At 38.5% G+C, this 922,746-nt stretch carries 780 protein-coding genes, 31 tRNA genes, 2 other RNA genes, 6 pseudogenes, 1 riboswitch and 1 other annotated feature (2 of these 821 cut by a window edge); of the genes and pseudogenes, 470 read left to right on the top strand and 349 right to left on the bottom strand.

Annotated elements, in window-relative coordinates; genetic code table 11:
* On the top strand, positions 1-685 hold the 3' portion of the coding sequence (locus PCNPT3_RS10185) for an NAD(P)-dependent oxidoreductase (RefSeq protein WP_015465787.1). It extends 185 nt beyond the left edge of the window; the window shows 685 of its 870 coding nt (coding positions 186-870); its start codon lies off the left edge, out of view; its stop codon occupies positions 683-685.
* 45 nt (positions 686-730) lie between these two features.
* On the opposite strand, the gene purB is transcribed toward PCNPT3_RS10185, so the two are convergent.
* From purB to asnC, 4 genes are all read right to left on the bottom strand, one after another.
* Complete coding sequence (purB, locus tag PCNPT3_RS10180) at positions 731-2,101, bottom strand: adenylosuccinate lyase (RefSeq protein ID WP_015465786.1); 1,371 nt, start codon at positions 2,099-2,101, stop codon at positions 731-733.
* A 78-nt stretch (positions 2,102-2,179) separates the two neighbouring features.
* The gene (gene hflD / locus PCNPT3_RS10175; protein ID WP_015465785.1) at positions 2,180-2,809 is read right to left on the bottom strand and encodes a high frequency lysogenization protein HflD; all 630 of its coding nucleotides are present in this window, start codon (positions 2,807-2,809) and stop codon (positions 2,180-2,182) included.
* A 2-nt stretch (positions 2,810-2,811) separates the two neighbouring features.
* On the bottom strand, positions 2,812-3,960 hold the full coding sequence (gene mnmA / locus PCNPT3_RS10170; protein ID WP_269571710.1) for a tRNA 2-thiouridine(34) synthase MnmA: 1,149 nt from the start codon (positions 3,958-3,960) through the stop codon (positions 2,812-2,814).
* A 139-nt stretch (positions 3,961-4,099) separates the two neighbouring features.
* A complete protein-coding gene (gene asnC / locus PCNPT3_RS10165; RefSeq protein WP_015465783.1) occupies positions 4,100-4,561 on the bottom strand; it encodes a transcriptional regulator AsnC in 462 nt (153 codons plus the stop codon).
* Positions 4,562-4,719: 158 nt separating this feature from the next.
* Here asnC and asnA point away from each other — a divergent pair, with 158 nt between their 5' ends.
* The 4 genes from asnA to PCNPT3_RS10145 all read left to right on the top strand — a co-directional run bounded on the left by asnA (position 4,720) and on the right by PCNPT3_RS10145 (position 10,449).
* On the top strand, positions 4,720-5,721 hold the full coding sequence (gene asnA / locus PCNPT3_RS10160; RefSeq protein WP_015465782.1) for an aspartate--ammonia ligase: 1,002 nt from the start codon (positions 4,720-4,722) through the stop codon (positions 5,719-5,721).
* A gap of 438 nt (positions 5,722-6,159) precedes the next feature.
* Positions 6,160-8,757, top strand: coding sequence for a bifunctional aconitate hydratase 2/2-methylisocitrate dehydratase (acnB, locus tag PCNPT3_RS10155; protein WP_015465781.1), 2,598 nt, complete (start codon positions 6,160-6,162; stop codon positions 8,755-8,757).
* Positions 8,758-9,023: 266 nt separating this feature from the next.
* The gene (locus PCNPT3_RS10150) at positions 9,024-9,839 is read left to right on the top strand and encodes a winged helix-turn-helix domain-containing protein (RefSeq protein ID WP_015465780.1); all 816 of its coding nucleotides are present in this window, start codon (positions 9,024-9,026) and stop codon (positions 9,837-9,839) included.
* 241 nt (positions 9,840-10,080) lie between these two features.
* Positions 10,081-10,449, top strand: coding sequence for a YacL family protein (locus tag PCNPT3_RS10145; protein ID WP_015465779.1), 369 nt, complete (start codon positions 10,081-10,083; stop codon positions 10,447-10,449).
* A 202-nt stretch (positions 10,450-10,651) separates the two neighbouring features.
* On the opposite strand, the gene mgtE is transcribed toward PCNPT3_RS10145, so the two are convergent.
* The 8 genes from mgtE to kdsC all read right to left on the bottom strand — a co-directional run bounded on the left by mgtE (position 10,652) and on the right by kdsC (position 17,648).
* Positions 10,652-12,013 carry a magnesium transporter gene (mgtE, locus tag PCNPT3_RS10140; protein WP_015465778.1) on the bottom strand — a complete coding sequence of 454 codons (1,362 nt, stop codon included), beginning with the start codon at positions 12,011-12,013 and terminating at the stop codon, positions 10,652-10,654.
* 212 nt (positions 12,014-12,225) lie between these two features.
* Positions 12,226-13,065: an RNase adapter RapZ gene (gene rapZ, locus PCNPT3_RS10135; protein WP_015465777.1), complete on the bottom strand. Its 840-nt coding sequence runs from the start codon at positions 13,063-13,065 to the stop codon at positions 12,226-12,228.
* Positions 13,066-13,088: 23 nt separating this feature from the next.
* The gene (locus PCNPT3_RS10130; protein WP_015465776.1) at positions 13,089-13,535 is read right to left on the bottom strand and encodes a PTS sugar transporter subunit IIA; all 447 of its coding nucleotides are present in this window, start codon (positions 13,533-13,535) and stop codon (positions 13,089-13,091) included.
* A gap of 261 nt (positions 13,536-13,796) precedes the next feature.
* Positions 13,797-15,242, bottom strand: a complete 1,446-nt coding sequence (locus tag PCNPT3_RS10125) for an RNA polymerase factor sigma-54 (protein ID WP_041771527.1) — start codon at positions 15,240-15,242, stop codon at positions 13,797-13,799.
* 41 nt (positions 15,243-15,283) lie between these two features.
* Positions 15,284-16,009, bottom strand: coding sequence for an LPS export ABC transporter ATP-binding protein (lptB, locus tag PCNPT3_RS10120; protein ID WP_015465774.1), 726 nt, complete (start codon positions 16,007-16,009; stop codon positions 15,284-15,286).
* A 2-nt stretch (positions 16,010-16,011) separates the two neighbouring features.
* The gene (gene lptA, locus PCNPT3_RS10115; RefSeq protein ID WP_015465773.1) at positions 16,012-16,545 is read right to left on the bottom strand and encodes a lipopolysaccharide transport periplasmic protein LptA; all 534 of its coding nucleotides are present in this window, start codon (positions 16,543-16,545) and stop codon (positions 16,012-16,014) included.
* A complete protein-coding gene (gene lptC, locus PCNPT3_RS10110; RefSeq protein WP_015465772.1) occupies positions 16,532-17,095 on the bottom strand; it encodes an LPS export ABC transporter periplasmic protein LptC in 564 nt (187 codons plus the stop codon). The genes lptA and lptC overlap by 14 nt, the downstream gene beginning before the upstream one ends.
* Before the next feature lie 4 nt (positions 17,096-17,099).
* Positions 17,100-17,648 carry a 3-deoxy-manno-octulosonate-8-phosphatase KdsC gene (kdsC, locus tag PCNPT3_RS10105; RefSeq protein ID WP_015465771.1) on the bottom strand — a complete coding sequence of 183 codons (549 nt, stop codon included), beginning with the start codon at positions 17,646-17,648 and terminating at the stop codon, positions 17,100-17,102.
* 224 nt (positions 17,649-17,872) lie between these two features.
* On the opposite strand from kdsC, the gene PCNPT3_RS10100 reads away from it, so the two are divergent.
* The 7 genes from PCNPT3_RS10100 to murA are packed head-to-tail and all read left to right on the top strand — an operon-like array spanning position 17,873 to position 22,360.
* A complete protein-coding gene (locus PCNPT3_RS10100; RefSeq protein ID WP_015465770.1) occupies positions 17,873-18,682 on the top strand; it encodes an ATP-binding cassette domain-containing protein in 810 nt (269 codons plus the stop codon).
* Positions 18,679-19,458, top strand: coding sequence for a lipid asymmetry maintenance ABC transporter permease subunit MlaE (gene mlaE, locus PCNPT3_RS10095; protein ID WP_015465769.1), 780 nt, complete (start codon positions 18,679-18,681; stop codon positions 19,456-19,458). Before PCNPT3_RS10100 ends, mlaE begins: the two co-directional genes overlap by 4 nt.
* A gap of 3 nt (positions 19,459-19,461) precedes the next feature.
* The gene (gene mlaD, locus PCNPT3_RS10090; RefSeq protein WP_015465768.1) at positions 19,462-19,947 is read left to right on the top strand and encodes an outer membrane lipid asymmetry maintenance protein MlaD; all 486 of its coding nucleotides are present in this window, start codon (positions 19,462-19,464) and stop codon (positions 19,945-19,947) included.
* Positions 19,947-20,561, top strand: coding sequence for an MlaC/ttg2D family ABC transporter substrate-binding protein (locus PCNPT3_RS10085; RefSeq protein WP_015465767.1), 615 nt, complete (start codon positions 19,947-19,949; stop codon positions 20,559-20,561). The genes mlaD and PCNPT3_RS10085 overlap by 1 nt, the downstream gene beginning before the upstream one ends.
* A 41-nt stretch (positions 20,562-20,602) precedes the next feature.
* Positions 20,603-20,824, top strand: coding sequence for a hypothetical protein (locus PCNPT3_RS10080; RefSeq protein ID WP_015465766.1), 222 nt, complete (start codon positions 20,603-20,605; stop codon positions 20,822-20,824).
* Positions 20,825-20,830: 6 nt separating this feature from the next.
* Positions 20,831-21,079 (top strand): BolA family protein, encoded by a 249-nt coding sequence (locus PCNPT3_RS10075; RefSeq protein ID WP_015465765.1) that lies wholly within the window; start codon positions 20,831-20,833, stop codon positions 21,077-21,079.
* Between the two features lie 18 nt (positions 21,080-21,097).
* Positions 21,098-22,360 carry a UDP-N-acetylglucosamine 1-carboxyvinyltransferase gene (gene murA, locus PCNPT3_RS10070; RefSeq protein WP_015465764.1) on the top strand — a complete coding sequence of 421 codons (1,263 nt, stop codon included), beginning with the start codon at positions 21,098-21,100 and terminating at the stop codon, positions 22,358-22,360.
* Positions 22,361-22,584: 224 nt separating this feature from the next.
* Here the strand turns inward: murA and degS are convergent, their stop codons facing one another.
* Together degS and pykF are read right to left on the bottom strand one after the other, a co-directional pair.
* Entirely contained in the window at positions 22,585-23,652 is a 1,068-nt protein-coding gene (gene degS, locus PCNPT3_RS10065; RefSeq protein WP_015465763.1) for an outer membrane-stress sensor serine endopeptidase DegS, read from the bottom strand.
* A gap of 261 nt (positions 23,653-23,913) precedes the next feature.
* On the bottom strand, positions 23,914-25,359 hold the full coding sequence (pykF, locus tag PCNPT3_RS10060; protein ID WP_232207359.1) for a pyruvate kinase PykF: 1,446 nt from the start codon (positions 25,357-25,359) through the stop codon (positions 23,914-23,916).
* Positions 25,360-26,094: 735 nt separating this feature from the next.
* On the opposite strand from pykF, the gene zapE reads away from it, so the two are divergent.
* The 3 genes from zapE to rpsI all read left to right on the top strand — a co-directional run bounded on the left by zapE (position 26,095) and on the right by rpsI (position 28,438).
* Positions 26,095-27,228, top strand: a complete 1,134-nt coding sequence (zapE, locus tag PCNPT3_RS10055; protein WP_015465761.1) for a cell division protein ZapE — start codon at positions 26,095-26,097, stop codon at positions 27,226-27,228.
* Between the two features lie 376 nt (positions 27,229-27,604).
* Positions 27,605-28,033, top strand: a complete 429-nt coding sequence (gene rplM, locus PCNPT3_RS10050) for a 50S ribosomal protein L13 (RefSeq protein ID WP_015465760.1) — start codon at positions 27,605-27,607, stop codon at positions 28,031-28,033.
* A gap of 15 nt (positions 28,034-28,048) precedes the next feature.
* Complete coding sequence (rpsI, locus tag PCNPT3_RS10045) at positions 28,049-28,438, top strand: 30S ribosomal protein S9 (RefSeq protein ID WP_015465759.1); 390 nt, start codon at positions 28,049-28,051, stop codon at positions 28,436-28,438.
* Positions 28,439-29,059: 621 nt separating this feature from the next.
* Here rpsI and PCNPT3_RS10040 read toward each other — a convergent pair.
* A complete protein-coding gene (locus PCNPT3_RS10040; protein ID WP_015465758.1) occupies positions 29,060-29,740 on the bottom strand; it encodes a DUF3334 family protein in 681 nt (226 codons plus the stop codon).
* Positions 29,741-30,023: 283 nt separating this feature from the next.
* Here PCNPT3_RS10040 and ftnA point away from each other — a divergent pair, with 283 nt between their 5' ends.
* From ftnA to PCNPT3_RS10005, 7 genes are all read left to right on the top strand, one after another.
* On the top strand, positions 30,024-30,548 hold the full coding sequence (ftnA, locus tag PCNPT3_RS10035) for a non-heme ferritin (protein ID WP_015465757.1): 525 nt from the start codon (positions 30,024-30,026) through the stop codon (positions 30,546-30,548).
* A 210-nt stretch (positions 30,549-30,758) separates the two neighbouring features.
* Entirely contained in the window at positions 30,759-31,349 is a 591-nt protein-coding gene (gene petA, locus PCNPT3_RS10030) for a ubiquinol-cytochrome c reductase iron-sulfur subunit (RefSeq protein WP_015465756.1), read from the top strand.
* On the top strand, positions 31,349-32,626 hold the full coding sequence (locus PCNPT3_RS10025; RefSeq protein WP_015465755.1) for a cytochrome b: 1,278 nt from the start codon (positions 31,349-31,351) through the stop codon (positions 32,624-32,626). The genes petA and PCNPT3_RS10025 overlap by 1 nt, the downstream gene beginning before the upstream one ends.
* On the top strand, positions 32,626-33,360 hold the full coding sequence (locus tag PCNPT3_RS10020; protein WP_015465754.1) for a cytochrome c1: 735 nt from the start codon (positions 32,626-32,628) through the stop codon (positions 33,358-33,360). The genes PCNPT3_RS10025 and PCNPT3_RS10020 overlap by 1 nt, the downstream gene beginning before the upstream one ends.
* Before the next feature lie 96 nt (positions 33,361-33,456).
* Positions 33,457-34,089 (top strand): stringent starvation protein SspA, encoded by a 633-nt coding sequence (gene sspA, locus PCNPT3_RS10015; RefSeq protein WP_015465753.1) that lies wholly within the window; start codon positions 33,457-33,459, stop codon positions 34,087-34,089.
* Between the two features lie 8 nt (positions 34,090-34,097).
* On the top strand, positions 34,098-34,493 hold the full coding sequence (locus PCNPT3_RS10010) for a ClpXP protease specificity-enhancing factor (protein WP_198006663.1): 396 nt from the start codon (positions 34,098-34,100) through the stop codon (positions 34,491-34,493).
* Between the two features lie 175 nt (positions 34,494-34,668).
* Entirely contained in the window at positions 34,669-35,142 is a 474-nt protein-coding gene (locus PCNPT3_RS10005) for a Spy/CpxP family protein refolding chaperone (RefSeq protein WP_015465751.1), read from the top strand.
* Between the two features lie 42 nt (positions 35,143-35,184).
* Here PCNPT3_RS10005 and PCNPT3_RS10000 read toward each other — a convergent pair whose 3' ends face one another.
* The 8 genes from PCNPT3_RS10000 to miaB form a co-directional block, all read right to left on the bottom strand.
* Positions 35,185-36,132, bottom strand: coding sequence for an alpha-L-glutamate ligase-like protein (locus PCNPT3_RS10000; protein ID WP_015465750.1), 948 nt, complete (start codon positions 36,130-36,132; stop codon positions 35,185-35,187).
* 3 nt (positions 36,133-36,135) lie between these two features.
* A complete protein-coding gene (locus PCNPT3_RS09995) occupies positions 36,136-37,671 on the bottom strand; it encodes an inactive transglutaminase family protein (RefSeq protein ID WP_015465749.1) in 1,536 nt (511 codons plus the stop codon).
* Entirely contained in the window at positions 37,661-38,425 is a 765-nt protein-coding gene (locus PCNPT3_RS09990) for an ATP-dependent zinc protease family protein (protein ID WP_015465748.1), read from the bottom strand. The genes PCNPT3_RS09995 and PCNPT3_RS09990 overlap by 11 nt, the downstream gene beginning before the upstream one ends.
* Positions 38,426-38,609: 184 nt before the next feature.
* Positions 38,610-40,193 carry an apolipoprotein N-acyltransferase gene (gene lnt, locus PCNPT3_RS09985; protein WP_015465747.1) on the bottom strand — a complete coding sequence of 528 codons (1,584 nt, stop codon included), beginning with the start codon at positions 40,191-40,193 and terminating at the stop codon, positions 38,610-38,612.
* The gene (gene corC / locus PCNPT3_RS09980) at positions 40,183-41,046 is read right to left on the bottom strand and encodes a CNNM family magnesium/cobalt transport protein CorC (RefSeq protein WP_015465746.1); all 864 of its coding nucleotides are present in this window, start codon (positions 41,044-41,046) and stop codon (positions 40,183-40,185) included. Before corC ends, lnt begins: the two co-directional genes overlap by 11 nt.
* Positions 41,047-41,055: 9 nt before the next feature.
* The gene (ybeY, locus tag PCNPT3_RS09975) at positions 41,056-41,529 is read right to left on the bottom strand and encodes an rRNA maturation RNase YbeY (RefSeq protein WP_015465745.1); all 474 of its coding nucleotides are present in this window, start codon (positions 41,527-41,529) and stop codon (positions 41,056-41,058) included.
* A complete protein-coding gene (locus PCNPT3_RS09970; protein WP_015465744.1) occupies positions 41,529-42,545 on the bottom strand; it encodes a PhoH family protein in 1,017 nt (338 codons plus the stop codon). The genes ybeY and PCNPT3_RS09970 overlap by 1 nt, the downstream gene beginning before the upstream one ends.
* Before the next feature lie 14 nt (positions 42,546-42,559).
* Positions 42,560-43,981: a tRNA (N6-isopentenyl adenosine(37)-C2)-methylthiotransferase MiaB gene (gene miaB, locus PCNPT3_RS09965; RefSeq protein ID WP_015465743.1), complete on the bottom strand. Its 1,422-nt coding sequence runs from the start codon at positions 43,979-43,981 to the stop codon at positions 42,560-42,562.
* A 170-nt stretch (positions 43,982-44,151) separates the two neighbouring features.
* Between miaB and PCNPT3_RS09960 the strand changes: the two genes are divergently transcribed.
* Positions 44,152-45,309, top strand: a complete 1,158-nt coding sequence (locus PCNPT3_RS09960; RefSeq protein ID WP_015465742.1) for an FAD-dependent monooxygenase — start codon at positions 44,152-44,154, stop codon at positions 45,307-45,309.
* A gap of 13 nt (positions 45,310-45,322) precedes the next feature.
* On the opposite strand, the gene PCNPT3_RS09955 is transcribed toward PCNPT3_RS09960, so the two are convergent.
* The gene (locus PCNPT3_RS09955; RefSeq protein WP_015465741.1) at positions 45,323-46,267 is read right to left on the bottom strand and encodes a LysR family transcriptional regulator; all 945 of its coding nucleotides are present in this window, start codon (positions 46,265-46,267) and stop codon (positions 45,323-45,325) included.
* Between the two features lie 103 nt (positions 46,268-46,370).
* On the opposite strand from PCNPT3_RS09955, the gene PCNPT3_RS09950 reads away from it, so the two are divergent.
* Positions 46,371-47,570, top strand: coding sequence for a multidrug effflux MFS transporter (locus tag PCNPT3_RS09950; protein ID WP_015465740.1), 1,200 nt, complete (start codon positions 46,371-46,373; stop codon positions 47,568-47,570).
* 148 nt (positions 47,571-47,718) lie between these two features.
* On the opposite strand, the gene PCNPT3_RS09945 is transcribed toward PCNPT3_RS09950, so the two are convergent.
* The gene (locus PCNPT3_RS09945; protein ID WP_015465739.1) at positions 47,719-48,102 is read right to left on the bottom strand and encodes a DUF3461 family protein; all 384 of its coding nucleotides are present in this window, start codon (positions 48,100-48,102) and stop codon (positions 47,719-47,721) included.
* A 351-nt stretch (positions 48,103-48,453) separates the two neighbouring features.
* Here PCNPT3_RS09945 and PCNPT3_RS09940 point away from each other — a divergent pair, with 351 nt between their 5' ends.
* Together PCNPT3_RS09940 and PCNPT3_RS09935 are read left to right on the top strand one after the other, a co-directional pair.
* Entirely contained in the window at positions 48,454-50,013 is a 1,560-nt protein-coding gene (locus PCNPT3_RS09940) for a Na+/H+ antiporter NhaC family protein (protein ID WP_015465738.1), read from the top strand.
* Positions 50,014-50,303: 290 nt separating this feature from the next.
* Entirely contained in the window at positions 50,304-51,914 is a 1,611-nt protein-coding gene (locus PCNPT3_RS09935) for an NAD(P)/FAD-dependent oxidoreductase (protein WP_015465737.1), read from the top strand.
* 210 nt (positions 51,915-52,124) lie between these two features.
* On the opposite strand, the gene PCNPT3_RS09930 is transcribed toward PCNPT3_RS09935, so the two are convergent.
* The 7 genes from PCNPT3_RS09930 to queF form a co-directional block, all read right to left on the bottom strand.
* Positions 52,125-53,417 carry an NCS2 family permease gene (locus tag PCNPT3_RS09930; RefSeq protein ID WP_015465736.1) on the bottom strand — a complete coding sequence of 431 codons (1,293 nt, stop codon included), beginning with the start codon at positions 53,415-53,417 and terminating at the stop codon, positions 52,125-52,127.
* A 379-nt stretch (positions 53,418-53,796) separates the two neighbouring features.
* Positions 53,797-54,582, bottom strand: coding sequence for a flap endonuclease Xni (gene xni, locus PCNPT3_RS09925; RefSeq protein WP_015465735.1), 786 nt, complete (start codon positions 54,580-54,582; stop codon positions 53,797-53,799).
* Positions 54,583-54,702: 120 nt separating this feature from the next.
* Positions 54,703-56,055, bottom strand: a complete 1,353-nt coding sequence (ppnN, locus tag PCNPT3_RS09920) for a nucleotide 5'-monophosphate nucleosidase PpnN (protein WP_015465734.1) — start codon at positions 56,053-56,055, stop codon at positions 54,703-54,705.
* A 69-nt stretch (positions 56,056-56,124) separates the two neighbouring features.
* Positions 56,125-57,606, bottom strand: coding sequence for a GGDEF domain-containing protein (locus PCNPT3_RS09915; protein ID WP_015465733.1), 1,482 nt, complete (start codon positions 57,604-57,606; stop codon positions 56,125-56,127).
* Between the two features lie 114 nt (positions 57,607-57,720).
* Positions 57,721-59,526, bottom strand: coding sequence for a tetratricopeptide repeat protein (locus tag PCNPT3_RS09910; protein ID WP_015465732.1), 1,806 nt, complete (start codon positions 59,524-59,526; stop codon positions 57,721-57,723).
* Entirely contained in the window at positions 59,498-59,902 is a 405-nt protein-coding gene (locus PCNPT3_RS09905) for a hypothetical protein (RefSeq protein WP_015465731.1), read from the bottom strand. The genes PCNPT3_RS09910 and PCNPT3_RS09905 overlap by 29 nt, the downstream gene beginning before the upstream one ends.
* Before the next feature lie 9 nt (positions 59,903-59,911).
* Positions 59,912-60,769, bottom strand: a complete 858-nt coding sequence (queF, locus tag PCNPT3_RS09900; protein WP_015465730.1) for an NADPH-dependent 7-cyano-7-deazaguanine reductase QueF — start codon at positions 60,767-60,769, stop codon at positions 59,912-59,914.
* Between the two features lie 67 nt (positions 60,770-60,836).
* On the opposite strand from queF, the gene syd reads away from it, so the two are divergent.
* Entirely contained in the window at positions 60,837-61,391 is a 555-nt protein-coding gene (gene syd / locus PCNPT3_RS09895; RefSeq protein WP_015465729.1) for a SecY-interacting protein, read from the top strand.
* Between the two features lie 158 nt (positions 61,392-61,549).
* Entirely contained in the window at positions 61,550-62,551 is a 1,002-nt protein-coding gene (gene add / locus PCNPT3_RS09890; RefSeq protein ID WP_015465728.1) for an adenosine deaminase, read from the top strand.
* A gap of 59 nt (positions 62,552-62,610) precedes the next feature.
* On the opposite strand, the gene PCNPT3_RS09885 is transcribed toward add, so the two are convergent.
* From PCNPT3_RS09885 to PCNPT3_RS09865, 5 genes are read right to left on the bottom strand one after another with little or no spacing between them, the layout of a single operon-like run.
* Entirely contained in the window at positions 62,611-63,111 is a 501-nt protein-coding gene (locus tag PCNPT3_RS09885) for a CreA family protein (protein ID WP_015465727.1), read from the bottom strand.
* 9 nt (positions 63,112-63,120) lie between these two features.
* The gene (locus PCNPT3_RS09880; protein WP_015465726.1) at positions 63,121-63,897 is read right to left on the bottom strand and encodes a Zn-ribbon-containing protein; all 777 of its coding nucleotides are present in this window, start codon (positions 63,895-63,897) and stop codon (positions 63,121-63,123) included.
* 2 nt (positions 63,898-63,899) lie between these two features.
* Complete coding sequence (locus tag PCNPT3_RS09875) at positions 63,900-64,205, bottom strand: hypothetical protein (protein WP_015465725.1); 306 nt, start codon at positions 64,203-64,205, stop codon at positions 63,900-63,902.
* A gap of 8 nt (positions 64,206-64,213) precedes the next feature.
* Positions 64,214-64,528 carry a DUF3301 domain-containing protein gene (locus PCNPT3_RS09870; protein ID WP_015465724.1) on the bottom strand — a complete coding sequence of 105 codons (315 nt, stop codon included), beginning with the start codon at positions 64,526-64,528 and terminating at the stop codon, positions 64,214-64,216.
* Positions 64,521-65,579 carry a DUF3549 family protein gene (locus PCNPT3_RS09865; protein WP_015465723.1) on the bottom strand — a complete coding sequence of 353 codons (1,059 nt, stop codon included), beginning with the start codon at positions 65,577-65,579 and terminating at the stop codon, positions 64,521-64,523. Before PCNPT3_RS09865 ends, PCNPT3_RS09870 begins: the two co-directional genes overlap by 8 nt.
* A gap of 490 nt (positions 65,580-66,069) precedes the next feature.
* On the opposite strand from PCNPT3_RS09865, the gene PCNPT3_RS09860 reads away from it, so the two are divergent.
* Positions 66,070-66,417: a YqcC family protein gene (locus PCNPT3_RS09860; protein WP_015465722.1), complete on the top strand. Its 348-nt coding sequence runs from the start codon at positions 66,070-66,072 to the stop codon at positions 66,415-66,417.
* Positions 66,411-67,172: a tRNA pseudouridine(65) synthase TruC gene (gene truC / locus PCNPT3_RS09855; RefSeq protein WP_015465721.1), complete on the top strand. Its 762-nt coding sequence runs from the start codon at positions 66,411-66,413 to the stop codon at positions 67,170-67,172. Before PCNPT3_RS09860 ends, truC begins: the two co-directional genes overlap by 7 nt.
* 92 nt (positions 67,173-67,264) lie before the next feature.
* Here truC and PCNPT3_RS09850 read toward each other — a convergent pair whose 3' ends face one another.
* Positions 67,265-67,765 carry a YcxB family protein gene (locus tag PCNPT3_RS09850; RefSeq protein ID WP_015465720.1) on the bottom strand — a complete coding sequence of 167 codons (501 nt, stop codon included), beginning with the start codon at positions 67,763-67,765 and terminating at the stop codon, positions 67,265-67,267.
* Between the two features lie 296 nt (positions 67,766-68,061).
* On the opposite strand from PCNPT3_RS09850, the gene PCNPT3_RS09845 reads away from it, so the two are divergent.
* The 4 genes from PCNPT3_RS09845 (at position 68,062) to PCNPT3_RS09830 (ending at position 74,493) form a co-directional block, all read left to right on the top strand.
* The gene (locus PCNPT3_RS09845) at positions 68,062-68,397 is read left to right on the top strand and encodes a hypothetical protein (protein WP_015465719.1); all 336 of its coding nucleotides are present in this window, start codon (positions 68,062-68,064) and stop codon (positions 68,395-68,397) included.
* 70 nt (positions 68,398-68,467) lie between these two features.
* A complete protein-coding gene (locus PCNPT3_RS09840; RefSeq protein WP_015465718.1) occupies positions 68,468-69,727 on the top strand; it encodes a TolC family protein in 1,260 nt (419 codons plus the stop codon).
* 9 nt (positions 69,728-69,736) lie between these two features.
* Complete coding sequence (locus PCNPT3_RS09835; RefSeq protein ID WP_015465717.1) at positions 69,737-71,359, top strand: efflux RND transporter periplasmic adaptor subunit; 1,623 nt, start codon at positions 69,737-69,739, stop codon at positions 71,357-71,359.
* Positions 71,356-74,493: an efflux RND transporter permease subunit gene (locus PCNPT3_RS09830; RefSeq protein ID WP_015465716.1), complete on the top strand. Its 3,138-nt coding sequence runs from the start codon at positions 71,356-71,358 to the stop codon at positions 74,491-74,493. The genes PCNPT3_RS09835 and PCNPT3_RS09830 overlap by 4 nt, the downstream gene beginning before the upstream one ends.
* 70 nt (positions 74,494-74,563) lie before the next feature.
* On the opposite strand, the gene PCNPT3_RS09825 is transcribed toward PCNPT3_RS09830, so the two are convergent.
* Together PCNPT3_RS09825 and PCNPT3_RS09820 are read right to left on the bottom strand one after the other, a co-directional pair.
* Positions 74,564-75,820 (bottom strand): outer membrane protein transport protein, encoded by a 1,257-nt coding sequence (locus PCNPT3_RS09825; RefSeq protein WP_015465715.1) that lies wholly within the window; start codon positions 75,818-75,820, stop codon positions 74,564-74,566.
* 572 nt (positions 75,821-76,392) lie between these two features.
* A complete protein-coding gene (locus PCNPT3_RS09820) occupies positions 76,393-78,222 on the bottom strand; it encodes an ABC transporter ATP-binding protein (RefSeq protein ID WP_041771520.1) in 1,830 nt (609 codons plus the stop codon).
* 747 nt (positions 78,223-78,969) lie between these two features.
* On the opposite strand from PCNPT3_RS09820, the gene PCNPT3_RS09815 reads away from it, so the two are divergent.
* From PCNPT3_RS09815 to PCNPT3_RS09800, 4 genes are all read left to right on the top strand, one after another.
* On the top strand, positions 78,970-80,943 hold the full coding sequence (locus PCNPT3_RS09815; RefSeq protein ID WP_015465713.1) for an alkyl/aryl-sulfatase: 1,974 nt from the start codon (positions 78,970-78,972) through the stop codon (positions 80,941-80,943).
* Positions 80,944-81,027: 84 nt separating this feature from the next.
* Positions 81,028-81,825 carry a hypothetical protein gene (locus tag PCNPT3_RS09810; protein WP_015465712.1) on the top strand — a complete coding sequence of 266 codons (798 nt, stop codon included), beginning with the start codon at positions 81,028-81,030 and terminating at the stop codon, positions 81,823-81,825.
* A 296-nt stretch (positions 81,826-82,121) separates the two neighbouring features.
* Positions 82,122-83,153, top strand: a complete 1,032-nt coding sequence (locus PCNPT3_RS09805) for an acyltransferase (protein WP_015465711.1) — start codon at positions 82,122-82,124, stop codon at positions 83,151-83,153.
* A gap of 101 nt (positions 83,154-83,254) precedes the next feature.
* Complete coding sequence (locus PCNPT3_RS09800) at positions 83,255-83,446, top strand: YgaP family membrane protein (protein WP_015465710.1); 192 nt, start codon at positions 83,255-83,257, stop codon at positions 83,444-83,446.
* A gap of 34 nt (positions 83,447-83,480) precedes the next feature.
* On the opposite strand, the gene PCNPT3_RS09795 is transcribed toward PCNPT3_RS09800, so the two are convergent.
* The 3 genes from PCNPT3_RS09795 to cmoA all read right to left on the bottom strand — a co-directional run bounded on the left by PCNPT3_RS09795 (position 83,481) and on the right by cmoA (position 85,874).
* Positions 83,481-84,053: a CoA pyrophosphatase gene (locus PCNPT3_RS09795; RefSeq protein ID WP_015465709.1), complete on the bottom strand. Its 573-nt coding sequence runs from the start codon at positions 84,051-84,053 to the stop codon at positions 83,481-83,483.
* A 97-nt stretch (positions 84,054-84,150) separates the two neighbouring features.
* A complete protein-coding gene (gene cmoB / locus PCNPT3_RS09790) occupies positions 84,151-85,137 on the bottom strand; it encodes a tRNA 5-methoxyuridine(34)/uridine 5-oxyacetic acid(34) synthase CmoB (RefSeq protein WP_015465708.1) in 987 nt (328 codons plus the stop codon).
* Positions 85,134-85,874, bottom strand: coding sequence for a carboxy-S-adenosyl-L-methionine synthase CmoA (gene cmoA / locus PCNPT3_RS09785; protein ID WP_015465707.1), 741 nt, complete (start codon positions 85,872-85,874; stop codon positions 85,134-85,136). The genes cmoB and cmoA overlap by 4 nt, the downstream gene beginning before the upstream one ends.
* A gap of 137 nt (positions 85,875-86,011) precedes the next feature.
* Between cmoA and aspS the strand changes: the two genes are divergently transcribed.
* Positions 86,012-87,781: an aspartate--tRNA ligase gene (aspS, locus tag PCNPT3_RS09780; RefSeq protein ID WP_015465706.1), complete on the top strand. Its 1,770-nt coding sequence runs from the start codon at positions 86,012-86,014 to the stop codon at positions 87,779-87,781.
* A gap of 182 nt (positions 87,782-87,963) precedes the next feature.
* Positions 87,964-89,112, top strand: a complete 1,149-nt coding sequence (locus PCNPT3_RS09775) for an HD-GYP domain-containing protein (protein WP_015465705.1) — start codon at positions 87,964-87,966, stop codon at positions 89,110-89,112.
* 21 nt (positions 89,113-89,133) lie between these two features.
* On the opposite strand, the gene PCNPT3_RS09770 is transcribed toward PCNPT3_RS09775, so the two are convergent.
* The gene (locus PCNPT3_RS09770) at positions 89,134-89,775 is read right to left on the bottom strand and encodes a carbonic anhydrase (RefSeq protein ID WP_015465704.1); all 642 of its coding nucleotides are present in this window, start codon (positions 89,773-89,775) and stop codon (positions 89,134-89,136) included.
* A 189-nt stretch (positions 89,776-89,964) separates the two neighbouring features.
* On the opposite strand from PCNPT3_RS09770, the gene PCNPT3_RS09765 reads away from it, so the two are divergent.
* The 27 genes from PCNPT3_RS09765 to PCNPT3_RS09635 all read left to right on the top strand — a co-directional run bounded on the left by PCNPT3_RS09765 (position 89,965) and on the right by PCNPT3_RS09635 (position 108,412).
* Complete coding sequence (locus PCNPT3_RS09765) at positions 89,965-90,915, top strand: LysR family transcriptional regulator (RefSeq protein WP_015465703.1); 951 nt, start codon at positions 89,965-89,967, stop codon at positions 90,913-90,915.
* Between the two features lie 52 nt (positions 90,916-90,967).
* Positions 90,968-91,489, top strand: coding sequence for a crossover junction endodeoxyribonuclease RuvC (ruvC, locus tag PCNPT3_RS09760; protein ID WP_015465702.1), 522 nt, complete (start codon positions 90,968-90,970; stop codon positions 91,487-91,489).
* Positions 91,489-92,376 (top strand): EamA family transporter RarD, encoded by an 888-nt coding sequence (gene rarD / locus PCNPT3_RS09755; protein WP_015465701.1) that lies wholly within the window; start codon positions 91,489-91,491, stop codon positions 92,374-92,376. Before ruvC ends, rarD begins: the two co-directional genes overlap by 1 nt.
* Before the next feature lie 64 nt (positions 92,377-92,440).
* Complete coding sequence (gene ruvA, locus PCNPT3_RS09750; RefSeq protein ID WP_015465700.1) at positions 92,441-93,064, top strand: Holliday junction branch migration protein RuvA; 624 nt, start codon at positions 92,441-92,443, stop codon at positions 93,062-93,064.
* A gap of 2 nt (positions 93,065-93,066) precedes the next feature.
* Positions 93,067-94,068 carry a Holliday junction branch migration DNA helicase RuvB gene (gene ruvB / locus PCNPT3_RS09745; protein WP_015465699.1) on the top strand — a complete coding sequence of 334 codons (1,002 nt, stop codon included), beginning with the start codon at positions 93,067-93,069 and terminating at the stop codon, positions 94,066-94,068.
* Positions 94,069-94,393: 325 nt separating this feature from the next.
* Positions 94,394-94,576 (top strand): cytochrome oxidase putative small subunit CydP, encoded by a 183-nt coding sequence (gene cydP / locus PCNPT3_RS09740; RefSeq protein ID WP_015465698.1) that lies wholly within the window; start codon positions 94,394-94,396, stop codon positions 94,574-94,576.
* 39 nt (positions 94,577-94,615) lie between these two features.
* The gene (locus PCNPT3_RS09735; protein ID WP_015465697.1) at positions 94,616-96,184 is read left to right on the top strand and encodes a cytochrome ubiquinol oxidase subunit I; all 1,569 of its coding nucleotides are present in this window, start codon (positions 94,616-94,618) and stop codon (positions 96,182-96,184) included.
* Between the two features lie 14 nt (positions 96,185-96,198).
* A complete protein-coding gene (cydB, locus tag PCNPT3_RS09730) occupies positions 96,199-97,338 on the top strand; it encodes a cytochrome d ubiquinol oxidase subunit II (RefSeq protein ID WP_015465696.1) in 1,140 nt (379 codons plus the stop codon).
* Between the two features lie 13 nt (positions 97,339-97,351).
* Positions 97,352-97,507 (top strand): cytochrome bd-I oxidase subunit CydX, encoded by a 156-nt coding sequence (gene cydX, locus PCNPT3_RS09725; protein ID WP_015465695.1) that lies wholly within the window; start codon positions 97,352-97,354, stop codon positions 97,505-97,507.
* Positions 97,507-97,815 (top strand): cyd operon YbgE family protein, encoded by a 309-nt coding sequence (locus PCNPT3_RS09720; RefSeq protein ID WP_015465694.1) that lies wholly within the window; start codon positions 97,507-97,509, stop codon positions 97,813-97,815. Before cydX ends, PCNPT3_RS09720 begins: the two co-directional genes overlap by 1 nt.
* A 140-nt stretch (positions 97,816-97,955) precedes the next feature.
* A complete protein-coding gene (ybgC, locus tag PCNPT3_RS09715) occupies positions 97,956-98,360 on the top strand; it encodes a tol-pal system-associated acyl-CoA thioesterase (RefSeq protein WP_015465693.1) in 405 nt (134 codons plus the stop codon).
* Positions 98,350-99,033, top strand: a complete 684-nt coding sequence (gene tolQ, locus PCNPT3_RS09710; RefSeq protein ID WP_015465692.1) for a protein TolQ — start codon at positions 98,350-98,352, stop codon at positions 99,031-99,033. The genes ybgC and tolQ overlap by 11 nt, the downstream gene beginning before the upstream one ends.
* A gap of 5 nt (positions 99,034-99,038) precedes the next feature.
* A complete protein-coding gene (gene tolR, locus PCNPT3_RS09705; RefSeq protein WP_015465691.1) occupies positions 99,039-99,473 on the top strand; it encodes a protein TolR in 435 nt (144 codons plus the stop codon).
* Positions 99,463-100,434 carry a cell envelope integrity protein TolA gene (gene tolA, locus PCNPT3_RS09700; protein ID WP_015465690.1) on the top strand — a complete coding sequence of 324 codons (972 nt, stop codon included), beginning with the start codon at positions 99,463-99,465 and terminating at the stop codon, positions 100,432-100,434. Before tolR ends, tolA begins: the two co-directional genes overlap by 11 nt.
* A gap of 14 nt (positions 100,435-100,448) precedes the next feature.
* Positions 100,449-101,762: a Tol-Pal system beta propeller repeat protein TolB gene (gene tolB / locus PCNPT3_RS09695; RefSeq protein ID WP_015465689.1), complete on the top strand. Its 1,314-nt coding sequence runs from the start codon at positions 100,449-100,451 to the stop codon at positions 101,760-101,762.
* 35 nt (positions 101,763-101,797) lie between these two features.
* Positions 101,798-102,328: a peptidoglycan-associated lipoprotein Pal gene (pal, locus tag PCNPT3_RS09690; protein WP_015465688.1), complete on the top strand. Its 531-nt coding sequence runs from the start codon at positions 101,798-101,800 to the stop codon at positions 102,326-102,328.
* Between the two features lie 18 nt (positions 102,329-102,346).
* On the top strand, positions 102,347-103,066 hold the full coding sequence (gene ybgF / locus PCNPT3_RS09685) for a tol-pal system protein YbgF (RefSeq protein ID WP_232207358.1): 720 nt from the start codon (positions 102,347-102,349) through the stop codon (positions 103,064-103,066).
* 178 nt (positions 103,067-103,244) lie between these two features.
* Positions 103,245-103,320 (top strand) — tRNA-Lys (locus PCNPT3_RS09680).
* A 70-nt stretch (positions 103,321-103,390) separates the two neighbouring features.
* Positions 103,391-103,466: transfer RNA gene (locus PCNPT3_RS09675), tRNA-Lys, on the top strand.
* Positions 103,467-103,533: 67 nt separating this feature from the next.
* Positions 103,534-103,609: transfer RNA gene (locus tag PCNPT3_RS09670), tRNA-Lys, on the top strand.
* 66 nt (positions 103,610-103,675) lie between these two features.
* Positions 103,676-103,751 (top strand) — tRNA-Lys (locus PCNPT3_RS09665).
* 66 nt (positions 103,752-103,817) lie between these two features.
* A tRNA-Lys gene (locus PCNPT3_RS09660) sits at positions 103,818-103,893 on the top strand.
* Between the two features lie 63 nt (positions 103,894-103,956).
* Positions 103,957-104,032: transfer RNA gene (locus PCNPT3_RS09655), tRNA-Lys, on the top strand.
* 246 nt (positions 104,033-104,278) lie between these two features.
* Positions 104,279-105,337: a quinolinate synthase NadA gene (gene nadA, locus PCNPT3_RS09650; protein ID WP_015465686.1), complete on the top strand. Its 1,059-nt coding sequence runs from the start codon at positions 104,279-104,281 to the stop codon at positions 105,335-105,337.
* Positions 105,338-105,552: 215 nt separating this feature from the next.
* On the top strand, positions 105,553-106,695 hold the full coding sequence (locus tag PCNPT3_RS09645) for a restriction endonuclease PLD domain-containing protein (protein ID WP_015465685.1): 1,143 nt from the start codon (positions 105,553-105,555) through the stop codon (positions 106,693-106,695).
* Positions 106,696-106,724: 29 nt separating this feature from the next.
* Complete coding sequence (locus PCNPT3_RS09640) at positions 106,725-107,867, top strand: DNA cytosine methyltransferase (RefSeq protein WP_015465684.1); 1,143 nt, start codon at positions 106,725-106,727, stop codon at positions 107,865-107,867.
* Between the two features lie 62 nt (positions 107,868-107,929).
* Positions 107,930-108,412: a DUF1456 family protein gene (locus PCNPT3_RS09635; RefSeq protein ID WP_015465683.1), complete on the top strand. Its 483-nt coding sequence runs from the start codon at positions 107,930-107,932 to the stop codon at positions 108,410-108,412.
* Between the two features lie 522 nt (positions 108,413-108,934).
* Here the strand turns inward: PCNPT3_RS09635 and PCNPT3_RS09630 are convergent.
* Positions 108,935-109,267, bottom strand: coding sequence for a hypothetical protein (locus PCNPT3_RS09630; protein WP_015465682.1), 333 nt, complete (start codon positions 109,265-109,267; stop codon positions 108,935-108,937).
* Complete coding sequence (locus PCNPT3_RS09625; RefSeq protein WP_015465681.1) at positions 109,264-109,674, bottom strand: hypothetical protein; 411 nt, start codon at positions 109,672-109,674, stop codon at positions 109,264-109,266. Before PCNPT3_RS09625 ends, PCNPT3_RS09630 begins: the two co-directional genes overlap by 4 nt.
* Before the next feature lie 609 nt (positions 109,675-110,283).
* On the opposite strand from PCNPT3_RS09625, the gene PCNPT3_RS09620 reads away from it, so the two are divergent.
* A complete protein-coding gene (locus PCNPT3_RS09620; protein ID WP_015465680.1) occupies positions 110,284-112,398 on the top strand; it encodes an ATP-dependent nuclease in 2,115 nt (704 codons plus the stop codon).
* Entirely contained in the window at positions 112,398-114,143 is a 1,746-nt protein-coding gene (locus PCNPT3_RS09615) for a UvrD-helicase domain-containing protein (RefSeq protein WP_015465679.1), read from the top strand. Before PCNPT3_RS09620 ends, PCNPT3_RS09615 begins: the two co-directional genes overlap by 1 nt.
* 91 nt (positions 114,144-114,234) lie before the next feature.
* Here the strand turns inward: PCNPT3_RS09615 and PCNPT3_RS09610 are convergent, their stop codons facing one another.
* From PCNPT3_RS09610 to rsxA, 8 genes are read right to left on the bottom strand one after another with little or no spacing between them, the layout of a single operon-like run.
* A complete protein-coding gene (locus PCNPT3_RS09610; protein WP_269571709.1) occupies positions 114,235-114,555 on the bottom strand; it encodes an ATP-binding domain-containing protein in 321 nt (106 codons plus the stop codon).
* Positions 114,531-115,166 carry an endonuclease III gene (nth, locus tag PCNPT3_RS09605; RefSeq protein WP_015465677.1) on the bottom strand — a complete coding sequence of 212 codons (636 nt, stop codon included), beginning with the start codon at positions 115,164-115,166 and terminating at the stop codon, positions 114,531-114,533. Before nth ends, PCNPT3_RS09610 begins: the two co-directional genes overlap by 25 nt.
* A complete protein-coding gene (locus PCNPT3_RS09600) occupies positions 115,163-115,897 on the bottom strand; it encodes an electron transport complex subunit E (protein ID WP_015465676.1) in 735 nt (244 codons plus the stop codon). The genes nth and PCNPT3_RS09600 overlap by 4 nt, the downstream gene beginning before the upstream one ends.
* Positions 115,897-116,529, bottom strand: coding sequence for an electron transport complex subunit RsxG (gene rsxG, locus PCNPT3_RS09595; RefSeq protein WP_015465675.1), 633 nt, complete (start codon positions 116,527-116,529; stop codon positions 115,897-115,899). Before rsxG ends, PCNPT3_RS09600 begins: the two co-directional genes overlap by 1 nt.
* The gene (gene rsxD / locus PCNPT3_RS09590; RefSeq protein ID WP_015465674.1) at positions 116,529-117,581 is read right to left on the bottom strand and encodes an electron transport complex subunit RsxD; all 1,053 of its coding nucleotides are present in this window, start codon (positions 117,579-117,581) and stop codon (positions 116,529-116,531) included. The genes rsxG and rsxD overlap by 1 nt, the downstream gene beginning before the upstream one ends.
* Positions 117,581-120,100, bottom strand: a complete 2,520-nt coding sequence (gene rsxC / locus PCNPT3_RS09585) for an electron transport complex subunit RsxC (protein ID WP_015465673.1) — start codon at positions 120,098-120,100, stop codon at positions 117,581-117,583. The genes rsxD and rsxC overlap by 1 nt, the downstream gene beginning before the upstream one ends.
* Positions 120,087-120,659, bottom strand: a complete 573-nt coding sequence (gene rsxB, locus PCNPT3_RS09580; protein ID WP_015465672.1) for an electron transport complex subunit RsxB — start codon at positions 120,657-120,659, stop codon at positions 120,087-120,089. The genes rsxC and rsxB overlap by 14 nt, the downstream gene beginning before the upstream one ends.
* A gap of 13 nt (positions 120,660-120,672) precedes the next feature.
* Positions 120,673-121,251, bottom strand: a complete 579-nt coding sequence (rsxA, locus tag PCNPT3_RS09575) for an electron transport complex subunit RsxA (protein WP_015465671.1) — start codon at positions 121,249-121,251, stop codon at positions 120,673-120,675.
* Between the two features lie 304 nt (positions 121,252-121,555).
* On the opposite strand from rsxA, the gene nrdD reads away from it, so the two are divergent.
* The 5 genes from nrdD (at position 121,556) to clpA (ending at position 128,146) form a co-directional block, all read left to right on the top strand.
* Positions 121,556-123,673 carry an anaerobic ribonucleoside-triphosphate reductase gene (gene nrdD / locus PCNPT3_RS09570; RefSeq protein ID WP_015465670.1) on the top strand — a complete coding sequence of 706 codons (2,118 nt, stop codon included), beginning with the start codon at positions 121,556-121,558 and terminating at the stop codon, positions 123,671-123,673.
* Positions 123,673-124,134: an anaerobic ribonucleoside-triphosphate reductase-activating protein gene (nrdG, locus tag PCNPT3_RS09565; RefSeq protein WP_015465669.1), complete on the top strand. Its 462-nt coding sequence runs from the start codon at positions 123,673-123,675 to the stop codon at positions 124,132-124,134. Before nrdD ends, nrdG begins: the two co-directional genes overlap by 1 nt.
* Positions 124,135-124,332: 198 nt before the next feature.
* On the top strand, positions 124,333-125,304 hold the full coding sequence (locus tag PCNPT3_RS09560) for a chemotaxis protein CheV (protein WP_015465668.1): 972 nt from the start codon (positions 124,333-124,335) through the stop codon (positions 125,302-125,304).
* 213 nt (positions 125,305-125,517) lie between these two features.
* Positions 125,518-125,844, top strand: coding sequence for an ATP-dependent Clp protease adapter ClpS (gene clpS, locus PCNPT3_RS09555; RefSeq protein WP_015465667.1), 327 nt, complete (start codon positions 125,518-125,520; stop codon positions 125,842-125,844).
* Between the two features lie 43 nt (positions 125,845-125,887).
* Entirely contained in the window at positions 125,888-128,146 is a 2,259-nt protein-coding gene (clpA, locus tag PCNPT3_RS09550; RefSeq protein WP_015465666.1) for an ATP-dependent Clp protease ATP-binding subunit ClpA, read from the top strand.
* 72 nt (positions 128,147-128,218) lie between these two features.
* Here the strand turns inward: clpA and infA are convergent, their stop codons facing one another.
* Positions 128,219-128,437: a translation initiation factor IF-1 gene (infA, locus tag PCNPT3_RS09545; protein WP_015465665.1), complete on the bottom strand. Its 219-nt coding sequence runs from the start codon at positions 128,435-128,437 to the stop codon at positions 128,219-128,221.
* A 172-nt stretch (positions 128,438-128,609) separates the two neighbouring features.
* Entirely contained in the window at positions 128,610-129,329 is a 720-nt protein-coding gene (locus PCNPT3_RS09540) for an arginyltransferase (protein WP_232207356.1), read from the bottom strand.
* A 52-nt stretch (positions 129,330-129,381) separates the two neighbouring features.
* Here PCNPT3_RS09540 and PCNPT3_RS09535 point away from each other — a divergent pair, with 52 nt between their 5' ends.
* The 9 genes from PCNPT3_RS09535 to nqrM all read left to right on the top strand — a co-directional run bounded on the left by PCNPT3_RS09535 (position 129,382) and on the right by nqrM (position 137,099).
* Positions 129,382-129,693 (top strand): BolA family protein, encoded by a 312-nt coding sequence (locus PCNPT3_RS09535; RefSeq protein ID WP_015465663.1) that lies wholly within the window; start codon positions 129,382-129,384, stop codon positions 129,691-129,693.
* Positions 129,694-129,951: 258 nt separating this feature from the next.
* Positions 129,952-131,292: a Na(+)-translocating NADH-quinone reductase subunit A gene (locus PCNPT3_RS09530; protein ID WP_015465662.1), complete on the top strand. Its 1,341-nt coding sequence runs from the start codon at positions 129,952-129,954 to the stop codon at positions 131,290-131,292.
* 2 nt (positions 131,293-131,294) lie between these two features.
* Positions 131,295-132,500 carry an NADH:ubiquinone reductase (Na(+)-transporting) subunit B gene (locus PCNPT3_RS09525; RefSeq protein ID WP_015465661.1) on the top strand — a complete coding sequence of 402 codons (1,206 nt, stop codon included), beginning with the start codon at positions 131,295-131,297 and terminating at the stop codon, positions 132,498-132,500.
* A complete protein-coding gene (locus PCNPT3_RS09520) occupies positions 132,493-133,266 on the top strand; it encodes a Na(+)-translocating NADH-quinone reductase subunit C (protein WP_015465660.1) in 774 nt (257 codons plus the stop codon). The genes PCNPT3_RS09525 and PCNPT3_RS09520 overlap by 8 nt, the downstream gene beginning before the upstream one ends.
* Positions 133,259-133,891, top strand: a complete 633-nt coding sequence (locus PCNPT3_RS09515; protein ID WP_015465659.1) for an NADH:ubiquinone reductase (Na(+)-transporting) subunit D — start codon at positions 133,259-133,261, stop codon at positions 133,889-133,891. Before PCNPT3_RS09520 ends, PCNPT3_RS09515 begins: the two co-directional genes overlap by 8 nt.
* 5 nt (positions 133,892-133,896) lie before the next feature.
* Positions 133,897-134,505, top strand: a complete 609-nt coding sequence (nqrE, locus tag PCNPT3_RS09510) for an NADH:ubiquinone reductase (Na(+)-transporting) subunit E (RefSeq protein WP_015465658.1) — start codon at positions 133,897-133,899, stop codon at positions 134,503-134,505.
* Positions 134,506-134,616: 111 nt separating this feature from the next.
* A complete protein-coding gene (nqrF, locus tag PCNPT3_RS09505) occupies positions 134,617-135,837 on the top strand; it encodes an NADH:ubiquinone reductase (Na(+)-transporting) subunit F (protein WP_015465657.1) in 1,221 nt (406 codons plus the stop codon).
* Between the two features lie 6 nt (positions 135,838-135,843).
* A complete protein-coding gene (locus tag PCNPT3_RS09500) occupies positions 135,844-136,878 on the top strand; it encodes an FAD:protein FMN transferase (RefSeq protein WP_015465656.1) in 1,035 nt (344 codons plus the stop codon).
* Complete coding sequence (nqrM, locus tag PCNPT3_RS09495; protein ID WP_015465655.1) at positions 136,875-137,099, top strand: (Na+)-NQR maturation NqrM; 225 nt, start codon at positions 136,875-136,877, stop codon at positions 137,097-137,099. Before PCNPT3_RS09500 ends, nqrM begins: the two co-directional genes overlap by 4 nt.
* Positions 137,100-137,308: 209 nt before the next feature.
* On the opposite strand, the gene PCNPT3_RS09490 is transcribed toward nqrM, so the two are convergent.
* On the bottom strand, positions 137,309-137,767 hold the full coding sequence (locus PCNPT3_RS09490; RefSeq protein ID WP_015465654.1) for a YaiI/YqxD family protein: 459 nt from the start codon (positions 137,765-137,767) through the stop codon (positions 137,309-137,311).
* A gap of 306 nt (positions 137,768-138,073) precedes the next feature.
* Between PCNPT3_RS09490 and PCNPT3_RS09485 the strand changes: the two genes are divergently transcribed.
* Positions 138,074-138,283 carry a cold-shock protein gene (locus tag PCNPT3_RS09485; protein ID WP_015465653.1) on the top strand — a complete coding sequence of 70 codons (210 nt, stop codon included), beginning with the start codon at positions 138,074-138,076 and terminating at the stop codon, positions 138,281-138,283.
* Between the two features lie 158 nt (positions 138,284-138,441).
* Positions 138,442-139,026, top strand: a complete 585-nt coding sequence (gene dcd, locus PCNPT3_RS09480; protein WP_015465652.1) for a dCTP deaminase — start codon at positions 138,442-138,444, stop codon at positions 139,024-139,026.
* A 104-nt stretch (positions 139,027-139,130) separates the two neighbouring features.
* Here the strand turns inward: dcd and PCNPT3_RS09475 are convergent, their stop codons facing one another.
* The gene (locus tag PCNPT3_RS09475) at positions 139,131-139,559 is read right to left on the bottom strand and encodes an RNA recognition motif domain-containing protein (protein WP_015465651.1); all 429 of its coding nucleotides are present in this window, start codon (positions 139,557-139,559) and stop codon (positions 139,131-139,133) included.
* 495 nt (positions 139,560-140,054) lie between these two features.
* Here PCNPT3_RS09475 and prfC point away from each other — a divergent pair, with 495 nt between their 5' ends.
* The 3 genes from prfC (at position 140,055) to greA (ending at position 143,029) form a co-directional block, all read left to right on the top strand.
* Positions 140,055-141,641 (top strand): peptide chain release factor 3, encoded by a 1,587-nt coding sequence (gene prfC / locus PCNPT3_RS09470; protein WP_015465650.1) that lies wholly within the window; start codon positions 140,055-140,057, stop codon positions 141,639-141,641.
* Positions 141,642-141,709: 68 nt separating this feature from the next.
* A complete protein-coding gene (locus tag PCNPT3_RS09465) occupies positions 141,710-142,483 on the top strand; it encodes a TatD family hydrolase (RefSeq protein ID WP_015465649.1) in 774 nt (257 codons plus the stop codon).
* Between the two features lie 66 nt (positions 142,484-142,549).
* Positions 142,550-143,029 carry a transcription elongation factor GreA gene (gene greA, locus PCNPT3_RS09460; protein WP_015465648.1) on the top strand — a complete coding sequence of 160 codons (480 nt, stop codon included), beginning with the start codon at positions 142,550-142,552 and terminating at the stop codon, positions 143,027-143,029.
* Between the two features lie 62 nt (positions 143,030-143,091).
* Here the strand turns inward: greA and yhbY are convergent, their stop codons facing one another.
* Positions 143,092-143,388: a ribosome assembly RNA-binding protein YhbY gene (gene yhbY, locus PCNPT3_RS09455; RefSeq protein WP_015465647.1), complete on the bottom strand. Its 297-nt coding sequence runs from the start codon at positions 143,386-143,388 to the stop codon at positions 143,092-143,094.
* Positions 143,389-143,475: 87 nt separating this feature from the next.
* On the opposite strand from yhbY, the gene rlmE reads away from it, so the two are divergent.
* The 13 genes from rlmE to PCNPT3_RS09390 all read left to right on the top strand — a co-directional run bounded on the left by rlmE (position 143,476) and on the right by PCNPT3_RS09390 (position 156,193).
* Positions 143,476-144,144, top strand: coding sequence for a 23S rRNA (uridine(2552)-2'-O)-methyltransferase RlmE (gene rlmE / locus PCNPT3_RS09450; RefSeq protein ID WP_051043799.1), 669 nt, complete (start codon positions 143,476-143,478; stop codon positions 144,142-144,144).
* A 110-nt stretch (positions 144,145-144,254) separates the two neighbouring features.
* Positions 144,255-146,204: an ATP-dependent zinc metalloprotease FtsH gene (ftsH, locus tag PCNPT3_RS09445; RefSeq protein ID WP_051043797.1), complete on the top strand. Its 1,950-nt coding sequence runs from the start codon at positions 144,255-144,257 to the stop codon at positions 146,202-146,204.
* A 75-nt stretch (positions 146,205-146,279) separates the two neighbouring features.
* Positions 146,280-147,113, top strand: a complete 834-nt coding sequence (gene folP, locus PCNPT3_RS09440) for a dihydropteroate synthase (RefSeq protein WP_015465644.1) — start codon at positions 146,280-146,282, stop codon at positions 147,111-147,113.
* 13 nt (positions 147,114-147,126) lie between these two features.
* Entirely contained in the window at positions 147,127-148,458 is a 1,332-nt protein-coding gene (gene glmM, locus PCNPT3_RS09435) for a phosphoglucosamine mutase (protein WP_015465643.1), read from the top strand.
* 195 nt (positions 148,459-148,653) lie between these two features.
* Positions 148,654-148,983 (top strand): preprotein translocase subunit SecG, encoded by a 330-nt coding sequence (gene secG, locus PCNPT3_RS09430; RefSeq protein ID WP_015465642.1) that lies wholly within the window; start codon positions 148,654-148,656, stop codon positions 148,981-148,983.
* 9 nt (positions 148,984-148,992) lie between these two features.
* Positions 148,993-149,077, top strand: a tRNA-Leu gene (locus PCNPT3_RS09425).
* A gap of 92 nt (positions 149,078-149,169) precedes the next feature.
* Positions 149,170-149,246, top strand: a tRNA-Met gene (locus PCNPT3_RS09420).
* A 382-nt stretch (positions 149,247-149,628) separates the two neighbouring features.
* Entirely contained in the window at positions 149,629-150,087 is a 459-nt protein-coding gene (rimP, locus tag PCNPT3_RS09415; protein WP_015465641.1) for a ribosome maturation factor RimP, read from the top strand.
* Between the two features lie 15 nt (positions 150,088-150,102).
* Positions 150,103-151,605 carry a transcription termination factor NusA gene (nusA, locus tag PCNPT3_RS09410; protein WP_015465640.1) on the top strand — a complete coding sequence of 501 codons (1,503 nt, stop codon included), beginning with the start codon at positions 150,103-150,105 and terminating at the stop codon, positions 151,603-151,605.
* Positions 151,606-151,625: 20 nt separating this feature from the next.
* Positions 151,626-154,283, top strand: coding sequence for a translation initiation factor IF-2 (infB, locus tag PCNPT3_RS09405; RefSeq protein WP_015465639.1), 2,658 nt, complete (start codon positions 151,626-151,628; stop codon positions 154,281-154,283).
* A 338-nt stretch (positions 154,284-154,621) separates the two neighbouring features.
* The gene (gene rbfA / locus PCNPT3_RS09400; protein ID WP_015465638.1) at positions 154,622-155,026 is read left to right on the top strand and encodes a 30S ribosome-binding factor RbfA; all 405 of its coding nucleotides are present in this window, start codon (positions 154,622-154,624) and stop codon (positions 155,024-155,026) included.
* A complete protein-coding gene (gene truB, locus PCNPT3_RS09395) occupies positions 155,026-155,958 on the top strand; it encodes a tRNA pseudouridine(55) synthase TruB (RefSeq protein WP_015465637.1) in 933 nt (310 codons plus the stop codon). Before rbfA ends, truB begins: the two co-directional genes overlap by 1 nt.
* A 25-nt stretch (positions 155,959-155,983) precedes the next feature.
* The gene (locus PCNPT3_RS09390; protein ID WP_015465636.1) at positions 155,984-156,193 is read left to right on the top strand and encodes a hypothetical protein; all 210 of its coding nucleotides are present in this window, start codon (positions 155,984-155,986) and stop codon (positions 156,191-156,193) included.
* A gap of 651 nt (positions 156,194-156,844) precedes the next feature.
* On the opposite strand, the gene PCNPT3_RS09385 is transcribed toward PCNPT3_RS09390, so the two are convergent.
* Entirely contained in the window at positions 156,845-158,152 is a 1,308-nt protein-coding gene (locus PCNPT3_RS09385) for a serine/threonine transporter (RefSeq protein ID WP_015465635.1), read from the bottom strand.
* Positions 158,153-158,674: 522 nt separating this feature from the next.
* On the opposite strand from PCNPT3_RS09385, the gene rpsO reads away from it, so the two are divergent.
* Positions 158,675-158,944, top strand: a complete 270-nt coding sequence (gene rpsO / locus PCNPT3_RS09380) for a 30S ribosomal protein S15 (RefSeq protein ID WP_015465634.1) — start codon at positions 158,675-158,677, stop codon at positions 158,942-158,944.
* A gap of 209 nt (positions 158,945-159,153) precedes the next feature.
* Positions 159,154-161,256, top strand: a complete 2,103-nt coding sequence (pnp, locus tag PCNPT3_RS09375; RefSeq protein ID WP_015465633.1) for a polyribonucleotide nucleotidyltransferase — start codon at positions 159,154-159,156, stop codon at positions 161,254-161,256.
* A gap of 444 nt (positions 161,257-161,700) precedes the next feature.
* Here the strand turns inward: pnp and PCNPT3_RS09370 are convergent, their stop codons facing one another.
* Entirely contained in the window at positions 161,701-161,892 is a 192-nt protein-coding gene (locus tag PCNPT3_RS09370) for a hypothetical protein (protein ID WP_041771292.1), read from the bottom strand.
* Between the two features lie 379 nt (positions 161,893-162,271).
* Here PCNPT3_RS09370 and PCNPT3_RS09365 point away from each other — a divergent pair, with 379 nt between their 5' ends.
* The 4 genes from PCNPT3_RS09365 to PCNPT3_RS09350 all read left to right on the top strand — a co-directional run bounded on the left by PCNPT3_RS09365 (position 162,272) and on the right by PCNPT3_RS09350 (position 165,433).
* Positions 162,272-163,039 carry an ABC transporter ATP-binding protein gene (locus PCNPT3_RS09365; RefSeq protein ID WP_015465632.1) on the top strand — a complete coding sequence of 256 codons (768 nt, stop codon included), beginning with the start codon at positions 162,272-162,274 and terminating at the stop codon, positions 163,037-163,039.
* Between the two features lie 129 nt (positions 163,040-163,168).
* A complete protein-coding gene (locus tag PCNPT3_RS09360) occupies positions 163,169-163,960 on the top strand; it encodes an ABC transporter substrate-binding protein (RefSeq protein ID WP_015465631.1) in 792 nt (263 codons plus the stop codon).
* Between the two features lie 55 nt (positions 163,961-164,015).
* Complete coding sequence (locus PCNPT3_RS09355) at positions 164,016-164,756, top strand: ABC transporter permease (protein ID WP_015465630.1); 741 nt, start codon at positions 164,016-164,018, stop codon at positions 164,754-164,756.
* Positions 164,757-164,758: 2 nt separating this feature from the next.
* Positions 164,759-165,433 (top strand): ABC transporter permease, encoded by a 675-nt coding sequence (locus PCNPT3_RS09350; protein WP_015465629.1) that lies wholly within the window; start codon positions 164,759-164,761, stop codon positions 165,431-165,433.
* A 93-nt stretch (positions 165,434-165,526) separates the two neighbouring features.
* Here PCNPT3_RS09350 and PCNPT3_RS09345 read toward each other — a convergent pair whose 3' ends face one another.
* The 11 genes from PCNPT3_RS09345 to PCNPT3_RS09295 all read right to left on the bottom strand — a co-directional run bounded on the left by PCNPT3_RS09345 (position 165,527) and on the right by PCNPT3_RS09295 (position 178,007).
* Positions 165,527-166,093, bottom strand: a complete 567-nt coding sequence (locus tag PCNPT3_RS09345) for an acetate uptake transporter (RefSeq protein ID WP_015465628.1) — start codon at positions 166,091-166,093, stop codon at positions 165,527-165,529.
* Positions 166,094-166,561: 468 nt separating this feature from the next.
* Positions 166,562-167,308, bottom strand: a complete 747-nt coding sequence (locus PCNPT3_RS09340; RefSeq protein ID WP_041771291.1) for an amino acid ABC transporter ATP-binding protein — start codon at positions 167,306-167,308, stop codon at positions 166,562-166,564.
* Between the two features lie 23 nt (positions 167,309-167,331).
* Positions 167,332-168,411, bottom strand: coding sequence for an amino acid ABC transporter permease (locus PCNPT3_RS09335; RefSeq protein ID WP_015465626.1), 1,080 nt, complete (start codon positions 168,409-168,411; stop codon positions 167,332-167,334).
* Between the two features lies 1 nt (position 168,412).
* Positions 168,413-169,597 (bottom strand): amino acid ABC transporter permease, encoded by a 1,185-nt coding sequence (locus PCNPT3_RS09330; protein ID WP_015465625.1) that lies wholly within the window; start codon positions 169,595-169,597, stop codon positions 168,413-168,415.
* Positions 169,598-169,649: 52 nt separating this feature from the next.
* The gene (locus PCNPT3_RS09325) at positions 169,650-170,663 is read right to left on the bottom strand and encodes an amino acid ABC transporter substrate-binding protein (RefSeq protein WP_015465624.1); all 1,014 of its coding nucleotides are present in this window, start codon (positions 170,661-170,663) and stop codon (positions 169,650-169,652) included.
* A gap of 389 nt (positions 170,664-171,052) precedes the next feature.
* Complete coding sequence (locus tag PCNPT3_RS09320) at positions 171,053-172,738, bottom strand: BatD family protein (RefSeq protein WP_015465623.1); 1,686 nt, start codon at positions 172,736-172,738, stop codon at positions 171,053-171,055.
* A complete protein-coding gene (locus tag PCNPT3_RS09315) occupies positions 172,738-174,663 on the bottom strand; it encodes a vWA domain-containing protein (RefSeq protein WP_015465622.1) in 1,926 nt (641 codons plus the stop codon). Before PCNPT3_RS09315 ends, PCNPT3_RS09320 begins: the two co-directional genes overlap by 1 nt.
* On the bottom strand, positions 174,653-175,639 hold the full coding sequence (locus tag PCNPT3_RS09310) for a VWA domain-containing protein (protein ID WP_015465621.1): 987 nt from the start codon (positions 175,637-175,639) through the stop codon (positions 174,653-174,655). Before PCNPT3_RS09310 ends, PCNPT3_RS09315 begins: the two co-directional genes overlap by 11 nt.
* Positions 175,632-176,117 carry a DUF4381 domain-containing protein gene (locus PCNPT3_RS09305; protein WP_015465620.1) on the bottom strand — a complete coding sequence of 162 codons (486 nt, stop codon included), beginning with the start codon at positions 176,115-176,117 and terminating at the stop codon, positions 175,632-175,634. The genes PCNPT3_RS09310 and PCNPT3_RS09305 overlap by 8 nt, the downstream gene beginning before the upstream one ends.
* Positions 176,101-177,048, bottom strand: a complete 948-nt coding sequence (locus tag PCNPT3_RS09300) for a DUF58 domain-containing protein (RefSeq protein WP_015465619.1) — start codon at positions 177,046-177,048, stop codon at positions 176,101-176,103. The genes PCNPT3_RS09305 and PCNPT3_RS09300 overlap by 17 nt, the downstream gene beginning before the upstream one ends.
* Positions 177,048-178,007 carry an AAA family ATPase gene (locus tag PCNPT3_RS09295; RefSeq protein ID WP_015465618.1) on the bottom strand — a complete coding sequence of 320 codons (960 nt, stop codon included), beginning with the start codon at positions 178,005-178,007 and terminating at the stop codon, positions 177,048-177,050. The genes PCNPT3_RS09300 and PCNPT3_RS09295 overlap by 1 nt, the downstream gene beginning before the upstream one ends.
* Before the next feature lie 167 nt (positions 178,008-178,174).
* On the opposite strand from PCNPT3_RS09295, the gene PCNPT3_RS13960 reads away from it, so the two are divergent.
* Complete coding sequence (locus tag PCNPT3_RS13960; protein ID WP_015465617.1) at positions 178,175-178,315, top strand: TIGR02808 family protein; 141 nt, start codon at positions 178,175-178,177, stop codon at positions 178,313-178,315.
* 103 nt (positions 178,316-178,418) lie between these two features.
* Positions 178,419-178,889 carry a phosphohistidine phosphatase SixA gene (gene sixA, locus PCNPT3_RS09290; RefSeq protein WP_015465616.1) on the top strand — a complete coding sequence of 157 codons (471 nt, stop codon included), beginning with the start codon at positions 178,419-178,421 and terminating at the stop codon, positions 178,887-178,889.
* 39 nt (positions 178,890-178,928) lie between these two features.
* On the opposite strand, the gene smrB is transcribed toward sixA, so the two are convergent.
* On the bottom strand, positions 178,929-179,477 hold the full coding sequence (gene smrB, locus PCNPT3_RS09285) for an endonuclease SmrB (protein WP_015465615.1): 549 nt from the start codon (positions 179,475-179,477) through the stop codon (positions 178,929-178,931).
* A gap of 53 nt (positions 179,478-179,530) precedes the next feature.
* On the opposite strand from smrB, the gene prmB reads away from it, so the two are divergent.
* Together prmB and aroC are read left to right on the top strand one after the other, a co-directional pair.
* Positions 179,531-180,439: a 50S ribosomal protein L3 N(5)-glutamine methyltransferase gene (gene prmB, locus PCNPT3_RS09280; protein WP_015465614.1), complete on the top strand. Its 909-nt coding sequence runs from the start codon at positions 179,531-179,533 to the stop codon at positions 180,437-180,439.
* 62 nt (positions 180,440-180,501) lie between these two features.
* Complete coding sequence (aroC, locus tag PCNPT3_RS09275) at positions 180,502-181,590, top strand: chorismate synthase (protein WP_015465613.1); 1,089 nt, start codon at positions 180,502-180,504, stop codon at positions 181,588-181,590.
* 87 nt (positions 181,591-181,677) lie between these two features.
* Here the strand turns inward: aroC and PCNPT3_RS09270 are convergent, their stop codons facing one another.
* Positions 181,678-183,606 carry an AsmA family protein gene (locus PCNPT3_RS09270; RefSeq protein WP_015465612.1) on the bottom strand — a complete coding sequence of 643 codons (1,929 nt, stop codon included), beginning with the start codon at positions 183,604-183,606 and terminating at the stop codon, positions 181,678-181,680.
* 269 nt (positions 183,607-183,875) lie between these two features.
* Between PCNPT3_RS09270 and PCNPT3_RS09265 the strand changes: the two genes are divergently transcribed.
* Entirely contained in the window at positions 183,876-184,919 is a 1,044-nt protein-coding gene (locus PCNPT3_RS09265; RefSeq protein ID WP_015465611.1) for an endonuclease/exonuclease/phosphatase family protein, read from the top strand.
* A gap of 24 nt (positions 184,920-184,943) precedes the next feature.
* Here the strand turns inward: PCNPT3_RS09265 and PCNPT3_RS09260 are convergent, their stop codons facing one another.
* The 3 genes from PCNPT3_RS09260 to PCNPT3_RS09250 all read right to left on the bottom strand — a co-directional run bounded on the left by PCNPT3_RS09260 (position 184,944) and on the right by PCNPT3_RS09250 (position 186,763).
* Complete coding sequence (locus PCNPT3_RS09260) at positions 184,944-185,513, bottom strand: YceI family protein (protein ID WP_015465610.1); 570 nt, start codon at positions 185,511-185,513, stop codon at positions 184,944-184,946.
* 10 nt (positions 185,514-185,523) lie between these two features.
* Positions 185,524-186,051, bottom strand: a complete 528-nt coding sequence (locus PCNPT3_RS09255) for a cytochrome b (protein WP_015465609.1) — start codon at positions 186,049-186,051, stop codon at positions 185,524-185,526.
* 79 nt (positions 186,052-186,130) lie between these two features.
* On the bottom strand, positions 186,131-186,763 hold the full coding sequence (locus tag PCNPT3_RS09250) for a glutathione S-transferase (RefSeq protein ID WP_015465608.1): 633 nt from the start codon (positions 186,761-186,763) through the stop codon (positions 186,131-186,133).
* Positions 186,764-187,298: 535 nt separating this feature from the next.
* On the opposite strand from PCNPT3_RS09250, the gene PCNPT3_RS09245 reads away from it, so the two are divergent.
* Positions 187,299-188,831 (top strand): DUF1800 domain-containing protein, encoded by a 1,533-nt coding sequence (locus tag PCNPT3_RS09245; protein ID WP_015465607.1) that lies wholly within the window; start codon positions 187,299-187,301, stop codon positions 188,829-188,831.
* 8 nt (positions 188,832-188,839) lie between these two features.
* Positions 188,840-190,198: a DUF1501 domain-containing protein gene (locus tag PCNPT3_RS09240; RefSeq protein ID WP_015465606.1), complete on the top strand. Its 1,359-nt coding sequence runs from the start codon at positions 188,840-188,842 to the stop codon at positions 190,196-190,198.
* 264 nt (positions 190,199-190,462) lie between these two features.
* On the opposite strand, the gene PCNPT3_RS09235 is transcribed toward PCNPT3_RS09240, so the two are convergent.
* The 10 genes from PCNPT3_RS09235 to PCNPT3_RS09190 all read right to left on the bottom strand — a co-directional run bounded on the left by PCNPT3_RS09235 (position 190,463) and on the right by PCNPT3_RS09190 (position 193,898).
* A complete protein-coding gene (locus tag PCNPT3_RS09235; protein WP_015465605.1) occupies positions 190,463-191,344 on the bottom strand; it encodes a chemotaxis protein in 882 nt (293 codons plus the stop codon).
* A 298-nt stretch (positions 191,345-191,642) separates the two neighbouring features.
* Positions 191,643-192,434: a class I SAM-dependent methyltransferase gene (locus PCNPT3_RS09230; RefSeq protein WP_015465604.1), complete on the bottom strand. Its 792-nt coding sequence runs from the start codon at positions 192,432-192,434 to the stop codon at positions 191,643-191,645.
* Between the two features lie 242 nt (positions 192,435-192,676).
* A tRNA-Leu gene (locus tag PCNPT3_RS09225) sits at positions 192,677-192,761 on the bottom strand.
* Position 192,762: 1 nt separating this feature from the next.
* Positions 192,763-192,837 (bottom strand) — tRNA-Gln (locus PCNPT3_RS09220).
* A gap of 293 nt (positions 192,838-193,130) precedes the next feature.
* A tRNA-Met gene (locus PCNPT3_RS09215) sits at positions 193,131-193,207 on the bottom strand.
* A 59-nt stretch (positions 193,208-193,266) separates the two neighbouring features.
* Positions 193,267-193,351: transfer RNA gene (locus PCNPT3_RS09210), tRNA-Leu, on the bottom strand.
* Between the two features lies 1 nt (position 193,352).
* Positions 193,353-193,427: transfer RNA gene (locus PCNPT3_RS09205), tRNA-Gln, on the bottom strand.
* A gap of 128 nt (positions 193,428-193,555) precedes the next feature.
* Positions 193,556-193,630: transfer RNA gene (locus tag PCNPT3_RS09200), tRNA-Gln, on the bottom strand.
* Positions 193,631-193,726: 96 nt separating this feature from the next.
* Positions 193,727-193,811 (bottom strand) — tRNA-Leu (locus PCNPT3_RS09195).
* Positions 193,812-193,821: 10 nt separating this feature from the next.
* Positions 193,822-193,898, bottom strand: a tRNA-Met gene (locus PCNPT3_RS09190).
* A 242-nt stretch (positions 193,899-194,140) separates the two neighbouring features.
* Between PCNPT3_RS09190 and sbcD the strand changes: the two genes are divergently transcribed.
* Both sbcD and PCNPT3_RS09180 read left to right on the top strand, forming a co-directional pair.
* A complete protein-coding gene (gene sbcD / locus PCNPT3_RS09185; protein WP_015465603.1) occupies positions 194,141-195,349 on the top strand; it encodes an exonuclease subunit SbcD in 1,209 nt (402 codons plus the stop codon).
* Positions 195,346-199,047, top strand: coding sequence for an AAA family ATPase (locus PCNPT3_RS09180; protein WP_015465602.1), 3,702 nt, complete (start codon positions 195,346-195,348; stop codon positions 199,045-199,047). The genes sbcD and PCNPT3_RS09180 overlap by 4 nt, the downstream gene beginning before the upstream one ends.
* 83 nt (positions 199,048-199,130) lie before the next feature.
* On the opposite strand, the gene PCNPT3_RS09175 is transcribed toward PCNPT3_RS09180, so the two are convergent.
* Positions 199,131-199,676 carry a sugar O-acetyltransferase gene (locus PCNPT3_RS09175; RefSeq protein WP_015465601.1) on the bottom strand — a complete coding sequence of 182 codons (546 nt, stop codon included), beginning with the start codon at positions 199,674-199,676 and terminating at the stop codon, positions 199,131-199,133.
* A 268-nt stretch (positions 199,677-199,944) separates the two neighbouring features.
* Here PCNPT3_RS09175 and PCNPT3_RS09170 point away from each other — a divergent pair, with 268 nt between their 5' ends.
* Complete coding sequence (locus tag PCNPT3_RS09170; protein ID WP_015465600.1) at positions 199,945-200,709, top strand: DeoR/GlpR family DNA-binding transcription regulator; 765 nt, start codon at positions 199,945-199,947, stop codon at positions 200,707-200,709.
* Between the two features lie 103 nt (positions 200,710-200,812).
* Positions 200,813-201,250: a TetR/AcrR family transcriptional regulator gene (locus PCNPT3_RS09165; protein WP_015465599.1), complete on the top strand. Its 438-nt coding sequence runs from the start codon at positions 200,813-200,815 to the stop codon at positions 201,248-201,250.
* 86 nt (positions 201,251-201,336) lie between these two features.
* Here the strand turns inward: PCNPT3_RS09165 and ychF are convergent, their stop codons facing one another.
* The 8 genes from ychF to nadK all read right to left on the bottom strand — a co-directional run bounded on the left by ychF (position 201,337) and on the right by nadK (position 209,683).
* The gene (ychF, locus tag PCNPT3_RS09160) at positions 201,337-202,428 is read right to left on the bottom strand and encodes a redox-regulated ATPase YchF (protein WP_015465598.1); all 1,092 of its coding nucleotides are present in this window, start codon (positions 202,426-202,428) and stop codon (positions 201,337-201,339) included.
* 18 nt (positions 202,429-202,446) lie between these two features.
* Positions 202,447-203,037 carry an aminoacyl-tRNA hydrolase gene (gene pth, locus PCNPT3_RS09155; protein WP_015465597.1) on the bottom strand — a complete coding sequence of 197 codons (591 nt, stop codon included), beginning with the start codon at positions 203,035-203,037 and terminating at the stop codon, positions 202,447-202,449.
* Positions 203,038-203,039: 2 nt separating this feature from the next.
* The gene (locus PCNPT3_RS09150; RefSeq protein WP_015465596.1) at positions 203,040-203,657 is read right to left on the bottom strand and encodes a 50S ribosomal protein L25/general stress protein Ctc; all 618 of its coding nucleotides are present in this window, start codon (positions 203,655-203,657) and stop codon (positions 203,040-203,042) included.
* Between the two features lie 200 nt (positions 203,658-203,857).
* On the bottom strand, positions 203,858-204,805 hold the full coding sequence (locus tag PCNPT3_RS09145) for a ribose-phosphate pyrophosphokinase (RefSeq protein ID WP_015465595.1): 948 nt from the start codon (positions 204,803-204,805) through the stop codon (positions 203,858-203,860).
* An 80-nt stretch (positions 204,806-204,885) separates the two neighbouring features.
* A complete protein-coding gene (ispE, locus tag PCNPT3_RS09140) occupies positions 204,886-205,737 on the bottom strand; it encodes a 4-(cytidine 5'-diphospho)-2-C-methyl-D-erythritol kinase (RefSeq protein WP_015465594.1) in 852 nt (283 codons plus the stop codon).
* 492 nt (positions 205,738-206,229) lie between these two features.
* Positions 206,230-206,841, bottom strand: coding sequence for a lipoprotein insertase outer membrane protein LolB (lolB, locus tag PCNPT3_RS09135; protein WP_015465593.1), 612 nt, complete (start codon positions 206,839-206,841; stop codon positions 206,230-206,232).
* A gap of 203 nt (positions 206,842-207,044) precedes the next feature.
* Positions 207,045-208,721: a DNA repair protein RecN gene (gene recN / locus PCNPT3_RS09130; RefSeq protein ID WP_015465592.1), complete on the bottom strand. Its 1,677-nt coding sequence runs from the start codon at positions 208,719-208,721 to the stop codon at positions 207,045-207,047.
* A gap of 62 nt (positions 208,722-208,783) precedes the next feature.
* On the bottom strand, positions 208,784-209,683 hold the full coding sequence (gene nadK, locus PCNPT3_RS09125; RefSeq protein WP_015465591.1) for an NAD(+) kinase: 900 nt from the start codon (positions 209,681-209,683) through the stop codon (positions 208,784-208,786).
* Positions 209,684-209,821: 138 nt separating this feature from the next.
* Between nadK and grpE the strand changes: the two genes are divergently transcribed.
* The 4 genes from grpE to PCNPT3_RS09105 all read left to right on the top strand — a co-directional run bounded on the left by grpE (position 209,822) and on the right by PCNPT3_RS09105 (position 214,675).
* The gene (gene grpE, locus PCNPT3_RS09120; RefSeq protein ID WP_015465590.1) at positions 209,822-210,454 is read left to right on the top strand and encodes a nucleotide exchange factor GrpE; all 633 of its coding nucleotides are present in this window, start codon (positions 209,822-209,824) and stop codon (positions 210,452-210,454) included.
* 206 nt (positions 210,455-210,660) lie between these two features.
* Positions 210,661-212,568: a molecular chaperone DnaK gene (gene dnaK, locus PCNPT3_RS09115; protein ID WP_015465589.1), complete on the top strand. Its 1,908-nt coding sequence runs from the start codon at positions 210,661-210,663 to the stop codon at positions 212,566-212,568.
* A 93-nt stretch (positions 212,569-212,661) separates the two neighbouring features.
* Positions 212,662-213,783: a molecular chaperone DnaJ gene (gene dnaJ / locus PCNPT3_RS09110; protein WP_015465588.1), complete on the top strand. Its 1,122-nt coding sequence runs from the start codon at positions 212,662-212,664 to the stop codon at positions 213,781-213,783.
* A 271-nt stretch (positions 213,784-214,054) separates the two neighbouring features.
* Positions 214,055-214,675 carry an FKBP-type peptidyl-prolyl cis-trans isomerase gene (locus tag PCNPT3_RS09105; protein ID WP_015465587.1) on the top strand — a complete coding sequence of 207 codons (621 nt, stop codon included), beginning with the start codon at positions 214,055-214,057 and terminating at the stop codon, positions 214,673-214,675.
* A gap of 66 nt (positions 214,676-214,741) precedes the next feature.
* Here PCNPT3_RS09105 and PCNPT3_RS09100 read toward each other — a convergent pair whose 3' ends face one another.
* Complete coding sequence (locus PCNPT3_RS09100) at positions 214,742-215,716, bottom strand: cobalamin biosynthesis protein (RefSeq protein WP_015465586.1); 975 nt, start codon at positions 215,714-215,716, stop codon at positions 214,742-214,744.
* On the bottom strand, positions 215,716-216,411 hold the full coding sequence (gene mtnN, locus PCNPT3_RS09095; RefSeq protein WP_015465585.1) for a 5'-methylthioadenosine/S-adenosylhomocysteine nucleosidase: 696 nt from the start codon (positions 216,409-216,411) through the stop codon (positions 215,716-215,718). The genes PCNPT3_RS09100 and mtnN overlap by 1 nt, the downstream gene beginning before the upstream one ends.
* Positions 216,412-216,553: 142 nt before the next feature.
* On the opposite strand from mtnN, the gene tyrS reads away from it, so the two are divergent.
* Both tyrS and PCNPT3_RS09085 read left to right on the top strand, forming a co-directional pair.
* On the top strand, positions 216,554-217,825 hold the full coding sequence (tyrS, locus tag PCNPT3_RS09090) for a tyrosine--tRNA ligase (RefSeq protein WP_015465584.1): 1,272 nt from the start codon (positions 216,554-216,556) through the stop codon (positions 217,823-217,825).
* Between the two features lie 5 nt (positions 217,826-217,830).
* Positions 217,831-218,496, top strand: a complete 666-nt coding sequence (locus PCNPT3_RS09085; protein WP_015465583.1) for a hypothetical protein — start codon at positions 217,831-217,833, stop codon at positions 218,494-218,496.
* A gap of 50 nt (positions 218,497-218,546) precedes the next feature.
* Here the strand turns inward: PCNPT3_RS09085 and folE2 are convergent, their stop codons facing one another.
* Positions 218,547-219,467: a GTP cyclohydrolase FolE2 gene (folE2, locus tag PCNPT3_RS09080; RefSeq protein WP_015465582.1), complete on the bottom strand. Its 921-nt coding sequence runs from the start codon at positions 219,465-219,467 to the stop codon at positions 218,547-218,549.
* Between the two features lie 210 nt (positions 219,468-219,677).
* On the opposite strand from folE2, the gene arcB reads away from it, so the two are divergent.
* Entirely contained in the window at positions 219,678-221,933 is a 2,256-nt protein-coding gene (gene arcB / locus PCNPT3_RS09075; RefSeq protein WP_015465581.1) for an aerobic respiration two-component sensor histidine kinase ArcB, read from the top strand.
* A gap of 195 nt (positions 221,934-222,128) precedes the next feature.
* Here arcB and PCNPT3_RS09070 read toward each other — a convergent pair whose 3' ends face one another.
* Complete coding sequence (locus tag PCNPT3_RS09070) at positions 222,129-223,574, bottom strand: M48 family metalloprotease (protein ID WP_015465580.1); 1,446 nt, start codon at positions 223,572-223,574, stop codon at positions 222,129-222,131.
* 118 nt (positions 223,575-223,692) lie between these two features.
* On the opposite strand from PCNPT3_RS09070, the gene PCNPT3_RS09065 reads away from it, so the two are divergent.
* Positions 223,693-223,896, top strand: coding sequence for a hypothetical protein (locus PCNPT3_RS09065; RefSeq protein ID WP_015465579.1), 204 nt, complete (start codon positions 223,693-223,695; stop codon positions 223,894-223,896).
* 5 nt (positions 223,897-223,901) lie between these two features.
* Positions 223,902-224,963, top strand: a complete 1,062-nt coding sequence (locus PCNPT3_RS09060; RefSeq protein ID WP_015465578.1) for an AI-2E family transporter — start codon at positions 223,902-223,904, stop codon at positions 224,961-224,963.
* A gap of 178 nt (positions 224,964-225,141) precedes the next feature.
* Here the strand turns inward: PCNPT3_RS09060 and bcp are convergent, their stop codons facing one another.
* From bcp to ccoN, 11 genes are all read right to left on the bottom strand, one after another.
* Positions 225,142-225,609, bottom strand: coding sequence for a thioredoxin-dependent thiol peroxidase (bcp, locus tag PCNPT3_RS09055; protein WP_015465577.1), 468 nt, complete (start codon positions 225,607-225,609; stop codon positions 225,142-225,144).
* Between the two features lie 11 nt (positions 225,610-225,620).
* The gene (gene uspE / locus PCNPT3_RS09050; RefSeq protein WP_015465576.1) at positions 225,621-226,559 is read right to left on the bottom strand and encodes a universal stress protein UspE; all 939 of its coding nucleotides are present in this window, start codon (positions 226,557-226,559) and stop codon (positions 225,621-225,623) included.
* 137 nt (positions 226,560-226,696) lie between these two features.
* A complete protein-coding gene (locus tag PCNPT3_RS09045) occupies positions 226,697-227,440 on the bottom strand; it encodes an FNR family transcription factor (RefSeq protein ID WP_015465575.1) in 744 nt (247 codons plus the stop codon).
* A 127-nt stretch (positions 227,441-227,567) separates the two neighbouring features.
* Entirely contained in the window at positions 227,568-228,248 is a 681-nt protein-coding gene (locus tag PCNPT3_RS09040) for a sulfite exporter TauE/SafE family protein (RefSeq protein WP_015465574.1), read from the bottom strand.
* Positions 228,238-228,423 (bottom strand): cbb3-type cytochrome oxidase assembly protein CcoS, encoded by a 186-nt coding sequence (gene ccoS / locus PCNPT3_RS09035; RefSeq protein WP_015465573.1) that lies wholly within the window; start codon positions 228,421-228,423, stop codon positions 228,238-228,240. The genes PCNPT3_RS09040 and ccoS overlap by 11 nt, the downstream gene beginning before the upstream one ends.
* Before the next feature lies 1 nt (position 228,424).
* Positions 228,425-230,815, bottom strand: a complete 2,391-nt coding sequence (locus PCNPT3_RS09030) for a heavy metal translocating P-type ATPase (RefSeq protein ID WP_041771290.1) — start codon at positions 230,813-230,815, stop codon at positions 228,425-228,427.
* Complete coding sequence (locus PCNPT3_RS09025; protein WP_015465571.1) at positions 230,812-231,282, bottom strand: FixH family protein; 471 nt, start codon at positions 231,280-231,282, stop codon at positions 230,812-230,814. Before PCNPT3_RS09025 ends, PCNPT3_RS09030 begins: the two co-directional genes overlap by 4 nt.
* A gap of 89 nt (positions 231,283-231,371) precedes the next feature.
* Positions 231,372-232,334 carry a cytochrome-c oxidase, cbb3-type subunit III gene (ccoP, locus tag PCNPT3_RS09020; RefSeq protein ID WP_015465570.1) on the bottom strand — a complete coding sequence of 321 codons (963 nt, stop codon included), beginning with the start codon at positions 232,332-232,334 and terminating at the stop codon, positions 231,372-231,374.
* Positions 232,334-232,519, bottom strand: coding sequence for a cbb3-type cytochrome oxidase subunit 3 (locus PCNPT3_RS09015; RefSeq protein ID WP_015465569.1), 186 nt, complete (start codon positions 232,517-232,519; stop codon positions 232,334-232,336). The genes ccoP and PCNPT3_RS09015 overlap by 1 nt, the downstream gene beginning before the upstream one ends.
* 45 nt (positions 232,520-232,564) lie before the next feature.
* A complete protein-coding gene (gene ccoO / locus PCNPT3_RS09010) occupies positions 232,565-233,167 on the bottom strand; it encodes a cytochrome-c oxidase, cbb3-type subunit II (RefSeq protein WP_015465568.1) in 603 nt (200 codons plus the stop codon).
* Positions 233,168-233,170: 3 nt separating this feature from the next.
* The gene (ccoN, locus tag PCNPT3_RS09005; protein ID WP_015465567.1) at positions 233,171-234,604 is read right to left on the bottom strand and encodes a cytochrome-c oxidase, cbb3-type subunit I; all 1,434 of its coding nucleotides are present in this window, start codon (positions 234,602-234,604) and stop codon (positions 233,171-233,173) included.
* 184 nt (positions 234,605-234,788) lie between these two features.
* Between ccoN and PCNPT3_RS09000 the strand changes: the two genes are divergently transcribed.
* From PCNPT3_RS09000 to PCNPT3_RS08890, 23 genes are all read left to right on the top strand, one after another.
* The gene (locus PCNPT3_RS09000) at positions 234,789-235,253 is read left to right on the top strand and encodes a hypothetical protein (protein ID WP_156801524.1); all 465 of its coding nucleotides are present in this window, start codon (positions 234,789-234,791) and stop codon (positions 235,251-235,253) included.
* A gap of 269 nt (positions 235,254-235,522) precedes the next feature.
* A tRNA-Asn gene (locus PCNPT3_RS08995) sits at positions 235,523-235,598 on the top strand.
* Positions 235,599-235,667: 69 nt separating this feature from the next.
* Positions 235,668-235,743: transfer RNA gene (locus PCNPT3_RS08990), tRNA-Asn, on the top strand.
* 56 nt (positions 235,744-235,799) lie between these two features.
* Positions 235,800-235,875 (top strand) — tRNA-Asn (locus PCNPT3_RS08985).
* A gap of 56 nt (positions 235,876-235,931) precedes the next feature.
* A tRNA-Asn gene (locus PCNPT3_RS08980) sits at positions 235,932-236,007 on the top strand.
* A gap of 54 nt (positions 236,008-236,061) precedes the next feature.
* Positions 236,062-236,137, top strand: a tRNA-Asn gene (locus tag PCNPT3_RS08975).
* 81 nt (positions 236,138-236,218) lie between these two features.
* A tRNA-Asn gene (locus PCNPT3_RS08970) sits at positions 236,219-236,294 on the top strand.
* Between the two features lie 343 nt (positions 236,295-236,637).
* Positions 236,638-237,264, top strand: coding sequence for a uracil phosphoribosyltransferase (gene upp / locus PCNPT3_RS08965; RefSeq protein WP_015465565.1), 627 nt, complete (start codon positions 236,638-236,640; stop codon positions 237,262-237,264).
* Between the two features lie 14 nt (positions 237,265-237,278).
* Positions 237,279-238,565, top strand: coding sequence for a uracil-xanthine permease family protein (locus PCNPT3_RS08960; protein ID WP_015465564.1), 1,287 nt, complete (start codon positions 237,279-237,281; stop codon positions 238,563-238,565).
* Between the two features lie 308 nt (positions 238,566-238,873).
* Positions 238,874-241,918 carry a D-2-hydroxyglutarate dehydrogenase YdiJ gene (gene ydiJ, locus PCNPT3_RS08955; protein ID WP_015465563.1) on the top strand — a complete coding sequence of 1,015 codons (3,045 nt, stop codon included), beginning with the start codon at positions 238,874-238,876 and terminating at the stop codon, positions 241,916-241,918.
* Between the two features lie 13 nt (positions 241,919-241,931).
* Positions 241,932-242,378 carry a hotdog fold thioesterase gene (locus PCNPT3_RS08950; RefSeq protein ID WP_015465562.1) on the top strand — a complete coding sequence of 149 codons (447 nt, stop codon included), beginning with the start codon at positions 241,932-241,934 and terminating at the stop codon, positions 242,376-242,378.
* A gap of 526 nt (positions 242,379-242,904) precedes the next feature.
* The gene (locus tag PCNPT3_RS08945) at positions 242,905-243,738 is read left to right on the top strand and encodes a CvfB family protein (protein WP_015465561.1); all 834 of its coding nucleotides are present in this window, start codon (positions 242,905-242,907) and stop codon (positions 243,736-243,738) included.
* A gap of 342 nt (positions 243,739-244,080) precedes the next feature.
* Positions 244,081-247,518: an exodeoxyribonuclease V subunit gamma gene (gene recC / locus PCNPT3_RS08940; RefSeq protein WP_015465560.1), complete on the top strand. Its 3,438-nt coding sequence runs from the start codon at positions 244,081-244,083 to the stop codon at positions 247,516-247,518.
* Between the two features lie 6 nt (positions 247,519-247,524).
* Positions 247,525-251,115 (top strand): exodeoxyribonuclease V subunit beta, encoded by a 3,591-nt coding sequence (gene recB, locus PCNPT3_RS08935; RefSeq protein WP_015465559.1) that lies wholly within the window; start codon positions 247,525-247,527, stop codon positions 251,113-251,115.
* The gene (recD, locus tag PCNPT3_RS08930) at positions 251,109-253,172 is read left to right on the top strand and encodes an exodeoxyribonuclease V subunit alpha (protein WP_015465558.1); all 2,064 of its coding nucleotides are present in this window, start codon (positions 251,109-251,111) and stop codon (positions 253,170-253,172) included. The genes recB and recD overlap by 7 nt, the downstream gene beginning before the upstream one ends.
* 43 nt (positions 253,173-253,215) lie before the next feature.
* Positions 253,216-253,683, top strand: a complete 468-nt coding sequence (ybaK, locus tag PCNPT3_RS08925; RefSeq protein WP_015465557.1) for a Cys-tRNA(Pro) deacylase — start codon at positions 253,216-253,218, stop codon at positions 253,681-253,683.
* Positions 253,684-253,899: 216 nt separating this feature from the next.
* Positions 253,900-254,499, top strand: coding sequence for a MarC family protein (locus tag PCNPT3_RS08920; protein ID WP_015465556.1), 600 nt, complete (start codon positions 253,900-253,902; stop codon positions 254,497-254,499).
* A gap of 322 nt (positions 254,500-254,821) precedes the next feature.
* Positions 254,822-256,129 carry a trigger factor gene (tig, locus tag PCNPT3_RS08915; protein WP_015465555.1) on the top strand — a complete coding sequence of 436 codons (1,308 nt, stop codon included), beginning with the start codon at positions 254,822-254,824 and terminating at the stop codon, positions 256,127-256,129.
* A gap of 129 nt (positions 256,130-256,258) precedes the next feature.
* Positions 256,259-256,882 carry an ATP-dependent Clp endopeptidase proteolytic subunit ClpP gene (clpP, locus tag PCNPT3_RS08910; RefSeq protein ID WP_015465554.1) on the top strand — a complete coding sequence of 208 codons (624 nt, stop codon included), beginning with the start codon at positions 256,259-256,261 and terminating at the stop codon, positions 256,880-256,882.
* A 13-nt stretch (positions 256,883-256,895) separates the two neighbouring features.
* A complete protein-coding gene (clpX, locus tag PCNPT3_RS08905) occupies positions 256,896-258,185 on the top strand; it encodes an ATP-dependent protease ATP-binding subunit ClpX (RefSeq protein ID WP_015465553.1) in 1,290 nt (429 codons plus the stop codon).
* A gap of 147 nt (positions 258,186-258,332) precedes the next feature.
* Positions 258,333-260,690, top strand: a complete 2,358-nt coding sequence (gene lon / locus PCNPT3_RS08900) for an endopeptidase La (RefSeq protein WP_015465552.1) — start codon at positions 258,333-258,335, stop codon at positions 260,688-260,690.
* A gap of 157 nt (positions 260,691-260,847) precedes the next feature.
* Positions 260,848-261,123, top strand: coding sequence for an HU family DNA-binding protein (locus PCNPT3_RS08895; protein ID WP_015465551.1), 276 nt, complete (start codon positions 260,848-260,850; stop codon positions 261,121-261,123).
* Positions 261,124-261,199: 76 nt separating this feature from the next.
* Positions 261,200-263,107 (top strand): SurA N-terminal domain-containing protein, encoded by a 1,908-nt coding sequence (locus PCNPT3_RS08890; RefSeq protein ID WP_015465550.1) that lies wholly within the window; start codon positions 261,200-261,202, stop codon positions 263,105-263,107.
* Between the two features lie 155 nt (positions 263,108-263,262).
* Here the strand turns inward: PCNPT3_RS08890 and PCNPT3_RS08885 are convergent, their stop codons facing one another.
* Positions 263,263-263,847: a thymidine kinase gene (locus PCNPT3_RS08885; RefSeq protein WP_015465549.1), complete on the bottom strand. Its 585-nt coding sequence runs from the start codon at positions 263,845-263,847 to the stop codon at positions 263,263-263,265.
* 110 nt (positions 263,848-263,957) lie between these two features.
* Complete coding sequence (locus PCNPT3_RS08880; RefSeq protein WP_015465548.1) at positions 263,958-264,806, bottom strand: DMT family transporter; 849 nt, start codon at positions 264,804-264,806, stop codon at positions 263,958-263,960.
* 234 nt (positions 264,807-265,040) lie between these two features.
* Here PCNPT3_RS08880 and PCNPT3_RS08875 point away from each other — a divergent pair, with 234 nt between their 5' ends.
* The 3 genes from PCNPT3_RS08875 to PCNPT3_RS08865 are packed head-to-tail and all read left to right on the top strand — an operon-like array spanning position 265,041 to position 267,096.
* Positions 265,041-265,412: a GntR family transcriptional regulator gene (locus tag PCNPT3_RS08875; RefSeq protein WP_015465547.1), complete on the top strand. Its 372-nt coding sequence runs from the start codon at positions 265,041-265,043 to the stop codon at positions 265,410-265,412.
* On the top strand, positions 265,409-266,263 hold the full coding sequence (locus PCNPT3_RS08870; protein WP_015465546.1) for an ABC transporter ATP-binding protein: 855 nt from the start codon (positions 265,409-265,411) through the stop codon (positions 266,261-266,263). The genes PCNPT3_RS08875 and PCNPT3_RS08870 overlap by 4 nt, the downstream gene beginning before the upstream one ends.
* On the top strand, positions 266,263-267,096 hold the full coding sequence (locus PCNPT3_RS08865; RefSeq protein ID WP_015465545.1) for a hypothetical protein: 834 nt from the start codon (positions 266,263-266,265) through the stop codon (positions 267,094-267,096). The genes PCNPT3_RS08870 and PCNPT3_RS08865 overlap by 1 nt, the downstream gene beginning before the upstream one ends.
* A gap of 151 nt (positions 267,097-267,247) precedes the next feature.
* On the opposite strand, the gene PCNPT3_RS08860 is transcribed toward PCNPT3_RS08865, so the two are convergent.
* On the bottom strand, positions 267,248-268,666 hold the full coding sequence (locus PCNPT3_RS08860) for a basic amino acid/polyamine antiporter (RefSeq protein WP_015465544.1): 1,419 nt from the start codon (positions 268,664-268,666) through the stop codon (positions 267,248-267,250).
* Between the two features lie 43 nt (positions 268,667-268,709).
* Positions 268,710-269,477: a dimethylargininase gene (ddaH, locus tag PCNPT3_RS08855; RefSeq protein ID WP_015465543.1), complete on the bottom strand. Its 768-nt coding sequence runs from the start codon at positions 269,475-269,477 to the stop codon at positions 268,710-268,712.
* A gap of 270 nt (positions 269,478-269,747) precedes the next feature.
* Between ddaH and PCNPT3_RS08850 the strand changes: the two genes are divergently transcribed.
* A complete protein-coding gene (locus PCNPT3_RS08850) occupies positions 269,748-271,166 on the top strand; it encodes a sigma-54 interaction domain-containing protein (protein ID WP_015465542.1) in 1,419 nt (472 codons plus the stop codon).
* A 38-nt stretch (positions 271,167-271,204) separates the two neighbouring features.
* On the opposite strand, the gene PCNPT3_RS08845 is transcribed toward PCNPT3_RS08850, so the two are convergent.
* From PCNPT3_RS08845 to PCNPT3_RS08830, 4 genes are all read right to left on the bottom strand, one after another.
* Positions 271,205-273,064 carry a methyl-accepting chemotaxis protein gene (locus PCNPT3_RS08845; RefSeq protein ID WP_015465541.1) on the bottom strand — a complete coding sequence of 620 codons (1,860 nt, stop codon included), beginning with the start codon at positions 273,062-273,064 and terminating at the stop codon, positions 271,205-271,207.
* 531 nt (positions 273,065-273,595) lie between these two features.
* The gene (locus PCNPT3_RS08840; RefSeq protein WP_015465540.1) at positions 273,596-274,240 is read right to left on the bottom strand and encodes a helix-turn-helix transcriptional regulator; all 645 of its coding nucleotides are present in this window, start codon (positions 274,238-274,240) and stop codon (positions 273,596-273,598) included.
* A 272-nt stretch (positions 274,241-274,512) separates the two neighbouring features.
* Positions 274,513-275,787: an L-cysteine desulfidase family protein gene (locus PCNPT3_RS08835; protein WP_015465539.1), complete on the bottom strand. Its 1,275-nt coding sequence runs from the start codon at positions 275,785-275,787 to the stop codon at positions 274,513-274,515.
* Positions 275,788-275,813: 26 nt separating this feature from the next.
* Positions 275,814-276,194, bottom strand: coding sequence for a RidA family protein (locus PCNPT3_RS08830; protein ID WP_015465538.1), 381 nt, complete (start codon positions 276,192-276,194; stop codon positions 275,814-275,816).
* Positions 276,195-276,494: 300 nt separating this feature from the next.
* Here PCNPT3_RS08830 and PCNPT3_RS08825 point away from each other — a divergent pair, with 300 nt between their 5' ends.
* Both PCNPT3_RS08825 and PCNPT3_RS08820 read left to right on the top strand, forming a co-directional pair.
* The gene (locus PCNPT3_RS08825) at positions 276,495-277,262 is read left to right on the top strand and encodes an AzlC family ABC transporter permease (protein ID WP_041771499.1); all 768 of its coding nucleotides are present in this window, start codon (positions 276,495-276,497) and stop codon (positions 277,260-277,262) included.
* Positions 277,262-277,603 carry an AzlD domain-containing protein gene (locus tag PCNPT3_RS08820; protein WP_015465536.1) on the top strand — a complete coding sequence of 114 codons (342 nt, stop codon included), beginning with the start codon at positions 277,262-277,264 and terminating at the stop codon, positions 277,601-277,603. Before PCNPT3_RS08825 ends, PCNPT3_RS08820 begins: the two co-directional genes overlap by 1 nt.
* Positions 277,604-277,995: 392 nt before the next feature.
* Here the strand turns inward: PCNPT3_RS08820 and PCNPT3_RS08815 are convergent, their stop codons facing one another.
* Entirely contained in the window at positions 277,996-279,876 is a 1,881-nt protein-coding gene (locus PCNPT3_RS08815; RefSeq protein WP_015465535.1) for a methyl-accepting chemotaxis protein, read from the bottom strand.
* A 471-nt stretch (positions 279,877-280,347) separates the two neighbouring features.
* Here PCNPT3_RS08815 and PCNPT3_RS08810 point away from each other — a divergent pair, with 471 nt between their 5' ends.
* The 10 genes from PCNPT3_RS08810 (at position 280,348) to PCNPT3_RS08755 (ending at position 288,385) form a co-directional block, all read left to right on the top strand.
* Positions 280,348-280,725, top strand: a complete 378-nt coding sequence (locus PCNPT3_RS08810; RefSeq protein ID WP_015465534.1) for an AAA family ATPase — start codon at positions 280,348-280,350, stop codon at positions 280,723-280,725.
* Positions 280,726-280,918: 193 nt separating this feature from the next.
* Positions 280,919-281,722: a MetQ/NlpA family ABC transporter substrate-binding protein gene (locus PCNPT3_RS08805; RefSeq protein ID WP_015465533.1), complete on the top strand. Its 804-nt coding sequence runs from the start codon at positions 280,919-280,921 to the stop codon at positions 281,720-281,722.
* Between the two features lie 409 nt (positions 281,723-282,131).
* Positions 282,132-282,323, top strand: coding sequence for a type II toxin-antitoxin system RelE family toxin (locus PCNPT3_RS08800; RefSeq protein WP_015465532.1), 192 nt, complete (start codon positions 282,132-282,134; stop codon positions 282,321-282,323).
* A gap of 88 nt (positions 282,324-282,411) precedes the next feature.
* On the top strand, positions 282,412-283,068 hold the full coding sequence (locus tag PCNPT3_RS08795; protein WP_015465531.1) for a Bax inhibitor-1 family protein: 657 nt from the start codon (positions 282,412-282,414) through the stop codon (positions 283,066-283,068).
* Between the two features lie 138 nt (positions 283,069-283,206).
* A complete protein-coding gene (locus PCNPT3_RS08790) occupies positions 283,207-283,521 on the top strand; it encodes a DUF6122 family protein (RefSeq protein ID WP_015465530.1) in 315 nt (104 codons plus the stop codon).
* Entirely contained in the window at positions 283,509-283,763 is a 255-nt protein-coding gene (locus PCNPT3_RS08785; RefSeq protein WP_015465529.1) for a hypothetical protein, read from the top strand. The genes PCNPT3_RS08790 and PCNPT3_RS08785 overlap by 13 nt, the downstream gene beginning before the upstream one ends.
* A 126-nt stretch (positions 283,764-283,889) precedes the next feature.
* On the top strand, positions 283,890-284,084 hold the full coding sequence (locus tag PCNPT3_RS08780) for a hypothetical protein (protein ID WP_015465528.1): 195 nt from the start codon (positions 283,890-283,892) through the stop codon (positions 284,082-284,084).
* A 608-nt stretch (positions 284,085-284,692) separates the two neighbouring features.
* Positions 284,693-285,367: a hypothetical protein gene (locus PCNPT3_RS08775; RefSeq protein WP_015465527.1), complete on the top strand. Its 675-nt coding sequence runs from the start codon at positions 284,693-284,695 to the stop codon at positions 285,365-285,367.
* A gap of 1,663 nt (positions 285,368-287,030) precedes the next feature.
* Positions 287,031-287,432, top strand: a complete 402-nt coding sequence (locus PCNPT3_RS08760) for an NUDIX hydrolase (RefSeq protein WP_015465524.1) — start codon at positions 287,031-287,033, stop codon at positions 287,430-287,432.
* Positions 287,433-288,016: 584 nt separating this feature from the next.
* On the top strand, positions 288,017-288,385 hold the full coding sequence (locus tag PCNPT3_RS08755; RefSeq protein ID WP_015465523.1) for a hypothetical protein: 369 nt from the start codon (positions 288,017-288,019) through the stop codon (positions 288,383-288,385).
* A 422-nt stretch (positions 288,386-288,807) separates the two neighbouring features.
* On the opposite strand, the gene PCNPT3_RS08745 is transcribed toward PCNPT3_RS08755, so the two are convergent.
* The 5 genes from PCNPT3_RS08745 to PCNPT3_RS08725 form a co-directional block, all read right to left on the bottom strand.
* Positions 288,808-290,136 carry an anaerobic C4-dicarboxylate transporter gene (locus PCNPT3_RS08745; protein ID WP_015465521.1) on the bottom strand — a complete coding sequence of 443 codons (1,329 nt, stop codon included), beginning with the start codon at positions 290,134-290,136 and terminating at the stop codon, positions 288,808-288,810.
* Positions 290,137-290,469: 333 nt separating this feature from the next.
* A complete protein-coding gene (locus PCNPT3_RS08740; protein WP_015465520.1) occupies positions 290,470-291,444 on the bottom strand; it encodes an ABC transporter substrate-binding protein in 975 nt (324 codons plus the stop codon).
* Positions 291,445-291,506: 62 nt separating this feature from the next.
* A complete protein-coding gene (locus tag PCNPT3_RS08735) occupies positions 291,507-292,553 on the bottom strand; it encodes a FecCD family ABC transporter permease (protein WP_015465519.1) in 1,047 nt (348 codons plus the stop codon).
* Positions 292,550-293,578, bottom strand: coding sequence for a FecCD family ABC transporter permease (locus PCNPT3_RS08730; RefSeq protein ID WP_015465518.1), 1,029 nt, complete (start codon positions 293,576-293,578; stop codon positions 292,550-292,552). The genes PCNPT3_RS08735 and PCNPT3_RS08730 overlap by 4 nt, the downstream gene beginning before the upstream one ends.
* Positions 293,553-294,329: an ABC transporter ATP-binding protein gene (locus tag PCNPT3_RS08725; protein WP_015465517.1), complete on the bottom strand. Its 777-nt coding sequence runs from the start codon at positions 294,327-294,329 to the stop codon at positions 293,553-293,555. The genes PCNPT3_RS08730 and PCNPT3_RS08725 overlap by 26 nt, the downstream gene beginning before the upstream one ends.
* 458 nt (positions 294,330-294,787) lie before the next feature.
* On the opposite strand from PCNPT3_RS08725, the gene PCNPT3_RS08720 reads away from it, so the two are divergent.
* Entirely contained in the window at positions 294,788-295,315 is a 528-nt protein-coding gene (locus PCNPT3_RS08720; RefSeq protein ID WP_015465516.1) for a PEP-CTERM sorting domain-containing protein, read from the top strand.
* A gap of 268 nt (positions 295,316-295,583) precedes the next feature.
* On the opposite strand, the gene PCNPT3_RS08715 is transcribed toward PCNPT3_RS08720, so the two are convergent.
* Positions 295,584-296,879: a DEAD/DEAH box helicase gene (locus tag PCNPT3_RS08715; protein WP_015465515.1), complete on the bottom strand. Its 1,296-nt coding sequence runs from the start codon at positions 296,877-296,879 to the stop codon at positions 295,584-295,586.
* Positions 296,880-297,272: 393 nt separating this feature from the next.
* Here PCNPT3_RS08715 and PCNPT3_RS08710 point away from each other — a divergent pair, with 393 nt between their 5' ends.
* Both PCNPT3_RS08710 and PCNPT3_RS14460 read left to right on the top strand, forming a co-directional pair.
* A complete protein-coding gene (locus PCNPT3_RS08710) occupies positions 297,273-299,294 on the top strand; it encodes a methyl-accepting chemotaxis protein (RefSeq protein WP_015465514.1) in 2,022 nt (673 codons plus the stop codon).
* A gap of 1,256 nt (positions 299,295-300,550) precedes the next feature.
* Positions 300,551-301,468: pseudogene (locus PCNPT3_RS14460) on the top strand (IS3 family transposase).
* Between the two features lie 106 nt (positions 301,469-301,574).
* On the opposite strand, the gene PCNPT3_RS08700 reads toward PCNPT3_RS14460, so the two are convergent.
* Positions 301,575-302,093 (bottom strand): Hcp family type VI secretion system effector, encoded by a 519-nt coding sequence (locus PCNPT3_RS08700; protein ID WP_015465511.1) that lies wholly within the window; start codon positions 302,091-302,093, stop codon positions 301,575-301,577.
* Positions 302,094-302,462: 369 nt separating this feature from the next.
* Positions 302,463-303,123, bottom strand: a pseudogene (locus PCNPT3_RS14290) (IS6 family transposase); the annotation flags it as partial.
* A gap of 389 nt (positions 303,124-303,512) precedes the next feature.
* Between PCNPT3_RS14290 and tssB the strand changes: the two are divergent.
* The 32 genes from tssB to PCNPT3_RS14280 all read left to right on the top strand — a co-directional run bounded on the left by tssB (position 303,513) and on the right by PCNPT3_RS14280 (position 338,562).
* Positions 303,513-304,022, top strand: a complete 510-nt coding sequence (gene tssB / locus PCNPT3_RS08695; RefSeq protein WP_015465510.1) for a type VI secretion system contractile sheath small subunit — start codon at positions 303,513-303,515, stop codon at positions 304,020-304,022.
* 47 nt (positions 304,023-304,069) lie between these two features.
* Positions 304,070-305,551: a type VI secretion system contractile sheath large subunit gene (gene tssC, locus PCNPT3_RS08690; protein WP_015465509.1), complete on the top strand. Its 1,482-nt coding sequence runs from the start codon at positions 304,070-304,072 to the stop codon at positions 305,549-305,551.
* 6 nt (positions 305,552-305,557) lie between these two features.
* The gene (tssE, locus tag PCNPT3_RS08685) at positions 305,558-305,995 is read left to right on the top strand and encodes a type VI secretion system baseplate subunit TssE (RefSeq protein ID WP_015465508.1); all 438 of its coding nucleotides are present in this window, start codon (positions 305,558-305,560) and stop codon (positions 305,993-305,995) included.
* Positions 305,996-305,997: 2 nt separating this feature from the next.
* Positions 305,998-307,764 (top strand): type VI secretion system baseplate subunit TssF, encoded by a 1,767-nt coding sequence (gene tssF / locus PCNPT3_RS08680; RefSeq protein ID WP_041771288.1) that lies wholly within the window; start codon positions 305,998-306,000, stop codon positions 307,762-307,764.
* Positions 307,728-308,735 carry a type VI secretion system baseplate subunit TssG gene (gene tssG / locus PCNPT3_RS08675; RefSeq protein WP_015465506.1) on the top strand — a complete coding sequence of 336 codons (1,008 nt, stop codon included), beginning with the start codon at positions 307,728-307,730 and terminating at the stop codon, positions 308,733-308,735. Before tssF ends, tssG begins: the two co-directional genes overlap by 37 nt.
* Positions 308,736-308,743: 8 nt before the next feature.
* Positions 308,744-310,252 carry a type VI secretion system-associated FHA domain protein TagH gene (gene tagH, locus PCNPT3_RS08670; protein WP_015465505.1) on the top strand — a complete coding sequence of 503 codons (1,509 nt, stop codon included), beginning with the start codon at positions 308,744-308,746 and terminating at the stop codon, positions 310,250-310,252.
* Between the two features lies 1 nt (position 310,253).
* Complete coding sequence (tssJ, locus tag PCNPT3_RS08665) at positions 310,254-310,727, top strand: type VI secretion system lipoprotein TssJ (protein WP_015465504.1); 474 nt, start codon at positions 310,254-310,256, stop codon at positions 310,725-310,727.
* A gap of 2 nt (positions 310,728-310,729) precedes the next feature.
* Positions 310,730-312,064 carry a type VI secretion system baseplate subunit TssK gene (tssK, locus tag PCNPT3_RS08660; protein ID WP_015465503.1) on the top strand — a complete coding sequence of 445 codons (1,335 nt, stop codon included), beginning with the start codon at positions 310,730-310,732 and terminating at the stop codon, positions 312,062-312,064.
* Positions 312,065-312,067: 3 nt separating this feature from the next.
* Positions 312,068-312,859 (top strand): type IVB secretion system protein IcmH/DotU, encoded by a 792-nt coding sequence (icmH, locus tag PCNPT3_RS08655; RefSeq protein ID WP_015465502.1) that lies wholly within the window; start codon positions 312,068-312,070, stop codon positions 312,857-312,859.
* An 11-nt stretch (positions 312,860-312,870) separates the two neighbouring features.
* Complete coding sequence (tssH, locus tag PCNPT3_RS08650) at positions 312,871-315,582, top strand: type VI secretion system ATPase TssH (protein WP_015465501.1); 2,712 nt, start codon at positions 312,871-312,873, stop codon at positions 315,580-315,582.
* Between the two features lie 6 nt (positions 315,583-315,588).
* On the top strand, positions 315,589-317,145 hold the full coding sequence (locus PCNPT3_RS08645; RefSeq protein ID WP_015465500.1) for a sigma-54 interaction domain-containing protein: 1,557 nt from the start codon (positions 315,589-315,591) through the stop codon (positions 317,143-317,145).
* Positions 317,142-317,903 (top strand): type VI secretion system-associated protein VasI, encoded by a 762-nt coding sequence (vasI, locus tag PCNPT3_RS08640; protein ID WP_083900331.1) that lies wholly within the window; start codon positions 317,142-317,144, stop codon positions 317,901-317,903. The genes PCNPT3_RS08645 and vasI overlap by 4 nt, the downstream gene beginning before the upstream one ends.
* A 9-nt stretch (positions 317,904-317,912) precedes the next feature.
* The gene (gene tssA, locus PCNPT3_RS08635) at positions 317,913-319,334 is read left to right on the top strand and encodes a type VI secretion system protein TssA (RefSeq protein WP_015465498.1); all 1,422 of its coding nucleotides are present in this window, start codon (positions 317,913-317,915) and stop codon (positions 319,332-319,334) included.
* A gap of 13 nt (positions 319,335-319,347) precedes the next feature.
* Positions 319,348-322,893, top strand: a complete 3,546-nt coding sequence (tssM, locus tag PCNPT3_RS08630; protein WP_015465497.1) for a type VI secretion system membrane subunit TssM — start codon at positions 319,348-319,350, stop codon at positions 322,891-322,893.
* Positions 322,894-323,108: 215 nt separating this feature from the next.
* Complete coding sequence (locus PCNPT3_RS08625; RefSeq protein ID WP_015465496.1) at positions 323,109-323,804, top strand: type VI secretion system ImpA family N-terminal domain-containing protein; 696 nt, start codon at positions 323,109-323,111, stop codon at positions 323,802-323,804.
* Between the two features lie 86 nt (positions 323,805-323,890).
* Positions 323,891-325,930: a type VI secretion system Vgr family protein gene (gene tssI / locus PCNPT3_RS08620; RefSeq protein WP_015465495.1), complete on the top strand. Its 2,040-nt coding sequence runs from the start codon at positions 323,891-323,893 to the stop codon at positions 325,928-325,930.
* Position 325,931: 1 nt separating this feature from the next.
* Entirely contained in the window at positions 325,932-326,489 is a 558-nt protein-coding gene (locus PCNPT3_RS08615; protein ID WP_015465494.1) for a DUF4123 domain-containing protein, read from the top strand.
* Positions 326,486-326,839 carry a hypothetical protein gene (locus PCNPT3_RS08610; RefSeq protein WP_015465493.1) on the top strand — a complete coding sequence of 118 codons (354 nt, stop codon included), beginning with the start codon at positions 326,486-326,488 and terminating at the stop codon, positions 326,837-326,839. Before PCNPT3_RS08615 ends, PCNPT3_RS08610 begins: the two co-directional genes overlap by 4 nt.
* Positions 326,829-328,577: a lipase family alpha/beta hydrolase gene (locus tag PCNPT3_RS08605; RefSeq protein WP_015465492.1), complete on the top strand. Its 1,749-nt coding sequence runs from the start codon at positions 326,829-326,831 to the stop codon at positions 328,575-328,577. The genes PCNPT3_RS08610 and PCNPT3_RS08605 overlap by 11 nt, the downstream gene beginning before the upstream one ends.
* 1 nt (position 328,578) lies before the next feature.
* Positions 328,579-329,637 (top strand): hypothetical protein, encoded by a 1,059-nt coding sequence (locus PCNPT3_RS08600; RefSeq protein WP_015465491.1) that lies wholly within the window; start codon positions 328,579-328,581, stop codon positions 329,635-329,637.
* Between the two features lie 205 nt (positions 329,638-329,842).
* Entirely contained in the window at positions 329,843-330,196 is a 354-nt protein-coding gene (locus PCNPT3_RS08595; protein WP_015465489.1) for a hypothetical protein, read from the top strand.
* Positions 330,186-331,934, top strand: a complete 1,749-nt coding sequence (locus PCNPT3_RS08590; protein ID WP_015465488.1) for a lipase family alpha/beta hydrolase — start codon at positions 330,186-330,188, stop codon at positions 331,932-331,934. Before PCNPT3_RS08595 ends, PCNPT3_RS08590 begins: the two co-directional genes overlap by 11 nt.
* A 1-nt stretch (position 331,935) precedes the next feature.
* Positions 331,936-332,994, top strand: coding sequence for a hypothetical protein (locus PCNPT3_RS08585; RefSeq protein WP_015465487.1), 1,059 nt, complete (start codon positions 331,936-331,938; stop codon positions 332,992-332,994).
* A 97-nt stretch (positions 332,995-333,091) separates the two neighbouring features.
* Positions 333,092-333,466 carry a PAAR domain-containing protein gene (locus tag PCNPT3_RS08580; protein ID WP_015465486.1) on the top strand — a complete coding sequence of 125 codons (375 nt, stop codon included), beginning with the start codon at positions 333,092-333,094 and terminating at the stop codon, positions 333,464-333,466.
* A gap of 119 nt (positions 333,467-333,585) precedes the next feature.
* Positions 333,586-333,843 carry a hypothetical protein gene (locus PCNPT3_RS08575; protein ID WP_015465485.1) on the top strand — a complete coding sequence of 86 codons (258 nt, stop codon included), beginning with the start codon at positions 333,586-333,588 and terminating at the stop codon, positions 333,841-333,843.
* A gap of 35 nt (positions 333,844-333,878) precedes the next feature.
* The gene (locus PCNPT3_RS08570; protein WP_041771287.1) at positions 333,879-334,160 is read left to right on the top strand and encodes a hypothetical protein; all 282 of its coding nucleotides are present in this window, start codon (positions 333,879-333,881) and stop codon (positions 334,158-334,160) included.
* 31 nt (positions 334,161-334,191) lie between these two features.
* The gene (locus tag PCNPT3_RS08565; protein ID WP_232207354.1) at positions 334,192-335,841 is read left to right on the top strand and encodes a lipase family alpha/beta hydrolase; all 1,650 of its coding nucleotides are present in this window, start codon (positions 334,192-334,194) and stop codon (positions 335,839-335,841) included.
* 1 nt (position 335,842) lies between these two features.
* On the top strand, positions 335,843-336,916 hold the full coding sequence (locus tag PCNPT3_RS08560) for a hypothetical protein (protein ID WP_041771286.1): 1,074 nt from the start codon (positions 335,843-335,845) through the stop codon (positions 336,914-336,916).
* Positions 336,917-337,121: 205 nt separating this feature from the next.
* Complete coding sequence (locus PCNPT3_RS08555) at positions 337,122-337,406, top strand: hypothetical protein (protein WP_015465481.1); 285 nt, start codon at positions 337,122-337,124, stop codon at positions 337,404-337,406.
* Positions 337,379-337,525: an ATP-binding protein gene (locus PCNPT3_RS14170; protein ID WP_156801520.1), complete on the top strand. Its 147-nt coding sequence runs from the start codon at positions 337,379-337,381 to the stop codon at positions 337,523-337,525. Before PCNPT3_RS08555 ends, PCNPT3_RS14170 begins: the two co-directional genes overlap by 28 nt.
* A 99-nt stretch (positions 337,526-337,624) precedes the next feature.
* Positions 337,625-338,020 (top strand): hypothetical protein, encoded by a 396-nt coding sequence (locus PCNPT3_RS14285; RefSeq protein ID WP_051043795.1) that lies wholly within the window; start codon positions 337,625-337,627, stop codon positions 338,018-338,020.
* Positions 337,987-338,562, top strand: coding sequence for a hypothetical protein (locus PCNPT3_RS14280; protein WP_015465479.1), 576 nt, complete (start codon positions 337,987-337,989; stop codon positions 338,560-338,562). Before PCNPT3_RS14285 ends, PCNPT3_RS14280 begins: the two co-directional genes overlap by 34 nt.
* Before the next feature lie 131 nt (positions 338,563-338,693).
* On the opposite strand, the gene PCNPT3_RS08545 is transcribed toward PCNPT3_RS14280, so the two are convergent.
* Entirely contained in the window at positions 338,694-339,740 is a 1,047-nt protein-coding gene (locus tag PCNPT3_RS08545; protein WP_015465478.1) for a hypothetical protein, read from the bottom strand.
* Positions 339,741-340,109: 369 nt separating this feature from the next.
* On the opposite strand from PCNPT3_RS08545, the pseudogene PCNPT3_RS08540 reads away from it, so the two are divergent.
* The 4 genes and pseudogenes from PCNPT3_RS08540 to PCNPT3_RS14160 all read left to right on the top strand — a co-directional run.
* Positions 340,110-340,292 (top strand): annotated as a pseudogene (locus PCNPT3_RS08540) (transposase); the annotation flags it as partial.
* 182 nt (positions 340,293-340,474) lie between these two features.
* Positions 340,475-341,173, top strand: coding sequence for a hypothetical protein (locus PCNPT3_RS08535; RefSeq protein ID WP_015465476.1), 699 nt, complete (start codon positions 340,475-340,477; stop codon positions 341,171-341,173).
* The gene (locus tag PCNPT3_RS08530; RefSeq protein ID WP_015465475.1) at positions 341,170-343,512 is read left to right on the top strand and encodes a DEAD/DEAH box helicase; all 2,343 of its coding nucleotides are present in this window, start codon (positions 341,170-341,172) and stop codon (positions 343,510-343,512) included. The genes PCNPT3_RS08535 and PCNPT3_RS08530 overlap by 4 nt, the downstream gene beginning before the upstream one ends.
* 216 nt (positions 343,513-343,728) lie before the next feature.
* Positions 343,729-343,878: a hypothetical protein gene (locus PCNPT3_RS14160; RefSeq protein ID WP_156801519.1), complete on the top strand. Its 150-nt coding sequence runs from the start codon at positions 343,729-343,731 to the stop codon at positions 343,876-343,878.
* A gap of 359 nt (positions 343,879-344,237) precedes the next feature.
* Here the strand turns inward: PCNPT3_RS14160 and PCNPT3_RS08525 are convergent, their stop codons facing one another.
* Positions 344,238-344,462: a helix-turn-helix domain-containing protein gene (locus PCNPT3_RS08525; RefSeq protein WP_015465474.1), complete on the bottom strand. Its 225-nt coding sequence runs from the start codon at positions 344,460-344,462 to the stop codon at positions 344,238-344,240.
* 249 nt (positions 344,463-344,711) lie between these two features.
* On the opposite strand from PCNPT3_RS08525, the gene PCNPT3_RS08520 reads away from it, so the two are divergent.
* The 3 genes from PCNPT3_RS08520 to PCNPT3_RS13565 are packed head-to-tail and all read left to right on the top strand — an operon-like array spanning position 344,712 to position 346,973.
* Positions 344,712-344,921, top strand: coding sequence for a hypothetical protein (locus PCNPT3_RS08520; protein ID WP_015465473.1), 210 nt, complete (start codon positions 344,712-344,714; stop codon positions 344,919-344,921).
* A 10-nt stretch (positions 344,922-344,931) separates the two neighbouring features.
* Positions 344,932-346,110: a tyrosine-type recombinase/integrase gene (locus PCNPT3_RS08515; RefSeq protein ID WP_015465472.1), complete on the top strand. Its 1,179-nt coding sequence runs from the start codon at positions 344,932-344,934 to the stop codon at positions 346,108-346,110.
* The gene (locus PCNPT3_RS13565; RefSeq protein WP_015465471.1) at positions 346,107-346,973 is read left to right on the top strand and encodes an HD domain-containing protein; all 867 of its coding nucleotides are present in this window, start codon (positions 346,107-346,109) and stop codon (positions 346,971-346,973) included. The genes PCNPT3_RS08515 and PCNPT3_RS13565 overlap by 4 nt, the downstream gene beginning before the upstream one ends.
* Positions 346,974-347,032: 59 nt before the next feature.
* On the opposite strand, the gene PCNPT3_RS08505 is transcribed toward PCNPT3_RS13565, so the two are convergent.
* The 10 genes from PCNPT3_RS08505 to PCNPT3_RS14270 all read right to left on the bottom strand — a co-directional run bounded on the left by PCNPT3_RS08505 (position 347,033) and on the right by PCNPT3_RS14270 (position 360,033).
* Positions 347,033-347,800, bottom strand: coding sequence for a hypothetical protein (locus PCNPT3_RS08505; RefSeq protein ID WP_015465470.1), 768 nt, complete (start codon positions 347,798-347,800; stop codon positions 347,033-347,035).
* Positions 347,784-353,174, bottom strand: coding sequence for a site-specific integrase (locus tag PCNPT3_RS08500; protein WP_015465469.1), 5,391 nt, complete (start codon positions 353,172-353,174; stop codon positions 347,784-347,786). Before PCNPT3_RS08500 ends, PCNPT3_RS08505 begins: the two co-directional genes overlap by 17 nt.
* 759 nt (positions 353,175-353,933) lie before the next feature.
* Positions 353,934-354,010, bottom strand: a tRNA-Met gene (locus tag PCNPT3_RS08495).
* 54 nt (positions 354,011-354,064) lie between these two features.
* Positions 354,065-354,141: transfer RNA gene (locus PCNPT3_RS08490), tRNA-Met, on the bottom strand.
* 58 nt (positions 354,142-354,199) lie between these two features.
* Positions 354,200-354,276, bottom strand: a tRNA-Met gene (locus PCNPT3_RS08485).
* 67 nt (positions 354,277-354,343) lie between these two features.
* Positions 354,344-354,420, bottom strand: a tRNA-Met gene (locus PCNPT3_RS08480).
* Positions 354,421-354,633: 213 nt separating this feature from the next.
* On the bottom strand, positions 354,634-355,764 hold the full coding sequence (gene nspC / locus PCNPT3_RS08475) for a carboxynorspermidine decarboxylase (protein ID WP_015465468.1): 1,131 nt from the start codon (positions 355,762-355,764) through the stop codon (positions 354,634-354,636).
* Positions 355,765-355,934: 170 nt separating this feature from the next.
* Positions 355,935-357,155 (bottom strand): carboxynorspermidine synthase, encoded by a 1,221-nt coding sequence (locus tag PCNPT3_RS08470; protein ID WP_015465467.1) that lies wholly within the window; start codon positions 357,153-357,155, stop codon positions 355,935-355,937.
* Between the two features lie 3 nt (positions 357,156-357,158).
* Positions 357,159-358,622 carry a pyridoxal phosphate-dependent decarboxylase family protein gene (locus PCNPT3_RS14275; RefSeq protein WP_015465466.1) on the bottom strand — a complete coding sequence of 488 codons (1,464 nt, stop codon included), beginning with the start codon at positions 358,620-358,622 and terminating at the stop codon, positions 357,159-357,161.
* Position 358,623: 1 nt separating this feature from the next.
* Positions 358,624-360,033, bottom strand: coding sequence for a diaminobutyrate--2-oxoglutarate transaminase family protein (locus PCNPT3_RS14270; RefSeq protein ID WP_015465465.1), 1,410 nt, complete (start codon positions 360,031-360,033; stop codon positions 358,624-358,626).
* 484 nt (positions 360,034-360,517) lie between these two features.
* Between PCNPT3_RS14270 and PCNPT3_RS08460 the strand changes: the two genes are divergently transcribed.
* The 3 genes from PCNPT3_RS08460 to PCNPT3_RS08450 all read left to right on the top strand — a co-directional run bounded on the left by PCNPT3_RS08460 (position 360,518) and on the right by PCNPT3_RS08450 (position 363,926).
* A complete protein-coding gene (locus PCNPT3_RS08460) occupies positions 360,518-361,243 on the top strand; it encodes a response regulator (RefSeq protein ID WP_015465464.1) in 726 nt (241 codons plus the stop codon).
* A gap of 116 nt (positions 361,244-361,359) precedes the next feature.
* Positions 361,360-362,694 carry an ATP-binding protein gene (locus tag PCNPT3_RS08455; RefSeq protein ID WP_232207353.1) on the top strand — a complete coding sequence of 445 codons (1,335 nt, stop codon included), beginning with the start codon at positions 361,360-361,362 and terminating at the stop codon, positions 362,692-362,694.
* Positions 362,695-362,696: 2 nt separating this feature from the next.
* Positions 362,697-363,926: an ABC transporter substrate-binding protein gene (locus PCNPT3_RS08450; protein ID WP_015465462.1), complete on the top strand. Its 1,230-nt coding sequence runs from the start codon at positions 362,697-362,699 to the stop codon at positions 363,924-363,926.
* A 719-nt stretch (positions 363,927-364,645) separates the two neighbouring features.
* Here the strand turns inward: PCNPT3_RS08450 and ptsG are convergent.
* The 9 genes from ptsG to yccS all read right to left on the bottom strand — a co-directional run bounded on the left by ptsG (position 364,646) and on the right by yccS (position 375,778).
* Positions 364,646-366,052 (bottom strand): PTS glucose transporter subunit IIBC, encoded by a 1,407-nt coding sequence (gene ptsG / locus PCNPT3_RS08445; protein WP_041771285.1) that lies wholly within the window; start codon positions 366,050-366,052, stop codon positions 364,646-364,648.
* Positions 366,053-366,267: 215 nt separating this feature from the next.
* Positions 366,268-367,656 (bottom strand): ATP-dependent RNA helicase DbpA, encoded by a 1,389-nt coding sequence (gene dbpA, locus PCNPT3_RS08440; RefSeq protein ID WP_015465460.1) that lies wholly within the window; start codon positions 367,654-367,656, stop codon positions 366,268-366,270.
* 110 nt (positions 367,657-367,766) lie between these two features.
* Positions 367,767-368,984, bottom strand: coding sequence for a trypsin-like serine protease (locus PCNPT3_RS08435; RefSeq protein WP_015465459.1), 1,218 nt, complete (start codon positions 368,982-368,984; stop codon positions 367,767-367,769).
* A 496-nt stretch (positions 368,985-369,480) separates the two neighbouring features.
* Positions 369,481-370,701 carry a S1 family peptidase gene (locus tag PCNPT3_RS08430; RefSeq protein ID WP_015465458.1) on the bottom strand — a complete coding sequence of 407 codons (1,221 nt, stop codon included), beginning with the start codon at positions 370,699-370,701 and terminating at the stop codon, positions 369,481-369,483.
* A gap of 210 nt (positions 370,702-370,911) precedes the next feature.
* Positions 370,912-371,397 (bottom strand): NfeD family protein, encoded by a 486-nt coding sequence (locus tag PCNPT3_RS08425; protein ID WP_015465457.1) that lies wholly within the window; start codon positions 371,395-371,397, stop codon positions 370,912-370,914.
* 12 nt (positions 371,398-371,409) lie between these two features.
* Positions 371,410-372,393, bottom strand: coding sequence for an SPFH domain-containing protein (locus PCNPT3_RS08420; protein WP_015465456.1), 984 nt, complete (start codon positions 372,391-372,393; stop codon positions 371,410-371,412).
* A gap of 190 nt (positions 372,394-372,583) precedes the next feature.
* On the bottom strand, positions 372,584-373,150 hold the full coding sequence (gene efpL, locus PCNPT3_RS08415; protein ID WP_015465455.1) for an elongation factor P-like protein EfpL: 567 nt from the start codon (positions 373,148-373,150) through the stop codon (positions 372,584-372,586).
* A gap of 27 nt (positions 373,151-373,177) precedes the next feature.
* On the bottom strand, positions 373,178-373,507 hold the full coding sequence (locus tag PCNPT3_RS08410) for a TusE/DsrC/DsvC family sulfur relay protein (RefSeq protein ID WP_041771284.1): 330 nt from the start codon (positions 373,505-373,507) through the stop codon (positions 373,178-373,180).
* 87 nt (positions 373,508-373,594) lie between these two features.
* Complete coding sequence (gene yccS, locus PCNPT3_RS08405) at positions 373,595-375,778, bottom strand: YccS family putative transporter (RefSeq protein ID WP_015465453.1); 2,184 nt, start codon at positions 375,776-375,778, stop codon at positions 373,595-373,597.
* 841 nt (positions 375,779-376,619) lie between these two features.
* On the opposite strand from yccS, the gene folD reads away from it, so the two are divergent.
* Positions 376,620-377,477, top strand: a complete 858-nt coding sequence (folD, locus tag PCNPT3_RS08400) for a bifunctional methylenetetrahydrofolate dehydrogenase/methenyltetrahydrofolate cyclohydrolase FolD (protein WP_015465452.1) — start codon at positions 376,620-376,622, stop codon at positions 377,475-377,477.
* A gap of 131 nt (positions 377,478-377,608) precedes the next feature.
* Here folD and PCNPT3_RS08395 read toward each other — a convergent pair whose 3' ends face one another.
* Complete coding sequence (locus PCNPT3_RS08395; protein ID WP_015465451.1) at positions 377,609-378,823, bottom strand: pyridoxal phosphate-dependent aminotransferase; 1,215 nt, start codon at positions 378,821-378,823, stop codon at positions 377,609-377,611.
* 347 nt (positions 378,824-379,170) lie between these two features.
* On the opposite strand from PCNPT3_RS08395, the gene moeA reads away from it, so the two are divergent.
* The 3 genes from moeA (at position 379,171) to PCNPT3_RS08380 (ending at position 382,960) form a co-directional block, all read left to right on the top strand.
* Positions 379,171-380,418 (top strand): molybdopterin molybdotransferase MoeA, encoded by a 1,248-nt coding sequence (gene moeA, locus PCNPT3_RS08390; protein WP_015465450.1) that lies wholly within the window; start codon positions 379,171-379,173, stop codon positions 380,416-380,418.
* A gap of 27 nt (positions 380,419-380,445) precedes the next feature.
* On the top strand, positions 380,446-381,495 hold the full coding sequence (gene aroG, locus PCNPT3_RS08385) for a 3-deoxy-7-phosphoheptulonate synthase AroG (RefSeq protein ID WP_015465449.1): 1,050 nt from the start codon (positions 380,446-380,448) through the stop codon (positions 381,493-381,495).
* 64 nt (positions 381,496-381,559) lie between these two features.
* The gene (locus PCNPT3_RS08380) at positions 381,560-382,960 is read left to right on the top strand and encodes a cobyric acid synthase (RefSeq protein ID WP_041771283.1); all 1,401 of its coding nucleotides are present in this window, start codon (positions 381,560-381,562) and stop codon (positions 382,958-382,960) included.
* Between the two features lie 72 nt (positions 382,961-383,032).
* On the opposite strand, the gene pdxH is transcribed toward PCNPT3_RS08380, so the two are convergent.
* Positions 383,033-383,686: a pyridoxamine 5'-phosphate oxidase gene (pdxH, locus tag PCNPT3_RS08375; RefSeq protein ID WP_015465447.1), complete on the bottom strand. Its 654-nt coding sequence runs from the start codon at positions 383,684-383,686 to the stop codon at positions 383,033-383,035.
* A 323-nt stretch (positions 383,687-384,009) separates the two neighbouring features.
* Here pdxH and PCNPT3_RS08370 point away from each other — a divergent pair, with 323 nt between their 5' ends.
* The 4 genes from PCNPT3_RS08370 (at position 384,010) to PCNPT3_RS08355 (ending at position 386,676) form a co-directional block, all read left to right on the top strand.
* Positions 384,010-384,537, top strand: coding sequence for an elongation factor P hydroxylase (locus PCNPT3_RS08370; protein ID WP_015465446.1), 528 nt, complete (start codon positions 384,010-384,012; stop codon positions 384,535-384,537).
* Positions 384,538-384,723: 186 nt separating this feature from the next.
* A complete protein-coding gene (locus tag PCNPT3_RS08365) occupies positions 384,724-385,125 on the top strand; it encodes an acyl-CoA thioesterase (protein WP_015465445.1) in 402 nt (133 codons plus the stop codon).
* A 423-nt stretch (positions 385,126-385,548) separates the two neighbouring features.
* A complete protein-coding gene (locus PCNPT3_RS08360; RefSeq protein ID WP_015465444.1) occupies positions 385,549-385,839 on the top strand; it encodes a PilZ domain-containing protein in 291 nt (96 codons plus the stop codon).
* Between the two features lie 276 nt (positions 385,840-386,115).
* Entirely contained in the window at positions 386,116-386,676 is a 561-nt protein-coding gene (locus PCNPT3_RS08355; protein ID WP_015465443.1) for a glutathione S-transferase family protein, read from the top strand.
* A 1-nt stretch (position 386,677) separates the two neighbouring features.
* Here PCNPT3_RS08355 and PCNPT3_RS08350 read toward each other — a convergent pair whose 3' ends face one another.
* The 3 genes from PCNPT3_RS08350 to PCNPT3_RS08340 all read right to left on the bottom strand — a co-directional run bounded on the left by PCNPT3_RS08350 (position 386,678) and on the right by PCNPT3_RS08340 (position 388,530).
* Positions 386,678-387,439, bottom strand: coding sequence for a 4'-phosphopantetheinyl transferase family protein (locus PCNPT3_RS08350; RefSeq protein WP_015465442.1), 762 nt, complete (start codon positions 387,437-387,439; stop codon positions 386,678-386,680).
* A gap of 53 nt (positions 387,440-387,492) precedes the next feature.
* Positions 387,493-387,786 carry a DUF496 family protein gene (locus PCNPT3_RS08345; protein ID WP_015465441.1) on the bottom strand — a complete coding sequence of 98 codons (294 nt, stop codon included), beginning with the start codon at positions 387,784-387,786 and terminating at the stop codon, positions 387,493-387,495.
* Between the two features lie 222 nt (positions 387,787-388,008).
* Complete coding sequence (locus PCNPT3_RS08340; protein WP_015465440.1) at positions 388,009-388,530, bottom strand: RNA methyltransferase; 522 nt, start codon at positions 388,528-388,530, stop codon at positions 388,009-388,011.
* Between the two features lie 273 nt (positions 388,531-388,803).
* Between PCNPT3_RS08340 and PCNPT3_RS08335 the strand changes: the two genes are divergently transcribed.
* The 7 genes from PCNPT3_RS08335 to PCNPT3_RS08305 all read left to right on the top strand — a co-directional run bounded on the left by PCNPT3_RS08335 (position 388,804) and on the right by PCNPT3_RS08305 (position 393,775).
* A tRNA-Leu gene (locus tag PCNPT3_RS08335) sits at positions 388,804-388,889 on the top strand.
* Between the two features lie 162 nt (positions 388,890-389,051).
* Positions 389,052-389,137, top strand: a tRNA-Leu gene (locus PCNPT3_RS08330).
* A gap of 119 nt (positions 389,138-389,256) precedes the next feature.
* Positions 389,257-389,544 carry a hypothetical protein gene (locus PCNPT3_RS08325; protein ID WP_015465439.1) on the top strand — a complete coding sequence of 96 codons (288 nt, stop codon included), beginning with the start codon at positions 389,257-389,259 and terminating at the stop codon, positions 389,542-389,544.
* Positions 389,545-389,927: 383 nt separating this feature from the next.
* Positions 389,928-390,806, top strand: a complete 879-nt coding sequence (rluF, locus tag PCNPT3_RS08320; RefSeq protein WP_015465438.1) for a 23S rRNA pseudouridine(2604) synthase RluF — start codon at positions 389,928-389,930, stop codon at positions 390,804-390,806.
* Complete coding sequence (gene thiL / locus PCNPT3_RS08315) at positions 390,803-391,798, top strand: thiamine-phosphate kinase (protein WP_015465437.1); 996 nt, start codon at positions 390,803-390,805, stop codon at positions 391,796-391,798. The genes rluF and thiL overlap by 4 nt, the downstream gene beginning before the upstream one ends.
* Before the next feature lie 4 nt (positions 391,799-391,802).
* The gene (locus tag PCNPT3_RS08310; protein WP_015465436.1) at positions 391,803-392,285 is read left to right on the top strand and encodes a phosphatidylglycerophosphatase A family protein; all 483 of its coding nucleotides are present in this window, start codon (positions 391,803-391,805) and stop codon (positions 392,283-392,285) included.
* Positions 392,285-393,775, top strand: coding sequence for an ABC transporter substrate-binding protein (locus PCNPT3_RS08305; protein ID WP_015465435.1), 1,491 nt, complete (start codon positions 392,285-392,287; stop codon positions 393,773-393,775). The genes PCNPT3_RS08310 and PCNPT3_RS08305 overlap by 1 nt, the downstream gene beginning before the upstream one ends.
* A gap of 3 nt (positions 393,776-393,778) precedes the next feature.
* Here PCNPT3_RS08305 and dxs read toward each other — a convergent pair whose 3' ends face one another.
* Positions 393,779-395,638 (bottom strand): 1-deoxy-D-xylulose-5-phosphate synthase, encoded by a 1,860-nt coding sequence (gene dxs, locus PCNPT3_RS08300; RefSeq protein ID WP_015465434.1) that lies wholly within the window; start codon positions 395,636-395,638, stop codon positions 393,779-393,781.
* 302 nt (positions 395,639-395,940) lie between these two features.
* Here dxs and PCNPT3_RS08295 point away from each other — a divergent pair, with 302 nt between their 5' ends.
* Positions 395,941-396,291 (top strand): RidA family protein, encoded by a 351-nt coding sequence (locus tag PCNPT3_RS08295; protein WP_015465433.1) that lies wholly within the window; start codon positions 395,941-395,943, stop codon positions 396,289-396,291.
* Positions 396,292-396,301: 10 nt separating this feature from the next.
* Here the strand turns inward: PCNPT3_RS08295 and ispA are convergent, their stop codons facing one another.
* Both ispA and xseB read right to left on the bottom strand, forming a co-directional pair.
* Positions 396,302-397,192 (bottom strand): (2E,6E)-farnesyl diphosphate synthase, encoded by an 891-nt coding sequence (gene ispA, locus PCNPT3_RS08290; protein WP_015465432.1) that lies wholly within the window; start codon positions 397,190-397,192, stop codon positions 396,302-396,304.
* Positions 397,193-397,195: 3 nt separating this feature from the next.
* Entirely contained in the window at positions 397,196-397,432 is a 237-nt protein-coding gene (xseB, locus tag PCNPT3_RS08285; RefSeq protein WP_015465431.1) for an exodeoxyribonuclease VII small subunit, read from the bottom strand.
* A gap of 595 nt (positions 397,433-398,027) precedes the next feature.
* On the opposite strand from xseB, the gene pomA reads away from it, so the two are divergent.
* From pomA to PCNPT3_RS08265, 4 genes are all read left to right on the top strand, one after another.
* Positions 398,028-398,801, top strand: a complete 774-nt coding sequence (pomA, locus tag PCNPT3_RS08280) for a flagellar motor protein PomA (protein ID WP_015465430.1) — start codon at positions 398,028-398,030, stop codon at positions 398,799-398,801.
* On the top strand, positions 398,801-399,700 hold the full coding sequence (locus tag PCNPT3_RS08275) for a flagellar motor protein MotB (RefSeq protein ID WP_015465429.1): 900 nt from the start codon (positions 398,801-398,803) through the stop codon (positions 399,698-399,700). Before pomA ends, PCNPT3_RS08275 begins: the two co-directional genes overlap by 1 nt.
* A 96-nt stretch (positions 399,701-399,796) precedes the next feature.
* Entirely contained in the window at positions 399,797-400,528 is a 732-nt protein-coding gene (locus PCNPT3_RS08270; RefSeq protein ID WP_015465428.1) for a copper homeostasis protein CutC, read from the top strand.
* A 10-nt stretch (positions 400,529-400,538) separates the two neighbouring features.
* Positions 400,539-401,390 carry a PA4780 family RIO1-like protein kinase gene (locus PCNPT3_RS08265; RefSeq protein WP_015465427.1) on the top strand — a complete coding sequence of 284 codons (852 nt, stop codon included), beginning with the start codon at positions 400,539-400,541 and terminating at the stop codon, positions 401,388-401,390.
* Positions 401,391-401,432: 42 nt separating this feature from the next.
* Here PCNPT3_RS08265 and PCNPT3_RS08260 read toward each other — a convergent pair whose 3' ends face one another.
* The 3 genes from PCNPT3_RS08260 to PCNPT3_RS08250 all read right to left on the bottom strand — a co-directional run bounded on the left by PCNPT3_RS08260 (position 401,433) and on the right by PCNPT3_RS08250 (position 404,724).
* Positions 401,433-402,809: an AmpG family muropeptide MFS transporter gene (locus PCNPT3_RS08260; RefSeq protein WP_015465426.1), complete on the bottom strand. Its 1,377-nt coding sequence runs from the start codon at positions 402,807-402,809 to the stop codon at positions 401,433-401,435.
* A 75-nt stretch (positions 402,810-402,884) separates the two neighbouring features.
* A complete protein-coding gene (gene rnd / locus PCNPT3_RS08255; protein WP_015465425.1) occupies positions 402,885-404,009 on the bottom strand; it encodes a ribonuclease D in 1,125 nt (374 codons plus the stop codon).
* 280 nt (positions 404,010-404,289) lie between these two features.
* Entirely contained in the window at positions 404,290-404,724 is a 435-nt protein-coding gene (locus tag PCNPT3_RS08250; protein WP_015465424.1) for an OsmC family protein, read from the bottom strand.
* 246 nt (positions 404,725-404,970) lie between these two features.
* Between PCNPT3_RS08250 and PCNPT3_RS08245 the strand changes: the two genes are divergently transcribed.
* Complete coding sequence (locus tag PCNPT3_RS08245; RefSeq protein ID WP_015465423.1) at positions 404,971-405,405, top strand: DUF3010 family protein; 435 nt, start codon at positions 404,971-404,973, stop codon at positions 405,403-405,405.
* Between the two features lie 45 nt (positions 405,406-405,450).
* Here the strand turns inward: PCNPT3_RS08245 and PCNPT3_RS08240 are convergent, their stop codons facing one another.
* The gene (locus PCNPT3_RS08240; RefSeq protein WP_015465422.1) at positions 405,451-406,083 is read right to left on the bottom strand and encodes a trimeric intracellular cation channel family protein; all 633 of its coding nucleotides are present in this window, start codon (positions 406,081-406,083) and stop codon (positions 405,451-405,453) included.
* A gap of 529 nt (positions 406,084-406,612) precedes the next feature.
* Here PCNPT3_RS08240 and PCNPT3_RS08235 point away from each other — a divergent pair.
* Positions 406,613-406,688 (top strand) — tRNA-Val (locus PCNPT3_RS08235).
* A 300-nt stretch (positions 406,689-406,988) separates the two neighbouring features.
* On the opposite strand, the pseudogene PCNPT3_RS14455 reads toward PCNPT3_RS08235, so the two are convergent.
* Both PCNPT3_RS14455 and radC read right to left on the bottom strand, forming a co-directional pair.
* Positions 406,989-407,303, bottom strand: a pseudogene (locus PCNPT3_RS14455) (DUF2787 family protein); the annotation flags it as partial.
* A gap of 124 nt (positions 407,304-407,427) precedes the next feature.
* Positions 407,428-407,901 (bottom strand): RadC family protein, encoded by a 474-nt coding sequence (gene radC, locus PCNPT3_RS08230; protein WP_015465420.1) that lies wholly within the window; start codon positions 407,899-407,901, stop codon positions 407,428-407,430.
* Positions 407,902-408,044: 143 nt separating this feature from the next.
* On the opposite strand from radC, the gene PCNPT3_RS08225 reads away from it, so the two are divergent.
* From PCNPT3_RS08225 to PCNPT3_RS08185, 9 genes are all read left to right on the top strand, one after another.
* The gene (locus tag PCNPT3_RS08225) at positions 408,045-408,236 is read left to right on the top strand and encodes an AlpA family transcriptional regulator (RefSeq protein ID WP_015465419.1); all 192 of its coding nucleotides are present in this window, start codon (positions 408,045-408,047) and stop codon (positions 408,234-408,236) included.
* Positions 408,237-408,497: 261 nt separating this feature from the next.
* Entirely contained in the window at positions 408,498-409,373 is an 876-nt protein-coding gene (locus PCNPT3_RS08220; protein ID WP_041771489.1) for a WYL domain-containing protein, read from the top strand.
* Entirely contained in the window at positions 409,370-410,131 is a 762-nt protein-coding gene (locus PCNPT3_RS08215; protein WP_015465417.1) for a hypothetical protein, read from the top strand. Before PCNPT3_RS08220 ends, PCNPT3_RS08215 begins: the two co-directional genes overlap by 4 nt.
* Before the next feature lies 1 nt (position 410,132).
* Complete coding sequence (locus PCNPT3_RS08210) at positions 410,133-410,678, top strand: BREX protein BrxB domain-containing protein (RefSeq protein WP_015465416.1); 546 nt, start codon at positions 410,133-410,135, stop codon at positions 410,676-410,678.
* Between the two features lie 9 nt (positions 410,679-410,687).
* Positions 410,688-414,167, top strand: a complete 3,480-nt coding sequence (gene brxC / locus PCNPT3_RS08205; protein WP_015465415.1) for a BREX system P-loop protein BrxC — start codon at positions 410,688-410,690, stop codon at positions 414,165-414,167.
* A 237-nt stretch (positions 414,168-414,404) separates the two neighbouring features.
* Complete coding sequence (locus PCNPT3_RS08200; protein WP_232207352.1) at positions 414,405-417,854, top strand: BREX-1 system adenine-specific DNA-methyltransferase PglX; 3,450 nt, start codon at positions 414,405-414,407, stop codon at positions 417,852-417,854.
* A 53-nt stretch (positions 417,855-417,907) separates the two neighbouring features.
* Positions 417,908-419,953: a BREX-1 system phosphatase PglZ type B gene (pglZ, locus tag PCNPT3_RS08195; protein ID WP_015465413.1), complete on the top strand. Its 2,046-nt coding sequence runs from the start codon at positions 417,908-417,910 to the stop codon at positions 419,951-419,953.
* A gap of 42 nt (positions 419,954-419,995) precedes the next feature.
* Positions 419,996-422,824 carry an ATP-dependent DNA helicase gene (locus tag PCNPT3_RS08190; RefSeq protein WP_015465412.1) on the top strand — a complete coding sequence of 943 codons (2,829 nt, stop codon included), beginning with the start codon at positions 419,996-419,998 and terminating at the stop codon, positions 422,822-422,824.
* A complete protein-coding gene (locus tag PCNPT3_RS08185; RefSeq protein ID WP_015465411.1) occupies positions 422,821-424,737 on the top strand; it encodes a tetratricopeptide repeat protein in 1,917 nt (638 codons plus the stop codon). Before PCNPT3_RS08190 ends, PCNPT3_RS08185 begins: the two co-directional genes overlap by 4 nt.
* 88 nt (positions 424,738-424,825) lie before the next feature.
* On the opposite strand, the gene PCNPT3_RS08180 is transcribed toward PCNPT3_RS08185, so the two are convergent.
* A complete protein-coding gene (locus PCNPT3_RS08180; protein ID WP_015465410.1) occupies positions 424,826-426,685 on the bottom strand; it encodes a DEAD/DEAH box helicase family protein in 1,860 nt (619 codons plus the stop codon).
* 3 nt (positions 426,686-426,688) lie between these two features.
* A complete protein-coding gene (locus tag PCNPT3_RS08175) occupies positions 426,689-428,671 on the bottom strand; it encodes a glutathione synthase (protein WP_015465409.1) in 1,983 nt (660 codons plus the stop codon).
* A gap of 296 nt (positions 428,672-428,967) precedes the next feature.
* Between PCNPT3_RS08175 and PCNPT3_RS08170 the strand changes: the two genes are divergently transcribed.
* The gene (locus PCNPT3_RS08170; RefSeq protein WP_015465408.1) at positions 428,968-429,159 is read left to right on the top strand and encodes a hypothetical protein; all 192 of its coding nucleotides are present in this window, start codon (positions 428,968-428,970) and stop codon (positions 429,157-429,159) included.
* Positions 429,160-429,793: 634 nt separating this feature from the next.
* Here PCNPT3_RS08170 and PCNPT3_RS08165 read toward each other — a convergent pair.
* The 3 genes from PCNPT3_RS08165 to PCNPT3_RS08155 form a co-directional block, all read right to left on the bottom strand.
* The gene (locus PCNPT3_RS08165) at positions 429,794-430,489 is read right to left on the bottom strand and encodes an N-formylglutamate amidohydrolase (RefSeq protein WP_015465407.1); all 696 of its coding nucleotides are present in this window, start codon (positions 430,487-430,489) and stop codon (positions 429,794-429,796) included.
* 110 nt (positions 430,490-430,599) lie between these two features.
* A complete protein-coding gene (locus tag PCNPT3_RS08160; RefSeq protein ID WP_015465406.1) occupies positions 430,600-431,550 on the bottom strand; it encodes a helix-turn-helix transcriptional regulator in 951 nt (316 codons plus the stop codon).
* Positions 431,551-431,669: 119 nt separating this feature from the next.
* Positions 431,670-432,929 (bottom strand): hypothetical protein, encoded by a 1,260-nt coding sequence (locus PCNPT3_RS08155; protein ID WP_015465405.1) that lies wholly within the window; start codon positions 432,927-432,929, stop codon positions 431,670-431,672.
* Between the two features lie 422 nt (positions 432,930-433,351).
* On the opposite strand from PCNPT3_RS08155, the gene PCNPT3_RS08150 reads away from it, so the two are divergent.
* The 9 genes from PCNPT3_RS08150 to PCNPT3_RS08110 all read left to right on the top strand — a co-directional run bounded on the left by PCNPT3_RS08150 (position 433,352) and on the right by PCNPT3_RS08110 (position 446,638).
* Entirely contained in the window at positions 433,352-433,546 is a 195-nt protein-coding gene (locus PCNPT3_RS08150) for a hypothetical protein (RefSeq protein ID WP_156801515.1), read from the top strand.
* Between the two features lie 161 nt (positions 433,547-433,707).
* Complete coding sequence (locus PCNPT3_RS08145) at positions 433,708-434,016, top strand: hypothetical protein (RefSeq protein ID WP_015465403.1); 309 nt, start codon at positions 433,708-433,710, stop codon at positions 434,014-434,016.
* Between the two features lie 203 nt (positions 434,017-434,219).
* Positions 434,220-434,723, top strand: coding sequence for a hypothetical protein (locus tag PCNPT3_RS08140; RefSeq protein ID WP_015465402.1), 504 nt, complete (start codon positions 434,220-434,222; stop codon positions 434,721-434,723).
* Positions 434,724-435,414: 691 nt separating this feature from the next.
* Positions 435,415-438,948 carry an AAA domain-containing protein gene (locus tag PCNPT3_RS08135; protein ID WP_015465401.1) on the top strand — a complete coding sequence of 1,178 codons (3,534 nt, stop codon included), beginning with the start codon at positions 435,415-435,417 and terminating at the stop codon, positions 438,946-438,948.
* 321 nt (positions 438,949-439,269) lie between these two features.
* Complete coding sequence (locus tag PCNPT3_RS08130; RefSeq protein WP_015465400.1) at positions 439,270-440,103, top strand: MurR/RpiR family transcriptional regulator; 834 nt, start codon at positions 439,270-439,272, stop codon at positions 440,101-440,103.
* A gap of 190 nt (positions 440,104-440,293) precedes the next feature.
* Positions 440,294-441,454, top strand: a complete 1,161-nt coding sequence (locus PCNPT3_RS08125; protein ID WP_015465399.1) for an N-acetylneuraminate epimerase — start codon at positions 440,294-440,296, stop codon at positions 441,452-441,454.
* 473 nt (positions 441,455-441,927) lie between these two features.
* Positions 441,928-443,772: a putative nucleotidyltransferase substrate binding domain-containing protein gene (locus PCNPT3_RS08120; RefSeq protein WP_015465398.1), complete on the top strand. Its 1,845-nt coding sequence runs from the start codon at positions 441,928-441,930 to the stop codon at positions 443,770-443,772.
* The gene (locus PCNPT3_RS08115; RefSeq protein ID WP_015465397.1) at positions 443,772-444,485 is read left to right on the top strand and encodes an exonuclease domain-containing protein; all 714 of its coding nucleotides are present in this window, start codon (positions 443,772-443,774) and stop codon (positions 444,483-444,485) included. The genes PCNPT3_RS08120 and PCNPT3_RS08115 overlap by 1 nt, the downstream gene beginning before the upstream one ends.
* A 338-nt stretch (positions 444,486-444,823) precedes the next feature.
* Entirely contained in the window at positions 444,824-446,638 is a 1,815-nt protein-coding gene (locus PCNPT3_RS08110) for a sodium:solute symporter family transporter (RefSeq protein WP_015465396.1), read from the top strand.
* A 116-nt stretch (positions 446,639-446,754) separates the two neighbouring features.
* Here the strand turns inward: PCNPT3_RS08110 and PCNPT3_RS08105 are convergent, their stop codons facing one another.
* The 7 genes from PCNPT3_RS08105 to PCNPT3_RS08075 all read right to left on the bottom strand — a co-directional run bounded on the left by PCNPT3_RS08105 (position 446,755) and on the right by PCNPT3_RS08075 (position 458,194).
* The gene (locus PCNPT3_RS08105) at positions 446,755-447,780 is read right to left on the bottom strand and encodes a substrate-binding domain-containing protein (RefSeq protein WP_015465395.1); all 1,026 of its coding nucleotides are present in this window, start codon (positions 447,778-447,780) and stop codon (positions 446,755-446,757) included.
* Positions 447,781-448,145: 365 nt separating this feature from the next.
* Complete coding sequence (locus PCNPT3_RS08100) at positions 448,146-448,892, bottom strand: ABC transporter ATP-binding protein (protein WP_015465394.1); 747 nt, start codon at positions 448,890-448,892, stop codon at positions 448,146-448,148.
* Positions 448,892-449,995 (bottom strand): FecCD family ABC transporter permease, encoded by a 1,104-nt coding sequence (locus tag PCNPT3_RS08095; RefSeq protein WP_015465393.1) that lies wholly within the window; start codon positions 449,993-449,995, stop codon positions 448,892-448,894. The genes PCNPT3_RS08100 and PCNPT3_RS08095 overlap by 1 nt, the downstream gene beginning before the upstream one ends.
* Positions 449,992-451,158, bottom strand: a complete 1,167-nt coding sequence (locus PCNPT3_RS08090) for an ABC transporter substrate-binding protein (RefSeq protein WP_015465392.1) — start codon at positions 451,156-451,158, stop codon at positions 449,992-449,994. Before PCNPT3_RS08090 ends, PCNPT3_RS08095 begins: the two co-directional genes overlap by 4 nt.
* A 379-nt stretch (positions 451,159-451,537) precedes the next feature.
* Positions 451,538-453,508 carry a methyl-accepting chemotaxis protein gene (locus PCNPT3_RS08085; protein WP_015465391.1) on the bottom strand — a complete coding sequence of 657 codons (1,971 nt, stop codon included), beginning with the start codon at positions 453,506-453,508 and terminating at the stop codon, positions 451,538-451,540.
* A 375-nt stretch (positions 453,509-453,883) separates the two neighbouring features.
* On the bottom strand, positions 453,884-455,320 hold the full coding sequence (locus PCNPT3_RS08080; RefSeq protein WP_015465390.1) for a peptide MFS transporter: 1,437 nt from the start codon (positions 455,318-455,320) through the stop codon (positions 453,884-453,886).
* Positions 455,321-456,229: 909 nt separating this feature from the next.
* Positions 456,230-458,194, bottom strand: a complete 1,965-nt coding sequence (locus tag PCNPT3_RS08075) for a bifunctional 2',3'-cyclic-nucleotide 2'-phosphodiesterase/3'-nucleotidase (RefSeq protein WP_015465389.1) — start codon at positions 458,192-458,194, stop codon at positions 456,230-456,232.
* 355 nt (positions 458,195-458,549) lie between these two features.
* Between PCNPT3_RS08075 and PCNPT3_RS08070 the strand changes: the two genes are divergently transcribed.
* Positions 458,550-459,179: a MarC family protein gene (locus tag PCNPT3_RS08070; RefSeq protein ID WP_015465388.1), complete on the top strand. Its 630-nt coding sequence runs from the start codon at positions 458,550-458,552 to the stop codon at positions 459,177-459,179.
* Between the two features lie 46 nt (positions 459,180-459,225).
* Here PCNPT3_RS08070 and PCNPT3_RS08065 read toward each other — a convergent pair whose 3' ends face one another.
* A complete protein-coding gene (locus PCNPT3_RS08065) occupies positions 459,226-460,035 on the bottom strand; it encodes a Cof-type HAD-IIB family hydrolase (protein WP_015465387.1) in 810 nt (269 codons plus the stop codon).
* 194 nt (positions 460,036-460,229) lie between these two features.
* On the bottom strand, positions 460,230-461,081 hold the full coding sequence (locus tag PCNPT3_RS08060; protein WP_015465386.1) for a MurR/RpiR family transcriptional regulator: 852 nt from the start codon (positions 461,079-461,081) through the stop codon (positions 460,230-460,232).
* 506 nt (positions 461,082-461,587) lie between these two features.
* On the opposite strand from PCNPT3_RS08060, the gene murQ reads away from it, so the two are divergent.
* The 4 genes from murQ to PCNPT3_RS08040 all read left to right on the top strand — a co-directional run bounded on the left by murQ (position 461,588) and on the right by PCNPT3_RS08040 (position 465,723).
* Positions 461,588-462,493, top strand: coding sequence for an N-acetylmuramic acid 6-phosphate etherase (gene murQ / locus PCNPT3_RS08055; RefSeq protein ID WP_015465385.1), 906 nt, complete (start codon positions 461,588-461,590; stop codon positions 462,491-462,493).
* A gap of 18 nt (positions 462,494-462,511) precedes the next feature.
* Positions 462,512-463,954: a PTS N-acetylmuramic acid transporter subunit IIBC gene (gene murP / locus PCNPT3_RS08050; protein ID WP_015465384.1), complete on the top strand. Its 1,443-nt coding sequence runs from the start codon at positions 462,512-462,514 to the stop codon at positions 463,952-463,954.
* 206 nt (positions 463,955-464,160) lie between these two features.
* On the top strand, positions 464,161-464,613 hold the full coding sequence (locus PCNPT3_RS08045; protein WP_015465383.1) for a hypothetical protein: 453 nt from the start codon (positions 464,161-464,163) through the stop codon (positions 464,611-464,613).
* Between the two features lie 246 nt (positions 464,614-464,859).
* The gene (locus tag PCNPT3_RS08040) at positions 464,860-465,723 is read left to right on the top strand and encodes a DMT family transporter (RefSeq protein ID WP_015465382.1); all 864 of its coding nucleotides are present in this window, start codon (positions 464,860-464,862) and stop codon (positions 465,721-465,723) included.
* Positions 465,724-466,037: 314 nt separating this feature from the next.
* Here PCNPT3_RS08040 and PCNPT3_RS08035 read toward each other — a convergent pair whose 3' ends face one another.
* Positions 466,038-467,297 (bottom strand): amino acid permease, encoded by a 1,260-nt coding sequence (locus tag PCNPT3_RS08035; RefSeq protein ID WP_015465381.1) that lies wholly within the window; start codon positions 467,295-467,297, stop codon positions 466,038-466,040.
* A gap of 543 nt (positions 467,298-467,840) precedes the next feature.
* Between PCNPT3_RS08035 and PCNPT3_RS08030 the strand changes: the two genes are divergently transcribed.
* From PCNPT3_RS08030 to PCNPT3_RS08015, 4 genes are all read left to right on the top strand, one after another.
* Positions 467,841-468,377, top strand: coding sequence for a DVUA0089 family protein (locus tag PCNPT3_RS08030; protein WP_015465380.1), 537 nt, complete (start codon positions 467,841-467,843; stop codon positions 468,375-468,377).
* Between the two features lie 385 nt (positions 468,378-468,762).
* Positions 468,763-469,638, top strand: coding sequence for a DUF2608 domain-containing protein (locus PCNPT3_RS08025; protein WP_015465379.1), 876 nt, complete (start codon positions 468,763-468,765; stop codon positions 469,636-469,638).
* A gap of 439 nt (positions 469,639-470,077) precedes the next feature.
* The gene (gpmA, locus tag PCNPT3_RS08020; protein ID WP_015465378.1) at positions 470,078-470,839 is read left to right on the top strand and encodes a 2,3-diphosphoglycerate-dependent phosphoglycerate mutase; all 762 of its coding nucleotides are present in this window, start codon (positions 470,078-470,080) and stop codon (positions 470,837-470,839) included.
* 37 nt (positions 470,840-470,876) lie between these two features.
* Positions 470,877-471,770, top strand: coding sequence for a fructose bisphosphate aldolase (locus tag PCNPT3_RS08015; protein WP_015465377.1), 894 nt, complete (start codon positions 470,877-470,879; stop codon positions 471,768-471,770).
* A gap of 52 nt (positions 471,771-471,822) precedes the next feature.
* On the opposite strand, the gene mltC is transcribed toward PCNPT3_RS08015, so the two are convergent.
* Complete coding sequence (mltC, locus tag PCNPT3_RS08010; RefSeq protein ID WP_015465376.1) at positions 471,823-472,992, bottom strand: membrane-bound lytic murein transglycosylase MltC; 1,170 nt, start codon at positions 472,990-472,992, stop codon at positions 471,823-471,825.
* A 344-nt stretch (positions 472,993-473,336) separates the two neighbouring features.
* Here mltC and yqfB point away from each other — a divergent pair, with 344 nt between their 5' ends.
* Together yqfB and PCNPT3_RS08000 are read left to right on the top strand one after the other, a co-directional pair.
* Entirely contained in the window at positions 473,337-473,663 is a 327-nt protein-coding gene (gene yqfB / locus PCNPT3_RS08005; RefSeq protein ID WP_015465375.1) for a N(4)-acetylcytidine aminohydrolase, read from the top strand.
* A gap of 341 nt (positions 473,664-474,004) precedes the next feature.
* Positions 474,005-476,257 carry an Ig-like domain-containing protein gene (locus PCNPT3_RS08000; RefSeq protein ID WP_015465374.1) on the top strand — a complete coding sequence of 751 codons (2,253 nt, stop codon included), beginning with the start codon at positions 474,005-474,007 and terminating at the stop codon, positions 476,255-476,257.
* 252 nt (positions 476,258-476,509) lie between these two features.
* On the opposite strand, the gene PCNPT3_RS07995 is transcribed toward PCNPT3_RS08000, so the two are convergent.
* Positions 476,510-476,971: an Lrp/AsnC family transcriptional regulator gene (locus PCNPT3_RS07995; protein ID WP_015465373.1), complete on the bottom strand. Its 462-nt coding sequence runs from the start codon at positions 476,969-476,971 to the stop codon at positions 476,510-476,512.
* A gap of 102 nt (positions 476,972-477,073) precedes the next feature.
* On the opposite strand from PCNPT3_RS07995, the gene PCNPT3_RS07990 reads away from it, so the two are divergent.
* The gene (locus PCNPT3_RS07990) at positions 477,074-477,997 is read left to right on the top strand and encodes a DMT family transporter (protein WP_015465372.1); all 924 of its coding nucleotides are present in this window, start codon (positions 477,074-477,076) and stop codon (positions 477,995-477,997) included.
* Positions 477,998-478,144: 147 nt separating this feature from the next.
* Here PCNPT3_RS07990 and PCNPT3_RS07985 read toward each other — a convergent pair whose 3' ends face one another.
* The gene (locus PCNPT3_RS07985) at positions 478,145-479,530 is read right to left on the bottom strand and encodes an alanine/glycine:cation symporter family protein (RefSeq protein ID WP_015465370.1); all 1,386 of its coding nucleotides are present in this window, start codon (positions 479,528-479,530) and stop codon (positions 478,145-478,147) included.
* Positions 479,531-479,943: 413 nt separating this feature from the next.
* Positions 479,944-480,048, bottom strand: a riboswitch (glycine riboswitch).
* A gap of 435 nt (positions 480,049-480,483) precedes the next feature.
* Positions 480,484-482,850 carry a phosphoenolpyruvate synthase gene (ppsA, locus tag PCNPT3_RS07975; RefSeq protein ID WP_015465368.1) on the bottom strand — a complete coding sequence of 789 codons (2,367 nt, stop codon included), beginning with the start codon at positions 482,848-482,850 and terminating at the stop codon, positions 480,484-480,486.
* Positions 482,851-482,982: 132 nt separating this feature from the next.
* Between ppsA and ppsR the strand changes: the two genes are divergently transcribed.
* The 5 genes from ppsR to PCNPT3_RS07950 all read left to right on the top strand — a co-directional run bounded on the left by ppsR (position 482,983) and on the right by PCNPT3_RS07950 (position 487,096).
* A complete protein-coding gene (gene ppsR, locus PCNPT3_RS07970; RefSeq protein ID WP_015465367.1) occupies positions 482,983-483,789 on the top strand; it encodes a posphoenolpyruvate synthetase regulatory kinase/phosphorylase PpsR in 807 nt (268 codons plus the stop codon).
* 75 nt (positions 483,790-483,864) lie between these two features.
* A complete protein-coding gene (locus PCNPT3_RS07965) occupies positions 483,865-484,329 on the top strand; it encodes a GNAT family N-acetyltransferase (protein WP_015465366.1) in 465 nt (154 codons plus the stop codon).
* A 298-nt stretch (positions 484,330-484,627) separates the two neighbouring features.
* Positions 484,628-485,575 carry an SDR family oxidoreductase gene (locus PCNPT3_RS07960; protein ID WP_015465365.1) on the top strand — a complete coding sequence of 316 codons (948 nt, stop codon included), beginning with the start codon at positions 484,628-484,630 and terminating at the stop codon, positions 485,573-485,575.
* 58 nt (positions 485,576-485,633) lie between these two features.
* Positions 485,634-485,891, top strand: a complete 258-nt coding sequence (locus tag PCNPT3_RS07955) for a hypothetical protein (protein WP_015465364.1) — start codon at positions 485,634-485,636, stop codon at positions 485,889-485,891.
* A gap of 245 nt (positions 485,892-486,136) precedes the next feature.
* Positions 486,137-487,096, top strand: a complete 960-nt coding sequence (locus PCNPT3_RS07950) for an alpha/beta hydrolase (RefSeq protein WP_015465363.1) — start codon at positions 486,137-486,139, stop codon at positions 487,094-487,096.
* A 12-nt stretch (positions 487,097-487,108) separates the two neighbouring features.
* Here the strand turns inward: PCNPT3_RS07950 and PCNPT3_RS07945 are convergent, their stop codons facing one another.
* Positions 487,109-487,984 (bottom strand): DMT family transporter, encoded by an 876-nt coding sequence (locus PCNPT3_RS07945; protein WP_015465362.1) that lies wholly within the window; start codon positions 487,982-487,984, stop codon positions 487,109-487,111.
* A 125-nt stretch (positions 487,985-488,109) separates the two neighbouring features.
* Between PCNPT3_RS07945 and PCNPT3_RS07940 the strand changes: the two genes are divergently transcribed.
* Complete coding sequence (locus PCNPT3_RS07940) at positions 488,110-489,009, top strand: LysR substrate-binding domain-containing protein (RefSeq protein WP_015465361.1); 900 nt, start codon at positions 488,110-488,112, stop codon at positions 489,007-489,009.
* Positions 489,010-489,046: 37 nt separating this feature from the next.
* On the opposite strand, the gene arsA is transcribed toward PCNPT3_RS07940, so the two are convergent.
* The 4 genes from arsA to PCNPT3_RS07920 form a co-directional block, all read right to left on the bottom strand.
* Positions 489,047-490,855 (bottom strand): arsenical pump-driving ATPase, encoded by a 1,809-nt coding sequence (gene arsA, locus PCNPT3_RS07935; RefSeq protein WP_015465360.1) that lies wholly within the window; start codon positions 490,853-490,855, stop codon positions 489,047-489,049.
* A gap of 44 nt (positions 490,856-490,899) precedes the next feature.
* A complete protein-coding gene (gene arsD, locus PCNPT3_RS07930; protein WP_015465359.1) occupies positions 490,900-491,256 on the bottom strand; it encodes an arsenite efflux transporter metallochaperone ArsD in 357 nt (118 codons plus the stop codon).
* A 27-nt stretch (positions 491,257-491,283) separates the two neighbouring features.
* The gene (gene arsB, locus PCNPT3_RS07925) at positions 491,284-492,351 is read right to left on the bottom strand and encodes an ACR3 family arsenite efflux transporter (RefSeq protein WP_015465358.1); all 1,068 of its coding nucleotides are present in this window, start codon (positions 492,349-492,351) and stop codon (positions 491,284-491,286) included.
* A gap of 116 nt (positions 492,352-492,467) precedes the next feature.
* On the bottom strand, positions 492,468-492,812 hold the full coding sequence (locus PCNPT3_RS07920; RefSeq protein ID WP_015465357.1) for an ArsR/SmtB family transcription factor: 345 nt from the start codon (positions 492,810-492,812) through the stop codon (positions 492,468-492,470).
* 431 nt (positions 492,813-493,243) lie between these two features.
* Between PCNPT3_RS07920 and PCNPT3_RS07915 the strand changes: the two genes are divergently transcribed.
* The 6 genes from PCNPT3_RS07915 (at position 493,244) to leuD (ending at position 499,418) form a co-directional block, all read left to right on the top strand.
* A complete protein-coding gene (locus tag PCNPT3_RS07915) occupies positions 493,244-493,705 on the top strand; it encodes a YccF domain-containing protein (RefSeq protein ID WP_015465356.1) in 462 nt (153 codons plus the stop codon).
* Between the two features lie 50 nt (positions 493,706-493,755).
* Positions 493,756-494,229: a methyltransferase family protein gene (locus PCNPT3_RS07910; RefSeq protein WP_015465355.1), complete on the top strand. Its 474-nt coding sequence runs from the start codon at positions 493,756-493,758 to the stop codon at positions 494,227-494,229.
* A gap of 404 nt (positions 494,230-494,633) precedes the next feature.
* Complete coding sequence (gene leuA / locus PCNPT3_RS07905) at positions 494,634-496,202, top strand: 2-isopropylmalate synthase (protein ID WP_015465354.1); 1,569 nt, start codon at positions 494,634-494,636, stop codon at positions 496,200-496,202.
* Positions 496,203-496,244: 42 nt separating this feature from the next.
* Positions 496,245-497,333 carry a 3-isopropylmalate dehydrogenase gene (gene leuB, locus PCNPT3_RS07900; RefSeq protein WP_015465353.1) on the top strand — a complete coding sequence of 363 codons (1,089 nt, stop codon included), beginning with the start codon at positions 496,245-496,247 and terminating at the stop codon, positions 497,331-497,333.
* A 67-nt stretch (positions 497,334-497,400) separates the two neighbouring features.
* Positions 497,401-498,801, top strand: coding sequence for a 3-isopropylmalate dehydratase large subunit (gene leuC, locus PCNPT3_RS07895; protein WP_015465352.1), 1,401 nt, complete (start codon positions 497,401-497,403; stop codon positions 498,799-498,801).
* A gap of 11 nt (positions 498,802-498,812) precedes the next feature.
* Positions 498,813-499,418 (top strand): 3-isopropylmalate dehydratase small subunit, encoded by a 606-nt coding sequence (gene leuD, locus PCNPT3_RS07890; protein ID WP_015465351.1) that lies wholly within the window; start codon positions 498,813-498,815, stop codon positions 499,416-499,418.
* A gap of 61 nt (positions 499,419-499,479) precedes the next feature.
* Here the strand turns inward: leuD and ilvY are convergent, their stop codons facing one another.
* Complete coding sequence (gene ilvY, locus PCNPT3_RS07885) at positions 499,480-500,361, bottom strand: HTH-type transcriptional activator IlvY (RefSeq protein ID WP_015465350.1); 882 nt, start codon at positions 500,359-500,361, stop codon at positions 499,480-499,482.
* A 172-nt stretch (positions 500,362-500,533) separates the two neighbouring features.
* Here ilvY and ilvC point away from each other — a divergent pair, with 172 nt between their 5' ends.
* From ilvC to tmpT, 9 genes are all read left to right on the top strand, one after another.
* A complete protein-coding gene (gene ilvC / locus PCNPT3_RS07880; protein ID WP_015465349.1) occupies positions 500,534-502,009 on the top strand; it encodes a ketol-acid reductoisomerase in 1,476 nt (491 codons plus the stop codon).
* A 562-nt stretch (positions 502,010-502,571) separates the two neighbouring features.
* Positions 502,572-504,221, top strand: a complete 1,650-nt coding sequence (gene ilvG / locus PCNPT3_RS07875; RefSeq protein WP_015465348.1) for an acetolactate synthase 2 catalytic subunit — start codon at positions 502,572-502,574, stop codon at positions 504,219-504,221.
* Between the two features lie 38 nt (positions 504,222-504,259).
* A complete protein-coding gene (gene ilvM / locus PCNPT3_RS07870) occupies positions 504,260-504,517 on the top strand; it encodes an acetolactate synthase 2 small subunit (protein WP_015465347.1) in 258 nt (85 codons plus the stop codon).
* 156 nt (positions 504,518-504,673) lie between these two features.
* The gene (gene ilvD / locus PCNPT3_RS07865) at positions 504,674-506,524 is read left to right on the top strand and encodes a dihydroxy-acid dehydratase (protein ID WP_015465346.1); all 1,851 of its coding nucleotides are present in this window, start codon (positions 504,674-504,676) and stop codon (positions 506,522-506,524) included.
* 1 nt (position 506,525) lies between these two features.
* Positions 506,526-508,088 carry a threonine ammonia-lyase, biosynthetic gene (ilvA, locus tag PCNPT3_RS07860; RefSeq protein WP_015465345.1) on the top strand — a complete coding sequence of 521 codons (1,563 nt, stop codon included), beginning with the start codon at positions 506,526-506,528 and terminating at the stop codon, positions 508,086-508,088.
* 278 nt (positions 508,089-508,366) lie between these two features.
* Positions 508,367-509,014: a hypothetical protein gene (locus PCNPT3_RS07855; RefSeq protein WP_015465344.1), complete on the top strand. Its 648-nt coding sequence runs from the start codon at positions 508,367-508,369 to the stop codon at positions 509,012-509,014.
* Positions 509,015-509,257: 243 nt separating this feature from the next.
* Positions 509,258-509,533, top strand: coding sequence for a hypothetical protein (locus PCNPT3_RS07850; protein ID WP_015465343.1), 276 nt, complete (start codon positions 509,258-509,260; stop codon positions 509,531-509,533).
* 163 nt (positions 509,534-509,696) lie between these two features.
* Positions 509,697-510,212: a methylated-DNA--[protein]-cysteine S-methyltransferase gene (locus PCNPT3_RS07845; RefSeq protein WP_015465342.1), complete on the top strand. Its 516-nt coding sequence runs from the start codon at positions 509,697-509,699 to the stop codon at positions 510,210-510,212.
* Between the two features lie 250 nt (positions 510,213-510,462).
* Positions 510,463-511,098 (top strand): thiopurine S-methyltransferase, encoded by a 636-nt coding sequence (tmpT, locus tag PCNPT3_RS07840; RefSeq protein ID WP_015465341.1) that lies wholly within the window; start codon positions 510,463-510,465, stop codon positions 511,096-511,098.
* A gap of 46 nt (positions 511,099-511,144) precedes the next feature.
* On the opposite strand, the gene PCNPT3_RS07835 is transcribed toward tmpT, so the two are convergent.
* Positions 511,145-511,447 carry a hypothetical protein gene (locus PCNPT3_RS07835; RefSeq protein WP_015465340.1) on the bottom strand — a complete coding sequence of 101 codons (303 nt, stop codon included), beginning with the start codon at positions 511,445-511,447 and terminating at the stop codon, positions 511,145-511,147.
* Between the two features lie 464 nt (positions 511,448-511,911).
* Between PCNPT3_RS07835 and PCNPT3_RS07830 the strand changes: the two genes are divergently transcribed.
* Together PCNPT3_RS07830 and PCNPT3_RS14420 are read left to right on the top strand one after the other, a co-directional pair.
* Positions 511,912-512,670, top strand: coding sequence for a fibro-slime domain-containing protein (locus PCNPT3_RS07830; protein ID WP_015465339.1), 759 nt, complete (start codon positions 511,912-511,914; stop codon positions 512,668-512,670).
* Positions 512,671-512,875: 205 nt separating this feature from the next.
* A complete protein-coding gene (locus PCNPT3_RS14420; protein ID WP_156801514.1) occupies positions 512,876-513,001 on the top strand; it encodes a hypothetical protein in 126 nt (41 codons plus the stop codon).
* Between the two features lie 122 nt (positions 513,002-513,123).
* On the opposite strand, the gene PCNPT3_RS07820 is transcribed toward PCNPT3_RS14420, so the two are convergent.
* On the bottom strand, positions 513,124-513,993 hold the full coding sequence (locus tag PCNPT3_RS07820; protein ID WP_041771278.1) for a DMT family transporter: 870 nt from the start codon (positions 513,991-513,993) through the stop codon (positions 513,124-513,126).
* 354 nt (positions 513,994-514,347) lie between these two features.
* On the opposite strand from PCNPT3_RS07820, the gene PCNPT3_RS07815 reads away from it, so the two are divergent.
* The 3 genes from PCNPT3_RS07815 to PCNPT3_RS07805 all read left to right on the top strand — a co-directional run bounded on the left by PCNPT3_RS07815 (position 514,348) and on the right by PCNPT3_RS07805 (position 517,361).
* On the top strand, positions 514,348-515,103 hold the full coding sequence (locus PCNPT3_RS07815; protein ID WP_015465336.1) for a fibro-slime domain-containing protein: 756 nt from the start codon (positions 514,348-514,350) through the stop codon (positions 515,101-515,103).
* Between the two features lie 252 nt (positions 515,104-515,355).
* Entirely contained in the window at positions 515,356-516,111 is a 756-nt protein-coding gene (locus tag PCNPT3_RS07810; RefSeq protein ID WP_015465335.1) for a fibro-slime domain-containing protein, read from the top strand.
* 317 nt (positions 516,112-516,428) lie between these two features.
* A complete protein-coding gene (locus PCNPT3_RS07805; RefSeq protein WP_015465334.1) occupies positions 516,429-517,361 on the top strand; it encodes a nuclease-related domain-containing protein in 933 nt (310 codons plus the stop codon).
* Positions 517,362-517,653: 292 nt separating this feature from the next.
* Here the strand turns inward: PCNPT3_RS07805 and PCNPT3_RS07800 are convergent, their stop codons facing one another.
* Positions 517,654-518,139, bottom strand: a complete 486-nt coding sequence (locus PCNPT3_RS07800) for an RDD family protein (protein ID WP_015465333.1) — start codon at positions 518,137-518,139, stop codon at positions 517,654-517,656.
* A 531-nt stretch (positions 518,140-518,670) separates the two neighbouring features.
* On the opposite strand from PCNPT3_RS07800, the gene PCNPT3_RS07795 reads away from it, so the two are divergent.
* Positions 518,671-520,251 (top strand): sensor domain-containing protein, encoded by a 1,581-nt coding sequence (locus PCNPT3_RS07795; protein ID WP_015465332.1) that lies wholly within the window; start codon positions 518,671-518,673, stop codon positions 520,249-520,251.
* 347 nt (positions 520,252-520,598) lie between these two features.
* Here PCNPT3_RS07795 and PCNPT3_RS07790 read toward each other — a convergent pair whose 3' ends face one another.
* The gene (locus tag PCNPT3_RS07790; RefSeq protein WP_015465331.1) at positions 520,599-521,414 is read right to left on the bottom strand and encodes a phytanoyl-CoA dioxygenase family protein; all 816 of its coding nucleotides are present in this window, start codon (positions 521,412-521,414) and stop codon (positions 520,599-520,601) included.
* Positions 521,415-521,689: 275 nt separating this feature from the next.
* On the opposite strand from PCNPT3_RS07790, the gene PCNPT3_RS07785 reads away from it, so the two are divergent.
* From PCNPT3_RS07785 to PCNPT3_RS07775, 3 genes are all read left to right on the top strand, one after another.
* A complete protein-coding gene (locus tag PCNPT3_RS07785; RefSeq protein ID WP_015465330.1) occupies positions 521,690-522,322 on the top strand; it encodes a 3'-5' exonuclease in 633 nt (210 codons plus the stop codon).
* A gap of 205 nt (positions 522,323-522,527) precedes the next feature.
* A complete protein-coding gene (locus PCNPT3_RS07780) occupies positions 522,528-522,764 on the top strand; it encodes a hypothetical protein (protein WP_015465329.1) in 237 nt (78 codons plus the stop codon).
* 339 nt (positions 522,765-523,103) lie between these two features.
* Positions 523,104-524,552, top strand: a complete 1,449-nt coding sequence (locus PCNPT3_RS07775; protein ID WP_015465328.1) for a phosphoethanolamine transferase — start codon at positions 523,104-523,106, stop codon at positions 524,550-524,552.
* Between the two features lie 286 nt (positions 524,553-524,838).
* Here PCNPT3_RS07775 and ssrA read toward each other — a convergent pair.
* Both ssrA and smpB read right to left on the bottom strand, forming a co-directional pair.
* Positions 524,839-525,192, bottom strand: a transfer-messenger RNA (tmRNA) gene (gene ssrA / locus PCNPT3_RS13890).
* A 96-nt stretch (positions 525,193-525,288) separates the two neighbouring features.
* The gene (smpB, locus tag PCNPT3_RS07770) at positions 525,289-525,774 is read right to left on the bottom strand and encodes an SsrA-binding protein SmpB (protein WP_015465327.1); all 486 of its coding nucleotides are present in this window, start codon (positions 525,772-525,774) and stop codon (positions 525,289-525,291) included.
* 106 nt (positions 525,775-525,880) lie between these two features.
* Here smpB and PCNPT3_RS07765 point away from each other — a divergent pair, with 106 nt between their 5' ends.
* Together PCNPT3_RS07765 and PCNPT3_RS07760 are read left to right on the top strand one after the other, a co-directional pair.
* On the top strand, positions 525,881-526,318 hold the full coding sequence (locus PCNPT3_RS07765; protein ID WP_015465326.1) for a ubiquinone-binding protein: 438 nt from the start codon (positions 525,881-525,883) through the stop codon (positions 526,316-526,318).
* A gap of 19 nt (positions 526,319-526,337) precedes the next feature.
* On the top strand, positions 526,338-526,634 hold the full coding sequence (locus PCNPT3_RS07760) for an RnfH family protein (protein ID WP_015465325.1): 297 nt from the start codon (positions 526,338-526,340) through the stop codon (positions 526,632-526,634).
* Positions 526,635-526,661: 27 nt separating this feature from the next.
* Here PCNPT3_RS07760 and bamE read toward each other — a convergent pair whose 3' ends face one another.
* Positions 526,662-527,069: an outer membrane protein assembly factor BamE gene (bamE, locus tag PCNPT3_RS07755; RefSeq protein WP_015465324.1), complete on the bottom strand. Its 408-nt coding sequence runs from the start codon at positions 527,067-527,069 to the stop codon at positions 526,662-526,664.
* Positions 527,070-527,259: 190 nt separating this feature from the next.
* Here bamE and hemA point away from each other — a divergent pair, with 190 nt between their 5' ends.
* The 8 genes from hemA to rlmM are packed head-to-tail and all read left to right on the top strand — an operon-like array spanning position 527,260 to position 534,061.
* The gene (gene hemA / locus PCNPT3_RS07750) at positions 527,260-528,516 is read left to right on the top strand and encodes a glutamyl-tRNA reductase (protein WP_015465323.1); all 1,257 of its coding nucleotides are present in this window, start codon (positions 527,260-527,262) and stop codon (positions 528,514-528,516) included.
* Positions 528,517-528,537: 21 nt separating this feature from the next.
* Positions 528,538-529,629 (top strand): peptide chain release factor 1, encoded by a 1,092-nt coding sequence (gene prfA, locus PCNPT3_RS07745; RefSeq protein ID WP_015465322.1) that lies wholly within the window; start codon positions 528,538-528,540, stop codon positions 529,627-529,629.
* The gene (gene prmC, locus PCNPT3_RS07740) at positions 529,630-530,463 is read left to right on the top strand and encodes a peptide chain release factor N(5)-glutamine methyltransferase (protein WP_015465321.1); all 834 of its coding nucleotides are present in this window, start codon (positions 529,630-529,632) and stop codon (positions 530,461-530,463) included.
* Between the two features lie 2 nt (positions 530,464-530,465).
* Positions 530,466-530,852, top strand: coding sequence for a SirB2 family protein (locus PCNPT3_RS07735; RefSeq protein ID WP_015465320.1), 387 nt, complete (start codon positions 530,466-530,468; stop codon positions 530,850-530,852).
* A 1-nt stretch (position 530,853) separates the two neighbouring features.
* Positions 530,854-531,711 (top strand): SirB1 family protein, encoded by an 858-nt coding sequence (locus tag PCNPT3_RS07730; protein WP_015465319.1) that lies wholly within the window; start codon positions 530,854-530,856, stop codon positions 531,709-531,711.
* 10 nt (positions 531,712-531,721) lie between these two features.
* The gene (gene kdsA, locus PCNPT3_RS07725) at positions 531,722-532,570 is read left to right on the top strand and encodes a 3-deoxy-8-phosphooctulonate synthase (protein WP_015465318.1); all 849 of its coding nucleotides are present in this window, start codon (positions 531,722-531,724) and stop codon (positions 532,568-532,570) included.
* Entirely contained in the window at positions 532,551-532,967 is a 417-nt protein-coding gene (locus PCNPT3_RS07720) for a DUF423 domain-containing protein (protein ID WP_156801513.1), read from the top strand. Before kdsA ends, PCNPT3_RS07720 begins: the two co-directional genes overlap by 20 nt.
* The gene (rlmM, locus tag PCNPT3_RS07715) at positions 532,961-534,061 is read left to right on the top strand and encodes a 23S rRNA (cytidine(2498)-2'-O)-methyltransferase RlmM (RefSeq protein ID WP_015465316.1); all 1,101 of its coding nucleotides are present in this window, start codon (positions 532,961-532,963) and stop codon (positions 534,059-534,061) included. The genes PCNPT3_RS07720 and rlmM overlap by 7 nt, the downstream gene beginning before the upstream one ends.
* Before the next feature lie 240 nt (positions 534,062-534,301).
* Here rlmM and PCNPT3_RS07710 read toward each other — a convergent pair whose 3' ends face one another.
* The 3 genes from PCNPT3_RS07710 to metN are packed head-to-tail and all read right to left on the bottom strand — an operon-like array spanning position 534,302 to position 536,862.
* Positions 534,302-535,120 carry a MetQ/NlpA family lipoprotein gene (locus PCNPT3_RS07710; RefSeq protein ID WP_015465315.1) on the bottom strand — a complete coding sequence of 273 codons (819 nt, stop codon included), beginning with the start codon at positions 535,118-535,120 and terminating at the stop codon, positions 534,302-534,304.
* Between the two features lie 31 nt (positions 535,121-535,151).
* The gene (locus tag PCNPT3_RS07705; RefSeq protein ID WP_015465314.1) at positions 535,152-535,838 is read right to left on the bottom strand and encodes a methionine ABC transporter permease; all 687 of its coding nucleotides are present in this window, start codon (positions 535,836-535,838) and stop codon (positions 535,152-535,154) included.
* Entirely contained in the window at positions 535,828-536,862 is a 1,035-nt protein-coding gene (gene metN / locus PCNPT3_RS07700; RefSeq protein WP_015465313.1) for a methionine ABC transporter ATP-binding protein MetN, read from the bottom strand. The genes PCNPT3_RS07705 and metN overlap by 11 nt, the downstream gene beginning before the upstream one ends.
* Before the next feature lie 548 nt (positions 536,863-537,410).
* Between metN and PCNPT3_RS07695 the strand changes: the two genes are divergently transcribed.
* Complete coding sequence (locus PCNPT3_RS07695) at positions 537,411-537,665, top strand: hypothetical protein (protein ID WP_015465312.1); 255 nt, start codon at positions 537,411-537,413, stop codon at positions 537,663-537,665.
* Here the strand turns inward: PCNPT3_RS07695 and PCNPT3_RS07690 are convergent.
* Positions 537,642-538,025 carry a nitrous oxide-stimulated promoter family protein gene (locus PCNPT3_RS07690; RefSeq protein ID WP_015465311.1) on the bottom strand — a complete coding sequence of 128 codons (384 nt, stop codon included), beginning with the start codon at positions 538,023-538,025 and terminating at the stop codon, positions 537,642-537,644. The genes PCNPT3_RS07695 and PCNPT3_RS07690 overlap by 24 nt on opposite strands.
* Positions 538,026-538,101: 76 nt before the next feature.
* Between PCNPT3_RS07690 and PCNPT3_RS07685 the strand changes: the two genes are divergently transcribed.
* From PCNPT3_RS07685 to PCNPT3_RS07660, 6 genes are all read left to right on the top strand, one after another.
* A complete protein-coding gene (locus PCNPT3_RS07685; RefSeq protein ID WP_015465310.1) occupies positions 538,102-540,024 on the top strand; it encodes an ATP-dependent DNA helicase in 1,923 nt (640 codons plus the stop codon).
* 20 nt (positions 540,025-540,044) lie between these two features.
* Positions 540,045-540,758: a tRNA (adenosine(37)-N6)-threonylcarbamoyltransferase complex dimerization subunit type 1 TsaB gene (gene tsaB, locus PCNPT3_RS07680; RefSeq protein ID WP_015465309.1), complete on the top strand. Its 714-nt coding sequence runs from the start codon at positions 540,045-540,047 to the stop codon at positions 540,756-540,758.
* A gap of 31 nt (positions 540,759-540,789) precedes the next feature.
* Positions 540,790-541,089: a hypothetical protein gene (locus tag PCNPT3_RS07675; RefSeq protein WP_015465308.1), complete on the top strand. Its 300-nt coding sequence runs from the start codon at positions 540,790-540,792 to the stop codon at positions 541,087-541,089.
* A 54-nt stretch (positions 541,090-541,143) separates the two neighbouring features.
* Positions 541,144-541,947, top strand: a complete 804-nt coding sequence (locus tag PCNPT3_RS07670; RefSeq protein WP_015465307.1) for a hypothetical protein — start codon at positions 541,144-541,146, stop codon at positions 541,945-541,947.
* A gap of 50 nt (positions 541,948-541,997) precedes the next feature.
* Positions 541,998-543,008 (top strand): quinone-dependent dihydroorotate dehydrogenase, encoded by a 1,011-nt coding sequence (gene pyrD / locus PCNPT3_RS07665; RefSeq protein ID WP_015465306.1) that lies wholly within the window; start codon positions 541,998-542,000, stop codon positions 543,006-543,008.
* 82 nt (positions 543,009-543,090) lie between these two features.
* Complete coding sequence (locus PCNPT3_RS07660; protein ID WP_015465305.1) at positions 543,091-543,618, top strand: cell division protein ZapC domain-containing protein; 528 nt, start codon at positions 543,091-543,093, stop codon at positions 543,616-543,618.
* An 82-nt stretch (positions 543,619-543,700) separates the two neighbouring features.
* On the opposite strand, the gene PCNPT3_RS07655 is transcribed toward PCNPT3_RS07660, so the two are convergent.
* Entirely contained in the window at positions 543,701-544,855 is a 1,155-nt protein-coding gene (locus PCNPT3_RS07655) for a methyltransferase (RefSeq protein WP_015465304.1), read from the bottom strand.
* A gap of 207 nt (positions 544,856-545,062) precedes the next feature.
* Between PCNPT3_RS07655 and PCNPT3_RS07650 the strand changes: the two genes are divergently transcribed.
* Complete coding sequence (locus PCNPT3_RS07650) at positions 545,063-545,656, top strand: PhnA domain-containing protein (RefSeq protein WP_015465303.1); 594 nt, start codon at positions 545,063-545,065, stop codon at positions 545,654-545,656.
* A gap of 57 nt (positions 545,657-545,713) precedes the next feature.
* Here PCNPT3_RS07650 and pyrC read toward each other — a convergent pair whose 3' ends face one another.
* Entirely contained in the window at positions 545,714-546,745 is a 1,032-nt protein-coding gene (gene pyrC, locus PCNPT3_RS07645; RefSeq protein ID WP_015465302.1) for a dihydroorotase, read from the bottom strand.
* A gap of 370 nt (positions 546,746-547,115) precedes the next feature.
* On the opposite strand from pyrC, the gene PCNPT3_RS07640 reads away from it, so the two are divergent.
* On the top strand, positions 547,116-548,816 hold the full coding sequence (locus PCNPT3_RS07640; RefSeq protein WP_015465301.1) for an FAD-dependent oxidoreductase: 1,701 nt from the start codon (positions 547,116-547,118) through the stop codon (positions 548,814-548,816).
* Between the two features lie 217 nt (positions 548,817-549,033).
* A complete protein-coding gene (locus PCNPT3_RS07635; protein ID WP_015465300.1) occupies positions 549,034-549,612 on the top strand; it encodes a heme-binding beta-barrel domain-containing protein in 579 nt (192 codons plus the stop codon).
* Between the two features lie 78 nt (positions 549,613-549,690).
* Here the strand turns inward: PCNPT3_RS07635 and hisIE are convergent, their stop codons facing one another.
* From hisIE to hisG, 8 genes are all read right to left on the bottom strand, one after another.
* On the bottom strand, positions 549,691-550,332 hold the full coding sequence (gene hisIE, locus PCNPT3_RS07630; RefSeq protein ID WP_015465299.1) for a bifunctional phosphoribosyl-AMP cyclohydrolase/phosphoribosyl-ATP diphosphatase HisIE: 642 nt from the start codon (positions 550,330-550,332) through the stop codon (positions 549,691-549,693).
* On the bottom strand, positions 550,329-551,102 hold the full coding sequence (gene hisF, locus PCNPT3_RS07625; protein ID WP_015465298.1) for an imidazole glycerol phosphate synthase subunit HisF: 774 nt from the start codon (positions 551,100-551,102) through the stop codon (positions 550,329-550,331). Before hisF ends, hisIE begins: the two co-directional genes overlap by 4 nt.
* An 85-nt stretch (positions 551,103-551,187) precedes the next feature.
* Positions 551,188-551,916, bottom strand: a complete 729-nt coding sequence (gene hisA / locus PCNPT3_RS07620; RefSeq protein ID WP_015465297.1) for a 1-(5-phosphoribosyl)-5-[(5-phosphoribosylamino)methylideneamino]imidazole-4-carboxamide isomerase — start codon at positions 551,914-551,916, stop codon at positions 551,188-551,190.
* 1 nt (position 551,917) lies between these two features.
* On the bottom strand, positions 551,918-552,517 hold the full coding sequence (hisH, locus tag PCNPT3_RS07615) for an imidazole glycerol phosphate synthase subunit HisH (RefSeq protein WP_015465296.1): 600 nt from the start codon (positions 552,515-552,517) through the stop codon (positions 551,918-551,920).
* Positions 552,514-553,584: a bifunctional histidinol-phosphatase/imidazoleglycerol-phosphate dehydratase HisB gene (gene hisB / locus PCNPT3_RS07610; protein WP_015465295.1), complete on the bottom strand. Its 1,071-nt coding sequence runs from the start codon at positions 553,582-553,584 to the stop codon at positions 552,514-552,516. The genes hisH and hisB overlap by 4 nt, the downstream gene beginning before the upstream one ends.
* A gap of 9 nt (positions 553,585-553,593) precedes the next feature.
* Positions 553,594-554,691, bottom strand: coding sequence for a histidinol-phosphate transaminase (gene hisC / locus PCNPT3_RS07605; RefSeq protein ID WP_015465294.1), 1,098 nt, complete (start codon positions 554,689-554,691; stop codon positions 553,594-553,596).
* A complete protein-coding gene (gene hisD / locus PCNPT3_RS07600) occupies positions 554,678-556,003 on the bottom strand; it encodes a histidinol dehydrogenase (protein WP_015465293.1) in 1,326 nt (441 codons plus the stop codon). The genes hisC and hisD overlap by 14 nt, the downstream gene beginning before the upstream one ends.
* Positions 556,004-556,007: 4 nt before the next feature.
* Positions 556,008-556,904 (bottom strand): ATP phosphoribosyltransferase, encoded by an 897-nt coding sequence (gene hisG / locus PCNPT3_RS07595; protein ID WP_015465292.1) that lies wholly within the window; start codon positions 556,902-556,904, stop codon positions 556,008-556,010.
* 22 nt (positions 556,905-556,926) lie between these two features.
* Positions 556,927-557,047: a sequence feature (His leader region), on the bottom strand.
* A gap of 291 nt (positions 557,048-557,338) precedes the next feature.
* Between hisG and rlmKL the strand changes: the two genes are divergently transcribed.
* Genes rlmKL through PCNPT3_RS07575 form a run of 4 tightly spaced genes read left to right on the top strand, consistent with a single transcriptional unit; the run spans position 557,339 to position 563,527 of the window.
* Entirely contained in the window at positions 557,339-559,582 is a 2,244-nt protein-coding gene (gene rlmKL, locus PCNPT3_RS07590; RefSeq protein WP_015465291.1) for a bifunctional 23S rRNA (guanine(2069)-N(7))-methyltransferase RlmK/23S rRNA (guanine(2445)-N(2))-methyltransferase RlmL, read from the top strand.
* Entirely contained in the window at positions 559,575-559,808 is a 234-nt protein-coding gene (locus PCNPT3_RS07585; RefSeq protein WP_015465290.1) for a glutaredoxin family protein, read from the top strand. Before rlmKL ends, PCNPT3_RS07585 begins: the two co-directional genes overlap by 8 nt.
* A gap of 3 nt (positions 559,809-559,811) precedes the next feature.
* Entirely contained in the window at positions 559,812-561,713 is a 1,902-nt protein-coding gene (gene uup, locus PCNPT3_RS07580) for an ATP-binding cassette ATPase Uup (RefSeq protein ID WP_015465289.1), read from the top strand.
* An 8-nt stretch (positions 561,714-561,721) separates the two neighbouring features.
* Complete coding sequence (locus tag PCNPT3_RS07575; protein ID WP_041771473.1) at positions 561,722-563,527, top strand: DUF3466 family protein; 1,806 nt, start codon at positions 561,722-561,724, stop codon at positions 563,525-563,527.
* A gap of 56 nt (positions 563,528-563,583) precedes the next feature.
* On the opposite strand, the gene PCNPT3_RS07570 is transcribed toward PCNPT3_RS07575, so the two are convergent.
* From PCNPT3_RS07570 to PCNPT3_RS07555, 3 genes are all read right to left on the bottom strand, one after another.
* Positions 563,584-564,561 (bottom strand): sensor domain-containing diguanylate cyclase, encoded by a 978-nt coding sequence (locus PCNPT3_RS07570; protein ID WP_015465287.1) that lies wholly within the window; start codon positions 564,559-564,561, stop codon positions 563,584-563,586.
* On the bottom strand, positions 564,561-565,568 hold the full coding sequence (locus tag PCNPT3_RS07565) for a response regulator (protein ID WP_015465286.1): 1,008 nt from the start codon (positions 565,566-565,568) through the stop codon (positions 564,561-564,563). Before PCNPT3_RS07565 ends, PCNPT3_RS07570 begins: the two co-directional genes overlap by 1 nt.
* A gap of 552 nt (positions 565,569-566,120) precedes the next feature.
* On the bottom strand, positions 566,121-567,062 hold the full coding sequence (locus tag PCNPT3_RS07555) for a tRNA-dihydrouridine synthase (protein ID WP_015465284.1): 942 nt from the start codon (positions 567,060-567,062) through the stop codon (positions 566,121-566,123).
* Positions 567,063-567,314: 252 nt separating this feature from the next.
* On the opposite strand from PCNPT3_RS07555, the gene apt reads away from it, so the two are divergent.
* The 4 genes from apt to recR all read left to right on the top strand — a co-directional run bounded on the left by apt (position 567,315) and on the right by recR (position 571,348).
* Positions 567,315-567,860 carry an adenine phosphoribosyltransferase gene (gene apt / locus PCNPT3_RS07550; protein ID WP_015465283.1) on the top strand — a complete coding sequence of 182 codons (546 nt, stop codon included), beginning with the start codon at positions 567,315-567,317 and terminating at the stop codon, positions 567,858-567,860.
* 5 nt (positions 567,861-567,865) lie between these two features.
* A complete protein-coding gene (dnaX, locus tag PCNPT3_RS07545) occupies positions 567,866-570,220 on the top strand; it encodes a DNA polymerase III subunit gamma/tau (protein WP_015465282.1) in 2,355 nt (784 codons plus the stop codon).
* 41 nt (positions 570,221-570,261) lie between these two features.
* The gene (locus PCNPT3_RS07540) at positions 570,262-570,594 is read left to right on the top strand and encodes a YbaB/EbfC family nucleoid-associated protein (protein ID WP_015465281.1); all 333 of its coding nucleotides are present in this window, start codon (positions 570,262-570,264) and stop codon (positions 570,592-570,594) included.
* A 154-nt stretch (positions 570,595-570,748) separates the two neighbouring features.
* Positions 570,749-571,348 (top strand): recombination mediator RecR, encoded by a 600-nt coding sequence (gene recR, locus PCNPT3_RS07535; RefSeq protein WP_015465280.1) that lies wholly within the window; start codon positions 570,749-570,751, stop codon positions 571,346-571,348.
* 108 nt (positions 571,349-571,456) lie between these two features.
* Here recR and PCNPT3_RS07530 read toward each other — a convergent pair whose 3' ends face one another.
* Positions 571,457-572,113 carry an NAD(P)H-dependent oxidoreductase gene (locus PCNPT3_RS07530; protein ID WP_015465279.1) on the bottom strand — a complete coding sequence of 219 codons (657 nt, stop codon included), beginning with the start codon at positions 572,111-572,113 and terminating at the stop codon, positions 571,457-571,459.
* Between the two features lie 382 nt (positions 572,114-572,495).
* On the opposite strand from PCNPT3_RS07530, the gene PCNPT3_RS07525 reads away from it, so the two are divergent.
* Positions 572,496-573,335, top strand: coding sequence for a class I SAM-dependent methyltransferase (locus PCNPT3_RS07525; RefSeq protein WP_015465278.1), 840 nt, complete (start codon positions 572,496-572,498; stop codon positions 573,333-573,335).
* A gap of 46 nt (positions 573,336-573,381) precedes the next feature.
* On the opposite strand, the gene PCNPT3_RS07520 is transcribed toward PCNPT3_RS07525, so the two are convergent.
* From PCNPT3_RS07520 to PCNPT3_RS07500, 5 genes are all read right to left on the bottom strand, one after another.
* Positions 573,382-575,610: a YgiQ family radical SAM protein gene (locus tag PCNPT3_RS07520; RefSeq protein ID WP_015465277.1), complete on the bottom strand. Its 2,229-nt coding sequence runs from the start codon at positions 575,608-575,610 to the stop codon at positions 573,382-573,384.
* Positions 575,611-575,854: 244 nt separating this feature from the next.
* Positions 575,855-576,805, bottom strand: a complete 951-nt coding sequence (locus PCNPT3_RS07515; protein WP_015465276.1) for an ABC transporter permease — start codon at positions 576,803-576,805, stop codon at positions 575,855-575,857.
* Positions 576,806-576,808: 3 nt separating this feature from the next.
* Complete coding sequence (locus tag PCNPT3_RS07510) at positions 576,809-577,786, bottom strand: ABC transporter permease (RefSeq protein WP_015465275.1); 978 nt, start codon at positions 577,784-577,786, stop codon at positions 576,809-576,811.
* A 78-nt stretch (positions 577,787-577,864) separates the two neighbouring features.
* Complete coding sequence (locus PCNPT3_RS07505) at positions 577,865-579,415, bottom strand: ABC transporter substrate-binding protein (protein ID WP_015465274.1); 1,551 nt, start codon at positions 579,413-579,415, stop codon at positions 577,865-577,867.
* A 101-nt stretch (positions 579,416-579,516) separates the two neighbouring features.
* A complete protein-coding gene (locus tag PCNPT3_RS07500) occupies positions 579,517-581,220 on the bottom strand; it encodes a dipeptide ABC transporter ATP-binding protein (protein ID WP_015465273.1) in 1,704 nt (567 codons plus the stop codon).
* Positions 581,221-581,792: 572 nt separating this feature from the next.
* On the opposite strand from PCNPT3_RS07500, the gene PCNPT3_RS07495 reads away from it, so the two are divergent.
* Complete coding sequence (locus PCNPT3_RS07495) at positions 581,793-582,299, top strand: DUF3087 domain-containing protein (RefSeq protein WP_015465272.1); 507 nt, start codon at positions 581,793-581,795, stop codon at positions 582,297-582,299.
* A 485-nt stretch (positions 582,300-582,784) separates the two neighbouring features.
* Here PCNPT3_RS07495 and PCNPT3_RS07490 read toward each other — a convergent pair whose 3' ends face one another.
* Positions 582,785-584,746 carry an exoribonuclease II gene (locus PCNPT3_RS07490; RefSeq protein WP_015465271.1) on the bottom strand — a complete coding sequence of 654 codons (1,962 nt, stop codon included), beginning with the start codon at positions 584,744-584,746 and terminating at the stop codon, positions 582,785-582,787.
* 159 nt (positions 584,747-584,905) lie between these two features.
* Between PCNPT3_RS07490 and PCNPT3_RS07485 the strand changes: the two genes are divergently transcribed.
* Positions 584,906-584,996, top strand: a tRNA-Ser gene (locus PCNPT3_RS07485).
* A 206-nt stretch (positions 584,997-585,202) separates the two neighbouring features.
* Here the strand turns inward: PCNPT3_RS07485 and PCNPT3_RS07480 are convergent.
* From PCNPT3_RS07480 to PCNPT3_RS07470, 3 genes are all read right to left on the bottom strand, one after another.
* Positions 585,203-585,979, bottom strand: a complete 777-nt coding sequence (locus PCNPT3_RS07480) for an ABC transporter ATP-binding protein (protein ID WP_015465270.1) — start codon at positions 585,977-585,979, stop codon at positions 585,203-585,205.
* Positions 585,979-587,046: a FecCD family ABC transporter permease gene (locus PCNPT3_RS07475; protein WP_015465269.1), complete on the bottom strand. Its 1,068-nt coding sequence runs from the start codon at positions 587,044-587,046 to the stop codon at positions 585,979-585,981. Before PCNPT3_RS07475 ends, PCNPT3_RS07480 begins: the two co-directional genes overlap by 1 nt.
* 76 nt (positions 587,047-587,122) lie before the next feature.
* The gene (locus PCNPT3_RS07470; protein WP_015465268.1) at positions 587,123-588,262 is read right to left on the bottom strand and encodes an ABC transporter substrate-binding protein; all 1,140 of its coding nucleotides are present in this window, start codon (positions 588,260-588,262) and stop codon (positions 587,123-587,125) included.
* A gap of 304 nt (positions 588,263-588,566) precedes the next feature.
* Here PCNPT3_RS07470 and PCNPT3_RS07465 point away from each other — a divergent pair.
* Positions 588,567-588,657: transfer RNA gene (locus tag PCNPT3_RS07465), tRNA-Ser, on the top strand.
* Between the two features lie 636 nt (positions 588,658-589,293).
* Here PCNPT3_RS07465 and PCNPT3_RS07460 read toward each other — a convergent pair.
* Together PCNPT3_RS07460 and PCNPT3_RS07455 are read right to left on the bottom strand one after the other, a co-directional pair.
* Complete coding sequence (locus tag PCNPT3_RS07460) at positions 589,294-591,081, bottom strand: DUF3413 domain-containing protein (RefSeq protein ID WP_015465267.1); 1,788 nt, start codon at positions 591,079-591,081, stop codon at positions 589,294-589,296.
* A gap of 5 nt (positions 591,082-591,086) precedes the next feature.
* On the bottom strand, positions 591,087-591,311 hold the full coding sequence (locus PCNPT3_RS07455) for a DUF1414 domain-containing protein (protein ID WP_015465266.1): 225 nt from the start codon (positions 591,309-591,311) through the stop codon (positions 591,087-591,089).
* Positions 591,312-591,593: 282 nt separating this feature from the next.
* On the opposite strand from PCNPT3_RS07455, the gene yejK reads away from it, so the two are divergent.
* The 6 genes from yejK to PCNPT3_RS07425 are packed head-to-tail and all read left to right on the top strand — an operon-like array spanning position 591,594 to position 596,831.
* Positions 591,594-592,649, top strand: coding sequence for a nucleoid-associated protein YejK (gene yejK, locus PCNPT3_RS07450; protein ID WP_015465265.1), 1,056 nt, complete (start codon positions 591,594-591,596; stop codon positions 592,647-592,649).
* 16 nt (positions 592,650-592,665) lie between these two features.
* Positions 592,666-593,532, top strand: coding sequence for a 6-carboxytetrahydropterin synthase (locus tag PCNPT3_RS07445; protein WP_015465264.1), 867 nt, complete (start codon positions 592,666-592,668; stop codon positions 593,530-593,532).
* A 15-nt stretch (positions 593,533-593,547) separates the two neighbouring features.
* Positions 593,548-593,916 (top strand): HIT domain-containing protein, encoded by a 369-nt coding sequence (locus PCNPT3_RS07440; protein WP_015465263.1) that lies wholly within the window; start codon positions 593,548-593,550, stop codon positions 593,914-593,916.
* 1 nt (position 593,917) lies between these two features.
* Positions 593,918-594,517 (top strand): penicillin-binding protein activator LpoB, encoded by a 600-nt coding sequence (locus PCNPT3_RS07435; RefSeq protein WP_015465262.1) that lies wholly within the window; start codon positions 593,918-593,920, stop codon positions 594,515-594,517.
* A 59-nt stretch (positions 594,518-594,576) separates the two neighbouring features.
* Entirely contained in the window at positions 594,577-595,833 is a 1,257-nt protein-coding gene (locus PCNPT3_RS07430; protein ID WP_015465261.1) for a COG3014 family protein, read from the top strand.
* Positions 595,834-595,838: 5 nt separating this feature from the next.
* Positions 595,839-596,831 (top strand): LPP20 family lipoprotein, encoded by a 993-nt coding sequence (locus PCNPT3_RS07425; protein ID WP_015465260.1) that lies wholly within the window; start codon positions 595,839-595,841, stop codon positions 596,829-596,831.
* Here the strand turns inward: PCNPT3_RS07425 and PCNPT3_RS07420 are convergent.
* On the bottom strand, positions 596,797-597,693 hold the full coding sequence (locus PCNPT3_RS07420; RefSeq protein WP_015465259.1) for a ketopantoate reductase family protein: 897 nt from the start codon (positions 597,691-597,693) through the stop codon (positions 596,797-596,799). The genes PCNPT3_RS07425 and PCNPT3_RS07420 overlap by 35 nt on opposite strands.
* A gap of 102 nt (positions 597,694-597,795) precedes the next feature.
* Between PCNPT3_RS07420 and PCNPT3_RS07415 the strand changes: the two genes are divergently transcribed.
* The gene (locus tag PCNPT3_RS07415; RefSeq protein WP_015465258.1) at positions 597,796-598,278 is read left to right on the top strand and encodes a YajQ family cyclic di-GMP-binding protein; all 483 of its coding nucleotides are present in this window, start codon (positions 597,796-597,798) and stop codon (positions 598,276-598,278) included.
* Positions 598,279-598,547: 269 nt separating this feature from the next.
* On the opposite strand, the gene PCNPT3_RS13545 is transcribed toward PCNPT3_RS07415, so the two are convergent.
* Positions 598,548-599,081, bottom strand: coding sequence for a hypothetical protein (locus PCNPT3_RS13545; RefSeq protein ID WP_015465257.1), 534 nt, complete (start codon positions 599,079-599,081; stop codon positions 598,548-598,550).
* 164 nt (positions 599,082-599,245) lie between these two features.
* Between PCNPT3_RS13545 and PCNPT3_RS07405 the strand changes: the two genes are divergently transcribed.
* The gene (locus PCNPT3_RS07405) at positions 599,246-601,165 is read left to right on the top strand and encodes a DNA topoisomerase III (protein ID WP_015465256.1); all 1,920 of its coding nucleotides are present in this window, start codon (positions 599,246-599,248) and stop codon (positions 601,163-601,165) included.
* A gap of 783 nt (positions 601,166-601,948) precedes the next feature.
* Entirely contained in the window at positions 601,949-603,151 is a 1,203-nt protein-coding gene (locus tag PCNPT3_RS07400; protein ID WP_015465255.1) for an NAD/NADP-dependent octopine/nopaline dehydrogenase family protein, read from the top strand.
* Between the two features lie 77 nt (positions 603,152-603,228).
* On the opposite strand, the gene ylqF is transcribed toward PCNPT3_RS07400, so the two are convergent.
* The gene (gene ylqF / locus PCNPT3_RS07395; RefSeq protein ID WP_015465254.1) at positions 603,229-604,164 is read right to left on the bottom strand and encodes a ribosome biogenesis GTPase YlqF; all 936 of its coding nucleotides are present in this window, start codon (positions 604,162-604,164) and stop codon (positions 603,229-603,231) included.
* 261 nt (positions 604,165-604,425) lie between these two features.
* On the opposite strand from ylqF, the gene PCNPT3_RS07390 reads away from it, so the two are divergent.
* Positions 604,426-604,758, top strand: coding sequence for a YajD family HNH nuclease (locus tag PCNPT3_RS07390; protein ID WP_015465253.1), 333 nt, complete (start codon positions 604,426-604,428; stop codon positions 604,756-604,758).
* Positions 604,759-604,817: 59 nt separating this feature from the next.
* On the opposite strand, the gene PCNPT3_RS07385 is transcribed toward PCNPT3_RS07390, so the two are convergent.
* Positions 604,818-605,687 carry a flagellar protein MotY gene (locus tag PCNPT3_RS07385; RefSeq protein WP_083900327.1) on the bottom strand — a complete coding sequence of 290 codons (870 nt, stop codon included), beginning with the start codon at positions 605,685-605,687 and terminating at the stop codon, positions 604,818-604,820.
* A gap of 113 nt (positions 605,688-605,800) precedes the next feature.
* Here PCNPT3_RS07385 and rnt point away from each other — a divergent pair, with 113 nt between their 5' ends.
* The gene (gene rnt, locus PCNPT3_RS07380) at positions 605,801-606,415 is read left to right on the top strand and encodes a ribonuclease T (protein ID WP_041771466.1); all 615 of its coding nucleotides are present in this window, start codon (positions 605,801-605,803) and stop codon (positions 606,413-606,415) included.
* Positions 606,416-606,490: 75 nt separating this feature from the next.
* Here rnt and grxD read toward each other — a convergent pair whose 3' ends face one another.
* Positions 606,491-606,814, bottom strand: coding sequence for a Grx4 family monothiol glutaredoxin (grxD, locus tag PCNPT3_RS07375; protein ID WP_015465250.1), 324 nt, complete (start codon positions 606,812-606,814; stop codon positions 606,491-606,493).
* 169 nt (positions 606,815-606,983) lie between these two features.
* Between grxD and PCNPT3_RS07370 the strand changes: the two genes are divergently transcribed.
* Complete coding sequence (locus PCNPT3_RS07370; RefSeq protein WP_015465249.1) at positions 606,984-607,565, top strand: Fe-Mn family superoxide dismutase; 582 nt, start codon at positions 606,984-606,986, stop codon at positions 607,563-607,565.
* 43 nt (positions 607,566-607,608) lie between these two features.
* Here the strand turns inward: PCNPT3_RS07370 and PCNPT3_RS07365 are convergent, their stop codons facing one another.
* Positions 607,609-608,226 carry an AhpA/YtjB family protein gene (locus tag PCNPT3_RS07365; RefSeq protein ID WP_015465248.1) on the bottom strand — a complete coding sequence of 206 codons (618 nt, stop codon included), beginning with the start codon at positions 608,224-608,226 and terminating at the stop codon, positions 607,609-607,611.
* 83 nt (positions 608,227-608,309) lie between these two features.
* On the opposite strand from PCNPT3_RS07365, the gene serB reads away from it, so the two are divergent.
* Positions 608,310-609,353 (top strand): phosphoserine phosphatase SerB, encoded by a 1,044-nt coding sequence (gene serB, locus PCNPT3_RS07360; RefSeq protein WP_015465247.1) that lies wholly within the window; start codon positions 608,310-608,312, stop codon positions 609,351-609,353.
* Here the strand turns inward: serB and PCNPT3_RS07355 are convergent.
* From PCNPT3_RS07355 to sbcB, 11 genes are all read right to left on the bottom strand, one after another.
* Positions 609,350-611,755, bottom strand: coding sequence for a PilZ domain-containing protein (locus PCNPT3_RS07355; protein WP_156801512.1), 2,406 nt, complete (start codon positions 611,753-611,755; stop codon positions 609,350-609,352). The genes serB and PCNPT3_RS07355 overlap by 4 nt on opposite strands.
* A 174-nt stretch (positions 611,756-611,929) precedes the next feature.
* Positions 611,930-612,310 carry a PilZ domain-containing protein gene (locus tag PCNPT3_RS07350; RefSeq protein ID WP_015465245.1) on the bottom strand — a complete coding sequence of 127 codons (381 nt, stop codon included), beginning with the start codon at positions 612,308-612,310 and terminating at the stop codon, positions 611,930-611,932.
* A 29-nt stretch (positions 612,311-612,339) separates the two neighbouring features.
* Positions 612,340-613,026, bottom strand: coding sequence for a M15 family metallopeptidase (locus tag PCNPT3_RS07345; RefSeq protein ID WP_015465244.1), 687 nt, complete (start codon positions 613,024-613,026; stop codon positions 612,340-612,342).
* Positions 613,020-614,153, bottom strand: a complete 1,134-nt coding sequence (gene dapE / locus PCNPT3_RS07340) for a succinyl-diaminopimelate desuccinylase (protein WP_015465243.1) — start codon at positions 614,151-614,153, stop codon at positions 613,020-613,022. The genes PCNPT3_RS07345 and dapE overlap by 7 nt, the downstream gene beginning before the upstream one ends.
* A gap of 10 nt (positions 614,154-614,163) precedes the next feature.
* The gene (locus PCNPT3_RS07335; protein WP_015465242.1) at positions 614,164-614,514 is read right to left on the bottom strand and encodes an ArsC family reductase; all 351 of its coding nucleotides are present in this window, start codon (positions 614,512-614,514) and stop codon (positions 614,164-614,166) included.
* Positions 614,515-614,625: 111 nt separating this feature from the next.
* Complete coding sequence (gene crr, locus PCNPT3_RS07330) at positions 614,626-615,135, bottom strand: PTS glucose transporter subunit IIA (protein WP_015465241.1); 510 nt, start codon at positions 615,133-615,135, stop codon at positions 614,626-614,628.
* Between the two features lie 117 nt (positions 615,136-615,252).
* A complete protein-coding gene (gene ptsI, locus PCNPT3_RS07325; protein ID WP_015465240.1) occupies positions 615,253-616,974 on the bottom strand; it encodes a phosphoenolpyruvate-protein phosphotransferase PtsI in 1,722 nt (573 codons plus the stop codon).
* Positions 616,975-617,068: 94 nt separating this feature from the next.
* Positions 617,069-617,326 (bottom strand): HPr family phosphocarrier protein, encoded by a 258-nt coding sequence (locus tag PCNPT3_RS07320; protein ID WP_015465239.1) that lies wholly within the window; start codon positions 617,324-617,326, stop codon positions 617,069-617,071.
* 403 nt (positions 617,327-617,729) lie between these two features.
* A complete protein-coding gene (gene cysK / locus PCNPT3_RS07315) occupies positions 617,730-618,683 on the bottom strand; it encodes a cysteine synthase A (protein ID WP_015465238.1) in 954 nt (317 codons plus the stop codon).
* Positions 618,684-618,870: 187 nt separating this feature from the next.
* Positions 618,871-619,419 carry a hypothetical protein gene (locus PCNPT3_RS07310; protein WP_015465237.1) on the bottom strand — a complete coding sequence of 183 codons (549 nt, stop codon included), beginning with the start codon at positions 619,417-619,419 and terminating at the stop codon, positions 618,871-618,873.
* A 30-nt stretch (positions 619,420-619,449) separates the two neighbouring features.
* Positions 619,450-620,907, bottom strand: a complete 1,458-nt coding sequence (gene sbcB, locus PCNPT3_RS07305; RefSeq protein ID WP_015465236.1) for an exodeoxyribonuclease I — start codon at positions 620,905-620,907, stop codon at positions 619,450-619,452.
* A 133-nt stretch (positions 620,908-621,040) separates the two neighbouring features.
* On the opposite strand from sbcB, the gene PCNPT3_RS07300 reads away from it, so the two are divergent.
* Positions 621,041-622,228 carry a tyrosine-type recombinase/integrase gene (locus PCNPT3_RS07300; protein ID WP_015465235.1) on the top strand — a complete coding sequence of 396 codons (1,188 nt, stop codon included), beginning with the start codon at positions 621,041-621,043 and terminating at the stop codon, positions 622,226-622,228.
* Between the two features lie 12 nt (positions 622,229-622,240).
* Here the strand turns inward: PCNPT3_RS07300 and PCNPT3_RS07295 are convergent, their stop codons facing one another.
* Together PCNPT3_RS07295 and PCNPT3_RS07290 are read right to left on the bottom strand one after the other, a co-directional pair.
* Positions 622,241-623,611, bottom strand: coding sequence for a hypothetical protein (locus PCNPT3_RS07295; RefSeq protein WP_015465234.1), 1,371 nt, complete (start codon positions 623,609-623,611; stop codon positions 622,241-622,243).
* Positions 623,612-623,669: 58 nt separating this feature from the next.
* On the bottom strand, positions 623,670-623,999 hold the full coding sequence (locus tag PCNPT3_RS07290) for a hypothetical protein (protein WP_015465233.1): 330 nt from the start codon (positions 623,997-623,999) through the stop codon (positions 623,670-623,672).
* 229 nt (positions 624,000-624,228) lie between these two features.
* Between PCNPT3_RS07290 and PCNPT3_RS07285 the strand changes: the two genes are divergently transcribed.
* A complete protein-coding gene (locus tag PCNPT3_RS07285; protein ID WP_015465232.1) occupies positions 624,229-624,723 on the top strand; it encodes a hypothetical protein in 495 nt (164 codons plus the stop codon).
* Between the two features lie 216 nt (positions 624,724-624,939).
* Here PCNPT3_RS07285 and PCNPT3_RS07280 read toward each other — a convergent pair whose 3' ends face one another.
* Entirely contained in the window at positions 624,940-625,491 is a 552-nt protein-coding gene (locus PCNPT3_RS07280) for a hypothetical protein (RefSeq protein ID WP_015465231.1), read from the bottom strand.
* A 1,552-nt stretch (positions 625,492-627,043) separates the two neighbouring features.
* On the bottom strand, positions 627,044-628,612 hold the full coding sequence (locus PCNPT3_RS07275) for a hypothetical protein (protein WP_015465230.1): 1,569 nt from the start codon (positions 628,610-628,612) through the stop codon (positions 627,044-627,046).
* A 1,083-nt stretch (positions 628,613-629,695) separates the two neighbouring features.
* Between PCNPT3_RS07275 and PCNPT3_RS07270 the strand changes: the two genes are divergently transcribed.
* The 3 genes from PCNPT3_RS07270 to PCNPT3_RS07260 all read left to right on the top strand — a co-directional run bounded on the left by PCNPT3_RS07270 (position 629,696) and on the right by PCNPT3_RS07260 (position 636,337).
* A complete protein-coding gene (locus PCNPT3_RS07270) occupies positions 629,696-630,943 on the top strand; it encodes an OmpA family protein (protein ID WP_015465229.1) in 1,248 nt (415 codons plus the stop codon).
* Entirely contained in the window at positions 630,940-633,165 is a 2,226-nt protein-coding gene (locus PCNPT3_RS07265; RefSeq protein ID WP_015465228.1) for an Ig-like domain-containing protein, read from the top strand. Before PCNPT3_RS07270 ends, PCNPT3_RS07265 begins: the two co-directional genes overlap by 4 nt.
* Positions 633,166-634,105: 940 nt before the next feature.
* Positions 634,106-636,337, top strand: coding sequence for an Ig-like domain-containing protein (locus PCNPT3_RS07260; protein ID WP_015465227.1), 2,232 nt, complete (start codon positions 634,106-634,108; stop codon positions 636,335-636,337).
* Positions 636,338-636,567: 230 nt separating this feature from the next.
* Here the strand turns inward: PCNPT3_RS07260 and PCNPT3_RS07255 are convergent, their stop codons facing one another.
* From PCNPT3_RS07255 to PCNPT3_RS07210, 10 genes are all read right to left on the bottom strand, one after another.
* Positions 636,568-637,413: an MBL fold metallo-hydrolase gene (locus PCNPT3_RS07255; RefSeq protein ID WP_041771463.1), complete on the bottom strand. Its 846-nt coding sequence runs from the start codon at positions 637,411-637,413 to the stop codon at positions 636,568-636,570.
* Between the two features lie 149 nt (positions 637,414-637,562).
* Positions 637,563-638,792, bottom strand: a complete 1,230-nt coding sequence (locus PCNPT3_RS07250; RefSeq protein WP_051043793.1) for a BatD family protein — start codon at positions 638,790-638,792, stop codon at positions 637,563-637,565.
* Complete coding sequence (locus PCNPT3_RS07245; protein ID WP_015465224.1) at positions 638,789-640,567, bottom strand: vWA domain-containing protein; 1,779 nt, start codon at positions 640,565-640,567, stop codon at positions 638,789-638,791. Before PCNPT3_RS07245 ends, PCNPT3_RS07250 begins: the two co-directional genes overlap by 4 nt.
* Positions 640,560-641,609 carry a vWA domain-containing protein gene (locus PCNPT3_RS07240; protein ID WP_015465223.1) on the bottom strand — a complete coding sequence of 350 codons (1,050 nt, stop codon included), beginning with the start codon at positions 641,607-641,609 and terminating at the stop codon, positions 640,560-640,562. Before PCNPT3_RS07240 ends, PCNPT3_RS07245 begins: the two co-directional genes overlap by 8 nt.
* Complete coding sequence (locus PCNPT3_RS07235) at positions 641,602-642,132, bottom strand: DUF4381 domain-containing protein (RefSeq protein WP_015465222.1); 531 nt, start codon at positions 642,130-642,132, stop codon at positions 641,602-641,604. The genes PCNPT3_RS07240 and PCNPT3_RS07235 overlap by 8 nt, the downstream gene beginning before the upstream one ends.
* A gap of 1 nt (position 642,133) precedes the next feature.
* The gene (locus PCNPT3_RS07230) at positions 642,134-643,102 is read right to left on the bottom strand and encodes a DUF58 domain-containing protein (RefSeq protein ID WP_015465221.1); all 969 of its coding nucleotides are present in this window, start codon (positions 643,100-643,102) and stop codon (positions 642,134-642,136) included.
* 6 nt (positions 643,103-643,108) lie between these two features.
* Positions 643,109-644,089 (bottom strand): AAA family ATPase, encoded by a 981-nt coding sequence (locus tag PCNPT3_RS07225; protein WP_015465220.1) that lies wholly within the window; start codon positions 644,087-644,089, stop codon positions 643,109-643,111.
* Positions 644,090-644,122: 33 nt separating this feature from the next.
* Positions 644,123-645,424: an anaerobic sulfatase maturase gene (locus PCNPT3_RS07220; RefSeq protein ID WP_041771277.1), complete on the bottom strand. Its 1,302-nt coding sequence runs from the start codon at positions 645,422-645,424 to the stop codon at positions 644,123-644,125.
* Positions 645,425-645,545: 121 nt separating this feature from the next.
* Positions 645,546-647,069: an arylsulfatase gene (locus tag PCNPT3_RS07215; protein ID WP_015465218.1), complete on the bottom strand. Its 1,524-nt coding sequence runs from the start codon at positions 647,067-647,069 to the stop codon at positions 645,546-645,548.
* Between the two features lie 486 nt (positions 647,070-647,555).
* The gene (locus PCNPT3_RS07210) at positions 647,556-647,819 is read right to left on the bottom strand and encodes a hypothetical protein (RefSeq protein WP_015465217.1); all 264 of its coding nucleotides are present in this window, start codon (positions 647,817-647,819) and stop codon (positions 647,556-647,558) included.
* Positions 647,820-648,483: 664 nt separating this feature from the next.
* On the opposite strand from PCNPT3_RS07210, the gene cspE reads away from it, so the two are divergent.
* Together cspE and PCNPT3_RS07200 are read left to right on the top strand one after the other, a co-directional pair.
* Positions 648,484-648,690, top strand: a complete 207-nt coding sequence (gene cspE, locus PCNPT3_RS07205) for a transcription antiterminator/RNA stability regulator CspE (protein ID WP_015465216.1) — start codon at positions 648,484-648,486, stop codon at positions 648,688-648,690.
* 670 nt (positions 648,691-649,360) lie between these two features.
* Positions 649,361-650,833 (top strand): C69 family dipeptidase, encoded by a 1,473-nt coding sequence (locus PCNPT3_RS07200; RefSeq protein ID WP_015465215.1) that lies wholly within the window; start codon positions 649,361-649,363, stop codon positions 650,831-650,833.
* Between the two features lie 96 nt (positions 650,834-650,929).
* Here PCNPT3_RS07200 and PCNPT3_RS07195 read toward each other — a convergent pair whose 3' ends face one another.
* On the bottom strand, positions 650,930-652,195 hold the full coding sequence (locus tag PCNPT3_RS07195) for an SO_0444 family Cu/Zn efflux transporter (protein WP_015465214.1): 1,266 nt from the start codon (positions 652,193-652,195) through the stop codon (positions 650,930-650,932).
* An 8-nt stretch (positions 652,196-652,203) separates the two neighbouring features.
* On the bottom strand, positions 652,204-652,665 hold the full coding sequence (gene zntR, locus PCNPT3_RS07190) for a Zn(2+)-responsive transcriptional regulator (protein WP_015465213.1): 462 nt from the start codon (positions 652,663-652,665) through the stop codon (positions 652,204-652,206).
* Positions 652,666-652,969: 304 nt separating this feature from the next.
* On the opposite strand from zntR, the gene PCNPT3_RS07185 reads away from it, so the two are divergent.
* The 7 genes from PCNPT3_RS07185 (at position 652,970) to PCNPT3_RS07155 (ending at position 661,745) form a co-directional block, all read left to right on the top strand.
* On the top strand, positions 652,970-653,710 hold the full coding sequence (locus PCNPT3_RS07185; RefSeq protein WP_015465212.1) for a phosphatase: 741 nt from the start codon (positions 652,970-652,972) through the stop codon (positions 653,708-653,710).
* A gap of 63 nt (positions 653,711-653,773) precedes the next feature.
* Positions 653,774-654,685 carry an ROK family protein gene (locus tag PCNPT3_RS07180; protein WP_015465211.1) on the top strand — a complete coding sequence of 304 codons (912 nt, stop codon included), beginning with the start codon at positions 653,774-653,776 and terminating at the stop codon, positions 654,683-654,685.
* A 167-nt stretch (positions 654,686-654,852) separates the two neighbouring features.
* Positions 654,853-658,542 (top strand): ATP-binding protein, encoded by a 3,690-nt coding sequence (locus PCNPT3_RS07175; protein ID WP_015465210.1) that lies wholly within the window; start codon positions 654,853-654,855, stop codon positions 658,540-658,542.
* Positions 658,535-659,158: a hypothetical protein gene (locus PCNPT3_RS07170; protein WP_015465209.1), complete on the top strand. Its 624-nt coding sequence runs from the start codon at positions 658,535-658,537 to the stop codon at positions 659,156-659,158. Before PCNPT3_RS07175 ends, PCNPT3_RS07170 begins: the two co-directional genes overlap by 8 nt.
* Complete coding sequence (locus PCNPT3_RS07165) at positions 659,158-660,399, top strand: hypothetical protein (protein ID WP_015465208.1); 1,242 nt, start codon at positions 659,158-659,160, stop codon at positions 660,397-660,399. The genes PCNPT3_RS07170 and PCNPT3_RS07165 overlap by 1 nt, the downstream gene beginning before the upstream one ends.
* Positions 660,400-660,412: 13 nt before the next feature.
* On the top strand, positions 660,413-660,880 hold the full coding sequence (locus PCNPT3_RS07160; protein ID WP_015465207.1) for a hypothetical protein: 468 nt from the start codon (positions 660,413-660,415) through the stop codon (positions 660,878-660,880).
* A gap of 1 nt (position 660,881) precedes the next feature.
* Positions 660,882-661,745, top strand: coding sequence for a DUF7281 domain-containing protein (locus PCNPT3_RS07155; protein ID WP_015465206.1), 864 nt, complete (start codon positions 660,882-660,884; stop codon positions 661,743-661,745).
* A 79-nt stretch (positions 661,746-661,824) separates the two neighbouring features.
* Here the strand turns inward: PCNPT3_RS07155 and uxuA are convergent, their stop codons facing one another.
* The 3 genes from uxuA to PCNPT3_RS07140 all read right to left on the bottom strand — a co-directional run bounded on the left by uxuA (position 661,825) and on the right by PCNPT3_RS07140 (position 664,861).
* Positions 661,825-663,003: a mannonate dehydratase gene (gene uxuA / locus PCNPT3_RS07150; RefSeq protein ID WP_015465205.1), complete on the bottom strand. Its 1,179-nt coding sequence runs from the start codon at positions 663,001-663,003 to the stop codon at positions 661,825-661,827.
* A gap of 48 nt (positions 663,004-663,051) precedes the next feature.
* The gene (locus PCNPT3_RS07145; RefSeq protein WP_015465204.1) at positions 663,052-663,807 is read right to left on the bottom strand and encodes an FCD domain-containing protein; all 756 of its coding nucleotides are present in this window, start codon (positions 663,805-663,807) and stop codon (positions 663,052-663,054) included.
* 73 nt (positions 663,808-663,880) lie between these two features.
* Positions 663,881-664,861, bottom strand: coding sequence for a TRAP transporter substrate-binding protein (locus PCNPT3_RS07140; RefSeq protein ID WP_015465203.1), 981 nt, complete (start codon positions 664,859-664,861; stop codon positions 663,881-663,883).
* Between the two features lie 231 nt (positions 664,862-665,092).
* Between PCNPT3_RS07140 and PCNPT3_RS07135 the strand changes: the two genes are divergently transcribed.
* The 4 genes from PCNPT3_RS07135 to uxaC all read left to right on the top strand — a co-directional run bounded on the left by PCNPT3_RS07135 (position 665,093) and on the right by uxaC (position 669,914).
* The gene (locus PCNPT3_RS07135) at positions 665,093-665,605 is read left to right on the top strand and encodes a TRAP transporter small permease (RefSeq protein WP_015465202.1); all 513 of its coding nucleotides are present in this window, start codon (positions 665,093-665,095) and stop codon (positions 665,603-665,605) included.
* On the top strand, positions 665,605-666,906 hold the full coding sequence (locus PCNPT3_RS07130; protein WP_015465201.1) for a TRAP transporter large permease: 1,302 nt from the start codon (positions 665,605-665,607) through the stop codon (positions 666,904-666,906). The genes PCNPT3_RS07135 and PCNPT3_RS07130 overlap by 1 nt, the downstream gene beginning before the upstream one ends.
* A 109-nt stretch (positions 666,907-667,015) precedes the next feature.
* Positions 667,016-668,488: a mannitol dehydrogenase family protein gene (locus tag PCNPT3_RS07125; RefSeq protein ID WP_015465200.1), complete on the top strand. Its 1,473-nt coding sequence runs from the start codon at positions 667,016-667,018 to the stop codon at positions 668,486-668,488.
* 10 nt (positions 668,489-668,498) lie between these two features.
* Positions 668,499-669,914 (top strand): glucuronate isomerase, encoded by a 1,416-nt coding sequence (gene uxaC / locus PCNPT3_RS07120; RefSeq protein WP_015465199.1) that lies wholly within the window; start codon positions 668,499-668,501, stop codon positions 669,912-669,914.
* A gap of 32 nt (positions 669,915-669,946) precedes the next feature.
* On the opposite strand, the gene PCNPT3_RS07115 is transcribed toward uxaC, so the two are convergent.
* Positions 669,947-670,255, bottom strand: coding sequence for a hypothetical protein (locus tag PCNPT3_RS07115; RefSeq protein WP_015465198.1), 309 nt, complete (start codon positions 670,253-670,255; stop codon positions 669,947-669,949).
* A 322-nt stretch (positions 670,256-670,577) separates the two neighbouring features.
* On the opposite strand from PCNPT3_RS07115, the gene PCNPT3_RS07110 reads away from it, so the two are divergent.
* Positions 670,578-672,317: a DEAD/DEAH box helicase gene (locus PCNPT3_RS07110; RefSeq protein ID WP_015465197.1), complete on the top strand. Its 1,740-nt coding sequence runs from the start codon at positions 670,578-670,580 to the stop codon at positions 672,315-672,317.
* A 65-nt stretch (positions 672,318-672,382) separates the two neighbouring features.
* Here the strand turns inward: PCNPT3_RS07110 and PCNPT3_RS07105 are convergent, their stop codons facing one another.
* Positions 672,383-673,291 (bottom strand): DUF3014 domain-containing protein, encoded by a 909-nt coding sequence (locus PCNPT3_RS07105; protein ID WP_051043790.1) that lies wholly within the window; start codon positions 673,289-673,291, stop codon positions 672,383-672,385.
* Between the two features lie 435 nt (positions 673,292-673,726).
* Between PCNPT3_RS07105 and PCNPT3_RS07100 the strand changes: the two genes are divergently transcribed.
* Together PCNPT3_RS07100 and tdh are read left to right on the top strand one after the other, a co-directional pair.
* The gene (locus tag PCNPT3_RS07100; RefSeq protein WP_015465195.1) at positions 673,727-674,920 is read left to right on the top strand and encodes a glycine C-acetyltransferase; all 1,194 of its coding nucleotides are present in this window, start codon (positions 673,727-673,729) and stop codon (positions 674,918-674,920) included.
* Positions 674,921-674,928: 8 nt separating this feature from the next.
* Complete coding sequence (gene tdh / locus PCNPT3_RS07095) at positions 674,929-675,963, top strand: L-threonine 3-dehydrogenase (RefSeq protein ID WP_015465194.1); 1,035 nt, start codon at positions 674,929-674,931, stop codon at positions 675,961-675,963.
* 87 nt (positions 675,964-676,050) lie between these two features.
* Here the strand turns inward: tdh and PCNPT3_RS07090 are convergent, their stop codons facing one another.
* The 5 genes from PCNPT3_RS07090 to PCNPT3_RS07070 all read right to left on the bottom strand — a co-directional run bounded on the left by PCNPT3_RS07090 (position 676,051) and on the right by PCNPT3_RS07070 (position 684,130).
* Complete coding sequence (locus PCNPT3_RS07090; RefSeq protein WP_015465193.1) at positions 676,051-676,662, bottom strand: MarC family protein; 612 nt, start codon at positions 676,660-676,662, stop codon at positions 676,051-676,053.
* Positions 676,663-676,892: 230 nt separating this feature from the next.
* Positions 676,893-678,794 carry an acyl-CoA dehydrogenase family protein gene (locus tag PCNPT3_RS07085; protein WP_015465192.1) on the bottom strand — a complete coding sequence of 634 codons (1,902 nt, stop codon included), beginning with the start codon at positions 678,792-678,794 and terminating at the stop codon, positions 676,893-676,895.
* 70 nt (positions 678,795-678,864) lie between these two features.
* Entirely contained in the window at positions 678,865-681,033 is a 2,169-nt protein-coding gene (locus PCNPT3_RS07080) for a 3-hydroxyacyl-CoA dehydrogenase NAD-binding domain-containing protein (protein WP_015465191.1), read from the bottom strand.
* Positions 681,033-682,322 (bottom strand): thiolase family protein, encoded by a 1,290-nt coding sequence (locus PCNPT3_RS07075; protein ID WP_015465190.1) that lies wholly within the window; start codon positions 682,320-682,322, stop codon positions 681,033-681,035. Before PCNPT3_RS07075 ends, PCNPT3_RS07080 begins: the two co-directional genes overlap by 1 nt.
* 50 nt (positions 682,323-682,372) lie before the next feature.
* Positions 682,373-684,130, bottom strand: coding sequence for an AMP-dependent synthetase/ligase (locus tag PCNPT3_RS07070; RefSeq protein WP_015465189.1), 1,758 nt, complete (start codon positions 684,128-684,130; stop codon positions 682,373-682,375).
* A gap of 154 nt (positions 684,131-684,284) precedes the next feature.
* Between PCNPT3_RS07070 and PCNPT3_RS07065 the strand changes: the two genes are divergently transcribed.
* Positions 684,285-686,723 (top strand): DNA polymerase II, encoded by a 2,439-nt coding sequence (locus tag PCNPT3_RS07065; protein WP_015465188.1) that lies wholly within the window; start codon positions 684,285-684,287, stop codon positions 686,721-686,723.
* 254 nt (positions 686,724-686,977) lie between these two features.
* Here PCNPT3_RS07065 and PCNPT3_RS07060 read toward each other — a convergent pair whose 3' ends face one another.
* Positions 686,978-688,321 (bottom strand): MATE family efflux transporter, encoded by a 1,344-nt coding sequence (locus tag PCNPT3_RS07060; RefSeq protein ID WP_015465187.1) that lies wholly within the window; start codon positions 688,319-688,321, stop codon positions 686,978-686,980.
* Between the two features lie 339 nt (positions 688,322-688,660).
* Between PCNPT3_RS07060 and pepN the strand changes: the two genes are divergently transcribed.
* Positions 688,661-691,303, top strand: coding sequence for an aminopeptidase N (gene pepN, locus PCNPT3_RS07055; RefSeq protein WP_015465186.1), 2,643 nt, complete (start codon positions 688,661-688,663; stop codon positions 691,301-691,303).
* Between the two features lie 242 nt (positions 691,304-691,545).
* Positions 691,546-692,019 (top strand): response regulator, encoded by a 474-nt coding sequence (locus PCNPT3_RS07050; RefSeq protein ID WP_015465185.1) that lies wholly within the window; start codon positions 691,546-691,548, stop codon positions 692,017-692,019.
* Between the two features lie 486 nt (positions 692,020-692,505).
* Here the strand turns inward: PCNPT3_RS07050 and cysZ are convergent, their stop codons facing one another.
* The gene (gene cysZ, locus PCNPT3_RS07045) at positions 692,506-693,285 is read right to left on the bottom strand and encodes a sulfate transporter CysZ (protein WP_015465184.1); all 780 of its coding nucleotides are present in this window, start codon (positions 693,283-693,285) and stop codon (positions 692,506-692,508) included.
* 149 nt (positions 693,286-693,434) lie between these two features.
* Between cysZ and zipA the strand changes: the two genes are divergently transcribed.
* The 4 genes from zipA (at position 693,435) to PCNPT3_RS07025 (ending at position 698,853) form a co-directional block, all read left to right on the top strand.
* Positions 693,435-694,412, top strand: a complete 978-nt coding sequence (gene zipA, locus PCNPT3_RS07040; RefSeq protein ID WP_015465183.1) for a cell division protein ZipA — start codon at positions 693,435-693,437, stop codon at positions 694,410-694,412.
* A gap of 72 nt (positions 694,413-694,484) precedes the next feature.
* Positions 694,485-696,488 (top strand): NAD-dependent DNA ligase LigA, encoded by a 2,004-nt coding sequence (gene ligA, locus PCNPT3_RS07035; RefSeq protein WP_015465182.1) that lies wholly within the window; start codon positions 694,485-694,487, stop codon positions 696,486-696,488.
* A gap of 65 nt (positions 696,489-696,553) precedes the next feature.
* Entirely contained in the window at positions 696,554-696,814 is a 261-nt protein-coding gene (locus PCNPT3_RS07030) for a DUF5062 family protein (RefSeq protein WP_015465181.1), read from the top strand.
* 323 nt (positions 696,815-697,137) lie between these two features.
* Positions 697,138-698,853, top strand: coding sequence for an AMP-binding protein (locus tag PCNPT3_RS07025; protein WP_015465180.1), 1,716 nt, complete (start codon positions 697,138-697,140; stop codon positions 698,851-698,853).
* Between the two features lie 398 nt (positions 698,854-699,251).
* On the opposite strand, the gene PCNPT3_RS07020 is transcribed toward PCNPT3_RS07025, so the two are convergent.
* A complete protein-coding gene (locus tag PCNPT3_RS07020; RefSeq protein ID WP_015465179.1) occupies positions 699,252-699,758 on the bottom strand; it encodes a DUF1097 domain-containing protein in 507 nt (168 codons plus the stop codon).
* Positions 699,759-699,996: 238 nt separating this feature from the next.
* Here PCNPT3_RS07020 and ppiC point away from each other — a divergent pair, with 238 nt between their 5' ends.
* The 9 genes from ppiC to PCNPT3_RS06975 all read left to right on the top strand — a co-directional run bounded on the left by ppiC (position 699,997) and on the right by PCNPT3_RS06975 (position 722,667).
* Positions 699,997-700,275, top strand: a complete 279-nt coding sequence (ppiC, locus tag PCNPT3_RS07015) for a peptidylprolyl isomerase PpiC (RefSeq protein ID WP_015465178.1) — start codon at positions 699,997-699,999, stop codon at positions 700,273-700,275.
* Positions 700,276-700,427: 152 nt separating this feature from the next.
* Positions 700,428-700,691 carry a DUF2960 domain-containing protein gene (locus PCNPT3_RS07010; protein WP_015465177.1) on the top strand — a complete coding sequence of 88 codons (264 nt, stop codon included), beginning with the start codon at positions 700,428-700,430 and terminating at the stop codon, positions 700,689-700,691.
* A gap of 361 nt (positions 700,692-701,052) precedes the next feature.
* Positions 701,053-701,877 carry a transcriptional regulator gene (locus PCNPT3_RS07005; protein WP_015465176.1) on the top strand — a complete coding sequence of 275 codons (825 nt, stop codon included), beginning with the start codon at positions 701,053-701,055 and terminating at the stop codon, positions 701,875-701,877.
* Complete coding sequence (locus PCNPT3_RS07000; protein WP_015465175.1) at positions 701,861-709,798, top strand: type I polyketide synthase; 7,938 nt, start codon at positions 701,861-701,863, stop codon at positions 709,796-709,798. The genes PCNPT3_RS07005 and PCNPT3_RS07000 overlap by 17 nt, the downstream gene beginning before the upstream one ends.
* Complete coding sequence (locus PCNPT3_RS06995) at positions 709,798-712,233, top strand: PfaB family protein (RefSeq protein ID WP_015465174.1); 2,436 nt, start codon at positions 709,798-709,800, stop codon at positions 712,231-712,233. Before PCNPT3_RS07000 ends, PCNPT3_RS06995 begins: the two co-directional genes overlap by 1 nt.
* Before the next feature lie 126 nt (positions 712,234-712,359).
* The gene (locus PCNPT3_RS06990; protein WP_015465173.1) at positions 712,360-718,026 is read left to right on the top strand and encodes a hotdog fold thioesterase; all 5,667 of its coding nucleotides are present in this window, start codon (positions 712,360-712,362) and stop codon (positions 718,024-718,026) included.
* Positions 718,027-718,098: 72 nt separating this feature from the next.
* Positions 718,099-719,691: a PfaD family polyunsaturated fatty acid/polyketide biosynthesis protein gene (locus PCNPT3_RS06985; RefSeq protein ID WP_015465172.1), complete on the top strand. Its 1,593-nt coding sequence runs from the start codon at positions 718,099-718,101 to the stop codon at positions 719,689-719,691.
* A 150-nt stretch (positions 719,692-719,841) separates the two neighbouring features.
* On the top strand, positions 719,842-720,342 hold the full coding sequence (locus PCNPT3_RS06980; protein ID WP_015465171.1) for a VF530 family DNA-binding protein: 501 nt from the start codon (positions 719,842-719,844) through the stop codon (positions 720,340-720,342).
* A gap of 69 nt (positions 720,343-720,411) precedes the next feature.
* On the top strand, positions 720,412-722,667 hold the full coding sequence (locus PCNPT3_RS06975) for a peptidase U32 family protein (RefSeq protein WP_015465170.1): 2,256 nt from the start codon (positions 720,412-720,414) through the stop codon (positions 722,665-722,667).
* Between the two features lie 144 nt (positions 722,668-722,811).
* Here the strand turns inward: PCNPT3_RS06975 and PCNPT3_RS06970 are convergent, their stop codons facing one another.
* The 3 genes from PCNPT3_RS06970 to PCNPT3_RS06960 are packed head-to-tail and all read right to left on the bottom strand — an operon-like array spanning position 722,812 to position 727,681.
* Complete coding sequence (locus tag PCNPT3_RS06970; protein ID WP_015465169.1) at positions 722,812-723,588, bottom strand: peptidoglycan binding protein CsiV; 777 nt, start codon at positions 723,586-723,588, stop codon at positions 722,812-722,814.
* Between the two features lie 44 nt (positions 723,589-723,632).
* Positions 723,633-727,109: a transcription-repair coupling factor gene (gene mfd, locus PCNPT3_RS06965; protein ID WP_015465168.1), complete on the bottom strand. Its 3,477-nt coding sequence runs from the start codon at positions 727,107-727,109 to the stop codon at positions 723,633-723,635.
* A gap of 11 nt (positions 727,110-727,120) precedes the next feature.
* On the bottom strand, positions 727,121-727,681 hold the full coding sequence (locus PCNPT3_RS06960; protein WP_015465167.1) for a PilZ domain-containing protein: 561 nt from the start codon (positions 727,679-727,681) through the stop codon (positions 727,121-727,123).
* 229 nt (positions 727,682-727,910) lie between these two features.
* On the opposite strand from PCNPT3_RS06960, the gene PCNPT3_RS06955 reads away from it, so the two are divergent.
* The 11 genes from PCNPT3_RS06955 (at position 727,911) to PCNPT3_RS06900 (ending at position 737,601) form a co-directional block, all read left to right on the top strand.
* Positions 727,911-729,137 (top strand): lipoprotein-releasing ABC transporter permease subunit, encoded by a 1,227-nt coding sequence (locus tag PCNPT3_RS06955; RefSeq protein WP_015465166.1) that lies wholly within the window; start codon positions 727,911-727,913, stop codon positions 729,135-729,137.
* A 7-nt stretch (positions 729,138-729,144) separates the two neighbouring features.
* Complete coding sequence (gene lolD / locus PCNPT3_RS06950; RefSeq protein WP_015465165.1) at positions 729,145-729,834, top strand: lipoprotein-releasing ABC transporter ATP-binding protein LolD; 690 nt, start codon at positions 729,145-729,147, stop codon at positions 729,832-729,834.
* Complete coding sequence (lolE, locus tag PCNPT3_RS06945) at positions 729,827-731,071, top strand: lipoprotein-releasing ABC transporter permease subunit LolE (protein WP_015465164.1); 1,245 nt, start codon at positions 729,827-729,829, stop codon at positions 731,069-731,071. Before lolD ends, lolE begins: the two co-directional genes overlap by 8 nt.
* 120 nt (positions 731,072-731,191) lie before the next feature.
* On the top strand, positions 731,192-731,821 hold the full coding sequence (locus tag PCNPT3_RS06940) for a pseudouridine synthase (RefSeq protein WP_015465163.1): 630 nt from the start codon (positions 731,192-731,194) through the stop codon (positions 731,819-731,821).
* Positions 731,822-732,257: 436 nt separating this feature from the next.
* Positions 732,258-733,211, top strand: coding sequence for a GapS4a family protein (gene gapS4a / locus PCNPT3_RS06935; RefSeq protein WP_015465162.1), 954 nt, complete (start codon positions 732,258-732,260; stop codon positions 733,209-733,211).
* Entirely contained in the window at positions 733,204-734,310 is a 1,107-nt protein-coding gene (gapS4b, locus tag PCNPT3_RS06930; RefSeq protein ID WP_015465161.1) for a GapS4b family protein, read from the top strand. Before gapS4a ends, gapS4b begins: the two co-directional genes overlap by 8 nt.
* Before the next feature lie 267 nt (positions 734,311-734,577).
* A complete protein-coding gene (locus PCNPT3_RS06925) occupies positions 734,578-734,946 on the top strand; it encodes a type II toxin-antitoxin system RelE/ParE family toxin (protein WP_232207351.1) in 369 nt (122 codons plus the stop codon).
* Positions 734,933-735,247 carry a helix-turn-helix domain-containing protein gene (locus tag PCNPT3_RS06920; RefSeq protein WP_015465159.1) on the top strand — a complete coding sequence of 105 codons (315 nt, stop codon included), beginning with the start codon at positions 734,933-734,935 and terminating at the stop codon, positions 735,245-735,247. Before PCNPT3_RS06925 ends, PCNPT3_RS06920 begins: the two co-directional genes overlap by 14 nt.
* Before the next feature lie 639 nt (positions 735,248-735,886).
* Positions 735,887-736,510 carry a DUF2026 domain-containing protein gene (locus PCNPT3_RS06910; RefSeq protein WP_015465157.1) on the top strand — a complete coding sequence of 208 codons (624 nt, stop codon included), beginning with the start codon at positions 735,887-735,889 and terminating at the stop codon, positions 736,508-736,510.
* A gap of 101 nt (positions 736,511-736,611) precedes the next feature.
* Entirely contained in the window at positions 736,612-736,971 is a 360-nt protein-coding gene (locus PCNPT3_RS06905; protein WP_232207350.1) for a hypothetical protein, read from the top strand.
* Between the two features lie 99 nt (positions 736,972-737,070).
* Positions 737,071-737,601 (top strand): hypothetical protein, encoded by a 531-nt coding sequence (locus tag PCNPT3_RS06900; protein ID WP_015465155.1) that lies wholly within the window; start codon positions 737,071-737,073, stop codon positions 737,599-737,601.
* Positions 737,602-737,639: 38 nt separating this feature from the next.
* On the opposite strand, the pseudogene PCNPT3_RS06895 reads toward PCNPT3_RS06900, so the two are convergent.
* Positions 737,640-738,527, bottom strand: a pseudogene (locus tag PCNPT3_RS06895) (IS110 family transposase).
* 325 nt (positions 738,528-738,852) lie between these two features.
* Here PCNPT3_RS06895 and PCNPT3_RS06890 point away from each other — a divergent pair.
* The 4 genes from PCNPT3_RS06890 (at position 738,853) to PCNPT3_RS06870 (ending at position 744,859) form a co-directional block, all read left to right on the top strand.
* A complete protein-coding gene (locus tag PCNPT3_RS06890) occupies positions 738,853-739,626 on the top strand; it encodes a hypothetical protein (RefSeq protein WP_015465154.1) in 774 nt (257 codons plus the stop codon).
* A gap of 124 nt (positions 739,627-739,750) precedes the next feature.
* Positions 739,751-740,260: a ClbS/DfsB family four-helix bundle protein gene (locus tag PCNPT3_RS06885; RefSeq protein ID WP_015465153.1), complete on the top strand. Its 510-nt coding sequence runs from the start codon at positions 739,751-739,753 to the stop codon at positions 740,258-740,260.
* Between the two features lie 836 nt (positions 740,261-741,096).
* The gene (locus tag PCNPT3_RS06875) at positions 741,097-743,829 is read left to right on the top strand and encodes an Ig-like domain-containing protein (RefSeq protein ID WP_015465152.1); all 2,733 of its coding nucleotides are present in this window, start codon (positions 741,097-741,099) and stop codon (positions 743,827-743,829) included.
* 766 nt (positions 743,830-744,595) lie between these two features.
* Complete coding sequence (locus PCNPT3_RS06870; RefSeq protein WP_015465151.1) at positions 744,596-744,859, top strand: hypothetical protein; 264 nt, start codon at positions 744,596-744,598, stop codon at positions 744,857-744,859.
* Between the two features lie 382 nt (positions 744,860-745,241).
* Here PCNPT3_RS06870 and PCNPT3_RS06865 read toward each other — a convergent pair whose 3' ends face one another.
* Positions 745,242-746,021, bottom strand: coding sequence for a prolyl hydroxylase family protein (locus PCNPT3_RS06865; protein ID WP_041771271.1), 780 nt, complete (start codon positions 746,019-746,021; stop codon positions 745,242-745,244).
* A gap of 36 nt (positions 746,022-746,057) precedes the next feature.
* The gene (locus PCNPT3_RS06860; protein ID WP_015465149.1) at positions 746,058-747,392 is read right to left on the bottom strand and encodes an aldehyde dehydrogenase family protein; all 1,335 of its coding nucleotides are present in this window, start codon (positions 747,390-747,392) and stop codon (positions 746,058-746,060) included.
* A 109-nt stretch (positions 747,393-747,501) separates the two neighbouring features.
* Here PCNPT3_RS06860 and PCNPT3_RS06855 point away from each other — a divergent pair, with 109 nt between their 5' ends.
* Positions 747,502-747,858, top strand: a complete 357-nt coding sequence (locus tag PCNPT3_RS06855) for a winged helix-turn-helix transcriptional regulator (RefSeq protein ID WP_015465148.1) — start codon at positions 747,502-747,504, stop codon at positions 747,856-747,858.
* Positions 747,859-748,669: 811 nt separating this feature from the next.
* Here the strand turns inward: PCNPT3_RS06855 and PCNPT3_RS06850 are convergent.
* The 11 genes from PCNPT3_RS06850 to trhP form a co-directional block, all read right to left on the bottom strand.
* A complete protein-coding gene (locus PCNPT3_RS06850; RefSeq protein ID WP_015465147.1) occupies positions 748,670-749,323 on the bottom strand; it encodes a Bax inhibitor-1/YccA family protein in 654 nt (217 codons plus the stop codon).
* A 299-nt stretch (positions 749,324-749,622) separates the two neighbouring features.
* Positions 749,623-750,375: a triose-phosphate isomerase gene (gene tpiA / locus PCNPT3_RS06845; protein WP_015465146.1), complete on the bottom strand. Its 753-nt coding sequence runs from the start codon at positions 750,373-750,375 to the stop codon at positions 749,623-749,625.
* A 129-nt stretch (positions 750,376-750,504) separates the two neighbouring features.
* Positions 750,505-751,434: a tRNA 2-thiocytidine(32) synthetase TtcA gene (gene ttcA, locus PCNPT3_RS06840; RefSeq protein ID WP_015465145.1), complete on the bottom strand. Its 930-nt coding sequence runs from the start codon at positions 751,432-751,434 to the stop codon at positions 750,505-750,507.
* A 194-nt stretch (positions 751,435-751,628) separates the two neighbouring features.
* The gene (locus tag PCNPT3_RS06835; RefSeq protein ID WP_015465144.1) at positions 751,629-752,408 is read right to left on the bottom strand and encodes an ATP-binding cassette domain-containing protein; all 780 of its coding nucleotides are present in this window, start codon (positions 752,406-752,408) and stop codon (positions 751,629-751,631) included.
* Entirely contained in the window at positions 752,386-753,420 is a 1,035-nt protein-coding gene (locus tag PCNPT3_RS06830; protein WP_015465143.1) for an oligopeptide/dipeptide ABC transporter ATP-binding protein, read from the bottom strand. The genes PCNPT3_RS06835 and PCNPT3_RS06830 overlap by 23 nt, the downstream gene beginning before the upstream one ends.
* Positions 753,420-754,310, bottom strand: a complete 891-nt coding sequence (locus tag PCNPT3_RS06825) for an ABC transporter permease subunit (protein WP_015465142.1) — start codon at positions 754,308-754,310, stop codon at positions 753,420-753,422. The genes PCNPT3_RS06830 and PCNPT3_RS06825 overlap by 1 nt, the downstream gene beginning before the upstream one ends.
* A complete protein-coding gene (locus PCNPT3_RS06820; protein ID WP_015465141.1) occupies positions 754,297-755,262 on the bottom strand; it encodes an ABC transporter permease subunit in 966 nt (321 codons plus the stop codon). The genes PCNPT3_RS06825 and PCNPT3_RS06820 overlap by 14 nt, the downstream gene beginning before the upstream one ends.
* A 1-nt stretch (position 755,263) precedes the next feature.
* The gene (locus tag PCNPT3_RS06815; protein WP_156801510.1) at positions 755,264-756,865 is read right to left on the bottom strand and encodes an ABC transporter substrate-binding protein; all 1,602 of its coding nucleotides are present in this window, start codon (positions 756,863-756,865) and stop codon (positions 755,264-755,266) included.
* A 95-nt stretch (positions 756,866-756,960) separates the two neighbouring features.
* A complete protein-coding gene (locus PCNPT3_RS06810) occupies positions 756,961-758,304 on the bottom strand; it encodes an MATE family efflux transporter (RefSeq protein WP_015465139.1) in 1,344 nt (447 codons plus the stop codon).
* Between the two features lie 12 nt (positions 758,305-758,316).
* Positions 758,317-758,562: a YfhL family 4Fe-4S dicluster ferredoxin gene (locus PCNPT3_RS06805; protein WP_015465138.1), complete on the bottom strand. Its 246-nt coding sequence runs from the start codon at positions 758,560-758,562 to the stop codon at positions 758,317-758,319.
* Position 758,563: 1 nt separating this feature from the next.
* On the bottom strand, positions 758,564-759,907 hold the full coding sequence (gene trhP, locus PCNPT3_RS06800) for a prephenate-dependent tRNA uridine(34) hydroxylase TrhP (protein ID WP_015465137.1): 1,344 nt from the start codon (positions 759,905-759,907) through the stop codon (positions 758,564-758,566).
* A 280-nt stretch (positions 759,908-760,187) separates the two neighbouring features.
* Between trhP and proQ the strand changes: the two genes are divergently transcribed.
* Both proQ and prc read left to right on the top strand, forming a co-directional pair.
* A complete protein-coding gene (gene proQ, locus PCNPT3_RS06795; protein WP_015465136.1) occupies positions 760,188-760,811 on the top strand; it encodes an RNA chaperone ProQ in 624 nt (207 codons plus the stop codon).
* Between the two features lie 10 nt (positions 760,812-760,821).
* Positions 760,822-762,816 carry a carboxy terminal-processing peptidase gene (gene prc, locus PCNPT3_RS06790; RefSeq protein WP_015465135.1) on the top strand — a complete coding sequence of 665 codons (1,995 nt, stop codon included), beginning with the start codon at positions 760,822-760,824 and terminating at the stop codon, positions 762,814-762,816.
* Positions 762,817-763,267: 451 nt separating this feature from the next.
* On the opposite strand, the gene PCNPT3_RS06785 is transcribed toward prc, so the two are convergent.
* From PCNPT3_RS06785 to PCNPT3_RS06775, 3 genes are read right to left on the bottom strand one after another with little or no spacing between them, the layout of a single operon-like run.
* Positions 763,268-764,755: a DHA2 family efflux MFS transporter permease subunit gene (locus PCNPT3_RS06785; protein ID WP_015465134.1), complete on the bottom strand. Its 1,488-nt coding sequence runs from the start codon at positions 764,753-764,755 to the stop codon at positions 763,268-763,270.
* Positions 764,756-765,886: an efflux RND transporter periplasmic adaptor subunit gene (locus tag PCNPT3_RS06780; protein ID WP_015465133.1), complete on the bottom strand. Its 1,131-nt coding sequence runs from the start codon at positions 765,884-765,886 to the stop codon at positions 764,756-764,758.
* Between the two features lie 41 nt (positions 765,887-765,927).
* Positions 765,928-767,322, bottom strand: coding sequence for an efflux transporter outer membrane subunit (locus tag PCNPT3_RS06775; RefSeq protein WP_015465132.1), 1,395 nt, complete (start codon positions 767,320-767,322; stop codon positions 765,928-765,930).
* 101 nt (positions 767,323-767,423) lie between these two features.
* On the opposite strand from PCNPT3_RS06775, the gene PCNPT3_RS06770 reads away from it, so the two are divergent.
* Positions 767,424-768,350, top strand: a complete 927-nt coding sequence (locus PCNPT3_RS06770) for a LysR family transcriptional regulator (RefSeq protein ID WP_015465131.1) — start codon at positions 767,424-767,426, stop codon at positions 768,348-768,350.
* Between the two features lie 242 nt (positions 768,351-768,592).
* Here the strand turns inward: PCNPT3_RS06770 and PCNPT3_RS06765 are convergent, their stop codons facing one another.
* Entirely contained in the window at positions 768,593-769,327 is a 735-nt protein-coding gene (locus tag PCNPT3_RS06765; protein WP_015465130.1) for a UDP-2,3-diacylglucosamine diphosphatase, read from the bottom strand.
* On the bottom strand, positions 769,327-769,821 hold the full coding sequence (locus tag PCNPT3_RS06760; protein ID WP_015465129.1) for a peptidylprolyl isomerase: 495 nt from the start codon (positions 769,819-769,821) through the stop codon (positions 769,327-769,329). The genes PCNPT3_RS06765 and PCNPT3_RS06760 overlap by 1 nt, the downstream gene beginning before the upstream one ends.
* A 126-nt stretch (positions 769,822-769,947) precedes the next feature.
* Between PCNPT3_RS06760 and cysS the strand changes: the two genes are divergently transcribed.
* Positions 769,948-771,330, top strand: coding sequence for a cysteine--tRNA ligase (gene cysS / locus PCNPT3_RS06755; protein WP_015465128.1), 1,383 nt, complete (start codon positions 769,948-769,950; stop codon positions 771,328-771,330).
* Between the two features lie 230 nt (positions 771,331-771,560).
* Positions 771,561-771,833 carry an acylphosphatase gene (gene yccX, locus PCNPT3_RS06750; protein WP_015465127.1) on the top strand — a complete coding sequence of 91 codons (273 nt, stop codon included), beginning with the start codon at positions 771,561-771,563 and terminating at the stop codon, positions 771,831-771,833.
* An 82-nt stretch (positions 771,834-771,915) separates the two neighbouring features.
* On the opposite strand, the gene PCNPT3_RS13870 is transcribed toward yccX, so the two are convergent.
* From PCNPT3_RS13870 to PCNPT3_RS06725, 6 genes are all read right to left on the bottom strand, one after another.
* Positions 771,916-772,068 carry a YbaM family protein gene (locus PCNPT3_RS13870; protein ID WP_015465126.1) on the bottom strand — a complete coding sequence of 51 codons (153 nt, stop codon included), beginning with the start codon at positions 772,066-772,068 and terminating at the stop codon, positions 771,916-771,918.
* Positions 772,061-772,630 carry a primosomal replication protein gene (locus PCNPT3_RS06745; RefSeq protein ID WP_015465125.1) on the bottom strand — a complete coding sequence of 190 codons (570 nt, stop codon included), beginning with the start codon at positions 772,628-772,630 and terminating at the stop codon, positions 772,061-772,063. Before PCNPT3_RS06745 ends, PCNPT3_RS13870 begins: the two co-directional genes overlap by 8 nt.
* Positions 772,618-773,397, bottom strand: coding sequence for a TSUP family transporter (locus PCNPT3_RS06740; RefSeq protein ID WP_015465124.1), 780 nt, complete (start codon positions 773,395-773,397; stop codon positions 772,618-772,620). Before PCNPT3_RS06740 ends, PCNPT3_RS06745 begins: the two co-directional genes overlap by 13 nt.
* Positions 773,390-775,453, bottom strand: coding sequence for an ATP-dependent DNA helicase DinG (gene dinG, locus PCNPT3_RS06735; RefSeq protein WP_015465123.1), 2,064 nt, complete (start codon positions 775,451-775,453; stop codon positions 773,390-773,392). The genes PCNPT3_RS06740 and dinG overlap by 8 nt, the downstream gene beginning before the upstream one ends.
* A 73-nt stretch (positions 775,454-775,526) precedes the next feature.
* Entirely contained in the window at positions 775,527-776,162 is a 636-nt protein-coding gene (locus PCNPT3_RS06730; protein ID WP_015465122.1) for a response regulator, read from the bottom strand.
* Positions 776,163-776,164: 2 nt separating this feature from the next.
* Positions 776,165-777,877, bottom strand: coding sequence for a histidine kinase (locus PCNPT3_RS06725; protein ID WP_156801509.1), 1,713 nt, complete (start codon positions 777,875-777,877; stop codon positions 776,165-776,167).
* 190 nt (positions 777,878-778,067) lie between these two features.
* On the opposite strand from PCNPT3_RS06725, the gene moaA reads away from it, so the two are divergent.
* From moaA to PCNPT3_RS06650, 15 genes are all read left to right on the top strand, one after another.
* Entirely contained in the window at positions 778,068-779,051 is a 984-nt protein-coding gene (moaA, locus tag PCNPT3_RS06720; protein ID WP_015465120.1) for a GTP 3',8-cyclase MoaA, read from the top strand.
* A gap of 661 nt (positions 779,052-779,712) precedes the next feature.
* Positions 779,713-780,189, top strand: a complete 477-nt coding sequence (napF, locus tag PCNPT3_RS06715) for a ferredoxin-type protein NapF (protein WP_015465119.1) — start codon at positions 779,713-779,715, stop codon at positions 780,187-780,189.
* 2 nt (positions 780,190-780,191) lie between these two features.
* Positions 780,192-780,482 (top strand): chaperone NapD, encoded by a 291-nt coding sequence (locus tag PCNPT3_RS06710; protein ID WP_015465118.1) that lies wholly within the window; start codon positions 780,192-780,194, stop codon positions 780,480-780,482.
* Entirely contained in the window at positions 780,479-782,977 is a 2,499-nt protein-coding gene (gene napA / locus PCNPT3_RS06705) for a nitrate reductase catalytic subunit NapA (RefSeq protein WP_015465117.1), read from the top strand. The genes PCNPT3_RS06710 and napA overlap by 4 nt, the downstream gene beginning before the upstream one ends.
* A gap of 99 nt (positions 782,978-783,076) precedes the next feature.
* Complete coding sequence (locus PCNPT3_RS06700) at positions 783,077-783,544, top strand: nitrate reductase cytochrome c-type subunit (RefSeq protein ID WP_015465116.1); 468 nt, start codon at positions 783,077-783,079, stop codon at positions 783,542-783,544.
* Positions 783,545-783,558: 14 nt separating this feature from the next.
* Complete coding sequence (locus PCNPT3_RS06695) at positions 783,559-784,134, top strand: NapC/NirT family cytochrome c (RefSeq protein WP_015465115.1); 576 nt, start codon at positions 783,559-783,561, stop codon at positions 784,132-784,134.
* A gap of 66 nt (positions 784,135-784,200) precedes the next feature.
* Complete coding sequence (locus tag PCNPT3_RS06690) at positions 784,201-784,812, top strand: molybdenum cofactor guanylyltransferase (protein WP_015465114.1); 612 nt, start codon at positions 784,201-784,203, stop codon at positions 784,810-784,812.
* Entirely contained in the window at positions 784,790-785,305 is a 516-nt protein-coding gene (moaB, locus tag PCNPT3_RS06685; protein ID WP_015465113.1) for a molybdenum cofactor biosynthesis protein B, read from the top strand. Before PCNPT3_RS06690 ends, moaB begins: the two co-directional genes overlap by 23 nt.
* Before the next feature lie 121 nt (positions 785,306-785,426).
* Positions 785,427-785,909: a cyclic pyranopterin monophosphate synthase MoaC gene (gene moaC / locus PCNPT3_RS06680; protein WP_015465112.1), complete on the top strand. Its 483-nt coding sequence runs from the start codon at positions 785,427-785,429 to the stop codon at positions 785,907-785,909.
* Positions 785,910-785,911: 2 nt separating this feature from the next.
* Positions 785,912-786,160, top strand: a complete 249-nt coding sequence (gene moaD, locus PCNPT3_RS06675; RefSeq protein ID WP_015465111.1) for a molybdopterin converting factor subunit 1 — start codon at positions 785,912-785,914, stop codon at positions 786,158-786,160.
* Position 786,161: 1 nt separating this feature from the next.
* Positions 786,162-786,611: a molybdopterin synthase catalytic subunit MoaE gene (gene moaE, locus PCNPT3_RS06670; protein ID WP_015465110.1), complete on the top strand. Its 450-nt coding sequence runs from the start codon at positions 786,162-786,164 to the stop codon at positions 786,609-786,611.
* Positions 786,611-787,339: a molybdate ABC transporter substrate-binding protein gene (gene modA, locus PCNPT3_RS06665; RefSeq protein ID WP_015465109.1), complete on the top strand. Its 729-nt coding sequence runs from the start codon at positions 786,611-786,613 to the stop codon at positions 787,337-787,339. Before moaE ends, modA begins: the two co-directional genes overlap by 1 nt.
* A 3-nt stretch (positions 787,340-787,342) precedes the next feature.
* Positions 787,343-788,029 carry a molybdate ABC transporter permease subunit gene (gene modB, locus PCNPT3_RS06660; protein WP_015465108.1) on the top strand — a complete coding sequence of 229 codons (687 nt, stop codon included), beginning with the start codon at positions 787,343-787,345 and terminating at the stop codon, positions 788,027-788,029.
* The gene (modC, locus tag PCNPT3_RS06655) at positions 788,022-789,065 is read left to right on the top strand and encodes a molybdenum ABC transporter ATP-binding protein (RefSeq protein ID WP_015465107.1); all 1,044 of its coding nucleotides are present in this window, start codon (positions 788,022-788,024) and stop codon (positions 789,063-789,065) included. The genes modB and modC overlap by 8 nt, the downstream gene beginning before the upstream one ends.
* A gap of 138 nt (positions 789,066-789,203) precedes the next feature.
* A complete protein-coding gene (locus tag PCNPT3_RS06650; protein ID WP_015465106.1) occupies positions 789,204-789,938 on the top strand; it encodes an EAL domain-containing protein in 735 nt (244 codons plus the stop codon).
* A gap of 79 nt (positions 789,939-790,017) precedes the next feature.
* Here PCNPT3_RS06650 and PCNPT3_RS06645 read toward each other — a convergent pair whose 3' ends face one another.
* Positions 790,018-790,896, bottom strand: coding sequence for a U32 family peptidase (locus PCNPT3_RS06645; protein ID WP_015465105.1), 879 nt, complete (start codon positions 790,894-790,896; stop codon positions 790,018-790,020).
* A 9-nt stretch (positions 790,897-790,905) separates the two neighbouring features.
* On the bottom strand, positions 790,906-791,901 hold the full coding sequence (gene ubiU, locus PCNPT3_RS06640) for a ubiquinone anaerobic biosynthesis protein UbiU (RefSeq protein WP_015465104.1): 996 nt from the start codon (positions 791,899-791,901) through the stop codon (positions 790,906-790,908).
* Between the two features lie 126 nt (positions 791,902-792,027).
* Between ubiU and ubiT the strand changes: the two genes are divergently transcribed.
* Positions 792,028-792,552 carry a ubiquinone anaerobic biosynthesis accessory factor UbiT gene (gene ubiT / locus PCNPT3_RS06635; protein WP_015465103.1) on the top strand — a complete coding sequence of 175 codons (525 nt, stop codon included), beginning with the start codon at positions 792,028-792,030 and terminating at the stop codon, positions 792,550-792,552.
* A gap of 124 nt (positions 792,553-792,676) precedes the next feature.
* On the opposite strand, the gene PCNPT3_RS06630 is transcribed toward ubiT, so the two are convergent.
* Positions 792,677-792,958 carry a peptidylprolyl isomerase gene (locus PCNPT3_RS06630; protein ID WP_015465102.1) on the bottom strand — a complete coding sequence of 94 codons (282 nt, stop codon included), beginning with the start codon at positions 792,956-792,958 and terminating at the stop codon, positions 792,677-792,679.
* A 132-nt stretch (positions 792,959-793,090) separates the two neighbouring features.
* On the opposite strand from PCNPT3_RS06630, the gene htpX reads away from it, so the two are divergent.
* Positions 793,091-793,963, top strand: coding sequence for a protease HtpX (gene htpX, locus PCNPT3_RS06625; protein WP_015465101.1), 873 nt, complete (start codon positions 793,091-793,093; stop codon positions 793,961-793,963).
* Between the two features lie 51 nt (positions 793,964-794,014).
* On the opposite strand, the gene PCNPT3_RS13540 is transcribed toward htpX, so the two are convergent.
* Together PCNPT3_RS13540 and PCNPT3_RS14145 are read right to left on the bottom strand one after the other, a co-directional pair.
* A complete protein-coding gene (locus tag PCNPT3_RS13540) occupies positions 794,015-794,245 on the bottom strand; it encodes a hypothetical protein (protein ID WP_015465100.1) in 231 nt (76 codons plus the stop codon).
* A 73-nt stretch (positions 794,246-794,318) separates the two neighbouring features.
* A complete protein-coding gene (locus PCNPT3_RS14145) occupies positions 794,319-794,462 on the bottom strand; it encodes a hypothetical protein (protein WP_015465099.1) in 144 nt (47 codons plus the stop codon).
* 195 nt (positions 794,463-794,657) lie between these two features.
* Here PCNPT3_RS14145 and PCNPT3_RS06615 point away from each other — a divergent pair, with 195 nt between their 5' ends.
* The 3 genes from PCNPT3_RS06615 to PCNPT3_RS06605 all read left to right on the top strand — a co-directional run bounded on the left by PCNPT3_RS06615 (position 794,658) and on the right by PCNPT3_RS06605 (position 801,181).
* Positions 794,658-795,329, top strand: a complete 672-nt coding sequence (locus tag PCNPT3_RS06615) for a Crp/Fnr family transcriptional regulator (RefSeq protein ID WP_015465098.1) — start codon at positions 794,658-794,660, stop codon at positions 795,327-795,329.
* A 189-nt stretch (positions 795,330-795,518) separates the two neighbouring features.
* Positions 795,519-797,231 (top strand): autotransporter assembly complex protein TamA, encoded by a 1,713-nt coding sequence (locus PCNPT3_RS06610; RefSeq protein WP_041771454.1) that lies wholly within the window; start codon positions 795,519-795,521, stop codon positions 797,229-797,231.
* A gap of 26 nt (positions 797,232-797,257) precedes the next feature.
* Complete coding sequence (locus PCNPT3_RS06605) at positions 797,258-801,181, top strand: translocation/assembly module TamB domain-containing protein (protein ID WP_198006676.1); 3,924 nt, start codon at positions 797,258-797,260, stop codon at positions 801,179-801,181.
* Positions 801,182-801,432: 251 nt separating this feature from the next.
* Here PCNPT3_RS06605 and PCNPT3_RS06600 read toward each other — a convergent pair whose 3' ends face one another.
* Entirely contained in the window at positions 801,433-802,734 is a 1,302-nt protein-coding gene (locus tag PCNPT3_RS06600) for a DEAD/DEAH box helicase (RefSeq protein WP_041771453.1), read from the bottom strand.
* A gap of 278 nt (positions 802,735-803,012) precedes the next feature.
* On the opposite strand from PCNPT3_RS06600, the gene PCNPT3_RS06595 reads away from it, so the two are divergent.
* The 4 genes from PCNPT3_RS06595 to PCNPT3_RS06580 all read left to right on the top strand — a co-directional run bounded on the left by PCNPT3_RS06595 (position 803,013) and on the right by PCNPT3_RS06580 (position 808,381).
* On the top strand, positions 803,013-804,713 hold the full coding sequence (locus PCNPT3_RS06595; RefSeq protein WP_015465094.1) for a sensor histidine kinase: 1,701 nt from the start codon (positions 803,013-803,015) through the stop codon (positions 804,711-804,713).
* Entirely contained in the window at positions 804,706-805,434 is a 729-nt protein-coding gene (gene btsR / locus PCNPT3_RS06590) for a two-component system response regulator BtsR (RefSeq protein WP_015465093.1), read from the top strand. The genes PCNPT3_RS06595 and btsR overlap by 8 nt, the downstream gene beginning before the upstream one ends.
* A gap of 194 nt (positions 805,435-805,628) precedes the next feature.
* Complete coding sequence (locus PCNPT3_RS06585; protein WP_015465092.1) at positions 805,629-807,089, top strand: carbon starvation CstA family protein; 1,461 nt, start codon at positions 805,629-805,631, stop codon at positions 807,087-807,089.
* Between the two features lie 335 nt (positions 807,090-807,424).
* On the top strand, positions 807,425-808,381 hold the full coding sequence (locus tag PCNPT3_RS06580; protein WP_015465091.1) for a LysR substrate-binding domain-containing protein: 957 nt from the start codon (positions 807,425-807,427) through the stop codon (positions 808,379-808,381).
* 5 nt (positions 808,382-808,386) lie between these two features.
* Here PCNPT3_RS06580 and focA read toward each other — a convergent pair whose 3' ends face one another.
* On the bottom strand, positions 808,387-809,865 hold the full coding sequence (gene focA / locus PCNPT3_RS06575) for a formate transporter FocA (protein ID WP_015465090.1): 1,479 nt from the start codon (positions 809,863-809,865) through the stop codon (positions 808,387-808,389).
* A 298-nt stretch (positions 809,866-810,163) separates the two neighbouring features.
* On the opposite strand from focA, the gene PCNPT3_RS06570 reads away from it, so the two are divergent.
* On the top strand, positions 810,164-810,499 hold the full coding sequence (locus PCNPT3_RS06570; protein WP_015465089.1) for a hypothetical protein: 336 nt from the start codon (positions 810,164-810,166) through the stop codon (positions 810,497-810,499).
* Positions 810,500-810,534: 35 nt separating this feature from the next.
* On the opposite strand, the gene PCNPT3_RS06565 is transcribed toward PCNPT3_RS06570, so the two are convergent.
* Together PCNPT3_RS06565 and PCNPT3_RS06560 are read right to left on the bottom strand one after the other, a co-directional pair.
* Complete coding sequence (locus PCNPT3_RS06565; protein WP_015465088.1) at positions 810,535-811,932, bottom strand: DUF3943 domain-containing protein; 1,398 nt, start codon at positions 811,930-811,932, stop codon at positions 810,535-810,537.
* Positions 811,933-812,134: 202 nt separating this feature from the next.
* The gene (locus tag PCNPT3_RS06560; protein WP_015465087.1) at positions 812,135-813,097 is read right to left on the bottom strand and encodes a Gfo/Idh/MocA family protein; all 963 of its coding nucleotides are present in this window, start codon (positions 813,095-813,097) and stop codon (positions 812,135-812,137) included.
* Between the two features lie 253 nt (positions 813,098-813,350).
* Here PCNPT3_RS06560 and PCNPT3_RS06555 point away from each other — a divergent pair, with 253 nt between their 5' ends.
* Together PCNPT3_RS06555 and PCNPT3_RS06550 are read left to right on the top strand one after the other, a co-directional pair.
* On the top strand, positions 813,351-815,522 hold the full coding sequence (locus tag PCNPT3_RS06555; RefSeq protein WP_015465086.1) for a Tex family protein: 2,172 nt from the start codon (positions 813,351-813,353) through the stop codon (positions 815,520-815,522).
* Positions 815,519-816,184, top strand: a complete 666-nt coding sequence (locus PCNPT3_RS06550; RefSeq protein ID WP_015465085.1) for a tRNA (adenine(22)-N(1))-methyltransferase — start codon at positions 815,519-815,521, stop codon at positions 816,182-816,184. The genes PCNPT3_RS06555 and PCNPT3_RS06550 overlap by 4 nt, the downstream gene beginning before the upstream one ends.
* 236 nt (positions 816,185-816,420) lie before the next feature.
* Here PCNPT3_RS06550 and PCNPT3_RS06545 read toward each other — a convergent pair whose 3' ends face one another.
* Positions 816,421-817,065, bottom strand: coding sequence for a DUF2913 family protein (locus PCNPT3_RS06545; protein WP_015465084.1), 645 nt, complete (start codon positions 817,063-817,065; stop codon positions 816,421-816,423).
* A 556-nt stretch (positions 817,066-817,621) separates the two neighbouring features.
* On the opposite strand from PCNPT3_RS06545, the gene PCNPT3_RS06540 reads away from it, so the two are divergent.
* The 3 genes from PCNPT3_RS06540 to bamC all read left to right on the top strand — a co-directional run bounded on the left by PCNPT3_RS06540 (position 817,622) and on the right by bamC (position 820,203).
* Positions 817,622-818,095 carry a hypothetical protein gene (locus tag PCNPT3_RS06540; protein ID WP_015465083.1) on the top strand — a complete coding sequence of 158 codons (474 nt, stop codon included), beginning with the start codon at positions 817,622-817,624 and terminating at the stop codon, positions 818,093-818,095.
* A 105-nt stretch (positions 818,096-818,200) separates the two neighbouring features.
* A complete protein-coding gene (gene dapA / locus PCNPT3_RS06535) occupies positions 818,201-819,082 on the top strand; it encodes a 4-hydroxy-tetrahydrodipicolinate synthase (RefSeq protein WP_015465082.1) in 882 nt (293 codons plus the stop codon).
* Positions 819,079-820,203, top strand: a complete 1,125-nt coding sequence (gene bamC / locus PCNPT3_RS06530; RefSeq protein WP_015465081.1) for an outer membrane protein assembly factor BamC — start codon at positions 819,079-819,081, stop codon at positions 820,201-820,203. The genes dapA and bamC overlap by 4 nt, the downstream gene beginning before the upstream one ends.
* 136 nt (positions 820,204-820,339) lie before the next feature.
* Here the strand turns inward: bamC and PCNPT3_RS06525 are convergent, their stop codons facing one another.
* From PCNPT3_RS06525 to PCNPT3_RS06500, 6 genes are all read right to left on the bottom strand, one after another.
* A complete protein-coding gene (locus PCNPT3_RS06525; protein WP_015465080.1) occupies positions 820,340-821,452 on the bottom strand; it encodes a phosphoribosylaminoimidazolesuccinocarboxamide synthase in 1,113 nt (370 codons plus the stop codon).
* A 310-nt stretch (positions 821,453-821,762) separates the two neighbouring features.
* The gene (gene brnQ / locus PCNPT3_RS06520; RefSeq protein WP_015465079.1) at positions 821,763-823,076 is read right to left on the bottom strand and encodes a branched-chain amino acid transport system II carrier protein; all 1,314 of its coding nucleotides are present in this window, start codon (positions 823,074-823,076) and stop codon (positions 821,763-821,765) included.
* Positions 823,077-824,193: 1,117 nt separating this feature from the next.
* Positions 824,194-825,045, bottom strand: a complete 852-nt coding sequence (locus tag PCNPT3_RS06515; RefSeq protein ID WP_015465078.1) for a metal ABC transporter permease — start codon at positions 825,043-825,045, stop codon at positions 824,194-824,196.
* Positions 825,029-825,907 carry a metal ABC transporter permease gene (locus PCNPT3_RS06510; RefSeq protein WP_015465077.1) on the bottom strand — a complete coding sequence of 293 codons (879 nt, stop codon included), beginning with the start codon at positions 825,905-825,907 and terminating at the stop codon, positions 825,029-825,031. Before PCNPT3_RS06510 ends, PCNPT3_RS06515 begins: the two co-directional genes overlap by 17 nt.
* Positions 825,901-826,761, bottom strand: a complete 861-nt coding sequence (locus PCNPT3_RS06505) for a manganese/iron ABC transporter ATP-binding protein (RefSeq protein ID WP_015465076.1) — start codon at positions 826,759-826,761, stop codon at positions 825,901-825,903. Before PCNPT3_RS06505 ends, PCNPT3_RS06510 begins: the two co-directional genes overlap by 7 nt.
* Positions 826,761-827,657, bottom strand: a complete 897-nt coding sequence (locus PCNPT3_RS06500; RefSeq protein ID WP_015465075.1) for a metal ABC transporter substrate-binding protein — start codon at positions 827,655-827,657, stop codon at positions 826,761-826,763. The genes PCNPT3_RS06505 and PCNPT3_RS06500 overlap by 1 nt, the downstream gene beginning before the upstream one ends.
* A gap of 577 nt (positions 827,658-828,234) precedes the next feature.
* On the opposite strand from PCNPT3_RS06500, the gene PCNPT3_RS06495 reads away from it, so the two are divergent.
* The 9 genes from PCNPT3_RS06495 to PCNPT3_RS06450 all read left to right on the top strand — a co-directional run bounded on the left by PCNPT3_RS06495 (position 828,235) and on the right by PCNPT3_RS06450 (position 836,798).
* Positions 828,235-828,534, top strand: a complete 300-nt coding sequence (locus tag PCNPT3_RS06495) for a Bor family protein (protein ID WP_015465074.1) — start codon at positions 828,235-828,237, stop codon at positions 828,532-828,534.
* An 87-nt stretch (positions 828,535-828,621) separates the two neighbouring features.
* Positions 828,622-828,915, top strand: a complete 294-nt coding sequence (locus PCNPT3_RS06490) for a YciI family protein (RefSeq protein WP_015465073.1) — start codon at positions 828,622-828,624, stop codon at positions 828,913-828,915.
* Between the two features lie 680 nt (positions 828,916-829,595).
* Entirely contained in the window at positions 829,596-830,222 is a 627-nt protein-coding gene (locus PCNPT3_RS06485) for a hypothetical protein (protein WP_015465072.1), read from the top strand.
* A 147-nt stretch (positions 830,223-830,369) separates the two neighbouring features.
* Positions 830,370-831,503, top strand: a complete 1,134-nt coding sequence (locus PCNPT3_RS06480; protein WP_015465071.1) for a hypothetical protein — start codon at positions 830,370-830,372, stop codon at positions 831,501-831,503.
* Positions 831,500-831,952 (top strand): three component ABC system middle component, encoded by a 453-nt coding sequence (locus tag PCNPT3_RS06475; RefSeq protein ID WP_015465070.1) that lies wholly within the window; start codon positions 831,500-831,502, stop codon positions 831,950-831,952. Before PCNPT3_RS06480 ends, PCNPT3_RS06475 begins: the two co-directional genes overlap by 4 nt.
* Entirely contained in the window at positions 831,949-833,970 is a 2,022-nt protein-coding gene (locus PCNPT3_RS06470; protein ID WP_015465069.1) for a DUF3732 domain-containing protein, read from the top strand. The genes PCNPT3_RS06475 and PCNPT3_RS06470 overlap by 4 nt, the downstream gene beginning before the upstream one ends.
* Positions 833,971-834,094: 124 nt before the next feature.
* Positions 834,095-835,275 (top strand): IS3 family transposase gene (locus PCNPT3_RS13850; protein ID WP_156801508.1). Its coding sequence is split into 2 segments (ribosomal slippage): positions 834,095-834,380 and positions 834,380-835,275, totalling 1,182 coding nucleotides; the frame shifts between segments, so codons are not numbered across the junction.
* 261 nt (positions 835,276-835,536) lie between these two features.
* Positions 835,537-836,049, top strand: coding sequence for a hypothetical protein (locus PCNPT3_RS06455; protein ID WP_015465066.1), 513 nt, complete (start codon positions 835,537-835,539; stop codon positions 836,047-836,049).
* Positions 836,050-836,195: 146 nt separating this feature from the next.
* Complete coding sequence (locus PCNPT3_RS06450; protein ID WP_015465065.1) at positions 836,196-836,798, top strand: hypothetical protein; 603 nt, start codon at positions 836,196-836,198, stop codon at positions 836,796-836,798.
* Positions 836,799-836,826: 28 nt separating this feature from the next.
* On the opposite strand, the pseudogene PCNPT3_RS13845 reads toward PCNPT3_RS06450, so the two are convergent.
* A pseudogene (locus PCNPT3_RS13845) lies at positions 836,827-837,771 on the bottom strand (IS110 family transposase).
* 336 nt (positions 837,772-838,107) lie between these two features.
* Here PCNPT3_RS13845 and PCNPT3_RS06440 point away from each other — a divergent pair.
* From PCNPT3_RS06440 to nadS, 3 genes are read left to right on the top strand one after another with little or no spacing between them, the layout of a single operon-like run.
* A complete protein-coding gene (locus PCNPT3_RS06440) occupies positions 838,108-838,590 on the top strand; it encodes an SHOCT domain-containing protein (protein ID WP_015465063.1) in 483 nt (160 codons plus the stop codon).
* A gap of 29 nt (positions 838,591-838,619) precedes the next feature.
* Positions 838,620-838,856, top strand: coding sequence for a type II toxin-antitoxin system RelE/ParE family toxin (locus PCNPT3_RS14395; protein WP_015465062.1), 237 nt, complete (start codon positions 838,620-838,622; stop codon positions 838,854-838,856).
* A 10-nt stretch (positions 838,857-838,866) separates the two neighbouring features.
* Positions 838,867-839,142, top strand: coding sequence for a NadS family protein (gene nadS, locus PCNPT3_RS06435; protein ID WP_232207376.1), 276 nt, complete (start codon positions 838,867-838,869; stop codon positions 839,140-839,142).
* A 116-nt stretch (positions 839,143-839,258) separates the two neighbouring features.
* Here nadS and ggt read toward each other — a convergent pair whose 3' ends face one another.
* Positions 839,259-840,971 carry a gamma-glutamyltransferase gene (ggt, locus tag PCNPT3_RS06430; protein ID WP_015465060.1) on the bottom strand — a complete coding sequence of 571 codons (1,713 nt, stop codon included), beginning with the start codon at positions 840,969-840,971 and terminating at the stop codon, positions 839,259-839,261.
* Between the two features lie 630 nt (positions 840,972-841,601).
* On the opposite strand from ggt, the gene PCNPT3_RS06425 reads away from it, so the two are divergent.
* The 20 genes from PCNPT3_RS06425 (at position 841,602) to PCNPT3_RS06330 (ending at position 864,286) form a co-directional block, all read left to right on the top strand.
* Positions 841,602-842,681, top strand: coding sequence for a DUF418 domain-containing protein (locus PCNPT3_RS06425; RefSeq protein ID WP_015465059.1), 1,080 nt, complete (start codon positions 841,602-841,604; stop codon positions 842,679-842,681).
* Between the two features lie 549 nt (positions 842,682-843,230).
* The gene (locus PCNPT3_RS06420; protein ID WP_015465058.1) at positions 843,231-843,914 is read left to right on the top strand and encodes a glucosaminidase domain-containing protein; all 684 of its coding nucleotides are present in this window, start codon (positions 843,231-843,233) and stop codon (positions 843,912-843,914) included.
* 435 nt (positions 843,915-844,349) lie between these two features.
* Positions 844,350-844,817, top strand: coding sequence for a GNAT family N-acetyltransferase (locus PCNPT3_RS06415; RefSeq protein ID WP_015465057.1), 468 nt, complete (start codon positions 844,350-844,352; stop codon positions 844,815-844,817).
* A 274-nt stretch (positions 844,818-845,091) separates the two neighbouring features.
* A complete protein-coding gene (locus PCNPT3_RS06410; RefSeq protein WP_156801507.1) occupies positions 845,092-845,448 on the top strand; it encodes a hypothetical protein in 357 nt (118 codons plus the stop codon).
* A 108-nt stretch (positions 845,449-845,556) separates the two neighbouring features.
* Positions 845,557-846,075: a hypothetical protein gene (locus PCNPT3_RS06405; RefSeq protein ID WP_015465055.1), complete on the top strand. Its 519-nt coding sequence runs from the start codon at positions 845,557-845,559 to the stop codon at positions 846,073-846,075.
* 101 nt (positions 846,076-846,176) lie between these two features.
* Entirely contained in the window at positions 846,177-846,650 is a 474-nt protein-coding gene (locus PCNPT3_RS06400; protein ID WP_015465054.1) for an ASCH domain-containing protein, read from the top strand.
* A 72-nt stretch (positions 846,651-846,722) separates the two neighbouring features.
* Positions 846,723-847,121 (top strand): GFA family protein, encoded by a 399-nt coding sequence (locus tag PCNPT3_RS06395; RefSeq protein ID WP_015465053.1) that lies wholly within the window; start codon positions 846,723-846,725, stop codon positions 847,119-847,121.
* 275 nt (positions 847,122-847,396) lie between these two features.
* On the top strand, positions 847,397-848,041 hold the full coding sequence (locus tag PCNPT3_RS06390) for a class I SAM-dependent methyltransferase (RefSeq protein ID WP_015465052.1): 645 nt from the start codon (positions 847,397-847,399) through the stop codon (positions 848,039-848,041).
* A 245-nt stretch (positions 848,042-848,286) separates the two neighbouring features.
* Positions 848,287-848,883, top strand: coding sequence for a PEP-CTERM sorting domain-containing protein (locus PCNPT3_RS06385; protein ID WP_015465051.1), 597 nt, complete (start codon positions 848,287-848,289; stop codon positions 848,881-848,883).
* A gap of 424 nt (positions 848,884-849,307) precedes the next feature.
* Positions 849,308-850,288, top strand: a complete 981-nt coding sequence (gene trhO / locus PCNPT3_RS06380) for an oxygen-dependent tRNA uridine(34) hydroxylase TrhO (RefSeq protein WP_015465050.1) — start codon at positions 849,308-849,310, stop codon at positions 850,286-850,288.
* A 270-nt stretch (positions 850,289-850,558) separates the two neighbouring features.
* Positions 850,559-852,568: a hypothetical protein gene (locus tag PCNPT3_RS06375; protein WP_015465049.1), complete on the top strand. Its 2,010-nt coding sequence runs from the start codon at positions 850,559-850,561 to the stop codon at positions 852,566-852,568.
* Positions 852,569-852,764: 196 nt separating this feature from the next.
* Positions 852,765-853,013, top strand: coding sequence for a DUF3297 family protein (locus PCNPT3_RS06370; RefSeq protein ID WP_015465048.1), 249 nt, complete (start codon positions 852,765-852,767; stop codon positions 853,011-853,013).
* A gap of 335 nt (positions 853,014-853,348) precedes the next feature.
* A complete protein-coding gene (locus tag PCNPT3_RS06365; RefSeq protein WP_156801506.1) occupies positions 853,349-853,939 on the top strand; it encodes a hypothetical protein in 591 nt (196 codons plus the stop codon).
* A 361-nt stretch (positions 853,940-854,300) separates the two neighbouring features.
* Positions 854,301-855,713 (top strand): amidohydrolase, encoded by a 1,413-nt coding sequence (locus PCNPT3_RS06360; protein WP_015465046.1) that lies wholly within the window; start codon positions 854,301-854,303, stop codon positions 855,711-855,713.
* 293 nt (positions 855,714-856,006) lie between these two features.
* Positions 856,007-856,942: an SDR family oxidoreductase gene (locus tag PCNPT3_RS06355; RefSeq protein ID WP_332251535.1), complete on the top strand. Its 936-nt coding sequence runs from the start codon at positions 856,007-856,009 to the stop codon at positions 856,940-856,942.
* Between the two features lie 65 nt (positions 856,943-857,007).
* Positions 857,008-857,253 (top strand): DUF6868 family protein, encoded by a 246-nt coding sequence (locus tag PCNPT3_RS14415; protein WP_015465044.1) that lies wholly within the window; start codon positions 857,008-857,010, stop codon positions 857,251-857,253.
* 43 nt (positions 857,254-857,296) lie between these two features.
* The gene (locus PCNPT3_RS06345; protein ID WP_015465043.1) at positions 857,297-857,644 is read left to right on the top strand and encodes a tRNA-binding protein; all 348 of its coding nucleotides are present in this window, start codon (positions 857,297-857,299) and stop codon (positions 857,642-857,644) included.
* A gap of 1,361 nt (positions 857,645-859,005) precedes the next feature.
* Positions 859,006-861,078 carry a methyl-accepting chemotaxis protein gene (locus PCNPT3_RS06340; RefSeq protein ID WP_015465042.1) on the top strand — a complete coding sequence of 691 codons (2,073 nt, stop codon included), beginning with the start codon at positions 859,006-859,008 and terminating at the stop codon, positions 861,076-861,078.
* 193 nt (positions 861,079-861,271) lie between these two features.
* Entirely contained in the window at positions 861,272-861,886 is a 615-nt protein-coding gene (locus tag PCNPT3_RS06335; RefSeq protein ID WP_015465041.1) for a LysE family translocator, read from the top strand.
* 318 nt (positions 861,887-862,204) lie between these two features.
* On the top strand, positions 862,205-864,286 hold the full coding sequence (locus tag PCNPT3_RS06330; RefSeq protein ID WP_015465040.1) for a methyl-accepting chemotaxis protein: 2,082 nt from the start codon (positions 862,205-862,207) through the stop codon (positions 864,284-864,286).
* 81 nt (positions 864,287-864,367) lie between these two features.
* On the opposite strand, the gene PCNPT3_RS06325 is transcribed toward PCNPT3_RS06330, so the two are convergent.
* The 3 genes from PCNPT3_RS06325 to PCNPT3_RS06315 all read right to left on the bottom strand — a co-directional run bounded on the left by PCNPT3_RS06325 (position 864,368) and on the right by PCNPT3_RS06315 (position 867,079).
* Positions 864,368-864,991, bottom strand: a complete 624-nt coding sequence (locus PCNPT3_RS06325) for a LysE/ArgO family amino acid transporter (protein WP_015465039.1) — start codon at positions 864,989-864,991, stop codon at positions 864,368-864,370.
* A gap of 227 nt (positions 864,992-865,218) precedes the next feature.
* Entirely contained in the window at positions 865,219-866,067 is an 849-nt protein-coding gene (locus PCNPT3_RS06320; RefSeq protein ID WP_015465038.1) for a sulfurtransferase, read from the bottom strand.
* A gap of 259 nt (positions 866,068-866,326) precedes the next feature.
* Positions 866,327-867,079: an ABC transporter permease gene (locus PCNPT3_RS06315; protein WP_015465037.1), complete on the bottom strand. Its 753-nt coding sequence runs from the start codon at positions 867,077-867,079 to the stop codon at positions 866,327-866,329.
* 1,188 nt (positions 867,080-868,267) lie between these two features.
* On the opposite strand from PCNPT3_RS06315, the gene PCNPT3_RS06310 reads away from it, so the two are divergent.
* A complete protein-coding gene (locus tag PCNPT3_RS06310; protein WP_015465036.1) occupies positions 868,268-869,446 on the top strand; it encodes a M20 aminoacylase family protein in 1,179 nt (392 codons plus the stop codon).
* A 138-nt stretch (positions 869,447-869,584) separates the two neighbouring features.
* Here the strand turns inward: PCNPT3_RS06310 and PCNPT3_RS06305 are convergent, their stop codons facing one another.
* From PCNPT3_RS06305 to bioB, 9 genes are all read right to left on the bottom strand, one after another.
* Positions 869,585-870,358 (bottom strand): NAD(P)H-binding protein, encoded by a 774-nt coding sequence (locus PCNPT3_RS06305; protein ID WP_015465035.1) that lies wholly within the window; start codon positions 870,356-870,358, stop codon positions 869,585-869,587.
* Positions 870,359-870,554: 196 nt separating this feature from the next.
* Positions 870,555-871,967, bottom strand: coding sequence for a hexose-6-phosphate:phosphate antiporter (uhpT, locus tag PCNPT3_RS06300; protein ID WP_015465034.1), 1,413 nt, complete (start codon positions 871,965-871,967; stop codon positions 870,555-870,557).
* Positions 871,968-872,524: 557 nt separating this feature from the next.
* On the bottom strand, positions 872,525-873,232 hold the full coding sequence (thiQ, locus tag PCNPT3_RS06295; protein ID WP_015465033.1) for a thiamine ABC transporter ATP-binding protein: 708 nt from the start codon (positions 873,230-873,232) through the stop codon (positions 872,525-872,527).
* A complete protein-coding gene (gene thiP, locus PCNPT3_RS06290; protein WP_015465032.1) occupies positions 873,225-874,823 on the bottom strand; it encodes a thiamine/thiamine pyrophosphate ABC transporter permease in 1,599 nt (532 codons plus the stop codon). The genes thiQ and thiP overlap by 8 nt, the downstream gene beginning before the upstream one ends.
* Complete coding sequence (gene thiB / locus PCNPT3_RS06285) at positions 874,823-875,824, bottom strand: thiamine ABC transporter substrate binding subunit (RefSeq protein ID WP_015465031.1); 1,002 nt, start codon at positions 875,822-875,824, stop codon at positions 874,823-874,825. The genes thiP and thiB overlap by 1 nt, the downstream gene beginning before the upstream one ends.
* A 108-nt stretch (positions 875,825-875,932) precedes the next feature.
* Positions 875,933-876,625: a dethiobiotin synthase gene (gene bioD / locus PCNPT3_RS06280; protein WP_015465030.1), complete on the bottom strand. Its 693-nt coding sequence runs from the start codon at positions 876,623-876,625 to the stop codon at positions 875,933-875,935.
* Positions 876,622-877,398, bottom strand: a complete 777-nt coding sequence (gene bioC, locus PCNPT3_RS06275) for a malonyl-ACP O-methyltransferase BioC (protein ID WP_015465029.1) — start codon at positions 877,396-877,398, stop codon at positions 876,622-876,624. The genes bioD and bioC overlap by 4 nt, the downstream gene beginning before the upstream one ends.
* Positions 877,385-878,551 (bottom strand): 8-amino-7-oxononanoate synthase, encoded by a 1,167-nt coding sequence (gene bioF / locus PCNPT3_RS06270; RefSeq protein ID WP_015465028.1) that lies wholly within the window; start codon positions 878,549-878,551, stop codon positions 877,385-877,387. Before bioF ends, bioC begins: the two co-directional genes overlap by 14 nt.
* On the bottom strand, positions 878,551-879,606 hold the full coding sequence (gene bioB / locus PCNPT3_RS06265; protein WP_156801505.1) for a biotin synthase BioB: 1,056 nt from the start codon (positions 879,604-879,606) through the stop codon (positions 878,551-878,553). Before bioB ends, bioF begins: the two co-directional genes overlap by 1 nt.
* Before the next feature lie 96 nt (positions 879,607-879,702).
* On the opposite strand from bioB, the gene bioA reads away from it, so the two are divergent.
* Positions 879,703-880,998 (top strand): adenosylmethionine--8-amino-7-oxononanoate transaminase, encoded by a 1,296-nt coding sequence (bioA, locus tag PCNPT3_RS06260; RefSeq protein ID WP_015465026.1) that lies wholly within the window; start codon positions 879,703-879,705, stop codon positions 880,996-880,998.
* A 196-nt stretch (positions 880,999-881,194) separates the two neighbouring features.
* Positions 881,195-882,595 (top strand): asparagine--tRNA ligase, encoded by a 1,401-nt coding sequence (asnS, locus tag PCNPT3_RS06255; protein ID WP_015465025.1) that lies wholly within the window; start codon positions 881,195-881,197, stop codon positions 882,593-882,595.
* A gap of 88 nt (positions 882,596-882,683) precedes the next feature.
* On the opposite strand, the gene purF is transcribed toward asnS, so the two are convergent.
* From purF to sohB, 7 genes are all read right to left on the bottom strand, one after another.
* Positions 882,684-884,195, bottom strand: a complete 1,512-nt coding sequence (gene purF / locus PCNPT3_RS06250; RefSeq protein ID WP_015465024.1) for an amidophosphoribosyltransferase — start codon at positions 884,193-884,195, stop codon at positions 882,684-882,686.
* A gap of 467 nt (positions 884,196-884,662) precedes the next feature.
* Positions 884,663-885,157: a CvpA family protein gene (locus PCNPT3_RS06245; protein ID WP_015465023.1), complete on the bottom strand. Its 495-nt coding sequence runs from the start codon at positions 885,155-885,157 to the stop codon at positions 884,663-884,665.
* 58 nt (positions 885,158-885,215) lie between these two features.
* Positions 885,216-885,842, bottom strand: a complete 627-nt coding sequence (locus PCNPT3_RS06240; protein WP_015465022.1) for an SPOR domain-containing protein — start codon at positions 885,840-885,842, stop codon at positions 885,216-885,218.
* Between the two features lie 3 nt (positions 885,843-885,845).
* Positions 885,846-887,108: a bifunctional tetrahydrofolate synthase/dihydrofolate synthase gene (gene folC, locus PCNPT3_RS06235; RefSeq protein WP_015465021.1), complete on the bottom strand. Its 1,263-nt coding sequence runs from the start codon at positions 887,106-887,108 to the stop codon at positions 885,846-885,848.
* Between the two features lie 2 nt (positions 887,109-887,110).
* A complete protein-coding gene (truA, locus tag PCNPT3_RS06230) occupies positions 887,111-887,896 on the bottom strand; it encodes a tRNA pseudouridine(38-40) synthase TruA (protein WP_015465020.1) in 786 nt (261 codons plus the stop codon).
* 322 nt (positions 887,897-888,218) lie between these two features.
* Positions 888,219-890,876 (bottom strand): type I DNA topoisomerase, encoded by a 2,658-nt coding sequence (topA, locus tag PCNPT3_RS06225; protein WP_015465019.1) that lies wholly within the window; start codon positions 890,874-890,876, stop codon positions 888,219-888,221.
* A 211-nt stretch (positions 890,877-891,087) separates the two neighbouring features.
* Entirely contained in the window at positions 891,088-892,137 is a 1,050-nt protein-coding gene (sohB, locus tag PCNPT3_RS06220; RefSeq protein ID WP_015465018.1) for a protease SohB, read from the bottom strand.
* Between the two features lie 135 nt (positions 892,138-892,272).
* Here sohB and PCNPT3_RS06215 point away from each other — a divergent pair, with 135 nt between their 5' ends.
* Positions 892,273-893,010, top strand: a complete 738-nt coding sequence (locus tag PCNPT3_RS06215) for a YciK family oxidoreductase (RefSeq protein WP_015465017.1) — start codon at positions 892,273-892,275, stop codon at positions 893,008-893,010.
* 349 nt (positions 893,011-893,359) lie between these two features.
* Here PCNPT3_RS06215 and PCNPT3_RS06210 read toward each other — a convergent pair whose 3' ends face one another.
* The 6 genes from PCNPT3_RS06210 to PCNPT3_RS06190 all read right to left on the bottom strand — a co-directional run bounded on the left by PCNPT3_RS06210 (position 893,360) and on the right by PCNPT3_RS06190 (position 899,625).
* Complete coding sequence (locus PCNPT3_RS06210) at positions 893,360-894,319, bottom strand: LpxL/LpxP family acyltransferase (RefSeq protein WP_015465016.1); 960 nt, start codon at positions 894,317-894,319, stop codon at positions 893,360-893,362.
* A gap of 57 nt (positions 894,320-894,376) precedes the next feature.
* Positions 894,377-894,472: signal recognition particle sRNA small type (gene ffs / locus PCNPT3_RS13825), an RNA gene on the bottom strand.
* A 127-nt stretch (positions 894,473-894,599) separates the two neighbouring features.
* Positions 894,600-895,385, bottom strand: coding sequence for a sulfite exporter TauE/SafE family protein (locus PCNPT3_RS06205; protein WP_015465015.1), 786 nt, complete (start codon positions 895,383-895,385; stop codon positions 894,600-894,602).
* Entirely contained in the window at positions 895,385-896,737 is a 1,353-nt protein-coding gene (gene pssA, locus PCNPT3_RS06200; protein WP_015465014.1) for a CDP-diacylglycerol--serine O-phosphatidyltransferase, read from the bottom strand. The genes PCNPT3_RS06205 and pssA overlap by 1 nt, the downstream gene beginning before the upstream one ends.
* Positions 896,738-896,807: 70 nt before the next feature.
* Positions 896,808-897,998 carry an amino acid aminotransferase gene (locus PCNPT3_RS06195; RefSeq protein ID WP_015465013.1) on the bottom strand — a complete coding sequence of 397 codons (1,191 nt, stop codon included), beginning with the start codon at positions 897,996-897,998 and terminating at the stop codon, positions 896,808-896,810.
* Between the two features lie 88 nt (positions 897,999-898,086).
* The gene (locus tag PCNPT3_RS06190; RefSeq protein WP_015465012.1) at positions 898,087-899,625 is read right to left on the bottom strand and encodes a fumarate hydratase; all 1,539 of its coding nucleotides are present in this window, start codon (positions 899,623-899,625) and stop codon (positions 898,087-898,089) included.
* A 589-nt stretch (positions 899,626-900,214) separates the two neighbouring features.
* On the opposite strand from PCNPT3_RS06190, the gene pabB reads away from it, so the two are divergent.
* The 7 genes from pabB to sppA all read left to right on the top strand — a co-directional run bounded on the left by pabB (position 900,215) and on the right by sppA (position 908,319).
* Positions 900,215-901,636 carry an aminodeoxychorismate synthase component I gene (gene pabB / locus PCNPT3_RS06180; protein WP_015465011.1) on the top strand — a complete coding sequence of 474 codons (1,422 nt, stop codon included), beginning with the start codon at positions 900,215-900,217 and terminating at the stop codon, positions 901,634-901,636.
* A gap of 202 nt (positions 901,637-901,838) precedes the next feature.
* A complete protein-coding gene (locus PCNPT3_RS06175; RefSeq protein WP_015465010.1) occupies positions 901,839-902,525 on the top strand; it encodes a sensor histidine kinase in 687 nt (228 codons plus the stop codon).
* Positions 902,526-902,640: 115 nt separating this feature from the next.
* Positions 902,641-903,420 (top strand): hypothetical protein, encoded by a 780-nt coding sequence (locus tag PCNPT3_RS06170; RefSeq protein WP_015465009.1) that lies wholly within the window; start codon positions 902,641-902,643, stop codon positions 903,418-903,420.
* Between the two features lie 162 nt (positions 903,421-903,582).
* Positions 903,583-903,972: a TraR/DksA family transcriptional regulator gene (locus PCNPT3_RS06165; RefSeq protein ID WP_015465008.1), complete on the top strand. Its 390-nt coding sequence runs from the start codon at positions 903,583-903,585 to the stop codon at positions 903,970-903,972.
* Between the two features lie 139 nt (positions 903,973-904,111).
* A complete protein-coding gene (locus PCNPT3_RS06160; protein WP_015465007.1) occupies positions 904,112-905,788 on the top strand; it encodes a S16 family serine protease in 1,677 nt (558 codons plus the stop codon).
* 65 nt (positions 905,789-905,853) lie between these two features.
* Complete coding sequence (gene fabA / locus PCNPT3_RS06155; protein ID WP_015465006.1) at positions 905,854-906,393, top strand: bifunctional 3-hydroxydecanoyl-ACP dehydratase/trans-2-decenoyl-ACP isomerase; 540 nt, start codon at positions 905,854-905,856, stop codon at positions 906,391-906,393.
* A gap of 75 nt (positions 906,394-906,468) precedes the next feature.
* Positions 906,469-908,319 carry a signal peptide peptidase SppA gene (sppA, locus tag PCNPT3_RS06150; RefSeq protein ID WP_015465005.1) on the top strand — a complete coding sequence of 617 codons (1,851 nt, stop codon included), beginning with the start codon at positions 906,469-906,471 and terminating at the stop codon, positions 908,317-908,319.
* 60 nt (positions 908,320-908,379) lie between these two features.
* On the opposite strand, the gene PCNPT3_RS06145 is transcribed toward sppA, so the two are convergent.
* The 8 genes from PCNPT3_RS06145 to fabB form a co-directional block, all read right to left on the bottom strand.
* Positions 908,380-909,768, bottom strand: coding sequence for an SLC13 family permease (locus tag PCNPT3_RS06145; RefSeq protein WP_015465004.1), 1,389 nt, complete (start codon positions 909,766-909,768; stop codon positions 908,380-908,382).
* Positions 909,769-910,165: 397 nt separating this feature from the next.
* Positions 910,166-911,455 (bottom strand): NAD(P)/FAD-dependent oxidoreductase, encoded by a 1,290-nt coding sequence (locus PCNPT3_RS06140; RefSeq protein ID WP_015465003.1) that lies wholly within the window; start codon positions 911,453-911,455, stop codon positions 910,166-910,168.
* Between the two features lie 403 nt (positions 911,456-911,858).
* A complete protein-coding gene (gene ycfP / locus PCNPT3_RS06135; RefSeq protein WP_015465002.1) occupies positions 911,859-912,404 on the bottom strand; it encodes an alpha/beta hydrolase YcfP in 546 nt (181 codons plus the stop codon).
* A gap of 63 nt (positions 912,405-912,467) precedes the next feature.
* A complete protein-coding gene (nagZ, locus tag PCNPT3_RS06130) occupies positions 912,468-913,481 on the bottom strand; it encodes a beta-N-acetylhexosaminidase (RefSeq protein ID WP_041771446.1) in 1,014 nt (337 codons plus the stop codon).
* 170 nt (positions 913,482-913,651) lie between these two features.
* Positions 913,652-919,561, bottom strand: a complete 5,910-nt coding sequence (locus PCNPT3_RS13525) for a FimV/HubP family polar landmark protein (protein ID WP_015465000.1) — start codon at positions 919,559-919,561, stop codon at positions 913,652-913,654.
* 127 nt (positions 919,562-919,688) lie between these two features.
* Positions 919,689-920,702 (bottom strand): aspartate-semialdehyde dehydrogenase, encoded by a 1,014-nt coding sequence (locus PCNPT3_RS06120; protein ID WP_015464999.1) that lies wholly within the window; start codon positions 920,700-920,702, stop codon positions 919,689-919,691.
* A 23-nt stretch (positions 920,703-920,725) separates the two neighbouring features.
* A complete protein-coding gene (locus PCNPT3_RS06115) occupies positions 920,726-921,841 on the bottom strand; it encodes a 4-phosphoerythronate dehydrogenase (RefSeq protein WP_015464998.1) in 1,116 nt (371 codons plus the stop codon).
* Positions 921,842-921,915: 74 nt separating this feature from the next.
* On the bottom strand, positions 921,916-922,746 hold the 3' portion of the coding sequence (gene fabB / locus PCNPT3_RS06110) for a beta-ketoacyl-ACP synthase I (RefSeq protein WP_015464997.1). The gene runs 387 nt beyond the window's last position; 831 of the gene's 1,218 nt are visible here — the last part of the coding sequence; its start codon lies off the right edge, out of view; the stop codon is at positions 921,916-921,918.

The following is a 922,746-nucleotide window of genomic DNA, read 5'->3' as shown; positions in this document are numbered from 1 at the left end:
GGTTGTCTTTATTTGTGTCGGTAATGATGATGATGTGCGCAGCGTTTTATATGGTGAAGAGGGCGTTTTAGCGGGGCTTAAAAAAGACACTATTTTAGTCGATCATACGACGACATCAGCAAGCCTTGCGCAAGAAATAGCTGAAAAATGTAAAGCGTTAAATATTCATTTTGTGGATGCGCCTGTCTCTGGCGGACAAGCGGGTGCAGAGCTGGGTAAGTTAACAGTGATGTGTGGTGGTGAGCCTGCTGTTTTTGAAAAACTTCAGCCTCTGTTTAAGTGTTACGCGAAGCAAACCTCGTTAATGGGTAAAAATGGGCAAGGACAACGCGCAAAAATGGTGAATCAAGTCTGTATTGCGGGCGTATTAAAGGGCTTAAGTGAAGCGTTATCATTAGCTAAAGAAGCGAACCTTGATATTGAATTACTGACAGATACGTTAAAATATGGCGCCGCAGGATCTTGGCAGTTAGAAAATAGAGCCGTGTCGATGCAAAATGATAAATTTGATTTTGGATTTGCGATTGATTGGATGATCAAAGATTTAGGCTTTTGTCTCGATGAAGCAAAAAAATATGACTTAGATTTACCAATGACCCGTGAAGTGAATGAAAATTATAAAGCATTAAGTGCGCAGGGGCTTGGAAAAATGGATACATCAGCATTAATAAAATATCAACGCTGATGTATTGATGGCGCTGTAAAAAAAGGTTTTTACAGCGCTTTATTATTAAGCCATTTTATCAACTAAGTTAATCGCTTGGCCAATATAATTAGCGGGCGTCATCGCTTTCAGCTGCAGTTTTACAGCATCGGTTAACGCGAGCGTATCAATGAAATCACTCATTGCAGGGCCATCTACACGCTTACCACGAGTTAGCTCTTTTAATTTCTCATAAGGCTTATCAATACCGTAACGGCGCATAACAGTTTGAATTGGCTCCGCTAAGACTTCCCAGTTACTGTCGAGATCTTTAAGCATGCTTTCTTGATTAGGCTGTAATTTACTGATCCCTTTCAAGCTTGATTCATAAGCGATGATGCTATAACCGATAGCAACGCCTAAATTACGTAGGACCGTTGAGTCGGTTAAATCACGCTGCCAGCGAGACACGGGTAATTTTGAGCCTAAATGTGCAAAAAGGGCATTAGCAAGACCTAGGTTGCCTTCTGAGTTTTCAAAATCAATAGGATTGACTTTGTGTGGCATCGTGGACGATCCAATTTCACCGGCAATGGTTTTTTGTTTAAAATGACCCAGACAAATATAACCCCAAACATCACGATCGAAATCTAATAAAATGGTATTAAAGCGCGCTATCGCATCAAATAATTCTGCAATATAGTCATGTGGTTCAATTTGAGTCGTATAAGGATTAAATGTCACCCCTAAACTTGTTACAAATTCTTCTGCAAATACTTGCCAATCAACATCTGGGTAAGCACTGACATGTGCATTATAGTTACCCACAGCGCCGTTGGCTTTACCTAACATTTGTGTACTTTCAATTTGCTGTAGTTGGCGTTGTAAACGTGCTACCACGTTTGCCATTTCTTTACCCATTGTGGTAGGTGAAGCTGGTTGGCCATGCGTTCGAGACATCATTGGCATTGCTTTATACTCAATGGCCTTAGCTCTGATAGCTTCTATAATACGCTTGCAGTAAGGTAAAATAACCTCTTCTTTAGCGCAGCTAAGCATTAAAGCATGAGATAAATTATTAATATCTTCAGAGGTACAGGCAAAATGAATAAATTCATTAATGGCATGTAATTCTTTATTATTCGCTACTTTTTCTTTTAAAAAATATTCAACCGCTTTAACATCATGATTTGTTGTCGCTTCAATATCTTTGATACGTTGTGCATCTTTTTCAGAAAACTGCGTAATGATAGCATCAAGCTCTGCATTGGCTTGTGCTGAAAAAGCGGGAACTTCAGCGATCTCTTTTGTTTGCGCTAGTTTTTGTAACCACCGAACTTCAACTTGTACGCGATATTTGATCAAACCAAATTCACTAAATATATGGCGTAAAATTGCAGTTTTACTACCGTAACGGCCATCAACGGGTGATACGGCGGTTAGTCCTGAAAGTTCCATTTGTTGCTCCTAAAAAGGTAGGTTGTTTAAATAGTCATTTATATGCACTTTTTTATGCAAAATTAAGCCCTGAAAAGCTTAAATTCGGCGTAAATTTTGCTCTGTTTGGTGTAGCATTGCTTTGCGAGAAAAAATCAATTGACGACGTTTGCCGCCAATTTGGCGCCATAATACAGCAGCGCGAACACCGGCTAATAACAAAGCGCGAATTTTATGTTGAGTGCGCTCTTGTTGCAAGCAAGATGGGGAGCCATTTACTTGGATTTTTGGACCTAAATCACTGATCAAGTCTTTGTAAATCAAGTTTAAGTTATTTAAAATATTATCATCATCAATATTGGCATCGGCTAATTGATGCTGTATTTGATTGATGCGAGCGCCTAATTGCGCCCCAACACTCGGATCTTCCGTCAGTTTCTTTTCAAGCGCAAGCATACCAATAATGTATTTTGTTACCTGCATATTGCGCCCTTTGGTACTGCCATTGAGTTGATCTTGCATACTCTTCAAGCCTACCTCCAAACTGCTATAGCCTCCAAATACATCCAAAGGTGAATTACTATCTACACGAAGAATAGAAAGCAGAGATGCATCAAATGCATTTAAGTTAGAAACATTACCGGTACAAGCTAATTTATCAACCAGATAAGCCGCTTGGCACATTGCGGCAAAGGCGATACAACGTGAAGGAAGATCATGATAAGACATAATTAAATTTTCTCTTGTAAGTGTTGTTCGATAATAGCGCCACCTAAACAGACTTCTTGCATATAAAATACAGCTGATTGTCCTGGGGTCACTGCGCTTTGTGGCGTCTCAAAGATGACTCTTAAAGTATCATCATCGAGGGGGGTCACGGTACAAGGAACATCCTGTTGGCGGTAACGTGTTTTTAGTGTGCAAGTAAACGCCTCTTTAAGGATTTTTCTATCAACCCAATCACATTTCGTTGCGATCAAACCATAAGATAAAAGGGCTGGATTATTGGCGCCTTGTGCAACCAATAAACGATTATTAGGCATATCTTTAGCGACAACATACCAAGGATCTTCATTAGCGTCTTGACGACCACCAATGCCTAATCCCTTGCGCTGACCTAATGTATGGTACATTAAACCTTGATGCTTACCGATAACTTTGCCCTCTGGCGTGACAATGTCACCGGGCTGCGCTGGAAGATATTCTTGTAAGAAATCAGTAAACTTACGCTCACCAATAAAACAGATCCCGGTACTGTCTTTTTTATTGGCAGTAATAAGACCTTGCTGCTCGGCAATACGTCGCACTTCTGGTTTTTCTAATTCGCCAACAGGGAACAGTGTTTGTGCTATCTGTTTTTCGCCCACGGCATATAAAAAGTAACTTTGATCTTTATTTGTATCAAGGCCACGCAGAAGTTGCACATGTCCATTCACTTCACGGCGACGAACATAATGTCCTGTGGCAATAAAATCCGCACCTAAATCTTCGGCTGCAAATTCTAAGAAGGCTTTAAACTTTATTTCTTTATTACACATAATATCAGGATTTGGAGTACGTCCTGCTTTATATTCAGCGAGGAAATGTTCAAAAACATTATCCCAATATTCAGCCGAAAAGTTAACAGTATGCAACTTGATATCTAATTTATCACAAACCGCTTGTGCGTCTTGAAGATCTTGAGCCGCCGCGCAATACTCACTGCTATCGTCTTCTTCCCAATTCTTCATGAATAGCCCTTCAACCTGATACCCTTGCTGCTGCAGTAAATACGCGGATACAGATGAATCGACACCGCCGGACATACCGACGATCACTTTAATTTGGCTATTGTCTGTCATAAAATATTCTCCTACTAATTTGGAGTGTGATTTTAGCAGAAAGTAAACAATAAAACAGTGCCAACATAACTAACAATGCGAATGTTTTCGGTCGTCAATGCTAAGACTAAATAAAGCACTTGGATTGGTAACGGATACAGAATGCCTTTTTGTATCCGCTTAAGAAAAGGTTTGCTTATTAAGGCATAACATCGCGTTTTATCGGATTATCGAGTGATATTAATGTTTCGGTTGATTGAATTTCATCAATAGCTTGCACTTTATTAATGAGTGTCGTTTGTAAATGCGCGATAGATTTGGTCATTAGTTTGATAAAAATACTGTAATTTCCCGTGGTGTAATAAGCTTCAACTACTTCTTCAAGCGCTTCTAATTTTTTAATGGTAGCAGGATAATCTTTGGCATTTTTAAGGTTAATACCAATAAAGCAACAAACATCATATCCAAGCGCTTTTTCATTGAGTACGACTTTAGTTTTTTCAATGATCCCTGCAAGTTTCATTTTTTCGATACGCACATGGATAGTACCGGCACTGACTAAGAATTTTTTAGCTAATTCAGCATAAGCCACACGGGCATTATCGGCTAAAGCATACAAAATGCGTTTATCGAGATCATCGATTTCATAATGATTGGGCATATATAGGGTTCTTTTTTATTGAATTGTTAGTTTTAACCCCATTCTATTGATGATAATGTTTATGTAAAGGTATATTTGTTATTGGTTATTGATAAATTAGTTGATTTACCTGATGATTGTTTCAACTTGATATGGCAAAGCATCTTTAAAGGAACATTATGAGCGCACAATATATTCAAACACAGCAACAAATTAGCACTGTAAAACAAATATTTTCAATGCAACTTGAAAATGAATTAGGTTTAATCGAAGTACAAGCACCTATTTTGGCGAAAGTGGGTGATGGCATCCAAGATAGTTTAAGTGGCTCAGAAAAAGCCGTTGCTGTAAAAGTGAGTTCTTTACCCGTATCAGACCAAAATTTTGAAGTGGTGCACTCTCTTGCAAAATGGAAACGCAAAACGCTTGCGGAGCATAACTTCCAAATTGGACAAGGCTTATATACACATATGAAAGCATTACGTCCGGATGAAGAATCATTGAGTCCTATCCACTCTGTCTATGTTGATCAGTGGGATTGGGAAGCGGTGATCTCGGAAAAAGAAGATCGCAGCATTGATTTCTTAAAACGCACGGTAAACACTTTATACCAAGCGATTAAAAAAACAGAATCACGTTTACAAGAATTATATGCATTAACGCCTTTTCTACCTGAAAAAATAACGTTTATGCACTCTCAAGATTTACTGGATCAATATCCTGACTTAGATTCTAAAGGTCGTGAACGTGCTGCGGTAAAAGAGTTCGGCGCTGTCTTCCTGATTGGTATTGGTGGATTATTATCGAATGGTGAATTCCATGATGTACGTGCACCCGATTATGATGATTGGTCAACACAAACAGATGCGAAATACCCTGGTTTAAACGGCGACATTTTAGTTTGGAACCCTATCCTAAAAGATGTATTTGAAATTTCATCAATGGGCATTCGCGTTAGCCCTGACGCATTGAAAAAACAACTAGAAATTTGTGGTGATAGTGCGCGTCTACAGATGCCTTGGCATAAAATGCTGGTGGAGTCTAAATTGCCACAAACAATAGGTGGCGGTATCGGACAATCTCGTTTAGCGATGTTATTGTTACAAAAGCAGCATATTGGACAAGTACAAGTAGGCGTTTGGCCTGAGATGTTAAAACAGAGTGTGCCTGCCATTCTTTAATATTAATGAATAAAAGAGAGAGAGCGTTGCTCTCTTTTATTTTATTATCCATAGGCCACATTAAATAACAATAAAAAAAGCTAACATCTTAATCTTATTAAATATTTACTGCCAAACCTTGTAAACTATGCCACTATGAAGGCATAAAAAGTGGTGCATTGCACCTTCCTATGTCGTCTTTATCTGCTTAGACAAGCTAAAATGCTAACTTATGCAATAATGTATACTACTAACATTTAAATATAGATTTTCGTCGACGGGTACACTTATCGAAGTGTATTTAAAAAAACACCCTAACACTGTTAACAATTCTGCAACTTAATAATTATGTATCAGGTACTTTCATTTTATTTATAAGAATGATGCTATATACTTTCTTCAAAATGAAAAACTGTTATCAAGGTGCATGTCGTTCACTGAAAAAAGAGGTTATTTATTGTGCTAAAAGCTTATCGTAAACATGTCGCAGAGCGCGCTAACTTAGGTATTGTTCCCCAACCTTTAAATGCAGAGCAAACGGCTGCTCTCGTTGAATTATTAAAAAACCCACCGCAAGGTGAAGAAGATTTTTTAATCGATTTATTAGAAAATCGCATTCCCCCTGGCGTCGATGAAGGCGCTTATGTTAAAGCGGGGTTCTTATCCGCACTGGCCGCCAAAGAGATTGTCTCGCCGATTGTATCTGCTGAGCATGCGCTAAAGTTATTGGGCACAATGCAAGGTGGTTATAATATTGAAGCCTTGATAGCGCAACTTGATAATGAGAAACTTGCGCCGATCAGTGTACATGCATTGACGCATACACTGCTGATGTTCGATGCTTTTTATGATGTTGAAGAAAAAGCGAAAGCGGGCAATATTTTTGCCCAACAAGTGATGCAAGCTTGGGCTGATGCACTTTGGTTTACGTCAAAACCTGTCGTAGCAGAAAAAATCACGATGACCGTCTTTAAAGTGACGGGTGAAACTAACACTGATGATTTATCTCCCGCGCCCGATGCTTGGTCTCGCCCCGATATTCCTTTACATGCATTGGCAATGTTAAAAATCTCTCGCCCGGGTATTGAAGCGGATGAAGAAGGTGCGATAGGGCCTCTAAAACAAATACAAGCATTAAAAGAAAAAGGCCATAAGTTAGTTTATGTCGGTGATGTTGTGGGAACGGGCTCGTCACGTAAATCTGCAACCAACTCTGTATTATGGTTTATGGGTGATGATATTGCTTATGTACCGAATAAACGTGCAGGTGGTGTTTGTATTGGTAATAAAATCGCCCCTATTTTCTTTAATACCATGGAAGATTCTGGTGCTTTACCGATAGAAATGGATGTAAGCGCGCTAAATATGGGAGATGTTATTGATATCTATCCTTATACAGGCGTTGTAAAAAATCATGACAGTGGCGCTGAGATCACTACGTTTACATTAAAAACGAATATTATTTTAGATGAAGTGCGTGCGGGTGGACGTATTCCATTGATCATCGGACGTGGACTCACTGAGCGTGCACGTAAGTCGCTTGGTTTTGACATATCTAATGTATTTGCTCTGCCATTGGAAGAGAAAGCGTCAACGCAAGGGTATACGCTTGCACAAAAAATGGTCGGTAAAGCGTGTGCAACCAAAGGCATACGCCCTGGGCAATATTGTGAGCCTAAAATGACAACGGTAGGCTCTCAAGATACTACCGGCCCAATGACCCGTGACGAATTAAAAGATTTAGCGTGTTTAGGTTTTTCGGCAGATCTTGTGATGCAATCTTTTTGTCATACCGGTGCGTATCCTAAACCGATAGATGTGATAACACATCACACTTTACCTGACTTTATGATGGACAGAGGCGGGGTTTCTTTACGCCCGGGTGATGGCGTTATTCATTCTTGGCTAAATCGTATGTTATTACCCGATACCGTAGGCACCGGTGGCGATTCACACACCCGTTTCCCGATTGGTATCTCTTTCCCTGCAGGCTCTGGCCTCGTCGCTTTTGCAGCTGCGACGGGCGTGATGCCATTAGATATGCCAGAATCGGTGTTAGTTCGCTTTAAAGGTGAAATGCAACCGGGGATCACGCTTCGTGATCTTGTTAATGCTATTCCTTTACGCGCGATTGAAGAAGGGCTATTAACCGTTGAAAAAGAAGGTAAAATCAATGTGTTTTCAGGAAGAATTCTTGAAATTGAAGGCCTTGGGCAGTTAAAAGTAGAGCAAGCGTTTGAATTGTCTGACTCTTCAGCTGAGCGTAGCGCTGCGGGTTGCTCTATTAAACTCGACAAAGAGCCTATCATTGAATACTTAAATTCTAACATTGTGATGTTGCAATGGATGCTTGCGGAAAATTATGGCGATGTGCGTACTATTTCACGTCGTATTGAAGAGATGCAAGCGTGGATAAAAGATCCTCAATTAATGCAAGCCGATGAAGATGCGCAATATGTGTCTATTATTGACATCGATTTGAATGATATAAAAGAGCCAATTGTTGCATGTCCCAATGATCCTGATGATGTGAAACTATTGTCAAAAGTGGCCGGACAAACAATAGATGAAGTGTTTTTAGGCTCTTGTATGACAAATATAGGTCATTTCCGAGCTGCCGGTAAACTCCTTGATAATTTTAAAGGACAGCTACCGACGCGCTTGTGGATAGCCCCTCCAACTAAAATGGATGCAGCCCAACTTTCAGATGAAGGCTATTACAGTATTTTTGGTCGCGTCGGCGCGCGAACTGAAATGCCGGGTTGCTCATTGTGTATGGGAAACCAAGCTCGAGTCAGTGACAATAGCACTGTGTTTTCAACTTCTACGCGTAATTTTCCACATCGTTTAGGTAACAATGCCAATGTTTATTTGGGCTCTGCGGAACTTGCTGCTGTGGCTGCCATCGAAGGTAAATTACCGACGGTTGAAGTCTATATGCAATATGCAAAGCAGTTAGATGCGACCGCCGCTGACACTTATCGTTATTTGAATTTTGATAAAATTAAGAGTTATATGGATAAAGCCGCGACGATAATCCCTATCACGGAAGCATAAATGAAATATTAAGTTAATTTAAACAATTAAGTTGGTGATTTAAGTTTGATTAAAACCTGTTGTAAATTTTACAATGGGTTTTTTTATTCCTAACTATTTGATAAATAAAACGCTATATTGATTTTAAGTAATATAGTGCACATCTTAGTTTAAATCAGCTTGTTTTTTTACCAATTTTTGATAAAATTTAATAGATTAATAAAAATAGAGATTGTCTAAACAATCCATGTATATATAAATAATAATAAATTGAAATGGGTACTATTATGTTAGAAAAAAGTTTAGTTGTGGGTGAATACCACATTGACACAAGTCAAAATAGCTTAATTCATGGAAGTCGTAAGGTTTATCTAGGTCCATTGCGCACGTCTTTGCTACATTTTTTATGTAAAAATGTAAATACTGTTGTCACTCGAGAAGATTTGGCTCAGCATGTTTGGGGACGTTTAGTCACCGACCATACTATCAACCAACATATTTCTCAGTTGCGCAAAAGTATTGGTACATTAAGTTTACATGGTCTTAATATTTCAACGATCCCTAAACGTGGCTACATTGCACGTATGGAAGGTGTTGGCATATCTGAAAACAATATTGCACCGATGACTCAGTTAGAGGGATCTGCCAATGCTATTAATGCGATGAAAGTATTAGTCGTAGAAGGCGAAGCAGCTGAGCGTATTCAACTTATTGAGCAATTAGAAAGCCTTGATATCTCTTATGTCGAAGGTGTTGCAACTACCATCGAAGCAGAGCGCTCTGTGGCATTGCAAGATTTTGATCTATTGATCATCGATACATTATTATCTGAAGGTTCAGGTATTAAACTGATTAAAAATATCCGTACAGGGCAAACGTCAGCGTCTGCAGATATTAGTATTTTAAGTACACATTTTGATGTACAACGTGAACTATTAGGTCTTAATAGTTTGTTAGATGTACAAGGTTTATTATTAAAACCATTTGAAACAACACGCTTAAAACAAATGTTAATGGTTGCTAATAAATCTAATGTGATTTTAAAACCACAAGCAGCTTATGAACTTGTACCGACTAACGTACTTGAACGCTCGTTAACTTGATACTTATACCAATGGAATTTATTAAGTGATCATGTATTACGCAGGAAAAATTAGCACTAGTAAGGCATGAGTTGCAGGAGATAGTTGTTCTCACTTCAAAACTCATAACGCAGGTAGGGATGATTTTAACAAGCAAGATGGCTCACTTTTTTAGTGCCTTTGGTATTAATAGTGTTAATAAGTAAAGGTGTGCATGTTTACATGCACACCTTTTTCTTTTTTTATTTAAGGTTAAATAACCGTGGAATTTGAGTTTAGAAAAGACTTTATAAGTGGCAAAGTCAGTATAAAGACATCGATGGATCATGAAGCGTTTGCAACATGGCTAGAGATGGAAGGACAATCATTACAATGGGTTCGGTCTTTATTGCAAACTATTGAGCAGTTGCAAAACCATCAACTCAGTGACTATAAATTAGTGGGCAGTGAATTTACATTACAGCTTAGCCACAAAGAAGCGCTGATAACAAATCATCGTTTACTTGAAGACGAAGAGCTACCTGAATTTGAAGAAGCACTTTCATTTTATAATTTAGAAATAGAAGCGGGTTGTGGTTTAGAGGATTTTTGGAATTTATTGCACTCATGGTGTGAATTTATTCAAGAGTAAGCGTCAAAAAATCACGAATATTGATACATACCGATAATATTTTAAAATGAAAAACCAGTATCCCTCATAAGGCTTGTCGCTTATGAGTCAGTGCCTGATAAAGTATTTGAAGTGTTATGGGTATGCTTAAAATAAAAGGCCTTAATATTGCTATTAGGCCTTTTATTTTAAGCATTTTTTATGACTTAGTAACGATGTAGCGCTAATAGCGCAGTACCAGTGTTGCCATCCCTAAGAAGGAAAATAATCCTACGACATCGGTGACCGTGGTTAATGCCATCCCTCCTGCGAGTGCGGGATCTATTTTATATTTATGCATGATCAAAGGAATACTCACACCGGCGATACCCGCAATGGATAAATTAATAAACATAGCGCCAGCGATGATCAAACCGACGGCAATATCACCTTTCCAAAGCGTCACTGCCGTGGCAACAAAAACAGCCCACACCATACCATTTAGTACACCGATAGCCGCCTCTTTACCAATTAACCACCTTGCATTACTGCTGTTAATATGACCGACGGCAAGACCGCGGATAACTAGCGCTAAGGTTTGATTTCCTGCAATGCCACCCATGCTAGGCACAATCGTCATTAGGACTGCAAGTGTTGCCATTTGTTCGAGTGTGGCTTCAAACATATTTGAAACGGAGGCCGCAATAAAGGCGGCTAATAAATTAACAGATAACCACATAGTGCGTCTTTTGGCACTCGGAAATACGGGCGCGAAGGTATCTTCGTCATCATCCATACCTGCCATGCCCATCATAGAGTGCTCACCTGATTCACGAATAATATCGACCACATCATCAATGGTAATACGTCCGAGAAGTTGGTTGTTGGTATCGACGACGGGGGCTGAGATCCAATCGTGACGTTGGAAAAGTTTAGCTATTTCTTTTTCATCCATCGCAACGAGTAGCATTTCTGTTTGACTATTCATAACCTCGGCAACCGAGAGTGACGGATCGACAGTAAGTAAAGTTGAAAGAGGCACATCACCAATTAACTGGTCGTTTACATCAACAACATAAAGTGTATCGGTTGTTTCAGGTAATTCGCCTTTTAAGCGTAAATACCGCAGCACCACATCAATAGAAACATCCGGTCTCAAGGTGATTGTGTCGGTATTCATGATAGAGCCAGCAGTATCTTCGGGGTAAGCGAATGCTTGCTCTACGCGGTGCCTGTCTTGCTCTGCCATTTGTTCTAAAACGGCTTGATAAAGACTATTTGGAATACCACGTAAAATATAGGCAAGTTCATTACTTTCCATGCCCTCTGTTGCAGCCACCAGATCACTGGCTTTCATTAAACTAATAATACCGTCTTTGGCATCTTCATTTAATTCTTCAAGGATCTCACCTTGTTGGTCGTGATCAGTTAAATTCCAGAGGATTTTACGGTTTGCGGGGGGGGAAGATTCAAGTAACAATGCCACATCACAGGCTGGCATTTTTTCAAGTAGACGACGTGTTGAGACAAACATACCACTTTCTAAAGCGTTATTAACTTCGATTAGGCGTTGCTGGGCATTTTGTAAATCACTGTTTTCCAACATGGAGTGGCCCCTTTTCCTTATGCTTAAGCTAACTTAGCGATGCAATAGCCTAAGTCTACTTTTGTGTATGGCCTTTAAATTCGGCTCTTATTTTGTTGTTTTTATATTATAGTAAGTCAAGACACCTTGTTTGCTTAGCGATCTTATGTATTTTACCGCTTAAGTTATTGCGTATTGTAGAGATTTGTTTGCTGATAGCTACTGCTTTATCGTTATTTTAAACATTTATGTTCAATTTGTACCGGGTAATGATTTTTAAAGCGCTTCGCCAGTTGCTCCGCGACATAAACGGAGCGATGCTTTCCACCAGTACACCCAATTGCAATGGTGACATAATGACGATTATTATTTTCTAAATGTCCAAGCCATGATTGGAATAAATTATCGATTTGATTAATCGTTTGCTTTACGACGGGAAAGGCATCTAAATACTCTTCGATGCAAGGATCAAGTCCGGTATATTGTCGTAAGTCTTCTTGCCAGTGTGGGTTAGGCAAAAAACGCACATCAAACATGTAATCAGCATCTTCGGGATGCATATATTTAAAACCAAAGGATTGAATGACTAAAAGAAGTTTACTTTTACTGCTACCTTGTAAATAAATTTTTAAACGCTCATTGAGATCATGAATAGATAGGGTCGTAGTATCAATAACGAGAGAGGCTTTCTCTTTGATAGGTTGTAACAGTAAGTGCTCTAATTCTAATGCTTGTGATAAGGACATTTTTTGCTTAGAAAGAGGATGTAATCGTCTGGTTTCGCTATAGCGCCGAATAAGCTCTGTACTGTCAGCATCAATGTAAATGATGTCGCTTTCGACTTTGTCTTGCAAGCGTTGCAATAAATCAGCTATCTGCGAGGATTCACCGGGAAGATTACGTACGTCTAAGCTAATCGCCACTTTATTGTGCTTAGCATCGACATTTTCTAATAATTGTTCAAGTAAGGCAAAAGGGATCCCATCAATACAGTTATAACCCAGATCTTCAAGCACATGTAGTGCGATAGTTTTACCCGATCCAGAGCGGCCACTGATGATGATTAACTTCATAGTTAAGATCCCTTAATTGATTTTTAATTACATTGTAAGCATTCAAACAATATTTTATCGTCGGTCGCACTTCTTAATTGGCGTAAGAGTGTTTTATCTAATAATTTTTCACTGATGGTTGCAAGCGCGCTTAAATACTCTTGGCAACGATCTTCGGGCACAAAGATAGCAAATAAAATATCCACACTTTTACCATCTGATGCATCATAATCAATACCCTTTTGGCATTGTAAAAAAACACCTGTTGCGGGTAAGTCGCTGGAAATTTTAATATGTGGGATCGCAACACCAGAGCCAACCGCTGTTGAGCCGATTTTTTCTCGGGCAATGAGTTCATTAAAGAGAACTTGATGATCAAGGTTCAATGTTTTAGCCGCACTAATACTTATTTTTTCTAAAGCCGATTTTTTGCTGTTGCAATTTACTTGGCTAAAGACTGAATCTTCAGTTATTAAGGTAGATATTTTCATAGGGATCACTTTTTTTCTGTTCAATAGATGCAACAGAGATAATCATCTTTATTTTAAACAAGCTGATGTATAAATATTAAGCGTTTAAATAACGCAATAATAACAATAACATTAACATGAACGATGCGCTCCTAGCTATTTTTTTGCTAAGCGCTTTTTCTTTTTATTGAAAAGGCGCGAGTTTAGCAGGTTGTAAGTGCATTGCCATGTGTAAATCACTATTTTTTAATTTTTATCATACTTATAACTCATTATAGTGCATTAAATTAACTGTTTTCTTTGATTTGACGGGGGGATGCCTAAGGATTCTCGATATTTTGCAACGGTACGTCGAGCCACTTTAATACCTTGATCATCAAGTAATTTTGTCATTTTGTTATCACTTAATGGTTTGTTATTAGGTTCGCTTGCGACTAATTTTTTAATTAAAGCGCGAATAGCGGTGGACGAGCACTCTCCGCCACTTTCTGTCGCCACATGACTTGAGAAGAAAAATTTTAATTCATAAATACCACGTGGCGTATGCATAAATTTTTGGGTGGTGACGCGAGAGATTGTTGATTCGTGCATTTCGACTTCAAAGGCGACATCATTGAGTACCATCGGCTTCATCGCTTCATCACCGAGTTCAAAAAAATCTTGTTGCTGCTCTACAATGCATTTTGAAACCTTTAATAAGGTATCATTACGACTTTCTAAACTTTTGATAAACCACTTTGCTTCTTGTAAATGGCCTTTAATAAATGCGTTGTCAGCTTTACTGATCTTGCCTTTACAAAGGTCTGCATAATGTTGGTTTATAGATAAATTTGGATCACAGTCTTGATTTAAAGAGACGCACCATTGATCCGCTATTTTTTTTACATACACATCTGGCACAATATATTGCGCCTGACTGCTCTCTATTTTATTACCTGGGCGAGGCTCAAGGCTTTGTATTAAACGCATAATATGGGCTAATTGTGCTTCTTTTAATTTAGTCTTTCGTGCCAACGTTCGATAATCACGGCTTGCTAAAAGTTGCATATGTTGATCAAGGATCATTAACGCTTCTTGGCGCCAAGGCGTATCTTCACTTAGATTTCGTAATTGAATTTGTAAGCACTCTTTTGTGCCTCGAGAGGCAACGCCAACCGGGTCAAAATGTTGTATACGCTTAAGGACGGCTAATATTTCATCGAGCTCTAAATCATCTACATCTTTTTGCAAGCTTTCTAAAATGGATTCACAGCTACTGGTTAAATAGCCTGATTCATCGATAGAATCGATGATATTGGCTGCAATTAATAAATCGGTATCAGAAAAGGGAGTTAATTGCATTTGCCAAACAAGATGATCTTGTAAAGTGGTACAGGATTCGCCTTGATAAACACGATCTTCGCCATCAAAGGAGCTTCGTCCGGATGAGATGGTGGTGGTCGGAGGCGGAGTATAGGCCTCATCCCAGTTATTTTCGACCGGAAGATCATCAGAAAACTCTAGTTTAGAGATCGCCTCAGCAGTATCTATTTGACTACTATCTTGTTCTTTTTTTATGTCTTCAAGGCCACTATCATCCTCTTGCTCAAGAAGAGGATTTTCATCGAGCGCATTTTGGATCTCTTGTTGTAAGTCTAAGGTAGAAAGTTGTAATAATTTGATTGCTTGTTGTAATTGAGGGGTCATTGCAAGTTGCTGACCCATTTTCAATTGTAAACCTTGTTTTATCAAAATACTTTCTTCCTTACTAGTAGAGTTAATGACGATAACTATAGCTTAAATGCATCGCCTAAATAGACTTCTTTAACTTTGGCATTAGATAGGATCTCCTCCTGAGTTCCTATCGCGATTATTTCTCCATGGCTAACGATATATGAGTGCTGACATACATCTAATGTTTCGCGTACATTGTGATCCGTGATTAAAACGCCTAAGCCTCGATCGCGTAGTTGTTCAATAATTTTTTTAATATCGAGTACTGAAATAGGATCAACACCGGCAAAAGGTTCATCTAATAAAATAAACTTTGGATCGGTTGCGAGTGCTCTGGCTATTTCTACGCGTCGCCTTTCACCCCCAGAGAGGCTCATGCCTTTGTTATCTTTAATATGATTAATATTAAAGTCATTAAGTAACGCATTCAATTTTTCAGTGCGCTGGGCAGACGTTAGGTTTTTACGCGTTTGTAATATACCCATAATGTTTTCAGTTACGGTTAGACGTCTGAAAATAGAGGCTTCTTGAGGTAAATAACCAATCCCTTTTTGCGCTCTAATGTGCATGGGTTGATGTGAGATATCTTCATCATCAATGCATATTTTACCTTCATCTTGTTTAACCAGGCCTACCACCATGTAAAATGAGGTGGTTTTTCCTGCGCCATTTGGGCCTAATAAACCGACAATTTCACCCGTTTTAACGGTTAAATTAACGCCATTTACGACGGTGCGTCCTTTGTAACTTTTTACGAGTCCCGTTGCGATCAATTCAGCCATTTTTATTTTTCTTTTGTTGAGTTAGGTTTATTGTTGTTTTTTTCAAACTGAGCCGGTAAAAAAACCGTTTTAACCCGTTTTTCATTATTTTTATCACTCATCACAATCAACTCTTCGGTGTTTAAATAATAAATAATTTTAGCGCCGTTAATGCGACTGTCTAATTGCTTAACTTGTGCATTGCCTGTTAGCGTGATTTTAGATTTAGCGACATCATAATGAATGCTATTTGCTTGCGCATTAAAAGGCCGACCATCTTCTTGTGTTTGATAAAAAGTAGCGACGTTACCTTTTGCTAACATTTGCTCATGATTAGGCTGTGCAGTACGGGTGACAATGAGTTTATCTGCTTTTATGATAATACTACCTTGGGTGAGTAAAACATCATCAACAAAGGTAATACTATTATTTTTCATTTTGGCATGCTGACTAATAGAGCTAACATGAATAGGTTTTACATAATCTGATTCTAGCGCCCAAGCACTAAGTGAAAAGAGTAGGGCACTGCTGATCAAACCAATTTTAATTTTTTTCATTAAAATACACCGCTTTTATATTGTTTTTTACTATCATTTCGTTACTCAGTAGTGAAGCCCACATTCCGACACCTTGTTGATGCATTTGCGGACCATCCCAAGTAATAAACAGATTTGAACTGATTTCTTTTTTATCCAGCAGTAAAGTGAGCTCTTCAGTGGCTATATTTTGTATGAGTTGATCTAAACTTAGGTTTTCAACGCGCACATCATGAGTCAATTTTAATGTGTTTTCATCTTCTAATAAACCATCTTTACTACTTATCTGCCAAGTACTTATTTGATTATTATCTTTATTTCTAACATACACAATAACACGTGGATTAATAAATACGGTGTTATTTTTCTCGCTAAAAGTTGTGGCTTTATCGGCAAACATTTTGTGGCTAATATCACCTAGCGTGTCAAAATGTGTACTGCTTAAATTATAGGCAGTGTAATTTGGATTGTGTACTTTTGATATTTTATAGAGTGGCTCTGCTTTAAAATAAGACCAAAAAAGAAAAGCGATGAGCAGGGCAGCAAAAGGGATAATATGGCGTTTTTTCATTTATTTATTCACTTTTACCGGTGGTTATCTGTAATTTATGATGGCACTGTAAAAAAAGGTCGCAAATTTCACGGACAGCGCCAAAGCCACCGCGCGTTTTTGTGACTAGGTCCGCACCTTGTATCACTAACGGATGAGCATCGTTAACGGCCACTCCCAGCCCGCATGCTTGAATAACGGGTAAATCGACGACGTCATCACCGATATAAGCGACTTCTGATGCATTTAAGTTCAGCTTAGTAAGTAAAGATTGATAAACACTTAATTTATCTTCTTTACCTTGAAAAATAAGAGAGACACCTAAAGCTTGCATTCGATTGGCGACAATATTTGATTGTCTGCCGGTAATAATAGCAATCTCGATCCCTTGCTGCATAATCGCTTTCATACCGAAACCATCTTTTGTATGAAAGGCTTTCAATTCTTCGCCTTGGTTACCTAAATAGATACGGCCATCTGAAAACACACCATCAACATCACAGATAAGGAGTTTTATTTTTTTGGCGCGTTGATAATTGACCGCGCTGATGTTTCCGTAAGGTGTTTCGATCATTGTATTTCTCGTTAGCTAAGGTATTAAAAGACATTGTTACGGTTATCAGTAAAAAAATAAAGACTTAAGTGCTGATAATGTCTTATTTTAGCTAACATCGATAAGTAGAGTGTAAAAAAATATTTTTTATCAAAGTAAACGAAGGTTTATAGATTTAAAGTTTGTATAAAAAAGCGTGCCTTATTACACTGTCATTAGTTTTGTTCACTACGTAGATATATTTAATGAAAAAAGACATTCATTTACAGATAAAGAAAATGCACTTTAGTCGTTCTGGACGGGTGTTGTTTGATCAATTAGATTTCGAATTCGAACGTGGGAAAATAACGGCTATCTTAGGCCCCAGCGGTATAGGTAAAACAACCTTGCTCAAATTAATTGGTGGCCAGTTGCGCGGTAGCAGTGGCGAAATTATTTTTAACGATATACCTATCCATGATTGCGACCAAAAAACACTTTTTGATGCGCGTAAAAAAATGGGTATGTTATTTCAAAGTGGTGCTTTGTTTAATGAACTAAGTGTTTTTGAAAATGTGGCTTTCCCATTACGCGAGCATTATCAACTCGATGAGGCGTTATTAAAAACATTAGTATTGATGAAGCTTGAAGCGGTTGGTTTACGTGGTGTGCAACATTTATTACCCATAGAGTTATCGGGTGGGATGGCAAGACGTGTTGCATTGGCGCGGGCCATTGCTTTAGATCCTGAAATGATCATGTATGATGAACCTTTTACCGGACAAGATCCTATCTCAATGAATGTGTTATTAAAACTAGTGAAACAGTTAAATAAAACATTAGGTCTCACCTCTATTATTGTTTCTCATGATGTCGATGAAGTGCTATCGATTGCAGATAATGTGTATGTACTTGCACAAGGCGAGATTATTGCGCAAGGCAGTGTCGATGTATTATTAAAAGAAAAAGATAATGCATTATTACAGCAGTTTCTACTTGGTCTTAGTGATGGCCCTGTGCCATTTCATGCAAAGGCAGAACCCTTTAAAACCGAATTGGCTAAGGTTAATCTATGAATTGTTCTTTTGTCAGTGCGGTAGGGCGAGAAAGTCTCGCCTTGATACAAGTGAGTGGGCGTGCGTGTCTTTTATTAACGCGCACATTGTGTGTAAAGCCTCATAAAAAATTGTTTTCATTATTTATTGTACAAATATTCCAACTGGGTATTTTATCTTTGCCTATTATATTAACGGCAGGATTATTCATTGGTATGGTGCTGAGTTTACAAGGCTATTATGTGTTGGTGGCTTATGCTGCAGAAGAAAACCTAGGCAGCATGGTCGCATTGTCCTTATTGCGAGAATTAGGGCCCGTTGTGAGCGCCTTACTTTTTGCAGGGCGCGCAGGCTCTGCGTTAACGGCTGAAATTGGCTTAATGCAAAGCACTGAGCAGCTTGCAAGTATGGAAATGATGGGCGTATCGCCTTTAAAGCGCGTACTAGCACCGCGTTTATTAGCGGGCGTAATAACACTACCAATGTTGACACTACTCTTTAATGTATTTGCGATATGGGGTGGGTATTTAATTGGCGTTCATTGGATGGGGATTGATGCAGGTTCATTCTGGTCGGTCATGCAGGGCAGTGTTGATTTATTTTCTGATGTGGGTAACGGCATTATTAAAAGTGTTATTTTTGCATTAATAATCACTTGGGTTGCGTTATATAACGGCTATTACGTTATCCCCAATGCTCAAGGAATAAGTCGCTCTACGACGACAACTGTTGTTGTCTCATCGTTATTAATATTGGCGATGGATTTTATTTTAACCGTATTTATGTTTGGGATGTAATTGATGTCAGCAAAAAAAATATCAGAAAAAAGAATTGAATTTTGGGTGGGGTGCTTTGTTATCGCCTCATTAATTGCTTTTGCGTTACTGGCATTTAATATCGCGGGTATTTCATTAAAAGGGCAGGGTAAAAGTTATACCTTATATGCAAGCTTTACCAATATTGGAGGCCTTAAAGAGCGCTCCCCAGTCAAATTAGGTGGCGTTGTAGTAGGGCGCGTTGAAGAGATAAGCCTTGATGTTCAAAATTATATGCCTCGCGTGCGCTTATCGATGTATGCACAAAAAGGCTATTATTCCGACACTTCTTCACTTTCAATTTTAACATCTGGCCTTTTAGGTGAGCAATACCTTAGTATTACTCCCGGGTTTATGGATGAGGAGAGCGAAATGTTAAGTGATGGAGATAGTATAGATGATACAAAATCGGCATTAATACTTGAAGATTTAATTGGTCAATTTATTTATTCAATGCAAAAGGACGATTAATGCGTATATTACTGAGTGCTGTTTTATTGTTATTTACGAGTATGGTTTCGAGTCAAAGTATTGATATGAGCAACCCTAACACGGTGATCAAAGAGGTATCAAGACAAACATTTGCGCGTCTTGAGCGTGATGCTACGCTCCTTAAAAACGATCCCACACTGATAAAAAAAGTAATAGCAGAGCAACTATTACCTTATTTTGATTATAAATATGCAGCGTATAAAGTGATGGGGGTGCATTTGCGGGAAACCAGCAAAGCACAACGTCAACACTTCGTTAATGCGTTTAAAGAATATTTAGTCAATGCCTATGGGCATTTGTTAATGGGCTTTAAAAATCAGCAATTAAAAATAATAGAGGTTTCTAATTTTTCTTCTAAACGTATTATTACTATTCCGGTAAGAGTGACCGATGAAGCGCAACAAGTGACTAAAATTGCCTTTAAATTACGTAAAAATAAAAAAACAGGGCAGTGGAAAGTATTTGATGTCATGGCTGAAGGCATTAGTATGCTACAGACAAAACAATCTGAATTGACGGGTTTAATACAGAAAAAAGGCATTGATCATGTGATTGATCTATTAGAAACTAAAAACACTGAGTTTTCCTCGTGACTAATCACTCAAATCACGAGACAATATGTTTACAGGGGGATTTGTCTTTAGCGAACTTATCGTTAAAAAACTATCCTACACTAAGTACTTATGAAACAATAAAAACAATAGAGTTACAAAAGTTAGATAATATAGATTCTGCTGGGCTTGCTTATTTAGTACAAATAAAAAGTCATTTTCCAAGTATCGTATTGACAGGTGTTTCTCAAAAAACACAGATATTATCGCATTTATATGGCGTAAATTTTATTTTTACAGAGTAGGTTTAAATGAATATTGAACAAATGAAAGACAAATTAGAAAATGCATTACAACTAGATGAATGCATTGTTAAAGGTGAAAATGGCCATTTTCAAGTGATTGCGGTCAGTGATATTTTTACGCCGTTAACACGGGTTAAGAAACAACAGTTAATTTATGCTGTTTTTGTCGATGAAATAGCAACGAATGCGATTCATGCATTAACGATAAAAGCATTGACGCCAGCAGAATGGCAAAAGCAAAAACATTTTATTTAGTATTGGTAAGGGAAATTCATGGATCAGTTTTTAATTCAAGGTGGCGGCCCGTTAAACGGTGAGGTCACCATCTCAGGCGCTAAAAATGCAGCACTACCTATTCTTTTTTCAACATTACTTTCAAAAGGGGAGTTACATTTAACCAATGTCCCTCTTTTAAAAGATATCTCTACGACGTTGGAATTACTTCGCGAACTGGGCGCTACGACATCTGAAGATGGACATAGTGTACATATAGATGCATCTACTGTAAAAAACTATACGGCTTCTTATGAGCTCGTACGCAGTATGCGCGCTTCTATTTTAGCATTAGGGCCACTTGTAGCCCGCTTTGGTAAAGCGGATATTTCTTTACCGGGTGGTTGTGCTATTGGCGCGCGTCCGGTGAATTTACATATCCACGGTTTAGAGCAAATGGGCGCAACGATTAAAGTTGAAGATGGCTTTATTAAAGCGCGCGTAGATGGTCGCTTAAAAGGCTGTCATCTTTATATGGATATGGTCAGTGTAACTGGCACCGCTAACTTGATGATGGCAGCGGTACTCGCTGAAGGCACAACAACGATTGAAAATGCAGCTAAAGAGCCTGAAATTGTGGATCTCGCTAAATTTATCAATGGCATGGGTGGGAAAATAAGTGGTGTCGGCACTGAGACGATTGTTATCGAAGGTGTTGAATCACTGGGTGATTGTCATTATGAAATCCTACCGGATCGCATTGAAACGGGGACTTTCCTTGTGGCTGGCGCGGTCAGCGGTGGTAAAGTAAAATGTGTCAAAACAGATCATCGTCTATTAACCGCGGTATTGGTTAAATTAGAAGAAGCAGGCGCGTTAGTTACGATGGACGACGACTGGATCGAAGTCGATATGATCGGGCGTGAGCTTAAGTCGGTCAATATCACGACGGCGCCATATCCTGCATTCCCAACGGATATGCAAGCGCAATTTACATTGTTAAATACAGTGGCAAAAGGCACCGGCCGTATTAAAGAAAATATCTTTGAAAATCGTTTTATGCATGTTCCTGAACTACAACGTATGGGCGCAAACATTGAACTTGATGGTAATTTAGCGATTTGTGGTGATCATGATCGTTTAACCGGAGCTAAAGTGATGGCGACGGATTTACGCGCCTCAGCAAGTCTTGTTATTGCGGGCTTAATCGCTAAAGGTGAGACAATTGTTGATGAAATTTATCATATTGATCGTGGCTATGAAGCGATTGAAGATAAGCTTATCCCTTTAGGGGCTAAAATGCAGCGAGTGACCGGCAGATAAGGCCTTAAGCAAGTGAAAAAAAGAGAGCTTAGGCTCTCTTTTTTATTTTGTGACGATAGGTAAATTTACGTATTTTCATTTTAACTAACGATGCATTATCAGTGACGCGATCGGATTTCTGTTTAAGGTGAAATCCTTGCTAATGCTTATTCCCCAGCGTAATACATGGAAACTTAATTAATTCCATGGGTATAAAAGACGCTTAATGACTTTCTGCGTTAATATTAGCGTTGATAGTCAAATTCACCGACGATAACATTAAGTTTAATTTCATCGCCTTTACGTAGCAGTGTTAAGGTTATCTCTGTCCCCGGTTTAAACTCGGCAACTTTATCTAATGTCGACACAAAATCATTGGCTTTTTCACCATTAATCTTAAGTAAGATATCGCCTTTTTGTACGCCGGCAGTGTCAGCAGGGCCCCCTTCTGCTAAAAACTCAACAATCAGATTGTCTTGCGCTTTTAAGCCCCATAAACGTGCGAGAATAGGATCTAGTTTTTTACCTTGGATCCCTAAAGAGCCTCGGATAACGCGTCCATACTTTATTAAACTATGTAAAATACGATTGGCTAATTTATATGGGATCGCAAAACTAATGCCATTACTAACATTGTGTTTATTGCTGTAAAACTCTGAGGTGTTAATGCCGACTAACTCGCCACGGCTGTTGATCAAAGCCCCTCCAGAATTTCCTGCATTAATGGCCGCATCTGTTTGTAAAAAATCTTGGCGACCCGATGAGCTCATACCATTACGGCCTGTGGCACTAATGATCCCTTGGGTTATTGTTTGACCTAAGTTATAAGGATTACCAATAGCTAATACAATATCGCCAACTTGTGGATTATATTTGGTATTTTGTGGGATGATCGGTAGATTCTTGCCGTCAATTTGCAGTACTGCTAAATCGGTTAAAGGATCACTTCCAATGATGTTTGCGGTAAAAAGACGGCCATCTTGTAGGGCGATTAAAATCTGATCTGCTTGGGCAATAACATGATAATTGGTCACGATGTAGCCATTGCTACTGACAATGATCCCTGAGCCAAGACCGGTAGGCTTTAAGTGCTTGGCTGTATCAATGGTAGAATTTGTATATTGTTGTGAATAGATATTAACGACGGCAGGTGATGCTTTTTTTACGGCGTCATGATAACTCATTACCTGATCATTATTGAGGAAGTCACTTATGCTTTGTTTATATTTTACGCCTTGTAAAAGGACGACCGCAAAAAGAAGCCCCCAAAAAACAGGTTTTAAAAAATAGAAAAAGTAAGTTTTAAATTGCATATTAAACCATCAAGAAAGATCAACTAAAACGTTATATTACCTTTTTTTTATATCCACGTTTCATTTTTATTAAGATCTCTTTATAAATAAGAAAAAAATGAGATTTGTAACAAAAGAAGCTGAAAAATAGTGATAAAAAAAAGGTAATAATTATACCCAGGTTACCTCCGAAAAGGGTAGCCAACTTGAACTTATCTTGGGTATAAACATAAAAAAAGCACTACGTTATCGTAGTGCTTTTTTAAATACTAAAAACAAATATTAAGCAATAACGTGAACTGATGCTGTATTTGTTGTACCTGAAGGCACTAATGATCCAGAAACCATTACCACTTTATCGCCAGCTTCAACAAGGCCAAGTTCTTTAGCAATGTTCATACCTAAAGTATAAAACGCTTCAACAGAGTCTTGTTTCTCGATGATTTGTGCTAACACACCTTTTGAAAGAGCAAGTTGCTGCGCTGTTTTAGGGTTACTTGTTAATGCTAAAATAGTAGCACTAGGGAAGTATTTACGTAAAGAGCGTGCTGATTTACCTGCACCGGTAGCAACAATAATAAGTTTTGCATTAAGTTGCTCTGCATTATTTACTGCACCATTACATACTGTTTCTGTAATACGAAGATTAGTATTACTAACGGCCGCGCGTGAAGGCATAACGGCATCAGTACGTGTACAAATAGTTGCCATGATTTCAACAGCTTCTGCAGGGTATTTACCTTTTGCTGATTCGCCAGAAAGCATAACTGCATCTGTACCATCTAAAATAGCATTGGCAACATCACCCGCTTCAGCGCGTGTTGGACGTGGGTTTTTGATCATAGAATCAAGCATTTGTGTTGCTGTAATAACAGGCTTACGTGCAGCATTCGCTTTTTCAATCATCATTTTTTGTGCAAAGATAACTTCTTCAACAGCAATTTCAACACCTAAGTCACCACGAGCAACCATGATAGCGTCAGAAACTTCTAAGATCTCATCAAAATTATCAACACCTTCTTGGTTTTCAATTTTAGAGATAATTTGGATGTTTTCACCACCATTCGCTTTTAATAATGCACGGATTTCGAGTACATCTTCTTTTTTACGAATAAATGATGCAGCAATAAAGTCAACATTTTGCTCACAACCAAAGATCAAGTCGCCTTTATCTTTTACAGAAAGAGCGGGTAGTTGTACTTTTACGCCAGGTAGATTAACACCTTTATTTTCACCAAGATCACCGGTGTTTTCAACGCGGCAAAGCACATCGCCATTGGCAATGCTTATTACTGTCATTTCAATAAGACCATCATCAAGTAAAATGGTATTGCCAACACTAAGATCATTTGCGAAATCAGCATAAGTGACGGCTACAATAGTATTGTCGCCAATAATGCTTTGATTTGTTGAAAGTGTAAATTCTTGACCTGCTTGTAATGTAACATCATTACCGCCTGCAAGTTTTACAGTGCGGATCTCAGGTCCTTTAGTATCTAATAAAACAGCTACATTTTTACCAGTTTCTTGGCAAATTTCACGGATAGTTGTAATACGAGCACCATGCTCAGCGAAGTCACCATGAGAGAAATTTAGACGCATTACATTCATGCCATTGTTAACGAGTTTAGTTAACATTTCTTTAGATTCAGATTTGGGACCAATCGTACATACTATTTTAGTTTTTCTCACCGTATATTCTCCAGTAGTGATTAAGTTTTTTTTCATTAGTGTTCTAATTTTTTAATATCCATATTTTATGCGATGTATTTTACAATAAAAAAAATAAGATAAAATGATTTGTGATCATATTATGCTTTATTTAATTCTTGACTTGTTGTAGGTTTACAAAACAAGTTGTTTATAGTTGTATTAAAGCGGTTTCTTTTCTATTATTCTTCTCTTTAAAGAAACATTAGCGCAAATAATTCGTCATGGATAAAAATTACTTGTCGCCTTTTGATCCTACCCTATGTGTTCCAATTTTGGCACGTAAAGTTGCAAAAGAATGCATTTCTGTTGATCTATTGAAATGATAACGTCACAGGTTTAAAGCCTGTAAGGGATATCACGGAACTCATTGCACCCATTAAATATAAAATACCATGATATATGTTATGCGTTAGCACCTCATTACTATATGCGCAATAAGCTCTATTTGTATCAACCGCAGACAGGTAGTATCAATGCTTTTTATGATGTTTTTAACGTTAGTTATACCTACATTTACAACTCTATTTAAGGGGATATATTAAATATAATCCCAATATCAGCTATAAAATAATAAATTCACTCTATACATTTATACCTTTGATAATAAATATTAACGGCTCAGTTTGGTATTGTGCGCATAAAAAGATAATGCGTTTCGCAATTGTCATTAATATATTAAAAGATAGTTGAAAAATCAGAGTGACTAGGTTAAAAATTGAAGTCTCTTTTCTGTTAAGAAGAAGACTTGCTGTGACCCCACTTTCTCTCTATCAAGATGATCTTAAAAAACCTGAGTTTTATGCAGACGCTGAGCAAGCTAAAGCAATAAAACATTTGCAACGTTTATACGTCGATTTGCAACAACGGTGGCAGCCAAATGAGAAACAAAACATACTTACTCGCTTATTAAATAAGCATAAGCCACAAGTAAGGATCCAAGGATTGTATTTTTATGGTGGTGTCGGTCGAGGCAAAACCTATTTAATGGATCTGTTTTTTAATAGCTTACCGACGCAACGTAAATCACGTTTGCATTTTCATCATTTCATGCAGCAAGTACATGATGAACTCACTCTTTTTAGTGGGCAAAAAAATCCATTACAAAAGATAGCTAAAAAATTCGCCAAGCAAATTGATATTATTTGTTTTGATGAGTTTTTTGTTGATGATATTACCGATGCGATGATTTTAGGCGGAATATTTGAAGCGCTTTTTGCAGAAGGCGTGGTATTACTTGCAACATCAAACATTCACCCACAAGATTTGTATAAGAATGGTTTACAACGGGCGCGTTTTTTAGGGGCAATAAAATTATTACAAACGCATTGTGACGTTATAAATTTAGAAGGGGGAGTCGATTATCGCCTAGATCGATTAATGGCCTCTGAAAGGTATTACTTTCCATTAACGAATAAAGTGCAAACTCAATTAAGTGATGTTTTCAAACAATTATCAAATGGTGATAGAGTTTATTCTCAGCCTTTGAGGATAAAAAACCGCTACATTAACACGCTGGCTTACAGTCGTGATACCTTGTTAATTGAGTATTCTCAATTATGCTCAGCGCCCCGTGGTGTGGCTGATTATATTGAACTGTCTATTTTATATAGAACGATTATTGTCGTTAATATTACCCAAATGCAAGAGCAACATAATGATATGGTAAGACGCTTTATTGCGATGGTAGATGAATTTTATAATCACCATGTGGTCTTAATTATCTCTGCTGATGTACCTTTGGATAAATTGTATCAGGGAAGCCAATTAGCTTTTCAATTTACGCGTTGCATTTCACGCTTAACGGAAATGCAAAGTGAACAATACCTACAAAAAGCACACCATTTAGAGATTAATCAACACGACAATAAAAAGGTAGAGAATTAATCTGTAGCCGTTATCCATTAAATGCATTTATCCGTCGCGATCTCACTATTTACGTTTTTTTACCTTTTCAATGATAACGGCGGTCGTGCGATATCCCGTCTATTGGCTTTTAAAATGACCGATAACAGAACGATGGCATCTTTTAAGGGTATTAAATCGGTAGATAATAACTATATTGATATTTAATTTAATAATAGCGTGATCTCTGCGCTCATCTTCTGTATAATTTCGTCGCCCACCTTATCCACACCCCAAAATTTATATGGTGGATCAGACAAGCTTACATATTCGAAGGGATATGAACGGCTAATACATTTTTTGGTCATCAATAATGATGGTCATATTTTTTTTAAATCATTAATTTGGGTATAACTTAATGAAAACATTTGTTGCTAAACCTGCTGACGTAAAACGCGAGTGGTTTGTAGTTGATGCTGAAGGTAAAACTTTAGGTCGTCTTGCTACTGAAATCGCGTTGCGCCTACGTGGCAAACATAAAGTAGAATACACTCCTCATGTTGATACTGGCGATTACATCATCGTTATCAATGCTGAGAAAATTACCGTAACTGGTAATAAAGCGAAAGGTAAAATCTATTACCACCACACTGGTTTCATCGGTGGTATTAAATCAATTAGTTTTGAAGATCTTATCATTCGTGCACCAGAGCGTGTTATTGAGAAAGCTGTTAAAGGTATGTTACCAAAAGGCCCTCTAGGCCGCGCAATGTACCGTAAGTTGAAAGTTTATGCTGGAACTGAGCATCAACATTCTGCACAGCAACCACAAGTTTTAGACATCTAATAGGAATATAAAACAATGGCAAATCAATATTACGGCACTGGTCGTCGCAAGAGCTCTGTAGCTCGTGTATTTATGAAAGCAGGTAGTGGTCAAATTACTATCAACAAACGCACACTTGATGAATATTTCGCTCGTGAAACTGCTTCTATGGTTGTTTGTCAACCATTAGAGTTAGTTGGCGCAATGGAAAAATTCGACTTTAACATCACTGTTAAAGGTGGTGGTACTACTGGTCAAGCGGGCGCAATCCGTTTAGGTATTACACGTGCGTTAATGATATTTGACGAAACTTTACGTCCTGAACTACGTACTGCTGGCTTTGTTACTCGTGATTCTCGAATCGTTGAGCGTAAGAAAGTTGGTCTACATAAAGCACGTAAACGTCCACAATTCTCAAAACGTTAATATTTCGTTTTTCGAATTACAAAAACCCAGTTTATACTGGGTTTTTTTTATTTTTTTTCCCCATCGAATTTACGCTTCATTAAAAAAACACTGGCTATTAGCTCCCCATAGACGATCTTATTTTATATATTATAAAACGCCATAATAGATTTTTGATGAAATCATTCATTGTTCGCTGAGCTTTATGCGCATAAAATAATGTACCTGTGATATTTAATGTATGTGCCTAATAAGCCGGAAAGTAGTTGTTTTCGCAGTGTTATACGTGAAATTAAGATGTTCACCCCTTTTCCTGATAATAATGCAGTCGTGCAATGCTCGCTCTGCCAGAGGGCATGTGACATTAACTTATCTGTCTTTTTGACCCGTATGATAAAACCTCGTTATAACATGTAATGTAGAATAATTAAGTTTCAAATTTAGCGCTAGAGTTCAAACTTAAACGGGTTTTCGAAAATCCATCATGATGAGAGGCATTACGCTTTTTTTGAAGAGTTAGCTTTCTTGTTCTTTTATTAATGTGTATGGAAAGGATAGCTACATAAAGAGAAAAGGGCGGTGATGTGTCTTTATTGGAAAAAGGAAACTCCAGCATTTAAAATGCAATGCTGGAACTCGTATTTACAAACCTAATTCATCGAGTAGATCTTGTTCAGTAGAATCCATTACTACTTCAGGTGTTGGCTCTGCATCTTTTTTATTGTTTTCTGCATCAATAATACTATCAGCATCAAACTTTTCACGTCGCTCAAAATTTGGCAACTTAATAAATTCGGTTTTATCCATGGCCATTTCAAGATAGAAAATATTATTTTTTTCTGTTGTAAAAGTCACTCTACGTGCTTGTGGTCTATCTAGATTAGTATCAATTGAGAGTTGAACTTGTTTGTTAATGGTGAGCATTTTTGGCTGGTTTTGGGTGATAGAGGTTTGCATCTCCTGAGCAATAACACTTGTGAAATAACCTATCATTTGGTTCATCAACTCACCCATCACATCACTGACTTCATCAGATGTGTGCGATTGAGCAAGCTCATTTTCTGGGATCCCCATATGTAGCATATAATTTTGATAGATCTCTAAAGCGGAGGCTGCGCTAAAGTTAAGGATCACTAAACCTGAAAACCCCCCATCAAAAAGAACGAAACAACCAATATCTGGTTTTAAACCCGTTTTATTGATTTTTTGAACCATTGAAGAATAGTGAATGGGATGGTTTGTGGCTTTGCCCAGAACTGATTTAACTGAATTACATAAAAGAAGTAACACATCATCAGTCGTTACCGTTTTTGTTTTTGCCATGGAGGCCCCTGTGTTAATAATAAATAAATCAATAGCATAATAATATTCTATTTATCTCATTATGCTATTGCTTGGGCATCTATTTTTCAAAAACCATACTTGATTAACATAATGCGTTATTTTTTATAAAACGAAGTGCGTATTTAGAGTAATTAAAATTCGCGATAAATCACTTTTTTAATTACTATTCAGTGACATGTCGAATAAATGTTAATAAGGTGTGTAAAATAAGAAACAGGATTTAAAAGGTTTCTTACAAATATAACAATGAAAAGGAAATAGCATGCTAGCCTATACAATGGTAGAAAAGTTAAATGAGCAGATAAATCTTGAATTTTATTCTTCGAATTTATATTTACAAATGAGCGCTTGGTGTGAAGATAAAGGATTCGATGGTGCAGCTATGATGCTGCGAGCGCATGCGGGTGAAGAGATGCAACATATGAATCGTTTGTTTACATATGTGAGTGAAACGGGTGCGTTGCCAATACTAGGCGCAATAGAGGCTCCACCACATGAATTCAATTCATTGAAAGAAATATTTGAAGCTACTTATGAACATGAGTGTCTGATCACGCGTCAAATCAATGCGTTAACACACGTTGCATTTTCAACGCAAGATTACTCAACGTTTAATTTCTTACAATGGTATGTTGCAGAGCAGCATGAAGAAGAAAAATTATTTAAAGGTATTCTAGATAAAATATCGTTAGTAGGAGAGGAAGGTAAAGCACTTTTCTGGATAGATAAAGATTTGGCTAAACTTGCAAAAACGGGAGCAACATCCGTGATGGATGGCGCATTATAAAGCAAATTAATGTGAATAATGAGAGCATGGTCAATTAAGCCATGCTTTTATCTATTCTCCCTCCTAAAACTAATGTTAATAGCTTGTAAATAGATGTCGACTTCTTTAGAATTCAGAAAATTTTTATTCACCTTTCAGCGTTTTTGTAAATATGTTTCTATTATTTTGATGTTGTAGGCTAACTTTAGTCATTTTTATGGAGATGGTAAAATGAGCAATCCGCCTGTTAATACTGGCCGTCGCAAATTTCTTACACTAACAACTGGGGTTGTTGGTGGTATAGGGGCCGCTGCGGTAGCGGTACCTTTTATAAAATCTTGGAGTCCGAGTGAAAAAGCTAAGGCTGCGGGCGCACCTGTTACTGTGGATATCAGTAAGATCCAACCCGGGCAACTGATCCGTGTAGAATGGCGTGGAAAACCAGTTTGGGTTGTATCTCGAACCCCTAAAATATTAGATGAGCTCGCGTCTCATGCTGATAGGCTTCGCGATCCCGACTCATTAGAAGCGCAGCAACCTGGCTATGCTCAAAATCCTCAACGATCATTAAAGCCAAAAATATTTGTGGCAGTGGGTATTTGTACGCATCTTGGTTGCTCACCGAGTTATTTACCGGATTCATTCTCAGAGCAAGTTGAAGGTGTGCAATCGGGTTTCTTTTGCCCTTGTCACGGCTCTAAATTTGATCTGGCGGGGCGTGTTTTTCAAAATGTACCCGCGCCTCTTAATTTAGTGATCCCTCCGCATTATTATATTAGTGATACACAAATATTAATCGGCCAAGATAAAGGAGATGCGTAATGCTTAAAAAGTTAGTGATCGAGGGTATCGACTGGATCGATGCTCGTATTCCAATGACCGAAACGTGGAATAAACATCTTGCGCAATATCCGACACCCGTTAACTTTAATTTCTGGTATATTTTTGGATCATTAGCCATGGTGGTGTTAGCCAATCAAATTCTCACCGGAATTTGGTTAACGATGCATTATAATCCATCGGCAGCCGGTGCTTTTGCTTCCATTGAATATATAATGCGTGATGTGCCATATGGTTGGTTACTCCGTTATATGCATTCTACGGGAGCATCAGCATTTTTTGTTATTATTTATTTACATATGTTCCGCGGTCTTATTTATGGATCATATCAAAAACCTCGCGAGCTAATTTGGATCTTCGGTATGTTGATCTTTTTAGTGTTAATGGCTGAGGCATTTATGGGCTATTTATTACCTTGGGGACAAATGTCTTTTTGGGGCGCTCAAGTTATTATCTCTTTATTCGGGGCTATTCCGATTATTGGCGATGATTTAACGCTTTGGATCCGTGGTGATTATGTCATATCAGGTGCCACGTTAAATCGATTTTTTGCCTTACACGTTATTGCATTACCTTTATCTTTAGTGGCTTTGGTTTTTTTACATATTGTTGCGTTGCATGAAGTTGGCTCGAACAATCCAGATGGTGTTGAGATAAAGCGTAAAAAAGGCTCTATTTCAGAAGAGGCTAAAGGCAAATTTACCTTCCATAAACACTACAGTGGCAAAAAAGATATCATGGATGCAATTCCCTTCCACCCCTATTTTACGGTCAAAGATATTATGGCCGTTTCGGGGTTCTTGGTGATATTTGCAGCGGTTATCTTTTTCATGCCAGAGGGTGGAGGCTATCTATTAGAAGCGCCAAACTTTGAGCCTGCGAATGGGCTGAAAACACCGAGTCATATTGCACCCGTTTGGTATTACACGCCTTATTATGCGATTTTACGGGCAATTCCCGATAAACTCATCGGTGTTGTCTTCTTTGGGGGCTCTATTGCTATTTTATTCTTATTACCTTGGCTTGATAGATGTTCGGTTAAATCTATCCGCTACCGTAGTTGGATACACAAAGCAAATATTACACAATTCATTATTTGTTTCATTGTGCTTGGTATATTGGGCGCGTCGGCTGCGACGCCGTTATTAACCTTGATTGCACAAATCGCATCGGTTGGTTATTTTGGATTTTTTATTGCGTTGTGGATTTACTCTAAAAATGAGAAAACGAAACCCTTACCTACGAGGTTGACACACTAATGAAAAAAATAATGATAGCCTTAGTGGCACTGTTACCATCTCTTGTGTTTGCAAGTGCAGGAGTACATCTTGATAAAGCAAATTATGATTTATCAGATAAATCTTCATTACAACGCGGTGCAAAGCTTTTTATGAATTATTGTTTTGCATGTCACTCTACGGGATACCAGCGTTATCAACGTGTCGCAAAAGATCTTGATATTCCTGATGCGTTAATGAAAAAGCATCTTATCTTTAACGGCAGTAAAATTGGCGAGTTAATGGTGAATAGTATGGATAAAGAAGAGGGGGCTAAATGGTTTGGTAATGCTCCCCCAGATTTGACATTAGAAGCGCGTTTACGTGGGCCTGATTGGATCTATACTTACTTACGTTCTTTTTATAAAGATGAAAGTCGTCCCTTTGGTGTTAATAATGTGATCTTCCCGGATGTCGGTATGCCGCACATTTTAGAATCATTGCAAGGCGTGCCAACGGCAACATTTGAAATGGTGACTAATGCTGATGGCATTGAGCATAAGACCGTGATCGCACTCGAAAGTGATGAACAAGGTGAGATGTCATCGGATGAGTATGACCAAGTGGTGTTAGATCTGGTAAACTATCTCGTTTATGCTGGTGAGCCAAATAAATTGGAGCGTCAAAACTTAGGAATATGGGTAGTCGCTTTTCTGCTTATCTTATTCTTTGTGAGTTATTTACTGAAAAAAGAATATTGGCGCGATATTCACTAAGCAATATTAATCTCAGTAACACATAAAAAAATACAAAGGTAATGTTAAGTAACATTACCTTTTTTAGAATGTTAATTATAATTATTAGGAATATCCATGACGGTAGCTGCAAATAAACGTTCTGTTATGACACTCTTTTCAGGTGTCTCAGATTTATATAGTCATCAAACTCGTATCGTTTTAGCTGAAAAAGGCGTTAACGTTGAAATTACCTTTACGGATGAAGATAACTGGCCAGAAGAGCTTATTGAACTAAACCCATACAATACAGTCCCGACATTAGTTGATCGTGATTTAGTCCTTTATGATTCTCGTATTATCATGGAATATTTAGATGAGCGTTTCCCTCATCCACCACTCATGCCTGTTTACCCGGTAGAGCGTGGTAAAAGCCGTTTAATGATGCAACGTGTAGAAAGAGATTGGTATCCTTTAGTGGCTATTATTATGGGCTCAGATGCAGCTGCTGCGACTGCCGCTCGTATTAAACTAGGTGATTCAATTTCATTGATCGCGCCTGTTTTTGATCATTTCGCCTACTTTATGTCAGAAGACTTCACTTTAATCGATTGTTATATGGCCCCTTTATTATGGCGTCTTCCTGAGCTTAAAATTGAGCTTAGTGGTGAGATCGCTGGACTTAAAAGTTATATGGTAAAAGTATTTGAGCGTGAGTCTTTTCAAGCATCTTTAACTGAAACGGAACGTGAAATTCGAGTCGGTCTATAATGGACGCCATGTTAATACAGAGACCTTATTTGTTGCGTGCCTTTTATAACTGGATCGTTGACAGTGAATGCACGCCACATATCATTGTAGATGCAACAAAAAAAGGGGTAGATGTACCAGAACAATTTATTGAAGATGGAAAAATCGTCCTCAATATCGCCCCAAGCTCTGTTGTACAATTTACAATGGATGATAATGCTATCGCCTTTAATGCTCGATTTTCTGGGCAAGCGATGCAAGTTTATGTCCCTGTATATGCGATTGTAGGTATTTATGCTAGAGAGAATGGTGCTGGAACTATGTTTCCGGATGAGCCGGCCTATGAAGCATTAGAAGCGTCTCCACCCGATATCGAGAAGAAAAAACCGAAATCAGGTGGGCCTAAGCTTACTATTGTAAAATAGCAAAGCGGATACTTATCAATAAAAAAACCGAGATTATTCTCGGTTTTTTTATGTCAAATTGTGTCAAAACAGCATATTGGCACCCGTTGTCACAAAAGGTGTTTATCTCGACATAATTAAGACAAAATTCCCTACTATAATGAAGGCCTACATTAATGAATGCAAGGGGCATTATATGCAAAAAATCCGATTAACATCATCTGTTCGTATACTGGCATTAGTTTTGGCATTAGGCGCAGCAACAACGGTCAGCGCAACAAGTTACAATAATGATAACCATAATCATCACGATAAGAATAATCATGGTGGAAAATGGACTTTGAATGCTTGCGATACTAATAAATCTGCAGGGCATCATGCTAAAAGAATGTTTTCGGGCTTAAATTTAAGTGCTACGCAACAACAAAAGATAAAGAGTATCTGGGAAAAGCGGCGCGTATCTCGTAAAAGTATGCGTAGCACACATTTTGATATGTTAAATAGTGCCACATTTGATGAAGCTAAAGTGCGTGCAATGCTTGAAAGTAAGCAACAGCAAAAAATAGAACGTAGAGTGAGTAATTTAAAAGCGCGTTATGATAGTTTTCAAGTGTTAACAGATGCGCAAAAAGCAGATTATAAAATGCATAGAAGTAATAGAAAAGGTTAGAAATAAGATGAAAAAGGGCGCCACGTTATAACGTGGCGTTTTTTATTGTGAAAAGTTATCTTTACAAAATTGTACGCGTTCATCGACGCTCATACTGACATTTTCACCTAAACTTTCAACCAACTTAAGGCGTGGTAATATACCTTGACCATTAGCGATTTGAATTGCCAAGCCAGGACGCGCATTGAGCTCTAACAACATAGGGCCTAAATAACGATCCAGTACCATATCTGTGCCTAAATAGCCCATGCCAGACATCTCATAGCAGCTAGAGGCAAGCCATATTAATCTATCCCATTTAGGGACTTGTAATAATGCCAACTCTTTGCCAGTATCCGGGTGATATTTGATAGGTTTATCAAACTGCACTGCATGTAAGGCCTTACCTGAACTAATATCGATACCCACACCCACCGCGCCTTGGTGTAAGTTGGCTTTACCATCAGAAACTGCTGTCGAAAGGCGCATCATAGCCATCACTGGGAAGCCTTTAAACACGATAACACGCACATCAGGTACACCTTCAAAGCTAAAACCATCAAAGGCATCATCAAATTGGATCAAGGCTTCTACAACGGCGACATCGGCACTGCCACCTAAGCTAAATAAACCCGCTAAAATATTGCTGACATGACGTTGCACTTCTGGCAACGAGACTTCACTGCCGTTAGGTCGATAGTAGCGTCCATTCTTTACTTTAGTAATAACTAAAATGCCTTTACCGCCACTGCCTTTAGCTGGCTTGATAACAAAGCCACTACACTCTTTAATGTATTGTTCAACACCCGCCACTTCAGCTTGTATCGCTATCACGCCCAATAAAGCAGGCGTAGTTACATTGGCCTCGCGGGCAATGATTTTAGTTTTTAGTTTGTTATCAACTAAAGGGTAGAGTTTACGTGGATTATAACGACCAATGTAAGCACTGTTACGTTGGTTCATCCCCATAATACCTTTTTTTCTTAATTTAAACGGGCTACTAAAAAACATGTTTTATTCCTGATCCGCTAACGGTTTAAAACGGCGTAATTCAAGTAAACGATAACCGGTGTAACTGCCTAACAAGAGAACAAAGCTCATCACCACAAATTGTAAACCAATAAAGTTAAACATTAAATGGCGCGTAATATCGTTACTCATTGCAAAATAAGCAAAGACAGCAACCAATAAGCTCCCTCCGCCTTGTAAGAACACCTCTTTAGCACCTTCTTCTTCCCATAAAACAGACATACGTTCAATGGTCCACGATAAAATAATCATCGGGAAGAAAGTAATTTTTAAGCCTTCTGTTAAGCCTAATTTATAAGACAAAACGCCAAACATTGCGATCAATAATATGACCATAATGATCACCGTGGATATTCGCGACACCAGGAGTAAATTGAGCTGTGAAAGGTAAGAGCGAATGAAGAGACCGATAGCAACCAGTAAAATAAATCCGACTAAACCGGTGATCAAACTGGTTTGAATAAATGCCATCGCAATCAAAACGGGCATAAAAGTACCCGAGGTTTTCAGGCCGATTAAAACGCGCATTAATACCACAATAAGCACACCAAGAGGGATCATTAAGATACCTTTAAACAAGGCTTGATCTTCAACGGGTAAACTATGTATTGAAAAGTTGAATAGATGCGCATTTTCTGTTTTTTGTATAATAGCAGCTAATGCAGGTTGTTCTTGTTTTATCATCGAGAAGCTCACGTTTGAGCGTTCCCCCCCACTGAGTTCAAGTAAAGCGACTCCACTTTGATCCCATAATAAAAGGTCATCTCGGATAACACTTTCTGTGGTATACGCATCAAAAAGTTGAGAACTAATAACGCCCTCTTTTTCAGAGAAAACTTCAACTAAGGGTTGTAAATGTTGACGTCGGCGTCCATCTTCTAAATGTAACGCGCCAATAAATTTAGTGGATATGTTGGCATGATTGAGCAGAGCAATAAGCAGTTTGGTTTTATTACTGTTACTAGTGAGCAATAAACTGACGTTTTGACTGGGCGCTTCAGCATTAAGTTTTTTTAATATTTCACGGGTGAGGCTAAAGGCATCTGCGCTGGTTTTTAAGGCTTCTTTGATGAGCGCTTTACCTGCAGTGAGCTCTGCCGAGTTATTGTATTGAATGTCGACAATTGGAGGCATTTGAGAAATAGGCGCTTTTTGATACTTATCATCGACCATTAGCTGAATGTTATAGTACAGCGTTTGTTTTCCTTGGGCTTCGCGAATAGTCCATTGTACTTGTTTGGTTTTTTTATCATTGTTATCAATGTAAGATAAACCATAACCTGGCGAGGCTGCATTTTGACTGATCTGAATGTAGCCTGCTTGTGCTTGTGGTGTGGTTAATGATGCGGTGATAGGGCGATCCAGCGCATTAAAATTGATTTTCGCATCAATATTCCAAATGGTGCGTGTCGCGCCGGGAAGCCAAGGGATATCAAAGCTAATATGGCGCTGTATGGTTTGGAATGAGCCTAATAAAAAAAGCCCTGCAACTAACGAAAAAAATACAAATCTAGCCTTCATTATTAACCCTTACTTTTTTGCTCTGTTTTGATACACTTTTTGGTATTTTATATTTATCTTGAATATAAGTTGCGCCAACATCAACTAAGGCCACATCTTGTAAAAAGCTACGTCCAATTAATACTGGATATTGCATATGCTGGCGATCGGTTAATGTAAATTCTGTTTTATTTACAATATCACCCATCCGCACATGTAGTTGTACAACAGGGCGATTGGTATTGCCTTTTGAGCTGTTATTAGATTGTATGATAGAGACCATGCGAATAACGGGCGTTTCTAAAGTTTGTTTGCACTCATCATTTTCATCAATTAAATTAAAACGTACCCAGCGCTTACCGTCACGTTCAAATATTTCGATATCTTGTGCACTGATAGATGATGTCGTCGCGCCGGTATCAATACGCGCACGATAGTTTTCCTTTATTTGGGAGACGTAGACCCATTCATTTTGGCCAAGAATCGTTTTATCTGCCACGCGTTTTGTTTTTTTAGATTTAAAATTTGTTTTGACTGATCGTTTTGTTTTTTTAATTAAGTCATTAAGTTCAACTGTTTTACTTTGGCTTTCTTGTAACGTTTTTTGACTTTCTTTTAAGCTGTTTTGTAATTTCTCAGTCTCTTTTTGGGCCACTATTAGATCGTTTTTTAGACTTTTTATTTGTCTTAGCTCATCATCATTATTTAGAGTAATACATCCACTGAGTAGGGAAATGCTAAGGATGCTAAAGAGAGTAATTTTGTTGAGCTTCATGCAGGTACCTTTATTTAGACGTAATAAAAAATAATCTTGGAGATGTTAGCAGTTTCTTTGTTTAATAGCAGAATAAATTGACTTATTTTAATAAATATACTGTGTTTTATATGTATATTTTTCATTCTGTTGATGCTGATTAAAAGAGCAGTGCTTATTATCATCATTCATTACCATTAAGGGATTAAATAGATGTTGATTTTATGTTATTGATTTTTGTTTTTCGTTGATATATCACGCCTAAGAGTAGTAATACGATAATACAATATAGGTTGATAAATAAAGATCCAAAGTATTGATAAGGCGTACTACCGAGTGCAGGGTAAATTTTCATACGTAACGCACCGGCCTGATTGGCTGTTAATCTGCCTTTTTCTTGTCCCAAACTATCATAAATGGCTGTGATACCGGTATTGGTACTGCGCAGTAAGGGGCGTGCAAATTCAATAGCGCGCATGCGTGCTATTTGTAAATGCTGTGCAGGTCCAATAGACAGGCCAAACCACGCATCATTACTTAGGGTGAGGATAACGCCCGTCTCAGGACTGATGTTTTGGCGCAATAATTCTGCAAAGGTGATTTCATAACAAAGTGCACTTGCTAAATTTACCTGTGCATAGCGTAAGTTTTTTTGTACGGCCTTGCCGGGCGAAAAACTCGACATCGGCAAATTAAAGTAGGGCGCAAGAGGACGTAGCCATTTTTCAAAAGGCACAAATTCACCAATGGGCAGTAGATGGTGTTTTTGGTAGCGAGCTGTGCTGTTTTTCGAATAAGGCATATCGCTTTGCTGTTTTCCTAAGCTGATAATACTATTAAAGTATTGTTTATCAACTTGGTCGTATTCTATTATCCCGGTGAATAACGTTTTGTTCTTTTCTTGAAAGTCAGCGGATATGGATTGTAAAGCAGGTTGTATATCTAGCTCTAAGGCCGCTATCGCAGATTCTGGCCAAATGATTAATTCTTTTTTTATATCAACGCTTTGGCTTAATTTTAAATATTTAAACAAAGAGGGGTATAAGTTTCCGGCTTCCCATTTTTTATGTTGGTCAATATTGCCTTGTATTAAAGCGATGTTAATGGGATCTTGAAGTTGTGTGTAACGCACTGATTTTAAAAGCGCCCCTGTTGATAAAAGTACAATGATCAGAGTTAAAGCGCTTTTATTATATTGGTTTTGTAAAATCAGTGTTAATGCACCACAAAGTAATAAAATGGCGAGAGTGACACCTTGCACTCCGAGTACGGGCGCAAAGCCTATCAAAGGCGTATCAATATGGCTGTAACCTAGATATGCCCATGGGAAACCGGTTAAGAACCAACCACGAAAGGCGTCCATTAACAGCCAAAAAACAGGCAACACAAGCAAGTAGCGTACTATTTTTGATACAAAATTTAAACGCATACTCAGCCATAAGGCAAAGCTTGGGAAAAGGGCTAAATAAGCACAAAATAATGCGATCAACGCCATATTAACCAGGGTAGGCATGCCTCCAAACTGATCCATACTGACGAAAATCCAATGTACGGTTGCAAGAAACATTGAAAAATTAAAGATAAAACACATTAAGAAAAGTTTGTTTGTACTTTTTTTAATTTCATCTAATAAGAAAAAGAAACCAATAAACGAAGGGTATATAAGCCAGGGTAGTGAAAAAGGTGCAAAGGCAAAGACTTGTAATGCACCTAAAAAGAGGGCAATAAAAAATTGCCCTCGCAGTGTTTGTGTTAATGCCCTGAAGCATTTAACACCTTTATATTTCAATGTTTTTTAACTCTTTTGGAATATGCACTTGCAGTTGTATTAAGCGTCGGTTATCGGCATTGATCACTTTATATTTATAGCCATCAATATTAATATATTCGCCTCTACTTGGCAGGTGACCTAATTGATGGATCAATAATCCCGCAATGGTATCTTGCTCTTCAATGTTATAAGTTGTACCGAAATAATCATTAAAGTCATCAATCGTCGTTAATGCATTAACCGCATAAGTACGTTTTCCAATTTTACGGATCTCTGCGACTTCTTCATCGTCATATTCATCTTCGATTTCACCGACAATCACTTCTAAAATATCTTCAATGGTAACGAGTCCTGATACACCACCGTATTCATCTACGACAATTGCCATATGGTAACGTTGACAACGAAATTCTTTAAGTAAGGTATCTAGGCGCTTACTTTCAGGGACAACGACGGCTTCTCGTAAGATATCTCCGATTTTAAATTTGCTAGCTTGACTGCGAAAACCGAATTTTATCAGATCTTTGGCAAGTAATAAGCCGACAACATGATCTTTATCTTCTGTTATCACCGGAAAACGTGAATGTGCGGAGTCGATAATGATAGGTAAAAATTCATTAACTTTTTGGTGTAAGCTTAAAGTGATCATTTGTGAGCGCGGGATCATTATATCGCGCACTCGTAAATTAGAAACATCAAGTACACCTTTGATCATCTCTTTGGTTTTTTGATCGATAACATGGCGCAGTTTAGCGTCATTTATCAATGTTAATAATTCACTTTTATTCTTTGGCTCTGTTTGAAAAAGGTGGCCAATTTTATCGAGCAAACTAGATCGTGCCTGCTCGCGGGTTGAATGTTCGTCTGACATTGCGTTTATTTACTCTGTTTCATTATAAGGAGGAGGAAAACCTAACGTTACCAATATTTTTGTTTCTAAACTTTCCATCTCGAGGGCTTGTTGTTCAATAATATGATCAAAGCCCAACAAGTGTAGGCTACCATGGATCAGCATATGTGCCCAATGCGCATTTAAGTCTTTATTCTGTTCAAGTGCTTCTTGCTCTACAATTTGTTTGCAGATAACAAGATCACCCAAAAGAGGTAATTGAATACCCATCGGTGCTTGAAATGGAAATGATAGCACATTTGTGGGCTTATCTTTATGTCGATATTGGCCATTGAGTTGCTGGCTTTCAACGCTGTCGACGATACGCACTGTTAATTCTGCTTCTTCACGCGTGATGGATGAGCCTTTGATAATAGCTTCTTTTATCCACGTTTCAATAAGCGCAAGTGAAGGCAGGGCTTTTTCATCCATTGTTGCGATTTGTAAATCAATATACAGTTGCATTAGGTTTTTCCATGCTCTGTTTTACGCTCATAAGCTTCATAAGCTTTAACGATCCTAGCGACGACAGGGTGGCGAACAACATCATCGGCATCAAAGAAGTTAAAGCTTATCTCATCAACTTCATTTAATACTTCAATGGCATGACGTAATCCAGATTTTTGATGGCGAGGTAAATCAATTTGAGTAATGTCACCGGTGATCACCGCCGAAGAATTAAAGCCAATACGGGTTAAAAACATTTTCATTTGTTCAACTGTCGTATTTTGACTTTCATCAAGAATAATAAAAGCATCATTTAAAGTGCGTCCGCGCATATAAGCCAGTGGTGCAATTTCAATGATTTTCTTTTCAATGAGTTTTTCTACCTTTTCAAAGCCGAGCATTTCAAATAAAGCATCGTACAATGGGCGCAGGTAAGGGTCGACTTTTTGTGACAGGTCGCCGGGTAAAAAACCCAGCTTTTCACCCGCCTCTACCGCGGGGCGAGTGAGTAAAATACGGCGCACTTCTTGGCGCTCTAATGCTTCAACCGCGCATGCGACAGCCAGATATGTTTTACCTGTACCAGCAGGGCCAATACCAAAGCTAATATCATTATTAAGAATATTACTGATATATTTACTTTGGTTTTCACCGCGAGGTTTTATAATACCGCGCTTGGTTTTAATGCTAAGCGTTTGCGTACCAATTTTAGCTTTAGATTGCTGCACTTCTAATAATCGATGCTCATTTAACAGCGCTTGCAATGCAATATGCACATCTGCATCGGTAAGATCTGCTGTTTTACCTTTAATCGTTTGCGTCTCAATATACAATTCTTGTATAAGATCTCGGCAAGCTTGTGCGTAACGGTGCTCACCAATAATTTTAAAGTGGGAGTCTTTATAACTAATTTCCAGTCCTAAACGACGCGCAATATGCTTAATATTATCATCAAAAGTGCCACATAAAATCGCTAAACGATCATTGTCTTGTGGCGTTAAATCAAGATGTACTGTCGTCAATTGATTGGTCAAAGTATTATTACCTTTTATTCAGGATTGTAGGTATTTACACCTAAATTTTCTGCTTGTTTATTGACAATGTCAATGGGACGAATAGATAAACGTAAATTCATTTCACTTTCATTACGAATAAATTTCCCGCGAATAGAGTTACTATGAACTTCTGTTATCTCTACATCGACAAAGCTACCGATAGAGCGATGATCACCTTCAAAGTTTACAATGCGGTTATTTTCAGTTCGGCCACATAATTCCATGATGTTTTTACGTGATGGCCCTTCAACTAAAATGCGTTGTACACTGCCGACCATACGCCGTGCAATTTGCAGTGCTTGTTGGGTAATGGCATGTTGTAAGCGTGCTAAGCGCTCTTTTTTAACTTGTAATGAAACGTCATCGGGCATGTCGGCAGCTGGCGTACCTGGGCGCTGGCTATAAATGAAACTGTAGCTGATATCAAAGCCTATTTCTTCGATAAGATCCATTGTTTGTTGGAAATCCTCATCTGTTTCATTTGGGAAGCCGACAATAAAGTCGGAGCTTAATGTCAGGTTTGGTCGTACCAGTTTAAGTGCTACAATTTTTTCTTTATATTGAGCTGCTGTATGACCTCGTTTCATCGCACTCAGAATTCTGTCTGATCCCGCTTGTACGGGAAGGTGTAAGAAATCAACAAGCTCAGGGGTGTCGCGATACACATCAATGATTTCATCATCAAAATCGATAGGGTTACTGGTGGTGTAACGCAATCTATCAATACCATCGATAGAGGCAACATTACGCAGTAATTCAGCAAAGCTACACGTTTTTCCATCAAACGTGGCACCAATGTATGAGTTTACGTTTTGGCCGAGTAAATTAATTTCTCGAACACCTTGCTCTGCAAGTTGCGCGACTTCTAAAAGAATGTCATCGACGGGGCGGCTGACTTCTTCGCCACGTGTGTAAGGCACAATACAAAAAGTACAATATTTAGAACAACCTTCCATAATAGTAACAAAGGCAGTCGCGCCATCAGCACGGGCATCAGGAAGACAGTCAAATTTCTCAATTTCAGGGAAACTAACATCGATAACTGCGTGATTATTGTCTTTTACGTCTTGGATCATTTTAGGTAAACGATGCAATGTTTGTGGTCCAAATACAATATCAACATAAGGCGCACGGCGGCGGATTGCTTTACCTTCTTGTGAGGCAACACACCCACCAACACCAATGATCAAACCCGGTTTTTTATCTTTTAATTTTTTCCAGCGCCCTAATTGATGAAATACTTTTTCTTGGGCTTTTTCTCGGATAGAGCAAGTGTTCAATAAAATAACGTCCGCATCTTCGGCATTATCAACGCTAATATAGCCATTGCTGGAATTTAGTAGATCTGCCATTTTTGATGAATCGTATTCATTCATCTGACAACCCCAAGTTTTGACGTGTAATTTTAAACTCATAATTTACTTGCTCTATTGTAGTACTATAAAAGAGGTGACATTTTACGCATATCACCGTGGACTTCAAGATACTTCCCTTTTATTGCGCATAATAAGGAAGTTCAATCTGTATTTAAAATTGTAAAATTGTAAGTTGTTGCTAAGAAATAAGACTTTTTAAAGGATCTGTCATGAAAAAAAGAGAAATTATTATTGTGGGTGGCGGTATGGTCGGTGCATTAAGCGCCCTATTATTGGCACAACAAGGCATGATCATCCATCTTATTGAAAAAAACACAGTACCGACTTGTCAACTTGATGACGAATTTGATTTACGCGTTTCAGCTTTTAGTGCGCAAAGTAAATGCCTTTTACAAAAAGCCGGTATTTGGGATAACTTACCCAAAGCGCGTTTATGTGCTTATCATGGATTACAAACGTGGGAGAAAGGCAGTGCTAAGTTAACCTTTGATAGTCAGGACTTAAATTTAGATTGTTTAGGCGTCATGGCTGAAAATCAGTTGATTCAGTCTGCGTTATGGCGCGCGTTAGAAAAGTTACCCAACGTGCATTTTTATCTGCAACAGCAGGTTATAAACATCAATAATAATGCCAGTAGCGTCTGTGTCAGCTTAGACAGCGGTATTAATATTAGCGCCTCTTTACTTATTGCCGCCGACGGGGCAAATTCAAGCATTCGTCAAAAATTAAATATTCCTATTACAGCATGGGATTATCGTCAGAAATGCTTACTAATTAGTATCAAAACAGATAAAGCGCAGCAAGGGGTAACCTGGCAAGAGTTTAGAGAAACAGGGCCTTGTGCTTTTTTACCGTTAGCGGGACCGCAGGCAAGTCTCGTTTGGTACCATAGTCCTGAAAAAATAAATCAATTAATGACGCTATCAAATCCACAACTAAAACAGGCGATTTTAGATGAATTCCCCACATTAAACTTTGATTTTGAAGTGCAAAATAAAGGGGCCTTTAAACTCACGCGTCGTCACGCAAAAAATTATTACCGTGATAGCGCGGTGTTAGTCGGGGATGCCGCGCACAGTATTAATCCACTGGCAGGACAAGGTGTTAATTTAGGGTTTAAAGATGTGCAGTGTTTAGTTGATTTATTATTAGCGCCACACGAGGGCGCGTTATCTGAATTATTAAAGCGTTATGAGCAAGAGCGTAAAACGCAAAATTTATTAATGCAAACGGCGATGGATGTGTTTTATAAAGGCAGTAAAAGCCAATTAGCGCCGATACGCGCTTTGCGTAAGAGTATCTTTTTTATCGCGCAGCGCAGTGGCTCGTTAAAAAATAAAGTCATGCAATACGCGATGGGCTTGTAAGCGCAAGCAAAGTTCACACTACTTTTTGTATGTTTTCATTGATTAGCTCGCGAACCCATTGATGGCCAGGCTCATCCGTATTACGTTGATGCCAAAGTAATACATACGCAAGCTCCGGGAATTCAACGGGTAAAGGTAATTGCTCTAATGCATAGATCCGTTGAGCAAGTGGCGCAAAAATAAGCGGTAAGGTAAGTATTAAATCACTGTGTGCACAGATACTGGCCGCACTATAAAAATCGGGCAGGGTGATATTTATTTTTCGGTGTTCATTTGAGGCTGCTAAATGATAATCAAGCGCCCACCAATCCTTGCCTTCACAGCGCACTTGTACATGTGTCATTTTTAAATATTGTTCTTTATTCCAGTCATTATTGTTGAGGACAGGATGATTTTTACGGACAAGACAAATTTGTTTTGTCGTAAAAAGGGTTTCAAAGACAATCCCATCCGGTAGATTATTTAATCGAAAATCCGAATCAGGATGAAGATCTCGCGCGCTGAGTCCAAAGTCTATTTTGCCTTGTTGTATAGCGCGCATGGAATTTTCATTCCAGCTATAAATATCGAGTTTTATCTTGGGCGCTTTTTCTAATAACGGACTAATATAAGCGGGTAGAAGCGTTTCATAGGCGCTTTCTAAGAGAGCGAAAGAGAACTTGCGCTGGCTTTCCTGGGGGGTAAATTTAGGGGGCAAGGTTAATTGATATAAGTTTTGCAGCAGTAAGGGTAATTGCTTTTGTAATTGCAATGCATGCGCGGTGGGTTTTAAACCATGCGCACTCCGAAAGAAAAGAGGATCCCCTAATGTTTGGCGCAATCGATTCAGGTTTTTACTTAACGCTGATTGCGATAAATGCAGGCGATTAGCTGCCCGAGTGACGCTACATTCTTCTAAGAGAATTTGCAGTGTCACTAAAAGATTAAGATCTATTTTGGCCATTTTATCAATGCGCATGATATTCCTCGTGGGAATGTTTGGGTGTAGTTATTGTCATTATCAATCATAATATTCTCAGTGTACACTCTCGCACGATGCTCTTCTCTCTTTAAGGAAATTTATGACCCGTAATATTCTTCCCATTTTAATGGTGATGGTGCTATTAAGCCCGTTAGCTATTGATATTTTTCTTCCCTCATTACCTGTTATTGCAAACGAATTTAATGTGTCAGCGAGCGCGGTGCAATCGACATTGACGTTATATCTTTTTGCTATGGGACTCGGTCAAATCTTAATAGGGCCTTTAGCGGATAAATATGGGCGTCGTCCGATAGCGATTATTGGTATTTGTCTTTATTTCTTTAGTAGTTTATTTGCAGCCATTGCGCCTGAATTTCATTATTTACAGCTTGCTCGAATATTACAAGGGGTGGCTGCTTGTGCGACGTCTATTGTGGTGTTTAGTGCGGTGAGAGATACTTTTAATAGCCAACAATGTGCGCGTTATTATAGTTACTTAAATGGCGTCATTTGTGTTGTCCCTGCACTCGCTCCTACCTTAGGTGGCGTGTTAGCGTTACAGTATGGTTGGCGTTCAACCTTTTTGTTTATGGCGTTGTTTTCTATTATTGTTCTTATTTATGTGTGTTATAAATTACCGGAAACAAGACCTAAAAACACAAAAAACATCGGATCTTTATACCACTGGGAGCGTTTTACACCAATTTTAAAAAATAAGCATTTTATGTTTTATGCCCTGACTTGTATGGTCGGCATGATGTCCATCCTCACCTATGTTTCTTATGCACCGAGTTGGCTGATTTCACATTTAGGTTTATCTGAATTAACCTTTAGTGCTCTGTTTGGCTTAAATGCCTTTGTTAATATCGTGGCTGCTTTTTTTGCACCTCTTGTTATTAAACGATTTTTAAATCGGCCAACGGTTATTATCGCGTTATGTTTCTTTTTAAGCTCCGCCTTATTACAAATACTGTTACAACAATATTGGCCGAGTACAGGATTAGTGGCCGCGTTTATCTTTATGTTGCCTATGATGCTTTTGTGTATTGGTTTCGCATTGCTGCTTGGGCCTGCAACAACGATGGCACTCAGTGAATTTGGCGAACGAGCGGGCACGGCAACGGCTATGCTTGGCTGTATACAAATGAGTGGGGCTGCTTTATTTTCAGCGTTAATACAACAGACCAATTTAACGGCGCCTTATGCGGTTGCTTTTTTGATGGGCGGTTTAACTTTGATTTTATTAGTTATTCTACTGTCACCTCGGTGGGCACATATTCATCAACCACAATGTAATTAAGCGTTATGTATGCGATATCGATGCGACTTTAAATAGGGTTGCTTTTACTATCCTCTATGAGGAGCGTATGAGAAGTATAGGTAAGTAACATAAATATCAGCACGACACGTTATGCGAGTAAAGTGTCGCGCTGATAAATTTATTTGTATTATAAGTTTTTTATTTTTTCTTCTATTTCGTTAATCTTCGCATTAAAAACCGTTTCTAAATGTTTAATATCTTCTAATAATTCAGATTTGATATCAGTTTTAGTTTTAACCTGCAGCGTTAATGTATCTAGCTCTTCAATAATATTTCGCAAACTCGCATTGATTTCTGAAATATTTTCAAATGAATTGGGCTGCGTATCTGAGTTAATTTTTTTATTTTGACGAGGGAACTTAAATTTTACACTTCGAGAAAAAATCTGATGAGATCCGCGCTCTTTTTTGAAGTATATCTTTAAAATATCGTAGACACCTTCATGGCGTAGACTATAGCGTTTAATTTCATGTGTATTAGTAATACTGATAGTGGCTAAATGTGGGAACATATAAAGTCCTTATATTTGCTAATAATGATTTATTGAACGTACTGCAAGTATATTTTAAATGATTTCTGTTAAATAATGCATATTTATTTTTGTGTTAACGGGAAAAATAATATGACACTTTTTTGTAAAATAAAAGTGTTTTTTTTTAAAAGTTAAACTCTGTTTAAAGTAAAATAAATACATTTAACTTATTGTGATCGCATTGGACGACAAGCATCGGCGTTGCATTGATAATCTATTCAAGGTAGATTAGATGCTTTAATTATTTATAAGTATAAAAAATTAAAACATCAAAACACCCGATCCGCCTGTTTTTAAGGAGGAAGTTTTTAAATTTTAAAGGAAGAAATAATGTTGATCGATTTTGCAGCGTCACCGCTGTCGATTTTGCCTGCCCTTGTAGCACTAGGCTTGGCAATTATTACGCGCCGAGTTTTAATTTCATTGGGTGTTGGTATTGTATTAGGCGCTTTACTCTTAGCTGATTTTTCACTGCTCAACGCAGGAACGTATGTTTTTAATATTACTAAAAATGTGGTCATTGAAGATGGTGGCATTAACACTTGGAATATGAGCATCGTTGCATTTCTAGTGCTCCTGGGGATGATGACGGCTTTATTGACGCTTTCGGGTGGAACCCGTGCCTTTGCAAATTGGGCCCTTGAACATATTAAAGATAAACGTGGCGCGGCTTTATTAGCCGCTTTTTTAGGCGTGTTTATTTTTATTGATGATTATTTTAATAGTCTTGCCGTTGGCTCTGTCGCACGTCCCGTGACAGATCGTTTCAATGTTTCACGCGCTAAACTGGCTTATATTTTAGATTCAACCGCAGCGCCTATGTGTATCTTGATGCCTTTATCGAGTTGGGGTGCGTACATTATGACGATCATTGCGGGTATCTTATTAAATCATGGTATTACTGAGTATTCTGCATTAGGCGCTTATGTTTTACTGATCCCAATGAATTTTTATGCCATCTTTACATTACTCATGGTTTTTGCGGTGATTTACTTCAAACTTGATATTGGTTTGATGAAAAAACACGAAGACATGGCGGAAATGCAAAAAGATGATTGTAAGGATGCAACAGCCACTAATCTTATCGATGAGTATGGCATTGCAGAAAGTGACCACGGAAAAGTATCCGATCTTATCTATCCTATTGTTACGCTTATTTTTGCCACTATTTTCTTTATGCTATATACCGGTGGGCAAGCGCTTACTGAAAGTCAAAAACCTTTTTCTTTATTAGGTGCTTTTGAAAACACCGATGTGGGTGCATCACTTGTTTACGGTAGTTTGGTCGGGTTATTACTTGCATTGACGACTGTTTTCAAACAAAAATTACCTCTTAAAGAAATTGCTAACGCACTTTTGATCGGCGCAAAATCAATGTTTGGCGCTATCATTATCCTTTTCTTCGCTTGGGCTATTGGCTCAGTTATTGGCGATATGAAAACAGGGGCTTACTTATCAAGTTTGATCCAAGGTAATATTTCTATTCATTGGTTACCTGTTATTCTTTTCATCTTATCGGGACTTATGGCCTTTTCTACGGGTACGTCATGGGGAACGTTCGGTATTATGTTACCGATTGCAGGTGATATGGCAGGGGCGACTGATGTTGCCTTTATGCTACCGATGTTAAGCGCCGTGCTTGCTGGCTCTGTTTTCGGTGATCATTGTTCACCGATATCGGATACGACTATCCTGTCATCTACCGGAGCGCGTTGTAAGCATATTGATCACGTATCAACGCAATTGCCTTATGCACTTTCGGTTGCTGTTATTGCGGCAATAGGGTTTATTACCATTGGCTTTAGTAATTCTGTATTGCTGGCATTAGCGGTATCTTCCGTTGCGTTTGTATTGGTTATTGGCGCGATGAAAGCAATTTCTACTCGCTAAAAACCGTTTTCATTACTATAAAAAACCAGCCTCGTTGCTGGTTTTTTTATGTGAGTTACTTTTTAAAATGCTGAAATATTAACGCAGAAGCTTTTGACTGCGCGGTTAATATGACATTTTATCTTTTGAATTCAGGTTTACTTTAGATCTAATGTCATATTGTGAGCATGCAAGGAGGCTTTATGCTTAAAGTAAAAATGAAAGACAAAGATTGATGATAGCAATTTCATTTTTGGCGTAGATCACGTAAACTGTGCGCCTGTTTTTTACCCTATTTTATCAGGTGCATTATGATCCGTTTAAACCAAGTTAAATTACCGCTCGACCATAGCGAAGATGCGCTACAAAACTATGTGCTCGACAAACTTGCCCTCAAGAGTGCACAAATAGTAGATATTCATATTTTTAAACGCGGTTATGATGCGCGTAAACGTAACTTGATCACCTTGATATATACGCTTGATATTACTTTAAAAGAGGTTGATGAAGCGTCAATACTCGCGCGTTTTGTTAAAGATCCTAATGTACGAGAATCACCGGATACAAATTATCAGTATGTGGCCAGTGCACCAGATGATTTAGTTGAACGTCCTATTGTTATTGGTATGGGGCCTTGTGGGCTTTTCAGCGCTTTAATTTTAGCGCAAATGGGTTTTAAACCTATCTTGTTAGAGCGTGGGAAATCGGTGCACGAACGTGCGAAAGATACTTTTCGATTTTGGCGTACCGGTAAGCTTAATACTGAGTCTAATGTACAGTTTGGAGAAGGTGGGGCGGGAACGTTTTCAGATGGTAAGTTATATAGCCAAGTAAAAGATCCGGGTTTTTTAGGCTTGAAAGTAAAGCAAGAATTTGTGGCAGCTGGTGCCCCTAAAGAGATCCTTTATTTAAGTAAACCGCATATTGGTACTTATAAATTAGTGACCATGGTTGAAAAAATGCGCCGTCAGATCATTGAATTAGGTGGTGAGATCCGTTTTGAAACGCGTGTTGAAGAGCTTAAAATTGAGTCACAACAAATCACCGGTGTTATTTTAAATGGCGGTGAAGAAATAGCATCGAAGCATGTCGTGCTTGCCATTGGCCATAGCGCGCGTGATACCGTGCAGATGTTACATGATAAAGGCGTGCATCTAGAGGCGCAATCATTCTCCATTGGTTTCCGTATTGAGCATAAACAAGAGATGATTGATGAATGCCGATTTGGCATTAATGCTGGGCATCCGACGTTAGGTGCCGCCGACTACAAACTGGTACATCACTGTAAAAGTGGACGTTCAGTCTATAGTTTTTGTATGTGCCCTGGTGGTATTGTTGTGGCGGCAACATCAGAAGAGCATGCAGTGGTTACTAACGGTATGAGTCAGTATTCGCGCAGTGAGCGTAATGCGAATAGTGCGATAGTCGTGGGAATAGATCCGAGTGATTTTAATAACGACCCTTTGCAAGGTATTGCATTGCAACGCCAGTTAGAGCGCAATGCTTATGTCATGGGGGGCAGTAATTATGATGCGCCAGCACAAATGGTGGGTGATTTTTTAAATGCAGGCAAAGGCCTGCCTTTTGAAAGTATCGTTCCGTCTTATAAACCCAATGTAAAAATGACAGATTTAAGTACGGCATTACCTGATTATGCCATTGATGCTATTCGTGAAGCGCTACCTGCCTTTGCGAAAAAAATCCGTGGTTTTGATAACAAAGATGCCATGCTGACGGGTGTTGAAACACGCACTTCATCACCGGTGCAAATTAAGCGTGGCAAAGACTTCCAAAGTATAAATACCAAAGGTTTATACCCTGGTGGTGAAGGTGCGGGTTATGCGGGTGGGATATTGTCTGCGGGTATCGACGGCATAAAAATAGCGCAAGCTGTTGCACTTGATATGCTAGAAAATAAATAACTCAGATTCAAATAATAAGCGCTGTTTTATGATGCATCCTTAATAGAGGATGCAATAAGTTCAATATCATCGACTGTTTTTTAGATAGATAGGAAACTCGGACAGAAAGTTGAGATGGAAAACACTGAGTAAATAAAACGAAAAGAGACTGACTTTTAGCGTGCTATAAAGTCAGTCTCTTTTTTTATTGTTAAGGTTATTGTTTTTATCTTATGGGAAGTAAATAAGCTTAACTAAAAATAAGATGGCAAGGAACCAAACACTGCTACTGAGCTCTTTGTATCGGCCACTAAAGATTTTAATCGCAGCGTAAGAGATAAAGCCAAGCGCAATACCATTGGCAATAGAATAAGTCAGAGGCATCATAATGGTCACAACGACAACGGGTGCAGCTTCGGTAATATCATCCCAGTTGATATCTTTTAAGCTACCTATCATCAATACGGCAACATATAAGAGTGCGCCTGCCGTTGCATAGCTTGGGATCATACCTGCTAAGGGTGCAAAGAACAGCGAACATAAAAACAACACACCAACTACGACGGCGGTTAATCCGGTGCGTCCACCTTCCGCAACACCTGCCACACTTTCAATGTAACTTGTCGTTGTAGATGTGCCTAACATCGCGCCTGCAATAGAGGCGCCACTGTCGGCTAATAATGCTCTGTTTAAACGCGGTAGATTACCATTTTCATCAAGTAAATTGGCTCTGCTTGCGACGGCAAGTAGGGTGCCTGATGTATCAAAAAGATCCACAAATAAGAAAGCAAAAATAATACTGATCATGCCAACATTAAATGCACCTGCAATATCCATTTGCATAAAGGTGGGCATAATACTCGGTGGCATCGAAACGATACCTGCATATTCTACGTCGCCGATAATAAAACCAATAAAAGTGACCACGAGGATAGCTATCATGACGCCACCTTTTACTCTAAAATGTGCCAATGCGATGATCAAGAAAAAGCTTAATGAAGCAAGGGCTGCTGGTAATGCAGTCATGTCACCGAGGGTGACTAATGTCGCTGAATTACTAATAACAATACCCGAGTTTTCAAGGGCAATTAAGGCTAAGAATAAACCGATACCCGCAGCGATGCCGTGGCGCATTGGCATAGGAATAGAGTTGATTATCCATTCTCGAATTTTAAATAAACTTAAGGTTGTAAAGCACACACCCGATAGGAAAACAGCGCCAAGTGACACTTGCCAGCTGTAACCCATATCCAGAACTACAACATAAGTGAAAAACGCACTGAGTCCCATTCCTGGTGCGAGTGCGACGGGGTAATTTGCATAAAATCCCATAATAAAACAGCCAATGGCAGCTGCCAAACACGTTGCTACAAATACGGCGCCAGGATCCATGCCGGTCGGTGATAACATCGCGGGATTGACGAATATAATATAAGCCATGGTCAAAAAAGTGGTGGCGCCGGCAATCAATTCGGTTTTAATAGTGGTTTTATGTTCGTTTAATTTAAATATTTTTTCGAGCATCATAGTTCCAGTAAGTATTAATACCAAAGGAACTAAAAAGGTTACCCGTCTTGCTTGTTGAAATTATCGCTACCAGCGTTGTGAGTTTTGAAGTGAGAACAACTATCTCCTACAACTCACGCCTTGCTAGTGTTAATTTTTCCTGCGCAATACATGAAAACTTAATTAATTCCTTTGGTATAACGTGAATGTGAATGGATTTCGTGCGAATTATAAGGAGATATAATAAATGAGTCCACTATTTATCTGTCTTTTTTTTAGATAAATTACCCCCCTGTTTAAAATGTACAAGCTAGTTATAGCACCTTGTTTAATAAGGTTTAATGTATTTTAAGGTTGGGGTGTGTGTGCTGTGTTATTTATTGGACATTCAAGCGCGCTATCTGTGGGACTGATAGCGTAGATCTTGAAGATTAAAACCTAAATTTATGTCTTTTTTTAAGGTTACTAATTGTTGGCTTAGGCGCGCTTCGTGTTCACATTTTTTTACTTTACATAAAGGTTTATTTTTTTCATTGATAGGTGCATCAAATATGGCCTGTAGATTGCCATATTCATGTAACAATAACAGCGCGCCTTTTTCACCAACCCCTTCAACGCCTTTAATGGCACTGCTTGAAATGCCGGTGATTGCCCAATAATCACATAATTTATCAATGTTCAACGCCATTTTATTTAAAACTCGGCCACTGTCGGTATAACTATTTTGGAAATGATCGAAAATCAATATTTGTGGGCCTAGCAATTGATAAAAGCCTTTATCCGTTGAAACAATAATGCATTTTTGTTTCTTTTTTGCCATTTTGTCGCTCAGTGTTGCGATTAAATCATCGGCTTCATCTGTTTCACTGAGTAATGATTCAAAGCCTATTTTCATAAATTGATCTTGGATGTTGCCTAATGATTGCTTTAGTAATGTGGGGATCGGTTTTCGACCGTGTTTGTATAGGGGATATAATTGATGGCGCCAGCTTTTAGTATGGCTATCAAATACACAAATCACATGTGTTGGAGTATGTTGTTGGGCTAATTTTTGGAGTGCTGTACACGCTATTTTAGTTGTTTCTTCAATCGCGCGCGTACTTTCTCCATGCTGTTTTTCTTGTATGGCATAAATACGGCGGATAAGGTTCATTGCATCAATGATAAGTAAGGTTGCGAGCATATAATTATTGCGCCATCCAAAAACAAGATGATACCCCTGTTTATACAAAGATATCAAGGTGCACAGCGTCCTACGTTATATATTTTAAATGTTTAATATGTATATAACGTAGGGCGGGTGTTAACGAATTATTTTATAACAAGGGATGTATTTACTCCCAGGCAATTTCATGCGCCCTTGTTTAATAAAACTTTCTAATAAAACATCGACTTTTTGCATTAAAAGTTTATCGCCTTTTATCTGAAAAGGTCCGTTTTTTTCAATGGATTTAATGCCTTCTTCTTTTACATTCCCGCCAACAATCGCTGAAAATACGCGTCGTAAATTTGCAGCTAAACAATCAGCGGGTTGATCGAGTGTTAAATTCAAATTCGCCATGTTTTCATGGCTGGGTATAAAAGGATGCTGAAAGGGATCATCAATTTTAAGTGACCAGTTAAAGGAATAAGCATCACCTATTGCGCGTCTATATTCGGTTACTTTATGCATCGATTTTTTAATGGTTTGGGCCACTAAAGCGGCATCATCAATAATTATTTTATAGTGTTGAGTGGCATTTTCACCTAATGTTTGCACAATAAAATTGTCAATGGCTTTAAAGTAAGGGGCGCTTTTTTTAGGGCCCGTTAAAATGATGGGTAATGGCTGGCGCTTGTTTTCTGGGTGCATCATAATACCTAAAATATACAGTAATTCTTCTGCGGTGCCTGGACCTCCTGGGAAAATAATAATGCTGTGCGCAATGCGCACAAATGCTTCCAGACGTTTTTCAATGTTGGGCAAAATAACCAGTTCATTGACAATAGGGTTAGGGGGCTCTGCTGCAATAATACCCGGCTCAGTTAAACCGATATAACGTCCATTATTAACACGCTGCTTAGCATGACCCACCGTTGCTCCTTTCATCGGGCCTTCCATTGCACCCGGACCACATCCTGTGCATATATTGAGTTCTCGTAGCCCTAATTGACTACCTACTTCGGTAGTATAATGGAATTCATCATCGTCAATAGAGTGTCCTCCCCAGCAAACTACGATATTAGGTTCAATGCCGGTTTTTAATATATTGGCATTACGTAAAATTGAAAAAACAGAGCAGGTGAGTTGGGTGGTGTTTTTTTCATCATTTTCAGGTAAGCGTAATTGCGTATTAACGTAGAGCAAGTCGCGCAGAACAGAGAAGAGATGCTCTTGTATACCTTTAATCAGTTCGCCATCAATAAATGCTTTTTCGGGGGGGTTATGCAATTCAATTTTCACCCCGCGCTCTTGATGTAATACTTTTATTTTAAAGTCTTTATATTTTTCAAGAATATCTTTACTGCTATCCGTTTTACTGCCTGAATTAAGCACAGCAAGCGAGCAGTTTCGGAAAAGTTGATAAAGATCAGAGGATGCATTTTCTTTAAGTTGGTTAACTTCTAATTGAGATAATAATGCCATACTGCCAACGGGATTAATATGAAATATCATAGGTGAACCTTTATTTAAGAGAAAGTCGTACGTCATAGACATTAATACGATCAACGTCTATGACGTACGCTAGTTATACCTTGTTAATAACTCATCACCATGGGCAAAAAAAACGACTTGATTGCGCCCGCCATTTTTGGCTTTATATAATGCGTTATCTGCTCTTTCAAAGGCGGAGTCTATATTGTCGCCTTTATCAAAACTAGCACAACCTATTGAGATAGTAATACTTATATTGTCTTTTTTAAATTTAAACGGAATGGATGCAATTTTTGCACACAGTTTTTGCAATACGTCGACGGCTTGCTCATTGGTTATCTCAGGTAATAAAATAGCAAATTCTTCACCCCCATAGCGCGCAATAAAGTCGGTATTACGCAACGATTTTTTTAATGTTTGTGCAACAACATTGATCACTTTATCGCCGGCCAAATGCCCAAATTGATCATTGATACGTTTAAAGTGATCCATATCAATAATGGCGATTTTTAGGGGGTTTTGGTAACGTTGATAACGAGAAAATTCAAACGTTAAACGTTCGCTCCACGCCTCTCGATTCGGTATTTTGGTTAAAAAATCAAGATGAGCAAGTTCACTTTGTTGCTTCAATGTTTTTTGGTAATTTTGAGTTTCACTTTTCAATTCCTTGATTTGTCTGATCATATCTTGAAATTTTTCTTGCATATCGTCTTCATGCTTACTTTCTTGCTCTTTAAGCATGACATCCATACTTTTGATATAAGTGAAAATTTCATTTTTTAAGGTATTGATATCGGTTGCATTTTCTGTTTTTTGATACAAAGCAGAAGAATTATCTTGTAAATCTTTTAGCTTTTGATTCTTTTTGTTAAAAACACTGCTGGCATTTTCAAGGTTATGTGTAAAAGAAAGGTAAAAGTGGCTAAGACTGTCATTGAGAGAATAAAGAAAATGACGTGATGCGCGTCTCTCTTCACGAGAGCTTTCAATAATGATGCTAATAATCTGTAAACAATACTCGGGTAATATTAAGGGATTTTTTTCTTCCGCGATTTGCATGCGAATATTTTCTAATTTTTTAATATAATCTTGGCTGATATCTAAATTTAAAATAAGCGTTTGTAACTCGTCTCGAATATCACTTACACTCAATTTTTTTTCAGTGCCATCATTATATTGTTTTTTGCTCAGTTCAATAACAACACGTTGATAAATATTAATAAAATGAGAAAGTTCAGCGTGGTGCTCAATCAAAGTATAGGGGGATTTTAGCTCATTTGCCTTGGCTATTTTACGGCTAAGTAAAGGCGATAGATCTTTTAAGTTTCCTAATTGCAGTTGCGATTTTTTAACCTGTAAGCGTCCCTCACATATTGCGTCTTGGATAGGTGCTTGGTACTCATTAAGGGCAAGGCTACACTCTACAAATAATTCTCTTTGCTTTTTCTTTGAGGTTTCATGTTCTATTTTTTTTAAAAAATTTATTTTATAGGCGTCAAAATGCTTATTTTGGCGAAAAGTTCGCTTTAATAATTGTTTTATTAATGTTATCGCTGCAAGCGAAGATGGCATGAAAGCTCCCCGTAATATGTTTAGAATGTGCTGTATTGATTTATAAATATTATCAACATTATCTACTTGTGCAAGTAGATGGAAGAAAAACAGGCTAATTTATTGGTTTTGCTTCTATTTTTTGCCGAATAATTCATCGATAGGACTACTAGAATGCATTTTTATTAAGCCTTTTTGAATCGCTACCTGGCTCATTTCCCATATGTCGCCATCAAAAAAGGCGGGTTGTAAATTGTCAATGGCATAGAGTTCAACCCAGCTACTTTGGTTTTTTTCTTCTCTGATCTGGTTAGCGACAGAGAGGGCAATACTATTGATATTTAATACCTGTGCGGGTGTGATGGCCCTGCTGGCATTATTTAAAAAAGGAAAGGTAACCAACCCCACCGAAACATTTGAGTTTAAGTGGTGCTTTTTAGAAAAATCATTAAAAAAATCAAAGATAGTCAGTGCAAATTTTTGACTGTCAGGCGATTTTTTTTGTGTGCTGACAATTAATATCTGATCATCTCTCATCTGGAAAACATACGAATCACAACGTAAGGCTTGTTGTAACATTTTACCTAAATTTATTTCTATCTCTACGCCTGAATTTGTTCCAAATTCTTCATTAATATTACTTAAAAAAGGAACATTAACTAAAGCATAGTACAGTTTTTTTCCTTTATAAATCCGCTGAAAAGGCGAGTTTTCGGCGTTTTGCCAAGGCAGTTTTGTGCGCGGATGGAATGTGATTTTTTTCTGATAGCGATGCTCTGCTTGGAGTAAGTTTTTATTACGCAATAAAGTTGAGCCTAAATAAAATAATACGGCTATTAGTATAGAAAGGGTGCTGTAAGCCAATGTCTTTAATTGTTGACTGCGTGTTTGTAAGCGCCTGTTCTCTGCTTGTAATTCTTTGTATTGTTGCGTTTGTTCAAAAAGTTGTAATTGTTCACTGATTTGCAATTGTTGTACTGCAAATAAACGCATTTTAATCTTATTTTGTAGGGCATTAAATTTTTTAAAGTAGACAATTGCTTGTTGATGCTCACTGGTTAACTCATAACTCAATGCCAGCATTTTATACGCATTTTCTTGAGGTTCCATATTATTATCACTGCTTATTTTAAGTGATTTTTTTAATTGTAGTATGGCTAAACCCGGATCTTGATTAATGATGTTGATACGTGCCAGTAAAATAAAAACCTCAATGAGGTAATGCGGGCGTTGGATTTTAGTAAATTGATAGCGTGCATTTTGCAAATATTTTTGGGCGAGTTGTAATTCTTTTTGGTCATCACTCGAACTGATTTGTGCGACATAAGTGCGCCCAATTTCAAGATAAATACGGGCCAGTAAAAAACTGTTATTGTTGTTTTGAATGAGCTCTAATGCATTTAATAAATAGATAAGGGATTGGTTGGTTTGGTTGTTTTGTCGCTGTAAGGTGGCTAAGAGTATCATGCTGTGTGCTTGTTTTATGGTGTTACTCGTGTCCAAATATAGATCAACCCGTTTTTTTGCATAGCTATTTGCACGTGAAAATCGGTGTTTACTTTGGTACATTTTAGCAATGCTGGCATTGACTTGAATACTTAATTTTAGCATGTTTAATTGTTCAGATTTTTCTTCTGCGCGGCGCAGATAAGTATCGGCTAATTGTTGTTGATTTATTTGCGTGTAATAGCGTGCATAATAATAAGTGGTCCATGCTTGAATCTCAGCGGAGGGCTTTTTTTGTAGTTGTTTTTGAAGTTTATCTAACGTCTTATAGGCAAGTCGGTAGCGGTGCTCTTGTAAGGCTAATTTACTGATTGAAAGTTGTACTAGCATCCATAAATGTGAGGATTGTGTATTGTTAGCTGGTGCAAGCGTATGACTGGCCTTTTTAAGCTTAAGGAGTAATGTTTTATTCTGTAACTGCTTTGGGTATTTCAAATGCAATTAAATTTAAGGCGCGGATCTTGTCTATTTCTCTTATTGGTGATGTTAGCTGCTGGGTTAATAAGAGTAAGGCTTGTTGATAGTCCTCGATTTGTGCAGAGCAAAGGGCTAATAATTGCACAGAGAAATTATCTTGGTATTTTGCTTCAATGTTTTGATTCGTTACGGGCCCTGAGTTTATATCAAAATAAAACTCATCATCAATCGATTTTTGGGTGAGTGCGATACATTGTTTTGGATCTGTTTCGCGTAGTTGATAGGCTTTATTTAGATGAATAGACATATTAGCGCCAATTAAATCAAGCGCATAAGTGTTACTGCAAAGAAATGCAAAAAAGAGGACGATAAGGTGTTGCGAATAATATTTCATAATCTCTAATTATTGTCGAACTAAGCGCGTATTAAGTACATTATCACATTGCAGAGTGCTACGTAATGGGTTGATATCTAATCCACCTCTGCGAGTATAGCGCGCATAAACCGATAACGTCTCAAGTTGGCCGTAATGCATTAAATCACAATAAATACGTTCAACACATTGTTCATGAAATTCATTATGCTCTCTAAAAGATATCAAGTAGCGTAGTAGCTTTTCATGATCAAGTTTTTTACCCGTATAGCTGATTGCAATACTGCCCCAGTCAGGCTGGTTAGTGATCAAACAATTTGATTTTAGTAGATGAGAATATAAGGTTTCGCTTAGGCTCTCTCCTTCTGAAATATTTTCTAAGTAGTGCGTATTTAATTGATAGTTATCAATTTCAATGTCTAAGTTATCAATGCAAGTGCCAGAGAAAGAGCCTAATGTGTCTTGTATATTATCTAAATTGTCATTTATGGTGACACATACTTGTTTTTTTACGCACTCACTCAGGTCGTCTTCTATGCGTTGTAGCACGTCTTGTGTCGTTGCAAATTTAGTTTGATTTAAGCTGTTTAAGTAGAGTTTAAATGATTTGGATTCGATTAATAGAGGACTGTCAAAAGGCACTTTAACGACACCTGTTGCGACCATAGGTTTACCTTTATTGTTCAGCCAAGATAATTCATAAAGGTTCCAAAGATCAAACCCAACAAAGGGCAGGCTATCTTTACACAGTGCCAGCTCATCCCTATTTAAGCTGCGAGGGATCCCTTGTAACAGCGTTTTGTCATAGCTATTTTTGTAATGAGTTGGCTTACCTAAAGAAAGATCCTTAAGGGCCGGAGCATGATCATAATGTGAAGGGGCTGACATATCTATTCGCTTTTCTTTTTTTTGGTTACAATAGAGCCATTCTAACTAATAATTGAGAAACTGTGCAATGAATAATGCGATCCAAACAGAATTGTTAAGTGTATTTTCCCGCTATGCCTCACTTTTTCAAACTGAAAAAGAGAGTTATCCCTTACAACCTGTCGATAAAGACTGGCTTTCGCCCTGTTTATTTGGCGATGAAGTACAGGGTGAAAAACAATGGAAATCAGTGGTTCGCACGGCGCCCGTTGATTTAAGTAATATTGAAAGTGCATTAGAGATCACGCTACATCCCTCTATTCATGCCTTTTTCTGCTCTGTCTATAGCGCAGGGATCCCTTGTTTATTTGAGTCTCACCCGATTGAATTAATTCAAGTGTGGAATGAAGAAGACTTTCAGTTATTACAAGAAAACATGATCGCACATTTTATGATGCAAAAGAAATTGGGTAAACCGGCCTCTATGTTTATTGGCACTTGCTCAGATGAAATGCAAATCATTTCTATTGCGAATGACAGTGGCGAAATACAATTAGAAACATTAGGTAAAGGACGAGATCGATTACTCGCAGATGATCTGGGTTGTTTTTTACAAGCATTAAGACCCATCATGCCAGAATAAAAGGTTTCTATTGTATCAAGAGCAACAGATAATGTGAACTTGTCAGGTATTTATACAAATAATGTGCCTTTTCGCTATGAGCTTGCAGACAATCGTAAGCGTGCTTTCTTATACTTAAAGATTAAACGGTATAATTTTAATAGTCAGGGATATTTTATATGATCAGCAACGCATTACCTTTAACGGATTTACATCGGCACTTAGATGGCAATATTCGTAGCCAAACGATCTTAGAATTAGGACGGAAATTTAATATTAAGCTACCCGCATCAGACGTGTCATCATTACGCCCTTATGTGCAAGTGGTTGATGCTGAACCAGATTTAGTGGCTTTTTTGTCTAAATTAGACTGGGGTGTTGCGGTATTAGGTGATTTGGATGCTTGCCGCCGTGTTGCTTATGAAAATGTTGAAGACGCTAAAAATGCGCGTATTGATTATGCTGAATTACGTTTTTCACCTTATTATATGGCCATGAAGCACAATTTACCGATAGCGGGCGTTGTTGAAGCGGTTATTGATGGCGTGACAGCTGGGTGCCGCGACTTTTCAATGCAAGCAAATTTAATTGGTATTTTAAGTCGCACCTTTGGGGAGCAAGCTTGCCAGCAAGAGCTTGATGGTTTGTTAACTCAAAAAAACAAATTAGTGGCGATTGATTTAGCCGGTGATGAATTAGGACAACCCGGTGAATTATTTGTTAAGCATTTTAAAGCGGTACGTGATGCAGGTTTAAATGTCACCGTACACGCGGGAGAAGCTGCGGGCGCGCCGAGTATTTGGCAAGCTATCGAGCAATTAGGGGCCACGCGGATAGGGCATGGCGTTAAAGCGGTTGAAGACTTAAAATTAATGGATTATTTACGCCAACATGACATCGGTATCGAGTCATGTATTACGTCTAATATCCAAACAAGTACGGTGGGGTCGTATGCATCGCATCCGCTTAAAACATTTTTAGAACATGGCATTTTAGCGTGCATAAATACGGATGATCCTGCTGTTGAGGGTATTGAACTTCCTTATGAATATGAAGTGGCAGCGCCGAAAGTGGGGCTTACGACGGAGCAAATTCGTCAAGCGCAAATAAATGGGCTTACCTTAGCTTTTCTTTCTGATTCAGAAAAACAAGCACTACGAGAGATGGCTGCTAAGCGTTAGTCAAATCAAGTGATTGCAACGCTTAAATACGCGTTGCAATTTACCTCTATTTTCTTTCTTTATTGTTCGGTTTTTACGCTCATATAGGCTTGCGATCCCCATAACGGTACGGTAGATAAGCTATGTTTAAAACTGCCGGACGTTTCTTTTGTAGAATATGACACGTACATCAGCGTTTGATTTTTTGCATCATAAATACGACGAATTTTCATGTTTTTAAAGAAAATACTTTTAGACTTTTTAAAAACAATTTCTCCCGATTTAGATTTATCAATTAGTTGGATCATCTCTTTGCTTATGTCACCGGTTTGTCGACACGAAATAGCAGAATCAGAAGGATCTGAAAAACTTAAATCATCTTCTATACTGGCAATATGGCAAGTCACCCCGGTAACCAGTGGATCTTTTAAAATATTAATTTTAATGTCTTGAGTTGTAAAAATACCTAAACTGATATTACCCACATTATCGCGACTCATTTTTTGATAAATTAATAAGCCGATAATAAGCAGAATCAAAATCAAGACTAAAAGTGCATAACGTTTTATTTTTTTTAGCATCATAATTCCTTATTTTTTAAAATCCCAAGATAAATTAGAGACCAGCTGACAGTTATCGCATTTAAAATCAAAAATATCAAATAACGGCTCAGCTAAACGCCATGACTGCCCACATCCTGGGCATTTTCGAGCTTGCTCATCTTCTAAGCTTATCCCTGCCACCCGATATAAATAATAATAAGTCGGTATGCTCGTTATTTTTTCAATGCGCTGCGTTAGGCGACGCCCGATACTGCATAAGCGACTATCAATGTCCCCTATTTCTTTGAGTAAAAGGGCTGAAACAGCGCTGCCATTCATTTGTAATTCATCACAACTGACCCATTCTTCTTGCCATTTTAGTACTGCTTTTCGGTCACCATTACCGATAGGCTCAGGGGCTCTGTATAATGGGATCGGATTTAAAGTATCACCACAACGTAGAGGTGAGCAAGTATCTAAAAAAGTGGTATAGAGAAGTTGCCAAGAGGGTTTTGTACTCGGTGCGCATGCTAATGAGTTTAGATCTTCTGCTACATTTTTTATTTTAGGGGCCAGTAAGCCCGCCTCTGTTAGTTGGGTTAATGCTTTTTCAACTTGTGGGCTATTAAAACAAGAAGCTAAACTATTTTTCTCAGGGCACACTAAACGGGTAGAGAATACGGCTTGTTGCATCGCAATCGGAAATTCTCGGCCGAGTATTTGTCCATTATAACGCAGCATATCAAAATAATTATTAATAGCACGTTCAACGGCTGCATAATTTGTATCTTGATAACATTCAAAAACGAGCTCTTTAATAAACATAATTAATGGCTCTCTTCTAATAACTTTATACGTTGCTTGAGTTCGTTTATTTGTGTTATTAAAGGGGCTAATTGCACTTTGATTTGCTGCGCTATTAACGTGTTTAAATTATCTTTTTGAGCGGTGCTTGGCGCTTCTTTTAAAGGCTCGATAATGACTTTTTGATGTGGATCGCCTCGCCATGATCGTAACCCTTCAATGATCAACGGTAGAGGGGTGTTTTTAGGCAAGCGCGCTTTAATTAACGCGGTATTGGGCGTTTTACCCTCTTTGGATAATTGTTGTGCAATGGCAATAATTTGATGCATATAAAACCTTAATGGAGAGTGTCAGAGGACTCAAAAGTACGATAAACGGGAAGCTCAAAACGCGCATGATTCAGGCCCGCAAGGTATAAGGCACCTTGGTAGCTATTTTCATTGTCACTGCTAAATTCGAAAATAAAACGCGCCTCAAGAAAATGTTTACCGGGTTTATAATTAAAATGTGATCGCGATACATTCAGTAATTGTAAATCTAAAACGCGGCACTTGTTCTCAATAATAATATTCGCATGCTCTGATTGTTGGCGACATTTCCAGATCAGCAGAGCAAAGCAGACAAAAAATAAAATTAATAAAAGATCAAACATCACTTGTACTGCTTTTTATGTTTGAAAAAAGATGACCAATGGCGAGTGAAAAAGCCTCAGAACGAGTACTTACTCGTAATTGTTTGAGTACTTTTTCACGTAGCTGAGGGATGCTAACAAGATCGCTAAACAGAGCGCTAAATAGAGAGGCTTGATGAGTTGCTAAGGCTTCGAAAAATTGATGCAGGCGCGCATCATCATCGAGATGTTGCCAGCAACGACCAACAATACCAATATACCAATGCGGGTTGTGTATTAATGTTGATTGAAATTGGGCATCGAACAAAGCATTAAAAACACCTTTAGCGGGTGAGTTTGAAATGGCGCGCAATAATAAAATAGCGCTCTCTTGACGATCATTTTTTAGTTCAATAATCGCTTGCTCTGCAATTGCTTCGCTAAGCGATGTATTGATGTTGTTTTGCGATTCTAAGCACAATGCCAGAGACTGCAAGGGTTGTTGCGGTAGGTGCTTTAACGCATGGATTAAATGTTGTTGGTTTGTATTATCGTCGAGTCTCGCGCAAATGTCTGCGATCCCCTGTATGCCAAGTGTTTGCCATGCATCCCAATGTGTATTTCCTGAAAAATAATCGAGAGCAGGGGCAAAAAAGGGAGAGGCAGGGCGAATAAAAGCGACATTGATCAAAGCATTAAAAATAGCCAGTTTTTCAGCATTAGGCTTAAAAACAAAAGGGTTTTGTGCTAGTTTTTGCTGCTGCTGTTTACTTATTTGTAGTGTTAAATCGTGACCCATGGCTTCAACAACCTGATCAATGAAACTTGTTTGTGCACCTATTTTCAATAACCCTTTCTCATCAACTGGCATTTTTAAGAACCAAATAAAGTGTTCTTTCTTTTGTGTCACTTGCCAAAAGGTCAGTGCAAAATAAGCATTTTTTTGAAGGGGATAAGGATAAGCTTTTTTATTGGTGCAAATCTTTATAAAGTCATTATTCGAAATTTTGCTCACTTTACGGCCCAGATCATAGACGCGATATTGGCATTGAGCTTGTTCTAAAAAATCGGTAAGCGTATTTATATTCATCATAAAAGAGTCTTTTATACAGGGACATATCCCATTTAATTAAGAGTGCTGATTATATACCTATGATACTTAAAGATGCAAAATCAGCAAGCCAAATAGGGCTTAGTTTGTTCTTCTTAAATAGAAATAGAGTGGCACTAGCTTGATGTTTTATAAAAACACGACAATCATAATAATGGCTCCTATGATGAATTTATACCAAAGGAATTAATTAAGTTTTCATGTATTGCGCAGGAAAAATTAACACTAGCAAGGCGTGAGTTGTAGGAGAGTGTTGTTCTCACTTCAAAACTCACAACGCAGGTAGGGATAATTTCAACAAGCAAGATGGGTGATCTTTTTAGTTCCTTTGGTATTCGTTGCGTTGCCCTTTTGGATGAGAGTTCGCAGACCGCTTGTGTATTATCATGATGAGCTCAGGCAGATCGCCTGATCACGTATTTTGAGGTAACATGACGATTAAATGTTAAATGTTAAATATTAAAGGTTTTTTATGAAAAGGGAAAAAGCAGATAAAAGATCTCAATTGGCACTTTTATTAACGTCACTCGAGTGCGAATTAAAAGCATTAGATTTATGGGAAGCAAGTAAGCCGAGTGAGCACTTACTAAACAGTGAGTTACCCTTTTGTATTGATACGTTATCGTTTCCACAATGGTTACAATTTGTATTTATAGAAAAAATGAAAATAATATTAAATATGGCGATGCCATTACCGCAAACGATATCGGTAGCACCGATGGCAACAGAGTATTTTACTCTGCAACAATTACCTAGCTCGCCATTAATCATATTATTAGAGCAGATTGATACATTGATAACTGAGAATAAAATATGTTAGAAACCCCCTCACTTGAGACAAATGAAACGGCAATACCAATACCATTAGAGATTTTATATCAAGATGAGGCTGTCGTTGCCATTAATAAACCACCTGGATTATTGGTACATAGGAGCTGGCTTGATCCGCACGCCACCGAATTTGCCATACAAAAGCTGCGCGATCAAATAGGTGTTCATGTTTATCCCGCACATCGATTAGACCGGCCGACATCGGGGGTATTACTTTTTTTACTCGATAAAAACTATCTAAAGCCTGTCATGGCGCAATTTGCAGAGCAAAAAATAGAGAAACGTTATCTCGCTATCGTTCGCGGGCATATTGGTGAAGGTATTATTGATTATGCCCTTAAAAAGAAACTAGATAAAATTGCGCATAAGCATGTATTGAGAGAGCCTGAAGCGCAATCTGCCGTTACACATTATCGAAATATGGCGCATTGTGAGGTGGACATTGGTGTTCGGCCCTATCCGACATCGCGTTATTCACTGGTGGAACTTAGCCCTAAAACGGGGCGTCGCCATCAATTACGTCGGCATATGAAGCATGTTTTTCATCCGATCATTGGGGATACGACGCATGGCGATGGTAAACATAATCAGATGTTTCGAGATAACTTTGAGGTGTCACGATTGTTGTTACATGCGGCATCTTTAACGTTTGAGCACCCGGTGAGTGGCGATAAAATAGAGATAAAAGCCCCGTTAGATAATGACTTTAAAACGTTACTAGAAACGCTTGGACTTAAAGAATAAAGACCTAATGGGGAATTAATATTTTATTTTACGTCTGAATATTTACTTATCAGGGCATAGTTAAGGGGATACCCCCTAACTATGTGAGACATCTATTTTTCTGCTGGTTGTTTTTCACTGTTTTTTTGACATTGTTTGCTGATAAACGAAAAAACATCCTTATTAAAATGTGCTTGAGAAAGGTAGTTCTTTTGGCCATTTTCAAGCAACAACAATATGCCTTTAGGGGTGTTAATAACACTTTTGATGTCGGTCCATTTTTGGTTGTTATTAATATACAAACTACTTGTTTTTATACCCTGATCATCTATTTCTACATGAATTTTATTACCCGAATTTTTACTCCACATTTGTCTGCAAAGCCACCACGCTTTTTGGTATTTAACGCTAAAATATTCGAGGCCAGCGAGGGCGAAAAAAAACAAGCCTAATAAATTAGGGTGTTGGGTCAGTACAATAATATAAGTGCCAAAGAGAAGCAGGCCGATTATAAAAACCGCACGTGGTTTTTTGGGAGGCGTGTGGAAAGCTGATTGTTCAAAGCATTCTGAGAAATGCTTTCGATCAAGTGTAAATTCTGTGCTAAATTGCATGTGCTACCTTTTTCGTGTTTATGTTTGGATAAGCATAAAGTCAATAATATTGAATCTAACACTATACCCATGTTACCTCAAGATGCTTTATCTGGCGCGAGGGCGATAGTAATTCAAGGTGGGGCCTTGCTAAGAGATATTTTCTTTTTATAGGCTGTAATACAAAACGACTCTTCGAATTAGTAGCCCAATGACGGCTAAATTTAATACGTCTTTACTATTTTTTAAAAGGGGTGCTTGACCTTACCGTTAGGGGAGCTTTTAAGCTGAATTCATGTAACAACAGACTGATAAATATGAATCGACTTATTTGCTTATTATTAATGCCAATGATATTTTTTAGCTTTGCGCCTAATGCATTAGCGGGGGGAGTTATGCCTGCTGAGCAGATGACGCTAGAGCAACCTTGCGACGCAATGCAAGTCAAAGATATGCATTGTATGAAGGTAGAAGCTAAAAAAATGAATTGTGTGAAGAGTTGCGCTCCGATGTGTCCCTCTTTATTGCCTTTTTATTTTGCACCGTCTTTTTGTCTGTATTTCCCACCCTCGACTAATCATCCACAGTTCAGTTTTTTACTTCTGAGTAAACACCCTGAAAATCTTTATCGGCCTCCCTGTTTAAGCGCGTGAATTTCATCTTATAAAATTCTCGTATTAAGCATTATTTATCTTTTATAAGGTAAATAACAAGGACAAGATAATGAAACATATATTAGTAGTAGTATGTCTGCTATTTAGTGTGAGCGCCTGGACGAAACCTGTCAATCTGGCCGAAGCACTTGATATAGCATTACAAACAGATCCCGCCAATAAGCTATACCAACATCAGCGTTTATCATTGATAGCGCAAGGCAAAAATAGTGCATCGTTAAGCTCGCCGATGTTAAAACTCGGCATTGCAAATTTAGATACAGACACGTTTTCAATTGATAAAGATCCCATGTCGCAATTGACCTTAGGGTTAAGTCAGCAATTTAGCCGTGGCGACTCGTTAAAACTGCGCCAAGAAGGTTTTAATTTAGCCTCTGAATCATCCGTATTTAGTGCGCAAGAACGCCGTTTACAAGTCAAAAAGGTAGTGCGATCATTATGGTTTAACATTCTTTTTATTGAAAAATCAAAACAGATCGTAGCGCAAAAAAAGGTTTATTTAAATAGCTTTTACCGTGACTTACAAAGCCAATATTCATTAGGTCTTTTAGCGAGTGAAGATGTGATTGAGTCTGAAATTAAAATTGCGCAACAGGATGAAAAATTAGCATCTCTGACTCAGATATCATTAAATTACCGCACGTTATTAAGTGAGTGGATTGGTGTTAAAGCCTTTGCTAAATTGGATAATAGCCTGCCGATTTGGGAAGATACTTTGGCTTATACTAAAGGCGCTAAAATGCAAGAGGATGCGCATTACGCGCTACTAGCACAGCATCCTAAAATCAAAATATTAAATCAGAACGTCACGTTAGCCAGTAATAAAATAGCGCTTGCAAAACAAGGTTACAAACCGACTTTTAAAGTCGAGTTAGGCTATGGGCATCGATTATCTAGTATGGATAATGGGCGTCGACGCAGTGATTTATTAAGTGCCTTTGTCACATTAGATATGCCCTTTTTTAGTACTCAAAAGCAAGATCAGCAAGTGATATCTGCGCAACAATTACAAGGTGCAAAACAAGCTGAATATTATTTACTGTTACGCCAACTCAATGCTTCAATGAATAATGCAATCAGTCGCTATCAACACTTAGTAAAAAGGCAATGGCATTATAAAAACACGCTATTAAAGCAATCTAAGCGTAGAACACATATTTTAGAAAAAAGTTACCAGTCAAATACAAGGCCATTTAAAGACGTCATAAAGGCCTACATCAATGAGTTAGATCTCTCTCTACAATATCAAAAACTTTATTTTGATGGTCTGCAAAGCCTCATCAACATTCGCTATTTTCAAGCAATTTAAGGATATATCATGCGTAATATAATAGTAGTAAGTGCCGCTCTTCTTATTGGTTTCTTGGTGTTTGAAAACACCTCTATATTTGTATCGTCAGTGAGTGCGAATGAAAAGGATAAGTCTGAAATTTTGTATTGGGTTGCGCCGATGAATGAAAATTATCAAAGAGATAAACCGGGTAAATCACCAATGGGCATGGATTTAGTGCCTGTGTATGCAAAGGATGCACAAGCCGAAAAGGCTATTTTGTATTGGGTTGCCCCGATGGACGCCAATTATAAAAGAGATAAACCGGGAAAATCGCCAATGGGCATGGACTTAGTGCCGGTGTATGAAAAAGAGGCACAAGCCGAAAAGGCTATTTTGTATTGGGTTGCCCCGATGGATGCCAATTATAAAAGAGATAAACCGGGTAAATCACCAATGGGCATGGACTTAGTGCCTGTGTATGCAAAGGATGCACAAGCCGAAAAGACTATTTTGTATTGGGTTGCCCCGATGGACGCCAATTATAAAAGAGATAAACCGGGAAAATCACCAATGGGCATGGATTTAGTGCCAGTGTATAGCCAAGGTGAAAATGCGCTATCAGCGGGTGAGGTGCAAATATCCGCTCAGGTAGAAAATAATTTGGGCGTGCGCACGGCTATCATAAAAAAAGAAAGCATGGCGCTGTCCATTAAAGGCTTTGGGACTATTTTGGCGAATGAAGATGCTCAGTGGCAAATTAATAGCAGGGTGTCGGGATGGATTGAAAAATTGTATGTGAAATCAGTAGGAAGCTCCGTGCAGAAAGGGCAAAAACTATATGCAATATATTCACCTGAGTTAGTAAAAGCGCAAGAGTCATTGTTTAATGCGATTAATTTAGGTCATAAAGCGTTGATTTTGGCCTCTAAAGCAAGACTCAATGCGTTAGGTGTCGATCATGATCAAATAAAAAATATTATAAAAACCCGTAAAGTGCAACAAAAAATCATAGTGTTAGCCCCTAAAAAAGGCACGATTTTAGAACTTAAAGTGAATGAAGGCGCCTTTATTTCACCTTCTACCACAGTGATAAAAGCGGTAGATTTAGACTCTATTTGGGTGGATGCCGAAATATTTTCAGCACAAGCCTCGTACATTGAATTAGGCGTGCCGGCTTCAATGACATTAACTTATTTTCCAGGTAAAGAGTGGCTTGGCAAGGTTGACTTTATTTACCCTGAAATGAGTGCAACTAATCGCAGTTTACGTGTGCGTTTAAAGTTTGAAAATCCAAATAAACAATTAAAACCTAATATGTTTGCCTCTTTAAATTTAACGCCAAAAATACAAGGGAAACGTTTATTTATAGATCAACAAGCCATTATTTATGCAGAGCATAAAGAGCGCGTTGTTATGTCTCTGGGTGCTGGAAAATTTAAGTCGGTATTTGTAACATTAGGCGTACAAAGCAAAGATAAAGTCGAAGTATTATCGGGCCTACAAGAGGGCGATCGCGTTGTGACCTCTGCACAATTTTTATTAGACAGTGAATCTAATATTGAGGCTGAGCTTGAGCGCATGCAAAAAATTGAATTGGTCGATAAGCAGGTGATGCAGGACTTTGAAAAACATGTCTGGGATACACAAGCACAGAAGGTATTATTATGATTGCTAAAATAATAAATTGGTCGATAAAAAATAGGATCTTAGTTCTCTTATGCGCCGTTGTTATTGTCGCTTACGGACTTTTTAGTTTACAAAAAACAGCAATAGATGCGATCCCCGACTTGTCTGATGTGCAAGTGATCATTAAAACAACCTATCCGGGTCAATCTCCACAAGTTGTTGAAGATCAAGTGACTTACCCGTTGACGACAGCCATGCTGAGCGTTCCCGGTGCCAAAGTGGTACGAGGCTATTCTTTTTTAGGGGACTCTTATGTGTATATCATATTTGAAGATGGTACGGATATGTATTGGGCGCGATCTCGCGTTTTAGAATATTTATCGCAAGTCACCACCAGTTTGCCTGCGCAGGCAAAATCTGCTCTGGGCCCTGATGCAACGGGTGTCGGTTGGATTTTTAGTTATGCCTTAGTGGATAAAACGGGTAAGCATGATTTAAGTGAATTACGCAGTTTACAAGATTGGTATTTGAAATATGAACTGCAAACGGTGCCGGGTGTATCAGAGGTTGCCAGTGTAGGAGGGATGGTAAAGCAATACCAAGTACGCGTTGATCCTAATAAATTACGTGCCTATAACCTGTCTTTAATACAAGTAAAGCAAGCGATTAAAAATGGTAACCAAGAGTCTGGAGCCAGTGTATTAGAGTTAGGTGAAGGAGAATATATGCTGCGTATTTCGGGTTATGTTTCGTCTCTCGATGATTTGAAATTGATCCCGTTAAAAATGAATGTTAAAGGCACACCTTTATTGTTGAGGGATGTCGCTGATATTCGCTTAGGACCGCAAATGCGCCGTGGTATTACTGAGCTTAATGGTGAGGGAGAAGTGGTCAGTGGCATTATTGTCATGCGTTTCGGTGAGAATGCGCAGGGCGTGATCCAAGCGTTAAAAGCAAAATTAAAAGAGTTACAAAAAGGTTTGCCAAAAGGCGTTGAAATTGTACCCACGTATGATCGCTCTGAACTAATTAATGCTGCCGTTGATAATTTATATTATAAATTATTAGAAGAATTTATTGTGGTTATTTTAGTGTGTGCTGCTTTTTTATTCCATTTTAGATCGGCTTTGGTGGTGTTAGTTAGTTTACCCATTGGGATTTTTTGTGCCTTTATCATTATGTCATGGCAAGGGATCAGCGCCAATATTATGTCATTAGGGGGAATTGCAATCGCGATTGGCGCAATGGTCGATGGCGCGATAGTAATGATTGAAAATGTGCATAAGCATATAGAGAAAACGCCTCTCACCGATGAGAATCGTTGGCAAGTAATAAGTAAGGCTGCGATTGAAGTGGGTCCTGCTTTATTTTTCTCTTTGCTTATTATTACTTTTAGTTTTTTACCCGTCTTTGCTTTAGAGGGGCAATCGGGGAAAATGTTTTCTCCTCTGGCCTTTACTAAAACTTATGCGATGGCAGCATCCGCGGGCCTTGCTATCACTCTTATCCCCGTTTTAATGGGATATTTTATTCGCGGAAAAGTATTACCTGAGCATAAAAACCCATTAAATAGAGGCGTAGTTGCCTTATATAAACCGGTACTTACGTTTAGTTTAAAGTATCCAAAATCGATAATTATTTTTGCTTTTTTATTATTAATGGTCGGATTTTATCCACTGAATAAAATTGGCAGTGAGTTTATTCCTCCTCTTGATGAGGGTGATTTAATGTATATGCCAAGTACTTATCCAGGGATATCCATTGGTAAAGCAAGGCAACTTCTACAGCAAACTAATAAGCTCATCAAAACAGTGCCGGAAGTAAAAACAGTTTGGGGGAAAATTGGACGGGCAGATACTGCTACCGATCCGGCGCCTTTAACGATGATAGAAACAGTGATCCAATTCAATCCTCAAAGTACATGGCGACCGGGGATGACAAAAGATAAATTAAAAAAAGAGTTTGATGCATTAATTCAATTTCCAGGCGTAAGGAATGCTTGGGTAATGCCGATAAAAACGCGAATTGATATGTTGGCGACAGGCATAAAAACCCCATTAGGCGTTAAAATTTCCGGATCTAATTTGGCTGAAATAGAAAAAATCGGTAAACAATTAGAGCGGATATTAACGAAAGTGCCGGGCACTAGTTCTGTTTATGCTGAGCGCGTGAGTGCAGGACGTTATATTAAAGTTGATATCGATCGCACAAAAGCTGCGCGTTATGGGCTTAATATTGCCGAAATACAGGAGCTCATCGGTATCGCTATTGGCGGTCAAAATGTGGGACAGAGTGTGGAAGGTTTAGAGCGTTATCCCATTAATTTACGCTATATTAATGCTTATCGAGATTCACTGAGTGCACTAAGAAACTTACCCATAGTGACCCAGAAAAATATAACTGTCAGTTTACAAGACATTGCTAAAGTATATGTGCAGTCAGGACCTGCAATGATAAAAACAGAAAATGCACGCCTTAACGGCTGGGTTTTTGTAGATATTGAAAATCGAGATTTAGGCTCATATGTGCAAGATGCGAAGGCGCGGGTTGATAAGGAATTAAGTTTACCTGCAGGTTATACTTTAATATGGTCTGGGCAATATGAGTACATGCAAAAGGCCAATGCACGGTTAGCGAAAGTTATCCCGGTGACGGTGATCATTATTATCTTGCTGCTATATATGGCGTTTCGCCGTGTGGGTGAAGTGTTATTGATTTTAGCCACCTTACCGTTTGCTTTAATGGGCGGCATTTGGTTAATGTTTTTACTTAATTTTAATTTCTCTATTGCGGTCGGTGTTGGTTTTATCGCGCTTGCTGGGGTATCAATTGAAATTGGGGTGATCATGCTATTGTATTTAAACCAGTCATTAGAGGCTAAAAAATTACAACGTATGGATAAGTTTAATGTGCAAGACCTACGTGATGCGGTAATGCAAGGGGCGGGGCTGCGCGTGCGTCCTGTTATGATGACCGTTGCGACCGTGGTAATGGGGCTTGTTCCTATTATGTTCGCACAAGGGGCCGGCTCTGAAGTTATGCAACGTATTGCAGCGCCAATGATAGGCGGAATGCTGAGCGCGATAACCTTAACCTTACTTATTTTACCCAGTGTTTATTTCCAATGGAAAAAAAGAGCCATTATTAAGGCAAACAAAAAAATGATTAATAAGTAAAAGATTATTCATAAAACAAAAAAAGCACCGTCACGCGGTGCTTTTTTATGTTTAAGTCTGACTCTGTTTTTTAAAATTTATAACTGTATTGCATCGCCATTAAAATAGCATTCGCATGGGTGGTTGCCGCGATACTTGAAAGAGGAGGCGTACTTTCTGTTACTTGCACGTCTTTACCCAGTAAATAAGTGGCGCCAAAGTCAACGTTACTGTTTTCATTGAGCTGGTAGGTAAAGCCCGCTGAGAACCACTGACGATTTGAATCTGGCACAGATATCGAGGTCACTTCATCTTGCGCACTGGCATCATACATATAACCAGCACGAAGCGTCCAATCGTTATTAAGATAGTAAGTCGTCCCTAAAGAAAGGTGATAAGTGTCTTTCCATTGGTATTCTTTGATGGTGCCATGGGCTTTTGAATCTAAAGATTTAAAAGATGACCAGCCAATCCATTGTACGCTGTAGTGCACAGCAAATTTAGAGTCTGTTAAACGGTGATAACCAGAAAACTCGGCCATATCGGGAATTGCCATATATAACGTATCATCTTTTGCCATCACGTCATTATAAAAAATATCGCCTTTGGTGTGTAATTTTGGGCTGTAATGGTAAGACAGACCAAAACGGTTGTTTTTATCAAGCTCAAAAACGGTGCCAAGGTTAAAGCCAAGACCAAATCCCGCAGTGTCCGCGTTTAATACTTCTTTTCCTTTAAGAGGACCTACTGGGGAGTTTGCAGGTAGTTTTGAACTAAGATGTCGCTGTAATTTACCTTTTCCGTAAATAATGTCCAGTCCGCCACCGATACTCCATTGCTTGTTAATGCGATAAGAGGCGAGCAAGCCTAGATTCATACTTTTTACGTCGGTTAAACCGCCATATTCTGCGCCGACAAAAGAGTTATCAAATTCAGTGCGAGTGGCAAAGTTTGAATATAAGCTCATGCCCACCGCAAATTTATCATTAAGGGGCACGATCAAGTGAAAATTAGGGGCGACAGAGGTGCCACCTGCATTATCGTAATCAGAGGGTGCTTCACCACCTGCGATAAAAGGGCTTTTATATGTCCCGTTACTGACTTTAATGTCGGTAATTAATACATTAAAACCAGTCGATAAGGCGGTGCTATCAAAGAGTGCCATAGCTGCCGCGTTACGTGATGCGACCGATGCATTATCAGCGATAACCGCGTCGCCCGCAAAAGCGCGCCCTAAACCGGTTGCTGATTGTGCGTTAAGCTGAAAACCCGCCGCGTTAACTTGTGATGCAGTAAATGCGATGCTTAAAGCGAGTAATACTTTATTTAAGCGTTTTTTATGGATCATGATGAGTCCCTTTATCGTGACTAATATTAATGGGTTGTGATGTAATGTTAGAAGTGCTGCTCTAAAATTGAAAGTAATGAGCGATTTTAAACGTCTTTATATGTGGCACTCCCATAAGATCGGCGCGATTGTGCATTAAAAAAAGAAACTAACCAACATAAACATGTCAAATAAGTCACATTATAGACAAAAAACGAAGATAATAAGGTTTAAAGGCGTAGTCAAAGTAACTCATCCGATCAATCGTTTTCTTGAGCTTTTTTTGATTGTTAACGAAGGGTAAATGTCATCATATAGCTGTTTCAATGGGTTGCAGCGGTGAATAATGATAAATAAGCCACGACAGTAAGGGGCTTCTTGCTTAAAAGTGACGTTTAGTAATTTAGATTTAAAGAGAGTGCACTTAAAAAAGGTGATGTTTAAGTCATCTAACAAATGGGAATTAACTCACGCGTAGTGGCATAAAGGGGTAAAAGTAAGGGGAGTCGAAAAACGTGTGTATTGGAAATAAAAAAGACGAGCACCGTGTCAGCATCATACTGACGTTGACTTGTGCTCATCGATTTAGGGTGTTAATTCATACCTAAAAAACCACCCGTTTGATGTTTCCATAACTGTGCATAGACGCCACCTGCAAGCAATAATTCTTGGTGCGATCCCTGCTCAATAATTTTGCCTTTATCAAGCACAATCAGCCTGTCCATGGCTGCAATCGTTGAGAGGCGATGGGCGATGGCAATAACGGTCTTACCGTGCATTAATTCATATAAACTTTCTTGAATAGCACTTTCAACTTCGCTGTCTAAAGCCGAGGTTGCTTCGTCTAAGACTAAAATGGGCGCATCTTTTAATATCACACGAGCAATGGCAATGCGTTGGCGTTGTCCGCCTGAGAGTTTGACGCCACGCTCTCCAACCTGTGCATCGTAACCCTGATCACCTTCATTATCGGTTAAGTCTTTAATAAAGTGATCTGCTTGTGCTTGCTGGCAGGCTAAAATTAAATCATCTTCACTTGCATTTGGGCGCCCATAAAGAATATTTTCACGAATAGAACGATGCAATAAAGAGGTGTCTTGAGTGACCATGCCGATTTGTAAGCGTAAACTTTCTTGTTGTACTTTCTTTATATCTTGTCCATCAATTAAAATTTGACCGCGCTCTACATCATAAAAGCGCAGTAATAAATTCACTAAAGTCGATTTTCCTGCGCCGGAGCGTCCGACCAAACCTACTTTTTCACCGGCTTTTATTTTGAGATCGAAGTTATTAATGACGTCATTTTTTTCACCATAATTAAAGCTCATATTTTTAAAGTGGATCTCACCCTTTTTAATGATAAGTGCCTTAGCATCTTTTTCATCTTCAATGATATTAGGCTTTGAGAGTGTTGCCATCCCATCGGTGACCGTACCAATATTTTCAAAAAGATGACTAATTTCCCACATGATCCATTGCGCCATCCCATTTAAACGTAGCGCAAGACTGATGGAGAGTGCAATTGCGCCAACACTGATAGCCGATTGCATCCATAAGCTAATCGACAGTGCTCCAATGGCAAAAACAAGGATGTAATTGCTAATTTGCACACTCACACTGATACCGGTAACTAAACGCATTTGTTTATAAACTGTTTCTAAAAAACCTTGCATCCCTTGTTTAGCATATGCGGACTCTGCATCCGTATGCGCAAATAATTTAACGGTAGAAATATTGGTATAACTATCAACAATACGTCCGGTCATGGTGGATCTTGCGTCTGCTTGCTTAGATGAAATATCTTTTAATTTAGGCACAAAATACATTTGCAACGCAAGATACACAAATAACCAAATGAGCATGGGAATAGCCAAGCGGTAATCGGCTTGTGCCACCATAAATATCATTGCAAAGAAGTAAACGCTTACGTATACCATGACATCAAGAAGTTTCATCACCGTTTCACGTACGGCTAACGATGTTTGCATTACTTTTGTCGCAATGCGTCCTGCAAAGTCGTCTTGATAAAAGGAAAAGCTTTGCTTTAGAAGGTAGCGATGTGCAAACCAACGAATAGACATGGGATAATTACCCAATAAAACTTGGTGCACAACTAAGGAATGCAATATGGTTAAAATGGGGATCAATATAAGGATCATCACACTCATCATGATCAAGGTTGTTGATTCTTCTTGTAAAAATGTTTCTGGATTTTTAGTTATCAGCCAATCAACTAATTTCCCCATAAATCCAAATAAAGACACCTCTAAAATGGCCAGCAAAGCGGTTAATACCGTCATGACAAGCAGTGCAGGTACGTAACCTTTTGTATAGTGTAGGCAAAATGCCAATAAGGTTTTTGGAGGCTGGGTGGGCTCAACATCATTTAATGCGGGGACCAGTTGTTCAAAATATTTAAAGATATTAAGCATTACACTACCTATATTATCGATATGAATAATAATTCATATTATTGCTACGTGCTGGTTTTTTATGCGCCAATAGATGCACCCAAATGCACAGTACCCTTATGTTTATATTTTCATTTAGGCCTATGCATAACACGCTGTAATAAATGTTATTTCACTTCAAAAAGGCACCTTATTTAGTGGAGCGAGTGCTCACGCTAAGGATGTCATTATAAAAATAAAATGAGCGTTGAATATGAAGCATCGCAGTGCTTGTGTCAACAATACACGACGTTAGAGGGGCTAATGACACACTGTTTTTAGTTTGTCATTTATGCTGTTTAAGATGCTTTATGCTGTGTGTTGTAGCCCATACTGTGGCGAAAAGGACAACTGTGTTTACTAAAAAAAGGCGTTATGAGGTAAAAACATCGTGTTTTTATCACCACCATTGAATTGATTTTGGCGTGCGCTTTAATATGTTCGGCGTAGCTTGTCTTATTTTTTGGTCGTGCTCGTTCTATATATTATCAATGTTTTATCTGATCTTCTGCGCGCTGGTGGATATGTAATGTGGTTATAGATCGTGTTTTAATAAAATACATCATGCTGTCCTTTATTTTTACAATAATAGAGTTGAAAAAAGAAATTATAAATTTAGTATCAACCATCAAGGAAGAAATTTTAACGAGAGTTAAATTAATAGCAAGGATGTCATCGCGCCAGAACCAAATATTGTTCACTTTATACCAAGGGATAATTATGCTATTTAAAAAATCGACAATTGCATTGGCAGTTGTTGTGACGCTTATACCCATTGTTTATGCGACATCTCAAGATTCGATATCAAAGGTCCCCAAAGAAGCTTCCCAATATACGATCCAAAAAAATAATGATTTAAAAGCGTACTTAAATTTTGAAAATACCAGTGATTTTCAAGATGCAGCGCGAGGTTTAGTTGCGCAGTGGCCTGAAAAACAAATTAAAAATGCACAAGGTAAAATCGTTTGGGATTTTTCTAAATATGATTTTATCGATAATAGCCCCAACATAGACAGTATTAACCCTTCGTTGTTACGCCAAGCAAAGCTAAATAATTTACATGGTTTATTTAAAGTCAAAGATGGATTATACCAAGTTCGCGGTTTTGATCTGTCGGTGATGACATTTATTAGAAGTAATAAAGGCTGGATTGTGATCGATCCTCTTATTTCTGCAGAGCCTGCTGCTGCGGGCCTTAAACTTTTACAAGATAAAGTTGAGAATAAGCCGGTGGTTGCTGTGATATTTACGCATTCACATATCGATCATTTTGGTGGTGTTTTTGGTGTTACATCGCAAGCCGATATCGATTCGGGTAAGGTTGAAGTTATTGCGCCGGAGGGATTCTTTGAAAATGCTATCTCGGAAAATATCGTCAATGGCAACATCATGGGGCGCCGCTCTACTTATATGTATGGGAGTCTTGTTGCCGCCGGCAGTAAAGGTCAAGTGGATGGGGGACTAGGAAAAACAACTTCCTCAGGTAATTTAGGTATTACAAAACCCACCAAAATTGTATCCGTAACAGGCGAAAAGTTTAGTGTCGACGGTATTGAGTTTGATGTGCTTATGGCATCTGGCTCAGAAGCACCTTCTGAATTTATGTTTTATATGCCCCAATTAAAAACATTAATGGCAGCCGAAGTAATGACGCACACTATTCATAACATATCGACATTACGAGGCGCTAAAACACGCGATGGCGTGGCTTGGGCAAGTTATGTGGATGAAGCGTTACGCGCTTATGGAGATAAAGCGGATACGTTAATTGCTTCGCATCATTGGCCTACTTGGGGACAAAATAAAATTAAAGAGCAACTCGCTAAAACGCGTGACATGTATAAATTTATCCACGATCAAACCTTGCATTTAGCCAATAAAGGTTACACGCCAAATGAAATTGCAGCAGCTATCAAACTACCCGAATCGTTAGATAAAGAATGGTATAACCGAGGATATTACGGCACCGTTTCACATAATTCTCGAGCAACTTATGATTTCTATTTTGGTGCTTGGTGGGATGGTAACCCTGCGAACCTTGACCCCTTAACGCCTACTGAACAAGGCAAAAAGTATGTGCAAGCGATGGGCGGTGAAGATAAAGTGATTGATATAGCCAAACAGGCCGTCGCTAAAGGGGAATATCGTTGGGCGGTTACCTTGCTTAACAATATTACATTCTCAAACCCTAAAAATATGAAAGCACGCTATCTTGAAGCGGATGCCATGGAGCAATTAGCCTATCAATCGGAATCGGGTCCTTGGCGTAATTATTATTTGGGCGGAGCAAAAGAATTACGTGACGGCGTCAAAGTCATTGTAAGAACAGATCCCGGATCATTGGCCGCCAGCACGCCATTTTCTGAATTTATGCAACGTTTAAGTATTGCAGTGATACCTGAAAAAGCCAAAAATATGAAGATGAAAATTAATATTCAGATCAAAGGTGATAAAACATACGCGGCTCTATTAAGCCATTCAGTTTTGAAACCTTATAGTGATTATCAATTTGATAAAGCGGATCTTAATATTACTTTTACAAAAGATGCTTTTGCTCGCATGTTAATGAAAAAAACCACGTTACCTGAACTAATGAAAACCGGTGAATTTAAAGTGTCGGATATGGGTAAATTTAAACAATTTATATCTATTTTCGATAAATTTGATTTCTGGTTTGGTGTGGTAACACCGTGATCGTCTCTTTTATGACGTTTTAATTTAAACCCCATTGGCACATATTATCAATGGGGTTTAAAGGATATTTATTTAAGGGTTACAATGAAAAAAATAAAATTAGTTTTGATATTGTCTGCTCTAAGTTGCACATCAAATGTAATGGCTGCGGAGAAAAAGTCTGATGAACAGTTGAAAGATATGTCTGATCCTCTGGCTATTTACACGCAAGCCGCGATTGGCTTTACAGACAAAGGCTTTAATTTTAAAGTGGGACAGACATATGAGACAGGGGATCCGGTTACGGGTGCGATGAATATTGTTGAAATAAAAGGTGTCGCAGGCGATTTGGCTGGTTGGTCTGGTAGTCAGCGCCGTGATAATTCTATCGACAGCTTTCGTATTCGGAATTTAACGGCAAACATTGAGAATGGGCGAGGCGCTCAGCTTGATATTGATTATAATGTCGAGCAAGAAAGTATGAATGCCTCTTATAGTTTTTTGCAAGCGTTGCCAGCTATGGGGATTTTTAATTTGTATCCTCTTGCCGGTGTTGGTTTAAATTTACGTAATGGTGATGTAGGAATGCAGGGAGAGACCACTGCGAATACGTCAGGTTATAATATATCGGGTACTTATTTTTTAGTGGGTACTTATAGTAAATTGGCGATCACCGATAAAATATGGATAAATTATAATCCCATGTGGTTAACCACCCTATCAGGATCGGATAATTATGTTGATAATGCTTATGGCTCAGGTTATAGCAATGTGCTATTACATGAACTTGTCTTGAGTTATCAAATTACACCGCGTTTTAATGTGCGTTATTTTGGTAATTGGACCAATCACCAAAATTATTTTGACGGTGATCAGCGTGTTGAATTTAACTATCAGTTTTAAGGCAATAGAGCGGATAAAACTCAGCAAGCCTAATTGGGTTTGCTGATACAGCATATGCGCTAATACCAATGGGATCACTTCTTTAATTTCTTTGGTATAATATGCGTTGAATACTTTTTACTGTGTATATCATCCACAGTAGACATGCTTCGCAGCCGTAATAGAGATTAATCGAAGGGGGAGGTAGGAAAAAGTAAGGGCCGAACATATTATGGCTACTTTTATCTCTCGTATTTTCAAACTAAACGTGTACTTTATTGTCTTATAAATAAATTTATTATAAGACAAGGCGACGAATGACAAATACTTCTTTACGAGCTTCTATTTTTTATATTGATTTTCTGCGTTTTATTGCGGTCATTGCAGTGATCATTATTCATGTTCTTGGTCCTTTTCGATTTCTTTATTTACAAATCCCCAATGCAGATTGGTTGGCCGCTATGGGCTATAACAGTATGACTCGTTGGGCTGTTCCTCTGTTTATTATGCTCAGTGGGGCGTTGTTGCTTTCTAGCTCTAAACCCTTTAATGCACATTATTATTTAAAAAATCGCCTTTTGAAAGTGGTGGTGCCATTTTTAGGGTGGACATTAATTTATGCGTTAGTCAGTGCATTTATGAGTACCGGTAGTTTTGTTGAAAATGCCACGTCTTTGATAATGAATGCACCCAAAGAGCCTACTTGGTACCATCTATGGTTTTTTTATGATTTTATTCCCCTTTATTTTGTGATCCCTTTTTTAGCGCCCATTCTTAAAAAATTAACCCCAGAACATATACAGTTATTAGTGGTGGTTTTTTTCTTATTATTCTTAATGCATTTTTTAAAGGTGCAGAGCTTTTTACAACAAAACCTTATTTTATACAGTGGGTATCTTATTTTAGGCTGGTATTTATTTAACCGAGATAATTGCCCGCAATTAAAATATTGGCTCATTGCAGGGCTAACGATGTTACTACTTAACTTTTTTGGCTCTTGGTTCTTGGCGATGGAAAATGGTGCATATAGTTCATTTTTTATGGGCTATAAATCATTAAATACATTATTGATCAGCGCGATGTTATTTGTGTTAGCACAATCGTATGCCGATAAAATAACGGGTAAGATGCGCGCTTTTATTAAAATAATATCTAAATATAGTTTAGGTATTTATCTGATCCACCCTTTACTCTTAATACCCGTAAGAGAATTAACAAACGGGGTGTATGCCATCTTCCCTAATAATTGGATTGCGATACCTGTCATCACCTTTTGTGTATTACTGCTCTCTTTGTGTTGCATTATCCTCTGCTCAAAAATACCTTTTGTTCGGCGTTTAGTACCTTAATGTAAGTGCTACTGTCCTTGATTTTTCCGTATACCCTATAAGCAAACCTCATTAAAAAGAGCTATAACTATAGTTAAGATGATAAAAAGGGAGGTAATATCATGAAAAAGAATGTGGGTTGTATCGATAGAGCAGTACGGATAACGGCGGGAATACTGATCATTCTCTGCGGTATTTATTATCAAAGCTTGTGGGGGGCTCTCGGATTTATTCCTATCTTAACGGGAAGCTTAGGCTGGTGTCCTGCTTATCTTCCTTTTGGAATATCAACGTGTAAGCGTCCTGAAGAATAGAAAGTACATTTTTTCTATTTAATGTTTTGCATCTTTAGGTTAATAAATGTTGTTGTAGGTTTTTTAATATTTGCGCAGTAGCGCCCCAAATAAATTTATCCTGATAGTGTAAACAATAACTCAAATAGGGCTTTTTATAGCGAATAAAGGCATAGGAATATAAGTTGTTAGCATTGAGTAAAAAGGCTAAAGGGAGCTCAAAAACGCTCTCTACTTCTTGTGCGTCAATGTGTAATGTGTAGTTATTATTAACCAATGCAATAAAAGGGCTTATCTCAAAACCACTGAGAGTATAGGTTTTATTTAATTGCCCGAGTATTTGTATTTCATTGTGCTTTATTCCTATCTCTTCGAAGGTTTCTCGCAGGGCTGTTATTTGTAAGCTCTTATCAGCGGTCTCATACTTGCCCCCCGGAAAACAGACCTGTCCAGAATGCAAGCGTAGGTGTAATGCGCGCTTTGTGAGTATTATATGTAAGCCATTTGTTCTTTGAACCAATGCGATTAAAACGGCTGCTTTTTTGTAGGGATAGTCTTTTAATGGGCGACATGTGCTGGCTTTTTGAGGGCATAATAAAAAATGTGTTAAGAAGGTATTTTTATGCATAGATAAAAAGCCATGAAGAAGCCAAATTTAAGCTTAGCAGATAACAGATGATAGGTATAAGTAAAAAAGTGGCTTCGTGTACTGAAGCCACTTTTTTTTAATTTAATGTTTTAAACGCTTTTGTTGCGATTAATAAAGCGCGTTTTGGCGCGGGGTGACCCTCAATGGTTTTAGTCGGATCAAGGGGATCTAAGTAATCTTGTAATGATTCATTGGTCATCCAAGCGGTGCTGCGCTGCTCACCCGTTAACGTATCATTAATATCGACAATGCGAACATTTTCAAATCCACATTTTTCAACCCATAATTTTAATGCGAGTGCGCTGGGTAAAAACCAAATGTTACGCATTTTTGCATATCTATCTTCGGGCACTAATACGTCATTTTTATCACCGTCAATGACCAAGGTTTCAAGAATAAGCTCACCACCTTCAACCAGTTGATCTTGTAGTTGGGTGATATGATCCATTGGCGACTTGCGATGGTATAAAACGCCCATTGAAAACACACTATCAAAAGCTTCTAATTTTGGCAGTTGTTGAATACCAAGTGGTAATAAATGTATTTGTTGATCTTTGTTGGCAAAATGTCTGACGGCTTCAAATTGACATAAAAACAAATCGCTAGGATCAATGCCGACGACAAATTTAGCGCCTTCACCGCGCATACGCCACATATGGTAACCACTTCCACAGCCCACATCTAACACATAACGATATTTTAAGGGGCTTATATGGGGAAGCACGCGATCCCATTTCCAATCACTGCGCCACTCTGTATCAATGTGCACGCCGTGAATATCAAAAGGGCCTTTTCGCCAAGGGTGAAATTTTTGCAGAAGGTTTTCAAGTTTTTTTGTTTCACCAAGGCTTAATGTATTTGCTTTGCCTATTTCAACATGCGTTTTAAGTTCAATATGAGCGGCATCTATTTCTGGCAATTTGTTTAAAACGCGGATCCAACCAGCAAGTTTTCCATGCACATGTGCGCTTTCCCAAGCATGTAATTGCTCAGGAAGAATACGTAACCAGTGGCTCAAACGGTTGTTGGCAATGCAACTATAAAAATGTGTAAAATCAATCATATTTTTTCTTTTATACTAATAATAGAGCCGAAGTTAAAACATTGATACCAGAGGTTATTATGTTTAAAACCGGCATGTTGTAAACGTTGATAATGTTCTGTCACCGTATCGGCGATTAAAACATTTTCAAGTGATGAGCGTTTTTGACTTATTTCAAGATCGCTATAGCCGTGCTGGCGCTTAAAATCGAGGTGTAAATCAATTAATAGCTGGTGGGTGGGATCATCGTCAAAGACAAACTTTTCAGACAGAACAAGTACACCACCAGGTCGTAAACCTTGATAAATATTACGCAATAATTGTAAACGTTTTTCAGGCGTTAAAAACTGCAGGGTAAAATTAAGTACAACCACAGATGCATTTTCAATATGAATATTACAAATGTCATCATTTAAAACGTCGACGGGGATATCTGAGCGATAAGATGCAATGGTTGCACTGCAACGTTTTACCATCGCTTCCGAATTATCCACGGCAATAATTTTACAACCCGTTGTCTCTTTTAATGCACTACGCATGGAAAGCGTTGCAGCCCCAAGAGAACAACCTAAATCATAAAGGTTACTATTATTGACTGCGCAACGTTTGGTTATCATTGCAATTGTTTGAATGATTTTTTCGTATCCCGGGACGGATCGCTTGATCATATCCGGAAAAACTTGTGCCACTTGCTCATCAAAGGTAAAACCACTGATATTTTCAACGGCTTTGCTATAAATATTGTCTGTATTACCCATAATTTCATCTCTAACCTTAAATGTACGCATATTTTACTTAAAATAGTTGAGATGGTCAGTTTTTATTTAGCGGTCATGTTAATTTTCTTTTATACTGAGTAAAATTATTTGTTATCTATTTAAAACAGGAATCAAGAATGCGCACTATGTATTGCGGAGAAGTGACGGAAGCTGTCATTGGTCAAGAGATAAAATTAGTTGGCTGGATCAATAAACAACGAGATTTAGGCGGAGTAACCTTTTTAGATTTACGTGATCGTGAAGGGATTGTTCAAGTTTTTTTTGATGGTGATACGCCTGAAGCAACCTTGATTGCAGCATCTGTTCGTAATGAATACTGCATTCAAATTAAAGGTCAAGTGCGCGCACGTCCTGATGGGCAAGTGAATAAAAACATGCGCACCGGCGCGGTTGAAATTTGTGGTATTGAAATCGAGATATTGAATCGCTCTGAACCTTTGCCACTCGACAGTAACCAAAACAACACTGAAGAGCAACGATTACGCTATCGTTATCTTGATTTACGTCGCCCTGAAATGGCTAAACGTATGCAGTTCCGCTCTAAAGTGAGTAGCTTTGTACGTCGTTTCTTAGAGGATAACGGCTTTTTAGATGTTGAAACACCTATTTTAACGAAAGCGACACCAGAAGGTGCTCGTGATTATCTAGTGCCAAGTCGTACTTATAAAGGGCAGTTTTTTGCATTACCGCAATCACCACAGCTTTTTAAACAATTATTAATGATGTCTGGGTTAGATAAATATTACCAAATCGTAAAATGTTTCCGTGATGAAGATTTACGTGCAGATAGACAACCTGAATTTACTCAAATTGATATTGAAACGTCATTTTTGTCAGCAGATGAAGTGATGCAGAAAATGGAAGAGATGATTGTTAAACTTTTCCAAAAAATGCTAGATGTTGATTTAGGTACGTTCCCTAAAATGACCTATGCAGAGGCGATGCGTCGTTTTGGCTCAGATAAGCCTGATTTACGTATTGATTTTGAACTTGTTGATGTAGCCGATCTCTTAACTGAGGTTGAGTTTAAAGTGTTTTCAACGCCAGCTAATGATAAAGATAGTCGTGTAGCGGTTATTTGTGTACCAGGTGGTGCTGCTTTATCACGCAAACAGATTGATAATTATACAAAATACGTCAATATTTATGGTGCTAAAGGCTTAGCATGGATGAAAGTGAATGAGGTAAGTAAAGGTATTGATGGCATACAGTCTCCTGTGGCTAAATTCCTTTCTGCTGAGATCGTTGATGCACTACTTGCACGTACCCAAGCTAAAGACGGAGACATTCTTTTGTTTGGCGCGGATAAAGAAAAAGTAGTTAGCGAAGCGATGGGCGCATTACGCCTTAAAGTAGCAGAAGATCTAGATTTGGTTGGTTCGCAGTGGAAACCACTTTGGGTGATTGATTTTCCAATGTTTGAAGCGCTTGAAGATGGTGGCTTAACGCCATTACATCATCCCTTTACAGCCCCGCTTAATTTAACGGCGAAAGAGTTAGAAGCTAATCCGGTTGGCGCCATTTCAAATGCTTATGATATGGTATTAAATGGGTGTGAACTAGGGGGCGGATCTGTACGTATTCATAAAGCAGATATGCAAGCAACTATTTTCCGCATCTTAAATATTAGCGATGCAGAAGCGCAAGATAAGTTTGGATTTTTACTGGAAGCGCTTAAATATGGCGCTCCACCACATGCAGGTCTTGCGTTTGGTTTAGATCGTTTAGTGATGCTAATGACAAAAACAAGCTCTATTCGTGAAGTTATTGCCTTCCCGAAAACAGCATCGGCAGCGTGTCCGCTAACCAATGCGCCAAGTTATGCGAATCCAGATTCGCTTAAAGAGCTAAATATACAAATAATAAAAGAAGATGTAAAAAAATAACGATAAACGAATATAAAAAACGGTGCAAAGTTGCACCGTTTTTTATTTTTTATTAGTAGAGATATAACAAATAGTGGCTATAGTTATCAGATATATCAACAATACTGATGCGAATATATCGTATTAATTATTTTTTTATGTTGATGATAAATAGTAAGGAAATATAATGATAGGAGTTTTGTATGTTAGTTGAACTGACTATCAAAGATTTAACTGTTGGCATGTATTTAGTTGAAATTATAGCGCCAAAAGGCAAATTTTTATTACGTGAAAGTGGCCTTATCAAAGAACAAAAAACCATTCTAAATTTACAAAAACGCGGTGTTGAACGTGTCCTCATTGATAATAGTTATGTTGATCCCAATCTTGAAGAGAAAAAATCTCTTTTTAAAGAAGATATCATTATTGCCAAACGGGTTTTTGATGAATCTAAAGTGATCCAAAAGAAAATATTTTATGATGCCGAAAATGGTAATCCCTTAGACTTGAATGCGGTAAATAGTATTACTGATGAGTCTATTGATCTTATTTTTAAAAATCCAGATGCCTTATCGTGTGTCCTTAATTTACGAAAGAAGGACGAGTATTTGCTCGAGCATTCTGTCGCTGTGTCGGTTCTTATTACGTTATTTGCATTTCATTTAAAAATAGAAAAAGAAATTGTGAGAAAACTGGCAGTCGGTGCTTTCTTACATGATGTCGGAAAAATAAAGATAGCCGATGAAGTGCTAAACAAACCGGGTAAGTTTACTGATGCAGAATTTACTATTATGAAAAAGCATGCGCAGTACTCGATTGATATTGTTAAAGCGATCCCGGGAATCGACGCGCTTAGTTTAGAGGTTGTCGCGTTACATCATGAACAACTCAGTGGCGGAGGTTATCCTGCTGCATTACAAGAGGATGAGATCTCCTTTTATGGTCGAATGATCTCGATTTGTGATATTTTTGATGCGTTAACATCAACACGTTGTTATAAAGCGGGGATGGCGCAGGTTAAAGCCTTTAATATTTTACGTAATTTAGCGAAAACCAATCACTTAGATAAAGTGCTAGTGGATCAATTTATTCTATGTATGGGGATTTATCCGGTAGGATCAATTGTTCGACTTGACTCTGATCACCTTGCCATAGTTGAGAGTCAAAATAAAGATGATCCTATCCGTCCCCATGTAAAACCCTTTTACTGTTTGGGGGGAAATGAATTTTCAGCCGAGAAAAACATTGATTTATCAACGACCGATGCAGCTTTAATTGTAAAATGTGTACGAGCATCGGATTTTAATCTGGATATGCAAGAAATTATAGATTATTTAGCGCATCAAGGTTGATGATGCACTTTTGAAAAGGATCTAATTTACTTTTGTAAATTGGCCATTTTTTTCATCCATGGCACAAAGTTCAGATGTTTTTAAATTATAACGCCATCCATGTAAACTTAATGTCCCTGAGCGCACACGCTCTGCAACCCATGGGAAGGTCATTAAGTTTTCTAAAGATTGTTGGATCCCTTGTTGCTCACAACCGTTATAGCGACTCAATTGATCCGTATATTGACTATTTGCATTGATAGCATCACGTACATTCTCTAATTGTTGCATCCATTTATCGATGAAACTCCCTTGCATATGTTTATCTGTATTATCCATTAACGCTTTAATACCCCCACATTGGGTATGCCCTAAAACAATAATACTTTCGACGTTCAATTTTGTGACCGCAAATTCAAGGGCCGCACTGGTCCCGTGGAAGTTATCATTGTCGTTGTCTTCGCAAGGGGGGACTAAATTGGCAACATTACGAATAACAAATAATTCACCGGGATAGCAATCGAGAATAAGGGTGGGATCAACACGCGAATCCGAGCACGCAATGATCACGACTTTAGGTGATTGGCCTTCTTCCGCGAGTTTTAAAAGGTATTCTTTGTTTTTTGGGTAATATTCATTGCGAAACCGTTGGTAACCGGAAATTAATTTAGCAGTAGCAGACATTGTATACCTCAGATCTTATTTTTTAAATATTTCATAAACGCATGTATAGTACTGATAAATATCGAGTAAAATACTTTTTTAAAGATGGATGTTATCGTAATGTTAGCAGAAAACAGCCTAGATACATCATAATACAATTGTTGTATTAATAATAATTAAACTATATTATCAAAACCATAAGAAATATTAATGGTAAAAAATATGCGTGCGACATTACACCAATTAAAAATATTCAGACAAGTTTCAAAACTGATGAATTATACCAAAGCGGCTAAAATTTTAGGGTTAACCCAGCCTGCTGTGAGTATTCAGTTAAAGTTACTTGAAACAAATTTAGATATTGTACTCTTTGATAAAATAGGTAAAAAATTATTCTTAACGCCAGCAGGGGATGTGCTCAATACATTTTGTGATACGTTATTTGTTTCTTTTACAAATATTGATATGACATTAAGCGCGATGAAGGGCACTTTGGAAGGCGATTTTCATATTTCAGCGGTGAGCAGTGCTAAATATTTTACACCTCATTTATTGGGCGCGTTTCATAAGCGTTATCCAAAAGTTAATTTATACCTTGAGGTGGCTAATCGTGAGCAAATATTACAACGATTACATAATAATGAAGATGATTTGGTGATCATGGGCCTTGTGCCTGAAGAAAATTCGCTGACATGTCATCCTTTTATTGATAATCCTATCGTGGCAATCGCGAATCCTGGGCATCCATTGGCAAACCAAAAAAACATACCATTAAGCGCCTTGTCACAATATAAATTATTGTCGAGAGAAAAGGGCTCTGGCACACGCAAAGCATTAGAGCACTTTTTTAGTAAAAATAAATTAGATATTAAGCCAAGTATGATTTTAGGTAGTACCGAAACGATAAAGCAAGCGGTGATGGCCGATTTAGGGATATCAGCATTGTCGCGGCATAGTTTAACCTTAGAGCTTGCTACGAATTGTTTAGTGGAATTAGATATTGAAGGTTTTCCATTATTAAAGAGCTGGTATATCGTGCATCATAAGGATAAAAATCTGTCACCTATCGCCAAAGCATTTATTGAGTTTTCACTATCCCCACAAGAAAATGTGGCCATGTTATGTAATCGTTTTTTAGAGCGTCACTTTGTTGAACATTAATACATTTTATATTGGTTTTTATTATTCATTTTAAATTTTTAAGGTATATTTTTTGAGTATTATTTTAGGTATAGATCCCGGATCACGTATTACCGGTTACGGTATTATTGAGCAAAAAGGGGCAAAGTGTATTTATATTGCGAGCGGTTGTATTCGTACGAAAGGTGACACGCTTGCACCCAAGTTAGATATGATATTTTCAGGGATCAGTGAAATTATTAAGCAATATCAACCTACTGAATTTGCAATAGAGCAGGTTTTCATGGGAAAGAACCCAGATTCTGCGCTGAAGCTGGGTCAAGCTAGGGGCGCCGCTATAGTGGCTGCAACACAGGCCGATTTATATATTTGTGAATACTCTGCACGGCAAATAAAACAAGCTGTTGTGGGCACAGGGGCTGCAACAAAAGATCAAGTGCAACAAATGGTGGTACGCCTTTTACAATTATCCGGGACACCACAAGCCGATGCGGCCGATGGGCTCGCCGTGGCAATATGTCATGCTCATACCGCGCAATCATTAGTTGCGATGGCGGGTAAAGTGAAAAAAACAGTGCGTAGGAGATTATGCTAATGAAAGCATTAACAGAAACACAAGTTGGAATGTTTTATGCCGTTGCTGCATATATGATCTGGGGTTTTTCGCCTTTATATTTTAAATATTTAGCCGATTTACCTATTTATGAGATGCTATCGCATCGCGTTATTTGGTCTTTACTTATCACCGCCCTAATGATTATATTTATGGGGCGTTACAGTGTATTAAAATCTATTTTATCACAGCCAAAGAAGCTAATATTTTTAGCTATCAGTAGTTTATTAATTAGTTGTAATTGGGGGGTCTTTGTTTGGGCTATTAACAACGATCGCATGCTCGATGCAAGTTTAGGTTATTTTATTAATCCTTTAATTAATGTCTTACTCGGTTTAGTGTTTTTAAAAGAATCCTTAAGTCGCTTACAGTGGGTTGCTGTTTCGCTCGCGCTGATAGGGGTATCCATCCAAGTGATTGCATTGGGTTCATTACCGTGGATCTCACTTGTTTTACCTTTTAGTTTTGCTTTTTATGGCTTATTACGTAAAAAAATTAAAGTAGATGCACTGATTGGATTTTTTATTGAAACTTGCTTTATCGCACCTGTTGCGATTTATTATATGTTTGTGGTCGCCAATTCATCGACATCTAATATGTTGTTAAATAGTTTTACTCTCAATAGCGCTTTAATTTTTGCAGGGGTGATGACCGCTTTTCCTCTTATTTTCTTTACCCAGGCAGCATTGCGTTTAGCGTTGTCAACATTAGGCTTCTTTCAATACTTAGCGCCGACATTGTTATTTGTTTTTGCCGTCGTATTGTATGATGAGCCATTAGATATATTAAAAATTAGTACATTTACATTTATATGGTTAGGTATTTTAGTTTTCATTTTTGAAAAGCAGATCTCTCGATATTGCAAATAACACTGGATATAAAGTCAGTTGTTTTTTATACTGCATCGTTATAATAGATTACAAGGGTATAAATATGATTGGACGATTACGTGGCGTATTGTTAGAGAAGCAACCACCTGAAGTGTTATTAGATGTGTCGGGTGTTGGTTATGAGATCCAATTGCCTATGAGTTCTTTTTATCCTTTGCCTGAAGTCGGTCAGGAAGCTATCATCTATACACATTTTGTGGTCCGTGAAGATGCCCAACTTCTTTATGGTTTTGCCGATAAACATGAACGCGCTATGTTTCGTTTATTAATTAAAGTTAATGGTGTAGGCCCTAAATTAGCGTTAGCTATTTTATCTGGCATGTCGGCGAATGAATTTGTTGTTTGTATTAATAACGAAGCGGTAAGTCAATTGGTTAAATTACCCGGCGTCGGCAAAAAAACGGCGGAGCGTTTAGTGGTCGAAATGAAAGATCGCTTGAAAAATTGGGTGGGTACAGATTTATTGAGCCCGCAAGCCGAGTCAATGGATATGCAAAATGGTTTATCCAATACGTTATCAATAAACACGGCAAAAGATGAAGCGATCAGCGCGTTATTAGCATTAGGTTATAAGCCTGCCAGTGCTGAAAAATGTATTAGAAATGTTTATCAGGCAGGAATGGATTGTGAAGATCTTATCCGCAGTGCCCTTAAAAGTATGGTATAAAAATGATTGAAGAAGATCGCCTTATTTCAGCTGTTGAAAAAAATGACGATAGTTTTGTCGATCGTGCTATTCGCCCGAAATTACTGTCTGATTATGAAGGTCAACCACAAGTTAATACGCAGATGGAAATATTCATAGAAGCTGCGCGTCAACGTGGTGAGGCACTTGATCATTTACTCATATTTGGACCTCCTGGATTAGGAAAAACAACATTGGCGCACATTGTTGCCAATGAATTAAAAGTAAATATTAAAACAACATCGGGACCTATCTTAGAAAAAGCGGGTGATTTAGCCGCTTTGCTCACTAACCTTGAAGAAAATGATGTCTTATTCATTGATGAGATCCATCGTTTAAGCCCGGTAGTCGAAGAAATATTATATCCGGCAATGGAAGATTATCAGCTTGATATTATGATTGGCGAAGGTCCTGCCGCTCGCTCCATTAAATTAGATTTACCTGCCTTTACGCTTATTGGCGCGACCACACGAGCGGGCTCTTTAACCTCTCCATTACGTGATCGTTTTGGTATAGTGCAACGCCTTGAATATTATGAACTTATTCCTCTAACTAAAATAGTAATGCGCAGTAGTAAGCATTTTAACTTAAATTTAGACATGTCAGGTGCGACAGAAATTGCGAAACGTTCTCGTGGTACGCCACGTATTGCCAACCGTTTATTACGCCGTGTGCGTGATTATGCACAGGTAAAAAAAGAATCAATGATTAATGCTAATGTTGCGAATAAAGCGCTGGATATGCTAAATGTGGACGGCCAAGGTTTTGATTATATGGATAGAAAGCTATTACTCGCCATTTTAGATACTTTCCAAGGTGGCCCTGTTGGCTTGGATAACTTAGCAGCTGCCATTGGTGAAGAAAAAGAAACCATCGAAGATGTGCTTGAGCCATATCTGATTCAGCAAGGTTTTTTACAGCGCACTCCTCGCGGTCGTATTGCAACGTCCCGTACTTACCAACATTTTGGTTTTAGCACCCCTTAATTATTTAATCATCATTTATTATCTAAAATGCGTGATTAATATGTTACCTTACGCTTAAAGTAAAACGTACCTTTTATTTTACATGTCATTAGTATTATTAACATTTTAGATACCTACTCTTTTATAAATTTAACATTGCAGATGAAAAAGACATTGTTTTCACGGATTTAAGCATGTAAATAAGTGAAAATTAAAATTGATCTAGATCAGATTGAAGAGTATAAGTATGCTCCATATCGTCACAGCCCTATTGATGTTAAGCAATTGTTACATTACAAATGTAATTAGCAATCATTTAAGATGTTACGACTTTTTGGAGTGAAAAATGTTAAAAAAATGGTTGCCCAAAAAAGGGATCTTTTCTATTCCAATTATAAGGGAATTAGCCGTGATCCTCATCATTAAAGTGATGGTGCTTTTTACAATACAATATTTTTATTTTTCTGATCCCGTGCCTTTTAATGCAGATCATCTTTTTGGTGAAGTGCAACAGGTCAAAGATAAATAAAGCAAAACTAATTAATTTTTATAATTTTAGGAGAAAACAATGGATGATCTCGTTGATCTATCGCGCTTTCAATTTGCGATGACAGCCATGTATCACTTTTTATTCGTACCATTAACACTGGGTCTTGCTTGGATACTTGCCGTTATGGAATCATTATATGTGATGACAAATAAGCAAGTGTATAAAGACATGACACAATTTTGGGGAAAATTGTTTGGTATTAACTTCGCGCTAGGTGTTACAACTGGTTTAACGATGGAGTTTCAGTTCGGTACCAACTGGGCTTATTATTCACATTATGTGGGTGATGTTTTTGGTGCTCCACTTGCCATTGAAGGCATGATGGCATTCTTCTTAGAATCTACATTTGTTGGCTTATTTTTCTTTGGTTGGGATCGTTTAAGTAAATTGCAACATTTAACAGCGACTTGGCTTGTAGCAATTGGCTCAAGCATGTCTGCATTATGGATATTGATTGCCAATGCTTGGATGCAAAATCCAGTGGGCGCTGAGTTTAACTATGTGACTATGCGCATGGAGATGACAAGCTTTGTTGATTTAATTTTAAACCCGGTAGCACAAGTTAAATTTGTGCATACGGTTGCCAGTGGTTATGTCACCGGTGCAATGTTTGTTCTTGCAATCAGCTCTTATTATTTATTAAAAGGTCGCGATCTTAGTTTTGCTAAGCGTTCATTTTCTATTGCTGCAGCCTTTGGTTTAGCGGGTATTATTTCAACACTTATTTTAGGTGATGAAAGTGGTTATGAAGTCGGTGATGTGCAAAAAGCAAAATTAGCAGCGATTGAATCAGAATGGGAAACAGAAGAAGCCCCTGCATCTTTTACCTTGATAGGTATTCCAAATCAGGAAGAAAGACGCACTGATTACGCTGTAAAAATACCATATGCATTAGGTATTATTGCAACACGCTCTATTGATAAACAAGTCATTGGCTTAAAAGAGTTAATGGAAGGTCATGAAGTACGTATTCGTAGCGGTATGATAGCTTATGGCTTATTACAGCAACTGCGTGGAGGCGATACTTCTGATGCAACCGTTGCAGCCTTTGATAAAATCAAAGTGGATCTAGGCTATGGCTTACTCCTTAAAAAATATACTACAAATGTAGTCGATGCAACAGAAGAGCAAATTATGCTGGCCACTAAGAATAGTATTCCGGGTGTTGCTCCGATGTTCTTTGCTTTTCGTATTATGGTGGGTGCTGGGGTTGCATTATTAGGCATATTCTTATTCGCCTTTTACCAATCTGCACGTAACCGCGTCGGTCAAAATAAATTATTCCATCGTATTTGTTTATATGGTTTACCACTTCCTTGGATTGCGATTGAAGCGGGTTGGTTTGTTGCTGAATATGGCCGTCAACCGTGGGCAATTGCTGAAATATTACCGACACACATGGGCGTTTCAAGTGTGAGTAGCGAGCAAGTTTTATTTAGTATTATATCTATTGCTGCGTTTTACACTGTGTTGTTAGTGATTGAAATGTTCCTCATGTTTAAATTTTCACGTATGGGGCCAAGTAGCCTAAATACGGGGAAATATCATTTTGAACAGTTAAAAAACAAGACAGTTGACAACCACTAAGATAGGAGAAGATTATGTTTGATTATGAAACGTTACGAATGATCTGGTGGGTTTTGATCGGGGTTTTATTAATAGGCTTTGTGATCACAGATGGTTTTGATATGGGCGTCGGTACGTTACTGCCACTTATTACCAAAAAAGATGAAGAGCGTCGTATTATAATAAGCTCAATAGCGCCACATTGGGAGGGTAACCAAGTTTGGCTGGTTACTGGAGCTGCTGCTATTTTTGCAGCTTGGCCAACGGTTTATGCCACTGCATTTTCAGGTTTTTATCTGGCGATGATGTTAACGCTTTTTGCTTTGTTTTTCCGCCCAGTGGGTTTTGAATATCGCAGTAAGATTGAAGATCCTCGTTGGAGAAGTTCTTGGGATTGGGCCATTTTTGTGGGTAGTACGGTGCCACCGATTGTCTTTGGTGTTGCTTTTGCTAACTTATTAGAAGGCGTGCCTTTTGTCTTCAATGATTTTTTACAATCACAATATCAAGGTGGATTTTTAGATTTATTTGATCCCTTTACATTATTAGTGGGTGTATTTAGTTTGGTTTTATTTGTATTGCAAGGCTCTGCTTGGCTACAAATGAAAACAGAAGGGGATTTACGTAATCGTGCAAGACGTGTGACCTTGATCTTAGGTCCAGTCGCAACACTGCTTTTTGCTATTGCGGGTTTATGGGTCGCTTATGGTCTAGATGGTTACGTGATAACGTCAATGGTTGACTTTGGTGGGCCATCTAACCCAATGCTTAAAACAGTAGAGTTACAAGCGGGTGGTTGGTTGTTAAATTATGAGAATTACCCATTAACGATGCTTGCACCTGCTTTAGGCTTGTTGTTCCCGTTACTTGCATCGCTTGCGAGTAAATTTAATCGCAGTGGTTGGGCATTTTTCAGCACAAGTTTAATGCAAGTCTTTGTATTATCTACTTTTGCTGTCAGTACTTTCCCATTCATTTTATCATCAAGCATCGATCCTAATGTAAGTCTTACTGTTTGGGATGCAACGTCAAGTGAGTTAACGCTTAATATTATGGGCATAACCGCTGCTATATTTTTACCTATTATTCTTCTTTATACATGTTGGGGTTACTTCAAAATGTTTGGTCGTTTGGGTAAAGAATTTATGACTAAATCGAAGCAGTCAGCATATTAATTAGGAGAGTGTTATGTGGTATTTTGTATGGTTTTTAGGTGTGTTATTGGCGTGTGCCTTTGGTATTATTAATGGTTTATGGTTTGATCAAGTTGAAGATCAAGAAGCCAAAGATAAAGAAGCTAAAGAAAAAGAATTGCTAAACAGTGGCCAAAAAGAGGGGCAATAATGGATAAGGTTAATGCATGTATTGATTTTCTTCATCGCCCCTTTAAATTTGCGATCACTCGCTTAGTATCGATGACATTGGCACTTTTCCTCAGTGTGGTGTTGGTGGTTAATCCTGGACATATTGCGCAAAGTAGTGCGCAACTTGATCATGGTTATTTGAGTTTGTTAATGTTGGCATTGAGCGCAGCCTTTATCCATGGGATTGGTTTTAATCCGATTTTTTGGCTTTGGAAAATACTTTTTTCACCTTATTTTTCATGGACAATATTATTTGGTTTTATTATTTCTAGGATCACAATGTTGTAATTCTTAGTGCAATGATCGGCTGTATTTTAAAAAAGGGCTTATAAGCCCTTTTTTTTTGAGTGTAAAAAGAAGGGCTTTATTCGACAAAAATAAAGATTTATAGTAACGTATAAAAATAATTTTAATGATGGAAAAACAGCATGTTAATGTCGACCTTGGCGATCCGAGTTTATTATGAAGATACCGATGCTGGCGGTGTTGTTTATTATGCAAATTATTTAAAGTTTTTCGAGCGCGGTCGAACGGAGTGCCTGCGTGAGGTGAATATTGAGCAAGATGTACTCTTAGCTAAAAATATTGCCTTTATGGTTAAAAATGTAGAAATGAATATTACGAAGTCGGCACGGTTTAATCAATTATTAACGGTGCAAACTCAAATAGAAAGCCATCGTAAAGCGAGCTTGATCTTTTTGCAAAAAATATTTAATGCGCAAGGGGAACTTATTTGTGAAGCAAAGACTCTGATTGCGTGTGTTAATTTACAAAAAATGAAAGCCGTTGCGATCCCAACTGAAATGATAGAGGTTATATCCTGTGCAAGCTGAAATGTCTTTTTTAGGTTTATTTTTACAAGCAAGTCTGCTGGTAAAGTTTGTTATGTTGTTACTATTAGCAATGTCTGTTTACTCTTGGACGATAATTTTTTCAAGATCAAGAGTATTAAAAGCAGCCCATGAAGCATTAGAGCACTTTGAAAAACGCTTTTGGTCTGGTCATGATTTAAGCCGGTTATATCAAGAAACGGCTGCCCGTAGTGAACGTATTGGTGGTGGTGAAAAAATATTTTTTCAAGGATTTAAAGAGTTTTCGCGTTTGCATACCATGCCTGGGCGCAATGTTGATAGCGTGACAGAAGGGGCGCATCGGAGTATGCGCGTGGTTTTGTCACGTGAAGTTGAAGAGCTTGAAGAAGGGCTGTCAGCCTTAGCAACCATTGGTTCAATTAGCCCTTATATTGGTTTATTTGGTACTGTGTGGGGAATTATGAATGCCTTTATGGCCCTTGGACAAGTGCAACAAGCGTCACTTAACATGGTGGCGCCAGGTATTGCAGAAGCCTTAATTGCAACCGCAATGGGGCTTTTTGCTGCTATTCCTGCGGTAATGGCTTATAACCGTTATACCGCTAAGATGATGCGTTTAGAAACAGCATATATCAATCTAATGGAAGAATTTACCTCTATATTACATCGCCAAGCGATGAATGAAAGTGAGTAACTAAAATGCAATATCCTTATCGTAAAACGAGGCGTCGTATTGTTTCAGAAATCAATGTAGTTCCCTATATTGATGTGATGTTGGTGCTATTAATTATTTTTATGGCCACTGCAACCTCTGTAACGTTAGGCGTGAAAGTAGACTTGCCACAAGCCACGTCGCAGCCGCTCCCTGTTGATACTAAGCCTCCCTTGATTGCATCCATTGACAAACAAGGCTTATATTATTTAAGCACGGGCGCCAGTGCTGATAGTCCTCTTAATGAGGATGAATTACAGGCATTAGTGCGCCTTGAAATTAGACGTGATGCCAATGCACAATTTGTGGTAAAAGGTGATGGCGCAGTGCCTTATAAAAAAGTCATTGATTTAATGGTTTTATTACAAACGTCAGGTGTCGAATCTATTGGTTTAATGACCGAGCCTGACAATGAAAAATAATTTTAATAGTATTGCATTTATCAGCGCATTAGCACTGCACCTCATTGTTTTAGGGGTGCTTGTTATGGGGGCTGATATGTCATTATTTAAAGAAAAGCCAAAAGTGCCAAAGGTGATGATCCATGCGACGGTTATTAATCAAAAAGCGTTGACGGATCTAGCGCATCGAAAAGCAGAAAAAGTACGCGTTGAAAAGCACAGAAAGCAACAGATTGTCGCGGAAGAATTGCGTAAAAAACGAGAAAAAGAGCAGAAAGTAGCAAAAAAAATAGCCCAAGAAAAACGTAAAGTTGAAGAGGCTAAAAGAGAGAAAAAGCGTGTTTTAGATAAAAAGATGGCACAAGAAAAAGCAAAACGTGTTGCTGAAGTAAAGCGAGTAGCAGACGCTAAACGCGTCGCTGAAGTAAAACGCGTAGCAGAAGTTAAACGCGTAGCAGAAGTTAAACGCGTAGCAGAAGTTAAACGCGTGGAAGATGAAAAACGCGTGGCACAAGAGAAACGTTCTGCTAAATTAAAAGAGCAAAAACGTATTGCCAAACTCAAAGAAACACAACGTTTGGCTAAAATAAAAAAAATACAAAAAGAAGCCCGAGATATAAAAGAGCGCTTACGTCAGGCTGAATTAGATAAGGCGATGGAAGCAGAATTTGTCGATGCTTTTTCAGAGGCTCAAAACACTCAAAAATTAACAGAAACAGAAAAATATAAAAGTTTAATAAAAGATAAAATCAGTCGAAATTGGCAAATAGAGCCAAGCATGAAAGGTAAACGGTGCCGCCTAAATATTAGCTTAGCCCCTGATGGTTTAGTTATTAATGTGAAGGTGCTCTCAGGAGACGCTAAAGTGTGTCAATCGGCGCAACGTGCGACGTTAAAAGCAAGGACGTTACCTATTCCTAAAGATGCCTCAATAGCATCCCAATTTCGAAAGTTTAGTATCACTTTAGCCCCTGAATTATAAGGAATGATTGTATTATGTTATTACGTTTGTTAACGCCATTATTATTATTGTTGTGCTCGACGCAGGCCTTTGCGCGTTTAGACATCTTAATTACCGAAGGCGTCAATAGCGCAAGGCCCATCGCGGTGATCCCTTTTAAATGGTTAGGTACGGGCGAAAAGCCACAGGATATTGCGCGTATTATTGGCAATGATTTACGCAGTAGCGGTGTGTTTCGTCCTATTGCTATTGATAAAATGCCGTCAACACCGTCGCGTAGTGAAACCCTCGATTATGCGCTTTGGCATAAAATGGGCGTTGAGGCGATAGTGATGGGGGAAATAAAACCTGCATCAGAGCCGGGAAAGTACACAATTACCTATGAATTGTTAAATGTGCTCACCGGAAATATGAGCATAAAGGGGCTGAGCCCAGTATTAGAAAAACGCAGAAGTACATTATCTGCAACTCAATTTAGGCATTTTGCGCATCGTATTAGTGATGTTGTCTATGAGAAATTAACGGGTGAGCGTGGCGCATTTTTAACGCGTATTGCTTATATTGCGGTTGATCATAGGAGTTCTCATCCTTATCAATTACGCATTGCAGATTACGATGGTTATGCTGAAAAATTAATTTTACGCTCGAAGCAACCGATAATGTCGCCTGCTTGGTCTCCGGATGGTCGTAAATTAGTTTATGTGAGTTTTGAAAAGAAAAAATCACAAATATACATACAAGATATTTATACTCAAAAACGTGAATTAATGACCTCGTTTCCTCGTATAAACGGCGCACCAAGTTGGTCTCCGGATGGGAAAATGCTTTCTTTTGTATTATCAAAAGATGGGCAAGCGGAAATTTATACAATGAATGTAATGAGTAAAGCGTTAAAACGTATTACTCAGAATCGCGTTATTGATACAGAGCCCAGCTGGTCACCCGATGGTAAGTCTTTATTGTTTACATCCGAGCGTGGTGGGCGGCCTCAGATATATCAAGTTGATCTCTCATCTATGCAAACAAAACGCATGACATGGGAAGGAGATATGAATTTAGGTGGGACTATTACCCCTGATGGTGATAGTCTTGTCTTGGTGAGCCGTAGTAATGGACAGTATAAAATATCAGTACAAGATATTGCATCTGGCGAGTTAAGAACATTAACTAAAACACAACTAGATGAATCTCCTAGTGTTGCACCCAATGGTAGTATGATCATTTACAGCACGGTGTATCAAGGGCATAAAGGATTGGCATTAGTGTCAATGGATGGACGCTTTAAAGCAAATATCCCAGCAATAAATGGCGATGTAAAATCACCAGCATGGTCTCCATTTTTAAACTAAATATTTATAATATAAAAAACAACAAGGAATAAAAAATGAAAATCTCTATGATTTCAAAGAGTTTGTTAATCGCTCTACCAATGTTAGCGCTAGGTGCATGTAGTTCAAGTAGTGAGTCTGATGCAACATCTAACGAAACTAACAGTGCAGTTGTAAGTGCTGAAACAGTAGAAACAGCTGTTGTTGATGCAATGAATTTAACAGACGAAGAAAAATTAGCGAAAGCATATTCATACGCTATTTTAGAAACGACTATTCAATTTGATTATGACACTTCAGTATTAAAAGCGCGTTACACTAAAATTCTTGACGCACATGCTAAATTTCTTGTTGATCACCCAACTAAATTGTTAACAATTGAAGGCAACACCGATGAAAGAGGTACTCCAGAGTACAACATCGCTCTTGGTGAACGTCGTGCTATGTCTGTATCTACTTACTTAGAAAACATGGGCGTAACATCAAAACAAATTAGCATCGTAAGTTACGGCGAAGAAAAACCTGTTAACTTAGGTCATGATGCAGCAGCTCGCGCAGAAAATCGTCGTGCTGAATTAACTTACTAAGTTAATACAATGACCCCTATGAAAATTAAAGTAGCTATATTAGTAGCTACTTGTTTTTCTAGCTTTTCTTTTGCTATAGCGCCGGTAAGCGATGTCACGGGTTATAGCAGTCAGAACGCAATGGAAAAACAAATACAAGCGCTAACACGTTTACTTGAAACGCGTAATAAGATGCAGATCCGTTTTCAGCACCAATTAGATGAAATTTCGCGAGAAGTGAGTCAAATAAAAGGTAGCGTAGAAGTATTTGATCATAAAATGAATCAAATTGAAAATCGTCAGCGTAACCTGTATCAGCTCATTGAAGAAAATAAAACCGAAAAAGTGACACTTGCATTGAAAGAGTCAACATCTTCACTTCCTCCTAACGAGAAAGATGCATATCAAAAATCGGTTAATTTAGTCTTAGTAAATAAAGAATATAAACAAGCCATTGTTGCTTTTGATGAATTTATTACAACATATCCGAAATCTAATTATATTGCGAATGCGCAGTATTGGTTAGGGCAGTTGTTATATAAAGAAAAACAACGTGAAAAAGCACGCCAAGCTTTTTTAGTGGTGACACAGGAGCATTTAACGTCAAATAAACGCGCAGATGCACTTTTCAAAATTGGTATTATTGACGAGTACTTAGGAAAAAATGCGTCGGCTAAAATATTTTATCAAAAAGTCATACAGGAATATGCAGATTCATCGGCTGCAAAATTGGCAACGCAACGTTTAAATAGTTTGTAATATAAGCAATTTATTGAAAAAGTAGGTGTATTAGTTCACTTTTGTTTGTTTTATCTGCAAACAGAAAAAAAAGCACTAAATTTTGTTGCGCTATTTAATATATTGTATATCATACGCCGCAGTTGGAGCGAATGAGTAATGCATCTCATGTTGACCTTTAATAGATAAGATTCATGATGGGCCGTTAGCTCAGTTGGTAGAGCAGTGGACTTTTAATCCATTTGTCGAAGGTTCAAATCCTTCACGGCCCACCACTTTTATTTAAATGAAAGTGATGCATGAAAAGACTACAATCTAACTTGTCGAAATTAAGACCCTATAGATGGGCCGTTAGCTCAGTTGGTAGAGCAGTGGACTTTTAATCCATTTGTCGAAGGTTCAAATCCTTCACGGCCCACCACTTTTATTGTTTAAAAGTGTGCAGTAAAGACTGTCATGTAGTTTGTAAAAAATAAGACCCTATAGATGGGCCGTTAGCTCAGTTGGTAGAGCAGTGGACTTTTAATCCATTTGTCGAAGGTTCAAATCCTTCACGGCCCACCACTTTTATTGTTTAAAAGTGTGCAGTAAAGACTGTAACGTAGATTGTTAAATTAAGACCCTATAGATGGGCCGTTAGCTCAGTTGGTAGAGCAGTGGACTTTTAATCCATTTGTCGAAGGTTCAAATCCTTCACGGCCCACCACTTTTATTGTTTAAAAGTGTGCAGTAAAGACTGTAACGTAGATTGTTAAATTAAGACCCTATAGATGGGCCGTTAGCTCAGTTGGTAGAGCAGTGGACTTTTAATCCATTTGTCGAAGGTTCAAATCCTTCACGGCCCACCACTTTTTAATCAAAGGTGGATAGTAAAACTATAATATAGCGTATCAAAAGTAAGACCCTATAATGGGCCGTTAGCTCAGTTGGTAGAGCAGTGGACTTTTAATCCATTTGTCGAAGGTTCAAATCCTTCACGGCCCACCACTTTTACGTATCAGTAAATTTCAAATTGTAATACTGCCTATGAGCCTTTAGCTCAGATTATATAACAGTAGACTCTTATCCTTTTTTAAAAAGTTCAACCCTTTCATTGCTACCCGTATTATCAATAACATAGATGTTCTTCCTTTATATTCTTCTTATTATTATGTAGATTTACCCAAGATCATTATCGTTTTTATGTGCAAACGCGTATAATTAGGATCTTTTTTTTATAAGTAAAGAGACACAATGAGCACAATATTCTCCCTTGCTGGTTCTGCATACCCATTTCCACCGAAGCCTCGTGCGTTATCATTGCAAGATAAAGTGGACTATAAAGCTAAAATCAAAAAGCTATTAGTTGCTAAAGATGCTGTTTTAATTGCTCATTATTATACCGATCCTGAAATTCAAGCATTAGCTGAAGAGACGGGAGGCTATGTATCTGACTCTTTAGATATGGCGCGTTTTGGGCGTGATCATAGTGCTTCAACCATTATTGTAGCCGGTGTTAAATTTATGGGGGAGACGGCTAAGATATTAACTCCTAATAAGAAAATATTAATGCCAGCATTAGAGGCTACATGCTCGCTTGATGTGGGTTGCCCTGTTGATGAATTTAGTGCTTTTTGTGATCAACATCCAGATCGCATTGTGGTGGTTTATGCCAATACTTCGGCTGCTGTAAAAGCGCGTGCAGACTGGGTGGTAACGTCAAGTATCGCACTTGAAATCGTCGATCATTTAGACAGCCAAGGTAAAAAAATAATATGGGGACCCGATAGACATTTAGGTGGCTATATTGAAAAACAAACGGGTGCGGATATGTTGCTTTGGCAAGGTGACTGTATCGTTCATGATGAATTTAAAGCCAGTGCTTTACGTGATATGAAAGCCATTTATCCCGATGCCGCTATTTTAGTGCACCCTGAGTCGCCTGATAGTGTGGTAAAACTTGCCGATGCGGTCGGTTCAACCAGTCAATTAATTCATGCAGCTAAAACCTTACCGAATAAAACCTTGATCGTTGCAACTGACACCGGTATTTTTTATAAAATGCAACAAGTGTGTCCCGACAAAGAGATTTTAGCAGCCCCTACGGCCGGTAACGGCGCGACGTGTAAAAGCTGTGCTCATTGCCCTTGGATGGCGATGAACGGCTTAAAAGCGATATATGATGCGCTGATAGACAGTAATGGGCATGAAGTTGATGTTGATAAAGACATTGCCAAAGGTGCGCTCATTTCATTAAACCGTATGTTGGACTTTGCGACCGAGCAGCAACTTAAAACAAAAGGTAATGCTTAATAGCAAAGGCACTAAAAAAGTGATCTGTCTGGCTTGTTGAAATTATCCCTACCAGCGTGTTGAGTTTTGAAGTGAGAGCAACTATGTACTGCAACTTATGCATCGCGAGTGCTAATTTCCCTGCGTAAGACATGATCACTTAATGGATCCCATTGCTATCAGTTTGCTGGCGTTTATTGTGTATTTTGTAAAATATTTTAAAGAAGAGATTAAACATGTATTTTGCAGCATCAGCACAAAGACAACGTTTGAAATATACGCAAAGGTTGCAGTTAATTGGGAAATTGTCGCATTTGTTTTCAGATTCAACGACGCCTTATTTATATTATCGAATAGCAGAAAAAATCTATTGCGAATGTTTTGAGGCGGATGATCTTTCTAGGGGTGATGTTTCAAGTGATGCTGTTTTAACAGTTACGAATAAAAAAATAGGCATTGGTTTAAAAACTTTTTTGTTTAATAACGGCAAAACATATCAAAAAATAGCGGAGTTTAATCGCCAAAGAGGAGATTATAGTCATTATCCTTCTTTTGATCTGGTGAAAAAAGTAGCAGAGTTGAGAAATAATCGCTTAAATTTCACGTCGAGAGCTTATCAACTTGATGCTGCGATTTATCACTGTGTGGTACGTAAGGAAGGGGCTTTTCAAATTTTTGAAGAGCCAATGAATTTAATCGATATTAATAATATCTGTATTACGAAAGACAATAATAATATCATCAACTTTTCAGATGGATTGTCTGAGTATAAATTTAATATTAGTAAATCAACACTATACAAACGTTTTATAACCGAGACTGCGTTGCACTCGTTTGCGGTTGATATATTGATGCAACCTTTTGATTTTATCGATCCTGCTATCACTAATAAAAGCGAACATGCATTGTTAAAAAGCAATGCAGAACAGCGCATTGAAGATACGTTATACCTGCCGCTGTATGGTAGGAACAAAGAAGTACACTTGCGCAGTGGATTAAATCAATGGCACGCAAACGGAAGGAAAAGAGATATAAATGAAGCGTATATACCGGTACCTCGTTTAATACATAAGCTTAAACCGGATTTTTTCCCACAGGGAAATACGGCATTTTCTTTATTACTTCCCAATAATAAAATTTTACAATCTAAATTGTGCCAGCAGGGCAATAAAGCGCTAATGTCCCAGTCGAATAAAGCATTAGGTCAGTGGATATTAAGAGACATTTTAAATTTAAAAGAAGGCGATCTACTGACTTATGCGCACCTGCGCAGTATAGGAATAGATTCGGTGCGCATTGATAAATTCTATAACGGTACGTACTCAATTAACTTTTCTAAATTGGACTCTTATGAGTCATTTATTAAAGAATTAAAATAAATATAAAACATATGATTTTTAGGAAAATAATGAATTATAAAGTAGGCAGTTTATTTGCAGGTGTTGGAGGTGTTTGCCTCGGTTTTAAAAGTGCATTTAATGAGAAAGGCGGGTATCAACTTATTTGGGCAAATGAGCTTGATGAGCAGGCGATAAAAACATATCGATGTAATTTTGAGCATAATATGATCCCCGGTGATATTGAAAAAATAGTCAAGCCGGAAAGAGCAAAAGCAGATGGCGAAGAGGCCTTGTTTGCACAAAAGAAAATGCAAATGTTGGCGCAACCTATCGATGTGTTAACGGCGGGGTTCCCTTGCCAAGCGTTTAGTATTGCGGGTTCGCGTAAAGGCTTCGATGATCATCGAGGTAATCTTTTTTACAGTATTATTGACTTGGTAAATGATCTCGGCAAAGTTGCTTATAAACCTCGGATTTTATTTTTAGAAAATGTTAAAAATCTACGATCGCATGATCAAGGGCGAACGTATCAAGTGATCAAATCTGAAATTGAAAACGCCGGATATATTGTAAAAGATGCGACATTAAATACTAAAACATATACCACTTTGCCTCAAAATAGAGAGCGTATGTTTATTGTGTGTTTTTTAAAGCAAAGTGATGCTGATAAATTTACACTTTTTGAACAATTAGAAAGCATTAAGATAAAATCATCAGATGATCAGCGCCGGACAAATATTGCACGTGTACTTGATTTACATAAAAGCAAAGAAGAATTAAACGCGTATTATTATACGCCTGAGAAGTACCCGCATTATTTTATCAATAAAGCGCAATATGCAGCACTTTCTGAGGATAAACGCAAAAAAGAGCGCATTCATATTGGCGAAGAAATAGATACCGAATTTGAGTTTTATCAATTGCGTCGCGGTATGTATGTGCGTAAAAACACCCAAGGTATTTGCCCTACACTGACCGCTAATATGGGCACAGGAGGGCATAATGTACCTTTGATCAAGGTTGCCGATGGTGTGCGTAAATTAACGCCTAGCGAGACGTTTAAATTACAAGGCTTTCCTATTTCTGACGGCTATGTTTTACCGGAGAATATGTCTAATGGGCACCTTTATAAACAAGCGGGAAACTCAGTTTCGGTGGATTTGATCCGCTTAATTGCTAACGCTTTGCTCGATGTGCTACAAGCAGATTAGCAGTGTATTGAAATAATCGGTATAATGATTTTTTACTTTAATAACTTAACGATTGAGAATTTATGATCACAAATGATGTTTTACGACGTGTACGTTATGCGTTACAACTAAACGATAAAAAGATGTTAGGCATTTTTGCTTCTGTTGATAATGCAATTGATGAAAAATACCTACACAGCATCATCGCAAAAGAAGGCGAAGAGAACTTTGTTTTTTGTCGTGATAGTTTGTTATCTCTTTTTTTAGATGGATTAATCGATGAGAAACGCGGTAAAAAAGAAGGCTCAAGTCCAGTGATTTTATCGGCTAAAGCCATTTTGTCGAATAATGATATTTTACGAAAATTACGTATCGCATTAAATTTCAAAGAGCAGGATATGTTAGATGCATTGGAATCTGCGGAGTTTCCTGTTTCTAAATCTGAATTATCGGCTTTATTCCGTAAGAGAGATCATCGCAATTATAAAGAGTGTGGCGATCAACTGTTACGTAACTTCTTAAATGGGATAACTAAACGTTTTCGTGGTACTACGCCAAGCGAATAAGTGATTGGAAAAATAAAACCGAGATAAATCTCGGTTTTATTTTTTAAATATCCGTCTTTTCTTTAAATTCAATTTATATCCACCAAAAATCAATTAACCTAGTGGGTGAGTGAGTGAAGGCTATTGCTTGATAGGCTTTAGCTTATTTAGGTCATCAAAAATCCATTACAAAAAAACACCATTTTGTAAAAGTAAGGGGTTTAAGAAAATATTTAAGGTCTTTTTAACCCGAAATCCTTTACAAAAACAACCCGCATATACTCGTGTTTACAGATGTTCTCATAGTGTTGTTGCTGAGTAATATTAATCACAATATTACAGCTTTTTAAGGCGCAAAGGGGCACAAAGCGAGATAGGAAATAAACTTACAATATATCGAAAGTCAAGATTAAATACCTAAACCTCACCCCATATTCTAATTGGTAGATGAATTTTATTGATTGCATGTATGACCTTTACTAGTGAATCATTTGAGCCGAGTAAAGGTCACGGTAATCGCAAGAAAGTCACACCAAATAAAGTTTATACGTTTTTATTGATTCGATTATCTGCGAGTATAGGGTTAGCCTTTGGGGTGTTGATGAATTCCCACACTTCTTTATTAATGTAACCTGCTATGTTTTCTTTAGAAATTGAAGTGAATAAAAAAGAAACGTCATCACTAAATTTTTCGACAAGTTTATTTGTTAATGCATTATCAAATAGATGGCTGTGATTATCCATTACAATTAAAATGGTAAATGGCATTACACCATACCAATTAAGTACTTCTGGTAATGTGCTTAAAAAATCTTGGATTTTTGCTCTGGTTACATTTCCACTTTTAGAAGCGAAAGACAGCATGTACATATTCATGAGAGTTCCCCTTGGGTAGCTTGTTGAGGGGTGTTAGGTAATTCTTGTTGTTCTTTTTGCATAATAATCGGGTTAACTATTTGTTCTAACGATATGGTAGATATTTGAATACCACCACACTTTTCTTGCATTAAGTTTAAGGATTCATGTTTTAGTTGGTAATCTTCAGATTGTAATTTTTCTGGCTTGAATAATGCAAAGAAGCAAAACCCTAAACATGTAACTACCATAGGAACCATACCTGCATAAATGAGAACATTTACTAGCTCGGTATCTTTAAAGACGAAAGCAGTGCCAAAGAAAATTGGTGATGCTATTCCAGTTAGCCATAGCAAAGGGTTCAATGCACTTTTGACATGTAGCTTTTGTGCTGCTGATTGTGACTGTTGACCAAACTTTTCAAGCACTAAATATATCCTATTGAAGGGCTGATGTTCCATTCTACTATAAGGTGTAAAGGGATAGAAGAGTAGATTATAACTGGTTGATCTACTTGTAGGCATTAGGGACTGAGAAAGTTTAATAACGTTGGTCCTGTAAATAATACTTCCCTAACTCGCTAGGGGGCGTTTGCGAGTTAGCTTCCTAGGGCGAAAAAGGGCACAAAGCGACTTAGAATGTTTGTTCTATTTATCGGTTGTAGTAGCCTATTTATGCTGATTTTCTCTCAATAGAGAGCGTAATAGCAAAAGGCAAGATCTGATACCAAAAATTCGCTGGTGTATTTCCTCGTATCAGCCTACCCGCTGAAATCTAATGTACCTGCAAAGCAAGAAATTACTTTGGCATGTTAAATGTTCGCCTTTGAAATCATATATCCCCTCTTTTTTGTGATTGATCGAGATCTTTAGTTGATGTTTTGTATCGCGGTTTAATTTATTGGATTAAAATGACTGGAAAAAGGTTTGGATGTCCGATTTTTTTTCTCATAATAAATTGACATATCTCACACGTATTTAACCCTAAATACGTTAATATAAAATACATCATAAAGATAATCACTTAGGTAAAAATCTATGTATATCAGTCGCCTCTCAATTGTTAACTATAAAAACTTTGAGCAATCAAACTTTAATTTTTCTAAAGATTCTGTAAATACAATCATAGGAGAAAATGCTTCTGGAAAAACGAATGTTTTTCAAGCTATGCGTATTGTATTAGATGACTCTTTACCAATGAATGCAAAGTGCCTATCTAAAGATGACTTTCATCGGGGATTGGGAGAACCTTTTGGACATTGGATAGTCATTTCGATTTTTTTCGATGGATTGGGCGACTCTGAAGAAGAACATGTTTTATCAAATTACATTCTTAATGATGATGGAAAAAGTACGGCTACTGGTTCTGGTACATATTCGTTTATCTATAGACCCAAAGCGCATATACGGCAGGAAATGCACTTACTTAGTAGTCGCTATTCTGATAAAGATGAACGTACAGATGCAATTAAAAAATTTATTTCTAAGCAGTCGATTACACGAGAAACTTATGAGCCTGTAGCATTTGTTCGAACTAAGTTAGATTTTACTGATCAAAATGTTTATAAAAAAATAGTAGGTGACTTTGATAATTATATTTTTCCAGACCCTAACATGGAAGACAGTACAGAAATAGGGAACTATAAGCCCCCCTATTTTTCAATAGTGAAAGAAGTCGCTTGTACATATGTTAAAGCACTTAGAAATGTTGTTGCTGATTTAAAATATCACAAAACAAATCCGTTATATAAATTACTTACCCTAGAAAGTAAGCATATTGAAGACGAAAAAGATGTAGCAAATGATATTAGGAAGGTGAATGAAAAGATATCATCCATCCCTGAGATTGAAGCATTAAGTAAAAGTATTTCAAAGTCGTTAATAAACACAGTAGGTTCCACTTACTCTCCGAAGATTAATGTGTCATCACAGCTCCCTGAAGACTTTACTGAGCTTATTCAATCACTAGGTCTAATTGTAGAAGACTCAATTAATTATCAAGGAACAGGAAAGATAGAAGACCTTAGTTTGGGCGGAGCAAATTTAATTTTCTTAGCTTTAAAGTTATATGAATATGAAGCAATTCGGGATAATGAAGCACATATAACTCACTTTTTAATGATAGAAGAGCCAGAGGCTCATATTCATAATCACATTCAAAAAACTTTATTTGAAAACTTTAACTTTAAAAACACACAAGTTTTTGTATCCACTCATTCAACACAAATCAGCTCTGCTTCGAAGATATCTTCAATGAATATACTCGCTCGTAAAGAATCAAAAACAGAGGTCTATTTTCCTGCAAGTGGTTTGGATGAACCTAACGCACAATGCATAGAACGCTATTTAGATGCAGTACGAAGCGACATCTTATTCGCCAAGAGTGTAATACTCGTAGAAGGAGATGCGGAATTAATTTTAATACCTGCATTAGTCAGAGAAACTTTAGGTGTGAGTTTGGATGAAATGGGAATTAGTTTAGTAAAAATGGATGGGACAGTTTTCATTCATATTTCAGATCTTTTCCATAAAACCAGAATTAAAAACTATTGTTCTATCTTAACCGACTTGGATGCTTCATTTATTACTGATGAAGACTTTGCTTCAGACAAATATGTAAAATCTCAAATCGACGCAGAGAAGTCTGGTGCATTGAGAAAGGCTAAAATGAATGAATATATAAAAGATAACGAATATGTTGAAGCATTTTATGCTGAAAACACATTTGAGACAGAATTAGTCAGATACCCTGAAAATGTCCAATTATTCAATGATGTAGTAAAGACAAGTTATACAAAGGAAGCCGTTAGAGAGAAGGTCATAAACAATATATCTTCTAAGGATATGCCTCTTAGATATTACAGTACCCTGAAGTTTGCAAATAAAATTGGCAAGGGGTGGCTTGCTACAAAAATGATTGAGCATGTCAGTATTCAGAACGTAGTTCCCACATATATTTTGAAAGCAATTAAGTTTTCTTTAAGCCACAGGAATTTGAGCGAAATATGTTTAAAAATGATGGATTATAACATTAGCCAAATGGAAAAAAAGGAGCAAAAGAAAATAAACAGTAAATCTACTTTTGAAGCGAAGTTTAAAGCCTATAGGGAATTCTTTAAAAATGATTCCTTTATTAAATTCATGGATATCTAATGCCATACAGTAATTTAACTAAAGAACAAATGTCAGCAGTAACTTTTGAAGATAATTTATTACTTTCTGCTTGCCCGGGATCAGGGAAAACAAGGACTTTGGTTTCAAAGTTATATTACATTCTGGAAAATTCAGATAAATTATCCATTGGTAAGAAAAAAGTTATTGCAATAACTTACACCAATATTGCAGCGGATACGATTTCTGAGAGGCTACTTTCATACGGAATAAAAGATGACTCTCTTTGGGTAGGAACAATCCATTCATTTTGTTTACAATGGATTATCAAACCCAACATTAACAAAATACCAAGGCTAAAGCATGGGTATATTATAATAGATGAGTATGAACAAGAATCGAAGATGAGAGAGTTAAGAGAAGAATTCGAAATTGGCAATTATGATCCTATACAAACCGCCTTAGATTTGAATTATCAGCCTATCTACCCTAAAAATTCAGTTAAATATAATTTAGTAGTAGATTATCACAAGTACCTACGTGATAACGGCTATATAGACTTTGAGTTAATACTTAATATTAGCTACAAGTTATTAAAAATGTACCCTGCATTGTGCGATCGACTTGCTCTGTTAGTTTCTCACCTTCTTATTGACGAATACCAAGACATTTCAGAAGTTCAGTATGAGATTATTAAACTAATTATCATGAAAAGGCATTCTAAACTCACCTTAATTGGTGATAAAGAGCAAGCAATCTATACTGGCTTAGGGGCAATAGTCAAAGATAAAATAGAAATAGAAAACTATTTTGAAATAGATAATATTTGTGAAAAAAATCTTACATGGTGCTTTAGAAGTAGCCAAAGAATTATTGATTACTACAAAAAGTATCAAGATGACAAGCACGAAATAGAATCCAAGTCAGACTTAAAAAATTTCCACTCTATCGTTCATTTAGAAAATAATATAGATAAGACTCAGTTAGCAGACTACGTAATTGGAGTGGTAGAAACACACCTAAAACAAGGGATTAATGCGAATGAAATAGTAGTATTGTGTCCAAGTTGGTTTGGTGTAATAAATTTATCAAAAGAAATTGACCTAATGGACAAATCTTTTTCCATAAATGGCTTTCTGGTTTCGCCTATACCTAAGAACCAAGATAACATTTGGTTGAGTCTGATACGCCTAATGTTACTGAAACCTTGTATAAGCAATTACATAAATAGAAATAGGCTTGCAAATGAACTTTCAGATAACTTATACCATTCAGGTTCTTTAGGAAGCATACTTAATCCTAAGGTTATACTGAGAACGATAAATTCTCTTGTAATAGAGACCGACATAGAGATTGTAGAATGGATTAATTTAGTAATTGATTCTTTTTGCAATATTCTCAAGATAGACATAATCGGTAATTCTGTGGCAAAAGTAGGAAAATGTAGTTTAATTGATTCAGCGTTAGAGAGAATGAAAAAATATGAGATGCAATATAGAGCAAATGATCTACATAAATTTTTTTCAGCTTCTAATGGAGTCAAGCTAACTACTTGCCATTCAACGAAAGGAGATGAATACGAAGTTGTTATATGCACAGGCTTACTTAAAGGGAAGATTCCTAATTGGAACGATATTATTGGCTGTGACAACCTTCATCAAAACTATGTAGCTCGTCGGCTTCTTTACGTAATAGGATCGAGAGCTAAAAAGCATCTGTATATGATTTCAGAGAAAGGGTATAAAACTAAATCAGGGGCAGATTATGAAACAACAGCACAACTATAAAAGGCTAGAATACGGAGCGTGGGGCCAGCGCTTCGCGTTGACACACAACTTATGTCTGCTTACACCCGTAGTCACTCTCTAATGTTATAAATTATTTTTTGTTTTTTAGAAGATCAACCAAATAGCTATTACGTTTGTGAGAGTTGCTTGGTAGTTTTTTGAACTCATTAAAGTCTTGCTGTGCGCCAACAATATGAATTTCGCTCTCAGCTCTAGTAATAGCGGTATAAAGCCATGCTCTATCAACTATCATACCTTTTTGTAACGCTATAATCATTCGTGGGAATTGCGAGCCTTGCGCTTTGTGAAGCGTAAGGCAGTAACCTAATTCAATGCAGTCCAATACAGCCTGCTCTGCTTGTAGGTTGTTTTTTTGTTGTTTACTCTTTACGTTTTTTTTGGTGGAGAGTATTCACATAAATCTTCAATAATACAGCTACCACATCTGGGTTTTCTTGCGATGCAGGTATAACGTCCGTGTAATATTAACCAATGATGCACGTCGACTTTAAATTCTTTTGGGATCACTTTTAATAATTTTTGCTCTACTTGATCTACATTCTTACCCATAGCAAGCTTAGTGCGATTCGCAACGCGAAAAATATGTGTATCTACCGCGATAGTTGGCCATCCAAAAGCCGTATTTAAGACCACATTCGCTGTTTTTCGACCTACGCCAGGTAATGCCTCTAATGCTTCTCTATTTTCAGGCACGATGCTGTTATGGAGCTCAATTAGCATCTTGCATGCTTTGATAACATTACGCGCTTTAGTGTTATATAAACCAATTGTTTTAATATATTCTTTTAAGCCATTTTCACCTAAGGCATAAATCGCCTGCGCCGTATTGGCTATGGGAAATAACTTATCAGTTGCTTTATTAACGCTGACATCAGTTGCTTGTGCCGATAGGGTGACGGCTACGAGTAATTCAAAGGGACTACTGTAATTTAACTCTGTCTCTGGATGCGGGTTCTGATCGCGTAGACGAGTGAGTAATGTGACGCGTTTTAATTGATTCATTTAACGCTCGAATTCACAGAGCAATGATTTAATGTACTCTTTTGTTTATTCTTCACTTTGTTATCGATACTATTTTTTAAAGCAAGGATAAGCCCCATAATAATAAACGCACCCGGTGGCAGAGCCGCTAATAAAAAGCTGGTATCACTACTGTATAAAGTGTAAGTCAGTGTTTTTGCCCAATCACCTAACAGGGTTTCAATACCATCAAACAGAGTCCCTTGCGCGAGTATTTCACGCACGGTGCCAAGCAACAGCAGAACCGCTGTAAAGCCTAGGCCCATGGTTAAACCATCAAAGGCTGCATGTGCGACACTATTTTTAGAGGCAAAGGCTTCGGCGCGCCCAATAATAATACAGTTGGTAACGATCAATGGAATAAAAATACCTAAGGAAAGGTAGAGCTCATAGGTAAATGCATTCATGAGCAGTTGTACACAGGTGACAAGAGATGCAATGATCATGACAAAAATTGGGATACGAATAGCTTTGGTGACATGATGGCGTATTAAGGAAATCAGCGTATTTGAAGCTATCAATACGAAGAGAGTGGCAATGCCGAGTCCCAGTGCATTGGTCATTGTGTTGGTTACGGCGAGCAAAGGACAAAGGCCCAGTAATTGCACTATACCGGGATTGTTTTTCCATAGTCCCTGTAGCAATAATTCTTTATACACAGACTTTTCTATTTCAGTAGGATTTTCGTTAATATCCGTATTTTCGTTAGACATTATTTACTCCCACAATTAGGTGCTTGATTAAAGAGGAAATCTCTATTTTTTTGAAAATAAATTAAGGCATCTCGGATCGCCAAAGTAACGGCGCGTGGGGTGATTGTGGCACCTGTAAAAGCGTCAATATCGCCTCCATACTTTTTAACTTCCCAGCGTTTTTCTTGTGAGTTTTGATAAGATTTACCTTTAAAAACATCGATCCAACGCGATTTGTTATATTGAATTTTATCACCGAGTCCCGGTGTTTCAGTATGATGTAATACACGAACACCCGCTAAAGTGCCATTTTCAAAAATACCGATTGCCAGTTTTATTTCGCCCGAATAGCCTCTAAACGTACTACTTTCTAACATTAATGCAACGGGAAGTTTAGATTTTTTAGCAACAAATACTTTTTGTTGTATGCCTTTACCCAGTAATTCTGAGTCTTCCACAAGGAAGCAACTATTGACGATATCATTGTCATAAAGTGAGGCGGGGATCAGCTGCTCTATTGTATTGAGTAATGCTTTTTCTTCTTGCTGCGCAATGATAGGTTTAGTGAGTTGATTCACAACGGCAACAGCGCCAGTACAGATAATAGCAAAACCGGCTAACAACAGTGCATTTTGGCGGATGGTAGATAGCATTATGAACGTTCTCCATAAACTTTAGGCTGGCTATAATAATCAATCAAAGGCACGCACATATTCGCCAGTAATACCGCAAAAGCAAGTGCATCAGGGTAACCGCCAACATTACGGATCAAAACAACCAGTAACGCGATAAGTAATGCATATATAATACGTCCTTTTTGTGTCGTTGAGGCGCTTACCGGATCGGTTAAGATAAAAAAGCAACCGAGCATAGTCGCACCAGATAAAAGATGGAAAACAGGGGTGGGATTTAAGTCTGGAGCGTAAGCAAAAGCCACAAAAGAGAAGAAAATCAGGCCTAATAAGAAGCTTAAAGGGATAGTGAATTGAATAATACGTTTATATAATAAAACACAGCCACCGAATAAAAAACCAACATTAACCCATTGAATTGCTTGCCATGATGAATGCTTAAAAATATCACTGCGCAGAATTTCAGGCATAATAAAACCTGAATTGAGTGCTGTTTTAGTGCTGTCGAGAGGGGTTGCCATGCTTAAACCATCAATATTGCTGGTTAATTGTTGCAATGAATAACCATCGGCAGTAAAGCCTGTGAAAATGCAGCGTAGCTGATCTAAAAAGGATATCTCAATACTTTGTAATTCATGCATGGGGAGCCATGATGTCATTTGTACGGGGAATGCTATCAATAAAAGTACGTAGGCTGCCATTGCCGGATTAAAAATATTTTGACCTAGGCCACCATAAAGCTGTTTTACAAAAACAATGGCAAAAACGCAGCCGATCACAACGACCCACCAAGGAGAAAGAGGGGGGATCGAGATGGCAATTAAAATGGCCGTTAATAATGCGGTGTTATCTTTTAGGATACGGGCAATCGGGCGTTTACGTAGGTGCAAAATCGCAGCTTCACTGAGTAACGCCGTTGCGGCCGCAATAAAAATCTGGATCAGATTGGAAAAACCAAAATAATAACTTTGTATTGCAACACCAGGAATTAAACAGAGTATAACCCAGCGCATAATTTCAGATGTTTTACGTTGACGACGTTGATGGGGAGAGCTTGCATTAATAAAAGCCATTATTTATGTTCCTTTTGTGCTGCTTTTTTAGCTTTAGCGCGGGCGATGACGATTGCTATTTTTTCTTTTTTTATTTGCAGGTCACTTTTATCTGCATCTTCTGTAACGCTATGCTTCATTTCATTTTCTAATTTATTTTGTTGATATTTTCGGGCTTGTGCTTTGCGCTCTTTGCGCTCTGCAATGATCTTTGTATTATCTATTTCTGTTGCTGGGGCTGTCGTATCGTCTTGTTTTATTGCATTTTGTCGGGCTTCTTTTTTGGTTTTTGCGCGGGCAATCGCAGCTGCTACGCTAGCTTTTCGAGGATCGATTAGCGCGTCATTACTTGTTGATTGTTCTGGCGCATGATCTACGCTTTGCTCGCTACTCTTTTCACTACTATTAATCTCATTATTATCCGCACTCTTATCCGCACTCTGCCGTGCTGATTTTTTAGCTTTTGCGCGCGCAATCGCAGCCGCAACGCCAGCTTTGCGAGGATCGATGGGTTCGTTATTACTATTTGATTGTTCAGGCGCAGGATCTACGCTTTGATTGCTACTTGCATCGGTATTTAACAGGGCTGCTTTTTTAGCTTTGGCGCGCGCAATCGCTGCTGCAACGCTGGCTTTTCGAGGATCGATGGGTTCGTTATTATTATTTGATTGTTCAGGCGCATGATCGACGCTTTGATTGCTACTTGTATCTGTATTTAACAGGGCTGCTTTTTTAGCTTTGGCGCGGGCAATCGCTGCAGCAACGCTGGCTTTTCGAGGATCGATGGGTTCGTTATTACTATTTGATTGTTCAGGCGCAGGATCGACGCTTTGATTGCTACTCGTATCTGTATTTAACAGGGCTGCTTTTTTAGCTTTGGCGCGGGCAATCGCAGCCGCTACGCCGGACTTTCTAAGATCGATGGGCGCATCATTACTATTAGATTGCGCTGGAATTGATGTTTGCTCAGCACTTTGTAGCGCTTCTTTTTTAGCTTTTGCACGCGCAAGGGCGTCTGCAATAATATCTTTGCCACCATTTTGTGCTTGCATTTGTGCTTTACGTTTCTCTGCTGCCAATTTGTGCTTAGCTTGCCTGTCGATTTTTGATTGGATCAGCCTCGCTTCGCGTTTTTCATGACGTTGACGTGCAATATCAGCTTGCTGACTTTCTTTTTTTGCGGTGTGTATTTCGGCTTTAGCAATACGATAATAATCAACAAGAGGGATAGTACTGGGGCACACAAAGGCGCAGATCCCACATTCAATACAAGAAGACAGGTTGTAAGCTTCTAATTTTTTATGATCTTGGTTTTTAGCGTACCAAAGTAGTTGTTGAGGCATCAGCTCTACAGGGCAAGCATCAGCACAATAAGAGCAACGAATACACGCTTGTTCTTGCTCCGCCTCTGGCATCTCTTGGATAGTTGGCGCAAGTATACAATTACATTTTTTTGTAATGGGGCTTTGTAAATCTTGGATAGTAAAGCCCATCATCGGGCCTCCAATGATCACTTTTTGATCTGCACTCGGATTAAAATGATATTTATCGAGTAGATATTGGATAGGTGTGCCAATACGCACACTGACATTACCTTTTTTAGCAATAGCATCCCCCGTTAGGGTGACAATACGAGATGTCAAAGGCTTGCCATCAATAAGCGCTTCTTTAATTGCGAAGACGGTGCCTATATTTTGCATCACAATACCCAAATCAGTCGGATGTCTACCGATGGGGGTTTGTTTTCCTGTAATGATTTCAATCAGTTGTTTTTCACTACCAGACGGATAAAGTGTCGGGATCTTACGAATAATAATATGATTTTTTGTGGTATTAAGCGCTTCGGTGAGGGCTTCTATCGCTTGGGGTTTATTGTCTTCAATGGCAATGATCGTGAGTTTTGGATTTAGAATGTGTTGCAATACATTGATGCCGGCAATAATTTCATTTGCATGCTCTTGCATTAAGCGATCATCCGCACTGATGTAAGGCTCGCATTCTGCTGCATTGATGAGCAATAATTGTGTCGCCTCATGGCCTTTAAGTTTTAAATGCGTTGGGAAACCCGCCCCCCCTAAGCCCACAATACCGGCTTTTTGAATTTCGTCGATGAGAAAGTGGCTACTTTGCTGCCAATAAGGCAGAGGCTTTTCAATGTTAATGTAACGATCTAGTGCATCTGTTTTTATGATCACTGATAACGAGCTAAGTCCCGATGGATGTAAATCAGGATGTTTTTCAATAGCAACCACCACGCCAGAGCTACTGGCATGTTGCACCGCCATACCCGAATAAAGTTTCGTGAGTGCTTGGCCTTTTAATACACTATCACCGACATTAACCAGCAACTCGGGAACCTGTCCACGGTGTTCAACACTTATCACTAAAAAAGGTGCAATACCGGCATCTTCAATACTCGACTGATTACTTTGCTGTTTGTTTTCATCGGGGTGAATGCCTCCGTGAAATTGCCACAGCCGGCCAGCGTTAATATGCTTTAATTGCTTATCACTGAGTCTATTATTATTATTTTTTTTCATATACATGCTTAGTATCAGTTTTAGTGGGGATACGCTCTAGATTCCATTGCCAATTGTGTGTGTTTAATGAGATAGGTAGCATATCAATACAATCTGTTGGGCAAGGTGCGACGCAAAGTTCACAGCCCGTACACTCATCAGTGATCACGGTATGCATTTGCCTTGTCGCCCCTAAAATGGCATCCACTGGACACGCTTGAATACATTTAGTACAACCAATACATTCATCTTCACGAATAAAAGCCAATAACTTAGGTTTTGTTTCACCTTCGAGGGCTGCGGGATCAAGACCCATTCTTTGCGCCAGTTGAATCATGACCGCTTCACCACCGGGGGGGCATTTATTAATTGCATCCCCATTGGCGATAGCTTGCGCATAGGGTTTACAACCTGGATAACCGCATTGGCCACATTGTGTTTGTGGTAAAAGGGCATCAAGCTCTTCAACAATAGGATCAGATTTAACTTTAAAACGGATCGATGAGTAGCCTAATAACACCCCAAAAATCGCACCTAATAAGCCGAGTGTAAAAATGGCAATTGCAATATTTATAAGCATTTTGTTTGTTCCATCATTTGATCAGACCTGTGAAACCCATAAAGGCGAGGGCCATTAACCCGGCTGTGATCATTGCAATTGAGGAGCCTTGAAAAGGTAAGGGTACGTCAGAGGCGGCTAAACGTTCGCGCATGGATGAAAATAGAACTAAAACCAGAGAAAAACCAACGCCAGCACTAAAGCCATAAACAATCGATTCAACAAAATTGTGCTCGGCATTAATATTAAGTAATGCCAAGCCTAAAATGGCACAATTTGTGGTGATCAAAGGCAGGAAAATACCTAACAGTCGATATAAAGTGGGACTGGTTTTATGCATGACCATTTCTGTAAATTGTACAACAACGGCGATAACGAGAATAAAGCTTAAGGTTTGCAAATACATTAAATGCAGAGGCTGCAAAAGGTAGCTATTTACAATATAGGATAAGGCTGCTGTTAATGTTAAAACAAACGTCGTCGCAAAGGACATACCCACCGCGGTTTCAACTTTATTTGAGACGCCCATAACTGGGCATAAGCCAAGAAATTTGACTAACACAAAGTTATTGACGAGCACGGTGCCAAAAAAGAGTAAAAAATAATCAGTCATTAGAGTGTGATCCGGAGCGGGTTAGAATTGTTTTACCATCAGTAGAATTAATTATACCAAACTACTCCGCTAATAATAACAAGTGCACTAAGATTTTTTATTTATATTTTTTTTGAGCGTGAGTCATCACTATCAATAGATGTAAACGTGAATTAATAGGTACAAAAAGTGCAAGTAAAATCTTCTAAATTTAGATATATTTTTACATCTCAAAAAAGTTGATATGCATCAACATATCTATATGTAGTGTTATGTATAATCCTGCACCACAAGATGTAGTGTTACTTACTGTTTGGAGTCAAAAATGAAACCTGTAGTTATTAAGCGAGATGGTAGTCAAGTTCCTTTTAATGCATTGCGTATCGCAGAAGCGATTTTAAAAGCATCTGGGGCCGCACGTTGTAAAGACGTCGATGCATTTGCAATAGCCAAAGAGGTTGAGTTGCGTCTACAGGGACAAAAAGAAGTAGATATTCATCATATTCAAGATGCGGTTGAAGCAAGCTTGATGAAAAGTGGTCATATTGAATTAGCACGAGTCTATATTGAATATCGCCATGACAGAGATATCGCCCGAGAACGTAAAAGCCAACTAAATAGTGAAATACATGGCCTGATTGAGCAAAGTAATGCGTCACTATTAAATGAGAATGCTAATAAAGACAGTAAAGTGATTCCAACGCAGCGCGACTTACTTGCGGGTATCGTCGCCAAGCATTATGCCAAATCTTATATTTTACCTCGTGACGTTGTGCGCGCTCATGAAGCCGGTGAAATACATTACCATGATCTCGATTATGCGCCTTTTTTCCCGATGTTTAACTGTATGCTTATTGATGTTAAAGGCATGTTTACCCAAGGTTTTAAAATGGGTAACGCTGAAATAGAAGAGCCTAAATCAATTTCAACCGCAACGGCGGTAACCGCGCAAATTATAGCGCAGGTCGCAAGCCACATTTATGGTGGCACAACGATTAATGGTATCGATACGACACTTGCGCCTTATGTCACTAAAAGTCACCAAAAACATTTAGCAACAGCGAAAAAATGGGGCATTAAAGACGTCGAAGAATATGCGATCGCACAAACAGAAAAAGAATGTTACGACGCATTTCAATCGCTTGAGTATGAAGTAAATACGTTACATACCGCCAATGGGCAGACTCCCTTTGTGACTTTCGGTTTTGGTTTAGGTACTTCATGGGAAGCGCGATTAATTCAAACCTCTATTTTTAAAATTCGCATGGCAGGTTTAGGTAAAAACAAAAAAACGGCTGTTTTCCCTAAATTAGTGTTTGCGATAAAAGAGGGATTGAACTTAAAACCTAATGATGCCAACTATGATATTAAACAACTTGCCCTAGAGTGTGCATCAAAACGTATGTACCCAGATATTTTAAACTTTGATAAAGTGGTTTCGGTAACAGGATCGTTTAAAACGCCTATGGGTTGTCGTAGTTTCTTAGGTACCTATGAAGAAAATGGTGAGCTTATTCATGATGGACGTAATAACTTAGGTGTGGTGAGTATTAATTTGCCTCGCGTTGCATTACAAGCTAACGGCGATGAAAAACAATTTTATGTATTATTAGATGCCAGTTTGAAAATTGCTAAAAAAGCATTGGATACACGTATAGAACGTTTGTCAGACGTGAAAGCGAGCGTTGCACCTATCTTATATATGGAAGGGGCTTGTGGTGTGCGTTTAAAAGCGGACGACTGTGTCGCTGATATCTTTAAAAATGGACGCGCTTCAATTTCACTGGGTTATATTGGCGTGCATGAGGCGAGTAATGCCTTATTTGGTATTGAAAAAGATCTTTTTGATGATCCTATCAAACAAGAAAAAGCATTAAAAATGGTGCAATATTTAAAACAAGCCACCGAGGGTTGGACGCAAGAAAGTGGTTATGCATTTAGTTTATATTCCACACCTTCTGAAAACTTATGCGACCGTTTTTGCCGCCTAGATGCAAAACAGTTCGGTATCATTAAAGGTGTGACGGATAAAGGCTATTACACCAACAGTTTTCACCTAGATGTTGAAAAAGCAGTTAACCCGTACGATAAATTAGACTTTGAAATGCGTTATCCTGACATCGCAAGTGGCGGGTTTATTTGCTACGGCGAGTATCCAAATATGCAAAACAACTTAAAAGCGTTAGAGGATGTTTGGGATTATAGTTACAGCCGCGTGCCTTATTACGGGACCAATACACCCATAGATGACTGTTATGAGTGTGGTTTTCATGGTGAGTTTGATTGTACCAGTAAAGGCTTTGTTTGCCCTAGTTGTGGCAATTCAGATGCTGAAAAAGTATCTGTTATTCGCCGTGTTTGTGGCTATTTAGGTAGCCCCGATGCGCGCCCGTTTAATGAAGGTAAACAAGAAGAAGTGAAACGTAGGGTAAAACATTTATAATGAATTATGGTCAGTATTACCCGGTAGATGTGATAAATGGAGTGGGCACGCGTTGCACTCTTTTTGTCTCGGGTTGCGTGCATGCATGTCGAGGTTGCTACAATAAATCAACGTGGTCTCTTTGCTCTGGTCATCTATTTGATATGGCAATGGAAGATCAAATCATTAAAGATTTAAACGATACGCGTATAAAAAAGCAAGGGTTAACCCTGTCTGGAGGCGATCCTTTGCACCCTTTAAATATAGATGCCGTCTTACAACTGGTGCAACGCGTTAAAGCGCAATGTATTGATAAAGATATTTGGGTTTGGACGGGTTATAAACGGGATGAACTCGATGCGCGCCAGCGACAAGTATTAACCTATATTGATGTGTTGATAGATGGAAAATTTATTCAAGAACTCGCTGATCCCAATTTAGCTTGGCGAGGTAGTTCTAATCAAATCATTCATTATTTATAAAGTTATCATTTAGTAATAGATGCCTCCAAAAAAGCCTTTTGTACTTACAAAAGGCTTTTTTGTTATTGAGCCCGGAGTCTGAAAGTGAAGATAATAAGATGCGGATCATATTAACCATATAAAATAGAATACACTGACTTCCATTGTCGAAAATGTTAACTACGCTTAAACACATTATTGGCAAGTAGGAAGATTAACATGGCAAGTATGATTGAAACTGTAGATAAACGCACCAATTTAGTGGGACAAAATCGACTAGAATTATTACTCTTTCAATTACAGGGTAACCAATTATTTGCAATAAATGTGTTTAAAGTTAAAGAGGTGGTACCGATGCCTCGTTTAAATAAATTACCTAATGCACATGAAAAAATAATCGGGATTGCGACGATCCGAGGCGAATCTATTCCGGTGATTAATTTACGTGAAGCCATTGGTTTTCGCCCGTTGGAGATGACGGCAGAATGTAACTTGATCATCACTGAATACAACCGCACCGTGCAAGGATTTTTGGTGGGTAAAGTCGATCGCATTATCAATATGACGTGGGGAGAGATAATGCATCCGCCGACAGGCGTGGGCCGAAATCATTATTTAACAGCGCTAACACGTATTGAGCACCCGGATCACACCGAATTAGTCGAAATTATTGATGTTGAAAAAGTATTAGCTGAAATTGTTAATTATCAATACTCTATTTCTGACGGCGTCGTTGATGATGAAATAAAAGAGGAATTTCAGGGCATTAAAATATTGCATGCAGATGATTCATCAACCGCGCGTAAACAAGTTTCTACGACACTTGCGCAATTAGGTGTTGAAATTATACCGGCTTGCGATGGGCAACAAGCGCTGACTATATTATTAGGCTGGGTTGAGGAAGGTAAGAAGATAGAAGATGAAATTTTAATGTTGATAACAGATGCAGAAATGCCCATCATGGATGGTTATCGTTTGACCTCAGAAATACGTAAGCATCCAGAACTTAAAGACATATATATTGTATTAAATACGTCGCTAAGTGGCAGTTTTAATCAGGCCATGGTAGATAAAGTGGGCTGTAATGCGCTTTTATCTAAATTTCAACCGGATCTTTTAGTCAAATCGGTACAAAAAAGATTAAAAATAAAACTTGGTAAAGAGAGTGATGACGAAGATGTAGAAGAATAAAAAGGCGTTTATTGATGGAAAAAAAAGGTAATTTATATTACCTTTTTTTATGGGTGAAGATAAAATATTTTTTAAATAAAGGCTACGCCGTTGTATTTTCAATGATGATATTCTCCTTTTCTATTGCACATTAGAGTCGAGGACATTAACCTAAGGATCTTCATCCACAGTAAAATGTTTTCGTAACATCAATAAATAAGACTAAACTGAAATATGAGTGATAAGAATTCGGTACAAACAGGTAATAGTCCGGCAGTACTAGATAAACTAGAAACAAAATTACAGCCACCCGCAATGTATAACGTGTTATTACATAACGATGATTATACGCCGATGGATTTTGTGATAGATGTGTTGCAACGTTTTTTCCAATTAAGTACGGATAAAGCAACGCAAATAATGTTAGATGTTCATTATCATGACATTGGTATTTGTGGCACATTTAGTGCTGAGATAGCAGAAACAAAAGTGATGCAAGTGATGAATTATGCGCAGGAAAATGAACATCCATTACGTTGTTCAATGCAAAAAAACGCATAATTGAATATTAATGAGATCCAACTTTGCACCCATGGAGGCAATTATGTTAGATAAGCCATTAGAAAACAGTTTAGATTTAGCCTTTCGTTTCGCATTTGAAAAATCGCATGAGTTTATGACGGTAGAGCATTTGTTATTGGCTTTATTAGAAAATCAAGAAAGTAAGGCCTTATTAAAAGCCTGCTCAGTTGATTTAGGTGCGTTACATCTCGATCTTGTTGCGTTTCTTGAAAATAGCCCCGTTCGCCCAGAAGTACTTACCCATGAAATAGAAATACAACCCACTATCGCTTTTGAGCGCGTATTACAACGTGCTATTTTTCATGTGCAGTCATCAGGTCATACCGATGTTTCTGCAAATAGTGTGCTGGTGGCTATTTTTAGTGAGCAAGAATCACATGCCGTTTTTCTCCTTAAAAGAGCCAAACTGACGCGTTTAGATGTGGTTAACTATATATCACATGGAATGATTGCGCCGATCGAAGACGCATCTATGGCTATTTATCAGCAACAAAGTACGGAAAAAGTCATTGAAGAGCATGAAGAGTTAGCTTTCACTATTAACTTGAATGAACAAGTCGAAGCAGGGCATATTGACCCTTTAATTGGCCGTGATAAAGAAGTTGAACGTTGTATTCAAATATTATGTCGTCGACGTAAAAACAACCCATTATTAGTGGGCGAAGCTGGCGTCGGAAAAACGGCGATAGCAGAAGGCCTTGCTTATCGGATTGTACATGGTGATGTTCCTGATGTGATTTCAGATAACATTATTTACAGTTTAGATATGGGGGCATTACTTGCTGGCACTAAATATCGAGGTGAATTTGAGCAGCGCTTTAAGAAAGTACTAACGCAACTTGAACTTGAAAAAAATTCAATTTTATTTATTGATGAGATCCATACGATCATTGGTGCAGGGGCTGCAACAGGTGGGCAACTTGATGCTGCAAACTTACTTAAACCTTTGCTAAGTAGCGGTAAATTACGCTGTATGGGATCAACAACCTACCAAGAGTACGGACAAGTTTTTGAAAAGGAGCATGCACTATCACGTCGCTTCCAAAAAATAGATGTATTAGAGCCCTCTGTTAAAGAAACAGCTGAGATATTATTAGGATTACGCTCGCGTTATGAAGAGCATCATCAAATCCATTATACGACGAAAGCGTTAATGGCAGCTGCCGAGCTCAGTGCTAAATATATTAATGATAGATATCTTCCCGATAAGGCGATAGATGTGATTGATGAAGCAGGCTCTAAAATGCGATTACTGCCTGCGAGTCAACGTAAAAAAAATGTTGATGTGGCAGAGATAGAAGAGATCATTGCTAAAATAGCGCGTATTCCGCAAAACTCAGTAAGCAGTTCAGATAAAGAGCAACTCTCAAAATTATCCGAACGTTTAAAAATGACCGTTTTCGGTCAAAATGAAGCGATAGAAGTGTTAACCGATGCGATACATTTAAGTCGTTCTGGTCTAACGGATGAGAAAAAACCGGTAGGCTCTTTTCTTTTTGCTGGGCCAACTGGCGTCGGGAAAACTGAAGTTACTCAACAATTAGCGAATATTTTAGGCGTTGAATTATTACGCTTTGATATGTCTGAATATATGGAAAAGCATACCGTATCACGCTTATTAGGAGCGCCTCCTGGTTATGTAGGACACGAACAAGCTGGATTGTTGACCGACGCGGTGTCAAAGCACCCTTATGCGGTTCTGCTATTAGATGAAATAGAAAAAGCACACAGTGATATTTATAATATTTTATTGCAGGTGATGGATCACGGTACATTAACCGACAATAATGGCCGTAAGGCTGACTTTAGAAATATCATTCTGGTATTAACCACCAATGCGGGAGTGCGCGAAACTAACAAAACGGCGATAGGTTTTAATGATCAAGACAGTTCATTACAAGCGATGGATGAAATTGAAAAATTATTTGCGCCCGAGTTTCGTAATCGTTTAGATAATATTATTTGGTTTAATCATCTCGATATCGATGTTATTGCTCGCGTTGTTGATAAATTTTTGGTGCAATTACAAGCTCAGTTAGATAAAAAACAGATCTCATTAGATATTAATAATGACGTGCGTCAATGGCTTGCAAAAAAAGGTTATGATCGCACGATGGGCGCTCGTCCTATGGCGCGTTTGATCCAAGAGCGTATAAAAAAACCATTGGCTAATGAAATCTTATTCGGACAGTTACAAAAAGGGGGGAGTGTGACCGTATCACTTAACTCGGGAACGGATAAAATTGAGTTTAGTTATACTAATGAGTTGATTTTAAGTTAAGTTAGGTTTAGAAAAGTAAAAAACCAGCAATGCTGGTTTTTTTTTGACTTTAAGTCAGCGCGAGACGAACGATTAACGTGCGCGGAATACAATACGGCCTTTTGAAAGGTCATAAGGTGTTAATTGCACTGTGACTTTATCGCCAGTAAGGATGCGAATGTAGTTTTTACGCATTTTACCAGAAATATGCGCTGTTACCATGTGGCCATTTTCTAATTCTACACGGAACATTGTGTTAGGCAGCGTATCCATGATCGTGCCTTGCATTTCAATACTATCTTCTTTTGCCATTCTTGGTGGATCCTTTGTCTTCGATATGACCCTCAATGATTTTTGAGGTTTATACCTATTATTATAGTCAAATAGTGGGTATATATGCTTTCAATCGGCGCATCATGCCAGAATAATGACTTAGGGTAAAGGTTTGTTGCTTATTTATTAATCCAATTTGCGCAAATAAGCATTAGTCGAAGCTTAACCATAAACCGTTAATAAAGCGCTGATGCGGATTAAACTGTGTTTTGTAATTCATTTTTTGACAATTTTTGATGTAATAGCCTAAATATAAATATTCTATATTTAGGTCCTTTGCCAGTGCGAGTTGTTTCAATATAGCAAATTTGCCCAAAGAAACGGACTGATAGAGTGGATCGTAAAAACAATAGACCGCACTCCATGCACTATTAGGCAGCGTCCCGATTTTATCTGTGACGCTGACCGCAATCAACTTTTTATCGTCATAAATTTCGATAAAAATCATATCGCACCAAACCGATGCTAGAAAACCGCTATATTGCTCATAGGTCGCAGGGTACATATCGCCATCTTTATGTATTGTATCAATGTAGCGTTGATACAGTGAGAAGTATTCCGGTTTATTCTTTTTGCTTATTTTCACTTTAAAGTGTTGGTTTTTATTCAGTAAACGTTTTTGACTGCGAGATAAAATAAATTCACTGACATTGATGCGTAGCGATTGGCATTCTTGGCATTGCTCACAGTCCGGACGATAAATTTGCTCTCCGCTGCGTCTAAATCCATTTTGAAGGAGAATTGGGTAATATGTATTTGCATTTTGAAAGGGCTCTACTAGCATCATTAGGCGTGTGGATTTATTTGCTAAATAAGCGCAAGTAAAGGGCTGGGTTACATGCATATTTAATGATCTTAATTGAGTGCTCAATGTACACCTGCTATTCTAAAAGGCTTGAAAATTAGAGTAAGGATAGAGATAGATGAAGGTGCAAGCAATAATAGAAGCAAAAATAAACACGCAGATAGATGTTGAATACTTAAATGTTGAAAATGAGAGTATGAGGCATGCCGTGCCACCTAATTCTGAAACACATTTCAAGGTGATTGTGAGTAGCTCTCAATTTATAGGGATGCCTTTGCTAGCGAGGCACCGTTTAATCAACGCTATTTTGGCGGAGCAATTAGCAGGGCCCATACATGCTCTCGCTTTGCATACTTATACACCCGAACAGTGGAGCCAAAAAAACAACATAGCCCCTATTTCAAGTGATTGTTTAGGTGGGGGTAAATAGTTTTTTTACAAAAAAGATAAAAATTATATGTTTGTTACTTTAATTTACATAAAATTTTGAACTTAGCACGAAAGCAATTGTTTTAGCGATGGAATCCCCCTATTTATAGTGGTATTATTGCAAATAATATTTTAGTTGAGTTGTTAAGAAATCGTTAATAAGTTGGTTAATAAGGTTACTTTAAGTAGTTAGATACGCGTATTTTAATTGCGTATAAAGTATTTAACTTTTCTTCCCGTAAACATAGTGCAAATAAATATGATTACTATCAAAAAAGGACTGGATCTTCCAATAAGTGGAGCGCCAGAGCAAATCATTCATAATGGTCCAACCATTACTGAAGTTGCTATACTGGGTGAAGAATATGTTGGTATGCGTCCGTCAATGGCAGTTAAAGTTGGCGATATTGTAAAGAAAGGTCAAGTTCTCTTCTTAGATAAGAAGAATGTTGGCGTTAAATTTACCGCTCCAGCATCCGGTGTAGTGAAAGAAATAAATCGTGGTGCCAAACGGGTTTTACAATCTGTTGTCATTTCAATCGAAGGTCAAGAAAACATATTATTCCCTACTTATGCAAGTTCTGAACTTGCACAAATAGCGCGTCAAGATATTGTTGATAACCTTGTTAATTCGGGAATGTGGACCGCTTTTCGCACCCGTCCATTTAGTAAAGTACCCGCGATTGATGCGCGACCTGCGTCTATTTTTGTAACGGCGATGGATACTAATCCTCTCGCAGCCAATGCGGCTTTGATTATTAATGATAATCAACAAGCTTTTATCGATGGTTTGTCGTTAATTGCTCAGCTTAGCGAAAGCAATGTTTACGTTTGTAAAGGTAGCGAAGCTCTACCAAGCTCGCCTCTTGATAACGTCATTGAAAAAGAATTTTCAGGCGTTCATCCTGCTGGACTTGCAGGAACACATATCCATTTTATTGATCCTGTCTCTGTTACTAAAAAAGTTTGGTCTATTAATTATCAAGATGTGATTGCGCTAGGTAAATTATTTGTAACGGGTGAACTTTATGTTGAGCGCGTTATCTCGTTAGCGGGCCCTGCGGTGAATAAACCTCGTTTATTACGTACGCAAATAGGTGCTTCCATTGTGCAGTTGACTGAAAATGAAATACACAGCGGTGAAGTGCGTGTTATTTCAGGATCTGTTTTATGTGGCGTTGTCGCACAAGGTGCACATGCGTATCTGGGTCGTTATCACAATCAAATTTCAGCCTTAATTGAAGGTTATGAGAAAGAATTATTTGGCTGGGGTGTCCCGGGATTCAATAAGCATTCCGTTGCCCGTGTTTTCCTTTCAACGTTAAATCGTGCCAAACGCTTTGCATTTACGACCACAACAGGTGGTAGTAAACGCGCTATGGTACCGATTGGTCAATATGAACGTATTATGCCACTTGATATTCTTCCCACTTTATTACTGCGTGACCTGATCGTAGAGGATACTGACTCTGCACAAGAATTAGGTTGTTTAGAATTAGACGAAGAAGATTTAGCGTTATGCACCTACGTATGTCCGGGTAAGTACGATTATGCCTCGATATTACGTAATAATCTCAGCAAAATCGAAAAGGAAGGCTAAGAATGAATCTTAAGAATATTCTTGAGAAAATGGAGCCCCATTTTGAAGCGGGGGGTCGTTATGAAAAATGGTATGCCCTGTTTGAAGCAACGGCTACATTTTTTTATACTCCGGGTCATGTTACCAAAGGACTCACTCACGTACGTGATAATTTAGATTTAAAACGTATGATGATTTTTGTTTGGATAGCGACTTTTCCAGCAATGTTTTTTGGTATGTACAATACCGGCGTGCAAGCTAATTTAGCGATTGCTAATGGTTTTGGTGCTATCGATGATTGGCGCCTGATCATATTAAACCTGCTAGGTGTAACGATGGGCGCAGGCACATCGTTGCTTGATAACTTCGTCTTTGGCGCGATGTATTTTATACCTATTTACGCGGTGACATTTATTGTCGGTGGTTTTTGGGAAGTTTTATTCGCCAGTGTACGTAAGCATGAAGTCAATGAAGGTTTCTTTGTTTCTTCTGTTTTATTTGCATTGATAGTGCCGGCAACGTTACCTCTTTGGCAGGTTGCACTTGGTATTACATTTGGTGTTGTTGTTGCCAAAGAAATTTTTGGTGGCACCGGGCGTAACTTTTTAAATCCAGCACTTGCTGGGCGTGCTTTCTTGTTTTTTGCTTATCCGACTAACATATCGGGTGATGCAGTTTGGACTGCGGTTGATGGCTTCTCTGGCGCAACATCATTAAGCATGGTCTCACAAGGTGGTATGGAGTCTTTGGCAAATTCAGGTCTTAGCTGGATGGACGCTTTCTTAGGTAACATGCAAGGCAGTATGGGTGAGGTGTCTACCTTAGCCATTTTAATCGGTGGTCTATTCATCGTCGCAACGGGGATTGCTTCTTGGCGTATTATTGCAGGTGTCATGATAGGTATGATTGCATTATCTACGATGTTTAACGGTATTGGCAGTGTAACGAACAATATGTTTGCATTACCTTGGTATTGGCATTTAGTAATGGGTGGCTTTGCTTTTGGTATGATATTTATGGCAACCGATCCCGTCTCTGCCTCCTTTACCAATAAAGGTAAATGGATGTACGGTATTTTGATAGGGGTAATGGCGGTGCTTATCCGTGTGCTTAATCCTGCTTTTCCAGAAGGCATGATGTTAGCCATTTTGTTTGCTAACTTATTTGCGCCATTGTTCGACTACTTTGTTGTACAAGGTAATATCAAACGGAGGTTATCTCGTGGCTAATCAACAAGAAACATTTTCACGCACTATATTAGTGGTGCTTGCTGTCTGTCTCGTGTGCTCGATCATAGTGGCGGGAGCCGCTGTTGGTTTACGTCCGTTACAAATAGCAAATAAAGCCAAGGATAAACAACAAAATATCTTAGCGGTTGCGGGCGTACACAACGATAAAACGATCACTGAAATATTTGCATCAAACATTCAAACTAAATTAGTTGATTTAGCAACGGGTGAATTTGTTAGTGACGATGCAAATTACGATCAGCGTCTGGCTGCAAAAGATCCTGCACGCAGTATCAAATTAAATGCAGATCAAAATGTAGCAAAAATTGGACGTAGAGCCAATCTTGCAACGGTGTATTTAGTGTCGGATGATAACGGTAAATTACAACGCATTATATTACCGATCCATGGCGCAGGCTTGTGGTCTACTATGTATGCCTTTGTTGCTATCCAAATGGACGGTAATACGATTGAAGATATCACCTATTATGAGCAAGGCGAAACGCCTGGACTGGGTGGTGAAGTTGAAAATCCTCGTTGGCGCGCATTATTTGTAGGTAAAAAGTTATTTGATGAAAATGGCAAACCTGCAATTAAAATAGTTAAAGGTGTCGCACCGGCTGATTCTATACATGAAATTGATGGCTTATCAGGCGCAACATTAACCAGTGTTGGGGTTCAACATTCCTTTACATTTTGGTTAGGAGAGTTAGGTTTTGGTCCTTTCTTGAATAAAGTACATCAAGGAGCGTTAAATAATGGCTAAATCAAGTGAATTAAGAGAGATCATAACCTCTCCGGTGGTGAGTAATAACCCGATTGCATTACAAGTGCTCGGTGTTTGTTCAGCGCTTGCAGTAACGTCTACATTAGAAACTGCGCTCGTAATGACAATGGCAGTATTGTTGGTAACGGCTTTCTCAAGCATGTTTATTTCAATGATCCGTAATTACATCCCCAATAGTGTACGTATTATTGTACAAATGGCGATCATCGCATCTTTGGTTATCGTTGTTGATCAAGTATTAAAAGCGTATGCCTTTGGTATTTCAAAGCAGCTATCTGTTTATGTTGGTTTGATCATTACCAATTGTATCGTGATGGGACGTGCAGAAGCCTTTGCAATGAAAAATAAGCCATTTGCAAGTTTTATGGATGGTGTTGGTAATGGTTTAGGTTACGGCTTTATTCTTATGCTAGTGGGCGGTTTCCGTGAGTTATTTGGCTCTGGTGCTTTATTTGGTATTGAAATCTTACCACTAACATCAAATGGTGGTTGGTACCAAAGTAATGGGTTGCTATTGCTTCCCCCGAGTGCCTTTTTTATTATTGGTGGTCTTATCTGGGCGATCCGCACGATCCGTCCAGATCAAGTTGAGCCCAAGGAGTAATTTAGATGGAACATTATCTTAGTTTATTTATTCGTTCTATTTTTATAGAAAATATGGCGTTAGCATTCTTTTTAGGCATGTGTACATTTTTGGCCGTGTCTAAAAAAGTAAAAACGTCAATGGGTTTGGGTATCGCAGTAATCGTGGTATTGGGTATCTCTGTCCCTGTAAATCAAATCATTTACTTTAATCTATTAGCACCAGGTGCATTGGCTTGGGCTGGATTTCCAGATGCGGATCTTAGCTTCTTAGGCTTTATTACCTTTATTGGTGTGATTGCAGCCTTAGTGCAAATATTAGAAATGATATTAGATAAGTATTTTCCTGTTTTATACCAAGCCTTAGGTATCTTTTTACCTTTGATCACTGTGAATTGTGCCATCTTTGGTGGTGTCGCATTTATGGTGCAACGTGAATATACATTACTTGAATCGGCTGTTTACGGTGTGGGTAGTGGTATTGGCTGGACGCTTGCGATTGTAGCGCTGGCGGGTATTCGTGAAAAAATGAAATATTCAGATGTGCCCGATGGTTTACGTGGATTAGGTATCACGTTTGTCACTGCAGGATTAATGGCGTTAGGGTTTATGTCATTTTCAGGTATTCAGTTGTAACTCAATAAAGGCATTTACGTATTTTATTGATACATAGGTAATTGCCTTGAAAGGTTAGATTATATTTATTGAATTTGGGGTCTTATCCCCGTAATACAAGGAACAAAGTCGATGGAAATATTTCTCGGCGTTGCCATGTTTACCATTATTGTCTTAGTGTTAGTTGTTATTATTCTAGCCGCTAAATCTAAGTTGGTAAGTACTGGTGATATTAAAATATCGATTAATGATGATGAAGATAAAAGTATCAGCACTCAAGCTGGCGGTAAGCTACTAGGTGCATTGGCTAATTCGGGTATCTTTGTATCATCAGCGTGTGGCGGTGGCGGTACGTGTGGCCAGTGTCGCGTTAAAATTAAATCTGGCGGTGGTGATATTTTACCGACTGAGCTGGATCATATTAGTAAAAAAGATGCCAAAGAAGGTGAGCGTTTAGCGTGTCAAGTAAGCGTTAAAGAAGATTTAACCATTGAACTACCCGAAGAGATTTTTGGGGTTAAAAAATGGGAATGTACGGTGCTTTCAAATGATAATAAAGCGACGTTTATTAAAGAGCTTAAATTACAAATTCCAGATGGCGAAACGGTACCGTTTAAAGCCGGTGGTTATATTCAAATTGAAGCGCCTGCGCATCATGTAAAATATAAAGATTATGAGATTGAAGCGCAATATCGTGGTGATTGGGAGCACTTTAAATTCTTTGATTTAGAGTCTAAAGTTGAAGATGACACTATTCGTGCTTATTCAATGGCTAACTATCCAGGTGAAGAAGGCATTATTATGCTTAATGTGCGTATAGCAACGCCTCCACCTCGCGACCTGTCTTTGCCTTGTGGTAAAATGTCATCTTATATTTTTAGTTTAAAAGAAGGTGATAAAGTCACAATATCTGGCCCGTTTGGTGAGTTTTTTGCGCAGCAAACTGAAAATGAAATGGTCTTTATTGGTGGTGGTGCTGGTATGGCGCCAATGCGTTCACACATTTTCGATCAATTCCGCCGTTTAGAGACGAAACGTAAAGTGAGTTTCTGGTACGGTGCTCGCTCTAAGCGTGAAATGTTTTATGTTGAAGACTTCGATCAAATCGCAGCTGAAAATGAAAACTTTTCTTGGAATGTGGCATTGAGTGACCCTCAGCCTGAAGATAATTGGGAAGGTTATACTGGCTTTATTCATAATGTATTGCTGGAAAACTATCTTAAAGATCATGAAGCGCCAGAGGATTGTGAGTTTTATATGTGTGGTCCACCTATCATGAATGCAGCGGTTATTGCGATGCTTAAAGATTTAGGTGTTGAAGACGAAAACATCATGCTTGATGATTTTGGTTGATTATTAATGATCCTGCGTATTAATAAATGGCTAGCCTTAATAGGGCTGGCCTTTTTCCTATCATCGTGTGCCAAAGTTGAGCCTGAAGTTGTACAACTTCAAGGTAATACGATGGGCACTTATTATAAAATTACTTTTGTATTAGATGCGGAGCAACAAAAGCAAGCGTCCTTTGCAAATACCCAATTAAAAGCGGCAATAGATAAACGCTTAGAATTGGTCAACGATCAAATGTCGACTTATCGAGTGCACTCTGAGCTTTCTTTGTTTAATCAAAGCAAACAATCTTTTGTTGTTTCAAAAGCGACTGCCTCGGTGGTTAAGGCTGCGTTAAAAATATTTAAAGAGTCGCAAGGCGCTTATGATATCAGTGTGGGGCCTTTGGTTAATTTATGGGGTTTTGGTCCTGATAAAAAACCGACAAAAGTCCCAACAGATAGCATGATTGCAACGCAAAAGACGCGTGTGGGCAGTCAATATTTGAGTGTACAAGGGACGACGTTACAAAAATCACTTCCTGACTTATATATTGATCTTTCATCGATTGCGAAAGGTTATGGCGTCGATGTAATAGCACAGTATTTACAATCATTAGGTATCAATAATTACTTGGTTGATATTGGTGGTGAGTTACGAGCTAACGGTATGAAGCCTGCTCAAAAGCCTTGGACGTTAGCGATTGAGCGCCCTACGCTAGGCCAAAATATTGAGCAAGTCATGCATATTGGTGATAATGCGGTGGCAACATCGGGTGATTATCGAAATTATTATGAATATGATGGGATCCGTTATTCTCATACTATCGATCCAAGTACGGGTAAACCTATTACTCATAAACTCGCATCGGTTACTGTTATTCATAAAAGCTGTATGTTGGCGGATGGTTATGCGACGGCAATTACCGTGCTGGGTCCTAAAGCCGGACTCGAATTTGCTAAAAAGCATCAATTAGCCGTATTCTTAATAGTAAAAGAAGGTGATAAATTTATTGAGTCATATACAGATGCATTTAAAAAATATTTAGTGACGGGAGCCCCATGATTTATTTTGTAGCCACATTTGTGGTGTTTTTAATGGTAATTTTAGGTATGTCCATTGGCTATATTTTTAATAAAAAAAGTATTGCTGGAAGTTGTGGTGGACTTGCTTCAGTGGGTATTGACAAAGAATGTGATTGTCCTGAACCCTGTGCTAAACGTAAACACAGAGACGCTGAAAGTGAACGCTTAGCTTTGCTTAACAAAGAAGAACGGATCTTATAAGTTATACCAAAGGAACTAAAAAGGTTACCCGTCTTGCTTGTTGAAATTATCTCTAGCTGCGTTGTGAGTTTTGAAGTGAGAACAACTATCTCCTGCAACTCACGCCTTGCTAGTGTTAATTTTTTCTGCGCAATACATGAAAACTTAATTAATTCCTTTGGTATTAAGCGTATTTTTTACGGCCTAAGTCAACTATAAACCTTGCTAGCTTATGCGGTGCAAGGTTTATTTTTTTGTAGCCAGCGATCTAATGCGTTGGCAAAAGCCTGTTTTTCTTTATCTGCAAACTTATTTTGTCCTCCGGTAATTTGTCCTATATCGCGCATTTCTTGTGCAAAATTACGCATTGCTAAACGTTGGCGAATATTCTCCGGCGTATAAAGTTCGCCTCGCGGGTTAAGCGCGCAAATTTTCAAGGCAACGAGTTCAGCAGCTAAAGGTATATCTTGAGTCACCACTAAGTCTTTGTCTGTGGCGTGTTGTAAAATGTAATTATCTGCCACATCGAAGCCTTGAGGTACCTGTACTCGTTTGATCAATGTACGTGTAGGTAAGGGGAGTGGACTATTGGCCACAAAGACAAGAGGGCACTGAGTACGCTGGCTTGCGCGTATAATAATATCCCTTACAGGGACCGGGCAAGCGTCTGCATCTATCCAAATTGTCATCTATATACTCATTATTATTAAAGAGCAATAATATAACATTAAAGGTGTGAGCAGTGCGAAGAGCTTTATGTAATGTGGAACAAATTGTATTTATTTTGTAAAAACATCTTCTTTTTATGTAAATAGACATTGACTATAACGTCTATGCATATATACTTTGTCGTAGCTTGAAAGTTCGTTTGATATTTATGTTTCAATGTTCCGTATTATGTACCGAATCCTATACTTCATAAGTAATAGCAACACTTCCAGCGAAAGTCCTTGATCAATCAAGGTTAATTTAGTCAATATAAATAGGATATAATTATGTCTACAACTACTACCGGTACAGTAAAATGGTTCAACGAATCTAAAGGCTTTGGTTTCATCGAGCAAGAAAATGGTCCTGACGTTTTTGCACATTTCTCTGCAATCGTAAGCAACGGTTTTAAAACTCTTGCTGAAGGCCAAAAAGTACAGTTTACTGTTACTCAAGGTCAAAAAGGTCCTCAAGCAGAAAACATCGTAGCGCTATAATATAGCCTCGATGGACTTTAAATAGTCCATTCTGAATTGATAAAAAAGGCGAGTCTCTGACTGGCCTTTTTTTATGCCTGTCGTAAAATTTCTTTTAAAATGAAGAGGTGGCTGTATACTGCCATTATTAATGGAAAATACTACTGGAGCTCCCCCTCATGCGTTTGTGCGATACCCATATAGAAGAATATTTAGACTCAGGGAAAATAGTCATAGAGCCTCGACCTGCAGAGAATGCTATCTCAGGTGTGAGTGTTGATATTCGCCTTGGTGATAAGTTTCGCGTGTTCAATGAACATAAAATGCCTTATATCGATCTTTCAGGGCCAAAAGAAGACGTCAATGCAGCACTTGATAAGATCATGAGTGACGAAATAATAATACCTGCGGATGAAGCTTTTTACCTGCACCCCGGTGAGCTTGCTCTTGCGGTGACGCTCGAAAAAGTGACGTTACCTGATAATATCGTGGGTTGGTTAGATGGTCGTTCATCATTAGCGCGCCTCGGCTTAATGGTGCACGTGACGGCGCATCGCATTGATCCAGGCTGGTCGGGTTGTATCGTGCTAGAATTTTATAACAGTGGTAAGTTACCACTTGCACTTCGCCCTGGGATGACAATTGGTGCGTTGAATTTTGAAACCTTATCAGCGCCAGCAGCTCGCCCGTATAATAAACGCGCCAATGCTAAATATAAAAATCAACAAGGCGCCGCTTCTAGCCGTATAAGCGAAGATAATTAAGCCATTAAAAGCTAAAATATCTTTAAAAGTAGCGTTATGCAACTAAGCGATGCCAGAGGGTATCGCTTTGAAGTTTATGACTGTCTTTTATTTAATAAAAGTGTTTAATAGTCATCACTTTCTTTTATTTTTCCGTATAAATGTGCTGCATTTTCATTGTTATCAATAACGTCATTCGAAGATGTTTTCTCGCTTGACGTTTTCTCGCTTGATGTTGCGCGCGGAGCTTGTTTAAATTGTACGGATGTTTTCTTAGGCTCACTCACCGTCACACTCGCAGTGCTCGTTTCTTCTTTATGATCTGCTTTTTTTACGCGCAGAATATTTCCCGCTAATTTATAGCCGTTTAACTTTTTAGCTGCCAGTTTAGCTTCACCCGGTTTTGGCATTTCGACAAAACCAAAGCCTTTTGATTTTCCTGTTTCTTTATCGAGTACTAGAGTGCAGTACTGCACTGTTCCAAACTCACTAAATAAACTTAATATTTTTTCTTCTGTACTTGCGATTGCAATATTGCGCACTAATAATTTCATAAAACACCACTCTTGATTAAATCGTTCTTATTGCGCATTGTAGCAAATATTTACACTTGCGCGTGAGACTTTCTCAATGCGATGACGAATAGTTTGCTAACTTTTACAATCGATCTCTCCCTGCATGCCGTATCAAGGTGCATTACCAGGCACTTGCTCGTTCGAGAGTCCTCCAAAGTGTAAACCCCAGTTTAAGGGGCTTTTATTTCATTATTTTTAATGAGGATATGCAACTTTAGGTGCGGCGAAGCGCAACGATGTGGCACTTATATGTGCTGTGGCATAGTGTCATAAAACCTGAATTTAAATCTTTCTGTTTCAATATTAAGCCGATAAGCAAAGCCTCATTAAGCTTATGGATTGACATGTTAAAGTCTTATGGCATATAAAGGGGAAGGGAGATGCATTAATAAGCCGATTTTGCTTACTGTGGGCAACAGAGGTATAATACGTCCTCGCTTTTTAAGCTGTCTTATACTTTTGGAAAACCATACCATGGCCGACGCTAAATTTTTAGAAGCCGTCAACAGTCGACGTACCTTCGCTATTATTTCTCACCCAGATGCGGGTAAAACAACGATCACTGAAAAAGTGTTACTTTTTGGTAATGCTTTGCAAAAAGCGGGTACCGTAAAAGGTAAAAAATCGGGACAGCATGCCAAATCGGATTGGATGGAAATAGAAAAAGAGCGTGGTATTTCAATCACGACGTCAGTGATGCAGTTTCCTTACAAAGATTGTGTTGTTAATTTACTTGATACTCCGGGCCATGAAGATTTCTCTGAAGATACTTACCGCACATTAACGGCCGTTGATTCTTGTTTAATGGTGATTGATTCTGCTAAAGGGGTTGAGCAACGTACGATAAAGCTAATGGAAGTGACGCGCTTACGTGATACACCCATTATTACTTTTATGAACAAGTGTGATCGAGATATTCGAGATCCTATCGATTTGATGGATGAAGTTGAAGACGTATTAAACATCGCTTGTGCACCGATCACATGGCCTATCGGTATGGGTAAAGAATTTAAAGGTGTATATCATCTTATCAATGATGAAGTTATTTTATATTCAACAGGTCAAGGTCATACTATTCAAGAGAGCCGTATAATTAAAGGTTTACATAATCCTGAATTAGACGATCTTTTACCATTACATATCGATATTTTACGTGATGAGATGGAGCTTGTATTGGGCGCGTCTAACAAGTTTGATTTAGACCTGTTTTTGAGTGGTGAGTTGACCCCCGTTTATTTTGGAACTGCATTAGGTAATTTTGGTGTGGATCATGTATTAGATGGTTTAACAAAATGGGCGCCTAAACCCTTATCACGCGTTACTAAGCAACGTATTGTCGAGCCAACGGAAGAAGTGTTTTCTGGCTTTATTTTTAAAATTCAAGCAAATATGGATCCTAAACATCGAGATCGTATCGCTTTTATGCGAATTTGTTCTGGTAAGTATGAAAAAGGCATGAAAATGCTGCATGTCCGTACGGGTAAAAAAATGAGTATTACAGATGCTGTGACCTTTATGGCTGGCGATCGTAGTACGACAGAAGAGTCATATTCGGGTGATATTATTGGCTTGCATAATCATGGCACAATTCAAATTGGTGATGCATTCACGTTAGGTGAAGAGTTGAAATTTACGGGGATCCCTAATTTTGCACCGGAAATGTTCCGCCGTATTCGTTTAAAAGATCCTTTAAAACAAAAACAATTATTAAAAGGTTTAATGCAACTTTCTGAAGAAGGGGCAGTACAAGTTTTCCGTCCTTTACGCAGTAATGATTTAATCGTTGGCGCAGTTGGTGTGTTGCAATTTGAAGTGGTCGTACAGCGTTTAAAATCAGAATATAAAGTGGATGCTATTTATGAAGGGATTGGTGTGGCAACGGCGCTTTGGGTAGACAGCGACGACACCCAAAAAATGGCAGAGTTTGAGAAAAAGGCATATGATAATTTAGCCTTAGATGGCAGTAACAATTTAACGTATGTTGCGCCGACAATGATAAATCTAAATCTTGCAATTGAACGTTATCCGGAAATTAACTTCCGTAAAACACGCGAGCACTAAGAGGAACGCCCAACGTGATGTTGGGCTTTTTTTTAGCTTTGTTTTATATGATATAAAGAGGCATGAATATGTTCATAGATAGCCATTGCCATCTTGATTTTAATTGTTTTAGCAAAAGCCTTTTGACGCTTTTAAATAAATTGCAGAAAAAAGAAATAACCAAAGTGCTTATTCCTGGCACACAAGCCAATGCTTGGGAGCAACTTGCTCAGCTCTCACAAAAGCATGAGATTATTTATTATGCATTGGGCTTGCATCCGCATTTTTTACATACCTATGAAGCAGGTGATCTGCTTAAGTTAAAAATACTTTTAAAAGAAGCCCCTAAAAAATGCGTCGCCCTTGGCGAAATTGGTTTAGATAAATTTGCAACGGCCACATCCCTTGAGCAAGAAACGATTTTTAGAGAGCAATTACAATTAGCAGAAAAATTTAAATTGCCTATCATCCTGCATTGCGTAAAAAAACAGGGCAGGGTATTAGAGATATTAAAATCGAGTCATTTTTCTCAAGGTGGTGTTTACCATGGATTTTCTGGCAGTCTCGAGGTTGCTAATGAATTTATCTCGTTGGGTTTTAAATTAGGGATTGGTGGGCTGATAACAAATCCAAAGGCGAAAAAAATACGTGAGTGCGTCGCGCATTTACCTTTAACGTCTTTTGTATTAGAGACCGATGCTCCGGATATGCTTTTATATCAGCAAAAAGAAAGTATCAACACGCCTTTAAGTATTATTCCTATTTTCGAGTGTATAAATAATCTACGTAATGAAGGCAAATATAGTATTAGTACACAACTTTATAAAAATACGTTAGCAATTTTCCCCAAAATCGGTGACTAAATATAAAAACCAGCGTAAAATGTAACTCTTTTAAAGTAGATAAAAACCGACATAAGGTGATTTTTAATGGTTCAATATCCAATGACAGCAACAGGTGCTGCAGCGTTACGTAAAGAGCTTGAGCGGTTAAAAAATGAAACTCGGCCTCGAATTGTTGCCGCAATTGCAGAAGCGCGTGAGCATGGTGATTTGAAAGAAAATGCGGAATATCACGCTGCAAGAGAGCAACAAGGATTTTGTGAAGGGCGTATTCAAGATATCGAAGCAAAACTTTCTCATGCACAAATTATAGATATCAATAAATTAGCGAATAACGGTAGAGTGATATTTGGAACGACTGTGACCATTGTTAATGTAGAAACGGATGAGGAAGTCACTTATAAAATAGTGGGTGATGATGAATCTGATATTAAATTAAATCTGATCTCAGTGAACTCACCGATTGCGCGTGGTTTGATAGGTAAGATGGTTGATGATGAATTAACGATCCAAACACCCGGTGGTGCTATTGAATATGAAATCATCAATGTTCAATATATTGCTTAGTACGAAAAAATAAAAACAAAAAAGCCCAGTATGACTGGGCTTTTTTATATTTCAAAAGTGTATTACTTACGAGGTAATTCCACTTTGTTCTCTTCGCTTTGACGGTATAAAACAACAACATGACCAATTTTGGTAATATTAATTGCTTCTGTTTCACGTACAATTGCATCGATGATTAATTGTTTCGTTTCACGATCGTCTGTTGCGATTTTTACTTTGATAAGTTCATGAAAACTAAGTGCGTTTTCAATTTCAGCGAGTACGCCTTCTGTTAAGCCATTTTGTCCAAGTAAGACAATCGGTTTAAGAGAATGGGCCAAGCTTTTCAGGTGCTTCTTTTGTTTATTTGATAAGTTCATACAAATTCTTTTATTTAAGGTTGAAAATAGGGCATTCTACCCTTAAATATTATACTTTACTATTTATAAAGGTGCAGGAAAAATTTAATGGGTAAAAAAGTTAATTCAGGGAATAATGCCCCTGGTGTTTTGAAAAAAAGTAGTTCGGGTAGCTCTAAGCGTTGGATGCAGGAGCATGTTAATGATTTTTATGTAAAAGAAGCAAATAGATTGGGCCTACGCTCACGTGCTGTTTTTAAATTAGACGAAATTAATAAGAAAGATAAGCTGATCCGATCTGGTATGACAGTCGTGGATTTAGGCGCAGCCCCTGGGAGTTGGTCGCAATGGTGTGTGGATACCGTTGGTTCACGCGGTAAAGTCATTGCGTGTGATATTTTAGCCATGGACTCGATTGCAGGTGTTGATTTTTTACAAGGCGATTTTCGAGATGAAGCGGTTTTACATGCATTATTGAAACGTATCGGCCCCCATAAATTGGATGTGGTGCTATCAGATATGTCGCCTAACATGAGTGGTAATGCGGCCATGGATCAGCCTAAATCGATGTATTTAGTCGAACTGGCACTTGAAATGTGCTCTGATGTCTTAAAAAAAGACGGTAGTTTTATTGTAAAGGTGTTTATGGGCGCTGATTTTGATACCTTTATGAAGGAAGTTAAAAAACGATTTAACGTCGTAAAAACGCGTAAACCAGATTCATCTCGTGCACGCTCTCGAGAAGTGTATCTAGTGGCGACAGGTTTTAAAGCGTGATGCAAAAAATGTCATATTATGGCGAAATATATAGTAGCGACTCTTTTTAAACTGTAGTAGTCTATAGTTGAATTTTATTTATTAATTACGAGGTTTACATCTTGAACGACATGGCAAAAAACCTGATATTGTGGTTGGTGATCGCAGTAGTCTTAATGTCTTTATTCCAAGGTTTTGGATCAGATAGTACTAAGCAATCCGCAATGGATTACACCACTTTTGTAAAAGAAGTAAGCCAAGGCCAGATCCAACAAGTTAAAATCGATGGCCCCGTGATCAGTGGTATAAAAAGCAATCAAAGTGAGTTTGTGACTTATATACCGGCACCGGATTTAGATTTACTTAATGATTTAATCAAAAACAATGTAAAAGTAGAAGGTCAAGCACCGGAAGAAACCAGTTTCTTAGCCTCTATATTTGTTTCTTGGTTCCCGATGCTTCTTCTTATCGGTGTTTGGGTCTTCTTTATGCGTAATATGCAAGGTGGCGGTAAAGGTGGCGCTATGTCATTTGGTAAGAGTAAAGCCAAATTGATGGGTGAAGACCAAATCAAAACGACGTTTGCAGATGTTGCAGGTTGTGATGAAGCCAAAGAGGACGTGAAAGAATTAGTTGATTACTTAAAAGATTCAACAAAATTCCAACGACTTGGTGGGCGTATTCCAACTGGCGTATTATTAGTGGGTCCTCCTGGAACAGGTAAAACATTACTTGCAAAAGCAATTGCAGGTGAAGCTAAAGTACCTTTCTTTGCAATATCGGGATCTGATTTTGTTGAAATGTTCGTCGGTGTCGGTGCATCTCGTGTGCGTGACATGTTTGAACAAGCTAAAAAATCAGCGCCATGTATTATCTTTATCGATGAAATTGATGCGGTTGGCCGTCAACGTGGCTCAGGCATGGGTGGCGGTAATGATGAACGTGAGCAAACGTTAAACCAATTATTGGTTGAAATGGATGGTTTTGAAGGCAATGAAGGCGTGATTGTCATTGCAGCTACAAATAGACCAGACGTTTTAGATGCAGCGCTACTGCGCCCAGGACGTTTTGATCGCCAAGTTATGGTGGCATTACCGGACGTACGTGGACGTGAACAAATTCTTAATGTACATATGCGTAAAGTACCATTGGCTGACGATGTGAAATCTAAAATATTAGCACGTGGCACACCGGGTTTTTCAGGTGCAGATTTAGCGAATTTAGTGAATGAAGCTGCATTATTTGCCGCCCGTGGTAATAAACGTGTGATCAATAGTGATGATTTCGAGCAAGCTCGCGATAAAATCCTGATGGGTGCAGAGCGTCGTAGTTTAGTGATGCGTGAAGAAGACAAAGAGTCGACTGCATATCATGAAGCGGGACATGCTATTGTGGCGCGATTAGTGCCAAAACATCACCCTATTCATAAAGTGACTATCATCCCTCGTGGACGCTCACTAGGTGTGACACAATTTTTACCAGAAGGTGACCAAATTAGCCAAAACCGTTTAGAGCTGGAAAGTAGTATTTCAGTCGCATATGGTGGCCGAATTGCAGAAGAGCTTATTTACGGTAAAGATAGAGTTTCAACTGGCGCGTCACAAGATATTAAACAAGCGTCTTCGATTGCACGTGCAATGGTAACGGAATGGGGTTTCTCTGAAAAATTAGGTCCTATTTTATTAATAGCTGAGCCGAACTCATTACGTTCAAATACTATTTCATCTGAGACGGGTAAAATCATTGATGATGAAGTAAAAGCCTTTGTTGAAGTTAACTATGCGCGCGCTTATAAATACTTAGCGGATAATCTTGATATTTTACATGCAATGAAAGATGCGTTAATGAAATATGAAACGATTGATGCGCATCAGGTAGATGATTTGATGCAACGCATTACAGTGCGTGCGCCTGTCGATTGGAACGATGACGTAGAAATTAAAGATCAAGATGCAGAGTCTTCTGACGAAGAGACTGTTAAAGATGAGCCGATAAAAAATAGCGAAGCAGAAAAAGAGGCTGAGCCTCAGAAAAATGAAAGTACAGGCGCAGACGACCAAAAAGATGGTGATAAACAATAAGTCTAAGCTCCGTAAAAAAAACCTAAGCTTGGCTTAGGTTTTTTTTTATGTGTGCATAAAAGAAGTAGAAATAATATGTGGTTAAGAAGTGGAGAGAAGGGGCTTGATTTAAGTGTTGCTCAGGTCATGGGGATTTTAAATGTAACACCCGACTCCTTTTCTGATGGCGGTAAGTTTAAGCAACTCGATACGGCTCTAAAGCGAGCGCTTGAAATGGTTGAACAAGGCGCAACTATTATTGATGTGGGTGGCGAATCGACTCGCCCTGGTGCGCCAGATGTAAGTGTCGATGAAGAATTAGCACGCGTCGTGCCTATTATTGAAAAAATCAAAGAATACAGCGACTGTTGGATATCTATTGATACCAGTAAAGCCCCTGTGATGCTTGCTAGCGTGCAAGCGGGCGCTTCGATGATCAATGATGTATGTGCGTTACAAAACGCCGGTGCTCTGCAAGCGGCTGCTGACGCCAATGTACCGGTCTGTTTAATGCACATGCAAGGCGCGCCGAGAACAATGCAAAGTGCACCTCGCTATGCTAATCTGTGCCTAGATGTAAAAACGTTTTTAGAACAACGTGTTGAGGCTTGTTTGCAGGCAGGTATAAAAAAAGATCATATTATTCTAGATTTAGGTTTTGGTTTTGGTAAAACAATGGATCATAATTTTGCTTTACTCAATGCAACACATGAATTTGTGGCATTAGGCTATCCCGTATTGACAGGGTTATCTCGAAAATCCATGTTTGCTCAATTATTAAATCGTCCATTATCTGAACGTTTAGCCGCTAGCCTTGCTGGGGCAATGATTGCTGTGCAACAAGGCTCTAAAATAATACGTGTTCACGATGTAAGTGCGACGATGGATGTCATTAACGTTTTAAATAAAGTTAACTCTTTTAATAAATAAGAAGAAGATAAGCATGGAAAAAAAATATTTCGGTACGGATGGTATTCGCGGCAAAGTTGGTGAATCATGGATCACACCTGAATTTGCACTTAAGTTAGGTTGGGCTGCTGGGCGCGTTCTTGCAAAGTCAGGGACTAAAAAAGTCTTGATTGGTAAAGATCCGCGTATATCAGGTTATATGCTTGAAGCAGCCTTACAAGCGGGCCTAACGGCCGCCGGTTTACGCCCGGTATTGCTTGGCCCTATGCCAACACCTGCGGTCGCTTATTTAACGCATACATTCAGGGCCGCTGCCGGAATCGTTATTAGTGCGTCGCATAATCCATATTATGACAATGGTATTAAATTCTTTAATGCGCAAGGTACTAAATTATCTGAGCAAGTAGAGCTTGAAATTGAAGCTGAAATTGAAAAAGAATTAAAATGTGTGCCATCGAGTGAGTTAGGTAAAGCTTACCGTATTGATGATGCAGCAGGGCGTTATATTGAATTTTGTAAAAGTACTTTTCCCACACAACAGAGCTTAGACGGCTTTAAAATCGTTGTTGATTGCGCCAATGGTGCAACCTATCATATTGCGCCACTCGTACTTAATGAATTAGGGGCGGAGGTTATCGCCATGGGCGTTGAGCCTGATGGTGTGAATATTAACCTGAATTGTGGTGCGACGAGCATGCAGGCTATTTCTGAGCGCGTCGTACAAGAAAAAGCAGATTTTGGTATCGCGTATGATGGTGATGGCGATCGCGTGATGATGGTTGATCATACGGGATATATTCTCGATGGTGATGAGTTACTTTATATTATTGCGCGTGATAAATTACGTAATGGTACATTACAAGGTGGCGTTGTTGGCACTAAAATGTCGAATTTAGGTTTAGAGCTTGCACTTAAAGAATTAGGGATCCCTTTTGAGCGTAGTGATGTGGGCGATCGTCATGTGATGGAGCTTATGAAGAAAAATAACTGGTCTATTGGGGCTGAAAATTCAGGGCATGTTATTTGCTCTGAATATTTAGAAACAGGCGATGGAATAGTCTCTGGCTTACAAGTCATTGCAGCGATGAAAAGTAGCCGTTTAACGCTAAATGAATTGCGTCAAGGGATGCACAAGTTCCCTCAGGTCATGCTAAACATTCGCTTTAATAGTGATATTGACCCTTTACAAGATGAAGACGTGCTCGCAGAGCAAGCTCGTATTCAAACGCTACTAGCGGGTAAAGGGCGAGTATTATTACGAAAATCAGGGACTGAGCCCGTTTTTAGAGTGATGGTAGAGTCTGATGAATCGCAAGAAGTGGTGCATGGTTATGCACAAGCAATTGCAGATAAAGTAAAAGTTTAATTGTGTCAATAAAAGCTAATTAATGCTCTTTAATTAGCTTTTTGTTTGAAAATTATGCACTTGGGGCATAAAATACTGAAAGTTTTGAAATTATGGTGTTATTTACTTGTAGTTCTCTTTGCTTTTGAGTATTATCAGCGCGCTTCCTTAGGGAGCTTAATGTAAATACTTTTGGAAATTATCGGGTATATTCTTATGTATGAAATGCTATTAGTTGTTTATTTGATTGTTGCTGTTATCTTAATTGGGTTTGTTTTGATCCAACAAGGTAAGGGTGCTGGTATGGGTGCTTCATTTGGCTCTGGTGCATCAAACACAGTATTCGGTGCAAGTGGCGCTGGTAACTTTATGACTCGTACCACTGCGGTATTAGCCATTGTTTTCTTCATCTTAAGTTTAGCATTAGGAAACTTATCTACCAATAAAGTTTCTAATGATGACGTTTTTTCAGACTTAACGATTGAAAAAGTAGTTGATGCTCCTGTTGTAATTGAAGTTGATAAATCAACTGAAATTCCAGAGTAAGTAAATAAAGCGGATATGGTGGAATTGGTAGACACGCAGCCTTGAGGGGGCTGTGGCTTAGGCCGTGAGAGTTCAAGTCTCTCTATCCGCACCAAATTAATGTAATGTTGACATTTTTGAATTGCCTCAGTTGAATAATATAGATATAATGTCGGCGTTAGATAGGCTTAGCCTAAACAGTACAGACGCGAGATGGAGCAGTTTGGTAGCTCGTCGGGCTCATAACCCGAAGGTCGTAGGTTCGAATCCTGCTCTCGCAACCACATTAAAGTGTCGGTTTTAGTAATAAAGCCTGCGAAGGTAGTTGATGAAAGTCCTGCTCTCGCAACCACATTAAAGTGTTGGTTTTAATAAGAAAGCTCTCGAGCTCAACTCTTAATAAAGCCTGCGAAGGTAGTTGATGAAAATCCTACTCTCGTAACTACATTCGATGTTGTATTTCCAATCGCAACATCTTGTTCATTTAATGAACAAACCGAATGAAGCTCCAATTTATTGGGGCTTTTTTGTTTTTTGAAAATAGGAAAATTTTCCTGTTTGTCTTAACACACTGTTTTTTAATAAATAGTTGTTGTTAATTTAATAGGGCTAAAGGCCCTTTTTTCGTTTCATTGCCCAGAGCCTGGGTCTAAAAAGGGGATAAATTTGGCAAGTTTAGAACAACGTTTAACTGATATGTTCACACCAAGTGTTGAAGATTTAGGTTATGAGCTAGTAGGGATTGAGTATACTCGCGCTGGAAAACATTCAATATTGCGTGTTTACATTGATCAAGAAGCGGGTATTTTAGTTGATGACTGTGCAGCAGTAAGTCGTCAAATCAGTGCATTAATGGATGTAGAAGATCCAATCACCAATGAATATACATTAGAAGTTTCCTCTCCTGGTTTAGAGCGTCCTCTTTTTAGTGCTACACATTACCAAGCCTTTGTTGGCTCTAAAGTAAAAATTCAATTGCGTATGCCAATACAAAACCGTCGCAGATGGAAAGGCATGATTGAAAGTGTAGAGGGTGAAATTATTAGTGTGAATGTTGATGGAACGCTTGAGCGTTTTGCATTAAGCAATATTCAAAAAGCGAATATTGTTCCAAAATTTGATTAATTAAGGCGATGAAAAATGAATAATAAAGAGATTTTATTGGTCGTAGAGGCTGTCTCTAATGAAAAAGGCCTTCCTCGTGAGGCCATTTTTGAAGCATTAGAAAGCGCGCTTGCCATTGCTACAAAAAAGAAATACGAAATGGAGATCGAAGTTCGTGTTGAAATCGATCGTGAAACAGGTACGTTTGAAACATTTCGTCGCTGGTTAGTCCTTGCTCCTGATGCAGAAATGGAAAATTCATGTGCTGAAATGACTTATGAAGCAGCGGTATACGATCAACCTGAAATACAAATTGGTGAATTCATCGAAGATGATATTCCATCGGTTACGTTTGATCGCATCACAACTCAAACTGCGAAGCAAGTTATCGTGCAAAAAGTACGTGAAGCTGAGCGCGCACAAGTAGTAGAGCAATACATTGAGCAAAAAGGTGAATTGGTAACTGGCGTTGTAAAACGCATGACCCGTGACAGTATTTTACTTGATTTAGGTGGTAATGCAGAAGCGGTTATTTTCCGTGATGAAATGCTACCTCGTGAAAATTTCCGTCCAGGCGACAGATTACGTGGACTTTTATATGATGTACGCCCAGAAGCTCGTGGCGCTCAATTATTTATGACGCGTACACAACCAGAAATGCTAATTGAACTTTTCCGTCTTGAAGTGCCAGAAATTGCAGAAGAGATGATTGATTTGATGGCTGCCGCTCGAGATCCTGGTTCGCGTGCAAAAATAGCTGTAAAATCAAATGACCAACGTATTGACCCAATTGGTGCGTGTGTTGGTATGCGTGGCGCTCGTGTTCAAGCTATCTCAAGTGAGTTAGGTGGTGAGCGTGTTGATATTATCCTATGGGATGATAATTCAGCTCAGTTTGCTATTAATGCAATGTCACCAGCGGAAGTTGTTTCAATTGTTGTTGATGAAGATTCTCACAGCATGGACATTGCTGTTGAAGAAGAAAATTTAGCACAAGCGATAGGCCGTAATGGTCAAAACATTCGTTTAGCATCACAGCTTACTGGCTGGGAATTAAACGTAATGACAGTCGCGCAGCTACAAGAAAAACATCAGGCTGAAGCGGATAGCGTTATCGGCGTATTTACAAAAGCATTAGAAATTGATGCAGACTTCGCTGCGGTATTAGTAGATGAAGGCTTTACATCTCTTGAAGAAATTGCTTATGTGCCTGTCACTGAATTATTAGAGATAGATGGCCTTGATGAAAATATGGTCGATGAGCTACGTACACGCGCTAAGAATGTTTTAGCAACGAAAGCGTTAGCGGCTGAAGAGAATATTGAAGGAGCAAAACCTGCTGAAGACCTGCTTGCATTAGAGGGCTTAGACGCACATCTTGCATATGTATTTGCTAGTAAAGGCATTATTACACTTGAAGATCTTGCAGAACAAGCGGTTGATGACCTGATTGATATTGAAGAATTAAACGAAGAAAAAGCCGGTACGCTTATTATGGCTGCCCGTAACATCTGTTGGTTCAGTAACGAAACTGAATAAGCACAGATAGGAGAAAAATTATGTCAGATATTTTATTACAAGATCTTGCAAAAGAGTTAAACAAGTCTGCGGATGCATTAGTTACACAATTTAATGCTGCGGGCATCAACAAAAAAGCGACTGATAAAGTCTCTTTAAAAGAAAAAGAAGCATTAACAACTTACCTGCAAAAACAGCACGGTGGAGAAGTTAAGAAAAAAATGACGTTACAGCGTAAAACTAAAACGACATTAAACGTTAAAGGTCAAGCTAAAGCGGTTAATGTTGAAGTACGTAAAAAACGCACTTACGTTAAACGTACTGACACTGAAATTCAAGCGGTAAAAGAAGCTGAACTTGCAGAGCAAGCTGCTGAAGTGACAAAACGCCAAGTTGAATTAGATACTGAATTAGAATCTAAAAAAATGGCTGCAGAGAAACTACAAGCAGAAAAACTAGCAGCGAAAAAAATCATGGACGAAAAAGCGAAAAAGGCAGCAATGGCCAATAAAGAAAAGCAAAATGCGCAGAAAGTTGAAAAAACACCTGAGCAAATAAAAGTGGATAAAGAATCTGCTGCCATACTTAAAAAAGCAGATATTCAAGCGAAAGAAAAAGCTGAAAAAGAAGCCGGTGAGCAAGCTGAAATTGCTAAGAAATTAGCGGAAGAAAACTCAGTGCGCTGGGATAAAGAAGAAGCTGAACGTAAAAAAGCAGCCTCTGAGCAAGATTATCATGTGACGTCATCAGCAGCTGCTCAAGAAGCAGAAGATGCATCAGATACAAAAGCGGAAGGTGTTGTTACTAACCGTCGGAAGAAAAAGAAAAAAGCACAACAAGCACAGCAGCCAACACATGGTCGTCGTGGTCGTCGTGGTAGAAAATCACACGTTGCAACCCCTGCTGCATTACAACAAGCATTTGAGAAACCAGTTGCTAAAGTTGAGCGTGATGTGAAAATTGGTGAAACCATCTCTGTTGCTGAGCTTGCTAACAAAATGGCTGTTAAAGCGGTTGAAGTTATCAAAGTAATGATGAAAATGGGTGCTATGGCAACCATTAACCAAATTATTGACCAAGAAACTGCAACAATAGTAGCAGAAGAAATGGGTCATAAAGTTATTCTTACGAAAGAGAATGAACTTGAAGAAGCGGTACTTGCAGATGCAAAAGATACCGATGGTATTAAAACGTCTCGTGCACCTGTAGTAACTATCATGGGTCACGTAGATCATGGTAAAACATCTCTACTTGATTATATTCGTCGCGCTAAAGTTGCGGATAGTGAAGCCGGTGGTATTACCCAGCATATTGGTGCTTACCATGTGCAAACAGATAAAGGCGCTATCACGTTCTTAGATACTCCAGGACATGCTGCCTTTACATCAATGCGTTCTCGTGGTGCAAAATCAACAGATATCGTTATCTTAGTGGTAGCGGCTGATGATGGTGTTATGCCACAAACAATCGAAGCTATCCAGCATGCTAAAGCTGCTAAAGTGCCATTGATTGTTGCCGTTAATAAAATCGATAAAGAAGGCGCGGATCTTGATCGCGTAAAAACTGAACTTTCTCATCATGACATCATCTCTGAAGAATGGGGTGGCGAAAACATCTTTGCAAATGTTTCAGCGAAATTCGGTACTGGTATTGATGAGTTACTTGACTGCATTTTATTACAAGCTGAAATGTTAGATTTAGAAGCGGTCGCTGTCGGTCCTGCATCGGGTGTTGTTATCGAATCTCGTCTAGATAAAGGACGTGGCCCTGTTGCAACTATCCTTATTCAAGATGGTGAGCTTAAACAAGGTGATATCGTATTATGTGGTCTTGAATATGGCCGTGTACGTGCAATGCGCAATGAAAAAGGTGAAACTATTACATCTGCGGGTCCATCGATTCCAGTTGAAGTATTAGGCCTTTCTGGTGTACCTCTTGCTGGTGATGAAGCGACTGTTGTACGTGATGAGAAAAAAGCACGTGAAGTAGCATTGTACCGTCAAGGTAAATTCCGTGATATTAAACTTGCTCGTCAACAAAAATCGAAACTAGATAACATGTTTATGAACATGGAAGCTGGCGAAATCTCTGAACTTAACATCGTATTAAAAGCAGATGTACAAGGTTCATTAGAGGCGATTTCTGATTCATTGAATAAACTTTCTACTGATGAAGTGAAAGTAAATATCATTGGTCGTGGTGTTGGTGGAATTACAGAAACTGATGCATCTCTTGCTTCTGCTTCTGGCGCAATTGTTATCGGCTTTAATGTACGTGCGGATGCATCTGCTCGTAAATTAATTGATAATGAAGCGGTTGATTTACGTTATTACAGCATTATCTATGACCTAATTGATGAAGTGCGCGCTGCCATGAGTGGTTTACTTGCTCCTGAATTTAGACAAGAAATCATTGGTCTTGCGGATGTTCGTGAAGTTTTCAAATCACCAAAAATTGGTGCAATTGCCGGTTGTATGGTTGTTGAAGGTCTTATCAAACGTAACAACCCAATTCGTGTGTTACGTGAAAACATCGTAATTTATGAAGGTGTTCTTGAGTCATTACGTCGCTTTAAAGACGATGCACAAGAAGTCCGTAACGGTATGGAATGTGGTATCGGCGTTAAAAACTACAATGACGTACGCGTAGGCGATCAAATTGAAGTATTTGAAATTGTTGAAGTTAAACGTACTCTTTAATTTTAATATCGCATAAAACAAAGAATGGAGGCTGATGCCTCCTTTCTTATACCAATGGAATTAATTTAGTTTTCATGTATTGCGCAGGAAAAATTAGCACTAGTAAGGCGTGAGTTGCAGGAGATAGTTATTCTCACTTCAAAACTTACAACACTGCTAGGGATAATTTTAACAAGTAAGACGGATCACTTCTTTAGTTCCTTTGGTATTATATATAATAATACCTATTTAATGACAATCAAATTGGTGTGCTCACTGAGCTTTGATATTTGGTATTAAGTAGAAAATCTATTAGGCTTAAGTCGTAATAGATAAAATGATGAACAAGGACATAAAAAATGGCAAAAGAATATAGCCGTACATCGCGTGTATCACAACAAGTTCAAAAAGAACTGGCGCGTATACTACAACAAGAAGTAAAAGATCCGCGTATTGGCATGGTGACTGTTTCGGGTGTTGATATCACACGTGATCTTGCTTACGCAAAAGTATTTGTTACTTTTCTTACCATTGGTGACCAAACTAATGATGAATCACTTGAAGGTTTAAACTCAGCTGCCGGTTATATTCGCCGTTTACTGGGCAAAGCGATGCGTTTACGTATTGTGCCTGAAGTACGCTTTTGTTTTGATGAAACATTAACAGAAGGCTTACGTCTTTCTGAGCTCGTAAGTGGCGCAGTGAAAAAAGATAAAGAAAAGTTCTTAGCTGCTGGCCGTGACGAAAACGAGGATGATGCATAATGGCAAGACGCGGGAAAGGTCGTTCTATTAATGGGATTCTTTTACTTGATAAACCCACTGATATTAGCTCAAATCATGCATTGCAACGTGTTAAACGTATATTCTTTGCTAATAAAGCAGGGCATACGGGCGCGTTAGATCCTTTGGCAACCGGTATGTTGCCTATTTGTTTGGGTGAAGCGACTAAATTTTCGCAATTTTTATTAGAGTCAGATAAACGTTACATTGTGACCGCAACATTGGGTGTGAGAACAACAACCAGTGATTCACAGGGTGATGTGGTTTGTGAGAAAGACGTTAATGTGACTCAGGAGCAGCTTGATGTTGCTTTGGATACTTTTCGTGGAACAACAAAACAAGTTCCATCTATGTATTCGGCTTTAAAGTTCGAAGGTAAACCGTTGTACAAGTATGCACGTGAAGGCATCACTATTGATCGTCCGGCACGTTCTATCACGGTTTATGAACTCAATCAATTACGTTTTGAAAATAATGAAATTGACTTAGATATTCATGTGAGTAAAGGCACTTATATCCGCACTATCGTTGATGATTTGGGTGAGTTACTTGGATGTGGGGCGCATGTTTCTATGTTACGTCGTACACAAGTTGCTGATTATCCTTATGATCGCATGGTCACTATTGAGCAACTCGATACGTTAATTGAACAAGCCAAAGCAGAAGATATTAGCCCGTATACTTTATTAGATGCACTATTATTAGATATGGATACCGCGGTAAAAAAATACCCTGAAGTTAATATTTCAGAGGTCATGGCCGATTATATTTTACATGGTCAACCGGTACAGGTTTCAGGTGCACCCGATGATACATTAGTACGCATTACTGTGGGTGAAGCACATACTTTTATCGGTATGGGGCAAATGAATGAAGATGGATTAATTGCGCCTAAACGCTTGGTTAATCTTTAAATTTCATTAAAAAAAGAGGTCGAAAATGCCTAAACTCGATTTTTCAGCGATCAATAAGTCTTCGGCTAAATCGTATCATGCGCAAAAGAATATGATCAAAAACATTGGTAAAGGACGCACTGTATTATGTCCGACTTGTCAGCAAGTCTTGACCCTTTGTGTTTCTGCCAATAATACGACGGGAGTGAGTTGTGTGCAGGGTTGTACGTCAATTTCTCTTGAAGTAGAAGCGTAAACGCTTTAATTTAATCTAATGATCATTTTAAAAGCGCCACAGTTAATTCTGTGGCGCTTTTTTTGTTTTAATGGTTAGTTGGGTGCCATGCTTGAATAAGAGCGCTTAGCGATGATACGGGCTGTAAATTTACATGTATTTATCAGTTACTTACTCGAGCACCAATACAAAGTGCAACATGAAGGTTCTGTAACCCATCCGGAGAGTTGTCACTCTGCTCTAAAAGACAAGCTGAGTGTAAATATTTTCTATGTTGTAACGCCTGCATTTAACTCTCTATATTTTCATCTTCACACTGAATTTCCCCTCATCATGACTTCCTGCATTTTTGAATGATAATCGGTATAGAGGTCGTCTTCTTCTTTGCGTTATGAGTCATGAGGATAGGTGGTTTATGTACACGCTTTATGTGAATGTTATGAATGCTTAAACAATACTTAATTTACTAGGTGGCGTATTTCCTAGTGAGAGAGTAAAAAGAAAATAACTAGGATGAAACACTGAGTTATTAGTGTGATTTTAAGGTTTTAAATAAATGACAGATGTTTAGTAATGGGAGCAGTACTGTGGGAGGGGAAGATAGAAGAATGATATTTGTAGATAAAAAACTTAACGCGAACGGCGCCACGTTAAGTTTTTTGGGTAATATTTTTAAGCTAGTTTGAAAACTAATGCAGAAATAGCAACAAAGCCCATAAAGGTAATAAAGATATTACTTAATGCGCCTTGATATTTAGCCATTGCAGGTACGCGTTTTACTGCATACATAGGCATTAAGAAAAGAATAGTGGCAATGATTGGACCGCCTAAGCTTTCGATCATATCTAAGATGCTTGGGTTTAAGATGGCAACTCCCCATAAAGTAAGCAGGAAGAAAACCACAGTAAATTTGTTGATTTTTTTCATGTTAGGCGTTTTACCCATACTTCTGATTTGCTTTTCGATAATACCATTTAAGCCTTCACGTGCACCTAAGTAGTGACCAAAGAAAGAAGAAACAATAGCAACAAAAGCAACAATAGGGCCACAGTAAGAAATAATTGGGCTTTCATGAATGTTGGCTAAGTAAGATAAAATCGGTAAATTTTGCGCTTTTGCATCGGCAAGCATTTCAGGTGTTAAGCTTAAAACAACTGAAAATACAAAGAACATGACGAAACCTAATAGCATTGCTGAGGTGCGTTTTAAAATAGCATCTGATTTTTGTACTGCATCTTTTCCGTATTGTTCGCGTTGTTTACCGGCAAAAGTACTGATAGCAGGAGAGTGATTAAACGCAAATACGAGCACCGGAATAGTAAGCCAAAGTGTACTAGAAAAAGTACCTAAATCTGGGATATTGGTTATAGATGAAAAGTTCCATTCAGGGATCAAAAAGAGAGATAAACCAAAGAGAATAAAGACTAAAGGATAAACCAGAAATTGGGTGATTTTCATCATTAATTTTTCACCCGTGATCATGATAGACATCATGCCTGCGATCAACACAATAGAAAGTAACCAACGTGCCGGTGCTTCCATGTTGAGTTGATGTACCATAAAGCTCTCTACTGTATTGGTAACACTCACGCCATAAATCAATAAAATAGGGTAGATAGCAAAAAAGTAAAGTAAGGTGATTAATTTACCGGCTCCCATACCAAAATGTTCTTCAACGACATCTGTAATGTCTGCATTTGGATTATTTGAAGATAAAACAAAACGCGCCAAGTTACGATGCGCCCAATAAATCATCGGTCCAACAAGCAAAGCCATAACGACTAATGGCCAAAAACCACCGAGACCTGCATTAATAGGCAAAAATAGGATCCCAGCACCAACAGCAGTTCCAAATAAACTCAGTACCCATGTGGTATCTGCTTTATTCCATCGTTCAACACTTAATTTCTCGTTGTTATCGATTGTTGGAGGGGTTATTTCGGGAGTAAATTCTGGTGTGGTGCTTGTTTCTTGATTCATTATTAAATACCTGTAAACACGTCACCCTGAAAGATTAGAGGTGTAACATGTGCTATATGGACCTCTAATGCAATTCCGTTTGTACTAAAAGTTAATCAATTTTAAATTTTTAATAAGATGACGAGCAAACTAGTCGTATGATGGTAATTAATGTCTATTAAAAATCAAAATAATAGAGTTATTTAACCCTATATATAAAGTGGAGTATATAACTTTGGAAGCGCCTTGTGCACTACCTTTAATAAAAAGAAAAAGAAGTTTTTTGGATCACATTTTATTCGCTTTAAGGTTGTATTAAATTTTTTTATAAGAACTGCGTTTTTCGTCAAAACCTATATGTCATGCAGGTTGCAGAGGTTGTTTTTTAACCAAAAAACGTCTAAAAGTAGTTGATGAAAAATAGATATTGCTTAATCGCGTTGTTATCAGTAAACTTCGCCATTCACTTTATCGCTGAATTAGTGATCGGCGATAATAATTTAAATAGGTTATTCACATAACCACAAAATATCGGAGTATGTTATGTCACTAAGTGCAGAGCAGAAAGCTGAAATCGTAGCAAAATTTGGTCGTAAAGAGGGTGATACTGGTTCACCAGAAGTTCAAGTTGCATTGTACACTGTACAAATCAACCACTTACAAGGTCACTTTAAAAAGCACATTCACGATCATCACAGCCGTCGTGGTTTACTACGCATGGTTTCACAACGTCGTAAATTGCTTGACTACTTAAAGCGTAAAAATGTTGTTTCATACACAGCATTAATTGCAGAATTAGGTCTACGTCGTTAATCTCGACTTAAATCGCATAAAAAAAAAGAGCCTTTTGGCTCTTTTTTTGTATCTGCTTATTATCGCATGCGTTATTGATGTTACATTTTTGTACTGCTGTTAACAAAAGCCTTTTTTTTAGAGATTAAGTATTTTTAATCTCAATGAATAACGTATACTGTGGACGCGATAAAAAGCATAAAGAATATAAATTAAATAAAGGAAAAAAAATGACTCCTATTGTAAAAAGTTTTCAGTATGGTGAGCATACAGTTACCCTAGAAACAGGTGTAATGGCTCGTCAAGCTACCGCTGCCGTTATGTGTAGTATGGATGATACTTGTGTATTTGTATCTGTTGTTGGTAAACAAGCAACAGACGAAGAGCGTGATTTTTTCCCGCTAACAGTTAATTACCAAGAAAAAACATATGCAGCGGGTAAAATTCCGGGTGGTTTCTTCAAACGTGAAGGCCGTCCAAGTGAAGAAGAAACATTGATTTCACGTCTTATTGACCGCCCAGTACGTCCTCTTTTCCCAGCGGGTTTTAAAAACGAAGTCCAAGTGATTGCAACAGTGGTCTCTATTAACCCTGAAATTAATCCTGATATCGTAGCAATGATTGCAACGTCTGCAGCACTTTCTATCTCTGGCATGCCATTTAATGGCCCAATTGGTTGTGCTCGTGTTGGTTATATTGATGGACAATACCTTCTTAACCCAACTAAAACTGAATTAGAAGCAAGTGATCTTAACTTAGTTGTTTCTGGTACTGAAAATGCAGTATTAATGGTTGAATCTGAAGCCGGCATTTTAAGTGAAGATGTTATGCTTGGCGCTGTTGTTTATGGACATGAACAACAACAAGTTGTTGTCAGTGCAATCAATGAATTTGCAGCTGAAGTAGCTCGTCCTAAATGGGATTGGTCTGCACCAGTTCGCAATGACGCATTAGACGCTTTAATTGCAACTGAAGCACAATCACGCATTGAAGAAGCATACCAAATTAGTGATAAAGGCGATCGTTATGACGCACTTAAAATTATCACTTCTGAAGTAAAAGAAAAATTATTAGCTGCTGACGAAACACTAGAAGCTAAGCAAATCGGTGAATACTTACACGATTTAGAAAAAACAGTAGTACGTACACGTATTATTAAAGGTGAGCCTCGTATTGATGGACGTGATCCTGAAAGTGTTCGTGCACTTGACGTACGTACTGGCGTATTGCCACGTACACATGGTTCAGCACTCTTTACACGTGGTGAAACACAAGCATTGGTTACTGCGACATTAGGTACGCAACGTGATGCACAAATCATTGATAGTTTGATGGGTGAGAAAAAAGATCACTTCTTACTACATTACAACTTCCCTCCATACTGTGTAGGTGAAACTGGTTTTGTTGGTTCTCCTAAACGTCGTGAAATTGGTCATGGTCGTCTTGCTAAACGCGGTGTTTTAGCGGTTATGCCTGATCTTGAAGAATTCCCATACACAGTACGTGTTGTTTCTGAAATTACAGAATCAAATGGTTCATCTTCAATGGCTTCTGTTTGTGGCGCATCTCTTGCGTTAATGGATGCTGGTGTTCCACTTAAAGCGTCTGTTGCGGGTATCGCAATGGGTCTTGTTAAAGAAGGCGACGAATTCGTTGTTCTTTCTGACATCTTAGGTGATGAAGATCATCTTGGTGATATGGACTTTAAAGTGGCGGGTACCTCTGAAGGTATTACGGCATTACAAATGGATATCAAAATTGAAGGTATCACTAAAGAGATCATGCAAATTGCATTAAACCAAGCGAAAGCTGCGCGTTTACATATCTTATCTGTGATGGATGAAGCGATTTCTGAAGGTCGTGCTGATATTTCTGAATTTGCACCGCGTATTCATACTATCAAAATCCCAACGGATAAAATCCGTGACGTTATTGGTAAAGGCGGCGCAACTATCCGTGCTCTTTGTGAAGAAACGGGTACAACGATTGAAATCGAAGATGATGGTACTGTTAAAATTGCAGCAACATCAGCAGAGCAAGCTGAAGATGCTATCAACCGTATTAAAACATTAACGGCTGAAGTTGAAGTAGGTACGATTTACACTGGTAAAGTGGTACGTCTAGCTGATTTTGGTGCTTTCGTTAACATTCTTCCTGGTAAAGATGGTTTAGTACATATCTCACAAATCTGTGAAGAGCGTGTACAGAAAGTATCTGATTACTTGAAAGAAGGTCAAGAAGTTAAAGTGAAAGTACTTGAAGTTGATCGTCAAGGTCGCGTACGTTTAAGTATTAAAGAAGCAGCTGAAAAGAAAGATGCACCTGTAGCTTAATGCATTAACCTATTAGAACTGATTTAAAGCAAGCTTCGGCTTGCTTTTTTATTGCCTATAAAAGGAGAAATACTTTTAATTGTATCTGCGCGCGATCCGTACGACTTGACCTGTGACATAATACGTATCCTCATCATATGAAAATACTCCTCAGCCATTTTTTAATTTTTATCTTTACCGCCATATTATCTCTCTATGCTTTATCTAGCGCTTGCTTAGATAACCGTTCATATATATCTATCTGATCGTTATTCCCTTTTTATTGTCTGTAGGCAGCATGCGCTCTTTAATAGAACGACTGCAGGGCTGTACGTCTTATTTGGGTGTTATTGATATGTTGGGTTATAAAATAGGGTATAGAGCCCTCTTATTTCATTTTTGCCTTAGAGCGACGTCCAATTTTGTTTGCGGATAATACATCTTGGAGGCTCAGAGGCTTCGATATTATTTATCATACAAAAATGCGTTAATATCCTCCTTATCTTCTTTTTCTACCCCTAAAGTAAAGTGCATAACATTGCATTTTAAAATAAAGTCAAAAACAAAGTCTGTAAAAATAAGGTCTATAAAAGATTTGTTGTTTTGTGTTTGATCCTCTCTAAAAACAGGTAAACATCTGATTGTTGTGATTTTCATTAAAATGATATCGAATAGATAATTCCAGATGTAAATTATTTAAAATACAACATAAAAATAAACGCGTTGATAACAAAGGGTTTTTATTCTATTTTTTTGGCTGTGTATTCGTTTGTTAAATTCAGAGTATCAGTCTTATCATTAAGAAACATGATTTTATGATAAGTTTTTTAATGATAATTCTTTTTGTGATCCACCTTTAAAGTGTAAATAAATAATAAAAAATAAATCTTTATTGGTTTATTTGTTTTAAAGGCTTGTTTTCTACTCTTTATTATTGAATACTTATTCACGGATTATAAGTAGATATGCACTTTCTCGTTTTGCTAACGAGAAAGTGCATCAATGTTTACGTTTAGATAAAAAGCGAATTTTAATTATGCCCATAGCGACGTTAAAAATAAAAAACCTGCATAAGTCATTTGCAGATCATGAGGTGTTAAAAGGCATTAATCTTGATGCTTATCAAGGCGATGTTATCTCTATTTTGGGGGCATCGGGATCGGGTAAAAGTACGTTGTTACGCTGTATTAACCTTTTAGAGACACCCTCATCGGGTGAAATATATGTGAAAGGTGAATTAATCGAAATGCGTGAAGATAAAAATGCGGGGCCGGTTGCCGTTTCCATAAAACAAGTTCAGCGTCTTCGTTCGCGCTTAGCAATGGTTTTTCAAGGCTTTAATTTATGGTCGCATATGACGGCGCTAGAAAACGTGATTGAAGCACCGATACATGTTTTGGGGGTGCCTAAAAAAGAGGCCATTATGAAAGCGGAAGAAATCTTACATCGAGTGGGACTCTATGAGCGTAAAGATTATTTTCCAGGACAACTCTCGGGAGGACAACAACAACGCGTCGCGATAGCTCGTGCACTGGCGGTTGAGCCTGAAGTCATGCTTTTTGATGAACCCACTTCGGCATTAGATCCTGAATTAGTTGGAGACGTGTTAAATGTGATGCGAGATCTGGCCGATGAAGGCCGCACGATGTTGGTCGTGACCCACGAAATGGCGTTTGCACGAGAAGTATCAAGTAAGGTTATTTTTTTACATCAAGGGGTCATAGAAGAGCAGGGTAAACCTGAGATCATTTTTGAGAATCCATCCTCAGTACGTTTTAAACAATTTATATCATCTGTTTACTAATCGAAAAATGAAATGAAGGCTGGTTTTATAGTACATATTTTAGTCAGATAAATAGGCAGTACATCAACTACTGTGATGTTTTATCACGGTTATTTATAACGCATAACTTATATTTAAAAAGGATAGTAAATGAAAAAAATACACATATCTCTGGCACATGTGCTGGTTGCTTTATTCGTATTATCAGTCAATGTTGTACAGGCCAAAGAGTGGAAAGAGATCCGAGTAGGGGTTGAAGGTGCTTATCCACCTTTTGCTATCACTGAAGCGGATGGCAGTGTGAGTGGGTTCGATATTGATTTAACCAATGCATTGTGTGAAAAGATGAACGCTAAATGTACTTATATCAAACAAGACTGGGATGGCATTATTCCTGCGTTATTAGCGCGTAAATTTGATGCCATTATTGCGACGATGGATATCACCGAAGCGCGACTTAAAAAAGTAGCGTTTACGGATAAATATCAGCATATTCCGGCACGATTTGTGGCACTAAAAGGCACGCTATACGAAGAAACAAATGCATTTATGTCAGGTAAAAAAATAGGTGTACAACGTGCAAGTTCGATGGATACTTATGTTTCAGATAATTATCCAGATGCAAAAATAATGCGTTATGGCTCTGCCAATGATGCTTATTTGGATTTAAAATCAGGACGTTTAAATTATGTATTAGCTGACTCAGCTGCGATTACGGATGGCTTGTTGGGTAAGAAGGGTGGCGATAAATTTAATTTTGTAGGCCCTAAACTTAACGATCCGAAGTGGTTTGGCGAAGGTGCGGGTATTGCTATTCGTAAACAAGATAAAGATCTTGTAGAGCAGTTTAACCGTGCGATAGAAGCCGTACGTGCAGATGGAACTTATCAGAAAATACAAGATAAATACTTTAGTTTTGATATCTATGGTAGCGCGCAATAATCGATTCACTAAGCCGTAAAAATTAATTTTTACGGCTTTAGCAATAAGAAAACGTATGCATGAATTACAAAATTATCAACAGATATTAATTGCGGGTGCATGGCTGACTATACAAGTTGCATTATTGTCGTTGCTGTTAGCGCTTTTTTTAGGCTTGATAGGAGCCTTGGCAAAGTTATCTTCATCGGTAACGTTAAGGTATTGTGCGACACTATACAGCACACTCATTCGCGGGATCCCTGATCTTATCCTGATGTTACTTATCTTTTTTGGTGGGCAAATCTTAGTAAATAATATGAGTTATTGGATTAATGAAAACTTAAATTCATTGATAACGCGCTTTGACTCAAGCCATCAATGGTATGGATTTTTACCCGATTATATTGATATAAGTCCATATTTTGCAGGTATTGTCACCATTGGTTTTATCTTTGGGGCCTATATGACGGAAACCTTTAGGGGCGCCATTTTGGCCGTCGATAAAGGGCAAATAGAAGCAGCTAGAGCCTATGGAATGAGTCAATATAAAGTGTTTAGCCGTGTGCTATTTCCGCAAATGATGCGCCATGCATTGCCGGGCATTGGCAATAATTGGTTAGTCTTATTAAAAGCGACTGCGTTAGTGTCGGTTATTGGTTTGCAAGATATGGTTAAAATTGCAGGTGATGCTGCGGGTGCTACGCAACAACCCTTTACTTTTTATTTGGCAATTGCGTTTATTTTTCTTTTTTTTACTTCAGTTTCAAGTGTTTTTTTAAAGTGGGCTGAGCATCGATATAGCATAAAAGTGAGGTAGAAATGGATTTTTCAATTTTTGTTAATGAATATTCGTTTTATTTACAGGGGGCGTGGACGACGGTGCACCTTGTTGGGACTGCGCTTATTTTAGGGTTGTTTATCGCCATTCCGGCGGGCATCATTTGTAGCTCGCAATGTAAGATACTTAAAGTCCCCGTACATCTTTATATGTATTTTTTTAGGGGCACGCCTTTATTGATCCAATTATTTATTATTTATTATGGCAGTGGGCAATTTGAGGCTTTACGTGATAGTTGGTTGTGGGAGTATTTTCAAGAAGCATGGTTTTGTGCTCTATTGGCGCTAACCCTAAATACGGGCGCTTATACTGCAGAGATTGTGCGAGGGGTGATAGTCACTATGCCCAAAGGGGAACTTGAAGCAGCTAAAGCGTATGGTATGAGCGCATGGCTGATATTAAAGCGTATTACATTGCCTAATGCATTGCGCCGAGCATTACCCGTTTATAGTAATGAAATTATTTTTATGATCCACGGTAGTGCGATCACCGGTCTAGTGACGATTGTTGATATTACAGGGGCTGCTCGTGTGGTGAACTCGCGTTATTATGCGCCTTTTGAAGCTTATTTAGCAGCTGCTGTTTTATATATGTGTTTAACATTTTCTGTTATTTATATTTTTAAACGATGGGAAATGCATTATGCACAAAGCTGAAGATTGTATCGATAGATTTCAGCTGCTATAAGAAAAAATAAAGTAAAAAAAACCGAGTTTTCACTCGGTTTTTTTAGAGATATTTTAATAAAGTTATACTTTACCAATCGGTAATATAGTACGTCCGTATTGTTCATTGATAACTTCTGCCATCGCAACATAAATAGCACTGGCGCCACAAATAATACCTTCATAACCTGCAAGGTGTCCTATCCATTGGATCCCAGTAAATGCGTGTGCTGCAAGTAAAGCAAATAACAACGTTAAGCTTGCAAAAATAAACTGTAAACCACGGTTAATACGTAATGTAGCAACAAACATAAAGGCGGTGAAAATGCCCCACATTGTTAAGTAACAGCCCATGAATCCAGCAGGTGTTGCGTCAGCAAGGCCTAATGTTGGAAATACAATAAGGACAACTAAGCTTATCCAGAAAAATCCATAAGAAGTAAAGGCAGTAAGACCAAACGTATTACCTTTTTTAAACTCAAGGATACCGGCAATCACTTGTGCTAGACCACCGTAACAAAGGCCCATCGCTAAGATCATCGCGCTCATTGGGAAGAAACCTGCATTATGGATATTAAGCAAAATGGTTGTCATACCAAAACCCATTAAGCCAAGAGGGCCAGGGTTTGCAAGTTTAAGAGTTTGTGACATATAAAATACCTTGTTGTATGTATAATACCAAAGAAACTAAAAAGGTTACCTGTCTTGCTTGTTGAAATTATCCCTACCTGCGTTGTGAGTTTTGAAGTGAGAACAACTATCTCCTACAACTCACGCCTTGCTAGTGCTAATTTTTTCTGCGCAATACATGAAAACTTAATTAATTCCTTTGCTATAAGATGATTAATTGTGAGGCGCGCACCATAACAGAACGCCCCCTATTGTAAAGAGTAACTTTATGTGAGGAGGCGTTATGACGGTGTATCAGGCGACTTTAAGAGCGTAAAGACGAGAAGCATTAAGACTTAAATGCTTTTAGATATTTTAAAAGTTGAGAATGTAGCAAAAATACACTGCGAATTTAGCCTGTTATGTGTTTGTTTAATCGGTATATGTAGCGATTAAATGGCCTTAAGAGTTAAACGCCAAACACGATCATTAAGGTGTTTGGCATTTTTATTAATGTGATAATATTTGTTCTAAAAACAGTTTGAGTCGATCGGATTTTGGATTATCAAAAAACGCATGAGGTTCATTTTCTTCGATGATTTGTCCGGCATCCATAAAAATCACCCGATCCGCTACTTTTTTAGCAAATCCCATTTCATGTGTAACACAAATCATCGTAATACCTTCATCAGCAAGCTCTACCATAACATCGAGTACTTCTGACACCATTTCCGGATCGAGAGCGGACGTTGGCTCATCAAACAACATAATATCAGGATTGATACATAAGCAACGAGCAATCGCCACACGCTGTTGCTGCCCTCCGGATAGTTGATTTGGGTATTTATGAGCTTGATCTGCAATTTTAACACGCTCAAGATAGGACATCGCAGTTGCAATCGCCTCTTTACGTGGCACTTTATGTACCCAAATTGGGGCAATGATCAAATTTTCTAACACACTTAAATGCGGGAAAAGATTAAAATGTTGGAAGACCATTCCCACCTGTGCGCGAATATGACGTACCACTTCAACATCATCGATTAAATGCGTACCATTAATATAAATCTCACCTTCTTGAAATTTCTCAAGGTGATTTAAGCAGCGGATAGCCGTCGACTTTCCTGATCCAGATGGACCACAGATCACCACTTTTTCACCTTTTTTGATACTTAAATTAATATCTTTAAGGACATGAAAATCACCGTACCACTTATTAACATCTTGCATTGAGATCATAATTTCTTGTTCAGGCATAATATTTCCTCGTTGCACTAATTCTAATGCTCAGTATTAAATTTTTGTTCTATATGTTTAGAATATTGCGACATGCTAAAGCAAAAGATCCAATAGATCATGGTGACAAATACATAACCTTCAATTTCGTATCCTAGCCAGTCACTATCACTATTTGTTAGCGTCACCATGGCTAACACATCAAATAAACCAATGATTAAAACCAAGGTCGTATCTTTAAATAATGAAATAAAGGATCCCACTAAATTTGGGATCGATATTTTTAACGCTTGTGGCAATATAATTAATAACATGCCTTTCCAATAGCTTAGTCCCAGTGATTTTGCAGCTTCATATTGACCTTTGGGTATCGCTTGTAATCCACCACGAATAACTTCTGCAATATAAGCAGATTGGAAAAGCGTGATCCCAATCAGTGCACGTAATAATTTATCAAAATCAATACCATCATGAAAAAACAGCGGTAAGATCACCGATGCCATAAATAAGATGGTGATCAACGGGACGCCCCGAATAAATTCAATAAAAGTTATGCAGAAAAATTTTAAAATAGGCAAATCAGATTGGCGTCCCAGTGCCAACACGATGCCGATAGGGAACGAGACAATAATACCAACCGCAGCCACAATCAGAGTGAGCATTAATCCTCCCCATTTTTCAGTAGCAACATGTTCAAGTCCAAATACCCCTCCACTGATGAGGAAAAAACAGATAAAAGGATAAATTAAAATAATAAAGACTTTTATCTTAAAATGGGGAAGCCATTTAACACACGCAAGAAAAGCAATTGTAATTAACACCACAAGATCAGGGCGCCAATGTAAACTTTCAGGGTAAAACCCATAAATAAACAGATCAAATTTCTCAATAATAAAAATCCAACGCGCGCCGTCTTTACTTATTTCAGCTTGTGTTCCACTCCAAGTGGCGTCAAATATCATCCAATTGAGTAAAGGAGGCAGGGTGATAGACAGTAAATAGAGGCCTACCAAGGTTAAAATAGAGTTTTTAAGGTTTGGAAATAAATTTTCGCGTAGCCAGAATATAATACCGCGACTGGTAGACGGGGCGTGTCTGGCATTGATGATTTTATGAGTTGCCATATTATCTTCCTTTAATAGCCATTTTAGCGTTAACCCAATTTAAAATAACTGAGATAACAATACTGATGCACAGGTAAACCGCCATAGTCATTAATATAATTTCAATGGCTTGACCCACTTGATTTAAAGTGGTGCCAGAAAAGAGGGTGACAATGTCGGGGTAACCTATGGCCGTTGCCAATGAGGAGTTCTTCACTAAATTAAGATATTGGTTGATAACAGGGGGGATGATCACGCGCAGTGCTTGTGGTAACACCACTTTACGTAAAATCACATGATCTTTTAGCCCTAAAGATTTAGCTGCTTCTTTTTGGCCCGTTGAAACTGAGTTGATACCTGCGCGCACCGCTTCTGCAATATAGGTGGCAGTATAAATACTCAATGCAAAAATAAGGGCTAATAATTCGGGGATAATAGCAAGGCCACCCTGAAAATTAAAACCTTTTAAAACAGGGTATTGAGCATGAATAGGTTGGTTAACAATAAAGAACACCAGGAGAGGGCATAGTATTAAAAGGGCTAAAGACACCTTCAATAAAGGGAACTCTTGACCGCTTAAATCATGGCGTTTTTTTGCCCATCGCGCTAAAAAAAACACGCTAAAGCAAGCCAATATAAAAGCACTTAAAATAAAGCCACTACCGTCTTCAAAAAGTGGTTTAGGTAATAATAATCCTCGATTATTTAAGAAAATAGCATCAAAGTAATTTAAGCTGTTACGGGTGCTCGGCAGTGCTGCTAATACAATGTTATACCAAAACAAAATTTGTAATAAAATGGGGATATTACGAAACGTTTCAATATAAACCATTGATAGTTTAGCAACTAAAAAGTTAGACGATAAGCGTCCGATACCAATTAACAAACCAATAACAGAGGCACAAAACACACCAATCACAGACACCAATAAGGTATTTAATAAACCCACAATAAAGACATCTAAATAGCTTGATGTCCCATCATCATAGGGGATCAATGTTTGGCTAATACCAAAGCCTGCCGTATGCTCTAAAAAAGAGAAGCCTGTTGTGATACCTCGGTTTTGGACGTTAGAAAACATATTATTTGCAAAATAATAGGCAAAGAAGACAACAATAAGTAGAGCAACGACTTGATAAATAATCGCTCTGTTTTTTGGGCTATTTAAAAAACCACCTGCAGAGGAAGAGAGTTCATTTTTACGCATAAGTTAGACACCTTTGATAAAAAAGGGATCACTACCTGATCCCTAATTAAGCTTAACGAATAGGCATGGGATACATTAATCCCCCGTTATTCCATAAGTTGTTCAGGCCACGTTTAATATTGAGAGGCGATTTACTGCCCACGTTACGCTCAAATACTTCACCATAATTACCAACATTTTTGATGATGTTATAAGCCCATTTTTCGCTTAAACCAAGATCTGCACCGGTTTTACCTGAGATACCAAGTAAACGTTTCACACTTGGATTTTTAGACTTAAGCATAGTATCGACATTTGCCGTCGTAACGCCTAGCTCCTCAGCAGAGATGGATGCAAATAAAGTCCAGCGCACTACATTAAACCACTTATCATCACCTTGGCGAACAACAGGACCTAAAGGCTCTTTGGAGATGATTTCAGGTAACACCATCACTGATTGTGGATCTTTCATTTTTAATTTTAAGCCGTATAACTGAGAAGCATCAGAGGTCACCGCATCACAGCGTCCTTTTTTGAAACCATCAATGGTTTGACCCGATGTATCATAGGTTACGGCTTTATATTGCATATTATTAGATTTAAAATAATCGGTTAAATTGAGCTCGGTTGTGGTACCTGCTTGAATACAAAAAGTGGCACCATCAAGATCTTTTGCAGAATTCACATTCAGACTTTTTTTGACTAAAAATCCCTGACCATCGTAGTAATTAACGCCGGCAAAGTTTAAACCGAGTGAGGTATCGCGCGTTGCTGTCCATGTTGATGAGCGAACTAAAACATCTATTTCACCACTTTGTAAGGCCGTAAAACGTTCTTTTGCAGTAAGAGGAATATATTTAACTTTAGAGGCATCGCCTAAAACGGCAGAGGCGACTGAGCGACAAAAATCCACATCGATACCTTTCCAGACCCCTTTGGAATCTGTGGCTGAAAAACCTGGAATACCGGTAGAGACGCCACAGTGTAGAGTGCCATTTTTTAGCACTTTGGCGAGCGTATCTGCACTCGCGAGTTGTGGCACTAAGCTGGCGACACTAAATAATAACGCTATCTTAATCACTTTCATGTGCAATTCCTTGTTTATATAATGAGCGGATCAATCAATTTATTAATGAACAAAATCAAAGCATAGGAGAAAAAACACGAAGTGCCACTTTGAACTTGTGCTTTAGATCTCAAAAATAAGGAATGCTCATCTGCTTTAAAACTGATAAAAATATTTAAATTACAATAAATTCAGGCTTTTAAAGTAGGTTGAAAAGCAAGCTGTAAAGGAGGGGGTAGGCGACTGGTGAATTGTAACTTGTTGTTTTTTTAAGTTGTAATTGGAGTATTATTTATTGCATTTAACGAGGACTATCAGGCGTAAAACGCTCTGAGTGTCACGTGTACACCCAGAGTAAAAAATACATTTTATCATTTTTTTATCAACGCCTTATATGTTTTTGGTTAAGTTTACTCTTCAGTGGGGTTTAAGCGTAAAACGTCATCTGTTGCTAAGTGTGTTTGTTGATCATGTATTTTTTGGATCAATACGCTTAAATATTGTGTGGCGCATGTTTTATTACCGTGACTGCATGCATTTTCCAACGTGATAAGGATATCTCGCAATTGCATTTTTTCTTGTTCACTCAGCTGACTCATTAAAGGGAGTTGACTGATACTTTTGAGTGTTGGAAAACGTTGCTGAGCATAAATAAGCAGTGCTTGGTAAACCTCTGTACTATTACCTTTTTTTAGCTTTTTTTGTAAAAGAAGATAAGCCGATGTTTGTGGTGTGCTCACCATGTTTGTGGCGCGTTTAGTTTTTTTGACGCGCAGGGATAAAAACAGTAATAGTAGCGTACCAGAAAATAAAAGGGCGAAGATGAGAGTGCTTATTTTCCAATAGTTAAAGACGTTTTCAGACGTATTTACGGGCGGGGTTTTCATTGCTAAGTTTGTGTCTACTACTGTCGTGCGCGGCGTAATATTTGATGTGTTGGCACTTAAAATAGTTAATGTTTGCTGTGCCAGTAAGGTGACTTGTTGTTTATCGGTTTGGCTATTCCACCAAACGATCTTAATTTCGGGTAAAATTAATGTCCCCGCTTTGTCGGCAATAATGGCATGTTTAAAAGTACGCGTCGCATAGGATAATACATTGTCTCTTTGAGATGCAAAAACATCCTTATCAGGGTAATAACGTAAAGATCCCGAGTAATTAAAATCGATAGAAGGTAGTTTATCCTGATCAATAGAAGCAACCTTTAGTGTCACGCTGCGCGTGATAGGCTCTCCAACATGATAACTTTTTTGTGTTAAATCTATATTCTCAACTAAACGCAGATCATCACTGATTATCCACTCTCCTTTAAAATCTTTAGGGATAGCTTTAACAGTAATATTCAGAATTTCATTTTGAAGATTAATAGGCACTGCCAGTATTTTGTTCTGCCATTGATTAACGTGGATAATTTTACGTAATGTCCCGCTTAAATAGGGAGGGGTGATCGCTATTTTTCCTGCTTTATGTGGTGTTATTTTATATTGTCGAGTGATGGTTTGGTAACGAATACCATTACGAATAATGCTACCACTTTTATCGCTAGCATATATCTCAATCGATGCATTATCTAACGTTGGCATACTAAGCTCCAAATTATCACTTACTTTGGAAAGAAAAACCTGACTGGTTAAAATGAATGTCTGACCCAGATAAACGTTGTCTTTACTCAGTGAATTGCGCATAAAAACGCTGTTGTTAGTATTATTAACTTTATTTGCTGAATAGATCTCAACTTGAATCGCAATAGGCTGTGTTTTTAAGGGGCCAACTGTTAAAGAGGGGATCTGTAGTTTCCCTGTTTTTTTAGCTTGTAAACGAATTTTCCATGTGGTTTTTTGGCTCATTTTCCCATTAATATTTTCACGTTGACGAGATTGAGAGGGGAGAAAAACGCGAAAGTTACGTGTTAAAGGCGAGCTATCAAGTTGATATTCAGATCCAATATCATTGACGCTAATATTTAAAATGAGTTGTTCGCCCATTACGATAGTATTGTTATTTACAAAGGCTTGAATAGTCGTGTTAGCGTAGGCCAGTTGTGTGAAACACACGGACATAAACAAGCTGAAGATTAACGTTGAAAGTGTTTTCATTACCAGATGATCCCATTATTTTGTGGCTGGACAGGCTGACTTAGCGCGCGTTTTCGATATTCAATACGCATTTTATTTTGAAGTAATAAAGAGGGATCATCAGGCATGTTTTTAAGCCAATTAGGCAATGCTTGATACTCTTTATTGATTTTATCCTTAGATTTAGTGATGCCCATTAAGGGGGGGTTATTGTTTTTTAACGTTTTTTTCTTATTGTTTTTTTGTGCGCTTGTACGCGCTTTATCTTTTTGTTTTTTGTTTTTTTCTTTTAATGACTCTTTTTTAGCGGGCAAGGGAGGCTGCTGTGCCTGCTGAGCATTTTTATTTTTATCATCGTTATTATTTTTTGTTTGTTGCTTTTTCTTTTCTTGCTGATTTTTCTCAGTCTTTGAGCGCTCATCTTTTTTAGAGGTACTGTCTTTACTGTCTTTGTTGTCTTTAGACGCCTTATTCGATTTTTTATCGGGATCTTGCTTGTTGTTTTTTTGCGCTTGTTGTTTTTTGTTTTTACCGTCTTGTTTTTTCTGTTGCTTACTCTTTTTATTTTGTGCTTGTTTTTTTTGTTTTTGTTTTTCTTGCATCACTATTTCTTTATTTCTCTGGGCCTGCGTAAAGTCTTTTTTAAGTATCAATGCGCGCTGATACGCTTGGATCGCATTATCTAACTCGTCCAACTTGGCAAAGCTATTGCCCTGGTTATAAAACGCATGCGCATTGTTAGGATCTTTTTTGATAACCTCAGTAAACGCACTGAGTGCATCGCTGTATTTTTTGTTTTTATATAATGCAGCACCTTTATCAAAGTTGTTTTCATAGAGCTCTGCTGCATGTTTATAATCTTTGTCTTGATACGCTTGATAAGCATTTTGTTGATTATTGTTCCAGATAGAAGCTTCAACGTGAGTACTACTAAGTGGTAACCCGACACAAAATAACAAGAGATAAAAAAATCCTTTGCGAAATAATCCTAAGAAAAGGATGGCGATGACAAAGGTAAACCAGTAGCCCGCATCTTTAGCGCGTTCAAAGAGGTTATTCGCGCTGTCATTTTTTTGTGCACTTTGCTGTTTAAAAAAAGAGGCCAGTTGTAATACGTCTTGATTATCGCTTTGGAATGTTTGATACAAGCCATGGGTTGCGTTGGTTACTTTAATTAAGGGAGCACTATTAAGTGTGGCGATAACGATATTACCCTGTTTATCACTCACTAACTTCCCATTAGCAAGCGTAATAGGAGCCCCTTTCTCGGTAGCAAGCGCTAACACGGAAACAACCCATGCGGTGCCTTTTAAGCGATCCAGCATGCTATCGGCCTGTGTCGGGCTAATGCCATCGGTCATAAATACAATGTGGCCCTTTGTGTAGCCCGCATTGGTCAGTAAAGTGATTGCTTTTTGCAATGCAGCATCTGCATTTGAGCCCATTACTGGCATTATCTCTGGCGTTAAATTGGGAATATGATTTAAAATGGCATTACTATCACGGGTTAAAGGTGAAAGTGTAAAGGCATCTCCAGCGTAGGCGACTAAAGCTTTTTCGCCCTCATCCCATGCTTTTATTAAATCCATGGCTTTGTATTTTTCCTGACTTAAACGATCCGGTTTAATATCGGTTGCATACATAGAGTAAGACATATCCATGATCAAAACTTGTGCTTTTTTGATGTCGTAAATAGGGGTACTGATTTTCTGCCAACTTGGGCCAGCTAACGCAATCAGCGTTAATATCGCGAGCGGATATAAGAAATAATGTTGCATCTTATTTTGCACTGCGTAATGCACTAAATTAGGGCTTAAATGGGGGGCAATTAAGGGCTGTTTTTGGCTTTTATGCTGACGCCGAGATCTAAAGAGTGCAATTGCACCTATTAACAATAAGCCATAGAGCCATTCTGGGCGTAAAAAAAGGAAGTTTTCAACGAGCATTTCGGTAGCCTTGCAGTTGTAGATAGAGAGCATAGAAAATCAGTAATAAGAGGGCGCCTGCAAGCGGATAATAAAAAAGATCGCGCTGAGGCCGATATTTTAACTTTTCACTATCAATCGGCTCAAGTTGATTAATAATTTGATAGATTTTTTCAAGTTGTTGTTGGTCTTTGGCTCTAAAATATTGACCACCTGTTAATTTGGCGATTTCAGTGAGGCTCTTTTCGTCAAGATCGGCTGACGGGTTAATGCGTTGCTGGCCCCAAAAACCTTGTTTTAGCATGCTATCTGCGCCAATACCAATAGTGTAAATAGTGATATGATTTTTGGCTGCTTGTCGGGCTGCTTGCAAAGGTTTAATACGCCCCGCTGTATTACTGCCATCGGTAAGTAAAATCAAGATGCGTTGTTTATTTTTGTTTTTAACAAAACGTTTGATGGCGATAGCAATAGATTCACCGATAGCGGTGCGTATACCGACGAGTCCTATTTGTGTTTCTTCTATGCGCTGTGCGATGGTTTTTAAATCAAAGGTTAAAGGTGTTTGTAAATAGGCATGATCCGCAAATAAAATAAGCCCTAAGCGATCGCCTTGACGCGTGGCAACAAATTTTTTAAGTAAAGATTTTACAAGAGATAAACGGGTGACACTTTGCCCATCTAGACGCATATCCACTTCGTTCATACTGCCAGAAAGATCTAACGATAAGATCATATTGCGGCTTTGTTGTTGAGCGCGAATAGGCTCACCATAGTAAATAGGTTTGGCAAGAGCAACGATCACAAGAGTCCAAGCAAGCAATAAGATAAAAGCGCCGAACTTACTTTGTGTTTGCTGTAAAAACGATTGTTTACTGCCCGTCGCAAGTGGGATCCATACTTGTGTATGCTGCTGACTCGCAGCTTTTAAAAAATAACGAGCAAGCAAGGGCAATGGCAGTATTAAAAATAGCCATAAATGTGAAAATTCAAACATTTCTTGTCCTTTTTTTGATCTCTTTTTTAAGTCCGTTCAACCAGAGCTTCGCATCATTAAAATCGTCAGGGCTACATCCTTTATGTGTCTCTTTATAAAGGCGTTGTAAAAAACGTTGCTGACCACCAAAGAGACTTGTTTGGCTATATTGATGTAAAAAAACAAACCAAGCTTTACCATGTAAAGAGGCCACTTGATGACGCGGAAAATGTTGCAGAGCCACGGCTTTTAAAAGTTGATTTAATTGAATAAAACTCGCATCTTGGTGGATTAATGTTTGTAATTGTAGACGTATGTTTTTATCTTTTTTCCACTCTTTACTTTGTTTATGAAGGTACCAGAAAAGGCCACCTAAAAGTGCGAATACAATGACTAATAATATCCAATATAGGGGGGCTGGTGGCCAACTGCTTGGTACGGTTGGACTGATAATGTCAGCTAATTGAGCGAGGGGATCTGTGCTAGTTTGTGCGCGCATGAAATTGCTCCATTAAAGGTAAAGAGGCGCAAATTGAGTGGTATGCTACCCCTTGCTGTATAAAAGTATTCACTATTTTTTCATGGCGTTGTAAAGCTTGGTTTTTATAATCTTGACGAGAGGCTTTCTTGTTGAAAAAAGCACTGCCGGATAAACTATTAATCTGCACTTTTTTATGTGTTAAATTGTCAGGTAATTGGCGCTCTAGAGGATCATTGATATGCCAGGCATGTACTTGATTATGACGTTTTATTTGGCTGAGTATTTTTATGCATTCATCATCAAGTTGTGAAAAATCACTTATTAAGTGTACTTGGCTACCCGTTTGAACGAGACGTGCAATGCGTTTGAGTTGTATCAATAAAGATTGTTGCTCAGAGTGTGTTTTAAACGCTTCTTTTAAGCATAGTGCGTCACTTTGATGTAAAAAACGCATTAAGCCAAGGTGGCGTCCGCTGGGCTTTAACTCTGCAACGCTTTGTTGATTAAAAATCAAACCCCCAAGACGATCACCGCGTTGCTTCGCTTGCCAACTGAGTAGCGCGCCTAAATGACAAGCTTGTACAGATTTAAACACAAATTGACTACCAAAAATCATACTGTCGGATAGATCAAGCAGTATAAACACCGACCTCTCTTTTTCTTCTTGAAACAATTTACTGTGCGCTTTACCCGTACGCGCCGTGACAGCCCAATCTATATTGCGGATGTCATCGCCGGCTTGGTAATGACGCACCTCAGCAAACTCCATGCCTCGGCCTTTTATTTTTGACAAATAATTTCCAGCACGGGCTTGTTTCGCTACGCAATTTTTAAGCTTTAAGGTCATTTTCGCTTGTTGCTTATAACTCAGTAATTCATTGAGATTGACCTCAATACCATTGCTATAAGGTGTGTTATTAAAAATAGCGAGTATATTTTGACGGCTCATTATGCAGGGATCGCCACTTGTTGTAATATTTCTTTGATCACTTGATTCGCTGTAATGCCTTGTGCCTCTGCTTCATAAGTTAAAATCAAACGATGGCGTAATACCGGATAAAGGTTTTGAATAATATCATCAGGGATCACATGATCGCGTTGATCTAACCACGCTCGTGCTTTGGCGGTGCGCATTAAGGCAAGTGTTGCGCGTGGACTCGCACCATAATTTATCCATTCACCGAGTTGATCAGAATAGAGTTTAGGTTGACGCGTCGCTATGATCAAATTAATGAGGTAGTCCTCAAGATGCGGAGCGATAGTGATATTCATCACTTCACGGCGCATATTAAAAATTTGCTGATTAGTGAGAGGGGTTACCTTTGCAACTTCTTCTTTTAAAATCTCTTTATGATTAAGGGCTAAGATTTGTTTTTCAGTTTTTGCATCCGGATAATCTAATTCAAGGTGCATAATAAAACGATCTAGCTGTGCTTCTGGTAAAGGATAAGTGCCTTCTTGCTCTAATGGATTTTGTGTTGCCATTACTAAAAAAAGCTCTGGTAATTGATAAGTCGTTTTACCTACCGTAATTTGATGCTCGGCCATCGCCTCTAATAAAGCCGATTGTACTTTTGCAGGGGCACGGTTTATCTCATCCGCTAAAATAAGGTTATGGAAAAGAGGGCCTTTTTCAAAAATAAACTCGCCTGTTTCTTGGCGGAAAATATCCGTTCCCGTTAAATCAGAAGGCAATAAGTCAGGGGTGAATTGAATGCGATGAAAATCGCCTTCGATTCCTTTAGCAAGGGCATTAATGGCACGTGTTTTGGCAAGTCCAGGGGGACTCTCTACAATAATATGTCCATCTGCAAGCAATGCGATTAGTAATCCATCGACTAATTCACTTTGCCCTAAAATCATTTGGTTTAGGTAATTGCGTAATGCTTTAATTTGTTGTTTTTCCATGAGAATACTCATATTCAGAATGATTTTGGTATAGTAACAGGCAATGTTTTATTTAAAAAGTTCCCTTAATAAAAAAAATTGTTTACCTGTTTTATGATTTTAAACATGTTTTTCATGTCATTATTACGTATTATTAACAATATTGTAACGTAAAGCAGAGGATGCGTATGAGTAACTTAGAATCAATTATTTGGCATACATTAGGTTATGCAGCTATGCCTGTTATTTTCTTAGGTGGATTTGTGGGGGTTTTTTGTGTTGCTGCTGCGATATTACATTTCACCGGTAACGGCCCGGTAAAGAATTAATAAAGTAATTTTATAAACGTATGAACTTGCACTGTTATACGTCTTAGTTGCTGATTTTGTATGCTATACTTTTTGCCTACATAAGACACTGAGAATAAATATTATGCATCTTTATATTATGCGTCATGGTGAAGCCCAAATGATGGCAAGATCCGATGAACAACGCGCATTAACGTCATTAGGGCGCGCTCAAAACGCTCGAATGGCGCGTTATTTACGCACAAAAGACGTGGTTTTTGATGCGCTTATGGTCAGCCCTTTTGTACGAGCACAACAAACGTGGCAAAGTGTATGTGAATACTTTCCTGATATAGAGCAACAACAAACGTTAAGAATATTAACCCCATCAGGCAGTGCGCATAAAACCGTCTCAGAAATACTTGCGTTACAGGCGCAGGGCATCAAAAGTGTCTTGTTGATCTCACACCTTCCCTTAGTCGGTTATATTGTGTCTGAACTTGTCCCCTCGGCAGGTGTTCCTGCGTTTTCGACATCAAGCGTTGCCCATATCGAATTAGATGAGCAAGGTTTTGCGCAGTTACATAGTATTATTGCGGTCAGTCAATTACCTTAAATACAGGTGCTACTTTATACGCCAGGCAGAGGATACGTTTTATTTTTCAAATTCACGTTTTATCTGCCAGTCTTCTAGCTCAATAAGTACTAATAAAGCGCCACGGCCACCAAATTCAAGGGGGGCTTGATGAAAAGCTAAAATGTTTGGATGTTGTGCGAGCCAAAGGGGGACTTGTTTTTTTAGTACATACGTACCTATCCCATGCAGCACACTGCAACAATATAAACCTTCTTTTTTACAACACGCAATCAATGCGCCCAATTCTCGTTTTGCTTCAAGTTGAGTTAAGCCATGTAAGTCCAATATAATTTCAGGTGAGAAATCACCTCTGCGTAATTGTTTTAATAAATACTTGCCTGCATCATCTCGGCAATAGCGTACCGGGCCTTGTTCTGCAAGGAGTGGCTCAAAACCATCTGAAAAATGTTCGGTTTCTAAATCAGCCACAATGGCGACTTGATTGAACTGCTTTTTCTTCGTATTTTTCGTACTTAATAGTATGCTATCCTGTGTTAACTTTTTAATACCTGAAAATTCAGCGCTAAATAGCGAAAAATCATCATCATCATCTTTATGTTTGCTCATGGTTTTTAACTCTCTATTTTTAAGTGCTTATTTTAACTCGATTGGAGAATAAATTGGAATCGATTTTTTGCGATGAAGCAGTTGATGAACTGCTTACTATTCAAGATATGTTACGTTGGACATGTACGCAATTTGAACAAGCAGAGCTTTTTTATGGGCATGGACAAGACAACGCACTCGATGATGCACGTAGTTTAATCTTTGCTACATTTAAATTACCACTATACAGCGATATAGAGTTTAATCATGCGCGCTTAACACGTAGAGAGCGTGAAAAATTGGTCGCATTAGTTATCAAACGTATTGAATTGCGTATTCCCGTTGCATATTTGACCAATAGTGCATGGTTCGCGGGCTTAGAATTTTATGTGGATGAACGCACCTTAGTGCCTCGCTCTCCGTTTGCTGAATTAATTGAAAATGGTTTTAAACCATGGCTAACAACATCTCCTGAGCGTATTTTAGATCTTTGTACTGGCAGCGCTTGTATTGCGATTGCTTGTGCTTATGCTTTCCCTGATGCGTACGTTGATGCAGTCGACATATCAGAAGATGCCTTAGATGTGGCTGAAATTAATATTCAAGGACACGGCGTAGAGCAACAAGTTATTCCTATGTTGTCGGATCTGTTTTCGGGTATTGAAAACGAAAAATATGATTTAATTGTTTCAAACCCTCCGTATGTTGATAATGAAGATATGCAAAACTTACCCGCTGAGTTTAAACATGAGCCAGAGTTAGGTTTAGCATCGGGGTTTGATGGCCTTGATCTTGTCCGTAAAATGCTGGCACAAGCAGCTGATATGCTCAATGATAATGGTTTGTTATTTGTCGAAGTAGGCAACTCACAAATTCATTTAGATGAAGCTTATGCTGATGTAGATTTTGAATGGATCCCATTAAAATCGGGTGGACACGGCGTCTTTGTGCTGACTAAAGCGCAATTAGAAAAGTTAAAATAACATCACGTTAATTTCCCTCTCACCATTGGTGCACTAGCTCAATCATATAATAGGGTAGAATTATGGCAGGAAGTAGTATTGGTCAACTCTTTAAAGTAAGTACCTTTGGTGAAAGTCATGGCGTTGCTTTAGGTTGTATCGTAGATGGTATCCCGCCGGGTTTAGAAATTTGTGAGGCGGATCTGCAACATGATTTAGATAGGCGTCGTCCAGGACAATCTCGTTATACCACGATGCGCCAAGAAAAAGATCAAGTGCAGATATTATCGGGCGTTTTTGAAGGTAAGACGACAGGGTGCAGTATTGGCCTGATGATTTTAAATACGGATCAACGCTCACAAGATTATTCAGCTATTGAAAATCTTTTTCGCCCCGGTCATGCAGATTATACTTATTATCAAAAATACGGTCATCGTGATCATCGAGGTGGAGGCCGCGCTTCTGCGCGCGAAACTGCGATGCGAGTGGCAGCTGGCGCAATTGCTAAAAAATATTTAAAGACCAAATTTGGCATTACAATTAATGGTTATTTAAGCCAATTAGGTGATATTAGCGCGCAAGTATTAGATTGGTCTGAAGTACATAACAATCCTTTCTTCTTTCCTGATCCGAGTAAAATTAGCGCCCTTGAAACCTATATGAAAGCGCTAATAAAAGAAGGTAACTCAGTGGGTGCGAAAGTCACTGTTGTTGCATCGAATGTTCCTGTTGGTTTAGGGGAGCCTGTTTTTGATAGATTAGATGCAGAGTTAGCACATTCACTCATGAGTATTAATGCGGTGAAAGGTGTAGAGTTTGGCGATGGCTTTAAAGTGGTTGAGCAAAAAGGCACCGAGCATCGCGATGAAATGACCCCGCAAGGGTTTTTATCAAATCATGCTGGTGGCATTTTAGGGGGTATATCTACTGGGCAAGATATTATTGCGTCAATCGCATTAAAACCGACATCAAGTTTAACTATCCCTGGGCGAACTATTACCAAAGAGGGCGAGGCGACAACGATGATAACTAAAGGTCGTCATGATCCTTGTGTCGGTATTCGCGCAGTGCCCATTGCTGAAGCGCAAATGGCAATCACATTGTTAGATCACCTGTTACGCCATCGCGCGCAAAACATGGACGTGCAGACCAATACGCCTCACCTAAAGTAAATGCACTCTATCTAAATATATTTCATATAAAAAAGGGCATTGAATGGTTTACATTCAATGCCCTTTTTATATGCGTTAGATTATATTTTATCTAAATAAACCTTTGAATATGCCATCTAAAAGTTGTTTCGATTTATCATCAAGACGACCTTTTAATTTTTTTTCTACCTTACGTTGTAAGCGTTTTTTCTCAGCATCTATTTTTGCTTTTGCCTGTGCTTTGAATGCGCCTTTTGTGTCTAAAGAGAACTTAGGATCGTTTAAAGAGCCTTGAATATGCAAGGGGATCACAACACCATTAAGATCAAATTGCTCGGTTTCTACGCCGCGTTTTGAAAGGGGTGCAAGGCTCAATTTATAATCTAAAGTATTGCTAATAATATTAATGATCCCCGTACCATCTAAACGTAAAACGGAGGATAACATTAATAATTTTTGATTATTAACCACGCCTTTATGCAAACTAAAGCTACCGGCAAGAGAGGCAAAGTCTGTCTTTTTCACATCGCTTTCTGTCGGCGGTTTCTTACCTTTTAATGTTGCTTTCAAACGGCGTATATCTTGATGAAGGTTAACCCCATAAAGTTCACCATCGAGTAAAGTAAAGCTACCTTGACCGCTTAATCCTTTTTTAATTTTGCTTTGGGTTAGGCCTTGGCCTTTACCTTTAAAGCTAAAGGCAGTGTGACCACTGAGAAACTTAATTTGAGCCGCATCAATGAGTAGGGGGCGTAATTGGACGTCTTTAAGCTGTGTATTCACGTAATAACGGTTTTTACCCTTAGCATCTGCAACACTTGCATTTAAGTTTAATTGTCCTCCATAGAGTTGTACATTAAGAGGGCTTAAGCTTGCTTTACCTTTTTTTATGATCAAGTTGTTGGTGATCGTACCAATTTTTATATTTTCATATAAAATACCGGCAATTTTCAAATCACCTTGTACATCTAAGCCTTGTAAGAAACTGAGATCAGGCTCGACTTCGGCTGTGTTTTTCTCTACCTTTTTTGTTACTTTACTGTCGTTTTTTATATTTTTGTCAGTTGTTGTACTATTTTTAGGAAGATAGGGGTTAAGATCCCATTGGTTCCCAACCAAGGAGTAGCGTACTTTGGTAATGTCTCCACTTTGCAATGAGATCTTGCCGTTTAAAGTGATATCATCCACAGCAAATTGAAATTGCTCTAAGGTTAATTTTTTGCTTTTTACCTGATAAACAACATTTGTTTTTAACGTACTGTTTACTGCGCCATTAGGAATGTCTTTACCACTAAATTGGCTTTCCAATACGAGGTTATTAAGATTAATTTGGGTGAGATCTGCGCTGACATTAATGACACTGGTGAGTTTGATATTAGCTTTAGTACCATTAACAAGGAGTTCACTAATAAGAACAAAATCACTGTCTTTAGAAAATTCAAATTGCCCTAAGTGCATTTTATTAATGATCACTTTATGGTAACTATTGGCTTTTAAATCTTGTATTTCTAGTACGGTATTGTTGATATTAATACCATCTAACACCAGTTGGCTTATATCAAAAAAGGCCTCTTTATTATCGTTGTTAGTGACGACTTCAGTGCTTTGTTTGGTGTTACTTTCAGGTTGCTCTTCAATACTGTTTTGAGGGCCTAAGTTATCAAGATTAGATTGTCCATATTTATTGGTAATAATATTTAACCTAAAACCTTCTAAGTTTAACTCTGCAATTTTTAATTGGCCTTTTAACAATGGCAATATTTTAATACCCAGACTTGCACTCTCTATTTTTAGAAAGTTTTCTCGATTAAATCCATCTAAGTTACGTACTTCAATCTCACCACTACTCAGACCGAGTTGTGGGAATAAAGTCCAGCTTAAATCACCGTTAATAAGTAATTCACGATTAAGACTCTGTTTTGCTTGGGTTTGGATCTGCTCTTTGTAATCATTGGGATTGACCAACATGACTAAAGCAAGCATCGCGAGAAGGATCAAGACGATGAATGAGATAAATATTTTAAGAAGCAATTTCATGTAATTTCCTTTGCTCTAAAGTAGAGGGTATTTTCTCAGTTTATAGCAAATGCAGTAAAAATGGGGGATTCTGTTATTTTCTTTACCGGATCTAGCCGGTTTTCAGTTAAATAAGTTATATTATGAGAAGAAAAGCGTATATTTTACGACTGATCAGTAAAGGGATCTCGTTATATGCCATGTTGTCTCAAAATACTTTATCAGGTACTGCTTGGAGATCGTATCAAGGCGTAAACCATAATAGTTATATTATTTATAGGTAGCATAATTTGTCTCATGATTTGTGTACAACACCAACAACGCCAATAAAAATATGCACTTTTAATCTTTTTAATTATGCACAGCCTCCTTATGCATATTATGATTTTGAGTCAATTTATAGTGACGTGCAATGGGCAAAAAAACAAGCTTGGATATGCGCTTATCTTGCTAGATTTAAACCTGATGTTATTGCTTTTCAAGAAGTTTTTAGCATTGACTCCTTACAGAAACTATTAAAAGAAGCGGGGTATGCATATTTTTCAGTCGTTGATGCGCCGACATTAAGCGACGGATTTATCTATCGAGATCCCGTACTTGCCATCGCTTCTCGTTACCCTATCAAAGAAACGTATGCGTTGGGTGTGGATCCAACGTTATTAGCTCCCTTAGGCTTGTCTGCTGATTTTTCATTTAGTCGTAAAGTATTACGCGCAAGTATCGAATTGCCACATATTGGGTTATGCGATTTTTATGTTGTGCATCTTAAATCGAAACGATCCCTCTTTGAGTATTACCCTGACGCAAAAGAGCGTATTGAAAAAACCATATTAGGACGCTTAAAAGCACAACTTTCGGGTGGGTGGGGATCGACAGTGCAACGTGGAAGCGAGGCGTTACTATTACATATGGCGATACTAGAGCGCCGAGAAAAGTTGGGTTTACCCGTTGTTTTATTAGGTGATTTTAATAATAATTTAGAAGATGGTGTATTAAGTCAGCTTCTAAAGCATGAATTACGTTTTGTAACAGGGGCGCAAGACAAGCAATATTTAGACAAATACTGTTTAAAAAATGCTTGGGATTTATATCAAAAAGCGGATCCAGAGCGAGAGTCTCAACCGTGTCCAGGTACACATTATTTTGCGCAGCAATGGGTGACCTTAGATCATATTTTACTCTCTTCGGAGTTTGATACGAGCGCTAGCCAGTGTTTTTTTAGCGTGAGTGCTCATCATACTCATGTACAACATTTAGTTTGCCCCATTTTTGAGTATGATCAACAAAGCAGTGATCATGGCGTCGTCATGATCACGTTAGCGCCTAGGCGTTAATCTAAATCTATCTTCCAATAATATTTACTGGCGTATACCTTCAATATTTAAGTCGATATCGACATAATTACTGTTACCAAGCACCTTAATATTAAAGTCTTTAAGATAGAGGCGCGTAGAGGCTGTAAAACCTGCGCGGTAACCACCCCAGGGATCTTTACCTTCGCCAATAAATTGTCCGTCCAAGCGAATTTCTTTAGTGACACCGTGCAGAGTAAAGTTGCCGGTAATGCTTAACATGCCATCTTTTTCCTTTTTAATATTGGTGCTTTCAAAAGTGGCTTGATTGAATTTTTTGACGTTGATAAAGTCGCTACTACGAATATGTTTATCGCGCTCTGCATGGTTACTGTTAATACTACTGGTGTCGATTTTTACCTTTATACTGGCATTTTCAATTTTATTCTTGTCATAATTAAAAGTGCCAGAAAAAGTATTAAAACGGCCGGTGATAAAGCTAAATCCTAAATGACTGATTTTAAAATTAATAGAGGCATGTGCACCTTTGCTATCTATTTTATATTCACTGGCAAATGAGGGGTTGATGAATAATAACAGTGTACAAAAAACGCTACTTAACAGTATTTTTTTCATTTTATATCCTTTATAACATTTTGGTAAGAGTATTATCTTTATCTAAAAAGTGATGTTTTAATGCAGCGAGACCATGCAATACGGCTAAAGAGATAAGGCTGTAAGCAATATACTGGTGCCAGACACCGGCAACATCAGCTTGACCTTTAAGCATAGAGCCCAAACTTGGTAATGCAAACCAGTTAAAAATTTCAATGCTACGTCCATCTGCGCTACTTATCATGTAGCCTGAAATAAACAGAGTAAAAAGTAACAAATAAAGAAGAAAATGCACTGTTTTAGCGCTATATATTTCCCATGTTTTACCTGAAATTTTGGGGGTTAACGAATACCGTTTATAAACTAGTCGTATTAACGTTAATGCAAAAAGGCATAAGCCAACGGATTTATGCCAATGTGGCGCGCGTGTATACCATGCACTGTAATAGCTAAGCTCAGTCATCCAATAACCTAAAAAAAATAAGGAAAAAATAATGAGAGCACTGCTCCAGTGTATTATTCTCATTATTAAATGATATTTTTTAATGCTAGCTACCATGCTTGCTATCTCTTTTAGGGTTGTTTTTATAAGCACAAGTGTATGTCATAAATTAAAACCTGCAGACACTAAGAAGCGCTTAAGGAAATAAAACCTCTTCGTTATTACTCAACCAGAGAGGATTTTTTTGCATTACGCTATTAAAAAGAGGATTGCTTATCAATGCATTTAACCAATCTTTAATGCGAGGATAAGGACTATTTTTAAAATAATCTTTATCAACACTTGCCCATTGCCGAATAAAAGGAAAGATAGCCATATCGGCTAATCTAGTATGATTGTCAAAAAGATGAGTATGCGCATTAAGTCGTTGTTCTAATTTATTTAAAAATAATTCACCTTGGTCTCTATAATGCTCACTTGGAAATTCAGGGAAACGTACGGCGTATTTATATTTATCTAGCCAATATTTAAAATCGATATCATTTTCATCAATCAAATTAAGCATGCCAACTAAATCACCTTCTAGCCATTTATTGGGATCGTGTTGTTCGAGTGCCCATATCATAATATCTAAACTTTCATCTAAAACCTCACCGCTTGCCGTTTGTAAAACGGGCACGCTACCTTTAGGTGATATGAGGAGCATTTCATTGGGTTTGTCTTTTAATACTATCTCTCGTAAATGCACCTGTTGCTGGCTGATGCTGATGGCAAGTCTTGCTCTCATGGCATAAGGGCATCGACGAAAAGAATAAAGGGTATGTGCCATACTGGCTCCTTAGCTCACAATAGGTAGGGGGTAATGTAACCTTTATCTGCATTTAAAGTATATTTTTATTTTCTCCATTTACATTAAGTTATATTCAGCTCTAATTCAAATCCCTTCGTATTTAAAGCGTAAAAAAACATTTGTATTTTTAACGTTACTGATTAAATCATATTTATTTGAGTCCCTATATAAGATTAAATCGTCGTCATGTTTTTTTTGTGGTTACTCTCGTTTTGTCTGTGTGTAATATTTTTGATATGTATTAGTCAATGTTTTATGCGATCCAATATATTGATATATCAAAATTTATAGTTAATAAAAACTTAAAAAAGGCTGTTTTAAAATCGACATCAATTTATTGAACATGTTTTTTGAAAGAGGCGAGAGAAGAAAGTCGTTATTAAAATGTGAAAAACTTAATATGAAAAATAACATTTTGTTCTACGCTATACCGTCTGTAACAGTAAATTACATATTTTGTATGGGTATCTAATTTAGCAATGGAAACACGACTACTTCATTATAAGAGGTAAAAATGACTAATATTGATATTTTTAGTAAGGATCGAAAACAATGTGCAAAATTTTTATATCGAGGTACATTTGGCCCTAAACAAGGTGATGTGAATCAATTACAAAATATTGGATTTAATGCTTGGTTTTCACAACAGTACTCTGCTGGAATTTCTTATCACCGCTATAAGGCTCAAGAATTTGCTGATTTATCTAACAGTAAAATCGATGGTAATACTCGCCTTGGAGCATGGTGGGAAAGAGCAATTCAAGCTCCGGACCAATTACGTCAACGTATGGCTTACGCACTGAGTCAAATATTTGTGGTTTCTAAGTATTCTGTGGGTATTTATGATGATGAACTTGCGTATTATTATGATATTTTACTAAAAAATTCTTTTGGTAATTACCGTGATTTATTAGAAGAGATCACGCTAAACCCTGTAATGGGGAGCTACTTGACCCTCGATGGAAGTGAAAAATACGATCCTAATAAAAATAGTAACCCTGATGAAAATTATGCGCGTGAAGTCATGCAATTATTCTCTATTGGTTTGTGGAAACTGGCAGGTAACGGAACGCCAGAATTAAATGAACACGGTAATTACATTCCATCTTATAGTCAAAATGATGTGGAAGAGCTCGCGAGAGCATTAACAGGATGGCAAAAAGTTGATGGTTATCAACCGATGAAAGCAAATGAAAAAGTGCATGATACAGGCAGTAAATTAATATTGGGGGAGCATTTTTCTGATGGCCAAAATGCATATGAAGACTTATCCCAAGCTCTTGATGTTATTTTTAAACATCCAAATACTCCCATTACATTTGCCACATTACTTATTAAGCGTTTTGTTACAAGTAATCCTAGAGGGAGTTATATATCTAAAGTTGCAAAGGTATTTAAAAACAATGGAAAAGGAGTCCGTGGCGATTTACAAGCTACTTTAAAAGCGGTACTTACTGAAGATGATGTTTTTAATGGTATTGCTGATAATGCAGGCAAAGGCAATAATAGCGATAAACATAATTTTGGTTTATTGAAAGAGCCTATTTTAGTGATAAGCAATCAAGTAAGAAGCCTGAATATGAAATCGGTTAGTCTTCGTTGGTGGAATTTTCAAGGTACCGAAGGGAATTTAGGCCAAGCGCCACTTAGATCAAAAAGTGTATTTAATTTTTACTCTCCTAGTGATGCCCCTCAAGGTGAAATTTCTGATCTATCTTTAACGGCACCCGAATTTTCTTTGTTAACGACAGATATAATACGCCGTCTGCACAATAGAATATGGAGCAATATTGTCGCCTCTCATTTAACCGAAGAAAACCAATGGAATTGGGACAAATCAGAGTTTATGACATTAATAAAAAAAGATATTTATGCCTATGTAGACTTGCTCAATGAACGTCTATATGCAGGCTTAATGTCATCTGAATTATATGATTATTTAATTGATATGTTAGTCACACAAATACCTTCTACTCAGTATGAACGTCGTTTCTTATGTACGATTTATGTTGCATGCACATCACCAGAGTTTTTCTGCCAGGAGTAAAATCAATAATGAAATTATCTCGTCGTCGTTTTTTAAAGAGTACTGGTTTATTAGGCGTTTCTAGTATGGCCTCATTTTCATCACAAAGTATTGCCGCATCACTATTGTCGTCAGATAAAAATAAAATAACAGGTCATAAAGCGCTTGTATGCGTTTTTTTATATGGCGGGAATGACTCATATAATATGCTAGTGCCTAGCGTGGAGACATCCGCTTATACGGACTATTTAGCTAGACGGCCTCATTTAGGATTAAAAGAAAATGAAATTTTACCGACAGGATTAAACTCTGAGAATAATATTAATATTGGTATACATCATGAAATGAAGTCTTTGCTACCTCTATTTGAAAAGGGCCATGCAACCGTTCTTATTAATTCAGGGCAATTACTGTCTCCAACATCAAAATCATTAATAGACCATTCGTTGGTAAAACTACCCGATTTATTAATGGCGCATAATTCACAACAAGAAATGTGGCAATCTGGGGCGACTAATTTAAATAGTAAGTATGGTTGGGTTGGTAAAATGTTTGATATTATTTCTGTAAAAAGTGATTTATCACCTCTTATTTCGATATCCAATGAAAAAAAATTATTACGCAGTAAACACTTACAGCAAACGATTGTAAGCTCCAAGGGGGCTGGTAATTATAGTGCACTTAATGATGAAGTACGACTAAATGGGTTGTTTTTTAATTTTTCAGAACGTCAATATGACAACCTTTATATGAGAAATTATGCGCATAAAATGATTGATAGTCTGGATGAAAATGAGCGAATGAAAAAAATATTAATTAAATATCCAAGTAATAGTCAATATTCTAATACAAAATTATCGAAGCAACTTAATATGGTAAGTCGATTAATAAAAGCACAAGGCGATCTTGGGCAGTCTCGACAGGTGTTTTTTGTTGGTATGAATGGTTTTGACACTCATAAAAATCAACAGAAAACACATGGATCATTATTAGCTGAATTAGCCGACGGCTTGGTTGAATTTAATCATGATATGGAAAGTTCAGGTCTTAATGAACAAGTTGTGAGTATCACAATGTCTGATTTTGGACGGCGTATACAAGCAAATGCATCAGGAACCGATCATGGTTGGGGTGGCCATCAAATTGTTGTTGGTGGGGATCTTCATGGTAATAAAGCCTATGGGAATTGGCCGGATTTAAAACCCAAGAGTGAAGATGATTATAATAACGGTCGTGTCATTCCTGGTATTGCAGCGGATCAAGTACATGCATCTTTGTGTCAGTGGTTAGGACTTTCTGACGCTGATATTTTATCTATATTTCCAAATCTTAGTCATTTTGATTTATTTAATATTCCATTTTTACAGCGAGATCATATAAAAGTTTGATAAATTAAGGATCAATGTCTCATTTTCTTCTCGCCTTAGTCAGATTAAGTTCAGGTCTCTGATTAAAGGGAGGGCTTTTATCGTTAAGCACTTTTTTTGGTCATTAAACCCTGTTCTCCGAAAGAGAAAGTGGGGAATCTGTCTCTTTTTGACAGTATTTCCAACTAATCGAGGTATAGAAAAAATTCTCATTGTTCTATATTGACTGACGTGTGGTGTTAGAGAAGTAAAGTGGGGCCATTTTACTTCTCTCTTTTGGGATTTTTATGCTTGTTTAGTGCCTTTAAGCATTGCATCTACTAGGGCTTGCGCTTCAAACTTGGTAAGTGCATCATTTGCGCCGACTTGACTTGCTCTGTCGATACTCATTTCACTCGATAGGGAAGTATGTAAAATAATATAAGCATGTGCTATTTCTTTGGCACTACGTACTTCAAAAGTGAGTTCATAGCCATCGAGTCCTGGCATTTCAATATCACTGACGAGAATATCAAAGGGCTCTTCAGCTTCGGCTGCCGCTTTCATTACTTCTAAAGCATCATCTCCATTTTTACAGACTTGAAAGGGCACATCGATGCGTGTTAATGCGTTTTCTAATTGATGGCGCGCCACGGCAGAGTCGTCGACTAATAGAATGCGAGAATGCTGTAGTAGTCCTTTTTCGATGGCGGTGATTTCAACGCGTGCTTCATCTTCACTTGGGTATATCTCTGATAATAATAACTCGATATCGAGTAACTGTATCATTGTATCCTCAAATTTAGTCACACCAGTAATATAGGTTTTATTTCCGAGACTATTTGGTGGTGGCTCAATTTCTTTCCAATTACAGGCAATAATGCGCTCTATTTTACGCACTAAAAAACCAACATGCTGACGACTACAATCTGTAATAATAATGGTGCAATCTTTATATTCATCACTTGGTATTGCGTGGTAACCCACAGAGGCTGCCATATCAATGATAGGCACTGTTTTACCGCGAATATGTGTCACACCAATAATATTATGGCTGGAGTTTGGTACTTTAGTTAGCGCTTGATAGGGAACAAGCTCTTGAATTTTTAATGTACCAATGGCAAAACTCTGTAATTGAGAAAGTTTAAATAACAATAATCCTTGGGATTGACTCGATGTAGACGGCATACTAATTTCCTTATTTAATACCTACATAAATATTATAAATTAAATTACATAGAAAAGGGTTTTTTTTATGTAATTGCTTAATATTTCTCTATTTTTTGTGTGTAAAATGAACTTTTAAGTCAGAGGTATGTTGCAGAACAAGGGGTTATGTGTTAGCTATTTGTTAATGGGCGACTGTTGCATTTTTTTGAGCTTGGTTGGTGAGTAAAGTTGTTCTTTGAGACATGGGCTATTTTCGTAAATAATGTAGCCAAGGGCAAAAAAAATTACTCTTAAATATAAAAAGATTAAAAACAGCCTAATTTTTATTTATCTCTTTTAGCCAAGCTTGCTCAAAATCTAGCATTTGTAAGTGTTTTTTTGACGCTTGGTGCACCTGTTTATCATTTTCGGTGCTAAAGGGACCCGCACGGCAAATAGCACAAAAATTCTCGCCATGATAAGGCAGTTTATGCAACTGTGAACTTAATGTGTGCTTCTTTTGTAGGCTCCACATATAAGTTTCACCTCTTGTATCACGAACATGTTTATCTCTATCTACATTACGAATTTTATAACCGGGAAATTTATTAATATCAAAAGCGATAGAGCCTAAATAATGAATATTAGTGTGCATGTGTAATGCGCTTTCAATATTCCACTGCCGGTAAGGTTTAACATCTTTAGAGGTAATAAAACACAATTGTTGACCCTTCTCATCTAAAAAGTATTTAAATGAGTTAAGTAAAAATTGACGTAAAAGGCGCCGATTTAAGACATTGATATTACTGTTTTTGGCGTGCGCTTTATATTCATCAAAATTTTGAAAGGCGGGGACTAACGGAAATTGAAAAATAACGACATCGAAACTGTGTTGTTTTAAATCTCCCCACGTTTTTTTATCGCAGACATTAAAATCAAATAAAGTTTGAATCTTCTCATTTTTTAAGTATTGATAAAAGGTGTCATTGTATTTTCGGGTCATGATCGAGAGAGGATCATAAACGCTTGCCGTTAATGCTCGAGGAGAGAAATGTTTTTGCAAAGAAGCCGAAAAGGAAAGATCGCCATCTCCAATAGTTAAAATCCGCCATTCTTTATCTAAAATCATAAATACGTCTCGTATTAAAGGTCTACTGGTCGTCACTAAACTCGGTGCGATTTATATTCTCTTGCATCATTATTGCATAAATGTTTTTATCTTCAATATTATGCAGACAAGCTAAGCCAATTTGGTTTGCTTATATTGCACCTGAAGCATAGGAGTATAGCAACTGTTATGCGCTGAGATATTTTATGACAGGCATAAAAAAACCAGCCTCAGCTGGTTAATTCTTCTTAGTAAACTAAGAATGGTGCGGAAAGAGAGACTTGAACTCTCACATCTTACGATACTAGAACCTAAATCTAGCGCGTCTACCAATTCCGCCACTTCCGCATGGCTGGGATAAGAGGATTTGAACCTCTGAATGCCGAGATCAAAACCCGGTGCCTTACCGCTTGGCGATATCCCAATAATATGTTTAAGAGTTATTTTCTCTGGTTATCATCATTTAATCTACCGAGATCCTATATTAAAATCTACAGTGCTGACTATTTGTTGATATCCAACAATATTTTTAAGAGTTATTTTCTCTGGTTATCATCATTTAATCTACCGAGATCCTATATTAAAATCTACAGTGCCGACTATTTGTTGATATCCAATAATATGTTTAAGAGTTATTTTCTCTAATGTTTTAAGAGTCATTGTCTCTGTAATTTTAAAGCGTTACGCGCTAAGTTTAAACTTCTTCAAGCTAAGTAATGGTGGCTACACCGAGATTTGAACTTGGGACCCCATCATTATGAGTGATGTGCTCTAACCAGCTGAGCTATGTAGCCATTTACTTAAACAAAAAAACCAGATTTAACGGGTTCTTTCTTCTTAGTTAAACTAAGAATGGTGCGGAAAGAGAGACTTGAACTCTCACATCTTACGATACTAGAACCTAAATCTAGCGCGTCTACCAATTCCGCCACTTCCGCATGGCTGGGATAAGAGGATTTGAACCTCTGAATGCCGAGATCAAAACCCGGTGCCTTACCGCTTGGCGATATCCCAATAATATGTTTAAGAGTTATTTTCTCTAATGTTTTTAAGAGTCATTGTCTCTGTAATTTTAAAGCGTTACGCGCTAAGTTTAAACTTCTTCAAGTATTACTCTTTTGCTAAAAGCAAAACAGTGAATTTGGCTGGGATAAGAGGATTTGAACCTCTGAATGCCGAGATCAAAACCCGGTGCCTTACCGCTTGGCGATATCCCAATAATATGTTTAAGAGTTATTATCTCTGCTTATCATCATATAATCAACTATTTAGATTATTTTCTGATATATCACCATTTTTATCTAAGATAAAAATGGTGCGGAAAGAGAGACTTGAACTCTCACATCTTACGATACTAGAACCTAAATCTAGCGCGTCTACCAATTCCGCCACTTCCGCATAAAGTAAATGGTGGCTACACCGAGATTTGAACTTGGGACCCCATCATTATGAGTGATGTGCTCTAACCAGCTGAGCTATGTAGCCATTTACTTAAAATCGAACCTAAAATTGTTTAACCAATCTCCGTTTCGATGGGGCGCATTATGCGGATTACAGTGATTGTCGTCAACTAGTTTCTCTTAAAATTCGTAAAAATTGTTTTATTTGCTTGTTTGCTAATCAACTTGATTTTATTTTAGGCAAACATTTCTTTAAAACAGTTTTCAGTAAGAGAAAAAGTTACACTTACTGTATAAAAAAACATAAATAGCAAAAAGAGAGCGATCGTGAAAATACTACACACTTCAGATTGGCATTTAGGTCAGTACTTTATGATGAAAAGCAGGCAAAGTGAGCACCTTAGCTTTTTAAATTGGCTCATAGAGACGGTTTCTAGTGAGGGAGTCGATGCAGTGATCGTAGCGGGAGATATTTTCGATAGTACATCACCGCCTTCTTATGCTCGAAAGTTGTACAGTGATTTTATAGTGAAATTACAACGTACGGGCTGTACTCAGTTAATTATCGTTTCGGGTAACCATGACAGTGTCGCCGTCTTAAACGAAAGTAAGAATTTATTACAATGTTTAAATGTTTCGGTGTTAGCAGGTCTTAGTGAGGATCTAAGCGATCATTTGATCGTCTTAAAAGATAAACAACAGCAAGATGCGATGCTTGTCTGCGCATTACCTTTCTTACGGGCCAGCGATCTGGTACATAGCGAATTTGGCCTTTCAGCAGATCAAAAACAAATGAATTTGCAGCGGGCAATACAATCAACCTATCAAAAGATATACCAATTAGCCAAAGATCATGATGGCTCATTACCCATTGTTGCAACTGGGCATTTAACGGCGCTCGGTTGCGCGGTTTCAGACTCCGTACGTGAAATTTATATTGGCACATTAAGCGCCTTTCCTGCCTCGTTGTTTCCAAAGTTTGATTATATTGCGCTAGGGCATTTGCACCGGCCTCAAAAGGTACAAAATAATGAGCATATACAATATTGTGGCTCACCCATTGCGCTTAGTTTTGATGAAAGTAAGCAGACTAAAAAAGTATTAATGGTGCAATTTGAATTGAACAAATCATTAGATGTACGCGCGTTAGATATTCCGTGTACACAAAAACTGCAAGTTATCAGTGGCGATTTAGAATCGATTAAGCAGCAGTTACAAACATTAAAAGAAGCAACACCTAAGGTGACGATCTGGCTGGAGATAAAATTAAAAGATAGGCTTTATTTATCGGATGTACAAACTCAGCTTAATGATTTAGTAGAAGGTAGCACCTTAGAAATTTTAAAAATAAGCGCGCCGATGATCAATGAAAATAAGCAGTGGCAGACGCAGCACATAGACACTTTAGAAACATTAACACCGCAAGAGCTTTTTGTGCATCGTCTCGATGCGCAAGATAATTTAGATGAGACTCAGAAATTAAAGTTAGAAGTACTTTTTGCGCAAGCATGTGCTGATCTTGAGACTAAATCATGAAAATATTATCACTAAGATTTGAAAATTTAAATTCGTTAAAAGGACACTGGAAAATAGACTTTCAAAGTGCCGCTTTTATTGAAAATGGTTTATTTGTTATAACAGGCCAAACCGGAGCCGGTAAAAGCACGATATTAGATGCGCTTTGTTTGGCGTTGTACCAACAAACGCCGCGTTTAGATAAATTAACACAAGCAAAAAATGAATTGATGACGCGCGGAGAGGGCAGTTGTCTGGCGGAGGTTGAATTTAGTGTTAAAGATAAAGCCTACCGCGTTTTTTGGGGGCAAAATCGAGCGCGTAAAAAAGGCTCTGGTAAATTACAAGCACCAACATGTGAGCTCGCAGAGCAATCAGGCAAGGTATTAGCCAGTAAAAGTAGTGATGTATTAAAGCAGGTGGTTGAGCTAACAGGATTAGATTTTTCTCGTTTTACCAAATCGATGTTATTAGCCCAAGGAGGTTTTGCGGCTTTTTTAAATGCAACGCCTAAAGATCGCGCTGAATTGTTAGAAGAGTTAACGGGAACAGAAATTTACGCTCAAATATCCAAGCATATTTTTGAACGTAATAAAGAAGTACAAGCTGAATTTACGTTGCTGGCACAACAATCGGAGTTAATAGACAGGTTAACTGGCCCAGAAAAAGTACAATTAGAAGAGGATATCGCACTTTTACACTCCCAAAAAGAGCAGTTGTTACTGCGCATTGAAGCCACAAATAATGCCGTATTGTGGAAACATGAAGAGGGCCGGTTGCAGGAAAAATTAGAGGATATTCTCACCCAATTAAAAACGGCAGAGCAAGCGCTACAATCATTTTCTGTGCAGGTATTAAAAATAGAAAACGCTCAGCAAGCATTACGCCTGCAACCTAGTTTTGTTAAATTAAAGACGCAGCGACAATTGTTTGATGATAATGAGCTACAAAGTGGCATACAAAAAGACAAAGTTGATGTGTTACAGGTTCAAGTAACGCAAAGCCAACAAGAGTTACAACGCTGGGTAAGTTTGTTAGCAAAAGCGAAACAAACACGGCATCAAAAAATGCAATGTTTAACCCAAGAGTTGATCCCGATGGATGCAAAACTGCAAACGATGACTCTCGATGTACAAGATAAAACGCGTTTAAATCAGCAAAGAGAAAGTGAGTATCAGCAAGCATTACAACTCATGCACCAAAAAGAAACGGCGCTTGAGGTGCAACAACAAGGATTGCAAAATATTAAAGTGCAATTAGACATGTTGCAAGATAGTTCGATTGAGCAACGCGACATGGGGACAATGGGACATTTGTTGACAACGTATGAGCAGCACCTCTTGCAGTTACAATGCGCCCAAAAAACACAGTCAGAAATACAAGAAGAGAAGGTGCAAGTAGAGGCAAACCAAAAGCAACAAAAAGCATTGCAGATTGCCTCTGAGCAGCAATATAAAACGGTATTAAAAAAATTAGACGAGATAGATCTTCAACAAGAAAATATATTAACCTCATTAGATTCGGGCTCTATGGCTTTGGCGCGAGAACAACTGAGCACTTTGCATCAGCAAAAAGATAACTTACAAAAATTACAACAGCTTACAATAAATGTAGATGTGCTGATGCAGGCAGAGTTAGATCGACGCCAAGAGATCCACACTCTCGAAGCGCAGTTACACGCAGATAACACGCAATTAGAGAGCTTAGAAGCCCAGGGGAAAACGCTTAATAGAGAGGCCTCCGATTTAAGCTTATTATTGCAGCAAGACAATGCATTACGCAGTTTACAGCAATTGCAATTAGAGCTAAAAGCACATCAACCTTGCCCTTTGTGTGGTGCGCTTGAACATCCTGCTATCGGATCTTTATTAGTGCCTTTAGATAGATCGGCCACAGAGCAACGTTTTAAACATAAAGATGAGGCGTTACAGACTAAACGCGGGGAGTATGATCAATTAAAAGGGCAGATACAAGGATCAAAAAATTACTTACAGGCGTTAATGGATCAACTGCAACAATTACAACAGAAAATACAAGAGGCGCAAAAAAACTGGCTGTTAAGTCCTTATGTAAATGCAGAAAATATAAGTTATCAAGTAACAACCAGTACTCTTTTAACAGAGAAACTCTCGATACAAACGGCGCAGATGCAACAATTGACAGCGCAAATAACGCGTTTACAAGAGATAGATGAACAGCGCCAACCGCTAATAAAAGAAAAAGAGCGCAATTTAGCAAAGGCGAATGAAGCGCAGGGGCGTTGGCAGGTAACATTCACACTACAACAAGGGTTGGATGAGAAAGTACATCAAGTTGCGTTACAACTTGATGTACTAAATCGAGAAATGGAAAACCTTAAAACCAATATTCAGAGCATAGTGACAGATAAAACGCAGTTAGATGCATTATTTAAAGCGCCGGTAATTTGGTGGGACAAGCAGCAAAAGATAGCGGGTCAAGTTGAAAATCTGTTAATAAAACAAAACAACAACACTCAAACGTTAAAAGATGCAGAGCATAGTGTGCAATTACAAAGTCAACAAACTGAGCAATATCATATTATAACGGTGTCGACACAGGTTGAATTAGAGAAATTTAAAGAGACGAAAAACCAATTGGAAAATACACGAGTGCAAGGCTTTGGCGTGCAGACGCATCAACAATTACAGCTTGAATATGAAAATCAATATGCACAAGTACAGGCTTCTTTTGATGTTTCCAGTGAGAATGTTACTCAGTTGAGCATTAAATTAGAGGGGACACAAGGTGCCTATACGCAATTGTTATCCACGCAACCGTTACTAAAAACGGCGCAAAAAGAGGCACAAAGCACACTTGAAAATAAACTGTTAAACAGTGTTTTTAGTACGATTGATGACTTTAAAGTTGCCTTGTTAGATGAAGAGGAACTTTCGCGTTTACAATCACAACATACACAACATAGCGATCAGTTATTAGCAAAGAATACGCAGAGGAAAAGTCTGGAGCATGAAATTCTAATGCACCAGGAAAAACAATTAATAGCGGACGACATGACGCAATTAATACATCAAAAAGAGACGTTTAATTCCCAAGAAACGCTAATAAATGAAACGTTAATTAGTAAGAAAACATTGCAAAGAACGGATGATATAAACACCGAGAAACAAGGTGAACTACAGATTAAACGACAATTAAGTCAAGAAAATGCATTAGAGTGGGAACTATTAAATAAACTGATAGGGCAGGCAGATGGGAGTAAATTTAGAGAGTTTGCGCAAGGTTTAACGCTCGATAATTTAGTTTATTTAGCCAATCAAGAGATGGCCAATTTGGATCCTCGTTATCAGTTAAAACGGAATAGTGACGAAAAATTAGCATTGCAAGTGATCGATTGTTGGCAAGCTAATAGTATCCGGGATGTGCGTACTCTCTCTGGTGGTGAAAGCTTTTTAGTCAGTTTAGGATTGGCGCTCGCATTGTCGAATTTAGTCAGTCATAAAACGCGAATAGAATCACTATTTTTAGATGAAGGCTTTGGCACGTTAGATGAAAATACACTTGATATTGCATTAAATGCATTGGAGCGTTTAAATTCTACGGGGAAACTTATCGGTATCATCTCTCATGTAAGCGCTTTAAAAGAGCGTATTAACCATCAAATACAAGTGCATAAAGGCACTGGCGCGGGCTACAGTAAGCTTGACTCTCAATATAAATTTATTCCTCGTGAAAGCTAAATCAATATTTTATGCGCTTGAGTTTATTCTTAGCATAAACTTAAGCGCATAATGAGCATCGTATATTTTGCAGTTTAGAGCCCCTAATCTAAGCGTTTAATAAATTTTGCAGGAGAGCCCCCTACAAGGGTGTCTGCTGGCACATCGCGGGTAACCACCGAGCCCGCTGCAATAATCGCACGTGCGCCGATATGTACGCCTTGGCAGATACATACATTACCCCCAATCCAAACATCATCACTAACAACGATGGGCAGGCAATTTATCTCCCATTGCCGGCGACGCTGATGATCTAACGGGTGTGTCGGCGTATAAAATTGGGCATTGGGACCAATAAGAACATAATTGCCAATATTAATCGGTGCGTTATCAAGAAAAGTAGCGCCCATATTTATAAAACTATTGTTACCTATGCTGATAGTCACCCCGTATTCACAGAAGAAAGGCGTCGAGATCACAGTGTTTTCACCAAGATGCTTTAATAGTTTTACGTAATAAGGTTTTGCTTGAGTGAAGCGGCATTGGTTTATTTTTTGTAATAAGCCAAAGGCGCTATCGCGTAATATTTCAAATTCAGGGGCGAGGGGATCATAGTTTAAGCCTTGTTGCATTTTTTCAAATTCATCCATGTTTTTCTCTTTTTTATCAAAGGCAAAGGGTGGGTGTGGTATATATATTTGGGAATATCTCGAGAAATACAATATACTTTAAGCTGTGTTATAATAAAGTTAGCATACTTATGCTGTGCTGTACGTAGCATGTTTATAATGCTGAATATGATCATGTTCTTTTTTTCGTGTTTAAGATTTTTGCAGTGGGCAGTGCACCGGATATTAATATATACATATTGTCTTTAAATCACGTAAAATAAAATAAAAACAAGGTGAAAGGTCAGCAATGTTACAGCAAGAAAGACATCATAAAATATTAGAGCTACTGAGCCAGTTTGGGCGCGTTTATGCCAATGAATTAAGTGGTCTCTTAGAGGTGTCGGAAGATACTATTCGTCGTGATTTAAAATTGTTAGATAAAAAGGAACGCTTACGTAGAGTGCATGGTGGAGCGCTACCTTTGCAACAAACCTTTGATGAATATAGAGAGCGCCAAGATGAAATAGATCCTTTAAAAAAACGGGTGGCATTGGCTGCAATCCCTTTTATTAAAGAAGGACAAACCATTTTACTTGATTCAGGTACAACATGTTTACAGTTGGCAATGAATTTACCCACCGATTTTAATTTTACGGTGGTGACGCCAAGCCCTCTGGTGGCGATAAAATTGATGCATCATAATAATATTGAATTAATATTATTAGGAGGGAAAATATTTAAACCTTCAGTGATGACGTTAGGGGCTACCACCAATGCGATGTTACGAAAAATCCATTTTGATAGTTGCTTTTTAGGTATTTGTGCACTGCATCCTAGCCAAGGGTTAAGTATCAATCATCTTGATGAAGCCGAAACACTGGCTATCATTATTGCACAATCGGAGCTGGTTGTTGTATTAGGCTCGGCGGTAAAACTAGGAAAGATGGGGACTTATAAAGTCTGTGAGAGTAATAAATTAAATTTATTGATAACGGACGAGGCATCTGACGCGCAAACTTTACGCTTATTAAAAGCGAAGGGGGTTAAGGTTAAAATCTGTAAGAATAACTAAGGCATTGTTTCTTTTATTACTTTGACTTATTAAAAATGCAGTGTAGTCTTCGCCGTGTCATATTTGATAATTGAATATTATAGATAAATTAATGGAATAAAAAATGGCTAAGAATTCACAACAGCAAGCATTGTTAACAGAGCAGCGGATCCATCAAGCTATCGTTGACATTTTTATGGAAAAAGGCTGGGAAGCAATAACTTACGGGTCAATTGCTAAATATACTGGACTTTCTCGCGGAGGGGTGCAACGTATTGTGCCGAGTAAAGAAGCGATGACAGAAGCCTTTCAAGGGCAGGTTTACCAGTATATATTAGGGCAACTCGATCTATCCGATGCGCTCAAAACGGCGCAAACATGGGAAACCGCTTTTTTACAACCTAAATTTAAAAACTGCATTAAATTTTTGATCACCTCGGTGAATGCGCCACAACAAGGCCGTGCCAAAACAAAGCAGTGTCTTGATGCCTTACAAGGTAAATTAGGTAAAGAGACGCTCTTTAGCTTACTCGGATGGTCTGTATACGCATTAATTTCGTAAGTTAGGTGTGAAAATTTAGCGTTCATAATAAAAAAGGCAACCTGAGTTGCCTTTTTTATTTCTATTTTTTTACGATCGTTTAATGTTTAAACATTAAAGCGGAAGTGGATAACATCACCATCTTGGGTTATGTATTTTTTCCCTTCTAAACGCCATTTACCAGCTTCTTTTGCGCCAGCTTCACCTTGAAACTCCACAAAATCATCAAAACCAATAATCTCAGCACGAATAAAGCCACGCTCAAAATCAGTATGAATAACACCGGCTGCTTGTGGTGCGGTTGCGCCGATTTTTACTGTCCATGCGCGTACTTCTTTTACGCCTGCAGTAAAGTACGTTTGTAGATGTAATAATTGGTAACCACTGTAGATCAAGCGGTTAAGCCCTGTTTCTTTTTGGCCAATCGCTTCTAAGAATTCGGCTTTGTCTTCTTCATCTAATTCAGAGATATCAGACTCAATAGAGGCACAAACGGGAACCACAACGGCATTTTCAGCTGCTGCAATTTCACGCACGATATCTAAATAAGGATTGTTTTCAAAACCATCTTCTGCAACATTGGCAATATACATAGTAGGTTTGCCGGTTAAGAAGTTAAGGTAAGAAACACTCGCAAGTTCATCTTCGTTTAAACCAAGGCTACGTACCATGCCATCATTTTCGAGATGCGCTTTGATTTTTTCTAAAACAGGAAGCTCAATCTTAGCGTCTTTATCACCACCTTTGGCTTTTTTAAATACGCGTAAAAGACTACGATCACAGCTTTCTAAATCGGCAAGAGCAAGCTCGGTATTAATAATTTCAATATCATCTCTTGGGTCAATTTTACCCGAAACATGGACAATATTCTCATCTTCAAAACAGCGAACAACATGACCAATCGCATCCGTTTCACGAATGTTTGCTAAGAATTTATTACCTAAACCTTCACCTTTAGATGCACCTTCAACGAGGCCTGCAATATCAACAAATTCCATAGTAGTCGGTAATACGCGTTGTGGATTAACGATGGCAGCTAATTTATCTAAGCGAGGATCTGGAACGGGTACGATCCCTGTATTAGGCTCAATCGTACAAAAAGGAAAGTTAGCGGCTTCAATACCCGCTTTAGTCAGTGCATTAAAAAGAGTTGATTTACCTACATTTGGTAAGCCGACAATGCCACATTTGAAACCCATACTATGTACCTTATTAATTTATTGTGCTTTAAAACTGTGTAAGCGATTCATCGCTTTAGCTAAGCCATCTTGCCCTAATATAAGGGTACAACGCGCCGCCTCATCGATACTTTGGTCAATCAGGTCTTGCTCCGTTCTAGATGCTTTGCCTAGTACAAAACCACTGACTCTGTTGCGATCACCGGGGTGACCAATGCCAATACGCAGACGATAAAAATTCTTATTATTACCAAGCTGACTAATAATATCTCTTAATCCATTATGGCCACCATGACCACCACCGAGTTTAAATTTTGCGATACCAGGAGGTAGATCAAGTTCATCATGTGCGATGAGGATCTCTTCTGGTTTTATACGATAAAAATTTGCCATAGCGGCAACAGATTTACCACTGAGGTTCATAAACGTGGTGGGAACAAGAAGACGTAAATCATTACCTGCAAACTGGATACGGCCCGTTAAGCCATAAAATTTTGCTTCTGCTTTTAGGTGAACATTTTCTTGAGAAACGAGCTGATTGAGAAAGCGCTGTCCTGCATTGTGTCTGGTATTTTCATATTCGGGGCCTGGATTAGCCAGGCCCACAAGCAATTTAATCGTTGTAGACACGATTACTCTGCTGTTGCTACTTCTGCTTCGTCAGTTACTTCAGCTTTTTCTTTAGAAGCGCTGATAGATGCAATAGAGCGATCGTATTCAGTACCTTTAATAAGCTCAACTGATTCAACACCTTTAGGAAGTACTAGATCAGAGATGTGTAATGAAGTACCCATTTCTAAGTTAGCAAGATCTGCAGTGATGAACGCAGGAAGATCAGTTGGTAAACAACTAATAGAAACTTCATTCATGATTTGAGTCAGAACGCCACCTGCTTTTAAAGCTTCATTTGTATCAGCATTGATAAAATGTAGTGGAATAGTTGTTTGTAGTTTATGAGACGCATCAACACGTAAAAGATCTAAATGTTGGATTTGCTCTTTAAATGCATGACGTTGTAATGCTTTAAGTACTACTTTTTCTACTGTTCCATCAATTTCTAAATCAAGAATAGATGAGTAGAAAGCTTCAACTGATTCAATTTTACGCAGTTCTTTCTGTTCAAACGTAAGAGAGATTGGATCTTTTCCGATACCGTATACGATACCTGGTACTAATTCCGCGTGACGAAGGCGGCGGCTCGCACCTTTCCCAAGGTCTGTACGGGTTTGTGCAACTAATTTAATAGACATGATGTAACTCCAATAAAGAGAGGCTTAAATGCCATCTCAAATGTAAAATAGATTTTATCTTGCGACCAGATAAAACCACCTATGCAAAAAAAAACAGCTCTGCATATAAAAAAGGCGCGCCATAATAACGCACCCTCTTAATTTGTTCAAATGAAAACCAGAAATAAACCCTTAATTAAGCTTTATTTCTGTTATTTCTTTTAGTAATGGAACATGGCAGAGATAGATTCTTCATTACTAACACGGCGAATAGCTTCTGCTAACATGCCACTTAATGTCAGTTGTTTTACTTTTCCTGTTGCAATGATTGCTTCAGAAAGAGGAATAGAATCGGTAACAATGAATTCATCAATAACTGAGTTAGTAATGTTTTCCGCAGCTTTTCCAGAGAAAACCGCATGGGTTGCATAAGCATAAACAGAAAGTGCACCACGCTCTTTAAGTGCAATGGCAGCTTGGCATAATGTGCCACCGGTATCAATCATATCATCAACAATAATACAATTACGTCCTTCAACATCACCAATTAAATGCATCACTTGTGCAACATTTGCACGTGGACGACGTTTATCAATAATAGCAAGATCAGCATCATTTAATAATTTTGCATGTGCACGAGCACGAACAACACCACCAATATCAGGCGATACGATCATTGGATTGTCTAAGTTTTTAGAAAGCATATCTTCAAGTAATACAGAACTACCAAACACATTATCAACAGGTACATCAAAGAAACCTTGAATTTGCTCTGCATGTAAATCTACCGTTAAAACGCGATCTACACCGACATTAGATAAGAAATCTGCAACCACTTTTGCTGTGATAGGAACACGACTTGAACGCACTCGGCGATCTTGACGGGCGTAACCGAAATAAGGAATAACAGCAGTAATACGTCCAGCTGATGCACGACGCATCGCATCAATCATGACAATTAATTCCATCAAGTTATCGTTTGTAGGAGCACACGTTGATTGGACGATAAAAATATCATCACCACGTACATTTTCATTAATTTGCACATGGATCTCTCCATCACTAAAACGCCCGACTTCTGCGCTTCCTAGTTTAATGAAAAGACGATCAGCAATTTTTTGTGCTAGTTGGGGTGTCGCGTTACCTGCAAATAGTTTCATATTTGGCACTGTGAGGACCTCTGTAATCCTGAGAGTTGGTGTTAAGTAGCAACATGCTAAATAACATTTATATTTTCAATACGATATTATTACTTTAATTTTGATAAAAAAAGATCAAGTGGTGAACGGTTGAGTCCTTTACAAACAAAAACGTTTAACCAAGGTGGTGCTTTTTTCTGTATAAGACGTGCCTCGAGAGCTGTTGCAAAGGTGCTAAAAGCACAAGCGCCAGTTCCTGTTAGCCGAGTCGGAGCATATTCTACCAACCACTGTATAACCTTGGCAACCTTAGGGTAGTTATTTTTTACACAAGGCTCACAATCATTATGCCAAATTTGCGTCATTAACTCTGTGATCGCTTGTTTTGCGCGATGTCTGGGTAAATGGGGATCGTTAAAAACAGTTGCAGTCGAAACATGACAATCGGGTACGGCGACGAGATAATGATCCTCTCGGGGGTAAACATCTTGTAACTTTTCACCTACACCCTCTGCAACGGCCGCTTTACCGTGAATAAAGATAGGCACGTCAGCGCCTAAACTAAGCCCTATTTTTGCTAATTTTTGTTTACTTAAGTTAAGTTCCCAGTGGTAATTTAAAGCGACAAGGGTGGTCGCAGCATCTGATGATCCTCCTCCGAGTCCTCCTCCCATCGGTAAATTTTTAAGTAAATCAATGTGTACGCCGTAATCATCTGGGCAAAATTCCTTTAATAACATTGCCGCTTTATAAATTAAGTTATCTTCTTTTTTGAGACCTTCAATACAGGGAGAAAGACTGATAATGCCTGAAAGGTTAGGACTAAGAGTGAGATGATCGCAGCGATCAATAAATTGAAAAAGCGTCTGTAATTCATGATAGCCATCATCACGTTGCTTATTAATATATAAAAAAAGATTAAGTTTTGCAGGGGCTGGCCAGCAGATGCTTGTCATTTTCATGGACGATGCTCTTTTTATGGGCCTATTTATAGGCGCTAATAATGAGTTTAGCTCTATGATACTTCAAGATACAAAATCAGCAAGCCAAATTGGGCTTAGATTATCGGCATGAAATTGGAAACGTAGCGACGCTATATTGATGTTTTATAACGACACATCGACATTAGTAATGAGTTAAATTGAGCTTGCCCTTAGGGTGTTTGTTAGAACCGAAATTGTACGGACGTCCCCTCAAGTGCCCGATAAAAAGAGGAGTTATACCAAAGGAACTAAAAAGGTTACCCGTCTTGCTTGTTGAAATTATCCCACCCTGCGTTGTGAGTTTTGAAGTGAGAACAACTATCTCCTACAACTCATGCCTTGCTAGTGTTAATTTTTCCTGCGCAATACATGAAAACTTCATTAATTCCTTTGGTATTCACAGGGCACACCGAATTAATATTGTTTTTGGTCAATAGCATTGCTATCAAAATAGCTATTTATATAAAGCTATCAGGGGATGATATTCCATTGATTAATTGCAAACTTCAAACGAATATCTTGTCGTTGTAACGCTAATTTATAAGGTAACATCAGTCCGCTTGTTGCGCGATAATCCGTATATTGTATTGACCAACGACTTGTTATTGCCTCTTTTTGTGTCAACTGCGCAACACGCTGATGCCTATCAAGTAAGTATGTGGCTTGAACTGGGTTACCTTTTATCCATTGCTGTAATAAGGCGATAGGGATATCGAGTCCAGATAAAGAGTGCACAAGCATATCTGCATTTGGATCACTGTATTTATTCCCTTTCGCATCAATAACGGTAGTCAGTTGTGCATTTTTACTAATGCTTAGGACGCGCATTCCTAAAAAGTTGGTTAAGGATATTTTTAAGGTTTGCTCAGATTGTTGCCAGTGTATATTAAAACTATGGCGCTCAGTGGGGGATAGTACGGCAAGCTTACCGCTAAATTGCCATTGTGTTAATGCGTTGAGTCGTTGTTGGTGTATTGACCAAGGGATGTTGCTGTTTGTCGTAGTATCGACCACGCGAGGTTGTTGCGCACAACTGCTCAGCAATAATAAAAGAAATAAGGGCACTACAAATTGTTTCAACACAAGATATTAAACCGATAAATTAAACGAGTTTAACTTATCTTTTCCCATTTGTGTATTTGTGATGTCATAAAGTGCTGTGTACCCGTGATACTTCAAAATGTATCAACAAGCCGCTTGCCCTTTTGGGTGCTAGCTAGAATACCACTTTGGTGTTGAAATCAATGAAAAGGGTATACAAATGACAACGCCAAACTTGATGTCTTTTATGCTTCTACTAATAACTCTTGTGCATTGGCAAGGGTACGCTCGGTGATATTATCGGCCCCCAGTAAACGTGCAAGTTCTTTGATGCGTTGCGTTTTATTGAGGCTTACCATCGTGGTATTAGTTGTATTGCCTTTGCTGTTTTTTTCAACAAACATTTGTTGATGTCCATTACCGGCAACTTGCGGAAGGTGTGTGACACATAATATTTGTGTTTTTTCACCAAGGCGTCGTAATAGTTTACCGACGACAGAGGCGGTTGCGCCACTGATCCCTGCATCAACTTCATCGAAAATTAAGGTTGGGATAGCAACGCGTTGGCTAATAATGACTTGCATCGCCAGACCAATACGTGAAAGTTCGCCACCTGAGGCAACTTTCGCTAAATTTTGTAATACTTGTCCGGCATTGGTTTTAACCTGAAATTCAATACTATCAAGACCTAAAGGGTTTATGCTTTGTGTTTCATTTTGATTTAATGCGATGTAAAAAACACCGTCTTGCATGTTTAATTGTTGAATACTTGCGCTGATTTTTTGGCCAAGCTCTTTGGCGTAACGTATACGGCTAAGGCTTAGTTTTTTCGCATGTTTTGCATAATTATCCTGAGCTTTTTGACGTGCTTCTTCGAGTTGTTGAATTTGCTGCTCATTACTATTAAGTTGTTTAAATTCTTTATTTAATTTTTGGTGTTGTATATAAAGTTGCTGGGCCGGTACTTGATGCTTTCTGGACAGCGACAGGGCTTCACTCATACGCTCTTCTAATTGAATAAATCGTTCGGGATCTTCTTCTATATTTTCATTGAAGTGACGCAGATCATAGGTTGCATCTTCAACTTGGATCAGTGCTTCTTGTAAGCTCGTTACGATATTTTCTAAATTTTTATTCGCATCGGCATGTTTTTCTAATGCACAGACGCTACTGCGTAATAAACTTAAGACATCGACGTCATCATTATCACAAAGTTGATTTAAGCCTTTTTGACAGGTTTCTATTAAGGCGCCACTGTTGGCAAGACGTTTATGCTCTTCTTCAATTTGTTCAAATTCGCCTTGGCTCAAAGAGAAGGCATCGAGTTCTTCAATTTGATATTCAAGTAATTGCTGACGAGCCTGTTTTTCTTGTTGGTTTAAACGCTGTTGTTGTAATTGTTTATTTAAAAAATGCCAACCTTGGTAAGTATCTTTTACTTTTTGTAATAGCGTATTGTGATCTGCATATTCATCTAAAATAGAGAGTTGAACATCACTTTTTAATAAGCTTTGATGCGCATGTTGCCCATGGATATTAACTAAGAGTTGCCCTAAACTTTTAAGCTGAGAGAGGGGTACTGGCGTCGCGTTAATATAAGCGCGCGATCGTCCTTCTTTATTAATAGTACGGCGCAGTAGACACTCATTAACGTCATCTTCATTTTCGAGATCATTATTAATGAGCCATTGTTGTGCGTGTGGGGTGTCTTGTAGCGTAAAATGTGCACTTATTTCTGCTTTTTCATTACCATTGCGCACCATATTTGCATCGGCACGCTCACCAAGGCAAAGACCAAGCGCATCAATCGCAATCGATTTACCTGCGCCGGTTTCGCCGGTGATGGTTGTCATGCCACGTTTAAATTCTAATGTTAAAAATTGCACAATGGCAAAATTTTGTACTGTTAATTGATTTAACATATGTCACCCCAAATACTGTTTGTATGAACAGTGTAATACTGTTTTTTTAAACAGTAAAGGTTTTAAAATAATTTATTTCCCCAGCCTAATTTATTTTGCAGTACGTGAAAATAATTGTAATCTTTAGGGTGTACTAATTTTAACTTATGTGTTGTTTTGTGAATGAAGACCTCATCACCGGGTAAAACAGACAAATTAACATGGCTATCGCAACTAATTTGCATTTCACTTTTATTCGTTTGCGCTATTTTTAGACGTACCGTGCTGTTTGCATCAATGACGATAGGGCGACTATTAAGCGTATGTGGAAACATAGGTAATAAACTAATCGCATCTATGTTGGGGGTTAATATAGGTCCGCCTCCGGAAAGAGAATAGGCGGTGGAGCCAGTAGGCGTTGACACGATCAGGCCGTCAGCGCGCTGATTGAGCATAAAGTCATCATCAACATAAACTTCAAAATCAATCATGTGCGCAATTTTATCCGGATGTAATACGACCTCATTCACGGCTGTATTTCGACTTTTTAAGTGGCCGTGTCTGTGCACTTCCGCCGCTAACAAAAATCGCTCTTCAACAAGATAATTACCTTTTAGGACTTCGGTTAAAGGGCCTTCAAAATGTTCAGGGTCAAGATCGGTTAAAAAACCAAGATTACCACGGTTTACCCCGATGACGGCAATGTCAAAGCGAGAAAGGACCCGTGCAGCACCTAGCATATAGCCATCACCACCGATCACAATGGCAAGATCGCAACGTTCACCAATACCGACAAGATCACAGCTTTGTAGATGCCCTAAATCCACATCGTTTGTATTGCGTTGATCTATTATTACCGTGATCCCTTTTTCTTCTAGGAAATGGCACAGTGTTAATAACGTTTGTGTTGCTTTTTCATGTTGTGTTTTAGCGATCAAGCCAATCGTTTTAAATTCAGAGAAATCAGCATGTTGTTGGATCATAAAAAAACCTATGTTTAGTTCTATTGATGAAAGGGAGTATAACCTGATAAAATGATTTTATTAACAGGCTTGAAACTATTGCAATGATCCCCATAATAGACATAAGTCATTATCAATGAAAATAGTTAGGATTAAAACATGAGTGAAGAACAAAAAGTAACAGTGGAAGATGCAATTGAAAAGGTGTTAGCAGAAGAAACGCTGCATGTCGAAAGTGTTGTTAACGAAGATGTTGTTAACGATGAGCCACAAAGCGAAGACATTGAGGTTGAACTCGATGAATTAGCAATGCAAGCTGCACTGATCAAAACGTTAGAAACGAAATTAGAAGTTGCTGATGAAGCATTAAAAACACAAAAAGATTTAGTGATACGTGCACAAGCACATGCACAAAACGAGATCCGTAAAGCGGGTATCGATGCTGAAAATAAAGTAAAAAGAACATTAAAACGTTTTACCGAAGAATTACTTCCAGCAGCTGATAGTTTAGAAATGGCACTTAATCATATTGATAAAGAAAATGAAGCGTTAGTGCAAGTGGCTGAAGGTGTTGAACTTACTTTGAAATCGATGCTAGGTGCATTTTCAAAAGTGGGTATTATGCAAATGGATCCTCTTGGAGAACAAGCCAATCCAGAGAAACATCAAGTTGTTAGTATGCAAAAAGTCGAAGGTAAAGTCGCTAATGAAATAATTTTAGTGATGCAAAAAGGCTATGTATATAATGGTCAAGTTATTCGCCCTGCAATGGTAACCGTTGCGTCGGCATAGTTTCCGTGTGATGGGAGGCGGATATCTAAAAAGATCAGTCTATTAAAGTTAAAATGAATTTATTTTCAAATAAATTCATTTTTTTTTTAATATTGCCTTGAAAGATTAAAATCTTCCCTCATATAGTAAACATCAACACGATGAATATTTTAAATTCAATTTAGTCATCGTTATCAAAAAAACATAAAACAAGTTTGGAGAGTACAATGGGTAAAATTATCGGTATTGATTTAGGTACAACTAATTCGTGTGTTTCAGTTTTAGATGGTGATGTGGCTAAAATTATTGAAAACGCCGAAGGTGAGCGTACTACGCCGTCAATTATTGCTTACACAGATGGTGAGACTTTAGTAGGTCAACCGGCTAAACGTCAAGCAGTCACAAATCCACAAAATACTCTTTATGCTATCAAACGTCTTATTGGTCGTCGTTTTGAAGACGAAGAAGTACAACGTGATATGAAAATCATGCCTTACAACATTGTTAAAGCTGACAATGGTGATGCATGGGTAGAAGCACATGGCCAAAAAATGGCGCCACCGCAAATATCTGCTGAAGTATTGAAAAAAATGAAAAAAACAGCAGAAGATTATTTAGGTGAAAAAGTATCAGGCGCGGTTATTACAGTACCGGCTTACTTTAATGATGCACAACGTCAAGCAACTAAAGATGCAGGTCGTATCGCAGGATTAGATGTTAAACGTATTATCAATGAACCAACTGCTGCCGCGTTTGCTTATGGCGTAAGTAGTTCTAAAGGTGATAGTACGGTTGCGGTTTATGATCTTGGTGGTGGTACATTTGATATTTCAATCATTGAAATTGATGAAGTTGACGGTGAAAAAACATTTGAAGTATTAGCGACAAATGGTGACACACACTTAGGTGGTGAAGATTTTGATAACCGTTTAATTAATTTTGTTGTTGATCAATTTAAGAAAGAGCAAAACTTTGACTTAACTAACGATCCTTTAGCAATGCAACGTGTTAAAGAAGCTGCTGAAAAAGCAAAAATCGAATTATCTTCAACGCAACAAACTGATATCAACCTGCCTTACATTACGGCTGATGCAACGGGTCCTAAACATTTAAACGTTAAGATCACGCGTGCTAAATTAGAATCTCTTGTTGAAGATATGGTTAAAGCAACACTTGAGCCTCTACGTATTGCACTTAAAGATGCAGATTTAAGCGTTTCTGAAATTGATGATATTATCTTAGTGGGTGGCCAAACTCGTATGCCTTTAGTGCAAGCGACGGTTGCTGAATTCTTCGGTAAAGCTGCGCGTAAAGATGTTAACCCTGATGAAGCGGTTGCAATGGGTGCTGCGATTCAAGGCGCGGTACTTTCTGGTGAGAAAACAGACGTATTATTATTAGATGTTACGCCATTATCTATGGGTATTGAAACCATGGGTGGTGTAATGACTAACGTTATTACTAAAAACACGACTATCCCAACGAAGCAATCACAAACATTCTCAACGGCTGAAGATAATCAAAGCGCAGTAACTATCCACATCTTACAAGGTGAGCGTAAACGTGCTGCGGACAACAAATCATTAGGCCAATTTAATCTTGAAGGTATTCGCGCAGCAACGCGTGGTGCTCCTCAAATTGAAGTGACTTTTGATATGGATGCCGATGGTATTTTACATGTATCTGCAAAAGATAAAGATACGAATCAAGAGCAACATATCACTATCAAATCAAGCTCTGGTTTAAGTGATGATGAAATTGAAAAAATGGTACAAGATGCTGAAGCAAATGTAGAAGCGGATAAACTATTTGAAGAAGTCGTTACAGCGCGTAACCAAGCTGATGCTTTAGTTCATGCCACTAAAAAACAAATTACGGAAGCGGGCGATGCGCTAGCAAGTGACGAGAAAGAAAAAATCGAAGCTGCTATCAAAGATCTAGAAGAAGCATCAAAAGCGGAAGATAAGAGCGAAATTGAAGCGAAAACAACCGCTCTTGCAGAAGCGTCTCAAAAACTAGGTGAAATTGCGCAACAAAAAGAAAAAGCGGGCGATGCACCGAGTGAAGAAAAAGCGAAGCAAGACGATGATATCGTTGATGCTGAGTTTGAAGAAGTGAAAGATGATAAAAAATAATTAACTGAGTTAATTATTTAATGAATGACGCGGGTTATGGATTTATCTATGATCCGCGTTATTGTTTGTAGGTAAGAGATTTGAGAGTCAAAAATGTCAAAACGTGATTGTTATGAAGTACTTGGAATAAGCCGCAGTGCAACTGGTAAAGAGGTCAAAAAGGCTTATAAACGTCTTGCGATGAAATATCATCCTGATCGTACCAAAGGGGATGTTGCCCTTGAAGAAAAGTTTAAAGAAGTAAAAGAAGCTTACGAAATTCTTAATAACGCACAAACCAAAGCCTCTTTTGACCAATATGGTCATGAAGGCGTTAATCAACAAGGTCAAGGTGGCTTTGGTGGTGGTTTTGGTGGCGGTGGTTTTGATGACATTTTTGGTGATATTTTTGGTGGTGGGCGCGGTGGAGCACAACGTCCTCAGCAAGGATCTGATCTGCGTTACAATATGGAACTTTCCCTTGAAGAAGCCGTTCATGGTGTTAGTAAAGACATTCAAGTTCCTACCTTGGTTCATTGTGAACAATGTAATGGCTCTGGCGCGAAGAAAGGCTCAGATGTTAGAACGTGTTCAACGTGTCATGGCCAAGGTCAAGTGCAAATGCGCCAAGGCTTTTTTGCGGTTAATCAAACCTGTCCAACCTGTCATGGTGCGGGTAAAATTATTACAGATCCTTGTAATAAGTGCCATGGTGAAGGACGTTATGAACGCACTAAAACACTCAGTGTTAAAATCCCAGCGGGCGTCGATACCGGTGATCGTATTCGCTTAAGTGGCGAGGGTGAAGCGGGCGAAAAAGGGGCGCCAGCAGGTGACCTTTATGTGCAGATGCATGTGCGTGAGCACGATGTTTTTGTTCGTGATGGCAATAATTTATATTGTGAAGTGCCAATCAGTTTCAGTGAGGCTGCATTAGGTGGTGAAATTGAAGTCCCGACCTTAGACGGACGGGTAAAATTGAAAATTTCAGCAGAAACACAAACGGGACGTATGTACCGCATGCGTAATAAAGGCGTTAAGTCTGTGCGTAGCCATGCGACGGGTGATTTAATGTGTAAAGTCATCATTGAAACACCAGTGAAATTGTCTGCCAAGCAGCGTGAACTATTAAAAGAATTTGAAAGTAGTTGTGCTTCTAGTCCTAAAAAACATAAGCCAAAATCAGAAGGTTTTTTAAATAATATTAAAACATTTTTTGATGACTTAAGTAAATAATAACGATTAAATTTAGCATTGATGTTAGATTTATAAAGAAGACTATCCTCGTGATGGTCTTTTTTTTACTTAAAAAAACATGGCCTATTATATTTTTTGTGCGAGGCTAAGCAGTGCACATTAATAAAATTAATTGATTAATATGCCTTTAAAAATCAAAATATCCCCCCATATAGAGTGTTAATTCATTATATTTTAGCGTTAAGAGATGACGATAAGTATAAAATATAATGTCATTTTAGGTGCTCAATTACTTTTTAAAGAGAATAATATGTCTGAATTACAACTTACGACACAAGAACTACAAGCAAGTTACGGTATTGGTTTGCAGATGGGCGAACAGTTAAAAGCACAGCCTTTTGATGGTTTAGATATCTCTGCCGTTGCTGCCGGTATTGCAGATGCATTCTCTGGTGAGGAAAGTAAAGTGTCACAACAAGAATTACAAGATGCCTTCCAAATGATTTCAGCTAAAATGCAAGCTGTTGCAGAAGAGCAAGCTAAAATATTAGGCGCGCAAGGCGAAGCTTTCTTAGCTGAAAATGCAAAAAAAGACGGCATTACAATTACAGACTCTGGTTTACAGTATGAAGTATTGGTGATGGGTGACGGTGAAAAACCAACGGCTGAATCAACGGTTAGCGTTCATTACCATGGTACATTAATTGATGGATCTATTTTTGATAGTTCAGTTGATCGTGGCCAACCTACCGAGTTCCCTGTCGGTGGTGTGATTGCAGGTTGGACTGAAGCATTACAACTTATGCCTGTCGGATCTAAATTTAAGTTAGCTATTCCCGCGGCTCTTGCTTATGGTGAGCGTGGCGCCGGTGCTGCTATTGGCCCACATACAACACTGATTTTTGAAGTGGAATTATTAGCGATTAAATAAGTCTGTCGTTATTTTATAATTTTATACCCTTATGCACATTGCTAAGGGTATTTTTTTGTCTGCTATTTAGTGCTGCGCTCTAAAAAGATCTAACAATAAAGGAAAGAAAGTATACCCTGTGATGCAGTACAGCCAAAACCAGGCACTTAAACTGATCCGTTGTAAGGATAATGCCACGTGTTCAATTTTAGGTGACTCTCCCGTACCGAGCTCTGGATAGGTTATTTTTTGCTTACCATAAATACGTACACCCCCTAAACCTAATTTCATGCTAAAGGCGAAACTTGCCAGCATTAATCCCGATGAAAAGTGATGCCAATGTGTACTTTGTTTAAATTTAGAAGTGATATTGTGTAGAGGCCTATCGTATAAAGCAAATGTAAAACCCACTAGTAAATGAATGGGAAACAATAAAATGTTATATAAAACAGAAGGAATAACTGCGATAGCATCATATTCTTGTTGCTTACTATTCCATTGTTGCGCGCAAATTTGAACAATACGATAAAATAGTGCTCCATAGATGCCTGTTAATAAATACCAAAAAATCACCGCAAACCAAGAAGCACTAAATTGTAATACCATCGATTCAATACTCGCTTTATTGATGCCCATTAAAGAAAGTGGTTTTGTATCACGGCGGGTTAATTGTGCTAATTTGTATTTGGCGCTGGCTAAATTTTTATTTACAAGCGCTTGGCTGATTTGTTGATAAACTATTTTTTTATCGTGCCATGACAATAAAATAAATAAGATCAAAAAGTCTAATATGAGAGGTTGAAAAACGACATTATAGAGTTGGCTTATGATTAAAAAAACAGGGAAAAAGATAAGCGCAATGGATAACAAACTGGCCATTTTTTTATAGCTATCACTGCGACTATCTAAATTTACTTTTTTCGCGATTTGTTGAAATATTAACTCAATCGCACTAAGTGGATTGAGATCTTTGGGTAAAGAAATAAACAAAGACAATAGCGCGACACTTATAAAACTAAAGTAAGCGCGGTATAATTCAACAAACGCGATAAATTCTGGCATTAAGCTATCCGTTTTAGCATTTCTTCAATGAGAGCAGATGAATTTTTAGCAGCAATCGGTAAAAACTTTTCAAAAGAAACTTCTGATTTCTTACCAGCAATATCCGAGAGAGCGCGAATGATCACAAACGGCACTTTAAATTGATAACAAACTTGTGCAATAGCGGCAGCTTCCATCTCACAGGCCGCCATGTCTGGGAAGTTTTGACGGGCGATATCGGCTTTTTTAGGATCCGCCATAAAAATATCACCGCTACAAATTAAACCTTTGATCACTTTTAAATGATTTAAACTGTTTGCAGCGTTCTGCGCCAGTGAGATAAGCATGGGATCTGCAGTAAATGCTGGCGGTAATTGCGCCATTTGTCCAATTTCGTAGCCAAAAGCGGTTAGGTCTACATCATGAAAACGCACTTCATTCGAGATAACAATGTCACCCACATTTAGCTGGCTATCAAAACCGCCGGCAGATCCCGTATTAATAATGTGATCGGGTTTAAATTTGTCGAGTAATAAAGTGGTTGCAACGCTGGCCGCCACTTTACCAATACCTGATAAAGTTAAAATAACATTTTGGCCATACAGTGTGCCTTTATGAAACTCACAACCTGCAATAGTGATACTTTCAAGATCACTGATTTTTTCTTTTAGGATCGCAATTTCTTCATCCATTGCGCCAATAATGCCGATTTTCATCTTTTTTACTCGTTAACGTTTTAATAAAGTCATAATGTTAGCATATTATTGCTAAGATCTTCAGACAATGGTTTTGTTGTGCGCCTTAACTGTGTAATATATTTTAAATATATTAAATAAATAAAGATCAAGGATCTAAAACATGAATACATTACTTGAAGATTTAAAAGCGCGCGGTCTGATTGCGCAAACTACTGCCGACGAAGAATTGCATGAACATTTATCAAGTGGTTGTCGTACTCTGTATTGTGGTTTTGATCCAACGGCCGATAGTTTACATATTGGTAGTTTAGTTCCTTTGTTAACGCTAAAGCGTTTTCAAGATGCAGGTCATAAGCCACTGGCTTTAGTCGGCGGGGCAACGGGACTTATTGGCGATCCTAGTTTTAAGGCTGCTGAGCGTAAATTAAACACCGATGATGTTGTTGAGAATTGGGTGGCTAAAATAAAAGCGCAAGTCAGTGCTTTTATTAAATTTGGTGATGCTAAAAATGCAGCTGAAGTGGTCAACAATTTAGATTGGATCAGTAAGATGGATGCCATTTCATTTTTACGTGATGTGGGGAAACATTTTAGTGTTAATGCGATGATCCAAAAAGAATCGGTTAAGCAACGAATTGACAGAGAAGGTGCTGGCATATCGTTTACTGAATTTAGTTATATGTTATTGCAGTCTTATGATTTTGCAGCCCTTAATGAAAGCAAAGATTGTACGCTCCAAATTGGAGGCTCTGATCAATGGGGTAACATTACCGGAGGCATCGATTTAACCCGCCGTATGAATAAAAAGAAAGTATATGGTCTAACATTACCACTAGTGACTAAAGCAGATGGCACTAAATTTGGTAAAACGGAATCAGGTACGATTTGGCTTGATGCGACTAAAACATCACCGTATGCTTTTTATCAATTTTGGATCACAACATTAGACGCAGATGTGTATAAATTCTTACGCTTCTTTACGTTCCTTTCGATTGCTGAGATAGATGCGATAGAAGCACAAGATAAAGCGGCACAAGGGCGCCCTCAAGGCCAAGCTATTCTCGCGAAAGAAGTGACTAAAATTGTTCACGGTGAGACAGGGCTTGCATCAGCAGAGCGTATTACAGAAGCACTCTTTTCAGGTGACTTGAGCGCTTTGAGCCTTTCTGATCTGGGGCAACTGGCGCAAGATGGTTTACCCTCTACGCAGGTAAGTGGCACCGAAAAATCATTGGTTGAATTATTAACCAGTTCAGAGCTTGCTAAGTCAAATAAAATGGCAAGAGAGTTTATAAGTAATGGCGCAGTCAGTGTCAATGGTGAAAAACAAACAGATAGTGAAGCTATCATCTTACGTAAAGATGCATTATTTGGACAATATACAGTGATCAAACGTGGTAAACGTTTGTTTAACTTATACAACTGGAGTTAAGTAACGTGGTAAATTTTAAAAAGATAAGTGTATTAAGTTGCGCTGTATTGCCTTTATTAGCCTCTGCTTCTGCCTATGCAGAAGAGAGTGCCTACTGGGCAGATTTTAGTGACCCTTTGGCTATTTATTCAAAAGTAGGTATTGCAGCGGGCAGTGAAGGCGTTGATATTATTGCGTCTTACGGTAGTTATTTAGCGGGGGAGTACAAGCAAAAATTAACGGTACAAGCCAAGCATGACTTAGAGTATTACACGGTCGATTATTTAGTGCTCAATAGCTCGAATGATACGGGGTTTGTAATGGAAAGCCAGTGGGGCCGTGATGAACGTAATTGGCACGATTCTAATCGCGTTGCTGTTGGTCTTATTAAGCGCTTACCTTTGCTTGAAGAGCACGTAACACTCTATCCGAGTCTTAAAATAGGTTTCTTATGGGGTGATAACCTCGATGATACGACCTATGTAGCAACGGACGTCGCGGTGCGTTATGCGATCACTGATGCGGCTTGGATTGGTGCTACACCTTCTTATATCTATGCGATGAAAGGTGAAGATTTAAGAGATTGGAGCTTTACCGCTGAAATTGGTTACCAATTTGTGGAAGGTTTTAGTGTCGCAGGGCATGTAAATGATGATGAGGAGTATTGGGCAGATATTAATTTTGCTTTTTAATCTAGTCATTTAAAACGTATAAAAAAGGGAGCTTCGGCTCCCTTTTTTGATTAAGCTTGGTAGCCGTTGTCAATACCTTTAGTGGTGATTGCGACAGCATCATGAGCATGTAAGCTTTCGTAATGATTCACGCGTAGCCAAAAGTCATTAAAAGATGCTTGTTGATTTAAAACATCTTGTAATTGCCTTGCAGCATCTTCACAAAACATTAAGTTTTGACCATTGAGGCGTGCAAATTCTTGTTCATCTTCGCGTTTAACCGCTGCTTGTACAGGGGTTTTTAAGGTCGCTTCGATAAGATCAATTAACGCAATCACGGGGAATTCTTTATTTTGTGCGCTGAGTTTTACTTTTACCTCAACAATACTACGTTGGCTGTGTGGGGTCGCGATGATGCCTTGTGTTGAGCCTAACCAAGCAAACATTTCGTCACTATCTATAGTACTTTGCTCTGCGTATTGCTTGCGGAACTGTTGTTGTATAAGTTGTCTGGCAAGTGCGGCCGAACAAGGGCACGTCGATGAATAAGTCACATTGACTTGCAACTCAAACTCTAGCACCCCATTAATTAAACGGCCAATGATAACGACGGGGTATATTTTCCAGCCTCGCTTTTCACTGATCAGCGATTTACGGCGTAGCTGATAATCAAAGGTAAATTTAGCGACCGCTTCTTCGCTTAATTGATGATGGCTTTCGATAAAGCCTTTTAATAACTCGCCTAAGGTTTCAAGTGTGAGTTCAGATTCAGTAGAAAGTTTATCAAGTTGTAAGTATAAGCGCGACATATGGATGCCTTTAGCACTCGCATCACTTAAATTGACAAATAATTCGCTACTTGCAGTGACTTGTTGGGCTGGTTGGTCATCAGTTTGCACCATAAGAGGTAATTTAATATTACTCATACCGACTCTATTAAGTTTACCTTCAGTTTGAGCTTGTGCACTATTTGCGATATCTGGCATAGCCATGAGAAACAACTCCCGGAATAAATGAAAATCTAAGCGTTGCATTATAAACGTCTGCTTTGAAATTAAAAGCAATGAAGAGAAAAGGAGCCGATAAAGCGTATTCTTACCTACTTTATTATGAATTTAACGCAATTCAATGAGAAAAAAAGCACATTAGTAGCGACTTCGATTACAATATGAAATATTATTCTTAGTCATATCGGAACTATATTGAGTATATTTAACCTTAAAACATGGGTTCATTATTACGTCGAACTTTTAAAACGTTTAGGTGCCTTTCGTTTTAGTTTGATTTTAGCCCTGGCCATTATTTTATCTGATTCTTTACTGCAAATATTACTGGCTTATTATTTTCACGATCCCCTGGATATCACGGCCATTACCCGTTCTTTTATTCTCGGCCTATTGATAACGCCTTGGGCGGTTTATTTTTTAACGGTGGTGATGGGCGACTTAGAAGAAGCACGCCAACGTTTAGATAATACGGTTGAGCATTTGCAAGTGATGCTTAAGAGCGATCAGCAGAAAACGCAAGCTTTAGAAAATGAAATCATTGAGCGCCAGAGAACGCAGCTTCAATTAGAAGAAGGCAGTATTTTATTGCGCTCATTTTTAGATACGTCTCCTGATTTGGTTTTTCATCGTGATCTGCAAGGCTGTTTTGTTAACTGTAATAAAGCCATGCAAAAGATAAGTGGGAAAACAGAGCGTCAGATGCTGGGTTTAACGCCTTTCGATATATATTCGGAGAGTTATGCGCGTGAAGTGGTCGAATATGATCAGCAAGTTAAAGAAACCGAACAAGAGCAAATCCATGAACATTGGCTGCAATACCCTAATGGCCAACAAGCCTATTTCGAAATACGCTCCTTTCCTTTATTTAATACACAAAAAAAATGTGTTGGTATTATAGGTTTTGGGCGTGATATCACCGAGCGAAAAATTCATCAAGAGTCATTAGAAAAAGCAAGTCGCGATAAAACAACCTTTATTGCTACCATTAGCCATGAATTAAGAACCCCGCTTAATGGTATTGTCGGCTTAAGCCGAATGCTATTAGATGAGCAACTAAATGCAGAGCAGCATAAACATTTAAAAACAATTCATATGAGCGCCATTACATTAGGTAATATTTTTAATGATATTGTCGATTTAGATAAACTTGATCGTCGCCGTTTGAATTTAGTGTGCGATCAAATTGATATGTTTGATTTCGTGGGAGACTTAGAAAGTTTAGCCTTTATTCAAACAGAGCAAAAAGGCTTAGTCTTGAATTTTGAGCAAGAAGGTATGCTTCCTGATTATATTGAGGCGGATGATACGCGTCTACGCCAAGTGTTGTGGAATTTGATAAGTAATGCCGTCAAATTTACTAAAACGGGTCATATTACGATACGCTGTTTTGCTAAACGCCAAAATGCGCAACATGCAACCCTATGCTTTGAAGTTGAAGATTCAGGCATCGGTATCCCTGCGCAGCAACTCGATAAAATATTTTCAATGTATTATCAAGTACAAGGCGATCAACATGCCACCGGCACAGGAATAGGCCTTGCTGTTTCGCAGCAAATCGTCGATGCGATGGGCGGAAAACTAAGTGTTAAAAGTACCTTTGGCAAAGGCAGTACTTTTACACTTTCTTTACCGGTACTTTGCCCTAAAGAAAAAAAGGAAAATAAAGCGTTATTAATCCCTTTACCTTGTTTATCTATTTTATTGGTTGAAGATATTGAGCTTAATATTTTAGTGGCCAAATCATTATTAGAAAAACTAGGTCACCAAGTGGATTGCGCTAAAACAGGGCAACAAGCGTTGCAAAAAATGGCAGAAAATAGTTATCAATTAATTTTAATGGATATTCAACTGCCGGATATGGATGGTTACCAAGTAACAAAAAGATTACGGGCGCTTTATCGAGATAATTTACCACCGATAGTGGCATTAACGGCAAATGTGTTTAGTGATAAAGCCAGTTTCCGAGAAAAAGGCATGGATGATGCATTAGGTAAGCCACTTAATGTGGAGTTATTAAATAATATGATAGCGCGGTTATTTGTTGATAATACGTTAGTTGATAATGAGATACAGGAAGACGTGGTTAATAGCGTAGATGTCTTATTAAATGAGTCGATGTTATTAGAGTTACTTGATTTTATTTCAATCTCAATGATGCTAGAAAACATCGCACTGTTTGAAAAAATGTTGCCGGATTATTTGAAAATTTTAGACTCGCATATGATAGCCAAAGATAAGAAAGGGATTGTCAGCGAAGCGCATAAAATTAAAGGAGCCGCCAGTGCGGTCGGCCTGATGCGTATTCAGTTATTAGCGCAAAACATGCAGTCACCGGAATTACCGGCATGGTGGGATAATATTGATGATTGGTTATCGTTAATTAAAACCCAATATGAAAGTGATATTAATAGATTAAAGCAGTGGGTGCGGGAGCAAAAATCGGATATATAATTGTCATGCTTAAAGCCTCTTTCTATTAAAAAGAGGCTTTAATACAACGTTTTTAAAACCCACCTTTTCAAAACCAAGTTTTCAAAATCAATACATTCCAAAGCAAGACCTCTCAACTCAAGATATCCAAAATAAAATCCTTTTAAAAAATCGTTAAAACATTCGCTTTTAATCACGTCTCAATACAGATTAGTATTATTTTTGTAATGCTTGTAAACGTAAATCTTGTTGTCGATACACTTCTATTTTAGCGCTATAACGTGCTCTATCAAGAGTGCTTTGTGTATAAATTAATGCACTGCCTATCTCTTCACTGGCTGCTCTAAATCGCCCGAGCAAAGAATAATATTCAGCGCGTGTTGCATGCTCTTTTGCGCGGTCTTTAAGGGTTTTATAGACATCAATCGCCATTAAATGCGCTAATATATGTTGGGGGTTTTTACGTAAAAAAAGTGCCAATATTTTTTCGGCTTGTCGGTCTTGTTTATTTGCTTGCAAAGCCACCACTAAATTTAATGCCAGCACCGTATTTTTAGGGTGCGCTTTGTACTCTTTTGACAGTAAATCAATGGCTAAAATGGGATTTTTAAGTTGTATTGAAGTGTCGGTGATCAAATCCAGATAAAACAGATTGTGGGGCATCTTGTGCAGTAATGTTAAGGCTATTTCATGGGCTTTTTTCGGTTGTTTATTTTTAAAATAAGCTAATGCTAACGCATATTTTACACTGTCTTGTATTAAATAACGGTGGTTTGTTAGCTGGTTTTTGTAGTAATTAATAGCAGCGGGGGCTGAAATGTTGTTAAAGCGCACACTGATCCTTGCTTTGCTCAGTTGATATGCAAGTTTTGCTTTATAACGACGCTTAGGGAACCTATCGGCCCGTAAACGAGCTTCTGCTAAACGTGTTTCTGTTAAAGGGTGAGTGGAGAGCATGGCAGGGGGCATGGATGCATATTGATATTTTTGTGCCAATTTACTAAAAAAGTTTGCCATTCCACTGGGATCATAGCCTGCATTATATAATGTTTGAATACCAAGCCTATCCGCTTCATATTCATGTAAACGCGTATAGTTAATTTGCATTTGTGCATTAACCGCCATGCTGGTGGTTAATGCTGCTATACCGGCTGCTGGTGACACTAAGGCTAATAATACAGAGCCTGCCATAGCAGCCATAGATGCAGGGTTGCTTAACGATTGACGCTCTAGCATGCGCGCTAAATGGCGCTGCGTAATATGCGCTATTTCATGAGAAATAACACCTGCAAGTTCACTTTCATTTTTAGCATATAAAAAGAGACCAGTATGAATTTTCACATTACCGCCTAAAAACGCGGCTGCATTTATCTCTTTATCGTCAATAAGGAAAAAGTTAAAGGCTAATTTTACAGAATCTGCATGTGCGACTAAATTTTGTCCCAGATTATTAATGTAATTATTTAAAACCGGATCGTAAATAATAGGTAAAGATTGATTGGCTAATAAGTGAAATGCCCAGCCATATTCTTTTTCTTTTTCAAGGCTAAGCGCACCCGCGCCAACCGTACCAATATCGGGAAGATCATTTTGTGCATAGCTTAAACGGCTAAAAAACAGTAATATAAGAAACATTGTGCCTAGTCGGCCCTGTTTTGACATGTTAACCTCTCCTGAAAAATATAACAAAATCATAAACAAGCTTACATTTATTGCAAGCAATGATTTTTTTCATCGTCATTATCGCGATCTTGATAATATAAATACATGAGGGTTTTCGATGTATATTTTAGATTTACGTCATTGTCGCTGTCCTCTTTCGTTGTTGAAATTAAAAGAGTTTTTATTAACTAACCCCTTGGTCTCAGTACAGATATTATTTGCAACCGAGGTTGCGATGCAAGATATATTGTATTATTTAAAGAAAAAAAATTATCAGTATCAAGTGGATATGTTAAAAATACAATTACAAGCAAAAGGTTGAATTTGATGTTACAAGAGTTAACAATTTGGTATAAATCGCGCTTTTCAGATCCGCATTTAGGCGTACTTTTTGTCTCTTTATTGGGACTGTTTTTTACTATTTATTTTTTTGGGGGAATATTAACACCTTTATTTGTGGCCCTCGTTTTATCCTATCTTCTAGATTGGCCCGTTATGCATTTAATGCGCTTAAAAATAAGCCGTGGCTTAGCGACATTGATCGTAATGTCAGGCTTTATGTCGATTATGATATTTATGTTTATTGCCGTTGTGCCGACGGTCATAAAACAAGGTATTTCTTTATTACATGATCTCCCTGCGATGTTTAATCAGTCACAAATTTTTGTACTCACGCTGCCGAGTCGATACCCAGATTTAATTGATGCCAATACATTAGCGGGCCTGATGGAAAATTTACGTAATTATGTTTTAGAAAGTGGCGGTTTTTTACTATCACATTCTTTTTCATCATTGCTTAATCTTGCAGCGCTAATTATTTACGCGATTTTAGTGCCTTTAATGATGGTTTTTATGCTCAAGGATAAAAATATACTCATTAAACAGATGCTTAGATTTTTACCGACGCATCATAAATTAATCGATCAAGTTAGCCGCGAAATGAATATGCAGATAATGAATTATATTCGAGGCAAAGTGATTGAAATTATTATTGTCGGATTTTTCACTTATTTAGTCTTTTTGTTTTTAGATCTGCGCTACTCTGTTTTACTTGCCGTATTAGTGGGGTTTTCAGTATTGATCCCGTACATTGGTGCGGTGGTGGTAACGGTACCTGTGGCTGTTGTCGCGTTATTTCAATGGGGCCTAACCCCCGAGTTTGCCTATTTAATGTTAGCGTATGGGATAGTGCAGGCGCTTGATGGTAATTTAGTGGTGCCCATTTTATTTGCAGATGCTGTTAATTTACATCCGGTGATGATCATTATAGCGGTCTTAATTTTTGGGGGCTTATGGGGCTTTTGGGGGGTGTTTTTTGCCATTCCACTCGCAACACTTGTGAAAGCGCTACTTAACGCATTCCCTGAGAAAAAACTAATTGAGTCGTAAAATAGATACTCATCTCACGTAAATATGCTTGATTAGGGACTCTTTCTCGTTTAGCTGGCCCATTATTGTGATGTGGAACATGGCGTTGAGCTTGTGGGGTTTTCGCCTGCAGGGCCTTTGTCTAAGCACAAAAAGCGCGGATACATTTAATGTATCCGCGCTTTTTTGTACTTGATATTTAAAGACCGTTCAGGTGATCTAAGACAACTTGATGGTGCTCTTTGGTTTTAAATTTATCAAAAACATGTTCGATTTCACCCTTTTCATCAATTAAAAAACTAATGCGGTGTATACCGTCGTATGTTTTACCCATAAATTTCTTTTCTCCCCATACTCCAAAAGCTTCTGCAACTTGGTGATCTTCATCACTAAGAAGCGCAAAGTTTAACTCTTTTTTAAGGACAAAATTAGCAAGTTTTTTAACAGGATCTGGGCTAATACCATAAACCACTGTATTAAGCTCTGCTAGCTGTGTTTGGCTATCACGTAGGCCACAGGCTTGTGTAATACAACCCGGCGTCATAGCGCGAGGATAAAAGTAGATGAGCACTTTTTTGCCTTTTAAATCGGCTAAAGATACGGCATTATCGTTTTCATCTTGGAGGTTAAATAAAGGCGCTTTATCACCCTTGATCAATCGGTTCATCTGTTTTCTCTTTAGTCTATGGTAATGGGGCTTTTAAAGCCTTCTGGTTTTAATGCTAATAAATCGCAATCTAGATTATCAATGACTTGCTCTGCTGTGTGCCCGAGTAAAGTAGCACTAAATCCGGATCGACCCACGGTGCCGAGTACCACTAATTCGGCATCAATAGAACAGGCAACCTTACTGATAACATCTTCGGGTAATCCTTGTTTTAAATGGCAACGTTGTAGTGATATTGCATGCCTTTGCGCATAGTCGTTTAATATTTTCTCATGGAATTTCTTTAATCCATCTTCATAATCAATCGGATCAAATTCCGGTAATTCGAGCATGATATTTACCGGCGGGGTCGGGTAAGCATTGACCAAATGTACTTTTGCATTAATGATTTCCGACATGTCTTTTGCTTCATTAATGATTTGATTATTAAGTAGGTGGTGATCTTCTTCATCAAAGTCTTTACAGTCAATGGCACAAAGAATATTACCGCGCTCAGGCCAATGGCAATGCTTTACCAAAAGGACAGGAACGGGACATTTTCGTAATAAATTCCAATCGGTAGGGGTAAAGAAAATAGCACTGAGTTTAGAATGCGGATGAGTGGCTTTGATAAGTAAATCATAACCCTTTTTTAATATTTCAATAATGGCAGCTTGAAAAGGACGAGGGTGCCAAATAACGGAGAGTTCGACGCTAATACCAGGATAATTTAAAGGTTGAATAAGGGACTCTAACCATTCTTTATTTTCTTTAATAACAAGTTGTTGCATGGACTCACGTTCTTCTTTTGAACTAAGAGACGTCATTTCATAACTTAAATCATAACAACACATGAAAAGTGTGATTTTTGCACTGCTCTCTTTTTTGGCAATATCGAAAGCTCTGCTTAAGGCGGGTTGAGATACTTTGCTCGGATCGATAAAAACTAAAATATTTTGATATTTAAGCATACTAGACATCCTATTAATTAAGGTTGATAGGTATAATTTAGAGCAAAAATAGGCTTACGAATAGATCCTTCGTCATGAAACTGTCTTTTTTTTAAAAAAAAGGATCTTATTCAATATTTAAGTGTTGAACTAATATATTAAGGTTTATTACGTTCACCCGCTAAAAGTGCGAGTTGAACGCTATCTAACACACTGATATATTTGCCTTTTACCGCGATCATATCACTTTTTTGGAAGCGACCCAGTAAACGGCTGATGGTTTTAACGGTTAAGCCAAGATAGTTGCCAATATCACCACGCGTCATGGATAAGCGAAATTCTTTGGGAGAAAAACCACGCATCGCAAATCGATTCGATAAATTATAGATAAAAGAAGCAAGACGCTCTTCGGCATTTTTCTTTGAGAGTAATAAAATCATATTTTGGTCGCCCACAATTTCAGCGCTCATTAAGCGTAATATTTGTTGACGTAATTTTGGCATGCTCGTTGAAAGTTCATCCAACGTGTCATACGGGATCTCACAAATCATGGATGTTTCAAGCGCTTGGGCGAAACTTGGGTGTATACCGGTACTGATAGCATCAAAACCAATCAAGTCACCCGCCAAATGAAACGCAGTGATCTGCTCATCACCTTGTTCGGTAATGGTATAAGATTTTAGCGTGCCAGAGCGAATAGCGTAGAGACATTTCATATCTTCGCCGGCTTTAAATATTTCTTGGCCTTTTTGGATCGGTTTTTTACGATCAATAATATTGTCGAGGCGGTCGAGCTCTGTTTCATTAAGAGAGTAAGGAATGCAGAGCTGGCTAATACTACAATCGTGGCAGTGAATAGCACAACCACCTGTTTGAACGCGTGTTAGATTACTTTTTTCCATAATTCAGATATGTTCCAATTTTGACTTAAATCAAGTTTAACATTATTGTTACTTAGTTTGAATAGCCAGTAAAAGAGAGAGCACACTTTTGTTTCATAGACGTACGCGCAAGGAGAGTACACGCGGGTTATCGTAGTTGTAATAATGCAATATAAAAAGTTTGCACTGCAAAAAGGGCTAATATTAGACCACTTGTATAGCGGAAAAGCCGATGATTAAGGTAATATTTTAAATGTTGGGTTAATTTTCCCACACTGAGCATGGCGGGCATTGTGCCTAAACCAAAGCCGAGCATGATCAAAAATCCGTGGCTTGAACTGCCACTGCTGGCCGCCCATGAAAGCGTTGAATAGACTAAACCACAAGGTAGCCAACCCCAAAAAAATCCCAGTGGAAAGGCATATAAAGGGTGCTTAAGAGGCATGAAGTATTGTGCGAAGGGTTTAATAAAACGCCAGAAAAACTGTCCGAGTTGTTCGAGTTTTAAAAGCCCAAAATACAGGCGTGAAATATAAAGTGCTAAAAACAGCATCAGTACGGCAGCTAAAATGCGTAAGTAAATAAGGGCATCTTTACCACCGAAAAAGACAATAAGAGTGCTTCCTCCACCGGCAAATATAGCGCCAGCGAGTGAGTAACTGCTCACCCGTCCGATGTTGTAGAGGATAAGTGAAGCATAGGCGCTGAGTTTACTTACTTTTTGTTGTTCTGAAAAAGTGATGGCGCCAGCAATTCCTGAGCACATACCTAAGCAGTGCCCTGCACCGAGAAGGCCAATTAACAAGGCCGCGAGAAAATCATTCATCATGTGCTGATTTTTCTTTGTTAGACGGAGTGACTGGCTGATCGTCATCAAATAAAATATTCATACCTTCACGATCAAGGTCGCTATATTGATCTGTTTTTATTGCCCAAAAAAAGATGATCACGGCAATGCTGACAAATAACATCGCAACGGGAATTAAAATATAAATAATACTCATATTAGCGTTTCTCTTTGAGCAGACGTAAAGAATTACTGAGTACAATTAAAGAACTAAAAGACATGCCGAGTACCGCAACATAGGGCAGTACATGTCCACTAACCGCAAGTGGCACAATGATAATGTTGTAGAGCATCGCCCACGCAAGATTCTCTTTAATAATACGCGCTGTTTTTTGGGCATTTTCTTTTAGTGTAATAATTTTTCCCAGATCCGAGCCTAATAAAATAACATCTGCACTGTTTTTTGCAATATCTGTACCACTACTCAATGCAATAGATACGTGAGCGCCCGCTAACACGGGAGCGTCATTAATACCGTCACCCACCATTAAAACAGTTTCATGACGTTGTATTTTTTTCAAATAGGCGAGTTTACCTTGTGGGCTGACACCTTTACACAGAGTGTCTATTTTTAGCTGTTTTACTAATGCGTCACTGCGCATTGAGATATCACCACTTAAAAGGGTTGTTTTAATGTTGTTTGCATTACAATACTGCAATATATCCGCGGCACTCGGGCGTACTTGGTCACCTAATTCAAACGTGGCGATAAGTTTTGCATCGAGTGTTAAATAGATAAGTAAATTAGAGCATGGCGCGCTAGGTGCTATATTACAAAAAAGAGCATGACCCAGTTTAAGCGCTTTATCTTGATAGAGCGCCTGTACCCCTTCGCCAGGTTTATTTAATATCTGTGTTAGGAGGACTTTATCAACTTGTAGCGCGCTAAAAGCATGGGCAATCGGATGCTCTGATAAATGCTCGATTTGAGCTGCCAAATCCAGACACTGTTGCTTTGTATAATGCAGATAAGGCGTGCATTTTAGGACTTTAAAGTTGCCTTTGGTTAAGGTGCCCGTTTTATCAAAAATAATATGTTTAATGCCACTTAACGTCTCTAATACATGGTGTTTTTTAATTAAAATACCTTGTTTATTAAGGTTGGCGGTGGCGCAAGTGAGTGCGGTTGGCGTTGCCAGAGAAAGGGCGCAGGGGCAGGTGGCAACGAGGACCGAAAGGGTGATCCAAAAAGCCTGTGAGGCGTCGATAAAATGCCAGGAAATATAAGTGATGGTCGCTATCAATAACAGCGCGCCCACAAAGTAGCGTGATACTTTTGTGGCTAAAATTTCAATTTTAGGTTTATGCATCTGCGCATTGTTTTGCATATGAATAATGTCGGTGATTAAACTCTTTTGGATCACTTTTTCAACGCGGATTGTTAAGGGGCTACTAATATTAACGGTGCCAGCAAAAACGGGGCTATCAGGGCCTTTACTAATGGGCTCAGACTCGCCGGTTAACATAGACTCTTCAACGCTACTTTTACCGCTAACAATACAGCCATCGGCAGCAATACTTGCGCCCGCTTTCACTAAAATGAGTTGTCCAACCTTGAGCAACTTTGCCGGCATCAAAATCTGCTCATCACCTTCAAGGAGTGTGGCCATGGTAGGCAGTAATCGCAGTAAATTATTGCTGGTTTCAGAGGCTTTACGGCGCGCTCGAAGCTCCAGAGAGCGCCCCAGTAAAAGCAGAAAAGTAAACATTGAGACGGACTCAAAGTATACTTCACCTTGGCCGAAAATAGTGGCATAAGCTGAAGCGCTGTAGGCGCTTAATAACGCAATAGAGATAGGGATATCCATGCCCAATGTGCGCTGTTTTATGTCGCGCCAAGCATTAATGTAAAATGGTTGCGCGCTATACAAGAGCACGGGGGTGGCGAGAATAAAACTGACCCAGCGAAAGTATTGTATGAACTGCGTCTCCATGGAGGAGAAAAAGTCGCCATAAAGGGCAATCGCAAACATCATAATTTGCATGGTAGCAAGGCCTGCGAGGCCTAATCGGCGTAAATAAGCTTTTGCTTGTTGTTGATAGAATAACTCTTCTTTATCCATTTGAAAGGGATAAGCTTTATAGCCAATTTCTTGAATGGCTTTTAAGAGGGCGCTGAGTTTAACCTGTTTGTTATCCCAGTGCAGGGCAATGCGTTGTAAGGTGGTATTGACGTTAATAAAGTGTAAACCGGGGATGTGGCGTAGCTGTTTCTCAATTAACCAAGCACAAGCTGCACAAGTGACACCTTCTACCGTTAAGGTGATCTCGTTAAATTCATCACCTTGTTTTATATAATCTTCTTGTATTTTTTCGATGTCGTAATATTCAAGTTTTTGCAGTTCTTCTGGGATCAATGTGTCAACTTTAAGCGCAGGCGCGCTGCGATGCTCATAATAAGAGCCCGCGCCGCTATCCATGATCATTTGCGCGACAGCCTGGCACCCAGGGCAACAAAAATCTTGGTTTATTCCCTTTATGTTGACTTGAAAATGGGTGTGCGCAGGATTGGGCTCATTGCAGTGGAAACACTGCGTCGATTGTGTCATTGCATTAGGATATTTTTAGAGGGTAAATAAATCGTTTTTTCTAAACGCCAACTTTTATCAAATGGCTCAATACGTAACCGCCATTTTCCTGTTAATACTTTTTCACTTTCAAAATGATAACGTCCTTGCGCGTCGGCTGTGAGCATTGTTACGTGATCTCTTTGCGCAATGGTGGGATGATGCAATGAAAAAAGGATGGCACTGTACTCTTTTAAACCAACAAAACTCACCGATAACTGGTTTTCAGTTTGGGTAACCGTTGCTTCTATACCGCGTTTCTTTGCTTCTTTTAATAAAGACAGATCAACATTAATTGCTTTTCCTACCGTATAGTAATCATCGACGACCATATCAGGCTGGTTATTTGTTGCGATAACGAAGGTACTTATACTGGCAACGACCGCACACAGCGGTAAAATGATTAAAAACCAAGGCCAAAATTGTTTAAACCAATTATCATTTTTCATATTTTTAATTAAATATCTCTGCGCCCTAAGGCATTATTGATAAGAAAGGGGAGATCTATTTTATTTATAAAACAGACCCACCCTCATTTCTATTTTTTCATGGATAAAGAGTACACAAATGCGCTAATAAGATGCACTTTATCTTCACCTAATACTTCAGACCATGCTGGCATAACGCCACCGCGACCATTGGCAATGGTTGCTTCAACCGCTTTTCTCGAACCGCCATATAACCATGTTTTATCGGTTAAATTAGGCGCGCCAAAAACGTAAGATCCTTTACCATCTGCGCCATGACAAGCTGCACAAAGGGCAAATTTCTTTTGTCCCGCTTTTGCTTCAAGCGCATTCACGCGGCGACCACTGAGTTGTAAAACATAACTGGCGACTTCTTTAACGCCTTGTTTGCCTCCGAGTATATCCTTCCAAGCTGCCATCACACCCGATCGGCCATGCATAATACTTGTTTTAATGGCCACTTCTGTTCCGCCATATAGCCAATCATCATCGGTTAAGTTAGGGAACCCTTTACTGCCCCTCGCATCAGAGCCATGGCACATCGCACAGTTTTGTAGGAATAAACGTTGCCCTACTTTTAGCGCTTCGGGATCTTTAGCGATATAACTTAGTGTTTTATAGGTACCATCATCGTTAGAGATAAGTTGTTTAAATACCGCGCCATATTTGATTTCAGCTAAATCCATTTCACGTTGATATTGAGAATGCGATGTTTTCGCGCGGAGCTTAGATTCTTGTGGCGACATTACATCTTTATCGGCACTCGTCCAATCCAATAATCCATTATAATTAGCAGTAAACGTGGGGTAAGCAAAGCTATAAGTAACTGCTGCGAAAATGGTAAACCAAAATAATCCTACCCACCACTTAGGTAAGGGGTTATTTAACTCTTGGATACCATCAAAAGTGTGAGGCATCGGCTCACCTTCGGGTATTCCTGTATCATTTTTTGAGGTTGCTCTGAGTAAAATCGCACAACCAATTACCACGATAAGGGTAATGATAGAGATCCACATTGACCAAAAAAGGCTCATTATTTTTTCACTCCTGATTTTTCATTGTGTTTCTTTTCCAATGTATTTAAGTCATCATCAAAAATAGAATTGGCGATGTTTTCAAATGATTTCTTATGCTTTTTACTATAAGCCCATAAGATCAATGCCACAAAAATAATGATCAGAAACAGGGTGTATAAGCCGTTAAACGTCGCGTAATTCATAAATTCTCCTGTGCACCATGGGCTTTTTAGTGCCCATGTACACGCTTATTTAAAGGCATGACCAAGGGATTGTAAGTAGGCAATTAATGCCTGCATCTCAGTCTTACCGGCTACGGCTTTTTGTGCGCCAGCAATATCTTCATCGGTGTAAGGAACGCCAAAATTATTACGAAATATTTCTAATTTTCGCTGTGTATCTTCACCGCTTAAAATATTATCGGCAAGCCAAGGGAATCCTGGCATATTCGATTGTGGTACTACGTCGCGCGGGTTCATCAAATGCACTTCATGCCATGCATCAGAATAACGTTTACCAACGCGCGCAAGATCAGGGCCTGTACGTTTAGAGCCCCAAAGAAAAGGATGCTCCCAAACGTGTTCACCCGCTAAGCTATAATGGCCGTAACGCTCCGTTTCTGCACGAAAAGGACGGATCATCTGACTATGACAAACATGACAACCTTCTCGAATGTAAATGTCACGACCTTCCATTTGTAGCGCCGTGTAAGGACGTAATGTATCCACCGGCTCAGTTGTTTCTTTTTGGAAAAGCAAAGGTACTATCTGAGCGAGCCCCCCAAAACTGATCGCGACAATGATCAATATTGCTAATAAGCCTACATTTTTTTCAATTAATTCATGTTTCATAACTTACTCCCCCAATTCTTGAGGTTGAATAGAGCCTTTTTCTGCACTGATCGTTTTATAAGTATTGTAAGCCAAAATTAACATTCCACTTAAGAATATAAGGCCACCCACAAATCGAATGGTGTAGAACGGATAAGACTTTTCGAGAGACTCTACAAAAGTGTACGTTAAAGTGCCATCGCTATTAACCGCACGCCACATTAGCCCTTGCATAACACCTGAGATCCACATGGCGACGATATACAACACCGTACCAATCGTAGCTAGCCAAAAGTGTAGATTGATCAACGCAACACTGTACATGCCTTTTTGATCAAATAATTTAGGTATTAAATGGTAAATCGCACCAATGGTTATCATAGCAACCCAGCCGAGTGCGCCTGAGTGTACGTGACCGATAGTCCAGTCAGTATAATGCGAAAGTGCATTAACAGTTTTAATCGCCATCATCGGACCTTCAAAGGTCGACATGCCGTAAAAAGATAAAGAGACCACTAAGAAACGTAAAATAGGATCGGTACGTAATTTATGCCATGCGCCTGATAACGTCATAATCCCATTTATCATGCCTCCCCAAGACGGTGCAAATAAAATCAGTGACATAACCATACCTAATGATTGAGCCCAATCAGGTAATGCGGTGTAATGTAAGTGATGCGGACCTGCCCAAATGTATACGGCAATCAATGCCCAGAAATGGATGATAGATAAGCGATATGAGTAAACCGGGCGATTTGCTTGTTTAGGGACAAAGTAATACATCATGCCTAAAAAGCCTGCGGTTAGTAGGAAGCCCACTGCATTATGTCCATACCACCATTGCACCATGGCATCGACTGCCCCTGCATAGATAGAATAAGATTTCATGCCCGTTAGTGAGACAGGGATCGCTAAACTATTAAAGATATGTAATACCGCGACGGTGAGGATAAAAGCCCCAAAAAACCAGTTGGCAACATATATATGTGATGTTTTACGTATCGCTAGTGTGCCAAAAAACACAATCGCGTAACATACCCAAACAAAGGTGATTAAGAGATCAATCGGCCATTCCAGCTCGGCATATTCTTTAGACGTGGTATAACCTAAAGGTAAGGATATTACCGCTGAAAGAATGACGAGTTGCCAGCCCCAAAACACCACAGAGGCAAGTGAACCACCAAAAAGCCTCGTTTGGCAGGTGCGCTGCACCACGTAAAATGAGGTAGCCATCAAGGCAGACACACCAAATGCAAAGATAACTGCATTGGTATGTAAAGGTCGTAAGCGGCTGTAAGTAAACCAAGGTGTATCAAAATTTAATGCGGGCCAAATAAGTTGGGCTGCGATGATCACCCCAACGCTCATGCCGACAATACCCCAGAATATTGTCGTCAGTGTAAATTGACGTACAACTTTCATATTGTAGTCAGGTTGAGGTATGGTTATGCTGGTCATTGTTAATATCCCATCTGTGTATTTAAAATGTAGATTAAAGATAACTAAATTTGAGAATAGTACTTCAATAATGGCGAAGTGTACGTGATAATGTAAAAAAGGGGTAGGTTGACGTTGATGAATTGTTAACAAATAAACTACTTATGTTAAGAAGTGTGTGCTGGCTACTATTTTCTAAGGAATTATGATGTTAACAAAAACAAGAATTGTACAGTTATTGCTTATGTTGGTGCTTTTAATCGGTTTGGTCGTCTGGCAAACTTATAGCAAAGAAAAGACGCTCGTTGTGCAAACATTGAAAATAACGCAGATCCAACGTTGTGATGATGTCAAAGAATGCCAATTAGATGCCAACAGTGAATATTGGATAAAAATCGATGAAGATCCTATCAAAGCGGAACAATGGATAAATTTCACCTTACAACATAAAAATAAAGAGATGCAGGTCCTCAGCGCCAAAATCGTGGGGAAAAATATGTACATGGGTGAAATAAAACTGGATTTCAAAGAAAATGCAAACAAGGATTGGAAAGCGAAAGTTATTTTAGCCGCTTGTACTATGCCAATGATGCGTTGGAGCTTACAAATTCAAGTCAAAGGTGAATATCAACCGGAAACCTTAATGTTTGATTTTAATATTCAGCATTAAAAAATAAAAACCGGTGTAAGAAAGAGGACTCCTTTTAAGGGGCACCTCAATAAATTTTAAAAAGAGTGTATTTTTAAAATCTATTGAGGTTATTTGTTTAAATTGCTCTATAAATGAGCAAAACGGCTATCTTTTGTGATTGGTTGCTTGAATTCTCAGCAACCGATTCTTTTATCTCCCTTTTTGGTTGACAGAAACAAATGCAAAAAATATACTGCGCACATCTTTAGAACGCTGTTTGTAAAAACACGCTGTTTTTAAAATATAATTCCTCTTTAGCTCAGTTGGTAGAGCAACGGACTGTTAATCCGTGTGTCGCTGGTTCAAGCCCAGCAAGAGGAGCCAAATATAGTTATTTTGTTGTAAACTTTTGTTGTAAACAAGGTAACGAGTCGGAAGACTTAAAAAGACAATTCCTCTTTAGCTCAGTTGGTAGAGCAACGGACTGTTAATCCGTGTGTCGCTGGTTCAAGCCCAGCAAGAGGAGCCAATATAGTTATTTTGTTATTAAACAAGGTAACGAGTCGGTAGACTTAAAAAGACAATTCCTCTTTAGCTCAGTTGGTAGAGCAACGGACTGTTAATCCGTGTGTCGCTGGTTCAAGCCCAGCAAGAGGAGCCAATACAGTTATTTTGTTATTAAACAAGGTAACGAGTCGGAAGACTTAAAAAGACAATTCCTCTTTAGCTCAGTTGGTAGAGCAACGGACTGTTAATCCGTGTGTCGCTGGTTCAAGCCCAGCAAGAGGAGCCAATACAGTTATTTTGTGTAAACAAGGTAACGAGTCGGAAGACTTAAAAAGACAATTCCTCTTTAGCTCAGTTGGTAGAGCAACGGACTGTTAATCCGTGTGTCGCTGGTTCAAGCCCAGCAAGAGGAGCCAATATAGTTATTTTGTTGTAAACTTTTGTTGTAAACTTTTGTTGTAAACAAGGTAACGAGTCGGAAGACTTAAAAAGACAATTCCTCTTTAGCTCAGTTGGTAGAGCAACGGACTGTTAATCCGTGTGTCGCTGGTTCAAGTCCAGCAAGAGGAGCCATATTTAAGCCCTAAGTTCTCTGAACTTAGGGCTTTTTTCGAATATCTGAAAGAATAGTATATTCAAAATATCAAATCGCTTAAAATAGGCGATAATAATAGTATTGAATATTTATTGAGCGAGGCTAATATGACAGGTTTATATAAAAAATTAAGGGTAAAGATAGATGCTATGGCATATATTCCCTTTATTTATATGCCTACGTGGCGTCATCGAGAATATAAAAATTAAATTAAAGAATTAAAGAGCTGTAACCTTAGTGTTATTGCTCTTTTTTTATACGTATTTATTGTGTAAAAAAGAGATCGGTTGTTTTATTTAAACATTGTCCAAGGAGATGAACATGAAAGTAATAGAAGTTAAACACCCACTAGTACAGCATAAATTAGGTCTAATGCGTGAAGGCGATATTAGTACAAAACGTTTTCGTGAATTAGCGCGTGAGGTTTCTAGTTTATTAACTTATGAAGCAACGAAAGATTTAGAACTTGAAGATGTCACTATCAATGGTTGGGATGGTGAAATTGTTGTGCAACAAATTAAAGGAAAAAAAGCCACTGTCGTGCCAATCTTACGAGCTGGATTAGGCATGATGGATGGTGTTTTAGAGAATATTCCAAGCGCGAAAGTGAGCGTAGTCGGTATTTATCGCGATGAAAAAACACTTGAGCCTATTCCTTATTTCTCTAAATTAGTTGGCCAAATTGATGAGCGTCTCGCATTAGTGGTTGATCCCATGCTTGCAACGGGTGGCTCAATGATTTCAACGCTAGATCTTCTTAAGGCAAGCGGTTGTACGAATATTAAAGTACTTATTTTAGTAGCAGCGCCTGAGGGCCTAAAAGCCTTAGAAGCAGCTTACCCAGATATCGAAGTTTATACAGCGTCGATTGATTCGCACCTAAATGCACAAGGATATATTGTGCCTGGACTAGGTGATGCTGGCGATAAGATTTTTGGTACTAAATAAGACAGGAGAAAGGGATGTCCGCTAATACGCCACAACCAGTAAATGAAAAAAATAGCCAGGTAAAGGAAGATTTAACGGCTAATTTTAATACGCTTCAACAAATATTTGCCGGCGGGCAAATGTTATTTGTGGCCTTTGGGGCATTAGTTTTAATGCCTTTAATTACCGGTCTTGATGCCAATGTTGCTCTGTTTACCGCAGGTCTTGGTACCTTGTTATTTCAATGGGTGACGAAAGGGCAAGTGCCTATCTTTTTAGCGTCATCTTTTGCGTTTATTGCGCCTATTACCTATGGCGTACAAACGTGGGGAATTGCGGGAACGATGTCTGGTCTTTTTGCGGCCGGCCTCGTTTATATGCTGATGTCCTATGCCGTTAAAGTGCGTGGTGTTGATTTTATTCATCGTTTATTACCCCCTGTAGTTGTGGGACCTGTGATCATGGTGATTGGTCTAGGCCTTGCGCCAATGGCTGTGAACATGGCAATTGGTAAATCAGGCGATGGCTCTATTGTTTTTATTGCCTATGAAACCGCGTTAATGATTTCATTACCGGCTTTATTAGCTACCTTATTGATATCGACAATGGCTAAAGGTGTATTAAAATTAGTACCTATTTTCGCTGGAGTATTAGTGGGTTATTTATTAGCCTTTTACTTTGGTGTGGTCGATTTTACTGCGATAGCAAATGCACCTTGGTTTAGTGTGCCAAAGTTTGTCGCACCGGAATGGAACTGGCATGCGGTATTATTTATGATCCCGGTGGCGATTGCGCCAGCCGTTGAGCATGTTGGTGATATCCTTGCTATTAGTAATGTGACGGGTAAGGATTTCCTTAAAAAGCCGGGCTTGCACCGCACTTTATTTGGTGATGGGCTCGCAACGAGCGTATCTGCTTTATTCGGGGGACCTCCTAATACTACGTATAGTGAAGTCACTGGCGCGGTTATGCTCACCCGTAATTTTAATCCAAAAATTATGATATGGGCTGCGATCATTGCGATCGTGTTAGCTTTTGTGGGTAAGTTTGGCGCTATATTGCAAACAATCCCTGTTGCAGTAATGGGCGGGATCATGATTTTATTATTCGGTAGTATTGCATCAGTTGGCTTAAATACGTTAATTCGTCATCAAGTTGATTTATCACATCCGCGTAATTTATGTATTGTTTCAGTGACATTAGTGTTTGGTATTGGTGGCATGGCCTTTGGTTTTGGCTCATTTAGCTTACAAGGTGTGAGTTTATGTGGTGTTGTTGCCATCGTACTCAACTTATGTTTGCCGAAAATGGATCAAGAATAAAGATAAATGTTTTGATGCATTAACCTGTAAATAAAAACGTACTCACTAGAGTACGTTTTTTTATGCCTAAAATTAAGTATGAAAAGTATGAGGCTTTTATTTTTGAAGATGTGATCATTATTAAAACCTACGCACTTCTCTATTAATTTATCTACTCATCATTCCCAGTATTATGTTAAGGATCAGCGCTAAGTTAATGTATTAATTGAATGATTTTATGAGGCTTTTATACACATAAAAATAATGTGTTATTATTGGTAACTATTTTATGCTTTACGTATCAATTAATGGACTAGGGTAGCTTTAATATGATCCCAATATTAACTCATGATGAAAATATACAGAGTGACTATTTATCTTTTTTAAATGCACTGCGTCAATCACCCTATACGGGAGAAATCGCGAAAAGTTATGCGAGCAGGCTTAGCGCCTCGACAGATAATAGTGTTTACCAATGCCTTCCTCAAGCACTCCTTTTCCCTAAATCCATAGAAGATATCGTGCTGATTTGTGAACTATCACAAGCGCCCGAATATTCGCAGATAACCTTTTCACCGCGCGGTGGTGGCACCGGTACCAATGGACAATCATTGACTAAAGGTGTGATTGTTGATTTATCTAAATATATGCATAAAATTTTAGAGGTGAACATTAAAGAGGGCTGGGTACGGGTTCAAACAGGGGTTATCAAAGATCAGTTAAATGAATATCTTGCCCCTTATGGCTATTTTTTCTCACCGGAGCTCTCTACGAGCAATCGCGCGACACTTGGGGGGATGATCAGTTGTGATGCCTCTGGGCAAGGGTCACTACGTTATGGAAAAACCAGCGATCATGTTTTAGGCTTAAAATCAGTTTTGATCAGTGGTGAAATATTAGCGTCGTCACCATTGCAAGGCGAAGCATTAGATAACGCTTGTGCACGCCAAGATAAAATCGGGGCCATTTATCGACAGATCATTGCGACATGCACCGAAAAAGAAGCACAAATTTCCTCTGGATTTCCAAAATTAAACCGTTTTTTAACCGGTTACGATTTAAAGCATGTTTATGATGCGCAGCTTAAAAAAGTCGATTTATCCCGTATTTTGTGTGGCGCTGAAGGCTCCTTAGCCTTTATTTGTGAAGCTAAACTGCACATACAAAAAATCCCGAAGTATAGAACGCTTATCAATGTGAAATACGATAGTTTCCAATCTGCGTTAAAAAACGCCCCCTTTTTGGTGCAGGCTAAGGCGCTTTCAGTGGAGACGGTCGATTCCACTGTTTTGAACTTAGCGAAGCAAGATATTATTTGGCACAGTATTAAATCACTCATTAAAGATGTCCCTAATAAGATTGTAGATGGTCTTAACATTGTTGAATTTGCAGAAGATAATGCGCAAATTCAAAAAGAGAAAGTGGCTAGTTTATGTGCGGCACTCGATAAATTGCTCAGTCATGAGGAAGCAGGCGTCATTGGTTATCAAGTGTGCGACTCGCTTACTGACATTAATAAAATATACGCAATGCGTAAAAAAGCGGTGGGATTGTTAGGTAAAACATCATTACGCGCTAAACCGTTACCTTTTGCGGAAGATACCTGCGTACCACCTGAGAACTTAGCCGCTTATATTACTGAATTTCGTCAATTGTTAGATGATAAAGGGCTGCACTATGGCATGTTTGGACATGTGGACGCGGGTGTCTTACACGTGCGCCCTGCGTTAGATTTATGTCAGCCTGATCAAGAAGCCTTAATGCATGAGATCTCCGATAAAGTGGTGGCGTTAACGGCAAAATATAAAGGTTTAATGTGGGGGGAGCACGGAAAGGGCTTTCGCAGTGAATATGGGCCTGCTTTTTTTGGCGAAGAGTTGTTTCTTGAACTGCGCAAAATAAAAGGCTGTTTTGATGCGCAAAATCGTATTAATCCAGGGAAAATATGCACGCCGTTAGATTCGACAGATAAATTAGTGCGCGTTAGTGCGCGAAAACGTGCTTATTATGATCGTCAAATACCGGTGAATGTGCGGGAAAGTTATCATGGCGCCCTTGATTGTAATGGGAATGGTCTATGTTTTAATTATGTAGCGACGTCAACGATGTGTCCGTCGGTAAAGATAAGCGGAGATAGGGTGCATTCACCCAAAGGTCGTGCCGGATTAATGCGCGAATGGTTACGCCAACTTGCAAATCATGATATTGATGTGTTGCAGGTTGAAAATGCGCTGCTGAGTGCTAAAAATAAGAATGTATTACAACGATTTAAAAACACATTGGCCAAACGCCAAGGTGAATACGATTTTTCGCATGAAGTGATGCAGGCGATGCAAGGTTGCCTCGCTTGTAAAGCGTGTAGCAGTCAATGCCCTATTGAAGTTGACGTGCCTACCTTTAGGGCGCGTTTTATGTTTATTTATTATGGTCGATACTTACGTCCCCTTCAAGATTATTTGGTGGCATATGTTGAGCTCTATGCCCCCTTAATGGGCAAGTGGCCTCGGTTTTTTAATTTTTTCACCAACATGAAAGTGAGTGCCTTTTTTACCCAAAAGATAGTGGGTATGGTTGATGTGCCACCATTATCGTATCCGACACTTAAAGCGTCGTTAAAATATGCGCCAGATACGCATTTTGATTTGAAAAAATTACAAGCCTTATCACCGATTGAGCGTGCGCGACATGTGTTGATTGTACAAGATCCATTTACGACCTATTACGATGCAAAAGTGGTGGGAGATGTGATTTTAAGTATCAAAAAAATGGGTTATCAGCCTATATTGTTGCCTTTTAAGCCCAATGGTAAGGCGCAACATATTAAAGGTTTTTTAGATAAATTTGCGCAGACGGCGATCAATGCGGCACAGTTTTTAAATTTGATGGCCGATCTTGATATACCGATGATCGGCACCGATCCTGCGATGGTACTTTGTTATCGAGATGAATATAAACATGCATTAGCAGCTAGACGGGGTGATTTTAATGTCTTAATGTTTCAAGAGTGGTTATTAACGCGCTTATCGGGTGAAGATAAAGCCCCAACGGGGAAACAATTCTATTTATTTGGGCATTGTACTGAAAAAACGGCAGAGCCATCATCGGCCTCCGATTGGGCAACTATCTTTGCGCATTATGGCGCGCAGTTAAGTGATGTTGCTGTAGGTTGCTGCGGTATGGCGGGTACATTTGGGCACGATGCCTCCAAGGTGCAACAATCAAAAGCCATTTACAGTTTAAGTTGGCAAGCGGAGATACAAAAAAGAACGCGCAGTACGTGTTTGGCAACCGGATATTCGTGTCGGAGCCAAGTGAAGCGTATTGAAGGTGAGACGTTACAACACCCTGTACAAGCATTACTTACTTTACTTTAAGAGGGTAAAAATTATGTCTATATGGAAAAAAGATATCTCATTAGCCACGCTCAATGCCAGTAGTGAAAATACTATTATTGAGGTATTGGGCATTGAGTACACTAAGATAGGGGATGATTTTCTACAAGCAAGCATGCCGGTAGATAACCGAACGCGTCAGCCTTTTGGTGTTTTGCATGGCGGCGCCTCTGTGGTGCTTGCTGAGACCTTAGGCAGTGTGGCGGGAAACCTTGCCCTTGCGGATGATAAAATGTGTGTGGGCCTTGAAATAAATGCTAGCCATTTGCGTAGTATGCATAAAGGCACGGTTATCGGCACTGCAAAAGTGGTGCGTTTAGGGCGCACCATGCAAGTGTGGCAGATAGATATATGTAATGACAAACAGCAACTCATTTGTAGTTCGCGTTTGACGTTATCTGTTATTAATCGGCCCGCGAAGATCAGAAAACCTGCACTTTAATACCAAAGGAACTAAAAAGGTGATCCGTCTTGCTTGTTGAAATTATCCCTACCTGCGTTGTGAGTTTTGAAGTGAGAACAACTATCTCCTACAACCCACGCCTTGCTAGTGTTAATTTTTCCTGCGCAATACATGATCACTATATTAATTCCTTTGGTATAACTAAAACAGTGAGGCTGAATTTAGTGATACTTGTACTCTTTACTTTTTTTGTTTAGGGGCTTTTTAAATGCCTTTAAACTTGGTGATGGCGCAGAGTTTAAATTAACGTACAATAGCCACATCGCGGTGTAATACCAAAGGAACTAAAAAGGTTACCCGTCTTGCTTGTTGAAATTATCTCTAGATGCGTTGTGAGTTTTGAAGTGAGAACAACTATCTCCTGCAACTCACGCCTTGCTAGTGTTAATTTTTCCTGCGCAATACATGAAAACTTAATTAATTCCTTTGGTATAATGAACACGCCCTAAAATAAGAAAAAGGAGATGCTAGCATCTCCTTTAGTGAATAAAGAAAGAGAAATAATATGATAAAAATTGGCACTTATAACGAACTTAAAATCATCAAAGAAGTTGATTTCGGTTTATATTTAGATGGTTTAGAAGAAGGTGAGATCTTATTACCGCGTCGTTATGTCACAGATAGCATGCATATTGGTGATATGCTTAATGTCTTTTTGTATTTTGATTCGGAAGATCGATTAATTGCGACCACCCAAAAAGCCAAAGCTGAGGTGAATAAATTTTCATCATTAAAAGTGATCGATACCAATCGTGTCGGCGCCTTTTTAGATTGGGGCTTACCAAAAGATTTATTAGTGCCTTTTAACCAACAAAATATCCCAATGAAAGAGGGTTATGGTTATGTGGTGTATGTTTATCAAGATGATATTAGTGAGCGTTTAGTTGCTTCTTCTAAATTAGATCGCTTCTTAGATAAAACCCCTGCGAATTATCACGTTGGTGAAAAGGTTGATTTATTAATTGCAGATAAAACAGAGCTAGGTTTTAAAGCCATTATTAATCATCTGCATTGGGGCGTTTTATTTGAAAGTGAAGTCTTTGGTGAGATGGGTATTGGTAAACATTGTACCGGTTATATTAAACAGATCCGCGAAGACGGTAAGCTTGATGTAGGCCTTACTAAAGTCGGTTATGCGAAAGTTGATGCGTTGGCTGAGCGTATTTTACAAAGTCTTAAACAAAATCAAGGTTTTTTACCTTTACATGATAAAAGCAAACCTGAGCAGATCGCAAAGATCTTAAAAATGAGTAAAGCCAACTTTAAAAAATCAATCGGGCAATTGTACCGTAATAAACGTATCGTTATTGCTAACGATGGCATTCGTCTCGTAGATTAAATACATGCGATAAACGCAGTCGGTGCAACCAATGCAATTGTCGATTGTCGATTATTGTTATTGGTTGTAGCGCGATGATGTTTCATCCTATAACGACAAGCCAAACCCAATTTGGCGACTTATTTGTCACGACATTTTAAGCTGGTTTTAGGATCCCTGCACCGGGCGTCCGCGCTTTAACGCTGAAAATAGCGATAACCTCTTAATTTTCTATCTAAGTTACAGATCCCTTCTATTTATCTCGATAGTGGCGCGATACGTTGAGTATTACTTGTTTATCGTATATAACGTATTGTAACGACAAAACTAATCAAGCACATAAATGATGCTCAGGAGAAGCTTGTGTTTCATGTTTACCATTCAAATAAATTATCCCTTTTAAAAGATTTATTACTGGCCTTAATACAACAATCCCCCCTTGAAAACGCGTTTGAAAATGAAACCATTTTAGTACAAAGCCCGGGGATGGCGCAGTGGCTACAACTTGAGATAGCCCAAGAAACAGGGATTGCAGCCAATCTTGATTTTCCTTTGCCCGCCAGTTTTATTTGGCAACAATTTAAACATGTATTAGATGATGTGCCTGAAAGTAGCCCCTTTAATAAGATGGCGATGACGTGGCATATCATGCAACTACTACCGCAATGCTTAGACGATCCTGATTTTTCAGCCCTACAACATTATTTAGATGAAGATGAAACGTGTCGTAAACGTTTTCAATTGAGTCAAAAAATAGCAGATATTTTTGATCAATATTTAGTGTACCGCCCACAGTGGATAGAGCATTGGGATAAACACAGTTTAGATGAGATAGCCCTTTGGGATGAAAACAATATAAATGCACAGCCCGCGTGGATAAATGAGCAACGTTGGCAGGCTAAATTGTGGAAAAAGTTAAGTGAGAAAATAGAATTACACTTTCAAGAAAAGGGTAAAGCTTATCACCGCGCTGGCTTGTATCAAGACTTCTTGAGTATCTTAGATCAGGGTAAGTCGTTAACGCATTTGCCGAAACGTTTGTTTGTATTTGGCGTGTCGGCGCTACCAAGTGCGTATTTACAAGCATTATTAGGCTTAAGTAAACATTGTGAAGTGCATTTTTTATTAACCAATCCATGCCGTTATTATTGGGCAGATATTGTTGATCCTAAATTATTAGCAAAACGTTTTGCGCAGCAACGTCAAAAATGGAGCATCAAACAAGGCCTAATTGAAAAGGGCAAGGATTCAAGCTGGCAAAAAGATGATGCGCATCGCGCGTGGGCGATGAGTGGAGATGAAGAAAGTGAAGTGGGTAATCCTCTACTTGCCTCAATGGGTAAAATGGGGCGCGACTTTTTGTACCAGTTATATTGCATGGATCAAAATGAAATAGATGCCTTTGTCGATATAGAGCGCGACAGTTTACTGCATCATCTACAAGCTGATATTTTATCCTTACAAGACAGTAGTCAAGCATTGAGCTTGTCGGCAATTGATAAGATGGCTATTGAGGCGGACGATACATCATTAACTGTGCATATTACGCATACGATCATGCGCGAAGTAGAGGTCTTACACGATAATTTATTGTCGATGTTTGCAGCGGATAGCCGTTTAACCCCGAAAGATATCATCGTGATGGTGCCTAATATTGACCAATACGCACCTTATGTACAAGCGGTGTTTAATGGCGTTGAAAATAATCGATATATTCCATTTACACTCTCGGATGTAAGCGCGCAACAAGAAAACCCTATTTTAGTGAGTTTTTTACAGTTATTAAACCTAAATCAAACACGTTATACACGTGAAAATGTGTTGGCATTACTTGAAGTTCCCGCTATTTTAGCGCGTTTTAATTTAACCCAAAGTGATTTTGTTATTTTGCAAAAATGGATCCATGAAAGTGGTATTCGTTGGGGATTAAACGCACAAAGTGGCGCGCAATGGGATCTACCGGAACAAGCGCAAAATAGCTGGTTATTTGGTTTAAAACGTATGTTGTTAGGTTATGCCATGGGCGATGCGTTATTTGAGGGGATTTTGCCTTATGATGAAGTTGAAGGCTCGCAAGGTGATTTACTGGGTCGATTTATTGATTTTATCGATGCATTGATGAGCTTAGAGACAGATCTGCAACAATCCTATGACGCTCCACAATGGCAACAATTTATTTATCAATTAATCAGCACTTTCTACCTTGAAGATGATGATAATCACGCTATTTTCACGCTCATTCGCGATCAAATCGATGTATTGATGAATGCAACGGAGCAAGCTGAGTTTGAGCAACCCATTGCATTGGTTGTTTTACTTGAGTTCTTTGAAACGCATTTGTCGAGTCAATCTAACAGCCAACGTTTTTTAACGGGGCCGGTTAATTTTTGTACGTTAATGCCGATGCGCTCCATTCCCTTTAAAGTGGTGTGTTTATTGGGTATGAATGATGGCGTTTATCCGCGCAGCATTGTGCCGATGGGCTTTGATTTAATGGCAGGTCATCGTCAACGAGGCGATAGGTCGCGCCGTGATGAAGACAGATATTTATTTTTAGAGGCTTTATTATCAGCAGAGCAGCGCCTTTATATCAGTTATATTGGTCGTGACGTCAATGATAATAGTGAAAAGATGGCCTCGGTATTAGTGTCTGAATTACTCAATTATTGTCAGCAAAGTTTTGTACTTAAAAAGGATCAGGCGAGCCTATGCGGCCCAGCTGCTAAAAATTTACTGCGCATGATCAACCATTATTATCCGATGCAAAGCTTTAGCAGTGCTTATTATCACGGTGAGATGCAAACCTATGATCCGCGCTGGTGGGCAGCTTTAAATGCACCAAAAAGCGAAACCAAAGATGAAGTCATGCGCCGTGTTCCACTTGCAGAGCCTCTTATTGAGATCGCATTATTACATTTAAAACAATTTTTAAAGCATCCCTGTAAGGCTTTTTATAATCAACGTCTGGATATTTATTTAGATATACAAGACAGTGAAAATGAAAAAGATGAGCCATTTACGTTAGATAATTTACAACAATATTATTTAAAATTACAACAATTTATCGTGTCTTTAGAAGGGCGTCCTCTGGAGAATTTATATGATGAATTAAGAGGCGCAGGGCAACTACCTTGTGGTGAATTTGGACGTTTGGTGTTTAATAAAGATAAGCAACAAATGATAGATTTAGCGGATATTACGGCGGGTTATTATGTTGGCGAAATTGCCAGTATAAAAGTGGACTTACAGTTTGCAGAAAAACATTTATCTGGTGAGCTAACCGATCATTGTGAGAATGGGCTGGTACGCGTTAAAACAGGGAATATAAAAGGCAAAGATATACTGGCATTATGGCTGGATCATCTTTGTTATTGTATTACGCATACGCAAAACTTGAATTCAATTTTATTAGGTCAAGGCAGTGGTATTTATTTTGAAGAACTGCCCTCTGATTATGCGTATCAACACTTACAGGAATTGATTTTATTGTATGAAGATGGTTTACAACATCCTTTGCCGTTTTTCATTGAAAGTGCTTATGCATGGAGTCTTGCGGTGCATAGCGCGGAAGCTGATTGTTTTGTGTTAGACGATTTAAGTTTTGAAGCTCGCGCCCAAGGTCAAAGCGCAGCCCTTGATGTTTTTGCGAGTAGTCGCGGTTTTAGTGAGGGCAGTGATCCCTATATTAGTCCGTTGTATGAACATTTAGACGCGCATTGGTTAGCATTTGAAGCGCTTTCTTTTAAAGTGTTTAAGCCCCTTTTAAGTAATATGAATCAAATTGAATATGATGCGGAGTAATCAATAATGACAATGCCTATTTTACCCCAATCGCTCAATGCATTAACGTTTCCTCTTTATGGGATGCGTTTAATTGAAGCGTCGGCGGGCACCGGAAAAACCTATACCATTGCCAGTCTTTTCATCCGTTTATTATTAGGTCATGGTGATGAAAATAGTCATCAAACGCCATTGAGCGTGGATAAAATTTTAGTGGTGACGTTTACTGAAGCTGCGACCGCTGAACTGCGATCGCGTATTCGAGATCGTATTATTAGTGTGCGTCTTGATTTTATGCTGGGTAAAAGTGCGGATCCCTTTGTGCAAGCGTTGCTTGATAGTAGCCTCGAGATAGACGCAGATATTCGTTTACTGCGTTTTGCAGAGCTGCAAATGGATGAGGCTGCTGTTTATACTATTCATGGTTTTTGTCAGCGTATGCTGATGCAAAATGCCTTTGAGTCGGGTAGTTTATTTGAGCAGAAGTTATTAGAAGATGACAGTTTACTGATTGAGCAAGCGTGTAATGACTTTTGGCGTACTCATTTTTATGGTTTATCGGATAATTTAACAGAGCTTATTTATAGTTATTGGTCGCAACCTGAGTTACTAAAAAAAGCGTTATTATCGAGTTTGTCGCGTCCCGAAATAAATTTCTTGCCGGATTTAAAAGATCTCGATTTTAAAGAGAAATACCGAGAAAGTTTACAGAAAATTGATGCAATCAAAGAAATGTGGCAAGCGAGTGCAAATGATTTCTTTGATATTATCAGCCATTCAGATGTCTCTAAGCGCAGTTATACCAAAAAGAATTTACCCAATTGGTTAGCGCAGGTTTCAGCTTGGGCCTCAAAACCTTCAAGCTCGCTCACGCTACCTAAAAATTTACAAAAATTTTCACAAAAAGATTTAGATGAAAAAACGCCAAAAGGGGCGCCTCCTAAACACGCTGTTTTTAGCGCAATAGAAGCCATTTATAGTGCGGAGTTAAGTCTTGAAAATACTATTCTTATCAAGGCGACACATTGGGTTCGAGCGCACTTAAATAAAAATAAACAAAGCCAAAGTGTATTGGGTTTTGATGATTTATTAGTGCGTTTAGACAGTGCACTGCAAAAATCGGTCGATAATCAATTAGCGGTGCAAATCAGAAACACCTATCCGATTGCCATGATTGATGAATTTCAAGATACCGATCCGGTGCAATACCGCATTTTCCAAACGATTTATAAATTAGAGGCAGACGCTGAAAAAGAGGGGCTTGAGAAGAGTGCGGGTTTGTTTATGATCGGCGATCCTAAACAAGCGATTTATAGTTTTCGAGGCGCAGATATATTTACTTATATGCAAGCGCGTCAAAATGTATCGGCACACTATAGTTTAGATTTTAATTATCGCTCGAGCGCACAAATGATTGATGCGGTGAATACCTTTTTCAGCCATTGTCCTGCCCCGTTTATTTATGATAATGATATTCCTTTTGTTCCCATTAAAGTGCCCGATATTACACGTAAAAGATTAGTGATTGATAATGCGGATGATATTGCGCCAAGTGCATTACAATTTTTTCATCTTCAAGGCGGTGAAAATGCAGATGCGTTTAAGCTATCAATGACCGATGCATGCGTTAATGAAATTAAAAACATTTTACTTTTGGGCCAGCAAGGCAAGGCTTATTTAGAAGATGAAAAGGGTAATAAACAAGCAATCAAAGCGGATGATATTGCCATATTAGTGCGCACCGGAAAAGAAGCGAGCCTAATACGCCGTGCTTTATTAGATGAAAATATTAATAGTGTTTATTTATCCTTAAAAGAAAGTGTGTATGCGACCTCTTTAGGTACCGATCTGCTGTTTATTTTAAAAGCGTGTTTAAATCCTGAGGATGAACGACAATTGCGTAATGCGTTAGGGTGTAAATTATTTGCATTAACACCTTATCAAATTTTTGAGCAATTGTCAGATGGCCCAAGTTGGGAAGAAAAAATAGGACAATTTTTCAATTATCAGGCACTTTGGGATAAAAGTGGGGTGTTGGTCATGTTACATAAACTGTTTCATGAGCAAGGGATCACCGATCATCTGCTTAGCCTTGATCAAGGTGAACGTTTACTCACAGATCTTTTACATTTGACAGAGTTACTACAAAAAAACAGTGCAGAGCATGATGGTGGCTTTGCTTTGCTTCGCTGGTTTAGTGAACAGGTGAGTGTTGAAAAATCGCAAAATAACGAGCAAAAACAGCGCTTGGAAAGTGAAAAAGATCTAGTGCAAGTGAGTACGTTACATAAATCGAAGGGCTTACAATATAATATTGTGTTCATGCCCTTTACTGGCTTATATCAAAAACCTCGTGATTGTTTATTTCATGATCCAACGCATCAACATCAGCTTTATTATGATTTGAATAAAGATAAAGCGCATGTCGCGCTGACTGAAAAAGAGCAATTAGCAGAAGATCTTAGATTACTGTATGTGGGATTAACACGCAGTATCCAGCGTTGTTATTTAGGGATTGCCAGCTATAAATCGGGGCGCTTAAAAAACAGTCCATTAACAAAAAGTGCATTGGGTTATATTTGTTTGCAAACCGGCAAAGATCTTTTAGCTGGAGATGCGCAGGCGCTCAATGTGCATTTGGATAAAATGTGCCTGAGTAGCAGTCATATTAGCGTGCGCAGCGCAGCGACGCATAATGAGCTCATTTATGCAGCCCAAGTCCAACAAAATGAGTTACAAGCACCACCTGTTTTTAGCGCGCGTATCGAGCGTAATTGGTGGATCAGTAGTTATTCGTCATTATCACGTTTGCATACGGCGACTACGCAGGTTAAAACAGAGACAAGTGAGGTAGCAATATTGCCAATAGAGGCATTGTCAGATGAGACTGTATTAACCCCGTTTAACTTCCCTCGTGGTGCTAAGCACGGTACATTTTTACATTTACTCTTTGAATTAATTGATTTTCAAGGTCGTGATAAACTGCAACTTGAAAGGTTACTCGAAACGCAGTTAAGCGCGCACCTTTATGATGATGCTCCCCTTTGGGCGCCTGTTTTTAGCCTTTGGTTCGAACAAATGCTAAATCATCCTTTAACACCACAAATCAGTTTAAAGCAGTTGTTACCGGCATCTAAAAAACTTGAAATGCAATTTTTCTTGAGTATGAAAACGCTTTATAGCGCGCAAGTAGAAAAATTGATACAAACTTATGATGCATTATCTGCTCGCGCTGGGCCGTTAAATTTTAAAGCGGTACAAGGGTACTTAAAAGGCTTTATCGATTTGACGTTTGAGGCGCATGGGAAATATTATATTGTTGATTATAAATCTAATTATTTAGGTGATTCGCTGAGCGATTATAGCAGCGCGAATATTCATAACGCAATGATTGAGCATCGTTATGATTTCCAATATCAACTTTATACCTTAGCACTGCATCGATTACTGCGTAGCCGTATTAAAGATTACGATTATGAGACGCACATAGGTGGCGTGTTTTATCTGTTTATTCGCGGTATGCAAGGCGATAACAATCATGGTGTTTATTTTACGAAACCCAATTTTTTATTAATTGATGGTTTAGATAAGCTATTTAGTGGGGAACTCACGTGCTAAGTGAATTAAAACAATGGAAATCTAAAGGTTTACTGCGCCCAATTGATTTTCACTTTGGGGCTTTTATCGCGCAATTAGGGGGCGATAATGTCGCCGTATTGAGCGCTGTATTTTGCAGTGAATATTTGGGTGCTGGGCATATTTGTTTGCCTCTTGAGCAGTTAACGCGCGGTTTAAATGAAAAATGCGTATTGATGCAAACGGACATACAGGCATTTTGTGAGCGTCATGATTTAAGCTGTTTATTACAAAATTCTGAGCAGACACATGCACGCTTGTATGATTCAGTTTGTGTTGGCGATAATGCGCCTTTAAGCCTTGAATACAATGCGTTGTATTTACGCCGTTACGCTCAATATGAGCAATTAATTGCGGATAAATTATTACATCAGCCTCAAATATTATTAACGGGCGATGTTAAAGGTCAATTAGACACGTTATTTGCGGTGGACTTATCGTATATTTTCAAGGCTTGGCAGCAAGATAAAGCGCAGTCATTACCCTTATTGTGTGAGAAATACTTAGATGTCTTACCGGCTGCGCAGTTAGCATCGCCATTAGATTGGGTCGCTATCAAAGAGTGCTTTGAGCAAGCGAAGGTGGCGCAAGATTTAGCGCCATTACACGTTTTAATTGCTGAAAATGCACGTTGTGATTGGCAAAAAGTAAGTGCTGCCTTGGCGCTAAGCTCGGCGCGCTGCGTTATCTCCGGAGGCCCTGGGACCGGTAAAACAACGACGGTAACTAAACTATTAGCGTTATTATTGAGCGCGCGCCCAGATATGATTGTGAAGATGGTAGCGCCAACCGGTAAAGCGGCCGCCCGTTTGAGTAGCTCTATCCGTGATGCACTTACCACGCTACATATTGATGATGACATTAAGCAAAAGATCCCAACACAAGCGAGCACCATACATCGTTTATTAGGCGTGAAAGGTGGGAGTAATCATTTTCGCTTTAATAAAAATCAACGTTTACATCTCGATCTATTATTAGTCGATGAAGCCTCGATGGTTGATTTACCCCTGATGGCAAAATTATTAATGGCGTTACCCGAGCATGCTCGCCTTATTTTATTAGGGGATAGAGATCAATTAGCCTCGGTTGAAGCGGGCGCCGTTTTAGGTGATATCTGCGCCTTTATTGATGCTGGTTACAGTCAGACTAAATCGCATCAATTAGCGGATTTAACGGGGTTTGAACATTTACGCCAGAGTGGAAATACCCGCTCCGGTATGGCCGATAATTTGTGTTTATTGAAAAAAAGTTATCGTTTTGATCAATATTCGGGGATCGGTTTTTTAGGAAAAGCGATTAATCAAGGTCAAGCGAGCCCTGAGCAAGTATTAGCACTGTGTGAAAAATATGACGATTTAGCGCATTATGAGAATAATGAGTCTAGTTTGCCGATATTAAATAAAATGATCCTTGATGGTTATCAGCCTTATTTAACGCTACTGCACCATACCTCAAAGCAACAAACGTTGAGCCCAAAAGCGTTATTAAAAGCATTTAATAAATTTCAAATACTGTGCGCCGTACGCGAGGGCGATTGGGGCGTTCAAGGATTAAATCAACGCGCTGAAAAAGTATTAGCGAGCGCAGGGCTGATTGATAAAAGTGTCGAGGCACAACAATTAGCGCAAACGTGGTATTTGGGACGGCCGATAATGATCACCCAAAACAATTATCATTTGGGCTTATATAATGGTGATATTGGTTTGTGTTTAAAGGATGAAAAAGGGCAACTGCGTGTGTATTTTGAAATGCCAGATGGTGATGTTGCAGATTTTCAGCCAAGCCGGCTCCCGAGTCATGAAACTGTTTTTGCGATGACCGTGCATAAAAGTCAGGGCTCTGAATTTGAGCATACTCTTTTAGCCTTACCGCAAAAGTCGCTACCCGTGGTGACGCGAGAGCTTATTTATACGGGGATCACGCGTGCTAAATTACGTTTGTCTTTATTTGCAGATCTTACGTTAATGGCGAGGGCTATCAAGCAAAAAACCCTACGCTATAGCCGCTTAGTTGAGCGTCTTAAAGGTGATAGTGCATGAAGGCTACACGTACAAACTTTATTAATATCATTAAGGGAATGCAATGACGCCAGCTATTCGGTTTTTAAAGGATCAAAACGTAGACTTTAAAGTGCATCAATACAGTCATGATAAAAAGACAAAGACTTATGGTGAAGAGGCGCTTGAAAAATTAGGTGTCGGCAGTGAATTGGTCTTTAAAACCTTAGTTGTTTGCCTCGATGAACACGAATTGGTGGTGGCGGTATTGCCGGTGCTTGAAAAACTGAGTATGAAAAAAGTCGCGCATTTTTTTGAGGCTAAAAAAGCGCACATGGCTGAGAAAAACGCATTAATGCGTTCAACGGGATACATTTTAGGCGGCGTGAGTCCGCTGGCACAAAAGAAGCGTTTGCGCACGCTTATTCATCAAAGTGCTTTTAATGTAGCGTGTATTTTTGTGAGTGCAGGTAAACGCGGTATGGATATTGAATTAAGTGCATTGCAGTTACAGACTTTAGTGGGGGCGTCGCAAGCCGATATCTGTGTTTAAGACAGCAATTCAATTTTAATTTGTGTTTTTTTTGAAGATTAAATTGCGATATATCGCGTTGTTTTGTTGGCGTTTTATTGTTTTTTTTTTGCCATTAAAAAATAAAATATGACAGCACACGTATTTAGTATAAATATATGCCAATACAGTGTAAAAAGCAGATGGAAATAAGCGCATCTTATGTTAGCATCCTCATTTTTGAGATGGGAGACTGCGATGATTGACACCTTTTTTGCACTTTATTTAAAAATATTTTTTATGATGACTCCCTTTTTTATTATGTCGGTGTTTATCACCATGAGTAAGGATATGAGTAAGGCTGATAAAAAAACAGCCATTATCAAAATGGGCATTGCCGTTATGGTCAGTTGCTTAGCCTTTCTTTGTTTTGGTCAGTATATCTTTAGTCTCTTTGGTATTACTTTAGATGCCTTTAAAATTGGCGCCGGAACCGTACTCTTTTTGAGCGCCTTAGATATGATCCGAGGCGATGGCGAAATACCGGAAAAAGATTTAAAACAAAGTAAAGATTTTGCTGTGGTGCCGCTCGCTATTCCCGTTGTCGTTGGTCCGGGTGTTATTGGGGTCTTATTGGTGATTGGCGCCGAAATGAACACTCCCATGGATTTTTTTGTGGTGATCAGTTCATTAACCGCAGCCGTATTGACATTATTATGGGTTTTATTTATTTCTAATAGATTACAAAATTTATTAGGAAAACAAGGACTCGAAATTATGCCGAAGATAACCGGATTATTTGTCTCAGCCATTGGCGCGCAAATTATATTTTCGGGGATCAAAGGTTTTTTATTTTAGAAAAAGAAAAAAGTTAGACTCTATCGCGCGCGTTCATTTAGATGAGATAAAAGCGTTTTAATGCTTTTTTTATGCTAAGTTGGCACGCATAGCTAAAAACTGTGCGTTATGTATCCTGTCAATATGGGGTAAACCTCGACTATCTATTAAAGCTTGTCTATAATAACGCGTCTTAAATATCATCACTCGAATTTATTTTAAATGAATACCAAATAGTTCAAGGTTTTTTTAGATCAGGCCTTGAAATTATAGGAATTAGCCATATTTAATATAGCTAAGCAAATACTTAAAATACTTAACGTAAAGTAATAAAGGAAATAACATGCAAGTTTCTGTTGAAGCAACAAAAGGCCTAGAGCGCACAATGACTATCACTGTGGCAGCTGACGTATTTGAAAAAGAATTTAACGGTCGTATTCATCATTTGTCAAAAACACAACGTGTCGATGGTTTCCGTGCAGGTAAAGTACCTGTTTCTGTTATTGTTAAACGTTTTGGCTATGCAGTTGAAAATGAAGTTGCTGGCGAAGTCATGCAAAAAAACTTTTTTGAAGCAATCATGGCTGAAAAATTAAACCCAGCGGGCGCACCAACTGTAGCACCTAAAGAACGTAAAAAAGGCGAAGACTTTATCTTCACGGCGACGTTTGAAGTTTACCCTGAAGTTGAATTAAAAGATCTTGCTGAGCTAGCGCTAAGTAAAGAAGACGCACAAGTAACAGATGCTGATCTTGATAAAATGATTGAAACACTTCGTAAGCAACATGCAACATGGTCTGAAGTGAAAGTTGATGCTGCAGACGAACATCAAGTAACTCTTGATTTTGAAGGCTCTATTGATGGCGAAATCTTTGAAGGCGGTAAAGCGGAAGGTTTCCAAATCGTATTAGGCTCTGGACGTATGATCCCAGGTTTTGAATCAGGTATTGTCGGTAATAAAGTGGGTAGTGAATTTACAATTGAAGTTAACTTCCCTGCTGAATACCATGCAGAAAACCTAAAAGGTAAAGCAGCCACATTTAAAATCAACTTGCATAAAGTTGAAGAACAAATTTTGCCTGAGATCAGTGCTGAGTTTGTTAAAAAATTCGGTGTGGAAAGTGGTGAAATTAACGAGCTTAAAGAAGACGTTAAAAAGAACATGCAACGTGAGCTTGAGCAAGTGCTAAAAAACAAAGCGAAAGATATGGTATTAACCGCTTTAGTTGAAGGCAATGAAGTAGATGTGCCTAAAGCATTAGTTGAAAGCGAAGTAAATATCTTGCGTAAGCAAGCGATGGAACGTTACGGTAAACAAATGGATCCTAAAAACTTACCTGAGTTACCTGCTGAATTATTTACAGAGCAAGCAGAAAAACGCGTTAAAGTAGGTTTACTATTAGGTGAAGTCATTAAAGTTAATGAATTAAAAGTAGATAATGATAAAGTGGCTACACTTATTGAATCTGCTGCTTCTGCATATGAAAATCCACTTGAAGTGGTTGAGTACTATAAGAATAATAAAGAAATGATGCAGAACATGGAAAATGTAGCTCTTGAAGAGCAAGCTGTTGACTTTATTCTTGCAAAAGCAAAAGTAACAAACGAGCAAAAAACGTTTGATGAGATCATGAATAAAACGGTTGCTTAATGGTCTAATTGCCATTAAAACAATTGCTTAAGATTTAATGGCTCGCGTGTTCTCACTCGAGCCTTTTTTATTGTAAGCGACAGGTTCAACATAACGATTTTAATTAATTAAATATATTTAGGGTGAAATATGCAAAATCAATTTGCCACACAGACTGGAACAATAAGTAACACACTGATCCCAATGGTTGTTGAGCAAACGGCCAAAGGTGAGCGCTCTTATGATATTTATTCGCGTTTATTAAAAGAACGTGTGATATTTTTAACTGGGCAAGTTGAAGATCAGATGGCGAATGTTATCACTGCACAGTTATTATTTTTAGAATCAGAAAGTCCAGAGAAAGATATTTCTATCTATATCAATTCACCGGGTGGTTCAATCAGTGCCGGCATGGCAATTTACGACACGATGCAATTTATTAAACCCGATGTAAGTACTGTGTGTATGGGAATGGCTGCAAGTATGGGCGCATTTTTACTGGCCAGTGGTGCACCTGGTAAGCGTCATTGTTTACCCAATGCGAAAGTGATGATCCATCAACCATTAGGTGGATTCCAAGGCCAAGCATCGGACTTTGAAATTCATGCAAAAGAAATTTTAGCGACCAAGAAACTGATGAATGAGTTACTTGCCTTTCATACGGGTCAAGATATTGATGTCGTCACTAAAGATACGGATCGTGATAATTTTATGCGCGCCAATGAAGCGCTAGAGTATGGGATTGTTGATTCTATATTAACGAAAAGAAAATAAGCAAGGAATAATTATGTCCGATAAGAAAGATAGTAACAGTTTGCTGTATTGCTCTTTTTGTGGAAAAAGCCAGCACGAAGTCAAAAAGTTGATTGCGGGCCCCTCTGTGTATATTTGCAATGAGTGTGTTGATCTTTGTGATGATATTATACAAGAAGAAATTGCTGAGTTAAAAATAAGCGCAGACACTGATGCGGAAGTCGTTGATAAGCCATTACCAACGCCACACGAAATTCGTGCCAACTTAGATGATTATGTGATCGGGCAAGATCAGGCTAAAAAAGTGTTATCCGTTGCGGTTTATAATCACTATAAACGTTTAAAATATGGTGATGTTGCCAATGGCGTAGAGCTAAGTAAAAGTAATATTCTTTTAATTGGCCCAACCGGCAGTGGTAAAACATTACTCGCGGAAACCATGGCGCGTTTACTCGATGTACCTTTTGCAATGGCAGATGCAACGACGTTAACGGAAGCTGGTTATGTGGGTGAAGATGTCGAAAACATCATCCAAAAACTCCTTCAAAAATGTGATTATGATGCTGAAAAAGCACAACGTGGGATCATTTATATTGATGAAATCGATAAGATTACGCGTAAATCAGAAAACCCATCGATAACACGTGATGTTTCTGGTGAAGGTGTACAGCAAGCGCTGTTGAAACTGATTGAAGGTACGGTTGCATCTATTCCACCACAAGGTGGACGTAAGCATCCTAATCAAGAATTCATTCAAGTAGATACCTCTAAGATATTATTTATCTGTGGTGGTGCTTTCTCGGGCTTAGATACGATCATTGAGCAACGCGTCGATACAGGCCAAGGCATTGGTTTTGGCGCGACAGTGAAAGATGAAGATTCAAAAGCCTCATTGAGTGAAATCTTTAAAAAAGTAGAGCCTCAAGATTTAACTAAATATGGTCTTATTCCTGAATTTATTGGGCGTTTACCAGTTGTTGCGACGCTAACTGAACTCGATGAAGAGGCATTGGTTGAAATATTAACCGTGCCGAAAAATGCAATCACGAAACAATATTCAGCGTTATTTGAGCTTGAAGATGTTGAACTTGAGTTTCGTCCTAAAGCATTAAAAGAGATGGCTAAAAAAGCAATGAAACGTAAAACAGGGGCACGTGGTTTACGTTCAATTGTTGAGTCTGTTTTATTGGATACTATGTATGATCTTCCGTCTATGCAAGATGTGAGTAAAGTCGTCGTAGATGAGAAAGTTATCCAAGGAAATGCGCAACCGTTGATTATTTATAGTGATAAACAAGCGAAGCTTGCATCGTCTGATAAATAAACGATTCGTTGTTTTTTATATAAAAAGAGAGCTTTTTGCTCTCTTTTTTCATTTTTACCCTTGAAAAAAAAATGAATAGCCCCAGTATGATCCATAGTTATGAGTGGAAACACTCAGTTTTGAAAAATGAATGCCTCTGGGGATATTATGAAAACTGAATCTGAACAACAATTAGCCCTACCCGTCTTACCGCTACGTGATGTTGTCGTTTATCCGCATATGGTGATCCCGCTATTTGTTGGTAGGGAAAAATCAATTAAATGTTTAGAAGCTGCGATGGATTTGGGTAAAAAAGTTTTATTGGTTGCACAAAAAGAAGCCTCTTTAGATGATCCCGATATGCAGGAGCTTTATCAAGTCGGTACGGTTGCAAATATATTACAGTTATTAAAACTACCTGACGGTACGGTTAAAGTACTTGTTGAAGGAGTGCAACGCGCTAAAATCATTGAAAACATTGATAACAAAGATTATTTCTTTGCAAAAATTGAAGTGTTAGAAAGTGAAGATGTAGACGCTAAAGAAGAAGACGCTTTAATGCGTAGCGTGATCGGACAATTTGAATCTTATATTAAATTAAATAAAAAAATCCCACCAGAAGTACTCGCATCGGTCAATGGTATCGATGAAGCCGCGCGTTTAGCGGATACGATTGCAGCCCATATGCCTCTTAATTTAGAAGATAAACAAGCGGTTTTAGAGTTAAGCTCTATTACGGATCGTTTTGAATTTTTAATGGCGATGATGGAAACAGAAGAAGACATTTTAAAAGTTGAAAAGCGTATTCGCAGTCGTGTTAAAAAACAGATGGAACGCAGTCAGCGAGAGTATTACTTAAATGAGCAGATGAAAGCAATTCAAAAAGAATTGGGTGAGTCTGAAGATGGTAATAATGAAAATGACCTGCTCAACGCTAAAATCGAAGATGCAGGAATGTCTACTGAAGCCAAAGAAAAGGCGTTATCTGAGCTTAAGAAATTAAAAATGATGTCACCGATGTCTTCAGAAGCCAGTGTTATCCGTACGTATATTGAAAGTTTAATCAATGTGCCATGGAAAAAACGGACACCGGTTAAAAAGAACATTGCGAAAGCGCAAGAAGTACTCGATGCAGATCATTATGGTTTAGAAAAAGTAAAAGAACGTATTTTAGAATATTTAGCCGTGCAAACGCGTGTTAATAAATTAAAAGGGCCTATCTTATGTTTAGTGGGTCCTCCTGGTGTCGGTAAGACCTCATTAGGCCAATCAATCGCGCGCTCTACGGGGCGTAAATATATTCGTATGGCATTGGGTGGTGTACGTGACGAAGCTGAAATTCGCGGGCATAGACGCACCTATATCGGCTCATTACCCGGTAAAATCATTCAAAAGATGACCAAAGTAGGGGTTAAGAACCCGCTGTTTTTACTTGATGAAATTGATAAAATGGCATCTGACATGCGTGGCGACCCAGCAGCTGCCTTGCTTGAAGTGCTTGATCCCGAGCAAAATAATACTTTTAATGATCACTACTTAGAAGTTGATTATGATTTGTCTGATGTGATGTTCGTTGCGACGTCAAACTCAATGAATATCCCGGGTCCATTATTAGATAGAATGGAAGTTATTCGGCTTTCGGGTTACACCGAAGATGAAAAAATGAACATTGCGAAGCAACATTTAACAGACAAACAAGTGAAGCGCAATGGGTTAAAAGAAAGTGAAATTAGTATTGATGACAGTGCGATCATTGGCATCGTTCGTTATTACACGCGTGAAGCGGGTGTGCGTGCCCTAGAGCGTGAAATCTCTAAAATTTGTCGTAAAGTGGTCAAACAAATTTTATTAGATAAAAAATTGAAAAAAGTGTACGTCAATATTGATAATTTAAAAGAATATTTAGGCGTGCGCCGCTATGATTTTGGTAAAGCTGAATCTGAAAACCAAGTTGGACAAGTGACTGGCCTTGCTTATACGGAAGTGGGCGGTGAGCTGTTAACGATTGAAGCAACATCAATGCCGGGTAAAGGAAAACTTAATTATACTGGCTGTCTGGGTGATGTAATGAAAGAGTCTATTCAGGCTGCGATGACGGTAGTACGTGCACGCGCAAGTGAATGGCGTATTAACAGTGATTTCCATGAAAAACGTGATATTCATGTACATGTACCTGAAGGCGCTACGCCTAAAGATGGTCCAAGTGCCGGCGCTGCTATGTGCACCGTGTTAATATCAAGCTTAACGGGTATTCCTGTGCGCGCCGATGTGGCGATGACGGGTGAAATTACCTTACGTGGTGAAATATTACCGATTGGCGGATTAAAAGAAAAACTATTGGCCGCTCGCCGCGGTGGCATTAAGACGGTATTGATCCCGTTTGAAAATGTACGTGACCTTGAAGAAATCCCTGATAATATTAAAAATCAGTTAGAGATCAAACCAGTGCGTTGGATTGATGAAGTTTTAGAATTGGCGCTTACTGAAAGTTTAAAGGGATTTTCTATTCAAAATAGTCAGAAATAGGGGATAAATCACATAAAATGGGGGCTTGTTAGCGAGTTTTTGTTAAATTAACTTGCGCCCAATCTCATTGCAACGTAGCCTAGCATGAATAATTTAAAACCTGTGTTTATTCTTAATAAAAAGAAAACACTACAAATAAAAAAACGGGGATAGAAGAATGAATAAAGGACAACTAATCGATAATATCGCAGAAAGTGCAGACATTTCTAAAGCGGCAGCAAGTCGTGCTCTGGATGCTTTTATTAGTTCTGTAACACAAGCTTTAGTTGAAGGTGATAATGTTTCTCTCATTGGTTTTGGTGCCTTTACTGTAAAAGATCGCGCAGCACGCACAGGACGTAATCCTCAAACGGGTGCTCCGATTGAAATTAAAGCTGCAAAAGTTCCAGCCTTTAAAGCAGGTAAATCATTAAAAGATGCAATCAACGCTTGATCCGTTGTGTTGGTTGTTTTCTAATTAAACGCATCATTTGATGCGTTTTTTTATGTCAGTTTAGAGGATCCAAAGTATGTTAGATAAAATGCGCGAAGGCTCTCAAGGTATCGCTGCTAAAATTATATTAATAGTGATCATCTTGTCATTTGCTTTGGCGGGTGTGAGTGGTTATTTAGGAGGAGGTAATGCTTCAGTTGCTATCACAGTTAATGGTGATGAGATAAGCAATGCAAGTGTTGAGCAAGAATATAAAAATGAACGCTCTCGTTTACAACAACAATATGGTGAGCAGTTTGATATTATTGCGGCCAGCCCTGGTTTTGTTAAGCAAGTTCGAGCACAAGCGAAGCAAACACTGATTTCTAATTTGTTAATTGCCCAAAGTATTGCGGATATGGATCTGCGTATAGGTGATGAGCAAGTGAAAGATGCAATCCGTAAAATGCCTGAGTTTCAAGTTAAAGGTGAGTTCAATAATGAGCAATATCTTTCTACTCTGCGTCGAGCAAGTTATACGCCTGCGAAATTTAGTCAGTCTATTAAGCAAGATTTAGTGCGTCGTCAGCTACTTAATACGTTAGTGAGCAGTGAATTCATATTACCTATTGAAATTGATAATGTAGATAAATTACAAGCACAGCAACGTGTTGCGCGTATTTTAAATATATCGGGGCGTGCCTTTCCACAAACGACGCCAATATCGATAAAAGACATACAAGCTTATTATGATCAACATGAACAAAATTTCCAATCGTTACAACAAGTCAGTGTTGATTATGTTTTGTTAGATGCACATAAATTATCTCAAAAAACAGTGATCAGTGATGTACAAGCACAAGCTTATTATGATGATCATCAAGTAGATTACCAGCGTGTAGAGCGTCGTAAAGTCGCGCATATTTTAGTGCAAGGCCATAGCGCTGACGCATTGAAAAAAGCACAAACGATATTGCTTGCCTTAGAAAAGGGTGCTGATTTTTCTGTGCTAGCACGCGCCAAATCAGAAGATATCTTATCTGCTAAAAATGATGGGGCATTAGACTGGTTTGAGCATGGCGTGATGGATGAGCAGTTTGATAAAGCCAGTTTTGCATTAACGGCAAAAGCACCTTTATCAGATATCGTTAAATCAACGTTTGGCTACCACATCATTAAATTGTTAGATATTCAACAAAAACAAACCTTACCTTTTGCACAAGTAAAAGCGACGGTAATGAAAACACTGAAGAAAGAAAATGCAGATGAGCGCTATTATGATCTGCAACAACAACTTCGTGAAGTGGCTTTTGAAGCGCCTGATAGCCTAGATGAAGCTGCGGGTGTTGTAAATACACAGATACAACATATTGCATTGTTTAGTCGTGATAATGTACCTGCGTTGTTAGATGATCCTGCATTATTAAATCTATTATTTGATATTGATTTTCGCGAGGAAGGTCTTAATTCTGATGTCTTTGAACTTTCTGATAAGCGCTCTATCGTGGTGCGTGTGAGTAACTTTAAAGAGGCTGCAACCGAGTCTTTAGATAAGGTTTCTGATACCATAAAATCGCAGCTTAGTGAGCAAAATTCACGTGCTAAAGCGCATGATTTTACGCTGCAAGTATTAGAAAAACTTAATAAAGGTGAGTCAGTAGAGGCATTATTACAAGATAAGTCATTACAATTTAGCAAAGCATTAACCTTGTCTCGTTATAGTCGTGAAGTTAACCCGCAAGTGGTGCAGAAAGTGTTTACACTCGCGAAGCCACAAGCGGACAAAGTAACACGTGACTGGGTATCAACGAATGATACCGGTGATACGGGATTTGCAATTATTGAATTATCGAAAGTGCTAGATACAAAAAGTGCAACAACAATGCCTGCTTTAAAAGAGCAATTAGGGGCAATGTTAGTACGTGGCGGCTCAGAAGCGACGTATCAAGCTTGGATAATGCAGTTAATGCAAAATGCAGATATTAAACATACGTTGGAGAAATAATTCAACGTTATTGAATGCATTTTAATTGATCGAAAAAAAACCGCTAATGAATGAACATTAGCGGTTTTTTTATATGTGATTTTTATATATGATTTTTATATATGATTTTTTATATATGATTTTTCATATATAAACAAGGGCAGGGCTTCGCCTCGTTATTTTACATCCCAAACGACATCACGAAAGTGTTTTCGGCAGACCGACTCATAACTTTCATTACCACCAATGGAGATTTGGTCGCCTTCACTGATGACGTTACCTTGACTATCGAGGCGCAAGATCATATTTGCTTTACGCCCACAATGGCAAATAGTTTTAAGTTCAACCAGTTTATCAGCCCAAGCCAGTAAATAATGACTCCCACTAAAAAGCTCACCTTGAAAGTCGGTTTTAATGCCATAACATAAAACAGGAATATCTAAAATATCTACCACATAGGTGAGTTGTTTTACTTGCTCTTTGGTTAAAAATTGCGCTTCATCAAAGAGGATACAATGCTGTTTTTTCTCTTTATGAGAGGCTTCAATTATATTGGCTAAATTATCATTAACAGTAAAAGCTTGTGCATCACACTCTAGGCCGATACGTGACGCGACTTTACCGACACCCGCACGATCATCGATAGAAGGGGTTAGCACTAAGGTATTCATACCGCGTTCGCGATAATTATAAGAGGATTGTAACAGTGCCGTTGATTTCCCTGCATTCATGGCAGAATAATAGAAGTAGAGTTGTGCCAAAATTTCTTCCTTAAAAGGTAAATGAGTGCCAATAATAACAGGTTACTTTTTTAAATCACGGTAAGCTTCTGCTCGCGGTGATATGTTGCCTTTTAAGAGAGATTATCGGCTTACTTTAAGCGTTTTTTCTTTAGATTGTAAAAAACATTTATAAATGCACCTGCAATAATTAAGCTTCCTCCTATTAATGTCCACACTGAAGGACTTTCTTGAAAGAATAACCAGCCAATGGTAATTGAAAAAACGACTTGTATATAAGAGTATGCGGTGGCTTTACTGGCTTCTTCAGTTTGCATGGCTTTGGTGAGTCCAACCTGACCGATTTGAGTAAAAATACCGACAAATAAAAGTAAAAACAGGGCTTCTGTACTGGGCATTACAAAGTCACTACCGAGTAAGGTGGCAGCGATTGGAAAAGCAATCAACGGGAAATAAAAGATGATAACTGAACTGTCTTCTGTGGTGCTTAAACGTTTAACCATAATATAGGCAACGGCGCTGCATAGCGCGCCTACGATGGCAGCTGCAACGCTGAGTAATGGTAATGCATGCTCCGCACTTTGATCAAGTCCCGTGCCGACAATTAACAGTAAACCGAGTAGGCAACAACTGATACAGAGTATGGTGGACAGTTGTATTTTTTCACGTAAAAAGATGATTGCCAGTATTGCGGTGAAAACAGGGTGTAAATATTGTAATAATGTGGCCTCAGCAAGTGGCAGTGTGGAGAGTGCATAGTAAATACAAAATAATGCTAGCGTGCCAGCAAGGCCACGAGAAATGAGTAATATTTTATTATTACCCCAGAGTGATATTTTTTTACGCTTCACGTCAGTATAACTTATCAGTACAGAGACAATGGCTCTGGCTGCGACTATCTCAAAGACGGGGATCCCGTAGGTACTGACTAACTTTACACAACTCGACATCAGCGCAAAAGCAAAAGCGGAGAGCAACATGTATCGCGCTCCGACAGGGAGTTTATTGAGTAAAGTAAAGTTGATCATATTTTTAGTGCTCTACAGTAAAAGTGATGCTGATCACATAGGTATTCAGAGCATACAAGAAAAGTAAATACGAGGATATATCAAAGCGCATTATTTAAAAGATATTAATGCCTAAGGAACTACTTGCCTTGTGTTTTACTTTTGCTATAGTGTTATACATGAGTATAACACTATAGCGGGTGTAAAGTGACCGATTGGAATAATAAACAGCCTATTTTTCATCAAATTAAAGATTTAATCGAAGCTCAGATCCTGCAAGGGATCTGGCAAGAGGGATGCGTACTACCTTCTGTTCGCCGCGTTGCAATGGAGATGAAGATAAATCATCTCACGGTGATGAAGGCCTATCAATTGTTGGTAGATGAGCAGATCATTGAAAAAAAGCGTGGCCAAGGAATGTATGTTTTGAGTGGAGCTGTTAATAAATTAAAAAAAGAAAAAAAACAGCGCTTTTTAGAAGAGCAGATCCCGCAAATAATAACGACGTTAAAGGGTATCGATATGCCTTTAGCCACTTTTATAAAAGCATTAGAGCAACAGATTAAGGATGGAAAATGAAGACATTACTGCATGTTGATAAAGTCAGTAAAAAATACAAATCAGTATTAGCGATCGATAATATTTCTTTTTCCTTAAAAGAAGGGCAAGTGTTGGGTGTATTAGGTCACAATGGCGCCGGTAAATCATCACTGATTGGCGCTATATTAGGGTCGATATCTTATCAAGGTAGTATTGCCGTCTGCGGATTAGATCCAAGGCTGCAAAGGGCGCAATTAATGCAACATCTGGCTTATATATCGGATGTTAATGTGCTCCCATTGTGGATGAGCGTGGCGCAAATATTACGTTATAGCCATGGCGTTCACCCACGCTTTGATATAAAAAAAGCAAAAGAGATGTTAGCTAAAACGAACATATTAATGCATCAAAAAATTGCAACGTTATCAAAAGGTATGCGCGTGCAGTTACATTTATCTTTGATCATTGCCACCGATACACGCGTTTTAATTTTAGATGAACCGACATTAGGTTTAGATTTATTATATCGGGATACTTTTTATGAGCATTTAATCGCTTGGTTTCATGAAGGTGGACGAGCGCTGATCATTGCTAGCCATGAAGTGAATGAAATTGAGCATTTATTGACAGATGTTTTGATTTTAAAGCAAGGGAAAGTAGCTGTATATGCTGAAAATGAAGCGTTACAGGCGCAGTACTTTATATTAGAGGGTACTGCTGAGTCGCAAGGCTTAATTGAAAAAATGGCGCCTCTGCGAACAATACAAGGTTTTGCAACGACTAAGTGGCTACTTAAAAGCCAATATTTAGACGAAGTACAAGGCGTTGGCGTTATCAGTCAGCCCAGTCTGCAAGAGATATTTATTGCGATCCAAAAGGAGGGTTTATAATGCCTCGTATTTTTTATATGCTTGAAAAAGAATGTTTAGAGCATCGTATTGTTGTGCGTTTACCGGTATTTTTACTGCTACTTGGCTTATTTATTTTAAGTTATATTATTTTTGTCATGGGCGATGCTTCGAATGTGTCTTTTGAAATGCATTACCAAGGCACAATGACGCAAACGCCGATGTTGGGCGTCCGTGATGGTCTTTTTAGTATGATCAGCATCGCAAGTGGCATGTTATCTTTGATATTAACCTTTTTATACCTACCTAAAACGTTTTTGAAAGCGCGTCAGGAAGGGAGTTTAATGTTTTGGCGTAGTATGCCGGTGACAGACTTTTTTGAGCATAGCGTGAAACTTATTTTTGCACTATTAGTGATCCCCTTTATCTGTTCTCTGTTATTATTAAGTGCTGAATTATTTTTATATTTAATTAGTTTTTTTTATAATAATGCGCTGCTTGATATTTTGGGCCCCATCAGTCTGAGTGATATTGCGATACATTATGCTTATTTTCTAGAAAAAATGTTATTGCTTAGTTTTGCTGTTTTACCGGTAGCGTGTTTATTATTGTGCCTTTCTCAATGGCTTAATGCACCTATGATTGTGTTCTTTGTGGCTTATTTTGCACTTAAAATACTCTTTAGTTATCTTTTCGACGTACCCACGCTTAGCCTTTTTATAGATCAATTTAGCCGATTGCCATTAGACATCCTTTTTTCGCATGATGCATTAGCGGTGATATTGAACGTGGGTTGGGGAACGTTTGTTATTGCTTATATATTTGCGGGAGTATGCCTACTACTCAGCATGAATAAAAGTAAGTATGCTAAGTGAGCGTTAATGCTCTTTAGATTAATCAGCAAGCCCAATTGGGCTTACTGATTTTTGGTGATCGACGAATCGCCTTTTGGCATTGCAACTCATAAAAGGGCTATGCCGTGAACGGTTATGCGACTGAGTTTAGGTGATCTCATGTAGAGGTAACCTACAAAGCAAGTCCACCCATATTGAGTTGATAAACAGCGCAACCCGCCCCAAAAATAACCAGAGCCACCATTATTTTCTCTTTGCTATTACTAAAATAAGGCATATCTCTTTCTTTGCGTGAATAAAAGAAGAAAGGTAAACCACAACAATATAATAATAAAGACAGGAGTAAGTAATGTAAGCCGCCAGCGTATATAAGCCAAAGCCCATAAATGGTGCCAAGACTGGTAAAAGCTAACAGACCAAAACTGCGTTTTTTAGATTTTAAGGCCAGTTTAAATGCAAAAGATGCGCATAAAAGATAAGGAATAAGTGCCATTGAGGAGGCAAGCTGGATCAATATGTTATAACCGGCATCATTAAGATAATTAATAATTAAAAACATTGAGATCAAGCTATTACTTAACCACATTGAATGCGCTGGAACTTGTTTGCTATTTAATTTTCCAAAAAAGGAGGGAACAGTATTTTTCTTACCTTTCGCCGCTAAATAGAGCATTTCACTTGCTATCATTGTCCAAGCGAGTAGTGCCCCTGCGATAGATATAATCAATCCAATATTAATTAAAACGCCACCCCAAGGACCGACAGCGACACTGATAACCTGCGCCATTGAAGGGTTTCTCATGGCCGCAAGCTCCGCTTGTGGGACAACACCAAGTGACAGTAAAGACACACAACAGAGTAAGATAAAGGTAAAAACAAAGCCCAATAAGGTGGCTTGACTTACCACTTGCATACTTTTGGCTCTCGAGGCATAAACGGTTGCACATTCAATCCCTAAGAAAACCCATACTGTGTATAGCATGGTATTTTTAACTTGATCTGTGATGGATCCAAGATCTGGCGTACCCCAAAAGTTGATTTTAAACGTGTCTATTTTAAAGGCTAAAATCACAATAAAGATAAACAGAATAAGCGGGATCATTTTAGCTGCCGTTATGATCACGTTTAGCATCGTAGCAGAGCGGACACCCTGCAAAATAAAGAAGTGCAAGGTCCATAAGGTGATGATGCCACATATCATGGCACTTAAGGTGCTTCCGTTTCCAAAAAAGGAAAAGTGTTGAAAAGAGCCCACCGCACTAAACATAACGACGAGATATCCGACGCTACCGACCCAAACGGATATCCAGTATCCCCATGCCGCATTAAAACCGAGAAAATCACCAAAACCAGAGTGCACATAGCCGTAGATACCATCTTTAATATCCGGCCGATTAAGGGAAAGCCATTGAAATATTTTTGTTAAACAGAACATGCCAAAAAAGGTGATAACCCAAGCAATTATGATGGCACCAGCACCGGCGCCTTCTGCCATGTTTTGTGGTAGGCTAAATATTCCACTGCCGACAATGGCGCCGGTCACTAGAGCTGTCATCGCAACAAGCCCTAGCTTATTTTCGTTTTTTGGCACGATTTTAATTCCCTTTAATATTTTTGATTAAGTGATTAAGTGATTAAAAGCGTAATGATAGGCAACTTACACCACCATCTACTTTTCGGTATTCAGACGTATCAACACAAAACACATTGTAACCTAAGTCACGAATTTTAGCTTCGGTAATAGGGTAACCACTCGGCATGATCACATTATTATTTACCCAAATGCAGTTTGTGGCATAACTTTCACTTTCGGGGACCTCAATAATATTGAGATGTGAAAATTCTGCTTTAGTTAAAAACTCTCCGCAAGCGAGTAAATTGTTATTTTCAAGGTAAGCTAAGCCTGTTTTTAAATGTAATACTTTTTCAAGGGTAATTAAATGTCCAGATAGGCCATATTTTTCGAGGATGGCGATCACTTGTTGGGCGCCATGAAGATTTGTTCTTGCTGAGAGTCCAATATAAAAAACATCACCGATCATCATAATATCACCGGCTTCAACCGTACCCGGTGCTTCAATATGTTCTATTTTATCTTCACTATAGAAACGACGTAAGGCAGGCTCAATCGCATCAATTTCAGCGCGGCGAGAAGGAGCGCCAGGGCGCGTCACAATGGCACAATGTTTGGTACATAAGGCAGGATCTTCAACAAAAACCGAATCGGCATAATCTTCAAGAGGGGGTAATAGTAATATTTCAACATCACATTTTCTTAATGCATCTAAATAAGCTAAATGCTGCTGCATCGCTAAAGCATGATCGGGTTTACCTTCATTTGCACTAGATAGACCGTTAACGAGTGCAGAGCAAGGTGTACGAGCAATAATATATTTAAACATAATAAATTCCTTTTATATTAAGATATCTTTATATAGCGAAATTCATGCCAAAAATTAAAGGCAATAAAAACAATGACTTAACTTTATTTTGTGCGATTTAAACGGATGAAATATCGGCGTTGCTGATATTTCGTCAGTTTAAAGATTAAGTATTTGATAAATAAAGATTATTGCAGTAAATGTCACTGTTAAAGCGCTTAAAACATGTTCTTATAGATGAAATATCGTCTATTTAACCTGTTTTTGTATTAAATTAATAAGGAGCATTGCATGTCATTAGCATTACTGAGTCAAGTGATGGCTATTTTTGATAAAATGGATCGCTCCTATATTATCATTGATAAAACAGAAAACATTGTTGCTTATAATGAAATGAGTGCTCAACTTGATGGTTTGTCTCAAAAGAAAGTGCTGAATAAAAAATTATTAGATGTTTTCTCAACGTTAACGCGGCGTAATAGCTCGATGCTTAATGTTTTAAAAACGGGCGACGCGCAGTGGGATCAGTCTCTACAATATGAAACCCCATCAGGGCGTACCATGACACTAAGATCGTCTACCTTTCCTATCGTCGATACACAAAAACAAGTTACTTTTGTTATTGAGGTTGTCCATGAGGTGAGTCACATAAGGGTATTAAGTGACCGAGTTAATTACTTAACAAAAAGTCTACAAGAGCGTGATTTTGCGGCCCGCCCACCGATTAATATCGTGACAAAAAACAAAAAATTTATGCATCTATTTAAAGATATAAAATGCTTTTCTAAAACCTCATTGCCCGTCCTTATTTATGGGGAAACGGGCACCGGTAAAGAATTAATCGCACGCTATATTCATAATAATAGTCCGCTTAAAAAAGTGGCAATGTTAACTATCAACTGCGGGGCCATACCCTCAACATTAATCGAAAGTACGCTTTTTGGTACGGTAAAAGGGGCCTTTAGTGGGGCCGAAAATAAAAAAGGGCTGTTGTTGCTCGCAAATGGAGGGACGCTTTTTTTAGATGAAATTAATAGCATGCCGATTGAAGTGCAAAGTAAATTACTGCGCGTCGTTCAAGAGGGCCTTTTTAGGGCATTAGGGGATAATAAGGAAACAAAGGTAAATATTCGCTATATTGTGGCGATGAATGAGCCCCCTAATTTAGCGATAAAAAATAAACGATTACGTGCTGATTTATATTACCGCTTGAGTGTGTGTATGATTTCATTACCGCGTTTAGAGGACCGATTAGATGATATTGTGTATTTAGTCGCGTTTTTTATTACCAAGCATAACCCGCTTTTAAACCTTAACATTAAAGATGCGAGTGCAGATTTCATTACGTTATTAGAAATACAACCTTGGCCTGGCAATGTACGTATGTTAGAAAATACGGTATTACGCAGTATGTTGATATGTACTCAAGAGAACGATGAAATATTACAGACGTGGCATTTACGTTATATGTACAAGGAAGAGGTGTTAACTGAAGATGCGCAACAAGCGAAGGGTGCATTAGAAATGCTGGATACGCCTTTTAGTGAGTCATTAGCCGAGCATATGCAAAACTATGAAAAAAAATTAATCAATATGGCGATGCAACATTTCAAGGGTAATAGCAGTGCACTCGCACGGCGCTTTAAAATCCCGAGAACGACACTGCAGAGTAAACTTAAAAAGTATGCTTTAAATAAAAAGGCACCTTAACAATAAAATTAAGCGTGCCTTATTTACATTACCTTAAATTAAATTTTAAAGCGTTGTATTTCTTTATGTAGGACTTTTGCTTGCAGTGCAAGCTCTTCACTCATTTCTTTATTTTGTAACGTCGCCTGACTACTATCATGAGCAACATCGCGAATAGAGCTCACATGCTTATTCACTTCACTGGCAACGGCGCTTTGCTCTTGAATTGCAGTCGCAATAGCGGTCGTCATATCTAAAATGCTAATGATATCACTATTGATTTCATCGAGTAATTCGCCTGCATGATTTGCCTGCATGGCACTTTCTCGGCCTTCTTTACGACAATTATCCATGAGTGTAACAATTTCTTGCGTTCTGTTTTGTAAAGAGCTAATAATGGTTTCAATTTCTTGAGTAGAATCTTGGGTTCTACTTGCAAGAGAGCGAACTTCATCGGCAACAACCGCAAAACCACGGCCTTGCTCACCTGCTCGAGCAGCTTCAATGGCTGCATTTAGTGCAAGTAAATTGGTTTGGTCTGCAATACCGCGAATAACTTCAAGTACTGATCCGATAGTGACACTGTCTTCAACCAATTTGTGGATAACTTGACCCGATGCATCTAAATAACCTTCTAATACACTGATTTGAGCGATAGTTGCATCAACCCCTTTTTTACCTTTTTGGGCATTTTCATTGGTATGCTCAGCTTTAGTCGCTGTATCGGTGGTATTTAATGCAATCTCTTCAACGGTAGCGACCATTTCAGTAATAGCGGTGGCGACCATGTCAGTCTCTAGCATTTGCGCATCAATGCCTTTGTTCGTTTGTTGTATATTGAGGGTTAAGACATTAGTGACTTCATTGACATTGATAACGGATTTGTCGACAGAGGCTATCAGTTGCTTAAAGTTACTCAGCATCTGATTAAAAGCATTGCCGATTTCAGAGAGTTCATCATTATTCTTTGAACTGATATGCACGGTTAAATCGTTATCAGTGGTCACTTTTAACATTGATACTTTGATAGAATTAATTGAGTATATAATACTACGAGTAATAAACAGTGCCAGTAACGTCGCGAGTATAATAGAGGCAAAGAAGACAAAATAAGTGATATTGTTTATCCACTGTATGTAATCCGTCGTTGCTTTATTAACATTTTTGAACAGCATTTCAAATTCATTATTAACTTTATGGATCACGGTACGCACTTTTTGAAGTAGGCCATGATCTTTGGTGTAGCCCATTTTCTTCTGCTCTTGGACTAAAGCTAAGAATGCTGAATTATAATTATTGAGTGTACCTTGTAGTTTTGTAATTCTTTGCTCTGTAAAAAAGCTGGCATTGATCAAAGTTGAAAGTTTATGTTCATTGTCTTTAAGACGTTGTACGTATTTATCGTCTAGACGCAGCATATAATCTTTTTCATTACGTCTTATTTGCAGTAATACATTGAGCATGCTGACATCTGTACTTTCAATCATACCTTCAAGTTCACCGGCTGCTTTACGCAGTTGTCCATATAAACCGCTGGTGGGTGTTAAACCAATTGTTTGTTGTGCCATAACCAGTTCAGAAAAATATTTTTTGTAATCAAGCAGAATATTTTTAAGTTGTGTTGCTTCAACCGTAGAGATATCTAAATCTTGTAATTGAGAAATCAAAGAATCAATATTACTTATTAATAGCTGATGATTTTTGGTGAAGTTTTCATAATAGATAATATCTTTACGACTTAAGAAGTCTTTGGCATTGACGCGAAGTTGTAAAACATTCGTTTCTATTTGCCCAATATATTGAGTCACGCGAATGTCTTTTTGTAATGAATTAGATGAAAAATTCATGAGCACAAGTAAAATTAGCATGAAGGCTGCTGAAGCCACCGTATTCAAAATTAATTTATGTTTAATAAGCATTTTAATTCTATCCTTGTAAAAAAATTGTTAATTAAAAGTTGCAGAATACGTTAAATATAGTGTTTATCTACAGCAGTTTGATAAAAAATAAGTCATATAATCACATTGTAAATTCAAATTATAAATTAAATGTGAAAAAAAAGGAGTTTGAAGGTTTAAAGTAAAGTCTAATTAAAAAACCAGAAACGGTGATGTCCCTCGAAGAACTGATAAATAAAGCGCTGAGCTTATATTTTTTTGTGTGACAATAGTCTGGTATGTAATAAGTTCATGTTGACTTTTAGTTTGTAATTTTAATTGCGGCGTTTAATGTTTCAATCGAAATTTATTGGGATCGAAGAAATAATGGATAAAACAGAAGAGGAAGAAATATTGTCATTATGTTTTTTTTGTAAAAAATACATAATGAAACTATTTGCCCTTAAAACCAAACAATGAAGTGTCAGCCAAATTAAAGGCTGAATATTGATTTTTTTGGTGGATATACTTTAAGCTGGATTTACTGGGAAATGTAAATTGTATCTCACATTTTTATTTTTGAATATTACGTAAATAACGATAAACACTGTGGATCGATATTTTTAAACTTGTCCCTACACAACTAATACTGTCTTTTAAATCAAAAACACCCAATGCATGCAAGGCAAGTACAATCTCTTTATTTTTTGTCTTAATAGAAATGTTTTTATCTCGCATTACTTTATTTTTTACACTTTTAATTGAGCTCTGTATCAACTCATTATAATCGAGTGCAAAAGTCTCAAGAGAGTGCTCACATTCTTTGGGCTGCATAATATCAGGTAATAAGGTGCGTATGACGGACTGAAAAGGGGCATCTAGATCATTATTTATGCATAATAAACCGATGGATTCATTTTGTGCATTACGAATAACGGTGGTAATAGATCGTAAGTTTTTTCCATTGGGTGATTTGGTTAAATAAGAAGTAGAAACGTCTTTGCCTTCCGTTAACTTCATCAAAGCAAGATTGGTGATGGGGGTGCCCACTTGTCTGCCGGTGATATAACCATTTGCTATTTTTATAATGGATGCATTTCGAATATCAAGAGAGTGTAATAAGACCTCGGTATGCTTTCCGAACATAGTCGCAATACCATCTATTACATTTCCCATTGAATTTAATATATCAAGATCGCTTTGGCTGAGTTGCTGCACTTGTCATTTTCCTATCAAAGAATAAACCACTTTAATATAAAGTGATTTATTCTTAGACCAAAGGAATTAATTAAGTTTTCATGTATTGCGTAGGAAAAATTAACACTAGCAAGGCGTGAGTTGTAGGAGATAGTTGTTCTCACTTCAAAACTCACAACGCAGGTAGGGATAATTTCAACAAGCAAGACGGGTAACCTTTTTAGTTCCTTTGGTATTAGTTCCAAGAAATAAACAATAAATAAAGGCATTAAGTGTTTATTTAGCGTTTGGGATCATGCAGACATGATCTTAATGATCTGCGTGTCTGTGTTAGGCATTCCTTGGCTAATTAATTTTCCTAAATTTTTAATACTGTCTTCAACATTAGAAGCTACGATCCCTTGATCTTTTGTACCTGTGGAGTTAATCGCGAGAAGTGAGCTATATATTGCACTGCTGGTTGATGTTTTTACTTTCATCGCACACGTAGATTTTGCACCATCACAGATCATACCGGTACAATCACCGAGTACATTTTGAATGGCATAGCAACTTTGTTTATAATCACCACCCATTAAGTACACCATTGCCATAGCAGCTGCTGAGCTGGTTGCTGTATTACCACAAAAGGCTGAAAGGGGCGGGTAATAAGACTTAATGTAAATAGCCGATAGATGGCTAAGTATAAGTGCACGCGCCAGTTCGTCATCACCATGCTTACAATGTTTCGCCATAAGAACAACGGGTAATGTTGCTGCAATACCTTGATTTCCGCTTCCGTAATTACTCATAGCGGGTAAAGATGCGCCCCCCATTCTAGCATCAGATGCTGCGGAGGTTTGCATTAAGATATCGCTGACTAAGCCTTCAGACATAAAGCCATCTTTAATACTTTTTTGTATAATACGGCCAATTTTCAAACCGTAATCATTTAATAAGCCTTCTTGCGCTAATGCAGAGTTTAATTTTGCAGACTCTAAAATAAATTCAATATCAGCAAAAGGAGCATGCATTGCAAAATCATAAATACTTTCAATATTAATATCTACACCATCACAGATAGATGCCGTTGATGTTTTGTCGGTATTAGATTTTGAAAAAACGATTTCATTATTTAGTTTTTTACATATCACTTGTGTGTGTGCACCACTGACTTCGACAATCGCGATATCTTGACCTGCTTTAATTTCAACAAGGCAATATATAAATTCATCGACATCAATACGTGAAACACTGACATTATTTGTATCAATTAACGCTTGTGCTTTTTCTACATCGCGTGTGTTTATTTTTTCTAATACTTGTAAATCTGCGAGAGGATCACCTGCGAATGCACCCACAGAGGCTGCAATATGCAAACCAATACGGCCGGTACCAGGGACAAAGACGCCCATAGAATTTTTATATAAATTATCAGAGACGTGTACTGTAATTTTCTCTGGCTCAGCGCTTAACATTTGCATTGCGACAGCAGAGGCATAAGCAACAGCGATAGGCTCCGTACAACCTAATGCAGGTTTAACGACCGAATTTAAAATATTTATATATTGTTGCCATTGTGTTTTCATATTGATCCCCTCAAAATTATTGACTCTTACTTAGAATAAGCGATTGCTTCAACTTCAACTCTTACATTGAGTGGTAAATCTTTTACTGCAAAGCAACTACGAGCGGGACATTCAGTTTTAAAAAATTCACTGTAAACCTTATTAAAGGCGGCAAAGTCATTAATATCGGCAAGGTAACAAGTGGTTTTTAATACGGTATCTAGACTACCACCACCCGCTTCTAAAACGGCTTTTAAATTTTGTAATGATTGCTGTGATTGCTCGGTGATCCCACCATCAACGACACCGCCTTTTTCTTTACAAACGGGTAGTTGACCAGAAGTAAAAATAAGGTTTTCAAATTTATTCCCATGTGAATATGGACCAATTGCTTCAGGTGCACTGTTTGCTGTAATAATTTTTTTCATGATATTTCCTAGATAAAATAATGTTGACTCCGAGACCTTACTACTTACAAATAAATTTGCAAGCAAAGTTGCAAATTTATTTACCTATAACTTTCTCTGTAGCAGGTTATATCGTATTAGAAAGGTTTTAAATGTGATTAATGGCGAATTTTTTGTGATTAATTCCCAATAAATTTTCCAAAACCGCTTAAAGTATCTTGTACTTAACGTGAAATGCCAATACAATTGCAAAACAATTTGCAAGATAACTGCAAAATAACTTGCAATAATTTAGTGCAAATGGAACAAACAGGTATTGATATGAATAAAAAATATTTATTAATGGGGTTAAAAGCAATTTTCCCATTATGTATTGGTGGTTTCCCTTTTTCGTTTATTGTTGGTGCAATTAGTATCAGCGTTGGCATGTCTATAACAGAAAGTACATTTTGGTCATTTACTGTTTTTGCGGGATCAGCACAAATGGTTGCATTAGGTTTAATACAATCTTCTGCCAGCATTTTAATTATCATGTTAACCACGTTTATTATTAATCTTAGGCATGTTTTATACAGCGCTTCAATGGCTGAATATATGAAAGATTATTCTTTTCCGATGCGTGCATTAATGTCATTTGGATTAACCGATGAAGTCTATGCAGCCACGATCGACGAGATGAAACTTAATAAAGGAAATAGACATTGGTTTTATTTAGGGGCGATGGGGGGCTTTTGGTTTACTTGGGTCATTGCTAATTTCCTAGGTGCTATCGTGGGAAGTTCATTCCCAGAAATTGCTAATTATGGGCTTGATTTTGCGATGGTTGCAGCCTTTATTGCCATTGTTATTCCGCAAGTTAAAACCAGAGAATGTATTACCGCCGCCGTTGTAGCGACCATAACAGGTATTTTATTATCAGGTCTTCCTTATTCATTAGGTCTTGTTATTGCTGCCTGTACCGGTGTTTTTGCTGGTTATCGAATGGATCTTTCTACCGAAGCCATGCAAAAAGAAGAAAGCTTGCTTACTGGGCAACAAAGAGACGATAAATATATTGAAATCAAAGCATCAAACGAAGGAATTATATAATGCATCATATTAATTTAGATACCTATGTATTGATCACTGCGAGTATGGTGATTGCTACTTTTATTATCCGTTTCTCAATTATAGGTTTAGCGGGACGTTTTAATATGCCGGAGCGTTTTAAAAAGACCTTGCGCTTTGTGCCTGTCACCGTGCTTCCCGCTATTATTGCTGTCTCGATCTTAGGGTCGGGGGAACACATGGAATTTAATTTACATAATCCTAAAGTGCTGGCTGCGATTGTTTGTACGTTGGTCAGTTTCAAATTCGATTTAATTTGGGTTGTTATTAGTGGAATTGCTTCCTTATTATTCTTTCAGTATTTTCTGTGTTATCTCTGCTGATTTAATGTGCAGATAAAATAATAAAAAAAGGCACTAAGGTGCCTTTTTTTATTATTTATACCAAAGGAATTAATTAAGTTTTCATGTGTTGCGCAGGAAAAATTAACACTAGCAAAGCGAGAGTTGTAGGAGAGTGTTGTTCTCACTTCAAAACTCACAACGCAGGGTGGGATAATTTCAACAAGCAAGACGGGTAACCTTTTTAGTTCCTTTGGTATTAGTATTCACGAGATAAATTCGTTATGTAAATATATTGTGCCTTTATACTGACATGCTGCATGAATACACTTTCATGCACCCCCGATGAAAAGGGAAAGGCTATTAACAAGGGCTACATTTTAACTGCTATCTGAGCAAGACAGCAGATAAAAGTAACATGTGTTTATTCGTGATCAAGAAAGTTTAAACATGGCCACTTTTTTACTTAACTCTTCAGCATGTTGTTTAAGCTCATTAGATCCCAGTAAATCTTCTTCAGATCCTTCCGCTAATTGATCCGTGCCATCTTTAATAATGGTGACATTTTGTGAAATATCATTCGTTACATGAGATTGCTCTTCGGCAGCCGTTGCAATTTGTGTCGCCATATCACTGATCACACTAACAGAGGAGCTGATCTCTTCTAACGCCGCACTTGCTTTATTGGCGTCTTCAACAGAATTATTGGCTAAAGCATAGCTACTTTTCATCAGAGCAACGGCGTGTTGAGTCGTTTTTTGTAAAGTGTCTATGGTTAATTTTATCTCTTCTGTTGATGAATGAGTACGCTGTGATAATACGCGAACTTCATCGGCAACCACGGCAAAACCTCGTCCTTGTTCACCGGCGCGAGCAGCTTCAATCGCCGCGTTTAAGGCGAGTAGGTTCGTTTGTTCGGCAATACCCTGAATGGTTGCAAGAACGCTAGATATTTCACTGGCATGTGTGTTAAGGGCCTCAATAACGGTACTTGCTTCGGTAAGCTCTTTGGCTAAATCATTGATAGAAGCCTTCGTATTGATAACTAAATCATGACCATTTTGGGTACTGTGTGTTGAGTTTTGGGCCGCTTCTGCTGTTTGCTCTGCATGTGATGCGATTTCTTGTGTTGCTGACGCCATTTCTGTCACTGCGGTTGCCACCATAGTGATCTCTTGTTGCTGTTGCGTTAGTTTTTGGGTCGCAATGTGAGCTCTTTGAACGCCGAGCTCAGATTGTTCATTTAATTGCTCTGCTTGATTGCGAACATGTAATATCAGTTGCTGTAAGCTATCAACAAAAACATTAAAGCCATTGGCTAGGCGGCCCACTTCATCATTTGACTCTACTTTAATACGTAACGTTAAATCGCCATTACCACTGCTAATTTGCGCTAAAGCGTAAGAGATATTTTGTAATGGTTTGAAAAGGATATTACAAAGTGCATTAAATAAAATACTACAGACAAGTACGATCAAGCCAATCACCAGTAGAAAACTCATAAAAGTGGCATAAAGAGGTGAGATCAATGAATCATAATTGACGATAACCACTGTATTGAGATGCGTGCCTTTTATTGGCATGACAAATAAAATATGCTCGACACCATTGATCATGATTTTTTTGTTTTTAGTACTTTGAATGACGTCTCGAATATCCCTTTCTTGGATCCCTAAAGCAGAAACATTTTTATTTAATAAACTTACATTTTCGTGACTGAATATATTGCCATTAGTGGTGACAATAAACATAGAGCCATCACCGGGTAAAATAACTTTTTTCGTGTTTTCGATAATATCGGTTATTTTAATATCGGCGCCTAATACCAGTGATTTAGTAAATAAATGAATACGCGTGCCGATAGAAACAACATATTGACCACTAGCAGCTGCAATACTCGGATCGCTTAAAAATACGCTATTAGATTGAGCTTGGGTATACCATTCCCATTTTCGTGGGTCGTTATTTTGGCTAGGTAATATCACGCCATTTGCATTTTTTTGGCTACCATCAGGGTAAGCAAGAAATACATTTTCAAAATCACCTGAATTTTTCATTTGTTTTAAATGCGAGATAATAGTGTCTTCTTGCACATCATAACTTAACGAAGTCAGCGCATCCTCTTTAGAGGATAACCAATCTTCAACATAACGATTGTAAGAAGATGCTGAGTTTTTTAAGCGCTCCTCAACCTCGATGTCGAGCCTATTTAAGGATGCATTAAAAGAAAGTATTTCTATGAGTAAAGCCCCAATGATAAGGGCAAAACTTGCCGATATCGATAATTTATTCTTTAATGATAAATTTTTAAACATGAAGATAGCCTATTGATTTATAAGTATGCCTTTGGAAAATCGAATTTTTTTTTTGATGTTGTGCATCATGCTGGTCGTATTCGATTTCCAATGAGTTTTATTATTTTTGAAACAGGACTAAAAATAAACTAAAAAACAAAAAAATCAATTAAAACAATAAGTTATTTTAAGTTTGATTGTTTTTTAGATGAAAAGATCACGAAAACAACTTGGTTTTGTGAAATACATCAAAGATAATGAATTTAATGATGAAATGCATATCAGATGCAAATGAGAACGATCCTCATTTTCGAATTTTAAAAAGGAAATTTAGGACGTAAAGAGATAAGTGCTGGCGAAACGTTTAAATATTTTTGATTTATTACGGAGCTTTAAAGCTTAACCTTTTATTAGCGTGTATTTCTCTGTGATGATTTGATAGCTACGCCATAGAAGCACTAATATTATTTTCTATTAACATAAGGGATTTTTTTGCAAACAATAACGTTAACTTTGATACGAGGTTTACCCGGTAGTGGTAAGTCCACACTGGCTAAAACAATAGATGCTTACCATTTAGAAACGGATATGTATTTCATAGATACGAATGGACATTATAAGTTTGATGCCATGCAACTAAAAAAAGCCCATCTTTGGTGTTTAACACAATGTGAGCTGCAGTTAAAAAAATCGAATAATGTGGTGGTGTCCAATACCTTTGTACAGCAATGGGAAATGTCATCATATCGCTCACTCGCTAAAAAATACCATGCTAAATTAAATATTAGGGTGTGTACGGGGAGCTTTAATAATCAACATCAAGTGCCTCAAGAAACGTTACTAAAAATGCAAAAAAAATGGCAAGATTAGCCGATTAAACGGTTCTTAAAAGCGAGGCGCGAAGCAAAACACCTTAATACTATAAAGTGATTTTTTAATGGTTATTGAAAATAAATTGTAATCGAAAATTTATTTATCGATAAGTTTTTGTTGCATATTTAATGAACGAATGTATTGTAGTTATAAGACGTATGGACGTCTACACATCTATAATGGAGTTAATATGGGCAAGGATAAATTAATATACCGATGTTTTTTGAGTTGCAGTCTTCTACTTAGTTTGGTTGCGTGCAATCAAGGTGATGAGCAATTATTAAAAGTAGGCGCGACCGTAGGCCCGCATGCTCAGGTGATTGAGGCGGTTGTAATCGAGGCAAGAAAACAAGGTCTCAATGTTAAGCTGGTGGAGTTTTCTGACTTTATCGCGCCCAATGCAGCACTCGCCAGTGGTGATATTGACCTTAATAGTTATCAGCATTTACCTTTTTTACTTAATTATAATAAACATAACGAAACACATCTGATCTCACTAGGGAGCTCTATATTAATGCGCATGGGAATTTATTCGTCTAAATATAGCGCCGTTAATGAGCTACCAGATAATGCACTGATAGCAATCCCTAACGATCCAACCAATGCTGGGCGCGGGTTGCTTTTATTAGCCGATGCAAAATTAATTACGTTAAAAGAGAATGTTGGCTATCAGGCAACACTCAATGATATTAAGACGAATCCTAAGCATTTTAGATTTATTGAAATTGAGGCCGCTCAGTTACCTCGGAGCTTAGAGGATGTAGATGCGGCTACTATCACGATGAACTATGTAATGTCAGCAGGTTTAGATCCTAATAAACAAGGGATTTATCTAGAGCCTAAAACGGCGCCGTTAGCCGTTATGATCATCGCCGCAAGAAGGGCGGATAAAAACAATGCGACGTATAAAAAGTTTGTTGAAATTTATCACTCTAAGCCCATCCGTGATTTTATAAAGAAAACCTTCAAGGGAACGATTGAACCCGCTTATTAAGGTTGATGACGATAAGGCATGTTTAAAGAAAGTAACGTGTCTTATTTCTCGTTACTTTCATCTTTTTATCCTGCGTATTTTCAAATAATAATAAAATTTTAAGTGAAATGCATAAATAACTAATCGGATTTATTTAGCGGTGTTTACATACAGGTATAATAATACCAAAGGAACTAAAAAGGTTACCCGTCTTGCTTGTTGAAATTATCCCACCCTGCGTTGTGAGTTTTGAAGTGAGAACAACACTCTCCTACAACTCACGCCTTGCTAGTGTTAATTTTTCCTGCGCAATACATGGAAGCTATATTAATTCCTTTGGTATTAATGGACGTTGTAGATGATTATGAGTGAGGTAAAATAGTAGATCTTCGTCGCAATGATTTATCAGAAGCAATTGAAGTAAATTTAGATGACTTATAAATTAAAATTTCTTCCAGCCGCAAAAAAAGAGTGGGATAAATTAAGAGACTACGATTATGTTTACAAAATTAAATTACGTACAGTAGGCTACAGATTAGCGTACGAGGTATCAGATGACGAGATCGTGGTCTATGTTTTAGCAGTAGGGAAACGAGATAAAAATGCAATATACAAAAAGTGAGCATCTCGTAGAGTGTAATGCCGTATAACAAGCAGGGCGTTATGTGCCACGATAAAGTGGTGAATATTTTAAACTATAGGGAAATAAAATGAAAATAGATGTATTTGGCAGAACAGAAACCAATGACAAGATCATAAGTGGTTCAACTTACAATTTTGTTATTGGTTTAACTCTAATTTGGGGCTTCGCTATAAACTGGCTAATGGTTCTAAATATTCCAGTTGAATCTATAAACAGTATTAATCCAATAGTTTTCTTTATTGGTTATTTTGCATCATGTTTGTTTGGTATTTATCTTTTTAGTAAATCTGATAGCCCAGTGGTTAGTTTTATTGGTTATAATTTTGTGGTTGTTCCTTTCGGATTAATTATTAATTTAGTTGTAAGCCAATATAATCCAGACATTGTACTCGAAGCCATAAGAGTTACAGGTATGGTAACTTTCGTTATGATGCTTTTAGGTTCTATGTATCCTGCCTTTTTCAATAAAATAGCGGGAGGTCTTACAATAGCTTTACTCTGTGTAATCGTAGTCGAGCTAATTGAAATCTATATATTTAATACTCATCATGGCGTTTTAGATTGGATTGTTGCGATTATCTTCTGCGGTTATATTGGATATGATTGGGCTAGAGCAAATGCCATTCCTAAGACATATGATAATGCAGTGGATAGTGCTGCTGCGTTGTATATGGACATTATTAATTTGTTTTTACGCATACTCAGGATCCTCGGAAGAAGGTAGCACATAACAAGCTGTTTAAGGGGGGGAGATCACACATAACGCTTGCTAGGTCCACTTCGTTCCACATTTTAGCCAACCATTACTTAGCCTGTTATTAAGGTGTTAGGTGTTAGGTGATAAAGAGAGGATGGCATTTACATGTTTCATTTATACTTACATTTCATTGTTCCCGCTTTATTGGTAGGGATTTTTTACCGAAATATTTGGAAAGTGGCTTATTTTATAATGATCTCGACAATGCTTGTAGATATTGATCATTTATTAGCTGATCCAATATATAGCCCAAATCGTTGCAGTATTGGCTTTCATCCATTACATCAACTTTGGTTTATCGTTTTGTATGTTGTACTTTGTTTTATACCAAAAACAAGATTTATTGGCCTAGGTTTGTCTGTTCATATGGTTTTAGATTCTATTGATTGTCAGATAACCAATGGGGTATGGATAAGTTAAGTTCGGATTTTGTTTATTCACCGAACAAGGCATTTAAACGGAATAAAAAAACACTTTTTACATTATGTACTGTCTTCATCACTGCCTGTGATGGAGGTGGAAACGTACCAGTAGATAAAATAATTACACCATCAGAACAAATAGTTGAGTTAGAAAGATCTGACTCCATTCCAAAGCTAGAACGTGGTAAATCCATAGAAGGGATAGACCTAAATGCAAATGCTATTCGTGATGATATATAAGTGTTTAGAGAAGCTAATTATACAGAAACACCTCAACGCGCAGCGGTTATACAGTCAGCTAAAGCATTACAATAAGCGCTTTTGGTAGATGTCACCGATATTATTGCAGTAAAGGAGGTTAATACAATGATCTCGTATTCAGATCATTGTATTTATAGTCAATTTGACGGAACAAACAACTCTAAACAACCTGTCCAAGTCTCTCAAGAAATTGAATCATTGGCCACAAACACAAAAGAAAGATCACTTGCCTATCTTGAATTTAGTAAAGCATTGGATGGAACGTCTTGGACAACGCCAGAAGGAGATACCTGTGAATAGATCTATAAAAAACAATGCGTTATTTAAGGTGTTTTTTCTGAAAAGGGATAAATTCTATAGGCTCGTTAGGCATTTCGTCGCATTTATTAACATTCGGAGTCGTTGTGAAAAAAGTAATAGAAATATATTTTGGTTAATATTTAAACCGGTATTACTCTGAAGTAAGATCCTTTCAAACTTTTCTGCTATCTGTTAAAACGGGGCTCCTGCCTTTAATTTTAATTTTAAATTTATTTGGCTAATATGAGAATAACGAATAGAGTTAATAGAGTCAGGTCTTTAATTTTGAAATTATTTGGCTAGTACGAGAATAATGTAACCTAAGTGCTGTCCTATTTGTTTTTGTATGTATTACCCCGACCGATAGGCACAGTATATCGCTTGATGTTTCTCAATGAGCGTTAAGTCACTTGGCTCTGCTGAGGTGTTTTTCCGCTCATTATCACGATGCTATAAATAACCAGCGAAATGTAATCATAAATAGCGTCGCATCTTTTCTCCCATCGAATAATATAATCACTTTAACTTTACATAGTGATCTTCCAGATTAAATACTTAACTCCATTATGCTAATGATATGTAAATAACATAAATATTAAGGGTTAATTATGAAAAATATAAAAATTAATATAATGTTAGTCAAACCCAACCAGTTCCCTAATTATTTAGAAAATAAAGAGAAAATTACAGCGGTAGATGCATATATATACTTAAATATCAAAACAGGTGAATGCTATGCAGATTATAATATTAATCACAATTCTATTTGTTTTGATGGTTATCAAAATATTATATTAACGTTTAAAGTTGAAATTGATGCCACTCATGATGCCTTAAATAAAATATTTAAGGATAATAAAAATAATTTTCAACAGATTATAAATGGTTCAGAAATAAAATGGCGCGGATCAAATTATGTCGCTGTTTTAAATGAAAACGCACGAGATATCTATTATAAATTATTTAATAATGGAAACGGATTTATATCTATATCAAGTAAAAAAGGACTAATAGGTAGTGTAAATACGTATTTAGACGTTAATAAACATTTAAATGCAGATTTAGATGACTTTATAAATACGTTATTAGAGGTGAATATTAATCATTATTATTTTTTAAAAAATTTTCCAAATAAAAAAACTATGTGTTTAATATTACAACATATGTTACTAGAGCGTTTATATAATGGGGGGCCTTTACCTCATTCTACTATAAAATATTTACTAACATTAAAAAACATGTATTCATCTCATTGGGAAAAAAAGCTTAAAAAATTATTATAATCAAGTGGCACTCTGTTTATAGTACGCTTAATATTTTAGTTTTAAATTTTTTATAAAAAAGGGAAGACTATATTTATCATCTCTTTAACCTTTGCGTGTGATAGTGATAAATATTTAATTGAGTTAACGCCTGCAATATTAATATAACCCAAAGTGCTATCGTCAAATGATCCACCTACCCACCTCAATAACCGGCTTTATCCCTCAATAAACCAATTCGTTACTATCAGTACATGTGAATGACCTGTGGCGTAGCTTTTTAAGATCAGGGGCGTTTAGATTGCCTACTTCTGTGATAATGCCTTTTAATTTATTCTTTGTCATAGTTACACCTTGAATTTCAAAGTCATAATAACTAACGGTTAGACCCTCAACACTTAACGGCAACAGAGCTGTTTACATACAGGTGTAATTAATGCCAAAGGAACTAAAAAGGTTACCCGTCTTGCTTGTTGTTTTTTGCTATTTTACTCGGCGTAAAAGAGATCATCCTGTCACACTTCCCCCGTAGATTTTTTTTAACGTATTGTAATCTATAGAGACCTCTATAAGTTAAAAGCTTCACTTTTACAGAAAAGACCCTCACTTATATATCAATTAATAATGTTAACTCGCTGTTTTCATTTAATTTTTGTGTTATAAAATAAATTATTAATTAATTATTGGATGTGTGTTAGTAAGAATGCAGCCGAATACACTGTTAGCCTTTTTCTTCTGCTTTATCTGGGCCCTGGTGGCGAAAATGTGGGGCCTTGGTGTAGGGTGGTGATTGCTTTTTTTGTATTGGGTTTCGTTTTGGATCTTTCCGGGGTAGGAGATGTCGCAGATATATTAATTAACATTGCATCAATAGTTTTAAGTATTGTGTTTGGCGTTAACGGTAACTCTTGGAGAGAAAAAAATCTTATTTCTATAGCCTCGTTATGTTTCTTGGGAGCCCAATGATTTTAATTTTTTCCACAACATTATTAATATATGTGATTATTTCGTCGCTGGCTTGGTTAGAAGCAAAAAGAAAATGTAGTATTTACTGGAGTGATCTTTGCTCTCCTTTAGTGTTACCTTTTTTCTGGTTAATTCTTTCATTTTTTGGCTATGGCTTTCGAGGTTTTAGTGGTTTTTATGAGATTGTAATTATTTTAATTTCTAGCGCTTTGTTTCTGAATATACGTGTTTTCTTCCTTGACCGATATTATACAAACTATAAAATAAACTCTTATCTTCTGCTGACATTAGGTTTTATATTAGTATTTTTGTTACGAACATTTATGCAATATGGCCTGGATTGATTAAAACATAACAAGGTAATTAAACTGAAAATTAACAGTTGGATTTTTTGCTTCGCTACACAATTTTAGCCAACTATTACTTAGCCTGTTATGTAGGCGTTGAGGCTGTAGAATAATTCACTTTTGATAAATTAGTGAAAACTTACAAGTTGTTGTTTTAACTGCCAATAAAAATACGAGAAAGTAGATTTTTTTTGAAATGGATAAATTCTACAGCCTCGTTAGAATAATTCACTTTTTATAAAGTGATGATACATTTTAAGTTGTTGTTTTAACTGTCATCAGAAAACGTGAAAGTCGATATTTTCTGAAAATGGATAAATTCTATAGACTCGTTAGGCATTTCGTCGCATTTATTAACATTTGGAGTCTTTGTGAAAAAAGAAATAGATAAGTTAGCTTGGTTATATATCCAAGATGGAAAACTGTTAATCGCCCGTTCTAAAAACAAAAAATTATTTTATATCCCCGGTGGTAAAAGAGAAGAAGGTGAATCGGATGAACAGGCACTTATTCGAGAAATTAAAGAAGAGATTTCTGTCGATTTAATTCCCAGTACAATAAAGTATGCAGCCACCTTTAAAGCTCAAGCTGACGGTAAAGAAAGCGAAATAATGGTTAAAATAACTTGTTATTACGCTGATTTTCAAGGAAGTCTATCTCCTGATGCAGAGATTGAAGAAATAGACTTTATCGGTTACCAAGATAAAAGTCGTTGTTCTCTATGTGCTATTCAAGCAATGGACTGGCTAAAAAGTAAAAATTTAATAACGTAGGCGTAAAGGCCTGACAAGAAAACAAACAGGACTCGTAATGCTTGCTGGGCTCTGTTTAGTCTCGTATTTAGCAAGCATTACTTAGCCTGTTATTAATATTAAAGTAACTAAAAAGGTGCTCCATCTTGCCTGTGAAGTTATCCCACCCTGCACTGTGAGTTTTGAAGAGAGAACAACACTCTCCTACAACTCAGGCCTTGCTAGTGTTAATTTTTCCTGCGCAATACATGAAAACTTAATTAATTTCTTTGGTATAAGGTGTTAGCATTCAAGGAAGGATCCAATGTCAACTCAAAGATAAATGTGTATTTGTAAGTCCTGTCGCGTTGAAACGTCTCATATATTAGTATTGGTTAGAAAGGAAAGCCCCTTTAAAAAGTCGAAAAATTGTAAACGAAAAGAGTTTATTTCGGGGCTAATTAAAGGTTGGTTTCTTGGCCCTTTTGTCGCGTCAATGGATGAGTTTAATCGGCATCTTATATGCGATAAGTGTGGTACAACAACCATCGAAGAATAGCGACTATTCATTATATTTAACACGTTTTAGATTAATATAACCACACGTGTTTTACGGGGTATTTAATATGAACAACTTATTTACATACGTATCGGCTATCAACGACAGTGATGCGGGTGAGTTTGTTGTTGAGCGAAAAAGGGTAGAAGAGTCAGAAGAGCATGATGGTATAATTACTTATTATTCAGAACAAATAGTTAAGTTTAAAAATGGCGTGATCATAAAACAGTGTGTTGAAAAAGACGCTAACTTTTCTCACCCAGAAGTGGTTTGTGAAGAGTGTTTTATTAACTATGACGTTTTATTTGAACCGGATAATTATGACATTACGCCTAAACAGAAAAATTTCATTAATCATTGCCAAGAGATATTTTGGCTAAAAATAAGTGCAGTACAAAGCACTCAATACAGGGACGGTTACTTATGTATAAAATGACGCATCGATTTTTAAGTTTAGTTATTATTTTTTCTATGTTTTTGGTAGGTGTTTTGATTATTCACGAATTTGAACTGCCTCTATTTGTCGGTTTTTTTATTGATATTCCGCTTATTTTTATCCCGTTAATTTTGTTTTTAAAAATTCCTTTTAGGTGTGACCAAAAAGGTTGCAAGGGCGTCGCCAAGCTTGAAATCCATGAAGAGTTGCTAGATAAATGGTATCGGTATTTTTTGATGTCAGGTCATAGATGCAACAAATGCGATCACTTTATTAAATTACCTCGCCGTAAATCATCCTCGTATTAAAGGCGCGCTAAAAAGAGAAAATAACGGTGCCTGTAAGCGTGACGTAGATTAAATCATGCTTATAGGCATCAGTTAAGATACTCTTAATGCCTATTTCAGCCCCTTTAAACCACGTTAAACAATAAATATCTGCCCTAATACATAACCTAAACTACAGGCACAGATCACACCAATTAACCCCACAGACATAAAGGAGTGATTAAAGTAATATTTACCTATTTTGGTGGTACCTGATGTATCAAAATTTATAGTTGCGATGTCAGAGGGATAGTTTGGGATAAAAAAGTAGCCGTAGATAGCGGGCATAAGGCCGATTAATAATGCCGGTGATAACCCTAAGGATAAGCCAACGGGTAGCATCATGCGTGCGGTTGCCGCTTGTGAGTTAACAACGACAGAGACGATAAAGAGTGCTAATGCAAATGTCCATGGATATTGCGTTACCATACTCACCATGCCGGACTTAAATTGTGGCATAGCATATTGAAAATAAGTATCAGACATCCAAGCAATACCAAAAATGGCAATCGTCGCAACCATTCCTGATTTAAACACAACACCATTCGGCACTTTTGTCGGCTCGGTTTTCGTCACAATTAAAATAACCCCACCAAAAGCTAACATCATCATTTGGATAACGACGGACATTTTAATAGGCGCCGATCCCTCCGTTATTGTTCGTATTTCAGGGAACATGGCGATAGCCACAATAGATATGATTGCCATCAAAAAAATTAAAACGGCATTACGTGCTGAGGTCGGTAGTTTTTCATCTAAAGACGTTGATACCGTATTGAGGATCTTGTCTCGCCACTGCGGATCTTTTAAGCGCGCTTGATAATCTTCATCATCTTCTAATTCTTTACCTCGACGCAAACTATATAAAGAGAGCATTAAAGTACCAAATAAGGTGGAGGGTATGGTGACCATTAAAATAGAGAGTAGGGTAATGCTACTATTAATATCTACCATTTGTGCTAAATAATAAACGACGGCAGCCGATAATGGTGAGGCGGTGATGGCTAACTGAGATGCAACGGAAGCTGCTGCCATTGGGCGCTCTGGACGAATACCATTTTTAAGGGCGACATCACCAATGATAGGCATTATTGAATAAACCGCGTGGCCAGTACCGAGCATAAAGGTCATCATGTAGGTAACAAACGGTGCGATGATAGTGACGCGTTTGGGATTTTTACGTAAAACACGCTCCGCAATTTGTAACATATATTTTAATCCGCCGGCGGCTTCTAAAATAGATGCACAAGTTACCACTGCAATAATGATAAGCATAACGGTGACAGGTGGTGCAGTAGGGGGCATTTTAAAGATAAAGACTTCAATGAGTAAGCCAATTCCGGATACTACTCCTAGGCCTATACCTCCGCGACGCGATCCAATATAAAGAATAAGTAATAAAAAAAGAAACTGTAAATACAACATATAATACCCCTTTGTAAAGATAGCGTTGCGAACATGTTGCTATCATAGAGCATAAATTAACCGCATTATTTAGGCCAACCTAAAATTATAAACAAAAAGTGAATTATTGATCCCTTTGTTGATATAAAACAAACTCTCTTATTTATCCCTTTTAGTAGTTTTATGGATGATATAACGCCAAATTTAAAATAAATAACGGGGTAGGCTTTTAGTCGTGAACTTATTTTACGCTAAGTTCAAGGGGTTAAGACGACCCCGTTGCTTTTGCTGTCGGCCACCGACTGCCTTGCTAAAAAGCGAGCCGGTAGCTGAGATAATACCTTTGCTATAAGTTTACTTTTTAGCTCTATTTTCTAAAATACGCTTCTCTAATGCATCTAAAACATAGTCAACCGACACAAAAGTAGGTGAGTAAGCTTTTTCGCGGTTTAAGCGGATGAATTGGTTGTTTTTATAGGCATTCAATGCATTTTTCCAACCGGGCGCGACATCATCAAAAGCAAGGTCAATTGATGCTGGGCCTGCTTCGTTTTTAGATTTGTAAGTACTAAAGAACCAATCAGCGTCCAATGATTGAATGAGCTCAGAACTCACTTCATCACCCGCATGATCGCGCGTAAAATTATCTTTTAGGAATTGAGTACGCTCTAAACCGAGATCGAAGAGAACTTGCGTAATAATGCCAGAATTTTGTCTGATTTTTATTTCTGCTTTACCTTTACGTGGAACCGCATAAATAAATGTTTTATTTAAAAGTTCTTTTGAATATTTATGTTTGAATTCATTGATTTGAGTCTGGTATAGCGCATAGCGCTGCTCAAAGATTTCTTTTTCGCCCACCCAAGTCGCAATATCACGATAAGCATCAAATATATTAGGTGAATAACGTTTAATAAGTACGGTCGGTGCGATAGCTGAAAGCTTATCAAATACTTTACTTTGGTATTTTACAGTACCAATGATCAAGTCGGGCTTAGAGGCTTTGATTTGTTCAATATCACTGCCTTTATGACCATAATTAAAATAGTTTGTATCAGCAAATTTAATGCCAAAAACTTCTTCGCCACCACGGATGTAAGGCTTGTTTTCAGGCAATTTAATATAGGTTGAAGTGCCAACGATCGGTGCTTGAAGATCAAGTAAAATAGAGGTCGCCGACATAACATGCAGTGAGGCTACCCGTTTAGGGCTTTTAAGTATTTCAACTTGGTTGCCCGCATGATCGGTGACTATCATAGTATCCTTTGCGAAGGCTTGAAAGGATAAGCCGATCAAAGAGCAGCTAATCAATAATTTTAGTGTTTTCATATTTTTCCTTAAATATATAAAAAGGCGTTAACCTTTAAGTGCAGGCAAGATAACCTAGTTGCTTACTTACTAACCAAATAACGCGTCATCAGAAGAAAAAATAACGCGCCGATCAATGCGATGAACACACCCGCGTGGATCATTACGGGTGCAAATAATGTGCGGCCAAGTGTATCGGCCCAGAGCGTCATTAATGCGCCTAATAACATACTGACAATGCCAAGCTCTGTACCTCGGTAACCAATAATGTTTTTTGCTAAAAAAGTAGAGATAAGCCCGATAAAACCGATGGCGCCAACCAGTGCTATTACGGGAGCCATTGCAAAAACGGCTAAAATAATAAGAAAGAGGTAGTATTTTTTTGCTGCTACGCCTAATGACATCGCGTGTTGATAACCAAAGTTTAAAGGATTTATCTGCCGTCCTATCAGTAAAAACCCGGTCACGATCATGCCCAGCCAGACAACCAAAAACGTTGCGCTAAACAGGTCGAGTGATAAAAAACTACCGGATAAGAAGGCCATCAAATAAGCCATGTCTTCGACATCAACAGAGGCTAATAAGATATCGCTGAGCGCTGAAAAAACAGCGCCGAATGCAATGCCAACCAATATAATGAAAGTGCCCGTTAAATTTTTATGTACAAACCAAAGTACCAATAATGCCGTGCTTATAACGCCGATAAAACTAGCCAAAATGCTCGCGCTAACGGAGCTTTGCATAAAAAGGGTATAGGTAATAATGACTGAAAAGGCAGCGCCATCAGAAAGCCCTAAAACGCCAGGATCAGCTAATGAGTTACGCGCAGCAATTTGCAGTAAATACCCTGCAAGCGCCATCAGTGATCCGCATGCAATCGCACCCATAATACGAGGGAACCGAAGTTGATAAATAGTCTCTGTCGCATCATTGCGGCCAACATCCAATGTAATAACAGCATAAACATCGGCCCAACTCACGTTCACCGATCCCAGTTTCATGCTCCAAATAAAACTTAGGATTAATAATGCGAACAATGCATTAATGACCCAAAAAGTATGTTGGTAAATAGGCAAGGAAATACCGAGACCGATGTATAAAACTTTATTTTTTTTGTGAGTGTTGATCATGTGCTTTGCTTTTTTCGAATGATAAAATAGAGTAAGAATAAAAAGAAAACGCTACCGATGCATGCGCTGACTCCACCGACAATTAACACTTTAGGGGCGATTAAAATACGTGCTAATAAATCGGCAAACGTTAATAACAGGCCACCTAATAACATCGAGAGCCACGCACCTTTAGCACCCACTTGGGTCACAAATATTTTACTGATATGTGGCACAACAAGCCCTATAAATCCGATAGGGCCAACCGTTGAAACCACTAAAGATGCCAGTAAGAAGATGCAAAGCAAGGTTATTATTTTAGTGCGTTTCACATTAACGCCCGCACTATGTGCTTGTTTCTCACCTAAAATAAGCACGTCTAATGAACGCCCTTGAGCGAGTAAAACGCCCATTGTCAGTAATGCAATGGGGTAGATTCGTTGTAAGTCTATAAAATCTGATGGGCTAATGTCGCCCAATAGCCAATCTTGTATATCTGCAAATTGTAAAGGATCTAATTGGATCAAGAAGGTGCTCAGAGAGGAGAACAGCATAGAGACTAAACTGCCTGCCAGCACAATGTGTAAGCCTCTTGAAATACTAGAGCGATTCATCATTTGGCTCATCGCTAAGGTGAATGCCCCTGCGACACACGCACCTAAAAAAGCGGGTATGAAAATATCATCTTCGGAGATGTTAAAAAAGTAAATCGCGCAGAGACTAAAAAACACAGCGCCACTACTAACGCCCAATGTTGAGGAAGAAACGAGGGGGTTTTGGAATAGTTTTTGCGCTTTAAATCCGCAAAGTCCGAGCATCGCGCCACAACACATCGCGACCATAAAACGAGGTAAACGTTGTTTTATCACAATATGGTGAGAGAAAACCTGACTATCAAATAAAAATATCGCTTGATATATCTCAGACCAAGAGAGGTGTTTTGCGCCCACACTGATATGCATTAACGCAATAATTATTGTGCCGATGAGTATCGCGATGAATGCGCTTAAATACCGAAAATTAGGCGAAAAGGTGTGTTGGGACATGAACGCCTACCTTGTCATTACCAATGCGAGTCGTACTTACCTCAAAAACGTCTTCTACCATTTTTGATGTTATCACTGCTTGGGCGCTTCCTTGGGCGTAGACTTGTTGCTGAGACAATACAATGACTTCATCGCCATACAAGGCTGCTTGCGTCATATCATGTAAAATGGCGATCACTATTTTACCTTGTCTTGTCAGATCTTTGGCGATATCTAAGAGTAAATATTGATGTTTTAAATCCAAATGGCTCGTTGGCTCATCAAGCAACACGATGTCTGTTTGTTGGGCGAGTAGCATGGCCATTCGCGCACGTTGTTGTTGTCCTCCTGATATCTCAGACAGTTTTCTATCGGCAAGATCAGTGATCTGCATTTGTTGCATGGCATGGCTCACTATCTTTTGATCGGTCGCGCTATAACGAGACAAGAAACTTTGATAGCAAAATCGTCCTTGCATCACCATCTCAGCTACCGTCATATATTCTGGTAGTGTCATAGATTGGGATAATACGGAGATAGTTTGTGCTTGTTGTTGATGAGAAAATTTAGGTAAATCGGTACCGTTGATCGTAATTGAACCCTGAGTGAGGGGTAAATTGCGCATTAACAAATTGAATAGGGTGCTTTTACCACAGCCATTTTGGCCTAAAATGACGTAAAAAGTACCGCGCTCGAATGTGAGAGAAATATCATCAAGAATATTAGATTGATTTTTATGGGCAAAACTCACATTTTTAATTTGTAGCGTCATGATCAACTTAGATAAAAAAATCGACCATAATAATGGTAATGAGAATTATTTGCAATTAAAACTTATAATTGTTGTTTACAAAAAGTGGTTGCTTTTACTAAGCGCTTTAGTGAAGTCAGGTCTTTTAATAGAGGGCTTATCTGGCGAAGACTTGCAGAATGAAACGGCGTAATTTACGTTGTTTTTAATGTGCATTACCCCGCTAGATAGGCATGGAAAAACCTGATTTTTAATCATAAACATCGTAAAAAAACCGGAAAATTGATGCCTCATTTATGGTCGTTTTAAGCTGACTCATATGTGTCGGAAAACTTTACATATCCCATTTTAATGCTAATGGTCGTTACGAAGAACTATTGTAAGCAACTGTTATTTAATCGGTTGTTTATTTTGGCTTTATAATTGCAATGTTATGGTTATGGTTATGGTTATTTTCATTCAATTAGGGAGTTACTGTTATGACAAAATTTACTATTTTAGTTTTTATTATTTTTTTATCCCTAGGAGCAAGGGCGAACATCATTAGCAACGGGCAGTTCGACACAAATATCAACGGTTGGACTTGTGAGGCGGGATCTTCTTGTGGTGTTCAATCCTATTATCCCGGTACGGCTTATATTTATAATAATTACTCCGTCGGATCTCTCTATCAAAATTTAACAACGGTAAGTGGAGTACTTTACAACTTTTCATTTGACTGGTTTACAAATGGCAATAATAACACTGCCGGGTTTTCGATTGATGGCGTTCATTCCGCGTTCAATACGGGGCCTGCAGATTTGATCCCGACAACAGTCGTAGGATCTTTTATTGCGACGAGCAATCTGACAGAGTTTGGGTTATTAGCGTACACGAGCTTTGATTCTGGTACGATCCAGTACGATAATGTATCCGTTGTAGCCACTGTAGCAGAGCCAGTATCCATTGTATTACTCGGGTTTGGCTTGATTGGGATCGTTTTCTTCAGAAGAAAAAAGGCGATTTGAGTAAAAATAGCACTTAGTTCGAAAAGCCTCGATTATGAAAAGATCCCTTAAAGTTGGACAATATTAGTCGAGTTTTTTTATGCCCAACAGTTGTTAAGTGCGAACTTCGGGATCTGGAACTCAAATTTTTACATAATATAACAACATTATTTAATCGTATTCTGGTCAAGTCCAAACACACCTGAACTGATCATTAATATGAAAAACACCCAGAAAACGTAAGGCTCCTGAGTGTATATCGTAAAAACCAGCTCACTTCTTATTCAAGTTAAGAATTTCTCAACCAGATATCGGCATTGATTGTCGGTTTGTTTTTACGCTTTTTCTTACCACTGCCTTCAGGTTTTGCCATCGGTTTTTCTGTGGTAATTAATGCATCATTTTCTGTCAATTCAAACCCAGCTACTTGTTCACGTTCAAGCCTGATTTTATTCTTCTTTTCGATGATTTTAAAATGATGATAATCTTCATGATCAATCAGCGATAATGCTAAACCAACTTCACCAGCACGGCCACTTCGTCCAATACGATGCATATAGTCTGATGGACTTCTTGGTAAGTCAAAGTTGATCACAACGGGTAGTTTTTCGATATCTAGGCCTCGGGCTGCGATATCAGTAGCAATTAACACATTGATCTCGCCAGCTTTAAAGGACTCAAGCACACGATCACGAGCACCTTGACCTTTAGCGCCATGAAATACTTCGGCGGTAATGCCACGCTTAGACAGTTTTTCAGCGAGGTGATCACAGTTCCTTTTGGCATTGACAAAAATAAGCGCTTGTCGCCATTGATGGTGTTTAATCAAGTGCGCTAACAACGCTGTTTTTTGTCCTTTGTTAACGGTGAAAACCCGCTGTACTAAGGTGCTAGCATCCGCACTTTGTAATTGTATTTCAACCGGTTCATTGAGTAACTCTTGCGTTAATGCCTGCACTTGTTCAGGAAATGTCGCTGAAAACAATAAGGTTTGCTTTTTCTTTGGTAGCAAGGCTAATAAAGCAGATAGTTCGTCAGTAAAGCCTAGGCTTAACATGCGATCGGCTTCATCAAGCACCAAGCATTGAACTCTATCGAGTTTAATGGCATTGCTTGAAATTAAATCGAGTAATCGGCCCGGTGTTGCAACCAAAATGTCAGTGCCACCGCGTAATGCCAGCATTTGAGTGTTTGCGGATACACCACCAAAAACCGCCACTGTTTTAATCGCGCCGTTAAAATGTACCGCATAAGATTTAATGCTGTCTGCAACTTGCTTGGCGAGTTCGCGGGTCGGTACCAAAATTAGGCTTGTCACATAGTTGCCTTTTTCGCGACTATTACTTACGTTTTTTTGAGCCTGCTGTTGCTCAAAAATATGCTGTAATAGTGGTAGTGCAAACGTCGCCGTTTTACCCGAGCCAGTATTGGCCCCTGCAATTAAGTCATGTCCACGTAAAATACTTGGGATAGCTTGCGCTTGAATGGGCGTTGGCTGCTGATATTCCAGCTCTGTTAATCGAGCTAACAAGGGTTGAATAAGACCAAGTTCGGTGAAGTTGGTTGGTGTTGTGATGTTGCTCATTAATATATAGGCCTCAAAGCTAAGAATAGTCGACTATTTTAGCGCATTTATCGTCGGTTAAGTTAGTGAAATTTACGGCGGTGCAAAATCCCTGTGTTTACACGTCTATGCTAATAGTGTTGTTTGGACCGCGCAGCAAGCAGTATTTCATGTGGGTTTAATGTCTCTTTTGTATCAACGAATGGCGTGCGTTGAACAGTAAATTTAAAACGCTTATCGTTGATATTTACCTTTTGAACTCTCATCGATCTATCATTAAATCTCTTAAATAATACTTGGATATATCAAGCATGTAATCATGCACGGTAAAAAGCAGAACAAAGTAAACATAAACTGTATTTTTATCCTACACTTTAAAAATTGTCGATTATGTAGAAAGGAATAAATACCATTATGAAACTAAGTATTTCACAACTTATTTACGCTGGATTTAGTGTTTTGATTTTAACTATGATATCCATGAGTTTGTATGTAAATCAATCAAGCAAAGATATTTTAACAACAACAAGTGTCATTAAAGATGATGACGTGCCCAGTGTTATTTTATACTTGCAATTACTTGATGAAATTGGTGATATGCAATCTAATGCGCTGGAATATCTTACCGGTGAAGCGGAGGAAGTCAGTGAGTTTGACGATAATTATAAGGAATTCACTGATTATTTAAAGGAGCTTATACCACTCGAATCTTCTAACAGTGAAGATCGTGAAAAGATGGCACTCATTCACTCCACCGTTGCAGGTTATTCCGAGCAAGTTCATCAACAAATTTTTAATAAGTATGATCCCGATAAAGAACGTTGGGCTTTTGCATTAGTTAAAGAGCTGGAAGAAACAACAGGGCATGAGTTAGAAACATTACTAGACAAACTAAAAGTAGAAGAATTTAATGATGCATTAAGATCGACAGATTTACAGGAATCATTGAATGATGACTTACCAGGATTGCGTTATTATTTGGAATTAATTGATGAATCAGGCGATATGTTAGCGTCAATTAATGGTTATATCCAAGGAGATAAAAGCAAAATAGAAGCTTTTAACAAAGACGCTGCCTCTTTCCTTTTTTACTTTAATAAACTCAAGCCACTTGAACAAAAACCACAAGAGCGTCTCAACCTCAAAAAAATTGAAAAATTGTATCATCATATTATGAAAAGTGCCGATGCGGTATTTACGGGTTATGATCCAGAGGGCAAAGTACTCGCTCTGCTCGCGATAGATAGATTGGAGCATGAAGTATTTTCTCAGGTTGAAAAAATACTAGATCAGTCAGCACTTGAAGAGAAAAAAGACGCGACCGATGCACTTGAAGAAACCTATTTTAACATTTCAACACTGGTACAAATGTTGCAAATAGCAACGCCAATCTCGGTTATTTTCGGGATGTTGATAGCCTTCATTATTGCTCGAACCATTGAGCATCGCTTAGTGCGTATCAAATTGGTTTTAGAAGTGGCAGATAAAATTGGTGCCGGCGATCTAACCTCACCGGAAATACTCGACAATAACAATGATGAAGTGAGTAAATTAGCGACCGCGATCAATAAAATGAGCCTCTCTTTGAATAGCATTTTATCGAATGTTCGAGACGTTGCAGATTCGGTCAATCATTCTGCCGTTGATGTTGAAAACATTAGTAGTGAATCTTCGCTTAAAATTATTGAGCAAAAGGACAAGTCGATTATGTTAGCGGAGTCTATCCAAGAAATGAGCGTCACCGCTGATGATGTTGCCAGACAAAGTGCCTCTGCATTTGCCCGTTCTCAGGAATCGTCTTCCTTAGCCGATAAAGGCGGAGAGATAGTCAAAGAAACCGCTAAAGAGATCACTGAGTTGGCTAATTCAATTAACTCTGCCTCTGAAAGCGTTAATAAATTAGGTCAGCAAAGTAATGAGATTGGTGAAATAATTACTGTGATCACCAGTATTGCCGAGCAAACTAATTTACTGGCATTAAATGCCGCCATTGAAGCTGCTCGAGCGGGAGAAGCGGGTCGTGGCTTTGCGGTCGTCGCCGATGAAGTTAGAAATTTAGCTGCTAAAACAACCCAAGCGACTCAGCAAGTATCCAATTCGGTTGGTGCGATCCAGCAGGTTACTAAGGATGTGGTAGAACAAATGGCGTTAGGTACCGACCAAGCAAGCCGCAGTGTGGTTCAAGCCAAGCAAGCCGGTGAATCATTAAATTTAATTGTTGAAGAATTAAATCAGCTAAATAACATGATCGAATCTATTGCTTCCACCGCAGAGCAGCAATCGGCTACCGTGAAAGTGATGGCGAAAGATGTCACGGATATCACCAATTCATCCACCGAGACCGCTACTATTTCAGCCGCCGTAACAGATAAGTCCATTGAGATGAAATCTTTTGCAGGTAAACTGTCAAAAATCGTTAAAGGTTTTAAATTGTAAGTATTGGTATAGTGTTATTTATTGTCATGAACAGACCAACTAAACCTTGGTCTGTTTTTTTATGTAACTTGGTATAATTGCTGTTAATGACTCAGCTTTAAACTAACCCTCTTTAAGGACGTTTCACTGGTGTTTAATCACCTTAACGTGACCAACTCAGTTAATAGGTAACAACTTAACGGGGGAATATCCTGACCGCTAGAAAAAACACTCAAAAGAGTTCAAATTTGATGCTATTAACTTTGTTTTGAACAAAACGATACCCGAACAACCACTTCTCAGAGTCTTTGGCTCAATCCTAAATTTAACAGTAAGTAAATAATGCATCCCTAAATAGAGTGAGACATTTTTTTTATCTATTATTGGTTTGTGATTAATGTAAATTAAGATCGAATAAAAGGTATTAACAGGGAAGTTAGTCACATTTAACCTCGAAAAAGCGAAGGTCAAAAAGGGACTTTTTTTATCTAAAATAATATTTCAAACAAATCGTAAAAAACAAAATTGTCACCCCCAAGTCACATTGATGCAATTTTAGAGTTTAATATAAAAAAACCAAGGGGATTTATCTTTAATAAATTAAGAAAGTGGATGATGTTGAGTCGTGTTGTGCATAATAGGCACTTTGTTATTTTCTTCGGGATATATGATTTTAACTAAAAAAAGAAAATATTTCCATTTAAAAACAGTAGGTTTGATAAAAGTTATTAATTTTATGACCGTCGGATTTTAAAGGCTAATTGTGACTAAGTTATTTTTTGATAATAAGGGGGGGAATTACAAAATTGGTTGCGAGAGCAGGATTTGAACCTACGACCTTCGGGTTATGAGGCTCAAATTCTTACACTATCTAAACAAACTTTAATGTACATTAAATAACATCGCGTAATAGTGGATTGTTTTATAAGTAAAAAGGAATAAATGTAGTGACAACTGGTGGTGCTAACTTGCTTTGCTAATAAAAGGTCACGTCACAAATAAAGTCTTATATGAAAGTCTCAGGCAGACACATCGTACACTAAAAAAACTCACCCGAAGAAAAATAAATTTAAGATTAGTGAATAACCATTAACTATATTGGAGACGTTATTAGTTCATAGGTATCATTAAAAGATGAGTTAAGCAGTAAGTATTATCATCATTTTATATATTAACTTAGTGATGTTTTTTGCTGATTTATAAGCTAATTAGATGTTTTTATAATGCATTATGTAAAGAGGGCTAGGTCTTTAATTTGAATTTATTTGGCTAATACTATCCATTATCGAGGTGAATATGAAGAAAAAACTTATAGCAGAGAATTTAAAACTGAAACATTAGTATTACTTAATGAACAAAATTATTGCATTCAGGAAGCCACTCTAAATATATTATAAAACTACTTGGTAATGTACTACAAGTGAGCCGTAGTACATTTTATGGTTGGCTTGAATGTCCAGCCAAAATCATCAGTGAAGAAGCGCTAAATATATATCGCTCCGCAACGACAGTTGTCTAAACGCAGTCATGGTAATTTAGCTCTCGTCAAATAAGTAAGAACTTAATAAAAATAGGCTTTCGTGTTGGGCGCTACCGTACATGGAGTGCCATGCGTAAATTAAAATATATAGTCACACAACGCCAAGCTTATAAAGTTACAACAAAGCGTAAACACAGCGATAGTGTGGCTGATAACCGATTAAACCAGCCGTTTAATCCCAAGCAGGTAAACCTCATTTGGCTTGGTGATGTCACTTATTTAAGAACAAACCAAGGTTGGATGTATTTTCATCGTCATGGACTTATATTCTCGCTGGGTCTAGGTGGGACTATTTCGAAAGAATGACCGTTGATTTAGTTGAACGAGCATTACAAATAGCGATTAATATCAGGCAACCTAAAGAAAAATTAATGTTCCATCGTGATTGAGGCTCTTAATATACGAGCGAGTAATTTAACCGTTTACTGAATAAGTATAAAAATAATGGCTTCCATGAGTAGCATCTGCGCTTGTTTAAATAACACGGTGGTAGAACATTTTTTGGGAGTTTAAAGTTTTAATGGTGATTAAATATAGTTCACTTAACACGTGAAATGATGAAGAAGGATGTTGAAAATAGATACGTTATTACAACCATGAGCGACTGCATACAACATTCGGTGATTTAACGCCGATTAACTATGAAAATTTATAAAGTCAGGTGGCCGGGTGGAGTTGATCAAAATGTTGTCAACTTGTTACTAAGTTGACAACATTTTCATCTAACTTCATATGTATCTATATTAAAGTTAAATGTCAGATCATGCAGATATAGGTTTGCGCCAATCGTCAGATCCAGATGTTCCTGATATTTTATGATCCCAATTAATGGCTCGATATGATACAGAAACAGTTATAAGTTGGGTGAAATCAGCTTTTGTTACATCTTGACAATGGGGCATTTGACAGTTTATGTCGATAATTGTTGCATCTGTTAATATAGTTGAAAAGAAATGTTCTTGTTTACCTTCAACTGATGTTCTATACCATTTAAGATCTATTTTTGGCAACATTTCACCAGACGCCAATGCGTTATACATCAATGGGACTGATTTATTTAATGCGACAGTAAATTTGAATGGTTTGTGGATGCGTTGACCCGAAGGTTGACCGGATTGAGGATCTGTTGGTACAGTTACAATATGATCAAATGCTTGCACTAACATCTCATCTTCATGACCTTCGACATAAATATTACCGACAGAGTCAGATGTAAATGAACCCGCAGTAATATTACCCTGAGTTTTACCTTCGATTGAAATATAGCAAGGAGTTGGCATTTTTTATTTCCTTTTTATGAGTGTGAACATTAGATTGCAATATTTACACCATTCTTTTAATGCTATGTTTTTAATCGCATTTAATTTTAAAACTTTATTTTGGGTGTTATTTCGCTTGATTATTGGGCGAGTTATAGCCTAGTTAGGCAGTATTTCGCTTAATGCGAGCTTGAAATAAATAACTAACTTGAAAATTGAACTAAATCTCCACCTAACGATCAGATCTTTCTATCAGAAACGATTTTAAAGTAAAAAAAGTGGGCAGATGAATAATTTAGTGGAATTATTTTGTGATGTAGATGATTTTAGTTTTGTCGAAAACGTAAACAATACCCTTTAAATTAAAGGGGGATTTTTCTTCAGATACAATTATGTGACGAGAGCATAAAACTGATCCACGACGTCATTCCGTCAGAATCGGTCATCTGCCCGGTTTCGATCATGGCGCATACTTTAACACAGTATATAGTTGACTCTGCGCCTACCTATGACTCCTATCCTAAACATGGATGCATTTTACTTTTCAATTTTAGATGGCTTTGTTCGACAATATTATTAGGTATTTAACCGCCAAGACTTTGATTATACATAACATGTATTCACCTACAAAAGACGAATATTGATCGTATCCCGCGCAGTTGCATTAGTGGCACTTTTATTAAAGGCAATCTTACAGGGTAAATCACTACGCTAAATGTTTTTTTAGAAAAGGCGTGTGCATCCTATCATTAGTGCTTTAACTCAAGTAAAAGTCAACAATAGAACCGTATTTATCGACGACTCTATAGTAATAGATCTACTTATCCTTTCACTTTTATATCAATTTCATCCATGCGCTACTTTACGTTTTTTTTCTAAAGCAGGCTTCAATTTTAAGAGCATATTTGATTATCCAACGATTTAAGGTTGAGTTATCAAAATGAATAGTACGCTCCGAAAATATATCTTCTATTTCACGATAACTGAGTTTATAAGCAGGTGTAACGCAGTGCCATCATTATCATGTATATGAGTAATGTTGTCCTGAAAATTAATGTCTATGTACTCATGATCTTAAAAATAGAGAAATATCTAATAATTTAGTTTATTTCGTCAACTGCGTGGCAAGATTCAATACTTTGTTTTTTATTGTTTTTTATTGTTTTTTATTTTACAACGATCATTTTTAAAAATTTACACTGTGATTGCAGTAAATTTTTTATAAATGCGATCGCCTTCAACATAATAGTTAAAACTTACATTTAATAAGCAATTGTTAATCTACTCTAATGTAATTGACAACTGCTTATTTGTTAATTGGTTGTCAATTAACTGTGAGCGGATGAATGATAATTAATTATAGTGTGCTGCAAAGAGTTTATTTATCTAAGCATTTTGATCATGAAAGTTTATTTAATAACAAGTCAATGGGGATAAAACATGTCTAAAGAAGGAAGTATTGCTCCAAAGGAACGTATTAACATCAAATATGTTCCAGCTACGGGTGATAACCAATCAGAAGTTGAATTACCATTAAAAATAATGGTTGTAGGTGATTTTAAAGGTCATGGCGAAGAAATGACGATTGAAGATCGTAAGGCCGTGTCTGTTAATAAAAACAATTTTACATCGGTCATGCATGAAAATAACTTAACCATCAAGACGACTGTCGTAAATAAATTATCTGAAGAAAATGAAGGTGATTTGACTGTTGAATTATCTTTTAAATCTTTAGCCGATTTTTCTCCTGATTCAATTGCATTCCAAGTTCCAGAGATAAATAAGTTAATTGAATTACGTGAAGCCTTAGTTGCTCTGAAGGGTCCATTAGGTAATATTCCTGCTTTTCGTTCTCGTCTTCAAGAGATAATTTCTTCGGATGAGTCACGCGAAAAGTTACTTGCAGAATTTAAACTTGTTAAAGAAGAGCCTAAGCAAGCCCAAAAATAACGAGGTAATTTTATTTTTAACTAAAATAAATGAAAGGATCATAATACATGTCAAATCAAGAGCAAGAGCAAGTGCTCAAACAAGCTGAAGTTAGTCAAATGAGTTTACTTGATGAAATAATGGCGCAAACACGCATTGAACCCAGTGAAGATGGTTATGATATTGCGAAGAAAGGTATTGCCGCTTTTATTGAGAATTTAATAGGTTCGAAACAAACTGATGAACAAGTTAATAAATCACTTGTAGATCATATGATTGTTGATTTAGATAATAAAATAAGTGCGCAAATGGATGAGATTTTACACAATGAATCGGTCCAAACATTGGAATCGTCATGGCGTGGTCTTAAATTATTAATTGATCGCACTGATTTTCGTGAAAACATCAAAGTAGAAGTGCTTCATGCGACCAAGCAAGAAATGCTCGATGATTTTGAATTTGCAGCTGAAACTGTGCAATCTGGTTTATATCAACATATTTATTCATCGGGTTATGGGCAGTTTGGTGGAGAGCCCGTCGGAGCTATCATTGGTAATTATGCATTCACACCATCGAGTCCTGATATTAAGTTACTTCAGTACATTGGCGCTGTTGCCGCAATGGCTCATGCACCCTTTATATCATCAGTAGCACCTTCATTTTTTGGAATTGATTCATTTGAAGAGTTGCCTAATATTAAAGATCTTAAATCTATATTTGAAAGCCCTCGTTACACTAAATGGAGGGCTTTACGAGATTCAGAAGATGCACGTTATTTAGGCCTAACGACCCCAAGGTTCTTATTGCGAGTTCCTTATGATCCTATTGAAAGCCCTATTCGTTCGTTTAATTACAGTGAAAATGTGAGTGATTCTCATGATAGCTATTTGTGGGGAAATACCGCATTTAGTTTTGGCACTCGTTTAACCGATAGCTTTGCAAATTATCGATGGTGTCCGAACATTATCGGTCCTCAAAGTGGAGGGGCAGTTGAAGATCTTCCTGTGCATATGTTTGAATCAATGGGAGCATTACAATCTAAAATTTCAACTGAAGTATTGATAACAGATCGTAAAGAATTCGAATTGGCAGAAGAGGGGTTTATTGCGTTAACGATGCGAAAAGGCAGTGATAATGCAGCATTCTTTTCGGCTAACTCTATTCAAAAACCTAAAGTATTTCCAAATACGAAGGAAGGACGTGAAGCAGAAACCAATTATAAGTTAGGTACACAATTACCTTACATGATGATCATTAATCGTCTTGCGCATTATGTAAAAGTGTTACAACGCGAACAAATTGGAGCGTGGAAAGAGCGTCAAGATTTAGAGCGTGAACTAAATGGTTGGATAAAGCAATATGTTGCAGATCAAGAAAATCCACCTGCAGAAGTTCGTAGTCGTCGCCCACTTCGCGCAGCTAAAATTGAAGTGTCTGATGTTGAGGGAGATCCAGGTTGGTATCAAGTGTCACTTTCCGTTCGTCCTCATTTCAAGTATATGGGGGCAAATTTTGAGCTGTCACTCGTTGGTCGTTTGGATAAGGTGTAGTTTATTATGTCTTATATAGTACTCGAAGATAGCGCATATGGCGTTAGTTTGTTTGAGCGATTAGAAAAAGATGCTCCTATGCGTTCGATTATGAAAGGTCCTGATCCTGGTGACGTTTTAGACTCTATTAAACGTAACATCAGCGATTTATTAAACACACGTATGGGTGAAGCGCAAAGTGCTCCAAACTTGGGTTTGATTGATTTTAATGATGCAACTTTAGGCAGTAATGATTTAGCTTTACAAATTAAACTCGCTATTTTCGAGTGCATTGAACGTTATGAACCTCGTATAAAAGAAATGGATATTCATATTTTAGCGGATGATGATAGTCCGCTAAATCTGCGTTTTCATATTACAGCGAGTTTGAATAGTAGTGCTATCGACAAAAAAATTCAAATAGATCTTTTATTAGATAACAACAAAAATTATAGAGTGATTTAAACGTGTCAAATGGCAAATATTTCCGAGAAGAATTAGCTTTTCTTAAAGAGCAGGGCATGGAGTTTTCAGAGGTTTACCCTCAACTTTCTCGTTTTTTACATGGCCGAACAACTGATCCTGATGTTGAGCGACTATTAGAAGGTTTTGCCTTTTTAACGGGGCGTTTACGTGAGAAAGTTGAGGATGATTTTCCTGAATTAACTCATTCTATTATTAATATGTTGTGGCCAAACTATTTAAGGCCAGTACCAAGTATTAGTATTATTAAATTTAATCCAAAGATAAAAGCGATTAGTTCACGGCAGACAGTATTAAAGGGAACGCGTCTTGATAGTTTACTTGTATCGGATACTATTTGTCATTTTAGCACCTGCCGTGATTTAGATATTTACCCGTTAGAGCGTGAGAGTGTGGTAACAACTCATACTCGTGAAGCCTCAATAATTGATGTTAATTTATGTTTGTTAGGTGATCAAAACGTCAGCAAAATGAAACTTGATAATTTACGTTTTTATTTAGGTGGGCATAATTATAGTGCACAAATGTTGTATTTATGGCTCAGTCATTATTTACAACGAATTGATGTTATTGCGGGAGATAGCACTTTTACTTTACCTAAAGGTAGTTTTCAAGTTGTTGGTTTTGATGGTAAGGATGCTATTTTACCCTACCCTAAAAATGTTTATGAAGGTTATCGTATTTTACAGGAATACTTAGTATTTCAAGATGCTTTTTTATTTTTTGATGTGATGTCAATTGGCAAAAATATTGCACCAACAGTCTCAGGGAAAATGACGTTACGTTTTTGTTTTTCAAGAACGTTACCAGCTGATGTGCGCGTTCGGGATAAAAGTTTTGAGCTGTATTGTACGCCTGCGATTAATATTTTTGAGCATGATGCTGATCCCATTGATCTAAACGGCAAAAAGACAGAATACAAAGTTACTCCCTCAAGTCGTTACCCCGCGCATTATGAAATTTTTAATGTACAAAGAGTGCAAGGTTGGAAGGGCTCTGAGACAGGTAGAGTGCGTGGAGAACCAAGAATTTATAGTCCATTTGAAAGTTTTCAACATGAAATTGAACGTAGTCGTGATCGTCAATCGTTATATTATCGAGTACGCGTAAAAAACAGCTTACGTAATGACGGTTTTGATCATTACATTTCATTTGTTCGTGGTGATGAAACGCAATGTATAGGTCTTAGTGAAGCGATTTCTCTGCATCTTATTTGTACTAATCGTCAACTTCCTTTGGAGTTAGGTCGAGGTGATATTTGTGTCGCAACGGACTCATCACCTGCTTATGCAAGCTTTGAAAATATCACTGAACCAACTCAGCCATTACGGCCTGTATTAGATGGCAGTTTGTTATGGACTTTAATTTCAAATTTATCATTAAATTATTTATCGTTACTTTCTCGTGATGCTTTGTGCTCTATTTTGCGTGCTTATGATTTTAGGTCATTAGTAGATCGTCAAGCTGAATTAATCGCTAAGCAACGCTTACAAGGAATTGTAAAAATCACATCGCAACCGATAGAGAAAATTATTCGAGGATTACCGGTTCGAGGTTTGCAATCGGTAATTGAATTAGATCAAACTTCATTTGGATCTGAAGGTGATTTGTATTTGTTTGGATCGGTACTAAGTCGATTTTTTGCATTATACGCAAGTATTAATTCGTTTCATGAATTGGTAGTTATTAACTCTGTAAATCAGGAAAAATATACATGGGGCACGCAAATAGGGATGCAACCTCTGATTTAGAGAGTGCAACAATAGACATACAATTACCAAAGCAGGTTGAATCTTACAATTTTTATCAACTGGTTGAATTATTACATCGTCTTCAAGATGAAGAGCCAGAAAGTGAAAATTGGGAGTTACGTTGTCGTCTTTTATTTAGCGCAAATCCCAGCTTAGGTTTTGCCTCTAGTGATGTTACAAAAGTAGAGTCAATGGATAACGGACGCATTAAATTAGAGACCACTTTTTTTGGATTAACGGGATCTCAATCTCCATTACCCGGTTTTTTTTTAGAGCGCATTGCAACAGAAGATGAAAACGGATTACGCAAAGAATTTTTAGATTTTTTTAATAATCGTTTACTTGCTTTATTGTATCGAGTTTGGAGGAAATATCGTTATTACGTGCGATTTAAAGAAAATGCTAGTGATGATTTTTCAGCTCAGCTATTTGCATTAGTCGGATTAGCAGATAAAGAACTACGTGGCGACACGCCTATTAATTGGTGCAAAATGTTGTCTTATGCCGGGATGTTAGCGGGTCGAAGTCGTTCCCCACAAGTTGTGTCTGGGATTGTTGCACATTGTTTTGATTTATCTGATGTCAGTATTCGACAGTGGGAGGTCCGAAAAGTAAGGATCCCTGAAAATCAAAGAATGCAATTGGGAAGAGCGAATGTACAACTAGGCAATGACACTATTATTGGAGAGGATGTTAAAGATTGTATGGGTAAATTTGTCATTTGTGTAAAAAACATGACACAAATGCGTTTTAAAGATTTTCTTCCTTCAGGTAAAGAATATTTACCTTTTTGTAAGTTAATTGAATTTATTTTACGTGAACAGATGGCCTTTGATTTAGAGCTTGAATTAAAAGCAGATGAAGCGCTTCCAATGCAATTGGGGGGGCAGGGTCAATTTTCACTTGGTTGGTCATCTTTTATTGGTACGAGTACAGAAAAAAGACGAGTTAGAATTCAAATTAGACGTTAGGAAAAAAAATGGCAGAATTGCGTAGCGTTACATTGGTAGTGATCAATTCTCAGTTACTACAGGCTGGGTTATCTGCAACACATAAATTTAGTGTTGAAGGAGGCTCCATTGGTGGGGATTTTGATGCGGATTGGCAGTTACAAGATGATAAAAACAGTGTGCATAGCTTGCATTGTAATATTTTTTTTACAGATACTTTCTTTTGTTTAAATGACAATTGTGGGAGCACTTATATAAATGATGCTTCAATGCCTATTGGCAAGAATAAAGTTGTAAAACTTAATAAAAAAGATGTTCTAAACATTGGTATTTATCAAATACGAGTGCACTTCGATGATAAATATACAGATGCAAAAATATTAGATTTAGACGGTGAAGATACGTTAGATATTGATATTCATAGTCATAAATTATTATTTACAAATGAAACTAAAAACGAAATAAAAAATAATGATGATCCGTTAAAAGCGTTAGATAGCGTTGAACGGGAGCTTTCTAGTAAATTTTCTGGCGCGGATTCGAAGCAAACAAAAGAGAAAATAGAACAAGATAATGTTGACTATTTATTAGCGAAAGATCATGGAAAGCAGGGTGCAAGTATAATGATGCAAGCAGATTGTGAGCGTGATGAAAGTGCTGCCATTTACTTAAAAACCGAATCTAAAGAAAAAAGTAAAAGTTCGGCAATAGAAACACCGTTAAATTGTAACACAAAAGGCATTTTCAGATCTAAGTTATTGTCTTCTTATCGACAACTAATGGGCTCTGAATCATTACATACTACAAACAGTAATATGGCACAAAAGGATAGCGCAATGAACGATAAAGTACTCGATTTATTAGAAGATGACATAGATGACATAGATGAGATAGATGATAATTTTAATTTATATGAAGGTGATAGCGCATTAGATAACGGAGTTAATCACCTTGTCGCGGCGCCTTTATTACGAGGTTTAGGGGTACAAACGGGTGATCTTAATAATTTGGGCGAAATGCAAATTTTATCGGAAGAAATAGGAGCTTCGTTACAAGCTGCCATTAAAGGTTTATTAGAGTTACATTCACAAGTAGAAAATAGCCGTTATGGCGTCATGAATAAGAACTTGCAACCCATTGAAGATAATCCATTACGTCTAGGGTTATCTTATGAACAGACAGTGCAGACTATGTTTGATGTAAAGCGTAGTTTAGTGCACTTATCTGCACCTTCTTCGATTGCTGAAAGTTTGCAAACAGTAAAGCATCATAATGAATCTGTGCAAATGGCGACCAGTGATGCTTTAAATCAAATTTTACACGCTTTTTCACCGGAAGTATTAACGCGTCGCTTCAATCGCTATAAGCGTACAGGCGAGCGAATAAATGAAAGTGAGGATGCTTGGGCATGGAAGATGTATCAAAGTTATTACAGTGAATTGACCTCAAATCGTCAAAATGGCTTCGAAAAGTTATTTTGGGAGATTTTTGATCAAGCATACGATAAAACATTACGTGAGAAACAGCAGGAGGAATAATATGATCGGTCGTTTAATCATTGTCGCTATGTTATCAACGCAGTTGTTTGCATGTAGTTCGACTTATGATCCGAAAATACAGCCTAGCACGGTGACGTATAGCATGGTTGCTAGTGCGACTGTGAATCCAAATCTCAGTGGAGAAGGTACCCTAATTGAAGTTCAAGTTTTCGAATTAGAAGACGATTCAATGTTTTTAAATGCAGATTATGACCAATTAATTAAAGATACCAAGAGTGCGTTAAAAAGCAACTATATAGATCATTCTGATTATGCTTTATTACCCGGTCAATTTAAGTACATAGACACGAAAAAAATAGATGAAGATACTCATTATATCGGTGTAATTGCGCGTTATTCAGATCCTGATAAGAGTCAATGGAAAAAAGTATTGAAAGTGAAGCCGTTAGGGCAGGAATACCATTTGTTAATGCTTTTTCAAGAAAATGAAGTTAACTTAAATATCGAGAATTAAAAATGTCTGCAAGAAATAGAGTTGTTTGGAGTGAGGGCTTGTTTATTAAGCCACAACATTTTCAGCAACAGCAACGTTATACAGAGCATCTAATTGATGTACGCATTGGATCTGTCAGTCGTTACCTGTATGGGATCACTGAAATATTATTAAATCCAGAATATTTAAGTTTTGGTCGTATTGCAATAGAGCGAGCTGTGGGAGTGATGCCTGACGGTACTATATTTTATATCCCACAAGAAGATATGTTACCCAAAGCATTAGAAATTGTTGATAGCTCATTTGCGAATCAAATCGTATATTTAGCTATTTCCTTACGCACAGATTCAATTACTGAGATAAGCTGGCCTGATAGCGCAGGAGGCGGGCGCTATCAATTAGTCCGTCATGAAGCGCGAGATATTCATACCCAGCAAGGCGATACAACAAACATTGATGTTAGCTCTGTCTCTGTCCGCTTAATGTTAGAGAAAGAAGATAGAAGTGCATATGCGTCTATTGCTATTGCACGTATTTTAGAAAAACGTCCTGATGGTAGTGTGGTGTTAGATACAAATTTTATCCCTTGCCACTTAAATGTTTCTGGCGTGCCAGTATTACACCGTTTTATAGGTGAAATGGCAGGTTTAATGCGTGAACGCGCGAAGAATATAGCGCAACGTATAGGCTCGCCAAGTCAAGGAGGCGTTGCTGATGTATCTGATTTTATGTTGTTACAAGCTTTAAATCGAATGCAACCACAATTACAACATTTATCGAATTTACGTAGCCTTCACCCCGAACGTTTGTATGAAAGTTTGAGTGCTATGTGTGGAGAGCTTTCTTCATTTACAGATGAAAGTCGATTAGCGCCTGAATTTGTTAGTTACAACCATGATATGCCATTAGAGTCTTTTTTATCGGTGATGTCGATGTTACGTCAATCACTGAGTATTGTTCTTGAGCCCCGCGCCGTTTCGTTGCAATTACACAAACGCAAATATGGCATCATGGTAGCACCAGTACAAGATCCCTCATTATTACGTGATGCTGATTTTATTTTATCTGTGCGCGCTAAAATGCCACTTGATGAGTTACGCAAATTATTTATTCAACAGACCAAAGTCGCCTCCGTTGAAAAAATTCGTGAGTTGATATCATTGCAATTACCGGGGATACCTATAATTGCACTACCGGTTGCCCCTCGTCAACTTCCCTATCATGCTGGCTACACTTATTATCAATTAGATAAGACAAATCCCGCATGGAAAATGATCAACAATTCGAGTGGTTTTGCATTTCATGTAGCGGGAGATTTACCTGATCTTGATCTGCAGTTCTGGGCAATAAGGAGTTAATTTATGGCAGATGTATTATTTGATGAACCGACCTCATTGGAGAGTTATAACAATTTGCTTTTTGATGAAGTCAGTAAAATAGACGCAGATCAAGACTATTGGTTTAAGTTGCGTGGTGACAATATTAACCCTTTAATTGATGCAGCTACGCCTTTGATGGGTATGGCGTTACGCGTAAGAGGATTATCAACTTGTGACAATGTTTATGATATTTACAAGCAAGCCGTTGAAGAAGTAAAGGCGATTGAAGTTGAGTTAAAAGAGGCGGGTTATGAGCGTGCAGTGATAATTTCTTACCGTTATGTTCTGTGTTCATTTATAGATGAAGCAGTGATGAATACAGCATGGGGCGCCGATAGTATTTGGATTGAAAACTCATTACTTAGCCGTTTTCACAATGAAACGTGGGGCGGAGAGAAAGTATTCATTATTTTGAATCGTCTCGAAGGGGAACCTACGCGTTATAAGGAGCTTTTAGAGTTTATATTCTTATCTTTTTGTCTTGGTTTTGAAGGTCAATACCGAGTAATGAGTAACGGGCGAGATGAGTATGACAAAGTGGTTGCGAATTTATATGCAATATTACGTCGCATACAAGAAAACGAACCGGAAGAGCTGACGCATGCAACAAAACATGTGATAACGACAAAATATAATATAAGTCGTCAAATACCTTTACCGATAGTGTTTTCCGGGTTTTTAGTGACTTGCGTGGTTATTTTTATAGGCTATTCGTTGTTATTACACACTAAATCAACGGATGTATTAGAGCAACTAAATCAAATACTACAATAAAAGGTGAGCTTGTGATAAGAATCGAACTGCCAACATTAATTGGTAAATTAAATGCGCAAACGAAGCTTGCTTTAGAGCAAGCTGCATCGGTATGTATTAGTCGTCAAAATTCAGAAGTAACATTTGAGCATTTGCTTTTTAGTTTACTTGAAAATCCATTATCGGATGTTCGAGTATTAATTAAACAAGCGGGTCTAGATCATGATGTTCTAAAGCAAAAGATTGGTGCAGTGATGGCTCGTAGTAACGATAGTCACGAGACTTACCCCGCTTTTTCGCCATTATTAGTTGAATTATTACAAGATGCGTGGTTATTAAGCTCAATTGAACTTAATGAGACAGAGCTACGTTCAGGGGCTATTTTTTTAGCCGCGTTATTACGCTCGGATCGTTACTTAGAATTTAGCTTACATGATTTATTAAAATCTTTTAATTGTGAGACGTTGCGTAAGAATTTTTCGATCTTAACCTCTGGCTCTACAGAGTCTCCAGCTCCGCTCGATACGTCTAAATCAGTATCGGTATTGAATGATTCAACGACTGCTTTATCACGTTTTTGTTGTAATTTTACTGAGCAAGCACGAAAAGGTGAGTTAGATCCGGTGATATGCCGGGATGCTGAAATTAACTTAATGATTGATATATTGTGTCGTCGTCGTAAAAATAATCCTATTGTAGTAGGCGATGCAGGTGTAGGTAAAAGTGCTGTTGTCGAAGGCTTAGCATTGCGTATTGTTGAAAATAAAGTGCCGGAGTCATTGCGTGACGTTGAATTAATGTCATTGGATTTGGGACGTTTGCAAGCGGGAGCGTCGGTAAAAGGTGAATTTGAAAAACGTTTAAAAGGGCTTATTGATGAAGTAAAAGCATCATCAACACCGATAATTTTATTTATAGATGAGGCGCATACTTTAATAGGAGCGGGTAATCAAGATGGTAATGATGCGGCGAACTTATTGAAACCAGCACTTGCCCGAGGTGAATTATGTACGATAGCGGCCACTACTTGGAAAGAATACAAAAAATATTTTGAAAAAGATCCCGCCTTAAATCGTCGTTTTCAACTCGTAAAATTAGATGAGCCTAGCGTAGAGCAAGCGGTGGATATTTTACGTGGTTTGCATCAAGTTTATGAGAAAGCGCATAAGGTACTTATCAGTGATGAGGCGCTTCGAGCTGCCGCTGAGCTATCGGCTCGTTACGTATCGGGTCGTCAACTTCCCGATAAAGCGATTGATGTACTTGATACTGCCTGTGCTCGTATAGCAATTAATTTGAGCTCTCCTCCTCGTCGCATTGGCGAACTTGAAAATATTTGTTATCAACGCCAACTTGAAATTAACATGTTAAATCGTCAAAAAAAGTTAGCTCGAAATATTGATGAAGAGCGTTTAGACGAATTATTAAAATTAGAAGTAGAGACGCGAGCATTGATTAAAAAGTTGCATGATGCTTGGGAGATACAGCGTGAAGTAGTTGAGAAAGTGATTATTATCCGCCAAAGTATTTTAGATGATAGTGTTGCGATATCGACAGGTATTGATAGCGATACAGATAGCGATACAGATACCGATGTTAGCGTTGAAACAGAATCGACTAACATTGCAGTTGAAAGTGCATCTATTGCGCCACAAAAAAAGACGCCAGAGCAAGAGAATGAGTTACGTGAACAGTTAAAGAGTCTATATGCAGAGCTTGCCGCTATCCCTCATAGCGAAGTGTTAATGCACCCGGAAGTAGATGCAGAGCAAATAGCAGAGGTCATTGCGGATTGGACGGGTGTACCCGTTGAGCAAATGAATGCAGACGAACTCACTAAAATAACTAATTTACCGCAGTTACTCGGTGCAACAATAAAAGGTCAAGATACTGCACTCGCTACAATTCATCGACATATGTTAACTTCACGTGCAGATTTGCGTCGACCAGGTAGACCCAAAGGTGCTTTTTTATTAGTGGGTCCAAGTGGAGTAGGAAAAACAGAAACTGTTTTGCAATTAGCTGAAAAGTTATATGGCGGACGGCAATTTCTGACCACAATAAACATGTCAGAATATCAAGAAAAGCATACTGTATCTCGTTTAATCGGTTCGCCTCCTGGTTATGTTGGTTTTGGTGAAGGTGGCGTATTAACCGAAGCTATTCGTAAAATGCCATATTCAATTGTTTTACTTGATGAAGTCGAAAAGGCACACCCTGATGTATTAAATTTATTTTACCAAGCATTTGATAAAGGTGAGATGGCTGATGGTGAAGGTCGCTTGATTGATTGTCAAAATATTGTTTTCTTTTTAACTTCAAATTTGGCTTATCAAAGCATTGTTGACCATCGCATTGAAACAGGAATAATTGAAGATAAAATTTATCCTGAGTTGGCGGCTTTCTTTAAACCTGCGTTACTCGCACGCATGGAAGTTGTTGTCTATCGACCACTTGGAGAGTCTATTTTAAAACAAATAATTTGTGGAAAATTATCTCGTTTAGAAACGTTATTTATGAGTCGTTATAAGGCTGAAGTAAAAATAGATGACTCCTTAATAGATGAAATTTTGCGTCGTTCAACACGTTCTGAAAATGGTGCTCGAATGTTAGAAGCCATTATTGAAGGTCAAATGTTACCTGCAATATCACTTGCATTATTAAATAAATTAGCGGCTCGTGAAGATGTACATCGTATTTATTTGACAGTGAAAGACGGCGAGTTTTTTGGTGAAGTGGAGTAATTATTAATGGTTCAGTGGCTTAAAATAGCAAGTGAATTAACCGCTATACATGACTGTAATGAATTGGCACTTAAATTTATTGAGGCATTAAAGACCGAGTTACATTTGTCTGCTGCGCACATATTATTTCCGTGTGCCGATGGGCGAAACTTAATGGCGATTAATCATCCTCAAAAGTTACTTTGGGGGGTTAATGATTTTGATAGCCCTTTTGCACACGCGTTGCAATCTGCATCTTTAATGCGACTTGATGCGAAACGATTACTTTATTGGCGCTCTAATTCGGCTTTTTGCGCTTTAATGAGCAATATTTCACGTACGGATAGTGTCTTGATCTTGCCTCTTTGCGAGGTAGAAAATAAGGTAAAAGCATTATTAGTTGTGATGGCGCCACCTGCAATTATTGACGCGGTGCTAGCTGAAAATGACTGTATACAATTTAGTAAATTATTTCTTCGTCATTGGCAAATGATCCAAGATAAAGGTCAACAAGAAAATCAAAAAACAGTTTTAAATGAGTCTATTACACGTTTACGTCAACAAGAGAGTCAACGTGGAATGTCAATTAATTTAACCAGTAAATTAATTGGTAGCAGTGATCTAATTAATCGATTACGCACTCAAATCGTCACTGCTGCACAATCAGGGCTGAGCGTACTAATACAAGGTGAAACGGGTACGGGTAAAGAGCTTGTAGCGCGTGCAGTACATGACTTATCTGCTCGTAATAAAGGTTCTTTTATTGCAATCAATTGTGCAGCAACGCCGGAGAGTTTACTTGAAAGTGAATGGTTTGGACATGCAAAAGGGGCATTTTCTGGCGCTGAGCGTAAAAAAAAAGGTTTAGTGGAAGAGGCAGATGGAGGCACTTTATTTTTAGATGAAATAGGTGATATGCCTTTGGCTTTACAGGCTAAATTATTACGTGTTTTAGAGACGCATAAATTTCGCCCTGTCGGCTCAGAGAAGGAAATAAGCTCTGATTTTCGTCTGGTTGCAGCCACCCATGTTAATTTGCGAAGTCGGGTTGAGTCAGGTGATTTTCGTCATGATTTATATTATCGGTTATATCAATATCCGTTACTTTTACCAACATTAAAAGAGCGTGCTGATGATATTTCAGAATTAGCATTGCACTTTGTTGATAAATTTAATGAGGATCATAAAACGAATATTAGAGGCATTTGTTACAGCGCGCTAGATCATCTATGCAGTTACAGTTTTCCTGGCAATGTTCGTGAATTACGTCATTTGATAGAGTTTGCTTGTGCACAAACGGCTAATGGTGAAGAGGTTGGAATTGAAAGTTTTGATGATCGAGCGCTTATATTAGGCCTTGAGACTGACATAAGTATGACGGCTGTTGATGAGGTGAAAAAGAAGAAAAAACAGATTATTGATATTCGAAATTTAAAATTAGCATTACAAAATTATGAAAGAGAGATCATTCGTTCTCGTTTGCTGCAATTTAGTGGTGATCGAACAAAAGCTGCGGAGAGTTTAGGTTTACCTAAAAGAACTTTGGCAGGTAAATGCTTAAAATTTAAATTAAAGGTTAAATGATGAGAAAAAGATCATTACGTTTACTACTTTGTTCAGGTTATGCCTTTTTATTATATTGCTTGTCTTTTAATGTGTTAGCGGCTGAAGTTACGAGTGTTAACAACAACGGATCGGTAATGCATGAGCAAGTATGTACTAAAATTGAAGGTCGATTACAGCGTTTAAAATGTTTTGATGAAACGTTTAATACACCTATTGAATACATGCAACAAAAGACTAAAGTGATAATAACGCCAACAAGATCGGAGGTGTGGAAGCGAGCGTTTACGGGAGAGTCAACTCGAAAAAACAAACGTGGTTTTAATTTAACTTATGCAGATATTAATAATAAAAAGGCAGACATGTGGTTAACGGCAACGAGTAAAGGTGTATATCACTCAGATCCATCCTCATTGTTGTTATTAGCTAAGCCATTGACTGAAAAAACATCTAAAAACAAACAATTACCTATTTTGATGTTGAGCTGTTTAGACAATATCAGTCGTGTGGAGATAGTATTACCTAAAGCAATTAAGAGTGCACGAATAGGTATTACGATACCGGGAAATCCAGCTTTAACTCAAATCTGGAGTAGTGATAATAGTGGTTTTATTATTCGCTCTGGGCGGGGTCTCACTGCGATTGAGATAATGAAAACGATGCTAGATAACACGCAGTTAGTGTTTCGTTCCAATAGCGCTGAGATAGATGGTCTTTATTTTGATACAAAGGATCTGAGTCAGTCAATAAAGCCGTTACGTAAAGCATGTCGTTGGTAGGAGTCACTCATGAACATGAAAAATTATCGTGAACGAATAAAAAAACCTATCCGAGCGAAATGCGCGGTGGGTGAGCGTCTGCTTGATGATCCGTTACTTGATTTTGTGGAAACACAGATGATAAAAGTGGGCTCTCTTTCACATGGTGAAGTGCAGTGGGATGAAATAGAGAAGATCTGTATGAATTTATTGGAGAATAAAACAAAAGATCTAAAAATATTAACATACTTACTACAATGTATGCAGTATCAAGCAAGCGCAGAGCGTTTCACGTTATCTGTGTATATATTAATTGATTTTATGACTGCCTTTTGGGAGACCTGCTATCCGGCTCCTGGTGATAGAGGGGCATTACCACGTCGTAAATTTTTTAGTCAAATAGCGCAAAGAACATTTAAATCTGCACAAAACTTAGATGCTGAAATGTTTGCTGTTGATTTAAAAGTCGAACTTGAAAATGCCATTGAGCAATGGAAAGAGGTAGTAAAAACATATTCATTACCGCTTACTTTAGTTGATGACGTACAAGTTTTATTAACGAATAAATTATCACCGCTTAGTGTGGATACCGTATTACCTGGAACGTCAGAGTCGAGTACTTTAAAGGCTGAGAGCGAAAATACGGCCTCGAATTTATCTGCTATTAGCAAGTTTAAAACTGACAGTAGTAGCGATCGTGCTACGAAACAAACGTTATTTAAAATGGCCGATTTTTTAACTGAGCTGGATAATGGCTCTGTTTACAGCTTACGTTTGCGTCGTTTAGCGACGTGGTTAGCGGTTGTTTCGCTACCTGATGCAGATCAACATGGGCAAACACAATTAATGCCGTTATCAATAGATCGTATTCAAGAGTATGAAGATCAATTAGAGCGAGGGGCAGATTTAGTTTTATGGCGTAAAGTAGAAAAAAGCTTGACGTTAACGCCATTTTGGCTCGATGGACATTATTTAAGTTTTCGAATAGCGATGAAATTAGGCGAAAAAGATTTAGCGACAGCTATAAGGGATGAGCTTTTAATTTTTATCGGGCGTCTACCCACTTTATTAAACATGTCTTTTCAAGGCTCAGTTGCATTTGCGAGTCAAGAAACGCAGCGCTGGCTCAATGATGTTAATAATTGTAACTCGTTAGGTACAATGCCGGGTTTATGGGATGAAACCTTAAAAAAAGCATTTGTATTGGCTGAAGATGGAGGTGTTTCTGTGGCATTAGCGATGTTAAATGAAGGTTTAAAAGAGGCTAAAGAGCCACGTGATAAATTTTATTGGCGAATGTTATCTGCCGATGTAATGCATAACTATAAATTAGGCGCGTTAGCGAGTGCACAATATACAACATTAAAAATTCAAGCCCAGTCATTTTCTGTTACTGATTGGGAACCGTCACTTATTCAGCGTCTTGAAAACGTGACTGACATTAAAGCGTAGGAATAAACAATATATGTGGAATAAATTAAAAACAATATTAATGAAGGTAGTCCCAGGATTACGAGCAGCAATGCCTATTTTACTTGTTATAATTTTCATTTTACTCAATATTGCGATTTGGTGGGCGGGGCCGAAGCTAGTGATTTCAGGAGATAATCCTTTGCAGTCGGTGCTTGCGAGATCAATAACAACTATTATTTTTTTACTCTTTTGTATGACCGCTTGGGGCATATTGCAATGGCGCCGTTTACAACGCTATCATGAAGAAAAAGATCTTGAGGCGTTGCATAAAAATGATCCTATTAAACATTATGAAGAGCGCCAAGAAATAGAGTTAAATCAAGTCATGCTAGCAATGAAAGAAAGCATGAACAAGCGTAATTATTTATATGCATTGCCTTGGTACTTGGTTTTAGGATTAGAAAATGCAGGAAAAACAAGTTTAATCAATCGTTCGGGGCAAAATTTTGTTTTTTCTTCTGTACTTCGAGCATCGGGTAATAAAAGTGAGAATCCTTATTCATTTGATTGGTGGATAAGTGATGACGCTGTATTAATTGATCCCGATGGGGAGTTACTAACTCAAGGTAACATGGATGATTCTGAAGAGGGTGAAGTTGAGCGACGTTTGTGGTTGCATTTTATACAGTGGTTAGAAAAAATACGCAGTCGTCGGCCTTTAAATGGGGTTGTTTTAGCGCTTGATATAGAGAACTTGTCGACAGCACGCACCACAGAGCGACTCGCTTATTCTAGTTTGTTACGTGCGCGTTTACGTGAATTAATGGAGAAGTTATCAACGCGTCTTCCTGTTTATATTACGCTAACGAAGTTAGATTTGTTATATGGTTTTGAACCTTTTTTCAGGCAATATACGCGCGCTCAACGTGAACAGATATTAGGTTTTACTTTTACGATGGATTCGGTTAAAGATCAAGATAGTTGGTTAGGTGAATTTGATGAAAATTATTCATCATTTATAACCCGCATTAATGATTGTTTACCTCGTTCGTTATTAAGCTCTATTGATGCAGAAGAGCGTCGTGCTATTTATAGTTTTTCTCGGCAGATGGCCGGAATGCACGATGTATTAAAGCAATTTTTACATGAAGTTTTAGGCAGTGATCAGTTTTCAACTTCAGCGCTTGTGCGTGGGGTATATTTTTTATCGGTTTATCAACAAGGGGTTCCGAGTAATGCCTTTGTTGATGCGGCTTCGCGTCGTTATAGTCTTCCATCTTCTATCAATAGTGCTCAAGACGCAAAAAATTCAACACCTTATTTTACGCAAAAACTCTTTAGTGAGGTCATTTATGCCGAGGCGGGTTTAGCATCAGATAACTTTCGAGCAGCCAAACATAAACGTCGTTTACTTATGCTGTCAGTAGTTGCATGCAGTATTGCATCTTTGTTATTGATTGGCTCTTGGCATGAGTACTATAAAAAGAACATAGCGCAAGCGAATGCGGTATTAGTGCAGGTAAATAATTACAAAAAAGAATATGCACTAGATCTATTGACAACGGATAGTCGCGATATTTTGGTGCCATTAAATACCATTCGTAAAGCAACATTAGAGTTTGGTTTTTTTCGTGATAAGTCGCGATTTATATCAGATATGGGTTTATATCAAGGTCACATTATCGGGCCTAAAGTGGAAGAAACGTACCTTAACTTATTAAGAAACAGTTACTTGCCGATACTAATGCAACAAGTAATGAAGAATTTGTCAATCGCTCAAAGCGACGATAACAAGTTAACCTTATTACGTGTATATCGTATGTTAACGGATAAAAGTGGGCGTAATGATAAATTAGTCGAAGATTATTTTATGCATGTGTGGCAAAAATCTTACCCTAGGCAGCGTCAAACCCAAGAGATGTTATTACTGCATTTAGATTATGCGATGCAACATACCGACTTACAAGGTGCCAGACAACAAGGAGATAAGGATGCTTTATATGTATTGCAACCATACGATAGTTTAGTGGCAAAAAATCAACGTGCATTGAGTGTATTACCAATAGCAGAGCGTGTTTATCGTAATTTGAAAAAAGAAGCGATTAGCGTACTCGGTGCTCCATTAGATTTACGCAATAATATTGGCCCTGTGTTTAATTTGGTTTTTGAACAACGTATGGAGAATCACGCGCATTACTTGATCCCTGATTTTTTAACTAAAGATGGTTTTGATCGTTATTTTATGCCCAAATCAGATTTGGTATCTGAATTGGCATTATTAGATAATTGGGTATTAGGAAAAAGTAAATCAGCAGAGTTTAGTGAGGCCGATAAAAAGGTCTTACGCGATAAAATTCGCGCTCAGTATGTGGCGGATTATACTGATACTTGGCGAGTTGCTATCAACAATATTAATGTGAAGTATTTTGCTGATATTAATGGTGCGGTGTTGGTATTAGATAACATTACGGGCAATAAACAACCGTTTATGCGCTTATTACAAACATTAAAGACGAATACACGTTTATTTCCAACATTACCAGAAAATGCCAAAGAAAGGCTTGAACTGATGAAATTGCCAAAATATAAAGTGGCAACAATGATTGATAGCAAATTTTCACAATTGAACGCGTTATTAGAGACTCAAGATACTCAACCGGTATACATGGACGAGGTGATTAATGCGGTAGATCAATTATTATCTTATTTAAAATCTATCCAAAATGCCCCAGACATGGGTAAAGCTGCGTTAGCTGCGACACAAGCTCGAGTTGATTTGAGTAATGCTGATCCTATTTATGTATTACAACGCATCGCATCAGGTTTACCTAAACCACTCGATTCTATGATTAAAAAATTAGCAGATGAAAGTTGGTATGTTGTAAAACAAGAAGCGATAAAATATTTAGAGGTACGTTGGATAGATGATGTTTATAAAGAATATCAAGAAAAACTAGCGTCTCGTTATCCTTTTGATGCGCAATCTAAGAAAGACGTATCATTGCAAGACTTTGAACAATTTTTTGCGCCTAATGGCACGTTAAATGAGTTTTATAATAAGCAATTAAAAATATTTATGGATGAAAGTTTAGCGAAAAGTGAGAGTAATTCAGGGCATTCATTAATTAGACAAGAGGTTTTAGATCAATTGCAACAAGCGAAAAAGATCCAACAAGCATTTTTCAATCGCAAAGGGATTTTGAATGTAGAGTTTTCACTTGAGCCCATTGAGCTAAGTGCGAATAAACGTCGCAGTGTGATCAATGTCGATGGGCAATATGTTGAATATAGTCATGGGCCACGAAAATCTGTTGAATTACTGTGGCCTAATACCTTACGAGCATCTGCGACAAGTAAAGTGACTTTAGTACCATCAGCTCCAAATAGATCACCACGAAGTATCAAAATACAAGGGCCGTGGGCATTTTTCCGCTTATTAGATAAAGGGCAGGTAATAAGCGCAAGTGCAACGAGTGTTGACTATAAATTTAAAATTGATGGGGGTTATGCTCGTTATCGTTTACATAGTGAAGCGGATAATAATCCATTTACGACATCATTATTTAAATCATTTAAGTTATCTAATACACTGTATTAATGAACATTACGCTTATTTTTAGTACGTATATTAAGCGAGTAAGTTGTTTTACAGATTAAAATTATTTTTTGGGAAGTGTATTAAACGTTCCAGTATGGGCTTATCAAGATGCGAAGTAGAAAATGATTTGACTCTTTTACTTTGCGTTTTGATGAGGCGTTATATTCATAAAAACGTGCATGGTATGCGTTTTATTTAAATAAGTAGGATCGGCCGTGAGTAAGTTGTATTTTTCTGATACAAGCCAATTTAAATTGGTATTAGATGAAGCTCAGTTACGTGGATCCGCGTTATATGAACAAATCCGTAATGAGATAAATCGTCGTTTTAGGCCTTTTTCTGGAGGGCCTGATTGGGAAAAAATACGTATTTTGTGTGAGCGTGTTGGGGCAAGTGAAGGCGTTGATCTACTGGTTTCTATTTATTATACCGTAGCAGCGGTTAAAACGCAGGGTTTACTAGGCTTAGCAAATGGTTTAGAGCTACAAGTTGCGGTCAATAATGCGTTTTTAGCCTCGTCAGAGTTTCCTGCGCAACGACGCGTTGAATTATATACGTGGATGATTTCGCGAGTGGCACCGGAGATCCGCATCTTAAAGGCGAGTCCAGAACAATTGCGAGAGCTTTATCGTTGTGAGCGTGCATGTCAACGTTTATATGCCATGTTAGAGAAACATCAACCCGATCATGTACCCGATATAGAGTCAATTGCTTTTCTTGTTTTTGAGCATATTGATCAATTAGAAACACATCGCATTAGTCATCTGATAGAGAAGAGCAATATTGTTAAAACAAAGCAAAAAAATAAAACGCATTGTATGCTCAGTTTTTCTATCGGCATCATCGTCGCGGTGTTGTTGATGATAAGTTTTACGCATATAGGTGTGAATGTTTTATTAATAACTGAATAGTATTTAAAAAAGTAACGCTAACATTAGATACGTGTGTATTTAAAATCGGTTCAATCATTGATTTATTAATGAGGAGAAAGGCGGTGATGGCAACAGGACTACAGTTCACGTTAAGTGTTGGCGATATTGATAACTTAAGTGTACTTAAATTTACAGGTGAAGAAGCGCTCTCATCAACCTATCAATATGACCTTCAGCTTGCCAGTCGTGATGCGCGTATTAGCGCTGAGCAGGTAGTTGATCAAGTGGTGCTGTTAAGCATATTTCAAGATGGTATCGTGCAACAGCGTATTCATGGCATTGCTTGCTCATTTGAGCGAGGCGATACAGGGCATCATCATACATATTACAGCCTTACGTTAGTACCTGCCTTACACCGCTTATCTTTACGTCATAATAGCCGGATTTTTCAACAAAAATCGGTGCCTGAGATTATCTCTTGTTTATTGGTTGAAATGGGCATTGATGATTTTGCATTTTCACTCTCAGGTACGTCTCAAAAACGCGAATATTGTGTGCAGTACAGAGAAACAGATCTCGATTTTATCCAGCGTTTAGGCGCTGAAGAGGGCATTTTTTATCACTTTACGCATAGCGTAGACAAGCACACGTTGATATTTAGTAATGACAGCCAAGTGCTCAGCACCTTAAAAGAGCCTGTGCTTTACAACGCATTAAGTAGTGGCGTTAGTAAGCGTCCTTTTGTGCGCTCTTTTTCTCAAAAAATGCAGATGCAACCTAGCTATGCGAGCCTTAAAGATCACAGTTTTAAAAAGCCTGCCTACAGTTTTTTACATCAGCAACAAGGGATTGAGATGGCGTATCAGCGCCCAAGTTATGAACATTATGATCACCCCGGTCGCTATAAAGATGACATTAATGGTAAAGCATTTACGCGTGTTCGTATCGAGCAATTACGCCGTGATTCAAATGTGGCCACGGCTGAAAGTAACGTGCCTCAATTACTCTCAGGTTTGAAGTTTGAATTACAAGATCATCCCGAGACCGCCATCAATCGTGATTGGTTATTGGTGTCGCTCACTCATGTGGGCACGCAGCCACAAGCGCTTGAAGAGTCAGGTGGCGAGGGCATGACCACTTACAATAATACCTTTGTGGCTATCCCCGGACATCGCCAATGGCGCAGCGTAAGTGAACATAAACCTCGCGTTGATGGGCCGCAAATTGCCATGGTGGTAGGGCCGGCAGGAGAAGAGATTTTTTGTGATGAATTTGGACGGGTTAAAATTCACTTTCCATGGGATCGCTATAACAACACCGACGAAAATGCCAGTTGCTGGGTACGCGTAAGCCAAGGTTGGGCGGGTGGCCAGTACGGCATGATGGCACTGCCACGCATTGGTCATGAAGTGATTGTGAGCTTTTTAGAGGGCGATCCCGACCAACCCATTATTACGGGGCGCAGTTACCATGCTGCTAACTTGCCACCTTATGGCTTGCCGGGAAACAAAACCAAAACAGTGTTACGTACCCAAACACATAAAGGCACGGGCTTTAATGAATTGAGCTTTGAAGATGAAAATGATCAGGAATTAATTTATCTCCATGCGGAAAAAGACCATCACGAAGATATTAACCACGATCAAAAATTAACCGTCGGCAATGACCGAAATAAACACATTGGTCGAGATCAACGTTTAAAAGTAGAGCAAGACGAGTCGAACGAAATTGGTCGCGACCAACGTCATAAAATTGGTCAAGACCAACACGTTGAAATTGGTCAAGATAAAAAAACAGTGGTGGGACGCCATTATCGACTCGAAGTAAAAGATCGCCGTCATGAATTTTCACGCGCCAATCATGATCTGGAAGTCGACGGTCACTATACGCAAAAAGTACAAGGTAAAACGATATTCGAATCCGCTGAAAGCGTTCTTATTCACACCAAAGAACTCACCTTAAACGGCTCTAAAAAAATAGTGATTCAAGGGCCGTCAGGAAAAATAACCATTGATTCTTCAGGCGTTACTATCGACGCACCAATAATCAAACTCAACGGTAAAGTGATTGTGGCCACGGGCAGTGTGTCTCCAATAACGTCGTTAAAAAGTGCCACAAACACCGGTAATGCTTTTGTGGATGAATGCAAAGATTGTGGGGAATAATATGTTTGGAGCTACACAGCAAGAAAAACAAAATCGCTTGGCGTCATTGCAAGCATTGCAACCCCAGTGGTTGCTTATTGATGGCGCCTCATGCCCCGAGCCACTCGCTTACGCAAAAGGCATAAGTATGGAGCACGACAGCGTATTTAATGTAAGCGATCAACATTTGGCCGACAACGGCCCTTGGTTGATCGCCGTAAACAATAACGTGGATTTAATGCGCCATTGTTTAACGGCCGATCCCCAAGGTTATGGGTGTTTGTGGTTTGACTCTACATTAACCAAATCGGCCTTAATTGGCCAATGGCAACAACGCATTTATGCCGAGTTACCCGATGGCACCGAAACGCGCTTTCGCAGCTACGATCCCCGAGTGTGCCATTTTTATTTAAACGGCAGCACTCTCGAGCGCCAAGCGGAATTTTTAGCGCCGTTCGAACGTTTTTTTTACGCCGATTTAAACCCTTATTTTGTCGCGTTGCGGTGGCCATGTTGGCAGGCGAAAACACCAGAGCAATACCAGCAACAATTTTTGGACATCGCCGAGGTTAATACATGAAAAGATGGACATTCACCGCACCAGAAATAACCCAAATAGAGCAACAACATGACCAAATCGATTTTTTGGCGTTGGTTTACGCTCGGATAAGTTGGGGCAACGCGCCCGCCACATGGGCGCAATGCGACGCGTTATTAACACAACAATGGGCGTTAGCGTTGAAGTACGAGATGCATAACATTGACGCGAAGAGATTATTTATACAAGCTTTATTTTATAAACCCGGCGGCGATAATCACCCTGATGGAATGGCCTGTTTAACATGCGCCAGTTCAGCTCGCTTTAGAGCCAGTGGTTTTTTAGCTTGGAGTCAAAAACACAACAGTAAGGATACAAATAATGGCGTGTAATACAGAGTGTGGGTGCAAGCCCGCGGTAATTATGCTGGTGTTTATTCCCGGTATCATGGGGTCGCGTTTAAAAAATACCGAAACAGGGGATTCCATATGGGACCCAACGGCCGGAGGTGGTTTTCATGAATCGAGTGCGATGGCAAGCGCGAAAGAAAAACGAAAACAAGAATTGGTTCAAATGCAAAGTTTAGACGATGACAGCGTGTTTGAGGGGCTATCAAAGTGGTTTTCTCGTAATGTAGACTTCAAGGTGAGTTTTGCTTATGCGACAGAAATAGTGCCCCAGGTGGCCCGTAAATTATGGAGGATCCCTCGCATTAAAGACTGGGTTTTTTCCGGGCCAAAAGGACGTAAAAAATTAATCTCAAATGAGGATGAAAAAGATGCCTATGGCCGTCAAGAAGATTTAACCTCGGTGGATGAAGGCACGGAAGCTTATTTTAAAATGTATACCTCGGTGTCATCTCAGCAAATAGCAGAGAAGACGTTTCGAGGTTGGGGCAGTGTACTGTGGGCAAGTTACGGTGGATTTCTTAAGTGGCTACAGGGCTGTGAATGGGATTTTAAAGCCGACTACCCGGGTTCGTCGTTTCCAGTGTATGCCGTTGGCTATAACTGGATGTTAAGTAATCGTGTGGCCGGCGATCGCATTAAGGACAAAATACATGGGTTTGTTGCGGAGGCGGTTTCCGAAGGCGCGGATAAAAATAACATTAAAATCATTTTAATTACCCACTCCATGGGCGGTTTTGCCGCGCGTTCGGCGGTGATACTTTCGGGATTAAAAGATGAAATAGAGCTGGTGATCCACGGCGCAATGCCGACCGATGGTGCGCCGCAACTCTACCAAGAGTTTCGTACGGGCTCTACGGGCGCCTCTAAATTGGTGCTGGGTAAAAACGCGGCAGACACCACAGCGGTTGCGGGGTTTTGCCAAGGTGGGTTGGAACTTTTGCCTAATCATGCCTATAAAATGAAGAGCGACTCAGAGATGAAATGCGGTAAAGCAAGTCATGAATGGTTGTATTACAATAATGGAGTCGGAGCGAATAAATTATTGCCGGTGGAATATGGCGACAAAATTTATGATTTTTATCGGCACTTTGATCGCTGGTATTCCATGGTGCAACCGGCTTTACTGGCCCCCGAAATGAAAGCGGAAGAGCTCACGAAGGATAAGTTGGATTTCTATACAGAAGAGTTCAATAAGCGAATTGACGATTGCAAAGAGTATCATAAAGCCTTAGCGGGAGATTATTTTCCCACCACCATTGTGCTTTATAGCACCAGCGATAAATCTCACGATTGCAGTGTGTGGCAGGGGGGCAATAACTTGGACGAACAGCCCGTCGAAAGTTGGAAAACCATTAGCAACGAAAACAACGATTGGTTTTTTGGTGACGGCACCGTAACATTAATGGCCAGTGACGCCGAAATAAAGCGCGCTAGGCAAATAAAACAACGACAACGCGAAGCCTTGGTGAGTCATCAATTCATGCCTCCAATGACGGTAGCGGTAGAGAAATATACTTTAGGCGCTAAGTTAGTCGATGGCGATGGCACGGTAAACGCCGGCGCGGGAGAAGGCCTGCCAATAGATAAGGTTCGCGCTATTGCAATTGAGGCGACCGAGGAACACCAAGATTTTTATAATTGCCCAAAAGTTCGAACATTAGTGGTAGACCAAATTAAAGCGGCGCTACCTGACATTCACGACAAAATAACAAGGTGCTAACATGCCAATATGGAAACATATCATTAATCGTTTTGGGCTTTGCCTATTATTAATCACCCCTGGAGTCAATGCTATGAGCAGTAAACCCGATTTGAATACCCTTGAACTTAGTTTTCGTCAAAATTGTGCCGGGCGTTATCAATTGGAACTGCCGGCGGACATGCGACAAGTTAAAGGCTCTTTTGGCTTACCTGAAATCGGTTTTAACGTATACGCCCCTGATAGCAATAACCATGACGATGGTGTTTTTCGTGGTGATAACCGCCTTGCGCGCTGGTTAAGTTATATTGAAGCAAAGCGAACAGAAAGAAAAAGTATTAAGGCGCATTATGTACTGCAAGATACCAAAGGCGACTCGCCATTAAAAACCGTGGTTTATTACGCTGACATTCGAGAACTGATGGTGGATAAGAATGCCATGCATACCTATAAAAGTTTTTTCTTTAAAGACTTTCCTCAGCAAAATATGGGCTTAACCATGAGCCCGGGATTAGGGCGAGGTAAGTTTGAACGCAGTGACTCGCAGTACAAGCAAAAATTTAGCCAGCAACTTAAAGTAATGCAAGGGAAGGCCGAACAGGTGCATTATGTGCCCTGGCCACACACTCGTTTAGGATTGTGCCTTGACGATGAATTGGTGTTTGAACAGGCGCAACCGAGCAGTATAGAAAGGTACTTAGTCAAATTTTATAATGGCAAAAATACGCGGATGAATATTAGAGTAAGAAGTCATAGTAAAAACTCAGACGATTACATTGCGAAGGGAATAAAAGAGGCCTCGGGCTTGTTGTCTATTTTTGCCAGTACCAACATGAAGGTGGCGGGGCGAGAAGGGAAACTGTTCATCAGTGATGGATATCTCCCTGGTAGCTCTGATTTTCGTTGGTTTAGCACGGACACGAAATCCGACAGTATTCGTTTTGCTCACATCGAAATTGATGGCGATGTAGACATTAACGATTACCCTGAATTAAAAGGATTAAACGGCACAGAAGTTGTGTACGGTTTCCTTAAAGGCGTGACCATACGCCCCAATGGCATGATGGGCGTAACTAAGTAGTGAAGAGTTAAGTAACGTGGCGAAATAGGGAAGGAAGGTGGCCGAGTTAACCCAATCGGCCTCGACACCGGGAAGTGACGCGTGACGGATATGTTTTTTACGCCGATTTAAACCCTTATTTTGTCGCGTTGCGGTGGCCATGTTGGCAGGCGAAAACACCAGAGCAATACCAGCAACAATTTTTGGACATCGCTGAGGTTAATACATGAAAAGATGGACATTCACCGCACCAGAAATAACCCAAATAGAGCAACAACATGACCAAATCGATTTTTTGGCGTTGGTTTACGCTCGGATAAGTTGGGGCAACGCGCCCGCCACATGGGCGGAATGCGACGCGTTATTAACACAACAATGGGCGTTAGCGTTGAAGTACGAGATGCATAACATTGACGCGAAGAGATTATTTATACAAGCTTTATTTTATAAACCCGGCGGCGATAATCACCCTGATGGAATGGCCTGTTTAACATCCGCCAGTTCAGCTCGCTTTAGAGCCAGTGGTTTTTTAGCTTGGAGTCAAAAACACAACAGTAAGGATACAAATAATGGCGTGTAATACAGAGTGTGGGTGCAAGCCCGCGGTAATTATGCTGGTGTTTATTCCCGGTATCATGGGATCGCGTTTAAAAAACACCAAAACTGGGGATTCCATATGGGACCCAATGGCCGGAGGTGGTTTTCATGAATCGAGTGCGATGGCAAGCGTGAAAGAAAAACGAAAACAAGAATTGGTTCAAATGCAAAGTTTAGACGATGACAGCGTGTTTGAGGGGCTATCAAAGTGGTTTTCTCGTAATGTAGACTTCAAGGTGAGTTTTGCTTATGCGACAGAAATAGTGCCCCAGGTGGCCCGTAAATTATGGAGGATCCCTCGCATTAAAGACTGGGTTTTTTCCGGGCCAAAAGGACGTAAAAAATTAATCTCAAATGAGTATAAAAAAGATGCCTATGGCCGTCAAGACGATTTAACCTCGGTGGATGAAGGCGATGAAGATTATTTTAAAATGTATACCTCGGTGTCATCTCAGCAAATAGCAGAGAAGACGTTTCGAGGTTGGGGCAGTGTACTGTGGGCAAGTTACGGTGGATTTCTTAAGTGGCTACAGGGCTGTGAATGGGATTTTAAAGCCGACTATCCGGGTTCGTCGTTTCCAGTGTATGCCGTTGGCTATAACTGGATGTTAAGTAATCGTGTGGCCGGCGATCGCATTAAGGACAAAATACATGGGTTTGTTGCGGAGGCGGTTTCCGAAGGCGCGGATAAAAATAACATTAAAATCATTTTAATTACCCACTCCATGGGCGGTTTTGCCGCGCGTTCGGCGGTGATACTTTCGGGATTAAAAGATGAAATAGAGCTGGTGATCCACGGCGCAATGCCGACCGATGGTGCGCCGCAACTCTACCAAGAGTTTCGTGCGGGCTCTACGGGCGCCTCTAAATTGGTGCTGGGTAAAAACGCGGCAGACACCACAGCGGTTGCGGGGTTTTGCCAAGGTGGGTTGGAACTTTTGCCTAATCATGCCTATAAAATGAAGAGCGACTCAGAGATGAAATGCGGTAAAGCAAGTCATGAATGGTTGTATTACAATAATGGAGTCGGAGCGAATAAATTATTGCCGGTGGAATATGGCGACAAAATTTATGATTTTTATCGGCACTTTGATCGCTGGTATTCCATGGTGCAACCGGCTTTACTGGCCCCCGAAATGAAAGCGGAAGAGCTCACGAAGGATAAGTTAGGGAAGTATGTATTAGAGTTCAATAAACGAATTGAAGATTGCAAAGAGTATCATAAAGCCTTAGCGGGAGATTATTTTTCCACCACCATTGTGCTTTATAGCACCAGCGATAAATCTCACGATTGCAGTGTGTGGCATGGGGGCAATAACTTGGGCGAACAGCCCGTCGAAAGTTGGAAAACCATTAGCAACGAAAACAACGATTGGTTTTTTGGTGACGGCACCGTAACATTAATGGCCAGTGACGCTGAAATAAAGCGCGCTAGGCAAATAAAACAACGACAACGCGAAGCCTTGGTGAGTCATCAATTCATGCCTCCAATGACGGTAGCGGTAGAGAAATATACTTTAGGCGCTAAGTTAGTCGATGGCGATGGCACGGTAAACGCCGGCGCGGGAGAAGGCCTGCCAATAGATAAGGTTCGCGCTATTGCAATTGAGGCGACCGAGGAACACCAAGATTTTTATAATTGCCCAAAAGTTCGAACATTAGTGGTAGACCAAATTAAAGCAGCGCTACCTGACATTCACGACAAAATAACAAGGTGCTAACATGCCAATATGGAAACACATCATTAATCGTTTTGGGCTTTGCCTATTATTAATCACCCCTGGAGTCAATGCTATGAGCAGTAAACCCGATTTGAATACCCTTGAACTTAGTTTTCGTCAAAATTGTGCCGGGCGTTATCAATTGGAACTGCCGGCGGACATGCAACAAGTTGTAGGCTCTTTTGGCTTGCCTGAAATCGGTTTTAACGTATACGCCCCTGATAGCAATAACCATGACGATGGTGTTTTTCGTGGTGATAACCGCCTTGCGCGCTGGTTAAGTTATATTGAAGCAAAGCGAACAGAAAGAAAAAGTATTAAGGCGCATTATGTACTGCAAGATACCAAAGGCGACTCGCCATTAAAAACCGTGGTTTATTACGCCGATAATCGAGAAGTGATGGTGGATAAGAATGCCATGCATGATTATAACAGTTTTTTCTTTAAAGACTTTCCTCAGCAACACATGGGCTTAACCATGAGCCCGGGTTTAGGGCGAGGAATGTTTGAACGCAGTGACTCGCAGTACAAGCAAAAATTTAGCCAGCAACTTAAAGTAATGCAAGGGAAGGCCGAGCAGGTGCATTATGCGGCCTGGCCACACACTCGTTTAGGATTGTGCCTTGACGATGAATTGGTGTTTGAACAGGCGCAACCGAGCAGTAGAGAAGCTTACTTAGTCAAATTTTATAATGGCAAAAATACGCGAATGAATATTGATGTAACGAGTTATGGTAAAAACTCAGACGATTACATTGCGAAGGGAATAAAAGAGGCCTCGGGATTGTTGTCTTTTTTTGCCAGTACCAACATGAAGGTGGCGGGGCGAGAAGGGAAACTGTTCATCAGTGATGGAGACCGCCCAGGTAGCTCTGATTTTCGTTGGTTTAGCACGGACACGAAATCCGACAGTATTCGTTTTGCTCACATCGAAATTGATGGCGATGTAAACATTAACGATTACCCTGAATTAAAAGGATTAAACGGCACAGAAGTTGTGTACGGTTTCCTTAAAGGCGTGACCATACGTCCCAATGGCATGATGGGCGTAACTAAGTAGTGAAGAGTTAAGTAACGTGGCGAAATAGGGGAGTACTGTTCGTGCTTCCCCATATAAATACACGCATTAATATGGATATTATTTAGGTGGAATACATATGACTACAAATTTTATTCGCAAGGGCGATAAAACAACAACGGGAGGCGTTGTTTTAGAAGGTTCCAGTGGAATGTCTATTTTAGGTAGTGGCTCCACGACCGTTGGCATGATAGCCAGTTGCCCTGTTTGTAAGATTGGCAAGGGAGCGATTGTGGCGGTGCAAACCAGTAATATCATCATTAATGGTGCTCAGTCTGCATTGGATGGGGATATTGTCTCTTGCGGTTGTCCTTATGGTAGCAATAAAGTCATAGCCTCAAATAATGCTGTGAGCTTATCTTTTGATGCTCCAACAATGACTCCAAATAATTCAGCCACCTCTATTACGCAGAAGATTAATGCTATGTATGGAGATGTAGCGAAAACATTTTAAAATATTTTTGATGTGGGAGGACCCGCAATTATTAAAGAAAATAAAGAATAACAACAGTCAAAAAATTACAGCTAGCAGTTCTGGCTATTGGATATATAAGTGGTCATGGTGTTTACACTATGACTGTTAACGGTAACGTTAAGGGTAACGTTAAGGGCAACGTTAAGGGTAACGTTAAGGGCAACGTTAAGGGTAACGTTAAGGGGGAAGATGTATCTATTTCAGCCTTTGTTTTTGTACATATTAAAAATTCTCCACTTCTTCTTCCCCCTGGTAGCTCATTTTCAAGTGCTGGTACTGTTAAACTCATCGTTGATAGGAACATGCTAGAAGAGGTTATTTTAAAGAATGATGGACATTCACCGCACCAGAAATAACCCAAATAGAGCAACAACATGACCAAATCGATTTTTTGGCGTTGGTTTACGCTCGGATAAGTTGGGGCAACGCGCCCGCTACATGGGCGCAATGCGACGCGTTATTAACACAACAATGGGCGTTAGCCACGCAGTATGATATCGACGACTACGACGCGCAGTTGTTGTTTATCGAAGCCTTGTTTTATTACCCCAAAGGGGGAGAACAGGCCGAAGGTGTTGAGTGTTTAATGGCGAGCAGTTCCGCTCGATTTAAAACGAATATTTTCTTAACATGGTGCAAAAAAAACGCCGAGGAGCAAAATTATGGTCTGTAGTTCAGAGTGTGGCTGCAAAGCGAAGATCACAATGCTGGTGTTTATTCCCGGCATCATGGGGTCGCGTTTAAAAAATGAAGAGTCGAGTGACATTGTGTGGGACCCCGCCCCTGGAAAGGGCTGGTATGACAGCAGCCAAATGGCCAGTGTTAAGGCTCGGCGCGAAAAAGAATTAACTCAGCTGCAGAGTGTCGACGACGGCGGCGTGTTTAATTTGCTAAAGCACGCCTACAACATCGCCAGTGATGCGGTGGATTATGCCGTGGTTTATGTGGCTGAAATACCGAGGAAAAGTTGGCGTAATGTCAGTGGTGTTGTCAGCTCGATGTTCCATTATACTTTCTTATCGGCCAAAGAACGTAAAGCAGAGCTGGCCAATGACGATAAGGAAGATGCCTTTTACCGTAAAAAAAATTTTTTGTCGGTGGATGAAGGCACGGATAAGTATTTTTGCCAGAAGACCTCAGTGCCTAAATCTCAAGTTGAAGAAAAACGAACACGTGGTTGGGGCACTGTGCTGTGGGGCAGTTATGGTGAATATCTAAAATCGTTGCAAAACAACGAACAGTTGTTTCAAAACGGTTGCACGGGCGCGTCGTTTCCGGTGTACGCCATAGGTTACAACTGGATGGAAAGTAATCAAGCGTCAGGAGAGCACATTAAAACAAAAATCGACGAGTTTAAGGAGACGCTCGCCAAGGAAAACCCGGATGGTATCCTCAAAAGTGACATAGAAGTGATATTAATTACCCATTCCATGGGTGGTTTTGTAGCGCGCTCGGCGGTGAAACTCTCGGGAATAGAAAGCGAAATTGCGTATGTGATCCACGGCGCAATGCCAACAACAGGGTGCCCTAAAACCTACCAGCAATTAAGAACCGGAGACCAAAGCATGGCCAAACTGGTTTTAGGTATTAATGCGGCTGAAATGACCGCTGTGGTTGGTTTTTGCCAAGGAGCACTGGAGCTGTTGCCGAATAAAGATTACACCATGGCAGATAAAACCACGCAATGGTTATATTACAACAATGGCGAAGGCGAAAATAAGCCGCTACCAGTGGCGTGTGGTAAGAATATTTATGATTTTTATTGCCAGTTCAATCGCTGGTACTCCATGATCCAACCCGCGTTATTGGCCCCAGAAGTGATGGCAGATCCGTCAAAAACAAACCAGTTTGATGAATATAAAAAAGCTTATATCAAAAGAATCGATGAATGCGAAAATTACCACCAAGCCTTTAAAGTCGCGGGTGATTATCATAACACCACCACGGCCATTTTCAGTACCAACACAGATAATAAAGCGCTCGACGCTTGTGTTTGGCATGGCGGTAATAAGCTCGACGCCAACAAAGTCGAAAGTTGGCAGGTCACCGACCATGAAAACAAGAGCTGGTTTGGTGATGGCACCGTTGAGCTCGTGGTCAGTAAAGCCGATAAAAAAATAAGTGACAGCGGTGGACGGGTTAATTCAGACTCCTACACTTTAGGAGAACCACAAATACCGGGGGATGGCACGGTGCATATGGGCCTTGGAGAGAATATGCCGATAATAGTAAACAAAGAGCCCATAGACGCCACAGAAGATCACCAAAATTTTTATAATTGCCCCAAAGTGCGCACTCAAGTTAACGGATTCATTCAAGCTTGTATCGAAGATTTAAATAAAAAGCGAGATTAACATGATGATATGGAAACAAATGTTTTTTTGTCTTGGCCTCGGCCTATTATTCACCCCACCTGGAGTTCATGCCATGAGCAGCAAACCCGAATTAAATACGTTAAACCTTAGTTTTCGTCAAAATTGCGCGGGGCGTTATCAATTGGAACTGCCGACGGACATGCAGCAAGTGAAAGGCTCGTTTGGCTTGCCAGACATTGGTTTTACCGTTTCCGCAAAAAATAAACAAAACAAATACAAGGGCATTTTTCGTGGCAAAGATCGCCTAACGCGTTGGTTGGCCACAGTAGAAGCGAAACGTTTTGATGATGAAAAAGGCCGCAGTGTGACTAAATATGTACTCAAGGAAGTGGACACGCAAAAACCACTCAAAACCGTGGTGTATTATTCGGATGACAGAAAACTAATGCGAGATGAGAATGCAAGCCATTCCTATAATAGTTTTTTCTTTAAAGATTTTCCCGAACAGCAATTGGGCTTAACCATATCAGGGGGGGGGGTAGACAATGTTTTTTTCGACCGCAGCGACACCAAATACCAGCAACATTTTCGCCAAAAACTCGAGATCATGCAAGGCAAGGCGCAGCAGGTGCATTATGCGGCCTGGCCGCACAATCGTTTAGGCTTGTGTATCAATGATGAGCTGATTTTTGAACAAAACACCGCGAGCAGTCAAGAGAATTACATTGTGAAATTTTATAATGGCAAAAATTCGCGTATTCAGTTCGATGTAACCAGTTACGGCAAAAACGCCGACAATTACATCGCTGAACAAATAAAACACTCGTCGGGCTTGTTGTCTTTTTTTGCCAGTACCAATATGAAGGTGGCAGGGCGCAAAGGCAAATTGATTATTGGCGATGGTGAATACGCGGGCACCACTGAATTTCGTTGGTTTAGCACGGATACGAAGTCCGACAGTATTCGTTTTTCGCATATTGCGATTAAAGGGGATATCGACATGGAAGACTACCCAGAGCTGGGCGGCGTAAATGGCAATGGCACCAGCTTGGTATATGGCATATTGCGCGCCATCACCATTCGCCCCAATGGCATGATGGGCGTAACTAAGTAGTGAAGAGTTAAGTAACGTGGCGAAATAGGGAAGGAAGGTGGCCGAGTTAACCCAATCGGCCTCGACACCGGGAAGTGACGCGTGACGGATATGTTTTTTACGCCGATTTAAACCCTTATTTTGTTGCGTTGCGGTGGCCATGTTGGCAGGCGAAAACACCAGAGCAATACCAGCAACAATTTTTGGACATCGCCGAGGTTAATACATGAAAAGATGGACATTCACCGCACCAGAAATAACCCAAATAGAGCAACAACATGACCAAATCGATTTTTTGGCGTTGGTTTACGCTCGGATAAGTTGGGGCAACGCGCCCGCCACATGGGCGCAATGCGACGCGTTATTAACACAACAATGGGCGTTAGCCACGCAGTATGATATCGACGACTACGACGCGCAGTTGTTGTTTATCGAAGCCTTGTTTTATTACCCCAAAGGGGGAGAACAGGCCGAAGGTGTTGAGTGTTTAATGGCGAGCAGTTCCGCTTGATGACCGTTGCAGCCATAGATAGCCTTGTTCACCATGCAAATATTTATAAAATAGAAGGAGAGAGTTACCGTAAAAAACAAGCGTTAAAATCAAACCAAGAAATCGGCCAAGTTAATTGACGCCGATCGGCCAAAGTAGTTGACGTCTGATACCATGAAAGCCAATTAAAGAATAGTAAGTATTTAGAGGCTTACAAAGATTCACCTTATGATCTAGAAATGGCGAAAGGTGCAGGACAGCTTGATTACCGAACTTTTGATTTATCTGTTCTTGAGTATTATCGCAATGATCCCCGCTATTCATATGAGACTGATTCTATTCATGGCTCAATATCAATTGAAGATGAATACTTCCAGTCGAAATCTGTTCCTGAAAGCGATCAAATTCTTCTAAAAACATTTGGCTTTGCTTACGATAGTGACTACTCACGATATGTTGCTGTTTTTCTAAGGTATTTATCGGGTTTAAGTAGCGAACATCAAAAGGTTTGGGCTGCTAAAGAAATTAAAGGAGAGATTAAATTACATCCGGACTACTACGCTACAAGCATACAAGCATACAAGGGTCTTGGGGTACTAGGATGTCAATTTTTCAAGCGTTTGTGGAAGAGCTAGAAATAATAAATAAAATGAGTGAACTCATTGGGAAACCACAATTTTTTAGAAACTCATATTTGCAAGAAAGACCTGTTAAGTTTGGTTTTTTACTAAGGCCAACTGAATCTGAATTTAATAATTTTGTTTTATTGCTAGACAAAATGATGTCCGACAATATAAATAAAAAATTCTTTGAAAAGGACGTCCCAGTTGAATCTGAAGAAGAAAGAGCGGATGGTAAAATTGTTGTTAGATCTATGGGCACAATACAAATATTTGAAGCCTGGGTTAATAAGTATTTTCGACCTCAAGATCCCAAATCAATCAACGACATGTTTTCTACTTTTAGGAAAGTCAGAAAGTTACGCCAAAAACCTGCACATAGAATAAATGCAAATGTATTTGATCAAGAAATCTTTAAGCAACAAAGGCAATTAGTTATTGATGCTTATGACAGTGTAAGGACTCTACGAATGATTCTTGCCAATCATCCCGATATTAGAAGAAATCCACCAGATATTAGTGAAAGGCTATTTAAAGGTGAAATTTGTGATATGTGATAAAAAATTTGTCCGTTTTTTCGGGGGGAAATCACGTTATACAAAACTTCACTTTTGAGCTATTCATCATGGAGCATTGTAATTAAAGAGATATGCACCTATGGAATGCGGATATCTCTTTACTGTAGAGTTTATGGTTTATTAAATAAAATTATAAACTCTTTATAAGTGTTATTTCTCAAAAACCTTTCTAAAGTTAGCGATGTTCTACTTCTAAAATAACCCAGTCCTTTTTTCTTAGCCGTAAATGTCTTCCCGCTTTTCCATGCCTCGTAATACGATAGGTACATTGGTGTATAAATAGGATGAACGTCACGACCATGGCCTGTTAATATGTAATTTGGTCTTGTACCAGTAAAATCTGCTCGTCCCATCGTTGCAACTTCATCAAAATATGTGGTAGCCATCATGATTGCATCCATTTTTCCTTTTGAAAACTCACCTTCCGCATTACTATACTTTTCCCAAAATTCTAATGCTTGTGCTCCATCTCGTAATACAGTTAAAAACATTGCTGCCATAACTGATGCCGTAAATGCCTTAAGATTTAATTTTGTGCTCTTATCTATTGTCTTTAGGGTATGACAGGCGTATTGATCGGTTTTGTGAAAATTATATAATTTTTCATCTGGCATCGAATTATTATTATTAAACGCTACTTCAATAGCTACCTTTACGCCTGTTTTCTTCCAAAGTTTGGAAGTAGGGGCATAACCAAAAGCATCTCGCAGAGATGAAAAAAGCTTGTCTTTACCTGTTTCAACTGCTTTGTTTGAGTCATAAGCACGGTAAAAGTCTTTTGCTTGTTCAATATCGTCAACAAAGTAAACGGAGCAAATTAAGTTCGGTGGCGCATCAAGCATATCATTATCCCACAGATAACTACGGGTATGCCCATCTAGTTTCATTTTTTCAAACATATCATCAAGAACCATATTCAATACTTCTTCCGCGGTTAGTGCAAGAGTGTCAATGGTTTCATCTATTAGTAACGCAATAGACACAACTGTGTGCGCTGGGTGGGGGTGGCGTAGATGGCCTTTACCTTTGTTTGCTTTTAGGGCTCGTGCTACAGTATCACGTTGGACAGGGTTGTCTGGAATAGGTAAAAACTTTTCTGTGGGGAGTATTATAATGGCAGGAGTTTGATGCGAATGCATCAAATGGCTGATAGACATATATTTATTCCTTTTTACAATTGATCTATGCAATTGATTTTTATGCTGTCCACATTTCTTTTACAAGGCTCGACAGTAATTGACCTTGAATTTCAAACAGATTTTCTTTAATAACATATTCATTGTCAAGAAATTATCGAAATGTTTTTGTGTCTTTTGTAACAAGGCATTTAAACGGACTAAAACTGTGGGGTAGCACATTATAGCCCATAGTTTTAGTCAGCTTAGTATGGCGTTGAGGCTGTAGAATTTATCCCAAAAGAGCGTTTCACGCTCTTTTTCCAATTAAGTTTTATTGTATATAAAACGTACTTATTTGTATTGGTCGTCTGTGATCTAATAGATATTATTCGCTCAGAGTTAAATGTGATGGCTAATTATAAACCTGATATGTCCTGTCAAAGTAAATCCATTCCTATTGATTTTTCACGACAAATTATACCTGGTACGTTTGAATATGCACTGTCTCATATTGTTGATAATCATCTCGATTTAAGCACTTTTGATAGCTGGTACAATAATGATCGTCGTGGAGCGGCTGCCTATCCGCCTCAATAAACCAATTTACCACTTAACTTCACCCTTCTATCACAAAAATATAATCATTTATTGAATATCAAGTATATGTGAATTACAGTGGTTTTTTTCACTAAAGAGAGTTGGGAATTAGTTGTTCTAGGGTCTCGTTAGTTTTCCAGTAATTGATCTCTTAGTTCAAGAGCAAAGGATTATAAGTGAAGGTAACTTTCCACGAAAAAGTAAAACCATCTGACCTTCCTAAAGATGCGATAGCAAATACGTATATATCATTTATGAGCATAAGCGATGTAAATGCCTGTGCCAAAGAGCTTTTATTAGAAATATCAGATACATCGTGGATCAATGCACTGAGTCCAGTAGCAAAAATGTCGTATGAATCTACAGCTAAAGAAACAATTCATAAGTTAGTTGAAATATTCAAATCAGTTGATAATCAAGTTACGAAAGATTTTGGTGAATTTATGATTTCAATGGGTTCTGGTCATTATTTGAAGGATAAACATAACCATGTTGTTTTACCATTGTCAGAACTATGGAAGGAAAAAATATCTAATAATCATGGTTTTGATTTTCATACTCTAAGTCCTAGTTTAAAGTTTTCGTTTGGTGAAGCTAAGTACGTGAGTACAGGTAATTCATATACCACAGCTGCAGAACAGGTGCATAGGTTTTCCAAAGAAGGAAAAGATAAAAGGGATGCTGTACATCTATTACACTTTGCAGATCCAATTGCTATAACCAACTTAAATCAAGATAGAAAGGGATATATATTGGCTTTTTCGATCAACTCAAATGATTACGAGAAAATTTTAAAAAATGCACTAAATAATGTAGATGTAAAATCGCTTACAAAACGTTGTGATGAGCTTTATATTATTGGAGTGAAAGCATGATACCCGTAGACTTAATTAATACAAAAGAGCCTGGAAAGCTTCTTAAAAATGTGTTGTTGAAAATACATGATAACGGGCCTATACAACCACGAGACTTAGAAATATTATCATACTTAAAATACTTCCACTTTAATGTTTTTTCAGTAGAAGAACCAAGGATAATGTATCTTCTTGGCTTGTTTTATAAAGTTTCAGCGCCTCAGGATCTTTTATCTTTTTCATATTCAATATTTTCTAATTCAATAAAAAATGAGACTGGGCATGAATTTACACCTGTTCAGGCGAGTATACGTAACAATATTATAAACAATAGGTATTTTTCATTTTCAGCCCCCACAAGTGCGGGGAAATCATATCTTTTCAGAGAACTTATTTATAAAGAATTAAATGACATAGTTATTGTAGTTCCTTCGAGAGCGTTAATCGCGGAATATATTTTAACTATAAGAGAAATGCTTTTAGATAGAAAAGATATCTTAATTCTGCAATTTATTGATAGTGTAAATATATTAAAAACTAGTCGTAAGATATTTGTTGTTACTCCGGAAAGAGCTTCCGATATACTTAAACACCCAGAAAAATATAACCCTTCCCTTTTTCTTTTTGATGAGGCTCAAATTTCGGAAGAAAAAATAAGAGGGGTTAGCTTTGATTCTTTCGTAAGACGAGCAGATAAAGCATTCCCTAAAGCAAAAAAAGTATTTGCACACCCATTTATAAAAAATCCAGAAGCACAATTAGCCAAACATTCTTTCAAAGAAAGCAGTTCTTCCATTGCCTATCAGCAAAATACAGTAGGAAAAATATTTCTTGGTTACGACTCAAATAAAGGTAAATTTGAATTATTTTCTCCTTTTGTAAAGGATGCTCATTTATTGAAAAATAAACTAGCTTTCAATAAAGATATTCTTGAGGAAAAAATAAAAAATGGTGGTAGTGCACTCATTTATATTTCTAAATCGTCTATATATGACAAAAGTTTCGAGACGGATTTTGAATTATATATAGGATATTGTGATGAACTCACTGACCCTATCGCACTTGAGATAATTGATGAAATAGAAGATTTAATTGGAGCAAAAGAAAGACGCTCTGAGTTGATAACGCTCATGAGAAAAGGCGTGGTAATCCATCATGGCTCAGTGCCGTTAGTTGTTAGGTTCTTAATTGAAAAGTTTACTAACTTGGGATTTGCCAAAATATGTTTTGCAACATCGACTCTGGCCCAGGGGGTGAATATGCCTTTTGATATCGTTTGGATTGAAAATATTAGGTTTAGTGGATCAAAAGAAGATCAGACGCTAGGTATTAAAAACTTAATTGGCCGCGCTGGTCGTAGTACAAATAAAAAAAACTGTTTTGATTTTGGTTTTGTAGTTGTGAAGAATATTAAAAACTTTGTTGGTAAGCTTAATTGCGAATCGACTTTATCTGTAGAATCTCAACTGGATCAAAGTTTAAGTAATGTTGCTGACGATCTAAAAGAGTTCATTGATGCAATTAAAAACAATTCAATTAATGAAGAATATGGATTGCCAAGATCAAAAACAGATAGATTGAAGTCAGAAAAAGCTCATCAAAGTTTAAAAATAATCTTAGACTTTCTATTTGTTGATGGGAAAATAATGACGGGGGAGTATTATCGTAAATTAAATAAAAAACAGAAGAGTAAATTAAAAAACTCTCTTGCTGAAGTGTTTGAACTATCACTTGGAAGAAAGCTATATATAGGTGAGAAAACCGTTTTATCAGCGTCTATTACAATTTTACTATGGCAAATTCAAGGAAAAACATTTAAAGAGCTATTAGGATTTAGGTATAGTTATTTAACTAATCAAAGTAAGCAGAGAGAGCTTAGACGAAACGTGAAAAATGGAGAGCTGACATCCGAACAAGCCCAAAGAAAAATTGATGGGTTATCTATTACTTATTCTGCCATACCTTATTCGTTACCAAATTCAAAATTAAAATCATCATTGCCTTCGCGATTTAAAGGGAAAAAGATGGGGAAATTTAATTATGATTTAGTGGTTTATGATACCTATGACTTTTTAGATAAAGTCATATCTTTTTCTTTATCTGATTTATATACGGCCGCTTTTGACCAATACTTCATTAAAACTGGTGATTATAGATCTAAGATGATGGTTAACTATTTTAAATATGGTACAAATGAAGAAGTGGAAATTTGGTTAATGAGATACGGGTTTTCAATTGAAGACGCTGAAGTTATAAAGCCATTCGTAGAGAGTATTAGCGAGGATGAAATAGTTTTTTTAGAATCAATACATGAAAGTAAAAACAAAAATATAAAAATAAAAGTTGAACATTATATTTAATTTAAATTAATGGGTGAGCCTAATCGCATGATTATTGGTTGCAAAGAGAAAAGGTGCCTGCATTACTAACTGTTTATGTGAGTGTATGTGCCACATCAAAATATTATTCACATAGAGAAAGTTATGCCAAACTGTATGGAACGAAATCCGGTCAAATCCATGATTATTTATACGTTGGCTGTAATGGGTTCAACTTTGGTCTTTTAAAATTTTATTTTGGATAGAAATAAAGTTAACTTATATAAAGCACAGGTAAGTAATGAACAAGCAGTTAACCGAGCGTTAGAAGTAAAAGTCAGTGTTCTTGAATTAAAGATATCTGAAGTTTCAGATGCAAATAAACAACATTCTGGTGGGAGAGCCTAAGTTAAGTTCGATATGTAAATTCTCTGATAGTTTTATAAAAGATCAATCATTCACTGACACTTTAACTTAAGTGACAATTGGCGTGCTAAATATATCCATCAGCAGAAATATATTTACTAGGAAAAGAAGGGGAAGAAATAAGTAATGTAAGGCCCGGAAGTTCATGGCAATATAGTTAGAAAGGTAAAAATTATAAGATTATTCTTAATATAGCCGAATGGATTGGCAATGAACTTCAGTTTCGGAGCTAGAAATCAAGTAAACACATTCAAAGATCTGATATGGGAGATTGTATATTTACACCCTCCTGCTTGTGGCAAAAGCATCTTGGTAAGTTAAATTGCATAGCACTTAATACATCATGCTTCAGGTAAGTACTCTACAAGATCTTCAACCTTACATTCAAAATAAGCACATAGCTTGTCGATGTTTTCAGAATTGGTGTTATAGCCTTTTTTATTCACCATTTTTGACAACGTCATACGGTTAACATTACAGGCTTTCGCTACTTCAACCAGAGTAATATGCCTATCTTCTTTAAATGATTTTTCTGCAATTAACTCTCTCAATTTAAAACGAAGCATACTGTACCTTTTAGAATGTGTAGTAACTAGTCAGATGAAATTCAGACATTAATAGTTAATATTAACTTAGCTTTTCAGCTACGTCGAGCTTACTTCGTTATCTTTTAGATAACGTTCTCATTATGGTTGTACAACAATATAAATGATAATTTAAAGTATCACTTGATTATTTTTATAATCGGGCCTATTGTTTAATTAAGTTATCAAATGATAACTTAATTAATCGCATTATAAGTCTGGAGGTTCATTATGGAAAATACCTACTTAACAACCGAGCAACTTGCGGAGCGTATTCATTACACTGCAAGAACTATTAGAAATGAATTAATTGATAGTTGCTTATTCGAAGGGAAGCATTATATTCGCCCATTTGGTCGTCGTAAAATATTGTTCATTTGGGAAAATATTGAGAATGAGATGCTTGCTAATAATGACGACTCAATTGCATTAGCATCTTAAGGGGGGACTTATGGCAAAATTATCAGTAAGAAAACCCACTAATAACCTTTATTTCGATTTCATTCATCAAGGCATGAGGTATCGAGAGCAAACAGAGTTACTCGACAGTAAAGCCAACCGCCGTTTGCTACAAAAAAAACTGGATATTTTAAATGCAGAATTGATAACGGGCACTTTTGATTATGTAAACAGTTTTCCGGAGAGCAAAATAGCAAGGCGTTTAAGTAAAGAAAGCCTTGAAGCAGAGGCGATACAGTCCTCTGCTTATTTATTCAAAAATTTCATTGTTGAATGGATTGAAGAAAATAAGTTGCATTGGCGAGACTCACACCTTGTTAATATTCAGAGCATGATAAACAAATATTATTTACCCATATTTGGCGAAACGAGGGTCGATCGCATTACTCGTGCGGAGTTACTAAAATTTCGGACATCACTCTCCAAAGTACCCGGAAGAAATGGCCGAATATCGTTATCGAATAACCGAATTAATAAGATCATGAACCCATTAAGAAGAATATTTGAAGAAGCAGCCGACCGTTATGACTTTAACACTCCTTTTGTGCGCATAAAAATACTCAAAATACCTAAAAGTGATGTATTGCCATTTTCATTAAAAGAAGTGTCATATATTTTAGAGAATGTACGTCCTGATTATCAAACTTATTATCTCACTCGTTTTTTTACAGGCATGAGAACCGGTGAAATTGATGGCTTAAAGTGGAAGTTTGTCGACTTTGAACTGCGTATTATAAAAATACGTGAAACGGTTGTCGCAGGAGAGGAAAGCTATACTAAAACAGATGCATCTCAACGTGATATATCGATGAGCCAACCCGTTTATGATGCACTCGTTCAGCAATATAAAATTACAAATAATATGTCTAAATTTGTCTTTTGTAATAAAAAGGGTGAATGCATTGAGCATAACAATGTGACTAAAAGAGTTTGGTACCCTTTATTAAAATACCTGAAATTAGAAAAACGTCGCCCATATCAAACAAGACATACAGCAGCAACACTATGGCTTGCGTCAGGAGAGTCTCCAGAGTGGATAGCAAGACAAATGGGCCATTCAAATACCGAGATGTTATTTAAAGTTTACTCTCGCTATGTTCCTAACCTCACTAGGCAAGATGGAAGTGCAATGGAAAAACTATTGCGTCAAGGATTGGAGTGTTCGTTATGAGTAATTATCAAGAAATTCAACCTTATTTAATATTTGAAAAGTTATTTAAAGGCCAATTTATTCATGGCATATACCGTCTGGCGGGATATTTATTGTTACAGGATAAGAAACAACGACCTTATTGGAAAATGATATTTTCCGATGTGCATGGGTCAATTTGCATGTATATGTTTAACCAACCAAGTGAAATTGAATATTTAGGAAATGGTGTATTTGTTGAATTAACCGGGGAAGTTAAAACCTATGGAAAACAACATTATATTGAAATAATAACACTGAAAAGAATAACGCTTCATCAAATTACGGATCAAATCGCATTGGTTAATTTACCTGCTAATTATTGCCCGGATCCAAATAACCTAATGCGTTTGTATAACGTATTATCTATGATTGAAAATAGATCATTGTTGCACTTTATAGCTGAAGTTATTGTGCCTATGGATATATGTATTCCATTTTTACAAGCACCAGCAAGCTTAAATTACCATCATAATTATGCTGGTGGCTTACTTGCACATACAGTCGAAGTCGCCGAAATTGTATCTAGGTTGCCATTACAGACAAAGATTGAACAAGACTTGGCGATCACGGGAGCCACTTTACATGATATTGGAAAAGTAAAATCTATCGATGGAAGAATGAGACGTTTAGAAACAGGTAAATGGGTTGATCATAGTGCATTAACATTGGAAGTTTGTGCAAACGCGCTATCAACACTTGAAAAAACTAATTCTTTATTCACGAATATTCTAAGAAATACCTGGACGTGTGCGAGCCCAGCAGCTCGATATGGCTATGAACCTAAAACAGCAGTGGCAGAAGCGGTGCAGATGGCGGATAGGTTTAGTGCTAAAAAGCATTAATGATGGTTATCCTTTATTTAGAAATTAGCATCATATCGACCATTTTCTCTGATCAAGGATTAAAATAAGTCATCTGTATTTTTATTAATGGAGGCTTGAATAGCCACATTAAAAGCAGTTAATACGCCTTTAAGTTTTGTGGGTAAATTAATCTTTTCAGAGTAATGAAATTCAATGTCAACGACCAAGCGTTCAAGTGCACAATGCAATACCTGCTCTTCAAACTCACAAGGGATATCAAGAGTTGCAACAAAATTTTGATTATTACTTACATAATGAAATTCAGCATTACAATTATCAATCAACTCTGGTTTTGTGATACGGCAATTAATCGCTGAAGTAGACTGCTCTTCATAAACATTCCCATATAGTTCGGTTTTTTCAATGTATAATTTACAGTTGGAGTCGGTCGTTAGTGTAACACTCTGTGATGCTAGCTTGGATAATGTTGCCTGCATTTTTGCCGGCATGTTACTGTGTTCTATATTGTATTTAATCGCTTGTTTTTGTAAACCTTTAGCAAGAAAATTCAAATAACAATCGACATCTTGTAATTTAGATCTTAGCGTATTAATTAAATAATCGTCAAAATTAATTGTGTACATATCTTGTTGAACCGCATTTTTAGTGTCTTCATATGAAATAACGAGCGCTTTATTTTCAAGTGAGAATTTTAGTTTATCTTTTTCTTTTTTTGGTAATAACAACAAGAGTAAGTTCTCGATTTGAGAGGATAATAATGTAAAATTATCAAACATGATTGTTTCACCAATTTCTATTTTATCGTTTTCTAATTTCAAACACTTAAATTCAATTCGTATACTCATTAGCGTCTTCCTTTAAAGAAAAAGTAAATACTGCGATTAAAAATAAACAATGGGTGAAGCGGTGATCATTATAAGATCTTCTAGAATAGTGTTTTTTAGAATTAGCGATAGCAACAAACTTAATATGATGCCCTTTTCTCAAGCCAAAAGAGCTACGAAGGGTGGTTAATTTCTTTTTTATTATTGTTTTGTACCCTAACTGATATGCAATCAAAACCAGCTCATGTGTATCTTGATGACTAACGACTATTCCATATCTTTTATCAAAAGAATCGATAAAAATATGAGATAGGTAACGAAGTTGCTTATGCGTTAACTTTGCTGCTTTTTTTAGTAACGCCTGAAATTCCGATTGATGAATATATTGAGAAATAATATCGGTTTTTTGTTGGTTATGACTAAAGGATAGGTATTCAGAGTTAGCTAAAATACGAGTACCGTGATAAGCGGTAATTTTCTGTATTTCAATCGTTTTATTAATTGTAGATTGGATCTCAGCATGTGATAGCTGGTACTTATTCTCTATGTTGATAATTGAATAGTTATCCTCTGTCGCTCGGATGATGCGCTCGATATTATTAAAACAATGGTAACAACAAGTAGATGAGCTTAATGTCATGTCAGAGAGATTAACAAGTGCTCGTTTAGGCAGTATTATTTCTTGGAAATCACCATCATGAAAAGAAAGTCGCTCGATTAATGGTTGTAAACCATATTGAGCACTAGTACCTCTTTGTAAAATTTTATTTACATTGGTTCTTTCAATGTTTATTTTGTTAGCAAGAGACGGGATACTAATGGCTTTAAAAAGTTGTTTTTGATCCTGTGCGAGCAACATTAAATCGAGGCAATGAATGTAATTACTAAGTGTTGTTTTAGGTGTTGAATGGCCCATTGCTAAGGATATTGCGTATAACGTATTTAATCTATGATGAGCTGTCGACAATAGTGTTTTTGATAGCTCCTCTATAAATAACTTTTTATTGTTAGATCGTGACCAATGATCTAATTCACGCCGTATAACTTTGGGATACTTTAGTTCGACTAACGTCATGAGAAGGTAGTTAGCAAAGCTGTGTCTTGCATTATGCAATCGTATTGTAATATCGCCTGTCGCGATTTTTAGCGCTTCTGTTACGCGTTTAATATGCTTAGAGCGTTCAACTAGACACTGAGTATTATTCATATCACAAAACAACCAATTATTTTGTGTCGACAAGTTCGATTTAGCCTCGTCTACCAGCGTTAAAATGATCTTTTTTTCAACATTAGATAATAAGCACTTCACCGGAATTCGGCGATTAGATCGTAACGTTTTTAATCGATGACTCACTTGTGTTCTGACATGAATGATCCAGTTATTTATATCTATATCTGCTGTTTTTAAATGCGTAGCTTCACCCGATCGTAGCCCTGCTCTATAGCATAGAATTAATAGCACTTGATTAAGGCGTTTATCTCTCGCGGTACAGTCGTTATCATTCTCTAATAATAGCAACGCACTTTCATACTCTGGCATCGAAATAATATTGGCATTAATACTCTGGGCTTGTTTATCAATATTAGGCTCTACTTCATACCAATCAACACTTTCTAAGCCAAATTGATTTTGATGAAAATGATGAAACTGCCTAAATGCAGAAGCTCGTTGTGGGCGATCTTTAATTGCACGTGCATCCAGTGCCTTTATATAAATCTCTGTTAATTCATCTGTATTCATCTCTAAAAAGTTTTCTTCTATGGCCTGCTCTAATAATGGTTTTCCAACGTTAGATAAATATGTTTTTATTGTCGCGGGAGCGGTGTGTTTTCTATTCTCTTTTCCAGGCCTCTTAGACACGTCAATTAACCAAAGTAGGATAAGTACCATTACATTATCAATATTCGAAGAGGCAGGGATGAGCGCCGATAGGTTGTTGTCATATACCGCCCCAATATGCTCTGCCCAAATAGAAATGAGTAAACTTTCTACTTTCAACTTAGTGGTTTGTTGCGCGTTGATCATTTTATAAAGTGCACGATGTAATTTTCTCATCAGTAAAAGTGAGCTAGAGAAAAGATCATTACGTTCTAAAAGCACTCTGTTTTTTATATGGGGTAAAGGTGTTTTTAACTCATTCTCAGCATTTCGCTCTACTTGTAATGTTCCCTGCGATAGCCATCGCACAACACTTTCTGGCGAAAGAGAGGTGGTCATAATACGTTTGGCTTTATGGGCATCTAATAACGGAATATGGTGTTCATTACGCGCACCCTGTAAAAACTGAGTTAATCGAAAGCTACTCGATAAAAATGATTGCGTTGGATCACAAAGGGTAATTGAATTTTTTATTTTTAGTAAAATGGAATTTTTAAGGTATTTATTAATAGCTTCGACACTTATGTCCTGCACTGGGATCCGATTAAGGCATAATATTTGACTGATAGAGTCGATGAAAATATATTGTGGAGTTATTTTTGTGCCTAATTGATACCAAGTAATACCTGTCTCAATATGATGCTGAGGTGCACATTGAATTTTTGCTAATATTTTCTGAGTTAAAGGCGCTTCAACGTGACTATTAAGTGTAAGACTTAACCATAACTTACCAATGTAACTAATAGACTCTGTTTCATCGTCACTGGACAGTAACCATTTATTAATCATCTCTGTTATTTTCAAAGATTCGCTCATTACGACTAATACATCATTCTCTACACTGATTGAATATTCCTGATTTATAGTTGAAATCCAACGGTTGTTTTTGGTGAGTTTGTATAGCCAACGATTTATCCAATAAAGCCTTCTTTCTAATGAAATATGATTGTGATGTTCAGCACGTACTAATTGGTCAATTTCATCGATAGTTTGCTTCCTTTGCTCTATATTATGCAATTTATCAATATAAGGGGTAATGATCTCTTTTGCCCACTTTATATGTGTACTTATTTCTCTATTTTCACTCCTTCGAAGGTGCTCTGCTTGGTAATATTCCCCTCGTTTTCCAATCGTGGGTACAAGCCTTCCTTTGGGTTTTGTTACAGCAATGAGCTGAAAACCAAGTGTTTGTAATGATTTCTCTATTATATTTTTGGTTGATTTTAGATCTGATAATTTCAAACAAGAAAAATCGGCCAAAATATGTGAACCATTACTTACATGGCCCATAAATGAGGCACTAAAAGCACCATTAATTTCAGCAGAGAGTATTGAGCAGAAATAATGACGTAAAAAATTACCAGGCAACACCATTTCAGGAGAAAGATATGCTTCTATCTCTCGATGACCAATAACTTTAATGCGATCATGGTTGATCAAAAATAAGAAAGGAGAATTGTAGATCTGGTCACTGTTAACTTTAGCGAGAGCTTGTGAAATAACATCGAATTGTCTTAATTTACGCGCAAATGAAGCACAGTGAGAACGATAAGCGCTGATTTGTTCCAACACTAGATCTGCAAGCGGAATAATACGCACAGCGCTATCAGCATAATTGATTTTATCTGTAATGACGATATAACCTAATTCTTCGTTAATCGTAAAATCACAGAACCCATATTCACAACGAATTCTATGGCCAGTCGCTGCGAGTAACATTAACGACAAATAACAGGCAAAATTATTGTGGTATGAAATCAGCTTATTAAATTCATTATCTTGTACCACTGCACTAAATAGTTCAATTTTCGTTGTTAAAAAATCATTAAACATTGCAACATTAATGGCAAGTTCGCTACCGATATGATGATCTGCCATATCTTGTATTTCAGGCATGCTGAATTGAAAGTCTTCAAGAATGGTTTTATAGTTATTCTGTAAGCTGATCGCGCTATCAGAAAGGTAATATAATACAGTTGGTGAATGATATTCATAATTTCCAAGAAGTAATGCTGCGTAACTCGGGCCAAACCTTTTTGTTGTTTTTTCAAAAAAAGCCCCTCTTAATGTGGCAGGGGTGATCTTCCTATATATCGTGTTATTTTTTCGATTAAAAGTAGCTAAAAATTCAGATAACTGCGTCGAAGCACATTGAATAGAGCATATTTCATCAAGCCATTGCGAATGATTAACGGCTAAACTTCGCAATGCTAATAACACTTCTTTTGGTAACAATAATCCAACGTGATCTGCGTGCTGATACAGTAATTTTTTTTGATCGCCATTTGCGGTAAACGATTCAGGCATTTTTATAGATCGTCTCCACCAAATTCCCGATGCGAGCTCAATGAGGTTATCTACATCGAGTGGCTTTACAACGTGAGTGATAATCTTAAAGTCGGATAAACTATCAAAGGGTTTAGACGTTATCATTAATAACGTTGCATAAAGCGCTAAAGGACGTTTTATCTCGTCATTCAAATTTGTTTTGAGATAACGAATAAGTGCTAATTCTTCATGTTCACTTAATGCATTACTTCGCCATGGTAGGTGTTTCAGTTCGATAATTGATAATCTATTTTGGTTTATAAGATGTGCTTCTTTCGTACGTCTATCAAATACAATCCCTTGTATTGTTTCTAATTCAACTGTTTCAATAAGAGCATTGTCTATTTCAATATCTAAGCTGTTAGTAGGGGTATAGTGAATTTTATCATTTGTTTTATAACCTTTATGCACAACGGAATTTTTATGCTCTTTATTTAGGATCGTATCTTTGCTTATTCGAGTTGATCTCTTTGTCATCGAATGATTATATTTAGCATGTTTACTTGTTGTATTCTTAGATCCTCTGTGAACGTTATTTATCTGCTCAACTGTTGTAATATTGAGACTTTCTGTCATGAAGTCTCGCCATTTGTCTGAAAGTTGACGCTGGAATGCAATACCACTTTTCTCGATTAATAGGTCGAAGATATACGGTAAAATATTATGATCTAAATTTCCCAAAGGGATCACAGTGTGGAATGAACTTTCCCCACTGATCCGTTTTCGTAACTCATCACTGGTATGTTTTACAAGGTCATTATTAGACTCTATTTTTAGTAATATGAGGAAAATAAGATGCTGAACAAAGAGTAAGCTTTCTTGGAGTTCGTTAGTTAATCTAGAGGAGAATGATTGGCAATATAATGCAGGAAGAGGGTATTCTAAAAAACGCCCATATATTGGATTTTTACTGGGAAATACGTGAGAGAAAACAAAATCCTTATTGAATAATATTTTATTTATTATCTCAATATAAGTGTTTAATTCTTTTTGTATTTGCTCAGGCCATTTTACTTTTTTAGCCACGCGCAGACACTCAGAAAAACGAATAACAATAAGATTAAAGCCAGTAAGCTCAGGAGTGGGTTTAAGAACACTCAATATTTTACTAAATATTGCTAATTCATTTTCGGATAAAGAACTGGTTACTTTTTTAAAGTTAGTATTATTAGTAAAGCTACTTTTCATATAACCTCTCACAGTTATACCAATGGAATTTATTTAGTTACCATGTATTGCGCAGAAAAAATTAACACTAGTAAAGCGTGAGTTGTAGGAGATAGTTATTCTCACTTCAAAACTTACAACGCGGGTAGGGATAATTTCAACAATAAAAAGGGACTTCTTCTTTAGTTCCGTTGGTATTATATCCGCTCATAAGATCAAATATTCAATGTGATCTTATTATTGATATAAGCTCCCATTACATAAAAAGTCAATGTGCTCTGTCACTTCCCGCTTAAATTTAACAGTAAGTAAATAATGCATCCCTAAATAGAGTGAGACATTTTTTTTATCTATTATTGGTTTGTGATTAATGTAAATTAAGATCGAATAAAAGGTATTAACAGGGAAGTTAGTCACATTTAACCTCGAAAAAGCGAAGGTCAAAAAGGGACTTTTTTATCTAAAATAATATTTCAAACAAATCGTAAAAAAACAAAATTGTCACCCCCAAGTCACATTGATGCAATTTTAGAGTTTAATATAAAAAAACTAAGGGGATTTATCTTTAAGAAATTAAGAAAGTGGATGATGTTGAGTAGTGTTGTGCATAATAGGCACTTTGTTATTTTCTTCGGGATATATGATTTAAACTAAAAAAAGAAAATGTTTCCATTTAAAAACAGTAGGTTTGATAAAAGTTATTAATTTTATGACCGTCGGATTTTAAAGGCTAATTGTGACTAAGTTATTTTTTGATAATAAGGGGGGGAATTACAAAATTGGTTGCGAGAGCAGGATTTGAACCTACGACCTTCGGGTTATGAGCCCGACGAGCTACCATACTGCTCCATCTCGCGTCCGGATTTGTTTTTTGCGTATTAAATTATTTATCAAACATTCTATAAAAGAATTGGTTGCGAGAGCAGGATTTGAACCTACGACCTTCGGGTTATGAGCCCGACGAGCTACCATACTGCTCCATCTCGCGTCCGTGTTTGTTTTTTTCGTATTAAATTATTTATTAAATAAATATTCTATAAAAGAATTGGTTGCGAGAGCAGGATTTGAACCTACGACCTTCGGGTTATGAGCCCGACGAGCTACCATACTGCTCCATCTCGCGTCCGTATTAATACTTTACGCTGTAAAACTGACATTCATATGATGTTGATAATATGAATTAAATAAATTGGTTGCGAGAGCAGGATTTGAACCTACGACCTTCGGGTTATGAGCCCGACGAGCTACCATACTGCTCCATCTCGCGTCCGTTTTATTACTTATCAAGTTATTGTTTCTTCTCTCTAAGTGGCGCGAATGATATACAGATCACATAAACTTGGCAAGTGTTATTTCATTTGTTTTTACTATTTTCGTTTATTTGTTGATGTTTTAAGCTCTTGCGCTGTTTTTTATGAATTTAAGCTATGTAGCGAGTTACTTATTCTTTTAATCTAAGTGATAAGTAACTCGATTAAGATTAACTTTTACCAAGAGTGGCTTTAAAATCATCATAAGAGAAGCTGTTTAGTGTTTCAATCGAGCCATCGACACGTTTAAAGTAAATGCTGGGCATTTTTAGGCCATTAAACCAATTAAGTTTGACCATGGTGTAGCCTGCACTGTCTAATAAATGTAATTTTTGACCTATTTGTAAAGGGGCATCGAATTGCGTTTCACAAAATTGGTCACCTGCAAGGCAAGAGCAAGATCCAATCACATAGGGATATATGCCATTAGCCGAAGCCTCTTTAACGCTGGCGGGTTCATTATAAATAAGAGTATCTAAGCGGTGCGCTTCGGTTGCACTGTCTACAATCGCTGTTTTCTTGTCATTTTCGACGATATCAATGACACTGACCACTAGATCTGTTGTGCGCGTGATGATCGCTTCACCGGGCTCTAAGTAGAGTTGCAACTGATGTTTTTGTGCAAAGTTTTTAAGCGCCATCCCCAACTTTTCAATAGGATAATTAGGATAAGTGAAAAATATTCCTCCGCCTAAACTTAACCATTTTAATTTATCAAGATATTCACTAAAGGTCGTTGAAATATGATCTAAAATAGCGATAAAAGCATCCACGTCTTTATTTTCACAATTCATATGAAACATAAAACCATCTACTTTATCGGTGACGCTTAAATCTAATAAAGATTGTTTTACACCTAATCGAGAATAAGGGCGTGCGGGATCTGCCAGATCTTGTCCTGCTTGGCTACGCTCTGGGTTAATACGCAGGCCTAGTGAGGCGCTTTGCTTAGTATTATCATAATGAGCATCGAGTTGTGACAGTGAATTAAAAATGATTTTATCGGCCATGTGTTTAACATTTTCAATATCATTTTTGGAGTAACCGACACTATAAGCATGCGTTTCACCCCCGAATGTTTCATAGCCTAATTTTACTTCATAGGGACCTGAGCTGGTGGTGCCGTCTAAATAAGGTTTTATGGTCTCAAAAGTACCAAAGGTTGAAAAACATTTTAGGGCTAAGACCAGCTTGACCCCTGAAATCTCTTTTAATCGTTTGGCTTTTTCAAGATTCTCGATGAGTTTACTTTCATCAATCATAAAATAGGGTGTGTTTAACTGTGTCGTTGTTGGTTGCATACTGTTCCTGTTTTACGCCATTGAATTGTTTTATATGTAGCATGAGATTACTCATAAACTCATATTGGGACATTTTAATATATGTGCGAGAAGAGATCTATTTTCAGGTGTTATTGAGGGCGGCGATCAAGAGTGCGCTCTGTTAAGAGTCGACACTCTATCAATGTTGGCTAAATAGCGTCTAGCTCTTGTATTTCCCAGCTTAGGCCGATGCGAGGCATCAACTCAAGGAAGTGATCCGGGTTTAGCTGTTCCATATTAAATAAGCCTTTATCACTCCATTTGTTTTGGAAGTAAAGTAGGGCTGCTGTGATAGCGGGAACGCCAGTCGTATAAGATATCGCTTGATGTTCAACTTCAAGATACGATTCTTTATGATCGCAAATATTGTAAATAAACACACTTTTAGCTTTACCGTCTTTTTTACCACGTACCCAAGTGCCGATACACGTTTTACCGACATAACCTGAAGCAAGAGAAGTTGGATCCGGTAAAATGGCTTTAAGTACTTTTAAGGGCTCAACAGTAATACCATCAACGGTTGTGATTGGATTTGGGCTCAGTAAGCCAATGTCGCGCATTACATTAAAGTAATTTAAGTAACTGTCAGAAAATCCCATCCAAAACTCAATACGTTTAGCGGGTAAGTATTCTGCCATTGAGCGCACTTCATCGTGTGCCATTGAGTATACTTTTTGTTTGCCTACCACGGGGAAGTCAAATTCCATCATGCGACTATGGCAAGGTACTTGATGCCATTTTTTATCTTCGTAATAAAATGAGTCGCCTTGGATCTCTAGCATATTTGTTTCAGGATCAAAGTTAGTTGCAAATTTTTGACCGTGATCGCCTGCATTAACATCCATCACATCAATACTGTCGATTTCATCAAAAAGATGTTTATGTGCATAAGTTGCAAAAACGCTTACTACACCTGGATCAAAACCTGCGCCTAAAATGCCGGTAATACCCGCTTCTTTAAAGCGATCTGCAAATGCCCATTGTGGGTCGTATGCTTCAGGAACTTGTTGGCCTTCACTACAAAGATCGGTTGCAACAGAGGTATCAAGATAAGCTGTTTTTGTTTGTACACACGCTTCCATGATCGTTACGTTAACCCAAGGAGGGCCCGCATTAATTAAGAGATCAGGTTTAACTTCATTGATCAATGCGACTAACGCTTCAACATTATCAGCATCGATAGTGACTGCGCTGATTTTTTTAGTCTGATCTTTTAAATTATTACAATTTTTAATTGAGGTAATAATTTTTTCACATTTAGAAATAGTACGTGAAGCCAGTGTAATATCACCAAAAACATCATTGTTTTGAGCACATTTATGGGCGATAACCCAGCCAACGCCACCGGCGCCAATTTGTAAAACAGACATAAATTAAACCTCTTTCTGTAGTTGTATTGCAGTTGACTTTATTTTTTCTAATAAAGGCGCAAAATCGTCAATTGTTAAACATGGGTTTAACAGTGTAAATTTAAAAAATAGTTTTCCGTCTACTTTTGTTTCAGCGATAACCGCGTCACCTCGGGTGAGCAGTTGCAGACGAATTTTTTGATGAAGCTGATTAAAAACGACATCACTCATAGTACCTTGGTCACTTAAGCGAAACAGCACCGTTGAGAGAAGGGGCTGACAACAAAGTTCAAACTCAAGGGATGACTCGATAAGTTTGGCAACCTTTGTTGTTAGATCTAATAAAGTGTCATACATTTCGCCTAACGTTTTTGCACCGACAGCTTGCAACGTCATAAACATTTTTAAAGCGTCAAAGCGTTTAGTGGTCGCAATGCTTTTATCCACTAAATTTGGCAATTCATCGCCTTCACGGTTCAGATAATCTGCATGGTGTAATAAGCTTTTAAAGTTTTCTTTATCTTTAATTAAAAGCGCACCACAACTGATCGTTTGATAAAATAATTTATGAAAATCAACACTCACACTGTCGGCAAGCTCTATGCCCGCTAAGCGCTGTTTATGTTTATCACTCAGCATTAACGCGCCACCGTAAGCGCCATCGACGTGTGTCCAACAGGCTGCTTTTTTAGCGATATCAATGACTTTTTTCAAATCATCAATCGCGCCATGATCCGTTGTACCGGCCGTTGCAACAATCGCAATGGGTAATAAATCTTGGGCTTTAAGTGCATCAATGGTCATTTGCAGTGCTTGGCAATCTATTTGCCCTTGCACATTGGTTTTAACCGTGACAACCGCGCGTTCACCGAGTCCCATTAAGGCAGCTGACTTTTGCACCGTAAAATGGCTTTTATCTGAGCAGATAATACGCATTTTATGGCCATACTCAGGTAAACCATCTTGTTGGATATTATGTGCTGAGTGTTTTTTTGCAAAGCAATCTCGCGCCAGTAATAAGCCCATTAAGTTGCTTTGCGTACCACCGCTGGTAAATACGCCATCAGAGCGTTCACCTAATTGATAGGTTTCACACAGCCAATCCACCATAATTTGTTCAACATAGGTTGCAGCTGGTGCTTGATCCCATGAGTCCATTGATTGATTGAGTGTGGCAATAAAATGCTCTGCAAGCACCGAGACAATAAGAGGCGGTGTGTGTAAATGCGCCAAGGTATGTGGATGCTGTACTAAAATAGAATTTTTAGCAACCAACTGCTTCGTTGTCTCTATCACCTCGGCAAGCGGTCGAACATTATTTAAGTCAATCGCTTCAAGTTGCGCTTTAAGCGCTTCTGGCGCAAGGCCTGAATAGGGCATATGACTATTTTTAAATAAGTCTTTAACCGTTTCATGGGTTAACGCCATCGCATCTTCAAAAGGGCGGTTTTTCTCGCCTAAATGCATAAAGTATTGTGTATAGCTCATCTTAATCACCTAATACAGAAGAAAACGCGCTTGCAAGCGTGCTCAATACAAAATCAATTTGTACTTCACTGATAATAAGTGGCGGTAAGAAGCGTAGTACCGCGCCTTGTCTGCCACCTTTTTCAATGATAAGTCCACGCTCTAAGGCTGCGCGTTGAATAAGCGATGCAAGCTGCGCATCCGCTTCTGCTTGACCGAGTTTATTACTTATCGTCGGTTTGACTATTTCCATGGCGTTCATTAAACCACGACCACGTACATCCCCAATTTGTGGGAATTTCTTTTGTAATTGTATTAAGCCTTCACGGAGTTGCTCACCACGTAGGCGGGCATTTTCAGTTAAATTATCACGTGCAATTATTTCTAATGTTTTCGCGCCACTGGCCATCGCTAATTGATTACCACGGAAGGTGCCCGTATGCTCACCTGGATTCCAGCAATCGAATTTTTTATGGTAGAGGATCACAGACATTGGCATCCCTCCACCAATGGCTTTAGACAAGATCAAAATATCAGGCTCAATACCCGACGCTTCAAAGGCGAAGTTATCACCAGAGCGACCAATACCACATTGAATTTCATCAAAAATCAATAAAATACCATGCTCTGTCGTAATACGGCGCAATGCTTGTAGCCATAATGCAGAGGCGGGAATAACGCCACCTTCACCCTGAATAGGCTCAACAATAATGGCGGCGGGTTTAGTTATTCCACTTTCATCATCACATAATACAGACTCTAAATAACGGATCCCTTGCATTGCACCCGCTTCGCCACCTAAGCCAAATGAGCAACGGTAACTATAAGGAAACGGAAAGAAATGCACGTCAGACATTAAACCAGTTCGGCGCTCTTTTGCACTTAAACTACCGGTTAATGCGAGCGAGCCATTCGTCATACCATGGTAAGCACCATGAAATGCAATCATCGTATTACGTTTTGTATATAATTTAGCGAGTTTAATCGAGGCTTCAACGGCATCTGATCCAGAAGGACCACAAAATTGAATACGGGCATTTTTTGCAAAATTTGGCGGTAAAAATTTCATCACTGCTTTAATAAAAGCATCTTTACTTGGCGTCGTGAGATCGAGGGTTTGATAAGGCACGCCCGTGTTAAGTTGCTCGATAAGCACTTGATTTATTTCACTGTGATTATAGCCAAGCGCCAGCGCGCCAGCGCCAGCTAAACAATCGATATAAACTTGTCCTTTGGTATCTTCAACAATAACGCCACGCGTTGTCTTGATAGCAATCGGGATCCGTCTCGGGTACGATCGCACCTCTGATTCATAATGCTCTTGGCTGAGCATAACGTTATCTAGCGTTAAATCATAAATTGTATCGATCACTGGCACTTCTTGAAAGTTGTTGATACAGGTTTGGGGTGCAATATTTAAGACGTTTTGCATAACGGGATCCTTAGTGTTTAAAGGGTATCCATAAAATGGAACTAATATAAAGGGAATACGTTTAGGTTAACCTAAAAGTAAAAATAGAGTGGTGTGCCGTGCTGTTTTTAGCTCAAGGCTCAGTCGTAACACCTAAGCAGCGCCTATAGAAGAAGCTACCTAGATTGATAGCATTTATCAAATGAGAGAGTCGATAATAGACAAAGATAAACAAAATGATCATATCGAACTCCTATAGATAAAATTTGGCATTAAAGGCGCGCATTCTATCATTGATTTTAAAGCTGACAAGTGTAAAAAACAGGAAAAATACAAAGAAAATCGTAACGTGTTGATTTGGTGTTTTAAATTTATTTTTTAGATTAAAAAACAAGCGTTTAATAAACGTTTTTTTCTGAGTGCAAATTTATAAGTATTCAGACTGTTAAATAGGGGGATAGTACGATAAAATTCGTCTTTTGAAAAAGTTGGAAAAGGCTTTCATGTGACAGAAACAAAACAAGTATTAGTTGTTGATGATGATAAGGATATTCGAGAGTTACTGGCCGAATATTTAACAAAAAACAATTTTTCGGTGATCACTGCGGGTGATGGGATCGAGATGGATGCACATCTTGCACAAACTGAGCCTGATCTGATCATTTTAGATGTTATGTTACCCGGAGATGATGGTTTTATACTTTGTCAGCGCATTCGCCAAACGTCGATGGTGCCTATTATTATGTTAACGGCTAATTCAGATGAATTAGATCGTATTCTAGGCCTTGAAATAGGCGCGGATGATTATATTGCTAAGCCGTTTAGTCCACGAGAACTACTGGCACGCATTAAAGCGTTATTAAGACGTAATCACTTTGTGAATGAACAAAGTAAAAAAGTGGTAAAAGATCGTTATTTTCTTTTTGCAAATTGGAAGTTAGATACTCAAAACCAGAATCTATTAAATGCAGCCGGTGAAGTGATGCCATTAACTGGGGCTGATTATCAATTACTTTCTTTGTTTCTTGATAATTTAGACAATCCCATTTCACGTGATGAAATATGCCGCGCGTTACATGGGCGCAATGCTTTTGCAAATGAACGGGGGATTGATGTGCATTTGAGCCGTTTACGTCAATGTCTTGGTGACGATGCTAAATTTCCTAAAATAATAAAAACAGTGCGTGGTAAAGGTTATCTTTTTATTGCCAGCGTACGCACTGAAAATTAAAAATGATGATGAAATTGTTTAATTTTCGCAATATGTTTCACTCATTGATTTCGCGCATGCTACTTTTGACCACGCTGTCGGTTATCTGCGCACAAATTATGAGTAGTTTTTTTTGGATGAACCAATTCGCTGCAAAAGAAGAAAACTCCATCTTATTGAATGCCCAAAATGTATCTGAAAATGCATTAGGGACGATTTCATTCTTTCAAAAGTTACCTTTGCAATACCGTTATTTGGTATTACAACAATTACGAGATTTAGGGGGAAGTCGTTTTTTTGTGTCTTTAAACCATGAAGAAATAAAAATCAACCCAATAGCCGATAGTGAGTTAAAAGAGAAGATATTAAGCACGGTAGAAACGGTGCTACGGCGACGCATCCCTGCATCACAGGAATTACGCATTGAGTTTTCTCATCCTGATGATTTACACGTCATCAAAAATGATATTTTATTGAAAGATTTACCGCCCTCATTAGGGGCATATTCGTTGATCATCCCCTCGATAAAACCGCCCATATTAGTCATTCAAATTAAAATAGCAGACAATGAGTGGCTTTATTTAGGGACTATTTTACCGCCTCCTTATTTATTAGGCGAAAAAAAATTAATATCACAGCAACAGATAGTTACCTTAGCGTTTACCACTTTAATATTGCTATTAGTAACTTATTTCTTTTTTGATTGGCAAACAAAACCGTTAAAAGAATTGGCATTGTCGGTTTCTGAAATGAGTATCGACTTAAATCAAGCGCCATTAAAAGAGCAGGGGCCCTCGGAGATCATTACGGCGACGCGTGCCTTTAATCATATGCAACAAAAGTTGCAACGCTATCTTCGCGATCGTGAGGTCTTATTTCGATCTATTTCTCATGACTTAAAAACCCCGATCACGCGCCTGCGATTACGCGCAGAATTACTCGATTGTAATAAACAAACCGAATCGTTTAATGATGATCTCGATGATTTAGAGATGTTGGTAAAGGGGGCGCTGCAGACAGTGAAAGAAACGGATATACATGAAAATATCCAAGAGGTTGATTTGTTAAAATTATTAAAACAGATCAGTAGTCCGCAACCCGATAAAATCAAGATCGTATACAAAAAGGTAGCGTTATACCGAGGAAAACCTTTTGCATTAAAACGTTGTCTCGCAAATCTCATCGATAATGGCATAAAATACGGCACACAGGTTGTGGTACAATTTGTCGACTCAGAAGATGAACTGCAAATTATTATTCAAGATAACGGCCCCGGTATTCCGAAGAAAGAATTAGATAATATATTCACACCTTATCGTCGTCTGCACCATGATTTACAAGGACATGGGCTTGGCTTAGGTATTTCACGTAATATTATCCACGCTCATAATGGCTCGTTACATTTAGTTAATCGCGAGGGCCGAGGTTTAGAAGTGATCATTACTTTACCTCGCGTCTATAAACAGAGATAAAAATGTTTAAAAAAACCATATTATTGACGCTGTTGCTAAGTAGCTGCGCGCATAGCCGGCCCCTTGAAGTTTTACATTGGTGGACAGCTCCGGGAGAAACACAGGCGCTAAAAACATTACAAAGCTCTTTAGCGGAGCACGGTGTGCAATGGAAAAACTTCTCAATCAAAGGCGAGGGGGGTAACAGTGCGATGCGCGTTTTACAGATGCGCGCTTTAGCGGGAACGCCTCCAGATGTTGCTCAAATCAAAGGTCCTGATATTAGTACATGGGCAACCGTGGGAATGATCAAAAGCATGGACGAAGTGGTTAATACTAAGCAATGGTCACATTTTTTACCTGAAGTGGTGCAACAAACCATTCACTATAAAGGTAAATTTATGGCGGTGCCGATTAATATTCACCGGGTGAATTGGTTATGGCTTAATAAAAAAATATTTACGCAATTACATTTAAGCCCACCACAGACTTGGGATGATTTTTTTAAGAGTGCCGATAAAATAAAAGCGGCGGGGTATATTGCGCTGGCGCATGGTGGCACCGTTTGGCAAGATGTTTTACTTTTTGAATCGATGGCGCTGTCAATGTTAGGTCCTGAAAAATACAAACAGGCATTTATCGAACATGATAAAAATGTATTAATTTCCAGTGAAATGATCCAGTTATTTAAGCAATATAAACGGCTACATCAATATACAGATGCAGGCTTAATGGCTAAAGATTGGTTTGAAGCCACACAATTGTTGATTGACGATAAAGCCGCTATGCAGTTTATGGGGGATTGGGCTAAAGGTATGTTTTACGTGGCAGGTAAAAAGCCAATGCAGGATTATCTTTGCGTCGATGTACCCGAAAGTAAAGGTTATTATAGTTATAACATTGATAGTTTTGTGTTTTTTAATAAGCACAGTGAAGACAAAGAGTTAAATGATCAGAAAATTTTTGTGAATACGATCCTCTCGAAAAAATTCCAAAAAGAATTTAGTCGTAATAAAGGCTCTATCCCAGTACGTACAGATATGGATATGAGCACCTATGATGTTTGTGCTCAAAAATCATATCAAGACTTTAAACAAGACGCGCTAGTGCCGTCATTCACTCAAAATATTGCAACGACGAGCTCAGTACAAAATGTCGTAGCACGTATTATTAGTGATTACTTTAATGATCCAAAATCCACTGCAATACAAGCCGTGCAACACCTTTATATTGCGTTAAAAACAACAAATTAAAGGGCCATTCTAAAGGTGCTATTAGTGCATGGTTGTAGCTAGAACTAGCGCTGTTTTTTTTAGGATAAGCGCAGAGTATGCGTTTATCCTTTCTTTATATTTTATTAAATGTGCGTGTAACAGAGATCTATTGTTTATCCTATCCCTCGCACTCAAGCACTAAATCAGTAAGCCAAATCAAGTCTAGCCTCTACGCCTTAATTAACACCGTGCGCCTCTAAAAGCATCCGAGTTAAGCTATGTTCCTTTTACTCTGCCTGTCGTCTGTACTCCATGTAACCCAGTAACCCGTAAATACCTTTAATAAAGGAGCATCCTGTACGCTAGTCGACTGAGTAAGGATAAAGCATATTCAAGTCGAATATAAAGTGACAGGGTTTAAGGTCGTAGGGTTTAAGTTAACAGCAGTATTTATGCTAAAAGACGGTCTGTTTTATCTGCATTTGAATAATAAATGTCTCTTAATAATAAAATGCAGTGTGAGGATATAATGCGCAGGATAACTGCAAGGCATACAAACTATTGATATTTTATGTATAAGCGAGCTAATGGTCGTCACGGATACGGTATAACACGTTGACACAAGGAGGGCTGTAAAGGTAATGCATTTTAATCGTTTTTATTAACGCGCATAAAAAAGGCGCCTCTTATTTTTGCAAGCAAAAAGAAGAGGCGCCTTTTAGGAATAAAAACAAGGCGGACCTTGTTTTTACTTTAGATTAACGAGACATGAAAGCTTCCATATCTGTTTTTAAGTTATCAGATTTAGTTCCGAAGATAGCTTGTACGCCATTTCCTGAAACAACAACACCCGCAGCACCTAATTTTTTCAATGCAGCTTTATCTAAAAGTTCAATGTTGTGCAATGAAACACGTAGACGTGTGATACAAGCATCTAAGTTTTCAATGTTTGCTTTACCACCGAATGCTTCGATAAGTAAGGTTGCCATTTCTTCGTTAGTAACAACAGCAACTTCTTCTAACTCTTCATCTTCACGGCCCGGCGTTTTTAAATCGAATTTAGCAATAACAACACGGAATACGATGTAGTAAACCGCAGCATAACCAAGACCGATAACAACAAACAACCAAAGTTTAGATGCATGTGTTGAAAGGACTAAGAAGTCAATTAAACCATGTGAGAACGATGTACCGTGGATCATACCCAGGTAGTTAGTTACAACGTATGCAGAGCCAGCAAGTAGTGCGTGGATAGCATATAAGAAAGGTGCAACAAACAAGAATGAGAATTCGATTGGCTCTGTAATACCCGTTAAGAAAGAGGTAAGTGCAGCAGAAATCATGATACCACCCACTTTCGCGCGGTTCTCAGGCTTTGCACTATGCCAAATTGCAATGGCAGCAGCAGGTAGACCAAACATTTTAAACATGAAACCACCGGCTAGTTGACCAAAACCATTACCTGCAGCACGACTCGCGTCATCAGCAGAAAGGTAACAAGTCACAATACCGTGTAGCTCTTCACCAACAGAGTTTACACATGTGCCAGCTTCAAAGAAGAAAGGAACATTCCAGATATGGTGTAAACCAAATGGAATTAATGCACGCTCTACGATGCCGTAGATACCAAATGCAAGTACTGGGTTTTGCGTTGCAGACCACTCAGAAAATGTAGAAATAACATTTCCAATTGGAGGCCAAACAACCGCTAAGACAGCACCCATAAGGATGGCAACAAAGCCCGTCATAATTGGCACTGCACGTTTACCAGCAAAGAAACCTAAGTAATCAGGTAGTGAAAGATTGTAGAAGCGGTTAAACATGGCAGCAGCAATACCACCTGCAATAATACCACCCAGTACACCAGTATCAGCGCCAGGTGCAAGTACACCAATGGTTTTAGTCATGATCACATAACCAACAACAGATGCAAGACCTGCAACACCATCATTTTTTGTAAAACCTAATGCAACACCAATGGCAAAAATAAGAGCCATATTGCCGAAGATAGCGCCACCGGCTTGTTCCATTAGTTGTGAAACAACGTCAGGTAACACTGAAAACTTAGCTGCACCTACACCCAGTAGAATACCTGCAATAGGTAATACTGATACAGGAAGCATTAAAGACTTCCCTACTTTTTGTAAATTTCCAAATATGTTCATGTTTGCTCTCCAGCGGGTTATTTCATTCCAATTTAACTTTTCAGGAGTATATACACAGTTGAAAAAAACGCACGATGCGCAGATCACATTGCAGGGGAAGTTACATTTACTTACACAAAAGGGGGGAGTTGTTACTTTCTGTTACAAATGAAAACAATTAATTAACGTTGAATGCACCCTCAAAAGCCTTCGCGGGTGCATTATGCTTAAATAGACTAACCGCGCACAACCATGACGCGATATTTACGTCCTTTTAATTTTCCGGTGCTTAGTTTTTTAAAGGCTGTTTTAATGCATTGACGTTGCACTGCAACATAAGCCCAATTAGGAGATATTTGAATTTTTCCAATATCATCGCCACTAATACCATCATCGCCTGTTAATGCACCGACAATATCACCGGGACGAATTTTTTGTTTTTTACCACCTTCAATGCGTAATGTGATCATCGCAGAGGGTTGCGGTTGCAGCTCTAACACTGAGGCTTCAGGTAATTCTTGTGCTTGGATATTACGATCAAGAAGATCTTCGAGTAAATGTATTCTATGTTCATCTTTCGCGCTGTAAAAAGAAAAAGCCATTCCTTTACTGCCCGCACGACCGGTACGACCGATACGATGTACATGTATTTCTTGATCATGCGCTAAATTGTAGTTAAATACAGCGCTTAAATTTTCAATGTCGAGGCCACGTGCCGCCACATCCGTTGCGACTAAAATACTACAACTGCGGTTAGAAAATCGGATCAAGGCTTGATCGCGATCTTTTTGATCAAGATCACCATGTAAGGCGAGTGCACTAAAACCGCGATTATTTAATTCTTCCGCAACTTCTTGTACTTCACGTTTGGTATTACAAAAAACAACGGCTGAGGTAGGTTGATATTGTAATATTAATAAGCGTAGCGCAAGCATACGCTCTTCAGCGCTTCGAACGAGATAGAAATATTGGCTGATAGTATTGTCATCGTGCATCGCTTCTACTTTGATAGAGACGGGATCACGTAAAATATTGCGGCTTATTTGCTGTATTTGATCAGGGAACGTGGCACTAAAAAGTAAGGTTTGACGTGATTTAGGAGCCTGCTCGATAATGTCTTCAATGGCATCAACAAATCCCATATCTAGCATTCTATCGGCTTCATCAAGTACTAACATGCTGACTTCGTCTAAACATAACGTTTGTTTACGTAAATGATCCTGAATACGTCCCGGTGTACCAACAATAATATGTGCACCATGCTCAAGAGAGCCAATTTGCGGGCCAAAAGGGGCGCCACCACATAACGTTAATACTTTAATATTGTGGATCCCACGAGCCAATCGGCGTATTTCGCTACTGACTTGATCGGCAAGTTCACGGGTAGGGCAAAGAATTAAAGATTGAATACGAAAGCGTTTTACATTGAGTTTTTGTAATAAACCTAACGCAAAAGCAGCTGTTTTACCGGAGCCTGTTTTACCCTGAGCAATCACATCTTTGCCCGCTAAAATATGCGGTAAGCTTTGTGCTTGTATCTCTGTCATTTGTGTATATTCAAGAGATTTTAAATTATGGAGAAGCGCACTATTTAGGGCTAATTGATCGAACGAAAGTTGGCTCACAGTCTTATTCCTATGACAAATAAATTACAATGCGCGCACCATAACACTTTGTGAGGGGGTGCACAAAACCTATCTTATTGATTATTTATTTGTCATCTTGAAATCTCAGCTTAACCTCGGTGTAAGTTTAAACGCTTCAGGTATAAGCGGGTGAAACACAAGGGTAATAAACACCAAGCAAAAAAGCCTAACGCACCACCTGAAGATGAACTAATTACCAGCGCTTTAACATTTACGCTAATATCGGTACTTCCAGGAAGATCTGAGGATATTGTGATTTTTGCGGATGATGCTTGTAAATGTGTCGGTGTATAAGTCACCTTTATAGGGCAACTTTGGTTGGCTAATATCTTGTCACAATGGCCATAATCCAAACTAAACTGATCACTGAAATTAAGGGCGTTATAAGATAACCTAGCATCGTGCTCACTGTTATTATAAACGAGAATTGTTTTTTCTTGTATATTATCAATGCTAATAACATTAAAGCTAATATCGGAGCTAACACTGATGTATTTAACATAGGCATCTACCCAGTTTTGGTATTGCGCCACGCGCGTGTAGACACCTGCATTGTGGCCACAACCACTCCCTGAACTAACGACTCCAACTTGTCTAAATCCATGCGATGTTGAGAGGATCAAAGGGCCTCCGCTGTCACCTTGACACGTATCTTTGCCTGAATCTGTCGCACAAAGTTTAAAGTCGGTCATATTGGGGCCAACACTCTTTGCGCAAAGGCTATCGGACTGGAGGTGTAATGCCACTTCTTGTAATATTGCAGAGGTTACTGTTTTTACCGTATCACGATCTGTAGGGGCATAAGGCACTGTTGATCCCCAGCCGAGGGCGGTAACTAACTCACTATTGCTAACGCCTTGTTGTGTACGACTCGGCGTACTACGTGGCAGTATTTCAGTGCTTACAGGAGAGGGTAGCTTTAATAGTGCGATATCATTTTTTAAAAAAACGGCATTATAATCTGGGTGTATGTAGATGGCGATAGGCGTCACGGGCGTTATATTTTGATCCGTTCTGTCATATTCACCAATGTATAAAGAAAGACTACTTTTCAGGCGTTTTACGCCATCCATTTTTATCAAGCAATGGGCAGCAGTAAGTACCCATTGCTTATCAATTAGCGACGCCCCACACATGTTATATGTCTTACTGTTAGGATCATCATGGGCCTTTAGAAGAACCATAAAAGGCCATTTATCGATAGGTGCATCGATCCCACCGATAATACGTGGCGACATTAAGGCATTGGCGTTTAGACTAAAGAATAAAAAAGGTAAAATAAGAAGAGATGTTTTACTAAAAAGCATGTGTATTCCTTTCTAAACAATAAAATGAGACTTTACTATCCATAAGAGTGAGTCATTATCCTTATTGATAGTAGTTTAAGTTTCTTTATGTGGGGATAAAAGTTAATAAAGAATAGAAGAGTTTATTAATAGTGCGAGTGTTTTCTCTTGAAATATAGCCCCATTTATGAGGCTATAAGGTAGCGATAGCGGGTTTGTTATTTATTTTTAATCGTGAGATATATACAAGCCACCTCAATATGTTTTATCAGGCACTAGGATGAGAGCAATTCAAGGCAATAAGCATTGATAATGGTTATTGCCTTGAATTGGAGGTAACGCACAAGTGGGATTTTCGCTCTTGCCCCAAAGGGCAAGCTAGTTTGAACTTATCTTCGTTGTTGAGGCGTTGTAGGGGTGTTGTTATAAAACATCAATGTAGAAGAACTATATTGATGTTTTATGCCTAGAAGCTAAGCCCAATCTGGTTTGCATATTTTGCACCTGAAGTACCAGCTTAACCTCGGTGTCCGTTAATACGCTTCATGTATAAACGGATGAAACACAAAGGTAATAAACACCACGCAAAAATGCTTAGCGCGCCACCTGACGATGAAGACGATGAACTTTTTGCCTGCGCGTTAATATTTAAATATATCGGCTTGCTGCCTGAAATAGTTGAGGATATTTTTATTTTTGCAGATGAGGGTTGTAAATGTGTGGGTGCGTAAATCACTTTTATAATGCAACTTTTTTTGGCTGCAATATCGGGACAGTTACTAAAATCAAAGTTAAATTGGTTACTAATAGTCTGAATTTCATAGGTAAAGCTCGCATCGTTATCACTGTTATTAAAAACGCGGATTGTTTTTTCTTGTATATTCCCAAGGCTAATAGCATTAAAGCTAATATCTGAGCTCACATTGATGTATTTAACATAGTCATCTATCCAGCTTTGGTATTGTGCAACACGTGTGTAGATACCCGGATTATGACCACAACCACGCCCTGAGCTAACGACTCCAACTTGTCTAAGGCCGTTCGATGTAGAAAGGATCAAAGGGCCTCCGCTGTCACCTTGACACGTATCTTTGTCTGGGGCTGTCGCACAAAGTTTAAACTCAGTCATACCTGTGCCTACAGTCTTGACACAAAGACTATCTGACTGAAGGTTTAATTGAACTTCGCGTAATACTGGAGAGGTTTGGGCTGTCACTGTTTCGCCAGAAGCATAAGGCACCGTAGACCCCCAACCGATAGCGGTAACTACCTCTCCATTGCTAACGCCTTGTTGCGTTCGGCTCGATGTACTCCGAGGGAGTATTGTCGTGCTTTCGGGCTTTTCTAATCTTAAGAGAGCAATGTCATTTTTAAAAGTAACAGGATCATAATCAGGGTGAGTGTAGATAGCGATAGGTGTGACTGGGTCGATATTTTGTATAGTTCTATCGTATTCACCAATATATAATGAAATAGTCCCTTTAAAACGTTTTTTACCATCTGTTTTTATCAAACAATGGGCCGCGGTAAGTACCCATTGTTTATCAATTAGCGATGCTCCACACATATTAAAATATCCACTATTAGGATCATCTTGTGCCATCAAAAAAACCATAAAAGGCCATTTATCTATAGGCGCCTCAATCCCTCCAATGATACGTGGCGACATTGAAGCATTAGCGCTAAGACTAAATAATATAAAGGGTAAAATAAAAAGATGAGTCTTACTAAAAAGCATGTGTATTCCTTTACTAAACTATTAAAATGAGTATCTACTCACAATAATGATGAATCATTATCATTATCATGTCCAGTTTAAGTGTTTTTTTATGTGGGGATCAAAGCTAATAAATTAAAAGTTAACAAATAATAGATGCGTTTATTGATGATGCGAGTATTAAAGGTGGAAAATCTAGCCCCATTGATGAGGCTAGAGAAGGTTGATTATTTAAAGTGATTCATGCTCGTTGTGTGGCACTTTCTCAACCAGCATAATATTACCATCGACGCCCGTAATTTTTACTTGGGCGCCTTTTTCGATAGATTGACTTCCCGCACTTGAGTTTAAACGTGCTTGCCAATCAATACCAGAGTAACGCAGAGTGCCTGCCACTCCGCTAATAGAGTTACTGGCGAGTAAAATTTTACCGATCATATCGCTACTGGTATCTTGCACTTTACCCTTACCTTGTAAATGCTTTAAAGGGCGCCATAAAAGTAGCGCACTGAGTAACGTAAAAATACCGACAAACAGTACTTCCATTTCCCAGCCAGAAAGCAGATTCAAGCTAACCAACACACCGGTGATAAATGAGCCAATGGCAAGAAATAATAACGGCCCACTGAGCCCTATTAGGGTCATTTCAATTAAAAAGCAAACGCCCGCAACAATATAAAGTAATTTATCGTGGTTACTCAGTAAATAATCAAACATCAGTTAGGCTCCTTAATCAGCTAGTTTAAGAGAGCTTGAAACCGCAATGGCTTGTGCCACTGTGTTGGCGATATTTTCACCCGTATTACCGTCGGTTAAAACGATAGTGCTTTGACTTGCAATCGCTTGATGCGCTTGGATAGCAGCTTGTGCTAAAGAAAGCTCAATCGCTTTTTTACCTTCAGGGGTGGCAGCTTGTTGGCCAATAACGCTTATTGCTTTAGCTTCTGCTTCAGAAACAAGGCGGATAGCTTCAGCTTTACCTTGTGCTTCAAGTACGCGTGTTGTTTTTTCAGCTTCAGCGCCTAAGACCTGTTCTGCTTTAGCTGCTTCTGCGTCTAAGACGCGCGCTTGTTTTAGGCCTTCCGCTTTAGTTACTTCTGATTTTTTAATGCCTTCTGCGGTTAATATGACGCTACGTTTTTCACGCTCAGCGGTCATTTGTTTTTCCATATCTTCTTTAATAGACTGTGGTGGTGTGATGTCTTTAATTTCATAACGGGTCACCATTACGCCCCAAGGTTGGGTCGCTTCAGTCATGGCAGATAATATTTGTGTATTGATAACATCACGGTTTTGAAAACACTCATCAAGCTCCATTGAACCAATGGCATTACGCATGGTGGTCATAGCAAGTTGGATCACCGATCTTTTATAATCAGTTACATTATTGGTAGCCGCGCCAGCATCGGTCACTTTCATAAATAAAATACCGTCAATTTGTAAGGTAATGTTATCTTTAGTGATAGCAGATTGCGATTCGATATCCAGAGACTGCTCTTTTAAGTTTCGGTCGGCAACGACGCGTTGCAGAAAAGGAATAATAAAATTAAGGCCAGCTTTTAGCGTAGAGGAGTAGCGTCCCATTGTATATATCACGTAACCTCTGTTTTGAGGTACAAAATAGATGCCTTTTTTAAGCGCCAATAAGATCACAGCAACCAGCCATAGCCAAGGTGAAGTGATTAATGATGTTATAATGTCAAACTGGTTCATAGTAACCTTCCTGGTAATTAATTAATTAATTCGTGGGTAATGATTTCATCACGTTACGAAAGAGATATAAAGGGTTTTCTATAGGATAGTGTATTTATTTGAAGAGGATCTATTAATATACAAATATTTGTTAAATAAGAGAAAAAAGGAAATACGCAAGTTAACTTACGTATTTCATAAAGAGGGTAGCTTAAGCGCGGCTCATAAATTTCTTTTCTGCACAATTTATTTTGATAATATCGCCACTCGCAATATATTCAGGGACTTGTACACTTAATCCCGTTTCTAGGATCGCAGGTTTAGTACGTGCGCTGGCAGATGCACCTTTTACTGAGGGATCTGTTTGCGTAATGGTTAGCGTAACAGTCTGTGGTAACTCAAGTGCAACGGCTTGGTTATCAACGACTAAAACTTGTAAACCTTGTGTCGCTTCGGTGATGTACAGTAATTCATCTTCAATTTGTGTTTTGTTAAAATTGTAAGGCGTGTAATCTTCATCATCCATAAACACATATTCATCACCATCAAGGTATGAATACATCACGGCGCGACGTGTTAAATCAGCAAGTGTTAACATATCACCATCTTTAAAGGTGGCATCTTTCTTTGCTCCTGAAACCACATCATACATGCGCATACGATACAAGCTTCCGCCTGCACGACCTTGTGGTACAGAGCGCTCAATGTCTTTAATAATATAAATACTATCGTTAAATTCGATGGCAGTATTTTTTTTGATATCACTTGCTTTTGGCATGGTTCTCTTCCTTGTTTCTTTTTAAAATTAAATGCAGCGAGCAGGTTTTGGTAACCCTGCTATTTTGGTGGCTTGTTTAGCTGGGCCATCTGGAAATAAGCGATACAAATAGCGACTATTTAAGGTCGTATCATTACATTGTTTTTGTAAGGCTTTGAGCAGTGCTCGCATGGCGGGTGAACTGTTAAATTGACTATAAAAATCACGTACAAGATGGATGACCTGCCAGTGCTTATCGGTCAGCGTGATCCCTTCTAAGTTTGCAATATGTGTTGCGAGGGCTTCATTCCACACACTGATATCGAGTAAATATCCTTGTGCATCTGTACTGTAGTGTTGATCATTAAATAACAAAATAAGATCTCGTGTAAAATGTTAAGACAGAATACTACCTGTTGTTTGCACGCTTGTATATTGACTTTTTATGCTTTAGTAGCGTCGAAACTAAGTGTTTTGGGTATTAAAATCGACTTTTTGTAATAATATTTTTATATCTAAGGCCGTAAATGCAATTAAACGTAATTGCTCAACAATAAGCCCTTCATTTTTAGATAGTTTTGTCTTGTAGCTGTCAAACTCTTCAATGCTGATAGTGTTTATATCTGTGTCTTTTAGTTGTGAATTACTTGCCCAAGTAATTTGTTGTAATGTGGTATTAACTAAATCATGTAATAACGCACTGTCTTTAAAACTATCAATTTTATGACGATGCGAGGCAAGGGCTGCAATATAGGAGACTAATGCGTCACAGCGATTGACTAATGCGTAGACTTCTCGGGTTAACTTCTGTTTTGAATTGGGCTCAAAAAGCATACTTTGCCAAGCACTGGTCAGCGCCGCATCAGCTTCAAATACTTTGCAACGGGTGAGGCGATAATTAAGGTTTTCACTGCGTCCATACTGATATTGATGACTTATTTGTTTAAAGTAACGTTCACTATGGCTCAGAACCTGTTGTACTAATGAGGGGAAACGCTGGAACTGCCAATCAGGAAAAATAAAGCTAATGGTGAGTGCGCTTAGTACGCAACCTAATAGGGTTTCACCAATGCGAGCAGGTAAGATGGCAAGCCCGTTACCGGTTAATAAAGCAAACACAAACATCACGAAAAGGGTAATAAAGACAACGCCTAGAGCATAATTGGTGCGCACATAGCTGAAGAAGAAAAAGGCACTGATGATCATAGCGATAATCTGTAAAAAGATAGTATCTAGAAAAAACATCGCAGGGTAACAGAGTAATATCCCCATTAAAGTACCGATGGTACGTTGTACTAAACGTTTGCGCGTTTCACTGTAACTGGGTTGGCACACAAAAAGCACGGTAAGTAATAACCAAAAGCCATAAGCTAAGTGTAAAAGGTGTTGCAATGTATAAGCTAAGACTAAACTAATGCTAATACGCAGTGCATGTTTAAAAAGACTATTACGCGGGTGCATTGCCTTTAAAAGTAGTTGAAAATTATTGTGATCACCCGTGCTTTCATCGGCTTCAAGTGCAATGCTATTTTCACTAAATTCAGGCTGATTTATTTGTATTAATAGGTTATCAATGCCTTGTAAATTGTCATAAATAGCTTGTAATGCATGCATTGCTTCAGGATCTTGGTCATGGTGTTGTAATTTTTGTTGTAAGAGATGCAACTGATCTGAAAGTGCATTAATGGTCCATGTGAGCCTGCGTGAATGCTGATAAATCTTTTTATCATTAATGGCAATACCGAGTTGATAACAATCTTCACTGAGTTGCAAAAAGAGCTGATGATAACCTTCTAAAATTTGGCTTTCGCCAAAGACGCTCTCTAGCTGGCTATATAAGTATTGGCTTGCACAGATACGCTCATGAATTTGCTCTGCAATTAAATAATAGTGGTTTAATTTTTTGAGCTCTGCTTGATCTGCATTGATGGCAGCTCGTGATTGTATCATTTGTTTGGCATTATTTAGGCGCGCCACGATAGAGATATTAATAATGGCCAGTTGTTGGCGAATTTTAAATAATTCGGCTTGGCTTCCTGCATCGGTTTCATTAAAAAGAGTGGCTTTTTGACGTTGATAGCGGCTCAAAGTAAAAAAGAGTTGTGCAAGTTGCTCTCGTAAGGAGCGGTTAGGGCTATAAATACTCCAGAGTATTGAAAACAAACCGTAGCATAACGCCCCTAAGGTAAACAAAATAGGTTGTTCGTACCAGATCGAGCCTGCTTGGTAGCCAATCATAGTGTAAATAGCAATTAAGATCGCGCCAAATCCCACCTTGCTATAATTTGCGCCCAGTGCGCCAAGCATTAAAAAAAAGAAGCTTGAAGCAAGTAACCCTAATGCAAAAAGAAAAGGGTAGGGCATTAATAACTCGACACTGGCAGATGCAATAAAGAAACAGGTGAGGATGGTTGCAAGAAATTTCCGCCGAGTGCGATAATTTCCTTCGTGCTCAATGACGGCAGAGGCCATAACCCCTAAACAAAGCGAAATGGAGATATGTAAATTATTCATTTCTAAGTAAGGGATGGAGATTTGAAAGATATTAGGGATAAAAGTTAATCCCATTGCAATTAAGACGCGAAAAGCCGAGTGTGTATTAGAGTCTGAAATCAGTTTGCGTAGTGGAATTTTAAGGGCTAGGGCCATGATCACGCTCATTTACTTAAAAGAGAAAGGCTTGATATAATGTTATTAAAGCAACGCTTGCATGGTGACATAGTTTTAGCATAATAGCTTGTCATTTTTTACGAACTTCTAGCGCCAAAAAGTTATTGCAGGTTGTTGATATTAATGGTTTTTGGCGTTTACTTTGTGATGTCCCCCTGTTTTTGTTAAGTGTTAATGACGCTCTTTTTAGGAGGGGATTTGAGCCCTGTCACAGGCTGATCATTTAATAAAAAATCGATGAGTATTGTGCGCGTTTAATAGGGTTTTCGGTAATATGACAACAATCAAAGAGGCATTTTCCTTAATATATATATACCCATGTTATTTCAAGGTGCTTTGTCAGGCACAAGCTCGGTAACCAGAGCAAGGCGTAACATGAACGAATGGTTATTCCCTTTGTGATTGTTGCAACGCAGGGGGGGGGGGCGAGCTTGCGCCCCGAAGGGCAAGGTAACTCGCACCCATCTGCGTTGTTATAAAATCTCGACTTAGAACGACTAGGCTTCAATTTTATGCCTAGCATCTGGGCACTATTTTCCTGGCTGACTTTGCACCTTGAAGTATCATGGGTATAGACTATTGTGCTTGGTTTTCTGTACGCTGTTTATTTAAGTGATTTGAAGTCGTTATTGTTGTGCCGGCAGAGAGTGTGTTTATGCCTCGATTGTTGCTAACGTACTCATTTAATAAATTAAAGTCGGGGACCAAAACAAAGGCCAGTATTTATTATTATTGTTGTTATTTCGGTAATAGATGTGACATCAATGCTTAGTTTTGCGACAATGGCGTGTAAATTTTCCCAACAAAAGAGATTTGATTCATGACGGCACAGATCATTGATGGTAAAGCAATTGCAAAAATAATTACAGATAAAGTGGCACAAGGCGTCGCGCAACGCGTAGCTCAAGGCGCTCGTGTACCCGGCCTCGCGGTGATATTAGTCGGAGGGGATAGCGCCTCACAAATTTATGTAAAAAGTAAACGTAAATTGTGTGAAAAAGTGGGATTTCTTTCTCAAGGCTATGATCTTCCAACGACGACAACACAAGATGAATTATTGGAATTAATTGACAAACTAAATAATGATCCTTGCATTGATGGTATTTTAGTGCAATTTCCCCTCCCTGATGGACTCGATGAAACACAAGTGATTGAGCGTATTGATCCGCAAAAAGACGTTGATGGTTTTCATCCTTACAATGTAGGCCGTTTAGCGCAGCGCATACCTTTACTGCGAGCCTGTACGCCACGTGGCATCATTACCATGCTTGAGCATATTGGCGTTGATGTGCGAGGACAGCATGCCGTAGTGGTGGGAGCCTCTAATATTGTTGGTCGCCCAATGGGCCTTGAATTATTACTTGCCGGCTGCACAACCACTATTTGTCACCGTTTTACGAAAGATCTAGAATCGCACGTGAATAAGGCGGATATTTTAGTCGTAGCGCGTGGTCAAGCGCATTTTATTCCCGGAAAATGGATAAAAAAAGGGGCGGTTGTTTTTGATGTGGGTATTAACCGTTTAGATTCGGGTAAAATTACCGGTGATGTTGAGTTTGAAGAAGCAAAAACGCGTGCAGCTTGGATAACGCCTGTACCTGGTGGTGTTGGACCGATGACGGTTGCAACACTCATTGAAAATACACTTTTTGCTTGTAATGAATTTCATTCGAGCTAAATTTCATTCGATCTAAATTGCTTTCAGGTGAGCTAGGTACATTCAATGTATTATCTGCGCGTAATGTGACTCTTTAGATAAAATATAATGCAACACTATCCATGGGGTAGCGTTGCATTTTTTATGGGCGATTATTGGCGATAAGTCTCGAGGAAATCACCAATACGATGGATAGCGGTGCTTAGCTCATCCATATGCGGTAAGCACACAATTCGGAAATGATCTGGGCTTGCCCAGTTAAAACCGGTGCCTTGTACGACTAATATTTTTTTCTCCATTAATAAGTCCATAACAAAACGTTGGTCGTCTTTAATGTTAAAACGTTTTTGGTCTAATTTAGGAAAAAGATATAACGATCCATTGGGTTTAGTACAACTTACGCCAGGGATCTCATTCAATAACTTCCAAGCACCTTGGGTTTGATCATACAAACGTCCACCAGGAATAATCAACTCATTAATACTTTGATAGCCACCAAGGGATGTTTGGATAGCATGCTGCATGGGTACGTTGGCACACAGGCGCATACTTGCAAGGATCTCAAGTCCTGCTATATAATCTTGTGCTTGGCGCTTAAGCCCACTTATCATCATCCAGCCAACACGAAACCCACACACGCGGTAAGCTTTAGAAAGGCCATCAAAGGTCACAATTAAAATATCATCAGCGAGCGTTGCTAAAGGGATATGTTTAGCATCGTCATAGACAATTTTAGAGTAAATCTCATCGGAAAATACAATTAAATTATGCTGTCTTGCAAGCTCAATAATTTGCTCAAGTAACTCTTTAGAGTAAACCGCACCCGTTGGGTTATTGGGATTAATTAACACAATCCCTTTGGTTCTAGATGTGATTTTCGATTTGATATCATCAATGTCAGGAAACCATCCCGCTTGTTCATCACAAATGTAGTGCACCGCTTTACCACCAGAAAGATGGGTGGCCGCTGTCCATAAAGGGTAATCAGGAGAGGGTATTAACAGTTCATCGCCGTTATTAAGCAAGGCCTGCATCGACATAACAATCAATTCACTGACCCCATTACCAATATAGATATCGTCGATATCGAGTGATAATAAGCCTTTTTCTTGGTAATGCTGCATCACCGCTTTGCGCGCAGAAAATAAACCTTTGCTGTCACAATATCCTTGGCTTTGAGGAAGATGTTTGATCACATCCATTAATACTTCTTCGGGTGCTTCAAAGCCAAAAGAGGCCGGATTGCCTATGTTTAATTTGAGGATCCGTTGGCCCTCATCTTCTAACTTTTGAGCTTGTTTAAGGACAGGGCCCCGAATGTCATAACAAACATTATCTAATTTATGGGACTTTTCAACGCGGTACATAACAACCTCTTTTAGCAGACAAACAATAATAGTCTCAAATTACCTGATTAAAGATAAACTGTGAAGTAGAAAGTGCAATTGTTGCTTTAATTATTATTTTCAATGTGCCTAAGCCCTTGTTTTTATATTTTAGAGCCTGTAAATGCCTCATTGCTATTGGCAGGAAAGAATAAGATAAAGATATCCTCCGTTATTTTACAAGGCATGATGAGGATGTCGTTTAAGGCGCAACGCTTTTCAGGGATGCAACGTAGCGATATTCGAACGGACGTGAAAATCAATTTGGCTTGCTGATTTTATTACTTGCAGTACCATGGTCTCTCTATCAACTAAAGTGAGAGTAAAAAATGGGTTGTTGTGATACCAAAGGCTTAATGCCAATAGAGCAAGCGTTATCTAAAATGCAAGAAGCGGTGACCAATGTGTGTCAGCCAATAAATTTACCGTTAGCAGACGCTTTAGGCTATGCCCTTGCTAGTGATGTGTTATCACCACTCAATGTGCCTCCTTTTAATAATTCTGCTATGGATGGTTATGGCGTAAAAAGAGAAGATTTAGAAGGTGCTGATAAACAAAATCCCTTGTCTTTAACTTTAGTGGGTCAATCTTTTGCGGGGGCACCTTATCAGGGTAATGTCGCCACCGGTGAGTGTATTCGTATTATGACCGGTGCGGTGATGCCAAGTTGCGTCGACTCTGTGGTCATGCAAGAGCGTATTACGCTAAATGATGATCAGGTGATTTTTACACAAGTGCCTAAATTGGGTGACAATGTGCGTTTGGTTGCAGAAGATTTGCAGTTAGGGCAATGTGTATTAAAAAAAGGGCATAAATTAAGCGCACGCGACATTCCGTTACTGGCCTCACTTGGGCTCGCTGAAGTCAGCGTTTTTAGAGCATTAAAAGTGGCCGTATTATCGTCTGGGGATGAGTTAAAAAATGTTGGAGAGACCTTGTTAGAAGGTGAAATATACGACAGTAATCGTTATAGCATTATTGCCTTATTATCGCGTTTAAATGTCGAAATATTAGATTTTGGCATTATTAGAGACGATCGCACCTTAATACGTGAAGCATTGCTACGCGCAGATGAGCAAGCCGATGTGGTGATCACCAGTGGTGGCGTTTCCGTGGGCGATGCTGATTTTATTAAAGAGGTATTAACCGAAATCGGAACGATAGGTTTTTGGAAGCTGGCAATCAAGCCCGGTAAACCTTTTGCTTTTGGAAAATTAGGCAGTAGTGTCTTTTTCGGCTTGCCAGGAAATCCTGTTTCCGCTATGGTAACTTTGTACCAGTTAGCAGTTCCTACCATGGCGACACTTGCCGGCTTTAAGATTAAACCTGCACTAAGATTAAAAGCAAAGTGTACAACCTTTGTTAAAAAATCACCGGGTCGAACGGACTTTCAAAGAGCAATTCATACAGTAGATGATAACGGGCAACTGATTGTGCAAACAACAGGCAGTCAAGGCTCAGGTGTATTTAGTTCGATGAGTCAATCTAATTGTTTTATGGTACTTGAAGAACAAAGAGGTGATGTGCTGGAAGGGGAAACAGTGATGATTGAACCTTATAACGCGTTAATGGATTAATAATAAAAACGATGCAAGAGAATTAATATGATAAATACAGATGATACGCATATTAAAGCAATTAAAGAGCTTTTACCTCCCATTGCTTTATTAGAAAAATTTCCGAATACGAACGCAATTAGTCAAACGGTGGCGGGCTCTCGCCGCGCTATTAGTAAAATTTTGAATGCACAAGATGATCGCTTGTTAGTGATCATTGGGCCATGCTCAATTCATAATATTGACGAAGCCTTAGAATATGCAAACAAGCTTGCGCCACTGCGCAAGAAATATAAAGATACATTAGAAATAGTCATGCGTGTTTATTTTGAAAAACCACGTACAACAGTCGGCTGGAAAGGCCTTATCAATGATCCAGAGTTAAATGGTACGTTTAATATTAATAAAGGTTTACGCACCGCGCGTAAATTACTGCTTGATATTAATGCCCTTGAACTGCCTGCTGCGACTGAGTTTTTAGATATGATCACGCCACAATATTTAGGTGATTTGATGACGTGGGGCGCAATTGGCGCGCGCACAACAGAGTCTCAAGTGCATCGTGAACTCGCATCTGGTCTTTCATGTCCTGTCGGTTTTAAAAACGCAACCGATGGCAGCATTAAAGTGGCTGTGGATGCCATTGGCGCTGCACATGCATCGCACCATTTTTTATCTGTGAATAAATTTGGGCATAGCGCGATTGTAGAAACAACGGGTAATCCAGATTGCCATATTATTTTACGTGGTGGTAAAGAGCCAAATTACAGCGCTAAAGATGTGGCTAACATTAAAGTTCAGTTAAAAAAAGCGGATTTACAACAAACACTGATGATAGATTTTAGTCATGCTAATGCGGCTAAAAAATTCGAAAATCAGATGATTGTTTGCGCCGATGTCGCAGCACAAATCGCTTCGGGTGAGAAAATCATCTCCGGTGTGATGGTAGAGAGCCATTTGGTCGAAGGACGTCAAAATCTGGTTGATGGTAAAGCGCTTACTTACGGGCAGAGTATTACCGACGCATGCATTGGTTGGCAAGATACCGAAGATTTATTAGTTACATTATCAGAGGCGATCATTAAGCGCCGTGCTTGATCTCGTTTTCTATTCTTAATGCACTGTTTCGGCAGTGCTTTTTTTTATCTTTAATTTGGAATATATGCCTCGCATAAAAAGAAAGCCTATCATGATCATGGGTTGCACCAGTGATGCTGGGAAATCACTCTTAGTGACAGCCATTTGCCGCTTACTTGCCAATCGAGGCATTAAAGTGGCCCCTTTTAAAGCGCAAAATATGAGTAATAATGCAGCCATTACCACACAAGGTCTAGAGATGGGGCGCGCTCAATATTTACAAGCGATAGCCGCTAAAATTGAGCCGAGTATCCACATGAACCCTATTTTATTAAAGCCTAGTGCCGATACTTTTAGCCAAGTGATTGTGAATGGAAAAGTGGATCAGGCGATTGCGCGACTGCCTTGGCTTGATAGGAAAAAGTTTTTGTGGCCAGTGGTGACTAAAGCGCTGGGTAGTTTACAAGACGAATTTGAGCAAGTGGTGATAGAGGGCGCGGGTAGTCCTGCTGAAATAAATTTACGCAGTGGCGACATTGTAAATATGTCAGTGGCGTTGCATTGTCAGGCGGATGTGTATTTAGTGTCAGATATTGATCGTGGCGGCTCTTTTGCGCATTTACTGGGTACGTGGGCCTGCTTGGCGCCTGCCGAGAAAAAGTTAATTAAGGGCTTTGTGCTTAATAAATTTAGAGGCGATCCAGCGCTACTTGGCGATGCGACAGCGTGGCTTGAAGAGAAAACAGGTATCCCAACGGTTGCTAACATTCCCTATTACCGGCATCAACTCGCCGAAGAAGATAGTTTTCGTTTAGGCTGTCAATACCAAAAAGGCATGTTAAATATTGCGCTTATTTATTATCCTTATGCTTCAAATTTAGATGAGTTCGACCAATTACTTTATCAACAGGACGTTAATTTGGTGCCCGTGCATCAATATCAAGATTTAAGTTTATTTGATGCTTTAATTTTACCTGGCTCTAAGAATAGTGGCGCGAGTTTAGAGGCGCTACGTAGCTCGGGGTTAGATCTGCAAATAGAGAAGTTTAAACAAACAGGGAAAATGATATTAGGTATTTGTGGCGGGCTACAAATTTTAGGTGATAAAATACTTGATCCATTAAACTTAGAAAAAGGCGATCAAACAGGCCTTGGTTTGATAGCCTTACAGACCTGTATTGAAAAGCATAAACAAACAAGGCAACGACAATTTAATTATGGCGGAGAGATATTAAAGGGTTATGAAATACATCACGGTAAAACGCAGGCGCAAGCACAGGTAAACGTCTTTATAGATCGCGATATTGGTTGGTCACAAGACAACGTATATTGTACTTATTTGCATGGGATTTTTGATGATCGCTGTTTTTATAATTGGTTTATGGCTCAAATTGGCGGCGTGCAAAATGGTATTGATTGGGCAGCTCATACCGATAATGAGTTAGATAAACTCGCAGATATGTTTTCTCAGCATGGTTGGTTATAAAAAAAGAAGAGTGGGTTATAAAAACAGTTTAAAAGATGGCGGGGCGATAAGCGCCATCTTTTAGGTTCGCTATTAAGGGTTTAAACGACTGACCGTCCATTTGTTTTCGCCGGCTTGATAGATAAAACGATCGTGGAGTCTATCCGCTTTTCCTTGCCAAAATTCTATCATTTCAGGCACCACACGGTAACCACCCCAAAATTCAGGTAGTGGGATCTCTTGGCCTTTAAATTTTTGTTCAAAGTAATGTACTTTATCAATTAAATGTTGGCGATCCGTTAATGTTTGGCTTTGTGCTGACGCCCATGCCCCTATTTGACTGCCACGGCTACGACTGTGAAAGTACTCTTCTGATGCTTGTTGGCTGATACGCTCTATTTTCCCTTCAATACGTACTTGGCGTTGGAGCATATTCCAGTGGAAAAGAAGTGCCGTATAAGGGTTGTTTTCTAACTCACGGGCTTTACGGCTATTGTAGTTAGTAAAGAAAACAAAGCCTGCGCTGTCGACCTCTTTTAATAATACCATGCGTGAGGATGGTTTTCCTTGAGCATCCACACTGGCAACAGACATAGATTCAGGTAGAATAATACCGCATTTTTTTGCCTCGTTTAACCAATCGTTAAAGAAAGCAAAGGGATCGCTGACTTCTTTTAACGCTTTATTTTCAATCAGTACGCCTTGGCCAAGGGTAAGGGCGCAGCGAATTTTGCTAAGCAGGGACATAATATCTTCTTCTATGGCGAAACGAAGTTTGCAGTGTATTCTCTAGGTGAAATTTTGTCGAATAGATTATCTGTTTAGCGCTGTGTGCTTTTATCTTATTTGTCTTTAAACCGCTTTAAATACATTTTTAGTGTCTTTATGGATAATGAGAGAGGCGACTTTTGATATCTTTTTACATTGTTCTGGCACATTAACATCACGTCATAGCGTTTCAAGTTTATAGGAGAAAGTAAGATCTATTGGGTTTGCGGATTTTGCATCTTAAAGTATCATGGGGTTATAATTCGCATTCCCTTTTTTCTATCTATTAAAGAGAGTATTCGGTGCCGTTTCAATACCAAGATCTTATTCATTTATTTGCACAAACTTTTCATGCGCAATATAACACGTTGCTCGTTTGTGGTGAGGATGAGCCAATTTATCTGCCAGCTAAGGCGCCACATTTGGCGCATCGCATTATATTTGCTCATGGCTTTTATGCTAGCGCACTACATGAAATTTCGCACTGGCTGGTGGCCGGTGAGAAGCGACGTTTAATTGAAGATTATGGTTACTGGTATGAGCCTGATGGTCGAAATGCAATTCAACAAAAAGAATTTGAAAAGGTTGAAATTGTACCTCAAGCGATAGAATGGGCGCTTGCGGTTAGTTGTGGCTTCTCTTTTGATGTTAGCGTGGATAACTTAAATGGGGCCAGTGTGGATAGATTTTCTTTTAAAAAGCGTGTACACACTCAGGTATTGCACTATTTAGAATTTGGATTTTCGGCGCGCACGACGCAGTTTTTAAAAGCATGTCAGGCGTTTTATCAACGCGAAGCTTGTCAGGTTGAACATTTTGATTATGCGTAATAGCAAAGGCACTAAAAAGGTTACCCGTCTTGCTTGTTGAAATTATCCCACCCTGCGTTGTGAGTTTTGAAGTGAGAACAACACTCTCCCACAACTCATGCCTTGCTAGTGTTAATTTTTTCAGCGCAATACATTTAATTCCTTTGCTATAAATATAATATTATTTAAAGGTTAAAAAAAGCTTATATGACTCAAATATACCATCATGCAGTACAAATTTATTATGAAGATACGGATCATTCTGGGGTTGTCTATCACCCTAATTTTTTAAAATATTTTGAACGTGCACGAGAGCATGTCATTGATAGCCAGCGCCTGGATAAATTATGGCGAGAAAAAGGCTTGGGTTTTGCGGTTTATAAAGCCAATCTTACTTTTCAAGATGGCGTTGAGTTTGCTGAAATTTGTGATATTCGCACCACCTTTCGTTTAGAGGGAAAATATAAGACCCTGTGGCGTCAAGAAGTATGGCGAGTTGGAGCGACAAAGGCTGCTGTAATTGGGGACATCGAAATGGTGTGTCTGGACAAAAATAAACAATTACAGCCTATTCCTGAGGAGATTGCGCATTATTTATTAAAGGATTAAAACTCGCTTAAAGAAATGAGGACCAAGAAAAACAGTGACAACAATGCCGCTGAAATGTCAAATTTTCTTAGAAAAGGTTTTTTATTTCTTGCGTAAAATTGAAATAATAGTGTTCTACACGGATGTTTTATAACCATATATTAATGAAAAACAGGTGTTAAATTCAGTTTTTTCTTTGGCTGAACTACTCGAAGATCCCCTCCGCGTCGTTACAAGGAAAAAAGAATAACTATTACGCCTGAATGGTGACCTGAAGGCAATAGGGCTCTAACTACCTTTTAAAGACGACCTTCTTCTCACAAAATGAAAATAAACCCATTAAAATACTTGCTTGCCGCCTAAAAGTGTCTCATTTTAATACTTATGTATTTTAATGTTAAGTTTCTTTTTCTTATTTGAAAAAGAGCTTTGTAAGGAGCTTACGTGATAATAGGGCAAGATGAGAGACGTTTATTTCACCGCATGGCAATTGAGTCAACGGTAAAAATTATTTTAAATGAACAAGAATATCAAGGTATCTGTAAAGATCTAAGCAGCACAGGAATGTCGGTTCGATTAACTGATAATATCGTGCAACATGGCGATAAAATAGAAATAAAACTCGGAGAAGAGGGATCTCGTTTCCCGCCCTTTAGTGCCAATGCTACGGTAGTGCGTATGTCGGAGCATGACGACCATTATATGGCCGCGCTTGAATTAACCGCAGTCACTTAAGCAAGACATAGACTTGTAGCGCTTAGGCTCTACAAGTCTTCTTTATACCAAAATAGCTGGAAATGTGATCCGTCTTGCGGGAAAAATCATCCCTACCTGCGTTGTAAGTTTTAACATGAGAACCCTTATCCCGGCGTAATACATGGACGCTTAATTAATTCCATTGGTATTACAATCCATTTCAATTTTGTTATTTTTTGAATCTAAGTGTCTTTTTTCGTATTACTTTGTTAGGTTAGTCTTTTCTTTTCATTTTATGAATAATAAAGGCTTATGATGAAAATTTACGGTAGTTTTACGTCCCCTTTTGTGCGTCATTGTCGCATTGTATTATTGCAAACTGCGCTTCCTTGTGAATTTGTTGAAACAGATATACAACAGATCGGAAAAATATCCCCCACCCAAAAACTGCCATTATTAATAGATGGCGACCTGATGTTAACGGACTCTAGCTCTATTTTAAAATATTTACGTGAAAAATCGGGTGCCGTATTTATGTCGGATCTGTATGATTTTGAACTTTTTAATATGAGCAATACGTTGATGGATGCCAGTGTGAATCTTTATGTTATGGATTTGATGGATAACATTACGCCGGAGAAAAGTAAATATCTGCAACGCCAACAATCAAGGATCCTTTCCGGGTTAGAAGCACTTAACGAATATGATTTTGAGGCGTGTGAGGGTTTAACGGATGGCAAGTTACGCTTAGCCTGTTTTTTAGATTGGGGTATTTATCGAGATATGATAAACCTTAAACAATTAAATAACTTATCGCGTTTTTTAGACTCTGTGCGTGAGGATATTAATTTTATAAAAACCTGTCCACCGATGTAATTTACACGGTTTTAAAAAGTGCCAAGCTTTTGGTTTCATCAAAAAGTTGAATATTAAGAGCTTTGGCGTTTGATACTGGTGATTTTACGCAAAGCGCGATGCAGTGCGTGTTGTCTGGATAAAACAGATAACTTTGCCATTGTTGTGTATTTTTTTCGGTGCATTGTGGGCTAAATGTTAAATTTATTTCTGTAACGTTTGCTGTTTTTTCTGTTAAATAAAAGCTAAAAGTGGCTAGGCCTTGTGCAATGCCGAGCCCTGTAGCTTTAACGAAGGCTTCTTTTAATGTCCATAATTTAAAGAAAAAAGCATTTTGTTGATTTTTTGGGAGGGCGCACAGTTGCTGGTGCTCGTGCTCTGAAAAATAACGTTGCGCAATACCTTGTACGCTAATTTTACGTTGCAGGTTTTCTATGTCACAACCAATATCATTTTCTAAATTGATAGCACAAATAATCAAATCATTATTATGACTTAAATTAAAGCGTATAGGGAGTGTTGAGTTGGTGACTTCAGGCTTTCCTAATGGACTAATGCTAAAGTCCCATTGTGCGGGGCTACGCGCTTCATATTGAGATAAGATAAGACGAATAAATGCACGTGTCAGTAAGGCGGTGTGTTGAGGTTTTTCTAAGCGATAGCGCTTTACTTTTTGTTGTTCATCATTGCTTAGTAGCGCCATTAATTGAGGCGTATCTTGTATTTTTTGTGGGGTTATTGTCCATAAGTGGACTTCATTTTTGTGTATGTTCAGAGGGTGCAAATAAGTGCCTATGCAAAGTATAAAAGGGAGGATGCCTCCCTTAATAGATGTCTTTATTTTTGTAGTTTAAAGTTATTAATTTTGTTATTGAGATCACGACGCTCTTTAGAAAGCTCTGCACCAATAATGATATGATCATCAACACGATCTGCGTAATCAGATAACATGTTTTTAATGATAAGAGTGATCTCTTCTTGGCTCATAGCTGGAGTGATATATTCAACTAAATTATTAAGTAATTCTACGCGCTTACGGTTATCGCGGATTTTCTTCTCATTCGCAACCATTTCACGTTGTAATTTATTTTTACGGCGAGTATTTTTCACCAAATCAAGCACGTTGCCCATTAAATATACCTTTTAAGTAAAGAGTGATGTTTATTCAGTATAATGAATTAAATGCGTTGCGTACATGCGCGATAAAAGCACTCATTATACTGAGAACGTCTCGCATTATACCTATTGAAAAACGCAATGATCCAGTGTTTTTTGTTAAAATGTTAGTTCTTATTGTTACGCATCAATTGTTTGCTGAATAGTATTTTCCATTTTATGGGTGATGATCGTGCTCTATTGACCCTTTTTGTTTTTTATTTTCACTCTATTATTGTTATCTCGGCTATCTCTAATGAGTTGATTATTAGTCTGATGTTGGGCTGATTTTGCGAGGCGATCATAAAGAACCACATTAACGGTGGCTGCGAGGTTCATGCAACCTTGAGTCGGAATATAAACCACGGCATCAGCGCTATCAATTAAACTTTGGCTGAGCGTGCCATCTTCTGGGCCAAATAAATAAAGGGCGTTATCAGGGTGTTCAAAATTAGGTAACGGAATAGCACCTTCAATTAAATCGACACAAATTACTTTTGTCTGCGCCTCTTTATTCTCGAGTAAGTGTGATACACCAAGCAGTGCTATCTGACTTTTCATTTTTTTTGTATCAGTGTTCAATTTTACGGCGCGATCATAACGCGTACCGGTGTAAATCACTTTATCTACGCCATAGCAGCCGGCAGCCCGCAATGTGGCGCCGACATTTGAAGCGCTTTTAGGATTGCTTAATCCAATGATCACTTGTTTTTGATGCATATTTTTACTTATTTGCTAAAAGGAAATTAAAACAAGTCTACCTTGTTTTAGCGGGCAGAAAAAGAAACAAAGGAAGGGAGGGAGATTTAAGGCAAGACTTAATAGATGCGTGTGATAAAAAAGCATATCTGCCTGCATTTTCAGCAAAGAGAGAGTGATCGTTGATTTAACCAACAGTTAACTGTTTTTATTCAATTAATTACCTTCTAGCCCTTGTACTTAACCGAAAATTATATACAATGCACGCACTGGTTTGGAGTCATCTAAATCACTGCCCGGATGGTGGAATCGGTAGACACAAGGGATTTAAAATCCCTCGCCTTACGGGTGTGCGAGTTCAAGTCTCGCTCCGGGCACCAAATTTTAAAAGAAGCTTCAACTTAGGTTGGGGCTTTTTTTTGTTCAAAAAATAACAGGTTGCTTAAATTACCAGCACTTGGGTATAAAATCGTAATAAGAACTTGTACTCATCTAAAAGTTAGATATAATCTTCAACCTGATTTAAAGGTAATTAAATCACTGCCCGGATGGTGGAATCGGTAGACACAAGGGATTTAAAATCCCTCGCCTTACGGGTGTGCGAGTTCAAGTCTCGCTCCGGGCACCAATTTAAAAGAAAGCTTCAACTCAGGTTGGGGCTTTTTTTTTATTTAAAATTCCATTATATTTCTGCAATAAAATAGCAGTAAGCACATGAAGTGCGTTGACGCGGTATTAAGGACGATCATGCTCGATTATTTATCACTATTACTCATTGTTATTGTCATTTTTTATTTTTTACTTTACGATAAATCAGCCATTAAGAAAAAATGCTTGTCGTTACCTGATCTGGCTAAGTATAAAGAAAAGAAAAAAGCGCTTAATAAAGTGGGCGAGCTATGTTGTTATAACTGCTCTGGGCGCAAGATAAAAGTACATAGCGTGAAGTTTAAAGATAAAAGACGCACGGTAAAAAAATATTATTATCAGTGTAAACGCTGTAATGTTTTACTTTGGCGTAGTGATACCAAATAAACGTATCATAGTGCACCTCAAGGACTGATTTTTACGTCATATAATCCCCATTTAACATCAGATCTTCAATAGAGAGCTGTGATAGCCATATAGATACGTCATCATGCGCTCTCTAAAGAAAAAGCCTTTCACGGGTGCTACAACGTGACTCATAGGTATTTGAGCGGGTGACCACAATCCTCAAGTCAAAGGTACGCCACATCGTGCTTATAACACTTCAATGTAAAATCAGACTGTTGCCATTTTAGACTTAGAAGCGGAGCCAATATGGCTTGCTGATTTTTCATCTTGAAGTATCATGGGTATAAATGCGGGTTTGGCACCTTAAGATAACATGAGTATAATAACGTCGTTATAAACGATAGCTAAAGTGAGAATGTATTGTGAACGTAAGTACTGGTAAGCGACTAAATAAATATATAAGTGACTCTGGATTTTGTTCTCGCCGAGAAGCGGATAAATTAATTGAAAAAAGCCGAGTTAAAATCAATGGTACGATCCCCGAATTAGGGACAAAAGTACTGCCCGGTGATATTGTATTGGTCGACGGTCGGGCAATTAATGCAGTGGCTGAAAACAAATCTGATCGTATTTATATTGCTTACAATAAACCCATTGGAATTACCTGTACGACAGAGCGAGATGTACGCGGTAATATTATTGATGCTATTCGCCATAAAAAGCGTATTTTCCCGATTGGTCGTTTAGATAAGCCTTCAGAAGGCTTGATTTTTTTAACCAGTGATGGCGATATTGTTAATAAAATACTGCGCGCTGAAAACGCACATGATAAAGAATATTTAGTGACCGTTGATAAACCATTAAGTGAACGTTTTGTTGAACGTATGCAACGTGGCGTGCCCATTTTAGACACGATCACCAAGCCTTGTATTGTCAAAGTTCAAAGTCGTTTTGTCTTCTCTATTATTTTAACGCAAGGCTTAAATCGTCAAATTCGACGTATGTGCGAATATTTAGGTTATGAAGTTCAAGCATTACAACGAACGCGAATTATGCAAGTGACATTGAAGAACTTAAAGCCGGGGCAGTGGCGTAATTTGAGCGTGCAAGAGATGCAAGAAATCAATCAAGCGGTGTCTCATTCATCAAAAACAGCGCAAATAACCACACCTGCTAATCCACCAAATACACGTAAAATATATAATCAAAGTGGGTCAACTAAAAAAATCTTTGTTAATGTCAAAAAAACGAAATCCAAACCGAGCGCTAATTCACGAACATTGAGCTTGAAACGCAAATGAGCTTAAGTGAATTCGATGTGATCAAAAAATATTTTTGTCGCGACGTGAGTACTGAAGATAGTACGGTTGTTTTAGGCATTGGCGATGATTGTGCCATTTTAGATGTGCCTGAAGGGCATCAACTGTTGATCAGCACAGATACTCTCGTTGCGGGCATTCATTTCTTTGAGGATGTCGATGCTTATCGTTTGGGTTATAAAGCCTTGGCGGTTAATTTAAGTGATTTAAGTGCAATGGGCGCTGAGCCTAAATGGATCTCACTGGCAATCACTTTACCTAATGTTGATGCAGATTGGCTAGCTCGCTTCTCAAACGGTTTTTTTGATTTAGCAGCCAAGCATAATGTCACCTTGATTGGCGGAGACACCACTAAGGGGCCTTTGTCCATTACGGTGTCGGTGCAAGGCATTGTACCCAAAAACACCGCTTTACTGCGCAGTCAGGCAAAAGTGGGAGATATTATTTGCGTGTCTGGCTCCCTTGGAGATGGCGCGCTAGGACTCGCCTATCAATTATCGAATAAAAGCTTAAAACTTGCCAATGCACAAGCGTTTGTAGATAAGCTGGAGTTAACGGATCCGCGTGTAAAATTAGGTCTTCTATTGCGAGGAATGGCGCATAGTTGTATAGATATATCAGATGGTCTAACACAAGATTTAACGCATATTTTAAATGCGTCGCATTGTTGCGCGCAAATAGATGTTGAAACGTTACCCTTGTCTGAGGCGTTACAACAAGAATTAGATTTAGGTAATATTAAGGGTGAGCAAGCACTGCATTATGCTTTAACGGGGGGCGATGATTATGAATTATTATTTACATTGCCAGAAGAAATGTTCGGTTCATTACAACAAAGTATACCGGAATTACGACTTACTGCGGTAGGCAAAGTAATTGCCCCACAAGCATCAAAAATACAATTAACAAAACATAAAAAAGCATTTTCATTAACCCTCAGTGGTTGGGATCATTTTAAAAAAGACGGTGAGTAATATTATGCAACGCAGTGATTTAAAAGGGCTTAATTTAAAAAATCCGCTACATTTTTTGGCGGTAGGTTTCGGCAGTGGTCTTGCGCCGAAAGCCCCTGGCACGATGGGGACTCTCGTTGCGGTGCCTTTATTCTATTTTTTGTCATTTTTAAGTGTAGAGGCCTATTTTATTGTATTAGTGGTCGGTAGCTTATTGGGTATTTGGTTTTGTCATGTGACCAGTCGAGATATGGGGGTACACGATCATAAGTGTATCGTTTGGGATGAATTTATCGGTTATTGGATCACCATGTTTATGGTGCCATTCAGTGTGCAGTGGGCCATTGTTGGTTTTATTTTGTTTCGTTTTTTTGATATTGTAAAACCTTACCCTATTAGCTGGTTAGATAAAAAAGTAGCGGGTGGTTTTGGTATTATGATCGATGATATCGTGGCGGGTATATTTGCTGCGATTTGTCTGCAACTGCTTATCTACGTAGCATCGTAATGGTGCGCGCTAATTGGGGCAGAATATTTGCTATTGTTTATCTTTTTATGCTCTGCTACGCCCCTCAAGTTGCAAGTAGTACGAGTCAAAATAACGTGATCATCGCGGTGACACAGTTACCTGAAAATTTCTCTCCTTATGCTAACTCACCCTTATCGCTATCCTATGCCCATCTGTTTTTTGATCCCTTAGTACGTTGGGGAATAAATGGAAAATTAGAGAAGCGATTATTAAGAGATTGGCGCGTGATAAAACCGGGCGTAATACGGTTTTATTTAAAAAATAATATTTATTTTCATTCCGGCAATCGCCTTACCAGCAATGATGTACTCTGGAGTTATGCACAAATAAAAAAAAGGGCTAAGTTTAAATTCTTTTTTTCAGCGATAAAAAAAATCAGTAGAGTAAATACGCATACTTTTGATATCGATAGCACCCTCAGCCAAGACGAATTATTAGATTATTTAAGTGATTTTTTTGTATTAGATGAACAATACTATACACATTTAAACGTCGAGAATTCGCCCTTCCCTCCGATTACGCGTAGCACTGCATTAATGCCGATGGTGTCGGGTACTGGGCCTTATAAACTCAGGGCTTTTAATATTAATTTGGCATTGCAAGTCACTGCAGATAAAAATTACTGGGACGCGCAGGAAAATACGCTTGATATAACCTTTTTAAAAATAAAATCACAGCGAGCACGCGTGTATGCACTTTTGTCTGGTGATGTTGATATTAGCCACGCAGTGTTAAAAAAACAGATACAAAGTATTGAAGTTGAAAAAAATAAACAACTGGTTTCGATAGGATCTTCACGGTCCTTTTATCTGTCTTTAAGTGGCAAGCACTCCTCTCTTTTAAAAGTGGCATCAGCTCGCAAAGCGATATCACTCGCCATTAATCAGCAAGGTATGCTTGATAATATATTACAAGGATTAGGACACATAAATTCGACGTATAGTCCCTTATTAACAAGGGAAAGTATTGGCCTAAATAATGAATATAATGTAAAAAAAGCACGGGAATTATTAACAAAAATGGAAATTTCTTCGCAACAACTGACGTTATTGACATTTAAAAGTAATAGAGTCGATCATGAAGAAGTGTTGAAAGCATTAAAAAACATGTTACAACGCGTTGGGCTTCAGTTACTAGTGACGCAGACAGACAGTAAGGATGAGTGGCTTAAAACGATGGAGCATTACGATTTAACGTTATCAACCTGGCAAAGCAGTTTAATGGATCGTAAAAACATATATAAGAGTTTATTTGCAGACAGTTTACTTGCGCCGTACTTAGGCCCTTTATATGCAGCGCAAAGCACATTGAATAGAGATGATTTTTTTAAAAAACTATTACAACAGCAACGTGTGATCCTTCTCTTTTCAGTGGATGAGTTGTGGGGCGCCGATAGAAAATATGCTTTTAAAAACATATTTTCTGTCAATGAGGTGCCTTATTGGCAATATTTAAGGGTTAAGAAGTAAGACTTAAAAGTAAGCTTTGATTTGACGCTCGATCCCAGCACTATCAAGCTCAAGTAGCTGATATATCTCTTGTTGTGTGCCTTGCTCTACAAAGTTATCTGGCAGGCCTAAATTAAGCACATTAACTTTTATTTTTTGAGCCATAAAAAACTCATTAACGGCTGAGCCTGCGCCACCTGCAATGCAATTTTCTTCAATGCTGACAAAATCTGTATGGTCTTTACTTAAGCGCAGTAGAAGTGCTTCATCTAACGGTTTTACAAAGCGCATATCAATTAATGTCGCATTCATTTTTTGTGCCACGCTGATAGCTTGTTGTAAAAAAGTACCAAAACATAAAATAGCCAGTTTTTTGCCTTCTCTGCACACTTTAGCCTCACCGATATTCAATGCTTGCATCTCTTTTTCAACGACTATCCCCGTACCAATGCCACGAGGGTAGCGCACCGCTGCGGGTTGACCTTTTAAAATATGACCCGTATACAGCATGTTACGACACTCTTGTTCATCTGACGGGGTCATGATCACCATGCTGGGAATACAGCGTAGGAAGGTAAGATCGTATGCACCTTGGTGAGTTGGACCATCTGCGCCAACAATACCGGCTCTATCAATGGCAAAAAGCACACCTTGCTGCTGAATAGCGACGTCATGGATCACCTGATCAAAGGCGCGCTGTAAGAAACTTGAATAGATAGCCACAACAGGATGCAGGCCTGCAATAGACATACCACCTGCGAGGGTGACTGCGTGTTGCTCTGCAATCGCCACATCATAATATTTATCACTATGGCGCTGAGAAAACTTGACCATGCCAGATCCTTCGCGCATGGCAGGGGTGATAGCCGTTAGCTTAGGATCAATATCGGCCATATCATTTAGCCAATCACCAAAAATAGTTGAAAACGTCGGAGCACTACTGCTCGTCGCAGGTAGTCCCTGATCCGGTGTAAATTTAGGCACCGCATGATAACCAATAGGATCGAGCTCTGCTTGTTTATAACCTTTACCTTTTTTTGTCATAATATGCAGGAACTGCGGGCCCGGGCGCGCGCGCATATTACGTAAGGTATCGACTAAATCAAGGACGTTATGACCATCAACGGGCCCAATATAATTAAAGCCGAATTCTTCAAAAATAGTAGACGGAGAAACAAGTCCTTTGAGATGCTCTTCTGTGCGTTTTGCAAATTCTTTAATAGGGGGAATATTTTCCAGTACTTTTTTACTTCTTTCGCGAAAATGCGTATATAAATCCCCGGATAAAATTTTGGCGAGGTGGTTGTTCAGTGCGCCTACATTTTCAGAGATAGACATCTCATTATCATTGAGGATCACCAGCATATCGTTATGTAATGCACCGGCATGATTCATCGCTTCAAATGCCATGCCCGCCGTGATCGCGCCATCACCAATAACGGCGACGACTTTACGTCCTTTTTGCTCTTTTTCGGCGGCAATCGCCATGCCTAAGGCAGCGCCAATAGACGTTGAGGAATGACCTACGCTGAGCACGTCATATTCACTTTCTTGGCGCCATGGGAACGGATGTAAGCCTTTAAAATTACGGATGCTTGACATCTTATCGCGCCTGCCCGTTAAAATCTTATGTGGGTAGGCTTGATGACCGACATCAAAAATAAGGTGGTCAAAAGGGGTTTTATAAACGTAGTGTAACGCAACGGTAAGCTCGACAACACCTAATCCAGACGCAAAATGGCCACTGCTTTGACTGACACTATTAAGTAAAAACTGGCGTAATTCATCACATAATTCGGGGAGTTGTTGTTTTTTTAATAGCCGTAAATCTTCAGGGTAATTAATCTTGGCAAGAAGCGGGTAATTTTTTAAATCCAAAGGCATAAGTATCAGTCGCGGTTAAAGAAGAGTAAAGGACTCGTTAGAGGATAAATAACATCTACAAATATTAGCATTAAGCGCCGATAAATTATAGAAACTTTGCTTTGATTTGCGCTATAAATCCATTCTTCCTTGCTATTATTATGTCTTTTTTTTTATTTGAAGATTATCTTTTAAAAGAAACAATGAATCAGGTGCATCTTTAGGGGTTGTTAGAGCAAGATATAAATTTGATATTTACTAAGACGTAGGGCAGGGGGCGTGTTAGCATGTGCGCAATTAAAGCTAAATATAAAGAGTAAAAAATGACAATAGAAAGAATGGAAACAAAAGCGCGTATGAGCCGTATTGTAAAACATAATGGCGTAATTTATTTATGTGGACAAGTGTGCGCAGATGCGACCCAAGGCATTACAGAGCAAACGCAAACAATGCTCGATAAAGTGGATGTATTACTTGCTCAAGCGGGTAGCTCGCGCGAGCATATATTATCGGCCACCATTTATATTAAAACGATGCAAGACTTTGCTGCAATGAATGACGTTTGGGATAACTGGGTACCTCAAGGCTTTGCACCCGCACGCGCATGCGTGATGGCAAGCATGGCGCGTGAGACTTTATTGGTTGAAATATCGATTGTAGCAGCCCAAAAATAAAGCGTTAAAATCAGTTTTTACGGCTAATAATATACAGTGCAAATTGCGCCAGTATGTGGGTGTCATAGGGTAATTTGTTGAGCGCATCGATAGCTTCTTCATAAAGGAGCTGCATTTTGTGTTGCGCCTGCTCAAGGCCTAATAATGCGGGATAAGTCGATTTATTGGCATTGATATCAGAGCCTTGTGGCTTACCGAGCGTTTGACTGTCTGAGGTGATATCTAAAATATCGTCTTGCACTTGAAAAGCGAGGCCAATAGCGCGAGCATAGGTGAGTAAATATTGTTTATGTTGGCTATCTAGGCCGACTTTAGTGAGCGTTGCAAGTTCAACGGCAGCTTGGATCAATGCCCCCGTTTTTGCGCGGTGAATACTTTCTAACATCGTTAAATCAACACGTTTGTTTTCTGCAGCCAGATCTAACGCTTGGCCTGCACACATACCCTTATCACCTGAGGCTTTAGCCAAAACATTTAGCATTTTAAGCTGAGCTGAGCAACTTAACTCTTTATTTTCTTGTGATAAAATATCAAAGGCTAAGCTTTGCAGAGCATCACCGGCTAAAATTGCTTGCGCTTCACCAAAAACAATATGACAGGTAGCTTGGCCTCGACGCAAAGCATCATCATCCATGGCAGGTAAGTCATCATGGATCAAAGAGTAAGCATGCATACACTCCAGCGCACACGCAATGGGATCCAGTGTACTTAACTGGCTACCGAGCATGTCTCCGACGACATACACCAAAAACGGGCGGATACGCTTGCCACCTAATAAAGCGCCATGATACATCGCCTTATTGAGAGACAGACACAAAGGTGATTGTAGATCAATATACTTTGTTAATTGTTGATCCGTACGTGATTGGTATTGGCTAAGTGTTTTAAGCAAAAGCGTCATATTTTATTCTTGTGTGAAGTCTTGCAAAGGGCTATCAACATCTTGTTGCATTAAAATGCTGACTTGTTGTTGTGCTTGATTTAATTTTTTACTATTACTGCGCGCGAGTGAGATACCACGCTCAAATTGTTTTAAGGCATCGTCTAAGTTTAGATCGCCTTTTTCTAATAAAGAGACAATATTTTCTAATTCATTATTGGCTTCTTCATAAGGCATGTTTTCAGGTTTTTTTAGTGCCATTTCATTCTCGACTGTTATTTTTTTTAAGGTTACCTAGAGATAGAGATAAGTCAAATAACCACGCTAAATATTCTCTAAATAATGAAGCATTTCTCAAAATTGAGATCAAATAGACAACCTTTTTAAAATGCTGACTCAGGAAACAGCAATTATGCCATAAAAAGCTATAATCATATTTTTTATTAGTGGGTGTCTCCCCATGATACTTCAAGATTCAAAATCAGCAAGCCCAATAAGGCTTGGCTTCTCGGTATAAAAGATAAAAAATTATTCTACATTGATGTTTGATAGGAACATGCCGACAGCACAGATGAGCCAAGTCGCGTCGATCTTTAGGGTGAGAATGGCGCTTCTGAATTGCAGTCATGAAAAGGGGGATCTCATTAATAAAGGATATGCATTGAATAGTTATCCGATGAATGACAGATAAAACATCTGAGATAACATGGTGAGACGCTTATTAATATCGTCAGAAGCATGTATTTTGTTGATCTATTGGGTAGTTACGATCAATTTTGTTGATTAAAGTAAATAAACGTTCATTATTAAACGTGATTTAACATAATGAGCTCTATTTTTTAAAAAGGAATATTTTGTGGATTTAGCTACGCTGCTCGGAATACTTGGTGCGTTTGGTTTTATTATCATGGCGATGTTGATTGGTGGCACCATGGACATGTTCATCGATACAACGTCAATATTGATTGTATTTGGTGGATCACTGTTTGTTGTCATGATGAAATATAATTTGGGGCAATTTTTAGGTGCCGTAAAAATTGCCATGAAAGCCTTTTTGCACAAATCAGATACACCAGAAGAATTGATTGCTAAAGCAGTTGAAATGGCTGATGCTGCACGTAAAGGTGGATTTCTTGCTTTAGAAGAAGCAGAAATAAGTAACGCTTTTATGCAAAAAGGGGTGGATATGTTGGTGGATGGACATGATGCAGATGTGGTACGCGCCACACTGGCAAATGACATTCGTTTAACGGCAGATCGCCATGAAGTAGGCGCTGATATTTTTAAACAATTTGGTGATGTTGCGCCTGCGATGGGTATGATCGGTACCTTGATTGGTTTGGTGGCAATGTTATCAAACATGGACGATCCTAAATCGATTGGTCCCGCGATGGCGGTCGCCTTGTTAACGACTCTGTATGGTGCGATGGTTGCAAACATGGTGTGTTTGCCTATTTCTGATAAATTAAAACTACGCGCTGCAGAAGAAAAGTTAAATAAAAGTTTAATATTAGATGCCGTGCTAGGCATACAAGATGGACAAAATCCCCGCGTGATAGAAGGCCTATTACGTAACTATTTACCAGAGTCTAAACGTGGCGGTGGTAGTACTGAGGATGGAGCTGCGTAATGGATGAAGATGAATGCAAATGTCCCCCCGAGGGACTTCCTGCGTGGATGGGCACATTTGCTGATTTAATGTCATTGTTGATGTGTTTCTTTGTTTTATTACTGTCATTTTCTGAAATGGACGTACTTAAATTTAAACAAATTGCCGGCTCTATGAAATTTGCGTTTGGGGTGCAATCGATGCTTGAGGTGAAAGATATCCCTAAAGGCACCTCTGTTATCGCACAAGAGTTCACGCCAGGCAGGCCAGATCCAACGCCCATTGAAGTGATCATGCAAAAAACCATTGAGATGACCGAGGCTAAATTGGATTTCAGTGAGGGTGACTCATCAAGAGCGGATGGTGAAGAGGACAGTAAAGAAGATATTCCTGAAGAGGGCAATCAAGGTAATGAACAAAGCAGTGAAGCTTCTGAGGCGCAACATCAATTAGCGAAAGCTGTCGCCCAAGAGTTACAAGATGAAATACAAGAAGGCGCGATTGAAATTGAGTCATTAGGCCAACAATTGATCATTCGTATTCGAGAAAAGGGGGCTTTTCCTTCTGGATCTGCTTTTTTACAGCCACGTTTTCGTCCTGTTATTCGTAAAGTGGCTAAAATATTAGCGGATATTCCGGGGGTGATCACTATTTCGGGTCATACCGATAATGAACAAGTGCATTCTGAATTATATCGTTCTAATTGGGATCTTTCGGCGCAACGCGCTGTGTCAGTTGCCCATGAAATGTTGAAGATAAAAAAGATAAGAAATAAGCATTTAGTGGTGGCAGGCTATGCCAATAGCAAACCTTTAACGGATAGTAAAATACTCTCAGAGCGTAAGCGAAATCGCCGAGTAGAAATTATGATCATGCAAGGTGAAGCGACAGAAAGTGGTGAAATCGGTATTGATAAGTAACGGTTCCCAAAGGAAAGACCACCTTTAAGGTGGTTTTTCTATTTTATTGGGCTACGTTACTCTTATGCCATTAAAATGGATAAAATCAGGTATAACATGATAAATATAGAAGTTTGCATTGATAATATTACCTCATTATTTAATGCACAGAGTGCAGGTGCGGGCCGTATCGAATTATGTAGTGCATTAGCGCTTGGAGGGCTAACCCCGAGCCATGCATTGATAAGCGCCACGTTAAAGCATGCTCAACTCCCTATTTATGCTATGATCCGTCCGCGTGATGGGGATTTCTTATATTCAGATTTTGAAATAGAAATGATGCATAAAGAGATATATCATGCACGAAAATTGGGTGTTCAAGGCGTTGTTTTTGGCGTTTTAAATGAAAATGCAGGCGTGGATCTCGATGTATTACGCAGTCTCATGCAGGAAAGTAAAGGCTTAGGTGTTACTTTTCATCGCGCGATTGATTGTGTCGCTGATATGGACGACGCGTTAGATAAAATATTAAGCGCGGGTTGTGAACGTATTTTAACCTCGGGCCGTGCGAGTAATGCATTAACGGGTATTGAGACAATTAAGCACATGGTATCGCGAACACAAGGTCGATTATCGGTGATGGCGGGTGCGGGTGTCGGTGCTCATAATGTTGAGCAAATTATTAAACAAACCGGGATAAGAGAAGTGCATTTCTCTGCCAAAGAACAACAATTCAGTGCAATGAAAAAGATAGCTGGCTGTGGGAGTTTAAATGAATTCACCCAAATTAGTGTGGCTAGCCCCCTTAAAATAAAGGCGCTGAAAGAAGCGATAGTAAAAATGGAATGATGAAAGAAACATGAAAATACCCAAGAGGATCCAACCATTAGTTGATGATGGCTTGATTGACGCTGTATTAGGTCAATTAATGAGTGGTAAAGAAGCAACGGTATATATGGTGCAATGTGGGCCACATATACGCTGTGCAAAAGTGTATAAAGAGGCAAGTAAACGTAGTTTTAAACAAGCTGTTTTATATACCGAAGGGCGTAAAGTTCGCAGTGGTCGGCGTTCGCGTGCGATGCAAAAAGGCTCTAAATTTGGCCGCGAGCAGCAAGAAAAAGTATGGCAAAATGCAGAAGTAGATGCACTGTATAAACTGGCAGATGCCGGTGTACGTGTGCCACAACCTTATGGTTGTTTTGAAGGCGTTTTGTTGATGGATTTGGTAACGGATGAAGAGGGTTTTGCCGCGCCTCGTTTAAATGATATTTCGATGTCAGCAGAGCAAGCAATTGAAGATCACTGGCAGATGATGCGTAATGTCGTATTAATGTTAAGTGTCGGCATCATTCATGGTGACCTTTCTGAGTTTAATGTACTCGTTGATGAATGGGGACCTGTGATCATTGATTTGCCACAAGCTGTGAATGCAGCCGGTAATAACAATGCAAAAAGTATGCTATTTAGAGATATAAATAATATGCGTAGCTATTACGCGCAATTTGCACCAGAGCTTTCGCAGACGCAATACGCCAAAGAAATTTGGGGATTATATGAAGCGGGCGAATTAAGTAAAAACAGTGTCTTAACGGGGCAAGTGGTCGAAGATGATAGCATCACTAATGTAGGCAGTATTTTAGATGAGATCAGTGCTGCAAGAGAAGAGTTTGAAGAAAATCAGCAACGTATTGCCGATTTCGAAGTTTAAAAAAAGCCTCGCTAAAGATGATCTTTAGCGAGGCTTTTTTTATTATGTGCGTTCGTTATCTTCTTGTTGGCGCGCCGGATCGCTGAGGCGATCAAACAAATGGCGCAAAGTATAGAGCAGTATTAAGCTCGGTAAGACCATCAACGCGGTGAGAATAAAGAAGTTTGACCAATTATTTAACAGGTCAACTAATTCGCCACTAAACGAGGCTAAGGTGGTTCGCCCTAAGTTACCAAGTGATGCCAGTAAGGCATATTGTGTGGCAGAGAAGGCAGAGCCCGTGAGCATGGTTAAGAAGGAGACAAAAGCGACCGTCGAAAATGCCGTGGTAAAATTATCCACTAAAATAGTGGCTAAATAGAGGTGCTCATTAGGGCCTACATTGGCTATCCATGCAAACATTAGGTTACTCAGCGCCATCGCACTTCCCCCAATCATGAGTCCTCGTACTATCCCAAAGCGAACATTCACAAGGCTGCCCAATAAGGTGAAAAAGAGCGTTGCCCCCCAGCCGATTAATTTAGAATAATAACCAATTTGTGCATTACTAAAGCCAATCTCTTTGTAAAAAACAATCGACATACGCCCCAGAAAGGCTTCTCCAATTTTAAACAAAAAGACAAATAATAAAATACTGACCGCCACCTTTAAGCCATTACGTTTAAAGAAATCCCAAAAAGGCTCAATGACCGTTACACTAAACCAAGTTAATGTAGGTGATGAAAACATTTTCGCATAGCGATGGGTCGCCTTATTTTGTAAATTCTCACGCTCGGTTTTTGGCTCTTTAACATAGAGCGTAAAAATCATCAGCAGTACCACAACACCTGCCATACCATAATAAACGTTATTCCAGCCAATACTGTCTGCATTGCTAAAGGCAAAATAGCCAGGTAAAGAATAACCTGTCCACCAACCCATTACTGTCATAGCAGACGCTTGTGGGAGTTTACTGCTTAGTGAGCGCGGAAAGGTATCAATGCGATAAGCATCAATGGCAATATCTTGTGTTGCTGAGGCAAGCGCAATGATCAAGGCTAAGAACGAGGTCTGCATTAAATTGATAGCGGGGTTAATGCCGGCAATAAACAGCGTGCTTATCAAAATGACCACTTGGCACAAAAAGATCCAACTACGACGCTGCCCGAGTAGTGCGTGTAAGACCGGTAATTTTACGCGATCAATCAGAGGCGCCCATAAGAAGTTAATGGCATAAACAGTAAAAACAGATCCAAAATAACCAATGGCAGCACGGGTTAATCCCGCATCTTTTAACCAACCAGACATGTTTGAGCCAATGAGAACCCAAGGGAAACCACTGGCGCAACCTAATAAGAAAATCCATAAAAGGCGCTTATCAAAATAGCTTAAAACGCTCTCTTTCCATGAGTGTTTGCCTTTTAATAATGTGTTTTGCATAGTTATATCCTGTTGCCTGAGCAGTTTTTATCTTTAATGTTATGGCTTAATGGGCTGGCCTTATTTATAAAAAAATCACGCTTTAGGCTGGCGATGATCTAGCTGATGGCCGACTAATTCAAGGCGCCAACCCGTTAATAATTTTGGTGTTTTTGCTGTTTTACGTTGCGCATCATCTAATTTCCAACACCAACTTAAATATTCATTGATCACACGTTTAGAGGCGATTAATTCAACCGGTAACTGGTATTTATCCGCACATGTTTGAATTTGCTCGCGTATGGATTTTAAGGTCTTTTTATAAGCAGAAAAATCCATAAGGCGGGTGATCAGCGCTGGGTAACTGTCCTCATCTTGTGCACTTATTTGTTTGATGATAGTCAGTATTTTTTGGCCATGGATGCGTATTTCATTAGGCAGTAAATGTAAGCGGTGTAAATCATCTAAGGTTGTTGGACGATAATGGGCGAGTAACCAGAGATGATCGGCTTTTACCACGAAATTAAGGGCGAGGTTACGCTCGATTGCCGTTAATAAACGCCATGTTGCCAGAGCTTTGATAATGGCAAGGCCTTGTCTGTCTAGTTTAAAGAGGTTATTGAGCGACAGATAGACGTTCTCAGGATCTTGCTTGTGCATTTTTTGGTGTAAAATATTTTGACATTCTTGCTCAAAAAAAGTGAGCATGTTTTTTTCAGCAAGCTGCGCTTTTAATTTTTCAAGACAAGGTTTTAAATGCAATACATCGATGGCGGCATAATCAACTTGTTTCTCGGTTAAAGGTCGTTTACACCAATCGGTGCGCGACTCGCCTTTATCAACTATAACGCCTTGTAATGTTTCGACCATTTTTGCATAACCAAGAGAGGCACCTAAATTTAGAAATGCACAGGCAACTTGTGTATCAAAAAGGCGGATGTTGAGATCTCCTTTGTGATCGCGAATGATCTCTAAGTCTTCACTACTGGCATGTAAAATACATTCTTTATTATCCATCGCTTGCCAAAAGGCAGAAAGATCGGTGATTGCAATGGGATCAATTAAGGTGATTTTTTCATTTTGAGAAATTTGTAATAGCCCTAAATTAGCCACATAGGTACGCGTACGTACAAATTCAGTATCAAGAGAAAGGGGGCTGTTATCGAGTGTTTCTATAAAACCATGAAGTTGTGCCTGTGTGCTGATCATATCAAATTGCATTGTAGTTCCAAGCTAAGGTAATGAAGAGGCCCTATCTTACCGTAAAACAGAATAAAGCAGTTATTTTATTGTCTTTTTGTAAACGACTTAATAAAAAAAGGGGGGATATAATAAATAAAGGGGCGTCAAGATTTTAATCGAGGGTGAAAGAGGTGCTTTAACAACGATGTTTAGCACCTTGAGGGATATAAACGCGTTAACTATTAACAATGCGTATTGTAGTACCCTTTTGGGGGTTACAGGTAAAACATATTAAATTGGCCGCGTTTTCTTGCTTTTTTTAGACGATGCTAATATTACAATCTAATATAATTTCACATTTCATTGAGTTGCTAATAAGGCATATTTCTTCCGCTTTATGTAATAGCATTAAAGCCTCTTCAGCAGAGCTCTTACTATTAAGCTTGAGTGTAATGTTATGCTTTATTGTTACGAATTGTGTTATTTTTTCAACACGATCCAGCAGGCCGTTTGAAACACAATCAATCTCAACCCAATCTAACTGGGCATGTCTAGCGAGTGTTTTAAAAGAGATAAGATAGCTGCTACTTAAAGATGACATTAATAACGTCGCGGGAGACCATTGGCCTCCAGGGCCGTCAAATTCCAGTGGAGATGCTACATTTAAGTCAGGTAGACTGTGACTTTTAACTCTTAAGTAGTTGCTTGGCGACGCATGGGATTGAACATGGTAATAATGTGGTAATGGTTGCATACAAACGTCCTAATTTTTTTATTAAATATAATTAATTGAGCATTCTCATCTGTTTATCTGGTTATCATTAAATGATAGAGAGAACACTGCATTAAACTGCCCATTTATGAGTACATTAAAGGAAGTTGACCTAAAATGCACTTTATCTTTTAGACGCGTTAGAATAGTGTCGATAAAATGGGATTGTATTTGCTTGTCAGTTCGATATCGATGATAATGCGCGTGTTTAAATTAAGGGGAAAAAAGATGAGAGTATGTGGCGTAGAGCTAATTGGTAACGAAGCCGTTATCGCAATTATGCAGTTAAAAAATGGTTTGTATGATGTACCCGTAGTGCGTACTAATAAATTTACCTTAGTGGATGCTATCAATACTATCCCCCTAAAAAAGTTTCAGTTTGATTTTATGCAATTGATGAAAGATTACAAAGTGGATACCATTGTGATCAAACAACGTGCATTAAAAGGCAAATTTGCGGGTAGTGCAGTGAGCTTTAAAATTGAAGGGGCGTTGCAATTGATACCTGAGGTAGATGTTCATGTTATTTCTTCAGCTTATGTTAAAGAAGGCCTGGCAGGGGCGCAAGCTGATCCCAATGCGGTTGAGCTAGGCATGAAAAGATTCCAAGAACAAGCGATGCTGACGGCGTTTTCTTACTTAGAGCAGCAATCACTTAAATAAAAATAGTATGCGTATCATTTGAATAAAAGATGATGCGCATGCTTTTTATTTTTCATTTTTTTCTGGCATTGCCGACTCAAAATGAAACACCGGTAAATGCCATGAAAAGTATACGGCGGTGGTGCGTAAACTGAAACCCAAGATTAACGTTATCAATGTCGCTATGTTTTCATGCACATTGTAATGTAATAGTCCGAGATAAAGTACGCCAGAAAATAAAGCCACAAAAGCATAAAGCTCTTTATGCAACACCATGGGTTTTTGGCTACAAATAAGATCGCGCAGTAAGCCCCCAAATACACCGGTAATAATGGCAGCTATAACGCAGATGATAGGGTAAAGCCCCATGTCTATTGCGATTTGACAACCAATAATACTAAATACGACAAGTCCGACTGAATCTAACATCACAAATAAACGCTGGTTACGTTCAACCCAAGGCGCAATCAATGTCGTAAAAACGCCGGCAATACAGGTGATAATAATATATTCAGGGTGCTTTACCCACGCGACAGGGTAATGACCTAAAATAATGTCACGTGCGGTGCCCCCTCCGATTGCGGTTGCACTGGCGACAAACATCACACCAAACCAATCCATCTTACGTTTTCCTGCTGAAATCGCGCCTGTCATTGCTTCTGCGGTGATCCCGATAATATAAAGAATAGTTAATAACATGGTTATACCCTTGATACTTTAAGATGCAAAGTCAGCAAGCTAGTGTGGGCTTCGCTTTTCTGCATAAATTTAAAAAAATTATTATACATTGCTATTTTATAATGAGGTTTTATAAAAACATTTTATAAAACACCTCAACAACAAAGATAAATTTAAGGTGGATTGTCCTTTTAGGTGCTAATTTAAAGAGCACTTCGGTGTTGCTTTCCATGAAAAGGGAAGCGCCATTAACAAAGGTTACACCTAGAACTGTTATCCAAATAAGTGCCAGAGAAAGCATCTTGAGCTAACAGGCGTATAAATATCTTTATCGAAAAATGAGATTATAAAGTAAGGATTATAAATTTCCATAACAAACACTGCATTTTAAGATAAAAAAAGAAAACGAAGTGAAAAAAGAGGGGAGTATTTAACGATATAGACAAGGTTGCTTAAAAAAACATCAAACAGATCATTAACATAAAAGAGAGTTTGACAGTTGAAACACAATAATGCACAATTACCTCGCTTCCAAAGCAACCAACTATATGCTCGCTTAGCTCAGTTGGTAGAGTACCGCCATGACATGGCGTGGGTCACTGGTTCGAATCCAGTAGCGAGCACCATTATCTAGTTTAATACCTTCCCAGAACGTCTATAAACCCCATATAAAGCCTTTAAATTCAATACATTTATCTATGTTCAGTCTATTAGCGTCTTTTTTAAAAAAATTCTCTCTTGGTTTTATGTAAAGCGTAAACCATCATTTTTTATCTCAATAAATTGAATAGCCAACAGATCAGATATACGCAAAGCAATGTTTAATCCTACATCCCATATGAGCGACATTTGTTTGCTGAACCTTATTTTCAGCAGATGACTAATCACCCTAAGAGTTAAGGGATTTTAACCGCTTGAACTTCAGCCTATTTTAAACGTAGAGTCCCGCTAAATAAAGTCTGGTAACTTCCATTGCATTCTAAATAACCAATAAAATCACACGCCAACATTTTAAATACCTCCTTAACCTCTCTGCTCGATAAAAGCCTAGCGGAACAATGCACCCCAAAGAACATCTTGATACTAAAATCAAAATCCAGATCTTTTACTAATTCAGGGTAGGGGTGCCTGTAATATGCGAAGTCAGTGATATATAACAGGTCCCATGTATTGGTGCGCAGATCTTTTTGTAGCGCTATCTCAACCGGATGGTATCCACCTTCTTCGATACTATATGTAGTGTCCCTAAATTCAGCGTGAGATAAGTTGCGTTGTGATCAACCTTATTATCTAAAATAGTTTTATTGATATTCGCCAATAACTTAGCGGATATTTTAATATCGGTAGGTTTTAATTTTATAGGTTTCATAGTAATCCCTTCTCTGCGAATGACGTGGCTGTTTCGCCGACTATAACGTGATCTAAAACGCGTACATCTATTAGCTCTAATGCCTTTGTTAAACGCTGTGTGATAGCGATATCAGCGTCTGAGGGGACGCTGGAGCCTGAGGGATGGTTGTGAGCCAAGATAACCGTACTCGCATTGAGTTTAAGGACTGCTTTTAGCATTTCTCGCGGATAAATATGGGCACTATCAATAGTGCCGTGGAATATCTCCTTATATTCAATTAGCTGATGCCGGCTATTTAAGAACATCACCGCAAATACTTCTCGTTTATGGTGAGCCAGTTTAAAGGTTAAATATTCCTTGGTTGTTTTAACGTCAGTGAACGCTATCCCATCAATAAACTTAGACGCGATGATCTCTGATGCTTTTTCAAGTATTTGATGCTCCGTCATAGGGGGAGTGACGTAATGCTTAATCGGTGTTGGGTGCATATATATATCCTTATTTGTGAGTGGTTTTGTTATGCACCTAAAGGATATATATCTGAATGTTTTTACAATCGAGGTAGCTGGTCCCGTAATTTATTACAGAGGTTCCCCATCAGAGGGAAGATAACTGATATGGGGAACACACAATGAAATTCATTAGATTAAAAGATGTAATAGCAAAAACGGGTTTAGCACGCGCCACGATTTATAAATTTATGGCTAATGACAAATTCCCCAAAACAATCTCGCTGGGTGATCGCGCCGTCGCATGGTTGGATAGTGACGTTGATGAATGGATGCTTGGACGTATCGCATTGAGTGAAGAAGCAGAAGCTTAAAATATAATGTAACCCGGGCATAAATAATACCAATAGGCAGAAAGTGATATTTGTACAAAGCATAAATTAAACATAATTCAGGAGCACTTATGTGATCCTGAATTAATATGCAGCTGGGATCCTCAAAAAATGAGGATGTATTATTTTACTTTTGATAACTAAGTGACCTATATCATAAACCATTACAACAACTAATCATTTTGATTTCATGGTGTTATTTAATCATGTATATTAACGGTATACATGATTATTGGGCTTTATATGAAACTTATTGACGAAATGTCTTATATCCAGAGAGAAAGACTTATATTTATTGATTTGTGCCTAAGTTATTTAGGCGAAATATCAAGAGTGGATCTTATTGATAAGTTTAAAATAGGACCGGCGGCTGCGACAAGAGATTTTGCTATTTATCGTGAGTTAGTACCTGCGAACATGGATCTTCGTCATACTACTAAAACATATCATATTGCTGATACGTTTAAACCGCTGTTTGAGCACGAAGCTGAATCAATCCTTCACAAGCTGTCATGTGATCTTGGGATGCCTTATCCAAACCAGCTTCATCAAACGTGTATTAATAGTTTGAGTCTAGTAAACCCTTCATCTCAAACTATTTCAACTGTTATGCGTGCCATTGCTAAACATAAAGCATTGGCTTGTGAGTATGTGTCTTTGAATTCAGGCACTAAAAAACGTGTGATTATTCCTCACTCCATTGTAAACAATGGTAAACGATGGCATGTAAGGGCATACGACGGTAGCAGTGAAACGTTTAAAGATTTTGTTATTACCCGTTTTAAACAACTAGACATTATAGATAAAGAGATAACGGTTGCACAAAAGAGAGATTCAGATAATCAATGGAATCGCATCGTTGATTTAGTATTGATCCCACACCCTAATGCACGATTTCCCGAGGGAATTGAGTTAGATTATGCAATGGTAAACGGAGAGCTTAGATTACCCATAAGAGCCGCATTAGCAGGATATATGCTAAATCAGTGGAACGTCGATTGTTCAGAAACGCATTTTCTAAATTGTAAGCAGTACCAACTTGCATTAAAAGCACGCGAAGCAATCTATGGTGTTGAAAATGCTTATCTAGCACCAGGCTATCAGGAAATAAAAAAATGATCACAGAAGAGCAACTCATTGCATATGGTTTTAAATTTGGTCGCAATGGTGCACATTCAGCAAGAAGTATGATGATTGAAGAACTTAAAGTACTTTTATTTGCTAGAGCTGATACTGCCACTAAACAAGATTATAAAGACGATGTTATCAACTTCAATATTTTGCATAAGCCAACTGAAAAATCCCGAACATTAACTTTTAGGCATTTAGTCGATTTATACGGTATATCTTTGGATATCCCATTGTTTAATGTATTCCGTCAATGGTGGGAACTATCTGAAGATGCACAGCCGATATTAGCATTACAGCTTGCTGTTGCCCGAGATCCCATTCTTAGAGGTTCAGTTAACGTTATTCTCCCGCTTCAACAGGGTGCCCGCTTATCGCGTGAAACAGTAGAAGAGCATTTGGCTAAAGATGATCCAGAACGTTTTAGCGCGGCCTCATTAAAATCATTCGCGCAAAATATCAACGGGACATGGACTCAAGCTGGTTATCTTGAAGGTAAAGCTAAAAAATATCGCTCACAGCCTAAAGCAACTTATGTAAATTTGGCTTATGCACTGTTTTTAGCGCACTGTCATGGTTTATCTGGTCAACGTATGTTTGACAGTTTTTGGTGCCAAATGTTATCGCAAGATAAAGAACATTTGTTTGAGCTTGCACATAGAGCTTCCTTACGGGGGCTAATAAACTTTAAGCAAGCCAGTGAAGTGGTTGAAGTCACTTTTCCCTCTATTAACCTACCTGAGGTCTAACATGTCAGACAGATTATCAAAATTGCTAACCAGCTTTGAAAGCCATATCAGTATTCCCTGGCCATCAGCAGTGTCTTCTGACGAGCGTACTATCTTCTTAGTTTACCACAAAGAAGATGAATTAAAGCTACGCGCCAGAGTAGAGGAATTTGAGCAAGCAACGACTAAACATAATCATCCATGGCAGTTGTTAGATATAACCCATAGCTTCGAAAACTGGATGAGCGAACAAGATTACAAAGAAACCTATTTTGAAGATCCTGAATACCTGAAGGGAATATATGATGACTTTGCAGATGAGCTAATTGCTAACTTAATTGCCAAAGTCGAAAACAATCAATCTGAAGATAGTGTTGTTGCATTGTTAGGCTGCGGAACACTGTTTGGTTTTGCATCAGTCTCTGGTGTAGTGGAATTATTAGCCGAAAAAATAAAAGGCCGATTGGTCGTTTTCTTCCCAGGTGAAGTTCAAAATAACAATTATCAATTACTCGATGCAAAAGATGGATGGGGTTATCACGCTACCGCTATCTCTGCAACGTCATAAGGAAAATCCATGCTAAATCGCGAAATATTTGTAAATGATCCGGTCACTAGTCGTTTGGCCAATAATGGTGTTGCACAGGTAAAAGATGACATGTCTCAAGGGGCATTAGCCACCTTAGAATACGAACTACGTACATTCGTCTGTGATGGTGCTTACGCTAAAGGCATGGATAGCATATTAAATAATTATCTAGAAGCGTTTAAAGCTAATAGTGAGCAACCAGGGGTTTGGATAAGTGGTTTCTTTGGCTCAGGAAAATCCCACCTGGCAAAAATGTTACGTGCCCTATGGACTAACCAAACACTTAATGATGGTTCAGATGCTAGGTCTATTACCGATCTTCCAGAGCACATAGCAAAACATTTTCAAGCGCTATCAGCACAAGCCGTACAAAACGGTGGCCTTTATGCCGCATCGGGTACTTTAGGGGCTGGTGCAGGTGACAAAGTACGTTTAGCGCTGTTAGGCATTATCTTTAAGTCTGCAGGGTTACCAGAACAGTATCACCATGCACGGTTTGTGATGTGGTTAAAATCGGAAGGTGTTTTAGAAAAAGTTAAAGCCTATGTAGAAGCCAATGCAAAAGTGAAAGAGGGCGTTGACACCTGGACCAAAGAACTCAAAAACTTACATGTATCGCCTATTTTGCACAAGGCAATATTAGAAGTGACGCCAGGTATAGGCTCCGACATCAAAGAAGTGCGTGAAATGTTACGTGCACAATACAATATTGTTGATGATGTCACTAACGACGAAATGGTTTCAGCGATTGTAGAAGCTATTTCCAACGATGGTGAATTACCACTAACCTTAGTGGTGTTAGATGAAGTGCAACAATACATAGGTGACAGCGTTCAAAAAGCCTTTGATGTACAAGAAGTCGTTGAAACGTGTAGTGGTGCCAGTGAGTTAAAATCTAAGTTACTGTTTGTCGCAACAGGGCAGAGTGCATTGTCTGGCATGGCAAATTTACAGCGTTTAATGGGGCGATTCCAAGTATCTGTTCAGCTTGAAGACACAGATGTAGATGCCGTTATTCGTAAAGTCATCCTACAGAAAAAAGAATCAAAAAAACAAAATGTGCAAGATGTGGTAAACGATAACCTGGGTGAAATTTCACGTCACCTTCGTGGCAGCACAATAGAGCACAATAAAGACGATGAACAGTGGATGGTGCCAGATTACCCGCTATTGCCCATTCGTCGTCGTTTCTGGGAGCGTATTCTGCCTGCGTTAGACAGAACAGGCACAGGCTCGCAACTGCGTAACCAACTGCGTGTGGTGCATGAGGCATTAAAAATAACAGCCAATAAAGAACTAGGTTATGTTGTGCCTGCTGATTTTTTATACGATCAAATTTCAACGAACTTGCTGCAAACAGGGGTTATCTCAAAAGATATCTATGAAACCATCAGCCGTAAACGAGCAGGCAATGAAGACGAGCAGTTACAAGGTCGTTTACTGTCGTTAATTTTATTGATCAGCAAGTTACCCGCAGAGATGGAATACGGTATTTATGCAACAATAGATGCGCTAGCTGATTTACTGCTTGAAGATCTCCATAACGGCAAACATAAACTGCGTCCACTTGTGCCAAAAATGCTACAAGTATTAGAAGACGAACACTTGATCATGTTTCGTGAAACTGAGCAAGGTCGTGAATACAGCCTACAAACGGTTGAGAGCCAAGCCTGGTATGACGAATTTCGTCGCCAAGAAAACGACATGATGGGTAACCTACAAACGCTAGGAACATATCGCGCAAAAGAGATCCAAAACTACATCCGTAACCAAGTTGCACAAGCACAAGCTCGTTTTACACAGGGCGATGTTGCAGAGTCAAGAACGGTTAATGTTTTTTTTGAAGACGAATTACCTGCAGATGCCGATAAACGCATTTGTGCTTGGGCCCCAGAGAAAACTGAAAAGCAATTTAACGACTTATCACGAGGTGCCGATCCAGACAGTGCAATCATTTATATCTATGTGCCAGTGATCCATCGCAGTGAATTACAAAAAGCGATTGTTAGTTTAAAAGCAGCCGAAACTACCTTAGAGGTCCGTGGGCGAGCGACAACAGAGGCGGGTAAAGATGCAATGCAAGCGATGGAAACACGCTTACGTGAAGCTGAACGTGCCAAAAAATCTTACTTAAAGGATATCTTTGGCGAGATACAAGTGCGTTTAGCGGGTGGACAAGAAATAGAAGGAGACGATTTAGCACAACAGATCCAAAGTGCTGGAGAGTTGGCTTGTCAGCGTTTATACCACAAGTTCAAAATGGCAGATGACCCAGCTTGGGCAAAAGTATATGAAACAGCGAGTAAACTCGCTGATCCCAATGCGTTAAGTAAATTAGGTTACAACGGTGAAACTGACAAACACCCTGTATGTGCTGAAATACATCGCTTTATTGGTGCAATGAAACTAGGCAAAGATATTCGTGATAATTTCAAACAAGCACCATACGGTTGGAGTAACGACATAATTGATGGCGCTTTATACGCAATGTTAGCCTCTGGAGTGCTAAAAGCATCAGACTCTCAAGAGCGCGCAATAGATGCTAAAAGCTTAGATCGATCATCATTGACGCAAACTAAGTTCCGACCTGAAAATGTCACACTGTCAAAAGTGCAGTTAATTAAAGTAAAGGGGGTTGTTTCAGCATTACATGAACAAACGTGTGATTCAGGTGAAGAGGTTACAAAATTACCGCTAGCCATTATCAATGCCAAAAATGTCGCTAATCAAGCGGGAGGCAGTGCACCTTTGCCAATGGCACCCTGCACGTCACTACTGTCTGAGCTAGAAATGTACTCGGGTAATGATCAACTACAAAAAGTATTTGAACATAAAGATCAATTATTAAGTGACTTTGAAAATTGGAACGACTTGGCAGATAAATCATCATTACGTTTAAAATATTGGAAGCAATTAGAGAATGCTTTGAGCTACTGTCGTGATCTCGCTATTTATAAAACCTTAAACCATGAGCACGAAGCCATCTTAGCTAACCGTAGTTTATTAGCAGATCCGAGTCCTGTTGAGCCTCTACTTAAACAAGCTAGCAATGCACTGCGTGATGCACTCACAGCACATCGTACTCGTTTTGAAGAAGAACATCGTAACTGCATGCTAGAGCTTTGTGAGGATGAAAACTGGTTACAACTCGATGAAGCTAAAAGAGAAGTGTTCTTAAAAAATAGAAACTTAGATAAAGTACCTGAAATCAATGTCAGTGATATCGCTTCGATGTTTGATTCGTTGGACGAGATTAACTTCAACAGATGGAACGATAAAACAGCTGCGCTAGCAAGTATTTTTAGCAGGGTACTAAAGGATGCAATCAGTGAACTGCAACCGAAAACACAGTATTACAGACTCAATAAACCCATCATTAAAACAGAAAAAGAGTTACAAGATTGGTTAGCCTATGTTGAAAATGAGATACGTGAGCAGCTAGCCAATGGACCAGTTGTCCCTAGTTAGATAGTGCTTCTAAGTTAGCACCAACATTTAGCTCTAAAACTTACCGATAAGCCCGTTTAATTTTATAGGAATTAAACGGGTTAAAAGTTTAACTAAGGATCGGCTTCAAAATTACTTGCGCTTTTGTTTTCAAAATAACCAGTCATTTCAGGCTTTTTGAAAACAATTTAGCGTAAGTTATTGTGTAATGATTCCTAATTTAAGAAGAAAAACATGAGACCGCCACTCGATAAAGTAATGCGTAAAAAACTAGAAAATACCGTCATCAAAGCCAGAGACATTGTAGAAGTTGCTGTTGAAGAAGCCCTTCAACGCTTAGGTGTTGCCGATAGCAAGATGCCAAATTATCTCAATGAACCTGAGCGAGAACCAGAACGCCAGTTACGTAATAAACTGCGTGCTCATGCGCGTCAGTTGGGTGATAGTTTACAGGATGGCAAGCAGGAGATTGAGCGCCTGACTAACGAGATGGCTTATGAGCATTGGCATCGTATGTTATTTGCGTGTTATTTAGCACAAAACAACCTGCTGATGTATGACCAATATACCGCCGTGACAATAGAAGAGTGTGCAGAACTCGCCGAAGAAGAATCTGATTGCAAAGATGGCTGGGAGCTGGCGGGGCGCTTAGCACAAAAAATGCTACCACAAATCTTCCGTGTCGATTCACCAGTGTTTGAAGTAAAGCTATCCATTAACCATGTGAATGAACTTGAAAGTCTGATTTCAAGACTTGATCCAGAAACTTACCAAGCGCAAGACAGCTTGGGCTGGTGTTATCAGTTCTGGCAAACCAAAAAGAAAGACCAGGTCAACAAATCGGGCGTAAAAATTGGTGCACAAGAGCTAAGCCCCGTAACTCAGCTATTTACCGAACCTTACATGGTTAGCTTTTTATTAGATAACGCATTAGGTGCTTGGTGGGCAAATAAACGCCTCACACAAGATGATTTTCTCCGTGCCAACAATGAACAAGAGCTGCGCGAACTAGCATCAATTCCTGGTGTACCTTTAGAGTATTTACGTTTCACCAAGGATGAAGGTTCTAACGAGTGGAAACCCGCTGCAGGTGGTTTTGATAAATGGCCTGAGCACTTATCTGAGTTAAAAACACTGGATCCATGTTGTGGATCGGGTCACTTTTTGGTGGCTAAGTTTTTAATGTTAGTGCCGATGCGCATGCAGCTTGAAGGTCTAACGGAGACCGAGGCTGTTGATGCAGTAATACGTGATAATATCCACGGTTTAGAGCTAGACCAACGCTGTGTAGAGCTAGCTGCGTTTGCCTTAGCCTTAGAAGCATGGCGTTACCCTAATACGGGTGGTTACCGTGTATTACCTGAACTGCAATTAGCGTGCTCGGGTATGTCGATCACTGAAGCGCAAAAAGAGTGGAAAGTATTAGCAAAAGATGATCAAGAGTTACAAGGTGCAATAAAATGGATGCTAGAAACATTTAAAGATGCGCCAACCTTGGGAAGTTTGATTGATCCAAGAAAGACCTTGAAATCAAGTAAACTTGCACCTTGGGAGCTATTGCAACATGCGATGGCTAATAAATCTGATGCAAGCGGCGAAGCTAGAGCAGTCGCACAAGGCCTGGCTAAGGCCGCTGTTTTATTAGCAGATAAATATCAGTGGGTTGTTACTAATGTTCCTTATCTTGGTAGGAAATATCACTGTGAGAGGCTAAAGGCGTTTTGTAGTAAAGAATATGAGTCGGCTAAAAGCGATCTTGCAACCGTTTTTCTCATGAGATGTATGGATTTTTGTAGTGATGGTGGAACGGGAAATCTCGTTTTGACACAAAACTGGATGTTTCTAAGTTCTTATAAAAAATTTAGAGAAGAATTACTTATTAATGAAAAGTGGAATTTAATTGGGCTTTTAGGGGGGGGGGCTGAAGCCTTTAATAATGGACCTGGTAATATTACTAATATAAGTATGGTCTCAATAACCCGTAAAAATAAAGAGAAAAATGCTTTTGCTAGTACACATCCGGATGACATCACGGTTAGTGCAATCGATGTTACTTTACAAAAATCAGCAACCTTAAAATCGAAAGCATTAATTTCAGGTGACATTCTAAAGTTAGAACAAAAGAAACAGTTGGATAACCCAGACTTTAGAATCACTTTACAAAAAACAGGTTCTTTGAATTTGTTACGAGATAAAGTAGACACAGGCACTGGTGCTCAGGCTTTTGATTCTAAAAGGTTTTTTGTTTGTTTTTGGGAACAGTGTAATTATGCATTTCCCTATATTACCTGTCAGTCGACTGTTAATGAATCTGTTGATTTCTCAGGAAGAACGCTGTTTTTAAAGTGGGCAGATGGCAAAGGTGACCTTTTCAAAATGATGGCAGAAAAAGAAAGGTTAGAAAACTATACAAGTGGTGTATGGAAAGCTTGGGAGCGATACAGGTATTCTGAGGGGGTTTGTGTTAGCTTAATGGGGAAATTGCCTGCTACTTTGTTCACTGGAAATAGTTTTGATATTAACACTGGTGTTATTATACCTAAATGTAAAGACGACCTACCTGCAATATGGGCTTTTTGTAAGTCTAAGAGTTTTAATTCCGTTGTAAGACAAATTGATCAAAAAATTAATGTCACAAATGCAACACTAGGTAAAATACCATTCGATCTTAGTCTTTGGAAAAAAGTAGCTACTGAACAATATCCCCATGGGCTCCCGAAGCCATATACGAACGGCCCATCTCAATGGATTTTCCATGGTCACCCATGTTCCTCTGTAATATGGGACGAAGAAAGCAAAACTACTGTGGTAGGCGAATTACGCCAAGAATACGCTGTATTGCAAGTCGCAGTCGCACGTTTATTGGGTTACCAATGGCCAGCTGAGTTAGATGCAGAGATGGAACTAGCACCTGAAATGCGTGAGGTGATGCAGAAGAATTCTGACTTTGTAGGTTTAGTTGATGATGATGGAATTGTTTGTATCCCTGCTGTTCGTGGTGAGAAATCAGCAACGAAACGCTTAGAAATGATTTTACATAAAGCCTATGGTGAACAGTGGACAAGCTCGGTTGAAGCTAACCTGCTTAAATCAGTAAAAGCCAAAGACCTAGAAAGCTGGTTACGTGATAAGTTCTTTGACCAACACTCCAAGCTATTCAAACACCGCCCGTTTATCTGGCAGATTTGGGATGGACATAAAGAAGGTTTTTCTGTTTTAGTTAACTATCACAAGCTAGATTATGAGTTACTTGAACGACTTATCTACACCTATTTAGATGATTGGATAAAAGATCAAAAAGCCAGGGTTGTTGATGGGATAGACGGAGCAGATATTTTACTTGCTCATGCTGAAGATTTGAGGAAGCAACTTAAAGCTATTTTGATTGGTGAGAAAGGCTTAGATATCTTTGTTCGCTGGAAGCCGCTAGCTGAGCAACCAATCGGTTGGAACCCTGATTTAAATGATGGCGTGCGTCTAAATATCCGTCCATTTATGCTAGCGAAAGATGTCGGCAAAAAAGGTGCCGGTGTATTACGTAGCAAACCAAACATCAAGTGGGAAAAATTAGATCGAGGGACTGATGTTGCATCGGCTCCATGGTTTAATCTCGGCCCAGAATACGGTGAAAAATTAGGGGCACGAATTAATTACCATCACCTAACAATCGCTGAAAAGCAAGTTGCTAAAGAAGCTGAAAATGAATAAGTATATTAATCACTTTCTATTTGGTTACAACTATTTAAGCACTGGTATAAATCATGATGTTAATTGAATATTTAAAAGATAAACTGCGTGGGTGTGCTGCGTACAACAAAAGCAACCAAGTCGCACCTGCTGCTATTTTATGGACAGATATCGATAAGCAATGGCACGCTGCGATGCCTTTCATTAAAAAGCAAATTCCAGAACTTATCGAACTGGGTGACTATCAACCAGATGAGCGTATTGGCCCTGCTATTTGGGTTAAGTGTGCGATTGCCAATAAGCTTGAGGAGTGCGTGTTACCTGAAGGTCAAACGCCAATTATCTATCTGCCAGGTGTTGGGCGTAAAGATTTACGTGCGATTGAACAGTGCCCTGAATTTTTAAAACCGCTGGCTGAGTTGCAATATAGAGGTTGCTGGTGGGCATATAACTCCGCAGGGCGAGATTGGACGGTGAGTTCATTTTTGGCTAACCCTAAAGTCGGTATAGCGCTAGATATTGCTAAAGATAAAAAGACCTTAGACGCGCTTATAAATGTGTTACCTGAGCTATTAGAGACTCCTGTAGCAAGCCTTAAAGGAAAAAAGCTTGAAGCTGAAGACTTTTACTCGATAGTATTAGATGATCCCGCAAAAGATATCCTTGGCTGGTTAAACTCTCCGGCAGGAAAACAAAAACAATGGTCAGAGAGCAAGTGGACGATTTTTACTGAGTATTGCTTATCTCAATTTGGCTTTATACCAGATAGCTTAAATATTTTAGCGCCTTTAACATTGCTATGTGATGCGCAATGCGAGTGGCAATCAGTTTGGACTCGGTTCGAAGATACTGCGAATAACTTACCTTTGTTAGTTGAACAATTAAAAGAGATCAAGCCGGATGTGTTAGCAGTTATTAATCCTGAAAACTATTTATCAGGAAATGTGATCGATGAACAATCGATTGAGTCTGCTTTCAAAACGATTGAAGGTAAATCAAAAGTTGATTTAGAAGCTGAGTTTGAAGCGCATTGGCAAACACACTCGCCTCGAAAAGAATGGCTTTGGTCTCGATTAGGACTTTCGCCCTGGTTAGCAATACTAGAAGAGGTTATTGCGGTATTTAAGCATACTAAAATAGTATTTTCGGGTAGTTCACCAGAGGTTATGGCTGAGCACTACTCACAACGTTTTTGGCAAGCTGATGCTGCTGTTTTAGCTAGCATGGCTAAAACACGTGATATCCACCAGCAGGAGCTTGTCGCGAATGTGTTAGCGGTTATCTATAGCCCGTGGTTATCAGAGACCACTATCAATTTCCAACGATTAGTTGCGCAAGCAGGTTACCCTGGTAAAAATCGGATTGAAGAGCCTGTTGCGAGTTACTCTACTGGCAACCAAGTTGTATTCTTTGTAGATGGTTTACGTTTTGACACGGCCAAAATGCTTGAACAGAAGCTATCGAAGTTATCAATTGATATTGACCTACAGCCTCGTTGGTCTGCATTACCCTCGTTAACCGCAACAGCGAAAGCGGCCGTAACTCCCGTTGCAGATATGCTTACGGGCTTACAAGATAATGATAACTTTATTCCCGCACTTGCGGATGGTCATGCAACTTTTAGTAGTCATTATTTGAAAAAGCTACTAAAAGAGAAAGGGTGGCAATACCTGGATGGATTAGAGACAGGAAAACCAACAGGCTATGCTTGGGTTCAAACCGGTGATTTAGATAATATGGGGCATAAACAGCAACGCAAACTACCGCTGTTTATTGACCAAATATTGGATGATGTTGTAGCAAGAATACAAGGTCTACTTGATGCAGGCTGGTCCAAAATTAAGATAGTTACCGATCATGGTTGGTTATGGGTTCCAGATGGTTTACCAAAAGACGATTTAAATAAGTCGTTCGGTAAAAATCGTCAACATCGTTGCGCCATTTTGAAAGATAATGTTCAACATGATGGTTTAGTGGTGCCATGGCATTGGAATGAAAATGTAAGCATTGCTATGGCTCCAGGAATTTCGGCTTATGTTGCAGGCGATTATTATAATCATGGTGGCTTGTCGTTGCAGGAGTGTTTGACCCCTGAGTTGAATATTAAGATAAGAAATTAAAGCAGTTCTTATCTTAAGCTGTAAAGAGAAAAAGGCAGAAATATGGTTAAGAATTTTATCCCTCTAGAAAAGCGTTGGCCACAATTAGACTGCTTTGTAGAGCATGCTAAAAATTATGTATATACCGATCCACAATCGGCATTGACGAAGCTAAGATGTTATTGCGAATCTGTGGTTGGTATTTTATACCGTGAATTAAATTTGCCTTGCGAACCTAGATCAAATTTGGTCGATAAGTTAAAGTCGGAACTATTTGTTGAGTTAGTGGGGGAAGAAATTTGTCAGAAGCTCCATGCAATTCGCATGAAAGGTAACCGAGCAGTTCATCACAATGAAGCAACAACGGATGATGCGTTATGGTTACTCAAAGAAGCTTACTTGATAGGACAATGGCTCCATAAGTCATACAGTGGTGAATTACATATTGATTACCCTAGTTTTATTGTACCTGTAAGACCTGATTCGATAGATAAATTGTCAAAGAGTCATGATGAGATGGCTATTCAGTTAGCAGCTTCAAGGCAAGAATTTGTGTCGCTAGAAGCGAGTGAAAAAGCAGCTCAGGAAGAACTTTCTCAGTTTAGTAATAATGTAGATCAGTCTAAGTTGGATTCCTTCAAACAAAAAGCAACGTTAGCATCAAATACGATTGATTTTGAACAAGATGTAACCAAAAATAATATCTCAATCGAAGACTCTTTCGCTGAGTACGATCTGACCTCGGGGCAGTCTGAGTTAGTTCGTCGCTTGGACAGTTTCTTGAATGATAAAAGTAGTAATGTATTCCAGCTTAAAGGGTATGCAGGCACGGGTAAAACTTTTATTACTAAAGGGCTAACTGAATATTTTAGATTGATTGGGCGTAGATTTGTGCTAGCAGCACCGACGGGTAAAGCTGCTAAGGTAATTTCTAATAAAACTAATTGTGAGGCGTATACATTACACAAAACAATCTACTCTTTTAAGGATTTAGTCGAGTATCGAGATGAGCAAGGTATAGACTCTGAAACGTATAAAGTTTATGCGCAAATAGCCGTTAATGAGCTTTCTGCAGATACAGTTTTTATCGTTGATGAATCATCGATGATTTCTGATTTTTATCAGGAAAATGAGTTCTTTAGATGTGGAACGGGTAAGTTGTTGAGTGACTTCTTAAAGTTTGTAAATCTGGATCATAATGATCATAGCAAAAAGGTTATTTTCATTGGTGATGATGCTCAATTACCGCCCATTGGAATGAAGTTTTCTCCTGCGCTTTCGTCAGATTACCTCAATAAACAATTTGGTTTAAGAACTGATACATTTGAGCTTACTGAGGTAGTTAGACAAAAAGCTGACAGTGGTGTTATGCAAAACTCAATTGTTTTACGTGAGGCGCTGAATTCTGGAGTCTTTAATCACTTATCTTTGGACACTGAAGTAACTGACATAGAAGAAATCGAGCACGCAGATCTAATGCCCAGGTATTTACAATCCTGCCAAAACAAAATCAATGCAGAGTCGATAGTGATTGCAGGCACTAATAAAGATGTTTTGCATTATAACCAAAGAATTAGAGAGTGTTTTTTTCCACAGCAGCCACAAGTCTGTGCTGGTGATAAAATCATGGCTGTTTCAAACAGTGATCGACATGGTTTTTATATATCCAATGGTGAATTTGGATTAGTGCGCCAAGTTATAGCGCCTTCGGAGTGCAAGAAAATAGTTCTAAACCCAAAAAGTAAAGATAAGCGAATAGAAGTTGAATTAATTTTTAGAAATGTTGAAGTTGGTTTTAAAGACCTTGACGGTAATTCTCGTTTCTTCAATGCAAAAATAATTGAAAGTCTGCTTTATTCAGAGCAACCACAACTGTCTTCTGATCAAAATAAGGCATTGTATGTAGACTTCTGTATGCGTTACCCCCGCTTACCCCGTAAAAGTCTCGAATTCAAAGAAACACTATATAGTGATCCCTATTTTAATGCGTTACGTGTTAAATTTGGTTACGCGATTACGTGTCACAAAGCACAGGGTAGTGAATGGAATCATGTATTTGTTAAATGTAAAACACATGAGAAAACACTGTCTTCTGGCTACTTTCGCTGGTTATATACAGCCATTACCCGTACCGCTAACAAATTATATTTGCTAGAAGCTCCTAAAATAAAGGTGGGATCTAACTTGAAAACGGTATCAAGTGTTGGATCTTCTATGATTAAATCCGCATCTATGGTCACATCAGTATCGATGAAGGTTCAGCCAGAGATCCGCAATACAGATGTTAGTTTATCTGAAACTACGGCTGTAACTGCTCCTTGCAATAATGAAACATTTGGTATTCCTTCCTGTGAACAATTTTTATTGCAGTTACTCGAAGCTGTAAGGCAGAAATTAGTTAAAAGTGGCATCATAGTAACCGACATTGATCACAAAGAATGGCAAGAAGTTTATTTCTTTAATCGTCAGGAAGAAACTGAACGAGTAAGCATTTGGTACAACTCTAAAAGTAAGGTAAGTCAAATTAATGCGCCATCATTGTCCCCCCTTAGCAGTGAAGTTGTTCAATTAATATCTTCTTTGAAAATGGGGTTAGCGCATGTATTTCCAATGGGAAATGGTGCGGCGATATTTTCGCAAGAGTTTCAGCTAGCTTTTCATGAACGTCTAATGCCTTTGATCATTAATGCTGAAATTACACTAATGTCTGCTGAAGAACAACAATGGGCTTTACGCTACAGCTTTAGTAAAAGTGGCTCTGTCGCCGTTGTTGATATCAACTTCAATGGTAAACAACAGTTTACCAAGGTGCATCCTTTGAGAAGCAAGTGTGTTGGTGCTGATTTTGTTCTTGAAGTTGAAAAAATACTGACTGAGGGGTTAAGCGCATGATTACAAGTAAAGATGTATTTGCGGAGCGTAAATCAGGAAATCTAGATGAAGCCTATCAAATGGGGGTTCAGTTAGTTGAAAATAATGAATATGATGAATGGAACTTCAAAGCATTAGCTTGGTGTCTTGTGGATCTTATAAAACGAGATTCTTCATCAAATAGCCAAGGTTATTTAGAAAGTTATATTAAACAGTTGGAATCTATTAACGTTGCCCCTAGTGATGAAATATTAACTAAACAAGTAAAATTTGCATTGTCTTTATGTAATCCTCAAGGGCAGCTAATTAACCAAGCAAAGTCATTGAGTAAAGAAGGGAATCACTTACAAGCTGCGAATATTTATAAGCAGCTTTGTTTAGACGGGCTGGGAGATAGTGACGTGCAAACATCTCTAGGCTGGGAGCTGTATCGTTTACTCAAACAGGCTTTAATACAAGAGCATATTAATGTTTACAGTGCTAAGCGATTACTCGCGGATTATTTGAAATTACAATTAATCGAGAAGCCATCTCGGTTGCATTCAAGCATCCTCCAACTTGCGTCTCGTCTCGCTGGTAATTCTAGTTTTAATCTACTGGCATTTGTTAGTTATTGGCAACTAGAGTACTTGAGTGCTGATGATTTTCAGCCTTATGTAAATGATAAAGGCGATAAATATCCATCATTAGGCGAGAAAATCATACAACAGGCAGCTAAAGAGTCTGTGACTTCAAATGATACGGAGCGTATAAACTATATTCTTCCTCACTTAGATAAAGCTATTGAGCTGTTTCCTGAGAATATATGGTTGAAGCTAAATAAGGCAAAAGTGCTTCTCAAGCTTGGACTCAGTGATGAAGCACTTCAATTTGCAGTGGAAGTGACGCGTTCTAAGGTCAATGATTACTGGTCTTGGGCTTTGCTTGGAGATGTTAACCTACAGATAGATGAAGCAATAGCACAGAGCTGCTATTGTAAAGCACTCCTTTGTTATACTGATGATAAGTTTACAACAAAAATTAGAACAAAACTTGCTCAATTACTTGTTGCTCAAGGTGAGTTTTCGGCTGCAAAAGTAGAAGTTGAAAACGTATTGCAAGCAAAGCAAAAAGAAGGCTTAAAAATTCCAGATGATGTGAGCATTCTTCACTCTTCAGAGTGGTTTAGCAGTTTTCCTACTAATGGTAATAATAAAAGCTTTTATCAGTCAAATATAGTGAAAGCCGAAGCGTTGTTATTTAGTCAACTGCCGTTTTACAAAGCTTGTATTGGGGATCGTTTTACGATCCCTGATAAGCCGAATAAACCTAAGAGAAAGATCTACGTAAAGGTTAATCGACAAAGTGAACCTATAGAAATTTCAATACCTGAAAATAAACACAGATTTAGTGATATAGGTACAGGGCTCTGTATTAAAGGGAGCTTTGATGAAGGTGAAAAATATCAAGTGTATTTGATTCAGGACCGGGATACCCAAGTTAAATGGGATATATTCTCAGAACACGTAGGAGTGGTTGATCATGTTAACCACAAAAAAAATCTATTCCATTTTATCGTTAACAAAAGTATCAATTCTATAATTTCTTTTTCCGACATTGACTTTAATGTAGAAGAGGGGGATTCACTTTTACTCAAAGTGGCTCAATTCAAAACTAAGCAACGTCTGGGCTACAGAGTGTTATCAGTAAAACAAACAGAATCACTAGCCAGTACTGCTGTTTATAGAGAATTTAACCGCAGTGTTAGAGAATCAAATGGGATGGGCTTTACTGATGATAATATTTTTGTTGCCCCACCTATGATTTCACAATATAGCATCAGTAATGGGGCTCTTGTTAAAGGCATTGCAGTACTCAATTATAATAAAAAAAAGGCAACTTGGGGCTGGAAAGCTCTGAAGATTTTAGAAGTGGCACAGGATGTTACAAGTTAACAGCTGATGGGAATATTACGTGATGTCACAGATGTAACAATACATCACATCACATCACGGTACTTATTTACATGCAACAACATGGTGTTCAAAATACGCTGTTGTGACGAATTTTAGTCGTTTGCAAAACTGAATTTGATAGTAATTTTTTATCCGATAGTGGCAGAGAAAACTCCCCGCGTTGGAAAAGGAGAATAGCGGTATCATCGGTTTCAACCCCTAACAAACTACAGATCTCCTCCATATCATCTAAATCCATTGACCTTTTATAAGCGTCCATTTTCCTTGAAAGGTTATAGGTACTAAAGATGGTTGCCATTACTTTTTTATCTTCTGTTGTTTCACCACCAGGATTAACTATTTTGTTAAACTCAATTGATTCTCCATTATCGATTGAAGACGTAAAAGAGAGGGCTCTTAATTTCGCACTGCTATTTGTTCCATTGTCATAAGTCGCACCATTTACCCATTGAGCTTTGATCCAATTTTGGTGTTCACCACGTAGGGCTCTACCTTTCTTTTTGTATGGGCCATTATCGTCGAAGTATGATTGTCGAATAAGTTGAATTGCTTTGAGTAATTCGGTGTCAGTCGTTAGTTCGGTGAAATCAAATTCAGGATCGTTTAACTTACCTGGAATGGCAACGTAGCCTTTGGTCAGATAGGTTTTACGATCATCCTGTTTCTTGGTTACGATAAAATCTGGCGTAGGGCCGATGGTAGTACCTCGGTCAAAACCACGTACATCATATTTAGCGCATATTTCTTCAAAGACCTGTTGTAGGCCTTCAAACTCACAGCTCGCATCCCTGCTTTCTAGATGCGCTAATAATTCGCTATAAGCGCTAACAGCATCAAGATTAGTGTAATGCTTAGCATGAGTATTGCTGTGATAACCACAGGCCCTACCGATATTCGCTTGAACTATAGCGGCAATGTTGGCAATTGTGCTATCCCAGGTATTGATCAGGGTACATTTCATTTCATGGCCAAAATTAATACCCGCTCTAAAACCCGCGACAGTGATAGCAATTAGCTTTTCGTCAAACATAGATGCAGTTTGATACTCACGTTTAAAATCTTCAATACTCGCTAAATCAACCTCGTCTACGCCGACTAAACTTTGACCTATTATTATAATTTGATCTTCGGTGATGCCGTTTTCTAACAGTATGTTTTTGGCTGTTTGTGCCTGGCCACTAGGTACTCTGATTAAGGACCAACCTGAATGCTTATGCTCTTTAAATTGTCGAATGAATCGTTTTCTTAATAAAGATTCTTCACAAAAACTTCGTTGGTCTTCGGTTAACTGAACTATTTGGTTATGGTGATGCATTTCTCTAATGCCATGGTATTCATTACTTGCTTCATGAAAAACAAGACTGGTTTTAAAGTTATGGCGTAATATTGAGTCTGAACCTGCTGAATACAAAGCACTAAAAGGTGTCGCAGAGATAAAAGCCACGTTGCAGAGAGTATTATCTTTTTCTAGATAGTCAAATATCTTTGAATAACGGATTGCGTTAGAACCTGCTCCGTAATGACATTCATCAATAATAATTAATTTTGGCGGTTGGTTTTTAAATTGGCTAGCCAATGCTGATTCGTAATTAATAAAATTACTTACGACAACATTATTGCAAGATGCTAAATCTTTTTTAGCTTGTTCTAGTAATGATAAGTCAGCCATAGTGACAAGATAAAGAGTATCCTTTAATTGTTTGTGGTCACATATGTCAATGTCATTGAGCTTTTGCCGTTGTATGCAGGAGAGAACTAAAGCAATACCTGATTTTCCAGATTGCATTTCTGCGATAATCACAACCGCTCTGTTGTTATTATTAAAATGTAAAAAAGCCCTTTGAGCGGCCTTACGCTGATGCTCAAAGGTATTTTGAGATATTACTGTATTGATCAATAATCGATGCTTGTCTGCTGTATTACTCATGAATTATTGCTCTGCTGAAAATTGAGATTCATCACTTAGGTTAACCGATGTTTCTGGTTGTTTATTGTGTTCTTTTTTTGCAATACTTTTTTCAATATCATATTCTCCCCGCTTATAAAGCACAAATATAGTATCGTCATGAGGAATGTTAAAGTGATCGCACATGTTAAATACATCATGCTTGGTCATCATAGTCTTGATTACTTTACGACGAGATATATTGTAGATACTAAATACAGTTGCTGTGATGAGTTTATCTTCTGTTAGCTCACCAGAGCCAGGCGCCACCACACGGTTAAACTCGACCGCTTTATCATTATCTAACATGTTAGTTAACAAAATGGTTCTATCCTTTTGAGGGCCGTCAACGCCAGCCTTTTCTGGGTTGTCGTAACTATCTCCATTAACCCATTGAGCTTTTATCCAGTTTTTCTTTTTCCCACGCATTGCTCGGTTACCTTTAACCGAAGGAGCGCCTTTTTTAGTGAACTCTTCTCGTAATATGACAATTGCTGCAAGTATGTTTTTGTCTGACGTGAATACGCTAAAATCGAAATCTGGCTCTAACAGTTTTGCTGGAACTGCTACATAGCTATCTGTTACGTATGTTTCCACATCACCAATTGGTCGTCGTTTTTTGTATTTTACCGTGAGACCAACATCTAGACCGTTGACTTGATATTCCTGGCAAATATCTTCAAAGAATTCTTTTAATCCGTCAAAATCAGACGCAGCATGTTCTGAACATGTTCTTTCTAGGTAATCTATAATCGCACCATAAGCTTCAGCCGCATTAGCATTGGTATAGTGCATAGAAGTATTGTTGCCATGATAACCACAAGCTCGACCAATATTTGCTTGTACCACTGCTGCCACACTTGCAATTGTGCTGTCCCATGTTGAAATGAGGTTGTTTTTCATCATGGGACCGAAGTTAATACCTGCTCGACAGCCTGCAACAGTTATAGCAACAAGCTTGTCACCAAATAACAGCGCGTCTTCAAAATCTTTTTTGAAGCGAACTATAGTAGAAAGCTCATCTTCAGGGACTCCTGATAATGAATTGCCTAAAATGAAAATATTATGCTCATCAATTCCTTGTGAGATAAAAAACTGTTTGGCATCCATAGCATTGCCTGCAGGAACTCGAATCAGAGACCAACCCATGCCTTTATGTTGTTTAAATTGATTCATAAAGTTTAATCGTGGTTCGGAATCAATAAGAAAATTTCGACAATCATCGTCTAAATGCTGAATACGGTCATTGGATAACATTTCTCTAACGCCGTAATATTCATCACTCGTTTTGTGAAACACTAAACGTGTACCGAAATCTCGACGTAAAATTGAATCTTTTAAGGCTTCCTTCGCTGCCTGTTGTAATTCTTGTAATAATTCTTCGTTATGCTCTTCTTTTGCTTCCGTACAAATATCTAAAGCTTCTAGGTATTCAGTTTCTGCTCCGTATAAAGCACCAAAAGGAGTAGCAGAAATGAATACTACTTTACATGTGTCATTTTCGTTTTCTAGATAGTCGAAAATACTGCTATATCTAATACCGCTAATGTTTGAGCCATAATGGCATTCATCAATGATAATCAACTTGGGTGGATTACCTTTAAAGTCATTTTCTAGTGCTTTGTCAAAATTAACAAAATTGCTAACGACGACATTTTTGGCTAATTTAAGATCTGTTTCTGCTTGGTCACGTAATGCCGTATCAGGCATCGTAATGAGGTAAAGAGTGTCTTTGAGTTTTCTTCGATCACAAATATCCTGATCTGATAGATTAAATCTTTGAAGGCAGCAAAGTGCTAGTGCGATACCTGATTTCCCCGCTTGCATTTCAGCGGCTGTTACAACGGCTCTGATATTTCCATTGAACGCGTCATATGTTTTTTTAGCGGCCTTAATTTGATGAGAATGCAGCGTATTACTATTTAATATTTCAGTGACGAGTGCGCGATGCTTTTGTGGGGTATTCACTTTAATTCCTTAATAAAAGAAGCTCTATACAGTAGTAATAAGTGATAAACGGCTATAACATCACATTATTAATTATAATTTAGACACCTAATCGAATTAGGTGTAAATAGTTTTCTCTAAACACATTACATTAATTTGTTTGTTAAATCGTTGAATTTGATAGTTATCGATATAGTTTCAATGATTTTTTGAGATCACTCGCTCATTCCACCTGCTACAGAAGTTTGCTGAGGATATAATCCTAAATTAGTATCAGCGTAATGCGATACATATAGCCTCGCTATTACGTGGGATTTGTGGCGATTTTTATTTGGCTTGAACTTGCGGTTAACATCGAGGCAATTAATAGCTTTGAACTATTAGTTGATAAAATCGGTGTAATGATATTTACCCGCTTATTATTACTTTTTATTTCTAAAAATATTCAAGATGGTGAGTACTTATCTTTAATGTTAAATTGTAGTCATATGATCTCTATTTTAAAGTGAAGTTGGTAATTATATCTAATATCACTTAAAAGTAAGGGATTGTGAATATTATTTAAAATAATAAATGATGTATCAGGAGCAGTGAAGGTCACTTATGGCTGAAGTAACACGAGAAGTAACATTTTTATGTGCCGACTTATATTTACCGTTTACAATCAAAGTGTTATATATCACGGTCGAGTCCAGTAGCGGCACCATTATCTAGTTTAATACCTCCCAGAACGTCTAAAAACTCCATATAAAACCTTTGAATTCAATAAATTTATCTATGTTCAGTCTATTAGTGTTTTTTATCGTCTTGTAGAGCCCAAAACTGAAGTAACCTATAACGTAACCAATTTAATATTACCAAATTCAGCGATCACGTTATGCGATCAAAAAAATGAACGGCTCTAATATAGAAATGTAGAACGCTGCAACTAGCCTTGATATATTATGTATGCTAATAATAACCCTTTGAAATAGCAGGGTAATGGATGCTTCATTTTACTAATCTTATATTGAAAAAGTCGCCTAATAGGATATAAAAAGCCGTGTGTTGATTACAATGTCGCCAAAAATGACAACCCACTGGTGTGTTATAAATTTGAGTTAACGCCAGAATGCAAATGCCGTTCGCCTAGAAAGGGGACGTTTAATTATAACTGTCTTCCTCTTGATAAATAATTTCCAATAAACTAGTTATCACGTTTTGAGTTTTGTCGAAGTCTTTACTTTTACAGAATGCTTCGGTGTTTTGATTATCTAAATAAAGTCGTTTATTAACTTCAATCATTATGCTTTTAACGTTATCGTTGCCATAAAATTGATTAGGTACGATAGCATTACTGTACGGATTGTTAATTCCGACTTTATAACCTTCACTCTCTAAAAGGTTCTTCATCTTTTCGAGCATTTCAAAGTTATTAAAATCGGCGTTATGTCCTAAACAAAAATCAACATCAGAAACGATCTGTGCATCACCATAACTATGACAATCAACACAAAATAGAACTGGAAAATAACAAAGATACCTTCTGAAAAGAGCATTTAATTCTTTATGATGATCATTATAAATTTTGATCATTGCTTCTTTATCTGGAACAACAATATCATTACCATCAAAATCTTTAGTGTATGAGATACCATAACCATCTTTTAATAGCTCTTCGATATCATCAGGTAGGCGTTCACAATCAACAATAAATATTGAATGTTTCTGGACCACTCGTTCGGCACTACGATGCCAAAATAATTCATCAGTAAACCAATCAGTACCACGTAGAATATCGTGTCTACGGATATTCCTATCTAATGTATCAGTTCCGCTATGCGGTATATGTAAAATCATGTTTGTTTCCTTGATAATCGAAGTATCAATCGTCCATAAATATATATGTTATTTTAATTCGCTTATAAAAATATGAATGTAGATAACAGAGATTTAAGTTTAAAAAATCATTAATATTTGGTCACATCCCACACATTATCACCAAACCCTTTCAACCATTGATTTAAACGTAATGAATCGATAACCGTTGCTTTAATTTGGTAATAATTTTCAAATTCAATCATTTGTTGATCAGTAGAAAGTGGTGTTTCTGAAAGATGAAAACCTTCATATTTACTGATACAAAAATCAAGTTGGCATTTTTGATGTCCGGCAAAACCAAAGTGTCCATCCGCATCATATTGACTTAATTTAAAATTGGTGGGGCGTTTAAAGGTAAATGTTGATACCGTAGCTTTTCTTATCCGATGCACCGCGACATTTCTCACATCATCATAGCCTTTAAACTGACACACTAAGTAAAATCGTTTGCCTTGCTGAGCTAAACCTAACGGCGTAATTTGCGCTGATTTTTCTTCTTGTTTGCTGTTGTAGTAGTCGATATTGAGTATGTTATCGTGATACAGAGCTTCACTGATTGTTTCAAAGACTCTTTGGTCAATATCGGGGGCTAGCAGTGGGACTCCTTCACTAACAATACGTACTTTTTGTAGCCATTCTCTTTCTTTTTCATTTATTTGATTGGGGCAAAGGTGGTGTTTTGCTTGATCAAAAAATCCATTAAGTGATTTTAAAATTTGAGGCGGAAGTAGATCAGTAAGATAATTATGTGCAAGACTCAATAAAACAGATTCTTTAGCTGATAATGTTGATACTGAAAAGGGTAACGCTGTATTTATCCAGCGATATCCATAAGGTTTGCTTGTTTCATCTTTTTCTATATCAAAGCTTTGACTCAGCATATCTAGGTTACGCTGGATAGAGCGTAAGCTACGCTCCATGCCATCACTTTGTAATTGTTGCTGTATTTCTTTGGCTGTTATTTTTCTTTGTTTTGGGATGCGTTTTAAAATCTCTAACCCTAAGTTTACCACTTCATTATTGCTTGATTTATTTAACATGGAGCATCCATCGCTTAGTTCTAAATGTAAGTTATTGGGTAGTCTATTTTATTTTTATAATCGTTATTTAAAAGTTTGATTAATAGAGATCGTATATACAATCTCTATTGTATGAAGTGTTACATTTTACGGTTCAATACAAGTGGTGTGTCTTTACCATTATTGTAATCTACCATTAATGTCAATATTTGGGCATCTTTACTTATTATGGCAGATGAAAGGGTATAAGAGACACCATCATTCGCTAATAATGTTGAGCCTGAGGAGTCACTTCCTTGAGTGAGATCTAAAGTCAAAGTATCACTGTTGGCATCAAAATTATAATTACCAACTTCGATACCTATGTTTTCATTAGCATCTGTAATTTTGGCAAAGAAATATTTACCATCATCTCTGAAATTATAAGATGCACTGCCGTCTTGGGTTTCCCAACTTCCAGAAATTGAAGTGCTAGATAGGGCTACTTTAGGTACAGCCATCGTATAGGTGCATTCATCTCCGTCACAATTGTGTTCAGTTTTGGTAATTACATATGTATCTCCTTCCATATGTACATCAGTGAAGTCACCACTGCTTAAACCACCGTATTCGACACCATTAGTATCAACTTCAATCGCTGGATTAAGATTGCCTTTATCATCTAAACCAAGGAAACCATATTCCAGGCCACTACCTTCTTCATCGCTATAATATTCGATCATCAAATACGTGCCATCAGGATAGGTATTCTGAATTCCGCTGTAATTTGGATCATTAGCATTAACATCTAAATTAAACATCCCCGTAAAATCGGCATAAGTTGTTAGGTTAGTGATGTTATCTAAGCTACTTTGCATATGCTCTTGAGCTACTTTAGCATCGACTAAAGTCGTTACAGGAATCTCTTGTCCCGCGTTTGAAATCAAGTTGATCACCGCAGGAGAAGCTGCAAATTCATCTGTTGGCATATCAAAGTTTAGAGGTGCTGCCGCATCTTTTGCTATGGTTGAAATGAAAATGCCATTATTGGGATTTGCATCGGTATCTAATGTCATCAACAAGCTCACCATGTTGAGAACCTCTGGGCTGCTAACGTCCTCTGTCCCTGCGAGATCTAATGGTGTGACAATTTCATCAGCGGTTGCGCTAGGAAAAACAAGCTCGCCAATTGAAAACGTAACGCTTTCTCCGGAGACAAAAGAAAATTCACCTTTAGAATTTGTTGTTCCGCTTTGAGTAGCCGTTTTGAAATCCACACCGCTGACATTAGAATCAATAAATTGACCTATTAAGGAGTCTGGTTCTGGGACTACTACATTATTATTACTGTCACTAGATGAACCGCCACAACCTGTTAGTAGTAATCCAGTCATCGCAGCCGTTATTAAATACTTGTTCATATCCATTATTCCCAAATTAATAACGTAATGGTTATTTGAGTCAACCATTACAAAGTAATTATATGATACATATAGGTGCGTCAATATGCGTCGCATTGATTTTAAGGTGTGGGGGGAGGGTAATTACAGATGTTCGGCAGTAGAATTAACCTTTTATTTCAAATATAGTTAAAATAGAGCGATGAATAAAAACAAACACATATTTGAGTTGTACATTGATTCTCTTGTCACTTCATGCTGATATACCACTGAGACTGGGCTATCTAACATTTTGGATGGCGATATTATTCATGATCCAATTACCCATCTTTTTACATAAGCAGTATAGCTCGGTATAAAATTAAAATATGTAAAAAAGGAAGTCCGTGAAATTGAATATAAAGAAGGTATTTTAATCAATGTTAGGAACAATGGAGTGTCCAGTGAAAAAATCACAAAAGTCATATATTCAATATGATAAATCTAAATATAAACTTAACCTTCCTTTCGCATACAATGATGAAGAAACTAACGAACTTCATAGAAAACTAAATGGCTCTATATCAATTGCAGAGAATGATTTAAGGCGAGTTTCACTCTGGAAATCTAATCGCATATTGTCTGTTAGTAATGCTTAATAATAAGCAATCATTGCAACTATCTTGACAGCGACCGCAATTTAAACATCCCTCAGATGGAAATTAATATGAACGAATCACATGATTTGATCATTAATTTCCAAAGAAAAAATCGTTTTAAATTATACTGCTGAATAAGCTATTAAAATAGGGAAACAACTATGCAACTATCGTTAGAAGATCATATAAACAAAGTGCTATTTAAAGCTGATTTATTAAATACGTGCTGTGTTGCAAATGATGCGTATGATGAATATCACTATATAGCAGCCAACTTACATAGCTATATTGAATATAATGACTACACCATATGCAAAGAGATGTTAGAAGACATTCTTTGTTCATCATTATCATCAGGCGAAGATGATGATGTAAGTGATGTTGTCTTAAGTGATTTTGTATCACTAGCAAGCCTTGCGAGTGTGATCAATGATTTAGAAAAATATTTAACTGAGCATTTTCCTAAGTAAAAGTATTCAAGAGGAGCATTCCTTATCGTTTAATCTATATTGTAAAACCTGTTTATAAGGTTGATTAAGCAACTTCATCAGTAATTTGTGTTCCATAAATTATAGGTTATAAAATGCATATTCAAGATGCGCTTAAGTTAAGACTTGTACATAAACTCTGACATTTCAGCCTAAGTAATTTAATAAAATATGGGGAGAAGGACATGGATAGTAATAATCAAACCTTACCTGAATCAAAAGATCGTAAAGTCATTGAAAATGGATTTACATGGATACCCATGGATAAAAGGAAGAGTAAGTTTGGCGGCCCGATGACACCGCGTAAAGCCGAGCTAAGACATCCGTTATTGTGGCTCGCTCGTGATGGAAATGAGCTTTATTTTGTTAATTCATCAGACGAAACACTGGATTTAGTTACAGCCGGAACAGGGGGGTTTCAAAGCGTAGATGACAATTGCATTAACGTATCGACAGTCAATAAATATGAATATAAAAATGTGAAACCTAATGATGCCGTTAAAGTTGAAGAATTTGATGGGTTTTATGATTTGGATTATGTGCTACAAGTTTCAATACAGGTTAAATCAAATAACCTAGGAAATATTGAAATTTTCAGTCCCTCTAAAAAAGGAGGAATTGGAGAGGCTATTCTTATTTGGGATACGATGGAAAACGGGAAAAATGTCTGGATAAAAAATTGTAAATGAGAGTTAGTTGTATTTAAACTAAGTAATACCTCTATGAACTTACAGATTTTCTTGATGTTATCTCGTCATTAAAATTGATTGCTACTATTAACTTTGCTCTGTGGAAATAATTTGATAGCATTGTAAATGTTATTTACAATAATAAATGATGGATCAGGAGCATTGAAGGTCACCTCTGGCTGAAGTAACACGAGAGGTAACATTTTCATGTGTCGACTTTTATTTATTGTTTATAATCAAAGTGTTATGCGTTACAGTCGAGTCCAGTAGCGCACCATTATCTAGTTTAATACCTTCCCTGAACGTCTAAAAACCCCATATAAAGCCTTTAAATTCAATACATTTATCTATGTTCAGTCTATTAGTGTCTTTTATCGTCTTGTAGATCCCATAAACTGAAGTAACCTCTAACGTAACCTATTAAATATTACCAAATTCAGCGATCACGTTATGCGATCAAAAAATGAACTGCTCTAATAGAGAAATGTAGAACGACACAACTAGCCTTGATATATTATGTATGCTAATAATAACCCTTTGAAATAGCAGGGGAATGTATACTGCATTTTACTAATATTATATTGAAGAAATCGCGTTATAAGTAACCTGTTGGTGATCAAGCTAAACAACAGTTTTAAAGCTAAGTACATCGCTAAATACAATTCAGTCGCTAAAAAATCATGGAGTATTAATGACAGAGTTTAAGTGGGCCACATATTGGCGTAATTCACTTGCGGATGCTGATTCAAGCAAAGGCATTTTAACGAAAAAAGATATAGCCTCATTTACACAAGTTAACCGTGATATTAGAAAAACGGGGAAATTAGATGTAGATAGCGTCGATAAAATGTTTGCGGATGAAGACAAAAAAACGACGGTTGTAAAAGTGATTTATCGCCCGAATATAAAAACTCTGAAGCTAATACATGGTAATAGTCAAAAAGGAATATACCCCGCAACTTTTACAGCATTGATTTGCCCTTTATGGGTTAACCGAGCGGGTCTGTTATTTCCTGCGGGCCCTGTGACGGTGCCTAGAGATTTATTATCACCATTGGACAACTCTCAATTAGCGCTTGGTAGCGTTGATGCGTTAGATGATTTTTTAACTAATTCCACTTTAATGGTATTAGCTGAGGGCGAAGTACCAGACAAAGCTGATAAAGCACAATTATTACAGCAAGAGGATAATTGGACGAATTATATACAACATTGTGTGGATTTATATCGCACAATTTGTACCAAAGATGACGATAGTGAGCTTAATGAACTTTATACCTTGCTAGAGTATTCTTGGGTGGTCAAATCAGATCAATCAACGGGGATGTCTAAAAAAATATTAGAGCTCTATGATGCAATCATTAGCAAAAAACCAGAGTTACCCTTATTTGAGAGTTATGCGAAACGACAAATATCTAACTTTGATGATTGTATTAAACCTGAAAAATCAATTTCAATTCGTAATGGGCATTCAAGTGATTCATACGCGCTAGCCGACGCACAGCGAGATGCATTAACGCAGGCTCTTTGTATGCAAGAGGGTGATATTTTAGCGGTTAATGGGCCTCCGGGAACAGGGAAAACAACCTATGTATTATCTGTTGTAGCGTCCATGTGGGTAGATGCCGCACTTAAACAAACGAGCGCGCCTGTTATTTTTGCTGCATCTACTAACAATCAAGCGGTCACCAATATTATCGATGCTTTTGGTAAAGATTTCTCTGAAGGTAAGGGCCCTTTAAGTGGTCGCTGGTTGCCAGATGTTAAAAGCTACGGTGCGTACTTTCCGTCTAAGTCTCGTCAAGAAGAGGCTCAGAAAAAATTTCAAACCAAGGCTTTCTTTGAGGCGGTTGAAGATTCAGATTATCTCGAAAGTGCAGAGCACTTTTTTTTAGAATGCGCAAAAAAAATGACGGATGCTTGCTCTATTGACGCCGTTCGAAAATTCTTGCACTTGCAGTTAAGTACTTGTCAGTCACAGCTGGAAGACATTGAAACATCGTGGTCTGAACTGTGCGTAATTCGTGAACAAGTATTAGCTGAAATGGGTGAAACCCCTGAATTGACGATTAAAGAATTAGAATGCTCCTTATTAGACGCTGAAGCGTTATCTCAGAAAACTAGCAGTGAGAGAAAAAAATGGAAGCAATTTTTAGCATCTGAATCGTTCTGGTTAAATACATTTAGCTGGATGAAATCAATTAGAAGAAAAAGAGACTTATATCGTGAACTCTTCATTTCAGATCATCTGAGTAAAGACATTTTAGATTTAGTGGATAATCTAGAGACAGAAAATATTGAAACGCTATTAAAGAATTATCAAGAGAAAGTCGACAGACAATCACAAAGTTTATCGAGCGTTTACAATCAGAAAAAAGCCCTATTAGTTAATCAAAAAGAGATTGAAGATTGTTGGGCTACACTCGCTAAATCATTAGATATTTCAACGGATAAACCCAGTTTTGATGTGGTAGATAAACAGGCGGATATTAAAATTCGCTTCGTTATGTTTAGGTTAGCGGTTCATTATTGGGAAGCAAGCTGGCTAATTGAAAATAAAAAGATAGGTAAAGATCTTAACGGATTAAAGAAAAAAACAGGTAAATCAACGGTGATTTCTCGCTGGCAAAGACGCATGATGCTAACACCTTGTATTGTTTCTACATTTCATTCATTACCGGCACTGATAGCGGGAACTGCATTTAACGACGGAAACTTTGAAGAGGAGCATATATTTAATTTTATAGACTTATTAATCGTTGATGAAGCCGGGCAGGTCTCACCTGAAGTCGCTGGTGGCGCTTTTTCGTTAGCTAAAAAATCGTTGGTGATTGGTGATATACACCAGATTGAACCTGTGCGCTCTATTACCGGTGCGATTGATATAGGAAATTTGTTTAGTCAAAATTTAATAACGCAACGAGATGACTATGAAGCAGTATTAAAGAATGGCAGAAGTGTAGTGAATGGTAGTGTGATGCATATTGCTCAAGCTGCTAGTCGTTTTCAATATCAAGACGAGATGGAATCAGGGATGTACCTGCGAGAACACCGACGCTGCTTTGATGAGATCATCATGTTCTGTAATGATCTCTGTTATCAAGGGGTGTTACTTCCCATGCGTGGCAAGGCAAGTAATGATGCTCTTTATCCCGCCTTTGGATATTTACATATTGATGGTAAAGCTGAACAACAGGCGGGAGGTAGCCGTTTTAACGCCCTTGAAGCGGATACCATAGCAAATTGGTTAGAGAAAAATCGTGAAAAAATCGAACTTAAATATGGCGGGGAAAAGCAACTTAAACTTGAGAATATTGTGGGGGTAGTGACGCCATTTAAAGCTCAGGTTAATCAGATTGAAAAGCAGTGCGAAAAGTATGGGATCAAGGTAGGCAAGAATGCGGATGAGTTAACAGTCGGAACGGTGCATGCACTTCAAGGCGCCGAGCGCCAATTGATAATCTTTTCGCCAGTATACACAAGGCACAATAACGGTAGTTTTATTGATAGTTCACAAAGCATGTTAAATGTCGCTGTATCGAGAGCCAAAGATAGTTTTTTAGTGTTTGGTGATATGGATATAATGTCTGCCAGTGCATCGACAGAGCCTCGTGGAATACTCGCTAAATATTTGTTTGAAAAAGAGGGTAATGAATTATTTTTTTCCACTAAATCACGAAGTGATTTATTAGACTTATGTGGAGAGCCAAAGTTAATTCATAATGCTAAAGAGCACGATGAATATATTATTGAGTTATTAGGAGAAGTAAAAACACAGGTTACTATTGTTTCTCCTTGGGTGCAGTTAGAAAAGCTTGATTCCACGGGTATTTTACATTCAATTAAAGCGACACTCGCGAGAGGTGTGACGGTTAACCTTTACACTGATCGGCATTTTAATACCACCACCCACAATAAATTTGATGCTAAAAAAGAAAAAATATTCGTTAGTTTCTGTGAATATCTAGCGTTACTTGGGGTTTGTGTGTCGGTGATCAAAGGCGTTCATAGTAAGATTATAATGGCAGATGATTGCCATATTAGCGTCGGTTCCTTTAATTGGTTTAGTGCTGCTAGAAGTGGTGTTTATGCCAATATAGAAACGTCTCTTGTCTATACGGGGGCACTTAAAAATGAAATCAGGGCTCAATCGAAATTTTTAAAATCAGTAGTGTATAAAGAATATCCAGGTAGAAAAGTGAAGAATGAAAAAAAGATTGAGTAACTTTTGCAGAGCTTTAATTCATACAAAAAATAATTCTGTGTCATTACCTTTTTACAGGCGCTTCTGTAAATGGTATTCAAACTCTATGATAAAGCGATTCATAGCATATCTCCCGTTGTGAATTGGTTTCCCCCTTTTATTTATGCTTTAAATACTGGGAAGGATAGAAGAACCAGAGCTATTTGATGTGAATTAATCTTTTCATTTTCTTTTATGTGATAAAAAAGATGAACATGGATCAAGTTCAAAATATCAGAGATGTAATTATGTGGCTGACTCTGCTACTTTAACTCGGCATTAAATAATATTAAGGAATAATTTGTGAGTACGCCTAAAAACCTATTAGTTCGATTACGCTCTAATATAGAGCCATTAAGTAAAAAACTAAAAATAGTGGCTGATCATATTTTAGAAAATGCACATGATGTTCAATTTCAAACGATCACGAACCTGGCTCGTAATACGCAGACCAGTGAAGCGACTATCGTCCGTTTTTGCCGTGATATGGGATACAAAGGTTATTCTGATTTTAGAATGGCGCTCGCCATCGATTTAAGCCAAAATTTTAATCTAAATAAGCCTGTATTCGAAGGCGATATCAGTGATGTATCTGCACAATGCGCCGTTACTAGCTTGCAAGATACCGCTAAACTTCTGGATAGGGGATCATTGCAACGTATTTGTAAACTCGTTCATGATGCTCAATTTATCAGTTGTGTGGGAGTGGGAGCATCAAGTATTGTCGGGCGTTATTTAGCCTTTAGGCTCTTACGTATTGGTAAAAAGGTCATAATGTATGAAGATACACACCTTGCCGCCATGAATGCGGTGTGTTGTCGTCCTGGGGATTTATGGTTTACTATTTCAAGTTCAGGATCGACAAAAGAGGTGATCCACGCTGCCACTCAAGCCTTTTTGCGACAAGTACCTGTTGTCACTTTTACTAATATAAACCCAAGCCCATTGTCTGCGGTCTCTAGTGAAATTTTGGTGGCAGCTCGACCAGAAGGGCCGTTAACGGGGGGGGCTTTTGCATCTAAAGTAGGCGCGTTACTGTTAGTTGATGTCTTAGTGAATACTTTACTTGATAAATATCCTGAATATTCGCAAGTGGTACAAGAAACGGCCGAATCCGTATTGCCTCTTATGAAGTGAGTTTGATCACAAAGTTAGATGATCCTTTTTAACGAAAACCCATCAATGATGGGTTTTTTTATACCACTAAATAAAAAATATTTTTATTTAGTGGTCAGTCAAAGAAATATTTTTTCATTTAGTGATAATTAGTATGAATTATAAACAACTTCTAACGCATTTGAGCATCTAAAATAGGGAAATTAACATAATGAACAAGCAGAAATTATCCAAAGTATTTACACCTTTAATTGCTACTTTTATTTTGATGGCAACACCCGTTGTTGCTAAAGATCTTTGGCCTGATTTACCGGTAGGGGTGAAAAGTGGTGTCAGTGCTCAAATGGGAGATAAGTTATTTGTTGGTTTGGGCTCTGCCGATACGAATTTTTATATGCTTGATCTTAAAGATATTAAAAAAGGCTGGCAGAAGCGTGCTGAATTTATAGGCCAACCTAGAAGTGGTGCAACGGCATCGGTTGTGGGGGGCGATATTTATATTTTTGGTGGCTCAGGTAAAATAAAATCAACGGATGCAGCACCTATTTTGTTCGATACGGTATACCGTTATAACGCCTCATCAAATACGTGGTTAAAAATACAGACAACATCACCCGTTGGTTTATTGGGGGCTGCTTCTTATTCTCCTGATGATCATCAAGTTGTTTTCTTCGGTGGTTACAATAAAACGTATTTTGATACCTACCTTGCAGATATCAATGCGACGAACAAAAAAGAACAGCCTAAAAAATGGCAGAAAATTGTTGATGATTACATGGGAATGGAACCGCTTGAGTATAAATGGAATCGTAATGTGCTCAGTTATTCACCAAAAACTAACGAATGGATGGAATTAGGCGCTGTGCCTTATATTCCAAATTGTGGATCTACTTTACTTGTTCAAGGTCCCAATGCCACCATCATTAGTGGTGAAATAAAGCCTGGATTAAGAACTGAAAAAGTGAAGCAATATCATTTTGGTCAATCTAAACCGTGGACAAATTTACAATCGTTACCTGCGCCTAAAGGAAGCGATGTACAAGAGGGACTTGCTGGCGCATTTTCAGGCATGAGTAATGGTGTGATGATTGTTGCTGGTGGCGCAAATTTCCATGGCGCTAAGCTCGCTTACAAACAAGGTAAAATGTTCGCTCATAATGGTTTTGGAAAAGCGTTTAATGCAGAAACTTATGTACTCAAAGGAGATGAGTGGCTTCAATCAACTAATTTACCAGAAGGTTTAGCTTACGGAGCCTCTTTTACGATTGATCAAGGTGTACTTGTGGTTGGTGGTGAAGATAGCCAACGTTCTGCGCGTAAAGATGTTTATTTAATGTCTTGGGATGGTTCATCTGTCCACATATCAAATTAAGAAACATACATTTACAATCGATTATTTTTCATAAATATTTGTAAGTCATAACGTCAATATACGATGCATAAGCACTTTTCAAACTAAGGTGACGCATCGTATATTGACGTTTTTTTTGTATTTAAAATATATCTAAAATAGAGGATCCTATCTTAGGTAGGTTTCATGTTTTTCGTTAAAGTGCATAATAGTTACGAGAGCTTCTGTCTCGTTATCAATGAAAATTGACTATTCAAGTACATCCCCCACAGGTTTTTAATCCTTTATTGTTTATGAATGCCTTTTTGTTCGCAATTAATTATAAAAACACTAAAATAGTGATAATAGTAATGTATTGAAGTGCATAATGATAAGAAATTAAACAGGTAGATAAGGATATTTTTAATTTCTTATAAATGGAAGTGATGTATATGTAAACGTTTCCAATGTATGTTATAAAATGATTATTATCTTTATCTAACGTGGTTTTTATTATGTCAGAGACGCTCATTCCTAATATTGAATTATTTATTGCCAATATAGATCCCTTTAGTCGCTTGTCTGATGTACTTCTTAAGCGTGTTATTCGCAATATTAAAATCATATATTTAATGCTGGGTGAAGTGATCCCGGCCCCTAAAAAGGACAAAGATAAATATCTGTTCATTGTGCGTACGGGGGCGATTGAACAAAGGCTTCTTGATGGCACTTTACGTGGCCGCTTAGAAGAAGAAGATGTCTTTGGATTTAGTCTTTTTTCTGATTCTGAAACGCATTATCAAATAAAAGCGATTGAGAATACGCTCCTTTATTTGATCCCGGCAGAAACGATCTACTATATTCAATCGCATTATCCTGAATATGCACAGCACTTTACGACGCGGCCTGAAGACAGGATCCTCTGCGCATTACAATCAACATGGACAGATATTAACAATAGTTCTTTTTTTAATACGGTCGATCAAGTATCAAAGGATCCCTTTACGCTCGTCAATTCGGAGGATTGTATTCAACAGGTTGCAAAGGAAATGCGCATTAAAGACAGCAATTGTGCAATGGTTATGGAAAATAATAACTTAGTGGGTATTGTTACGAATAGCGATATTATTGAACGTGTGATCGTACAAGGTAAAAGTACAAATTTAGCGGTACGTGAAATAATGAGCCCGTCACCCATTAGCATTAATGGGCAACAAACGGTGTTTGATGGGGCTATCAGTATGATGCAAAGTAATATTAAAAACCTGCCTATTATTGAAAAAGGATGTCCGGTCGGTTTATTGTCGTTGCATCAATTATTCCCAAATCAGCGCATGCAAGCCGTTTATCTAATCGATAAAATAAAAAAATCGGAAACAGAATCGGAGCTTGCTACGCATATGCTTTCGCGTGATAGTATTTTTATCGCTTTGGCGAATGATAAGGTGCCTGCCGACCTGATAAGCACGATACTTTGTATCATTATGGATACGGTTAATCAGCGTTTAATTGATATTGCCATCGCGCGCCTTGGGGCCTTACCCTGCGATTTTGCGTGGATTGTGTCGGGATCTCATGCTCGTAAAGAGGTGCATATTTTATCAGATCAAGACAGTGCGATTATTATGTCTGATTCTGCGACGCCAAAAGATAAACTTTATTTCCAGCATTTAGCGATGATAGTAAGTAAAGGCATGGATAGTTGTGGGTATGAACTTTGTTCTGGTAAGTTTATGGCTGCTACCTTGAAGTGGTGCCAACCTATTGCGGTATGGCGTGAATATTATAAAAAATGGATCAAGAGTCCTGAATATGAATATCTTTTGCACCTTAGCGTATTTTTAGACACACGCGTTATTTATGGTAATAAGGACTATCGGAATATACTGGTTGATGAATTTAAAGAAATGACCTCACACCGTTCTTTTTTGGCGAAGCTTATCCGTGATGCGGTAGAAAATCGTACGCCATTAGGCGTGTTTCATAACCTAGTGTTAACCAAAAATGAAAAAAATGAAAAAACACTTAATATTAAACGTTATGGCATTAATATTATTGTCGATTTAGCGAGGATCTACGCATTATTTGCAAAGTCAGATGCATGTAATACCATCGATAGGTTGATTGCTGCCAATAAAAAGGGGCTTATTAATGATGCCACCTTAAAAAATATTATCAGTGCCTATGATTTCTTGAGGAGTTTTCGGTTTTCGTATCAGGTTGATATGATGAATAGGGGAGAGGTACCTGATAATCAAATAAACCCCAACTATTTTGGGAGTTTTGAACGTAAGCATATTAAAGATGCTTTTCGTTTAATTGATAACTGGCAACAATCTGCAAAAATGAGGCTTTCTTAGTGTCTTTTTTAAAAAAAACAAAAAGTCCGTTACAAATTTTAAGAAAACAACGTAAGCATTACTTAACCTATATTCAGCCTAAAGCATTACGCCAAAATTTAATGGCGCGTATTCCGGATAAAGAGACTAAGTTAAGTGCGATCTCTTTTTTAGTCGTGGACTTTGAAACGACGGGCTTGATCGCTAAATATAACGATATTATCAGTATTGGTTGGGTCGAAATTTCGAATTTGCAGGTTGTTTGTGCTTCTCAGGAGCATATTTACATTAATAATGATAAAAAAATAAATCATGAAACTGCGGTGATCAATCATATTGTACCGCAAATGCTACGCCAAGGTGTCAGTTTACATGACGCTATTAATGCACTACTTATTAAGGCTAAAGGTAAAATATTAGTGGTGCATGGTAAAGTGATAGAGCAGTGTTTTCTTGATTTTTATATGCACCAATACTTTGCGCTTCCAAAGATCCCTTTATTATGGATTGATACGCTACTGATTGAAAAATGGCGTGCAGTGCAAAAAGGAATGACGCTGGCTCAAGATAACCGCCTCGGATCTGCGAGAATACGATATAACCTTCCACAATATACGGCGCATAACGCACTCATAGACTCTATTTCGACTGCCGAGCTATTGCTTGCACAAATCGCACATATTTATCAACATAAAGCCCCTACCTTTGCAAACATTTACCGCATAAGCCAATAGTAATATGTGCCTTATCGGGGCTTTATCGAATCAAAAAGTGAATCAACTCACGTTTTAATCTTTTGCTCGGTGATGCGGATCACATAGTTTAATCCTTGATAGGTTATTTTAAAGATAAAGCCTATAGTCGCGAATGGTAACGTTTACACTATCTTAATCTGTTGTTTTAAGGGGTGCATTTTTAAAATATTAAAGGTAAGCTACTTTATATTGACATTTTTGGTAGCGTTTACACTTCGTGTTCAAATGGATAGCTTTGTTAAATATTGAATCAATCTTTAACAAAGCTTTTGAAAAGAATATAACTAAATATTAATTAAAATAAGAAGGATATGATCATGGGTGCTATTGATATTACCGTGGCCATTGTTTTTATGCTGTGTGTTATTGGCGTAGGAATGATAAAGAGTCGGGGTGGAAAACCGAGTGGAGAGAATGGTGCTACAGATTATTTCCTTGCAGGGCGAGGACTTAGTTGGTGGCTTATTGGTTTTTCATTAATTGCCGCAAATATTTCGGCTGAGCAGTTTGTTGGTATGTCGGGCCAAGGGGCAGGACTTGAAGGTCTGTCGGTTGCGAGCTGGGAATGGATAGCAGCAATCACTTTGGTACTGGTCGCCTTCTTTATTCTCCCTTATTTTCTACGTACTGGCATAACCACCATTCCTGAATTTTTAGAAGTGCGTTATAACCATTGGGCGCGTTTAGTGATGACGCTTTCAATGACGCTTATTCTCATTGGTGTGAGTCTTATTGGTGTTATTTATGCCGGGGCTATTACCATGACTCGGCTCTTTGCGGAGTTTGGCTATAATATTTCATTACCCGCAACCTGTTGGATATTAGGAGGAATGGCGGCTACCTATGTGGCTTTTGGTGGTCTTAAAGCATGTGCTTGGGCGGATCTTCTACAAGGCTCTGCCTTAATATTAGGTGGTGCGATCATCACCTATTTTGCCTTTCAGGCATTAGGCACAATGGATATTGCAACGCTTGTTGATTCAACAGGTGCAGCTGCTACCGTTGATGCGGGTGCAGGTGTGCTCGATAAGTTTTCAACGTTAAATAGTACGGCAATGCATATGGATACGGTGGCGATGCCGTGGCCTGTATTGGTACTTGGTATCTGGATCCCAAACTTTTATTACTGGGGACTTAACCAATATATCTCACAACGCGTGCTTGGCTCTGCCTCTTTAGGTGATGGACAAAAAGGTCTTGTGTTAGCTGCGGGTCTTAAACTTATTATTCCGTTTATTATTGTTATTCCTGGGATCATTGCTTTTAACCTTTTCTCAACAGAGATGGAAGCGAGTGCAAATGTAGATGCCGGAGGCAGTGTATTTACGAGTTATGAGCAGGCCGCCAATAATGTAGATTCGAATAAAGTGTTTACGCTCGATTCTAAATATGTCGTGGCACATCCTGAAAAAGCACAAGAGATTGATAACTATAACCGTGCTGTTATTGCACGTATCGGCAGTGATAGCGTCGTTAAAGAGGCGATTAATCCGTATAAATATGACTCTGCGATGGGATTTTTAATCACTAAGCTTATCCCTAAAAATGTAGGTATTCTTGGGTTTGTTATTGCAGCGCTTATGGGAGCCATTATTTCTTCACTTGCTGCGATTTTAAACGCTGCTTCAACACTTTTCACTATGGATGTATATCAACGCTATATTCGTCCTGATGCTGAGCAGTATGAATATGTTACTTTCGGCAGGATCTGTATTGGTGTTTTTGTTGTTATTGGTTGTATTATTGCGCCAATGTTAGCGGAATTTAAAAGTATATTTGGCTTTATTCAGTCATTCCAAGGTTACGTATCAACCGGTATTTTAGCTGTATTTATCTATGGATTGCTTAACCGTACCTCGGGTAAATGGGCGGGTGTTATCGGTATTGTTGCAAATGCGCTTATTTATGGATATATGCAAGCGGTTTATCCAGATATACATTTCCTTTACAGCATGTCTTACTGTCTGATTGCGGTACTTGCTATCCTCGTTGTATATGGTCTTATATTCAAAGCTGAACGCGTAGAGTTTACCTCTACAACGACATTAGATATGACACCTTCAACCGGAGCTCGTAATTGTGGGATAGTCATCTGTATTCTCACCGTGATCCTTTATATTGTATTCTGGTAAAATAATTTAGAATACATTTTTAAGAACTTGTAAAAAGGCGCTTCATCTAAAGATGAAGCGCCTTTTTTATTTATCGTCTAATGAGGATAATAATGAATTTTCAATAGGGCTCCTTATTAATCCTTTAAATTACATTTTCCAACGGACATCCGCTTAACTAAGGTAGGAGAAAAGATACGCGTATCTGGCGTGTATTCTTCATTTTTAGCGAGTTTAAGAGACAACAAGGTTGCTTGTTTTGCCATGATCTCAATAGGATAATTGATAGTGGTTAGTTTGGGATGAACATAACGAGAGATAAGGCCATTATCAAAGCCGATTAATGAAATCTGCTCAGGCACCGCAATATTATTTTCTTCTAGCGCAAAAAGTACGCCGGCTGCAATAAAATCATTGTAGGCAAGTACCGCACTGATAGGGATATTTTTAGACAATAATTCAATCATGCCCGCTTTTCCGCCTTCATCATTGACATCTACTGCAACAATATAATTATCCGGACTTGGGTAATTATGATCTTTAAGAGCTTGTAAATAACCCGCTTTACGCTCAAAGGAGTCATCAATTTGGTGGTTTGAATTAATGAACGCAATATGTTTATGGCCATTTTGGATCAAAAATTCTGTCGCCATGTAAGCGCCTTTAAAATTATCAAAGGCAATACAGCGATCTGCAATTTCGGGGATATATCGATTAATAAGAACCAAACCGGGGACTTCTTTAGCAAAACCAATTAACTCTTCAGAGGTTAATGCTTTAGCATGAATAATTAATGACTTTCGGCAACTGTTAATTAACAGTTCGATAGCTTCACGCTCATCCGTTGCATTATGGTAGCCATTACCAATGAGTAGATGTTTATTATTTTCACGGGCAACTTGATCGACCGCTTTAATTAAAGAGCCAAAAAAAGGATCTGCAATATCATTAACTAAAACACCAATGGTATGTGAATTCTTATTGACTAAAGCGCGTGCATTCGCGTTAGGGCGATACCCGAGTAGTTTCATCGCAGATTGTACAGATTGTATTGAGGCTTTACCTGCTTTTGGTGATTTATTGATCACGCGTGACACCGTCGCAATGGATACGCCGGCTTCTCTTGCAACATCTTTAATCGTTGCGATTTTATTTTCTGTCATATATTTATGTACTCTTAATCAATCAACTACGACTAATTTTTCTTTGAATTATGTTGTTACGGTGAGTTGTATAGATCAAAAGAAGGGCTGATATAACTCGTAGCAATGCTAGATAATATTGTGCGTTCTATTTTTTGGCATTATAGCGTAATAAAAGAGTAGGGTGCTAGGTTGCAAACATTTATTAGGTGTCTGCTACAGTTTTTTATCATTAATGTTTATCTTTGCATGCTATATGCAGTCATTATCGTAAACATCGAATTTATAGGTATATTTTAGGATCAATAATGTAAGGTATTACGAGGAAAAGACAGGTTTATACTAGGGATAAAACTGTCAGTATTTATAATATTAATGACTGTTTTTTATTTTTTGACCACCACCACTGGATGATCATCAAGTTGAATTATCTGCGAATTAACATTAAACAAATCTTTAATTAGTTTTTCATTGATAACATTTTTAGGCTCACCATAAATAAATAAGTCGCCCTTATGTAGTGCTACCACTTTGTCTGAATATTGGATCGCTAAATTAAGATCGTGTACCACCATTAATGTGTAGGCATTATGGCGACGCGTATAGGCTTTTACATACTCGAGTAATTTTAACTGATTATTCATATCTAAAGCGGAGGTTGGCTCATCAAGGATCAGCACTTTAGGCTCATTGATCACCGCTTGTGCTAACCCTGCCATTTGGCTTTCACCGCCCGAGAGTTCAGTACATAATTTATTGGCAAGATGAATTATGCCAATTTCATCGAGTAGGGTTAATGCTTTCTCGGCGCTAAATTTTTTGGTAAATAAAGAATTTACGCCAATATGCATGGTGGTTATTAATAATTCAACAACAGTGATGCTGGCAGAGATCCGGTGATCTTGGGGTAAATAACCAATATCATCAAGAGATAAGGACTGACCGTTTAAGGTTATCAATTTAGGATCAAAACGTATCAATTTGGTCATCTGTTTGAGCACGGTAGATTTACCCGCCCCATTTCGACCAATTAATGAAATCATCTCTCCGGGGTAGATATCGGGGATACTGAGATCATTTAAAACAGGCGTCCCAGAAAAGGATACACAAAGGTGATTAATTTTAAGTGTCATTAAAATTTACCGCCTTTTTTAATAATCAAAAACACAAAAAAGGGCACGCCGATTATCGACATCATGACAGTCAACGGCAAGATGATCCCTGGCATAATTGATTTACTGGCAATAGAGGCCAGCTCAAGTAAAACTGCGCCGAGTAAAACAGATGCGGGTAAAAAATAGCGTTGATCTTCACCTAAAATCATACGTGCAATATGTGGTGCAACTAATCCAACAAAACCAATCGCGCCCACAAAGGCAACCGATAAAGAGGTAATTAAAGAAACTAATAATAAGGTTTTGATACGTAATCGATTAACATTAATACCCATCGATTCGGCGCGCTCTTGTCCCATTTTTAAGGAAGATAACTTCCACGAATCTTTCATCATGATGGCGAGTACTACGGGCAGTAAGATAGCTAAAATAGTGATTTTTTCCCAGCTACCACGATCGAGTGAGCCCATTTGCCAGAAGATTAATGTTTGTAATTGTGTTTCTGTTGCGATGTATTGCATCATCGTTAGCATGCCATCATAAGCAAACATGATAGCGACCCCAAATAACATAACGCCTTCGACGGATATGCGTTTTAAAGATGACATCGCCGCTATCATAAAGGTGGTTAATAAGCACATGACAAAAGCCATGGTTGCGATTTGATATTGCACCGCGATAAAAGGAATAGCAATAATATTGGTGATCACAAGGGACGCCCCAAAACCTGCGGCCGCCGAGATACCAAAAGTATAGGGATCAGCTAAAGGGTTATTGAGGGTTGTTTGCATTTGTGCGCCTGCTAATGCTAATGCGCCACCAACAAAGGGGGCCATTAAAGACATCGGCATACGAATTTCCCAAATGATGATCCGACTTGCAATATCACTGCTTGCTGGATGGAAAATTGCCTGTAAAACTTGTGCTAAGGTGAGGCCTTGAGAGCCGATAAGAATATCGGCAATGAGGCAGATGATGCTAAGTAAAAAGAAAACCATTAGCATGATTTTCTTTTTGCTTTCGCGTGCACGATGCAATGTTAATGCATCGTGCACTGACTGACTAACGGTTAGGCTTTTTTGAGCGTTAAGCGTGTCTTGCGGGTGTGCAATCTCATTCACTTTTGTAGAGCCTTGAAGTTATCTTGGCCGAAGATGCCTGTCGCCTTACGATTTGCAAAGCGTAGATTCATCTCTTCAAAGGTTTTTAATGGATCTAAGTCTTTAAATTGCTCTGGGTGGATCCATTTGGCGAAGTATTCCATTGCTACGACATTATAAGGTGAGTTATAAAAGGGCATATAAATAGAGTACACATTTTTAGTTTGGTACGCATTCACGGCTTTCAACCATGAACGATCCATAATGTCTTTGGTCGCCTTATGAATGGCGGCTGTATTGAGTGGTGCATAGCCAAAAGGGATCCCTGCTTTAGGATTGCCTTCTTTGTCGACCCAACCGGTCGTTTGCATAATGTAAACATCAGGTTGATATGTGATCACACTTTCAATCGACATTTGGCCGGTGATGGCTCCTTTTAAGGGTTTATCTGCAATATTGATCGCATTTAAAAAGGGAATGTAGGCACCCATATTTCCGCCTGCAAAAGTGCGGCAACATGAATCACGGTATCCTGCTGCGCGTTCAATAAATACTTTTTTATTACGTTCACTTTTTGGTAAAGATGCTACGCCATCGGCTAAGGCTTTAATATGCTTTTGGTAGTATTTTGCATAATTTTCACCTCGCTGCTTTTGGCCGAGTGCGGTGGCTAAACTGGTGACGGAGAGAACAGTATTTTCAAGTGGATTTTCACGAAAATCAATGGTTAAGACTTTGATGCCTGCGTTATCTAATTTTTTAATCAAGCCTTTATCTTGTGCTAATTTGATATTGGAGATATCAATAACAAACAGATCCGGCTTACGTTTCATATTAATAAAACGCTCTGCATCAAATTCACCTGATTTTATTTTTCCGATACTGAGAACATCTTTAAGTTGCGGGAAGTCTTTAATGTAGTTTGCATACATACTTGGAGCAGAGACGCGCATATCATCACGCCACGCAACTAAATGATCGGCTGCTTTTTGTTGATATATTATTTCTAATAAAGGGAATACGCGACCCGTCGATAAGGCAATATTTTGAGGCTCTTTATCAAGGGTAATTGTTCTTCCTGCTACATCTGTGACCGTGACAGGGAAGGTATCTGCCAGTGCGGAATAAGAAGATAATAAGACAGATGCTGTCAATAATGAACGTGCTAAGGTAAGTTTTTGCATATGTAATAAACGCCATAGTTGAGGATTAATTCACATTGTAATGATAATCATTATTATTCATAATGTAAATAACTTTATGTTATTGCTCAAATATTAAAATAAAATGCAGATAAATAAGAGGGGTGCTGATGTTTTTTTACGGGTAGAAGTAAGAGAGATTGATGCTGAAAAGTGATGTAAATATATTTTTTTAAAAATGATCCAAAATTTTTTTAAAAAAAGGGCGACTTAAATAATTGCCTTTGTGGAGTGTTTTAACGCTTGTTATTGCATGTGAATAATACGACTCATACATTAACCTGTTGGTGAAAGTGAGCGAGATATAAAATAAAAAAGGGCAATCGCAGTCTACGAGTTGCCCTTTTTTTAGCGCGCTATATTATAAAATAAATTTACGCGCCTTATCATTTAATACGTTAGCCATACGTGCTAACTCAGAGCTTGAATCTGAAATATGTCGGATTGCTTGCTCAGTATTTGAGGTGCCTTTATTGATAGCTTCAATATTATTTGCTATCTCATCAATGGTCACTGTTTGCTGCTCTGTGGCTGTCGCTATTTGTACGACCATATCAAAGATACCATTGACCTCAGAGGCAACTTCACTGTTGATTTGATTTGCCTCACTCGCAATTTCTTGTACTCTTTTTGTTTGTTCTACATTCGCCGTCATCGTTTCGACTGCCGCATTACTACTTTTAACGATAGCTTCAATAATAACGTCTATTTCGACAGTTGATTTTTGTGTCGACTGAGCAAGATTACGCACTTCATCTGCAACGACGGCAAAGCCTCTACCTTGTTCACCTGCACGTGCGGCTTCTATGGCAGCATTTAAAGCCAACAGATTTGTTTGGTCTGCTATTTTTTTGATCACGCCGAGTACATTTACGATTTTATCGGAGTCTTGACGTAGTGTTGCAACTTGATCTGCTGTCATTTGCGTTGTTTCTCCGAGTGCGACTAATGCACTATAAGTGCTGTCAATATGTGCGGCCCCTTGCTTAGATTTTTTCTGAATATTTTCACAAACACTTGATGCCGTTGCTGTGGTGGTTGCAATTTCACGGATGGTTGCGCCCATTTCTGTTGTGGCCGCAACGACTTCAATCGTTTGTGATTGCTGATCTGCAACGGCTGTACTGGTTTTATTGATAATGGCAGTAAGCGTTGAAGCGGTGGATCCTTGTTGTTTTGCTACATTGGACAAATCAGAGATAATAGATCGTAAATTATTGATCATCAGATTTAATGCGGTTTGTAATGTGCCGACTTCATCATGCGCGCTGATGTGAATATTGCAGGTCAAATCACCCGTTGCGACTTTATCTGCGATAGAGGCCGCTTCAATAATAGGATCGGCTATCTTTTTAGCAAAGAAAAAGCCCAGTAAAGCGATAAATATAGCTGAGATAGCAATCAGTATCATAGACAATAACGTTGCATTTCGTACCGGTGCTAATGCTTCTGCATCGTCTATTTCACTGAGAATGAGCCAGCGGAAATTGCCGATTTTAATAGAATTAAAGGCGGATAAAACCAGATTACCATTATAATCGACGATAGTTGCAACACCACTTTCTCCTTTTAATGCACGGTTAACCGCTTCGGTATTAACGCCGTTATTGGCAACATTACCTGCAAAACTTGCATTAAGAGAGTGGCCTATGGGATCTAAAAAGGAGTCTGAGCGCATTAATTTATCTTCACCAACCAGGTAACTTTCGCCTGTTTCACCCATACCACTACGTACACCCATGATTTTATTGGTGACTTCTGCTGATATTTGTAGGGCTAAAATAAGATCGCTACCTTGAATAGGGATAGCAATAAAGGCCGCCGGATCTTCATTACTCGGTGCATAAGGTCGATAATCAATAATGCCATAGCTATTTGACTGTTTAACTTCTTTTATGAGTTGGCCTAAATTCGAGCTAGCATATTTACCGCTTAAAATATTAGTTTGATAATCGGCTTCTTTGGCTTGGCTATAATAAATAAAACCATTCGCATCAATTAAGAAAAGATCATAGTAGCCATTTTTTTGAATGTAGTCTGTGAAATAAGTATCGTAATCACTTGTTGATAATTTAGGTACCGTATTGGCGAGTATCTGAATATCTGCATGACGCTGGTTAAAGAAATTTTCAATTTGAGTTTGTTTTATATGGTTAATGGCTGCCAGAGATTGTGATACCTGATAGGTCATATCTTTCGATGCTTTTAAGGTGCTAATTGAAGTGATAATTAATGCGGGTAAGAGCCCAACCAATAAAAAAGCGAATGTTAATTTTGTTTTTAAGCTCCAATAGGTGATGTTGAAAATTGAGTGATCATCTAAGTTTGACATTAATTAATTCCTTTCCTTAATAAGAGTATAAATAGGGAGCATGCTTGAAATTATCTACAATTGTCTCTATTTAAAGCGTTCCACGTTAAAAGTTCGGCGTAATTTAAGTATAGACTAGCACCTTTTTCCGCATATTCTAGTCAGTTATAAATACATTGAACTTATAATGTGATGATAAAAAAGATAAGTGAATATAGGTGTTAATTTTTTTATAAAATAGAGGGGCTGCCGTGGGCCTTTAAAAGTTGCTTGTAAATTATAAAAATGAGATAGGGGTAGGGATCATCCATAAAAAAACCAAGCCATGAGGCTTGGTTTTTTTCGTATTGCTATATTATCTATCGCTAAGTGTGAGACGATAGAAAATAAGTTAGTTTAGGCAATTTGAGGGCCTTTACTATCGAGATCACTGTCATTATCTGTATCATTCTTGTCTTCAAGCTCTTCAGGGTGGATATGTGAAAAACTACCATCTGAACTTTGATGCATCCAACGGATAAGCGTATCGGATAATATGAGTAAGAGTACACCCGCGATAACCGAGGCGACGGCAATACCGGCAAAGATATCAAGCGCGCCTAATGAACCCACACGTGAACCGATAAGTCCGGCAATATAATTAGATAGCGCATTAAATGCAAACCAAGTACCCATCATTACTGAGGCTAAACGTAGTGGTGCAAGTTTAGTTATCATTGATAAGCCAATAGGTGATAAGCAGAGCTCGCCTAGCGTATGGAAGAAGTAAGCTCCAACAAGCCATAACATGGATGTTTTAGCCGTAAGATCTGCACCTTGTTCAAGAGCTGCACCTATCATACAAAGGAAACCAAGGGCTAAAAAGAACAGTGCCATTGCAAATTTAACAGGAGCATGAGGCTCTTTAGGGCCCATCTTTCCCCACATAATGGCCATTATTGGCGCTAAGATAATAATAAAGAAGGGATTAAGCGATTGGAACCAAGATGCTGGAATTTCAAATCCAGCAATGATGCGATCCGTATATTCGTGTGAATATAAATTCATTAAACCGCCGGCTTGTTCAAAGCCTGCCCAAAACACAACAACAAATAAACCTAATACCATGATAACTTTCAAACGATCTATTTCGATTTTAGTTAATGGCTCTTGTACTTTCGATTTGTTGTTTTTTAATGCCATTTTGGCGCTTGGTATTTTACCAATCTCACCAAGATAACGCTGCGCAAAGACCATTTGAATAACGAGACTTATTAACATACCAATACCGGCTGCTACAAATCCTGATTTCCAGCCCATAAGACCGGTTACGATACCCACAACAATACCCGCAAGTAGGGAGCCTACATTTATGCCCATATAAAAAATAGTAAAGGCACTGTCTCGACGGTTATCGCCAGCAGGATAAAGATCACCTAACATGCTAGAAACATTAGGTTTGAACATACCATTACCGACCACGATAAAAGCAAGGCCTAAATAAAAGCTATATAAGGGTAACATCGGAAGAAAACCATCGGGTAAGGCAAGTATGAATTGGCCAACAGCCATTAACGCGCCACCGATGAGAAGAGAAAGACGTTTACTCACGTAATTATCGGATAACCAGCCACCAATAAGCGGGGTGAAGTAAACGAGGCCTGTATAAATACCATAAAGATTAAGTGCTTCTGCTGTTGTCCATCCCATTCCACCATTAATGGTTTTATCGGTTAAATAAATAACTAAGATGGCACGCATAGAGTAATAAGAAAAACGCTCCCATAATTCAGTCCCAAAAAGTAGAAAAAGTCCCTTTGGATGACCTAACATTGTATCTTCTTTGCTTAACATAGATCTCTCTTCTTTTGCACATTATGCAACGATAATGTGGAGATGATTTTAATTTTTTTGAAAAAATATTGGGGATTTATTGCTTACTCCAATAAATTTATAGCGTCCTCTTTGTGTTAAAATGAGGAGGCAGATAAAATTTAAATAGATATAATCAACTATTGATCGCATTTTTATGAACGTATAAAGTGAAACCAATAAAATTATCAAGAATGATGAGCATAAATATAAATCCTAATCTATGTTGTAGAGTAAGGATATTAAGTTAGCTTATTTAATTGATGACTAGATAAAACACCTAGGATCTAAATAATTTTTCAAAAAAGTTATTTTTAATGATATTAAAACACGAATATATTGTTTAACTATCATTACGTTGTAAATGTTTTTAATGTCAAATTAATTTCTTTAAATGTGCATAACTATGCATAAAGAAATTTTAAAGACTCAGTATAATAACATTATTAAGGGCGCCTGCCATCTTCTAAATAAGATCTCTTATCTAAAACGAGATTAATATCATTTGTTGATTTATTGTTAATGTTTTTATCTATAAGTTCACCATGCTGCCTAAAAATAACCCTATAAAGTTATGCTTTTGATTAAAACTCTATATTGATAGTCATATCCCGCCATGAAGTTCATCTTTAAAATAACAAATTTAGTCTATTTTTCATGCTGTTATTGAGCCTATATTTGTGGTTTTAGGTTTGAATGTTAATAAAGATTGGGATTTGTTATAAAAGGTTTGCAATAATACTTGCGAAGCGATAGGGCTTTTCGGGAAGACCACACTTTTTTAAAAAAGGGAAAAGTGTATTCTTAGATCAGAATAAAAATACTCTGCCACAAATTAATACTCTCTTCTGTTTCTTTGGCTTGCCATCCTTGGCGATAAGCTCAAAATATTTATTTTGCACTCAAGTCGATATTATAAACGGCAAAACCATCATTATCGAGACGGATGCGTTGCATCGGATAAACGCTCATTTCAGTAATAAACTGTGTTGCTTTTTTACTGGGAGAGGTTTCAAAGCGAATATCTAATTTTTTATTGGATACAATGGGAGCAATTGACCAGTTATTATCTGCACTGGGTTTTATCATGCCATTCTTTTTACTGACTCTAGTGATATAGTCTGCCACAATACTGCGCGTTTCATCTGGCGAACTAAATGCAATAAACTCAGCGCCGGTTCCAGAAAACTTTTGACTAAATGCGCGGTAATTATTAGTTGCAATTAAAAAGCTTTGTTTAAGATCAATCGGTTTTCCAGCAAAGGTTAGGTTAGTGATGCGCTGTGCCTTGCTATTAATAAGTTGGCAGTTACCATCGTATTTAGCGGGCTGGGTAACATCAATTTGATAATTAACACCGTCAATGACATCAAAATTATACGTTCTAAAATCCTGCCAATTGATTAAATATTGTGCTTTGGTGCTATTAATATCTATTTGATTAAATTGTCCTGCTGAGCATTCTAACCATTGTTGTACGTTATAACCGGTTACTTTTAAGGTGACTAAGGTATTTGGATATAAGTAAAGGTCGGCTGCGTTACGAAACGTTAATTGTCCTGATTCAACTTCAGTGAAATTTTCAGGCGCATTTTTACGACCACCGACTTTAAAGGGGGCAGCTGCTGCAAGAACGGGAAGCCCTGCTAAATTAGGATCGCCTTGAATAAAACGTTGAACATAATCTTGTTGCGCTAAATTTACAATTTGAACAGTGGGATCATCTTGTACTAAAGCTAAAAAACTGTACATTTTAGCATTCGATTTGCCGATGGGTTTATTGACAAATTTAAGTGTATTTTTATGATCTTTTTGCAGTGCATTTACTAATGTAGGATCAGCTTTAACGATGGCCTTTTGATTTTTATTATCAAAAATAGGGCGGGCTTCACTACGGCCTTTAACCACTTTCCAACCATTTTTTGTTTTCTCTAAGTTGAGATCAATAATGCCCACGTGACTTCCCCAGCGTCCAGGCATAACAGCAGCAACGCCATTTATCGTTCCATTTTCAATATTAACACCCTCAATATTTGCAAATGTTTTACTTGGGAAAATAGCATGTGAATGACCAAACGTGATCGCATCAATACCTTTTATTTTTGATAAATAATAGGTTGAGTTTTCATTGTTAAGCGCATAAGGCAATGACGAAATCCCCGAATGTGGAATAGCAATGATCACATCGGCTCCCTCTTTTTTCATTTTAGGAATAAAATGCTCAGCTGTTTCTTTGATGTCATTAACGATCACTTTTCCTTGTAAATTTTGTTTATCCCAAATGAGGATCTGTGGGGGTACAAAGCCAATATAGCCAACATTAAGCGTTTGTTTTTCACCTGCATTATCAATAAAACGATAGGTTTTAATTAAATAAGGTGTAAACATGTTTTTACCGGTTTTTATATCGATAACATTGGCATTTATGTAGGGGAAATTTGCATCGTTAATCGCTTCTTTAAGGTATTCAAGACCATAATTAAATTCATGATTTCCAATGTTAGCCACTTGATAAGGGAGTAAGTTCATGGCTTTATAAGCGGGGTGAACATCACCGGGTTTTAAGCCTTTATCCGCCATATAATCACCCATTGGGCTACCTTGTAGTAGATCTCCATTATCAACTAAAACAGAATTAGCTACTTCGGCTTGTGCTTGTTTAATAAGGGTAGCGGCTCTTGTTAATCCAAATTGCTGTGTGGCTTTGCTTTTGTAGTAATCAAAGTCCATATAATTGGCATGTATATCTGTTGTTTCTATTACTCGCAATTGCATATTTTGTGCAAGGCTTGTACTGCAAAATAATAATAATCCACTGAGCACAGATGCGGATAATGGGTTTATTTTTATTTTCATTGTTAACTCCAAGAAATAAGATTTACCAAGGGAATGTAAATCTCATTCTACTCAAAAAAACATATTCGATAGTTGATGTGGCTAGCAATTTAACGTTGAGAGTACTGTTTATTTTATAAACAGAAGTTTTTTATAAAAAAGTATTTATTATCAGAGAGTAAAGCGTAAAGTGTGTTTTGTATTTGGCGTTATTTTGGTATTTTAAGGAGACGTTTAAGCCGACTTAAAATAAAGTGAGGTGCCAGCACAATGCAAATCTTAAAATACGGATGAATCGGCTATTAAGCCTGAATGTTTAGGATTAATAGAGTGTTAAATAGGTGTTATTTTTAATTTATTAGGGTGATATACATATATGAACGAGATTTTTACACAAGCCATTACTGTATTTTTTGGCTTTTTTGCCATTATGAATCCCATTGCAAATACGGCCGTGTTTGCAAGTTTAGTGGGCAATAAGAGACGAACGGAGCAAGTGAAAATTGCAACGAAAGCATTATTGGTCACTTTTTGTATTATTGTCGCTTTTTCTATATTGGGCAAAGCGATTTTTAATCTATTTGGAATAACCTTACCCGCACTGCGGATCACCGGGGGGATATTGGTTTTTTTAGTTGGCTATCAAATGCTGACGGGTGATGGGTCAGAATTACATTCGGCCGCACAAAACGATGATTCAGATTCTGATATTGCCGTATCTCCTTTAGCTGTACCTCTACTTGCTGGTCCTGGGACAATTGCAACTGCAATGAATTATTCTGCGACGGCAGACATGTGGGGGATCGCCATGACCTTATTGGTCTTTGCTTTTTTATGTGTCATAACGTTCTTTTGTTTTATTTTTAGTTCACAAATATTAACGCTGATTGGTAAAAGTGGTTTATCTATTGTAACGCGCTTAATGGGATTGATTTTGGCGGTAATAGGAACACAAATGTTGATCATCGGTATTACGGATATTATTAAAGGCCCACTGTTAAATTAAGCTTACAAGTCGGCCTTAAATAAGAAGATATTGTTATAATATTAGGTTAGTCATTTAATAGGTATTTTTCAAATACCTTGGCTACACCATCATTATCATTACTGTCGGTGATGTAATTAGCATGTGCTTTTACGTCATCGGTTGCATTTTTCATCGCGACACCTAAGCCTGCAAACTTGATCATTTCTAAATCATTGGCTGCATCACCCACGCAGATAATTTGTTCGCTACTTAAGCCTAAATACGTCGCCAGCACTTGCATGCCATTACCTTTATTACTTTTCTTATTCATAAATTCAAAAAAGAAGGGCATACTTTTTGCCATTGAATATTTATCTTGTAGAGATATAGGTAATTTCTCAATAGCACGGGTTAAAACTTCGGGCTCATCAATCATCATGACTTTTAGTATGGTGTCATCTTTAGAGAGTTTATAAAAATCAAATTCTGTTACTTCAATTTTATTTAACTCTGCTTCGTAATGGGTATATTTATTGTGTTTAGGGGTGATTAATCCATGTTGCATCGAATAAGCAAGGACATTAACGTCTAATTTTTTAGCAAGTTCGTATAACTGCAGCGCATCGTCAACGTCTAAAAGGGCACTACTGATGATCTCTTTTGATGCGACTTTTAAAATGAGAGAGGCATTGTAAGTGAGTGTAATATCATCATCACTATCGAGTCCAAGGGCTTTAAGAGTAGGTAACATTCCTTCAAATGGACGACCTGAGGCTAAGACGACTTTTATACCTTTTTCTTTGGCGCGACGTATAACGTCATGTACGCGTGGCGTTAATTCTTTTTGGCTATTGAGTAATGTGCCATCCATATCTAAAGCGATCAGCTTATACATGCAAACTTCCTTTGTGCTAATGATGAAATCAAGGGATCTGCAGTGTATTCGATATTGAGTGATCGGTCTAACTATATACCTATGATACATTTAGATAAAAAGGTAATAGTCATTAATAATAGGTAAGTGTTGAACTGTTATTTTAGCGCGTAAGGATAAAATGTTGTGGATATATATGCTTAATAAAAAACACTTTAAAGTATTTTTTCAATGCTTTTAGAAATATCTGTTAATAACGTTAAAGCGCTTTGTTCTCTGCGTTGTAAAAGGGATAAAAAGAGTAAGTCTGTGATCACATATTGCGCGGTTCTTGATGAGATTGATGAGCTACGATAGTGCGTTTCATCGGCAATGCTGTGCAGACAAAAATCGGCCATTGCGTGTAAAGGACTGCTGCATTTTGAGGTAATAGCGATAACTTTAGCCCCTTTTTCATGAGCAATCTCCGCTGCCAATAACATCTCTTTTCGATTGCCTGAATAAGAAATAACGATTTGAACATCTTTTTTCTCTAGGGTTTGTGCGCTTGCTATTTGCACATGGCTGTCTTGTACACATAAAGTAATAATGCCAATTTTTAATAACTTAAAAGAAAGATCTTGTGCGCACAGCCCAGATCCCCCAATACCAATAATTTGCACCCGATTTGCTTTATTTATCAATTTTACGACCGTATCAAACTGTTTAATGTTGATAGCATTGGTGGTTTCAATAAGGGCTCTACTTTTTTCTTCTAATAGTTTTTGTGCGGTTAATAAAATGGGATCATTGGCATTGATCTGATTATGTAAATGGGTGGGATGTGGCATCGTTTTTTGACGGCCAATCTCTTCACTTAAGGTTAATTTAAAGGCGCTATAGCCTTTAAAACCGATGCGTTGGGTGAACTTTATAATACTAGATTGACTGACATTGATTTTTAAAGCCAGTTCTTGGCTCGATAAGAAGGGAATTTCCTCACTATGTTTTAAAATAAATTGACCAATTTTTTTTGCACTATTAGAAAACAAGGCTTGTTGGGTCACTATTAGATGGCGAATGGACATATATATTTCCCTTTGAAATATATTATTCCATTTTTTAGCCAATAAGGAATAATAATAATGTGCTTAAAGATGAGCTCAATCTGGCGGTTTTGTTATCAATGTAAATGAAGCTGTGTCTATATGTATAATACTGCTAAATGTAAAATCAGCAAGCCAAATGGCTCTTAGCCTTTTTTCCCTCAATGAAAACCCTATGCTCCTATCATTATGTTTTATCGGCATACATTTACAAAAAACAAATATTAAAGTCGTATTCCATTAGGGTTTAAAGCCTAATGGGTATCTTCTCGTTCTAACGGATTAAAAACGCATCATCCGAATAATGTTTACGCCTTACGCTGTTATGCTAGCGTAGATCGGATAAAGCATCTTTATGTATCATATAAAATATAAGGTGATTATTCCAATATTTGGTGTGTTTTGGAATCAAAAATCTGTGAGATGGCGCAACGATCGGAATTAATTATTCCATATTATATCCTTATTAAAATAAAAAAGAGTGCATTATGAAAATCGATTTAAGCAAAATGACCACTGAGAGTCGCAATCCTGCCAGCGCGCAGATTGATACATTATCAACACTTGAAATGTTAAAAGTAATTAATACAGAAGATCAAAAAGTGGCGATTGCAGTGCAAAAGTGTTTGCCTGAGATAGCACAAGTTGTTGATGCGGTGGCACTTGCGTTTTCACAAGAGGGCCGTCTGATTTACATTGGTGCGGGCACCTCTGGGCGCTTAGGGATTTTAGATGCCAGTGAATGTCCACCAACGTATGGCACGCCAGAAAGTTTAGTTATTGGGCGCATTGCAGGAGGAAGGCCTGCTATTTTTAAAGCCGTTGAAAACGCAGAAGATAATATGCAACTAGGTGAATCTGACTTAAAAGATATCAATCTATCTGCACAAGATGTGGTTGTCGGTGTGGCTGCCAGTGGCAGAACGCCCTATGTATTAGGCGCGATGCAATATGCATTATCGATGGGTGCAAGCGTTGCCTCTCTGACCTGTAATCTTGGAAGTCCGATGGCTAAATTGGCTAAAATTGCTATTCAACCCATTGTTGGCGCTGAAGTTATCACTGGCTCTTCAAGGATGAAAGCGGGGACGGCGCAAAAGCTCGTTTTAAATATGATAAGCACGGGGGCGATGATAAAAACAGGCAAAGTATTTGGTAATTTAATGGTGGATGTTAAAGCGAGTAATGCCAAATTGGTGCAACGCCAGCAAAATATTGTAGTAGAGGCGACTGGTTGTACTTTAAGCCGTGCACAACAAGCACTGAGCGAATGTAATGATCATTGTAAAACGGCCATATTAATGTGTTTAACCGGCTGGGACGTTAAACGAGCGAGTGAAGAATTAGCGCAGAAAAAGGGCTTTATAGCAGAGGTTCTAAACGAGCATACATAATGTAGAGGGAGTAAAGTGATGGCAAAGATTAATATGGAAATGATAAAGAGTATAAGTTCTTCTCTTGGAGGACGCTCTAATATTATACGTTGTGGGCATTGTATGACGCGCTTGCGGCTGACCCTAAAGGACAATAATATTGTTGAACTTGAGGCTATCAAACGCATTGAAGGTGTTTTAGGTATTGTTGAAAGTGACGACCAACTACAGATAATTCTTGGTCCGGGAAAAGCACAAAGCGCCGCTGAGATGATGCAACAATGGATCGATATGCAAAGCGATAATACGGCCGAGACTCAAAATTTAAAAACGATAGCCGCTGATAAAAAGAAACAGGTTAAAAAGAAACAAAGTAGCGCCGTACATCGATTTTTAAGTAAATTTGCCACTATCTTTACGCCACTCATTCCAGGATTTATTGCCGCTGGTTTATTATTGGGCGTGGCAACCTTAATAGAGCAAGTTTATATTGTGGGAAACCCACATGCCAGTAGCACCTTGATTGATCTTATCCTTTATATGAAAGTATTTAGTAAAGGCTTGTTTAGTTTTCTGAGTATTTTGATTGGTTATAATGCGCAACAAGCGTTTGGTGGATCCGGGGTTAATGGGGCGATTTTAGCCTCTTTATTTATACTCGGCTATAACCCCGAAGCCACGAGTGGGATTTATTCGGGCATGACGCATTTTTTTGGTTATGGCATTGACCCAAGAGGCAATATTATTGGGGTCTTAATGGCTGCCATTATGGGCGCTTGGGTGGAGAAAAAGGTACGCCGTTTTATACCGGATAATTTAGACATGATATTAACCTCTCTGATAACTTTACTTATCATGGGCGGGGTTACTTTTGTGCTGATCATGCCACTTGGCGGATTTTTGTTTCAAGGTATGTCATGGCTTTTCTTGCACTTAAATGGTAATCCGTTTGGTAGTGCCTTATTAGCGGGGTTATTCCTAATATCAGTCATGTTTGGTATCCATCAGGGTTTTGTGCCTGTTTATTTTGCGTTAATGGATGTACAAGGTTTTAACTCTTTATTTCCTATTTTAGCGATGGCGGGTGCGGGCCAAGTTGGCGCTGCATTTGCGCTGTATATGAAAGCTAAAAAAGGGGCTTTATTAAGGCTTCAAATCAAGGGGGCAATTATTCCTGGCATTTTAGGGGTAGGAGAGCCTCTTATTTATGGCGTGACATTACCTCGCGTGAAACCGTTTATAACGGCTTGTGTTGGTGGTGCAGCAGGCGGGTTTTTTATTGGTCTGGTCTCTTATATGGGATTACCGATTGGTTTAAATACCGTTTTTGGTCCTTCGGGTGTTATTGCTTTACCTTTAATGACCTCAAATTCGGGGATATTTATCGCGATGATTGTTTTTGCCGTCGGTTTAATTATTTCATATGTTGCAGGTTTTCTTGCGACTTGGTTTTTTGGAACCAAAGGTGTTGATTTAAGTTAATACTTGGGAATATTAAAGGGTAAGAAGAGCGTCCAAGGGCGCTCTTTTTTAGGTGGAAGGCGCTTTGTTCAATGCACGCAAGCGTACTTATATCATGCTCTTTCTTATCCTAGAGCTAGTAAATATTTATGAAAAAATGTACCATATCAGATAACAACTACCCTCATAATTATAATCAATAGATCTAGTCTATTAATAGGAATAAAATGCTAAGAGTCGATCACCTAGGCAAAAGTTATTATCATTTTTTAGATAGTATGCAACAGATGGCAAAACATAAATCTCGTTTTCTAATCGCTTTTAATGGTGCTAGCCCAAGTCAGCTTCTTGCAGCTAAAGAAGAACTCAGTAAATTTGCAACAATCGAAACATTACAAAGCGCTGTGATAGCAGAAAAAGCCAGTGAAACTGAGGTGGATACATTATTTAAGTCAGTCACTACGGCACATAATATATTATTACTTGAGCAAGCAGATGTTATGTTTGTACCGCAAGCTGCGTTAAAAAATGCACACCATCGTGAAAGTATCTTTAATTTAAACCATCTGTTTAAACACATTGCTAAGCATAAAGGCATTGTTGTATTAGCAACGAGTGACGCACAAACACTTACCAGTGTTATGTCGTCAAAAGTCGATGTACTGGTACGTTTTTCATAAGTAACGTATGATTTTTTCATAAATACTGCGAATATAAATAGCGTTTTTAACCTTTAATAGAGGCTGAAAGCGTTTTTTTTTGAGCGCTATATTTATCTTTTCTCGTTGGTAACTCTCATTATTTAAGCTTACGCCTAGAAAATTATTTCCATTAACAAGGGCGATAATTCTAAAATTGTAATTTTGGCATTCTTTTGATAGGCGTTATCGTTTAGAATAACTCTCTTTTGTTTACATGGATTTTTTATGGCATATCTTTTTTCTGTTACCGTATTGTGGGCTTTCTCCTTTAGTTTGATCGGCGTATATCTTGCTGGTCAAGTAGACCCTTGGTTTTCTGTTTGGATCCGCATTGCATTAGCGACGCTGGTTTTTTTACCTTTTTTACGTCTTGGTCAAATCAATGCAAAGACGGCGGGTAAATTAATGGGCATAGGCGCTATCCAACTTGGCTTAATGTACGTGTTTTATTACCACTCTTTTTTATATTTATCGGTACCCGAAGTTTTACTGTTTACCGTTATGACGCCGATATATGTCACCCTGATAAACGATGCGATACAACGTAAATTTAATGCGTCTTTTTTACTCAGTGCTTTTATTGCAACGAGTGGCGCCATTGCTATTCGCTACAACGGTATTGATGCTAATTTTGTGACTGGATTCTTATTGGTGCAAGGCGCTAATTTATGTTTTGCATTGGGGCAAGTGGGTTATAAGCATCTCATTGGCGGGCGCGTCATTGATCAAAAGAGTATCTTTGCATGGTTCTTTATCGGCGCTTTATTGGTGGCGAGTCTTTGTTATCTCCTTTTTGGGAACAGTGAGAAACTACCTAGCACCTCATTACAGTGGGGAATATTAATTTATTTAGGCACGATAGCCTCGGGCCTTGGATATTTTGCGTGGAATAAAGGTGCGACCTTGGTTAATGTCGGCGCGCTTGCTGTGATGAATAACTTATTGATCCCAGCAGGGATCCTTGTCAATTTACTGCTATGGGGGCGTGATGCTGATTTACTTAGGCTCTCTCTTGGTGGTGGCATTATTTTCATGGCCTTAATTTTAAACCACTATCTGACTAAAAGATTTGCTGTAAAAATCCAGTAAATGATAAGTGTTTTTTAGATGCAAAAGGGAGGAGGGATCATTAATGATATCCCTCCTTTTTTTAGGCTCAAAAAGAGAGAATGATAAGGGAAACGGCTTATACCTTTACATGAGTAAGTCGTTGTTTTAATAGGTGCACACAAATTAAAAAGAGAGATTAGAAACTACAGCGTTCACTGTAAAAGGCAGAGCAGAGAGATTTTTGATGCTAATAAAGAGATAAAAATTTAAGGCCTCGCATAAAAAATCCGATGCAGAGTCGCATCGGATTTTTTTTTATAAGATCTTGGCTTTTTAAAGAGACCTATCTTCGTTTAGATAAACGCCAGTAGTGGTGAGATACAAAGCAAAATACCAGTGACAATAATAAGATTCGTAGACATGCCTTTATATTTTGCTAAGTGTGGCACTCGGTAAACAAGGTAGGCAGGGATCAAACATCCCACCAAACCAAATACCGGACTACAAATAGAGGTAAAGGATAAAATAGGCGCATTTGTTGCTGTTGTTGCCCATGCAAGCAGAATAATAAAGATAGTGACTGAGCGGCGCATCAATTTAAGATTGATACTTTCTTCTGAAAACTTACGACGTAATACATTCATGGCAATACCGCGACATGCTTCTTGGAAGGCCAAATACACGCCAAAGAAAGAGGTGACGACTGCAAAAATATTGATAACCACACCGGTGATCGTTGCCCAACTCCCTGGGAAGTAAAGTGCAATAATAGCGAGCGCTGAAATATTTTTATGCATTGCATCAATGGCTTGCTCTTGGCTAATGGCAAGAGTAAATGATACTGCAAAAAAGAAAACGATAACAAAGAGTATGCTAAAGGCAATTTTCATTGCGCGAGAGGCTTTATAGCGTGCAACTTCAATCGATTTTTCATGCGAACGGTAAGATATCACCATCGGGCTTAATGATTGAATAAATAGAATTGATGTTAATGTAAAAGGCAGGGTGATAATTGCGTCCTTTAACATGCTTGTCCAGGTACCTAATTCAGGGATATTGGCAAGATCCCAACGTGATATTAGTAAAACGCCCATCACGGCAATCAGGATCAATACAATAACTGCCATCGTACCGGATATTTTAAATAAGAGTTTTTCACCTTTTGAGGCAATAAAAACAAGACCACAAAGTAGGGCTAAACCATAAAACACATTATTATTTAAGTGGGTTTCGGTGACACCAAAAGTATAGAGATAAGAGGCGCTGTCATTGGTAATACTTAATGAGTAAATGAGTACCCAAATAACCAACATAATAAAATATAATATGCCGAGTACAATACCCCAGTTTTTACCCAGATAACCACTAATGATGCTGGGATAATCCGAACACGTTTTAGATTCCGCTAAAGTATTAATAAATAATTTCTGGAATAAATACATGGCTGGATAGCCAATAATTGCGGAAAGAAGAAACACCCACAATCCCATAATACCAACCTGCACGGGTAAAAAGACAATACCCGCACCGATAGCCATACCAATACTCATTACAATCCAACCGAGATCAACACTGTCGAATTTAATGGCTTTATTCCATTGTTGTTCTGTCATATTTGCTTTTTCATGTAAAAGGAGATTTTTTTCTCTTTTTACATTGGGATCAATATTGAGGACACTTGTCATAGTATTTTTGCCTTGATTTTTTAGTTTAGTTTTAGTTTTTTTTATTTTAAAAAGATCTTTATTATTCAGGGCTTGCTTAATGATGAAATATTCATCTATAAGGTTAGAAGTTTAAGCTTGTTTAAAGCAGTCTCTATCAGGCCAGCGTAGTATTATGAGGGTGCATGAAACATATCGGAAATAACAATTTAATATAATATATAACATATTGTTTATCATGAAATTTTGTTAATTATTGAAAGCTGTTTGTGATAATTAAATTGTGCCGATATACCTGCATATTGGTTTTATCATTACTTAATTTTTAGCGTATAAAGTGTCGAAGTATTTTACATTTTGTAATGAATTTTTCTATATAAAAATAAATACCTGTTTAAAAACAATCAATTAACTAACTGGCACGATTTCTGCTATCTATTGATAGAAGTTAATTATTTAAGAATTTAATGTCATTTAAGAGGAGCAGATCATATGCTGAAATTTATAACGTTATTATGTTGCACAACATTGTTAGCTATTTCATCATTTGCGAGTGCAAATGTAATAACAACAGATGTATTTGTGACTGAGAGTGATAAGGCTGGATCGGTTCCTCGATTGTATTTTACCGTGACGAAAGCCGGTGATTTCTCTTTCGATGCGTTAGGTAGCCGTTTATTGGGGGATACATTTAATATAGATCCTATGATGTATATCTTCAAAAACGATGGGGCGCTCGATAGTAACGATTTTCTTGCTATGAACGATGATTCTAATGGGAAAGATTCACATATTGATCTTACTTTAAGTGTCGGGAATTATCTGATTGCAGTGAGTGAGTATTTCTTTGAAATGGACAATGTTATATCCGGTATCGATGATTCCATTAGTGATCCGAATAAATACATCCGATTATCAATAGCGTCAACAAATGGTGGGGAGGTTTCAGTGCCTGCACCAGCCACAATATTTTTACTGTTAATGGGTTTATTGATGTTAGGGTTTTCGTATAAAAAAAGTATAAAATAAAGAATAAATAACCACTATGACCTCTAAAACCTTAATCGATATTAAGGTTTTTTTTGTCTAATAATAAAAAGACAATACAACATAATGAACGGCGAGCGACTAAGAAACGTAACGGGTGTTTTGACTCTAGGTCTTTAATGTTAAGTGATATTTAATGGAAATTATAAAAAAAACACTATTACTTGTTGTTTTAGAGTGCCATATATATTTTTTCGAGTATTAATTCCATTTATATTGATAGCTAAAAACAACATAAAAACCTTATAACAGATTGATAAATAATGAGTATTTATTCTCAAAATGTAAAGGATCTAGATCTAATGCACATCTTTTAAATGAGAAAACAGATAGAATTATTTTCTACCCCTACAAATGGAGATCACGGATGAAACACCCGATAAAAAATGCATGTATTTCATTATTTTGTTTAAGTTTTGCTTTTCAAGTTAATGCTGGCGTACAAAAAAAAGAAATTAGCCACTTTAAAGATGCAATGCAAACCGTACAGGCACAGAATAAATTACATGGCATTGATAATGTATTACTGATTTTAGATATTGATAATAACCTTTTAACCAGTGAAAGTGATATTGGTGGTGATATTTGGTATCAGTGGCAACGTGGAAAACTTGCTGTAAAAGCAACGGATGAGCAAAAAGTAGATTGTTTATTCCAAGATTCTATCGGTCTTTTGTATGAACTAGGTACGATGCGTTTAATTGAAAAAGACGTGCCATCTATTGTGGCTAATTGGCAAAAACAGGGCAATACGGTAATCGCATTAACATCTCGTTCTCCATTATATCGCACGGCAACAGAGCGTGAACTTACGCGTGTTGGCATCGACTTTGATGGTTCATCATTAAAAGTGAAAGGTCAAAAAGAGACGCCTGTTTTCCGTGACATGCTTAAACGGCCAACCAGTTACATGAAAGGCGTATTTATGACAACGGGTCAAAATAAAGGCGAAATGATCAAGTACTTGCTAGATAAAACAGGGCAAAAATTTGATTCTATTATTTTCGTAGATGATACTCAAAAAAATGTCGATAATGTATATAATGCATTTAAAGATAGCAAAGACACCGATATGTATATTTTCCATTATACAAAAGTGGAAGAAGATCGTATTGCTAAAAATGGTGCGACGCTAACACAGCAGCAAGCAAATGAAATGGCTTCTGATTGGAAAGCATTGCAAAAAACATTAAAATCTATTTTCCCAGGTCGTGTTAATAACGGTCAGTGTTTAGGTCAATAAACTTTGGTTTTCGATTTTTGATCATAAGTTAAATTGTTTTAAGTGACTCCTTTGGAGTCACTTTTTTTTTATTATTTTTTCAATAGCGTGTATTTATTTAGCCTTTCTTTCTTTACTTATACCAAAGGAATTAATTAAGTTTTCATGTATTGCGCAGGAAAAATTAACACTAGCAAGGCGAGAGTTGTAGGAGATAGTTGTTCTCACTTCAAAACTCACAACGCAGGTAGGGATAATTTCAACAAGCAAGACGGCTAACCTTTTTAGTTCCTTTGGTATTATATCCATGTTTCTTTTTAATATTGATGTATCGACCTTATTTTTTATAGGTAAAAATGGTCGTCATGATTTTACATAAGGATCATTTGATAATAGTTATCATTTCCATTGCCATTTGTTATTTGTCTTGTTATGCTGATATTTTAATCAGGAGTATGATATGACAAAGTATAAACTCGTTTTGATCCGTCATGGGTTAAGCGATTGGAATTTGCAAAATCGATTTACTGGCTGGCAAAATGTAGATCTCGCAGACGAAGGTGTTATTGAAGCACATCAAGGCGGTAAAGCATTGCGCGAAGCGGGATTTAGCTTTGATATGGTGCATACATCCGTGCTTAAACGTGCAATTCGTACGCAGTGGATTGTATTAGATGAGTTGGATCAAATGCATTTGCCGGTGCAGCGTAGCTATAAATTGAACGAAAGACATTATGGTGCATTAACGGGTTTAAATAAAAGCGAAACAGCACTAAAGCACGGTGAAGAGCAAGTATTGATCTGGCGTCGTAGTCTTGATGTGCCACCACCATCAATGCAAGATGATGATGCAAGACTTTCAAAAAATGATATTTTATATCAAGGGATTGACAGTAAATATTTACCAAAAGCGGAATGTTTGCGCGATACGATCGTACGCGTTTCTGAGTACTGGAAAGACAGTTTAGTACCGGATATTAAAGCGGGAAAAAAAGTACTCGTAGTGGCACATGGTAATAGCTTACGTGCCTTAGTGAAGTATCTCGATAATATCAGTGATGCCGATATCATGGATCTTAACATCCCGACAGGGATCCCATTAGTTTATGAATTAGATGCAGATTTAAAACCGCTACGTCACTATTATCTTGCCGATGAGAAAACCCTTGAGGCAGCACTACAAAGCGTTGCTCACCAAGGTAAAGCATCTACCACCGCATAAGTATAAGCCCCTTTAATTTGAAAGAAGAATACATTTTATGACACAATTTGAACAACAACTTGAACACATGAAATCTCATCAAGGTTTTATCGCCGCATTAGATCAAAGTGGTGGTAGTACGCCTACAGCCTTAAAAGCTTATGGTGTTACGGCTGATAAATTTAGTAATGATGATGAAATGTTTGCTTTAGTGCATGCGATGCGTAGCCGAATAATTACTAGCCCTGTTTTTAATAGTGATTATATTTGTGGCTCAATTTTATTTGAAAATACCTTAGATCGTAATATACAAGGTAAAGCTTCTTCTCTTTATTTATGGCAAGAAAAACAAATTGTCCCCTTTTTAAAGGTAGATAAAGGCTTAGAAGCTGAGAGAAAGGGAGTACAGTTAATGAAACCTATTGAATTTTTAGATAAATTATTAGCGAAAGCAAAACAAAAACATGTTTTTGGCACCAAAATGCGTTCTGTTATATTGCATGCAAATAGTGAGGGCATTGCAGAGTTGGTTGCTCAGCAATTCAATGTGGCAAAACAAATTATGGCCGCTGGCTTAGTCCCTATTATCGAGCCTGAAATCGCTATCCACAGTGCGGATAAAAAGCAATCTGAAGTTTTACTTAAAAAAGAATTAATGCAACAACTAGACAGTTTGTCTAAAGATGAATTAGTGATGCTAAAAGTTTCTCTACCAGAGCAAGCTAACTTTTATAAAAGTTGTCTGGATCATCCTAATGTATTGAAATTAGTTGCGTTATCGGGAGGCTATTCTATCAGTGAGGCCACGCGCCGTTTAACTGAAAATCAAGGTATGATTGCCAGTTTTTCACGTGTATTAACAGATAATTTATCGGTTAATCAAAGTGAGGATGATTTTAATAAGGAGTTAAAGGCCACGCTTGAGCCTATCGCATTAGCATCAAATACTTAAATAAATGATACGTTAAAAAACGCCAAAAACATTTTGGCGTTTTTTTTGTTTTTTAAAGCCCCGTACGGATAAATTCCTTTTCATTTTTATGTACTTTATATAAGTAATGACGGGCTTCAGAAATGGGGTTTTTAGTGTGCAAATCATTATAAACTTGTTGGCTATTTTTTTTGTTGATCACTTTAAGCGCATTTTCTCGGTTATAAGAAAAAGTTTTAAAAACATTACCAGAACCACCATTATAAGCTGAGATGATGGCGTAATGTCTACCCGTATCATTTTTAATCCCTTTTAAATACTGTGTTTTTAAAATATGCAGATAAGCGGTGCCCGTATCAATATTATTTTGTGCGGAGAAAAGGTAATTTTTAGTGGGTGTATCATTTCTTTTTTTGATTTTATAAAATACATCTTTACCGGCGGTCCTCGGGATCACTTGCATTAATCCATAAGCATTAGCATGGGAAACTGCGTAAGGGTTAAAACTGCTTTCTGTTTTTATAATGGCATAGATCAGACTTTCTTTAATATTATAACGTTTACTGGCTGCTTGGACAAAACCTGAATATTTATAACTACGGATCTCTTCACTATTTTTGACAAGATCAAATTCAACGGAATATATTTTTTTACCGTTTTTTGTTTTTATTTTCAACCTATTATCGATTAAGTGTTGTGCGTAACGTTGTGCTCTCCATTTCCAACGAATAGGTTGCTTATTTTGATCTAGCACTTGTTGGTATAAAAAGGGCTCTGCATTTAAGTCGGGTATGTTTTTTGCTGAGAATATATCAACATCATTGGCTGAATTAGGGGTGAGCAGGGTGGTAACAATGGTTTTTTTTAAGTGCGCTAAAGGTGCATCTGTGGCCAAAGTTTCAATGTTTACGATGCCTTTTTCAAAATCAATATACGCACGATCACGGTAATTTTCTGTATATTTTACGTATTTTTTACGTTGTGGTACCTGCCTATTATTCTTACCCCAAATTTTATCAATATTTCCTTCTAAATTGGCATATAAAGTACGTATTGATTTTATTTCTTTTTTAATTTGTTTATGAATTTTTTTATAATCATCTAATTTTTTTTGCGCGTCAGAATTTATATTTGCATATTTTTCAGGGAGATGACGGCTCATTTTTTCTATATTACGTCTTTGTAAACTTGTGCATGCACTTAACACAAGCAGACTAAGCGTAATTACCATGATTTTCTTCACTAAGAGATCCTTATCTAGAGTCGTATGATCAGCGTCACGTTGTTCCGAAGAGACAATACTTACTATTTTGCGGTTATGAAAGTGTTTATTTTAGTATTTTTGAGGCTAACGGAATGCATTGATACGCACTTTAATAATGCTATTATAAATGATCCTACTCTATAAAGTGATATATTTAATTGGGTTGTATTTTGCATCAATAAGAAAAATAAACTTCAATATTTTATTATGAGACGGTAAATAAAGGGGGGGGGACTCGTAATTCTATCAGGGAGTAAAGCGCCCCGCAGATCAGTTTGTTCAACTAACATTATATTTTTGATATGCCATAAAGGAAATAAAGAATGCAGGAAGCACCAACAACAATCACTTTTTTTGATTTTTTAACACCATTAGTCGCATCAGGCTTAAAAACAATTACGATCAGAGATAAGTCTGAAAATCATTATTTGCCGGGTACATGTGTCGAAGTATTTGGCCTTGAAAGCGGACGTTCTGTTTGTCATATTGAGATCTTGTCGGTGAAGCCGATTAAATTTAATGATTTGAATGAATTTCATGCACAGCAAGAATCGCTAGCATTAGATAAATTGCAACAAATCATTGGTGAGGTATATCCGAATACCGAACAACTCTATATTATTTCTTTTAAACTTGTGAATGTAAATTAAAGTAGAAACAGCGTAGTAATTGTGTTTTTACCAATATACTTCTTCAGCTTAAAGTTAATATGTTTTTTTTACAAAAAATTATGTTTTTAAATAGGCGTGTTATTTCTAATAAAATAACTTTTAAATCAATGTTAAGCGCAGGTATTTATGAGTTTAAGGTTAATTAAATAAAATCCGTGTGTTGTATATGTTACAAGGGTGTATCAGTGTTGTTGACTGTTTTGTGAGGCTACTGTATTTTAACGTCCTTAACAGGGACGTTAGATGGATTTAAAAGTGTCCCCATATCCATTTAATAGAGAGAATTTTTATATTATTCTCTCGCGAAAGGCAGGCACGTCATGGCTGATATTTACAATAACAATAAGTTTTTTTCATCCATTTCGGATGTGAACAATAGCGATGCTATGCGCGTGTTACAAAATAATATTCATAACAGATCAACCATTGATTTTGAAATTGATGAGATCCAAGCCTCTATTATCAAACAGGGTGCACTGATTGATGACATAGAAACTCAGTCTGGAACAAGTCATATCGGCGGGCATACCGCCAATATAGATTTTTTGCGTGATGGAAATGAAACCTTGGCGCATTCAATGTTTAATACTCTCGGTTTAGATCCTCTTTTCACTGATAATACCATGAGCGTTTCTGATTTATTTGTGAGTAGCGGAAGTATTGAACAAGTGGAAATATCTTCTATTAGTGAAGACTTCGCTATCGAACAGGCGGTGCACTTATCTGAAATATCAGGTAATGCTGACAGCATAGATGAAGTGAATGAAAGTCATGAGCATACTATATCGAATAAAATCCCGAGTGATAACACGTTAGATAATGATGAAACACACGTCAGTATCAGCATTGACCCTATCACTGCGGATAACATTATTAGCGCCGTTGAAACTAAAACTGATATTCTGATCACGGGTGCAATCGGTGGAGATGCGCAGGAAGGCGATAGCGTTATATTAAGTGTGCACTCTAAAATATTTAACGGTATTGCGCAGTTAGAAAATGGTGCATTAGTTTACAATATATGGGTGCCAGGACAAGATTTAGTGGCGGATAACGGCACTAAAATTGAAGCCTATATTAGTATTTTAGATGCATCTAACATGGCAGTTTCAGCCTCTGCGCAAACTGATTATCAAGTTGCCCCTATCGCTGTGGACGATCCTCTCGGAGGATTAAAAGGTGAATATTGGGGTTATGTTCAAAATTCATGGCATAAAGATGGGCAAGGTAATGATCTCAATACAGAGAGTGACTCCGAAAAAAGTTATTTCTTCGATCAAAGTTATTACTCTTTAAGCGCCACAGATAAAGAGGCAAAACTTGCAGAATTTGAAGATCACCAAATACAATATGGTCGCCAAGAAAACTTAACGAGCATTGCCCAAGTTCAAGATTATATTAGTGGCCATGATGTCGAAATAAACTTCGTATCAACGGCTATTGATTATCAAAAATCGCCTTATTCATCCTCAAATTTAGCCGACCAAATTAATGCTGAAGGGATTCCTTCTAATTTAGCCTATTTCTTAAATAATGATGCCGTCAGTATCACCGGTACGAGTACAGAATTGGCAACAGATGGGATCATGCGCTTAAGTGGTTCATTAAGCTTGCAGCATAGTGGTGTTTATAAATTTGAAATTTCTCATGATGATGGTTATCAGATAAAAATTGATGGCATTTCGGTCAGTGAATTTGGTGCTAATTCAAGTGTGATCATTTCAGGTAATGCGATCGCATTAGAGGCGGGAGGTCATAGTGTTGAAATTTTATATTGGGATCAAGGTTATGGACATATGTTTGATCTTACATTAAAAGAGCAACATAGCGATGGCTCGCAAGGTGAGAATATTTGGAATGTTGAGAATTTATCACACTCAGAGACAAATATTGCACTAATAAGTAAAGACAGTGAGCCTCTTTATATTGATTTTGCAAGTAATGATACGGATATTGATGGAACGATCATGGCCGAATCTGTCCGTATTGTTGATACGCCGGAGCATGGCAGTATTGAAATGAATGCCGATGGCTCGGTTCATCTTAATGCGCAAGGTGAGCTAAATTATACTGCTCATGAAAATTATAATGGCTCTGATACCTTTAGTTATACGATAAAAGATAATGACGGCATTGAGTCTAATATCGCTACCATTAATATAAATGCCATTAATATTAGCACCGAGCCATTATTGGATAATAGTTTGCTTTTCGATAATGCATTGACTGAGTCTAGACTGATTGATTTGAGTGAAGTAAGCGATGTGATGATGGCAAATATAGGTCCTGCTCTTGGCTATCAGGTGAATATTAGTGATGTATTGCAAATCGATAGTGAGCATTTATTGGATAAATATTTAAGTGCTACGCCAATGATTGATGTGGGAAATCAAGCGGATCTGCTTATCAATAATATATCTGATTCTATACAATTATCAGATCTGGATGGCATCGTATTTAACAGTCTGCTTAGCCAAGAGTCAACCAGTGCGCTGATGATAAGTGATGCTATGCCTGTTGTAGAATTAAGCCCAGAGCTTGCGAGCCTAGAAGATCGTTTTGAGCATTTTTAAATTCACATTTAGTGTCTTTAAAATCAATAAGATCTCATGGTGAGTATTGTTCAATCCTTATACCAAAGGAATTAATTAAGTTTTCATGTATTGCGTAGGAAAAATTAACACTAGCAAGGCGTGAGTTGTAGGAGATAGTTGTTCTCACTTCAAAACTCACAACGCAGGGTGGGATAATTTCAACAAGCAAGACGGGCAACCTTTTTAGTTCCTTTGGTATTACCATTTAGTGCATGTGCGGGCTTGATAGCGTTAATAAATAGGTAATTGAGTCGTATTTTTTAATTCTTGCATCGCAAAGTGCGATGTTACATTAGTCAGACCCTCTACATTATTGACTAAGCGTTTATAGAAAACATCAAATGCTTGCATATCTTTAACTAACACCTTCATCATATAATCATAATCCCCAGTGATACGATAAAATTCAATAACTTCTGCAAAACCATTAATACTGCTGACAAATTTTCCAAACCAAATTTCATTATGATTTTGGGTTTTTATATTCACAAAAGCGGTGAGCGTGAGGTTTAATTTCTTTTTATTTAAGAGTGCGACGCGTTGCAAAATATAGCCATTTTCTTCTAAGCGTTTTAAACGTTTCCAGCAAGGCGATACCGTTAAGCTGACTTTATCGGCTAAGTCATGTACAGATAAAGAAGCATCTTCTTGTAACAGCTTTAAGATGGTTTTATCCTTCAAATCGAGTGTCATGGAGTAATATATTTCCCAAATGGTGTGTTTTAGTTATATATATGAAAGCATATTCTTCGATAAATACAATATAATTGTGGCATTAATTCATAACGAGTAGAGATGATGCATAAAAAGCTCATGGTCACATTATTATTTGTATCTGTTTGTGCTATTTGGGGCACCACCTGGATGGCGATGGAAATTGCCGTACAGTCCATTCCGGCTATTACGGCAACCGGATTGCGCTTTTTGTTTAGCGCACCATTATTGATCCTTTTAGCCTATAAATTTAAAGTGACACTGTTTTTCCCCGCGGGTAAAAAATGTGAATTTATATTAATAAGCCTTTTTTATTTTGCAGTGCCATTTACGTTAATGATTTTTGGTGAGCAATATATATCCTCGGGTCTTGCCTCGCTGATATTTGCCAATATGCCGGTGGTGCTGTTAATTTTTGCATTCTTTATACATAAGCAAAAAATTCATTTACATCAAGGGCTAGGTTTGGCGATTGCTTTAGCGTGTTTAGTACTGATCATCAATAATGAAATGGATATAAGTACCAACGGCAGCCTATTTGGCGTGATAGCGTTACTGATTGCAGTTTTTCTACATGCAAGTATTTACAGTAGCGTTCAAAATCGTTGTGAGGGCATACATGTTCTCACTTATAATGCTTTGCCTTGTCTTGTGGCGGGGATCTTGTTATTGATAGTGGGGGTTATTGTTGAGCAACCGCAAGTACACAGTTTTAGCTTATTATCGTGGGGCGCGGTTGTATATTTAGGGGTGATCGCAGGGATTGGTGGCATTATGGCTTATTTCCAATTAAATAAAGTAGCGAGTCCTTTTCAAGCGTCACTGTGTTTTTTGATTTTTCCTGTGATTGCATTAGCGTTAGACAGTTTTATCAATGGACGTAATATTAGCAATGAGTCTTATTGCTTAAGTCTGGTGCTACTTCTTGGGGTGTTTTTGTGTAAATTACCGCTGAGTATGATATCTAAAATAACCACAAGACGGCGTCTTGTTTCTGAAAAATGAATCGCATAACATCTCAAAATGCCACGTTGCTCTTGGCCTAAAGGGCGCGTAATTTCAACTGATGTTGATGTTGATGTGTTGTTGGGAGTTTGCATTAAAAGTGTCAGGGTAAAACACACACGCAGGTTTTACGCGTGTGTTTTTAGCTCAATTTTGTATCTGTAGTTTGTTTTTAGGCTGCTGCGTTTTTTGCTCGCGCTTAACGTCAAAAAACAATTTAGTTTCCTCAATAATAATATGGCGTAATGCAATCAAACCAATGAGGTTTGGTATCGCCATTAAACCATTAAAAATATCAGCAATTATCCATATCATATCTAAGTGTAAAAAAGCACCAGAAGCCACTAATCCAACAAAAATGATTTTATAAGGTAATATTCCTTTGCGACCAAAAAGGTACACAACGCAACGCTCTCCATAATAGTTCCAGCCTAATATGGTGGTAAAAGCAAAGAAAATCAAACCGACCGATATCAATAGAGGGCCTAAAGTAGGTGAGTCAAGACCTTGGGCAAAAGCATAAGTGGTCATTTGAGCACCGGCTAAATCTGCCTGCCAAGCGCCGGTGAGAATAAGCGCAAGTCCGGTCATGGTGCAAATAATGATGGTATCAAAAAAGGTGCCCGTCATTGAGATAAGGCCTTGGCGTACACATGAATCTGTTTTAGCAGCAGCTGCCGCCATTGGCGCGCTACCTAAGCCGGACTCATTAGAGAAAACCCCACGTGCAACACCTGACTGAATAGCTAACATTATCCCTGCGCCTAAGAAGCCACCGGTCGCAGCCGTTGTTGTAAAGGCTGAGGTTATGACTAACGTGACGGCGTCGAGTAAATGCTCCGCATTAAGAGTCAGCACGCTTAAACAGGCAAGAATATAAACGAGGGCCATCGTAGGGACTACTTTTGCCGCTACTTTGGCAATAGATTGGATCCCCCCAAGGGTCACGATGGCAACTAATATTGTTAGGACGATCGCGGTCATATAGCGAGGTACACCAAATGAGATCTCAGAGGCATCTAAGATGGCATGTACTTGTGGGAAGGTGCCAATACCAAAACAGGCGACCGCTAATGCAAAAATAGCAAAGAGCACCGCTAATGTTTTTGAGCCCACACCATGTTGTAAATAATACATGGGGCCACCTAATATTTCCCCTTTGCTATCGGTTTGTCGATATTTTACAGCGAGTAAGCATTCTGCATATTTGGTTGCCATACCAAAAACAGCTGCCAGCCACATCCAAAAGAGCGCGCCGGGGCCTCCGAGTTTAATGGCGGTTGCAACGCCGACAATATTTCCGGTACCGATAGTCGCAGAGAGTGCGGTGCACAAGGCTGCAAAGCTAGAGATATCACCACTGTTTGATTTATCTTTGCTAAACACCAGTTTTAATGCGTGCGGTAAATAACGAAATTGTAATAAGCCCAAGCGAAAAGTGAAATAGACGCCGGTCCCGACCAGTAAAATTAGCAGGGGTGGACCCCAGATAAAATGGTCTATTTTAAGTAATAAGTTTTGAAGGTTGTGCATAAGTTCCCCTTAATAAAAGTATATTTAAGGAGAAGAGGGAAAAGGCAATAGACGCAAAAATTCTACGGTTATCGCTAAGCATATATTGTGCATGGTACCCATGGAATTAATTAAGCTTTCGTGTATTGCGCTGGCAAAATTAGCACTAGCAAGGCGCGAGTTGCAGGAGAGTGTTACTCTCACTTCAAAACTCACAACAGAGGTAGGACAATCTCAACAAGCAAGACAGATCATTGCTTTAATTCCTTTGGTATTAGTACTACCTCGTTATCTCAATACAGACCCAAAATTACCACGGATCTGTGGTGTTTTTGATGCGCACTGACATTACGGGGCTTGTATCTCCCTGTTACTTCAATATACGTTATCAGGTTTGCTGATTTTGTATCTTGAAATATCAAGGGTATATAGCTTTCCACTCCTCTGTCCTTTTGCCTGAGAGTTTCACCTGTCACTTTTGGGGTGATAGGTTTGCTCCTTCGGCGGCCGAATTAACGGCTCTCTCCAGAGGTTCCTCCAACTACAGTCCTCATTTCGCTCATCTAAACGTATACGTTTAGCGCTATTCAAAAAGAATAGAAAACACCTGAAAGATTTACTTCTTCGGTGGGCTATATCAAGGTGTTCTATACCTTGCAATCAGCCGCTCTCCTGCAGTCTTCATCGGAACAAACATTTAGCAAGGCTAAACGTTCTGTTACGGGGATAGTAATGCAAAATAAACGTGATGTATGTAGCAAATTTACTTTAAAAGTTATAATTTTCAAAAGCGTTTAAAAAGCCATCAAAGTAATGCGTACATTAAGGTTATTGTGGTTTTAAGGCGCGTTTTAGAGGGGAGATCATGTTTGGATGTTTGAATGTTGAAGCGGATTTTCGCGATAAAAAAACCACGCTATTTATGTGCTAGCGTGGTTTTAAGGTGCGCTTTATACTTGTTTAATGCTTATTATTTAATGTTGCTTAGCAAGATATAACCATGTTTTTAGCACCGTATCAGGATTTAAAGATAAACTATCAATGCCTTCATCAACTAACCATGCTGCAAAATCTTCATGATCAGAGGGGCCTTGTCCGCAAATGCCGATGTATTTACCTTGCGCTTTACAGGCTTTGATCGCCATCGATAATAATTTTTTAACGGCGGGGTTACGCTCATCAAAAAGATGCGAGATGATCCCTGAATCACGATCTAGGCCCAATGTTAATTGGGTTAAATCGTTTGATCCGATAGAGAATCCATCAAACAAGGCTAAAAACTCATCGGCCAGTAAAGCGTTCGATGGGATCTCACACATCATGATAATACGTAAGCCATTTTCGCCACGTTTTAAACCATGACTTGCTAATAAATCAATGACAGATTGTGCCTCACTTACCGTGCGCACAAAGGGGATCATGATCTCTACATTTACAAATCCCATGTCATTACGTACGCGTTTAATGGCGTCACATTCTAATGCAAAGCAATCACTAAAGTCGTCAGACACATAACGAGAAGCGCCTCGAAATCCCAGCATAGGGTTTTCTTCTTGAGGCTCATAACGCTTACCACCGAGTAAATTTGCATACTCATTCGATTTGAAATCGGACATACGCACAATGACTTTTTCGGGTGAAAAAGCGCAGGCTAAAGTGGCGATCCCCTCGGTTAACTTGGCAATGTAAAATTCAACCGGATCCGCATAACCTACGATCATCTCGTTAATTTTTTGTTGTAGGTTGGCGTCTTGATCCTCAAAGTTAAGTAATGCTTTAGGGTGAATTCCTATCATGCGATTAATAATAAATTCAACACGGGCTAAACCTACGCCAGCATGGGGTAATCGTGCAAAATCAAAGGCGCGATCAGGGTTACCCACATTCATCATTATTTTTAAGGGAAGTGCCGGCAAATTATTCACTTGCGATGAGTGCACTGAAAAATCAAGAATATCTTGATAGACAAACCCGGTATCGCCTTGCGCGCAAGAAACCGTGACCGCTTGGCCTTCTTTTATTTGCGTTGTTGCGTTCGCGCAACCGACCACCGCCGGAATGCCTAATTCACGCGCAATAATGGCTGCATGACAAGTACGTCCACCACGATTAGTGACAATGGCAGAGGCGCGTTTCATGATAGGCTCCCAATCGGGATCGGTCATATCAGTGACTAAAACATCACCTTCTTTGATCCTATCCATTTCATCAATGGAGGTTAATACTTTTGCTGTACCGGCCCCAATTTTTGAACCAATAGCACGGCCCTCAATCAGCACTTCACCGGGCTCGTTAAGGGTATAACGCTCCATGATATTGCTGTTTTCACGGGAGCGTACTGTTTCTGGGCGCGCTTGAACAATATAGATTTTTCCATCTAGACCATCTTTTGCCCATTCAATATCCATCGGGCGACCATAATGTTTTTCTATAATTAATGCTTGTAGCGCAAGCTCGGATACATCCGCATCTGAGATTGAAAATTTCTGACGGCGCGCGCTGTCAACGTCTTTAATTAAGACTTGTTTCCCATGGGAAAGGTCATCAGAGTAAACCATTTCAATGAGCTTGCTACCAAAATGACGACGCACAATAGCAGGGCGTTGTGCTTGTAATGTGGCTTTATGTACATAAAACTCATCGGGATTAACGGCGCCTTGCACTACCATCTCACCGAGGCCCCATGATGAGGTGATAAAGACCACATCCTCAAAACCGGATTCTGTGTCGAGTGTAAACATAACGCCAGAGGCGCCAATGTCACTACGCACCATGCGTTGTACGCCAGCTGAAAGCGCAACACCTCGATGTGTATAACCTTGATGAACACGATACGAAATGGCGCGATCATTAAATAAAGAGGCGTACACGTGTTTGATTGCAACATATACCGCATCGATACCTATTACATTTAAAAATGTCTCTTGTTGCCCTGCAAAAGATGCATCGGGCATATCTTCAGCGGTCGCAGAAGATCGCACGGCAAAGGACATGCCAGTGGAACTTTTTGCTAAGCGTTGATAAGCAGTGGCAATGGCATCTTTAAGTACCGGTTGAAATGGGGTCTCTATTATCCATTGTCTGATTTTTTTACCTACCCTGGATAGTTCAGGTAAGTTATCAACATCAAGTTCATCTAATAGTTGATATATTTTATCATTGATACCGCTGCCTTCTAAAAACTCTTGGAAAGCGTGAGCTGTTGTTGCAAAACCGCCGGGTACTTGCACACCCGCATCAGATAAATGACTGATCATTTCGCCTAATGATGCGTTTTTACCGCCAACAACATTCACATCGGTCATGCCTAGTTGTTCATACCAAAGTACATAATTTTGCACTGTAAATCTCCAAATTCACAAAGGTGGACTAACTAACAAGATAGTTTATTGTATTTTGCACTGCTACAATGTGGTTGATATATCATGAAAATCCAGGACTCTCAATTAATTTTAATCTAGAGGTATTATACTGTGCGCAAGATCTTTTATATCTCCGATGGAACAGCAATAACAGCCGAAATACTTGGCCATGCAGTGCTCTCGCAATTTGATATGGAATTTGAAAAAATAACCATTCCTTTTGTTGAAAATATGCAAAAAGCCCAGGATGCGGTTGTCAAAATCAATCAAAGTATTTTCGAGCAGCAAGCCCCATTAGTTTTCCATTCGATCATCGATGCGGATATTCGAGCCACTATCGAAGCGAGTGAGGGGATCTGTTATGACTTTTTAAAAACCTTTGTTGCGCCTCTCGAAAAAGAATTAGGTATGAAAGCACGTCCCAAACCGCATCGAACACATGGTATGCGCAATGAAACCTACAATGCGCGCATTGATGCCATAAATTATTCGCTCGATAACGATGATGGCATCAGTTTAAAGCGTTTACATAAAAGTGATTTAATTTTAGTGGGCGTCTCGCGTTGTGGTAAAACGCCGAGTAGTTTGTATTTAGCAATGCAATTTGGTATCTCGACTGCAAATTATCCGTTTATTCATGAGGATATGGATAATTTAAAGTTACCGGATGAGCTCAAAAAAAATAAACACAAAATATTTGGCCTAACCATTGATGCGCATCGTTTACATGAGATCCGCACGCAACGTTTAGCAAATAGCCAATATGCCTCATTACGACAATGCCGTTATGAAATCAATGAAGTGGAAATGTTATATCGCCGTGAAGGCATACCTTTTCTGGATACGACGAAACAAAGTGTGGAAGAGATCAGTGCAAAGATCATTGATATCTGCCAGATAAAACGGCAAATGTTTTAATATCAATACCGTGGCATTGCCTGAATTTAAAATATTTCGTCTATTAATCGCGCGTAAAAGAGTGAAAGATAATCTATGTCAAAAACGCATTTAAAATCATTATTGTTACGCCTCGCAACATTAGAAGACGGCCCGTTATTACTTAAATGGCGTAATGATAAACAGACGCAACAGGCGAGCCATTGTAGTACCCCGATAAAATATTCTGAGCATGAAAAATGGTTAAATGCGTTGTTACAAGATCCGTTGCGTATGTTATATGTTGTCGAAAAAAACAACGTAGCGGTAGGGTCGTTGCGCAGTGATTTTGCAAATGGGGAGTTTGAGTTATCGTGGACGGTTGCACCTACGCATCGAGGCCAAAGTATCGGTAAACAGATGCTAAGTCTGTTGGCGGATAAAATTAAAGCGCCAATACGCGCGTCGATTAAAAAAGGCAATAGTGCGTCAATTAAAATTGCAGAATATGTCGGTATGCAATATGTAAAAGAAGAGCCAAAGGGGGTTTTTCATTACCAACGAGCCGCCATACATGAGTAAGAGATCATCATTTTAAGTGGTGCTAACGTAAATGCTGTGATCTTATCTGATCCTTTTTAGGATATTCCCCTGTTACCTTAATATGCTTTATCAGGCACTCGCTAAAATTGAACTTATCGTTGATGTTGATGTGTTGTTAAAAACATCAATGTAGAATAACTACGTTTCAATTTTATGCCTAGAAACTAAACCCAATCTGGCTTGCTGATTTTGCATTTTGCAGTATCTATGGGTATAGATAGGACTGGTTATTTATATTGAGGCTATATTTATTCGTATAGAAAATTAAGGGGGAAGTATGTCTCATTATAAAAGTGTTGTTTTTGGAAGTGGTCCTTTAGGTGTTTGGGTTGCGGTAATACTTGCTAAACAAGGTTGGGAAGTCAGTTTAGTCAATCGAAGTGGAAAATTAGATCAAACATTACCCAGCAACATAAAGGTATTGGCAGCAGACGCAACTGACGAGGATAGTGTTTACCAAATATGTAAAGATGCGGGGAGTGTTTTTCATTGTGCAATGCCTAAATATACGCAGTGGGCAACTCAATTTATACCTTTAACACAAGGTATCCTAAAGGGGGTGATGCGCACTAATGCGAAGCTAATTTATGCAGATAATTTGTATATGTATGGTGATACACAGGGTTTACCCATCACCGAACTCTCGCCGTGCAATGCAATCGGTCATAAGGGTAAAGTGAGGATGGCAATGGCAGATATACTCTTAGTCGCACACGCGAAAGGCGATGTCGGCGTTACAATAGGGCGCGCCTCTGACTTTTATGGGCCACAAGTTATTAATTCAGGGTTAGGAAAAGACGTCTTTAAAAATGCGTTATTACAAAAACCGCTGAATGTATTAGGCAATATCGAGTTAGCACATAGCTATACTTATATTAAAGATTTTGCACGTGCATTAGTTATTTTAAGTGATCAAGATCAGGCGTTAGGTGAAATTTGGCACATTCCTAATGCACCGACAATCAGCACTAAAGCGTTACTTGATTGCGTGCAAACTGAGCTTGGTCAGAATATAAAAGTGCGCGCTACGGGTAAAAAAATGCTGAGTGTCCTTGGATTATTCAATCCGATGTTAAAAGAGCTTAAAGAGATGATGTATGCGTGGGATCAGCCGTATATTGTGGAGCATAATAAATTTCAAAATGCATTTTCTATGCCCGTTACCTCAACAGAAATAGCGATCCAAGAAACCCTTGCATGGTACCGTGAGCATTATAATTTATAATTGAATTTAGTTTACGAAATATTCGGCTTAAAGTTACGCCTGCAATAAAGAGAGTCATATGATGAAAACAGTATTAATGTTTAGTTTATTTATTGTCTTTGCACTGAGTGCTTGTACGAGTGAGAAGGCGATCGCACCTAAAGCGATAAGTACGGGCATATTAGTGGGGGCAGATATCGATGAGCATCAATGCATTGGCTCAGCAGGTTACCTTTGGTGCGCTAAACTCAAACAATGCGCACGACCTTGGGAGCTTGCTGCACAACAAAACTTTCAAAATACAGCGCCAAGCTTTAAAGATTATTGCAAAAAATAGTTAACGTCTATGTTCACTGTTTGCAGACAGTATATGCCCTGTAAAAAAGCCTCGATTTACGAGGTTTTTTTATGCTTATTTTTTAGAGGCGACCACGATAAATATAATTCTATCTATAATAAAAAGGTTAATGTTTGATGTGCATTTTTAGGATTGAAAAGTATCATTGATAATCTGCCATTATGATTTTTATATGTTAAGAGCGCCTTTAAGCAAGACTTAAAATCGCGCTATAAAGGGGAAATATGCTGTTTATTACTAATAGAGCGCCCAAAGGATCTATTCATAGCGACTTCGGAGGGGAGTATCAATTTGATTTAACCGATAATAGTGCTGCGCATTATCTTTATTATTGCTCACGCACTGCGCCGAATAAATATATAGAAATCGGCTCGAATGCTTTGATGGAGCACCTTAAAAAAAGTAAGGCGCAACAGATTTTGTTCTTTATTCATGGTTTTTCAAACTTACCTGAGATTGATATCTTTGCACAGGCAGAGAAACTACAAGCCTATTTTGATTTAAAAGAAGAAAATCTTATTGAAGTGATCGCCTTGATATGGCCTTGTGATAACGATTTTGGCATAGTAAAAGATTATTGGGATGATCAAAAAGCAGCCGACCAAAGTGCGTTTGCTTTTGCACGCGCTTTAGAATTTTTTATGACGTGGCGAGATAAAGCAGATCCCAATATACCCTGTCTAAAACGCATTAATATACTTGCGCATTCGATGGGTAATCGCGTGTTTCGAGGGGCTTTGGCTGCGTGGAATAATTATGACTTAGCCCATGGTGTTCCTCTGTTATTTAGAAATACTATTTTAATGGCGCCTGATATTGTTAATGAGAGCCTTGAAGAGGGTCAAGATGGACGCTTGATGAGTCAAGCCTCCCGTAATGTCTCGGTGTATTATGCAAGTGATGATTTGGCGTTACGCGCCAGTAAAATCTCTAATTTAAAAAATAAAGTCGCATCGAGACGCCTCGGTCACAGTGGCCCTGAAAATCAACATAAAATAGAGCGTAATGTGTACAGTATTGATTGTGATAATTTTAATAATCAATATGACTTTCCCAAAGGTCATAGCTACTTTTTAAGTGATGCTAATAATGAAATGGGACGGGTGTTTGAGCATTTTTATCAAAGTATAAAAAGTGGCCGCGTTTTTGTGGATGATAAAATAAATCGGCAGCATATTTTATAATTTGTGTGCGTGTCATTCGCTTTTAGTTTGGGATACTAAATATCTTTTTTTTGCTTCAAATCTAGCTAACCAAATTAAAGGTAAGATGATAAAGAGGGTGCCAATCAGCATACTCATTTCGGGTATTTCATTAAAGAACAAGAGACCGACACCCACCGCGCCGAGCAGTCCGCTATATTCGGCGCTTGCCACTTTACTGGCCTCGACACTGCGATACACAAAGATGCAGATACCTGCATAAATTAAAATAAACGAGGTTGAGCCCGTTGCCGTCACAATAGGTTCCCAATGCCATGGTTTTCCCTCCCACATTGCCAAGCATAACGCAGCCGGTATGCCGACAAGATTAGTGAGCAGTAACGTTTGTAATATTGAATGTTGTTTCGGTAATTTTCGGATCAAAATATTATTGCTGGCTAAGGTAAAAGCCACAATTAACGCGCTGATTGCAGCCCAGCTAATATGTGTGGGTTGTACGACGATAAGTACCCCGATAAAGCCAAAGATGGAAACCCAGATAGTTTGGCGCGTTAACTTTTCTTTAAATAGCAGCATTGCTAAAGGAAGCATCAGTAAAGGCGCTGCATAAAAAATGGCATTAGCCGTTGCTAGAGGTAAGGCATTGAGTGAGATCACCATAAAAATAGCGCCAAACAACCAAATGTGTCCACGTATAAGATGCCATTTTAGATCTTGAAATAAATTTTTATTACCCAGAAAATGACATAAGGGGAATAATATAAGCACGGCGCTAAGTTGGCGAAAAAATACAAATTGATATACCGCGCTATCATCGGGCAAAGATTTTATCAATGCATCTGAGAAGACCGCAATAAGATTACCGATCACCAATAAAATCATTGCAAAACCGACAGTCATTTTAGGCATTATATTATTCCAGTGTATTTAAAAGGGGTTGATGTTTAATTTAGTGACTTGCAGTAAAACCAGCTTATGTCAGCTTTAGTATGATGTATAATGATTAAAATTAATTTAGCATGAGTTTAACTAATATGAAGTTGCCTCCTTTACGCGCAGTGCAATGTTTTGAAGTGGTTGCGCGCCTGCATAGTTTTTCTAAAGCCGCGTTAGAGCTTAACGTGACCCAAAGTGCGGTGAGTCATCAGGTGAAAATATTAGAGGATCATTTAGGTGAAAATTTATTTGATAGGCATGGGCGCGCCTTTAGCTTAAGCAAGGTAGGTGCGCGTTACTTTGATGAGATAAGTTGCGCTTTAATGGGCTTGTCGAATGCCAGTGCAGCAATCCGTTATGGTAAAAGTGATGAACTGCGTTTGGCGTTATATAGCTCGTTAGCCATGCGCTGGCTTATCCCCCGATTAGAGGATTTTCGTGAGCAATATCCAGAGATAAATTTAACGTTAAATATGGTGACGGATGAGCCTGAGTGTAATGATAATGTAGCCGATTGCTTTATTACCATTCACCCACCTAAGCATCATTTTGTGAGCCAATTTTTATATGCAGAAAAGCTCTATCCGGTGTGTGGCCCTAAAATATGGCAACAGATCCAGGATAAACCGCTCCCGGATGCACTCTGGCAGCATCCTTTATTATCGGTTCAATATAATGAAACATATAAATCGGAACCGAAAGATTGGCAACAATGGTGCGCCCGAGGTGGTTTTAATTTACCGACGGAGGTTAAAATCTGCCATTTTAGTCATGTGTTATTAGCGACAGAAGCTGCCCGTTATGATTTAGGGATCACCCTGATAGATAATTATTTAATGGCGGAGCAAGCGCATCAAACTAATTTAGTACGTATCCCTATGCACGCACTAATCACCGGCGATAAGTTCTATTTTGTCTATAAAAAAACGCGCCATCAACACCCAGATATTGTTAAATTGGGGAACTGGTTAAAGTTATTATGTTTGCCAAAAGATTAAAAAAAGCGACCTAAAGTTTGCTTAGGTAGCCTTTAAATTAAGCTGGTAGTGCACATAATTTTTGTAAGGCATTCACGCCAACAGGCTCGATTGCCTGTAAGGGTACGATCGCATATTTTTGACTATGCTGCTGTTTAACGGCATTTATATACGATTGTTGTTGTGCTACTCTTTGTAACATTAAAGGGGCTTTTAATGTATGTAAACTTAAGGTGTTATTTACCACCCACGCCCAAGGCTCAATCCCTGCTCGTTGTAAATCGGCTTGTAGACTCAATGCCTCTTGTATTGGAGTGGGCTCTGCGAGCGTTACAATGATAACTTTGGTCAATGTACTATCTTGTAGTCGCATCATGGGCGTACTAAAACTTATCTGCTTAGTCTCCATTTTTCGAGCAACTTCTTTATGGTAGGCCCCCGTTGCATCAAGTAACAACAAGGTATGTCCAGTCGGCGCAGTATCCATGATCACAAATCGTTTGTTCGCCTCACTAATCACCTGTGAGAAAGCTTGGAATACGGCAATTTCTTCTGTGCAAGGTGAGCGTAAATCTTCTTCTAATAGCGCTTTACCTGCACTATCTAAATGCTTGCCTTTACTTAGCATTATTTTTTGGCGATAACGTGTTGTTTCAATTTCAGGATCAATGCGGGTTACTTCAAGGTTCTCTAATGTACCGTGCAATGTCGCGCTTAAATTTGCTGCCGGATCAGAGGTGGTGAGGTGGACGTTATGGCCACGTTTTGCAAGCTCACAAGCAAGCGCCGCTGCAATGGTTGTTTTGCCAACTCCGCCTTTACCCATCAGCATGATCAAACCATGATCGAGTTTATCGAGTTCATCGATTAAACATACGAGTGAGTGGTGCGCTTCGTTATCAATAATAATAGGGGCTGATTGCACTTTTTCAGTTTCTTTTTTTGTGTTTTTAATGTCATGTTCAAAGCTTAAATCCACTGAGGTCGCTATTAACTTACGCAAAGCATCTAAACTGACAAGGCTATTGCTGAGCAGTGTTAGTTTATCTAAGTGTAAATTTTTTAAGGTAGCTGGCATCATCAATAATGCTTGTTGTTCTTGTTCATAAATAGCGTTTGCCAGAGCATCCTCTTTTATGTCTTGTTGTGGATAGAGGCCATTTATCACCAAAAATTGATCTTTTAAACCAATATGGCTTAGTTCAATATGAGTACGTGCCACTTCATCTAAGGTTGATGCCTGTGCGCGCGCCACTAAGATTAAACGTGTTTGCTCAGGATCTGATAACGCGTCTACGGCTTGTGCGTATGTTTTGCGTTGTTTATCTAAACCGGCTAAAGGCCCTAAGCAAGATGCATCCCCTAGGCCTTGCTCTAAAAATTCATTCCATGCACCGGGGAGTTGTAATAAACGAATAGTATGGCCTGTTGGCGCAGTATCAAAAATAATATATTGGTACGTTTGACGTAAAGCCGGATCGGTGAGTAGTGCAGTAAATTCATCAAAAGCAGCTATTTCAGTGGTGCAAGCCCCCGATAATTGCTCTTCAATACTGTTTAATACCGCGTCTGGTAATTTTCCTCGCACCGGAGACAGGATTTTTTCGCGGTAAGCCTTTGCTGCCGCTTGTGGATCTATCTCTAAAGCACTGAGCCCTTTAACTGACTCAATATTGGTAATATGCTCACCAATTTTGGTGTTAAAAACTTGCGCTATATTCGAGGCCGGATCGGTACTCACTAATAAAACATTGTGTCCCTGTTCAGCTAAAAACAGTGCACTCGAACACGCAATAGAGGTTTTACCTACACCACCTTTACCCGTAAAAAAAAGAAAAGGGGGCGGATCAGTTAAGAACTTTTGCATATTGTTATCCTTTAAACGTGTATTTACTGATTTTTTAAGCGTTGCTACGCGCCACAACAACTCGATTTCACAGGGCTAATAACCTCACTACTTGAGCAGGTTAAAGCGCACCAAGATGCTAGCTCTTGGCGGGTTGGGTAGCGGCCCTTTAAGACAATCTCAGTATTAACTAAAAGTACGGGTAAGCCCTCTACGCCGTGTTTCTCAAGAAAAGAAGAGACGTTAGAGGTTTGCGCAAAATCCAGCGCTTGTTGCGCTAAATTAAAGCGCTCAAGCGTAATATTTTGAGTGCTCAGCCATTTTACATCGGCGGAAAAAGCCAGTAATAAAGGGTCAATATCTGCGCCACATATTCCACTAGAGCAACACATGGAAGGTTCAAAAATTTGTATTGATAACATATTTATATTTTCCTATTGGTGAGTAGATTACGCAATATCTGACGTTTTGAGATAATAATGTTTTTTAAATCTTAAGGTAAGGTTAACCAACGCAATCAAGACAGGTACTTCAACTAAAGGGCCAATAACACCGGCAAAAGCTTCGGGTGAATTAATACCGAAAACAGCGATAGAAACGGCAATGGCAAGTTCAAAATTATTACCGGTTGCGGTGTAAGCGATAGAGGCGCTTTTATCAAAAGGCACACCCATTTTCTTGGCACTAAAAAAGCTAATTAAATACATTAAGAAAAAGTAGATAGTTAAGGGGATCGCAACCAAAATCACTTGCATCGGCAGGTCAATGATCATTTCACCTTTAAGGCTAAACATTAAAATAATAGTAGCCAGTAATGCGATAAGAGTAAGGGGTGAAATGGCAGGAATATAAGTGTCGTTGTACCACTGCTCACCTTTTTTGGCGACTAAAATCTTACGGCTTAAAAAACCTGCAAGAAAAGGGATCCCTAAGTAAATTAATACACTTTGAGCGATATCGATTATCGAAATATCAATAAGTTGCCCAGTAACACCAAAATAGGGTGGCAAGACACTAATAAATAACCATGCTAGAAAACTGTAAGTGAATATTTGAAATATACTATTTAATGCAACTAATGCAGCTGCATATTCCTTATTGCCTCCTCCAATATCATTCCACACCAGCACCATCGCAATACAACGCGCGAGTCCAATTAAGATCACACCCGTCATTAAATGTGGGTGATCGCCTAAAAAGAGAATAGCCAAACCAAACATCAAAATGGGCCCAACCAGCCAGTTCATGATGAGTGATAGACTGATTGCTTTTTTATCACTAAATACTTTACGCATTAAAGCGTAATTCACTTTAGCAAGTGGCGGGTACATCATGATAATAAGGCCGATGGCGAGAGGTATATTGGTACTGCCTACGGAAAGCGTTGTATTTAACGAGGCGATACGATCAGGAAATGTAAAGCCTAACAAGACGCCTATGGCCATGGCTAAAAAAATCCATAGGGTTAAAAAACGATCTAAAAAACCTAATTTAGGGGGGCTTTGCTCGGTGCTCATGTGTAACCTCTTTTTATCTACCGTCTATCGCCGATAAACGATTAATGTAAGTAAAAAATAAGAGCATGTGTGTATCACGCGTTAAATGCGTAATACCATCAAGCTCTCTCTTAAAATTAATTCAATATGTTAGAAAATAAAGACTGATAAGTATCGATAGTTTCTTTATTAATTCGGTAGCAAACTTTAGGTGGCATCGGCTCTGCACTAATAAAATTAGCGTTTTTCAATATACGTAAATGCTCTGACACGGTAGATTGCGCTAAGCCTAAATCAGTCACAAAATCACTGTTTAAACAGCCTCCTAACTTATCTAATTTTAGCAATATTCTTAAGATCCGAATACGTGCTGGATGCGCAAGTGCTTTTGATAATAGCGCCAAGTTTTTTTCATCATCGATCTCTTTCTCTGTCGATGAAAACACGAGATCATCGGTAGTGGCGCAGGGTGTCTTAGACATTTTTATCCTTAAATATTAAAATAAGCGCTGAGAGTGCGTCCATGTATAACTCATAAACGGGGTTGTGACTCACATCTGCGTATTTTTGATATTAGTTAATCGTTAAAACACGATTAGTATAGGCGCAGTATTGTATAATGGCTAGCGGTTTATTTACCTGACGACTCCTTTTTCAATTTCATTTTCTACTTCAAATTATCCCTAAAATAGATGAAAAATCCTTAATAAGGATTAAAATTATATTGTAACTGGCTGGTGGACTGCTTTTTTACATCTCTAATAATGTGAGAAAGTATGATGTTATTCTTCATATCATTCAAAGATCACAGTATAAAAGTGACACTTTGACTTGAGTGCTTGGCTAAAATTCGTTATTTTAAGCGTAGGCCACGCAATGCAGATGATGGCTAAACATAAGGATTAAAAAGAAAATGAGAACGATTGCTAATTTAATTTGGTTTCTTTTAGGTGGCGTTATAATGGGGCTGGCATGGTGGTTTTTTGGACTGTTAGCCTTTATCAGTATTGTGGGGATCCCTTGGGGACGTAGCTGTTTTGTGATCGCAAATTTTTCATTTTTCCCCTTTGGAAAAGAGGCCATTTCTCGTGACGAATTAACACTTAATGAAGACGTTGGTACAGGAAACTTTGGCATGTTAGGTAATGTTTTATGGTTTATTTTTGCAGGATTTTGGCTTGCCATTGGGCATCTTTTTTCTGCGGTTGCTTGTTTTGTCACTATCATCGGAATTCCTTTTGCGTTACAACATTTAAAGCTGGCTGGTATTTCAATTGCGCCGATAGGCAAAACGATTGTTAGCAAAGAAGTGGCAGCTGCCGCCCGTTATGGCAATGCACACATAAAAGTACAAAAATTAAGATCTGAAAAATAACGAGGTTTAAACCTTAAAAGTACACTCAAATTTTATACTAAGGAGGGGATATGGCAGTTGATATCGATACGAAAGGCGCCGCGGTAAAGTTTCCTCCACCTTTAATTTTTATTGGTTTTTTAGTGTTAAGTGAAGCGCTTGAACTTGTCTATCCGGCTCCCTTTCAGAGTACTTTGGTGATGAAGGGGCTCGCGCTTATTCTTATTTTTATCAGCCTTGCTGCTATGCTTAATGTGGTCTTTGCCTTACGCACCGCCAAAACAAGTATTGAGCCATGGAAACCAACATCTACCTTGTTAACACACGGAATATTTTCATATTCTCGAAATCCCATCTATGTTGCATTTTGTTTTATCTGTATTGCTATAGGCTTGATACTTGGCAGTTTTTGGATATTACTCAGTGTGTTACCTGCCAGTCTCGTGCTCTATTTTTTGGTTATAAAAAAAGAAGAAAAGTACTTAGAATCAAAATTTTCAGCGCAATATATCACCTATAAAAAAACAGTAAGACGCTGGTTATGATGCGTGTCCCAGGCCCTTAGTGGCTAGCGTTTTAGACCTTAAAAAAGGTTGATTTATATTATCAGTGCTATTTCTTATTTTGAATAAAATGGGTTTTATTTTTGTATTTTCATAAAATAAATGTAAAAAGAGGGTTGACATCAAAGCCTTATCAGGTTAAAAATTAAGCACGATATAAAATCAAACCAATACAACGCATTGATAATTCATTTATAAAGAGCATAAAAATAAACCATGAATATAAAAAGTATATTACTCAACCTCCTCATACTCTCACTCGCGAAAATCGCGCGGAGAAGGTTGTGATGTGTATTAAATAAATGCCCAAAACTCACAAACCCCGCGCAATAGTCGCGGGGTTTTTGTTTTTTAGGCGTAAAAAAATCGTTCAAAGGAGAAATAAGATGTCTGAAAAAGTAATTATTTTTGATACAACGTTACGTGATGGAGAGCAAGCTTTAGTCGCCAGTTTAACGGTAAAAGAAAAGTTACAAATCGCATTGGCTCTCGAACGTTTAGGTGTTGATATCATGGAAGTCGGATTTCCTATTTCGTCACCAGGTGACTTTAAATCGGTGCAGACCATTGCACGTACCATTAAAAATAGTCGCGTTTGCGCATTATCACGTGCGCTGACTAAAGATATCGATGCGGCAGCGCAGGCGCTATCAGCAGCTGAGCAGTTTCGTATTCATACCTTTATTTCAACCTCAAGCATTCATGTTGAGCACAAATTAAAGCGTTCTTTTGATCAGGTTCTCGAGATGGCGGTGGGCGCGATCAAATATGCGCGTAACTTTACGGACGATGTTGAATTTTCTTGTGAGGATGCAGGGCGTACGCCGCTTGATAATTTATGTCGTATGGTCGAAGCTGCTATTTTAGCGGGGGCACGTACTATCAATATCCCGGATACCGTCGGTTATAGCATGCCTGATGAATTTGGATCTATCATAGAGCAATTATTTTTGCGGGTTCCCAACATAGATCAAGCCATTATCTCGGTGCATTGTCATGATGATCTGGGTCTTTCTGTTGCCAATTCATTGGCGGCGATAACGCAAGGTGCCCGACAAGTTGAATGCACGATGAACGGTATCGGTGAGCGTGCGGGTAACTGCTCGTTAGAAGAGATCGCGATGATTTTATCGACAAGAAAAGAGGCGTTGGGCTTTAAAACCGGCATTAATGCCCAAGAAATACAGCGAACGTCGCATTTAGTCAGCCAATTATGCAATATGCCAGTTCAAGCGAATAAAGCCATTGTGGGTGCGAACGCCTTTATTCATTCATCAGGGATCCACCAAGACGGCATGCTTAAGTCGCAAAATACCTATGAAATCATGACCCCTGAGAGCATTGGTTTAAAACGTAACAATATGAATATGACCTCGCGATCGGGTCGGCATGTGATCAAATTTAGAATGCAGGAGATGGGCTACACCGAGCAAGATTATGATATGGATTGTTTGTATGCTGATTTCCTTAAATTAGCGGATAAAAAAGGGCGCGTTTTTGATTATGATCTTGAGGCTTTGATTTTTATCGAGGCGCAAAGTGATGCCTCTCAGCATTATAAATTACAAGGTTTAGCAGTGCATTCAGATTCGACACAAGGCAGTGCCACTGCAACGGTCAAAATCAAGATAGATGGATGCGTGATGACGGAAGCTGCAACGGGTAATGGACCGGTTGATGCAACCTATAACGCGATTGCCCGGGCGAGTGGATGTGTTGTAAAAATATCGCGTTATCAGTTAAGCGCTAAAGGTGAGGGGCAAGATGCCTTGGGACAAGTCGATATTGAAGCGCAGTATCAGGGGCAAAATTTTCATGGTGTGGGTTTAGCAACTGATGTGGTTGAAGCCTCGGCTTTAGCGTTATTACATGTCATGAATTTGATTGATAGAGCCGATAAAGTGGCTGATGTGAAAGAAAAAAGAGATCAAGATCGTGGCGTAATAGGGGCGTGATCAGGGCGCCATTTTAATTAAAATATCAGGGGTAAGGCAAGTATGAGTTATAAAATAGCAGTACTAGCAGGAGATGGTATCGGTCCTGAAGTGATGAGAGAGGCGCGTAAAGTATTAACCGCGATAGAAAAACGTTTTGCATTAGATATTCAATATCATGAATATGCGGTAGGTGGCGCAGCGATTGATACGCAAGGTTGCCCATTACCCAAAACAACATTACAGGGCTGCGAGGCCGCTGATGCTATTTTATTTGGCTCAGTGGGTGGCCCAAAATGGGCAAATTTAGCGCCTAATGACCAGCCTGAGCGCGGCGCTTTATTGCCACTACGTGCACACTTTACGCTTTTTTGTAATATGCGACCCGCGACATTACATCGAGATCTCATTCATTTATCGCCCCTTAAAGACAGTATCGTTAGCAATGGTTTTGATATTCTTTGTGTGCGCGAACTCACCGGTGGGATCTATTTCGGTTTACCTAAAGGGCGTTATGGCGAAGCTGAAAATACCTACGCGGTGGATACGATGAAATACAGTAAAAAAGAGATCCGACGTATTGCCAAAATAGCATTTGAAGTGGCGCAGAAACGCCGTAAAAAAGTAACGTCTGTTGATAAAGCGAATGTATTAGCGTGTAGCGTTTTATGGCGAGAAGTGGTGATCGAAGTCGCACAAGATTATCCCGATGTCACGTTAGAGCATATCTATATTGATAATGCCAGTATGCAGTTGTTACGTAGACCGACAGAGTTTGATGTCATGCTGTGCTCTAATTTATTTGGCGATATTATTTCAGATGAAATTGCCATGTTAACGGGCTCAATGGGGCTATTGGCGTCGATAAGTTTAAATAGCCAGGGTTTTGGATTATATGAGCCTGCGGGGGGCAGTGCGCCTGATATTGCGGGCAAAGGCATTGCAAATCCGATAGCGCAGATATTATCGGCAGCCCTTTTACTGCGCCATAGTTTACATCTTGATGAGGCCGCCTCAGTGATTGAGTCGGCGGTGAGTCAAGCCTTGAGCGAGGGGTATTTAAGCCAAGAGTTGTTATCTAAAGATGCGCAGGCCAAGGCTAAAACAACGGCGCAGATAGGCTCTCGTATTGCCAACATCATTGCCCAGTAAATGCGTCCATAAACAATGGCTATCACGGCAAGTTTTAACAAAATATTATTTCAGAGGAGCACAAGTAATGCCTAAAACGCTATATGACAAAGTCTGGAACTCGCATGTTTTACTGGCGAAAGAGGGTAAAGTGCCTCTCCTTTATGTGGACAGACACCTTATTCATGAAGTGACGTCGCCACAAGCTTTTAGTGGGATGCGCATCGCGCAGCGTCAATTTCATGCACCTAAAAAAGCTTTTGCAACCATGGATCATAATATTTCGACCAAGAGTGCAAGCTTAGATGCATTAAGCCCAATGGCGAAAATTCAGGTACAGACGCTAGTACAAAACTGTAAAGAATTTTCAATTCGGCTTTATGACATACACCATAAAAACCAAGGTATCGTGCATGTTATTGGCCCAGAGCTAGGCATAACGTTACCGGGCAACGTGATTGTTTGTGGCGACTCACATACCGCAACGCACGGCGCTTTTGGCGCGTTAGCATTTGGCATCGGCACCTCTGATGTTGAGCATGTTATGGCCACACAAACCTTACGTCAAAGCAAAGCTAAAAGCATGAAAATTGAAGTGCGAGGGCAAGTGGCTAAGGGTATTTGTGCGAAAGACATTGTGCTGGCAATCATTGGTAAACTGGGGATGGATGGTGGGACGGGTTACGTTTTAGAATTTTGTGGCGAGGCCATTGCCGCTTTGAGCATGGAAGGTCGCATGACGGTTTGTAATATGGCGATTGAAATGGGCGCTAAAGCGGGGATGATAGCCCCTGATGCGACTACTATCGAATATATTAAAGGACGAGAGTTTGCACCAAAAGGTGAGGATTGGCAGGCTGCATTATTGGACTGGGCAGAGCTTAAAACCGATGCGGGCGCTATTTTTGATGCGACGCTCACTCTTGATGGGGCTGATATTGCGCCTCAATTAACATGGGGGACGCATCCTGGGCAAGTATTAGCCATTGATGAGCCGGTGCCAGATCCAATGCTCGAAAAAGATAAAACAGAAAGAGCCAGTATGCAAAAAGCATTACGTTATGTGAACCTTCAAGCGGGCATGTTAATGACTGATGTGAAAATTAACCGTGTGTTTATTGGCTCATGTACGAACTCTCGAATTGAAGATTTACGCGCGGCTGCCGCCCAAATAAAGGGGCGAAAAATAGCCCCAGGCGTAGTGGCTATTGTGGTGCCGGGCTCTGTTTCTGTTAAATCTCAAGCGGAGCGCGAGGGTTTACAACATTTATTTATTGAAGCGGGTTTTGAGTGGCGCCTACCGGGGTGCTCAATGTGTCTAGCGATGAACGATGATAAATTAAAGGCAGGCGATCGCTGCGCCTCTACCAGTAATCGCAATTTTGAGGGGCGTCAGGGCCGTGGCAGTATTACCCATTTAGTGAGTCCCGCGATGGCGGTGGGCGCTGCGATTTCAGGGCATTTTGTGGATATTAGAAACGCATATTAGGAGTTAAAATAATGAATGTATTTACGGAGCACAAGGGCATTGGCGTACTCATTGACAGTATTAATGTTGATACGGATCAGATCATTCCTAAGCAATTTCTATGTAAAGTCGATAAGTCGGGTTTTGGTGTACACCTCTTTCATGATTGGCGTTATCTTGATGATGCAGGTAAGCAACTGAACCCTCAATTTAGTCTTAATTATCCGCGCTATCAAAATGCTTCTATTTTACTGAGCAAAGAAAACTTTGGTTGTGGCTCGAGCCGTGAGCATGCGCCTTGGGCGCTAATGGATTTTGGTTTTAAGGTGATCATTGCGGTGAGTTTTGCGGACATTTTTTATGCTAATGCACTTAATAATGGCTTATTGTTGGTACGCTTAAGCCCGGCAGAGGTGCAAAAACTGATGGATGAAGTGCAGGCGCAAGAGGGCGCTCAGATATCGGTAGATTTACAGGCGTTAACGGTAACATCGCCACAAGGCAGCGTTTTTGATTTTGATATTAGTAGCGCCAATAGACATGATTTATTAAATGGGCTCGATATGATCGATGTGACGCTTACTGACAAAGACGCTATTTTAGAGTATGAGCGCAGTATCCCGAACTGGCGCGCCTAAATATAAAGTGCACCTGTATTATTGTGAGCGCTGATTTTTCATATTAGCGCTCACAAGTGCTCTATTTAGAATATATTTTTTTGAAAAAAGCGTTCAGGATTGGATCCTCTAAGCGATTTTTTTTACAACAGCAACCTAATTCAAAAGGCACAATGGGGATAGCGGACTCAACAATTTGAATGCGATCGCGTATCGGGCTGTTATTGAGCACTACATCCGGCGTAATACTAACCCCACAGCCAAGCGCGACCATAGAGGCGATAGCCTCTTGTCCGGATACTTGCGCATAAATATTAGGCGTAATGCCTTGCTGCTTGAACCAACGCAGACAGCGATCGCGTCCGGGGCCATGCTCGGGAATAATAAAAGGCACTTTCTCCCACGGAATAGGATCAAGACGCAATAAATCTTGTACTTGGCCTTTGATGGTCGGCGCAATGACATGCAAGCTAATATTATCAATTTTCGAAAAGTGTAAATTGTTAGGAAAATTATCTGGCAAGGCAGCTATCGCAATATCCGCATGATTTGTTTTTACTTCATTTACGGCATTATCTGGATCGCCAGTACTTAATATTATTTCGATCAGCGGTTGCTCGTCTCTAAAACGATCTAGCAATTCGGGTAAATGACTGTATGCAGCGGTGACCGAGCAGTAGATAGTTAATTTGCCTTTAAGTAACGCTTGCGAGGGATCTATTTTGTTTTTTAAGGTGATCCAGTTATCGAGTGTTTGCTTCGCAAAATGGCGGTATTCAATGCCTGCATAGGTTAGTGCGACACTGCGATTATCACGTTGTAATAATTTAACCCCCACTTCAGACTCTAATCTTTGCATCGCACGACTCAATGTGGAAGGACTGACATGCATAGCCTGTGCTGTTTTGGAAAAATGTAGGCTCTTAGCCAGATGTAAATACATGTGTAGCGTTTTAATATCCATAAATCACCCTACTCGTAATGCACACTCGGTGCAGTGTTGCATAAATTGCAACATAGTCTTTTAAATATATCATTTTAAGCAATCACTATCATGCGCTATAGTCAATTTACGGATTTTGGGTCGTTTAAACGTGCCATTCCACTACATAAACTTTAATCAAGGGGCTACATAAATGCGTAATTATTTTAATTCTTTAAACTTACGTCAACAACTTACACAGTTAGCACAGTGTCGTTTTATGCACAGTGATGAGTTTAGTGGCACCTGCGATCTCATAAAAGATTGGAACATTGTTATTTTGGGGTGTGGATCGCAAGGTCTGAATCAAGGCCTTAATATGCGAGATTCAGGTCTAAATATCTCTTATGCATTACGCCCTGAGGCGATTTCTGAAAAACGCGCGTCATATTTAAGTGCAAAAAGCCATGGATTTTGTGTCGATAGTATTGAAAACCTCGTGCCAAAAGCCGATATGGTACTTAATTTAACACCCGATAAACAACATACTCATGTACTTAATCAGATCATGCGCTTAATGAAACAGGGTGCTACATTATCTTATTCACATGGTTTTAATATCGTCGAAGAGGGAATGCAAGTCCGTCCTGATATTACGGTGATCATGGTTGCGCCTAAATGTCCGGGGACGGAAGTACGAGAAGAATATAAACGCGGATTTGGTGTGCCCACTTTGATTGCGGTGCATCCTGAGAATGATCCCAAGCAACAAGGCTTTGATGTTGCAAAAGCCTATGCGTGTGCAACCGGTGGACACCGAGCGGGCGTATTACATTCGTCTTTTATCGCAGAAGTAAAATCTGATCTGATGGGAGAGCAAACTATCCTTTGTGGCATGTTGCAGACAGGCGCTATCCTTGGTTATGAAAAAATGATCGCGCAAGGTGTTGAGCCAAATTATGCCTCTAAATTAATCCAACAAGGTTGGGAAAGTATCAGTGAAGCCCTTAAACATGGAGGGATCACACATATGATGGATCGCTTATCTAACCCAGATAAGATCAAAGCTTATGACATGGCGCAAGAGCTAAAAGAGATCCTGAGACCGTTATTTGAAAAACATATGGACGATATTATCAGTGGTGAATTTTCAAAGAATATGATGCTGGATTGGAAAAATGATGATGTTAATTTATTAAAATGGCGAGAGGACACTAAGCAAAGCGCGTTTGAAAAAGCACCGCAGAGTGATGCACTTATCGACGAACAAGAATATTTTGACCAAGGTGTTTTTCTGGTTGCTATGCTTAAAGCAGGGGTTGAACTTGCTTTTGATACGATGCTACTTGCGGGGATCGGTGAGGCATCTGCCTATTACGAATCACTGCATGAGACGCCACTGATTGCTAATACGATTGCTCGAAAACGCCTTTATGAAATGAATAAAGTGATTTCAGATACGGCTGAATATGGCTGTTATTTGTTTAATCATGCAGCTCTGCCATTACTTTCTCCCTACGTTAAGGCTTTGCCTAAACAGGTACTCGGAGGCGCATCAACGACGGGCAGTAATGCCGTTGATAATCTACGTCTTATTGAAGTAAATCGACTTATTCGCAGTAGTAAAGTTGAAAAAATTGGTGCTGAATTACGTTTCCATATGCGCGCCATGAAAGCAATTGTTGAATAACGATCAAGTTAATAAGTTAGTGCCTTTTTTATTGTCTTTGTTGTTTTGTTGTGTTATTAATTAAGCACTATGTATATTAATCCACCTTATTTTGAATGCAATTAGCATATTAGGAACTTATTAACGATGTTACATTTTGTCCTCCTCCTCATAATAATTATTAGCGTGGTGATCATTGGATCACAGCGGGGGGACGCACGCATCGAGAAGACAAAATAAGGTCTTCTAAGATAAAAAAAACCCCCGCTCCGCAAGGAACGGGGGTTTTTTTTGTTTAAATCCATTGGGAATGGGTATTTATACCAAAGGAACTAAAAAGGTTAGCCGTCTTGCTGGTTGAAATTATCCCTACCTGCGTTGTGAGTTTTGAAGTGAGAACAACACTCTCCTACAACCCACGCATTGCTAGTGTTAATTTTTTCTGCGCAATACATGAAAACTTAATTAATTCCTTTGGTATTAAAAGTCTTTCCCTTAAATCGCCATGATGATTTAACTGATAGTGAGAAAGACGATGAAAAATAGACAACAAGAACAAGGAAAGCAAAAAAATCAAAGGATGATGCGCGGTGCGGATGCGGTGATCCAAGTGTTAATGGATCATGGCGTTCATCAAATTTTTGGTTACCCTGGTGGTGCTATTATGCCGATTTATGATGCGCTTTATGACTCACCCATTGAGCATCTGATGGCGCGCCATGAGCAAGGTGCCGCTTTTGCAGCTTTAGGTTATGCGCGTGCGAGTACTAAAACCGGTGTCTGTTTTGCAACTTCAGGGCCCGGTGCAACTAATTTGATCACCGCCTTAGCTGATGCGGCGCTTGACTCTGTGCCAATGGTTGCTATTACGGGGCAAGTTTTAAGTGAACTGATTGGTAAAGATTCATTTCAAGAAATTGATATTTTAGGTATGTCACTCTCGTGTACTAAGCACAGTTTTATGGTGACGGATATTGACGATCTTGTGCCTATTTTATATAAAGCCTTTGCCATTGCAGCATCGGGTCGTCCGGGTCCTGTGCTGGTGGATATCCCTAAAGATCTGCAAATGATGATGATGAATTATCAAGTGCCAAAGGCCGCGCCAGCACCGCCCGTTTCTTTTGAACAAGCCAACATTGAGGCCGCTCGCAGCCTCCTTAAAAAATCAAAAAAACCGATGCTTTATGTCGGTGGTGGTGTGGGAATGGCGAAAGCGGTCTCTGCATTACGTGAATTTATTGATATCACGGCTATTGCATCGGTTGCCACGCTTAAAGGTTTAGGCGCGATCGATAAAGACAGTGCCGGTTATTTGGGCATGCTGGGTATGCACGGCACTAAAGCTGCTAACTTGGCGGTACATGAATGCGACCTATTAATTGTTGTCGGTGCCCGTTTTGATGATCGTGTTACGGGCCGTCTAGATAGTTTTGCAGCTAAGGCTAAAGTCATTCACTTAGATATCGATACGGCAGAGTTTGGGAAATTACGGCGCGCCGATGTGTCTCTTTCAGGGGATTTACGCACTGTGTTGCCTGCACTGCAAATGCCTTTAGAGTTGCAACCTTGGTGCGAGCAAATTAAACAACTAAAGCATGATCATCAATTTAATTATGAGCGCAAAGGTGATCTTATTTTTGCACCCTCTATGCTTAAACGCTTAGCCGAAAAATTACCGAAGGATAATGTGGTTTGTTGCGACGTAGGCCAACATCAAATGTGGGTGGCACAGCATATGTCTTTTAGTAAGCCAGAAAATCATTTGTCGAGTGCAGGTCTGGGTACGATGGGTTTTGGCTTGCCGGCGGCGATTGGCGCTAAGGTATCTCGTCCTGATGCAATGGTGGTTGCGGTGTCGGGAGATGGCTCTTTTATGATGAATGTGCAGGAGCTTTGCACCATTAAACGTGGCCAGTTAGCGGTTAAAATTTTGCTTATGGATAATCAAAAACTGGGTATGGTCAAACAATGGCAGCAGCTCTTTTTTAAACAGCGTTACAGCGAAACAGATCTTTCAGACAATCCAGACTTTGTCACATTAGCGTCGGCATTTGATATCCCCGGGCGCACCATCCATCACCATGATGAGGTTGAACAAGGTTTAGATGACTTACTAAATAGTAAAGGGCCGTACCTATTACATGTGCGTATTGATAATGCGCACAATGTCTGGCCTTTAGTGCCGCCTGGGGCTGCCAATAAAGACATGATTGAAGAAGTAACAAGTTGATTTGTTTAGATAAATAAGAGATAAAAAGGAAGATGAATATGGGTTATCAATTAAATTTAACGTTAGAGCAACGACCTGAAGTGTTAGAGAGAGTCTTAAGAGTGGTCCGCCATCGTGGTTTTAAAGTGACCCAAATGAAAATGCAATGTGAGGATAATAACGTCGCGTATATTGATTTACATGTAGAAAGTGAGCGCGCCATTGAACTTTTAACGCACCAATTAGAGAAGTTAATTGATGTTATTACGTGTCGAATTGAGTCTCAGGGCTCACGTCTTAGTCTTGTTAATAAATAAAAGAGCGTTGTGATGTTCGCCGTGATAACGGATGTGCGTTACAAAGTTAATATATTGAATAAAAATGCCAAGGCAAAGTCGCCTTAGCCTTTACCCGTAAAATTAAGGTTTAAAGTAAAAGTATGATGCTTTAATACCGTTTAAAAGGATATTTTAATGCCCAAATTACGTTCAGCAACTAGTACAGAAGGCCGAAACATGGCAGGCGCGCGTGCATTGTGGCGCGCCACTGGCGTCAAAGATAATGATTTTGGAAAACCTATTATTGCCATTGCGAATTCATTTACCCAATTTGTTCCTGGGCATGTACATCTTAAAAACATGGGTGATTTAGTGGCGGGTGCGATTGCTGAGGCGGGCGGTATCTCTAAAGAATTTAATACCATTGCGGTTGATGACGGCATTGCGATGGGCCATTCAGGTATGCTTTATAGTTTACCTTCACGTGACCTGATTGCTGATAGTGTTGAATATATGGTAAATGCACATTGTGCGGATGCTTTAGTGTGTATTTCAAATTGTGACAAGATCACGCCGGGGATGTTGATGGCGGCATTACGCCTTAATATTCCGGTTGTTTTTGTCTCAGGTGGCCCGATGGAAGCGGGTAAAACCAAGCTTTCAGATAAAATTATTAAGTTAGATTTGGTCGATGCCATGGTGGCGGGCGCAGACGACAGGATCTCCGACGCTGACAGTGCACAAATTGAGCGCAGTGCTTGCCCAACGTGTGGCTCTTGCTCTGGTATGTTTACCGCTAACTCCATGAACTGTCTAACGGAAGTCTTAGGGTTATCACTACCCGGTAATGGCACTATGCTTGCAACGCACGCAGACAGACGCGCTCTTTTCTTAGAAGCGGGAAAGTGCATTGTGGCATTAACGAAACGTTATTATGACGATGACGATGAGTCTGTTTTACCGCGTAATATTGCCAATTTTAAAGCCTTTGAAAACGCCATGACACTTGATATTGCGATGGGAGGCTCAAGTAATACGGTGCTGCATTTATTAGCTGCTGCCCAAGAAGCGCATATTGATTTTAACATGGATGATATTGATAGAATTTCACGCTTAGTGCCTCATTTGTGCAAAGTTGCCCCCTCTACACCTAAATATCATATGGAAGATGTGCACCGCGCAGGTGGGGTAATGGGTATTTTAGGCGAATTGGACAGAGCCGGCCTTATTCATAATGACGCTAATCATGTGGCGGGCAGTAGTTTAAAAGCGGTATTAGAGAAATGGGATATTGTGCAAACTAAAGAGGCGAGTGTGCGTGATTTTTACCGCGCAGGTCCGGGAGGTATTCCAACTCAGCAAGCTTTTAGTCAGGATAGTCGCTGGGATAGTGTGGATGATGACAGGCAGAATGGCTGTATTCGTAAACGTGAATTTGCGTTTAGCCAAGAAGGCGGACTTGCCGTGCTGGCGGGTAATATTGCGCCAAAGGGCTGTATTGTTAAAACGGCGGGGGTCGATGAAGAAGAGCATCAATTTACCGGTACGGCGCGCGTGTTTGAGAGCCAAGATGATGCAGTGAGCGCCATCTTAGCGGGAAAAGTGATTGCGGGTGATGTGGTTGTCATTCGTTATGAAGGCCCCAAAGGTGGCCCCGGCATGCAAGAAATGTTGTATCCCACCAGTTATTTAAAATCACGTGGGTTAGGTAAATCATGTGCCTTAATAACCGACGGACGATTTTCGGGTGGAACCTCGGGCTTATCGATTGGGCATATTTCTCCAGAGGCTGCAGCGGGCGGTAATATTGCCTTGATTGAGACGGGTGATGTTATCAAAATTGATATTCCTGCACGCAGTATTCACCTTGATATTAGTGATGAAGAGCTCAAGTTACGCCATAAAAATATGCTAGCGCGCGGTAAACTTGCTTGGAAACCCGTTTCGAGAAAACGTATTGTGCCACTCGCGCTTAAAGCTTACGCTTTGCTGGTGACCAGTGCAGATAAAGGGGCGGTTCGTGACGCTTCAATGTTGGAGGATTAATATGTTAGACGTACCCTTTAGAGAAACACCAAAAACAGCACAACATTATGATCTTGCGAATTATTATCTTCAGAAAATTTTATTGTCACGTGTTTATGATGTGGTGAATGTGACGCCGTTGTCGTGTTTAAATAAGTTGTCAGCCCGCTTAGGGTGTCAGGTTTATTTAAAGCGTGAAGATTTACAACCCGTGCACTCTTTTAAAATTCGTGGTGCTTATAATAAAATCGCAGAACTAACAGCTGAAGAAGCTTTGCGCGGCGTTGTTTGCGCATCGGCGGGAAACCATGCGCAAGGCGTGGCGATGTCTGCCAGTGCGCTAGGCATGACCGCGGTTATTGTGATGCCAGTAACAACACCTGCTATCAAAGTAGAGGCGGTGCAACGTTTGGGTGCTGAGGTTATTTTACATGGAGATGTCTTTGAGACCGCTAATGCGTATGCGCAGCAAATTGCAAAGCAGCAAGGGCGCGTTTATGTTGCCCCTTTTGATGATGAGTCCGTGATCGCAGGTCAAGGTACGATGGCGCAAGAGATGCTACAGCAGCAACGTGATCTTGAGATTATTTTTGTGCCCGTTGGTGGGGGGGGATTAATTGCGGGGATCGCTGCTTTTTATAAAGCGGTGATGCCGAGTGTTAAAATTATTGGCGTAGAATCACAAGACTCTGCCTGTTTAAAAGAGGCATTAAAGGCGGATAAACGCGTGATATTAGAAAAAGTTGGTTTGTTTGCCGATGGCGTTGCGGTAAAACAAATTGGTGAAGAGCCTTTTCGTCTGGCTCGACAATATGTAGATGCGGTGATCACGGTGAATTCAGATGAAATCTGTGCCGCACTGAAAGATATTTTTGAAGATACTCGTGCGATAGCAGAGCCCTCTGGCGCACTTGCTCTCGCCGGCCTTAAAAAATATATGGGCAGCGTCGGAAAGGGCGAAAAGGTAGCCGCTATTTTAAGTGGGGCCAATGTGAATTTTCATACCCTACGCTATGTGTCTGAGCGCTGCGAGTTGGGAGAGCAAAAGGAGGCTATCCTTGCGGTTAAAATTGCAGAGAAACCCGGTGCTTTTTTACATTTTTGTGAATTATTAGAAAAGCGTGTGATCACGGAGTTTAATTATCGTTTTAGCAGTCGTCATTCGGCGATGGTGTTCGCGGGGATCCGCTTAACAGAGGGTGGTAGTGAGCTCTCTGATATCATCAGTACACTTGAAGACAATGCTTTTGTTGTACAAGATCTGTCTGCAGATGAAATGGCCAAATTACATGTTCGTTATATGGTGGGAGGGCATCCCTCGGAAAAAATCACAGAGCGTTTATTTAGCTTTGAGTTTCCTGAGCACCCCGGCGCGTTATTACATTTTTTGAAAACATTAAAGAGTAAGTGGAATATTAGTTTATTTCATTATCGTAATCACGGCGCTGCCTTTGGCCATGTTTTAGCGGGATTTGAAGTCCCGGAAGAAGATAACGTGGCTTTTCAGCAGTTTTTAGTTGAGCTTGGTTTTATGTATAAAGATGAAAGCAACAGTCCCGCTTATCAGTTCTTTTTAGCGGGTTAAGCCTCTACCGGGTATAACACCCATTTTAAGCCCTGCATGTCGTTTTGCGGGGTTTTTTATATTCTTTTTTACATATTAAATTTAGATCAATATTGTCATTAACAGACGAAAAGACTCACACAGATTTCTTCTGCTCAGACCTGTCGAATATATTTACAATAATCCCTAAAATTCTATATTGAAAAACATAAAACTTAATAAAAACAAGGTCTAAAAGAAAATGGCTTAGATAATGCAATGGGATAGTTACACACAAATACTTAAAAGGATAAATCATTATGAATAAATTTATATCAATCGTATTTATCTCATGCATCTGTCTAAGTGCTCAAGCCAGTATCATCAGTGTGAGCCAAGGAAGTTTTGTAGGGGCACATAGCGAAAGTTTTGAATCTTTTACTAACCAGACGCATTATACGAGTGAAAGCATATTAGGTGGTAATGCAACAATGAGCAGTGGTAATAACACGCATAGCGGTAATTACCTTATTAGCGATTCTGCTAATTGGAATATTTATGGTACGACTACCTCTTGGGTAGGTGCTATACCTCAAGATGGCAATCAATTTGCCGTACTTTTCGGCCTGGGGTTTATTAATATAGATTTTGGGTTTAATGCCAATTCTTTTGGTGGTTATTTTGCCGATTCGTACCTGTTTTTTGATACGCGATTTGATTTTTTTGATAGCAGTAATAATTTATTGCAATCATTTTCCATGGACTTACAGTCTGCAGCGGGTGAATTAAATTGGGTTGGATTTATGTCTGACAGTTATTTTAGCAGTGTTAAAATAACGGGTGTAGAGGTAGTGATGGACGCGCTTAAAGCGGGCAGTGTTACTACCGTGCCAGCGCCTATGACATGGTTATTTCTTGTCCTTGCTCTAGCGGGACTTGGATTCTCAAAAGTAAAAAAACAATTTTAATAAAATACTTATTAAAATGCAAAAAAGTCTGCTCTTATATAAGAGCAGGCTTTTTTTTGGAATGATGTCATAAGCAAGAGCGAGTGGGCGGATAAATATATGCAATGAAATGTCTGTGCGATGAGTGGCATTGCATGAACTCGTTGTATGTCCTCAGCTTGAGCGACTGGTCTGTAATAAGGTTGGTTGTAAGGGGAAATTTATGAGATATTGTCACAAAATTGGATAAATAGGAAAACCTAAATGGAACTTAAAAAACAACAACAAGCGCGTCTACTTGAGATTGATAAAAAAAGAAAATCAATCCGCTTTTTAGATATCCCTGCGATGCTCGTTATTGGCGTCGGCATCTTTGCAAAAATGGATAAAGCGCCACAATTATTACACCCGTTATTGGCAGATCCTGTGTGGATAAATAGCGCATTGGCGATTGCTTTAACATGTACGGCTATTTGTACTTTTATTTCTATCAAATTAGCACTTGAGAGTAACAAGTTAAAAAAGGCATTAAATATCTAACTCATACCCAAGAAACTAAAAAAGCGCTCTGTCTTACTTGTTGAAATTATCCCTACAGGCGTTGTGTGTTTTGACGGGAGAGCCGATCACGTGTCGCGAGTATGATGAGAGGCTATCTAGCACTCATCATTAATCATTAAGACCTAATGGCAAAGGCTCCCATATGCAAAAAATTAATATTCAGTATTATCAAACAAAAGAGATAAGCTTTATTTTAGGATCATTTTCAAATAAGCTTTGTTTAGTTGATTTTAAAGATAGAGAGCGTAGACAGGGCGTAGATTCTCGCTTGCAAAAAGGACTTAATGCGCAATTTGTTGAACAAGATAATATCCTGTTAAGAGAGACGCGATCCCAACTGGATGAGTACTTATGCGGGATGCGCCAGCAATTTGATCTGCCTTTTGTGATGGTGGGAACTGATTTTCAAAAGAGCGTCTGGCATGCACTGGCGAAGGTTAAATATGGGCAGACATCCTCCTATTTACAATTAGCAAAAGATATCGGTAACGAAAAAGCGGTGCGCGCGGTTGCTAATGCCAATGGGGCAAATGCAATGGCATTGATTATTCCCTGTCACCGGATTATTGGGAGTAATGGTACGCTGACAGGTTATGCTGGTGGCCTACCTTTAAAGGCGCGCTTACTAAAGTTAGAGCAAGGGGGTGCGGTTAGATAGCTCTTATACCAAAGAAACTAAAGAAGTGATCCGTTTGCTTGTTGAAATTATCTCTATCTGCGTTTTGAAGTGAGAACTTTCGTTATTTAAGTTTTTTTATGCCTCCTTTACTTCTACTTATATCTATTTTCCCTTTGTGATCGCCACGTATTAAAGTCGGTTTCAATTAATCAGCTATCTATGCAGGTTTGATCAGGTTATTCTAAAAAATCAGGTAAATTATTTAATTTTAATTCAAGAGTGAGAGCATATGCATCAAGCGTTTTGGCATGAAAAGTGGAAGAAGGGGCAAATTGGTTTTCATCAAAGTACCGTTAATCCACAATTAATAAAGCATATAGAGGCTTTATCTTTAGAAGAGAATGATCGCGTTTTTGTGCCTCTGTGTGGTAAAACGTTAGATATCGCATGGCTTCTTGAACAAGGCTACCGCGTGGTTGGGGCTGAATTAGTCGAGCAGGCTGTTGTGCAATTATTTGCAAGCTTAAGGGTGACGCCAGTGGTGATAAATTTAGGTGAGATAAAGCACTATCAAGGGCATAATATCGATATATTTGTGGGTGATATATTTACCTTGTCAGCAAAGCAATTAGGCTCTGTCGATGCGATTTATGATCGCGCCGCTTTTGTTGCATTACCCGATCCTATGCGCCGTAAATATACCCAGCACGTCGCGCAGATAAGCCAAGGCGCCAAGCAACTATTAATTACATTTGAATACGACCAAACATTGCTTTGTGGGCCTCCGTTTGCATGCCCAAAAGCGCAAATAAAACAATACTATGAAGCTAATTATGTCTTGTCATTATTGACAAGTAGTGACATTGAAGGGGGCATAAAAGGTATCGATGCTATCGAATGTGTTTGGTTGTTACAAACGCCGTGATAAATCAGCTAAGTTGCAATGACAGCGCCAGACTTGGCACTGTCATTTAATCTTTTTGAGGCGTTACTTTTTGCATTCCCATTGAGTTATCAACGCAATGGATGCAATAATAATAGCCGCTACCAGCCATAAACGTCCCGGCGGTACCCAGCCAAAAACCAACCAGCCACCCACCCAATACATTTAAGAGTAATTTTGCATGATCGAAAGGTTGTACAAAAGAGGCATCTGCAACCCCGACTTTTCTTTTAAAAATAATCCAGAGCCAAGAGTGGCAAATAAAGGCGAGATCATGAGTAATGCCATGCTTTGCTAAATAGGAACGGGGTAAGCGAGTGGCCATAACCATAATTGAATACCAATGACGTATTGCGCAATACTGTTGACGATAGCAAAAGCAAGGCCTGCGCTAAGCATCCAAGAGGCGCCTTGTAGGGGATGCTACTGAGACATAAATCATTTATTTTAAATAAAAAAGATATTAGAACATACGACTTATTGTCTTAATTTAGCAATGGATTGTTGTTAATAGTTGATTTTTATACGTAAAAGCTCGCCTCGTTGTGTATTTTTTTAAAAAGAAAAGTTTTTTAATACTTTTTTGGGAAATACAGATGAAAAAAAGAATTTTTGTATTACCATTATAAACATAATAACAAGTAAAAACCCTGTCGATATTATTTACACTTTAAATAAAAAAACCAATAAAATAACACCATCCCTTTGATTTGGCTGGATTATTTAGAATGGGGTTAAACTTGCTCTAAAAAGTAGAACAGAGCAACATATCGCTTACTTGAGGAGAATAAACATATGAATATTAAAAAACATTACTATTTAATGACCCTTTTATTTGTTTTTTCGATGCAATCAAATGCAGCTCTAATAACGTTAGAGGGGACTGTTCGTGATTTTAAGCAATCACATGTTAATTTTGAGGGTAATACTTCAGGGCTTGAAACCGGGTTACTGAAGTCTTGGCTACGTATGAATGGAAAGCCAATTTATAGCGGTAAGTCTAACTCCACTATTTCTCATTTTGAGCAGTGGTACAATGATATTAAAAGCGTGAATAAGAGAATTTCACATTCAATAACGTTAGATAATAGTATTACCGCCGATCCCAACGTATATTCTTTTTCTGATATGAGTTTTTTCCCGATTGATAACAAAGGATGGGGAAATGAGGGTAATGCACATAATCATCATTTTACTTATGAACTTACTAGTAAATTTACTTATCAAGGTGGAGAGATGTTTAACTTTACTGGCGATGATGATTTATGGGTCTTTATCGATAAGGAACTCGTGATTGATTTAGGAGGTTTACATTCAGCAAGGAGTCAAAGTGTAAATTTAGATACTTTAGGCTTAAGCATCGGTACTGATTATTCTTTTGATCTGTTTTTTGCGGAGCGCCATACCGGTGGCTCAATATTAAGCATGGAAACGTCAATTTTATTTAATGGTAAATCTACATCTTCTCACTCAGTTGATACACCTAATACGCTATTTATTATGTTAATGGGTCTAAGTTTGTTATTTTTTGCTAAACGAAAACGTAAACTTTAATATGATAGCATTAACGAAACAAGTATTACGACATAACCCACACCAGTTATATACGCTAGTGGTTATAAATTTAGGTGAGGTAAAGTACTATCCAGGCCATAACATCGATATATTTGTGAGTTATATATTTACGTTGTCAGCAAAAAAATCAAACCCAGTCGATGCGATTTATGATCGCGTAGCTTTTGTTGCATGACCCGATCCTATGCGCCGTAAATATACCCAGCATGTCGCGCAGATAAGTCAAGGCGCCAAGCAACTATTAATTACGGTTGAATACGACAAAATATTGCTCAATGGGCCTCCTTTTGCATGCCTGCAGTGGAGTTAGGGGGGGGCATAAAAGGTATCGATGCTAAAGAATTTGTTTGGTTGTTACAAACGCCGTGATAAATCAGCTAAGTTGTAATGACAGCGCCATATTTGGCACTGTCATTTAATCTTTTTGAGGCGTTACTTTTTACGTTCCCATTGTGTTATCAACGCAACGGATGCAATAATAATAGCCGCGCCCAGCCATAAACGTCCCGGCGGTACCCAGCCAAAAACCAACCAGCCACCCAATACATTTAAGGGTAATTTTGCATGATCGAAAGGTTGTACAAAAGAGGCATCTGCAACGGAATAAGCTTTTACAATCGCCCATTGCGCTAAGGCGGTCATTACGCCTGCACCCATTAATAATAACCAGACATTAACGCCCGTCGGTATTTGCCAATCGGGTAATGCGAGTAAAATATTAAAGGGCGTTATTAATACCAGTAAGTAGACCACCATAGTAGAAGGGGAGTCAGTTGCTGACATTTTCTTTACCATTAAAGAGTACCAAGCCCAGAAGAAAGCCGCTCCGACGGGCAGTAATGTTGCCCACGTAAAGCTGTCTGCCCAAGGCTCTAAGATTATCATTGCACCGACAAAACCTGCCAACGTCGCGCCCCAACGCGCCATCCCAACCTTTTCTTTTAAAAACAATCCAGAGCCAATAGTGGCAAACAAAGGCGATGTCATGAGTAATGCAATGCCTTGCCAAATAGGAACGGGGTAAGCGAGTGCCCATAACCATAATTGAATACCAATGACAGCAATAAACACACGGAATAAGTGGGCGCCAAAGTAGTTTGTTTTAAGTGAGTTACGGATACCTAAGGTGCGCAGATAAGGCAATATCACCACTAAAGCAATGGCGTATTGCACTAAGGCTACCATGGTCGAGGGAATGCCAAATGTAATACTGAGGTATTGCGCAATACTGTTGACGATAGCAAAAGCAAGGCCAGCGCTTAGCATCCAAGAGGCGCCTTGTAGGGGATGGTGCTGAGACATAAATCATTTATTCTAAATAAAAAAGGTATCAGAGCATACGACTTATTCTCTTCATTTACCAATGGATTGTGGTGCAAAGCTGACTTTTATACGTGATGGGCCGCCTCTCTGTGTATTTTTTTTTCTAAATAAAAAGGTTTTTATACTCTTTTGGAATAGAGAGGTAAGAGAAGGGATTTTTTATTGCTTTTATCGATGCAATAAAAAGTGAGAATTCTGTCGATATTATTTACAACGTCAACAAAAAAACAAGCGGATTATTATATCCATTTGATTCTATTGGGATATTTTTTTTGCATTAAATCTGCACTATAAAAGCGTGAGTAAGCTCTCATTATTTTTTAGGAGAATAGGATGAAAACTAAAAATTATTGTTATTTAATCGTTGCTTTATTAATTTTTTCAGCACAAAGCAACGCATCAATGATCACTCTCGGTGGTACTCTGCGTGACTTTAAGCAATCACATTCTGATTTTGAGCGTGCGATTGACGGTAACGTTACAGGCATGGTAGATGCGACTCTTGGGGGGGATGGAAAACCCGTTTATAGTGGTTTATCAACCGCAAGTGTTTATCAATCAGGCGTAAACTTTAATCAATGGTATAACGATGTGAGCGGGGTTAATCAGAGCCTTTCATATTCGATTAATTTAGATAATACCATTACAGCAGATCCGAATGTATACACTTATACAAATTCAAGTTTCTTTCCCATGGATGGTTTGGGATGGGGTAATGAAGGTAATGCACATAATTATCATTTTACTTATGAGCTGAATAGTAACTTTACCTACCAAGGTGGAGAGATGTTTAGTTTTGTTGGTGATGATGATTTATGGGTCTTTATCAATGGCCAACTGGTGGTTGATTTAGGTGGTGTGCATGGCGCAAGTGGGCAAAGTGTTAATCTAGATTCATTAGGGTTAGTCGCTGGTAGTAATTATACTTTTGATCTGTTTTTTGCAGAGCGTCATAAAACGCAGTCAAACTTCCGTATTGATACTTCAATTTTATTAACGTCTCAGCCGGTTGATGCCCCTAATACGCTATTTATCATGTTAATGGGCCTAAGTTTGTTATTTTTAGTTAAACGAAAATCAAAAAAATAGTAGATATTTGGTGAACAAGCCTCTGTGGTGTTTAAATTACAGAGGCTATTTTTTTGGGAAATAGAGAAGAGAAATGCTTTTTATTGTCGTCAGAACACCTCTAAATCCTGTCGATATTATTTACACCTTTTTGGAAAAATAAAATAAATCATTCCATCTGTTTGATTTTACTGGTTTGTTTTTGTGGCACTAAACCTGCAATAAACAATATAGTACAGATCAGTATATCGTTTACTCAAGGAGAATAAACATATGAATATTAAAAAACATTACTATTTAATGACCCTTTTATTTATTTTTCCGGTGCAATTAAATGCGGCTCTAATAACGTTAGGAGGGACGGTTCGTGATTTTAAGCAATCACATTCTGATTTTGAGAGTACGGTTGATGGGCATGTAACAGGGCTAGTGAGTTCTCAGCTAGGCGCGAATGGAAAGCCGGTTTATAGCGGTTTGTCTACTCCCAGTATTTATCAATCGGGTGTGAATTTTAATCAGTGGTACAACGATGAGAATGGCGTGAATAAGAGTATCTCACATTCAATAACGTTAGATAATAGTATTACCGCGGATCCCAACGTATATTCTTTTTCTGATACGAGTTTTTTCCCGATTGATAACCAGGGGTGGGGAAATGAGGGAAATTCACATAATTATCATTTTACTTATGAGATTAATAGTAACTTTACCTATCAAGGTGGAGAGATGTTTAGCTTTGTTGGTGATGATGATTTATGGGTCTTTATCAATGGCCAACTGGTGGTTGATTTAGGAGGCATACACGGACCACGAGGACAAAGTATAAGTTTAGATTCTTTAGGCTTAAACATCGGTAATAATTATACATTTGATCTATTTTTTGCAGAGCGCCATAAACATGGCTCAAAATTTAGCATAGAAACGTCAATCTTATTAACGTCTCAACCGGTTGATGCCCCTAATACACTATTTATCATGTTAATGGGCCTAAGTTTGTTATTTTTGGTTAAACGTAAATCAAAAAAATAGTACATCTTTAGTGAATAACCTCTGTGATTTTTAAATTTCAAAGGTTATTTTATTACTCTTTACAACGTTATATTCATTGGTCACTATAAATTTTATTTACACTTCTTATCAGCTTGCATCATGTCGCCATATACCTTTATCTAAGTGCTTTAAATGTTTATTCAAACAGTTTATTTTTTAACGAAGCGAAGATGACGGACTTGACTTTATATTCACTTGTCTAATACTTTAAAATGATTTTATATAACACTTAAAATAATAAGGATTTTAGTTTACTATCAAATAATTAGACTGCCTTTAAATGGAATATCATTTTTATGATCGTTAAAGATATCACTCTCAAAAATACATATTCACCAACTGCTAAAGCAGGACAAAAACAAGAGCAAGATGTTGCTTTTTTCCTTAGGCGAGCATTCAAAGATAACCCTCATATATTTGTAATTAATGATTTTAAGTTTACATACAATGCCGAAACAGCGCAGATAGATCATTTGCTTGTTTATCCATATGGATTTATTTTAATCGAGTCAAAAAGTATTAAAGGCGAGGTTAAAGTAAATAGTTTTAATGAATGGACTCGAAGTTTTAATAGTAAATGGGTTGGCATGCCATCCCCAATAAAGCAAGTTGAGTTACAGCAACGGTTACTCCGTGAATTACTCTTTGAGAATAGAGGCAACATATTAGATAAGATTTTAGGATTAAAACAAAGCTTTGGTATGCGTTGCTGGGACAATGTTTGTGTCGTTTCAAGTGATGCGATTATAGATAGGGAAACAATGCCAAAGGAGATTTCTAAGCAACTGGTTAAAAGTGAATTTTTAGTTGAGAAGTTAAATAAAATAATGAAGTTATCAAATGTGGTTATGCGCACACTTAATATCTTAGATACTCGCCCTAAATTCAATCTCGACGATTTAAAATCTATCATAGAATTTTTAGTCGAACAGATCCATGAAAAACAGCCACAAATACTGCCAATAATCGATAAAGTCTTGGATGCAAAATTTGATGGAATAGTCGTCAAAAGGTCACTGCTCAAATGTAAAAATTGTGGAGAATCTTCTGATTTCACCGCTAAAAGTGGGCGCTACGGTTATTATATTAAATGTAATAAATGCATCGCCAATACCGCGATGAAGATGCCTTGTGTAATATGCCAAAGTAAAAGTACCAATGTATTAAAGCGTGGAAATGCTTACTTACTTCTTTGTGAAGATTGTGAAAATGCAGAGAGACTGCTCTGATAAAAATCATAGCCTACACAAGGCTAAAAAAGTGAACTTTAACACTTATAATTTAAATTTGTGTAATGCCTATTTAGCTTGCTCTTAAGTGTTGTTTTTAAGATAAAAGAGAAGCATTAAGCCTTAGTGGGCGCGCTTTATGTTTAGGCGTAATGCAAATATTCATGTATGTGCATCCTTGAATATAACCGCTACTAAATCAGTCTCATCTATTATATTGAACTCCCTGAAATATGGATGCTATGTATTTCAGCTTACGTGGGCCGTCTTGGGAGTCCAATTATCTTGTCAGTTATTTACCGGTGAAATGTACTTCCTGAGTTGCAGTGACTTTTGGGCTTATCACAACCGTTCCGGCTAATTTATCATGCCATCCTTGTTTTCTTTTATCCCAAGCAACCCAAAAAATACCGAGCCCTAGTGGGAGACCAGCTAAAAAATATCCAAAATACCTTATGATGTATTGTTTTAATGTTGGTTCGTTACCTGTTTTAGCGTCCACTATGCGGGCTTTTATTAGCATTTTTCCGGGCGTTGCTTGATAATATATCCAAAAGACTATGACTGCGATAATGGGAAGGACCCAACTCACTAACAAATCTGCAAAACCTGCGCTTAAATCATTACTGTCCAAATAACCCCAGCCGTATATTGAGATGAGAATGGGGTAAGTTAATGCAAGTATGATCACCGTATCGATGAGACTTGCCCCTGTTCTTAGCCAGAATCCAGTGTATTTATATGTGTCGGCCATTTTTTCGGGAAGATCACTCTTCATTATAATTCCTTAAATGTCAGTAAGATAGACGTTATACTATTAACCTCTTAGCAGTAAAATACTACATATTCGTTGGTTAACTGTTCACTTATAACATAAATTTGCATGTTAAAAACATGGGGTTAGTGTTTTTTGTATTTAAGTGAAGATGTGTTTAGATTAAGTAATGATCGGTGTTGTAGATGCAGATATATTTTCAATGTTTTGTATCATTGATTATTCAGGAGTATTCACTATTACGAATGAGGAAAAAGAAGCCAAATATAAAATATAAAAAAGTACTTTATAGGGTATATATCAGAAAAAAGGTGTCACATTTCACTGTAGACTCGATCTCAAAGTACAAAAATGTTGGGTTAAATTATTTATATAGTAGCTGGATCTTGAATTTATCTAATTAAAGACATGTTCCTATTGTCAATTAAAGATATTTTTACGATCATTCCTTTATTTTTGTAAATGATGTTAAGTAGTTATAATGTTCACGTGTATACTAATTTATAAGCTTTTTTAGTAAAAGGAATTTATAAAATGCTTGAATTAGATCTGAATACGATGATTATTATGACTATTCTTATTTCTATTTTTTCGGTTGTATCATTATTTTTTCTTTGGTTATTACAGTCTAGGCGCAAAGGGACTGGTTTTTGGGTTATCGGTATGCTCTGCATTGCTATCGGTAATTTATTAATATATGGAATAGGAAATATTTCTGATTGCCTTTCATTATTTGTTGGTGATTTATTTTATATTCTGGGGTTTCTACTTATCTTACGGGGGATCCGTATTTTTGTGGGGCAATCCCCACTACGATCACTTGATTTTAGCTTACCTCCCCTCATGGTCGTGCTCTTTTATTATTTAAGTTGTGGATCACAAAATGTCAATGTCAGAGTAGCTACAATATCTCTCGTACTCATGGTGATATGTTTTATTATTGTCATTACATTTGTACGAGACAAAAAGACGCCTTGGTTATTTGTAGGTTTAGCCGGGTGTGCTGTATTTGGTTCATTTGGAGTGTTTCAGGGGATCCGAGGTGGCATATCGTTATTTTATTATTTTGGTTATGAATTATTACCACACGAAATATTGTTGTCAGTCTATTTTTTAGGGGGAACATTTATTTTAAGTGGAAGTTCTATTGCTCTTATTTTACTTCTATACGTCAGTTTGAAGTCTGAGCTTGAAATCTATTTTTTTGCCGTTAATCAATCCGATTCATCTATCATTATCACCGATAGAGCGGGGTTGATTGAATATGTAAATCCAGCGTGTCAGAAGAAAACAGGATATTTATTAAAAGATCTTATCGGTAAAAACCCTCGTATTTTTAGTTCTGGAGAGATGGATAAAAAAGGGTATGCATCCCTTTGGAAATCACTCTCAACCGGAAATGCTTGGCACGGAGAGTTTCATAATAGAAAAAAGAATGGTGACTTTTTTTGGGAACTTGCATCAATCGCACCCGTTAAACAAAAAAACAATAAAATTAGTCATTATATTGCTATAAAACAAGACATTACCGAATTGAAGCATGCAAAAAAACAGATCCTTTATATGGCTAATCATGATGCTCTTACAGGGCTCGCGATGAGACAATTTTTTCAAGATCGCCTTATAAAAGCATTAGCGGACGCTAAGCTAAATAAGCAAAAAATAGCAGTATTATTTTTGGATCTAGATGGATTTAAAAAAGTTAATGATAGTTTTGGTCACCATACCGGTGACTTTGTTTTAAAAGAAGTTGCGATTCGACTTACTGAAAGCGTAAGGGAGATTGATACAGTCGGGCGTATTGGAGGTGATGAATTTTGTATTTTACTTACTAATATAAAAGATCAAGAAAGTACTATAACGATTTCAGAAAAGTTAATTAAAATTATAGATAAACCTTATAAATATAAAAATGAATCAATAGATATTGGAGTGAGTATCGGCATCGCCTTATACCCTGATCATGCAGATACGCCTGAAAAATTGGTAGAGTTGGCAGATAAAGCCATGTATACAATAAAACGTAAGGGTAGGAATAATTACGCATTAACGACGGATGCACAGAGTTTTGCAGTGACTAAGTCAGCTGAGGAGCTCGATTCATTCGTGCGATAGAGCCTAAAAACAATTTAAGAATAGTTGGCTGGATATTGATGACATGTTAATTTTTACCGGTTCGATACAGAGTGTTGTTCTCACTTCAAAACTCACAACGCAGGGTGGGATAATTTCAACAAACAAGACGGGTAACCTTTTTAGTTTCTTGGGTATTCATCACCGAAACGTGAATTTACGCTGAGTTAAGTGAGTGAGATCTCTCCATTAGAGGCGTCTCAGTAAGTATTGATGAAATAAAATATACCCATTACCATCATAGGATAGATAGCCCTATCTATCCTATATAGCCCCGAAAAACAGGAAAGCACTCAGAGTGACATTAATCTAGATAACGCCGCAAAAGATTAAAGATTAAAGATCTGAGCATCTAATTTTGTAGCAGACTTCGCCTTCAAGTTTAAGGTGTTATTGAACAACCTAGGATCTGTTATTTTTTCTAGCATTGCACTATCGGGTAAGCAGTCGTCATCAACATAATCAACAAAGTCAGCCGTTGACTCAAACACTAAAATATCCAACGCTAACCTATCTTTTCCGTACAAACCACGGTGGATCATATCTGCTGAAAAAACCAATAAGTCACCCGCTGCCAATGCAATCGTCTTACCCGTCGAGATGCTATCGCTACTCAATTTATCGTTTATTTCTTGGCGGACATTAAATTCTTCATCATTATCCCAACGTTTATGAGTACCTGGTATTAGCTCCATGCCGGGTTCATCAAATAAAGGGATCCGCAGGTGCAAGACTTGGGTGTCATGAATGACCTTTTTTTGCATTTCGACACCATGATCATATTGACAGTCTCGATGCCAAAAATTATCTTGCTGTTTATTATAAGGGTTAAAAAACAACTGCGTATTCATAAATGCGGGATCATTAGGGATAACCGAATAGACAATATCCATTATTTTCTTGGAACTGATGAAATCAAACAGCATGACGCGATCATAGAAGCCTAAATATTCACTGCCAGTGATCAAAGAGGAATTGAATGCCTCTTGTCGATAAAAATAAACATTGTCATCTTTCCATAATGTATGGAATTTTAAAATGACGGTTCTCAGTGATGCAATCTCAGCGACACTAAAATAATTTCTAATAACAAAGTAACCTTCAACTTCATAATTACTTCGTAATTGATTGCGACTTTCGATCATTAACGACTATTACCTCAATTTATTTAAAGGGAGATATAAAAATTCACACATGTGATTAATATTCACTATTCTTTATGTAACGCTATTTTGAGCGTAATTTAGCATCGATAAACCTGCTGCACAAGCATAGGTTTTCCAAATTATAGGGGGATAAATACCTGATTTTTCTGGTCAATGGGGCTGTTAGTTCTATTCATTATTTAAATAAATATTTCTAGTACAATTTATTGTAAATATCTGTAACAATGATGCTTCTATTAATGAGAGTTTATATTATGAATCAACGCTTTGCAGACACTATCGTGGTGCTCGATTTTGAAACCACCGGCTTATCGCCAAATCAAGGCGACAGAGCCATTGAAATTGGCGCTGTACGTATCGTCAATGGTGAAGTTACCGATCAGTTTCAGGCTCTAATGAACCCTGGGATCAGAGTAAATAGTTTTATTGAAGATTACACGGGTATTACTAATCACATGCTAAAGGAAGCTGCCAGTTGCAGTGACGTGATGGCGCAGTTTTGTGATTTTATCGGCGATGATAATTTATTGGCGCATAACGCATCTTTTGATAAAAAATTCTTAGATAATGAATTAGATGAGATATCACGTACTTATCAGGGGGAATTTACCTGCTCGTTATTAGTGTCGCGGAGAATTAATATTGATTCTCAAAGCCACAGTCTAGGCAACTTAGTTAAGCAGTTAAATTTGTCGGAAGAGGGGGGCTTTCACCGCGCGTTATTCGATGCACAAATGACCGCCAAGTTATGGCTACACATGCTGGATAATATTAGCCAAACCTATGGCATTAAACGGCCCTTGTTCTCATTAATGCAACAAATCGCTAATACGCCTAAAAATAAAGTGCCTAAAATCCTGCAAAACTACGCAATACAAAATGCCTGATGTAATTAGCTTCTCATCTCATGCTGCGAGTTAGACGCCAATCAAAGAGGCAGTGTGAGTCTTAAACTTTATTTATAAGGCATTTTTACTTGTTATCAAAGGCGTTCTCGTTATAAAAGACAATTTCAAAGGGTTTATTGGGATCTTGCTTACCTTGAAAATAGCGTTCATTACGCTCAACTCCGTTATTACGAGGAACCCCACTATGTTAATGGTTGCAGCCGCATTGGTGGCCGTTGTTGGAATAGGTTATTTAATCGATAAATTTATTGGCTTTGATGTGGTATTAAAAGCCGTTGGCGAGGCGATAGGGTGGGTATGGGATGGTATTAAATCATTGATAAAAATGCTACCAGATGCGCTTATCCCCGATGGGTGGAAACGTCTGCTACCGAGGCGGGTGATGACATTGATAAACTCAATATCAAGCTTGGAAAACTAAAGGATAAAAACGTAAAATCAGGGATAACTACCAATGAAGCGCTTAATAAAAAGAGCACTCTCACATCATCAAATGCGAGTTTACCTAAAAATATAATGCCACTCTCAAAAGTGGCTCCGCTAACGAATCATGCAATAAAAAATAAGGCTGAAGTGTCGTTAACGATCAAGTCTTAAAATCCTATTAGTATAAATAAGGTTAAGAATGATAAAGGAACAAACATAAAATTAGACACCGGCAATATGATGCTGAGTTATTGACGTTATAGAGTGTGCTGTATTTTTTGTTTTATAGGGTTATAATTTGGCTTAAATTAATTAATGTTAGAGATCATGACATATGAAATGCTTTGTTATTATTACGATGTGGTTATTGTTAGTGTTTGGGCTTGGACCACAATTCAATGTAGATAAAATGCTATCTTCTTTTTCTCTTCTCGTTTCGTTATTTTTATTATCAGGTAATAAAAATATCAAACGTTATTTTATACTACCTCTTTTGATTTTACCCTTGGTATATTTCACAACTGGAATGATATATGGCAGATTAAATATTGGGATATTAGTGTCCTTCTTTGAAACGAATGTAAGGGAGTCTTTAGAGTTTCTTAGTGTGATCCCAATGTTGTTTGTATTACTAAATATATTGCTATTAATAGTAATAATTATATATGTAAGTTATGTAGAATTTAAGTTTAATAAAAAAATCATACTTGTCGGAGTTGTATTATTTTTAATATCACCCGTGGGTGATTTCTATAAAAGAATATTCATTAATACAACTTTGGCTTTTAATGAAAATAAAAAATTTACAGAAAGCTTATTAATACAGCCATCTTGGGAGATTATAAGTAACAAAAGTAATTATGATGACTATGTGTTAATTATTGGTGAAAGCATGCGTAAAGATTACATGTCTGCTTATGGTTACGCATTAAATACGACACCTTTTTTAAAAAAAACTAATGGTTTCTTTCTGGATGGTTATCTTTCTGCTGCTCCAAATACAACGACTTCATTACCAAGAACGTTGTCATTAAAATATGGGGATGTAAGTAATACTATTATTACGCTAGCAAATCAATCAGGATTAGAGACAACGTGGATTTCTAATCAAGGTTTTGTAGGGAGTTTTGACACTGCCATATCGATGATAGCACAACGAAGTAAGCATAAGTTTTTTTTAAAGTTAGGTAGCTATGACAGTATGAATGTTAACGATTCTGCTATTTTACCTATATTCACAAAAGAGTTGGGTAAAAAAACAAAAAAACACCGTTTGTTTATTTTACATTTGATGGGCTCTCACCCTGATTTTTGTGAAAGAATCAGAAAGGACATTTATCATTTAGATAATAAGCAATTATCCTGTTATTTGTCTAGTTATAAAGGCACAGATAATTTAATTAAAAATGTAATAAATAGGTTAAAAAAACGAAAACGTAGCTATTCATTAATATATTTTTCTGATCATGGATTAAATGATACGGGTACAAAAGAAAAGTCTCAATTACATGTGGGAAATGCGTATTTATCTAACTACAGCATTCCTTTTATTAGGTTGTCTAGTGATGATACAAAAAAGGTAACTGTAAAAAACAAAGTAAGTGCTTTTCATTTTATATCTATTTTTTCGAATTGGATCGGTGTTAAAACAAAGCAAGCACCTGATTTCGATATGACTAAAAAAGAAAAGGACGTATATATATTTAACTTCGGGAATTTGATTGAAGTAAAATCCTTACTACCAGATCCTAGTATTACTATCCCAGACCCTGTAAGTATTTAAGTGTTAATTGAAATACCTTTAATATCAGTACTAAATTAATTTACTCGGATAATATTATCCGTATATACGGATTTATTTAAACCTGAAAAAGCTATAAACACCATGGTTTTTATAACTTTAATTGTAACATCAGTACGCGGATTAGGAATATTCATTGGTGCAATTACAGTTTTTTTTGTTGGGGGGGGTAAGTAACTAAATAATTAAAGTTGAAATGGGATTGGACACAATGTGGTCACTAGAACGAAAAAGCCCCTGTGATCTAGTGATCACAGGGGCTGGTAGGTGGTGGAGATGGGGGGAGTCGAACCCCCGTCCGAAAAACCTACATCCTCGGTACTACATGCTTAGTCAGTCTTTTAGTTAACTCGTTGATCTCCGACAGACAGGATACCAAAAAGCGAGTCCGATACTATTTCGCGGTTCACCCTCGAACAAGGTTCCCTCGCTATCCAATGTAAATGACCTTCCGAATCCCTGCCCATAGGAGAAACTTGGGTGGAAGGCTAGCTAGCCTAAGCTGCTAGAGAGTAGTTAGAGTCGTTTGCAACTATAACGTTGACGGCTTTTTACGAGGCCAGCCGTCACCTCGGCATGCACCTTGGGTTTCAAGAATCTCGTCGAGTCCTAAATCATCCCCACAGTGGTAAACAAATGCTCTGCTTACTCGATGAGTATAGCAAAGCCAATCGAAGCTAGATAGCTTTATCTTAACCCCGATTGTTTGACTGCTTATTTAACGAACGCTGTGTTTCATCATGCGTTCTTTTTGTACTTGCCATTCACGATCTTTATCTGCATTGCGTTTGTCATGAGCCTGTTTACCTTTTGCCAAGGCAAAGGATATTTTCACCCATGCATTTTTCCAATACAAAGAAATAGGGATAATAGAGTAACCTTGGCGATCAACTTTACCGAGTAGGTTATCTAATTCGCGTCGTTTTAATAAAAGTTTACGATAGCGCATAGGCTCGCACACAACATGTGAACAAGCAGCATCAAGAGGGGGGAAAGAGGCGCCTAATAACCATGCTTCTCCATTTTTAAGGAAAATATAGCTATCTGCGATATTTGCTTTACCCGCACGCAACGATTTCACTTCCCAGCCTTGTAGTTCAAGACCCGCTTCAAAGCGTTCTTCTAAGTGGTACTCGTGACTCGCACGTTTATTACGTGCTATCGTATTTTCATTGTTTTTAGTTTTTGATTTTTTTTTAGCCATAGTCTCATATTGTAACTGTAAATAATTAAACTAGATATATGTCTAAATTATTTTTTTTCAATAGTGAGATAGTATAAACTGCTTTTTTTATCTAAGAGTTGAGAGAATGGCTGAAGTCTCCCGTAGTGCGTTACTAATGTATAGCGCAGATGAAATGTACCAATTGGTCAACGATGTAGAATCTTACCCCGCGTTTTTACCGGGATGTGTTGGTGCGCAGTTATTAATGCATGAAAACAATATGATGCGTGCTCGCGTTAAAGTCTCTAAAGCGGGAATAAGTCAGAGTTTTACGACAGAGAACGTTTTAACGCCAGGTAAACAAATAGAAATGCATTTATTAGAAGGCCCTTTTAAGTCGCTCAGTGGTGGCTGGGTTTTTATACCCTTAGATAGCCAAGCGTGTAAGGTCTGTTTCGATTTAAAATTTGAGTTTAAGAGTAAATTAATTGAGCTGGCGTTTGGGCGCATTTTTAAGGATTTAGTGGGCTCAATGGTAAAATCTTTTGCGGAGCGTGCTAAGTCTGTTTATGGCGAACGTTAATAAAGTAGAGGGGATAAAAATGAGTGAAATGATTGATATTGAAGTGGTATACGGGCTTCCTCATAAGCAAGTATTATTGTCGGTGTCGGTACCCGAGGGAAGCTCAATTGAGCAGAGCCTGCATCTTTCAGGCATAACCCAGCATTTTCCCCAAATAATAATTAGTGAGGCAAAGGTGGGGATTTTTAGCCGTATTGAAAAATTAGACTATACGTTAAAAGCGGGAGATAGAATTGAAATATATCGCCCTCTAACGGCCGATCCTAAAGAAATGCGCAAGTTACGCGCAGCTAAAATGGCACAAAAAAACAAATAAAGGCAAACTTGCCAATATTTGTCGTATCTATGCTTTTTCGGCTTCAACTTGCATCTCTTCAACAAGTGGGCTAATTTCAATTTCCTTTTCTTTTTCAATGCGTTGTAAAATTCTATTTTCAAACTTTAAAACGATTTGTTGTTGCTGGATAGCTTCGCCACCGGGCTTGATATAACGAATATAATACCAGCTAGAAGAATCAAAGGGATCCACTAACATCGGAGAGCCTAACAGGAAGATGACTTGTTGCTGATCCATTCCGAGTTCAAGTTGCGCCATTTTTTGGGTATCAATGTAGTTACCTTGGGTAACATCAATTTGATAAACAAAAGTATCATAAAGAGATGAGCAACCCGAAAGTGCACTGACAAGAAAAAGAGAAACAATAGTGTTTTTAATTAGCATGATTTTGATAGCAACTTTAAATAATAACAAAAAGAGCCTGAATAATACCCAAGGCAGAGGGCGTTGTAAATTATAGAGAGTGGCTGTTTAGGGCTTAAAGTGACTTTTTTTACGATAAAAGGGATATAAATGCGTAAGAAGTGCTCTCACCCTTTAAATTTACCCTAAATATTAGTAGAATTCACCTTTGTTTATTTAACTTGTCTTGTGAAATTATTGAATGCCTTTATTTGCGATTGGAATTAACCATCAAAGCGCCTCTGTCTCATTGCGAGAAAAAGTGGCGTTTTCACCCGAGACACTCGCGCGTGCGTATCAAGACTTATTAAAGCAAGATGGCGTATTAGAAGCGGTGATCGTATCAACGTGTAATCGCAGTGAAATATACTGCAATTTAAGCGGTGAGAGTTGTCAGGTTGTGATCAACTGGTTATGTCATTTCCATGGTGTAGCGCTTACCGACCTAGTCGATAGTTTATATTGTTATACAAATGATAAAGCGGTGCAGCACCTTTTTAGGGTCGCTTCAGGTCTGGACTCTTTAGTATTAGGCGAGCCTCAAATATTGGGGCAAATAAAACAAGCGTTTGTCAGCGCTGGGCAAGCAAAAAGTGTAAAGAAAGTGTTGCAACAATGGTTTCAACAAACTTTCACTGTTGCCAAACAAGTACGTACCGACACGCAAATCGGTGCGAATGCAATTTCAGTCGCTTTTGCTGCTGTGTGTCTTGCCAAGCAAATATTTAGCGACCTTGCGCAGAGCCATGTTTTATTAATTGGTGCTGGGGAGACGATTGAGTTAGTCGGTAAATATTTAGTTGAGCATAATGTGCCTAATATCACCATTGCCAATCGCACCTTATCAAGGGCGATGGATCTTGTTGATCAATTTGATGCGCAAGCTATCACGCTTGAAGAGATCCCTAAGCATTTGCCGTATGCGGATATTATTATCTCATCAACAGCAAGTCCTTTACCTATTATTGGTAAAGGTATGGTTGAAAGTGCGTTAAAGGCAAGACGTAATCAACCCATGTTATTTATTGATATTGCAGTGCCTCGAGACATTGAAGAGCAAGTTAATGAATTACATGATGTTTATTTGTATAGTGTCGATGATTTACACGGTATTATTGAAGAGAATAAACAAGCGCGACAAGGCGCAGCTATTGAAGCTGAAAAAATTATAGAATTGTGTGTGATTGAGTTTATAACTTGGATTGAATCACTAAAATCGGTTGAAAGTATCCGCCGTTATCGCGAAAAAAACGAGTTATTGCGTGATACTTTGTTAGAGCATGCCATTGCATCATTGCATAAAGGTAACAGTGCAGAAAAAGTGATGCGCGAGCTGGCTTTTAAGTTAACTAATAAAATTATCCATGATCCTACGCGTGCACTCAAACTTGCAGGTCGCGCTATTGATGATCATGAACTACAAATATTACGTTCAGCATTAGGTTTGAACGATGAATAAAACGTTAAAAAAGAGAAAAATATGAAAGCATCAATTGTTGCAAAATTAGAGGGATTAGTTGAGCGCTATGAGGAAGTTCAAGCGTTACTTGGCGATCCTGCGACCTTAGCGGATCAAGATAAATATCGTAAATTAACCAAAGAGTATTCTCAACTTGAAGTCGTTGTGCTTAGTTTTAAAGGTTATCAAGGTGCGGTTGAAGATCTTGAAAGTGCAAAAATGATGCTTGAAGACGATGATCCTGAAATGCAAGAAATGGCCGTTGAAGAAGTAAAAGAAGCCAAAGCAACGTTAGAAACGCTTTCATCTGAATTAGAAATCTTGTTATTACCTAAAGATCCTAATGACGATCGTAACTGTTATATCGAAATTCGCGCCGGTGCGGGTGGGGATGAAGCCGCTATTTTTGCCGGAAACCTTTTCCGTATGTACAGCAAATACATTGATAGTAAAAAATGGCGTTTAGAAATAATGAACACCAACGCCAGTGAGCAAGGGGGCTATAAAGAGGTCATTGCTAAAATTGAGGGCGAAGGTGCTTACGGTATTATGAAGTTTGAGTCCGGTGGTCACCGCGTACAACGTGTTCCAGAAACTGAGTCGCAAGGGCGAATTCATACCTCTGCATGTACGGTTGTGGTGATGCCTGAAGTTCCTGAAGCTGAAGCTATCGTTATCAATCCTGCCGACCTTAAAGTGGATACGTTCCGTGCATCTGGCGCAGGTGGTCAGCACGTGAATAAAACTGATTCGGCGGTGCGTTTGACGCATATTCCTACGGGCACAGTGGTCGAGTGTCAAGATCAGCGTTCACAACATAAAAACAGAGCGCAAGCGATGTCTGTTTTACAAGCGCGTTTACAACAAGCTGAAGACGAAAAAAATCATGCGGAAGAGCAAGTTATCCGTCGTAGTTTAGTAGCAAGTGGCGATCGTAGTGAACGTATTCGTACTTATAACTATCCGCAAGGACGTGTGAGTGATCATCGTATCAATTTAACCTTATACTGTTTGCATGATATTTTAGAAGGTGAGTTAGATGCCTTACTTGATCCTATTTTACTTGAAGATCAAGCCGATAAATTAGCAGCACTTGCGCAGAGTGATTTTTAATTGCGCATAGATGCCGCCGTCGTCTGGGCGAAATCATTATTGCTTAAAAGTGACAGTGCGTTACTTGATGCACAGGTATTACTCTGTTTTGTTTTACAAAAAGAGAGTGTGTATTTAATGACGTGGCCTGAGCGCCTTTTAACAGATATGCAAAAAGAGGCTTATAAAGCTCTGATTGATGAGCGTATCAAAGGGGTCCCTGTTGCATACTTAACGGGCACTCGTGAGTTTTGGTCTTTGCCTTTTAAGGTGAATGCCTCGACGCTTATTCCGCGTGCAGATACAGAAACATTAGTTGAATATGCATTACAAGTTTGCTCACCTAACTCGCATATTTTAGATTTAGGGACGGGCACAGGCGCAATTATTTTAGCGCTTGCCAGTGAATTGCCTCATGCGCAGTGTAGTGCGGTTGACTTTAATGCAGACGCAGTGCAATTAGCGATTGAAAACAGGCAAGCATTAAAGCTAGATAATGTTAATATTTATCAAAGTGATTGGTTTAGTCAAGTGCATGGGCGCTTTGATCTTATTGTGAGTAATCCTCCGTACATTGATAAAGAGGATCATCATTTAGCCGAAGGCGATGTACGTTTTGAGCCTTTATCGGCTTTAGTCGCAGATGACAAAGGACTGGCAGATATTCATTTAATTGTAAGCCAAGCGCGCTTATATTTAAAAACCAATGGCACGTTAATGATTGAACATGGCTTTGAGCAAGGCGAGGCGGTACGTAATATATTCCGCCTTTTTGAGTTTGATGAAATAAGAACAGAGTGCGATCTCGCGCGCAATGAGCGCATCAGTATCGCTATTTATAAAGGATCAAAATAATTATGTATGCTTTTTTAAAACATACCCATTTAACATTAATTTTAATTGCGGTGATCTTTTTTATCGTTAACTTTATCTGGCTACAACGTGGGCATAAAAATGCGCAAAAAGCCATTTTCAAAAAAATATTATTACATACGCATTTAACGGTTTTAGCATTTGGTCTTATCTTAGCTTGGTTATTACAAATAGATCCTTTTGTGAGCTCTGGATATTGGCTGTTAGAAAAACTAATTGCATTTGTAGCGTATTTATTTATGGTCAACCGAGCGTTAAATGCACAAAAGAGTCGCCCAATACAGTGGCTGTCTTTTGTCGGTGCATTTGGGTGGTTGGCATATATTGTGTATTTAGTAACCATGAAACAAGCGATATTATTGGTAGGTTAAAGTGGCAGAGCAAAATAATGAAAGCAGTTTAGAGACGTTGCAAGACGTGACGCAAGTGATGAATGCCGACTTTGAGTTTGAAACGCATTCTTTATTACATGCAGCCCTTAAGATAGAAGCTGAGATAAACGGACTCGATGTTGATGCTTTCAACGCTAGTTTACGTCTGCAGCAAATTGTTATTGAATCTAAATTAAAAGTGTTTAACGCAGCAGATAAAAGCAAATTAGTGGCGTTATTAGAGATCCTTTATCAGCAATTAGATTACCAAGGTGATTGGAGAGCCTTTTATAAGGTCGAAAACGCATTGTTATCACAGGTATTTGAACGTCGAAAAGGGATCCCTATCAGTTTAGGTATTTTACTGCTTGATATTTTAGAGCGTTGTGGTTTTAAAGCCCAAGGAATATGTTTCCCAAGTGGCTTTATTGTGGCTATCCATCTTGAAGATGAGCTCGTTTATCTTGATCCCTTTACCGGTGAATTGCCGAGTTGGAATCAATTAGAGTTAAAAGTGCGTGGCCAATTAGGTGATCATGCACGATTGAATTTAGACATGTTAAAACTCGACAGTAATGAGAATGTTATTAAGCGTTATATTCATGTCTTAAAAGCGGCTTACGTACAGGCAGAGAGTGTTGAATTGGCTTTAGTGTGCAGTGATATCATATTAAGACTGGATCCTGACGATGCTTATGAAGTGCGAGATCGTGGTTTTTTATTCCAACAATTAAATTGTTTAAGCTTAGCTTGTGATGATTTTGAATTTTTTATCCAAAAGCATCCACAAGATCCCTTGGTGAAGATATTAAAAAAACAGATCCAATATATGAGTGTTAAAGAGCAAGTTATCCATTAGAGAGAGCGTAATGAAACAGCAAAAAATAATTAAAGTCGGCAATATTGATGTTGCTAATGATCTGCCATTTGTTTTATTTGGTGGCATGAATGTATTAGAGTCTCGTGATTTAGCCATGCGTATGGTTGAAAAGTACGTTGAAGTGACCAGTGCTTTAAACATCCCTTATGTATTTAAAGCGTCTTTTGATAAAGCAAATCGCTCTTCTATCAATAGTTACCGTGGTCCGGGCCTTGAAGAAGGTTTACGTATTTTTGAAGAGATCAAAAAAACGTTTAATGTGCCGATCATCACAGATGTGCATGAACCTCATCAAGCAGCTGCTGTTGCCGAAGTGGTTGATGTGATTCAATTGCCCGCTTTTTTAAGCCGTCAAACGGATCTGGTACAAGCGATGGCATCAACGAATGCTGTGATCAACGTTAAAAAAGCACAATTTTTAGCACCGCACGAAATGGCACATATCATTACTAAATTTAAAGAAGCGGGTAATGATAAAATTATTTTATGTGAGCGTGGTAGTTGTTTTGGTTATAACAATCTAGTGGTTGATATGCTGGGCTTTAGCACTATGAAAGAAACCGGATATCCGGTTATTTTTGATGTAACACATTCACTACAAAAACCGGGTGCGCGTAGTGACAGTGCGGATGGTCGTCGTAGCCAAGTGGTACAATTAGGGCTTGCCGGTATGTCACAAGGTATTGCAGGATTATTTTTAGAATCACATCCGGATCCAAGCAATGCAAAATGTGATGGTCCTTGTGCATTAGCCTTAGACAAGTTAAAACCTTTCCTAACGCAAATGAAGCAAATGGATGAATTAGCGAAAAGTCTAGATGCTATCGATACCGAATAATCTTAAAATGACGAAATCGAATCGATTTTTTCTATTTATGGCAAGCATGCTGGGGGCGACGGGCGTCGCACTTGGCGCTTATGCAAACCATGGTTTATCGACTTGGGCAAGTTTGCAGCAAGTCGATTACTTTCAGTTAGCCGTGAATTATCAGTTAATACATGCGCTGCTATTATTGATGGTTTCAACGTTAAATTTATTGATGCCGAGTCGTTATTTATTGCTCAGTCAAATATCATTACTCTTAGGCGTCTGTTTTTTTAGTGGTAGTTTATATTTATATGTGTTGATGGGAACAAAAATCGTTGCCATGATAACCCCACTTGGTGGGCTATTATTGATTTGTGCGTGGTTATTTGCCGCCTTATCTTTTATTACAAAGAGTAAAAAATGTTAGGTATTTTATTATATTGTCGTCCCGGTTTCGAAAATGATTGTGCGAATGAAGTTCAAGATAAAGCAAGTGCACTTGATGTTTTTGGGTTTATTAAAACGCAACGCCAGAGTGGCTATGTATTTTATCAATGTTATAACCCAGAAGATGTTTTAGAGCTTGCTAACGGTCTTGATTATTCACAGTTGATTTTTGCTCGTCAAATGATCGTGATAAAAACGTTAATTAAAGACTTACCGCTTGAAGATCGTATCACGCCTATTTTAGAGGTGACGCGCGATTTACCGATGGGAGGGGATTTATACGTAGAAACGCCAGAAGGGGACGAAACAAAACCTCTACTGACTTTTTGTCGTAAATTTACCGTGCCATTACGCCAAGCATTAAAAAAACAAAAGAGCTTAACTGCCAAAGAAAACCGTAAAAAAATATGTTATCACTTATGCTTTTTAGATAATCAATCAGCTTATATTGGTTATTCTTTAGTGGGTAACCGTAATGAGCAATATATGGGCATTATGCGCTTACGTTTCCCAAGTGAAGCGCCGAGCCGCTCTACATTGAAACTCGAAGAAGCAGTGCATACTTTTTTAACAGCAGAAGAGCGTGAAGAGCGCTTTACATCGGGTATGCGTGCGGTTGATTTAGGCGCTTGTCCTGGAGGCTGGACTTATCAATTAGTACGTCAAGGTATGTTTGTAAGCTGTGTTGATAATGGTGCTATGGCGCAAGCATTAATGGACAGTGGGCAAGTCACCCATTATATGGAAGACGGTTTTAAATTTGAACCTGATCGTAAAAATATTTATTGGTTAGTTTGCGATATGATTGAGAAACCTAAGCGGGTGGCACAATTAATAGCAAAATGGTTGGTTGAAGGCTGGTGTAAAGAAACAATCTTTAACTTAAAGCTACCGATGAAAAAGCGTTACCAAGAAGCGCAACAAGATATTAAATTGATCACCGACCAGCTTGAAGAAGCAGGCCTTCAATATCAGTTACAAGCGAAACATTTGTATCATGATAGAGAAGAGATCACTGTCCACATTAGTGTGTTAGGTAATGTATGGGGCAAAAAAGTAGGGCCAGATGAATAATACCAAAGGAACTAAAAAGGTTACCCGTCTTGCTTGTTGAAATTATCCCTACCTGCGTTGTGAGTTTTGAAGTGAGAACAACTATCTCCTACAACTCACGCCTTGCTAGTGTTAATTTTTCCTGCGCAATACATGGAAGCTATATTAATTCCTTTGGTATAACCTTCCCTTATGATGAACTAATAAAAAGCCAGTGTTAAACACTGGCTTTTTTGTGTGTGTTTCTAAATTAAACTTTTATTACCAGCCTTTTACCACACCATTTTTAAAGATTTTAAGGGCACCTTGGTACACCTCTTCAGATTGATATGCCTTAACAAACGTTTGTACGTTGACGGCGTTAACATTGTCGGTACGTGCCACTATCAAGTTAACATAAGGTGATTTTTTATCTTCAACAAATAAACCATCTTTTTCGGGTGAAAGATTAATGCTACTTGCGTAAGTGGTATTGATAATAGCGAGCGCAACATCATCGAGTGAACGTGGTAGTTGGGCGGCTTCAAGCTCTACTATTTTTAAGTTTTTAGGATTCTCAACAATATCGAGAACCGTCGCACTTAAATCACTACCATCTTTTAAGCGAATAAGACCTTGTTGCTCAAGTAAAATCAATGAGCGGCCTAAGTTTGTTGGATCACTTGGTACTGCCACTTGTGCACCATCTTCAAGTTGATCTAATGATTTTATGGTATTTGAATAGCCTGCAATCGGGTATACAAAGGTATTGCCAGCAATACTAAATTTATAATCACGATCTTTAATTTGTTGATCTAAATAAGGCTTATGTTGAAAGACATTGATATCAACAGAGCCTTCATCAAGGGCCGCATTGGGCGTGATATAATCTGAAAAAGTAATAAGGTTTACTTCTAAGCCATATTTCTCTTTAGCCACTTTTGCTGCAATTTCAGCAACTTGCGCCTCAGAGCCTGCAATAACTGCAACATTTATCTTATTATTATCAACCACTTCTTCTTTTTTATCGTTACATCCGGTTAAGGCAATGCATGAGGCCAGACCGACAACGCTTAAAATGTGTTTAATGTTTAATGTCATATGATGTTCCTTTTGTATTAACTAAGAGTGTTTAACGATGATCTACGCGTTTAACAAGATGATCGCCAATCGATTGAATTATTTGAACTAAGATAACCAGCATGACGACGGTGATAAACATAACCGTGCCATCAAAACGCTGATAACCATAACGAATACCGACATCGCCTAAGCCACCGCCACCGACGGTACCTGCCATTGCAGAGTAACCAACGAGTGTAACTAAGGTGATAATACCCGCATTAATAATGCCCGGTAGTGCTTCTGGCAATAATACTTTAATGATAATTTGCAACGGGGATGCGCCCATTGCTTGGGCCGCTTCAACTAAACCGTTCGGAACTTCTAATAAGGCACCTTCGACAAGACGGGCAATAAAAGGGATCGCGCCAATGGTTAAGGGGACGATGGCGGCAGCTGTGCCAATGGAGCTACCCACGATAAACCGAGTAAAGGGAATAATAGCCACTAACAAAATAATAAAAGGAATAGAGCGCCCAATATTAACAACAATGCCTAAAACTCTATTTAAAATGCTGTTTTCAAGTAAGCCATTTTTTTTGCTTATGTGCAGAAGAACGCCTAAGGGAATGCCGATAGCAAAACCGATAAGGCCTGAAGAGAACACCATATTTAAGGTTTGTCCGAGGGCCTCTATTAACAGTTGTATCATGCGGGTGTTATTTTCCCACCATTGTATAATTAAATTAAACGACATATCCTAACACCTCGACTTCTATTTTTTGCTCTTTTAAAAAGGTAATTGCTTCTTTGGTTGCCTCTGGGCTACCGAAGACTTCAGCCAGCATTAAGCCAAATTTTAATCCACCGACATAATCCATGTTTGAGCTTAATATGCTGATATCAATATTAAATTTTCTTGCTAATTGGCTTATTATCGGCGCATCTACGGAGTTGCCCGTAAACTCTAAACGTAAAAGAGGGTAACTATTTTGCACAGGGCTTGCATGTAAACGCGCTTGGTAATCTTCTGGAATGGTTAAATCGAGAGTAGAGCGTATAAAGTCTCGGGCTAATTCAGTTTTGGGATGCGCAAAAATATCACCCACCTTGCCACTCTCAACCAATTTTCCATCACCAATAATAGCGACTTCGCTACAGATCCCTTTAACAACGGCCATTTCATGGGTGATCAGTAAAATGGTCAGGTTTAATGTTTTATTTATTTTGCGCAGTAAGTTTAAAATAGAAAGTGTACTGGCAGGATCAAGGGCACTGGTGGCTTCGTCACACAACAAGACTTTAGGATCTGATGCCAATGCGCGCGCAATCGCCACACGTTGTTTTTGTCCACCACTTAAATTAGCAGGGTAGGTGTCTTTCTTATCGGTTAAGCCAACAAGATCGAGTAAGGTATTTACTTTGAGTTGTATGCTTTTTTTATCGACCCCTGCGAGTTCCAGCGGTAAGGCGATATTGGCAAAAACACTGCGAGATGACAGTAAATTAAAGTGTTGGAAAATCATACCAATTTTACGACGCGCCAAAGTAAGATCGCGAGCCGATAGCGTTGTTAAATCGATACCATCAACAATCACAGCACCTGTCGTGGGGCGCTCTAATAGATTAACACAACGGATCAAGGTACTTTTCCCTGCACCCGATGCGCCGATCACACCAAAAATGCTTCCCTGTGCAATATTTAGATTAATATCTTGCAAGGCTGGGATCTGTTTTTCCCCTTGATAAAATATTTTATTTACGTTTTGAATTTTTATCATTATCTACTCTAAAAATTATTTATAGGTACTTGAATAGACATTAAGACATCTAGACGGCTAAGTCAATAGTTAAACTGTGATCTAAGTAAGCGAGGTAAAAGTAAAGAGTACCTTATTTGTTTTCATACACAGAATAAACTGAGCTTATCTACGCAGCACCCACAGAGAGTACTAAATAAACATTTAATAGTGTTTATTTGTTTTGTATCGCACTTTATTTTATAGATGAGAAAAATAGATCGCGATGCTTAAATTACACGGCCATTTAACTGCAATAAAAAAGCAACAACCTATGTGTAGAGAGGGTTTGCGTCGTTATCGGCACAAGTGGCAGATGAAAACTCATCGCTAGTTGAGATATAATAGTACATATACTTTTGAAGGTTACTTATTCGTCATATTTTTATCGATTTGAGCAGAGGCTATCGTCTTTTATTATTTGAATTGATAATTATTATTGTCTCTTTTTTTGAATATCAGCCTTATATTTATGTATAACGCATCAAGTAATAATGGAAACAGCCGATAAATTTTTAAAAGGAGGTTTTATGAGTCAGCATTTAATCACTCAATTTATTCAGCCCCCCGCGGTTTTTAAATCAATAAATGGGGAAAAATTAGTTAATCATAAAATGAAAAAATATAAAGCCTCAAAACAGGAGAACAATAGTTCACCTGAAGATGTGGCCGAAAGCGTGCATTTGTTAAAAAAGATAAATGTAAAGCAAGAGACTGAGTCAAGCGAGCAGCAAAGCAACGCGAAAGATGAAAACAAAGGTTCAAGTGTCGATGTGTCGGTTTAATTTTCGCAGATGACGATGTGATGCTTTTTCGGGTATTTTTTGGGGAATAGGATGCTTTTCTGCGTGTAAATGCTTAAACGCTAAAATAGGGTGCCAAAGCAACATTCTCGGGCCTGCATAGCGCATGATAGTGCGCGCCTGCTCGCGTTGCTCTTTTTTATAACAATGAATAGGGCATTTATTACAGGTGGGTTTATTTTGCCCGTAGGGGCATCTATCTAACTTTTCGTTCGCATAGCTTAAAAAGGCTTGGCACTCTGCACACGTCTCTTTTGCCGGGTGTTTGTTGTGACAATAAATATTAACCATCGCACGTATCGTTTTAAATTCAACACCTAATCTACCGGGCAATTTTATCATCGTATATTCTTCTTATTAATTTGTATTAACTCACGTAGAATACAGCTAATTATTAGTCCAGCAAGAGCGATATAAATTGATTTCATCTTTTTTTTCAACACGTGGTCCTCTCAGTAAAAAATTAACGCATTATATTACACGTGACGCGCAAGTAGAAATGGCGGAAGCTGTTGTCTGCGCTATTGATAAAAAAGAACAATTATTGGTCGAGGCTGAAACCGGTACCGGAAAGACCTTTGCCTACCTTGCGCCTGCCTTACTCTCATATAATAAAAACAATGACGCCTCTATTATCATATCAACAGGCAGTAAAGCCCTACAAGAGCAGTTATATTTAAAAGATTTACCGCTTTTAATAGAAACTACGGGATTTACTGGCTCGGTAAGCTTATTAAAAGGGCGCAGTAACTATCTTTGCCGAGAACGCTTTAATCGTTTTATATTAGAGAGCCAACGAAAAGAGAAAGCCTTACAGATAACCTTAGTTAAAATAAAAAATTGGTCGCTTAAAACCAAAATGGGCGATATCTCTGAAATTGATTTTTTAGCAGAAGATGCGTTTATATTATCTGCTATTACCAGCAACAATGATAATTGCCTTGGGCGAGAGTGCCCATGTTTTGATGATTGCTTTATTGTTAATGCCAGAAAAAAAGCGATGCAGGCTGATTTATTGGTGATAAATCACCATCTTTTCTTTGCAGATCTTGCGGTCAAAGAGACCGGTTTTGGGGAGCTTATTCCTGAGGCAAGCGTGTATATTTTTGATGAAGCGCATCAATTACCCGATATCGCCAGCGTCTATTTTGGAGAGTCTCTCTCCACGCGTCAATTAATCGATTTAGCCAAAGATATTGATTTTGTGTATCGCATGGAGCTACGAGAAGCTAAACAGATGGCGAAAGCCGCTGACCAATTACGTGTTTCAGCGCTTGATTTTCGCCTTGCGTTTGCGATGGATAAAGGCACCGGAAGTTGGCGAGAAAAATCCAAACAACGGGTCATGCAATTACATGTTCAACGCTTATTACAGGTGATGCAGTTTTTAAATTCGGTGTTATTAGAGCGTCTTGGAAAAAGTGAGTTATTAGATCATTGTTTTGAACGTTTAGCGACGTTCACGCTATTATTTAAAAAGTTAAATGAAGTCAATAGCAGCGGTTTTAGCTATTGGTTTGATTGCTCTGCGCAGCATGTCACCTTAAATATTACGCCTCTTAGTGTGGCGAAACGTTTTCAGGAAGAATGTGAGAAAAAAAATGCAGCGTGGATTTTCACGTCGGCCACTCTTTCCGTGCAAGGAAAATTCCACCATTTTATGGATTTGTTGGGTTTACAAAAGAGTAAAGCACTGCAATTAAATAGCCCGTTTAATTATGCGGAGCAAACATTATTTGTGGTGCCTCGCTTATTCCCTGAGCCGGGAACGCCAGGTTTAGCCAATATTCTTGTAGATGAACTCTCCCCGGTGATAAGGGCCAGTAAAGGTCGGTGTTTCTTTCTTTGTACGAGTCATGCCATGATGAATCAGCTGGCGATAGGGTTTCGACAAACCTTAACTTTGCCTGTATTATTACAAGGCGAAAAAAGCAAACAAGCCTTATTAAAGGAGTTTGTTGAGCATGGTAATGCCTTACTGGTTGCGACCAGTAGTTTTTGGGAAGGTGTGGATGTTCGCGGGCAAACGTTATCGTGCGTGATCATTGATAAACTGCCGTTTAGCTCTCCTGAAGAGCCCTTATTAAAAGCCCGTATTGAAGATGCGTTATTAAAAGGTAAAGATCCCTTTTTTGATGTGCAACTACCGCAAGCGGTGATAGCCTTTAAGCAGGGGATTGGCCGTCTTATTCGCGCTGAGCAAGATAAAGGTGTATTAATTGTGTGTGATAATCGTTTAGTGACGCGAAAATATGGGGATCTGTTTCTAAATAGTTTACCCGCGATGCCACGTACACGTACGCTACAAAATGCGATTGATTTTTTAAAAAATATAGATTAAAAAGAAGAAACAGGTTAAATATGACTAAAACATTAAAAGTGTTATGTGTTGATACATCAACAGAAGCATGCTCAGTTGCATTACTTATTAAAAATGAAAATGAAAAGATAATTAGCGATCATTTTATGCTCGCACCACGTGAACATACACGTAAAATATTGCCGACCATTGAATTGATATTGACCCAAGCAAACGTCGCGTTAAGTGACATTGACGTCATTGCTTATGGACGTGGCCCAGGTAGTTTTACCGGCGTGAGAATTGGCATCAGTATTGCACAAGGTTTAGCATTCGGTATAGATAAAAAGATGTTGGGCGTATCAACACTACAAGCGATGGCGCAGCAAGCCTATGATGTTGAACAAATAACGGAAGTCTATGCTGCTATCGATGCGCGCATGGGAGAAGTTTATTTTGGTCATTACAAATATGATGGCGAATTAATGACATTGGTTGATGTTGAACAAGTGATCAAACCGTCAGATTTAGGTGCGCTAACATTAAGCTTAGAGACACATATTTGCAGAGTGGGTACGGGGTGGCAAGCTTATCCTGAATTAGAGACCTATTTTTCAAATTTAAAAATACTGGATATTGAATTTCCCTCCGCTCGCTATATGTTAAAGCAAGTTGAAAAAGGCATTGAGATGCAGGAAACGCAGTTACCAGAAAATGCATTACCGGTTTATCTTCGTGATAAAGTCACGTGGAAAAAACTACCCGGTAGAGAATAAAACGAGATAGGCCAATAGGGGGCGCGACGCAATGAACGTAATTAATCCGACAACGACGCTGTTTAAACCGCTAAAGTCGCAGCCTAGTCATGACGTAAAAAAAGCCACGCCTGCGATGCAGAGCGAGCTTGCGCCTGTTGCTAAAAAAACCCCTTCTGCAACGTTTTCAATGGTTCTCTCCGAAAAACAAAAAGACACACTGCACCAAAGTCTTGGTTATGATAAGCCCGGTCATAAGCAGAAAGGTGCGGTAAATGCTTATCTACAAATCGCCTCACAACAAAAACGCGATGAGATAATGGAAAGCATGGGTTTTCATTTTGTGGTGTAAATTGGGTTGTTGAGCTTTATTTTTTACCCCCCCTTTAAAGTGTAAGGAAGGCAAATGCCTCGGTTCATTATCTTTTTTTTCTTCTTATGTAGTTCTTATAGCTTTGCCATTGAAAAGTTATCTCCTTCTTTAAATGATAGACAACTCGATGTACTCGGCGCTCTTATTTGGGAGAACGAGGGTAGTCAAAAAATAAAAAACCTTACCCATTGGAACGTCGGAGAAGCGTTTCCATCATTAGGTATTGGTCATTTTATTTGGTATCCAAGTGCGCAAAAAGGTCCCTTTAAAGAGCAATTTCCCGCGTTATTAAATTATTTTAAAGCGCAAGGTGTGCAATTACCCCTTTGGCTGACAACCGCGAAATATGCCCCCTGGAAAACCCGCGAACAATTTTATGCTCAATTTGAGCAAAGCCAATTAGAGGAACTGCGCACTTTATTAAGTACGCATATCCGCTTGCAAGCAGCCTTCATTGCGCAGCGTTTAACAACCAGTATTCCCGACATTGTGCATAGTGCAACACCTGCCGAGCAGTTACGTATAAAAGAGAATGTACAACAACTGATGAAATCACCGCAAGGGGTATTTGCATTGTTAGATTACGTTAACTTTAAAGGTGAAGGCCTTGTTATTAGTGAGTCCTATCAAGGACAAGCTTGGGGACTTAAGCAGGTGTTATTAACAATGCCCATGCACTATCAAAATGCATTGCGTGCTTTTTCATATAGCGCTGATGAAGTATTAACACGGCGCGTGAAAAATGCGCCCAAGGATGAATCGCGTTGGTTAAAAGGCTGGCGAGTCCGTATTCACGCCTATCAAACTCTGCTTATTGCTTCATCTGAAGAGCAATAAGCGTTACAATAAATACACTCTACTCCATTCATTCAAATAAGGTTTTTATTATGTTTTATTGCATTTTGCGCCATTTTCTATTTATGCTATCACCCGAAAAAGCCCATGAGCTTTCGATTAAACAGTTAAAATTAACACATGGCACTTTATTAGATATCTTTTACCGTCAAAAAGTACAACAACGTCCTGTCACGGTAATGGGTTTAACCTTTCCCAACTCTTTAGGACTTGCAGCCGGATTAGATAAAAACGGCGAATGTATTGATGCTTTTGGATCGATGGGTTTTGGGCATGTAGAAGTAGGGACCGTGACGCCAGTAGCGCAAGAGGGTAATGCCAAGCCTCGTTTGTTTAGAGTATTAGAATCAGAGGGTATTATTAACCGCATGGGATTTAATAATCACGGCGTAGATCAGCTGATCAGCAAAATTAAAGAGAGTAGTTATAAAGGTATCATCGGTATTAATATTGGTAAAAATCGCGCCACACCCGTCGAAGAAGGTAAAAATGATTATCTTATCTGTATGGATAAGATCTATCAGTATGCAGGCTATATTGCGGTTAATATTTCATCACCAAACACACCGGGACTACGCTCTTTACAGTATGGCGATGCATTAGATGATTTACTTTTGGCCCTTAAAGAGCGCCAAGGTGAATTGCATAAAAAACATAATAAATACGTACCTTTAGCATTAAAAGTAGCGCCTGACTTAAGTGATGCAGAGATAGAGTCAATTGCAGCATCATTGTTAAAACATAAAATTGATGGTTTGATTGCCACGAATACTACATTAGACAGACAGATGATCCAAGGCATGTCACATGCGGGTGAAACCGGTGGTTTAAGTGGACGTCCATTACAAAGTAAAAGTACTGAAGTTATCAAGAAATTTGCACTGCATTTAAAAGGTGAGATCCCAATCATTGGTGTCGGTGGTATTGATAGCGTGATCGCTGCCAAAGAGAAGATAAATGCGGGAGCAAGTTTGGTACAAATTTACAGTGGTTTTATTTACCATGGACCAAAATTAGTGAAAGATATTGTCAACAATATTTAACGCGACAGCGTGTTGTTCAGGCTCTTTTATCAGTGTCTGAACTTTTAATTTTAAAAGATTTAAAGAGCAGTAAAGGTTAGTTATGATTTATTTACCGCAAGCGGATTGGCAATGGAGTATTGATCCGCAAGATAATAGCGTTAGTGTTTTAATGGGCGATGACTCAGTTGAGCTCGTGTATCAAGCGCGTATGTTTATTAGCTTGCCTCAAAAAATACTGTCGTTTAGTTTAGAGGATGTCGCACATTATACTTTACTTAAAGAGCAGTTCTGCGCAGAGCAATACACGGCGGATCAAAGTTGTTCTATCATTTTACATATTTTAGCCGTCACGTTATTTCATAAGCCTATCATGCCTAAAAGTTGGCAGTATCAAACGTGTGCAATTGAAGCGTTGGATATTAGAAGTCGAGAGTGTGTTTATTTAACTTCGGATCAAGAAAAGGTAACTGCGAAGTATTTTGTGATTGATGTTGATGATAAGTTTGCATTATGTTTATTAGTCGATACGCAACATATATTGACCTCACGGAAAACGTTGCGCCAAGGGCAAATTGTTAAAGTGAGTTTAGATAAAATCACTTTGATAGATGATGGTGATGCAGGGTAGGGTGTTAAATTTTAAACACAAAAAAACGGATCTTTTGATCCGTTTTTTTATGCTTGTATTAAAGGCTAAAGGTTAATATTAATTAAGCTTTAATAGCACGTAAGATAACAAACTTTTTGTTTTCAGCAAGCAATTCACAATCACCAAAAATACGCGTTAGCTTATCTTGGTAGTCTAAATGACGATTACCCACAATGATTAACTCGCCACCTTCTTGTAAACAAAAATGTGCATCGTTAAACATGCTCCAAGCAATATGATCCGTGATCACTTGTTGCTGATGAAAAGGAGGGTTACATAAAATCAGATCGTGGCTCGCAGCTTTAAAGCCAACAAGGCCATTATTAACCACAAAACGAGCGTTATCACTACGCTCTTCTTCAAAGTTTTTTAAGGTGTTAATACGCGCAGAATCAACCGCCATGTATGACTCATCAATAAAAGTCACTTTTGAATCGGCATAATATTCTAAGGCAGCCATACCGACAATACCATTACCACAGCCAAGATCGACAATGTTAGAAAAATCACCGTCAGGTAAGTTATCCATTAAGTAGCGACCACCAATATCTAAGTGATTACGTGAGAACACGTTAGCATGGTTGTGAATTTTCCATTTATGGTTTTCAACTTCCCAAGTGATCGCGATCTCTTTTTCTTCCGTTTCTGCGTCAAATGCGACTTCAACGTCAGAAAAGATAAGACGTGATTTTTTCTTCGCAAGTGAAGTTTTAGTTGTGCCAATATATTGCTCAAACAATTGCAGTGTTGAGTTATGGATCATATTAACTTTACCCGCTGCGATAACGATAGTATCTGCCGAGATCACCGCGCGTAGTTTTTGTAATAAAAACTCAAGGTATGCGTTTGTTTTTGGGATCTTGATCAAAACAACTTTAATATTTTCAGGAAAGCTTTGTAAGCTATCTTGTAATAAAAGGTTTTCTTCAATACAACGGTTGCGTTGCATGTTCAGCTTAATCGAGCTAAGAGAAAGATAAGAGTCTGTGACTGCGGTGCGTTTTATCTCATTAAAAAAACACGTTAAGGCGCCAAATCCATCATTAAGGATAAGTAGCTCGTCTTCGTTTTTTATTTTTTCTGCTAGATTGTTATCTACAAAATGATTGATCAAGTATTCATCAGCAGAGTCCCATGCTTGCAACGTTTCTTTTTTATTTCTTGGATGGCGATGCAAAATTAAGTTTTGGTTTGCAATGCTGAGTAGTTCATTCATAAATTGAGCCTAATATAAGAGAGATTAAATAATCTAATGAGGTATTTTAACGTGCTTTGTGCTTTAAGGTAAGCAATATTATTTTTATAATGCTGTCAATCATAAAACGCTTAATCGGGTAACTATCGAGTTAGCGTTTGCCGTTGCCGTAAAATGCGCGCATAATGCGGTTTTTTAAAAACCATCATATATATAAGGTATTAAACCATGCCCATTTTAGCCGCCCTTAATGAGCGTAATAGCGCATCATGTGAATTGTGTAGTGCAACAAAAAATTTAGCTGTTTTTGAAGTGCCACCAGTTAAAGAGCCTAATTCAGATAAATCTGTTTTAGTGTGTGAGACTTGTGCTACTCAGCTTAATAAAGAGGTTGAGATGGACAGTGATCATTGGCGCTGTTTAAACGACAGTATGTGGAGTCAAGTACCTGCAGTACAAGTAACGGCTTTTCGATTATTAACACGTTTATCTAAAACCGAAATTTGGGCGCAAGATTTACTTGATATGATGTATCTTGAAGATGAGACGCGCGCTTGGGCCGATTATGGCGTTGCTGCTGATGACATTGAAGAAGTTGCACCAACACGCGACTCTAACGGCAGTATTTTACTTGCTGGTGATAATGTTACCTTGATCAAAGATTTAGACGTAAAAGGTGGGAACTTCACCGCTAAGCGCGGTACACCCGTACGTAATATTTCGTTAACAGATAATCCAGAGCATATAGAAGGGCGCGTTAATGGCGTGCGCATTGTACTTCTAACCTGTTATTTGAAAAAGATGCCTCTTTTTGATGCATAAGAACCTCTTATAAAAAGTATTCTTACAAAAAGGCCTGCTGATGCAGGCCTTTTTTATTTAACTCACAACTTGCCAAGCTAACATCTCTCCCGCTTTTACAGGCACCACTTTATCATTACCAAATTCGAGTGTTTCAGGTACTTGCCATTCTTTCTTTTGTAATGTGATCGTATCACTATTGCGTTCAAGGCCATAAAAATCAGGGCCATGAAAACTTGCAAAGGCCTCTAGTTTTTCTAGCGCGCCGGCTTTTTCAAACACTTCTGCATATAACTCTATGGCCGCAAAGGCGCTATAAGATCCCGCGCAACCACATGCAGACTCTTTCGTTTGCTTGGTGTGTGGGGCAGAATCTGTCCCTAAGAAAAATTTTGGAGAGCCACTTGTCGCAGCCGTTATCAATGCTTGTTGATGACGCTTACGTTTTAGAATAGGTAAACAATAAAAATGCGGTTTGATACCACCAACTAACATGTCATTACGCTCAAACAATAAGTGATGCGGGGTAATGGTGGCCGCAATATTTGGGCCTGCGTTACTGACAAAGCGCACGGCATCTTCAGTGGTAATATGCTCAACTACTATTTTAAGTTGTGGATAATCACTAATTAAAGGTCGTAAAACACGCTCTAAAAACTCACCTTCACGATCAAAAATATCCACATCATGTGCGGTCACTTCGCCATGAACGAGCAGTGGCATGGAAAGTTTTTGCATCGTTTCTAATACGTCTTTAATTTTATCGGTTGAGCTTACTCCCGAATCTGAATTGGTGGTGGCGCCTGCAGGGTAGAGTTTAGCTGCATAAATAAATCCAGATACTTTTGCCTTTCGTATCTCTTCGGGCGTTGTATTATCGGTTAAATAAAGGGTCATAAGTGGCTGAAAAGGTGCGCTGGGAAGCGCTGCCATGATGCGCTCTTTATAGGCTTTCGCTAAATCGGTAGTACTGATAGGAGGGACTGTGTTGGGCATAATAATAGCGCGTCCCATATAACGGCTGCTATCTTCTACGGTGTCTTTTAATACATCACCATCACGTAAGTGCAGGTGCCAATCGTCGGGGCGGGTAAGGCTTAAAGTGATCATTTGCTTATCTCCTAGAATTTAGAATTATTTTACACTGCTTTGGGTAATATTTCATGTACATATCTCGATGAGATCACGTAATTGTTAAAAGGGATCGTTCAATGCGGTAACGATTAATTTTATTGTTGGTTTTTTTGATGGATCAGAGGATCGCCCCCTCTTTACGGGCTCTTTCAATTTTGAATAATAAATCTTCAACGTCTGTGCTGTTATATCAAAGAAAATACTGATACACTTATATTAGATTTAGCTAATATACTTGTTTTGGGTATTTCGATGTTAGGTTTCAGAGGTGGTGCGCCTTTATTCGTCCATCGATACCTCCCCGTGTAGGGATTAAAATGATTAAATTAAAAGGAAGGGTATTATAATGAGTAAAAAAATATTAATTGTGGGTGGCGTTGCCGGTGGTGCATCGGTTGCGGCGCGTTGCCGCCGGCATAGCGAAACGGATCAAATTATAATGTTTGAAAGAGGCCCTCATGTGTCTTTTTCTAATTGCTCTTTGCCTTATCATTTAAGCAACATTGTGCCTAATAGTTCTGCGCTTGTGCTAATGAGCCCTGAAAAATTTGCTTATCAATACAATATAGATGCACGTATTAACAGTGAGGTGCTGAGCATTGATCGTAGCGCGAAAACGCTGAATATTAAAAATACTGCGACGGGCGAGCAATACACAGAGTCGTATGACAAATTAATATTATCACCTGGGGCAAAACCCATTTTCCCTCAAATTGCGGGTATTGATAAAGTGAACACTTTTTCTATTCGTAATGTGGTCGATATCGAACGTTTAAAAGCGCATATTGAAAAAAAACATGTGCGCCGTATTAGTGTTATTGGTGGTGGGTTTATCGGTGTTGAATGTGCTGAAAACTTAACCGAGGCGGGCTATGACGTTACTTTAATTGAAGCAACGGCGCAGATCATGAAACCTTTTGATCATGAGATGGTACAAATTTTACATAAAGAGATGCAAAGCCAAGGCGTTAACCTTATTGTGAACGATCGGGTTGAAGCATTTACAACGAATAAAATATTACTGAGCTCAGGCAAATGTATTGATGCGGATGCGGTGGTGCTTGCGATCGGCGTATTGCCCGAAACAGAATTAGCATTACAAGCGGGTTTAGAGATAGGCCAAAGCGGTGCCATGAAGGTAAATCAAAACTATCAAACCAATGATGCCGACATATATGCTGTTGGTGATGTGATCGAAGTTTATAATAGTTTATTACATACCTATTTTAAATTGCCTCTTGCAGGCCCTGCTCAAAAACAAGCGCGTAGCGTCGCTGATCATATTAATGGTATGCGCGTGAATAACCGTGGCTACATAGGCTCATCAGTTATTAAAGTGTTTGACTATAACGCTGCTTCGACTGGCTTAAATGAAGCAATGATAGAGGCCAGCGATTCTAATATTGATCATGCGACGGTTAACTTGATAGCAAATGACAAAGTCGGTTTAATGCCAGATGCTGAGCTGATCCATTTTAAATTGTTGTATGAATTACCGACAGGGCGGATATTGGGCGCGCAAGCGATTGGTAAAGGTAATGTCGATAAACGCATTGATGTGATCGCAACCGTTATCAAATTTTCAGGTACGCTTGAGGATTTAAAAGATCTTGAACTTTGCTATGCGCCGCCTTTTGGCACCGCTAAAGATGTGGTTAATTTTGCGGGTTATATTGGCAGTAATTTACTAAATAGTGATTATAAGCAGGTCAATGTAACAGCTGTGCGCGCGCTTGTTGAGGCGGATGCCTGTATTGTGGATGTGCGAGAAACGCGTGAATTAGAGGCGGGGCACATTAAAGGCTCTATTAACATTCCGCTGAGTGAGCTGCGTTTACGCTGTGATGAACTGCCAACGGATGTGCCGTTATACATACATTGTCGTAGTGGGCAGCGTAGTTATAATGCGGTGTTAGCGTTACAAAAAATGGGGTTTAAAGACGTTTACAATATGTCAGCGGGCTTTATGGGACTCTGTTTTTATGAGTACTTTACAGATAAAACATTGGGACGCACGCCTATTGTGACGCAATATAACTTTAATTAGTCGGTGTTAGCGTTATTTTAAAGTCTGAATGAAAAGCGTAATGGCGACATTAAGCTTTTTTTTATTTGTGCGCTTATTTTTAAAATATAAGGGCATTTAGGAAATAAAAAAATTATCAACAATTGTCAGTGCATTTTAAGTAAAGGGGTGGCACTATACCCTTATTTTTAATGTTGTTTCTTTGGCGTGACATATCACGTTAAGGAGCCTTATCATTATGTATATAGAGGTCAATATGAGTAAAGATGACAGTGTGAATTATGGCCCTTTGGCCGGCTTAATTGGGCAGTGGCAGGGTAAAAAAGGCACTGATATTGCGCCGGAGCCCGATGGCATAGAAACGAATCTATATTATGAAACGATCACCTTTACGCCAGCCGGTGATGTTAGCAATGCAGAAAGCCAATGTTTAAGTGCAGTGCATTATATGCAACAAGTGCAGCGTATTAGCAATAATAAAATTATTCACCGTGAAACAGGATATTGGATGTTTGATGCGTCAGACAATTCGGTGATGCACTCTTTAATTATTCCGCGTGGCATTTGCGTGTTAGCAGGCGGGCGCGTTGACACATCAAAGACAGATAGCTTGGTTTTTGATGTGCAAGCAAGTATCGAAAAAGGCGATTGGCAAGTTATCCAATCACCGTTTATGCTGAAAAATGCGAAAATGACACATTATGTGCAACAGTTGATATTACAAGCTGATACTTTGTCATATACGCAAACCATGTCATTAGATATCTATGGAAAAGCGTTCGAACATACCGATGAAAGTACATTAAAACGCATATAAAAAGTTTTAAAAGTGCTTTAAAGTAATTTTTGAAAATCCCTAAAGAGTAAGAACACTCATTAGGGGTTTTTTTATGCCTTATGCTTTATTTTGTAATTGATGGCGGCGTGTAAGCTCGGTTGTAATGTCGCGTAGGTTTAACCCTTCATTTTGTAATAAAACAAGAAGATGGTAAATAAGATCGGCACTTTCGCAGGTCAGCTCCCGTGTATCTTTGGCCATGGCAGCCAGCGCAACTTCAACGCCTTCTTCGCCGACTTTCTGGGCAATACGTTTCGTGCCTTGCGCAAACAACTGCGCGCTATAGCTACTGCTTGGATCGCAATTTTTACGGCTCGCAATTATATTTTCTAAATCAGTCAGAAAACTTACTGTGGGCTGCAAGTTGTTTTTAAAACAGCTCTCGGTGTTTAAATGGCAGGTTGGGCCCATCGGCTCAACAATCGCAAGTAAGGTGTCGTTATCGCAGTCACTACTGATCTCTTTTACATTTAAAAAATGCCCAGACTGCTCACCTTTACACCATAAACGCGCTTTGGTGCGGCTAAAAAATGTCATTTTACCGGTGCTTAGTGTGCTTGCTAATGCCGCTTTGTTGACATAACCGAGCATCAGCACTTTTCCTGAATCACAGTGCTGCACAATAACGGGCATCAAATCATTTACTTTTTTCCAGTCGAGCGCATTAAGTTGTTGTTCATCCATTAATTTATCAGTCATGATCGGATCTCTATTTGTTGTGTTTTAAGGTATGTTTTTAAGTCGCCAATATGAATACTTTGTTGATGGAAAACGCTAGCAGCTAATGCGCCGTCGACATCGGAGAGTTGAAATACATCGCGAAAATGCGACATTTCCCCTGCGCCACCAGAAGCTATCAATGGCACATCACAGATTTGACGGGCTTTGCTTAATTGTTGTATATCGTAACCACTGCGCACGCCATCGTTATTCATCACATTGAGTACAATCTCACCCGCGCCGCGCGCTTGCACTGCGTCTATCCAGTCAAAGGTATTCCACGTTGTGGTGCGACTACTTTTTTCTTTGCCAGTAAATTGCTTAACTTGATACTCACCCGTTGCTGCGTTAAAAAAAGAGTCAATACCAATGACAATGCACTGCACGCCAAATCGTTCACTGAGCTGATTTATCAAATTAGGGTTGCTTAGTGCGGGGCTGTTAATCGATATTTTATCCGCGCCAAATTTTAAAATTTGCTGCGCATCTTCAATACTCTTTATCCCGCCCGCCACACAAAAAGGAATATCAATCACCTGTGCAACGCGGCTTACCCAGCTTTTATCGACAACGCGCCCCTCTACGCTGGCGCTGATGTCATAAAAAACCAGTTCATCGGCGCCTTGCTCTGCGTAACGTTTCGCAAGTTGCACAATATCTCCGACGACTTTATGATCGCGAAACTGTACGCCTTTGACGACTAAGCCATCACGGACATCTAAACAAGGTATAATTCTTTTGGCTAGCATATCGTCACCTTCTTTTTTACGCTTATCAGCATTGTGTTTTTGAAGCCCGTATTTATGAGCCATGCATTTATGAGTAATACATTTTTTACCAACATTGCATTGCCTCACTCACATTAAATTTATTTTCAAGTAGGGCGCGCCCAATGATCACCGCCGTCGCGCCAGAGTTTGCCACCGCGCTAATATCGTCTAAATCCCCAATACCACCAGAGGCTTGCCATTGTATCTGCGGGTAAGCAAGGCTAAGTTCTTGGTAGAGTGAAATGTTTGAGCCCTTTAAGGTGCCATCTTTTGAAATATCGGTACATAAAACATGGCGTAATCCCAGTGGTAGATAAATATCGAGTAAAGAGGCAATGCTTTGCTGACTTTGCTGCTGCCAGCCTTGAATAGCCACTTTTTTATTGCCCTGTTTATCAATATTAATATCAAGGGCTAACACTATTTTTTCAGGCCCATATAATTGTAACCACGTCGCGACTAATAGAGGCTCTTTTACCGCAATTGAGCCAATAACAACGCGCGCAGCTCCCGCGTCTAAAAGGCTTTGAACATCTTTTTGGGTGCGCACTCCACCCCCAATCTGAATGTTTGCCGTGGTGTTTTTGATAAGATCCTTGATGCATTTGAGTTGCCTGTTTTTACTGTCTTTAGCACCGTCAAGATCAACAAGGTGTAACCAAGTAGCGCCTTGGCGTTGATAGTCATCAAAGAGCTGTTGCGGGGCGTCGCTGTACACTTTTTTTTGTGCGTAATCGCCTTGATATAAGCGCACCACTTGGCCACCGATTAAATCTAATGCAGGAATGATCATTTTAAAGCTCCAAAAAGTTTTTGATTAATTGGGCGCCGACCGATGCCGAACGCTCCGGGTGAAACTGCACGCCATAAAAATTATCCTGTTGTATGGCTGCACTAAAAGGCGCGCCATAGTGGCAATCTGCAATGCCACATATATTGCTAGGTAGTGCATAACTGTGCACAAAATAAAAGTAACTCTCTGCGGGGATATCTTTAAACAATGCATTATTGGTTGTATCGCTGAGCGTATTCCACCCCATATGAGGGGATCGTAAGGGGGCAACCTGCATTTTTTTAACATGGCCCTTAATGATGCCTAAGGTTTTTACTAAGCTTTGCGCGTTGTTACTTTCTTCTGAGCTTTGCATTAAAACTTGCATGCCTAAGCAGATCCCAAGAAGTGGCTGGGTAAGCGCTTTAATGGGTTCAATTAAATTTAATTGCTTTAAATTTTTCATGATCTCACTGGCACTGCCCACACCGGGTAGGAAAAGCTTATCAGCTTGCTTTAATATATTGGGATCGTTGCTTATTTGTGGCGCGTAACCTAAGCGTTCAATCGCAAACTTTAAGGAGGAAATATTGGCGCATCCGGTATCGATAATAACGATCATAAAATCCCCTTACTTGAGGGTAATGTGTCATCAATGATGGTAATACATTGGCGAAGCGTGCGCCCAAATGTTTTAAATAAGGCTTCAACCATGTGGTGTGTATTGCCATCAATGACGTCAAGATGCAGGGTTGCACGCATGCTTTGACTTAACGAGTAGAAAAAATGCTCCACCATTTCGGTGCCCATAGTGCCGACCTGTGCACTGCGAAAATCCGCTTTAAATTTAAGATAAGGCCTGCCAGATAAGTCCAAAGAGCAACTGGCCTGCGTTTCATCCATCGGTAGAACAAAACCAAATCGGCCAATACCGCATTTATCACCTAATGCTTCATTTAAGGCTTCACCTAATGCAAGCGCCGTATCTTCAATGCTGTGATGATCATCAATGTGCAGATCACCACTTACTTTTACTTGCAGCTCAAAACCTGCATGTGTGGCGATTTGATCCAGCATATGGTCAAAAAAACCAATCCCAGTATCAATGTTATTTTCATCACGACTCTCTAAATCAACATAAACGCGAATGTCAGTTTCTTTAGTGCGCCTAATAACGCATGCACTGCGCGAGCGTTTGCTCAGTTGTTTTACAATAGATTGCCAAGGAAAATTTGTTTTATGATAAAGAATACTATTGAGCCCCATATTTTGGCCAAGCTCAATATCGGTAGCGCGATCGCCAATGACATAAGAGTTGGCAAAGTCGATACGTCCAGATTTCAAATAGTCAGATACTAAGCCAAGGTGTGGTTTACGACACGCACATTGTGCGCTAGGTAAATGAGGGCAAATTAAAGTGGCTTCAAAATTAACACCTTGTGAGCTAAACAGTTGTAGCATTTTATTTTGCGCAATATCAAAATCGGCTTGCGGATAACGGCTTGAGCCAAGGCCATCTTGATTTGAAACAATGACTAAAATAAAACCGGCTTTTTGTAAGCTTAATAAGCTGGGTATAACCGCATCTTCAAACACGAGCTTATCTAACGAGTCTACTTGTTTATCGGTGCTTGGCTCATCAATTAAGGTGCCATCTCTGTCAATAAAAAGGAATTTTTGTTTATACATTTGATGCTCCTAAAGTGTTTTTAAAAGTGCAATACAGGTCGTTATTTCAGATATTGAGCCAATACTGATGCGAATACAGTTGTGTAAGCGCGCTTTATTAGAAAAGTCGCGCATAATGATGCCGGCTTTACTAAAGGCGTTAAATACTTTTTCGCTATCATTAAAACGCACTAATAAAAAATTAGCGGTGCCATCAAAGACGCCAGCAACGCAAGGCAGTGTTTGTAGTGCGCTATGCAATATCTCTCTGTTTTTATTTAGCGTGGTTACGCGGGCGCGCATGATTTTTAAACCCTTAGCCGATAAGGCTTGCTCTGCAATTTGCGCGACGGGCGATGCAATGGGGTAAGGCGCAATCACTTTTTCTAAGACGCGAATAACGCTTTGTTGGCTGAGACTAAAGCCACAACGGATAGCCGCCAGTGCAAAAGCTTTTGACAGGGTGCGCAGGAGAACTAAGTTTTCATGTTCATCAATTAAATCGGTGTGAGAGTGTGTGTTGCAAAATTCGATATAGGCTTCATCAACAACAATCAACGCTTTATTTTTTGCGCTACGTAAGAGTTTAATTAATTGGGTTTTATCAAGCATATTTGCACAAGGGTTATTCGGTGCACATAAAAACACCAGTTTTATGTTGTTGCTTGGATTATTTATCGCGCTTGAAACGGCTTGATAATCGACATTAAAACCGGCATCGAGAGGCACTTCAACGACGCCAACGCCGGCGGTCTGTGCGCTAATAGCATACATCGCATAAGTGGGTGGACAAATGAGAATACTGTCTTGTTTGGGCTCACAAAAGGCGCGCACTAATAACTCAATACCTTCATCAGCGCCCCGCGTGCAAAGCACTTGAGCGCTTTGTACTTGTGCATATTGTGCGTAGGCTTGGATCAATGCTTGTGGCTGACACTCTGGGTAACGATTCAACGCATCGGTATCTAATTGATACGCGCTACAATCGGGCGCCTCATTTGCATTAAGCCAAATATCACCCTGACCCCCAATGCGCCTTGCGCTAAGGTAAGGCGTTAGCGTTTGTATATTTTGGCGAGCTAAATCATTGATTGAATTGCTCGAATTGCTCGCATTAATCCTTTTCATCAAATTCTCCTTTGGCGGATAATTTATCAAGACGAATAGTCACCGCGCGCCTATGGGCATCTAAACCCTCAGCGCTTGCAAGGCAGGTAACAGTGGGGGCGAGATTGCGTAATCCTTGAGGCGTCACCTGTTGCACGCTAAAACGCCTTACAAAATCAGCGAGTCCTAAACTTGAATAGGTACGCGCAGCCCCGTAAGTCGGTAGCACATGGTTAGTCCCACTGGCATAATCGCCGACTGCTTCTGGCGTCCATTTACCTAAAAAGATAGATCCTGCATTTTTAAGCTTGGGCAGTAAATCGCGCGCATTATTGCATTGCACTATTAAGTGCTCAGGGGCGTAGCGCTCAGAAATTTGTAGCGCTTGGGCAATATCATCACAAATAATACACACGCTGTTTGCCAGCGCTTTTTCTGCAATAGCACGGCGCGGCAAGCTTAAAAGTTGCGCGTCAATGGCTGCTAATGTTTGCTGCGCAATGTCTAAACTGGGAGTGAGTAAAATAACTTGTGAGTCGTGACCATGCTCGGCTTGTGATAAAAGGTCGGCCGCAATAAACGTGGGATCGGCATCTTTATCGGCAATGATAAGTACCTCTGAGGGGCCTGCTGGCATATCAATGCTCGCGCCCGCTAAATCATGGTTTACTTGGCGTTTAGCTTCGGTGACATAAGCATTGCCGGGGCCAAATATTTTATCGACGCGGGCGATTGATGACGTGCCATAAGCGAGTGCTGCTATGGCCTGCGCGCCACCCACGCGGTAAATTTCATCGACGCCACAAAGCATAGCTGCATATAAAATTTCATCTGCAATCGGCGGTGGAGAGCATAAAACAACGCGCGTGCAGCCGGCAATTTGAGCAGGGGTTGCGGTCATGATCACTGTCGAGGGTAAGGGCGCACTGCCACCGGGGATATATAATCCGACTGATTCAATGGCGTGGGTGTGCATCTCACAGATAACCCCAGGTAATGTTTGTACACGAATAGTCTGTGTTTGTTGGGCTTGATGAAATTTTAACACTTGCTGGTGGGCACTTTGAATGGCCTCTTTTATATTAGTGCTCAGACGTTGTGGCGCTTGGTTTATCTCCTGTTTCGTTATTTTGATATTTTTTAATGCGTAGTTATCAAAGCGCGCGCTGTAGTTAACTAACGCGCTATCACCGGCTTTTTGGACGGTTTCGATGATGGCGCTGACCTCATTGCAAAGTTGCGCGTTATCATTAAGTGCAGGGCGTCGCATGATTTTTTGCTGTGCTTGCTCATCTAAGTCAGACCAACACACAATTTTCATTTTATTTTGCATGTGATTACTCCATCATCTTTTCAATCGGTAGCACTAATATTGAGCTTGCACCTAAAGCTTTTAAAGCTTCCATGGTTTCCCAAAACATATTTTCTTTACTGACGACATGTAAGGCGACATGGCTACTATTGCCCGCTAAATCGATAATGGTCGGTTGTTTTGAGCCCGGGAGTAGGGCGTTGATGGCTTCAAGATTTGCTTTTGGGGCGTGAAGCATAATGTATTTAGACTCTCTGGCAGACTGCACGCCATCAATACGCGTTAAAATGCGATCGACTAACAATTGTTTTTGCGTGCATAAGGGTTTACTGCGTTGAATTAAAACCGCGCTTGAACGATAAATCACTTCGACTTCTTTAAGGCCATTTGCCTCGAGCGTTGCCCCCGTTGAGACTAAGTCGCAAATCGCATCGGCAAGGCCTGCTCGCGGTGCAACTTCGACCGAACCCGCTAACATACAAACACGATAAGGGACGTTTTCTTGCGCCATAAAACGTTTTAAAATATGCACATAGGTGCTGGCAATACGTAGGTTAGTGAGCGACTTTACACCTTGATAATCAAAGTCTTTATCGACCGCAATTGAAAACCGGCAATCACCAAAGGCGAGTTTTTTCAGTATTTTATGTTGCATTGGTTGATTGTTTAATTGACGGGCCATGCTTTCTTCTTCGAGGACGTTCTGACCAATAAAGCCTAAATCTACGAGTCCATCCATGATAAGTCCGGGGATGTCATCATCACGTACCCGTAATATATCAATGGGCATGTTTTCACTGTGCGCTATCAAACATTGTGTATTTAAGTTTATTTTAATGCCGCAGGTTTTAAGTAAAGTGACGGTTTCATTACTCAAGCGACCTTTTTTTTGTATGGCAATGCGTAGGCGTTGTTCTGACATTGTCTTTCCTTATATTTAAAGCTAAAAAAAACCCCGGAAGGGATGCCTTCCGGGGTTTTTTAGATAGATGTATAACCACTGGAAGAATCACACTCTTCCAGAACAAGATCCTGAAAGATCACGTCATATGATGATGGTGGTGTAATGCTTTCAGGTTAATATTTTTCATGGTTATAAAAATCTCTTTAAATTTGATTGTCTTCACCATATCAAGGTTATTTGAAAAAGTGAACTGTTTTTAAACAAAAAAAGCATAAATATTAAACGACCACCTTTAGCGCATAAAGACAAGATGGCATCCTTTTGTGCGCGATTTTGAGGGTGTTTAGTGAAAAAATTAAAAGAGATCCGAGTATTTTTTCTTTGTGCTTCGCATTCTTGGGTGATGTGCGTATAATAGCGCTCATTTTTAAGCGTATTTTTAGAGAGTCATTATGTTCAGTTATTTTTTACCAACCGCCAAAGGTTTAGCGCCTCTACTTGAGACCGAATTACTCGAGTTGGGCATCGAAAACAGCAAGCAAATCAACGGCGGTGTAGCTTTTGATGGCTCACTAGAGCAAGGCTATAAAGTATGTTTATGGTCACGCTTCGCATCGAAAGTATTACTTAAATTAAGTGAATTTAAAGTAATCGATGCGATGGACCTTTATTTGGGTGCAAGTAATATACATTGGGAAGAGCATTTTGACGTTACGAATACTTTTTCGATTGATTTTTCAGGCACTAATGATGAGATCCGTAATACCCAATTTGGTGCATTAAAAATTAAAGATGCGATTGTGGATCGTTTCCGCACTAAATGTGATGCGCGTCCAAATGTTGAAAAACGTGATGCTGATCTCCGTTTTAATGGCCGTCTATGGAAAGATAAAGTCAGTATTTATGTCGACTTATCAGGATCGCCTCTGCATATTCGTGGTTACCGCAGTATTGCAGGTGAAGCGCCATTACGTGAAACATTGGCAGCCGGCATTATTAAACGCAGTGGTTGGCAAGGTGAAGCATTATTAGATCCTATGTGTGGCTCAGGTACGTTGTTGATTGAAGCTGCTATGATGTCGCTTAATATAGCACCCGGTTCAATGCGCCCACGTTGGGGTTTTGATAAGTGGAAAAAACACGATGAAGTTTGCTGGCAGACGTTAAAAACATCGGCGCAAGTCTATGCAAAAAGAGCGGTCAAAGATTGTGAAAACAAATTTTATGGCTCTGATTTAAGCGCTGAGATGATCCGTATTGCTAAGCAAAATGCACAACAAGCAGGCGTTGGTGAGTTAATCGAATTTACAGTGCAAGATGCTAGAAAAGTGTTACCACCTGAAGAGTTAGAAACGGGTATGCTAGTATCTAACCCTCCATTCGGTGAGCGTTTAGGCGGATTTAGTGACACGATAACGCTATACACAGAGCTTGGCTATCACTTTAAAGATGCGTTTGCTGGTTGGAATTTAGCCATGTTTGCGATGGACACAGAGCTTTTAAGCTGTCTGGGTATGCGCGCGGCTAAAAGCTTTAGATTCTTTAATGGGCCGCTTGAGTGTGTGTTAAAAAATTACCGCATCTCCGTTAAACGTACCCCTGAAACACAAGAAGAGACAAAGGCAAGTGCTTCTAAAGTAGCCTCTGGAAAAATTAACCCGTGGACCATGGGTAAAGATGCTGATGATTTGGATATGGGGGTTGAGAGTGAATCTGAACTTGTATATAAAGAAGTAAAACAAATCAAACCCGCTATCTTCTCAGAAGCTTTCGCAAATCGACTGACTAAGAATTTGAAAAAATTAGAAAAGTGGGCAAAACGCGAAAATGTTGAATGTTACCGTATGTACGATGCGGATCTTCCTGAATACAATGTGGCTATCGACCGTTATGGTGAGTATATTATTATTCAAGAATATCGCGCGCCAAAAGAGATTGAACTCTCTAAAGTACGTCGCCGTTTCTTAGATGTGGTATCAACGGTGCGTTATATGTTGAACCTTGCAGATGATAAACTGGTTATTAAAGTGCGTGAACGTCAAAAAGGACGTAAACAATATGAAAAAATGGACTCTAAAAAGCAGTCTTTGATCATGCATGAAGGTGAGGCGCAATTAATTGTTAATTTACAAGATTACTTAGACACTGGGCTGTTTTTAGATCACCGCCCAACACGTTTACGTATTGGTAAAATGGCAAAAGGTAAAGATTTCTTAAATCTGTTTTGCTATACGGCAACCGCTTCTGTGCACGCTGCATTAGGTGGCGCTAAGTCTACCACCAGTATTGATATGTCAAATACCTATATTGCTTGGGGCGAAAAGAACTTTGCGCTAAATAATATAAAAGGTAAGCATGAGTTTATTCAGCAAGACTGTATTAAATGGTTACAACACAGTCATGAGACATATGATCTTATCTTTATTGATCCTCCGACATTCTCTAACTCTAAACGCATGAAAGACGTGTTTGATGTACAAGATGATCATGTGAGTTTATTAACGTCGGCAAGTGAGCGTTTAAACCCGGAAGGCGAGATCATTTTCTCTAATAACAAACGTAACTTTAAACTTGATATGGAAGCTATCAAAGCGCTAGGCTTTTATATTAAAGATATTTCAAAAAGCTCTATCCCAGAAGACTTTAAACGCAATCATAAGATCCATCAATGTTGGATCTTAACGAAGCATGCTTAAAGCGCTTCACCTTTATTATACAGATGGCTGTCATCTTTGTGATGATGCCATGGCGTTATTGGCTCGCGCCAATGCGCCGTATCAAAAGATCGATATCATAGCTAAGCCGAATTTAATGCAACGCTATGCAACAAAAATTCCTGTTGTAAAAAAACAGAATAAATCGCCTTTAAATTGGCCTTTTACACTACAACAGCTCCAACATTACTTACAAGAAGAGAACTGATAAGTGGCACTATTAACCTTACATAATGCGGAGCTCGCCTTTGGAGAGCACCCTTTATTAAATAAAACCAATTTCGTAATTGAACCCAATGAGCGTGTTTGTTTAGTGGGACGTAATGGCGCGGGTAAATCCACGTTACTTAAAGTATTAGACGGTCGTATTCAATTAGATGATGGATCATTATTGATTAACAATGATGTGAAAATCGCACGATTAGAGCAAGATCCACCAAGTGCAAGCACCATGACTGCTTATGATTTCGTTGCCTCTGGTATGGAAGAGGTAGGTGAAGTACTAAAAGCTTATCAGCATCAATTAGTGGTTATTGTTGAAGATTGCAGTGAAAAAGAATTAAATAAACTTGCAAAATTACAAGAAAAATTAGATCAACTTAATGGTTGGCAGCTTGACAGTAAAATAAATCAAATCTTAGATCGTTTAGCAATTTCACCCGACGTCAGTTTAGAAGATCTCTCGGGTGGTTGGTTACGTAAAGTGGCGCTCGCAAAAGCGTTGGTTAATGATCCTGACTTATTGTTACTTGATGAGCCTACCAACCATTTAGATGTTGGCACGATAGAATGGTTAGAGCAATTTTTGCTTAGTTTTAAAGGCTCGATTGTTTTTATTAGCCATGATAGAGAGTTTATCCGCCGTTTATCGACGCGTATTATTGATATCGATCGTGGCAACTTGAGCTCATGGCCCGGTGGTTATGATGAATATTTAGTGGCAAAAGAAGAAGCTTTACGCGTTGAAGAAGAACAAAATTCAGAGTTTGATCGTAAGCTTGCCATTGAAGAAAAATGGATCCGCCAAGGTATTAAAGCGCGCCGTACACGTAATGAAGGACGCGTTCGTGAGTTAAAAGCGCTGCGTAATGAGCGTGCTGATCGTCAAAATGTATTGGGTAAAGCTAAAATCAATATTGATTCAGGCAGTCGCTCAGGAAAAATCATTTTTGAAGCTGAAAATGTTTCTTATGGCTATGATGATAATGCCATTATTAAAGACTTCTCAACGACTATCATGCGCGGTGATAAAATCGCCTTTATTGGACGTAATGGTTGTGGTAAGAGTACATTACTTAAATTGTTCTTAGATCAACTGCAACCTGATACTGGCACCATGAAATGTGGTACTAAGCTTGAAGTGGCTTACTTTGACCAATATCGTGATAAATTAGATCCTGAAAAATCAGTGATGGACAATTTAGCCGAAGGCAGACAAGAAGTTGAAGTAAATGGTATTAAACGTCATGTTTTAGGCTATTTACAAGATTTCTTGTTTCATCCACAACGTGCTCGCACGCCAGTGAAAGCGTTGTCTGGGGGTGAAAAAAATCGCCTGTTACTCGCTAAAATATTTTTAAAACCGAATAATTTATTGATATTAGATGAACCTACCAATGATTTGGATGTCGAAACACTTGAATTATTAGAAGAGTTACTCGCAAATTATAAAGGTACGTTATTACTGGTTAGTCATGATCGTAGTTTTGTAGACAATACAGTAACGCACACTTGGTTCTTTGATGGTAATGGTCACATATCTCAATTTGTGGGTGGCTATAAAGACGCACTACGCCATAAAGAGCAAAGTGAAGCACCGCTACAAATTGATAAAAAAGTGAAAGTGGATAAGACAATAAAAACAAAAGTGCTTAAAGCCACTAAAAAACTGTCTTATAAAATGCAACTGGAGTTAGATGTATTACCGGCTGAGTTAGAGCGTTTAGAAGGTGAAATAAATACCTTACAAAGCAGTATTAATGCGCCTGAATTCTTTAGCCAAGAAAAAATCAGTGCGGATAAAATTTTAGCTGAGCTAACACGTTGTGAAGAAAAGTTAGAGATAGCTTTTGAACGTTGGGAGCACTTGGAAGAGCTACAAAGCGGAGAATGATCGTCAAAATGAAATATAAGTTAAGCTTGCTGAGTGTGGCTTTACTGTCTGCTAGTAATAGTTGGGCAGAAGAGCCTCGAGTCGATGGTCTATCGAAACTGCCTTATTATGAGGCAAAAGTCGTCACGGTTGAGTTACCAGACGGGGCCAAATACGGGCCTTATCCGGTGGCAATGTCTGATGACAAAGAAGCAAAGACAATCGCGACGTATTCATTAAAAGCATCGCTTGATGTGGACATTGATATTGGTTTACCTTTTACGTTTAACCGTACGTGTCAATATGATGAAGCGCTGTGTGAGCTTGAATTTTATGGCAGTGAAAACAGTGCAGATGCGAGTTATTACAATGCTTATCAAGCTTGGCGTAATGCGCGTTTAAACAGTAGTTCTCGTAAAGACAGTTATTTTATGAGCTCTATTATTGACGCGGGAACGGCTGAAGTACAAGTACCTTATGCGCCCGTTGGCGATTCTGATGTAAAAATAACGGCTATATACACAAACGATAACGGTGATAAATTTGTTATTGGTTACGCCTCAGCACCTTATAAGGCCGATGGCTCGCGTACATATGCACGTCGTGCTTTTATAAAGCGTATTGACGGTAATAACCCTATAGAGCTTTTACCAACATTTACGGATGAAGGTGGTTTTAGTAGCGCTTATCAAATAAAAAAAGTGGGCGATAAAGTCTATGTTGTGGGCAGTGGCAGTGTGTCTTTCCCTGATAATGATCCTGACTATTTTAAGCGTTGTTATGTAGAAGGTGACGATACGGATGAGCGTTATGGTTATAATGAGCTGTTAAATTGTCCCGGCTTTGATACACAAGCTTTTCGTTGGGATGTCACTGCTATTATTAATGGTGGAAGCCGTTCTCCCGCTCCGGAAAAGTTGCTTGACTCGTGGATTGAAAATTCGGATAACGCAATATCCACCGCGGTCGCATTTGATATTAATAAAGACGGTGTCGCGGTGGGTAGTTCAAGTTTTGAGTATGAAAATAATCTTGAAGGTGCGCGTATGCGCGCGATACTCATTGAGCCAAGCAATAAAAAGTTAGTCTTGATCAGTGCTGCTACTACGGATATTGAAGATGAAGATGATAATATCTATAACGCTTGGGCGGTTGCTATCAATGATCAAGGTTTAGTGCTCGGAAACCGTGCATATGAGATAGTGAAAGGGCGGAATAAGCCGATTGAATTTTTTCTCTTTGATAAAAAGACAAGTAAAATTAATTTCCCTCTGCTTGATAAAAAAGTGCTGAGTACTAAGCAGCGTTTAGAGGGCGTCAGTAGTTATAAAAGTGGCGCCAATAGCCGGGCTTATGCAATGAATACAACGGGTTTCGTCGTGGGATCTGCTGATGATTACGATCAAAATGATCCTGTTTATGACGGTAAACCGCGTGCACAAACGGCCTTTTTATATGACAAGAAAAGTAATAAAAGTTGGCGTTTGAATGATTTATTATGTACTCAAAAAGCAGATGTAGTTGAAGATATGCATTACCGTTTACGCAGTGCAAGGGTTATCAATGATGAAGGCACGATTTTAGCCGAAGGTTTTGAGTATAAAAGCAAGGATGATTACATTTATAAAGTAAATGCTATCCCTCGCGTCTTTAAGTTAACGCGTAATATAGATGTGATATCTCCGGAAGACAGCCCAAATTGTTGGGATTCGGAATTGTTACAGCAAGAGGACTCTGATTATGAACGTAGTGGTGCGGGGAGTATTTGGTTTACTTTATTGGCACTACCGTTATTGCTAATACGCCGTTTACGGGGTAAAAAGAGCATTCGCTAGGTTAAAGATTGAAGGTAAGCGTTAATGCTTACCTTCAATACTTATTAGCAATAGTATTAGACCTTGTCGTTTTCTAACGTCGGCATCTCTTTTAAGATACCAATTTGATCACGGCCTGCATTTTTAGCAATATAAAGTCCTTTATCTGCAATATTTATCCACTGCTGATAACTTTCTATCTTTTTATTAAGACTCGCAATACCAATGCTGATAGTCAGTTCAATCTCTTTATCTTTAAAAGAGAGCGCTTTGATAACGTCACTGATACGTTTGGCAACCACTTTGGCTTGCTCTAAGTCAGAATCGATTAAAAGCACACTGAATTCTTCACCTCCATAGCGTCCTGCTATATCAATGCTTCGCATTTGCTGCTGGATAGCTTGCGCAACGTCTTGTAATACTTTATCGCCAAAAGGGTGTCCATAAGTATCATTGATATTTTTAAAGTGATCAATATCTATCATGAGTAATGATACATTTTGTTGGGTACGGATGTAGCGTTTATATTCTTGTTGGCAACATTCTTTCCAAAATCCATGGTTATGTAATTGGGTTAGTGAATCGGTGTGGCTATCATGCTCTAATTTTTTATGCGCCTCATGTAATGCGAGGCGGTTTAATGCCACATCTGTCACATCATAAATGATCATACAGATTTGTGTCACCTTGCCGACAATATCAGAAAGCGGTAAAAAAGTGACGTTTTGATACATAAATGTCGCGTTACTGGTAATGGGACGGTAACTTTTAAATTTAAAAAGGTACGGGCGTTGCTCCCAGGTCGTAAACGCTTTATTTTTTAATAACGAGACGGTATCTATTTTTTGTTGTAGCCATCTTTTAGGGATATGCTCAAAGGTATCGGTGAGTTTTTTATCAACAATATGTTTAGTGAGTATGCCAGAGTGGTTTTCCATAAAGCCATTCCACACTTTGACGTTCATATCTAAGTCTATGATCACTAAACCAACATCAATATTTTGGATCATGTCGATCAACCAATGGATCTCTTTTAATTCAATGCTAGCACTCATTAGTCTATTAAGTATCCTATTTTATGGGTGAGGGTTTTAATGGAGTCTTCCGTAAATAACAATAACAAATCACATTTAATATCGTGATGTTCAATACGATAGTTAACTTCAATCGCTAATGTTTTTTTCCAATGTGTTTGTCGTTCTTGGATCAAATCTTCTACCTGACAATGTTGGCCTAAAACACAAGGTTGGCCTTGGCTAAATTGAATATCAAGTTGCTCTGCAAGGCCGTTTAAAAACGCACCAATCAGAATGTTTGAAATATCATTCATCAGCTCAATTTCAATATTATTGGTTAATTCTTCTTCATATTTAAGCAGTTTGGCAATGTCTGCAAAACTTGAGTCATGAAAAATAATCAACGCTTCACCATTGATACCCGAGCTGATAAAGCCTTGGGAAACGGCGGATACATTATCATTATTGGCGATAGAGCTCAGCGCCATGTGTAATTCACTGCTGGCAAGGGTGTTCACATTGGGGATCGGCAGTAAAACAAACACATCGAGTAAACGAGCCAGTAAATCGCCGGCTCGGCCCATGGCAATGTTAGACACTTCTTGTAGTGCTTCACGTAATTCAATATGCCCCGTTTCGATGGCGTCATACGTCTGTTTTTGTGGCGCTATCTCTGAATGTTCATAAAGACCGTAAGTTTTAAGTAGTTTTAGTAAATTTGTTTGATCGATAGGTTTTTGAATAAAATCAAGTGCGCCTAAGGCGCGGACCTTTTTGTGTGCTTCAGGTTGAATATCACCCGAGATGACAATGACTAAGGCTTCTAAATTTTCTTTTTGAATTTTTTCAAGTACTTGATAACCATCCATCACGGGCATGTTGAGATCTAAAAAAACCAGCTCTCCTTTACCCGCTTTTATGGCTTCAATACCGAGTTCACCCTGCTCAGCAAAGCTAATGGTGATATCCCAATCCTCGGGTAATGCACGTGCAATGGCTTTACGCGCGAGGGGTGAATCATCACAAATTAAAACAGATAATGACATTTTTATCCTAGAAAATAGTTTATTATATTTTTGAAACTTAAGTGATAGTAATTATCAGTAAAGATGCTTTGCTTGGTTGTAAGTTTAAGCCACAGATCTAACCTGATCACGCATATACCCATGATACTTCAAGGTGCAAAGTCAGCAAGGAAAATTGTGCCAAGATGCTAGGCATAAAATTGAAGCCTAGTCGTTCTAAGTCGAGATTTTCTAACAACGCAGATGGGTGCGAGTTACCTTGCCCTTCGGGGCGCAAGCTCGACACCCCCCCCTGCGTTGCAACAATCACAAAGGGAATAACCATTTGTTCATGTTACGCCTTGCTCTGGTTACCGAGCTTGTGCCTGACAAAGCACCTTGAAATAACATGGGTATAGATATTCTTTAATAAATTAGCATAATAATGTGATTAATCAATGCGAATAAAGTCGCTGTGTTTATTATCATAAGCATTTATATGAAAAGCATGACACCACGAAGAAAATAGGGTTTAAAATTTAAGCAAAGGGGTTAAAGTCCATTTTAACCTTTACAGTTTATAAAATAAAAATATTAAGCTCTTTTTCGTGCATATTCAATTGCATGAATCATCTCTTGGGTACTTTTTATTTTTCGAACTGCTTGTAAAAATATCAGCGCTTGAGGCTGTTGTAAACGCATAAAAGTGAGCCATTGTTTAATGCGGCTTGGTAAATATTTTTCTTTATCACCGTGTGTTTGTACGATTAAATATTGACTCATTAAAGTGAGAATTTGAGGCCAACTATAAGGCTCTTCAATGCCCTTTATCACTTGTGCCAGATTAGGTGTCGCTAATGCGCCGCGGCCAATCATTAATGAATGGCAGCCACTTATCTCATGGCAGCGCTTTGCGTCTTCGGCGCTAAAAATGTCGCCATTGGCCGTTACCGGTATATCAATAGACTCACGAATTTTTGCAATCCAGTGCCAATGTGCAGGTGGCGCGTAGCCTTCTTCTTTAGTGCGAGCATGTACTGCTAGCTCATTAGCGCCCGCTTCACAAATCGCTTGAGCATTTTCAATGGCCAACGATTTATCTGCATAACCTAAACGTATTTTAACACTGAGAGTTTCGCAGGTATGCATGCTGGCACGCACTTCTTTGACGATCTTGTATAGCGTTTCAGGTGATTTTAATAAAATAGCACCGCCTTTACTTTTATTGACCGCTTTTGCAGGACAACCAAAATTAAGATCAATGCCATCTGAGCCGACGAGTAACGCTTTTCGTGCATTATTGGCTAAGCATTGAGGATCTTGACCTAATAATTGAATACGCACCGGTGTACCTGAGGGTGTTTTACTTTGATTAAAAAGCTCAGGACTCACGCGTCGGTAAACTTTGGCTGGTAGCGTTAAGCTTATAACGCGAATAAATTCAGTGACACACAGGTCAATGCCTCCTAAAGAGGTAAGTAATGCACGCATATGGTGATCCATAACGCCTTCCATCGGTGCAAGAGTGATCTTCATGCTTGGAGCCTTTCATTTTTGGGATGCAAAATTATACACGAATGCCATGCAAATGTGTTTGAATTTATTTATAAAAATAAGGGAGTGAGTGCCTGAGAATACATCTTGGGCTATCATGGGGATACATTGGCGTTTTGTTGTCTTTTTTTACCTAAAAGATCTCTATGATCAAGGAATTCTTAACGCTATTACTTGCACTCTATGTGCAGAGTATTTATTCTAGAGGCATTAATTACATAGGGAATATTTTAGATGAGCGATGATGCATTACAAATAATAAAAAACAGTATAACCACCATTCCGGATCATCCATTACCCGGTATTTTATTTCGTGATATTACCAGTTTACTTGCAGATGCAAAGGCTTTTCAGACGACGATAAATCTATTGATTGCGCGTTATAAAGATCAAAAAATAGATAAAATCGTGGGCACAGAAGCACGTGGATTTATTTTTGGTGCGCCACTTGCAGCCGCGATTGGCGCTGGGTTTGTACCGGTACGTAAACCGTGCAAGTTGCCACGCGATACCATTCAAGAAGGTTATTCTTTAGAGTATGGTAGCGATGTATTACAAATTCATTGTGATGCGATTAAAAAAGATGAACGCGTGTTATTAGTCGATGATTTATTGGCAACCGGTGGCACGGCAGAGGCGTCGGTGAAATTGATCCAGCGTTTAGGCGGTAAAGTGATTGAATCAGTTTTTGTGATTGAATTACCTGCTCTGAAGGGCGCACAAAAAATACATGACTTAGGGGTTCCCCACTATTCTTTAGTGTCTTTTGAAGGTGAGTAAATTTAGTGAGTTATAAAGTATTAGCAAGAAAATGGCGACCACATAATTTTTCAGAAGTGATTGGCCAAGAGCATGTGTTAACCGCATTATCGAATGGTTTAACACAAAATAGAGTGCATCATGCTTATTTATTTAGTGGTACACGCGGCGTGGGTAAAACCAGTATCGCGCGTATTCTTGCGAAAAGCTTAAACTGCGAGCAGGGTGTGACCGCAACACCTTGTGGGCAGTGTGAATTTTGCCTAGCGATTGATGCGGGGCATTTTGTTGATTTATTAGAAATCGATGCGGCATCTCGTACTAAAGTCGATGATACGCGTGAGATGCTTGATAATGTACAATATAAGCCGACAGTTGGGCGTTATAAAGTTTATCTTATCGATGAAGTGCATATGCTTTCTAAGCATAGTTTTAACGCGCTATTAAAGACGCTAGAAGAGCCGCCTGAATATGTTAAATTCTTATTGGCGACGACCGACCCACAAAAACTTCCGATCACTGTTTTATCGCGTTGTTTACAATTCCATTTAAAAGCGTTGTTACCTGAGCAAATTGAAAAGCAACTGCGTTATATTTTAGATCAAGAGCAAGCGACCTTTGATGGTGCGTCGTTAACAGCGATTGCCAATGCAGCGGATGGCAGTATGCGAGATGCTTTGAGCTTAACAGATCAAGCGTTGGCATTTGGCTCCGGTCATATTGAATATCAAGCGGTGCTTAAAATGTTAGGCACGATTGATAATCATCATTTACATTATTTATTGCATTTTATTGCGTCGGGTGATGTGGAAAAAGTCTTTGCTAAAATACAAGAGTTTGTACATTTGGGGGCTGATTTTGCTAAATTACATCAAGAGCTCGCCACATTATGCCATCAAACCGCTTTATTGCAGATGTTAAATCGCCCACATGATGTTAAAAAAAGCACATTACAGTTATTTGCAGATAGGTTAAGCGCTGAAGAATTGCAATTGTATTATCAAATTGCAGTGCAGGGCTATAAAGATTATGCGTTTGCACCGAACGGAAAGATAGCATTTGAAATGACAGTGATGCGTTTGCTTGCCTTTAAACCAGCGCAATATTTGGCGCTTGATGAAAGCCAATTAGGCCTTTTAGGCGAAGCTAATGCCGAGATAAAGAGCATTGAGAGTACGCCGGTTCCCTCGCCTCAAGTAACGGTGTCGCCACAAGCAATGCCGATTGAAGTGAGCGGTGAAAAGACTTCAACGGCGCCTGTGTTAGAAACAGAGATGCCAGACTTTCATGCCTCTCAACCGGACTCTCAATCCTTGCAAGCTGATTTTCAAACCACTCAAAACGAGGTGCCAATTTTAGCAGCGAGTCGTGATGAGCGGGTGATGCCAATGCCAGTTGAAAATACGTTCGTAGAGCAACCTCTTCATCAGGAGATAAGTCCTGCCGAGAGTGCGCTCAATATCAATACGATGGCCCCTCAACAGGCTGAGAATTTTCATCAGGATCTGGAGGTAGCTCCGAGTCCTGACAGTCAAGATCCTGTGCTGCTAGCTAAAAAATCGGTCGAGCAATTAACCCATTCACGTAATATGTTACGTAGCCATCGTTTAAAAAGAGCTGCGCCAAAAAAGCCACTGGCGACAACGTTAGCGACACTTGACGCTGTTGTTGTCGCGCCAGTAGAAAAAAATGCGCCTCATGTTACATTATCAAAGCATAATGTTAACGAGCGCGCTCTAGGCGTAAAAGAGGCGCCTTTACAAAGAGTCGAGCATAGTAATGCTCTAAGTGTCGCGACAAATTCAATTGTGATGCCCGATCAGCAAAATATTGTCATAGCGGAGCACCTGCCAGCCCCCATAGAGAGTCGCGTTGAGCAAGATCAAGATGATTTTGTGCAACGCAGTACGGCGCAAAGTGAGTTTATTGCGCCTGCTTACTTTATTATCGATGCGAATGAGGATGTACAAATTGATGGCGCCCAATATGTAGAAGATAAATTAACCGATCCTTGGTCACTGTTGATATTACAAATGAAGCTTGTCGGATTAGTAAAATTATTAGCGAAAAATTGCGTATTTAAACAGGTAAATGAGCAAGTGTTATTAACCTTGTGCCGAGCGCAACAACATTTATTAAATAACGGCCAATTATGTGAGCAGTTACAGCGATCCTTAAAAGCACACTTAGGTGAGCAAACAACCATGTATATTGAAGTCGGTGAAGTGGCGGGTCAGTTAAGTGCCTTTGAGTTGGAATCTAATATTTTTCAAAAATGTATTGATCAAGCAAAGCAAACGATTTGTGATGATCCCAACATTCAAAAATTTGTCACTGATTTTGATGCAAAGATCTATGCAAATAGCATCATCCCGTTATAATTTTATGAAAATTATATTGTTAACTATAAAAGAGAGACATTATGTTTAGTGGTAAAGGTGGTATGGGCGATTTGATGAAAAAAGCGCAAGAAATGCAAGCAAATATGCAAAAAGCGCAAGCAGAAATCGCAAACACAGAAGTCGTCGGTGAATCGGGCGCAGGGTTAGTTAAAATTACGCTATTAGGCAATCATAATGTGCGTAAAGTTGAAATTGATGACGAGTTAATGAGTGACGACAAAGAGATGTTAGAAGATTTAATTGCGGCTGCGGTTAATGATGCAGTGCGCCGCATTGAAGAAGTTAACAAAGATAAAATGAGTGGCATAACCGGAGGCATGGAATTGCCACCGGGTTTTAAAATGCCATTCTAATATAAAAGATGTTTATCCTTTAGGCGACTAATTTTTAATTTAGGCGTCGCACTGATATAGATGGATCATAGCGTTTAGGGTGTCTGAAAGGGAGCTAAACGCTATTTCTTCTGAGGTTAACGGCCTACCTTTTTACTTTACCAATAAGAATATTATGAGCTCAACTTCTTTACTTGATGAATTGATGCAAGCATTACAATGTTTGCCGGGCGTCGGTCCAAAATCTGCACAGCGTATGACTTACCATCTTCTCGATAAAAATCGCAGTGGCGCGTTAAAACTCAGTCATTTATTAGAAAGAGGGGTGCATGAAATCGGGCACTGTCAGCAATGTCGAACGTTTACAGAGTTAAATCTCTGCTCGCTTTGCAGTAATGAAAAACGTAAAGTGAATGGTCAAATCTGCGTGGTTGAAATGCCGGTTGATGTATTAGCAATAGAGCAAACTGCTTTATTTTCAGGTACTTATTTTGTGTTAATGGGGCATCTCTCGCCGCTCGATGGTATTGGTCCTGAGCAATTAGGGTTAGCATTATTAGAGCAACAAATTTCAGCGCCACACGTGACCGAAGTTATTTTGGCGACCAATCCAACCGTAGAAGGTGAAGCTACGGCCTATTATATTGCGGAGATCGCTAAAAAATTCCATGTCAAAGTGAGCCGTATTGCACATGGAGTGCCAGTTGGTGGCGAATTAGAATATGTGGACAGTACTACCTTGTCACATTCTTTTGCCGGACGATCAGAGATATAATCTGTCTATATTATGTTATCAGCCGATAAAACAGAGCATAAGTTTGTGAAATTTAAAAAGCCAGTCAGAGGATCCTTGGCTTTTTAAATTAAAATCGAGTGATAAAACTCAAAGTATTGTAATAACATCTGCAAATGCTTTTCTTGATTTGGGCAAAGGTGCATTATAGTCTTCACTGCTGTCGCGGTAGCCAATCGCCAGTGCGACATGGCATTCATAACCGTCAAGTTGCTTATAAAACGCGTCAGAAATCAATGCAGTATCAATTCCTTCCATTGTAGTCGAGTCAATATTTAAACGTGCCAGTGTATGCAGTGCATTGCCTAACGCAATATAGGTTTGCGATTTAGTCCATGCTTTATGCTCGCCTTGTGCGTCTTCATTGAGTTCAACAAAGCCATAGGCTGCCAACGCAGCTTCTTTTTGTTCTGCGGGCATTCTTTTATCAAGGATACCTTTATCTATTACGTGTTCATAATCTTTACGCTGATAAGTGGTTTTATGTGCAAATAGGATCACATGTGAAGCTGCGTTAATATGGTGTTGATTAAATTGATGCATATTGACAAAGGTATCACTCATTTTTTGTTTCGCACTATCTGATTCAAGTACAATAAACTGCCAGGGTTGGGAGTTTATTGATGAAGGAGAGAGGCGTAGTGCTTCGAGTAAAACACCAAGATCTTCAGCGCTTACTTTTTTACTAGGATCATATTTTTTAGTGGTATAACGATTTTCTAAATCGGTAATGATTGGGCTTTTCATCTGAGTGTACCTTATCAGTTAATGCATTAACTTATTTTTCATCTTGAAGTGTCATGGCTATATTTATATGCGCAGAGGAATAAGTCAAGTAGTTAACTTTTGGTAACCTAGTCGGAACGGCATAATAATACGTATTATCAATCGTGTGCTGAACTCTGAATGCTCAGTCTTTTTTGTGTTTATTTTGGGTTTTTAGCGCACTGCTAAAGTTTTGGTAAAAGATAAAATATCTCATATATTACTTCCTATTTTCTCTTAAATTAATGATAAAAAAAGGAAATAGTGTGTTCAATTCACCTTTTTGATAAAAAAATAACAAATTATCTTGATGTTTATTGTTAATAGATGATAATTCATATCATTTGTGAGTTTGGAGTTTGTTATGTATCAGTTGGGTAATGAGCAGGAGATCAATTTAAGTAGCGATATTGCAAAAACACTGTTGATCCCTTTATATATGCGTCACAAAGAATCATTACGAGAAAATAAATTTTTTTATGATGAAGTTGCGTGTCAATTAGTCAAAAAAATAAAATATGATTTTTCTATTTTTGATAAGGCGATAGGCTCGTCTGTCGGTTGCGCGTTACGTGCCAAATATTTTGATGAAAAAAGTATAGAATTTATTAACTCCCATACAAACCCCATTATTGTGCAAATAGGATGTGGCCTTGATTCTCGTTATTTCAGAATAGAAAACAAGATAAGCAAAGCGCTGAAATTTTATAACTTAGACCTGCCTGAAGTGATAGATTTGCGTCAAAGTATTTTGATCGAGCCGGATTGCGTTTCTTTTATAAAAAGTTCAATGTTTGAGACAACATGGATGCATGATCTCAAAAAACAACACCCACATGCACAGTTTCTGTTTGTGATAGAAGGGGTGCTGATGTATTTTGATAAAGCGCAAGTACAAGACTTTTTTGAAAATATGGCGCAGATCTTTGATGACAGTGATATTGCGTGTGATATTACCAATACATGGATGAGTGAAAATTCGGGAAAACACGATAGCATTAAATTAACCAATGCGACTTTTAAACTCGCCATGGACGATTTGCATGAGCCAGAACAATGGCATGAAAAAATAAGCTTTGTTTCCTCAAAAAGATTCACAGAATTTCAAGAATGGAAGTTGACGGGACTCTTCAAATATTGGCTAATGAAAAGGCTTTCTAATGTTAATAATGCATGCCGATTAGTCAATTATCATATTAAATAGATAGGCAATGATAATGCAGGCAATAACGCCCACATTATCATTAAATTTACTTACCTAATTTAATCTTACGTGTCGATCCAAATTTATTTTTATTATTTAGCTTTTTATGCGCACTTTTCTTTTTCGGTTTAAATTGATCCAAACCAATGTGTTTAGTTAATGCCACTTGTGCATTACCTTTAGTGGCTGGAAGGCTACTTTCATTGCGTGATGGTGCAGGCACTAAGCAATTTGCACCACGACCAATCAGTTTACGTGCAAGGCCTAAACTTTTTAATACTTCACGAATTTGAGGCCAGTTTTCAGGAATGTGGTAACGCAAAATGGCTTTATGTAATCGGCGCTGTCTTGCCCCTTTGATAGTGATCACGCTTTCACTTTCATTGTTGACCTTATGCAATGGATTTTTTTCTGTGTGGTACATGGTTGTTGCATTAGCCATTGGTGAAGGATAGAAGTTTTGTACTTGATCTAATTTAAAGTTATTACTTTTAAGCCATAACGCTAAATTGATCATATCGCGATCAGTTGTACCCGGATGTGCAGAGATAAAATACGGGATCAAATATTGTTTTTTACCGGCCGCTTTTGAGTATTTCTCAAACATTTTTTTAAAGGCATCATAACTGCTCATGGTCGGCTTCATCATTTTATCTAAAGGACCTTTTTCGGTATGCTCTGGCGCTATTTTTAGATAACCACCCACATGATGCTCGACGAGTTCTTTGACATAACGCGGATCTTCCACCGCGATATCGTAACGCACGCCTGATGCGATTAATATTTTTTTGATCCCTGATAATTTACGAGCGCGGCGATACAAGTCAATGGTATGTCCGTGATCGGTGCTCATATGATGGCAAATGTCAGGAAAAACGCAGCTCAATCGGCGGCACGTTTGCTCCGCTTTGGCGCTTTTACATTTTAAGCGATACATATTCGCCGTAGGGCCTCCCAGATCCGAGATAACCCCCGTAAATCCAGGCACACTGTCGCGAATAGTTTCTATTTCTTTGATAATAGAATCTTCAGAGCGACTTTGGATCACGCGGCCTTCATGCTCTGTGATAGAGCAAAAAGTACAACCTCCAAAACAGCCTCGCATGATATTGACTGAAAAGCGGATCATATCGTAGGCTGGGATCTTCGCGGTGCCATAGGCTGGATGTGGTACGCGTTTATAAGGTAAACCAAATACCGCGTCTATTTCTTCCGTGGTAAGAGGGTATGCCGGCGGGTTAACCCAAAGTAAACGTTTGCCATGAAATTGCGCCAATGCACGTGCACAACCTGGATTCGTTTCTTGGTGTAAGACGCGCGATGTATGTGCATATAACATTTTATTTTGGCTAACTTTTTCATAGCTTGGTAGCAAAATATATGTTTTTTCCCATGGTTTTTTCTTGGGCGTAAGGGTTGGCGCCGGTAAAACTTCAATGATTTGGGTAATGACTTGTGATGCACTACTTTGATCTGCTAATTTTTGAGTCGCACAGGCAACATTGATATCAGCATAAGGGTTAATGATCGGATCAATTTTACCCAGCTTATCAACTTGCTGTGAGTCAAGGCCACTCCAACCGGGTAATGCTTCTTTAAGTAGGAGTGCGGTGCCTCGTATATCGGGCATACTTTGAACGGATTCACCCAAAGAAAGACGATGTGCAAATTCAAGTAAAGGGCGCTCTGCATTACCAAACACGAGAATATCGGCTTTAGAGTCTAATAAAACAGAGTGGCGCACTTTATCGGACCAATAATCATAATGGGCAATACGGCGTAGGCTGGCTTCAATCCCACCAATCAGTACCGGCACTTCTTTATAAGCTTCTTTACAACGCTGTGTGTAGGCAAGTACCGCGCGATCAGGGCGTTTACCACCTTCATTGTTAGGCGTATAAGCATCGTCGTGACGCATTCGGCGCTCGGCCGTATAGCGGTTGATCATTGAGTCCATATTACCGGCTGAGACCCCAAAAAACAGATTGGGTTTACCTAAACGCATAAAATCATCTTTGCTGTGCCAATCAGGCTGCGCAATAATGCCGACGCGGTAGCCCTGAGCTTCTAATGTACGGCCAATCACTGCCATGCCAAAACTTGGGTGATCAACATAAGCGTCACCCACCACAATAATAATATCACAACTGTCCCAGCCTAATATTTTCATCTCTTTACGCGACATGGGCAAAAAAGGCGCAGGGTTTTCTGCTCTTGATTTAAAAGAGGGATAAGAGAAAAGCGGGCGATCCGCTTGCAGAAGATCAAGAGTCATACATATACCTAAACGAGATTAAAATAATAGGCGCGGATTATAGCCTAATGTTTACAATTTCTTAACCTTGAAGTTAATAACTATTAAAAATAAATAGGTGTAAGGGAGAAGATAGGTAAAAAGTTGGTGTGAAGCTTTACGTAAGTGATTTAGATTAGAGGATTATTTTCCGATAAAATCTTTGCAGAGCAAAAGAAGAGATCGCGAAAAAAGTGTTTAATTAAACACTTTTTTCGACTTTATTTTAGCCTTTATAGATTTTTGGGTTAAACACATCACGTAACCAGTCGCCAAGAAGGTTAATAACCAACACTAAACTGATAAGAACGACACCCGGGAATGCGGTTATCCACCATTGTCCTGAGAAGATATATTTAAAACCAGTACTTATTAAAGCGCCTAATGAAGGCTGGTCAATAGGTAAACCAAGGCCTAAAAATGAGAGGGCAGCTTCTGACATGATTGCATTGGCAATTTGCACCGTTGAAATCACTAGAATAGGAGAGAGACAATTAGGCAGTATATGACGGAACATAATACGAAAAGAGTCAAGTCCCATCACTTTAGCTGCTTCTACATATTCTTTATTACGCTCAGCTAATACCGATGCTCGAATAGTACGTGCATATTGTGGCCATTCGGCAACACCAATGATAATAACCAGTATCAGCACCGCATATTCGGAATAAAATTCAGCGCCAAAGGTTGCTTTAAAAATAGCGGAGAAAATAATGGCGACCATCATGGTTGAAAAAGACAGTTGTACATCTGCAAAACGCATTAAGAAACTGTCTATCTTGCCACCAAAGTAGCCGGAAGAAAGGCCAATAATAATACCCAGTACTAATTGTAATGCAACGGCACAAAAACCAATGGTTAATGATAAACGAGATCCATACAAAATAGTTGATAAAATATCACGACCTTGATCGTCGGTGCCTAATAAAAAGCGTTCATCACCATCCACAAGCCAAGAGGGTGGAAGCTCTGAGTCCATCAGATCAATACTCATAAGATCATAAGGATTGGTTGGCGCGATCAAAGGTGCAAAGATCGCTGCCATTAAAAAGGCTAAGAAAAAAGCAAAGCTTAGCATCGCGGTTTTATCTTTTAGAAAATAATAGATAAAATCTGAGTTTTTAAAACGAGTAAAAGCGCTAATAGACTCGTTATTGTCGGTAAGTGTGGAATTCATGTTTTAAGCTCCTTTTCCAGTGATATCAACGGTTGGGTTGATCACACCGTATAAGAGATCGACAAGCGTATTGGTGACAACGAAAATAAGGCCAACAAAAATAACATAAGCTGTGATCAAGGGGGTATCAACGCGGTTAATCGCTTCTAAGAAAAGAAATCCAGTACCGGGCCATTGAAAAACAGTTTCCGTTAATATGGTGTAGGCGACCATCGTACCGATTTGCACACCGCCAACGGTAAGTACGGGAAGCATGGTGTTTTTGAGTGCATGTTGGTAATAAATCTTATGCATTGCAAGGCCTTTTGCCGTTGCAAATTTTACATATTCAGAGCTTAACGCTTCGAGCATTTCGGATCGCACTAAACGAATAAACAGAGGTAGCATGATGGATGCAAGCGAAACACAAGGTAAAATCAAATGCAGTAAGCCATCTTTTGTTAGAAATCCGGTTTCCCAACCTAAAACATTAACCGTGTCGCCACGTCCATACGATGGGAGCCAATTAAGTTCAATAGAAAAAACATACATTAACATGATAGCCGTTAAGAAGACGGGAACAGAAATACCTAAACTACTAAACGTCATTATTAATTTGGTGGTTATATTTTTAGGATGTATAGCGGAATAAACCCCAAGTGGGATGGCAACAAATAAGATGATCAAGGCTGCGCCAAAAACAAGTTCAAGGGTCGCTTGTAATTTGTCTAAAATAATATCGACAACAGGTTTTTTGAAAAAATAAGATGTGCCTAAATCGCCATGCATAGCATTGCCGATAAAACGTGAATATTTGGTGAGATAGGGATCATTTAAGCCCATTTCATCACGTAAAGCTTGACGCTCTGCCATTGATACTGATTGACCCACCATTTCGCGTAGGGGATCTCCAAGGTTATCTTGGATAGCAAATGCGACTAAACTTATTACAAACATAACGATCAATGCTTGTAGCAAGCGTTTGCCTAAAAACGTTAACATTTAAACTTCCTTTAAAATTATGAAAATGTAACAAGCCCTATAGTTAGGGCTTGTTGTTAAAAGAAAATGAATTTCTTTTTATTTTACGACTAAGTCGCCGTAATAAGGGAAGTTAAGTGCACTGACGATAGGTGTAAGATCAATGTTTGATTTTGCGCCCCAAGCCAGATTTTGCCAATGTAAAGGTACAAAAGCCGCATCGTTATAAAGAATTTCTTCTACATCTTGTAACATCTTGCTGCGTTTTGCTGGATCAGTTTCAGAGTTTGCATCTGTCACTAATTGATCCACTTTAGGGTTAGAGTAATAACCACAGTTATAAGCCCCTTTGCCTGTTTTCTCATTACGTGTCATGGTTAAAAATTCAGAGAAGTTAGCTGAATCTTCTGTGTCTGAATGCCAACCAATCATCATCATATCGGCAGAACATAAATCAAACTCAGGCCAGTACTGTGCTTTAGGCATGGTTTTTAGATCAACTTTAATACCAATTTTAGCAAGCATCGAAGCCACGGCTTGGGCGATTTGAGCATCATTAACATAACGGTTACTTGGCGCCATCATGGTTAATTTAAAGCCTTTTTCATAACCTGCATCAATCATTAACTGTTTTGCTTTTTTAAGATCATAACGCGGCACAAGGCTGTCATTGTGACCCGTGTAGCCAGACGGACTTTGCTGAGAGGCTGTTGTTGCAAAACCTTTCATGATTTTTTTAACGATAGCTGCATTATTAACCGCATAAACGATGGCTTGACGCACGCGTACATCTTTAAGGGCAGGGTTACTTTTTTGGTTTAGTTGGAACGAAATAAGACGCGTACCATCTACCGTGATCAAATCAATATTTTTAGTGCTGATCACGCGTTTTTGATCATTTGGTGCAACAGGTTGAATAATATCAACATCGCCTGAAAGCAATGCAGCAACGCGGGTCGCATTTTCTTTGATCGGAACCAATGTCATTTTATCAACATTACCAGGTGATTTAGTATCCCAGTAATCGGCAAAGCGCGTAAACACAACTTTAATGCCTTGTTCTCTTTCCGTTACGATAAACGGCCCTGTACCTGAAACATGTGTTGATGCGTAAGAACTACCATTTTTAACAATGGCACTTTTCTTTTTACCGTTAAAATCACCAGTATAGAATTTTTTATCCATTGGGAAAATATAAGTGGCTGTTTGTAACACGAGAGGGAAAGGCTTAAATGATTTGATTTCAATCGTGTGATCATCAATTTTCGTCATTTTTTCATAAGGAGAAAAAATAGCTTTAAAATCTGAAGAACTACGTAGTCTTTCAAATGTCCAAAGTACATCATCTGCTGTTAATAAGTTACCAGAATGAAATTTTACACCTTCACGTAAGTGAAAACGGAAAGTAGTATCGTCAACGCGTTCCCATGATGTCGCAAGACGGCTTTCAAATTCAAAAGTCTTAGTAAAGCGCACTAATGGATCAAATAAAAGGTGCGACATTTGTATGATACCGCCAGATAATTGCTCATGGGGATCAAGTGAAACTGGATCTGCATCATATGCAACGGTTATATCTGCTGCGACACTAGAAAAACTGAGCCCAGTGGCGAGTATGGCAATCGCAAGTTTCGTTTTCAAAAATTTCATTAATAGCTCCTTTACAGGGAAAATACCCTTATTCTCGTGTTGATTAAAATATAATACGCAAATGCATATGTACTTTAATAATTTCCATCTTTCTTTTTTTTTTACTTTACTTTCAGTCCTTTAAATTCAGGCATTAGTGATATTAAATGCTGGCTGTAGGGATGTTCAGGTTGGGTGAATAGTTTTTCTGTTTCAGCCACTTCTAATAAAGTACCTTGTTGCATAACGCCGACGCGATCACACATTTGGCGGATAACAGGTAAATCATGGCTAATAAATAACATGGTTAAGTTTAATTCGTCTTGTAAATCTTTCAGAAGATTTAATATCTGAGCTTGCACAGAAACGTCCAAAGCGGATGTTGGCTCATCACAAATAAGCAGACGTGGGCGCGTTGCTAATGCACGCGCAATAGAAATACGTTGACGCTGACCACCGGAAAATTCATGTGGATATTTAAGGCCTGCCATGCGTCCTAAACCTACGTGATCTAATAAGTCATGTACGATTTGACGTACTTGCGCCTCACTTGACGCTAAATTATGAAAGCGAATTGGCTCTGCAATAATATTAAAAATCTTCATACGTGGGTTCATTGACGTATAAGGGTTTTGAAAGATCATTTGCATTTGACGTCTAAAAGGACGACGCTCAGATTCTGATTTTAAGGCGCTTAAATCGATACCTTCAAAGGTGATGTTGCCTTCATCTGGGGCATATAAACCGGCAATGACGCGTGCAATGGTTGATTTTCCTGAGCCTGATTCGCCCACCAAACCAAAGGTCTCACCCTCATTGATATGAAAGCTTACTTTATTTGATGCTTGTACATATTCACGGCGACTTGGGAAAAAAGAATCTTTGGTTAAAAAACGCAGGCTGACATTGTCAACATTCAGCAAAGCACCCGTATATTCACGTTGCGCTTCACCTTGGCCTAACCAATGTGTTTTGATATCAAGCTCAGGCAGTGGCTCTGCATCTTCAATATAACTCACCAAAGGAAATCGATGCTGTTTTACATCAGAGCGAGGGACGGCAGAAATAAGGCTACGTGTGTAATCATGTGTGGGATCATCAAGTACATCTTTGGTATTACCAAATTCAACGAGTTCGCCACGGTACATCACGGCAATTTTATCGGTGATGTTAGATACGACGCCCATATCATGGGTTACTAACATACAACCTACATTTTTCTCAACACATAAATTACGGATCAAGGTTAATATTTGATCTTGAATAGACACATCGAGTGCGGTCGTTGGTTCATCTGCAATGATAAGATCGGGCTCACCACAAAGGGCGATGGCAATAACAACACGTTGGCGCATTCCCCCTGAAAATTGATGTGGATATTGTTTAATTCGTAGTTCAGGCTCACTGATGCCAACTTGCTCTAAAAGAGAGAGCGCGCGAGTATAAGCTTCTTCTTTACTGACATCTAAATTGGCAAGGATAGTTTCGGTGATTTGTTTTTCAATGGTAAATAGGGGGTTTAATGAGGTCATTGGATCTTGAAAGATAAAACCAATTTTTGAGCCACGCACTTTGCGCATTTCATTATTACTTAGACCTGAAATCTTTTCGCCATCTAAATAAACCTCGCCACCAGAAATAACACCGGGAGGGCTCAGAAGATCAATGATTGCGTTGCCAACGGTAGATTTCCCCGCGCCTGATTCACCAACTACGCCAACAATTTCACCTCGCTCGATATTAAACGAGAGAGAATTGACCGCGCGATGAACACCATGACGAGATGGGTATTCAATGCAAAGATTTTTTACTTCCAATAAAGACATACGTTATCCCTGTAATGTGACGATTTTTGTACCGACTATAAAGATTTATCCTGTGCAGGAAAAAAGTTCCTTTCGTGAGATTGTTTTTTAAAAAAGAAAGCAATGTAATGCTGCTTATCAGACAAATAGATAGGCTGATCACTTTCTTTTTTTCGCACTTTGTCGTACAAAGTAATGAACAGAATATTTTTGATTTAACACGTTAAAAAAAATGTGATGGTGATGTCATTTTCAATCAAAAAGTGGCAAATTGAAAAGATTTTTTTTACTGTTTACCCACCGCTGCGTGTTATAATATCTGGTTTTATTTATTCATAAGTCATAAGTTAAGTCAACTACTCTTTTTTTTGAATGCTCTATGATCGATATTTCCAGCCTCTAAATTCATTTAAATTTTGTATAAAGCGCTTTTTTATCACAAAACAAAGAAATTAATTTGGTTAAGTTTAAACATCTATTTTTAGCTTGTTAGGCGTTTGTTTAAGGGTGTTAATTGTCGATGTGAAATTTTTAAAATGTGAGTTGAAATTTATCTTCATGATTTTATTGTGATTTTATAATCAAGGACCTTCATGTTATTAAAAAAAATCAATAAAACACGTTATCGTCGGCACCTCAATATTATAATAGTAGGCTGCATTGTATTTTTAACGGTTTTTAGCTTATTAAGTGCACAAATATTAATCTCTTTATTGAGTGATGCACAAAGCCCACATTTTTATCATAATTTAGGGGGATTGGTGTTGAGTGCATTATTACTTGGTGGGTTATTGTCTCATTATAAGCAACATGAATTTATGCATGAAGTCGCTTATGTTTGGGATTTAAAACAACAATTAAATAAAATCACTCGAAAATTACATCGTATAGAGAAAGCTGCTCGGGAGGGGGATGAAAATGCGATGCTTGCCTTACATTTTAGTTACACGGGCTCCGCACAACTTTGGCAGTTAGATGATAACAATATTACGCTTGAGGAGCTTGAAAAGAGCAAGCAACAATTACAACAATTATGCGATCAATATAATGTGCAATTAAATATCGATCAGTACCATATGCGCTTATTAAAAAAGTATTAAATTTTCATTCTATCTATGTCACCTCAGATGTTTTATCAGGCATGATTTTACATCTGCAAGTCTTTGCGAGATAACGCGCCACGAAGAGCATTTGCTTCTTTTTATTTGTTTTCAATATCGTCGTTGATTATTTGTACAACATTTTTCTTTGTTTCCTTAATAATTTGTCTCATATCGGCATTATTTTGCCTGTATTTCCCCATAAATAAGTGTTTCTTCATGTTTGAGTGTAATTATTAACGCAGACTTAATATAAGCGCGTCTCAGAGACGAATTTATTTTTTTTATGCAAAGGTGTGGTTGCGGATGTTTTTTCGGTGACGGGCTTAATATTCGATAAAGTGACTTTTTTATAAAAGGGGTGCAATGCGATGTAATGCACACCTTATATAAGCCATATTATTAGCTTATATAAGAAGGAAGGGATCATAAAAGTATAAAATCCGAAAAGGCATCGTAATGTGCTACCTTTTCGGATAAAAGCCTTAAACGGGGATGCTTAATGGCTCGGCAAGTTTACCAATAAGTTGGCCTGTTTCAATTTTGATATTATGTAGCATAACGTCAATAACATCGCCAAGTTGCAACTCTGTTTGCTCCGCAATGAAAACCTTGCCTTGCTCTCGATTACAGTCAATTTGTTTTGCATATTGACTGTCTTTACAAAGCAAGCTGCAGGGAATAAAGAAGGTCGCACCATTTTCTTGGATACGTACACGGATCCCCGCTTTTATAATATCAAAAATTTCTGCTTTAAATTTCCATTGTGATTGCACTTGATCTTTAAAGTATTGCCCATAAAGGTGGTTATTCACATCTCTTTCAGCAAGGCGTTGCGCTTTACGTGCTTCATTGAGTAATTGGCCAATATTGTCATCGATAACGATATCATCTTGCTCTAACAAAATAGATTTAATTAAACGATGGTTGAGTAGGTCGCCGTATTTACGGATAGGTGATGTCCAAGTAGCATAATGGGAAACACCCATTGTAAAATGCGCCTCTGGCGTGTTTTTACAATCAGCATAAGCCAATAATTTACGCAGGCGATGATCTAAATAACTATTATTGAGTAGCGCGACTTGCTGGCGCATTTTAGTATAGCCTTCAAGACTCGCTAAGGTTTCACTGTCATAAACTATGTCATATTCTTGCAATAAGGAGACGGCCTTTTCTAAGCGGTCGCTCGCGATCCCCGAATGGGTGTTAAAAACACCTTGTTGTTTATATTTTGCTAAAAAATCACCAATACAAATATTGGCCGCGATCATCGACTCTTCAACGAGGCGGTTTGCCGTGCGTCTCGGCTCACAAAGGATCTCATAAACCGCGCCTTTGTTATTCAGTTTTAAGGTGTAATCCGGCTGGTTTTTGAAAACAATATTATTTTCTGTGCGCCACAATAAACGTTGTTGCGTGGCTTCATTTAAAATATGTAGTTGTTTGGCTAATACGGGCGAGGCTTGCCACTGCGCATCTTCATTTTCTAAATAGTCGGAGACATCATTATAATTTAAGCGATAATGGGATTTGATCCAGGCTGCAAATATTTTAGCTTCGCCAATAATTTCACCCTGTTTACTTATCAAAAGTTGACAGCATAATGTGGCGCGTTTCTCTCCTTCTTTTAAAGAGCATAAACTCTCACAAAGTTCCCTTGGCAACATGGGGACATTAAAGTTGGGTAAGTATAAGGTGAACGCGCGGTTTTTAGCCTCAATATCAATGTCGCTTTCCGTTTGAACGTAAGCCGAAGGATCTGAGATGGCGATGGTAAGTTTCCAACCACTCTCATTTTCTTCAATATAGAGAGCATCATCCATATCTTGTGTATTAACGCCATCAATTGTAAAAAAGGGCAGGTCGCTAAGATCTTCTCGAGGCAACTCTTTATCAAGAATATCGGTAGGCGTATCAAAGTCAGGGGCCGTGCATGGTAAGTGATAAGTAGCAGCAGCAATTAGGCGATATGCAAAGGGATCATTAACATCTGCGACTTTTGCGATGACTTCAGTTAAAAAACCATTGTCTTGTAAAGCATGTTTAAGCAACTTTACTTTTACCCAATCGCCATCTTGATAGCCTTGAGCAACTAACTTTTGACCACCCTGTATTTTAAAAAAACCTTTGAGTAGCGGATTGTTCGCTTGAATTGATATTTTTTGTGCTTTGATAATAAGCTTTGCAATAAAAACATCAGTGCCAGTATTTTTTAGTTGAATAGGCTCTGCACTTGTTTTTTCACCAGATGTGCGGATCAATGCGATGATTTGATCGCCATGCAGTACTTTTTTCATTTCTTGTGGCGCAATAAAAAAACGTTTTCCTTTATCTGTTTCTAAAAAGCCATAGCCACGATCGGTTGCTTTAACAATCCCTTGACGTTTAGGGATATCTTTTTGAATCTGTTCTTTTAATTGACTAAGCAGCGCATTGTTTTGAAACATAGAATAAGACCTTTAAGGCATAGAGACTTTGTGAACTGCCAATATAAAGGCTTCTTTACTTTAATTAAAGGGGCGGACGTGTAAAAAGCGTAAAAATTTAAAATAATTTAAATATAGCTTGGCTTTTGAGGTAAATCTGTTTAATATGCGCTTCGTTACGGAGGGGTGGCAGAGCGGCTGAATGCACTGGTCTTGAAAACCAGCGAGGGTTTATAGCTCTCCGTCGGTTCAAATCCGACCTCCTCCGCCAAACATTAAAACCCGTTATACTTATGTATAACGGGTTTTTTCATATCGGCATATTCATACTTCCGTTAGCCGTCCTTAAGTATTCAAAATAAAGGATGATCCTCCTTTTTATGATCCTTAGATAATGTATGCTGTCGTTACATTCTTCTCATGTAAATCATATTTTAAAATATAAAAGCGACTTTTAGCCGCTTTTAATATTTCTGCTTATAATTGTTTTAGTTGAGCATCAACATACAGCTGACCGTTTGAGGTTGACTCTAACGTCGTGTTAACTTTATAGGCCTCCGCTAATATGGGTGAGCCGAGTACGCTTTCCGGCGTGCCTTGTATTTGTATTTTTCCTGCACTTAAAAGAGCGAGTTGGTCGCAAAACTTAGATGCTAAATTTAAGTCATGCAAGGCTGCCACCGTGATCATGTTTTTGCTGATCGTGAGCTCTTTGACCACCGATAAAATAGACAGTTGATAATGTAAATCTAAGGCGCTGGTAGGCTCATCAAGTAGGATAACTTCAGGGGAGCGTACTAACACTCTTGCCATCGCGACCATTTGTTGCTGACCACCACTTAAATTACATATATCTACATCCGCTAATTTTGTGATACAAAGCTGTTCTAAGATGGCTGCGACGGCAAGTAAATCGGTTTGCTTTACGCGCCAATTGGATTGGTGCTTTAATGAAAGTAAAATACTTTCATACACGGTTAATGACACATTTGAATGAAAAGACTGCGGTAAATAGGCTATTTTTTGTGCGCGCTCTTTTCGACTAAAAGATGAAACATCGGCGCCGTGTAAAAAAATCTTACCTGAATCTAATTTAACCAGGCCTGCAATCGCTTTAAATAATGTTGATTTTCCCGCAGCATTGGGCCCGAGTAAGCAAGTAAATGAGCCAGAATTTAAGCTTTCTATTGAGGCTCCCTTTAAAACTTGCTGGCGAGCGTAGCTAACACTTAAATTATTTAATATTAAACTCATTAGAAACGCTCCTTAGAATGTCGCATTATGATGATCAAGAAAATAGGCACTCCAATCAAGGCAGTAATAATTCCGACGGGATAAATTATTCCCGGTGTTATGCTTTTACTGACAATGGAGGTAAGAGATAACATGGTAGCCCCAAGCATCGCAGATAAGGGTAAAAAGTAGCGCTGATCTTCACCCACTAGCATGCGCGCAATATGGGGGCCGACGAGGCCGACAAAGCCAATAATGCCGACAAAGGCCACCGAAGTTGCTGCCAGCAGTGAAATACATATCAACATTTCAATGCGTAATCTTTTCACATCGACGCCCATACTCATTGCACTTTCATCCCCCAAGCGAAGAGCTGTGAGCCGCCATGTGCGAGACATACAAAAAGGTAAAATTATCAGCATCATTAAACTGCCCATGCCAAGTTGTTGCCAACTAGCGCGACCCAGTGAGCCTAACATCCAAAAAATAATACGTTGTAACTGAGTTTCTGATGCGGAGTATTCCATCATGGCGAGCATGGCATTAAAGGCAAAAAATATTGCAATACCAAATAATACAATCGTTTGTGTTCCTACCCCTTTGACGCGCGTCATCGCAAGTAATGCACCGCATGTACAGAGCGCGAAAATAAAGGCATTGACGGTAACCAATAAGGATCCAATATTTGGCGTTAAACCGACGCCAAAAACAATAGCAAGTGCAGCACCGAAACTAGCAGCTGATGAAATCCCTAATGTAAAAGGCTCTGCCAGAGGGTTATTTAAAATAGTTTGCATCAATGCCCCTGCCATACCGAGCATTGCGCCAACGATAAGAGCCGTCAGAGCAACGGGCATACGATGATCCCATATAATCACTTCAAGAATAATGCCGTGCGAGGCTTTATCCCAAAGGACGTCGAGCACGGTGCTTAAAGGAAAATTCCCGGGGCCTGTGGAGATATCAAATAAAACACTGATAAATAAGAGTGCCATAATGATGCCTATCAGGCGTATTTTTTTTAGTGTGCGTTGCTGGTATTGAGCGGAGGTGTTTAAGGTTTCATCTTTATAACTTAATTGGCGCATTTTAGACCTTGTATCTCACAGATAACGCGCGCTATTACACGCTCGTTATCGTTTTAAAAAATGTATTTAAAGGTGATTAATTTAGTTTTTCCCAAAAAACACCCGTTAAGTCAATCGCTAAGAACTTATCGTGTAATTCTTTGAAATTAGCCTCTGGATCTAAGTCTTTAAAGTCGTCGGCATAAAACCATTTAGCAAAGACTTGTAAGGCAATAAAGTGATAAGGGCTGTTATAAAACTGATGGTAAATAGAGTAAAACTCTTTCGTTTGGACGGCGCTTAATGCAGGCCAGCCTTTACGATCAGCTAGTGCTTTTAAACGTTTTTGCGCAAGGGCATGTGTTGCTTCATAACCAAACAACACCGCAGCTGTATTGGGATTCGCTTCTGACCAATTAGCGCCCGTACCAATAATAATATCGGGATCATCTACAAACAGTGCTTCTTGGTTAACTTTACCTGTGTAGCCTGAGAATTTACTGCTTCCCCAGTTAATGCCGCCAGCTTCTTCGACCAATTTACCTAAATTTGCACTGCCAAAGGTACTGCAGCAAGTATCAGGATTAAATCCTGCTGCTTTTTCAATAAAGACAAGAGGGCGCTCTTCTAATTTTTTACTTTGTACGATATTACTGACTTTACGCATTTGTGTAATGTAATAATCGACAAATTCATTCGCTTGTTTTTCTCTGTCGAGTACTTTACCTAAGAGTAATAAGCTGGGGATCGTATTTTGTGTTGGGCGTTGACGAAAATCGACAAAGACCACTTTAATGCCTGCTTTTTCAAGCTTTGTTAATAACCCACTTTCTTGTGCCTTGAGTAAATTACCTAAATTTAGGATAAATAAATCCGTACCCAACGTTAAGGTTTTCTCTAAATCTAAATCACCCGCATAAGGACTGCCTAAATTGGCGATTTTACTAATTTCAGGGAATTTTTCTTTATATTTTCGATAAGCATCAGGATCATATTTTATTAAATCATCGGTCCAACCCACAACGCGAGATAAAGGTGCTTCTTTATCTAAAACGGAGAGTGCGTAAGTTAAACGGCCTTCGCCTAAAACGATATTATGTACTTTTTTATTATCAATGGTGACATTGCGTCCTGCAATATCCGTCACCGTGACAATCTCGGCTTGTACGTTAAAAACGCTACCTAATAAAAGACAGAGCACTGTTTTCTTGGCGTTTTTAAAGTTAAAACTTATCATTGTTTTTTCTCCCTTTGTTAATGATGGAGAAAGATACTACTAAACATTTTACGCCCTGTAAACTAAATGATAACAATAATCACTATCATTTAACCTCTTAATTTGTATGGGGAATATTGAGATATATCCCTATAAAATAGCGAGGTATTTATTTAAGTTGATTAAACATGGAAGCAACATGAGAGGCTAAAGTCGTTTTTTCTGTTTAATATTGCGTAGTTGTAGATTATATCGGCAAACAAACGTGTTTTTACTATTATTGCTTTACAAGATAGCTCAATTTGCATATTATCCGCCTTGTTCCGGAGGGGTGGCAGAGCGGCTGAATGCACTGGTCTTGAAAACCAGCGAGGGTTTATAGCTCTCCGTCGGTTCAAATCCGACCTCCTCCGCCACATTAGAAAAAAGGCTTCTCAATTGAGAAGCCTTTTTTCGTTTCTTACCTATACCCATATGCAAAGCCCAATAAAACGTTATGCATGATGTTATGCATCGCGGTTATATGTCTGAAGTTTTCACATAAACCATTCTATTAATCTCTTATCTCATTTACTCGAATATCAGTTTCTAACTGATATGACGCGAGCGTGTTTGTTTGCCAATATGGCTTATAATGCCAAAAGAACTAAAAAAGTGATCTGTCTTGCTTGTTAAAATTACCCCTACCTACGCTGTGCGTTTTGAAGTGAGAGCAACACTATCCTGCAACTCACGCCTTGCTAGTGTTAATTTTTACTGCGCAGTACATGGAAGCTTAATGAATTATTTTGGTATAACGTGCAGTGAGCGTTCTTTTATCTATGGAGGTATACCTCACATCATAGGAATGAATAAGATGTGTTTTATGGCGTAATGCTAAGCTATGTCCGCGCAAAAAGAAGATTGCCTCGTCACAAGCCGTATGCTGTTTGTGTCAACACATAAAAGGGCATGGTGCATATAAGTTAACAAGCGATGTTTCATATTTTTTGGGGAGAGAATAAGGAGGGAGTATGATAAAGCGCACATAGGCGCGCTTTATCGGTAATCTGTTATTGGTTAAATCGACGTAATTTAGAAAGAACATCAATTAACAAGGTGATATCGAACTCATCATTATTTAATGTTTGTCCTTGCCAATTAATAGAGCTAACTTTTCCATTAATTGAAAACTGGGTGATTTTATCTTTTTCATAAATAACATAATTTTTCAAATCACCCGACAATAAGTAGCGACGAGGACTCGCGTCAAATAAACTCTGACCATTACTGTATAGCGAGGCATCATCTTGATTGCCAAGCAACTCTTGCATCAAGGTTGGGACAATATCAACATGACTTGTAAAACGTGTTATTTCTCGTTGTTCTTTTCCTGGCCATAGCATGACTAACGGTACGTGTGCATTACTGACACTTGCCACTGGGCTAGATGCTTTTTCGAAGGTTGCGCCATGAGTCCCGGTGATAATGACAATCGTGTTATCAAGTTGTTGTTGTTGTTTTAAGGTGCTGAGCACTGTTTTTATATAGTTATCTATTTTCAATACTTGGGCTTGATAGCGCTGTGATTTTTTGACTTGGGCTGTGAGCGAAAGAATATTGTTATGGGCAAGCGTCGCACCATTTTCTTGGGCTAAATAAATAAAATTAAACCACTTTTGTGAGGCATCTTCACGGGTAACCGAATGCTTCCATTGCTTGATGGTGTTGGCATTATTATTTAGCTGTGAGTATTTTTTTAAACGTTTGTTGTCTAATTTACTAAACGTACTTTGTAAAAATTCGGGGTGTAAAAATCCGATACTTGAAAATAGACCAAAATGGTAACCGCTATTATCTAAGCTGTTGATTAATACTGGTGAGATATAATTGAGGGTTATCTCTGCCCAGTAGCGATTTGGTAACGCATAAAAGAGGCTAAATATACCTTGAGCGCGATTATTTGCCCCACTAAAATGTTGTTTAAAATTAAGTCCTTGTTGACTTAATTGGTAGGTAAAAGGCATGTTTTGTGGGTTAAGCATATCCGCGCGTAAAGACTCAACCGCAATTAATAATACATTCTGCTTATTACCTGCCTCGTTAAACGTTAAAGGTTTAATAGGGTATTGTAATTCATGCTTGTTAGCATCTTTATGCTGGCTCATGCGAGTCTGTAATTTATCATCTGTTAACCAACCTTGTCGTTTTAAGAACGAGCGTGCGGTCATGGGGTAAGATAGCGGATAAATAGATTTCTGCTGAGTAATAGGGCGATATTGGGTGGCATCAGCCCAAATATAGGTCAAATGAGTAAGAACAAAGGTCGTAAACAAGAAAATCGCAATGGGTTTTGCAAGCGTTTTAGCTTGTAATTTGCGAGATTTTCGGCGGATTAAAAAGGAAAATGCAATTTCTATGGCAACGATAATAGGTACTGAGATGTAGTGCAAATTAATCGAATAGATCTGCTCTACTTGCTCTGGGCGTTGTAAAAACTGCCAAATAAGCGGGTTTAAATGAAAGTTATAAAGTTTAAATATCTGCGTATCTATGATTAAAAACGTAACGGCGCCAGTGGCGATACAAATGGCGACAATACGGTATACACGAGGCCAAGGTATAATAAAGGCAAGTGGGAATAATATTAGGGTGAATACCATTGCACTTAAAAAGCTGGTATGGCCTATCAAACTGACAAATTGATAAGCGACACCGACCCCAGAATCAGATAAACCTGCGTATTTTATATAACGCAAGCTGATCAATGAAACCAAGATCAGGTTGAAAAAAGTAAACCAATGGCCCCAATTAAGCAATCGAGATACGTTGTCATGAAATTTATTACCCGTTTCAACCATATTATTTATTTATCTTTTTTATTAATAGAAGCACTGAGTGCTTTAACGAATTTTTCACTGATCTCAGCACGTTTATGTGTTGGTACTTGACCGTTAATAATATGTGTAATGCTATTACCTAAAATCATTAAGCTTAAATCAACGGAAACATCATTATTGTGCAGAACATCCATGACTTCATTTAGGATGTTTTCGATTTTTTGACTGGAATATTTAGAAATTATAGGCATGCGTGTTTACTGACTCTACTTAAAATAAAAATCATAATACCCTAGCTACACGCTTACTCCAAATAGAAACAATGCTTATTCAAAATAAAATAACTATTATCTTTAAAAAACAGAAACGTTATTGAACTAACATTTTGTTTTTATCCCAAATGTAGCCCGGTATATAGGGTGTTATAAACGAAGATACGCGTTATTTCTGCGTGCTTTCATGGTTTGTCTGTTTTTTACATTCGCTTAGTATAAAATACATGTCATCGTTTTTTTAATTGGGTCGTTATCCGTATGAATATTTCCGCCAGCAATGTCATTTTACATTCTCTTCATTATAGTTCAGAAGGTACATTACAGTGTAAAATGCGCGAGGGTGAGTTACCTATTTCGCCTTCCATTGACGATTTCTTAATGAAATTGCATAAAACCTATCAAAGTAAAACGAATAAAGCTTTTGCATCGTTTATCACTCAAGACGAAAAAGAAGGCAGTTTTTATCCCGCCTTGATGCAAGAGATGAAGGGTACACTCGATTTTGTGAGTTTTTCGCAAAAAGTGGCAACCTGTTTAGTGACTGAATTACAAAAGCATGACTTTGCAGAGCAAGGTATTTTACTTATCAGTAAATACAATTGGACGGCGAGTAATTATCTTTTGATTGCTTTATTGCAAAATCACGAGTCAATCAGTGTGAATGAAGATTTAGAGTTAAAAACAAGTCAGCATATTGAAACCAGTAAAATTCAATTGGTGGCACGTATCGATTTAACCTTACTTGAGCGCGATCCTAGCTCAAACCGTTGTATCTCTTTTATTAAAGGCCGAGTTGGTCGTCAAGTTGCTGATTTTTTCCTTGATTTTATGGGCGCTAAAGAAGGCTTTGATACCAAAATTCAAAATAAAGTATTGATGCAAGCGGTAGATGAATTTTGTGTGCGTGGCGAATTGCCGGTTGAGAAGAAGCAAGAAGTACGTGAAGTTGCCTTTGAATATTGTAAAGAGCAATTAAAACAAGGTGAAGACATTGATCTTTCATCGTTATCAGAGCAGTTGCCAGACGCGCCCAAACTCGAAGGCAGTTTTTATGATTTCGTAAACAGTGATTTTGAATTAGAAAAATCGTTTCCGGTGGATCGCAGTGTCCTGCGCAAATTAACCAAATATGTAGGTCAAGGTGGGGGCGTGAGTATTAGCTTTGATCAAAAGCATTTAGGCGATCGCATTCAGTATGATGCAGCCTCAGATACATTAACCATTGTGGGTATTCCGCCAAATTTACGTGAGCAGTTAAAACGAGATATTGATATAGTCGAGTCTCCGGTCAATGCGCAAGATGCACCTTTTTAAAAAAGATTAGATAAAAATGAAATTATTTGTACGAGATTTAACGGTAATAGACTCTAGTTATTTAGATCCAATTCGTGGCTTTGTTGGTGAAAGTTATCAAGTGGATATCGTGTTAGAGGGCAGTTTAAATGCAGAAGCGATGTTACTTGATTTTTCTTTAGTCAAAAAACAAATCAAAGCCATCATTGATGCGCAAGTGGATCATAAATTGTTAGTGCCAATAAAGGCTGACAATTGTGATATTGAACAACAGCAACTGCGCACCCAAGTGGACTTTAAATTAACGGATAATACCTATATTCAACTTAAATGCCCACATCAAGCGTATTGCTTATTAGATGTAACGAGTATTAGCATTGAAGCGATAGAGGATTATTTACAGGAAATCATTTTAAAACAATTACCTGAAAATATTTGTGGGCTTGAAGTGCATCTGCACGCTGAAAACATAGCCACGCCTTATTATCATTACACGCATGGTTTAAAAAAACATGGGGGTAATTGTCAACGTATCGCACACGGTCATCGCTCTAAGATAGATATTTTTGTGGAAGGCATTTATTCTCCAACTTTAGTCGAAAAATGGGCGCTGCGTTGGCAAGATATATATTTACTGAGCCAAGAAGATAAAATTGATGTATCGGATCTGTCTTTTATGCTAAAAGATAAAACGACGAATTACATTGCAAGTGCATATCATGCGCAGCAAGGTTATTTTGAATTATTGATCGCAGCATCACGCGTTGATATATTACCTAAAGATACCACCGTTGAAGAACTCGCTGTTTTTATTTGCGGGCAGATAAAAAAACAACAGTGCGATAACACCCAGGTTACTGTTTATGCTTATGAAGGCATTGGCAAAGGCGCTATTGCTGAATGAAAAAAGAGAGCTATTATGTCTGAAGAAACGATTTTTAGAAAAATAATTAATAAAGAGATCCCTGCTGATATTTTATATCAAGATGATTTTGTCACCGCTTTTCGTGATATATCGCCACAAGCACCTGTACATATTTTAATTATACCTAATAAGCTTATCGCGACGGTCAATGATATTGAAGTTGAAGATGAAGTCTTAGTAGGAAAGTTATACACAGTGGCTAAAAAATTAGCACAACAAGAAGGGATCGATGCGTCTGGATATCGTTTGATCATGAATTGTAATAAAGATGGCGGACAAGAGGTTTTTCATATCCATCTACACTTGTTAGGTGGGGAAAATTTAGGGAAATTAATCTGTGCTGAAAAGACTATTGGAGAATAAAATGAAATCGATTATTAAAATAACCTGCTTAATGTTTGGTGCTTTATTTTTAAGTGCTTGTTCTACATCTGTCGAGCGACTCGATAGCAGTGACGTTGTAGATTTAAGTGGTGCTTGGAATGACACTGATTCGCAATTGGTGGCAAAAGAAATGATTGAAGATGCGTTATCGCGCTCTTGGATCCGTAAATTTAACCAACTCAATGGCAGTGAGCCAGTGGTTATTATTGGCCGAATTAAGAACTTAAGTCATGAGCATATTAATACGAATACATTTATTGCTGACATGGAGCGTGAACTGATAAATTCGGGTGAAATTCAATTTGTCGCATCTGCATCGCAACGTCAAGAAATTAGAGATGAGCGAGGCGATCAAGACTTAAATGCCAGTGAAAACACCCGCAAAGCGATGGGCCAAGAATATGGCGCTGACTTTATGATGCAAGGTCAAATTAATACCATTATTGATGTAGATGGTGATACGCAAGTGCGTTTTTATCAAGTGAACTTAGAGCTTATCAGCATTAAAGATAATCGAAAAGTTTGGATTGGACAGAAGAAAATAAAAAAATTAGTGAAGAACAGTAAAATACGCGGGTGATTTTTAATGAAAGGCGCTTTTTAAGCGCCTTTTTTATGATCTTTTTATAGAGTCTATCAATGAAACAAATCATACGCATATTTGCATTTTTTTTATGTACGTTATTAGTTGGCTGTGCAGGGCACCAAAAAATAAGCAATCAACTTGCCCAGTCATTACATGAAAATGCGCCCGAAATAGTATTAACTCAGCTATCTGAAATACAGCCTGAAGCACGTGACATGGTTCAATATCAGTTGAATATGGGGTTGTTACAATTGTTATCTGGGCAATTCGATGAGGCAATTGTCACGCTTAGCTCGGCTAAAAAAGAGATTCAATTAGTACAAGCGACATCCATTACTGAAAATATTGCAGCCGGCAGCGTCAGTGAGGTGTTGCGCAGTTATAGTGGATCGCCCACTGATCTTGTTATGTTACATAATATTTTAGCATTGAGTTATCTGTTTAATAACGACATAGATAATGCACGTGTTGAGATGTTGCAAGCGGATGTCAGTATGAAAAAGCTGGCCAGCAAAGAGGCATTAACAGGGGAGTTAGCGTCAACGCATTTATTATCTGCCATTATTTATGAGTTATTAGATGAGCAGTCTAATGCCTTAATAAGTTATCGCAAAGTGAGTGAGGTGATGGACAAAAATGATATTGCCTTGCCAGTATCATTGCAAAAAGCCTTATTACGCATGAGTGCTAAATTAGGGGCAACGGCGCAGTATCGCGATTATCAGAAACAATTCCCACAAGTACATCTGTCTAAAAATAAAAACGCAGGGCAAATTTTTATTCTGTACTTTGATGGTGTGGTCAGCCCAAAGAAACAAACCTCTATGATGGTGCCCAGTTTTAATGGCGAGCAATTAATACGCATTGTTTTACCCGCTTATCCGCGCCTTGCAAGTGCTTCTACACAGGCGCAGGTTTCATTTTCACAGAACACCGAAAATACGCAACTCGTTGAAAGTATTGACAGCTTGGCGCGGGCTGATCTCAAAGCACAATTTCCCGGGATTTTACTTGCGACAACGAGTCGCGCAGTGCTTAAGTATCAATTAGTGTCACAAGCGCATTCAGCGGATCCTTTATTGGGGCTCATTGCCAATATGGCGACGGTGTTAACGGAAGTCGCAGATCTACGTAGTTGGAATATGCTTCCGGCTAATATTCAGTTTGCCTATATAGACGGCCCTGGTGAGCTTTTGCAAATCAGCTATCCTAAACATCAAATAGAAAAAATTAATATCAAGCAAGGCTCACATAATTTATTGTTGATCAATAGCTTATCTGATCATATTTACCATTACCAAGAAGAGTGATTATTATGAAATATACTTTGCCCAGCATCTTATTAATGAGTCTTGTTTTGCTCAGTGGTTGCGTTAGTTCGTCACAAAATGAAGATCGCCCACAATGGATTGATCAGGCCAATATTGAATACCCCAGCGATCAATATTTAAGTGCAGTTGGACAAGCCTCGAATTTAACGCGTGCCCGTCAAAATGCATTAGCTAATTTATCGGATATTTTTTCGGTGAAAGTACATGCGCAAAGTAATATGTTAACGCAAGCAAATAAGCAAGAAACGCCATTAGGCGTCAGCATGCAAAGTGAAAGTGCTCTGCAACGCCAAATTAATACGGAAAGTGAACACACCTTAAAAGGGGTCAAGATAGAAAAAAGTTGGCAAAGTCCAACGGCTGAATACTATGTGTTAGCCGTATTAGAAAAATACAAAGCGGCGCAGAGTCTAACTGCGTCTATGAGCGAATTAGATGAGAAGACCGCTGATCTTCTGGCTTTTAGCACACATGACGCGCCAAATGTAATTGCATCATTACATGCATTAACGCAAGCTCGAGATCTACAAATAGCCCGTAATGCCGCCAATACACAGTTACAACAAGTGCGTTTGATGGGAGAGCCTGCACCGATTTCAACCGCAAAAATAGAAAAAATAATTGCTAAAAAATTAGCCTCATTAGAGGTAAGTGTGCAGCAAGATTCTGCATCACAGCAAAAGTTGATAGCTTCGGCCTTAGCGCAACTCGGCCTACGAGTCGTTGCGCAGTCAGATCTTAACGTGTCTGCTGAGCTATCTTTAAGTGAGCCTGTTTTTGCCAGTGGCTGGTATTGGTTGCGCGGTAGTTATCAGATGTCATTTATTGAAAAGGGACAATCTATTAGTCGTAAAAGTTGGCCCCTAAAAGTATCTGCAAAACAGCAGTCGCAGTTAGAGCCTCGCCTTGATGATTATTTAAATCAGCATATACAAGGTTATGTTAATGAACTAATGAGCTCTCTTCCAGCGCTTTAATTTTCTGGTACAGGCGGGTGATAGTAGGCAATACAATATTTTTTTGTGTTGCCTTTTTTAATAGATAGCCATTAATATATTCATTTTCAGTATTACGTTTAAAATAAATATCACGGTTCATGGAGGAGTAATTGTCTTGGGTTAACTCTATTACATTCGTAACAATCGCATGTACTTGAGGGGCATTCATGGGCAAGGTTGTTGTTGGGATCACTAAAAAAGCTTCTTTAAGGATATCTTTGATCAGTCTTTGCATGTTTGCATTTCTTAATCCCCCATTATTTATTTGATGGATAGCCGTCAAAGGATTAATCGCAATATTTATTAATAATTTTAGCCATAATTTACTGTTAATATCGTCGCACCAATGACAATCCCCTAAGGCATTTTCAAAAGCTAATACAAGGTGCTGATAAGCCTTTGCCTGTTGATTGAAAGGGCCTAGATACGTCACACCATTGCCAGTGTGGCGAATGTTGAACGGGGCTTGTAAGAGGCTAGCATTGGCAGTTGTGGCACATATGATAGGGTTGTTGGGCAATATTTTTTGCACTTGCTCCGCGCATCCCATGCCATTGTGCATGAGAATGATCACTTGCTCTGCGTGTATCTGCGCTTTATGTGCTTGTATCGCTTGGCAGACTTGGGGCGCTTTAACGCACACTAAAATAGGCTTAGTACTTTTAAGCAGAGTATGGCCGTGCTTTATTGGCAATTGCCACTGTTTAGCTTGAAGATCTTGATAAAGTAAAAAATCCGCCTTAATGGGGCGACGTGTTATCAAGCGTACTTTTTCGCCTTGTTGATATAAATTAGCGGCCCATAAACAACCAATTGCACCTGCTCCGATAATTTGCCACATATTTATTCCATTTCGAACCAATTTAAAGAGCTCTATCATAGCTCAAAGGCATTAATTCTGGTAACTTAACGCTCATAATTAATTTTAAAATAGGAAGAGAAAATGCCTTCATTTGATATCGTTTCAGAAGTAGATGTGGCTCAATTAAAAAATGCGGTGGATAATGCGAATCGTGAACTAGAGCAACGTTTTGATTTTCGTGGTGTAAAAGCAAGTTTTTCATTTGAAAAGGGCGTCGCTAAGCTCAATGCTGAATACGATACTCAATTACGTCAGTTACTCGATATACTACGTACTAATGTCATTAAGCGTGGTATAGAAGCGAGTTCAATGGACACCGAAACGGCAACACATAGCTCTAAATCATGGTCACAAACGATAAAATTCAAAGAGGGCGTAGATAAAGAAACGGCTAAAAAATTGATCAAGCTCGTTAAAGATAAAAAGTTAAAAGTACAAATTGCACTGCAAGGTGAACAATTGCGTGTGACGGGTAAAAAACGTGATGATTTACAAGCGGTGATGACAGTGGTTAAGGCTGCAGAATTAGGTCAACCTTTCCAGTTTAATAATTTTCGAGATTAATCCTACGAGATAGAGGCTTTTTAAGTAAGAAGGCTTTGTCTGAGGATGAAAAATCGGGATCTAATACCAAAGGAACTAAAAAGGTGATCTGTCTTGCTTGTTGAAATTATCCCTACGCAATACATGAAAACTTAATTAATTCCTTTGGTATAAGTAAGATAGCGCGGTTTACAAAAGGCGTTATCTTACTTAAATAAAGGTGCATGTCATTGCTAATGACATGCATCTAATATGCTTTAATGTTTAATTATAAGGTGTAAGTGTTGCGATCATTTTTGATCTGCAAACGCATCATTTATCTTTTTCTCACCTTGCTTCCATATTTTTTGACTGCTTCCTTTAATACTTTTCCAAGCTTGATCACTTTTATCCGAACTTTTATCAAGTAACTCTTTCGAGCTCTCTTTGCCTTCTATCCAAACATCACTGCTTGCTTCAAGGCCTTTATCTATCCACTTTTTTGAACTTTTTTTACTTTTTTCCCAAGCCTCTTGACTGACATCGACACTTTTATCGAGCAATTTTTTTGAGCCCTCTTTACTTTTGTTCCAAGCTTGTGCACTAACATCAATACTTTTATCTAACAATTTTTGTGAACCTTGCTTACTATCTTCCCAAGCGTCTTTACTGACATCTTTACCCGCATTCCACAGTTGTTTACTTTTATCTTTACTTTGTTGCCAAACTTTAGCACTGGATGTTTTGATATCATCCCAGCTAGCTTGATCTTGCTGCGCGTAGGAATGACTTGAAAAAGAGAAGAGAAGTAAGCTACTGAGTAATAATTTGAATTTTTTTAGCATATTGTGCGTCCTTAAGAGTAAAAAAGAAGGAAGAATTTAAGCATTGTTATCTTATTTGTATTTGATTGATTTGTACATTGATATAAACTACTGTCTATATAAACAGTTTAAATTGCATCTAGGTATTGTGCAATATAAAAGGTATCAAAACAGAGAGATAATAGATGAAACTCTACATTGCAGAAAAACCAAGTTTAGGCCGTGCAATAGCGCAAGCATTACCTAAACCGCATCGAAAAGCCGAGGGTTGTATTCATGTGGGTAATGGCGATATTGTGAGCTGGTGTATTGGGCATTTATTAACACAAGTGGATCCTGAAGATTATCAGGAGGCGTTTAAAAAGTGGAAGTTTGAACATTTACCGATCATTCCGGAACAGTGGAAACTTAAATCGGTAGCGAGAACACGAAAACAGCTTTCTGTTTTAAAAAAATTGATCAAACAAGCGGATCAATTGATCCATGTTGGCGATCCTGATAGAGAAGGGCAGTTGTTGGTTGATGAAGTGATCCACTTTAGTGGCGTACGCGCAGCCAAACTTAAGCAGGTGCAGCGTTGCCTGATCAGTGATTTAACGCTCAATGCAGTAAAACGCTCCTTACAAAGTTTACGCTCTAATCAAGAGTTTATTGCATTATCAACATCCGCTTTAGCAAGAACGCGAGCGGACTGGCTATATGGTTTAAATTTAACGCGGGTGTATACACTACAAGCTCAAAAATCGGGATATAAAGGCGTGATATCAGTCGGGCGTGTACAAACGCCATTGCTTGGCTTAGTGGTGAGGCGCGACCTTGAGATTGAGCGTTTTGTCAGCAAACCATTTTATGAGGTTGAGGCGCATTTAGAGGGCTCGCAACAAAATGCACTGGCACTGTTTACGGCTAAATGGAAGCCGAGTGCGGCCTGTCAGCAATATCAAGATGCAGAAGGGCGCGTGATTGTAAAAGGGCTGGCAGAAAATGTGGCGCAACGAATAACAGGTCAAGATGCCATCGTTAAAGAATTTTCGGCTAAAAATAAAAAACAAACACCGCCTTTACCTTATAATCTTTCAGGGTTGCAAATTGATGCTGCCAAACGTTATCACTACAGTGCGCAGCAAGTATTAGACGTTTGCCAAACGCTCTATGAACGTTATCAGTTAATTACTTATCCGCGATCTGATTCGCGCTATCTCCCTAATAATCACCATCAGCAGGCCCCCTCAATAGCCCGTGCCATTACGCATAACACATCAACATTAAGTGCGGCGGTAGCGGGTGCAGATTTGTCTATAAAAGGGCGCGCATGGAATGACGCCAAAGTGGATGCTCATCACGCTATTATTCCAACAGACAGCCATAAATCGCTAAGCAGTTTGGATCAAATGTCACAAAATATTTATTATTTAATTGCGCGCCAGTATTTGTGTCAGTTTTACCCGGATCATACATATGCGCAATGCGTTGCAGAGATAGAAATTAATAAAGGCTTGTTTGTGAGCAAGGCGAAAGCGAAGTTAGAAGACGGCTGGAAAGTGTTATTTAATACACAAGAAAAAGACACTTTTCTACCTAATTTGAGCAAAGGGCAACGTTTATTTTGTAATAAGGGGCAGGTAATAGAAAAAAATACGCAGGCACCTCAGCATTTTAATGATGCGACGTTACTTGCTGCAATGAGTAAGATCTCCCGATACGTTAAAGATAAAGGTCTGAAGGGGATTTTAAAAGACACGGATGGCCTAGGTACGGAAGCGACGCGTGCTGGTATTATTGAATTATTATTTAAGCGTCAATTTTTAAAGCGCGTAGGAAAAACGATTGAAGCGAGTGAGGTTGGGCGAAAGCTAATTGAGAGCCTGCCGGAATTATTAACCTTACCGGATATGACGGCACAATGGGAAATGCAGCTTAATGCCATCAGTTTAAAAAAGCAGAGTTACAATGGCTTCATTGTCCCACTAGAAAAACAGTTGAAAATAATAATAGATAAAGCGATAAAGGATGGACCTCAAGCATTATCGCAGTTGCCATCGACGGGGGGAACGTTTAAAAAAACATATCGGAAAAAACGCGGTGTCGCGAATAAAAAAAGGTGAGTTAGTCAAAAATAAAGGGATTAAAGAGCGATTTTAGGTTGTTTGTGTTAATTTATTTTAAAAAGTTTTGTTACCTTTTTCTGTGTTTATAAAAAGAGTGCTATCGTTTGGGTGCGTAGTAGACGCTTGAAGTGTGTGCTAAGTCCTTTTTGGGTATCTCACTTGCATTCATCATTAGCTCATCTAATTACTCTGCAGCCACCTTTACTTCTGTGTTTAAGCCCTGAAATTATCTATTTTAAAAACGATTGAGCGCTAAAATCATCCCTGTAAGTTCCGCATAATATCTATTGAAATCAATATTACTTTTAAGATGTAAAGATAAAGACTTACCCCGAAAATCACAAGCATATTTAATGCCAATTTTAAGCAAAAAAGGGCGTTAATGGCAAATTCCTGACAATATTGTGAGTAATGGCGTATAATAAACCACCTATATCCTCATTAACTAAAAATAGTTGCTGAGGATGAACGTATTTACCTTGATATTTAGTGAATGAATTAAGGTTTAAATATATCTTCATTTCTTCATTTCTACATATCTTCATTTCTACATTTCTACATTTCTACATTTCTACATTTCTACATTTTCACATTTCTACATTTCTACATTTCTACATTTTCACATTTTCACATTTCTACATTTTCACATTTCTACATTTCTACATTTCTACATTTCTACATTTCTACATTTTCACATTTCTATATTTCTATTGTTTAACCCTTTTAAAGGGAGTGTTTTATGCCCTTTAAAATAATATCCATATATTAAAAGGAATTAAGATGAAAATTACCATTATTGGCGCGGGTAATGCCGGTTCAGCGTGTGCATTTATGGCCGCAGAAGCTGGGCACCAAGTCAGTTTGTTGAAAACTTCGAAACATATAACGCATGATGAACATTTTGAGACAATGATCCGGAATAAAGGGATATATTGTATTGATAACACCAAAAAAGGGCATTTTACTAATAGTGAGGAGGACGTGCCCAAAACTTTCCAAGCATTACATTTGATAACTCGAGATATTAAACTTGCCATCAAAGGCGCCGATGTAGTGATGATTTTTATTCAAACAACATATCACCGCGCTTTAGCATCAAGGATTGCAAAATATTTTACAGATGGACAGTTGATAATTTTAATACCAGGCTATGCTTGTAGTCTTTATTACCAACAGTACTGCACTAGTAACCCTATCTTCTCAGAAGGGGAATCAACCCCCAATGATGCAAGAATAGTAGCGCCGGGCACGGTAAAAGTTTTATTTAAAAATGTTAGAAACACCTTGGCATTTTACCCCGCATCGCGAACGATCGAAGGTATGAAAATAGCCTCTCGTATGTTTCCTGCTTATGATATTAAAATGGGTGATGTACGCAAAAATATATTTGAGTCTGCATTGCATAATCCCAATATTATTGTGCATACGATTGGTCAGTATGTGATGTACCCCATGCTTGCATATTATAACAAATATCATCCTAAGGATGCACCCTCCATGTATCGAGATGCGCTTTCGACGGAAATGGCATGGCAGATGATCGATAAATTGGATGCAGAAAAGATGGCGGTTTTAAGCGCGTTAGGTTGCAAGCCTATTTCTTATCTTAATGCCTGTTTATTTAGAAATGAAGAGGATCTAAGCCAAGATCCAAGAGCTGTATTTGAAAACTATAAAATATCGGCACCTGCAGGACCTTATCAATTCGATAACCGTTATGTCACAGAGGATGTGCCTATGGGCCTCGTTTTATTATCCTCGCTTGGGAAAAAATTCGAAATCGATATGTCTATGTGTGATCATTTGATAAGCATGTGTGCGGGCATTTTAAAAACCGATTTTTACAAAGAAGGGCAAACGTTGGCATCGTTAGGCTTAGAAGATTTATCGAAGGAGGAGTTGTTGCACTTTATCGGTTCATCATTGAGCGAAAAACATCAGGAGGCTGAATTAACTGACCGGTTAATTGAGTGTTACGCATAGCGCTATTTTTTAAGATTAAATAATAGCGCTATGCGTAAGCGCCTTTTTAAAATAAAGGTGCTTACGCTATTGGCCTCTTAACGGCGACGTTTACGTTTACGCGCTTTTTTCTTTTCGACTTTATTCTCTGCTTGCTCTGCCATCAGTTTTGCGACCGCTACTTTTTCAACGGCAGCCATAGCAGGGGTTTCGATACTTAATGGGCCTAATGCGCCAGCGCGTAGCTCATTGAGTAAGATGGTGGATACTTTATAGATATCAAAATGCCCGCCAGCACGCAGACAGCCACGACGAACAGCAATGGCTTCCATGAGTTCATGATCTGTTTCAGGCACTTCAGCAAGCTCGTAGCGTGCTTTAAGCCTCTCTGGATAATTCTTGATCAGGTACTCTGCGGCGTAATAGGCAATATCTTCATATTCAATGGCCGTATCCTTGATAGCCCCTGTGATCGCAAGGCGGTAGCCTGAATCTGCATTTTCAATTTTAGGCCAAAGAAACCCAGGTGTATCAGAGAGCATAATGCCACTGGGTAAACGTATGCGTTGCTGATTTTTGGTAACGGCAGGTTCATTACCTGTTTTTGCAATGATCCTATCGGCGAGAATATTAATGATCGTCGATTTACCCACATTTGGAATACCCATGATCATGGCGCGGATCTGTTTACCTTGGGTGACTTTATTGGGCAACATTTTTTGGCATAGCTTGGTAATTTGATGCACTTGCTCAGGTTTTAATGTACTGATAGAGAGTGCTTTAATACCTTGCTCTTCTTCTAAATAAGATATCCACTCAGCCGTGATCGCAGGATCGGCCAGATCTGCTTTATTTAATACTTTAATACAAGGTGTATTTTCACGGATACTCGCAATTAAAGGATTTTCACTACTGTAAGGAATACGTGCATCGACGACTTCAATGATAATATCAACCTGTGGTAGCACTTCTTTGATTTGCTTATGCGCTTTGTGCATATGCCCAGGGAACCATTGGATGTTAGCTTTACTCATTTGATTTTAAAACCTTTTGTTCATTGCGCTTGCCTTGTGTACAGGCTGATTGATCATTTGCGGCGCTAAAAATAGAATGCTTACAGACAGTTTAACTGATGATCTTGCAGAGATACATTTAATTACGTAAATAGACGCGTCAATATACAAGATCGCTGCGTTTTTTTAAGTGTGCTTCATATTATTTTACTTCAGCTATTCACTCGTAACGAGACACGGGTTAAAATAGGTCTCTTTTAAAAATATAATGGCAAAGGTGTTATGGCTTATATTCCAAATAACTATAAAAGTCTTGAAAATGATTATCGGGATAAAGCATTAAAGCTATTTCCTTGGGTATGTGGGAAGTGTACGCGAGAGTTTGTGTATTCCAACCTACGAGAACTCACTGTGCATCACTGCGATCATGATCATGCAAATAATCCTGCAGATGGGAGTAACTGGGAATTGTTATGTATTTATTGTCACGATCATGAGCATGATAAATACACGCAAGCTGACTTATACGGAAGCACCGTGCAAGCGGGTGATGATTTACAAGCGGGAGGGACCTATAACCCCTTTGCTGACCTAATGAGTAAAATGAAAAAATAAATGCACTTATTTAAAGCGTAAGAAACCAAAGGATAAACACTTGCTTTCTTACGCTCTCTTTAGATTTCTTCTCGCTCAATCGAGATGACGACGCGTCTATTTTGTATTCTACCTAATATATTGCTGTTGTCTGCCACATGATGTTTCTCGCCAAAGCTCGCCACTTGAATTTTATCACTTTGCATCCCAATTTCTTTTAAATAACTTTTAATCGCTTCAGCGCGTTTTGTTGATAATGCCATATTATGAGATTCTGTCCCATAGGCATCAGAATAACCCGATAATAAGATCACACTAATATTTTCGTCATATTGAATATAATCCCCGATCATTTTTAAGCGTTTTTTGGAAAATGTATCGAGTTGTACGCCATTTTTGGCATATTTAAGAATGCTGTAAGCAATATCATCAAAATTATAAGGTAATAAATTAGAAATACAGTTATTAAATTCATCATAACTTTTTAAGAAATTAACAGAGGATAATCCTACACTGGTGATCTGCTCACTGTTGTACCAATCTTTAAAATAAAAAGTGGGGTATTGGCCAGATTCTAGCTCGTTGAGCATGCGCCATGCTTTTTGCTGGGTAACATAACCATCAAATTGTTGATAAAACTTTATTTTTGAGATTGGTGTGGGTGGCGTGCCGGGTTGCCACATAGGGGGGACCGAGATAAGCGTTGCCATTGTTGTTTTAGGCATTGGTTGCTTACTTTCTAAAACAAAATTAAGGTTGATTTTTTTACTCGCGCGCACGTCGAAATGTGCTTCACCATAGCGTGGAATAGGGTGTTCAAGCGTGCATTGGATTGGCGTAGACGTTGAAACATACCAGAGCGAATTATCGAGATTGGCATAATACGTTTTATTGACGGCATAGCTCGAATGGAAGCCACAGAGCAGAGTCAGTACTATTATTTTTCTCATAAATTTGCTCACAGTTTAAGAAGTCGTAATATTTATCGGCACTAGGTTAGATTTCTTTAGTTTAATTTCACTTGTTTTGGCATAATATGTTTTTTTTTGTGTATGAGTCTTTTATGGAAAATATATTAGCTAAGCGTTTTAGGGGATACTACCCCGTTATCATCGATATTGAAACGTCAGGATTAAATTCACAAACGGACGCTATATTAGAAATCGCAGCCATATTTCCTGCCATGGATGAGCAGGGCTATTTATATAGCGCGCAAACAATACACTTTAATGTGCAACCTTTTGAAGGTGCGAACATGGATCCTAAAGCGCTTGAATTTACGGGGATAGATCCTTTTAATCCTCTTCGTGGCGCCATTGATGAAAAAGAAGTATTGACAGAAATATTCAAATTGGTGCGTAAACATCAAAAAATTAATGATTGTAATCGTTCTATTTTAGTGGCACATAACGCAGCCTTTGATCAAGGTTTTATTAATAAAGCCAGCGAACGATGTAATTTCAAACGGATCCCGTTTCATCCTTTTGTGTGTTTTGATACTGCGAGTATGGCTGGATTGATGTTAGGGCAGACTGTATTAGCCAAAGCCTGTGAGCAAGCGAATATTGATTATAATAATGAAGAGGCACATTCTGCGTTATATGACACACAAGTGACGGCAGATTTGTTTTTTTATATGGTGAATAAATTGAAAGCACTAGGCGGGTGGCCTGTTTAATAAGTTAAGTAAGGGGTTTGCCCTTACTTAACTTATTTTTTAAAGAGCGAGGCATACAAAGCGTGCTGGACGCATTTATTCAGCCGTTTTTGTTGCTTCTTTAATTATAGGTTGTAGTTCACCCGTTTGGAACATTTCTAAAATAATATCACAACCACCAATTAATTCGCCGTCAACCCAAAGTTGAGGAAAAGTTGGCCAGTTAGCGTATTTAGGTAACTCTGCACGGATATCTGGATTAAGTAGGATATCAACGTAGGCAAAAGGGGCGCCACATTGCATTAATGCTTGTGATGCTTGTGATGAAAAACCACAGTTTGGTAATTTTGGTGAGCCTTTCATGTATAAGATGACGCTATTGTCACTAAGTTGCTTTTTGATTTTATCTAAGGTTTCCATTTTTATATCCTAATTTGATTTTTGAGGATTGTACCTAATAATAGAAGGTAAAAAAACATTATTATTATTAAGGATAATAGAATAATATAAAAAAGGAATTTGACATAGATCAATTTATTGACGAGAATTGCACTGTTCATTTATTTATATTTATATTGGAGAGAAGATTATGGCTTTTGAATTACCTGCATTACCTTTTGCAAAAAATGCGCTAGAACCACATATTTCAGCAGAGACATTAGAGTTTCATTATGAAAAGCATCATGCAACGTACGTGCTTAAACTAAATGGTTTAGTCGAAGGTACTGAGTTTGAGAGTCAATCATTAGAAGAGATTGTTAAAACGACCAGTGGCCCAATGTTTAATAATGCGGCACAGGTTTGGAACCATACTTTCTATTGGAACTGTCTAGCGCCTAATGCCGGCGGCGTTGCAACGGGTGCTATCGGAGATGCGATTGTTAAACAATTTGGATCTTTTGAAAAATTCCAAAGCACTTTTAATGATAAAGCCGTTAATAACTTTGGTGCGTCATGGACTTGGTTAGTTAAAAAAGCAGACGGAACACTTGAAATCGTTAATACTTCAAACGCAGGAACGCCTTTAACTGACGATTCTGTGACTGTATTATTAACCGTAGATTTGTGGGAACACGCATATTACATTGATTATCGTAACGTACGTCCTAACTACTTAAATGGTTTTTGGGCATTAGTTAATTGGGACTTCGTGAATAATAACTTCGCGTAACTCTTATTTTTAATGAAAAGAAGCCTTACTTTGTAAGGCTTTTTTATAGGAACTGATTCTGACTGATTAATTTTTGCACGCCACTTTGAATGCGAAAATAATAATTCTCTACCTGCTTAAAGAACAACGCCATCATAATAACCCCACCGAAAAAAGCCAGAAATAAGACAATAATAAGGATCTTTAAATTGGTTTCTTGATAAGCATGGAATACATTTAATATCTTATCTTGCTCCAGGGTGATACGTAAATATCCTAACTTTTGTCCATCATTATAAAGCTCAATGACATAGGGCATTAGACCGGATGTATTGGTTGCTTGATTGTCTAAATCCAATAATTTAGTTAAAGAAAGCGATTTTTTTGAGTGATAAAGTACGCGTCCGAATTGATTGTAAAGTGTCGCATCTCGCACCATTGGATCATGACTTAAATCGTCAATGAGTAATTGTAGTTCTTTATCTTTATGCGCTAGTAAATGACGCACCGCTTCTGATCCTGCCAAGTTAGTTAACGAATATGAAAACTTTTCAGTTTGTTGCTGGCGAATGTTGTTAGCACTATTTCTCAACATAATCAATTGATAAGTAAGGGTTAATATTATAATTAATAGCCCTCCATATTGTAATGTCCGTAATAATAAATGCATTTTTTTTTGCATCCGTACTCCTTTTTTAAGCTTGCAATCGGTGATCGCAATCGCTATCTTACGATATTATAGATAATAAAGTTAGGGGCTGTACTGTGAATATATTAGAAAAACCTCTTTTTCCGAAACAAGCGCAAAGCTTATTAGCATGGAAAGCATCATTAACAACGCAATTTTTAGGGATAGACACACTCTTTTATAGTGCCTCCACACTTTCGTTTCAAAGCCCCAATCGTTTTGTAAAAGAAGCGGAACTTATCGTTATGGGTAAACACTTTACGACGGAGCAATTGCAATCATTATTGAATATACTGAGCGCTCATAATATTAGTTGCGTGCAGTTATGCGTTCCTGAAAAGATAGCTGATATTACAGGAATTCGTCTTTTATTAAATAGCTTTCCGTCGACATTAAAACAAAGTTTAGATAAATTTGTGCAGCAAGTAGCATTGGATTTTGCATTACGTCATTGTTTTCCTGACTTTTCTAAGCCAGGCTTAGTGTTAATGGATATGGACTCAACGACTATTCAAATTGAGTGTATTGATGAAATGGCGCGCTTGTATGGTGTTGGCCTCGAAGTTTCAGCGATAACCCATGAGGCTATGCTGGGGAAAATCGATTTTAATAGCAGTTTACGCACTCGGGTGAGTAAACTAAAAGGTGCCCCTTTAAGCTTACTTAAAAAAGTGGCCGATAGCATGCCCTGGATGCCCGGTGTTGAAATTCTTATCACTCAACTACATGATGCAGGCTGGAAAGTTGCGATAGCCTCAGGAGGCTTTCATTATTTTGCAGATCGCTTGCAAGAGGATTTGGGGTTCGATTTTTGTATTGCCAATCATCTGGAAGTAGAAAATGGGCTATTAACAGGTAATGTGGTCGGTGAAATCATTAATGCACAAGTTAAAGCGCGCACATTAGTGCAATTAACGACACAATATGATTGTTTGCCGACACAAACGATCGCGATAGGTGATGGTGCTAATGATCTTTTGATGTTACAAGCCGCGGGCTTAGGCATTGCATTACATGCAAAACCGATAGTACAACAGCAGGCGCATTGTGCATTAGTGCATTTAGACTTACAAGGCGCGCTAGTGTTGTTGGCGCTAACGCGTATCTGTAAATGGTGTTAAAGCGCAGCGCTGATTTTCGTTTTAGCAACGTTCCTAGATAGTTTAGGATAATTTTGTAGGGTTTGCTGAGTACGATCTGTTATCTCAATTAAAGCGCAAATATTAAGTAACTCGTTCTCTAATTGTTGTTTTAAATGTAAAGAAAAAGCTTCGATATTGTGGCTTTGTTTTTCAATTTCAATTAAACGAATAGGATCTAAAAATACTAACTGGTAATGCACCGCATAAAAAGTGGTATTTTTGTGGGCGGGATAAATGACCGAAAGTTTATCTTGTAGCGAGCTAAAATCTTCTTCTAGATAACTTTCATAAGTATACTGAGCGTCTTTATTTAAGGTTTGGTTAATATAAATAAAGGCTTCTTTTTCTGTTTCATTATCATCAAATGGTTGGTTAATCAGCGCATTATGAAGCTCGCCTTGTATAATCGATGCGTAGTTCACGTTATCATTAGAGACTTCAAAAAGAGGATATAAAGAGCCTGCCATTGTTTCTACACATGAAAATTGGATCTTGGCTTTACCGCTAGCCTTGCTTAAAAAGAAAAGGGGACTGATGAAACTTTGTTCAACAAGGTGCATGATCTCTTTTTGCTGAGAGTTAGGTATTTGAGTTAAACGCATATTATTTTTTTGTAACGTATGCAATAACGAAGGAATACTTTCTTTGTTCATTTTATAACGCACTAAATGTAATGTTTTAGGGGCCGTTATTTTAATGATTTTATAGTATAAGTTCTGGGCTTTCTTTTTCTTGAGTGGATGTGAACTTTGCGGTAATTGAATATAGACATTATCTCCCACGTTAAAGTTATGCTCTTCTTCGAGTCTTAGCTTTAATCCTGACATTGAAACATTCACAGTTAATGCACTATAGAGCTTATCTTTAAAATAAAGCTGTATGTTATCTTTATAAAAATAACGTCGCTCGGTACGTTTACTTTTTTCATCAAGCGTTAATAATATCTCTTCTTTATTGTTATTTTTGCGATGCACAAAATGATTGAGCTTTGATAAAATCGAAATGTCAATTTTTTGGGGAGCCGCTAAAGCACAATGCTCTGTGATCATCTGTAACGTGGCGATGTGAGAGACTTTATATTTTTCTTGTGTCGTTTCAGGATCTAAAACAACATATTTCTCATCTTTGTTTGCATATTCATAAGGGCGAAGACTTAAGTGAAAGACTGACCAATTATCTTTATTTCGGCCATAATCAATAAATATTTTTTTTAAACCGAGTTCATTGAGCTCTTCATCGGTTGCCGATAAAAGGTAGTTTTTACCACCCGTTTGATGGGTAAAACTATATAACGTGGTGGTGGCATTCTTTTTTGCAAAGGTGAGTAGCTTAGCTAAGCGTAACTCATTAAAGAGTAAAGGTAATTGATTATTATCAGCACATTGCCATTTATCTAATATCTCTTGGTTATTTTGATTATTCAAAGAGAATAAAAAAGGCGATGCCGAGGCGCTATTTAGATAAATAGGCAAAATACTCATATGTTGAGTATAACTTTGCTTGAGTACTTTTTCTTTGACCAGTTGATAGTCGTAATGCACATCCATTTTGTATTTTGATTTGTTTTCAGTAATAAAATCATCCAAAAAACGCACAAAGTCGGATTGCTCATCCGCATAATTGAGATATAAATAAAACTTATGCTGTTGCGTTTCTTTTTTTATAAACTGATAATTGATCTTTTCAGAAAGAATAGCATTGGCATAATCAGACTTTAAACCTAAAAAAGTCACGCTGATCATTTCATGTTGTTTAAAATTAAGCCCTTCATTGAGTTTTATTTTAAGCCCGTCGGTCGAGATATCACAGGTTTGAGCAAGGTATGTTTCACCTTGGAGCACAATCGAGATATCTGAAACAAAGTACATGCGTGCACTACTTCGAGAGCGTTGATGGCTAAACTGTACAAGCTCTGCCAAATAAGTGATATCGGGTGCTTTTGGTTCTTGCAAGATCACCTTTTGCTTTTGTTCTCCAATCGCGTTATAGACCGCCTCAAAAGCACCCACACTGTAGCAACCATAAAGGGCAATGTTTGTGCATAAAACGCGAATACATTGTGGAGGCAAGTAGTGATCAAGGTTTTCGTGGCTAAACTTTTGGCATTCTTCAGGGACTCTGTGGCGTAGATCAATAAGGCGTTGGCAAGGTTTAGTTAGGCGTGCGAGTTCCATTTTTATCAGGAATTTATCACTGTTAGTCTCATCACTTAAGATGCGTTCAACTAGACCATTAAAATCTTTTTCATTACGTAATGCGATGAGCTGTTGTAGCTGCGCCTGATGATCCTTTAAATCCATACCGTGTGACTCCCATGTCGATGCGTCGGCTTGTGATAAGTGTAACGATAATGATGCAAAATGTTTACTTATATTTAGCAATTTATAAACAATGAGAAACGACTTACAGAAAATAAAAGACTGTAATTAATGCCGATCGTTGATTTTTAAAGGTCTCCATCGATTTTGATTTTAAAAAATATTTTTATATATATTTATATAAAAAAGAGCGGGGTATTTATTCCCGCGTTTATTAGGTTAATTTTATTTATTTCTTTATTCAGGATCAATATTGATGAGTTGTGATATTTCTCGGTTTAATAAACTTTCATCGGCTAAATTGAGTTGAACTAAGCGTTTAATATGTGAAATACTTTCTAAACTAAGGGCAATAAACTTTATCCCTAGACAGGTTTTTTCTTGGTGACAAACTACACTTTTAATGCGTAATTCTACGTCAGAATTCTCGAATTTAAGATTAAATTGTAACGCTTTATTGTCATGATCTTGCCATTGGTCAGGACGTTTTATTAATGCGCCATTTAATGAAATATCGAGTAATTCACTGTTCCATTGTGTTTCTTGAGTGTCCACTTTCTCGCTTAAATAACAGTGGCCCGAGAAAGATATCCTTGAAAATTTACGTCTTTCTGACATGATTTTTTCCTACTAAGTTAACTAGAGATCTATTTGCTAATATGCTCTGGTGCATTGATATTACAAATATACTGTTTGTATATCATAGGTAATTGCTGACAAATAAGCGATTTACCAAGGACATTATTTTCGATAATGAGTGTTAAAATAAGATCTAGATCAAATTCTTCTAGTGCAGGTTTAGAAATCGGAAAATAACTAATATGCCAAGGCTCTCTGGCGACACCTCCTTGATAAGTACGATAAGGCAAATAAAATCCAAATTTTTGCATGTTTTCATCTAACCAAGCGCATAAATCATAAAAATAACCACCTTGATCATACTCCGCGGTTTTTAATTGTAAGGTTTGTTGCGCAGGTAATTGCTTAACATCATAAATATCAAAGTCAGTCCCCCAATGATGGCGACTGGCACCGGGTAAAGCAGACCAGTGTAAAATGGAAAATAATTTATCTAAATCAGACAGCGTGGCCTTTAAAAGAGGGCGTTCATTTTTATCTAAAATAGCAACATTACCACCAAATTTATTATTCCAAATATTTTTTTGGCGCTCAAAAGATCGAAATCCACTGGCAATGTGAAGCTCAAAACCGGCTTCTTTTGCACTTTGTTGTAAAGCGAGAAAAGGCAATTTCACATCATGGTGAAGATAGATGTTTTTGTGTAATTGGGTCAAATGTGAGGTGACTTGACCTGTTAATTGCGTTTTTAGCATAATAACTTCTCTAAAATGCGTTGATAGATAAGCGTTAATTGCTCAACATCATTAATATTAACATTCTCATCTATTTGATGAATACTGCCGTTACACACACCAAGTTCAACGACTTGTGCGCCTGTTGGAGCAATAAAGCGCGCATCAGAGGTGCCTCCACTGGTTGATAACTCTGTTTTAAGGCCATTTATTTCAAAAATAGCGTCGCTCACGGCATCCGTTAAGTAGCCGGGCGTAGTGATAAAGGGGCTACCGTTGTAAGTCCAGTTAATTTCATAGTTGAGTTGATGTTTATCTAAAATCGCTTCTAGGCGCGCGCTTATTTGCTCGCTATTTAATTGCGTTGAATAGCGAAAGTTGCACTGTAGCTGTGCATCACCTGGCACCATATTACTCGCCCCCGTACCGGCATTAAATTGGGTGATTTGAAAACTGGTGGGTGGGAAATAAGCATTACCGTTATCCCACATTTCATTGCTAAGCTCAGCAAAGGCGCTTAAACAACTGTGAATGGGGTTTTTAACTAAGTGCGGGTAAGCAACATGGCCTTGTTTGCCTATAATACGAATATCGGCAGTGAGTGAGCCTCTGCGCCCATTTTTAATCACATCTCCGACTTGCTCCGTACTGCTGGGCTCTCCCACAATGCAATAGTCAATTTTTTCATTACGTTTTTCTAAACAATCAATAACGCGCGTTGTACCATTGATAAAAGGTCCTTCTTCATCACTGGTAATAAGCATTGCAATAGAGCCTTGGTGATCTTGATGTTGTGCAATAAATTGTTCAACGGCAATCATAAAGGCGGCTATCCCGCCTTTCATATCGGCAGTGCCACGCCCATAGAGCTTTCCATCAGACTCGGTTGCTTGAAAAGGGGGGAACTTCCATAAATGCTCTGGACCCGTTGGTACAACATCTGTATGGCCTGCAAAGCAAAATAAAGGGCTTTGCGTACCGCGACGCGCCCATAAATTGAGTGTATCTTCAAAATGCATGACTTCACATGTAAAGCCTAACTTTTCAAGACGCTCAATGAGTAGCGTCTGACAGCCCGCATCATTGGGCGTCACAGAGGGGCGGTTAACGAGGTTTTTAAGTAATGAAATTACGGGGCTGCTGCGCATAGGGATCCCTTTATAAAGTGAATAAAGATTGGTATTGAGCTTCTTTAAAGCCAAGCAGGTGCGCATCATTGTGCAGCAAAAGCGGGCGCTTTATCAATGTTGGAAATTCTAAAAATAGGCTAAGAATATTATCTTGATTGAGATTGTCTTTTTGCTCAGTGCTTAAGGCGCGGTAGCTGGTACTGCGTTTGTTGAGGAGTTCCTGCCAAGTAAAACGTTCTAAAAATGATTGTAGCAGTGCTTCATCTAAACCTTGTTTACGGTAGTCATGAAAGGTAAAAGGAATGGCTTGTTGGGTCAGCCATTTTTGTGCTTTTTTGATACTATCGCAATTAGGGATGCCGTATAAAATTGTTTTCATGATAAGTCTGCTCTAAATTGTATTGAGCTTCAATATATCAAGTTTTAGGAATGCGAGAAACTAAAAGAGCCAGTAAACTGGCCCTTTTTAAACAAATAAGTACAAGGTGACTTATTTGATGATTTTTAAAACAGGATCAACGGCCACTTCTACGTTACCAGACATTTTTTGTAGCTCTTTAAGCTCATCCATGTTTGAGATAACAACAGGTGTTAAGATTGATTTTGCATTTGCTTTTAAGAATTCAAGATCAAATTCGATGATAGTATCACCGGCTTTAACTTTTTGGCCTTCTTGTGCAATACGCGTAAAACCTTCGCCTTTTAATTCTACGGTATCAATACCGAAATGTACGAATAATTCAACACCGCTATCAGATTCAATAGAGAACGCATGGTTTGTTTCAAAGATTTTACCAATTTCGCCGTCACAAGGAGCAACCATTTTGTTGCCTGTAGGACGAATTGCAATACCATCACCGACGATTTTTTCTGCAAAAACAACGTCTGGAACATCTTCGATAGCAACAATTTCACCTGACAAAGGTGCAATGATATCAATTGTTTGTTCAGTGCTTGTATTGCCGCTCATTGCTTTTTTAATTGAGTCAAAAAAACCCATGGTGTAACTCCAAATTTTATTAATAGGTATCTATTATAATACCATGTTAAATATATGATGTGTAAAGAACAAAGTGTAAACGGGTAGTGAAACAATGATCCTTACCCGTTTATATAATTAGCTAATGCCTTTTGCTTTGTTAAAGTCATTAACTAATGTTTCAATTTCAGCTGCGGTTGCGACAGATAATGCTTTATCTGCTAACGCTTTTACTTCTGAAAATTGTGTGTTACGAATGATTTTCTTAACCGCTGGAATAGAAATAGCGCTCATTGAAAATTCATCTAAGCCCATACCGAGTAATAACAAGGTAGCACGTTCGTCGCCTGCAAGCTCACCACACATACCCGTCCATTTACCGGCAGCATGTGAAGCATCAATAACGGTTTTAATAATCGTTAAGACAGAAGGGCTCATTGGGTTATAAAGCGCAGATATCATTTCGTTACCACGATCAACGGCAAGTGTGTACTGCGTTAAATCATTGGTACCAATACTAAAGAAATCAACTTCTTTGATCAAGTGGTGAGCAATGGCCGCCGCCGCTGGTGTTTCAATCATAACACCGACTTGAATGTCTTTATCAAAGGCTTTGCCTTCAGATGTTAATTCCGCTTTTAACGTATCTACAATGATTTTCAGTTTACGAATTTCTTCAACTGAAATGATCATAGGGAACATAATACGGATAGTACCGAATGCTGATGCACGTAATAATGCACGCAGTTGCGGGTTCATTATTTCAGGGCGATCAAAACAGATACGAATTGCACGCCAGCCTAAGAAAGGATTCATTTCTTCAGGAAGATTTAAGTAAGGTAAGTCTTTATCACCACCAATATCCATGGTGCGGATAATACAAGCTTTACCCTCCATCGCTTCTACGACATCTTTATAAGCTAAAAATTGCTCATCTTCAGTGGGTAGACGATCTCTATCCATAAATAAGAATTCAGTGCGGTACAGACCAACACCTTCTGCGCCATTACGTTTTGCACCGTCGGTATCTTTAACGTTACCGATGTTTGAGCAAACTTCTACTTGATGACCATCAAGCGTGATAGCGGGAAGATCTTTTAATTTAGCAAGCTCGTCTTGTTCTGCAATGAAATCACTTTTTAATTTTTTTGCTGCACTTAATTCAGCGTCTGAAGGATTAATAATAATATTATTATTAATCGCATCTAAGATGATCATATCGCCATTTTTAACACGTTGCGTAATGTCGGTAGTACCCACAATCGCTGGAATTTCTAAAGAGCGAGCCATGATAGAAGTATGTGAAGTACGACCACCGATATCGGTGATAAAACCTAATACTTTATCCAAATTGATCTGAGCTGTTTCAGAAGGGGTTAAATCATTAGCAATTAAAATTACTTCATCTTTGATATTGCTAAGGTTAACAATATTGATACCCAAAACATTTTTAAGTAAACGCATGCCGATATCACGAAAATCCGCTGCGCGTTCACGCAAGTAAGGATCTTCTAATGCTTGTAACATCGCCGCATTTTCTTCTACAATTTGGTGGATCGCATAATCTGCAGAGCAGTTATGTTTCTTAATGTAAGAGACGATATCTTCTTCTAGCTCTTCATCTTCAAGGAGCATGATATGACCTTCGAAGATAGCTTCTTTTTCTTCACCAAATGTTTCTAAGGCTTTTTGTTTAATTACTGTCAGTTGTGCGGAAGCTTTTCCGCGCCCAGTTAGGAAACGGCTAATTTCCAGGTCAATATCATCAACTTTTCCCGTATTAAGAGAAATTTCTTCTTCTTTTAATAACAACGCTTTCGCAAAGGTTATGCCGGGAGATGCAAGAATGCCAGATATCATAATCAATCCTTTAAAATACAAACTAAAAATCTAAATACTTTTTTACGCATAAAACACAGTTCTGCAAGCAAAGCTGTGTTTTATCTCAATGCAACTAGACTAATGTTGCCATTAATTCAACTAAAGCATCAACTGCTTTTTGCTCATCAGCGCCTTCAGCTTTGATGTTAACAGAAGTACCTTGAGTAAGGCCTAATGTTTGTAGTTTAAAAAGACTTTTTGCACTTGCAGATTTGCTGCCGACTTCAACAGAGATATCTGAAGCGAATGTTTTAGCTTCTTTAACAAATTGAGCTGCTGGACGAGTATGTAGGCCATTCGGCGCAGTGATAGTTACAGTTTTTTGGTACATGGGAACACCTTAAGTAAAAAAAATTAATGCGATAATGAGACTAAAAGAAAGCCTCACTACCACGAAGAATAATATTGGTCTTATTAAAATAACTAAAAATGAACACAAAGATTTTAATCTAGGTCAAATTTTTAGTCACAAGTTTGAGATAAGCGTAAATATATTTTTTACGCTTATGACGTAGAGCAATATTCAAAAGTTGTTAAATAATCCTTAATTACTTAAGACAGGTCAATCTGTTTTTTACTTTTATAAGTAAAAAAGAGCAAAGAATTAAAATGCTGACTGTTTTTTAGGCATAAAACATTTATTTTTTACAAATAAAAAAAATTATCATTATTTGTACTTTCTTTTACTCTCTTTTTTGCTACATTTTTGCAACATTTATATTTTTTTTAGAGGGTTATTCTTCGCCAATCCCAGAAAAAAGCACTGTTGATAGGTAGCGTTCACCAGAACTTGGTAAAATAACCACGATATTTTTATCTTTAAATTCGTCTAATTTAGCTAAACGAGCGGCCGCTACAACGGCAGCGCCTGATGAAATTCCAGCTAAAATACCTTCTTTCTCCATTAATAATCGCGCCATCTCGATGGCTTCTTCATTACTGACGGTTTCGACGCGATCAACTAATGACAAGTCTAAGTTTTTAGGGATAAAGCCGGGGCCAATACCTTGAATTTTGTGTGGTCCGGGTTGTATTGTATCACCTCGGAGTGTTTGGCTTATGACAGGTGAGTCCGCAGGCTCAACAGCAACGCTTATAATCGCTTTGCCTTGTGTTTGCTTAATATAACGGCTTACACCCGTTAGAGTGCCACCAGTTCCAACTCCTGCAACAAAAACATCTATATTGCCATCCGTGTCGTTCCAAATTTCAGGGCCCGTGGTGGTTTCATGAATTTGTGGGTTAGCTGGATTTTCAAATTGACGTAAAACTAAATATTTATCGGGATCTTGTTGGGCGAGGGCTTCTGCTTTTTCTATCGCCCCTTTCATACCTAATGCGCCTTCGGTTAGGACTAATTTTGCACCTAAGCCTAGCAGTAATTTACGGCGCTCGATACTCATGGTATCTGGCATCGTTAATGTGATCGAATAACCACGAGAGGCTGCAACAAAAGCCAGTGCAATGCCTGTATTACCGCTTGTTGCTTCAATTAATTCAATACCTTTTTTTAATGTGCCATTTTTTTCAGCTTCCCAGATCATATTGGCGCCAATACGGCATTTCACACTAAAACTTGGGTTACGACTTTCTATTTTAGCAAATACATTGCCACCAGTAACATTATTTAAACGTACTAGAGGGGTATTACCAATTGTTTGTGAATTATCGGTGAAGATCTTAGTCATTGAATTTCCTATACATTAAAGATATTGGGTAAAGGTAAGCATAACCTAAGTTTAAAAGTGGCAAACTAATATTTGATTATAAGATATAGCTATTTTGATGGGTGTTGATAATTGGTGCGCTTAGCACGCGTTTTTAATCTTTAGCGAGTAGTAAAGATAATATTGTAGGGTATGTTCTAAGAAAGTGCTAAAAACGCGTTTCGAAGCCAAGTAGGGTGGTGCTATCGCCAAAACCTGGGATCTCACTATTAGAGATAATAAGTTTTATTCGGCTGTTTTCTCCAGTTTGAAAACTAACGCCTGCTCCAAGAGAAAGATCATAGTCATTTATATCGACTTGTCTTGTATTACTAATATAGTTATACAGTGCATGATCAGCCGATAAATTGCTTAGATAATCGAGCGAAGGATCGGATAGGCGACCAAACACTTCAAATTGAAAGCCTTTCTTATGATCATTAATAAGCGGGATAGAGAACGCACTAGAGTGTAAAACATCTTCACGTTTTTTGGCTTTTCTTAACGTCACGACGTTATAAAAAGATCCCAATACATCACTAATGTAAGTGTAGGTGTTTTTAGGCAATGCATACAACGAGTCCAGTGTAGTGCGTGGTACTTTGTTATCAATAGCATTACTTTGTTGGAATTCTACTTGCAAAGCATTGGCGGGGATCGCCTTTGCAAAGCAATTAAAAGAGAAAAATAATGTAATGAGTAATAATGCTTGTAACATACGTCCCTCTTTTTATAGATGTAATGGCACTTAGTGGCCAGTTAAAAATTGTAAATAATGATGTAGCTTTTGCAATATTTCTATTTTTGCCACATCGTTTTGATGCTCCAATGCAAGCGCATCAATTTTTTCAATATATTGCTGAGTATTGTCGAGAACATAAGCTTGGCATTCTCTTGCCCACTTATCTTGCTCTTCTTCACTCATCGTTTCAGGCGCATTACGCGCTCGATAATGCCATAAGAGTGTTTTTAAACGCGCATCATTAAAATGAAACGTTTTATTTGCCAGTACTTGCCAGTTACTGTGTTTCACGTCTTCAATTTGTTGCTTATCTTCTTGGTTAAAGAAGCCATGGTACAACATCTCTTCGGCGCACAGTCCTTGTTTTGGCGCGTGTGCTGTATTATAGACTGCATATAGCTTATCGACCAGTGCCAAATTTTCTTTAATGAAATTTAATGATTTTCTGCATTGAATTCTATCAATACCTAATTCATCCGCTCTCGATTCAGATAATGTTTTTGCAGGAGAAACAAAAGGGCATTTATTTAAATGTATAAGCTTTAGAGCCGGTCTTGTGATCCCTTCGGGTAAATCGATTGTTTTGCTGTACATATATTGGCGTATTTGTTCAACCGATAAACTTTCTAAGTTAGTTAAATCTTTTGCTAAATCGACAACAATGACTGCATTTTTATTGGTGGGGTGCATACAGATGGGCAAAATGTAAGAGATACACCCCTGCAAAGCGGGAAACATGCCAGAAACATGCATAAGAGGGGTAAATGATCCCACTTTTAACGTTTCTAAGACCGTTTTTTTATTGCGTAAATTAAAATAATAGTTATATAGCTTAGGTTGCTTCTCTTTAATTAACTTAGCAACGGCAATCGTTGCATAGACATCTGACATTGCATCATGGGCTTGATCATGTGCAAGTGCGTTTTCTTTACTTAATAATTCTAAACGAAAAGAGGGAACATCGTCGTTATCAACGGGCCAATTGATCCCTTCGGGACGTAATGCGTAACAAGCACGTACCAGATCGATAATATCCCAACGTGAATTACCATTTTTCCATTCGCGTTGGTAAGGATCTGCAAAGTTACGATATAACGTAAAACGGGTGACTTCATCATCAAAGCGAATATTGTTATAACCGACAACACACGTGTTAGCTTGGCTAAATTGCTGATTAATATTGTCAATAAATTCATTTTCAGGAATACCATGTTGTAACGTTTGTTGCGGGGTGATCCCCGTTATTAAACAAGCAACTGGCTCGGGCAAATAGTCTCGAGGGATCTGACAAAACCATTCATCTTTCTCTGCAATAATATTAAGATCGAGATCGGTGCGGATCCCCGCAAACTGAGACGGTCTGTCATTACCTGGGCTGAGCCCAAATGTTTCGTAATCGTGCCAGTATAAAGTGGGCTCGTTGTTGGTATTTACCCATGTCGGTTTTTGTTGTGTTTTTTCCATTGCAGGCCTCAAATCCTCTATACTTCTTATCATTTTATGGTGGTTAGTGTTGTTTCTTGTTATTGTCTGCTAACTATTCTTTTTGTACCTCGGTTTGTACCTAATTTTAACTTGCTTTGTACCTCGGTGACTTATGGCTTTGTCAGACACAAAAATACGAAATATTCGAGCGCCTTATACAGGAAAAGCAGAAATCTTTGATCGTGACGGATTAACTGTTCGCATATCTAAAACTGCTGTTGTTATTTTTAATTTCCGTTTCCAGTGGTTTGGAAAGTCCCAACGCATGAAATTAGGCCGATATCCTGAGATTAAACTAGCAGAAGCACGAGAGCAAGTCATTAAACTCAGGCGTGCCGTGTTTAATGGGGATGATCCAAGGCATTTATTAGGTAATGGATCAGATCAGGAGTTACTGGGTAATATTGCTCAGGAGTTTTTAACGCTTCGTGTAGATAAAGAACTCAGTAAAACTTCTCAAGCACTTTATCATTCAACCGTTAATAAATATGTCATGCCACATGCCTCTATTAATGTAGAACGTTATAGCTATACACAATGGATAGCCTTTTTTGATCGTATTAATAAAGATACCTCACCAGAAAATGCAGGAAATATATTAAGGCGATTTAAAACGTTTATACGTTGGGCTAAATCTCGCGGGCGTATTCGGCAGAGCCACTTACTTGATATTCCTACTTTAGCTGTTGGTAAGCATCAGCGTAGAAGAGAGCGAACTTTAGAATGGTATGAAGTTGCAAAATTATGGCGTGAGATTGAATTAAGTCGTGCGGCACTTAGCTGCCGGGTTTGTACACAACTGTTGATTTTAACCGGTGCACGTAATAGTGAAATTCGAGAAGCTCGACTTGAAGAATTTGATTTACAACGAAGCATTTGGATATTGCCAGCGGATCGTTCTAAAACGAGAAAAGCAATCAGGCGTGCTTTGTCGGTTAAAGTTATTGAGTTAATTAAATCTTTAACTTTACCGTATGGCAATGGTCGTGAATTTTTGATACCCGGTCAATCATTTAAAAAGCCATTAACAAGTCATGCCCAAAATCGTTTTGTACAACGCTTAAATGATCGCATGAAATTAGAATATTTTGTACCGCATGATTTTAGACGAACAATTGTTACTCGATTAAGTGAAAATGGCGTTATGCCACATGTTACTGAAAAGATGCTTGGCCATGAGCTCGGTGGGATCATGGCAATTTATAACAAACATGATTGGCTGGATGAACAGTTATTGGGTTATGAGTTGTATTATGAACTGCTAGAGAAAGAGTTACTGATTCTTAAATCTGCCTCATAATACACCCATTGTTTAAGATAGATAACTTGCACTACAAGCAACCGTACCTTCGATGTCGCTAGAGTATTTACTGACTTCTTTTTTATAAATGTGATACAGCACAACACCATTGGATGTTGATTTAGTGTTACTCACATAGTAACCTTTAGGCCATCCAGAATCAGAAAAGTTTAATATTTCGAAGTCCTTAATATCTATTAATTGAAAACGTTGGTTTGTTTTATCGCATAATTCATTAGCACTTTTTATTAGTGTAAAACCTTCTTCGGCATAACCATAAGAATAGCTATCGCCGTGTACATTGATTAATAAATGAGGGTATAGGTTATTTTCGTCATTGGATCCTTTTGATGATAATTGTAGTTTAGCTAGTTTAATTTCAGCATTAGTCATAGGCCGAAATAGCCGATAATGAGAAAGACCATCAAAAAGTTTTCTTTGGCCATCAATATAAGCGAGGGGCCCAATCATTCTGTTTGTATTATAAGAGTTATAGAGTATGCCTCCAACGACTTTATTGTTAGCAGCTCCATTATAAATGTCAGCATCATATATAGTGTTTTTATCACCCATAATATCTGTAATAGCTAAAGTATTAGGGGTAAACTCACCTACGTTAAAACATTGTTGCACCCATTTGTTTTTATTATCTTCAATACAAAAAAATAAATAGTGATATAAATATGTTTCTACTTTGGCATCCGCTGAGCTTAATTGATAAGATGTTCCTTGGTAATCTTTCGAAATGGCAGGTAAATAAATATTTGATGCAATCAATTCATCATCTGCGCTCACATGCCATTGAATTGCAATATCATCAGAGAATCCAGTTAGTTTTGTATATATAGTAGATTTATAATTAAGTATTCCATTAAATGAAATTTTAGGTAATAAAATACTTTTTGAGCAACTAGTCTTATTGTTATTTACTATTACACAAAATTTGATGTTATGTCCTGCATCTGATTTTTTGATATTATAGATACAATTATCTGTTACTTGCTCAATGTTGCAGATCCCTTTATCATAAACTTGGTAATTGGGACTGCCTTTCTCGCCAATAACCCATTGTGTTTGATAAGTTTTATTAGGGTTTATTTTTAATCGGCCCACTAATTGAGTTCCAATTAAAGGTATTTTGTTTTGGTCGTCATATGATTGATTTAATAGAACATTAGAAGAGTTTAAGTCTATAGGTGTATTTTCATGCGGATGAAAAATTTCAAGGGTACCGTTATCTAATTCTGTATCAAGGCTATCAGGTGAAAGAGTCGAGATTACATTGTTTTCAGTGGTAGATATGGCGCCAATAGGCATATCTTTATCTTTTCCCCCGCAACCATTTAATACCAACATTATAAAAAGTAGAAGACTATATCGCATTTTATACTTATTCCTTTAAATATATACATTCTTGATAAAAACGGATGGTAATTGAAAATTAATTGAATGTAAATCGCATAATTACATTTTTTTTGAAAGTAGGAATGAAGAAAAAAGGGGGGGGCTGGGATATTATAAATAGTGATATGCAAAAGCAAATTCCTATAAATCCTGCATTTGAATGTAGGGATATTACATTATTACGCTGATGTTGAAGTTGCATCCCTAGCCATTTATTTTCTAAGTCCTCTGCTAATCTCATTGCAGTTGGTTGCGCAAATAGACTGTTTGCGAACCATTTTTGTTTAAGCTTTCCTCCTACGCTAACCGCAACTCGCACACCCACGAACCCGCTTTTCAAATCATTTTTTTTATAATTTCTGATCATGGTAAGCCTTTCGAGTTTAATTACAGTGGTGTTGTTTTCTACTTTCAATAAATTTCAAAACGTCTTTCAATTGATACTTAGGAGATCCATTGCCGTATAAACGAATGGGAGGCGCTATTTCTAAAAAGTTTGTTTGCTTTACAATTTTGGCACTAAAGTAACTGCGATCTTGCTTATCTTAAAAATAGCGTTCATTACTCTCAACTCCGTTATTATGATGAATCCCATTATGTTAATGGTTGCAGCTGCATTGGCGGCCGTTGTTGGAATAGGTTATTTAATCGATAAATTCATTGGATTTGATGTGGTATTAAAAGTCGTTGGCGAGGCGATAGGGTGGGTATGGGAAGGTATTAAATCATTGATACAAATGCTACCTGATGCACTTATCCCCGATGGTTGGAAAACGTCTGCAGAAGAGGCGGGTGATGAAGTTGATAAACTCAATACTAAGCTTGGAAAACTAAAAGATAAAAACGTAAAACTAGGCATCACAACCAACGATACGCTTAACAAGCACTCTCGTTGGTCATCAAAAAATAGTTTTTCTGAAAACCTAAGCCCTATATCCAAAGTGCCACCATTAACCAACTATGTAATGAAAAGCAAGGCTGAAGTGTCGTTAACAATAAAATCTGAAAAGCCAATCAGTATCGACAAAATTAAGAACGATAAAGGTACAAACATAAAATTAGACACAGGCAATATGATGCTGAGTTATTGATTGTGATTTTGTGGCTAGAAAATAACAAAACAGAGTGTTATTTCATTGTAGAAATAGCACTCTGTTTATGTGAGTGAATATTTAAAACCATTGTCATTTGTATGGATAGCTAACAGGCCATGAGTCGAAAGCAATGCTGACGCAATGTGCTATTTGTCTTTTCAACCAATGTAACAGTGTTGATAATCTGCTTTAAATAGGGATTATTGGCTGGTTTTATTCGAACAGCCATTCTCCTGAAGGTTGCTTGAGCATGCGATACTTCATAGTTGCAACTTCATCGCTTATCTTTGATTCATATGTCACCTCAAAAGCCATTGCATTTTTGGCCAGCATTTTCATACCTTGAACTCTGACAACATTTAGACACTGATTTGCATCCGAATTATGGTATCTCATTGAACTCATAGGAGGACGATAATATTTTATCATTGAACCCGGAGCTGCATATTTTGTCATTTTATTTCGGCTTGCACTACATGCATCGAGACTAATAGCTGCTTTAATATTTACTTTCGCTTCATTTATCGCAGATCGCACCGCATCATTTTTGGATGACACTAGAAGCAGGTTATCTAATCTATCAAGTTCACTAGGAGATAATTTTTTTACATTATTATTAGTTGTGTTATTTAAGGTTGTGTTATTTAAGGTTGTGTTATTTAAGGTTGTGTTAATAGAGGCTAAACCACTATTAAGATCATCGAGTGTATTTACACAACCAGTTATAGTTGCCAAAATAATTAACGATATTAGATGTTTTATCATTCTTTACTTCCCTAGTTTATGAATAAATGTATATTTACCTAATAAGTATTAGATTTTATGCTTACTAATACTTATTAGATAAAATTTGTTATAGCTTGAAAATATATTTACATGCCTGATAAGAATTATTAGCTATTTTATGAGTTAAAAAAGTCTATCTAATAAAATAATCCCCCTAGAAAAATCAAGTCACTCACAAGTCTTTCTACGTCATTAGTTTCAAATTTTATTTTATCATCTATTTTGACATCTTCGACAGGAAGGTTATGTAATATTTTTTTGTGAAATAGTAACCTTTTGGATCACCGTACACTAAAACAAATCAATAGTATCCACCATCACCATTTTCATTTGTAACGATCGTTTTAATAGAACCGATCATATAGTTTTCCTTTAAATAGCGGATTATTATATTTTATTTTAAATTATCAGAAAGTTAATCTACCTTTTTATAATCTATTAAATATGGCAAAGTAAGATAATATTAGTCTATTTTTCAAAAAACAATAAACCACGCTTAAGGGGATTAAATTAAAAAGAAGAAGGGAACTTTCATAAAAAAACATTAACTGCAGTTATAAACCAATTAATTATGCTAAATATAAAAGTACTATTTAAAGGTTATGAACCGGAAAATATTGCATATCATAGATATACGTGTTTTTTAGTAAATAAGTAATTCACAATATCGTTTATCTATGAATAACCTTGTACCAAGCACTGTCCGCAAATACAGTGATTTTAGATAATACTCTTTAATATCAAATGGTAATGAATACCTTGTGATAATCGTGCCAGTATAAAGTGGGCTCATTGTTGGTATTTACCCATGTCGGTTTTTGTTGTGTTTTTTCCATTGCAGGCCTCATTGACTCTATGCCATTAACCGTTGAAGGTTATTTTGTTGTTTATCTCTAATATGGTACATATTTTAGCTTATTTTACATCTTGGTGATAGATAGCATTAAATGATTCAATACCCTACGTGTGAAAATAATATATGCCATTAAAATAGGTATGTTTTTGGTATGAGCATAAAGCGTGGATGAAAACGTAGGGGGCTATTTATGATCTTAGGAGTAAATAAGTAAATAAGTAAATAAGTAAATATGAGCGGTGCTCTAAGTCGTCAATTATTCTGTTCGTTATAACAAAACCGTTAAAAGTTATTATCAACGAAAGTTAGCTAAACCAAATCAAATTGTTACCATTAAACGCGCTACACATAAATTAGTTCGTGCTTGTTTTTAGGTGTTATGAGACAAGGTGGCATTTAATGCAGAAATAGTATTTTGTTATGAATTTGGTACCGCGCAAGAGTTAGATGTGGGGCTAGTAAAATTATTAGACTTGACTGAGCCTCAGATCTGTTAAGTGCAGAATAATCTGCACCGAACGGGATTAATCTTGGTACTAAATAATGACAGAGGCTATTAAGCCAAGAGTTGTAGCCATACAAAAGAGTCTGACTACTGCACTTTCATTTAGTTGGGTGATCCCGACATTATTTTCAACAAATTTTCCCTCACTGAAAACTCGCTATAAATAATAGTTATAAACGGTTTGTTTTATCTTCGTATATAACCTGTGCGTTTTTATCTTCTGCTACATATCCGTATTTATCGATGCTAAGATTACTGATAACGGTCGAGCTTGTGTAGCAAATTCCTGTAGGGAGTGTATCTGGAGTTAATATTTCGAACTTATAGGTATATGATTCTTCTTGTATTAAAGGTTTGTCGTTTCCATAAGATAGTGATGCATAATTTGAAGTTGCACTTAAATATCCACTTTTGTAGTTTGAACTTGCACATATATCTTGATGCGCAGTTCTTGCATGTGTAGAAAGATTAGCCAGGTTGTTGATGTTGTATGTACCACCATCTGTTAATCCATGTTTAAAACCGGATTTGAAATCAAAATACACTGAATAGTCATATCCAGTGGCTTTCTTTTTAGCCGCATATCGTTTTGTAGAATTTAGGATAGACTCGAAGTCAGTTCCTGAATAGTGTGCAATTGTTATTGTTGCTTTATCAAAAAATACACCCTTATAGAAAGAAGGGCAGTCGCCGTCATTATAAATAACATTTTCAATTTCTTTTGCGCGTGTAAACATATCTTCTTGACTTAAAAACACAACGGCTTCTTTCATTTTACATGTATTTGATTCATAGTTATGAATTTTTGTTTGCGTATTTCCAACTTTAACAAGACTGGGAAAAGCATTAAGTTTACTTATATCGTTTTCAGGATTGTATTTGTGAAAATCGAAGAATGATTTTTCACTGCTAAATGATTTACTGTAGTCCATAGAAGAACCTACATTCGTACCGTTTAACTCTGATATTGTTTCTTGGTATGTTTTTGTTTCGTTATTTGATGATTTAAAGTCGAACTTTAAAACATCAAATGAGCTTGGCGTGTAGATGTCAAAGCCGTCCTTTGGGGATAGGACATAACCAACCTTGTGATATTCTTCTTGGGGATTTTTTTTGCTTGCAATTTTAATGTAAGTTTGTAACAAATCATTAACGGCCAAAGGCTCTAAATCTTTATAAAGATCTTGATACTTTTCTTTTGAGGAGAAAAATATTTTTTGTTGTTCGGCATAAGGAGAGAAGTCAGTCGAGTCTTCATTACGACATGCGCCCATGGTTCCATCTAAATTAATAGGGAGTGGTACAGGCGCCCAGCTCATCGTTGTAATAACACTAATATTCTTACTTGCGTATTCAGTTTCATCATAAATTATATAATAACTGGGTGGGCGTACCAGTGTAAACATGCCATCAATTGACCCACCTGAAACAAAACGAACACCGTCTTTAGCCCCATCAACAGTTGCTACAATAGGTGTAACACCTAAGCATGGTGCCGTCCCAACTTTCACATTAAAAGAATAATAACCTTTTGGACCACTGACATCTGATGGCTCTGAATTATCACGTTTACCGTTTTGATTCAAGTCAAGAAAAACATCAGCGCCTACTATATCTATAACATGACCTGTTATCTTGTAATGTGTTATTTTTTTTTCTGGATCGTCGCTGTCATCAGTACCACAAGAAAATAGTAATCCTACGATTGGTAACATAAATAGAAGGTTGATTTTTTTCATTTTTTGTTCCGTTTATAATTTAAATTTTTTGATAGGAATAGGCTAGCCACTTGACTAAATGTAAAGCCTAAAATAAATATAACGCCCACAACACAGTGCGGGCATAAAATAGTTTTTGCGCTTTTTCTTTTGCAAAAATAAGCTAAGCTCAAACGCGTCAAACTGTTTGTTCTTGTTAGTTTCCAGAGTTGAAATCTAACTACTGTCTGTTGATTTTTCGGGCTACATACTGGTTCACGGTATTATAAAACTCAGTGAAAAGAATGAAAATCCAGTTATTTAAAACTAAAGTGAATGTGCTTTTTTGATGCTCAGTGCTGACGGAAATATATTGAAATTCAATATCGCTATATCGAATGCAGCATTACTGACCGCTTTCTTTACCACAAAATAAAACACATTGGCGACTAACAGGGTATTAGAACGCATACTTACTAATATTCATTGATAAAATAAGCTGTAGCTTTAAAAGTTTTTATAAACAATAGGTTAACATTATTTTGTGATATGTACATGATGAATTTTATGCTTAAATGGTAAGTAGAATTTATAGTTCACTCCATGTACCTCTTTTAAGGTTTTATAGGCTTTCATATCTGTGTAAAATTTCTAAAGCTCTTTACCATTCAACCGTTAATAAATATGTTATGTCACATGCCTCTATTAATGTAGAACGTTATAGCGGTACACCGTAGATAGTTTTTTTGCGCGTATTAATAAAAATAGGTCACTAGAAGAGAAGGTACTGGCAAGGTATTTAAGAGTTATTCAAAATAACTGTCTCGTAGTAAAGGCCGTCGTGGTTTAAAATTAAAAAGCATCACAATTTTTTTTATTTACTCGCTCTCTAAATAAATAAAAAGGTACTTTGGTGGCAGTTCTTTATTTTTTTACTATATTAAGCACAATAACGTGCAAGGCTATCAGATCGCAGGTGGGTATTTAGTTTGATACTCTCCCTCAATTCAAGTCCGCATTATAACAACCTCAAAAAATACAAAAAATACAAAGAATCTTAAGTGGCGTTTAATTATGAGCACCACTCATAATTCTTAACTTTTATAAATAATGGATTGATTACATATGCATCCCTTTAATACCTTTAACTGCTCAAGTCGTTATCATTTTACTCCTACGACGGTGAATGATAAATGTCGAGAGATTAAAAAGTGTTTTACCTCATCCTTCGACGTCACTTTTAATTTGAATAAAATTAAAAAACAGGCTTTGTGTTCTGCCGTGTTATTTTTTCTTGCAGTGCCTGCTTACGCACAAGTAGATAACGCGGTTAGCCGCGAATTTAGCGACTATCGTGATACACGTCAAAATAATTCCCATGTTTATGTTGGTTTACGAGGGGGGGGGGCAAATTTTGAAAAGGCGTGTTCAAGCGGCAGTTCAAAATGCAACGATGATACTTTAGGATACGGTTTTTATGGGGGTTATCAATTTACGTCATGGTTTGCACTTGAAGCCGCTTTAACTGACTATGGCTCAATAAGTGCCACTTATTACGGAACGAATAAGGTTAGTGTTGAGACCTGGGGCAGTGAGCTGTCAGGCGTATTTTCTTACGATCTATTTGAGTCTTTAGATGCTTATCTTCGCGTTGGGGCCAGCTATCAACACGCTCATAAAGAGAGTATATGGCCCACAGAAGAGCTGGTAGGTGACTGGGGAGTCGTTTCCGCTGTGGGGTTGGATTATCGGCTATCAACTAGCTGGTCGCTTCGTGGGGAATACCAGTTTATAGATGATACTGGCAAGAACGATCTGACGCACGTTGATGTGCACTTTGTTTCATTAGGCTTAACTTATCATTTTGGACAGGAAAAATTGTTCAGTGCAGTTGCTATTAGTGCTCCTCTTATTTCTGAACCTATTATTGCTGAGCCTGTTATTGTGACATCCGTTCCTGTCATTGCACCTGTATTTGTTGCTAAAAAAACGTATTTTGTCACAAATGCCTTATTTAGTGTCAATTCGTCACAATTTAAAACCAATCCAGATCTGATTGATCTGATAATGAAATCACTTCAATCAAAAGAAGGAAATATCATTATTACTGGTTATTCTGATAACCTCGGATCTGTGAAATATAATCAGTGGATATCAGAAAAACGAGCGAAAGTGGTTGCTAATTATATCATCAGTGAAGGTATCAGTTCATCACGTCTTATTGTTAAAAGTGAAGGAGAATTCTATCCCGTAGCTAGCAATAAAACGGCAACGGGTCGAGCTGAAAATAGACGTGTTGAGCTCAAGTTTGAAAAAATGATGACGGAAGAAGTAATAAATAACACCTCAAATAATGGTGGTAATAGATCATGATCAACTACTTAAAATATGCTTTGTTTTTTTTCGCCACCTTAATGCTTACTGCGTGTAATAACGAAGGTGAAGGTCTTGTGGAAGGGCCTGAATTAGGGGAACTTGTTTCTGATTTACAAGTTACTCCCGCTAGAGCTTCTGTTATTGTCGGGTTGAGTCAACAGTACAAAGCGACGGCTATTATGTTCGATGATTCTACAATGAATATTACGACACATGACGCACTGGAGTGGAGCAGTAGTGACACTTCTATCGCCACTGTCAATGCCGACACTGGCACTGTTACCGCTGTTAAGTCAGGGACAGTGGATATTATGGTCTCCGGTACTACTGCTGCTGAAAAACCTTTTACTAAAAAAGTTGAGCTTACCGTCATCAGTGCTAGCGTGATAAACCTTCAAGTTACTCCCGCGGTAGCGAGTATCCCCGCTGGATTATCGCAACACTACATGGCACAAGCTACGCTGACTAATCATTTGGTTTTCGATGTGACCACCGATCCGGCTCTATCTTGGAGTAGTGATAACACCTCTGTTGCGACCGTCGATACCAATACGGGTATTGTGACAGGTCTAACCGCGGGTACGGCGAACATCACTGCATCAGGCACTGCGAATGGCGATTTTTTTACTCAAACTGTGAAGATGAAAGTCACCGGTGCTCTCGTTACAAGCCTTCAAGTTACTCCGGCTATAGCGAGTCTCGCTGTCGGCATCTCTCGACCATATACAGCACTCGTTACGCTGTCGGATGATTCAGTTTTCGATGTGACTACCGATCCCGCTTTATCATGGCATAGTGATAATCCCTCTATAGCAAGCATTGATACCAATACCGGAATTGCGACAGGCCTAATAAAGGGAGATGTGAACATCACTGCATCAGGCACTGCTAATGGTCATTATTTCACTGAACACGTCACACTTACCGTCACCGATGCTATCGTTACAAGCCTTCACGTTACGCCTGCTATCGCCACGATAATAGAAGGGCTCTCGCAACAATTTGAAGCGCAAGCAACATTGTCCGATGGTTCGGTTATTGATGTTACGACAGGATCCTCTATCTCATGGAGTAGCGATAACACGTCTGTTGCAACCATCGATGCAGAGACGGGTAAAGCCACTGGTTTAGTACCCGGTACGGTAACTATCACAGCAGCCGGCTCTAATGATGGCCATCATTATAGTAACGGCGTTACTCTGACAGTAACCGAGGCCACAGTGGATGGCTTTATGATCGATCCCGGTGAGCTTAGTGTTGCTAGAGGGCTCACGACGCAATTCTCTGCGTACGTTGCACTGTCTAATGGTTTGTATGTCGATGTTACTACCGATCCCTCTGTGTCATGGGTCAGTGATGATACTAATAAAGCCACGATAGAATCGGACACTGGGATAGTGACAGGTGTGAATGAAACTTCTGGCGTAATGATTAGCGTATTGCTATCGAGAAAAGGGAAAATGTTAAATGCTGATGCGATGCTTAGCATAACGAAAGAGGTAATGGTTGGCATAGAAGTGACTTCAGTGTCCAAAAATGAGTTGACTGTAGGCTCTCGTCGGCAATTTACTGCAAAAGCAATATTCAGTGATGGGACGAGGACGGATTTGATGAGTCAGGAGGCTTTAATCTGGCAGACTACGGATAGTGTTATCGCAAGTATGACCGACGAGACTGAGGTTCCATACTACAAAGCGGTGGCAGTAAGCCATTCTGTTGGGCATGTAGGTGTTTTTGCTTCATATGCCGGTTTTACTTCGAATAAAGTCGAGTTAGCTATCATCCCTGTGCAGAGTCGCGCTTGCTCTATTCCCTCGATAACTAAAAATGGCCTCATATATGATTGCCCTCCGACCAAAGAGCAGGCTGATTTATTGGATGCTAACTATACTATCTCGAGAGTTGAAACGGATGGAAAAATGTCTCCTGTCGGTATGGAAGGCGTTGCGTTTACTCTATTTCAAGCGATGGATTTTTGTGGATCACAAGGTAAGCGTTTACCGTCGCTAGATGAACTTAGTATCCTTTACAAAGCGACTAAACACAATAATACAGATGCCTCGCTTTACCTCAACTACGGTTGGCCACTAAAACATGAGAATTATTGGACTGATAACTTTGGAATTGGTGTCAATATGGCCACGTGGCCGGATAGCAATGGGATTGAATATGCTGAGGAGGCTTATTTGTACACCGTTTGTGTAAAAACGGCGACGTGAGTCTATTTTAAAATATTAACACGGCTTAAATTTTTACTTATGTAGGGTTAGGTTCGTCATGAATGCGGCTTTTACCTTCAAATAACTCTTATAAGTTGGTATTTAGGGCGTGTTTTTTAGCTTGTGATAGTTCTATTAATCTATATAAAAATGATTGCCTCTCAGGCAATCATTTTTTTTTGTTATATATCCACTATAAAAACCTAAATTTGCAAACATTACAAAGACTTGGGTCTAATCGAAAAGTTAAAATTTTTAGGCACTAATTTAGCTAAGAAGGGGGATCATTGCTCTCGACTTTAAAGACTTGTCAGTAGAAACATCGCAATGCTTTGAATTTTTTGTGATTTCCCCCTATATCAATTCAATAAAAAAACATTTTTGTGGCAGTTCTTTATTTTTTTACTATCTTAATCATAAGAAAGTACAAAACTATCTGATCGCAGGTGGATATTTAGTTTGATACTTACCCTCAATTTAGGTTGGCACTCTAACAATCCCTAAAAATACACTGAACACTAAGTGTTGTTGAATCATCAGTATAACGCTTATAAATAATGGATTGATCACATATGCATCCTTCTCTTACTTTTAAGTACTCAAGTCAGCATCGTTTAACTCTTCGAAGGTAAAGGATAAATAGAGGCAGACTTAAACGTGTTTTATCTCTTCCTTAGGTTTCATTTTTAATTCGAATAAAATGTAAAAACAGGTTTTTTCTTCTGTGTTATTTTTACTTTCAGTGCCTGTTTACGCACAAGTAGAACACTCGATTAGCAGTGAATTTAGCGACTATAGTGATGCTCATAAAAAAGCCCATGCTATGTCGGTTTACGAGGGTGGGAACTCATTTTAAAGAGAGTAGACCGGTGCTCAAGTTTGAAAAAAGCATGACAGAGGAAGTAATAAACAGTACATCAAATAATGGCGGTAATGGACAATGATTAATCATTTAAAGTATGTTTTATTTTTTTTAGCCTCATTAATGCTTACAGCATGTGATAATGATAATGAAAGTGAAGGTGTTAAGGACGCGCCTGAATTAGGGGAACGTGTTTCTGCGTTGCAAATTACTCCCGCCAAAGCGTCTGTTATTGTGGGGTTGCATCAACAGTTTAAAGCGACGGCTATTATGTTCGATGATACTACTGTGAATATTACGACACATGACGCTTTGAAGTGGAGTAGTGGTGATACATCTATCGCCACTGTTGAGCCTAACACGGGTACTGTTACAGCTATAAAATCAGGGATAGTAGATATTATTGCCACCGGCTCTACGGATGAAAAGACGTTTACTGAAATAGTTGAGCTAACTGTCATCAATGCTAACGTGACAAGCCTTCAAGTTACTCCCGCGATAGCGAGTGCCCCCGTCGGGTTTTCGCAACAATACAAAGCACAAGCTACGCTGACTAATAATTGGGTTATCGATGTAACTCTCGATCCTGCCTTATCATGGCGTAGTGATAATACCTCTGTTGCGACCATCGATACCCATACAGGATGGGTGACAGGTGTAGCAGTTGGGACGGTGAACATCACTGCATCAGGCACTGCGAATAAAGGCTTTTTTACTCAAACAGTTGAGTTTGAAGTCACCGATGCGATCGTGACAAGCCTTCAAGTTACTCCTGCTATAGCGAGTCTCGCTGTCGGCATCTCTCGCCCATTTCAAGCACTCATTACGCTGTCTGATGACTCGGTTATCGATGTAACTACCGATCCAGCCCTATCCTGGCGTAGTGACAACCCCTCTATAGCAACCATTGATACCGATACCGGAATTGCGACAGGTGTAATAACAGGTGATGTGAGCATCAGTGCATCAGGCACTGCTGATGGTCATCATTTCTCTGAACATGTCGCACTTACCGTCACCGATGCTATCGTTACAAGCCTTCACGTTACTCCCGCTACAGCGACTATAATCGAAGGGCTTTCGCAACAATTTGAAGCGCAAGCAACACTGTCCGATGATTCGGTTATCGATATTATGGCAGGATCCGCTATCTCATGGACTAGCGATAATACTTCTGTTGCGAGCATCGATGTCGACACGGGAATAGCCACTGGTTTAGTACCTGGCACCGTGAATATCACAGCTGCAGGCTCTATTGATGGCCATCATTACAGTAAAGTCGTGAAACTTACAGTCATCAATGCTTTGGTCGAAAGCCTTATCCTTACTCCCTCTACACTCAGTATACCGAAAGGATTCTCGGAGCAATTCGAAGCGTTCGCGACACTGTCTAACGGCTCCGTTGTCGATGTTACTACCGATTCTGCTTTATCATGGAAAAGTAGTGATATTGATAAATTCACTATAGACTCGGACACCGGAATTGCGACCGGTGTGAATATAAGTACGGGTGCAACGATTACTGCATTGCTAGTCGGCCAAAAAACGTTTAGTGCTACTAGCAGTGAGCTTCAAGTAACGAAAGCGGTAATGATTAGATTAGAAGTAACTTCACCGTCTACAAATGAGCTTACTTTAGGCTCTCGTCGACAATTTACCGCAAAAGTAATATTCAGTGATGGGAAGTGGAGGGATGTGACAAATGATGCGGATATAATCTGGCAGACGACCAATAGTGCCACCGCAAGTATGACTGACGGCTCTGAGGCCCCATACTACAAAGCAGTGGCCGTAAGCCATTCTGTTGAGCATGTGGGTATTTTTGCTTCATATGCAGGTTTTACTTCTAGCAAAATCTTCTTATCCATCATCCCTGAGCAGAGTACCGCTTGCTCTGTCCCCTCGATAACGCAAGATGGCCTCATATATGACTGCCCTCCGACCCAAGAGCAGGCTGATTTGTTAGAGGCTCAATATACTAAAGTGAGAGTTGAAACGGATGGTAAAATGTCTCCTGTCGGTATGAGAGGTGTTGCATTTACTCAAGAGCAAGCGAGGGATTTTTGTGCTTCACAAGGCAAGCGTTTACCGACGCTAACCGAACTTCGTCGGCTTTACAAAGAAACTAAGCATAATGATACGGATGCGGCGCTTTACCTCAACTACGGCTGGCCATTAAAATACGAGGACTATTGGGTTGAGCAGTTAGGAAGGGCTGCCCGAATGACATTGTGGCCAGAAGGGCAAGGTTGGATTGAATCCAAGGGTGATGTTTCTTTGTATACGATTTGTGTCAAAGCGGAACAATGAGTATATTTTTAAATTTGAACACAGCTTCAATTTTCACCTTTAAATGACCATCATAAGTTGGCATTTAGGGCGTGTTTTTTAGCTTCTGATAGTGCCATTAATCTATGAAAAAAAGGATTGCCTTTCAGGCAATCCTTTTTTTTATATATCCACTATAAAAGACCTAACTCATTAAATTTTACAAAGACTGGTATCTATTGTTTTTTTGAAATTTAGAGGCATATTTAAAGTCAGATATTGACACTACGACCCGTTGGAAAATATTCTAAGCGCTCCCCAAGTACACCTTTTAAAATATTATAGGCTTTCATCCCTGTGCAATGCCCTGTATAGAATTTATCAACGGGGAGATCTAACATTAATGTTCCGACGTCTTCGATCTGTTTCTTAGTGGCTCCCATGCTATTAAATAAGGGCAAGCCTACTAAATGGAAACCACCCACAACCGCTTTAATTCGTGTGTTGGGAAAATGATTCAGCGCAGTGTCTATCATATTAAGAACACCGTTATGCGCGCAACCGGTAAAGACAATAAGGCCGTCTTCCTCTTTTATTACAAGTAATAATTCGTGATCAAAGGTATCAGGTTTACAACCATCACCCGCGTCAGTGAAAAGATATTGATTCCCTTTTGGCTGTGCATGTTGATGACTTAAATCTGTGATGATGAAGATATTAGGTAATATCTCGGTCATTTTATTAATAAAGGTCAAACGATTGCTTGCTTTGCTAAGTAATTGTTTATTTAACCCGACATCACTTTTAAACCCCCATGTTTTGAAAAAATAATGGGTGTCTTCGCATTCTCGCAGATATACCTGAGCTTTTAAATTTTCCTCAAGAAAGTGGGTGATGCCATTACAGTGATCATGATGACGATGTGAAATAATGGCCACATCAACCTCTTTAATATCAACGTTCAATAAAGCTGCATTATCGCAAAAGGCGCGGCTACTGCCTGCATCAAACAAGATACTTTTTCCCATGGTGCTCGCGTGGATGGAGAGTCCTCTTTCTATTGCGAGATCGGATCGATGATTTAATCTTTTATTATCAATCAAAGATGTAAGTATCATAATTAAATTACCTAAAAATATCATGCGCGCTTAATCCCCACTAAGAGGGAAATAAGGGCGGGTTAAAATGAGTGATGCAGGGTTAAAGCCAACTATCATGTGGCTTATTTACATTCGTTTATACAGTGTAAAATATTATATTTTTCGCATTATTTTATTTTTAACCAGATCCGTAAAAGGTGACGGGGTGAGCATGTTGATGTTTGAATTTTTTCACTGTGCTCATTAGGTTTTTCGTTACTGCTCACGCTGTCTAAATGTTTTTTTAGCTGCAATTTTTTGGTTTTGTTAAATAATCGACGATAAAGATAAAGGCGGGTAAGTGGCCAATCTTTATTATTAATCGATTTTAAAAAGAGTAGCCAATCAGGATATGCATGGGACTGGTAATGTTTTTTTATTGTATTAAAAATAAGATATAAAAGTGCCAAAAGGCTAAAAATAGTAAACAGAACCAACCAATAGGCTTTAAACCAAGAGCTGAGGGTATGTTTCACCTGTATCTTTTTACCAAGTAGCGTTAATTTTTGCACTGTTTGGGTGCGAGTATCCCAAAAGGGAATACTAATACTGGGTAAGGTTAGCTCGCCTCCTTGTTGTAAAATATAGGTCTCGGACTCTTCTCTTTGAGCAAGGTGTTGCCCCCGTGTATTTGTATCTTTGAGTTTAAAAGGCGATGCGTAGCGTTTCACTGCATTATTTTTTACAGGCGGGATCAAAGCAGGTAACAACATGGCAAGTGAATTTGGCGCCTTGAGTAACACTCTACGAGTGATGGCATCCCCAACACGTAGTTGCCTATTTGGGCTTTCTTTTACGGCGCTAGATATTTCCCATGTTTGCGAAAGAGTTGCTGCAGATGCAACGACCCATTCATCGGGGTTGGTCATTTGAGCCGTAGGGCGATGCGCTGAAAAACGCTGAGGCTGAGTTAACAATATACCTTCAACATCTTTGCCTGTAGCGATGGAAACGCGCATTTTAACGTGTAAAGCCGGGATGAGATAATTGCCTGATAATTGAGGGAAAAGAGAGATCTCCCAGCGCTGGTGGGACCACGATTTCCCATCGAGAGTCTCGCTATAGTTAATGGCTTGTAAACGTTGCGGCTGTGCTATCAAATTAGACACCGAAATCGACTCGATAGATGTCGCCCCTGAAAACCAACGTTGAGTGGCAATATCAATGTAAAAAATAACGGCCTGATCAATGGAGATATTGGCGACTTTATTTTTATCTATCATTAGCCCACTCCTTAATTTTACCTGCCCAGTGTCGACTAATGTTTGCATTGTCATCAATGCCTGCTCTTTTGCAAAAACGCCAGTGCTAGCAAAAGTACTTATGAATAAGAGGAATAATAAAAGCTGACGCATCATTCATTACCTTGTGCAGAAAGTATCTGCATGTGAAATTTGTTTTTTAAAAAATATTTAGGATCAGCCTCTACGCGGCGTAACCATTTGTTTGCTAAATTTTTATCTGCCAAAATTTGTGCCGCTGAAAGTGTTAATTTTTCAGTTTTTGATTGCATCACTTTCTCATCTGCACCGTTTGCTATCCGGGGTTTATCTGCGAGAGATAATGTCGACTGCACTTCTCCGGTATTGGCCTGACTCTCACTTAAAAGATTAATTTCATCAATCCTATGTTGCACGAGTATGAGATTATGTTTGGCATCTTTATTATTGACGAAATGTTTGCTTATTATTTTAAAAAGATCGCGAGCAGCAAGATATTCTCGTTGCCTAAGCAGTGCGTTGGCCGCATTAAATAAGAGAAGCCTTGTCGTTTCTGCTCTTTGTTGTTTGATAGGATCGGGATCGCTATTTTGTGGAATATCTTGTCTCTTTATAATGGCTTGGAGGTCGCTGATACCGGCCATCGAAGCAATATAGGATTTTTTATATTCAGCTGCATAATAAAAGGCGATCCCTTTACGCAAGGGATCTTGGAAATGTTGACCTGCCAGAGCATAGTGCTTTTGGTCAAAATACCATTGGCCTTGTTGATCTGGGCTCAGCCACAGATCCATCCAGTATTGGATGCTTTTATCGACCAAGGTTATATTCTCAGACGTTACCGAGTTTAGCGCTCTCGATGACACCATCAACGCAAAGGTCGGCGGGCTATAACTACTCAGCGATCCAATAAAGATCATCGCAAGACACCAGCGTACCAACCATCCTCGTCTAAACCATAATAAAGTCAGTAATAAGATAGGGTAAAGCAAATAATAGCCTAAGTCCTCCCATGGCTGAGCTGAGTCCTGACTCAATTGCATATGCCGTTTAATTTGGTGATTTAGCCAATTGATATCCTGATCGTCTACGCTTAATTGTATGCTCCCGCCCTGGTTTAAATCGGCTAAGGCGTTTAATGAGTGCATATTGAGTGCAAAATCACTGCGATTATTTGTATCACCCACACCAAGAATAAGTAATTGATTTTTTGAGTGCTTAAAATATTCTGTGAACATTTGTTTATCTAACGTTGTAATGGCATCTGTGATCAAAAGAACAGTGGCAGAGATCTGTAATTTTGATTTAGAAAGCGTTAACAGTTGCTGTTTTATCAACGGGATCGTTTTATAAGCAGATTTTCCTTCAATGGGCATAATATCGGGACCGATGGCCATAAGATAAGGCCCCAAAACAGCAAGATCTTGGGTTAAGGGCATCACTAAATGTGCGCTTCCCGAATACACTATAAGCCCTGTTTTACCACCACCACGTAGCATTAATAAATCGGTGATCTTTTGTTTTGCTCGGCTAAGTCGGTTCGGCATGACATCTTTTTCAAGCATGGAGAGGCTACTGTCTAAAATGATCAGCAAGGGGGCTTTATCTTCTTCAAAAGGAGATACTTGTTTTTGCCAAGAGGGGCCGGCACAAACGAGTATGCCTAAACTAAACACTAAAATTAAAAGTTTTAGGGGTAATTGTTTTCCCCAGTTGCTGCTTTCTAAGCGTAATGCTTTTTGTAAGTGCGCAGGTAATGGGTTCTTATGGTTATTTTGAGGATCTTGTTGGTACTTCCAGTAACCAATGATCGTTAAGGGTAAAAGTAACAATAGCCACCAGGGCCGAATAAAATGAAATTGCCCCAAAAGATGCTGTATGAATTCCCATTGAGAAGATTGAATGTCAAACATCAGCATCACCTTTTGATGTTACCTTTTTCAAATAGAGGCGTTGACATAATAGCCCTGCAAAAAAGAGTAGGTGTACCAGTAGCACTAAAATAACAAGGTAGTGATGCAGACTTTTCTTCGCTCTATATTGGGTACTTTGATAAAGCTGAGGCTCTAATTTATCGATTTTGGCGTATGCGTTAAGTAATTCTTGTTGATTTAATGCTTGATAGGCTTGTCCGCCAGAGACGCTGGCAATCTTATTAATGGTCTGCATATCAAGGCTTTGTTCGCCAACACTTTTAGGATCGCCTATTGCTATCATATAGATACGCACCGCATTTACTTTTGCAACCATAGCCGCATCAATGGGGGGGACATAACTGCCGGTATCATTACCATCACTCAGGATAATGGCGACTTTTTCTCGTGTTTTTTCGCTAGTTTGGTTTTTTGTGGCCTCGTTAAAACGTTTAATAGTAAGACCAATGGCATCGCCTAAATGGGTGCTTTTACCTGCCATATTTACGCGGGTCTGCATTAACAAATCAAGCCAAACATCATGATCTGCTGTAAAGGGGGTTTGCACAAAGGCGGCATCTCCAAAAAGGATCAAACCGAGACGATCTCCTTGGCGCGTTTTAATAAAGTCGGTTAACACTTCTTTCACCGCATCTAATCGACTTATTTTATGGCCTTGTTGGTTAACAAAGTCCTTTTTTTGCATGGAGCCTGAGAGATCAACGACAACCATGATGTCTCTGCCTATCTGCTCTCTTACTTGAGGGGGCCCTAATAGCGTAGGTTTCGTTAATGCAAATAAAATCATTATCCACGTAAAACACAATAAATACTTTTGCCAACGCGTTGCGACTAATTGACTGGCGCCTTGGGTCGTAGAGATATTTAGTGCGTCGATTAAGATAGCAAAAAAGGGGACTTTAATGGCTGATTGTTGGGTCCGATAAGACGGCGTAATATGCGTAATGATCAGGGGTAAAGGTAATAACCATAACCACATCGGATATATTAATTCGAGATCATGCAAAAAAAACTCAATCATGTTTTTTTCCCTCAGACATCAGAAGATGATCCTTATCTAAACAATGATGACGGATCCACGTTTTAAATTGGGCACATAAGTCATCTATTTGTTTTGAGTTAAAGGTGCACTGATCTTTTGGTTGCCAAACTTCTTTAAAGGCGCGTTGATTTAATGCTCTGTGAAAAGAGGGGGTGCTTCGCGTTTTTGTAACTTCAAAAAAGTTTAATAAATCGTCATCTGTTTTAGATGCGTTATTGTTATCTAAGTGCACGGCAACGTGTTTAACGATATGCAATAGAGCACATAATGCATCATAGGTGTCGGCGCGGTTAATTTGTGCTAATTGATGTAACGCATCTCTGCGATATTGATTTTTTTGATAGCGTCGAAACGCGTGATACATGCCTGCCAAAAAGGCAAAGGCCAATAACCAAAATAGTATCGTCCACGCGAAAGTTTGAGGTAGCCATGCAATGCTATCTGCGACTTGGGTGTCTACTATCCCTTTTAAAAGATAGGATCTGGGCAGTGTATGCGTCATTTTATGTACTGCTAAAGGATTTAATAAATTGGGCGATATGGCCTCCGGAGGTATTGATCTCAATAAAAGGCAAATGTTTCATGGCCATTAAGTGGCGTAATGTTTCACATCGTTTCTGATAATGGCTTTCGAGGCTTTGGTTAACCGTGAGCAGGTCGCTTTTTTTATGTAAGTTAATTTGTTTTTGGCCATTACTAAATACCCATGTTGACGCGGGATTTATGCTCACCGCACGATCCATCGGATCGCTGATCAAAATACTTAACACATCATTGGATTTTTGCAGATGTTTGAGTAAGGCGATATCTTTGTCGCTTACGCTTATCCAATCACTAAAAATAATAATAATACTGTTTTTTAACTTACGTCGATTAAGCGAATGTAGCGCATCTGAAAATAGCGAGGCGCGAGGGGGCGTCTCGGTGTTTACGTGTAGAGATTGATTGCTGGTGGCTAATTGTTTGAGGTAATGTAATAAATCACGTTGATGGCGGGTAGCGGGTAGGCTTTGTATCTCTTGATCTTTAATAATACAAAAACTGACACGATCGCTTTCTTTAATGACGCGCCATGCACAAAGGCTTGCAAGCTCTGCTGCCACAACAGATTTTAGGGTATCAACCGATGAGAAAAACATGGTTGAGCGTTGATCGATACAAAGGATGACATTTTGATCTTTTTCTTCTGTATAGGCTCTAACGTGAGGCTTTCCCGTCCTTAGCGTCACTTTCCAATCTAATGTTCTAATATCATCACCGCGCTGATAATGGCGTAACTCTTCAAAATTTAAGCCTCTACCGCGCTCGTGAGATAAATGCTTTCCTGCGAGCATGCAGCTCGTTTTTAATCCAGAAAAAAGAGAAAATCGATTAATATGACGTTGTAGTTTAACAAGCGCAGTAAAATCGCAATGAATTCGGGGATCTAAAGTCGATTTTTTAGGCGTGAAAAGTGTCTCTGTAGATAGCATAAGCGCTTAACCAATAACGACAGAGTTTAACAGCACTTGCACAACATCTGTTGTGCTTATGCCATCGGCGAGTGCATCATAACTTAAACTAATTCGGTGGCCCAATACGGCGTGTGCGACCGCGCGAATATCATCCACTAAGACATGATCTCTTTTTGCAAGCCATGCATGCGCGCGTGCACATTTATCTAATGCAATCGAGGCGCGTGGGCTTGCGCCTATTTCTATCGACTTTTCTAATAAGGTATAGGGGTAGCGCTCGGGGTGACGCGTCGCCATGACTAATGCCACAATATAGTTTTCAGCGATGTCTGAAACGTGTATGTCGAAGAGTTCTTTGCGCCCATCAAGAATATATTGAGGATCAATCTGCAGTGTTTTTTGTTGGCAATTATCAGCCTGCTCTCTGCCTTCTTGGCGCACTAAACGCATGATCTCTTTTTCGGTTGCATCATCTGGGTAGGGCACATTCACTTTCATCATAAAGCGATCCATTTGCGCTTCGGGTAACAGATAAGTGCCTTCTTGCTCGATGGGATTTTGTGTTGCGAGTACCATAAAAATTTCAGGTAATTTATGACTTTGTCCGTTGATCGTGACCGTGCCTTCGGCCATGGCCTCTAAGAGTGCAGCTTGCACTTTAGCGGGCGCTCGGTTGACTTCATCGGCCAATACGATGCTATTAAAAATAGGACCCGGTTGAAAATCAAGATGCGGTTTACCATTTATTTCTTGATAAACATCAGTGCCGGTTACGTCAGAGGGCAATAAGTCGGGGGTAAATTGAATTCGCCCAAAAGAGGAGGCGAGCGCATCTGCTAGCGCTTTAACCGATCGCGTTTTTGCAGTGCCCGGCAGGCCCTCTAAAAGCACATGACCATTAGTCAGCAAGCCGATAATTAAAGATTGGATCACATGTTTTTGACCAATAACAGATTGATTTAGGTGATCAGTTAATTGAGTAACTGCTGTTTGCGCCGAGTGCATAATAACTCCATTAGTCTGCATGTTTTTATTGTTTTATTGTTTTGTTGTGTCTTTTTGCTGTTTCTTTAGTAACACACAAATGCCCGTTAACATGGGTAAGCTTTCATCAAAGAAAGCGCGAATACCACTGCACAAATAGTTAAGTCCCGGCTCACCATCCGGCGTATTAATTAATCTGTTTTTAGGGCATTCACCCCAACAAAGTTTCAAATAAGGACAGGCTTTACAATATTGAGGGAGGCTGTCTCTTTTTGCCATGCCAAAGGCCTGTTGACGGGTAGAAAATGCAAATTCATTTAAACCACGATCGTTAATATTGCCGAGTTTGTATTCGGGATAAACGTAGTGATCACAGCTAAAGACATCGCCATTATGCTCCATGGCCAAACCTTTACCACAGAACTCCGCGCTAGTGCACAATTGAGAGGCTTTCCCCATCACTTGTGCGACGGCCGTTTCAAATAAATTAACGAGGACGCGGCCCAAATCATTATTGACCCATTCTTTAAAGACACTATTTAAGAAATCACCCCAATCATCAGGATCGACTGACCAGTCGGTCACAATAGACATAAGGTGACCCGGTTTTGCGCGTTCACTGCCTTTATTTGGGGTGAGTGAAGCGTTCCAAAATTGTGGTGCGGTGGTTTTAAAATCTTTTGCTTCAACACAGGGGGTAAATTGGATATAGGTTGCCCCGAGCTCTTTGGTTAAAAAGCGATAAACATCTAATGGGTGTTTGACGTTATGGCGGTTGACGACCACAAGGGCATTAAAAGGTACGCCATGCTTTTTCAGGCGTTGCGCAGCTTCCATGACTAAATGAAAAGTGGGTTTGCCACTGCGTGTGACTCTGTATTTATCATGAAACTCAGCAGGCCCATCGATAGATAGGCCGACTAAAAAGTGATTGGTCTTTAAAAATTGACACCATTGATCATTTAACAAAATACCGTTAGTTTGTAAATCATTCTCAATTTTGACGCCATCAGGGCAGTGTTTACGTTGTAATTTTACAATATTTTCAAAATAATCTATGCCTAATAACGTGGGCTCACCACCTTGCCATGAAAAGATGACTTGATCACCATCTTGACTCTCAATATAACTTTTAATAAACTTTTCTAACGTCGCGTCATCCATCATGGGTTGCTTGGGCTGATGAAGAAGCTCGTCTTTATGAAGATAAAAGCAATATTGACAATCAATATTACATTTGGAACCACCCGGTTTAGACATGACGTGAAAACGGCGCTGTGTATCGGCACTTTTTTCTGCTGTTTTAAGCGGGATCACCTCTAAAAAGGTGCTGTTTTTTATTGAAGAATAAGACATACCATCACTTATATAGGAGAGAGTGGCACTCCGCGCCACTCTAAAATAACACCTTGTTAATAAACAGAGTTAATAAACATTGTTATATTAACTCTGTTATTAAACGAGGTTATCGAGGCTTTTATTTGGGAACAAAACTACCCGGCGCCATACGTGGTGGAAACTTTTCAAATGACTTATAGATTTTTTCAGCTTCACGCTTAGCGATAAACATGACATATGAGTGATCATATACCCAACGCTCATAACCCATACCCACATCGCCACGTTCAAAAGGATCTACTTTCAAATCAAAAACAAGCGGGACACGAAGTTTAGTAAATGGATATTTCCATACATCAAATCCTTCATGCTCTTGGATCATAAAGTGAAACTTCCAACGCTCGTAGCGAATGGCTAATAGATCACCATCATCACTCCAATAAGCAAACTCTTTACGTGCGCTTTTCTCTGTTTTACCGGTCAGCATTGGCAACTGGTTATAACCATCAAGATGCACCTTGTAATTTTTACCTTGAGCAACAACACCTTTCAAAAGATCTTGTTTGACAGTTGTATTGCCGGCGGCAGCAAGCAATGTAGGCAACCAATCTTCTAATGACATTATGCCATTAAGATTTTTGCCTTTAGGTATATGGTTTGGCCATTTAACCATTGCTGGGACGCGAAAGGAGCCTTCCCAACCCGTATTTTTTTCACCACGAAATGGCGTCATACCGGCATCTGGCCATGTGGCAATCATAGGGCCATTATCTGTGGTGTAAATAACAATCGTATTATCTTCAATACCAAGATCTTTAATTGTTTTTAAGATCCTACCCACTTGCTCATCGTGTTGAACCATGCCATCTGCGTAGTCACCTAAGCCAGTTTTACCTTTGGCTTTAGCGTCAAGATGGGTGTTATTGTGCATGCGAGTTGTATTTATCCAAGTAAAAAAGGGCTTTTTAGCGTGGACTTGTTTTTCCATAAAGAAGGTCGCGACATCTAACACTTCATCATCAATTGTTTCCATTCTTTTTTTGGTGAGAGCGCCAGTATCTTCAATCTTTCCATCGGCAAAAGATCGAATAACACCGCGTGGGCCATATGTTTTATGAAACTCAGGATCTTTAGGGTAATCTGCTTGCTCTGGCTCTTCTTCTGCATTTAGATGGTATAAATTACCAAAAAATTCATCGAAGCCGTGATTGGTAGGTAGCATATCATCACGATCGCCTAAATGGTTTTTACCAAATTGACCGGTTGCATAGCCCAACTCTTTTAACATTGTTGCCATTGTCGGATCTTTTTCAGAAATACCTTGTGCTGCGCCAGGCATACCTACTTTTGATAATCCCGTGCGTTTAGGCATCTGCCCTGTAATAAACGCAGAGCGACCAGCAGTAGAGCTTTGTTGTGCATAAAAGTTGGTAAATTTAACGCCATCGTTAGCAATACTATCGATATTTGGTGTTGAATATCCCATCATTCCTTGGTTATAAGTACTCAGGTTCCAATATCCAATGTCATCACCAAAGATAACAACAATATTGGGTTTCTCCGTTGCTCGAGCAATCCCTGAAACAGTACTAAGAGAGAGAGCAAGTGCCAGAGTGCAAGCATTAAGCATGCGTTTTTTGGGTTTCATTCTTTTAAATTTCATAGGCGTTCCATGGCTAATTGTGATTTTATACATATCTGAACGGATATCTCATCAGCGCGTTGGCGAGAGGAGATAACGTTAAGGGATAAAAACAACACCGCTCTTAAGTTTCGATGTATCTTAAGTATATTATAATACGGCAGTCAATGTGACATTCAAGATAAATACCTATTATATGCTTTAGAGCTCTCATAAAATTCACTCCCTTTTTTATAATAGATAAACGGGGCTTGCCTATTTTTAGGTTAATACGTAGTAAAATAAGCTTTAAAAGAGTTGAAAAAGGGATCGGTACAGTTGCAGATATGTAACCCCCGTAACAATGAGGTTGAATAATATACTATTTGTTCGAAAAGCAGGCATTAATTGCAAGGTGTTTCTGTTTTTGTTTGTTTTTTGAGTCATCAGGCCTAAAAATTTGCGCTGACAATTTTAACTGTGATCAGGCTATCGGTTAAGGCTGTGCTGACTCTGTTATTTTGTTTATTAAAAAATGGGCTCTACAATTTTAAAATAGGCGCATAATTCACGTTTGATCCTATGCATTTCTTGCATTGTGACGTGTTTATAAGCGCCTAACGAGTCTTCATCTTCAGGGGATTCCGAGTAAGTCACAATAAACATGCCCGAGTTATTCTCCGGATGAATACTACTGTAAATAAATATTTGATGATTATCTGCAATATCAAAAGCGACAATTTGATCTAAATTAAGATATAAACCTTTAAAAATGTTGATGCATTTACTCATGTAATACTTCCTTAAAATGGGATCGTGAAACGTACGGGCTTATTTATACTCGGGCGCTGTATGTAAATTATTTAGTACTTATATCAATAATTTATTTTTATAGCACAAAGTTCTATTTAAAAACAGCAAGCTAAGTGAGTTCTATGAAGTGATCACAGCTATAAGGTCAGGTATTGGATCTTGAATTTACGCGAGATAAAATTAGTGATATTACGCCAGTGGCGTTGTTATTCGTCAGCCTCTATAAAATAAGAGAGACGACCGATTACATTCACTTAAGGTAGTTAATAAGTTCCTATGCTCGAAAAAAATATTAATTGTCGTCGATAGCAAATAACAAAAACTTCGCGACTTAGCTTTCTAAGGCGCTTCAGGGCATAAACCGACTTATAGTATTTTTCTTAAATATCTAAAAATGGTCAAAATTCATTCAAATTCGAGTGTATTTTTAGGAATATTCGCTGTACATTTTTTAAACAGCTGTTGACTTATAATATATATTCTATATGATGCACTTTCAGCAAGAAAGAAAGCCTTTTATTTACATTCTTCATATCGTTGTATTATTAATAATACCTCGTTTTGTAGTTTTTAAGTTCCAGTCTGTTTTTACGCTATTCAGGCCTATTAAGGCAATCTAACATTAAAATTTCAGGATAATATTATGTCTAAAGTTCTAGGTACAGTTAAGTGGTTCAACGAATCTAAAGGTTTTGGTTTCATCGAGCAAGAAAATGGTCCAGACGTGTTTGCTCACTTTAGCGCTATCGCTAGCGAAGGTTTCAAAACTTTAGCTGAAGGCCAAAAAGTTGAATTCACTGTAACTCAAGGTCAAAAAGGCCCGAACGCAGAAAATATCGTAGCGATTTAATTTGCTGTGATATTTTAGCTCCTACACAGAGCTGAATAAATATTTTAGAGAATGCTAAACCTTTACGGGTTTAGCATTTTTTTTGCTGATCACACAGTGTTTTGACTAAGTAATATGGGCTGAAAATTTGTAAGAAACTCATATTATAATGGGCCACAAAGCGACTTAATAAAATGTTGTTGATGTACTCTAACTTAGATGCCAAAATATTTATCAACCACGACATATTCTTCTATTATGTAGTCCACTCAGAAAACCTTATGCGTTTAGAGTAAATACTAACCTTATGAAAAATATAATGTTATTCATTATTTCCCATCAATAATCTCTTATGAGCCCTGCTTAGTCATTATCCAATACTTTTTTATATAAACTAAAAGTTGAACATGTGCTGACGAGATCTGCCCTTTAACCTTTAATTTACACTAAAGTAAAATTACTCTGCACTGCAATAAATATGTCAAAAAGCACATATTTTAGATTAAATAACACACAGTTTGTTTGCAAAGTAGCCATTAATTGTTACTTAGTTATGTTTTTGTTTGTTTTTTGAGTGATAGGTGCCTAGAAAAGGTGCACTGACAATTTCAACTGTGATCAAGGCTACAGTCTATTTATTTAGAGGTATTATAATGAGCGCATTATTAATGACACTAAAGGGAAACATGGAATGAAAAAAACACCAATTGTGGTCTTTTCAGTAGCGGTATTATCCTTTCTAAGCACGAATACTTTTGCTTGTACGGGAGCTATTGTAGGTAAGGATGCCTCTGTCGATGGCAGTATTATGATTGCACGAAATGAAGATTTTGGTACGAATAACTGGAGTAAATACATGTTATTCCATCCTGCTCAAAATAATTCAGCAGCAGAATGGGTACTTGGTAATGGTTTAACTGTGCCAATGCCAGCCAGTTTCTTAGCTTATTCCGCAATGCCTGATTGGGATGCCAATATCTCTGACAGTCAAAGTAAGTTTTATGAAGAGCGTGGCATTAATGAATTTAATGTGGCGATATCTGCAACAACCAGTGCTGAAGTTAATAAAGCGGCTGAAAAAGCTGATCCATTAGTGAAAGACGGTATTATCGAAGCTATCATTCCTTCGCTTATTTTAGCACAAGCTAAAACAGCCAAAGAGGGTGTTGCGCTTTTAGGTCAATATGTTGAAAAATATGGTGCAGGCGAAGGTAACAGCCTTTATATTGCAGATATTACAGGTGCATGGCTTTTTGAAATCGGCTCTGGACATCATTGGATTGCAGTGCGCGTCCCTGATGATAGTTATGCGATGATTGCCAATGGACTACGTGTACATGGCGTTGACTTAAATAGTAAAGACGTGATGCATTCAAAAGATTTAGTGGCGTTTGTAAAAAAACATAAACTATTGAAAAATGTAGATCCTAAGTCCTTTAACTTTGCCAAAGCTTTTGGGGTGATTGGTGATGCTTATAATATCGATCGCGAATGGTTAGGCCAAAAAATGTTAACGCCTTCTTTGAAGCAAAAAACAGGCTTACAACAATATCCTCTGTTTTTAAAACCTGATCATAAATTGTCTGTACGTGATATTGATAAGTTATTAAGTGCAACGTTTAAAGGTACTGAGCTTGAAGGTATTGCTAAACGACCTATGCGTGTAGAGCGTCAATTAGAAACGCATGTGATCCAACTTCGTGCCAATATGCCTAAAGAGTTCCAAGGTGTTATTTGGCAAAGTTTTGGTGTATTAAGTGAATCAGTGCTGGTGCCTGTTTACAATACATTACGTGAATACCCTCTAGCCTATACCCGTGGTACAGACACATACAGTGATGATTCTGCTTACTGGCAGTTTAGAAGCTTAACGGCATTAGCGACGGCTGATCAGGGTAAATATTTACCCTTTTTAAGTACAATGTGGGATAAACACGAAAGCAAATTATATTCTGATATGCAAAGTCTTGATCCAAGCTTAAAAGCGCTTTATAAAACAGACAAAGCTGCAGCTATCAAAATGGCATCGGATTATTCATACGATCAATTACAAAACATGCTAGATATTGCGACACAATATCGCTTTAAAATGATGACCGATCTTACTAAAAGTACCGAGAAGAAATATTCTGCAGAAGAGTTCAAAAAAATCATGAGCTTATAATTTTCATGAGCTTAGTATTTTATAGTGTGTTTATAAAATACTAAGAATAAAAAACCGCCGGTTAAAAGAAGGCGGTTTTTTTATGTTTGTGCTCTTTTACGAAGATGCGCCCGCTTTAATTTTATTCACTTTACGCCCGACTAAATCAAAAATAACTTTTGCCATTAAAATAGCCAATACAATACCGGAGGTATAAACAATAACGGCCGGCAGTAATGCATGTTCAGGGCCCACTTTGGGCATGACCTCAATCGCAAAATTATCAACAACATAATTAACAAGTAAGCCTGAAAGCAGTGCAACACTCATCACGCCGGTGAGGTAAGCGCCCAATGCACGTTTGCCGAGCTCTTTATTTACCATGCCTATCGTTGCGATATTCGTGGCAGGGCCTGCAAGCATAAACACTAAAACGGCGCCCGGTGAGATACCTGCGAGTAATAAACCTGCAGCAATAGGTGTTGAGGCAGTGGCGCAAATATACATCGGGATAGAGATCACTACCATAAACAGCATAGCAAAAATGCCATCACCCCATTCGCTCATTAAATCTGTTGGTACATATGTTTGTACTAAGGCTGCAAAAAATAAGCCTATAAGTAGCCAAACTGTCGTGTCTTCAACGAGCTCAGTACACGCAAAATGTAAGCCTTTTTTGATGCGATGCAAAATAGATTTGTCTTTTAATTCGTAGGCAATATCAGAGTCATGATCGCAACAGGTATCTTCATTAGCGTGTTGATGCGAATGGGTCGACGTTTGTGGCTCCTTTTTTGATGAGCAACATGGTGTCGTTTTTTGAGGCGCTTCTACAATATTTTTTGATGAGCAACAGGTTATCGTTTTTTGAGGCTCTTCTGCCATGTTTTTTGAGCAACAAGGGCTTGTTGGCTCAGTTGCCACCTTGTTATGCGAGCAGGGTGTTTTTAGCGATGCTTGTGCTGCCTTTTCCTGCTTTTCATCGAGTTCTTCATCTCGTCCTACTAAAAGCCCCGCAACAATGGCGCTTAGCACGGCTGCAATAGGGCGAACAATGGCCATAAATGGGCCAAGTAATACATAAGAAACGGTGATAGAATCGACACCTGTTTCAGGAGTTGAAACTAAAAAAGAAACCGTTGAGGCCTTTGATGCGCCAGAGCGTCTAAGACCAATGGCTGCTGGGATAACGCCACATGAGCAAAGTGGCAGAGGGGCACCTAACATGGCGGCTTTTATGATGCTTTTAAAACCATGACCCCCTAATTGTTTTTGCATCCATTGCATGGGCACAAACATTTTTAACATCCCAGCTAAAAGCAGTCCTAGTAGTAGCCAAGGTGCGGAGTCTAAAAATATATTTACAAAGTTAGTCAGTAACATAATGATCTCTATTTTTTGTTATTACGTAATACGGGACGGGAATGTGAATGCGCTTTATGACAGGCTTTTGTGTTTGACTCTAATGCTTCTAAAATAGAGCAGTGCAGAGCACTTTCAGGGCCACCACAACAAGAATTTGAGAGTTGTTGTAACGAGTTTTTAAAGCACTTTAACTCTTCTATTTTATTGTTTATATCTTTGAGTTTACTGTCTACAAGGCCTTTTACGTCCATGCATGCCCAATTATCTCGCTCTAATTCGATGGATAATAACTCGGCGATATCGGTTAAGGAAAAGCCTACCTCTTTGGCGCGTAAAATAAAGCTCAGGCGCTGCGCATCATGCTCGGTATACAAACGGTAGCCAGAGGTGCTGCGCGACGACGGAATAAGTAGCCCGTTTTTGTTATAAAAGCGTAATGTATCTGCTTTTACCTGATAGCGTTTTGCAAGTTCACCAATACGATACATGGGACGATCCTTTAGGCATTATTTTAAAGTGAAAGATATAAGACAAGTATAACCTTAGAGTTGAATCTAAGGTCAAGCTTATATTTTTAAAAGTCTCATGTATTTTAATTATTTTTAATGTGAACGCAGATCTTTTTGTTTTTAGACAATCAAAGGGGAGATCAGAGGTGTTATGGTATTGATGCGTGGTGCTTTTAAACGTCATTAAAGTCAGAGTGGCGATAAAAATGAGATGTATCTAAAAAACACATCTCAGAATGCGTAAAACGCAGGTGTATTAAATATTTGAATAAGAGGCATAAAAATGAAATTTGTTGTAGATACTCATACTCACACAATCGCAAGCGGACACGCTTACAGTACGATAATTGAAAATGCAGAGTCGGCTAAAAAAAATGGACTGACTCTACTTTGTATGACCGATCATGCGTCTTCTATGCCGGGTGCGCCTCATTATTGGTATTTCATGAACCAAAAAGTGATCCCACGTTTTTTATCGGGTGTTGGATTGTTAAAGGGGGCTGAAGTCAATATCTTAAATACACAAGGTGAGATCGATTTTTCTGATCATTGTTTAGATGCGCAAGATTGGATCATTGCAAGTTTACATGAGCCCATTTTTAAACCGCTTGATAAAGCCGCACACACACAAACGTTATTAAATGTGATCAGCTCTAATAAAGTAGATGTTTTGGCGCACTTAGGAAATCCTAATTTTGATTTTGATTTTGAGGCAGTAATAGCGCAGGCCATTAAATATAATGTGGCTATCGAAATCAATAACTCTTCACTTTGCCTGTCACGAATCGGCAGTGAGCCACGTTGCATTGAGATTGCAAAGCTTTGTAAGAAAATGGGCGCGTATATTACCACCGGATCAGATGCACATTTTGCGCACGCGGTAGGTAATTTTACGCAAGCTGAAGCATTGTTAAGCAATATAGACTTCCCACAAGCAAAAATTATTACGGCATCGACGCGTCAATTTTTAGACTTTTTGAAATTACGTGGTAGAAAACCGATTGCTGAATTTGCACATTTATAAAAACGTACTTATACGCAGCACAAAGCTGAGTGCGTTGTGCTTATAAAAGAAAAAGAGGCTTAAATGTTATACGGATTTGATATTGGTGGCACAAAAATCGCTTTTTGTATTTATGACATGAATTTACAACGTATTTTTGTAGATCAAAAGCCGACTCCCTCGACGCATTATGAGTTTATGCAGATGATCTGTTTGTGGGTGAACAACGCTGATTTAAAATATAATTGTAAGGGTCATATCGGTTTGGGATTTCCCGGCTCAATTAATCAACAGGATGGGAGTTTGTACTGCGTTAATGTGCCTGCCATTAAAGGCCATTGTCTCTCTGCTGAGCTTTCTGATGCTTTAAAGCGTGACGTTAAGTTAGAAAACGATGCTAATTGTTTTCTACTTTCTGAGTGTTATGGCGGAAGTGCTGAAGGTGGCCAATGTGTATTAGGTATTACCTTAGGAACGGGAGTGGGAGGCGCCATTTTTGTGAATGGGCAACTACATCGTGGTTTGAACGGTTTTGCCGGAGAGCTGGGTCATTATCCTTTGCCTGCAACGATCGTGTTGCAGTATCCTGAGCTGCCTTTGTTTGATTGTGCGTGTGGCAGGGCGATGTGCTTAGAGACTTATATGTCCGGCATCGGATTGGAACGTTTATACGCGCATTATGCAAAAACGCCTTTGCTTGGGATTGAGATCATTAAAAAATATCGTGCGGGCGATATACTAACGCGGCGCATTATTGATATCTATTTTGATATTTTAGCAGCGGGTCTTGCGACGGCAATGTTAGTCCTTGATCCCGATGTGATCATTATTGGTGGTGGCCTCTCTAATTTTGATGAACTATATGACGCGTTAGAAGAGCGCTTACCTAAGCATCTTTTAAAAGACGTTGCCTTACCGGTTATTTGTAGACCGACATTTGGTGGTGTTGGTGGCGTTCGCGGGGCCGCCTTATTAAATTATCAGAAGCCACAATAGGCCAAAATAGGTTTTAATATCAAAGGATCTGCATAATATGTACGATATTTTAGCAATATGTTAATTTTCGTACATTGTTTATCTAAAAGCATCGACAAAGCGTTGAGATCCTTATAAATTAGCCCGTTCTTATTCTTATTTAGCAAAATGCATGTAAAGGATCTTATATGGCTCAATCAGCCTATCAATTATTGCGTATTATTATTATCGATAGTTTTTGGAAAGGACAAGTAAATGAACTTTGTCTGACTGGGCATACTCAACTTGAAGGGACAAATGGCGCGGGTAAAACCTCTTTAATGCGTTTATTACCTTTATTTTATGGCATGCGTCCAAGTGATATCGTAAGTAAAGTCGATCAAGCGCGAAATTTTGCTGATTATTACCTCCCCAATGATTCAAGTATGCTGATCTATGAATATAAGAGACCTTATGGGCAAACGTGTATGGTACTCGCCAGCAGTGATGGCAGAGGGGTACATTTTAAATTTATTGATAGTGCTTATGATAGCGCTTTATTTATAGATAAAAATCAGCAACCTTTAAGTGTGAATGAAGTCGAGCGTATTTATCGTCATGCAGGGGCTGAGACGTCTAATTTTTTAGGCATTGATAAATATCGTCAAGTGATCCAAAACTTGCGCAGTGGCCGTAAATTAAAAGAGATCCGCAATCTACAAAAACGCTTCTCATTTAGTGAGCAGCCAATGCCCCATATCGATAAAGTGATCAATGGTACGATTGAGAAAAATCTCGATTTTGATGCGGTAAAACGTATGTTAGTTGCGATAGCAAGTGACCATTTAGCACGTGACACGTTAGATAACAAAGAGCAAATAAGCCTTAATAAAGAAGATATCCAACATTGGCTTGCCGATATTCAAGCGAGTCGTGCTATTCAAAAAGTAGCGGAAAAGATTAAAGTTTGGCAAACCGATTTTACGCAATTAGATAGTTTATTGGTTAAATTACAGCATCTACATGTTGAAATTGTGGCGCACCAGAAAAATTTAGAAGAAGTGCAAGCCGAGCGTAAAACAGAAAAACAACAAGCGAGAGAGAGTCTAGATCGCTTAGAAATACAATTAGAGGAAAGTTCAAAACAATTTCGCCAAGAGATAGCACAACTTAACGCGTTAATTGAAGCGGATCAAAGCCGTATCGATTTGTTAGAAAGTGACAAATGGACGTTTGATGAAAAGGATGCTGCCAGTTTTCAAGTACGCGCAGATCAAGTCGGTAACATAGAGCAACAGTTACAAGAAGTGAATGCCATTATTGATGCCTTTGAAGGTAATGTCAGTAAAATACAAGGCAAATTTGAAAAACTGACGCAAGTACTTAAACTGCAACATTTACAAGATATCAGTGCTAATCAAGCGCAAACTGCAAATATCAAAGAGCAGGTAAATAAGCAACTTTTAAAAATAAATGATACTTACCAAACGCAATTATTAACGTTAAATCAGCAATTACATGAAACGCATTTAAAGTTAAATCTGCATGCGCAAGCGCTTGAACTTAAGCTTGAAAAAATATTGAGCGCGCAACAAAATCCGCAACTAGATGCGCAGCTGTTGGCTGTATTAGAAACAAATCAGAATGACTTAAATCTTTGTCATGAAAATCAAAATGTACATTTACAAAATAATGTCTCGTTACAAAGTCATTTAACTACCCTTGAAAAGCAACGTGAAACGTTACTCGATAAGCATAAAAAAGAAAATCGTGAACTGCTTAAGTTGCGTGAGCAATGTTTTGAAGTAGAGATGCAATTACTCCCACAAGCAGGCTCGTTACAATATTTTTTAAGCAATGAGCCACTTGCGAGTCAATGGAAGGATAACATTGGCCGAGTACTATCAACAGAGCAATTAAGACGCACTGATTTAGCGCCTCAATGGAAACAACAAAGCGATACATTATATGGTTTGCAACTGGACCTGCAAGTGTTGCAGGAAAATGACCTACAGCTAAATGAAACTGAGCTTCGTGAAAAATTAAATACGTTAGAGGCTAAAATAATCTCGCATGTTGCGATGCTTAGTAATCTTGAAGAGCAGCTTACGCAGATAAATAAGCAGATAGATGCGCAAAAAATTAACATTTTTGAAGCGTCACAAAAAGAGCAACAAAATCAGCTGAAATTACAGCAGTTAAAAGTACAACAGCAAAATATTCAAGCCAAAAAAATACGCATGCAAAAAGAGAGTGCAAAGGCATTAGACGTGTCAGTGACCTCACTAAAAAGTGAGATAAAAGCGCATCAACAGAAAATGCAAAGCTTTGCAGAAACTGAGCAAGATGAACGTCATGATCTACAAAATCTAATGTTAGAGCAACGCATGGTGGTGGAGTCTGATAGAGATAGCCAACTAAGCCAATTAAGCGCGCAACACCAAGAAATAGAAAGCAATGTTAAGGCGCGCCTTAGCGAACATAAAAAGCAAAAAAATACTGCGTTACAAGAGATAGATCCCGATGGTGAAGTCGATAAATGTAATGTACAACGCACAAAATTAGAAACAGAGCTTGAAAAATGCGCGGTATGGGCACGTAAAGCGCGTGAATATGAACAATTTATGAGTCAACGCTATGTGCATCTGCCTCAATTGCTCGAAGTAAATCAAAATCGTAATATCGAGTTACGCGGTTTTCAAAATAGCTTAGAAGAGCTTTTGATTGAAAAAAACACACAAATTAAAACGCTGCATCAGCGACTTAAAAAATATATTACGCAATTGCGCACCACAGAGGATCTGTTGTATCAGCTGAGAGAAAGCCAAGAGAATTGTGAAAAACACGGCATTGCCTTACAAAGCAATGAGCTGGAGCCAAATAATGAAGCAGATTTAAGTGTCAGCTTTTGTTTTGATTGGCTGGAGCAGTTTAAAGGGGTTGAAAAACGCCTTGCAGGCGAGCTAAAAGGCTTTACTGAAAAGTTTAGAAAAGATCATTCAAGCAGTGAGTTATATGAAAATTGGCAGGCATTACTGAGTGATAATGACCAATTCCAAGGTGCTCGCACCTTATTTAAGTACCGAAGTGCCATTGCAGATCTGTTGAGTAGTGCAGCGCAAAAGCAAAAAAACACTTACCAGTTGGTGACCATTAATGCCAATATGATCAATGAATTTTATCAGCATATTAAGAATTTTGGTCAACGCATAAAAAGTATTGGTAAATTATTGTCTAAAAATGTGACGGCATTAGCCAGTTTTGAAGCGTTAGCCGATATCAATGTCTATACGGTAATGAAACAAGAAGAGCTTGAATATTGGGGCCCTTTACAGCAGTTTTCGACCTTGTTTGAAAAATATAGAGATGAGCTCCGCGAAGGCAGTGGCGAGATCCCTGATGATTTAGTGTACGCCATGCAAAAATTAGCTTCTTATTTACCCAGTGAGGGCTTTGTTTTAGAGCTTGAGCAGTTATTTGATATTGAATTTAGCATTTTAGAAAAAGGGCAGTTGAAACATGCTCGCAATGCAAGACAACTTAAAAAAATCAGCTCTACAGGGCTGTCTTATTTAGCCATGCTATCACTTTTTGCCGGGATATTAGGCATGCTCAGAGGCAATGATGAGCATGCGTCACAGATCATATTACCGGTGGATGAGCTCGGTGAATTGGCCGCGGAAAACATCGATTTATTACTTAAAATGTTTAATGCGAATCACATCTCAATATTATCGGCTTCACCGTCAACAGACAGGCATATATTGTCGTTATATCATCGTCATTATAAATTAAAAGATAATAAAATTTATCATGCCGAGATCCCAACATCGCGCTTAGATGAATTGCTGGCGTTGCGTAAAAATAAGGTCGTGGTAGAGGAGTTAGATAATGTTTAAACAAACGGTACAAAAACTGCTCAGTGGCGCTATCATTTGTGAAACGGCAATGAGCGATGAATTTGAATATTTAAAATCCTCTGAAAACAAAGAAAAAGTCACTGATTTTCTGCTTAATTTAGACCGGGATTTAACGTATTTAGAGAGTGCAGATGCCTACTATTGTACCTTTCAAAGTGTTGATGACTCTAATAAAGCCGAACTTAGCGCTTTATTTAGTGAATTACGCGGGGTGTTTCGTCCGCTCGTGGAGTTTTTAGAGTTACTTTTAATGGCCACACAAACCGATTTTCCGGTGCGCGCAAAATCGGTGATCAATATTAATGAATTATTTGACCCGTTTGAGCATGACCAGACACTGCGCGAACAACTTCGCCACTTAACGACATTGAAACCGTTTAAAACTAATAAGCTAGAGTCAAGAGAGCAGTTAGGCTTAGTGTTTCATAAGCTTGAAGAAATGGGCTATTTAGTGCGTAAAAATAGTGGTAGCAGTCGTTATTATGGTACGGCGCGCTTTGATATTATTTATTTATTAATTGAATTTTTAAATGATGCGGAGAGTATTGAGCTGCCCGAAAATGATGCCCATCAACAAGAAGAGTTACTCTTTTAATGGCGGGTTATGATGCAGGGCAAGTCGCTGAACTACTAAGACATATTGGCTGTCATGATAAAATGATTGCTGAGGCTTATGTCTATGGCTCTATCAGCATGGACATGCAAGATATTCGGCAGATAAATATCTTGCATAAAAAAGGTTTATTACGCCCGGATGATGAGCCGGGTGAGTACCGTTTAACGGCTGAGCTTAAGCGCATGTTAAACCGCTTAATGCGTAAACAGAGTAGTTATCGGCAGTTAACGGACATGGGTAAAGTTATCGATGTCTTAGATGATACGGTGCACGATTATCGATTATCTGTGCAGAGCAAGCTTTATGATGATGCTCAGTATTATTTGGATCAGCTTGATGATCTCTTTTATGACGCCAAAGATAACCTCAACGTGAGCTTGGATAACATGCATTATGCTATCTCAAGTCAGTTTGGGTTTGTGAGTTCATTAAGCGCGAAAGTGCGCGAAAATGAAAAAGCTTTAAATTATGCGCAAAAATTACTCACCGAGTTACAGCAAATAGATCCTGAAAGCTGTTATGAATGGAGTGATTGGGCGTGTCCTACTGAGTTTGCACGTAAAATAAGTGGATTTATTTACTGGTTTAATCAAACCTTGCCACGTTTGCGTTTTATTATTGATAATATGCGCTTAAGTTTATTTCGTTTACGTCACGATGAAAAACAAGCCAGCTTACTGCGTAATATGGCGCGTTATTTACGTCAACATCCAGAATTTGAGCTTAGCGATACTTTGTATGAGGATAGCAATTTAGATAAACGCTTAAAATTCTCGCCTCGATTAACACTTAAAAGCTACGTTGACGTCAAAAATAGTGCGTTAGAAGATGCATTGATTAATATTGTGCAGTCATTACGTAAACAAAGTAGTGCGCCACAAATAAAAAAACGCGAGGTTAATCGCGTTGAAATGGCGCCAATTGAACTCGCACCGTCACATTATGATTATTTTGAAGATCAAGCCGAATTATTGTTTGAGCAGGCTATCACATCTGCGCAAGCAGTTTCAGCCGTGGATTTTTGGAAAACTAATCTGTTGTTATGGGCTCAAATAAACAAAGAAATTTGTCCGACGCAATGGGTTGAACTGGTGTTTAGTTGTTATTGTAAACTAACGCTTGAGCAGCAAAATGCATTGGACATTAAACCCAAAGGTGTAGTGGTACCTGGTACCACTGCCAATTATAGTTATAGCGATATTGTTATCGTTTTAAAATAGAGAAACATTAAATATGCAACTACTTTACTCGACCTCAACGCCTATCTTGATCATCTTAAACTTGATCTTATTAGGTTTTTTAATTGGCTTATTAAGAAAGCTTTATACCCTCCGCAAGATGTTGCAATTAAAAGATTATTTAGCCGGAATTTTATTTATCCCTGTGTTTACTTATTTATTGGTGGTCAGTGTCGGCTATACCTTTAATATATTGACGGCGCAGCAAGCACAATGCACCTCTGAAAACTGTGAAATTGTGAGTGGCCCGTTAATGTCTCGTGAATATATTAAAGGCCCTGAAGCACGCGCAGAGCACATGCTGATCAAGATCGGTGGCAAAGAGCTTAAAATTGATAAAATAGTACTGAACCCATATCTTTATAATTATAGTGCGGGTAACGAAGGTTTTTTTGACAAGATAGGTACCTTTTACCAGCTTTATGTCGTCGATGGCATGATCATTAATATCCAAAGCAAATAAGATGATAAGTCGCAGTCTTTATAAATACTGCCAAAATAATTTTAGGGGGGCCCTTAAAAATAAAATTAAAAAGAGCCCTTTATCTCAAGCGCTTTTTGATAAGTATTATTTTGGCGAGTTACAAGGCAAATTTTTTTATTTTAATGCGCATGACATTGAAAAATTAAAACAGCGACTCATTGCTGATGAGCAGTTAAATTTTTTTATTGATAAGTACCCTGAAAAAGGCAAACGAGTAAGCCAAGCTGGGGAGTTTAAAGATGAAAAATTCAATGCATTAGCTGTTAATCACGATTATATACTGCTCAACAGTTTAAATTTATTATGTTTAAACCAGCAAACATACACGCTTCCCGATATTAATGCACAAGGTATTATCGTGTGCGCATCGGACATAAAATCGGTGCAACACTCGCATATTATTATGGTTGAAAACTTAGAAGTCATGGGTAACTTGGCGCTATTAAATCTACCAGAGAGTTTAAAGAACGCCTTGTTTTTATATCGAGGTGATATCAAACCGAGCAATAACACCCATTATTCGTATCTGTTTTTCAGGCGCTTTAAGCAAACGAATCGTTTAATCTTTTTTGGCGATTTAGATCCAGCAGGATCACAAATGGCATTAAATAGTGGCGCGACACAGTGGTTAGGTATTGAGGATTTAACGGCTTTAAATTCGTCGTTACGTGGTATTGAGCAAGAATGGATCATGCAAAGGGAGAGTAAGAGGTGGCTTGATCAACAAACGTCCTTACCCTTATCGTGTCAAAATGCTTATGATGCCATGAAAAGTACGCAAAAGACGTTACAGCAAGAGCATATGTTAGCTAAAAATTTGGCGTTATCCCTCTTTTCATTATAAAAGTCTAAAAAAAACCCTCAATAAAAAATAGCTTTTCCATTATTGAGGGTCAGTAAAAACGCTTCTTTGTATATTACGTTTAAAAGAAAGCGCGCTTAAGGGCAAATTCAAGGCCTCGAAGCTCTGCAAGTCCCTTCAAACGACCGATAGCTGAATAACCTGGGTTCGTCTTTTTATTTAAGTCATCGAGCATTTGATGGCCATGATCTGGGCGCATCGGAATAGGGTTTAAATCTCCAGCATCGGTGCGGCGTTTTTCTTCTTTTAATATCTCAAGTACGATAGCGTACATATCGACATCACCTTCAAGATGATTTGCCTCATAAAAATTAAGGCTGTCTGCTTCTCGCTGCGTTGAGCGCAAATGTATAAAGTAGATGCGATCGGCAAAACTTTGGAAGATCTTAAGTAAATTATTGCCTTCGCTTACGCCAAAGGATCCGGTACACATCGTTAAACCATTTTGTTTGCTAGGTATTTGTTTAATAAGCCAAGCGAAATCATCTAGGCTCGATAAAATACGAGGTAGACCTAAAATGGAGCGTGGTGGATCATCGGGATGGATGGCGAGGCATAAACCGTATTGCTCACATGTCGGCATTAATTCTTTTAAAAAAGACACCAAATTTTGTCGTAAGACATTTTTGTCGATATCTTTATATTTATTTAATTGCGCCTGAAATTCTTCTAAGCTATAACCTTCTTCCGCACCAGGTAGGCCGGCAATGATGTTTGACGTTAGTTTTGCAATATCATCGGCATTCATTTTTTGATAATAAGCATAAGCAAGAGCTTGCGTTTCTTTGGAGTAACTCTCAATAGCGCCTTGACGTTTTAAGATATACAGCTCAAAAGCGAGAAAGGCTGTATTATCAAAGCGTAGGGCTGTTGAGCCATCTTCTATTTCAAAATCAAGATCGGTACGTGTCCAATCTAATACTGGCATAAAGTTGTAGCAGACGGTTTTAATACCGGCTTCTGCCAAGTTTTTTAAACTTTCTTTGTAGTTATTAATATACTGCTGATAATGACCACTGCGTGTTTTGATATCTTCATGCACTGGCACACTTTCAACCACAGACCAGGTCATGCCCATCTCTTCGATGATTTTTTTACGTTGTTGTATTTCTTTTGTAGACCAAACGTCACCATTTTTAATATGGTGCAATGCATTTACAATGCCCGTGGCACCTGATTGGCGTACATGTTGAAGAGAAACGGGATCATTAGGTCCATACCAGCGCCAAGTTTGTAGCATTATTATTTCCTTAAAAAGAGAGTTTATATCTATCAATAATCGTTTTTATTATTTGATGATGTCAATAGGGTTTGCTTGAAACAAATAGCCATCAAAATTAGGATCATCAACATTAGATAATGCTAAAAGAGAGTTTTTAACATTTTCAAGATGTTGATTCATGGCTTTTTTTGCTTCTTGAGGATCACGTTTTTGTAATGCCGACAGAATTCTGGCGTGATCGTTTAACCATTCTGTACGGTATTCTTGTTTTGCTATTCGAGCATGGAGTTGTTTCCACATGGGGCTTTTTTCTCTTAAAGTCCATAGGCTTTCGAGCATATCAACCAAAATACTATTTTGTGTTGCTTGCGCAATAAGTTGATGGAAGAGTTTATCGCCACTGTGTTTTACGCTGCCAGAATTTATTTCTAAACGTTCAAGTTGTAATGCTTTTTTCATTTTAGAAATATCACTTTTAGTGACTTGTGTGGCTGCAAATTCTGCAATATTACTTTCAATTAATTGACGCGCTTGGATCATTTCAAACGGGCCTATATCATCAAGCAGTTCAGGTGTCCGGGGCATTTCGGCTGATGGCAATTTAATAATATAAACCCCCGATCCTTTACGCACATCTATCAGTCCAGATAATTCAAGCATGATCAATGCTTCACGTACTACCGTACGGCTGACATTAAAGAGTTCAGAAATAACACGCTCAGGTGGTAATTTGTCGCCTATTTTATATTTACCTTGTAATAAGTCATCATGTAATTTGAATCCAATTTCTTGGTATAATCTTTTAGGTTTATATGAAAACATCTGAGTCATTGCCTTGTGCTATTTGCGTTGGGATAAAAGGGCGAAATTGGTTTACCAATTTCGCCGCTCGATCTTAACGTAATCGATTAATTTCTTCTACTATTTTTGCGAGTTTAGGGTTGTTTTCTGTTAATTTTTTGATCATTGGCTGCACTGCCTTAACAAAGGGGGCTTTATCAACAGTGATAAAAGTAACACCCATTTTTTCAGCTTTTAAGCGTTCAACTTTTTCAGTTTCTGCCCAAAGTTTTTTCATTTTCAACATAGATTCATCACACGCTTTTTTCAATGCGCTTTGATTATCAGCTGATAAACTGTTCCAAACTTTAGTAGAGATAACAAGAACATCGGGCACCATAGTATGCTCATCTAAGCTACTAAATTTAGCCACTTCACCGTGTCTATTTAAAGTAAGAGCCGTAATGTTGTTTTCTGCTGCATCAACAACGCCTTGTTGTAAGGCGGTGTATAACTCACCATATGCAAGCGGTGTTGGATTGCCACCCAGCGCTTTAACCATGGCAATTGCACTTTGACTAGGTTGTACTCTTACTTTTAAGCCCATTAAATCAGCGGGCGTACGAATTGCTTTTTTTGCATAAAAGCTACGAGCACCGGCATCATAATAAGTTAAACCAATAAAGCCTTGAGCTTCAGATGATTTTAAAATGCCTTCACCCACAGAGCCTTGCATAACACGGTAGTAATGCGCTCTATCTTTAAAGATATAAGGGAGGTTAAACACGCCATAAGCGGGAGCAAAGGCTTCTAATTCAGATGCATTAGATTTAGCCATGGCAATCGCACCATTTTGTAGTAACTCAAGAGATTCCCGTTGTGTCCCTAATTGTGCATCCGGGTAAATACGAATGACTAAATCACCATGAGAATAATTTTGAGCTGCTTGTGCCATATACATCATTGCTTTATGCACGGGATGTGTGCGTGTTTGGTTATGGCTTAATTTTAAAATGGTCGTTGCAAAAACGCTGCTCGATCCCATTGCAAATAATAAGCTCCCACCGAGTACAAGTGCTTTTTTATTTAATTTCATCACATTAATCCTTTATTGTTTTGGTAAAAAAAAATTTCAACGTCAAGTTATATAAAGTTAATGGCGCTGTCAAAAGGCAATACGCAAATTGGTCTAGTAAGTCACAAAAATATACATTAATTGGTTTACCAATTTAATTAACGTGATCTGTGTCTCGTTTATTTTTAATGGACGCGTGTATATTTTGTCGCCTTACAAATTAAATAATGTATTAAAAACAAAGGACTATTTATGCAGTTAATTGTCAAGGTGGTAGATAAGTTATTGGTTTATTTCACAGTTTCTTTATCTGTTCTTCTCGTGTTCTGTGTTATTTGGCAGGTGATTTCACGTTATGTTATTGGTATCCCAAGTACTTTCACGGATGAAATGGCGCGATTTTTATTTATGTGGGTTGGTTTAATAGGTGCTGCTTACACAACAGGGCAAAAGAAACATTTAGCCATTGATTTACTGACGTTAAAGCTTCAGGGAACAAGAAAACTTATTTCTGAAATTACCATTTTGGTTTTGATGTTGACATTTTCTACGTTGATCATGATTTATGGTGGCGGGGGTTTAATGCTAAAAACGCTCAGTACAGGGCAAGTATCTCCTGCATTGGGAATTGAAATGGGCTATGTGTATCTCGTACTGCCACTGAGTGGCGCTATCATGACTTTTTATTGTTTGATGTTTCTTATTGATCCCATAAATAAATTACTCTACAAATCTGCTAATAATTCAAACAAGGAGTGTAACTAATGGATTGGACTGTGATCGTTACTTTATTTGGCAGTTTTGCTGTGATGTTGGCATTAGGCGTTCCTGTGTCATTTGCAATAGGTTTATCGTCGCTTGCAACCATTATGCTCTCTCTGCCGTTTGATCCTGCTATCACCGTGATCGCCCAAAAGATGGCATCCGGTTTAGACAGCTTTGCGTTATTGGCTATCCCGTTTTTTATCTTAGCGGGCAATATAATGAATCAAGGTGGCATCGCGTTACGCTTGATACGATTTGCACAAGTGATAGTGGGGCGCCTACCGGGTAGCCTTGCGCATTGTAATATCCTTGCCAATATGATGTTTGGCTCTATCTCAGGCTCAGCCGTTGCATCGGCTGCCGCAGTAGGTGGCACAATGGCGCCCTTACAAAGAGAAGCCGGTTATGATGATGCCTTTTCAACGGCGGTTAATATCACTTCATGTCCGACCGGGTTATTAATTCCACCAAGTAATACCTTCATTGTGTATTCGTTAGTATCAGGTGGTACATCTATTGCCGCTTTATTTTTAGCCGGTTATATCCCAGGTATTTTAATGGGCTTAAGCCTGATGGTCGTTGCGGGGGTGATTGCGAAAAAAAGGGGCTATCCTTTATCGCCTAAAGCCAGCATGAAAGAGATCATGTTAAAAACCATTGATGCGATGCCTTCTTTAATGCTGATTGTTATTATTATGGGTGGCATTATCGGTGGCGTTTTTACGGCAACAGAAGCGTCAGCGATTGCCGTTATGTATACCTTTATCTTAGCGGTGGTTATTTATAAAGAAGTTAAAATAAGTCAATTACCTAAAATAATTTTAGAGTCCACGGTAACAACGTCTATCGTGCTGTTATTGATTGGTGCCTCTATGGGCATGTCTTGGGCGATGGCTAACGCCGATATCCCTTATATGATCAGCGACAGTTTACTTAACTTATCAGATAATCCTATTGTGATCATGCTCGCCATTAATATTATTTTATTAATTGTGGGTGTGTTTATGGATATGACGCCCGCTTTACTTATTTTCACCCCTATTTTCTTACCCATTGCGTTAGATCTCGGTATTGATCCCGTGCATTTTGGGGTAATGATGACCTTTAACCTTTGTATCGGCATATGTACACCACCGGTAGGTAGCGCCTTATTTATTGGTTGCTCGGTGGGTCAAGTCTCTATAGATCGCGTGATAAAACCCTTATTACCCTTCTACGTTGTGTTATTTATTGCCTTAATGCTGGTGACTTTTATCCCTGATATCAGCCTGTTTTTACCACGCTTAATTTTAGGTTATTAATTTTTTAACAATATAATCGATTAAACAAAGGCGGTGCACTCAACGCGTACCTCCTTTTCATCCATACCGACTTAAACTTGCTTGTCATATAAATAGGAGAGCAATATAAATGAGTAAAAATATAGCAAATACAGCGCTTAACCAAGACGTACAACAATTAGGTTATGATCGCAGCCAATTAAAAAGTAAAATTGTACATTTGGGTTTTGGCGCTTTTCATCGTGGTCATCAAGCTTTAATAACACATGAGATGTTGGCCCAAGAAAAATCAGACTGGGGTATTTTTGAAATCAATCTGTTTGGTGGCGAAGCGCTCATTACGAGCTTACGCGCGCAAGATCATCAGTACAGTGTGAGCGAAATGGGGGCGAGTAACACACAAGTAAAAGTGATCACCTCTATTGTTGGCTCATTACACCCTGAGTTAGATGGTAAAGAGGCGGTGCTCAGTAAAATGAGCGAAGCGCAAGTGGCGATTGTCTCTTTAACGATCACTGAAAAAGGCTATTGTGTTGATTTAGGCTCTTCAACATTAGATGTTGAGAATGCATTAATTAAAGCGGATCTTAAAACGCCTCATGCTCCAAGTAGTGCTATTGGCTATATTGTTGAAGCGCTCAGACGACGCAAAGAGAAAAACATCAAAGCCTTCACAGTCATGTCATGTGACAATGTCCAAGAAAATGGCGCCTTGACTAAGATTGCGGTACTTAGCTTTGCCCGTTTATTAGATAAAAATCTGGGCCAATGGATTGAAGATAACGTCAGCTTCCCATGCACTATGGTCGACAGAATTGTCCCCGCCGTCACAGAGCAAACCCTTACCCAGATAGAATCTGACTTAGGTGTATATGATCCTTGTGGTATCGCTTGTGAGCCTTTTAGACAGTGGATCATTGAAGATAACTTTGTTAACGGGCGTCCTAATTGGAACCTGGCGGGTGCAACTTTTGTTGAAAATGTGATCCCTTTTGAAGAGATGAAGTTACGCATGCTAAATGGTAGCCATTCATTTTTAGCGTATTTAGGTTATCTCGGTGGGTATAAGCATATTTGCGATGCGATGCAAAATGAAGCGTATGAGAAAGCAACGTTGGCATTGATGCTCAATGAGCAAGCGCCAACATTGAATGTACCTGATGGGGTCGATTTAGAAGCATATGCACATCTTTTGATTGCGCGCTTTAAAAATCCAAGCTTAAAACATCAAACGTGGCAAATTGCGATGGATGGCAGTCAAAAATTACCACCCAGAATGATCCACTCTTTATGCGTACATTTAAAAAACAAATCGGCACACAAAGCCTTGATCTTAGGGATTGCAGCTTGGATGCGTTATGTCTCTTGTGTAGATGAAAACAAGATAAGTATCGACGTTAAAGACCCGTTACTCGAGACCTTTGTGGGTATCTATAAAGAACGTGGCTTAGATAAAAGCGTGGTAAAAGATTTATTGGCAATCAGTAGTATTTTCCCTCGTGAATTACTTCGTGATGAGGCATTTGTGAATGATCTCACCAATGCATTTCAATTGTTATTAACAGAGGGCGCAAAGTCTGCTGTTGCGTCATTAGAAGGTTAAGGAGAAACCGATGAAAAATTTCTTAGATGATGATTTTTTATTACAAAATAAAGTTGCTATCGATTTATACCATCATTTTGCCAAAGATATGCCTATCTATGATTACCACTGTCATTTAGATGCCTCTCAAATCGCCGATGATAAAAACTTTGATAATTTAACGCAAATTTGGCTGGCAGGTGATCACTATAAATGGCGGGGTATGCGGGCAGCTGGCGTGCCAGAAGCCTTGATCACGGGAACTACAAGTAGCGATCATGAAAAATTCTTAGCATGGGCACAAACGGTGCCTAAAACAATGGGTAATCCGCTTTATCATTGGACGCATTTAGAATTAAGACGTCCTTTTGGGATAACCGATAAACAGTTAAATACACAGAGTGCAAATAGCATTTGGCATGACTGTAATGCGATGCTAGCAACCCCTGAATTTTCTACCCGCGCTATCATGAAAAAAATGAACGTGGTGATGGTAGGGACGACGGATGATCCGATAGATAGCTTAGCGGCGCACCAACAAATCGCCTCTGATAACAGCTTTGATATTGAAGTGTGCCCGACATTTAGGCCCGATAAAGCATTTAAAATCGAGTTAGATGGCTTTAGTGAGTACATGACGTTACTCGGAGCTGCAGCTCACATTGAGATTGACTCCTTTGATGCGTTATTAAGTGCGTTGAAAAATCGATTACAGTATTTTATTCAGCAGGGTTGTAAAGCTGCGGATCATGGTCTTGAGATCGTGCGTTTTGCAGTGCAACCGAGTTTAAAAGAGCTGGATATTATTTTAGATTTAGGCATAAGAAAACAGCCTTTAACGGAGCTTCAAATCGCACAATTTTCAACGGCGGTGCAAGTCTTTTTAGGCAAGCAATATGCTAAATATGCGATGGTAATGCAATTACATATTGGAGCACAGCGTAATAACAGTACTAAAATGTTTAAATTGCTCGGCGCAGATGCCGGATTTGACTCGATTAGCGATGCTAATTATTCCGCGCAATTAAGTGCTTTTTTAGATGCGATGGATGTCACTGATGAACTACCTAAAACCATTATTTATTGTTTAAACCCAAGAGATAATGCCATGATCGCAACAATGATTGGTAATTTCCAAGGGGGAGGCATCGCCGGAAAAATTCAATTTGGATCTGGCTGGTGGTTTAATGACCAAAAAGATGGCATGGAGCAACAAATGCAGCAATTATCACAGCTGGGTTTATTAAGTTGTTTTGTGGGTATGTTAACGGATTCTCGTAGCTTTTTATCTTACACCCGCCATGAATACTTCCGTCGTATATTATGTAATATGATAGGTACTTGGGTAGTTGAGGGGCTTGCGCCAAATGATCCTGCTTTATTAGGCGAAATGGTGAAAGACATTTGCTTTAATAATGCGCAAAAATTCTTCCAAATGCTTAAATAAAAGTAAAAAGGGGGGATATTCTCCCCCTTTTTTTAATCTAAAAAGCCTTGATGTACAAAAGCATATTTACATTTTTCAAACGTATCCTCGCTGCAATTTAAAAAGTCGAGGGCCGCTTGTGCGCTTTCAATTTTAAATTTGTCTACTTTAGCCAGTTCATATTCATTCATAATGATATTCATGGCTTCAATCACCGTTTCATTTTCACCTTTACCGATTTCTACATCGGGTGGATCATAATGTGTCACCATCCAATCTTGCAATTGCACGTTGGATAACTTAGCGTCTTTCCATCGCGTTATCTGCGCAATGAGTTGTTCTTTGCTTATCTGTTGTTGCATGTGTACCCCTTAATAATAGGTGTATTATCCTTATTTTTAAAAAAGATGATAGTGATGATACTTACATACCAATGGAATTAATGTATTACGCAGGAAAAATCAGCTCTAACAATGCGTGAGTTTCAGGAGATAATTGTTCTCACTTCACAACTTACAACCCAGGTAGAGATAATATTTCCAGCAAGACAGATCATATTTTTAGTTCTTTTGGTATAAAGATGTTTTATCAAATAAAACGCGTTGTAGTATAATATTTTCTATTTAACGCCTGGTGATATTATCATGAGGCGCGTACGCCCTCTAAAATGGATATCTGCTTAAGATGTACACTCTTCGACCTTACCAGCAAGATAGCGTGCAAGCCACGTTACATTATTTTCGTAAACACAATACGCCAGCAGTGCTTGCGCTATCAACTGGAGCTGGCAAAAGTTTGATCATCGCTGAGCTCGCGCGTTTAGCGAAAGGGCGCGTTTTAGTGCTGGCGCATGTGAAAGAATTAGTACAGCAGAACCATGCTAAATATGAAAGTTATGCATTAAAAGCCTCTATATTTTCAGCGGGGCTCGGGCGTAAAGAAACCGATAAAAAAGTGGTTTTTGCCTCGGTGCAATCCATTGCTAATAGTTTGGATCAGTTTACGGAGCAATTTTCCTTGCTGGTGATCGATGAATGTCACCGCGTCCCATTAGATGAAGACAGTGCTTATCAGCGCGTCATAAATCATCTTAAAACGCGCAATGCAAACTTAAAAGTATTAGGTTTGACGGCAACGCCGTATCGATTAGGACTTGGTTGGATTTATCAATACCACACGAGAGGGCAAGTGCGGAGCACAGAAAAACGTTTTTTCCGTGACTGTATTTTTGATTTGCCGATCCGATTTTTACTCGAAGAGAAATACTTAACAGAGCCTAAAGTATTAGATATGGCGATCATGGGCTATGATTTTTCGGCGCTTAAAAGCTCATCAACAGGGCATTACCAAGAGCAAGATTTGAATGCGGTGATAAACAAAGCAATAAGAGTAACCCCGCAAATTATTAAGCAGGTAATTGAGTACAGTCATGATCGTAAAGGGGTGATGATTTTTGCCTCTACGGTCGCGCATGCACAAGAGATCATGGGCTATTTAAGCATGCAAAATGCAGCCTTGATCATTGGTGATACCGAGAGTATTGAGCGGGATCGTATTATTAATGCGTTTAAAGCGCAAAAAATAAAATATTTAGTCAATGTGTCTGTCTTAACCACCGGGTTTGATGCCCCGCATGTGGACTTGATAGCGATATTACGTCCCACCGCATCACTTAGTTTATATCAGCAAATAGTGGGGCGTGGTCTGCGCTTGTTTGCGGGTAAAACTGAATGTTTAGTTTTGGAATATGCGGGCAATCATTATGACTTATACCAGCCTGAAGTCGGAGAGCCAAGACCCGATAGTGACAGTGAAATGGTCACTATCCCGTGTCCTGCTTGCTCTTTTAAAAACAATTTTTGGGCTAAAGTGGATCCGGCGGGATTTGTTATTGAGCATTATGGGCGTCAATGCCAAGGCTACTCCGAAGATGCGCTTGGGGAACGTATTATCTGTGGTTATCGATTTCGGGCGAAAATATGTGAAATGTGTGGCTGTGCTAATGATATTGCGGCGCGGCGCTGCTCGCAGTGCGAACATATTCTCGTTGATGCAGATAAAAAATTACGTGATGCTTTAAATTTAAAAGATGCAATGCTGTTAACCTGCGTGGATATGCAGTTAAAGGCGGGTAAAAACAAATTTGGGAAAGCGCAGTTACAAGTGACCTATATTGGGGACGATAACGCTAAAATCCATGAAACATGGCAACTTGGCACGGTACGTCAGAAAAAAGACTTTCTCGCGCGTTTTATCGCCTCGCATTTAATTGATAGGCACCGTGAATTTACAGAGAGTGCGCCCAGTAAAGTGATCAGATATCAGCATAGATTACGTCATCCAGAGATGATCATTGCCAAAAAAGAGGGGCGTTTTTGGAAAGTCCGAGACAAATTATTTGATCTGGATTTTTATAAATCTTAAAAACAAAAAAAGCGCATATTGCGCTTTTTTTATTTTAGGCTTGAGGGCTGATATTTATGCCGAGATCAGTTGCTTAACTTATCTAAAGCGCGTTGGATCTCTCTTAATTTATGTTTAATTTTGATGCTATTATCTGGGCCCATTCTAATGAGCAGTTTTTGCGTTGCGGGTAAGGACTCTAAATCTTCATCAGCAAAGCGATACATCACAGAGGGGGCGACCAACAGGATATTGCCTTCAAGGATAGGTGCTTGTAATACGTTTTCAATGGCGAGTGACAGCGTGGCATTAAACGCATTTTTTGGGTATCCAAGATCACTATAAGCTTCATCGAATAAAGGTTGTAATTTTTTATATTCTTTAATTACCAAAGCGGTGTTCATATTTGCAATGACATTTGCATAGATGTCATAGCGTTGGTAGCTCTTTTTATTGAGGAATAAATTATGATCTTGTTTTTCAATTAAAAAACGTTGCTGTGGTGCATTAAAATTACTAAATTGAGTGAGTAATATACCGCGAGAAAAGTTATCGATAAAGACCACAAAATTACGCACTATCCCAATGTTGATAAGTAAACGTCTTTGCTCTGAATTTCTTAAAAAAGAGCGACTTTTTTGAATGAGTAACGGATCTGAATTATCGAGTTGAGGTAAGACTTTCGATGCTCGTTTTTTGGGGGCGACAGCTACTACGGTTTTAATGATCGGCGTTATTTTTGGCGTTGCCACAATGAGGTCCGCTTTAACGCGACTCTGCTCATCAAGCACTTTATCGGAAAGTGGTTTTTCAGTGTTTAAGTTTGTCTCTAGCGTGTCGCTAATTTTTTCTTCTTGGGTTTGCTCGATAGCGAGTTGCTGTGGAACTTGACTGAAAAAATAGGAATAACTGCCTATAGCAATGCACAACAACGCTAAGATAATAATGACATTTCTTTTAATTGCGCCTGAATGTTTTTTTTGGCTATTTCGCATATTGATCCCTTTGTTCATAGTTTACTGCGTTTCCCTTCTCTATTTATAGCTTATCGCAGGCGTACTTATCAATCTCTTTTATGTTTATTTGCTGATATTTAATAAAATTAAGACTTTATCCGTGACATAACCTGTATTGGGTCTTTTTATCCGTATTAAGGCTATTTACATAACGTATTAACCGTCATGTTGTTTTTTTGTTATTTGTCTTCCATTTTTTATGTTTAGCAATATATTGTGCGCTTAAAATCAGTTAATCTCTGCCTGCAGGTAGCATTAAACGTTACAATCAACAGTTCAGGTATATACTTGTTTATGACAGTATTAATATATAAAAGTGTACATCGTATTATTTTATAAAGGTGCCATTAAGCAATGCCCGTGTCATAGCGGGGATTAAAAGGCATCTTTATTTTTGTTATTTAAGGGTTATTTATGTCTCAAAAATTTTATCAACAAATGAAAGATCAATTAGCGCAAGTGCGAGCGGAAGGTCTCTATAAATCAGAGCGTCTTATTAGCTCTGCACAAAATGCCAGTGTCACACTTGAAGGTGGCGCCAAGGTTGTTAATTTCTGTGCTAATAATTATCTGGGCTTAGCGAATCATCCAACATTGATTGAGGCCGCTAAACAAGGGTTAGATAACCAAGGTTTTGGTATGGCATCAGTACGTTTTATTTGTGGTACACAAGATAAGCATAAAGAACTCGAAGCTAAACTCGCTACTTTTTTAGGTAAAGAAGACACCATCCTTTATACCTCGTGTTTTGATGCCAATGCAGGGTTATTTGAAACCTTATTAAATGCCGAAGATGCCATTATTTCAGATGCATTAAATCATGCCTCTATTATCGATGGCGTGCGTTTATGTAAAGCGCAACGCTTTCGCTATGCCAACAATGATATGGACGCGTTAGAGGTGCAATTGAAAGCGGCGGATGCTGCGGGTGTTCGTCATAAGTTAATTGTGACGGATGGCGTTTTTTCGATGGACGGTATCGTTGCCAATCTACCTGCTATTTGTGATCTTGCGGATAAATATGATGCATTAGTAATGGTTGATGACTCACATGCCGTTGGTTTTATGGGTGAAAATGGTCGAGGTACTCATGAATTTCATAATGTGATGCAACGTGTTGATATTATTACCGGTACATTAGGCAAAGCGATGGGCGGCGCCTCGGGTGGTTATACGGTTGCCAAAAAAGAAGTGGTTGATTGGTTACGTCAACGCTCTCGTCCTTACCTTTTCTCTAATTCATTAGCGCCTTGTATTGTGAGCGCCTCTATTGCGGTGATTGATTTATTGGCACAAAGTGGCGGACTACGCGAGCAATTATGGGAAAACTCGCGTCAATTTCGTGAGCGTATGAGTGTTGCTGGATTTACGTTGGCAGGCCAAGATCATGCCATTATCCCTATCATGTTAGGTGATGCAAAAGTGGCCGCTGAATTTGCGCAACGCGCATTAGAAAAGGGTATTTTTGTGGTTGCCTTTTCGTTTCCTGTGGTGCCTAAAGGCCAAGCACGGATCCGCACCCAAATGTCAGCTGCACATACACAAGCACAATTAGATAAAGCAATTAATGTCTTTATTGAAGTGGGCAAAGAGATGAACTTAATTTAGAGGTTACTATGAAAATCAAAGCATTATCAAAGTTAAAAGCGGAAGTTGGTATCTGGATGTGTGACGTTGATAAACCACAACCAGGGCATAATGACTTACTGATCAAAATACGTAAAACGGCCATTTGTGGTACAGATATTCATATTTACAATTGGGATGAATGGTCGCAAAAAACCATCCCTGTGCCAATGGTTGTCGGCCATGAGTATGTGGGCGAAGTCGTTGCGATGGGCCAAGAAGTGCGTGGTTATGAGATAGGTGATAGGGTCTCAGGTGAAGGCCATATTACCTGTGGATTTTGCCGTAACTGCCGCGCTGGGCGTACGCATCTATGTCGTAATACTATCGGCGTTGGTGTCAATCGTACTGGCGCTTTTGCCGAGTACTTAGTGATCCCTGCTTTTAATGCGTTTAAAATCCCTGATGATATTTCAGATGATTTAGCGGCTATTTTTGACCCGTTTGGTAATGCGGTGCACAGTGCACTTTCTTTTGATTTAGTGGGTGAAGATGTATTGATCACCGGCGCTGGTCCGATTGGTATTATGGCAGCCGCCGTTGCAAAACACGTAGGTGCTCGCCATGTTGTTATTACTGATGTGAATGAATACCGCTTAGATTTAGCGCGAAAAATGGGCGTTACACGCGCTGTGAATGTGGCGAATGAAAAGCTTGAAGATGTCATGGCGGAACTGAACATGACGGAAGGTTTTGATGTGGGCCTCGAAATGTCGGGCGTGCCGATGGCTTTTAACTCTATGCTTAAAAACCTTACTCATGGAGGTAAAGTTGCGTTACTTGGGATCCCGCCATCGGATATGAGTGTCGATTGGAATATGATCATATTTAAAGGATTGCTGATCAAAGGTATTTATGGCCGAGAAATGTTCGAAACTTGGTATAAAATGGGCAGTTTATTGCAATCTGGCTTAGATATCAGTGCGTTGATCACACATGTGTACCCAATCGATGAGTTTCAAAAAGGCTTTGATACCATGCGTTCCGGTTTATCAGGGAAAGTTATTTTAGATTGGACAAAATAACGATGCGATCAAGCATGCGCTATTTTTGAAAATAAAAAAACCCGAGAAATCGGGTTTTTTTATATCTGTCGTTTGGTATTATTGCCTTTAATGAAAGGTAGGTATTAAACCACGCACACCATCAATAAACATTTGTACGGATAATATAAGTAGCAACATACCCATTAATTTTTCTAATGCTCCGAGGCCTTTCTCCCCCAAAATCTTGTATAAATTAGGTGAAAATAATAATACTAAAAAAGTAGCTCCCCATGCCATTAAAAGAGAGATAAATAAGTCCCCTACATGATCGGGGTTTGTTTTTGCTAATACTAATAATGTTGCAAGCGCAGCAGGGCCCGCTATCATCGGGATAGCAATCGGCACGATAAGCGGGTCGCTATTATCTTTTTTTGCAAACATATTTTCATTGTTCGGGTCAGGGAATATCATCTTAAAAGAAATACTGAAAAATATTATGCCACCGGCAAGGGTGATAGCTTGTGTATCTAGATGGAATACACTTAAAAACTGCTCACCAAAAAACAGAAATACCATTAAAATTGATAAACCAATTAATAGTTCTCGTATAATAATTTTAGATCGTTGTTTTTTATCTATTCTTTTTAAAATGCTTAATAGCAATGGAATATTACCAAAGGGATCTAAGATAAAAAAGATTAAAATGGCGGTTGAAATAATTGGAAATGAACTTCCCATGATCAGTGTCCTTTTACTGAGATTACCTCTGTAGAAATAATATATTAGGGTATGAAGTCGACCTTGTTGGGGACTTACTTAAGAGATGGTACAGGTGTGAGTACATCAATAAATGAACGGGGCTCACTTTGGACATCATAAATGGTTAATAATGAGATGTCTATCGTAAATGAAGGCATCTCATTATTATTTTTTAGTGTATAGAGAAAGGCGTATTGATACCTGAGTCTTTAATCATTATTCCAAATGATACCTTCCTCAAGCCACTCTATTTCGCCATTTAAAACGCGACTTGCTAGTTTGTTTTCCTTTTTATCATCATTATCAGTGAGTTCTAAAAAAAGACGTTTTATTTTGCGTTGTGAATTTAAGCAAAACACATCGGCAAGGTATTGCGGGCCTAAATCGTAACTGTTTTCTTGGAGTTTAAGATGCGCATAAGAGCAGGTGGCACTGATCGCAAACAACTCGGTTCCAATTTCCATAAGGAGCCCTAAAATATGCTGTTTTTCCTCTAAGGCTTGTTGGTAATAGCCAATATAATAAAAAATGGTACGTGCTAATTTATGGCTGGTAGATTCAACATAACTGATATGTTTTCCTAGTTTTCCGAGTTCAGGGTGTGTTGAAAAATGAGAACGGTTTAACCACTGTTTGGAATACCAGTGTGCATAAAAAGTCGCAAGTTTTAACCCTGCTTCTATTTGTTGGCCAACGGGTTGTTGTTTTTTAAGGACGTCGGCGGCACTTTTTAGGTGAGGATCCATCGCTTCCCGTGCTAAAAAGAGTTTCATAATATCGCTGGTGCCTTCGATAATGCGATTGATACGACAATCTCGCATAAGGCGCTCAATGGGATACGCTTTCTCGCCACGGGCTTTTAATGAACTGGCTTTTTCATAACCGCGTCCGCCTCGCAGTTGCATGGTTTCATCGATCACTTGCCAAGACAGCTCAGAGCAAAATAGTTTTGCCATGGCAGCTTCAATACGCAAGTCTTGCGTGTCATCATCTGCCATATGTGACGTTAATGAGGTGATAGCTTGCATGGCAAAGGTGCTGCTAGCAATAAACGCTATTTTCTTCGCGCCGGCCTCATGCTCCCCAATAGGGCGCCCCCATTGCACGCGCTCGCGTCCCCATTCACGTGCAACGCCAAGGCAGTATTTAGACATGCCAGTGGCGGCTGCAGGTAGGGTTAAACGCCCGGTATTTAACGTGGCCAATGCGAGTTTTAAGCCTTTTCCTTTGCCAAGAATAATGTTTTCAACGGGCACTTTTACATTATTAAATTTGAGCAGTCCGTTTTCAATGCCACGAATACCCATAAAATCACAGCGATGCAAGATCTCGATGCCGGGGTATTCTCTTTCGACAATAAAAGCACTTATCTGTTGTATTTTTTCACCGGAGCTGAGTATTTTATCCTCTGTTTTGGCCATGACCACCAGCACATCGGCAATTAAGCCATTCGTGCACCAGAGCTTGAGGCCATTAATATAATAATGTTTACCATCGTCACTGAGCGTTGCGGTGGTTTCCATTTTAGCGGGATCTGAGCCCACTTCTGGCTCGGTGAGAGCAAAGGCAGATATTTTACCGAGTCTAAATAAAGGTAAATATTTGTCTTTTTGGGCTTGTGTGCCAAAGAGTTTTAAAGGTTGCGGTACGCCGATGGATTGATGCGCACTAAGGAGCACCGCTGTGCTACCACAATAGGATGAGATAGCCATCATGACGCGGTTATAATTTACCTGTGTTAAACCCAGCCCATTATATTTTTTGGGGGTTTTCATCGCAAAAAGGCCTAAATCAACGAGCCCTTGTATTACTTTATCGGGAATTTTCTGAGTTGCATCTACTTGCTCTGCGTCTAAATTCTCACTTAAAAAAGTGCTGACTTCGGCAACGAGTTTGTCGCCGATGGCTTGCTCACTTTGACTTTGTGTTGGAAAAGGGAAAATAAGCTCTTTTTTGAATGAGCCCATAAACAATTGGCCCGCAAAACTATTAATGCCGGCTTTAGTATCTCGCGCCTCTTCCGTTAAGCGCATGGCGGCTGCTTGTTCTGCGTTCATTCTAGAGGTATCTAGCATCGAGATACTTTCGTCATGATCTTGTTTATTGTGCATATTATCTCCTTGTCACTTATATTCTTTTAACCAATAGACTCACAAGTGAGTCGCTATTTTATTTTCGAGGCTAACTTGGGCTATAAAACAGGCTGTTTTGTTGTGCTTTTTGCAGTAATAAAGGGGCTGGCGTAAAACGATTGCCATATTTGGTCGCAAGCTCAGTTAACGTTTCACAAATTTCTGTCAGACCTCTGTTATCCGCATACTTTAAAATTCCCCCTCTAAAGGCGGGGAAACCGGCGCCTAATATGATGCCCATATCTAAATAAGATGCATTTTTTACGACATTTTCTTCAATACATCGAGCTGCCTCGTTTACCATAATAAGCATGCATCGATCTAAAATGGTTTGCTGTGTAAACGCATGCTGAAATTGATGATGTTGAGCGCGGTAGTAAGTTAAGATAATATCTAAGTTACTATTGTAACGGGGTTTATGCGCTTTTTTAGGGCTGTGTAAATAAAATCCTAGGCCGGATTTTTTCCCTAAAAAATGGTGCTCTTTATAGACATGCTCTAAAATATCAGCGACTTTCATGCGCTCTCCATAGCTGCCTTGCAGCATACTAGCGACATGGAATGCAATATCGATCCCGACTTCATCGGCTAAGGTAAAAGGGCCCATCGGTAAACCAAACTCGGTAATGATGCTATCAATCTCTGTGACACTTGCCCCTTCTTGTAAAAGGAGAGCCGCCTCATTAAGCATCGGGATCAATATTCGATTAATAAGAAATCCACTGCAATCGGCCACCACAATGGGCGTCTTATGCATGGCTTTAGCCAGCTTTACCGCACAAGCAATCGTTTCTGGACTGCTTTTTTCGCCACTGATGATCTCAACTAAAGGCATGCGATTAACGGGGTTAAAAAAATGCATACCAATAAAATTTTCAGGTCGATCAAGCGCCGTCGCCATCTCTGTAATACTTAAACTAGAGGTATTAGAGGCAATGATGGCATGTTCAGGTAGCTCTTTTTCAACCTCTCTTAAGACTGTTTTTTTGATTTCTATTTTTTCGACCACCGCCTCGATCACAAAATCAATTTGTTTAAAACCGTGGTATTTTACCGCCCCCGATATTTTATTCATTTTAAAACGTATCTGCGCGGGGGTGATTTTACGATGCTTTTGCATTTGTGCGTAATAGCCAGAGGCGGTTTGATAGCCTTTATTTAACGCGTTCCAGTCAATGTCTTTTAAGCGCACATCAATCCCATTTTGGCTACACAGCCATGCAATACCGCCTCCCATGACGCCCGCACCTAAAACGCCAAGTTGGGCAACATCTTTAGGGCTGATATCATCTGCATTGACACCGCTTTCTTTTTTAAGTGCATCTTGCGTAAAATACAGCTGTATTAAGTTCTTAGATATTTCACTACTGGCAATACTTGCAAAGGCGTTCACTTCCTCTAATAGCGCCTCATCAATGGACAAATGCAGGGTTTTTTCGATGGTTTTAAGCGCCAAAAGGGGGGCTGGATAATGGCCTTTGGTTTTTTGTAGTAATTTTTGTTGGGCTTTTTTAAAAATAAGGCGCTGACCGATACGATTGTTATCTAATAGGCCTTGTACATTTTTTTTCTGTATGCGTTTTTTTAAAATGTTTTTCTTAAAAGCATGCCCGCAGATTATGTTATCAATAAAGTCATCGACTTGATTTTTTTGTTGCGCATCATACACGGCATCAATTAAATGTAGACGATAGGCTTTTTTGGCGTTAATGAGTTTGGCGCTTAAAATCAAGGTCAAAGCATTACTCAAACCAATTAATTTAGGCAAACGCACACAGCCGCCAAAACCAGGGATAATACCTAAGCTGACTTCGGGTAAACCAATTTTTGCTTGTTTGGCACCACTCATTAATCGGTATGTACAAGCCAAAGCCAGTTCACAGCCTCCGCCTACACAGGCGCCATTAATAACGGCAAGTGAAGGAAAGGGAAGTAGGCTAATTTGATGTAATATTAATTGCCCCATTTGCGCTTTTTTAAAGGCTTCTTCGCAGCTTGAGATAGACTTTATTTCGTTAATATCTGCGCCCGCAATAAAAATGCCGGGTTTAAGGCTGGTAAACACTAAAAGTTTAATATTGTTATCGTCTTTGATATTTTTCAAATGCGTTTGCAACTCGACTAAGCTTGCGCTATCGAGCTTATTAATACTGGCATCTGGCATATCAAAGCATAGGGTAGCAACCCCATTATCCGTGAGAGTAAGAGTAAAATTCATTATTGTACCTCCAATACGAATGCAGCACCTTGTCCGCCCCCAATACACAGTGTGGCGAGACCTCTATTTTTATTACGACGACGTAATTCTTTAAGTAGGGTTAGTACGAGTCTTGTGCCGGTTGCGCCAACAGGGTGGCCTAATGCAATCGCGCCCCCATTCACATTTAAAAGTGTTTTATCAATGCTCCCTAATGCCTTATCTTGACCTAAGAACTTTTGAGCAAAAAGAGTCGATGAAAAGGCACTCTCATTGGCTAAAACTTGGGCTGCAAAGGCTTCGTTTAATTCGATCAAATCAAAGTCTTGCATTTTAAGACCACTTTTTTTGAGTAGTTTTGCTGTGGCATAAACGGGGCCAAGTCCCATATGATCAGGTGCTAACCCTGCATAGCTATAGTCGCTTAAATAACCGAGTGGCTGATAGCCCAATTCGCGCGCTTTGTCTTCGAGCATGATAAGTAAAGCGCCGGCACCATCACTGATGGGACATGCATTGGCGACGGTGATCGTGCCATTTAACTTATTAAAGAAGGGTTTTAACTTTGCGAGCTTCTCTAAACTTTGATCTTCGCGGATCGAGTTATCATGGTGTTGCACTTTAGGGTAATGAGGCGCTAAAAATATCGAGAGGATCTCTTCGCTTAAGATCCCTTTTTGTTGCGCGCGATCAGCGTTTAAGTGTGATTGTAAGGCAAAGGCATCTTGTTGCTCTCGGCTGATAGAAAATTCACTGGCTAATATCTCGGCAGTTTGTCCCATGTTTAAGCCACAAGTAGGATCTGTTAAGCCTTCAACAATTGCAATAACAGGTTTTAAGTCCTGAGGGCGAAAAGAGCACAGTAAGCGTAATTTATCTGTGACAGTGCGCGCTTTGATTAACTCACTTAATAAATAGGTCATTTTTTTACTAAATTTAAACGGGTAATTACTCATGCTTTCGGTGCCACCCACAATGAGAACCTCACCTTGACCTGCCAATAACTTTTCATAGCCACTGCTGATGCTTTGTAGGCCTGATGCACAGTTGCGATGTACGGTATAAGCACTTAAATCCTCAGGTAGGCCCGCTTTTAAAGCAATCACCCGTGCAATATTGCATGCATTAGACGGCTGACCCACATTACCCATAATCAGTTCATCGATTAAGTGCGGCGGTATCTCGGTTTTAGCTATTAATTCTTTAACGACCATCGCGCCTAAGTCATCAGCCTGAAGTCCTGACATGACGCTTCCAGCTTTACAAAAAGGGGTTCTTATCCCCTCTACGATCGCGAGTCTTTGTTTCATACATATCTCCAAATAAGGGCGAGCACATTATGTCTGGCATAAAAATCTGTTTATGAATAAAAGGTGTCAATAACGGTCGAAAATTTCGTTTCGATAATATGGCGTCTTAATTTCATGGTTGGCGTAAGCTCTCCACTTTCAATGGTGATAGGCTGCTTTATAAATTCAAATTTGTGTATTTGCTCCCATGTACTTAACTGTGCATTAATGGCATCTACCTGTGCCAATATCTCTTTTTTGACGCCATCGGAGTTTAGAAATTCATCATCGCTCATCTTGCTGCAACCTCGTAGCTCACGTAGCGCGTCTAAATTCTCATAATCGGGAAAAAGTAAACAACTGACAAAAGGTTTGTTTTCACCGATGATCGCTGCCATATCAATGAGTGGCGATTTACATAAGGATTGCTCTATGGGAACAGGGCTGACATATTTGCCATTAGATGTTTTAAAAATTTCTTTTTTGCGCCCAGTAATTGTTAAGTATCCATCACTGTCGACAGAGCCAAGATCTCCCGTATGTAAGTAACCCTCACTATCAATCGCTTCTTTGGTGGCTTTTTCATTATTATGGTAACCGATCATAATATTAGGGCCTTTCGCTAATATTTCATGATCGTCTGCGATTTTAATGTCTACATCTGGCCATATTTTACCGACACTGCGATAACGAACGTGCCCAGGGTAGTTAACGGCGAGTACCGGGCTACTTTCTGTTAAGCCATAGCCTTGATAAATATTAAAACCGATGTTCCTATAGAAGTTCTCCATGCTCGTACTCAGTGCAGAGCCTCCTACAATCAACACTCGTAAATTACCCCCTAGGGCGTCGCGTAACTTACTGTAAACTAATTTGTCATAAACCCATTCTTGCGCAGTATTAGGGGCGGGGACTTTAGATATTGCACGCGTGAAGGCAAGCTTAACCAGTTTTTTCTTTAGGCCAGTTTGCTCATTAATGCGCGCATGCATCTTGGCGTATACTTTTTCTAACAGGCGCGGCACCATCGTTATCACGGTTGGTTTGATTTCACGTAATATATCGCCCACTTTTTTAATGTCGTCTGCAAAGTAAATCGGGCTACCCGTTGAAAAGTAATAGTAGATCACCATGCGCTCAAAAACATGTGCTAAGGGTAAGCAACTTAATATTTTATCTTTTTGTGGATCGAGCGGAAAACGTAAACCGGTACTGTTAATTTGTGAAATTAAATTTTTATGGCTGATCTCAACCCCTTTTGGAACACCCGTTGAGCCACTTGTGTAAATAATGGTGGCAATATCCTCTTCTTTAACTGCATCACGCATTTGCGCAAAAAGTTGTGGCTGCTCGTTGGAGAGCTTATCACCAAGAGCGAGTAAGTCGGGATAGGAAATACTGTTCTTATTGGGCTCTGCATCATCAAAACAGATCACTTTTTTAAGTGACTCTAAATTACTTAGTATGCATGGATTTAAGCTTTGACGGGTATTGAGGAACAGGTAGTTAATATCACTGTTGTTTTTTTGGTATTCAAAGTTTTTCGAGGATACATTGGCAAAAATAGGCACTGAATAGGCTTTATTGATCATAATGGCTAAATCAAACATTAACCAATGTGGAGAGGGATCCGCAATAATGGCAACGCCATCATGGGCTTTAACGCCGATACTACGTAAACCTAAAGCAATACGGCGCACCGTTTCGACAAAATTTTCTGTCGAAATATGTTGCCATTTGTCATGGTGCTTAAAATTCAGTGCAGATGCACTCTGATAAGAATGACTAACGTGTTGCAACATGTGTACAAGGGTTTTGTAATTTTGCATATAAGCTCCTTATTTGTCACCTAATGAAGCCGTTAGGTAGGGAGATATCATGTTGAAAGTAAAAGTATGTTTATGAATATAGTTCAGTTATGATATTTAACCTTAATTTGATCCTGTTTTTATCTTTATGAGCGCACCTGCGGATCCCCCTTATATGAGTCTTTCTTTACCATCATCCAAGCAACTTTCCGGTTTGCTTCTTTCTCGTCAACAATTAGAGACAGGCTTTGGCGTTGATCTCGTTTTTTGGTTTTCAACAACACAAGGCCCTTGTCGTGCGGTGATCAAAGGACAGCGTTATGTTTTTTTAGTGTTACAAAGTGACTGGCCTAAAATAGAGGCCGCTTGTGATGAGAGTGAGCTAAATATTGATGAAGTGCGCCCCTTGGCTTTACAATCTTTTAGTGGTGAAAAGGTAACTGCGCTATATAGTTTAACGGGGCGTCAATCACGCGTCTTACAAAAGCATATTAGGCAATTAGGTTGTCGTATTTTTGAAGCGGATATTTCTATCAGTGATCGCTATCTGATGGAACGCTTTATTTATGGAAGCGCTCAAATTAGCGGTGAGTTTACTTGGATGGGGCGCTATTGGTCTTGTCAACATGCGACGCTATCTCCCTCGAAGGTTGTACCCTCCCTTAAAGTCGTTTCTTTAGACATAGAATGTAGTCCCTCTCAAGAACTGTACAGTGTGGGCTTAACCTTAAATAATAGTGATGCGCAGGGCATTTTTACATCAACACCAACAAGCCAATCATTACTCTTTATGGTAGGGGATGGATCGCTTAAAAGTGAGATGAACATTCATTGGTGTGAAAATGAATGGGTTTTATTAAATGCCTTACAAACTTGGTTCGTTGATTTTGATCCCGATATTATTATTGGCTGGTCAGTCGTACAGTTTGATATGCGCCTTTTACTGAGCCGCGCTAAATTATACAACCTGTCGTTAAATATTGGCCGTGATGGATCAATGATGCGTTGGCGGGCACATTCGAATACAAATAGCCAAGGGACATTAACGCTTAACGGCCGCGTTGTATTAGATGGGATTGAACTCTTAAAAAATGCATCACTGCATTTTGACAGTTTTAGCTTACAGTTTGTGAGTGAAAAATTGCTAGGTGAGGGTAAGTTAGATGCGGAGGCGATGGAGTGGGACAAAGGTTTGGTCATACAGCGTCAATTTGAGCAAGATAGATTAGCATTGGCCCGTTATAATTTACAAGATTGCTGGCTGGTGGAGCGTATATTTAGAAAACTGAAATTATTAGAATATAGCATTGAGCGTGCTCAGTTAACGGGCCTTGCTCTCGATAGGCGGGGCGCATCGGTGGCAGCCTTTAGTAATTTGTATTTACCTTTATTACATCGCAGTGGCTATATTGCACCGAACATAGGTGATATCCAAGCACAACACTCCCCAGGAGGCTTTGTGATGGACTCCAAGCCTGGTTTATATGGCTGGGTCCTGTTGCTCGATTTTAAGTCCTTGTATCCTTCTATCATCCGCACCTTTAAAATTGATCCTATGGGCATGATCTGTGGTTTATTAGAAAAACCATCGTTAAGCATAGAAGGCTTTAAAGGCGCGCGCTTTAGTCGCGAGAAACATCATCTCCCTGCCATTTTAGATAAATTAACGCGCGCCCGAGAAGAAGCAAAGAAAGAGGGTAATCAACCTTTTCAACATGCCATTAAAATTATTATGAACAGTATGTATGGGGTGCTTGGATCGGCAGGTTGCCGTTTTCATGATACGCGCTTAGCAAGCTCTATCACCTTACGTGGGCATCAAATAATGAAAGATACTCGTCACTTTATAGAGCAATTAGAAAGTGAGCATTCATTAGAGGTTATCTATGGGGATACAGACTCTACTTTTATTAGTTTAGCGTCTTGTGAAAACTTATTGCAGGCACAGGCGCAGGGTAAAGTATTAGCAAAGAAGATAAATAACTACTGGACCGCGCGTATTGCAGATGAATTTTCGTTGCCAAGTTATTTGGAAATTGAATTTGAAAGTTGTTTTAGTCAGTTTTTTATGCCGACATTACGCGGATCTGATGTGGGATCTAAAAAACGTTATGTGGGTTTAAAGACAGATGAAAGTGGCGAACACCTTTTGTTTAAAGGCCTTGAGAGCGTGCGCTCCGATTGGACGCAAATGGCACAAATTTTCCAAAAACAAATCTATAAACAGTTATTTGCCAAGCAATCGATTGACGCGTTGATCATTAACACCGTATTGCGTTTAAAAAAGGGAGAGTTAGATGCGCAGCTGATTTATCACAAACGCCTGCGCAGGCCTTTGCAAGATTATGTAAAAAATATCCCGCCGCAAGTGAAAGCTGCCTTATTTGCTGATCAAAAAAATGCAGAAAAGGGTCGACCTTTACGTTATCAAAATACCGGCCGTATTGCTTACCTTATCACGGTCAATGGCGCGCAAGCCAAAGAGTATCAATGTGCAGACATTGACTATCAACATTATATTGATAAACAGTTAAAACCCATTGTGGATGCGTTAGCTCCCGTTTTAAATGTTAATTTTGAGCAACTTATCTCCGCACAGGGAACGCTATTTTAGCAATGACAGTACGTTAATTATTGCGCATGACTTATCTTATTATGTTTAACGTCACAGCTGGTGGATAAATGCAGATGTTGAGGAATTTATCTAGAAAAAGCACGTTGTTTTAGAGGTAATAATGCGTGATTGTCTTTGTGCTATTACTTATCTGATTATATTTGAATGAGCAGCTGGTGGATTTAAGTGGAGGTCATTCTCATGAAGTCGCTCAGGACTTCATGAGTTCACTAAATTTTTAAGTGCTTGGGTTTTTAATAGGTTTGTTTCTTTTGCACAACGTATAAGCGTTGTCCGAGTAAGATTGCAGCGACCGTTAAACCTATTGTTATGCCGACCCAAAATCCTTTTGCACCCATCGGCTCCGTCAGCATATCTGTTCTGGCTAATATATAGCCGAGCGGTAAGCCGACAACCCAATAGGCGACAAAAGTACGTGTAAAGATGGCAACCATCTCTTTATAGCCACGTAATGCGCCTGCTGCAACAACTTGCAGTGCATCGACACATTGATACAGTGCAGAGAAAATGATCAAGGTCACGGCGAGATTAATAACCTGTAGATTATCAGTATAAAGGCGCGCAATCTCCTCTCTAAACAGTAACGTTAAGATGGCGCTGACAACAGCCAAAGATAAACCCACACTAAGACCTGCATAACTGGCATTTTTTGCGCCTAAAGTACTGCCATTACCTAAATTAAAGCCAACGCGAATACTTACCGCACTGGCAATGCTCATCGGTAGCATAAACACCATGCTTGAAAAGTTCATGGCAATTTGATGCGAGGCGACAATCAAAGCCCCTAGTGGCGCGACAAGAACGGCTATCCCTGCAAAGATCGTGACTTCAAAAAAGATAGCAATCGCAACGGGTAAACCTAATTTAGAAATGTCACCAATAACCAGCCAATTGGGTTTTTCTATATTCACGAACAATGGGGTATGCTGCAATTTTTTAGCATATAAGACATAAACAAAAAGGGCGAAAAGCATGATCCAATAGACTAAGGTGGTTGCAATACCGCAGCCGACGCCACCTAATGCAGGCATGCCAAACTTGCCGTATACAAAAATCCAGTTAAGAGGAATATTTGCAAGTAATCCGATAAAACTGATGACCATCGCAGGTTTGGTTAATGACAAGCCTTCGACATAATTACGTAAGGCCTGAAATAATAAAAAAGCGGGAATAGCGGGGATCACCGCGTATAAATAGCGTGTTGTGATGCTTTTTAAAGAATCTTCAATTTGCATTTGATCAACAAGCCAACCTGCATTATATAAAATCAGTGCAATAGGCACACAGAGTAATAACGCCACATATAAACCTTGTTGGCCTAAACGGGGTATTTTATCGTATTGTCGTCCGCCATCCGCTTGTGCGATCAAAGGGATCATTGCCATTAATATGCCCACCCCAAATAAGATACAAGGTAGCCAAATACTGGCAGCAATTGACACGGCAGCCATATCATTCGCACTGACGCCACCGGCCATGATGGTATCGACAAAGCCCATTGCAGTTTGTGCAAACTGAGCGATAAAAAGGGGGATACTTAATTTTAATATCTTTTTTACTTCTTGTGAATAAAGCACATTAATCTCCAAAAAATCTGAGCGCTATTGTAAGCACAATTAAAATTGCCTTCAACTGAAAAGTATCTGTAAAATATAAAAAAACGGGGGGGTATCCTCGTATTGTTTAAAATGATTTATAAATGGAATGTTTTTAAAGTGCTTATTATTTTTACCCTAAAAATCATAAAAAGTACAATGGAAAGAGAAAAGCTCATTATATTCAAAGACATCTCTAAATAAAGGCCACTTTTTGTGGTATTGAGTTGTTTTTTGATAAATTTTTCTATTTTAGACTTAGTTTTTAGTACGCCTTCTTGTATATTAGTCCCCATTATTTTTTATTTAAGGGACCGAATTATGAGTCAAGTTTCCGCTACAGACGTATTAAGTGAATCTCATTCACAAGAAAAATTCTTAGCCGATTATAAAGTATCGGATTATTCGATTATTTCGTTAGATCTTGAGTTTGATCTTTTTGTGGAAAAAACGTTTGTTAAAGCCACGAGTAAAGTACGTGCATTAAATGATAGCAATCAACCCTTATTTCTTTTTGGTCAATCTTTAACATTGGTTTCTTTGTGTGTTGATGGTCAAGTACATAGCGATTATAAAAAAGTGGCCGGTGGCATTGAGTTATATAATGTACCGAGTGCTTTCGAACTTGAGATTAAAACCGAGATTTATCCGCTTGAAAATCAAGCATGTGAAGGTTTGTATATTTCAGGAGACGCCTTTTGTACACAATGTGAATCAGAAGGCTTTCGACGTATCACTTATTATTTAGATAGACCCGATGTGCTTGCGACTTTTACGACAAAAATTATTGCGGACAAAAAGGCTTATCCATCGTTACTCTCAAATGGTAACTGTATGGATAAAGGCGACCTTGAGAATGGGCGTCATTTTGTTTGTTGGCAAGATCCCTTCCCAAAACCGGCCTATTTATTTGCCTTAGTGGCGGGTGAATTTGATTGTTTAGAAGATACGTTTACTACAAAAAGTGGCAGAGACGTGAAACTGGCATTATTTGTAGACAAAGGCAATTTAGATAAAACAGAGCATGCCATGCGCTCGTTGAAAAAAGCGATGCAGTGGGATGAAACACGTTTTAATTTAGAATATGATCTTGATATTTACATGATCGTCGCGGTTGATTTCTTCAATATGGGCGCGATGGAGAATAAAGGTTTAAATATTTTCAATTCTAAATATGTATTGGCAAATGCACAAAGTGCGACCGATCAAGATTATTTAGGTATTGAAGCGGTGATTGGCCATGAATATTTCCATAATTGGACGGGAAATCGTATCACTTGTCGAGATTGGTTCCAATTAAGCTTAAAAGAAGGTTTGACTGTTTTTCGCGATCAAGAGTTTAGCTCTGATCTGGGTAGTCGCAGTGCAAACCGTATTGCCAATGTAAAAGTGATGCGTAATCACCAATTTGCAGAGGATGCGGGCCCAATGTCTCATCCTATTCGTCCCACATCCGTCATGGAGATGAACAATTTTTACACCGTGACAGTTTATGATAAAGGATCAGAAGTTATCCGCATGCTGCACACCTTATTAGGTGAAGAGAAATTCCAACAAGGCATGCAACTATATGTGCAACGCCATGACGGACAAGCGGTAACGTGTGATGATTTTGTGGCTGCGATGACCGATGCCAGTAATATTGACTTAACGCTCTTTAAACGTTGGTATAGCCAATCGGGTACACCTTTGGTTAATGTATCGGATTATTTTGATGCGAGTAAGAAATGTTATCAAATTACGTTTAAACAAAAAACATTAGAGACGGCAGATCAAAAGCACAAAGAAGCGTTGCATATCCCCATTGATATAGAATTATTAGACAGTGCGGGTGTTGCTTTTGATTTAGGTTATCAGCAAACACATAAAGTGATCAGTTTGACTCAAAAAGAGCAAACCTTTAGGTTTGACAATATCAGTGAGAAACCAGTGCCTTCTTTGTTTAGAAGTTTCTCTGCACCCGTTAAATATGAGTACGCTTACAGCGATGAGAATTTCTTACATCTCATGCAGTTTGCAAGTGATGATTTTTCTCGCTGGGATGCAGGACAATCACTCTTTAATAAATATTTAGTGGCAAACGTATACGCGTTACAAGCGGGTAAAGAGATGTCTTTACCGCCTTTATTTGTTGACGCCTTTAAGGTGACATTAGTTAATACGCAATTAGATCCCGCCATGATAGCGAATATATTTGAATTTATTAGTGAAGTAGGGGCGTTAGAGCTATTTAAAACAGTTGATATTGACCTATTGCATCAAGCGCGTGAATTTATGCTGCATAGTTTAGCGCACGGTTTACAAAAAGAATTTGTGCACGCTTATGAGCGTTCGCAATTAAATGCGCCGTACAATATTAAAACCGAAGATATTGCGAAGCGTCATTTAGCAAGTACTGCGTTATCTTATATTGCGTTAGCCGATCCTAAACTTGCTAATGTATTAGTGTTAAAGCAAATTGAATCTGCTAATAACATGACCGATCATTTAAGCGCATTAGCGGCTGCTAACAGTGGAAAATTGGCATGTCGTGAAACCGTCATGAATGATTTTGATAATAAATGGTTTAGTAACGGTTTAGTGATGGATAAGTGGTTTGTACTGCAAGCGACTTATCAAGATGCAGGCGTACTTGAAAAAGTAAAATCATTGTTTGAACATCGCAGTTTTGATATGAGTAATCCAAACCGCTTACGCTCACTTGTGGGTGGTTTCGCACAAGGAAATGCGTATTACTTCCATGCGATTGATGGCAGTGGTTATCGTTTCTTAACGGATTTGTTAATACAGTTAAACACCAAAAACCCACAAGTGGCTGCGCGTTTGATTACGCCACTTATTCAGTTCCAGCGTTTAGATGAAAAACGTAAAGAATTGATAAAAGAGCAACTAAATAGACTTTTAAATGTCCAAGACTTAGCGCTCGATTTATTTGAAAAAGTAAGTAAAGCTCTGCAACGTTAAAATGAGAACATTAAGGTTTATAAGCGTTAATGTTTATAAACCTTATTTATATTAAGTTACGTTAATACCTTGATTTACAGTAACGTATTGTATTACAAAGATATTTTAATTAAATGAAATAAAGTGACTAAAAACATTTAATAAAATCAGGTATTAATTTGTGTTGTTGCGTTAATCGCCTATGCTAAATATTGTCGATTAATTCGAAATCTATTCTATTAACCTTTTTGGAACGTTTTTTTATGGAAAAAATTAATATTATCTGTGTTGATGATGATCGTGAAGTATTAGATTCAGTATTACGCGATCTTGATTACTTTAGCGATTTTGTAAATTTAGAAGCTTGTGAGTCTGCATTCGAGTGTTTAGAGTTACTTGAAGAGTTAGATGCAAATCAAGAACATGTGGCCGTTTTGATTTCTGATCATGTAATGCCAGGAAAGTCGGGTGTTGATTTATTGATTGATGTTGAGGAGGATCCACGTTTTATAGGTACTAAAAAATTATTACTCACCGGTCTTGCAACTCAAGCGGATACTATCCGCGCTATTAATAATGCAAGAATCGATTATTTTCTTGAAAAAGTATGGGATCCCGAAGAATTATTACAAACAGTAAAAGAGTTATTAACAACTTATGTTGTTGAAAAGGGTTTAGATTATGAAACCTACGCGGATAAACTTGATGCGCGTACTCTCTCTCGTTTTGCTATCTAGATATTTTTATTTAAAAGAAGGGATTTCTGCATTTCGTTTTATGACTTCTCTTCTGTATAAGATCAACCTCTCTCGCTAGATCTTAAAATAAACACAGGGCCTACGTATTGCTCACTCTCTGTGTTTATTGATTCCCGTGTTACCTCAATATACTCTATCTGGGCCTGCCCGAGGGCAACGTGCTTCATCTTCGTTGTTGACCTGTCGTTAACGTTTTTATCAAATATGTTGATAGAACATCCCTGTCATAGCAAAGCAACTAAATAAGTGATCCGTTTTGCTTGTTGAAATTATCCCTACCTGCGTTGTGAGTTTTGACGTGAGAACAACTATCTCCTGAAACTAACGCATTGATAGTGTTAACTTTTCCTGCGAAATACCTGAAAGCTTAATTAATTCCTCTGCTATAAGATCTTTTTAAAATTTATGCAGATACGCAAAGCCCAATTTGGCGCTCTGATTTTGTATCTGCAGTATCAATAGCATCTATCCTTGTGCCACTACCTGCTTGTTACATAATTCTTGTTTGTAAATATCCACCCAAAATGCTGTCGCACCACAAACGGCGATTGGCATAATAATAAAATTTAAAATAGGTATGGTGGTAAAAAAGCTCACTAGCATGCCAAACGTTAAGTTTTTTCCCCATCGATGACGCAATGCAAGTTTCATCGTTGCAAAAGGGATCTTGTGGTTATCAAAAGGGAAATCTGCATATTGTATGACCATCATCCAGCTTGCAAAAATAAACCAAATAAAAGGTGCGATCACTGGGCCAAAAGCCGGTATAAAGAAAAGCACCGCACAAAAGATTAAGCGCGGTATAAAGTAAGCCCATTTTTGTAACTCGCGTTTAAAAATCCGCGGTAAATCTTGGAATAATTCTTTTAATCCATCATTATTAATTTCTTTACCGGTTAATAGCATTTCTGTTTTCTCTGCTAATAAACCATTAAAGGGTGCTGCGATAAAATTAGCGACACTTGAAAAGATGAAAGAAAAAGAAAACAGAATAGATAAAATCAAGAATGGCCAAATTATATATGAAAGCCAATTTAAAAAATCTGGAAGTTGTGTTAAATAACTATCAATCCATTGCATAATTGCGCTAAAAAGAAACCAAAATGCACTACTGAAAATAAGTAGATTAATAGATAAAGGGATCAAAATAAACAGGCGTAATTTGCGATGGCTTAATAATTTTAGCCCTTTCAATAAATAGCCGACGCCAGACAGCGGTTGTTTAATAATCGAATTAGGTAGCATAAATCTCTCTTTTAAAGGTCAATTAAGGATATTTTAACGTGTTTATCTAAATAGATAACAGTTTTTTAATAAAAACTTGTGAAGTATTGGACGGTGTGGGTATTTCAAGGTAATTTAGCTCTAATTCCCTAATAAAAGAGCAAATCATCATGCAGCACTTTCAATCTATTTTAATTGTTATCGGATTAGTCGCTATTGCCGGCGTTTTAATTCATGGATATTTATTAGGGCGTAAAGAAAAAAGAAGTTTGGCTCAATTTTCAAGAGAGGCTGATTTATTTCATGAAGACAGCGAACTTTTAGATGCTAAGGATGCAGTCGAAAATGAAGATTTGGCCTTTTCCATCCAAGAAAAAGAGAGCGAACAAGTAGCCGAGATCGATTTTTCAGTGGTTTTAAATCCAGAAAAAGTGGAAAGTGTTAAATTTGATACGCTTGCTCTCGACGAGGACGCGCAAATAAAAACAATGCAAACACAATTTTCTGAGCAGGCGGAAGATACTTTGCAAGTTGAAAGCGTCGCCTCGCAACGTGAGGCCGAAGAGAAGCCTCAAGAAGAAACGTATACATCGATTAGTGCTGAAAGTTCAATACAAGATACGCCATCAGAAGAGGACGCTCAGGAAAGCTCTGAGGCATCGCTAATAGAGATTGATAGCCAAAGCGAACATAGCGTCGAAACCAAACCGCTCGAACGCGACAATAAAAGCATCGATGAAAAAGATCTGTTTATTTTTAATGTTGTCGCAAAAGATGATCAACTCTTATACGGTCATGCCTTATTGCAATTCTTTTTAACCTCCGGATTCCGATTTGGTGAAATGTCTCTTTTTCATCGCCATCAACATTCAGATGGAACAGGCCCCGTTCTCTTTAGTATTGCCAACATGATGCTACCCGGCACTTTTGATCCGATAAATATGAAACAATTTGATTGTCCAGGCGTGTCTTTCTTCTTGAGTGCACCAGATCCTGATATTAATGTTAAAGAGGCGTTTGATCTGATGTTGATTGCGGTAGAGCAAATGGCAGAAGAATTTGATTGTTTAGTATTAAATGCGCAACGTGAAAAATTAACCGAAGCTGAATTTAGAAATTATCATGAGCGTTTAGCGCATTACTTGTAAGATTTATATGCTAAAATAGTTTTTTTAAACCTCGTTTACGGGGTTTTTTTTGTTGTTAAAATTGGATCTCGAATGGCAATTGCGTTACAGGTAAAGAAGCTCACTGAGCAATTAGAAGAGTATAATTATCAATATTATGTATTAGATGAACCCAGTATCTCTGATGCACAGTATGATGCTGTTTTTCAACAATTAAAAGCAATAGAAAGCGAACATCCGCATCTTCTTCATGAAAATTCACCAACTCAAAAAGTGGGTGGTCAGGCACTGTCTAAATTTGAGCAAGTAGCCCATGAAATGCCGATGTTAAGCTTAGATAATATGTTTAACGATGAGGCGCTACAAGCGTTTATACAGCGCGCCAGCGATAAAAGCATAAAGGAAGTCGCTTTTTGTATCGAGCCTAAATTAGATGGTTTAGCGGTTAGCATTATCTATGAGCATGGTTTACTGGTGCAGGCCGCGACGCGCGGTGATGGACACACGGGTGAAAATGTGACGGCTAACGTCAAAACAATTTCTAATATCCCACTTCGATTACGTGGTGATAATATCCCCCAACGTCTTGAGGTGCGCGGTGAAGTCTTTATGCCACAATTGGGTTTTGATAAATTAAATGCTCGTTTAGAAGCACTTGGTGAAAAATCCTTTGTTAATCCCCGCAATGCAGCTGCAGGCAGTTTACGCCAATTAGACTCGAAAATAGCAGCAAGTCGTCCCTTGGCATTTTATTGTTATGCGGTGGGGGTGTTTGATGGTGACCTTGAAAACTCACAATACGCGCGTATGCAACAACTCAAAGGTTGGGGCTTGCCTGTTTCAAGTGAAATATCACGTGTACAAGGGCTTGATGCTTGTCTTGCGTATTACCGTAATATCGTGACGCAACGTGAAAGCTTAGGTTATGCCATTGATGGCGTAGTCTATAAAGTAGATGATATTGATTTACAAGATAAATTAGGATTTGTGGCGCGCGCGCCTCGTTGGGCGAGTGCTTATAAGTTTGCAGCCGAAGAGGCCATAACGCGCGTCGAAAATGTAGAGTTTCAAGTTGGGCGCACGGGCGCAATTACCCCCGTTGCTAAATTACGGCCAGTATTTGTTGGTGGGGTGACTGTCTCTAACGCGACCTTGCATAATCAAGATGAAATAGCGCGCTTAGGTATTTTAATTGGTGATGACGTGGTGGTGCGCCGTGCGGGAGATGTGATACCGCAAGTGGCCCGCGTATTATTAGAAAACCGCGACCTTAGCCAGACCCAAGAAATTCATTTTCCAAGCGTTTGCCCGGTATGTTCAAGTGCACTTGAGCGCATTGTTGGCGAGGCGACTATTCGTTGTACGGGCGGTTTGTATTGTGCAGCGCAGCGTAAAGAGGCCATTAAACATTTTGCGTCGCGTAAAGCCTTAGACATTGACGGCTTAGGTAATAAGTTAGTGGCGTTATTGGTCGATCATGATTTAATTAAAGATCCTGCGCAACTTTTTGATTTAACACTGGCGCAAATATCAACATTGCCACGTATGGGCAGTGTATCGGCGAAAAAAGTATTAAACAGTTTACAAGTAAGCAAAAAAACGACGCTATCGCGTTTTCTTTATGCGTTAGGGATCCGCGAAGTCGGAGAAGCGACAGCCAATAATCTGGCGATGCATTATAAAAACTTAAGCGCATTACAAGATGCGGGTATAGAAGCGTTAAAAGAGGTGGCAGATGTAGGCGATATTGTCGCTAAAAATATTTATTATTTTTTCCGTCAGCCGAGTAACCTGCAAGTCGTAAATCGCTTATTAGAGGCAGGTGTACATTGGCCAGATATCCAAGCGGTTGAAAGTACGACGCAAACTTTAGTGGGACAAACGTTTGTTATTACGGGATCATTTGCTAATATCTCTCGCAGTGATATAAAATCGGAATTACAAGCATTAGGTGCAAAAGTCTCGGGCAGTGTTTCTAAGAAAACGAATACATTAATCGCCGGGACTGCAGCGGGCTCTAAACTTGAAAAAGCACAAGCATTAGACATTAATATCATGGATGAACAACAATTATTTACTTTATTAAATAAACAATAACAAATCATTGAAGATTAAAAGGGTTGTTAATTAAGAGCCTTTTAAAAATGTAAATAAGGGATAAAATGAAAAAAATTAAAAATGAATCTCAGTTAATGCAACATGCTCTTAAACTCGGTATCGCGTACGCACGAAATCAGGGGTATACGGGGATAGATACCGCAACTTCTGCAAAAGATAAACAAGAAATTATTTATCGTTTGTTAGTACAAGATAAATTAATCAATGCGTTAAACAAAGAAGATGAAACGACAGCCAACATAAGACATAAGTTAGTCTTATGGATCTCAAAACATTTACCGGCAGACCATTCTCTTTTGAAATAGAAGAAAAACAGATCGTTAAATTCAGCCCGGATAGCCTATAAAAAGGTTTTTCAGGCTGAATTTTGTGTAAAAAGGGGATAAATTTTACAAAATAGCGCCTATCTGGCGTTTTTTGCGCTAAAATTTGTCTTATAAAAGTCAATTACGCTATAATAATGCGTTAATTGAAAATCATTTATACGTTTTTGACGTAGGTAATTAAAATAAATAATACCTTTATCTTTGTTGGCAGAGAAGAAGGAATGGATTCTTATTTTCATTTATGTTTGTCGTTATACAAATGAAATAGGGTATTAAATAGTTATAGATATTAAGGAACACCGATGGTAGTACAGCTTGAAACTAAAACGCTGTTAGAGTTAGCAACAAATTCATTTTCATTGTATGCAGATAAATTATTAGCTTCGAATATCAAAGATATCAATATGACTTACCAAGAAGCAAGTCTAAAAATACAGACATTACAAGCCACGTTTAAATCATTAGGCGTAACGCAGGGTGATAAAGTCGCAATTTGTAGCGAAAATATGCCTAACTGGGGCGTTGTGTACCTTGCTGTGACCACAATGGGGGCTGTTATAGTGCCTATTTTGCCGGATTTTCATAGTAATGAAGTGCATCATATTATTAAGCACTCTGAAGCTAAAGCAATCTTTTTGTCTAAAAAACAACGCGCGAAGTTAAGTGAGGATGATTTTAGTTCGGCGCTAGAATATTCATTTTCGGTTGAAACATTAGACTTTTTTGAAGATACGGATGCATCAGAAAGTTTATTTGTGGTAAAAAACCCTGTTAAGCCATCTTTGATGGAAACCATGAAAAAGGGATTAAAAAAACCAAAAGAAACCGTAGAGAAAGCGTTGGTTATCCACCCTGATGATCTTGCTGCTATCATTTATACCTCGGGAACAACGGGTCAATCTAAAGGTGTGATGCTGAGTCATAATAATTTAACCGCGCAAATACAACAAGCAGCGACATTAGTTGATATTAACGCTGCTGATAAATTTTTATCTATTTTACCGTTAGCACATACGTTTGAATGTTCTGTTGGATTCTTGGTGCCTTTTGCTAATGGCGCCTCAATTTATTATCTAAATAAAATTCCCTCGCCTAAAATTATTTTAGCCGCGATGGCAAAAGTGCAACCGAGTTGCATGCTCAGCGTACCCTTAGTCATCGAAAAGATTTATAAATCGAAAGTACAAGCCAACATTAATAAAAATAAAGTTGTGAAGTATCTTTATGAAAATGTGCCTTTTGTTCGCAAACGATTACATAAAATAGCGGGTAAAAAGTTAATGCAAAGTTTCGGCGGTAAAATGCGATTCTTTGGTATTGGTGGCGCGAAGTTATCGCCGTTTGTAGAGCAATTTTTAATTGAAGCTGAATTTCCTTATGCGATAGGTTACGGTTTAACGGAAACTGCGCCTATCATAGCAGGCGCTATTCCTTATAAAACAAAAGTCGGCAGCACCGGGATAATTGCACCCGGTATTGAGTGTCGTTTTTGTAAAGAAGATGAAAGCCAACTCGATGGTGAACTACATGTTCGGGGTCCGAATGTCATGCTTGGCTATTATAAAGATACCGTACGTACAGCTGAAGTTCTTGATGCCGATGGTTGGTTAAATACCGGCGATCTGGGTTATATGGATGATAACGGTATCTTATATATTAACGGACGTAGCAAAAATGTGATCATCGGTTCAAGTGGTGAGAATATTTATCCTGAATCAGTGGAAGCGGTATTGAATCAAAATCCACTGGTATGTGATTCGTTAGTTTATGAAGAGAATGACAAAATAGTGGCGAAGCTATTTCTTGATTACGATAAATTTGATGAGTTTCATAATATTGAAACAACGAGTGATTCTGCATTACATAAAACAATCCTCACGTTACTTGAAGAGATAAAAATAACTGCAAATAGTCAGTTAGCTAACTATGCCAAAATCAGTAAAGTGATTGAGCAAACTGTGCCTTTTATTAAAACGCCGACTGCAAAAATCAAACGTTACTTACACACACCTTCATAAAAACAAAAAGAGCAATACACCCGCGTGTATTGCTCTTTTTTGTGCGTCTATTTCCCTGCCCCAAGACAAAGCGTTAACTTCTATTGATAGCCCTGATACTTGAGAGGCTAAATCAGCAAGCCAGATTTGGCTTAGCTTCTTGGCATACTATTGAAAATAGTTACGCTATATTGATGTTTTTTTATAACAATACCTAAACAACACCTCAGTAACACCTCAACAACAAAGATAAGTTCAAGTTAACGATCCCTTTAGGCGCTAACTCGAATATCCCTTATGCTTTGCAAGTTTTAAAGTGAGAACAACTATTTCCTGAAAATCACACCTTGCTGTGTTAAGTTTTCGCGTAATACATGGAAGCTTAATTAATGCCATTGCTATTAGAAGGGTATAATGTCTTAAGCAATAGACTTCTTAATACTTTTACCGATATTGGTGAGCATGATCATTTTCTTTTGTGCACTTAATTTGATTAATAACTGCGTCCCGAGCGTCATTAAATAACCGAGTAATGCGCCACCCATTAAAGCGGGAATTATCTGCGCTATATCGGCATTAAGGGCAAAGGTGGTGCAACAACCAATAAAGGCGCCCGGAATAAAAGATAACCTTTTACTGCTTGCCTGTAAGCACATGGCGGCCGTCGCTAAACCGGTAAATAAATAACCGAAGTAAGGGGATGCAAAGTAACTGCTCGCGCTAATAATAAGCCAAGCCCAAAAAACACCCGATAAGTTGGTTTGCCAACTCATTAGTACCCCTTTTAAACCTATTTTTGTTTGTGCAAAATAAGTGCTGCAACCGAGAAAACCAATCCAAGTTACTAAACTTAAAAGATCTGCAACGCCACACCAAACACTCGCAAGGACGCCAGCTGAGGTAGCGATTTGCCAACGATTTTTCATATAAATCCTTTGTATCTATGATTAGCGATGCAGTATAGGTATTTTATCCTTGTTAAAGTGAGATCTAGATCAACCTAAATTCAGTGTAATAAAAACGCTTAAAGGCTATTACATAATCTGTTGTTTTAAGAGCCGTGAGCGAGATAAAACGTAAGGGCATTTAGGATTGCACTTTTATTTAACGTGATTGTGTTATTATCTGCCTTTATTAAAAGACACCAGTAAAGCAGAGGAAAGGATGGCCAATACCGCAGCGGCATTACATATTTTAGTGAAACATAGAGAGCTGGCTGAGGATATTATGCAGCAGTTAAAAAAAGGCGCTAAATTTCAAACGTTAGCAAAAAAATACTCAAGTTGTCCTTCTGCAAAAAAAGGGGGGAGTTTGGGTGAATTTAAAAAAGGCAGTATGGTACCTGCTTTTGATAAAGTTTGTTTTAGTGCGCAGATATTAACGCCTCAAATAGTAAAAACTAAATTTGGCTGGCATGTGATCAAAGTTTTATATCGCTGTTAGCATTTTAACACTGCGCTAAGCGCTTAATGGTAAAGTGTAAAAGAACAAAGCATCAAGATGGAAAATGCGTTAGAATATGGCGCTAAATCGTGCGATGTTAATGTAATAATATTGTATGAAAGAAAGATTAATTAATTTAAACAGGATCAAAAATGTCACGTCAAGTTACTTATATTTTTAAAAAAGAACGTAAAACAATACTATTCACATATGCCGTGTATCACGATATTTACGAAGCGGTAGCGGATGCGGAAGGGATTGATTTAACCGCTTTTTTAGCGCAAGAAAAGCAACTTGAAATGAGTTGTCGTGGGCAGGGGATTGTAAAAAACCATCGTCAAACTGAATTTTTACGCATGGGCTTTAAAGATATAAAATTTGTACGCGAAGAAAAACCTGAAAAACCTGAAAAGTAAACGTCGTATCACTTCTCGATGTGTTTTTCACATCTGCTAAATAAAAGTGTTTTAAATTTGTCTTTAAACACTTTTATGATTTTTATGTAACATTTCAGCTTATAAATAAGCGCTATCGCAAATAAATTAAAAATAAAAGTATCGGTTGATTGTATAGGGTGTGATACCTGTGTATATTGCTGAGGATAAAGTATAACTCTTTGATATTATCGTGTTGTATTAACCTCTTACTGAGGGTAATAAAAACAATGCATTTATCTCTGCTTTATTTAATCTAAGCCACACACTCTCCGAAAAGAGCTTCTAACGGAAGATAAGTGCTTAGCTCTGTGCTTTTATACTTAATTTGGGCCTAGATGCGATGACAAAACAGCATAAGAACGCCACGACAACCCCTGAAGTGCGCGCCTTTATACATCATTCTGACTTAGCGACTGCGGTGCTCGCTCGCTTATTAAAAGTATCAGAATCTACGGTGCGAAAATGGCGAAAGCGGGCCAGCACAGAAGATGTTTCTCACCTCCCCAAGCAACTCAATACTAAGTTAAGTTTACCTGAACAGTACGTTATTGTGCATTTGCGCTTGCGTTTAAAGCTTTCTTTAGATGAATTACTCTATGTATGTAAAACATTTATTAATAGCAATACGTCACGTGCGGGCTTGCAACGTTGCTTAAAGCGACATGGTGTCTCGCGTTTAACGGATATGAAAAATTTAAAAGAGCAGCAAGACGACGCCTCTTATACCCCTATCAGTATTGAAGAAAGCACCTCAAGTACGGTGTTCAACTCGGTTGTTTCACCGCAAGCAATGAGCGATGTGTTAAATCAAATGCGTCAACAAATGATGGATGATACGACGTTACCGCTTGCTACATTAACGGCAAAAGATGTCGTACAAGTTTATGTGATCACACTTCCCGATTGTTTAAATACGAGCAAAGATACCAAGATCTCATTTTTAATGGCCCATGATCTACACAGCCATTGGATCTATGTTGACCTCTATTACAACGGTGACGAATACCAAGCTGCCCAGCGTTACATTACCTATGTACTTACTAAAGGGCCATATCAGCTACGCCGTTTATTGGTCAAAAACTATAATGAATTTTTAAGTCGTTTTCGGTTATTAACAGATAAAAATAATAATAAATCGGAAATCGAAAATGCAAACAAATTTTAACTGGAGTAATAATATGTCTACCAAGAAAGACTCAAACATCACGGATGCAGCGCAAGATAAAAAGTTAAACTCGCGCTTACAAGAGTGTCCTATCGCTATTGTCGGTATGGCGTCGGTTTTTGCTGAAACAAAAAATTTGGACCAATTTTGGGACAATATTGTTAATTCAGTCAATGGCATTAAGGATATCCCTGAAGACAGATGGGCGGTTGATGATTATTACTCCAGTGATAAAAGTGCTGAAGATAAAACATACTGTAAACGCGGTGGTTTTTTACCGGGCATTGACTTTGATCCGATGGAGTTTGGTCTTCCGCCTAACATTTTAGAATTAACAGATATTAGTCAATTAATGTCATTAGTCGTGGCACGTGATGTACTTGCAGATGCAGGGATAAGCGATGAGAAAGCGTATGATCGCGATAAAATTGGTATCACACTTGGTGTGGGTGGTGGGCAAAAACAAAGCTCACAGCTAACCGCTCGCTTACAAACCCCTATCTTAGATAAAGTATTAAAAGCGTCGGGTGTTAATGCACCTGATCGTGAGATGATATTGTCTAAATTTAAAAAAGCGTATATTCCTTGGCAAGAAAATTCATTTCCGGGCATGCTCGGCAATGTGATAGCGGGGCGTATTGCGAACCGTTTTGATTTTGGTGGTATGAACTGCGTCGTCGATGCTGCCTGTGCAGGATCGCTAGCAGCGATTAAAATGGCGGTTTCAGAGCTGTTAGAGTATCGCTCTGACATGATGATCTCAGGTGGTGTGTGTTGTGATAACTCACCTTTTATGTACCTTTCTTTTTCGAAAACACCGGCATTTACAGAGGGTGATGATATTCGTCCTTTTGATAAAGACTCATCCGGTATGATGATTGGTGAAGGCGTAGGAATGATCGCTTTAAAACGCTTAGAAGATGCTGAGCGTGATGGCGATAAAATATATTCGGTTATTAAAGGGATTGGTAGTTCATCTGATGGACGTTTCAAATCTATTTACGCACCACGTCCTTCTGGACAAGTTAAAGCGTTACAACGCGCTTATAATGATGCGGGCGCTGATGCGATGACTTGTGGGCTTATTGAAGCGCATGGAACGGGCACTAAAGCCGGTGATTCTGCGGAATTTTCTGCGTTAAAAATGATGTTTAGTCAGTCTGATGGCGGATCTCAACACATTGCATTGGGCACGATCAAATCACAAATTGGCCATACTAAGGCAGCCGCGGGTACAGCGGGTATTATTAAAGCGTCATTGGCATTGCATCATAAAGTGTTACCCGCAACCATCAATGTAGATTTACCAAATCCTAATTTAGAGATTGAAAAGTCAGCTTTTTACATTAATAACGAAACGCGTCCTTGGATGCCACGTGCGGACGGTATTAAACGCCTTGCCGGGGTAAGTTCGTTTGGTTTTGGGGGCACAAACTTCCATTTCGTATTAGAAGAATATAAGGCGCATCACGATCGTAAATATCGTCTAAATCATGTGCCTCAATCTATTTTGATCAGTGCAACGGATAAAAACGCATTACTTGTGTCGCTTAGTGCTTATGTGCAAGCATTAAATGTAGAGAGTGATTTACAAGCCTATGCGTTTAATGTGTTATTAACTGAAAACCCCGTAAAAGCCGTGCCAAAAAACGAGGCGCGTTGCGGGTTTGTCGCCAAAGATGCAACGCAAGCGCTGGCTGCGTTAAATCTTATTATTATTGAGCTTAAAAAGGCAGATGTCTTAGAGTTTCGTAAAGAAAGTGGGCTTTATTACCGTCATTGTGGACTGGATGTACAAGGCAATGTCGTGGCGCTATTTTCGGGCCAGGGCTCACAATACATTAATATGGGACGTGATTTAACTTGTAACTTCCCCTCTATGTTAGCCTCTAGCGCAAAAATGGATACCTCATTTACCGATGCAGGTGTAGCGCAATTATCGAAAACATTATTTCCTATTCCTGTATTTTCGGCGCAGGCGCGCCAAGTACAAGAAGAAACGTTACGTTTAACACAAAATGCACAGCCTGCTATTGGCACCTTTAGCATGGGCTTGTTTAATATTTTAAAGCAAGCGGGACTAAAAATAGATTTCGCTGCGGGCCATAGTTTTGGTGAATTAACGGCGCTTTGGGCTGCCGGCGTCATTGAAGATGATGATTACATGTTGCTTGCCCGTAGTCGTGGTGCTGCCATGGCAACGCCGGATGATGAAGATTTTGATGCCGGTACGATGCTTGCTGTCATGGGCGACGCTGCTAAAGTCGCGCAGAGTATTGAAAGCATAAAAGGCGTGTCGATTGCTAATTATAATTCAAAACAACAAGTGGTTATTGCTGGCGCAACGGCGGACATAGCGCTTGCGTTTACGCAGTTACAAAGCGAAGGCTATAAAGTTGTAAAATTACCAGTATCTGCTGCATTTCATACTGATTTAGTAAAACATGCGCAAAAACCATTTGCTAAAGTCATTGATAGCGTGAAGTTTCATGCGCCTAATATCCCTGTGTTTTCAAATGCAAGTGCCCAAGCACATCCTACAAAAGGGGCTGAAATTAAGCGCGCCTTAAAAAAACATATTTTAGAAAGTGTGCATTTTAAAGAAGAGATAGAGAATCTATATGCAGCAGGTGGGCGTATCTTTATTGAATTTGGTCCTAAGAATGTATTAAGCCGTTTAGTCGCTAATATTTTAGAAGACCAAAACGACGTGCAATGCATTGCATTAAACAGTAACCCTAAAAAATCATCGGATATACAGTTGCGCCTCGCAGCGGTTGAGCTTGCAGTATTAGGCTTAGAGCTAAATGATATTGACCCATATAGCGCGGTTTCTCGTCCGCTTATTGCGCCGAAAAAATCACCGTTAATGATGAAATTAACCGGTGCGTCTTATGTGTCACCTAAAACTAAAAAAGCATTTTCTGATGCACTTAACGATGATTGGACGCTTTCTTCGATGCAGCCTCAAATCATTGAAAAAGAAGTGATCAAAGAAGTGATCATTGAAAAGATCGTGGAAGTTGAAAAAATAGTTTATGTTGAGCGTGGAGAATTACCAGCAGGGCAACTTGCGCCATGTTCAGCTGATATAGGCTCTGCTATCGAGCGTAGCGTACAACAATTTGTTGCGCATCAAACGCAGTTGCTCAATGTGCACGAAGCTTATATGCAAGGTCCGAAAGATTACGCTAAAACCTTCCAAAATGTACTGGCCAGTCAAGCCGGTCAGTCGGAGTTGCCTGAAAGCTTAGATAAAACATTGGGTTTATATCACCAGTTTCAGCTAGAAACGCTTCGCGTACATGAAAGCTACTTAAATAATCAAACGGCTAACATGAGTCAGATGCTAAGCCGCGCCTGCGAAACCCCTCGCGTGATGCCAAGCAGTGCTTCGAGCGCGCCTTTAGCTGCGAAACTTGTTGAGCCACACATTGCATCGACGGTAGTGATGCAAGAGAAAATGCCAGTTCCTGTTACGCCAGTGGCAATGCCAAGTGTTGTAGCGCCTGCGCCAGTACAAGCACCTATTCAAACGCCGATTCAAGCACCTATTATTGAAAATAGCATTAATATTTCAACTATTGAGCAAGTGATGCTTAGTGTTGTGGCTGATAAAACCGGTTATCCGGTTGAGATGCTAGAGATGCACATGGACATGGAAGCAGACTTAGGGATTGACTCTATTAAACGCGTTGAAATACTCGGCGCAGTGCAAGATGAAATCACTAATTTACCTGAGCTTGACGCAATGGCGTTAGCAGAGCTTCGCACCTTAGGCGAGATTGTGAGTTACATGCAAGCACAAGCACCGAGTGCTGAAATGCCAGCATCAGCGAATACAGCAACGATCGCGCCAGTGGTATCTGCAAGCTTTGATCTTAAGAGCATCGAGCAAGTGATGCTCAGCGTAGTAGCTGATAAAACCGGTTATCCGGTTGAGATGCTAGAGATGCACATGGATATGGAAGCAGACTTAGGGATTGATTCAATTAAACGCGTTGAAATATTAGGCGCAGTGCAAGATGAAATCACTAACTTACCGGAGCTTGACGCAATGGCGTTAGCAGAGCTTCGCACCTTAGGCGAAATTGTAAGTTACATGCAAGCACAAGCGCCGAGTGTTGAAATGCCAGCATCTACATCTACATCTACACCAGCAGCAACGCCAGTGGCAACTGCAAGCGTTGATCTTAAAAGCTTTGATCTTAAGAGCATCGAGCAAGTGATGCTCAGCGTAGTCGCTGATAAAACTGGTTATCCGGTTGAGATGCTAGAGATGCACATGGATATGGAAGCAGACTTAGGGATTGATTCCATTAAACGCGTTGAAATACTGGGCGCAGTGCAAGATGAAATCACTAACTTACCGGAGCTTGACGCAATGGCGTTAGCAGAGCTTCGCACCTTAGGCGAGATTGTGAGTTACATGCAAGCACAAGCGCCGAGTACTGAAAATGCCGAAATGCCAGCATCTACATCTACACCAGCAGCAACGCCAGTGGTAACTGCAAGCGTTGATCTTAAAAGCTTTGATCTTAAAAGTATCGAGCAAGTGATGCTCAGCGTAGTAGCAGATAAAACCGGTTATCCGGTTGAGATGCTAGAGATGCACATGGACATGGAAGCAGACTTAGGGATTGATTCGATTAAACGCGTTGAAATACTGGGCGCAGTGCAAGATGAAATCACTAACTTACCGGAGCTTGACGCAATGGCGTTAGCAGAGCTTCGCACCTTAGGCGAGATTGTGAGTTACATGCAAGCACAAGCGCCGAGCGCAAGTGCTGAAAATACCGAAATGTCAGCATCTACATCTACACCAGCAGTAACGGTAAGCTTTGATCTTAAAAGCATCGAAAAAGTGATGCTCAGCGTAGTAGCTGATAAAACCGGTTATCCGGTTGAGATGCTAGAGATGCACATGGACATGGAAGCAGACTTAGGGATTGATTCGATTAAACGCGTTGAAATACTGGGCGCAGTGCAAGATGAAATCACTAACTTACCGGAGCTTGACGCAATGGCGTTAGCAGAGCTTCGCACCTTGGGTGAAATTGTAAGTTATATGCAAGCACAAGCGCCGAGTACTGAAAATGCCGAAATGTCAGCATCTACATCTACCCCCGCCGCAACTGCAAGCTTTGATCTTAAGAGCATTGAGAAAGTGATGCTTAGCGTAGTAGCTGATAAAACAGGTTATCCCGCTGAGATGCTAGAGATGCACATGGATATGGAAGCAGACTTAGGGATTGATTCCATTAAACGCGTTGAAATACTGGGCGCAGTGCAAGATGAAATCACTCATTTACCGGAGCTTGACGCAATGGCGTTAGCAGAGCTTCGCACCTTGGGTGAGATTGTAAATTATATGCAAGAGGTTGCCGCGCCGACAGACGTGCTAGCAATAGAAAAAACATTACCACTAACGACGCCGGTTGCAATAGCGCCAAAAAAGTTTGATATCGATTTTGTGCCCGCACCAAGTCGAATAGTCAGTCTGAAATACATAGATGATGCATTTAATGAGGCAACCTCAGTAGACGGTCAGCATTTATTATTAGTGGATGATGGAGAGCCAAATACGTCATTATTAGCGGATAAATTAGCGCAACAAGGTTGGAGTATTACATTATTACAAGCAGCTTGGGTTGAAGCGGATGCTACGCGAAAATTTGCAGAAAACATTAATATTGTCACCCTAAGCGCATTATCGGAGCCAGAGCTACAGAGCATTTTAAGCGTGCAAAAGTGCTGGCATAGTATTGTTTACTTACATCCGAAAATGAGCGTGCCTAGCATTACTTACCCTGAGCGTAGTAAACAAGGCTTACAACTTGCCTTTTTATTGGCCAAATTAAGTGGCTTAGGAAAAAACGCAGAGAGTAATGATGTCCGTTCATCGTTTTTGGTGTTAACGCGCCAAGGTGGACGATTCATGCTCAAAGATGTGCCCGTTGATGCAGATATGGTGCAAGGCGGACTTTGCGCACTCGTGAAGACATTACATTTAGAATGGCCACATGTTTTTTGCCGCGCCATTGATGTCGCGTCTGATTGGACGCCTGAAAAAGTCGCAAATTGTCTTTTTAATGAATTTAATGATAAATCGGTCATGCCTGTTGAAGTAGGTTTTGATGAAAAAGGGCGTTTAACGCCAAGCTCAGAGCTAACCGACAGTTACGCATTAACATCGGGAACGCATCTTAATAAAGACGCTTTGTTTTTGGTGAGCGGTGGCGCGAAAGGGGTGACGGCGCAATGCGCTATCCGCCTTGCTGCGCAGTACCAATGTAAATTTATATTATTAGGGCGATCTGAATATGATGCAAATGAGCCACTTTGGGCGCAGGGTATTAACGACCCGGTTGCTTTGAAAAAAGCGGGTATGCAAATTTTGATTGAACGTGGCGTAAAAGCGACGCCAATGGCGTTAAATAAATTGATCAAACCACTATTGTCATCACGTGAAATTTCAGAAACATTACAGGCCATACAAGCTTTAGGCTCGTTAGTGGAATATGTGAGTGCGGACGTCACCGATAGCGACGCTGTTGAAAATGCGGTGCTGCCTATCACCCAGTTATGGGGAGATATTAGCGGTATTATTCATGGTGCTGGCGTATTGGCGGATAAACTGATTGAACAAAAGACATTAAAAGATTTTGAGTCGGTGTATTCAACTAAAATACAAGGCTTAGGATCTTTACTTAATTGTTGTGATCTTGCGAAGATCAAGCATCTGGTCTTGTTTTCATCGGCTGCCGGTTTTTACGGTAATCCGGGCCAATCAGATTATGCCATTGCCAATGACATTTTAAATAAAACGGCTTATCGCTTTAAAAGTTTATACCCTAAAGCGCAAGTGTTAAGTTTTAACTGGGGCCCTTGGGATGGAGGCATGGTGACACCTGCTCTAAAAGAAATGTTTAAAAAACGCGGTGTGTATATTATTCCGGTTGCCTCTGGCGCGCAGTTATTAGTGAATGAGCTGGCCTGTATTGAAAATAGAAGTCCACAAATATTAGTGGGCAATGATATGGCAGGCGCACCAAAGAGCGACAACGCTGTAAAAAAGCCACAAGTTAGTCACCTAGTTAAACCTATTAGTGTGGCTAACAATCCTTTTTTACAGGATCATAAAATCGCACAAAATGCCGTATTACCTACGGTTTGTGCTATTGCTTGGATGCAAGAGGCGGTCTTAAGTATGCATGCGGACTATCAGTATGCAGGGCTGCAAGATTATAAACTCTTTAAAGGCATCATTTTTGATGGGTCGCAAAAAGAGCAGTATGGCATTGAGTGTAAAACGCTTAAAGCCGAGCAAGATGAGCTGCTTGTCAGCGTGCGCATCAGCTCTAAAAATGAGGCGGGACTATCCGTTGCTCATTATGGCGCCACACTGCACTTAACGAAAAACAAAAAAGAACAACCTGTTTACAGCCAAGATTTACCGGCACTAACGGCGCAAACACATACCTTATACGATGATGGCACCTTATTTCATGGGCCAAGTTTACAAGGTATTAAAGGCGTATTAGCGTGTGATGAAAAAGGCTTGTTACTCAGTTGCTTGGTAGCGTCATCGGTGCGTCAAGTACAAGGTGATTTTGATGTTGAAAAATCTAACATTTTTGCCAATGATTTGGTTTATCAAGCTTTATTGGTTTGGGTGCGTAAAGAGCTAGGTTTAGGCTCTCTGCCAACCGCAACGCAGCATTGGCAAGTTTATGCGCCAGCGCCGTTGGATACGCCTTTTTACTTATTACTGAGCGTGCAAGAGAATAAGCGTAATAAAAAAATCAGTGCAGATGTGCTCTTAATGGATGCGCAAAAGCAGGTATTTGCATCTTTAAAAGGGGTGCAAGTGACGGCCAATAAAAGCCTTAATGATTTGTTTAAAAAGGTAGCACCTTAGTGACTGCGCAGGTGATCCATTTACCCTTATCCGTGGTTGGCTTTGCCAGCACGTTTACGGGGGCTCCGGGCATTGATAATGTTGCAACCGCGCTTTATGTCGGGACGCGTTTAACGCTGCCTGAGGGCGATATGCCCGTTACGGATGCAGCGCCTGCTGTTTTGGATTTGATAGATGAAGTGCTGCGCGCCAACGCATTAGTAAGCGATCAAGTCGTGGTGCTACTGATTGGCACATTTAGTGAGCCTCTGTCTACTTTGATAAAGCAGCAACATGTGCAAACTGAGTCTACGCGCACGCTTACCGAGGCGTTAATACGCGCATCGGCTATTACAAAAAAAGGCGCGCTTAATACGCGTCGCGTTTTGATCATTGCTATGTCAGATATTGATGAGGCGCTCGATGCACCTGCCAATATCAGTTTTTCGCGTGATTTTAGCCATTATAGTAAACGCCAAGGCGCCGCTTGCGTCTTATTAATGAATACACAAGTAGCCCTTGAGTCTGCCTGCACCTGTTATGCAACGCTTGATAATATGGCATGGGGATCGCGTGATAATATCGAAAATATTATTACAACGTCGCTGCGCCATAATGATTTAAACAGTCGGGATATTTGTACGCTGGAAGTCTCTGCCTGTTCGCAGACAAGTTTAAGAGACGCCGAGCAACAAGGTATTTTGCAGGCATATCAGCACACCGAAAAAATGCACACGGCAATCAGTTGTCAAAAGAGTGTGTTAGGTGACAATGCTGATTTATCGCAACTGATGGCATTAATGCATAGCGCACTGGCTTTATATCAACGCTATCGTCCGGCTATCGTTAATTGGGACGGGCCAATCGATAACGCGTTAGCTGCTTGGCAAGACTCTCCTTTTTATTTTTTGGCAAAAGCTGCCCCCGTCTTTAGTAACGAGGCTGATAAAGTGCGCCATAATGCGCTGAGTTTATTAGATGAGACGCAGTATACGCATTTAATAATGAGCGCCCATGAAGATGGCTTAGTGCATCAAAATGGTTTTAATAGTCACTTACCTAATCGCTTATTTATTATCAGTGCAGACAATGTTGATGCATTAATAGATAAATTAAAGACACTTGATACATCGAGTGCACTCAATCAGCTAGCCTCTTTTAACGCCCTGGCGGGTGAGTTATATAGTCGCTATCAACTGCAAAAACAGCGTTATACCTTAGTGTTAATTGCCGATTCAATGGCGCAATTGAGCGCAGAAAAAGCATTAGCATTACGTGGTATTGGCCAAGCATTTATCAATAAAACGCCGTGGAAAACCCCTAAGGGCAGTTATTTTTCAAGCACCCCGGATGAAAATGCAAATGTCGCTTTTTTATACCCCGGTATTGGTGCGACCTATATTGGTTTTGGCACCTTGTTACTGCAAATGTTTCCGGAGATTTACCCTAACGTTTTAGCGCTTTCAAGCAATATTAGTGAAGCGCTTAAAGACCGGTTATTAAATCCACGCAGTATCTGCGCGCTTAGCGTTGCAGAGCTAAATAAATTAGATTTAGATTTACGCAATGAATTGGCAAACATTGCCGAAGCAGGTGTGGGCTATGCGTGCGTTTTGACCGCTATTTTTGAGCAAGTTTTACAGGTAAAAGCGACCCATGCTTGTGGTTACAGTATGGGTGAGGTGAGTATGTTTGCAGCCCTTGGTTGCTGGCAACGCCCTGGCGATATGAGTGCACGTTTAGCGCATTCAGACACCTTTAATCATCAATTATCTAATGAATTACGTAGCGTACGTAAGCTCTGGAAACTCAGTGATAGTATTGATGAAAAGGCGGCGCCAATTTGGGAAACGTATGCCATTAAAGGTAACCATGCACAAGTAAGCGCAGCCATTAACGCCTCTGATCGCGTCTATATTACCATTATTAATACGCCTTCGAGCCTGTTGATAGCCGGTTTTCCTGAGCATTGTTTGGCGCTATGCAAACGCTTAGGGGTGCGCGCGATAGCGCTTAATATGACAAACGCAATTCACTGCGCACCGGCAACTTTACAATATGATGAGATGCTGGCGTTATATTCGATGCCCGTGAATGCGCGCATTAGCACGAAGATGTTATCTAGTTCGTGTTATTTACCTATCCCTCAGCACCAAAAAGCAATTTCCATTAGCATCGCTAAGGGTTTATGCTCGCCAGTGGATTTTCCTCGATTAATTAATACGTTAGCGAAAAAAGACGTCAATGTTTATATTGAGATGGGGGCGGGCCGTTCGCTGTCAGGTTGGACCGATAAAATATTAAAAGAGCAAACACAAAGTGCACATATCAGTGTGCCAGTAAACGTAAAAGGCACCGATCAGCATCTGACTTTGCTGCGCGCGGTGGCAAAATTATTAAGTTTTGGTGTCACCCTGAACATTGATCGCTTTTTTAGTGGGTCATTAATTAAATAGTAAATGTTAAATAATAAATGTTAAATAATAAATGTTAAATAATAAATAATAAAAAAAAATGTGCTTCGATGTCGACCACACAGGTGAGAGACACAAGCCTATTTGCTGTTACAAAAGAGAGAATTTATGGAAAACATAGCCATTGTAGGTATTGCAAATCTTTTCCCAGGATCCAGTCAGCCGGATGCGTTTTGGGAGCAGTTATTAAACAAGCAAGATCTACGCAGTAAGATCACTGAGCAAGAGATGGGCGTTGATCCCTTAGAATATTTGGGTAAAAAAGGTGACGTCGATAAATTTTATTGTATGTACGGTGGTTATATTCGTAACTTTAACTTTGATGTTTCCTCCTTTGTGGATCATGGTTTTGATGCTGATTACTTAATGGGACTCGATGAACTCAATAAATGGGGCTTATATGTTACCGAGCAGGCCTTAAAAAATGCGGGCTATTGGGGCAGTGCGAGTTTGCAACAATGTGGACTGATCTTGGGTAATTTATCGTTTCCTACGCGGTCGTCCAATCATCTGTTTTTACCTTTTTATCATCACGTCGTAGAGCAAGCACTGCAAAGCATTACGCACCGTGACTTTAAATTGAAAAACTTCACGGCGCCGAGAAAGATTGAAGCAGATAATGCATTGATCGCGGGTTATCCCTCAGCATTATTGGCAAAAGTAGCCGGTTTAGGTGGGGCGCATTTCTCTTTAGATGCCGCTTGTGCATCATCTTGTTATAGCTTGAAGCTTGCATGTGACATGCTGCATACGGGTGAGGCAGATATGATGCTTGCGGGCGCAGTATCCGGGGCTGATCCTATGTTTGTGAACATGGGCTTCTCTATTTTCCAAGCGTTTCCAGATAATAATAAACACGCCCCGTTTGATAGTGCCTCAAAAGGCCTTTTTGCCGGCGAAGGCGCGGGCATGATGGTGTTAAAACGCCACAGTGACGCACTGCGTGATGGCGATACTATTCACGCTATTATTAAAGGTGGCGCCTTATCTAATGATGGCAAAGGGGAGTTTATTTTAAGTCCGAGTAGCAAAGGGCAGGTACTTGCTTATGAGCGCGCTTATGCGGATGCGAATGTGTCACCGAGCGATGTTGGCTATATCGAATGCCATACGACGGGGACGCCAAAAGGCGATAACGTTGAGCTTAATTCAATGGAGGTTTTCTTTTCTAAATATAACACTAAACCTTTATTAGGCTCGGCCAAATCAAACTTAGGACACTTATTGACAGCTGCCGGCATGCCCGGCATGACGAAAGCTATTTATGCGCTCAATAAGGGTAAAATTCCTGCCACGATCAGTTTAAAAAATGCCATTAAAACCAAGCTTGGTTATTTAACACAAGCACAAATCCCAACGGATACCGTGAACTGGGAAAGCAAAAATGGCAAGCCTCTCGTTGCCGGCGTGAGCGTTTTTGGTTTTGGGGGCAGTAATGCACATTTGGTATTAGAGGGCGCAGACGCACCCTTTATTAAACGTTTTAATCAGCCTAAGCCACGTGCATTAATGAGTATTGTGGGCATGGACTGTTTACTTTCGGGTGTTGACTCGATTGTGGCATTTGACGCGTTACTCAAAAGCAATAAAAACACATTTATAGAATTACCACCGAAGCGTTGGAAAGGCATACAAAATGACGCACAAGTGATGCGTACGTTAGGCTTAAAGAAAGCGCCGAAAGGTGGCTATATTGAAAAGTTTGATATCGACTTCTTACGTTTTAAAGTGCCACCTAATGCGCAAGATTGTTTGATACCGCAACAATTAATGATGATGAAAGTGGCTGATAATGCAGCCAAAGATGGGGCGTTAACAGAAGGGAGTAATGTTGCCGTACTCGTGGCAATGGGCATGGAGCTCGATATTCATCAATATCGTGGACGCGTTAATTTAAGTACGCAAATTGAGCAAAGCTTAAAAGAGCAGGGCATTACATTAACGGAGCTGCAACGCGCAGAGCTTATTAATATTGCCAAAGAGAGCATTGCATCGCCAGCGCAGTTAAACCAATATACGAGTTTTATTGGTAACTTAATGGCGTCGCGTATCTCTGCATTGTGGGACTTTTCAGGGCCCGCTTTTACGGTTTCAAGTGAAGAGAACTCTGTTTATCGTTGCTTACAAATTGCGCAAAGCTTATTTGCAACCTCGGATGTTGAAGCGGTGTTGATTGCCAGTGTTGATTTGGCGGGATCATTTGAAAATGTCAGTTTGCGTCAGCGCTATGGCCCAGTCAGTGAAAATGCATCAAGCCATGCTGATCCGCTGCGTAATAAAGAGTGGTTACTCGGTGAAGGTGCGGGCGCCATTGTATTACGTCGTAGTGAGCTCAATGATGCACGTTACGCGCAACTTGACGCAATTAGTTTTGCACCCGGCAGTGATGCCAAAGCCATCAAAAAAGCGAGCGCAAAGGCGTGCCAATTAGCAAGCATCAGCGCCAACGAGATAGATCATGTGGAAGCCTTTGCCAGTGGTTTTGAAGCAGATAATGCTGCGGAGACAGAAGCCTTTACGCAACTTTACCCGCACGTTAAACCCGATTCGGTTAAGCGTCAAATTGGTCATCTTTTTAATGCATCAGGTATGTTTAGCTTAATAAAATCGGCGCTTTTAGTGAATTCAAAACAGGCAAAACAGGTCGCGATTAATGGTTTAGGTCATGATATGAGCTGTGCGCATCTGCTTGTTTCAAATGCAGAGCCTATGCGAAAACTTGCGCATGTTGTCAGTAAAAAAAGCGCATTTTCGTTAGTGAAACCGATTTATCTTGGCGGCGCCGATATTAAACAAACGATTGTTGACGCGCGCTCAATGCGCGTTTTTGAAACTATTAAGCAACAATTACAAAATAAACCCGCGAGCACGCTATCTAACCGTGTTGATATTGACCTATTAAAAGTCACTAAAAAGGCGCCATTAAGCGCATTAACCCTTACTCCACCGGAAGCTACCATGACGTCGCAAGTTAAAACTAAGATCAGTGCTGAAATATATCAACAAGCAGACGCGCAACGTGCTTTTATTGAGGCGCGAAAAGTCGCGGGCGAGCAAATTGCCGCCATGATAAAATTACAAGTGAACGCGTTAAGTGGCGATCATCAAGCTGCCACGATTTCAACTCTCACCGCAGCACCTGAGATTTTGAGTGCTTATCATTATCCGCCATTACAACTTATTGAGCGCTTTAATCAGCCTGAGAAGGTACTTTATGATCAAGCTGCGCTTATTGAGTTTGCAGAAGGTGATATTAGTAAGGTATTTGGATCGGAATATAAAATTATCGACAGTTATGCACGGCGTGTGCGTTTGCCAACCACCGATTATCTTTTAGTGAGTCGGGTAACCAAACTCGACGCACAAATACATGAATATAAAAAATCATCGATGTTTACCGAATATGATATTCCAGTCGATGCTCCCTTTTTAATTGATGGGCAGATCCCTTGGTCTGTTGCCGTGGAGTCGGGACAATGTGATTTGATGTTGATCTCCTACATTGGTATTGATTTTCAAAATAAAAGTGAGCGTATTTATCGTTTACTGGATTGTGAGTTAACCTTTTTAGAAGAGATGTCTTTTGGCGGCGAAACATTACGTTATGAGATCCATATTGACTCGTATGCAAAAAATGGCGAACAATTGCTGTTCTTTTTCCATTACGATTGTTATGTCGGAGACAAAAAAGTACTGATCATGCGCAATGGTTGTGCGGGTTTCTTTACCGATGCTGAGCTTGCAGATGGCAAGGGTGTGGTACATAACGACAAAGATAAACGTGAATTTGCCACAGCGAAAAAATCGACGTTTAATGCGCTGATCCCAAATCAGAATACTTATTATGATCGCGCAAAAATGATGCAATTGGTCAAAGGTAACATCAGTGCCTGTATGGGATCTGAATATGATCAACAGGGACGTAATCCGTCACTGAAATTCTCTTCTGAGAAATTCTTAATGATTGAGCGCATTACTAAGATTGATGCGCATGGCGGGCATTGGGGACTGGGTGTTATTGAAGGTCAAAAAGATATTGATCCGAAGCATTGGTATTTCCCTTGTCACTTTAAAGGCGATCAAGTGATGGCAGGCTCATTGATGTCAGAAGGTTGTGGCCAAGTTGCGATGTTCTTTATGCTTTGGCTTGGCATGCATAAAGACTTAGAGAATGCGCGTTTTCAGCCGATGCGTGGCGAGGCGCAAACAGTGCGTTGTCGTGGTCAGGTTACCCCGCAAGTTAATACATTAACCTATCGCCTTGAAGTCACCGCGATGGGCATGTCACCGCGTCCGTTTATCAAAGCTAATGTTGATATTATATTAGACGGGAAAGTGGTCGTTGATTTTAAAAACCTATGCCTTGAGATGGTTGAGCAAGATGCCAACTCACCTTATCCGCTACAATTACCACAGAGCGCAATGCGCACCAAGAAAGCGTTAGTGAAAGCGCCGGTGGCGATTGATGATCCCTTACTCGCGTTTGATGAGCGAGGCGTGCAACCCTTTAAAAATACAAGTCGTCCTTTAATGCGCGTCGAGTCAGATACGCATGCGCGCCGTGAAAAAGGCGTATTACCGGTGAAACATTTTTCAGCGCCGATGCATAAAGGCCAAAACAGAACGCCAGATACAGTGCCTTTTACGCCTTATCATATGTTTGAATTTGCGACGGGTAATATCTCTCAATGTTTTGGTAAAGATTTTGATGTTTATAAAGGACGCATCCCACCGCGCACGCCTTGTGGCGACCTACAAGTTGTCACGCAGGTTATTGACGTGCAAGGCACGCGATTAGATTTAAAGAAACCGGCCAGTTGTGTGGCTGAATATTATGTGCCGGCAGATGCGTGGTATTTTACTAAAAACAATGCGCAAGATTGGATCCCTTATTCACTCTTAATGGAAATAGCATTGCAACCCAATGGCTTTATTTCCGGCTATATGGGCACAACGCTTGTTTATCCTGAAAAAGATCTGTTTTTCCGCAATCTTGATGGCAATGGTGAGTTGCTTATTAACATTGATTTACGCGGTAAAACCATTGTTAATAAATCTGTCTTATTAAGCACCACGATGGCTGGGGGCATGATAGTACAAAGCTTTACCTTTGATCTTTTTGTTGATGAGGTAAAATTCTATCAAGGTAGTGCGGTGTTCGGCTATTTTGGTGCGGACGCACTCGCCAATCAATTAGGTATGGATAAAGGTGAATTACAAACGCCTTGGTTTATTGAGCATAAAAGTGCAGCACAAGATATTGAAGTATTTGATTTAAGTAATAAAGCCTTACCTTTTTATCACCCTGCAGACGATAAAAAACAGTATTGTTTAGCGGGCGGTCAGCTTAACTTCTTAGACACAGTGTCGATTGTTGAAGGCGGAGGCAGTGAGCAACTGGGTTATATTTATGGTGAACGCTGTATTGATGCGGATGATTGGTTCTTCCGTTATCATTTCCATCAAGATCCAGTGATGCCGGGCTCTTTAGGGGTTGAAGCTATCATTGAGTTATTACAAACGTATGCACTTAAAAATGATTTAGGGGCGCAATTTAAAAATCCGCGTTTTAGCACGCCATTAACCAAGGTTTTATGGAAATATCGTGGCCAGATCACGCCACTTAATAAACAAATGAGTGTTGATGTGCATATAACACAAATTATTAAAACAGATAATGAAGTACGTATAGTGGGTAATGCCAATTTATCGAAAGATGGTTTGCGTATTTATAGTGTGCAAGATATTGTGCTGAGCATTATTGAACAAGCATAAAATAAGACAGTGTGAGACATCGCGCTGCAATGTGCGCGCGATGTGTTGGCTCTCAAAAAACAAAGGGAAGATATGGCGGTTTTAAAATTAGCAGTGCAAAATATTGATTGGGCTTGGAAGGTTGATAGCGCGCAGATAAAAACTCAAAGTAGCGAGATCAAAGAGGCGTTAATGTGTTTAGATAAGCCTGTTTATATTGCGCAATCGGGATCTGATTTAGGGGTGTTACAACAAACCTCAATGACCGGCGATGTGCCGGTGCAAGCTTTTGCGCAAGCCTTACTGGCAACCGATCTTGGCGATCCTCAATTTAAAAAGCAGCATAATGTAAAATATGCCTATCACGGTGGTGCCATGGCAAATGGCATTGCATCGGTTGAATTAGTGGTGGCATTAGGTAAAGCGGGGATGCTTTGCTCTTTTGGTGCTGCTGGGCTTATCCCTCAGGTCATTGAAGACTCTATTTTACGCATTCAAGCGCAACTGCCAAACGGGCCTTATGCGGTTAATTTAATTCACGCGCCTGCCGAAGAAGCGCTAGAGCGTGGCGCCGTGCAAACGTTTTTAAAATTGGGCGTTGAAACGGTAGAAGCCTCTGCTTATTTAGGTTTAACCGAGCATATTGTTTGGTACCGCGTGGCAGGCTTAAGCCAAAATGCAGACGGCAGTGTGCACATCAAAAATAAAGTGATCGCGAAAATTTCACGCACCGAAGTAGCGCGTCATTTTATGCAACCTGCACCTCAAAAGTTACTTGATAAATTATTAAGCCAAAATAAAATAACGCCGTTACAAGCTGAACTGGCGTTAAAAGTGCCGATGGCAGATGACATTACGGCAGAAGCCGATTCGGGTGGACACACTGATAATCGTCCTTTTTTAACCTTGTTACCGACGATCATTGCCTTGCGTGATGAAATACAAACACAATATCAATATGCAGACCTTCTACGTGTGGGTGCCGGTGGTGGTATCGGAACCCCAGAAGCGGTGCTTGCCGCCTTTAATATGGGCGCCGCATACATTGTACTTGGCTCGGTAAATCAAGCGTGCGTTGAAGCAGGCGCCTCTGAGCATACCCGTAAATTATTATCTAACGTTGAAATGGCGGACGTGACCATGGCGCCGGCTGCCGATATGTTTGAAATGGGCGTGAAGTTACAAGTGGTTAAACGTGGCTCTATGTTTGCGATGCGCGCCAATAAACTCTATGAGATATATGTTAATTACAATAGCATTGATGAGATCCCTGCGCCGCTGCGTGAGCAAATAGAGAAACAAATATTTAGGCAAAGTTTAGAAAGTGTATGGTCTACCACCCAATCCTTTTTTGCTGAGCGCGACGCGCAAATGCTTGAACGGGCGATGCAACACCCTAAACGTAAAATGGCATTAATTTTCCGTTGGTATTTAGGGCTTTCATCTCGCTGGTCAAATGAAGGTGAAAAAGGCCGTGAAATGGATTATCAAATTTGGGCTGGGCCTAGTCTTGGTGCATTTAATCAATGGGTAAAAGGCACTTATTTAGAAGATTATAAAAAACGCGGTGCGGTCGATGTTGCGATGCATTTACTCAAAGGGGCTGCTTATTTACAGCGCATTAATCAATTAAAAATGCAAAGCGTAGATCTTCCGGTCAATTTACAAAAATATACTGTGAGTTAGATGCTATCGATGCTTTTTTTAGTTAGACTACGCGCCTTGTTTAATTTGCTTGTTTGTTTAAAGTAAACGCGCATGAGAATGTCTGCAAATAAAACAAAGTAGCGGGTCGCTTTTAAGCGTTGATCACGCATTTTATGTTTAGGAAAAATAATGAATATTGAAGAACAAAAGAACAATCCATTACATGGATTAAAAACAGAAGTGTTACTCACAGAATTAGTGGAATACTATGGTTGGACCATTCTCTATACAGCGATGCGTTTTCACTGCTTTAAAGTGAACCCTTCTATTGAAGGTAGTTTAACGTTTTTGAAAAAAACCGAATGGGCGCGTATTAAAATAGAGAATTTTTATTTATCACGTTTTAAACGTATGCCTCGTCCGCTTGATCATGAAATTGATCTACTGCCGCGTGAACGTGGGTTTTCGTTACATATTGTGACCCGCTCTCCAATGGAGCTTACGGTTGAGTCTATTGAACTCTCCCAAGCGAAAGCTGCGTCAGCGCATCAACAGTATAGTGAAGATAAGCGTCAGAAACACCAAGCATCACGCAATGATTACGATCGTCCTAAAGATCGCCGTGCTAATAAACCAAAAGCGTCTCAAGAAGAAGTGCCGTATGATCCGAGTAATCCTTGGAATAAATGATCTGTATCAATCTTGCAATGATGCAGGTAAACTCGCCTCAAAATTAAAATGTGATTGAGCGAGTTTAAAATGAGTAAGAAAATTGAGTTATTAGCACCCGGTGGCGATGTTGATGCAATAAAAGCTGCTATTATTGCCGGTGCTAATGCCATCTATTGTGGCCTAGATATGTTTAATGCACGTGATCGTGCGACTAATATCTCATTTGAAGCGCTGCAAGGGATCATTCGCCTTGCTCATGAATTTGAATGTGAGGTGTTTCTAACCCTTAACGTGGTCATTTTAGAGCACGAAATCAAAGGCGTTGTTAAATTATTAAATAAATTAGTGAATACACGTATTGATGGCATTATTGTGCAAGATTTAGGTGTGTTTAATTTAGTTAAAAAATACTTCCCTAGCCTATTAGTACACGCCTCAACACAATTGACCACGCATAATGAAGGTCAAATATTATTCCTCGCTAAAATTGGCGCAAGCCGTGCAAACTTGTCTCGTGAACTCAATATCGGTGAAATTAAGAGCTTAACGACGCTTGCTCATGATCATCAAGTGTTAACAGAAGTCTTTGTGCATGGCGCGTTATGTATTGCCTTTTCGGGGCAATGTTATTCAAGCTCTGTGAGTGTGGGTAACTCTGGTAACCGAGGCCGTTGCAGTCAAGCGTGCCGCGATGAATATGAGTTAACCGCTGCTGGAAACCGTTTTCCTTTAAATTTAAAAGATAACTCTGCCTATTTTGATTTGCCGGCATTAGTGGATGCGGGAGTTGATTCGCTCAAAATAGAAGGGCGCATTAAAGGCGCGCAATATGTACATACGGTGGTGGATAGCTGGCGTAAACAAGTGAATGAATTTGTCAGTACAGGGCTTTTGATTGAAGACAACAGTTCACTTTATAAAGTGTTTAACCGTGATTTTACCAATTCATTTTTACAGGGTAATTTGACCAAAGACATGTTTATCGATAATCCTCGCGATAATAGTTTTACCCATGCTAACGCTCAAAAAAATGCCATTTCAATTGTGCAAATTCAAGAAGTGCAGGCAGATTTAGTGGAGCAAAAAAATGCTATCAGCGCGGATGTTGCCGCTAAAATAAAGCATTTGAGCATTGCTAAACCAAGCTTAACCATGCATTTTTCAGGGCAATTAAACGCACCATTAAAAGTGAGCATTTGTTTTTCAGGGCAATCTCATCAAATAAGCTCAAGCAGTTTATTAATTAAGGCATCTGACAGCTCAATTGATGCGGGCGCATTAGACAAACGCTTTAAATCGTTCAAACAAGGCGCATATCTACTCGATAATATCGATTGTAGCGCCCTTGATGAAGGTTTAAGTGTGCCCTTTAAAGAGCTGACTGTGATGAAAAAAGAAGTGGCTTTCTTACTCAACGGCCAAGTAAAACTGATTGCGCCAGTAAACTTGCCGGTGCTTGAAAACCATCCAAAAGTATTTAATAAAGCAAAACTTTCAGTGCTGATAAGCTCGGTCGATGATATCTACTTGAGTGAGTTAAGTAGCGTCGATATGTATTTTAAATTGCCCGAAAGCTTTAAGAAAAATGACAATTATTATATCGATGTGTTTTTAAAGCACCCGCATTTGATCCCTTGGTTCCCTGCTGTTTTAATTGGTAAAGATTACCTTGAGGCGGTGCGTTTACTTGACGTTGTCAAGCCTAAACAAATTGTTTCAAATAATACCGGCGTGGCGTTTGCTGCCAATAAGATGGGTATTCAATGGATAGCGGGGCCATTTTTAAACACCACTAACTCTCATGCATTACTGACCTTACAAGAAGAGTTAGATTGCAGTGGCGCGTTTATATCAAATGAGCTTAATAATTTACAACTGCGACATATTAAAAGACCAAAGAATTTTAAATTGCTGTATAGCATTTATCATCCCATTTTAATGATGACCAGTCGCCAGTGTTTCTTTCAACAAACGGTGGGCTGTAAAAAAGCGGCCATTGAAGATGGTTGTATGCTCAAATGTGAAAAAGCCACGACGATCACCAATGTAAAAGGCTTCTCGTTTGCGGTTGATAAACAAAAGGGCGGTTATCCGAGTATTTATAATAATGAGCAGTTTTTAAACCTGCAAGTTATTGATGAATTAGCTTCGTTGTTTGATGAGTTCTTTATTGATTTAACCAATATTGGCATGGGCGACAAAAAGTCTGTTGAGAAAGCGGATTTAATGCGTCTATTTAATGCATTGATAAGTGCAGATAGCGCGACTAAACAAGACGCTAAAAAAGAGCTTGATGAGCGCGTGCTGTGCACGACAGATGCGCAATACGTACAGGGTCTTTAATAAAAAGGGCGTCTCGCCCGCTATTTAGAGATTAGATATTTAGGTATTAGGTATTATATATTTAGAGATTAGGTAGTGAAGTATTAGATCGTGAGAAGAAAAAAGTCGGCAATGATATTGCCGACTTTTTTTTATACTTTTTTTTTATGCTTTTATTTTTCTAATTTGGATAAGCATGCCCATTAATGGGTGATCGAAGTAATGGATCTCTCCGCTACGCATGCGTCTATTTTGATCAAATAGCACTTCTTTTATCACGCTTCGTTGTGCCTGTTTCACCGGCGCTACCTCGTCACTCGGGCGAATGATTTGCACCCCATTTTGACTGTTAACAATGTCGAGTACGGCCTTTTCTTCTTGTTGCTCTGGCGTTGGCATATCTTGCATTACGCGTTTACGAATGATTAATTGGCTATCAACGTATAAGTAATGTGCTAAATAAATTTTAAGGTTACCATCAATTTCCCATTTGTCATTGAGGTACTTAATGTCGGCATTCTGGCCACTGACTAAGTTTTTACCCGCAAAAATGCGCAGTGGGCGAGTATTATTGCGACTGTAAACCGGCATACGCCAAACCGCATGTAAAAGGGGTTTAAATAACCAGTGTCTTTTAAGGCTTAGGCGCTGCGCTGCCAGTTGTAGGCGCGAATTACTTAATAAAACAAAACCTGTTTGCGCACTGTTAAATTTGGCTTTATTGACTAAGACTGAAATGTTTTTCGCGAGGCAACTGCGACCGGGTGTGCAATCTACATTCGTCGGTATTTTGAGTAACGGAATACTGCGCGAGAAATCCAGTTTAATATTATCTTGGCCTAGGTTTTCTGTTTGATCGCTAAGTTTTACATTACGTTCAAAGAGCAGTAATTCAACCTCAAACCAGCGGGTTTGTGCATGTAGCGTAAGGCTATTAAGCATTAAAAACGCCATAAGGAAATATTTATAGTTCAAAAGATGATCCTTTATTTTAGCAAGTGTTCAACAAAACGGTGTAATAACTGAGTGATCCAGTTAATGCGTTGCTGTGTATCTTCGAGTTGGTGTGTAAATTTTAGTTTTGTCGGCCCTTCTAGTTTAAAGGTATTTGCTTGTGTTTGCAGTAAAGAAACTAAGAACATGGGATCGACTTTGGTATTTTGGGTAAAAATAATATTGCCACCCTTGGCGTGTGCATCAAGGCGTTTTATGCCTAATTTATTACACAGTTGTTTCATTTGGGTGATATGAATAAGATTTTTAGTGATTGCAGGCAGTAAACCGAAACGATCAATGAGTTCGATTTGGAGCTCTTTTAACTGATGTTTATCTTTGCTGTTGGCAATACGCTTATATAAAGACAAGCGTGTATTAACATCCATAATATAATCACTGGGGATCAACGCCGGAATGCGTAACTCGACATCCGCTTGGCTTGACAATAATTGCTCTAGCGTTGTTTCTTGACCATTTTGTAATGCGTTAACGGCTTGATCAAGCATTTCCATATATAAGTTATAACCAATACTTGAAATTTGTCCCGATTGTTCATCGCCTAAGAGTTCGCCCGCGCCACGTATTTCTAAATCGTGGGTTGCCAGCGTAAAGCCTGCACCTAAGGTATTTAAAGAGGAGATAGCATCCAGACGTTTTTTAGCATCTTTGCTCATTAATTTTCGCGTTGGTGTTAATAAATAGGCATAAGCTTGATGGTGCGAGCGCCCCACACGGCCTCGCAATTGGTGTAATTGTGCAAGCCCTAGATGATCCGCTCTATTAATGATGATGGTATTGGCACTGGGAATATCAATACCCGTTTCAATGATAGTGGTACATACCAGTACATTTTGACGTTGATGATAAAAATCACTCATAATGCGTTCGAGTTGATGCTCATTCATTTGTCCGTGCGCCACAGACACTTTGGCGCTAGGCACTAAGGCTTCAATGTCGGCCGCCGCTTTATTAATGGTTTCAACATTATTATGCAAGAAATAAACTTGCCCACCACGCATGATCTCACGCGTGATAGCATCACTTATCAGTGCATCTGTTTTTTGCTCTACAAAGGTTTTAACCGCTAAGCGTTTAGAGGGCGGTGTTGCAATGATAGAAAGGTCGCGCATGCCATTCATGGACATATTTAAGGTCCGTGGAATAGGGGTTGCGGTGAGCGTTAAAATATCAATTTGGGCGCGCAGCGCTTTAATTTTTTCTTTTTGGCGCACTCCAAAACGATGCTCTTCATCAATGATCAATAAGCCAAGATCGGCATAAACAACAGTGCTACTGAGTAGTTTATGCGTACCAATTAAGATATCAATCTTACCTTCTTGTAACTCCAATAATATTTGTTTTTGCTCTTTTGCACTTTTAAAACGCGATAGCACTTCAACGCGTACCGGCCAACTTGCAAAGCGATCTTTAAAATTCTCATAATGTTGCTGCGCGAGTAACGTTGTGGGCACAAGGATAGCGACTTGGCGCGTGTTATCTACGGCAAGGAAGGTGGCGCGCATGGCAACTTCTGTTTTACCAAAGCCTACATCACCACAGATAAGTCTATCCATCGGTTGGCGGCTACACATATCGTTAAGCACGGCATTGATAGCATTACTTTGGTCCGGCGTCTCTTCAAACGGGAAAGCTTGTTTAAACAGGGCATAATTGTTTTTATTGAGTGTATATTTAAAGCCAATCTTAGCGGCGCGCTGCGCGTAGATATCAAGTAACTCGGCTGCCACATCACGGACGCGTTCAGCGGCTTTTTGTTTGGATTTTTGCCATGTTTCGGTGCCCAGTTTACTGAGTTTGATGTTTTCGACATCGTGCCCACTGTAGCGACTGATAAGTTGTAATGCACTGACTGGCACATAGAGTTTATCGCCACGTAAATATTCAAGGGCAACAAATTCGGTGATCGCACCGGCGCTTTCAATATTTTGTAACCCTAAATAGCGGCCGATACCATAATCAATATGTACCACAGGCTGACCTATTTTAAGCTCTTCTAGGTTACGTAAAATATGTTCGCTGCTGTAGTTCTCATCATGATGATCCGTGTTGCCACGACGCTGCGTTATTTTAAAGCCCAGAAGTTCATTTTCAGTAATAAACGCGATTTTTTTATGCGCTAAAATAAAACTGTTTTCAATACAACTGATGATGATAGCTATCTGTTTTTTGCTTTTAATAAACGCAGAGAAATTATCACAAGACGCGATTTTAATTTTTAACGGGGCTAATAATTCAAGTAAAGATTGTTGACGGCCCACAGATTCAACACTAAAGACAATGCGCCCATCAAAATCGCTAATAAACTGACGAATAGCAGATAAGGGATCTTTTAATTTAGTGTTTACCTGTACATCAGGTAATAAGGAGACATAGAAATTTGTGCGTCCTGCTTTTACTTGGCAGGGCGTATTTTGTAAATAATAGCGGGGCCATGCATTTAATAATTCAAAACATTGCTCATGACGTAAATACAGCGCATTAGGCTCAAGTAATGGGCGGTGCAAGTCGACACTGCGATCGATATAACGTTTTTCTAAACCAACCCAAAAATCTAAGGTCGCTTGATTAATGTCGCCACTGATAAGCAGCGTTGACTCTTTCGGGAAGTAATCAAAAAGGGTGGCGGTACTTTCAAAAAACAGTGGCAGGTAATACTCAATACCGGCGGGTAAATTAGTGTCACTGATGGTGCTAAAAATAGAGCCTTTTTCTTGCGTCAGAGGCGATGTAAATTGCTCAGTAAATTTTTCTTTAAAGCGCTTAATGGCCTCATGATCAGTACAAAACTCATGCGCTGGGAGTAGCTTTATCTCTTTAATAATATCTAAAGAGCGCTGCGTTTCACGATCAAAGGTGCGAATAGAGTCTATTTCGTCATCAAAGAAATCAATACGGTAAGGCTTTAACGCGCCCATCGGGAAGATATCTAATAACGATCCACGTGCGCAAAACTCACCATGCTCTAATACTTTTTCTACCGCGTAATAGCCGGAGCTTTCTAAGTCTGCACGTAAATCTTGTAATTCAACTTGTTCACCCGTTTTTACAATCAGCGTGTGTTTTTTTAAATAACTCGGTGGTGCAATACGCAGTAACAACGTGTTAATAGGGACAATTAAAATGCCTTTTTTTAACCCAGGAAGGCGATATAGCGTTTCAATCCGCGTAGAGATAATGTCTTGATGTGGTGAAAAATGATCATAAGGTAGCGTTTCCCAATCGGGGAAATCAATGATCTCAATGCTATCTTCGAGAAAGAAATGCAATTCTTGTTTTAGTTTTAATGCACTTGGCGTGTCATTAACAATTAAAATGAGCGGGCTATTTTTTTGTTTACTTAATTCACTAATGGCCAGCGATACGGTGCTGCCTTGTAAATTAGCCAGTAATAGCCGATCGTTGCACTTTTTAAGTGCTGGAAAGTCAAACAGTGTAGATTGGGTCATGTTGGAGTCGCTTAATGGTCTTGATCGCGTATGGCAGCACGCAGTTTTAGTTGTTTTGATTGAATATGTAAGGTCGCGCGGATCAGTAATTCTCTATCAATTTCACGTATTTGTAGATATTCAAGAGTGACGATTTTTTCCTCTATTTTAGAGACTTTAGCATAACAAAAAACGGCAGCCGACTCATCAGGAATAAATATTTTTAGAATAACATTCTGATCGAGATCAAAGGTATTTTGCGTACACTCAAAGAGGCATTGGCCCGCACTAAAGGCCGTACTTTTATAATGGCATGTTGCCTCATCTTGCTGACTCAGTACGTAGCTCAGTAGGGCATTGATTTTTTTATCTTGTGCTTGAATATAATGTAATAACGCTTGTGTACTTTCATTATTGAGTTTCAAACTGTGTAGGGTGCTACTTTCGATGCTTGCAAGCTCGCTGGCCATTTTAAAAGGGGCTGGGATCAGTTGTTCAAAAAGGGCTGCATCTGCAACGCTCTCAGTATCGGCAAGAGGTTGTACATTAATGGCCAATGCATAGTCTACTAAAAAATATTGCTGGTTGTTCATTACTATCCTTTATCGCTATGTTTTTGTATCTTGACCTTTAAAGATACATTAGAATGAAAGTCATAATACCATGATTCTACTATAAAGTTATTGTAGTCTAAAATTTCAAAAATTAGAGCGTAGCAAAATTAAACACAAACAGTGTATTGCTCGCGTTAAGCTAATGTAAACATATTTCATTTAAAATCCAGTTTACTTTAAAAGTTGATCTATTTGTATAAAGGACGTTATGTTTTATCCCCTGAGTTTGTTTATTGGACTGCGTTATACCAAGTCAAAACGCAATAATGCCTTTGTGTCTTTTGTTTCTCTTTTTTCAACAGGGGGCATTACCTTAGGCGTCTTAGCATTGATAACCGTACTTTCTGTTATGAATGGTTTTGAAAGTGAGCTTAAAACGCGCATATTAGGTGCGGTGCCACACGTTAGCGTGAGTAATAACGCACAGTTATTAACGAAATGGGAGTATTTACTGCCTATTTTAGAAAACAATCCTGACGTGCGCGCCGCCGACCCTATGGTGTCTAGTGACGCTATTATTCTGAGTAATAAAAATATCCAAGGCGTGCATGTTGACGGTATTTACCCGCAACGTTATAGCAGCCAAGTATTAATGAACAGTATGTTGCCGGGTACATTATCTCGTTTAGAAGCCGGAAAGTATCGTATTTTAATGGGCGATCGTTTAGGGCGTTTGTTGAGCGTTGATGTAGGGGACAAAGTGCGCGTTGTTTCTGCGCGCGGTAGCCGTTTTACGCCGTTAGGGCGCCTTCCGAGTGAACGTAAATTTACGGTTGCTGGCTTTTTCAGTGTGGGATCCGATGTAGATCAAAACTTAATTTTAATGCACGCCACCGATGCCAGTAAACTTATCCGCATTGCCAAAAATAATATTACCGACATACGTTTATATTTAAACGACCCTTTTGATATAGAGTCGTGGACGCCACCGACCTTAGACGCCTCTTTAGCGTTAACCGATTGGCGCAGTACGCACGGTGAGTTATTTGCTGCGGTGAAGATGGAAAAAAATATGATCTGGTTACTGCTGTGTTTAATTATTGTGGTGGCAGCCTTTAATATTTTATCGTCATCAGTGATGATCGTTAACGACAAGAAAACCGAAGTCGCTATTTTAAAAACCTTGGGCCTGTCGCGTACTAAAATCAACTTTATTTTTGTTATTCAAGGAGCTTGGAGTGGCCTTTGGGGCGCATTGCTAGGTACCGGTTTAGGACTTTTACTCAGTAATTATATCAATGAAGTGCTTAGCTTTTTGGGTATTCATTTAGTTGAAAATGCGTTTGGTGAAAGCCGTCATTTACCCGTTGAACATCAGAGCGCACAAATATGGATGATATTATGTGGCGCCATGTTATTAAGTTTATTAGCGACCTTATACCCAGCTTATCGCGCTGGGAAAGTGAGCCCAGTTGAGGCATTAAGAGATGAATGAGCAACCAATGAGTGAAGAATTATTAGTGTGTAAGGGACTTTTTAAAACCTATGAAGATGGAAGCTTTAGCTCTCAGGTTTTAAAAGGCGTTGATTTAAGCGTAAAGCAAGGCGAGTTACTGGCGATAGTCGGATCATCCGGCTCAGGTAAAAGTACATTACTGCATCTACTTGGCGCATTAGATAAGCCAAGCCAAGGCGATGTTTATTATCAAGGGCAAAATATTCATCATTGGAAAGATAACAAACAAGCGAAATGGCGCAATCAGCAACTGGGTTTTATTTATCAATTTCATCATTTACTCTCTGAATTTTCGGCTTTAGAAAATGTTGCCATGCCACTTTTAATTGCAGGCATGAGTATTAAAGAGGCGACCCAAAAATCACAAGATATGTTACACCGTGTTGGCCTTGAGGCGCGCGTTAACTATCGACCAGCAAAACTCTCAGGTGGCGAGCGTCAACGCGTGGCAATTGCGCGCGCGCTTATCAACGATCCTCAATTAGTGTTGGCGGATGAGCCAACGGGAAATTTAGACGCGCTAAGCGCCGAAAGCGTTTATCAATTGTTACGTAGTTTAAATGCCGAATTAGGCACTGCTTTTGTGGTGGTCACACATGATTTAGCGCTGGCAAATAAACTCGATAGAGTCGAGCTAATGGTTAACGGTATATTACAAGGTAAACGCGATGTTTAGACCTTTATCAGTCTTCATTGGTACCCGCTATAGTATGGTGAAGAATAAAAATACGTTTGTTTCTTTTATTTCTATCGCCTCAATATTGGGTATTGCGTTAGGTGTGATGGCATTGATCGTGGGTTTGTCTGCGATGAATGGCTTTGAAAAAGCACTGCGCGACCAGTTATTGTCAGTGGTACCGCACGGTGAATTAAGCACGGTGGATGGCTCTTTTAAGCATTTACAACGATCCCTTAGCATAGTGGAAAATAATCCAGGCGTTGAAGCTGCCAGTGCGTTTATTAAACTCGATGCACTACTCGAGCATAATAATAAAATGCAGGCGTTGCAAATCCGCGCTATCACCCCAGAAACAGAAAGCAAGGTGACCCATATTGAGCGTTTTATCGAACAAGGTGGCTGGCAACTGCTTCAAAAAGATAAATATACGATCATATTAGGTAAAAGTGTCGCTAAAAAATTAGCATTAGAAGTCGGCGACTCATTACTGCTGTTGTTACCGCAACAAGGCGCCTCAAACCGTTTAAAATCGCCACGTAAAATAAGGTTTAAATTAGTCGGACTGTTTTCAATGGGTGGGCAATTAGACAGTAAGTTGGCCTTTATTCATATTGATAACGCTAAAAAAATACTGGGATTAAACAATGCCAATGCCATTGCATTTAGGGTAAATAAAATCCTCGATGCGCAAAAAATAGCGCGGCAGGTTGCCTATGAATTAAATGAATATTTATATATCAACAGTTGGATCACCACCCAAGGCTCATTTTATCAAGATATTAAAATGGTTAAAACCTTAATGTATATCGTGTTGTTATTAGTCATTGCGGTGGCGTGTTTTAATATTATATCGACCTTAGTGATGGCTGTTAATGACAAACGTGCTGATATTGCCATTTTAAAAACCATGGGCGCTTCAAAATGGATGTTACGCTTTATCTTTATTGTGCAGGGTGCATTTAATGGTTTATTTGGCACCTTATTAGGGGTGATAACAGGCGTTTATTTAGCCTTAAATTTAACGGATATCATTATACTGTTAGAGTCGGTAACGGGGCATAAATTCCTTTCGGGTGATATCTACTTTATCGACTTTTTACCCTCAGAGCTTATTTATTCACAAGTGTTCACCATTGCTATTTTAGCTTTTTCAATGAGCGTGTTAGCCACACTGTATCCCGCTTGGCGAGCAAGCTCTATCGTCCCGGCCAAAGAATTAGGCTACGCACATTAATGCGCGTATTTTTAAAGAAGACTTGTTAACAAAAACGTGCACTTAGCCATTAATAGGCTAAGTGCATATATAACCGTATAATCCCTATCACTCAAACTTTAAGATCAAGGCCCATTTTTAATGCCAACCACTGACCAAACCTGCTTAACCGATATTGTTGCAACCCTGCAAACTCACCAGCATTTTAAAATATTTAAGCCATATGGTTTTTTAAGTCAGTTTGTACCTGAAAAGAGAAAGAAGAAAAGCCTGCTCGGTGAACTCTTTAACTTTCCCGAAAATATTATGGCGATAGGGCGGCTAGATCACGACTCCGAAGGCTTATTATTACTCACAACCGACGGTATGATGAGCTATAAAATCCGAAGTAAAGGCATCGAAAAAGAGTACTACGTACAAGTCGATGGCGAGATCACCGCGCAAGCGATGTCACTGTTACAAAAGGGTGTAGAGATTGCTATTAACGGCGCGACTTATTTAACCCTGCCTTGCAAAGCGTTCAAGTTAGACGTTGAGCCTAAGCTTCCAACTCGTGGGCGTAAAATTAGAGATCCTCGCCATGGTCCCACTAGCTGGGTATCTATCACTTTATGTGAAGGCAAAAACCGTCAGATAAGAAAAATGACAGCAGCCGTAGGCTTTGCGACATTAAGGTTAGTAAGAGTTCGGATTGGCGATATCCATATCGATAGTATGATTGCGGGTGACGTCGTAACGTTAACCAATTTTGATGATGCACTCGATCGTTAAAGCCTCCCTCGAGTCATATCAGTCATTGTAACGAGTGTAAATTCAAGCTCACACGTAGATCCCTTTACACTCGAACCTCATCAATAAAAGGCAGGATATTTTCAAACTACCATGCTAAAGGAAGATTAAAAGGCACATATGGATGCCTTTCTCCTTAAAAAATACACTCATTGAAAATAAGTAAGAATATTACCCTTCTGGTATTTATCTGCATATATCTAACAACAAAACCCCACTTAAACATAAAAAAATCATTCACACATCAACAAATAACATGGCAATGCTTTTTGTAGGGTTGTTTTTATGTTATCAAATAGACTAAGAAGTAATCGTTAGATGTGTATTAGTAATAATGCAGTTTAGAGTGGTTATAAACACTGCTCATTGTTAACTAAATACATCGTTAGCGTATTAATCTAACAAAAAAAGGATATTTATGGGAGAGTTCTCAAGAAAAGTTGGAGAGAAAGGTGAAAAATTAGTTTGTGAATTACTATCAATAATGGGGTGGTATCACTTTCAAAAGGATGAATCTATTAGTTGCCATCATACTAAAAAACATAAGCGTTCAGGCGCAAAAAAAGAAAGAACAACACATGGCATAGATATTTTCTTTTCATCAAGATCCCAGTTACAAGATTTTACTCTCGAAAACGTTATATTGTCAGTAAAATACACGAATAGTGCATATCCGGCGAATCCAACTTCAAAATTCAAAGAACATTTTCGTGATTTAGCTGAAACTGTAGAATGTTTCATGAAATCTGACCTTAGAACTCAAAATAATGAAGATTATGAAATGTCAGGTATTAATGGTGCTAATGATACAGGAGTTCTTTTTTGGTTGTCGAATCATAAAGACTCAGAACAAGATATAGTTAGTAAAGTTGCGAATATTAACCTTGATAAAACACTGAATTTTTCAACGATTCATGTTGTTGATAATAGTAGAGCTGCATTTATTTACAATTCAATAAGCTATATTCGGAATAACTTTAATGAATATGATTACTATTTTCATTATGCGTTTAGTTCATCGAATTATAAAGATCCAGATATTGACAAATATGGAAGTATTCTTCCAGTAGAATACCTAACTTCCAATATTATTCCATTTAGACTAATTGATAAGTCTAACCAAAAAGTTTCTTTTTGTTTGGCTAGTCGAGATGAGTTTTCAGAAGAAACAATAAATAGATTATTATATTTAGTCAGTGATGTATCTTTAGATTTTACAGGTGACTTTGTCTTTCTATTTCCTGATTACGATGTAATAAAACATGAACATATATTAAAAAGAGCTAAGCGTTTAAAAAATGATAAACGTAAATCTCTTAATATAACAGTAAAGTCTTACAACAACGATTTCAGGAATTTAATTAATGAATAAGAAATATTTATTACCATATGGAGATGCTTTAAGAGACTTTTTAAATGATTCTGGACTCGCAAAATCAGATCTAAGAACAATAGTTCGCAGAAGAGGTGTTTTTGTTGCTACGGAAGACAAAACTGCATACATACCGATATTAGTTCGTACAGGTATTACGCCATTAGAATTAATTGAATTAGATGAGAATTTAAAAGTAAAAGAAGCCAACCCGAAAAGACAAACACAATCTATAAAATGTGAAAGGAATAGCTCTAATCTAATGTCGGCAATCCCATCTAATTACAAAATAAATAATGTAGTTAAAAAAGAATTTTCAAATTATAAATTGTTAGGAAGTCCAACTTTTAAAACGATAGATAATGACCCGAATCATATTGAATTAGATTTTAGGGTGGAGCGGTATGATCACACTCAAAGTTGGAATAAAAATACATCTCAATTTAGTGGAAAAGTAAAATTTAGAAAAAAAGACGAAACTTTAGACATTAATATAAGTCTTTCACATACTTCGGAAGAAACAAAAGAGGTTGCAAACAAAATAGCTTCTGACTTTATTAAAAAATTAAAAGAAATTGGTTGTGTAAAAGATACTGAGAGAATAAAAAAGATTTGCTTTAGAGACTTTACGAATGCGAGTCGGGTTATCTTTCTTCAAGACTTAAGCCAAAAACAATTAAATAATGAATTGTTTTTTAAAGATACAAAAGATATGGGCTTTTGCCCTGACTCATCCATGGATTTCCCCGATGAAATATCTTGGATGCAGGAAAAAGTGAAAAATTTAGTAATTCAAGGGAAAAAGCTACACTCCACTTTTTTCATAAAAAACAAGAAGTTACATAAGCACATTCAAATACATAAGATTGAAGCATCTTATACATTTGATTTTAGCGAATATAGTGGAACATGCAGTATATCTTTTGAATTTCCTGACTTCATTGCTAAAGAAGCTTTAGATGCTGAGTTTTTGATACGTGTAAATGGAGTAAGATTCAAAGAAAACAAAATCGGTATTACTCAAAGTAAAATGAAAGAAATTCTATTGAATCAACTGGAAGAGTCCAAGCTTTTGTTATACAAACAGCATTCAATTTAAAGTGCTTATAACAAAGCATTAACTTAGACAAAAAACAGTTGATTATTGCTCATATAACTAATTGTGTTTTTTGTGGTTTATGAAGAATATCAGTGGGGTATTAGACGTCAACTAACTTGGCCGGTATTTGAGTTTTATTTTGATTCCATTGCGTTCCATTTTGTATAAGTCAGAATGTAGTCTAGTTAGCAATGTCAGTGCTGTCAGGTAACCGGAAGTAGTACCCAATAGTTGGGCGCAGTGTATCACCTGAGGGTTATCAGACATTTGCATTCTATACGCTACTTGCGTACACTTAATCAAATGAGAAATGTATTTGTAGAATCGAAGGTTTTTGAAAAACATCGTGATAATTATTTGTCAGATGATGAGTTTAGAGTATTTCAAACTCAATTAATGGCCAATCCTGCCGTTGGAGATGTTATTCAAGGCACAGGCGGTCTACGAAAAGTTAGAGTTGCTAGTAAAGGGAAAGGAAAAAGGGGAGGGGCGCGAGTGATCTATTATTACTTTGATATACATTTTCGTTTTTACCTTTTAACCATTTACGCTAAAAATGAAATGTCTGACTTAACAATGGATCAAAAACGTCAATTGAAAAAGTTTGTGGAGGTATGGTGCAATGAACAATCGTGACTTGTTTTCAGAATTAAGCTCGGCGCTGGTTGATGCTAAAAATCACTCAGAAGGTAAATTAACTTTACGAACACATAAAGTTGCCTTAAGTAGTGGACTTGGAATTAGTCCCGTTGAAATTATTGGGATAAGAGAAAAATTTAACTTATCTCGAGGTGTCTTCGCGCAGTTACTGCACACATCATCAAGGACATTAGAAAATTGGGAGCAAGGGCGTAGTGCACCAAATGGTCAAGCAATAACGCTATTAAAATTAGTTCAGCGCTACCCTGAAACATTGACTCAAATAGCAGAGTTATAATAAGGAAGCATTAATAGTAATGTCTTTAACCTTGAGATGTACGATTCACATCTGCTGCTTCATGAACTAATAAATAACATTTCCCCAAAAGGTGTTTTTGGGGCAATACTCTGAGGCGTAATAGTGCAGAAAGCTCCCGCGAGGATCCCTTTATACTCGAGCTTCATTAACCAAAGTTCAATAAATTCAATGTCACTTTCCCTCTCAATGAAGATAAAAAGCCACTTTCTTACGATTTTCGTCTGATAACACTCCCAAAATAATGTAATACGCCATAAAAGTGATGATTTTACGCGACCTAAAATTAACATGTGTATATACACAGGTTAATTTGCGTTTGCCTTATAATATGACTTTTTCGTTTTTTTAGTGCAATAGATGCATTACTTCCACATCCAAAAACGTATAACCCTCTGTAAATAAGCAATACTTTTTGTAAAATCTGTTGTTATAGAGACCTCGATAACAACAGAACTCACTTTAAACATAAAAAATATCACTCACTCATCAATAAATAACGCCAACATGCTGTTTATTAATATGTTTTTATGTTATTAAATGAACTATAAGTAATTGTTAGATGTGTATTAGTAAGAATGCAGTCTAATACGCTGTTATGTGACTTTAAGAGGGGTTAGGTTGTTAATTACACTTTCTGATTATCAAAGAATTTATAGTATTGCGCATGCCGTTTTAAAAAGTGAAAACTCGGATACCAATAAGTCATGTTTATTTTACAATTACTGTGGTGCTTACATACTGAATGAGCATTATAAAATAAACGCAAAGGTTTATTCAGGGTTTGCCGCTTATCATCTAGGTGTGGAAAATATTTTAGGTTTTGGCTCAATCGTAGATGGTCAGCTGAAATCATCCGAAGATGAGTTTCATTCATGGATAGAGGCCGATGGTTGGTTAATTGACTTTATGGCTCCAGAATTTCCAAATGTTATGCTTTCTAAAGGATATGATGCGCCAATCCCAAGAAAAATGATGCAAAGTAAACTTGATAGTATGGCGGAGGGACCAGATTATATAAAAAACTCTGGGGATTTCTTGGTTATTCCTGATATGGATGTTACTAAATCATTAGCTAAACACCTTGAGTCAAGTTCCACCTTTATCGATTTAGTAGTTATATGCAACCGCTGGTTTCATAAAAAACCAAATAAAATGCACAAATCCATTTCTATAACTAATGGGCATGGTCAGTTAAACCAAATAACTTTAAGCGGTAGCAAACCAATTATAGGTCGTTGGTAATCGTCACATAACAAGCACTTTAAACGGAACAAAAACAGTTGGCTACGTTTTGCTTCGCTTCACATTATAGCCAACAATTTTTGTCCGCTTAAGTGGGCGTTATGTTTATTATTACAGTTTATTCATGCAGGTGTGTTTGGGTAAATAGTTTTGATGCTTTATCTAATAATGAAGTTTTTTTTAAAGTTATCTACAAATCATATGGAGTTATGATGTCTAAAAATACTAAAACTACATCTAAGAAAGTTGCATCTAAGGCTGCGAAAATATTACAAAATAATAAATCTTCGCAGACAGCTAAAAAATTAGCTGCTTCAGCTTTATCTCAAAAATCTAAAACGAAGCAAACTGGTGCTGAACTTGAAACTTTGGCATCAAAAGTTCTCAAGAGTGCAAAATATAATGAAAATACTAAAGAGCTAGCTGCATCTGTTCTGTCTCAATCAAATAAAGAAAGATAGTTAAATAAATAAGTACGTTAAACATAACAAGTTACTTAACTTGGACGCAAACGTTTATGTTTAAATATACCCTGTTTTTTATATAAAAAGAGCAATAAAATGAAAAAAATAATGATTGGTTTTCTAATGCTTTCGGCTGTAAATACTGTAACTGCATTCGATAATCGTGATGCTGTTAATTTAGTTAAAAAATTCAGTTCAACGGTTGCGTGTTCAATTAATGATGATTCATATAAAGTTGTTAAGACAAGAGGGGAAAAGGGTATAGATGAATCTGATGATCAATACGTTGTTTATTGGGAAGGTGATTTAGAGTGCTTTGGAGGTCGTGGAACTATAAATCCTGTATTTTCAGTCGTCTTAATTTCAGGATTTAACGATCCTGTAGTTTTAACTAAAATTAAACAGCCACGCTTACCTCTTGTCTGTATAGACTATATGGAAAAAGAAGGGGAATTGTTAAATGTCTATGGTATTGCTTATGGTTCTAACGATAATCAGGGAAATCCCAACAAAAAGATGAAATTCAGTTTAAATCTTGACGACATGAAAGGTGTATTTTCAGTTGTCTCAAAATCAGAAGACCAAAAAATGAATATAAGTAATAAGTGTGTTGGCCGAGTGAGATAATAGCCTATAAACATAACAAGTGACTATGGTGTCAATTCCTAATTTTTATTTATTTCAGGATCCCACATGGCACCATCTCTCACCATCGAATTTAGTATGGTAATCATCTTACGAACGCAGGCAATTATCGCTGTTTTCTTCGGTTTTCCTGTTGTAACTAATCGCTGATATGTAGTTTTAAAAACAGGATTGTATTGCATTGCTGACATCATTGCCATGTACATCACCGTTCTTATTTTATGGCGACCACCATGTATTCTTCGTTGACCTTCATAACTATCACTTTCTTTATTGAATGGTGCAACACCAATTAATAATGCTGCTTCTTTATTTGTTAAATAACCGAGCTCTGGCATGTCACTCAATAGGTTAAAAGCAACCACAGACCGATGCTTGGCATACTTTGAATGATGGTGTTTTTGGCTTTGTATTCATCGCACTTTTCAATCAGCTTACTGAGTTTACCGTCGACTTTTTCTATCTAATTTTTAATAGCAGTCAATATGGGTTTTATAATATTCGAGATCTCTTTTGGCATGATTTGAAGGCAATTTTTCTCCATGGTTTGCATGGCCATGAGTTGCCTTCTTCGAGATAATAAATCGCTCATTAACTGCATGTTTTCGGGCTTTAATGTCGATAAGGTTGGTTTAATGGCTTCGCCATAATGTGCAATTAATTGGGCATCAAGTTTATCTGTTTTAGCCTTGCGGCCAATCGCGCCTGCAAACTTTTTAACATGGGCTGGATTTGCCACTGTAAACGGTAATTCTGCTTGTGAGCACAATGATAAACGCATGTTCAAGTCGACCCGTAGCTTCAATAACAATACGCGTCAGTTTATGTGGTTTGATTTTTTTAATGGCTTCTTTAATGCCTTTTTGATTGTTTGTGCAATTCATAATAAGCTGACTCCGCCTTGCTATTCGGGCTCGAGGCCCAGTTGACTGTCCGACTTTAATGCTTGGAGTCTTGTACAACGTTCATTCTTGTTAACGGTCTCTCAAATGAGGAGCCTGGCATTCATCGAACTGTTGTATAAGAAAGCTTTGGTTGCAGCCAAAGCTTGGGTCTCACATTACCCTAAAAGGATTAAATGGTAATCATTTTAGGGGGTTATTATCCATACAAGTCAAATCACTGGACGCATAACGGCTGTCGCAGTTTTTGCCAAAGAAAGAGTGCAAAAATAAAGCCAAACCTCTACGTCGGTTAGCAAAGCATTATGTGCAATCACTAAATGGAAGTAACATGGACAATTTAATAGACATTTTTCAGGCGTACAATACTGAAGTCCTGAAACCTTACCATGAACTTATATCCACTAAAGACCATATGGGAAATATATTTCCTCCTTACATCCCTCATATTGGTTCTGAATATGATAAGTACAAAATCATTATGTACGGTATGGCGCAAAACGTCTCCGAACCGTGGGACAGTTTATTGAATAAAACTAGACGGGAAAAGGTATGCCAGATGCTCGATGCTGGTGAGTATACAAACATTTGGATAGCACCATATAAAGTAATGCTTGCGATAGCAGGGCTATATATTCATGCAAAATTCGGTGATAAATTGAGTAGTTTTACTGAGATTCATAACTCAATCTCAGTAACCAACTATTACAAATTTTCTATGAATGATGGAGCTGATATTAATCCTGATAAAAAATTGAAAAATTATCAATGTCCAATGCTCTACTGGAGTGAAAATGATAGGTTATCGAGTCAAGAATTAGATGCTTTAAGTCCGAATACGGTGATCTCTTTTAATGGTAGGCATAATAGAATTTTACGTCAGCGTAGTTCTGAATTTATAAAAATCAATGATCCTTCATGGGTACTACAAGGTGGAGGAGGTCATCTGAAAATATCTGGTAGCTGGTATCGTGAATGTTCCGATAATGAAGTCATTAGCTTAATTGATGGTTATTTAGATCAAATTGATGATAAGTACTCGTCAAAAAGAGATGCTCTAAAGATCTATTTATTAAAATATTATTCCGACTGGAAATGCACATAACACGCGCTTCCACGGGGACAACTTTTAGCTAAACATTTTTGTGTTGCCACTGCGCATCAGTATCACACAAACTGCTTCATAAAATTCGCCTGTTACAAAAGCGTCATGTGAATGGAGGTCGATATTGTCTTCTGTACCAAAAAATAAGGATGAATTGGAGTTAGCCATAAGCTCAATTATTCTCAAGCTAATGGCTGATTATCGTTCAATTCCAGAAAGCTACACGCGTGAAAAGGGTGTAGAGGGAAACATCAAAGGTACAACCATTAGCGTTAGTGATACGGTTGCTTACTTGATTGGATGGGGCAAGCTTGTCCTAAAGTGGCATCACTTAAAATCTCAAAACCAGCATGTTGATTTTCCTGAAACGGGTTATAAGTGGAATCAATTAGGCTTACTTGCCGATTGTTTTCACAAAGAATATCGTGATTGGAAATACGATGACCTACTTGTTGAGTTAGAGTCTACGGTTAGCGATATACTTTTACTTATTTCAAATTTAAGTAACCATGAGTTGTATGGCGTTGCGTGGTATGAGCAATGGACTTTAGGGCGCATGATCCAGTTTAATACGTCATCACCTATGAAAAATATGCGTACAAAAGTTCGGCGCTTCAATCGAGAATTCACATAATAAGGGAAATCACGCGGACAGCTTTCGGTGTTTGCAGCGTTAGCTGTATTTTCAATAAATTAAATGTCACTTCCCCCTATCAATGAAAATCCACTTTCTAACGACTTTCATCTTATAACACTCCCAAAAACAATTTAATACGCCATAAAAGTGATGATATTACGTGACTAAAATTATCCTGCATATACATGCTGGTTAATTTACGTTTGTCTTAAATTGTGATTTTTTCAATTTTTTAATGCAGTCAATGCATTACCTCCCCATTTTAAAAAAGTCTACCCCTTGTAAATAAATAATACTTTTTACAAATCCTGTGGTTATAGCGATTTCAATTAAATTATTAGCGTAATAGCACTTAAATTATTTTTTGTGATGATCAAACTTCAAAAAAAGCAAATTTAATTAAGTAATTAAAGTAATTTACGTAATTATTTTTAATAACGAACTAGGATAATAGTGGTTTATAAATATATAGATTAGAAATATCAATTAATTTTCAAGGGTATAGATGGCAAAATATAAATTCATCACTGTAACTTCTACATGTCTTATTAGCATGAATATATTAGCTAGTAGCATGAACACTGTAAATTTAAAGGAACGAATAGGATCAAAGCTAAAAATTCTTGTGTCAATAACGACATGTTTTGTGATCACAAAACGTTGGGGCTTGGTTTGTATGGGGGATATCAGTTTATAGATAAAGAGTTTTCATCAGGAGATAAAATATCCGCGCATGATCTTAATGCTCTAGCAGCCATAGATCTAAATTATAAAATATCGTCAAAGTGGCATTTGAGATGTGAGTATCAATTGCTAAATAAGGAATTAATTTTATGAAAAAATATATATTTGCATGCTTGTGTGCATTCTCCATATTATTAACGGGCTGTAATAATGGTGACACTAGTCTATTAAGTGCTCCAACACAAACATCTCAAACAAAGATCAAACTCGTGGTCACGCCTAAAAATACGATATTACCAGCGGGGTTTACGAGGCAGAAGGAAGCCAAAGTAGAGCTGATTAGTGACAGCGTGCTTGATGTAACAGGTGAATATGATTTAATTTGGTCATCGTCAGATGTGAGTGTCGCAACCGTCAACACCAAGGGTTTGGTGACCACTATAAAAGAAGGAACGTCTGTTATTACGGCTACGAGTCAACACGAAGGTAAAATATTTTCTGATTCGGGTAATGTGAAGGTGACAAACAGTGTCGTCGAATCAGGCTCACTGACTATTAATATTGACGGTAATACTGCAGATGGTCAATCCGTCATTTTAGGAATTCCAACGCAACTGGAAGTAAAAGCCCATTTTACTGACAATTCAACGTTATCCTCATTGAGTAGCGAAGATGATGCTACATATCTGAGTTGGACTACGAATAATGCAAACGCGACGATAACAGAGGAAGGTATGCTGCATACCACTGGTATTGCTCCGGGTACTGAAATTATATTAACGACCGAGGGAAAAGGAAAGCTTGAAGGAGAAGTTGATACTATAACAGTGATAATTTCTGATGAAGTGGTCGTGGCAGGTTCATTGATCATTAATATTGACGGTGATAGTTCCGATGGCCAATCCGTCATTTTAGGTATACCAACTCAACTTGAAGTTAAAGCAACTATGAGCGATTCAACACTGTCTACATTGGATGGTGAAGATGATTCGACCTATATTAATTGGAACACAAATAATACCAATGCCACTATCACGGACGAAGGTATGTTATACACGACAGGTATTATCCCGGGAACTGAAATTTTGATCACGGCCACCGGAAAGAGGACTCTGAATGGTGAAAGTGACACGATCCGTGTGATTATTTCTGATGAAATTATTATGGCCGGTTCATTGATGATTAATATTGATGGAGATAGTTCCGATGGCCAATCGGTCATTTTAGGCATACCAACTCAGCTTGAAATTAAAGCAACGTTGAGTGATTCTACACTGTCAACATTGGATGGTGACGATGATACGGCTTATATTTATTGGAGTACCGATAATTCCAATGCCACTATCACGGATGAAGGTATGTTACATACCACGAGTATTCCCACAGGTACGGAAATAGTGATCACCGCTACCGGAAAAGGAACTTTAAAGGGGGAAGTGGATACAATAACAGTGATAATTTCTGATGAAATCGTTACTGTTAATTCGTTGATCATCAAGATCGATGGGGACAGCTCTGATGATCAATTTCTCGATATAGACACGCCAACCCAACTTGAGGTTGAAGCTGAGTTGAGTGATTCAATGCTCTCAACACTCGATGGTGACGATGATATATTCTATCTTAATTGGAGCACAAATGATCCCAAAGCTACGATCACTTATGAGGGGATGTTGAATGCGTCGGGTATAGAGCCAGGAAGCACACTTTTGATCACCGCCACAGGCAAAGGTACTCTTGCGAATGAAATAGACACAATTACAGTTCGCGTTGGCAACCCTATATCTACTGTTACATGGGGAGGCGAAGCCTATGGTTATGGCGGTGACAGCTCTTCAGTGCAAAAAGAACTTCATCATATTGTGTCTATATCTGTGTCTGGCGGTGCTTTCGCCGCCATAACAGAGGATGACAACGTTGTTACATGGGGTGATGAAACTTTAGGCGGTGACAGCGATTTAGTGCAAGATAAACTTCAGAACATTGTGTCCATATCGGGGACAAACTATGCTTTTGCCGCAATAACAAAGAATGCCAGCGTTGTTACATGGGGTAGTGCAGATTATGGCGGCTCCGCGCCAACTGGGCTTCCTAAGATTGCAGCCATATCTGCGTCGTACGGCGCTTTCGCAGCAATAACAGAGGATGGCAACGTTGTTACATGGGGAGCCTCTCGCTATGGGGGTGACGGCGGTTCAGTGCTATCTGAACTTCATAACATTGTGTCCATCTCTGCAACGGATCATGCTTTCGCCGCAATAACAGAGAATGGCGACGTTGTTACATGGGGCAACCCTAACTCGGGAGGTAACAGTACTTCAGTGAAAGATAGTCTTCATCACATTAAATTCATATCTGCGTCGGGCAGAGCTTTCGCTGCAATAACAGAGGATGACGATGTTGTTACATGGGGTAGTGCTGACTATGGCGGCTCCGCGCCAATTGGACTTCCTAAGATTGCAGCCATATCTGCGACAGACTATGCTTTTGCCATAATAACAGAGGACGGCAACGTTGTTACATGGGGCACGCCTCGCTATGGTGGTGACAGCTCTTCAGTGCAAACAGAACTTCATCATATTGTATCTATATCTGCGTCTAGCGGTGCTTTCGCAGCAATAACAGAGGATGGCAACGTTGTTACATGGGGAGCCTTTCGCTATGGTGGGGACAGCGGTTTAGTGCTATCTGAACTTCATAACATTGTGTCCATCTCTGCAACGGACCATGCTTTCGCCGCAATAACAGAGAATGGCGACGTTGTTACATGGGGTAACGATGACGATGGCGGGGACAGTAGTTTCGTGCAAGAAAAACTCCATAATGTTAAATCCATAACTGGAAATGACCGTGCTTTCGCGGCGATTTTGCTTCCAGATTAGTAAGCTAAAATCAGTGTTATAAAGTCAATTTTAACGTCACATTTTTAAATGAATTAAAGATGTGACATTTTAAGGGGCAGATTCAACATTGAAGTGCAGTTACCATATGTTCAGCCATTAGCTTGGCTGGCGTTTAACTGTCGCGCCATTTTATTTTGACTCAACTTTGTTTTATTTAAAGCACAAATCTGGCATCTTAGCTCATATTTATATGTTTTCATGAATACAATCCCTTGCTGGAAAAAAACGATTAGCATATATTCAGCTGGCCACTTTTCCCACCTATTCAAGTTATGCACTTATTATTTGAATCTAAGATATAAAAAGTCACTTTCTAACAACTTTAGCCTTATAACACGCCAAAAATAATGTAATACGCCATAAAAGTGATGATTTTACGCGCTCTGAAATTAACCTGTGTTTATATACAGGTTAATTTTCGTTTGTCTTAAATTGTTATTTTTTTGTTTTTTTAGTGCAGTAAATGCATTACTTCCACATCAAAAAAAGTGTAACTCTCTGTAAAAAAGCAATACTTTTTATCAAATCTGTACTTATAGAGACCCCTATAACAACAGAACTCACTTAAAACATATAAAAATATCACTCACTCATTAACGAATAACGCCAACATGCTGTTTATTAGTGTATTTTTATGCTATTAAATGAACTATAAGTAATTGTTAGATGTGTATTAGTAAGAATGCAGTCTAATACACTGTTAGCAATCTTGTAAATTTACATTACGAATAATTAGGATATGAATATGGACATCAAAAAAAAATATATTTCGGATCTTGCTACATTTCTAAGTAATCAAGGCAAAGTAATGTCTGGTGAAGAGTTAGCTGTACACCTTAATCGAAATGGTTTTCGCACTAGCTATGGATCTAAATATAAAGGTGGTCGTGGGACATATAAATTAATTAAAAGTATATGGAGTACTCATGATTCGGCTGAAGAGCGAAATGAAGCTGATAATGTAGCAAACGCATTTGTAAAGCCAAACGGTGGCTATGCATATAAATAATTGCTAACAAGTCAAATCACTGGACGGCTAAAACTGTCCTGTTTTTTGCAAAAAACAAAGGCACAAAAAAGTGCCAGTACGCCACCAGTGTTTGTGGCGTTAGCTGTATTATTAATAAAACTAAATTTAATGGTATTGGGATGATTAACCGGCCAAGAATAGGCCGGCTTAGTAGCACTCGTTGCCGTGATGTTCTGTCTTTAATCTTGAATCTTTAATCTTTAATCTATTTAACACATGCAAGATTCATTTATAAAAAGCATCGTGATAATTATTTATCAAATGAAGTGTTTAGGTCAGAGGGATCAGGATTAAAAACCTGATCTATCTGACCTAAACTTGCCTTCTTTATCCGTCTTAGCTGGAAAAGAAATACAGTTTGTTACAACTCAAATAAGACATCCGTGCGGATAATATATTTCACCCCTTTGCTTATTGGCTCTGAACTATGTATACAGTGCAAATAATGCATTCCATGCGGAAAGCAAAGTACTGAGCCTGCTGGCGTGCGGACATCAATTTCTTTAACATTATCACCACGACGTGCAGGTTGGCTTGGGTCGTCTGCATTCACTAAAAATCGTGTCGCACCGCCTTCAAAGTCGTCCGTTAGCAATATTAAAAAGGTCATTTGACTAAAGCGATCACCATAAGCATCGGCAACTAACTGATCATTAATAACTCGGCTACCAGGCCAAGAGCCATCGGAATGCGGTTTGAAATAATCGCCTTTTTTGTAACGATAAAAACGAAAACGGGCGTTTAATCCCAGCGCTCGCTTCCCCTCGAAGATACCTTGATCGTCAACCATTAAATGCTTGATCCGATCCCACATGATCTTATCTGTCTGTTGATCCACAACCCAAGTTAAACTGTCATTATGACGTACATCCCGAGGCAGTGACACGGCAGCATCTGCTAAGTATCCCATTGATTCACTTAACGTGATCAGGCGTTCGCACTCATTTTTTGAAAATACATTGAGCAGTTGAAATGCACCAGGTACTTGCAAAACTATTTTTTTAGTGACTTTTTGAGTAGATGCTTCAGATAATTCAGCGATATTCGCCTTATTATTTGCCCAAGTTGGTAATGCTGGGTGCTCTGCGCCAGCTTCATAGGCTGCAACAAAATAATCACTGTGTTGAGATGATTTATTCATGATATTTGACATTATCCTTATTTTTATAAAACGCTGTTATTTACTGATCACGCGCACTTGTGCAAACTGACGATGCCCAGATGCCGTGCCATGAAAACCAAAGCCACTTTGCTTCGCACCCACCCAAGGAGCATTACCACCACCGACGCCTTGATTGACCGCAACCATGCCAGCTTCAAGTTGCTCAGCAACAGAATTTGCACCCTGACCACCGAAAACAACCGCACCCAATCCGTAAGGGCTATCATTTGCGCGCGTAATGGCCTCATTAATGGATTTAAAGTGACTGATAGCAATAACAGGGGCAAACGTTTCAACTTGCTCTAAGAGCATATCCGGCGTCATACCTGTGATCACAGTGGGTTGAATAAAAGGCAAAGCATACTCATCTCGCCCAAGTAATAGTTGCGCGCCTTTTTGCGTTGCATCTTTTAATTGTGCCACTATATTTTCATGCTGCTTCTGGTTAACGATAGGACCAATATTAACGTTAGCTTGATCCCATGGACCCACTTGATAACGACCCGCTAATGCAACCACTTTACGCTCAAACTCATCGGCAATACGTGCATCAACATAAATACGCTCTGTTGATGTACACATTTGTCCCGCATTTTCAAAAGAGCTGCCAACGGCAAATTGTACGGCAGCATCAATATTAGCGCTGGCCATCACTATCATGGGATCATTACCACCAAGCTCCATGACTAAACGTTTTAAACCTGGCGCGGCACTCGCCATAATATGTTTACCTGTCGCCATCGAGCCTGTAAACGCAACCATATTGATATCACTGCTAACCAATGCTTGTCCCGTCTGTTTGTCGCCTTGAGCAAGTTGTAATACGTTTTCAGGCAAAATTTCGTTTAACGTATTTACAAAAAGCTCAGCAACAAGTGGCGTTTCTTCTGACGGTTTTAAAACGACACTATTACCTGCCATTAATGCCGGCATAATTAAATTATTCGCCATTGCTAATGGGTAGTTCCAAGGCGAAATGACAGCGACCACACCCAGTGGTCGATATTGTAATTCAGTGCTTCTATCGACTTTTTCAGTGCTCAATGCCTCTGCGATTTCTTGTGCAAAGTAAGCGCCACTTTGTATTGTGCCGCCCGCTTCATAAGTGGCGCGTTGGTAGTCTTTTCCCATTTCTTGGCTGATCAATATCGCAAGTTGATCTTGTACTGACTCTAAATGTTGGTATGCCTGCGTCACTAACTGCTGACGTTGAGTTAATGATAATGCACCCCAATTTTTCTGCGCTTTGCGTGAGGAGGCGACTAATGCCGGTATTTGTTCTGGCGTTGTTATTGCAACGGTACCGATAGCTTCTCGGGTGATGGGATCATAAGACGTTAACGTTGACATAGGGGGGACTTCCTCATTGGCTGTAAATATAAATGTGTGTATTTAGCATATTTTGATACACTGGGATATAAAAGCAACCAGTATACTTTTAGTAACCACGGTGAGTAAGATGAAAACGACAGTAGAAACAATGGCTAACGGTCAAAAAAAAGTTACAAATCCTTGTGTTGAACCTTGCTCTGTTGAGCGTGGGATGCGTATTTTGGGCGGAAAGTGGAAAGCCTCGATACTTTGGCATCTGCAAGATGGTCCCGTTAGATTTAATGATTTAGCAAGAATGCTCGGTGGGGCGAGTAAAAAAATGGTAGATCAACGTCTGAAAGAATTGGAAAGCCAAGGTTTGGTGACTCGTAAAGTGATCAGCGATAGGCCGATTGCTGTTTCTTATGAGATCACCGAGTTCGGTGGCACTGCGTTAGATATTTTAACGCGCTTAAAAGAGTGGGCAGAAGAGCATGATATTTAGATAAATGACTTAGCGCATTTTCAAACTTGAGTGAATGGGCCTATGGGGCCATGTCTTTACTCTGATAGCGATGAATAATATCACTCACTTTAACTTAGCGTAAACCTGTGATATTAAAGATTAACGTTCATTTATAGAAGTATCTATAACAATAAAACACGATTTAAACATAAAAAAATCACACATACATAAGAAAAAATGTCAGTGTTCTGTTTGCTGCTATGTTTTTGTGTTATCAAATAAACTAAGAAGTCATTATTGGATGTGTATTAATGCTAATGCAGTCTAATGCTGTCTAATAATGGGTTAGTCCTACAAGGTGATTTGATATAACTAGTTTCGATACTATTTATAAACAAAGAATCAAAAAGTGAGGGTTAAATTTATCTAAGCCAACTTTATAACAAGCCATTTAACGCACAAAAAATAACGTGTTATTTTTCGCTATAAAAGGATTTATTATGTTAAAAAAACAATTTTAATACTCGGTTTTCTAATCGTTCCAATGACCGTCACTGCCGGAAGTCATTTCGACGTTAACGAGTATTCGTGCTCTAAACTTGATCAAAGGGTTTCTGATACGAAGAAAGATATGCGAGTTAATTATAATGAGAAGAAGGGGGAGCGCTTAAGAGAGAAGGTTCGCGTTTTAAGAAAGCAGGCTCGTAGTTGCAAAAGTAAAGGCTTTTCAACGTCTTGACCCCACGCCTTGTCAGTCACGACAAAAGATAAAGGGACAGGGTTTAGCGCTCACGTTTTCAACGCAAAAAAAAACGCACCGAGTGCGTTTTTTTATTTATAAAGTGCGCGTTTAATCATCTACGATATTTAAAAGTACAAGAAGATGAATAAACATATTATATAAATTAAGATAAAGAGAAACAGTCGCACGGATATAGTTTGTTTCTCCGCCGTTAATAATACGGCTAGTATCAAATAAGATCATACCAGACATAATTAATACTACGACGCTACTGATCACCACTTGCATAAGAGGGATCTGTAAGAAGATATTAGCAATCATCGCAATAACCACGGCTATCATGCCCGCCATTAAAAATCCACCCATGAAAGAGAAGTCTTTTTTAGAGGTTAGTACGTAAGCTGAAAGTGCAAAAAAGATAAGCGCTGTGGTGCCTAATGCTTGTAAAATTAGGGCTGGACCATTTTCCATCGCTAAGTAATTATTAAGCAGATTACCTAAAGATGCGCCAAGAACGCCGGTAAACATAAATATCCAAAAAATGCCTTTACTTGAATCAGCTGTTTTAGATACAACAAATAATAGCGCAAATCCAATGACCATTAACACTAAAGATGCCACTGCACCAATACCGATAAGCGTCGCGATCGTCGCTGTCATTGCTGAAAATGCTAAGGTTAAGCCCAGTAAAATATAGGTGTTTTTTAGCACCTTATTAACTGAAAGCGTATGGGTATAATTCTGCGTTAAAGGGGTATTCATATGTTCTCCAGTGATGATCGTAATAGAATTATTGTTATTAATAAACGTTTATTAAAAAAATAATCCTATTTGATAGTAGCGTTAAATACGCTATTTGCATAGATGATTTGACGATATTTGAGAATAAATTTAAGTAGTTAGAGGTCGGAGAATAAAAATATCAAAACGCGTTATATTATTATAATTTTATGCTTTTGTTTTTATTTCTAGTTGAGATTTTGGCGGTAAATATGTGTTTTTGTAAAAAAACTACAAAAAAAAGGTGCTCAATGAGCACCTTTAACAGAATAGAGGAAGGCTTATTTAGCGCCTTCGATAATACCAACAAATTCTGTAATGATAAGTGCAGCACCACCAACTAAACCACCGTCGATATCAGCTTGAGCAAAAAGTTCTTTTGCAGATGCAGCTTTAACACTACCGCCGTAAAGGATTTGTACTTTTTCTGCAACAACTTCACTTTGTGCTTTTAACCAGTTACGGATATGTGCATGTACTTCTTGTGCTTGTGCAGACGTTGCAACTTTACCAGTACCGATTGCCCAGATAGGCTCATATGCAATAACACAGTTTTCAAATGCATTAATACCAGCAACATCGATAACAGCTTTAAGCTGAGTTTCAACAACTTGTGATGTAACATTGCTTTCGCGCTCTTCTAATGTTTCACCAATACAAAGAACAGGTACTAAACCATGTGCTTGTATAGCAACAAATTTAGCAGCAACAACTTCATTTGTTTCATTGTGGTATTGACGACGCTCAGAGTGACCAACTAAGCTATATGTTGCGCCAAACTCTTTAACCATAACAGGAGATGTTTCACCTGTGTAGGCACCGTCAATATGTGTGCTTACATCTTGTGCGCCAAATTTAATGCTGTTGTTAGCCGTTAAATTTGCAACTTGCTCCATAAAAATAGCGGGAGGACAAACAGCAACTTCAACATTTGTTGCAGCATCAGCCGCAGCTTCAAGACCTTCGATAAGGCTTTTTACAGATGCTTTTGTTCCGTTTAATTTCCAGTTACCCATTACAAGTGGTGTTCTCATGGTGTTCTCCATTAATGTTTAATAAAATACTGCGTTGATTATAAATGACTCTGAGTCGAAACCCATCCTTTTTTTGGCTTTTATGTAATAAAATTACATAAAAGCCAAATATAATGATCTAAAACAAACCTAATCGAGCGCTTTAATTTCGAATGCGCCTTGTTGTTGATAAAATTGCGTTGCTATCGCCGTTTCTTGGGGGCTACCTGCTTGAAACTCTTCTTTATCAAAACCAATATCGCCCCCATTTATCACACCTGACTGCTTATTAATGGATTTAAAATCAAATAAGTTTTTATCGGCAAGGTGCGACGGCACCACATTTTGCATGGCAGTAAACATCGACTCTAAACGGCCTTGATATTTTTCATCCCAGTCGTTTAACATTTCTTTGACGACTTGGCGCTGCAGGTTCGGCTGTGAGCCACAAAGGTTACAAGGAATAATAGGGTATTTTTTAAGGCGGGCGTAGGCTTCAATTTCTTTTTCTTTACAATAAGCCAAGGGGCGAATGATCACGTGCTCGCCATTATCTGAAACTAATTTAGGAGGCATTGATTTTAACTTACCATTAAAAAACATATTGAGCATCATGGTGGCTAACATATCATCACGGTGATGACCCAATGCAATTTTAGTCGCGCCAACTTCTTTGGCGGTGCGATAAAGAATACCACGGCGTAAACGCGAACAAAGACTACAGGTCGTTTTACCTTCTTCTATTTTTTCTTTTACAATCGCATAAGTGTTTTCTTCGATAATTCTATATTCAACGCCTAATGCTGTTAAGTATTGAGGTAATACATGCTCGGGAAACCCCGGCTGTTTTTGATCTAAATTAATGGCAATAATATCAAAGTTGATAGGCGCTGCAGCTCGCAGTTCTAATAAAATATCGAGCATGGTAAAGCTATCTTTCCCGCCTGACAGGCACACCATTATTCTATCACCATCTTCAATCATATTATGATCGCGGATAGCTTGTCCGCATAAATGGCGTAAATTTTTATTTAACTTTTTAATGGTGAATGTTTGCTTTGGAGAAAGTAAATCGGACATGCGTACCTGCTGCTGATAAAAAACGACATTCTAACAACAAAAGCACCACACAAGCAAAGCGAGTAGGACTTAGCCTGAGAGTCTAGAGTCATGACACTTCAATTTGGTTTACCCTTTTGATGCCTCTTCTTTTCGCGTCTGTCACGTGACGTATTATTTTAGTGAGGTCGCAAGGGGATATGGCAGACTTATCATTACTTTTTATAATCAGGTGCATGGCTTTGTAATAAGAATTTTGTGATGCTATTTTGTGGATCATTAAAGATGGCTTCACTGCTATTATTTTCAATAATTTTACCTTTATGCATCACAATAACGCGATCACTCATATGACGCACTAAATTCATATTATGAGCCACAAAGATGTAACTGAGGCCTTTTTTACGTTGGATATCCAGCAATAAATTAACAATTTTAAAACGCAATGAAATATCAAGCGTTGCAAAAATTTCATCAGCAACCACAATATCCGGATTTAAAATCATCGCTCTGGCAATAGCGACTTGATGTTGCTGCATTGCGGATAACATATTGGGATAGAAATCTAAGTAAGTTGTTTGTAAGCCGACGAGATCCAATGTTTCTTGTAACTGCTGATCGCGATCCGCCATACTTAAATCACTGTTTAATTCCAGTGGTGCACCTAAAATTCGGCGGATAGTCGCCTTAGGGTTCAAAGAGTCACTGGGATCTTGAAAAATCATGCGGATAGACTGACAGCGCTGTTGCTGTGAAATATCCTCGAGAGACTGACCATGTAGATAAATTTCACCAGAGCTTTGGGCTCTCAGGCCTGCAATACTTTTAACCAAAGAGCTTTTCCCTGATCCACTCTCTCCAACCAAAGATAAAGTCTCACCTTTTTCGAGGGTGAAATTAAGGGGGCCATAAGCATTATGGATCGTTGATCTAAAAAAACCGGCGCTACGTCGGTAGTTTTTACATAAATCTTTAACTTGGAGAAGTATTGTCATTCTTACTCTTATTTTCATTTAAAGTCGGAAAGTGGCAACGAACGATATGTCCTTTAAAGTGTGAACTTCGCGGTTTTTGTACGCATTCTCTTTGCGCACGAGGGCACCTTGGTCCTAAACGACAACCAATTGGTAATTGGTTCGAAGAGGGGATATTGCCCGGTAACGTATATAAGAGACTCTTGTGATTCAAGCCTTCTTCAAAATGGAGCACCGTTTTTATCATCGCTTCGGTATAGGGATGCATTGCCGTACTGATTATTTGCTTATAACTGCCAGATTCAACCATCTGCCCACAGTAGATCAAAGAGATATAGTCTGCAAAATCACCGATGTGTGAAAAATTATTACTCATCAGTAAAATAGTGGTGTTATTGAGTTGATTGAGTTTATAGAGCAAACGCAAAATTTGTGATTGGGTGACAGACTCCATCGCGGTGACCGGCTCATCTGCAATGAGCAAGCGTGGGTTGTTGGCAATGGCCATCGCTATCATGAGTTTTTGACAGACACCCTCGGATAAATCATGCGGATAGCTATTTAATATTTCGGTATCATTTTGGATCCCTACGCGATGCAATAATTCTTTAATGCGGGGCATGCTCGATTGTTTTTTACGGGATTTGAAAAGATCAAAAAATTTATTTTTTAAAGAGATCCCGGTTAAAATTTCTTTCATTTGGATCAATATTTTTTTACTGGGATCTAAGTATGAGCGCGGATGCTGAAAGATCATTGCAATATCTTCACCCATGATCTTACGTCGCTCTCGGTTTGAAAGTTTGGTTAAATCTATTTTACCTAAAAACAGGCGATCTGCCGTCACCGTCCAGCTATCATTATGCAAACCCAATATCGCTTTTGCGATAAGGGTTTTACCCGATCCTGACTCACCAATAAGCGCATGAATGGAGCCATCTACTATGGTCAGTGAAAATTTATCAATAACACGGACCTTGCCTTGTGCCGTCGATATGTCGATGCTCAGATTACGAATATCAAGTAACGCCATTATTCTTCACCTTCTAAAATAGAGTGGCGTACGCCTTCTGCAAAAACATTAAAAACGAGAATGATAATAAAAATGGTTATCCCCGGAAATAACACCAGTGCGGGCGCTAAATAGATTAAATCAAGACTGCCCGCGATAAGAGAGCCTAATTCTACATTGGGTAATTGCGTCCCAAAGCCTAAGAAGCCTAAGGTTGATATCTCAAGTACTGCCATGGTAAAAATACGAATGCTGATCGTCGTTAAGGGCTCTAATATATTTGGGAAGATACCATAACGTAATAAACGAAAATTAGTCGCGCCGTCCATGCGCAGGGCAATAATATATTGTTTATTTAATTCAATCTCAATGCACAGATAAATACCCCGAATAAACTGCGGTAATAATGACAGTAATACCGCCAATAAGCAGTTACTGTAACTGGCACCAAAAAGCACAATTAAAATCAAGGCCATCAACAGTGTCGGCAAAGTTAATAAGGCATCTAAAAGGTGTAATAACACGCTTGATTTTAAACCTTTACTCAGCGCTGCACTTGCGCCAATGAGGGTGCCTAACATAAAGATACATGCACTAATTAATAAGGCACCACCTAAGGTTAATTGCGTCCCTTGTAAAAGGCGAGCCAAGGTGTCTCGGCCTAAGTCGTCCGTACCTAATATATGCGCAGTGCTCCCACCTTCAAACCAATAAGGGGGCAACAATAAATATTCGCTGTTGAGTGTAGAGGGAATGTGAGGGGCAATATTACCGGCTAAAAGCGTTACCAAAAGTAAAATTACGATCCCCCATAGCGCCATAACAGCACTGCTTTTACCTTTAAAAATACTCCAAATATATTGTAAAGGCGATTGGATCTTTTGTTCATCGAATTCATCATTTTCTAACATATAAAGTTTCTCTTTTAATCGGTGAGATAAGCATTAGAAAGATATCGACTAAGATACTCGATATTAAAATAAATCCCGAAATAATTAAGATGGCAGTGGGCAGTGCAATGTAATCTGCATGATTAATACTTCTATATAACCACGTTCCCGCACCCGGTAAAGAGAAGACAATCTCAATGGCCATCGCAAAGGATATAATGGTACTTATTTGCACCCATAATTGATGAATTATCGAAGGCAGGGCATTTTGTAATACATGCCTAAAAATAATACTGAGACGACTTAAACCTTTTGCTTTTGCGGATTTAATGTAATTTTTTTGCATGACCATAGTAATAGAATGACGCGTTAAGCGAATGATTTCTGTGATCAAAAACAGAGAAAGTACCGTTGCAGGTAAGGTTAAATGTGCGAGATGATCAAAAAAAGCATCTAAGCGATAAGTTTGTGCACTTAAAAGACTATCGATAAGGAGAAAGCCTGTCAGTGTGGGCACTTCATAAATAGGGCTGATATTGCCATCAATGGGTAAATTTAAGCCGATGGCATGAGGAAGCATTGTCATCACAATCGATACCCAAAAAACAGGTAACGCGAGGGTTATCAAAACAATACTCATAATGATGTAATCGAGACGGCTGTTACGATCTAGCCCGGCTAAAATCCCTAATGGGATCGCAATAATACTGGCGCTCAAAAACGCTAAAAAACACAGCTCTAATGTGGATGCAAACGCCACCAAACCTTTCTCTAAAATGGGTAACTGATCCATATTGGAATAGCCCCAATTTCCCTCGATAAGCGTACCAATATATTGATAGTAAGAAACAAAATAGTTGCTTTGCGTCATCAACGCACCATTATGCCAGTGCTCGAGAATGAAGGTTAGCACGGTTAAAATAAAGGCCGTGATCACGATAAGGTTTAACCTGCGTAAAAGATAAATAAACATATTACGGCTCTTCTATTTTAGTGACATGTTGAAAATCAATGCCAGCCAAAGGATCTACATGTAGCCCTTTAATATTAAGTTTAAAAGCATCCATGCGGTAAACATGGGCGATAGGTAAGTAAGGACGCATCGTTTGGATCAACGCTTGCAGTTGATAATAGCTTTGAATACGCCTTGTAAAACGACTTTGTAAGCGCGCCTTGTTGATTAATTTTTCTGTTTTATTGGAGCACCAATGGCTACTGTTACCCTCTGAGATACCGCTACTACAACTGAGCAAGGGCCTAAATAAGCTATCGGGATCATTACTTTGTATATTGATACCACTGAGGTAAAGATCATAATCGCCACGGATAAGGCGTGGTTTTAGTTCGCTCTTCGGAAGTGAAATTATCTCACTCTCAATGCCTATTTCCGCTAAATTAGCCTGCACTAGCTCGGCGGTCTTATGGAAGTTAGGACTAAAAGCAACATCATTGCGCGCGCTTAATATGATCAACTTTTTAGAGAAGTCAAAATCGGTTTGTTGTAACGCTTGTAGGCTTTTTTTAGAATTAAACTCAATATCGCTGACGCGCGGATCAAATGCCCATGAATGATCAGATAGCAAACTATTGGTCAAGGTAGCACTTTGAAAAAACAGGGCATTAACCAATGTTTCTCTATCAATGGCCATGCTTATCGCTTGGCGTACACGTTTTTCTTTGAAAGGCATTTTCTGGCTATTAAATGCCAAATAAATAAGATTGTCGGTAGGCTGACTGCTTAAAATGATGTTTCTATTGGCACTTATTGTCTTTAATTGACTTGGCGCGGGGTAAGTGATGACATCACATTCACCCGATAACAACTTAGTATAACGTTTGGTCGGATTTGGCGTCACTTCATATATTAAGTTTTTTATGCTGGCTTTTTCGCCCCAATAGCGACTAAAAGCGCTATAGCGCTGAATATCTCGGGTGGCACTCTTAAATTGATAAGGACCAGTACCGATCGGATAATGATCGATACGCTCTTGTTGATTTATCGCGCTGAGATGCTGCGCATATTGTGCAGATAAAATCACACTATAAGAGGCCGCTAGATTTGCCAGCAAGGTGACATTGGGTCTTTTTAAAATAAATTTGACGGTATGCTTATCTACTTTTTGCACATCGTATAATAAATGGCGTAAAGGTTGGGTAAAGCTATCATCAGAAAACATGCGGTTAACCGTATAATAGGGTGCACTTTCATCTAATAAACGTTTAAAGCTAAACAACACATCATCCGCATTAAAAAACCGACTTGGCGTAAAGTCGTCATTGTGATGAAACGGTACTTTTTTTCGTAAATGAAAGGTATAGGTCAGTTTGTCAGCACTTAAAGACCATGTTGTTGCTAAATCAGCGACAAAACGGCGGTTTATCGGATCGATTTTAATTAAACGATTATAAAGTTGATAGGTACTGGCATCGAGCGTCGCAATATCATGATTTATCTGTGGATTAAAAGAGAGCGGGGCATTTTCAGGGCAATATATTAAACTATCTTTTTGCTCTGATCCGCTTTCATAACAAGCGCTTAGAGAAAGAGACGCAATAAAAACAAGCAGTATGCGCATGAGATTAGTTTCCATTTATAAAGACCATTGTAAAAAACACAGTGAAGATTTTGCTAAATAACAAGATCGCGACACATCCGTGCGCAGAGGCATATTTAGTGTATACCCTTTGTTTTTCGTTCACTTAAATTGAGTATTGTATAGGTTAAGCATAAGGCTAACAAACCAAATATAATACTACCAAGTGCTTGCCCATAGAGTATACCCGGTGCATTAAAATAAAAAGCACCTAAAGAGACAAAAGGCACTGTGCCTAAGGTCATTTTACCCACATTAAGTAACGTGGCATATTTTGCATAACCTAAGTTATTTAAAAAAGCCATGCAAACAAAGGTAAACCCTGTAAAAACAAAGGTAATACCAATATATTGGCAGAAGATTTGAATGATTTCTGCACTTTCATTTTGCGCATGAAAAACGCGAATAATGGTTTCTTGGCCTAAGGCGAGAAGTATAGCAACACAAGCGGTGTAGGCAACCGTCAAACGTAAGGATTGGGTGAACGTTTCGCGTACTCGCAAAAAGTTACCCGCTCCAAAATTTTGACCAATAATGGGGCCGATGGCGCCTGATAATGCAAATAAAAGACTAAACGCCACGGGGATCAAACGGCCAATGATTGCCCAACCCGCTACATATTTACTGCCAAAGTGTGCGACCTCGTAAGTCACATAAATATTACCTAATGGCGTAGCAATTTGGGTTAGCATCGCCGGCAGTGCAATCGCGGTAATACGTTTGATCTCTTTTTTGAAACGGCCCCAATGTGGCATGGCAAGCATGTCGTATTTTTTGATTAAAAAATACAGCCCTAAGGTTAAAGTGGCAATGCGCGCAATCACTGTTGCGATGGCAGCGCCCCGCAAGTCAAGGTGTAATACAAAAATAAAGATAGGATCTAATAATGCATTAATGAGCCCACCGCCAAGCGTCACGTACATCGCATGCTTAGCATTACCTAGGCTGCGCAACGTCGCGCCCATTTGCATGGCTAACGCTAAAATAGGTAAAGAAGGAATAATGATGCGAATGTATTGTGTAGCGCGATGTAATTCTTCACCGCGGGCGCCAATTAAGGCTAATAATGTAGGCGCTAAAAGCCAAATAAGTAAACTGATTGAGGCACTTAAGATTAACGCGTAAATGCTTAGGTGACTCACAGATTGACGTGCTTGTTGATATTTATGCTGGCCAATCAATTTTGAAATAATGGCGCTATTGACCGTTACTAAACCAATACTTAAAGAGGTACTAAAAAATAATAACGCGCTGGCGTAACCGATGGCAGCGGTAAAGGCAGAATTTCCAAGTGAGCTGATAAAAAAGATATTGATCAGATCAACCATAAACAAGGCACTTAAACCAATCGCATTAGTACTGGTCATGGTGATGACATGCTTTAATATGGATCCTTGTATAAATTTTGCCTGTGTTGCCATTAATAGCCTTTATTAAACATGTAATTGTGCAAATTTATCTAATAATTCGTCTGCACTCTCAATATGCTCTGGGTCAATAATAATACAATTGATAGGGCATACGGCAATACACGTTGGTTTTTCATAAAAACCAACGCACTCTGTGCATAACGCTGCATTTATTTCATAAATTTCGTCACCAAAAGTGATAGCTTCATTCGGACATTCCGGATCGCACATATCACAATTAATGCAGTTGTCTTTGATTAATAAGGCCATATTATTTTTTGTGTGGGTTGCGAGTATTACTGCCTGGACTTAAATTGCGCATTAATAATGCGTGGCTTAAGTCAATTTCTTGAGGTACAGGGATATAAAGTACATGCCCCGATCCCGGCGCGACATCAACAAGTTCACCTTTGCGGTTATGTAACTCTTCAAGTTTAAAATTAATATTACCTTGTGGGGTCATCAATTCTAACGTATCACCGACTAAAAACTTGTTTTTAACCGTCACTTCGGCCAGACCATTTGCAAGGCGTCCTGTCATTTCACCCACAAACTGTTGGGTGTCGCTGATAGAGTAACCATAATCATAGTTTTGATATTTATCATGCGTATGGCGACTTAAGAAGCCTTCGGTGTAACCGCGATGCGCTAAGTTTTCAAGCGTACCCATTAATTTAGGATCAAAAGGTCGGCCTGCAATCGCATCATCCATCGCTTTACGATAAACTTGCGCAGTACGTGCACAATAATAAAAACTTTTGGTACGACCTTCGATTTTAAAGGAGTTAACCCCAATTTCGAGTAAGCGCTCAACATGCTGGATAGCACGTAAGTCTTTTGAGTTCATGATATATGTGCCGTGCTCATCTTCAAACGCAGGCATATATTCGTTAGGACGGCCTTCTTCTTGCAATAAGAATATTTTATCCGTCGGTTGACCTAAGCCTAATGTTGGCGCGACACCTTGAATAGCGACGATATCACCCGTTTCATTTTCTTTGGCTTCATGTGCATTATATTTCCAGCGGCATGAATTAGTACAAGTCCCTTGATTAGGGTCACGCTTATTAATATAGCCCGATAATAGGCAACGCCCAGAATATGCCATACACAACGCACCGTGTACGAAAACTTCAATCTCAATATCCGGACAATGTTGACGAATATCTTCGATTTCGTCTAACGATAATTCACGTGATAAAATGACGCGTTTAATGCCTTGGCTTTCCCAAAACTTAACGCTTGCCCAATTGACCGCATTGGCTTGGACACTTAAATGGATAGTCATGTCAGGGAAGGCTTCACGTACCATCATGATCAAACCCGGATCAGACATGATCAAAGCATCCGGTTTTAGCGCGATCACTGGCGTCATATCACGAATAAAGGTTTTTAATTTGGAATTATGTGGTTGAATATTACACACCACAAATAAATGCTTTCCTTGCGCATGCGCTTCATCAATACCAATTTTCAATTTTTCTAAATTGAATTCATTATTACGCACGCGTAAAGAGTAGCGTGGCTGGCCTGCATAAACGGCATCTGCACCATATGCAAAGGCATAACGCATGTTTTTAAGGGTACCGGCAGGGGAAAGTAGTTCTGGTTTCATAAAATTTCTCTTTTGAAATTAAATCAGGAAGTTCAGGCGCGTAATAGCGGGGCTGAAGTTTACGCGATTTTATAAAAGAACGATAGTGTTGTTTATTTGTTTACGTTGACTGTTTTTTAAGCAACTATTTAAAAAATAGCAAAGAATAACAAATTAAGTTTCACATTTCTTGAGTGCATCACTATAATATTAAAATATTTTTATATTATGATGGTCAAAATAACAACTTCGGTTATTTAGAGCACAACATCATTTATTGTTATCACTAATTAGGTTCTCCATGGAAAACACAGAAAAATTTACTAACAACAAACAGATAATCAATTTTATCACCGAGAAATTCCCTTTATGTTTCACGGCCGGTAGTACGCCAGCTAAACCATTAAAAATTGGAATTTTCCAAGAACTTGTCGCGCGTTTAGAAGATGAATCTCGGGTTAGTAAAACGCAGCTTCGTGGTGCTTTACGCCAATACACATTAAGCTGGCGCTACTTGCATTGCGTTAAAGAAGCGGTAAAACGTGTTGATCTTGACGGCGTAGAAGGCGATGACGTGTCTCTTGAGCACGCACAACACGCCCTTAAAACGTTAAAAGAAAGCAAAGATAAAGTTTTTGCTAACAAGAAAAAAACAACGAATACAGAAAACGAAAAACGCGCACCTAAAAAAGTGCATGTGCCAAAACGTAAAACAGCCCCCGTGAAAAAAGAAGTTGTTGAAGATTTGAGCAATTACAAACCTGCTACACATGCAGAGCTATCGGTACAACAGGTCGTTAAAGTATTGTTAGGTAAAGTGCCTGTTTCTGGCACTGTAATTGAAGTGATGAAAGATGACGTTCAAGTTCAATTAAACTCAGGCATGGTTGTGAAAGTGCAAGCTAAACATTTGATCGTCGAATAAAGGATCGTTAATGAAATATACTTTTCGTCATAGTTTTTGTTTAATTGGTTCGTTATATGTAGGCAGTGCCTTTTGCATTCCAGCTAATATAGCGCTTAAAGACATACCCCATTTAGAGCAACAAGCTCAACATGGTAAAGTGGCGAAGAGAGTGAGCGACCTTTATAGTCGCTCACATTATAAATATATCCCGTTGGATGATGCGTTATCGGAAAAAGTCTTTACGCGTTATATTAAAATGTTAGATTTTAATCGACAATTTTTCATTCAAGGCGATATTGATGCGCTCAAAAAGTATCAAGATGTTTTAGATGATAATTTGAAAACGGGCCAATTAGATGATGTTTATAAAATATTTCAATTAAACTTACAGCGCCGTTATGAACGCTTTAGTTATGCCTTAACGTTACTTGATACCGAAATGCAGTTTAACAGCGATCAAAAGTATCAATTTGATCGCACTGAGTCACCTTGGGCGAAAGATAAAGCAACCCTAGATCGACTGTGGCAAGACAAAGTAAAATACGATGCTTTAACGCTGAAACTCAGCGATAAAACGTGGAAGGAGATCAAAAAGACCCTCGCTAAACGTTATCAAATGGCCATTAAACACCTTTCGCAAACCGAAAGTGAAGATATTTTTCAAAGTTTCATGAATGCCTATTCACACGCTATAGAGCCTCATACTAGTTACCTATCTCCCCGTAATGCCGAACGTTTTAATATGGACATGAACCTTTCTCTTGAGGGAATTGGTGCTGTATTACAATTACAAGATGATTACACTATTATCCGTAGCTTAGTGCCGGGTGGACCTGCGGATCGTTCTAAAAAAATATTTAAAGATGATAAAATAATCAGTGTGGGTCAAGATGGTGCAGCCATGATTGATGTGATTGGTTGGCGTCTTGATGATATTGTCGATTTGATAAAAGGCCCAAAAGGCACCAAAGTTTTATTGGAGATCTTGGCAAGTAAATCGGGTGATAAAAATCGTATCATTGAGTTGGTGCGCGAAAAGATTCATCTTGAAGAGCGTGAAGCAAAATCGAGCATTGAAGTTATTGACGGTAAAAATATCGGTGTGATCAGTATTCCTAGCTTCTATATGAACTTAAGCATTGATGTCGATAAAGAATTAGAAAAACTTAAAGCTAAAAATGTCGAAGGCATCGTCATCGATTTACGTAATAATGGCGGTGGCGCATTAAGCGAAGCGACCTTATTAACCGGACTATTTATTAAAACTGGCCCTGTTGTACAAGTGCGCGATAGTCGCAATGAAATATTTGTACATAAAGATAAAAATCCTAAAATCAGTTATGACGGTCCGTTAACGATTTTGATAAATCGTTACAGTGCGTCAGCCTCTGAAATTTTTGCAGCCGCCTTACAAGATTATGATCGCGCAATTATTCTAGGTGAACAAAGCTTTGGTAAAGGCACAGTGCAACAACACAGACGCATTGCCCGTTTTTATGACCAAGATGCTGACGTTATTGGCTCGGTGCAATATACAATTGCAAAATTTTATCGTATCAATGGCGGAAGCACACAAAATAAAGGGGTTACTCCCGATATCTCATTCCCAAGCGCCGTTGCACCGGAAGATACCGGTGAAAGCTTAGAAGAAAATGCGTTACCTTGGGATAATATTCGCGCTGCCCATTACAAATCGTTAGGGCCGTTAACGAAAAAAATCACGCAACTTAAAAGTGAATATCAACAGCGTATTAAAACAGAAATCGAATTCACTTATATTGCAGACGATATTAAGCAGTATCAAATAGAAAAAAACAAGAAAACAATATCGTTAGATGAAAAAGTACGTATTAAAAAGCGTGATGAAAATGAAAATAAAACCTTATTGCGCACCAATGAACGATTAAAACGTGCAGGCTTAAAGCAAGTTAAAAGTCTTGATGATATTCCTGAAGATTTTGAAATATTAGATGCATTGTTAATTGAAGCTGCGCATATTACCTTAGACTTTTCTAAATTATAATGCGCAAATAAAAAAACCGATCTTTAAGGGATCGGTTTTTTATATAAGATAACGTTTAAATGGATAAGGCAGGGCGGGATATTATTTTCGTTGACGCGGTGCTTTCTTCAATAAAACTATATTTCTTAAACTAATCTTCCTCAAACTAATCGCTAATATCCACTCTACACTTATGATCCCTTCACTAGTACGTTAACTGCCCACTGATAAAACTGTCCGTGAAGAAACCGTCTTTCATTACTCATTGGCGAACGAATAACACCAAATATTAAGCTCATTGAACGTAATGTTTGCCCATATAAACGAAGCCAACCGCCATACCAATGGCCATTAAAGTTAGAACTACAATATTCGTATTTCTTAATTGTATTTCGGGTAATTCAGCGACCGAAATCGCGATGAATACCCGTACCAAAAGTCCTATGATGTCGTCGGTTATTCGCTACAAGAATCAATGCTTTACTGGTTTTGCGAGCCAAATGATAGGGATCAGTAATAAACAGATGATGCCGGATGCCCAAAAAATCTCACTGGTTGATAGCATATAGGCCTGCCGGGTTATTACGCCATTAACTGCCGTTAAATTATTACCTAGTTTTTCTATATACTCAACGGCCGCCTGATTTGATGTCGTAAATCCTTCTGCAATTCTTGCGTGATGAAATTCCATTCGTCCATCCCATATGGTTGTCACGAGAGAAGAAGACAAACTACCGCACAGCGTCCTAAAGAAGGTCGACAATGCAACGGCATTGGCGATTTCATGCCTTGGGACGCTATTAATAACGAGACTTTGTAAAGGCACAAAAAAAGCCAAATTAGCGGCGCCAAGTATAAACTGTGGCATCATAATATAGGAAAAAGGAGCGTCTAAAGTATAGCTGGATCGCCAAAAACCAACGATCGCAAAGACGACAAATGCGTAAGATAAAATATAGCGCACATCTACTTTTTGAATTAACTTGCCGATTATGGGGGCACTTATGACGGCTAATATGCCGATTGGCGCGGTCGCATAACCAGACCATGATGCGGTATAACCCATCACGCCTTGCAACCAAAGTGGCAATAACAGAGTAGAGCCAAAATAAACCATGAAGCCTAAGCACATAACAATGATGGCGACAGTAAAATTGCGTTGCTTAAAAAATCGGAAATTAACAACGGGATTCTCATGATATGATTCCCATATGATCATAATACCCCATGATAAAATAGCAATAATAGCGAGACCGATTATTAAGTTTGATTGGAACCAATCCTCATCTTTTCCAAGATCGAACAGTAATTGAATACTGCCAGCTGCGATCACTAGTAAACCAATACCAATGTAGTTTATATTCTCCTTTTCGGATTTTGATTCTCTGTTTTTTAATAAAAAGAAAACCAAACCGCTGGCGATGATACCAATGGGAATATTAATATAAAAAATCCACGACCAGGAATAATTATCTGTCAGCACACCGCCTAAAAGAGGGCCCATGATAGGGGCAACAACGATTGTCATCGACCATAAAGCCATGGCCATACCATGCTTTTCTCTGGGGAAATTACGCAACAGAATACTCTGTGATAAAGGTGCAATCGAACCTGAAACGGCACCTTGTAATACTCTAAAAAAGAGAAGCATTTCCATGTTATTTGACATGCCACATAAAAAAGAGGTGATCACAAAACCTAAGGTCGCAAACGTAAATAACTTAATTTCTCCAAATCGTTTACTTAAAAACCCCGTCATAGGCATAGAAATGGCGTTAGCTGCACCAAATGCGGTAATGATCCAAATACCTTGGTTTGTTGATACCCCTAAACTGCCTGAAATTGTGGGGATAGCGACGTTGGCGATCGAAGTATCTAACACCATCATAAACGTCGCCATAGACGTGGCGAGAGTGATTAATATTAGCTTTATTCCTTGCAAAGGCGATTCAGTACTCACCTAAACACCTAATTTTTTAATTAATTTCGCGACCCTAGTATCCACGCGTGCTAATTTTTGTTGGTATGATCCAATTATGTTTTCATTGTGTATTAATGCATCGGCATCAAAACTGCCTTTTGGTTGTGAATTGGTCTTAACCGTGACCTTCATTGACATACCAATGCGCAGAGGAAACGCTTTGAGTTGAGAGGGGTTAATATAAATGCGCACTGGAATACGTTGAATTATTTTTATCCAGTTACCCGTGGCATTTTGAGCTGGGATGGCAGAGAAAACGTTACCTGTTCCTGCATGGATACCCACAACGATACCGTTGTAATTATGCTCTTCACCGTATAAGTCGGAGCTAATATTAACGGATTGACCCGGACGAATATTTTTCAGCTGAGTTTCTTTAAAATTGGCTTCAATCCAAAGGTTATGCAGTGGAACAATCGTCATCAAGGGTTGCCCTGGTTTTATTTGTTGGCCGATATACGCCGATTTATTCGCGATAACGCCACTGATAGGGGCGACAATAGACGCATTTTCTTTTGCTAAATATATTTTGCGAAGTTGCGAAATCGCCAGCTGTACTTGCGGTGTTTGTAGTTTATTTATGGCAGGCAATAACGCTTTATCAGCAGCTAATTGCATATGTAAAGCACGAAGGTTTGCTTTCGTTATTGCGACCGATTTTTTGGCGTGCATAAGTACTTCGGGTAACACAGTGCCGTCTTTATCTCCTCCTATACGGCGCTTATAATCTTGGGTTACTTGAGATAATTTTATTTTTTCTGCGGATATTTGTGCGCTTAACTTGTCTATTTTTAAGTAATTACTGTTCACTTGTCGTAACGCTATTTCTACATTGGCTTCTGCTGCTTGCGTTGCGATTAATATTTCATTGTTACTCAGTAATATTAAGGTGGTACCTTGTTGTACTGTTTGGGTTTCATCGGACGTTATTTTTCCAATGGTGCCTGCGAGTGTCGAAGTGACGATCACTTTTTTACCCATGACATAAGCGTCTTCGGTGCTTTGTTCGTTAGAGGGGAGGGTTAGGTAAAGTCCTGCGCTTACTGTGAATACCGATAAAATAAATACGCTAAGAAGAATGTTACGTTTTTTTGTTGATTGGATTGTCATTAGGATCTCTTTTACTGTTTGGAGTCATTTAATTTAGGTTATTATCGAGTGTAACTTCCACCTAACGCACTGATCAGTTGCAGCTGATTTTGCAATACGTGAGCGTCAGCATTCACTTCTATAATCACTTGCTTGTGCCATAACATTCGCGCTGCATTCATTTCGAAAAAGCTTATTAATCCACGTTTATAGCGTTTATTGATAAGCTCAAATGCGTCTTGGTAATGAGTGACTGCAGAGGTGGATAAAGCGAGTTGTCGATGTGCTTCTTGGAGGTTGATAATGGCATCTGATGCTTGCTTAACCGCCGTTAGCACCGTTTGGTTATAATCAAGCACTGCACTGTCAAATTTTATATTTGCAGAGGTGTAATTGGCGTCTCTCACACCACCATCGTAAATGGGAAGGTTTGTTCCCGCTGTCGCTGAGCCGATGAGTAATCGACTCGGATTTAAATTAGTCAATGCTTGAACAACGCCCACGGCCATTAAATTAACGTCTGGGTAATAAGCTAACTTTGCTTGTGTTACTTGTTGTTGGCTCATTTCAACCAGCCATTTACTGGCGATAATATCGGATCGTCGTTCAAGTAAACTCATTGGAACAGCCGTTATGCTGTTAAGAGGCTTGATAGGTTTTGCTGTTGGGGCCACTAAACTTATTAATTGATCAGGGGTGGTGCCAAGGTATAAAGCCAGTTGATTTTTAGCGAGTTTTTGATGCGTTTTTTCTGTCGAAATTTGCGCCAATAAAGTATCGATATCACCTTGATTTAAAAGCTCATCTGAGGGGACCGCAAGTCCTCTTTTTACCTGCTTTATTATGACGATATTTTGTTGCTCAATTTCATTGAGTAACACATTAAGGTTTTTTTCGATTTGATAGCTGCTTTGTAAATAAAGATAACTGTTTGTAATTGAGGCTGCAATAATCTGTTTGGCTTGCTCTTGTTTAGCTTGCACTGATTTTTTTTGATTGCTTGCTGCCGCAATAATAGCGTCATGCTTACCCCAAAAATCAAATTGATAAGAAAAAGAAGGGAGTAACATTCCTAAACCCGAATATTTTGCGCCATCGAGATTAAAAGATCCCGCGTTCGTACCAAAACCACCCGCACTTATATTTAAGTTCACCTTGACTTGATTTCCGGCTTCCGCTAATGCAATTTGTTGAGACGCTAATTCTACTTTTTGCTGAGCTTGTTGTAGCGTTAAATTATTATTGAAACCAAGGTTAATCAACTGAGTGAGCTGAGGATCATTAAATTGAGCCCACCATTGTTCGTGTATTACGTTCATTTCTATGCTGGAAAGTTTAACTTGTTGAGATGTTAATAGTTTTTTTTGAACCGGTGCTTCAGGAGGACTCATGCTACAGCCTGACAGTATTGATGTTGCCAAAAATAAGGGCATCGCTAATTGATGTTTTTTTCTCATAATATACTCTAGGTAGGTCAATTTCAGTAGTATAACCGTCAGTACATTGATAATATATACACCACAAATGAAAAGACTGTTGCACCAAAGGAACAATCAATATGGGTTTTGACTTAAATACATTGACTATTTTCACTCAGGTTGTGAACTGTAATAGTTTCACTAAAGCGGCTATTAATTTAGGTATCACTAAGTCGACAGTCAGTCGGAAAATAGCGGAATTAGAAGATCATTTAGGGGCTCGATTGCTTACTCGCTCTACTCGGAATTTAACGCTCACCAAAGAAGGTATCAATTTCTATCAGTCGACTTCTCAAATATTAGATCGAATTGATCAAGCCGAAATTGACGTCATGGAAAGCCATGACTTTATTCGAGGCACCATGAGTATTGTGATCCCCGTTGAAGCTGAGAATAGTTTGATGAGAGAGTGCATTACCGACTTTATGAAAATACATCCCGAGTTAATTATCAAGTTAGAAATATCGAATCGAAAAGTAGATATTATTAGTGAGGGTGTCGATTTTATTATTCAAGCCGGTAATGTCGAGGATTCATCTTTAATCGCTCGCGTCTTTTATCACGCCACTCGGATACTTATCGCCAGTCCCGAGTATTTAGAACGCAATAATGAACCCATGACGTTAAAAGATTTAAAAGCACCGCATCAGCAAATTGTGCTAAGTACCATGAAGCATGGTACCGGAGGTCATGTATTATCCGGGTTACCTTATCGATTTAAAGTGAATACTTTAAGCGCGTCTTTAAACGCCTGTGTTAAAGGTCTGGGCATTGCTTATATGTCTGAATTATTGTGCCGAGATCTGATTAAAGAAGGTAAATTAAAGCATCTACTGCCTAATATTTATGCTGAAAAAGTACCGATTAATTTCATTTATCCAGAGCGTAAATTAATGACTAAACGATTACGTAAATTTTTAGATTTTACGTTACAGCGCTTTGAAAATGAAAATAAAAAGGAAATAAAGTCGACACTGTTAATTAATGATAGCAATGGACTTAATTAAGCTTGCATGTATTAGCAGGTAGGGATTATTTTTCCAGCAAGACGGATCACTTTTTTAGTTCTTTAGGTATGAGTAAGAAACAGTAAAATCTTGCAAACAGAAACGTTCAGTTGCGATTGATGACACGGGAGAGTCTATCCAGCGGTGCTTTGAAAAAGACTGTGATCATTATAAAAAACAAGAAAAATAGCGTAATGAGGGATAATTGGGTGTCGCTCAAAGGAGCCACACCCCATTTAATGTTAAATAGGTAAGACGGGCCTGAAGATTATCTGCGTTGAGGAGGCTGTCGCTTCAATAAAACTATATTCATTAAACCAATCGCCAACATCCATTCTGCATTTATTATCCCCTTCACCAAGTACGCTATAACTGCCCACTTGATGAGTATGTCCGTGAATAAGCAGTGTACATTGGTGTACGTTCAATAAACGTTGCACTTCAGATTCGGTTACCCCCATCACATTACCTTTTTTATATGCTTTTTTAGATTGGCTTGCGGTGCGAATTTTCCAACCAATTTTTTTGCGCAACTTTAACGGTAGGCAATTAAAAATAAACTGTAAAAGAGGGTTATGAATAATTTTTCGTAAACGCTGATAATTTTTATCCGCAAGGCAAAGCGTATCACCGTGCATGATCAAAACTCTTTGCGCATATAAATCAATTTCATAATGCTCGGGCAATAATTGCATGCAAGACTGTTTTGCATAACGTTTGCCGATCATAAAGTCGCGATTACCATGAATATAATAAATAGGGATATTAAAACGTTGATGATATTGAGATAACTTTTGTGCTACCTCATCCATCAAAGGGGTGTGCTCATCATCACCGATCCACACTTCAAACAAGTCGCCCAAAATATATAAGGCGTCAACATCCGTATTTTCTTGCTCTAAAAAAGTAAAGAAAGCGCGTGTTAATTGCGGGCTAGTTTCACTTAAATGCAGATCTGCAATAAAGAGCGTGCGCATTAGGCGATAGTCACATGTGTCAGTAACACATCTTCAAGAGGTACATCTTGATGTACGAACCCAAAGTTACCTGTCGCAACATCTTTAATTTTGTCAACAATATCAAAACCTTCAACAACTTCTGCAAATACACAGTAGCCCCAACCATCCGTTGTTTCAGATTTGAAATCAAGAAATTTATTATCATTGATATTGATAAAGAACTGCGCAGAAGCTGAATGCGGTTCCATGGTACGCGCCATTGCAACTGAGTAATTTACATTTGAAAGACCATTACTTGCTTCATTTTTTACTGGTTTGTTGGTGTCTTTTTCTTCCATACCCGGTTGAAAACCACCACCTTGGATCATGAAACCTGCAATCACACGATGGAAAATAGTATTATCGTAGTGACCAGAGGCTGCATATTTTAGGAAGTTAGCCACTGTTTTAGGGGCTTTTTCTGTATTTAATGCCAGTTTAATGTCACCAAAATTTGTATGTAATGTAATCATTTGTCGATCCTGTGGATATAAAAAGAAGCTATCATACATTAACAACGAATTTGATTAAATACAAAGGGTGAATTTGTCGGCAGAGTGTTTTAGAATAAGCCTTTAAGATCATAAATTGGAAGCATAATGTTAAAAATATATAACACACTCTCAAAACAAAAAGAAGAATTCACCCCCTTAGTGGCCGGAAAAGTGAGTATGTATGTGTGTGGTGTGACAATTTATGATAATTGCCATATTGGCCATGGTCGTACGTTTGTTGCCTTCGACAGCGTTGTGCGTTATTTACGTTTTAAAGGTTACGATTTAAACTTTATTCGTAATATTACCGATGTCGATGATAAAATCATCAAACGAGCGAACGAAAATAATGAATCATGCGATGCATTGACGGCGCGTTTTACCAAAGCCATGCATCGCGACTTTGATGCACTCAATATATTGCGTCCTGATTTAGAGCCTCGTGTAACGGAGCATATGCCTGATGTGATTGCGATGATCAAAACGCTTATCGAAAAACAACATGCTTATGTTGCGAGTAATGGAGATGTTTTATTCTCTGTTTCAAGTTTTGACGGTTACGGTAAATTAAGTGGCCAGAATTTAGATATGCTGCAGGCTGGGGCACGTGTTGATGTTGAAGAAAGTAAACATGATCCGTTAGATTTTGTGCTTTGGAAAATGTCTAAAGAAAACGAGCCTTCTTGGGAGTCGCCTTGGGGGGCAGGTCGCCCTGGTTGGCATATTGAATGTTCGGCAATGAGCTTTAAACATTTAGGCCCTATCTTTGATATACACGGTGGCGGATCAGATCTTACCTTCCCGCATCACGAGAATGAAATTGCGCAATCTTGCTGTGCACATGATGCGACCTATGCGAATACTTGGATGCATTCCGGTATGGTGCAAGTTGATAAAGTTAAGATGTCAAAATCACTTAATAATTTCTTCACCATCAAAGATGTTTTAGAAGCTTATGATGCTGAGTCTGTACGTTACTTTCTAATATCAGGCCATTACCGCAGTCAGTTGAACTATTCTGAAGATAATTTAAAACAAGCTCGCGCCAGTCTTGAGCGTTTATATACCGCGCTTCGTGATGTCGATATCAGTGATGCACCTATTGCGAAAGATAATTCGCATTATCAAGCCTTTTGTAAAGCGATGGATGATGACTTTAATACACCTGAAGCCCTTGCTGTATTATTTGAACTTGCTAAAGCCTTAAACAAGGCAAAACTGAGCGCAGATAAAAGCGCTCCTGAATTAGCATTGTTGTTACGCACGCTTGGTAATGTGTTAGGTTTGTTAGATCAATCAGCAGATGATTTCTTACAAGGTGATGAAAGTAGCGCCGAAGTCGAAAAAATAGAGTTACTGATAAAACAACGTAACGATGCACGTGCAAATAAAGATTGGGCGAGTGCAGATGATGCACGCGCGCAATTAAGTGCATTAAATATTGTGCTAGAAGATGGCGCTAACGGCACCACGTGGCGTAAACAATAAGCCGATAATAAAAGAATAGGGTATTATACCAATGGAATTAATTAAGCTTCATGTACTACGTTGGAAAAATTAGAACTAGCAAGGCGTGAGTTGCAGGAGATAGTTGTTATCACTTCAAAACTCACAACGCAGGTAGGCATAATTTTAACAAGTAAGACGGGTAACCTTTTTAGTTCCTTTGGTATTTCGCTCTATTCTTTACTTATCTTTGCGGCAAAGGATAAAGGGCGATGAAAACACTGGCTTTTAAAGTGATTGTATCAGGACATGTACAAGGTGTTGGTTTTCGTTATTTTACGCAACAAGAAGCGCTACGTTACGCTATCACGGGTCACGCAAAAAACTTAGAGAATGGTGATGTAGAGTGCTTGTTATACGGAGATGCAAATAATATCACGCAATTATTGCATTGGTTAGAAACGGGCCCACCCCGAGCACGTGTTGATAACATCATAAAAACGGCGATCACTTATCACGATCATCAACAATTTTTATGTTTTTAAAGTAGACAACAAGACATAGATAGAGCCTATTCTAAACAATCACGTTAGCACCCAATACACGTTGGGTGATGCTACTACTTTGTTAGCTTGCCGTTTGCTTTTTTTTAAAATCATTTAAAGCTATCTCAAGTGCTTCAACAGCCGTCAACGTGGGCACTTTATTTTGCTCTAAGAGCATAATGATATCGACTGCGATTTTCACACTTTCTGGCGCTTCATTTACGTTTTTATTCATTTTGCATGGCCTCAAGTTTAAATTCTAAATTTTGGGTAAAGGCATTACATTTTTGGTAACGCACTTTCAGAGCATCTATTTTATACCTAATTTCGGGTGCGTCAAACGCAGGGGAGGTTGCTAATTTCTCTTCTTGCTCTGCTATCATATTTAATAAACGCTGTTCGTAGTCATATTGTTTTTTGAGTTGTTGGTAAATCTTTTCTTTGGGGTTTGAATACGAGTGATATAATTTTTTCTCTTCGCCTTTTTCGATACAAATAACCAATTGCAGTAACAGCTGATACTGTGCAATAAAACGTTCACATTCAATATTTATCAATGAGTCTGGCAAGTGTTTATTAATAATGAGATTAAGATTTTTTAAGGTTGTTTGTATCTGTTTGATGTAACCCATCAAGGTTAAACTTTTTTTGCTAAACATATGCACTTCAAACGCAAAATAATGATTTTCAGTTTGTTTCAAGTGTGCGTCTAAAGGCTTACAGCGCTGGCTAAGTTGTAATAATTGTTGTTGCAGTTGGCTGAGTAATGTTTGGTAACTTTTATTTATGCTAGCCATGCGTTATATCCTAATTTAAGAGACATTATCAACACGACGCAGATGAAAATAGGGCGTATGAATTTCCCCCCAAAACGAATGGCGGAATGTGCGCCAATATAAGAGCCAATCATGATACAGCCCCCCATCGTTAAACCAATGATCCAGTTGACCTGCCCAAAGTAGATGAAAACACATAATGCAGTAATGTTACTGGTAAAGTTCATCGCTTTAGCCAAACCACTGGCTAATAAAATGTTAAGTTGATAAAGGCGCATACTTGATATCACCCAAAAAGCCCCGGTACCAGGGCCTGATACACCATCATAAAAGCCGAGAATAAAGGCTTGGCATTTTTGCTTAAATTTAAAGTCGGGTGTTATTGCGGGTAACGTTTGATTATCGATATCATGTAAACGATTGAATAAGGTATATAACGCCACACAAAAAATCAGCACTGGTAAAAACTTATCTAACCAAGGCGCCTCTATGGCATTAATAACTAACGTGCCGGCTAATGCGCCAATTAATGAGCTATAGAAACTATGTTTCCAAAAAACGGGATCAAATAAGTTCTTTTTAAAATAAGTAAAGGCGGCTGTCGCTGAGCCAAAAGAGGCTGCCAGTTTATTGGTGCCTAAGGTTAAATGGGGTGATAAGCCTAAGCTGAGTAATGTGGGAACGGTAAGGAGCCCGCCACCGCCAACGATAGCATCAATAAAACCTGCCAATAAACCGACCGAGGCTAATAAGAAGAGGTTACTAGGATCAAGGAGTAATTCAGTCATGTTTTACCTCAAATTGAATATTAAAGGGAGGCAAAGCATCTAACAAACCTTTGCCATAACGTTTTGTTTTTACGCGCTTATCAAAAATAATTATTTTTCCTGTGTCGGCTTCATTACGAATTAAGCGTCCACAAGACTGAATGAGTTTTTTACTGGTTTCGGGGACGGACAATTGCATAAAGGGATTGCCTCCTTTCGATTGGATCCATTCAGAATGTGCTTCTTCGACGGGTGAGTTTGGCACGGCAAAGGGCAGTTTTGTGATCATTAAATTAGTTAAGTAGTGCCCTGGTAAATCTAAGCCTTCAGAGAGACTTGCAGTGCCAAATAAGATACTGGTTAAGCCTTTGTCGCAACGTTTCTTATGGGTTTCTATTAATAAACGTCGAGATAATTCACCTTGTACGAGTAATGCTGATTTATATTTTTTCTGCAGTTTTTGAGCAACTAAATTCATTTGCCAATAAGAGGAAAAAAGCACTAAATGCGCTTCTTTATCTATGATCGCATTATCTATTTTGTCTACCAATTCACTATCAAAATTTTTCTGCGTCGGATCATATTGCATATCGGCAATGACTAAAGGGATCTTCTCATAATCAAAAGGGGACTTTAAACGTAAGAATTGTGTGCCATCATCATCACGTAAGCCACTTTGACGTTGAAAATAGGCAAAGCTATTTAAACTGGTTAACGTCGCTGAGCACAAGATCACAGCACTGGCCTGAGACCAAAAAATATGTTCTAAAATAGCGCCGACTTCTAGAGGTGATGCTTGCAAAGAGATCTCCTCATTTTCTATTTCAACCCAAGCCGCCATCGGTGCATATTTTTCATTGCGCGCTTTGGTTAACATATGCCATAAACTATTCATGTTTTCGATGCGTTGTATGAACGAGCCTATATCAATGAGTAAAGGCTCGACCTCTGAATGCTTAATGTTGTCATCTTTTACCTCTTCATCAATAATATTAGAGAGTTTTCTAAGCGCGCTTAAACATTTCTTCGAGGCTTCTTTTAAGTTTAAGATGAGATCTAATAAAGGCTCTGGTAACTCGCCAAGCGGAAATCGATATTGATTGGTGTCACCGAGAAATTGAGGATTGATTTTAAAAAATTGTTGGGTTTCTTTTAAGTGTGCTTCTAAATCAACGGCACTTTCCAGTAAATTTAAACCGGGGCCTATGACCGTTTGGCGTTTAACAAGGCGATCAATATGTTGTTTGAGTGATTTTGTTTTCTTTAAATTATCAATACTGTTTTTAATATTGACCTGCGCGCTTGAGAAATCACGCGATATTTTAGGCAGATGATGCGCTTCATCTAAGATATAGAAGCAATGCTCGGGCTCAGGTAAAATAATACCCCCACCAAGCTCAAGATCTGCGAGTAAAAGGGCATGATTAACAATGATCACATCGGCTTTATTGACCGCATCACGCGCTCGGTGGAAAGGACATTGTCGATGTTGAGAGAGGGCGCGTTTACAGCTAAATTTATCGGCAACAATATTTTGCCAAATACGATTTGGGATCTGCTCCGGCCAACTGTCTCTATCGCCATGCCATTTACCCGCAAGATAAGCTGCATTTAATTTTTTTAATAAATGCATATCGCCACTGTGTGGCTTTTCGGTAAACATGGCTTGTTGAGCATCTTCTTGTTGCGCTGTAAATAACTTATGCTCACAACAATAACGTTGTCTGCCTTTAGCCAATGTAAATGCAAATTTATAATCGCTGTGACGTAGAAAAAAAGGTAAATCTTTATGCATTAATTGCTCTTGCAGTGCAATCGTTGCCGTAGAGATGATCAACTTTTTTTTCATTTTTTGAGCGACTGGCAGGGCCGCTAAGATATATGCGAGTGATTTACCAATACCTGTACCCGCTTCAGCAACCAGAATACGTCGAGATTTATCGTATTCACCCGCCAATACTTTTGCTATTTCGGCTATCAGAAAATTTTGCGCCTGCCGTTTTTGAAAGTTAGGTAATGCTTGAGTTATCTTCTCATAATTATGACGGATCTGTTTTTTTAAAGAGTCTGAAAGCATAAAAGTAGGCCACTGAGATAAACGAATTTATTATTTTAGCAAATTTCTATAGGCGGATCATCGTATATGCTTTTTATTTAGGTTGTTGTAAATAAACAATCGCTGCTTCAACACGTGATTTTGCCTGTAATTTTTTTAATAAACTTTTAACATGTACTTTTACGGTACCTTCTGAAATGTGTAAGTTTATTGATATCTCTTTATTACTTTGCCCTTTTGCAATCTCTTGTAAAATCTGTCTTTCGCGTTTAGTGAGGTTGTTTAATTTTTCACGAATATTATCTTCTTCATCGAGATCATTAAGATATTTAATTAAGTCATCACTGAGTACCAGTTCGCCGGCCAATACTTTATTAATATTGGAGAGTAATAAACTGGCATCTGAATCTTTTAAGAAATAACCGTTAGCACCATGATTTATCATGGCAATCACATCTTGCTTATTATCTGAGACGGTTAAAATGATGATTTTAGTTAAATGGCCCTGACTACGTAATCTTTTCAGCGTTTCAAGCCCGGATATCCCTTGCATATTAAAATCGAGTAAGATGAGATCTAGCTGATATTGGTTTGCAAATTCTAGGCCTTCTTCACCACTTTTTGCCTCGACAACGATTTCAAATTTACTATCTAAACTAAGCAATTGCGCTATCCCTTTACGCATTAAAGGGTGATCATCAATGATCATGACGCGTATAGCATTCGACATTTTTATTCCTTGTAAGTGTGTTGTTTTTTATAAGGGAAAATAAGTTTCACCTCCGTACCACTGGCTAATGGCAATATCGAAAATGTAGCCCCAATTTCATCGCTACGTTGCTCCATAATAGAAATGCCGTAATGGTTTTCGATGGCGCTGGTATTTGTGATGCCTTTACCGTCATCAATAATACTTATCCAAATATTATTATCGGGGGTGAGAAGACATGACACATCAATATGTTGGCAATCAGCGTGTTTGATTGCATTAATAATAGCTTCTCGCACAATTTGTAACAAATGAATTTGCTGATTGGCAGCACTGTAAAAATGCGTTGAGAATTCTTTTAGGGTGATCTGCGCGCTGGTTTGTTTCTGTAAGGTGCTTATCAACATTTGCACCGCCTCTTTAAAATTAGAATGAGTAGCAGTGAGACGAAACGTTGAAAGTAAAGAGCGTAGCTGCGCATAAGCATCACTGATAGCTTCATCGATATGATGAATACTTTGCAATGCTTTTTGTTGCTCTTTTTGATGTACTTGTTGATGTAATACAGTGCATTGTATTTTCAAAAATGAAAGTGATTGGGCAATGGAGTCATGTAATTCACGTGCGATAATATTACGCTCTTCCATGATCAGTATTTTTTGTGTTTGTTGTACATTTTCTTGCTGGCATAATGCTCGCGCAATCAGCACACTAAAGCTTTCAATGAGGGCGCGTTGTTCCGGACTTTCATTTTCACTATAGTAGTTTAAAAATCCATAGGGTTTGCCATTAATGACAATCGGGAAGCGTGAATTGCGACAATTTATGCCTGAACAGCCAGACTTACTTTGAATAAACGTACCATTGTTTAATTCAATGCAGACTCTTTTCAAATTCGCTTGTTTTACCAGTGCATTAAGGGCGTCATATAACACCGGAGAGGTTAATTTAACCGAACCAAGTTGCTGTGAAATAGAAAGTAAAAAAGCAATCGTTTGGTTTGCATTTTCTAGCTCTTGAGTTTTTTGGTGCACTTGCGTTTTCATTTGTGATATTAGTTGCTGTATTTCAGCATACATATCGCGCATACCTTGTGCTAATATGCCAAATTCATTTTTATAATGAGGAAAATTAACATCATATTGGTGTTTTTTTATACTTTCTACGTTTTTGGCCAATTGGTTGATGGGCTCTGAAATATAGTTTTTAGAATAAAAATAAAGAAATAAGCCAGTGCAAGCAAGCAGCATAAAAGCGATGAATTCAGCGAGATGTACCAAGGTCATTTTTTGATCTGCGAGCGTTTGATATTGATCGATGACTCTATTGATGGATTTTATGAAATACAGTAATTTTACGTGTGCACCTGCCACGTCATTCTGCGCAAAGGCTTCTTCGATGCTTTGCCAACGTGCAAGTAATAGTGCACTATTTTCATTTAAAGAGTGCGTATTAAACCACGAACTTTTTAATAGTTTAGCCGGGCGGATTGTATTTTCAATCTCGGCCAGTAATAACGGCGTTTTTTCAGGATCGTTTTGTAAGGCATAGAGCAGTTTAAACGTATTTATTTTAAACTCACCTAACTTGCTGATACTGCGTGTATCTGCAATGTGACTGTCAAACGTACTAAAAGTCGCCAATAGGTGTACAACAGAGATAAGAAGGATCACCAAACAGCTGTTTGAGATAACTTTTGTTATTGAATGAGAACGAAATAGTAGATTAATTTTCATGGCTATAAGAGCATATGCAAAAATTATAATAATGTAACATAATTGCTACATTAGTGGTATGAAATTAATATGATCTGTACACTAATATCAGTAAATAGAAGAGATCAAGGGATCCTCAAATACAATTGGTCCTAGATCTATGATGAGGGAAGGGATTAATTCATTATTCCCTCTTTTTAAAGGAACTTAAATGCAACAACAACTTATTGATAATTTTGAACGAAAGTTTGAATACTTACGCTTATCGATCACCGATGAATGTAATTTCAAATGCAATTATTGTTTGCCTGATGGTTATCAACGTAGTCATCAAAAATCGTTTTTAAGTCATCAAGAGATTAACAATTTAGTGATTGCCTTTGCTGAACTCGGCACAAAAAAAGTCCGCATTACAGGCGGGGAGCCTAGTCTACGTAAAGATTTTACGCAGATAATTGCTTCGGTAGCAAGCGTCGATGGTATTGAAAAAGTAGCGACAACGACGAATGGGTTTCAACTTGAAAAACAAGCTAAAGATTGGTTTGATGCAGGATTGTCTGCCATAAATATCAGTGTCGATAGCTTAGATGCCAATACTTTTCACTTGATCACCGGCAAGAATATATTTCAAAAAGTGATGCGTGGCGTACAAGCAAGTCTCAAAGCGGGTTATGCACAAGTTAAAGTGAACAGTGTGTTAATGAAGGGCGTTAATGATAATGATCTGGCTTTATTTTTAAATTGGATAAAAACAGAGAAAATTCAATTGCGCTTCATTGAGTTAATGCAAACAGATGATAATGATGCGTTTTTTAATAAATATCATTTGTCGGGTGAATCAATAAAGGCGCGATTATTGGCAGAAGGGTGGCAACAAAAACAGCCTTTAAGTCACGATGGCCCCGCCCAAGTATTTAAGCACCCTGAATATGAGGGTGAAATTGGTTTGATCATGCCTTATAGCAAAGATTTTTGTAAAAGTTGTAATCGCTTACGCGTTTCCTCTACTGGGCGTTTGCATCTTTGTTTATTTGGCGAAGAAGGGGTGGATTTACGCGACCTTTTAGGTAATAGTTGCGATAAAGAAGCATTAAAACAACGCATTAGTAATGCGCTTAAAGATAAAAAGATAAGCCATTATTTACAACAAGGGATAACCGGAGGCACGCCTCATCTTGCCTCTATTGGCGGCTAATGATTGCCATGAGACTTAAGACCTCATTGTGTTTAGCTTCTGCGCCTAAATTTGAAAACAGTGATTGTGCATTGACGTTTTAGCGCAACATGCCATTGCACCGATACGTTCAATTGGCTTGCCCTGTGGCGAGCCAGTTTGAATACACCTTCTACGTAGTAACAGATGAAAGGAAATAACCCTTAACACGGGTTGTGCCTTTAATTACTCTCTTCGCCAGCGCAAAAAAAACCTTGAAGTAACATAACGATAGTATGTATTTTCCCACACCCGTGGCATATACACTGATAATTTTAGTTATACCAAAGGAATTAATTAAGTTTTCATGTATTGCGAAGGAAAAATAAACACTAGCAAGGTGTGAGTTGTAGGAGGTAGTTGTTCTCACTTCAAAACTCACAACGCCGGGTGGGATAATTTCAACAAGCAAGATGGGTAACCTTTTTAGTTCCTTTGGTATTAACATACCCCCATTTTAAATGCGCCTATCTAAAAAACTTATCACTGACAAGCGCAAAACCTCCAATATAACTTATATTTAAAGTTACCTTGATATATATCAAGTCAGGGCCTCTTTTACCCTAAAGAGGTATATTTTATGAACTCAGAGTCATTAACAATCAACGTATTATATTAACATTCCGTTTATGAAGGGGCTTCGATGTTAAAAATAAACAGTGCTAAACGCAGTTTATGGCGCCCTAAGAAACAGATTAATAAAGATAATTTACTGCCGTGGCTAAAAGATGCCGATATTTTTTTTGAGCAATGTACACAATGTGGTGATTGCTTAAGTGCTTGTCCAACGCAGATCATTGTAAAAGGTGATGGAGGATATCCTAAAATAGATTTTAATTTAGGAGAATGTGAGTTTTGCTCAAAATGCGCAGATATATGCACACAGCCACTGTTTTTAGATACTCGCTTACCCGCGTGGTCTAAAAAAGCACAGATCAGTGAAAGTTGTTTAGCGAATAAAAATATTTATTGTCGGAGTTGCAGTGATAGTTGTGAAGCGCAAGCATTAACGTTTCAACTAGGGATCAGTGCACTACCCACTATTAATCTTGACCTGTGTAATGGTTGTGGTGGCTGCGTTGCACCTTGCCCTACTCAGGCGATTATAATTAAGGAATAAAAATGCAACAAGCAGAGTTACATATATCGAGTTTAATTGTACACATGCGACCGCATAAGTCCGAATCGATTAAAAAAAGTATTAACGCTTTTTGTGGCGCAGAAGTTGTGTCCATCTCTGAGCAAGGTAAAGGCATCGTGTTATTAGAGTCATCACACCAACGTGAAATAATGGAAGTGATAGATAACATTAATGACCTCGATGGCGTGCTCAATACTGGGCTGGTTTACCATGAATTTGAAAAAATAGAATATGAAGAAGAAAAGTCGCCAGAAAGTAAGGAAATAATATGAAATTTAGCAGACGTGAATTTATGAAAGCGCAAGCGGTGGCCTCAGCGGCTGTCGTTGCAGGGATAGCTCTACCCGTTTCAGCAAGTAATTTAATTGCCAGTCGAGATGACAGTAAAATAAAATGGGATAAAGCACCATGCCGATTTTGTGGTACAGGTTGTAGCGTCCTTGTCGGCACTCAAAATGGTAAAGTAGTGGCAACGCAGGGAGATCCTGAGTCCCCTGTAAACAAAGGTCTTAACTGTGTTAAAGGCTATTTCTTATCTAAAATAATGTATGGCAAAGATCGTTTAACCACGCCATTATTACGCATGAGCAATGGTGTTTATGATAAAAATGGTGAATTTGCGCCTGTTTCTTGGGATCGCGCTTTTGATGTAATGGCTGATAAGTTTAAAAAAACATTACGTGAAAAAGGCCCAACAGCTGTCGGTATGTTTGGCTCCGGCCAATGGACGTTATGGGAAGGTTATGCCGCCTCAAAGCTAATGAAAGCAGGGTTTCGTAGTAATAACTTAGATCCTAATGCACGTCACTGTATGGCGTCTGCTGTGGGTGGCTTTATGCGTACCTTTGGTATTGATGAGCCGATGGGCTGTTATGATGATCTTGAAAATGCAGATGTGTTTGTCTTATGGGGCTCTAATATGGCCGAGATGCATCCTATTCTTTGGTCGCGTTTAACTGATCGCCGCTTAAGTCATCCGGATGTTCGTGTACATGTGTTATCTACTTATACGCATCGCTCTTTTGAACTTGCAGATAATGGCATGATTTTTACGCCACAATCTGATCTTGCCATCTTAAACTTCATCGCCAATTATATTATTCAAAATGATGGTGTTGATGAAGACTTTGTTAAAAAACATATTAATTTCCGTAAAGGTGTTACCGATATTGGCTATGGCCTTCGAGATACTGATCCTCTACAGAAAAAAGCTAAAAACCCTAACAGTGGCGCGTCCTCGCCAATGAGTTTTAGTGAGTATAAAAAATATGTAGAACCTTTTGATGTTGAATATGCCGAAAAAATGTCAGGCGTACCGGCAGCTAAACTGATTGAACTGGCAAAAGTATATGCAGATCCAAAGCTTAAAGTAACGTCATATTGGACCATGGGCTTTAATCAACATACGCGTGGCGTATGGGCAAATAACCTTGTATATAATATCCATTTATTAACGGGTAAAATATCTAAACCCGGCAGTGGACCTTTTTCATTAACGGGTCAACCCTCTGCCTGTGGCACCGCGCGTGAAGTGGGCACGTTTTCACATCGTTTACCTGCCGATTTAATGGTTAAAAATCCGAAGCATCGCGCTATTGCTGAAAAAATATGGAAACTACCTGAAGGTACTATCCCGGCTAAACCGGGTTATCATGCCGTCGAGCAGAACCGCATGCTCAAAGATGGTAAGTTAAATGCCTATTGGGTGATGTGTAATAATAACGTGCAAGCTGCCGCTAATATTAATGAAGAGGTTATCCCAGGTTATCGTAATCCAGACAATTTCATTGTGGTGTCTGATCCTTATCCAACGGTGACAGCGCAATTAGGTGATCTTATTTTACCGACGGCTATGTGGGTAGAAAAAGAGGGCGCTTATGGTAATGCAGAGCGTCGTACACAATTTTGGTATCAGCAAGTTAAAGCGCCTCAAGGGGCTCAGTCGGATCTTTGGCAATTAATGGAATTTGCAAAGCGCTTTAAAATTGAAGAGGTTTGGCCTGCTGAGCTGATAGCGAAAATGCCGTCAGTTAAAGGTAAAACAATGTATGAAGTGCTTTATGAAAATGGCAATGTTAATGCGTTTTCAATTGATGAAGTGCCAGAAGACAAGTTAAATGATGAATCAAAGCATTTTGGTTTTTATGTTCAAAAAGGTCTTTTTGAAGAGTATGCGACTTTTGGTCGTGGCCATGGACATGATTTAGCGCCTTTTAATGATTACCACAAAGCGCGCGGTCTACGCTGGCCTGTTGTTAATGGCAAAGAGACACTTTGGCGTTTTCGTGAAGGATCTGATCCTTATGTTGAAAAAGGATCAGAATTTCAATTTTACGGACACAAAGATAAACGCGCGCGCATCTTTGCTTTACCTTATGAGCCACCTGCAGAGTCTCCGGATGAAGAATATGACCTTTGGTTAAGTACGGGCCGTGTATTAGAGCATTGGCATTCAGGTTCAATGACGCGTCGCGTACCTGAACTGTACCGCGCTTTCCCAGATGCAGTGGTATTTATGCACCCTGAAGATGCAAAAAAACGTGGTTTACGCCGTGGTGATGAAATTATATTAGCCTCGCGACGTGGCGAGTTAACGTCCCGCGTTGAAACACGAGGACGTAATCGTCCACCGATAGGTCTGGTATTTATGCCGTGGTTTGATGCTAAACAGTTGGTTAATAAAATCACCCTTGATGCCACTGATCCGTTATCGAAACAAACGGATTACAAAAAGTGTGCGGTTAAAATAACAAAGAAACAAGTCTAAAGATAAGGACTGTTTTGCACTTCGATGACTACGCCTATTTTGGTTAAGAAAGACAAAATAGGGCGTAGAGCCGAAAGTCTGAATGAGGTGGAGATAAAAATGAAAAAACGATTAATGGCAATATGTAGCGCGGCAATGATCACGTTTATGGCCTTGCCGGTAAGCAGTGAAACGAGTGATTTAACCTCTAATAATGGAGGCGTCAAATCTTTGCGTGGGCAAGTTGAGATCTCTGCGATTAATAAATCAGAGATGTTGAAAAGAGTACCTAGAGATCAGCCTTTAATAGATCGTAATTACGTACAACAACCCCCGATGATCCCTCATACAACGCGTGGTTATCATGTAAACTTAAATGTGAACAAATGTTTGTCATGTCATAGTTTTAAAAATGCAGGCGAGATGGGTGCAACAAAAGTGAGCGTGACACATTTTCAGGCACGTGATGGTATGACGTTATCTGATGTTTCACCGCGTCGTTATTTTTGTTTGCAGTGTCATGTCACGCAAGTGGCGGCAAAGCCGTTAGTGGAAAATAGTTTCCAACCGGTTAAATCGTTACAATAAAGGAGCAAAATGTGATGCTTAATTTATTAAAGCGTTTATGGCTGATCATGCGCACGCCTTCAACTGCTGCCATGGGTTTTATTTTAATACTCGGCTTTAGTGGCGGGATAATTTTCTGGGGCGGATTTAATATGGGCATGGAGGCAACCAACTCAGAAGCTTTTTGTGCGAGTTGTCATGCGCCCATTGTTGAAGAAATTCAAGAAACTATCCATTATTCAAATCGTTCAGGCGTTCGCGCTATTTGTAGTGATTGTCATGTTCCACATAACTGGACTGATAAAATAGTACGTAAAGTGCAAGCGTCAAAAGAGCTTGTAGCCTTTGCCCTTGGTACTATCGACACCAAAGAGAAGTTCCAAGCGAGACGTAGCCATCTGGCTAACCGTGAATGGCAACGAATGAAGAAAAATGATTCTCAAGAATGTCGTAACTGTCATCAATTTGAATTTATGGACTTTAGTGAGCAAGGCAGGCGTAGTGTGAAACAACACTCCACCGCATTAGCGTCGGGTGAAAAAACCTGTGTGGATTGCCATAAAGGTATTGCACATAGATTACCTGATATGAGTGGCATTAAAGGCTGGTAAGCGATATTATTCAAGGGTTAACCAGTAAAAGGGGCTTTGGCCCCTTTTTTTGTAAGGAAAATAGGTGTGAAAATAGCAGGGGTAGTATTAGCAGGGGGGTTATCAAGTCGTATGGGCATTGATAAAGCCTCGCTTTTATTAACACAAAAAACATTGTTAAAGCACGCCCAGGAATTACTATTATCTCTTAATCTAACCGATGTTTTTATCAGTGGATCGTATGCAGGATATCGCTGTATTAGCGATGTGCATAAGGAAATGGGGCCCATTGGGGCGTTATATGCCTGTGAGCAGGCATTGTGTTATGATTACGATGCGCTGTATGTTATTGCCGTTGATATGCCACTTTTAAATGTACAAACGTGTCAGGCAATATTAAAAAAAGCCAGTAACAGTGCGCATGGCGTTTATAGCGCGGATGCATTATTCCCTCTTTTCTTGCCTCTCAATATGCCTTTAAAAGAAGAACTTTCGAGATTAGTTGACAGCAACGATCCTCGTCAGCGTTCATTATACAGTTTATTAAGAACACTCAAGGTCGCGCCAATAAGTGCGAGCCAAGAAGAGCGTTTCTATTTACAAAACACCAATACACCTGAGCAATGGCAGCGTTGTAAAACACTTTATTCTCTATTAAAAAATCAAAGGAACCGAAATGAGTCACCTGAGCAGCAGTAAATTTAAAAGTGCTAAAATGGCAGTGTTAACCGTATCTGATACGCGCAATGAAGAGACAGATACCTCGGGAAAATATTTGGTCGAGTCTTTACTCGAGGCCGGCCATGAATTACGCGATAAAAAAATCGTGATTGATTGTCCTTATAAAATAAGAGCTATTGTTGCAACTTGGATTGCGGATGAAAATATAGAAGGGATATTGATCACCGGCGGAACAGGCTTTACACAACGCGATACGACGCCTGAAGCGGTGAGTGTTTTATTTGATAAAGCGGTAGAAGGCTTTGGTGAGCTTTTTCGCCATGTGTCGTATCTTGAGATTGGTTCATCAACCATTCAAAGTCGCGCTTTAGCGGGTTTTGCAAATAATACTGTCATTTATTGTATGCCGGGTTCAACGGGCGCGTGCCGCACCGCGTGGACAAAAATCATTAAAGAACAAATGGACTCAACGCACACTCCGTGTAATTTTATGCCGCATTTAGGTCAATAAAATCGCGAGGATGGCACACGCATCTGTTTTGTTTTTTAGTAATAAATATCAGATAAAAACACAGAGCCTAAAAAGGATTTGTGTTTTTATTTTTAATCATATAGATAGAAAAGGTAACACCATGACAAACCCGTTTACGCATATTAACCAAGATGGCAAAGCAAATATGGTTGATGTCACCCATAAGATCGTCACTGAGCGTCAAGCAAGAGCACAAGCCTTTATTGAAATGTCGGCATCAACATTAAAAGCAATTGTCGATGGTAACCACCATAAAGGTGATGTTTTTGCCACGGCGCGTATTGCGGGTATTATGGCAGCTAAAAAAACGGCTGATTTGATCCCGTTATGCCATCCGCTTGCACTGACGAAAGTAGAAGTTGAATTAATTGCTGAGCCAGAATTTAATCGCGTGCGTATTACCAGTTTATGTAAATTATCTGGCAAAACAGGCGTTGAGATGGAAGCGTTAACCGCAGCCTCTGTGGCAGCCCTTACTATTTATGACATGTGTAAAGCGCTACAAAAAGATATGATCATCTCGAATGTGAAGTTATTAGAAAAAACAGGTGGCAAATCTGGCCATTTTAAAGCGCAGGAGTAAGTATGATCAACATTCTGTTTTTTGCACAATTACGTGAACAATTAGGTACCGACACATTAAATATGCCTTATGAAGATAATATGACGGTCGCAATATTACTCGCGCATTTAAAAGCCGAAAATACGCAATGGCAACCTATTTTATCAAGCCAGACGTTAATGGTTGCCGTTAATCAAAGTATGGGCAATATGAGCACGCCGTTATGCCGTGGTGATGAAGTTGCTTTTTTCCCACCGGTTACCGGAGGCTAGTATGATCAAAGTACAAACTCAGGACTTTAATCAGCAAGTTGAATATGAGCATTTACGCGCTGCAAGTCAAACGGGCGCGATTGTTACTTTTACGGGCTTAGTACGCGATGTTAACCAAGGAGAGCAGATTAGTTTATTGACCTTGGAGCATTATCCGTTAATGACAGAGAAAGTCTTAAACGAGATCGTGGCGCAGGCAAGTTTGCGTTGGTCTATTTTAAACGTGCGCGTTATCCACCGAGTGGGTGAGTTGCAATTATTAGATCAAATTGTATTTGTGGGTATTGCAAGCTTACATCGTGGAGATGCCTTTGCTGCATGTGAATACATTATGGATCATTTAAAAGCAGCGGTACCTTTTTGGAAAAAAGAACGTAATAATGCAGGTAAATCTTACTGGGTTGATGCTCGTGAAAGCGATCAAAACGCCTTAAAAAAATGGCAGTTATAATGCGCTTTATATTGGTAATAATCAGTTTGCTTTTCATGTCAAATACTCAGGCTGCGCTTAACATATGTGCGGCCAGTAACTTTAAAGTGACGCTATCTGAGATCGTTGCACGTTACAGTGAGGTGTCTTCCCAAAAAATATTAATATCGAGCGCTTCAACGGGCACTTTATATCGGCAAATCATGCTTGGCGCGCCTTTTGATTTGTTTTTATCGGCAGACAGTAAACGCGCTAAATTAATTGAACAAAGTAAACAGGGGGTTTTAGGATCTCGTTTTACTTATGCGCAGGGTCGTTTAGCCTTTTGGGCGCCTAAGTACCAAGGTATTATGGATGAAAGTACGCTAAAAAATACCCTACTAACGACCAAAGGGCGCATCGCAATCGCGGATCCTCGCTTAGCACCTTATGGAAAAGCGGCCAAAGAGACGCTAGAAAGTATCATGTTATGGTCGAAATTATCGTATGTAAAAGGCAGTAATATTGCGCAAACCTATCAATTTATTGATTCAGGTAATGCACAAGCGGGTTTTGTGGCACTTTCTCTCTTATTGCAAAATAATAAAACCCATTATTATGTATTAGCGCCCCAATCTTATGCCCCCATATTACAACAAGGTGTATTATTAACGCATGCACAGAGTAAGCAACACGAGGTGCAAAAATTTGTTGCCTTTTTAAGGTCGGATGCCATACAAGCATTGATCCGTGCTCATGGGTATTTATAAGCGATGTTGACAGAATTTGATATTAGTGCGATTTACTTAACATTGAAACTCGCATCATTAACAACGTTCATTTTATTATTAATTTCGCCACCGCTTGCTTGGTGGTTGGCGCGAAGTTCTCGCATTTATCGACCGTTTATTGAATCTTTGGTCGCTTTACCGTTAGTTTTACCGCCCACTGTTTTGGGGTTTTATCTGTTACTGGCGTTCTCACCTGATAGTTATTTTGGCGCCTTTTGGATACAAATGACGGGATCAGGCCTCGCATTTTCTTTTTCAGGATTGTTAATTGCCTCCGTTATTTACTCTTTGCCTTTTGTGGTACAACCTTTGCAAAGTGCCTTTATCAATTTAGATAAAAACTATTTAGAGGTGGCATCTACCTTAGGCTTTAGTGCGAAAAAAACCTTCTATAAAGTTGTTTTTCCGATGACCTTACCCAGTTTCATTATTGCCGGTGCGTTAGGCTTTGCGCACACCATTGGTGAGTTTGGGGTGGTGCTGATGATTGGCGGGAATATACCCGGAGAAACACAAGTGTTATCCATTGCATTATTTGATCATGTTGAAACCTTAGAATATGAGCAGGCACATTTTCTGTCTTTATTATTACTGGGCTTTTCAATGTTTTTATTAATGTTTATTTATGCCATTTTACATAAACGTCAAAAGCGCTTAAATCATGCTTAAATTTAACTTATCTAAAACGACGCTTTTTAACTTTAAAAGTGCGATTAACTTACAAGGTGTTTGCGTTATTTTTGGTGATTCGGGCGCAGGGAAAACCTCATTGGTGCGCGCCTTAATTGGCCTTGATAATGATTTTATCGGTGACGTTGTTTTTAAAGACGAGATTTGGCAAGATCCAACGAAATTTATAAAAACAGAAAATCGACGTATCGGGATGGTGTTCCAAGAGCCACGTTTATTCCCGCATCTTAATGTGCAAAAAAACTTAAGTTTGGCAGCCCACAAAGACAGCTTGTATACCTTAGATGAACTGGCCGATTTATTACAATTTACAGCGTTATTAACGGCGTCGGCGCAAACGCTTTCGGGTGGCCAAAAACAGCGCATTGCGATTGCGCGCGCAGTACTTACCGCGCCTCGGTTGCTTATTATGGACGAGCCTTTGTCTTCACTCGACGCGCACAGTAAAAAAATACTATTACCCTTTATCAAGAAAGTAAGTAAACAGATACCTATCTTATATATTACCCATTCCTTAGCTGAGCTGTTTTATCTGGGATCGCATATGCTACTTATCCACCAAGGGAAAATAGAAGCGTATGGGACGCCTCAAGCGCTGTTTATCGATCCCGCTTTGAGCTTGTCAAAGTTGATGCATTCTGGCGCATTATTAAGTGTTACAAATCTGCAATGGGATCCAAAAAACGCATTATTAAAAGCACAAGTAGACGGACAGACATTACTCTTAAATGTGGAAACAGAGCCTTTAGGCTGCGATCTTAAAATAAAAGTAGAAAGTACGGACGTGATCATTGCGTTGCAACCATTAATAGGATGTTCGCTACAAAATTGCTTACAGTGTCATATCAAAGAAATAGAGCATGTATCTGCAACGCAAGTTATGTTAGCGTTAGCGCTTAATAAGCAAATCTTATTAGCAAAAATAACCCATAAATCTTTAGTTGAACTTAAACTACAAGAAGGGCAGTTTGTTTTTGCTTATATAAAAGCACTGAGTTTGATTGGGTTAGATTGAATAGTGTATGAACTTATTATAAAGAAAATAAAAACAATAAGGGTTTAGTTAAATTTTAATCAAAGTTAAACCAGTATGTTTACTTATCAACTTTAATGGATTAAAGTCTTACTAACCAATGCTTTAGGGACAAAGTAAATGCATAAAATGCAACAATTAAGTGCGTGCCAATTGTTAGATTTAATACACGCAAAACGTTTTGGCGCAGAGTATCAGCCAATTATTGAAGTTAAAAATGGTCATATTTTTGCTTACGAGTGTTTATCTCGATTTTATGATGCACAAGGTCAAGCTATCGCTCCCGATATTGTGTATGCCTCCTTACATAAAAACCCTCTGAGTTTATTTCAAGTTGAATACCAGCAAAAACTATTACAATTAGACAATGCCCCTGATAGCACGGATATTTTTGTGAACTTAGATCAAGACTCTTATTCTGCATCCGATCAATTAGGCCAAGATAATCCCTTTGTTGTACTGTTTAAGGATTACAAAAAAGCCAATATTATTGTTGAACTTATTGAAAACTCACAAATAAAAGATGCGCTCGTTAGTCTGGCAATGATTGATAACTTATCGAATAATGGTATTGATACGGCCATCGACGACTTGTTTGATCCCCTTTCTATGTTATCGACATCCGTTATACAACTTGTTGATTTTATTAAACTCGATAAATATGTGATCCAAGAACAAAAAAATCAAAGCTTATTACCTTTAGTAAAAGCAATGGTAGGCTATGCGCATGCCACTAATAAAAAAGTAATATTAGAGGGCGTTGAAACAACAGAAGACTTATTTTTTGCAAGGCAACTTGGCGTAGATTATGTGCAGGGTTTTTTATATAAACCTCTCTTTGAATATATTCGCTAACCTTGTGGGAGTCATTAAGATAGGTATTTTATTACAAAACACCTATCTTAATTCAGGTCTATCTGGTGTTATTTCGCATTTAGCGTAGTGTGTCTAATCCCGCTATCTTATGCCAAAAACCATTACATTCCTGATGCGACAGGGCCTCTTTGATATGATGGCCTGTCACGGCATCTCTAAATTGTTTTAACACCTCAAATGCCTGGGTTGATGAAGGACTGATACGTAATATATCAACTAAGCCCTGCATTGATGACATATCGTTGATCAAATTATAGCAAGATCCTGATTGCGTTTGGATGCCATTAAGGATGAAAACCTGCTGATCTTCTTGTGTCGTTGTCGGCCTGCCTTGCGGGTATTTAATGCAGCAAAGTTCACAATCATCTTTGGCTTTGTTTTCGGATCGGGCGGTAAAGCACCTTGCAGAATACGCAAGAGGCATAAAACCATGCGCGAAAACTTCGATTTCAAATTGTTCACGAATACCTAATGTTAGACAATCTTCAACCACTTTGACTAGCCAGTCTCGAGAAAGCTCAACGGGCATTACCCAGCGTTGCATACCTTTATTTACAAATAATTTAAGTACTGATGCGTTATAGCAATTAATGGCGGGACCACAGGTAAAGGGCACTTTTTGTTCATGCAGTAATTGAATGGCTCCCACATCATTAGCCTCTACACTCAGCTCTCCATTATTACAGAGCTGTTGTAATATTTTTATCTCCGATGGCGCTTCCAGTAACGCCATACTCGATAAAACCACTTCTTTACCTTGTTGGGATAATGATTTTGCAAGCTCTATCCAGTCGCGCGTTTTTAGCTCTCTACGTTTACTGCATACCGTTTCACCTAAATATATGATATCTGCATCGCTAGTGACGGCTTGATCATAAAAATCGTTAATACTTTGTTTGGGCCAATAATAGAGCACAGGGCCTAATGATAATTTCATGTTAATTCCTTACTGCCATTTTCGATGATATGCGCCGAGTGTGGTTTGATTACCTTCGGAGACGTTCTCAAGTACGCGATCCCAAGCAGGTTGCACTTTATAGCTATCGGGAGCAGCAAGATATGCATCAATGGCAGCGCGCCAAACACGCGTTATTTGCTCAACATAAGCAGGGCTACGCTGACGTCCTTCTATTTTTACAGAGCTAATATTTGCGCGCATTAATTCAGGTAACATCGATAACGTATTTAAACTGGTTGGCTCTTCAAGGGCATGATAAAGCTTGCCTCCGACATTAAAGCGACCTTTACACAAGGTGGGGTAACCGGTTTTTTCATCTGCTTGGTAACGATCTATTAAAATATTATTTAAACGCGACTCTAGGCCTGTATCTGTCTCTTGCCAGCGAACATATTTGGCAGGGGAGCAGGCGCCTACCGTATTTGGCGACTCACCGGTAAAGTACGAGGACAAATAACAACGACCTTCAGCCATAATGCATAAACTGCCAAAAGCAAAAACCTCTAAGGCCATGTCGGTGTTACGAGACAGCTGTTTTACTTGTTGCATGGACAGTACACGCGGTAAAACGACACGTTTAATATTGAAATTTTTCTGGTAAAAATCAATGGCAGCGGTATTCGTTGCCGACGCTTGCACACTCAAATGTAATTCGAGATCAGGGTGTTTATTGACGGCGTAATCGAGCGTGGCAATATCGGCAATAATGGCAACATCGGCGCCTAAATCAACGCATTTATCCACCGCATTTTGCCAGCGCACTTCATTGCCTGGATGTGAGAACGTATTGATAGCGACATGTAAGTTTTTATGATGATCTTTGACGTATTGCGCACCTTTTATTAATTTTTTATCATTAAAATTTAATCCCGCAAAATGACGGGCGTTGGTATCGTCTTTTAAACCGACGTAGACGGCATCTGCACCGCAGTCAATGGCCATTTTCAGTGCAGGTAAGCTACCCGCAGGGCAAAGAAGTTCCATAATTATTCTCATCGCGACTAAAGTTATGCAATTGTAAAAAAAATGGTAAAACTTTTATTGATGTAGGGCAGGGTTGTATGATTCTTTCCTCTTTATAATGGTATTTTTTATTTATCGAGAAATATAATGTTAAAAAAGGCGTTATTTAAACTACATCAACATGCTGTTAAGCAAGCTCCTGAGTTCTTAGCCTTACCCTGTACATTGTTGCCCTTCTTTATACAAAAGAAATTATTGGCACAATTATTAGCGCATCTTTTTAAAGAGGCGATGGAAGATGATGAGTTAGCATTTTTAGAAGGTAAATGGTTGAAAGTAGAGATCACAGATCTGCATCTTACGTGGTTTTTAAGCTTGGCAGAGGGACAATTGTTGATTCAAGAAGACTGTCCTCAAGTCGATGTCACTTTTGCAGCCAATGTGAATGAACTGATTTTAATTGCAGGGCGCAAGGAAGATCCTGACACTTTATTTTTTCAGCGCCGTCTATCCATTCAAGGTGATACGGAGCTTGGTTTAGAGGTGAAAAATCTATTAGATAATATTGATCATGATAGCTTACCTGCAGCAATCAAACATTCTATTCACTATTTTTCAACGTTTGTGCAACAAGGTTTACAACCTGAAGCATCGGCATTAAATGCGATTTAAAAAAATGCACCTTATTGATAAGGTGCATTTTTATATACTCATGATACCTAAAACACAAGATTAATAAGCCCGTTGGGCTTAGCATCTCGGCCTAAAGCATATTGAGTAACATTAATAATAAATATTAATCGTCACGCTCAGTTACTTCTAACAAATGATAACCAAATTGTGTTTTTACAGGGCCTTGAACTTCACCAATCGGCGCACTAAAAACAACTTTATCAAATTCAGGTACCATTTGTCCTGGTCCAAATTGACCTAAATCACCACCGGTTGCGCCAGATGGGCAAGTTGAATGCTTTTGAGCGATACTTGTAAAGTCGCTACCTGCTTCAATTTGTTTTTTAAGATCTTCACAAAGTTCAGAGCTAGTTACTAAAATATGTCTTGCACGTGCTAAAGCCATCGTTATTTCCTTTTTATTTATGAATAAAGCGCAAGATAAATGAAATCTTGTTCTGGATCAACTTTTACCTTGCAAAAAACCTAAACTGCCATATTATGTCTAATTATAAGTTTATTTATTAATGAGGTTTGAATGAAACGAATTGGACTGTTTTTAATTACGAATTTAGCGATCGTATTAGTACTCGGTATTGTGTTAAACATTGTATTTTCGGTATTAGGGCTTAATTCAAGCAGTGTTGGCGGATTATTAGTTTTAGCGATTGTTTTTGGGTTTGGTGGCTCTTTTATTTCGTTAGCTATGTCAAAATGGATTGCAAAGCGCAGTACTGGCGCTGTGGTTATCACCTCGCCCGCTAATGAAACTGAATCTTGGTTATTAAAAACGGTAAATCAACAAGCAAAAAAAGCGGGTATTAGCTGCCCAGAAGTCGCGATTTATAACAGCGCAGATATCAATGCGTTTGCAACCGGTATGAATAAAAACAAAGCGCTCGTTGCTGTTAGCTCTGGTTTACTCGAGCAGATGACGCGTGATGAGGCAGAGGCCGTACTGGCACATGAAATCAGTCATGTCGCGAGTGGCGATATGGTGACGCTGGCATTAATACAAGGGGTTGTTAATACCTTTGTTATTTTTATTGCACGTATCGTGGGGGGAATTATTGATAACTTCTTAAGCTCTAATGACGAAAATGAATCGTCTGGGCATGGCTTCTCCTATTTTATTATCGTATTTGTTTTAGAGATGGTTTTTGGTATTTTAGCCAGTACCATTGTGATGTATTTTTCACGTCGCCGCGAGTTCAGCGCTGATGCAGGTGCTGCTAAATTGGTCGGTAAAGAGAAAATGATCGCAGCACTGCAACGCTTACAGCAAAGCGCAGAGCCTAAACTTGAGGGTACTCTGATGGCATTTGGTATTTCAGGTAAGCGCAAAGGGGGCTTATTTATGTCTCATCCACCGCTCGAGCTGCGCATTGAAGCCTTAAAAACGGCAATGTGATCAACTAAAAAGCTCGCGTCAATGCGAGCTTTTTAATTCTTGTATATGTACTCAGGCTCCCGCAGTGACTTCTTTAACGTCAGACTCAACGGTCAACGTCGCACTACCCAGAATAATAGGAATGATGGCTGAGCCACGGGCAGAGCCACTTTCGAGTCCTGTTTCTTGGCCGTTCGCAAGTTTACAATCCTGATTTTCACCTTGTAGGTATTGTTTAACAATCTGCACCGCTTGTGCGTTTTGCTCTATTGCAATATAACTTTTAGGTTTGTTTTTTAACAAGGTTTGTTTTTTAAAAAAAGCTTGGCACTAAACCCTGATCCTGGCGCAAATTCAAGCACCTTATCTAGAGGTGTTATCTGTAAGCTTGTAACATGGTTTCTGTTAGTTTTTTTCCTCCCGGCCACCATGCTTTTTTGCCTAATTGCGCTAAAATCCAATGGCCTGGCATTTTTTTTATATCGTGGGTTTGCCCTGGCATCATCAATTTTTTTTGCATCGTCGGGATTTCCTAGGTATTTAAAATAAGTATTACCAGTAAGCATAAAAAAGAGATAACGGCTATCCATCTGAATACGGGGCTGAGTCCTTGCATTGTATTTCTCCAAAGTGGTTTGATATTAGCTATCATTTGCATTATGGATGATAGTCCGTAAACTGCTACTTGATTATTATCAAGTGTGTGAGGAAGGAGATGGCATCTATTTTATGTTTGTTTAATGAGCAACAAAAGCAGGCGGTTTTTAGCAAAAATAAAACCATTGAGCTACAAAGTGGAGACATGCTTTTTGAGCATGCGACGCCCGCCGATAACATGTATCGCGTTGAAAAAGGAAAAATATCCTTGTATCGCCTGATGGCAAACGGTGATGAAAAATTATTTTCAGTCTTTTTACCCGGTGATATGATTGCAGAAATGGCGATTTTTATGCAACCAAGGATTTATCCCATGCACGCCAAAGCAGATCAATATTCGGTTATCTCCGCTTTATATTATAAAGATGTGCTTCAATGTGTGAGTCATTGTTCGCAATTATCTTTGCAGGTAATGCATTTTATGAGTAACCGTATTCACCATTTAATGGAGACTCAAAATATTTTAACGCAAGTGAATGCAAATCAAAGATTGGTGATGAAACTTGCTGATATTTATAAATGTCAGTTAAAAAAAGAGGGCAAGGTGTTTTTGTCGGTAACAAAAAAATTACTGGCAACACAATTGGCAATGACGCCTGAAACGTTGTCACGGGTTATCAAAAGATTAAAAGATAAACAGTTAATTGTTGAGTCTGCGGGTTGTATTAGTATTCCCGATATTAGTAAGTTATGCGCAGCTGCCGATTTAACGGAAGATATTTTTTATTAAATTTATTGATGCACGCAACATTATTGACAAGGTGAAAGCATAATATGCCGTAAGGCTTTAAATCTAATGATAAATAGATAATAATAGCGCGCACTAAAGCAACTTATCGATATGGATCACAAGCGCATGTTATTTGAAAGGGAGTTTGAAATAATTAATGTACTCAGCAGCCTCAACAACGCATATACTATGAAATTATTACGTTTTCATTTTTTATTGAGCGTTCTACTTTTTAGTACTTTTTCTTATGCGAACGTGAGTTTTCAGATTGAAGGTTTAGATCGAGATGAAAGTGCTAACGTCACCTTTTATTTAGAAACACTTCCCGTAACAAATAATGCCAAAAACAGTATTTATTTACAACAAGTAGAGAAGAGCACCCGTGAAGCACTGCAAGCTTTAGGTTATTATCAAGTTACACTGAGCAGTAAAGTAACGGGTGAAACGGGAAAACAGACTCTTTTATTAACCATTAATAAAGGCAAACAAACGCGCATAGTGACGTTAGATATTCGTTTAACGGGCGAAGCGAAAACAGATCCTGCCTTTCAAAAAATACTTGACGATTTCCCGCTTAAAATAAATTCCCCTTTAAATCACGCGCACTACACACAAGCAAAAGCATTGTTCAAAAAATTAGCCATACAAAGGGGCTATTTTGACGCTTTTTATAAAAAATCTCGCGTTGAAGTTAAACGTAAAACAGCAGAAGCAACCTTATATTTTTGGTTTGATAGCGGTATACGTTATCAATTTGGTGAGCTGGTATTTAATGGCGATGTCTCAGCCAAGCAGCAAATAAAGCGTTTGAAAAATTTCAAATCAGGGGATCCTTTTTTAAGTTCGACATTAAATGAATACAGTCAAGATCTCACCGCGACGGGTTATTTCGCGCGTTTAATGATCTTGCCCGATATTAAACAAAAAAAAGGGCGTTTGATCCCGCTTAATGTGATTGTGAAAATGCGTCCTAAAAATTCATTTAAACTCGGTGGGGGTTATAGTACAGATGAGGGCATACGCGGAAAGTTTCGTTGGGAGCACCCTTGGTTAAACCAATATGGGCATTCATTAGAGACATCTATTATCGCGTCAAGGTTTCAACAAGAAGCCTCTTTAACCTATAAAATCCCTCTGCAAGATCCACTTTATAATTATCTTTCATTACAAGGTGGCTACAAAGCAGAAAAGCAAAATGATACCGATACCGACCGTTATTTATTTGGGATCAGTCGCCATTGGCGCGCAAAAGATAATTGGCGATCCACCTTGTCGTTAAAATTCGATCATGAATATGGTCGACAAGGCGAGCAATATTTTGATAGTAAATTGATTTTGCCTGGATTTAGTTATAGTCATGTGCAATCGGAAGGCGGTATCAATGTTACCTCTGGACGTAAATTATTAGCCTCCATTGAAGTTTCTCATAAAGCGTGGCTTTCTAGCGCCAATCTCATTAAACTTTATGCGCAAGGAAAGTTTATTAATCGTTATAAACAACATCAATTTATAACCTCTGTTGAACTGGGCGCTATTTTTACAGATAGCCTCAATGACGTCCCCTCTTCGATGCGCTTTTTTAGTGGGGGTGACCAAAGTGTGCGAGGCTTTGATTATGAAAGTATTAGTCCGACTGACTCTCTGGGCGAGTATATGGGCGCAAAATATTTAGCAACGTTAAGTTTAGAATATAGATTGCCAATAGCTGAAAACTGGAAAATCGCCTTTTTTAGCGATACAGGCACCGCAACGAATGATTTCTCCGAACCGATATCGCAGAGTGTGGGTGTGGGTATTATTTGGCTCTCATTAGTGGGGCCTATTCGCCTTTATTGGGCGGCGCCTTTAACGCAGAGTAACAACGCATGGAAAATACATTTTATGATAGGGCCTGAATTATGATATCTATTATGCGATGTAACCTTAAAATGTGTAAAAAAATAACAAAATGCTTATTGATATTACTAGCGGGGCTGAGCGTTATATTGGCTCTGTTATTATTAACGCATCCCGGTAATAAAGTTATCATCAGTGTTATCGAGTCGATAGAGCCGAGGCTCTCACTGCCATTAACACAAGGTAGCGTGTTCTTTTCTCCTACCTTTGAAAATATTTCTTGGCAAGATGATTCGACCACTCTAAATATTGAAAAACTCAATTATGTCTTTGGTTATTCTTGCTTGGTACAAGAAATTTGTATGCAGCAAGTTAATATTATTGGGGTTAACTTACATTTACCGGTCAATGATAGTGTCCCCGTCGCGCAGGAAGAAACGCATGAACCCATGGCCTTGTTGTCTCTTCCGATTAAAATACATTTATCTAATATCCACTTAAAAGATATTAATGTAACCCAAGGCGACTTTGCTTTTTCATTTGACGATCTCGCTTTAGATGTACGCGCTCAAAAAAGTAATGTTTATATCAGTAGCACATTACGTAAGGTATTTGTGCAACTACCAAAGCCAACGATCATTGCACCTATATTGCTCAAAGCAGGCAAAAAGAAATTGGTCTTTACTGAGGTCGCCCCGCTGATTGCCAAAAACCAATTAACCCCCATTCGTTTACCTTTTAACTTATATCTTGATCCCATTGCTATTTTTGATCTTAAGGTGGTCCAAGAAGATAAAAACATATTCAATTTGCAGCGTTTTGAGACGCAGTTAAGTTTTATTGATACGCATTTAGAGGTGAAGGCTTTAGCCTTTGAGACGCCCGAGACAAGCTTTGACTTACAAGGTAAAATTGATTTTAATAATAACTATCCTTTAGCGTTAGAAATAAAGGGCAAGGTAAAAACAATAGAGATGCAAAATACGCATGCGCTATTGAAAGGGCAAAAGTATCAACTCAACGTGAGTGGCGATCTTAGTGCGCTAAAAAGCAAATTGCTCTTAACTAAAAAGATGCGCTTAGAGTTATCTTCTGAAGTTGATTTGTTAACTGAAAATATGCCTTATTCTCTGCAACTAAAATGGACACATTTGTATTGGCCATTAACAGACACACCTAAATTTCAATCTAAATTTGGAAAGCTAGAGTCGCAGGGCGCCCTGAATGATTATACGTTATTGTTTAATGCGGATTATCAAGGGCAGGATATTGCGCCCGGTAAAGTGCAATTAAAAGTGCAAGGTGATCTCAAAAAATTAAACTTGGAAAGTTTAACGCTTAAGACGCTCCAAGGCATTGCACGCTTTTCGGGTGATTTATCTTGGTCGGATAAATTGTATTGGCAAGGTGATTTAAACTTAGATAACTTAGCATTAAAAGCCTTTATTAAAGGCGACGAGAGTATTGTTTCTGGCTCGATAAAACAAACAATGCAAACGCAGTTTTATTATGATCGCGCACCGAACTGGTCTGTTTCTATTCCTAAACTACAGCTTGAAGGTAAATATCTACAACGTGATTTTTCAGTAGACGCAAAATTATCGGCGAATAAGGACACTGGCGCTAATATTGAAACCTTTAATATTATTAATGAAAAAAATAAAATCTCGATAAAAGGCCGACTCGGCGAAAAAAACAATTTAAGCATTAAAGTCGACATACAAGACATGAAAAACTTGTTGGCAGACGCAAAAGGCAAAATAAACGCTAAGTTTAAGGTAACTGGCTCGCCTAGCGACATTAAAATTAAAGCGCACCTTAACGCGCGTAAATTGGCCTACCAACAATCAAAATTACAAAGTCTAAGGCTTGATGGTGAGGTCACTGTAGCGGACACGATGGGATTAAATTTAGATTTAAAGGCGATAGGCTTTGTTTTTGAAGATCAAAAAATCAGATCGGTGCGTTTACACATTAAAAACACAAAAATCGCGAAGCATGATATTAAGATAAAAATAAAGGCGCCAAAATTTAGCTCTCAGGCGCAGTTAAATATCATTCAAAGTGCAAAAAATTGGTCTGCTAATTTACAAAAAATGACGATAAAGATAGTGCAGGCACAACAAAAAATAAATTTAGTAACGCCTATCCATGTGCAGCTTAAAAACAAAAATATACAACTCAGTGAGCATTGTTGGCAAAGTACCGATGCTAAAAATAACAAGATGGGCCGTTTATGCTTTCAAAAAATAGATGCAGGTGAAAGTGGAGAGGTTCAACTTTCGTTAGATAATATCAAGTTACAAGCATTGGATCCCTATTTAGAACCTAAAGCGCGCTTCTTTGGGGCTCTTTTTGCACAATCAAAGATCCTATGGTATAAAAACGGCCCCCCCAAAATTGATGTCGACATGCATTTAGAGAACGCTTCGATAAAAGTAGAAGCAAAGCCTGGTGTCTATAATAAAGGGCTTTACGCGATTGATACTTTTCGATTGCAATTAAACTCAAAAAACAAAAAAAGTCCTTTTTTATTACAAATAGACTCACCTCATCTAGTTAACTTAATGTTGAAAGGTAGCCTAGCGCACTCCCAAGACAAACCTAAAATAAATGCGACGATTGCGCTTTCAATGCCTAATTTATCTGTCTTTAAAACGTTTATTCCTGATCTCGAGCAATTAAATGGCGCCATTAAAGCAGATGTAAATATTCAAGGTGCACTTGATTTCCCGAATGTACAGGGCCTTATCGTATTGCAAGATACCGATATCACATCGTCTTTACTACCTATCAAGCTTAATGCACTTAATACCATTATTCGTTTAGATAATAAAAAAGCAGAAATACAAGGGAGCTTTAAAAGCAGTGAAAAAGTAGCAAAAAAAGGCTTGTTAAGTTTACCTTTTAAAGTGCTTAAAAAGACATTTAGCGTGATTGATGCTCCTTTTAAACGCTTGGGTGACAAAATAAATAAAGAGAAGTCGCAACTAGCTATCCGAGAGTTACCTTCGGGACAAGCCTATTTTAAGGGGGATTTAAATTGGCAACATCGTTTTCAAGGCGCCTTACATTTTTATGCGCATAAATTATTTTTTTATGATCATAAAAAAATAAACATGTTACTCAGTCCTGATATTTATTTAACGTTTGATAAAACATTAAATGTTAAAGGAAATGTTTTACTCAATAGAGCAAAGATCCGCGTTAAAGAATTACCTAAGGGTGCCGTTTCTGCATCTAAAGATGTGGTGTTTGTCGATGAAATAGACATTAAGGAAACGGATACTTTACCATTAGCATTAAATTTAGAAGTGGATCTAGGTAATGATTTTCACCTCATCGCAATGGGGTTAGATAGTTTTATTAAAGGCGAGTTATTAGTTAAAAAAGAGATAACGAGTGATCTGTTAGTGCATGGAAAATTAAAATTTGAGCGTGGTAGCTATCGCTCATTTGGTCAACAACTCGAGTTGCAAGACAGTAGCATATTATTTCAAGGGCCGCCCGAGTCCCCATATATTGATATAGAGGCTATTCGTGATCCTCAAAAAACGCAAGATAATGTCATTTCAGGAATACGTTTAAATGGCTCTCCCGATGCATTAACGTTAACCATTTTTTCAAAACCAGAAATGGCGCAACAAGAAGCATTATCGTATTTAACCCGCGGTAAATCTATAAATGCAGGTAGTGATAAAGGCTCAAATAATCAATTAGCAGCCTGGTTAATTGCATTTGGCGCCTCACAATCAGACTCTGTCATGAGTGATATCGGCGATACGTTAGGATTAAAAGATCTGTCGTTGTCTACGCAGGGCAGTGGTGATCAACAATCTGTCGGTATTAGCGCTGAAATTGCGCCGGGTGTTGAAATAAGTTATGGGATTGGCGTTTTTGAAAGCTTTTCAATATTAGCTTTACGTTATGAGCTGTTTAATCGTTTTTATATTGAAGCGTCTAGTGGATTATATCAAGCTATCGATGCTTACTATGAATTTGATTGGGATCCTTAAACGCCGTGAGGCTATTTAAAAAGGAAAAATCAGTACGTCCTGGTGTAGTAAAATGCTAGCGTGAAGGTGAAAAACAGCTGGGTTAAAAGGGGGATTACACGCGCTAAGGGCGTCGTCTTTGTCGGATGTTACGTATTGTCTTGGAAAGTGTTTGATGCGGGATAACGTATTTTTAAGTAACGTGGGTATAAAAATGGAGCACTCAGCTACGCTTAGTCTGAGTACTCATTGTGTGATGCTATTTTAACATTCTAACGTTTTTTTCTGCTCTTTGCTTTTTCGCGGCGAATATTAGCAGGCTTATTCTTTTCTTGCTTACGCTCGAGCATCTGATTGTGCTCTTGCATTGCTTTATAGCGGCTTTTCTTAAGTTTTTTCGTATCACTATCGGCATAAGATTCTGGTAAAGATAAATCCATTTCATAACCAGGATAAACGATACGTTCAAATTTACGACCAATGAGCTCTTCAATATTATCTAAAAATTGTTCATCTTTAGGGCTGACTAAAGAAATAGCATTCCCTTTTTTACCTGCTCTGCCGGTGCGCCCAATACGATGTATATAATCTTCCGCTAAGAAAGGCAGATGAAAGTTCACCACATAAGGTAAGTTAGGAATATCAAGACCACGGGCAGCAACATCTGTCGCAACAAGCACGCGTACACTGCCTTCTGTAAATTTCTCAATGGCTTTATTACGCGCACCTTGGTTTTTATCACCATGGCAAACCGCACATTTAATGCCGTCTAACTTTAACTCTTTAGCAAGCAAGTCCGCACTTGCTTTCGTACCGGCAAAGACCAGTACTTGGCGCCAGTTTTTAACGCCGATAAGCTCAGATAATAATTCGCGTTTACGTGTTTCTGAAACCCAGTAAACTTGTTGCTTAATTTTACCCGCCGTAGAATTTTGCATCGAAACTTCAATTGTTTTCGGCGTATGCAATAACTGTTTTGCCAGTGTTTTTACTTTATTTGAAAAGGTCGCTGAAAACATTAAGGTTTGATGTTTTTGTTTAATGGTTTCTATCAGAGATTGAATAGCGGTTAAGAACCCCATATCCAACATGCGATCGGCTTCATCTAATACAACATGTTTTACATGTGATAAATCAACACTGCGCGCATTAATATGCTCAATTAAACGCCCCGGTGTTGCAACGAGAATATCGACGCCACCTTTAAGGAGTTTAACTTGTGTATCCATATTTTTACCACCGCAGACAAGCCCACAAGTGATATCCATAAACTGAGCATATTCTTGAATGTTCTTCGTTATTTGCATCGCAAGCTCACGCGTCGGGCTTAAAATCAATGCACGAACACTGCGATTATTAGATTTTTTTTGTGATGCTGATTTAGCCAATAAATCTAATATAGGCAAACTAAAAGCAGCCGTTTTTCCGGTGCCCGTTTGCGCGCTGGCCAGCACATCACAACCTGAGCGAATGAGTGGAATGGCTTGTTGCTGGATAGGGGTTAAATTTTTATAACCACATGCTTTAACCGCTTTTAACAACTCTGTAGATAAACCTATTGCATCAACACTCATACCATCACCACTTTTATTCATAATCTAATTAGGAGCGTGAGTATATAGGGAATGCGCCTCGATTGCAGGTCTATTTGTGCATCTCTTATTTTGGGATTTATCTTTCTCAGTCACTTTGCTTCGCGGCTTTAAACTTGCATTGAAAATCTTATGTTAAATGCGCGTTAATAAGCCTATTTATCGCGATCAAAGCGCAAGCTAAGAGGTGCTTTGTTGCGCTTAATGTTGGGAAGCGTAATATAAGCTCTTATTTATGTGTTTTATATTTTTAGGATATTATGGCGTTAATTTTTTTATTGTTACAGCAACTCAGTGTGTATTTAGTCATTGCTTATTTACTGAGTAAAACCCCTATCTTTATGCCCTTAACAACGCTTTCTGCACATTCTTATCAACGTCTAGCCTGTTATTTCGTTTTTAGTTTATTTTGTATATTAGGGACTTATTTTGGACTTGCTATTGATAGCGCGATTGCCAATACCCGCGCAATAGGGGCTGTAATAGGGGGGTTATTAGGCGGGCCATTAGTTGGGTTTGCGGTAGGCTTAACCGGTGGGATCCACCGTTATAGTATGGGAGGCTTTACCGATTTATCATGCGCTATTTCGACAACGGCAGAGGGATTGTTAGGCGGGTTGATGCACCGTTATTATATGCGCAGAGGCCAAATTGATAATATTTTTAATCCTTATGTCGCCTTGTGTTTGTTAGTCGTGGCAGAAATCATGCAAATGTCGATTATTTTGCTCATCGCGAAACCTTTTAGCCATGCTTTAGATCTTGTTCGCAGTATTGCATTACCCATGATCATCGCGAATGCTGCCGGGGCTGCTTTGTTTATGAGTATTATTGCTGACAGAAAAACAATTTATGAAAAATATTCAGCTGCTTTTTCAAGTAAAGCATTAACCATTGCAGAGCGTTCGGTAGGGGTGTTAAGCCAAGGTTTTAATGCACAAAGTAGTCAAAAAATTGCGCAGATAATTTATGAAGAAACGGGGGTGGGGGCTGTTTCGATCACCGATCGTGAAAAGATATTAGCTTTTATTGGTATCGCAGCCGATCATCATTTACCTGGTACGCTTATCTCCTCAGACTATACTAAACAGGCGATCAAAAAAGGCGAAATCATATATGCCGATGGTTATCAGTTGCCTTATCAATGTTCGTTAGATAAAAATTGTCGACTCGGCTCCTCTTTAGTGATCCCTTTAATGGGCGCTGAGCAAAAAGTATTGGGCACGATAAAATTATATGAAGCAAAGAAAAAGATATTTTCATCGGTGAATCGCTCCTTGGGTGAAGGCTTAGCAAAACTGCTATCAAACCAAATACTCACCGGCCGTTATATTGAGCAACAAACCTTATTAACACAAGCCGAAGTGCGTTTGCTGCGCGCACAGGTGGATCCACACTTCTTATTTAATGCGCTCAATACTATTAATGCCGTTATTAGGCGCGATCCGGAAGGGGCGCGAGAACTTATTCAACATTTGGCGCAATTTTTCCGACGTAATTTAAAACAAAAAGTGGAGTGGGTGCGCATAGAAGAAGAGTTGGAGCATGTGAATGCCTATTTACGTATTGAGCTGGCACGTTTTTCTGATCGATTAAGCATCCATATTGACGTAGATAGGTCACTTTTTGATATTATGATCCCTATTTTTACATTGCAGCCCTTAGTCGAAAATGCTATTAAACATGGAACGTCAACATTACTGCAACAAGGAAAAGTCAGCGTCATTGGGCGTATAAAAGCGACGCCAAACGGCGCTATTGTTGAGTTACAAGTGATCGATAACGCAGGCAATTATTATAAACGCCAAGACAGTGACAGTACTGGATTAGGTTTGCAGATTGTGGATAAACGTCTTAAATATCATTTTGGTGATGAATATGGCCTTGATATGAGCTGTATTGATAATATTACGACAAAGGCCAATATCACTTTCCCATTACATGGAGGTAAACATGCTTAAAGCCATTGTTATTGATGACGAGCGCTATGCGCGTGAAGAATTGGCAAGCTTATTAACATTAAGTAATGCCGTCGAGGTGCAAGCGTGCTGCGCGAATGCGATTGAAGGTTTACAAAAAGTAAATCAGTTACAACCCGATGTCATTTTTCTTGATATCTCCATGCCCCAAATAAGCGGGATGGAAATGCTCAGTATGTTAAGCCCTGATACGATGCCTGAGGTCGTTTTTGTGAGTGCTTATGATGAATATGCCCTTAAAGCTTTTGAAGGTAATGCTTTTGATTATATATTAAAGCCAATTTCTCAAGATCGTTTACAAAAGACTATCGAGCGTTTAGTTAAAAAGAAAAACACAACAACACTGAGTCTTCCTGAGCATGCTTTATTAACCCAGATCCCGTGTGCAGGATATCAACGTTATTTATTATTAAAAATAGCTGAAATCGAAGTGGCACATAGTGACCATAGCGGCGTTCATCTATTATGTACGCCTGAAAGTCATCAAAATGAAAGCTTAAACTGCGTCCTAAGTTTAAAAGTATTAGAAGATAAAACGACATTGATCCGTTGTCATCGACAATATTTAGTGAATCCCGATGCCATTAGGGAAATAAAAATATTAGATAATGCGTTAGCTGAGATCCTCACTTATAGCGCAAGAGTCGTGCCGGTCAGCCGTCGTTATTTAAAAGAGATCAAAGCCTTATTTCATTTAAGCTAACCGTTTATCTCTCTGATAAACCACTTAAAAGACTATATGACCACTGCAATATAGAACACATGATTAATCGTTAACAAAGCGTATCCTATTTGTTAGGAGAATGTAGCACTGAGCATTTACTTATATATTTTTTAATAAAATGATAAGTATAAATTGCAAGTAGCTGCCTTTCATTAATAAAAAAGGAAGTTCATATGTTGTGGTTTTTATTTTGTATCATGCTGTTATTAGGTGGCTATTTTATTTACGGTGCGTTTGTTGAAAAAGTCTTTGGTATTAAAAAAGACAGACAAACTCCCGCATATAGCAAACAAGATGGGGTTGATTACGTGCCAATGCCAAAGAAAAAGGTATATTTGGTTCAACTCTTAAACATCGCAGGTGTGGGCCCCATTTTTGGACCTATTATGGGAGCGCTCTACGGACCGGCTGCCATGCTTTGGATCGTTTTAGGTTGTATTTTTGCCGGAGGGGTACACGATTATTTCGCGGGTATGCTTTCTATTCGTAATGGTGGAGCTTCTGTACCAAACATGACGGGTAAATATTTAGGTAACAATGCAAAACATTTTATGAATGTTTTTGCTTTGTTGTTACTGCTATTAGTCGGCGTTGTTTTTGTCTCAGCTCCCGCAGGTATGATCACCAATTTAGTCAATCAACAAACTGATTTAGCAATGCCGATGCTGGTTATGGTTGCTATTATCTTTAGTTATTATTTAATTGCCACTATTGTGCCAATTGATAAAATAATTGGTCGTTTTTATCCGTTTTTCGGCGCCTTATTAGTCTTTATGTCTGTTGGCCTTATCGTAGCATTAACCTTTTCAACTGAGCATTCTTTGCTGGGTAATTATGAAATGAGCATGATGTTTACCAATATGAATCCTAATGACTTACCGTTATGGCCTGCCTTGTTCATTACGATTGCCTGTGGCGCAATCTCAGGATTCCATGCAACGCAGTCCCCTTTAATGGCGCGTTGTTTAGAAAATGAAGAAAATGGACGTTTTGTATTTTATGGCGCCATGATAGGTGAAGGGGTGATAGCGCTTATTTGGTGTGCACTTGCTTTGTCTTTCTATGATAATGTTGACGCTTTATCTGCAGCCGTACATTCAGGTGGTCCTGGCGCCATTGTTTATGATACTTCAATTGGCCTATTAGGTGGCGTTGGCGGTATTATTGCATTCTTAGGCGTGGTGATATTACCTATCACATCGGGTGATACTGCGTTTAGAGCAAGCCGTTTGATCATGGCGGAATTCTTTCACAGCGATCAAACCTTAATTCGCAACCGTCTTATCATGGCCTTACCTTTGTTTGTGATTGGCGCGATCCTCACGCAAGTTGATTTTGGTATTATTTGGCGCTACTTTGGATTTGCCAATCAAACAACGGCAGTGATGATGCTTTGGACTGCGTCCGCTTATCTTATTCGTCATCAAAAATTACATTGGATAGCGACGCTTCCTGCGATGTTTATGACCACAGTGGTTATCACCTTCATTTTAAATAATGATAGCCTTGGCTTTGGTTTAACGATTGATATCGCAACGATTATAGGTATTGCTTCTATGCTATTGATCACTGCATACGTTATTACTAAGTCGAAAGCGCAGCCGATGATTGATAGCGATGAAGCGCTAATCTAATCTAAGATTTGAAGCGTTGATTTGATTTGGAGCCTTTGAATAAGTCAACAAAAGGTATGCGACAAACATAAGCTTTACTTGTTTTATTGCATGCCTTTTTTATATCCTCTGCGCTTACAGTCCCACCTCCCTAAAGCCTCTCTTTGGGCAAAGAATAATGTCACATCGATAACCGCTAGCCATTAAAACATACAGAAAAAGTAAACAACATTGAGTTCTCATTTTTTGATATCAATCAAACTTTTTCTTTTATATCACCCTAAAATACAATTAATATTAAGTTTCAATATAATTGATACTTAATAGGAGCATATTTAGCCTTTGGAGAGAGAAAAATGAAATATTCATTAAGACAATTGAGCGTTTTTGATGCGGTGGCGAGTCAAGAAAGTGTAAGCGCAGCAGCGAAAAAATTATCGATGACACAATCTGCGGTGAGTATGTCTCTTTCTCAATTTGAAAATATACTCGATAGACAGTTATTTATTCGTCAAGGAAATCGCTTAACATTAAGTTATTGGGGACGTTGGTTACGACCTAAAGCCAAAAAATTATTACAAGATGCACAGCAAATTGAATTTGGTTTACACGATCAGCATATCATCAGTGGGCATTTATCTATTTGTGCGAGTCAGACGCCAGCTGAGTATATTTTACCGGAGCTTATCAGTAAAATTGATGAAAACTTCCCTAACTTATGTATTGAATTAAAAGTAAAAAATACAGATCACGTGATACAAACCTTGCTCAATCACCAATGCGAATTGGGGATCATTGAAGGGCGCTTAGACGATAGCCGTCTACTACAAGAAAAATTAATGGATGATCATTTGATCATTTTTTGTAGTCCCTTTCATCCTTATGCAAACAATGAAAGCGTCAATTTATCACAACTAGAGCATGCAAAGTGGGTGTTACGTGAAGTCGGTGCGGGAACGCGTTGTACTTTTGAAGGGGCAATGCATGGTTTAATTGATCATATTGATGTCTGGAAATCTTATGAAAATGTATCAGTATTAAAAGCCTTGGTTGCCAATGGCTTATATTTGGGATGTTTACCGCATCTTGATATTGTGGATGCCTTAGAAAAAGGGCAGTTAGTTGCGCTTAACACACCCGATTTGAATTTACGTCATCGTCTGTCGTTTGTTTGGCATAAAGATGCAGGAGATAATCCGTTACGTGATTGCATTTTATTAGAAGCCAAACGTTTGGTTTCTCGTCATGAAAAAAAACAGGATAAGGCCTACTTAAATTTACCTTATCCTGCTGGGTTTAAAGCGTTAAGTTAGTTTACTTAAACAACGTTATTCGTTGCATTATTTTTATATTGTAGGCAAAGCTGTTTGGCTACATCTTGACGCGTGATAACGCCACAAAACAGACCTTCATGGAGCACTGCATAAGAACTGGGGCGCTGCACGGTTGCTGATTTTAAGCGTTGTTCATAGTTTTGATAATGCGTGTCACCGAGCGCTTTAGGCTCGTTTAGTGCAAATAACTTTTCTTTATCAACGACCATAAACTCAAGTAAGCTACTGACAGGTTGCATTGCATCGACCGTCAACATCTCAGTCTGCATGACATCAGTCACCCTATCATTGAGGGTGTTTGAGTATTGTTTTGACCATAATACTCTTAAGATATCTTGCTCACTAATAAAGCCAACTAACTGTTTATTTTCATCGAGAACGGGTGCACTGCTGATTTTATTATCAACAATAAAGCTAAGTGCTTGGTATATCGTCTGTTGTTCCGTTAACGTTAATGGGTTGCTTTGCATCAGATCTTTAACTAAAAAATCATTAAGCGTTTTTTGCGTGTTTTTTTGCTCTGCGTGCATCTCAACGTGCCGATTTTCATGTGTATTTTCACGTACTAGCTCACTTTTTTTAGGCTCACTCGATTTATCAATCACCCAATAAGCCAGACCAATCAGAACGCCACCACCCACGATATTACCCAGTGTGACCGGAATTAAGTTATGCAATAAAAAGTTAGACCAATTGAGATCTGCAAATTGTGTACTACTAATATTATTACTGATAAAGAACGCAGGCTCACTGAAGTTTTGGATCATAATACCTAAAGGCACCATAAACATGTTAGCGATACTATGCTCAAAACCACTGCCGACAAACATAGCAACAGGCAAAATAAGAAGCATGGATTTGGCCAGTATATCTTTCGTACTAAAGGTCATCCAAATACCTAAACACACTAAAATATTACACAAGATACCCAGTGAAAATGCTTGGATCCATGTGTGCTGTAATTTATGTTGAGCAATTAACAGCGCATTTAAGCCCCATTGCCCGCCATCAAGAAAATACATTTTGGCACTAAAAACTAAAAGAAGCATGATGGCAGCGCCGAGCATATTACCAAAATAAACGCGCGCCCAGCATCCTAATAATTTTTTAGTGCTCACCAGACCTTCGGCCCAAGCAACGGTGCTTAATACTGTGCTCGTAAATAGCTCTCCACCACACAATACAACAAGAATAAGGCCTAAGCTAAATGCAATACCACCTGCAACGCGAACAAGTCCCCAAGGCGCAGATTGAGCACCTGTGGTAACCGTAATATAAAAGACAAAAGCAATTGCGATAAAAGCGCCAGCAAACACAGCCAATGAAAAAGATTTAGCGGTGCTTTTTTTAACTTTACTCAGACCATAATCTTCAACTTCTTGAACCATTGTTTTGGCCTGAGATTGCTCGGGTGCGGTCGCCTTTATTAAGCTCATAATAGGGGAATGGAAATTATTTGGCATAGTATGTATCGTGAATAATCACGCCTCTAGCGAATTAAAAGTAAATGGTGCATATATTATTGTATGTGACTTACTTCACACAATAATCACATTGCCATACAATAAAAGAAAAACAAGTGTAATAACAGTTAATTACATTTGATTCTTTATAGGTTAAGATTCAATTTATTTGATATTCTATTCAACCTAAAAATGCACATCATTATAAGACGTAGGACATAAAATAGAGATATATTTTTTGTTAGCTGAAACTTAGTGCTCTATGCTTGATTGTAATTTACTCGTAATAAGGATAAACATGGTGCTAAATAGCATTGCAGACGACAAAAAAATGTGTGTTATTTTTCGCATGGAGCCAGGCTCATTAGGGCCAGATGGCAGTCAATATATCAGTGAATTTTGTGACTTTGCACAAATACAGTTACAAGCGTGTGCAAGCCCCTATATACAATGGCTCATTATCCCTCGTACCGATAAAAGCTTGGCTGAGATGGAGTTCCAAGTGGCGTCTAAAAAATTGACGCAGCAGCGAGCAGAGCAATACTTTGCTATTTTTGGAGAGGATCTTGCACATTTTGAAGAAACACTTGAAGATAATTTAGAAGAGATCATTAATCAATATTTTGGTAGATAAAATAAACTTATCTACCAAAATAGCGTGTTTTTATATTAACCTCGCTCGCCATTGCTAAAACGATACAGTATCAGCGTGCTAAATTGATCTTCTGAACTGCTGGTACGTGTACTGTAATAACGATGCCAATCTGTTTGCAATGCCCATTTATTAGTGATTTTATAGTGTAAGCCCAACCCCGCACTCATAGCAAAGCGTTTATTATCTCGCTCTTCATCACTCATCATTTCACCAAAACCCACGCTCACAAACGGACGGAAATTTTCCTGCGCATTAAAATAATATTGGCTATCAATGGCGTAATTTTCATAAATCACGCTTTTGTTTGTTGCAATCTTTTTCATATCTGCACGGGTATAGGTTAAACGACTTGAAAAACTGCGATTAAAATATAAGCCTACGGAAATTTGTGAGCCTAAGGTATCTTGTAATCCCCATTTTTCATTTAAGTTTACCCATGTTGCGCCCGCTGAAATACCCACGACTCCAGTATCTATCGGATCTTTTTGCGTACTCATTGTTGATTTTGCACGCGCATCTTTTTTGGCACTTATCTCTGGTAAGGCTTTACTACTATCATCGCCAAATTTATAGCTTAATTTAAGGCCAACTTGGTTTTCAGTCGCACCACCGTACGGTAATTTAACTTGGTTAAAGGTAAAATAGCCGGTGCCCGCTTTAATCAGATCACGCCCAAATAATGCATTTATATTACGTCCGATAGAGTCAACGGGATCTAATAAGAACAATGACGTATTTCCTAATATTTCAGACCCAAATAAAGTACCCCCATTGAGCCAAATATCGCGCTCTGTTTGATAAGCCCATTCACCATAGACCCAACCGATAACAGGTGTTACAACAAGATCTTGAATAGAGGGAATTTCTGCAAAAGATTCAATCCCATATTCCCAATAAAAAGTAGACATCATGGCTGAATAAAGAAATGAATCCCATTGTCTATATCCTGATTTACGAGCCGATTGATAAAAAACACCGCCAAAGTAAGGGTGAGCAACATAATTTAACCAAGCTTGATCGCGATCCCAAACTGGCCCTTCAGAGACATGGTCATACCATTTTTTAAAAATATCGGCATCTGTTTTATCCCAGTTGGTGATAGATTCGGGCATCACCGTTAAGGCTGCAATCACGCCAACGCCTAAACCAAACACCGTATAAGTATGATCCATGAGACGTTCGTTATCTTCACCATTTTTAGCATTGAAAAGTGACACTTGAAAAGGATTGTCATAGAAACTAGCATCAATATCTTTATCATCCCAACTCGAATTGGTTATCTTAGATTGATAAATAGGGACTTCAATTTGTGATACTTCGTTTTCGTTTTCGGAGGCATAAGCATTAAAAGAGCTACTGGCAAGGGCGAGGGCGCAGCACAATGTTATTTTTTTATTTGTTTTTGATGTCATGATCACATTACCAAGGGTTACATTTCTAAATTGCACAGCAATGTACAGTATAAAGGAGTCTAGATCAAAAAAGCCCGCTTACTTTAACGTTATTTTTATAACTAGAATGTTTAAATAATGTAAAAAAAGCATTCTATTATTTTATTTAAACGCTTTTTTGGTTGTTATTATGAATAGACTCTTGCATCGATGCACAAAGAGATCAACTTAACTTAACCTTAGTTTGGCGACGAATTTCAGCGATCACACGAATACAATCCAGCGTACGTTGGTTGATTTTCTCATCCATTACGCCCGCTTGTATTTGTTGACAAAAAACGTCGATTTCATAAAGCATGTGCTGATCACTTTGCTCAACACTAATATCAACGGCTGTATTTTGATGTAATGTAACTTTGTTGCACAAAGCAATGTGCTCAATAACAACGCTACCCTTTTCGCCTTGAATTTCACTTGCGAGCGCAGAGTCACTAATTTTAGAATGATCAATGGTGACTGAAAAATCTTTATATTGTAATAATGCAGAGCCACAGCCATCAACACCGGAATCTAATAAGAATGCATTTGCTTGAATGCTTTGCGGAAAACCAAATAATGCAACGCTAAACGCAACACAATAAAAACCAATATCCATGATAGATCCATTCGAATAAGCAGGATTAAAGGTATTTGGATTTTTACCGTCAAGGTATTGTTGATAACGGGAAGAGTATTGGCAATATTGTAAATTTGCTTTGCGTAAGGGGGCTATTTTTTCTAAGTTTTTTTGCACTTGTGAAAAATTGGGAAGATAAGCACTCATATAGGCTTCAAAAATAATGACATTATTTTCTTTGGCCGTTGCAAATAAGCACGCAACTTGCTCGGGAGTTGTTGCCAGAGGCTTTTCACAAATAACATGTTTACCCGCCTTTAGCATTTGCAGTGCTTGCGGAAAATGTAGCGCATTGGGGCTCGCAATATAAACAGCCTCAATGTCTTTATGCTCAGCGAGCGTTTGTAAATCATCGAAACTATTTTGCAGTTGATATTTTTTGGCAAAGGTTTGGGCGCGCGCAAGATCTCTTGAGTATACGGCGTTTAACATTAAATCTGTACCACAGCTTGTGGCCTTAATAAATCGCTCGGTGATCCAATTAGTTCCTATCACAGCAAAATTGATCATTTATAACTCCTTAATAACGCGGGATCATACCCATGTTACCTCAATATGCGTCATGTGGCACTGCAGAAGATAGCAATTCAAGGCGTAGCGCTTGTTAAGGGCGATTTCCTTATAAAATAGGGTTATAAAACATCAATGTAGAATAATTGTTTTTACCTTTATGCTTCGAATATAAGCCTAAGTAGGGTTGCTGATTTTGTAGCTTGAAGTATCATGGGTCTATATATTTATTTTTATAAAAGAATTTTTTATTATGCCTGCTATTACTCAAACGCTACATCGACAATTGCAACTTAGTGTTCCTCAAATCAATGCGTTTATCCAACTTTATGATGCCGGTAATACCGTGCCTTTTATTGCGAGGTATCGTAAAGAGGCAACCTATGGTCTTGACGATACGCAGCTACGCCAGCTTGAGAGTAGTTTACTTTATCAAAGAGATTTAGCAGAGCGTAAAGAGGCTATTTATAAAAGTTTACTCTCCCAAAACAAATTGAGTGCAGCCTTAAAAACGCAAATTATTAACATCGATAATAAACGCGATCTAGAAACCTTGTATCAACCCTTTAAAAGCAAACGTGTCAGTAAAGCAAAAATTGCGATGGACGCAGGGTTAATGGAACTCGCAGACAAATTATGGTTCCAAGATGACATGCAAGCCGATGCTTTATTAAAACGCTACATTAATAAAAAACAGGGTTTTAATGATGAGAAAAGTGTTTTACAAGGTGCCTCGGACATATTAATAGAGAGACTGAGTTTAGATATCAGCCTAAGTCATAAGCTTGTAGAGACCTTACACAGAAAGGGACTTTTAAGTAGCTCAGTCATAAAAGCTAAACAACAAGAAGCACAAAAATTTAAAGATTATTTTGACTATAGTGAACGTTTAAAAACACTGCCAGCACATAGGTACCTTGCGTTGTTACGTGCTAAAAGCGAGGGGTTTTTACGCCTAAAAGTAGACTTTGATATGCACAGCACAGATAAAAAAAGTGTTTATGAAAACCTGATCGCAGATCATTTAGGCTTTTCGTTCGCGCGCTTAAGTAAAAATAGTTGGCGAAAAAGCATTATTTCAGAAGCGTGGCAAACAAAATTAAATAAACAAACCGAGCGTCAGATTTTTTCTCTTTTAAAAGAGCAAGCGCATAGCCGTGCCAGCCAACTTTTTGCAACCAATTTAAAAGACCTTTTAATGGCAGCGCCCGCGGGTGAAAAAATTATATTGGGGTTAGATCCGGGCTTTAAAAGTGGCTGTAAAATTGTGGTGATCAGTGGCACCGGAAAACTCCTCGATTTTGCGACGATTTATCCTCATGCCCCGCAGCGCCAAAGCGAGTCTGCAAAGAAAAAAGTAGATGAATTTATTAAAAAGTATCATGTGCAATTAATTGCAATTGGTAATGGCACGGCTTCTCGCGAAAGTGATGATTTTATAAAAAGTGTTTTAGAAGATGCCTCGCTAAATTTACCTTGTGTGATGGTCAGTGAAGCGGGCGCCTCCGTGTATTCTGCCTCGGAACTGGCGTGTATTGAATTTCCACAATTAGATGTCTCTATTCGAGGCGCGGTTTCCATTGCTCGAAGGTTACAAGATCCGTTAGCCGAATTAGTGAAGATAGATGCAAAAGCTATCGGCGTTGGTTTATATCAGCATGATTTAAATCAGGTTCAATTGGGAAAAAATCTACAAGTTGTCGTCGAAGATTGTGTTAATGCTATCGGCGTTGATGTTAACCGTGCGTCGGTGCAATTATTAACCTTTATAGCTGGATTAAATAAAAGCATTGCTGAAAACATTGTGCAATATCGAGATACGAATGGGCCGTTTACGTCGCGCAGTAGTTTAATGAAAGTTCCCCGTTTAGGGGCTAAAGCCTACCAGCAGGCTGCTGGTTTTTTACGCATTATTGAGGGCATTGATCCCTTAGATAATTCAGCGGTTCATCCTGAGGCTTATGCCTTAGTCAGTCGTATCGCCATCGACCAAAACTGCACGGTAAAAGCATTACTAAAAAATAGCCAAGCCTTAAAAATGTTAGACATAGATACCTTTATTAGTGAGCAGTTTGGGCGCTTATCTATTGAACAAATTATCTCTGAATTAGCAGCGCCACGGCGTGATCCTCGTCCTGATTTTTGTACGGTAAGTTACAGTGATGAGATCAATAAAATCAGCGATCTTTATACGGACATGGAAATTCAAGGCGTGATCACAAATGTGACCAGCTTCGGGGCGTTTGTCGATATTGGCGTTCATCAAGATGGCCTTATTCACTTATCCCAACTTGCCAATAAATTTGTAAAAGATCCCTTTGAAGTGGTAAAAACCGGACAAATTGTGCAAGTAAGAGTACTCAGTGTGGACAGTGAGCGTAAGCGTATTTCATTAAGTTTACGTTTGCAGGATCATAATGCATGAAATTGAGTAAAAGATTACAAAGCATTTTTGAGCAAGTAAAGCAGCCTTATACGCATATTTGGGATTGTTGCTGCGATCATGGACAACTGGGGTTTAAGCTACTCGGCAAAGATAAAGCCCAACATGTTCACTTTGTTGATATTAACCAAAATTTAATGCAAAAATTAGAAAAAAAACTGCAACGTTATTATCAGGGTAGCGTAAGTGACTGGCAAGTGCATTGCCTCGATGTGAGTCAATTACCCTTAAAAAATCACCAACAGTCCAGCCTAAAAGAGACGCATTTAATTATTATAGCGGGGGTTGGAGGGCAGTTATTAAGTACCTTTTTAGAGGCATTATTACCCTTAAATGCACAGTTTAATATTGAATTTTTAATTTGTCCTGTGCATCATAATTTTTTAGTCAGAGAGACGTTGATCAAACATAAATTAAAATTAATTAACGAATTATTAATTTTTGAGCAGGGACGTTATTACGAGATCTTACACGTGTCATCACGCGCAGAGCTGCCGATTGTGAATGTGGGATCAATGATGTGGGAGGGGGACTTACCCATGCATCAGCTTTATTTGCAACAAACTATTGCACATTATCAACGCATGTTAAAAAATAAGGGAGCAGAGGTCGAAAAGATAATTAAGGCTTATCAAGCACTCTAATACCAAAGGAACTAAAAAGGTTACCCGTCTTGCTTGTTGAAATTATCCCTACCTGCGTTGTGAGTTTTGAAGTGAGAACAACTATCTCCTACAACTCACGCCTTGCTAGCGTTAATTTTTCCTGCGCAATACATGAAAACTTAATTAATTCCTTTGGTATTAAGTTAAAAGTGCTTAATAAAAAGTGTGATAAAAAGGATTAAAAACAATCCGTTTTAAATCGCACTTAATTGTATTTATAAAGGGAATTCAGGTAAAAACTCACCATCATTGTGCACGTAAACCACGTATTCACCATGGTATTTTACTCTAGATTTATGATCCGTTTTCTTATGTAATAATACATTTGCAGCAAAGGCCAGTTTAACTGCCTCTTGAACATCGCCTCGAATATAAAAAGAGATCGGCTTAATTAAGTCACCTTTTTCATTAAAATGCGTATCCATTTGTGCTTTACAAGCAACAAGTGATGAATCACCTGAACTATGACATTTCATTTTATCGACAACAACCGTATCGGTTGTCACCATCCATTGTGCAGCACTTAATGTCTTATAAAAAGCTTCAAACTGGTCACGCGTCACTGCTTGTATCTTTTTATCTGAGTCTAAGATCTGGCTATAACAACGCTCTAAGTAAATAAATTGATCTTTAAGGCCTGCATTGCGTCCTAAACTACGCGCTTTACTTTGCCAATTTTTAAGCGAGCTTAAAACAATAGAATCAAAACGCTTTTTCTTCATTGCAGTGGTTACCCACGCGCCCAAGTAATGAGCTTCATTGAGATCATTCTGTGGGGTGCGACCGCTTTCATGAGACGCGTTAAGTTCGGATAATGCGAGGTCCAATAATTTGTACATTTCTTCAGAAAAAAGAGCCATGTTTGCCTAATAATAATAATAAATAAAACCAAATTATACAGGCCCCTCTGGATCTAACAAGAAGAAGCGCTTAAATATAAGAAATGAGCTAACAGATAGCCCACTTGCCTTGCTTATTTTGTATTAGACGTCGCACTAAACGCTCGTTAATACCAAAGGAACTAAAAAGGTTACCCGTCTTGCTTGTTGAAATTATCCCACCCTGCGTTGTGAGTTTTGAAGTGATAACAACACTCTCCTACAACTCTCGCCTTGCTAGTGTTAATTTTTCCTGCGCAATACATGAAAACTTCATTAATTCCTTTGGTATTAATACCAAAGGAATTAAAAAGGTTACCCATCTTGCTTGTTGAAATTATCCCTACCTGCGTTGTGAGTTTTGAAGTGAGAACAACTATCTCCTACAACTCTCGCCTTGCTAGTGTTAATTTTCTCTGCGCAATACATGAAAACTTCATTAATTCCTTTGCTATAAGTCAAAATAAAAGGCGTCGCAAGATCAAAGATAATACTTGAGTATAATGCTAGGATAATATTTTTGATATGAGTTAAGCATATGGATCTTTATTTTGGTGCACGAGCATTACATGTTTTAGCGGTAGTGTTATGGATTGGCGGGGTATCCTTTGTCACATTGATTTTAATTCCCTCATTAAAGTTATTGCCTGATGTGGATGATCGTATGTTTTTATTTGAGAAACTAGAAGGCAAGTTTGCTAAACAAGCCAAAATAACCACGTTATTAACTTTTTTCTCCGGCATTTATTTAATTGAGTTTATGCAGATTTGGGATCGCTTTTTAGAACTGCGTTTTTGGTGGATGCATTTAATGGTTTTTGTTTGGTTGGTGTTCAGTTTAGTGCTGTTTGTATTTGAACCCTTGTTTTTACATGCTTGGTTTAAAAAACAAGCCTTAATTGATAGTCAAAAAACATTTAATCAGTTACATATCATGCATATTATTTTACTGAGTATCAGCTTAATCGCTATTGGCGGGGCAATGTTAGGTGCACATGGCTATGCTTTTTAATAAACCGCTGTTTTTATTAAAAAGAAGTTAAATCTATTCATTTTAATCCTTGTTTTTAATGCGTTGCAAAAGTAATATTAAGGAGATATTAAAGAGGAGCTTAAGATGCTAACAGGCTGTATCGTCGCACTTGTGACGCCTATGCAAGAAAGTGGTGAAATCGATTTTATTGCATTAAGAAAACTTGTCGAATTTCATATTAAAGCAGGTACTGCTGCCATCGTTTCTATGGGAACAACGGGAGAATCTGCAACGCTCAGTTGTGATGAACATATTAAGGTCGTATTAAAAACCCTTGAATATGCTGCGGGACGTATTGATGTTATTGCCGGAAATGGTGCTAACTCAACAGCGGTTGCCATTGAAATGAGCCAGCGCTTAGAAAATAGCGGCATTGTTGCCGGATTAAACGTGACCCCTTATTATAATAAACCGACGCAAGAAGGGCTTTATCAGCACTTTAAACACATTGCACAGTCCTCAAAATTACCGCAAATACTTTACAATGTGCCGGCAAGAACAGCGGTTGATTTATTGCCTGAAACAATCGGCCGCTTGGCTAAAATAGATAATATTATTGGTATTAAAGAAGCAACCGGTGATTTATCTCGTCTTTTAAGCATTAAAAAATTAGTACCTGAAAACTTTTTACTCTACAGCGGTGATGATGCTACGTGCTGTGACTTTATGTTACAAGGCGGAGATGGTGTTATTTCAGTGAGCTGTAATATTGCACCGCAACTCATGAATACAATGAGTCAGCTTGCAATATCTGGTGATACTAAGGCAGCATTAAAGATTAATGCGCAATTAATACCTTTGTATGACACACTTTTTATAGAAGCAAATCCTATCCCTGTAAAATGGGCCTGTGCAAAATTAGGCCTGATATCATCAGCAGATTGCAGATTACCTTTGACAATACTCGATGTAAAATATCAACAGACGTTAGAAAATGCCTTAACAGAAGTTAAATTAATTTCATGATAAAACAATTTAAAAAAAGTCATATCACACTCAGTATAGCGGTCATGATTTCAATGACTGGCTGTGCGCGTTTTGATACACGTATGCAAGCGAATGGTCCTTTTAATTATCAAGAATCTACGCTCAACACTAAATATATTACGACAGGATATACTCAAGATGAGAGTCGCGATCTGTTTGTGATCCCTAAGTTAAGCCAATATCAAAAAGATAATGGTTTACGCGCTGACGCGGTTGATATTCGCCCACCCACACAATTAATTAAAATTATGGATGGGATCATCGAAGATAAAGATCATTCGCAAGGTACGCGTATTTGGTTTAATGATTTTCAATCACAACAAGAGTTAACGTCAAAAGTTTCGACGCTGCTGAATGATTTTTTAATCTCTAAAAATGCAACCTATACACTTGCCAAAAATAACGGTGACACGATTGAACCCGTCGAGATTAAAGAAGAAATAAGTTTTGGTAATTTTTTAAATAAAAATACAATTAATAAAGCCTCTTCTTTTTCTATTAAAGTCAGTGCAGAGCAACAATCACACCGTGTAAACCTAACGGTTAGGTTACTGAGTTACTCAGAAAAAAATGACAGTGAGCTTTTAGAATTTAAACTCACCGAAAAAAACAAACAAAATATAGAAACGCGACTCATTAATGATTTGTTACTTTTTTCATATCAGCAAAAAGAAAAACACGCATTACAAAATATAGGCTCGCAACCTTTACCGATTAAACTTGGCTTTGATGAAAATCATCAAATGGCTTGGCTAGTGAGTGAAAGTTTTGAAAAAACGTGGCAAGAGCTTCCATCATTATTGACCTTACTTAATTTTGAAATTATTAAGAGTGATAAAAACTTAGGCTCGATGTTATTAAAATACAGTGCGCCGAGTGATGATTATTGGGCAGAAAATAATTTACATCCGTTTGAATTAAAAAATGCTCAGTATAATATTCAGCTCGGAGAAGCGACCGCGGACAGTAGTGCTCTCATTTGGTTAGATGAAAATAAAAAACCATTAAAAGATGCATTAGTGACTGAAATATATTTGAGTATTACAGACAAAGTACGACAAGTATTATTATTAAATGAAGTTCAAAGTAAAAAATTATAAATAAAAATATGACGTCTTAAATAAAAAAACCAACGAATTTCTTCGTTGGTTTTTTTTGCTTTTTACTTTTTAAAAGTAAAAAGATCTTGTTACGAAAACAAAATCTTTTTTATTAAAGAGAGTCGTTCACGATCAATTAATTAATACTATCAATCAATTGGTATTGTTCTTTTAAAATTAAAATTATTTCAGCTTTTGGATCTTTCGAGATTACTATTTTTTCACCAATAATTTTTTCTGCAATCTGACAATATGTTTCTGAAATTTTCATAAGTGCATCAACGGGTAACGCATTATTTTTAGCAAGCTCTGCGCGCTCAAGCATACGATCTTTATTTAATAATACATCGGCATCGGGGAAATGTTTTAACAAAAACTGTCTGAAATCTTCTTTAGAGTTCTCAACAATATTTCCTTGTGTGTATTGCTCTTCATCCCAAATTCGCGAAGAGTCTGGCGTACCAACTTCATCCATATAAATAATTTTTTCATTGCCGGCTTTATCAGTCACATAACCGAATTCAAATTTAGTATCGACAAATATTTGTTTAACATCAGCGAGTGCCTCACTGATAACATTAAAGCCTTCACGTAATAATTTTTCATATTGCGCAATATGCTCTACGTGCGTAAAGTTAAAAGATAAAAAGTTATCTTCGATATTTTTGCGCGTGATATTCACATCGTCAACGGCAGGGACGCCGGGAATATCTTTTAAAATACCTTTGGTCGAAGGCGTTACCAATAACTCTGCAAGCTTCTGATCTTTTTTCAACCCATCGTTGATCTTTATCCCACAAAATTCACGCTCGCCTTGGCTATATGCACGCCACATTGACCCCGTAATATATTGTCTTGCGATAGCTTCGATCATGATCGGTTTAGCTTTTTGTACTATCCAAACTAAAGGATGAGGAATATCTAAGATATGACTGTCAGCTAAACCTTGCTGTTTGAATAATTTAAACCAATGGCTCGAAATAGCATTTAAGGCGGCACCTTTACCAGGAACACCTTGCAGATTATTTTCAGCATGCCAGATACAATCAAAAGCAGAAATGCGATCGCTGATCACCATAATAGCTAACGGAGCATCACTTGCGACATCATAATTTTTTTCTTTGATAAGGCGGGCGCTGTCGGCTGCGGTTAACCAATATACAGAGCGAACTTTTCCATTATGGACGGGTTGGTCGGTGCGAATAGGCAGATCATTATTAACGGCTAAAACTTGGTCGGCAAAACTCATAAAAACATCCTATAGGTTATTTTCAAAATAGTACAAATTGCGTTTGAATAATAACAGATAATAAGAGGCTTATACCAAAGGAATTAATTAAGTTTTCATGTATTGCGCAGGAAAAATTAACACTAGCAAGGCGAGAGTTGTAGGAGAGTGTTGTAGGAGAGTGTTGTTCTCACTTCAAAACTCACAACGCAGGGTGGGATAATTTCAACAAGCAAGACGGGTAACCTTTTTAGTTCCTTTGGTATTATCATTGCAGACAAAAAAAATCCGCCGGAGCGGATTTTTTATAAAGAAGATAAACCTGAATGCATTAAGCAGAAACTAAGGTTTTCTCTTTTTTAGCTTTTAAAACAAACATTGCAATAAGGAGTGCAACGATAGTTGGTAATAACCATGCCATACCTTGATCAAACATCGGTAGGAATGAGAACATATCTACATTTACGCCCGTTACTTTCATACCATCTAACAAGCCAAAAGCAAGAGAGACACTAAGAACAAAAGCATAAGATAAAGGTTTATTATCAAGTTTCTCTTTCGCATAAGTTAGCGCAACTAATGCAATCGCAACCGGATAAATGGTAAATAAGACCGGAATTGAAAGAGTGATTAATTGACTTAGGCCGACGTTGGTAACAAATGCACATAAGATACAATTGGCAACAACTAACATTTTTCTGTTCCAGTTTGGCTTTAACTCAACTAAGAAGTCAGACATTGCACTTACTAGGCCAACCGCGGTAGTTAAACAAGCTAAACCTACAACAAGTGATAATAAGTATTGTCCCGGTGCACCAAAAAGAGCTTGTACATAAAGGGAAATAATCTCGCCACCATTGCTAACATTCATCGCAACACCTTGGCTTGTAGCACCAAGATAGAAAAGAGAAACATAAACAAACGTTAAGCCCAGTGCAGCAATTAAACCTGAAATGACAAGGTATTTATATTGCACGGTACGTGAAGTGATACCTTTTGATTTGATAACATTAATAATCAACATACCAAACACAAGCGCGCCCAGCGTATCCATTGTGTTATAGCCTTCAAGAACGCCTTTAACAAAAGGAGTCGCAGCATAATCTGCAGAAGCTTGACCAATATCAGCAAGAGGATTCATAAATACAGTCGTGGCTAAAATAATTAATAACACGATAAGTAAAGGTGTGATCACTTTACCAACCATATCTAATAATTTGCCTGTTGAAATAGAAAGTCCAGCAACAACAATAAAGAATAAGACTGAAAAGATAGCAAGATGCGTTGCATTTGCATCGCTTATCAAAGGACGAATACCCACTTCAAACGCGACTAAAGCGGTTCTTGGTGTTGCAAAGCTTGGACCGATAATAATAAAGATAACTAAAGCAAGTAAGGTCGCAATTTTTGCAGGCAAATATTTTGCCATCGTCGTTAAACCACCACCGGCTTTCGCCACGGCTATTAATGTAATGAGGGGTAGACCTACTGCGGTAACTAAAAATCCGAGTGTAGCAAGTACGATATTTTCACCTGCTAGAGAGCCCGCAAGTGGTGGAAAAATGATATTTCCTGCGCCTAAAAAGAAGGCAAAACTCATAAAACCTAATCCGATGATATCGAATGTCGATAATTTTTGATTCATATTATCCTATTCCTTTTTGTTGTTTATGTGTCAGTTAGTTATTTTTCCCTTAATAACTCGTCACATTATCTAAAATAAATAGAGTAACAGCCTATAGGAACATATTATCGTGATCAAAAGATAAGCTTATATAAGAAAGGCGTAAAAAGTATTATTTTTTTACTGCTTTCTCTGCGCTCACTTTGAATAAAATCATAATACATTATTTATTATTGTAAGCGTTATCTATTGATGCTGAAGGCAAAACATTTACCTTCTTATAAGATAAAACCATGTTAGCTATTTTAAGTCAAACATATTTTGTGAAAATGAAGATAAAAAACAAATAAATGTCAGTGAGAGCGATCACAAATAGAGGCTTAATATTCCCTATTTTTATACATATTTGGATCTATCTCTCTGTTATTTCAAGGTGATTTCTTTGCAACTTGCGAAAATAGAAGCTAAAAATACAAGTGTAAATAAAGGTATAGGTATAAATATTAACTAATAGATACTTATAAATGTTATGTTTTTCAGCGATTAAGCATTAAAAACAGGACAAATACTCTGGGGATAGGCGATATAAGGGAGCAGATTTCAACACAGAGCGGGCAAAAAACCAACAAACAAGAGCAAAAGCCTTTACTGCTCTGCCTCATAGCAAGATTTCAGAAAAACAAACGCGTACGATTTTAGCGATTATTTCAATAAATATTTGATAAATATCAATAAAAACAGGTAAAAAACCCGCGTTTTTTATGTGGGGTTGATGGTGTAAGCCACAGGTTTGTTGTGATGAGCGTGAGTTAACTCGCCCAGAACGCGGATAAATCAGCAGAGTCGTGCGATTTATCGCGGTGCTTTTTATTTTATTAACGATTTCACTAAACTAATATCAAAAGAGAAGTGTGACGCTCAAAATAACAACAGCATTTCTTTGTTTTAAAAATATCAATCACACTCCTCCTGTAAACCTCATCACGCACAGAGAAAGACATTATTAAGACCTTTCTCTGTTTAATGCTAAAACATCGCTTAGGTTGTTATTGCCGAGCTTATAAAAAGACAAATAACGACCATTGCATGGGATCGAAGGATCTGCTGACAATTTCGTTAAAATACGCGCCTCATGGTATTAACCTCTGCTATTACCCGCGACTCTGCGTTTTTGTGTTTGACTGGTAATAATAAAAACAATAATAAACAGCAAACTCATGATCATAATAATTGTCGGAGCAGGGGCGCTATCAAGATAGAAACTAATATACACACCTAAAAAAGAGCAACTACATGAGATCAGTATTGAGAGCTTTAACATACTCATAAAATTGTTAGATAATAAAAAAGCGATACTACCTGGGGCAATTAATAAGGCGATAACTAAAATCATGCCGACCGCTTTTAAAGAGAAGACGATCGTTAAGGATAAAACAGTCAGTAGCGCATAATGTAAAAACCTTACGGGTAAACCAATCGCTTGTGCGTGTTGTTTGTCAAAAACAAACAGCAGCAAGTCTTTACCTTTCATGATCATAAAACCTGAAACAATAAAGCTGATACAAGCCACTTCGCCAATATCTTGCCAAGTTGTCCCTAATAAGTCGCCAAATAATATCCGATCAAGATGCACGTCAGACTCGATTTTTGTCATGATCACAAGCCCTAAAGCAAACATGCTAGAAAAGACAATTCCCATCACGGTGTCTTCTTTAAGTCGGCTATTATCACAAATATACCCTGTCGATATTGCGCAGGTAATGCCCGCAATAAAGGCGCCAATGGCGTAGGGAATAGCTAACATGTAAGCAATCACGATCCCCGGCAAAACAGAATGAGAAATAGCATCTCCCATTAACGACCATCCTTTGAGCACTAAAAAACAAGACAATAAAGCGCTGGGAATGGCCAGTAAAATAACAATGAGAAAACCTTGTTGCATAAAGCTATAACTAAAAGGTTCAATCAGTAAATCAAAGAGTGTCTGCATGGGGTGCCTCTTTTACATGATGTTGTTTACATTTTCTTTTGCTTGCGAGTAACCCATGTTTGGGCGCAAAAACAAAACACAGTAAAAAGACGAGTGTTTGCAGTAATATAATGACGCCACCGGTCGCCCCATCGACAAAATAACTGAGATAAGCACCAAATAAAGAGCTAAACGTACCAATGAGAACGCTGATGATAATAACGTGGCTAAATTTATCACTCAGTAAATAGGCGCTGGCACCGGGTGTTACCACCATGGCAATCACTAAAAAAGCACCCACGGTTTGTAACGCTGCCACGGTTGAGGCGCTGAGTAAGGTGAAAAAGAGGATCTTTAAATAAGTAGGGTTAAGGCCAATGCTTACTGCGTGGTTTTCATCAAAAAACAACACCATAAAGTCTTTCCACTTGCAGGTTAAAATCAGCAAAGTAACAAAGCCTATGATCATCAATTGTATGGTGTCATCTGGCGTGATCGCAAGGATATTACCCAAGACGATAGTTTGAATGTTGACGGAAGTAGGGGACAAAGAAACCATAAACAAACCTAACCCAAAAAAAGAGGTAAAAATCAGCCCTATAATGGCATCCTCTTTAAGTTTTGAGTGGCGTTGTAAAAATAACATGGTGGTAGCAGCCAGCCCACCTGAAAAGAAAGCGCCTAAAGAAAAGGGCAAACCTAACATATATGCCCCAGCCACGCCGGGTACGATAGAGTGAGAAAGTGCATCACCAATTAAAGACCAACCTTTAAGCATTAAATACACCGATAAAAAGGCACAAACGGCGCCCACGAGTGCACTTACAAAAATGGCATTGATCATATAATGGTATTGAAAGGGCTCTAATAAATAATCTAGCATTTATGTCTCTCCGTTAAAGCGGGGCCGGCTTGATCTTCACCATAAAGGACAACAGGGCGCTCATGATCGGATAAAACGGTCACTTTGCGCGCATCATCATCGTTATGCAGGTCGCTACCCGATAAAACAAAGTGGCGTAACGTCCCGCCAAACGCTTTTTGTAAATTCTCTTGGGTAAAGACTTTTTTAGTTTCACCCGCGGCTAAAATCGTACGGTTTATCAAAATAGTGCGATCACAAAAATCAGGCACATTACCCAAATTATGGGTAGAGACTAAAATAACCTTGCCTTCATCGCGTAACTCGCGAAGCAGTGCCATTATTTGATCTTCAGTTTTTACGTCAACGCCGGTAAAAGGTTCATCAAGTAAAATGACTTGTCCCTCTTGCGCCAATGCGCGTGCTAAAAAGATACGTTTTTTCTGCCCACCAGAGAGTTCACCTATCTGCCTTTTACGATAATCTTGCATATTCACGCGTTGCAAAGCTTCTTCTACCATTTCATGATCTTTCTTCGAGCTACGGCGCAAGAACCCCATAAAACCATAACGTCCCATCATGACAACATCTTCAACTAAAATAGGAAAGTTCCAGTCAATCTCTTCACTTTGTGGCACATAAGCCACCAAGTTTTGCTTTAATGCTTTTTTAACAGGGAGATCAAGAATGAGCACTTCACCCTGACTCAAGGAGACAAAACCCATAATAGATTTGAATAATGTTGATTTCCCACTGCCATTAATACCCACTAATGCAGTGATCGAGCCTTTAGGCAGGCTAAAGCTTGCGTTCTCTAATGCATTAAAACCATTACGGTAGGTTACGCTTATATTATTTACGGTTAATCCCTGCATTATTTTTTGATCCCTTTTACAATTTGGCTAAGCGTCGTGGTGAGTAAATCAATGTAAGTCGGAACGGGGCCGTCTTTATTACTTAAAGAATCGACATATAATACGCCCGCATAATGAGAGCCTGTTTCGCGTGCAACTTGTTGGGCCGGTTTTGCAGAAACGGTGCTTTCACTAAAGATGGCGTTAATATGCTCCTTGCGCATAATATCGATAACATGCCTTACTTGTTGTGGTGTACCTTGAGAGTCGGCATTAATCGGCCATAAAAATAACTCTTTTAAATTATAATCACGGGCAAGGTAACTAAATGCACCTTCACTGGTAACAAGCCAGCGTTTACTTGCCGGTAAGTTATCTATTTGAGCTTTAAAAGGCTCGACAGCGCGTAGTATCTCCGCTGAATATTTTTGTGCGTTTTTGTTATAAGTAGAGGCGTTTTTAGGATCGTATTTAACTAACGCGTTACGGATATTTTCAACATAAATAAGGGCGTTAGGTGCAGACATCCATGCATGAGGATTCGGTTTTCCGGCGTAAGGGCCTTGATGTATGCCCATGACTTCTATGCCCTTAGTCACAACAACACGTGGCACACTTTTAAGATGTACAAAAAACTTATCAAACCAACGCTCTAAATTGAGTCCATTATAAAGAATTAAATCGGCGTGCTGCGCTCGGCGCAAATCACCCGGTGTCGCTTGATAGTTGTGTATTTCAGCATTCGCTTTAGTAATAGACTCAACAATCGCAGCATCTCCAGCCACATTTTGGGCGATGTCTGCAATAATAGTGAACGTGGTGATCACTTTAAACTTGTGACTATCTGTTTTAGCTTGTAGGGGGCTAGTAAATATAACAGCGCAAAGCGACATGCTAAAAAAAAGCGATTTAAACATGAAATGATCCTATGGAAGTAAAAGAGAATAAAATACTAACAAGCAAACAAATCAAATGCAAACGATAATCATTATCATGATCGTTATTTTACTTTTACGAGAACCTCATCACAACAGGCAGGGGGGTCAATAAATTCAATCTCACCGTCACTCTTTATGAATATAAAAGGTCCGTTGTACTGACTTTCACCTTATAACTTTCCCAATAACTCTCCCAAAAATAATTTAATAGCGCATCAAAATGATGATTTCTGGCGATCTGAAATCTAATGTGCCTTTTTCGATTTTTGAGAGCAATACATGTAACACACTATAAATAAAGAATACTTTTATAAAACCTGTGCTTATAGCGATTTCTATAAGCACAGAGCTCACCTTAAACATAAAAACATCTACAACACACCAACAACACATCAACAACAAACACTAAGGTGCTGTTTATTAGTATGTTTTTTATTTTGCCAAGTGAACTATAATGTGTATTAGTAAGGATACAGTCTAATAAACTGTTATGCTTTTAAGCATTCACACGGATAGTCTAGGGTGAATTTATTATTTTAAGATCTAAGGATAAATTATGAAATTTAAACTATTAAGTCTTGCATTATGTATTGGATTGTTAGGTGGTTGTGCCGCTCAGACATTTACTATTAATGGAGAGAATGGTGAGAATGGTGAAACCCCAACCACACAACAGTCACAAAATTTCTTTATTAGCGGCCTAGGTCAAGAAAAAGTCATTGATGCAGCTGCTGTTTGTGGTGGAGCTGAAAATGTAATCAAAGTTGAAGCACAGCACACTTTGATTAATGGCCTTTTAGGTTTTGTTACATTCGGAATTTATACGCCAAGAGATGCAAAGGTTTACTGTAAATAGCATAACAAGAAATATACAGCGGACAAAAATTGCGCAGTGGCGCAATTTTATCCGCTGATCTTACCGTTATAGGAAATGGAACATTAAATGTTTATAGTCTCATTAACATACAAAACTGAATTATCGGAAGTCGATAAGCACATTGAAGATCATATCATCTACCTTAGAAAATATTATACCTTGGGTAAATTCATTACTTCGGGCAGAAAGGTTCCCCGAATAGGTGGAATAATTTTAGTCAATGCTTCGAATAAAGCAGAAGTGGATGCAATTATAAAAGAAGATCCATTTAACATTGCTAATGTAGCTAGTTATGAAGTAACAGAATTTATACCGACTATGGTTTCAAAAGAGTGCGAGGCATTCAAAAATTTCATATAACTAGAACAAACCATTGGACATGTTTGAGCTTGGTCGGCAATAAAGTCCGATACAATGCGAGTGGCTTATCTGTGTCAGAGTCTTATTTTAACTGGCTTAAGTCAGTGCTCTACAAGCAGCGTGCATTTTTGTGTGATGACTCGATAAAAGTTTTGAGAATCTGTTGCGACAACCATTATCATAATCTTATGTTTACGAGAGCCTCATCACAACAGGCAGGGAGGGTCAATAAATTCAATTTTCACCCTCTAAATGAATATAAAAGATACTTTCTAACGACTTTCGCCTGATAACTATCCCCAAAATCATTGAATAGCGTATAAAAGTGATGATTTCTGACGATCTAAAATTAACCTGTATGTATATACAGGTTAATTTACATTTGGCTTATAATGTGACTTTTTCGGTTTTTTAGTGCAATAGATGCATGACTTCCACATGAAAATAAGTGTAACCCCCTGTAAATAAATCATAATTTTTATCAAGTATGTACTTATAGAGATCCCTATAACAACAGAACTCACTTTAAACATAAAAAAATATCACGTACACATCAACAAATAGAGCCAACACACTGTTTGTTAATATGTTTTTGTGTTATTAAATGAACTATAAGTAATTGTTAGATGTGTATTAGTAAGAATGCAGTCTAATACACTTTAGGCATTTAAGGATCACTCATGACTTCTGAGCATAAATTCCATTTATATGTGACCGTTGCTACTGTAATGGTTATGTATTTTATGATTGAGAATGTTGCTCCTTTTCTCAATGAATTTGGTGTAGCTAAACCAATTGTAACGTTACTTTCAACTGTTGGTATTTACAATTTATTTGTCAAAACATTATCGAGTCTTGCTCGAAATTGGTTGTGGCTTAAAAAATACTTGTTAGGTGCAACTTTCCTTAACGGAACTTGGGTTGGTGAGTTTAAAGGTTCTAACAATGAAAAGATTATAACGGTTGAAGCTTTCGACCAAACCTTAAATCACCTTGTTATTCGTGGTGAATCTTTTAAAGAAAACGGTGAGTCTTACGCCCAGTGGATTTCTAAGGCTACCTTTATTAATGAAACTGATGGTGTTTTAACCTACACCTATACATGTGACAAAGATGATGATAAATCTACGTTTCAGGGAGTATGTGTTTTCAATTTTGAGAGAGCAGCTGCACATCTACCGCCTACATATATCAAAGGGTATTCAACCGATGTTATAGATGGTGTTAGAACTAGTAATCGAGAAAAGAAAATAGACGACAAGCTCTTGCCTTTACTAGAAGCATTCGAATTGGCAAAAAATGCCTAACAAGCTGTTAAACAAGGACAAAAAACAGTTGGTTTTTGCTCCTTCGCTGCTGATTTTAACCAACTATTTTTTGCCTGTTAACAGGCCGTTATACGGCTCTAGAAATGGCATGTTGCCAATGTATGCTTTCGACTCAAAGGAACGATAATGAGCGCTGGTCAAACTAAAAATGTTGCACTAACTACTGCTTTAGCATTCCACTATCAAATGCTAATTGGGCTAGAAAAATGTTTCTCATTACAAGAGGGACAGTCAGTTTGGTTTGAAACAGATGGTGATGTTAGCTTGGTTGGTAATGATATTGAAAAAGCAACTCAAATCGAAGTTAAGGACTACTCTAAACCCCTTACCGACCACCATGAGAACCTGTGGAATACACTAAAAAACTGGTTTGATCCAAAATTTGAACATAAAAAATATGGTACATTGGTTCTACACACTACCCAACCCTTCGGCTCAACAACCCGATTAAAGGACTGGAATATCCAAGAACCAGTACAACGTTTAAAAACACTTAAAGATATATATAGTGAGCGTAAGACTGAAGAGCTAGAGACTGAAAATCCAAAAAACATTGTTAAATTGCAAAAAATGGTAATGAGTAAAAGCGATGATCAATTACAAGAGTTGCTTACTAAAGTTGTTCTTCATGTTGAGGCTGATAATACTGAAGAGTTGAGAAAGGGCTTTTGCCGTTCTTTAGATGGATTTATTCCGAAAGCTAACCAACAGGCTTTCGCCGAAGGAATGATTGGCTTTGTATATGAGCAAGCAGATAAAAGAAGTTGGGTAATCGATAAAGGTTCTTTTGATCAGAAACGAGAATTCTTAACTGCTAGATTTGGACCAAGTATTTTTACAGTTCCTACTTTTATTTTACGAGATGCTACAGACGAAGAACTAGAGCAACATTTAGATGCACATTTTGTTCAAAAAATAAATGAAATAGAGTATCCAGATGTCTTGTCTGAAGCCATCGGTAACTGGCTTGAATTAATAAATTCGTTAGATGAAGAACTCAATGGTTTTCCTCAATTCCGAAATACAGCAACTCGTTATCGAGAACAATTGATCAAAACGTTTAATCGAAAATACAGCACAGCATGTCGCAAGTCAGGGTGTTCACTCAATAACTCCAAAGATTTATATGATGAATTCATAAGTGCAGAACCTTTTGGCGTAGAAGGATACGAAAATCCTGATTTTGTATTTAGAAATGGCCTTATTCATGAAGCAATGGATGACAATAATAATAATTTGAAATGGAAGATTGTGAAATGAGTAGTGTTATAGATGCATTGTATCAACTGAAATACAATCCCTTTAAATACGGTGAATACCTAACGTCATTCTATTCCTCGTTGGAAAATTTAGAAAATAATTTTTTGCTCGCACAGCTCGTCATTCCACTTTGTAGTCATCCCTTTTTCGCCAATAAATTAAGACATGCGAATAATAGAAGTTCTCTTTGGTCTATTTTCGATGACAGAACAAGTCTTTATGATCTGCAAGAGCGAATGGATGAATTTAAAGGTCTTACCGAACAAAGTATCCGTTATTGTTTGATCAATGATTGGTTAGTGATTGATCACGAAAACCTAACACTAAGATACTCATCTGATGCAGTTACCATTCCAGCTATACAAAAAAATGCTGTAAATCTAGGTAAATTAATAAGCAGCCATTCTGTGGTTGAGACATATGCGTTTTTAGGAGTCAAACCGCGATGAAAACATTAATTCATGAAATAGGAGTCATCGACAAAGTCGGCAATAAGCATCCTGTATGCTTCAATAAAGGACTTAATGTCGTAACTGGTAAATCCTCGACTGGGAAAAGCGCCCTAATAGAAATTTTCGACTACTGTTTCGGTAGCAGTGAAGACACTGTACCTAAGGGGGTTATCACAGACAGCGCAGCCATTTACTATGTGTGCCTCCAAGTAAATGAACAAAATATGGTTATTGCTAGGCGACCTAATGTTAAGAATAAAGCATTTTTTCATAGCGAAGAGGGCTATTTCCCCAGTAAAATTCAAGAAAATTACTTTGATAGCTGTTATTTTATTGAGATGGGAAAGTATAAAAAGTACCTGAGGAGCTTTTTTTTGGACATTGATGATGTTGATGAATCATTATCAGCGAGAGAAAAAAGAAGAAACAAAGCAAAGTTAGCTACCCCTTCGATCAGAAGTTTTATGTCATTTATTCTTCAACATCAGAATTTAGTGGCGAATAAACATGCATTATTTTACCGCTTTGACGAAAAGATCAAACGGGATCAGGCAATAGAGCACACTAAGATCTTCCTTGGCTTGGTAAATCAAGATTTTTTCATTCTATCACAAGAGCGCGAACGATTACGCGCAGAACTGAATAGCTTAAAGCGCGAACAAGATGCCAATAAGCGGGTTGCAGAAAAGCAGAAACAACGTGTTGCTCCTGTGCTCACTCAATTGTATGCCATGATGGGGTTCGAAGATGAGCCAGTTTCTGCGCCACAGGTACTTCGTAACCCTCAAGACGCTAAGGATAGATTGGATAAGCTCATTGTATCTGAAAATATAGTACATAACTCAAATGCCCTTTCCCAAAGTTACAACCAATTAAAAAGAGAACTCGCTACGAAAACAGCGAAATTGAGAAAGTTTCAAAGGCAAGCGACATCGATAAATAAGCATATAGATGAAGAAGTTCGTTTCGTTGAAAACAGCCTGAAATTTAAGTCGCCAGAGAAAGTGCAGATTGCCACGTCGGTTTGTCCATTTTGCCAAACAGAACAGGAACACCTTAAGCATAGTGCTGAACAATTGCAACGGGCTATTGCAAAAATATCTAGTAGTTTGGCACATACCAAGCCAATGAAGGCAAAGTTTGAATCAACATTAGTTGCTGTGAAACGAGATATAGAGCTGTTTAGTAAAGAAGTAAATATGCTGAACAATCAAATTATGGAAATTGAAAAATCAGAAAAACAGCTTGCTGAACAAAAAAGCCTCTACGAAGCCGTTTTGATGACTAAAGCGCGCTTATTTATGTTGTTAGAAACACTTAACTTAGCAGATGATGCAGAGCTAGAAAATCGCTTTAGCACTATCAAGCAAGACCTGGTAGATATCGATAAAAAACTGAAAAAATATAATATTCAGAAAGGACTGGCCGACGCATCTGAAAAAGTTAATAAGTATATGGCAGAAATTGGTATGCATTTCGAGTTTGAAGAAAGCTACCAACCAATCAACCTGCATTTCTCTTTCGAAACGTTCGATCTTTATCATAAAACTATAAGCGGTGAAAAAATTTATCTAAGATCAATGGGTAGTGGTGCGAACTGGCTATATTGCCATGTCACCTTGTTCCTTGCTATTCACCGATACTTTGCCGAACTTGGTGATAAGTGTTCAATACCGTCTGTTTTATTTTTGGATCAACCTACACAAGTCTATTTCCCGAACTTTAAGCGAGATAATTCAGAAACATTCACGGAACAAAAAATTGCAGATAAAGACCTCCGAACAGAGAATGAACGTGCGATTGACGAAGACATTATAGCTGTTGAAAACTTATTCAGTCAGCTATCTATCTATTGCGACACAGTTGAAAATTCTAATGGCTTTTCACCGCAAATAATTGTCACTGACCATGCAGATGACCTAACTCTATCGAACGGTGTTCAATTTGAAGATTTGGTTAACGGTAATCGTTGGCGTAAGCGAGGGCTGATTGATCCTGTTCCACCAAAGAACTAATGTCCGCTTCTCAAGCAGACAACAGTTGGTAGATTACAATGCCGTATAACAAACTAATAAAGTCGGACTCTGATCTTCCTCCGCTTTAACGGACACCAAAATCTAATTAAAGATGAGGTGTCTTATGCCAAAGTACAACAATCCAAGAAGAACTTGGAAGTATACAAATGATTTCAAAGTAAATGTCGTCCAATTAAGTTTTACTGCAGATATAACTATAAAAGCTGTCGCAGAAAAATTCGACATTCACCCCTTTATGCTGTCTCGATGGCGAAAAGAATATCGTGAAGGGATTATTGTGGCAGACAAACGTAAAAAGATAATGGGTCAATCATTGACTAAAAAAGCACTGACAAAAGAGAAAAATCTTGAGCGAGAAAATAAGCAACTTAAGGAGGAGTTGTACGTCCTAAAAAAGTGGCAACGGTTTCTTGCGGAGGAACATCAGGGCGTTATAGATTCATCGAAAAACTCCGAGCAGAAGTTAATGTGCTCGTTTTATTACGCTTACTTGGCGTTTCTAAAAGTGGTTATTATGATTGGAGAAAGCGTCAGCCCAGTGCTCGTGAAATTAAAGATCGTGAATTAACAGTTAAAATCCAAGCCATATACAATGAACATAAGGGACGTTATGGAAGCCCTAGGATTTTTAAAACATTACAAAAGCTAGGTTATAAGATCAGTAAAAATCGCGTAGAACGGCTGTATCATAGGCTTAATCTCGTTGCTAGAGTGATTCGAGTGACGCATCGCTCAGCGGGTTTAAAACGTTTTCTTGCTACTGGTGAGAACTTGCGACCTGACGGTAATGTACCTACGGTCGTTAATAAAGTGTGGGTTGCTGATGTGACCTATTTAAAAGTAAGAGGTGTGTGGCGTTACTTATCAGTAATTATGGACTTATATTCAAGGCGTATTATTAGTTGGAGTTTAGATAAAAATAGAACAATGGAAGTAACTAAACGTACGCTACAAAATGCAATTAAAAAACGAAAGCCCGCAAAAGGTTTAATGATACATACAGATCGAGGTGTTGAATATCGAGGTCAAGTATATCAAAGAGCATTAAAGCGAAATGGAATAATCCATAGCTTAAGTCGAGCGGGAAAATGTACCGATAATGCTCATATGGAATCTTTTTTTCATTCTATGAAAGCAGAAGTTATTCGCGGTAATACATTTAAAAGTAATATGGAATTACGAGGAGTACTTGGGAGCTGCATTAACAAATACTACAATGCGAGAAGGATGCATTCTGGTATTAACTATTGTTCTCTAATAGAATATGAAGCGCTAGCTGCGTGATAAAAAATGTATCCGTTTTATCGGAGGAGATCACGTGTTTGAGCTTTGCTTAGTTTTTGCAAAAAAAAAACAAAAACTGCTTCATGCCCGCGCCGTTGTTGTGGGCGTTAGATTTTCTCCAATGGAGTTTTGTATTTGTACTATAGTTTTCGATAGTTGCTTATTTAGCATAAGCGAACATAAAAGCTAAATTTCTAATTCAGAGCAATAGCCATATCAGCATAGCTGTGTAATAGGTCCAATAAAACGAGGGTATATCATATGAATAAAATCATCGCTTTAACACTTCTCCTTTTAAGTTCTTCAGTTTTTGCCAATACTACTATTTTTGGAATGGAATTAGGAGTAATGTCCGAAAAAAACTTAAAATCAAAATACAATGTAAGACATACTGGTACTAATAAATACACGAATGGAAATATGTATTCTATTCCTGTTTCAAGTATAAAATTTTCAGATCTGAAAGAGGTAATTGTTATTTTTAGTGCTAATGGCAAGTTGGAGGCGGTTCTAACCACCTTTCCTAAAAATAAGTTTAATTATCTTAATAGCTCTATCGGAAAAAAATATAAACTAATTAGTCAACGAATTCCTTTTGTAGGCAATAAGAAAGTGACATATAGAGATGGTTCAATTGAAATAACGCTTGAGGCACCACATATGAATTTTAATATGTCGATGAATTACATCAGTGATAACTTCACACAAGCATTTAACCGTAAAAGTAGAGCGGAAACTAGAGAAAAACAAGAATCGGAATCGTCACAACTCTAGAAATCTAACAAGAACCTAAACCAGACGGCTAAAGCCGTCACATTTTTTAGTAACGTAACGCAAAAAACTGAGCCCGCACGCTGCAGGTTAGATTGGCATTAGACGTCATTATGATATTTGTAAAATTTAATATGGAGTTAAATTATATGAAAAAATTTATATTATTAGTAGCAATTATCGGACTATCAGGTTGTCAACAAGCTGAAAGTAATAAAGTTTATGATATAAAAGAAGTTTCGAACAAGACTTACCTAATTAACCATGAAACAGGAGAGCTCTCATTAGTATTAAAAGGTAAAGTATTACAATTAGCCAATTACGAACTTCCAAAAACCAAGTTACTTGAAATAGATGGAAATTTTCTAGAAAAAATTCAATTTGATGTGTCGACAAAACAAATAGAAGATCGTGTTTATTATATTTTAAATATTGAAGGTTATGAATCTAAGAAGAAAGACAGCAATGGGAAACTAATTACAGAGGTGTCCGACTTTCAATGGTTTAAGCCGGCGTTAGAAAAGAATAAATATGATAGGATTAAAATACAGTTTGTTGATGCTGACGGATTCAACCTTAAGGAACATAGAATAAGGCTAAATAACAAATATACAAATATTGTCAACCATAATGATCAAGTGACAGGACTTAGATATGAAGGAAGCTTTAATGTTAATCCATTAGTGCTAGCTAAAACAAAGTCGCTAAGCTATACCTACCTAATTAACTCATTAAAAAGTGCGCCTAAATAGTTATAAGAAGAGACTATGGTGTCAATTCTTAATTCGGATTCATTTCAGGATCCCACATGGCACCATCTCTTACCATTGAATTTAGTATAATAATCATCTTTCGAACGCAGGCGATTATCGCTGTTTTCTTTGGTTTTCCAGCTGCAACTAATCGTTGATATGTTGCTTTGAAAACAGGATTACATTGCATAGCTGACATCATTGCCATGTACATCACCGTTCTTATTTTATGGCGACCACCACGGATATTTCGTTGACCTTCATAACTACCACTCTCTTTATTAAATGGCGCTACTCCAATTAGCGAAGCGGCTTCTTTGTTGGTTAAATAACCGAGCTCTGGCATGTCACTCAATAGGTTAAAAGCAACCACAGGGCCGATGCCTGGCATACTTTGAATGATGGTATTTTTGGCTTTGTATTCATCGCACTTTTCAATCAGCTTACTGAGTTTACCGTCGACTTTTTCTATCTGATTTTTAATAGCAGTCAATATGGGTTTGATCATATTCGATATCTCTGAAGGCGATTTTTCTCCATGGTTTGCATGGTCAGGAGTGCCTTCTTCGAGATAACAAATCGCTCATTAACTGCTTGTTTTCTGGCTTTAATGTCGATAACGGTGGTTTAATCGCTTCACCGTAATGGGCTATTAATTGTGCATCAAGCTTGTCTGTTTTAGCCTTGCGACCAATCGCGCCTGCAAACTTTTTAACATGGGCTGGATTTGCCACTGTAAACGGTAATTCTGCTTGTGAGCATGCCATGATAAACGCATGTTCAAGTCGACCCGTAGCTTCAATAACAATACGCGTCGGTTTATGTGGTTTTATTTTTTCATGGCTTCTTTAATGCCTTTATCATCATTAATGACGGTGAAGTAAATATCGAGTGGTCTGATACAAATATCGAGTTGAAACTTGCCTGTGTCGACACCGATGGTGATTTCTTTTTGATTGTTTGTGCAATTCATAATAAGCTGACTCCGCCTTACTATTCGGGCTCGAGGCCCAGTTGACTATCCGAGTTTAATGCTTGGAGTCCTATGCAACGTTCATACTTGTTAGCGGTCTCTCAAATGAGGAGTCTGGCATTCATCGAACTGTTGTATAAGAAAGCTTTGGTTGCAGCCAAAGCTTGGGTCTCACATTACCCTAAAAGGATTAAATGGTAATCATTTGATGGGGTTACTATCCATACAAGGCAATTAAACGAAACTAAAACAGTGGGTTAGGTTTCGCTTCGATCTACATTTTAACCCGCTATTTTAGTCCGATTATTGTGGAGTTAGACTACTACGGAGAGTTTTGTGAAATTAATAATTACAATTTTAGTATCGTTGTTAGTATTGAGTGGCTGTAGCACATCCAGTGTTATAGCTACTGGACCTGATACTTATATGGTTTCAGCTAGTGGTGCCGGTTTTGCCTCAGCCGGTGTTCGGGAGGCTGTTTATGAAAAGGCAAATGCTTTTTGTACGTCAAAAAGTCTGGTGATGGTTCCTATTACTTTTAAAGCAAGAGAGGGGGCGCTCGGTCGTCATCCTCCTAGTGCAGCTTTGACTTTCAGGGCTTTAAAACCTGGCGATCCAGATATAGAAAGACCAATGATTTATGATCATAATCGAAATGTGAACATTACAAAAAAAGTTGAAATTTCTGAAAGTCTAAATAAAAGTAACTATGAATCGGATCTACATAGTAAATTATTAAAACTGGATGATCTAAGAAAAAGAAATTTGCTATCGGATGCTGAATTTCAAAAAGAAAAGAAAAAGTTACTTCAAAATTAGTGGGCGGCGTAGCCTAACAAAAACCTCAATTGGATGGATTTTACTGTCGCATTTTTTGCACTGGAGGAATTAGAAAGCTAAGGTGGGCTAAAAGTGGTAGTGGAAAAAGCGGTGGAGTGAGAGTGATATATTATTTTCATAACGAAACGATGCCTTTGTTTCTTATTTCCCTTTTTGGAAAAAATGAAAAAGCTAACTTATCTCATTCTGAACGTAATTTGCTAGCTAAATTCACTTCAACATTAGTTAAGAATTATGGAGGCTAAAATGAGTAGCATGTTTGAAAGTATTAAGCAGGGGTTGAGTGAAGCAGTAGACTTCAGCGAAGGTAATATTAAGAATGCAACTGTTCATAAATTTGATCCCGTTGACGTAAAAGCAATACGATCAAATGTACATATGACACAAACAGAGTTCGCATCAAATTTTGGAATTAGTTTAGGCACTCTGAGACATTGGGAACGAGGAGACAGAACGCCTAGAGGTCCTGCACTTGTTCTACTCACTGTTTTATCTAAAAACCCAAGTGCTGTAATTCAGGCTTTAGCGTAAACAAAAAACTATAAGTTGATTAAACGAGATTCACTTAATAAGGTTATAAAACCACGCTCTAAGAGCGTGGTTTTTTACTTTTAAAGACAGAAGTTAAAACGCTAAAACTATTCGTTTTAATATCCTAAAGCACTGGAGGTAGAACGTCGAGGGTCCGCCGCTCCATAGAATTTCCCATCTTTTATCATGATACTTTGAATTGCTCCCATCGCTTGTTTTTGAACAACTTTATGGCCTTTATCTTCTAGTAGCTTAATAGTATCTTTTGAGAAACCTTCTTCTATTCTTATTTCATCTGGAAACCATTGGTGATGCATTCTTGGTGCGTTTACAGCCGCTTGAATGTTTAAATTATGATCAATTACATTTGAAATAACTTGTAGAGTGGTAGTAATAATTCTTGAACCACCCGGGCTTCCGGTGACTAAAAAGTTTTTACCATCCTTTTTAACAATAGTAGGGGACATAGAGCTTAACATTCTTTTATTAGGCTCTATTTTATTAGCTTCTCCTCCAATTAATCCATAAGCATTTTCAACGCCTGGTTTAGCCGAGAAGTCATCCATTTCATTATTAAGTAAAAAACCGGCTTTGTTTACAATTATTCCCGAGCCGTAAGAGAAGTTAATGGTATAAGTATTAGAGACTACATTCCCAAATTTATCGGCAATTGAAAAATGTGTTGTTTCATTGCTTTCATATCCGGGCGCATTTCCCGCTTTAATCTCTGTTGATACAGACGCTTTATTCGTTATGCTTTTGGATAATTCTTTCGCGTAAGCTTTAGAAGTAATACCTTTAAGGGGTACTTTTACAAAGTCACTATCACCTAAATATTCTGCTCGATCTGCATAGGCTCTTCGCATCGATTCAGCCATAATATGTATCGTTTGTGCGCTATTATGTCCGGACTCTTTAATATCAAAGTTTTCCATAATATTTAATATTTGAACTATATGTGCGCCACCTGAACTCGGAGGAGACATAGAATAAATATCATAAGATCTATAGGTACCATGAACAGGCTCTCTAATACTTGCTTTGTAGGATTTCAAATCATCCATCGTGATCAATCCATTATTCGCTTTCATATCTTCTACGATATATTTAGCTGTTTGTCCTGTATAAAATTCTCGAGCGCCATACTTCGAAATTCTTTTAAGTGTATTGGCTAAATCTTTTTGAATAAAAAGTTCACCCACTTTGTAAGGGCTTCCATCCTTTTTAAAAAATATTTTTGCACTTGCTGGAAATCTTTTTAAATTTTTCTCTTTTGATTTTACACCGTTAAAGAATCTAGGCGTAATGACAAAACCATTTTCGGCAAGTTTAATGGCAGGGGCAAGTGCAGCTTGCAAAGAGATTGTTCCAAACTTTTCTAACGCTAAGGCTAGTCCTGCGACTGTTCCTGGAACACCTGCAGATTGATGAGAAAATCTTGATAGACTTTTATCGACATTTTTATTCTTATCTAAAAACATATCTTTATAAGCGGCAGCGGGGGCTTTTTCTCTATAATCAATCGCAAGCACTTTATTGGTTTTATCATTTGATATCAGCATAAAACCGCCACCACCAATATTTCCAGATCGAGGTTGTGTCACAGCTAAAGCAAACGCGGCCGTTACCGCAGCATCAATCGCATTTCCTCCTTTTTTTAGAACGTTAAGGGCTTCTTGTGACGCTAAAAAATGACTCGTTACGACCATTCCATTAGCTGATTCAATTGGAATCGATCTATCTCCTTCCAATATGTTTTGCGCAAATATACTTTGCACAAAAAGACTTTGGCAGAGAATCAAACTAAAAAAAATCTTTTTATTCAACATTTAAAATCCTTTATTGTGTGTTTAACATACACATTAAAGTAGAGTAAAAAAGAGTATAAGTAAAAATACATTACTTTATTACTTATAACAAAATAATGAAACATCGTGCATATAGAGGTTTCTTATACCAAAGGAATTAATTAAGTTTTCATGTATTGCGCAAGAAAAATTAACACTAGCAATGCATGAGTGGTAGGAGATAGTTGTTCTCACTTCAAAACTCACACAAGGGCTCTCTTCATTAATGCCGTTTTCAAAGGGGAAAAAGGGCTATTTACAAGAATCGATGAGATAAGATCAGTGCTAGAGCGCTTCGCACTTAGTATTTAGTATTTGGTTATGAGCCTGATGTTTAATCATTACTTTCCTTTAATTTGAAACATAATAAAAATTTCATTATGTTATATAGTTATAGTCAGCCTTTGCATTATCTAATGAAAACCTAAACGTAGTTAAGATAGGATCAAGCAATAAGAACAATGGCGAATAAGACAAATTTGTCATTCTGCTCGTTGCTTATACACGAGGCGTTTAAACGAAACTAAAACTATTAATTATGTTTCGTTTCTCAATATTTCAACCCATAATTTTAGTTCGATTAACGAGGCGTTAGCTTTTAATGGAGTTTCGATGAGCCAAAGAGTAGCGGGGTTTGATCTTGCCAGAGCTTTAGCAATATTCGCCATGATCATAGTTAACTTTAAAATCGCAATGGATCCTGAAACGGGTCATTCTCTATTGCTAAGTTTCGCAGGGCTTTTTGAAGGTCGAGCATCGGCATTATTCGTCATTCTCGCAGGTATTGGCGTCACATTTATAACCAATAAAGCAAGGGCGTCTGGTGAACGATTTTTTATACTAAAGAGTCGTTTATCGTTGCTAAAACGAGGATTGTTACTGATTTCGATAGGTCTTCTTTTTACGCCAATATGGGAGGCTGACATCCTCCATTTTTACGGGTTTTATTTCTTAATAGCGGCCGTAACCTTTACGGTTAACGACAAAGTACTGTTATTTATATCGGCACTGATCATGATCTCATTTCCCGTTTTGATGCTGTTTTTCAACTATGAACAGAACTGGAATTGGGTGACATTAACCTATGAAAATTTTTGGACATTCGATGGTATGGTTAGGCATATAATATTTAACGGTTTTCACCCAGTGTTTCCTTGGGCTACCTTTTTATTATTTGGGATGTGGCTAGGGAGGCTGGATTTATCGCAAGCATTTATGAGAAAAAGGCTGCTTATTGGGTCACTCATCACCCTTATTATCACCGAATGTAGCTTTTATTTTATAAGAGCTGCTATCGGTGACGGTAGTGCGCTTGAAATGGCACCAGAGGAAGTGGCATTTTTATTTTCAACATCCATCATCCCCCCGTTACCTCAATATATAATCTCTGCCGGTAGCTCCGCCGTTGTGACGCTGGTTACTTGCCTCTACTTTTCAGAGAGATATTCGGAAAGTAATATGATTAGATGGCTGTGCCAAACGGGGAAAGTGTCTTTAACCTTGTATGTTGCCCACGTCATTATTGGTATGGGTCTCCTTGACTCTATCGGACGGTTAGAAAACCAGACAATAAACTTTTCACTGCTTAGCGCATTGATATTCTGTGTTTTTGGGGTGATATTTAGTGTCACGTGGCTTAAGTTTTTTGAAACAGGGCCGTTAGAATGGATCTTTCGCAAGGTTGCAAGCTAACAAAGCATTGCAACGGGTAAGGCGCGGAATATGGTGTTAGCCAGTCATTCAATGGGCGCATCCTTTTCATGGAATAGTCATTCGTTCTATACAAAAATACGCTTAGGAAAACGCCTAAGTATATTATTCATATTAACTATTACTGTATCTGTTGCGATACTTCCGTATTCAATTCCTGTAGTTTCTGCATTTCCCCCGCCCCGAAGTTAACCTATATACACAGTCTAATTTTCATTTGCCTTATAATGTGACTTTTTAGGTTTTTTAACGCAGTAAATGCATTACTTTTACATTTGAATAAGTGTAAGCCCCCCCGTAAACAAGCAATACTTTTTATCAAATATGTACTTCTATAGATCCCGCTATAACAACAGATTTCACTTCGAACACAAAAAATAATCACTCACACATAGGCGAATAATAACAACGCACTGTTTATTGGTGTGTTTTTGTGCTATTAAATAAACTATAAGTAATTGTTAGATGTGTAATTAGCGTCCATTAAATACATTCTTAATTATTCATTATCGTATAAAAAAGGAATAAACAGTGCAACTTGCTAAGCAAACCAAAATAGCTATGGTGATTGCTCTTCTGTTGAGTATAGCCAGTCTCATTTTCTATATAACTCAAAATGAAGCTGAATTGGCACCCGTGACCGTACAAGACAAAAAAGAAAGGTTTAGATCGTTAATCGTTCCCGCCGTTAATAATGTCTATGCAAATTTGATGAAGCAATATGTGGAAATTAAAGAAATAATAGATGCAGGGCAAAGCAATGATGAAATAGAAAAATTGAAAGTTGAATATAAAGCGACTACAAATAGTGATCTACTCATGGCACTAAAACCACACCCCAGGAGCATTGCTATCGCACAAGCTGCAATGGAAAGCTCTTGGGCTACTTCTCGTTTTTTTAGAGAAGCGAATAATATATTTGGTGTATGGTCTTTTGATGAAAATGAACCCCGTATTGCGGCATTACAAAAGCGTAGTGGTAAAACCATTTGGCTGAAGAAATACCGCACGGTTGAAGAAGCTGTATATGATTATTATCGTACATTAGCCAGAAGTAGTGCCTTTGCTGAATTTCGACAAACCAAAGTGATAACGAATGATCCCTTTATACTTGTGACAAAGCTAGATCGTTATTCCGAAAAAGGCCATTTATACGGTAAAGAGCTAACCGCAATTATCAAGTTTAATAAATTTAATGAGTATGATAAAAATTAAAAAGTATTTCAGTTCATCACAAATTATAGCCAACCGTTTTTAGTCGTTTATTGCAACGATAGCAGTTAATGGAGTTTTAAAATTGAGTAGTGTACCGGTGATCTCATTAGATAAAGATAAGTTGGATGTGAGTAAAATTTACGATCACATTTCAAATAGATCTTATTGGGGAAAAGGACGAACACTTGAACCGGTTCAAATATCTATTGATAACTCTATATGACTTGGTGTTTATATAAATAATGTTCAAGTAGGTTTCGGTTAATTACTTATGGGGGCAATATTTAAAAACTGTTAATTGGCTATTACGAACAAGTGATGCACAAGGCTTATACGAAAAGTTTGGTTTTATGGTAGTTGAAAGCCCGACTAGTTATATGAGAAAGATTACTAGAATAAACAACTAACAAGGCGTTATACTCACTACGAGGTAGTATGGAAGTGCATTGCAAAATTCTAAAACGACAGGACAGCCTCAAATATCGAGAGTTACGGCTTGAAAGTCTTAAAATGCATGCAGAGTTATTTGGCTCTGATCACGAAACACAATCTAAACTACCTAAATTGTTCTTTGAGCGCATGATTGAAGACGAAAACGAAAATTACGTAATGATTGGCGCTTTTAGTGGTCAAGATCTTATTGGTTTATGCGGTTTGATCCCAAGGGATAAAAAAAATTCATTAGAAATTGTTCAAATGTATGTCACCTCAAATGCTCGAGGCAAATCAACGGGCCAACGGTTATTGTCAAAAGCTGGATCAGTATTGCTCAATTGCAGTGCAAACACGTTGGAGTTAACTGTTTACTCTAGCAATTATGTGGCAATTAAATCTTATGAAAGTTTTGGTTTCAACCGTGTTGTAGACAACGGCAATGAAATCATCATGACTTTTCAGCCGTGAACAAGACCATAAAGCAGGACTACAACAGCTTGCTCAATTCCGCTTCGCTGCACCGTATGATCGAAAATTTTAGTCCGCGCTGTTATTTTAGCTATTGCGTATCTAGCTATGCGGGCTGCATATATACCTTTTCAAATACATCTATAAATGACGCAATAAATTTTTTCTGGTTATGAGTATTTTTTATGTAAAAGATCATATTAAAAATAAAGGCATAAAAGATTTTCATCCAAAGCAGAATGATCACATAAAAAATGTAAATAAGGATTTAAAAGTGGATATATCAAATTTGGGTAAGGCTCTAAGTTCTAATGGATATGAATTCGTACATGGCAATGATAAGTTTAAAGTTAAGCTAGGAGGCTTTGCCAATAAAGTATCAATATCTTGGGATCAAAGTCGTCAAAAACTAAGTTTTTCTTATGGGCAATATATTATTCCATTTTTAGCGTTAATGTTCGGGGTATTTACCGTTTATAGTTTCATGAATTCAAACATGGTTGGCACCGTGCTACAGGGCGTTGTCACTATAATGTACGCATTGATGACAATCAGCACTGAAATTAAAGTAACTGAGTTAAAGAGCGTTTTAAGTAAATTTGTCCCGATAAAAGATGAAGTCGTTGAATGATCTGACACATAACGCTTTCTCATTGTTTTTGCAAAAGAAAGGGCCCCAAAGCTACGCGCCAGTTATTAAAGCGTTATATTTCGAGGTAACTGAGGAGTCTAACTGAGCATGAAAATGAAACTTAACAATGTAATATTTACAAGGAATTTAGAGTTTATGCGTATTAATAAAGGAATATTGTTTGCAGCAAGCCTTCTCGTTTCGTTTGCTCATGCCGAAACCTTAGAATTTCCAAAAGCAGGTTTTTCAATTGCTAGCCTAGATAGCAGTCCTACCTTAGGAATAATTCAGCCAATTCAGATGCTTCTTCCTGCAAAGAATGGTTTTTCGGCAAATGTAAACGTTCAAGTTCAAGCTTATTCAGGAACAATGCAAGAATACAAAGACTTATCCGAAGGTCAATTTAAATTGAGGGGATTAACCGTTCTCTATATAAACGAACAGGGTAACTCTCTTACATTTGAATATAGGGGGAAAATGCAAAGTTTAAGTCTTCATTGGTACGCGAAAGCATTCAAAAAAGGTGATCATATTTATTTAGCTACCGCGACAAGCACCGAGGATGACTGGGAGCTAAATAAAGAACAATTAATGTCTAATGTAAATAGCTTTAAGCTTAGTAAATAGAACAAGTCATTAACGAAGCGCGCATCAGTGATTGTTAGGTGATATTAATCCACATGTAGCCGTATCGCGGTTATATTTTAATAACGAGTAAAATTAATATCATGGAAGAAAAAGCCAAAAACTATTTGAATCAATACCTTGGATCATTAAGCGCATCTGAACGTCAACGATATCAATCATTTAGCGCAGATTACTTTTGTGCTGATGAGTACAATGCCAATTTATGTGCAGAGTTGATCCGTAAAGGCCAAAAAACAGCGACGTGTAGCCTGAAATATGGGTATGGCGCTGCGAATGAGCCAATGCCCAAAATTGGCCACTTGATGGTTGTCACTGACTGGAATGGCCATCCGATTTGTATTGTTGAAATTGATTCGGTGAAAGAATGTAAATATTCTGACGTATCCACTGAATTTGCTTATCTAGAAGGTGAGGGCGATCGTACACTAAAATGGTGGCGAAAAGCCCACTGGGATTTCTTTGTAAACGAATGTTCCGAGCTTAATATTGACGCATGTGCAGATATGATGCTAGTTTTAGAGCAATTTCACGTCGTTCATCCATCAAAAATATAACACACCTAATAACACTGCCAAACCGACGTGCTCGTTAATGATCGCCATATTTTAAAACCTGAGGAGTGAACTATGAGTACCGTTAAAGGAAGTTGTCATTGTAAGGCTGTAAAGTGGGAATTTACTTTACCGATTAAAACGGTTGTTAAATGCCATTGTCAAAATTGTAGAAAATTACAAGGATCGGATTATAGCTCATGGGTTATTGTCCCTCAGGAGCAACTTGAAATAACGTCAGGTAAAGAATATCTCTCTAAATATGAGGCGAGTGAACTCTCCAGTAAAACATTTTGTTCTCTTTGTGGCTCTTCTACCTATTTAATGAATGGAAAGCACTTTCCTGATCACTTTGTTATTCCCCTTGGCGCGATTGATAATTATTCAGAGGTGTTAGCGCCACAGATACAAGTTTACACCGCAGACAAGGCAGCATGGGTGAGTTTACATGATGATGAGCCCGTACTTAATTAAAGAATAAGTCGGGATAAGGGAAAATATGCAACCACAAGAAGGTGTTAGCGCCACAGATACAAGTTTACACCACAGACAAGGCTGCATGGGTGAGTTTACATGATGATGAGCCCGTACTTAATTAAAGAATAAGTCGGGATAAGGGAAAATATGCAACCACAAGAAGGTGTTAGCGCCACAGATACAAGTTTACACCACAGACAAGGCTGCATGGGTGAGTTTACATGATGATGAGCCCGTACTTAATTAAAGAATAAGTCGGGATAAGGGAAAATATGCAACCACAAGAAATAGCATCGCAGTTGCGTTGCCCCAGTGGGGCAGAAGCAACGGACGTTGCAAAAAAGATGAATATATCCAACTATTCACTTAATAAAAAATGCATCGGACTTTTGCAACTAAAGGCATCTGACTCGGTGTTAGAAATTGGCCCAGGTAATGGCACATTCGTCGCTGATATCATTAATGTCGCCAAAGATATCACCTATATGGGTGTCGATTGGTCTGCAGAGATGGTGGTAGAGGCTCGGAGTATCAATGAACACTTGATAAATATTGGGATCGTTCAATTCCAACAAGGCAACTCTCAACAGTTAGCATTTGAAAGCCACATATTCGACAAAGTATTTACGGCTCACACTATTTACTTTTGGGACGATCCTAGTGAGCATCTTGCAGAGATTCGAAGAGTACTGAAACCATCCGGCTTATTGTGCATTGCCTTCGGTAATTGTAAATTTATGAAGGATCTTGCGTTTGTTGAATATGGTTTTGAACTATATGATCCGTTAAAAGCCATTAAGTTACTACATTCATCCGGTTTTAGCATTATCGAAACGTATCAGCACAAAGAGAGAGGACGTAGCAATGCAGGCGACATCGTGGACAAAGTGATTGATATCCTTGTATGTAAGGCTTAACAATATCTGACTCTACCGATTGAAAAGTACTTTTCTCTTTTTATGGGTTTAGTGCATCAATGAGTATATTGCTTATCACTGATGGATATTTGCTCCTACCCCACAAAAAACATGTCGACTTTTTATACACTTTCTTCCTGTCACAAATCTCAATATAAAAATAAGACTGATAATTCAATGCACTAAAAGCTTGGCTCAGTTCTTGCTCTTACTTGGTTAAATCTATTTATAATGAGGAAAATATAATGAAAAAGTTTGTTTGTTTACTCGCCTGTTTGTTTGCTTTCTCTGCAAATGCTACTTTAATAACGAGTATTTCTTCCGGTTATACGACGCATGACTTCCTTTCTTCGGGCGCTAAATCTGGGTCCATCCATGAAAGTGGTATAACTTATAGTTCGACTTATTCGTCATCTGTTTATGGTTATGATGGTAATTATGGTTTTTTACGTAATGGGCGCTGGAATAACATGAATATGATTGGTCTTAATACTTCGTTTGGAACAATGACGATAGAGTTCGATAACGCGGTTAGTGAAGTATTAGCCTTTGTAAACTATATAGATGGTTGGTTTGGCAATGCTAAAATGAGTGTTTTTGATTCAAACTTTAATTTATTGGAAACGAATACGTTGACCTTCCGTACTAATAAGTCTAATAATTCAGGATTCGATCTTGGTTTTAGCAGTGACACCAATGAAATAAAATATATTCAATTTAGTGACCAATACATAGGTGTACATAACTTACGCACGGTACAAGTACCTGAACCTTCAGCGATACTATTACTTGCATTTGGACTCGCCGGCATTGGTTTTTCAATGAAAAAGAAAGCGACTTAAATAGCTTTCGTTATCGCGCCTCGATATTATCGGGGCTTTTTTATGTCAAAAAGAGAAACGACTCATCTTATTTTATCTTGGTTATTAACAGCCCACACTAACAACAAGTCACTAATCAAAAACATAGCTATTCACGTCGCGTATAAAAATGCGATAAAAAGAAACGCGACAGAGCTCTGAACTCATCAGCATTTTCTGCCTTTATTTCTTCATTATCCCATCAAATAGATATTCCCTAATGGCTCTCTTCTTCAAAAAATCAAAACCTATCGCGTATAAATTCAACGCAACTTAAACCCTTTGTTTTTACATGGGTAAATTGATATAGATCAATTTATCTGCATCAAGCTTATATTTCTGTTAGCATTCAGCCTTTATCTACAGCACTAGATTTACGATCTAGTTCGCTCACTAGGAATAGAAAATGTCAGTAAAAATCACTGTTTGTGCATTATATAAGTTCGTCCGCTTAGAAACGTTTGAAGCGTTACGTGCGCCTTTATTACAGAAAATGCAAAGCCAAGACGTTCGCGGTACCTTGCTACTCGCAGCCGAAGGTATCAATGGTACGATTGCCGGTCCTCAAAAGGGGATTGACGCCGTATTAAGTTTCTTATCTCTATATCCAAATTTAGAAGAGATCTCTTTTAAGCAGTCTTACCATGATGAAAATCCTTTTCTACGTACAAAAGTAAAACTCAAAAAAGAAATTGTCACACTGGGTGTTGAAGGCATTGATCCTAACCAAGTGGTGGGGACTTATGTTAAACCCAAGGATTGGAATGCGCTTATTTCTGATCCCGACGTGACCTTGATTGATACGCGTAATGATTACGAAATTGAAATTGGTACATTTCAAAATGCCGTTAATCCACATACCACCACTTTCCGTGAATTTCCTGAGTATGTTAAGAATAATTTAGATAAAAACAAACACAAAAAAGTCGCAATGTACTGTACTGGTGGGATCCGCTGTGAAAAATCAACGGCTTACTTAAAAGAGCAGGGGTTTTCAGAAGTTTATCACTTAGAGGGTGGTATTCTTAAATATCTTGAAGAAGTCAAAAAAGAAGAAAGTATGTGGGAAGGCGAATGCTTTGTATTTGATGCTAGAGTCTCGGTGGATCACGATTTAAAACAAGGGCAATGTGGGCAGTGTTATGCTTGTCGTTACCCTTTAACTCAAGACGAAATGCAAAGCCCGCATTATGTTAAAGGCCTTAGCTGTCATCGTTGTCATGATCAAGTTACAGATATACAACGTAATCGTTTTGCTGAGCGCGAGCGTCAAATGGGATTAGCAGAGAAACGTGGTGAAGCACATATTGGTGGGGCGGTTAAACAAGTCATTAATGAGCGCCGCGCAGAAAAAGCGCAGAAGAAAGCACAACAAAACGTGAAGTGATCGTTTAAGTTTGGCGCATCACAGTCAAAAAACCGCTAAGTAAGGTGACGTTAGTCGTTATCTTCATGCGGTTTTTTATTGTCTAACATTTGGCGGGCTTAGATCGCACGTTTAAGTTGATTTATTCTTGCTAGTTGATTTGTTTTGTTATCTAATTGGTTGATAACATTAATGATCTCAGCGCTAACCAAGGTGAATAAATCACTGTACCATGGCAAGGGATTTACGCTAGCACTCGAGATAAGTCATTAACTAAAAAAGGAATTTAAAGTGGAAAAAAAAGAATATTTAGCGCTGTTTGATAAATTTAAGCAAAAAGACGATGTTAAACTGGTCAATAATAGTAAAGGCATCGGCGCACCTAAATTTTGGGCGCCTGTTTTTGCCGTTTTGATCACTTTATTTGATCCCCTTGATTTGACCATGCTAGAGCAACTCATCCTCTCTTTGCCTATTTTAACGATATTCTTATATGTCAGCATGAATTATGGTTTTTATTTTCTATACAAATCAATGAATTGGCAACAACCTGTACTACCTTCTGATAAATTTAAATACTCAGGAGATTTAGATAAAGACATAGAAGAGATCACTGAAAACCTGGCTCTTTTAGAGTTATCGGATATTTTTACACTATTACCTCAAATAAAAGTTAAGTCTTCAATCTCTATTGGCTGTTTTATTACAACCGACGTCATTCTCTTTAAAAAATTAATGCGGACAGATGATTTAATTCTTGACGTAAAATATAAAGATGTGAAAAGAAGAGATGCCTTTCTTTTCTTTTATCAAAATGCACCCGCCATTAAACTGTTAAATACTATCATTCCCTTGCTAATCAACGCTCAAATAAAAGATCTGAACGCGTTACTGGCAAATAAATTAGTCGCAGATTTACCAAAAGTACTTAATGCGCTTAAAAATATTGATACGTTTATGGCGCTTGATTTTACAACCACAATGGATAACAACGCCATTGTTGCAACGCCAGACAAGTTTAGGCTCGCCATTGCAGAGTTAACACCCTTTAAAGACGCGCTACCCTCGAACATAGAATTAGAAGCGTATTTACTCTCATCCCCCTTAAAGATGGATGATTTACGAACCCTAAACAACTTTATTTCTGATAAAAACAACAAGGTATCTGCCTTACTTAGCGTTGATATATTTCGACCGTTATTGAGTGTGTTATTAGATAACGATGTAGCAGATGTCGTTACGCAGCATGATACAACTTATCAAACCTTTGTTTTGTCGATTGAGCGTCAGGCGGACTTATTAAAAGAATTTTCAGCGATAGAGCCTGACTTTGATAGTGAAAATACAGACTTCAAAATAAAAACCATAAACCTTCAAAACTTTATGATAAATAATGATTTCATTAACTTAAAGTCGATATCTGATTCTTTTTATGATTTACAAAAAAGAAAATTAGATGGCATTATCCCAGTTACGTTTTATGGGGAATTATTTGGCGCCTATTTAAAAGAGAACCAAACACCGGAGAATATAGAGCAGTTTATAGAAGCTTATTTTGATTTAACTAACAATGGCTTTATTTATAACTCAGTAGTGGCGGAGCATCTCTTTGGCTTAATACAAGAAAATAAAGTCTCTGATGCGCAAATTTACACTTGGTTATTACGTTATAATGACATTTATATTGTTAAACATGTTTTCTTTAACGCTCAGTATGATGCTATCGATAGAACACATATCATAAATAAGTATCTCGACTCCGACTGTTTCAACTCTGATATGGTTGATATGATCTCAGACGAGAAGATAACTAATGTTGCTATCTACCAAACCTTTATGAGTACTTTCAGCACTTATTCAAATAATTTCTTCATATATAAAATTTTACCGCATAAAGCGTTATTAGCGTTTGATATTAAAGAGACACTCGATAACTTCATCACCCTGATCTGGAATGAATTAGATTGTTTGCATAAAGTATCTTCTCAGCAAGATGTTATGCAACTTATTGCAACGCAGTTAGGCAATGATGCATTAAAAAACTTTAAATCTAATATTTCTAAATTAGAAACTGAATTAGATCTAAAACAAAAAGCGGAAGAAACGCGACAATCTGCATTACAAACAGAAGAGTATCAAAGACAACAAGCTATCTCATCTCAAAATGCAGAAAACCACTCAAAAGCCTCTTACGCACAATCGGTATCGGCGAATAAAAATGCAGTCGCTGCAAACAGAAAAGCAGGCCAAGCACTGAAAAATAGCAAACATAAAGAGAAAGATTTATTTAGCTTATCTTAAACATTATCACGCGATGCTCCTACATTGTGGCGCATCCGTTGTGATGACATCAACACCTATTTACTTAAATAGGTGTTTTTTGTTGAAACGTAAATCCTGTTATGGACGAAAGCAGACTTTCTGACATAACAACTCTTGAGCGTGAGACATATATTGTCTACAATAGCGCACTATCTATTAACTACAGGTTTTGAACATGAACGACACTACATCACTACCCACTTTACCAGATCGCCTTTCAAGTGATCCCCGCAGTCCACACCACGTGGAAGAAATTTTTGAGCACAATATTGGTATTTTACTTAACGGCAAAGAACGTTTTGATGTAGAAGAATATTGTATCAGTGAAGGTTGGGTAAGAGTTCCTTCGCACAAAGCGATGGATCGTCGTGGTCATCCCCTTATGTTAACCGTAAAAGGCAAAGTAGAAGCTTTTTATAGTTAATTAAGACCAAGCAATGCTGAGGACGCTCCTCGGTATTGCATCTTTAATATATAAATCATTTCATATTCTCCACAATAAAAGTTAATGCCTCGTACGTCCTTTCTCATATTATGCTATAAAGCCTTATCTTCTGCGTAAATAACTATTATTCTACGTGGTGTTGATTTAAAAGGTCTTTTATATCAACACGGAAGGTATGCTCCATCTCTCTGAGTTGCAACTCATTTATTTGTTATAAAACAGCGTTATTTTAGTTTTTTGATACGCATAGGGCTTCTACTTTGATAAACGGATTTTACAAATCGCTTAATAACATTCTTTTAGTTCTCATCAGCATGATCTTTATTGTAGGTGGTGCCTGTAATAATGGCTTTTCAAGCTGTTTCTTGGCGATCCCATTCCTCATCTTATATTTTATAAAAATACATCGTTGCCCGTCATTACCAAAAATGCTAATCAACCTATTTTTAACCCTTATTTGTACCTTGGTTTTTTGGAATAAACCGACGAATCTACTGTTTTATCCGCATCTAAATAAAGAGTTCGAAATCAACAAGGGCTGGACCTATCTTAAAAGCGCAGATAGCTCGGTTTATCAACTCATCGCGCCTTCTAATGTCGAAATATTACGTAAGAATTTTGAGAAGAGTAAACTGGCTCTGCTAACAAAAAATACGCACATGACTATGCTGCGAATTGAAGTCACTCATCCTGATTTTTCAACCGTACTTAATCCCGTATTTATCGATAAAGAAGGTCAGGAGTACCGTATTTTTGGCGATGACCTACGCAATGCTATTCTGATAGGCTCGATTAAACCCCCTCATTTAAACAAGCCTTTTAGCCTACAATCGAGCTGGACTGTTGCACTTGGTAATTTGATGTATTGGCCCATTTCTCCCTGGCTTCTATTGGAACGATTTTAAAATAGTATCAATAGCATACAAATAAAAGCGAACAAATAAAGCAGATTTAGATCCTAAGATAAGCGCTGTTTTTTTAATGAGACAGAGTTAATAATTATTCATGTGCATCGTAGACATGAACGCAGAGATCCCTTAGTTTATAAATGATTACTCGCCATAACTTTTTTACAACGATATATTTTTATCTGTAAACATCAATTAATGGCGAAGACATTAATGACACTCTGCTCAGCGTCGTATTTCCTTTGCAGAGTATTTCTATCTTGTACACCTAAGACCAAAGGAACTAAAAAAGAGATCCGTCTTACTTGTTAAAATGATCACTTAATGAATTCCTCTGGTATAACATTGAGATTTAAACATGTTTGCTAAGCGCCACTTTTTAAAAAAAACGTTACTTGCCACTTCGATCCTCTTTGCAATGTCCGTTAATGCAACTGAAAACGTTGATCTGATGATCACCGATGCTACCGTCTTAACCATGAATGATAATAAAACGATTTATGAGCATGGCACCGTGGTCATAAAAGATAATAAAATTATCGCCGTGGGTGATGCAAGTATTAGCAAGCAATACAAAGCCGATAAAATACTAAATGTTGCGGGTGACATCGTGATGCCAGGTTTAATTAATACACATACCCATGTCTCCATGACGGTATTTCGCTCTTTAGCAGATGATGTGCCAAATCGTTTACATCGCTATATTTTCCCCTTAGAGAAAAAACTTGTTAGCCGTAATATGGTGCGCATTGGCGCTAACTTAGGCAATCTTGAAATGGTGAAAGGTGGTGTCACGACTTATAGCGACATGTACTACTTTGAAGATGAAGTCGCTAAAACAGTCGATAAAATAGGGATGCGTGCTATTTTAGGCGAAACCGTGATCAAATTCCCTGTTGCAGATGCAAAAAATGCCCAAGAGGGGATCCAATACGCCCTTAAGTTTATTGAAGAATATAAAAACCATCCACGTATTACTCCCGCATTTGCACCACATGCTCCTTATACCAACAGCACGGAAGTCTTACAGCAGATAACAAAGTTAGCCAAAAAACTCAATGTGCCTGTGTTGATCCATCTCGCCGAATCAAAACGTGAAAATGAAAAAATAGCAGCACGCGCCAACGGTAAAACACCGGTGGAATACATGCATAGTATTGGCTCACTCGACGAACGTTTGGTGGCTGCGCATATGATCAATGTTAGCGCATCTGATATCGAACTCGTCAAAAAAGCGGGTACCGGTGTTGCACATAATATGAGTGCTAATATTAAATCTGCAAAAGGTGTGTCGCCGGCGCTTGCGATGTACGATCAAGGTGTCCGTATTGGTTTAGGTACCGACGGTCCTATGTCTGGCAATACATTAAGTACCATTGATGAATTTAATCAAGTTGCCAAAGTACATAAATTGGTTAACCATGATAGAGGCGCAATGCCACCGATTAAAGTTATCGATATGGCAACAATGGGCGCTGCCAGAGCACTACATATGGAAGATAAAATTGGCTCTCTTGAAGTTGGAAAACTAGCAGATGTGATCGTCATTGATACTAAAGCGCCAAACATGATCCCAATGTACAACCCTTATTCGGTCTTAGTTTACTCCGCAAACTCTGCAAATGTACGCCATTCTATCATCGCTGGAAAATTGATAATGGAAGATCGTAAGATGCTCACGGTGAACGAAAAAGAGATCATTACTGAAGCTATCGCGTTTACTAAAAAAGTCCGTCAAGCAGTCATAGAAAATGGTGAAAAAGTGATCTAATCGATTCGCACCCTTGCGCTACGGCCTACCTTTACTCTTTAAGGCTATGTCGTGGCTCAATGTAACTAATAGCGAAAATCAATAAGGAAAATATAAACTAAAAAGGTTACCCGTCTTGCTTGTTGAAATTATCCCACCCTGCGTTGTGAGTTTTGAAGTGAGAACAACACTCTCCTACAACTCATGCATTGCTAGTGTTAATTTTTCCTGCGCAATACATGATAACTTAAAATTCCTTTGGTATAAGCAGGGCGCTTAACATATACAAGTTAATATTTATCACAATCCCTTTGATGTATGCTACACATAAGGGATCTTGTTTTTGTAAATCGTATAAAATGATAATTCAAAACTTTAAGGATAATATTATGATGCGCGTCTTAGTCGTAGGCTCTACCGGTTATTTGGGTAAGTTCATCGTAAAAAACCTGATAGAAAGAAACCTTCAATGCGTTGCATTAGCGAGAACCCCCTCCAAATTGCAACATTTACAGCAATCCATCGAGATTATTGAAGCCGATGTGACCAATACTTCATCTTTAATAAACTGCTGCGACAATATTGATATTGTTATCTCGACGCTCGGGATCACAAAGCAACAAGACGGCTTGTCATATATGGATATTGATTACCAAGCTAACTTAAACATCCTCAATGAAGCGCTACGGTGTGCGGTTAAAAAGTTTATATATGTCTCGGTGTTTAATGGTGATGCGTTACAAAATTTACAAATTTGCCAAGCCAAAGAAAAGTTTGTTAACACGTTAATTAATTCAGGTCTAGACTACTGCATAGTGCGCCCAACCGGGTTCTTTTCTGATATGACTGAATTTTATAATATGGCAAAAAAAGGCCGAATTTATTTATTTGGCAAAGGACAATATAAGTCAAACCCCATCCATGGAGATGATTTAGCGCAAGTTTGTATTGATGCAATCACAGAGGATCAAAAACAAATTTCAGTAGGGGGCCCAGACGTTTTCACCCAAACAGAGCTTGCTACGCTTGCGTTTGATGTACTGTCGATGCCCGTTAAAATCACCTATATCCCAGATTTCATCCGTGTTGCATTATTAAAGCTGTGTAAATTGATATTTAGTACGGCTAAATATGGGCCTATTGAGTTTTTCTTAAACGTATTAGTTATGGATATGAGCGCGCCAAAGTCGGGTGTTCATAAATTACGTCGATATTTTGAATCGTTAGTTAACAACAAAACGTCTAGATAACTAAACAGTAGGGCATAACACTACCCCCATATATTGCGGATTCAATCTTCTATGGAGAGTTAACCATGATAAATGTAGAATTTATAACAGCATTTTTCTGCTGGTGCACACTCATAAACCTTAGTTTTTTAATTTTATCTGTGTTGTTTATTTACCTTTTTCGCTCGTTTGCGATGCATACCCATACTCAGTTACTTGATATAAAAGCATCGGAGCTTCCCACGCTTTATTTTAAATTTTTGGCGCATTATAAACTTGGGATCATTCTCTTTAACTTAGTGCCATATATCGCGTTAAAATTAATGGATTAGAGTCATAAGTCAGCTATTTACTCAAAAACAATAAGGAATAATGATGCAACCAGCTCCAATTAAAGCATTGATTAGTTTTGAAGATTTTGAAAAGCTAGATATTCGTGTAGGTACCATTATATCTATCAGTGAGGTTAAAAAATCAAATAAATTAATGAAGTTAATGGTCGATTTTGGCGATCATACGCGTTCAATACTTTCGGGCATCAAACAAGAACGACTTGATGATATTGAAGGCAAACAAGCATTATTTGTTGTTAATCTTCCCGATAGAAAAATGGCAGGGGAATTATCACAAGGCATGTTATTTGATATCGGTTACGCCGATAACTTAAGCCTATGCTTAGCTATCCCTGATACAAAAGTCGCAAATGGAAGCCGAGCGGGTTAAATCGTCTCGATTACGATGATATAACAGATCCAGTGTAACGATATCGCTTTAAATCGGCATCGTTACATGATTGGTTGGCATATGTATCAAGTTATCTCATTGAGATTGCATGACTAAAAGACAAATTACGGATCAGTCATTGCATTTAAAGCGTGAAAAACGCATGAAGGTTAATAGTATATTATACATTTTATGTTAAATAGAAAATATGTTAAATAAGGACATAAAGCGCTAAACGTAGATATGAGATAACAATCCACACTTAGTCTATTTAACATAATATGCATTATGCGCAGTCATGTATTAGAAGGAAGGCAAGTCATCTATATGCTAAAAACCACTCAGATTAGATTTTCTGATTGTTAATTAACCTTCTTATATTTAGCCTTTCCCGCTCTACGTAAAATCTAAACTTGTTACGCTGTTATTAGTCATATATTTCACACTGCTAACTTGTCGCTTTGTAACTTATCCTGTCACGTAAAATCTGAGCCTTGTGTGGCTGTTGTTACCTGTAGATTTTACACAGCAAACTCAGCGTTAAATCTAAATTACCTTTAAACCTTTTTGGGTTCATATCATTAATTCTCTTACTTACTTTTAATAATATATTCTTAATTTCTTCAATTGGATTTATTATTTTCGCGGCTCATAAGCAACTAAAATATAACTGGCCAACAATATTGAAGTTGCTTAGCTATCCACTAAGCCCTTATCATTTTTAACTGTCATAGAGCCATTATCGAATGATTTATTGAGCGCTTAAGATTATCAGCATCAATATGGATCCTTATTTAGCGGTTTAACGTCATTAAGTATGGATCAAGCTGTCTATACTTATTTGACTATTCAGCTAAAAACCTTCAATTAAGCGCCACATCCTATTATTTCAGGATCCAGATATCTATTCATCCTTTTATCCAAGCAAAAAATAATCCTAAGTCCCCTTTTTAGCCTATCTGATAATCAACCAAGGTATTAATTTCCCACTAACTGCTACATGTATAAATAAAAATTAAATTCATGATTTATATTATCTGAATTTGAATGTTGAACGCCTAAATTTCAACTACGAGAGTATATATGTAACCTCATAAACCTATCGAGACTCTGTAACGTTTAACCTTTAATTCCCTTACAAAAAACATGTATTTAAGGTGGGAAATTTAACTTTGTTGCAACATACATCAAATTATTTTACCTATTAATCAATGCATTACACAAACATCTCAAATACAACAACATTATCATTAAAAGATTGAAACTTGAGTTCAATTAACGTAAATTTACACAATGTACCCAATACATCACTTACACTGCGCGCAGATCCACCGCGTCGGAATATTTAAAGGATCACATTTATGAAATTAACAATAAGAGTAAAACTTATTCTTACCTTATGTTTGCCCTTGTTATTACTCGGTATTTTTTCGATCACTTACCTGATTAATACAGAAAAAATAGTATTAATGGCTGAAAAAGAAAATGTCAAAGTAGAATTCACTAAGATGTTAAATAAAAACCTTCAAAATCAGGTTGATACCGTCACGCGATCTGTCAGTGCTTTATATGTACAATCCCAATTAGAACAGATTAAAAATTCCCTCAAAGATGAAATGTTCGACTTTAGGATCGCCATTGAAAAAATATATCAAAATAGTGACTCAAAAGAAGAGGCTGAAACAATCATCTTTGCTTTTTTAAATCAGTATCGTTGGAATAATGGCCGTTACCTCTTGGCTTATGATGCAAGCTCTTATGTGAGTAGAGCTAATGGTAGTAATACGATGTTAGTTGGGTTAAGTGATTATTATAAAAAAGATGCTGATGGGGGTTATTTTGTACAAGCCCTTGTTGCAGCAGCTAAAAAAGATGATATCGCCTTCACGCAATATGCCTATTTAAACCCCATGACCGAAAAAGCAGAAAATAAAGTCACCGTTTCTTTTTACTTTAAACCTTTAGATGTGGTCATTGCCACTGGCGAATATATTCGCACATTACAAAAAAGTAAACGTGAAATCGCCCTTGCGTCCTTAACCTCTGCTCGATATGGAAAAAAAGGCTACTTTTGGATCCAAGATGAAAAGGGTAATATTCTTGCCCACCCTATTTCCAGTTTTATTGGTAAAGCCAGTAAAAACGCTAAGAAAATAGTACAATCACTAAAAAACAATAAAGAAAACAGCATAAAAATAAAAGTAATAAACCCTAAAACAAAACAAACTGAGAATAAAATTGCCTACGCAAGAAAAATATTCCCAGATTGGGGTTGGACCATTGTCACAACAGCAGATGAGAGCGAGATCCTCGATGCAGAAGAAAAATTAACTAGCGTGACTAAAGATATTTTTAACGATAAAGTACGAAGTACCATTATTATTTCGGTCGTTTTACTGCTGGTATTTTTTGGTATTGCCTTTGTTATCGTCAGTAACATTGTCAAAGGTCTTATTACATTAAAAACGCGTATAGATACCCTCTCTACCGGCGAAGCCGACTTAACGTCTCGTATCGAAATTACCTCGAATGATGAGCTGGCAGATATTGGCCTTTCCGTAAATAACTTTATTATTTACTTACAAGCTATGATCCAAGATATTTCTCAAGCTTCTGAGAATATTACCGAAAGTATTGAACAACTTAATATTCAATCGGAACAAAATAATAAAGCATTATTAGTGCATGCAACCGAAACAGAGCAAGTGGTCAGTGCCATTACGGAAATGAGTGCAACATCAGAAACGGTTGCCCAAGGCGCCAATGAAACGGCCAGTAATACACAAAAAGCAAACGAAGAAGCCTTACTCGCAAAAGAAATTGTTGTAGAAGCTTCAAACAGTGTCTTTTCTCTCGTTGATGAAGTTGACTCTGCATCTGATAACATCAATAAGATGAATGAAAATACGTTACAAATAATCAAAGTCTTGAGCGTCATCGGAGATATTGCGGATCAAACTAATTTACTTGCCCTAAACGCTGCGATTGAAGCTGCCCGCGCCGGGGAGCAAGGCAGAGGTTTTGCCGTTGTTGCAGATGAAGTGCGCTCGCTTGCTGCCAGAACGCAAACTAGTACGGCTGAAATAAATGCGATTTTGACAACGTTACGATCTGACGCCACTGTTGCTGTTGCATCGATGGAACTCACTAAAGAGAGTTGTCAACGCACCGCTAAAAACACCGAAAAAGTCACCGTCAGTCTCGATCATTTAACCGCGTTTATTGTTGAAATTAATGATTTAAGTACACAAATCGCGACAGCTTCTGAAGAGCAAAGCTCAGTAAATGAAGAAGTAAGTCGTAATATGTCTAATATTAATCAAACCGTGCAAGATTTAACCTTAAACGGACAAGCCAATGTTGATAGTACACAAAACCTAGCAACGGCAAATTCACAATTAAATTCATTAGTCAGTAAGTTTAAATTAAAATAAAAATCAGCCGACCCTCTTTATATAAAGAGGGTCGGCATTTTTTACTTTAGCCTCTTCTACCTTTTATTACCCCTGCATTAGCCCTCGTATCAATGTACTTATTAAGCGCATAAATAAACCTAAAGCACTCTATTTAGTTCTAACGCTTTGCGTATAATGCAGATCTAAAAAATTATTTTAAAGAGCACCTTTTATGTTTCCCCTAGAACTTCTATTTAGTTATATCACCGCCGTCACTATTCTGGTCATGATGCCTGGCGTCGACAGTTTATTAACCATCACTATGACTAAAACACTGAACTGGAAAGCCGGGATACTCGTTGCAGTCGGAAATTTAATTGGAGGGCTAAGTTTAACTATCGTGAGTTCGTTATTGATCGCAGGTTTTCTAAGTATGAATGAAACCGTCAATACTTTTATTCAAGTCGCAAGCTCTCTTTACTTATTAAGAATGGGCTGGCAGATTTACCACAGTGAACCTTGTACCCCCAAAGGACATATCAGTATCAAAAAATCAAAAATAGTAACCACGGCTATCATGAGTAACTTGTCTAACCCCAAAGCACTTACCTTTTTTCTCTTTTTGATCCCTCAATTTGTGACAACGACCTCCTCTACTGGGATGTTGCAACAAGCGTTGGTTTTAGGGTTTATTTTAAATGTGATCGGCTTTTGTTATCTTAGCTCTTTAGCATTACTTGCTTCCAAAATTAAAATGTCATTTATGCAGAGTGCGCATACCAATAAAATCATTGGGATCTTATTTGCTTCTATTGCTTTTTATCTACTTTATCTGCGTTTTAACTAAAATTAGTTATATGTAAAAACACAAAGTAAAATTCACTTAATTTAACCTATATTTTGATGTTTATTTTAAAAAAACAACATTGAAATATAAGTTAACATTTAACATTGCACAATAATTTTATGAAATAAAAAACAAACATAAAAAACAACAAGTTACACCCACATTCATTACTTACCCTCTTAATATTCGATTTATTTTCATCTAAAGTTAGATTTGAGTAACAACTTTTAATAAACAATTACATAAATAATACATCATTTCAAAACATCTCCTATACTCCTACTTCAACCCACATCCACAATTTATAGGATCACATTTATGAGATTCACAATAAAAGCAAAACTGATTATTACATTATGTTTTCCTTTGATATTATTTGGCGTTTTTTTTATTGTCAATTTGCTCGAAACAGAAACGACTGTATTAGCAACAGAAAAAGAAAATGTTAGACATGAATTTTCTAAAGTAGTAAATGAAAGCTTAAAAAATCAAGTCGAAACAGTGACTCGCAGTGTTAATAACTTCTATGTCCAATCAAACACAGAAAGTATTAAAAAGTCTCTACACACCGAAATGAGTGATTTTAAAAAAAGCATTACCCAAATTTATAACAACAGCTCGACTAAAAAGGCAGCATCAAAAACAATCAATGCTTTTCTTAACAGCTATCGCTGGAATAATGGACGTTATTTCTTTGCCTATAATGCAACAACTTTCATTAGTCAGGCATCGGGTAGTAACATTAAATTAGTGGGTTCAAATGGCTATTTACGCAAAGATGCAAACGGTGACTATGTCATACAAAATATTATTAAAGATGCCAAAGTGGCCGGTAGTAAAAAAATGGCTTTCACTCGTTATCCTTTTTTGAACCCAGTAACGGGGAAAACAGAAGGTAAGATCACGATTTCTTTTTACTTTAAACCTCTGGATCTCGTCGTTTCTACCGGAGAATACATTAGCACCCTGCAAGCGGATAAACTGGTCTCTACCTTAGCGTCATTAACTGCTGCAAAGTATGGTAAAAACGGACATTTTTGGGTACAAGATGATAATGGCATTATTTTAGCGCATCCTGACAGTACTCTCGTCGGGAAAGTGAATGAAAATACTAAAAATATTGCTCTCTCTCTTAAAAATAAGCCTGAAAATTTCATGAAAATTTCAGAGCTTAATTCTAAAACCAAAATGTTAGAAAATAAAATTGTGTATGCTAAAAAGATTTTCCCTGAATGGGGCTGGACAATTATTACCAGCGCTAATGAAAAAGATATTGTTATAGCCGAAAGAAAATTAACCGATGCAACCACGCAGATATTTGAAGAGAGGGTTCAAAGTACCATCATTACATCCTCTGTTCTCATGCTAATCTTCTTTATTGTTGCCGTTACTATTATCAATAAAATAATGCAGAAATTAGTATTCTTAAAATCACGAATTGATGTTTTATCGACAGGCGATGCAGATTTAACGTCGCGTATTGCCATTGACTCTGATGATGAGTTAGGCGACATTAGCCAGTCTGTTAATCAGTTTATTATGTATTTGCAAACGATGATGAAAGAGATCGCCATGGCATCAAATAAAATCACGGCGACGATTGAGCAGCTTAATGTGCAATCAGATCAAAACCATAAAGCATTATCTGTGCATGCAGCAGAAACAGAGCAAGTAGTGAGTTCCATTACAGAAATGAGTGCAACCTCTGACGCTGTCGCACAAGATGCAAGTGAAACAGCCAGTAATACCAAAAGTGCTAATGAAGAAGCGTTACTTGCTAAGGAAATAGTGGGAGATGCATCAAACAGTGTGCTTGCGCTTGTTGATGAGGTAGATTCAGCTTCTGCAAATATTAATAAAATGAACGAAAATACCGTACAAATTATTAATGTGCTAAGTGTCATTGGCGATATTGCAGAGCAAACTAATTTACTTGCCTTAAATGCAGCCATTGAAGCCGCAAGGGCCGGAGAGCAAGGTCGTGGTTTTGCCGTGGTAGCAGATGAAGTTCGATCTTTAGCAGCGAGAACGCAAAGTAGTACGGCGGAGATCAATAGCATATTGACGATATTAAGATCTGATGCAAATATTGCAGTTGCGTCAATGGACTTGACCAAAGAGAGTTGTCAACGTACCGCTAAAAACACAGAGAAAGTAAATCAGAGCTTAGATAATCTAACTTCCTATATCGTTGGTATCAATGATTTAAGTACGCAGATAGCGACCGCATCTGAGCAGCAAAGCTCAGTGAGTGAAGAAGTTAGTCTTAATATGTCAAATATCCACCAAACAGTACAAGAGTTAAAATCAAATGGCGAATCTAATGTCAATAGTACGAAAAACTTAGCCATTGCTAATGCACAATTAAATAAATTAGTTAAGAAATTTAAAGTGAGCTGATGTTAATGAACTGACATTAAAAACCCGTATAAAGAACATTTTTATACGGGTTTTTTTATGGATCAAAGCATAATATATTATCTAAATAACATATTGAATCAGACTGATCGCAATGAAAAGCATGATACAACCGATAATAAAATCAAAAATACGCCATGTATGTGGTTTTTTAAAAAGCGGAATGAGTATGCGAGAGCCATAACCTAGACTAAAGAACCACACAAATGAAATTAATAATGCACCGGTAAGAAAGGCTATTTTTTCATCATAACTAAAGGTGCCAGCAACGCCACCCACAACGACCACAGTGTCAAAATAAACTTGAGGATTAAGCAAGGTGACCGCAAGCGTGGAGAGTAAAACCTTGATCAATTGCTTTTCTTTTACCTCGCCACTTAAATCAGTTAAATTTAAACTACTTGTCCCTTTATATGAACTAATAAAAGCCGTCAGTGCATAATACAGTAGGAAAATAGCGCCACCTATGGCCAAGACGTTACCTAAAGTAGGAGACGTGCTAATAAAATGGCCTAAGCCCAACACCCCTATTCCCATTAAAATAACATCACAAGTAAAGCATAATAAGCAAACATAAAAAATATTGTTTTTTAATAAGCCTTGTCTTAAAACAAATGCATTTTGACTACCAATCGCCACGATCAAACTACCAGAAACCAAAGCTCCCTTGATGACAAACTCTAACATCACATTTTCCCTAACGTTTATATTTTATAAAATTGTATTATTGTCTATTGTTAAGCAGATCAAAATCATTAACCTTTTATCCTTTACGATCAACTGTAAAAAGACGACTTTTTCATCACTAAAAATTTAGTTTTATGTTATATACCATTGAGTTTAAAGTCAATTTTAAAACAGGTCTAATATAAAGAGGTTTCATCATAACGCCCTCTTTTATATTATAATTGTGATCATGATATAGGAAGAGAAGGATCCTTGCCCCACGTAGCCCAAGAGCCATCGTATAATTGCACCTCTTTAAAACCTGCCAGCAAAGCTGCCACAAGTACAATACAAGCCGTAATACCCGAGCCACACGAGACTATTAAAGGCGTGTTGGGAAGAATATTTAAGTCGTCAAATTGCTGCTTTATATGTGCAATAGAGTGATATTGGATATCGTTTAAAACCAAGCTAAAAGGCATGTTTTTAGATTTTGGAATATGCCCACATCTCATCCCTTCTCGAGGCTCAGGCACGCGCGCAAAAAAACGATCGGCAGAGCGCACATCAATTAGCGTTGCCTTTTGTGTGCTGATATTCAACGAAACCTGCTCGGTAGAAACTATCCTCTGTGAATTTAAAGCCAACACATTAGGGCTGTTTTTTATCGATTTTAAGCGCGTACATAACTGTGGAGATTGCGTGGTTGCACGGCCCTCTGCCAACCATTTTGGTAAGCCCCCATCGAGAATAAAAACATTTTTATAGCCAAAAGACGTTAAAATCCACCACACACGTGGCGCACTGTAAATGCCCTGATCATCATAAATTATTAATGTACTCTCAGTATTAAAACCGATCCTTTGTGCACATTTTTGCAATTGCTCTTTTGTAGGAAAACAGTGCGTCATTGCACTATTAAGATCGGATAATTCCGTATCGATATCTATTTTATAAGATTTTATAATATGCTGAGGTTTTTCATATATCAGCGCTTCTTTTCCGATCACATTTTTCATACTAACGTCTAATATAAACAGATCTTCTGTAAAAAGATGCTGATCAAGCCACTGCGTAGAGACAAGAGGTGAACACATTCTATTTCCTTATATCTAAATTAAATCACTCTAAGCCCTGTTGGCCTAAAGCAGGTAAATTGTTTAAAGGGTAATTAATATTGCCTACAAATAGCCTGATTAATTAACGTTATCCTAAATTTATCTTATTGTTATCTCTGTTGTTTTTAAAAGATCATACAATAAAATTAATGAAGTGATCATGTATTGCGACGGACAATTAGCACTGCCAAGGCGAGAGTTATAGGAGATAATTTCAACAAGCAAGACGGATCACTTTTTAGTTCCTTTGATAAATGCTATAACGCACGGTTAACGATAAGCACAATGCAACAGAAAGACTTAACATCACAAAAATAGCCAACATGATCAGCAATTGATACTTTATGGCAAGCATAGGATCACTACCACTTAATATTTGGCCCGTCATCATTCCCGGCAATGTTACTAACCCCGTTGTTGCCATTGACGCTAATATTGGGGCTAATGATTGGCGCAAGGCGTCTTGCACAAAAGCAAAGCTTGCCTGAACAGAATTGGCGCCGAGTGCCAATGCACTTTCGTATTGATCTTTTTTATCTTTAAAGGAATTAAATAAGTGCTGTAAGGCAACAATATTCCCACTTAAGCAGTTACCTAATAGCATTCCCGCTAAAGGGATCAAATATTGTGCATTATAAAAAGGCTCTACTTTTAATATGCCAATAAGCAATAATGACAAGATGGGGAACAAGGCAACACAGAGGCTGATCAATACCGGCCAGAATATCTTTTTACGCGTATATTTGGTATTTGATACGATAGCACTACAACCCACTAACAACATCATCAATAGCCAAGCTATATTTATATACGCATTATTCAACACAAATAAAAATTTTAAATATGAGCCTACCAAGAATAATTGAGCGCTCATTCGCAAGATCGAGATATTAAAAACACGTAATAATTGTAAGTCAAAATAAGCATTAATAAGGTAAGGTATTATTAATGCGCATGCAAAGAGAAGCAATTGTCCCCAGGTTATATCCATCACGATAGAGTCCTAAATACCAGTAAATCTAAAACAAATAAAGGTGTTTTCCTCATTTTTATATGCATTCCATATTTTTCTGCGCGGGAGCCAAGGTACCAAAAAAAAGGGCTAAGATCGTAAAAAAATGGATTTATGTGACGTTTCCCGAAAAAATCAAAGTAGCGGGTATACGTTAATAAATATAAAAGTGAACCAAAATTCTCGCATCATTACATCCTTGCACTTAATACCCTGAAAATACAGAGCAGAGCAACAATTACAAATAAAACCGACCATTGCAACACTTGAAGTTCCTCTAATAGCACCCAAGTATAAATATCGTCATAATGACCAAATATCGACATGATCCATAACGCAATAAAAAGATACAATACCCCGATTATACGGGTAGACGACACAAATATACTTTTATTTTTACATTTTATAAATGCAAAAGTACTCATAATGAGGAGTCCAACGCCACAGAAAACAAAGCGTAGAAAATACGTGCCCAAACCCGATGCGTAACCCCTTTCAGTACCAAACCAACGTCCAAAACTAAGTAACGAAAATATCCAAATAAATTTAGAAGTAAAATAGAAACCTAATAACGCATAAGTAAAAGCACAGCCCAGCAAAAAACTTACAAAAGGCTAAGCAAATGAATATTTGCAACCATCTTGCCTGAACACCCTAAAACTAGCCCTATGATCAATCGCTTTAGACAATGTTTTTGCTTCGAAGTGGTGATTTTCAGGATAAATCCGCAGAGTGTTATAGCGGATAGTTAAATCTATCATTATTTTAATATCACGCGCTTCATCTTAAGATAAGGATAAGGATAAGGATAATATTAAAGCCATTTCCTCTTTTATTACGAATAATTTTAGATGATAACCTTATATACCTTATCAGGCAGTCATTAGATCCTCGATAACACCTAAAGAGTCTCTAAAATTAGACTATCCTCTTGCTTATAAAAGATATATGTCGTGGTGATCTGTTTCAATGTTATGTCAGTATGCTAAATCCGATTTTCTTTTCTGACTTTACATCTTGAAGTATCAAAGGTATATATTAAGAATACCCTCTTTATGATTGCACCGATTTAAACATATCTCTTTGAGAAGAAGAGATATACAAAATTTAAATGATGCTTTTAATCGCGCTTATCAACGATGCCGAAAAAACAACTTAGGAAGATCAATGATTGAATATATCAATGAAAAAGACCCTATCGTGCAACGTATGCGTGAATTTAGACAAGATATTCATGCTCATCCCGAATTAGCCTACGAAGAAAAAAGAACGGCTGATAAAATTCTAGAAATATTAATGTCTTTAGAGATGGATGACATTCAAACTGGGCTTGCAAAAACAGGGATAGTCGCGGTTTTAAAAGGAAATAACCCCGATACTCGCCATGTTGGACTCCGAGCAGACATGGACGCGTTACCCATGCAGGAAAAAAACACATGTGCGCATCGCTCTTGTTATGCCCATAAAATGCATGCTTGTGGCCACGATGGACATATTACCATGCTCCTTAGTGCTGCTATTTATTTAAGTAAGACGCGATCTTTTGAAGGAACCTTATATTTTATTTTTCAACCTGCTGAAGAAAATGCAGGCGGCGCGCGCGTCATGTTAGAAGAGAATTTCTTACAAAGGTTCCCGCTTACTGAAGTTTATGGGTTACATAATTGGCCAGGGATAAAAAGTGGACATTTTGTGGTACATGCTGGGCCTGTAATGGCATCAATGGATACCTTTGAGATAACTATTAGTGGCCAAGGCGGACATGCAGGGATACCAAATACATGTAAAGATCCACTTATCGCAGCATCTCAGTTGGTCGGTGCATTACAAACCATTGTCGCTCGAAACATCAGCCCCTTTGACGCGGCCGTTATCAGTGTGACTCAATTAAAAGGTGGCGACTCCTCTAATATTATTGCGGATAAAACGTATGCACAAGGCACTGTTAGAACCTTCTCATCAAAAATTCAACAACAGATAATAGATGCCATGCAACGAATGTGTAAGGGAATGGCGATAGCTTTTGATGTCGAGATTTCGCTTAATTACCAACAATGTTTTCCTGCCACCTTAAATAGAAAAGAGAATGCTAAAAAATGTGAGAATGCGGCAGTGCAGATTGCGGGTAAACAAAACGTCTATACGGATCTTCCCGCAAGTATGGGCGCTGAAGACTTTTCATTATTTTTACAACAAGTACCCGGGGCTTATATTTGGATAGGCAATGGCGAAAAAAGTGGCTCATTACACAGTACTAAATATGATTTTAATGATAACTTAATTTGTACTGGCGCAAATTACTGGATCCAATTAGCGCACAGCAAAGACGTCGTTGGCGTCATCTGAGTATCGTTAGCCATTTATTTAAGGGTTTATTGCGCGAAGATAACCCCTTAAATACGATTCAAAATGAATTTATCAGGCACTGGGAAATATCAAGGTACAAGGCGTAACCCTTGTTAATAAGCATTGCCTTTCAGGTGTTTAAAATTTAAAACCCAGTAAATTAGGGTGTAAGAAACGATAATTTAAGTCGACCTTGATCTTTTGATTACTGATCACTTTATCGTGATTGTCAGTCTGTTCTAAAAATTTAGGTGCTGGCATTGCCAATGTTTTAGCGGCTGCACAATAAAACAGTTTTCTTGATGGATGCGTATCAGAGCAAGCATTATAGATTTCACCCCATGCATTACTCTCTATTACCGAGTATATAATTTTAATACAATCATCTCGATGGATCATATTAACACTAGATGCTGGATTTTTAATGCATCGGTCGCCTGTAAAAAATAACGCGGGATCTCGGCCATAACCGAGTAGGCCAGAAAATCGAATGATGGTTGTGTCAAAAGACTGATTTGTTGTAAATAAATTTTCGATATCTACCAAAGCACAAGGAACAAGCGCATCATTTTCTGATACCATCCCCTCTTTATTTGCATACACCGACGTGGCACTGATAAAAATAACATGCTTAATATTGGCTTTTTGTATTGCGCTTGTTAACGTTACAAATGCTTCGATACCTTTATAGGGAATATTAACAATAAGAATATCTGCATTAAAAAATTCATCGGCATCATATTTTTCTTGGCTAATATCGAGTAGAAAGGCTGGCACCCCTTTTTGTTGTAACAGATCAAAGCGCGCAGATGAGCGAGTCGAGCCTTTTACATCATAGCCTCTTGATATTAAGCACTCAGCAAGTGGCAAACCAAGCCAACCACTACCGAGTACGCTTATTTTTTTTTGCATAGGACTCCCTCTTTAGCCTTATTATGTGTAGATAAGTATTTTCCAATACTCGTTTTTCATTATGACTTATCTAAGCTATCTGCATATAAAATAGTTTATGATCTTGTTCTTAATCGCATAAAAAAGCTCCCATCAATCGTTTATATTGATGAGAGCTGTCATTTTATGGTTATATGCGCTTACAACAAGAGAACTGTTAAGACATCATTACCTTTTCTTGTTGTAGTTTCTTAGATATTTTAGCTAGTTTTCGGATCTTAATTTCTTCAAAAATGGCAACTATCGCCATCAATACGCAACATGCAATAGCGGCTGCATCGATAGCCGCAAACGTACCAGCCCAGCCTTCAAGACCCATGAATGAATTACCTTCGGCGATATAACCTAAACCAATTTTTGCAAATGAATCACCAATTAAGTAGGCAAAAGTCCCTTTAACACCATCTGCTGCAGCAAGACCTTGTTTTGGCACAAAACCAATGGCCGCAACGCCTATTAATAATTGCGGTGCAAACACTAAGAATCCAAGCGCAAAAAGAGACGCTTTATACATAAAGATAGTGTCAGCATGTTGGTAGAAACCAAGCGTCATTACCACACCAATAAGCGCAAAACATGAGACTACGCCACGACGACCATTAAATAAATCAGATAATAAGCCCCATAAACACGTACCCATTAATGCGCCGATTTCAAACATAGTAAAACCGGAGTTTGCAACTTCAATACTAAAGCCCAGTACTTGATGTGCATAAACCATAGACCATTGATCAATACCACTGCGCACAACATATAAGAAGACGTTGGCAAAACATAAGATCCAGATGATCTTATTAAACAGAACATATTTTTTAAATATTTCCATTTTTGTTAATTTTTGTTCAATAACCGCATTATCTTCTTCTGAGATTGGCTCTTCAAAAATATCTTCGACCGTGCCTAATCCATAAGCTTCTGGACTGTCATTGCCCATGAAAAACCCTAAAATACCAATAACAATGGCAATCACAGCAGGGAAGATGAACATCCCTTTAACATCGCCGCCAAAGAAATAATCAGCACCAAACATAGCAACACCGGCGGCCAAAGCCCCACCCACATTATGTGATATATTCCAAAAACCAACACCTAACCCACGTCTATTACGAGGCGTCCAGTTGGTGATCGTCACCACAGAATTTGAGCCCCCTCCTGATTGGAAGAAACCAGAGGCAGCATAAAGTGCAACCATCATATAAAACTGCGTGATACCAGGCCCCATTACGAAACCCATCGCTAAAATACAAAGACCGGAAAGTAACAAACCTAACGGCAACATGTTTTTTGAGTTTTTACCGCCAGACCAGTAATTAAGCGCTGTTTTACCGATACCGTAAGTAATAGAAAAACCAAGCCCTATCGTACCTAGCTGGGTTAAGCTCATGCCATAATCTGAGATCATATCGTTTTGCGCAACATTAAAGTTTTTACGCACTAGATACATCACCATATAACTCACAAAAATAACGAGGTATGATTTTAAAAAAGGTGATAACCATTTTTTTCTGCGTTCAGCAGACGTAAGATCGAGTAGAGGTATCCGTACTCTTTTTAGTATTGCTATTTCCATAAGTTTTCTTCTCGTGTGTATAAAATTTTACTACCGATAAGGCTCTGTCGCGCCTTTTATACCAAAGGAATTAATTAAGTTTTCATGTATTGCGCAGGAAAAATTAACACTCGCAAGGCTGATTTGCAGGAGATAGTTATTCTCACTTCAAAACTCACAACGCAGGGTGGGATAATTTCAACAAGCAAGACGGATAACCTTTTTAGTTCCTTTGGTATTACTATTGATCGGCACTATACACTTTAAAGAAATTAAGAAATTAAGACGATTTCCTAGTTTTAGCGCTGCCGTTTAGGAAACGGCACCTAGATCACACAATTTTATTGTTGAAATACAAAGCACGCCAATATATAAGGATAAGTACATGAACAAAGAAGAAAAACATCAAATACCACGGTGAGTTTGGTTTTTATATGAGGGTTTTAATGAGAGGTTAACTTGGATTTTATATGCTGTATTTCACGCAAAATTACAACGCCACCATGCCTAGGCCCATGAGAAAGCATATGCTAAATCAGCGTATTCATTATGAGTCTAAATGAATAAAGACAGCAAGCTTAATAACTGTCGGCCTTTAAAAATGCCACTAAATTTTTATTCGCATGTGTTTTATTTAAGCTTGTTATCGGCTCAACACTTAAGGCATTACCTGCATCAATAAAAATAAAGTCCGATGCCACGGCGAGCGCGTCTGAAATATGATGCGTTACCATTAATACCGTAATATTTTCATTGTGTGCCATATGCTTTACGCGATCTAACATTGCCATGCGTAATAACGGATCTAAGGCAGAAAAAGGCTCATCTAATAATAAAATACTTTTATTTTGAACAAAACAACGCGCTAAAGCCACCCGCTGTTTTTGCCCGCCTGAGAGTTGATCTGGAAAACGAGAAAGAAGAGAGGCAACTTCAACCTGCTCAGAGATCTCTTGTAATTGCACTTGTTGCTGTTTATTTAGTTTTAACCCCGGATGTAAGCCTAACGCAATATTGTCATACACCGATAAATGGTTAAAGAGATTATGCTCTTGAAATAAAATAGCACAGGGCCGTTGATGTGGTGCAAGACGCAACATTGATTGACCATTGATCAAAATATCACCTTGCTTTGGTGCTATAAATCCGCCTAACAAACTAAGTAGTGTACTCTTTCCTGCCCCACTCCCCCCTAAGATCGCGACTAAACTGCCCTTTTTAATCTGTAGATCAAAGCAGAAAGATTGTTGCTGGTAAGCATAGTGAAGCTGTGAAAAATCAATCATTTTGGACTCTTTTAAGGTGAAATATTCTTTCGGTCAGTATAAATATTCCGACACTCAGTAATAATAAAATCAAAGCAACAACGGCCGCAGACTGCATCTGATAACTGCCCATTAATTGAAAAAGATATAAGGGTAAAGTACTAAAATCTCGATTTCCAAATAACGCAATCGCACTTAAATCACCAATAGAAAGCGCAAAACTAAGACTAAAAGCTTGAACTATCGGTATTTTGAGTGCTTTCCATTCAATAAGATAAAAACGATACCCTGAAAAGATACCTAAGCTAGCACAGAGTTTGTCATATTTTTGCGCGTTATGTAACATCGGCTCCGCCAAATTTTTAAGCGCAAAGGGTAACGCCATTAACGCATTGACCACAATAACAATAAACAAAGGGAGCATGGCATAATGATTAAATTCTCGTAATAATAAAAATAATCCAGTGCTGATCACAAGGCCCGGCGTCACCAGTATGATGGTTGCCAATATCTCAATATTATCGGCATAGGAATGCAAGCCTCGCATGCGCCAAACTCGGCTACAAAGTAATATAAAAAAGGCCAGAGTAAGGGCAAGAAAACCCGCAGAAATCGCAATGATCATTGAGTTTTTAAAGGCCATCCAAAAATAAAAATCACTTAAAACAATAAGCAGTTTTTCATTGAGACCGGCAACCAACACCATCAGAAGCGGAGGAATAACAAAGGCGATCACTAATGTTATGCAGAAAAAATCCCAACATTTATCCCTTTTTCGGTCGCTAAATAAATAAACTTTTACGCTCGTATACGAGGCACTCAGTCGGGAACTGCGCATTGTTTTTTGTATAAAAAAAGCAAGCAGTGCGCACAATGACATTTGCCATAGCGCGAGCAATGCGCCACTTTGCAAATCAAAATCAAACTTGATTGCTTGATATATAGCCAATTCAATGGTGGTTGCCTTAGGGCCTCCGCCAATCGCCATCACGGTTGCAAAACTGGTGAAACAAAGCATAAAAATAAGCCCTGCAACGTGAGTAAGCTGCCCGCGTATATGTGGCCATTCTAAATACTTAAATTTTAACCAATGCGTCATGCCGAGGTGGGCTGCCAGCTTATGCTGCGGCTCAGGGATAGATTGTAAGGCTTGTAAAAAAAGACGCGTTGCAAACGGTAGGTTGAAAAAAACATGCGCCAGTAATATGCCTTTTAATCCATAGATAGAAAAAGGCAATGAAGCTTGGAATTTTGTTAATAATTGCGCCAATAAACCACTGTTACCATAAATACTTAACAAACCAAAAATAGCCACCAGCACCGGGAGCACTAAGGTACTTGCAAAGAGCTTTAATAATAATGCTTTTCCCCAAAATTCACGCCGATATAATGCATGGCTGATAGGAATAGCTAAGACAACACTCAGTAATGTGGATAAAAAAGCCTGATAAAAACTAAAGGTAGTGATATGTCGATAGTAGGGATCCTGCCAGAGTGCACTCACATTTAATGTAGTAGAATGAGCGAGTAAGGCTATCAACGCCCCTGCTACAAAAAAACTAATAAAACCGGCCAATAATAGGCCGGGAATTTGTACTTTTTTAAGTAACATTAATCAGTTAACGCATTTAACCACTCACGCGTCCAAGCACGGCGATGCGTAGAAACGTCTTCACTCTTAATGGATAATGCTTTGCTAGGCACGGTTAATTGTCTAAATTGTTCAGGTAAAGCAACGTCTGTTACTGGGTACATCCAATTGCCCGTTGCAATCTCACCTTGAAACTCATCACTGAGCATAAAGTGCATAAATTTTTCAGCCAATTTTTTATGCTGACTACTTTTAACAATCGCAGCCACTTCCGTTTGCATATAATGTCCTTCGCTAAAGTCAGCGGCAACATATTGGTTTTTACCTTCAACGATAATATGGTAAGCAGGCGATGTTGTATAAGACAACACCATATCGGCTTCGCCTTTTAAAAACATACTGTAACTCTCTGTCCAACCTTTAGTCACCGTAACCGTTTTTTTGTCTAATTGTTTCCATGCACGGCTTACTGAATCACCATAAACAGACTTCATCCATAACAACAATCCTAAGCCGGGAGTTGAAGTACGTGGATCTTGATAGATAATTTTTAAATCATCCTTACGCTCCACCAGCTCTTTTAAACTTTTAGGGGGATTTTTTAGCTTATCTTTATTATAAACAAAGGCGAAATATCCTTGATCATACGGAACAAACGTAAGATCAGTCCACTTATTAGCTGTTTTAATATTCGTTAAGTCCATATTATGCTTCGCTAATAAACCGGTTTTTTCAGCATCTGCCATTAAACTATCATCTAGACCTAAAATAATATCTGCGCGACTATTATTACCTTCTAAACGTAAACGATTTAAAACAGAGATACCATCATCTAAGCTGACAAAATCGAGATCACAATTGCAACTTTCTTCAAAGGCTTTCTCTATTTTAGGACCAGGACCCCAGTCAGAAGTAAAAGAGTTATACGTGTAAACGGTTAGTTTTTCTAATGGAGCATTTTCTGCCCATGTAGGTTGTATAAACAATGCGGATAACGCTAATAATATAATATTTTTTTGCACCTAATTGTCCCTCTCTGGTTTATATACTGATGTTAATATCGATAATTCGATTTAGTCTGCTCTACGACGTTGATAGATAAGCATCTTTTATTCTTATCTCTTTGCCTATTATGCCTCTATGGCTTCGCTTAAGAAATCAAAATTTACATGGCCCTCTAAATCAGCCATATTAGAGCTTCTCATATAAGGAATTTCAGCAATCATGGGCGCTTTGATATGCGCTTTAAGAAAATCTATATTTTGTTGATAATATGGCATCTTCACGGTATGCATTTGATTAGCCATCCAACCCACGACGTTTAAACCATCGGCTAAAATACTCTCATAGGTTAATATTGCATGATTTAAACAGCCTAACTTCATCGCCACGACTAAGATCACGGGTAATTTTTCTTGTTGTACCCATTGAGATAAAAATTGATGATCATTAACAGCCAAGCGCCATCCACCAGCACCCTCAACAATAATCACTTTGGCTTGCAGCTTAACTTTTTTAAAGGCTTTGGACAAATCGTCAATGTGAACGGGTTTACCTTCTAATTTAGCGGCAATATGTGGCGCAATAGGCTGATATAAAGCAAAAGGATTAATGTATTCATAGGCAAGTTTAATACTACTCGCTTGCTGTAAAAGTAATGCATCTTCATTACGCAAGCCATAAGAGGTCACTTGGCATCCGGCTGCAATCGGTTTATACCCTAACGTACTTACGTTTTGTTTTGCAGCAGCTAAAAGTAACGCACGACTACACAGTGTTTTACCTACTTCGGTATCTGTGCCCGTGATAAAATAAGCTTTCATTTAGCGACCTCGATATAACACACTTGATAAGTTAAAGGATATTTCCCTTGGCTGTTTTTAAAAGGTTGATAACCCTTTTGCAGTTTTTTTATTAACGACTTTACGCCTAAGGTGTTCCCTTGATGGCCATGCACATGGTTTGCACCGACCCCTTTCAATGCGCGCATAACATGTAATACATTTTCATAGGTCAACGTATGCGTTTCCACTCTTAATGTAACCTGCGTAAAGCCCGCGGTTTTTAGGTCTTTACGTAAACGCGCTAAGCTCATAAAGGTATTAGTGTGCGCAAAGCTATCTACAGACTTCCAAGCTTGTGTTAATTCACCCAAAGAGCCTTCTAATAATGTTGAAAGGTACGCTTTTCCTCCCGTTTTTAAACAACGTTTAACCTGCCCTAAACACAAAGACAAATCAGCGCTCCACTGCACCACTAAATTGCTATAAATTAAATCAAAAGAGGCGTCTTTAAAAGGTAAGGCATCAATATCGCCTTGCACACAGATAACTTTATTCTGTGACCTTTTTTTTACTTCCAAGAGCATGTTAGCACTAATATCTAAACAATTAATATACCTTTGTTTGAATTTTGCACCTAATTTCTCACTAAAATAGCCAGTACCACAGCCCATGTCTAAAATATGTGAAGCCTCAAGCTGCGTCATGTCTGCCAATAATTGTTTGCCAATGCAGCGCTGTAATGATGCAAAGTGATCGTAGTTACTGGCAGCTTTTGAAAAAGAGGCTGCGATAGCTTGTTTATTTATTGTCATGTAATACCAAAGAAAGGGACTGCATCAATGCCTGAATATCTTTGACTTCATGGCTTGTAGTTAATGTAATGCGTAATCTCGATTGGCCCATTGGCACCGTTGGAGGGCGAATAGCGGTTACCCAAAAACCGAGCTGTTTAAGCTGCGTTGCGATGCGTATAGCTTTGTCTGCGCTACCTATTATCAAAGGTTGAATGGCGGTAGACGATGGCGCCAGTCTAATGCCATTTAAAGATGCGCTACGCTTAAATGTTTCGATGAGATGTAATAACTTATCGCGTCGCCAATTATCCTTGGACACCATGTCAGCTGCACACATAACGGCATAAGCCATCGCCGGAGGAAGTCCGGTTGTATAGATATAAGGTTTACTGAAATTTGTAATGTAATCAATGAGCTCTTGAGAGCCTGCTACAAACGCGCCACCCACACCCAGCGCTTTACCAAAGGTTGCCATATAAATCTGTGGCATATCATTGCTAAGGCCGGCTTCTACGACACTGCCTTTACCTTGGGATCCTAAGACACCTAAGCCATGCGCGTCATCTATCATAAGCCAAGCATTACGTCTCTTCGCCTGTTGATACAAATCACTAATAGGCGCTCTATCACCATCCATGCTAAACACACCTTCACTGATAAGTAAGGTGTCTTTATTTACATTTTTTTGCAAGATTTGGCTTAAATGGCCCATATCATTGTGTTTAAAACGCAACATTTTACAATCACTGAGCATACCCGCCTCCATTAAAGAGGCATGGTTAAGTTTATCTTGTACTAATAATGCATTTTTACTAAGTAACAATTTAATAATGGCTTGGTTCGCCGAGTAGCCTGAATTAAATAAAGCCACGGCAGGCACTCCTAGCCAATCCTTTAATTGCGCGCACAAATCAGCATGTGCTTGTTGGTAGCCGGTGACAAGGTACGACCCCCCACTACCAACGCCAAAGAGTTGCGCGCCTTTTTGCCATGCTTTGATTAATAAGGGATCGCCCGCGAGACCTAAGTAGTCATTACTTGAAAAATTAAGGTAACGTTGACCTGCTATCTGTATATATCGCCCTTGGGCATTTTCACTGATTTTAGTTTGCCGATATAGGCCTTCTTGCTTACGTTGCATTAACGCACTTTGTATAAAATCAAATGCCATTATAGTGTTGCCGTTGCATCATAAAACAATTCATCTTTTTCGCGGTAACGAATAATAGCAGCATCTATTTTTTTCTCTTGCTCAAAAGGCGAAAAATGTACTTTTTCTTTATTAATGCCCAGTTTTTTAAATAAACGCATATCCGAGTTTTCGTCTGGGTTCGCCGTTGTCAGTAACTTACAACCATAGAAGATAGAGTTAGCACCCGCCATAAAACACAAGGCTTGTGTTTGTTCAGACATATCATCACGGCCTGCCGATAAACGCACATGCGATTTAGGCATCATTATGCGTGCGATGGCGATAGTTTTAATAAAGATAAAGTCATCTAAGTCCTCTACATTTTCTAGGGGCGTACCGGCCACTTTTACGAGCTTATTAATGGGTACACTCTCTGGATGTATTGCCATGTTGGCGAGTTGCACTAACAGCGCAGAGCGATCTGTGCTTTGTTCTCCCAAGCCTACAATGCCACCACTGCACACTTTCATACCTGCATGGCGAACATTATCTAACGTATCTAACCTATCTTGATAAGTGCGCGTGGTAATGATCTGTTTATAATACTCAGGAGAGGTGTCTAAGTTATGGTTGTAATAATCAAGCCCTGCCTGCGCAAGCTCTGTTGCTTGGCCTTTATTAAGCATCCCTAACGTCATACAAGACTCTAGGCCCAAGGCTTTCACCTCTTGGATCATCTGCACTAAATAAGGCATATCCCGTGCTTTAGGGTTTTTCCAAGCGGCCCCCATACAAAATCGTGTAGAGCCAGTGGCTTTGGCATCTTTCGCAGCTTGTAATACTTTTTCAACTTCCATTAAGGACTCTTTTGCGAGTCCCGTTGAATAACGTGCGCTTTGAGGGCAATACTTACAATCTTCCGGACAAGCGCCCGTTTTGATCGATAATAAGGTACTCACCTGCACTTCGTTTTTAGGGAAATGTGCTCGGTGTATGGTTTGCGCTTCAAATAATAGATCCATAAAGGGTATCGAAAAAAGGCTATCTACTTCCGATACTTTCCAATCGTGGCGCAGTGACATTGTATTGCTCATATTTCTCTTCATGCTTATAAATATATTTGGTTAGTTTAAGGTTCACAGATACACTGTCAACTTATTAGTTGATTTTACTTTACAAGTGATTACATTATGAGCGATAAAACATTAGATCTCGATTTTGATAAAGAACATCTATGGCATCCCTATACTTCGATGCACAGCCCACTACCTTGCTATGGCGTACTTAGCGCTTCGGGATGCACGCTAAAACTTGAGCATGATCGAGAATTAATTGATGGCATGTCATCATGGTGGGCTTGTCTATTTGGTTATAACGTCAGTGAGCTTAATGACGCAGCAAAAAATCAGATAGATAAAATGGCGCATGTGATGTTTGGCGGGTTAACCCATGAGCCGGCTATCGAATTAGGTAAAAAGCTCATACAAATAACGCCTAAAGAGCTTGAGAAGGTTTTCTTTTGTGATTCAGGCAGTGTCAGCGTTGAAGTCGCGCTTAAAATGGCATTACAATATTGGCATGCTAAAGGAAGCCCGCGCTCGCAGTTTTTGAGTTTGCGCCATGCTTACCATGGCGATACCTTTGGTGCCATGAGCGTCACAGATCCTAAAGGCGCGATGCATGAGCTTTACCATCATTTTTTAACCGAGCAACTGTTTGCGCCTCAACCCAAAATTGCATTTGACGACCCTTGGGATGAAAGCGACCTTGCCCCAATAGCCGAGATGCTAAGTAAACATCATGCGAATATCGCAGCCGTTATTTTAGAGCCTATTGTACAAGGCGCCGGAGGCATGTTCTTCTATCACCCTGAATATTTAAAAGGGGTGCGCGCATTATGCGACCAATATAATGTTTTATTAATCTGTGATGAAATTGCGACCGGCTTTGGACGCACTGGGAAAATGTTTGCCTGTGAGCATGCACAAATAAGTCCTGATATCTTATGTTTAGGTAAAGCATTAACGGGCGGATACTTGAGCCTTGCTGCCACCCTATGTACAAAGCATATCGCCACGACTATCAGCCAAGGTAGCGCCGGGGTCTTTATGCATGGTCCTACGTTTATGGCGAACCCTCTGGCGTGCGCTATTGCCAATGCCAACATTGAAAAATTACTGAGCGCACCTTGGCTTGAAAAAGTGGCGCATATAAGTACACAACTTAAACACTACTTAACACCTTGCCTTACCTTGGAAAACGTCGCATCGGTTCGCGTACTGGGCGCGATTGGCGTCGTGCAAGTAAAGCAATCTATTAACGTTGCAGAAGTGCAAAAACACTTTGTGGAGCAAGGTGTTTGGATCCGTCCTTTTGGTAAGCTTATTTATATTATGCCCGCCTATATTATTGATGACGTGTCATTAAAAAAATTATGCGATGCTATCTTTTTCGTCGTACAAAAATTACAAAATAGTGAAAAATGATCTCAGTTAAAATTGCTCATATTAGCAACAAATAAGCGCACTTTTCTATCCTGAGGTTAAAAGTGCCCTTAAATCATTAAAAAATGCAATATCATCAAAGCAGACGCTTGTATCTCGCCCACGCCTAGGTAAGATATGCCTCTATTAATTTTTTATAAAAAAACAGTACAAATTGTGCTTATGGAGCCTCACTCTCATGTCAAAAACAGCCATTGTTGATATTTTCAACAGTACATTACCGATCGGTAGTCAAGTTACCGTTAAAGGTTGGATCCGTACTCGTCGTGATTCAAAAGCAGGGATCTCTTTTTTAGCTATCTATGATGGCTCTTGTTTTGATCCTATCCAAGCCGTTGTACCCGCTACACTTGAAAATTATAGTAATGATGTATTGAGCCTAACGGCCGGTTGTAGTGTTGAAGTTACTGGCGAATTAGTGGAAAGCCCAGGTAAAGGCCAAAGCTTTGAGATCCAAGCAACTAAAGTTGTGGTCGTTGGCTTTGTACAAGATCCTGACACTTACCCTATGTCTGCTAAACGTCATAGTATTGAATATATGCGTGAGCATGCACATCTTCGTCCACGTACCAATATGTTTGGCGCGGTAACCCGTGTACGTAACTGTTTATCACACGCAATCCATAACTTCTTTTATGAGCGTGGCTTTAATTGGATCAGTACCCCTATCATTACAGGTAGTGACTGTGAAGGTGCCGGTGAAATGTTTAGAGTAAGCACCCTAGACTTAGAAAACTTGCCAAAAACAGCTGACGGTAAAGTAGATTACAAACAAGATTTCTTTGGTAAAGAAACCTTTATGACAGTATCTGGTCAATTAAATGCAGAAACGTATGCCTGTGCGCTGAGTAATGTATATACGTTTGGTCCTACTTTCAGAGCTGAAAATTCACATACGACACGCCATCTTGCAGAATTTTGGATGGTTGAGCCTGAAATCGCGTTTGCTGATCTTAATGACGTCGCGCAACTTGCTGAAGATATGCTTAAATATGTATTTAAAGCCGTCTTAGAAGAGCGTGCGGATGACATGGCCTTTTTTGCACAACGTGTGGACAAAGAAGCTATCTCTCGATTAGAGAACATGATCAACTCTGACTTTGTGCGTATGGATTACAGCGAAGCGATTGAAATTTTAGAAAATTGTGGTCAAGATTTTGAGTACCCTGTAAAATGGGGCGTTGATTTACAATCAGAGCATGAGCGTTACCTTGCTGAAAAGCACGTGGGAGCGCCAATCATTTTACAAAATTATCCGAAAGACATTAAAGCCTTCTACATGAAATTAAATGCAGACGGTAAAACAGTGGCTGCAATGGATGTTATCGCACCGGGTATTGGTGAGATCATCGGTGGTAGTCAACGTGAAGAGAATTTAGAAGCGCTTGATAAACGCCTTGCTGAAATGGGTCTTAATAAAGATGATTACAGCTGGTACCGCGACTTACGTAAGTATGGCACCGTTCCTCATGCAGGCTTTGGTTTAGGTTTTGAACGTTTAGTCTCTTACGTGACCGGTGTACAAAATATCCGTGATGTAATAGCCTTCCCTCGCGCGCCAGGTAGTGCAGACTTTTAATCTAAACGATAAATAGATAAGAAGTTTTGGATAAAAAAAACCACGTTAATTAACGTGGTTTTTTTATGCCTTTTCAATCTTAAACGTTCTAAGCTTCGTTATAAATTTCTAGACACGTCTCTTCTTTAGAGTCGTTCACTTTTTTAGGTTGCTCACTGCGCAACTTAGATAACCTATCAAAATACGCTTGGTCAATATCTTCCGTAATATAGTAACCATCAAAAACCGAACACTCAAAACCATCAACGTTTGGATTTTGTTTTTTAACCGCCGCTTTTAAATCCTCAAGATCCTGATAAATTAACTTATCAGAGCCAATGCAATCACTGATCTGTTCAACCGTTCGGTTATACGCAATGAGTTCACGGGCATTTGGCATATCAATACCGTAAACATTAGGGTGACAAATTTGAGGGGCTGCAGACGCAAAATACACTTTTTTAGCACCCGCTTCACGTACCATCTCAACAATTTGCTCAGAGGTTGTACCGCGTACAATTGAATCATCGACCAACAATACGGCTTTATCTTTAAACTCGGCTGTAATTGCATTTAATTTACGACGAACGGCTTTACGGCGCTGAGTTTGGCCTGGCATGATAAAGGTACGACCAATATAACGGTTTTTCACAAAACCTTGGCGATATGGTAAACCTAACTCATTAGCGATTTGATGCGCTATTTCGTTCGATGTTTCAGGAATAGGAATAACGGCATCAATTTGAATATCCTTCCATTCACGCTTAATTTTCGCGCCAAGCGTTCTACCCATTTCTAGGCGCGCTTCATAGACAGAAATACCATTTAATTTTGAGTCTGGACGCGCTAAATAAACATATTCAAAAATGCAGGGATGCAATGTACTGTTTGGCGCACATTTTTTACTAAATAATTGACGATCTTCTGTAATAAATATCGCTTCTCCTGGCTCAACGTCGCGTAACACTTCAAAACCAATGGTATCGAGGCCAACACTTTCAGAGGCAACAATATATTCAATATCCCCCTCTTCGGTAGTGCGAGAGCCTAACACGAGAGGACGAATGCCATGAGGGTCGCGAAAAGCAATCATGCCATGACCAATCATTAAAGAGACAACGGCATAAGCGCCTTTCACTTTTTTATGCACTTCGCTTACCGCAGCAAAGATTTTTTCAGGGCTCAAACTATCACCCGGAAATTGATCTAATTCAGCTGCAAAAACGTTTAATAGGATTTCAGAGTCGGAGGTGGTATTAAGGTGACGACGAGAAAGACGTAAGGTATCACGTAATTCACACGCATTAGTTAAATTACCATTGTGTGCTAAACATAATCCCCACGGAGAATTAACATAAAAAGGTTGCGCTTCGGCGGCACTTGCACAGCCAGCGGTAGGATAACGGACATGGCCAATGCCAATGTTGCCTTGTAATCGTTGCATATGTTTAGAGCCAAACACATCTTTGACTAAACCATTTGCCTTACGTTGTTTAAAGTTATTGCCTGCAACAGTCACGATCCCCGCTGCATCTTGCCCCCGATGTTGTAATACCGTTAACGCATCATAAATACTCTGATTAACAGGAGTAGAGCCGACAATACCAACAATTCCACACATAGATACACGCCTTTCTTTTGATAGTTAATGAATCTTTTCTGCTGTTATTGCGCCTGAATCGATCTTTGTCGCAATAACATTAATATATGTTTCAATTCTACTTATTTTTTAAATTAAAATTGGTTGATCATGCTTATATATCGAGATGTACGCTTGAATGCGTCATTAATTTCTACTAATACCAAAAGAGTTATAAAAGTGTTCCGTCTTGCTGGAAAAATTATCCCTACCAGCGTTGTCATAAATCACGCCTTGTTAGCGCTAATTTTTCCTGAGTAATACATGAACACTTAATTCATTCCATTGGTATCATTTAAAGAGTATTCTAAAATTTTCCAGCAATTTATTGGCCTATCTTACGCGGTCTTAGTTAAAAGCGCTAATGATGCTACTTTTGAGTTTCACATTTCAAAGAAAAAGGAAACGCAGCATCATTCTATTATTCTATTATTCTATTATTCTATTCTTTATTTATTAAACTGACTTAAAAAACTTGATGAACTCTCTAAATGCTCAAAAAACCACTCAATGATAATACCAAATTCAGGGATGAGTTCTGACTTTTTCCACCAAGGTGCTTCATTAAACGAGGTAAACGAATCAATAAAGAAGAGTAGCGCACTGACGACGAGAACGCCTCTGATAGCACCAAATAAAACCCCTAATAAACGATCGGTCCCCGACAGTCCTGTTACCGCTACTAAACGGTTCACGATGTAATTAACAAGTGCACCTAATAATAAAACCGAGATAAATAAAATGGCGACGGCAACCGTATTACGTACGATGGCATCTTGTAACTGTGTTAAATAAACCGCCACTTCAAGATAGAAATTACTGGCAATAAAAAAAGCACAAAACCAAGTTACTAAAGAGATAGCTTCTTTAGTGAAGCCACGCATTAAACTGATTAATGCAGAAAATCCTATTATGCCGAGAATGGCGATATCAATCCAATTCATGATGTTCCTTTAACGATGATGCGCCGAAGACGACACTTTAATTTAACCGACCCCAAGTTTAAGGGTTAACAGCATTAAATGGGAGCAATTTCCCTTGTAGATTAGTCAACTTTCTAAGCGCCGGCAATTTACGTTTCAAAACATCTTTTGATACATGTGGGCCCACAAAGATACGCGTCAACTGCCCATCGACCACAAACCTTGGTATCGTATGTGCTTGAAAGCCTGCTTTGTTTAATTTTTTCAATAAAATATTGATATTAACTGCATTTTGAAAAGCACCCAGTTGAATAGTCCACGCCACTTTTGCAGCCTTAATTGTTTTTTTCGTCGCGACGACTTTTTTATGCACTTTAATGGGTTTTTTATCGACCTTAACAATTTTATTAACCTTGGATTTATCCTCGTTGCTAATAGTCAGTGGCGCTGCAACCTCAATTATTTCCCAATGCTCTGCGCTTTTATTATTTTCCGCATCCTGCGTAGTGTTAGCGTTCAACGTCTCTTGCATTTGTTTTGTATCTATTTCTTGACGATGCTTTTTAAACGGAGGCTTGATGGGTGTCGACACAAATTCATCTTCATAAGTCGTTTTTTTTCCATCAATAATAGACGGTAAAAATATCACCACGGAGGCCACTAAAATAGTGACGCCGACTAGCCTATTTTTAAACTGAGAAGTCACAAATTATCCTTGTCTGTAAGTTAGAAAATCGGAAACCGTATAAAAGGATCCGAAAATTATAATAAGATCTGTCTTTTGTGCTCTTTTTAACACACTTTGATACGCAAGCTCAATATTTTTATGACAATTTACAGTTGCACTCTCTAACTGACTTGACTCAAAATGTGTTAACAATGTTTGCGCTGAAGCTCCCCGAGGACAATCTAATGAAATCATATGTAATTCATCTAGTTGCACGGCAAACGCATTAAACGTGCCTACGATGTCTTTATCTTCGAGCATACCAACAATAGCAAAGACGCGGCAATCTATTGCTTTTTCTTGCACTATTTTTTTTATTTGTGCACTTAAATACTGCGCAGACTCCGGGTTATGCGCAACATCAAGGTACGTTTCAATATTAGAGTCTTGTGCGACGCGTTGCAATCGCCCTGCAAGATGCGCACTGCCAATCGCTTTGCGTAAAATGGCATCATTAATGCCCAATTGTAATGCTTCAATAACCGCTAAAGCCGTACTTGCATTTTGCATTGGCATTAATGTTTTTTGTAAACCTTGCAAGCCTGTTTTTCCGGACCATTGCCAACTATCTTGATTTTCAATGTAACTAAAATCTTCATCTGCATAACGGATCTCAGATCCAATATTTTTAGCATGATCACGCAATGACTGTGGCGCATCTAATTCGCCACAAATCGCTATTTTTTGAGATCTAAAAACACCGGCTTTTTCAAATCCTATTTTCTCTCGATCATCACCTAACCAGTCAACATGATCAATCGCAATGGTCGTTACCACGCTAATATCAGAGTTCACCATATTAGTGGCATCTAAGCGGCCACCTAAACCTACCTCAAGAATAATAAAATCACATTGCGCCTGCTTAAGTAAAATTAAACACGCCAAAGTAACATACTCGAAATAACTTAATGAAATATCGCCTCGATGCGCTTCAACTTGCTCAAAAGCTAAGCAATGCGCTTGCTCTGTTAACTCATTATGCGCTATCCGTAGTCGCTCAGTATAGGCTAAAATATGAGGAGAGCTATAAACGCCCACTTTATAACCCGCTTCACTCAATATTTCTTCTAAAAAAGCACAGGTCGTCCCTTTACCATTGGTACCGGCAACGGTGATCACTTTTGCATCAAAATTAATGACCTTTAAACGTTCGCCCACTTGCGTAATACGCTCAAGTCCTAACTCAATTTCACAGGGATGCAATTTCATGATCTTATCTAACCACTGCGTTAAATCTTTTTGCATATTCACATCTCTAAAAATAATGGGCCTAATGCAGGTCGCGGTATTTCATATTGGCTCGGGTAATCGACTTCAACTAAATATAAACCACCGGGTTTAGCGGTTGCAGCCGCTCTCGCCCTATTTTTATACTCAAGTAAGGTCATTAACCAATCCACTTTTTGATTGTCTTGCCCGATTTCAATTAAGCTACCTGCTATGTTACGCACCATATGATGTAAAAACGCATTGGCTTTAATATCAATAATAATAAAATCAGCACGACGCGTGACATTTAAACTATGAATACTGCGTACCGGGGTATTTGCTTGGCAATGTAATGCTCTAAAAGAGGTGAAGTCATGGGTTCCCACGATAAATTGTCCCGCTTGATGCATTTTGTCTGCATCTAAGAGATGATGATAATGACTTAGTCCGCTATTTAATATACCGGGACGTAGTACGTGATTATAAATAATATAACGATACCTGCGAGCAGTTGCGCTAAAACGCGCATGAAAACTATCATCAACATGTTTGCACCAACGCACGGCAATGTCTTTGGGTAAATTCGCATTGATCCCTAATGTCCAAGCAACGTCATTACGCACAGCCTGCGTATCAAAGTGTATTACTTGCCCTGTGCCATGTACGCCAGCATCCGTTCGCCCAGCACAATTGACCCTTACGCTATGGTTAGCCACAATAGAAAGCGCCTTTTCCAGCTCTTCTTGTACTGAAATAACATCTTTTTGACGTTGCCATCCATAGTAGGCAGTACCATCATATTCAATACCCAGTGCTATACGCATTACTTCTATCCTAAAAATTTACAAATTATACCGAGGATCATCGCAGATGCAAAGCCAGCAAGGATATATTTTCACTCTAAAAACCAAAAAAGAATAAACCTTTCAAACACATTAAGTTTAACGCTTTAGGTTATTTATCAATGATTAACACCAAGCTCTATTTTAGCAATGTCGTTTATCGGCTTTTAAAGATGCACTACTGAGCAAAGATATCCAACAACCACCCAGCTGAGTTTAAATGTGAATACTTGTATATCCGATATCGCTCGTTTCACATAATTTAGATCAAAAAAAAGCAAGGGGGGAACCCTTGCTTTAATGATTATGCGTCTTTCTTTTTCTTCACGACGCGTTTTTTAGTTTGCTCTTCGACCCATTTTCCATCAATAAATTTAGCCGTCCATCCGGTGGCTTTTTTATCGATTTCTGTCATAACGTACTGCTCTTTGTTTTTACGACTGTAACGGATAACAGCAAGATTACCAGCAGGATCTTTTTGTGGCGCATCGGCTAAATAATAAAATTTAGAAGAGATGCGATCTCTAAAGCGCACTAACTCTGCCACTTTAGGGGCGCGAGTTTCACGTGAGCGAGGGAAGGTGTTAGCGGCCATAAAGAGACCGGCAGCGCCATCACGTAAGATAAAGTAAGCATCACTTTGCTCACAACTTAACTCTTCTAAGTGCACAGGATCTTCTTTTGGTGGTGCAACTTCACCGCTGCGTAATATTTTACGGGTATTTTTACACTCTTCATTAGTGCAACCCATATATTTACCAAAGCGACCATCTTTAAGCTGCATATCATTGCCACACTTATCACACTCAACTAGCGGACCGTCATAACCTTTGATTTTAAACTCGCCCATTTCAACAAGGTGACCTTCACATAATGGGTTATTACCACACACATGTAATTTGCGTTTTTCATCAATAAGGTAGCTGTCCATTGCCATATTACATTTAGGGCAACGTTTTTTCGCCATTAATGCGACTGTCTCAGCATCTTCACAAAGAAGCAGATCTTCAACTTCTTCGCCATCCACTAAATTGATTGTCGTCTTACAACGCTCTTTAGGTGGCAAGGCATAACCAGAGCAACCTAAAAACACGCCCGTTGATGCAGTGCGAATACCCATAGGACGTTCACAGGTTGGACAATGTACTTCAGGGATCTCAACCGGCTCATTAAGGCGCATGCCGCCCTCATCTTCAGGCAGTCCCGCTTTATCGAGTAAAGAGGTTAAGCCTTTATAAAAGCGATCTAGTTGTTTTTTCCAATTCATTTTACCTTCGGCAATGGCGTCTAAATCTGCTTCCATTTGCGCAGTAAAATCATAACTCATTAATTCTACAAAATTTTCACTTAAACGATCACTGACAATTTCGCCCATTTTCACCGCATAAAAACGACGTTTATCGACTCTTACGTAGCCACGATCTTGTATCGTAGAAATGATACTCGCATAAGTAGATGGACGGCCAATGCCTTTTTTCTCAAGCTCTTTAACTAATGCAGCTTCCGTAAAACGCGGAGCAGGTTTTGTAAAGTGTTGTTTTGGCTCAAGTTCAATAAGGTTTAACAATTCCCCTATTTTCATATCCGGTAAGTGCACGTCATCAACTTTACTTTTTGCGACAGGCTGCGCTTTTGTCCAACCCGCAAAACGCAACGTTCGGCCTTTAGCGCGTAATTGATAATTAGCGGCTTCGACCACTAACGTACTCGCATCATAAAGAGCGGGTAACATTTGACAGGCAAGAAATTGTCGCCAAATAAGATCATAAAGGCGCATCGCATCTTTATCGACACCGTTTAATAACGCAGAAAGTTGATTTACATCTGATGGGCGTATCGCTTCATGCGCCTCTTGAGCACCCGATTTACTCGAAAATACCACCGCATTTTCAGGTAGATAGTTAGCGCCAAATTCGCTCGCAATATAATCGCGGGCAGAAGCTACCGCTTCTTTACTTAAATTTGTAGAGTCCGTACGCATATAGGTAATATAACCGGCTTCATACAAACGCTGCGCTAGCATCATGGTTTTCTTTACACCAAAACTTAAGCGAGTACTGGCTGCTTGTTGTAATGTTGAGGTGATAAAAGGTGCACTTGCTTTACTTTTTGTCGGCTTATCTTCACGAGACACTAAACGATATTTCGCGTCTTTCAATACATCAAAAGCGTGCATCGTTTGCGTATGCGTCGTCGGTTTAAATGCTTTACCGTCTTCTTTAAAAACTTCTAAATGTAAATCTGTTTTATCTTGAGTTTGTGTCTGCGCATGCAGATCCCAATACTCATCAGGTTCAAATGCCTTGATCAATCGTTCACGTTCAACCAATAAGCGCACTGCAACAGATTGCACGCGCCCGGCCGATAATCCACGCGCTACTTTTTTCCAAAGTAGTGGTGACACCATAAAACCAACAAGTCTATCTAAAAAACGACGTGTTTGCTGTGCATTGACGCCATCAATATTTAATTCAGTGGGATTTTTAAAGGCTTCTTTGATAGCACTTTCTGTGATCTCATTAAAAACAACACGTTGATATTTACTTGCATCGCCACCTAAAATCTCACGTAAATGCCAAGCGATTGCCTCTCCCTCTCTATCCAAATCGGTTGCGAGATAGATAGTTGGAGCATCTTTAGCAAGTTTCTGCAATTCGGCGACTACTTTTTCTTTGCCCGGCAAAATCTCATAATGCGCTTTCCAATCATTATTTGGGTCAATACCCATACGCGTCACCAAGGCTTCTTGTGCGCGCTTGGCTTTCTCTTTTTCTTTTTTAGCGGGGGTCATGCCAGCCAATGATTTTTTCTTCTTGGCTTCTAACTTTTTCGATGCGCTACCGCTCGTTGGTAGATCTCGAATATGCCCAACACTTGATTTTACAATAAAATCATTACCAAGATATTTATTGATGGTTTTTGCTTTTGCAGGTGATTCTACAATAACAAGAGATTTGCTCATAATTCTTGTAACCCTAATAGTCATAATGGGAGGGGTTATACCACAAAGGGTATATATTTTTCATTCATCTATTAAATATAATAGGTAATTCTTTTTTATATACGCCAAACAGCCCTAAAATAGCAACTTTTATTTTCAATAATGGCTACTTTTTATAGAAAAAGCCAAGTAAAGACTACTTGGCTTGGCTTTTAGTTTAAAAAATAGCCAGTTACTTGATGAAGTTTTTTAGGTTAACTTGCATTAGTTTTAACAAACTATTTTCCAATGCGAGGCTCGCTGCGTGACCAAATTTTTCGGTTAGTTTTTTATGCTTACTGTACTTAATTTGTACCACATGACGCTTACCTAACTGTTGCATTAGATAGTCATCACTGGTCTGAATTTTATCAATTAAGTCCAGTTCGATAGCTTGTAAACCATACCAATGTTCGCCCGTTGCAATCTTTTCCATGTCTAAATTAGGACGATGTTGACTGACAAACTGTTTGAATAAATCATGTGTTTCTTGCAATTCCTGCTTAAACTTATCTCTTCCTAAGTCGTCATTCTCACCAAACATGGTCAAGGTACGTTTATATTGCCCCGCCGTCAATTGTTCAAATTCAATGTCGTGTTTTTTTAATAGTTTATTAAAGTTGGGGATCTGCGCGATAACGCCAATAGATCCCAAAATGGCAAAGGGAGCAGCTATAATTTTATCAGCAATACAGGCCATCATATAACCACCACTGGCGGCCACTTTATCCACCGATATCGTTAAAGAGATATTATTGTCTTTTAAACGTTGTAATTGTGATGCTGCAAGTCCATAACCATGCACCATACCTCCGCCACTCTCTAAACGTACGAAAACCTCATCTTGTGCACTTGCAACGCTTAAAATGGCGCTGATCTCTTCACGTAAAGAAGATACCTCTTTGGCATCAATACTTCCTTTAAAGTCGATAACGTAAAGTTGCGCCTCTGGTGCTTCAAAATCGCCTTTCTTCGCTCTTTTTTTCAACGTTGATTTTTTAAGCTTCGCTTCTTTCTTTTGCGCTTTATGACGAGACTTTAACTCGGCATCCGATAATAACTGCTCTTCAAGACACTTTTGTGTATCTTCAAGTTGCTGTGAGAGATCAATCACTTCAAGATCTCCTTTTTTACTTTTTTGCTTACTGCCTAATGCGACCACCGTACCAATCACGGCTATTATCGCGACAACAATCGTTACCGCTTTTGCTAAAAATAGACCAAAATCAAAAAGAAATTCCACAATATCACCTAAAAATTAAAAATAATAACGACTATCATGACAAAAACTACGCTTTGATACAAAAGAGTTTGAGTTTTTTGTAAAAAAAAAGTTAATATTCGTCTCTATTTTCTAAAAAGGCTAAAGAGAACATTAATGAAAGCATATAAAAGTAAAGATGATCTGCTAATTGGAAAAACGATATTGATCACGGGCGCGGGTGATGGCATTGGTAAAAGCCTCGCAATCGAGAGCGCAAAATTAGGTGCAACCGTGATTTTGCTCGGTAAAACGCTGAGTAAACTTGAAAGCGTTTACGACAGCATTGAAGCCTTAAATAAAGCACAAGCATCCATACTGCCTTTAGATTTACAAGGTGCAACAGAGCAGCATTATATTGATTTAGCCGACACCATTAAACGTGAATATGGGCACTTAGATGCACTGGTTCACAATGCGAGTCAATTAGGTATCTTAGGCCCGTTCGAGCAGATCCCGCAAGATATGTGGGATAACGTAATGCAAGTAAATGTGAATGCGCCCTTTTTGCTAACCAAGTCGTTATTACCTTTATTACAACAAGCGCCTCATGCGTCCATTATTTTTACCACCTCAGGCGTGGGTAATAAAGGTCGTGCTTATTGGGGAGCCTATTGCGTCTCTAAGTTTGCGACAGAGGGCATGATGCAACTACTTGCCGATGAATATGAAAACAGCACATTACGTTTTAATGCCATTAATCCGGGCGCAACACGCACCGCGATGCGCGCGAGTGCTTATCCTGCAGAAGATAAAGATGCATTAAAAACAGCGTTTGAAATTTTGCCGAGTTACCTTTATTTATTAGGTGATGATAGCATCCACGTGCAAGGGCAACGAATTAACGCGCAGTGATCCTTTAAAAAAGTGCATCAGAGAAATCAGATGCGCGATTAAGCTTCGCTTGGCGTAGCCCTAGGCAACCCAATGTTAAGGCTCATTTCCTTTGCATTGGTTACAACGCTCGCTACGTTTTTATTAAGCCTTGTTACAAACAATGTTCATAACACCTTGTTATGGATACTTTCCGTAAAACATCGTTATAAAACATCAAAGTAGGATCCACGTATTTTAATTTAATAGCAGAAGAAGGTTCCAATTTGGCGCGCTGATATTATCTCTTTAAGATAATGACGATATGAATAGATAGGGATAGAAATAAGAGTGGTGATGCCTAGCGACAATAGATATCGCTAGACGTGCATTATTTGTAAATATCGAGTCCCTCTTCAGGACGCGTTTTTAATAATTTAAGAGACCACATATACTGACTACGATCTTCATCAATCAGGCGTTCAATAGCTGCGCTCATGATTTGTGTATCTTGTAACTCATCACCCGAGGCTAAGCCCTCTAAAGGCGCATGGAAAAACACATCGTATTGCGCCGTTTTTTCATTATATGAAGTATAAAAAGGGATCACCACAGCGCGCCCGAGTTTAGTTAACCGCCCTAATACAGGTAGCGTCGCTTTTTGTGTTGCATAGAATGAGGTGAAAAGGCTATTTTCTCTGCCATGATCTTCATCAGGTAAGTAATAAAAATGAATTTTATTACGCAGATCTTTAAGTACCGGTTTAAAACCTGCACTGCGATGATATAAAGTGCCTCGGCCAGTCAGTCCGATAAAACGTGTACGGTAACGCGTAACAAACCAATCGAAAATGGGATCGTTATAATCTTTAAACATACTCGATAACGAATAACCTGCAGCGTTGATCGCGCCAATTCCTGCATAATCAAGGCCATAGCAATGAGGCCCTAAAAAGATAATGGATTGGCCCGCACGTTCGGCCTCGATGATATGTTGCTCTCCCATCACATTAACGCGGTTTAATATATGCCGGCGTGAACGAAATGCAAGTTCTCCCAAAGAAAGGGCTATTTGTGATAATGCACGTATATTTTTTTGCATTAATTCATCTTTTTGTTGCTCCGTATACTCTGGAAAGCACAGACCAATATTAATAAATGCAATTTTTTTACGTTTGTTTAAAAACTTTTTTGAGTATATTTTAGACGCAATAAAGCCGGCAAAACGATCACGTAAACGCACCGGAATATAACTAAAAATAAAAAGTAAAAACAATAAAAACCAAGAGCCCCAATGTTTAGGTCGCAGGTAATGTGTTTTAAAAGTAGTATCGAATTTAGCTTGAGTCATTATTAGGCCTTTTGAGAATGCTAAGAATGATTAATTATGAAGATGTTTGGGTGGCAGACTTCCCAGCGAACCCTCGGCACTTGATTGGCTTACTCTGGCTGCTTCCTTCCGGCCCTGACCAGGTGAATAAGTTATCAATGCGAGGCACCAAGAAGCCTACCATTGTTACTGCATCAAGTTGCGTTAGCGACTTGATGTGATGAAGTATACGTATCGGCGCAGAGAATACAACTGCTATTTCAGCATTTTAGTGCAAGTGCCTAATTAACCAACAGAAACGTTAGATAAACAGCTTCATAGCTATCAGAACTAATACAATAGAGAATAATTTTTGTACTTTTTCCGGGGCTAATCTATGCGCCAAACGTGCACCTACTTTAGCAAAAAACGTACTGCTTAAAATAATACCTAAACAGGCAGGCCAATAAATATAACCTTGGCTATATTCAGGCAATAACGCATTATTAAGCCCCATCATCCAATAGCCAAAGGCCCCTGCCAAAGCAATTGGGAATCCGGTGGCAGCGGAGGTGGCAATCGCATTTTTAATCGGCACGCGATACAAGGCTAAGATAGGTACGACTAATGAGCCACCAGCGATACCAAACAATCCCGAAACACATCCAATAAGGCTTCCAATCAAAGCGCAACCCGGTGTTTTAGGTAAATGTAACTGCGCTTTAGGGCGCCATGAAAACCACATTTGCGCAGCAACACAAATAGCATATAACGAGAAAACACGTTGTAATAACTCACCCGACATAAAATCTGCAAAATAAGCCCCTAACAGCCCGCCAAAAATCATACCTAAACTTAATTTAAGCACTAACGGCCAATAAATAGCTTTTTTTTGTTGATGTACATAGATGGTGCTTAAAGAGGTAAAAACAATACAAGCAAGAGAAGTGCCCACCGCAAGATGGGTTAATATTTCAGGCGGAAAATGTAGATAAGTAAAGGTCATGATCAAAGCGGGAACAATAATTATTCCCCCGCCTAAACCAAAAACGCCTGCCATTAATCCAGCAACCGCACCTAACAACAGGTAACCCAGCAACAGCCACATTAGATGATACCTTTCACCAATTTATCGGCCTTAACGCGGCGCAGACGCACTAATAACTTGCGTACATGCTCAGGGTAATCTTGTAAGCCCTCGATATCATCAACGTCCTGAATTCGTCGAGTATTCGCCATGATCTGAGCAAACTCTTTATCCATTAACGTTTTCAATTGTTGTTTAGGATCATCAATTAACAAACCATTTTCAACATCTAAACGCCATGCTCGAGGATTTAAATTATGCCCCGTTAGCAAAATAAAACGCTGATCACAGTACAGCCCTTTTAGATGGAAACTGTTGTTTTCATGACGCCATAAATTTATTGATAACTGCTGCGTTTTAATACGTGCTTGATGCTGAGTCACAAAGCGTTTTAAATTACACTCATAAAGATAAGGTAACCCACCAATAGTACGAAAGGGTTTATCTAAAGGAATATAAAAGTCATTGGCTGTTTTGTCACCCACTACAATCGTTAATTTAACACCGCGTTGCAGTAAATCGGTAATATCACGTGCAATGGCACCCGGGAAATTAAAGTATGGCGTAAATAAAACCAATTCTTTTTGTGTGCTTTGTAATAATTTACGAATACTTTGATTTAACGCATTATGACGAACACCAAGCCCGCACAAGGGAGCCACTGATAATGTATCAGTCAGCATTTCACCTTCATAATGAAAATAGCTTTGACGTAAATTACGCACCAATTTCTTATGGGCTTTTTTTAATTCATTAAAGGGGGTAATTCGAGGTGCATTCAATAATGCGGTAGCATCACTGCTTAATATCTCTTTTTGTAAGAAATCTACCATCGTATCGGCTAATGTTTTATTTTTCAAAAGCCAGTATCTATCGTAACGGTAACGATCATTTTGATGCAGATAAATATCATTAAAACTCGCACCACTGTATAAAACCTTATCATCAAAGATAAAGCCTTTTAAGTGTTGCACACCAAATATTTCTTTGCGTTTAACCGGGATGCCTACAATCTTAATCCCTAAATCATGTATTTTTTCTACTTCTTGATACCACGATGCATTGGTTGATTTACTCTCCTTTTCTCCAATCAAGCCACGCTGAGCGCGGTGGTAATCAATGCAAACGACAACGTCTAATGTAGGTATACGACGTTTCGCTTCATAGAGCGCCAATAAAATTTCTGCGCCCGCTGTATCTGCCTCAAGATATAATGCCACTAAATAGATACGCTTCTGCGCTTTTTCTATTTGACTTAATAGCTCATGTTTAAAGGCTTTTGCCGCAAACAAACACTCAACCGACTGAACATCCAGCGGAATTTTTTTAAGGTTGTTTAGGTAGGATAAACCTTGTTTAATACGATTACTCATATATCTCATTATGTTAATTATTTAAGAAAACAAGGTGATATTAACACCTTGTTTGTCGTAGTACTATATTTTACAGTACTTTAGCAAGCGCATCACACAGTGGTTGCATATTGTTTTTGGTCATACCCGCCACAGAAATCCGTCCTGAGCCAACAATATACACTGCAAATTCATCTTTTAAACGCTGCACTTGTTCTTTTGATAATCCGGAAAAAGAAAACATACCATTTTGACGAGAAATAAAACTATAATCGCCTGATATGCCTTTTTCTTTTAATGTTAATACAAATAATTCGCGCATTTCTTTAATGCGGTCACGCATATCCGCCACTTCTTTTTCCCATTGTAGATAAAGTTCATCATCTTCTAAAATGGTTGTCACAATCGCTGCACCATGTGCTGGCGGATTTGAATAATTAGAGCGAATACCGGTTTTTATTTGACTAAAAGCCGCTTCGACGATCACATTATCTTCAGCAACAATCGTCAAACCACCCACACGTTCGTTATACAAACCAAAGTTTTTAGAAAAAGAATTCGCAACTAAAAGCTCTGTATTATATTGGGCAAAAATGCGTAAACCTTGTGCATCTTCTTGAACCCCTTTAGCAAAACCTTGATACGCAAAATCAAAGAAAGGCACGGCGCCTAAATCGGCAATTAATTTAGCAAGCTCTTCCCATTGTTCCAATGTAGGGTCAATACCCGTCGGGTTATGACAACAACCATGAAACAACACAAGATCTCCCGCATCCACTTTTTGTAATGATGCGATCATCGCATCAAAATCAATATCTTTCGTTTCTGCATTATAATAATCATATTGCATGACTTGTAAGCCAGCTGTTTTAAATATATTACTATGATTTGCCCATGTTGGATTGCTCACCCAAATACGTTTGATGCCTAATTTTTTAAATGCAAAATCAGCACCTGTACGTAACGCACCTGTACCGCCAGGTACTTGCGCTGTACGCGCGCGGTTAGATTTAATGATTTCAGCATCTTTACCAAATAACAATTTTTGTACGGCAGTACCATAGGCTGCAATACCTTCAATGCTTAAATAACTTTTAGTCGTTTCATTTGCCAGTAAGCGTTTCTCTGCTTCCTTGACCGTTTTTAAAATAGGTGTTAATCCCATTTCGTTCTTATAAATACCAACACCTAGATTAATTTTACCTGCGCGATCATCTTTTTTGAAAGCATCCGTTAAACCTAAAATCGGATCTGCAGGCGCCATACTCACTTGTTCAAACATAATCATTCCTTCTTTGCTTTATCCACGACTAACATTAAAGACCAGTTATACCATCACCATCGGAGTGAGCAAATAAAAAACTTCTGTTTTATGACATCTTTTGGTTTAAATCTGCTATTTTCGCTTTCCAAATTGCAGGCCCAAAGGCATGTACATTATTTCCATCGCTGTCAACCGCAACCGTTACCGGCATATCTTCTATTTCAAATTCATAAATGGCTTCCATACCCAGATCAGCAAAGGCGACAACGCGCGATTTTTTTATCGCTTTTGCCACTAAAAAGGCAGCGCCACCCACGGCCATTAAATAAACTGACTTGTTTTTTGCAATGGAGTCGACGGTTTCTTGGCCACGCTCAGATTTCCCAATCATGCCCAGGAGCCCCATTTCTTCAAGCATGAAATCGGTATATTTATCCATGCGAGTTGCCGTTGTCGGCCCTGCGGGCCCCACTACTTCATCGCGAACTGCATCGACAGGTCCCACGTAATAAATAAATCGCCCATTAAAATCAACACCTTCTGGCAAACCTTCCCCTGAATCCATTAAGCTTTTAATACGTTTGTGAGCAGCATCTCGGCCGGTTAAAATGTTACCCGAAAGAAGCAATGTATCGCCACTTTTCCATTCGCTTATATCCGACTTTTGTAAATTGTTCACATTAACGCGGCGTACGTTGGTGCCAACATCTCTTGTTATTTCTGGCCAATCACTTAATTTAGGCGGGGTAAATTCCGCTTCACCTTGCCCATCTAACACAAAATGCGTATGTCTTGTTGCTGCACAATTTGGGATCATCACCACCGGTTTAGAGGCTGCATGAGTGGGACAACTTTTAATTTTTATATCCAATACTGTGGTTAGTCCTCCAAGGCCTTGTGCACCAATACCCAATTGATTTACCCGTGCATATATATCTAAACGTAATTTTTCATCGGTCGTCAATATGACACCGGGCTGCAACTGTTTTTCTTGTAATTCAAAAATATCAACCGGCTCCATTAATGACTCTTTTGCCATTATGGCGGCTTTTTCAACCGTGCCGCCGATACCGATACCGAGCATACCTGGTGGACACCAACCAGCCCCCATACTCGGCACTGTTTTTTCAACCCACTGCGCAATATCATCAGATGGGTTTAACATCACCATTTTCGCTTTATTTTCAGAGCCGCCGCCTTTGGCTGCAATCATTATCTCAACAGTGTTACCACGCACCATCTCAACATGCACCACGGATGGCGTATTATCCTTAGTATTTTTACGAGCACCCGCTGGATCGCTAACAATAGAGGCGCGCAGTGGATTACTTGGATCTAAGTAGGCTTTTCGTACGCCAGCATCTACTAATTCTTGCACTGTTAGCTCACCCGAAAATGAAACTTGCATACCAATTTTAACAAAGACAGTGACGATCCCTGTATCTTGACAAATAGGACGTTTACCTTCAGCTGCCATTCGCGAATTAATGAGGATTTGCGCGATAGCATCTTTAGCTGCCGGGTTCTGCTCTTTTAAATAAGCGCTATTCATCGCCTCAATAAAGTCAAGGGGATGATAGTAAGAGATAAACTGTAAGGCATTGGCAACACTGTTTACAAAATCTTGCTCTTTAATGAGGACCATTAGAACTCCAACTTTTTATTTGTCGATAAGGGGTTAAAAGAAACAGGCTGCAATGCATACGCATCCCTTTTGTGTGTTTGTAAGTATAATACAATATGCTCATCAAGCAGGCTTACTGCGCCTGATGTACAAAAAATCATTAACGAGGATCATTATCACCTAAAAAATATAACTAATAGCACTGGAATGAATTAAGCTTCCATGTATTACGCAGGAAAAATTAGCACTAACAAGGCGTGAGTTGCAGGAGATAGTTGTTCTCACTTCAAAACTTACAACGCTGGTAGGGATAATTTCAACACGTAAGACGGACCACTTTTTTAACTCTTTTGGTATAATACCAAGGGAATTAATTAAGTTTCCATGTATTACGCAGGAAAAATTAGCACTAACAAGGCGTGAGTTGCAGGAGATAGTTGTTCTCACTTCAAAACTTACAACGCGGGTAGAGATAATTTTAACAAGTAAGACAGATCACTTTTTTAACTCTTTTGGTATAAGTAGCTGATATCTACTACAGAGGATGTTAGTCTTCTGTGCATTATCTACCACTCATTTGTTGCAAAAATGTGCATAGAGTCAAAATACCATGATCCAAACGACCCAACATATACTGATCAAGCCTATCGCTTTCAACGGCCCAACATTTGAGCACTTAAAATCGGTATTAAGCGCCCTACCTTGGAGTATTTATTTACAATCTGAGGATACAAAGCACTGCGATAGTCACTGGTCTATTTTCAGTTGCGATCCCATTGCCACTTTTTTAACGCAACAAGGCATTAGCACTATTGTACAAGCTGATAACAAAACGTCTAGTGCCGGCGATCCCTTTAAGCAATTAAACTTATTAAGGAAATCGTTATTTAAACATAATGAAGTACTCCCCGATTTTCCTTTTTCAGGGGGCGCTCTGGGCTCTATTAATTATGAATTAGGCTACCAAATCGAAAGTTTGCGAGGCGTTGATAATACACCTACATTAGATATCCCAGACATGCAGTTTGGATTTTATGATTGGGCTATTTTGCAAAACACCCAAACTCAGCATTTGTTTTTATTAGTGAATAATAATATTAGCGCCTTGCCTTTAGAGCAGATGTGGCAAAACCGACATGACTGGTTGATCAACAAAATACAAAGCAAAACAAAGGCCATCTCTTTTAAGCTCACACAACAATGGGCTGCTAATATGGATAAACAAACTTATATTAAAAAATTTGAGCGTGTACACCAATATATTTTAAGTGGTGACTGTTACCAAGTAAATCTCGCACAACGTTTTCAAGCCACCTATCAAGGTGACGAATATCAAGCCTACACACAATTATTAACACAAAACCGCCCACCTTTTGGGGCTTTTTTGCGTTATCCAACCCACTGTATTTTGTCTTTATCGCCAGAGCGTTTTTTGCGTTTACAAGGACAACATATTCAAACTAAGCCCATTAAAGGCACCCGTCCTCGTTATAAAGATAAAGCGCAAGATGAAGCCAGTCGGCAGGCGTTGCAATCTGCCAGCAAAGATCGGGCTGAAAATTTAATGATTGTTGATTTACTGCGTAACGACATTGGAAAAGTATCAGATCCCGGCACGGTTAAGGTCCCTAAATTATTTGATATCGAAAGCTTTCCTGCCGTGCATCATTTGGTAAGCACCGTTGAGGGCACGCTTAGCGCGCAACACTGCACAGAAGATTTATTGAGATCGTGCTTTCCGGGTGGCTCTATCACTGGGGCGCCAAAAATTCGCGCCATGCAAATAATTGCCGAGCTTGAACCTTCGCGACGTGAAATTTATTGTGGCAGCATTGGTTATATTAACGCCAATGGTGACATGGATATGAACATCGCTATTCGTACCCTACTTTGTCATCAACAGTCGATCTACTGTTGGGCAGGAGGTGGTTTAGTGGCTGACTCCAAAGCATTGGACGAATATCAAGAATGCTTAGATAAGATAGCGAAGATACTGCCCATTTTAACGCGTATGGATGGTTCTGAGGATTAATATTTCTATTGATTTTATTCGGTTATAATAGCGATAAAAGCGATCTGCCTCGCATTGTCCACTTTATCACTTGCCCATTGTGCTTCCCTGTTTAAGAATAGAGGCATGATCTCTTTTGTTTTTCTCTTTATTATTAAAAATAAAAAGATATTAACCTATACTCAAAATTTAATCGGCTTAAAGTATGCCAATGGACTGTGTAATGACTAAAACCAAGCACTTAGATTTTAATACCATTTTAGCGACCACCACACATGACATGAAAAACTCATTGTTTATTTTATTACAATCGATTGAAAACCTTAATCTCGCAGATAACTTAACCGTCGCGCAGCATCAAGATTTTGCGGCCTTACATTATCAAGCGACACGTATTAATAGCACATTGATCCAATTACTGGCTTTATATCGAGACGAAAAACAACAATTACCGGTCTTTATTGAAGAAAATTCCATTCGTGACATTTTAGAAGATGTCATGGAAAGAAACAGACTCTCTATCAATAGCCAACACAAAAAAATTATCCTTTGTGTTGATGATGATCTTAATGCTTACTTTGACAGTGATCTTATCACCTATTTACTCAGTGATATTTTTATTAATGCATTACGTTATAGTCATCAACGTATTACCTTACGTGCTTTTATTAAAACACCTTATATTGTTATTGAAATTGAAGATGATGGCGAAGGTTATCCAGAGAATATGCTACGCTTTAATGACTTTGAAAACATGCCTTTTAATGCATCCACAGGACGAAGTGGCTTGGGGCTTTTATTTGCACAACGCATTGCAGCCGAACATAAAAACAAAAACTTAGAAGGCTACATTACATTAAAAAACAAAGAGCAAGGTGGCGGTATATTTAGCCTGTTTTTACCTGAATAAAGCACTTGAAATGCTACGGCGGTATACACATAATATATTAACGTAATTAATTTTATTTAATTCGTTGAATTTTTACCGTAATATAGCTCCTATTCCTTTTTTATTTTGAGATTTTATGTTATTTACAATTATTTTTTCCTTAGTGGGTTTACTACTCTTTGTTGTGATCGGCTACAACATAGTGCAACAATATAAGCAAAAAATAGAAACTGAACGTCGTCTCGCCATCAGTAAACAGCGCGCCGTGATTACTGAAGTTGATGAGTTGCTTTTAAATGCGACACGTATGCCTTTTAGCAAATCATTATTGCTTATTTTACAACATCGCATCAAAAATGCTCTTATACTCATGTTATCAACATCTTCTGAGCATGCAGGAGCCATTAAAAGCCACCTATCTAATACAGATGCACAAATTCAGCAATTACGCAGTAATTACACTCCTCCAGATGAGAGTGTTTTTAGAGCACCGAAAAATGACAAAGAAGCCCTTGCCTTATTACAAGTCACTAAAAAAATCCGTGCGGTTATTCGCTCTGAGCATGCAAAGGGTAAAATCAGCACCGAAATTTTTGTTGCTGAAGATCACCGTTTAGAAATGATGCAATTAAAAATCAACATCGAAAATAGCTTAAAACGTATTCTAGAATCTAAAGAAAACAAACAATACGGTAGCGCCAATCAAATGATTAATAAATTAATCAAAATATTGTCTTCAATTACCGATAAAGACAGTTATCTGAGTGCTAAACAAACGCAATTATTAGAGCTAAAATCGGAAATAAAAGCAGCGCTTCTTGAAACAAACGATAAAGAACTGCAAGCCATTAAAGATCGTGACGCCGAAAAACAAAATGATCTTGATGTTATCTTCCAAGACAAGAAAAAATGGTAACAACTTTAATACCCAGAAATGGGTATTAATTACTCTCATAACGCTGATCCATATCAACTCTTTACATATCCATTAATTATAACCGCTACTCTTTGACTTAAATCATAGAACGTCAGTAATGACGCTCTATGATAAGTGATCTGTTCATTCTGAGATCACACAATGTCACCACTTAACGAAAGCCAGCTCGCCACATTTAAACATGGCCTATTAATACGTCTAAATTTACAGCGGCTCAATATAATTGATTTATTAATTACATTGCCTAGCTCAGATTGCACTAAAACAGAAAAAGAACTGGCTTTATTTTCTTGTGAAGATCTCATTTTGATCAGTAAAGATATCGATCTTAAAGCCCTTAAAGATAAAATTAAAAGCCTTAAAAAAATTGATGCTGCATTAAGTAACTTACATCTCGGTATGTTTGGTTTATGCTCCGATTGCGAAGAAGAGATTGAATTAGAAAGATTAAAAGAAGATGCAACACAACAACGTTGCCAGCACTGCGCTGAAAAATATAATAAACAACACTTTAAGCAATACCTTCTATAAGTGTTAACAATCATAAAAGAAAAACGATCATGCACAGCGATGCAACCTGCATAATAATCAGTATTTAGAGCATACTGATTGCATCCTTCCCTGCAAGCCTTATAATGTCTCACTTAATCAGCCTTTTAGAGTTATCACATTGCCGACAACAAATTTAATTTCTGAGCCTATACCCGCCAACGCAGTATTAGCGAAACCCCTTTGCGTTTCTAAATGTAGCGTTGATTTTAGTGCGGTACTTAACCAATCGCCCGCTTCAAATGCAACGTGGTTATCTCTTTTTCCGATCGTCACGCAAGTTATCAAACATTTCTTGCAACTGCCTCATCCTTTATTATTCCTAAATGCGACGCATTGGCAGGCGGCCCTCGCGGTTCTCAAAGGTAGCTACCCCGATAACACTAAATCGCTAGCATTACAAAATTACAACCAACAAACGCTTTTTGGACGCCTTAACTTAACGAAGCAAGATAGTTTTGACTTCCAACCCGGCGTAATAGAAAAACTTGATTCGGGTATTTTAACCTTACATATAAGCCCTCTGCTTTCGTCTCCTGAACTGTGGTTTTTGCTTAAATCTTTTTTGATTAATAAAACATTACCCCCCACTTCTGCCGTTAATGCCAATAAATATAAAGGTAGCTATAGCGATGCGCCGGTTAAAAAAATACAGACCAAAATCGTTTTGGTCTGTACACGCTATCAGTTAGATGAATTACAACTTCTCGATCCAGAGTATCATCAAGTCGATGCACTTTTTACCGAGTTATCCGGCTCTATTGCCGTCAATGATAAAAATATTCATGCTCTTAAAATTTATTGTCAGCAACTAATAAACGATTTAAAATTACAGCCGTTAACCGATCCGGCATTTTCTTTGTTATTTAACTACCTGAGTCAAGCAACTGAGCATCAAAAAAAGTTATTATTTTCACCGGCTTTTATAGAAGAGTTACTGCGCTACGCACAAATTTTTGCGCCAAAAAACCAGCCATTAGAGGCGACACATTTACAACAAGCTTTTGACATACAAATGAAACCGCGATCTCTTGCTCAAGATTTTAGTGAACAGGCTCTCGTTGAAAAACAAGTCAACATACAATTAGCAGAAAGCGTGATTGGACAAATCAACGGACTTGCCGTCGTTGAATTATTGGGTTACCCCACGGAATTTGGTGAGATATTTCGACTTTCAGCCAGTGAAATGATCGGTGATGGCGAAATTGTAGATGTAGAGCGCAAAGTGGAGCTTGCCGGGAATATTCATGCTAAAAGTTTTTTAGTCGTACAAGGCTATGTTAATCACTTCTTTACACATGTGCAGAATTTCCCTCTTTCATGTAATGTGGTCTTTGAACAATCTTATCAAGAAAGTGACGGCGACAGTGCATCTCTTGCGACCTTACTTGCCGTCACCTCTTGTTACGCTCTACAACCTATCAAACAAGATTTATTTGTAACGGGAGCGCTCGATCAACATGGTAATGTGTTACCTATTGGTGGCATCAACCAAAAAATACAAGCGGTCACCCGCCTCTTTGACTTAGGTCTATTAGACAGCAGTGTTTGCATTTTAATACCGCGCGCTAATCAAATAAATTTAACTCTCGATCCACAAACGTTACAATTAATTAAACAGAAGAAGATTAATATCTACCCTATTTCACATTGTGAAGAAGCCTTTCCTTATGCTTTGCAATGTAGCTTTAAGGACGTGCTATCATTGATCAATCAACGCATTGATTTTTTACAAAAAAATGATTTAGATGACAGTGGAAAAAGCCTGTTATCTCGCTGTATATCACTATTTCGTTGATTGTTGATTGCCTGTCCTATAAAGTACAACACATTATTTTTTACCCTTAATAAAGAAAAGAGATCATGACAAAAACTATATCACAGAAAGAATTAGGCATTAATGCTTACGAAAAAGCCGATTTAGTAAAATGTGGCCATGGTGAATTATTTGGTAAAGGCAACTGTCTTTTACCTATCGATAAAATGTTAATGCTAGATCGTATTATCACCATCACCAGTGATGGCGGTGAATTTGGTAAAGGTGAAATCGTTGCCGAACTTGATATTGATAAAGCACTATGGTTTTTTGAATGCCATTTCCCTGGCGACCCTGTTATGCCAGGTTGCCTAGGCTTAGATGCGATGTGGCAACTTGTTGGTTTCTTCCTTGGTTGGAGTGGTGGTCCGGGTAAAGGACGCGCTTTAGGTGTCGGTAATGTTAAATTTACAGGTCAGGTTCTGCCGACTGCAAAAAAAGTCACTTATCGTATTACGATGAAACGCGTGATCATGCGCCGTTTAGTGATGGGTATTGCAGATGGTACCGTAGAAGTCGATGGTAAAGTTATCTACCGCGCTGAAGATTTAAAAGTGGGCCTTTTTGTCGACACCGATAACTTCTAAATCCTCTTTGGACATTTATTTTAAAAGCACTGCATAGCAATATACAGTGCTTTTTTATTTTAAGGATATGTCATCATGAAAACGTTATGCACTGCATTTCAATATATCGCTAAAATCATCAACATTACTCGTCTGTTTTTTTTAAACAGTATTTTTATACTCGTCATCATCGGTTTATTGTTTCTTTTAAATCAAAGCCCAAACGAAGCTGAAATTAATAACAATAGTATTTTAACCCTTAATTTTTCTGGGCGGATTGTGGAGCAGAAAACGCCAAAAGAATTCAGCGATGAAATATCTAAGCAACTGTTTTCCTCTGAACAAACACAGCAAGAGTATCAAGTTGATGACATCATAAACAGCATTCATCACGCTCAAAACGATCCTAAAATAACAGCAATCCTACTGCAACTTGATGATCTTCAATCTGCAAGCCTTAATCAAATTATGGATATTGGCGCAGCCTTAAATCAGTTTAAAACCAGTAATAAACCCGTTATTGCTAGCGCAGATAATTATTCGCAAATTCAATACTTATTAGCCAGTTATGCCGATAATATTGCGCTGGATCCACAGGGCATTGTCTATCTTCCGGGGTTTTCGGTTTACCGTCTATATTTCAAAGACGCACTCGATAAATTATTGATCACACCACATATTTTTAAAGTGGGTACTTATAAATCTTTTGTTGAACCTTTTACTCAAAATCATATGTCCGCACAAAGTAAAGACGCAAATGAGCGTTGGTTAGGACAATTATGGCAAACTTATATTCAAACCGTGCTCAGTCAGCGTAAAGACAATAAAAAAATTAATGCTCAATCTATCTCGCCAAAAATCGCAGCACTTAAAATAGCCTTCAAAAAAGCCAAAGGTGATAGCGCGCTTTATGCATTACAAGTCGGCCTCGTCGATGACTTAACCAGCACGGATGATGTTTTAAACGCACTTAAAAAAGACGCTAAGCAGGCGGGCAATAAATTAACATTCTTGGATTATGAAGTTTACCAACAACACGTTATCAGTAACAACGCAGAAACGAATCAAGAAGATATCATTGCTTTGATCCACGGAAGTGGTGAAATAATTAATGGAGAATCTAATAATAGCGTGATGGCAGGCCAAAGCTTTAGTCAGTTATTACAAGATGCATTGGACAACAAACGCGTTAAAGCCGTTGTTATTCGCTTAGATAGTCCCGGTGGTAGCGCCACAGCCTCTGAAAAGATTCGTCAAAAAGTGTTAGCATTAAAAAAATCAGGTAAAAAAGTCGTTATCTCTATGGCAAGTGTCAGCGCCTCGGGTGGTTATTGGATTGCCTCGGCGGCCGATCATATCGTCGCTTATCCAACAACGTTAACGGGATCTATTGGTATTTTTGCACTTTATGCCAGCGCAGAAAAGGCGCTTAACAAACTGGGTATTTACAATGATGGGGTTGGCACAGCCCCACTTTCAGGTTTAGATCCGACACGTGCCCTTGATAAAGATATTGCCGATTTACTACAAATGGCAATCGAACACGGCTACCAACAATTTTTAACGGTAGTCAGTGAAGGTCGACATATGTCAGTAGAAGACGTTGATAAGATAGCCCAAGGACGCGTGTGGACAGGCACTGATGCAAAACGATTAGGACTGGTTGATCAGCTCGGAAATTTAGAAGATGCCATCAAAAAAGCAGCACAATTGGCAAAACTTGATAGTTATCAGGTTAAATCTATTCAAATGAAATTATCCCCTGTTGAACAGATGTTTAATGATGTTTTTGCTCAAGGTGTACAGTTAATAACGCCTCAACCGTTACTTAACAGCCCAATATTAAAAACACTGCAAAGCCTACAAAGCCAAACAGAGATTTTTACACGCATGAATGATCCTCAAAGCCGTTATGCTTACTGCTCCATGTGCATTATTAACCATTAATAGTTTGCTGTATTTTCTAGCATCTTTTATCCGCTAGAAAATACAGCCCCACCTTCGTACTTATAACCAGAATATACGTGCAAATACACTTAATACCACAATACACATCACATTTAAGTACAGCCCTACACGCATCATTTCTTTTTGCTTAATATAACCGGTCGCAAAAACCAAAGCATTCGGGGGCGTTGCTACAGGTAACATAAATGCACATGAGGCCGAGATAGCAATAATGGCAGATAATATAACAGGGGATATACCAAGCTCATGTGCGACACCTGCAAAAACAGGAATGAGGAGTGCAGCACAGGCTGTATTACTCGCAACTTCGGTCAAAAACACCACAAAGGTAAGGATGGCTAATATTGTTACAAATAAACCGACTGTTGATAATAAGCTACTTAACTGCTCCGCTAAAAAAACACTAGTGCCCGTTACTTTAAGAATATTACTCAGACATATTCCACCACCAAAAAGCAGTAACACGCCCCAATCCGTTGTTTTTTCTATGTCTTTCCAATGAACTACGCGGGCAAAACTGAGTAAGATAATGGCAAGTAATGCCACTAAAGTATCAAATTTTGAAAAGCCACCCAACATATTATTAATAGGTTTACTAAATATCCATAAAAATACTGTTAAAGCAAAAATAGCAAGGGTAACCACTTTTCCTTTATCCCAAGAAATGGGGGTATGATCTAATTCAAAAACATCACTCAGATCTGGACGCAATAAAAAATACAAAACAGTCAGAGTAAGGGGTAATAATATTAAAGAGATAGGGACACCAAAAGACATCCACTCTATAAAATTAAGCTTCGCCTCTACCGCTGCAATGGCATTCGGAGGACTACCCACAATCGTTGCGATGCCACCAATACTGGCACAATAGGCGATCCCTAAAAGAACAAAAACATAGGTATTATGTCCGCTCTTTTTATTTACTTTACTTAAAACACCTAATACCAGGGGTAACATCATCGCAGTAGTTGCAGTATTGCTTATCCACATAGACAGTCCTGCCGTCACGCCAAATAACATGAAGACGGCGGTGCTCATCTTACCTTTGGCCAGCACTAAAACTTTATCTGCTATTGCTTGATCTAAGGCTTGACGATGCATAGCAGCTGCCAGCGCAAATCCGCCTAAAAACAGAAAAATAATGGGATTGGAAAAACTACTTAGTGCAGTTTGTGTATCAAACACACCAAAAACAATCGCTAATACCGGCACCAGCAAGGCGGTAATACTAATGTGCAAGGCTTCTGTTAACCATAAAATAGCGATAAAAATAAGTAAACTTAAACCTAATACGACATCGCTCTCAAAGGGTAAAAAACGATATAAGACAGCAAATAATATAATATCAAAAATAATAATTATATTTTTACGATTAAAAAACCACTCTCGCGTATTTGTGGGCAGGACATTTTTATCGGTATTGTGCATATGTGGCCTTTAAAGTTAAGGATCAAATTTTATTATCACCAGAATATTAATTTAGTAAATATAAAGTACTCATTTTTGTAATGATATACACGCTTTATAGATCAAGGTTAAAGCTTAAGCACATTTCGATAAAACATCCCTAGTCACTTAAATATTTATATGTTACATAAAGTGTATTTTATTAACATAATGACAACGTAGCGAAATTGATAAGCTGGTTATTTAAAGTGATACAGTTACTTAAAAATCAATATGCAGTTAAATAATCAAATAAGAAACTGAAGGAAATAATATACGCCGTCGCTTTACACTTAAAATGCAAAAAGAGAAAGAAAAACATAAAAATCCGCTTCTCTTTCTCTTTTCGATTTATCTAAAAAGATAAGTCATCTATTTTCTAATGCAGTTTCAATCTCGGTCGTAATACACGATTTATTCTTCCCACTACCGTGATTAATATGGTGCGGAAATAACCATGTAAAGCAACTTGGTGCATACGATATAACGAGATATAAACCAAACGCGCAATACGCCCTTCAATTTTCATTGAGCCTTTCATCAAATTGCCCATTAAGCTACCTACTGTGCTGTAATTACTCAGAGACACTAACGAGCCATAATCGGTATATTTATATTCAACCAATGCTTTAGATTTTAAAGACGCTATAATATTTTTAGCAACAAGCGATGCCATTTGATGGGCAGATTGAGCGCGCGGAGGTACAAAACCACCTTTTGCTAAGGCGCAACTTGCACAATCACCAATCGCATAAATAGCATCATCCAGTGAGGTTTGTAACGTCGGTCTAACGATTAATTGATTAATTCTATTTGTCTCAAGCCCTGCTATATCTTTTAAGAAATTAGGCGCTTTAATGCCAGCAGCCCAAACGATAAGATCTGCTTCAATAAATTCACCTGATTTAGTCAGTAAGCCTTTTTCTGTTGCTTCAACAACCATCGTAGAAGTACGTACAGAAACACCCAATTTAGACAATTCTTGATGCGCAGACATGGATATACGCTCAGGCAATGCTGGCAGTATTTTCTCACCCGCTTCAACAAGGCTTACTTTTAAATCTTTAGGGTTAATATGCTCAAAACCATAGCTTGATACTTGCTCTAGTGCATTAAATAACTCAGCAGAGAGTTCAACACCCGTTGCGCCAGCTCCTACGATGGCAACACTTACTTGCTTCGTTTCTTGCATACACAATTGTAAATATTTATTTAACATCCGATGATGAAATTTCTTCGCTTGTTGGGGAGTATCTAAGAAAATACAATGCTCACTAACACCTTTAGTATTAAAGTCATTACTCACACTTCCCAATGCCATCACTAAAATATCATACTTTAGTTGGCTTTCTGGCAAAATAACCTTGCCATCATCTTCATCAATTAATTCTGCAATAAGGATCTGCTTACTCTGCCTATCGATGTTTTTAAGTTTACCTAACTTGAAATTAAAGGAATGGTTTTTAGCATGTGCGGGATAGCTTAAAGCATCAACCCCATCATCTAATGAGCCAGCTGCAACTTCATGTAATAAAGGTTTCCATAAGTGCGTTCTGTTTTTATCAACCAGCGTCACTTTTGCTTTGCCTTTTTTACCTAATTTATTACCCAATGTCGTTGCCAGTTCAAGTCCACCTGCACCACCACCTACAATTACAATATTTATCATCGAACACCCTTAAATTAAATTTACTTTCATTAACATTCCATAAAACGTTAACAAAAATAAACTTTTTTAGAAAACTTTAATCTAGATCACAAAATAATGTAATACACTTATAAATGCAATGCTTTTTCATCTGATCAGGAAAAAACATCGAAAACAGATAACTTTGAAGAAAGAATCTACTCGAAATAGGCTATGACAGGCTTATATCCTTGTTACCTCAAGGTAATTTTTAGAAATTTTAGGATATAGTTATAGGCGGAATATTACTTAAAGGAATAACTTTTCATCGATTGCAACGCTAAAGTGCTGTTAAAAGTCCCAAAAAATGCAACGCCTCGGGAGTATCTGGGATATATATCTACGCGGATGAAGATGAGATAGGCTAACTTAAAAGACCTTACCTTTATTTTTTAGCTAACTTAAATGTTTTTATACTTTGTAGGTGCTCAGAGATATCTTTAAATTTATGTCCCTGCTGCGTATCTAATATCATGGGATAATAAGCCGATAGCTCATGATCATCTAGCTTAATAGAGGTTTTATTATCGACAGTGGATAAAATACATAAGCATTGATGCGTATTTTTTTTGCGAAAGTCAGCGACACATTTACTTTTAATATCTAAATATTCTTCTGGCCATTCTATTTTTCCGACCATATTGTCTTCAGGGTATAAATTGGGATTAAAAATAACTTGCTTTATACCACACAAAAACCCAATGCGTTCACTCCAAAAACCGCCTAAACCGACACCACAAATTAAGGGGTGTTGATCATCGCTACTTTGTATATGTTTATGTACTTCTCCCAAAATATAACTCATATCATATTTAGGATGCACGGTGCTGTAATGAACAAAACGTACATCTGTATCGATAAACTTCAATTGCATTACTTTTTCATGGTTGCCTGGGCTTGTCGCATCGAAACCGTGTAGATAAATAATCATTAAAATTACCTCTCTTTATTCTATTGTTTTATTTTTAACTGTAATAAGTGCATTCATTCACATCTACATTGATGCCTTAAAAGACTCTAAATTATAATGATGTTTTTGCCATATAGTGTCATTTTTTAAGTTGTTTTTTTGTTTACTCTTTTTATAAGATAAACGCTCTATAGCAAACATCTCACTTTTATTAGTCACTTGCAAGTTATCTAAAATAGAAACAGCAGCATCAATATCATTGCACGCTAATATTAAATCGCAACCAGCATCGATCGCACTGCGCGCGCGATCGACATGATCACCCATAAAACTGGCTCCGTGCATAGAGAGATCATCACTAATGATCACACCTTTAAAGTTTAATTTTTGACGCAAGATAGTCTGTAACCAATATGTCGAAAAACCCGCCGGTTGTGAGTCACACTGTGGGTATAATACATGAGATGGCATCATCGCATCTAAGATCCCTTCTTCAATTAACAGCTTAAAAGGTAAAATATCTGCACTGAAAATCTCGTCTTTTGTACGTGAATCAACGGGTAAAGATATATGCGAGTCGGCTTTAACACTGCCATGACCAGGAAAATGTTTGGCCGTACAAGCCATGCCAGCTTGTTTCATGCCTTGAATATAAGCCCGCGCAAGTGTAGTGACATCCTGTGGAGAGGCAGAAAATGCACGCTGCCCAATCACATCTGAGATACCATTAAGATCAAGTACCGGTGCAAAGCTTAAATCAATATCACAAGCGATTAATTCACTTGCCATAATATAAGCACTGCTAAAAGCCAATTCTAAAGCTTTCTTTGGGGAGTTTAGTGCAAGTAGCGAGCCCGCCGAAGGTAATACTGTAAATTCATGTTTAAAGCGTTGTACTCGCCCCCCTTCATGATCAACCGCAATTAAAATATCATACTTAGCCGCTAAGCGGATTTGTGCAACCAATGATTTTAATTGTTTAATATCATAAAAATTTCGCGTAAATAAAATAACCCCTGCGACTAACGGATGTGCAAGAATTTCTCTGTCTAATATATCTAACTCACAACCTTTTACATCTAATATGAGTGGTCTCATCATTTCGTTACTCTCTAAACAAACCAAGCATACTGTATTATTGCAATGGCTCATGCATGCAATATTTTAGCTTTCTGGGAATTAAATTGAAGGAGTAGAGAATACACGTACCTCTACTCTACTTTTCGAACTATAAAACGATCACTTAATAATTATACCAATAGCCCTTATTAAGTTAACAAAGAAAGTAATTTAGCTATTTCCTTTTTTTTCTTTTTATCAGAGCATTCTTGTAATGATAATAATATTTTTTTAGCCCCTGCCTTATCATCTATTTCTAAATAAGCACGCGCCAAATCCAGTTGCGCATCGAGACCATTATCATCATTATCAACATCAACGCCCGTGTCACTATTTACAACATCAGGGAAACCATCTAAAGAAAAATCCAAATCTAATTCTGTATAAGGCTCTTCACTACTCTTTTTATTACTATCTTCTAATAATGTTTCTATATCGATAAAATTATTTTTGTCTCCTATTGGCTCAACTTTTGGTAAAGATGTATTTTCCTTAAATGCATTTTTACTCAATTGTTCTGCTAATAAATTATTATCATTCAAACTTTCATCAACAGCCTCTTGCATATCTGTCGCTACGACTGTATCCAGGCCAAAAAGCTCTTCTGTTAACTCTTTTATGCTCTTTTCTTGTGCATGAGTTTCAACAGTAGCGGCCCTCAAAGGAGGTTCCACAATTTCTTCTAAACTAAGCTCGTTTGTCTCTTTGTCCGTTGTAACTGAAGTCTCAGAAAACTCTTCAAGGCTAAGCTCATTAGTTAACGCTTCAAGTGTAGCTAGGTCTTGCGCATCACTCATTGCAAGCTCTTCTATGCGAAGTTCCTTTTCAGTAACAGCTAACTTTTCTAAACTGAGCTCATTTGTCTCTTTTTTAGCCTCTGGCGTAATAGACTCTTCAGAAAAGACCTCTGCTTCAACGTCTTCCAAAGCGACTAACTCTTCTAAACTAAGCTCATTTGTCTCTTCTTCAGTTTCTGCGGTAATAGACTCTTCAGAAAACACCTCAGCTCCAACTTCTTCCAAAGCAACTAACTCGTCTAAACTGAGATCACTTACCGACTCAACATCATCACTTAATGCATTGGTTAAGGCTTCAAGTTCTGCCATATCTTGCGCATCATTAGAAGCTGGCATGTCGACATCAACTTCGTCTGATGCTACTAACTCTTCTAAACTAAGCTCACTTGTTTCATCTTCTGTTTCCGTTGTAACTGGCTCTTCAATAGAGATCTCCGGTTCAACTTCATCTGATGCTACTAACTCTTCTAAACTGAGCTCACTTGTGTCTTCTTCTGTTGCAGTTGCCTGTTCTTCTGTTGAAGTTGTAACTGGCTCTTCAATAGAGATCTCAGCTTCAACTTCGTCTGATGCTACTAACTCTTCTAAACCAAGCTCACTTGTGTCTTCTTCTACTGCAGTTGCCTGTTCTTCTGTTGAAGTTGTAACTGGCTCTTCAATAGAGATCTCAGCTTCAACTTCGTCTGATGCTACTAACTCTTCTAAACCAAGCTCACTTGTGTCTTCTTCTACTGCAGTTGTTTCTTCTTCTGTGTCTGTTGTAACAGGCTCTTCAGCTGAAACTTCAACTTCATCCGATGCCACTACCTCTTCTAAACTAAGATCACTTTCCGACTCGACATCAACTTCTTCTGTTGCAGTTGCCTGTTCTTCTATTTCAGTTGTAACTGGCTCTTCAATAGAGATATCAGCTTCAACTTCATCCGATGCTACTAACTCTTCTAAACTAAGCTCACCTGTTTCATCTTCTGTTGTAGTTGCCTGTTCTTCTGTTTCAGTTATAACTGGCTCTTCGATAGAGATCTCAGGTTCAACTTCGTCGGTTGCAACTAGCTCTTCTAAACTAAGTTCACTTGTTTCATCTTCTGTATCTGTTGTAACTGGCTCTTCAGCCGAAACTTCAACTTCATCCGATGCCACTAACTCTTCTAAACTAAGCTCACCTGTTTCATCTTCTGTTGCAGTTGCCTGTTCTTCTGTGTCAGTTATAACTGGCTCTTCAATAGAGATCTCAGGTTCAACTTCGTCTGTTGCAACTAACTCTTCTAAACTAAGCTCACTTGTTTCATCTTCTGTTTCCGTTGTAACTGGCTCTTCAATAGAGATCTCAGGTTCAACTTCATCTGATGCTACTAACTCTTCTAAACTAAGCTCACTTGTTTCTTCTTCTGTTGCCGTTGTAACTGGCTCTTCAATAGAGATCTCAGATTCAACTTCGTCAGTTGCAACTAACTCTTCTAAACTGAGCTCACTTGTGTCTTCTTCTACTTCAGTTGCCTGTTCTTCTGTTGAAGTTGTAACTGGCTCTTCAATAGAGATCTCAGGTTCAACTTCGTCTGATGAAACCAACTCTTCTAAACTGAGCTCACTTGTATCTTCTTCTGTTGCAGTTGCCCGTTCTTCTGTGTCAGTTATAACTGGCTCTTCAGCAGAAACTTCAACTTCGTCTGTTGCTACTAACTCTTCTAAACTAAGCTCACTTGTTTCATCTTCTGTTTCCGTTGTAACTGGCTCTTCAGCCGAAACTTCAACTTCATCCGATGCCACTAACTCTTCTAAACTAAGCTCACTTGTGTCTTCTTCTGTGTCTGTTGTAACTGGCTCTTCAATAGAGATCTCAGGTTCAACTTCGTCTGATGCTACTAACTCTTCTAAACTAAGCTCACTTGTGTCTTCTTCTACTGCAGTTTTTTCTTCTTCTGTGTCTGTTGTAACAGGCTCTTCAGCTGAAACTTCAACTTCATCCGATGCCACTACCTCTTCTAAACTAAGATCACTTTCCGACTCGACATCAACTTCGTCTGATACAACCAACTCTTCTAAACTGAGCTCACTTGTGTCTTTTTCTATTTCAGGTGCCTGTTCTTCTGTATCTGTTGTAACTGGCTCTTCAGCCGAAACTTCAACTTCGTCTGTTGCTACTAACTCTTCTAAACTAAGCTCACCTGTTTCATCTTCTGTTGCAGTTGCCTGTTCTTCTGTTTCAGTTATAACTGGCTCTTCAATAGAGATCTCAGGTTCAACTTCGTCGGTTGCAACTAGCTCTTCTAAACTAAGTTCACTTGTTTCATCTTCTGTATCTGTTGTAACTGGCTCTTCAGCCGAAACTTCAACTTCGTCTGTTGCTACTAACTCTTCTAAACTAAGCTCACCTGTTTCATCTTCTGTTGCAGTTGCCTGTTCTTCTGTTTCAGTTATAACTGGCTCTTCAATAGAGATCTCAGGTTCAACTTCTTCGGATGCAACTAACTCTTCTAAACTAAGTTCACTTGTTTCTTCTTCTGTTGCAGTTGTAACTGGCTCTTCAGCAGAAACCTCAGCTTCAACTTCTTCTGATGTAACTAACTCTTCTAAACTAAGATCACCTGTTTCATCTTCTGTTGCAGTTGACTGTTCTTCTGTGTCCGTTGTAACTGGCTCTTCAGCCGAAACTTCAACTTCGTCTGTTGCAACTAACTCTTCTAAACTGAGTTCTCTTGTTTCTTCTTCTGTTGCAGTTGTAACTGGCTCTTCAATAGAGATCTCAGGTTCAACTTCATCCGATGCTACTAACTCTTCTAAACTGAGCTCACTTGTGTCTTCTTCTACTTCAGTTGCCTGTTCTTCTGTTGAAGTTGTAACTGGCTCTTCAATAGAGATCTCAGGTTCAACTTCTTCTGATGCAACTAACTCTTCTAAACTGAGATCACTTTCCGACTCAATATCATCACTGCTTAATGCATTGGTTAAGGCTTCAAGTTCTGCCATATCTTGCGCGTCATTAGAAGCAGGCATGTCGACATCAACTTCTTCTGATGAAACTAACTCATCTAAACTGAGCTCACTTGTGTCTTCTTCTGTTTCAGTTGTAACGGGCTCTTCAGCAGAAACCTCAGGTTCAACTTCTTCTGATGCAACTAACTCTTCTAAACTGAGATCACTTTCCGACTCAACATCATCACTGCTTAATGCATTGGTTAAGGCTTCAAGTTCTGCCATATCTTGCGCTTCATTAGAAGCAGGCATGTCGACATCAACTTCTTCTGATGAAACTAACTCATCTAAACTGAGCTCACTTGTGTCTTCTTCTGTTTCAGTTGTAACGGGCTCTTCCGCAGAAACCTCAGATTCAACTTCTTCTGATGAAACTAACTCTTCTAAACTCAGCTCATTTGTTTCTTCTTCTGTTGAAGTTGTAACTGGCTCTTCAGCCGAAACTTCGTCTGATGCTGCTAACGCTTCTAAACTGAGATCCTTTGTTTTGTCTTTCCCAGCAAGGGCTTCAATATCAAGGGGATCAGCTAGCACAGACTCTGTGACAATATCTTCAGATTCAAGTGTTTTTGAATCGACCGTTTCATCTGCACTTAATTGCTTCGGTTCTGCAAACTCTTCAAAACCTAAATCATTAGTCAGAGCCTCTAAAGTTGCCAAGTCTTGCGCTTCGGAGGATATTGCGTCTTGCTCGCTATCAGTAAGCCTTAATTCGCTTGCATCTTCAGATAAGATCAAATCGTCACTTGTATCAGCATCGACATCTTCATTCAGTTCAACAGGTTTTTCAGCATCTTTTTTAGTGGCGGCAGTTTGCTCAAGTGACTCATCAGCTTCCTTTAACGCTGAATTTCCAAGTTCACTACCTTCAGACTTTTTTACATCATCACCAAAGATGTCATCGATAAGTGAATCTGTTGGAGCCGGATCTTCTGATATTTGAGCTTCCCATTCAGCAGCCAGATCCAAGTTTGCTTGATCTGCAGCTGAAATGGGCTCTTCTTCTTCTAAATCGACCAGAGCTCCAATCCCAAACGGATCATCTTCTGAGGTTTCTACTTCACTTCCATCAAAATCAATTTCATCAATCAAATCTTCTTCGACTTTTACTTCACTCGTTTCTTGCTTCGGCTCTTCAACCTCATCATCAGCACTTAAATCTACGACATCAACGTCTGTTTCGCTACTATCCGACAATGCAACATCTTTGTTATTTTCTTCTGTGCTATTGTCCTCATTTATTTTTGCATCCTTTGTAAAATCAAGTTCAATATTGTCTTCGGCATCATCATCATCGTCGGTCAATAATTCATCAAATAATCCTTCAGATGTCTCCATTAATGTCGCAGTGGATTCTGCTAATTCTTGCTCTTCTTGGGCTAACTCTTTCTTATTACGCAAACGCATCATTAAAACGAGACCTGCGAGCAATAATAAAACGGGGGAGATGATCACCATGAGTAAGTGTGCTAATGATGATGTTATAAAACGTAATATCTCATTTAATATACCATCACCACTAAAAGCAGATTCAACTTTTGCGGCGAGTTGTTCTTCTAAATCATTAATTTTATCTTGTTTTTCTTGTACAAGTATTTTATCTGTTTCTATCTGCTCAATCAAAGTGTTCATTTGATCATACATCGGTTGCAATTTTAACTTAAGTCTTTGATTTGCTTCTTCACTTAACAAAAATTCTTCATTAATTATTTCTAATTCTGTCTGTAAACTTTCAATAAGAGCTAATGCTTCAGCTGATTTAGCAGTATTTTGTACGAGTGGTTTTACGATTTCTTTTTTAATAGGTAACGGCTGAATTTGAGGCTTTATGGGTGCTTGAATTGGTAATGTATTTTTTACTATTTTTATTTTTTCTTCTTTGATAACAACAATTGGAGCAATACTTTTTTTGATCACGGTAGGTGACGATCTTTTTACACTGTATTTATTAAGTAGGCGAGACGCTTCACGATTTGTTTGTGCTGATATCATCTCCAAACTTGGGATCATAATAATTGACTGTGGCAGAATTTGATTAATATTGCCGTCAGCAAATGCATTCGGATTTAGCTTATAAATTGCAGCTAAAGTTTGCAATACACTCACACTTTTATTGGGGCGCAATTTAGATGCTACCGCCCAAAGTGTTTCTACATTACTGATAGGCCCATATTGCTCTGTAGAAAGAGGTCGTTCTCCATTTGGGCCAATTAAAGTAATCGAGAAACTGGAAGGCGCCGATAATAATAAAGGAGAGCAAAAAATAATCGAAAGAAGAAAGCGCTTCATGATTGTTCCTTATGGAAGCTGTGAGATAATTCTCAATAATAAACTAGCTAAATTGATATCCAAAAAAAGTAAGGCTAGAATTGAGATCTAGCCCACTATAATTAAGCAGTTAATTTTATAAAGTATTCTAAATATGACTTCCAATCAATTTTTCTGCTACTTTGATTGCATTAGACGCGACACCAAAGTAAACATTATCTGCACAGATCCAAAGGTTTAAGCCACTTGCATCGCATAGATCTTGACGTAATCGCCCTATTTGAACACTATCATTACCCACTACATCTGTAATAATACTTGGGTAATCACACACTGATTTAACTAATGTTATCCCTTCACTATGATGCAAAGATTGTGCCACCTCTTCTAGATCAACCGGATAGTGTGTTTGTACATGCACTGATTGTGCACACCCATAAAACATCGGTACAACAACTTGCGTACTGGCAATCAAAATACTCGGATCGTTTAATAAGCGACGTACTTCATTAACTAAGCGTACTTCACTTAAACTGTGCCCATCATCATTAAACTCACCCACTTGAGGGAAAACATTAAAAGCAGTTTGTTGTGGAAATAATTTTGTTTCAATACTTTTGGCATTTAATAAACGCGCTGTTTCACCTGCAAGCGTCGTAACGCCGGCTTTACCCGCAACAGACACCGATTGATAACTTGAAACACTAATTCGCACTAAACCAATTTCTTGGTGTAATTGTTTCAGAGCTAAACATAATTGTGCAGATTCACTGCTCGGAATACTGATTTTATTACTGGCACTGAAACTTGAAAACCCAGTTTCATTAACGTCTACTTGTATCAAGGGCACATTTTCATCACTTAAAAACGCACCACTATTATCGATAACAACACAATGTTCGCTCGCTAATGGCGCCCATTTATTAGTCGTTTCAATATCCGTAAAAAAGAAGGCGATATCTATTTTTTGCCAATCAAAACCATCAATCTCTAATACGTCTACGGGTTTCCCAGAAAACATAACGGACGCATTGTCACTCTCACCTTCTGATAAAGGGAATATTTTTGCCACTGGAAAGTCACGTTGTGTTAATAAATCTAACGTTGCTTCAATTGCACCGTTTAAATCGCCAATAAGCGCGATATTGTATTCTGATTTCATTTTATTCCTTTATCTACTATACATTAGCTTTGTAAGCCAAGTGATTGTAATAATTGTGTTTGTTCAAACTCTGAATCTATTTTTAACGTCGATAATTCGCGACGTTCATTATAATTTTTGCGCATAGTATCAAAACCATCCGTTTGATCAATCATTTGTCGAAATAACGCATCATCTCGACGCACATCATAAACAAGATGCATTAATGTTTTACATAAAGATAAATCGAGTTTCCGAGTTAAAGCCACTTTTGTTATCTGTGCGGGTACTAAAAAATGCGAGGCACAATGTTGAACTATTAACGAAAAATGCTGACAAAAAGCCTGATATAACATTTCGGTTCCACGCGCTTTACCATCTAAACTATAACCTGCTATGTGTGGTGTGGCAATTTGTACATAATTTAATAATGCTTTATTAATTTTTGGCTCATTTTCCCAGACATCTAACACCAATGTTGGCATCAGTCCTTTTTTAGCTAAAGTAAGTAACGCATCATTGTCGATAATTTCACCGCGGGATGCATTTAACAATATTTGTTTTGTATTTAGTTTTTGCAACACGCGGCGATCAAACATATGCAAGGTAGGGAACTTACCCTCTTTGATTTTAGGTACATGCAAGCTGATGATATCCGCCTTTAATACCTCATCAAAACCACAAAATTTGCGAGTGTCTCCCGCCACTTCTAAAGGAGGATCATATAATTTACAGCGAAGCCCTAAAGCATTAAGCCGCTGATAAACAGCGCTACCGGTATTACCCGCCCCAACAATCGCCACACTTTTATCGGCAAGTTCAAATTGTTGTTGCTCTGCTAATACAAATAAACTGCTCAATATATATTCAGCCACAGATACTTTGTTGCAACCTGGCGCACTACTAAACCTTATTTTTCTTGATTGTAAATAACTTAAATCAATATGGTCGGTGCCAATAGTTGCTGTACCCACAAATTGTAAACACGTATTGAGATGTAATAATGCTTCATTAACTTGCGTAATAGAGCGCACTAATAAAATATCAGCATTCTTTAATTGCTCTGCACACACATCTCTTCCTGAGAAAAAATGTAAATTACCATGATCTGAAAAAAAATCACGCGCATAAGGAATATTTTCATCAATATAAATATTCACCGAGACATCTCCAATACGATTAAAACCTAAAAAGGAGCCTTAAGCTCCTTATTTTTCCAACTCTAACAAACACTTTATTTAGTAAAGCGTTTAAACACTAAAGTTGCGTTTGTTCCACCGAAACCAAAACTATTCGACATCACTATATTGAGTTTTGCTTCAATCGATTTATTTTTCACAATGGGTAAATTAACCGCTAATTCATCCAATACATCAATGTTAATTGATGGGGATATAAAGTTATGCTCCATCATGATCATTGAGAAAATGGCTTCATGTACACCCGCAGCACCTAAAGAATGGCCAGTTTGTGATTTTGTTGCACTGATTTTAGGTGCATCTAAACCAAACACTTCATTAATAGCGCCGAGCTCTTTAGTATCACCAACGGGTGTTGATGTACCATGCGTATTTAAGTAATCAACTTTACCATCGACTGTCGCTAATGCCTGACGCATACAGCGAACAGCACCTTCACCAGAGGGTGCAACCATGTCATAACCATCAGAGGTTGCGCCATAGCCAACGATTTCAGCATAGATTTTTGCACCACGTGCAAGTGCATGCTCTAATTCTTCAACAACAACCATACCGCCACCACCAGCGATAACAAAACCATCGCGTGCAGCATCATAAGTACGTGATGCTTTTTCTGGTGTGTCGTTGTATTTACTTGATAATGCACCCATTGCATCAAACTCACAGGCCATTGTCCAATCTAGTTCTTCACCGCCACCGGCAAAAACAATATCTTGTTTTCCAAGTTGGATTTGTTCCCATGCGTGACCAATACAATGCGCACTGGTTGCACATGCACTGCTCATTGAATAGTTGATGCCTTTAATTTTAAAAGGTGTCGCTAAACAAGCAGAGGTTGTGCTCGCCATCGTGCGAGGCACCATATA

The sequence above is a fragment of the Psychromonas sp. CNPT3 genome, assembly GCF_000153405.2.
Taxonomy (GTDB): domain Bacteria; phylum Pseudomonadota; class Gammaproteobacteria; order Enterobacterales; family Psychromonadaceae; genus Psychromonas.
The sequence above is the reverse complement of the archived record's forward strand: the minus strand, read 5'-3'. Positions and strand labels throughout refer to the sequence as shown.

Excerpts from the sequence above, each read along its gene's own strand:
- purB (WP_015465786.1), bottom strand. The coding sequence starts at position 2,101 with ATGGAACTTTCAGGACTAACCGCCGTATCACCCGTTGATGGCCGTTAC.
- hflD (WP_015465785.1), bottom strand. The coding sequence starts at position 2,809 with ATGTCTTATCATGATCTTCCTTCACGTTGTATCGCCTTTGCCGCAATG.
- asnC (WP_015465783.1), bottom strand. The coding sequence starts at position 4,561 with ATGCCCAATCATTATGAAATCGATGATCTCGATAAACGCATTTTGTAT.
- asnA (WP_015465782.1), top strand. The coding sequence starts at position 4,720 with ATGAGCGCACAATATATTCAAACACAGCAACAAATTAGCACTGTAAAA.
- PCNPT3_RS10150 (WP_015465780.1), top strand. The coding sequence starts at position 9,024 with ATGTTAGAAAAAAGTTTAGTTGTGGGTGAATACCACATTGACACAAGT.
- mgtE (WP_015465778.1), bottom strand. The coding sequence starts at position 12,013 with ATGTTGGAAAACAGTGATTTACAAAATGCCCAGCAACGCCTAATCGAA.
- rapZ (WP_015465777.1), bottom strand. The coding sequence starts at position 13,065 with ATGAAGTTAATCATCATCAGTGGCCGCTCTGGATCGGGTAAAACTATC.
- PCNPT3_RS10130 (WP_015465776.1), bottom strand. The coding sequence starts at position 13,535 with ATGAAAATATCTACCTTAATAACTGAAGATTCAGTCTTTAGCCAAGTA.
- lptB (WP_015465774.1), bottom strand. The coding sequence starts at position 16,009 with ATGGCTGAATTGATCGCAACGGGACTCGTAAAAAGTTACAAAGGACGC.
- lptA (WP_015465773.1), bottom strand. The coding sequence starts at position 16,545 with ATGAAAAAAATTAAAATTGGTTTGATCAGCAGTGCCCTACTCTTTTCA.
- lptC (WP_015465772.1), bottom strand. The coding sequence starts at position 17,095 with ATGAAAAAACGCCATATTATCCCTTTTGCTGCCCTGCTCATCGCTTTT.
- kdsC (WP_015465771.1), bottom strand. The coding sequence starts at position 17,648 with ATGATCGAAACACCTTACGGAAACATCAGCGCGGTCAATTATCAACGC.
- PCNPT3_RS10100 (WP_015465770.1), top strand. The coding sequence starts at position 17,873 with ATGAAAAAAGACATTCATTTACAGATAAAGAAAATGCACTTTAGTCGT.
- mlaE (WP_015465769.1), top strand. The coding sequence starts at position 18,679 with ATGAATTGTTCTTTTGTCAGTGCGGTAGGGCGAGAAAGTCTCGCCTTG.
- mlaD (WP_015465768.1), top strand. The coding sequence starts at position 19,462 with ATGTCAGCAAAAAAAATATCAGAAAAAAGAATTGAATTTTGGGTGGGG.
- PCNPT3_RS10085 (WP_015465767.1), top strand. The coding sequence starts at position 19,947 with ATGCGTATATTACTGAGTGCTGTTTTATTGTTATTTACGAGTATGGTT.
- PCNPT3_RS10075 (WP_015465765.1), top strand. The coding sequence starts at position 20,831 with ATGAATATTGAACAAATGAAAGACAAATTAGAAAATGCATTACAACTA.
- murA (WP_015465764.1), top strand. The coding sequence starts at position 21,098 with ATGGATCAGTTTTTAATTCAAGGTGGCGGCCCGTTAAACGGTGAGGTC.
- degS (WP_015465763.1), bottom strand. The coding sequence starts at position 23,652 with ATGCAATTTAAAACTTACTTTTTCTATTTTTTAAAACCTGTTTTTTGG.
- pykF (WP_232207359.1), bottom strand. The coding sequence starts at position 25,359 with ATGAAAAAAAACTTAATCACTACTGGAGAATATACGGTGAGAAAAACT.
- rplM (WP_015465760.1), top strand. The coding sequence starts at position 27,605 with ATGAAAACATTTGTTGCTAAACCTGCTGACGTAAAACGCGAGTGGTTT.
- rpsI (WP_015465759.1), top strand. The coding sequence starts at position 28,049 with ATGGCAAATCAATATTACGGCACTGGTCGTCGCAAGAGCTCTGTAGCT.
- PCNPT3_RS10040 (WP_015465758.1), bottom strand. The coding sequence starts at position 29,740 with ATGGCAAAAACAAAAACGGTAACGACTGATGATGTGTTACTTCTTTTA.
- ftnA (WP_015465757.1), top strand. The coding sequence starts at position 30,024 with ATGCTAGCCTATACAATGGTAGAAAAGTTAAATGAGCAGATAAATCTT.
- petA (WP_015465756.1), top strand. The coding sequence starts at position 30,759 with ATGAGCAATCCGCCTGTTAATACTGGCCGTCGCAAATTTCTTACACTA.
- PCNPT3_RS10025 (WP_015465755.1), top strand. The coding sequence starts at position 31,349 with ATGCTTAAAAAGTTAGTGATCGAGGGTATCGACTGGATCGATGCTCGT.
- PCNPT3_RS10020 (WP_015465754.1), top strand. The coding sequence starts at position 32,626 with ATGAAAAAAATAATGATAGCCTTAGTGGCACTGTTACCATCTCTTGTG.
- sspA (WP_015465753.1), top strand. The coding sequence starts at position 33,457 with ATGACGGTAGCTGCAAATAAACGTTCTGTTATGACACTCTTTTCAGGT.
- PCNPT3_RS10010 (WP_198006663.1), top strand. The coding sequence starts at position 34,098 with ATGTTAATACAGAGACCTTATTTGTTGCGTGCCTTTTATAACTGGATC.
- PCNPT3_RS10005 (WP_015465751.1), top strand. The coding sequence starts at position 34,669 with ATGCAAAAAATCCGATTAACATCATCTGTTCGTATACTGGCATTAGTT.
- PCNPT3_RS10000 (WP_015465750.1), bottom strand. The coding sequence starts at position 36,132 with ATGTTTTTTAGTAGCCCGTTTAAATTAAGAAAAAAAGGTATTATGGGG.
- PCNPT3_RS09995 (WP_015465749.1), bottom strand. The coding sequence starts at position 37,671 with ATGAAGGCTAGATTTGTATTTTTTTCGTTAGTTGCAGGGCTTTTTTTA.
- PCNPT3_RS09990 (WP_015465748.1), bottom strand. The coding sequence starts at position 38,425 with ATGAAGCTCAACAAAATTACTCTCTTTAGCATCCTTAGCATTTCCCTA.
- corC (WP_015465746.1), bottom strand. The coding sequence starts at position 41,046 with ATGTCAGACGAACATTCAACCCGCGAGCAGGCACGATCTAGTTTGCTC.
- ybeY (WP_015465745.1), bottom strand. The coding sequence starts at position 41,529 with ATGCAACTGTATATTGATTTACAAATCGCAACAATGGATGAAAAAGCC.
- miaB (WP_015465743.1), bottom strand. The coding sequence starts at position 43,981 with ATGAGTTTAAAATTACACGTCAAAACTTGGGGTTGTCAGATGAATGAA.
- PCNPT3_RS09960 (WP_015465742.1), top strand. The coding sequence starts at position 44,152 with ATGAAAAAAAGAGAAATTATTATTGTGGGTGGCGGTATGGTCGGTGCA.
- PCNPT3_RS09955 (WP_015465741.1), bottom strand. The coding sequence starts at position 46,267 with ATGCGCATTGATAAAATGGCCAAAATAGATCTTAATCTTTTAGTGACA.
- PCNPT3_RS09950 (WP_015465740.1), top strand. The coding sequence starts at position 46,371 with ATGACCCGTAATATTCTTCCCATTTTAATGGTGATGGTGCTATTAAGC.
- PCNPT3_RS09945 (WP_015465739.1), bottom strand. The coding sequence starts at position 48,102 with ATGTTCCCACATTTAGCCACTATCAGTATTACTAATACACATGAAATT.
- PCNPT3_RS09940 (WP_015465738.1), top strand. The coding sequence starts at position 48,454 with ATGTTGATCGATTTTGCAGCGTCACCGCTGTCGATTTTGCCTGCCCTT.
- PCNPT3_RS09935 (WP_015465737.1), top strand. The coding sequence starts at position 50,304 with ATGATCCGTTTAAACCAAGTTAAATTACCGCTCGACCATAGCGAAGAT.
- PCNPT3_RS09930 (WP_015465736.1), bottom strand. The coding sequence starts at position 53,417 with ATGCTCGAAAAAATATTTAAATTAAACGAACATAAAACCACTATTAAA.
- xni (WP_015465735.1), bottom strand. The coding sequence starts at position 54,582 with ATGCTCGCAACCTTACTTATCATTGATGCAATGAACCTTATCCGCCGT.
- ppnN (WP_015465734.1), bottom strand. The coding sequence starts at position 56,055 with ATGATATTTCATATTAATCCCGTTGGCAGTATGGCATTATTATCTCAA.
- PCNPT3_RS09915 (WP_015465733.1), bottom strand. The coding sequence starts at position 57,606 with ATGCCATCTTCGCTTGCAGCGATAACATTAATAAAACAATTATTAAAG.
- PCNPT3_RS09905 (WP_015465731.1), bottom strand. The coding sequence starts at position 59,902 with ATGAAATATTATTCGCAACACCTTATCGTCCTCTTTTTTGCATTTCTT.
- queF (WP_015465730.1), bottom strand. The coding sequence starts at position 60,769 with ATGTCAGCCCCTTCACATTATGATCATGCTCCGGCCCTTAAGGATCTT.
- syd (WP_015465729.1), top strand. The coding sequence starts at position 60,837 with ATGAATAATGCGATCCAAACAGAATTGTTAAGTGTATTTTCCCGCTAT.
- add (WP_015465728.1), top strand. The coding sequence starts at position 61,550 with ATGATCAGCAACGCATTACCTTTAACGGATTTACATCGGCACTTAGAT.
- PCNPT3_RS09885 (WP_015465727.1), bottom strand. The coding sequence starts at position 63,111 with ATGCTAAAAAAAATAAAACGTTATGCACTTTTAGTCTTGATTTTGATT.
- PCNPT3_RS09880 (WP_015465726.1), bottom strand. The coding sequence starts at position 63,897 with ATGTTTATTAAAGAGCTCGTTTTTGAATGTTATCAAGATACAAATTAT.
- PCNPT3_RS09875 (WP_015465725.1), bottom strand. The coding sequence starts at position 64,205 with ATGCATCAAATTATTGCCATTGCACAACAATTATCCAAAGAGGGTAAA.
- PCNPT3_RS09870 (WP_015465724.1), bottom strand. The coding sequence starts at position 64,528 with ATGTTTGATCTTTTATTAATTTTATTTTTTGTCTGCTTTGCTCTGCTG.
- PCNPT3_RS09865 (WP_015465723.1), bottom strand. The coding sequence starts at position 65,579 with ATGATGAATATAAATACGCTTACCGATTTTTTAGAACAAGCTCAATGC.
- PCNPT3_RS09860 (WP_015465722.1), top strand. The coding sequence starts at position 66,070 with ATGAAAAGGGAAAAAGCAGATAAAAGATCTCAATTGGCACTTTTATTA.
- truC (WP_015465721.1), top strand. The coding sequence starts at position 66,411 with ATGTTAGAAACCCCCTCACTTGAGACAAATGAAACGGCAATACCAATA.
- PCNPT3_RS09850 (WP_015465720.1), bottom strand. The coding sequence starts at position 67,765 with ATGCAATTTAGCACAGAATTTACACTTGATCGAAAGCATTTCTCAGAA.
- PCNPT3_RS09845 (WP_015465719.1), top strand. The coding sequence starts at position 68,062 with ATGAATCGACTTATTTGCTTATTATTAATGCCAATGATATTTTTTAGC.
- PCNPT3_RS09840 (WP_015465718.1), top strand. The coding sequence starts at position 68,468 with ATGAAACATATATTAGTAGTAGTATGTCTGCTATTTAGTGTGAGCGCC.
- PCNPT3_RS09835 (WP_015465717.1), top strand. The coding sequence starts at position 69,737 with ATGCGTAATATAATAGTAGTAAGTGCCGCTCTTCTTATTGGTTTCTTG.
- PCNPT3_RS09830 (WP_015465716.1), top strand. The coding sequence starts at position 71,356 with ATGATTGCTAAAATAATAAATTGGTCGATAAAAAATAGGATCTTAGTT.
- PCNPT3_RS09825 (WP_015465715.1), bottom strand. The coding sequence starts at position 75,820 with ATGATCCATAAAAAACGCTTAAATAAAGTATTACTCGCTTTAAGCATC.
- PCNPT3_RS09815 (WP_015465713.1), top strand. The coding sequence starts at position 78,970 with ATGCTATTTAAAAAATCGACAATTGCATTGGCAGTTGTTGTGACGCTT.
- PCNPT3_RS09810 (WP_015465712.1), top strand. The coding sequence starts at position 81,028 with ATGAAAAAAATAAAATTAGTTTTGATATTGTCTGCTCTAAGTTGCACA.
- PCNPT3_RS09805 (WP_015465711.1), top strand. The coding sequence starts at position 82,122 with ATGACAAATACTTCTTTACGAGCTTCTATTTTTTATATTGATTTTCTG.
- PCNPT3_RS09800 (WP_015465710.1), top strand. The coding sequence starts at position 83,255 with ATGAAAAAGAATGTGGGTTGTATCGATAGAGCAGTACGGATAACGGCG.
- PCNPT3_RS09795 (WP_015465709.1), bottom strand. The coding sequence starts at position 84,053 with ATGCATAAAAATACCTTCTTAACACATTTTTTATTATGCCCTCAAAAA.
- cmoB (WP_015465708.1), bottom strand. The coding sequence starts at position 85,137 with ATGATTGATTTTACACATTTTTATAGTTGCATTGCCAACAACCGTTTG.
- cmoA (WP_015465707.1), bottom strand. The coding sequence starts at position 85,874 with ATGGGTAATACAGACAATATTTATAGCAAAGCCGTTGAAAATATCAGT.
- aspS (WP_015465706.1), top strand. The coding sequence starts at position 86,012 with ATGCGCACTATGTATTGCGGAGAAGTGACGGAAGCTGTCATTGGTCAA.
- PCNPT3_RS09775 (WP_015465705.1), top strand. The coding sequence starts at position 87,964 with ATGTTAGTTGAACTGACTATCAAAGATTTAACTGTTGGCATGTATTTA.
- PCNPT3_RS09770 (WP_015465704.1), bottom strand. The coding sequence starts at position 89,775 with ATGTCTGCTACTGCTAAATTAATTTCCGGTTACCAACGGTTTCGCAAT.
- PCNPT3_RS09765 (WP_015465703.1), top strand. The coding sequence starts at position 89,965 with ATGGTAAAAAATATGCGTGCGACATTACACCAATTAAAAATATTCAGA.
- rarD (WP_015465701.1), top strand. The coding sequence starts at position 91,489 with ATGAAAGCATTAACAGAAACACAAGTTGGAATGTTTTATGCCGTTGCT.
- ruvA (WP_015465700.1), top strand. The coding sequence starts at position 92,441 with ATGATTGGACGATTACGTGGCGTATTGTTAGAGAAGCAACCACCTGAA.
- ruvB (WP_015465699.1), top strand. The coding sequence starts at position 93,067 with ATGATTGAAGAAGATCGCCTTATTTCAGCTGTTGAAAAAAATGACGAT.
- cydP (WP_015465698.1), top strand. The coding sequence starts at position 94,394 with ATGTTAAAAAAATGGTTGCCCAAAAAAGGGATCTTTTCTATTCCAATT.
- PCNPT3_RS09735 (WP_015465697.1), top strand. The coding sequence starts at position 94,616 with ATGGATGATCTCGTTGATCTATCGCGCTTTCAATTTGCGATGACAGCC.
- cydB (WP_015465696.1), top strand. The coding sequence starts at position 96,199 with ATGTTTGATTATGAAACGTTACGAATGATCTGGTGGGTTTTGATCGGG.
- cydX (WP_015465695.1), top strand. The coding sequence starts at position 97,352 with ATGTGGTATTTTGTATGGTTTTTAGGTGTGTTATTGGCGTGTGCCTTT.
- PCNPT3_RS09720 (WP_015465694.1), top strand. The coding sequence starts at position 97,507 with ATGGATAAGGTTAATGCATGTATTGATTTTCTTCATCGCCCCTTTAAA.
- ybgC (WP_015465693.1), top strand. The coding sequence starts at position 97,956 with ATGTTAATGTCGACCTTGGCGATCCGAGTTTATTATGAAGATACCGAT.
- tolR (WP_015465691.1), top strand. The coding sequence starts at position 99,039 with ATGCAATATCCTTATCGTAAAACGAGGCGTCGTATTGTTTCAGAAATC.
- tolA (WP_015465690.1), top strand. The coding sequence starts at position 99,463 with ATGAAAAATAATTTTAATAGTATTGCATTTATCAGCGCATTAGCACTG.
- tolB (WP_015465689.1), top strand. The coding sequence starts at position 100,449 with ATGTTATTACGTTTGTTAACGCCATTATTATTATTGTTGTGCTCGACG.
- pal (WP_015465688.1), top strand. The coding sequence starts at position 101,798 with ATGAAAATCTCTATGATTTCAAAGAGTTTGTTAATCGCTCTACCAATG.
- ybgF (WP_232207358.1), top strand. The coding sequence starts at position 102,347 with ATGAAAATTAAAGTAGCTATATTAGTAGCTACTTGTTTTTCTAGCTTT.
- nadA (WP_015465686.1), top strand. The coding sequence starts at position 104,279 with ATGAGCACAATATTCTCCCTTGCTGGTTCTGCATACCCATTTCCACCG.
- PCNPT3_RS09645 (WP_015465685.1), top strand. The coding sequence starts at position 105,553 with ATGTATTTTGCAGCATCAGCACAAAGACAACGTTTGAAATATACGCAA.
- PCNPT3_RS09640 (WP_015465684.1), top strand. The coding sequence starts at position 106,725 with ATGAATTATAAAGTAGGCAGTTTATTTGCAGGTGTTGGAGGTGTTTGC.
- PCNPT3_RS09635 (WP_015465683.1), top strand. The coding sequence starts at position 107,930 with ATGATCACAAATGATGTTTTACGACGTGTACGTTATGCGTTACAACTA.
- PCNPT3_RS09630 (WP_015465682.1), bottom strand. The coding sequence starts at position 109,267 with ATGAATATGTACATGCTGTCTTTCGCTTCTAAAAGTGGAAATGTAACC.
- PCNPT3_RS09620 (WP_015465680.1), top strand. The coding sequence starts at position 110,284 with ATGTATATCAGTCGCCTCTCAATTGTTAACTATAAAAACTTTGAGCAA.
- PCNPT3_RS09615 (WP_015465679.1), top strand. The coding sequence starts at position 112,398 with ATGCCATACAGTAATTTAACTAAAGAACAAATGTCAGCAGTAACTTTT.
- nth (WP_015465677.1), bottom strand. The coding sequence starts at position 115,166 with ATGAATCAATTAAAACGCGTCACATTACTCACTCGTCTACGCGATCAG.
- PCNPT3_RS09600 (WP_015465676.1), bottom strand. The coding sequence starts at position 115,897 with ATGTCTAACGAAAATACGGATATTAACGAAAATCCTACTGAAATAGAA.
- rsxG (WP_015465675.1), bottom strand. The coding sequence starts at position 116,529 with ATGCTATCTACCATCCGCCAAAATGCACTGTTGTTAGCCGGTTTTGCT.
- rsxD (WP_015465674.1), bottom strand. The coding sequence starts at position 117,581 with ATGGCTTTTATTAATGCAAGCTCTCCCCATCAACGTCGTCAACGTAAA.
- rsxC (WP_015465673.1), bottom strand. The coding sequence starts at position 120,100 with ATGAAAAAAAATAATAATAATAGACTCAGTGATAAGCAATTAAAGCAT.
- rsxB (WP_015465672.1), bottom strand. The coding sequence starts at position 120,659 with ATGCTTATAAATATTGCAATTGCCATTTTTACACTCGGCTTATTAGGT.
- rsxA (WP_015465671.1), bottom strand. The coding sequence starts at position 121,251 with ATGACTGATTATTTTTTACTCTTTTTTGGCACCGTGCTCGTCAATAAC.
- nrdD (WP_015465670.1), top strand. The coding sequence starts at position 121,556 with ATGAAACCTGTAGTTATTAAGCGAGATGGTAGTCAAGTTCCTTTTAAT.
- nrdG (WP_015465669.1), top strand. The coding sequence starts at position 123,673 with ATGAATTATGGTCAGTATTACCCGGTAGATGTGATAAATGGAGTGGGC.
- PCNPT3_RS09560 (WP_015465668.1), top strand. The coding sequence starts at position 124,333 with ATGGCAAGTATGATTGAAACTGTAGATAAACGCACCAATTTAGTGGGA.
- clpS (WP_015465667.1), top strand. The coding sequence starts at position 125,518 with ATGAGTGATAAGAATTCGGTACAAACAGGTAATAGTCCGGCAGTACTA.
- clpA (WP_015465666.1), top strand. The coding sequence starts at position 125,888 with ATGTTAGATAAGCCATTAGAAAACAGTTTAGATTTAGCCTTTCGTTTC.
- infA (WP_015465665.1), bottom strand. The coding sequence starts at position 128,437 with ATGGCAAAAGAAGATAGTATTGAAATGCAAGGCACGATCATGGATACG.
- PCNPT3_RS09535 (WP_015465663.1), top strand. The coding sequence starts at position 129,382 with ATGAAGGTGCAAGCAATAATAGAAGCAAAAATAAACACGCAGATAGAT.
- PCNPT3_RS09530 (WP_015465662.1), top strand. The coding sequence starts at position 129,952 with ATGATTACTATCAAAAAAGGACTGGATCTTCCAATAAGTGGAGCGCCA.
- PCNPT3_RS09525 (WP_015465661.1), top strand. The coding sequence starts at position 131,295 with ATGAATCTTAAGAATATTCTTGAGAAAATGGAGCCCCATTTTGAAGCG.
- PCNPT3_RS09515 (WP_015465659.1), top strand. The coding sequence starts at position 133,259 with ATGGCTAAATCAAGTGAATTAAGAGAGATCATAACCTCTCCGGTGGTG.
- nqrE (WP_015465658.1), top strand. The coding sequence starts at position 133,897 with ATGGAACATTATCTTAGTTTATTTATTCGTTCTATTTTTATAGAAAAT.
- nqrF (WP_015465657.1), top strand. The coding sequence starts at position 134,617 with ATGGAAATATTTCTCGGCGTTGCCATGTTTACCATTATTGTCTTAGTG.
- PCNPT3_RS09500 (WP_015465656.1), top strand. The coding sequence starts at position 135,844 with ATGATCCTGCGTATTAATAAATGGCTAGCCTTAATAGGGCTGGCCTTT.
- nqrM (WP_015465655.1), top strand. The coding sequence starts at position 136,875 with ATGATTTATTTTGTAGCCACATTTGTGGTGTTTTTAATGGTAATTTTA.
- PCNPT3_RS09490 (WP_015465654.1), bottom strand. The coding sequence starts at position 137,767 with ATGACAATTTGGATAGATGCAGACGCTTGCCCGGTCCCTGTAAGGGAT.
- PCNPT3_RS09485 (WP_015465653.1), top strand. The coding sequence starts at position 138,074 with ATGTCTACAACTACTACCGGTACAGTAAAATGGTTCAACGAATCTAAA.
- dcd (WP_015465652.1), top strand. The coding sequence starts at position 138,442 with ATGCGTTTGTGCGATACCCATATAGAAGAATATTTAGACTCAGGGAAA.
- PCNPT3_RS09475 (WP_015465651.1), bottom strand. The coding sequence starts at position 139,559 with ATGAAATTATTAGTGCGCAATATTGCAATCGCAAGTACAGAAGAAAAA.
- prfC (WP_015465650.1), top strand. The coding sequence starts at position 140,055 with ATGGCCGACGCTAAATTTTTAGAAGCCGTCAACAGTCGACGTACCTTC.
- PCNPT3_RS09465 (WP_015465649.1), top strand. The coding sequence starts at position 141,710 with ATGTTCATAGATAGCCATTGCCATCTTGATTTTAATTGTTTTAGCAAA.
- greA (WP_015465648.1), top strand. The coding sequence starts at position 142,550 with ATGGTTCAATATCCAATGACAGCAACAGGTGCTGCAGCGTTACGTAAA.
- yhbY (WP_015465647.1), bottom strand. The coding sequence starts at position 143,388 with ATGAACTTATCAAATAAACAAAAGAAGCACCTGAAAAGCTTGGCCCAT.
- rlmE (WP_051043799.1), top strand. The coding sequence starts at position 143,476 with ATGGGTAAAAAAGTTAATTCAGGGAATAATGCCCCTGGTGTTTTGAAA.
- ftsH (WP_051043797.1), top strand. The coding sequence starts at position 144,255 with ATGGCAAAAAACCTGATATTGTGGTTGGTGATCGCAGTAGTCTTAATG.
- folP (WP_015465644.1), top strand. The coding sequence starts at position 146,280 with ATGTGGTTAAGAAGTGGAGAGAAGGGGCTTGATTTAAGTGTTGCTCAG.
- glmM (WP_015465643.1), top strand. The coding sequence starts at position 147,127 with ATGGAAAAAAAATATTTCGGTACGGATGGTATTCGCGGCAAAGTTGGT.
- secG (WP_015465642.1), top strand. The coding sequence starts at position 148,654 with ATGTATGAAATGCTATTAGTTGTTTATTTGATTGTTGCTGTTATCTTA.
- nusA (WP_015465640.1), top strand. The coding sequence starts at position 150,103 with ATGAATAATAAAGAGATTTTATTGGTCGTAGAGGCTGTCTCTAATGAA.
- infB (WP_015465639.1), top strand. The coding sequence starts at position 151,626 with ATGTCAGATATTTTATTACAAGATCTTGCAAAAGAGTTAAACAAGTCT.
- rbfA (WP_015465638.1), top strand. The coding sequence starts at position 154,622 with ATGGCAAAAGAATATAGCCGTACATCGCGTGTATCACAACAAGTTCAA.
- truB (WP_015465637.1), top strand. The coding sequence starts at position 155,026 with ATGGCAAGACGCGGGAAAGGTCGTTCTATTAATGGGATTCTTTTACTT.
- PCNPT3_RS09390 (WP_015465636.1), top strand. The coding sequence starts at position 155,984 with ATGCCTAAACTCGATTTTTCAGCGATCAATAAGTCTTCGGCTAAATCG.
- PCNPT3_RS09385 (WP_015465635.1), bottom strand. The coding sequence starts at position 158,152 with ATGAATCAAGAAACAAGCACCACACCAGAATTTACTCCCGAAATAACC.
- rpsO (WP_015465634.1), top strand. The coding sequence starts at position 158,675 with ATGTCACTAAGTGCAGAGCAGAAAGCTGAAATCGTAGCAAAATTTGGT.
- pnp (WP_015465633.1), top strand. The coding sequence starts at position 159,154 with ATGACTCCTATTGTAAAAAGTTTTCAGTATGGTGAGCATACAGTTACC.
- PCNPT3_RS09370 (WP_041771292.1), bottom strand. The coding sequence starts at position 161,892 with ATGAAAATCACAACAATCAGATGTTTACCTGTTTTTAGAGAGGATCAA.
- PCNPT3_RS09365 (WP_015465632.1), top strand. The coding sequence starts at position 162,272 with ATGCCCATAGCGACGTTAAAAATAAAAAACCTGCATAAGTCATTTGCA.
- PCNPT3_RS09360 (WP_015465631.1), top strand. The coding sequence starts at position 163,169 with ATGAAAAAAATACACATATCTCTGGCACATGTGCTGGTTGCTTTATTC.
- PCNPT3_RS09355 (WP_015465630.1), top strand. The coding sequence starts at position 164,016 with ATGCATGAATTACAAAATTATCAACAGATATTAATTGCGGGTGCATGG.
- PCNPT3_RS09350 (WP_015465629.1), top strand. The coding sequence starts at position 164,759 with ATGGATTTTTCAATTTTTGTTAATGAATATTCGTTTTATTTACAGGGG.
- PCNPT3_RS09345 (WP_015465628.1), bottom strand. The coding sequence starts at position 166,093 with ATGTCACAAACTCTTAAACTTGCAAACCCTGGCCCTCTTGGCTTAATG.
- PCNPT3_RS09340 (WP_041771291.1), bottom strand. The coding sequence starts at position 167,308 with ATGCCTGAACAAGAAATTATGATCTCAATGCAAGATGTTAATAAGTGG.
- PCNPT3_RS09335 (WP_015465626.1), bottom strand. The coding sequence starts at position 168,411 with ATGGCAACTCATAAAATCATCAATGCCAGACACGCCCCGTCTACCAGT.
- PCNPT3_RS09330 (WP_015465625.1), bottom strand. The coding sequence starts at position 169,597 with ATGCGTAAAAATGAACTCTCTTCCTCTGCAGGTGGTTTTTTAAATAGC.
- PCNPT3_RS09325 (WP_015465624.1), bottom strand. The coding sequence starts at position 170,663 with ATGAAAGTGATTAAGATAGCGTTATTATTTAGTGTCGCCAGCTTAGTG.
- PCNPT3_RS09320 (WP_015465623.1), bottom strand. The coding sequence starts at position 172,738 with ATGAAAACACTTTCAACGTTAATCTTCAGCTTGTTTATGTCCGTGTGT.
- PCNPT3_RS09315 (WP_015465622.1), bottom strand. The coding sequence starts at position 174,663 with ATGCTCGTTGAAAACTTCCTTTTTTTACGCCCAGAATGGCTCTATGGC.
- PCNPT3_RS09310 (WP_015465621.1), bottom strand. The coding sequence starts at position 175,639 with ATGTTTGAATTTTCACATTTATGGCTATTTTTAATACTGCCATTGCCC.
- PCNPT3_RS09305 (WP_015465620.1), bottom strand. The coding sequence starts at position 176,117 with ATGCGCGCACAAACTAGCACAGATCCCCTCGCTCAATTAGCTGACATT.
- PCNPT3_RS09300 (WP_015465619.1), bottom strand. The coding sequence starts at position 177,048 with ATGAGCCGTCAAAATATACTCGCTATTTTTAATAACACACCTTATAGC.
- PCNPT3_RS09295 (WP_015465618.1), bottom strand. The coding sequence starts at position 178,007 with ATGGAAAAACAACAAATTAAAGCATTACGCAATTACCTAAACCAAATG.
- PCNPT3_RS13960 (WP_015465617.1), top strand. The coding sequence starts at position 178,175 with ATGAGTAACTTAGAATCAATTATTTGGCATACATTAGGTTATGCAGCT.
- sixA (WP_015465616.1), top strand. The coding sequence starts at position 178,419 with ATGCATCTTTATATTATGCGTCATGGTGAAGCCCAAATGATGGCAAGA.
- smrB (WP_015465615.1), bottom strand. The coding sequence starts at position 179,477 with ATGAGCAAACATAAAGATGATGATGATGATTTTTCGCTATTTAGCGCT.
- aroC (WP_015465613.1), top strand. The coding sequence starts at position 180,502 with ATGGCAGGAAGTAGTATTGGTCAACTCTTTAAAGTAAGTACCTTTGGT.
- PCNPT3_RS09270 (WP_015465612.1), bottom strand. The coding sequence starts at position 183,606 with ATGAAATTGCTTCTTAAAATATTTATCTCATTCATCGTCTTGATCCTT.
- PCNPT3_RS09260 (WP_015465610.1), bottom strand. The coding sequence starts at position 185,513 with ATGAAAAAAATACTGTTAAGTAGCGTTTTTTGTACACTGTTATTATTC.
- PCNPT3_RS09255 (WP_015465609.1), bottom strand. The coding sequence starts at position 186,051 with ATGGTAGCTAGCATTAAAAAATATCATTTAATAATGAGAATAATACAC.
- PCNPT3_RS09250 (WP_015465608.1), bottom strand. The coding sequence starts at position 186,763 with ATGGCACATACCCTTTATTCTTTTCGTCGATGCCCTTATGCCATGAGA.
- PCNPT3_RS09245 (WP_015465607.1), top strand. The coding sequence starts at position 187,299 with ATGACTAATATTGATATTTTTAGTAAGGATCGAAAACAATGTGCAAAA.
- PCNPT3_RS09240 (WP_015465606.1), top strand. The coding sequence starts at position 188,840 with ATGAAATTATCTCGTCGTCGTTTTTTAAAGAGTACTGGTTTATTAGGC.
- PCNPT3_RS09235 (WP_015465605.1), bottom strand. The coding sequence starts at position 191,344 with ATGCCGTCTACATCGAGTCAATCCCAAGGATTATTGTTATTTAAACTT.
- PCNPT3_RS09230 (WP_015465604.1), bottom strand. The coding sequence starts at position 192,434 with ATGATTTTAGATAAAGAATGGCGGATTTTAACTATTGGAGATGGCGAT.
- PCNPT3_RS09180 (WP_015465602.1), top strand. The coding sequence starts at position 195,346 with ATGAAAATATTATCACTAAGATTTGAAAATTTAAATTCGTTAAAAGGA.
- PCNPT3_RS09175 (WP_015465601.1), bottom strand. The coding sequence starts at position 199,676 with ATGGATGAATTTGAAAAAATGCAACAAGGCTTAAACTATGATCCCCTC.
- PCNPT3_RS09170 (WP_015465600.1), top strand. The coding sequence starts at position 199,945 with ATGTTACAGCAAGAAAGACATCATAAAATATTAGAGCTACTGAGCCAG.
- PCNPT3_RS09165 (WP_015465599.1), top strand. The coding sequence starts at position 200,813 with ATGGCTAAGAATTCACAACAGCAAGCATTGTTAACAGAGCAGCGGATC.
- ychF (WP_015465598.1), bottom strand. The coding sequence starts at position 202,428 with ATGGGTTTCAAATGTGGCATTGTCGGCTTACCAAATGTAGGTAAATCA.
- PCNPT3_RS09150 (WP_015465596.1), bottom strand. The coding sequence starts at position 203,657 with ATGTCTATTAAATTAGTTGCACAAACCCGTACAGACCTTGGGAAAGGT.
- ispE (WP_015465594.1), bottom strand. The coding sequence starts at position 205,737 with ATGAAAATGACAAGCATCTGCTGGCCAGCCCCTGCAAAACTTAATCTT.
- recN (WP_015465592.1), bottom strand. The coding sequence starts at position 208,721 with ATGTTAAATCAATTAACAGTACAAAATTTTGCCATTGTGCAATTTTTA.
- nadK (WP_015465591.1), bottom strand. The coding sequence starts at position 209,683 with ATGATCCAACAACATGCTGATTTCTCTGAATTTAAAACGATTGGCTTG.
- grpE (WP_015465590.1), top strand. The coding sequence starts at position 209,822 with ATGAGTGAAGAACAAAAAGTAACAGTGGAAGATGCAATTGAAAAGGTG.
- dnaK (WP_015465589.1), top strand. The coding sequence starts at position 210,661 with ATGGGTAAAATTATCGGTATTGATTTAGGTACAACTAATTCGTGTGTT.
- dnaJ (WP_015465588.1), top strand. The coding sequence starts at position 212,662 with ATGTCAAAACGTGATTGTTATGAAGTACTTGGAATAAGCCGCAGTGCA.
- PCNPT3_RS09105 (WP_015465587.1), top strand. The coding sequence starts at position 214,055 with ATGTCTGAATTACAACTTACGACACAAGAACTACAAGCAAGTTACGGT.
- PCNPT3_RS09100 (WP_015465586.1), bottom strand. The coding sequence starts at position 215,716 with ATGCCAGAATTTATCGCGTTTGTTGAATTATACCGCGCTTACTTTAGT.
- mtnN (WP_015465585.1), bottom strand. The coding sequence starts at position 216,411 with ATGAAAATCGGCATTATTGGCGCAATGGATGAAGAAATTGCGATCCTA.
- tyrS (WP_015465584.1), top strand. The coding sequence starts at position 216,554 with ATGAATACATTACTTGAAGATTTAAAAGCGCGCGGTCTGATTGCGCAA.
- folE2 (WP_015465582.1), bottom strand. The coding sequence starts at position 219,467 with ATGGCTATGCCAGATATCGCAAATAGTGCACAAGCTCAAACTGAAGGT.
- PCNPT3_RS09070 (WP_015465580.1), bottom strand. The coding sequence starts at position 223,574 with ATGTCAAAACAGGGCCGACTAGGCACAATGTTTCTTATATTACTGTTT.
- PCNPT3_RS09065 (WP_015465579.1), top strand. The coding sequence starts at position 223,693 with ATGTATATTTTAGATTTACGTCATTGTCGCTGTCCTCTTTCGTTGTTG.
- PCNPT3_RS09060 (WP_015465578.1), top strand. The coding sequence starts at position 223,902 with ATGTTACAAGAGTTAACAATTTGGTATAAATCGCGCTTTTCAGATCCG.
- bcp (WP_015465577.1), bottom strand. The coding sequence starts at position 225,609 with ATGAACCGATTGATCAAGGGTGATAAAGCGCCTTTATTTAACCTCCAA.
- uspE (WP_015465576.1), bottom strand. The coding sequence starts at position 226,559 with ATGCTTAAATATCAAAATATTTTAGTTTTTATCGATCCGAGCAAAGTA.
- PCNPT3_RS09045 (WP_015465575.1), bottom strand. The coding sequence starts at position 227,440 with ATGGAAAAAAGTAATCTAACACGCGTTCAAACAGGTGGTTGTGCTATT.
- PCNPT3_RS09040 (WP_015465574.1), bottom strand. The coding sequence starts at position 228,248 with ATGATGAATGATTTTCTCGCGGCCTTGTTAATTGGCCTTCTCGGTGCA.
- ccoS (WP_015465573.1), bottom strand. The coding sequence starts at position 228,423 with ATGAGTATTATTTATATTTTAATTCCCGTTGCGATGTTATTTGTCAGC.
- PCNPT3_RS09030 (WP_041771290.1), bottom strand. The coding sequence starts at position 230,815 with ATGACACAATCGACGCAGTGTTTCCACTGCAATGAGCCCAATCCTGCG.
- PCNPT3_RS09025 (WP_015465571.1), bottom strand. The coding sequence starts at position 231,282 with ATGAAAAATGATAATTGGTTTAAACAATTTTGGCCTTGGTTTTTAATC.
- ccoP (WP_015465570.1), bottom strand. The coding sequence starts at position 232,334 with ATGAGCCTTTTTTGGTCAATGTGGATCTCTATCATTACCCTTATCGTG.
- PCNPT3_RS09015 (WP_015465569.1), bottom strand. The coding sequence starts at position 232,519 with ATGAATTACGCGACGTTTAACGGCTTATACACCCTGTTTCTGATCATT.
- ccoO (WP_015465568.1), bottom strand. The coding sequence starts at position 233,167 with ATGAAACATGAATTAATTGAAAAAAATGTAGGCTTATTAGCAATATTG.
- ccoN (WP_015465567.1), bottom strand. The coding sequence starts at position 234,604 with ATGACCAGCATAACCATACCTCAACCTGACTACAATATGAAAGTTGTA.
- PCNPT3_RS09000 (WP_156801524.1), top strand. The coding sequence starts at position 234,789 with ATGATGTTAACAAAAACAAGAATTGTACAGTTATTGCTTATGTTGGTG.
- upp (WP_015465565.1), top strand. The coding sequence starts at position 236,638 with ATGAAAGTAATAGAAGTTAAACACCCACTAGTACAGCATAAATTAGGT.
- PCNPT3_RS08960 (WP_015465564.1), top strand. The coding sequence starts at position 237,279 with ATGTCCGCTAATACGCCACAACCAGTAAATGAAAAAAATAGCCAGGTA.
- ydiJ (WP_015465563.1), top strand. The coding sequence starts at position 238,874 with ATGATCCCAATATTAACTCATGATGAAAATATACAGAGTGACTATTTA.
- PCNPT3_RS08950 (WP_015465562.1), top strand. The coding sequence starts at position 241,932 with ATGTCTATATGGAAAAAAGATATCTCATTAGCCACGCTCAATGCCAGT.
- PCNPT3_RS08945 (WP_015465561.1), top strand. The coding sequence starts at position 242,905 with ATGATAAAAATTGGCACTTATAACGAACTTAAAATCATCAAAGAAGTT.
- recB (WP_015465559.1), top strand. The coding sequence starts at position 247,525 with ATGACAATGCCTATTTTACCCCAATCGCTCAATGCATTAACGTTTCCT.
- ybaK (WP_015465557.1), top strand. The coding sequence starts at position 253,216 with ATGACGCCAGCTATTCGGTTTTTAAAGGATCAAAACGTAGACTTTAAA.
- PCNPT3_RS08920 (WP_015465556.1), top strand. The coding sequence starts at position 253,900 with ATGATTGACACCTTTTTTGCACTTTATTTAAAAATATTTTTTATGATG.
- tig (WP_015465555.1), top strand. The coding sequence starts at position 254,822 with ATGCAAGTTTCTGTTGAAGCAACAAAAGGCCTAGAGCGCACAATGACT.
- clpP (WP_015465554.1), top strand. The coding sequence starts at position 256,259 with ATGCAAAATCAATTTGCCACACAGACTGGAACAATAAGTAACACACTG.
- clpX (WP_015465553.1), top strand. The coding sequence starts at position 256,896 with ATGTCCGATAAGAAAGATAGTAACAGTTTGCTGTATTGCTCTTTTTGT.
- lon (WP_015465552.1), top strand. The coding sequence starts at position 258,333 with ATGAAAACTGAATCTGAACAACAATTAGCCCTACCCGTCTTACCGCTA.
- PCNPT3_RS08895 (WP_015465551.1), top strand. The coding sequence starts at position 260,848 with ATGAATAAAGGACAACTAATCGATAATATCGCAGAAAGTGCAGACATT.
- PCNPT3_RS08890 (WP_015465550.1), top strand. The coding sequence starts at position 261,200 with ATGTTAGATAAAATGCGCGAAGGCTCTCAAGGTATCGCTGCTAAAATT.
- PCNPT3_RS08880 (WP_015465548.1), bottom strand. The coding sequence starts at position 264,806 with ATGTTGCTCTCCGCTTTTGCTTTTGCGCTGATGTCGAGTTGTGTAAAG.
- PCNPT3_RS08870 (WP_015465546.1), top strand. The coding sequence starts at position 265,409 with ATGAAGACATTACTGCATGTTGATAAAGTCAGTAAAAAATACAAATCA.
- PCNPT3_RS08865 (WP_015465545.1), top strand. The coding sequence starts at position 266,263 with ATGCCTCGTATTTTTTATATGCTTGAAAAAGAATGTTTAGAGCATCGT.
- ddaH (WP_015465543.1), bottom strand. The coding sequence starts at position 269,477 with ATGTTTAAATATATTATTGCTCGTACACCTTGCTCTGCACTCGTTAAC.
- PCNPT3_RS08850 (WP_015465542.1), top strand. The coding sequence starts at position 269,748 with ATGTCATTAGCATTACTGAGTCAAGTGATGGCTATTTTTGATAAAATG.
- PCNPT3_RS08845 (WP_015465541.1), bottom strand. The coding sequence starts at position 273,064 with ATGCTTATTAAACATAAATTAATTTTGAATACGGTGGCTTCAGCAGCC.
- PCNPT3_RS08835 (WP_015465539.1), bottom strand. The coding sequence starts at position 275,787 with ATGAAAACACAATGGCAACAATATATAAATATTTTAAATTCGGTCGTT.
- PCNPT3_RS08830 (WP_015465538.1), bottom strand. The coding sequence starts at position 276,194 with ATGAAAAAAATTATTACAGCAAACAGTGCACCTGAAGCAATTGGTCCA.
- PCNPT3_RS08825 (WP_041771499.1), top strand. The coding sequence starts at position 276,495 with ATGAATAAAAAATATTTATTAATGGGGTTAAAAGCAATTTTCCCATTA.
- PCNPT3_RS08820 (WP_015465536.1), top strand. The coding sequence starts at position 277,262 with ATGCATCATATTAATTTAGATACCTATGTATTGATCACTGCGAGTATG.
- PCNPT3_RS08815 (WP_015465535.1), bottom strand. The coding sequence starts at position 279,876 with ATGTTTAAAAATTTATCATTAAAGAATAAATTATCGATATCGGCAAGT.
- PCNPT3_RS08805 (WP_015465533.1), top strand. The coding sequence starts at position 280,919 with ATGGGCAAGGATAAATTAATATACCGATGTTTTTTGAGTTGCAGTCTT.
- PCNPT3_RS08800 (WP_015465532.1), top strand. The coding sequence starts at position 282,132 with ATGACTTATAAATTAAAATTTCTTCCAGCCGCAAAAAAAGAGTGGGAT.
- PCNPT3_RS08795 (WP_015465531.1), top strand. The coding sequence starts at position 282,412 with ATGAAAATAGATGTATTTGGCAGAACAGAAACCAATGACAAGATCATA.
- PCNPT3_RS08790 (WP_015465530.1), top strand. The coding sequence starts at position 283,207 with ATGTTTCATTTATACTTACATTTCATTGTTCCCGCTTTATTGGTAGGG.
- PCNPT3_RS08785 (WP_015465529.1), top strand. The coding sequence starts at position 283,509 with ATGGATAAGTTAAGTTCGGATTTTGTTTATTCACCGAACAAGGCATTT.
- PCNPT3_RS08780 (WP_015465528.1), top strand. The coding sequence starts at position 283,890 with ATGATCTCGTATTCAGATCATTGTATTTATAGTCAATTTGACGGAACA.
- PCNPT3_RS08775 (WP_015465527.1), top strand. The coding sequence starts at position 284,693 with ATGAAAAATATAAAAATTAATATAATGTTAGTCAAACCCAACCAGTTC.
- PCNPT3_RS08755 (WP_015465523.1), top strand. The coding sequence starts at position 288,017 with ATGAACAACTTATTTACATACGTATCGGCTATCAACGACAGTGATGCG.
- PCNPT3_RS08745 (WP_015465521.1), bottom strand. The coding sequence starts at position 290,136 with ATGTTGTATTTACAGTTTCTTTTTTTATTACTTATTCTTTATATTGGA.
- PCNPT3_RS08740 (WP_015465520.1), bottom strand. The coding sequence starts at position 291,444 with ATGAAAACACTAAAATTATTGATTAGCTGCTCTTTGATCGGCTTATCC.
- PCNPT3_RS08735 (WP_015465519.1), bottom strand. The coding sequence starts at position 292,553 with ATGATCAACACTCACAAAAAAAATAAAGTTTTATACATCGGTCTCGGT.
- PCNPT3_RS08730 (WP_015465518.1), bottom strand. The coding sequence starts at position 293,578 with ATGTCCCAACACACCTTTTCGCCTAATTTTCGGTATTTAAGCGCATTC.
- PCNPT3_RS08725 (WP_015465517.1), bottom strand. The coding sequence starts at position 294,329 with ATGACGCTACAAATTAAAAATGTGAGTTTTGCCCATAAAAATCAATCT.
- PCNPT3_RS08720 (WP_015465516.1), top strand. The coding sequence starts at position 294,788 with ATGACAAAATTTACTATTTTAGTTTTTATTATTTTTTTATCCCTAGGA.
- PCNPT3_RS08715 (WP_015465515.1), bottom strand. The coding sequence starts at position 296,879 with ATGAGCAACATCACAACACCAACCAACTTCACCGAACTTGGTCTTATT.
- PCNPT3_RS08710 (WP_015465514.1), top strand. The coding sequence starts at position 297,273 with ATGAAACTAAGTATTTCACAACTTATTTACGCTGGATTTAGTGTTTTG.
- PCNPT3_RS08700 (WP_015465511.1), bottom strand. The coding sequence starts at position 302,093 with ATGCCAACTCCTTGCTATATTTCAATCGAAGGTAAAACTCAGGGTAAT.
- tssB (WP_015465510.1), top strand. The coding sequence starts at position 303,513 with ATGTCTAAAGAAGGAAGTATTGCTCCAAAGGAACGTATTAACATCAAA.
- tssC (WP_015465509.1), top strand. The coding sequence starts at position 304,070 with ATGTCAAATCAAGAGCAAGAGCAAGTGCTCAAACAAGCTGAAGTTAGT.
- tssE (WP_015465508.1), top strand. The coding sequence starts at position 305,558 with ATGTCTTATATAGTACTCGAAGATAGCGCATATGGCGTTAGTTTGTTT.
- tssG (WP_015465506.1), top strand. The coding sequence starts at position 307,728 with ATGGGGCACGCAAATAGGGATGCAACCTCTGATTTAGAGAGTGCAACA.
- tagH (WP_015465505.1), top strand. The coding sequence starts at position 308,744 with ATGGCAGAATTGCGTAGCGTTACATTGGTAGTGATCAATTCTCAGTTA.
- tssJ (WP_015465504.1), top strand. The coding sequence starts at position 310,254 with ATGATCGGTCGTTTAATCATTGTCGCTATGTTATCAACGCAGTTGTTT.
- tssK (WP_015465503.1), top strand. The coding sequence starts at position 310,730 with ATGTCTGCAAGAAATAGAGTTGTTTGGAGTGAGGGCTTGTTTATTAAG.
- icmH (WP_015465502.1), top strand. The coding sequence starts at position 312,068 with ATGGCAGATGTATTATTTGATGAACCGACCTCATTGGAGAGTTATAAC.
- PCNPT3_RS08645 (WP_015465500.1), top strand. The coding sequence starts at position 315,589 with ATGGTTCAGTGGCTTAAAATAGCAAGTGAATTAACCGCTATACATGAC.
- vasI (WP_083900331.1), top strand. The coding sequence starts at position 317,142 with ATGATGAGAAAAAGATCATTACGTTTACTACTTTGTTCAGGTTATGCC.
- tssA (WP_015465498.1), top strand. The coding sequence starts at position 317,913 with ATGAACATGAAAAATTATCGTGAACGAATAAAAAAACCTATCCGAGCG.
- tssM (WP_015465497.1), top strand. The coding sequence starts at position 319,348 with ATGTGGAATAAATTAAAAACAATATTAATGAAGGTAGTCCCAGGATTA.
- tssI (WP_015465495.1), top strand. The coding sequence starts at position 323,891 with ATGGCAACAGGACTACAGTTCACGTTAAGTGTTGGCGATATTGATAAC.
- PCNPT3_RS08615 (WP_015465494.1), top strand. The coding sequence starts at position 325,932 with ATGTTTGGAGCTACACAGCAAGAAAAACAAAATCGCTTGGCGTCATTG.
- PCNPT3_RS08610 (WP_015465493.1), top strand. The coding sequence starts at position 326,486 with ATGAAAAGATGGACATTCACCGCACCAGAAATAACCCAAATAGAGCAA.
- PCNPT3_RS08605 (WP_015465492.1), top strand. The coding sequence starts at position 326,829 with ATGGCGTGTAATACAGAGTGTGGGTGCAAGCCCGCGGTAATTATGCTG.
- PCNPT3_RS08600 (WP_015465491.1), top strand. The coding sequence starts at position 328,579 with ATGCCAATATGGAAACATATCATTAATCGTTTTGGGCTTTGCCTATTA.
- PCNPT3_RS08595 (WP_015465489.1), top strand. The coding sequence starts at position 329,843 with ATGAAAAGATGGACATTCACCGCACCAGAAATAACCCAAATAGAGCAA.
- PCNPT3_RS08590 (WP_015465488.1), top strand. The coding sequence starts at position 330,186 with ATGGCGTGTAATACAGAGTGTGGGTGCAAGCCCGCGGTAATTATGCTG.
- PCNPT3_RS08585 (WP_015465487.1), top strand. The coding sequence starts at position 331,936 with ATGCCAATATGGAAACACATCATTAATCGTTTTGGGCTTTGCCTATTA.
- PCNPT3_RS08580 (WP_015465486.1), top strand. The coding sequence starts at position 333,092 with ATGACTACAAATTTTATTCGCAAGGGCGATAAAACAACAACGGGAGGC.
- PCNPT3_RS08575 (WP_015465485.1), top strand. The coding sequence starts at position 333,586 with ATGACTGTTAACGGTAACGTTAAGGGTAACGTTAAGGGCAACGTTAAG.
- PCNPT3_RS08565 (WP_232207354.1), top strand. The coding sequence starts at position 334,192 with ATGCTGGTGTTTATTCCCGGCATCATGGGGTCGCGTTTAAAAAATGAA.
- PCNPT3_RS08560 (WP_041771286.1), top strand. The coding sequence starts at position 335,843 with ATGATGATATGGAAACAAATGTTTTTTTGTCTTGGCCTCGGCCTATTA.
- PCNPT3_RS08555 (WP_015465481.1), top strand. The coding sequence starts at position 337,122 with ATGAAAAGATGGACATTCACCGCACCAGAAATAACCCAAATAGAGCAA.
- PCNPT3_RS14285 (WP_051043795.1), top strand. The coding sequence starts at position 337,625 with ATGGCGAAAGGTGCAGGACAGCTTGATTACCGAACTTTTGATTTATCT.
- PCNPT3_RS14280 (WP_015465479.1), top strand. The coding sequence starts at position 337,987 with ATGTCAATTTTTCAAGCGTTTGTGGAAGAGCTAGAAATAATAAATAAA.
- PCNPT3_RS08545 (WP_015465478.1), bottom strand. The coding sequence starts at position 339,740 with ATGTCTATCAGCCATTTGATGCATTCGCATCAAACTCCTGCCATTATA.
- PCNPT3_RS08530 (WP_015465475.1), top strand. The coding sequence starts at position 341,170 with ATGATACCCGTAGACTTAATTAATACAAAAGAGCCTGGAAAGCTTCTT.
- PCNPT3_RS08525 (WP_015465474.1), bottom strand. The coding sequence starts at position 344,462 with ATGCTTCGTTTTAAATTGAGAGAGTTAATTGCAGAAAAATCATTTAAA.
- PCNPT3_RS08520 (WP_015465473.1), top strand. The coding sequence starts at position 344,712 with ATGGAAAATACCTACTTAACAACCGAGCAACTTGCGGAGCGTATTCAT.
- PCNPT3_RS08515 (WP_015465472.1), top strand. The coding sequence starts at position 344,932 with ATGGCAAAATTATCAGTAAGAAAACCCACTAATAACCTTTATTTCGAT.
- PCNPT3_RS13565 (WP_015465471.1), top strand. The coding sequence starts at position 346,107 with ATGAGTAATTATCAAGAAATTCAACCTTATTTAATATTTGAAAAGTTA.
- PCNPT3_RS08505 (WP_015465470.1), bottom strand. The coding sequence starts at position 347,800 with ATGAGTATACGAATTGAATTTAAGTGTTTGAAATTAGAAAACGATAAA.
- PCNPT3_RS08500 (WP_015465469.1), bottom strand. The coding sequence starts at position 353,174 with ATGAAAAGTAGCTTTACTAATAATACTAACTTTAAAAAAGTAACCAGT.
- nspC (WP_015465468.1), bottom strand. The coding sequence starts at position 355,764 with ATGCAACCAACAACGACACAGTTAAACACACCCTATTTTATGATTGAT.
- PCNPT3_RS08470 (WP_015465467.1), bottom strand. The coding sequence starts at position 357,155 with ATGTCTGTTTTACAAATTGGCGCCGGTGGCGTTGGCTGGGTTATCGCC.
- PCNPT3_RS14275 (WP_015465466.1), bottom strand. The coding sequence starts at position 358,622 with ATGAGCTATACACAATACTTTATGCATTTAGGCGAGAAAAACCGCCCT.
- PCNPT3_RS14270 (WP_015465465.1), bottom strand. The coding sequence starts at position 360,033 with ATGCAAAACGTCTTAAATATTGCACCCCAAACCTGTATCAACAACTTT.
- PCNPT3_RS08455 (WP_232207353.1), top strand. The coding sequence starts at position 361,360 with ATGAACCAATTCGCTGCAAAAGAAGAAAACTCCATCTTATTGAATGCC.
- PCNPT3_RS08450 (WP_015465462.1), top strand. The coding sequence starts at position 362,697 with ATGTTTAAAAAAACCATATTATTGACGCTGTTGCTAAGTAGCTGCGCG.
- ptsG (WP_041771285.1), bottom strand. The coding sequence starts at position 366,052 with ATGAACATATTTGGAAATTTACAAAAAGTAGGGAAGTCTTTAATGCTT.
- PCNPT3_RS08435 (WP_015465459.1), bottom strand. The coding sequence starts at position 368,984 with ATGCTTTTTAGTAAAACATCTCTTCTTATTTTACCTTTTTTATTCTTT.
- PCNPT3_RS08430 (WP_015465458.1), bottom strand. The coding sequence starts at position 370,701 with ATGCTTTTTAGTAAGACTCATCTTTTTATTTTACCCTTTATATTATTT.
- PCNPT3_RS08425 (WP_015465457.1), bottom strand. The coding sequence starts at position 371,397 with ATGTTTGATTATTTACTGAGTAACCACGATAAATTACTTTATATTGTT.
- PCNPT3_RS08420 (WP_015465456.1), bottom strand. The coding sequence starts at position 372,393 with ATGAACCAGTTTGACATTATAACATCATTAATCACTTCACCTTGGCTA.
- efpL (WP_015465455.1), bottom strand. The coding sequence starts at position 373,150 with ATGCCAAAAGCAAGTGATATCAAAAAAAATACTGCCATCGAATTTAAC.
- yccS (WP_015465453.1), bottom strand. The coding sequence starts at position 375,778 with ATGGCCCTAGCCCTTAAAATTCCACTACGCAAACTGATTTCAGACTCT.
- folD (WP_015465452.1), top strand. The coding sequence starts at position 376,620 with ATGACGGCACAGATCATTGATGGTAAAGCAATTGCAAAAATAATTACA.
- PCNPT3_RS08395 (WP_015465451.1), bottom strand. The coding sequence starts at position 378,823 with ATGTACCGCGTTGAAAAGTCCCATAAATTAGATAATGTTTGTTATGAC.
- moeA (WP_015465450.1), top strand. The coding sequence starts at position 379,171 with ATGGGTTGTTGTGATACCAAAGGCTTAATGCCAATAGAGCAAGCGTTA.
- aroG (WP_015465449.1), top strand. The coding sequence starts at position 380,446 with ATGATAAATACAGATGATACGCATATTAAAGCAATTAAAGAGCTTTTA.
- PCNPT3_RS08380 (WP_041771283.1), top strand. The coding sequence starts at position 381,560 with ATGCCTCGCATAAAAAGAAAGCCTATCATGATCATGGGTTGCACCAGT.
- pdxH (WP_015465447.1), bottom strand. The coding sequence starts at position 383,686 with ATGTCCCTGCTTAGCAAAATTCGCTGCGCCCTTACCCTTGGCCAAGGC.
- PCNPT3_RS08365 (WP_015465445.1), top strand. The coding sequence starts at position 384,724 with ATGACTCAAATATACCATCATGCAGTACAAATTTATTATGAAGATACG.
- PCNPT3_RS08355 (WP_015465443.1), top strand. The coding sequence starts at position 386,116 with ATGAAAATTTACGGTAGTTTTACGTCCCCTTTTGTGCGTCATTGTCGC.
- PCNPT3_RS08345 (WP_015465441.1), bottom strand. The coding sequence starts at position 387,786 with ATGGGCAACGTGCTTGATTTGGTGAAAAATACTCGCCGTAAAAATAAA.
- PCNPT3_RS08340 (WP_015465440.1), bottom strand. The coding sequence starts at position 388,530 with ATGCATCAAAAACAAGTGATCATTGGATTAAGCAATCCTAAAAGCGCT.
- PCNPT3_RS08325 (WP_015465439.1), top strand. The coding sequence starts at position 389,257 with ATGCTCGATTATTTATCACTATTACTCATTGTTATTGTCATTTTTTAT.
- thiL (WP_015465437.1), top strand. The coding sequence starts at position 390,803 with ATGAGCTTAAGTGAATTCGATGTGATCAAAAAATATTTTTGTCGCGAC.
- PCNPT3_RS08310 (WP_015465436.1), top strand. The coding sequence starts at position 391,803 with ATGCAACGCAGTGATTTAAAAGGGCTTAATTTAAAAAATCCGCTACAT.
- PCNPT3_RS08305 (WP_015465435.1), top strand. The coding sequence starts at position 392,285 with ATGGTGCGCGCTAATTGGGGCAGAATATTTGCTATTGTTTATCTTTTT.
- dxs (WP_015465434.1), bottom strand. The coding sequence starts at position 395,638 with ATGCCTTTGGATTTAAAAAATTACCCGCTTCTTGCCAAGATTAATTAC.
- PCNPT3_RS08295 (WP_015465433.1), top strand. The coding sequence starts at position 395,941 with ATGACAATAGAAAGAATGGAAACAAAAGCGCGTATGAGCCGTATTGTA.
- ispA (WP_015465432.1), bottom strand. The coding sequence starts at position 397,192 with ATGACGCTTTTGCTTAAAACACTTAGCCAATACCAATCACGTACGGAT.
- xseB (WP_015465431.1), bottom strand. The coding sequence starts at position 397,432 with ATGGCACTAAAAAAACCTGAAAACATGCCTTATGAAGAAGCCAATAAT.
- PCNPT3_RS08275 (WP_015465429.1), top strand. The coding sequence starts at position 398,801 with ATGGATGAAGATGAATGCAAATGTCCCCCCGAGGGACTTCCTGCGTGG.
- PCNPT3_RS08270 (WP_015465428.1), top strand. The coding sequence starts at position 399,797 with ATGATAAATATAGAAGTTTGCATTGATAATATTACCTCATTATTTAAT.
- PCNPT3_RS08265 (WP_015465427.1), top strand. The coding sequence starts at position 400,539 with ATGAAAATACCCAAGAGGATCCAACCATTAGTTGATGATGGCTTGATT.
- PCNPT3_RS08260 (WP_015465426.1), bottom strand. The coding sequence starts at position 402,809 with ATGCAAAACACATTATTAAAAGGCAAACACTCATGGAAAGAGAGCGTT.
- rnd (WP_015465425.1), bottom strand. The coding sequence starts at position 404,009 with ATGCAATTTGATATGATCAGCACACAGGCACAACTTCATGGTTTTATA.
- PCNPT3_RS08250 (WP_015465424.1), bottom strand. The coding sequence starts at position 404,724 with ATGCAACCATTACCACATTATTACCATGTTCAATCCCATGCGTCGCCA.
- PCNPT3_RS08245 (WP_015465423.1), top strand. The coding sequence starts at position 404,971 with ATGAGAGTATGTGGCGTAGAGCTAATTGGTAACGAAGCCGTTATCGCA.
- PCNPT3_RS08240 (WP_015465422.1), bottom strand. The coding sequence starts at position 406,083 with ATGTTATTAACTATTCTTTATATTATCGGGATCACCGCAGAAGCAATG.
- radC (WP_015465420.1), bottom strand. The coding sequence starts at position 407,901 with ATGCACCCAACACCGATTAAGCATTACGTCACTCCCCCTATGACGGAG.
- PCNPT3_RS08225 (WP_015465419.1), top strand. The coding sequence starts at position 408,045 with ATGAAATTCATTAGATTAAAAGATGTAATAGCAAAAACGGGTTTAGCA.
- PCNPT3_RS08220 (WP_041771489.1), top strand. The coding sequence starts at position 408,498 with ATGAAACTTATTGACGAAATGTCTTATATCCAGAGAGAAAGACTTATA.
- PCNPT3_RS08215 (WP_015465417.1), top strand. The coding sequence starts at position 409,370 with ATGATCACAGAAGAGCAACTCATTGCATATGGTTTTAAATTTGGTCGC.
- PCNPT3_RS08210 (WP_015465416.1), top strand. The coding sequence starts at position 410,133 with ATGTCAGACAGATTATCAAAATTGCTAACCAGCTTTGAAAGCCATATC.
- brxC (WP_015465415.1), top strand. The coding sequence starts at position 410,688 with ATGCTAAATCGCGAAATATTTGTAAATGATCCGGTCACTAGTCGTTTG.
- PCNPT3_RS08200 (WP_232207352.1), top strand. The coding sequence starts at position 414,405 with ATGCGTAAAAAACTAGAAAATACCGTCATCAAAGCCAGAGACATTGTA.
- pglZ (WP_015465413.1), top strand. The coding sequence starts at position 417,908 with ATGATGTTAATTGAATATTTAAAAGATAAACTGCGTGGGTGTGCTGCG.
- PCNPT3_RS08190 (WP_015465412.1), top strand. The coding sequence starts at position 419,996 with ATGGTTAAGAATTTTATCCCTCTAGAAAAGCGTTGGCCACAATTAGAC.
- PCNPT3_RS08185 (WP_015465411.1), top strand. The coding sequence starts at position 422,821 with ATGATTACAAGTAAAGATGTATTTGCGGAGCGTAAATCAGGAAATCTA.
- PCNPT3_RS08180 (WP_015465410.1), bottom strand. The coding sequence starts at position 426,685 with ATGAGTAATACAGCAGACAAGCATCGATTATTGATCAATACAGTAATA.
- PCNPT3_RS08165 (WP_015465407.1), bottom strand. The coding sequence starts at position 430,489 with ATGATTTTACATATACCGCATAGCGGAACTGATACATTAGATAGGAAT.
- PCNPT3_RS08160 (WP_015465406.1), bottom strand. The coding sequence starts at position 431,550 with ATGTTAAATAAATCAAGCAATAATGAAGTGGTAAACTTAGGGTTAGAG.
- PCNPT3_RS08155 (WP_015465405.1), bottom strand. The coding sequence starts at position 432,929 with ATGAACAAGTATTTAATAACGGCTGCGATGACTGGATTACTACTAACA.
- PCNPT3_RS08145 (WP_015465403.1), top strand. The coding sequence starts at position 433,708 with ATGCAACTATCGTTAGAAGATCATATAAACAAAGTGCTATTTAAAGCT.
- PCNPT3_RS08140 (WP_015465402.1), top strand. The coding sequence starts at position 434,220 with ATGGATAGTAATAATCAAACCTTACCTGAATCAAAAGATCGTAAAGTC.
- PCNPT3_RS08135 (WP_015465401.1), top strand. The coding sequence starts at position 435,415 with ATGACAGAGTTTAAGTGGGCCACATATTGGCGTAATTCACTTGCGGAT.
- PCNPT3_RS08125 (WP_015465399.1), top strand. The coding sequence starts at position 440,294 with ATGAACAAGCAGAAATTATCCAAAGTATTTACACCTTTAATTGCTACT.
- PCNPT3_RS08120 (WP_015465398.1), top strand. The coding sequence starts at position 441,928 with ATGTCAGAGACGCTCATTCCTAATATTGAATTATTTATTGCCAATATA.
- PCNPT3_RS08110 (WP_015465396.1), top strand. The coding sequence starts at position 444,824 with ATGGGTGCTATTGATATTACCGTGGCCATTGTTTTTATGCTGTGTGTT.
- PCNPT3_RS08105 (WP_015465395.1), bottom strand. The coding sequence starts at position 447,780 with ATGACAGAAAATAAAATCGCAACGATTAAAGATGTTGCAAGAGAAGCC.
- PCNPT3_RS08100 (WP_015465394.1), bottom strand. The coding sequence starts at position 448,892 with ATGACACTTAAAATTAATCACCTTTGTGTATCCTTTTCTGGGACGCCT.
- PCNPT3_RS08090 (WP_015465392.1), bottom strand. The coding sequence starts at position 451,158 with ATGCAAAAACTTACCTTAGCACGTTCATTATTGACAGCATCTGTCTTA.
- PCNPT3_RS08085 (WP_015465391.1), bottom strand. The coding sequence starts at position 453,508 with ATGTCAAACTTAGATGATCACTCAATTTTCAACATCACCTATTGGAGC.
- PCNPT3_RS08080 (WP_015465390.1), bottom strand. The coding sequence starts at position 455,320 with ATGTTAAGCAAAGAAGATACAATGTTAGGTCATCCAAAGGGACTTTTT.
- PCNPT3_RS08075 (WP_015465389.1), bottom strand. The coding sequence starts at position 458,194 with ATGAAAATAAAAATAAACCCATTATCCGCATCTGTGCTCAGTGGATTA.
- PCNPT3_RS08070 (WP_015465388.1), top strand. The coding sequence starts at position 458,550 with ATGAACGAGATTTTTACACAAGCCATTACTGTATTTTTTGGCTTTTTT.
- PCNPT3_RS08065 (WP_015465387.1), bottom strand. The coding sequence starts at position 460,035 with ATGTATAAGCTGATCGCTTTAGATATGGATGGCACATTACTCAATAGC.
- PCNPT3_RS08060 (WP_015465386.1), bottom strand. The coding sequence starts at position 461,081 with ATGTCCATTCGCCATCTAATAGTGACCCAACAAGCCTTGTTTTCTAAT.
- murQ (WP_015465385.1), top strand. The coding sequence starts at position 461,588 with ATGAAAATCGATTTAAGCAAAATGACCACTGAGAGTCGCAATCCTGCC.
- murP (WP_015465384.1), top strand. The coding sequence starts at position 462,512 with ATGGCAAAGATTAATATGGAAATGATAAAGAGTATAAGTTCTTCTCTT.
- PCNPT3_RS08045 (WP_015465383.1), top strand. The coding sequence starts at position 464,161 with ATGCTAAGAGTCGATCACCTAGGCAAAAGTTATTATCATTTTTTAGAT.
- PCNPT3_RS08040 (WP_015465382.1), top strand. The coding sequence starts at position 464,860 with ATGGCATATCTTTTTTCTGTTACCGTATTGTGGGCTTTCTCCTTTAGT.
- PCNPT3_RS08035 (WP_015465381.1), bottom strand. The coding sequence starts at position 467,297 with ATGACAGAACAACAATGGAATAAAGCCATTAAATTCGACAGTGTTGAT.
- PCNPT3_RS08030 (WP_015465380.1), top strand. The coding sequence starts at position 467,841 with ATGCTGAAATTTATAACGTTATTATGTTGCACAACATTGTTAGCTATT.
- PCNPT3_RS08025 (WP_015465379.1), top strand. The coding sequence starts at position 468,763 with ATGAAACACCCGATAAAAAATGCATGTATTTCATTATTTTGTTTAAGT.
- gpmA (WP_015465378.1), top strand. The coding sequence starts at position 470,078 with ATGACAAAGTATAAACTCGTTTTGATCCGTCATGGGTTAAGCGATTGG.
- PCNPT3_RS08015 (WP_015465377.1), top strand. The coding sequence starts at position 470,877 with ATGACACAATTTGAACAACAACTTGAACACATGAAATCTCATCAAGGT.
- yqfB (WP_015465375.1), top strand. The coding sequence starts at position 473,337 with ATGCAGGAAGCACCAACAACAATCACTTTTTTTGATTTTTTAACACCA.
- PCNPT3_RS08000 (WP_015465374.1), top strand. The coding sequence starts at position 474,005 with ATGGCTGATATTTACAATAACAATAAGTTTTTTTCATCCATTTCGGAT.
- PCNPT3_RS07995 (WP_015465373.1), bottom strand. The coding sequence starts at position 476,971 with ATGACACTCGATTTGAAGGATAAAACCATCTTAAAGCTGTTACAAGAA.
- PCNPT3_RS07990 (WP_015465372.1), top strand. The coding sequence starts at position 477,074 with ATGATGCATAAAAAGCTCATGGTCACATTATTATTTGTATCTGTTTGT.
- PCNPT3_RS07985 (WP_015465370.1), bottom strand. The coding sequence starts at position 479,530 with ATGCACAACCTTCAAAACTTATTACTTAAAATAGACCATTTTATCTGG.
- PCNPT3_RS07965 (WP_015465366.1), top strand. The coding sequence starts at position 483,865 with ATGTCAAAAACGCATTTAAAATCATTATTGTTACGCCTCGCAACATTA.
- PCNPT3_RS07960 (WP_015465365.1), top strand. The coding sequence starts at position 484,628 with ATGTCTCATTATAAAAGTGTTGTTTTTGGAAGTGGTCCTTTAGGTGTT.
- PCNPT3_RS07955 (WP_015465364.1), top strand. The coding sequence starts at position 485,634 with ATGATGAAAACAGTATTAATGTTTAGTTTATTTATTGTCTTTGCACTG.
- PCNPT3_RS07950 (WP_015465363.1), top strand. The coding sequence starts at position 486,137 with ATGCTGTTTATTACTAATAGAGCGCCCAAAGGATCTATTCATAGCGAC.
- PCNPT3_RS07945 (WP_015465362.1), bottom strand. The coding sequence starts at position 487,984 with ATGCCTAAAATGACTGTCGGTTTTGCAATGATTTTATTGGTGATCGGT.
- PCNPT3_RS07940 (WP_015465361.1), top strand. The coding sequence starts at position 488,110 with ATGAAGTTGCCTCCTTTACGCGCAGTGCAATGTTTTGAAGTGGTTGCG.
- arsA (WP_015465360.1), bottom strand. The coding sequence starts at position 490,855 with ATGCAAAAGTTCTTAACTGATCCGCCCCCTTTTCTTTTTTTTACGGGT.
- arsD (WP_015465359.1), bottom strand. The coding sequence starts at position 491,256 with ATGTTATCAATACAAATTTTTGAACCTTCCATGTGTTGCTCTAGTGGA.
- arsB (WP_015465358.1), bottom strand. The coding sequence starts at position 492,351 with ATGAGCACCGAGCAAAGCCCCCCTAAATTAGGTTTTTTAGATCGTTTT.
- PCNPT3_RS07920 (WP_015465357.1), bottom strand. The coding sequence starts at position 492,812 with ATGTCTAAGACACCCTGCGCCACTACCGATGATCTCGTGTTTTCATCG.
- PCNPT3_RS07915 (WP_015465356.1), top strand. The coding sequence starts at position 493,244 with ATGAGAACGATTGCTAATTTAATTTGGTTTCTTTTAGGTGGCGTTATA.
- PCNPT3_RS07910 (WP_015465355.1), top strand. The coding sequence starts at position 493,756 with ATGGCAGTTGATATCGATACGAAAGGCGCCGCGGTAAAGTTTCCTCCA.
- leuA (WP_015465354.1), top strand. The coding sequence starts at position 494,634 with ATGTCTGAAAAAGTAATTATTTTTGATACAACGTTACGTGATGGAGAG.
- leuB (WP_015465353.1), top strand. The coding sequence starts at position 496,245 with ATGAGTTATAAAATAGCAGTACTAGCAGGAGATGGTATCGGTCCTGAA.
- leuC (WP_015465352.1), top strand. The coding sequence starts at position 497,401 with ATGCCTAAAACGCTATATGACAAAGTCTGGAACTCGCATGTTTTACTG.
- leuD (WP_015465351.1), top strand. The coding sequence starts at position 498,813 with ATGAATGTATTTACGGAGCACAAGGGCATTGGCGTACTCATTGACAGT.
- ilvY (WP_015465350.1), bottom strand. The coding sequence starts at position 500,361 with ATGGATATTAAAACGCTACACATGTATTTACATCTGGCTAAGAGCCTA.
- ilvC (WP_015465349.1), top strand. The coding sequence starts at position 500,534 with ATGCGTAATTATTTTAATTCTTTAAACTTACGTCAACAACTTACACAG.
- ilvG (WP_015465348.1), top strand. The coding sequence starts at position 502,572 with ATGCGCGGTGCGGATGCGGTGATCCAAGTGTTAATGGATCATGGCGTT.
- ilvM (WP_015465347.1), top strand. The coding sequence starts at position 504,260 with ATGGGTTATCAATTAAATTTAACGTTAGAGCAACGACCTGAAGTGTTA.
- ilvD (WP_015465346.1), top strand. The coding sequence starts at position 504,674 with ATGCCCAAATTACGTTCAGCAACTAGTACAGAAGGCCGAAACATGGCA.
- ilvA (WP_015465345.1), top strand. The coding sequence starts at position 506,526 with ATGTTAGACGTACCCTTTAGAGAAACACCAAAAACAGCACAACATTAT.
- PCNPT3_RS07855 (WP_015465344.1), top strand. The coding sequence starts at position 508,367 with ATGAATAAATTTATATCAATCGTATTTATCTCATGCATCTGTCTAAGT.
- PCNPT3_RS07850 (WP_015465343.1), top strand. The coding sequence starts at position 509,258 with ATGGAACTTAAAAAACAACAACAAGCGCGTCTACTTGAGATTGATAAA.
- PCNPT3_RS07845 (WP_015465342.1), top strand. The coding sequence starts at position 509,697 with ATGCAAAAAATTAATATTCAGTATTATCAAACAAAAGAGATAAGCTTT.
- tmpT (WP_015465341.1), top strand. The coding sequence starts at position 510,463 with ATGCATCAAGCGTTTTGGCATGAAAAGTGGAAGAAGGGGCAAATTGGT.
- PCNPT3_RS07835 (WP_015465340.1), bottom strand. The coding sequence starts at position 511,447 with ATGGTTATGGCCACTCGCTTACCCCGTTCCTATTTAGCAAAGCATGGC.
- PCNPT3_RS07830 (WP_015465339.1), top strand. The coding sequence starts at position 511,912 with ATGAATATTAAAAAACATTACTATTTAATGACCCTTTTATTTGTTTTT.
- PCNPT3_RS14420 (WP_156801514.1), top strand. The coding sequence starts at position 512,876 with ATGCGCCGTAAATATACCCAGCATGTCGCGCAGATAAGTCAAGGCGCC.
- PCNPT3_RS07820 (WP_041771278.1), bottom strand. The coding sequence starts at position 513,993 with ATGTCTCAGCACCATCCCCTACAAGGCGCCTCTTGGATGCTAAGCGCT.
- PCNPT3_RS07815 (WP_015465336.1), top strand. The coding sequence starts at position 514,348 with ATGAAAACTAAAAATTATTGTTATTTAATCGTTGCTTTATTAATTTTT.
- PCNPT3_RS07810 (WP_015465335.1), top strand. The coding sequence starts at position 515,356 with ATGAATATTAAAAAACATTACTATTTAATGACCCTTTTATTTATTTTT.
- PCNPT3_RS07805 (WP_015465334.1), top strand. The coding sequence starts at position 516,429 with ATGATCGTTAAAGATATCACTCTCAAAAATACATATTCACCAACTGCT.
- PCNPT3_RS07800 (WP_015465333.1), bottom strand. The coding sequence starts at position 518,139 with ATGAAGAGTGATCTTCCCGAAAAAATGGCCGACACATATAAATACACT.
- PCNPT3_RS07795 (WP_015465332.1), top strand. The coding sequence starts at position 518,671 with ATGCTTGAATTAGATCTGAATACGATGATTATTATGACTATTCTTATT.
- PCNPT3_RS07790 (WP_015465331.1), bottom strand. The coding sequence starts at position 521,414 with ATGATCGAAAGTCGCAATCAATTACGAAGTAATTATGAAGTTGAAGGT.
- PCNPT3_RS07785 (WP_015465330.1), top strand. The coding sequence starts at position 521,690 with ATGAATCAACGCTTTGCAGACACTATCGTGGTGCTCGATTTTGAAACC.
- PCNPT3_RS07780 (WP_015465329.1), top strand. The coding sequence starts at position 522,528 with ATGTTAATGGTTGCAGCCGCATTGGTGGCCGTTGTTGGAATAGGTTAT.
- PCNPT3_RS07775 (WP_015465328.1), top strand. The coding sequence starts at position 523,104 with ATGAAATGCTTTGTTATTATTACGATGTGGTTATTGTTAGTGTTTGGG.
- smpB (WP_015465327.1), bottom strand. The coding sequence starts at position 525,774 with ATGGCTAAAAAAAAATCAAAAACTAAAAACAATGAAAATACGATAGCA.
- PCNPT3_RS07765 (WP_015465326.1), top strand. The coding sequence starts at position 525,881 with ATGGCTGAAGTCTCCCGTAGTGCGTTACTAATGTATAGCGCAGATGAA.
- PCNPT3_RS07760 (WP_015465325.1), top strand. The coding sequence starts at position 526,338 with ATGAGTGAAATGATTGATATTGAAGTGGTATACGGGCTTCCTCATAAG.
- hemA (WP_015465323.1), top strand. The coding sequence starts at position 527,260 with ATGCCTTTATTTGCGATTGGAATTAACCATCAAAGCGCCTCTGTCTCA.
- prfA (WP_015465322.1), top strand. The coding sequence starts at position 528,538 with ATGAAAGCATCAATTGTTGCAAAATTAGAGGGATTAGTTGAGCGCTAT.
- PCNPT3_RS07735 (WP_015465320.1), top strand. The coding sequence starts at position 530,466 with ATGTATGCTTTTTTAAAACATACCCATTTAACATTAATTTTAATTGCG.
- kdsA (WP_015465318.1), top strand. The coding sequence starts at position 531,722 with ATGAAACAGCAAAAAATAATTAAAGTCGGCAATATTGATGTTGCTAAT.
- PCNPT3_RS07720 (WP_156801513.1), top strand. The coding sequence starts at position 532,551 with ATGCTATCGATACCGAATAATCTTAAAATGACGAAATCGAATCGATTT.
- rlmM (WP_015465316.1), top strand. The coding sequence starts at position 532,961 with ATGTTAGGTATTTTATTATATTGTCGTCCCGGTTTCGAAAATGATTGT.
- PCNPT3_RS07710 (WP_015465315.1), bottom strand. The coding sequence starts at position 535,120 with ATGACATTAAACATTAAACACATTTTAAGCGTTGTCGGTCTGGCCTCA.
- PCNPT3_RS07705 (WP_015465314.1), bottom strand. The coding sequence starts at position 535,838 with ATGTCGTTTAATTTAATTATACAATGGTGGGAAAATAACACCCGCATG.
- metN (WP_015465313.1), bottom strand. The coding sequence starts at position 536,862 with ATGATAAAAATTCAAAACGTAAATAAAATATTTTATCAAGGGGAAAAA.
- PCNPT3_RS07695 (WP_015465312.1), top strand. The coding sequence starts at position 537,411 with ATGAGTCAGCATTTAATCACTCAATTTATTCAGCCCCCCGCGGTTTTT.
- PCNPT3_RS07690 (WP_015465311.1), bottom strand. The coding sequence starts at position 538,025 with ATGATAAAATTGCCCGGTAGATTAGGTGTTGAATTTAAAACGATACGT.
- tsaB (WP_015465309.1), top strand. The coding sequence starts at position 540,045 with ATGACTAAAACATTAAAAGTGTTATGTGTTGATACATCAACAGAAGCA.
- PCNPT3_RS07675 (WP_015465308.1), top strand. The coding sequence starts at position 540,790 with ATGAACGTAATTAATCCGACAACGACGCTGTTTAAACCGCTAAAGTCG.
- PCNPT3_RS07670 (WP_015465307.1), top strand. The coding sequence starts at position 541,144 with ATGCCTCGGTTCATTATCTTTTTTTTCTTCTTATGTAGTTCTTATAGC.
- pyrD (WP_015465306.1), top strand. The coding sequence starts at position 541,998 with ATGTTTTATTGCATTTTGCGCCATTTTCTATTTATGCTATCACCCGAA.
- PCNPT3_RS07660 (WP_015465305.1), top strand. The coding sequence starts at position 543,091 with ATGATTTATTTACCGCAAGCGGATTGGCAATGGAGTATTGATCCGCAA.
- PCNPT3_RS07655 (WP_015465304.1), bottom strand. The coding sequence starts at position 544,855 with ATGAATGAACTACTCAGCATTGCAAACCAAAACTTAATTTTGCATCGC.
- PCNPT3_RS07650 (WP_015465303.1), top strand. The coding sequence starts at position 545,063 with ATGCCCATTTTAGCCGCCCTTAATGAGCGTAATAGCGCATCATGTGAA.
- pyrC (WP_015465302.1), bottom strand. The coding sequence starts at position 546,745 with ATGATCACTTTAAGCCTTACCCGCCCCGACGATTGGCACCTGCACTTA.
- PCNPT3_RS07640 (WP_015465301.1), top strand. The coding sequence starts at position 547,116 with ATGAGTAAAAAAATATTAATTGTGGGTGGCGTTGCCGGTGGTGCATCG.
- PCNPT3_RS07635 (WP_015465300.1), top strand. The coding sequence starts at position 549,034 with ATGTATATAGAGGTCAATATGAGTAAAGATGACAGTGTGAATTATGGC.
- hisIE (WP_015465299.1), bottom strand. The coding sequence starts at position 550,332 with ATGACTGATAAATTAATGGATGAACAACAACTTAATGCGCTCGACTGG.
- hisF (WP_015465298.1), bottom strand. The coding sequence starts at position 551,102 with ATGCTAGCCAAAAGAATTATACCTTGTTTAGATGTCCGTGATGGCTTA.
- hisA (WP_015465297.1), bottom strand. The coding sequence starts at position 551,916 with ATGATCATTCCTGCATTAGATTTAATCGGTGGCCAAGTGGTGCGCTTA.
- hisH (WP_015465296.1), bottom strand. The coding sequence starts at position 552,517 with ATGATCGTTATTATCGATACCGGATGCGCCAATATTTCCTCCTTAAAG.
- hisB (WP_015465295.1), bottom strand. The coding sequence starts at position 553,584 with ATGTATAAACAAAAATTCCTTTTTATTGACAGAGATGGCACCTTAATT.
- hisC (WP_015465294.1), bottom strand. The coding sequence starts at position 554,691 with ATGAAAAGGATTAATGCGAGCAATTCGAGCAATTCAATCAATGATTTA.
- hisD (WP_015465293.1), bottom strand. The coding sequence starts at position 556,003 with ATGCAAAATAAAATGAAAATTGTGTGTTGGTCTGACTTAGATGAGCAA.
- hisG (WP_015465292.1), bottom strand. The coding sequence starts at position 556,904 with ATGTCAGAACAACGCCTACGCATTGCCATACAAAAAAAAGGTCGCTTG.
- rlmKL (WP_015465291.1), top strand. The coding sequence starts at position 557,339 with ATGTTCAGTTATTTTTTACCAACCGCCAAAGGTTTAGCGCCTCTACTT.
- PCNPT3_RS07585 (WP_015465290.1), top strand. The coding sequence starts at position 559,575 with ATGCTTAAAGCGCTTCACCTTTATTATACAGATGGCTGTCATCTTTGT.
- PCNPT3_RS07575 (WP_041771473.1), top strand. The coding sequence starts at position 561,722 with ATGAAATATAAGTTAAGCTTGCTGAGTGTGGCTTTACTGTCTGCTAGT.
- PCNPT3_RS07570 (WP_015465287.1), bottom strand. The coding sequence starts at position 564,561 with ATGAGTGCTAGCATTGAATTAAAAGAGATCCATTGGTTGATCGACATG.
- PCNPT3_RS07565 (WP_015465286.1), bottom strand. The coding sequence starts at position 565,568 with ATGTCATTATCTGTTTTAATTTGTGATGATTCACCCCTCGCGCGTAAA.
- PCNPT3_RS07555 (WP_015465284.1), bottom strand. The coding sequence starts at position 567,062 with ATGAAGATCACTCTTGCACCGATGGAAGGCGTTATGGATCACCATATG.
- apt (WP_015465283.1), top strand. The coding sequence starts at position 567,315 with ATGAGCGATGATGCATTACAAATAATAAAAAACAGTATAACCACCATT.
- PCNPT3_RS07540 (WP_015465281.1), top strand. The coding sequence starts at position 570,262 with ATGTTTAGTGGTAAAGGTGGTATGGGCGATTTGATGAAAAAAGCGCAA.
- recR (WP_015465280.1), top strand. The coding sequence starts at position 570,749 with ATGAGCTCAACTTCTTTACTTGATGAATTGATGCAAGCATTACAATGT.
- PCNPT3_RS07530 (WP_015465279.1), bottom strand. The coding sequence starts at position 572,113 with ATGAAAAGCCCAATCATTACCGATTTAGAAAATCGTTATACCACTAAA.
- PCNPT3_RS07525 (WP_015465278.1), top strand. The coding sequence starts at position 572,496 with ATGTATCAGTTGGGTAATGAGCAGGAGATCAATTTAAGTAGCGATATT.
- PCNPT3_RS07520 (WP_015465277.1), bottom strand. The coding sequence starts at position 575,610 with ATGACTCTTGATCTTCTGCAAGCGGATCGCCCGCTTTTCTCTTATCCC.
- PCNPT3_RS07515 (WP_015465276.1), bottom strand. The coding sequence starts at position 576,805 with ATGAATTCCACACTTACCGACAATAACGAGTCTATTAGCGCTTTTACT.
- PCNPT3_RS07510 (WP_015465275.1), bottom strand. The coding sequence starts at position 577,786 with ATGTTAACGTTTTTAGGCAAACGCTTGCTACAAGCATTGATCGTTATG.
- PCNPT3_RS07505 (WP_015465274.1), bottom strand. The coding sequence starts at position 579,415 with ATGAAATTTTTGAAAACGAAACTTGCGATTGCCATACTCGCCACTGGG.
- PCNPT3_RS07500 (WP_015465273.1), bottom strand. The coding sequence starts at position 581,220 with ATGTCTTTATTGGAAGTAAAAAATCTTTGCATTGAATACCCATCTCGT.
- PCNPT3_RS07495 (WP_015465272.1), top strand. The coding sequence starts at position 581,793 with ATGTTATTAAAAAAAATCAATAAAACACGTTATCGTCGGCACCTCAAT.
- PCNPT3_RS07490 (WP_015465271.1), bottom strand. The coding sequence starts at position 584,746 with ATGTTTCAAAACAATGCGCTGCTTAGTCAATTAAAAGAACAGATTCAA.
- PCNPT3_RS07480 (WP_015465270.1), bottom strand. The coding sequence starts at position 585,979 with ATGAGTTTAATATTAAATAATTTAAGTGTTAGCTACGCTCGCCAGCAA.
- PCNPT3_RS07475 (WP_015465269.1), bottom strand. The coding sequence starts at position 587,046 with ATGCGCCAATTAAGTTATAAAGATGAAACCTTAAACACCTCCGCTCAA.
- PCNPT3_RS07470 (WP_015465268.1), bottom strand. The coding sequence starts at position 588,262 with ATGATAAGTTTTAACTTTAAAAACGCCAAGAAAACAGTGCTCTGTCTT.
- PCNPT3_RS07460 (WP_015465267.1), bottom strand. The coding sequence starts at position 591,081 with ATGGTTGAAACGGGTAATAAATTTCATGACAACGTATCTCGATTGCTT.
- PCNPT3_RS07455 (WP_015465266.1), bottom strand. The coding sequence starts at position 591,311 with ATGCCTATAATTTCTAAATATTCCAGTCAAAAAATCGAAAACATCCTA.
- yejK (WP_015465265.1), top strand. The coding sequence starts at position 591,594 with ATGAATATTTCCGCCAGCAATGTCATTTTACATTCTCTTCATTATAGT.
- PCNPT3_RS07445 (WP_015465264.1), top strand. The coding sequence starts at position 592,666 with ATGAAATTATTTGTACGAGATTTAACGGTAATAGACTCTAGTTATTTA.
- PCNPT3_RS07440 (WP_015465263.1), top strand. The coding sequence starts at position 593,548 with ATGTCTGAAGAAACGATTTTTAGAAAAATAATTAATAAAGAGATCCCT.
- PCNPT3_RS07435 (WP_015465262.1), top strand. The coding sequence starts at position 593,918 with ATGAAATCGATTATTAAAATAACCTGCTTAATGTTTGGTGCTTTATTT.
- PCNPT3_RS07430 (WP_015465261.1), top strand. The coding sequence starts at position 594,577 with ATGAAACAAATCATACGCATATTTGCATTTTTTTTATGTACGTTATTA.
- PCNPT3_RS07425 (WP_015465260.1), top strand. The coding sequence starts at position 595,839 with ATGAAATATACTTTGCCCAGCATCTTATTAATGAGTCTTGTTTTGCTC.
- PCNPT3_RS07420 (WP_015465259.1), bottom strand. The coding sequence starts at position 597,693 with ATGTGGCAAATTATCGGAGCAGGTGCAATTGGTTGTTTATGGGCCGCT.
- PCNPT3_RS07415 (WP_015465258.1), top strand. The coding sequence starts at position 597,796 with ATGCCTTCATTTGATATCGTTTCAGAAGTAGATGTGGCTCAATTAAAA.
- PCNPT3_RS13545 (WP_015465257.1), bottom strand. The coding sequence starts at position 599,081 with ATGCTAAAAAAATTCAAATTATTACTCAGTAGCTTACTTCTCTTCTCT.
- PCNPT3_RS07405 (WP_015465256.1), top strand. The coding sequence starts at position 599,246 with ATGAAACTCTACATTGCAGAAAAACCAAGTTTAGGCCGTGCAATAGCG.
- PCNPT3_RS07400 (WP_015465255.1), top strand. The coding sequence starts at position 601,949 with ATGAAAATTACCATTATTGGCGCGGGTAATGCCGGTTCAGCGTGTGCA.
- ylqF (WP_015465254.1), bottom strand. The coding sequence starts at position 604,164 with ATGAGTAAAGCTAACATCCAATGGTTCCCTGGGCATATGCACAAAGCG.
- PCNPT3_RS07390 (WP_015465253.1), top strand. The coding sequence starts at position 604,426 with ATGGCTTATATTCCAAATAACTATAAAAGTCTTGAAAATGATTATCGG.
- PCNPT3_RS07385 (WP_083900327.1), bottom strand. The coding sequence starts at position 605,687 with ATGAGAAAAATAATAGTACTGACTCTGCTCTGTGGCTTCCATTCGAGC.
- rnt (WP_041771466.1), top strand. The coding sequence starts at position 605,801 with ATGGAAAATATATTAGCTAAGCGTTTTAGGGGATACTACCCCGTTATC.
- grxD (WP_015465250.1), bottom strand. The coding sequence starts at position 606,814 with ATGGAAACCTTAGATAAAATCAAAAAGCAACTTAGTGACAATAGCGTC.
- PCNPT3_RS07370 (WP_015465249.1), top strand. The coding sequence starts at position 606,984 with ATGGCTTTTGAATTACCTGCATTACCTTTTGCAAAAAATGCGCTAGAA.
- PCNPT3_RS07365 (WP_015465248.1), bottom strand. The coding sequence starts at position 608,226 with ATGCAAAAAAAAATGCATTTATTATTACGGACATTACAATATGGAGGG.
- PCNPT3_RS07350 (WP_015465245.1), bottom strand. The coding sequence starts at position 612,310 with ATGTCAGAAAGACGTAAATTTTCAAGGATATCTTTCTCGGGCCACTGT.
- PCNPT3_RS07345 (WP_015465244.1), bottom strand. The coding sequence starts at position 613,026 with ATGCTAAAAACGCAATTAACAGGTCAAGTCACCTCACATTTGACCCAA.
- dapE (WP_015465243.1), bottom strand. The coding sequence starts at position 614,153 with ATGCGCAGCAGCCCCGTAATTTCATTACTTAAAAACCTCGTTAACCGC.
- PCNPT3_RS07335 (WP_015465242.1), bottom strand. The coding sequence starts at position 614,514 with ATGAAAACAATTTTATACGGCATCCCTAATTGCGATAGTATCAAAAAA.
- crr (WP_015465241.1), bottom strand. The coding sequence starts at position 615,135 with ATGGGTTTTTTTGACTCAATTAAAAAAGCAATGAGCGGCAATACAAGC.
- ptsI (WP_015465240.1), bottom strand. The coding sequence starts at position 616,974 with ATGATATCTGGCATTCTTGCATCTCCCGGCATAACCTTTGCGAAAGCG.
- PCNPT3_RS07320 (WP_015465239.1), bottom strand. The coding sequence starts at position 617,326 with ATGTACCAAAAAACTGTAACTATCACTGCGCCGAATGGCCTACATACT.
- cysK (WP_015465238.1), bottom strand. The coding sequence starts at position 618,683 with ATGACTAAGATCTTCACCGATAATTCACAAACAATTGGTAATACCCCT.
- PCNPT3_RS07310 (WP_015465237.1), bottom strand. The coding sequence starts at position 619,419 with ATGTTACAAGCATTATTACTCATTACATTATTTTTCTCTTTTAATTGC.
- sbcB (WP_015465236.1), bottom strand. The coding sequence starts at position 620,907 with ATGGAAAAAACACAACAAAAACCGACATGGGTAAATACCAACAACGAG.
- PCNPT3_RS07300 (WP_015465235.1), top strand. The coding sequence starts at position 621,041 with ATGGCTTTGTCAGACACAAAAATACGAAATATTCGAGCGCCTTATACA.
- PCNPT3_RS07295 (WP_015465234.1), bottom strand. The coding sequence starts at position 623,611 with ATGCGATATAGTCTTCTACTTTTTATAATGTTGGTATTAAATGGTTGC.
- PCNPT3_RS07290 (WP_015465233.1), bottom strand. The coding sequence starts at position 623,999 with ATGATCAGAAATTATAAAAAAAATGATTTGAAAAGCGGGTTCGTGGGT.
- PCNPT3_RS07285 (WP_015465232.1), top strand. The coding sequence starts at position 624,229 with ATGTTAATGGTTGCAGCTGCATTGGCGGCCGTTGTTGGAATAGGTTAT.
- PCNPT3_RS07280 (WP_015465231.1), bottom strand. The coding sequence starts at position 625,491 with ATGATAAAACATCTAATATCGTTAATTATTTTGGCAACTATAACTGGT.
- PCNPT3_RS07275 (WP_015465230.1), bottom strand. The coding sequence starts at position 628,612 with ATGAAAAAAATCAACCTTCTATTTATGTTACCAATCGTAGGATTACTA.
- PCNPT3_RS07270 (WP_015465229.1), top strand. The coding sequence starts at position 629,696 with ATGCATCCCTTTAATACCTTTAACTGCTCAAGTCGTTATCATTTTACT.
- PCNPT3_RS07265 (WP_015465228.1), top strand. The coding sequence starts at position 630,940 with ATGATCAACTACTTAAAATATGCTTTGTTTTTTTTCGCCACCTTAATG.
- PCNPT3_RS07260 (WP_015465227.1), top strand. The coding sequence starts at position 634,106 with ATGATTAATCATTTAAAGTATGTTTTATTTTTTTTAGCCTCATTAATG.
- PCNPT3_RS07255 (WP_041771463.1), bottom strand. The coding sequence starts at position 637,413 with ATGATACTTACATCTTTGATTGATAATAAAAGATTAAATCATCGATCC.
- PCNPT3_RS07250 (WP_051043793.1), bottom strand. The coding sequence starts at position 638,792 with ATGATGCGTCAGCTTTTATTATTCCTCTTATTCATAAGTACTTTTGCT.
- PCNPT3_RS07245 (WP_015465224.1), bottom strand. The coding sequence starts at position 640,567 with ATGTTTGACATTCAATCTTCTCAATGGGAATTCATACAGCATCTTTTG.
- PCNPT3_RS07240 (WP_015465223.1), bottom strand. The coding sequence starts at position 641,609 with ATGATTGAGTTTTTTTTGCATGATCTCGAATTAATATATCCGATGTGG.
- PCNPT3_RS07235 (WP_015465222.1), bottom strand. The coding sequence starts at position 642,132 with ATGACGCATACACTGCCCAGATCCTATCTTTTAAAAGGGATAGTAGAC.
- PCNPT3_RS07230 (WP_015465221.1), bottom strand. The coding sequence starts at position 643,102 with ATGCTATCTACAGAGACACTTTTCACGCCTAAAAAATCGACTTTAGAT.
- PCNPT3_RS07225 (WP_015465220.1), bottom strand. The coding sequence starts at position 644,089 with ATGCACTCGGCGCAAACAGCAGTTACTCAATTAACTGATCACCTAAAT.
- PCNPT3_RS07220 (WP_041771277.1), bottom strand. The coding sequence starts at position 645,424 with ATGTCTTATTCTTCAATAAAAAACAGCACCTTTTTAGAGGTGATCCCG.
- PCNPT3_RS07215 (WP_015465218.1), bottom strand. The coding sequence starts at position 647,069 with ATGAAATTTAAAAGAATGAAACCCAAAAAACGCATGCTTAATGCTTGC.
- PCNPT3_RS07210 (WP_015465217.1), bottom strand. The coding sequence starts at position 647,819 with ATGAGTAAATGCATCAACATTTTTAAAGGTTTATATCTTAATTTAGAT.
- cspE (WP_015465216.1), top strand. The coding sequence starts at position 648,484 with ATGTCTAAAGTTCTAGGTACAGTTAAGTGGTTCAACGAATCTAAAGGT.
- PCNPT3_RS07200 (WP_015465215.1), top strand. The coding sequence starts at position 649,361 with ATGAAAAAAACACCAATTGTGGTCTTTTCAGTAGCGGTATTATCCTTT.
- PCNPT3_RS07195 (WP_015465214.1), bottom strand. The coding sequence starts at position 652,195 with ATGTTACTGACTAACTTTGTAAATATATTTTTAGACTCCGCACCTTGG.
- zntR (WP_015465213.1), bottom strand. The coding sequence starts at position 652,665 with ATGTATCGTATTGGTGAACTTGCAAAACGCTATCAGGTAAAAGCAGAT.
- PCNPT3_RS07185 (WP_015465212.1), top strand. The coding sequence starts at position 652,970 with ATGAAATTTGTTGTAGATACTCATACTCACACAATCGCAAGCGGACAC.
- PCNPT3_RS07180 (WP_015465211.1), top strand. The coding sequence starts at position 653,774 with ATGTTATACGGATTTGATATTGGTGGCACAAAAATCGCTTTTTGTATT.
- PCNPT3_RS07175 (WP_015465210.1), top strand. The coding sequence starts at position 654,853 with ATGGCTCAATCAGCCTATCAATTATTGCGTATTATTATTATCGATAGT.
- PCNPT3_RS07170 (WP_015465209.1), top strand. The coding sequence starts at position 658,535 with ATGTTTAAACAAACGGTACAAAAACTGCTCAGTGGCGCTATCATTTGT.
- PCNPT3_RS07165 (WP_015465208.1), top strand. The coding sequence starts at position 659,158 with ATGGCGGGTTATGATGCAGGGCAAGTCGCTGAACTACTAAGACATATT.
- PCNPT3_RS07160 (WP_015465207.1), top strand. The coding sequence starts at position 660,413 with ATGCAACTACTTTACTCGACCTCAACGCCTATCTTGATCATCTTAAAC.
- PCNPT3_RS07155 (WP_015465206.1), top strand. The coding sequence starts at position 660,882 with ATGATAAGTCGCAGTCTTTATAAATACTGCCAAAATAATTTTAGGGGG.
- uxuA (WP_015465205.1), bottom strand. The coding sequence starts at position 663,003 with ATGCTACAAACTTGGCGCTGGTATGGACCTAATGATCCCGTTTCTCTT.
- PCNPT3_RS07145 (WP_015465204.1), bottom strand. The coding sequence starts at position 663,807 with ATGTTTTCATATAAACCTAAAAGATTATACCAAGAAATTGGATTCAAA.
- PCNPT3_RS07140 (WP_015465203.1), bottom strand. The coding sequence starts at position 664,861 with ATGAAATTAAATAAAAAAGCACTTGTACTCGGTGGGAGCTTATTATTT.
- PCNPT3_RS07135 (WP_015465202.1), top strand. The coding sequence starts at position 665,093 with ATGCAGTTAATTGTCAAGGTGGTAGATAAGTTATTGGTTTATTTCACA.
- PCNPT3_RS07130 (WP_015465201.1), top strand. The coding sequence starts at position 665,605 with ATGGATTGGACTGTGATCGTTACTTTATTTGGCAGTTTTGCTGTGATG.
- PCNPT3_RS07125 (WP_015465200.1), top strand. The coding sequence starts at position 667,016 with ATGAGTAAAAATATAGCAAATACAGCGCTTAACCAAGACGTACAACAA.
- uxaC (WP_015465199.1), top strand. The coding sequence starts at position 668,499 with ATGAAAAATTTCTTAGATGATGATTTTTTATTACAAAATAAAGTTGCT.
- PCNPT3_RS07115 (WP_015465198.1), bottom strand. The coding sequence starts at position 670,255 with ATGCAACAACAGATAAGCAAAGAACAACTCATTGCGCAGATAACGCGA.
- PCNPT3_RS07110 (WP_015465197.1), top strand. The coding sequence starts at position 670,578 with ATGTACACTCTTCGACCTTACCAGCAAGATAGCGTGCAAGCCACGTTA.
- PCNPT3_RS07105 (WP_051043790.1), bottom strand. The coding sequence starts at position 673,291 with ATGCGAAATAGCCAAAAAAAACATTCAGGCGCAATTAAAAGAAATGTC.
- PCNPT3_RS07100 (WP_015465195.1), top strand. The coding sequence starts at position 673,727 with ATGTCTCAAAAATTTTATCAACAAATGAAAGATCAATTAGCGCAAGTG.
- tdh (WP_015465194.1), top strand. The coding sequence starts at position 674,929 with ATGAAAATCAAAGCATTATCAAAGTTAAAAGCGGAAGTTGGTATCTGG.
- PCNPT3_RS07090 (WP_015465193.1), bottom strand. The coding sequence starts at position 676,662 with ATGGGAAGTTCATTTCCAATTATTTCAACCGCCATTTTAATCTTTTTT.
- PCNPT3_RS07085 (WP_015465192.1), bottom strand. The coding sequence starts at position 678,794 with ATGCACAATAAACAAGATCATGACGAAAGTATCTCGATGCTAGATACC.
- PCNPT3_RS07080 (WP_015465191.1), bottom strand. The coding sequence starts at position 681,033 with ATGAATTTTACTCTTACTCTCACGGATAATGGGGTTGCTACCCTATGC.
- PCNPT3_RS07075 (WP_015465190.1), bottom strand. The coding sequence starts at position 682,322 with ATGAAACAAAGACTCGCGATCGTAGAGGGGATAAGAACCCCTTTTTGT.
- PCNPT3_RS07070 (WP_015465189.1), bottom strand. The coding sequence starts at position 684,130 with ATGCAAAATTACAAAACCCTTGTACACATGTTGCAACACGTTAGTCAT.
- PCNPT3_RS07065 (WP_015465188.1), top strand. The coding sequence starts at position 684,285 with ATGAGTCTTTCTTTACCATCATCCAAGCAACTTTCCGGTTTGCTTCTT.
- pepN (WP_015465186.1), top strand. The coding sequence starts at position 688,661 with ATGAGTCAAGTTTCCGCTACAGACGTATTAAGTGAATCTCATTCACAA.
- PCNPT3_RS07050 (WP_015465185.1), top strand. The coding sequence starts at position 691,546 with ATGGAAAAAATTAATATTATCTGTGTTGATGATGATCGTGAAGTATTA.
- cysZ (WP_015465184.1), bottom strand. The coding sequence starts at position 693,285 with ATGCTACCTAATTCGATTATTAAACAACCGCTGTCTGGCGTCGGCTAT.
- zipA (WP_015465183.1), top strand. The coding sequence starts at position 693,435 with ATGCAGCACTTTCAATCTATTTTAATTGTTATCGGATTAGTCGCTATT.
- ligA (WP_015465182.1), top strand. The coding sequence starts at position 694,485 with ATGGCAATTGCGTTACAGGTAAAGAAGCTCACTGAGCAATTAGAAGAG.
- PCNPT3_RS07030 (WP_015465181.1), top strand. The coding sequence starts at position 696,554 with ATGAAAAAAATTAAAAATGAATCTCAGTTAATGCAACATGCTCTTAAA.
- PCNPT3_RS07025 (WP_015465180.1), top strand. The coding sequence starts at position 697,138 with ATGGTAGTACAGCTTGAAACTAAAACGCTGTTAGAGTTAGCAACAAAT.
- PCNPT3_RS07020 (WP_015465179.1), bottom strand. The coding sequence starts at position 699,758 with ATGAAAAATCGTTGGCAAATCGCTACCTCAGCTGGCGTCCTTGCGAGT.
- ppiC (WP_015465178.1), top strand. The coding sequence starts at position 699,997 with ATGGCCAATACCGCAGCGGCATTACATATTTTAGTGAAACATAGAGAG.
- PCNPT3_RS07010 (WP_015465177.1), top strand. The coding sequence starts at position 700,428 with ATGTCACGTCAAGTTACTTATATTTTTAAAAAAGAACGTAAAACAATA.
- PCNPT3_RS07005 (WP_015465176.1), top strand. The coding sequence starts at position 701,053 with ATGACAAAACAGCATAAGAACGCCACGACAACCCCTGAAGTGCGCGCC.
- PCNPT3_RS07000 (WP_015465175.1), top strand. The coding sequence starts at position 701,861 with ATGCAAACAAATTTTAACTGGAGTAATAATATGTCTACCAAGAAAGAC.
- PCNPT3_RS06990 (WP_015465173.1), top strand. The coding sequence starts at position 712,360 with ATGGAAAACATAGCCATTGTAGGTATTGCAAATCTTTTCCCAGGATCC.
- PCNPT3_RS06985 (WP_015465172.1), top strand. The coding sequence starts at position 718,099 with ATGGCGGTTTTAAAATTAGCAGTGCAAAATATTGATTGGGCTTGGAAG.
- PCNPT3_RS06980 (WP_015465171.1), top strand. The coding sequence starts at position 719,842 with ATGAATATTGAAGAACAAAAGAACAATCCATTACATGGATTAAAAACA.
- PCNPT3_RS06975 (WP_015465170.1), top strand. The coding sequence starts at position 720,412 with ATGAGTAAGAAAATTGAGTTATTAGCACCCGGTGGCGATGTTGATGCA.
- PCNPT3_RS06970 (WP_015465169.1), bottom strand. The coding sequence starts at position 723,588 with ATGCTTAATAGCCTTACGCTACATGCACAAACCCGCTGGTTTGAGGTT.
- mfd (WP_015465168.1), bottom strand. The coding sequence starts at position 727,109 with ATGACCCAATCTACACTGTTTGACTTTCCAGCACTTAAAAAGTGCAAC.
- PCNPT3_RS06960 (WP_015465167.1), bottom strand. The coding sequence starts at position 727,681 with ATGAACAACCAGCAATATTTTTTAGTAGACTATGCATTGGCCATTAAT.
- PCNPT3_RS06955 (WP_015465166.1), top strand. The coding sequence starts at position 727,911 with ATGTTTTATCCCCTGAGTTTGTTTATTGGACTGCGTTATACCAAGTCA.
- lolD (WP_015465165.1), top strand. The coding sequence starts at position 729,145 with ATGAGTGAAGAATTATTAGTGTGTAAGGGACTTTTTAAAACCTATGAA.
- lolE (WP_015465164.1), top strand. The coding sequence starts at position 729,827 with ATGTTTAGACCTTTATCAGTCTTCATTGGTACCCGCTATAGTATGGTG.
- PCNPT3_RS06940 (WP_015465163.1), top strand. The coding sequence starts at position 731,192 with ATGCCAACCACTGACCAAACCTGCTTAACCGATATTGTTGCAACCCTG.
- gapS4a (WP_015465162.1), top strand. The coding sequence starts at position 732,258 with ATGGGAGAGTTCTCAAGAAAAGTTGGAGAGAAAGGTGAAAAATTAGTT.
- gapS4b (WP_015465161.1), top strand. The coding sequence starts at position 733,204 with ATGAATAAGAAATATTTATTACCATATGGAGATGCTTTAAGAGACTTT.
- PCNPT3_RS06920 (WP_015465159.1), top strand. The coding sequence starts at position 734,933 with ATGAACAATCGTGACTTGTTTTCAGAATTAAGCTCGGCGCTGGTTGAT.
- PCNPT3_RS06905 (WP_232207350.1), top strand. The coding sequence starts at position 736,612 with ATGTTTATTATTACAGTTTATTCATGCAGGTGTGTTTGGGTAAATAGT.
- PCNPT3_RS06900 (WP_015465155.1), top strand. The coding sequence starts at position 737,071 with ATGAAAAAAATAATGATTGGTTTTCTAATGCTTTCGGCTGTAAATACT.
- PCNPT3_RS06890 (WP_015465154.1), top strand. The coding sequence starts at position 738,853 with ATGGACAATTTAATAGACATTTTTCAGGCGTACAATACTGAAGTCCTG.
- PCNPT3_RS06875 (WP_015465152.1), top strand. The coding sequence starts at position 741,097 with ATGAAAAAATATATATTTGCATGCTTGTGTGCATTCTCCATATTATTA.
- PCNPT3_RS06870 (WP_015465151.1), top strand. The coding sequence starts at position 744,596 with ATGGACATCAAAAAAAAATATATTTCGGATCTTGCTACATTTCTAAGT.
- PCNPT3_RS06865 (WP_041771271.1), bottom strand. The coding sequence starts at position 746,021 with ATGAATAAATCATCTCAACACAGTGATTATTTTGTTGCAGCCTATGAA.
- PCNPT3_RS06860 (WP_015465149.1), bottom strand. The coding sequence starts at position 747,392 with ATGTCAACGTTAACGTCTTATGATCCCATCACCCGAGAAGCTATCGGT.
- PCNPT3_RS06855 (WP_015465148.1), top strand. The coding sequence starts at position 747,502 with ATGAAAACGACAGTAGAAACAATGGCTAACGGTCAAAAAAAAGTTACA.
- PCNPT3_RS06850 (WP_015465147.1), bottom strand. The coding sequence starts at position 749,323 with ATGAATACCCCTTTAACGCAGAATTATACCCATACGCTTTCAGTTAAT.
- tpiA (WP_015465146.1), bottom strand. The coding sequence starts at position 750,375 with ATGAGAACACCACTTGTAATGGGTAACTGGAAATTAAACGGAACAAAA.
- ttcA (WP_015465145.1), bottom strand. The coding sequence starts at position 751,434 with ATGTCCGATTTACTTTCTCCAAAGCAAACATTCACCATTAAAAAGTTA.
- PCNPT3_RS06835 (WP_015465144.1), bottom strand. The coding sequence starts at position 752,408 with ATGACAATACTTCTCCAAGTTAAAGATTTATGTAAAAACTACCGACGT.
- PCNPT3_RS06830 (WP_015465143.1), bottom strand. The coding sequence starts at position 753,420 with ATGGCGTTACTTGATATTCGTAATCTGAGCATCGACATATCGACGGCA.
- PCNPT3_RS06825 (WP_015465142.1), bottom strand. The coding sequence starts at position 754,310 with ATGTTAGAAAATGATGAATTCGATGAACAAAAGATCCAATCGCCTTTA.
- PCNPT3_RS06820 (WP_015465141.1), bottom strand. The coding sequence starts at position 755,262 with ATGTTTATTTATCTTTTACGCAGGTTAAACCTTATCGTGATCACGGCC.
- PCNPT3_RS06815 (WP_156801510.1), bottom strand. The coding sequence starts at position 756,865 with ATGCGCATACTGCTTGTTTTTATTGCGTCTCTTTCTCTAAGCGCTTGT.
- PCNPT3_RS06810 (WP_015465139.1), bottom strand. The coding sequence starts at position 758,304 with ATGGCAACACAGGCAAAATTTATACAAGGATCCATATTAAAGCATGTC.
- PCNPT3_RS06805 (WP_015465138.1), bottom strand. The coding sequence starts at position 758,562 with ATGGCCTTATTAATCAAAGACAACTGCATTAATTGTGATATGTGCGAT.
- trhP (WP_015465137.1), bottom strand. The coding sequence starts at position 759,907 with ATGAAACCAGAACTACTTTCCCCTGCCGGTACCCTTAAAAACATGCGT.
- proQ (WP_015465136.1), top strand. The coding sequence starts at position 760,188 with ATGGAAAACACAGAAAAATTTACTAACAACAAACAGATAATCAATTTT.
- prc (WP_015465135.1), top strand. The coding sequence starts at position 760,822 with ATGAAATATACTTTTCGTCATAGTTTTTGTTTAATTGGTTCGTTATAT.
- PCNPT3_RS06780 (WP_015465133.1), bottom strand. The coding sequence starts at position 765,886 with ATGACAATCCAATCAACAAAAAAACGTAACATTCTTCTTAGCGTATTT.
- PCNPT3_RS06775 (WP_015465132.1), bottom strand. The coding sequence starts at position 767,322 with ATGAGAAAAAAACATCAATTAGCGATGCCCTTATTTTTGGCAACATCA.
- PCNPT3_RS06770 (WP_015465131.1), top strand. The coding sequence starts at position 767,424 with ATGGGTTTTGACTTAAATACATTGACTATTTTCACTCAGGTTGTGAAC.
- PCNPT3_RS06765 (WP_015465130.1), bottom strand. The coding sequence starts at position 769,327 with ATGCGCACGCTCTTTATTGCAGATCTGCATTTAAGTGAAACTAGCCCG.
- PCNPT3_RS06760 (WP_015465129.1), bottom strand. The coding sequence starts at position 769,821 with ATGATTACATTACATACAAATTTTGGTGACATTAAACTGGCATTAAAT.
- cysS (WP_015465128.1), top strand. The coding sequence starts at position 769,948 with ATGTTAAAAATATATAACACACTCTCAAAACAAAAAGAAGAATTCACC.
- yccX (WP_015465127.1), top strand. The coding sequence starts at position 771,561 with ATGAAAACACTGGCTTTTAAAGTGATTGTATCAGGACATGTACAAGGT.
- PCNPT3_RS13870 (WP_015465126.1), bottom strand. The coding sequence starts at position 772,068 with ATGAATAAAAACGTAAATGAAGCGCCAGAAAGTGTGAAAATCGCAGTC.
- PCNPT3_RS06745 (WP_015465125.1), bottom strand. The coding sequence starts at position 772,630 with ATGGCTAGCATAAATAAAAGTTACCAAACATTACTCAGCCAACTGCAA.
- PCNPT3_RS06740 (WP_015465124.1), bottom strand. The coding sequence starts at position 773,397 with ATGACTGAATTACTCCTTGATCCTAGTAACCTCTTCTTATTAGCCTCG.
- dinG (WP_015465123.1), bottom strand. The coding sequence starts at position 775,453 with ATGCTTTCAGACTCTTTAAAAAAACAGATCCGTCATAATTATGAGAAG.
- PCNPT3_RS06730 (WP_015465122.1), bottom strand. The coding sequence starts at position 776,162 with ATGTCGAATGCTATACGCGTCATGATCATTGATGATCACCCTTTAATG.
- PCNPT3_RS06725 (WP_156801509.1), bottom strand. The coding sequence starts at position 777,877 with ATGAAAATTAATCTACTATTTCGTTCTCATTCAATAACAAAAGTTATC.
- moaA (WP_015465120.1), top strand. The coding sequence starts at position 778,068 with ATGCAACAACAACTTATTGATAATTTTGAACGAAAGTTTGAATACTTA.
- napF (WP_015465119.1), top strand. The coding sequence starts at position 779,713 with ATGTTAAAAATAAACAGTGCTAAACGCAGTTTATGGCGCCCTAAGAAA.
- PCNPT3_RS06710 (WP_015465118.1), top strand. The coding sequence starts at position 780,192 with ATGCAACAAGCAGAGTTACATATATCGAGTTTAATTGTACACATGCGA.
- napA (WP_015465117.1), top strand. The coding sequence starts at position 780,479 with ATGAAATTTAGCAGACGTGAATTTATGAAAGCGCAAGCGGTGGCCTCA.
- PCNPT3_RS06700 (WP_015465116.1), top strand. The coding sequence starts at position 783,077 with ATGAAAAAACGATTAATGGCAATATGTAGCGCGGCAATGATCACGTTT.
- PCNPT3_RS06695 (WP_015465115.1), top strand. The coding sequence starts at position 783,559 with ATGCTTAATTTATTAAAGCGTTTATGGCTGATCATGCGCACGCCTTCA.
- moaB (WP_015465113.1), top strand. The coding sequence starts at position 784,790 with ATGAGTCACCTGAGCAGCAGTAAATTTAAAAGTGCTAAAATGGCAGTG.
- moaC (WP_015465112.1), top strand. The coding sequence starts at position 785,427 with ATGACAAACCCGTTTACGCATATTAACCAAGATGGCAAAGCAAATATG.
- moaD (WP_015465111.1), top strand. The coding sequence starts at position 785,912 with ATGATCAACATTCTGTTTTTTGCACAATTACGTGAACAATTAGGTACC.
- moaE (WP_015465110.1), top strand. The coding sequence starts at position 786,162 with ATGATCAAAGTACAAACTCAGGACTTTAATCAGCAAGTTGAATATGAG.
- modA (WP_015465109.1), top strand. The coding sequence starts at position 786,611 with ATGCGCTTTATATTGGTAATAATCAGTTTGCTTTTCATGTCAAATACT.
- modB (WP_015465108.1), top strand. The coding sequence starts at position 787,343 with ATGTTGACAGAATTTGATATTAGTGCGATTTACTTAACATTGAAACTC.
- modC (WP_015465107.1), top strand. The coding sequence starts at position 788,022 with ATGCTTAAATTTAACTTATCTAAAACGACGCTTTTTAACTTTAAAAGT.
- PCNPT3_RS06650 (WP_015465106.1), top strand. The coding sequence starts at position 789,204 with ATGCATAAAATGCAACAATTAAGTGCGTGCCAATTGTTAGATTTAATA.
- PCNPT3_RS06645 (WP_015465105.1), bottom strand. The coding sequence starts at position 790,896 with ATGAAATTATCATTAGGCCCTGTGCTCTATTATTGGCCCAAACAAAGT.
- ubiU (WP_015465104.1), bottom strand. The coding sequence starts at position 791,901 with ATGGAACTTCTTTGCCCTGCGGGTAGCTTACCTGCACTGAAAATGGCC.
- ubiT (WP_015465103.1), top strand. The coding sequence starts at position 792,028 with ATGTTAAAAAAGGCGTTATTTAAACTACATCAACATGCTGTTAAGCAA.
- PCNPT3_RS06630 (WP_015465102.1), bottom strand. The coding sequence starts at position 792,958 with ATGGCTTTAGCACGTGCAAGACATATTTTAGTAACTAGCTCTGAACTT.
- htpX (WP_015465101.1), top strand. The coding sequence starts at position 793,091 with ATGAAACGAATTGGACTGTTTTTAATTACGAATTTAGCGATCGTATTA.
- PCNPT3_RS14145 (WP_015465099.1), bottom strand. The coding sequence starts at position 794,462 with ATGCAAAAAAAATTGATGATGCCAGGGCAAACCCACGATATAAAAAAA.
- PCNPT3_RS06615 (WP_015465098.1), top strand. The coding sequence starts at position 794,658 with ATGGCATCTATTTTATGTTTGTTTAATGAGCAACAAAAGCAGGCGGTT.
- PCNPT3_RS06610 (WP_041771454.1), top strand. The coding sequence starts at position 795,519 with ATGAAATTATTACGTTTTCATTTTTTATTGAGCGTTCTACTTTTTAGT.
- PCNPT3_RS06605 (WP_198006676.1), top strand. The coding sequence starts at position 797,258 with ATGTGTAAAAAAATAACAAAATGCTTATTGATATTACTAGCGGGGCTG.
- PCNPT3_RS06600 (WP_041771453.1), bottom strand. The coding sequence starts at position 802,734 with ATGAGTGTTGATGCAATAGGTTTATCTACAGAGTTGTTAAAAGCGGTT.
- PCNPT3_RS06595 (WP_015465094.1), top strand. The coding sequence starts at position 803,013 with ATGGCGTTAATTTTTTTATTGTTACAGCAACTCAGTGTGTATTTAGTC.
- btsR (WP_015465093.1), top strand. The coding sequence starts at position 804,706 with ATGCTTAAAGCCATTGTTATTGATGACGAGCGCTATGCGCGTGAAGAA.
- PCNPT3_RS06585 (WP_015465092.1), top strand. The coding sequence starts at position 805,629 with ATGTTGTGGTTTTTATTTTGTATCATGCTGTTATTAGGTGGCTATTTT.
- PCNPT3_RS06580 (WP_015465091.1), top strand. The coding sequence starts at position 807,425 with ATGAAATATTCATTAAGACAATTGAGCGTTTTTGATGCGGTGGCGAGT.
- focA (WP_015465090.1), bottom strand. The coding sequence starts at position 809,865 with ATGCCAAATAATTTCCATTCCCCTATTATGAGCTTAATAAAGGCGACC.
- PCNPT3_RS06570 (WP_015465089.1), top strand. The coding sequence starts at position 810,164 with ATGGTGCTAAATAGCATTGCAGACGACAAAAAAATGTGTGTTATTTTT.
- PCNPT3_RS06565 (WP_015465088.1), bottom strand. The coding sequence starts at position 811,932 with ATGACATCAAAAACAAATAAAAAAATAACATTGTGCTGCGCCCTCGCC.
- PCNPT3_RS06560 (WP_015465087.1), bottom strand. The coding sequence starts at position 813,097 with ATGATCAATTTTGCTGTGATAGGAACTAATTGGATCACCGAGCGATTT.
- PCNPT3_RS06555 (WP_015465086.1), top strand. The coding sequence starts at position 813,351 with ATGCCTGCTATTACTCAAACGCTACATCGACAATTGCAACTTAGTGTT.
- PCNPT3_RS06550 (WP_015465085.1), top strand. The coding sequence starts at position 815,519 with ATGAAATTGAGTAAAAGATTACAAAGCATTTTTGAGCAAGTAAAGCAG.
- PCNPT3_RS06545 (WP_015465084.1), bottom strand. The coding sequence starts at position 817,065 with ATGGCTCTTTTTTCTGAAGAAATGTACAAATTATTGGACCTCGCATTA.
- PCNPT3_RS06540 (WP_015465083.1), top strand. The coding sequence starts at position 817,622 with ATGGATCTTTATTTTGGTGCACGAGCATTACATGTTTTAGCGGTAGTG.
- dapA (WP_015465082.1), top strand. The coding sequence starts at position 818,201 with ATGCTAACAGGCTGTATCGTCGCACTTGTGACGCCTATGCAAGAAAGT.
- bamC (WP_015465081.1), top strand. The coding sequence starts at position 819,079 with ATGATAAAACAATTTAAAAAAAGTCATATCACACTCAGTATAGCGGTC.
- PCNPT3_RS06525 (WP_015465080.1), bottom strand. The coding sequence starts at position 821,452 with ATGAGTTTTGCCGACCAAGTTTTAGCCGTTAATAATGATCTGCCTATT.
- brnQ (WP_015465079.1), bottom strand. The coding sequence starts at position 823,076 with ATGAATCAAAAATTATCGACATTCGATATCATCGGATTAGGTTTTATG.
- PCNPT3_RS06515 (WP_015465078.1), bottom strand. The coding sequence starts at position 825,045 with ATGCAGACACTCTTTGATTTACTGATTGAACCTTTTAGTTATAGCTTT.
- PCNPT3_RS06510 (WP_015465077.1), bottom strand. The coding sequence starts at position 825,907 with ATGCTAGATTATTTATTAGAGCCCTTTCAATACCATTATATGATCAAT.
- PCNPT3_RS06505 (WP_015465076.1), bottom strand. The coding sequence starts at position 826,761 with ATGCAGGGATTAACCGTAAATAATATAAGCGTAACCTACCGTAATGGT.
- PCNPT3_RS06500 (WP_015465075.1), bottom strand. The coding sequence starts at position 827,657 with ATGTTTAAATCGCTTTTTTTTAGCATGTCGCTTTGCGCTGTTATATTT.
- PCNPT3_RS06495 (WP_015465074.1), top strand. The coding sequence starts at position 828,235 with ATGAAATTTAAACTATTAAGTCTTGCATTATGTATTGGATTGTTAGGT.
- PCNPT3_RS06490 (WP_015465073.1), top strand. The coding sequence starts at position 828,622 with ATGTTTATAGTCTCATTAACATACAAAACTGAATTATCGGAAGTCGAT.
- PCNPT3_RS06485 (WP_015465072.1), top strand. The coding sequence starts at position 829,596 with ATGACTTCTGAGCATAAATTCCATTTATATGTGACCGTTGCTACTGTA.
- PCNPT3_RS06480 (WP_015465071.1), top strand. The coding sequence starts at position 830,370 with ATGAGCGCTGGTCAAACTAAAAATGTTGCACTAACTACTGCTTTAGCA.
- PCNPT3_RS06475 (WP_015465070.1), top strand. The coding sequence starts at position 831,500 with ATGAGTAGTGTTATAGATGCATTGTATCAACTGAAATACAATCCCTTT.
- PCNPT3_RS06470 (WP_015465069.1), top strand. The coding sequence starts at position 831,949 with ATGAAAACATTAATTCATGAAATAGGAGTCATCGACAAAGTCGGCAAT.
- PCNPT3_RS06455 (WP_015465066.1), top strand. The coding sequence starts at position 835,537 with ATGAATAAAATCATCGCTTTAACACTTCTCCTTTTAAGTTCTTCAGTT.
- PCNPT3_RS06450 (WP_015465065.1), top strand. The coding sequence starts at position 836,196 with ATGAAAAAATTTATATTATTAGTAGCAATTATCGGACTATCAGGTTGT.
- nadS (WP_232207376.1), top strand. The coding sequence starts at position 838,867 with ATGTTTGAAAGTATTAAGCAGGGGTTGAGTGAAGCAGTAGACTTCAGC.
- ggt (WP_015465060.1), bottom strand. The coding sequence starts at position 840,971 with ATGTTGAATAAAAAGATTTTTTTTAGTTTGATTCTCTGCCAAAGTCTT.
- PCNPT3_RS06425 (WP_015465059.1), top strand. The coding sequence starts at position 841,602 with ATGAGCCAAAGAGTAGCGGGGTTTGATCTTGCCAGAGCTTTAGCAATA.
- PCNPT3_RS06415 (WP_015465057.1), top strand. The coding sequence starts at position 844,350 with ATGGAAGTGCATTGCAAAATTCTAAAACGACAGGACAGCCTCAAATAT.
- PCNPT3_RS06405 (WP_015465055.1), top strand. The coding sequence starts at position 845,557 with ATGAAAATGAAACTTAACAATGTAATATTTACAAGGAATTTAGAGTTT.
- PCNPT3_RS06400 (WP_015465054.1), top strand. The coding sequence starts at position 846,177 with ATGGAAGAAAAAGCCAAAAACTATTTGAATCAATACCTTGGATCATTA.
- PCNPT3_RS06395 (WP_015465053.1), top strand. The coding sequence starts at position 846,723 with ATGAGTACCGTTAAAGGAAGTTGTCATTGTAAGGCTGTAAAGTGGGAA.
- PCNPT3_RS06390 (WP_015465052.1), top strand. The coding sequence starts at position 847,397 with ATGCAACCACAAGAAATAGCATCGCAGTTGCGTTGCCCCAGTGGGGCA.
- PCNPT3_RS06385 (WP_015465051.1), top strand. The coding sequence starts at position 848,287 with ATGAAAAAGTTTGTTTGTTTACTCGCCTGTTTGTTTGCTTTCTCTGCA.
- trhO (WP_015465050.1), top strand. The coding sequence starts at position 849,308 with ATGTCAGTAAAAATCACTGTTTGTGCATTATATAAGTTCGTCCGCTTA.
- PCNPT3_RS06370 (WP_015465048.1), top strand. The coding sequence starts at position 852,765 with ATGAACGACACTACATCACTACCCACTTTACCAGATCGCCTTTCAAGT.
- PCNPT3_RS06365 (WP_156801506.1), top strand. The coding sequence starts at position 853,349 with ATGATCTTTATTGTAGGTGGTGCCTGTAATAATGGCTTTTCAAGCTGT.
- PCNPT3_RS06360 (WP_015465046.1), top strand. The coding sequence starts at position 854,301 with ATGTTTGCTAAGCGCCACTTTTTAAAAAAAACGTTACTTGCCACTTCG.
- PCNPT3_RS06355 (WP_332251535.1), top strand. The coding sequence starts at position 856,007 with ATGTATGCTACACATAAGGGATCTTGTTTTTGTAAATCGTATAAAATG.
- PCNPT3_RS14415 (WP_015465044.1), top strand. The coding sequence starts at position 857,008 with ATGATAAATGTAGAATTTATAACAGCATTTTTCTGCTGGTGCACACTC.
- PCNPT3_RS06345 (WP_015465043.1), top strand. The coding sequence starts at position 857,297 with ATGCAACCAGCTCCAATTAAAGCATTGATTAGTTTTGAAGATTTTGAA.
- PCNPT3_RS06340 (WP_015465042.1), top strand. The coding sequence starts at position 859,006 with ATGAAATTAACAATAAGAGTAAAACTTATTCTTACCTTATGTTTGCCC.
- PCNPT3_RS06335 (WP_015465041.1), top strand. The coding sequence starts at position 861,272 with ATGTTTCCCCTAGAACTTCTATTTAGTTATATCACCGCCGTCACTATT.
- PCNPT3_RS06330 (WP_015465040.1), top strand. The coding sequence starts at position 862,205 with ATGAGATTCACAATAAAAGCAAAACTGATTATTACATTATGTTTTCCT.
- PCNPT3_RS06325 (WP_015465039.1), bottom strand. The coding sequence starts at position 864,991 with ATGTTAGAGTTTGTCATCAAGGGAGCTTTGGTTTCTGGTAGTTTGATC.
- PCNPT3_RS06320 (WP_015465038.1), bottom strand. The coding sequence starts at position 866,067 with ATGTGTTCACCTCTTGTCTCTACGCAGTGGCTTGATCAGCATCTTTTT.
- PCNPT3_RS06315 (WP_015465037.1), bottom strand. The coding sequence starts at position 867,079 with ATGGATATAACCTGGGGACAATTGCTTCTCTTTGCATGCGCATTAATA.
- PCNPT3_RS06310 (WP_015465036.1), top strand. The coding sequence starts at position 868,268 with ATGATTGAATATATCAATGAAAAAGACCCTATCGTGCAACGTATGCGT.
- PCNPT3_RS06305 (WP_015465035.1), bottom strand. The coding sequence starts at position 870,358 with ATGCAAAAAAAAATAAGCGTACTCGGTAGTGGTTGGCTTGGTTTGCCA.
- uhpT (WP_015465034.1), bottom strand. The coding sequence starts at position 871,967 with ATGGAAATAGCAATACTAAAAAGAGTACGGATACCTCTACTCGATCTT.
- thiQ (WP_015465033.1), bottom strand. The coding sequence starts at position 873,232 with ATGATTGATTTTTCACAGCTTCACTATGCTTACCAGCAACAATCTTTC.
- thiP (WP_015465032.1), bottom strand. The coding sequence starts at position 874,823 with ATGTTACTTAAAAAAGTACAAATTCCCGGCCTATTATTGGCCGGTTTT.
- bioD (WP_015465030.1), bottom strand. The coding sequence starts at position 876,625 with ATGAAAGCTTATTTTATCACGGGCACAGATACCGAAGTAGGTAAAACA.
- bioC (WP_015465029.1), bottom strand. The coding sequence starts at position 877,398 with ATGACAATAAATAAACAAGCTATCGCAGCCTCTTTTTCAAAAGCTGCC.
- bioF (WP_015465028.1), bottom strand. The coding sequence starts at position 878,551 with ATGGCATTTGATTTTATACAAAGTGCGTTAATGCAACGTAAGCAAGAA.
- bioB (WP_156801505.1), bottom strand. The coding sequence starts at position 879,606 with ATGAGCAATACAATGTCACTGCGCCACGATTGGAAAGTATCGGAAGTA.
- bioA (WP_015465026.1), top strand. The coding sequence starts at position 879,703 with ATGAGCGATAAAACATTAGATCTCGATTTTGATAAAGAACATCTATGG.
- asnS (WP_015465025.1), top strand. The coding sequence starts at position 881,195 with ATGTCAAAAACAGCCATTGTTGATATTTTCAACAGTACATTACCGATC.
- purF (WP_015465024.1), bottom strand. The coding sequence starts at position 884,195 with ATGTGTGGAATTGTTGGTATTGTCGGCTCTACTCCTGTTAATCAGAGT.
- PCNPT3_RS06245 (WP_015465023.1), bottom strand. The coding sequence starts at position 885,157 with ATGAATTGGATTGATATCGCCATTCTCGGCATAATAGGATTTTCTGCA.
- folC (WP_015465021.1), bottom strand. The coding sequence starts at position 887,108 with ATGCAAAAAGATTTAACGCAGTGGTTAGATAAGATCATGAAATTGCAT.
- truA (WP_015465020.1), bottom strand. The coding sequence starts at position 887,896 with ATGCGTATAGCACTGGGTATTGAATATGATGGTACTGCCTACTATGGA.
- topA (WP_015465019.1), bottom strand. The coding sequence starts at position 890,876 with ATGAGCAAATCTCTTGTTATTGTAGAATCACCTGCAAAAGCAAAAACC.
- PCNPT3_RS06215 (WP_015465017.1), top strand. The coding sequence starts at position 892,273 with ATGAAAGCATATAAAAGTAAAGATGATCTGCTAATTGGAAAAACGATA.
- PCNPT3_RS06210 (WP_015465016.1), bottom strand. The coding sequence starts at position 894,319 with ATGACTCAAGCTAAATTCGATACTACTTTTAAAACACATTACCTGCGA.
- PCNPT3_RS06205 (WP_015465015.1), bottom strand. The coding sequence starts at position 895,385 with ATGTGGCTGTTGCTGGGTTACCTGTTGTTAGGTGCGGTTGCTGGATTA.
- pssA (WP_015465014.1), bottom strand. The coding sequence starts at position 896,737 with ATGAGTAATCGTATTAAACAAGGTTTATCCTACCTAAACAACCTTAAA.
- PCNPT3_RS06195 (WP_015465013.1), bottom strand. The coding sequence starts at position 897,998 with ATGTTTGAACAAGTGAGTATGGCGCCTGCAGATCCGATTTTAGGTTTA.
- PCNPT3_RS06190 (WP_015465012.1), bottom strand. The coding sequence starts at position 899,625 with ATGGTCCTCATTAAAGAGCAAGATTTTGTAAACAGTGTTGCCAATGCC.
- pabB (WP_015465011.1), top strand. The coding sequence starts at position 900,215 with ATGATCCAAACGACCCAACATATACTGATCAAGCCTATCGCTTTCAAC.
- PCNPT3_RS06175 (WP_015465010.1), top strand. The coding sequence starts at position 901,839 with ATGACTAAAACCAAGCACTTAGATTTTAATACCATTTTAGCGACCACC.
- PCNPT3_RS06170 (WP_015465009.1), top strand. The coding sequence starts at position 902,641 with ATGTTATTTACAATTATTTTTTCCTTAGTGGGTTTACTACTCTTTGTT.
- PCNPT3_RS06165 (WP_015465008.1), top strand. The coding sequence starts at position 903,583 with ATGTCACCACTTAACGAAAGCCAGCTCGCCACATTTAAACATGGCCTA.
- fabA (WP_015465006.1), top strand. The coding sequence starts at position 905,854 with ATGACAAAAACTATATCACAGAAAGAATTAGGCATTAATGCTTACGAA.
- sppA (WP_015465005.1), top strand. The coding sequence starts at position 906,469 with ATGAAAACGTTATGCACTGCATTTCAATATATCGCTAAAATCATCAAC.
- PCNPT3_RS06145 (WP_015465004.1), bottom strand. The coding sequence starts at position 909,768 with ATGCACAATACCGATAAAAATGTCCTGCCCACAAATACGCGAGAGTGG.
- PCNPT3_RS06140 (WP_015465003.1), bottom strand. The coding sequence starts at position 911,455 with ATGATAAATATTGTAATTGTAGGTGGTGGTGCAGGTGGACTTGAACTG.
- ycfP (WP_015465002.1), bottom strand. The coding sequence starts at position 912,404 with ATGATTATTTATCTACACGGTTTCGATGCGACAAGCCCAGGCAACCAT.
- nagZ (WP_041771446.1), bottom strand. The coding sequence starts at position 913,481 with ATGAGACCACTCATATTAGATGTAAAAGGTTGTGAGTTAGATATATTA.
- PCNPT3_RS13525 (WP_015465000.1), bottom strand. The coding sequence starts at position 919,561 with ATGAAGCGCTTTCTTCTTTCGATTATTTTTTGCTCTCCTTTATTATTA.
- PCNPT3_RS06120 (WP_015464999.1), bottom strand. The coding sequence starts at position 920,702 with ATGAAATCAGAATACAATATCGCGCTTATTGGCGATTTAAACGGTGCA.